We start from the raw sequence: 922,746 nt of genomic DNA, 5'->3' as shown, positions 1-922,746 counted from the left end.
GGTACTCTGTCAAAAGGATTAACCAGCAGCAGGATATTGTAGATGGCAACCTTAGAATAATCCGTATTCTCACTGTTGAAAAACTGGCTGTAAGAAAGCTGGTTATCATAGTTTGAGGTATTCGGAATATCAATTCTGCACCCTTCGGCAGTAATTGCATTACAATGCCTTACTTTGATTTCAATATGGTTTGTTGCCTTTTCTGAGATTTCTATATCATGTGATACACGCTCGCCAGCAAAGGGAGGAAGCAGACCATAATTGAAGTTGTTAAGCGATATCGAGTTGGCATCTCTCACAAAGTCCTGGTTAAACTGATCGGTAGCCACAAAATGGCTGCTTGATAGTTTCATCCCATCCACCCAGTTAACGGGTTTGTATTTTAATGGTGAAATCATAGTGTTTTAATTAGATGAAAATAGATTCGTCTCCGATTGCTTCGGGTTTATTAGCGTTTTCAGATACTCTTTTTGCGTAAATAGTAACTTTCTCTGTAATGCGGTTATTGACAATGTCGTGGTCTGGATCTATGAAAATATTCTTCTTGAAGAAGGATGTTTTGATGAAAAAGATCCATTTATAAGATTCTCCATCTTCGCCAATATATTTAACAGGGCTCTTAGGGAATTTCAGATTATAATCTTCAATGAATTTATAGAACCAGTTACCGAATATCATATTTTCCGGCGCTTTCGCTTTAACGCGTAAAGGCTCCGGGTCACTGGTGTTTTTATACAGTTCCAGCTCTAATACCAGCATACGGTCAAAATCCAGGTGATCCATATCGATATTGATTGGGGTCATAGGGTATTGCCAGATTTTATAAATTTCTGTAGGGATACTGATCAGTGCTACATAAGCCCACCAGAAAAGCAAAGGGACAATAAAGGTCAAAATGCTCGTTGCGGCCCACAAACCAAAGTGAATATCACTTAGCCAGTTGAAGGCCAGTTGAAACAGATAAAAGCTAAGCAATGAGCCGACTAATATGCCGAATACAATAAAAAGCTTTCTGTCCAGCAGTTCTTTAGGATATTTCTTCGTGAACAGGTAAACAAAAAAAGTACCGGTCATTAGGTAATAAATCTGACAGATAATATATCCCCAGGGCATAAAATCAAAGCTCAGGAAGCCAAGAAGGCCGGGGAGTGCAAGTACTAAACTTAATACCAGGATGCCAATGATCAGTCTTTTGTTATTAAGAAATTGATTTTTCTTATTGACAATCGAGAGCAGCGCAGCCGATACAACAAATATTAAGGGGAATAATAAATACCGGATAAAAAATGATTGAACGTCCATTAAATTGTACTTGATGTTTTTGTTTAACTGTTAACAAATATAATACCTTAAATCTATCAAAATAAGAATGGTATAGTTATTAGTGTATATTAGTTTAATTATACCGTAAATAAATATATGAATCCCTGATGATTGTTTTAATTATCAAGGATCCATCTGACAAAAGAAAAACAATAAATATAAACAAATGAAACAGAGGCTGCATTTAAAGAATGATCTCAATACTGATTTTGAAGCTATCACAAAAGTTGCAGAGTTAATAGAGAATGGTGATTTTCACACTGATCAGATTGCAGTAATCCCTGTGGGTGCAAAACAAAGAGCTTATGCGAAAGATATCAGCAATCATTCATTTTATTATTCGGATAGTAAACGCAAAGACTGTTTAACTATAGAAGTTAACCAGGAAGGTTTTTATGATATGCTGCCTGAAGGACTGTTCCATACACCTCCTACAGGGAGTTCGGGCATGTCCGAAGAAGAAATGGTCGAAGATGTACGCCTGAGAAGGACAGAGGAAAAGGACGCAAGAAAGTTCTTCATGCCTTTTGAGGCTGAGGTCAATTATCTTAAAACAGTTTTGCAGCTTTATGAGAACAGACTGGATAAGAGGACAACTTATACCGACCTGACGAATATCTTTGCCGCTGGCTGGAAAGAATTTGAATTGCTTGATAAAGAACAAAGTATAATCTGGATGCACTTTCTGCCGGTGATCCATCAGAAAAGAAATGACCTGAAATTTCTCGGACAATTGTTAACTGTTCTTTTTAAAATTCCGGTAGAAGCAGTTTTAAAAAGTACAAATGTAAAGCCTTCACCGATTGATGAAGGGTTGCAGTTCAGGCTTGGCTCCGGTGCATTGGGAATAAACTCTATTATCGGCAGCAGCTTTTTAAGTGATGAAGAACAGGTGTTTATCAATGTGGGGCCTGCGCACATCAATAAACTCGTCAATTTTATGCCGGGTACTGCGCATGCGCATTTAATAGACCTGGCGGTGTCATATTTAGTACCTGTTGAAACTGAGGTAACTACTAATTTAATAGCCGGCCAGCAAAACCAGGTCGGATCACTGGGCGCAGATTCTAATAATTCCTATTTAGGCTATACCGTTTATCTTTAACCCGTGATCGTTTTCTTTTTAACTCAATAAAAGCCTGTAGTGAATATTCATCGTACTGCGGATTTCAAGCTTGGATTTAGTTAAACTGAGCATAGATTTCCATTCTTCTTCATTGAGTTCGTTTTGGTGCGCAGGAGTGATGATAATATCTGTAGTTTTCAGAAAGCCTTCTTTTGGATTTTGTGCAGGCATCAGTCCTTTTCGGATATTGACGGCCTTGATTTTATTGCCTAATTCAAAAAAGCAGAAGTTAATGATGTCTGATTGGGTAACCAGCCTGTTTCCGGTTGTCAGTCCGTATTTATAAGCCTGAACTCTGTTGGTTGCATTTAATCTGGATCTTCCTCCTTTAGTGTTACTCAATAAAAACAGGCTTTCTGGTATTGTTTTGCTGCTTTCAAAGGATTGCAAGTGACTTCCGGATTTGATTTGATTGCCTAATTCTGCATTCGTTGACCAGAATTCAAGAAACAGGATGTCTGCATTATTTAAAGGTTTGACAATAATATAATTCAGTAGTTCTTTAATCGTAATGAGCTGTGCTTTTGTTTTTTGTTCAATAATAGAGATATTTTGTTCCAGTTCTTTTAAGGAGCTGTTCAGAAAATCAGATCCGTAGGCAGAAAATGCAGCCTTTTCATCTCTCAGCAATTCAAACAGATAATCTACAATTTCCTTTGCATTTCTATTGTCAAAGCGTTCTGATCCTCCGTAACGTATTGAAAATGAACCTGCATTTGCATCATCGTCATGGCTATGCGGAATTTCAGTGTAATAGTTCCCTGCTTTATCAGTCAGCGAGTCTACACAGAGAAACTGATCATGGTCCTGAAGTTTGATGGGCATAATATTAGTCATCATTTTCAGGCGGTGCTTAAAGTCATGTATTCTTTTGTTGACTACTGGGAAAGCATTAATGGAAATATGCAATTCATCGAGCATAGCTTCATTAATTGCAGCTGGGAAAACGACTTTTAGCCATAGTATGGGCTTTTTAAAGCTGGTCAGGCTGCCTGTTTGAAATACAGTGTCAAATTCTTTCGGGTAATTTTGAAGATAGGGCTGATGTGGAAATATGTTTTCTTCGTCAACGGTCAGGAACCTGTTTGCGTAAAAAGCATTAACGTCTTGTGTGATCAGGTTCAGCACATCCTGATTATCAAATGGAGACTGCCTGTTTTGTTCTGGCTCGAGGTAGAATTTATTTAAAGAAAGATTAACGGGCAGATCGTTTAAAAACCACTTAGATAAAGCAATAAGGTCATATATACTATCGTTAACGGCATAATTACGCCAGTCAAAATAGAAGCTTAGTCCGGGCAGAAGATTTACTGCTGGCGGGTTTTCAATTCCGATATAAAGTGTGTTTTTCTCCAGGCCTTCTCCAGGATTACTATGCGTTAGTAAAGTCTTATTGTGCTGTGCATCAATCTTAAATATATTACTCCCATTGGCCAGATAAGCTATTTCTGAGTGGAATACTTTAACCGCTTTTAAAGGGCTGAAGAAGATGTCTGATGTTTTTTCTCCGCTATTTTCACTTTTATCTTTCAGCCTTTTTCTAAAGAAGAATTGTGTTTTAGTATCAATAGTTTCTATAGGTTCTATGGCGCGTGCATGTAATATGGCATGTGCCGGAAGGGCAGAGGTCAGGGTATCTGAAGCTAAAATACGGGATATACGATCCAGAATCCGGTTCTCCAGGTTTTTTACATCATTGGAAACATTGAAAAGCTCTGTGCTTAATGCTTCAATCAGCAATTTAACCAGCGGATCAAAATCATTTGTGTTTTTTATACCCCAGTAATCTAATGCATTTTTTAAAATTCTATTTCTTATTTCGTCTTTAGAGGAGTAAAATATGTTCTTCATTTAGCGTTTGGTTGTGCTTTATAAGGATAAAGATCGTGTAAGCTTAAGTAATTAATTTAAAACAGGAGTGTAATCCTGTCTTTATTGTATTGTAACAGCTTTGTGATGTAGTATGCTGTATATAAATTAGTTCAGTGTTTCCTTAAAATAGAACACTATAGCTAGCTTGAAAGTGGACTTAAGAATAAGCCAGTGTTAAAATAATACTTTTCTCCGGTAATATTCATTTTCCCCCAGATGGAAATGTCAACTTTTTTCTTGATTTCTGTAACATTTCTGAGAGAAAATTTCTTTTCTACTTCAGTCATATTGATTTCAACTTCAACCTGATACAGGCGGCGTTCATATTCTGTAATAGATCTGAGCAAAGATTGTCTGAACTTTTCTTCCCAGGTAGTTTCACTTACGATCAATTCGAAGTCTAAATCCCATATTTCGCAGCCAAAGTTCCTGTTATGCCTGTGTTCTCCGTATCTGGTGAAAATAATTAACTCTATGTTCTGAGAGATTGATTTGCCTAAATCGGCCTCTGTAAGGTCTTTGTTTTCGAGAATGTTTTTTAATCGAAATGGTTTGTTGTATAAGAAATCTGACATAGGTTACTACTTAAATGGAACAATAATTGGTAAATGGTTAATCAATATTACGTCCAAAATTTATATATTGGAACATAATACTAACAGACTTTTAATAAACATGTTATTATAATTAAAATCTTACAGCTCTCAAATCTAATATACTTCTGATGAAACCTATCAACGCTCAGGAACTGAACAAGTCATACCGGCTCTTTATTTTAAATTTCATTTCCCTTACCAGTTTCGCCGTGATCTGCGTGTATCTGTTCTTTGCAGCTTCCAGATTTGAATACCAGCTTTTGGAAAAGGAAGTGAAACAAACCGAACAGCTGTTGGCTAAACGGAAAGATATCAATACTAAATTTGATATGATCCTGTTAAGATTCAAAGAACTTTCCAAATACACCTCCATCAATTCTGAGGAGATGAATAATCAGGCGATCATGCTTGAAGATATTCAAAATACAAATTTTAAAATCAAAGAAATCATCAAAAAAGAAAAGACGGCAGTCAGCAGTTTTCTGTTGTATAAGAAAATGACTGAAGATGTTTCTCAGATGGCAGGAATCCAGGATTCACTGTTTACAACGAGATTCCAGATTGAAAATGTAAAAACGCAGTTGGATGCTTGTTTTCAAACGAATAACCATGCTGCTAAAAAAATAAGAGGAGGAAGGTTTACCAGGTAATTATGATTAAATTAAGTATAAAAGAACGAAGAGACCAATTCCTTTTTTTTATAGGAATATTTCTATTTACTACCGGATTACTAAGCTTTGGTTTGTTTTATGATTATGGTAATGGCCGGGTAGTTTCCAAGCAGGATCTTGCTGATAAACTGGAACAGAACACTGAATTTGAAGCTACGGTTAAAGAACAGCGTGCTACCATTGATACGACTTACAAAAACATTATGACTTTTGATCCCGGTGTGCAGGCTGTATTTCTGGAAAATGATATCAAGAACTCGATGGCTTCTATTAAATCCAATTATGACCGCAAAGCCTATGATTCACGTTACAAAACATTTTTACAGGCTTCTCAGCTTTATAGTGATTTGTTTTACAACAGAAGAGAACTTAAAGGAAATAACAAGGATATAGACAAATTGAACAAATCTTTAGAAGATTGTAAGTTATCTACCCGGCAGCTCAGACAAACCATGGGCAGCCAGCCGAACCAGAGATAACCAACCGGAACCGAATTAATAAAAACAAAATATAAACCTATGGCCGACACTAATACTACGAATGGAAAATCAGTAAGCAGTAATTCACAGGGATACATCTTCCTGTATATTTTTATTGCAATCCTGATTATTGCTGCACTTATCTTCTTATTAAAAAGCTCTTTCTTTGATAAACGCAGCGTTGACGCGAGAATTTTAAAAGATGAAATGTACCTGAATGAAGACCTTGTATTTACCGATAATACCAGGAGCGCAAAAAAATGGCTCTGGGAATTTGGTAACGGGGCGAAATTAACGACACAGAACGGAAGTTACCGCTATACTAAATCAGGTTCTTATATTATCAGATTAACAGTTGATGGAGAGTTAAAAGAACAATTCCCGGTTACTGTAAGAGATACGGTGGTTGCTGCTTTAGACACCATGGTTACGATTAGCGGGCCAACATCAGGAGTCGTCAATGAAGAAGTGAGAGTAGAGGCCGAAGGAAAGGCTAACCAGTTTGAATGGTCTTTCGGGGAAACTAACCGGGTAGACGTAAAGGGCAGAACCGCTTTATACACGTTTCATACACCTGGTAAATTTATGGTGAAATTAACAACTGACAGAAGCCACAGACCTATTTATCATACTATTTTTATTACAGATCCGAATGCGGAACTGGATACCGATATGGTGGTACCTGGTGAAGGGGAACAAAAAGTTGTTGATGATATAAGGGCACGTTTGCAGGCAATTGCAAATGGGGCAGATTTTAATTCAAATTATTACTACCTGATCCGCAGATATATGTGTAACAATGAAAAGGTTACTGTAGCTGTTGACCAGAATGGGGTTAAAAAATCAAGTGATTTTTATTCTTACTGTATGGGACTGACTTTCGGGGGTGAAATCGTTGTTGATGAAGCTCAATTGACAATCAGCCCTAATTCAACTTGTGCCACTTTGCTAAATATCAAACAACATTCTGCCAATACAGTAAAAAAATAACCACTATGAAAAGAATTATATCCCTCTCTATATTAATTGCCCAAACTGCTTTTGTCATGGCACAATCGCCGGCAGCTTTTGGAAAGAAAGTAAAATACATGCCTAAGGCATATGCTAAACCATCCGCTTTGACCAACCTGAGTGAGGATGGCAGCAGAACCAAGCTACCGTGGATAGTTTTCTCAGACAGAGATGAAAATTATACAACTACCACACCTGGTGGAAGTCTGATCATGAAGAAGCTGAATTTTATGGAACCTTTTTATGTTTCTAAAGATGAAAACGGATATTTAAAATTGATTAAATATAAAGCTGGAATGATCAGGGGCAGAAAGATCAATGATAAGAAAAGCGCAATCAGTTATGGCTGGATTCCAAAGTCAAAGATGTTGTTGTGGCAGCGTTCTTATTCTAACCAGAAATCGGGCTATCCGGAAAAATCAATCGCTATTATTACGGGTAAAGTACCGATGACGGAATCTAAATTCTATTATGACAACACGGATTCTGCTTATGTTTACAGCTCTCCTGAACTTAAAAAGAAAGTAACCAAAGTGAGGTTGCATGAACTGAATTATATCTTTAAAAAATCTGAGGATGGTAAAAAATACCTGATTGGAAATGAAGATCAGCTGGTTACTGATAGTGCTGCCAAGAGTATTTATGGCTGGATCGCTTCTGATGCGGTGCATAGCTGGGGTGACAGGTTATATATCACACCAAAACAGATTGATTCTTATGACCAGAGTGATTCGGTTGCTTTAGCGCTTACTGGTGTACACATGGATCCGCTTTTAGCTGCAAATGATATTATTCTGAGAAGTTCTCCTGTGGTGAATGATGATGGTGCCGGAAATTATACTTTAGGGGTAGCTGGTGATGTGTATAATAAATCAAACAATAAGCTGATTACAATTAATGGGGCAACTTTGCCTTACCTGACCTATTTAGATTTAAGGAAAAATATTCACCAGATCAATGTGATTTTTGTTGTGGATGGCGGAAGTCCGATGTCGCGTTACTTTTCAGGATTAACGAATACAATCCAGTCTTTTGAGAATATTTTCAATGATTATGGTAAAAAGCACAAAGTAAGTTACGGTGCTGTGGTTTATAGAAATGAAGCAGCCGGAACATTAAGCACTCCTGCAATCTCTCCTGATTACAGGAAGTTAATGAGCTTCCTTTCTGAAGAGGCTAAGCGGACGGAAAGATATAATGGAAGAATCGTTGCTGAGCCTGTTTATGATGGGGTAAGAGCGGGTTTAAATCTGCTTAAGAACCATAGAAACGAAACGAACCTGATTGTATTGATCGGTAGTACTGGAAATGAGACTTCTTCTGCTTATCGTTTAACACAGCTGACTGAAGAGTTTGCCCGTGCAGATGCAAGATTATTAGCGATTCAGTTGTATAGCGATTATGATCAGCTGTTCAATAATTTTGTGCTGCAGTCTAAGAAACTGGTTTCTGAATCAGCGGTTTATTCGGCAGATAAAAAGAAAAGGTTTTTAGTGAAAGGGGAGGGCCTGAACAATACGCAGGCTTACAATACAAGTCAGCTGGATTCAATTTCTTACTACCTGGATTATCCGAAAAACAGTTTGATTCAGGGCGGGGTAGTTTTCCCAACCAAGGGCTCTGTAAATTCAGCGGAATCTATGAATATTGCCATGAGACGTTTCATTAAAGAAACTGATATGGATATCAATAACCAGGTGAGTTCTCTGGACAGTGCATTCAGGTTAACCGGAATTGAACGTAAAAATCTGTCTCCGGTTGTGGAAGCTCAGCTGAGTGCCCCTGTTGGGGAGGAAGTAGCTGATAAAATGCCGCACAATGGTTTTAAATATTATATGACTACAGGTGTGCATTCAGATATTGTATCCAAGAATAAAGAGCTGATGCAATATGCATTGATCCTGAATACGATGGAGTATAAGCAGATTGGTGATATTTTCTCTTTAATGATCGGACAAAATCTTCAGCCTGATCAGTCTTCTTTCAGAAAGAAGTTACAGAAAAACTATTTCAATATTCTACGCAATTTCCTGGATGTAGATATTTCAAGAGGCCATATTAAGCCAATGACTTTAGCCAGATATTTGAAAACGGTAACAGGTTTGCCAGTTACAAATGACCTGTTGAATAAATATACGGTTGGCGATTTAAAAAGCCAGAGCAAAATGCCACAGGCAGATTTTGAGGCTTACATCAAATTCCTGATCAACTCTAATGAGCAGATTAAAAGAGGAACACAGGTTGGTCAGCAATTTATTTCCAACGGAAAAACCTACTACTATATCACGGAAAAGAATTTTGTGCAGGCCGCTGCCACTGAAAATGCAGTGAAAGAAACCCCTTAGTATCAGATATTATGAGTCTTACAAACATTAGTGAATCAGTAAAGCTGGCGATCAGGGTCGCACAATCCCTTGCTAAAGAATACCGTAATCCTGAATTTACTGCTGCTCACCTTTTAAAGGGGTTGATGCATAAGGAAGTTGGATTGAGAGGTTTTTTATCTTCTATTGGAAAAGATGAGGAATATATCAGTGAATGGGCTGAAGTAAGAATTGAAGAGTTAGAAAAAACTTCTTCTTCGCAGGAGGAAGTGAAGGGCAGTCCTGAAATTGCAAAGGTGTTTGAGGAAGCTGACCTGGTGAGGATCAAGCTTGGACTGGATTTAATTACGCCTGTTTGTGTACTTACAGCTTTGTGTAAGCCTACAGTAGGGTTTAAACCAGATCAGTTGAAATCATTCCCGATCAAGGAAAAGGAATTGCTGGATCTTTATTTAAAAGATGAGGAATTACAGGCTGTGGTGGCACCGGTTTCCGGAGATGGAAAAGGAGCTAAAGGCGGAGTGGGAACAACTGCTTTACATAAGTATTGCATTGACCGGATTGCACTGGCCCGGGACGGTAAAACAGATCCGATTATTGGCAGGGATAAAGAAGCGAGAATGATTATGGAAATCCTTTGCCGCAGAACTAAACCGAATGTGATTATCACTGGTGACGCCGGAGTTGGAAAAACAGCTTTGGTTGATGGTTTTGCACAGGATATTATAGCTGATAACGTTCCTGAATTATTGAAAGGTGTTCAGCTTTTTGAACTGGATTTAGGTTCTCTGATTGCCGGGGCTTCTTATAAAGGAGAGATTGAAGATCGTTTAAAGAATATATTAAAAGAGATCAAGCAATTTGATAAAGCTGTATTATTCATTGATGAAATTCATACTTTATTAGATAATAAAGGCCCTATTGGTGGTGGTGTAGGTAATTTACTGAAACCTGAGCTGGCTAGGGGTGAAATTACGGTAATTGGTGCAACAACAATAGATGAATACCGGAAAATTATAGAGCCTGAACAGGCCTTTAGCAGGAGATTTGAGGTATTGCAGGTGAATGAACCGAATGAGGCTTCGGCGATTAAAATGCTGGAAAAACTAACCATTAAATATGAGGAGCATCATCAGCTGAAAGTTCAGCCGGATGCAATTCCTGAATGTGTGCGGTTAGCGAAACGTTATATGAAAGACCGCAGGCTTCCGGATTCTGCTTTTGATTTACTGGATCGTTCTATGGCGGCCATGAAAATGATGAATGATACTTCAGAGAAGGTGCTGGAAGAGTTAACTCAAACTCTCGCTGAGTTAGAGTTGTCTGATATTGATGAAGTAACTGAATTGACAGATTATAAATGGTTGTATAATCAGTTACAGGATAAAGTGAGCCCGGTATTGTTAGGGCAGCTGACGGATGAAACGCAGGTAGAGGCTTTTGAAACTGCTGATGAATATCACCAGTATATTGCTAAAAACCTGGATGCGTTGAAAGTACTGACCGAAAGAAAATCAGATGAAGTGACCAAGCAGGACATTGCTTCAATTGTTTCTTATAAAACAGGTATCCCGCTGGGTAAAATCCAGGCGCAGGAAAAAGAAAAACTGCTCAACATGGAGCAATTCCTGAAAAGAAGAGTGGTTGGACAGGATCAGGCTTTAAAGGCTGTTTCTGATGCGATCCTGGAATCAAGAAGTGGATTAAACAAAAAAGGTCAGCCTATTGGTTCATTCTTCTTGCTTGGGCCAACAGGAACAGGAAAAACAGAACTGGCCAAGTCTATTGCTGAATTCTTATTCAATGATGAAAAGGCAATGATCCGTTTTGATATGTCCGAGTTTAAGGAAGAACATTCTGCAGCTTTGCTTTATGGAGCGCCTCCGGGATATGTGGGTTATGAAGAGGGTGGTATGCTGGTCAACAAGATCAGAGAGCAGCCTTATTCTGTGCTGTTATTTGATGAAATTGAAAAAGCGCATCCTTCGGTATTTGATACTTTCTTACAGATTCTGGATGAGGGGCATATGCATGACAGGCTGGGCAAGGAAGGTGACTTCTCCAATTCACTGATTTTATTTACTTCTAATATTGGTAGTGAGTGGATCTCTGAGCAGGTAGGACAGGGAATTATCCCGACTTCGCAGCAGTTAATGGAGATTATGGCACGTCAGTTCAGACCTGAGTTTTTAGCGCGTTTGTCTGAGATTGTACCTTTCGCGCCAATCAATGAAAGCAACGTAGTGCGCATCTTCGAGATTCAGCTCAAAAGTTTAATTGATGCTTTACACAAACAAGGCATAGCTTTTGAGATTGAAGAAGAGGCGACAAAGATGCTGGCACTGAGTGGTTTTACGCCTAAGTATGGGGCGAGACAATTATCCGGGGTAATCCGGAATGAGTTAAGAAGACCGATCTCAAAATATATTATTTCTGGTGCTTTGAAAAAAGGCAGTACGATTGTGATCAGAAAGCATGAAACAGAAGAAAAGCTGGAGTGGGAGATTATTGAGCAAACTCCTGTTACTGAATTAGAAAACGAATTATAGAATTATTACTGTTTTATAAAATTAAATTCAATATTTTTATTGTAAATAGATCTTAAACCCTTAAATATCAACACTATGTTTAACTATGAAATTGGCGGAAACGAAAGAAAAGTAGATACTTCGGAATCGTTCGCAGATATCGCCCATAATAAAACACTTTTTATCCAGAAATTAACAGATAATGAACCGATCAAACCTGAAAAAGTAGAGGGTTTAAAAACTGTACAGGAGGTCTTTAATCATTATAAGCCTAAAGTTAACGTGGGTTTTGAGCGTCAGGATGGTATGCCTGTATCAGAAACGCTGCATTTCAATAACCTTGGGGATTTCTCTGTAAAAAGTATCATTAACCAAAGTACACACCTGAATAATATCAATATTGAGCGTGAGATGTCTTTAAATGTGATTAAACAGCTAAAATCAAATAAAACGTTGAAATCTACGCTGGACGATGCGGAAACAAAGCATGCGTTTATCAGTGCATTGAAGAATTTCGTAGCTGAGTTAGAAGAGAATAAATAGATCAGGTATTACATAGGTAGATTATAAATATATTATGGCAACTCCAGAAGAACAAAAAATAACACAAGATAACTCCCAGGCTGCAGGCTTCAAGCCAGCAGAAAAGCAAGAAATGGGGAAACTGTCTCTCCAGGAGAGTTTAGATAAATTAGCAAGAGTTGGTGGTTTCGATTTACTGGAAGCAACGGTTGATGGTTTACAAAATTTAAACCCTGAAAGAAAGGCAAGAAAGCAGATTTTCCTGACAGGTGATGAAAAGAAAAAAGAAAGAGAAGAGTTAAAGAAGAAAATCCAGTTGTGGATTGATGTATTGGAAGATTCTGATTCTGTAGCTTCCATGACGACAAAGAGTACGGAGAAATTATTGGCTGCAGAAGAAAACCTGAATAAAAATATAGCTTCAGCGCTGGAAAGTACCAGGGAACTGGAGCAGGCTTACCGTTCTGTGAATTTGTTCTATCAGAATACCGAGGCAGACAAGTTGAAAAATGTAGTCTTGCTGAATGCTTCTATGGATCAGATTAAAGATCTGGACAATCCAAGGTTTGTAGATTATGTAAGCGATGAGCTGAAACAAAAATATGACCGTCTTGATTTACGTGAAAATTACTCTTTAATGGTTATCCCTGGTTATATGGGCTCTAATAAAGTAGTAGAGAAGTGGGGTAAGGTGGCTTATGAAAATAAAGCGATGTTAGTGACTGATTTCGCCGATCTGGATCAGCCTGATGATGTTATTGATTTGTTTACTGCGGCTAATTTAACAGGTGCTGACGCTTTCAGATCGAATGTGATCATGACTTGTAACTGGTTAGTGGGCAGGGGTAAAGTGAGTGAAGTTGGTGAGGAAGATGATTTAACAATTCCGGGTTCAGCTGCATTAGCTGGAAAAATGTACTATACTTTGATGTCACAGGTAACTGCTGGTAAGAAACATGGTGCGATCAATGATGTGGATGGAGTTAAGTTTGACCTTAAAAAGAGTGAAATTTCTCACCTGGAACGTATTGGTTTAGTGCCAATGGTAAATGAGTATGGAAAAGTAATGGCTTTTTCTGCGAAAACATTGTTTAATGGTGATAACATCGGTTTACAGACTTATTCTGTAGTACGTGTGTTTGATTATGTAACGAAAGTACTTTTTGATTTCTTAAACAGAAGAGCTTTTGAAAACTGGACTTCTAAAACTGAGCAGGATCTGCGTGGACAGATTGTGAAGTTTCTGGACGGTATTCAGGGACCTGAGCGTTTAATTGAGCGTTTCAAAATTATGCGTTTTGAGCGTGATGAATTACAGAAAGATAAAATTCACCTGGATATCCACATCACTCCTTATTTCCCTGCAAAAAGTTTCGTGGTGAAGCTTGACGGACAAAAAGGGGAGGATGAAGAGACGACCTGGAGTTCAGAATACGCACAGCAATAAAAAACAGGATTTGCCGCTTTTGTGGTGACGGAATATGTATTTGTTTTTAAAAATATCCGGTACAGATTGTTATAATCTGTCCGGATATTTTTTTTATATATCGGTTCATATTTCTTCGCTTAACAATTTCTTCATATTTTAGCAATTGATTCTTACATAGGCCCGCAAATAAATGAAACAACTATTGATCATAAATGGTGATCCTGAAAAAACTGCTGCTACAAGTTATTTGATACAGGCATATGTTAAGGGCGCTAAAGAAGCTGGTGCACATATCAAAGAGATTGCTATTGTTGATTTGATCTTTAATTCAAATAAGCAATTTAATAACCGGGTAAGTGAACTGGAACCTGATTTAAAACGTGCACTGGATTTGATTTTATGGGCAAATCATGTGGTTTTGTTTTGTCCTGTGTATTTATCATCTATCCCTACAAGGATTACGGGGTTCTTTGACAGGTTGTTTATGCCTGACCAGGTTTTTCATCCTTCGCAGCAGAAAATCAATACTAATTTTAGCGGCAAATCTGCCCGTATCGTTTCTATTCTTGACCAGGAAACTTTTGAGTACTGGAAACAAGACAAGAAAATTACTTACCTGTCTATTAAAAGAAACGTTTTCGAAAATTGCCGGTTCCATCCGGTCTTAACCAACACAATCGGACAGTTGTATTCTCTGGATAATGAATACAGTAAGAAGTGGTTAAGGAAGCTGGAGGCCTTCGGATCGAAGATTATTTAGCATTAAAGCACTTTTTGCAGGATTATTCAGAATTATTTATTATCTTGTTGATAATAAGATGATTTGGCAAACTATTTGCTATTGTCTTAGTAATTATAAATAATAACCCTAAAACAAAAAGTTATGGCTTTCAAAGCAAGATTAAACTTTTCGGGCAAGGAGTACGATGTACTTCATTGTGCCTATTCTCTAAACCGTGATGTGGATGCAAAAGGAAGACCTTCTTCCGGAGTTTATGGTGGAACAATCGATATTGAACTCGAATCTACCGAAGATACCTCAGTTGTTGAAGCAATGGTAAACAATCAGTACAAACCTTTAACCGGCACTTTGCTCATCAAAAAATCTGATGAAGATGCAAAGATGAAGGAGGTTCATTTTGAAGATGGATACATCGTTAAGTATTCAGAAGGAATCAATATCACTGGAGATAATCCAATGACTTTGAAATTCCAGATCTCTGCCCGTAAATTAAAACTGGGTAATGCAGAGCACACTAATGACTGGCCTAAGGCTTAATTGTAATTGACCGTTTAACATTTAAAAAAAAATTATCATGGCGTTTAAAACCAGATTGAACTTAGGTTCTAAAGAGTACGATGTGTTGCAGTGCAGCTATTCATTAAACAGAGATGTAGACGCAAAAGGCCGTCCATCATCAGGAGTTTACGGTGGAACTATCCATCTTGAGGTAGAGTCAACTGAAGATACTTCGGTGATCGAATCAATGGTGAACAACCAGTACAAGCCACTTTCAGGAACAATTGTGTTCAAAAAAGGCGAAGAAGATGCAAAGATGAAAGAACTGTCATTCGAAGATGGTTATATCATTCAGTATAATGAGGGAATTGCCGTTAACGACAATACACCAATGACTTTAGGTTTTGTAATTTCAGCACGTAAGTTGAAAATCGGTAATGCTGAACATACAAATGACTGGCCTAAGGCCTAATTAAAATATTTTAAATTTTAAAATGGAGTCTGCCGCAGCTTAGTTTGCTGGCAGACTTTTTTTTGTCCCAATCTGTGAACATATGATTTGGTGAATGCGTTCTGATTGTCCATAAAGGGGCTTTTTGCAATAACGGCAAACTTTTTGTTAGGTTTTATATAGTAAATACTAAAAATTTCACCCAAAAATTAAAGTTATGGCTTTCAAAGCAAGATTAACCTTTTCGGGCAAGGAGTACGACGTACTTCATTGTGCTTATTCGTTAAACCGTGATGTAGATGCAAAGGGGAGACCCTCTTCTGGTGTATACGGTGGTACAATCGATGTAGAAATCGAATCAACTGAGGATACTTCTATTGTAGAAGCTATGGTCAACAATCAGTATAAACCGCTGGCCGGGGTATTACTGATCAAAAAAGCTGATGAGGATGCCAAGATGAAAGAGGTTCACTTTGAAGATGGATATCTTGTGAAGTATTCTGAAGGAATCAGAATTACCGGAGATAGTCCGATGACAATGAAATTCCAGATTTCTGCCCGTAAATTAAAGCTAGGCAATGCAGAACATACGAATGACTGGCCTAAAGCGTAATTAACCGTTAAAATTCTGAGCTCATTTTGTATATACTATCCTAATTGCGATCTTTATACAGATTTCTCAATTTTATTGCGTTAATCAATTAACAAATTTTTACAATAAAATATTATCATGGCTTTTAAAACCAGATTAACTCTTGGATCAAAAGAGTTCGATGTGCTGCAATGCAGTTTTTCATTAAATAGAGATGTAGACGCTAAAGGCCGTCCTTCATCAGGTGTATATGGAGGAACTATTCATGTTGAAATCGAATCAACTGAGGATACGTCAATCATTGAATCAATGGTAAATAACCAATATAAAGCTTTGTCTGGAACTATCGTCTTCAAAAAGGGCGAAGAAGATGCAAAGATGAAAGAATTATCATTTGAAGATGGTTATATCATTCAATATAACGAGGGAATCGCTGTCAATGACAATACACCAATGACTTTAAGTTTTGTACTGTCTGCGCGTAAGCTGAAGCTTGGGAATGCGGAACATACGAACGACTGGCCAAAGGCTTAAATTTTTTTAAGGCCATCATGCATAGGTATGGTGGCCTCAGGTAGCTGAATTTGCTGTCAAACCTTATATATTCCTGCTTTTTATTGGAATTCCGCCATTTTATCTTGATTTTAGAGGATCGCTAAGCTGCTTATTTTTGATAACCAGGTTAGTATCAGGTCTTTTATATACACCACATGAATGATAATAGCGCTTTACCCGATTCGGATCTGGTTGTAAGATTGAGGAATGGGGAAGAGGTTGCCTTTAAAATTATCTTTGACAGATGGTTTAAAAAATTGTATTATTTCAGTTTCAGATACCTGAAAAGTAAGGAAGAAGCAGAAGAGATAGTACAGGAGACGATGATGCAGTTGTGGGTTACCCGTGAAAAATTAGATGAAAGATATCCCGTCTCTTCTTACTTATATACGATAGTAAAAAGACTTTCCTTAAACAGGCTTAAGCAGATTGCCAGCTCAAAATCTGCGGCTGAACATCATTTCGTCAATTTGAAAGTGACTGTTAATACTACAGAAGATGCCTTGTCTTTAAGTGAGCTTAAAAGAATCACAGCGGAAGCATTAGCTTTAATGCCAGAAAAACAGCAGCAGGTTTACAGAATGAGTAGAAATGAGGGGCTTTCCCTGGATGAAATTGCGCTTTCTTTAGGTATTCTAAAAAATACGGTCAAAAAACATCTTTCTGAGGCTTTGAAAATGATTAGAATTCATTTTTCTTCCCGTTATTACATTCTTTTAGTTTCATTGATTTCAATTATCTATAAATAATTCATTCAGCTATTCTCTATTTAGAGCGTTTGGACAGCGTTTTGCCGGTTTTCATTTTTTTTTATAAAAAAAAAATGAAAACCGACTACTTCTTTCTGTCACCTGAATTGTATTACTATTAAATCAGATCTATAAAATATCTGATGGCCGACCGGATGAATAGCGAAAGACTAAAAGACTTATTATATAGTTACCTGAACGAAACAATGGATCAGGAAGAATTTGATGAACTGCTTTTGTATATAGGCGATGCCGATTATGAAAGTGTTTTCTATGAATCCATGGATCATGAGTTGCAGGCGGACGGTGTTAAGTCCTTATTAAAGCTGGATGACCAGGAAATAGTTTTTAAAAGAATAACAGAAGATCATCGTTTTTCGGCAGCAGTTATTAATTTGCCTTCATCAACTGCAGTACCCACATTGGCTGAAATACCTGCGTTAACTGAAATACCGGCATCAACTGAAGTACCGGCAGAAAGATTTAAAATTTATAATAAAAAGTTGCTGAGTGCTGCGGCAATACTGATTATCGTTGCTGCTGGTCTGTACTTCAGCACATCTCTTTTTCGCACACCATTATCAACAGCACACGCCTATCAATTTAAGCCAGGCCTGGGAAAAGCTGTTTTGACACTTGCTAACGGCAGCAAAATTAATTTAGAGAAGGCGGGGAAAGGTCAGCTAGTGAATATGGCTGGTGTTCAAATTACCAATACAAAGGAAGGCAGCCTCGTATATCATGTTGCAGAGCAGGATAAGAAAAGCAACTCTTCACTGAATACACTGCAAACCCCTATTGGGAGCGGATACCAGGTGCAGCTGCCGGATGGAACCAGGGTATGGCTGAATGCAGCCTCGTCACTTACTTATCCTTCAAGTTTTGCCGGTGCCAAAGAACGCAGGGTCACCCTTAAAGGAGAAGCCTATTTTGAAGTGGCACATCAGAAAGATCAGCCTTTCAGGGTAGTGACTCCTCAACAAATACTGGAAGTATTGGGAACGCACTTCAATCTCAATGCATACGATGATGAACCCGATCAGAGAACTACCTTACTGGAGGGATCAGTAAAAATTAAATCCGATGGTGCCGGACAGTTCATCCTTAAACCTGGTCAGCAGGCGCGCGTAAAGCCAGGCACCGCCCGGATAGTGAATGTGGATACAGAAACGGTATTAGCCTGGAAAAACAACGATTTTGTTTTAAAGGATGAAGATTTCAGTGCAATCATGCGCAGAATTGCCCGCTGGTATAACGTAGAGATTATTTATGACGCCTCTGCTCCGGAAGATCTGGAGCTTGGCGGATGGGTGTCGCGCACTAAAAATTTAGGCGCTGTGCTGAAAGTGATTGAATCAACCGGAAAAGTTCATTTTAAAGTTGAAGGAAGGAGGGTTACTGTGACGAAATAACTACTCCACATTTTCAACAGTAATGCCTGTAAACAAAGAAGCCAGAGGTGCGCTAACACCTCTGGCAGATGGTCTGGCCTTACGTCAATAATTTGCATCAGTATCAACTAAACCAACCAAACCTACCAAATGTATAAAATTTATACTAAACCATTTGGCGTGCCGAACAGTCATGTCCATAAATTCTTGCTGATTATGCGATTAACCCTGCTCTTGACCATAGTGGCGATAATGCAAGTAAGTGCTGCTGTATATGCGCAGCGCATTACCCTGAAGGAAAACAATGCACCGCTTGAAAAAGTTTTTAAAGAAATCCGTAAGCAAAGCGGGTATGACTTTGTGTTCGACCGCAAGCTTCTGCTCAAGGCAAATAATGTAAATATCAATGTCAATAATGCTGCGCTGAAAGATGCGCTTGCAGCCTGTTTCGTCAATCAGCCCTTTACTTATACTGTAGAAGAGCGAACTGTGATTGTGAAGGAACGGGTAAAAATAGAAAAACCAAAAAATTATGTGAATGATATTATTGTTACCGGTACAGTGGTTGATGAAAATGGGAAACCACTGCCCGGAATAACAATAGCTGTAAAAGGTGTTTTCGGAAATACCGTCACCAATAATGTGGGTAGTTTTATTTTTGTCAATATAGATGAAAACGCTGTACTTATTTTTACTGCAGTAGGCAGAGAGCGGGTAGAGATTAAGGTAGAGGGAAGGACCCATGTTATTGTAGTGGTTAAGAGCAGGACAAGCGACCTGCAGGAAGTTGCTGTAAGTACAGGTTACCAGTTGCTGAAGAAAAGCAATATGGTGGGTGCCACTTCTACTGTAAAAATGTCTGATTTATATAACAATGGTATTAGTTCTATAGAACAGCTGATACAGGGTAAACTGGCCGGTGTAGCCGTTACCAATACCAACGGACTGGTAGGGGCAAGACAAAGGACCAGGGTTCGTGGTACCTCTACACTGTCTGGTTCAGCAGAGCCGATCTGGGTAGTGGATGGTATAGTGCAGGAAGATCCGCTGCCTTTCAAAGCACAGGAATTGAATACGCTGGGGGCTATTACACCAGATAATGCTGATTATATCAGAAACTTTGTAGGTAATTCCATTGCCTGGTTAAATCCAAATGACATCAATGAAATTACCGTGCTGAAAGATGCAGCTGCAACTGCAATATATGGCGTAAGGGCTGCGAACGGCGTAATTGTGATTACGACCAAACGAGGGAAGGCGGGACCAGTTTCGATCAATTATTCTGTGGCCATGAGTAGCAATGAACGGGTTACTTACGATAAGTTAAACCTGATGAATTCAAAAGAAAGGGTGGCTTTATCACGGGAAATCTTTACCCGCGGACTGGTATCAAACCTTGTGAACAATAATATTGGCTACGCTGGTGCGGTAAATGATTATCTGTATGCCAAAACGATCACTGCAGATCAGTTCAATACACGTGTTGCTGCACTGGAAACCATGAACACAGATTGGTTTGATATCCTTTTCAGGACGCCGTTCAGTATGAGCCATAACCTCAGTGTTTCTGGCGGCAGTAATAATACATCCTATTATACCTCTTTTGGTTACAACGATGTAAAAGGAACAGCAATAGGCAATGATAGTAAAGGCTTCACGGGTAATATCAGTGTAAGTTCCCAGGTTACAAAAAAGTTTAATTTGTCTGCCAGATTATCTGCTTCGAAAAGAACAACATCAGCTTTCAACCAGGTCGATCCTTATACCTATGCCTCAAAAACTAACCGGTCAATAGCGGCTTACAATCCGGATGGATCACTGTCATTTTACAGGAACCTCAGTGAAAGGAAATTTAATATTTTAAATGAAATAGCGAATACCGGAAATACAAACAATGTGCTCTCTGCAAATGCCTCAATTGATGCTAATTATGATATTTTACCTGGCCTTAAGGTACAGAGTTTACTCAGTTATAACTCTATTGCTACAACGGGAGAGAGTTATGCTACAGAGCAGTCTGAGTATGTTGCCAGAACCTACAGATTTTACGATTATGGGATGTATAAACCTATAGATGCGGGATATCAACAAAGTAAAATGCCTGTTGGAGGTGAATATAATATTGATCAGAACAGTAACAATTCATGGAGCTGGCGTAACAGTATTTCTTATAATAAAGCATTTAATGAGAAACATGTACTGGCGATAATGATTGGCCAGGAAATTAACAGTTCGAGATATACCGGCTATGCGAATACTTCGTTAGGTTACCTCAGGGACCGCGGAAAAGCATTCGCTACACTTCCGGCAAGTACAATCTCTTACGGGATTTCGGCTGTGAATGATTACACTACCCGTTTTGTGCCTAAAATTACAGATAACCTGACGAATACCACAGGTATATATTTCACTTCGAGTTATACTTATGATAACCGTTATGTGGCCAACTTCAGCTTACGTAATGACAGGTCAAACCGCTTTGGACAGTTTACCAATGCAAAATTTACTCCTGTATATGCAGGTGGGATAAGATGGAATATGGCCAATGAGAAATGGTTTGCTTCGTCTTACTGGCTTTCTAATCTGAGTCTCAGCGGCTCTTTTGGTTATCAGCGAAATATCTCTGCTGCGGTTAGTCCGGATTTGATTATCAAAACGCCGGGCTCAGCGTTACAAAGTGGTGTGATCGATGCGTACACCGGGGATATGCTGCTTACCATTAGCTCTTTACCTTATGGTAATCTGCGCTGGGAACAGAACAGCAGTATGAATTTAAGTTTGGATTTCAGTTTATTCAATAACAAGGTACAAGCGTCGTTTTCTTATTATAGCAAACATGGTAAAGACCTGATTACTGCACTGCAGGTACCGCTGGAGTATGGCGTGACCAGTATGCTGGTGAATGGAGGGTCCATGAATAATTCAGGGTATGATCTGTCTGCAAACTTTGTACCCATCAGAACCAGAAACTTTACCTGGTCGGTTGGTATCAATACGTCAAAAAATAACAATGAAATTTTAAATTCAGGAGCACAGCTTCGTACCTGGCGCACTGCAGTATTAGGAGGGCTCAATAATCCTGGTGATCCCGTGTCTGGTTTTTATGCATTTAGAAATGCCGGGATTGATCCGGCAACGGGTATTCCTAAAATAGACCTGAGTGTGGCCAGCGGTAAAGATCCGTTCACAGATCCAACGGCCTATCTGCAGTATATGGGAAAAATGGATCCTGATTTTATTTCCGGTGTGAATATGAATTTCCGCTACAAAATGCTCTCGCTGAGCAGCAGTTTTTATGTGCAGCTGGGTGGTAAAAAGTTTCTCACGCCGCTCTATGACGGTAATCAGAATCTCCCGAATGAGTTTGAGAATTTCTCCAGAAATGTGTTGAACAGATGGACGCCAGCTCATACAGATGCGACTATTCCAGGACTGCCTGATTATACCATTCCTTCTGTATTTATTCCGGGAAGTACACACGCCGAAAAGATCTATGATTTATATAATTATAGCGCAGACCGTGTGGTAAGTGGTTCCAGTTTACGCTGCCAGAATATCAATGTTTCTTATTCCTTAAGTAAAGAACTGATCAAAAGATTGCGCTGTAAAAATGTAAATATTGGTGCGGGTATCAGTAATCCTTTTTCGTTCAATAGCAAAGCCTTTGAAGGACAGGATCCTGAAGTAGCCACTGGCGGGCAGCCAAGAACAAGGGCATATACACTCAATTTAGCTATCAGTCTATAATTATCAGATCATGAATAAAAAGAAATTTACGCTATATAGCCTTTTACTCCTATGTATAGTATTGGGCTCGTGCAAAAAGTTCCTGGCAGAATACAGTCAGGATGCTATCAGGCCAACTACAACCGCAGATCTGGAAGCGTTGATGTACAGCGATGCCTATCCTTATAATACGCCATTTGATACTTTCGATCTGTTGACTGATGATATCCAGTGTAATGGTCTGGCCAAAGGAAATGACAATCTTCCGGTAGCAGGATATAGCGATATTTTACAGGTGGGCATGGGTATGTTTAAGTTCGACCCTCAGATGTTTGAAGGCTCTTCTACGATCGCTGATCGTGCAAATGTATATATTGCGTATTATACTAAAATTAAAGGATGTAATGTGGTGATGGATTACCTGGATAAGGTGTCCGGAAGTGAAGCCAGTAAGAATGCTATTTTAGGCCAGTGTTTGTTTTTAAGGTCTTTTTACTATCTGAAACTGGTCACTACTTATGGGAAACCTTACAGCGGGGCTGGTGTAAATCCGGAAGCAGCGCTTGGTGTACCACTCATCCTGTCCAGCCAGGTTAAAGATGGTGGTGTGAAAAGAAATACGCTGAAAGAAGTTTACGATCAGGTAGAAAAAGATTTGGTGAAAGCTGCAGATTTACTTCAGAATAATTTTGAACCGCCCACTACTTTCAGGGTTGGTGCATCTTCAGCCAATACATTGTTATCACGTTTTTACCTCTACCGGGGCTTGAATACAGACTGGGATAAAGCTATCGCCTATGCCAGTCGCGTATTGACAGTAAAATCATCATTGACAAATCTAAGTGGTTATTATGCAACAGGTTTTTTTATTAACCAAGGCATTTACCTTTCTACCGGGCCAGAAGTTTTGTGGGGTTACGGAGGTTCTACAACCACAGAGAGCAATCCCTACTTTCCTTCACAACAGCAGTTTTATCCGCCATATGCTGTTTCTGCAAGTCTTGCTAACCTGTATAACAGAGGAGACGGAGTGAATACAGGTAATGAGGGAGATTTACGCTACAAAACGTACTTTTCTACTTATGATAATGGTGGTGTCTTCTTATTTAAGTCCAACAAAGCGCCTTCAAATGTAAGTTATGGTGGTAAAGGATTGCGTGTGGCAGAGGTTTATCTGAACCGCGCAGAAGCTTATATCAAACGTTTTATTCAAAGCGGAAACGCCGCAGACCGGAATGCAGCTTTGTCTGATCTGAATTATTTGAGACGTAACCGTTATGATACGCGGAATAAAGCATACGTGCCAGTGGAGATTACAGATGGTGCTGCATTGTTTAAATTTTGCCAGGACGAGCGGCGCAGAGAACTTTGTCTGGAAGACGGGCATCGCTGGGTAGACATTAAAAGATGGGGGCTTGCGGTTACACATACTTTTATTGCTGCCTCCGGCAGTGCAACACAGCATGTACTGCAGTCCAATAGTAATTTGTATGCTTTGCCAATTCCTTATGTTGCTTTTCTTAATAACCCCCAATTAGTCCAGAATCCTCAATAATGATGCTGTCAGTTATAATACATCAGTCTTATTTAAATGAATCATCAGATGAACTATAAATATACCTTAAGTCTGCTCACTTTATGTGCGTTGCTTACTTTAAACTCCTGTAAAAAAGAGGAGGGTGCACTAACTCCTTCCGGTAGTATTGACAGCTATGTGCTTCCGCAAGGGAACAATGCATTTGACAATACGATTGTGGGTTACTATCAAAAATACAATTCTTATCTATTGTATAAATTTAATCGTAAAGATATCTACTGGAGACCTGATGGCTATACCATACCCAGCGAACGTGCTGATAGCACCGGGCATGAAGTAGAAATGGCTGAAGTGGCCTATATTCCGGCACAGCTTGAACTGATCAAAACGAGTCTTTTTGATTTATATTCAGATAAATTCCTGAAGAAGTTTTTACCTGCAAAAATTTTCCTTTGCAGCAAAGTAGATTCGGTGAGTTCAGCATTTGATTTTGTGACCTTTAAATATCACAAGTCGGCTGTTAGTGTGGGTGCCTATTCCTATGATAACAGTATTTGCGTGAACTATGGCAATGTGAAAGTTGCGACCATGACCGCCGCGGACAAAGTTGTTTTTCTGAAAAAAATCAATACCATGTTTGTCGAGAACATCGCTGCCCGTAGTTTATCCTTGCCTACCACTGAATTTACGAATTCAGCTGATTATGCGTCTTCTATGACTACTTATGCTGAAGCGTATGGCAGAGGGATCATTGTGGGTTTCAGTGCAACAAGTCCGTCAATGGACTGGAATATGTATATCAGGGCAATGGTTACCTTGTCCGAAACTAAGCTCAACCAGGAAGCACAGGTGCCTTCATCAGATGTATACCCGGCTCCTGAGCCTTTAGGTATCCTGAACCCTGTGATAGATACAAATGGTCAGATCAGGAAGCGCTATACGCTGGTCAGAAATTATTTTATCAATACCTATGGCGTCGATTTGCAAACCATCGGAAATGCGGCCAATCCATCAAATTAAAAATACACAAACACACCATGAACCCTTCATGCACCTGTTCCCTGTTTCGGCAGGGGGCAGGACATGAAAAAAGACCAGCCTAATCCAGAATGATGAAAATTTTTAAAAAAATACTGTTGTACCTGCTGCTGGTATTGCCTAGTCAGTATCTGCATGCACAGTCAGCACAAGCCATCCCGCAAATCAGTAAATATATCAAGCCGGGAGCCAAAACCTTTAAAGGGATGTTTAACATTTATGTACAGGATGATAAATATCTGGTTGAAATTCCAGATCAGCTCCTCGGTAGGGAAATCCTGACCAGTGTAACAATTATCAGCGGTTCTGCACAGCGTAAGCGTAATCCGGGTATGCGTTTCGGTTTCGCAGGGGATGCGGTAAATGACCGGGTCATCCGTTTTAAAAAAGGAATAAATGGCAAGATGAACCTGGTTGCACCAGATTTTATTCAGGCTACGGATACCTCAAACAAGTATTACAATTCGATCAAAGCTAATCTGGTACCCACCTTGCTTGCGTTTGACATTATCGCTGTCGGAAATGCGAGCTCACTGATTGATATCACCTCGCTGTTTGCTGGTGATAGTGATCTTTTTTCTCTAAAGGGAGCTGCTGCAGAATTGAAACTGGGAGAATTTGAAGCTGCTAAATCCAGGATACTGGGGGTGAGCAGTTTTGAAAACAACGTTGTGTTTCGTTCCATTAAAAGTTATAGTGAAGCTGCTGCTTCGCCACCAGCGCAGGTTGAAGCGCCGAGGCCGGACGCACCTGCAAAAGCAGAAGAAACTAATCCTACCATGTGGGAGGTGGGGGCTAGCTGGTTTCTTTTACCACAGCTGCCTATGCAACTACGTTATGCGGATAAGCGAATAGGCTACTTTGTCACAAGGCTGACCAGTTATGATAAAAATCCTGAAAAAATTGAAGATTTAGCTATAGCGAACAGGTGGCGGATGGAACCTAAAGCAGAGGATCTGCAGAAATTCAACAATGGTGAACTGGTAGAACCTGCAAAACCTATTGTTTTTTACATTGACCGCAATACACCCGCTTATCTTATTCCTTATATGATTGAAGGCGTAAATGCATGGCGCAAGAGCTTTGAGAAAATAGGCTTTAAGAATGCCATCACGGGTAAGCTGGCGCCTACGCTGAAAGAGGATCCCGACTACAGTATGGAGGATGCCAGGTATTCTTATATCTCGTACAAACCTTCGGAAGTGGCCAATGCCTATGGTCCGCAGGTAGTCGATCCGCGTTCCGGTGAAATCCTGACCTCGCATGTTGCTGTATTTCACAATATTCTTGAGTTGCTGCAACGCTGGTATTTTTCCATGTGTGCAGCTACAGACCCGGGGGCTCGTAAAATCCCGATGAGTAAAGATTTAATGGGCGCGCTGGTTAAAAACGTGATTACGCATGAAGTAGGTCACACCCTTGGCTTGCGTCATAATTTTGCAGGCAGTTCCTCTTATCCGGTTGACAGTATCCGTAACCGTGATTTTATCAGGAAAAACAGTTTCGGCCCTTCTGTGATGGACTATATGCGCTTCAACTATGCAGCGCAGCCGGAAGATAAGATGACCCCTGTAGATTTATTGCCGGTAATTGGTGTATATGATAATTATGCGATTGAATGGGGATATAAATATATGCCTGAAAAAGATCCAAAAACTACAGCGGAATATCTGACTAAATGGGTTTCTGAGAAAAGAAAAGATCCTAAGTTTTTCTATTTAGAGGAGTCGGATGCTTTCGATCCAAGAGTGCAGAGTGAAGACATTGGCGACAATAACATGAAGGCAAACGCGCTCGGTGTAGAGAACCTGAAAAGGACTATGGCCAACCTTAATCAATGGGGAGACGGTCCGGATCAAGACTATTCTACGTTAAGGTCGATGTACCGTGCCGTTGAAGGACGCTATTTTCAATATTTGCAGCATGTAGTTAAAAATATAGGGGGCGTAAATAGTGACAATGCATTGCGTACTGAAAATAAAAGTAATTATAATCCCGTAAGTGATACCCAGCAAAAGGAGGCAGTAGCCTATTTAAAGAAATATATGCTCACTGAACCCGAATGGTTATACCCTGCAAACATAGGTGCCAAAACAAAATTTAACTTCAATACCGATGTTGAAGATACTTATAGTGATTTATTAGGCAGACTGATGGCTAAATATAATCAGTTGGCTACGATAGAAAATATCACAGGTAAATCAGACTATGCTCCGGGTGAATTTTTAGCTGAGTTGCAGCAGTTTATTTTTAGGGATATTGAAAATGGTAAACCCATTTCGCGTTATAACAGGATGCTGCAAAGGGCCTACCTGAATAAAATTTTATTGCATGTAGATAATCCGTCAAATTTCGGCAACAACATCGGCCTGATTATGAATAAGCAGATGCTGCTCATTCAGCAGCAAGCGAAAGCTGGTGCGGCAAAACAGAGCGATTTCATCACTAAAAGTCACCTTGTTTCCATCGCAAATATGATTGCAGTGTGGCACAGTGGTAAGAATGACGCTTATTTAACCAAATAACCCATATGCTGAGCGCAACAAGTGATATGTATCTTATTGAACCAACAATTTCAACAACTAAAATGAAAAATAGCTTAATTATATTATTTACGGTATGCTTTTTCTTTTCCTCTGCTTCAGCTTCTGCACAGGGAAAACAAAAACCAAAAGTCAAAGCGGTGACCACGGTACCGGCAAGTGTAGTACCGGCAAATGTGGTGCCGGCCAATGAGCTGATGCCTTTTGATAAGTTCTTTAAAAAAACAATGAAGATTACGCCGGGAGAATTTACCGTTTATCAGGATGACTCGAAGTATTTCCTGGAGATTCCTGCTGCTGCATTAAATACCGATCTCCTGGTAATTGGTGAGATTATACGCGGATATTCGCAAAGTGTTGCGCAATCTTCCGGAATCGTGCGTTTTATCAAAGCTACAGGCAACAATTTGAATGTGACCAGAGAGGTGTATAAAGAAGCACTGTCGCCAGACTTTAACCAGGGTATGGAAAGTTTAGTACAGAAATCCAACCTGATCCCTGTTAGTTTTGTCCTTCAGGTAGAAGCTGCCGGAAAAACGAAGGGAAGTTATATTATTGATGTGACCAGGCAGTTAATGGAAGGCGGAGATCTTTTTTCTTTCAAAGATGTGAGTGATTTAAGTAATTCTGATGCAGCACGTTCTGGTGTACAGCAGGTAAAAGTGGGAGAGAAAGGGGTGGTTTTCACTGTACTGCGTACACAGACACAGCCCGGCAATAACGTTAACGGTAACAAAGCAGTAGACCGTGCCATAGCACTTATGCTGAACCTGAGCATTCAGCGCCTGCCGGATGCGCAGATGAAGGTAAGAGAAGCAGATGTCAGAGTAGGTTTTGGTACGGTGAATTACAACGATTTTGGTAAAAATCCATATGGGGTGCGCAACGTAAAAGTCATCACCAAATGGAATCTTGAAGTGAAGGCGGCCGACCGAAAGAAATATGCTGCCGGAGAATTGGTGGAACCGCTAAAGCCCATCAGCATTTTTATTGATCCGGTTACGCCTGCACCTTTTGTACCTGCTATCAAAAAAGCAATACAGCAATGGAATACTGCGCTCGAGGCTGCAGGATTTAAAAACGCGCTGGTAGTGATGAATGCTGCAAAAGACAATTGGTTGTCTGCCGGCAAATTATTGATCGAATGGGGAAGTCCAGGTCAGGGTCTTCCAACCAATGTGGTTACGGATCCGCGTACCGGAGAAATCCTGGCAGCAAAAATGGATGTCGGCGATAATTTAATCAATGACCTGCTGCCTTCTTATTTTGCTAAATGTGCATTTATAGATCCAAGAATCAAGAAAGACCTGTACCATCCTGAAGTGAGAAAAGAAATATTGGAATGGAAAGTAGCTACGGCATTGGGTGAATTGCTGGGTATGGTACCAAATCTCCATGGTAGTGCGGCGTATAACCCTAAACAACTCAGGTCTGGCGCATGGCTGAAAACCCATAGTTTCACTTCGTCTATTACCGATGATACCGAGTTTAATTACGTATTACAACCAGGAGATCAAGTGGATGTGGCAGATCTGCTGCCGCATGTTTCCAGTTATGATAAAATGGCTGTAGGCTGGGCTTACAGAGTTTTTAGCGAGCCTGCTGCGGAGAAAAAAGCTTTAGCCAGCTTAAAATCTACAGATGCCGAACTACTTTTCCTGGAAGAGAATAAAAATGATCCTTTTACACGCAAAGGCGACCTCTCTGATGACCAGCTTGAGGCATCAGAACTGGGCATGAAAAACGTGGAGCGCTACTATCTCCAGGTAGAGCAGATGACAGCAGCAATGAAGGACAAGGATGAGGACTGGACCAACTTCAAGTTACTTTCCAACGCTTTTCAAAAAAGTTACCAGCTGTATACAGACAATGTGGTGAGTTATATTGGTGGGATCTCTACCCGCCCGATGTTAAAAGATTACAATGATGTACCTGTAATTTATACATCTAAAAAAGAGCAGCAAAAAGCAATGGCGCTGCTGAACACCTGGTTCTTCAATGGCCCTCCTGTTTGGATACAAAGTAAACAAATGAATTTATTGAACAATGAATCTGAAGCTATTAAGATGGGCAGAAGTACGCAGGATGCATTGCGCAAATTCATTACACCGGAAGTACTCAATAACCTGATCAAAGCAGAATATGCCTTGGGAAAAGATGCCTATACCGTGAGTGATTTATTTGCTGATCTTGACCGTTATGTTTTCAAGGATTTTGATACTACGCTTCCTTTCAATGAATATATCATGCTGATGCAAAATAATTTTGTGTACGATCTTACAGATGCTGCGGTGAAGAACACCAATATTACTGGCGGACTAACTGATGCGAGTGAAGTACTCCATATGTATTTCATCAGAACGATGGCGCATGTTGGAGAAATGGGCGAAAAACACCAGGATCCAAGAGTACGTGAACGGTATAAAATGATGAAGCAGAAGATTGAGCGCGATATCAACCAGAAACCAAATTAATTTATTGACATCCATGATTGATCATGGCCTGAAGAAATGATGGTCATGATCAATTTTACGTATAAAAAAAATGATGAAACAGATAATGATAGTGCTCTTGATCACCTTTGGTACCACTGCATTTGCGCAACACCAAAAGATCAATTTTGAGCAGATAACTATTCAGGAAGCATTAAAAAAGGCCAAAGAACAGCATAAGCTGGTTTTCGTAGACTGTTTTACGGAATGGTGTATCCCTTGCAAACAAATGGAGGCAGGCGTTTTCAAGACGGACAGTGTTGCTGCTTTTTTCAACAGCAATTTCATCAATGTGAAAATGGACATGGAGAAGGGGGAGGGCCCGGCCACGATGAAAACTTATGCTATAGGCGCTTTTCCTTCTTATTTGCTATTTGACACTGATGGAAAACTGCGCTACAAATTTGTTGGGGGAATGCCTGCAGCAGAATTTATGGCCCATATCAGAAAAGGCATGCGTACCGATAATGAGGACTCGAAACTGACGGCCAGGTATGATGCCGGTGAGCGCCAGCCCGATCTGCTGAGAGCACTGGTCCTTTTAAAAATCCGTGTTGCAGAAAGAGGTATAGCAAAAAATATCAACGATGAGCTGATGGCCGTTCTTAACCCTGCACAGCGTGCCCTGCCAGAAAATTGGGTGCTATTTGGTGAAAACAGTTATGCCATGTACCTGTCTGATGTGGATAGTCCAAATTTCAACTATCTCGTTAACAACTGGAAAGATTTTGCTGTACAGAACCAAAAAGATACGGTAGATCATAAAATGTCTTTTATTTTCAGAAAATTAGCTGGCGAATGTCTGGAGGGCTATTATTTCAAAGATAAACCATACAATAAAGCAGCATTTGAACAGTACAAGGAGCAGATTAAAGCTACTGAAATGCCTGACAAAATGCAGTTGCTGGTATTGATTGACATGGCAGAGGCAGCGGGCCAGAAAGATTATAGCAAGGTTACCACCCTATTTGAAAAAAACGCCAGTACTTTTTCTGAAGATAACCTGAGGATTATGTGGCCATATATCACGATGTGTTCGGTGATTCCAGACTATAAATATCCCCGTGCCAAAGAGATTGCTGATGAAGTGATCAGGCGGACTAAAAATCCTTTTCTGGTTTCAAGCTGTGAAATGCTGAAAGAGAATCAAATCAGGGCAAATCAACCTTCCGGCAAATCAAATTAAACTAGGATGGATCAAATTGATGTACTTAGCAAAAGGGCTTTTCTTCTCTTTAAAAGCAAGCATACACTGGTATGGCTAATCTGTTATACGCTGCTGGCTATCCCTGCAGAGCTGTGCGCTCAGGTACCTGACTTCGCTGCTGCGGAAAAGTTTGATGCACCGAACCTGCAAAAGCTGATGGGAACTACGCAGGTGATCCCTTTTTTCTTAAAAAAGAGCAATCGGTTCTGGATGACAGCAGAAGATCTGCTTGCAAAATCATCATCAGGCAAGAAAATGTCATCGGTGCAGGTGCAGGTGCAAGTGGAAAATACTTCAGTTGAAAGGCAATATTTTCTGGTAGATATGGACAGGAAAGAGAAAAAGCTGCTATTCAATAAAAGTGTAATTCTGGCCCGGCTCGCAAAGCTAACTGGTAAGCCTGTTGAAAAACAGCGAATTGATTATACTGGTGATTTTTCTGAAGATGAAAAGACCGTCAGTATCAATTATGATGGGATCAGGTATGATTATGCTTATCAGCAGGAGACATTGGTTCAGCATGTAGCGCAACAAAAATCAGCCCCTGTTTATCTGATAGGGAATAGCTCACCTGATAAAAAGTGGCTGATTTATGCCCGGCATCATAATCTATATCTTAAGAAAACATCAGGAACAGCAGATCTTAAGAAAACAGCAGATACTGCTAATCTGAAGAAAACATCAGGAATAGCAGATACTGCAGCGCGTGCACTTTCTGCTGATGGCGCTGCACATTTTTCGTTTTCTATTAATGATGAAGATGAGTTTGCCGGTAATAACACAGAAACAGATGCCGTATGGGCAGATGACTCCAGGAACTTTTATATTTTGCGGAAAGATACCAGACAGGTCGGGCATATGACAGTTATCAATTCATTGTCTGCGCCAAGGCCTTATGTAGCCACTTATCCCTATGAGTTACCCGGAGATCAATATGTAGCACAATTTGAATTGTTTATTGGAAATACTGCTGCAAAGACCTTAAAAAAAGTAGACATTGCACGCTGGCCTGACCAGGAAGTGAGTCTGGTAAGGAACGGTATCCTTAGCAATGGGGAAATCCTGCTGGTTCGCAAAAAAAGAAGCCGCGATGAAATGGAACTGTGTGCTGTTGATTTAAATACCGGTAAACTGCATGTGCTGATCAACGAGGTCAGTAAGCCATTTATCAATGAAGATTTGTTTAATGTATCAGTGGTCAACGGTCGGAAAAATATTTTATGGTGGAGTGACCGTACGGGTTGGGGACAGTATTACCGCTATGATTTAAATGGAAAACTGCTCAATGCGGTCACTGCCGGAGAATGGACTGCAGGTAAAATTGCTGCTGCGGATGATGCGAAACAATGCCTTTACTATTATGGCTACGGGAAAGAGAAAAACTGTAACCCTAATTATGCTTTCGTTTACAAAGTCGGTTTTGATGGAAGGAAGGATAAACTACTGACTCCTGAAAATGCTACCCACGCTGTTTTTATATCGCCAACCAAGGCGTATCTGGTGGACAACTATTCTGCAATAAACCTGGAGCCAAGATCAGTAGTTAGAAATAATGAAGGTGGATTTGTGCAGGAAGTGCTAAAACCAGATTTTGGTCAATTGTATACCTACGGATGGAAGCAGCCGGAGATGTTCACCGTTAAAGCAAAAGATGGCGTCACAGATCTTTATGGACTAATGTGGAAACCTTATCATTTTGATCCGGATAAAAAATACCCTATCATCTCACAGGTCTATCCTGGTCCCTTTACAGAAACGGTGTGGAACGAATTCACCGTACTTGACCGTTATAACAATACCTCATTGGCACAAACAGGATTTATAGTGGTCGTAATGGGGCATCGTGGAAGTTCACCTTACCGGAAGGCCAGTTATTATAAATTTGGTTACGGTAATTTAAGGGACTACGCTTTAGAAGATGATAAATACGGCCTGGAACAATTAGGTGCACGTTATCATTTTATAGACATGAACAAGATTGGTATTTTCGGTCATTCCGGCGGTGGGATGATGTCTGCGGCCGCAATATGTACTTATCCCGATTTTTACAAAGTAGCCGTTTCTTCATCGGGCAATCATGACAATACCATTTATAACCGTACCTGGGGTGAAAGTTACCAGGGATTTGATCGGCCCGTTGCTTTAAATCAGAGTCTGGCTAAAGATCTGAAAGGACATTTACTATTGGTTTCAGGCGAATCTGATCAGAACGTAAACGTAGCCAATACCTATAGAATGGCAGATGCACTGATCAAGGCTGATAAAGATTTTGATTTGCTGATCCTGCCGGGTCAGAGCCATACTTATGAAGAACCTTACAAAACCTATTTTCAAAAACGTTTAAGAGCGTATTTCGCGAAATATTTACTAATTAAATAGTAAATCAGTAATTAAAGAGCAGACCAGTAATTTTACTATTCAGCAGGCTTTAATTAAATATAGCTGTTCCTCCTATTAAAAATAGCTGTTTTTCATTGCGAAAAACAGCTATTTTTAATAGGAGATTTTTTTCTAACGCTTTAATTGAAACTGCAATTGGATTGCATAGTTTGATTAAATTAGGTGATTAGCTGATTTCTTTATTACCTTCGTCTTAGTATATGAGATTATTATCATTCATAGGGATCGTATTAGTGCTGGCTCTTAATTTAGTGCCATGCGGAGATGCTATAGCCAGTTTGAATGGTAGCTCCAAAATTGAGCAGGCGCATCATTCAGAAAGAAACAACGATAATTGCAGCCCTTTTTGTAATTGTGCTTGTTGTGCTACTGCTTCGGTAATCAAAGATGCTTTAGTAATTTCTACTCCTTTTGCTGAACATTTACCTGTACTTGCGGTACATTTAACAGGAAAGTTCATTACTGTCAATCTTCCGATCTGGCAGCCACCACAATTGATTTCTTAACCATCTTTATTTTTCTATACGTGCCTTGCGCATGCTATAGGTCATTATTATTATTTAATAATTCCATCAATGCTTTTATCAAGGATTAGCTGATTCCGTTTGGGAATTATTCTTTGATATCTCATTATAAATAAGATATGCTAAGTAAGCTCATAAAATTTTCCATTCACAATAAATTGGTGATTGGTCTGTTTACCCTGGCGCTGATTGCGTGGGGGGTATATTCACTGAAACAATTACCTATTGATGCTGTGCCGGATATTACCAATAACCAGGTACAGGTGATCACTTTAAGCCCTTCTCTTGCTTCAGAAGAAGTAGAACGGTTAATTACCTTTCCCGTGGAACAAACGATGTCTACCATTCCGGAAATCGAGCAGGTACGTTCTATTTCCCGCTTTGGTTTATCTGTAGTGACCATCGTTTTTCATGATCATGTGGACATCTACTGGGCGAGACAACAGGTCAACGAAAAGCTCTCCGAAGCGAAGAATAATATACCTCAGGGAATCGGGAATCCGGAAATTTCTCCTATCTCTACTGGTTTAGGGGAGATTTATCAATATGTAATTCATGCAAAACCGGGTTTTGAAAAGACTTATGATGCCAGGGAATTAAGAAGTATTCAGGATTGGATTGTCAGAAGGCAGCTTTTAGGAACGCCTGGAATTGCTGAGGTGAACAGTTTCGGTGGGTTACTTAAGCAATACGAGATCGCTTTGGATCCCAATAAACTGAATAGTTATAACTTAAGTATCAGTGATGTATTTAAAGCACTGGAAAGAAATAATCAAAATACAGGTGGGGCATATATTGATAAAAAGCCCAATGCCTATTTTATCCGTAGTGAGGGATTGGTTGGGAATATAGAAGATATTAATAAGATTGTAGTTAGGAATACCAGTTCGGGCCTTCCTGTTTTAGTCCGTGATATCGCAAATGTACAGCTGGGAAATGCGATACGTTATGGTGCTTTAACCAGAACAATGGCAAAAAGTCATGGGGAGGCGGTTGGCGGAATCGTAATGATGCTGAAAGGCTCAAATGCCAATGATGTAGTTAAAAAGGTCAAAGAGAAGATTGCAAGGATTAATAAAACACTTCCAAATGGTATTGTTGTGGAAGCGTTTTTAGACAGAAGTGCTTTGGTAGACCGTGCAATTGGTACGGTGGCAAAGAATCTGATTGAGGGAGCGCTAATTGTCATCTTTGTATTAGTCTTGTTCCTGGGGAATTTCCGGGCAGGTGTCGTAGTGGCATCCGTGATCCCATTGGCAATGCTATTCGCTATTTCCCTGATGAATGTGTTTGGGGTTTCTGGTAACCTGATGAGTTTAGGAGCTATCGACTTTGGGTTGATTGTAGATGGGGCAGTGATTATTGTAGAGGCTACAATGCACCTTTTGGGCGCAAGTCAGCTGACCCGGAAAATGACACAAGATGAAATGGACCAGCAGGTAGAACAATCTGCTACCCGGATGATGAGCGCCGCTGCTTTTGGACAGCTTATTATTTTGATTGTATATCTGCCGATTCTTGCATTGGTGGGTATTGAGGGTAAAATGTTTGGCCCAATGGCTCAGACTGTTTCCTTTGCTATTTTGGGTGCATTTTTATTGTCATTGACTTATGTGCCGATGATGTCTTCTTTGTTACTGAGTAAAAAGCCAGTTGTTAAAAAGAATTTCTCTGACCGGATGATGGATTTCTTTCAGAAGTATTATACACCGTTAATTACGGGTGCTTTGCGTAAACGTATAACAGTTGTTGTTTTATCAGTTGTTTTACTGGTCATCAGTATCTTTTTGTTTACCAGGATGGGAGGAGAGTTTATTCCTACTTTGGAAGAGGGTGATTTTGCTGTGGAAACACGTTTATTGACCGGAAGTTCATTGAGTCAGACGATTGATAAGGTTAATCAGGCATCAAAAATCTTATTAAATGAGTTTCCTGAAGTGATAGAAGTGATTGGTAAAGTCGGTTCTGCTGAAATTCCAACGGATCCTATGCCAATGGAAGCTACTGATTTAACGATTATACTGAAGGATAAAAAGGATTGGGTCACTACAAAATCCAGAGAGGAATTAGCTGATAAAATGGCCGCAGCACTGGATAAGGTTACTGGGGTTACTTTCGGTTTCTCCCAACCGATTCAGCTAAGATCTAATGAACTGATTTCGGGAGTGAGACAGGATATTGGAATTAAAATATTTGGAGATGATCTGGAGACCCTGACAGCTATTTCTCAGAAAATAGGGAAAATTGTGACTACTGTTAAAGGGGCAAAAGATTTATACCTGGAGCAAGCTACTGGTCTTCCGCAAATTGTGGTGAAAATCAACAGGGATCAGCTGGCACGTTATGGAATAGATATTGAAACCGTTAACCAGACTATTAATTCTGCTTTTGCGGGACAGTCGGCAGGATTGGTTTATGAGGGGGAAAGAAGGTATGATATGGTGGTACGTTTATCTGAGCAAAACAGGCAAGGGATAGATGATGTGAAAAACATCTATATTTCTGCGCCTAACGGGACTAAAGTTCCATTGATCCAGTTGGCTTCGGTCGAGTTCAGGATCGGCCCAAATCAGATTCAGAGAGAGGATACTAAACGCAGAATCATTGTTGGGTTAAATGTTCGTGGTCAGGATATTGCCACTGTTGTTGGAGAGATTGAGCAAAAGGTAAACGAGAAAATTAAATTGCCTCCGGGTTATTATATTACTTATGGTGGTCAGTTTGAGAATCTTAAAGCGGCAAAACAGCGTTTGACAATTGCTGTCCCGGTAGCATTGTCGCTTATTTTATTATTGCTGTACTTCTCTTTTGGATCAGTGAAACAATCGGTCTTGATTTTTTCTGCTATTCCGATGGCTGCTATAGGTGGCATATTCGCGCTGTTATTGCGGGGCATGCCATTCAGTATCTCTGCTGGGGTTGGCTTTATTGCTTTATTCGGTGTGGCCGTGTTAAACGGGATTGTGCTGATCACTGAGTTTAACAGGTTGAAAGCTAGCGGGATCAGCAATCTCAGGGAGATTGTGTTGAAGGGTACAGCGCTGAGATTAAGACCTGTATTAATGACAGCGACAGTGGCCTCACTGGGTTTTCTTCCGATGGCACTTTCTACTGCTGCGGGCGCCGAAGTACAAAAGCCACTGGCTACTGTAGTGATCGGAGGCTTATTAACTTCTACAATTTTAACTTTACTCGTTTTACCTGTGTTATATACTTATTTCGAAAATTTCAAAAAGGGCAAAAAGGAAATTACAACTGTAACGGTTGCTTTGCTGATTGGTTTATTTTGCATGCCGTCAAAAATGATGGCACAAAGCCCGGTAAACAGCAGGGTTATCACTGTGCAGCAAGCTGTAGAAATTGCATTGGCTAACAATCAGTCGGTCAAGTCTTCTCAATTGCAAATCAGTAAACAGCAGGCCATTCAAGGTACTGCATTTGATTTGGGGAAGACCAACCTGAATTTGCAGTACGGACAGTTCAATAGTATCAAAAGAGATAATAACATATCAGTGCAGCAGAATATCCCATTTCCGGGATTGATTAAAAACCAGCGTAATTTATATGATGCGCAGGTCCGCAGCAGCGAGCTAAATCTTTCAGTGACACAAAACGCACTTATTCGCCAGGTAAAGAGTATTTATGCACAATTAAGTTATTTTAAAGCGCTTCAAAAGTTGTATAAAAGCCAGGATTCTATCTTCAGTAATTTTCTGAAAGCATCTTCTCTGCGCTATCAGACTGGAGAAACAAATATGCTGGAACGTACTACAGCCGAAACCCAATTGAATGAAGTGCGTAATCAGTCGGAAAAGAATAGGGCTGATATATCAATTTATAGTGTTGAATTACAACGGTTGCTGAATACAAAGGAGATGATAGATGTAAGCAGTGATTATTTGAAGAAAGAGAACTGGAATCTGATTGCTCCTGATAGTCTGGCTAATACTTCTTTGTTGGCTTTACAACAGCAGCAGGTAGAAATCGCTGATCAATCTTTAAGGGTAGAGCGTGCAAAGGCAGGCCCTGATTTTACAGTAGGTTATTTTAATCAGTCGATTATTGGCAGTCAGACTATAAATGGACAAGATCGGATTTTTAGTGCAGGTAAGCGTTTTCAGGGGATACAGGCAGGTATTTCCATCCCGATATTTTATAAGCCATTTGCAGGGAGGATTAAAGCTGCTAAAATAGAGAAACAGATTGCGCAGACTGAGTTCAGCTTATTTCAAACTAATCTGCAAACTCAATATAAGCAGGCCGAACAGGATTTGCTGAAGAATTCACACAGTGTTGATTATTATGAGAAAAATGCTTTGCCAAATGTCAATCTGATACTGAAGCAGTCACAAATTGCTTTTCAAAGTGGTGATATCGGCTATCTCGAATTTTCACAGGCTTTACGGACTTATTCTGATATCCGGTTTAGCTATTTGCAAGCAATTAATCAATATAATCAATCGGTTTATACACTTCAGTATCTGATTGACTTAAAATAATTTAAAAAACGATATACGGATGAAAACAAGAATTGAATTCAAACAGGCTATTTATATACTTTCTTTTGCTATGGTTGTCCTTGCTTCCTGCGGGAATAAAAAAGTAGCAGAAGATCATACGGCTGCTGCTACTGAAGCTCCGGTGAAGGAAGACGCAAATACAGTGGAATTGAGTGCTGCGCAATATAGAACTAGCGGTGTTACCTTGGGAAGGGTAGAGAAAAAATCAATCAGCGGAGTCCTGAAAGTGAATGGGACGATAGATGTCCCACCTGAAAATCTGATTAGTATCACTACACAAATGGGTGGGATTGTGAAATCTACTCCGTTGCTGCAAGGGTCAACAGTAAGTAAAGGGCAGGTTATTGCTGTACTTCAAAATCAGGAGTATGTGCAGTTACAGCAGGATTATCTGGAAAATAAGAGTCAGCTTGAATTGGCAGATTCTGAATATAAAAGACAGCAGGAATTGGCGAGGCAGAATATAAATGCACAGAAAGTGCTACAGCAAGCCAAGTCCCAATATCAAACGATGTTATCCAGAGAAAGTGCTTTAAGAAAACGTTTGATGCTGATTAATATCAATTCAGCTACTTTAACACCGGCCAATATCCGGAGTACAATTAATATTTATGCACCAATAAATGGCTATGTGACCAAGGTAAATGTAAACTCGGGCAAGTTTGTGAGTCCGAATGATGTGATGTTTGAGATTGTAAACAGTGCAAATTTACATGTGGAACTGAAGGTGTTTCAAAAAGACGTAGATTTAATTAAGAAAGGACAGAAAGTTCGTTTTTCGTTACAAAATGAGGCTGAAGAGCGTGTAGCCACAGTTACGTTGGTGGGTAGGGAAATTAATGAAGATAAGACAGTTACCGTTCATTGTGTGGCGAATACGCAAAGCAGAAACCTGATACCGGGAGCTTATTTAAATGCATTGATTGAAACCGGAACTGAAGAGGTAAATGCTTTACCAGAGTCTGCTATAGCTGATTTTGCAGGAAAGAAGTATATTTTTATCGAGACTGGGCAGCGCAAAGGAAAAAATGCTGAGCTTAATTACCATTTTCAGCTTTTAGAGGTCACAGTTGGATCGGCAGCTGCAGGATATGTTGAAGTTGAACTTCCTGAAAGCTTCGATCTGACCGGTGCTAAAGTGGTGACTAAAGGAGCATATGATTTGATATCAAAGATGAAAAATAGTGAAGAAGAGTAGCCGATAAGTATTTTATAACAGCTGATGTGTCCATAGCCAATATTGTCTGTGAAAATTACAATTACATTCGCGCGTTTTTGTTGAGCATACAGCGTAATGAAGGAAGTTAATTAATCAGAACACTTAAATAATATGTTTTCATATTACCAAATTCAATACTTTTACAAGGTGAAGTTCCTGACGCTGCTTTTATCCTTAATTGTACTGACACTAACTATTGTGCCTTGCTGCGCAGTGGAGAAAGAAGATTGTACGGAGCAGATTTCTGTAAAAACAGCTCAGCAAACAGAGAAAAATGAAGATTGTTGCAAGGATTGTTCTCCATTTTATGTTTGTGGTACTTGTGTTGGATTTACGATAAGCAATTCATTAGCACCCACATTTGTTATCTATTTAAGAGCTGTTAAACATGATAGTATTTATCTGACTGTAGAACTTCCTCAAATTCATGCTGTTATCTGGCAACCGCCACAATTAAGTTAATACTTTATTGCAGCCATTTAAGGCTGATTTTATTGGGATTACTTAATTATAAAACACATGATGAAAAAATTAACTGTGCTTATAGCTGTACTGTTTTTTACGGGAGCAGCTTATGGTCAATCTATATTTAAAGCAATCATTAAGGACGCGAAAACTAATCAGGTCATTCCCGGGGTTACGGTGAAAATTGTAGGTACAGGCATTCGTCTTTTGTCTGGAAATGATGGATTTATCTTTTTAACTCCTATTCCGCCTGGTAAACAGTTAGTCCAGTTTAGTTCTGTCGGTTTTAAAACCAGAACTGACACTTTATCATTTCCATTAGCACAGATTGCACCCATGCAGATTGCATTGGAGTCTGCGGAGAAAGACGAAGAATTAGATGAAGTCGTGGTTTCTGCGACCAGAAGTGGGAGAACTATCGAAAATATTCCTACACGGATAGAAGTTATTGCAGGAGAGGAACTAGATGAAAAGGGAAATATGAAACCTGGTGATATTCGTATGCTGCTTGCCGAGAGCACAGGAATTCAGGCACAGCAAACTTCTGCTACAAGTGGGAATGCAAGTATCCGTATTCAGGGACTTGATGGAAAATATACTCAAATTATCAGGGACGGTTTTCCGCTATATGCGGGATTTTCTGGCGGATTAGGATTGTTGCAGATTGCACCGCTGGATTTACAGCGTGTTGAAGTTATTAAAGGTTCATCTTCTACTTTATATGGTGGTGGAGCCATTGCAGGGCTTGTGAATCTAGTCTCTAAAAAGCCAGCTGATGAACGTCAGCTTAACTTTCTTTTAAATGGTACTTCTGCTCTGGGACTCGATGCCAGTGGCTTTTATGCGCAGAAGTTTAAAAAAGCAGGTGCCACTATTTATGCCGCTTATAATCATGGGAGTGCTTATGATCCTGCGAATACTGGCTTAACAGCAATACCGGAATTTAACCGCTTTACGTTGAATCCTAAACTCTTTGTCTATTTAAATCCGGGTACCACAATTACTGCCGGGCTGAATACTACTGTCGAAAAACGTATTGGTGGTGACCTCGAATATATCAAAGGCAATGGTAATGCTCAGCACAGCTATTTTGAAGAAAATAAGACACAGCGTTACAGCACTCAGCTTGAATTGGATCATCAATTAAATGATCGTGAAAAATTGGTATTCCGTAATTCTGTGGGTTATTATAACAGGAGTATTGGTTTACCGGATTATCTTTTTTCCGGTGTACAGCTTTCTACTTATAGTGAAGTGAATTATTCCCGTAAAGGAAAAAAAGCAGATTGGGTAGGGGGGATTAATTTCCTCTCAGATCACTTTAAAGAGGATAAAAACACCAGTGCTGCACTGAGAAGTTACCAGTATACTACCATCGGAGGCTTTGTTCAGAATACCTGGAATCTGACAGATAAATTTATAGTGGAATCTGGTATCCGGAGTGATTACCACAATGAATATGGTTTCTTCTTTTTACCAAGGATCTCTGGTTTATGGAAGATCAATGAACACATATCAACCCGTTTAGGTGGTGGATTAGGTTATAAAGCTCCTACTGTATTCACAGAAGATGCTGAACGTATTCAATTTAGAAATGTATTGCCAATTGATGTAAATCATACGAAAGCCGAACGTTCTTACGGGGCCAATTATGATATCAATTACCGGACAATATTATTTGATGACCAGATAGGGTTCAGTATCAATCAGCTATTTTTTTATACGAAGATTAATAACCCTATTTTGCTTACGCCTACTGCAGGTGGTGATTTAACTTATATACAGCCAAGCGGAAATCTGGATACAAAAGGGATGGAAACCAATGTGAAAATTTCTTATAGTGACTTTAAACTATTTGTAGGGTACACACTGGCTGATGTTAACCAGCAAACTGGTGATCATGCAACAGTCTATCCGCTGGTTTCCAAACATCGTTTAAACCATGTCCTGATGTACGAGGTGGAAGAAAAGTGGAAAATTGGAGCAGAAGCTTATTATTTTAGTAAACAAAGGCTAAATGATGGGACAACAGGTAAAAGCTACTGGACAGCCGGATTGATGGCTGAAAAACTCTGGGAAAGATTTTCCATCTTCATTAATTTTGAAAACCTGACAGATACACGTCAGACTAAGTTTGATACGATTTATACAGGTTCTGTAACTGATCCGGTTTTTAAAGATATTTATGCTCCTGTTGACGGATTAGTCATTAATGGGGGAATAAAATTTATTCTATAAAAGAATAGTGCCTGATCAGAGATAATGACCTGATCAGGCACGTTATATTTATTTCCCCCAAATACGGTTTATAAATCTCCGGCTGGGACGTTCCACCCATTGATAAGTAATATAAGAGATCATAATGAGCAGGATCAGATAGGTTACGCAGTATAAAACTCCGCTTGAAAAATCAATATTCTGTTTACCTCTTCCTATTCCTGTAATCCCTGGCAAATAAATACCATGTGAAAATGGTTCTTGCAGAAAGATCTGCATGAGATAAACTGAATAAGAAATATCTCCCAGGAATTGCGGGATTTTCCGGTTGCAGAACTTTGCGATTTTACCAGTATTAGCTGTAAAGCTAAGTACCAGCATAGCGAACAACAAGACTGGGAGACTATCATTAAGTGCAAAATGCATAGACATAATGATCGCGAAAATTATAAGCAGCGCAGTTATATCATGGGACAAAGCTTTTCTGACAGCGCCCAATTCGTAAAGCAGGTATACAAGAATACCAGTTGTAAATCCAGCTATTCCACGGATATATCCATAATCAAAAGTCGTATTCAGGTTATGAGGGACTGGAATAGCAGGATTTATAGGGTTTTTTCGCGGAAGCAAGTACATAATGGAATAATATGCAATTACGATAAGCAAGATCAAAATGATAACAGAAATGGCTTTTTTCTTGTTAATACATAAGGCAATGATTGGAAAAAGCAGGTAAGCAGCCCATTCGGCACTAATGCTCCAGGAAGGGATATTCCAATTATAGATCTTTGTAAAACCAAAGGAATGGAGCAGGAAAATATTCGGTAAAATGTCAGCTGGTTGCTCAAGGATAATTGGAGGATTACCCCAATCGGTAAGCCAGCGCACAAGGACTACGAGCAGCAAGAGTGAAAACAGGTGCAAAGGATAAATTCTGGCAAACCTGGCAACAAGAAAGTTTTTCAACGATTTTGCCTGGATCTTATCTTTAAATTGGCTGTTATATACATGCAGCATGATAAAACCACTCATGATAAAGAACAGATCTACCATCAGGTAACATTTTTCGAAAAACATAGATTGTGCAGCAGGAACAAACCTGGCAACAGCCATTTCAAAATGAAAGACTGCGACTAATAATGCTGCAATTCCACGTAAGGCTGTTAATGAAGAAAGATACTCAACTTTATGGGCTGTGATCTGAGTGGTTTGATTCATATGGGGTTTATAGCTGGTTATAGTCTTTCTTCTTCATTATTCAGGAGATTTTAAAAGTTACGGTATTTTTCTTCCAGAATATAGAGCGTGTCGCTGAGTGATCTTATTAAACATAATTGTTACAAAAATAGCTCGCTATATAAAAGCTTTTGGAAGCACACATCATACGGTCTGAAGCTTAGGATAGTGAGACTGGAATTAGGGTTAGTTTTTTGCTGAAAGGCCAAAAAAGTGTTCTGATTTAAATCCTTGCGCTCAGATTTTTTTTCTTAGTTTGTAATATTGAAGATTTGAACATGGCTAACCAACAAATACAACGTATAAAATCCATCAGCGAATATCACCGGCTCAGGGGCCTGCATCAACCTGAGCATCCATTAATCAGCTTGATGGACTATGCGGCCATGAAAAATTCACCCGACAACAACAAAATAAGCTGGGTATATGATTTCTATTTCATTGCCTTGAAGAAAAATATGAATGCCAAATTCAAATATGGCCAGCAGGATTATGATTTTGACGAAGGTGTTATGTTTTTTATTGCTCCGGGACAAGTTTTCAGGATTGAAGTGGTCCAGGATGCCCCGGATAAATCAGGATGGATGTTATTGATCCATCCTGACTTTTTATGGAATTTTACACTGGCAACCACTATAAAAAAATATGAATATTTTAGCTATTCTGTTCATGAGGCTTTGTTTCTATCAGAAAAAGAAGAGGCTGTAGTTTCGGGTGTTATCCAAAACATTCAGCAAGAGTATCATGCTAATATTGATACATTCAGCCAGCAAATTATCATTTCTCAAATCGAAGTGCTGCTGAATTATTCCCAACGTTTTTATCACCGCCAGTTTATTACCCGCAGAATTGCAAATCACAAAGTTCTGAATCAACTGGAAGCTTTACTGGATCAGCATTTCAGCAGTAATGCGATGATCGAAGGACTACCTACCGTTCAATATATTGCGGGGCAGCTTAATCTTTCCCCTGATTATTTAAGCACTATACTGAAAGTAACTACCGGTCTTAATACGCAACAGCATATACACGAAAAACTGATAGAAAAGGCAAAGGAAAAACTAGCGGGCACTGTGATGTCTGTAAGCGAGATCGCTTATGAATTAGGATTTGAACATTCACAGTCCTTTAGCAAGTTGTTTAAGTCCAAAACCAATCTCTCGCCAAAGGAGTTCCGGCAATCCCTGAGTTAAGGATCGGTTCAGGAGTTTAGAAGACTTTAAAAGGGATGGGGGGTAAGCTTAAAAATATAGTGTTCAAGGGGCACTGGGCTGAGGGAAATATAGCGCAATAGTAATCATTGAGTAATATCCATCCGGTTTCTCCCAACAATCCTTAAAATTTACTGTTGTCCCTTGTAAATTATAAAAAAGAATGGAGCAATATCTGGTTATACTTACAATTATAGGAGTAGGAATTCTTGGAATGGCCTGGATGCCCTCTTTTACTGCCAAAACCAAGATATCCTATTCAATCGTTTACCTCCTGATCGGTATGCTGCTTTACAGTATTTTTGATTTCCTGCCTGCTCCGAACCCAAGAAAACATGGTGAATTTACGCTTCACCTCACAGAACTGGTACTTATTGTCTCACTGATGTGCACAGGGCTGAAAATCGACCAGAAATTTTCATTCAGGACATGGATAATTCCGTTCAGACTGATCACCATTACCATGTTCCTTTGCATCGCAGCAGTTGTAATAATAGGTATCTATTATTTTAAAATGCCGCTATCTACTTCAATATTACTTGCTGCAGTGCTTGCACCTACCGACCCTGTATTAGCGACCGATGTGCAAGTAGGAGACCCCAATGAACAGGACCGTGACAATGCTAAATTTTCCCTTACTGCCGAAGCTGGTTTTAATGATGGCATGGCCTTTCCGTTTGTATGGCTTGCCATTGCGTTGGCCATGACCTCAGGAGGTGACACCTCCTTTTTAGTTACCTGGGCATTGAAACATGTGTTTTACCAGATTATTGTTGGTATACTTTGTGGATTCTTACTGGGTAAATTATTAGGTTATATACTCTTTACACTTGCTGAGAAATACGAAAATTTCGTCACTCAAGATGGCTTTGTGTCTGTCGCAGCAACGCTGGTTGTGTACGGTGCTACTGAAATTACTCATGGATATGGATTTATTGCTGTATTTGTTGCTGCAATCACACTTAGAGCTTACAAAAGAGATCATAAATATTATAATCGTTTGCATGCATTTTCAGATCAGATTGAAAGAATCCTTGTCGCCATTATGCTGATTCTCTTTGGAGGAAGTCTGGTACGTGGGATTATGAACAGTCTGACCTGGCCAATGGCAGCATTTGGGATTGTCTTTATCTTTGTTATCCGGCCATTGTCCGGGCTGATTGGGTTAATCGGCACAAAACTCAAAATCCAGGAGAAACTGGTTATCAGTTTCTATGGTATTCGTGGAATGGGATCTATTTATTATCTGGCTTTTGCTTTTGGAACTACCTTTTTTAAAGATCAGGATGCCCTTTGGTCAATTATAGCTTTTATTGTACTCATTTCTATTGTTATACATGGCATTACTGCTGGCTTTACCTTTAGAAAGCTTGAGCAAGTATTGCCTGAGGACAATGAAATAATTGCCAGATAATTCTTACTCAAGCTTTAAATTAATAGTTTGTTTGACCAGGGACAGTTTGATTCCGGGAAATATTCTTCATTGTTGGTTATTGAGTCAAAGCAAAGATAATTATAGAAACTGATTGTAATTTTCTGGAAGGGGATGTCTGGTTTTTAATCAGATGATAATGATATATTAATATCAATTCTACCACATATAGACCAGCGCTGCTTACTTTTGCGGCGAAGGAAGAATTGTCTTTTATTGTTTATATCGTTTCCTTCTGGTCAAATCAAAAATATGAGAAAATTAAAAAATCTGAAATCTGCTTTATTCTTATCCGTTGCAATGGGTACAATCCTGGTGTTTGTGAGTATGAAAACTATTGTGCCCCGATTGAAACCGGGCGTATTTTATACTGTAGGTCATCGTGGTACACGTGGTTTGATGCCTGAAAATACTATTCAAGCGATGAAAAAAGCAATTGATCTGGGTAGTAATACTATAGAATTTGATATACATATCACGAAAGATGGTCAGGTTATCGTATACCATGATAACTCGTTTAATCCTGAATATACGCTTTTGCCGGGCGGTAAAGAATTTACTGAAGCAGACCGTAAGCAGTATACCTTTTACCAAATGAATTATGCAGATATCCGCAAGTTTATCATCGGTGAAAAAAAATATTCGTCTTTTCCACAACAAAAGCAAGTGGCGTGTTATACACCTCTTCTAAGTGAATTGATTGATTCTGTAGAAACATATACCAAAACCAATAAACTTCCCGGAGTTAATTATTTGATAGAGATTAAGTCTAATCCGTTGACTGATGGTTTTGAACAGCCTGTCCCTGAGATTATGGTAGATAAGATGATGGCTGTAATCAATACCAAAGAAATAAGTAAAAGGTTTATCATCCAATCTTTTGATATACGTCCGTTAAAAGTAATGCATCAAAAATATCCTGAAATCCCTGTGGGGCTATTAACATGGGACCGTAAAATCAGTATGGCTGAAAATCTGTCTAATATGGGATTCAGTCCTGATTTTTATAATCCTCACTATGGGATGGTTACTCCGGAGCTAATTGATTCCTGCCATAAGAAAGGTATGCTGATAGTTCCGTGGACAGTGAATGAAATTGCTGATATGCAGCGGATAAAAAAGCTTAAAGTGGATGGGATTATAACTGATTATCCAAACTTTTTTTCTGATCTTTTGAAGTAAATAGCTGCCGCTGATACGATGTTATTTCAAGGGTTATGCAATCACTTGCTATTTGTTATATATATTCCTGTATCACTTACCAATATTCCTGATTAGCTGGATGAAGTGATCTTTTAGCAGATTCTTATCGTAATTTTGATGTAGAAGATTTGCTAATGAAACCAATAACGAAGCTTGAAAGTGTAACTCATTTTAATGAAGAAAGGGGGCAGGAAACTCTCCACCCCTTAGTTACCTTATTAGATCAAACCCAATCAAATCCAATAAGGGTACACCGCTTCTTATCAGATCTGTACATTGTTTTTTTTAAGCATGAAAAATGTGCTGACATAATCTATGGTCGCAGTCCATACGATTATCAAGAAGAATCGCTTCTGTTTATAGCACCAGGTCAGCTTGCGGGTTTTGAGGAGGACGGTACAGTGATACAGCCTAACGGCTGGGCCCTTGCTTTTCATCCCGATCTGATCAGAGGAACAAATTTGGGAAAGACGATGAGAGACTACCATTTTTTCTCTTATGATATTCGGGAGGCATTACATGTTTCTACCAGGGAAAAGCAAATTTTACTAGATTGTTTCGGGAAAATAAGAGATGAACTTGCCCATCCTACAGACAAACATAGCCGTAAGCTGATCGTGAGCAATATTGAATTGCTGCTAAACTATTGTGAACGTTTCTATGACCGGCAATTCATCAGCAGAGCGTATGTTAATAAAGATGTTTTAAATAAGTTCGAGGAGTTAATCGACAATTATTTTATCACAGATCAGCGATTAGCGGGCTTTCCAACTGTTGCTTACTGTGCTGAACAACTTCACTTATCTCCCAAATACTTTGGTGATCTCATTAAAAAAGAAACAGGACAGTCTGCGCAGGAATACATACAAAATAAAGTAATAGCTATTGCTAAAGAAAGGATATTTGATACCAGCAAATCTATAAAGGAAATTGCTTATGAAATGGGCTTTAAATATCCTCAGCATTTCACCCGTATGTTTAAGCAGCATGCAGGACAATCACCACAAGATTTTAGATCATTAAATTAATGATACACATAAACTCAATCCAATGGGAAAAGTTACTATTTTTCACTTAACAGTTGCACTCGTATTTATAGTATCTGTATCAACAAGTAAAGCACAGAAAAAAGATAATCGCATGGCGGCATTAAATACACATCAGCAAACCTTAGCTGCAATAGCAGCGCTAACCGCAACTGGAAATTTGTCAGAACTGAAATCTGCTTTGAACAACGGACTCGATGCAGGTCTTACTATCAATGAAATAAAGGAATCACTTGTACAATTGTACGCCTATTGTGGTTTTCCCAGAAGCCTGAATGGTATGAGTACATTGATGACCGTGTTAGCAGAAAGAAAGTATAAAAATATAAAGGATCTGGAAGGTAAAGACGCTACACCTGTAAAGGATAGCAATAAGTATCAATCGGGAAAGCATAATTTACAGCAATTGACAGGAGTTGATGAGAAAGGGCCCAAAACCGGAGTTAATGCTTTTGCACCAGTAATTGACGTTTTTTTGAAGGAGCACTTATTTGCTGATATCTTTAACCGTGATGTTTTGAATTACCGCCAGCGGGAGTTTATTACTATTTCAGCATTGGCCGCAATGCCAGGAGTAGAGCCTCAGTTGAAAGCTCATCTATTGATGGGTAAGAACACAGGTATAACTGATATACAGTTAGCGGATCTTGCCAATGTGATAGAAATAAACGCTGGCAGAACACAGGCAAATATTTTAAGAAGGCTGATTGATAAGCCTGAATTACCTGTCGTACAGTCTGATATGATGGTGAGGATATCTGAAATAGAAATTCTTCCAGAATATCTTGAAGAATATAAGCGTATTCTTCAAGAGGAATCATCACAGTCTGTGAAAATTGAGCCTGGTGTAATTTCGATCCTCCCGATGTACCAGAAAGAAAATCCAGCGCAGTTCAGGCTTTTGGAGATCTATGCCAGTGCGGCTGCTTATCAATCTCATTTGCAGTCAGCGCATTTCAAACATTACAAAACTAACACCTTAAAGATGGTGAAAACATTGAAGCTGGTAGATATGGCTACGCTGGATCCTGAAACGATTGAATTCATCTTTGAAAAACTAAAGTAAAACTTTAATTTTTATTCAGCAGCAAGACTGGCTCACTTTTGAAAATGTTCCCTAAGCCTCCTGATAGGCAGATATCGGGTAGCTCTTGTTTGGTGGAAAGTTTTATCACAACATCATAAAATTTCTTAGATTACCTGATTTATAATCGATAATATGGTCGCTGTTCCAACTTTTTAACGGGTCATGGCTTTGGCGCTTGAAACTGCTGTTACAATTGCGCCTTTGGCTACTGCATGATTAAAGTTAAAATTAGGTGTAGATAGTTGGACATCTTTTAAGTTGAAGATTCGAGCAAAGCATTCTCAGAAACAACCTTCTTGTATTGTTCGTACAATGCTTTCGGGATCAATCGTAAATTCATTTTTCCATATAGTTTTTCCTTTGAGAAAAGGGATTAGCTTCGCTGCGCTCGCTGATCCCTGGAGGGGGGCTTCAAACAGAAATGCGCTCGCTTCGCTCATACGCATTTTTTGGTTTAAGACCAGCCTTGCACGGATCAATACCAAAACTTGTGGGCTGAATTAAATGGATCAAGTCATAAACTTGTGGATTAGGGATTAAATTTCAAGTTTTGGGTTTGATATTTTTTGAGTTCAAAGCTGATGGTTACGATTCTTTAATAAGCTAATTACTTCCTGATTTTATAGTTCAATTTATCAGTATTAAACGCTCCTGATTACTTTGATAAGAGATCGGCCAACGCTTCAGCGGAATTCTCAGGGAGAGGAAAGATCCTTATTTTTCCAGGCTTGCTACTTTGACGAAAGTTCTCTGATGTCTTTTCGGTTTCTATTGATTGTTTCATTATGCCCAGTACAGAACTTTTGAAACAACCTGTACGCCAAACTGCTGCTTTAAAAATGAAATCGCCCAGGATTCCCTTTGAAAATTTACCCGTTAAACTTCCCATAATAAATAAATACCTTTCCACCAATGTAAGCTATTCGCGTTAAAGATTATCCTGATGCGTAAAAAATGGCCGTAATTGTCCGCAGCTGTCTGCAATTGTCCGCAGTTGTCCATGGGTTAGTCAAAGGGGAAATTATAATTTCATTAATCTTCAACTAGTTATGGTTTGGTTTTGCCTGAGTGGTGGTCGGGGTGACATCAGGTTGAGAACGGGCTTTAACTATGGCAAGTCCAAGTCATTTCAACTAGTTGTTTTGACTTGGACTTGCCATGCTCTCGCGTTACTTTAGCACTGCTCTTACCCTAACGAGTACCCGACCAGTACTCAGGCAGTACCTGGGCGATATAGCTTTATTAGTTAGCTATTTTGAATTTATTTACGAACAGCCCGGCCTTGTTTCCCCTGAGTCATTCCCATGCAAATGGAAAGCTTTCAGCGCAAATTCCAGCGGCATAAGAGCATCCGTGAGAGCAAAGACTTGCTGTTGAGCGTGTCAAAATTTATGCTTAAAAAAGAGCCTGCTCCACAAGTTTATGACTTGATCCCCTTGCACTGAAGGAGTGCAGAACTGGCTTTAAACCAATAAATGCTACTTATCTTCGATAAGCAGCATTTATGTTTGGTGGAGGAGAGGGGATTCTAATAGAACACCTTTAAGGGATATTTGAGGTTTTAAGACAGATTTTGGGTAAATAAAGTTTCGTCGGTTTCTTCATTCAAAAAGTAAAGAATTCTAAATCAAAAGTCTGCCTTTAAAAGTAAGATAGCATTTTGAATCGCTTTAAGATGCAGTGACATATGCGGAACATATTATTAGCGATGACTTAATATCCTTTAACAATCTTATTATAAGTAGGCAATTCGTTTCAGATATGAATTTACGTCCATTTGGGGGAATGCATACTTCCTGAATTGAATCTCATTATATATTACGTCTTCAATTAAATCTATTCATGAAAATCGACATCCAGAAATGGCTGGATCAGGCCTTTTACACCTCAAATCAGTAGGATGCAAATCACAGGAAAAATGTTTTAGATAGCAGTGAAATATTTCTTTAAATGACGGCTAAATAATATTTTTATTAATAATTTAAGTTTAAATTATTTTATGAGCAATTTTGGCATATTTTTAGATGGTATTTTCTAATAAAAAAGTCAATAAATTATGAAAATTAAAAATATAATACTCAGAAGTAATCTAGCCGTTGATTTCCATATATCAGAAAGGCAGCATGGAAACTAAAATGCCGGAACTCAGTGGTTACAGCGTTGTTTCTGGGGTTGTCCGCTACAATGATCTCAGCTATTTGATTGTTGCACACGACGACGATCTCAGGATGGGTTACTCAGATTCATCGATACTATTCTGTCTCGATCAGGGAACCTGGTGTGCCGATGCAGTGCCATGGCTTGGCTGTTCTGAAACGGTTTGCCATGTACCTAACGAACGTTACCTGGCGCTGGGCACTGATGGATCGGTAGATGTCAGTGGTGGTGGTACTCAAAGTAAAGAGCTCATCGCAAACTGTGGAGTAGACTCAAGGAAGCGCGGACCTCTTCGTGAAATACGTGGTATTGCAAAAGGTAGAGCCTATGCTGTAGGAACTTGTCGTCAGGCCTATGTTCGTGAGGACGAAAATCAATGGAGATGCATTGACGAGAGTGCCCAGGTTGGTGACACCCCGATCACCGATACCAGCTTCGAATCTGTTGACGGGTTTAGCGAACAGGAAATTTATATGGTCGGTTGGGAAGGTGAAATCTGGAAGTATGACGGTTCCGTCTTCAGTCAGCAGAACAGTCCGACCGAGCTGGCACTCTACAAAATTCGCTGCGCACCAGACGGTTTTGCCTATGCCTGTGGCCAGCTCGGAACATTGCTTCGGGGACGTAATGATCAATGGGAGCTCATTGAGCATGAAAGCACCGAAGAAGACCTCTGGGGTATGGAGGTTTTTAACGGACAGTTATACGTTTCTTCTACCAATTTCGTTTATCGGTTCGAGGATGGTAAGCTCAATCCTGTTGATTTCGGGGATGAATTCGTACAGACCTGTTATCTATTGAGTGCCGCTGATGGGATCATGTGGTCTATAGGAAACAAGGATGTAATGGAATTTGATGGTTCGAACTGGACGAGGCGTCTGCGAATTGATTATCCGGATGTCTAAGCCAGGTAAACCGTTGGCATTGTCTTTCTGATCTGTCATAGAATAATTTAAATCTAAGCAGAATTTTAAATTCATGAAATTACAATAATGAATGTGAAATGTGGGTTGTGTTTTTAACTATAAGCGAATAAATTATGAAGACTAAAAATATAATATTCAGGAGTAACATATGCCTGCGGCCAGCTCGGAACCTTGCTTCGGGGACATAATGATCAATGGGAAGTGATTGAGCATGAAAGCACCAAAGAAGACCTCTGGGGTATGGAGGTTTTTGACGGACAGTTGTACGTGTCTTCTACCAGTTTTGTCTATCGGCTCGAGGAGGACAAGCTCTTACCCGTTGATTTCGGGGACGAGGTAGTGCGGACCTGTTATCACCTGAGCGCGGCCGATGGAATCATGTGGTCCATAGGATCCAAGGATGTAATGGAGTTTGATGGTTCGAACTGGAAGCGGTGTCTTCAAATTGATTAATCAGGCTGTCTAAACCAAGTAACCCTTTGCCATTGTCTTTCTGATCTGTCATAGAATTAATAGTATAATTTTTCTCATTTCCGTAAAGTCAAGCTCTTGAACATTCAGATCTTTTAATGATAAATTTTTCATAACTATACTTATTATATTTTCCTTACGCTGCTGAAGGCTTTTCTGGGACTGCCTGGAGTTTGCGGGCTTTCTAGAACTAGAATAATCATTATTAACTGTGATTAATTCATTCAGTCTGTTCAATTAGTACAGACCATCAGTATTGAATTATATGATTACTCTTTAGGTAGTACCCAAGTGGTTGGCAATTGGAGTGTGGGGTGCTACAGTCGAACCCCTGATACCACTTTTGAGTTTTTTTAGTGGATTGAAAATTATCTAAATTATATTAATAATGATCACGCTGGAATTTTTGCACCTAGTGCAATTACCAGGGGTTATATATACAATATGACTTTGAAAATGGGGCGCACGTCCATTTTGCCTGAAATACTCAGTCTTTCTACGGATTAGTCAATTCTGGTTTTTCCTGAAATAAAGTGGCGATAATCCTGTTTTTGTTTTAAATATTTTTGTGAAATGTGAAGGATGTTCGAATCCAAGCTCATAAGCAATTTCGCTGATAGATTTTGAAGTTCCAAGCAGCAGATTTTTTGCTTTATCAACCAACCTGAGATGAATATGTTCAATCGTAGTTTTCCCGGAATATTTAGTGAGAAGGTCAGATAAATAGTTAGATGAAAGATAAAGTTTTTCTGCAAAATATTTCACTTCGGGGATACCTTTGTCAATGAGATTTTCGTCATCAAAATAGTGATTGAGCAACTGTTCAAAATTCTGAAGAATATCGCTGCTCACTTTTGACCTCGTCAAAAACTGCCTTTCGTAGAAGCGGTCGCAATAGTTGAGAAGTAACTCGATATTATTTAAAATCAAACCTTGTGTGTGCCGGTCAATGTTTTTTGAATACTCTGTTTCAATGGTAGAAATTATTACCTCAAGCGTTTTCTTTTCCTCTTCAGAAACGTACAGTGCTTCATTGCTTGAGTAGTCGAAAAAAGTATAGTTCCGAATCTTTTTGCCCAATTCGGAACCATAGATAAAATCAGGGTGAAATGCCAGAAACCATCCTTCGTCAATCTCAGCATCAGTATCAGAACTTGTCTGTATTATCTGATCAGGCGCAATGAACATCAAAGCACCTTCCTGAAAATCATAATCTGAACGGCCGTATTTAAAGCTCCCGTCAAATTTTTTGTATACAGCTGCATATAAACCCAGATGATGAAAATGAAGGGCAGAATCCATATCTTTTCTTTTGATTTTTTTAAGGTCGATAACGCTTACCAGAGGATGTTTCGGACTTTCAAGACCGTAATATCGATGAAACTCTGCAATCGAATGAATATTGATGAATGATTCTGGCATTTTGTTGGAATTTGTAATGATAAAGTTAAATCTTTCTGCAGCGATTATTCCTGCATACCTCTTAAAAAATCTTCTTCAGAATTTTGATTTTTCAAATCGATATAGAACTTTGCATCATCCCCAATACTGTATCTCAATTTGGATTGACCATCTGTTGCTGCCTCAAAAATAGTATCTGAAACTTCTTCGGTTGTAGCATTTGCTAAATGTTCCGTACGTTTTGTAAACTTTGGAATGAAAGTCGCCAATTCTTGATTGTAATCTTCGATCGTATTCTGAATCATTTCCATTCCGTTTCTGAAATTGGTCGCAACGCTTCCGGGTTCTACAATTTTTACGGAAATTCCAAAAGATGACAATTCAAAATATAATGCTTCAGAAAAACCTTCGACGGCAAATTTCGAACTGTTGTATAAACTTGTAAAAGGACTGGCTGTCACACCTCCAAAAGATGAAATATTGATGATAACTCCTTTTTTTTGTTTTCTCATCGCCGGTAAAATGGCTTTAGTCATATTCATCAAGCCGAAAACATTGACTTCAAATTGTTTTTGAATCTGAGCTTCGTCCGACGATTCGAAAACGCCTATCAAACCGTAACCTGCACTGTTGATGAGAACGTCAATCTTACCGAACTTTTCTAGTCCTTGTTCAACTGATTTTTTAATACTTTCCAAATCTGTAACATCCAGTTTTACCAAATGTAGATTTTCACTATCCTTTAATTCGTCTTCCTTTTCAGGAGAACGCATAGCAGCGATGACATTCCAGCCCTGGTTTTGAAACAATTTTGCGGACGCTTTTCCAAATCCTGATGATGCCCCTGTTATCAATACTGTCTTTTTCATAATAAATGATTTAATATTTCTGGTACAAATTTCCTTCAAATAATTGTGAGGCATTTGATGATTTCACGGAAACACTTATACATTTCTCTGATTTTTAATATCAAAGATTCAGCTACTTGAGAATTACGATACCTTGAGGGAGTGTCGAACCCAAAATAGCCATTTCTGATGAATTTGAGAACTTTTTAATAAAAGATAAAGCTATAATATGTATTAAAAAAAATATCGAACCGTTTTTGATGCTTAAAAATAAACAATTAAATCATTCGTATTCAATGAGTTGAGTTCAATAAAAAAAGAGACGTACAAAGCTGTACGTCTCTTTAAGCGGGGGAAGAGGGATTCGAACACTTAAGATTCAATAATTTCTAAGGTTCCAGAGACCCTCGTTTTGCTCGTTATAGAGAGTGTTTTATAAGCCAGGTAATGGGTTGAGTATTTATAATAGTTTCTGGCTCTTATTCTTTCTCAGTCACAGATTTTGGTAGCATCAATAAGAATGATAACGCTTTTGAATATTCCAAATCCTGATATTCAAGTCCTAATACTCTTATATTGCTATAGTAAATTTCATGTTGCATATAGTAATATTTCTCGGACTGGATAAACCAAGCTTTATTTCCTAATTTCTGAGCAAGAAACCATTTCTCAAACAAACGTCCACTGCGCCCGTTGCCATCGTTCCAAGGATGTATTTTTACAAATACTAGATGGATCATGCTGGCAAAAAAGAAAGTCTCTGATATTGTGAGTTCAGTATTCAATAATATCTCCAGATCAGTGTACAATTTATCCATTTCAGACGGCACTTCAAAAGGAGAGGCGGCTACGTATTCAATACGTCCATCTTTTGTCGTTACAAACATATTCTGATTCCTGAACTTTCCCAGCCAGTTTGTAGATACAATGTGTCTGGCTAAAAGGGAATGCATTTCTGCAAACGTTTCTTTGTCTGGTCTGTTTTCTGAAGCAAATTGATAAGCAAGATACAGATCGTCTATTTTACGAGTGTAATCAGGCTGAAATTCAATGTGAAAACGTTTGTGTTTGATGTAAGAATCCAGCTCTATAACTTCCCCTTCAATTTTGCTGGAATAAACAGAGGCTACAGAAGTATAAAAGCTAAACTCATCTGTGGAAAGCGGCGCATCTTCCAATTGGTTGAATGCGGTAAACAATGCCTCTTCGGAAACAATATCCTTATATTGATCCAGCAGATCTGTAGGTATGATTTGTAAACCCTCAATTACCAGCATGTTCCTGAATTTAGTTATAAAACAAAAAAAGCTTTAAATCTAGATTTAAAGCTTTTTAGGTATTTCAGCGGAGGAAGAGGGATTCGAACCCTCGGTACCGTTGCCAGTACGACAGTTTAGCAAACTGTTCCTTTCGGCCACTCAGGCATCCCTCCGTTTAAATTTGTTACCCGTTTTCCGGGGTTGCAAATATAGTAATACAATCATTAATTCAAAAATATTTTACACATTTTGTAGGTAATCTATACGCACATGATAGATGCTCATAAGCATCGTCTTGAATATCAGCTTTATAGTTTCTATATCTTTTAACGTTAAATCGCAATTATCTAATTGATTTTGTTCCAATTTGTAATTAATGATGCGTTCAACCAGATCATTTATGTTTTGGGCGTTAGGATTTTTAATACTTCTTGAGGCTGCTTCGACCGAATCGGCCAGCATTAACACCCCTGTTTCCTTAGAAAAAGGGATAGGACCAGGGTAACGGAAGATATTTTCGTCCACAAATTTCTCTGGAGAATTCTTCAGGAAGGACTGGTAGAAATAATCTACACGTGTATTTCCATGGTGCGTTCTGATAAAGTCAATCACACTTTCCGGCAATTGATGTCTTCTGGTAATTTCAATTCCTTTATGGACGTGCTTAATGATAATCTGTGCGCTCTGTTCGTAAGGTAATTTATCATGCGGGCTCAGGGTTGTATTCTGATTCTCTATAAAATATTGAGGATTCTCAATTTTACCAATATCATGGTACAAAGCACCAGCTCTGACCAGCAGGGAATTTCCGCCGATTTTGAAGATTGCTGCTTCAGCTAAATTCGCTACCTGTAACGAGTGCTGGAATGTACCCGGGGCTTTAAATGCAAGCTCTCTTAATAGCTTGTTATTTGTGTTTGTCAGCTCGATTAATGCAACATCAGAAGTAATACCGAATACACGCTCAAAAGCATAGATCAGCGGATAAGCTAATAAAGATAAAAGTACACTGATAATGAAAGGAACAAAGTTCATCCACTCAATTTCCTGGAACGAACCATCCCTTAATAAGGCGATTCCGACAAAACAGATAAAATAAGCCGTTAAGATGAATAAAGCAGATAATAACAATTGCTCTCTTTTGATGAGGTTTCTGATACTATAAATTGCAACCATACCCGCAGTCACCTGGTAAAAGACAAATTCAAAACTATTAGGGACAAAGAAGCCCGCTATCAGGATAACAAGCAAATGCAGGTACAAGGCAAGGCGTGTATCAAATAATATCCTGATGATGATCGGAACAATACAGAACGGGATATAATAAAGGCTAGGCAGGTTAAGCTTGATAGACCAGGTCAGTGCAAGCAGCAGCATGGTAATGATCAATAATAACAATGATAACTGCCTGTTATCACTAAAAATATCTTTTCGGAACATCGAAAGGAAGACCATCAATAAACTCAGGATAAAACCTACCAATAAGATCTGGCCCAGGTAAACTAACTTGCTATCCCCAATAGTCTTGGTTTGTGCTTCATACGTTTCTTTGAAAGATTGAAGCTTCTGAAATACCTCATCATCAATCACATTATTTTTAGCGATGATCAATTCTCCTTTTTGAACCATTCCACGAGTCGTAGAAAGGCTGTTTATGGTGTTATTTTGTACAATTGCAGTTAACTTCTCATCAAAAACAATGTTCGGTTGTAAATGATCCTCAACCAGGTTCATCACCACCTCTTTTTCTTTGACTTTAGTCGAAGTAAAAGTTGTATTGAAATAATCAAGCGCTGTTTGTACCGTAAATGCATCCTGTGTGCTGATTGTCTTTGAAATATTATTATTTAACAGCGAGATATCGTAATACTTGCGGCCTTTCTGATGCTTCGGATTGACTGCTATAATTCCCTTTTCATAAATGCTTTTTAATAATTTAAGCGAGGCTATCTTATTCGGTGTTTTTTCTTCTTCAGGAAAAGCATTTCCACGCCATTTTACATCAAACTCATTGCTATAAGCTTCTTCAACTGCTGTATATAGCTCAGGACTGTACCGGTAAATTGGAAGAACGTTCTCCAATGCGTCCTGTTTATCTGTGGTAACCTGCGGATTAGTCTTCAAAATGGCGAAACTAAATGGAGAGACAAGGTCTTTGTTCAACCAAACTTTACCCTTTTGAAATTCATACCTGAAACGCGGTTGTTTAGGTAAAAAGAACGTAATGATAAGTACAGTCAGCACCATCATAATATATTTAATATTAGAAGAATACTTTCTGTAAAGGATTTTATGGGAATTCTTTTTGATTTTAGCCAAAATGGTGAAGGTTTTTTATTGTACAAAAATAAGATTTTTTAATGAATATGACCGTGTTACCAATAAATACGGGATCAAGCTTGATTACATCTGTCTTATTATAACTATTTTTGATGAAATTTTTAACCATGCAGCAAAGTGTCCTGATTATTGATGATGAAAAAAAGATATGTAGTCTTTTAGCAAGAATTATAGAATTAGAAGGATTTACAGTGTATCAGGCCAATACAGGGAAAGAAGGACTTAAGGTGCTGGCTAATCAGGAAGTCCATGTAGTGATCAGTGATGTGAAACTACCGGATGTAAATGGCGTAGAGCTGGTTAAACAAATTAAAGAGATAAAACCCTATGCAGAAGTTATCAATCTGACTGCTTTCGGAACCATTCAGGATGGTGTAAAAGCTATGCGTAACGGTGCATTTGATTACATCACTAAAGGAGATGATAATGATAAGATCATTCCATTAGTCTATAAAGCGATGGATAAGGCCAAACTCCAATACAGAGTCTTTGAGCTGGAATCTAAAATACAAAAGCAATACGATTTCAATTCTATACTTGGACAGTCCAAAACTATTTTAGCAGCGGTAGACCTGGCCCGCAGGGTTGCACCAACAGATACTACTGTACTACTGCTTGGAGAAACAGGTACAGGTAAAGAAGTTTTTGCACAAGCTATTCATTTCGAAAGCCAGCGGAAAATAAAACCCTTTGTCGCTTTAAACTGTAGCGGTTTTAATCCGGATTTACTGGAAAGTGAATTGTTTGGTTATAAACAAGGTGCCTTTACAGGAGCGCAGAAAGATAAAAAAGGCTTATTGCAAGAAGCGAATGAAGGCACACTCTTTCTGGACGAAATAGGGGAAATGAACCTCGATTTACAAGCTAAACTTTTAAGGGTACTGGAAAATCAGACTTTTATCAAAGTAGGGGATACACAAACCACTAAAGTAAATGTCCGGATTATTGCTGCAACCAACAGGGATCTGAAAACCGAAGCAGAAGAAGGTCGTTTCAGATTAGATCTCTTCTACAGGTTGTCAGTTTTCTCAATAGAACTTCCTTCTTTAAATGAAAGAAAAGGAGATGTACTGCTGATTGCTAAATACTACCTGAAGCAGTTTGCTGCGAAAGTAAACAGGCCGGATTTTACGATGGATGAACAGTTTAGCGAAAACTTACTCAACCACGTTTGGAAAGGTAATATCAGAGAATTAAAGAATGTGATTGAAAGAGTAGTCATTCTATCTGACGGTCAGAATTTGAGTGCCAGCTTGCTTCCTTACGAATTTCACCACGGTGCTGCCGAAGGTGATGGTATGAAAATGGAAACTGTAGAAAAGATGCATATCATTAAAGTATTAAAGTATACGGGGAATAATAAAACTGAGACCTCACGTTTACTTGGAATAGGATTAACCACACTTTACCGTAAACTGGAAGAATACCATATCTCATAAGCAAACTAAATGATACTCGAACAAGCAATACTTCATATTTTACCAGGAAAGACCAATGAATTCGAAGCCGCTTTTAAACAAGCGCAACAGATCATCTCTAAAATGGAAGGTTATATCAGTCATGAACTTCAGCGCTGTATAGAAAATCCTGATCAATACCTCTTACTCGTGAAATGGGAAACACTGGAAGCGCATACTGTCGGATTCAGAGGGGCTGACGAATACCTGGAATGGAAAGAACTTCTTCATCATTTTTATGATCCTTTTCCTATTGTAGAACATTATACTAAAGTCTTTTAACCACTCAACCATATGCTCATGGATAACTTTAATGAAGAACATGCTTACCCTATCGGGCGCTTTGTTCCAGCCGATACCTATACACCGCAATCACTTAACTCCTGGATAAATTCTATCAGATCTCTCCCTTTATTACTGGATTATTGTATCGAAAATCTGGATGAAGCACAACTGAATGTCCCATACAGAGAAGGAGGCTGGAATACCATACAGGTAATTCATCATATAGCTGATAGTCATATGAACGCCTATATCAGGTTAAAACTGACTCTGACAGAAGATAAACCAACAATTAAGCCTTATGAAGAACAACTGTGGGCTGAATTACCTGATGTCACTGATGTGCCTTTAAATGTTTCTATTACGCTTGTCCACGCTTTACACCGCCGGTGGGTCTCCTTGCTGGTACAAATGACAGATCAGGACTGGAACCGTGAATATTATCATCCTGCTTCTGATACCTATGTGCCCTTATGGCAAATGACAAATACTTATCACTGGCACGGAAAACACCATGCTGAACAGATTTTATCATTGCGTAAAAGAATGGGGTGGTAGCTTAAATTTGCGGATAGATCAGAAGTTTGGTTTGTGACTCAAAAAGATTTTCCAGTTTACGCTGCGTATAAGTAAGTGAAAGCAGGTAAGTTGTTTCCAGCTTTCTGTCTAAAACAACAATCATGAAATCATCAGGCATGATTCTTTCTTTCAATTTTCTCCAGTCCTTCCAGATTTCTGTGGGATCGAAATTGAAATTAATACTCGATTTCATGGTCAGCAGCGCATGTTCAATGTGTTTTTTTGTAGACTCGTCGCAAAAGCAATTTACCGGTAAACTCAGTTCAACACTGAGTTTACAAACCTTGGATAGCCATACTTGCATATTCTTCTCCATTAAATAAGCAGGCGGACAAACCAGTTGAATGCTGGTATGTACAGTTATCGGCTTATGCAAATGCAAGATAAATAAATTTGCTGGTGAGTTTTCAATCAGTGCAGCAGACTTGTCTCCTAAAAACTTATCAATCACAGTATTCTTCCTTGGCCATCCGGTAATGATAATATTTGCAGATTTTTCTTTGGCAATCCGCAGCACGCCACTGGAAACATTGTGGTCCAAAGTCGCAATCACTTTGACCATGGTATCATTTCCAGAAGCATATTTGGCAGAATCATTCAGCTTTTTACGGGCGGTAAGCAAGTTTGCCTGTGCATTGTCACTATCCGGCACAACCGATAATAAATTGATTGGCTGATCAGAATTCTTGTCCTTAAACAATACTGCAAGATCCAGCATCGTGTTCATATTGTTGAAATCTGCAATAGGAATTAAGATATTCTCTTGATTTTGAATGATCTCCGGCCCGGTAAGTTCTTCTTCAGAAACGATGTTCCTGCTGGCTTTCTCTGCCGCAAAAGAAGCAAATACACAAGTAATCAGGATCAGGATAATTGTTCCGTTAAGGATATTGTCGTCAATTATTTTTGCCTTATAACCTACCAATATAATCGCTAATGTAGCCGCAGCATGCGCACTGCTTAAACCAAAAATAAGCAAGCGCTGGTTTTTAGTATACTTGAAAATCCACTGTGTTAAAGTGGCCGAAAAGTATTTACCAACTATAGCAACTACAGTTAAAGCGCCGGCAACAATCAAAGCATCAGGCCCCCTGAAAAGTACCCGTAAATCAACAAGCATCCCTACGCTGATCAGGAAAAAGGGAATAAACAAAGCATTACCCACAAACTCTATCCTGTTCATCAGAATAGAAGAATGCGGAATCAGCCGGTTTAAAGCAAGTCCGGCTACGAATGCCCCGATAATAGGTTCAATACCAGCAAGCTGCGCTAAAAAAGCAGAGAAGAAAACAACTGATAAAACAAAGATATAATGAGAAGTTTTTTCACTTTCCAGTTTCGTGAAAAACCACTTAGCGATTCTTGGGATGACAATAAATACCGTTGCCGTGAAAATAGTCAGCGATATCGCCAGCTGAATCCAGAAAGAACTGTTCAGTTCGCCCTCCACCGAACCCATAATCACAGCCAGGATGATCAGCACTGCAGTGTCCGTCAGGATTGTACCCCCAACAGTAACCGCTACCGCTTCATTTTTGGCAATTCCAAATTTATTGACAATCGGGTAGGCCACTAAAGTATGTGTCGCGAACATACTTGCCGTTAAAATTGAAGTCAGCAAAGAATAATGCAGTAAATAATAGCAGACAGGAAACCCAATTAATATAGGAACAGCAAAGGTCAGAAATCCGAATATAAAACTCTTATGCTTTTTCTTCTTAAACTCCGCCAAATCAAGCTCAATACCTGCAATAAACATGATATACAATAGACCTATAGTCGCAAAAAGTTCTATAGCGGAGTTTTTCTTTAAGATATTAAAGCCATTCGGGCCAATTAAAATTCCGGCGATGATAAACCCTACAATTCCCGGGATTTTGATTCTGCCCAGTAAAATCGGGGCTATCAGGATTATAAAAAGTAATAAAGAAAATATCAGTACCGGATTAGTAAAAGGAAGCTGGAACTGCTGAGTGATATGGTCAAAAATATTTGTGTGCATATTTCATTATGAATTTATTTTACCAATCTGTTAACTACCTTATTTAAGGTTAATCCCTGCACGATAATCGAAAATATAACGATGATATAACTGGCTGAAACAATCAAAGCTTTATACGGAGAATCTGGTAAAGATAAAGCAAGTGCAACAGAAATCCCGCCTCTTAATCCCGCCCAGATCAGAATACCCAGCTTGTTATAATCAGTTTTTAAAGATCTTCTCATCAAAATACTTGGTACAGCAATACTCAGGCCTCTGGCAATCAGTACAAAAAATACAGAAAGTAAACTAATCAGCCAGTAGCTATTAAAGAAAGGAATCACTACGATTTGCAGTCCAATCATTACAAAAAGGATCGTATTCAGCAAATCATCAATTAATCCCCAAACCTTATCTAATATGTCTTTAAGATGTATAGTATTCGCATTTTCTCCCAATTTCATGTTACTCAGCATCAATCCGGCAGTAACCGCTGCCAAAGGAATAGATACATGCAATAAACCGCCAACTACAGAGATTCCCATGACCATAGACAATGTTATCATTAAAATCGTTTGCAACTCATCTACTTTTTTGACAAGCCTGGTGCACAAGTATCCCGAAGCTACACCCAGTAAAATTCCGCCAAACACCTCCTGCGCAAATAATAACGAAGAATGTGACCAGGAAAAAGCTATGTCTGTATTTTCTGTAAGTTCTCGCAGCGTCACAAATAAAAGGATACCCACACCATCATTAAACAATGATTCCCCACCAATTATTGTTTCCAGTGAAGGCGGGATTTTAGACTTTTTTAAAACTGACAATACAGCTACAGGGTCGGTAGGGGAGATTAATGCACCAAACAAGAAGCAATACATTAATGGAATTTCTATATGCAGTAAAGAAGCTGCCCAGAAAAACAGAAAGCCAAATATAGTCGTACACCCGATTACACCTACCGTACTTAAAATAAGTACTGGTCTTTTTTGTGCTTTAAGTTTCTCAAAATCAAAATGTAAGGCACTGGCGAAAAGTAAAAATGCCAGCATTACATCCAATAAGGTTTTGGTGAAATCTATGCTCGAAGTAAGTGCTGAAATAAAATTGTAAGCTGCCGGAAAAGTCTTTCCTGTGATCAGGATCAATATAGAAAGACTGATTGCAATCACCATAATACCTATTGTACCAGGCAGTTTAACGTAACGGTGATTGAGGTAAGAAATGAGCGCGCTGATGGTTACCAGGATGGTAATCGTAGTAAAAGTATCCATTAATTAAATTAGGGTTTTCATCTCAATTTATTATTTAAACGACAAAATAGGCTAAATTGTTCGTTTACGGAGTAATTTATTGAGTATTTTACGAGTTAGCGGATGTTACTTAAAACAAAATATTGATAAACAATGCTTCATAAACAATCGCGCAAACCGGTTGCGAAACTGAAAAAAACAATTAATTTAGTCTGCCTGCGTTAACCTTTAAAAACAAGCCGGGTTATCCGCAAAACATTATACCATACCTAAATAAATCAGATGCAATATTCAAAACTCGGAAGATCCAGTCTGGAAGTGAGCAAAATTGGATTCGGCTGTATGTCCTTAACCGGAGATACCAGCGGAAATCAGTTAATTATTGACCAGGCACTCGATCTGGGAATCAATTACTTTGATACCGCAGATCTTTACGAACACGGGGAAAATGAAACTAAAATAGGTGCATTATTGAAATCAAGGCGTGATCAGGTAATCCTGGCCACCAAAGTTGGCAATCAGCACCGGGCAGACGGGAATGGATGGGACTGGAACCCCAGTAAAAGCTATATCCTGTCAGCAGTAGAAGAAAGTCTGAAAAGGCTGCAAACAGATTACATCGACCTTTATCAATTACATGGAGGTACTATCGAAGACCCGATTGATGAAACTATTGAAGCTTTTGAAATCTTAAAACAACAAGGGAAAATCAGGTACTACGGAATCTCCTCTATCCGGCCAAATGTGATCCGGGAATATGTTCAGCGCTCTAAAATAGTGAGTGTAATGATGCAATATAGTTTACTTGACCGCAGGCCGGAAGAAGAATGTCTGGAATTGCTTCATGACCATAATATTGGCGTACTCGGGCGTGGAAGTATTGCACAAGGACTATTATCAGGCAAACCTGCGGCACCTTATTTAAATTACAGCGGAGCAGAAGTCGCACAGGCAGCAGAAGTTATCCGCTCGATTACCAGTGAGGGTAGTTCTTCAGCACAAACAGCCATTCGTTTTGTTTTGCAAAATCAGGCACTGGACAGTGCAGTTATGGGAATCAGAACACTGGCACAATTAAAAGACATCGCTGCGGCAGTAGATTTTCCGCCGCTTTCCAGCTGGGAAATTGAATTGTTAATCAAAGCATTACCTACACCTTACTATACAGCACACAGATAATATGAAACTATCATTTGGCACAGAAGTCAATCATCAGCCTAATTATTTTCTGGAGAAAATATGGAAGGGTCTTATGCTGGGACCGGGTAACCTGGAAGACAGTTATCAGGATTATCAGCGCCGTCACCTGGAGAAGTTCGGTAAATGCTGGGATGGAGATACCTTCGGTGAATTTCTGGAACCAAAAATTCATACGATTCGCAGAGACCTGGATAATGAATGGAGGGCAGGAATGGAAATTCAGCTTGTTATCAATCTGAACTCAACTGATGAATTTCAATTTGCCCCTGCACTGAGATGTCAATCCGTTCAGCGGATTCAAATTGATTACTCTAATCTGATCAATGATAAAGGACCGGCTGTTTTTATAAACTATGAATTGATAGACAGAGAAACTTTGGTTCTTCTGGCTATTAATGACGGCTTTGCCACAGTAGAAGACTTTTTTCTTTACTTCAACGAAGAGTTTAGCGGGAACTTAATCCATTGGACACCATTAAAATATTGAAATAGCTTTAATCTACCGGTAACCCATAGCCTGAAGATTAAATAATTCCGCATAGCGTCCGTTTTTATCCAGCAGTTGCTGATGACTTCCTATTTCTACTAACTCTCCTTTTTCCAGCACAAGAATTCTGTCGGCCATTCTTACCGTAGAAAAACGGTGAGAGATCAGTACCGCTGATTTTCCATGTGTTAATTCTGAAAATCGCTGGAAAACCTCATATTCAGCTCTTGCATCAAGTGCAGCAGTAGGCTCATCGAGAATTAACAATTGTGCATCTTTCATGTAAGCTCTGGCCAAAGCTACTTTCTGCCATTCTCCACCAGAGAGCTCTACACCTTCGGAAAACCGTTTTCCCAATACCTGATCATAATGTCCCGGTAATTTTTCTGCGAGCTGATCAGCCAGACTCTGATGTGCAGCAGCTTTGATCAAAGTCACGTTATCTTTCTCTTTGATATTTCCAACTGCTATGTTTTGAGAAAAGCTCATTTGATAGCGGATATAATCTTGGAAGATAATACCCAGGTTCATCCTTAAATCTGCAAGATCATACGCTTTCAGATCTATGCCATCCAGTAAAATCCGGCCTTCCGTAGGATCATATAAACGTGCAAGCAATTTAACAAGCGTGGTCTTTCCAGCACCGTTTTCACCAACCAATGCCAGCTTTTCACCCGGAAACAACGTGAAACTTAAATGCCTGTTTGCCCAGCGTTCAGAATTCAGGTAGCGAAAGCCAACATTCTCGAAAGTAAAACCTGTTTGAATAGTCTTTGGAAAAGGGATAGGTTTTGCAGCTGTGGTAATCTTTGGTGTAATCTCAAAGAATTCAAAGAAATCACGTAAATAAATAGCCCCTTGAGATACCGCTGTAAAACGCGTCAGTATTCCTTCCAGTAAAGTTCTGAGCTGCCGGAAAGACCCCGCTAAAAACGTAAGTTCCCCAATCGTTACTTTTCCTGAAACCGCGTCCAGAATAATAACTATATAAGCTCCGTAATATCCTGCCGTGCCTAATAAAGCAAAAAACACCCCCCATGCCGAACGTTGTACAGCTAATCTTTTATTCGCCTTGTAAAACCTGTCCGATAAAAGTGAAAACCGGTCAATCACAAAACCAGAAAGATTAAATATCTTGATCTCCTTGGCCGTTTCATCACTCGCGCCCAGAAAACGGAGATAATCCAGCTCCCTTCTTTCTGGCGTCTGGCCTCTGGTTAACGCGTAACTTTGATCATTAAAATAAGATTCTCCTAAAAAAGAAGGTAAAATAGCGACGAACAAGAGCAAAATCAGCCATGGATTAAATACAACCAAACCTGCTGCAAGAAAACCCATGGTAATCAGATCCTGTAACTGACTCATCACCTGCGAAAGTAAAATCGTGCGTCCTACAGTTTGCTGCCTGGCCCGTTCCAGTTTATCATAGAAAACAGAATCCTCAAATTGATCCAGATCCAGCGTGGCCGCATGTTCCATGATCTGTACAGAAGTATGTTTAGAAAAAAGATCTCCCAGTAAACTGTCCAGCAGTGAGATTGCCCTGCTTAACAAATCTGAACAGATAGCCAGTGCAAATTCCAGTGCAATCAATTCCCACAAATAAGTCAGATCATGCGGTTGCGGTGTTTTACTGAACAAGATCACCTGATCGATAATCAGTTTACCCACATATAACATCGCCAGCGGAGTCGCTGAACGTGCTATCCGCAAAAACAAGTTTGAAATGGTCATCCCAGGACTTGTCTGCCAGACCATTTTAAAGAATTCCGGTAAATTACCTAAAGCTGCAAGTCTTTCTTTGAGTGTTAAACTTTCTTTTTTAGAATTCTGAAGAGAAGATTTATTGAACAACCTGTTTGTCGCCATGCTTACAAAAATACGTAAACTCTTCGAACAGACTCGCATCTTCACCGGGTTTCAATCCCTCATGCGGAATTGCGTAGTATTTCCCATTAATTTGATGTCCCAGTTCAGTTTTCTCCATCTCCAGATTTAAGAAACCATGCTGCATTGTACATGCATTTTCTAAAGTAACGTGATCAAAAAGGTCGCTTTTATCCGTAAACAAGAGATCATCACTCTCCACTAACCAGTGCATCTCGTCAAAACCACCCGCACCACAAACAATAAATGGAACTACTTCTCCATTCGCATAAGTCTTATTAAAGCGCTGATAATTGTGTACATGTCCACTTAATACAAGATCCGGAGTTACGCCTGCAGTTTCAAAACAATCTTCCATGAAATTAATCATTGGTAAACTGGAGCTATGGTTAAAATCGGCTGAATAGGGGGCATGGTGAACACAAACTATAATTGCTTTAGCTGCGCGTTCAGCAGCAGCATGTTTCAGTTCTTCAATAAACCATTGTTTTTGTTCCTCGGTAATGACCCCGAATTTAGGAACATTGCTATGCAGACCTATAATATTGGCTAACGGCGTTTGTAAAGTCCAGTATACATGAGGTTGTATTCCACTCATACGATTTAGTTTTGTGCCGAAAGGGACCAGTCCTGGCGTTTTTCCACAAAACACATGCGTAAAAGGAGTCAGACTTGAATAAGCTGGTTCTGCATTCGGATTCACATCACTATCGTGGTTACCTGCGATGGCATAAATCGGAGCAGGATAGTCTTTATAAGGGATGAAAAACTGGCGCTCATACTGGTCAGCTTCTCCAAAATGATAAACAATATCACCTACATGGTAAAGAAACTGAGGCTGATCTGCCAGACTTTTAGCCTGGTGATACTGCTTGCCCATTTCTTCAGCAATAAGTTTTTGAAAAGAAGGAGATTTTTGTCCTCCCGTATCACCCACAACCTGGAAGACCATTTTATGCGGATCGGGTAAGGTTAATGCTGGATTTAACCGGTAAGGGTATTCCCCGAACGGGGCAGGCAGCGGCTGAAATTTATAGGTATCGTCTGGTTGGTTTAATTTAAATAAAGGTTTTTTTCTTTTTTCTGATGACATGCTTATCTATGCGTTTTTAATCAGGATAGCCTCGAGCACATTCGCTGCATCATCGCATTTATCGGTAGCCATCTCCAGGGTCTGGAGAATCTCTTTTTGCTTGATGAGCTCGATCGCATCTGTTTCTGAGATAAACAAACGGGCGATGGCAGTGTTGCAAAGCAAATCTGCCTGGCTCTCTCCCTTGTTAATTCTCAGACAAACATCAGCAATAATATTGGTATTCTTAAAATTACGGAGTTCCATTATCGCTAATTCCAGATCTTTGGACATTTCTGTGATTAACCTGGCCAGATGTATAATTTCCTGGCTAAAAACATTGACTTTATACAGTTCTATATTTAAAGAAGTCGCATAGATATAATCGGCTACGTCATCCAGTGCACTCACTAAAGCATAGATATCCTCTCTGTCAAAAGGAGTAATGAAATTTTTGCTTAGTTCCAGAAAAATTGAATGCGTAATATCGTCTCCTGCCTGTTCCAGCTTTTCCGTTTCTCTGAATTGTGCCATACGCTGTTCCGGATCTTCAGTAGTTACTGTAAGCAAAAGGCTTTGTGATATTTTAACCAGATTTTTGACATCCTGCTCAAACAGCGGCTGGAATTTTTTGTCTTTTGGACTGAAGAAGTTGAATACAGAATTCATCGGAGTGGGGTTTCTGTAAAAATAAACAGGTAATGTTAAGTCTTCGTCAACTTTGTATGAGATTAGCTATCAGGCAATAATTTTTTGCAAGGCAGCTTCAGGGATCAGTGTCGGATCTTTAAATTGTTTATTCAGTAAACCTCTGCTGACCCTGATTGTCCGTGTTGTAGTGACAATAACTGCACCAGATTTAGTATAACTATGGGACACATAAGATCCGATTGAAGGATCATACTGCTGAATTCTAAAGAGTAGTTCGTGGAAAATGAAAATTGGTAGCGGCACGGTGTAAAGGTAAATTAACAATTTGGTAATCTTGAATTATCATTCTGTTAATGATGACTTTAAGTTAACATAGATTTAACATTATGGGTCAGATGGCTTTTACTATAACTGAAGAAATTTGTAAGATGTTTAAACAGATTGGATTAAATATTAATTTTTTAAATTATAGTACCCTTCAATGTAGAACAATCCCTACATTTGCGCCACTCAAATAAAAAAAATGGCAAATCATAAAGACGTCAATAAGCTAACCGCGGCAGGTTTATTAATTAGCTTAGGGATTATTTACGGAGATATAGGTACTTCTCCACTGTATGTTTTCAAGGCAATTATTGGCGACAGGTTAATTACTGCTGACCTGATACTTGGAGGTTTATCTTGTATTTTCTGGACATTAACACTGCAAACAACTATAAAATATGTAATCATAACGCTTCAGGCGGACAATAAAGGTGAGGGTGGTATTTTCTCTTTATACTCTTTGGTTAAACGTAAAGCAAAATGGCTCATTATTCCCGCAATGATTGGTGGTGCAGCCTTGCTGGCTGATGGAATTATGACACCAGCGGTAACCGTTTCTTCAGCAATTGAAGGATTAGGTATCATTTATCAGGATTTGCCAACCGTGCCTATCGTTATCCTGATTATCACTTTTCTTTTCGGTATCCAGCAATTCGGAACTTCATTTATTGGTAAAGCCTTTGGTCCGATTATGTGGATCTGGTTTACAATGATCGCTGTTCTGGGCGCAGCTTATGTGATGCAGTTTCCGGAAATCCTTAAAGCAATCAACCCTTATTACGCCTATCATATCCTGACTACTAATCCTGAAGCATTCCTGATTATCGGTGCAGTATTTTTATGTACAACAGGAGCAGAAGCACTTTACTCTGACCTTGGTCACTGCGGACGCTCCAATATCCGTGTCAGCTGGGTATATGTTAAAATCTGTTTGATTTTAAGTTATATGGGGCAGGGTGTATGGTTATGGCAATTACAAGGTAAGCATCTTGGAGAGATTAACCCATTCTTTCATATTATGCCAGATTGGTTCTTGATTTACGGAATCCTGATTGCAACTGTTGCAGCAGCTGTAGCCAGTCAGGCCTTGATTTCGGGCTCATTTACCCTGATTTCAGAAGCTGTAAGGTTAAATCTATGGCCAAAAGTTAAAATCAATTATCCAAGTAATTCAAAAGGCCAGTTATATGTACCTTCTATGAACTGGGTGTTGTTTATCGGTTGTATCCTTGTCGTCTTGATTTTCCAGAAATCCGAACATATGGAAGCAGCTTACGGTTTATCAATTACTGTAGCGATGCTGATGACAACGATTCTGGTCTCTATCTTTTTAATGCGTAAAAAGGTGCCGAGATATCTGATTATCATATTTCTGACTATTTATGGGGTGATCGAATTAACTTTCCTTGCAGGTAATGCAGTGAAAATATTACACGGAGGATGGTTTACGTTAATCCTGGGTATGTCTCTTTTCTCTATTATGTGGGCCTGGTCAAACGGTCGCCGGATCAGAAACAGGTACATGCGTTTTGTGGATATTGAGAAGTATTTCCCAATTATCAGCAAGATCAGTGAAGATGAAACTATTCCTAAATATGCCTCACAATTAGTCTACCTGACCAGTGCCAATTTTAATTTCGAAATTGAATCTTCGGTCATGTATTCAATCATTCAGAAACATCCTAAAAGAGCTGATGTATACTGGTTGTTACACGTTGATGTAACCGATGAGCCTTTTACAATGGAATATAAAGTAGAGCAGTTAGTGGATAAAAAACTGATCAGAATTGATTTCCGTTTGGGGTTCAGAGTAGAGCAGCGCGTGAATGTACTGTTCAGAAAAGTAGTGGAAGAGATGGTTAAAAACGGAGAAATTGATATCACCAGTAAATATGCTTCTTTGAAAGAACATAATATTGCAGGAGATTTCAGGTTTGTTGTGATCGAGAAAGTACTTTCAAACTCTAATAGTTTGCGCTTTATTGAACGCTTTACGATGGCCTACTATACCATCCTAAAAACATTTAGTGTACCAGAAGAAAAAGGATTTGGCCTTGACTTAAGCTTTGTTGCGGTAGAAAAGGTTCCTTTAATCGTTGATATACCTACTGATTTTTACTTGAAAAGGCTGGATTAATTCTTCCTGCCAAAATCTGACGGCCTGATGTTTGTGAGCTGAAAAAATGCTTTACTGAAGGCCGCCAGACTATTATATCCTGTTAAATACGCGATTTCTGTCGTTGTTTTATCGCCTATCATGATGAATTCTATAGCCTTTACAGTTCTGAGTAACTTCAGATACTGCAAAAAAGATATACTCATTGTAGATTGAAATAAACGTGACAAGGTGCGTTCCCCCATCCCAAAACGACTGGCCAGGTTTTCTAAAGTCAGCGGCTGTGCAAAATTCTGAGAGAGATACAATACAATAGGCCTTAACCTTGTATTAGATGTGGTAGGCAAAGCAATCGGAAATGATTTAGTACTTAACTGCGGCAAAATATCTTTGATTGCCACCAGGAAATTAAAACCAGCGTCTTTCTTCTCTATTGTCCCAGTCCAGTTCTCCGCAAAAACCAGCATCTCAAATAATAAACTGTTTACCGGGTAGATTCCCAATTTCTGATAAAAAGGGTCTGAATGATCATCTTCTGTATAAAAGTATAAGTTATGTGTCACTGTAGCTGCATTTCTAACATTCAGATAATGTTCCACGCCACCCGGTATCCATACGTAATGCCTTGCCGGAATAATATAAGTTTTATTCTGGATATGTATATAAGCAATTCCACCTTCCACATAAGTGAGCTGACTTTTGGTATGAGCATGTTTAGGAAGGCTGCGTTCTAGCTTCTCATGTACTATAAAAATACTTTTTGGCTTAAAATCTATGTTTTTAAGATACGCGGCTGTGTCTAAAAATGGCATTGGCTGGAATGGACAAATATTTGGTAATATAGATAAAATTACAAATATTTCATAGGTGTAATTTTGTATCATTCTTAAAGACATGTACTACATTAATAAAAAAATAGTTTTGCTGCTCTTCTCTATCTTTCTGTTCAACAGACTAAAAGCACAAGAGATAACAACCCCAATTTCAATGTCACTGAACCAGATCTGGGAAAAAGTGACTGCTAATAATAAGACCATACAAATGCAGGATCTTCGGGTCAGCGTAACTGCAGAAGGGATTAAAGATGCTAAAGCAGAGCGTCTTCCTGAAATTTCTGCCGAAGGTGAATATGCAAGAGTCAGTAATGTTCCCATTTACGAAAATGGGTTATTTCATACGCCGGATCAATTTGAAGTGGTGCATACCTCTTATAAATTTGGTGGCAGTGCTTACTTGAACCTGTACAACGGAAGTAAAACTAATATCAGGATAGCAGAAGAAAAGAAAGAAAATGAGATCGCTATTGAACAGCGTAACCTGACCACTTCAGAGATGAAATTAAGGGCTGCTGCTTATTTCCTTGACCTGCAAAGAAGTCATATTTTTAAAGCCTTGTTATTAAAAGATATCAGTGACCAGGAAAAACAATTGGCAGAAATTAAGCAATTGCTTAATAATGGGGTCGTCCTGAAAAGTGATGTTTTGCGGGTAACCTTAAAATTATCCAGACAAAAAATGGCGCTGGTCCAGTTGAACAATGACCTGGCTATTGCCAATCAGAAATTGAATATACTGACCGGATATCCGGATGATACTGTAATTCAGCCTGTGGAAGATATAAAAACTGATTTACCGGTTTTGAAGCCGTATAATATCTATTTGTCGGATGCAATGGCACATTCCTTTGCTTATAAAATATCACAAAAGGAAACAGAGCTGCGTAAACTGGAGGTGAAGAATGTAAAAGCAAACGTGTCTTTTAAACTGGGCTTATTTGCCAATTACGCTTATTCCTATCCTCAGATCCTGCTTTATCCTTATTCGATAGCAGTGTACGGTTTAGGGATGACCGGAATTAAAGCAAGTTTTCCGATTTCATCCTTTTATCACAATACACATAAAGCAAGAGCAGCCGAATTGAAATATCAGCAGCAGGAAGCGGAACATTCCGATACAGCAGATAAAATCAGGCAGGAAGTAAATGAAGCGTATCTGAGATATCAGGAATCACTGACCAGGATTGATGTCGCTAAAGAAAATATCAGCCAGGCGACAGAGAATCTAAGGATTGTGAATAACACTTATTTCAACCAGCTAGCCTTAGTGACAGATTTGCTGGATGCAGATACACAATTACTTCAAACACGTTTCGATTACGCTGCAGCCAGAATCGCAGCACAATTACAATTTTATCAATTACAAAAGGCAATAGGTAACCTCTAACATGAAAACAAAGAATAACTATACGAATACGGATCAGCTGATTACAAAAATAACAGCCTGGATAGCTGGAATGATTGCTGCATGCCTTGCCGTCTGGGGAATTATAACGCTGGTACAGCTTTACAACTATGAGGATACCAATGATGCACAGATCGAAGAATATATCAATCCGATCACTTCACGTGTGGGCGGTTTTATCAAGGAGATCAAATATGAAGAGAACCAGGAAGTGAAAAAAGGGGATACCCTACTAATCATTGATAACAGTGAATATCAATTGCAGCAAGAAGAAGCTGAAGCGGCATTGTCTAATGCAAAAGCACAAATTTCTGTTTTAGAAAGTAATGTTTTAACTACTTCTAAAGTTTCACAGGCTAGTCAGTCGCAAATTGCTGCTGCAAAAGCAAAATTGGTTAAACAACAGCAAGACTATGACAGATACTCCAGATTATTTAAAGTAGAATCTGCCACACAACAACAATTAGAGAACAGTAAAGCAGCTCTGGATGTAGCTACTTCAGAATATCAGGCTGCTCAGGAAAACTATCAGGCATCTGTATCAAAAGTAAATGATATCAGGTCACAAAAAGGAGTTTATGAAGCGGAAATTAAACGCCGGAGCGCCCTGTTAAACAGAGGTAAACTGGACTTAAGTTATACCGTTATATGTGCACCTTATCATGGCAAAATGGGCAGAAGAACAATTCAGGAGGGTCAGCAGATCCAGACAGGACAAACACTGGCCTATATTGTAGATCAGGAAGCAGGTAAATGGGTGATTGCAAATTTTAAAGAAACACAGATCGCTAACATGAGAGCCAATGGATCGGCAGAAATTACAGCCGATGCTTTTCCTGGCAAAACATTTAAAGGTGCCATCGTTTCTCTTTCTCCGGCAACAGGAGCCAGGTTTTCTTTGCTTCCTCCGGATAATTCTACAGGTAACTTCGTGAAAATAGTTCAGCGTATACCCGTTAAAATTAAACTGACAGAAAGCAGGGAAGTGGTAGATCAGCTGCGTGCCGGCATGAATGTCAATGTAAAAATAAATAAAGACTAATGAATTTAGCTTTGCCAGTATTTAAATCGTGGGTGCCGGTCTGGTTAATCAGGGCAACTATCTTTCTGGTTATCTTTCCGGGGCTTTTGCTATTTGGCTTATCCACAGCCAGTGGTGCCGGTGCAGCAGGATATTATGGGATCGAACCAGCAGATGTGCAGTATTCTATGGTGATTTTTTATGCAGCAGTAGCTGGATTCTTTGCGCTGGAAAGAAGGTTTTTCATCTTTATTGCGACCAGAGAATATTTTATACTCAGCATCCTGATTCAAATGGGTACGGCTTATGTCTGTTTTCATATTCAGAATCTATATATTTTATTGTTTTTTAGATTTCTCCAGGGGATGTCTAACTGTATGTCAACCAGCATCTGTATTACACTGATTTTTGGAAGCCTGCACAATGAAAGAGCGAGGGAAATAGGTTATTCTATCTTTTACGGCATGTTGCTCTGTATTACACCCATATCAACTATCATTACTGCACCTATATTAGACGCATTTGATTATAATGTGTTATATAAGTTTATCATTTTCGCCTATATCCCGGGTGGGATTATGCTATTGATCATCATGAATAATATCAGACTGAACAAGAAGATGCCACTTTATCAACTGGACGTTTACAGTTTTATCATTTATTCATCAGTGCTTTGTTTATCAGGCTATACACTGGTATACGGACAACAATATTACTGGCTTCACGATTCCAGGATTATCTGGAGTTTATCAGGAACTTTGGTATTGACAGGCTTACATATCATTCGCCAGCTTCATCTGAAACGCCCATATCTGAACCTGGATGTCTTTAAACACCGCAACTTTAATGTGGGAATGCTGATGATCTTTATTTTGTACCTGGTTCGTGGAGCTTTAGGAATAATCTCTGTCTATTTTGCCGTTATTTTAGGAATGGATCCTATACATATTGGCTATATTATGGCTGCGAATATTGTAGGTATTATATTAAGCGTACTGCTCTCCTCCCGGTTAATCATTATGAAAAGACCAATCCGGTTAGTCTGGCTATATGGTTTTGTATTGTTATTGATTTTTCATGTCTGGATGTGGTTCCTGTTTACCACTCAGGCGGATCCTGCTACATTTGTTCTTCCTTTAATCATACAAGGAATGGGAGCAGGGATGCTCATGACGCCAATTATTGTTTTTGCTATTTCCTCAGTTCCAGCGCATTTAGGCAGTTCTGCATCTGCAACGGGCGTATTTTTTCGTTTTACCGGATTTTGTTCCAGTATTGCTTTAATCAATTACTTTCAATTGCAACAAAAGAGTAACCACATCAACCGTTTTCAGGAACACCTGAGCGGGCTGAATACTGTGGTTACTGAACGTCTCGCTCAATATACGGTTGCATTAAACCATAAGGGGATGGCAACAGATCAGGCCACTAAAGCAGCCAGAGGTTTATTGAACAGAACGGTGGACAGCCAGGCACAGTTAAGAGCAATGATGGACTATGATCTGCTGATTAGTATTTTGCTGATTATTGTACTGCTGGTTATTACTTTATTTCCAAAATTGAACAGAACAAAAATTAACTTGAAATCTAATCAGCCGGCTCCGGCTTCTTATTAAAATCTCCTGATACTGATCTCCTGCGTTGCAGGGGATCAGGTGCGAATTATCTTCTCTTTTTCATCTTCATCTTCATCTCTCTGGCCTGCGCCAAGGTCAGTTTTAGTCTTTTTACCATACAATGAGGCATCATTTTTTGTCATGCTACTGTCAGAATCATTGTTTTTAGCGTCTTTTAGCTCATCTTTTATTCCATCCTGCAGATTTAAATTTTCAATGGCAGGAAGCTCAGATCCATCGCGATGTTCGCTGGTACTATTATACCTTGGTAGGGTCTGATCTTGAGGTTTGTCTGTGTTAAAGTCTTCTGAGTCAGCTACTTTATGTTTTTCTTGTGAATCTTCTTTCTTCATGTCTTCAGGGGTTAGTGAATCATAACATCTTTAACAATACCCGGTAGAAATGGTTTTAAATAAACATCCGGGCATATTAAAACCCAATTATCGTTCGTTAATGATTTGGAAGAAAACAAACAATTATTAACTTTAAGCCCAGAAATCAAATTTAATTAACAAAATATCATGGAAAAATTCGCAAAATTAAAAGAACTAATTGCAGGAGTTGAGGCTGATGCTGACAAGTTTTACAATTCAGGTAACGGCGCAGCTGGTACTAGAGTACGTAAAGCAATGCAAGATTTAAAAACACTTGCTCAGGACATCCGTACTGAAGTAACTGAAAAGAAAAACAGCGACAAATAATAATATTTGTACCTGCATTCGCAGGCTTAACAAAAAAGCCGGTTCATTAATCATGAGCCGGCTTTTTTGTTAAGTACCCTCTTACTTTTTCAGCGCCAGTATATTATCGTCTCCGGGATGAAACTCATTCTCCGTTTTTGCAATCACAATCGTAGCCACTCCGTTTCCAATGATATTTGTAATCGCACGGGCCTCACTCATAAACTTATCTACCCCTAAAAGGAATGCAAGCCCTTCTACAGGGATCTTATGGATAGCGGTAAGCGTAGAGGCCAGTACAATAAAGCCGCTGCCAGTCACGCCCGCAGCACCCTTGGATGTCAGCATTAATATCCCAATGATACTCAGCATCTCTGCAAATGATAAATGAACATTATACAACTGCGCTAAAAAGATAACAGCCATTGATAAATAAATAGAGGTACCATCCAGGTTGAAAGAATAACCAGTAGGAATAACCAGTCCGACAACTGATTTACTGCAGCCCAGCTGTTCTAGTTTTTTCATAATAGAAGGTAAAGCCGATTCCGAAGAAGAAGTTCCCAGAACAAGCAGTAACTCTTCCTTGATATATTTAAGAAAACTCATGATACTTAAATTAAAATACCGGAGGATAGCGCCCAGGATCACGAAGACAAACAGTGCCATTGTTAGATAAACCGTACCCATCAGTTTTCCTAAAGGAATCAGCGTTTGCAAGCCAAATTTACCAATCGTATAAGCCATTCCTCCGAAAGCACCAAGAGGAGCGAGGTACATCACATATTTTAATCCGCCAAATACCAATTTTGAAGCTTTTCCTAAAACACCAATAACCGCTTCTCTTTTTGAATAGAAATTGAGTGCAATCCCTGCAACAATAGCAACGACCAGAACTTGTAAAGTCAGGTTAGACATGAAAAAATTGCCCCAGTCAAAACCAGTACCTGATTCGGCAGCTTTAGTATATTTAGAAGGATCTTGTATGTTCAGTCCCGACCGGTCAATATGCCCCGGACGTATAATATAAGCAACAAATATACCTATGGCTAAGGCGAATGTGGTTACAATTTCGAAATAGACCAGTGACTTGACACCGATCCTGCCCACTTTTTTCAGATCGCCCATGCCGCTGATTCCCAGGACAATAGTCAGGAAAATAATCGGTGCGATGAATAATTTGATAATATCTACAAAAGACTTACCCACAATTTCCATTTTTATTGCCAGCGCAGTATTTGTGGTTCCCAGTACAATACCGGCAATAATTGCAATCAAAACCCAGAAAGTGAGATTGGTAAATAATTTCTTCGTAAAGCTCCTTTTTTGTGTATTATCGGGGGTGGTATAAGTAATTTCCATGTTGAAGGAGTAAAAATAACGATTATTATAGTGTAAGCAGTAGCGTGCCTGCAACATATAAATTAACTCCCGGAAGTACTCATTAATCTCCATAATGTAGCGTAAGTTAAACTTACGCTACATTATGGTTTTGGGCGGTGTGTTTTCATCCAGTTGTCTACAGAATATGGCCCTGAGCCTACTACCCAGAACAGAACCAGCAGCAGCAATACAATAATTGACAGCCATAATTCTGAATTGAGGAAAGAGAACCCTTTAGAAATATTTACAAAGAAAATAGCGCCCAGAAGAATCGGAATCTGTATCACAGTAGCAAAGCGTGTAACCAGTCCGATCAGGATCAGTAAACCGCCAACCAGGTGTGCAAAAGCAACAGTATGTAATACCACAACGGCCATTAACCCTGAAAATCCCAAAGTGTTGTGTTGTATAATCCATTCCTGCTGAACTCCGGTGTCACTGATAAATGCAATACCCTTGCTTAAAATCAGTAAGCCAAGTCCGATACGGACGATGTCGAGCGATTTAGTGTGATGGATATCACCCCAATGCTCTATTTTTTGAACCATATTCATAAAACCTCCTTTTTAAGATAAATTCATTTGGTTATATTAAGTTAAGGATAAAATATATTTAAAACACAAATATTTGGAAGTTAAATGATTACGGTTTAAAACTTAGGCCATAATCAGTTCGTGGTTTAGCATAGCACCTGCAATACTACCTGCCGCTACAGCGTTCGCAACAGCTCTCATCGGACTTGTATTATCACCTGCTGCATAAATACCCGGAATAGTTGTTTTCTTAAAATCGTCTGTCAGGATATAACCTCTTTTGTCTAGTTCACAGCCTATTTCCCGGGGAACAGTGCAATGTTGAACAAATGGTGGCCTGGTATAAAGTGCATCGATTTTCTCTATTGTTCCATCTAAAAAGCGGATACCAGTCAGCTGCCCGGCTACATGTTCAATACTTGCGACTGGCTTTTCGATAATATTCACCTTTAAATCTTTCATTTGCTGCTGTTGAGCTGCAGAAAATCTTGGCTCTCCATTAGTGAAAACCCGAAGATCTTTGTTCCAGTTTGAAATTAATTTACTGAAATCTAATGTGTTTTCATCATTTGATAAAATCCCCAGTGGCTGATCTTTATACTCATAGCCATGACAATAGGGGCAGTGAATAACAGAAATTCCCCAGCAGGATGAAACTCCGGGAATCTCAGGAAGCTGATCTGCTACCCCAGTTGCAAACAATAGTTTTTTTGCACTGATCTGTATTCCTTTAGCCGTAGTCACTATGAAATTAAAGTCTTCACCAATAGCGCTGACCACCGTATCTTCCATAAAATGGATTGTTGGATAAACAGATACCTGATCTTTAGCTGCTTTTGCAATATCCGCTGGACTAAAGCCATCCTGAGTAATAAAATTGTGAGCATGCGGTGTTTGACTGTTACAGGGCTGACCACTATCAATAACCAATGTTTTTCTGATTGCTCTGCCTAAAGACATGGCTGCCGATAATCCGCTATAGCTACCACCAATAATGATAACTTCAAATTCATGTTTTTCCATTTTTATAGTTTATTGATTCCGTTACTGAATGAGTTCTTCTGGTCACTTCTGCCGTTCTGCTACTTTTCCAGTGTGCTGGAATAGTCATCATTAATGGTTTCAATGGCAGTGTCAATAATTTTTTGTTTGATGTCTTTCATTAATGTTTTTTTTTGCAACCAGGTTGCATATATGCAATTGTATAAATAATTTCTCAAATGTGAGACATCATGATGGAGGTGTTTTAGAAAATGACGTTTTCAGGAGAATGGGGATGTATAGTGGAAGATATGAAACGCCTCGACCAGTATCAAACTGAAAGAGAACACAGCCAGAAACCCTGCTAAATACTGTTTGAAATTTGAGTTAAATAGAACCAGAACCTTATTTAAACAGGGCAGAAGAAATCTAGAATACGGGCTGGCTTAAGCTGAAAATTATGGACACAGTTCCGCTTATCAACTGATTTTTAATCAATTGATAAGCGGAACTCATGTAATTAAGCAATAAAATTAAGGGAGATAATCAAGTATTTTTTCTAATAACTCGCTCTCTTTGTATGGTTTAACGATATAGTCATTCAAACCTGAAGAAATATAGTTCTGATGGGATTCAGGAGAAATCTGGCCAGTTATAGCGATAATTGGCGTTCCGCATTTTTTAAGATCGTGATGTGCCCTGATTTTTTTCGTCAGTTCAACGCCATCCATACCCGGCATTTCAATATCTGTTAATACCATGTCATAATGATTTGACTCAAAAGCTTTTAAAGCATCTTCACCATTGGTAGCCGTATCAAAGCTGATATTATGCTTATTAAAGATCATTTTGATAACCAGTAAATTCATATTCGCATCGTCTACTACGAGCAGATGAATGTTTTTAAAGGCTTCTGCTCTGGAAACCAGCACTTCTTTATCCGTTAAAACTTCCTGTGGATGTTCAGCAATAGCATAAGGTAATTCCAAATGGAAACTTGTGCCTTTACCTAAAATACTGGTTACTGTTATTTTTCCATGATGGAGGTCAACCAGTTTTTTACAGATCGGCAATCCCAGTCCTGACCCTTTTTGCCAGTCCATGCGTTTGTTATTGATCACCTGTGAAAACTCATCGAAAATAAAAGGCAGTTCCTTTTCTGAAATTCCAATACCAGTGTCACTGACTTCTATCAGCAAAAGCACATGACCGGTTTCTGTTTTCTTAATACCGGCCTGCACACGAACTTCTCCATGATCAGTAAATTTAATGGCATTAGCAATCAGGTTAACCAGGATTTGTTTTAACCGGTACGGATCGCCGGTGATCAGTAAATCGGGCGCATCCTTTTGGTTTAATATCAATTTCAATCCTTTCTGATTCGCAAGAACAGCAGTTGCCGCAACAATTTCATGCAGAATATTTTTATACTGAAAAGGAGTTTTTGAAAGTGATAACTTTCCTGTTTCCATCCTTGAAAAGTCCAGGATTTCATTGACCGCAGACAGTAACATGGAAGAAGAAGTTTCCAGTAAATTTGCCATTGCTTCCTGTTCGGTATTCAATGGAGTAGCTTTAAGCTGTTCAGTTGCTCCTAAAATTGCATTTAGTGGTGTACGCATTTCATGGCTTATACTCGTGAAAAACCTGGATTTAACAATGACCTGTTCAGAGGCTAATTTATTAGCTTTTACAATCTTGTTATAAGCGCGGTATAGCATAATCAACAAAGAAATGATCATGATCAATGAACCTGAATTAATCAGAAAATTGATCTTTCCAGAGGTACCAATGACTTCCAGAGAATGGAGCGTTTGGTCTCTTAATAACATCTTTCTGGCGAGCTGAAGTTGATGTTCGCGGGCGCTGAACTCATTAAACATCACTTTGATGTTGTCTAAGATCTGACCATTGGTTTTTAAAATTGCCCTTTCATTTGCGGTCAGGAGCTTATGATTCCCCCGCTGACTTTCAAAAAGATCTTTATAGAACTTCTCTACATCTTCCAGGTTTTTCCTGGTATAAAGAAGATCATTTTCAGCAGCCTCCACGATAACCGTGTCCGTTTTACTGGTCAGGGCAGTATCTTTTTTATCTTCTTTATTGAGTATAGCACTCTTTATACGCTGAAAGAACTTGGTTTTCTTCGCCTCCGGAACAGGTTTAATGGCTTCCGTTTTGATGATCTTTTTTATGACCGGCTTTGGTGATTTCTTAAATAAAATAGTCTTTGTTAAAGTTCTGTTTGTATCAACTTTCAGGTTGACAGACATTAGTGAATCTGTCATTTTTTTAATTTTAGCATACAGCAAAATCTGCTTATCTCTTTTTGCTAAATCATTAGAAATATCAGTAGAAACATTTTTCAGATCTTCACTTGAAAAACTTTCCAATAGGGAAGAGATATGCTGGATACCCTGGCTATATTTGATGAAATATTTCTTTTCCCATAAGGAGGTATACATTCTGAAGTTATTCTCTGCTTCCTGCAATCCCATGTTAATAGTATCCAGTTTATAAATCTGCTCATTATTCGCATCTCTTTGTAAACTTGTGGCCTGAAGCGTTTTTTGTTCCGTATACTGATTGAAAGATGTTCTTAACAGCAACCCAATAAATAAGACAATAATTATCAGAATTACTATAAAGGAGATCCGCTTGTTTTTCATTGGTATATGATTTTTTAATGTTGATGAAGCTCCTATGCTGCCCGATACTTTTTCATTCCGGTTTGTTTTCTGCTGCACATGATGGTTTCATCTTGTTTCTTTTCAATCTTATTTCCTGTGTTTTAATACTTAAGGAGCTTTGCCTGTAAATACTAAAAAAACTTACAAGAGGTTTTTTTAGCTATAAAGCATAGCAATTTGCTCAAGTGGCTTATTTAAGCTTGTAAATGTAGTTGAAAATTTTGTTAGAATATATGCTGACCATAAGCATTCTGATTTGGGTAATACAGTATTTCGTTTATTGCCATTTTATTAAGACCTTGGCCAGCTATGTCAGACTTTCGCTTAGAAGTTTTTTATACCGTAGCTAAACGGCTTAGTTTTACTAAAGCTGCGGGTGCTTTATTCATCACGCAGCCTGCGGTTACCAAGCATATTTATGAATTGGAACAGCAATATGACAATAAGCTTTTTGAACGCAAAGGGAATAAAATTCAGCTGACCCCAGCCGGAGAAGTATTGCTCAGTCATACGGAATCACTATTTGATATTTATCGGAATATTGATTTTGATATGAATGCAATGGTCCATAAAAAAGAAGGGATTTTAGCAATGGGGGCCAGCACTACGGTTTCAAATTATGTAATTGCACCAATTCTTGCCGGCTTCAGGAATAAATTCAGTGCGATAGCGATCAACCTGATGAATGGAAATACAGAACAGATTGAGAAAGCTTTACTCGATAAAGAGATTCAGCTTGGGATTATCGAAGGAAGATCTAAACATCAGGAAATCAGTTATACCGAATTTATCAGGGATGAAATTGTACTGGTTTGCGGTCAGCATCATCCTTTGGTTAAAAAATCTGAACTGAGTAAAGAATTGCTGCTGGAGAATTCCTTTGTAATGCGTGAGCAGGGGTCAGGCACACTCGAAGTTATAGACTATGCTTTAAAAGAGATTGGAATGCGGGTGTCGGATCTTAAAGTAGAAATACATCTTGGAAGTACTGAAAGTATCAAATCATACTTAATGCATTCCAATTGCCTGGCTTTCGTATCCATACATGCATTAACTAATGAACTTCAGCGTGGAACTTTAAGAGTGATCGATGTAGCCGGGCTGAATATAGAACGTAATTTCTATTTTATTCATCTTCAGGGCAAACTGGATGGATTATCGGAAGTTTTTTTGAGGCATGCGCAATTAACTCATAACCTGAAGTAATGGCGGATTAATATTGGCAATTTGACCTGCAGGGTTGTCAGGGGCATCTTTGTACGATAAAAAACAAAGATGATGTCATTGAGCCTGAATACCCGTAAAATTATATTTATTGCTGCTGCACTATTTTGTCTGCTCCCTTTAATGTCTCCTCCACTGGCTCTTTTGCTGGGGCTTGCAATTGCGCAGCTCATGGCACATCCATTTCTTAATCTCCATCACAAAGCAACTAACTGGCTGCTCAAACTAGCCGTAATCGGAATGGGATTTGGAATGAACTTGTCATTTGCATTAAAAGCTGGCCGGGAAGGTTTCTTATTCACAGTCGCTTCAATTTTTGGCGTGCTCACACTGGGTTTTATTTTGGGTAAGTTATTTAAGACCGAATGCAAAACCTCTTTTTTGATCTCTGCTGGTACGGCTATTTGCGGTGGAAGTGCTATTGCAGCCTTGTCTCCGGTAATGAAAGCCGGGGAAAAAGAGATTTCTGCGTCGTTAGGTATCGTATTTATATTGAATTCTGCTGCTTTATTTATATTTCCAGGCATAGGACATGCATTGAATTTGTCACAAAGCCAGTTTGGAATCTGGTGCGCCATATCGATCCATGATACGAGTTCTGTGGTTGGGGCAGCCAGTAAGTATGGTGAACAGGCTTTACAGATTGCAACCACTGTTAAACTGGCAAGGGCGCTATGGATTATCCCTATAGCGTTTGGTACTGCCTTTATCTTTAAAAGTGACCAGAAGAAAGTTAAAATACCCTATTTCATTGGGTTATTTATACTGGCAATGTTAGCAAATACTTACTTGCCTTTTATTAAATCGTTCGCTCCATATGTGGTCAGCGTAGCTAAAACGGGTTTAACACTCACCTTATTTCTGATAGGAAGCGGCTTATCATTTAAAGTCGTTAAAGCTGTCGGAATCAAACCTTTTTTACAAGGACTTATCTTATGGATAGCTATTTCTTCAGTTTCTCTATGGGCAATTATGCTTTTAGTTTAAATACAAGGATGGCAAGCTGTATGAAATCCCCTGAACCACAAGGAGCAGGGGATTTTTGTTAAAAAATACCTTTTTTATGATGTGCAAGTGTAGCTGTCTGCGCTGGTGTAATACCAAAATGATCTTGAACAAGCTGTGCCGGGTTGGCACTTAACCAATCATTCAGTGAAATTTCCTGGTATTCAGGAGCGTTAAAAAGTATAATCAATTTAAGCGTTTCTGTACCTGTGTTTTCTATGTAATGACCGTAACCTTGTTTGATAAAAGAAACCATTCCTTTCTTATAAGCCATTGTTTTTACACGTCCATGTGAACCAAAAATACTCAGGTTTCCTTTTCCGCTCATTACATATTGCCATTCATCGGCATTTGGATGCCAGTGAAGTTCACGGATCGCACCTGGTTCAATATCCATACGTAATGCAGTTAATGTAGTTTGGATAGGAAACTCTTTAGAAGAAACTTTTCTGGTAGAACCACCTGCAAATTGTTGAAATATCCCGTCTTTTTCCATACGGAACTTATGCGCAGAGCTGCTGGTTGGGATATCAGGATCTAAGTTTTGCTGCCTTGGTGCTGTAGCTATTTTTCCGGTACCGATGTAAAGTTCTTTGTGCAGGAAAGCGGCAAATGTGCTCGCTGATAATCCTGAGTTACGTGCCATAATTTCCGGAGAGATGTGGCTGATCCAATCTGTTGAGCTAAATGTTCCAAATTCAGAAAAGTGGCCGTTATCAAAACCCAGCAGGAATAAACAATGCTCATCTCCTAAACATTGTAAGCAATGGCCATGACCTTTTGGAAAATACCAGATGTCACCTTTTTCAAAATCATCTGTCGATGTTGTCCCGTCAGGAGAAACGACTGTTGTACGTACCTTACCCTCTAAAATATAGGCCCATTCTGCTGCAATAGAATGCCAGTGCAATTCACGGAAGCTACCTGGATTCAGCCGCATAATTACAGCTGCTATACTTTGAGAAACAGGAAATTCTTCGACAGTGGCTTCTTTGGCAGTTCCACCAGTGCCTGTCCAGCCTGTACTTCCATTTTCAATATCATAAACAAAATCTTCCAATTCTGCCTGCGGACCATCTGGTCCTTTTTTTACCGTTGATTTTACCGCTGCATCAGCCTTTTGAGGGATTAATAAATTCAGGCTTGTTGCAGCTGTTACTAAACCAAAGGTGGATAAAGATGCTGCGGAAATGAATCCACGTCTTGTAGTTGCCATAATTTTTTAGATTAATATGAAGCAAATATAGAATGCATAAATGACAATTTAAAATAAAACATCATATGTTTCTTTTAACATCATATGTTTGTGATGAACACAGTTATAGCCGTTGTAAACATATATTCGAGGTTTGATATTGTTTTTTTAGTTTTTTAGTGGCTAAAAACAGAATAGATATAAGGATGTTTGAAAGAAACATCGTATGTTTGTGACAAAGGAATTATTTTGAGCAACTCTATCAAACTTTACGAGAAAGTAATTAACCTGATCAAAGAGGATATCTCTCAGGGAAAGTACAAAGCGGGTGAGAAAATCCCTGCTGAACCTGAGCTGATGAAATTATATGGCGTAGGACGTTCCAGTATCAGGGAAGCGATTAAAACTTTAGCCATTTCGGGAATCCTGAAGGTGCAGCAAGGGTCAGGTACGTTTGTAAATACCATTTTCCAGGAGGTCAGTATCGAACAGCGGTTAAGACGTGCTGATTTTGATGATGTGAATGCAGTAAGACGGTTGCTGGAGAAAGAAATCGTAAAGCTGGCTACACAAAACCGTAGCGAGGAGCAGCTTAAAGAGATTGAACTGGCTTTGGGAAATCGTAAGTCGGCTATTGAAGATGAAGACCCTCAGCGTTGTGTAGATGCGGATATTGCCTTTCATACAGCTATTGCCCAGGCTTCTTTAAATCCTGTATTGTCTGATTTGTATGATAGTTTTACATTGATCATGCGCAATTTCTTTGCTGCCCGTGAGAAACAGGGGATTAGTCGTTTTGCAATGAACCATCATTTACATGAGCAGTTATTTAAAGCGATCAGGAGTAAAAAGATGAGTCAGTCACAATCGGTTCTTCAAAAGATCCTGGATAATAACTATTAATAAACCTTTAGAAAACAGTCCTGTTAAAATGATAACAGACCTGTTTTGCAGGAATATGAATTCTATTATTTGATCAATAGCTCCTGATGTGCCCGATCTGTTGTACTCAGTTGAACCTTAGCTTCAAACGCCTGTGCTTTTTTTGTGGTCGGGAACCAGTTTCTATCTGGAGTAACCAGGATCAGTAATCCGTTTTCATCACCTAAAACTGCAAAGTTTTCTGTTTTAGGTTGTTTAGCATAGTACTCAAGTCCATACTGGCTGATTAATTCTTCTGCGGTTGACAATACATCGCTGGTCACAATACCAATTTCACTGACAAATAATATGCTCCTGTTATCAAATACAGCATCAGATTGATTATCGGCATCAAAACGGCAGATCAATTCAAGCAGGTTTCCATTGTTATCATAAAAATAGAATGATTTCGCATTCCAGGCTTCAAAAGTAGAAAACTGACTGTCATCTGTTACTGGTAATATTGTTGTTCTTTGTTCAAGCCAATTAAAGGCTTCTCCCAGCTTATTATTCGGGATGTCAAATGCAAGGTGATAGTTAGGATGTTCAACAGTTGATTTTTGAAAAGATACCCTTGTTGTTCCAACCAGAAAAGATACTTCATCCTCATTTTTTGAATTGGTTTTGATGTTGAGTATGTTATTGTAAAACTGCTCTGTTTCTATTATATTATTACTCAGTAATTCAATTGCTTCAATCTTCATAAAAGGGGTTTTAAAATGATAGCCTTATTTAAAATAAAGCTGTTATACCCAATATAGCCTTAATCTCCAGGAAAAGGCCATATTGAGCAAACTGAAATGCGATGTTGACAATTGTATTATTATGGAGTGATGACCAGGCGGGTGATTAATAAGATTAGCCCCGGTTATCAATTGATTGATTTCGAAATTATCGCAATCTTCGATTTTAATGGAATATTGCCGGAGTCCGGTCCTGGTGTTTAATGTTAAAAGGATTTACATTAATCTGCATCAAATAAGTAGCCGCTATAAGCAAGGCCCTTGGCAACACTGGTAAAATTGTCTCCCGAATTTACCGGGATATGAGGGAATTTATTCTTAAAAAGATCTTGTACACCTCCAACCAGTGAACTTCCGCCAGTAAGGAATAAACTATCAATTTCTTCTGCTTTGATATTGTTTTTTAACATAAATTCATCCAGATAAACACTGATCTTTTTGATGTCTTTCTCAATTACAGCAGCGTATTGTTCTTTGGAAACTTCTTCGTCGATTTCAATTTCCATATTTGAATAGCTAAATGGAGAAACCTGCTCATCAGACAAAGTAATCTTTGTTTTTTCTATAGCACGAAATATAGAATAGCCCAGGTTATTCTCAATCAATGTAATCAGGTTCTTGAATTTCCTGTCTTTTTTAGAATAATGATAATAATCCTGTAAGTCCTTCTGTATTCTCAGGCCATTAAAAAAGTTCATTTTATCCCAGGTACAGATATTTGCAAACAATGACATCGGAACAGTCAGGACTTTTCCCGGTGTAGCCTCATATAAAGTGTTTTTTCCGAAGTAAGGTGTTCCTTTATCCCACATAAAGGCAGAATCAAAGCTATCTCCGCCAATATAAATACCTCCCGAGGCCATCATATCATCTCTTCTGTCTTTATTGCCAACATTATCAGGATTCAGCACCAGGTAAGTGAAATCTGTTGTTCCTCCACCTAAATCGGCTACCAGTACTTTTTCTTTTTTCGTGATGGTCTTCTCATAGGCAAAAGCTGCTCCAATTGGCTCAAATTGAAAGCGGACTGCTGTAAAACCAGCATTTTCGGCTGCTTTACTCAACCTTGTTTGTGCCAGTGTATCTTTAGCAGTGCTATCGTCATCAAAAAATACAGGGCGGCCAATTACAGCCTTTTTACAGTCAAATCCGATAATCTCATCGGCTTTTGTTTTTAGATCTTTCAGAATTAAAGCAACCAGATCGGATGCATTATATCTTTTATTGTGGATCCTGGTTTCTATAAAGCTGCTTCTAGATAAGATTTGCTTGATAGATTTGATGAATCTTCCTTTCATTCCATCGCTTAGATAAGCGTCGATCGCATTTTCACCCACTACATAATTTAATGGCTGGGTTGCACTTTGTTCTTGTTGAAAATACAAAAGGGAAGGAACTGTTATCGTATCGATGATTTCATTTTTTTCTTCGTCATAAATAGATAGTGCAGAATTGGTTGTTCCAAAATCAATTCCATATAGAAACTTACTCATCTCAAAAGGGGAAATATTGTTTTATACTTAATTTTTATACAGGCAATCTTCTTTCGGTCATTGATTAAATGATAGATTGAAGTGCTTACAGACCATTCAGATTGATATAGTCTGTTTTGGCGCGTGCAAAGGTAAAATATTAAAATAATAATAAGATTATAACCTTGTATTTAATCTTTAAAGGAACAATCCGGGAAAATACTATCTTGTGTATTCAATTAATCTTTTATACTATGCAATTGGAAGGTATTCCTTTTCAGCACACAGATTGGGAAAATGTTCCCGCAACCCAGCATCCGGGAGAAACGGGTGTAGCGTATTGGAAAACCCTGGAATTTGGTGATTTGCGAATCAGGATAGTAGAATATTCTAAAAACTATAAAGCAGATCATTGGTGTTCCAAAGGACATATCATTTACTGTATTGAAGGCGAAATGGTCTCAGAACTAGCTGATGGCAGCCAGCATAAATTAACGAAAGGGATGTCTTACCAGGTTTCAGACGAATTGAGTTCACACCGCACGTTTTCTGAACATGGGGTGAAATTGTTTATTGTAGATGGTGCTTTCCTGAAGTAAAACCTGATGTGCTGACTAATTGTATTGCTTATCGTCAGCACATCAAATCTTTCTTATTTATCTTTTCTGCAGGACATTGACAATATTAAACATCTGCTTCACCTCATCAAGGTGAATATCGAAATCAGGATAAGCAACTTTATCAGGATTTAAGGAATGGCAGGTAATGATACCAGTTTCAGTATCATGATTGGAGATTCGTTTCGCAATAATTCCCATTCTGCGATGTACTATCACATAATCTTTAAATCTGTGGGTATGGAATTTAGAAGTCCACAGATGCTGCTGAATTTCTCTTCCGGTAGCAATACTTCCATCGCTGATACTTTCTTTGGTATTGTCGTCCATACTGTCACCAACTATTTCAAATGCCCTGTAACTGCCTTTATGATATTTGTCCACGATTATTGTATGCTTTGGTAATACTTCTAAATACTCTGGGTCTTTATAACCGGACAAATAGCCGGCATAAGCATATTCATTAACTAAAGGTACGACCATTAAGTACTGTCCTTCTCCCAGATCTATAAATGGGGAATCCGTAAATTCCAGGGGATATTGTATTTCACCGATTGACCTGGCGTTTGGTTTTGCACTGATTACAGTCATTTCTCCCTGACCGGTTTCCAGCCATTCTATATTTAAAGAAAATTCTTTATGAAGTGCGTTTTTAATATCTCCGGAAACCTTCACTTTGCCTCTTTCGACATCTGCAAAACTTCCCTGTTTTAATCCAGTGACCTCTCCGAACTCCATTTGGGTTTTGTTGAGTGATTTTCTGAATATTTTAAGTCTTTGGTTCTCAGTATTTTCCATGATTATTTAAAGAATATTCTATTTATGTATTGCAAATATAGAATATTCTATATTATATTTGTATCGTACAACGAAGTAAATGTACAAAAAATAGGATCAGACAAGAAATAGATAATTAACAAGCATAATATCCGGAGGCCAAAAACATGAGTGATTTTAAAATAGCAGAACAGTTAACAGGAATAAATGAAGGTGGATATGTGCATGATCCGAATGATAAAGGAGGGGAAACTTATGCTGGTATTTCCAGAAACAACTGGTCGGAATGGAGAGGCTGGCTGATCATTGACGGGCTGAAAGATACAGAAGGAATTTCTGCTGCACTGATTAACCGCAAAGCAAAATCCAATGCGCAGCTGACTGAACTGATCCGGACTTTTTACAAACAGAATTTCTGGGACATCAATCAACTGGGCTTGGTTCATGACCAGCAGCTGGCCAATACAGTTTATGATTTCGGAGTAAATTCCGGAACGGTAAGGGCTGCTAAATATTTACAGGATACGGTTAACCAGGTTTCTGCGCTGAATCTGGCCACAGATGGCATTATAGGCCCTATAACTATCCACGCAGTCAATACAAATGACCCAGCTAAACTTACTTTAATATATAACAGTAAAAGACAGGCATTTTACAGTTCGATCGCAAAAGGAACACAGGCCAGGTTCCTGAAAAGTTGGTTAAGCAGGATTAAACCCTATAAAACTTAATGATCATGGAAGAAATACAAAATCCACCAGCAGAAACACAAGACATGATAGACAGAAAAGCCGCATGGATTGAAAGAATGTTTGACCGGTTGTTTACCGCTGTTCAGCAGAACCCTTTTGCAACGATGCTCCTGCTGTCGGTCGCGATGAACTTTTGGCAATATAGTGCCCTGAATGAGATGAACCGGCTTCGGATAAAAGACATCACCTCGCTGAACGAGAAGATCAACCTGGCTGTGGAAAAAGGCGTACGGCAGGAATTACCCAGGCAGCTTGCGCCTTATAAGGAACAGCAGGATAGTAATAACAAGAAACTGGATACTTCTTTAATCCATTTAAATGGAACAGTAGAATCGGTCAGGAGATATATTAATGAAAATAAGGAGAGATGAAAAAGCTTTTGGTTCTGCTCGGATTACTGTTCCTCACTGGTATGCTGTCAACAAGGGCTCCCCCGGAAAAAATAGAATTTATAAAACCCCCTGATTATCCGGTGAGTTCCAAATTGGATAGTATTAATAATTCAGTGGATGAGTTGAATGAACTCCTGAAGCAGTTAGCGGACAAACAGAAATTTTACACAATCAATTATATAAAAAAAAACAATTAAATTATGAGTCAATTCACAACACAAGAAGCAGTATTAGCTGCACAAGATCAAACAGGTTCCATTACTGTAAACGGCCAGGTCATTACTTATACGGTAAAGGGTAATATTATCATTTATTCGGATGGTAAAGTTGCAGCACCTTCTATTACAAGCACAGATTTTCAATTGGCTTATGCAACGGCAATTGTGCCGCCAGTAACTCCACCAGTAGACCCTCCTGCAGATCCTGATTTCGTAAGTATAGGTACGGGTTCGGGCCAGCTGATCCTGGAACCACTTGCCAATACCAATGTAAAGATTGTTCCGGGTAATTATGATTACATCTATGTCGAAAAAGCGACTAATGTCAGAATGGATGCAACAGGAGTAATCCTGCAAGGCGGATCTATTGATATTGGCCAGGCAGACAACTTAGAATTATGGGGGGCGTCGGTTATTGACCAGTCTTACCGCGCTCTTTCTATTAAAAGCCAGAGTAATGGTATTTATCTGCATGATCTCAGTTTTAAAAATGTAGGTAATTATACCATTGCTTATGAAGATAAAACGATATATGATGGTACAGACAGTACAGTTTCTAAGGACTGGAAATTTGAGCGCCTTACTTTCGAAAATACTGGTTTAGCTTTTAGTGGCGGAGGCGGATTTAATGATGCCGGAATTGAGAGCCTGATGCGAAACTTTAAATTCATTCACTGTACAGTTAAAAATTGTCCTGAAATTTCAGATGTTGTTTATCTGGGCGCGGTGGAAGACTATGAAATTGCCTGGAATACAATTGATAATGTCAATACCCTGTATAATGATCCTAATGCTCCAAATGGTTATCATAATGGTCTTTTCCATGTCATTGGAAACGGTTCTTTCCATGATAATAAAGTTACCAATCACCAGGGAAATGCAATTCGTGCATGGGGAGCTTCTTTTGGTACTGAAACCAAAAATATACTGATCTATAATAACATTGTTTGGAATAGCTGGAAATACTCTGCTTTTGAATTACAGGTTTTCCCGGAAATGTTTACTTACATGGAAACATATCCTTCGCGAATGAAGCCAGCCAATGCAAAAGTATACAATAATACTGCTGGTCTTTTAAACAGATCTCATGACTGGGAAGGGGTAATGATTGACTTGTATCAAACTGGTGGTACGCTTGAATTTTACAACAACCTTGGTTTTGAAATGTATAGGGAGAATTCATCCCGGCCGGTAGATGATATGATCAATATGGGCGGCCCGGATATGATCCGTAATGAGAATAACCATTATTTCCCTTCTCATCAGCAAGCGGTAGCCGATACGGTCAGTTTCGTTTCACTTTTACCGGGTGTTGGTGCACAATAATTAAATCAGTTCATCCGGTCGGGGATACGGAAAGCTATTGCGCAGAGGGAAAAACCCCGGAAGCATTGTATTCCGATGACCTGTACCGGTTTGATCAGCAATCTATTACATAAGTAAACAAAAATAAATTTCAAATCATCCACTCTATAAAAAAACAATTATGAATCAATTCACAGCACAAGAAGCAGTATTAGCTGCACAAGATCAAACAGGTTCTATTACAGTAAACGGTCAGACCATTACTTACACGGTGAAAGGTAATATCATCATTTATTCGGATGGTAAAGTTGCAGCACCTTCCATCACAAGCACAGATTTTCAAAAGGCTTATGCAACGGCAATTGTGCCGCCGGTAATTCCACCAGTAGACCCTGAGTTTGTAAGCATAGGTACAGGTTCAGGGCAGCTGATCCTGGAGCCGCTTGCCAATACCAATGTAAAGATTGTTCCGGGAAATTACGATTACATCTATGTTGAAAAAGCAACAAATGTCAGAATGGATGCAACGGGAGTAATTATGAAAGGCGGAGCTATTGATATTGGTCAGGCAGACAATTTCGAGTTATGGGGAGTGTCGATTACTGACCAGCCTTACCGCGCTATTTCTATTGAATACCATAGCAATGGTGTTTATCTGCATGATATCAGCTTTAAAAATATAGGCGACTATACCATTTCTTATCATTATAAAGGAGTGTATGATGGTACCGATGAATCTACGTCTAAAGACTGGAAATTAGAGAGACTAACTTTTGAAAACACCAGTAGCGGGTTTCATTGCGATGGTGGATTTGCAGCGGAAGGAATTTTGAATCTGATGCGAAACTTTAAGTTCCTGAATTGTATAGTTAAGAATTGCCCGGGTATTGGAAATGTAGCTTATGTTGGACAGGTTGATGGTTATGAAGTTGCCGGAAATATCATTGATAATATCAATACAAGATATGATGATCCAAATGCTCCAAATGGATATCACAATGGTATTTTCCATATGATTGGTAATGGATCTTTCCATGACAATAAGGTTACGAATCACCAGGGGAATGCAATTCGTGCCTGGGGTGTATCCTATGGTAATGAAGCTAAAAATATTTCGATCTATAATAATATCGTTTGGAACAGTTGGAAATATTCTGCCTTTGAGCTTCAGGCTACTCCGGAAATACAGGATTATTTCGCAGCCTTTCCTTCAAGAGTTAAACCTGCCAATGCACAAGTATATAACAATACTGCTGGTCATTTAAACAGATCCCATGATTGGGATGGGGTATTGATTGATCTGTATAATACTGGTGGTACACTGGAATATTACAATAACCTTGGTTTTGAAATGTACAGACAGGATCAATCCCGTCCAATAGGAGATATGATCAATATGGGCGGCCCGGAAATGATCCGCAATGAGAATAACCAATACTTCCCTTCACAAGAGGCGGCGGTTGCAGATACAGTTACTTTTCTCTCGTTGATACCTGGAGTTGGTGCACAATAAACTATCAAATAATACCTGTTAAAAATTAGTTCATCCGGTCAGGAATATTCAATATAAGCGCAGAGGGAATAACCCCGGGAACTTTATATTTTAATAACCTGCACCGGTTTGACTATTAGCTTATCACATAGACTATCAAATTAAATAACAAATACATCCTTATGAAAAATATACACCCGAAAACATTTTCCCTGTTCATCCTTTCATCGCTTATCGTCTTATCGGGATGCGGAACTTCCCGTCACGTATTTCAGGCAACAGAAAAGATTAAACAGGAAACTGTTCAGCAAACTAAAAAAGATACATTGAGTTTAACAATGGATCATTCATTAACTACCATCAGAGAAAAAGCCGATACCATACTGGTTATTCCTCAACAAGTGATTACCACAGACACTTATATTGATTTCGATGAGCTGGTTAACGGAGTAATGGCTATTAAAAGCCCGCTTGCAGAAGTCAGTTTAATCTTAAATCCTGTAACGAAAAAACTTTCGGCCAAAGCTTTGATCAAAGAGCAGGTAATCCAGTTGAAAATTGATAAAGAGACAGTTATACAAAAGAACCTGACTGTACTATCAAAGAAAAATGAGCATAGTTTAAATACGAACAAGACTGAAGCTGAACAAACTTTTAAAGAAAAGGAAACCTTAAAATTAAGTGTATGGCTACCTGCTTTGCTGGTATTGATTACCCTGGGATCTGTTTTTTACTGGATAAGAAATAAAAGCTGGCTGTGATCAATTGATACTTTATTGATAGCTGGTTTTCTATTTCCAATGAATATTGAAGGGGACCGTGAGCAGTATGCGATCCGGTTTGATACAAATGGCGGAGATGATAAATCTTCTCCTTTGCCATTTTAGCTATTAAGTTAAATACTCTGAATTATTGCTTATTCACAAAGATGCCTCTGAAAGCAGACCAGCACGCGTTCTTTATATCAATAGGAAGTGCGTCTTTTACATAAAATTGAATACCGTTTTCATCATAAAAATAACGGAAATAATTTCCTAATCTATCTGGTTTCTCACCCGTATGAATATTTTCACGATTAACCAGCCAACGAGAGTAAGTTACTTCAACGCCATTCAATGCATCCTCAAGATCTTTAATCTTGCCAGAATTCTTGTCGCTGTTAATCATATCACTATAGTCTTTCATATCAAATATCCATTTAATTGGCAAAGGTACGGAATATAAAAGGGTTAAAAGACTATTGATCAGTTTAACAGCTGTATCGTATTCAAATCTTTACCTGATTTGAATACGATACAGCTGTTAAACTGTTTATCTTCTTTCGTTAAATATACCAAATTCTGCGATTTCAACTGTTGAACCGGTATTTTCTACCTGAATTCTCACTTTGTCACCATAAACGGTATCAAAACGGTGAACCTTTATTTTATGCGTGTTCTCTCCAGAAAATATGGTATGCCATACGCCGTCTAAACGATATTCTAATTTATACTTTTTAATGGTTACTGGAGTTTTATCCGCAATCACCACCATATTAAAGGCTTTCTCTTTTCTGAATTCAACTTCATACCATGGTTTCTCCACTCTTGAATTAACCTTCCAGGTGGTGCTGAAGTTGTCGTCATTTGCAAAATCCATAATATTCATATCATCACTCCAGCTTCCGTCAGCAGGTTGGTTTTTAGCCAGATTTGGAGAAATTATTGGCGCATCTGCTGTGGGCAGTTGCTGCGTAGCTCCTTCATTCTTCCAGGCTTTTCCTATTTCTTTTAAGGCCGACAATGCGTTATCATCAATTAATCCGTCACGGTTTGGTGCCACATTCAGAATGAAATTACAATACGCATTATTGAAAGGGATGATGTTGTCATTCACCATTTTAAACGCATCTTTTACTGGTGTTGTTGGAAAAGATGTTTTCCAGAACCAGTTTTGCTGTAATGGTAAACAAGAAAGGGCTGGCAGTTGATTGGTTTCTTTAGAGATATGCTGGCCTGCACCCTGTTCGTATGATTTGATATCAGTATAGTATAATGCTTCTGAAGGATATTTAGCGGCATTCAGATCCATTACCAAACAGTTTGGCTGGATAGATTTAATCAAAGTATAAATTTCTTCAAACGGAACATCATCATATGATATTCTTGACCATGGGGCATCCCATCCGTCAATAATCAAGGCGTTGATCTCACCATAATTGGTTAGTAGCTCTGTCAATTGTGCCTTTATCATTTTTATATGTTCCGGCGTAATCAGGTTTGGCCTTAATTTATGGTGTGTATCTAAAATGGAGTAATATAACATCACTTTCAACCCGTTTTTCCTGAAAGCATTCACATATTCTTTAACTACGTCTCTTTTCAATGGGCTATTCATGACATTATAATCCGTAGTTTTTGTATCCCAGATGGCGAACCCACTGTGGTGTTTAGTCGTTAAACAGCCATAAGTCATGTTTGCAGATTTTGCGGCTTTCGCCCATTGTTCACAATCGAGTTTTTTAGGATTAAAGATTGCAGGTGACGCATCCGGATCAGGCCAGTCTTCATCCATGTAGGTCGGGATATTATAATGGATAAACATTCCAAAACGCAGGTCGACAAAGTCTTGTTGTAAGCTGGTTAGGTCTTTTGCTTTGGATAAGGGCTTATTTTGTGCCCATGAAAGTACAGGGATAAAAATGAGCAGCAGGACAGAGAATAAAAACTGGTCAGGTCTTTTCATAATGGATTGGTTCTGGTTGAAAGTATTATAGGTTCATTTGCTAAATCATTAAAGCTAAATTATTTCCTCCAACCAGACAATCCCGGTCACCTAATTAATACATTCATTTTTCTTTCCCGCTGCTGAATTTAATTCGCTGTTTCATTTAACATTTTGTTAATACGTCAATCATTTGGCAGCTCTAATTTTGCTCCATATTTTATGGGCGAAAACAATACTGCCGGGTTTAACGGAGATCATGTAGATAACTTCGATGGAAAAGCATTCGGGGATCTTTACCGGCGCATGTATCCTACTCTTAAGAAATATGCGATTTACCTGGTAAAAGACGTAGAAGAAGCTCAACTTATTCTGAATGATGTATTTATCGCCATCTGGAAAAATAAGACCCGGATCTCCAATGAAAAAGCCTACCTGTTCAGGGCAGTAAAAAATGCTTCAACAAATTACCATAAGGTTTCCCGGGTAAAGTTTCTGCACCTGGAAGAAGAGGAACTACCTGGTATTCTGGATGAAACAGCAGATCCTGCTCAGCTTTACCTGGATAAGGATAGAAAACGGGTTTTATACAGATTGATTGATCAGATGCCCGAACGCAGACGTTTAGTTTTCTATATGTATCGTATTGATGGCTTTAGCTATAAAGAAATTGCAGCTTTATTGGATATTTCAGTTAGAACAGTGGAAGACCATCTGGCCAGAGGTTTTCTGTTCCTGCAAGAGCGGGTACTGAAAAACGAGTCAGAATTCAGGTAAAAAGACCCTTAACTATTTCTTAATGTAATGTTAACGTTTTACGGCCCGTAATGCATGCCCGGTTTCTTGTCTTGTTTCTATAAAAGCATAGGAATGGATCAAGAGAACTGGAAATTTGTATTGGATTATTTATCTGCAAAGGAGCATGCCAGCGACAACGTTCAGCAAATCGAACAGCAGGAGAAAAAGATACAAGAATGGCTGAGTAAAGATCCTGCACACCAGCAAGAACTGGAACAGGCTTTATGGCTATGGGAAAATACCGCGATGCTGCCGGAGAATGACGAATGGAAAGAAAGTTTTAGTAGTATTCAAGCTTCTTTACTTGAGGAGGCACCCCGGAAAACTATTAAGTTTAATTTCTGGCTGGCTGCTGCTGCTATTTTTACTGCAATAACATTATTCACTTTATTCTATAAGGTACAGCAACCAGTTTTACAGCACACGAGCATCGCATGGATTACAAAGTCGGCAGGTTCCGGAAAGATGATCAATGTGATGTTGCCCGACAGCACACAGATCTGGTTAAACTCCGGCAGTAGTATCAGCTATCCAAAGAATCTGCATCATGCAGATCTGAGAACTGTCAGGCTTAAAGGAGAAGCCTTCTTTAAAGTAAAACGTGATCCCCGGCATCCATTCGTAGTCCATAGTTTAAATATTCAGACGCGCGTACTTGGAACAAGTTTTAATATTCGTGCCTGGCAAGGACATCAAACTGAAGTTACAGTGCTCACAGGGAAAGTTGCCGTTTCCAGAGATTCAGCAGGAACACAGTCTGCGGCTATTCACTTGCTGCCAAATCAAAAGGCAGTTGGTAATTCAGCTCAGCTGCACCTGGAAAATGTGGAAGATGCCCGGGCTGCTATGGGATGGACTGAAGGTAAAATGGTCTTTGATCAATTGCCTGTAGAAGAGGTTTTTGAAGTTTTAGAACGAAAATATGCAGTGAAAATTAGTACAGACCGGTCTTTTAAAGGATGTAAACTCACAGCGAAATTTAATAATGTCAGCTTAAATGAAGTATTACAAACCATTCAGATAAGCCTGGATATTCATTACACCATAAATAAACAGACCATTTATATAAAAGGAGGTAAATGTAATTAGACCACGCTAAAGAAAAAGCCGAAGCATGTTGACGCATGCTCCGGCTAATGATTTCAATTTTATTTTAACCCATCAACGATTAAAACACACAAAGTTATGAAAAAGTCCGCAGTGACTAATCAATTAATTTTTAAAGTAATGCGTTTTCTTACTCTCATTTATTTTATGCTTTCTGTCCTGTTCTTTGCCGCGCAAGCATCGCCTTTAAAGGCGCAGGGGCTGAATAACAGGATAAGTTTCAATTTTAAAAATGGCACTTTAACAGCATTGCTGAAAAGCATAGAGAAGAAAACCAGCCTGTCTTTTGTTTACACCAACAAAGACGCGGTGTTGAACCAGCAGATTGAAGCTGTTAAAGCTAACAACGAAATGGTAAGTAGTCTGCTTGACCGCATACTCACGCCTATGCAGTTAACTTACATCGTCCAGAACAATCAGATCATTATCAAAAAGGCTGTCCGGATTAAAGGTAAGGTTACTGATGAAAAAGGTTTGCCCGTACCGGGAGTAAGTGTGCTGGAAAAAGGAAGTAATAATGTGACCACGACCAATCTGAATGGTGATTATAGCCTGAATGTAAGGGAGCCATCAGCTACTCTGCTATTTAGAATGATGGGCTACCAGACTAAAGAGTTCGTTCTTAAAGGAGAAACGGTGGTTAACATCAGCCTTATTCCGGATGAAACCGGTTTGTCTGAAGTCGTAATTACTGCTTTGGGTATCAAGCGGAATGAAAAAGCACTTGGTTATTCCATTGCTACTTTAAAAAGTAGTGATGTGAATACGGTCAAAGAAGTGAATGTGGTGAATTCCATTGCCGGAAAGGTAGCGGGGGTAAATGTGGTGAGTACAGGTTCTGATCCTGGATCTACCGCAATGATTACCATTCGCGGACAATCATCGATTGCAACAGATAACCAGCCACTTTTTGTAGTTGACGGTGTTCCTGTGGCACATTCGCTGCGGGCAACTTCCGAAGTAGGCCGTTCTTCTGTAGATTATGGGAGTCCGGTTGCTGATATCAGCCCCGACGATATTGAAAGCATTACGATCTTAAAAGGAGCGAGTGCTGCGGCTTTATATGGCAGCAGGGCAGGAAGCGGAGTAGTACTGATCACCACAAAAAGTGGTTCATCAGCTAAAAAAGGTTTAGGCGTAAGCTTCAACTCCAATGCGATGTTTGACCAGGCCTGGATGTTTCCGCATTTCCAGAATCAGTTTGGTGCAGGAGAATATACCGATGATCCGGCAGTAAGCACTACTTCGGCCTGGGGGCCGCGTCTTGATATAGGAACCAAACACCTGCAATGGAACAGTCCGCTTGATGCCCAAAACGGAAAGCCTGTACCTACCGATTGGGTATCACATCCAAACAATGCTAAAGATTTTTACAATACAGGTTCTACTTATACCAATAACATTGCCATCACCGGTAAAAATGCAGATGGTAATTACAGGTTATCTTATACCAATATGGTCAATAAAGGGATTGTCCCGCATACGGATCTGAGCAGAAATACCCTGAACCTGGCAGCAACTTATGTATTGCATCCTAAAGTAAAGATCAGTACCAATATTGGTTATGTAAATAATAAAAGTGATAACCGCCCGTCGGCTTACAGAGAAAGTGTGACGCAAATGGTTTACTCCATGCCTTCCAATATGAATATCAATGATTTGAAGAATTACTGGAAACCAGGCCGGGAAAACTTAGAACAATTTTCTCCGGATGATTCTGATAATCCATATTTTGTAGCTTATGAACATACCAATGGTTACGACAGAAACCGGATAACCGGAAATGTACAGGCAGTATTTGATATCACGAATGATCTGAGTTTAATGGTGCGTACCGGGCTTGATTTATACAATGAAGCGCATGAAACGAAACGTCCTTTTAGTGCGAAGCGATTCAAATTCGGTGGTTATGGTGTAGATAATTCTTTTTTTAAGGAGCAGAATACAGATTTCCTGCTCAGTTATAAGAAAACGCTGAACCAGGACTGGTCGTTTGGCTTGTCGGTTGGGGGGAACCAAATGGATCAGACCAACAGAAGTACCGCTCAGCGTACCGAAAGTTTAAGTATTCCGGGAATTTATAATATCAATAATGCGCGTGCAGGAACTATCACTAATGCGCAGTATAATTCCCGTAAACGAATCAATAGTTTATATGGAATGGGGCAGGCCTCCTTCAAGAATATGGTATTTCTGGATGTAACCGGAAGAAATGACTGGTCAAGTACATTACCTGCTCAAAATAATTCTTATTTCTATCCTTCAGTTTCATTAAGCACAGTTTTAACGGATGTGTTCAAAGTGAAATCTGAGGTATTATCATTTGCGAAAATCAGGGCGAACTGGGCACAGGTTGGAAGTGATACTGATCCTTACCAGTTATACAATACGATTCCTTTTAACCAAGATTGGGGCGATGTGAAAAGAGCTACTATTGAGTTTAACCTTAAAAATAACTTCTTAAAACCTGAAATTGCAACTTCTTATGAGTTTGGTGGAGACCTGCGCTTTTTCAATAACAGGTTTGGCCTGGATGTGACCTGGTATAAAACCAACAAAAGAAACCAGATTATCAATATTCCAACAACCATTACTTCAGGTGCATCGAACCGTTTAATTAATGCCGGAAATATCCAGAATAGCGGATGGGAAGTTGGCTTAACCGCTATTCCTGTTCAGGGGGCATTTAAATGGGAAATCAATGCAAACTTTACCAAAAATGAAAATAAGGTGATCTCTCTGATGGAGGGGCTGCCTGAATATTCTATGGGTAGTGCAGACGGGGATAATATCCGGTATTTAATAAAAGAAGGGACTAAAATAGGAGATTTCTATACACCAAGTTATACTAAAGTTCCGGGCGGACAGTACGCAGGAGCAGCTTTACTGGATAAAACAGGACATTATATCCGTAATAATGCTGAATATATAAAAGTTGGAAATTATAATCCTGATTTTACCATCGGTTTTAACAATACTTTCAGCTATAAAAACCTGACGCTTAATTTCCTTTTGGACTGGCGCAAAGGTGGCAATTTCTATTCTTACGTAGTTAAAAGTCTGATCAATTCGGGGTTAACGGATAATACTATTGCCGGCAGAGATGCACAAACCGGAGGTTTGCCATGGGTTGATTCACAGGGAAACAAGCGGAATGATGGGATGATTATTCCAGGTTATATAGCCAGTGCAGACGGTACTTACAATGAAAATAAGGTGATTATTGCAGCCTCTGATTTTTACAATAACACCTATAATAAGTATTATGAACGCTTAACCTATTCTGCTTCCTTTCTGAAACTCAGGGAAGCTTCTATAACCTATGTGTTCAGTAAAAATGTATTGGGCAAATTGCCTATAAGCAATCTTTCCATCTCATTGATCGGCAGGAATTTATATACCTGGACTGCTAATGGCCTGGGCTACGATCCGGAAACTACGATGAGTGTGACCGAAGGGTTTAAACTGGGGGTTGGCCATTGGACCTTACCGGGCACACGCTCTTTTGGCTGTAAATTAAGTTGTAATTTTTAATCCGTATCCAAATGAAATTCAGATATAAAACTATCCTGGTGTTATTTATGGCCATACTGAGCGCCTGCACCAAAGATTTTGATAAAATCAATACCAATCCAAATTCTCCGGAAACGACCAATACAGAGTTCCTGATGTCCGAAGTGATCTTGTCTACTGCTTATGGCTACCAGGAAAATGCAGTAGGCAGAAGACCGGCTTCTGCTGCAAGGTACCTTACACTGGTTCGTAATACTGGCTATGATCTGTTTGACTGGGGACCGGTAGACTGGGACGATACCTACGCACGTTTATCGGTGAATAAAACCTTGCTGGAAACCGCAAAAGGCCGTTCTGAGAATCAGTATGTAGCAATCAGTAAAATTATGAAAGCTTTTAATTTTGCTTACCTGACTGATCTGTATGGAGATATTCCTTATACTCAGGCGCTGCAGTCGAAAGAAAGTAACCTCATTTATCCTGAATACGATCAGCAGCAGGTTATTTATCCTGATTTATTGAGAGAATTGCAGGAGGCTAATGCGCTTTTAAACGGAAGCACCGGCGAGATTAATGCCAAAGGCGATGCGCTGTTTAATGGCAAGGCGCTGCAATGGCGTAAGTTTGCCAATACTTTGCGTTTAAGGATGTTATTGCGTATTTCTAAAGTGTATAGTGCTGCATTTACTGACATGCAGACCATGATGAATGACAAAACTACTTATCCTGTTTTTGAAAGTAGTGCCGATAATGCAGCTGTTGCTTATCTGGGGAATTTAGCTGCATATAGCTGGCCAGGAGGCCCGCTGGCGATGATTGATTTTGATTATCAAAAGACAAAAGTAAGTAAGGAGCTGGTGGACAGGCTTGTCCAAAGAAATGATCCGCGACTGGGTTTATGGGTAGAACCAGTTAAAAGTACGACCGGTTCAACTGTAGACCTTAATAAATATGTTGGTGTACCTAATGCGATCGATGCGCCTGCTTCATATAATGGAGGAGAGGATCATGTTTCTGTTTTCTCTGCCGGGTTTTTTAGGAAAAATGGTGGCTCTTCCAATCCTTTATTGAACGCCACTCTGATAACCTATACCGAGCAATGTTTTATCCTGGCAGAAGCGATCCAGAAAGGTAAACTTACTGTGCCAGGAGAAACTGCAGAATCCATGTATTATAAGGGAATCAAAGAGTCTATGAAAAGTTATGGGCTCACTGCTCCTGCAAATTACTTTGACCAGCCTCTGGTTAAATATGATGGTACATTGGAACAGCTGATCACTCAGAAATGGATAGCGATGCTGTTTAAAGGATCGGAAGGCTGGTTTGATCAGCGCCGAACCGGTTATCCTGCTTTTGTTACCGGCCCTTTGGCTGCGGGCAGGGGAATTCCAAAACGTTATGTTTTTCCAGATTCTGAAAGTGCGAAAAATAAAGTCAATTACCAGAAAGCAATTGCTGCTTTTGGCCCGGACAAAGAATCTACACTAATGTGGTACCTCAAATAATTTAAAATTTATCAAATGAACAAATCTATATATACCGCTGTACTGCTGGTTATTGCAGCCATTACAAATATTCAGGCACAGGATTTTAATCCGAAACCTTTTCCAGACCGTGTCATTTTAACCTGGAAAGGCAGTACTGCTGTTAGTCAAACAGTAACCTGGCGTACTGATACTACGATTGTGGGTGCCAAAGCACAAATTAAAGCGGAAGATTCCAGCCCTGCCCTGGAAGATGCGATTACAACTTATGATGCCGATTCCCGTTTATTGTCTGGTGGTCAGAACTATGCGACAGCGAAGTATCACAGTGTTACTTTTAATAATTTAAAGCCCGGAACAGTATATGCTTACCGTGTAGGTGCTGGGGAGTATTGGAGTGAATGGTTTCAGTTCACCACAGCATCTGCTGATCAGAGCAAGCCTTTTTCTTTTATTTACCTGGGTGATGCACAGAATGATATCCGTTCTAAATGGTCGCGCGTAATCCGTAAAGCATTTGCTCATGAACCGGATGCCCGTTTTATTATCCATACCGGTGACTTGATTAACAGGTCAAACAACGATAAGGAGTGGGGTGAGTGGCACTATGGTGGTGGTTTTATCAACGGAATGGTTCCGAGTATGCCTTCACCGGGAAACCATGAGTATGTTCGTGATGAGAAAAGAAAGCTGATTCTGGATCCGCATTGGGGTGTACAGTATACTTTGCCTGGAAATGGGCCTAAGGGCCTGGAAGAGTCTGTTTATTACATTGACTATCAAAATGTACGTGTAATATCATTGGATTCTCAAATGATTATTCTGGACGAGGCTTCTGCAAAGATTGAGTATGAATGGCTGGAAAAAGTTTTAAAGGAAAACACAAAATTGTGGACGGTCATCACTTTTCACCATCCTATCTTTTCTACGGCCAAAAGCAGGGACAATAAAGACTTCAGAGAGCGGTTTAAACCTTTATTTGACAAGTATCATATAGACCTTGTTTTGCAGGGACATGACCATACTTATAGCCGCGGACAGAATTTACCGCGCGGGTTATCTGGCAGGGAAGCCAGCGGGCCAGTGTACCTGGTTTCTGTTGCCGGCCCAAAAATGTATAAAGTGGATGGTGCTAAATGGATGAATGTTTCTCTGGAAAATACACAGTTATTCCAGGTGATTCATGTGGATGGCGGGAACCTGAAGTTTGAAGCTTACAAAACTTCAGGAGAATTGTTTGATGCTTTTTCCCTGAAAAAATCAAGCAGAGATCATGCCGCGGAATTTACAGATATGAACCCTGCTGCAAAGCAATAAATTATTAAATGATGAATTGTAAAACAAACTTACTGGTAATGGTATTCAGCTGTTTTACTTTGATCACATTCGGGCAGCGGACGGTAGCTCCGCTTCCCAAATGTAAAAATGGTTTTATTGTGATTGCGCATCGCGGAAGCCATCTGGTCAAACCTGAAAATAGTATACCCGCAATTGAGGAAGCGATCAGTCTTGGTGCTGATTATGTAGAAATAGATCTTCGTACAACTAGTGATGGTCATCTGGTTTTAATTCACAATGAAAATGTAGACCATACGACCAATGGCAAAGGCAGGATTCAGGATTTGAACCTGGACGAGGTAGCAAAGCTGACTTTGAATGCTAAGGATGGTCATTTATATAGTCTACCTTCATTTATGGAAGCTTTAAAAGCGTGCAAAAACCGGATTAATATTTATCTGGATTTTAAACAGGCTGATGTAGCACAGGCCTACGAGGAAATTAAGGCTGCGGGGATGGAAAAGCAAGTGCTTGTTTATATCAATAAAGCGGAGCAGTATAAGTTGTGGAGAGCAGTGGCTCCGCAAATGCCGCTGATGTGTGGCTTGCCTTCGTCCATAAAAACAAAAGAAGAATTGATTGCTGTTCTGCGTCAAATGCCATTAGAAGCAACTGATAATATTTCGGATCCGGCGCTTGTTGCCGCATTAAAGGAAAGCGGATTAGCTGTGTTTTTGGATGTGCAAATGGCCGATGAAGATCCGTTAAAATGGAAAGCAGCGATGGATAAAGGAGTTCAGGGGGTGCAAACCGATCATCCGGAAGCATTAATCAAGTACTTAAAAATAAATGATCTGCGTGATGGTTTGAAGGCTTCTGGACTTTAGAATTTTACCTGAAAAAGAGATTTGAGTTTGAGCTCAAATCTCTTTTTCAGGTTTTTTTTGCTGTTTCAAGTCTTTTGCTTTTGGAAGCAAAAAAAACAACCGTGCTTAAAAAACACCAAGCACTAACTCCTTCTGATAGTGAAATAGTGAGTATAACCGGTTATATTTTCCAAAATTTAACTGGATATGCTGAGTCTTGATAGTATAAGCTAGATTGCTCTAAATTCAATTCCTCTGATTTTATTAATTCAAAATCGTTATTCCATAAGCGTAATAAGCTTCGTCTAATTCCTGAACCCATCATTGTACCAGGGGATGTAGTAAGGGAGTTGGGATGACGTTTTCTGATATAAAGGAATTCGTCAACGTTTTTAATGTTTTTTATAATAAAAAAACTATAAAGTAAAAATTTTGTATCATTACCAAAAGTTCTTTCCTGCGATAGTTTATTACATTCGTAAAATGTTTTTCTTTCAATAGCTGATGCCGGATGAAGTAATGAGTGCCATGGACCATCTTTTAACGCGGCCGTTACGTCAACAGGATACCTTACTGCCAGAACGGTTTTAGTGTAGTAATCCATTCTTAATTCATGAGAACCGCATAAATCACAGCCGTTGTTATACATGTAATCTGATATTATTTCAAATCGATCAGCACATGGCAAATCATCTGAATCTTGAAAAAATATAAGCTTATTTATTCCCTGATCAATCAGGGTATTTCTGATCACGTATGGTCCGACTGGTGTCGGGCTAAAATTGTAAAATGAAATATCAAGGTTATTGGTTATTATTTCAGCAATCTCCTTATCTATTATTTGGTCAATACCAACATATCCTGTAGTTGCCTTAATATGACTTAGATAGTGTAAGACATTCTTAAGGTATAACTTATTCCCTAGATGCGGTATAACCACGTCACAATCATTATTCGTCACTGAGTGTTTTATGATAAATGGGAGTTGCTTCACTATAATTCTGTCAAAATTATTACTTCCCATTGTAATTCGGTCTAAAAAGACAAAAAGTAATTCACTAGGTTTAACGGTAAAGTTCTTTATTGAATTAAATGTCTCACTAAAAATGTTGAGGTTACAGCAAAAAGAACAAACATGTTCGTCCTCACTTGCTGTTTCTATTGGAGCATTTTTTTTTGGTGTTAGAATAATAAGTGTCCTATCATTCTCACTTAGAATAATCTCCAAAGACTCTTTTAAGGTATCAATATTCGGAATAAAGGAATTATCTTCAAATTTCAGAAATAACAGGTAATCATCATCATTTTCAAGGTTCAGTTGCTGAATCTGTTTTGGAAAGTGCGTATCTAAACTGTATTGTTTCCATGTAATCACACTATAATAACCATTTGCCATCTGTTCCATATAATCTCCATTATTCTTAAATAATTATGCCTTTTTTGATTTTCTTTAAAAGATGCTGACAGCATAACTGCTTTCTCCTTTCATAGTTCAGCTGTTTGATCAAATCAAAATGTTGATTAGTGAATATTTCACTTTCCCGATATAATAATACCTTTCCTCTGGTGTATGAAAATAATTGAAAAACAGCTTCAAGACATAAATCATTAACAATAACATGATATTTACTTGTGAAATCGATAAGTAAAAAGTGTTTTATTAAATTTATGATCAGCTGATTGCCATCTTCTCCGAGATAAGTGATAACGGAGTATTCCATTCGTTTCGCATTATTTCTAGCTAGACTTAAATGTTCATTTTTTAATATTGATTTATAAAATTCAAAAGCCTTGTAGAATGGGTAATTTTCCAACAGACTGTTTTCTATACTAGCTACATGTACGCCGAAGTATTCTTCAAAATATATATTAAGCCAGGCACAAATTATTGAACCATATTTATGGTCATCCACATATCCGGTTGTTTGAAAACCTTTTCTATATTCAGGGTGGAAACCGGTGAAATTAGCCTCAATAATACAGAATTGATTGTCAATTGTAAGTGCGATATCCCAAGCGATTAAAGTACCGCTAAGAATAGAATTAGGTATCTTTGTAAGAATTTTATCTAAAAAATCATTTAAACCCTGATGGTAGTGAGGTTGGTTATCTCCATGGTATACATATGATAATCCAGGAATAATATCTTTAGAAAATGTATGAACTCTAAATTCGCTTCTAATAAAGATCTTTTTCTGAAGCATATAGTTTTCGTATTGTCCAGTACATACAGGTAACAAAACTATTTGTTCAAAATCGCCTGTTTTATCCCAACTTTGTGTAAAATATGAGGCATCCCCCAATGCTGCTTTCAAAAAATAACCTTCTGAGAATAAAGTTCTAATCCTTTGGATACCATCTTTTTGATTTAAAAGTGTAGATAACGGAAATGTCGAGGGCATACAATCTGGGGCGTAGTAATTCAATATTACATATTGTATATACTTGTTTTCCAACCGCCATTTTAAGACATAAGATTCATCAACATTTAATTGATGAAGTATTGATCTAATGAAAAATGCTCCACAATTACCTGACAAATCAGCTAACAGCCTTTTTTCAGGTCTTAATTCAAAAGTACTGTTCTCTTTCTTATTTCTGATCAGCTGTGGCTCTGTACTTTCAATTTCTTTAATCTGGTCATAAAAATTAATCTCCATGTTCATTGTATTTTTTTAACAAGCCTGCAACTAAAAGTTACAGGCTTCGGTTTATTATGGTTTGAAAGGTTATGAGTGCATTGCTTGCCAATGGCAACTTCCTCCATTTGAGTCAGTCGTTTGAAAATAAACGTGCACTTGGGTGTTAGATGCGTAGAGACCAACGTCTACTGTTCTGGTAGTGGCTGTAAATGGAATAGTAGTCTTTGTCATGTAATTTCCAAGTGATCTCGTCCTCACAACTACATTTGGAGTTGCTGCCCCACTTGGATAAACAGTGAATCTCACAAAACTAACTATTGGGGGTGCCCAAAAAGCATCGCTTACTTGCTCCTGATAATCTGAAGATAAATTTCCACTTGGTAAGGTACCACCCGCTCCGTCACCTGTACTTTCACCACCTCCCCCTCCGGTACCAGGGTAAGTTGGATAATTGGGGTCCCAGCCACCACCACCACCGCCGCCACCTTCTGGAGGTTCGCTTATGTAGCCAAATAAGATGATAGGCCCATGGGGCTTATCAGTTACCTTTTTAGAAGGGAGGATTAGATCCGTTTTTTTAAAAAGTCTCTTTTTCATTTTTTTAAGAATTAGTTATTGCATCTTTTTTCGGGTTTTGCAGATCCTTATCCTAATTTTTGAAGTGTGGAATCTCCGAAAACTGCATAGTTATTTGCAGCTCTCAGTATAAAGGTAGAAAGGTAATTCCCCTGATAAAAGTGTCATTTGTCCCATACCAAATCCTCTTTAGGAACAGATAGTAATCTCTAAATTCTTATTCTACGATATGATAAAATCACTATTATAATTATAAATAAAAACCCATTCAGTCGATTTAATTTATGATTATAATAGTAAAGGTCAAATGTCCCAAAATGACCAATAGAAACTATAATTTTTTATTTAAATTTTAATAAATAAATTTGATTCATTTTTTATATTGCTAAATCTATTTATTTATTTATCAATGTTTTATCATTGATTGTGCTATTGTAAAAATCAATTATGCAGCTTATTTTTGTATATAAATAATTAAATTTTTTAACCAAAATAAAAGTGCCACTATGAAATTTTTTTTATTGATAATGACCTTCTGTTTGTTAACAGTGGTCAGCTGTAAACAAAAAGGTGAAACTAATACTCAAAATGTTCCAAGTAAACGTATTAAGCAGGTTTATCATGATATAAAGGGTAAATCCTATCATTCTCTTGCTCTAATTCCAGAACAATATCGAACTCCTGAGCAAAAACTCATGATTAAATCTACAAATGATGTATTGCTTCATGGAGTGGTCGCAGAAAACAATCACATGGTTTTAAAAATGACTAAAGAGGAGTGCATGGCAAAAGGTATGACTGAAAAAGATTACAATAATCTTCAAACCAGTATTAGAGATAATAATCGTTTTTATGACTCAACTGGAATTAAAAAAGTTGATGAAATTGTGAACGATATGCACCGGGCTTTGAGAGGAGAAAAAGCTAACGGAGTACCACTCCCGTAAATTAGCAGATATGTAATATATGCCTGCATAGCTAATATGCAGGCTTTTTTTTGTTTTCATTATTGTAAACTTTCGGAATACGGCACTTCATCATTATTCATATTGGCACATTTGTCTTTCTTCTAAGACATAATTTCTTCACACTTCATACACGATTAAACTTCTTGAGGTTGCTTTCTAATGCAGCTAACACAATATAGAACGATACTTCCAACTTCTATTTTATGGATCTCAATCTTTGCGCTTCAAGATTGATGTGGGATGCGGAGACTGGTGTAGTTCCATGTTAGTGTAAGGCATGAGAAACTGAAGCAATCCTGGTTGGCAGTTTTTACATTAATTGTCTTTAAAATAATGAGTATGGGTATTCTTACAGTCAAATTAAATGAACGTGATGAAGGCGTAGTCGGCCTTGTGAAATTAAAGCATCACATTGGCACGAAAACAAAGGCCTTACTGTTTTGTTTACACAATCAGGCTCAACTTGAAAGCGAAATCGAGAAATTGCAGCAGGAACGTAACGAGCTTTTAACAAAAATAGCTCATTATCATGAGCATTCGTTAGAGTTATTATCTGGTATTTCGGGTTTACAGAGATTAACCAATTTTTAAAATTGGTTATCTTTATAACTCTTTACTGATCCCATCAACATAGTTATCGCTACTAATCGTATCTATTAAAAGTCTAGGCCACATGAATGTTGCCACTGTTGAATAAAACAAATGGCTTTGTTTTATTCAAGTCTATTTCACAATTGATCAATTATGAAGGATATTATGTGATTGAAAATCAGTCTTGCAACCACAAAGGAAAAACCAAAATATCAAAATTTTTGCTTCTGGCCAAAAAGGATGTGGAGAAGGGATTATGCTAAAAAAGCAAAGTCTGGAATAACGTTGCAATTATAGTCAGCAGAGATCCGGGTAAAATCTGTAAAAGCATATTAAGGTTTCTGAAAATATGCGCAACGTAATTATTTAATAAAGCTGAGTTAACATTGAAAGTTATTTTTATCATTATTTTATTGTAGGTTTGCTTATAAAAGCAACATAGTTGTGTTTGAATTTAAGTAATCCAGAATTTAATATGAAAAATCAATCAAGCACTCTCTTTCAAGGTGTAAATAAGAAGGAACTTTTAATCAGAAGTACTTTCAGGCTGGTTATATTATCTTTTTTGTTTTTGGGTATAAATACCTTTAAAGCAAGTTGTTCAAATAAACCTCGTCGTGTCATTATCGGCTATGTAGCAGGTTATGATGGTTTGGTTGATATGAATATGATCAAACCAGAAAAACTGACACACCTTAATTATGCATTTGCTAATATTAAGAACAATAGGATCAATTTGAAAAATGCGGCTACAGATACTGTTAATTTAAAAAACCTTAACACATTAAAAATCAAAAATCCTGATTTGAAGATTCTTATTTCAATTGGCGGATGGACCTACAGTAATAATTTTTCAGATATGGCGCTGACAGATACTTCCAGAAAGGCATTTGCCAGGAGCGCTGTTGCATTTGTAGAAAAATATAAACTTGACGGGCTTGACATTGACTGGGAATATCCAGGGCTGCCCGGTGCAGGTAATGTCCACAGACCTGAAGATAAACAGAATTTTACCTTATTGCTAAAAGCTTTAAAGGAAGATCTCAATAAGCTGGAGAAGCGAATGAATAAAAAACTTGTACTGACCATAGCAGCAGATTGTTCTAAAGATTTTCTGGATCATACAGAAATGTATAAGGCACAAGCTTATCTGGATTATATTAATTTAATGGCGTATGATTTTCTAAATGATCCTCCGGGAAAAACCTTTCATCAGGCCCCGCTATATCCCTCGAAAACTTTCAATAACAATAACACTATTGTGCAATCCGTTCAGCGGTATTTTAAAGAAGGCATACGTCCGGAGAAAATAGTATTGGGAATACCTTTTTACGGTCACATCTATCAGCTCAAACCTGATGCGCGCAGTGCTGTCGGAGCGGAACTTAAATCTGCTATAGGTACCAAAGGATTTGCGGATATACAAGACAGTCTCATCAATTCAGGACAATTCCAATATCACAGAGACACAACTGCCAAAGCTGCATACTTATTCAATCCTCATAATCAACAGTTTGTTACTTTTGAAGATGAATGGTCGATCCAGTACAAATGCAAATATTTGAAGGATCAGGGACTGGCAGGGGTGATGTTCTGGGAATATAGTAATGATGAAAAAGGAATTCTTTTACGGGAGCTTAACCGGATGATGAAATAATCATCAGGCTCTGCTGATCCTTCAGCAAGATTTGTTTAACATTGTGAGTGATAAAGGGATACCTTAACAATGTGATATGAATAAAAAATACTTGCTATTTGCCCTGGTTCTTGCCTTCTCGTTGTCTTCTGTTGCACAATCCAAAAAGTCTGTAACCGTGGAACAGGGCATTTATATAGACCAGCAAGGGGTGATCCGCTGGGAGAAAAACCACCAGGAAGCTGCATTTTTCGGTGTTAACTATACCGCGCCATTTGCTTATGGTTATCGCGCTATCAACAGATTAGGGGTATCTGTGGAGCAGGCTATCAAAGACGATGTCTATCATTTTTCCCGCCTCGGACTGGATGCATTCAGAGTGCATGTCTGGGATACGGAAATTTCTGATTCTTCGGGAAACCTGATCAACAATGAGCACCTGAGATTATTCGATTTTTTGCTTGCGGAACTTAAAAAGAGAAATATCAAAACCATTATAACACCCATAGCTTTCTGGGGTAATGGCTACCCAGAAAAAGATGAAAATACAGGTAGTTTTTCAATGAAATATGGAAAACAGCGGACACTGGTAGAAGAAACTGCTTTTCTTGCACAGGAAAAATACCTGGGCCAGTTCTTTAAACATAAAAATCCTTATACCGGGCTTACTTATCAGCAAGATCCCGATGTGATTGCTACAGAGGTAAATAATGAGCCGCAACACAGCGGACCTCAGGAAAGGACAACTGAATATATTAACCGGATGGTAAAAGCTATTCGTAATACCGGTTGGAAGAAACCTGTTTTTTACAATATCAGTGAATCTCCAAAATATGCCGGCGCTATTGTAAAAGCAAATGTACAGGGGCATAGTTTTCAATGGTATCCAACAGGTCTTGTTGCCGGGCATACCCAACAAGGTAATTATTTGCCAAATGTTGCTGCCTATACGATTCCATATGATACCATTCCAGGTTTTAAAAACCGTGCAAAGATGGTCTATGAATTTGATGCTGCAGATGTACTGGCTTCTTATCTGTATCCTGCGATGGCAAGAAGCTTCAGGACTGCTGGATTTCAGTGGGCAACGCAGTTTGCTTATGACCCTATGGCTACAGCTTCAAGCAACGTAGAATATCAGACACATTACTTAAATCTTGCCTATACACCTTCAAAAGCAATCAGTCTGCTGATTGCTTCCAGGGTTTTTCATGAATTGCCAAGACTTAAGAAATATGCATCAGATACACTTTTTGAAGCGTTCAGGTTAGATCATAAAAAATCATTAAGTGAGATGAACACCGCTAAAGAATTTTATTTTTCGAATACAACAACCTCAAAACCCGTAAACAGTAGTCTTTTACAGCATATCGCAGGGGTCGGTAGCTCTGAACTGAGTAAATATGAAGGTACAGGCGCTTATTTTATAGACCGTGTGGAAGATGGTTTATGGCGATTAGAAGTAATGCCGGATGCTGCATTGATCAGGGATCCTTTTGAAAGCAATTCTCCGGATAAAGATGTAGCCCGGATTAACTGGACAAGCCATGTGATGATCCTGGACCTGCCTGATCTGGGGACTGATTTTAAGATGACAGCAATCAATGATCAGCGTTTATCTGTTATGGCCAGTGAGAAAAAAATAAAAGTTACGCCAGGTGTTTACTGGCTGAGCAGGAAAGATAAGAAGCATAGTTATACTGCAAAGAGTGTTCTTGGTGTGATCGGTGCTGGTGAATTTTCGGCACCAAAAACATCCTTAATCAAAATATTTAACCCGGTCACTGATAGACAAAAAATAACTGTATATAACCCTGATTGGAAGAATAAAGCTGTTGAATATATCACTGCTGAGCTACCAGGAGCTTCCATTTTAAAGTTGAAAATGGACACAACCGAACAAAAACCTCTGATTGGATTCCAAAGTTACTTTGCTGATCTGCTTGATTTAAATGCTTCAGAAATTTCGGCGTTAAAATCTATAGTAATCCGTGCAAAAACTGGTAATCACATACCTGTAAAGATCAAACTGGGACTCATTACTGAAAATGCAGATTTCTTTGCTGCGGAAGCTTTAGTGGGTAAAGAGTTCTCGGATATTGAAATTCCACTGGAGCGCTTGAAAAAAGATGCGCAATTACTTCTTCCACGTCCATACCCGGGATTTTTACCTCTTTATTATCAGTCTGAGGGAGCTGCTGCTTTTCATCTTAAAGATGCCAGGAAGCTGGAAGTGACTTTTGGCTATGGGATGAAAAACCGTGGATCTGACCAGCCTAATACACTAGAGATTGAGTCTGTCTATCTCAAATAGGAACTAATTCAGCTGTTTAATTGCTTATCTGTCAGCTTGATCCAGCCATTTTTTTAACAATGCAGATCTTTCCCGGCTGATGATTACACCATCATTTAGTGCTGGTATAAGTTTAACCTTCAATTGTGCATTAAAATGCTGATAGATCTGATCAATAGACTTTAACGAAATAATAAATTGACGGCTAATCCTGAAAAAGAATTCCGGATCAAGCTCATGTTCCAGTACTTCTAGTGTCTGGTCTGCTATAAAGCGTTTTGAATCATGGGTAACCAGGAAGGTTGTCCTGTTTTCAATCGTAAAGTAAGCAATATCAGTGGTCATGATCATCAGGTACCTGTCTTTGTGGGCAATTAAGAACCTGGAACGGTATATCGGTTGTCTGGCCAGCATATTTTTGACAAGCTGTAATACATGAGCATCGTTTTCAGGACTTTTAACTGCCATTGCTTTGCGGAAGCTTTTTTCCAGTTTATCAGCATCTAATGGCTTTAGTAAATAGTCTATTCCGTTCACTTCAAAGGCTTTGAGTGCGTATTCATCATAAGCAGTGATAAATATAACAGGTGCTGTAATGGTCACATGATTGAATATTTCAAAGCTTATCCCGTCTATCAGCCGGATGTCCATAAAAATAATATCCGGTTGTACATTGGTTTTCAGCCAGGCTATACTAGCCTGCACAGTTTGCAGATTTTCAAGAAATATGATGTTTTTATCAAGTACACGAAGCATCTTCTCCAACCGCTGTACATTTGGAAGTTCATCTTCAATAATCAGGACAATGGGCATAATAATTTATTTAAAGTTTTGTTCACTGGTAAACAATGGTATTTCTACCCTGAAAAAATGCTGGTCATCAGTGATAACCGGAGTTTTCTGACTCAGTAAACGATATCTCTCGTGGATATTTTTAAGGCCTACATTTGTACCCGGTTCCTGGATAATTTTAGGAGCTTTATTATTCTCCACAATCATAGATTCCGCGTCAGGAAAGTAAATATGAATATTCAGGGGGGTATTTGCACTAAATATGTTATGCTTAATCGCATTTTCAATCAGCAATTGTAAAGTTAGTGGAGGAAGACAAAGGTTGCACACGTTTGTACTGTCTTTTATATTAACCTTAATGCCCTCGCCGTACCGGATCTTATATAAAAATAAGTAGGCCTTTATAAATTCCAGTTCATCTTTAAGTGGAATCATATTGTGCATTCTGTTGGCAAGCATATACCGGTAAATAGAGGAAAGTTTAACCAGGTAGGAAATTGCTGTAGCTGGCTGATCTTCTACCAAAGCAGTGACTATACTAAGGTTGTTAAACAGGAAATGCGGGTCAAGCTGTAACTTCAGTGCATCAAGTTGGGCCTGTGTGGTCAATTGTTCCATTTCCAGCGATTTCAACTTTGCATCGTTCCATTTATAAAAGAAATATTCTGCTGTAAAAACTGCGGTAACCAACAAGGAACAAATGACACCTACAATAATAGTCTGTCTCAATAGTAATTCATCATATTCGAAACGGGCCGGAAACTTATATTTAAAAAATATATTGAGCAACAAATAAACAATGGCAATATGCAGGGAAAGCTGAATACCGAACCTGCTTTTCATACGCGTTTCCCAAGGGTACCATTTATTCAATAATATGGTCAGCTGGATACCGGTTTCAAATAATACCGCTGCAAAAGTTGTGCAAAAAATAAACTCCAGTATGAAATCCAGCTGCTTATAAAAACGCCAGCTATTATAGCTGCGTTCGTATGGATTAAGCAGGACAAGAATCAGATATAAAAATAATCCAAAACCTGGATATCCATAAATCCTGAATAATTTATAGCTGTGCTTATGCATATGCTAAAGTAGACATAACTATTTTGGATTTATAGCGCATATTAAATTTAGTTATAAGTTATAAGGTGGCTTTAATACCGATCAGTGCACTTATTCCACTGAGATGCGTATTTGAATTTTTTGGCAGATCCGGAATGGTGGATCCTTGTGCCTCAGTAAAGATGATAAAGGAGTTTGAAATCTTGAAGTTTACCCCGGCCCCGGCATTGATATATAGATTTGTTGCAGAAGATGTGGTGTGATTTATCGTATTTGTTTTCGCATCAAAAGAGCTGGCCGGAACGTCAATAAAGGAAGCACCGGCACCACCCAGAATAAATGGCTGCCATTTACCAAAGCTACGCTGATAACCAAAACTCATCCCCAGATTAGTACTATTTGCTTTAGCACTGACGATTGAATTTAAAGCTCCGAATGAAGTCTGGGATTTAAAATCAACAGTAGTTTGTCCAAATTGTAATTTGGCAAAATAGTTTTGGTGATAATTAACCTGCAGATAAGTCATGGCATTGGAACCTACAAGCGTTTTCTGATCACTGGCCTGGTCAAAAGGAATGAAAACACCAATAGCGCCTCCAAAATCAAAGTAGAATTTCCGGCTGGTCACATCTTCATTGTTTTGTGCCTGAACAGTGAATGCTGATATTGTGATACAAATCAGGGGAATAAGGAATTTAGTTTTCATAAAATTTGTTTAAAGTATATTTCCTGTTGCTTTATAATAACCTGCAACTGCGGTCAGGTATTCGAAAATACTTTGGGTATAGTCGTTATTGGCCTGGACTAATTGTAGTTCTGCATCAGCTACTTCACTATATTTAGCAAAGCCTTTTTGCCATCTGGCTTGTATAAAATCTATGGCTTGCTGCCTTGCAGATCTGATATGTTCAAAGCCTTTGATCTTTTTTGAATTTTCCTGAATAACCAGGCGGTTATTGCTGAGCTGCAGATTGGCCTGACTTTCCAATAAACTGCGTTCCATAACCGCCTGTGCTAATGCCAGCTTACTTTGTGTAACCCTTGCATTGGTGCGAAACCCTGTAAAAACGGGAATACTCAATTTGATGCCTAAATAAAAACTATTGGGCACATTATAATGATCGAAATTGAAATTATCTGACTGAGCCTGCAAAGAATACTGACTCACAAAAGCCAGGGATGGCAGATATTTTGACCGCTCATTTTCAAGCTGTTGTTGTGCAATTTGCATTTTCCAGTCATTGATTTTAAAATCAGGCCGTTTATCATGAGTTGAAGGACTGAGCTGTTCCATGACCTGTTGCTGATCACCCAGTAATTGAACGCCTACCGTATCGGTTAGTTCCAGCTCTTTACCCAATGGGAAATTCAGCAGAGATTTCAGGTAGTTTCCCGATTGCATAACGGCACTTCTGGCTTTGGCAGCGTTGATCTCCATCAGCTCAACATTACTCCAGGCAGTCAGTGTATCGCTTTTATTGGCGTAGCCTTTCTCAAATAAAATATGACTGTCTTTTAAATGGCGCTGAGACCTTTTTAATGCAGCATCGGTGAGCGTAAGGTTTTGCCGGGAAATTAAAATATTAAAGTAGGCTTTGCGGATTTCATCTGCGAGTTCCCATCGGCTCAGTTCTATTCCAGCCTTGTTTAAAGCTTCATTTAAACGGGCAGTCTTTACATTTCCAGTAACTTCTCTATTAAAAATTGGCATACTGAGGTTAACGTTTGCGTTATAGGCATTTTTGGAGGATGCGGCTATAGGCTGCAGCTGAGAGTCGTCAAAGGTAATTTGTGAAGCAGAGTTGATACCAAAAGCAGGGAGGAAGAAAACTGCCGGTTTGATATTCCGGTCGTATTCCATGGAAATCCCCACTTGCGGATATTTATAGGATTGGGCTTCTTTTAAACTGTATTTTGCTTTGCTGGCTTCAAGCTCTGAAAGTTTAATTTGCTGATTAGTGCTCAGACCTGTTGATACTGCATCTTTCAGCGAAAGGGTTATTTTATCCTGTGCACTGGCGCGGCCTGTAAAGCTAATGCCGATCAGCAGCGTAATTATACCTGATTTGACTGGTACTTTGATTTTTTTGGAGGTAATTTTCAGCCATATCACTGCCAGGGTAATTTTTAACCTGACCATACTCTGGTACACAACAGGTACAACGACCAATGTCAGAAACATACTGCTGCTTAATCCGCCAATTAAAACCCAGGCCAGTCCACTGCTAAAAGCAGAGGAGGCACCATTGGCCAGTGCAAGGGGTAACATGCCAATTACCATAGCCAGTGTTGTCATTAATATTGGCCTGAACCTTGCCTTGCCGGCTTCGATAAGTGATTGATTAACCTGCTCACTTTCACTTGAATCCTTTAAAAGATCGTTGGTTTTATCTACTAGTAAAATACCATTTTTCACCACCAGCCCCATCATCATAATCAATCCGAAAATTGAAAAAACGTTCATTGACCTGGCTGTTAAAGCAAGTGCAAGCAGCGCTCCGGAAATAGCCAGCGGTATGGAAAAAAGAATCACAAAAGGAAACAGCCAGTTGTTATAAAGTGTAACCATAATGAGGTATATCAGGCCAAAAGACACCATTAAAGCCATTCCTAAGTTTGTGAAGGAATCATCCTGGAGTTCAAGGTCGCCCTCATATAATACTTTAATGTCTTTAGGAATAGCTAACTTCTGTATCTCCTTTTTGATGGCTTCACCGACATCACCAACTGGTTTGCCAGCCACCTGGGCAAGCAGGGTAATACTGGGCTGTTTATTTCTTCGTCCAAGAACTGACGGACCTGATTGCTGAACCACTTTGGCAAATTGATTGAGATAGACCAGCTCATTATCACTATTAATGAAAGTAAGTTTCAATAACTGATCTGTTTGATGGCGGTCGTTCACATCCAATTGTATCCTGGTATCTGTTTCTTTGTCCTGGTCACGGAATTTAAGCTGATCATTGCCATAAACAGCCATGCGCATGGTTTCTCCAACTGTTTCTATGCTTAAACCCAATTTAGACATCAATTCACGGTCAACTACCAGCTTCATCTCTGGTTTACCTGCTTCGGATGATAATCTCGGGCTCACTACACCACTCACACTGCGGATCTGATTAAGAATAAGGGTTGCTGCTGAATTTATACTATCTCTGTTAGTCCCGGTAATCAGTAACTGTACCGGTGCTTCATTTGCACCAAATAAACCGATGGGTGAAACCCTGCTTTTCACGCCTGTAACAGTCATAGAAAGTGATTTTAAATCTCTTGATAGCTCTGATAAACTTTTCTTTCGGGCAGCGGCAGGTACCAGTGTGATATTGATAGTTGCGATATTTGCACCATATTTTTCATTGAAACCATCATTCTGATAGCCTGTATTGGAAAATACTTTATTGATTTCCGGTATAGCTTTCAGCTTTTTTTCGATGCTATCGACAGTGGCTTTTGTTTCATTTAATTTTGTGCCTGGCTGCATATCCACGAACAGGGACAATTCGCCCTTATCTGCTGCGGGTAGAAATTCAGTACCTACAATGTTCGAAGTAAGCAGGAGCAGGGAACTGGCTAAAATAGTAAAAGCAACCAGGCCGATAATAATACGGTGATTTAAGCTCCAGTTCAGCAATTTGCCGTAAGCTTCAGTGATACGCTGCATTTGTGCTTCAAACCACAAACTCATTCTGCCGAAAATTGTCTTTCTGTTTAAAATTTCCAATTTAGCAAAGCGTGAAGCAATCATTGGGGTCAGTGTAAAGGAAACGACTAAACTTGACAAGGTAGAAACAACGATAACCAGTGAAAATTCTTTGATCAGACTACCCACCAGCCCTGGCACCAGCGCCATCGGCAAAAACACCACGACATCTACCAGGGTAATGGACAAAGCGGCAAATCCGATCTCATTGCGGCCGTCCAGTGCAGCGGTACGTTTGTCTTTTCCCATTTCCAGGTGGTGGTAAATGTTTTCTAAAACAACTATAGAATCATCAACCAGTACACCAATGACCAGGCTCATAGCCAGCAAAGTCATCAGGTTTAATGAATAATCCAGTGCATACATCATAATGAAGGCACTGAAAAGTGAGGCTGGTATGGAAACCATGATGATCAGAGAATTGCGGAGACTGTGCAAAAACACGAGCATAACCAGTGCAACCAGTAAGATTGCTATACCCAAATCATCATATACCTGATGTGCTGCTTCAAGCGTAAATTCGGAACTATCCTGAGCTACATTGAATTTGATCTTTTTAGCAGCATATTCCTTTTCAATGCGCTGCAGTTCTTCTCTCACTACCTGGGTTACTTCGGCTGCATTGGCTCCGGATTGTTTATTGATAAATAATGCGATAGAAGATTTACCGTTAAGGCGACTACTGATTTCTTCATCTTTATGACTGATTTGAATACTGGCTACGTCTTTCACACTCAGGCTGCTGCCATCAGGATAATTTTTGATCTTCAGGTTTTTAACCATGTTGGTATCGGTCAGTTTCCCGCCAAGTTTAACTCCGAATTGTGCGTCACTGTCTTTGACTGTTCCCACAGGATAATCTGTGTTTGCTTTTCGGATAGTCTCATAAACGTCGGTGATAGACAGACCACTACTGATGAGTTTATCCTGCTTTGCCAGTACTTTAATTTCTTTTGGTGTCCCTCCGAGTATCTTCACCTTGCCAACACCCTTAATTTGTGCTAACCTGGATTTAAGGGTATTATTCACCAGCTCATATAATGCCGGAGGTGAGATCGATGCTGTAACCGCCAGTTTCAAAACGGGGAGGTCATTTACGTTGAATTTTTCCAGTACAGGCGCTTTAACACCAGTAGGGAAATCGGCTAAAGTGCTGTTTACAGCACGCTGAACCTCTTGCTCTGCCTGATCAGGGTTCGCATCTGCCATAAATTCAATGGAAACCACAGATAGATTATCTGAAGACAGTGAATTTACCTTTTTGCTTTTGCTTACTCCGGCAACAGCATCCTCAATTTTTTTTGTTACACTGTTCTCTACGTCCTCTGGTGAAGCCCCGGGATAGGCTGTAATCACGGTAATAGTTGGTGTTGCCAGGTTTGGCAGCAATTCATATTTTAGTTTCTGATAGCTGATTACGCTCAGACAACCAAGAATCAGGAAGAATACAATGAATAAGATCGGCCTTTTGATAGCCAGTCCGGTGACACTCATAAGAATAAATTAATTGATGTAAAAATTAATGGAATAGCTTATTGCTGTACGTTAAGCCATTGTATTTTTTTACCGGGTTCTACATTGAGCAGACCTGAGGTCATCACTGTATCACCGGCCTTTAGTCCCTGAGACACGGCAAGGTAAGTGTCATATGTTTTTCCAAGCAGGATTGGAGTTTTAACTGGCTGATTGGAATGGTGTATTAAATAAACTGCTGCCTGATTTTTATCTCTTGCCAGTGCAGTACGCGGGATAACCAGTGCTTTGGATTTTTTATCAGGATCCAGGATGACAGCTACAGTCATACCTGCTAATAACCGTTGTTTTTTATTGTTGACAATGCTAATCTCTACAGGAAATGTCTTTGCAGCGGATGCTACAGGTATAATCGCTGTTATCTTTCCGGTATACAGCGTACCTGGATAGGCATCTGCATGCACTACTACCTGCATACCTTTTTTTAGTAAAGCAACATCATTCTCCATTACAAATATGTTTACCAGTACTTTATCCAGGCAGGCCATCAATCCCAGCGGACTACCTGCACTAACATATTCGCCCTGATTTACCTTTTTATCTATAATAGTTCCGGTTTCGGGAACCAGAACAAGCGTCTGACTAACTTGTTTTCTACTAATATTTAACTGAGAGGCTGCATTCTGCATCTGGAGTTTTGCATTTTCCACCTCCATGCCAGATGCATTTCCCGAGGCCAGTAATTCTTTCAACTTTGTATAATCACTTTTTGATTTTTCATAAGTATCAGTGCTGATCTGAAAAGAGGAGAGACGTGTTGATTTATCTATTTTTGCCAGTACTGATCCTTTACTGACTTCTTTTCCTTTTTCTCCGGCAAAAAAAACAAGCTTACCATCTGTTTCTGAATTTAAGGTGATTATTTTTCCTGCTTCTACTGTCCCTCTGTAATTAAAGGCATCAGAAAAACTAATTTCCCTCACGATTGCTGCCCGGGCTGAATAGCCAACTGTTTTCAGCTCTTGTTTAATCTCATTTTGTGCAGCATCCTGATTGGCGCTTAAACGGTACCATATTATTGCCGATATACAAAATAGCAGGATTATACCTATAAAGAGATTTCGTTTTGAATATTTGCCTGTGCTATGCTGATTCATTTTGCAATTGTTTTCTGCAAATATGTGAGAGGATGAGGCCGTGTTTTTTTTAAATAGTTTGAACTGACAGAAATCGTGTTTCAAATTACAGGAGAGATCATTGAATTATATTTAGTATTCTTTTTACTTTAGTTGAAAATGGTATGATATGGCTATACACGTTGCGATAACCCGAAAAATACTTCCTGGAAAAGAACAGGAGTTTAAAGAATCCCTGCACCATTTTCTTGGAGAGTCCTTTACACATGGAGGTGTGCATGGAGCAGCGATGATCTCTTCTTTTCCGGGAGCAGCGCACAATGAGATTGGCATTCTCAGAACATTTGAGGATGAGCAGGAGCGTGACTTTTTTTATAATTCAGCACAGTTTAAAGCATGGGAAGCTTATGCTTCAACCCTTACAGAAGCCCCGGTCTACCGGCAGCTGATGGGACTGGAAGCATGGTTTCGGTCCCCTTCGCCACCACCACGATGGAAAATGGCAATGGCTACACTCTGCGGGGTATTTCCAACCAGTATATTTTTATACTATACCATCGGATTGTTCATCAAAGATCTGGCACCTGTTGCCCGGCTCTTGATTACAGCAGCATCGATGGTTGGCCTGCTGACCTGGGTAGTGATGCCGTTAGTGATCAGAATAATGAAAAGATGGCTGCAAAGCCCGGGCTGAATTTTATAGGTTCGTTGTTTGGTTCCTTTTGAATTCACTTGGTCTCATTCCATACTTTGATTTAAAGACTGTAGAAAAATAATTTGGGGAAGAAAAGCCAACCATGTAAGTGATTTCTGCTATGCTATATCTTTCATTGGTCAATAGGTATCTTGCTTTCTTCAATCTCCTGTTCAGTATATAATCGTTTACACTGCAATCCAGTAAAGCTTTTATTTTTCTGTATAGCTGAACTCTCGAAACACCTAAAGTCTTACTGATCTGCTCAACACTGAAGTTTTCATTACCCAGGTTCTGTTCTACAAGGCCAGAAAAATCATTGATAAATTTCTTATCCAGACTTTTGGAAATGGGCTGTTTAGCAATTGAACTGATATCACTTGTATAGTGAGACTTTAACAACAATCGGTTTTTTAGCAGATTCCTGACATTGGCCAGGAGATAATTATAATTAAATGGCTTGATAATATAGGCATCTGCCATGCTTTCAATACCATTTATCTGTTGTTCGAGGCTATCTTGAGCTGTTAACAGAATGATCGGGATATGTGAGGTACGGACATCGGATTTAAGTTTCTCTGAAATTTGTCTGCCTGAAAGGTCAGGAAGAACAACATCACAGATAATCAGATCTGGTACTTGCTCATAGGCAGAAGTGATACCACTTTCTCCTGTATTAGCGATGAATATCTCATATTCGTCATCAAATTTATCTCCCAGATAATAAAGCAGGTCAGAATTGTCCTCAATAATCAATATAGATTGTTCTTTCAGTTGTCTGAGCGCGTCACTGCTTTTTTGTTCTTTGCGCTCCTCTAAATCTGTGGTATAAATTTTTGCATTTTCATGCAGTTCCTCTTTGAGCAAAGGTTGAACGGATTTTTCTTTTACGCTGAAGTGATCTTCCCCGGTTAATAATTTTATAGTAAAGGTTGTACCATACCATTTTTTACTTTCTACTATTAAATCTCCGTGATGAAGTTTCATCAGTTCTTTGGATAAGGACAGGCCTAATCCAGATCCTCTTGCAGCATTTGACTCGGCCTGATAAAAGTGCTCAAATATATGATTAACCTCCTCGGGCTCCATTCCGGTTCCGTTATCTTTAACTTCTATGGCTATAAAACGATCCTGACGCTTGATGGTTAAATGTATTGTTCCATTCGCAGTGGTAAATTTAAGAGCATTGGATAAGAGATTAAAGATGACCTTGTCTAACATATTTGCATCAAACCATACCACAATGTCCTTTTCTGTTGAGATCAGCCTGAGGTCTATATTTCTTTTTTTTGCGCTGTGCTGAAAACTTTCCAATATTTCATTGACAAAATCAGTCAGATCATTTGCTGACGCCTTTATATGCATTTTATCAAGTTCTATTTTTCGATATTCGATCAGCTGATTAATGAGCCTGAGCAATCTGAATACATTTTTATGAATCAATTTTAGGTTTTGCCCGGCCAGTGCATTTATTTTTTCATTTTTAATCAGATCTTCCAGGGGCGAAAGTATCAATGTCAATGGGGTACGAAATTCATGCGAAATATTCGTAAAGAAATTGAGTTTGGCTTCAGTAGCTGTTTTTGCTTTTTCTGACATCTTTATCAGCTGGTTACGCTGATTTAAAATCTCCAGGTTATTGGCCTCCAGTTTTTTGTTGATCTTCCTGTTTTCCTGAAGGGAAAAAAAAGCTAAACCACCAAATACAAAAGAAAGTACCAATGCAATCACTATAATGTTTAAAATAAACTGCTGGTTATCAAAAAGAGACCGTTGCTCTTCCAGTAACGTCTGCTGGCGTTCAATATCCTGCTGTTGGCTGCTGAATTTATTCCACTGCATTTTCATCAGCTGAACATTTGATGAATCAATAACCAATGAAGGCAGTATGTTTTCTTTATCAAAAGATGCTTTGCCCAGTATTTTGAAAGCAGTTGAAATAGCCTCTTTACCCCCGGTAGGGTATAACATGCTCGCATTAATTACTTTACTGTCGATCATCTGCAGTCCGCCACCTGATCCCGGCAGTGCATCTATACCAATAATTTTAATTCTTTTTGTTAAGCCAAGCTGATGGAGTACCTCTTTTGCTCCTGAAGCCATCTGATCATTATGCGCAAAAATAAGGTCTGTATAAGTCAGTGCTTCTTTAAATTTCAAGAGTTGCTTTTCTGAGTCTGGCTTTAGCCAGTCTCCATAAATTTGTGCAGCGATCTTGATCCCTTTGAATCTTTCCAGTCCTTTTGAAAATCCTTTTTGCCGCTCAATTGCAGGAGAAGATCCTGGCAGCCCCATAATTTCAATGATATTTCCCTTTCCGGCAAGTAAAGAGCCTACATATTCACCAGCCATCTTACCGATCTGATAATTATCTGCACCAACATAGGCGGTATAAGAGGATGAAGATATTTTACGATCAATGATAATCACCGGAATACCTTTATTATAGGCCTGTTCTACAATGGGTGTCAGGGGGCTGGCCTCATTTGGAGAAATGATGAGGATATCGATTCCTTTGTCAAGCATTTCTTTAACCTGTGAAATTTGCCTTTCGCTGCTGTTATTCGCATCCCTGTAAATTAATTGAGCATCGGGATGAAGTGAAAGCTCCATTTTCATTTCTTCCAGCATAGTTCTTCGCCATAGATCAGAGCCTACACATTGAGAAAATGCGATGACATATTGCGCATCTTTCTTTTTCTTCTTTCCGCACGATAAAAGTAAAGCACTTAGCAAGACCAGAATAAATATTCTGGTAAGGAAGAGATGTTTTTGAACCATAGTTATCAGTTGATATGAACTGTATTTACCTGAGCAAAATTTATTTGGTTAGCTCCAGCTTTTAACAATTTCTATTAAAGGTAGAGAAAATAGACGTGGCGTAGAAGATAAGTGACCTTGATACGGAAGAACAATTGGAAGGTGATGTATCAAAAGTATAAAATGAATGTTTCAAAAACATAAGTCTGAATTTTATTTTACATTGTAAACCTGTTAAATAACTGAATATCAATACTTTATTTATTGTTGATAATTTGTATGTTTTTGAAACAAATTTGATGTTAATGACCTGTGGTTTTAGGCAACTTACACTCCACAACCAATAATAAACTCTTTATGAAAAAACATTCCGTCCTGGCTTGGTCCATGGTCGTAGCCCTTGGCGGCTTTCTGTTCGGATTTGATACTGCTGTGATTTCTGGTGCAGAGAAATCAATTCAGCAATTCTGGAATCTTTCTGCTTTTGCTCACGGTCTTACGATCTCTATTGCACTTATAGGAACTGTTATTGGTTCTCTTATCGGTTCAAAACCCTCAGATCGTTTTGGGAGAAAAAACACTTTATACTTTGTTGCGGCAGCTTATCTGCTTTCTTCGCTGGGAACTGCCTTAGCAGATAACTGGCATGTATTTTTAGCATTTAGATTTCTGGGAGGACTGGGCGTAGGGATTTCTTCAGTTACTGCACCGATCTATATCTCGGAAGTTTCTCCGGCTCACCGCAGAGGCAGACTGGTTGGTTTATTTCAGTTCAATGTCGTACTTGGAATCCTGATCTCTTATCTTTCAAACTATCTTTTAAGCCAGGGAGGAGAAGCTTCCTGGAGATGGATGCTTGGTGTGCAGGCATTTCCTTCCATTATCTTTTTGGTACTGATCTATTTTATTCCGGAAAGTCCCCGCTGGTTAATCCTTAAAAGAGGAGCTACAGCAAAGGCGCTGGAAATCCTCAGGATTATCAATCCGCTAAACTGTGAGGAAGAACTTGCTTCAATTCAAAAATCCGGTTTAGACATTCAGCAGAATAAATCAGCAGATGGGCTTTTTTCCGGTAAGTATAACAAACCAGTCGTACTAGCCGTTTTGTTTGCCTTTTTCAACCAGGTTTCGGGTATTAATGCGATTATTTACTATGCGCCAAGAATATTTGAAATGGCCGGTCTGGGAGCACATTCTTCACTGCTTTCTACAGTAGGTATCGGTATTGTCAATTTCATCTTTACACTGCTGGCCATCAATATTATTGATAAAGTAGGCAGAAAAACACTCATGTTAATCGGATCGATTGGATTAATTGCTTCATTGGCACTAATTGCATTTACCTTTTTAGGCGCAAAATCCAGTGGGTTTCAGATTCCAATCTATGTGATGCTTTTTATTGCTTTTTTTGCTTTTTCGCAAGGTGCGGTAATCTGGGTTTTCATTTCTGAGATTTTTCCAAACCAGGTACGTGCAAAAGGGCAAACGCTTGGAAGCTCTACGCATTGGGTCATGGCTGCATTGATTGCATTCTGTTTTCCTTATCTGGCAGAATCCTTTGGTGGTGCTAATATCTTTTTCTTCTTCTGTGCGATGATGGTGTTACAGTTAATATTTGTCTGGAGAATGATGCCTGAAACAAAAGGTCAGTCTTTGGAACAGATAGAAACTGGAATTGTAATGCATTAAAAATTAAACCAAATTATAAATCTTATGAGAAAATTTTACCTCACCTGGCTTTTTGTCCTGGTGGCGATTGGCTTGGCATTGGGCCAGACCAAATCTGTCAGCGGAGTCGTTACCGATAGCGAGTCCGTTCCCCTGGAAGCAGTTACTGTGGTTATAGTCGGTACACAGAAAATTACAAGGACTGATGCTAATGGTACATTCAGAATCGAAGTAGCTGCAGGGCAGTCTTTACGGTTTATTTATATCGGTGCCGATCCATTAACCTATCCGGTAAATGCAGAGTCTGCCAATTTAAAGATCAAATTAGGTATTTCGATCAACAAGCTCAACGAGGTTGTGGTAACGGGGTATCAAAAAGAACGCAGGAAAGATATAACCGGCGCAGTAAATGTTGTGGATGTTGCTAAAATTAAGGATATTCCATCTGGAAATGCAATGAAGTCACTTCAAGGCCGGGTACCTGGCGTACTGATCACGACAGATGGTTCACCAACCGGGCAGGCAGTTGTCAGAATTCGTGGAATTGGTACTTTAGGTAACAACGATCCCTTATATGTTATAGATGGCATTCCAACCAAAAATGGTATGGAGCAGCTCAATCAAAGCGATATAGAATCGATTCAAGTGCTTAAAGATGCATCATCAGCCACCATATATGGTTCAAGAGCTGCAAATGGAGTCATTATTATTACGACAAAAAAGGCAAAGAAGGGCTTCTCCAAAGTAGATTTTAATGCCTCTGCTTCCATCCAGAATTACGCAACGAAATTAAAAACCCTGAATGCGGAAGAAAGAGGAAGAGCTTACTGGCAAGCCTCTATCAATGATAAGGTCAATCCTAATAACAACCAGATCTATCAATATGACTGGAATAATAATTTTAACAACCCGGTATTAAACAGCGTAATTTTTCCAGAATACATTGATGCTGCTAAAACTATGAAGCCTGCAGATACCCACTGGTTTGATGAAATTTCTCAAAATTCAATCATTCAGTCTTATGATGCCACAGTTTCCAATGGCGGAGAAAAGGGAAACAGCCTTTTTTCAATTGGTTATTATGATAACAAAGGGATTGTCAGGAAATCAAGAAGTCAGAAATATACAGCCAGGTTTAATTCTGATTATAATTACCTGAATAACAAACTGAAAGTTGGTGAGAATTTTTCGGTGAGCTACATTAAAAATGCACTTATTCCATCGAGCGATATTCTTTTTGCCTCGCTTGTTCAACAGCCTGTTGTTCCTGTACATACGGTAACAGGTGGTTGGGGAGGTCCTGCTGCAGGTATGACCGACAGACAGAATCCTGTAAGGCTAATTGAGGACAATACACAGAATAGTGCTAATTTCTTCAGGCTTTTCGGAAATGCATATGCAGATTACCAGCTTATCCCAGGCTTAAACTTCAGAACCAATTTTGGAGTAGATTATAACGGTACTTACCAGAGGTTACTTAAAAAATCCTATACTTCTGGCTTTTTATCTGATCCGGCTAACCAGGTGAGCAATTCTCAAGCCTACCAGGGTAATGTGATCTGGCAGAATACCTTAAATTATAAGGTTACCCATGAAAAACATCAAATTGAAGTTTTGCTTGGCCAGGAATACATTAAAAACATTAACCAGGAATTCTCTGCAAGCAGACAAGGCCTTGCACTTGAAAATATTGATTATGCCTATCTTAATGCAGGCACAACGAATACGCTGAACGGTGGGAGTGGTGCAGGAAACAGGTTATTGTCCTATTTCGGAAAAGCCAATTACAGTTATAACGATAGATACATTGCATCTGTTACTTTAAGAAGAGATGGGTCTTCGCGTTTCGGTAAAGAAAACCGTTATGGAATATTTCCTGCATTCTCGCTGGGCTGGAGATTGAGTGAGGAGAAATTTATAAAGGATCTTGGTCTGTTCTCTGATCTGAAACTTAGATATGGCTGGGGCCGTTCAGGAAATCAGGAAATTCCAAACAATGCAACGCTTTCCTTGTATTCAGCTATTTATGGTACCGATCCAACATGGGATTTTGACCGTGGGACGGCATATGATATTAAAGGGGCAGGTACTGGTCAGCTTCCTTCGGGCTTTACTTCAATCCAGCAAGGGAATGACAAGCTGAAATGGGAATCGCTGAAAGAGTCTAATTTTGGTGTTGACTTTGGCCTTTGGAACAATAAGGTTACCGGATCAATTGATTATTTTATCAAAAAGACATCAGATATCCTGATCAGCCCGGGTTACCTGGCTGTACTTGGTGACGGTGGTAACAGCTATAGCAACGGTGCTTCCTTGCAAAATAAGGGGCTTGATGCGATCATAAGCTATGAAGATAAAATTGGAAGTGACTTTGGTTTCAATCTGACTGGTAATTTTTCTCTCTATAGAAATAAGGTAACCTATTTACCTAAGGATGTTTTAGCTTCCTATCCGGGAAATGGCACAGATAAAAATGTGCTTGGAAGGGCCATCAATTCCTACTTTGGTTATGTCGCAGATGGGTTGTTTACCTCTCAGGCAGAAGTGGACACCTATGCCAGTCAGCCGGGAAAAGGGTTGGGGCGGATCAAATACAAGGATCTGAATGGCGATGGCGTAATTAATGATCTGGACCGGGATTTTATCGGCAGTAACAGTCCTAAATTCACTTACGGTTTAAACGTATCACTTACCTATAAAAACTTTGACATGAGTTTTTTCCTTCAGGCGGTAAACGTAGATGTGATGAACGAGTTTAAGACCTATACTGATTTTTCTTCGTTATGGACCGGAACCAACTGGGGAAGCAGAACGCTTGATGCCTGGACGCCAGCTAATCCAAATTCTACTATACCTGCTTTAACGCTGGTAGACCGTAATAATGAAGGCAGATCTTCGACTTATTTCATCGAGAATGGTTCCTACCTGAAGTTGAGAAATCTGCAGATTGGTTTTAACCTGAAAAAAGCGCTGAATATGAAAATACAGAATCTCAGGGTATATATTCAGGGCAGTAATTTATTCACTATTAAAAGCAAGTCATTTACAGGAACGGATCCGGAAATTCCAAATTACGGATTTCCTGTACCCATTGTTGGAACCATTGGCTTAAATATCACATTATAAAATCTTAGCTATAAAGAAGATGAAGAAAATATTCTACCTACTTGTTTTTTCCTGTATGATCCTTTCATCATGTGAAAAAGCACTGGACGAACCAGCGCAAGGTGTGGTTTCAGGAGATGATCTCAGTACTCCTGAAAATATTGATAAAATGGTGATAGCGGCCTATTCCGCTCTTGGTAATGACCATTATACCTCACCCTATTCTAGTATGTGGCCTTATGGAAGTGTACGCGGTGGCGATACTTACAAAGGTGGTGATGGCCCGGGAGATCTTTCTGAGTTCCATTTGTTCGAAACCTTTTCATTGAACAGACCGGATAATGCACTTCTTGATCAATTATGGTTCAGGTTGTATATCGGCGTTGGAAGAGCGAATGATGCCCTGATAAAAATGGATGCCGTGGCCGAAAGTGCTTATCCAAATAAAGTACAACGCCAGGCAGAACTACGATTTTTAAGGGGACATTTTTATTTCCTGTTGAAGATTCTGTTTAAATACGTGCCTTATATTGACCAGAATACAAAAAAAGCGGACTATGCAACCATCTCGAATAAAGCATTGAGCAATGATGCCCTCTGGACCAAAATTGCTGATGACTTTAGAGCTGCGGCAAAAGACCTGCCTGTAGATCAGGGAGATCAGGGAAGAGTAAGCAAAAATGCAGCAAAGGCCTATTTGGCTAAAGTTCTGTTGTATCAGGCTTATGTGCAGGGAGAGAATAATAGCGTGAGTGGAATTGATGCTGCTAAATTAAATGAGGTAAATACACTGTGTGATGAGGTTATTGCTTCTGGTAAATTCAGCTTGAATACTGATTATGCCAGTAACTTTCTGTCAGCAGGCGACAATAAACCGGAATCTGTATTTGCTATTCAATACTCAAAAGATGATGGTACACCAAAAGGCAGGTTAGATTACGGGCATGCTTTGAACTATCCAATGAACCAGGAATACGGATGCTGTGGTTTTAATATTCCAAGTCATGATTTGATTAATGCTTATAAGACAGATCTCAATGGATTGCCGTTGTTTACTACTTACAATAATACTGATGCTGCGGCAGCTTTGGATTTTCAAACCAGCTCATTTGATCCCCGTTTAGATCATACGGTGGCAAAACCAGGTGCACCATTTAAATATAAGCCTGCTTTTGTTTTTCAGCGTTCCTGGGCACGTGCTCCTGCAATTTATGATGCCTTTGCCAGTATGAAAGAAGCTGTGCTGCCTGATGATCCATCCTTTCAAAAAGTTCCGCCATTTATTGGCAGCTCTAAAAACTGGGCAGTTATCCGTTATGCAGATGTATTGCTATGGAAGGCCGAAGCACTTATAGAACTAAACAGACCTTTTGAAGCTGTACCACTGATCAATCAGCTTAGAAGCAGGGCTAATGCAAGTAAAACCCTGCTAAAAAATGCCAGTGGAAATGCAACTTCCAATTATAATATACAGCTTTACCAACCAGGGGTGAATTGTAACTGGACACCTGAATATGCGCGGCAGGCCCTGAGGTTTGAAAGAAGATTGGAATTTGCTACAGAGGGTTATCATTTCTTTGATTTGGTAAGATGGGGAATGGCTTCCCAGACAATGAATGCTTATTTCAATATTGAAAAATCAAGGGTTGCACACCTTGGTGATGCCAGATTTACAGCGGGTAGAGATGAATATTTTCCTATTCCTTTAAATCAGATTAACTTTAGCGGCGGTGTATACAAACAAAACAATGGCTGGTAGTCAGCTCAATGTTCAGAGTTATTGCGCCGAACATTTAATTAATTTACATTAAGCAATCTTTATCATATGAAAATCAGCTATATATTACCCTTGGTACTTTTGTCCTTTGCTATGATTTCAACCCGATCTATAGCTCAATCTGTTCAGCAAGAAGAATACAGACCGCAGTTCCATTTCTCTCCAAAAGCCCATTGGATGAATGATCCGAACGGAATGGTTTATTATAATGGGACTTATCATCTTTTCTTTCAATATTATCCTGACGGTACCACATGGGGGCCAATGCATTGGGGTCACGCCACTACTCCTGATTTTTTGAAGTGGGAGGAGAAACCTATTGCACTTTATCCGGATAGTTTAGGGATGATATTTTCTGGTAGTATCGTTGTTGATCAGCACAATACAGCTGGTTTTGGAGAAAATGCTTTCATTGCCATATTTACGCATCATAATCAAAAGATAGAGGAAGCTAAAACAGGGCTGCACCAGTATCAAAGTATAGCATACAGCAATGATGAAGGAAAAACCTGGACAAAATATAAAGGAAACCCTGTGCTTCCAAATCCCGGGATAACCGATTTCAGAGATCCAAAAGTAATGTGGTATGAGGCCGGCAAAAAATGGATCATGACCCTGGCTACAAAAGACAGGATAACTTTCTATTCCTCAGCAAATTTAAAAGATTGGAAAAGAGAAAGTGACTTTGGTGCAAATCTTGGTGCGCACGGAGGGGTATGGGAATGCCCGGACCTTTTTCCACTCGAACATAATGGCAAAACCGTTTGGGTACTTTTAGTTAGTATCAATCCCGGAGGGCCAAACGGAGGGTCAGCGACTCAATATTTCACAGGTGATTTTGACGGTAACAAGTTTGTACCAGGTTCCAAAGCAGAGAAATGGATAGATTATGGAACAGACAACTATGCCGGCGTAACCTGGTCAAATACTGGGAAACGAAAAATCTTTATTGGCTGGATGAACAACTGGCAATATGCAAATTTGGTACCCACAAAGAACTGGAGAGGTGCGACAACAATTGCCAGAGATCTGTCTCTGGTGGAGAAAAAAGGCGATTTTTACTTGCGGTCTGTCCCGGTAAAAGAAATGAATGCACAGCTCAAAACAGTTTATAAAAAACAAGCTTTAACGCTCCATAAGGAAATTGAGCTGTCTGCTTATGCTAAAGATCTTCATGGAAGGTTAAAACTGGACTTTACCTTTAATACGACTAAAAGTATTCAGGTTGTGCTGACTAATAAAGAAGGACAAAAGTTGCTGGTTGGCTATGATCATCAAACAAAAACATACTATATCGACAGAACCCATTCTGGTGCTGCTGATTTTGAAAAAGGATTTGCAAAGAAGCACAGTGCGCCAAGAATAGCTACCGCAATAAATTCCAGAATCAGCCTGATACTGGATGTGGCTTCAGCAGAACTTTTTGCGGATGATGGTTTAACAGTGATGACCGATATATTTTTCCCTAAAAGCTTAATCAATGGAATTAAGTTATCCGGAAATGGAAACCAAAAAATAAATAACGTCGTTATTTCATCAATACCTTCCTTTAAATAGTCTCTGCTTCCGGGCAGCAAAAGACAACTCAATCATCAAAGAGCCTGGTCAATTCAAAATTGACCAGGCTCTTTTAATCTCGTATTCACTGGCTATACTTACTTATAGTTTACAGTTTTTATTTGAACAATTGAGCTAAAGTCTGGTTTAATTCTTCTCCTCTTAAATCTTTTCCTACAACGTTGCCATTGGGATCAATCAGGAAACTGGCTGGTACCGCTCTGACACCATATTCTTTGGCAGCGGAATTTTGCCATCCTTTTAATTCAGAAACATGTGTCCAGATTAGGCCATCAGCTTCAATGGCTTTCAGCCACGCCTCTTTTTTTGAATCCAGAGATATGCCCAGAATTTCAAAGCCTTTATCATGGTATTTTTTATAAGCAGCAACCACGTTAGGATTCTCTTTTCTGCAAGGACCACACCAGCTTGCCCAGAAGTCAATCAGTACATACTTGCCTTTAAAATCAGACAAATGAACGATCTTCCCATCCTTATTAGTCATACTGATTGCCGGAGCAGCCTTACCTTTAGCTGTTTTTGCATCCGTTGCCAGTGCTTTGGTGATCAGTTCACCAATAGCAGATTGCCGGGCTTCTTCCGTTAAACCAGCAAAGAGTTCCCTGGCGACAGGAAAATTTGGATAACTGATAAAACGGTCGTAAATAATTGCTGCAGCGCCGGCAGAGGAAGAATGCTGACTGATATATGCTTTCACTGCTATTTGATTTTTTTTATCCAGAACTGCAAATTCCTTGTCAAATCCGGCACGTGTTAAAGAATCTACTTTAGTTCCGGCAGTTTTGGCGGCTTTTTCCGCTTTATCGAGCCTGTTATAGATACCACCTGCTATTGCGGTAATTTCTTTCCATGGGCCTTTGTAAAAACTTTGGTATACCTCCTGAGCTGAAGATCCTTTGATTTCAGCGCTGGCAAGACTGTCTGCCGGTTTCGTTACAGTAATAGCCGAATTCTCCAGGATAAACTGAATAGGGTATTTCAGGCCTTTAGTAGTTAAACTGTAAAAGTCCGGGGATTTTACCGATCCTTTGAAAACGAATTTACCATTGACCACCTGAGCAGAGTCTATCTTAACCGGGTTGCCGTTCAGCTCATGCTCCAGATAAATCTTACCAGATGCAACGGGAATATTTCCCTTCAAAAGGTATTTTCCATTTTGAGCAAAGCTTTGTGCTCCAGAGCAGATCATTACTACTGCGAAGGGCAATATTGCGAATGCTTTTTTAAAATTTTTCATCTTTGTGTTGTTAAATGTTAGGTGTCTTTATAATTTCATTTTAGCGAGCATTTCTTTAAGGCTCAGATTTTCGGCAATAACTTATTTGTCTACATTTTGTTTAATAGTTCCGTTGCCCGGGTTTTTAAATGCGCCCTGAGGGAAAGGCATCGTCCACAAATGAGAAGATGGGGACAGGGAGTAATTCTGTCCGTTTTCCGTTTTTGTGAGGGTAGTTGCATAGTTTGGATCTTTATTTAAACGGCGTGCATCAGCGAAAGTGGTAATACTGTTGATCAGTTCATTGGCTTTGGTACGTTGAATAAGTTTCACTGCCGCTATCGTATTCGATGCCGTAAGTGGAACATAGTTTTGTGCGAAAATCCTTTTCACACGAACGGCATTCAATGTGGCCATCGCTCCCGGAATATCATTCAAACGTGCCTGACATTCTGCTTTAATCAGATAAACCTCAGTTGTGGTAAGGCCGCCATAATTATAAAAACCAGTGGTGATGCTGGTATAATAAGTGTCAGCAGCGACAGTTCTTAACTTCCAGCGTGAAGCAAACCTGGCATCACCAGTTTCAAATCTGGTTGCGCGATCAGTTCTCAATGCAGATTCACGTGCCGCATTAAAGTTCGTACCATGGCGGAAATAATAGTTCTCTACAAAGTCAAAACCCATTGGTGACTGGGCATTGGTATACACATTCGGTTGTTCGATCTGTGTTTTATAAGTTGTATAAAACTGTGTCCAGTCGTATAATTTATCGTTATACTTCAATGCCTCATTTGCCGCGCTCAATGCTTCTGCATACCGGCCCATAGTGAGCAATAAACGAGCTTTGAGCGCATAGGCTGCACCTAAGTTAGGATGCAAAACTGTTGCACTGGTGGCGCGTAGATTTGGAATTGCCTCCTCAATATCTTTCAGCATGAAGGTATACAATTCTTTAATGCTGACCTGCGTATGAGGCGCATTGATGTCGGCACTTAAAATCAGCGGCACAGCTAATTTACTGGCAGCATTAGCCTCCTCGTAGGTATCAGCATAATAGTTGGTCAGTACATAATAATTGAGTGCTCTTAAAACTTTTGCCTGGGCAATCAGCTGCCCTTTATCGGCTTCTGAACTTTCTGTTGCCGAAGGAACATGCTCAATCAGGAGGTTACTTGTTGATATCGCGGTATAGGCATTATAATAGGTTGTCTCGTCACCATTATTCAGTGCGATCCTGTCCGCATTCTCATTCCAGAAATAATTTGCCGAGTATAATGGATAATAATTCAGGTTTGCTGTAGTTTCAAACTTATCATTCATTAAGAGTACCGCCTGCGTTATAGTTGTACGCTGGTTTCCATATTCATCACGAATCATTGCTTCATAATCGGCCAGCGTAGTTGGAACTTTTACTCCTTTGGGAACAACATCCAGAAATTTCTTGCAGCTGCTCAAACTAACTAATAGTATCAGTGCTGAGATTTTCAGTGTATTTGATAATATCTTTTTCATCTCTTCTTGCTTTAAAAATTAACATAAACACCCCATACATAATTTGCCGGGAGATATCCATTCAGTAAATATTTAGCGTCTTTGCTTTTCGCTATCGTGAATGCATTCTCCACATTAAACTGGAACCTTAAATTCTCCAGGTTGGCCTTTTTAATAAGCGCTTTCGGTAAGCGGTAGGCAATGGAGATGTTTCTAAGACGGATGTTTGACGCATCAATCACATTGATATCTGATTTCTGATAGATATCAGCGCTCTGGCTGTTATAGGCCGGATCTTCTGCAAATACCAATCTGGGAATATCAGTTCTGTTCTCATCACCAGGATTTTTCCATCTGTTGGTAATTTCTTTATTTACCGCAGTAATTTCAGTTACATAGCCCCCAAGGGCGCTATTATAGGAACTTCCCAGCGCTGGTAAAAATGTATTTCTCATTTTATGTCCACCTTCAAACGTCAGCAAAAATGAAAAAGAGAAGTTTTTATATTCCAGCAGGTTATTCCATGAACCGCTATAAACAGGAACTGTAGAGCCACTGTAAACAATAGATTCTAAAGTGGCTGGTGAGCTTAATACTTTTTTCCCTTTCTCATTGTAAACCTGCGGCAGGCCATCTGCGCTTAACCCTGCCCAACGGTAACTATAAAGAGCATTGTAAGGATTTCCAATCCTTGGGTATGCCTGTGGCTGATCCAGTTGCAAATAGTATACTGGTGCTTCGATGTTAACATAGGTCACCTTATTTTTGTTATGCGCATATAAAATACTGGTGTTCCAGGTCAGCTCTTTGCTCCGGATCACATCGGCAGAGATAGAGATCTCAATTCCTTTGTTTGTCATTTCTCCATTATTGATCGCATAAGTAGAATAGCCAAATCCTTCTGTCGGTACACCTGCGGTACTTGCCAGCAGGTCTTTACCTTGTTTATGGTAGTAGTCAACAGATCCGCTGATGCGGTTTTTGAACAGGGCAAAATCAGTACCGATGTTGTTGGTCGTTGTTTTTTCCCATGACAATAAGGGATTTGGCCGGGAACTTACCACGCCCGACTGACCACCTACATTATTGTTGCTATTGTAATAAGCCGTCAGGTATGGCGCTGCATCCTTCGCGATATTTCCACCGATACCATGTGACACCCTTAGTTTTAGCAAATCTACCCATCCGGCATTGAAGAAAGATTCTTTATAAATATTCCATCCGCCACCAACAGACCACAGGGGTTTATTCTGGTATTTAGAATTGGTACCCCATAAGTTGGAACGGTCCCAGCGCAAACTGCCTGTTACCAGGTATTTACTGTCATAGGCATAAGCTGCATTCCCGTATACAGACACGAATCTGTTTACATTTTCACGTTGAGTGGCGATATCACTATTCGAAAAATATTTACCCCCCAGAATTGCACCTTGTACTGCGGCCAGCGCTTTGGCATTGATCAGATCAAATGTCAATACATTCGGATCGTAGTTGTACAGATACTGATCTTTAAATTCCAGCTTTGTATTTTTTATTTCAGTACCCACAATGGCAGTCAGGTTATGTTTATCTCCAAAAGTTTTGTCGATATTGAGTTGCTGACGGAAATTAGAGGCAGAAGTAAAGTTATTCTGGTCATAATTGATGTTTCCATAAGGCATGTTAAAAGTTACCGGCCCCTGTCCAACCTTTCCGGCGTATCCATTGATCAGATCTCTCACGTAATAAGAGTTTTTTTCATACAGCCTGTTGAAGCGGTCTGAACCAAACTCATATTGAAAAGTAGACCGGTAAGACAGCCATTTTGTGATATTTGCATTTAATTTAATGAATGACCTGTTGCTAAAACTTTTCAACCTTCCCAGGTTACGGCCCTGCTCATCTAATGGCGTAATGTCCATGTTGTAAAGGCCATTGGTACTGATCAGCGACATGGTATTTGCACTCAGGCGGGAAGCAGCAGCAGAGGTAAAGTTAGTTCCATCTTCATTGGTCAGTCTGTCATAGGGCAGATAGGTATAACCCGGAGATGAAGTGTTATAACTTTGCTGTGCAGCATTATTATAAGACAAGTAATTGCTGAGTTCCAGTGTCAGCCATTTATTGATTTTTGTCGTATTGTTTATATTTAAGCCAAGGATTTCGTCTTTGGTATATTTATTTTCAGACTTATCGTTGCGATAGGTAAGTGAAGAATAAAAAGAGTTGTTTTCAGAAGCCGTGCCGGCACTCACATTATATTGCTGATAAAATGGGTTACGCTTGCTATACTTTTTGACATCGTCATAGTATTGATAGCCAGCTGATGCCAGCTGATTTAACTTCCCATCCAGCTGCGCCTGAGTTAATGTTCCTGCATATTTTGCCAGGATTGCTTTAATCCCCTGGCTCTGATAACCTGCATTGGTTAATACATTGGCTGCATAAGCACCAGAATTTGCAGCCTTTAATTCTGGATTTCTGATTTCCCACTCTTTTTCCATATCGATAATATCCGCCGAACTGGTCAGGTTACCGGTGTATACTGCAGGTGAGGAAATTGTCAGTGTACTCGAAGCAGAGATTTGAACTTTGCCTTTTTTTGGTTTTTTTGTGACAATAACAACGACTCCGTTTGCTGCTCTTGCCCCATAGATCGAAGCCGCTGCAGCGTCCTTTAACACGGTAATACTTTCAATGTCTTCCAGATTTAATCCAGGCAGGTTCTCTGTAATTGTACCATTGGTATTGTATTTTGTGTTTTCTACCGGAAAGCCATCAATGACAAATAAAGGGTTGGTCACGCCTCTCATTGAGGTCGTTCCTCTGATCAGGCCGTTGTTATATCCTGCAACCCTGCCTTCCAATAATGAATTCAGACTGCTCAGGCGCTGCTGTTCGAGTTTTTTTACCGGGATGGTGGAGAATGCTCCGGTAACACGCTCTTTTGGGAGTGTCTGGTATCCGGTAGAGACGGTAACTTCTTCCAGCTGGCCGGTTTGTTCGGTCAGCTTAATGATTCCCATATTTTCCTGAGCAGGAATTTCCTTACTTTGATAGCCCAGAAACGATATGACCACAACAGCCTGATCATCAACATGACTTAGCTTAAATTCACCATTTGAATTCGTAAGCGTATGTTTCTTTGTCCCTTTAACCTTTACTGTTGCTCCCGGAAGAGGAAGGTTATGCTCATCAAGAATTTTCCCGCTCACCTCAATCTCCTGATACCGGCTGATCAGTTTATCGACGAAACTAAGTTCCTTTTTCCTGATCAGTACTGTCTTGTTGCCTATGCTGAATTCCAGCGGCTGATTTTTGAAAATTTCATCCAGAACATCTTTCAGCTCTGCGTTCTTCACATTGATATTTACTTTGTGTGCATCTTTCAGTAATGAATAGGTGACTATAAAATCATATCCGCTCTGGTCGCTGATCCGATCAAAAATCCTGAACAGTTCTGCGTTTTTTGCGGATAACGTGATCTTCTGTGCATAGGTTCCTGCACTGACTTGCATGATCAATGCAAATAAGAGAAAAGTGGTTAGCTTCATGATTCTCCATAGTTTAGACTGCGCGTGCGGGAGGCACAGCAGATAGGTGCAATTTTTGTACATTTGTTTAGGTTGGTTCTGGCTTTTGGCTTTGTATTTTGAGATCGTGGCCTTAAGCGGTTAGTTGACAATTTTGTTGATAGCCAGCTTGTTTTATATACCAGTTCGATTGGCGTCGGGCTGGTATTTTATTGGTTCCTCTGGCAGTTAAATTTCAGGTAGTTTTTATTGCATTACGGTCACCCTCCTTCCTTCCACTTTAAATCTGACTGCATTGGAATAGCTTAGCATATTTAACACTTCGCTGATATTTTTATACCGGGAGATTTTCCCGCTGAATTTTTCTTTGGATATAGTTCCCTGATAGGCAATGTCCATATCATACCATCGGCTGAGTTTCAGCATGACCTCCTCAATCTGCTCTCCGTTAAACCGGAAGTACCCGTTTTTCCAGGCCATTGCCGACTTAAGGTCAGCTGGGGAAATCAGGATCTCAGTACCATTGTTTACGAGCGAAGTTTCTCCAGGCTTGATCAGCTGTTCTTTTTTATGCTTGTTGGTAATCCGCAGACTTCCTTCTAATAGGGTAGTGCTGGTCTGCTGTTTATCCTGGTAACTGTTGATATTGAAATGCGTTCCCAGTACCTGTACTTCCTGCTGATCTGTTTTTACAATAAAAGGATGTTTCCTGTCTTTTGCAATTTCAAAGTAAGCTTCTCCTTTCAATTCTACGCTACGGTCTTTCAGGCCGGCAAAAGATGCAGGGAACCTGATCGAAGAAGCGGCATTCAGCCAAACTTCACTGTGGTCAGGCAGTTGTAACCTGTAGCTCTCTCCATTTACGGTAGATAGCAAATGCATTTTACCTGCTGCATCAGCATGCTGACCATTTTCACTATAGATTAACTTGCCATCGGCTGATTTGCTGATAACGACTCCCGCTTCAGCTGCAAATTGTCCGCTGCCGGCCTCCGAAAGCAGAACTTTCTTACCGTTGTCAAGAGTTAGTGTTGCCGAGTTCTTACCCGCTGGAATGTCATTACGGAAAATATTAACCGATTGCTGCTGACTGCCTTTCTGAAACACCAGCCCGATGGCAGTCATCACAAATATTGCTGCTGCAACTGCTGAAACCTTCAGCCATAAACTGATGGGCTGACGAGGAGCTTCATGGACAGGATTTTTAGAAGGAGCTTCAGATTTTTCTTGTTCCCTGAATTCAACCCACCTGCTATTGGTATCGAATGCCTGGTATATTTTTAAAGCTTCTGCAGCATCGGCTCTGATCTGCTGAAGTTCTTTAAGCAATTTTTTTTCTTCAGCACTAAGCTCCAGACCGGCATCCTGGTTTTTCTCCAGTTTTTCCAGAATTTTATCCCAATCAGGATTAAATGGGGTGAGTTTATTATCCATATCAATAAAGTGTCGTAAGAAAGTGGGAAATGGGTGACACTAAACTGAAAAAAAATAGAAATAATAAGCAATTATATGATTATGAGTAGTTTAAATGTTAAAAAACTAAAGTATTCCCATCAGCAGACCAAGAGTTTTGCTTCTTAGTGCGGTATAAGCTCTCCGCAACTGTGTTTTTACAGTGTTGATGGAAATACTTTGTTTTTCAGCAATCTGCGTATAACTGAGTTTTTCCATCGCATGGAGTATGAAAATATTTCTGCGATCCTGCGGCAGTGACTGAATCATCTCCATGATTTTTATATAGCGCTGGTGCTGAAGTTCCTGATCTTCCTGTTCCTGGTGCAGCACTGCTTGTTTTTCGATTATCGTCAGCGTTGTATTGAGCTTTTCAGTAATGGCACTTTTTCGAAGATAGTCGATACTTTTATATTTTACTGCCCTGCGCGCATAGGCCTCAAAGCTGGTATTGAGCTGCACAATATCGCGTCTTTGCCAGTAGCTGATGAAAAAATCCTGCACTACATCTTCAGCAATATATGGATCATGAACGTAATCCATAGCCACCATACATAAGAATTTATGATTCTTACGAAAGAGTACTTCAAAGTCAATGATGCTGAGTGTGGCGCGTTCTTCCCCCTCCATAAACCAAATATATAAATATACTTATAGAGAATTCAGCATAGGCGCGGCGATTTCAGAAATTTAAAGCTGAAAAAGATTATTGCATTGAAGATTTCATCCGAAAGTAAGAGTGGCTCAAAAAAAATCTATCTTACGTATACGCACAAATACTGAAAATTGAATACAAAAGCTGTGCTTTCAAAAGGTCCGGATGTTAAAGATTATTAAAACCAATTCATTATAAAAAACCGTAAGTTAGGAATATAATAAAATAAGAATAAACGTTATTCTGCACACTAAATGGTTTTTTGTTTAATAACAAGTGCTGATTAGATGAAAAAATATTTACATTTTTCTTTATGATTAAACGGGTGATTCGTAATTATCGTGCGCTTTTAGCTACAGAACCTAAAATTCTAAATAAAGCAAGAATCAGGCTTTTAACTATATTACTGCTTACTTTTATTTTTCAGCGCTTATGCTTACTGCTTTTCCTGTTTCATGAAGTTCATGAGCAATTTATCTTGCGTACTGTCCTGTTTCTGGGAGTTTTAGTAGCAGGGTTTGCCTTCTTGTTTATTTTTGGATACTGGAAAGCAGTTGCGCATTTCTTTTTGATCAGTATCAGCTTTTTAATATGGTCAAGCATTATTTTTTTTGATCAGGGTCTGAATTTGGTTGTTTTACAATATACTTTAATCATTATATCTTGTGGTTATTATATATTAGGTTCGAGATGGGGATTGGTTTATTCCCTTGCAAATCTTCTTCCGATTATATTCCTTTTATTGTTTTCAGCATACACAGGTTTTAATGTTAGCTATAATGATCATAATTTAAACGTTAACATTTTTAATTTCCTGCTGGTCTATAACTTTCTGTTACTGCTGTTTACGCATTATTATTTTTTCAATGCATTCAAAAAAACTAACCGTAGGGAGCAGAAACTGAAGGCTAATTTGAAAAAATTATTAAAAGATGCAGAAGAGATCGCATCTGCCAAGACTAACTTCCTTTCTAAAATGTCTCATGAGCTGCGGACTCCACTAAATGCTGTTGTAGGTATGGCTAATATACTTTTGATGGATGAGGTGAAAAATAGCAAAAAAGAGAACCTCGAGGTTTTGTTATTTTCAGCGAATAACCTCATGTTTATTATTAATGAAATTTTAGATTTTGACAAACTTGATTCAGGGAAAATTATACTTAATAAACAACCTTTCCGTTTTGATGCTTTACTTAAAAATATAGAAGCTGCTTTCAGACCACAAGCGGAGGCAAAAAAAATCATTTTTGATATGGTCAGCGATACTTCTATAAATAATCTTGAAATCGTTGAAGATCATAATCGTCTGTCTCAAATCTTTTTTAATCTGGTTGACAATGCCATTAAATTTACGCCAGATGGTTCTGTTTTACTAAAGGCCGAAGTCAGGTCACTGACTAAAAAACAGCTGAAGATTCTGTTTACAATTAAAGATACAGGTATAGGTATCTCTTCCATACAGCAAAAGGATATTTTTAATCCTTATCTGCAGAAAAACAGCTCAACAGACCGGCAGCATTATGGCACTGGTTTAGGCTTGACAATAGCTAATAAATTGCTACATCTTCATGATAGCAATTTAGAACTGCTCAGCACTGAAGGGGAAGGGACCACTTTGAGTTTCGAATTGAATTTCGAAGTCTTGAATGAGACCAGTTCAGTCCCTGATGATAGCCAGGGGAAACATCTTTCAGATTTGACTAAGCTAAAAGTTTTAGTGGCTGAAGATAATGCTGTAAATATTCTGGTTCTAAACAAAATGCTGAATAGATGGAATATCTTCCCGAAAATCGTTGGGAATGGAAAGGAAGCTTTAGAAGCTGTTTTGCTGGCAGATTACGATGTAATCTTAATGGATATTAATATGCCGGTTATGGATGGATTTGAGGCCTCAAGAAAAATCAGACAATTACAGGACGAGAAAAAATCATTAATTCATATCATAGCCGTAACAGCTTCAATAGGTGGGGCAATTGAAAATCATCCTGGTTATAAGTATGTTAATGATTGTGTACTTAAGCCATTTCCTCCGCATCTGCTAAAGGAGAAACTGGATAAATTAAGTCTTTTAAAGCATTAAGGAATTCGTCATTTGTACCTTTTATAAAAACTATCTTCAGGAGTCATCAAAAATGAAGTGGAAAAAATATATTTTTGATGTACAGGCAGAGAAATATGGAAATTTACATCAACAGAGAACATTTACTGAAGGATATTGAATATCCGCATCGCTATCTTCCTGGCAATTTGCTTAAAACTTCGGCTGTTATATTTAGTATTATTCTGTTATTTCTTTTATTGTTTAAGCCCTTTGGTGTAGCTGCGCCGGAACAAAAGATAAACTATTTCCTGATCTGTGTGCTTCATGCATTTTCTCCGGCAATAATTATTTATACTTATTTTGGAACGCTTAACTATTTAAGAGAAAGATCACAAATAAATAGCTGGACTTTACTTCAGGAATATGTGCAGATCGGAGTGGTCCTGCTCTTAACGGGTATTGCGGGCTTTTTAATGCGTGACTTAATTTATCAGCATATTGATAATTGGTCCTGGTATTATTTATGGGAAGAAATAAGAAACAGCTTAGTAGCAGGCAGCCTTTTTTATTTTGTTTTGCGAATAGCCAATTTCTATTTTCAATCCAAAAAAGGCGATCCGTTTGTACTTCAATTTATTCCACTGCATATTGAACCGGGGGAATCAGCTGTGTTATCTCCGGTCTTCATCAAAACACAAGTTAAACAGGATGATTTTAGTTTGTATTTAGGCGAACTGCTTTTTGCTAAAGCGGAAGGCAATTATATTGAGCTGACAAGTTATAAAAATTCTCAGCTCAATACCGAACTTAAAAGAATTTCCCTGACACAGTTTGATGCACAAATTTCCAGTCATCCTCACTTCTTTCGCTGCCACAGAGCTTACCTGGTAAACATGCTCCAGATTGAAAAAGTGTCGGGTAACTCTCAGGGTTACGTACTTGCTTTCAAGTTTACTGAAGCAAAAGTGCCTGTTTCAAGGGCACAGTTAAGCAGTTTTAACGGCCTTTATGAACAGCTTCAGCAGCAGCACAGTACCTAAGTTTGTTGTTCGTCACAAAGGCTAGTTATTGGTAACAAGTACTTAGGAGGGTGTTTTTTGTTGTAGTAGGTTTGCCATCAGTATCAGCTGAAGCTATCCATCCTAAACAAAAAGCAATTATGCCATTAACAAAAGCACTCAACCCTTCAAACAAGGTATTTTACATCGACAATATTAAATTACTGTTAACGCTTCTTGTGGTGCTCCACCACACATTTATTGCTTACGGGTCTTCTGGTAGTTGGTATTATACAGAGAAAACAACTCATGTTGGTGCAATGGTTCCTATGACAATGTTTGTAAGTATAAACCAATCTTTCTTTATGGGTTTTTTCTTTTTGCTTTCAGCCTACTTTACAGGCCCATCTTACGATAAAAAAGGAGCTGGTCAGTATATGACCGACCGTTTGCTAAGGCTTGGTATTCCGTTACTGTTCTATTCTTTTGTATTATCACCTTTTATCAGTTATCTGGTTTATTATTTCGCGAAAGGACATCATATCACTTACCTGCAATATTTATCCGGATATGATACCTGGATAGATTTTGGAGTACTGTGGTTTGTGGCTGCTTTATTGGTTTTTACCTTAATTTACCTGATAGGAAGAAGCCTGATTAATTTTACCTTCAAAAAGCCGGTGCCTGCACCGGGTGCGTTGACTATTCTGCTTTTTGCTGTTTTATTAGGGATAATAAGTTTTTTGACCAGGGTATTTTTTCCGGGTGGATGGGTACTTAAGCCATTGGGGTTTCAATTGGGGCATTTTCCACAATATATCGCCTTGTTTATAGTTGGATTGCTGGCCTACCGGAACCAATGGTTTGATGGCTTATCCGAAAGCACAGGAAAACGTCTTGCTTGGTCTGCATGGGTATGCTTATTCTTCTTTCCGGTATTTTTCATGATCCGGGTCAAATTGAATATGCCGGTTGCCTGGTATTCTGGCGGGTTGCACTGGCAGTCTTTACTGTACGCTGTATGGGAACAATGGATTGGACTTTCTATTCTTACTGCCTTGCTGAGCAGGGCAAAGCGGTCATGGAATACTTCATCGCCGTTGCTTGACAGATTATCCCGCTGCTCTTTCGCGGTTTATATTTTTCACCCGCTGGTGATTGTTGCGCTAACTCTTTTGGTAAGAAACTGGGCCTTTGATCCTGCGATCAAGCTGTTGCTGGTAGCTCCTTTAGCCGTATTGGGCAGCTTTATGCTTGGAGCATTTGTTTTACTGATTCCGGGAGTAAAGAGAATTATTTAAACTATTACCTGCAATTGGGAATAAATACTTCCATTATTGCTGCAGCTATTCCGGATGTTTTCAGGTCTGTAATCACTTCTTCGCTAATGTTATCATCAGCTAATATTCGAAGTACCTGGTCCACATCTTCTAAATCGTGACTCCATCGGCTTATACATTTATAGCTGGCTATTATGGTTTTAACCTGTATCAGATCCGCATTGGATCTGATTACTGTGGAGAGTACGATTATAAATTGAGGCGTATCTTCTGGCTTCATCATTTACAAACTGGTTTTATGCGTATTTTTCTGATTATTATATCTCTTCAGAAAATCTTTTTTTGAATCTCTATAGGTACTCACTGCCCCTATAAAATGCATAAACTTGATGTAACACCAAGCCAGATCAAGCTGATGCGATTGAAAACCTGAACGTGCACTGCCAGGATACAGATGGTGGTTGTTATGCCATTCTCCAGCTACATATCCAGGCCATAACTGGTTAATTGACATGTCTTTGTAATTGTAGTCTATCCCCTCACGGCGTTTGTCTTTTCCTTTGCCATGTCCCTCATAATTGAAGGTTCTTACGCCAACTGCCCATATGGATGCCGAGCCAAAAATTGCACTCGCTAAAGTTATACCGCCTATTAAATAAAAAGTGATGAACCAAAAGCTCCAGTTTAATGTTACACCTAGCAGTGTGCGGTATGGATTTGCTATAGTACCCCATTTTTGGTATTGAGAAAAGGTATTGGGTTGAATACCAACGTGGCTCATCATACTAATGCAGCGATTGTATTGATCCTCACTGAGATTCCGTGCAATAGGCTGGTGATTAACATCGGCTAAAAAGCAGTACAGGAATCCACCCTGAGCAAAATAGGGGTCACCAGGCGTATCAGACAAGGCATGATGTACATGATGTGATAACACATAAATTTCTTCGGGGATGATTCTAAGGGTAAGGTTGCGCGTCAAAAAGCGCCAGAAGGTATTGGTAAAAGTATATGCACTGTGAGTGCAGTAACGATGATGCCATATAGTACCATGCGTACCCATAAGCACCATACTGTAGAAAAAAGCGATGACCAGACCAGTCCAGCTGAAATATTTAAAGAGGAAAATTCCTAAAAATGGGATCAGACAAAGTACTAAAACCCAGCTCATCAGGGAAAGCCAATTCTTTTTATCTTTTATAATGTTTAGCCTGGAAAAAAATTCTCTGAGAATTGTTGTATTTGAAGGTTTTGAAAAGTTACCGGATTGATCTTTCCAGCCATAAGATGGAGGTTCAAGTATACTATGTATAAAAGCCATGATATTATTTAAGAATTAATAAAAGAAATATCTTATCTATAAGAAGATTTCGTATTGAATATTTACCTGTTCGACGCATTTTGCAATTCTTTACTGCAAATATGTGAGGTAATAGATGCTGATTTTATTTTAGCAAGCTCAACTGACCAGAATCAGGTCTCAACTTACATCAGTGTTAATTGAAGCAGTTACAATCTTTCCGGGGCCATGCCTTGTTTTGCGATTTGATATAGCTTCTGTCTGGCTATACCTATGATCATTTTGGATTGCGCTTCTTTGATCCTGAAAATGCTGGATAATTCTTTGTAGGTGTAGCCATCTATAGCATACATATTAAAAAATGTTCTTTGTTCCTGAGGAAGCTGCTGCATAATCATTATGAGCTGAGCATATTTTAAATCGTTATTGGGATCAGGATGACTGGCCGGTATGATAAGATCATGATCAAAAGCTGTGGCCATTTTAATTCCACCGCGTGACTGTTCAATAAAAATTCCAATAAGTATTTTTTTAAACCATACCTCAAAGCAATCTGAATGGTCATACATTGATATTTGATCATAAATAAAGAAAAATCCTTCATTCATATTTCTGGCAGCTTCAGCAGCACTTTGAGCATACCTGAGGCAGATTCCCATCGCAAACGTATACCACATTTGGTAAAGCAGTTTCTGACTTGTTCTATCTCTGATGGCACATCCCTGGATTAGGTTCTTTAAGTTTTTCATAGTCGAACTTCAAATTTGCATTATTGTAACATTCTTGTTATTGTAATTGCAACTATTTAACTTTTTTGACGTTGATAATTATGTCTTGCTCAAAGGAATATTATTAGTTTATGATTGTGAATCAAATGTAAATGCTAACATTCAATTAGACAAGAAGGCACTTTTAACTCACCTACTTACCAAAATGAAACTATGGTTGATTATCAGATAGATAAATCGAAAAAAAAAGTACAAGCTATTGATTATAATAGTCTTTGCCCTGTCAGAAATGTTTTGGACAGATTTGGCGATAAGTGGTCAATTCTTGTTATTGTAATTTTGGGCGGTACAGAAAAGTTACGTTTTAATGAGCTTCAAAAATGTATAGGTGATATTTCTCAGAAAATGCTGACGATGACTTTACGGAAATTGGAGACGGACGACTTAGTGAAGCGAAAAGTATATCCGGTTGTTCCGCCAATGGTAGAATACAGCATTACAGAAAGGGGGGGGACCCTGCTGCCATTAATTGAAAACCTTACAGAATGGGCGCAATTAAATATGCAGGGAATAAACGCAGCAAGAGAAAAATTTGATGTTAACGGGTAAAATATCAGGATGTTGATTAAACTGATCAAAGGCATTATATAATGCCTTTGATCAGTTTAAATATAGAAAGACTACCAGAACTTCACATACAATGCAGCAATGAGCAGCAGGGTAACTACGATCAGTACCATTGTAGGAGGTTCAACTTTGAACATGGATTTATCCAGTTCGAAAGCTTTAGGATTTACTTTAGGTCCGGTCAAACTGATCACAATCATAATGGCCATGGTAAAGAAAAAGGAAAGTCCCATACAGATATGGAATGGAATCTCAAAACCACCTTTACCATTTGGATAGGCAGTATATAAGAAAGTATCATTACCCAACAGGTTTGGTGCCATTTCGTTGAAGAATACAGATAACAGAAATCCTGCCAGCACACCAACAATAGCTGCACTTCCGGTTGTTCTTTTCCAGAACATACCCAAAATAAACATCGCAAACACACCCGGGCTGATAAAACCTGTATATTTCTGGATAAATGTAAAACCACCTGCACCCCCAATTCCCAAAAGATCACTCCAGGTAAAGAGTATAGCGAGGATCATTCCAACGAATACCGTTGTTCTGCCCACCAAAACCAGGTTCTTTTCTTCTGTACCTTTCTTAAAATACTTTGCATATATATCCAGTGTGAAGATTGTAGAGATACTATTTACTTTCCCGGCAAGAGAAGCAACAATAGCTGCGGTAAGTGCAGCAACAGATAACCCTTTAAGACCGGTAGGCAAAAAAGTAAGTATTGCTGAATAAGCCCCGTCTTTACCACCTATTAATTGAGGCAAGTGTCCGCTTTTGTACAAAACATAGGCTGCGATACCTGGCAACATCACGATTAGTGGCATCATCAGCTTCAAAATGCCGGCAAAAAGAATACCTGTTCTTGCCGTTTTAATGTCCGCGCCCAATGCACGCTGGGTAATATACTGATTGCATCCCCAGTAGTTCAGGTTAATGATCCAGATACCCGCAACATAAGAAGCCAGTCCGGGGAAAGTCAGGTATTTACTAATCTCATTTTGTGTAGATGCAGCGGTAGGTTTCGGGATAATCATTTTGAAATGCTCAGGAGCCTGCTCCATCAAAACATTGAACCCGGCAATGGCATTAGGGCCAACACCGAATTTCTCTCCAACAACAGTTAAAGCAATGTAAGTGGTCACCAATCCTCCAAAGATCAATACAGCCACCTGAATAACATCAGTATAGGCCACTACTTTCATACCTCCCAGGGAAATGATCAGTGCAAATACAGCGAGCCCGATCATAATCACATGCAGATAATCTCCGCCTGTGAGGCCGTTGATGGCTACCGCGCCCAGGTAAAGTATAGAAGTCAGATTCACGAATACGTATAAGAATAACCAGAATACAGCCATGATCAGGGCAACAGATTCATTGTACCTGGTCTTCAGAAACTGTGGCATGGTATAAATCTTATTCTTGAGGTAGACTGGAATGAACCAGACGGCAACTATAATCAGTGCGATGGCTGCGATCCATTCGTAGGCCGCAACAGCTATTCCAAGAAAGAAACCTTCCCCACTCATGCCAATAAATTGTTCGGCAGAAATGTTTGAGGCAATCAGGGAAGCACCGATGGCCCACCAGGTTAATGTTCCTTCAGCCAGAAAAAATGCTTTTGCATCATGCTCATTCTTTTCACGCTTGCGGTAAATGTAATACCCATAGCCGGAAACGACTAAAAAGTAGATGATAAAAACTACATAATCTGTAGTGACTAAGTTGTTGTTCATAGTAGGCTATTTGGTTAGTTTGAACAGATTGCTGGTTTATTTATAAAAGATTTCATTCCATTGAAGCTCATTTCTAAACTGGTTGATTTTAGTATCAGTCCCAATGTTTATATATTCTATGCCTGCAATGTTGGCAAAATCCAGCAGGTGGGCAGTGGTCAGGTTCTGACTGTAAGCAGTATGGTGTGCACCTCCTGCATAGATCCAGGCTGCACAAGCTGTTTTCATATCAGGAAGAGGTTTCCATAAAACCTTTGCTACTGGTAATTTTGGTAATTCATGTGCTGGCTCCACGGCTTCTACTTCATTTACAAGTAAGCGGAAGCGATTGCCCATATCTATAATAGAAGCATTGAGTGCATTTCCACCTGCCACGCTAAAGATCAATCTTGCGGGATCAGCTTTACCACCGATGCCAAGTGGGTGAACTTCCAGTCGTGGTTTTTCATTGGCCAGGGATGCATCAACTTCCAGCATGTGTGAGCCCAGTACCATAGAATTAACAGGATCGAAATGGTAGGTATAGTCTTCCATAAAGGCATTGGCTCCCGGTAATCCGGCCCCCATTACTTTACAGGCGCGTACTAAAGCTGCTGTTTTCCAGTCGCCTTCTCCGGCAAATCCGTATCCGGCCGCCATTAATCGCTGTGCGGCAATGCCTGGCAGCTGAATCATGCCATGTAAATCTTCGAAGGTATCACTGAAACCTTTAAAATTACCATCTTCAAGGAATTTTTTAAGGCCAAGTTCTATTTTTGCAGCTTCATAAACGGAAGTATGCCTGTCTCCGCCACGGAGCAGATCAGATGTCATCTCATAGGTTGCTTCATATTCGGTCAGCAGTTCCTGAATGGATTCCTCAGGAATACTGTTAATCACTGCCACCAGGTCACCTATACCATAAGTATTGACTTGAAAACCAAACTTAAGTTCTGCTTCAACTTTATCACCATCGGTAACCGCTACATAACGCATGTTATCGCCAAAGCGCGCAAATTTAGCCCCTTGCCAATCATGCCAGCCAGCAGCAGCCCGTGTCCAGGTATCAATTTCTTTCAACACTTCAGGATCCTGCCAGTGTCCTACAACTACTTTTCTGTCTTTACGCATCCGTGTTACCATAAATCCAAACTCCCGATCACCATGGGCACTCTGGTTAAGATTCATGAAATCCATATCGATAGTATCCCATGGAATATCACGGTTAAATTGCGTATGCAGGTGCAGTAGTGGTTTTTGAAGGATATTCAACCCTCTTATCCACATTTTAGCAGGAGAAAAAGTATGCATCCAGGTAATCACGCCGATACAGTTTGCAGTGATGTTAGCCTGTTGCAGGGTTTCAAATATTTCGTCAGGTGTTTTTACTATAGGTTTATAAACTACGCTAACAGGAATCTGCGGATCTGAATTCAGTGATGCGGCCACTTGCTGTGCATGATCAGCCACTTGTTTCAAGGTCTCTTCTCCGTACAAATGCTGGCTTCCTGTGATGAACCAGACTTCTAATTCTTTTAAGTTTATCATATTTTTTATGTTGTCTTTATCTTTTATTGGCCGTAATAGCTATCCGGACCATGTTTACGTTCAAAATGCTTTTTTATTAATGCGGCTTTTAATTTTGGTGACTGCCTGTTAATTTGTTGCGTTAGCAGGGCCATTTGTGCCACTGTTTCCAGTACAGCACTGTTATAAACTGCTTTTTCGGCTGTCTTGCCCCAGGTGAACGGTGCATGATTTCCAACCAGGATCATTTCAACCTCACGATGATGATAACCGAGTTTTTTAAAATGATTGATGATCTGAAAGCCAGTTTCGTATTCGTAATCTCCATTGATCATCTCGTCACTCATTGCAGGAGCACAAGGTATATCCACAGTAAGATGGTCGGCATGCGTAGTACCAAAAATCGGAATATCTGTTTGTGCCTGTGCCCAGGAGGTAGCATAAGTAGAATGGGTATGTACTATCCCATTGATTCCGTCCCAATGTTTGTAAAGTACAGCATGGGTTTTAGTGTCAGAAGATGGCCTGAGTGTTCCTGCTACAATATTACCGTCGAAATCAACGATGACCATTTTATCTGGTGTCAGATCTTTGTATGGCACGCCGCTTGGTTTGATCGCAAATACACCTTTATCTCTGTCTGCTGCACTTACATTTCCAAAAGTAAAGAGCACAAGTCCTAGCTTTGGCAGTTCCATGTTGGCCTCATAGGCAGCTTCGCGTATTATTTTATAATCGGTCATGATACATAAGGTTTGATATCCTTTTTACTGTATTTCTCTACATATCTGCCTAATGCCAGATATTCCTGATAATGCTGGTTGTACATCTTTTTCTTTTTCTGATTTGGCTGATATTCTGCTTCGAAACCTGTGCCCATAGTTTCCATTGCGGTTTCAATATCTGGATGGATTCCAGCAGCTACAGCAGCAAACATGGCTGCTCCAAGTGCACAGGTGTGCTCAAACCGATGAATTTTGATTGGCATTTCTAATACATCAGCCATCATCTGCATGATATAAGGTGATTTTTTTGCCACTCCTCCAATACCGATTATTCCTTTTACCGGAACGCCCTGTTCTTTGAATCTGTCAACAATGCTTTTTGCACCAAAACAGGTTGCAGCGGCTAAGGCACGGAAAAACCTTGGTGCATCAGTACCCAGGCTTAAGCCGGAAATCGCACCTTTCAATTCCTGGTTTGCGTCTGGAGTCCGCCTTCCGTTCAACCAGTCAATAGCCAGCTCTGCATAATCATTATCACCTAATAGTTCGGCCTGCTCACTTAAACTGGAAATAATCTTAGCTTCCAGTTCATCTTTTAAAGCAGCTGCAGTTGCCTGGTCAATTATGTCTGATTGAGTGAGGAGATGATCTAATGGCCAGCTAATTAGATTTTTAAACCAGGCATAGACATCGCCAAAAGCAGACTGACCGGCTTCCAGACCCATTGTTCCGGGAATAACAGAGCCATTTACCTGTCCGCAAATGCCTTTGACCAGTTTACCATCCAGGTCAGCAAGCGGGGCTACAAGGATGTCGCAGGTGCTGGTGCCCATGATTTTACACAGGTAGTAAGGTGAGATCTGACCTCCAACAGCCCCCATATGTGCATCAAATGCGCCTACGCCAACTACCACATCTGGTGATAGTCCCAGCCGGCTTGCCCATTCTTCACTCAAGGTGCCTGCAGGCTCATCTGAAGTATAAGTATCCTGAAATAGTTTTTCTCTGAATCCTGACAATAACGGATCTAATTTGCTGAAAAACTCCTCTGGAGGAAGACCGTCAAACTCTTCTGCCCAAAGTGCTTTATGTCCTGCTGCACAGCGGCTCCGTTTCATTTTTCTGGCATCGTTGCCTCCTGTTAACAGGAAAGGAATCCAATCGCAATGCTCTACCCATGAAAAAATGGCACTACGAATTGCAGTATCTTCCTTCAGCACATGAAGAAGTTTCGCCCAGAACCACTCTGAAGAGTAAATTCCGCCTACATATTTAAGATAGTTTGTCTTGAATTTAGTGGCGTGATCGTTGATCTGTGCTGCTTCTTTAATTCCTGTATGGTCTTTCCATAATACAAACATGGCATTTGGATTTTCTTCGAAACCAGGAGTGAGGGCAAGAGGGGTTCCGGTGATGTCAACGGCTACAGGAGTAGAACCTGTGGTATCTACAGCGATACCCTTGATAGCAGCAGCTACTGCTTCGCCGCCGGCTTTTGCAATACAATCTTTAATGGTATACTCTAGCCCCTCAATGTAGTCAAGAGGATGCTGCCTGAACTGATTTAATGCAGGCTCACAATAAAGTTTTTTTTGCCACCTTTTATAATAATAAACTGAGGAAGAGAGCTCTGCCCCATTTTCGGTATTTATAATTACAGAGCGAACAGAATCCGATCCGTAATCTATACCGATGACATATTTGGTTAGATTCATGGTAATTATAATAAACGTCTAATTAACGTTTATTTTTTTGAGAAATGAAAATTATTCTGAAATTTATTTCAGATTTCATTATTTACAGGCTTATCAGATGCTTTTTGGGGTGGGGATGAAATTTCAAAATAAATAATAATCGTTCATTTGACATTTAATTTAAAATTTATACATTAGCCTGGGCTGCAATAAAGCCTCGCTGCTTAGTCAACAAACAAACCAGATAATCCAGAACAAGAGCCAGGTATGAATTTTTTGAAGTTGCGGCCGGGGCTGCTGATTTATTATCGTACGCTATTGATGAACGTTATTATTTTTACACTGACGGGATGGTCTGCGATGGCCCAGAAATCAAAAAATACGGCTTATCTTTTTACTTATTTTACTGGTAATAAGGGGTTAGAAGAATCCATCCATTTTGCGATCAGTAATGACGGTTATACCTATCGTGCATTAAACCATAATCAGCCCGTAATCAGTTCTGCTGCAATCAGTTTAACGGGGGGAGTACGTGATCCGCATATTTTACGCGGATCGGATGGGAAGACCTTTTATATGGTTGTGACAGATATGGTTGCAGCTAAAGGCTGGGATGCTAACCGGGCAATGGTACTGTTAAAGTCTGCAGATCTTGTGAACTGGACTTCAAGCATTGTGAACATCCAGAAGCGATTCCCTGATGTGCAGCAGACGACAGATCCTGTAGAAGGTGCCGGGGTTTTTAAACTTAATACAGGAGAAGGGTATATCCTGATGTATGATGTCTATACAAAAGGCCGCTATCAATTTACCAAAACAAAAGATTTAAAACATTTCACTGTGATTGATCATGATGTAAAGATGGATTTTCATCCGCGGCATGGTACAGTTCTTCCAATTACTGCACGGGAAGCAAAAATATTGTTAAGAAAATGGGATATCAGGTAATCCGGGTGTTGATTACAAAGATATTGTTTGTCATTAATGAGCTAACGAATTCAATAACTACAAAAATGCGTTTACTGCAGCTGATTATTTTTGTTGTTTTTTCTGGAATTCAACCTTATGCTGTCCGGGCGCAGTTATGGTCGGAAAATAGTGGAAAGTCACTCTATGGTGATTATGCATTTAAAACCTATACCATTGCTGATGGACTTCCATCTAAAAGTACAACTGCCACCTTCAGGGATAGCAGAGGGTTTATATGGGTTGGTACAGAAAATGGTCTGTGCCGTTTTGATGGTTACACCTTCAAAATTTTTAATCACAAGCCTGCTGACAGTACTTCTATCAGTAACAATTTTGTAAGCAGTATTGTGGAAGACCGGAAAGGAATGTTATGGGTAGGTACAATGGACGGCTTGAACAGGATGGATCCGATGACCGAAAAATTCCAGTCCTTTTATCACAAAGAATCGCTTCCCTTATCTATTAGTAATAACAAAATATGGGCATTGCTCTGCGACAGACAGGGGATAATATGGGTAGGAACTGATGATGGCTTTAACAGGTATCACGAATCTACCAGATCCTTTACCGCCTATCAGCCCAATTCTAAATTGCCCTATACCATGGTCGGCAAGTCTGTTAATTCTATTATTGAAGATAAACAGGGACAACTTTGGCTGGGAAACTGGAGCGGAGGGTTAAACAGGTTCGACAAACGTACGCAGTGCTTCAGTAATTTCCGGCAAAAGCAGTTGCCCGGATCCAAAAACCCAAACGATATCTGGACGCTCACCTCTGATAAAAACGGGGTGATATGGGTGGGTACCTACTGGAACGGATTATTTCGCTTTGATACCAGAACAAATTCCTTTACTGCAATTACACCTCCTGATAAAAGTAGTACAGGAGTTTATAGTATCCTGCCTTTAACAGAGCGTATTTTGCTTGTTGGTGGAAATAATGGCTTTTACTGGCTGGATACCCGGAACAATAAATGGGAGGCGATTAAAAACCTGGTAAATTATCCTTTTGGTGGTGCCTATAAAGATAAGGATAACATCATCTGGATCAACGCTAAGAATGGGTTTTTGAAAATTGACAGTAAACAATATAAGTTTGAGCTGAAAGACCTGAAACTAGGCAATGCTGAAGTAAAAAGCATAGCAAGTAAAGATGACCGTCTTTGGATCGGTACGAATAAGGGCTTGTTTGTATTCGATTACCGAACCGGACAACTCTCAGCTCTGAAGAAAAACGGAACGAAAAACAGCCTCAAAAGTAATGACATCAGTAAACTTTATTTTGATTCCAGAGGAACCCTGTGGATCTTAACTGAAGATGGATTCGATAGTTATGATCTGCAAAAAAAGGAATTTTCCCACCATTCCCATCATTCTGTTTTGGGCAGTCTCTTCAATGAGGATGTTTTCAGGGACATTCTGGAAGCTGAGCCTGGTGTTTATTATCTGGCTACTGATGCTGGCCTGAAAATTTACAATAGCTTCAACAATACTTTTAAGCATTATTACAGCAATAAGAATGACAAATATGCCTTAAGTAATAACCACCTCTATTCTTTATTAAAGGATCAGAATGGGGAGATATGGATTGGAACTTATGGTGGTGGATTGAACCACTTTAATCCTGTTACTGGCCGTTTCCGGGTTTTCGGGCCTGCGGAACACTCCGGGAGTGGAGTTAGCAGTAATATAATCAGAGGGCTATTCCGGGATTCAGGTAACAATATCTGGGTTTCCACGCCAGATGGACTTAATAAGTATGATTTTAAGCGCAAGCAGTTTGTAGTTTATTCTAAAGTTGATGGTTTTTCCAGTAATGTGTTCAGGGATGTTACAGAAGATCGTAAAGGTAACATCTGGGTAACTACTGAAAACGGGTTATCAAAATTAAACCCTGCAAATATGGTCATCAACAATTTTGATGAGGCAGATGGTGTGTATGTGAATTCGGTAATGTTCAATAATGGGGAAAGTATTTATCTTGCCGGAGCACGAGGGGGGGTAATTAAATTCAATCCGCTTACCATCCAATTTAATAAGATTGTACCTCCGGTTTATTTTACAGATTTTCAACTGTTCAACAAATCCATTGTTGCTGATCCGGGAGGGCCACTCAGACAAAACCTGAATATCGCAACCGAACTGACGCTGGATTATGAACAGAGTGTGTTTTCCTTTGAATTTGTTGGACTCAATTACCGCTATTCGGAAAAAAATAAGTACGCCTATATGCTGATTGGATTTGATAAAAAATGGAATTACGTAGGTACGCAGCGTAAAGCCACCTATACCAACTTAAACCCGGGAACCTATAAACTCTGGATCCGGGCTTCCAATAACGATGGGGTCTGGAACAAAGAGGGCAGGGTGCTGATCATCTGCATTCGCTCGCCATGGTACTGGAGATGGTGGGCTTATGTGATTTATGCAGTTGCAACCGGTCTGCTGATTTATTTGTACTTTATTTACAGGAAGAAACAATATGAGCTGAAATACAAGATAAAGGTGGCCAGTATAGAAAGTGAAAAGGAAAAAGAGCTCAGCGAAAAGAAACTCTCCTTTTTCACTAATATCTCCCATGAATTTCGTACACCACTTACCTTAATTATAAATCCGATAAAGGAACTCTTGTATCATGATGATAAAAATGTGGATATCAGTAACCTTAATATTGTATATCGGAATGCAAAACGTCTCCTTAGCCTGGTTGATCAGTTACTGCTTTTCAGAAAAGCGGATTCCGGGGCTGATTTGCTGAAGGCCGCTGATCTGGAAATTGTGAACCTGTGTAAAGAAGTTTACTTATGTTTTTCTCACCTCGCCAGCTCAAGAAATATCAGTTATGAATTTCTGAGTGCTGCAACGCATATCTGGATATACGCTGATAGGGAAAAATTAGAAATTGCTATTTTTAATTTGCTGTCAAATGCGATTAAGTTTACCCCGGACGGGGGAAGTGTAAAACTTGAAATTCTTGAAGCATCCGACAGGCTAACTATACAAATCAGTGATACAGGTTGTGGCATTCCTGAAGTAGCCGGGGAGAAAATCTATAACAGGTTTTATCAGGAAGCAGATGAAAATAGTTCTTTAAGAACGGGGTTTGGAATAGGGTTATTTTTGGTGCGTAATTTCATTGAAAGCCATGGTGGTTCTATTACCTATAAGAGTATCACTAATCAAGGGACTACTTTTTCGGTTGAATTGTTGAAAGGAAAGTGCCACATCAATCCTGATCAGCTTATTCCGGAAACAGGAATGAGTTCTCAGCTGTTAATGGAATTGAGTGGGGATGAACATGGAATCCAATCAGAACAGCTCATTACTGAGCAGTATGATCATGCCCTGACATCAGAAAAAAAATCAATCCTGATTATAGATGACAATCCATCCATCAGGAATTACTTAATTGGAATTTTCAAAGCACAGTATCAATTGTTTGTTGCAGAAAGTGGGGAGCAGGGGATGGAGATGATTCGTGAAATACTCCCTGATTTTATTATCAGCGATGTAATGATGCAGGGGATTACCGGGATAGAGATTTGTAGCCTGGTCAAGGAAGACGCTGCTTTATGTCATATCCCGGTAGTACTATTAACGGCCAGTACCTCTCCTGAAATTAAATTGAAAGGACTGGAAATTGGTGCTGATGATTATATTAGTAAACCTTTTGATAAAGATTTGCTGATGGCCAGGGTGGCTGGGATTTTGAAAAGCAAGAACAGCCTTCAGAAATATTTCTACAATGAGATTACGCTGAATCCAAATAATTCGAAGATCTCAGCAGAATACAGGGATTTTCTCCAGCAGTGTATTCAGATTGTAGAGTTGTACATCACCGATCCAAATTTTAATATTCAGGTACTTGCGGATGAGATTGGCATGTCCCGGTCCAACTTGTTTGTTAAAATTAAATCTATATCCGGCAGATCCTCCAACAGTTTTATCCGCTTTATCCGGCTTCGGAAGGCGGCCGAAATATTTATCAATACAGATAATACTATATCTGAAACCATGTTTATGGTTGGGATTATTGATAGTAAGTATTTCAGAGCGCAGTTTCATAAACTCTTTAACATGAATCCTTCTGATTATATCAGGAAATACAGAAAGAACTTTTCTAATCAGATCAGCCTTGGCAAAGGCATCAAAACAAATCCGGGCCGCTTTGATTCGTAATTGCCCGTCATCCCTCATTTTTTATTATAAACTTCTGTTTTTATGTTTTTGATTATAAAACCGGGTATTTACCCCTTAAAAATTGTCTGTTTACCCCCTTTCATTCTCTTTGAAACCATCGAATTTAGCCCCGGTTAAGCTATTCGAAATACCTGAATTCCGGCCAGGCCCTGAGCAAATGCCTGCCTGATTCATTCGTTAAAAGATTAACTAAAACACTAAACCAAATATAAAGCGATATGAGAAAAGTTATACAAAACGTATATTCTCCCTTTTGGCTGTTGACAAAAAAAGTATTTGTTGTAACTGCAATAAATGCCTTGCTGCTCTCAGTCCAGTCTACAAAAGCTTCTGAAATGACGACCTTAAATGTCCGTCAGCAAGTGATAAGCGGTACGGTCCACGATGAAAAAGGGGGTGTGTTTCCTGGTGTTGGCGTCACTGTCAAGGGTACGGCCATTACAACGGTTACCAATGCACAGGGTAAATACTCCATTAAGGTTTCTTCCGATAATGCTGTACTGGTATTTAGCTATGTAGGTTATGCCAGCATGGAACTTCCTGTGAATGGAAAAACTGTTGTGGATGCCAGGCTTTCGGCCGATGACAGATCGCTGAACGAACTGATTGTTGTAGGTTATGGTACTCAAAAAAAAGAAACTGTAACAGGTTCAATCTCGCAGGTTAAAGGTTCCGACCTGGTTAAAAGCCCGCAACCCAACCTGTCTAACGCGCTTGCAGGGAGATTTTCCGGTGTAGTGATCAGCAACAGAGGCGGGGAGCCAGGTTATGATGGATCAAGTATCACCATTCGGGGGCAGGCAACAACCGGCAGTAACAGTGTGCTGGTCGTAGTTGACGGAGTTCCAGGACAAGTTGGCGGACTGGAACGTCTGGATCCAAATGATATTGAAAGTATATCGGTATTGAAAGATGCCTCGGCTGCAATTTATGGAAACCGCGCTGCCAATGGTGTTATTTTAGTGACTACTAAAAGAGGTAAGACTGGTAAACCTACAATCAATTACAGTTTTAATCAGGGTTTCAGTTCCCCGACACGTTTACCAAAACTTGCAGATGCTGCGACTTATGCACAGATCATGAATGAGATCAATTTTGATTCCAGTCCATCAGGAGGAATGAATCAGTCCTACAGTGATGCGCAGATACAAAAATTCAGGGATGGGTCCGATCCGTTATTGTTTCCAAATACAAACTGGACTAAGACCGTACTTAAGGATGTGACCACACAAAGTCAGCACAGCCTGTCTGTAAGTGGTGGTACTGAAGACGTTAAATATTTTGTTTCACTAGGAGCTATTAATCAGAACGGACTCTTTAAAAATGGAGTAACCAGCTATAAACAATACAATTTCCGGTCAAATATTGATGCTAATATCAGTAAACGCCTGAAAATCGGATTATCACTGGCCGGAAGGGAAGAAAACCGTGAATTTCCAATTACTAAAGCTGATGATCTGTTCCGTTCACTTTACCGCTCTAAACCTATTGTAGCTCCATTCTATCCAAATGGATTACCAACAAGAGGTATAGAAGGCTCAAATCCTGCTGTTCTGGTAACAGATCTGGGCGGTACAAGTAAAAGCCCTACACAAGTGTTAAATGCTATTTTAAAAGGCAGTTATCAGATCCCGGGAATTGAAGGATTATCAGCTGATGGGTTCTTCGCTGTGGATAAACTCAATACTTTTGTAAAGACCTTTGACAAACCTTATGTACTCTATGACTACAATGCATCAACCGGAGTATATAACCAGGGGATTTACGGTGGAAATAATCAGAAAGCGACATTAAAGGAATCTCAGCGGCGCGAATCACTCTTGACTTCAAACATCAAATTAAATTACGCACGCCGCTTTGGCAAGCATGATATCAATGCTTTTGCAGGCTTTGAACAAAGCAGCAATAATATTGAATTTTTTGACGCCCAGCGTTTCAATTACCTCTCTAACCAGTTGCCTGAGTTATCCCAGGGTGGAACAGCCGCTACTGATTTTCTGAACTCCGGTTTTAGTTCAAACTATACCAGAAGGAGTATCATTAGTAAACTGGCTTATACCTATGATGACAAATACCTGTTTGAAGGACAACTTCGTCGTGACGGATCTTCAATTTTTTCTAAAGGCAAACAGTGGGGAACCTTTCCTTCAGTCTCTGCAGGCTGGCGTATCAATAAAGAGAAATGGTTTGAAAACATCAAATTCTTTGATGAGTTGAAACTCAGGGCTTCGTACGGATCGCTGGGTAATGACAACGTAAATGCTTTTCAATATTATGATAATTACATTTTAGCAGGGAACGGCTTTGTGGCACAGGCACCTGGAGGGACGCCAGCCATCCAGCCGGGAGTCGGCTTGTCGAAACTGGCCAATCCTGACATTACCTGGGAAGTATCCCGGAAACTGGATATTGGTATGAATGCAACCTTCCTGAAGAACTTTACTTTTGAAGCCATTTATTTCAAACAAAAGCGTTCTGATATTCTTTCCTCACGTAATGCATCCCTTCCTGGTTCATCAGGTATTGTTAACCCTTATAATGACGGCTCCTCGAATTACAATCCTTTAGTACCCTCAGAAAACATAGGTAAAGTTAACAGTGAGGGGCTTGAGGCTACACTTGGCTATACTCATCGTGGCAATGAATTCAACTGGGGCATTTCAGGTAACTTCACTTATGCAAAAAGCAAAATCATCTTTATTGATGAAGCTTCCGGTACCTTAAAAGACCAGCGGCAGACAGGCCGTCCATTGAATACTTACCTTTTGTACAATAGTACAGGGATTTTCCGTACCCAGGCAGAGCTGAATAATACTCCGCATGTTCCAGGTGCAAAGGTTGGTGATTTGATCTATCAGGATCTTAACGGAGATGGTGTACTGAATGCGGACGATATGGCCAGGACAAAATACGGTAACATCCCACAGATTACTTATGGTTTTAACCTCAATGCCTCGTATAAAAATTTCGACCTGTCTGTATTATTTGCAGGCCAGGCACAGGTAAGCCAGTATGTACTTCCCGAATCAGGCAGTATCGGTAACTTTTACAGCAGCTGGGCTGATAACAGGTTTAGTGCTGCTAATCCAAACGGTACTTTCCCTAAGGTGTCTGAACGGGCGTCTAATTCAATCAGTGGCGGAGGTTATAAAAATAATTTCTGGCTTAATAACACAGCTTTTCTGCGACTTAAAAATGTCGAACTGGCTTATAACGTAAAAGCAGATTTTCTGTCAAAAATGAAAATCTCGGGATTGAGGGTGTTTGCAAGTGCATTCAATCTGTTTACTATCACTAAAGTAAAAGATTATGATCCGGAGGGCAGCAGTGAAAGCGGGCAGTTCTATCCTCAACAGCGGATCATCAATTTAGGCGCAAACGTTAAATTCTAAATCTTATCAAAATGAAGTACAAATATAGCATACCAGTTTTTATTTTATTAGTTAGTGCACTGGCACTGAGTTCATGTAAAAAAGATTTTCTGGACGTTACTGCAACTGACAGAATCCCCACCGTTACCCTGGAAACCGATACAGCAGTATTTGAAGCTTTTGTAGTCAATTCTTATATTGGTACAAGACTTCAGAGTAAAGAAGCAGAAGGAACCAATCCCGGATTCGGGCGGGGTTTTGAATATAGTATGTGGAGCTCGCTGACTGACGAATCCGTTTATAACAATGACGACGATACCTGGCTGATCCAGCGGGGGCAGCTGGCGCCCGAGAACCTGGGTGCACTAGGCTCACTATGGGGCAGAAGTTACCGGAGTATACGTGAATGCAATTATGCATTAAGTGTTTTAACCAAAATCCAGATGAGTGCGGGTCGTAAAAAAAGGCTTGAAGGAGAGATCAAATTTATACGGGCATTCCGTTATCAGGACCTGATCCGGAATTATGGAAAAGTGGTACTGGTGGGAGATCAGGTACTGGGTTTAAAAGATAATCTGCAGGACCCGGCCTTATTTGAACGAGCTACAATTAAAGCAGGGATGGATTACGCAATCGCCCAGCTGGATGACGCAGTATCTAAATTACCGCTGGACAATAGTGGTGAATGGCTTGCGGGCAGGGCAACAAAAGGTGCTGCACTGGCATTAAAATCAAGACTTACACTTTATGCAGCCAGCCCTTTATATGCTGCAGGTAGCTGGGAAGCTGCTGTTGCAGCGGCACAACAAGTCATCAGCCTCAATAAATACAGCATTTATCAGGGAGGGTATGGTAATTTATTTTTGACCAATCAAACTAATGAGTCTATATTCGAACGCCTTTACACCAAGAATGCCAATCACGTGCATCTGGAAATTGCAAACGGACCAAATGGCTATGGAGGGTGGGCAGGAAATACACCAACCCAGACCATGGTAGAGGCCTATGATCTGACCAACGGTTTACCAGCAAATATCACCAACCCGCTTTATGATCCGGCCAAACCCTATGAAAACCGCGATCCGCGCTTTAAAGCTACTGTCTTGTATAATGGCGCTCCATACCGCGAACGTAATATAGAAACTTTTATACCGGGTGGAAGAGACAGCAAGGATGGAAATGACAACTGGAACACCACAAAAACGGGTTACTATCTTAAGAAGTTCATGAACGATGCTTATCCTTTACAAAATCCCTGGGGTAATGCGGGTTTCCAGCCATGGATTTATTTCAGATATGCTGAAATACTGCTTAATCTTGCCGAAGCTTCAAATGAAGCCTATGGACCAGATGTAGTAGGGCCTGGAGCAACGATGAGTGCACGTCAGGCCATCAACATGATCCGCTCCAGAGCAGGGGTAAACATGCCGGCAGTAACAGCAGCATCTCAGACCGACATGCAAACAGCGATCAGACATGAGCGTCAGATCGAGCTGGCATTTGAAGAACATCGTTTCTATGATGTCAGGAGATGGAAAATCGCTGAAGTGACCGAGAATTTGCCATGCAGAGGCGTGATCATTACTAAAAATACGGATGGCAGCTTTACCTATACCTCAAAGATAGCACTGGATGGGCGCAAATTCGAACCCAAACATTACTGGCTGCCAATTCCAAGGGCCGAAATTCTTGCTTCAGGCAACCTGCTGAAACAAAATACCGGGTATTAAATCTGGTCAATGTAAATCTGTTCAAATTTAAAGACGTCCGGAATTAACCTTTCCGGACGTTTATCCTTTATTCTAATCAGAAAGATATGTCCGGAACTAAAAGTTCTGCTATTGCAATTATATTTTTTGAAATATTGATGGCGCTTCCTTTTTTGATAAGCGGGCAGGGGATCAATCCTGTTAAAGTTGAAATCAATCTCCGGCATCCTGCACAGGTCATTGAGGGATTTGGTGCTTCTGATGCCTGGTCTTGTCAGTATGCGGGGTTATGGCCGGAAGAAAAAAAGAAGAAGATGGCAGATTTGCTTTTTAGCCGCGAGCTTGATCATCAGGGAAAGCCAATTGGGATTGGCCTGAATTTCTGGCGTTTCAGTATAGGCGCCGGAAGTATAGAACAGGGGGAAGCAAGCGATATCAAAAACGAATGGCGGAGACAGGCTTCATTTTTAAAATTAAATGGAAAATATGATGAGTATGCTATGCCGGGCCAGCTGTGGTTCATGAGCGCGGCTAAGGCAAGGGGCGTGAAGAATTTTCTGGGGTTTGTCAACAGTCCTCATGTTAATTTTACTTTAAACGGGAAATCTTATTCTGGTGATGGCAAATGTAACTTCGACTTTAGCAAAACAACTGCTTTCTGTCAGGATCTGATCAGCAACATTCAAATCATAAAAAAACATACAGGCATAACATTAAATTACATCAGTCCTGTAAATGAACCTCAGTGGAAGTGGAATGAGGCTAAGCAGGAAGGCTCCCCTTATACAAACAAGGAGATCGCCCAGCTAACCAGAGCACTAAGTTTGTCACTGAAAAAGGCAGATCTTAATACTAAGATACAAATTGCAGAAGCCGGGCAGCTGGATTACCTGACCAATCACAAAGATTCGCTCAAAAGCCGGCAAGTAAGCTATTTCTTTGATCAAAAATCTCCGGGTTATCTTGGTGACCTGTACAATGTAGACCAAAGCATTTCAGGACATAGTTATTTTACCACAAGTTCTGAAGATAGATCAGTACGGATAAGAAATGCAGTTGCCAGTGAAGTAGAAAAAATTAAGGGTCTCCGCTTTTGGATGTCGGAGTACTGTATTCTCGGAGACAGCCTGATGAAAGGAGAAGGACGGGATACTGGGATTTCTCCAGCATTATTTATAGCAAAACTTATTCACCACGATTTAAGCTATGCCAATGCAACCTCCTGGCAATGGTGGCTTGCCATTTCACCAAATGATTATAAAGACGGATTGGTTTATATAGATAAAAACAAGAAGGATGGCAAAGTATACGAAAGCAAAATGCTTTGGGCCCTGGGGAACTATAGCCGCTTTATACCTGCAGGGAGCCACAGGTTACCTGTGAAACTGGAGAACGCTGATCAGGTTTACGTATCCGGTTTCCGCAGCCAGGGGAAAATTATCATTGTAGTTGTCAATTCCAGAAAAGAAGCCGCGTTACTTGAAATCAATGGCATTAACAAAAAACAAATAAAAACCTATACCACATCAACTACATTAAACCTGGCTCCTTCCACATCAAATTCAAATTTGATTCGTGTTCCACCTGAGTCAATAACTACACTTCTAACTGATGAAAAATAAGCATATGGATAAGTTGCCAATGAAAATATTAAAATATACTTTTTTCTTAATGGCCATTCTTCTGGCTATAATCACTGAAATTAACCCTGCACAGGCACAACACACTTTTGCACTGGGTGACACTACATTTTTATTAGACAATAAGCCCTTCCAGATCGTCTCGGGAGAGATACATTATCCCAGAGTTCCAAGAGAGGCCTGGAGACACCGCATGAAGATGGCGAAGGCGATGGGACTCAATACGATTGGAACTTATGTGTTCTGGAACCTGCATGAGCCTGAAAAGAACAAGTTTGATTTTAGCGGTAACAATGACATTGCTGAATTTGTGAAAATAGCTAAGGAAGAAGGTCTGTGGGTAATTTTAAGACCAAGCCCCTATGTTTGTGCAGAATGGGAATTTGGCGGGTATCCTTACTGGTTGCAAAATGAAAAAGGGCTGATTGTAAGGAGTATGGAAAGCCAGTACCTCAAAGAATACCTAACCTATATCAAAGCGTTAGGTAAGGAATTGGCCCCTCTGCAAATCAGCAATGGTGGAAATATACTCATGATCCAGGTAGAAAATGAATATGGTTCTTATAGCAATGACAAAGAATATCTTGCTATTAATCAAAAACTATTCCGTGAAGCAGGATTTGATGGATTGCTATATACTTGCGATCCGGAGTCCGATCTGGAAAAGGGGCATTTGCCAGGATTATTACCAGCGATTAATGGTCAGGACAATCCTGAAATTGTAAAACGTAAAATCAGAACTTTGAATGATGGTAAAGGCCCGTTTTTCATAGCAGAATGGTACCCTGCATGGTTTGATTGGTGGGGTACTCCTCATCATACCGTCCCGGCTGAGCAATATACAGGTAAGCTGGATTCAGTATTAAAGGCTGGTATTTCCATTAATATGTACATGTTCCACGGAGGTAGTACCCGTGATTTTATGAATGGGGCCAATGATAAAGATACAACCCCTTATGAACCACAAACCAGCAGTTACGATTATGATGCGCCTTTAGATGAAGCAGGTAATGCGACCGATAAGTTCATGAAGTTCAGGGCAGTTATCCAACGTCATTTGCCTGGTGGACAGGTGCTTCCGGAAGTTCCGGCAAACAAACCATCTATGGTTATCCCGGCAATCCGGCTTCAATCTGCCATTAAATTAGCAGATCTTTTAACGGCTCCGGTACATAGCCTCAAACCAATGACTTTCGAAGACCTGAATCAAGCCTATGGATTTGTATGGTACCGCACACAGCTCGATGGCGGTAAGACAGGGATCCTGAAAATAAAAGGTTTGAGGGACTATGCTGTGATCATGATCAATGGAAAACATGCCGGTATTTTGGATCGGAGGAAAGCTCAGGATAGTTTGTCTCTTAAACTGGCGCCAGGAAAGGTGGTTCTTGATATTTTAGTGGAAAACCTTGGCAGGGTTAATTATGGCCCTAATTTACTGAAGAATAAAAAAGGAATTACAGCTGAGGTGACTTTTGCAGGTACTGAACTTCAGCATTGGGATATGTTCAAATTCCCTTTCAAAGAGGTTAAAAGTTTAAAATTCAAGCCAGGTTACCGGGCTGATCATACTCCGGTAATCAGAAAAGGAACATTTATGCTGGATAAGGTTGCTGACACTTACCTGGATATGAGAAACTGGGGTAAAGGTATGGTTTGGGTAAATGGTAAAAACCTGGGGAAATACTGGGAAATAGGGCCGCAGCAAACGCTTTATTTACCAGTAGAATGGCTTAAGAAAGGTGAAAATGAAATTATTGTGCTGGAACTTTACAAGCCTGAACAGCAATCATTAACGGGACTTGATAAACCAATTCTGAATCAGGTGAATATGACGAGATAAAAAGCCTTTGAAATCACATCATTTATGGATGATGTGATTTGCATATTACCTGAGATGCAATTGATTCACTGAAACTCTTAGCCGGATATTAATTTATCCGGATTAGGGATGAAGTTTAAAAAGGCCTGGAAGTTTGCTACGTACTTTTTCTTGTCAAGTTTAAAATAAAAAGCACCTTTTTTTGACGCTGATTTATCTTTTTCAGGGAGTTTGATCAGCAAACCTGTAGAGGTTAATTTTCTGATGAAATTTCTGTTATCAATACTGGTATTGTATACGTCTTCATATAAACTTTGCAATTGAGGTATAGTGAATTTTTTTGGTAAGAGTTCAAAAAGTATAGGATGAAGCGCTGCCTTATATCTGATCTTCTTCTTCGCATTTTCTACCATTTCATCATGATCGAAGATGAGTTCTGGAGCATCCTTTAACAAAAACCATTCGGCATGATATTGATCCGTAATTTGCATTTTATATTTATTGATATCTATTAATGCAAAGTAGGTCACAGAAAGTGTACGTTCAATAGGATCTCTTAAAGGATCACCATAAGCATGAATCTGTTCCAGATAAACCCCTTCCAGGCCAGTTAACTGGGTAAGTACTCTATTGGCAGCATTATCCAGACTTTCTTTGGGACCGACAAAACCACCCATTAAACTCCATTTATCTTTTTCAGGTTCAAAACCTCTTTTGATCAGGAGTAGTTTTAAGTGTTCTCCATCAAATCCAAATATAATGCAATCAACAGCTATTAAGAACCGGTCCTGATTTGTATACTTTGTCATTGTGTTAAATTAATAAAAAATTTGATGTCTTAATTTGAATGTAAAGTTATTATAATACTGATATTAATCGTTAGTTTGACGTTTAATATTCTTTTTATACATTAGTATTACCGAATCTTAAAAACTTAATATGAACAAGAACTATAATTTAATTTATCTGAGCATTATTTTATTACTCACCTTAACCAGGTGTGAAAGCAATTCCAGCCCGAAGTCCAAATCTGTAACTACCGATTCGGCTTCCGTTTCAAAGTATATTATTCCGGAAGCCGGTGGTTTCGAAGGAAATATAGATGGCAAAGCTATAACCTTGTATACACTGAAGAATAAGAATGGAGCAGAAGCTGCAATCACAAATTATGGTGGCCGTCTGGTTTCCTTATTGGTTCCAGACAGGAATCAGAAATTGACTGATGTGGTTTTAGGTTATGATAGTTTAAAATCTTACCAGAAAAAAGGCGAACCTTATTTTGGTGCAATCATTGGCAGATATGGTAACCGTATTGCAAAAGGTAAATTTGTTCTTGACGGAAAATCTTATCAATTACAAGTGAATGATGGAACTAATACATTGCACGGTGGTGCTGACGGATTTTATTCGAAAGTCTGGACGGCTAAAAAAACAGATGCACAAACTTTAGAGCTGAGTTATCTTGCTAAAGATAATGAGGCAGGTTATCCAGGTAATTTAACGGTGAAAGTGAGTTATAAGTTAACTGATGACAATGCGCTTATGATCAGCTATAGCGCAGTAACAGATAAGGCAACTATAGTTAATCTAACCAATCATGCCTATTTTAATTTAAATGGTGCTGGAAATCAAACGATCACAGATCATTTATTAACAATTGAAGCCGATGCCTATACCCCGGTTGACAAAACTTTAATTCCAACCGGCAAAATTGAGAAAGTAAGCGGTACACCATTTGATTTTACAAAACCTACCCTTATTGGCGAAAGAATTAATGATAAAAATGAACAGCTGGAATACGGAAAAGGATATGATCATAATTTTGTACTCAGATCCGGATCTGGTCTGCGTAAAGCAGCAACAGTCATGAGTCCTAAAACTGGCATTGCTATGGAAGTTCTTACAACAGAACCAGGAATTCAGTTTTATAGCGGTAATTTTCTGACAGGTAAAGATCAGGATGGTAAAGGTAAAGTGAGCTATGCTCACCGTTCTGCTTTTTGTCTGGAAACACAGCACTTTCCTGACGCACCCAACCAGCCCTCATTTCCTGCTACTGTATTGAAACCTGGAAAAGTATATCAAACAACTACAGTATATAAATTTTCGGCACTGAAATAACCGGTCTCATAAGTTTGTTATTATAAGAAAATGAGTACCTGCCCCTTAATTTTTTAGACTTTAATTGATTTTAATTTTAGACTTTACCAAATCTTATTTAATTTATTCTGCTGTTTTTTATTTTTTTAAACCCGCAAAAAGCTATCCTTAGATATGTTTTATGCGGGTTTTTATGTGTTTATAAATAATTATAAACGTATAATTAACATTTATTTTATAAACGTCTATTTGACGATTAATAATTATTTTATACATTCGATTATTAATCAATCAAATTGATTAGGCCAAATATAAATTTTGCAAGGATAGATGAAATCACCAGGTCTGTAAAGGAGTGTGGTTAATCTGGATGCATGCAAATAATTAACCTGTTATGAGCAACTCTAAAAAGGCTAAACCTGCTTTAGCGACCATTCTGTCTTTATATTTCACAAGACTTGTTGTCTTCATGATACCCTTATTCAAATTAAGCAGCAACTCACCGGCCGGTCATTCGAAAAACACCTTAACAACAGCTAATCAATCACTAATTAAATAATGATTTCATGAATATTTATATACTTAATAATAGTTTTCGCTATGTCCGGTTTGGACTGCTGCTGACCGGGCTGTTTTTATCGGCCATGGTACTGGCACAAACCTCACCAGTTAAAGGGAAAGTAGCTGATGAAAGTGGTGCAGGTTTACCGGGTGCTACGATCAGAATAAAAGGAAAGGCTGGTGCAACAGCTTCAGATGCCAATGGTAATTTTGCCATACAGGCAGTTTCAAATGACGTGCTGATTATTAACCTTATCGGTTTTACTGCGCAGGAGGTGTCTATTAACGGGCGTCCCCAGCTTGCAATTCAATTGAAGCCAAGTGTAAAAGAATTAGGCGAAGTGGTGGTAGTGGGCTATGGGACCCAGCTAAAAAAAGATTTGACAGGTTCTGTTTCTATTGTCAATACTAAAGAACTGAAAAAAACCTCTGCAAGTGATATAGGACAATTATTACAAGGAAGAACCGCTGGAATTGCGGTGACAAACGATGGACAACCAGGCGCTTCACCTACTATTCGTATCAGAGGACTGGCCTCCTTTAATAATCAGCAGCCACTTTATGTAGTAGATGGAATTATGCTATCTAATACCCCGCGTGATTTTAGTCCGAATGATATTGAATCCATGCAAGTTTTAAAAGATGGAACTGCGGCAGCAATTTATGGTGCAGCAGCAGCAAACGGGGTAATTATTATTACGACCAGGCAAGGAAAGAAAAACAGCCCGCTGAGCATTGAATACAACACCTATTTTGGAGCAGATAAAATCTGGCAGAAAATACCCGTAGTTAACCGTGCCGGATATCAGTTATTGAATAATGAATCTCAACTAAATGGAGGGCAGACCATCGCACCCGCAAACGATCCGGCCAGTCCAAAATATATAGGGAATATTGACACCGACTGGCAAAAGGAAGGATTGAAAACAGGGTACCGGATGAACCATAACCTGAATTTCTCTGGCGGTGGTGAAAACTCCACATTCAACGTATCTCTGGATTATTTTAAACAAGGAGGTACTTTTGTGGGGAATGGACCGGATTATAACCGTTATACGGGACGGATCAATACCACCCAGTCCAAAGGGATTTTCAAATTCGGGCAATCACTAAGCTATACACATTCCAAAGAAAACTCATTGACTTTTCGCGGAGATGTACTTACAGGCGGCAGGCCTCCGCTGATCAACGATCTGGTCATTGCCATTCCAACACAATTAGTTTATGATCCAACAATGCCTAATGGTTATGGAGGTACACAATCTGACAGGGAAAGAGCGATTTCTTTAAATGTACCAGCTGTGAATTCTATGTTTACAAACTTTACAGAAGTTGACCGGATTTTTGGTGTGGCATGGGCAGAAGCGCAGTTATTGAATCTAAACGGACACAGCCTGAAATATAAAGTCAATGCAGGTTATGATAAAACTGTAGCACGTGACTTTGCATTTCAGCCAACATTTGATCTTGGATTTTTCTTCAAACAAACCGTAAACCGTCTGGACGATAATTCAAGAACATATACAAATGCCCTGGTTGATAATACACTTACTTATGATAAGAAATTTGATAAACATACTTTCAATGCAGTCCTGGGGGTGAGTTACAATAAAAATACAGCTCTGGTCAGGTCCGGACATGCGGAACAACTAGATCCCAATTATCTTGTTTTAGGAAACGGAACAAATAAAACGGTAGACGGAAGTCTTACTCCTTATGCTTTTTTTGGGCTCTTTGGAAGACTAAACTATAATTATGACGACAAATATTTACTGACAGCAAACTTCAGACGTGATGGCTCATCCAGATTTGGTTATGGGTATAAGTATGGAAATTTCCCTGGTATATCAGCAGGCTGGAGAATCAGTAAAGAAGCATTTATTCACCTGCCAAAATGGATTACAGAATTGAAGTTAAGAGGTGGGTACGGGCAGCTGGGAAATGCTAATATTGGTGATTTCAGATATCTGGCACTGCTTAATCCTAACATTGTCTATAACTTCAACGGAACTAAAGTGACCGGTGGAGCACAAACAAATGTGATTGATCCAAATATCCATTGGGAAACAAAAACGACATCAAATATTGGAATTGATGCCACTTTTTTTGATGGAGCAATTGATCTGACTGCTGAATATTATAATAATAAAGCTACAGATGCGCTGATTGGTGAACCCATTCCTGCATCTGTAGGTTCTAATGATACTGCCCCGTTAACCAATGCAGCGAGTATCAGAAATACGGGTATCGAAATTAATATTGGCTATCATAACCATAAAGGAGCTTTCACTTATAATGTTTCAGGTAATCTGAGTACAGTGAAAAATACTTTACTGGCATTAAGCAGTGGAGAAACTTCCAGAATTGTGGGTGGATTTGTCAACACTGTCGGACATGAAATTGGCCGCCATTACGGGCGTGTAGTTGAAGGAGTTTTCCAAAACACAGATGAGATTAAAAACCATGCATTTCAAAATGCCTTTACTGCTCCGGGCGATTTGAAATTTAAAGATATCAGTGGCCCGGATGGTAAACCTGATGGCGTAATCAATGATCTTGACCGCACTGATCTGGGCAGCTCTTTGCCTAAAGTATATTATGGATTGAATTTTACTGCCGGCTATAAAGGTTTTGATTTTACTTTATTCCTGTCTGGTGCTGCGGGCAACCTGATCAATGGATCTTTGTATCGTACACTGATGCATACTACTGATTATCTCAATTATCATGAGGATGCTTTAAACCGGTGGACTCCAGCAAATCCAAATAATGAATATCCAAGACTGGCGGCAAATGATCCGAATCAGAACGGAATAGAGTCTGATCGTAAAGACTGGCTGCAAAAAGGGGATTATTTGAGAATCAATACGATTTCTCTTGGCTACACGATTCCTAAGCTTAAAGTGAAGTGGTTGCAATCTATCAGAGTTTATGCAACTGCGCAAAACGTTTACACCTTCCAGTATTATAAAGGATACAATCCTGATTTTGCACAGACCCGTCCGTTTGAGCCCGGTTACGATCCAGGATCCTTTCCAACGCCAAGAACACTGATGATGGGTTTACAAGCCCGGTTTTAGAATTAAGAAAACAGAGATAGGATAGCTTCATTACCATTAACCACGCAGTGCTCCTGAGGACCATTAAAAACATAAGTACTGCGAAAAACAAGCAAATAGATACTGATGAAAAAAATATTATGCTATATACTTTTAGGCCTGTTAAGTACAGGTTGTAAAAAACAGCTCGACCTGCAAAATCCCAATGCCAAGACCATAGATCTTTACTGGAAAACGGCAGATGACGCACAAACCGGCGTAAATGCGATCTATAATAGTCTGATCCAGGATGGTACTTATATGCGGATGTTTCCAGCCCTTACCGATGTAAGAGGTGATGATTTTGCAGGAGACAGTCCCTGGGGGGATCTGGTACAGGTCGGAAACTTTAGTATCCCTTCTAATTCCGGACCCGTTCAGTGGATCTGGGCAGCACATTACCAATTGATCTGGCGTGCAAACCAGGTGATCATCAATGTACCTGCAATTGCTATGGATGAAGAATTGAAAAAGCGGATTATCGGGCAGGCACATTTTTTACGGGGTCTGGCTTTATTCAATTTAGCGAATACCTACAGGGATATTCCTGTTCCATTAGAACTGCCGGTTGATAAATCAAAATACCGTACACCTACCGCAACAGATGAAGTTTTATGGGCACAGATTTTTGCTGATTTCAAAGCTGCTAAAGAGGTGCTTCCTGTTACTTATGCTGGCTTAAACGGCCCTGATGCAGGACAAACTGGCCGTGCTACTAAAGGAGCAGCTACAGGCATGCTCGGTAAAGCATATTTGTATAAAAAGAAATGGATGGAAGCTGCTGCTGAATTTAATGAGCTGATCAATGGAGCCCAGAAGGGAAAATATGCGCTGATGGCTAACTACAGAGATAACTTTAAAGAAGTGAATGAAAACAATGTGGAATCCTTGTTTGAAGTACAATTTGGTCAGCCAGATGCCGTAGGCGGAACGGTGATGAACTATGGAGGTGAACCCAATGCCAACTGGAAACAGGTGAGCTCTGTAGGAAGAACTTACGCTATGGATGGTTATGGTTATTCAGATTTCCTGCCAACCAGATGGATGTACAATGAATTCAAAATAGAAAAAACTAAAGATGGTAAAAGTGACCCAAGGTTACTGGCCACTATTGCTTCCTATGAACCTGCTGATAATTCCATTACAGTTTATGGAAACAAATGGCCTTTTGCTTTAACCGCAATCTATCCGAGAAAATATACGCATGATGGCTTAAACTGGCCAGGAAATGACGATCAGGAAAACTCAGGAATTAATAACAGGATACTCAGATATGCAGACATACTGCTCATGTATGCGGAGGCTTTAAACGAGATGGGAAATACTGCAGATGCTTATACTTATATCCAGCAGGTAAGAAACAGAGCAAATCTGCCAGATCTGAGTACCACCAGCCCTGGGATGAATCAAGTACAGATGAGAACGCAGCTGGCACATGAACGTGCGTTGGAATTTTCGATTGAATCTATCAGGATCAATGACATTATCAGATGGGGATGGCTGTATGATCCCGCTAAACTGGCAGAGTTGAAAGCGCACGATGCAGATTTTAATACCTGGACTCCAGGCAAAGAATATTTGCCAATTCCACTTTCAGAACTCAATGTTAATCCTAATTTGAAACGTAATCCCGCAAACTAAATCCCACCCATAAATCTTGTCATGATGTTCAAAAAAAATATAATCAAAACACTAGGTATATCCCTGCTTATGTTGGGCAATAGCCAATTGCTGACCGCACAACAAACTACGGTAACTTTAAGCGCAGATAAACCCTCCGGACAGATTAGTAAACATATTTACGGGCACTTTGCAGAACATCTGGGCCGCTGTATTTACGATGGATTTTATGTAGGAGAAAACTCTGCTATACCCAATACCCAAGGCGTAAGAAATGATATTATTGCAGCCTTAAAAAACCTGAATATTCCAAACTTAAGATGGCCGGGCGGTTGTTTTGCAGACCGGTACCATTGGAAAGATGGAGTAGGGCCGAAAGGTCAGCGGCCATCCATTGTAAATACGATGTGGGGTGGGGTAACCGAAGATAATAGTTTTGGTACCCATGACTTTCTGAATATGTGTAAACTACTGGGTACAGAACCTTATCTTGCCGGAAATACAGGTAGTGGCACAGTACAAGAGCTTTCAGATTGGGTACAGTATGTTAATTTTGAAGGTAAAAGTCCAATGTCTGACCTCAGGGTGAAAAACGGTCAGGAAAAACCATGGAATGTGAAATTCTGGGGCGTAGGAAATGAAGCATGGGGATGCGGAGGAAATATGACCCCGGAATATTATGTTGGAGAATACCGCAGATATGCTACATTTATGGAGGGTAGAAACCTGTTTAAAATTGCATCCGGAGCTAACGTGGATGACTACCACTGGACAGAAACCTTAATGAAAGGTATTCCGCTGCAAATGATGGATGGTATTGCTTTACACCATTACTCTTTTCCAAGCTGGGATAAAAAAGGCCCTGCTGTTGGTTTTACTGAACAGCAATATTTCGAAACGATGAAAACAGCATTGCGTATGGATGAACTCATTACCAAACATGCTGCCATTATGGATAAGTATGATCCGAAGAAAAAAATAGCTCTGGTAGTAGATGAATGGGGTGGATGGTTTGACGTAGAAACTGGCACAAATCCCGGATTTTTATATCAGCAGAATACGATGCGTGATGCGATGATTGCAGGAACTACCCTTAATATTTTTAACAACCATAATGACCGGGTTAAGATTGCGAATCTTGCACAATGCGTCAATGTACTTCAGGCTGTTATTTTGACTAATAAGGAAAAAATGCTCCTCTCTCCAACTTATCATGTGATGGAAATGTATAAAGTCCATCAGGATGCGACCTTACTTCCGGTAGTAGTGAAAAGTGATGATTATGTGGTAGGCAATGAAAAATTACCAGCTGTATCGGTATCTGCTTCTAAAGATGCAAAAGGCTTGACGCATATTTCGGCAGTTAATATCGACAGGAATAAAAGTGAATCCATAGAGATTATTTTGAGTGGTGCAGAATATAAAACTGTCCGCGGCAGAATTTTAACTTCGGCCAAAGCAGATGACCATAATACTTTTGAAAAACCAGATTTTGTAAAACCGGCTGAATTTAAAGGTGCAAATCTGAAAGCAGGTAAATTAACAGTAAAAGTTCCGCCATTCTCTATTGTCGTACTGGAATTAGAATAACGGGCTGATGAAAAAAATGAGACGAATGGATTTTCAAAGGCATTTTAAATAACGGATACAAATGACTACAGAACGATTAAAAGGAGAAAAATAAAATGCTAAAAAGATGCTTTTTTACCGCAATTGCCACGTTCAGTTTACTGAATGTGATGGCACAGAAAAATACAACGATTGCTGTTAACCCAGATAAGATCACCGCTAAAGTACAGCCCGAAATGTGGGGGGTGTTTTTTGAGGACATCAATATGGGCGCAGACGGAGGTATTTATGCAGAGTTGATTAAAAACCGTTCTTTCGAATTTTACAAGCCATTAATGGGCTGGACTATCCAGGGAAGTAAAATTCAGGAAGGTGACCTGCTTGTATTGAATAAAGGTGAAAAAGATGCTGATAATCCGCGTTACCTCAGGGTTATTTCCAGAGGAAAAAATAAGACTGATTTAAATATTACGAATGAAGGATTCAAAGGAATAGGTGTTAAAAAAGGGCTTTCCTATGATTTTTCAGTGTTTTACAGGCAATCTTCTCCAGCAGTAAAACTACATGCTGAACTGATTGACAGTACGGGGAAAGTACTGGGAAGTGCTGTTCTTGTTCCGGAAACAAGTAATGGTCAATGGAAAAAACAAGCTGTAACTTTTACTGCAAACCAGACTGTCAATAAAGCAAAATTCAACCTTTGGTTTGAAGGAGCTGGCCAGATAGACCTCGATCAGATCTCTTTATTTCCGGGGGATACCTGGAAGAACAGAAAAGGCGGCCTGCGTGGAGATATGGTGCAGATCCTGGCAGATATGAAACCTGGCTTTATCCGTTTTCCAGGCGGATGCATAGTAGAAGGACATGACCTGTCTACCCGCTATCAGTGGAAAAAAACAATAGGCCCTGTTGAAAACAGGAAGCTGATTGTCAACCGCTGGAATTCAGAATTTGCACATCGGCCTGCGCCTGATTATTACCAGACCTTCGGACTCGGATTTTATGAATACTTTCAGCTTTCTGAAGATATTGGTGCAGAACCGCTGCCTATTCTGAACTGTGGGATGTCCTGCCAGTTTAATACAGCTGAACTGGTGCCATTAGATGAACTTGATCCTTATATTCAGGATGCATTAGACCTGATTGAATTTGCTAACGGAGATGTGAACACACCATGGGGCAAAGTCAGAGCAGAAATGGGGCATCCAGCACCTTTTCATTTAAAAATGCTCGGAATTGGTAATGAAAATTGGGGCCCGCAGTATTTAGAGCGCCTAGAGTTGTTCACTAAAGCCGTTAAAAGTAAATATCCGGAGATTAAGCTGATCAATAGTTCTGGAACTGATCCTGACGGAGCACGTTTTGATCTGCTCAATACTTCCTTAAGGAAAATGAAAGCAGACATCATTGATGAACATTATTACCGCTCACCTCAATGGTTTTTAGCCAATGCCAAGCGATATGACAATTACGATAGAAATGGATCGAAAGTCTTTGCAGGTGAGTATGCTGCGCAAAGTGATGGAATTGCTAAACCAACCAACAAAAATAATTGGGAATGTGCCATTGCCGAAGCCGCATTTATGACCGGTTTGGAAAGAAACGCAGCGGTGGTACATATGGCTTCTTACGCACCTTTATTTGCACATGCCGATGGCTGGCAATGGACGCCTGATATGATTTGGGTAGATAATTTAGCTATATATGGTACCCCAAATTACTATGTACAGAAGTTATATTCCTTAAACAAGGGAACTGATGTCATCGATATTCTGAGTGATCAGAAAGTAATTGCAGGCGAGGATGGGATTTATGCTTCAGCAGTACTGGACCAAAAAACTAATGAAGTCGTTATTAAGGTAATTAATGCTTCTTCATCAGCAAAATCAAGAAACATTGTAATCAATGGAAGTAAAAAAATGGCTTCCGGCGGGAAACTTACCCAGCTGCAAAATGAAAACTTAAGCGCTGTAAATACTTTTGCCAATGCTGTAAATGTGAGCCCAAAAGAAAAAGAAATAACGATTAAGAATAACCAGACCTTGTTAGAGTTGCGGCCTTACTCGTTTAGTGTTTTAAGGGTTCCTTTGAAATAAACAGGAATGAAAAAATATTTGATTTTAATCTTGTTTTTTTTAGGGGTATTCCGCTTAAATGCTCAGGAATATCAAACAGCTATATCCGTCCACGATCCTGTAATGATCAGGCAGAATAACCGGTATTACCTGTTCAGTACTGGCTGGGGCATTAATGTCTGGAGTTCAGCTGATAGGAAAAGCTGGAAAAAAGAACAGCCTGTTTTTAGTAAAGCACCTGAATGGGCAGTTAAAGCTATACCGGAATTTAAAGGCCATATCTGGGCACCAGATATCTATTTTCACGAAGGAAAATATTACTTGTACTATTCTGTATCTGCTTTTGGTAAAAACACTTCAGCTATAGGAGTAGCAACTAATGCAACACTGGACCCGGATTCTCCTGATTTTAAGTGGACAGACCATGGGAAAGTAATTCAGTCTTTTCCAGGGAAAACAAATTGGAATGCAATTGACCCTAATGTAATCAGTGATGAAAAGGGTATTCCATGGATGGTATTTGGCTCATTTTGGGACGGTATTAAACTAGCTCAGCTTAGTAAAGACCTGCTGCATATTTCGGCACAGGCTGATGACATACCTACTATTGCCAGCAGAAAAAAAGTTCCTGGAGCACCGAATCCTCCTGCTGTAGATGGAAACCCTGTTGATGCTGGCGGCAATGCTATTGAGGCGCCTTTCCTTTTCAAAAAAAGCGGGTATTATTATTTATTTGCTTCCATAGACTATTGCTGTAAAGGTGAAAAAAGTACTTATAAAATGATTGTTGGACGTTCCAGGTCAATTAAAGGCCCTTATTTGGATCGGAATGGTATCGCAATGACTCAAGGAGGAGGGACATTGGTATTGGAAGGAGACGCTGGCTGGTATGGAGTTGGTCATAATGCAGTCTGCTCTTTTGATGGGATAGATTATCTCATCTTTCATGGCTATGATGCGAAAGATAAAGGAGTGCCAAAACTCAGAATTGAAAAATTAAACTGGTTGAATGAATGGCCGCTTGTAATTGAAAAATGATGAAATTAAACAATATCTTAACGCTGTTGTGCCTTTTCTCAGGGACTGTTTATGCACAGAAAAAGGATTATCCGATTCAGCCGGTGGCTTTCACTCAGGTGCATGTAAATGATCAGTTCTGGGCCCCAAAAATGGAGATCAATGCCAAAGTAACTATTCCTCATACCCTGCAGCAATGTAAAATGGATGGAAGAATAGATAATTTTTTAAGAGCTTCCAAAACTATTCCAGGAGACAAATTAACTGTCTTTCCATTTGATGATACGGATATCTATAAAGTGATAGAAGGTGCATCTTATGCGATACAAATGAAAGCCGATCCGGTGATGGAGAAATATGTAGATACACTGATCAGTATTATTGGTGCTGCTCAGGAAAAAGACGGTTATCTCTATACTTTTCGTACAGTCAATGCAGCTAAGCCTCATGAATGGATTGGCAGTAAACGCTGGGAAAAAGAAGAAGAACTTAGCCATGAGCTCTATAACTCCGGGCACTTATTTGAATCTGCTGCTGCCCATTATCAGGCTACAGGAAAGAAAACTTTATTAAATATAGCCCTGAAGAATGCAGACCTGCTGGTCAGAGATTTTGGCTACGGTAAAACAGAGCGGTATCCGGGACACCAGGTGGTAGAAATAGGGCTGGTTAGATTATACAGGATCACTGGTAATGAGCAATACCTTAACCTGGCCAAATTTTTTCTGGATGAACGTGGGCCTAAAGGCAATGCTTATAACCAGGCCCAGGCGAAGGTCGTTGACCAGCACGAGGCAGTTGGGCATGCTGTAAGAGCGGCCTATATGTATACGGGTATGGCTGATGTGGCCGCAATTACGGGAGATAAAAGGTACCTGAAAGCCATTGATGATATCTGGGAGGATGTCGTGAATAAAAAACTTTATATCACCGGAGGAATTGGTTCAATGGGGGAGGGTGAGGCATTTGGTGAAGCTTATCATTTGCCCAATATGTCTGCTTATGCAGAGACCTGTGCAGCAATTGCCAATATTTACTGGAACAGCAGGATGTTTCAGTTACACGGAGATTCTAAATATATCGATGTTTTGGAACGCACCTTATATAATGGTTTACTATCGGGAGTTTCTCTTTCAGGAGATCGTTTTTTTTATCCTAACCCTTTATCTTCTATGCATCAGCATGAGCGTAGTGGATGGTTCAGTTGTGCCTGCTGCATTTCTAATATGACCAGGTTTTTACCTTCTGTACCAGGTTATGTATACGCCCAAAATGAAAATAACTTATATGTAAACCTCTTTATGGGGAATACGAGTGAGATTAAACTTCCTGTTACTCAAGTGAAAATTGCACAGGTTACCGCTTATCCATGGGATGGAAAAGTGGCGATAAAAATAGATCCGGAAAAAAATGCAGCATTCACTTTGCATATCCGTATTCCCGGATGGGCACGTAATGAGGCTGTTCCAGGTACATTGTACAGTTTTATGGAGACGAAGCCTTCACCGGTTATGCTTACTTTAAATGGAAAGCCATTTAAATATACGGTAGTTAAAGGTTATGCAGTTATTGACCGTACCTGGAAAAAGGGTGATCAGTTAGTGTTTGCTGTTCCGATGGAAACCAGGAAAGTTTTTGCAAATGAAAAAGTAAAGGATGATAAAGGCCGCTTTGCTTTTCAGCGGGGGCCTGTTGTTTATTGTCTGGAAGGTCCGGATAATAAAGACAGTGTAGTCCAGGATATTATTATAGCTAAAAATGCGGAGGTAACTTCACACTTTAATCCTGATTTGCTGAATGGAATAGAAGTATTAACTGTACCAGGCTCAGGCACGCACAGAAAGCTCAATAGTAACGAGCTGATTAAAGTCGATCAGAAAGTTACTGCAATACCTTATTATGCCTGGGCAAACCGGGGAGCTAGTGAGATGACCGTTTGGGTACCCTATGAAGAGTCTGTTTCAAGACCCAGGCCTGCTGCAAGTATTGCCTCCAGAAGTAAAGTGTCAGGATCATTAACTCATAAACAATTGCTGGCTGCTGTAAAAGATCAATATGAACCGGCAGATGCTAAAGATAAAAGTTACCCTTATTTGCATTGGTGGCCCAAAAAGGGTTCAAATGAGTTTCTGCAATACGATTTTGATCAGGAGTATGAAGTTTCAGCCTCAAAAGTCTATTGGTTTGATGATAGCCCATGGGGCGGATGCCGGATTCCTGACAGTTATCAGCTTCTTTATTTAAGTGAAGGAAAGTGGGTTCCTGTAGAAGCGGTTACTGGCTATCTTATTGAAAAGGATAAGTTTAATGTTCTTCGTTTTAAACCTGTAAAAACTAAAGCGTTGAGACTGGAAGTCCGTCTTCCTAAAGATAACTCTTCTGGAATTCATGAATGGGTGATTGAGTGATATAATGCTAAGTGATGGACAATTCCTGGCTTTAGCATAAGCTTTATAGATATTCTCAAATCAACAGCTGTCTGTAGAAAAAACTGATATATGTTAACATAAGATTAAGCTTTGTATCGCGGTAATATCCAGAACCCTGTTTTTGTATTTTTGTAGTACCTCAATGGGGATCACATATGAATATATTTTTGACTAAGATAAAAGCTGGAGATCACAAGGCTTTTAAAGAGATGTTTGAATCTTATCATTATAAAATATATCAATTTGCCTACCGGTTTACTAACGATCGTGACGCTGCCGAAGATATAGTCCAGAATGTATTTATTCATGTCTGGAACAACAGGGCAAAACTAAATGAGCAGTCTAATCTGGATGCTATTATTTTCAAAACGGCGAAACAAGAAGTATCCAACTGGTACCGTACCCTGAAAGCTCAGGAGCAGCGAATTGAAGATATCAATTTACTCGCAGAAGAAGATGCTGCAGAAGATGATCATTTTAAAGAAATTCAAAAGGCCTACCTATATGAATTGCTGGAAACTCTGCCAGCAAGAAGAAGAGAGATTTTTATGCTTCACCGCTTTGAAGGGCTTACCTGTCAGGAAATTGCCCAGCATCTTTCCATTTCCAAAAGTGCCGTTGAAAATCAGATCAGCCAGGCACTGAGCTACCTCCGTCATCAGGCTGGATATACTAAAAGCCTTTAGTCTCATTAAGATAAGTTTAACTCAATATTAAGAAATCTTTATCAATTCAGATGAAGGTGGTGGTTTGATTTGTTCAAACGTAATAGGTTATGAAAGTGAAAAAAGAAAATATAGAAAATATCAATTTTGAGAAATTATGGGATGAGCTTCCTGTAGCTGGAAAATTAGATTCCGGGCAAAAGGAGCGCATGTGGGAGCAAATTGATCTTAAAATGGTCCGTCCAGCGAAAAAGAACAACCACTGGTGGGTAGCTGCTGCAGCCACAGTTCTGATGGTTGCCGGATCAGCTATTGCATTGAATATGACCTCCCACAGCAACTATCTTGAAGTTATTTCCTATGAATCTTCAAAAACAATTCTCCTGCAGGATAGTACTGAGATTATCCTGGGACAACATAGTAAACTTAAATACCCTGCTGAATTTGGCTGGTTTAACAGAGATGTTAGCCTGGAAGGGAATGCGATATTTAAGGTGAAGCATAATGGGAAATCTTTTACCGTAACCTCAGGAGGTTTTAAGACTAAAGTACTGGGGACTTTTTTTAAAGTAGACATGTCTCCGGATTATTCAACTGCTAAGGTTTCTCTTTTTGAGGGAAAAGTCCAGGTCAGTTATAAAGATTCAAAAACGGCTATATTGAAACCAGGAGATCAATGGTCATATAACACCAAAAAAGAATTGCCAAACCTTAATCATCAGGAGAACCTGACTGCAAAAAATGTTAAGCTTGATTTTAAGAATGCAAGCCTGACTGAGGTTTTAAAACAGCTATCCTTAATTTATGGAGTAAAGATCAGCAGCAAGGAAGGGGTCAATGAAAAAATGAAGATTACCGGGACTTTCTATTACAGCACTCCATTGCAGTCGCTTGAAGAAATGGGGTACCCGTTTGGTTTAAGTGTTAAAAAGATAAATAAACTACAGTATGAGATAAAATAATCTATTGACAAACGAAGAAGCACCACATAGTGTGGTGCCCTTCAATCCATTTTTCAATATACGCATCCGCGAAGTGCTTATATCAAATATTATTAAGATTTCAATTACCAAAAGTATGAAAAAATATTTTACTATTGGGCTGTTGCTGTATGCATTTGTGTTAAATAATGTAATCACCAGCAAAGCTTATTCCCAGGTACCAATTCAAAAAAAAACAATAACCATCCTATCCAGTAAAAAGACAAGTCTTGCCAGTATTTTTAAGGAAATGTCCAAACAATCCGGCTATTCATTTATCTATTCCGAAGAGCTTATCAAAGACTTTTATGCCGATGAGCTGCAAATCAGCCATCTGGAATTGGGGGATGCCCTTAAATATTTAGAACATCTTTTTTCTATAGCTTTCAAAGTAGGGAACCGAAGTGTTTCTGTGGTTGTTATACAGAAAAAACAGGGGCAAAATATCATTAAAGGCCGCGTAACGGATGGAGCAGGAGTACCTGTTCCTGGTGTTTCAGTCAAGGAAAAAGGAACCACGCAAACTGCTGTAACTGATTCGGAAGGCGCTTTTAAAATTACGACACTGAATGCTGCTGGAATGCTGACATTCTCTTATATCGGGTTTAAAACTACAGCGCAGGAATTTGATAAGTATGCTTCAGCAATGTCCATCAAGATGGAAGAAAATGAAAATACTTTAAACGATGTTGTAGTGGTGGGCTATGGAACCCAGAAAAAATCAAGCGTTACCGGTTCAATTTCTTCATTAAAATCAGAGGATATCACTGCTTATGCAGGTTCGACTTTTGCCCAGGCAATGGCAGGTAAAGCCGCCGGCGTTCAGATCGTCGAAAATTCTGCAATTCCAGGAGGAGGGAGCCAGATTAAGATCCGCGGTACTGGTACTTTAACTGCAGGTACTTCTCCACTAATTGTAGTCGATGGTTTTCCTCTATCCGAAGGAACAGGATTGAACAGTATTGATCCTAATGTAATTAAATCTATTGAAGTATTAAAAGATGCGGCATCAACAGCAATCTATGGATCAAGAGGTGCTAACGGCGTGATTATGATAGAAACCAGGCAAGGCAGAGACGGTAAAACCTCTGTCAGTTTTGATTCTTATTATGGAATTCAGCAGCGTGCTGATAAAGTGAAGCTGGTTGGTGCTTACGACATGGCGCAATTCATGCTGGAATCCAGAAATACAGGCTATGTATCTAAAGATCCGGCCAATCGAAAAGAAACTGACGATACGCAAACCAGGTTAAAAAATGGAGCATCAAAGCGGGAGCTCATCCCTGATTATATTCTGCCTTATTTGCAAAAACAACCAGGATTAACCAATACCAATTGGCTGGATGAGGTATTCAGGGCGGCTCCAATAACCAGCCATACCCTTAATATTTCTGGTGGAGACCAGCGGAGCAAGTATTCAGTAACAGGAAATTACTTTAAGCAGAAAGGAATTGTGATCGGGTCAGACTATGAAAGATATTCCTCCAACATCAATATCACCTCTGCATTAACCAGGGATATTAAGTTTGGAATAACAGCAAATCCCTCTTATAGCAAACGTAACCTGTTTAATAATAACGGAGATTGGAATACAGATCCGCTTGCTATTGCTATGATCAGTTATCCTTTTTTTTCTCCTTATAATTCGTCTGGCGGTTTAAATATCTCTGAACAAATTAAAGCAAATACTGCTACTGATGGTGCCCTGGGTGAGAATCCTGTAGCAATGATGCAAATGATAGACAATAAAGCTGATGAATTTAATCTCTTTGGAAATTCTTATCTGGCTGTTAATTTTTTGAAAAACTTTACTTTTAAAACATCCCTAGGTGCAAACATTTCTACTTATAATTTTAATCAGTTTGATCCTTCGGGAGTTGGTAAATACAGGCAGGCAGCTCCTGATAAAACTCTGGCTACGCGGATCATCAATTTAACAAAAAATTATTTGAATGAAAACGTGCTTTCGTTTAGCAAATCAATTGGTAAGCACACTATTGATGCTATTGCCGGGCAATCTTATCAGTATGAGAAATTTCAGGGAAATACAGTGGATGCATTTGATTTTCCTGATGATCAGATTAAGAATATATCGGGAGGAACCAATTTTTCCGCGAAAGAAAATCAATATGAATGGACTTTGATTTCTTACTTTTCAAGGGTTAATTACAACTATAATAACCGGTACTTACTGGCGGCATCTATTCGTAGAGATGGTTCTTCCAGGTTTGGTGACAATTCTAAATGGAGTTATTTTCCAGCTGTCTCTGCAGGCTGGGTGCTAAGTGAAGAAAGCTTTTTTAACAAAGATAACAACTGGCTGAGCTACATGAAACTTCGTGCAGGCTGGGGCAAGACCGGGAACAACCAGATCCCTAACTACGGTTCAAAATCGTTATTATCCAATGATAATTATGTTTTTGGAGGTGCGATGGCCGGGGGATATGGAATCAATACTTCTCCTAATCCTGATTTATCGTGGGAAGTTGCTGAATCCATCAACATGGGACTGGATATGAACCTGATCAATAATTACCTGAATATTTCTGCAGATTATTATGTATCTCAAACAAATGACCTGCTTTTAAACGTGCCTGTGCCTGCACAATCCGGTTATACACAATCACTTCAAAATATTGGAAAGATAAAGAACTGGGGCTTTGAACTTCAGCTGGGATTAAATAAAGCAATAATGCTTGGAGCGGTGAAATGGAAACCTTCTTTAAATATGTCTACCAATCACAACAAGGTTTTGGCTTTGGGTAAAGGGCAGGATGAGATTATTACCGGTTCAAATAATTTTGCCAGAACCAGAGTGGGTGGGCCGATTGCCGAAATGTATGGTTATAAAATAGGTGGAGTTTACAAAAATCAGGAACAATTAAACAGTTCACCTCATATGGCCGGAACTGTAGTTGGTGACTATATTCTGGAAGATTTAAATGGCGACGGTGTCATTGATACAAAAGATAAAGCAGGATTTGGTACTGCAGCACCAGAAATGACTTTCGGTTTTTCAAGTACTTTCATTTATAGAAATTTTGATCTGAGTTTTGCAATCAACGGTGAATTGGGTAAAAAAATCTATAGCAGGCCGCTCTCCACTGTTCTTGGACCAGGTGAAGGCTTTGCGGTAGCTTCGCAAGACTATTTTGACCATCGTTTTCATCCTGTCAATAATCCTGGTGGTTATTATGCTACGCCTAATCTGGGTAATTTTTCTAACGATAGAAAGGAAGCAAGAACGTCTGATATATACTTTAACAATGCTTCTTATCTCCGTATGCGTACAATCAGGCTTGCCTATAGTTTCCCGGCAAAATTGATTAAAAGTGCCGGCCTTTCAGGATTGCAGGTATATCTTAGTGCAAACAATCTTTTTACGCTTACTCCTTATAAGGGGTTTAGTGTAGATGCCTCTTCTACCGATCCATTAACTCAAGGCTATGATAATGCAAACTACCCTGTAGCCAAATCGTATATTCTAGGTTTAAATTTTAATTTTTAAGACAATGATTAACATGACATACAGACTTGTAAAACTATTCTATGTTTCTCTGGGGCTTACTGTTGTCCTGATTGCCGGCTGTTCTAAAAGCAAGCTGGATATGACACCACAAACAGATAAAGTGCTTACTGCCTTTTATAAAAACGAAGCACAGCTCAATGAGGGAGTAAATGGTGCCTATGCCATGCTTCAATACGGAGGCCAATATGGATCTAATTATTTAGTGTTTGGAGAAATTCCATCAGACAATACTTTTGATGAAGTACCAGCTAATGATAATGGAAATTATGGCCAGCTGGACATGTTTAGTGCAATCGCATTAAACGGTCTGGTAGATGGGACCTGGCAAGATGCCTATAAAGGTATCCAGCAAACCAATGTGATTTTAAACCGCATTGATGGTATCGATATGGCTTCTGCTAACAGAGATAAACTAAAAGGCGAGATGTTATATATCCGGGCGCTTACTTATTTTAACCTGGTGAGGATTTTTGGCGATGTACCATTGGTTATCAAAGAAACAACGAATGTGAATGATTATTTTGGTCAGGGGCGTACACCTAAAACTGAGGTATATGGTCAGATAGAGCAGGATCTGATTAAAGCTGCCCAGTTGTTGCCGGCGGCAAGGTCAATAAATGGAAGGGTGACACAAGGGGCAGCATTTGCTTTACTGGGTAAGGTTTATCTCACTTTAAAAAAGTATGATTTAGCTATAGGCCAGTTAACTAAGGTCGGCCCGCTTGGCTATAAACTACTAACTGATCCTGCCCGGATTTTTGATCCTGCATTTAAAAATAACGAAGAAATCATATTTGATGTTCAGTTTGCTTCTGGTGTGAACGGGAACAAAGAGGGAAGCAATGCCTTTCAGCTGTTCAGCCCTTCTGGTACTGTAGCAGGGGCTAAAGGACACAATTTGCCGACCAGGGAAATCTATAATTCTTTTACCTCTAAAGACCGCAGGAGGGATGCTTATCTCGGTATGACTAAAGACGGGGTTCCTTTTACGAGGAAACTCGTACAAACTTCTACTACAGTTGAAGATGGAGGAAGCAACGTGGTTGTACTGAGGTATGCAGACGTATTGCTCATGCTGGCAGAATGTTATAACGAAACAGGAAATTCAGTTAATGCACTCGATAACCTTAATCAGGTTAGAAACAGGGCTGGTCTGGATAAAACTGTAACTACAGATCAGAATAGTTTAAGAACTGTAATTGCGCTGGAAAGACAGTTGGAATTAATCGGTGAGGGGAGCCGTTGGTTCGATTTGATCAGAACAGACCAGGCCATAGACGTGATGAACAGTTATTTTGCGCGTACTCCAGGTTATCAGGGAGTTAAGGTTACAGCGGATAATCTGGTACAGCCTATACCACAAAGCCAGACCAATACAGATCCGGCAATTAAACAGAATAAGGGATATAATTAATTGATAATCAAGATGAAAAAAAGTGATTTTATACATTTAACAGTGCTATGTTTTTTCTTCATAAACTTTAGCGCTTTTGGTCAATCTGTACAAATACAGACGTTAGCCCATTTAAAGAGTCCTGTAATCGTAGTTTCTCACAGGGGAGACTGGCGCAATGCACCTGAGAATTCACTTTTGGCTGTACGAAAAGCGATTGAAATGGGAGTGGATATGGCTGAGATAGATTTGGCAATGACAAAGGATAGCGTACTGGTCTTAATGCACGACCAGACTATAGACCGTACAACTACCGGAAAAGGTAAACCAATAGATTATACCTATCAGCAACTGGAAGGATTTTATCTCAGGGACGGTTTGGGTGTAGCTACAGAAATGCATGTACCAACACTGGAGCAGATACTTGACCTGGCTAAAGATAGAATCATGCTCAATCTGGATAAAGGCTTCGACTACATCCATAAGGTATACCCTATGGTTAAAACGAGAAATATGGTTGAACAGGTATTATTTAAAGGCGATCAGAACTATCAGCAAGCCAGGGCCAGTTTAGGGAACGTTCTGGACTCTATTTATTATATGCCAATCATCAGGTTGCAAAAAGGTGAGGGAATGAAACAGATTAATGCGTTCACTAAGAATTATAAGCCATTTGGATTTGAATTTACCGTGGGCGAAAATGAAGATCATCTGATTGATTTTGAAGTCCTGAGAAATGCTGGATATCATGTTTGGGTCAATTCATTATGGCCTGCCCATAATGCACATCATAATGATGACAAGGCTCTGGATAATCCTGCTATTTACCAATGGTTTCTGGACAAACATGTCGACTTTATTCAAACAGACCGTCCAAAAGATTTATTGCGGTTTTTAAAAGAAGTTCACCAGCACAAATAAGACTTAGAAATGAAAATATTATCAAAATTGGGCATGGTTTTATGCCTTTTGACCTCAGTGTTGACAATTTTCTCTGCTTCCGGACAGCAAAAAGCAATTCGGCCGGAAGAGCTTATGGAACAGTTCAGGCACCCTTCAGCTCAACGTGTTTTAGTGGTTGCACACAGAGGGGATTGGCGTAATGCTCCTGAAAATTCAATTAAGGCAGTGGAGTATGCCATGAAAGCTGGAGTTGATATTGTAGAGATTGATGTACAGATGACCAAAGATAAACAGCTGGTTGTTATTCATGATTCATCTATTGACAGAACGACTACCGGAAAAGGAAAGGTTTGTGATTTGCTGCTGGACTCTATCCGAAAGGTTAATTTGAAGAATGGGGCTGGTATGCCTACAAGGTATAAGATGTCTTCTTTGAAAGAAATGATGCTGGCTGTAAAAGGAAAGCCGGTATTGGTAAATATTGATAAGGCCTGGGACATGATTCCCGAAACCTACAAAGTATTAAAGGAGACCAATACTGTTAACCAGGCTATTTTCAAAGGTAACCGTTCTTTTAAAGAACTCCGTTCGTCAATAGGGAGCTTAGTAGACAGTATTGTTTATATGCCTATGGTTTGGCCTTCTGATTATAACATTCATAAGCCTGCTGAAACAGAAGGACCGGTTAGTTTCACCAAAGCGTATATTAAGGAATTTAATCCTGTTGCTTTTGAAGTGATTTATAATACTGAAAACTCGCCCGTACTGGAAGCAATTAAACTTATGAAAGAAAAAGGGATAACTGTTTGGGTGAATACCTTATGGCCAGAATTATGTGCCGGGCATGATGATGAAGCAGCAACCGATAATGCAGCTGCAAATTGGGGCTGGGTAATTGCTCATGGGGCAAATGTAATTCAGACGGACAGGCCTGCTGAGCTTTTAAAGTATCTGAAAATTAAAGGGCTCAGATAAGATGCTGCAAGCTCAACAACAGGCATCAGATGATCTAAGAATTCGTAAGCTGGAAAAAATTGGGTATCATTTTTAGAATTTCCCTTTTTATAAACAGATCAACTTTATTATTTAGAATAAAGTTGATCTGTTATTAGTTTGTTTCCTATGCTAATAGTTCCTTAATATTGTTTTTCCATATTGTGAATGTTGTAAAATTGACTAAAGCAGATGGATCTGTAAGTCTTTGGTTTAACCTCAAACCCGATAGAACTTGTAACTGGGTTTTAGTATAGTACAACCTCTACAGTATTACACCAGAATCAAAGGAACAGACAGGTTAATATGAAGATTAATTACCTGTCCTGAATGGAAAGTTTATTTGAAAAATGAAAGACTGACCGGATTAATCATTTCCATAAGTTCATATGATCCAGATCATAAAAATTGGATAGTTATATGCTTAAGTTTGAGTAATTATGAAAAAATATATCCTTCCTTTTGTATTTACAGTATTGTTGATGAGCACCATAAATTTGGCGCAAGCTCAGCAACATGCATCAGATGATCTAAAAATTCGTGAGCTGGAAAAAACCTGGACAGCATTTTTAGATAAAAATGATACTATTGCACTCAAAAATATCTGGACGGAAGAATATGTTGTAAATAATGCAAATGGAAAAATAGTTACCAGAAAGCAAATTTTAAATATTCTCAAAGGAGGACATGTATTTTCTAAGGTGGACAGAAATATTGAACGGATTACATTTAATGGTAATATTGCTGTTGTTATGGGGGCCGAAACTGAGTTTCAAAAGGCAGATGGCGAAAAATCAGCTAAGCAGCTTAAAAGACGATTTACTAATATCTGGGTAAAAAAAGATAACGATTGGAAACTGGTTGCAAGGCAGGCCACACCGGTTAATTTCTAGTAATGTTTAGTCAGGCTTGACAGATTCTTTTTTATTCCCTTTTATCCAATTGCATATATCATAAATAACTTCTTCATAAACGTATATGCTATGCTTCAATAAATTTCTCCTTTTCAAATTATATTGAATAAAATCACTTTTTTTAAAGTCAGCGGGTTTTATAGAGATTTTGATAGGTATAAATAGCTGCTCGTATATGGACTCCCGGCCCAAAACAAAAATATTTGATCTGAAAAAATAAAGTGAAAATGAAAAGAGTAATGATATACCTGGAAATAACATCCAGAAGAACAGGAGTATTCCACAAAAATACAAAAGCCAGTCAACTGGTAAATTGAAATTTATTTTTGACAGTATAGCACTCAAAAAAAGGCATAGAAGAAATAGTTTGTTTGAATTGCGTGCAAAAATGACTAGTGCAATATGCAGTGCATGAATGACCCTCCATATACTGGATAACCCAGCAAAAAATAACTTAATTTCATCCCAGCGATCTATAACTATTAGCATAGATAAATCATTTTTTAACTTTTCAACTGAAATCTTTTCAATTAAATTATCAATAATGTCTGGTAACAAGTCAAATTTCCGTTTTAAGTACTTTTTAAAATATGGAACAAATAAGTAGTTTCCTAAAACGATGAAAATACCGGTTAAACTTACTACATAAATATATAGGTGTTTGTCCTGATAAAGTACTACTATAAATATCATCAAGATGAGAATCCAAAAGAGTCCAAGTATGGCTAAGGCACTTATGGGGATTAATTTTAGGTAGGGCTCCAGGTTATCGATTAACTTTCCTTTTTTTGGATGGAGAAATGGTGTTGCCATAGTTATCAGTTCAAATTTCTCATTTGCAATATCAATCTCCCTGAGGGCATACATAGCTATATTTCCACCATGACTATGAGCAAAAATTATCTTTCTATCGTTTGGATGATCAATCGTTTGCTGCTTTAACTTTTCAGCCAAGGCTAAAGATGCAGAAATACGTGATTGATGTGAGTTTTTGCCTGACCAGTTAAATTCATTAATTAGAATATCATCCCCTAAATGTAGTCTTAGTTGGTTGCAAAAAGCTGAATTTTCTAATGTCCATGGGGCATCTTTTGCAAATGTTCCATGTATTAAGGTTATACAGTACGACATTTATATGTTTTCTTTATAGACTAACGCTCCTAACTTTATCTAATTTTTTAAATAGAATATACTACCTGGTCAAATATGAGATTAATCTAGCTTAGAAACCACTACTCAGGATTCCTCACAATAGAAATACCATTTGCTATATTTCCCATGGTTAATTCCCTTTGAAATTTACCCGTTAAACTTCCCATAATAAATATCTTTTCACCAATGTAAGCCATTAGCGTTAAAGATTATCCTGATGCGTAAAAAATGTCCGCAATTGTCCGCAGCTGTCTGCAATTGTCCGCAGTTGTCCATGGGTTAGTCAAATGGAAAATTATAATTTCATTAATCTTCAACTAGTTATGGTTTGGTTGTGCCTGAGTGATGGTCGGGATGACACCAGGTTGAGAACGGGCTGTAAGCATGTCGAGTCCATGTTGTTTCAACTAGTTGTTTTGACTTGGACTTGCCATGCTCTCACGTTACTTTAGCATTGCTCTTACCCTAACGAGTACTCAGGCAATACTCAGGCAGTACCCGGACGATATAGCTTTATGATTTAGCTATTTTGAATTTATTTACGAACAGCCCGGCCTTGTTTCCCCTATGTCATTACCATGCAAATTGAAAGCTTTCAGCCCAACTTCCAGAGGCATAAGAGCATCGGTGACAGCAAAGATTTTCTGTTTAGCTTGTCAAAATTTATGCTTAAAAAGAGCCTGCTCCACAAGTTTATGATTTGATCCCGAAAATGTTTATATTCTTATTTAATCATATTGATTTTTAAGGAGTTAGTAAGGATTAATTTGTTGTATCAAAAACCTTTTTATACAAAAAAAGGCAACGTCTGGAGCAACGTCGCCTTTAATTAAGAGATAAATCTCCTGTACACCCAATAGGATTCGAACCTATGACCTACGGTTTAGAAAACCGTTGCTCTATCCAGCTGAGCTATGGATGCATTTCCCCTTGTTAGGGACGACAAAGGTAAGATTAAAGTACTTTAAACGCAAATCTATTTTAAAATAATTCTAGAATTGTATAGATTTTGAGATCTCAATCCTTTGCTGAGGATGCGATTCTGCATGAGCAAGAATCAAATTTAATATATAATCATTTGAAGTATAAGGAACTATACAAGATTTTAGATTTTCCAGATCAGTGATGTCACTATGAAAAGAAATGTAGCCCATCCCGTAAAATTTACCCTCTTCGACCCATAAACAGCTCTTTTCTTCCTTATTTCTACCCGAATCTATTAAAGCAAAGGAGGGAAGTGCTACTTTTAAATGAGTAATAGCCTCATCAACTCTGGCATTATACGCTGCCGGATCTTCTATTCCCAGGCAAGCGCCATTACAATTCCCTTTTTCATGCGCAGTACAGGCCAGTCTGTTCTTCTGAATAAAACATAACTTTTCACATAGCTTATGCTCGTTGATCATTCCCCGTAACATACTTTGTCCAGACAGCAAGCTGTTAAAAGTATATAAAGCATGGCTGTTTTTCTTATATTTATCAATACCTAAACGGATATACCCCTTCTGGTCTTCGAAATCGTATAAAGCATATTTCTGTTCAAAACGCTTTAAAGCCCTGTTTTTTTCTGGCCAGTGTTTCTGTATTTCTGAAGCTTCCAGAATCAGCGCCATTAACTCCGTGCCGCAAATCGTGAAATCCACCTCATGAATTTCCTTAAGGAAATCCTGTCTTTGCCTGTTAATCTTATTTCCGGAGAAATGAGAACATACTCTCTTCTTTATATTTATAGCTTTGCCCACATAGATAATCTTTCCTTTTTGATCTTTGAAATAGTACACTCCGGGCTGATCAGGTAAAGCATCAATACTATCTCTTGATAAATTAGGCGGCAATACTTGTTCTTTGGAACTTTTGATTAAAGAAAGCGGAATAGCTCCCTCGGTATCTTTGTCCAATAGAAGCTTTAGCAATAAAGCAGTGGCTGCAGCATCACCACCAGCACGGTGACGGTCATTTAGTGGGATACCAAGACAAGCGCAGAGCTTACCCAAACTATAAGAAGAAAGTCCGGGAATGATTTTTCTGCTCATTCTTACCGTACACAGTTTTTTAGATTGCAACACAAATCCCGACTGTGCAAGCTGGTGCCTTACAAATGAAAAATCGAAGTTTACATTGTGTGCTACAAAAATCTTATCCTTTAAAAGTTCATAAATTTGAGGAGCTACTTGTTCAAACAGGGGAGCACTGCTAACCATCTCCTCACTGATACCAGTTAAGGTTTGTATATAGATCGGTATATCCTGCTGAGGATTAATCAATGTTTCAAAGCGATCTGTAACTTTTGAACCATCATGAATCAGAATAGAAATTTCCGTGATCCCATTACCGGCGGCAAAACCACCGGTAGTTTCAATATCGACTACTGCGTATTTCAACATTTATTAAGCTATAGGTATATACAAATATGCTAATAAATTTAGTAAAATAGCAGGTTATTCAAAAATTTATGCCAAACTTGTTTCTATTTGTATAGGATTGCTCAACATTTTATGAATAGGGCATTTATCTGCGATTTGCATTAACCTGGTTAATTCTGCCTCAGACAGGTCCCCGCCAAATTCAATTTTGCGCGTAATCCTGGTTGTAGCAGACATGTCCTGCTCATTACAGATAGCCAAATGGATTTTAATGGTATCCAGCGCCATTTCTTTCCGGTCTGCATACATTCTGATTGTAATTGCAGTACAGCTCCCTAAACTGGCTAAAAGCAGTGCACCAGGATTCATCCCTTCGTCAGTTCCGCCAACATCGGCAGGCTCGTCCGCATAAATAAAATGTCCGCCTGCGTAAACTTTCGTCAGGTAATGTGAACGGTCCAATTCGGTAACTGCGGTGATTTGTTTCTTATCCATAAGTTTTTTTGTGGTTAAATTTAAGCTTAAAATAAACAGGAACTTAACAGAAAAATGTTGCCGGCTTAAAATTAGTTAAACATTTGATAACCATATTTGTTATCATTCACTAACTAACCAATTATGAACATGTTAAGTAACTATCTCAACTTCCAGTTTGATGTACAAGGCAAACCTGTCAGTGGTTTTTGCCTGCAGATTCAAGATGATTTTCACGAAACCTATGCTGTTATAGTGGAAGGTTATCATTCATTCTGCATCTGGCTTGATCAATCTTCCTCTACCTGGCGTTCCTCCAGATATACAAGTGTGGAACCAGGAGTACTGGAAAAAATCATCAACTATCTCAACAGTCATAAATCGGCCTGATTTTAAAGGTTAATGGAAAAATAAATAAGCTACAAACACAGCTGCAATGATTCCGGCTAAATCTGCAATTAAACCAAAAGGAATTGCATAACGTGTACGCTTAATACCTACTGAACCAAAATACAGTGCTACAATATAAAAAGTAGTATCCGCTGAGCCATTAAAAACACAAGCTAAACGGCCTACAAATGAATCAGGACCAAAAGTCTTCATCGTATCTACCATCATTGCTTTTGCACCGCTTCCGCTCAGTGGTTTAATCAGTGCTGTTGGCAGGGCAGGCGTAAAGTCTGTATTCACTCCCAGGTGTACAAAACACCAGGTAAAACCATCAACAATATAACCCAGTACCCCGGAATTTCGCAATACACCAATTGCAACCAGCATTCCTACCAAATAAGGAATAATCGTAATACAGGTAGTGAAACCATTTTTGGCTCCCTCAATAAAGGCATCATATACATTCACCTTTTTACGGACAGCACCCAGAATAAAAGCAATAATAATGGAGAAAAGGATAAAATTAGAAGCTACCCTGGAAACCACCTCGATCTGTTCCTTAGTCAGGTAGTTTGTGAAATAATAGATCATTCCAACTAAAAATACCGTAATACCACCTAGCCAGGAAATGACTACGGTATTGAACAAGTTAATCTTTTGTTTAATAGCAACAGCTACCAGGCCCACCAAAGTGGCCACATAGGTTGCAATCATACAAGGAATAAATATATCTGCCGGATCTGCTGCACCCAGAATCGCTCTCTGAGCCATAATACTGAGTGGAATCAGGGTAAGACCTGAAGTATGCAACACTAAAAACATAATCTGCGCATTGCTGGCAGTATCTTTATCAGGATTAATTTCCTGTAAACTTTGCATCGCCTTTAAGCCAAAAGGAGTAGCGGCATTATCCAGACCCAGTAAATTGGCAGAAAAGTTCATCACCATATGCCCGGTAGCAGGATGGTTTTTTGGTACTTCAGGAAAGATACGGCTAAAGAAAGGGCCGATAATACGGGACAGAAAATTGATAGCCCCTGCTTTTTCACCGATATTCATAATGCCCAGCCATAAGGTCATAATACCCACCAGCGGCAGGGCAATATCCATGACACCAACCTTTGCAGATTCGAAGGTACCATCCACAATCAGTTTGAATATTTCTGTATCACCGAAAAATATTAATCTGATCAGTGCAACAACGAATGCAATAAGAAAAAACGCAATCCATAGATAATTTAATGCCATATTTTAGTTTGAAGCCATGAATGTAAAAAAAAAGGATCTGTATTCATCAGAATACAGATCCTTTTTTATCATCAAAACGAATAATATGGATTAAGGCTTCTCGTCGGTCAGCTCAAAGCCCCATGTTTTACCTTTTTCAGTAGCAGGTATTCCACCAGTCATCCAAACCGGTGCTTTGGCACCTTTCAGGTAATAATCAAAAAACTGCTGTTCGCGGATTTGAATATCTTTTCTGTTTTGGCGAAGTACTAAATTATGCGCTTCATTGTTGTAATTTAATAACCAGGCTGGTTTACCCAATCTTTTCAAACCAGTAAACATCTCGATTCCCTGGTACCATGGTACGGCTCCGTCTGCATCATTAGACATGATGACTACAGGAGTAGTCACCTTTGGCAAAGAGAAAAGTGGTGAGTTTTCGATATACAATTCTGGTTTTTCCCATAAAGTTGCACCAATTCGGCTTTGTGTTTTCTCATACTGAAATTGTCTGTTCATTCCAGATTCCCAGCGGATACCACCATAAGCGGAAGTCATGTTAACTACAGGTGCACCAGCCCATGCAGCTGCATACATATTCGTTGCTGTAATTAAGTGTGCAACCTGGTAACCACCCCAGCTTTGACCCTGGATACCGATTTTTGTTCCATCAACCCAACTGTTCTTTTTCAACGCTTCTACACCTGAATTGATATATTCTTCAGCAGATTTTCCCGGATATCCTTTTTCATAACTAATATCTGGTGCAAATACCAAATAACCATTGCTTACAAAGAATGAAATATTCAATCTTGATGGAGTAGGAGCAGGAGCCTGGTAATTGTAAAGTCCGTCTGTTAGTTTCTCATAGAAATAAGCGATCACCGGATATTTTTTAGCCGGGTCAAAATTCTCCGGTTTATACAAAATACCTTCTGCTTTATAGCCCTTTGGTGTAGTCCATTTTACTAATTCTGCTGTTCCCCAGTTATAATTCTGTTGCTGCGGATTAGTATTGCTTAATTTAGTTTCAGTTTTTAAATCAACAGATACATAAACATTAGGTGAAGCCGTATAGCTTGCTTTATCATAAATAAAGCGTTCAGCTGATTTTGCTTTAACTAATGGAGAGTATTTAAATTTAGCCATCACTACGAGCTCCGGGTTTTTAGTATCACCAGCTTTCGTTTTATAGAATCCTTTTTCTTTAGTGATATGATTATAAGCACTCAACCACATCTCATCTTTTTTGCTGATGAATTGTGCAGCAGTATCTAGGTTTTCATAACGGAAAGTAATACCACTTTGTCTTCCAAATCCATTAGTCATGTTTTTTGGTGCAGATTTTCCATCTGGTGTGAAACTCCAGATATCATATTTATCGTAAATTAATAGCTGTTTATCTTCTTCAGTCCATCCTGCAATACCATAAACTTTTGGAGCATCAGGCATGTCGTTATCTTCGTCAGCAAACTTTACAGTGGTATTGGTATTTAATGCGATAGTTTTAGCTGTAGCTACGGTATAAGCAGACCATATTCCTGTTTTATTATTGTAGGAAAGTACATAATTTCCACCTGGAGAAACAGAGGCCTGACCATCTAAAGCTGATATAACTTTCTTTCTTGTACCCGTTTTAGTGTCAACAAGATAATAATCTTTGAGCGTTGTACCTGTCCATTGTGTTTGTAAGCGGTTTCCGTAATCTATAGAAGCCAGTGCAAAATTAGCATCACCTTCTTTAACGATACTTGCCTCAGTAAGTTTAACATCTGTTAAAGGAACTATTTTAGGGTCGCTGCTAAAGATGTCAATGACCGAAAGATAACTTCTCTTAGCCTCTTTATCTGCATTTTTCAGCTGAATAGGCTGCAGATAGTCATCCTTATATCCCCAGATGTCCAGTTTAGCATGTTCAAAATCTACCAGTGTTGTATCTTTTTCTTTTTTAATTGGAGCGATGCCAAAAAACAGCTTATTTCCGTCCTTACTGAAAGCCAGTTTTCCGTCTCCGCTAACAGACCATTTAGCAGGCATACCGTCAATTTCATAATCTACTAAAGCTTGCGCAGTATCCAGTGTAAGCGTATTAAAGTAAATGCTGTAATCTTTGATCTCTTTTTTCTCCGGAGAAGTTTCACCTAAAAAGGCTACCTGCTCACTCGCCTCATCGAAGATGAAGCCCTTGAAATTACCTTTAGCACTAACCAGTGTTTTAATGGTTCCTTTTTCAGTATTCAATAAAAATACACCAGGTTTTGCTGTTTTATCTTTCTTGGATCCAACGCAATTATAAACCAGTTGTTTACCGTTTTTACTGAATTCATATTCGGTAACATATTTAAAAGTTCTTTCAGTACCGGTTAACAGGTTTCTTAAAACCAGGTCAGAACCAGCTTTATTAGCCGCATCTTTTTTTTCATCCTTCGCTAAGAAATCATTTGCGTCGTCTTCTTTTTCTTCAGCAGCAGACTTAGCTTTCTTAGTGGTATCTAAAAGGGCTTCTTTCTGATAAGCCAGGTAATTTCCTTCATTTGCAGGTATTTTGAATGATTTTATTCTGGGTACTTTAAGGATGGCAGCAGTACTCAGGTTGACAAATCCTAAAGAATCTTTAGTCATTTCATCCGCTTTTTTCTTTTTAATCTTTTCCTGGCGTGTAGTCGCAAATAAAGGTTTAATTAAAAAAGCAGCGAACTTTGAGTCTGCACTAAACATTAGTCTTTCACCTCTTGGTATATGTATTTTAGTGGTATTTGTCAGGTTGTTCAGATACAGGCTGGCATCGCCTTCTTGTTTAACGATGGAATAAGCAGCCCATTGCCCGTTGTCTGATAACTGTTTAACGCCGGTATTTTCCCATGAATCATAGACCGTATGGTCTAATGGTTTTTTCTGGGCGAAGGCAGCACTCGCAAAGAATAAGAAAAGAAGAGTAAGGTTTTTCTGCATAATTGAGGGATTGGGATTTAAATTGAGCCTTAAAAATTGTAATTTTTTACCAATATATGCCAATTGTATATCAAATTTTACATAATTCCTAAACAGTGAGCTATTGCTAAATGGCATTAAAACAGAAATGGCCGCCTTTCTTAGAGAAAAGCGGCCATTTACTGAGATCTTTTGAATACTATTTATTCTTTTTTTCCTGTGTTTTAACTTGTTGTTGCTGACGCATGTAATCGTCTAAACGAGTCTGGAACTTAGATTTTTTCTTTTGCTCTTCAGGTTTCTTTTTGTTTTCCTTCAGAATATTGTGAATTTTCTCATCGTTAACCATTGACTTGATCAGGAACTGCTGACCAAAAGTTAGCATATTCGCCAGGAAGTAATAGTAGTTCAAACCAGCAGGGTAGCTGTTCAGTACACCCAGGAATACAACCGGCATAATATAACCGATGTATTTCATTTGTCCGGTAGCACCCGATACCTGGTTATTGAAATAAGTATAAATCAAGGTAGAGATGGTCATCAATACACACATTAAACTTAAGTGGTCACCAATAAATGGAATTGTAAATCCAAATTTAATGAAGTCATCATAAGTTGAAAGGTCATGCATCCATAAGAAACTCTGGCCTCTTAATTCGAATAAATTCGGAAAGAAGAAGAAGAAAGCCATTACGATAGGTAACTGAAGCAGCATCGGTAAACAACCGCCCAGTGGATTTACACCCACCTGTTTATACAGCTTAAGATATTCCTGTTGTAATAAAGTAGCATTGTCTTCACCTACTTTGGCTTTAATCTCATCCATTTCTGGTTTTAAGATTCTCATTTTAGCCATAGAGATATAAGACTTGTAAGTCAATGGTGACAATACAACTTTTAAGGCAATAGTTAAGACTAAGATAATCAGACCATAGTTCCAGCCAAAGCTCTCCAGGAAGTTAAATACTGGCAATACAACAAATCTGTTGATGTATTTCAATGGCCAGTAACCCATTTCTACCAGTTTCTCAATTTCTTGTCCCTGAGCTTTCAGTACTTTGAACTGATTGGTTCCGAAATAGAACTTCATCTTGTAATTCTGTGCATCAAGCTGGTTGAAAGGAAGATTTACTTTTGCAGCATATCCCTTTACATGACCTGGTTCAGTCAGTATTCTTACCGCAAGGTTAACCTTGTTGAAAGGATCAGCAGGAATCAGTACCGCTGAGAAAAAGTGCTGCTTGAAAGCAATCCACTCAATTTTAGCTTTAGACAAATTCTCTGTTTCATCTTTAGCAATGCTCAGGTGATCAGGATTTTTATCTGCATACTTGTAATAAGGTGCAGAATATTGCTGCTCGTTTTTCAACGATTTTTCCTGTTGAAGTAATACCGTTTCCCAGTCCAGTGAGATACTATCTCTCTGAATAACCTGGTTCATCCCTTTTAAGTTGATGTTAAAACCAACGTTATGAGATTTAGGCTGTAAATCATAAACAAACTCAATGTATTTATCTGCGCTGTAATTAGCGCGCATCACCATTGCATTAGCTGTTTTTGTTGCTGTAAAATAAAGATCATTGGTCTTTACCAATTTACCGCCAACGTTTAAGGTTAAGCCGAAAATGTTTTCGTCACCATCAAACAATACAACCGGTTTATCAAGGTAAGTTTTTTCACCTTTTACTTCTACAGCTTTAATTTTACCACCTTTATTAGTGAAAGTTAATTTTAAAGCTTCATTTTCCAATACACTTGTAGTAGCTGTACCAGAAATATTAGTCCCGAAAGGACCTTTCAGCGCTGCTGAGTCTAATTGCGGAGCTGGTGCATTTTCAGCAAGAGCAGCAGGTGCATGTTTAACACCAGCTTTACTAGCGGAATCAAGAGAGATCCGCTCCCGTTCTTTCTTCATTTCAGCCTCACTTGGCTTGAAGAAATAGAAGGAACCCGCCAAAACGATCATGATCAGGAACAATCCTGTGAATGTATTTTTATCCATTATTGTTATTTAAACGCGTATTAGTTTGTTTTTTTCTTCGCATACTCCATCGCAGCGGCGACAAATTTAACAAAAAGTGGGTGAGGATTAGCAACTGTTGATTTTAATTCGGGATGAAATTGTCCACCAACGAAAAAAGGATGGTTTTTAAGCTCTACAATTTCCACTAAATGACTGTCTGGATTCGTTCCGGACGCGATCATACCAGCTTCTTCATATTGACTTAAATAAGCACTGTTAAACTCATAACGATGTCTGTGACGCTCATTGATGTGTTGTTTACCATAAGCACCGAATGCTTTAGTTCCTTTTTTAACATCACAAGGATAAGAACCAAGGCGCATTGTACCACCTTTAGTCGTTACTGTTTTCTGATCTTCCATCATATTGATTACAGGATCAACAGTTAATTCATCAATTTCAGTTGTATTTGCTGTTTTTAAACCCAGTACATTACGGCCAAACTCAATAACCGCACACTGCATACCTAAACATATACCAAAGAAAGGAACGTTGTTTTCACGAACGTAACGAATGGCATCAATTTTTCCTTCAATACCACGGCTACCAAATCCCGGTGCAACTAAAACACCATCTAAATGACCTAATTTCTCTTTTGTATTTTCTGAATTAACCTCTTCAGAAGGGATATATTCTACTCTGACTTTACATTCATTTTTAGCACCTGCATGAATGAAAGCTTCAATAATTGATTTATAAGCATCTGGTAATTCAACATATTTACCTACCAGACCAATTCTAACTTCAGCAGTTGGATTTTTTAGTCTTCCTAAAAAGTCTTTCCAGCTTTCCATATCAGGCTCATTTTTCTGCGCCAGTTTAAGTTTACTCAATACTGTTTTATCCAGTTGTTCCTTCATCATTAACAATGGAACAGAATAAATAGAAGAAGCATCGATAGATTCAATAACTGCATTCACGTTTACATTACAGAACAAGGCGATCTTTTTACGGATATCCATATTGATATGCTGTTCTGTACGGCAAACCAGGATATCTGGCTGAATACCATATTCCAGTAAGGCTTTAACCGAGTGTTGTGTTGGTTTTGTTTTAAGCTCACCAGCTGCAGCAAGGTAAGGGATCAATGTTAAGTGGATCACAATTGCGTTGTTCGCACCAGCTTCCCATTTAAATTGTCTTACGGCCTCGATGAAAGGAAGAGATTCGATATCTCCGACAGTTCCACCAAGTTCAGTAATCACGATGTCATACTCACCTGTTTCACCAAGGATACGCATATTGCGTTTAATCTCATCAGTGATATGCGGAACAACCTGAACAGTTTTCCCCAGATACTCACCCTGACGTTCCTTGTTGATTACATTCTGATAAATACGACCTGTAGTGATATTGTTAGCTTGTGAAGTAGGCACATTTAAGAAACGCTCATAATGACCTAAATCTAAATCAGTTTCGGCACCGTCTTCAGTTACGTAGCATTCACCATGCTCATAGGGATTCAACGTTCCCGGATCAATGTTGATATACGGATCGAATTTCTGAATGGTTACACGGTAACCTCTTGCTTGTAAAAGTTTGGCCAATGAAGCGGAGATGATGCCCTTACCTAAAGAGGAAGTAACACCGCCCGTAACAAAAATATACTTAGTCATGTTTGTGAGTTTGTGAAATAAAAGCCGCTTTTAAAGGCGTTTTTATTGTTTTTGTACGGGATACAAAGCTACGGAAATATTGTGGAATTGGGAAACTAATTGTGAATCTAATCGAATAACTTTGATTAGATGGCGGCCGGGCTTCAAAAAAAAGACCAGATAAAATATCCGGCCTTTTTCTATTTTATATTTGGTTAGAATATGCGTAGTTAAATAATGTCAAAGCACCAGGCCGTAACACTAAGGTAAATCTAATATTAATTTTTAGAAATTAGTATATACATTGGCGAATATAATGAAATATAATTATAATTACCTGATTTACAGGTAGATTAATTATTTGTATTATTTCGTTTTATCGTTTTAAGATGTGAATATAGCGTCAATCGACAATTTTGAGTTAAAAACCGGGGTGGGAGCGATTAATTATTCCGGATAGTTGCCATACACTAACATTGTCTGGTTATTTACAGCATTCATAGTAGTTTTTGACCTTTTTTTCCTGTTCAGACCAGGCAATATAAACCTTACTTTCTTTGCCCAGGCGGTATTTAAAACCGTTTACACCAGTTTTTTTTAATTCTTCAAAAAAGTTTTTATCAGGTGTATTATTGTCTGGTTTTTCTGATTCAGTGACCGCAGGCTCAATAAAATTCTCCTCATCAAAAAAAAGAGAAAGTTCCTCGTTCATAAATTGCAGCTGCTCTTTCTTTTTCCCTAAATCCAGGCTTTCTTTATAGTTGTCCAGCAGCGCTGTGGCCTTCAGAGTTTTAGCGTAAATCTGCTGACCGTCCTTTGTAGTGATGGTAAAAACAAGCTCCATATTTTTCGGCTGATCTCCGTTCAGGACAATTTTAAAAGTATCCAGTTTTGTGGTATCACTAAAGGAACGCAAGGCAGTCTTTGTAGAAGATGCACTGCCTTTTAAGTGAGCTGATTCAGAAGAGTTACAAGCTGTTAAAAACAAGCCTGAAATTAGAAGGGAAATATAAACGCTTTTCATGGAGAGGTATTTTCTCCCTAAGATAGGGAATTAATTGCCCTTGATCCTAATGATCTTCTCCAAATCTTCGGGCGTATCTACGGCAAATGTCTCTAAATCAGTTACCTTTGTTTTTATTATGTATCCATTTTCAATCCATCTGAGTTGCTCCAGGCTTTCTGCAAGTTCTAGCGAAGAAGGCTTCAGTTCAGTGATTTTTAAGAGTGTTTCAGTCGTGTAACCGTAAATTCCGATATGTTTATAAAACTGAAAGGTCCTGAGCCAATCCTGCTGAGCTGTATTTCTTTGGAAAGGAATGGTCTGCCTGCTAAAATAAATGGCCTCCTGATTTGCATTTAATACAACTTTAGGAATATTCTGATTGAATAACTCTTCTTCAGTATCTATTTTTTTGACTAATGTAGCCAGTTTTACCTGCGGATCTTCAAAGCAGGAGCTTAATAAATCAATCTGAACAGGATCAATATAAGGTTCATCTCCCTGAATATTGATGATCACCTCAAAACCCGGAAATTTTGCGGCAACTTCAGCACAACGATCGGTACCACTCTGATGATCAGATCTGGTCTTTGCATATTCGCCGCCAAATCGGTTTATTTCAGCAATAATCCTTTCGTCATCTGTAGCAATCACTACCTGATCAAGGCTTGCAGCGCTGCAAGCCTGTTCATAAACACGCTGAATCATACTTTTACCGTTGATGTCAATCAGCGGTTTGCCCGGAAACCGCGTTGATGCATACCGGGCAGGAATAATTCCTAATTTAGCCATTTTAAAAAAGTCCGTGTATTTCTGCTTCGATAGCTTGTATCACCGTACCCAGGTCTTCCGGATTGTTTGTGAAATCCAGTTTATCCTTGTCCAGGATCAGTAGTTTACCCAAAGAGTAATTCTTAATCCACGCTTCATATTTCTCATTTAGTTTTGACAAATAATCCAGACGGATACTTGCTTCATAATCGCGTCCTCTGCGTTGAATATTGTTCACCAGAGTAGGAACCGAAGCACGCAGATAAACCAGTAAATCCGGTGGTTTAATGAAAGAAGTGATGTTCTCAAAAATATCTCTGTAATTCTGGTGATCTCTTGTTGTCATTAAACCCATTTCATGAAGGTTTTCTGCAAAGATATGTGCATCCTCATAAATGGTTCTGTCTTGTATAACATCCCGTTTATTGTTCTGGATATCTACGATCTGCTGAAAACGATTGTTCAGGAAATAGATTTGTAAATTGAAACTCCAGCGTTTCATATCGCTGTAGAAATCTTCCAGATACGGGTTGTTGTCTACTTCTTCATACAAAGCTTCCCAACCATAATTTTTAGCCAACAGGCTTGTTAAAGTAGTTTTACCGGCGCCTATATTGCCAACTATTGCTATATGCATATGATTTCTCTGATGAGCTTAAATTAATCTAATGTATTAAAATGGTTTGAAACCGATCAGTTCTCTGACATCTTTTATTGTTCTTCTTGCACTTTCTCTTGCTTTCTCTGCACCAAGATTGGCTATTTTACGCAAATAATCACTGTCTTTAGAGATTTCTTCAATACGCTCACGGATCGGACTGTTAAAAACAATCATATCTTCAGCCAGTTGTTTTTTGAAATCGCCATAGCGGATCTGGCATTTGTTGTAAAGTTCATCAAAGTGTGCAATGGTATCTGGCGCAGAAACAATTTTCATCAGGTCAAACAAGTTTTGAATCGCTTCTGGTTTTGGCTGGTTCTCTTCAGTAGGGCCGCCATCAGATACTGCTTTTAATACTTTTTTGCGGATGATCTCCGGAGAATCAGCGAGGTAAATGCAGTTCGCATCGCCTTCTGATTTTCCCATTTTTCCTTTTCCATCCAGACCTGGTACCTTAACCAGGTTCGCTGAATAGTTGAAAGCAAAAGCTTCAGGGAAATAATCTGAATTATATAAACGGTTGAAACGGTTACCAAAAGTACGGGTCATTTCCAGGTGTTGCTCCTGATCTTTACCTACAGGAACTTTAACCCCCTTATGGATCAGAATATCTGCTGCCATTAAAGCTGGATAAGTTAATAACCCGGCATTCACATTATCCGGCTGAGCGCGGACTTTATCTTTAAAAGAAGTACTTCTTTCCAGCTCGCCCATATAGGCATTCATATTCAGGTACAGATAAAGCTCGGTTACTTCCGGAACATCAGACTGGATATAGATCGTTGCCGTTTCCGGATCGATGCCGCAGGCCAGGTATTCTACCAGTACATTTCTAACGTAACCGTGTAAGTCTCCGGGGGTAGGGTGTGTAGTCAGGGAGTGTAAATCAGCGATGAAAAAATAACAATTATACTCGTGCTGCATCTTTATAAAATTGGCTACTGCGCCAAAATAATTGCCCAGGTGTAATTTTCCTGTTGGACGTATACCGCTTACTACTGTTTCTTTCATTTTGCTGGATTTTTTTGCTGAAACCTTTATTGATTAAGTTGAACTGGCTGGTCTGATTCCTGCCAGTACAGGCTTCTGAAGGTCAAAATTAAGAAAAAACCCTCATCCGAAGGTTTAATAATTGATTTTTATGTATGAACAGACTGTGTATGACCTATATAATGTTAGAAAACCTGAGCATATTACCTGGATTGGCCGCACTATATTTTAAAGTGGAATATTGCCTGTAAAAGCGTATTTTTGAATTCCTGCCGTCGTGGGCAGGATTCAAAAATACGCTTTAAAAAAGATGGACATAGCTAAAGAAACGATTTATAAGGTAGCAGATCTTGCGAGAATAGAGATTGCGGAACAGGAAGTGGAGACTTTGCAAGCTGATATGAACAAAATCCTGACTTTTATGGAGAAGTTAAATGAGCTGGATACAAAAGATGTGGAACCGCTTGTGTATATGAACCCTGAAGTGAATGTGTGGAGAGAAGATGTTGTTCATCAGGATATTACTGTAAGTGAAGGATTGAAAAATTCTGCCCTGCACAATGAAGACTTTTTTCTTGTCCCGAAAATACTAGATAAGTAATTTCGTTTTTTGTAACAAGAACAGGCCAGTGTTGTCTAACCTCCAAAGCTAATCAAGCTTGTCATCGTCAAAACATAGGTACAAATGGAAAAACCATTAATAGATATCAAGGAAATAGGCCGTAAATACGTGATAGGGACTGAGGTTATCCATGCCTTGAAATCAGTTTCACTAAATATTAATAAAGGTGAATTTGTAGCCCTGATGGGGCCTTCAGGTTCCGGAAAGTCAACTTTGATGAATATCCTGGGTTGTCTGGATACCCCAAGTAAAGGGGATTACATTCTGAACGGAATCAATGTAAGTCAAATGACAGACGATGCACTTGCTGAAGTAAGGAACCAGGAAATCGGATTTGTATTCCAGACTTTTAACCTGCTGCCAAGATCTACTTCTCTCGATAATGTTGCTTTACCGCTGATCTATGCCGGTATCACAAAAAAAGAACGGGACAGAAGGGCTACGGTTGCGCTGGAGAACGTTGGTTTAGGAAACCGGGTTACGCACAAGCCTAATGAACTTTCAGGTGGTCAGCGGCAGCGTGTGGCTGTTGCCAGAGCATTAATTAACAATCCTTCTATTATTCTGGCCGATGAGCCCACAGGTAACCTGGATACCAAGACTTCGGTGGAGATTATGGGTTTGCTGGAAGAAATTCATAGTAAAGGAAATACGATCATTCTGGTTACGCACGAAGAGGATATTGCTTTACATGCACACCGGATCGTCAGAATGCGTGATGGACTGATTGAAAATGATTATTTGAATACAGATATTAAAACTGTTTCTCCACGGCTTTCTAAATTAATGGAGGCAGGTGAAGATTTTGAAAAAATGGGACATAATTAATGAAGATATATACCAAGACCGGCGATAAGGGGGAAACCTCTTTAATCGGAGGGACACGTGTCCCAAAATTCCATTTGCGTATTGAATGTTATGGTACCGTAGATGAGCTTAATTCCTACATTGGTTTGATTCAATGTCAGGAGATCGATATCCATGCAAAACAGATACTAAAGGAAATACAGGATCGTTTATTCACCATTGGCTCCTCCCTTGCCGCAGATCCTGAAAAGTCAAGAATGAAAATCCCTGATTTGAATTTAACGGATATTACGCTGCTGGAAGCAGAAATGGACAAGATGAATGAAGTTTTGCCGGAACTCAAACATTTTGTGCTGCCAGGTGGGAATACTGTGGTTTCTTATTGTCATATTGCGCGTTGTATCTGCAGAAGAGCAGAAAGGTTAACTGTACATCTGGCCATAGATAGCTTTGTTGACGATAAGGTCACGATCTATCTGAACAGATTAAGCGATTATCTGTTTGTACTGGCAAGGAAGCTTGCTTTTGATAGTAAAACGGACGAAAGTATCTGGTTACCAAGGTTATAAAATGGTGGAAAAAAAATTTGTTTTCATCAGTATTTTTAATATACTTTTGCAAAATAAATAAGCACAATAAAATAGTATAGAATATGTATTGGACATTAGAATTAGCATCGCATTTGGAAGACGCTCCATGGCCTGCAACAAAAGACGAACTTATTGATTACGGTATCAGATCAGGTGCACCTGTAGAGGTTATTGAAAACCTGCAAGCATTAGAAGATGACGGTGAGCCGTATGAAACTATTGAAGAAATCTGGCCGGATTATCCGACTAAGGATGATTTCTTCTTTAATGAAGACGAATATTAGATTTATTAAAATTTAAAGTTATTCTTAAATACGCATAATTGAAAGCTCCTTTAACGGGGCTTTCTTTTTTTTTGGAACGATGATTGTTTATGAAATGTCAGGAGTTGTCTCAACTTTTTTAATCATTTAATTAACGAACCAAAAAAATTACAATTATGGGAAATTTACTTTATTTAGTTGCAGTGGTGTTGATCATTTTATGGGTAATCGGCTTTTTCTTCCATGGCTTTGGCGATGTAGGAGGTCTGATTCACGTATTATTGGTGATTGCAGTAATTGCAATTATCCTGAAAATAATCAACAGAGCTGCTTAAAAGATCAACATAGCGAAAAATTTGCATAGAGGCTCCTGAGAAATCAGGAGCCTTTCTTATTTAACAGAAAGGAAGCCAGTTCCAGATCCTGTGTATAAGTTATTTTAATATTATCTCGTTCTCCCTGAAGCAGATGGATACTGAACCCTGCTCTTTCCACTACTGAAGCATCATCTGTGAATTCATTGCGGTAAGGTTGAAGATAAGCCTTTTTAAGTTGCTCTAGCTGGAAGGTTTGCGGAGTTTGAATCAGGTAGAGTTCGTCTCTGTTTAAAGCTTCAGAATCTTGTCCCTCACGCTTTATTCTAACAGAATCAACAGGCTGTATCGCAGTGATTGCATTCCCTTTTTCTTCTGCCATCTGGTAAGATTGCAGGATTACTTCTGCTGAAATTAAAGGACGAACAGCATCATGTATGGCTACCACAGCTTTTCCTTTGATTACTTTTAATCCATTTCGCACAGAATCAAAGCGCTCTTGTCCTCCTTTAATAATCTGATGCGGAATTTTGAAGTCATGTCTGGCACATAATTCTTCCCAAAACTGGTGCTGGTGAATGTTCAGGACTAAAATAATTACTGGATTTAGGACACATTGATGGAAGGCTTCCAGGGTATGCATTAAAATAGGTTTGCCATCCAGTTCTAAAAATTGTTTTGCGACAGCTAAATTCATCCTGTTACCCTTACCGCCTGCAACAATTATAGCATAATATTTCATCTATCTAATTTAATAAAATCCGTTTTGTCTGTTGTTAAAGCCTTTTAGTTTCCGTGTAATCAGAATCGGAAACTAAATTTATAAATTTTTAACAGTTTCCAGGTCAAAAAAAATAGGAGAAATCAAAAGATCCTCCTATTTAATATCATGGTTTATTTACCGCAATTAGATGATCAGCATAGCATCACCATAACTGTAGAAACGATATTTTTCTTTCAATGCAACTTCATAAGCATTTCTAACATAGTCATAACCTCCAAATGCACTAACCATCATCAATAATGTAGATTCAGGGGTGTGGAAGTTAGTGATCATTGAATTCGCGATGCTGAAGTCATACGGAGGGAAAATGAACTTACTTGTCCAGTCATTTGCTGGTTTAAGCATTCTTCCTGAAGAAACAGCTGATTCAATTGCACGCATAGAAGTGGTACCTACAGCGCAGATACGTCTTTTTTCGTTCAATGCTTTGTTAACGATGTTAGCTTGTGATTCTTCAATAATGAATTGCTCAGAATCCATTTTGTGTTTAGTTAAATCTTCTACTTCAACAGATCTGAAGGTACCTAATCCTACGTGAAGCGTAACTTCTGCAAAATTAATACCTTTCAGTTCCAGACGTTTCATTAACTCCCGGCTAAAGTGCATACCAGCAGTAGGAGCGGCAACAGCACCTTCATGTTTAGCAAAGATAGTCTGGTAACGTTCTTTATCCTGTGCAGTAGCTTTACGTTTAATATATTTTGGAAGTGGGGTTTCTCCCAGGATCTCAATGTTTTTTCTGAATTCTTCGTCAGTACCGTCGAATAAGAAACGGATAGTGCGTCCGCGTGATGTTGTATTGTCAACAACTTCTGCTACCAGTAAGTCGTCATCACCGAAATAAAGTTTATTTCCTACGCGGATTTTACGTGCCGGATCTACTAAAACATCCCATAAACGTAATTCTTTATTCAGTTCACGTAGTAAAAATACTTCAATTGTAGCACCTGTTTTCTCTTTATTACCGTATAAACGTGCAGGAAAAACTTTGGTGTTATTCAAAATCATGACATCCTGATCATCAAAATAGTCTAAAACATCTTTAAATATTTTATGTTCAATTTTACCGGTTTCTTTATGCAAAACCATTAAACGGGCTTCGTCCCTATGTTCTGAAGGATTATTGGCAACTAATGATTCAGGTAGATTAAACTTAAATTGAGATAACTTCATGTTTTTTATAAAATAATTAAGGCCGCAAATTTAAGAAATTTAATGCTCATTTGTATATAAATATTTATTCTGATAAATTTATGTTTAATTTTCATCGGAATTGTTAATGTTTTCTAACGCTGGTGGCTTCAGAAGATGGTGACCCTGACAGAAATCTTCTAAAGATATTCTGATAATAAATTGAATTTCCTGTAACCTTTTATCCCTTTTTTAATCTAAAGTGTAATTATGATGATATTCAGACTTATAGGTGAAAGTTTCAGGTTTGCTGCCGATGCACTCCGTCAGAATAAACTCCGGACGATGCTCTCTTTGCTAGGGATCACAATCGGTATATTCACAATTATTGCCGTTTTTTCGGGAGTAGATACACTGCGGAATAAATTGCAGGAAAGTGTCGATAAATTAGGTTCAAACACGCTTTTTGTCCAGAAATGGCCTTGGGGTTTTGGTGGTGATTATCCCTGGTGGAAATATATAAACAGACCTGATCCGAGTATCAGGGACTATGAAGCTTTAAAAGAACGCATGGAGAATGTTGACGGAATTTCTTTTGAGGCTTCTGCAAGTAACAGAACCATCAAATACAGAAGCAGTTCTGTAAATGGAGTGACGCTGAATGCGGGAACGCAGGATTATGATAAAACCTGGACGCTTGATTTCCAGGAAGGAAGATATTTTACTGAGAGTGAGGGTAAAACTGGTGCTCCGGTTACTATTGTTGGGGCTGATGTAGCTACTGGGTTATTTAATGGCGAACCAGCAGTTGGTAAACAGATCAAAGTAATGGGACGCAGGCTGACAATTGTTGGGGTATTTAAGAAAGAGGGAGAGGATATGATCGGGATGTCTCAGGATAAAAACGTACTGATTCCTTTGAATTTAGCGCGGGGATTATTTGATGTTCAGAATGGAAATTATGGCCCTCAGATCACAGTAAGAGGGAAAGCTGGTATTCCGTTAGAAGAAGTTGAAAGTGAACTTGAAGGAGCAATGAGATCTATTCACAGAACGAAACCTGGAGCTGAGGAAGATTTTGCACTGAATAAAACGACTATGATTTCCAATCAGCTGGATATGATGTTCAAAATGGTCAGGATAGCAGGTTGGGTGATTGGTGGTTTTTCTATCCTGGTCGGTGGATTTGGTATTGCAAATATCATGTTCGTTTCGGTAAAAGAAAGGACAAATATTATTGGAATACAGAAGTCGCTGGGCGCGAAGAATTACTTTATTTTATTACAGTTTATGTTTGAAGCAGTTGCTCTTTGTGTTTTAGGAGGGTTGCTGGGGTTGTTTTTAGTGTATAGTTTAACGCTGGTGTTTACTTATGTGGTAAAGGTCGAGGTGGTTTTATATATGAAAAATGTCATCATGGGGATTGGTATTTCCGTGGTCATAGGCATGATATCTGGTTTCTGGCCGGCTTTCTCGGCTTCGAGGCTGGATCCTGTGGAGGCTATACGGTCTTAATTTTTTTCGGGAAGAATAAAAAAACGGTTATGCTACATAGAGAGCTGCATATTTCGCCCTGAAGGGGGCTCGAACGCTAGGCTCTCTATGTAGCATAACCGTTTTTTTTTATACACAAAAAATTGACGGATAGCCTGTTTTGAATCCACCAGTTTAAGGAGGAAAAGCAGGCGAAAAATTGGATAAAGATCCTATTCAGGAAATACTGCTGGGTTGGGCAGGGAGGTGAGTATGGTACTTGGCTAAATCTGAAAATTGATGGATAGCCTGTTTTGAATCCACCAGTTTAAGGAGGAAAAGCAGGCGAAAAATTGGATAAAGGTCCTATTCAGGAAATACTGCTGGGTTGGGCAGGGAGGTGAGTATGGTACTTGGCTATAAGGAGCTTAAATTTCTTTAATGTACTGATCAGAAGTTAGCTGATTGTTCTTTTCTTTTGCTGATAATGAATGAGTACTGCGAGTACGAAACCAATAAATACAACTGTCATGCTAAAGGGAAAGATGTACAGCATTCCAAAATGACTGGCCACTGCGCCGACTAATGGTCCTGTAATTCCAAGAGATAAATCTATAAATAAGCCGTAACCTCCCAATGCGGCGCCTTTGTTAGAGGCTGGCACTAATTTAACGGCTTCTACGCCTAAGGCTGGAAAGATGAGAGAAAAGCCAAGTCCTGTAAATCCTGCGCCAACGAGTGCGAGGTGAGGGGTAGTAGCCAGGGAAAGAATGAACAGACCCACTGACTCCAGGGCGAGACATGCTATGGCTGTTTTCATTCCTCCGTATTTTTCGATAGAACGGCCAAAGATAAGACGGCCAACAATAAATAACAGACTGAAAACAGATAGGCATAATACTGCACCTGCCCAGTTTAGCGAAGCATAGTAAAGTGTAATAAAGGTAGAAATTGTACCGAATCCCAGGCCTCCTAAGGCAAGGCAGATTCCATAGGGTGATACTGTTTTTAGTACTTTGAGAAAGGGTTGTCTGGGTTCTTTCTGGTCTCCTTTCATAGCTTGCTGAGTTCTGGCGTAAAAGAATCCAATTGTTCCGACTACAATAATCAGGATACCGATACTACCGATGCCATAGGCGTTATGTAAAATTACACCCATGGGTGCTCCTAAAGCCAGTGCTCCGTAACTTGCAATACCATTAAAAGATATGGCTTTGCCGGTGTGCTGATCGCCGACTGCAATTATTGCCCAGTTTACAGGGCTAGCTCCAATCAATCCTTCTCCAAAGCCGTTTACGAAACGGGTTAAGACCAGAATTCCTAAGCATAGTTCCGGGATGTCTTTGAAATAATAGGCTGCAAAAAGTAATAGTCCGCTTATGGCAAATCCTCCCATACCGATTAATACTGCTGGTTTTGGCCCTTTTTTGTCAACGATGTTTCCGGCATATCCCCGGAACAGGAAAGTCGTTACGTATTGCAGGCTGATCACTATCCCTGCAATCATTGTACTGTAGCCCAATTGCTGATGAATGAAAACTGGTAGTACTGCCAGTGACAAACCTATAGTGAAGTAGCCGAGAAAAGTAAATGTAACGAACTTTGTTATTGTTAAACGGACATTTGATGAAAATGTATCCGTAATTGTACCTGCTTGCATAACCTAAAATAATCCCTCTAAAGTGTAGTAAATCCCTCAATGCTAAGATGAAGGCACAAAGCTAAAGAGATTTGGCAGGAACCCCATAATTAAATGGGGTGGAGGCTCGTATAATTACTTTAAGATGAAATTAAAGAAATTGTCGATACTTTGTTTTACAGGTCAATCAAAATTGGATTAATTATTTTTAATTTATCTGTCTATTTGTTGTTAATGTTTGGAAAATAAATTTCTATATTTATCGCGTTATGTGATTTGTTCTTCTTTTAAGATAAATTGTAGGCGAAAGTCCATGATGTTTATTGGTCTGATAATCGAAATCATAATACCCAATCAATACAATGTCTATTTATTTTTATGCGTGGAATTAATGTTTCAAGCTTATAGCAGTATTGCTATTCGTTTCAAGTTCAGTTAGCAGCCAAAACCTCTACATCAAATCCAGGAGATTATACAAAACCTATAGAAGTTTTACCTCCGTCACCTAATGCCGCTTCACTCGGTAAATATGGTGGTATAGATATAAGAGCGTTTGGTGATTGATCCGGTTAGAAAAGATATAGTAACGGAATCAGAAGCAAAGAGAAGACAAATAAAGCGGTTTGGTTATGAAAACTTTAGCAGATTTACTTGGCTGGGTAAAACAAGATTAATGAAAAAATAAATTAATAGATGAAATCATTGAATAAAAATTTGTTATTCTTTATTGGTATCAGTGCTGCTATAATTTTTTACTTTAATCGGGAAAAAATTCAAATGAAATGTGTAAAGCTTTTTAAGCAAGATGCCACATTTATCAACCACAATTCAGAAGGAAAGGCTAATGGAAAAGTAACAATATATAAAGCTGGTAAAGTATCCTGGGCTTTGCCGACTGCTGGAAGCAGCAGGGGAAGAGTGTGAACAGGATCAATAGGATGTTGTTATCTGTCCGGTATTACTTTGCTTATCTTCAACAGGAGAATAAGATAGGTTATAATCCTGCTGCCGGTATCAGTCTTAAAGGAAGTATCCGGACTGTTCCCCATGACCTGTTGGAGAAACAAGAGCTGGAAGCTTTGTATGAAAGTTATACAGTTAAGGATGATCGTAGTCAGCGTAATAAAGTCATCTTGTCTTTACTGGTCTACCAGGGTTTGACTAGTCAGGAGCTGCATCAGCTAAAGGCAGAACATACCAGGTTAAAAGAAGGAAAGGTCTATGTGCCAGCAAATGAGCATACCAACAGCAGGCTCAAACTGGAAGCCTTCCAGATCATGGAACTGTATGAATATATCCATGTGACCCGTTCTAAGATCTTGGTTAACAGAATAGCAGAACGTTCCGGGAGAAAGCCTAAATTGATGAAAGCAGCCGAACAAACCAGTCAGTTGTTCATCAGTATGGATGGTTGTGAAAATATCAAAAACAGCTTATATCACCTGAACCAGGCTTTACGCAGGCTGAACCCGAAATATAAAAATGCAGTGCAGCTCCGTAAAAGTGTGATTACCGAATGGTTGAAAGAAAAGGACTTACGGACAGTTCAGTATATGGCAGGACATAAATATGTCAGCAGTACCGAGCGTTATCAAACCAGTAACCTGGAAGACTTGAAAGAGGCTTTGAATAAACACCATCCACTAACATAAATAACCAAGTTGAATACATACCTGAATACCTTTGTACAATGAGCGTACTAAATACTGTAAGTATACCTGATGAAGTGGTGATGAAGAAGATCTATATGATCCGGGGACATAAAGTAATGCTGGACAGGGATCTGGCTGAAATCTATGGTGTTAAGGCTATACGTTTAAGAGAGCAGGTGAAGCGTAATAAGGAAAGGTTTCCTGAAAACTTTATGATGCAGCTGACCGAAGCTGAAGTAGAAGACATGGTATCGCAAAATGCGATACCATCAAAACAGGTGCTTGGAGGAGCTTTTCCTTATGTGTTCACAGAACATGGTGTATTGATGTTGTCGAATGTACTGAAGAGTGAAAAGGCAATACAGATGAGCATACGTATCATAGAGGTATTTGTGAAGTTAAGGGAGGTCATACTGTTACATAAAGATGTCTCTCTACTTGTTGAACAAGTGGAAAAGAAACTGATAAAACAGGATGAAAAGATAGAAGTACTGTTCACTTATCTAAGTAAATTCATTGAAAAGGAAGAGCAGCCAAGAACAGAAATAGGCTTTAAGCGAAAAGGAAAGTAACCAGCGCACGCCCCCAGTCCATCAAAATCCAGCCAGCTCGCAAGAGCTCGCTTCTCTCTGTCTTTTGCAGTCATTCCGCTCGCTCTGCTGCCGGTGAAGAACCGGCCCAAAGCTAAATAACATAATACACATTATAAACGTAGCAGAGTAATCCATGACTTTGGTTCAATTCCAGTGCTGGTATTATAATGGATATTATATTAAATAGCCGCTCGTCCCACCCTCGGCCAGCGCTCCCGTTCCAGCCCATAGCCAAAGTACTTTCTAAAAAAAAGGTGTCAGCCAGGCTATCGGCTTCCACTGCCTACAGTGCAGGCAAACGCCTGCGAAAAGCAGCATTTGCCTTTGTTAATATATGCCGTCTCCTTCCAGTCGGTCAGCGGCAAAGCCTGCGGCAGCATGGTGTTGTTCGTTGATGGTGGCAGTGCAGGACTGGTCGGGAGAACTTAATTCACCCCCTGAAACAGGGACAGTGCGCCCGCCCAACCTCTCAAGGATAAAAAGAGCCGCTCTTATCCTCCGCTCTGCCAAAGCTCTTTTTATCTCTGGTGGGAGCAAATTGCCATCCTTTCATCAGAGGTTCAGGGAGTTCATTTGTTAAGCCACCCAGAGCCTAAGAAAGTGAAGCTGTCAAGGGATCGTGGAATAAATGGCCTTTTTGAGGGCGAAGGCTGTGTGCGTTTATGCCGCGAAAGTCCTTTACTGCTTTACTTTCGGGGCTATCTTTGCTGTAACAGATGTACTAACGAATCAGCACTGCCTTTCATAGTTCCGCACCTTCAAAGTCGAATCTCCAACAAAAAAAGCCAAGCAAGTGCAACCAGTAAACTCAAATAAAGCACTAACTTTACGGGAAAGGAAAGTTCTTTATAGCACTAAAAAAGTGCGGCCAGCAAATCCGGCAAACCTAAAAAAGGTTGCATAAGGGAGTATGATTACGGCGCTCGTTTTTATGATCCGGTAATTGGGCGTTTCGATACTGTAGACCCACTTTCTGAGATTTCAAGAAAATTTAGTCCATATAGTTATGCCTTAAATAATCCAATACGTTTTATTGATGTAGATGGAATGTATACAGATTATTACGGATCAGGTTGTAATTTTCTTGGAACAGATGGGGTTGATAATGGTAAAGTTAAAGTTGCTATGACAACATCAACAGAACAAGCGATTACTTCCTCTATAACAAATGGCAAAGTCAGCATCAATGAAAGTAATTATAAAGATTTGATTAATAACCCAACTTCCAATGAGATTAGTACAATGGATAATGCATTTGCTACTATGGAATCTAATGGTATGAATGAACAGGGTTTTGGTGTAGGTAATAATAGAGGGCAGCAAAATATGCAAACAGTTTCAAGTACTGGTAATACCAGTGTTCAAACGGGTAGGGCAATAGCGGCTTTAGCTTCCTCTGGAAATACTATAAGCTATGATGGGCATACTCATGGTGCAGTTATTAAATCAGATCCTGCAACAGGTAACATTTCTGTTGGAGGAAGTGGTTCTTCTGCGGGAGATAGAGCTGGTTCGGTTTATGGGCAGCCAAATGTAGTACTAGGGTATGATGTGCAAAACAACACAGGTAATATAACAACAGCCGATGTAACTAATGCAGTGAGTAATTCAGGTAAGTATATGCCTTTAAATCCGGCCAACTTTAATAAAACTATAACCTTTTATAATCAAGTAGGTGATATTAGAACTATGAATTACGGTACATTCAAGTCTAATACATCTTCAATAAGAGTTCAAAATTATATGACACATTTACCCAATCTAAACATAAGATAATGCATTACAAATTTAAAATCTTAATAATTGCTGTTTTATTAACTTTAAATGCTAGTGGACAGTCGGTCAAATTGTATGATATATTAAAACACGCATATTCCAGTGCATCTGATTTGTCAATTATTAATGGTAAGAACTTGAATTATGTGATTCCTAAATATATATCCATTATCGATACCGTCAAAAGAGAGGACCGAGATCGATCATTTAATATATTATATTATCTAAACGATACGGCATTTGAAAGTCATCTAAGAAAGGTGAAAAATGTAACGGTCTTGTCCGTTAATTTTAATAAAATTGGAAATGGCGTAATGGAAATTATACTGGAAATAACAAATACGAAGGATGACCAGTATTTTGGAACATATAAGTTTTTTACATTCATTGATAAAAGGCGACTGAAACTAGTCTATAATAATTCAAAAAAAGCTTGGGAATATAGTTCGATTATAAAGATTTTTGATGAACCAAGAGTAGGGCAGGATTAACTAAAACATATAGAGAAGTACGATTACGGGGCAAGGTTCTATGATCCGGTTATTGGGAGGTGGAACGTTGTAGATCCGATGTCAGAAGACTATGGGGACGCTTCTCCATACAACTACACTTTAAATAATCCTGTTAATAATACAGATCCGGATGGGATGAGTGTAGATGTGCCAGTTGGTATCCGTAATGATTATAATTTTGGACCGGATGGTAAGCTTGATAATGTAGTTATCAAACCTGGTCCTGATCATTTTTATCAGACGGATAAAGATGGGAAAACCAGTGAATTAAATGGAAATCAGTTAACTCCTGAGATGTCTGCACAATATTTAAAGAAAAATGCTGAATTAGGTACTAATTTAGAAGAGGTGGCCATTACAGCTAAAATTAAACCTGTAAAAATGGAATTCCCTTTATATATAGGTGCTAGGGGATTGATATCTGGTATCCCACGATTAATAAAGGTGGGGCAGAATTACTTGATGGGGCGCAGAATTTATCTCAATTGATAGCGTCTATGGCAAATGGAAAATCAATAGTATATTCAAAAGGTGGAAATCGAAACATTTGGCCTGACCAATATGGTTATCCTCCAAATGTGAAAGATGTTGATTGGAAGAACAAATCGGACGGTCAATTAGCCGACGAAAAAAGTAATTCAATCCAAGATAAAAAGAGGGGACAAAGTACTCCTAATAATATGGCGAAAAAGTGGTTTAGAGATAAGCGGCCTAAAAATTAATAATATGACTGAGAATTTTGATAAATCAGAGAAATACAGAAAATATGTGATTGAACTTCAGTTTAAGGAGGTTGATTTATATACAATCTGGGGTACTGATATGCTAGATTGTGAAAATGATAAGCTTTTAGTGAAAGGTGCCAAGCTAATAGTGTTTAAAACTTTGGATCTATTAGAGACATCTTTAGAAAAATTAGAGCATCCATTCATGGATAAACAGAATTTTAAGAAATGGGTCTGTGAAGAAAATTTAAAACAAGTATACAATGTTAATAATGTAAAGTTATTAGCTGATTTTAACTTAAACTTATTAGAAGATAAGAAATCTTCATTAGATATTTTAAATTCTATAAATCTAATTCAGGATTTTTTTATTCAAATAAATGCAGAGGACCTCGATAATATCTATGGGGATTCTTCTGTCGCTGATTTAAAGGATTTTATTTACAATAATTATTTTTGGGAAAAGCGAAGTGATGGTTCTGACTATAAGGTACTTGAACATGCTGATATTCAACGCTTATTAAATGAATTATACAATGATTTTTATAGTAAATTAAAAATAATAGACATTTAAAAAGTGGGAAGAAGTGATCCCTATGTACTGAAACTCCTGAACTTAAAAGCCAATACTACTTTTTACGAACAGGAACTTGAACAAACCATTATTGATAAGTTGCAGGAGTTTTTATTGAAAGTCCCACTGCTTAGACACTTTGGTGTATGTTATAGTCTTTAGACCTATTTCAAAGGTATAACAAAGCCCGTGATCTTATGATCCGGGCTTTGTTATTTACTGTCCGTAAGTTTTTCTGGCATTTGCATCCCTCTCTACATAACCTAGAGAGGGCCGGTTGGTTTTTAATGGTTTTTTGAGTGAGTGGGTTAAGAATTATAAGGAGGCAATCGGGACAATTTTATCTTTTTATGACTAATATTGTTATGATGTTTGTTATATTTGATATATGGAAAGGCTAATTATTCAAGAAAAGAGAGTAGTCGTAGTTTTTTGGAAAAATAACACAGAGAATCCTTTTGAAGTGTTTTCTAATCTAAAGAACTTTTGTTTAAGCTATTCACAGTTTAATTACAACACCATAAGTAATTATTTGAGTAAGGCTAAAGTCGCTTATGAAAATCAGGAAATACGAATAGAACGTAAAAATATTATTTTAAAGCCTAAGCCTGTTCCTGAACCCCGAATTAGAAAAATTGTACCTGTACTAAGAAGGGTTATGATGAAAGATGCCAATGATGAACAACATGATCTGAAATATTGGTTGGGCCGACCGGTAAAAGAGCGTGCTGCTGCAGTTACTTACATCATTTCTCAATCTTTAACAAAGGGACAAAGAATGGATAAAACTAAGCTGGTAAAGAAAAGAATGTACGCATGACGTTAGCCGAAGATTTTGAAGATTTTATTAAATTGTTAAACCAATACGATGTTGAGTACATGGTTGTGGGAGGCTATGCACTGGCATTTCATGGTAAGCCTCGCCACACAGGTGACCTCGATATTTGGATCAATGTATCTGAAGAAAATGCAATTCGAATGCTCAAAGTTGTGAATGATTTTGGGTTGCAATCTCTTGGCTTCCAAAAGGAGGATTTTTTAACTGAAGGATTAATTAGCCAGATTGGATATCCACCATTACGGATTGATGTGCTGAACCTCATTGATGGAGTTAAGTTTAGTGAGGCGATTTTAAATATGGAAAAGATAGAACTCGAGGATGATCTTGTCATCAACTATATCGGCCTTAACGATCTCGTGAAAAATAAACAAGTCTCCGGCCGTAGACAGGACATCACCGATGTTAAGACATTACAAAAGTTAATAAAATCTAAAAAAAGGTAGTTTTCTTTATATTGCCGAATACTGCCGATGAAAATTAAAGACATGTAAATAATAGACTTTATAGTATTATAGCTGTTTGTATCGGTGGTTATTAAAACGAAAGATTAGATCTTCCGCTTTTTTAGGCTTACCCATTTCCCGGTTGAATGAGCAAGAATTTGTAGACTTGATGTCGCAAAATGCGATATCAAGTTGGAGGCACTCGAAGTGCCAATGAACAGCGAAGTAGACTATTAAAAATTAGTTATAAATGGAGCAATCGTTAAATAATAAATTTAGACCTGTAAGCTTGTTTTTGTTATGGATAGGTCTGTGTTTAGTTTTTGGATTATTTATACCCGCTTTAAGTGCAGGCTCTAGTTCCAGTTCCGAAGTTCCATTTGTATTACGTATATACACTATTATTGGTCTAGTTTTTGGGATGTTTCTAATAAGTTTATCCAATATGTTTTTCTTTAAAAAATGGGTTAAGAAATTTTGGTATATAAATGGTTTTATAACTTTAGTCACTGGAGGTATAATTGCTTATTATGTTGTGGAAATTATTACTTTATAGCCTCGAAGACATTGTCTGAGTAGAGAGGAGTACGATTACGGCGCTAGGTTCTATGATCCGGTAATTGGAAGGTGGAACGTGGTTGATAAGCTGGCTGATCATCCTAATCAAATTCATCTTTCTCCGTATGCATATGGTTGGAATAATCCGACTAACTTAACTGATCCGGATGGTAATTGTCCGCAATGTTTTGTATTTGCAACGGAAGCGTTAACTTATGTTGCTGCTACTGCATTAGCCGCCGTGTCGACGTACATGATTGTTAGCTCAGCGAAGCAGATTTCAAATAATGGTAGTTTTTATAGTTCTGCTCAGGATAATACTAGTGTTTCTCAACCTAAGCTCCAGGCTATTGCTAAAAGTGAAAATGTTGAACCGAGTTCTGACAAAAAGGATGTAAATAAGCCAAGTGAGCCATATAATCGAAAAAAACATTATGGGAACACTCCAAAGAAATCAGATAGAAAAGCGTTAGACACAAAACCAGGTGAAGTGGTGGATCATGAGCCTGAACTTGTTAAAAGATATTATGAAGGTGATTCAAGTACTGGAGAAAAGCCAGGATATCAAATGACACCAGAAGTGAGGAAAAGTAGTGCGAATGATAGAACGAGAATGAAAAATCAAGGTAGGGCTGAATCGAATAGTCAAGGTGGCAGAGCAAAAAAATATTCAATGGATCAAAAGAAGAAGCATGAATTATAGCATTGAAGAATATAAGAGTAACATTTTGAATCACTATTCAAGTAATTGGGGTGACGGTTTTCAGGAAAGAAAGTGGTCGAAAGGACCAATAATTGAGGTAGTGCCACACCTTTCTATATTAGAATATAGACCTTATTCATCAAGAGAAATGTGGACGTATGCTACATGTGGTATGTCAACTTATACTCATGTTTCACCTATTGAAGTGCATATGTTCTCATCTGTGCAAGATGATTCAATTGTTGAGCTTCTTAGTTCAGTTTGTTATTATCATAATGTAGAAGCTAATCTTGATTTGGGGCATACAGTGAATTTTGGTCGCTCTTGGCAAGGTTCTTCAGAATCATCATATGGCTTAGTCTCTTTACCATATTTAGACGGGCCGAATTTGGAACTCATGAGTTGGGGTGATAATAGGGAAATACATTTTTATTGGCTTATACCAATAACCAAAACAGAAGTGGAATATAAAAAAGAGTATGGGTTAGAAGCATTGGAAGATAAATTCGATACTGATGAATTCAACTATCTAGATCCTAATAGAAGAAGTATTGTTTAATTACATAGTATGTAACAACAAAGTCCGTGATCTTAGACTGCCCCCAAAAAAGTTAGACACTATTTGAGGGCAGTCTAAGATCACGGGCTTTGTTGTTATTTAGCATTATAAGTTTTCTTTGTTTTGTAATCCCGATGATCATATCCATATATTGAAAGATGTGCTGCTTTACTTTCGGGGGCTATCTATGCTGTAACAAATGCATTAACGAATGCAGCACTGACGTTCATAGTTGCGCACTTCAAAGTCGAATCTCCAACAAAAAAAGCCAGACAAGTCTAATCAGTAAACTCAAATAAAGCACTAACTTTACGGGAAAAGAAAGTTCTTTATAACACTGAAAAAGTTTGGCCAGCAAATCCCGCAAACCTAAAAAAAGTTGCGTAAGGGAGTACGATTACGGCGCTAGGTTTTATGACCCGGTGATTGGGCGTTTCAATACGATAGACAGGTTTGCAGATAAATATGTTAATCTGAATCCTTATCAATATGGAGCAAATAATCCAGTTCTTAATATTGATATTAACGGAGATTCCCTGCGTATAAGCCACAATGGTCAGGACTACTTATATCAAAGTGGAAAGTTATATCAGAACGGTTCTGAATATACTGGAAAGGTTAAAGGATTTTTAAAGCAGACAATAAAATCTCTGAGTGAGATTAGTACTGGAAGGAAGGCGCTGCAATGATTTCTGAACTTGAAGGGTCAACGAATAACTTCAGTATTGTTAAGGGAGATAGCAAATTTAAGGAAAATAGTGTGTTTAAAGGCTATGCAAACCAATTACAAACAGACCCGTCTCAAGCTGGAGCTCTTCAGGCAATAACAGGTGCTGGCTTAAGCTTAGAGGGTGGTTCTGGTGGTAATGTTTCTTGGGATCCATCAGGTTCAATGCTTCCTACTACAGATGGCGGTCGAACAAATAGTACTACCGATTTGGCGCATGAAATGTTTCATGGATTGGATGCAAATAGAGGTATGTTAAATGACAGGATGCAGGATGGAATTAAAGGAAGCGAATGGCAAGCTGTTTATAGGGAAAATGTGCTAAGGGGACAAATGGGACAGCCTCTAAGAACTCATTACATTAAAAGTGTAGATCCATCGGGAGCTTATATAGGAGGTAGCGGGATCAGAATGATTACTTCTGCAAATCAACCTATTCTTCCAGTTGGATATAAACCATAAGATATGAAAAGTATAATTTATATAATATTACTTTCTTTTATTGTGTCCTGTGCAAGTAGTCAAGAAATGACTGCGATACAGTATAAGAGAAATAAAATAGAAGGATCTGTAAAAAAAGATATATATTCTATGACGGTACCTAGGGGTTATAAGCTTGTAACTTTAGTTGGAGGTCATAATGAATTGGAAAAGCAATATATCTATTCAGATTCCTCTAAAGTGTATATCTCAGACTTTGGAAGTAGCATATTAAACTATGATAATATTGTCTCATTGGGCGATAGCATTGCTAATAAGCGGTTTGAGGGACTAGAATTAAAGGCTAAAATAGCTAAAGAGTTAGGCAAAGAATATGTGCCAGATACTATAGTTTTACAAGGGAAAATGGTCAATGGTTTATATTGGAAAGATATTAGAAAGGGCTATTTAAGTATAGGCTATGTGAATGTCCCAGAAAATCGAAGGAGCGAATTCGAAAAAATATTAAAGTCATTTATGGAAAGATAGATCACTTACATTTGGTTTTATCGTTTTGCCAAGACTAAATTTTGATAAAACTGTATTAAATAGTTTTTTAGAATCACGATATCATTTAGTTGCTAAGCCTGTTAGTCCTCTTAAGTTTAGTAAACTGCCATCCGAGATTAGAGATATTCTTATGGCTTCAAAATATGATGGTAATATTGATTCGATTATAGATAGTCAGACCATAACGTAGGTAATAGTCAAAGTCCAGCCAATTAAAGCTGGGCTTTGCTGTTTACTGTCCATAAGCTTTTCTGGCATTTGCATCCCTCTCTACATAACCTAGAGAGGGCCTGTTGTTTTTAATGGCTTTTTGAGTGAGTGGGTTAAGAATTATAAGGGGACAGGCGGGACAATTTTATCTTCTTATGACTAATATTGTCATGATGTTTGTTATATTTGATATATGGAAAGGCTAAGTATTCAGGGGAAAAGAGTAATCGTAGTTTTTTGGAAAAATAATACAGAGAATCCTTTTGAAGTATTTTCTAATTTAAAAAACTTTTGTTTAAGCTATCCGCAGTTTAATTACAATACTATAAGTAATTATTTGAGTAAGGCTAAAGTCGCTTATGAAAATCAGGAAATACGAATAGAGCGTAAAAATATTATTTTAAAGCCTAAGCCTGTTTCTGAACCCCGAATTAGAAAAATAGTACCTGTACTAAGAAGGGTTATGATGAAAGATGCCAATGATGAACAACATGATCTGAAATATTGGTTGGGCCGACCGGTAAAAGAGCGTGCTGCTGCAGTTACTCACATCATTTCTCAATCTTTAACAAAGGGGCAAAGAATGGATAAAACTAAGCTGGTAAAGAAAAGAATGGACGCATGACGTTAGCTGAAGATTTTGAAGATTTTGTTAAATTGTTAAACCAATACGATGTTGAGTACATGGTTGTGGGAGGCTATGCACTGGCATTTCATGGTAAGCCTCGTCACACAGGTGACCTCGATATTTGGATCAATGTATCTGAAGAAAATGCAAATCGAATGCTCAAAGTTGTAAATGATTTTGGGTTGCAATCTCTTGGATTCCAAAAGGAAGATTTTTTAACCGAAGGTTTAATTAGCCAGATTGGATATCCACCATTACGGATTGATGTGCTGAACCTTATTGATGGAGTTAAGTTTAGTGAGGCGGTTCTAAATATGGAAAAGATAGAACTCGAGAATGATCTTATCATCAACTATATCGGCCTTAATGATCTCGTGAAAAATAAACAAGTCTCCGGGCGCAGACAGGACATAACTGATGTTAAGACATTACAAAAGTTAATGAAATCTAAAAAAAGGTAGTTTTATTTATATATGCCAAATACTGCCGATGAAAATTAAAGACATATAAATTATAGACTTTATAATATTATAGCTGTTTGTATCGGTGGTTATTTAAACAAAAGATTAAATTCTCTGCTTTTTTAGGCTTTCCCATTTCCCGGTTGATTATCGTGAATACGAATGAATAAAATTAAAGGCTAAAGAACCTGAAGGAAGAGAATAGACCAGAGACCTTAGTTTTACAAGGTAAAACGACTCACTTATATATAGATTGCCAATCATTATTTTCATTACCATATGGAGTGTAGGATTGTAACATCGGAAAACCTTAATAAGCGATATAAGTTTCGGTCTTGATGAAAATATGTAGGTTTACTAACTGTAATACTGCCCCAATGAGACTTTTTAGATATTATTATTATAGAGTATTTAGTTGTTTTTTAAATGGGAGTTCGATTCCATTTTTCCAGACTTTTGCATTAATTATCATTTTTGCTTTTTTTAATGTATTGACGCTGCTGAACTTAATTTTTTCTGTAGGATTTGGAATAAAAATAACTTTGCCTGTTGGCTCTGGAATAAAGTGGTTTTTGCCTGTCTTAATAATTCTTCCACTTTTTGCGTTATTCTATTATTATTTTAAAAAGTTAAAGTCTCATGAAATGATCATGAAACAATTTCAGAATGAATCATCCAGACAAAGATATTTAAGTAGATTATTTGTAATCATCTATTTTATCTGTTCGATGGCATTATTTGTTCTTGTATTATGGTTAAGACAGCAGATCAGACATTATTAAGAGTGTATATTAAGCTATTTTATCAAGCCAATGTAATTCTGATGTAGTCGGTAATTAAAACTGCACAGAAATCGGCAAATAGAAATACACAGAAAATGGCAACAAGAGTGCACAAAAAAACGACGGAGTTTTTATACCCCGCCGTTTAAATACGAACTTCATTGGTCTACGAAAACTGATGAAGATGAACGCATTCTTACGCAAATTTATGATGTATTATGATATTAAACGAATGCACCTTGACGGTCGTTCGATTTCTCAGATTAGCAAAGCCCTGGATTGCAATCGCCGGACAGTAAAAAAGTATCTGGATATGGAGGATGAGGAATTTGAATCCTTCCTGAAGTCCCAAAGTACGCGGGGAAAGCTGCTTTTACCCTACGAAACTTTCGTTCATGAGCGGCTGGAACTGTACCGTGATACCTCTGCCGCTCAGATGCATGATTGGTTAAAAGAACACCATGCCGAGTTTCCACAGGTTAACCAGAAAACTATTTTCAATTTTGTAAAGTGGGTTCGTCATCAGCATCACCTGCCTTTTGAGCGCCCCTTGCGGGATTATTCTGCAGTTGAAGACGCTGCTTATGGAATGCAGGGCCAGATAGATTTTGGAGAATATAATATGCGTTCTGGTGATGGAAAACGTGTAAAGATCTATTTCTTCACGCTTGTGCTGTCCCGTTCCCGGTTCAAATACGTTTGTTTCAGCTGTAAACCATTCACCAGTAGTACCGCCATTACTGCGCATGAAAGTGCCTTTAAGTATATCAAAGGCATACCTGATACTTTGGTTTACGACCAGGATAAAGTATTTATCAGCAATGAGAACCATGGAGAACTGATCCTGACTGCGCAATTCAAAGCATATGTGCGCGACCGGAAGTTTAAAGTCCATATGTGCAGAAAAGCAGATCCTGAAAGTAAAGGCAAGATAGAGAACGTGGTGAAGTATATTAAACAGAACTTCCTTTATAACCGCGCCTTCCACGACCTGGAAACACTAAATGAAGATGGATTAAAATGGCTGGAACGCACTGCCAACAGACTGGATCATGCCCTGACTAAGAAATCCCCTTTGAATGAGTGGCAGATTGAACAGGACTTTCTCAGGCCTTTTGAGCCTATCGCTGATACCGGGCCAGCTCCGGTATTATATTCAGTGAGAAAAGATAACATGATTTCCTGGAAAAGTAATCTTTATTCATTGCCCCTTGGAACCTATACCGGCCGGGGAAGTCAGATAGCTGTTAGTTTTGAAAATGGATATCTGGTTATCTGTGGACCAGGTCAGAGAGAATTATGCAGGCACGCGGTCGCTGAAGGGATTGGCCTAAAGATCATCAATACTGATCACAAAAGGGATAAAAGTGCAGCCCTGGCAGAAATGACGGCTGAAGTCTGTAAGCTGATCAGTGACGGAGATAATTTGCGCCGCTTCATTAGCGCCATTCGCGCTGATAAGCCCCGGTATCTGCGTGATCAGTTGATCCTGCTCCGTGAGGTCATTACCAGTAACGACCATCAGCTGATTGAAAAAGGATTACTCTTCTGCCTGCAGCAAGGCGTAAACAGTGCCAATGACTTTAAGGCACTGATCTCAAAGTTTAAGCAACAGGCCATCCCGGTAGCAGTCACCCCAACAGGGTTAAACCCCTTGAACGGGTCTTATCCACCGCAAGCTTTGCTACAGCCCCAGGTAAGTAGAATTGATGACTATCAGCAAATCCTGAATCAACTTAATTAATCATATGAACCAAAAACAACAGATTGATCAATACTGCCGCCAGTATAAGATTACAGGAATGGCCGTAAAAATAGAACAGATGGTTAAAATAGCCGAAAACAAGCAACTCAGTTACATGGGTTTTCTAATTGAGCTTTTTGAACAGGAATCCCTGCACAGAGAGCAGCAGGCCAAAGAAAGATTACTTAAAACTGCGCAATTGCCCGCGAAATGCAGCCTTGACCAATATGAAATACGGGATCAAAACGGGCTCTCTCTGCAAAAAATAAATACGTTGAAGGAAATGGACTGGCTGGATCAAATCTATAATATTATGTTGCTCGGCCCTTCAGGGGTAGGAAAGACTTTTTTTGCAGCCGGACTTTGTGCACAGGCAATAGAAAAAGGCTATAAAGCTTATTTCAGAACAATGGATGATATCCTGAATATACTTCGCATGAAGGACTTTTCCAGAGCTGCAATGGCAGATTATAAGAGGCTCGCCAAGGCCAATCTAATTATCATTGATGATATTATGCTCTTTCCGGTAGAAAAAGCCCAGGCAATTAATCTGTTCAACTTTATCAATCAATTGTATGAGAATACTTCATTTATTATTACCACCAATAAGATGCCTGCAGATTGGGCTAAAATGCTTGATGACGAAGTGCTGGCAACCGCATTACTTGATCGCTTACTCTTCAGATGTGAAGTCATTAACCTCGCTGGAAAAAGCTACAGAATGGAGAATAGAAAAACTATTTTTGAAACTTAAACTGGGATATATACTTTTGTAAAACTGTGCACTATTGTTGCCAAAAGTTGTGCATTCTTATTTGCCATTTTCTGTGCATTGCTATTTACCGATTACAATTCTGAACGCAATTTGTTCAGAATTACATTGGACTCATTATCGGCTGTTGTTGTATTTTGTACCAAAATGTACTTACAAGATCTTAATTTAATAATCATATGGAGGAATTTCCATTACTAAAAGCTGAGCAAGTCGCATTATTGAGAGCAGATATTAATACGGGTATTGTACTAGATAAGAATTATGTTTATGCGACTATGCCGGATCAGGAAGTTTTTGTAATTTTTGATAATATAGAATATGCTATCAAATTTGCTAAGGAAATTATCTCTGAAAAAAAGGATATAGAATGCGGAATATATAAAGATAATTCAGTCGCTCTTTTAATATTAGATCGTGATAATATAAACTTGTATTGATTAATTATTTTCTAAAATGGAACGCAGTGCGTTCCAAATTGAAGCTGAAAAGCTAAAACATCAAAAGCCAGTGATATTGATCACTGGCTTTTGATATTGCTTTAAATAAAGCGTATAATTCTAATTGATAAACTAGCTCAATTTAGCTAATGCTTCTTTGATTCTTGATACTGCTTTTACCAATTGCTCTTCTGCTGCTGCATAAGAAATACGGATACAGTCTTCGTTTCCGAAAGCTTCACCTGTAACAGTTGATACATGCGCTTCGTTTAATAAATAAAGACACAAGTCTTCAGCATTGGTAATCACTTTACCCTCAAAACTTTTTCCAAAATATTCTTTCACTTCAGGGAAGAAATAGAAAGCTCCGTCCGGAAGGTTTACCTTAATACCCGGCACTTCTTTCAGCAATCCATAAACTAAGTCTCTGCGTTTTCTGAATTCATTTTTCATCTCAACTACACTATCCAGGCTGCTTTGGTAAGCTGCAAGGGCTGCACGTTGTGAAATCGATGAAGTTCCTGAAGTAATCTGACCTTGTAATTTATCACAAGCATTAGCTATTTCAGTGTTAGAAGCCATATAACCAACTCTCCAGCCTGTCATTGCATAAGCTTTGGAGAAACCATTGATAATAATCACACGGTCTTTGATTGCATCAAAAGAAGCAATAGAAGCATGTTTATCTACAAAGTTGATATGTTCGTAAATCTCATCAGAGATGATATAGATATTCGGGTGTTTTTCAAATACAGCTGCAAGACTGGCTAATTCTTCATGGCTGTAAACCGATCCTGTTGGATTACATGGAGAAGAAAACATGAAAAGCTTTGTGTTTGGCGTAATAGCAGCTTCAAGCTGATCTGCAGTGATTTTGAAATCATTCTCAACAGTAGCGTTGATGAAAACAGTTTCACCTTCTGCTAATTTGATCATTTCAGAGTAAGAAACCCAGTAAGGCGTAGGTACGATTACTTCCTCTCCAGGGTTAACCAGACACATTACTGCATTAGCTAATGATTGTTTTGCACCAGTAGATACTACAATCTGGTCAAAAGTATAAGTTAATCCATTTTCATTCTTCAGCTTTTCAACAATTGCCTTCCGCAGTTCAGGGTAACCCGATACAGGAGTATAATAAGAATAGTTCTCATCGATTGCCTTTTTAGCGGCCTCCTTAACATGTGCTGGTGTAAAAAAGTCAGGCTCTCCGAAGCTTAAATTAATTACATCAATTCCTTTAGCGGTGAGTTCTCTCCCCAGCTTTGCCATTTTAATGGTCTGTGATTCTGATAGGTTATTGATTCTTTTCGATAAAAATGTCATGATTCGCTTATAAGAAAGCAAATATAAAAACCTGGAGCAATTTGGCACTAAAAAAAGCAACTTATAATATATAAATTATTGATTTTTTATTTAAAGGGTGGTCTTATTATCAATTTAATAATGAACATGTCCTTATGTGCTTAGAGAATTGTACTTTTGGGGCTAAAATCAATCCTTTGCAGCCTAAAAAGAAAGCAATACTCGTTTCACTCTGCATTAGCGTTGTCCTGATGCTGGCCAAATTCGGTGCCTATTTCATTACACACTCCAATGCAATTTTAACAGATGCCGCCGAAAGTATTGTCAATGTATTAGCCAGTAGTTTCGCTTTTTACAGTATCTACCTTGCCACTTTGCCAAAAGATGAAAATCATCCTTACGGTCATGGCAAAGTGGAGTTCTTTTCTGCTTTTGTAGAGGGGGTACTGATCGCTATCGCAGGGCTGATTATCATTTTTAAATCCAGTTATGATCTGATAGTTCCCAGAGAAATTCATCAGCTGCTGGATGGAGCAATTATTATCGGGATTACCGGAGTAATTAATCTGCTGGTAGGTTATTATTTGATCAATACAGGTAAAAAACATCGTTCACTGACTTTGGAAGCGGATGGTAAACACCTGCTGACAGATGCGGTAACCAGTGGTGGTCTGGTCATCGGTATTCTTTTAATCAAAGTCACTGAAATTTACTGGTTAGATAGCGTAATTTCTATTCTCCTTGGTTTCTATATTGTCTATAGCGGATATAAGCTGACCAGAAAATCTGTAGGTGGTTTAATGGACGAGAGTAATGTGGAGCTGGTTGAAACCATCGTAGAGATCCTGCAAAATAACAGGCATAATTCCTGGATTGATGTTCATAATTTAAGAGCACAACAGTATGGTGCTGATCTTCATATTGATTGTCACCTGACACTTCCTTATTATTATGATTTGAATCAGGTGCATGCTGAAATTTCATCCATTGATCATTTAATTAATGGAAATGCAGACCGGAATACCGAACTGTTTATACATGCCGATCCTTGCTTGCCAGAATGCTGTAACTATTGTAAACTAAAAGACTGCCCGGTAAGGCAGGAAGCTTTTTCCGGAGAAATCGGATGGAATTTAGAAAATACTACAAAAAATAAGAAACACTTCAGCCAGTAGGGGATAGCACAAAGAAATTTTTGAAAGCAGCACGTTATTCCTTAAAATCAAAGAAGTTCCGGATATACTATTCTGTATTCCAGGGAATAAGCAAGTATTTAGTATATCACATCGCACGGGTGAGATGTTTGTTTATATTTGTCCCCTTATTAGTTGCCTTTATGAAATAGCTGCGCCGTGAAAACTCCGTATTTTATTTGAGTCCAGGTAGCTGTATAAATACTTCAGCAAAACAAACATTTCAACCATGAGTTATTTCAATGTAAGAGTTTACGGTCTATTAATCAATGCAGATAATCAAATATTGGTTAGTGACGAACAATCCGGAGGACGAAGCTTCAGCAAGTTTCCAGGTGGTGGGTTAGAATATGGTGAAGGCCTTATTGATGCACTGAAACGTGAATTTATGGAAGAATGTAATGCTGAAATAGAAGTCTTAAGCCATTTCTATACAACAGATTTTTACGAAAAATCTTCTTTTAATGATAGTCAGATCATCAGTATCTATTACCTGGTCAGAGAAGTAGGTACCTTAACGATGAAGTTCAAAACAGAAGCTTTTGATTTTGATCCTGAAACTTTGCAATCTTTCCGCTGGATTGATCTGAATGCACTTGCAGAAAGTGATGTAACTTTTAAAACTGATAAAACAGTCGTGAATATGTTACTTTCGCTAATCGCTGAGTCTGCAGATTAAACTATAATATTTGTACTGGTTTAATCAGGAGCGACTTTCTGATTAAACCAGAATTACTTTGCGTAATCAAACAAGCATTAACTTGCGTAGTCAACCAGTATTAATTCGCTTAATCAAACCAATACTGTTTCCAGATCAAGTAACTACGGCTTTTGGTTGTTAACCAGTGCTACTTTGCCTGATCAATCAGGATTACCTTTTCTGGGGTAATCGCATAAAATAAGTCGCCTTTTTCAGCTTTAACTTTACTTAAACCTGTAAAGACACTGAATGCAGGTAAGATTGCACAATTCTTTCCGAAATAGAAACACGGCAACCTCATCCGCTGACGTGCTTTTCCATAAATGGTTACTCCCGGATGGATATGCCCTGTAATATTATAATAATCATCAGTAGTCTCCGGCTGATCATGTATAAACCTGAACGGTGCATCTAAAAGTTCTTTTTGATAAGTTTCAATCCCCAAACCCATATAATCTTCAGGTTTTAAGCGGTCATGGTTGCCTTTGATCAGGATAATCTTCAACTCTGGATATTGTACTCTCCATTGACGGAAAAGCTCTGCTTCACTATTCATTTGATGATGAAACATATCACCAGTAATCAATAAACTATCAGGTGAAAATTCAGTGATTAAATCCGTTAGTTTATTCAGGTCTGCTGTATTGAGTGTGACAGGGATCTGGATGCCTGCCTTTCTGAAATGTGCCCCTTTGCCCAGATGCAGGTCGCTGATAATCAGCATTTTTTTGCTCGTCCAGTAAATCGCCCTTTGCTGGCTCAGTACCAGCTCTTCTCCTTTAATATGAATGATCATTTTTTATTGCGTATCGTCTGTTTTTTATCTGCCTCAGCAGTCATCCTTGCTATTCTTTCTCCCAATTCCTCCGTACTCATATTTTCTCTCAGACTATCAACTTTAATCGGGAAGCACAAAGGTGTATAACTTTCAGCTTTGACAATGATTACTTTACTGGCTTGTATCCTTTGCAAAGCTGCGGCCAGCCTTGGTTCTTCAATCTGCTGATAAAATGCTTCATCATACGCCTGACGCAATAATAAGTTATGTTTATCGTAATCACTAAAGACATTGAAAAATAAGGAAGAAGAAGATTGTAAATGTTTGTTCGCAACATATTTACCCGGATAACCCTGGAATACCAAACCAGAAATACAGGCAATATCTCTGAATTTCCTTCTTGCCATCTCTGTCGCATTAATACTCGCCACAATATCTTCTCCTAAATTGACCGGGGTAAAAAGTAGTTTGATGTTTTCTTCATCCAAAGGTATGGGCTGTTCACTGAGCAGTTCAAAACCATAATCGTTCATCGCAATAGAAAAACTTATTGGTTTTACTTTACCCAGCCGGTAAGCTATCAATGCAGCCATGATTTCATGGACTTGCCTCCCTTCAAAGGGATAAGCGAAAAAATGATAACCATCCCTGGTTTTAATCAGTTCGATCAGAAACTCATCATCCTTAGGCACGTGTGAAACCTTTGCCTGTCTTTCAAATAATGGAAGAATAATGTCAAGCTCTTCATCCTGATGAGTTTTATCCAGAGTTTCATTATATTTTTTTCTCAAAATTGCACCAAGGTTAGCAGTTAAAGACATTCTTCCGCCCATCCAGCTTGGTGTAATTGCACTTTTGAGTTTACTTTTACGCACCAGTACAGTCATTTCTTTAACCATCACAAATTCGAGCACTCTGCCGGCTAAAGTAAAACTATTACCTGGTTTCATTTTAGCCATAAAGGATTCTTCGAGCATTCCAACATAACCACCTGTCAGATATTTGACTTTGATCATCGCATCGCTAACAATGGTTCCGATGTGTAAACGATGACGCATGGCTACCTGTCTGCTTTTAACTTTCCATAACCCGTCTTCCTTTTCTACTTTGCTGAATTCGGTATAAGCCGTTAAGCTATCGCCGCCTGTAGTGATAAACTGCATCATCCAGTTCCACTCTGAAAGTTCCAGTTCTCTGAATGCAAATGTGTTTTTTACCTCCTTGTATAATTTCTGATCATCAAATCCATCGCCAACCGCCAGCGTGACCATATATTGGATTAACGTATCAAAGGCCATCACTACCGGCTGACGGCTTTCAATGTTCTGCGTTCTCGCTGCTTCTTTAATAGCTGCAGCTTCGACCAGCTCCAGTGCATGGGTAGGTAAAAAGTAAATCTTTGAAGTTTCAAAAGGGGAGTGTCCGCTGCGTCCGGCGCGTTGAAGAAACCGGGCAACCCCTTTGGGAGAACCGATTTGAACTACGGTATCTACAGGTTTAAAATCTACACCAAGATCGAGAGAAGAAGTACTGATAACCGCTTTTAGTGCCCCGGTATGAATTGCTTCTTCAATCCAGTTGCGCAGTTCATAATCTATTGATCCATGATGGATAGCGATTTGTCCTGCCAGGTTTTCATCAAGTTTCAGTAAATTCTGATACCATAGTTCAGCTTGCCCGCGGGTATTGCAGAAAATTAAAGTGGTTTTGCTCTTTTCAATAATGGGCAATAATTTATGCGCCAGTTTATGGCCCAGGTGGCCTGCCCAGGGTAACATATCAATATGATCGGGCAGGATCGACTTAATTTGTATCTTTTTCTCTATATCAGCAACGACTGTTGTTTTTAAAACATCCAGATCAGGAACGAGCACATCCAGCGCCTCTTCCATATTTCCTATTGTTGCAGAGATGCCCCAGACTCTCAGCAGTCTTTCAGGATGTTTTTCTTTGACCAGACCTTTAATTCTGGAAATGGCAAGTTCTGCCATTACTCCGCGTTTACTTCCTAATAACTCATGCCATTCATCTGCAACTATGCATTGTAAATCTTCAAAATAACTCAAACTGTTTTTCTGTGCGAGTAACAGGTGCATACTTTCAGGAGTAATTATTAAAACTTCCGGCATTTGCTTTTTCTGCTTCAGTTTGTCATTTTGAGAAGTATCACCGTTTCTCACACCCACTTGCCAGTCGATTTCCAGTTCCAGACAAACTTCACGCATGGCTCTGGCCAGATCTTTAGCTAAAGAACGCAATGGGGTAATCCAGATAAGTTTTAGTCCCGTACTCTTTTTTCTTTTTTTACAGTGCTGTCTTTTAACACGCTGGCTTTTACCGGGCCTGCTTTTACTATGTCACCTTTAACAGGTAACTGTGTATTCAGTTCATCGATCACGACAGCCAGAAAAAGGGAGAATGTCTTTCCAAAACCGGTAGGTGCATTTACAAGACCGCTGTAACCTTCTGCATAATATTGCCAGGCATCAGTTTGGAATTTAAAGGGCTTTTTTTTCTTGCCTTTTAACCATCTGATCACTTTTTTATAACCTGTACTCTTTTCCAGTATCATAATTCGTTTGATAACGTTGAAGCTAATAGCTGTCTTAAATCGTCCAGTGTATTGATTTCCGAAGCATTTTTATCTTTCCTCCAGCGGGCAATACGAGGAAAACGCAAAGCCAGACCAGCTTTATGTCTTTTACTTTCAGCAATTCCTTCAAAAGCAATTTCAAATACCAGTTCGGGTTTCACTGTTCTTACAGGCCCAAACTTTTCTATTGCATTTTTCCTGACAAAACTATCTACTTGTTTAATCTCTATATCGGTTAAACCAGAATAAGCTTTAGCAATCGTAATTAACTGCTCTCCATCTCTCACTGCAAAAGTATAATCCGTAAAGTGGTTTGCCCGGCGGCCACTTCCTTTTTGCGCATAAATCATGACGGTATCAACGGTATACGGGTTGATTTTCCATTTCCACCAATCGCCACGCTTACGGCCGCTATGGTAAAGAGAATCCAGTTTCTTCAGCATAATGCCTTCACTGTTGTTCGCCCTTGATTCTTTTCTGATTTCTGCTAACTGATCCCAATCATTGAAATCAATAACAGGGGATAGGATTGCCACATCTTTGATCTGGAGTGCAGCAATAATATCCACCAGGATTTTTCTTCTTGCCGACAAAGGAGAGGTCCTGATATCCTGGCCTTGAAATTCCAGCACGTCATAGCAGTAGAAACCTATTGGCGCGTCTTTTAATTGTGATTTATGAATAGTTTTCCTGTTTAGCCTTTGTTGCAGGATACTGAATGCTTGTACATTTCCATCTTTGACAGAAAGGATTTCTCCATCTATTACTGTTCCATCAGGAAGCTCATCTTTCAGAAAATGTAATTCGGGAAATTGATCTGTCACCAGTTCTTCTCCTCTGGACCAGATAAATAATTCGCCATTTCGCTTAACAATCTGACCCCGGATACCGTCCCATTTCCATTCTGCCTGCCATGCAGTAGTTTCGCCCAGACTTTCTGGTGTACTATCCAGCGCATAAGCCAGACAAAAAGGGTATGGCCAGGAATTATCAGTATTTACATGTGCACCGTCAATCAGCTCTTTGTAAGTGATCTCAGCCGGCGTCCATTTACCCATGATACTGTGCATGATTTTATTGCTGTCTGTATCACTTTGTTTCGCTAATGCATTCACGAGCATCTTATTTGATACCCCAATTCTGAAGTTTCCGGAGATGAGTTTATTAAAGATAAAACGCTCCCGGGTATCCAGGCTATCCCATGCTTTCAGGATGAATTCTTTTTTTGCAGCATCATCCTTTTTGCTGATTAGCGCAAGATCCGTAATCCATTCATGCAGTTTACGGTCTGTAACATATTTTGCGGGAGGAAGAACCAAAGCAATAGTTTCACTTAAATCACCAACGCTGTGGTAACTTTCTGCAAACAGCCAGGCCGGAATATCACTCAGTTCTATAGCCCATTCCCGGATCAATGCAGTCGTAACAGGCCTGCGCGGCTTTTTGCCGGTAAACATCGCAATTACATATGGCTTGTCCTTTTCATCAGCTGTGCTGAAATAGCTAACCAGGGCAGCGATTTTGTCGTTGGTCTTATTGCTGGTCTCCAGCTGCTGTATCAATTCCGTAAACCTTTTCAAATTAAGCTTCTTTTATGATTTCTTCTTCTCCTTCGTTTCCGTAACGTGTAGTTACTTCTTCTGCTTCTATTCCTATTTCATTCAGGTATCTGGAAAATGTAGAGACAAATCCATGGGTTACGAATACCTTTTCAGCTTCAGTAGCTTTAATGGCCGTTAATAAGCCTGGCCAGTCTGCATGATCGCTCAATGCAAATCCTGCATCGGCAGATTGCCATCTGCGGCCCGCTCTTACCTGCATCCATCCAGAACAAATCCCGGTAGAAGCACTCATTAAACTCTTCATCCATTTACCATCTGCAAGCGCAGGCGGAACAATGACTATTCCTTTTTGCAGCTCTTCTTTTTTCAGATCAGGCGTAATCCTGATGGTTTCAGGGAGGTCAACACCAGCGCTGATAAATCCATCATTCAGGTTGGCAATGGATTGATGCACGTAGATCTTCTGATCGCCGGCAAGATTTTTAATCAGCCGCTGCGCTTTTCCTAAGCTATAAGCGATCAGTACGCTCGTTTTTAACTGGTCATGGTTGTCTGAAACCCAGTTTCTTATTTTTCCAAAAACTTCTTCTTGTGGCAGCCACTTATAAATAGGCAGGCCAAAAGTACTTTCAGAAACAAAGGTGTGGCATTTTACAGGTTCAAAAGCAGTACTGATCCCATCATATTCCACTTTGTAATCTCCGGAAATTACACAGATTTCACCTTTATATTCCAGTCTTATCTGAGAAGATCCAATCACATGTCCGGCAGGAAAAAGACTTAATTTAACGCCATTGATTGTGATTTCCTTAGAGTAAGGTAAAGTTTGAATGGGTAAATCTGCGCCGAGCCGTTGCAGTAAAACTGGTTTGGTAAGTTCATGACATAAATATGCTTTATTGCCAGACTTTACGTGATCTGCGTGTCCGTGAGTCGTTACAGCCAGGTCTACAGGCTGCCAGGGGTCGATATAAAAACCGCCTTTTTTACAGAATATGCCTTTATTAGTGAATGAAATCAGTGCCATTGGATGTTACAACAAACAGGTATCTCTAAAGTTTTAGGTCTAAAACATATCTTGATTTCTGTGGTTTATAAATCAGGCTGAGTCTTAAATAAAAACGAACAGTTATAACTATAGGACATGAAGAAACTGGAAAACAAAATTGCATTGGTAACCGGATCAGATGCTGGAATCGGGCGTGCAATTGCGATTGAATTCGCTAAAAACGGGGCAACTGTAGTGGTTTGCTATCATAGCAATGAAGAAAGAGGGCAGGAGGCAATGAAAGCTGTTCAAGTGCATCATGCAAAGTCTTCTTTGATTGAACTTGATGTGAGCAATGAACAGGATGTAGCAGCAAAAATGGAGGCAGTCATCAAAGAATTTGGTGGAATTGATATCCTGGTCAACAATTCTGGGGTAAATGGCTCGGGTATTCCAATTGATGAGATGAGTACGGAAATTTTTGACAGGACCATCAAAACAAATTTATATGGAACATTTTTCTGTAGCAGGAAGTTTATTCAGCACCGTAAAAGCGTCAGTAAACCAGGTAAGATCATCAATATCTCTTCTGTTCACGAAGAGATCAATGCGCCTGGAAATGGAGATTACAATGCTTCTAAAGCTGGAATAAAGAATCTGATGCGAACCATTGCATTAGAAGTCGGTAAGTTTGGAATTAACGTGAATAATATAGCGCCTGGTATGATTTTAACAGCGATGAACCAAAAGGCTGTAGATGATCCAAAGGTCAGGGAAAAAGCTGAAACGCATATACCACTGGGCAGAGCAGGCAAACCTGAAGAAATTGCTTACCTGGCATTATTCCTGGCTTCTGAGGAAGCGAATTACGTAACTGGCAGTACTTACGTCATGGATGGGGGACTAATGATTAATATAGGGCAGGGGGCATAATACCTTTAACTATAAAACCCCTTATCTGAAGAACAGATAAGGGGTTTTATAATTTAGCACTGATTATTTACCTCCCGGAGGACAGTAAGTTTGCAAGTATTTAGTATAAGTTTTAGAAAGGTGTTCTTTTGTGCCATCACCTTCAGAAATTGAGTGTGTGCGGTTCGGATACGACATCATTTGAAATACTTTCTGACTTTTAATCAGCTCATTGATCAGCATTTCTGCATTTTGATAATGTACATTATCATCACCTGTACCATGTATATACAGTAAGTTTCCTTGTAAGTTGTGCGCATTGGTTACCGGGGAACCTTTAATATAGGCTTCTTTAGTTTTCAATGGAGAACCCATATACCGTTCCTGATAAATATTATCATAAGTAAGCTGATTGCCAACTGCTGCAATAGCAATACCTGTTTTGTAAATTTCAGGATATTGGAACATCAGATTAAGTGTTGATGAACCACCTCCGCTCCATCCCCATACTGCAACCCGGTTTTTGTCTACAAAAGGCCATTCTATAATCTTTTTCGCAGCCATAGCCTGATCACGGATATTTAAAATGCCAATGTTTTTGTAAATAGATTTGCGGAATTCGCGTCCTTTTGGTGCGGGTGCTCCTCTGTTTTCAATCGAAATGTAGATATAACCATCCTGAGGCATGTTACCAGCATATAAAAAGTTATAACCAACTCCATAAGTATCCAGTACAGTTTGTGCACCTGGTTCGCCATAAACATAAAATACAACAGGATATTTCTTGGTTTGATCAAAGTTATCTGGTTTTTTCATCCAGCCATCCAATTCTACACCATCTTCAGTTTTGATTTTGAAGAATTCTGTTTTGTTTTTTGGCTGGCGGATTCTTGCCATTTGATTGGTCAGACTTCCTTCCATGGTGAAAGGGTTGCCCGAATCCATTCTCATCCATTCACTAATGGGCGCTATATTTGCACTCTGATAAGTATGTTTGGCAAAAATTCCATTTGGTGAAATATCATATTCATGTGTGCCGGGGAAAACAGAAGGAGTGACCTGATCTAACTGTCCTTTACCATCCAGTTTTGTTTTGTACAGATATTTTTGCGTTGCATTGGTTGGTGAAGCAAGGAAGTATAAAGTGTTGTTTTTCTCGTCTACCAAACTGCTTTCAATCACATCATAATTACCTTTGGTAATCAGTGTTTGTTTTTTACCGTCTTTACTAATCCGGTAAAAATGACGCCATCCGTCTTTTTCACTTGGCCAGATAAATTCTTTCCCATTATTGATCCATTGCCATTCTGGTGCAGCGTCAATCCAGGCCTTATCAGTCTCCGTATAAATGTTATTTACTGATCCGGATTGGGTGTTGGCAACAAATACACGACTGGTATTCTGCTCCCTGTTCAGTTGTTGTAAAATCAGGTCGTTCGTATTCGGTACCCAATCCATTCTCGGAATATAATTCTGTACGGCATCACCAGGTACTTTCACCCAGGTAGTTTGCGCCGTGCTTACATTGACTATGCCAATTTTGCAGGAAGAAGGATCTTCTCCAACAATTGGATACTCTACTGGTACAGTATAAGGATAAATAGAATCCGTATTGTTGATCATAAGGAAGTTCTTGATCTTTTTCGCATCAATCTGCCAATAAGCAATAGAAGCTCCGTCAGGACTCCATTTGAAGCCGTCTCTGCAATCGAACTCTTCTTCATATACCCAGTCAAAAGTTCCATTGATCAATCTGGCTGTACCGTCTGTGGTCAGCGCTTTACTGGTTCCGCTTTTGATGTCTTCTACATAGATATTGTGTCCGCTTACATAAGCAACTTTACTGGCATCAGGAGATAGTTTAGCAAACATCAACGAAGAAGCTGGTTTATCTTTTCCGATTTGTACCAGTTTATTGGTGGTTAAATCAGCCAGCCAGTAGTCTCCCCTGGTCTCATAACGCCATACTTTTTTACTATTGGTATAGATCAGTGCTTTGGTTCCATCAGCAGAAAGTACAAAATCTTTAATGGGCAGGGGCTGGTTCTGACCCGATGGGGTAAGCAATGCACTGCTGATTAAGGTTTTGGTTTCGCTTTTAGGTAAGGTAACGATCTCAATCCCGCCATAGGTGTTCTGGTAATAGCCATTTCCGTCTTTCGTCCAGTTGATTCCGTCTTTTTTATATTGTGCATTGGCTGCCGGAACAATGAGGGATGTGATAAAAAGGGCAACAGATAATTTTAAAATAATGAATTTTCGCTTCATTTGATTGAGTGATTTAATTGCTTTTTTTGCTGGTTTTTAATCTTTCCTGCATTTCAAATGTAATACATTGTTTGTTTCCTTTAAAATAAAAAGGCCTTCTGATCAAGCATTTCAATAATGCGAATCAGAAGGCCTCCTAATTTATTGTTTAGCGCTTATTGACCGCCCATTGCTCTTAAAGCATCCATCGTTGTTATTTCATAAGCTGAAGGAACGTCCAATGTAATCGGGCCAACTTTATCTTCAGCCACTGAAGTAATTGTTAAAACTGCTTTCACACCGTTTTGTACACGTGTAAATTTGATAGGTGTACCTTTTAAAGCTTTGAATTCTTCGCCAATGATTCCTTCTGGCAATTGAATATCATTCGTTGCCCAAAGCTCATAAGCAGCACCTTTATCATCTTTATAAGTATATTTCTCTGTATTATAGTTTCCTATTTTTAATTTCTCACCAGTAGCTTTGAAATCACTTAAAACAGGAGTTTTACCCATAGTCTGCTCAGTTTCTTCTTTGGTAGTTTTTACTGCATATTGTTTTTGGATAGGAGGTACGTCAACTAATACCAATCCGTTTTTCTGAACTCCGTCCGAGATAATTGTAATTTTTGCAGGTCCTTGCTGCATTTCTATTTTTAACAGATTTCCATTGAATTTTAACTTAGTCTCTTTAGGCAGCTGTGAAGCCATAGACTGCTGTTCTGCAGTCAGCTCATAAGTAATACCATAGGTAAGTGTACCTTCATTTACTTTTTTCTGTGCATTTGCTATCACAGCTGTGCTGATTAATATGACAGCTAGTACACTCGTTTTAATCGACTTTAACATATTTATTAGTTTTTAATAGTTTACCATTTAATTTTTTCCTTGCTGAGAAAAGAAGCAATTCCTTTTTTAAAGTCTTCACTCTCTCTAACTCTGGCATTAATTTGTACCGCTAAATTCAGGCTCTTTTCCAATTCCGGATTAGTCGTCTGACCAATGAGTTGTTTAGTTACCATTAAGGCGTTTCCGGAGGCTTCATTGCAAAGCTTTTGCGCAAAATCCTGTACCTTCTGACTAATTTCATCTTTATTTGTTACATAAGTAATCAAATTATAGGCCAGTGCTTGCTCAGCAGAGAATAAATCGCCCGTCAGCAGTATCTTTTTGGCAATTGTTTCGCTGGTTTTGCGCATCAGAAAACAGGAAACGATTGCAGGAACAAAGCCTAATTTTACTTCTGTATAGCCGAAACCAGCCTCAGGAACTGCGAAAGTAACGTCACAGACCGTTGCCAGTCCGCATCCGCCAGCAATAGCATGTCCTTCAACCTGCGCAATCACCACCTTTGGTAAATAATAGATCGTTGTGAACAGTGTCTTCAGGTTTTGGCTATCCTGAACATTCTCTTCATGGGTGTTATTTTGTAATTGCTGTAGGTAAGCAAGGTCAGCACCAGCACTGAAAACAGGGCCAATGGCCTTTAAAATGATCACTTTTACCTCTTCGTCATCAGATGCTTTTAATAAAGTCTCCGTTAAAGAACTGACCAGTTCCGGGCTAAAGGCATTGCGTTTATCGGGACGGTTCAGTGAAATCGTAGCAATACGGTCAGTTACCGTATATAATACCAGGGGTGATGTCATGTATAACGTTATAGGATATGAGGCTTATTTTAGTCAAAAGTAAATAAAAAACAATGTAAAGAAATGTTATATTTCAGCTACTGATAAATATACCAGTTTCCTGTTATTTACTGCAAAAACTTTCAATTCTATTTGTTTTACTAAAAATATTAGCATAATTTTGTTGTGCTATGGAAAAAGAATTTAATAAACAATTGAACAATCACCTGAATCAATGGGTACAAAACAGTCAGTCTTCAAGCTGGTCGGTTACGGCAGGCGATTTCTTTGATGTTGATGAAGACAGTTCTGTAAAAGTTAACCTGAATAAGCTCAGTGAAGGATACCGGGCGAAGCAAATTGTCAATCAGCCGGGTGATTACTGTAATGTGTTTTTACAGGCAATAGAACCTTATCTGGTTCAGTTTTTAATCCAGTTTGGTGTTAAATCCTATAAATTCAGATTTGTCTTTATCCTATTTGGCACTATAGCAAAGGATTACTTTGTAAGTACTACCAAAATGACCTAAATAACTATGATGGATTCATTCGCTAGTGAACAGCAGCAGCAAGGGCACTTTATCGACGTAATTGTACTCATTAAGGAAGCACTGCGCCAAAATTGCTGGATTTATGAACCGGATACCGCAATGTGGTATACGCCAGAAGAATTTGGAGCTAAATATCAGGATAGTAATTTTGAACAGGGCTGGATTGAGCAGTTTAAAATTATGAACCCTGTAGGTTAGCGGAAACCAGGTTTTAGCACCAGTGTTGACTTGCTAAAATTTATAGTATCCAGCTGGTGTCGACGGATTGCTGCATTGCTATTGGTTGCATCTATCCATATTTTCCGGAAAACTACAGCTGTTCTCAGCTCTGCCATTTTTAATTGTGGTTCCCCATGTACCCAGATTACATCGAAAACAGGTTTTCCTATAATAGTGCGGTTATTGAAAGTACTATCCAGTAACAATACCCTGAAATTCCCAAAAACAAGCTGATGCTCTCTGATCTCAGGATTTTTGGTATGGCAGGCTTCCTCCCATTTCAGACAGGTGATTTCGCGTACTTTTAATTGATCCAGTGCGGGCTGTATATGGAATTTAAAGGCTTGATCGGCTGGTTGTAAATCAGTGACCAGAACTGCCCGGGCTGAGCTGATAAAAGCAACAGCATAATTTCTGTTTAAGGTAAAAGGAATGATCCTTTGTTGCCTTGCTGCGCTAAGCTCATCTTTGACCAGCATCACTTGAAAACAGCCCAGGCTCAAAACCGAAAGTGTGAAGTAGTATTTGTTCCTTTGTTGAAGCGCAGTGCAAAGCAGGAGCAGAAACAGGCAAAGTAGAATAAGCTCAGTTTTTGTAAACCAGATCATATTAATGTTTGAGTAGGGGAGAACTGCAATTTTTTCCAGTCCGCGGTTCATGAAAATAATCAGCCATTCAAACAGTGGAGCGATCCAGTATAAACGAAACAATAAGAGTAGAATACCTATGTACATCAGCAGGGTAACTGGAAGTACAATGAACAGGTTACTCAAAATGAAATATACCGGGAACTGATGAAAATAATAACTGCTCAGCGGGAAAGTGAAGAGCTGTGCGGCAACCGAAAGGCTGATCAGACTCCAGAGTTTTCTTAACCAGAATGATTTGAAACTGAACAGTTGTTCCAGTTCTGGCTGTAAATAAATTAACCCCAGCACAGCCATATAGGAGAGTTGAAAACCCACATCCCAAAAGAAAAATGGATTATAGAGCAACAAGCAGAAAGCTGAAAAATATAATACCTGATAACTGTTTGCCTGGTTCTGCACAGCCTTAGCCAGAATGAATATACTCAGCATAATTGCTGAACGCAGCACAGAGGCAGAGCAGCCTGTTAATACCGCATAACCCCAGATCAGGATTAACAAAAGCAGAACTTTGCTCCATTTTAGCCAGGTTTTCCTGTCCATCCAGCTCAATGCCCAGTTGAGCACCAGGTAAATAATCCCCACATGCATCCCTGAAACTGAGAGCGCATGAATAGTCCCTGTTTTTGAATAAGCGGCTAATGTTCCGGCACTTAAATCTGCCCGGTAGCCAAGGATCAGCGTAGAGGCAACAGCAAAGGCATTATCATCTTTAAGCAGATTCCTGTAAATAGCTACCTGGCTTTTCCGGAGTGCCAGCGCAAAGCTGATCAGGGGCATTCCTGTATTCGTTCTGGCAGCAATCAATTCTTCTGGCTGAAGGAAAAGCTGATGGTGAATGTTTTGCATAGCCAGCCAGGATCTGAAGTCAAATTCAGCGGGGTTATCAGGTGCGGCTACTGCTTTATAGTGTGCCGGGATAAAGTAATTTTCTCCGTAATGCAGCGGAACTGGGTGTGCTGAATCTGAAGCCAGGGCAATTAGTAAATAGCCCGATGTCTGCTGCTTTTGATGACCAGTATAGTTTGCCAGCACCTTTGCTTTAAATCTTAAAACTGTACCCTGCTGCTGCGGTTCATCAGCTATTGAAATGCTCAGGAAATCTGCCTGATGATAAGAAAAGTTGTTCGGATTTCCGAGCATATCTGCGTTGGAATACCAGAGTAATCCCAGGCTAAAAAAGAGCAGATTAATCAGAATTGCCAGTAATGATTTGTAATTATAAACTTTAAGTAATGTGTATAAAAAACTGATTATTAGTGATAAAATAAATACAAAAATGGTCAGTATTAATGCTGGCAAATTTAATTTGGTATTATTTGCCACGTGCAAAACCCACAATCCTATGCAAAAAGGAAGCAGAATTCTGCCGAAAACACTAATGGTTTGCCGGATGCGCATTTAGAACTGATAACGGAGCTGAAGTTTAATTTCAGACTTTTTATTGCCGTTGATTTCTTCCAGTCCGGAACCTGTTTGCTCCATTCCCGGATAGAGGTAAACAGCATATCTGCCCCATACTTTGAGCTGCCTGGATAAGTTATAACTCAGGTTAAAATAAGACCTGATTCCTTTGCCGCTATAAATACCGGAACCCGTACCGTGCAGTACGTCATCTTCGTAAGCATAGATCCTGCTGTTGTAAGATGGAGTATGAAAAAAAGCCAGCCTGAGATTCGCTGAAATCCTGGAAGACACAGGGTGCCAGGCCGCGTCCTGGTAAAACAGATATCCGTATTCAGCAGCGGCAGTTCCTTTTTGATAACGGGTCAGTTCAAAGCGGTTTTGAAGTGTTATTTTCCTGTTAAGCCTGATTGTACTCTCCAGCCTGTAATTATCCTTTCTGAGGTCAGCTATTGGGTTTACAGGTTTGCCTGAACCTTCGTTCTGTTGGGTATGTTTAAGCTGATAACTCAGCATGGCTTTAAACTTTTTATCTGGCTTAAAGCTGATTCTGGTAGTTAATTCATGCCCTGAAGAAGCCCCGTCGATCCTGTACTTTGCCCATGGAAACCAAAAAACATCGCCATAAGCAGATAAAGTCCACTTTTTCGTCACATTGATGTGCAAACCGGTGTAAACTCCTTTTTCGTTGGCAGCGGTACTTCCTTCTCCGGCCGCTTTGTTGTAAAAGCTAACATGTTCTTTCTCATAATTACGGAAAAGAACTACAGCAGAGATGCGGGGAGACAAGCTGGCCATAGCCCCGGTGAGTACTGCTGTACCACCGGGAATGCTATGAGCCGCCTCACCAAAAAAATAAATATTCCTGAAGGTATAATTGTAATGAAGACCAAGATTTGTGAGTTCCCTGCCGCTGAAATTATACTGTTTGTAACGCTGGGTACCTGTAATAAATTCATGCTGATAACTGGAATGACAGGCTGTAATTCCCAGGTCCAGACTGTTTTTGGTATAAGTTAAAGCCACCCCGTAAAGTAATAAACCCAGCTTCCCTTTATGCTCATTTTCGGCGGCTGTCCGATGTAAACCACTGGTGCTGATTGCTGATAACTGCGCATTGCCTTCAGCAGATTTGGTTAAGCTTGCGTCTAAATTTCTAAGTGATATAAAAACTGTTAAGTCTGTGTTTTTTAATAAACTATATGTTGCACCTGCGCCTCTGAAAAATGAATATTCGTTAGCAGAAGTATAGGGTTTAAGCCCGGTATCCTTTTTTGCTATTCCTGCTACATCATCCCCTTTTCCAAAAGATGAACCGGACCAGAGACTTAAACCCTGGCCAAATTGCAAGCTGTAATCTCCAGCAACGATCTTTTTAAATCTGCCGGAATTATACAAGGCCAGGCTTCCTGAAATAAAATCAAAACCACTTTTGCTGTTGCCGCTGAAAAAGCTTTCCCCGGCATCCTTTTTGGCGACAATGGAAAGTGCAGCCTGAGCATTCAGATGATAGCTGTACTTCAGCAACAGTTTTTCCGGAGTGCCCAGATACCTGCTTCCCGGAAGGTCATGATAACCTTTTTGTTTTTCCAGCAGCCGTCCATATCTCAGGGTAAGCTCACTGAGCCCCTTGCCTGCTTTACTGAAATCAAGTGGTAACTCTTCCTTCACTGTCACAAATGGGAGCAGCCTGGTAATTGTTGCAACATCAAAACCGGCTATGGCCTGAAGTTCCAGCACATCCTTTAGTTTTCCGCTGAGCCGGGTATGGGTGAAAAAGTTACTGATCTGTAGTGAGGAAAGAAAGAATAGCTCTTTTAGCTGTTCCGGGCTGGTTCTGTTGAGATCCAGCGGATGTTTCAGATAAAAAGACAGCTGTTCAGTCAGTTCAGAAAGATCTTCTGCTGAGAAATTAGCTGAAAGCGTTGCGGTTATTTCTTTGAGCTGCACGTCTTCCTGAGCAAATGCAGTGTTGCAAGGGCAAAAAAGAACTATGGAGAGTAAGATTCCGCATCCCGGCAAAGTTATTCTGATACTTTGTAGCCCGGGACACTGGATGGAAGAGATAGCTGACTTTGGCATAATGAACCCAAAGTACTGCTGATTTAGTTAACGAAGTTAATTTATTAATTAAATTTCGTCGTTTAACTTTAATAAGAAGTCTTTTAATTTTTCCAGTGATGCAATGATCTTCTGGTTCTCTTTAACATCTGCACTATTATTCTTTAAATGATCTTTTGCACCTTTAAGTGTAAAACCTTTATCATCCACCAGGTGGAAAATGATCTTTAAATTTTCAATATCTTCCGGAGTGAAAAGACGGTTTCCTTTCTTGTTTTTCTTAGGCTGGAGAACGTCAAATTCCTTCTCGTAAAAGCGGATCTGTGAGGCGTTTACATTGAACATTTCCGTCACCTCACCCATCGTATAATACATTTTATTAATTTCCCGTTCCTTGTAAGGCATACTTCTGTGTTGATATTTAGTGGTTTATAGCTTTTATATAAAGCATTCAAATGTAAAGGGATTTTAGTAGAATACCGCAATAAAATTTTAATTTTGTTGGATAATTTCTACTAAGAATGACAGCAAAAGAAATCAGACACGCATATTTAGCATTTTTTGAATCTAAACAACACCATATCGTTTCATCGGCACCTATCGTTGTAAAAAATGATCCGACACTGATGTTCACCAATGCAGGTATGAATCAGTTTAAAGACATTTTTTTGGGAGAGGCACCCGCCAGATATCCAAGAGTAACCGATACACAACGCTGTTTAAGGGTTTCCGGTAAACACAATGATCTGGAAGAAGTGGGTATAGATACCTATCACCATACCATGTTCGAGATGCTGGGCAACTGGAGTTTCGGTGACTACTTCAAGAAAGAAGCGATTGCCTGGAGCTGGGAATTGCTGACAGAAGTTTATGGTATCCCCAAAGACAAATTATATGTTTCCATTTTTCAAGGAGACGAAAAAGAAGGGCTTCCAAGGGACACCGAGGCTTTCGAATTGTGGAAGCAATATGTTCCCGAAGACCGCATTGTTCTGGGAAATAAAAAAGATAATTTCTGGGAAATGGGAGACATGGGGCCCTGTGGTCCATGTTCTGAAATCCATGTAGACTGCCGTCCTGATCATGAACGTGCAGCCACAAGCGGAAAAGAATTGGTAAACGCTGATCATCCGCAGGTGATCGAGATCTGGAACAATGTATTTATGCAGTTCAACAGATTAAAAGATGGTTCACTGCAACCTTTACCTGCACAGCACGTAGATACAGGAATGGGCTTTGAACGCCTGGTCCGTGTATTGCAGAATAAGGCTTCAAACTATGATACTGATGTGTTTCAGCCATTGATCCAGTTCATTGCAAAAAAAGCTGGTATAGCTTATGGCGCTGATGAAAAAACGGACATTGCGATGCGTGTTATGGCCGATCATATCCGTGCAATTTCATTCGTCATTGCAGACGGACAACTACCAGCAAACAATAAAGCAGGGTATGTAATCCGCAGGATTTTAAGAAGAGCGGTACGTTATGCCTATACTTTCCTGGATTTGAAAGAACCTTTCTTAAACCAGTTGGTACCTGTTCTTGCAGAACAGTTCAAAGGCGTTTTTGAAGAACTGGTTTTACAGCAGGATTTCGTTCAGAAAGTAGTATTGGAAGAAGAAGTTTCTTTCCTGAGAACACTGGCTACAGGTATTCAGCGTTTTGAAAATTACACTGCTAAACAAGCAGATTTCCTGATGTCTGAAAATGCAATTGACCTGGAGAAATCTTTTGAAGATCCATGGGTTTACAGCATATTGAAAGATCAGATGGTCATTTCAGGTGATTTTGCTTTTGAATTGCAGGATACTTACGGATTCCCGATTGACCTGACTGAACTGATGGCAAGGGAGAAAAGATGGACTGTGGATATGGAGGGATATCAGCAAAGCCTTCAGAAACAAAAAGCCAGATCAAGAGCTGCTACAGCCATCGATACCGGTGACTGGATTACTGTTCATGATGATCCCGAAACAGAATTTGTGGGGTATGACTTCCTGGAAATTGAAACCAGAATATTAAAATACAGACAAGTAACAGCCAAAGGAAAAGAGCAGTATCAGATCGTATTGCAAAAAACTCCTTTCTATGGGGAAAGCGGTGGCCAGGTAGGTGATACCGGCCGTCTGGAAGACCATAGCAGAATGTTCTCGGTTGAAATTACGGATACTAAAAAGGAGAATGGTGTGATTGTACATTTCGCAGACGCTTTACCTGAAGACATAGATGGTCAGTTCTGGGCTGTTGTAGATGAAGATAAGCGCGTACAAACAAATAACAACCACTCTGCGACACATTTACTGCACGCGGCATTAAAGAGCGTCCTGGGAGACCATGTGAATCAAAAGGGATCTCTGGTCAATGCAGATTACCTGCGTTTCGATTTTTCGCATTTTACCAAGATCACTGAGGATGAATTAGCAGCGATCGAACACATCGTTAATAAAAGGGTAAGAGATAACATCGCGTTAAAAGAGCAAAGACTTGTCCCTTATGAAGAAGCATTGTCCAGTGGGGTAACTGCTTTGTTCGGAGAAAAGTACGGCGACTTTGTGCGTATTATTACTTTCGATGATAATTATTCAAAAGAATTATGTGGAGGTACACACGTTCAGTCAACTGGTCAGATTGGGTACTTTAAGATTATTGCTGAGAGTGCTGTGGCTGCGGGCGTAAGGCGTATTGAAGCGATTACAGCTGATCGTGCAGAAGAGTTTATCATCAATCAGGATAAGGAAATCAGTGAGTTAAAAGCACTGCTTAAAGGAAATAAAGACCTGACTGCTGCGGTTACTGCTTTGATTGAAGAAAATAACAAGCTTAAAAAAGAGGCAGAAAAAGCAGTTGCAGAGCGTTCAGGAAATCTTAAACATGAAATCGTTCACCATATGAAAACGATCAACGGCATCAATATGATAGCTGTTCATGTGGATCTTCCTAATGCAGATGCAGTGAAAAATCTTGCTTTCTCCATCAAGGATATTGTAGATAACCTGTACCTGGTTTTCACCACATTAATTGATGACAAACCTGGGATCAGCGTGATGTTGTCTGATAACCTGGTTGCGGATAAAAAACTTAATGCCTCGAATATGGTTAGAGAATTAGCTAAAGATATTCAGGGTGGTGGTGGAGGTCAGCCTTTTTACGCTACTGCCGGAGGAAAAAATAAAGATGGATTAGCTAAGGTGCTGGAAAAAGCGGCAACGCTGATTCAGTAATCAAATAATTCATTCCAGCTAAAAACGGGCTATCCCTTCAAAGGTAGCCCGTTTTTTTATGTCCTGAAAGCCGCTTTGGGTTTCAGGAACATTCTTCCGTTTGCATCTTTATTCCAGTCATAATGAGTTTCCGGCCACTTTTTTTTCTTGTCCTGTAATGGACTTTGATACTGACCGGCAGGAATACTGTCTGTTTCAAATTTACCACTGGGATAATGAAATTGATAGATATAGTCGAAATCGTCAGTGGAACTGCCTTCTGCATTAAAAACTACGGTTTTTCCATCAGCAGACAGCAGTGTAAAGTCTGCCTGCATTCTTTCTTTTGGAACTGGTCTTGGAATCAGGTATGCCTTTGCTGTCCGCTGATTAAAAAGGTAATCGTTGTTTACCAACAGCAGATTACCGCCTATTTTAGAGATACCCATGTGGATACTTTCATCTCCTGAAGAGAGCGGCTCGTTAACAGGACGCTCAATCCGGTAAACTTTTAAGCCGTTTGGTTGCGCAGAAAATACAAAAACGCGGCTGCTTATACTGGAAGGCCCCGGCATATCTGCAAGGAATGCGGTTTTTTGTGGATTCAGATAATAGATCGTATAAAAATCAGATAAAGGTGTTTCGTCTGACTGGTAATCCTCGACCAGATTTTTCAGGTTAGGATTAAAGCGGATCATGGTATCCCTGTAATTGATAATATTCCAGGACAGGTGTCCCTTGCGCCCAAATATACCGCCTATTAATTCTTCCTTTTTATTGGTTAATGTTAACCTTTTAAAGAGTTGCGCTGTACTTTTTGCAGTAGTATTGAGTGCTGTCTTTTCCGTAAATAATTCTGCCTGATAAACTTTGTCTTTTGGATGCGCACAGGAAATTAAGCTGATTATAATCAGACTTAACTTCCAGCCGTTTTTTATTCCCTGTAATCTTCTCATTTCAGGGATGAAGGTAATTAAATTAAAGCTTCATTTTTTGAATCCTTACCGCATTTAAAATCGCGAGTAGGGCAACACCTACATCTGCGATTACAGCTTCCCATAAAGTTGCAACGCCACCGGCTCCTAAAATCAGCACAATTACTTTTACACCCATGGCCAGTGCGATATTCTGCCATACAATGTTTTTAGTCAATCTTCCGATTTTAATCGCTGTGACAATTTTTGAAGGCATATCGTTCTGGATTACAATGTCCGCAGTTTCAATAGTCGCATCGCTACCCAATCCGCCCATCGCGATCCCTGCATCAGCCAGCGCAACAACCGGAGCATCATTAATCCCGTCTCCAACAAAAGCGATATGTCTGCCCTGCTGCTTCAGCTCTTCTACTTTTTCTACTTTGTTTTCTGGTAACAGGTCACCAAAAGCGCGGTCTATTCCCAGTAATCTGCCTGTTTTGTTAACAACAGCCTGTTTGTCACCACTGAGCATCACCGTCTGGATTTTCATGGCGTGCATTTCCTTTACGGCTTGTATGGCATCTTCTTTCAGCTCATCAGCGATCGTAATAAATCCAGCATAAACGCCATCTATCGCAACGACAACCACAGTATCTTCTTCCTGAGCTACTTCCTCAGCATAAGTAATGTTAAACTGATCCAGCAACCTGATGTTTCCGGCCAGTACCTGTTTGCCATCAATCAGGCCTTTAAGTCCTTTTCCAGGTACTTCTTCCACCTCACCAATCTTTGTGCCCTGTAAAACATCACCTGCATGTAAAGTCACCGCGGTAGCAATAGGGTGGGTAGATTTGCTCTCTACGGCAGCAGTTAAACGCAATAATTCTTTTTCATCACCATGTACTGCATTTACACGCTGCACTTTGAAGACACCTTTGGTCAGTGTTCCGGTTTTATCCATCACTACGGTATTAATCGTAGTCATCACGTCCAGGAAGTTTGATCCTTTGAACAGAATGCCATTTTTAGAAGCAAGGCCTATACCTCCAAAATAACCCAGTGGAATAGAAACAACTAAAGCACAAGGGCAGCTGATCACTAAGAAAACAAGTCCGCGGTACAACCAGTCTGCAAAAATATAGTTAGTTACCAATAGATAAGGCAGGGCTACTACCAGTACCGCTAAAGCGAATACAATAGGAGTGTAGACTTTCGCAAATCTGGAAATGAACAACTGGGTTTTAGACTTTCTTGCCGTTGCATCCTGTACCATTTCAAGGATTCTGTTCAGCTTACTATCTTTGAAAAGCGATAATACTTTAACCTCAATAACCGTATTTAAGTTAATCATCCCGGCCAGTACACGGTCACCTTTTGCTTTGGAATCCGGTTTACTCTCCCCGGTCATCGCAGCGGTATTGAATGTTCCTTTATCAGAAACCAGTTCGCCATCAAGCGCTACTTTTTCTCCGGCCCTGACCTGAATAAGTTCACCAATTTCAACATCAGCAGGTTTAACTGTGGTTATTTTACCATCCCTGATTAGATCTACCGTATCCGGACGGATATCCAATAATGCTTTAATACTGCGTTTTGCGTTAGATACGGCTACATCCTGGAACCATTCTCCGATAGAATAAAATACCATCACTGCAACACCTTCGCTGTAAGACCCAATAGAGAAGGCGCCAATTGTTGCCACACTCATCAGGAAAAACTCGTTGAAGAAGTCCAGTCGCATAGCTTTTCTGAAAGCTAATTTCAATACATTATATCCGGCAAGCAGGTAAGCAGCCCCAAAAACCAGCAGGGAAACCGGTTTGGCTGGTATGATTTTAAAACCATATTCCAGCGTTAACATCACTGCTAATATTGCTAAGGAAGTTAATAAAGGAATCTGGCCTTTCCAGCCTGAATTTTCACCATCTCCATGGTCGTGGTCATGGTCGTGGTCGTGGTCATCGTGACTGTGGCCATGATCGCCATGATTGTGGTCATCATGCTGATGTGGCTTGTGCGCTGCGGCTGTTTTTTTCTCTGCAATTGTAGCTGTGTCACAGCAGGTATCTATATTTTTTGTGGCCATAATTGTATCTTAAATCAAAGCGCTTTATTTAGCTAAGCTTTTTTGATGCGCTAAAACAAAGGTACTTTAAACTATAGCGCAATGGTATTGCAAACTATGGAACACATTTATTACAAATGCCTTTAACGATCAGATTAACTTCTTCAGATTTAAAGCCATCAGGTAAAGCAATTTGAGGGATATGGTGTTTAGGCAAACAAGAAGTTTCCCGGCAGGTATTGCAGAAAAAGTGGACATGCAGATCGTGGTGATGTCCGGCTTCGCAATCATTTTCGCAAAGTGCATATTTAGTTGCGCCAGAACCATCGTCAATGCTGTGAACCAGTCCTTTTTCTTCAAATTTCTTTAAAGCACGGTATAATGTAATCCGGTCTGAAGGATCTAATCCTTTTTCCAGATCGGTCAGACTGATCGCAGAAGACTGCTTCAACAGAAAATCCAGTACCAATAACCGCATTGCAGTAGGGTTAATGTTTTTCCGGGTCAGCATTGCTTCTATGTTCTCAGTCATCATCAATCAGGTTAAAACAAATAGTAAATAGCTTATAAAAATAAAGTATCACAACCCAAAGGTCGTGATACTTTACAATAAGAATTAATAATATCAGTAAATTATTGGGAATAGCTATTAATTACGTCCGCCTCTTCCAGGTCCGCCATGATCACCACCATGATGGCCCCTGTCGCCGTGGTTACCTCTGTCGCCGCGATCATATCCGCCATTTCCTCTTCCCCATCCATTTCCTCTGTCATGACCTCTTCCCCAGCCGTTACCATTTCCTCTGTAATAATCTCTTCTGTCGTTGCGGTAATTATTTCTGATCACTACCCGTGATGGTCTGCTGTAATAGTTATTGCTTACATATTGCGTCCGGTAATAATTGTGTCTTGTCCATGGATTATTATAGTTGTTAATGACAACTTTTCTGCCGCCATACAAATCATAACCTCTGTATCTTGAAGGCAGGGAGCGGGCATGGATCCATCTGCTTCCACTTAAATAAACAAACTGGCGTGTCGGTACATAGTAATAACTATCTACATCTGGCAGATAATAATAATCAACATGATCATATCCTCTAGGGCCCCATTGTGGCTGTGACCCAATATTTACACTTAAACTCACCTGTGCTTTTGCCGCCGGTGCAGCTGCAAGAGAAGCGATTCCGATCGCAGCAATTAAAAGTAATTTTTTCATAACGGTTCATATTTGTGTGTGTATGTAAATTGTCAAAGTTTATGCCATGATTATAAATGCGTCCTAAACCCATGGTCATAAACTTATTTGGTTATATTTGTGAGACAGTAATTCACGACATTAGTTTAATTTATTGCCCATAAATGAGTACGAAAACTGCTATTTCTCCCACAGCATTTGAATTGGTATCAGGCTTAGAGATTCACGTTCAGTTAAATACAAAATCGAAAATATTTTCTTCAGACAGCGCAGCTTTTGGTGCTAAACCTAATGCGCATATCTCTCCGGTTTCATTGGCTTTGCCTGGTGCATTGCCAAAAATGAATAAAGAAGTAGTTGGAAAAGCGATCAGAATGGGGCTGGCCCTGAACTGTACGATCAATCAAACCAACTACTTTGACCGTAAAAATTACTTCTATGCCGATCTTCCTAAAGGTTACCAGATTACTCAGGATAACCAACCGGTTTGCCAGAATGGATATATTGATCTGGTTTTAAGTGATGGTACAGAAAAGCGTATCGGAATCAACAGGATCCACATGGAAGAAGATGCAGGTAAAAGCATGCATGACCAGGATGATCACTATTCTTTTGTAGATCTGAACAGGGCAGGGGTACCTTTGATAGAAATTGTAACCGAACCTGATATCCGCTCTGCCGAAGAAGCTTCTGTACTGCTGACCGAAATGAGGAAGCTGGTGAGGCATCTTGACGTAGGAGATGGAAATATGGAAGAAGGAAGTTTCCGCTGTGATGCCAATATTTCGATCCGTGAAAATGGAACAGAAGAATTTGGAACACGTTGCGAGGTGAAAAACCTGAATTCTATCCGTAATGTACGCAGAGCAATGGAATTTGAATTTAACCGCCAGATCGAAGTGATTGGTAGCGGAGGTTCAATTGTTCAAAGCACGTTAACCTTTGACGCTGATCATGGAACTACAGCGCCGATGCGGACTAAAGAAATGGCAAACGATTATCGTTATTTCCCCGATCCGGATCTGCCGCCTATAGTAATTTCAGATGAATGGCTGGCTGCTTTGAAAGCAGGAATGCCTGCATTACCCCGTGAAATTACAGCAAAGCTGATGGCAGATTTCGGTCTGAATAATTCTGAGGCATCCATATTTACTGAGGATAAAGAATTGCTGGATTATCTGAATGCTGCTTTAACTTTAGTAAAGAATCCTAAAAACCTGATTAACTGGCTAACCGGCCCGATCAGAGCTCTATTAAATGAGCAGGGTTTAACCATTACTACTTTTAAAGTAAGTCCTGCACAGCTTGCTGCAGTTGTTAACCTGGCCGAAGAAAAGAAAATCACGCAGCAAATTGCTTTACAACAATTATTACCAGCTATTCAGTTGGCAGAGGATGCGGATGCTGCTGTACTGGCCGGACAGTTAAACCTGCTGATCGTAGAGAACGATGGCGAACTGGCTGGTTTTGTGGATCAGGTGCTGGAAAAATTCAAACCACAGGTTGCAGCCTATAAAACTGGTAAAAAAGGAGTTTTAGGCTTATTTGTCGGAGAAGTAATGAAACTGGCAAAAGGGAAAGCAGACCCTGCAAAAATCAATGAACTGTTATTGGAAAAGTTAAAATAAGGATTAATCTATAGTAGATAAGTATGAACAGAATAGCCACCCTATTAATCGTATGTATTGCATTTGTCGCTTGTAATGACAAAAGCAAATTTGAGATCAGCGGGAAATTTGAACACGCTAAACCACAAGCAAAAGTTTATTTATACGGAATTAATAAGGCAAGTGAGACTCCGCTTGATTCCACAGTATTATCAAATAAAGGAGAATTTAAATTCAGCAGAAGTACACCTGAAGTAGACTTTTTCAGAGTGAAAATTGATAACAGCGAATATATGCTGATCGCTAAAAATGGCGATGTCATCAAATTAGAGGCAGACCTTGAAGATAAAAATCTTGCGTATAAACTATCAGGCGCAGCAGAGGCTGATAAACTGGAAGAACTGAATAAGAATAAAAACCAGTATGTAGCGAAACTTGCAGCTTTACAGGCACAATTTGAAGAAAATGTAGCGAATCAGCCGCAGAACAGAGATGCAATTGCTAACCAGATGCGGCCAGCACTGATTAAAGAAAATGAGGGCCTGGTCAACTATATCCTGAAATTTGCCATGGACAATACGACATCTCTTGCTGGATTTTATGCCATCAACTCTTTAAATCCAAGTGATTATGAGAAAGAAATGATTGCCTACTCAGAAAAAATCAAGAGTAACTTCAATAAAAATGAAGCGGTAACCGACTTTTTAGTTAGAATGGCTAAACTGAAATCTGTGCAGACCGGACAGCTTGCTCCGGATTTCACGATGAATACGCTTGATGGAAAAACGGTTAAACTATCAGATTTAAGAGGTAAATATGTACTGCTTGATTTCTGGGCTTCCTGGTGCCAGCCTTGCAGACAGGAAAATCCAAACGTAGTTAAGGTCTATAATAAATACAAAGACAAAAAATTCACTATCCTGGGTATATCTTTAGATAAAGACCCTGTAGCATGGAAACAAGCAGTAATTGCAGATGGATTAACCTGGACACATGCCAGTGAACTGAAAGATTTTGAAAGCCCGACCGTAAGAATGTACCAGGTGGAAGCTATTCCCAGCTCATTTATATTAGACCCGGCTGGTAAAATTATTGCTAAAAACCTGAGAGCTGAAGAACTGGATAAGTTTTTAGAAAAGACTTTACGTTAACCCTAATTCAATGTTAAACTATCAGGTGTCATTAACAATTTGTTAACTTAGCTTTAACCTGGTTATGCAAATGATTACTTAATTTCGTAACAAATATTTAAAGACATGAGCGCCGTAAAACAAAAGATACTGATAGTTGATGATGAACCTGATATCTTAGAGTTAGTTGAATATAACCTTAAAAAAGAAGGTTATCAGGTTTACCTGGCCAGCAACGGACAGGACGGGATTGCAGTTGCAAAAAAAGTGCACCCTGATCTGATCATCCTGGATATCATGATGCCTAAGATGGATGGGATTGAAGCCTGCCGTCTGATGCGTGCTATTCCTGAGTTTAAAAATACTTTCATGGTTTTCCTGACGGCAAGAAGTGAAGAATACTCGGAAATTGCTGGTTTTAATGTCGGTGCAGATGATTATATCGCTAAACCAATTAAACCGCGTGCTTTAGTAAGCCGTATCAATGCTATATTGAGAAGAAACGTGAGTAATGATGAAGTTTCTGAGAACAAAGTTGAAATTGGAGATTTAGTAATCGACAGAGAAGCTTATCTTGTTTATCAGAGCGGACAGAAAGTCGTATTGGCAAAGAAAGAATTTGAATTGCTGTACCTGCTGGCTTCTAAACCTGGTAAAGTATATACAAGAGAGTCGATCCTTAAAAATATCTGGGAAGATTCTGTTGTCGTGACTAACCGGACTATAGATGTGCATATCCGTAAATTGAGAGAGAAATTAGGCGAAACTTACGTGGCAACTGTCAAAGGAGTAGGCTATAAATTTGAACTTTCTTAATCATTTACATTCTTATTTCAAATGGTAAAGGATGAAATTGTACTTTTGTACTGTTTTATAAATCCACACCATTGAAATATCCTTCATTTAAAGACCTCATTCTATTCGAAGACGATAACCATATCGTTGTCAATAAGCCGCCATTTGTTGCCTCATTAGACGAGCGTGGCGGCTCCGGCGAAGTTAATATACTTCGCCTTGCAAAACAGTATTCAGCTGATGCCCAGGTTTGTCACCGTTTAGACAAAGAAACATCAGGTGCAATTATCATTGCTAAAAACCCCGAAGCCTATCGTTCAGTCTCAATGCAATTTGAGAAACGTAAAGTTCAGAAGACGTATCATGCCGTTGTTGACGGATTGTTCACGTTTAAAGAGCTTTTCATTGACCTGCCTATCTTAAACGATGGAAACAGGAGTGTTACGATTGACCGTAAGGAAGGCAAACGTGCTGAAACCATTTTCAATTCTGTTAAATTTTACAGACATTATACTTTAGTAGAATGTAAGCCGATTACAGGCCGCATGCACCAGATCAGGATTCACCTGGCTACGCAGCGTGCTGCAATTTGCGGAGATACCTTATATAAAGGTAAACCTGTATTTTTGTCCAGTATCAAAAAGGGGTACCGGATTGCAAAAGATGATGAAGAGCTTCCGATCATGAAGCGTTTTGCACTGCATGCCAAACATGTCATCTTTAAAGGACTGGATGGGGAAGACATCGAAATTGATGCACCATACCCGAAAGACTTTGCTACACTGATTAAATTGTTAGATAAATTCGATTGCTAAACTCATAAGAAATGTACGTAAGATTGGTCAACTATCTTGACGCTGTAAATCAATACCGAAGAACAAAAATCTCCAACAGAAATTTCCTCGTTATAGCGGCCATGATCGTTGGCGTTCTGGCCGGACTGGCTGCGGCACTGCTAAAAACGATTACCCATCACATTGAAGACTTTTTACAGGATGGTTTTCACTGGCAATATAAGTATTACCTGTTCCTGGTCTTTCCATTTATAGGAATACTGCTTTCTGTGATGTATGTAAGGCGTTTTATCCGGAAAGGGAAATTTGAAACTGGTTTAACACCTTTACTCTACACGATCTCTAAAAAATCAAGCAGGGTAGAACCCCATAATATCTATTCACAGATTATTACTGCGGCATTAACTGTAGGCTTTGGCGGATCAACCGGACTGGAAGCGCCGATTGTAACCAGTGGCGGGGGGATAGGATCTGTTGTAGGACGCTTTTTAGGGCTTTCTTACCGCGAAACTACCATGCTGCTGGCTTGTGGTGCTGCCGCGGGTATTGCGGGCGCATTCAACAGTCCTATTGCAGGGATCGTTTTTGCGATTGAGATCCTGTTACCTGAATTTACTATTCCGGCATTTATACCGCTGTTACTTTCTTCGGCTACGGCTGCAGTGGTGGCACGTTTCTTTTACAATGAACAATTGTTCTTTTTGGTTACCGAAGGATGGAAATTCAATTCTTTAGCCTGGTATATTGTACTGGCTGTTCTGATTGGTCTGTTTTCGATGTATTTTACCAAAGCCAATTACTTTATTAAAGGGCTGTTTTATAAGATCAAACATCCTTATCAGAAGGTTGCGGTTGGTGGTCTTGTGCTGGGAGCAATGGTTTTCCTGTTTCCTACTTTATACGGTGAGGGCTATGTGACCATTAAAAATCTTTTGGGCGGTAATTATACAGCTGTGATTACAAACAGTATTTTTTCTGCTTATAGTAATATCCCTACAGCTGTTATTTTATTCACTGCGATTACCGTATTTGCAAAGTCTGCGGCTACCCTGGTTACCCTTGGTGCTGGTGGTAACGGGGGGATTTTTGCACCCAGTTTAATTATGGGTGGACTGATCGGTTTCCTGCTTGCTTTCACGATTAATACTTTGGGAATTGCCCATGTGAATGTTTCTAATTTTATTGTTGCAGGTATGGCGGCGTCACTCAGCGCAATTATGCACGCACCGCTTACCGGAATATTCCTGATTGCAGAAATCACTGGTGGATACGTGCTGATGGTACCTTTAATGATTACCTCAGCTATCTCTTACCTGATCAACAGGAGCACGAATAAATATTCTATCTATACTAAACCTCTTGCTGAAAGCGGTGAGCTGATGTCTCATGAAGATAAAGACACGACGGTACTGCATATGATGAAGTTAAAATACCTGGTAGAAAAAGATTACCTGGTATTGAATGAGGAAGAAACTATTGCCGAAAAGCTGCCTGAAATCCTGCAGTCTAAACGAAATATATTCCCGGTCATTGCAGAAGATAAATCTTTTAAAGGTTTGATTTATGTAGAAGATGTACTGAAAAAAGCCATTAACAACCCGGCTAATCCGGATTTAACGGTACACGACCTGATGCAGACAGCATCATCCATTGTATTCATTACAGATTCCATGAAAATAGTGCTGAAAAAGATGGAAAAAGAGAATGCCTGGTTGTTACCTGTTTTGAATGAACAGGAAGAATATATTGGCTTTGTTTCCAAAACTGCGGTGTTCAATAAATACCGCGCTTTATTAAGCCGCCAGGCTGATTATATGGAATAAAAACGAGGCGGCTTCTGAATTTTTCAGGAGCCGCCTTATTTTTAATTTCTGTTTTAATGTTGTTTTAATCTCCAGAAGCTTCATTCTCAACGCTATTCAATTCTGAACCCTTATTTTGCTAATAAATTGATAATCAACATTAAAATCCTTTAATGTAGGTTTAAATCCTATTCGTTCGGGGTATCTTTGGGGCAATCAATATGCACTCCTAATTAGAAGAAAAAATGAATATTTTAATGATTGAAGATGAGCCAAAGGTTGCTGCATTTATTAAAAAGGGGCTGGAAGAACAATTGAATACCGTAACCGTTGCTTATGATGGGAATATGGGATGTAAAATGGCCCTGGAGAACGATTATGAGCTGATTATATTGGATGTGATCCTTCCGTATCTGAATGGAATGGAGGTTTGTAAACAAATCAGACAACTCAAGAAAGAAGTGCCTATTTTAATGCTTTCTGCTTTAAATACGGTAAATGATAAAGTACAGGGGCTGGAGAACGGTGCGGATGATTATTTAACTAAACCCTTTCATTTTGCAGAATTACTGGCGCGGATCAAAGCTTTAGGCAGGCGTCGTGACCAGGTTTTACCAGGTACGGTCTTTAGAATCCGTGACCTGGAAATGGATTGTTATAAAAAGACAGTCAGCCGCAATGGCAAGAATATCATCCTGTCTGCTAAGGAGTTTACATTGCTGGAGGTACTGATGGCTAATAAAGGTCGCGTATTGTCCAGAGTTTATATTGCTGAAGCTGTTTGGGGCATCTCCTTTAACAGAGGTACCAACCTGATTGACGTTTATATTAATTACCTGCGTGCTAAAATTGATAAAGGTTTTGATCAGCAACTGATCCATACAGTGATTGGGATGGGATATGTGATTAAGGATAATTGATGAAGCAAAATCCGTCCCGATGAAAGTTAAAAACAGACTATCTCTGCAATTTACCTTTATGTTTGCCATTTTACTTTTGGTGGTCTTAACAGGTATTTATTTGCTGGTAGAACATAACCGCCTGAAATCTTTTATGAATAAGCTCGATGAAAGAGCTGTAACCGTTGCACAGTTTTATCTTGCAGAAGATAACCTGTCAAAAGATATATTCAGGCAGGTCGCCAAAAAGTTCCCTCAATCACTCACCCACGAATCTATCCGGGTCTATGACGACAAGTTTAATTCTAAATTCACCCGGGAGGATTCTGTTAGCTGGAAACATGAATTTCTGGCACAGATTGTTAAGAAAAAATCTATTCATTTGCGGCAGGGGGAAACCCAGATTACCGGTATTTACTATCCGGATAACTCAGGTAATTTTATCGTGGTCGTTTCTGCGGTCGATGACCGGGGTTTGCATGATATGGAGCAGCTCAGACTGATCATGACTGCATTCTTTATCAGTTCCCTGTTTATTACTTTTTTTATCGGGCGTATTTTTGCGCGGATTTCTTTACAGCCTATCGTTTCTATTACAGATAACCTGAAAAGAATCAGAGCATCCAGCCTGCACCACAGGTTAAGCGTTAATCAGTCGAAAACTGATGAAACTGATAATTTATCGTCGGCTATTAATCAGTTACTGGAACATCTGGAACAGTCTTTTGAAAGTCAGAAATCATTTGTTGCGAATGCTTCTCATGAATTACGGACGCCGATCACTTCTATCCTGGGAGAGGCCGAAATCACTTTAATGAAAGAACGGAGTTCTGAAGAGTATAAACATGCTTTACAGGAAATTGTAGGAAGTGTGGAACGGTTAAACTATATCATTAATAGTTTAATGGAACTGATGCAAACTAATTTGGATAATAAAGACTTTCAAAGTATAAGAATAGACGAACTGATCTGGGAAATTGCAGATGAGCTGGCCTTTAAGACCAATACCGATCCTATTAAAATCGTTTATGATTTACCGGCTGATCAGTCTAAAAGAACGTTACAGGGAAACAGGCAATTGTTATTTATTGCCATTAATAATATCCTGAAAAATGCGGTTAAGTTCTCTGTAGGTCAGGAAGTGTTATGTACAGTAGGTTATAAGCATCAACAGATGGTTATTGCGATCAAAGATGTTGGCATTGGTATGAGTCCTGCAGATGTTAAAAAAATATTTCAACCTTTTTACCGTGCTGCCAATGCGCTGAACTTTTCGGGCTATGGCATAGGTCTTTCTTTAACCAATAATATCGTTAAACAGCACAACGGCTCTATTCAGGTAGAATCAGTTTTGGGTCTGGGCACTACTTTTTATGTTTATCTGCCTGTAAATTAGGTTACATTAAAACTTTCTAATGGACTTCTAATGCCCGTATAATCTGCCCTTAAGTAGTCCCTAATACCTATACTATAGTTTTGTTATTCAAATAATAAAGCTATGCAATTTAAATTTGTGCTCCCTGTATTGCTGGTAAATCTCTGTGGTTTTACCGGAATTGATTCAGTAATAGCAAGGGATGATGGCAAAAACGATACGCGTGATTCCTTAAATATCACGATTAAACAGGCCGAAGAGCTGTTTCTCAAAAATAACCTGAGTTTAATAGCTGGTCAGTATAATATTGACGATGCCAGGGCGCAGGTGATTACTGCCCGCTTGTTTGATAACCCGGAAGTATCCTATGAGAACATATTATACAATTCCGCAAACAAGAGGCTACTGGATGTCAGTAAACAAACCGGACAGCGTGCGGCAAGTATCTCCCAGCTTTTTCAAACTGCGGGTAAACGGAACAAGAATATCCGGCTCGCCAAAATGGGCGTACAGCAGGCAGAATTTCAGCTTTTTGATCTTTTGCGTACCCTTAAATATACTTTGAGAACAGATTTCTATAAAATCTACTATCAGGAACAATCTGCAAAAGTATATGCCAGGGAGATCAGCTCTCTATCTAAAACACTGGCTGGATTCAAACAGCAATACGCCAAAGAGAATATTGCGCTGAAAGAAGTATTGAGGATTCAATCTCAATTGTACACGCTTCAATCAGAGTTAAATGATTTGAAAGATGGTATCGATGATATGCAAAGCGAATTTAAATTGCTAACCCGTACTAGTGCTAACGTACATATTGTACCTCAGCTTGAATTCAATCTGGATGGCAAAGATGTATTACAGCAGGTTTCCTATAAAAAATTGCTTGACTCCGCTTATACCAACAGGTATGACTTAAAACTGTCGCACTCGGTGATTGAATCCAGTAACCTCAACCTCCGGCTGCAAAAGTCGATGGCGATACCAGACGTCACAATGTCGGTCACTTATGACCGGTTTGCAGGTTATACGCCTAATTACACCGGGCTTGGGATCAGTATACCTCTTCCTCTTTTTAACCGGAACCAGGGAAATATCAGACAGGCAAAAGTGGCAATTGAGGTCAGCAAAAATGCTTTGGCACAACAGGAAGATCAGCTGCAAAACGATCTGGATAATAGTTATCAGGCTGCGGACAGATTGGAAAGGCTTTATAACAGCTTTGATCCTAAGTTTAAAGCAGACTTCACACACCTCATCGGAGAGGTTTACAAGAGTTATGAGAAACACAATATCGGCCTGCTTGAATTCCTTGATTTCTATGACTCTTATAAAACCAATGCGATCCAGCTGAACAATTTACAGCTTAACCGCATCAGCTCTTTAGAACAGTTGAATTTCGTTACAGCTACTCCATTCTTTAATCAGCAATAATCTCTTGATATGCATACTTATAAAATATTTGCGCTGGCAGCTGCATTTGGTACTGCCACTTTACTGTTCTCGTCCTGCACGCGTCATGATGCAGCCTCAAAGCCTGAGGATAATAAATTTAAAGTCACAGATAGTTTATTGGGCAGTCTGTTAGTAGATACTGTGCAGCAGGCCAGCGCAGTTTCTCAGCTCACCCTGACCGGTACGATAGAGCCTGATGAAAATAAAGTAGCTAAAATTTATCCCATGGTGAGCGGGATCACTGAGAATGTAAATGTACTGCTGGGAGATGTAGTGCACAAAGGGCAGACCCTGGCCAGTATGCACAGTGTAGAAGTTGCTGGCTTCTCAAAAGACCTGATTAGTGCAGAAGCAGATTTGAGGGATACGAAAAGAACACTGGAAGCTACAAAAGATTTGTATCAGAGCGGACTGGCATCGGGTAAAGATCTGGAACAGGCAAAATCAGACTATCAAAAAGCATCAGCAGAAAATAGCCGTGCACATTCAGTGATGTCAATTAATAAAAGTGACAAGCGTGGTTATCTGATTAAAGCGCCGATCAGCGGATATATTGTAGAGAAAAATATCACCAGTAATATGCAGGTCAGAGCTGACAATACAGAAAACCTGTTTACCATTGCTGATCTTTCTTCAGTTTATATCATTGTCAATATTTACGAGTCTGATATCACGAGCGTACAGACGGGTTATCCGGTTCAGATTACTACACTGGCTTATCCCGGAAAAATTTTCACCGGGAAAATAGATAAAGTCTACAATATGATAGACAAGGACAATAAATTAATGCGTGCGCGTGTGAAAATCAGTAATCCGGGTAATTTACTGAAACCGCAAATGTTTGCGAATGTAGTGGTACAGGCAAAATCTGGCGAGAACCTGCCAATGATTAATACCCGTTCAATTGTACTGGATAATGACCGGAATTTTGTGGTGGTCAAAGAGGGTAAATCGCAGGTACGTATACAGCCAGTTACTGTTTCCAAGCGTGTGGAAGACCGGGCCTATATCAGCTCAGGTTTAAAACCCGGTGATCAGATTATAGCGTCAAGACAGTTGTTCCTGTACGAATCTCTGAAATAACATGATCCGCTTAACCCGTTTAAATTCAAGCAATGAATAAAGTAATTAAATCAGTACTGGCTTTTTCTCTTAAGAATAAGTTCTTTATATTTTTCATGACGTTCCTGCTTCTGGTTGGAGGATACTTCAGTTTTAAAAGCATCGCAATAGATGCGTTTCCGGATGTAACGAATACCTCACTGACCATTATCACTCAATGGCCCGGGCGAAGTGCAGAAGAAGTAGAGAAGTTTGTAACCCGGCCGCTGGAAATAGCGATGAATCCGGCGCAGAAAAAGACATCGATCAGATCTTCGTCTTTATTTGGTCTTTCGGTAGTCAAAGTAACTTTTGAAGACAATGTCGAATATGATTATGCGCGTTTGCAATTAAATAATCATTTAGGTGACGCCGATTTACCTGAAGGAGCCAGGCCCGAGATTTCACCGCCTTACGGGCCAACGGGTGAGATTTTCAGGTATACTTTAACCAGCAGCAAGAAGTCTGTTAAAGAACTTAAAACTTTAGAAGAATGGGTAGTAGAGCGTGAAATACGTGCTGTACCCGGTGTAGCAGATGTGAATAGTTTTGGTGGCCCGACTAAAGCCTATCAGATTACGATTGATCCTGAAAAAGCTGTGCAGTACGGCGTTACACCGCTGGAAGTTTACGAAGCTGTTTCCAAAAGTAATATCAACGTAGGTGGTGATGTGATTGAGCAAAGCGGACAAGCTTATGTAGTGAGAGGGATTGGTTTACTGAACAATATCAATGAGATTAAAAATATCATCGTTGACCATGTGAAGGGGACACCCATCTTTGTGAAAAACATTGGTGAAGTTACAGCATCCAGCTTGCCGCCTCTTGGACAGGTTGGCCGTGATGGTGACCCGGATGTCGTAGAGGGAATTGTGGTGATGCTGAAAGGTGGAAATACAAATGATGTGATTCAAAGCCTTAAAGCCAAAGTTGATGAACTGAACAATAGTATTCTGCCGGATGATGTAAAGATCAATGCTTTTTATGACCGGGAAGATCTGGTAGATTTTGCAACGCACACGGTGCTGCATAATATGGCCGAGGGGATTATTTTTGTGACTGTGATCGTGTTCTTGTTTATGGCCGATTGGCGAACTACAATTATTGTGGCTATTGTAATCCCGCTGGCTTTACTTTTTGCATTTATCTGTCTGAAATTTAAAGGCATGTCTGCCAATTTACTCTCGATGGGGGCGATTGACTTTGGGATTATTATAGACGGAGCAGTGGTGATGATGGAAGGTATCTTTGTAGTACTGGATCACCGGGCGAAGAAAGAGGGGATGGAGAAGTTCAACAAACTCAGTAAACTGGGGATGATTAAAGAAGCTTGTCTGATTAATGGTAAGGGTATATTCTTCGCGAAGTTGATTATCATTATTGGTTTGCTGCCAATCTTCAGCTTTGAAAAGGTGGAAGGTAAAATGTTTTCTCCTTTAGCCTGGACATTGGGTTTTGCACTATTGGGCGCATTAATTCTGACTTTTACCCTGGTACCGGTCATGGCCAGTGTGCTATTGAATAAGAATGTTCGTGAAAAGCGCAATTTCTTTGTAGAATGGATCACCCGCAATTCCATGCGACTTTTCAATGTTTGTTTTAAAGGCAGGAAAATAGCTTTTCCAGTCGCTATTATCATCCTGGCAGTCAGTCTTTTCTGCTTCAGATTTTTAGGGACAGAGTTTTTACCACAACTCAATGAGGGAACTATTTATGTGCGGGCAACAGGGCCGCTGAGTACCTCGCTTGGTGAATCTGTGAAGCTGGCCAATGATATGCGCAGAACCTTCAGAAGCTTTCCTGAAGTTAAACAGGTCATTTCTCAAACAGGCCGTCCGGATGATGGAACAGATGCCACAGGATTCTACAATCTGGAGTTTCATGTAGATCTTTATCCGCAGGATCAGTGGAAAAGTAAAGCGAGTAAACCTGAATTGATCCAGCGAATGCAGGAAAAACTGAAATTCTTTCCGGGGATTGATCTCAACTTCTCTCAGCCAATTTCTGATAACGTAGAAGAAGCTGTATCCGGTGTAAAAGGGTCTATCGTGGTGAAGTTATTTGGCGATGATCTTAAATTTGTCGAAGATAAAGAAGAGAAGATTTTCAAGATCATGAAAGACATTAAGGGAGTGGAGGATCTTGGTATTATGCGGAACCTCGGACAACCTGAATTGCGGATTGATCTGGATCAGGAAAAAATGGCCTTTTATGGGGTAACTACTGCAGATGCGGGGGCGGTTATTGAAACGGCAATCGGCGGGAAAGCAGCCACACAGATTTACGAAGGTGAACGTAAGTTTGATCTGCGGATCCGTTATCCTGAAAGCTTCAGGAACAATGCGAATGCAATCGGTGATTTGCGGGTACCAACACTTTCAGGGAATAAAGTTCCGCTGCGGGAAATTGCTAATATCAGAAAACTGGTTGGGCCGAGTTTGATTTATCGCGATAAGCACAAAAGATATGGTGCCATCAAGTTTTCTGTAAGGGGCCGCGATATGGGCAGTACCATTAAAGAAGCGCAGGATAAAGTCAATGCCCAGGTCAAATTGCCAAAAGGTTATCATATAGAATGGGCGGGGGATTTTGAGAATCAGCAAAGAGCAACGCAGCGTTTAACGCAGGTTGTACCGGTTAGTATCTTGTTGATTTTCTTTGTGCTGTTTATCTTATTCGGAACAATCAAAGATTCATTACTTGTATTAAATAATGTACCGTTTGCGATTGTGGGCGGGGTATTTGCATTGCTGCTTACGGGTATAAACTTTAGTATTTCTTCAGGAATCGGATTTATAGCTTTATTTGGTATTTGTGTGCAGAATGGGGTTATATTGATCACCAAGTTCAAATCAAATATTAAAGAAATGCGTCATAGCCACCCTGAATGGACGTTTATTGATGCGCTTAGAATTGGTGTGGAATCCCGTATTCGTCCGGTAGTGATGACAGCAATGATGGCAGCTATTGGATTATTACCAGCAGCAATGTCAACAGGTATCGGCTCTGAGACTTCAAAACCGCTGGCTACAGTAGTGATTGGGGGATTAATTTCTGATACTTTATTTAACCTGTTTATATTCCCGATTGTATTTTACTGGGCTTACCGTAAAAAGGTAATGAAACAAGATAAACCTTATACCGCTATTACTGAATAGCAAGGATTAAAGAAGGTCTGTTCCGGATCATATTCTGGTCGTAGTTGAGAGGGGGTTGAAAGGGCCATTGGCCCTTTCAACCCCCTCTCAACTACGACCAGTTATACTTGTTAAAGTGTCCTGTTATTTTATGCTGGAGCCTTTCCTCCGATTTTGATCAGACAACTCTGATTTAATTGAGGAAAATAATAGCTAAATTTGCGCCGCAAATGAATAACAATAAATCTTTTACTTTACCACCAATCCCTGCTGTTCTTTTATCAATTATCAGTGTACAGTGCGGGGCTGCAATTGCCAAAGGCCTGTTTCCTATTTTAGGAGCACAAAGTACAGCCTTTATACGGATTGGTCTTTCGGCCGTTATCCTGATGGCTGTTAACCGGACAAATCTAACTCAGCTTACTGCTAAACAATGGAAAGCAGTGATTCCTTATGGGGTATCCCTGGGATTAATGAACCTGATTTTCTATATGGCGATTGAGCGGATACCGCTTGGTTTAGGCGTTACACTTGAATTCGTAGGGCCTTTAATTGTTGCCATATTCGGATCTAAACGCATCACTGACTATTTATGGATTTTACTGGCCGGAATTGGGATTGCACTTATCGCACCCTGGACCGGTAAAGGAATTGATCTCATCGGTGTTTTATTAGCACTGACTGCAGGAGGTTTCTGGGCAGGTTATATTGTGATGGGTGGAAAAATCTCCAAGATTATGAATGGGGGAGACGCAGTTACGGTAGGTATGTTATTCGCTACCCTGGTTGTTGCACCATTTGGCATTGGAAGCGGGGGATTAACCCATTTAACACCAACTCTTCTTTTAATGGGACTTGCACTGGCGCTTTTGTCCAGCGCCATACCATTTACACTTGAAATCAATGCGCTGCGGCAAATGCCTGCGCGTACATTCAGTATCTTAATGAGTCTGGAGCCAGCTGTAGCAGCTTTAAACGGACTGGTTCTATTGCATGAATTTTTGACGTTTAATCAGTGGCTGGCAGTTGTCTGTGTGATTATTGCCAGTGCCGGGGCGACATTGACGACTAAGAAAGCTATTGTACAGGAGAATGTATAAAAAAAAGCCGGGTCTGAAACCCGGCTTTTTTATAACAGCTTATGCTGATCAGTATAATATCTTATTTTGACAAGCCGTCTTTTTTAGCTTTTTCTAATATTTTTGCTGCGCGTGAACCGCTATCAGGATGTGAACTTAACATCTTTTCTGTTTTAGTTTTTTCAGCACCAGATGATTTTTCCATATCGGCGAATTTCTGGAATGCACTTGCTAAAGCAGTTACTTTGTAATTATGTTTTTTCATAAACTCATAAGAATAGTCATCAGCTTCACTTTCTTGTTTACGGTTATATTTACTATCTAAAAGTGCATTGGCGAAACTTCCCAGCTGACTTTGTGAAAGTGAATTCACCACACCTGACTGAGAAGATGCTGCATCTGATATGGCTTCTCTTTTATAAGCACTTCTCACGGCATCTCTGGTATCTTTATTGGCAACGTGTCCAATTTCATGGCCGATAATCCCTAATAACTCATCATCACTCATGATATCCATTAAAGAAGAAAATACGCGTACACTACCATCTGCACAAGCGAAAGCATTGATGTCTTTCACTTTATATACTTTATAGTTTAACTTAAGTCCGCCTTCATTTTCATGTTTTGAAAAGATCTTGTTCAAGCGGACAGTATAAGGATCTTTAGCGGCAGCCACAGTATTGTGCTGATCCATCCAGGTTACAGCTTCACCAGCAAGTTTTGCTGCGTCAGCATCCGAAAAGGTAGCTGCTTTTACGCCCTTTTGTAATGCACCAAGACCTTTACTGTTTAATTTAATTTGTGCTGAAGCAGAATGAATTCCAAAAGAAAGGGTTAAGCCCAGCAGAGCGAGAGGTAAGATCGTTTTGTTCATCTTTATTATTTAGTTATTTGTTATGTATCCATTAACAATAAAATGCAGGAATTGTTTGTCAGAAAAATAATAAATAATTCTTTTGAATTAATAACGTTAGTGCTTCTTCTTAAGGAAAGTTTCCTGCTTCTTTTTTAACTCCGGGTAAGCCTTATTTACATATTCATCGTTAATATGCCTGTTTCCTTTATAATAATCCTGAAGGATTTCTTCCCTGCTTAATAAAGAAAGGGTTGCCATAGCAATAGGTTCATGGTCATCTTTGCTATACTTATCTCTGGAAAATACCATCGTGGAAAGACCGGTAAAATAGATATTCCATTTTTCCTTTTCTAAAGCACCATATATGACATCAACATAATCCTGTTTAGCCAGGGTATCTTTGTCCTGAAGAAGCAATAGTAAATAACATCTGTCCTTTTTACTGTTAAAAAAAACAGCATCATCCAATTTCCAATTGCATTTTTTGAGTACCTGAATATCCCTGAGATCTTCAGCAACCCATTTTTTCAGGCTTTTTTTCGTGGCAGTCTGTACTTCATGATAGCTATCATTTTGCTTAAAAACATCCAGCTGTGCATCAAACAAAGCTCTTCTGTGAGCTATGTTAACACAAGCAAAGAGCCCTGTTACTGAAATAAATATCAATAAATACTTTTTCATCATCAGTTCCTGTGTTTCCATTAATTATATCTTATCAAGGTAAGGATTTTCATAAGAATTTTACATACATCTATTGCTGACGGTAAGAAATACTCACAATAAGCAGCAGTAAGGCAATAAAGCAAAACGCAACCGAAAGAGAACTGGAATAAGCAATGAAACCAATCCCTGCCGGGCCTGCCAGTGAACCAGTATAACCTATCGTGGTGACTATAGGTAAAGATACTGAGGCAGGGACATCTTTTATTTTACCGGCTGCGCTGAATAAAACAGGAACAATGTTCGCTGCACCCAGCCCAACCAATACAAAACCTGCTAAAGAAAGCCATCCCCATGGGCTGAATACCGCCACAAGGTATCCTGAGGATGAAATTGCTGCCCCAAACAAGATTATTTTTTGTGGACTTACCTTATCCACTAATTGATCACCCAGTAAACGCATGACTGTCATTGCAATTGAAAATGCGGCATAACCGGCTCCGGCAGTAGCTGCATCAAAATTCCTGACATCTTTTAAAAATACAGCACTCCAGTCCAGTATTGATCCCTCAGCCAGTAAGACAATAAAGCACATCAGGCCCAGAAAAATTACTGCGCGCCCTGGCCAGGAGAATTTTGTTTGTTCCGTATGTTTTGATTCCTGGTCTGATGACAATAGGGAGTTATACTGACTGAGTGCAATCAGCAGCAGTAAAACTGAAATAATCCCTATAGCAATAATAGGCTGTAGTCCGAATTTGATCATCCCACCCATAAAAAGCGGTCCCAGAATTCCGCCCAGACTAAACAATCCATGAAAAGAAGACATGATATGCTGTGAATAATGCCGTTCTATATGAATAGCCTGGGCATTCATAGCCACATCAATTGTTCCTATAGCTGCACCAAAAGTAAATAGGGTAAGCCCCATTGTTAATGGGGTATCCATGATCAAAAGCAAGGGGAGTATGAGCGCTAACAGTATAATAGCCATCAGCATCATATTCTTGCTGCCATATTTTCGGATCAGAATTCCGGTAATTGGCATGGTGGTCAAACCGCCAGCGCCCATTAACAGCAGCAGCAATCCTAAGTTTGCATCATTAAATCCTAGACGCTCTTTCGCATAGGGAACGATGGGAGCCCAGCTGGCCACCCCTAATCCACACACTAAAAAAACAAGCATGGTCGACGTGCGCGCACTGATAATTGTAGAGGAAGGCTTTGTTTTTGTTTGCAACATTATGTAATTAACTCAAATTATGCATAATGTGGTAAAGAATATGAGAATATAATGTTTGCTGAAGGTGTTTTATTTTTCTTAGCTGGTTAAAGGGTACAACTCTTTTGCAATTAATTTCAAGGCGTGCAAAGAATTAATTTCAGTGATAATGAACAGTAATAAAGACATCTTAATGGGATCGGTTGGTTTTTGAAAGCCAGGGAGTTTAAAATGTGGTAATTGATGATCGTTGATTACCCCATGAAAATGTTCGTAAATTCCGATACTGTTTAAGTTTAAGGTCGTAAGCAGTTTAAGGATCCTGTAATTATTGGTTTCATCATCCTGTCCCTGTAAATAGAGCAGCAATTCCTTTTGTACTCTCAAAATATAAGTATAAACCGCAAATGATATTTCTTCATTAGGTTGCTGGTCCTCAAATCTCAAAACGGTTAGCAAATGGGTAACAATAGTTCTATTGATACTTCGTTCGAGTAAGGTTTTTTCTATGAAATGATGGTTTGTTTCCTCCTGGTACTGATGCTGTTCAATAAAACTGTAAGGAACTTTTCCATCAGTTTTAAAGAAGTTCTTCAGTTGTGTCTGCATAAATTGCAGGATACTTACCAGTGCATTGTAAAGACGCTGTAAAGTAAGCTCGCCATCATTGTCTTCGTTATCATCCAGCTCCTGAGCGTTTAAGAAAGTATAGACCCGTTCGGCCATGGTAACCAATTCATGCTGATGCCGATGGAAATATCTGGTAAAGAGTACTGCATCATTTTGCAGACTAACAGCTTTAAATATCTGGCAAATACGTATAGCCTCTATGGCTATATTTTCAATAGGATTACGCTGCTCAATCATCCAGGTCTCCAGCCCTTCACTTTCGTGTAAGGCGTCAACCAGCGACTTGAATTCCTGTAGTTCATATTTCATGGTATTTCTGGCGTTTATTGAAAATTGTGTGTTAGTTTTCTTTAGTTTGTTTTTTCGGAGCCTCATAAGCCCATTCAATAATGTGGTGGATCGTTTTTGTGATTTCTTCTCTTCCTTCGGCACTGTTGATGTCAATTCCACAGATTGTTCCACCATTAATTTTGGCCTGCAAAACCAGGTAATAAATACCCGATACCAATAACGCACTTACTGCCCTGAAATTCACTTCAGAATCTTTAAAATAGGGATCTGTATGTTTGAGTAAACTTGCGCCTATGTTTCCTCTGATATTACATATGCTTGCCATTAATGGACTTTTTGAAGTCAGTTCTTCCAGAACCATATGTTGCATGGTCTCTTCTTCATACAAGAAGGTAAACTGGCGTTCCAGCATGACTGAGATAACCTCTTTTGCCTGATCGGGGGATTTGATCTCATTGAATTCTTGTAATCTGTCTGCAAAACCTAGCCAGTAATCTTTTTCCAGGATATAGGTTTCTACCAATGTGTTTCCGTCTCCGAAATAACGATAAATGAGTTTTTTGTCCACACCTGCTTTACTGGCGATTTTATTCACGCCTAAACCTGAATACCCTTTTTCTATAATAATTTCCCCTACGGCCTGAAGAAGTTTTCTTTTGGTCTGTTCTTTATTTCTGTGTTTGACGTTGTCTTTACTTTCCATTGCCGGGATGTGAATGATCTATTCTTAGTATTCAGTGAGCGTCAGCCTGGAACGTAATGCAGGTTGGGGCGGGGAAAACCTGCCTTAAATTAGCTTTAAGTAAAATAATTCTCATTGTAGGTAGTTAAGGATGTTTCCTAAAAGGCAATATAGTGGATATTTTATTCAAAAGTGGTGACTTAGTATTTTTTTTAATTTTCAGACATTTTATACTGAGGAAGTTAGCCGGAACTATAAGTGTAAATAAGAATTTCCTGATGAATTTTGTAAATAAATTTATCGAAAGACGACATACACTGAGGGTAAATTATGCGTTATTTTATCCTATGAAAGGATTTGTTACATTAAAAAAAATGATTATTGCCGGACTTTTACTGACTGTTTCAGTAAGTGGGTTTGCGCAAAAAAATGAGCTGCGGAAAAGGCTTCAGGATATTATAGGTTCACATGCTGCAACCATTGGATTTTCATTAACAGATTTGCAGAATGGGGATACAATCACAGTGAATGGAACAAAACATCTGCCGATGCAAAGCGTTTACAAATTCCATCTTGCTTTAGCAATTTTAAACCAGGCAGATAAAGGTAAACTGCATCTGGATCAAAAGATCATGGTTAAAAAGAGTGATCTGCTGCCAGATACCTGGAGTCCGCTGAGAGATAAGTATCCAAATGGAGAAGTTGAAATACCGCTGTCAGAAATTTTAAGTTATACCATTTCACAAAGTGATAATAATGGCTGTGATATCCTGTTCAGATTAATAGGAGGGCCTGTAAAGGTTAATCAGTATATTCATAGTCTGGGCGTTAAACAAGTAGCTATAGTGGCTACAGAAGAGCAGATGCATAAAGATGAAAATGTACAATTTACCAACTGGACAACTCCCGTTGCTGCTACAGAGCTGTTAAAGTTGTTTTATAGTCAAAAGGTTCTTTCTAAAACTTCGCACGATTTTTTATGGAAAGTAATGACTGAAACCGTTACCGGGGCCAATAAGATTAAAGGGTTGTTACCTGCTGGTACTACTGTTACACATAAAACAGGAAACTCCGGGGCCAATGCAGCCGGTTTAACAACAGCCACAAATGATATTGGTATTGTCACACTGCCAAATGGAAAACATTTTGCCATTGCTGTATTTGTATCCATGACTAAGGAAGATGAAAAAGCAAGTGATTTAATCATTGCTGAACTGACTAAGGCCAGCTGGGATTATCTGACTGCAGAAAAGCCTTAATTTCAGACTTACCGTACTTTATTGAATAATTTATCTGGCGTTAGCCTTAAAGGGCCTAACGCCAGATAGGTATTGACAAGCAGATTATTTTATTTTTTCACTACACCAACACCAACCCATTCTCCATTTAATTTTCCAAGCCCCATGACCTCGGCATTCATTACCTGGATAGTTTTTGCGGCCTTGAATATACCACTGGTCTGACCGGTTGCCGGGTTGTATGAAGCTCCAACTATAGCAGTTGCCCAATCAAATGTTTTATCCATTTCTCCCCATTTTTGATTACTGTATTTATATTCCCAGTCTGTTGGAATTAAAATCTGATCAATACCTGTACCACGTGGAGCAGTTGTAAAAGCAATTTTTTTAGTTTTATCTTCTACAAAAGTCTGTACGATTTTAGCCAGACGTTCAATAGCCAGTTTATCCAATTGAGATTCCAGAAGTTTGCTGCCATCTAATTTTGAATTATTGGTTTTAGTTATAAGCTTATTTAAAGCATTCTGAAGATCAAAAGGCAGGACATGTTTATATTTGTCAAATTCTATGATATCTGATACTCTATAGACCAGGTAATTTTTTTGATCCTGGTTGAAGTTGAAGTTTATCCTGCTTGTTAAAACTTTCGTTGCTGTATTCCAGAAATCAACGGGTGCAGGATTAGTAGGATCTTCAATTTGTGGAACATTAAGTTTAATAATCATATTACTCCAGCCTAATCTCATCTCGTCCATATTCTCCACGGCACCCCAGCCAATAAAAACTTTCTTTTGTAGTCTTGAGGTCACACCTACTGAAGCAAATATTAACCAGTTTTTTGAATAAAAGTTTACTTTCATCCTTCTTTTGGAAACTGTTCTGAAATCATTATAATGATCTCTTCCGAAAACTCCCTGAAGGAGTTTTCCTGCCCAGGTTTTTGCATCATTAAAATCAAAATAAGCCACATTGGCAAATACATTTTCACCCACAGGGAAATCTACAATAGTACTTACCACCGGAGGGGCAGGAGGTGTTCCACCACCTTTGCCATAAGTATCAAATAAACGGATCCTGGGTTTGTTCCTTATCCTGAATAAGGATTCTAATTCTTCATTTGCCGGGATTAAAACTGTACTCAGATCTATCAGGCCATTGTCCAGATTTGCAACTAAACTGTCAACTTCAGCCTTATCAGCTGGTGGTAGTACAAATGTTCCATATTCAGTTACTTTGTACAAGTTGCTATCAACCTGTACTTCGCCTTCCGGATTAAGTACGCTGGCGAAGTAAGGGTCTTCTACCAGGCTGTCCAGGGCTAAAATTGGTCTGATAGGGTCTACAGGCACACAATAGCCACAACCCGGTTCAATTGGTACACCTGGATCTTGAGGGTATAGAACGGCTCCTTTGATATGGTTGCCGATAGAAATTTCACTGATTTTACCCGTGGCATTATAATTATTGATTTCCTGTTTTAATGAAATAAAATTTGAATGCCCTTTTATGCTTCTCACTACAGCATTGATTACTTCAACTGATTCTTTTTCATGAGATTCATTCATCAGTCTGGTAAATGCAATGTTTGTGAGCCTTAGCCTGCCATTTTTAATACTAATCTGGTCATTCTTAGTATGATCACTGGTTTCAATCTGCCGGCTTGCTACGTTTTCCTTTTTGCAGCTGCAAAGTCCAATTGTAATTACTGAAAGCAAAATGAAAGCTTTCCTGGAGAGGTTTTTTAGATAGTTTTTTTTCATAATTCTGGTTGTTGATAATTTATTGGTTAATTATTGGTTGTATTATAGTTGTATTCATGTTAATTTTCTTAATTTTTTACATACTAAAGCTATGTAATTAATGTCCAATTAACAATAGGTATTTTTAAACTGTTTTTATTTAACTGAAGTGTTAATTTGGAGGTGATGATAACAGAAGGCTGAAAAATGCCTGATTAGGGTAAACTGATTTTAGTTTATGGAATTAATTCTAAGTAATTTTTTTAAGAATTAATTAGGAAAGCTCTTGTTTTTGATAAATGGAGCGTTGTTGATGAATGTATTGGCCAGTTCGCAGAGCTTTTGAGAAGTCTTACTATTAACTGTCGCATCTTGTATTGTTTTCCTGAACAGGATGAGCTTTGATTTTTAATACATTTCCAGGAAAGCTGTCAATAATTTATCCTTTAATCTCGTTTTTCTATAAACAAGGATAGTCGACGATGTTCCAAGCTCCTTACCAATAGAAAACGTCTTTAATTTTCTATTTTGATAATACTGTTCAATTAACTCAGCCGGTAATATGGTGATGGCCAGATCAGCCTCCACAAAGTTTATGATGCCTTCTAAAGAATTAACCACGATACGTTTATAATTGACAACCCCTTTAAAGCTGAGCCAAGATTCCAGTCTTGCCCTATAATTACAGCCCTGATCGAATACAACTATTTTCACTTGTTTAGCCTGAATAAGCTCTTCCATCTTTTTATACTTAGCAGAAGCTACCATCACCAGTTGTTCTTCTTTAATTGTTTGCTGTGCCAGCTCAGGTACCGAAACTGGTGCAGCTACAAAAGCAGCGTCCAATTTATAGTTAAGTACAGCATTGATCAGGTTTGAAGACATATCCGCTTTAAATTCAAGCTCAATCTCCGGGTACATTTCGTTGAATTTATTGATCATATCAGGCGCTTTCAAAGCCATCGTTGTTTCGATACAGCCAATTCTAAGCTGACCAATTAATTGATCACTTTGAGCTAACTCTCTTTTCGCCTCTTCTATTAATTGCCCTATTTGTTTAAAATAATGCATCAGTGTTTCACCCGCGGCAGTCAATTCAACCTTTCTTGAAGTTCTTGTAAACAGTGAAACGGCAAATTCGTCTTCTAAACTTTTAATTCTTGCTGTCACATTAGACTGAACAGTAAACATCGCTTCGGCAGCCCTGGTAAAACTTCCATTTGCTACTACAGCTTCGAATATTTTAAAATCATTAGTGTTCATAATGAATCATTAATTGTGATTATTAGTATCTGTATTAATCGTTTTTAAAGATTAAATATATGGATTACTTTTGAATTATAAAATCATATAAAGAAATTATGTACCATAATAAACACTATATAAGCCTGTTACTGACTGCAATAATCACATTAACAGCCAGCCAGATTTCAGGTCAGTCTATTAACCGCGTTAATTCAAAAACAACAATCATGAAAACAGAAGCAGTTCATTACCAAAACATCAAAGTCAATGGGGTAAATATATTTTACCGTGAAGCAGGGCCAAAAGACGCGCCTGTAGTCCTGCTGCTGCATGGCTTTCCAACTTCATCCTTTATGTTCAGAAACCTGATACCTGAACTTAGTAAAAAATATCATGTGATCGCACCAGATTTACCTGGTTTTGGATATTCTGACGCACCAGCTCACGATCAGTTTGACTATACCTTTGATCACCTGACTCAAACTATGCAGGCATTGATTGATGAACTCGCTTTGAAACGTTTTGCTATTTATGTGTTTGACTACGGAGCTCCTGTAGGCTTCAGACTGATGCTTGCTAACCCTGAAAAAATTACTGGGATTATTTCTCAAAACGGAAATGCTTATGCGCAGGGATTGAGCAAAGGCTGGAATCCTATTCAAAAATACTGGCAGGATCCATCTGCTGAAAACCGGAATGACCTGAAGGAATTTATGAGTCTGAAATCTACTAAATTTCAATACTTTGAAGGGGTAAGCGATCCCGCACTGATCGCACCTGAAACTTATACTTTAGACCAGCATTTTCTTGACCGCCCGGGTAATGTAGAAATACAGCTTGATCTATTGAAAGATTACCGGACTAATGTTGCGCTTTACCCCGATTTTCAAGCTTACTTCAGAACCTGTAAACCGCAGTTGCTGGCTGTCTGGGGAAGTGAAGATCCATACTTTTTACCAGCTGGGGCAGAAGCGTATAAAAACGATAATCCAAATGCAATAGTGAAATTTTATAAGACAGGACATTTCGCATTAGAAACTAACGTGAAGGAAATTAGTCAGGATATCTTGAATTTCTTAGCCGGTTTACCTCAATAACTCCTTAAGAAGCTCTGGTATGCTATATATCAGAGCTTCTTTAAGATCAGAACTTCTTTAAAAACAATACCTTTGTGTCCGCCGCTAAATAATGGCGGGCCAGCAATGAATACCAATACCAAGGTGAAGCAACCCAGAGAACTCAATGTCGAATTGTTGAGGATAGTCCTGATGATTATGATCGTTTGTCATCACTTTTTAATGCGTGGCAGAGGTCTCCATCTTTTATATACCTCAGAAAGCACGCATATCAATCACGATGCACTACAGGGACTATTTATTGATAGTTTTCTGATTATGACAGTCAACTGCTTTATATTTATCTCTGGTTATTACGGAATAAAATTCAGGATAAAGACAATTCTGAGTCTATTTATACAAGCCGTCACTTATAGCATTGGAATTGATATTGTATTCGGTTTGCTGAATGGGGAAAGTCTGTCTTTTGATACTATTTTGAATGGTTTGCTGTCTGTGCCCAATGGTCAGTGGTGGTTTATCACGACGTATTTTTTCCTGTACCTGTTAAGCCCCTTTCTTAATCTGGCAGCTAAACACTTATCTAAATTTCAGTTTCTATATATTTTAGGTGTATTAACACTTACTAACTTTGTTGTGGGTTATACACTTAATCCTGATTCATTAGGTGTGTTGAATGGATATTCTTTATTCAGCTTTATCTGCATTTATTTTTACGGACAGGCTTTTAGTTTATATATAGACTTCAAAAAGGGAAAGGTCTTTTATTTTTGTATTTATGTGATTTGCTCCCTGCTGATCTTTGGACTATTTTTTACCAGTATGAAATACCTGAGTATAGGTATGGCATGGCGGGCATTTTTCTATAATAATCCGCTGGTATTAATCTCAGCCATTTCTTTCTTCTTTTTATTTAAGAACCTCAAAATATCTTATACCCGGATTTCTTTCTTCTCCTCTTCGGTATTAGCCACTTATCTGATTCATGAACATCCAAGATCGGCTGATTTTCTGACTGATAATCTGAACAGAATTGCGACAGCTTATACCCTGGGAAGTGTGTATATTACGCTGTTTTTAATCGCCGTGTTATTGTTTTTAGGTGGTACATTGATAGAAAAAGTGCGATCGGCAGTTACTGAGCCACTTTTAAACTTCCTGATGGTGAAATTCAGGTTAGACCGGCTGGATGAAAGAATGAAGTAAACTGATACTCCCGCCAAACAGCTGGAATGGACGGGAGGGACAGCTTTATACCGGAAGCCATTAGAAGCCAGTTGAAGTGATCATCTCCTTTAGATTTTCAAGATCTTCTTTTACAGCATCCATTTTTGCATAAGCCAGATCATAAGCGTCCTGTCCTAAAAATAAATGCAGTGGGGGATTTTCTTCAGTTGCCACTTTAATAATTGCTGCGGCTGCTTTTTCAGGATCTCCTGCCTGGTTGCCATCAATCAGGTGCTGGTGCTGATCCTGACTTTCGCGAACTTCTTTGTAGGCCTCAATCTGGTGCTTAGGTACATTTAAAGAACCTGTAGAAAGGAAGTTAGTGCGGAAATATCCAGGAGAAACAATTGTTGCATAAATCCCGAAAGATTTAACCTCTGCTGCCAGTGCTTCTGTGAAACCCTGTACTGCAAATTTTGTAGCACAGTAAATTCCGAATCCGGGAAAATAACCTGTAAAACCACCTATAGAAGAGATATTGAAAACATGTCCGGATTGTTGTGTGCGTAAATGCGGCATTACTTTACGGATTACATTTAACGAACCAAATACATTGATGTCAAAATTCCCTCTTGCTTCCTGGTCACTTAATTCTTCCAGGCTACCTGTTAGTCCATAGCCTGCATTATTCACTACAAAATCAATACGGCCAAACTGACTGATTGTTTTTTCTACAGCCTGTCCAACACTTTCCTCATCTCTGAGATCAACGCTTAATGGCAGATAATTTTCAGCTTCCGTAGCGCCCACACCTGCATTTAATTCTTCTATACTTCTGGAAGTTGCAGCTACCAGATTACCCTGAGCTAATAATTGTTTAATTAGCGTAAGCCCTAATCCTTTGGAGGCCCCGGTTACGAACCATACTTTTTGATTTTCCATAATTTGTGTTTTTTGTAAGACAAATGTACCCCGGATATCAAGGCAGAAGTTTGCACAATTCAACCCATTAGTTGCGAAATTCAAACCATATAAATATATCTTACCTTAAATGCATATATTCAGTTCGATTTATGCTACCCACAGAACAGGATAAGAATTATTGGGAACAAATGCTGCTTGGGGACAAGAATGCATTGTTTGGGTTATATAATAATTTATATTTCCATCTCATCCGCTTTGGTTTAAAGATTAATCCTGACGATGAATTAGTCAAGGATTGCGTTAATCAGGTGTTTTTAAATTTATGGGATAAAAGAATCCGGCTCAATCCGGTTGAAAACGTGAAATCCTATCTGATGACTTCTCTCAGGAGATGTATGCTGGATCAGCTGGCTTATATTGACCGGACAAATACCGCAGTTAATAAAATGAGAAAAGGAGAAGCCATGAACGAATTATCCTATGAAGAGATCATGATTGGTATACAACAGGATGAAGAACTCAAAAATAAATTAAGAGTTGCCATCTCACAGCTTACACCCAGGCAATCAGAGTTAATCCAGCTTAAATTTTTTGAAGGATTAAGCTATGAACAGATTGCAGAACGGAATTCTCAAACCATAAAAACTGCTTACAATACAATTTACGATGCGATAAAAATACTAAGGAAGATACTTAAATAAATATAAGACGTCTTTTTGAAAATAAATATGCATTTCTCTTAGGAAAGTCCACTGATTTTTACGTCTATAAGATAAAATGGATATATGGAACTTCCTGACGATGATTTTTTAATAGAAGAATTGGTTTGTAATGAGTCTTTTCAATGTTATTGTCTTGGAATAAGTCTGGAAAATCATATTTTGTGGGAAGATTGGATGAATAATTTGCCTGAAAGAGCATTTGATATAGAACAGGCGAAAAAACTGGTAAATATCCTGACACTTAAGCAGGGAAGCAGGTTAGAACAGGTCAGGGCATTAAAAACCGGGTTCAAACAACAGGAAGAATTTGCACAATTACTGAAATTTGTTCCTGATCAGAACATTACTAATGCTGAAAAACTCTTATATTCCGATGAAAGGCCTGTTTTAAAAACGCCTGGCGGTTTTTATAAATACAGGAGCTTTGCCGCCGCCGCCATAATCATCCTGGTTTCTCTTTATTTTATTCAGCACAACTATTCATCCTCAAGAAATCTTTGGACTGAACAACCATTAGCTGCATCAGTTTTTTCTTCCGGCCATGTACCCAGAAAAACGGTAATCCTGCCGGATGGTACATTAATTACGCTCCATCAGAACAGTGAAATCAAACTGACTAAAAACTTTAATCCTGTCAAAAGAGAACTTTGGCTTACAGGAGAAGCCTTTTTTGAGGTTAAACATGATGCAAAACATCCCTTTGTTGTACATACTCCTTTTAACGATATCAAAGTAATGGGAACGAGTTTTAATGTCAAAGCGTATCCGAATTCAGGTTTGATTGAAACCTCTTTGATTCATGGCAGTGTACAAGTTGCCTCGAAAAGATATCCCGGGTACCGGGTCTTGCTGAAGCCTGATGAAAAACTATCATTTCATAGTGCCCCTGATCTTAAAGATGATGACCTTAAAAATATATTCAGGGTTTCTGCTCTTAACCGTAATGCGCAGACCAACAAATCTGAAGAAACCAGGTGGATTCATCAACCGATGGTTATTGACAATGAACCGCTGACTGTAATTGCAGAAAAACTACAAAGCTGGTATGGCATCGGAATTTATATCGCTGATCCGGAGGTCAAAGCTTACCGTTACTCCGGAACTTTTGAAAATGAAAGCATTATAAAGACTCTTGAAGCGTTGCAAACTGCTTACCCCTTTAAATTTAAAACAGAACAAAACAGGATTATCCTGAGTAAATAAATCCAGAACTACCAACAAAATCCTGACTACCCATATAATTTATATCAAATACCTTAAACTAACCAATATGAGAAAAACTTTACGCTTAGAAAGATCTGGTAAGTCTTTGATCAGCAGCAGGATGATGCTGCGAACAAAACTTACAGGCTTCATTTTACTGCTGATGTGCCTGCAGGTGTCGGCTACAAGCTTTGCACAACAGAAAATAACCATCAGTGCTGATCATATCAGCATCAGAAACCTGTTGAAATCGATCGAACAGCAAACAGACTACCGGTTCGTTTACAGCGATCAAACCTTATCTAATGAAGAAAAGGCTTCATTAAACCTTCATATGGTTTCACTGGATGAAGCGATGAAATCTATTTTAAAGGAAACCAGGCTCACCTACGTACTCAAGGAAAACAATCTTGTCGTTATTTATCCGGCGGTAAAAAAACAAAATGATTTGCTCGTTTCCGGCCGTGTAGAAGATGAAACCGGGTTGCCACTACCGGGGGTATCTGTTAAATTGACCGGGTCAACAGTAGCCACAACAACAGATACTAAGGGAAATTATGCAATCCGCGTACCTGATGCCACTTCAAGCCTTGAATTTTCTTATGTTGGTTATATCAAACAGACGCTTCCGGCGGGTGGAGGTACAATCAATGTCATCTTAAAAAGCGATAACCGGAACTTACAGGAAGTCGTAGTTACAGGTTATACAAACTATAAACGTACACAATCAGCAAGTGCAGCAACCCTGGTTACTGCGGAGAAAATTAACGATGTAGCAGGGCTGACTTTCGATCAGGTTTTACAGGGCAGGGTACCAGGAATGAGCGTTATTTCCAGTTCAGGACAGCCGGGACAAAGTGCTGCGGTGGTCATCCGCGGAGTCGGGAGTGTAAACGGATCTTCTGCACCATTATATATTATGGATGGAACACCGATTGAAGCCAGTTTCTTTCAAACTATCAATTCGGCTGATATTGAGAATGTGACTGTATTAAAAGATGCCTCTGCCAAAGCACTTTATGGATCAAGAGGATCCAATGGAGTAATCGTTATTACGACTAAAAAAGGGAAAGCGGGTAAAATCCAGGTACAATATACCTCTCAATACGGTTTTTCCAAGCTGACCGATCCTAAATTTACCATGATGAACACTGCGCAGCGTTTATCATTTGAAGAAGGTGTTGGACTTGATTTTGGAAGGGACCTTGGGCCAGGATGGACTTACTCTCCTAAAAATCCTGATTATATTTCAGGAACGCCAGTTTTCAGACAAAGGGCAGATCGTATTTTAGATAGTATCAGAAATATCAATATTGACTGGAGGGATAAATTCTATCAGCAAAGCAAATTCCAGGAGCAACAAGTTAGTGTGAGTGGCGGTAACGAAAACGTACGTTTTTATAACTCGCTGAATTATTATAAACAAGATGGGGTTGCTAAACGTACGGGGCTGGAAAGATATGCGCTGAAAAGTAATCTTGATTTTAAATCGGATAAATTTTCGGGAAATGTAAACCTGAATATTGGCTATTCTAACCAGAGTTTTACTGAAGGAGAAGGCAGTAGCAGAGGTGGAACAGCTATGTCTGCCGTTTATTACGCGCTTCCTTATGAGAATCCTTATGCACCCGATGGTACCTTGATTCATCCGGGTAATCAGGATCAGTATTTTATTGCAGATCAGCGGGAGGGCAGCCAGGCATTGGAACGCTTATTTAATTCTTCCAGCAAAACCGATCAGTTAAAATCTATCATTGGTGTGGCTTTAGCTTATCAGATCCTGCCAGAACTGAAAATTACAACCAGAGCGGGTATAGATTATAGAAATTCAACCGATCAGGCTTATATCAATCCGGATTCCTATTATGGATCTACCAGCAATACCAATACATTGGGGGGGAAAGGGCGGTTTGATGAAGGAACAAGAAGGAATTTCAATATCATTTCTACTACAGGTTTGACTTATGCTAAAACTTTCAATGAAAAACATGATTTTGAAGCTTCTGCTTTTTACGAATATGTCTATAACAATTACAACTCTTTTGGCTTTACTGGCTTTGGACTAGACGGCCGTTTACCAGAAACACCAGCTGGAATTACAAATAGTATAGATTATCTGCCGAATGTAGGTGGCTCAAAAACCAGCAGTGCATTGGCCTCTTTCATGAGTGTGGCGAGATATACGTATGACAGCAAGTACACCCTGACCGGAAGTTACCGTTATGATGGATCTACAAAAGTTGCACCTCAAAATAAATGGCATGGCTTTTACTCAGTTGGAGCCAACTGGAATGCTAAAAATGAAGATTTCCTGAAAAATAGCGCACTCATTTCAGCATTGAGCTTCAGAATCAGTTACGGTACTTCTGCAAGTCCTTTTGGAACCGGAGATTTCTTATACCTGCCAACTTATGGCGCAAATGTAACTTATGGAGGTAAACCAGGAATCAGCCCGGTTTCTGCCGGTAACTCCAATTTTGACTGGGAATATGTGAATGAATTCAATACGGGTTTTGAGCTTGCTTTATTCAAAAGCCAAAGATTACGCCTGTCGGCCGATTACTATAATAAAATTACCAATAATATGTTCATCGATCAGCCGCCATCAGCAACAGCTGGCTTTCCACTGTTGAGTTTAAGTACCGGAAAGATGAGAAACAGAGGGGTAGAGTTTGATTTGAGTGGAGATCTTATAAAAACCAGGGATTTCACCTGGACTGTTGGCGTAAATGCTGGTTACAATAAAAACGTAGTGCTTCATGTAACAGACGTTGCGGATTCTTACCCTGACGGAGATACAAGAATCTTACAAGTTGGTTTACCTTATGGATCTTATTATGCGCCACAATGGGCAGGTGTGAATTCACAGACTGGTGAAGCACAATATTATAACCTGGATGGAAGCATCACCACTACTTATAATTCCAATACCCAGAGTGTAGCGAAATCAGGAAGTTTATATCCTTCATTTACAGGAGGATTCAATACCAGTTTAAGCTGGAAAGGGATTACTGCAAGTGCGTTGTTCTCTTTTGTATCGGGTGTTTCCCGCTGGAACAATGAAGATTTTTACAATGAAAATCAGCGTTATGCAACTAGTAACCAATCGATCAGGATGCTGGACGACCGCTGGATGAAGCCTGGTGATATGAAAACTTTACAGCGTTTTGATATCCCAAGAAATTTCACTTCAAAAGACATCCAGGATGCCTCTTTTTTGAGGTTGAGAAACGTAAATATCAGTTATACCTTGCCTAAAGCGGTGATGGAGAAGACAAAGGTATTCAGCAATTTAAAGGTTTTTATCCAGGGACAGAATCTGGTCACCTGGACCAAATGGAGAGGATTGGATCCTGAAAATAACGGTGTTGCGGGTCTTTTCCAATATCCGAATGCAAGAACATATACCGCAGGAATTAGTGTTAACTTCTAAAATTACAGCCATGATTAATCCTATAAAATATACCTTAATACTTTCTCTGTTCTTACTTTTTTGTTCCTGTACCAAACTGGATTTAAAACCCACAGATACGATAGATGCGGAGAAAGCTTACCGAAACCTGAATGATGTCGATTTAGGACTGATCGGAGTTTATGGACAGTTGAATTCTACTTTGATAGGCGTAAATGCTATTATTTCTGACGAAGTAATGCTGCCTGCAGAAAATACAGTAAGCAATACAGATGCGCACAGATGGCTTTATACTGCTGATAATGGATCTGTTACCGGATCTTATAATGACTATTACGTAGCTATAGACAGAATAAACAGGGTGCTGACCGGGCTGGATAAGCTTACGATTACTGATAAAGTAACCGCAGACCGCTACCGTGGAGAATTACTGGCTTTAAGAGCATTTTGTCATTTCGAATTGCTCAGAATGTACGGATCGGCCTATCAAAACGGCGCGCTGGGAGTTCCTTACATGAAGACTTCAGTAATCAGTTACCCTGCAAGAGATCCTTTTGAAGTGGTAGTCGCTGCTGCTAAAGCTGACCTTGTAGCTGCCAAAGCATTAATTCCGTTATCTTTTGATGATAAAACAAGAGTAACTAAAGTTGCGGTTTCAGCCATACAGGCAAGGTTGGCATTGTATGAGAAAAACTGGGCAGAAGCCATAACCTATGCTACTGAGGCCATCAATTTAATGCCGCTGGCAACAGCAGAGCAGTTTCCAGGTATATGGACTGATGCTGCCAGTAATGAGGTGATCTGGAAATTAAAAAGGATGCCTGATGAAACAAGGACGGGTGATTTGTTTTACCGTCAAACCGGAAATATAGTTTTATATGCACCTTCATTTAAATTGATCAATTCTTTTGATCAGGAAAATGATGTCCGTTATCAGGCTTATATCAAATTTGATAATACCAGGGGAGTAAAGAAATCTCAATACCTGGTGAACAAATATGCTGGTACTGAGCTTTCACCGGGGCTGGCAGATTTGAAAATGTTCCGCACAGGCGAAATGTATTTAATCAGGGCAGAAGCCGAAGCGGAAAGTACAGGTAATGCAGCCGGAGATCTGAATGCGTTGCGCGCTGCAAGAATAAAAGACTATACCCCAGTAAATTTTTCTGGCAAAGACGATTTGATTCTTGCCATTTATACCGAACGCTTTAAGGAATTAGCCTTTGAAGGTCATCGGTTCTTTGACTTGAAACGCAGAAGTTTACCTGTAGAAAGATTACCTGAAGATGCCGTAAATACTTCCGGAGCCGTTAAATTGTTGCCTTCAAAGGCACAATACTCGCTTCCATTACCTGCATTGGAAATTTCTGTTAACAAAAATACTGTTCAAAATCCTAACTATTAACAAGCATTTGAGTGGAGATCTGTAAATTTTCTCCGCTCAAAAATTGTTATTATATTCAAATCACCTACAACCAAAATAAAAGAACCAAAATGATGAATAAGAATTTAAAAACAATAGCTGTCCTGCTATGCTGTTTGGTGGCTAACCTGGCTTATGGACAAGAAAAATATGTAATGGTTATCCATGGAGGAGCGGGAACGATTACCAGAAAAAATATGACCCCTGAAAAGGAAGCAGCTTATATTGCAGCATTGACCAAAGCATTACAGACCGGATATGACGTTTTGAAATCGGGAAAGACCAGTTTGGATGCAGTAGAAGCGACTATTCATATCATGGAAGATTCTCCATTATTTAATGCAGGAAAAGGTGCTGTATTTACCCATGACGGTAAAAATGAAATGGATGCTGCAATTATGGATGGAAAAACAATGATGGCAGGAGCAGTAGCAGGAGTAACTACGATTAAAAATCCTATATCAGCAGCCAGAGCGGTTATGGAAAAATCTGAACACGTGATGATGGTGGGCCACGGTGCAGAATTATTTGCTAAACAGGCTGGAATTGAAATCGTTAATCCCGAATATTTCTATACTAAAGAACGTTGGAATGGATTACAGCAAGCGATCAAAGAGGATTCTACTAAATCTGTTTTAGATCATGGCAATAAAAAATCAATGAAATTAGGAACCATTAACCGGGATTATAAATTTGGTACTGTAGGTGCGGTGGCTTTAGATAAGAACGGAAATCTGGCAGCAGGCACTTCTACTGGCGGAATGACTAATAAAAAATATGGTCGTATAGGAGATGCTCCAATCATTGGCGCAGGAACTTATGCAAATAATGCAACTGCCGGTATTTCATGTACCGGATGGGGTGAATTTTATATCCGTAACGTAGTTGCTCATGATATTTCGGCCATGATGGAATATAAAAATATGTCTGTTGCCGATGCTTCCCGTGCAGTATTGGATAAAGTGGGTAAAATGGGCGGTGATGGCGGCCTGATTGCTATGGATGCAAAAGGTAATGTGAGTATGCCTTTCAATACCGAAGGAATGTACAGAGGAACAGTTACTGAAAACGGGAAGATTGAGGTTTTAATTTATAAATAACGGGATGATGACTTATAAAATTCAGCTGCGCATTCCAGCTTTAACTTTTCTGTTCTTATGGTTTGTGGTGAATTCCTCATTTGCGCAAGATAAAACTAAACCAGCAGCTCCGGTTTTACCAAAGGGAAGTCTTTTTATTATTGGAGGAGGTAAGCGTTCTCCTGAACTGATCACTACGCTGGTTAAAACGGCTAATCTCAGACCGAACGATTATATCGTGGTTTTACCTATGGCCACAGCAGAGCCGGAAGCCTCATTTGAAGCCATCAAAAGCCAGTTGTCAGCAGCAGCTAAAAACAATATTTATAGTTTCAACTTTGCCGGAGAGAAAGTGCGTGATCAGTCATGGCTTGATTCTCTGGCAGGAGCAAGGCTTGTTTTTATCACAGGAGGAGATCAAAGCCGCTTTATGAAAGCCGTTTTAAATACTCCGGTTTATGGGGCAATTCATCAAGCTTATCAAAACGGGGCGACTATTGCCGGGACAAGTGCCGGGGCTGCGGTGATGAGTAAACATATGATTACCGGAAATCAGTTGCTCGATACGAATTACAGGGAAACCTTCAATAAGCTGAGAGCTGATAATATTGAGTTTGAAAGTGGAATGGGTTTGCTGGATTCTGTTATTATAGATCAGCACTTTATAAAACGCAGCCGCTATAACCGTCTTTTATCTGCTATAACGGCTTATCCTGGATATGATTGTATCGGAATTGACGAAGGAACAGCGATCATTGTACAAGGTAAAAACATTACCGTAGCCGGTGTGAGCCAGGTTCTTCGGGTGGCTGATCCTGAAAAAGTGAAGATCCGGGAAAATCAACTGATTACTTTTGAAAATCTGCGGTTCAGTATTTATGGGGCCGGAGATCAGTTTAAGCTGAAGTAAGTTATATAAATACAGTCATTATGCTCTTAATGACTGTATTTACGGAAATATCTGTTAAATTACTGGTAAAACAGTGTATGAAGGTATGGATTGAAACTGAGCGGTTGATTTTAAGAGAGATTTTACCGTCAGATATTGGCGGTATGTATGAACTGTATACTGACCCTTTGATTTTTCAATATTTGGGTGAGGAGCCATTTGTTGAGGTTAAACAGGCAGAGGAAACTATCGAATTTATCAGAAAGCAATACATTGATAACGGGACAGGCAGGCTCGCAGTAATCAAAAAAGATACCAATGAATTTATAGGCTGGGCAGGATTAAAATATGTGACCGGAAGTTACAATAACCAGACCAGCTACTATGAAGCAGGTTACCGGTTTATACACAAACATTGGGGAAAAGGCTATGCGACAGAAGCTGCTCATGCATCTCTGGCCTACGGTTTTAATGAATTGAGGCTACATGCAATTTACGCGATGGCAGATTCAGGAAACAAGGCTTCAAGAATGGTGCTGGAAAAAATAGGAATGCGTTATCTGGAAAAATTTGATTTAGAAGGACATGCGCATGACTGGTTTGAAATTACCAGGACAGAATGGGTGAAAAGTTAAAATTTGTTAAATCTTGTATCAACAAATAGTTTTTGTGCTAAATCGATCTCCCAAACACTATATTTGTAACAGTTTTGTTTCAAAACATCCAAACAATTGATGTTCACGTTAATATTTGTCAATGAAATCCATATCGCAGTAAAATTAATCCGCCTTTGCTAAAGGCTTCTCAGCGCAGTCCCAAAATTATTTATTAGCATTGACATTATATAAATAGTCTTTAAATTGTAATTACAATCTATAAGAATTGAACGCAAATCTCAGCTTTAACAATTTATTACGCTATGCAGGTTAAAGAACACGCCTTCTTTTTATTTCAGACTTCCGGCAAAAAACAACATTTATACCATATACTTTTTGTATTAATGATCAGCGTTTTAGGCATAAATGCTGTATATGCACAACAACCGGTGGTCATAACCGGGAAAATAACTGATGGGCAAACAGGTGAGGCTATTCCCTATGCAACCATTTTTGTAAAGCTTAAAAATGGAACAATTAAAGGTACTGCTTCCGATTTTGATGGTTTATATCATCTGACTATTCCTCATGATATCGCCAGCGACTCTATCTATACTGCCTATGTCAGCTATCTGCCGGGTAAAAAACTGTTGCCTAAAGCTCCTCATACTATTGTTGATTTTCAGCTGGCGGTCAATGGACGTATTTTAAATGGGGTTACTATCAGTCCTAAGAGTTATGTGAACCCGGCCTGGGAAATTATGGACAACCTGGTTAAAAATAAGCCTGTCAATGATCAGAAATATCTGAAAAGTTATCAATATCAGAGCTATAACCGTATTGAAATATCGGTCACTAATATCAGTGAGAAAATGAAGAAGAATAAGGTGATCAAACAGGTTTTACCCTTGATGGAGAATCTGCAAAAGATTGCCGGAGAAGAAGGAACACCTATTTTACCCATATTTATGTCCGAAACGGTTTCTGATTATAAGTATACTACCAATCCGGAGCGGAAAACAGAAAATGTGCTGCGTACCAAAGTGAGTGGAGTAGGGATAGAAGATGAAACACTGATTTCTCAATTAGTAGGGTCCACATTTTTGCAGTATAACTTTTACAGCAACTTTTTAAAACTCGCAAATAAAGACTTTATCTCGCCTACCAGTGATCACTGGAAAACATATTATAATTATGAGCTGATTGATGCTTATGATAAAATCAATGGCAGAGAATGTTATAAAATTGAATTCAAGCCTAAAAGATCACATGATCTGGCTTTTGATGGGGTGATGTGGATTACACGTGACAGCTATGCGTTATTTCAGATTGATTGTAAGGTTTCAAAAGATGCAAACCTGAACTTTTTAAATAAGATCAGGATACAGCAAGCTATGGTCAAGGCAGAGGGAACTACTGCATGGTTACCAGGACAAACCCGTATTGTCGTTAACGTAGGGACCACACAAAAGAAATTATCCGGCTTTATTGCCAAATTCTATTTATCCAATAAAAATATTGAGGTCAATAAAAATTACCCGGTTTCTGATTTTAAAGAGAGTCTGGTGATGAGTAAAGATGTCAATAAGAAAGATGACCAGTATTGGGTGAAAAACCGGGCGGATTCCTTAACTGCTGCTGATAAGGCAGTCTATAAAATGATAGATACTGTTAAAAATCTTCCTCTGGTGAAAACTTATGCAGATATAGCCGGAATGTTAATCAATGGCTATTATAAAGTGGGTAAGCTAAGTTTTGGCCCTTATCCTTACACCTATAGCTATAACGATTTGGAAGGAAATGTGCTCAGAATAGGGGCGACTACTAATACTAATTTTAGTGATAAACTAATCCTGAGCGGTTTTTTGAGTTATGGGTTCAGAGATGAACGTTTTAAATACAGGGGTGCTGTAGATTATATTTTTTCTCGTAAACCATGGATACAGGCGGGTGTCTCTTTTCAGCATGATATCGGCCAGACGGGTTATCAATTCGAGAATTTTATTAATAAAACGAACAATGTGTTCATGGCCTCTATCCGGAATGGCAGGGTGATCAGAAGGGGGCCATTTACCCAGAATATAAGTCAGGCTTACATTCAAACTGATATTACGCCGACCATAAGAGGTAAAGTGACCTTGGCCCACCGTACTTTCGACCCATTATTTAATTTCCATTACCACGATCAGGCAGATCAGCGGACTTATAACCGCTATGAAGTTTCTGAAATTGCAACAGAGGTACAATGGACACCAGGCAGACGTTTGCTGGAATCCTCTAAAATCAATAAAAGATTAATTATAGGGAATGGAAATAGTAATCCGATATTAACCTTCAGATATATCAGGGGAACCAAGGCTTTATATGGAGATTTCAACTACAATAAATTCTATTTTAATATCAGTCAAAGACCACGGATGGGTATTTTGGGCATAGGGGATTATTCCCTGACTGCAGGATACATTCCTAGTGCAATTCCTTATCCTTTACTTGAAAATCACCGTTATAGCTTCAATACCATGCGTTTTATGGAATTTACAAGTGACCGGTTTATTTCACTCAACTATACTCAGCATATGGAAGGTCTGATTACGAACAGTATTCCGCTGTTAAAGTCTTTGAATGTACGTACTGTAGCCGTTTTAAATGTATTGCAAGGCAGCTTGTCCAATAAAAATAATGAGGCCTTTTTAAGGGGACGTGCAAATCTGAACCGGAGTTTAAATAATGTGCCTTATGTAGAGGTTGGTTATGGCGTAGAAAATATCTTTAAGATTATCCGTATAGATTTCTTACACCGTTTAACGCAAAAAGAACATTTAAGTGAGCCAGGATTGGAGCCTTCAAATTTTGCAATCAGAACAACCTTACAATTCCGGCTGTAAATTATTGATTTTGATGAGCGGATTTTTCGGTTAGTTGATTTAAAGAGTGGATTTAATCCACTCTTATCTTAAATACGCGAGTACTTCCTCTGCATTTTTATCGGGAGGAAAAACAGGATAAAAATATTTAATGATTACTCCATCCTCAAAGATCAGGGTAACCCTTTTCAGGTAACTAAGCTCATTTACTACGTGAAGTGGTAAGTTTAAAGCTTTTGTAAATGCCAGATTTTCATCGCTTAACAAATCAAAAGGAAGATGCAGCCGTTCTTTTGATTCCAGCTGATCCGCAGTTGATTGTGTACTCATTCCGTAAACCTGTGTATTCAACTGTTTCAATTCCTGATAATGATCCCTGAAGGAACAGGCCTGTGGCGTACAACCTCTTGCACCCGGGATAGCATCCCAACCCTCAGGAAGCGGAACTTCTGCGGGGCCGGTCATTGGATAACAATAAATTACCAGCCGGCCTTGAATTGCAGATAGCTCAACTATTTCTCCATGAGTGCCACGTAATGCCAGATCTGGAATAGTTAACCCTGATAAATGATCACAAGCTCCATCATCCTCAGGAACAGGTAAACCCGAAGGCAGTATTTCTAAATTAGTCTGATCACTCATATTGCTAGTTAAGCGGGATTTCAAACAGACTGAAAGAACCGTGTTTATAATGTGCAGGCAAACTGCTTACATCGTCCAGTTTGGTAACTCCAAGGTAGTTGAAGCCACAGCTGATATAGTAATTATTCAATTTGTCATTGCCACTTCCAGTATCCAATCTTACAAAAGAACGCTGATTTTCCTTCGCAAATCTGGTTGCCCAGGCAACGATATGTTTTACATATGAATTGCCTCTTAACAAAGGATTTGTGGCGATACGGTGAATATAAACTGCCGGGTCTTTGTCTTTTTCTTTCCAGATAGCCGGATCATTATGCGCTATGCAAAAAGTACAGGCCAGTTGTCCATCTACTAAGATCTTATAATGCCTGTTTTCATTAATTTCTTTCTGAATGAGTGATCTTTCAAATCCCTGCCAGAACAGAAGACCTACTTTTTTCATATGTTCAGTCGCCTGATCGTAAAGGTTGAAGATTGCGTCAATGTCCTGGGGGGTGCTATGTGTAATTTCCATACTAAATTTCTGTCTTTATGAATTCAAACAAAGTTAAGGTAAATACTGCTATGAATGCAGATGCAGTTTTGATATATTTGAGCATAGCAGTTGAGTATTATGCAAAATAAATTAGCGCAGAAAGACCATTTGTATCAGCGGATAGCTCATGGATTAGAACAGCAGATTAAGAATAATGTACTGGAGATAGGTGATAAACTTCCTTCGCTCCGTGAATTTTGTAAGCGCTATGGTACAAGCCAGACTACGGCTATAAAGGTGTACTATGAACTCGAAAGTAAGGGACTTATCGAAACCAGGCCAAGATCCGGATATTACATCAGCGGATCGTTAACACGAATTCCGGCTTTGCCAAAAATCAGTGAACCCAGTACTGAAACCAGTCAGATCCAGCTGGAAGATTTGCTGGAGAAAGTATATAATAATGCTGCTCCAATGGATATTACGCTGGCTCATGCGGTGGTTGCCGATGAACTATTGCCTATAGCAAAATTAAATAAGGGAATGATTCAAGCCATGCGCGAATTAAAGGGGAGTGGTACTGCTTATGGGGAAATCCAGGGAAATGAGAAATTAAGAAAGCAGATTGCAAGACATGCTTTTACTATACCTGAGTTAAGTCATGAAAATATGATTACGACTAATGGTTGTATCAATGCCATTTCTTATGCAATGATGGCTCTGGGCAAGCCTGGAGATACTATTGCAGTAGAAAGCCCGGTATATTTTGGGATTTTACAGTTGGCCAGGAGCCTTGGTCTGAAGGTTCTGGAGCTGCCTACGCATCCGCAAACCGGGATTGAAATAGAAGCTTTGAAAAAAGCACTGGAAGCCAATAAAATTAATCTGTGCCTGCTGGTGAGTAACTTCAGTAATCCTTTAGGAAGTTTAATGCCCGATGAGCATAAAAAAGAAGTAGTAAGACTTATACAAAAGCACCATGTGCCTTTAATAGAGGATGATATTTATGGTGATATTTACTTTGGAACTAACCGGCCTGTTACCTGCAAAACTTATGATGAAAGCGGATTGGTACTCTGGTGCAGTTCCATTTCAAAGACGCTGGCCCCAGGTTACCGGGTAGGCTGGATAGCGCCAGGGAAATTTAAATCAGAAATACTCAGAATGAAGCTTTTCCACGCGATTGCTTCTACAAACATTACCCAGGAAGTTATTGCAAATTTTCTGGAAACTGGCCGTTATGAACATCACTTGCGCAAGCTAAGAAATACACTGCATACCAATAGTCTGCAATATATACGCGCTATCAATGATTATTTTCCCGAAGGAACCAAAGTGAGCAGGCCGCAGGGAGGAATGGTTTTGTGGGTGGAATTTGACCAGAAAGTAAATACGATTGAATTATATGAGCTGGCCATTAAAAAAGGGATCAGTATAGCACCAGGAGGATTGTTTACTTTACAAAACCAGTTTGCTAACTGCATGCGTTTAAATTATGGAATGCCGTGGAATGGACAGCTTGATCAAGGGCTGAGGAATCTGGCTGATATTGCTATTCAACTCCACCGGTAAAATAATAATACCAGGTTATGCTCCCATTCTTTTAAGACTGACTGTATTGTTTCGGCTTCATTCCGATATGTTCTCTAAAAACTCTGGAAAAATGGCTGAGGTTGGTAAAGCCCAGTTGATAGCCTGCAGCTGATACAGATAGCTTTTCTTCTTTCAACAAATAAGCTGCTTTTTTCATTCTGAATTCCTGGTAATAGTTAAAAATGCTGTTGCCGAAAATTTGTTTGAATACACGTTTCAGTTTAGATGGGCTCATGCCAGAACGAACTGCCAGTTCTTTAATAACTGGTGGAGTTTCCAGCTGCTCAAGCATTTGCTCTTTTAATTGGTAAATGGCTTCTATATCATGAATGTTTAAAGCGTAAATATGTTTTTCATCCCGCTTTTCCAGTTCCATTAATAGTCTGCAAATCAGTTCTTCTGCCTTTATCCTTAGAAAAAATAGTTTAAAAGTTTCCTCAACAGATTCAGATACAATCTCCTCTATAATTTTCTGTAAGGAAGGATAAATCATTTGTTCGAATAATAAAGGCTGCGTATTCTGTAACAGATTTTGTAAAACCAGCGATGTTTCCGGCAAGTCAAATAGTCCTTTCAGATAAGCTGCATCTACCTCTATATTGATAACCGCAGTATTGGTATGGACAGGAATAACAGCATCAGTATTTACACTACCGGTCGCAATTAAAACTGAGGGTATTGTTTTTAATTGCTTTCCCGCTGATAATGTCTCTGTTTTAGGGAAAATGTTTTGAAACTTAAAAAGTATCATTTGCGCAGCAGTATTCCGATCAGGATTCTCAACAAGTAAATCCTGATTGAGTTCATAATTCATGATTAACATTCGGATATGCGCATTAAAAACAAATCCGCTGCAATAACCTTTACCAAACTCTTCGGGGATTTCTATTCTCCTGTTTTTTACAGCTGTCCCTAATACATGAGCAAGCTTTTTTAAGATATGGGGTGCTGTGGGCTGCTTGTCTTTTTCCATGAAAGGCCTTTTACGACTATTTTTATGTCTGACATAGTTATTTTACCTCTAAGATACTTAACAAATTTGTATCCTAATGAATTAAGCATGTTACTGGAAAATAAGAGCGTAGCCATTATTGGCGCAGGGCCGGTTGGTCTGACCATGGCAAAATTACTGCAGCAAACAGGTGCAGACATAACCGTTTTTGAAAGAGACAAAGATCCACAAGCAAGAATTTGGGGCGGTGCACTCGACTTGCAGGAAAGCTCAGGACAAAAGGCAATGGAAAAAGCGGGGTTGCTCGGAAGTTATTTTGCAATGGCGAAACCTATGGGCAGAATTATAACCGATGAAAAGGGTAACAGGTTATTTTCTGTAGAACCTCAATATAATAGTCCTGAAATAAGCAGAAATATGCTGAGAAAAATAATGCTTGACAGTTTAGCAGCAGGTACAGTTATTTGGGACAGGAAGTTTACAGGTCTTGAAGTGTATAATGGTAAATGGCTTTTGCATTTTGAAAATGAAATGAACGCAACCGCAGATTTTGTTATTGTAGCTAATGGTGGGATGTCTAAGGGGAGAACCTATGTTACGGATACAGTAGTAGAAGATAGCGGAACTTTTATTATTCAGGGTGAAGTACCTGAACCTGAAATAAAATGTCCGGAATTCTATAACCTTTGTGGTAATAACCTATTGATGACAACAGATAGGGGCATCAATTTAGTGGCAAACCCCGATAACAATGGCAGATTAATATACGGTGTAACTTTTAAAAAACCTGGAGAATGGAATGATGGGAATAAATTAGACTTTCAAAATATCAGCAGCATCAGTACATTTCTTTCAAGCAGGTTAAATCACTGGCATGAATGCTATAAAGAATTGTTCCGCTCAACCTCTTTTTTTGTTGGCTTACCAACCAGAAAATTGCCAATAGATAAGCCCTGGAAATACCATCGTCCTTTACCTGTAACGCTTATCGGTGATGCTGCACATTTGATGCCGCCGTTTGCAGGTCAGGGAGTGAATACAGGACTCATGGATGCATTAATTTTATCAGAGAACCTGACTAACGGAAAATTTGAAAGTATGGAAGATGCTATCAGCGATTATGAACAACAAATGTTCGTTTATGCGAAAGAAGCTCAGCTTGAAACCACCAAAAATGAAATATATATGCTTCATCCCGACTTTTCTTTCAAAAAGAGATTCAGCAGTTAACTAAGAATGAAATCCTGAATAATTTTTTATATTGTAGATGTTTAATTGTAAACCAAAATATAGACCACTGCATCAAATGAACCGACCGGGCCTGATACTTTCAGTATTTTTATTCTTTGCTACAACTTCAGTCACTTTTGCACAAGACAGCCTGCTTACCAGCCTGGCCAGGAATAATGTGACAACTTTTACCAAACAAGCAGGCACATTTTCAGGTTCTGGCTGGGAAAAAATTCTTAAACAAGCAACTGTATCGAATGATGTATTGATCGGCGAAGACCATTTTACCAATGAGATCCCTTACTTTACCTCTGCTATTGCTTCCAGGATCAAGTTCGAGAATTTTTTCTGCGAAATCGATCCTTTTACAGCAGAGATCCTTCAGGGAAAGATCAAAAGCCTGTCGCAAGTGGAATTGCAGCGCTATGCAGACACTTATGGAAATGCCTTTTCTTTCTATGCTTTTGCCCCGGAATTTGAACTTCTAAAACAACTTAGTAAATCAAATACCACCATCCGCGGAACTGATCAGATACTCCTGATTGGTGACAGGATAATTTGCAATGAGTTACAGCAGACCACCAGAAATAAAGAAGCAAAAGAGCTCTATAAGCTCATTGCAGATAGTTCAAAATTATATTTTGACAATTTTCTAAAGGATCAGCGTAAACCCTTTTATCTGTTGACCGATGATTTTGCGAAAAATATAGACAGGCTGTCCCTGCTTAAATTAAGTACACAGGAAACAAAGATTATCGATGCACTAAAATTGAGTGCCAGGATTTATAAATCCCAAAGTCATGAGATGAGGGTTCAGCTCATGAAAAACCAGCTCATGAAAGTTTACAGTAGTTGGTATGGTAAAAGAAACTTGTTCAAATATGGAGCAAACCATCTTACAAAAGGAGAGAGTCTTCTGGACGTGTACGATATCGGGAACCTGATCAGTAACATCAACGATGCCGATTTTAAGAGTTCCCTGCACATTATGATTCTGGGTATCTCTGGTAGCCAGGCTTCACCGTTTGAAGGTTTTCCAGCAGAAAATATTGATCCCAATAGCAGCGTTCTTAAGATCCTGAAGCCAATTACTAAAATAGCCGACGGGGAACAGTGGTATTGTTTTGATCTGCTTCCATTAAGAAAGGAGCTGAACGAGGGGCGGCTGAAAATTACAAATATTAAAATGCAAAGGATCATTAAGGGATATGACCTGCTTGTGATCATTCCGAAGGTTACAGCGGGTAGGTTCATTAAAAAGCAGTAAGAGAAGGTGCAGGGATTGTGAAAAATTATTGGTAAAGCAGATGAACCTACAGTAGCCCTGGTATGCATTCCTTTTTTCCAAAAAATCTATGATAGTGTCTCTGCTTTTAGCAATACATTTTTCAATGTGCTTGGGTTGAGGCCCCAGGAGATGATTGTAGCACAAAAATAACCGCTGCACCCAGCGTATAAGCTACCATGTCTGTCCAGCTGAAATAATTGCCTAAAATCAGTGGAGCTATTTTTGACTGGTCCAGACCTAAATGGTGAATCAGGTTAAAGTACTGACCAGCCTCTACACAATAAGAGAACAATAACACGCTGATGAGTACCCATTTCGAAGGGACATTTAAAAATGCTTTAACCAGGCAAAACAAGAAGATAACAATCAGGAAATCTCCTGCATAAGGGCGGATGAACTCATCATGCGCATATAAGGCAATCAAAACCTCTATACTAAATAATAAGACAGTAAGTCCAAAATAATACTTGCTAAAACTAAACATATAAATGGGTTTTTAAATTACGGGAACCTCGTGCAAGAGGTTCCCGTAAGGAATGATTTACGATTCTTGTGTTTCTGTTTGCACAGTTCCTGCCGCATTTTGCGCTGAATCCGGCATCTCTGCTAATGGATTTCTATTCCAGTCTATTTTGGCCGATAAATACATCAATGCCGCTACAATAATAAATAAGCCCACACTTCCGAATAATAAAGCCACGTCCTGCAACTGAATAATCACATAAACAAATCCGTAGAAAACAGTCAGAATTCCGGCAAATATCAAAGCTGGTTTTTTATTTTTTAATAAGGCTGCGATAAAACTACCAATTAATGAAACTGTAGCAACCGAAGCAATGAGATAAGCCACATTAAAACCAACACGCTCGCTAAATGAGAGCAATAATGTATAGTAGATAATCATCGCTGCACCAATCAGTACATATTGTAAAAGGTGCACTTTTCTCTTGTTCAGCAGTTCGGTGAAAAATAACGAAATGAAAGTCAGCATAATGATCAGAATAGAATATTTGCCTGAGCGCATGGTCTTTTGATACTGATCAACCGGAAGAATAAACTGGATACCAAAAGAACCATCCCTTAAAGGTGCCTGAACATTGGTTTCCGGCAATGGAATTTCCTGAGTTGCAGGAGCAGTAACCAGCGTTGAATTCTCATTGATCCATTGCTGAGAGAAAGGCCTGTTAAAATAGGGCATTTTCCATGTGGCTGAAAATGCATTGGCAGATACATTCCGCTGCTCCGGAAGATAACGTCCTGTAAACTTCGGATTTCCCCAGCTTCCGTCAATCTTTACAGTGGTGCTCTTTCCGATATGCAGGAAACTAAGCTCATTGCTGCCTCTTAAATCCAGGTCAAAACTAAAATCCAGTGCCGTATTTTTACCGGCACTCAAATCGGGCTGGATAATCAGGTTATTGGTAAATAAAGCCATTGTGGTGAAATCTGGTTCAACAGCATAATCTTTACCTGCTAATTTAATAACAGGGTTATTCTTTAAACCTTTCAGATCACTTAATCCGATGTCTACCTTTGCCTTGTCCCATTGAACCATATCTGGATTAATGCCTGATTTCCTTAATTCCATTGCACTGAATTTTCCATTTACCCTGATCTTTGAATTATAGACCACAGCATCAAATATTCCACGATGCAGCAATTGTGGTGCTGCTTTACCGGTTATATTCAAAGTTTCGGGCAGGATATAGATATTGGTTAATACTTCTTTTGTGGTCACCTTTCCGGCACTGTCCTTATGGTTAACATTGGTTTTATAAGGAATAACCAAAATCGGACCTTCTACCAGCTGGCTTCCAGACCACTTGTCTGATATTTCATTGTTAACTTCCTGCTGTCTGGCTTGTCTTTCCAAAATCAGATTCTGTACTAAGCCCGAAGGAATAAGCAGGAGCAGGGTTAAAACACCTATAAGGCATAACTTTACAATAACAGATTCCGAGAACCACGTTCTGAATCCATTGCTTTGTTTTTCTTGTTGATAGTTCATATGAGTGATTTAAAAGTACTTTGAGATTCAAAGTACAAGGTTAAAAAAAAGGTTATTTCTTTTGTTGTTTAATTAAATTTTCAAGTGCTTCCAGGTGTTTTTTAAATGCAAGGATCCCTTTTGCCGAAGCAGCATATTGTGTATTAGGCTTACGACCAATAAAACTTTTGGTTACCGTAATATATTCTTCCTTCTCCAATGCTTTAAGATGGGAGGCAAGGTTCCCATCGGTTGCATTCAAAAGCTCTTTCAAAGAATTGAAATCATAATAGGCATTGGCAACCAGTACGCTCATAATTTGCAGGCGTAACCGGTTCTCAAAAGCTTTATCGAAAGATTCCAGCGAAATTTTCACTAATTGTATTTAAAGTGCATGATTGAACCATAAAGAATATGCAGGATACCGAAACCTAAGGTCCAGAAGATAATTCCGTAACCCGGGATTAAAGCTGCGATTAAGCCTATAATAATTTCACTAAATCCAAGCCATTTTACAGCAGATATCGTGTAATGACTTCCAGCAATCAATGCCAGGCCATAAAAGATCAGGCAGGCAGAGCAAATAATTGCATATTCACCGCGGATCAGCAGGATAAGAATAAATAATCCGCCAGTTACCAGGGGAATGGTCATGTTGACCAGCAACCGCTTACTAACCGGGTTCCAGAAATTTTCTCCCTTTTTACGTGCCTGGCGAATAGTCAGCCAGATCCCCGTTACTAAAGAAAGCACTAAAACACCAGCAGCTATACTGGTTAATTGCCATAAAATCTGTGATTCACTGATATAACTGTCTCTATATTGCAAAATACCTTGTGTATTATATACTATTTTATAGCCTATAAACGCGCCAATTAATGCATATACCCCAGCCATAATCCCTGATAAACCACTCAGGGAAATGAATTTGGAAGAACGTTCCATCAGGTTTCGGATAGAACTCAGCTCTGAATAAATATCTTTTTCTTGCATTTTAAAAGAACTTTGAGATACAAAGTAAAACATAAAGATTTAATTCTGCAAGAACTATTTATTAAACAGGAGCAATTCCTGTAATAAAAAAACTGACCGCCATTATCCAGGGCGGTCAGTTGATCATTAATTAAATAAGCCAGACTACTTTTTGTTCGGATTGATGCGGCCTTCCAATAATATCTTTATAGAGCCCGGGTCTTCTGGCCTGAATATAACGATGGCCCCCTGCTTGCTTCAGTTTTTCAGGTGTCAGCACCGCTACTACATAATCATCCCCTAATGTTTTACATTCATTGAGTATATCTCCAAAAGGATCAATAATCATCGAACATCCATTTTTCAGCTGGTCATCGTCCATCCCGATCGGATTAGAGAAAACTGCATATATTGCATTATCATAAGCTCTGGCTGGCAGCCATTTCATTAACCAGTCGCGACCTTTCATCCCTTCAAATTCCAGGCGGAGCGAGGTTGGATCATTTTCTCTGTTCGTCCATAGTGCCGGATCTACGAATCCTGCTCCCGGCCGGGTTGAAGGGGTACACATGGTAACGTGCGGCATAAAAATAATATCAGCTCCTAAAAGTGTGGTTGCTCTTACGTTTTCAGTGATGTTATTGTCATAACAAATCAGAATTCCACATTTCCAGCCATAAAGCTCAAAAATGCAGTATTCATTACCAGGTGTAAGGAAAGGATTGATAAAAGGATGTAATTTTCTGAACCTGGCAACCAGACCATTTTTATCTACGCAGACATAGGCTTTAAACAAATTATCCGTTTCATCTTTCTCAAAAAGTCCAGCCAGAACGGCAATATTATATTTAGCTGCTATGGCTGTAAGCGCTAAAATACTTTCTCCAGCCGGAATAAATTCTGCTAAATCAAGCATTTGTGCTTTAGAAAGATTTCTGGCAAAAGTATAACCGGTAATTGAGCATTCATGAAAAGCAATAACCTTTGCACCATCTTTTGAAGCCTTTCCGGCCAAATCATCTATGATTGAAAGGTTGTAATTCTTATCTCCGCTTTTGTGCTCAAATTGTGCGGTAGCAATTTTAAGGTTTTCCATCTTTATCTGTTTTGAACAAAGATATATTGCAGGAATTCTATAAAAATGTACAAATCCGACAGTGCAGCTTAGTAGCTCAGGAAGTTGATGGCCAGCGGATCGGTGATACTGCTGTATTGACCCGGCGTTAGTCCTGTATGTTTTTTGAATTCACGGATCAGATGTGGCTGATCGTAATATCCGGCTTCGTAACCCAGCGCAGTCAGGTTTTCCTGAACTGGTTTATCCCTGAGCTGTTTCAGAAACACATGCAGCTTGACAATTGTACTGAATCTTTTCGGACTGATCCCGATGTGAGTTATAAAAGTCCTTTCCAGTTTTCTTTCGTGATAACCTGTGAAATCTGCTAATTTACTGACCGGAAGTAAACCCTTGTGTTGCGTAATAAAATTGATTGATGCCAAAATTAATGGCTGATCTGAAAGCTGCCTGTGTACCATCAGCTTTCGGAAAAAAGCTTCGGCCAAAGTAATTTTACTGGTAATCGAAGTGCTGTCCGACAACTTTTCGTAAAGTTCGGCTCCATGGGTACCAAAGACATCTGCCGTTTTGATACGTTGATTTTTAAGCTCCTGAGAAGGAACTCCTGGCATTTGACTCAATCCATGAGGATGAAAAACAATAATCATTAAAGATGTTTCTCCCTGGCAGTATAAATCCTGGTAAGCATCCGGTTGTCCGTAAATAAAGGAGCCCGGAAGCTCAACAGGAATATCCGGGCTGGTAAAATGCGAAATTAATGGATTTTTAAAAGAGAACACCATTCCTGTATTTCCGTCAGAAAACAGACGCAGCTTCTTTATCTCTTCAGTTTGAGTAGTCAAAAAGAGATAATGCTTAATCGTTGCTGACAAATCTATGGAAGGTGATACCTGCATTTTCTGTAACTTATTTTTTAGTATTCAGCACCTCAAATGCTTTATAGACACTATGGTGTAAAATGGTTAAGTGGTTTTCTGCCGGCATAGGGTTGAAGATGATCTGTAAACGCTGATCAGCAGATTTTTTTAAGACAGCTGCAAGGTTGGCGGCATCCTGTTCCATCACTTTGCCTTCTGTACCTACCGAAATATATACTTTAATATTTTTGGCTGCAGTTGATTTTAATAACTCAGGAGCTTTTGCAAGCAGAGATTCATTATCCCACCATAAACTTGGGCTGATGATCACATAGTTGTTGAAAAGTTCAGGTTTTTTTAAAAGTACCTCAGTGGCTAATAATCCGCCTAATGACTGACCAACAATAGTCCTGGAAGCATTAGTTCTGTATTTCTGCTGGATATAAGGCTGTAAATCCTTCTCGATAAAAGCTATGAATTTTCCTGATTTTCCTGTAGTTGGGAAATCTTTTAAATCTTTCTGTACAGTAGTGGGGAAGGTGAAATCTCTTTTTCTATCCATATTTGCAATACCGACAACAATTGATTTTGGCATAACCTGTATCATAGTGCAATATTGAACAAGACCTGCGATATGGATAAAATCTTCATTGGCAGAGCCGTCTAAAAGATAAATAACCGGGTAGGTTTCTTTCAGGTCCTGGTCATAACCTTCTGGTAAATAAATATTCAGAATTCTTTTTTCTGCTAATTGTGCTGATTGAATTTCATCAGTTATGCCTAAAGAAAAGGGTTTGGTTGAGATTTGTATAGTGGCTGTTTTATTCTGGCTTCTGGCAACATTACCAAATAAGGCAATAAATAATAAAAGGAAAGTTAAATGCTTCATAGTGTAAAGCTAGTGTTTTAAATACGGTTTAAAAAGAAACGGATTAAGGTGTAAGTTAGCATTACTCAGGCAAATCTGTACTGGCAGGAATGATATGTACCTCCCGCTGCGGATAAGGAATGGCAATGTTGTTCTGATCCAGTGCTTCTTTAAGTGCTTGGAAATTACGATGGTAAGTTGCCCAGAAATCTGCATTGGCAGACCATGATCTGATCGTCAGGTTGACGGCGTTATCTCCCAGTGAGGCTACCAGAACAACCGGGGCAGGATCTTTCAAAACTAATGGATCATTAGTCAGCACATTCAGCATAACTTTTCTCGCCATATCTATATTGGCATTGTAAGATATCCCGATACTATATTCCTGCATCCGGTTTGTATTATCTGATACATTGTTGATCACTGCATTGGCCAGCGGACCGTTTGGGGCATAAATCGTTGTTCCGTTTCCCGCTTTTAAAGTTGTATAAAGGATATCGATTTTAAGTACTGTACCACTTACATTATTGCTGGATGAAATAAAATGTCCCACTTTAAAAGGCTTGAACAGCAGAATTAAAACCCCGCCGGCAAAATTAGAAAGGCTCCCCTGAAGAGCCAGACCTACAGCCAGACCTGATGCAGCTAAAATTGCTACAAAAGAAGAGGTTTCAATGCCTAGGGTAGAGGCAACGGTAACCAGCAAAAGAACGTAAAGTATAACTTTTAAAATGCTGATCAAAAAGTTAGAAAGTGAAAGGTCAATTTTTCCTTTATTCAGGTGATTATTTAAAAACCTGACTAAGAATTTGATTAACCAGAATCCTATTAATAAAGTAATCAGTGCGAGTAAAAGGGTGGGGATTTTGCTGATAAATGTATCCAGCAAACGTGATAAGTTGAGTTCTATTCTATCCATAAATTGTTTTTATAGCCTTAAGGCCATTCTTGCAGATTGTTTTAAATTTAACATTTATGATGCCATGTTTTTTTCCACGTAAGATGGAATGCTGGTCAAAATTGGAAATCGTGAATTGAACAAAAATATAATGAACAAAATGGTGATGACGTTTGTATTTATATTTGTTATAACACTAAATAATTGAAAAACGATGAAAGCAGTAAAATCATATGCAGCGCACAGTGCTGATAAACCATTAGCTCCCTATCAGTTAGACCGTCGTGAGCCAGGAGCTGATGATGTAGAAATCAAAATCTTATACTGTGGTGTATGCCATTCAGATATACATACCGCAAGAAACGAATGGGGAGGATCAATGTACCCTGTAGTGCCAGGGCACGAAATTGTTGGAAAAGTAACGAAAGCCGGAGACAATGTGACGCGTTTTAAAGTCGGAGATACTGTTGGTGTAGGCTGTTTTGTAGACTCTTGTGGCCATTGCAGAAATTGCGAAGAAGACAATGAGCAATATTGTGAAAATGGACATTCACAAACCTATAACTCGCTGTTACAGGATAAAAAAACAATTACTTATGGTGGTTATTCCAGTCATATTGTAGTTACACAAAAATTTGTATTGAGTGTATCTGATAAATTACCTCTTGAAAAAGTAGCCCCTTTATTATGTGCAGGAATTACTACTTATTCTCCACTGAAACACTGGAATGTTAAAAAAGGAGATAAACTGGCGGTTGTTGGTTTAGGTGGATTAGGACATATGGCTGTTAAAATTGCGGCTTCTATGGGGGCAGAAGTAACGGTATTAAGCCGTTCCAAAAGCAAAGAAAAAGATGCACAGGAACTAGGTGCGCATCATTTTGAGATTACCACGGAAAAGGAAACGATGAAAAAGCTGGCTAACAGTTTTGATTATATCATTGATACGGTATCTGCGGAACATGATTATAATGAATATCTTGCTTTATTACGTACCAATGGGGTAATGGTTCTATTAGGTGTACCACCGAAACCTTCAGATGTGCAGGCGTTTCAGTTAATTGGCGGTCGCCGGAGTCTGGTCGGTTCGTTAGTTGGAGGAATAAAAGAAACTCAGGAAATGCTGGATTACTGTGCAGAACATAATATCACTTCGGATGTAGAAATGATCAATATTGACCAGATCAACGAAGCTTATGAGCGCACGCTTGCCGGAGATGTTCATTATCGTTTTGTAATTGATATGGCATCTTTGAATGAATAAGCTTAATTTGAGCAGTAAATAAAAAAAAGGCACTTTTAGAGTGTCTTTTTTTATATCTCCCTGATAGTTAAAGTCTATAAATATAATAGACTATTGCTGATTATTATTACTTTTGCGCCGAACATGATTGTATTAAAAAATATAACTAAACAATTTCATCAGAAAAACAGGGAGATTACAGCTTTGTCGGACGTCTCTTTAACTGTACCAACAGGTAAAATCTATGGGGTGATCGGGGCATCAGGCGCAGGAAAAAGCACCTTGATCCGCTGCGTGAATTTGTTGGAGAGGCCAACCTCCGGCGAGGTTATCGTGGATGGGCTGAACCTGATTGATTTATCACCGGCAGCGCTGGCTAAAGAAAGAAGACAGATCGGTATGATCTTTCAACATTTCAATTTATTATCTTCCAGAACGGTTTCTGAAAATATTGCCTTTCCATTAGAGCTGGATAAAGTTCCTAAAGAACAGATCCAAAAAAGAGTTGCTGAATTACTCGCGCTGGTAGGGCTGGAAGATAAAGGAAAAGATTATCCTGCTAATTTATCCGGTGGACAGAAACAACGGGTTGCGATTGCCAGAACATTGGCGAGTAATCCAAAAGTGCTGTTATGTGATGAAGCGACAAGTGCTTTAGATCCGGCTACTACAAAGTCTATTCTTACTTTATTAAAAGATATCAATAAAAGGCTGAATATTACCATTCTACTGATTACCCATGAAATGGATGTGGTGAAAAGTATCTGTGATGAAGTTGCAGTCATCAGTGCCGGTAAATTAATTGAACAGGGTACTGTCAGTGAAATTTTTGCGCATCCTAAAGCAGAACTTACCCGTGAATTTATCGCTTCATCTCTAAAAATAAACATTCCGGAAGCCTATCTGGAGAGGTTAAGCGATACATTGACTGCAGATAAAAAACCGTTATTAAAACTGGAATTTACCGGTCAATCGGTAGATGATCCCGTACTTTCACAGGTGAGCAGGTTATTCAACCTGAATAATAATATTATTTACGCACAAATTGAATATGCCGGAGGTGTTAAATTTGGCGCTATGGTGATTGAAGTTTCCGGTGCACAGCAAGACAGCCTGAAGGCAATAGCATATTATGAAGAAAAACAGATCAAAGTGGAGGTTTTAGGGTATGTCTGATGCAATGATTTTAATGATGTTCAAAGGAACATGGGAAACAATAGTGATGACCTTTGTCTCTGGATTTTTTGGTTTTGTCATCGGATTGCCAACCGGAGTGATGCTATATCTGACCAGAAAAGGCCAGGTACTGGAAAACAGAACGCTGAATAATGTAGTATCGGTTTTCGTGAATGTATTCCGCTCTATTCCATTTATTATTCTGATTGTCTGGATGATTCCTTTTACCCGGATGCTGGTCGGAACTTCTATTGGTATTGAAGCTGCTTTAGTTCCTTTAAGTATCGGAGCTGCACCTTTTATTGCCAGAATGGTAGAAAACAGTTTAATCGAAGTGCCAGGTGGTCTGGTTGAGGCTGCAAGAGCGATGGGTGCAACTCCTTTTCAAATTGTTTGCAAAGTATTATTACCAGAAGCATTGCCTTCGCTGATTAATACAGCTTCTATTACTTTAATCACACTTGTGGGTTATTCGGCCATGGGTGGCGCAGTTGGTGCAGGGGGATTAGGACAAATCGGTTATCAATATGGTTATGTAGGTTATGATGTACTGGTGATGAACACGGTATTGATTGTGCTGGTTGCTTTAGTTTTTGTGATCCAGTTTGCCGGAGATTTTCTTGCTAAACGTGCAGACCACAGGAAATAGACTCTTTTGCAAAAAAAATAAATAAGATTAGAAAACACAATTTATATCAATGAAAACTAAAATCAATTTGCTGGCAGCTGTAGCTGTAATGGCTTCAGTATCCTTATTCAGCTGCGGCGGAGGTGCTAAAAAGAGTGATCCGAACCATATCAAAGTAGGTGTAGAATCAGGACCGGAATTTGCAGTGGCTGAAGCTGCTCAGAAAGTAGCTAAAGAGAAATTTGGCCTGGACGTTGAATTGGTTCAGTTCAATGATTTCGTAATGCCTAATGAAGCGCTTAGCCAGGGTGATTTAGATTTGAATGTATTCCAGAATAAACCTTATCTGGATGTACAGACTAAACAACGCGGTTATAAATTCGCAATCCAGGGGAATACTTTTGTTTTCCCATTAGCTGGTTATTCTAAAAAAATCAAGAAAATTGAAGAGTTAAAAGAAGGCAATACGATTATTATTCCTAATGATCCGACTAATGGTGGCCGGGCTTTATTGCTGTTACAAAAATCAGGTTTACTGAAGTTAAAAGATGGTGTTGGTTTATTACCTACTGTCAATGATATCATCGAAAATCCTAAAAAGATCAAGATTCTTGAATTAGAAGCTCCGCAATTACCAAGAGCACTGGATGATCAGAATGTAACCATTGCAGTCATCAACAATACTTTTGCGTCTTCTGTTGGCTTAATTGCAGACCGTGACGGACTTATTGTAGAAGATAAAAAATCACCTTACGTAAATATCATTGTATCCAGAGAAGATAATAAAGATGAAGAGAAGATCAAAAAGTTTGTAAAAGCTTTTCAATCTGATGAGGTAGAAGCCGCTGCTGCTAAAATATTCAAAGGTGGTGCTGTTAAGGGTTGGTAAAACCTATTTTAAACTGAGTTAATAATTTTAAAAAAAAAAACGGTTGTCTGATCAAAAAAGGGCAACCGTTTTTTTATGAATGGCATGGTCAGGCTAAGCTGCTAATTCATTTTGACCTTACCGGTGGAGATCCCGTTAGATCAAAAAAGGAAAGCTTAATTCATAACTATGATCAGATATTAATGCCCAGTAGACCGAATATCTTATAAATTTCAGCTTTTGCTTGCTCAGGGGCTTCTGTGTCAAAATTCCCTCTTTTCGTTGCGTTGGTTATTCCGGTCTTCAGATAGGGCTTTAATCTTTGATATATATCAGGATTGCTGCGCACGAAATATTTCTCTGACTTTTCATAAGTTTTTAAAGGGTCATGGCTTTTCAGTTCCTTTCCAACAGGATCGCATTCTCTGAAATACTTACCACTATCCTTCACATGCATCAGAAACCAGAATTCAAGACAAGGCGTGTTAATCAGCACATGGATTTTTTTAATGTTTTCAGCTTCTTTTTGATACTTCTTTAATTCCGGGATTTTTCCTTCAGCAATGACTACATCGAGATCAATAACCCATATCGATAAGTCATAAATCCTGGCATTTGTCTTTACCAGCTCAAACTGTTCAAAAAGGGTTTTCTTTTTGGGAAGTTCGGGCTGAATAGATATTCCATGAAGCGTCTCGTTTTTCCTTAACATTTGCAGATACCAAAGTTCAGTTTCTCCATCTACAACCAAAGAAAAAGTCTTTTTCCCCAGGCCCTTTTTTGTACCGCTAGTTCTCATTATCGAAATCCAGATAATAATCTTCTAATTGTGGTACGGCACCAAGCTTGCCCGATTTGTATGCATTGAATACAGATGTAGTATCCCGGATAACACTTGAATCGAAGTCACTTAATGCATAAAGCTCTACACTGCCATCTGAAATTTTTTCTGTGAACCATATGGCATCATCCCGAAATATATCTCTTTCCATCAGTAATTCCCGATAATGGGTAGTGGCTATGATTTGGGAACCCTTAACATTGACAAGAAATAGCAAAAGAAAATGCTTTAATAATTCTGGGTGTAGTGAAGATTCGAGTTCATCGATTAAGACTACACTACTTTTCCCAAGTATCTGGTCTAAAAGGCCACTGAATTGAAAATATCTTTGTGTTCCTTCGGATTCTTCTTTATATGGCAATATATAACTATCAGAGTGATCACCATTCAACACTGAGTGGCGGAAACCAACTTCAAGTAAATCCAATGACTCAGGATCCTTTACAGAAATAGATTTTGGTATTATAGCTGCAATCTGTTTGTTAATAACATGCATGATTTCACGCATATTATCATCATAATTAATTGTTCTTTTTTCCAGTGCTAAGTCGGTAATCTTGAAATCTGCTTTTTGAAGAAATTTAATTATATGACCCTTATTAATCTCTTTATTTTCAATTGCTTTATTAATAGAATCACTCAAGTCTGTTTTAGGAGTAATCAGCTTTCTAAGCACCTTATCGAACCAGTCAGTTACGTCTCTGAGTTCAGGAGAATCAATATTTGACTTTAAAAAGCCGCTCAATACAGGGTTATTCCACAAGGTATTTGCCTCCAGAATTTCCTCCTGAGCCCGTTTGAACTTGGCCTTAGGGCCAAATTTAATTTCAGTCAGCTGTTTCTCAATATTCGTTTCGCGTTTATAAATCAAAGATTTGTTAGGAGAGTAAAATTCGAGCTTTTCAAAAGTAATAGCCTCCTTTATGAAAGCAATCTCGTAACTGTATTTGATTCCGTTTTGGAAAAATATTAATTCAAACTTCGTTTCCTGAGTTGATGTTAATGCGTTAAATAGAAATGGAGTGTAATTTAATGTCGTCTGTTTCTGTAATGGTGAGGAGACGATTAATGACCTTAAAGAATCAAGAGCCTTTAAGATCGTAGTCTTTCCTGAACCATTAGCACCATAGATTAAACCCAATTTTAATAATCTTTGTCCTGGAGCAGGTTCGAGAATAAAATACTTTTCCAGATCCTGAGATTTATCAGCTTCGAAAGATAGTGTAACAGTATCTTTTATACTTCTGAAATTTGTTGTAGAAAAGCTTACAATCATGATTTTTTCTTATTATCTGTAAATCGATTACAAATATAGCTAATAATCTGTCTTTTTTTATACATACCCAGATTGATAACCTAAGCATTGTTAAGCAAGAAATAAATCGTAAATTTAGGAAATGCAGACGGATTCTATACAACGATTTTCGATCATAAAAGTGAATGCAGAGGGCACCGCAAAGGTAGCTGATGAGCTCGCTATCGAAGAACCTCTGGAAATCAGAGTTAGCTATCTTTCAAGTGGGTTACAGGTTGTTAAAAATGTGGCTGTGACCATGCGTACACCTGGTCATGATGCCGAACTTGCTACAGGTTTTCTGTTTACGGAAGGGATTATTAAAAATAATGAAACACTGGCATCAGTAGAACATTGCTTTATTGCTTGTGCGGAAAATAAAGAAAATGTAATACAGGTAACTTTGAATGAGATTCCTTCTTTGGAAAACGCAGAACGTAATTTCTATACCACTTCAAGCTGTGGTGTTTGTGGAAAAGGGTCAATTGCAGCTATTCGTACAGTCAGTGTTTTTCAGCAGAATAATCTGGACGAACTGTTTGTTAATCAGGAGATATTAAATCAGCTGCCAGTCATCCTGCAAAAACAACAGGAAGTGTTCCGGGTTACAGGCGGTTTACATGCTGCTTCATTATTTACTGCTGATGGAGAATTATTATTGCTCAGAGAAGACGTTGGCCGTCATAATGCCCTGGATAAATTGATTGGGGCTGCTTTAGTCCAAAATTTGCTTCCCTTAACAAATTCTATTCTGCTATTAAGTGGCAGAGTCAGTTTTGAACTGGTACAGAAAGCTGCGATGGCTGGTGTCCGGATTATTGCAGCAGTAGGGGCGCCATCAAGTCTGGCAGTACAATTAGCAGAAGAGTTTGGAATCACCCTGATTGGTTTTCTGCGTAATCAAAGATTTAATATCTATAACGCAGCACAGCGCATTGCTGTAAACACTACAGAAACATATACCTACACTAATGAAGATAAGAATTAAAGGAAACTCGCTGCGCTATCGTCTGACAAAATCGGACATTGCTGCACTGGTTAAAGATGGCTGTTTGAAGGAAAGTACAGCTTTTGTAAACCAAATCTTAACCTATTCTGTAAAAGTTAAAGATACTGAGCAGCTGAAAGCTGAATTTACTGATAACCAGATTACTCTTTTTATTTCTAAAAGTATGGTTCAGGAACTCGCGGATACAGAAAAAGTAGGATTCAGCGATAAGGGAAGTACTTTGCACTTACTGATTGAAAAAGATTTCACTTGTCTGGATAACGTAGAAGAAGATCAAAGTGATAATTTTCCTAATCCTTTAGCTGCAACAAGTTAGTTTAGCGATTACAGTATCAAATATATTGAACATGGAAAACAAAGGTAAAATATTGCCCGATGCAGAGAATCCGGAAAAGTTACTGAATTTAAAAGTATCTCCAGCAAAAACGTGGGCTGCCGGTATCCCTGCTGTGGTAGCTGCATTTGCAGATATTGTTGAAGAAGGTATTCCCGTTCGGGGTACGGGCGCTTTGTTTTCAATGAACCAGAAAGGTGGATTTGATTGTTCTAGTTGTGCCTGGCCGGATCCTGATGATGACCGTTCTCCCATTGGTGAATATTGCGAGAATGGAGTCAAAGCTTTAGCGGAAGAAGCAACTACAAAAAAGGTAACTGCTGATTTTTTTGCTTTAAATTCAGTTGCAGATTTATCGAAATTAACAGATTATGAAATAGGCAAAAAAGGACGTTTAACTGAGCCTGTTTATCTGCCAAAAGGAGCAACGCATTATCAGCGTATCAGTTGGGATAATGCCTTTAAGAAAATAGCAGAACATCTGAATGCTTTGGAATCACCCGATGAGGCCGCATTTTATACTTCAGGAAGGACCAGTAATGAAACCTCGTTTATGTACCAGTTATTTACCAAAGAATTTGGGACTAATAACTTGCCGGACTGCTCTAATATGTGTCATGAAACCAGTGGTGTAGCCTTGTCAGAGACTATAGGGATTGGAAAAGGAACGGTGAAGCTGGACGATTTTTATACGACGGATGTCATTATCATTATTGGGCAGAACCCTGGAACAAATGCGCCCAGAATGATGAGTGCTTTGGAAAAGGGGAAAAAGAATGGCGCTAAAATCATCGCGATCAATCCATTGCCTGAAGCTGGTTTAATGGGCTTCAAAAACCCCCAGGAAATTGGCAGTGTACTTGGATCAGGTACTAAATTTGCCGACTTGTTTCTCCAGGTAAAGATAAACGGCGACATGGCTGTTTTTAAAGCACTTGAAATCCTCTTATATGAGGCAGAGCTAAAATCTCCCGGAAAAGTCTTTGACCATGAGTTTATAGCAAATCATACTGTAGGATACGGAAATTTCATCAATCATCTGAAGAATTACAGGCTGGAAGAGCTTGCTGATCAGGCTGGAGTTCCGCTGGCACAAATCCGCGAAGCAGCAGAAATAATTGGCCCGAAAAACAGGCTTATATTTTGCTGGGGAATGGGACTGACCCAACAGAAAAATGGGGTAGACATGTTAAAAGAAATTGTCAATATTACTTTATTAAAAGGGAGTATTGGTAAGCCGGGAGCTGGTTTATGCCCGGTTCGTGGACATAGCAATGTTCAGGGAAACCGAACGATGCTGATTTCTGAAAAGCCAACTCAGCAGCAACTGGACAAATTAAAAGAAGTTTTTGGTTTTGAGCCGCCAAGGGAGAATGGTTATGATGTTGTGAACGCGATTAAGGCAATTCATGCAGGGAAAGTAAAAGTGTTTTTTGCAATGGGGGGTAATTTTCTCTCGGCAACGCCGGATACAAATTATACGGCTGAGGCGATGCGTAAACTCAGGCTGAATGTGCAGGTATCCACAAAATTAAACCGTGGTCATTTGATTCATGGAGAAGAAGCATTAATACTTCCTGCATTATCCCGGAGTGATAAAGATTTGTACAATGGTGTTGCCCAGTTTATAAGTACTGAAAATTCGATGGGGGTAGTGCAGTCTTCTAAAGGAATTCTGGATCCTGTATCGGATCAGATGAGGAATGAAACCAGGATTGTCTGTGAAATGGCGAAAGCTACTTTAGGAAGCCGTTCTGTGGTAGATTGGGATAAATTTGCAAATAGTTATGATGCGATCCGGGATGTGATTGAACAGTGTATCCCGGGTTTTGAAGATTATAATAGAAGAGTGCGCGAGCCTGGTGGTTTTTATTTGCCAAACGGGCCCAGGGAAGGGAAATTTATAACGGAAAAGTTCAAGGATAAAGCCCCGTTTACATTGACTGATTTACCTGTACATCATTTAGCAGCAGATGAATATATGATGGCCAGTATTCGTAGTCATGATCAGTTTAATACTACTATTTATGGTTTGGAAGATCGTTACCGCGGAATAAAGAATGAACGGCGCGTTGTATTTATGAATCAGAAAGATATGGATAAGGCAGGCTTTGCCGAAGGAGAGAAAGTTGATCTGTTTAATTATGGAGATGGGATAGAAAGGGTAGCCAGATTGTTTGTGGTGGTTCCTTACAGTATTCCTGAACGTAATGCAGCAACTTATTATCCGGAAACAAATGTCCTGATGCCTATCAGCAGTGTAGCTGATCAAAGTAATACACCTGTCGGAAAACTGATTGTCATCAAAATTAAAAAGCATGTTTCCGGTTCCTGAACTTAATGGGCTGGTACTGGCAGGAGGCAGGAGTACCCGGATGGGCCATGATAAAGGACTGATCAACTGGCATGGAAAACCCCAGCGGGAGTATATGGCTGATTTGCTGAAGTCTTATTGCCGGGAAGTTTTCATTTCTTGTCGTGAAGATCAGCAGTTAGCTATTACAGATGGAGGTTACACTGCACTTACAGATAATTATACTGATCTGGGACCTTTTGGTGCTTTGCTTTCTGCATTTGAATTACAGGAAAATAAGGCATGGCTGGTGGTAGCCTGTGATCTGCCTTTATTGGACAAGGCGCATTTAGATCAATTGTGTGCTGAGCGTAACCCCGTCCTGATGGCTACGGCTTTTGAAGGGACTGATGGAGTTGCAGAACCATTAATGACGATATGGGAGCCTTCAGCTTATCCTGCGCTGCTTTCGGGTTTAGCTGCAGGCTCTTCATCTGCGCGCAGTGTACTGCTCAAAAATGAAATTACAGTATTGAAATCTACTGATCAGCAGGCCTTAGCCAATGTAAACAGCCGTGATGAGGCAGACAAGATCATAAAATCATTCTTATAATCAGCTGATGCGGATCTTAAAAAAGGCTGCTGTTTCTCTTGAAATGGTCTGCTGTATCTCTTGAAACAATTGAATTACAAGCTGTCATTTGACGGCCTTTTTTTTGTTCCTGATTTTAAATAAACATTGGAACTAAAATTGTAGTAATTTTACCACACACAGAGTTGAATTAGCTTAAATGAGTAAAGTATTTACGATTACTGAAGGTCTGGAAAATATGGGCGCACTGCGTACCGGAGGCCAGGGTTCAGTTTACAAAGGAAGAAGGTTTGGTCCTATTATAACGGCAGTGAAATTACTGCCAACACCGGTTCATACGGAAAGTACGGAAGATAAAAACTTCAGGAGTTTCCAGAATGAGGTGGAGAAATTGAAAAAGGTAAATGAGGAGCCTAATCCTAATATAGTTAAGATCTTAAATTCAGGAATTACAGAAAGCGGATCGTTCCCATTTATAGAAATGGAGTTTATTGATGGACCCGATCTGGAAGAATTACTGAAAGAGCCTCACGATAAAATATTTACGGTAAAGGAAGTGATTAAGGTGGCCGATCATCTGGCGAATGCTTTAGCGCATTGTCATAAGGTGACAGTCAAGCACGGGGATATCAAGAGTAATAATGTTAAGTTTAATGTCCATACGGGTAATTATGTCCTGCTGGATTTTGGCTTATCGGCAATGTCTGATGAACAGCGCAGAACGAGTATCCGCCATGCGGGTGCAATAGAATTCATGGCACCTGAGCAGAGTGAAGGACAAATGTTACTGGAAACTGATATTTACAGTTACGGGATAATCCTGTATGAGCTGCTGGCAGGGCAGGTTCCTTTTCCTTTACTGGATAACGGTCAAAAGTCAAGGAATGATGTCTTGGTTGGTCATCTGGAATCGCCTGTGCCTGATTTGTTGACCTTAAGACAGCAAAATATGCCTGAAAGCTGGTCGGAGCAGAAGAAATTACACGAGATGCAGGTTCCTGCCTGGTTGCTTGCTGTGATTAGTAAATGTTTGGAGAAATCACCATCAGCCAGGTACAAAAGCGGAATGGATTTGCAGTATGCGATTGTCCACAGTAGTATTACTGACGCTGGAAACGCTGTAGCTGATGCTCCGGGTACTGCTTTATTGCAAATGGAGAATGAGCGGTTACAAACTTTGCTTTTACATTATCAGGAAGCACAGGATGAAAATCCTGTTGTGCGTGATGCTGGTATAATTGCGATCTCTAAGCCTGTATTTTATGTTTTATCTGCGGGAGTAGTCTTTATGATTGCATTGCTGAGTTATTTTTTACTTTTTAAGGAAGCGGATAAACCTGTTAAAAAGGAGGTTCCGGTGAAAACTACGACAACTCCGGCTACTGTAACCCCTGATGATCAGGATAAGGGTTATGCCTGGGATAAGGAGCGTGATTCTCTAAAAGATAGTGGAAGTACAGAAACACAACCGGTACAGTTGAAGCCTGTTCCTCAGACTCCGCGTGATACAACAACGATGAATTTGGATACTACGCTTCATTTCTAAAATTGCATTAACCAGGGTTTTCCTACATAAAAAAGAATAACATGGCAGAAAAGTCAACTTTCTGGAAAAAGACAGGTCTTCAGGACTGGTTTCTTCCAACAGAAAAAAGTAAAGCTAAAAAAGTAGTCAAAGGTTTAACGCCTGACGAAGTTTATAAATATATACTGGATAAATTCAAAGAGTCTATTGGGCAGCTTTCTTTTGCGAACCGGGTAGTTTTTTATCATGAATACATTATTTGTTTCAACGAGGAGGATTATAAAGAGTTTCTGGATCATAAACAGGGCTTGTTCGGAATCATTGTGCATGAGTCGGTAAACCAGTTTTACGAAGTTTTAAAAGAACATCGTAAAGCAGGTAAAACGGTGGAGCCTTCAAGCTCTAAATGGGTTTTCAGACTGGCCTCTCATCCGGATTATGAACGTGGGGATAAAGGGTTTATCGGGAAATTATTGCCTGGAAGTACTAAAAAAGAGGAGAATTTAAGAGTCACTTTTATTCCAAGGCAAACAGGAATTGCAGAAACACTGGATGTCAACCAGGATATTTTAAATGGCTTCACCTATTATAGTGAGGGCTATTATGAGCTGCCTTATGCGATGGATCTTGAAAATGCTAAATTGGTTAAGGGGAAATCTGATCAGATTCTTGCACGCTTTGAAACGATTATGCCAGATCAGAATTTCAGAGGTAAAAAGCTGGAATACCTGATGACTACACAGGAGATATTGATCTCTGGTAAGGACGAAGAGCGAAAAGAACCTTATATTTTTAGTATTCCTTCGGATTGGGTGAATACACCTCATTTGAGCATCCGTTATGAGGAAGCAGAAGGTAAGTTTTACCTGGCTTCTTTTGGAGAGAAAACAATGGTAAACGAGGTGGAGGTATACCGCAGTTCGGTAGATGCTCCGGATTGGGTAGTACTTCCGTTTAATTCGAAGGTACTGCTGAATGGTATTATCGGGATCAACATTTTCAAACCTTAGCTCCGGATGGGAAATTATTTATCAATCGGGTTGTTGGCTTTAGGAGTTTTATTGCTGATATGGCATTTTACAGATATTAAAAAATCACAGAAATAATGGCGGATCGTTTATTTGGAATTACTGACACCGGCAGGGTAAGGGCTAATAATGAAGATGAATTTATTACGCAGGAAGTCATGCACAACAAATTCATGATTGCTGGTGTAATTGATGGTGTAGGTGGTTATGCTGGTGGTGAAATTGCGGCAGCGCTCACTAAAGAAGTTATCTTAAGGGAGCTGGAAACGATTGAGCCGGATTTGATCAGTCAGTTAAGCCGGGTTTTTTACCTGGCTAATGAAGAGATTGCCACACATAAAAAGGGTGATCTGGAATTAATGGATATGGCCTGTGTAGCTACACTTGCAGTGATAGACAGGCAGAATAATCTGTTGCATTACGTACATGTGGGAGATACGAGATTGTATCTGTTCCGTGATCATTCATTGGTTAAGATTTCGCATGATCAGTCTTTTGTAGGTTTTCTGGAAGATTCTGGCAGGCTCACTGAGGAAGCGGCTATGCAGCATCCTAAGCGGAACCAGATTAACCAGGCGTTGGGACTTGCAAGCCGGATGGGAATGACAGATCCTTACTTTGAAACAGGTTCTTCTCCGTTTTTACCGGATGATTTGATTTTGCTTTGCAGTGATGGACTAACGGATATGGTAGATGCAGCATTGATTACTGCGGTACTGAACGGGCCGGAAACACTTGCGGTAAAGGCAGCGCGTTTAGTGGAGGAAGCAAACCTGGCGGGCGGTAAGGATAATGTAACTGTCGTACTGGCAAAAAATGATAAAGTCCGTGCTTCTTATGAGTTTTCAAAATCGGAGCGTGTTAAGCCGATAGTGGCCAGTGCTGTTGCTGAGCCTTATGTTGCTGCTGAGTCTTATGCTACCGCTGAGCCTTTAAAAGGTTCGGTTAAAGCTTTGCCTGAACAAAATGCAGTTCAGCAAAAGCGTGGTAAAGGATTGATCATATTATTAACTGCTTTATGTTTATTGTTTTTAGGGACAACCATCTGGTTGTTTTTATACCATACTGCTGAAGGAACAAAATTAGAACAGCCGGGAACGGTTTTGGTTACGCCGGTCAAACCTGGATTAAATCCTCAGGAAAAAAAGATCAGTGATATGCTCTTAAGTTTAAAGGGAGACACATTATTACTTGCGGATACGGTTTTTAAAGTACCTGTCCGTTTAAGCCAGGCGCTGAGTATAGACCGGGACACACTTATTCTGAAAACTAAAGGGAATATTGTTTTTCAAAGTGATCCGGCCTACAAAGGGACTGCGCTGATTCTTTCTCCAAAATGTAAATATGTGAAGATTGATCAGCTGTTACTGGAAAATTTTGAAACAGGTATAGTTTCCTATAACAATGCGCTGGACTTGAAAAATATACGTTTTAATAAAGTTAATTATCCTGTACAGGTCAGGTTTGTTTTTCCAGACCAGTTTTATGTGAATGGCAGATTGTCCAAGCGTAATTATGCAGCTGATTCGCTGGCTAAGAAATAAGTATGGATAAGAAAGATACTGAAGTTAAAGGCAGAGGGCAGGAACGCTTGTTTTTGGGGCTGATCACTATTTTACTGGTGGTGCTGTTCGTCAGATTATTTGGCGTATTGCAAGCACGGATAAAAGATGTGGACCAGCGCCTGAAGGATGGAACGGTGGTGAACTTAAATGCACCTGAACCTGCTAAAGCTGTTAAAGCGTTATTGACAAGGGGTTATTATCTGGAAGATCCGCTTGACGTAGAAGTTATTAGCAATTCTATTGCTGCACAAGAAGCAAAAGGCTTGTCTTTTACCAATGTGGGTGATCTGAATAAGCGAAAGTTTAATGTGCTGGCTGATGATGCTTATCGCAATGGCGGATCTGCTTTTAAGAAAAGAGTAGCCGTGTCCAGGTCATTGCTTGGATTTACCGGGGATGATGAAGTTCGTTTTGCACAGGAAAAAAATAATGCACCTGCCATACCTGCAGTTAAAGCCTCAGGTATGGGCAATGGGGTACTTAAGGGGAGGATTGAACATAAAGGGGATGCGGTAGCCGGGGTTCTGGTACGTTTATCTACTGTTCTTTCTGCGGATAGTTTAGAAGCGAAATCATTTAAGGCTTATGCCCGTACGGATGCATCGGGTCAGTATTCATTTACACAATTGCCTGAAGGAAAAGCTTATGAAGTGATCCCTTTAAAGCCGGGTTTTGAGTTTGGACAGGTTAAGGGGGTACAGGAGCTCAATGGTGCTAAGCAACTTAATTTTAGTGAAATGCCGCATATGGTCAGATTGCTTTCTTCGCGCGAGTTTACGATGCTGAAAAATGACGGGGCTTTAATTGTGCGCACACCCGATCAGTTTAAAGTTGGGTACTGGTGTGTTGCGGGTGGTTTTTTACTGGCCTTTGTCGTGTTGCATTTGTTGTTGTCTTTTAAATTTCCGGAGGCTGATCAATTGATTTTGCCCCTTTTAATGTTATTGACCGGGCTGTCTTTTCTGACTTTACTGAGTTTGCAGGACCCGGTGAGAGATCGTTTTCTGGCGGTTGATTCTTTGTGGTTCCTGTATTTTGGTGTTGTGGGTTTAGGCGTTTTATTGTTTTTAAATATCAAACGCTTTACGGCTGATGCTGATTTATATCGTTTACTGGTTTTTAAAGCGCGTTCTGCTGCGAATGGATGGCCATGGATTGCGTTGGGAATGGCACTTTTGGCGGGGACTTTATTATTCGGCGGGGGGCCTGAAGGCAGTGGTGTAAAAGTGAATTTGCTGGGGGTACAGCCAAGCGAGGTAGTTAAATATCTTGTGGTCTTATTTTTAGCGGGTTTCTTTGCGCAGAATGAACAGTTTATTGCGACTTATTCGAGCTGGAAAAAACGCTGGTCATTTTTCTCTTTTGCATTGGCAGCGATCTTATTTACGCTGTTCTTATTTTTATTGTTAGGTGATCTGGGTCCGGCAATCGTGATCTGCTTTACTTTTATCCTGCTTTTCTCTTTTTCAAGGGGAGACTTTATGGAAATGGCAGCTTTTGTACTTTTATATGTACTGGTGGCCTGGTTTGTAAAGAATGTGTGGCTGGATGCTTTGATTACTTTCGCTGTTTTAGTTTTATATCATGTGCTGAAACGCAAATCTATGAGCGAGTCGGCAGTGATGGCGCTGATCGTGATTACAGCCTTTTTAACGATTGATAAAATTCCTTACCTGGATAAAATTGTTCCCGGGCCGGTAGCCAGACTGTCTGACAGGAAAGCGATCTGGCAGGATGCCTGGAACAATGAAGTTTATGGGGGCGATCAGGTAGCAAATGGTCTTTGGGGCATTGCTACAGGTGGAATTACGGGACAGGGCACTGGGGAGGGTTTTGCGAAAACTATTCCCGAAGCGCATACAGATATGATTCTTCCTGCCATTGGGGAGGAGTTTGGATGGACAGGGATTACTTGTATTTTTATCTTATTTTTAATCTATTTGCATCGTTCGGTTATTATTGGCCGGCGAACGGGAACCCCATTCTTGTTTTACATTTGTGCGGGGATCGGTATCTGTACTTTCATACAGTTTTTACTGATTGCCGGCGGATCGATTGGCGCATTGCCTTTATCGGGGGTATCCCTTCCTTTTGAAAGTTATGGCGGATCTTCTCTGGTAATTAACCTGGTCGCTGCTGGATTTTTATTGTCAGCTTCTTCAGTAAGGGGAACGGCTGTACAGATGAAATATTTAACGGGTCAGCAGGACAAAAACCTGGTTCCGGCATTAATTGCTGCTTGTGCGGCTATCTTATTGTTGGTGATCAATATTTCGCGTTATAGTTTTAATACGCGTGCATGGGTAGTTAAACCAGCCTTAGTCGCTGATAAAAGCGGAAGCCGGATGTTCAGTTATAATCCCAGGATAGGGATATTGATGAAAAAACTGGAAGCGGGAACTATATATGACCGTTCAGGATTGATTTTAGCAACAAGTAATCCTGAGTTGGTTAAAAAGCAAATGCAGGAATTGCGTGAAGCTGGTGCGGTTGATTATAAACTGGATTCTGCCAGGCATAAAAGGGTGACGCGTTATTATCCTTTTGAAGAGCAAATGTTCTTTTGGACGGGTGATGCAAATACTGGTGTGTTTAGTGGCGGTATCAACGGATATTTTGCGGAATATGAACATGCGGCAGAATTAAGAGGTTTTAAAATGCCTTTGACAAGTTATACTATGATCGCTTCCCGTTATAAGGAGGATCGTTTTTTGCCAGCAGGGCCAAAGGAGATGACTGTACTTAAAAAGGATTATTCGGCATTGACTTCTTTGTTGGTTTCGGGTCTGGATAGTACAGAAATACAGACTTTTAAAAAGCGTAACCGGGAAGTGAAGTTAAGTGTGGATGCGAGTTTACAGACGCATTTACAGGCGCGTTTAGCGAATGATCCTAAATTAAGCAAAAGCAGAGTCTCTGTAGTAGTCATGTCTTCTAATACAGGGGATGTACTGGCATCGGCCGCTTATCCTCTGCCTCCGGTTAAGAACTGGGAGCAGTTGACGATGACTCTTTCGGATCAGAATAAACTGGATTCCTGGACAACTACGGCAGATCCGGGTTTCGCAATTGCTACTCAGCCTGGTTCTACGGCCAAATTATTGACGGCTATGGCTGGTTTTAATAAATTAGGTTTAGCTGCTGCGCAGCAAACTTACCTGGTCAAAGCAAATGAAAGGATCCGTACGCGTGGTGCTGAACCGGATGAAACGGGTGTGATAGATATGGAGCAAGCTATTGTGAAATCAAATAATGTTTACTTTATCAAGTTGGCGAATCAGCAGCATCTGCAGGAACAAATGGGAGAGCTATATTTGAAAACTGGTATGTTTTTGCATGGGGTTGGTGGTTATTATTATGGCCGCAAATCTGTCAATGATGAACAGGAACAGCGCTGGCTTGATTTATGGCGCAAAACTGAATTTAGCAGCGCTTATAATCCGAATAATATTTACCGGAACCGGGCAACGGGCATTTCTGGTATGGCCTGGGGACAGGGAGAATTGATTTCCACCCCTGCTGCTATAGCACGTTTAGGCTCAGCTATTGCAAATGGCGGGGTTTTAGTGCCTAACCGTTACGTATTGAAATTGGCAGATTCAACTATTAAAGAAAAGGATGGTGTAGTATTGGCGAAAAATCCTGAAGCTGCAGCTTTGTTAAAACAGTATATGATTGAACAGAGTGCGCGCAAGGCCGGGATATTTGGAATTGCTGTTGCGGGTAAAACGGGTACGCCTGAGCGGATTATTAAAAAGAAAAAAGTCAATGATGGCTGGTATGTGTTTTTTGCACCTAAAGCAACTGAGCCGGGTTATACAGTAGTGTGTATCCGGGTTGAAGCAACCAAAGGTTCTTCGGAGGCTGTAAGGGTAGCTGCAGAAAGTGTAATTCCTTTGCTGGTTAGTAAGGGGTATATGAAAAGTATAAATTAATTGAATTAAGGATGTTTGATTTTTTCAAGAAGAATAAAGGAAATACACCTTTAGATGCCAAGGGTTTAAGGGATGAGATTTTGCAGTTTATTAAAGAAGAGCTGCAACAGCTGGATGGTGGAGAGGGCAAATATTTAAAAGCACTGGAGCTTTTTGTCAGGGTAAGAGCGGAAGAGTTATTTAATTATGAGACTGCTTTATATAGCGCTGCACCTGAAAAGTTTCAGGAGGAGGTACAGCGCATTGCTGATAATTTTGCCTTGGATCTTCCTGATGGATGGAAGTTGATAGTGCATTATGTGACTGAGTTTCCGGAAGGTGTGATTCAGCGTACCCAGCTTAAAGTAGGATTGGTACTGAAGAGTTCTGGTTCGACCGCTGCTGCTGGTCGTGAAAGTAGCTTAACTGCAAGTTTAAAGGTAATTACCGGCCGGGCTGAACAGGAGGTTTATGTGATTAAGGCAGAAACAGGACGGATTAATATAGGCAGAGAAAGTAATGTACAGGGAAGTGATGGTAGTTTCAGACAAAATATGATCGCTTTTCCGGCTGAGGCTCAGGATAGTAATAAATATATCAGCAGACAGCATGCACATGTGGAATGGGACGGGCAGCAGGCCTGTTTTAAGTTATATGCTGATGAGGGTGGAGTGCCTCCGGGAAATAAAACTAAAGTAAGAGCGGCGAAAGATGAAACTACACATAAGTTAAATTCCACGCAAGTGGGGTATATTTTGAAAACGGGTGATCAGATCATTCTTGCTGATGTGGCAGTGCTGGAATTCACGGCACTTTAGGATTGTATTTAACAGTTAAGAAATATTTATTTGCAGATTTAACAATTTCTACGTGCAATTTTATTTAGTTTAGCGCATATTTCCAGAAACCGTTTAAATTAAATGACTATAAAAGCACTGTTCATTATATCTTTGCTGATTTTTCTAACTACTTTTAAAATCAATGCGCAAACAAAACATACCATCAGCGGTTATGTGAAAGACGCCCGGACGGGTGAACAATTAATTGGCACGACAATCAGAGTGGAGGGAGCTGCTAATGTCTCCACAACTTCCAATGAATATGGTTTTTTCTCCCTGACTACACAAAGCGGGCTTTATAAATTACTGATTGGTTCTGTGGGTTATATCATTGATACCAGAACAATCAATCTGGATAAAAATATACAGCTTAAAATTTCTTTGGTTCCTCAGGATAATAATCTTTCTGAGGTCGTAATCTCAGCAGCACCTAAGGATGAACGTGTCAAGTCTGCAAAAATGGGGGTTGAGAAACTGAGCATGAAAGAGATTGACAGGGTTCCTGTTCTTTTTGGAGAAAGGGACCTGATCAAAGTAGTACAGCTTTTACCGGGTGTAAAATCGGCGGGAGAGGGAAACAGCGGCTTCTTTGTGAGAGGTGGTGCTGCGGATCAGAACCTGATTTTACTGGATGAGGCCATCGTTTATAATCCTTCACATTTACTGGGTTTCTTTTCTACGTTCAATTCGGATGCGATTAAGGATGTAACCTTATATAAGGGAAACACGCCTGCACAGTACGGCGGACGTTTGTCTTCAGTGATGGATGTTAAGATGAATGAGGGAAATAACCAGAAGCTGAGTGTGAATGGGGGAATTGGGATCATTGCTTCGCGGTTAACGGTTGAAGGGCCAATTGTAAAGAATAAAGGATCCTTTTTAATCAGTGCCAGACGTACTTATGTGGATGCTTTTTTAAAAGCGAGCAGTGATACGGTAATCAAAAAGAGTGCTTTGTACTTTTATGATTTGAACCTGAAAGCGAATTACCAGTTTGGAGAGCATGATAAGGTTTTCTTATCTGGTTATCTTGGACAGGATAAGTTAGGCCTGGGCGGGTTATTTGGCCTGGATTGGGGAAATAAAACGGCTACTTTAAGGTGGAATCACCAGTTCAGTCCTAAGTTATTTTCTAATACATCTTTAATTTATAGTGATTACCGGTACAATATTGACTTGACAAATTCTTCTTCGTTTAATGGAAGGATCACTTCCCAGATCAAGGACTGGAATTTGAAGGAGGAATTCAGTTTTTACCCGAATACGAACAATACGTGGAAGTTTGGGGTGAACTCTATTTATCATACGATTAAACCGGGTGAGTATAGTGGCGATTTTACTTTACGGAGCCAGGCTTATACGCATAGCTGGGAAAATGCTGCTTATGCGAGTAATGAGTGGAAGGCTTCTGATCGTTTGAAGGTTGAGTATGGGGTACGTGTGAGTGCTTTCTCTGTTTTAGGTGGTGATAATAATTTTTATACATTGAATAGTGCAGGTACAATTTCGGATACGCTTCATTATGATAAGGGTAAAATTGTAAAAACTTATCTGAATTTAGAGCCTAGGTTTTCTGCGGCTTATCAGCTGAATACGGTTTCGTCTTTGAAAGCTGCTTATGGCAGAAATACACAGTCTATTCACCAGTTGTCGAATTCTGCCACGAGCAGTCCAACGGATAAATGGGTCGCTACTAATAATATTATCAAACCGGAAACTTCCGACCAGGTTTCACTGGGCTATTTCCGTAATCTGAAGGATAATACTTTTGAGTTTAGTGCGGAAACGTATTATAAGGTGATGAATAACCAGGTGGACTACAGGGATGGGGCGAACATCAGAAGTAATGATCCGATTGAGCCTCAGCTTTTATTTGGTAAGGGCAGGGCTTACGGGATTGAGTTGTTATTACGCAAAAAGACGGGCCGTTTGACGGGTTGGATTGGCTATACTTTATCGCGTTCGGAAAAAATGATCGATGGGATTAATAATGGGGATTGGTATGCTGCCAGACAGGATAGAACGCATGATCTCTCGGTTGTTGGGATGTATGAGGTGAATAAGAAGTGGTCACTTTCGGCAACTTTTGTTTATTATACGGGTAACGCAGTTTCTTTCCCGAGTGGTAAATATTATTCGGATAACCAGGTGGTTTTCTTGTATACGCAGCGTAATGCTTACCGTATGCCTGCTTATCACCGGTTGGATCTGAGTGCCACGTGCAAGTTAAAGGAGCGTAAAAACTTCTCTTCTGAGCTGGCTTTTGGATTGTATAATGCTTATGGGCGTGAAAATGCTTATGCAATTACTTTCCGTGATAATCCTGATGATCGTTCCCGTACACAGGCTGTACAGACTTCGTTGTTCAGGTTCGTTCCTTCTTTTTCTTACAACTTTAAATTTTAAAATGATGAGACGCAGTATTCGTGTTTTCTGTTTATTGATATTACCGTTTATTTTCAGTGCTTGTGAAAAAGTGATTGATGTAAAGCTGGATGGTTCGGCTATACAAATCGTAATTGAGGGTGAAATTACTGCCAATGCGGGGCCTTATCAGGTGAGTGTTTCGGAAACAAAAGATTTTAGTGGTGATAATAATTTTGTGGGCCGCAATGATGCAGTAGTCGAAATTAAGGATGTAACTGCGGGGGTTACAGAAATGTTAACGAATAAGAGTGCTGGTGTTTATACAACGAGTACGTTGCAGGGGATAGCTGGTCATACTTACCAGATGACTGTAAAGTTGAGTGGCAAAACTTATGTAGCGACTTCTGCGATTCCTTTGAAGGCGGTTAAGGTGGATAAGCTTTATGCAAAATATTTTGAGCTGGACAAGGACAAGATTTTTATGGTGCCTGTGTTTACTGATCCGGTGGGTAAGGGGAATTATTACAGAGTCAGACAATGGGTAAATGGCATATTGGTAAAGGGGTCTTTTGTTCGCAATGATGATGCGACCGATGGCAGGACTTTCGATAATCAGCTTTATTATGAGACGGATAAGAAGTTTGGTAATCCGCTGATCAATAATGGTGATTTAATGCGGGTGGAGTTGCAGTGTATTGATAAGGGTACTTATGATTATTATAGAACTTTAAATGCGACTATTGGTCAGGAAACTGATAACCCAGCGAATCCGCTGAGCAATATTTCTGGTGGTGCTTTAGGGGTATTTAATGCTTGTCAGTCTACGAATATAAGTGCTATAGCTAAATTTTAATTGTAATTTCGCGGCCGGGCGGTTTGCTCGTTTATAATTTATTAGAGATGAATAAGTCTGAAGTTGAACAGGTGTTAATCACGGTGAAGTCGGGAACGGAAGAGGCACTGAATATAAAAATTTACAAGAGTGGAATCCTCGCCCGCAGGGGTTGTGGTGGTTTACCGGGAGTAAAGATTTCCGGAATGAGCTTTACGGGGGATTCTTCGTATTTTGACAGGTTAATGAGCAGTGTTTCTCAGCAGGTGCTGGATGAGAATATAAATCATGAAGAGAAGATTGTAACGGGGTCGCTGGAGTATCTGGTGGCTTTTTACGGAGTGAGTGATAATGGTGATGTGGGGGAGCGCGCGGAGTGGACGAAGTCTACGGGGTTAAGGTTTTTTATGGATGAGGGGACAAGTTTCAGACATAATTTACTGGGGTTCGTGGATGGGTTAGCTATTGAGGCTATGAAGTTGACGGATTCGTGGTATTTTGATATTATGATGTTAGGGTTGGACAAGATGAGGTCGTCGTCGCTTCCGGAACAGACGCTTGCGAGTGGGCCAAAGAGTGAGGAGGGGTTGAAGCAGGATTTTCAGAGTTATTTTGAACAGGTTAGTAAAAAGGGGTTGACGGGGTTTGCTGAGGGAAAGGTTTATGTGAGTGAGGATGGGGGGGAGTATGGGTTATCGTTTTCTAGTGAAGGGGAAGGGTTGGTGTACAAGTTTACTGCTGTGTAAAGGGTTTTGTAAAAGGGAAATATAAAAAACCATATATGTGTTTTCCGACTGGAATTCCCTGAAACGGGAATAAGGTCTGGAAAACACACATATGGTTTTTTTATTTCTCTGGTTTACTTGTTGGATTGTTATTAAGATTGCTTGTTGGATTGTGAGTGGTTTACTTGTTGGATTATTATTAGGATTACTTGTTGGATTGTTATCAGGATTGCTGTTGGGATTGCTTTTTGGAGTATCGGGCGTTAATACCCTCAGGATAGCTTTGAGAATTTCGGGGTTAACTGAATAGTTCGATAAGGTCAGCTTTTGAGAGTGACTTTAGTAGGGAAGTATCGGTTTGTATGATGTCGTTAACGAGCTCCTTTTTTGTTTCCTGAAGTTTCATGATCTTTTCTTCGATAGTGTCTGGACAGATTAATCTGATCGCCACTACGTTTTTCTTCTGGCCGATCCGGTAACAACGGTCGATAGCCTGGTTTTCTACGGCAGGGTTCCACCAGGGGTCTACGAGGTATACGTAGTCTGCCTGGGTAAGGTTAAGGCCGGTTCCGCCTGCTTTCAGACTAATCAGGAAGACGCGTATGTTGTCGTTCTGCTGGAAGTTTTCTACTTTCTTTTCTCTGTTTGTGGTTTTTCCACTGAGGTATTCAAATGGGATCTCCTTGTGCTCGAGTTCTTTTTTGATCAGGTCAAGCATCGTCACGAATTGTGAGAATACCAGGATTTTATGCTGGGGGGAGTGACTGTCTATTTCTTCCATCAGTGTCGTGATTTTAGAAGAGGTGGCACCGTGAAGAAGGTTGTCTTTGAGCAGGGCAGTAGAGTTACAGATCTGTCTGAGCTGGGTTAGGCCTTTGAGGATGTGTAGGGTGTGCTTTTCTGCGTGGTCGTCTTTTTCGGATAGCAGGAATTTCTTGTACTCGTTTTTGCAGGCGTCGTAGGCGTTTTTTTGAGTGGTGCCCATCTCACAGTAAATCACCATCTCGGTTTTGTCCGGGAGTTCTGAGGCCACTTCTTTTTTTGTTCTGCGCAGGATAAAGGGACTCACCTTCTTTTTTAGGTTGGTGGCGGCCCGGGTGTCTTTGAATTTATCTATCGGGGAAGAGTAATGGTCCCTGAAGTATTGTTTACTGCCGAGTAATCCGGGACAGGCAAAGGAGAGTTGTCCGTAAAGGTCAAAGGTGTTATTTTCGATCGGGGTACCAGTTATAGCAATCTTATTTCTGGATTGCAGCAAACGAACTGCGCTGTAACGCAGGGAGTCTGGATTTTTTATAGTCTGGGACTCATCCAGGAAAATATAATTAAAGAAGTAGTTTTTTAGCCAGTTGATATCGTAGAGCAGGGTGCCATAAGAGGTCAGAATAATTTCGTAATTGCTGAAGTCTTCGTGATCTTTTATCCGGTCTGCACCGTAAATGGTGTGTATTTTAAGGTCGGGGGCAAATTTCGCTATTTCTGCCTGCCAGTTAAAGATCAGGGTAGTGGGTACAACAATGAGGTTGGTATTTTGGTGACCTTTATTGCGCTGGGAAAGTATAAATGCAATGATCTGGATGGTTTTACCCAAACCCATATCATCTGCCAGACAGCCGCCGAAATTAAATTCATCGAGGAAGTTCAGCCAGTTCAGGCCTTCTTTCTGGTAGTCACGAAGGGTTGCGTTCAGGGCAGCTGGAATTTCTACTTTTTTGATGTTTTTAAAGTCTGCAATCTTTGCTTTATAGGCGCTTAGTTCCAGTTTTACTACTGTGGACAACACCTCTTCTTCGTAAAGGTCTGTGATTTCAGTGAAGTTTACTTTTGGGGTACGGATGGATTCGTCTACGACCTCTCCGGCATTGAAATATTTAGTCAGGCGATCGATCCATTCCTGGGGGAGCAGACCCATAGTGCCGTCACCGAGTTTGACAAATTTGCTTTTATTTCTGATTGATCTGTGCAGGTGTTTGAGCGGTACTTTCTGATTGCCGAATGCGACTTCGAATGCAGTGTCAAACCAGTTGAGGCCACTGTTTACGGCGATGGTTATTTTGGCCTTGTTAGGGTTGACGTGATTGCCCTTAAGTTGGTTAAAGCCTAGTATGGTGATGTTTTGCTGATGCCATTCTTCAAAGGCAGCCAGGAACCATCCTTCGTCGAGGAAACGTTTTTTATGCAGGTAAAAGCAGTCTTTGTCCAGCTGCTCTTCAAAGTGGGGATGCTGACGGGTCATGGAAGAGATAAACTGCAGCTCCTGCTGTTCATCCCGGGTTACGGTAAATATATTACCGGCATGATCTGCGGCATGGATTTGCTTTCTGGACAGGACGGGAACCTCAACATTCCCATATTTCATTACGGGGGTAATTAAAACGTAGTTTTCAGAGTCTGAGAGATAAATTATTTTTTCTGTGGACTGATCAAAGTGGGTTTCTACTAATTGTTCGTGGGTAGCGGGTTTCAGGTAAGAGTAATTGATATGAATTTTGTTCTCTAGTCTGGAAAGGATGTCTTCTTTAAATTCCGGATATTTTGATTCATGGATCACCAGATGGTTGTTATTTTGCCTGAAGAAATCCACAACTCTCAGGAAATCCGGGTTATCGATGAGGTATAGGGTGTCGTTGTAAAATATAAAATAGCTGAATTTTAGGTTGAGGAACTTAAGGTCGTATGTTTTGTTTTCTAAAATAAGCTCACCTGAAATCGTGTAGAAGCCATTTGTTAGGTTTACAGCAAGACGGATGTCGAGTTGAAGGCTTTTTAGGTTGACTGGGATGATAGAACTAATAGTCAGGTTTGGAGAAATCTTCGGGTCATGGTAAAAGACAGCTAATTCAAGAGGGTTTTTGACGAGGGCTTTTAGTCCATTGACATCTGCCTCTGCCTGAGCAGTTTCATAGTTCTGCTGGAATTTGGAGACTGCTGTATAGAATTTTAGTTCTTCTGGATTTTCTGTCGCCCATATGTAATCCATTGCATTCAATTGCTTCAATGGGTTTTTTATTTTACCAGTAGCTGTTAGTGCGCATTCCAGCAAGTCTGCCTGAAAATGAGAGTAATAACGGTGCTGTTTTAAAACCAGGATCTTATTGGTGTCTTCTTCTACAGGGCTATGTTTTAAAAATGGAAGCCCTGGTTTTGGTAAGAGCAGCTCCTTAAGGAGGTTATTATTCTCTTTTGTGATGGGAAGCAGGTCTTTGATCACAGGAATGATCTCAAATTTCTTATTGGCGTATTCCAGGGTGAACAAATCGTCAGGACTTTCATTCTCCAGACCATAAGCAGTCGCGAATGTTCTTATTTTTTCATGTCTGAGCTGCTGGTCAAAAAAAATGCGGAGCTCTGGACGTTCTATCAGGTTAAAGAGTACCTGCATCTGGTGTTCGCATAGTCTGCTTTTAATGGCAGAGCAACGGCAGGATAAAATTAAATTGTTTTGATGAAGCCGGACATCAACTTGCGGGAATTTAATGGCACTGCTATTATTGAAAAAAGAGGCGTAACCTATAGAAATGTGCTGGGGTACGAGATTGAAATAATTTGGTGCCGTAGTATCAGCCTGAGCGGAACTGTGTTTTAATATAAAAACTGTATTGAAAAGAGCGGGCTTAAAATCAGTGATTATATAGGTATTGGAGGGGGTTCTGGCAGTTTCAAATAGGTTGGGAATGTCGGTCATAGTGTTGTTGATAAAGATAAGGCTTTCCACTGAATGCTTGAAATAGGAGAAAGAATAAAAATATTTAAAATAAATACTACTATTTAAGTAGACATTATTATATTTGCTATCAGAACGAAAGATTTGTAAGGATTTACAAAGGGGAAAAGGAACTTTAGTGGTGTTTTTCTCCAAAAAATAGTCATGTGGCCGAGTGGTGAGGTGTGGGTCTGCAAAACCCTTAACGGCGGTTCGAATCCGCCCATGACGTCAATTGCAGTCTCAAAGGTTGCATAGGGTACTTGATTTTGGTTAGATCTAAGTTTTGTTTTGTTGATACTCCAGGTTGGATGACCTGGAGTATCTTAGTTTAAGGGCATACCTAATTGAATATTTTGCAACTAAAATTAGCTTATATAGAGATCGAAAACGACCATATGTTGTTGTTGACGTAGGTCAATGACTTGTTGGCGTAAAAATATTTTGAGATCAAAAACTCTTCCTTAGCTTTATCGGTAAGCTAGGTTTAATTAAGGTTTGACTTTATACTTTTTTAAACTAAGCCCTCAAATTGGTGTGTTTGATATACTAAAGGGGAACTTAGGCTCCCCTTTAGTTATTTATAGCCTTTGCTGTTCAGCTTCTTTAGGATTCCCGGATCAAGTCATAAACATGTGGATCAGGGATTAAATTTCAAGTTTTGGGTTTGATATTTTCTGAGTTCAAAGCAGAAGGTTACAATTCTTTAAGAAGCTAATTACTTCCTGATTTTATAGTTCAGTTTATCCTTATTAAACGCTCCTGATTACTTTGATAAGAGCTCAGTCAACGCTTCAGCGGAATTCTCAGGGGGAAGAAAGATCCTGATTTTTCCAGGCTGGCTACTTTGACGAAAGTGCTCTGATGCCTTTGGGCTTCCATTTTTTGTTTCCTTTTGCCCGGTACAGAACTTTTGAAACAACCTGTACGCCAAACTGCTGCTTTAAAAATGAAATCGTCCTGGATTCCCTTTGAAATTTTACCCGTTAAACTTCCTATAATAATTCTCATAATAAATAAATATATTTCCACCAATGTAAGCTATTCGCGTTAAAGATTATCCTGATGCGTAAAAAATGTCCGCAATTGTCCGCAGCTGTCTGCAATTGTCCGCAGTTGTCCGTGGGTTAGTCAAAGGGAAAATTATAATTTCATTAATCTTCAACTAGTTATGGTTTGGTTGTGCCTGAGTGATGGTCGGGATGACACCAGGTTGAGAACGGGCTGTAAGCATGTCGAGTCCATGTTGTTTCAACTAGTTGTTTTGACTTGGACTTGCCATGCTCTCACGTTACTTTAGCATTGCTCTTACCCTAACGAGTACTCAGGCAATACTCAGGCAATACCCGGACGATATAGCTTTATGATTTAGCTATTTTGAATTTATTTACGAACAGCCCGGCCTTGTTTCCCCTGAGTCATTCCCATGCAAATTGAAAGCTTTCAGCGCAACTTCCAGCGGCATAAGAGTATCCGTGATAGCAAAGATTTTCTGTTGAGCGTGTCAAAATTTATACTTAGAAAAGAGCCTGCTCCACAAGTTGATGACTTGATCCGGATTCTCCTCCTTATTCTTCTTTTCTACTCTTCAGTTTATGCAGGAGATTTATGGTTAATAAATCGTTTAAGTTAACTCATTTTGATTAAAAATAGATATTTAAGTGTTTTTAATTCTTTTGTCTAATTGTTGTTCAAATGACTTAGACAGAAGTGTATGTTTTTTTGGACACGCAACTTTTGATGTAATTATTATTACATATATAGATGTTTTAATTAAAATATAACTTGGTAATTTACCAGCGTCAGCCAACTATTAGCTAAATTTGCCAATAATTGGTATGTACTTTGTATTTGTGTTTATCTATAATCAGAAAAACATAAACACTATGAGTAGCAACGACTTTAATTTTCGACTTTACAGTTACAAAGATTCTCTACAATCATTTGCTATTTCTTTCACCAGAGATATGGAAGATGCGAATGATCTGGTACAGGATACCATGTTAAAAGCCATTAATTATTCCAACCATTTTAAGGAGGGAACAAATTTTAAAGCCTGGTTATATACCATCATGAAAAATACCTTCATTAACAATTACCGCAGGGCAACAAAAACTAATTCTATCATGACTGTGACCGATGAAATCACTTCAGATAAATTACATTTTAGTGCCTCAGTAAATGATAGTGATGGAAAGTTTGTTATGGAAGACATTTATAAAGCACTTGCCAAATTACAGCCGGAATACTATATTCCATTCCTTAAGTATTTTGAAGGTTTCAAATATCATGAAATTGCCGAACAGCTGGAAATTCCAATTGGTACAGTTAAAACAAGAATACATATCGCGAGACAGCTGCTGAAAAAAAGTTTAAAAATGCATAGTGATAATTTTATGCGCAAAGCTAATTAAGAAATAAAAGCTAATTGAGAAATATCTACTCAGATTTTAAAAGCGTCTTCATGTGTTACCAACAAAAGCGGCAATATCCTTGCTGCTTTTATTTTTAATTTGATTACCATTGTATGGTCAAATTAAAACATTTATCCTCTTCATGAATATAGCCCGGGTGGACGCTCACCACAAATTATACTTATCGTTAATCGTAGCATTGATCGTCTTTGTAGTATGCTATGGAAAGATGTCAGCCTCAACGCAATTTATTTTAGTTTGGATTGGTTATGCTGTAACGCAATTAGGTCTTTCATGGGCAACCATTTTTAAAGTACATCCCCTTGAAATGAAAAAGATTTCAAAAGTACAGGATAATAACCGCACCCTCATTTTTATGTTCGTGCTCGTAGCTGCTTTAATGAGCCTTTTTGTCGTAGTTCTTTTATTAAAATCAACTCAGCATCTTACAGGATCAGCACTTACATTACATATTTTATTGTCTATAGCAGCCGTGATATGTGCCTGGGCATTAGTGCATACTACATTTGTATTCAGGTATGCGCATCTTTACTATGAGTCTAAGGGTAAAAACCTGGCTAAATCTGTTAAGAATGGGGCCGGTTTGAAAAAAACTGGTACTACTGAAAAAGAAGAAGACACCTCAAAGTATAAAGAAGGCTTGGAATTTCCAGAAGAAAAGACTCCTGACTATCTGGATTTTACTTATTTTTCCTTTGTTATCGGAATGACTTTCCAGGTTTCTGATGTCGAAATCAGCTCCAGGAGAATCCGCCGCCTGGCTTTAATGCATAGTTTAGTCTCATTTGCTTTTAATACAGTAATCGTTGCCCTGAGTATTAATATTATCTCTGGCCTGATGACCAAATAGTCTTTTTATTTAAGAAAAACCATTTCATAGCCTGCTTGTTGTTTTTGTTTATACGATAGAAATAAAAAAATAACAGGATGAATTATAGAAAAACAATGATCTTAGGTGTCTGTGCAGCATTTCTGCTACAGGCTTGTAATCAGTCTCCGAAAACTGAAAGTCAGGGTACATCAACTTTATCTGCTGATACAGTATTGGATGGGCATGCTGATGGAAAGAACAGTAATTTATCAAAACTCAAACCCGAAGAGGCATCCTTTATAGCGCAGGCAGCAGTAGGTGGATTGATGGAAGTTGAGGTTGGTAATCTGACGCTTCAAAAAACAAAACTTGAACAGGTGAAGGATTTTGCAAAGCGAATGATCAAAGACCATACGCAGGCAAATAGCGAACTTCAGACCTTAGCCTCAGGCATGGGGATTAAGCTGCCAGGCGCATTGCCTTCAGCAGAACAAAGTCACTTTGATGCCATGAAGCAAATGATGGCAAACGAGTATGATCAGAATTATATGGATATGATGGTAAATGATCACGCTAAAACTATTGACCTGTTTAATGGTGCGAGCAGGTTTGAAAATGCTGAGTTAAAATCTTTTGCTTTGAAAATGCTGCCGGTATTAAATGAGCATAACCGAATGGCTATCCGATTGGATTCTTTGGTTAAGTTGGAAAACAGGGGGCCCAAAGGAGACGATTTACCTAATGTAGATAAAAGGCATAAAAACTAATTCTTTTATACGATTGCAAATCTCCGGGAACTTCCCCGGAGATTTTTTTTTGCTTAATAATTCTGATCATTAGTAGTTAACGTATTGTTAACATTAACTTAATACACGACATTTACCTTCGTGCTGCTTTTAATTCAGAAAGCTAAAACATTTAATCAAGGAGAATTTGCACAGGCAAGAGGTTCATCTCTAATTCAGCATAGCCTTGTGCAGGCTTTAATCCAAACAAAACATTTATATGAAAAAAACCTTACGCTTATTATTAATGCTGCTGACCTTGGTCTGGGCAGGGAATTCTGCTTTTGCCCAGGGAGTCACCACTGCTTCGGTCAATGGTGTGGTAACTGATGGAAAAGCACCGATACCTGGGGCAACTGTGGTATTGACACATATACCTACAGGTACAGTTTATGCGGTTGAAACCCGTAGTAATGGACGATACAATCTGATCAATGTTAAAATTGGCGGGCCATACACACTGAAAATATCTTATATCGGCTTTAAGCAATATGTTCAGAACAATTTGACGCTTTCCATAGGACAGGATCAGGCAATCAACGTTAAAATGGATGACAGTTCAACTGATCTGAAAGAGGTAAAAGTAGTTGGTACACAGGGTAAAGTAATGAACTCCTCGCGTACTGGTGCCAGGGAGACGATTACCCGTGCACAGATTGATGCTTTACCAACGATCAACAGGTCTCTGGCAGATTTTACTAAATTAACTCCTTCTGCAAGTAGTACAAGTGCAATGAGTTTTGGAGGAAGAAGCAGCACTTTTAACAATATTACAGTTGATGGGGCTTTGTTTAACAATTCTTTTGGTCTTTCTGGTACGCTGGGGGGGCAGGCAAATTCGCAGCCGATTTCTTTAGATGCAATTGATCAGATCCAGGTTGATCTGGCTCCTTATGATGTACGCCAGGGATTTTTTACTGGTGCGGGTGTAAATACAGTTATCAAATCTGGTACAAATGATATTAAAGGCTCTGTTTATTATTATGGCCGGGGCACTGGTTTAACCGGTTATAAAGCGGGTACTTCTGAAGTAACTAAAGTCCCTTTTGATTACAATACCAGGGGATTGAGTATCGGTGGGCCAATTATTAAAAACAAACTGTTCTTTTTTGTGTCTGGTGAGCAGGAAAGGATCAGTAACCCGGGTACTACATTCATTGCTTCAAGACCTGGTTTAAGTGGTGGAACTATTTCAAAGGCAAGTGCATCAGTTTTAGATGATATTGCCAATACTTTAAAATCAAGATATGGTTATGATCCGGGAGCTTATGAAAATTATAGTTATAAGACACAGAGTGATAAGATCACTGTGAAGCTAGACTGGAATATTGATAAAAACAATACTTTAAGTGCGAAGTATTTTTATCTTAAATCTTCCAAAAATCAACCTCCGAATAGTGCAGGTGGCATTATTAATGATAAAGTTGGTGCCGGGTCTACGCGTGGTGCTGGCCCTGGTTCTCTGCCTTTCTTTGGCGCAGGTTATACCATCAATAATAATTTTAATATCGGAATGCTGGAACTGAACAGTAAAATCAGTAACACCATCTCTAATAAATTAACAGTTGGTTACTCTGCTTTACGCGATTTCCGCGATCCGCTATCGTCTAAAAATGTACCGATGGTAGATATTGATAATGGGGTAACTGATGCGACGGGGAAAATTATTACTGCTCCAAGTGGTGTCTTAACAAGCTTTGGTTATGAGCTATATACGGCCGGTAACTTGTTAAGTTCAAATATTGGACAGCTTTCTGATGATTTGACAATTTTTGCAGGTAAACATGAAATTACTTTAGGAACGAGTAACCAGTCTCAGAGTTTTACAAATGGGTTTGCGCCTAATTATAATGGTTTATATACTTATAACTCTGCTTCAGATTTTATCAATAATCTTCCTGCTGCGTCTTATAATTACCGTAATGCTGCAAATGGCGGAGATTTGCCTTTAGTCAGTATAAAATCCTATAACTTCAGTTTGTATGCACAGGATAAGTTCCGTGTAAGAGATAATTTTGTACTGACTTATGGTTTAAGAGCTGATTATAATTATTATCCTACCAAGCTTGACCCAAATCCAAATGCAGCAGCATTAACTTTTCAGCAGGGCATACAGGTTGATGTTTCCAAATTGCCAAAAAGCAGGATTCAGTTGTCACCACGCGTAGGCTTTAACTGGGATGTAAATGGTGATCATACGACCCAGGTTCGTGGTGGTACAGGATTATTTGCTGGTTTAACGCCATTTGTATGGATTTCTAACCAGGCATCAAATACGGGGACATTATTTAGTTCTGGTACTGTGAATGGAACTAAAACGCCTAATGATCCGCGTTTAATTTATAATCCGGACGTCAACGGGAATCGTCCTTCGGGAGCAGTTGCAGCGAATACTTCTTATGAACTGGATGTTACAGACCCTAATTTGAAATACCCGAAAATCTGGAGAACCAATCTTGCGGTAGATCAGCAATTGCCGTTTGGTATTATTGGTACTTTGGAGGGATCTTTTACGAAAGATATTAATGCTATTTATCATCAGAATCTTGTTCTTCCTGACAGTTATAATACGTTACCTGGTGTTGAAGGTCAGATCCGGTATACTTCTAATAACAGAACTTCTAACAATGGAGCACCGGTTAGTGCCGCTAATCCAAATATTTCAGGTTTATACTACCTGAGCAATACGAATAAAGGTTATTCTTATTTTGTGACAGCACAGTTGCAGAAAAGTTTCCTGAATGGATTTTATGCGAATGTCGCTTATACGCACACGGGTTCTAAGGACGTGAATGATGGTGGGTCTACGGCAAGTAATATCTGGGCGGGCAGACCAACAACTGGTAATCCTAATGACCAGAGTTTATCGAATAGTACTTATGTAATGCCAAGCCGTTTTATTGCTTCACTGGCTTACAGAAAGGAATACCACAAGAATTATGCAACTTCAATTGGTTTATTCTTTGAGTCTGCTAATAATGGTGCGGTTTCTTATATCACCAGTGGTGATCCAAATAATGATGGTGCGGCAAATGATTTGATGTTTATTCCTAAAAGTAAGGGTGATATTAATTTAGTTGCTGATTTTGCGGGAGACACCAGGACACCTGACCAAATCTGGAATCAATTAAATTCATTTATTAGTCAGGATAAGTATCTAAGTCAGCATAGGGGAGAGTATACGAAAAGAAATGGGGTGATTTTACCTTATTTCCAACGTGCTGATTTAAATATTACCCAGGATTTCTTTGTTAAATCCGGTAAATCAAGAAATCAGAAAAATACAATCAGGGTTGAATTTAATATCATCAACCTGGGTAATTTCTTAAATCGTAACTGGGGTTTGTATGAAAACTCATTCAATGGGTTTAATACAGGATCGGTCGCTGTTCTTAAATACCAGGGAACTGATGCGGTTACTGGCAAAGCAAATTATTCGTTTCCTTACCTGGATAAGGATAATTTAATTCCTGTAACAAATTCCACAAAAGTAAATACTGACCAGGTTTCGCGCTGGCAGGCACAAATTGGAGTAAGGTATATCTTCAATTAAGTGTTTTTAAGTTCTGATAAAAAACAGGCTATCGTCAAAAGATAGCCTGTTTTTTTATGCCCAATGCCCTGATTGTGCTGCTGTAGCAGTTACAGCTAAAATGACTTTTGCTGTAAAATAAAAATAAAGGGTTTTTGTAGGCAATTAGCTAAGTTTACGTGAGTAAAATAACTTTTTAATACACCTTATGGAAACTTCAGAACCTAAGATACTTTTTTTTGATATCGGTGGCGTACTGCTTACCAATGGCTGGGGACACGATTCCCGCAAATTAGCTGCGGAAAGATTCGGACTCAATTATGATGAGCTGAATACATTGCACAATTATATTTTCAATGTTTTTGAAATCGGAAATATTACACTGGATGAGTATTTGGATACGGTTATTTTTAATCATCCAAGAGATTTTACCAGGGAAGATTTTAAAGAGTTTGTTTATTCCAGATCCAAAGAACTCCCTGGTTTATTACAATGGATGAAAGAATGGAAAAGAGATTGTGGTTTCCGGGTAATCTCGATTAATAATGAAGGTAAAGAGTTGAATACCTACAGAGTAAAGAAATTTAAATTACACGAATGTTTTGATGCTTTTGTCTCTTCTTGTGATGTAAAGATGCGTAAGCCAGATCCAAATATCTTTTTACTGGCTTTAGGCATTGCACAGGCCAGACCTGAACAATGTTATTACTTTGATGACAGAATATTCCAGGTTGAAACAGCCAAGAGCCTTGGAATGCATGCTTATCACCATACGAGTTTTGAAGAAACAAAAGAAATTCTGGAAAGAATAAAAAAGGAAATTTCTGAGCCCCAATAATTATTGATCAGGAGTTGTTTCTACAATACCTTTGACCAGGCTTTTCCATTGTGGATAAGACAATCCTATTTTTGCAGTCCAGCCTACCAGGGCATTTCTCAGGGTATCAGTTATAGTTGAGGTGTCTGTATTGGGCACCTCATTTCTGCCATGTTCTTCTGCATATACTGTATTTCCCGATAGCTTCACCTGGAAAGTTGAAGTGGCCTGCTGACTAAAGAAATGTGCGATTTCCGGATCTTGCTGAGTTGGGTTAGCTGCTGGTCTTGCCTGTAAAGTGAGCACTGAAGATGAAGCTGTAATTTCTTCTTCGATTTTTTCAATACGTACCCAATCAAAACCATCGCCCGTATGTGTACCCGGTCCAGGTATATCAATCTTTAGATAATCACCTGTTTCAGCTTCTCTGATTACTTTATGACCATCCGGATCTGTAAGGGTAAAGGTGGATAGGGGAACTTTGCAGATTTCCGCCCAGCAGGATACATTTAATAACCTGTTTTTTGCGATCTGATAGAATGCTTTTGCTTCTTCTGGAGAAGAAAATTCAGTTTTTGCAGTGCTATCGTTCTGACCGCCTTCTTGTTGCCTTGGAATTTGATTTTTCATCGCGTTTTTATCCTTTAACGGTTAAGCGATGAAAATGTTTAAGATTTTTATTTGACCGCCCAATAACCCAGGGCCAGCCAGATCAGTCCTTTCACCAGAAAGAACAGAAATCCCCATATGCCAATTTTGCGAATCCACTTAAGGAAGATGTCCTTTTTTGAGTCCTTTTTCTCCTTGTCCATGATGCTATAAAATTAAACAAAATCTTCAAAAGGAGTAATTGTATAAATAAGTTTGACTCTTTTTTGTCATATAAACGATTTAGTGTAAAATTTATTTTTTTGGGTAAACTTTATGGCACAACGGTTGTTCATTAGTTGACAAATCACCATTATTATGAAAGATCAGATTAAAATTCAAAGTACTAGCGGCAAAATTAACGAGGGAGGTCTTTTTATTGGAGATCAATTACAAAATCAAGGGCATACTGCACCAATTTCTTTTAGAAGCACTACTAATATCAAGAGATCTTTGCCTTCAAGCATGCAAAAGAAAATCAATCCAAGACTTTTGATTTTGTAACTATCATCGTTAAAATCTAGATATAGGGTTCTCGCCAATCAGTCAATTGCGGAGAAAAAAAGGAGTTTCAGACAGGGACTCCTTTTTTATGGGATAATGTTTCTAAATAGAAATGAGATTTCCCGATTTCCGTTCATACTTCTACTTTTGTTACAAACAAACAAATAGATGTCGAAGACAAAACTTACAATCAATAATAATGGGTCTGTAAAGATCGAGGGCGATTTTGAAATCGTTGACAGAAATGGTAATGTATATGGACTGCAAGGCAGAGAAGTACTTTCAATTTGCCGTTGTGGATTGTCAAAAAATAAACCTTTCTGTGATGGCGCACATAACGGCCATTTTGAGCATGAGGCTATCGCATTTGATCTTCCTCCTAAAAAAGTTTAAGAAATTTAAAAAGCCGCTTCCAATTAAGGAAAGCGGCTTTTGTTTTTTCTGACAGGACTGATTAAAGTTCTCTGATCCAGATATTACGGTAGCTTATCGGTTCACTCTTGTCGCCATGCGCTTGTAACTTAACAGGGAGCGGTCCATGTGCTTTTGCATAAGAGGCTGTACCCACATATTGAGTTGGGCCTTTTAATTCAAAGTTATTCTGAACTAAAACGCCATTGTATAAAACGGTTACTTTTGCTGGCGTATTTACTGTACTGTCTGCTTTAAAGGTTGGTGCAGTCCAGATCACATCGTAGGTTTGCCATTCTCCTGGTTTCAGGGAAGGATTAACCAGTGGAGTAGTCTGTTTATAGATACTGCCGGCCATACCATTGGTATAAGTTTTATTGTCATATGAATCCAGAATCTGAAGTTCATATCCCAGATCACCTTTACCCATAGAAGCCAGAAAAAGACCGCTGTTACCACGAAGTTGTCCTGTTCCTGTGATGTTTTTTGGTACTTGCCATTCGATATGTAACTGGTAATTACCAAAGGATTGTTTGGTTTCAATATTACCCGCTTTTTTATTAACGGTCAGCTGACCATTGGCTACTGTCCATTGTGCAGGCTTGGTACGGTCATCAGTCATTACCCAGGAGTCCAGATTTTTACCGTCAAATAAAATGACAGCATCAGAAGGAGCTGTATTCATTGTTTTTCCAGGAGTTACTTTCTTTGGTACTGGAGTATAAAATTCTGTATCCTCATGTTTAGCCTGGGCATTTGCTGTTGCCAGCCCTATTCCGGCGATTAGTACTGTGGTAATTATTGCTTTTTGTAAGTACATGTTATAACGGTTTAGTTTTCCTTTAAGATTTATTTTGATGGATCAATATAAGAAATTAATGTTGATCAGCTCTTTTATCACGAAGTTGTTGCCTGATAAATTTACCCGTTTTTTGTTTTTGGCAGACATTTTTTTTAGGTATTTGAACCTATTTGTTTTTTATAGGATGATGGCGTGCAATTATATTTTGATTTGAAGACAGTAGAAAAATAAGTGGGGGAGGAGAATCCAACCTGGTAGGTAATTTCAGAAATAGACAGGTCCTCATTGATCAAAAGATATTTGGCTTTTTTGAGCCTGCGGTTTAAAATATAATCGTTGATTGTACAATCCAGCAGTACTTTCGTTTTCCGGTACAATTGAATTCTTGATATCCCCAGCGCACTGGCAATATCATCTACATTAAACTTATCATTCGCAATATTCTGTTCAATGGTACTGGTGAAATCATGCATAAACTTCTTATCTGATCTGCTTAATGGAATGGTTTGTTGCGTAACCGGGCTTTCATTACTGAATTTTCTTTGGAGTACTTTCCTGTTCCAAAGTAGACTTTTAACACTTTCTTTTAATAAGATGAAATTAAAGGGCTTGGTCATATACAGATCTGCCATTTGTTTAAATTCACTGATTTTATGTGCTTCATCTCCATTTGCTGTTAATATGATAATAGGAATATGAGATGTCCTGTCATCATTTTTTAATGCAGAAGTGATTTGTAGTGTAAATTGCTCATTCAAAGTGATGTCTGTAATAATGAGATCTGGAATCATTTCATAAGCTAGTTTCAGGCCTACGGAGTTACTGCTGGCGGTTAATACTTCATATTCTTCTTTGAAACTGTTTTTCAGATATTCCAGGAGTTCTTCATTTTCTTCAATAATGAGCAAAGTTTCTTCGTTTAAATAGTTGTCTTGCTCCGCAATAACTGCTTCTGGTAAGCTGTCTGGCAGAATACCAACGGTATACTGACTTAATTGGCCGGAGCTTATAGCGAAATCATTGCTTATTGCAGGCGTTTCAGAAATAGATTGTTGTTTTAAGGGTAGTTTAATATAGAATGTGGTTCCATATCCTTTTTGACTCTGAATAGTTATAGTACCCTGGTGTAATTCGGTAATTTCTTTAGAGAGAGAAAGCCCAAGACCAGACCCAAAGAAATTGCGTTTATCTGCTTGATAAAATAAGTCAAATACGTGCTTGATTTCTTCTTCGGTCATCCCATTACCACTGTCTGATACGCTGATATCTACGGTTTGGTCAGCTGAATCAGTTTTTATGCTGAATTGTATTTTTCCATTTTCAGGACTAAACTTAATAGCGTTGGACAACAAGTTAAATAATACCTTATCAAACATGTTTTTATCAAACCAGACCATGATTTCTTTAACAGAACTTGATAGTTTTAATTCTATGTTTTTTCTCGAAGCAAGTGCTTTAAAAGAGGCAATAATATCTCTGGAAAAAGCCACAAGGTCCTGACAGGTCGGCTCAAGTTTCATTTTATCATACTCTATTTTTCTGAAATCTGTAAGTTGATTGACCATCAAGAGTAACCGTTGTACATTTTTGTGAATCAGATTCAATTGTTGTTTAGGAATGTTCAGAGAGTTTTTACTGTCGAGCATTTCATCCAGAGGAAGAAGAATCAAAGTCAGCGGAACCCGGAATGCATTAGAAATATGAGTAAAGAAGCTGAATTTTGCTTCTGCTGTTGCTTGCGAGGCAGTCGATAAAGCAATAAGCTCTTCTTGTTGTATCAGACTTTCTCTGTTTTTTAATTCTAGCTGTTTGTTTTTTGCGTGGTTCTGATAAAGTAAATAACAGGCAATAAAGGTAAAGATGGTGGTAATGATCAGTGCAGTTATCAAAAAATATAAGCTTTCTTGTGGTACAAGCTGTAAAGGCTCTTTAACCGGGAATTTTATAGCTGTGTTTTTTTTCGGAGAACATCCGGAAACGAAAGTGATTGTCATCAGTATGGAAATAAAGATGAAACGCATGCCTCTCTTTTGGTCTGCTTGCATAGGTTAGGGTAGGTAGTGATTAGCTGATAACAAGGTATATAATTTTTTTGTCATACTGTATTCAATACACTATGTCTGGTTAATAATTTATGATTTTATCATTAATGTATTCATCTCTGCAATGTTACAATTTCTAAATATATAGTTAAAAGCTTAAATATTTTAGCAGATATATTATTGTTATTTGTGTGTAATGTGTTGTTTAATAGCGATTTGTGTTTCGTCTGGTGGTAAATTGATTTTAGTTTTAATTGATACAGAATCAATAACAGGAGAGCTTATTTACACATATATTGCTTTGACTAGCCGGTATAGAAAGGCTGGTCATATTGTGAAATCTAATTGTCTATTGTCTAATTAAAAAACACCTCAAAAAACAGAAAGCCTTTCTTATCAACGAATAACTAAACCAAATAATTATGAACGAGTTTTTACTACAAAAAAAGTGGTTTGTCTTTTTAGATAAACCTAAATCTCAGCTGTTGCAAAAAACAATTTTCTGTTGCCTTGCTTTGCTCAGCTTTAACTTATCTTCCTATGCCCAATCCGTAGTTAAGGGAGTGGTTTCTGATAATGAAAAAAATACTTTAATCGGTGTGACCATCTCTGTTACCGGGACAAATGTAAGAGCAATGACCGGTGCTGATGGTAAGTATGTGATTAATGTTCCTGCAACCGGAAAATCGCTGACTTTCAGTTATGTAGGGCTTCAGTCACAAACGGTGGAGATCAATAGCCGGACTACAGTAAATATCACCTTGTCCTCAGGTACTGATCTGGACGCGGTAACTATTGTAGGTTATGGATCTGTAAAGAAGAGCGATTTAACAGGTGCTGCAACTACAATTTCGGCTAAGGATTTTAATAAAGGGCCGCTAATTGCTCCTGATCAGCTGATTCAAGGTAAAGTTGCAGGTGTACAAATGATTAACAATAGCGGACAACCAGGTGGTGCTTCTACAGTTAGAATCAGGGGAAATACAGCTGTTACCGGCTCCGGACAACCTTTATATATTGTAGATGGAGTTGCGCTTGATGGAAGATCTGCAAGGCCGACTGGTAACGGTGGAACAGCTACAGCTCCCGGTGACAATAAGTTAGCTGCTTCCGGAACTTCATCGGCTGGCAATCCGCTTAACTTTATCAATCCTGCTGATATTGAATCGATGGAGATCTTAAAAGATGCATCGGCTACTGCAATTTATGGTTCAAGAGCTGCTTACGGTGTCGTTTTAATTACCACCAAGAGAGGTAAGAGTGGTGAAACCAAAATTGATGTAAGCGCATCAGCTGGAGTAAGCACACTGGCAAGAAGCCTTAAAACACTGGACGGTGGTGAGTTCCGTAATGCTTTAAATAAATATGGCTTAACAGGACTGGATTATGGTGAAAATGTAGATGCAATGAAAGCGATTACGCGTACTGGTTATAATCAAAATTATTCTGTGGCAATCAGCGGCGGTAATGACGGAAATGTTTTTCGTGCTTCTTTAGGTTATCAAAATCAACAAGGTATTATCAGAAAGAGTGATTTTAAAAAATATAGTGGAGCATTCAATGGAAACTTCAAGTTTCTGGAGAGTAAAAAATTGGGGTTAGATGTCAATATGATTAGTAATCAATATATAGAAAATCTTCCTCCAATATCTACAGATGCAGGTTTTACAGGTAGCTTAATAGGACAAGCCTTGTCCTGGAATCCTACCCGTTCCATGTATAATCCTGATGGATCTATATTTATTGATCAACAATCAACTACCATTAATCCAATGGCCATGCTGGCGGCTTCAAATGATAAGTCAAAAGTAACGACGGTTTTAGGAAGTGTATCACCTTATTACAAAATTACACCCTGGTTAGAATTCAGAATGTTAGCCAGTATAAATTATAGCACTGGTATCAGAAGGGCTTCTACCCGCAGTTTTCTGAACCTGGAAGGGGTAAAACCAAATCTTCCATTTACAGGTGGGGTAGCTAGTTATTCCAATACTGAATTGATTACGCAGCAATTTACCAATACACTGAATTTTAATAAAGAAATTGCGAATAAGCTTAATTTGAATGCGATAGTTGGTTATGAGTTTACCAATTATATCAATAAAGGTCAGAATATGACTGCGAAAGGATTTGGTGATGTAGATGTTGATTATACAGATATCTTTCATGCTGTTGCTCCGGCAAACCGCACAGCGAATTCTTATTATGATCCGACTTATCAATTGCAATCTTATTTTGCAAGAGCGATTTTTAATTATGATAATAAATATTTGTTAACTGCAACTTTCAGAGCAGATGGTTCAACCAAATTCGGTTCAGATAACCGTTATGGTTACTTCCCTTCATTTGCTGTAGCATGGAATATCAAGAACGAGGATTTCATGAAAGATGTTGCCTGGTTAAACCAGTTAAAACTGAGAGCTGGATACGGAAAAACAGGTAATCAGGAATTCCCGTCGGGATCTGCTCAACAACGTTATGACATCGTTTATTCAGGAACAAGCCAGTCACTTGTAGGGGTAAATAATGAGAATAAAAAATTAAAATGGCAATCTGATAAACAAACGAATATTGGTGTCGATTTTGGCCTTTTTGGTAATAAAATTACTGGATCGGTGGATTATTTTGATAAAACAACAACTGATCTTTTATTCCCGCAAATTCCATTGCAGCCAGCAAATCCGGGCGTAACTGTAACCTGGATTAATTTACCAGGACAAATTAAAAATAAAGGTATTGAGCTTACTTTGAATGCCAATATCATTGATAAAGAAGATGTTTCATTCTCTATAGGTGGTAATGCTACTTTTATTAAAAATAAAGTAAAAAATGTTGTAGGTATTATTAAAACAGGTACACTAAACGGACAAGGCCTAAGTGATGTTACATTAGAGGTTATTCAGGATGGTTTACCACTTTTTGCGATGGTAACCAGAGAATATAAAGGGTTGAATGCAGCTGGTTTATCTCAGTATACAGAAGATGGTTATAAATCTTATTATCTGGGTAATCCGAATCCAAATGTCATTCTTGGCTTTAACTTAAATGCGAGATATAAAAAACTGACATTCGGTGCAAATTTCAATGGATCATTAGGCCAGAAGATTTACAACAATACTGCGAACTCAGTGTTGCCAATTTCTAATCTTGGAATCGGTAGAAATATTGCTTCTGAATTGTTGAATTCTCCTGTTCAGGAGTCTCTGGCTAATCCAATTGCAGCTTCGTCCAGATATATTGAGAATGGCAGTTATGTGAAATTGGCCAATGCTACAATTGGTTATTCAATCGGTAATCTTGGAAAAGCAATTAAAGGAATGAACGTTTTCATCAATGGACAGAATTTATTTGTAATTACTAAATATACCGGATTTGATCCTGAGGTAAATGTTGATAAAAGCTTAAATGGAGTGCCTTCTGCAGGGATAGAGTACATTCCTTATCCAACGTCAAGAACGTTCAATTTAGGTGTAAACTTTTCTCTTTAACTAATGATAATTCAAATGAAAAATAGATATATAATTGCTTTTATGGCACTGACAATATCCTTGTCGGGCTGTACAAAATTAGATGAGAAATTAAACGGACAAATTGGCAATGGCGGAATTAACAGCGGGAACGTTGCCGATTTATTAAATGGAAGTTATAAGGCTATGCGTAGTCCATTTCAGGGACCATTTGGTTTTTGGGCATTACAGGAATTCCCTTCAGACGAGGCTATTGTTCCTACAAGAGCTGGTGACTGGGATGACAATGGTGCCTGGCGTGCTTTACACTTACATCGCTGGGAGGCAGATCATACCCGTATTTCCAGTAGTTTCAGGGATCTGAACGGTGTAAGTTATGCAGCTACAAATGTATTGTTATATAATCCAACACCTGTACAGGCAGCTGAAGCGAGATTTCTTCGTGCATTTGCACAGTTTTCTATTCTGGATGGCTGGGGACAGGTTCCTTACCGTGAGCCTGGAGATGATGTGAGTTTACCTTCGAAGGTTAGAAAAGCACCGGAAGAAATTGCTTACCTGATCGCAGAACTGACGGCAATTATCCCTTCACTTCCTGATGGGGCTAATTATCTTGCAAATAAAGATGCAGGAAAGATGTTGCTGATGAAGTGTTACCTGAATAAAGGCGCATTTTTAAATCGTGCGTTACCAACTTTTGATGCTGCTGAAATGGCAAAAGTTATCACACTCGCTGATGAAATTATCAATTCTGGTAAGTATCAGCTGGCAAAAAACTATTTTGATAATTTTGCACCAAACAATGATGCGATTTCTAAAGAAAATATATTCACATCCCAAAATATTGGTGGTTCTGATGCTGGTGGGGTAAGAGATATGTGGACAATGCCATTACATTATAATCAAAAACCAAATGGTAATAATGGATTCTCAACTTTATCTGATTTCTATAAGAAATTCGAAGCATCTGATCAGCGTATTGGCGGGGCTTATGCCGGAGTAACTAATATTTCTGGGGTTAAAGTGGGCTTTTTAATCGGTCAGCAATTGGACGAGAAAGGTGCTGTAATTAAAGACAGACGTAATAACAATCTGATCTTTACTCCAGAGGTAAGTAATGTGGAGACGGATCCCAATCACCTGGAAGTTGCCGGTATCCGCGTTATCAAATATCCTATTGATTATACCTATGGTTCAACTGGAAAAGCTGACAACGACTGGGTATACTACAGATATTCAGATGTGCTTTTAATGAAAGCTGAAGCGCAGCTGAGAACAGGTTTAGGTGGTCCTGCGCTGACTGTTGTTAATGGACTGAGAACTGTAAGGGGAGCCAGTCTTTTGGGAAGTTTAACGCTCGACAATTTACTGGATGAACGTGGACGTGAGTTTTTCTGGGAAGGTGTAAGAAGACAGGATTTAATCCGTTTTGGTAAATTTTTAACACCTTGGCAAGAGAAACAAGTTGACAATCCGAGAAATCTGGTTTTCCCTATACCAGATAATCAGTTGTCTAATCCTAATTATGTCCAGAATGCAGGGTATTAGTCACAATTAAATCAAAAAGAAAAAGGTTGGCCTGTGTAATGCAGGTTAACCTTTTTTGCTTTCAGGGGTTTATAGAAATATAAGATCCTTATTTCTTCTTTAAAATTTAATAGATTTATAATTACTTTAGCATAGCACGAAATATTACTCCAATGATTTTAAATTCGAAGAATTTCAGGTATACCATCATTATAACCTTATTAGTAAGTATGAGTTTGCTTACTCATGCCCAGAATCTGACTAAAGTAAATTTCAGGTAAAATGCAGAAATATCGTCTTCTATTTTCTATCCTGTTTTCTTTTCTTATTCAGGCTGGATATGCCCAAAATAAATATACAGTTGCAGAGATTCCTGATCCAAAGGCCAGTGGAAGTGGTTATGTAAGTAATCCTGATTTTATTTTAAGTACTGCCGGTGTTGATTCTCTGAACAGAACCATTACTGATCTGGAGCAAAAAACAAAAGTTGAGATAGCTGTTGTGGTTGTCCATGATTTTGACGCAGCCCAGGAGGAATATGATTTTACACTGCAACTTTTCAGACAATGGGGAATAGGAAAAAGCAAGGCAAATAATGGTCTTTTATTATTTATTGCTACTGACCGCAGACAGTATCGTTTCATTACGGGATATGGCTTGGAGGGATTGCTGCCAGATGCCGCGCTCAAAAGAATTGGAGATCATTTTTTGATTCCTGCTTTTAAAGAAGCAGATTACAGTAAAGGGGTGGTTAGTGCTTTAACTACAATTGCTGCTTATCTAAACCAGCCCGCAAATCAAAAAGAGCTCAGTCAGCTGCTACCTGCGGATGCTGGTCACCGCAATAAATGGCTATGGACGATTGCAGGTACAATATTAGTCATTGTCTTATTTACCATTGTATTTCTTGGAATTAAGAAAAAGACTCCTGAAATTTCCAAGAGTAAAGCTGCAGCTAAAACAAATGGCTATGATAAGGCTATAGGGTGCGGATGCGGTGGTTTATTTATGATTTTAGTAGCTGCAGGTTTTATTACCGGGTTTACTGTTGGTTATGGCTGGGTAAAGTCTTTGGACATTAGTATAATACCTGTTGTGCTTTATGCTGTTTTAGCTATCATGCTTTTTGCCAGGTATTTGAACGCTATCAGCGTTTTAAGGAAAACGTATCAGGATGAGCTGAATTTTAACCAGGCTGTGAAAGCATTAAACCGGTCTTCAGTTTTCTACCTGGTTGCCTCTCCGTTAATTTTAATCGCTATGGTTATCGAAGCTTATCGCAGAAGCCAGTCAGCCAACCGTTTTAAGCCACAGCTGGATAGCCAGAATAAACAGATGAGCAGAGTAGACAGGGATCAAACTAAACATGCGAAATCTTTTTTGACTAAAGGTCAGCTTAAAGAAGAGCAATTAGAGGTGAACCATTATGAAATCTGGTTGAGCAGTGACCAGGCAGAACATAAAATCATTAATTATCCAGGTAGTAATTTTGCGGATTTTACAGTTTGCCCTGAGTGTAGTGCCAAAACTTTAAGTAAGGAACGATTAATCACGCTTAAAAAAGCAACCTATACCAGAGAAGGTGAGGGAAAGGACGTTAAAATATGCGAAAATTGCGGCTATGAAGAATTTATCAAAGCGGTTGTCATTGCTGTATTAACCAGAAGTGACGATTCCAGTTCATCAGGTTCTGGAAGCAGTAGTTCCTCTTCCTCAAGCAGCAGCAGCAGTAGCTGGGGTGGCGGAAGCAGCGGCGGCGGCGGTGCCGGAGGCAGCTGGTAAGCTGCTATAGTTTAATCAACTCATTACGAAGTGCAAATAAAACAAGTCCTGTACGTGATTTTATTTCAAATTTCTGAAAGAGAGATTCGCGGTAATTATCTATCGTATGCGGACTAAGGTTCATTTTGTCGGCAATTTCTTTATAAGTAAATTCAGAGCAGCAGTGTTCTAAAAATTTGCGTTCATTTACTGAAATTTCCTGCAACAGGGTTTTTGCAGTATTGTTTTCCTGTAAAGATCTGATTAGCTTTCCTGAAACCAGGTTATTCATAAAATAGCCATGTGAGGCTATGGTTTTGATTGCGGTAATCAGATCTGAGGTTTTAGATTCTTTTAACAGGTACCCTCCGGCACCACTCTTAAGCATTTCGATGATGGGCTTATCATCATCGTACATACTTAAAGCCAGTACTTTAATTTGCGGATGGTTACTGGAAAGCCATTTTGTAGCCTCATATCCGTCCATTTGCGGCATATTGATGTCCATCAGAATCACCTGAGGAAGAGGATGCTGCGTAAGCATGCTAATCATTTCTATTCCATTGGAAGCATCAAAAAGGATATTAATTTCATCTGATTCCTCTAACAGGCTAACCATTCCTTTTCTAAATAAAGTATGGTCGTCAACAATTGCAATAGCTATTTTTTCTTCTTTCATTTTTGAGCGCCATTAAATTCTGTTTGTCTTCATTAAACGGCGCCTAAATTTATAAATTAAATTGTTTATTGCCTTTTTTTTGGTGAAACAATACTGAAATCGCAACTAACAAATTTTTATCAGATGAGAATCGGACAAAACAGAAATAATTAAACTTCAATTTTAAAGAGATTTATTGATAAGGAATTGAAATCTGAATAGCTGTGCCCTTACCCGGGGTGGAGTTGATTTTGAAGTTTCCGTCCATCATCAATGTTCTCTTTTGAAGATTGGCCAGTCCTAAACCATCGCTGGCTTTTAGCTTTTCTTCCAGGAGGAAACCTTTTCCATTATCCTGTATAAAAAGAGATAGCTCATCTTTTGTCTGATCAATGGTGATGAAGATCCGGGTAGCCTGCGCATGCTTAAGAATATTACTCAGGGTTTCCTGAAATAACCGAAACATAATCAGTTCTTTGTCAGCGTGTATTAAAATAGAGTGTGTGGAATTATCTGTAAACTGAATCTCGTAAGCCAGCCCCTTTTTGAGCCAGTCCAGTTCATAAGTAATTGCGTGTCCAAGACTTTTTTTAATCAGTTCCTGTCCGTTCATTTTTTTGGAGAGCTGCCGCAATTCTTTAATTGCGCGCTGGGTTAATTCTGCTGCAGTATTAATTTTTTCCTCTCTTAAATGATCTGCTTTTATAGAACTTAATGTCATACTGGTCAGGCTCAGTAACTGGCCTATATTATCATGCAGATCACCTGCGATAGTTTGCAGGATATGCTCCTGCACTTCTACCTGACTCTTTAGTAATTCCAATTCAAATGTTTTCTTCAGTACTTCTTTTTCTTCAAGATGCTTCGCTTTCTTTTTATTATATAAAAAAATATAAATAATCAGAAAAAGGGGGGCAATCAGGAAAATAAATGTAATGATGGCAATTAACAGAATTAATTCCTTTGACGATATCTGCATATAAAAGCGTAAGACCAACAACTATATAAAAGTACATTCAGAATGTTAAAAGTAATATATCTTGTAGACACACTAATTGAATGGGCTTTTTCTTGCAAAAGATAGTCAAAAAACACATTACATGCGGTACTGCCAAAGTAGAAAAATAAGACACCGTTGACTACCCAGAAAGGAGGGTAAGTTTCGAGCTTTCTGAAATGTTCATCTTTTAGAATGAGCATATAGTAATACAAGCTCGCAATAACGAAAACAACCGACATAAAAGCAGCTGTTTTATAAGCAAAATTACTGAAATGATTTGTAAACAATTCAAGGGTGAATACTAAAATAAACAAACCTAACCAGCTGTAAAGCTGGCTAGGTTTGTGATGGTATTTCCTGTACAAATGATAAAAAAAGCAACTTACCATCGTACATTCAACCACCAGGAACCAAGTATAGAGAGCGTAATTTGGTTTATGTTGAAGGCGTAAACTGATGCCAGCCATTTCTACGATACAAACCATTAAAAGATAGAGCATAAAGGATCTCCAGTATACATTTTTATCTTTATATAAGCAGACAATGCTTATGAACAGGCAGATGAGTTCCGTAACGGTATTGACAGTGAAAAACTCGTGCATATTATTTCTGTGAGATATCAGATTTTTGTACTGGGGCAAGTAAAGTTGCTCCTATTAAGAAACAATCTGATGGAGGCGGACATAATTCACCTCTGTTTTCAGGAGTGAAAGTTACAATAAAGCCTTTTTTTTCTGGTTTTGTATTCTTTTGAACTGCAGCTTCCTGGTTAACAATGTTGTTGTAATAGTCAAAGTGCAGGATCTCATCACCGGTTTTAACAGGTTTGGTTGAAACCATTAACAGGGTATTGTATCCCCAATATTTTTTTGGCGGAACTGGTGTTTTTCTACCTACCAGAGTAGTGTCATAAGTTTTATTATAAGTGATCATATAAAAACGGACACCATCTCCATCTTCTTTTTCCAGCTGATTCAGCATTTCCTTTAATCTTTCTTTACTGAACCAAACGCATCGTGTATCTGGTTTTAGTGGTTTACGTGCTTTTACTTCTTCCAATGTTGGTTCTACATAACCTGCATGCGGCGCATAATTATCAACATACTCCTTTGCAGTTCTGACGTCCACTAAAACCGAATCAGGTATTGTTGCACCTTTGCTGGTTGTAGCTGTTTCTTCAGCTGGTGTTTCTTTTTGTTTACAACCAGCAGCAGCAACAGCAATTAATGCAGTAAATAGAATAGTAAATTTTAATTTCATAATATGGGTGTTTTTTTATGCTAACCTAGTTAAAATATTTCTTACAGAAAACTGTGTTTTGCCTTTTAATAAAGCTAAAATGCTGAAGTCGAAAAGCTGTTTTCACCCTGCCATTTTTAGCCAGTCAACTGGATATTTGATTTAAATATTTGTTCTTAAATCATTACAAGTTATGTGTACGCAAGGCGTTATTCAACTCATCGGAAAGCCTGTAAATGAAAAGCAGGCAGCCGTTTCGTTCCATCTATTACCTGGTTCAGACCCGGGAGCTATGGGGTGTTTTCTTTCTGTTTGGGAAGGAACCCGGGCTCTTTCGAGTGCTGAAGCATTGCAAACCAGGAAAATAATTAGCGGTGAGCTATTTGGAGAGCACTTGTTCGATGAACTTTCTATTGGAAAAAAGAATTACATTATCGGTTTAGGAATAGCTAAGGGAAAAGAGTCAGAAACAATTGTAGCTACACTTTCCTTAAGTGTATCCGCTATCTTAAATCAATCGCTTCCTGCAGTATGCAGTAACATCAGCGTAAATTCAGATCATATTGGAACAGATTTTCTGATTGCACATATTGCAGGTCCATGCTGTAATCAAATCAAAGCAAACAAAAAATGGATTGCATTGTTCCAGGGAGGATTCAACCCGGGTCTTTATAATGGAACAAATATGATCGCTACCAGTAAAGCCGCTCCATATCAATACTCAGGAAGTATTATAATGAAAAATATACCAAAGGGATTGGTTCGTTTTGAAACTTATACCTTGATTTTTGGACAGGGACTGGATAAATTCGGTAATCTTGATTATACTAAGTTGATTAGCAGCTGTACTTTCATTGTTTGGAGATCGAAAATTTATATTGGCGCTTCAGCCACCAGTCCCCTTTTAGCTGCTTCACCTATTTTACTTCATGCGATTTAAACTACTTATTATGGAATTGGAAACATCTCTTCGTTTTCTTCTGATCATATTCCTGCTCATCCCTCAGAATGCAGGTGCTGAGAAGTCTCATCAACACCCTGTAAAAACTTTCCGGGTTTTTAAATGAGGTCATTGAAATAATTTTGCCTAAATTTCAAGCCTTGTCTATCCAAAGTTTTTTATGATGAATACTAACGAACTTCAACTCAGAACCGTCAGTGTGACCCGTTATGTTACGCCGCTACGCGAAGGAGGATCTATGCCTGCTATTGCAGAGGCCGATGATGATTTTCTCTATGTCCTTAAGTTTCGCGGTGCGGGACAAGGAGTTAAGGCATTAATTGCAGAAATTATCGGCGGTGAAATTGCCCGTGCACTTGGGTTCAGAGTGCCTGAAATTGTGCTTGCTAATTTGGATGAGGCCTTTGGCCGGACAGAGCCAGATGAAGAAATCCAGGATCTGCTTAAATCCAGTGTAGGACTTAATCTTGCACTGCATTATTTGTCTGGTGCAATTACATTTGACCCGACAGTAACCACTATAGATGCCAGGCTAGCCTCGCAAATTGTCTGGCTGGATTGCTTGCTGACCAATATGGACCGCACTGCCCGCAACACCAATATGCTGATCTGGCATAAAGAATTATGGCTGATTGATCATGGCGCTTCTCTTTATTTCCACCATTCGTGGCAAAACTGGGAAGAGCAGGCACAGCGTCCTTTTGCCTTGATTAAAGATCATGTGTTATTACCATGGGCTACAGAACTGGAAGTCGTAGATGCTGAATTTAGTGCAATAATCACTAATGAACTCATTCATGCTGTAGTCAATCTTATTCCAGCAGAGTGGTTAAGTGAAGAACAAACTTTCAGTTCGGCAGAAGAACACCGGAATGCCTATGCACGGTTTTTGGAACTGAGAATTGCCAGGTCAGAAATTTTTGTAAAAGAAGCACAAAATGCAAGACAGTCACTTATTTGAGTACGCGATAATCCGCGTTGTACCCAGGGTAGAACGTGATGAATTTATGAATGTTGGTGTTATCCTGTATTGTGCTAAACAGAAATTTTTACAAGCAGAGATTCTGTTAAATAAGGAAAAACTAAGTGCTTTTTCTAAAACTACAGATATCCATGAAATTGAAAGCAATCTCCAGGCTTTAAAAGAGATTTGTGCAGGTGGAAAACAGAGCGGGCCAATCGGTCAGCTTGATCCGGCCTCACGATTCCGCTGGCTTACAGCAATGAGAAGTACTGTGCTCCAGACTTCCAGAGTACATCCCGGATTTTGTAAGGATGCCAGTGAGAAGATTATAATGTTGCTTGAAGAACAAGTACTTTAACAAGAAAGCCACCCTTTAAAGATTTTATGTTTAAAAGGGTGGCTTAAATTTTATTGAATTACTTATTTCTGATCATTAATTTGCTGTTGTGCTTCTCCGATAAGTTTGACAGAAGAGCTATCATTTTGCTCCTGACGAACTTTTTTGAGTTGGTCCATTATATTTAAAATAACCGGTGCTGCGCCCTGAGCTTTATATTTGACGCCTATCTCTTTTAATGCATTAATTCCTTGTTGTGCATATTCCGGGCTTTTGATGCGGGCAGTCATGAAAGCGAAATCTTTAAGCATATCAAACTGAGTCTGCGGATCACTTTCCTTAAAGTTTTTAAAAACAAAAGGCCATTCTGTATCACTGCCATTTTTTGCATAAACAGCAATCATAGCTTTTGTTAAATCCCCTTTGTTATCTTTTTCAAAAGCTTTAGCCATATTTAATGATTCGCCTGGTTTTAAATTGACCATGGCAAATAAGGATGCGCCCTGTACTGCATAAGAATTGCTCTTTAAACCTGCTTCGAAAAGTGACAATTGCTGCGCTGCATCTTTAGTGGTACTGATTATTTTCAATGCCTGAGCTTTCGCAAGATTGTTGTCATCCTCCTTAGCTATTTTAAGAATAAAAGGTATTGCAGCATTAACAAGCACGGTATTTTCCGGATTGATGCTGTTCATCGTTCTCAGGCGTAAGCCATAATATTTATCCTGTAAAGCAGCCACCAGTATTTGCCGGGCTTCCGGAAGTGTTTGCTGTGCAGTAGCAGCATCTATTGCTTCCAGTCTGTCCATATATAATGGGGCATGCTGATATTGGAATAAAAATTCCCTGATACTCTTGTGATCTGTTTTTTTGCTTAATGTAATTTTATCTGCATCTACATTAACCAGTTCAGGCTGAGCAGCAACCTTGAAAGTCAAAGTATCTGATTTACTTCGCATCCAGATCTGGTGGCGTTCTTTCTTCGTGCCATTGTATAGATCTACAGCCATAGGTAGCTGAAATGCTTTTCCTTCCTGCGTTTGATTCAGGTAAACAAATTGTGTTTTTGTCGCTTCGTCCCATTTATAGCTGATGTCCAGCACAGGATGTCCGGCGCCATAATACCACTGATTGAAAAACCAGTTCAGATCTTTTCCGCTTGCTTCTTCCATAGCTAAACGCAGCTGTTGTGCTTCGCCATTCTTGAAGGCATTGGTTTTCAGGTAAATATTCAATCCTTTGAAAAATACGTCAGGCGTTAAAAAATGACGGAGCATATTCAGGATACGGCCACCTTTTTTGTAGGAAACGGCATCAAACATGTCCATTGCATCATGATAATGAAAACGTACCAGATCTTTCTTTGCATTTTCTGGATTTTCCAGGTAAACTTCCATCGCCTCATTGTTATGGTCATCGCCCGTATCCTGTCCATATTTATGTTCTGCCCATAAAGTTTCACTAAAGTCTGCGAAAGATTCATTGACAGTAAGATTGCTCCAGCTTTCGGCAGTTACATAATCCCCGAACCACTGGTGAAACAGCTCATGAACAATGGTACTTCTTCCTTTATCATAATATCTGTCGGCCAGTTCGCGGGCAGTGCCCTGTACATAAGCACCATGCAGTGTGGCTGTTGTATTTTCCATCGCGCCACTTACATAGTCTCTGACTACAATTTGTGAATATTTATTCCATGGATAATCTACCCCTAAAATTTTAGAATAAAATTCGATTGCCTCAGGAGTGAAGCCAAATATATCTTTGGCATAGGGTGCATATGCAGGTTCCAGGTAATAATTAACTTCTTTATCGCGCCATTTATCCCGGTAGATTTTAAAATCACCTACCGCCATCATGAATAAATAAGGAGAATGAGGAAGTTCCATCTTCCAGGTATCTGTTCTGGTACCATCTGAATTTTTTTGCTGCGAAGCCAGTCTGCCGTTAGATAAGGTAACATATTTACCCGGTACAGTCATACTGATTTCATTGGTAGTTTTCTGATTTGTTCTGTCAATAGTCGGGAACCAGGCAGAAGAGCTTTCCAGTTCACCCTGTGTCCATATTTGTACCGGCTTATCCTTCACGGCACTGTCAGGATTGATAAAATAAAGTCCTTTTGCATCCGTTATCGCCGCACCACCCGCAATTTTCAACTCATCGGGTTTTGCTGTGTAAGCTATATAAATGGTGTAATTCTCCGTGTGCTGATAAGTCTTATCCAGTTTAATCGCCAGAGAAAGGCTATCATAAGTATATTTAAGCGGGATGTTTTTGCCATTTCTGACCACTGCAACGGTTTTAATATCCATTCCTTTTGCATCCAGTCTTAAGCTATCCGTCGCATAAATATGAGGTTTGATGGTTACCCATTCCTTTCCATATAAATAACGTTTCTTATAATCAAACCTGACATCCAGTTTAGTATGAATCAAATCGTTGATCTTTTCCGCACTACCTCTGTAAATCTTTAAAGAAGGATCCTCCGGTTTATGTTGTGCAAAGGCAGGCATTGCAATAGCTGAAGCGATAAAAAACATCGTTTGCAAAACTGCACGCTTATAAATTACTGGTTTTATATTCATTTTAAATCTTTAAAATATCACCGTAAATCTAAGTGGAAAAACAGAAAATGAATGTAATCTTTTTGATAATTAATCTTAGTTAATGACTTGGATAGCCAAAAATCCGCATATAAACTCATTTATTTGTAATAAACAAAGTAATACCTTTGTTTATTACCCTCATTGCCTATCTTTGTATTCTGCTTTATCTCTCCGGCTATCCGAATGCCGCAGCTAAAGTTTCTAAACTGAATAATGATGGAAAAAGATGATTTGATGCTCGAACAACTGGCAAACCGTGAATACGAATTTGGCTTTGTTACAGCAATTGATATGGATATTTCTGAAATCGGACTCAACGAAGATACAGTAAGGTTTATTTCTGCAAAAAAGAATGAACCCCAATGGCTACTCGATTGGCGCATGAAAGGTTTCAAAGCTTTCCAGAAGCAAGAAATGCCGCAATGGCAAAACTTTAAGATGCCCGAAATTGACTTCCAGTCTATTTCTTATTATGCCGCTCCCAAACAACAAGCCAAGTATGCCTCACTGGATGAAGTAGATCCTGAGTTGCTGCGTACCTTTGAGAAATTAGGCATTCCGATGTCAGAACAGAAACAACTGGCAGGCGTTGCTGTGGATGTTGTATTTGATAGTGTATCGGTAACTACCACTTATAAAAAACACCTGAATGAGCTTGGAATTATTTTCTGTTCTATCAGTGATGCTGTTAAAGAACATCCTGAACTGATACAAAAATATCTGGGTTCTGTAGTCCCGCATACAGACAATGTTTTTGCTTCTTTAAATACTGCTGTATTTTCGGATGGATCTTTTGTATACATTCCTAAAGGAGTAAGATGCCCGATGGAACTTTCTACCTATTTCAGGATTAACGCTGAAAATACGGGTCAGTTTGAACGTACATTGATTATTGCTGACGAAGATAGTTATGTAAGTTACCTGGAAGGATGTACTGCTCCGATGCGTGATGAAAATCAATTGCATGCTGCTGTAGTAGAACTGATTGCAATGAAAGGTGCGGAGATCAAGTATTCTACGGTACAAAACTGGTATCCTGGAGATAAAGAAGGAAAAGGCGGTATCTTTAATTTTGTGACCAAGCGTGGTGCCTGTCGTGGTGAGCGTGCTAAAATTTCATGGACACAAGTAGAAACTGGTTCAGCAATTACCTGGAAATACCCAAGTATCCTATTACAAGGGGACTATTCTTCAGGAGAGTTCTATTCTGTTGCTGTGACGAACAATATGCAGATTGCAGATACCGGAACAAAAATATACCATCTTGGAGCCCATACTAAAAGCAGGATTATTTCTAAAGGTATTTCTGCCGGACAAGGACAAAACAGCTATCGCGGTTTAGTGCAAATGGGCCCCAAAGCTGCTTATGCACGGAACTTTACACAATGTGACTCTTTATTAATTGGTGATCGTTGCGGTGCGCATACTTTTCCATATATCGAATCTAAAAACAATACAGCAACCATAGAGCATGAAGCTACCACCTCTAAAATCGGAGAAGATCAGGTGTTTTATCTGAATCAGCGTGGAATTGATGCAGAACAAGCCATTGCGTTAATCGTTAATGGATATGCAAAAGATGTACTGAATCAATTGCCAATGGAATTTGCAGTAGAAGCTCAAAAATTACTTTCTCTTACACTCGAAGGCAGCGTAGGGTAGACCATAAAAAAATAAAGAATACTATGTTATCAATAAAAAATCTTCATGCGAATATTGAAGGAAAAGAAATCTTAAAAGGAATTAATCTGGAGGTAAAAGCCGGTGAAGTACATGCGATTATGGGGCCTAACGGGTCGGGCAAAAGTTCATTGGCATCTGTGCTGGCGGGTCGTGAAAATTACGAGATTACTGAAGGTGAAGTTTGGCTGGACGGTAAAAACCTGTTGGATATGAAGCCTGAAGTACGTGCGCGTGAAGGTGTTTTTCTTGCATTTCAATATCCTGTGGAAATTCCTGGAGTATCGAATATTAACTTCTTAAGAACTGCTTTAAGCGAAATCAGGATTCACCGTAATCTTCCGCCGCTTTCCGCTAAGGAGTTCTTGAAAATGACGAAGGAAAAACAAGCTTTGGTAGAATTTGAAGCCAAATTGGCTAACCGTTCTTTAAACCAGGGTTTTTCCGGAGGAGAGAAAAAAAGAAACGAAGTATTTCAGTTGGCGATGCTGGAACCAAAATTATCAATTCTGGATGAAACAGATTCAGGACTGGATATTGATGCTTTACGTATTGTATCAAATGGTATTAATAAATTGCGTTCTGCAGCTAATGCTTTTGTACTGATTACACACTATCAACGCTTATTGGAATATATCGTGCCTGATTTTGTACACGTATTGTACAACGGTCAGATTGTGCGCTCAGGTACAAAAGAACTGGCATTGGAGCTGGAAGAAAAGGGATACGACTGGTTGAAAGAAGAATTCCATGGCAATGAATCAATAAATAAAATATAAGATGGTAAATCAGTTAACAGCTCCATTCTATAATCAGTTGATTACTGAGTTTGAAAATGCTGCCAAAGGTCAAAATACTAATGGTGATTTATCAAAATCAAGAGAAGAAGCCTTTGAGCTATTTAAAGCTAAAGGTTTTCCGACATCAAAAGATGAAGATTGGAAATTCACTAATCTGACCCCGTTTCTTACTGATACCTTTTCTTTAACTACAGGAGATGCGGATCAGCAAGACATTAAAAAAGCAATAACAGCAGCAACTATACCTGGTCTGGATGCCTGGTTACTGGTTTTACTGAATGGTAAAATCCAATTTAACTTGTCAGTTTTACCAGAAGCTGATCAATTGATTATTCTTCCGCTTGAAAGTGTAATCAATACAGAAAGTTATAAAAACTATACGACCTGTAAAGAAGCAGATGGCAATAGAATGTATGCGTTGAATACTGCATTTTTTACAGATGGATACTTCCTTGAAGTGCCAAAAAATGTAGTATTAGACAAACCTGTACAGCTTATACATCTTTATACGGCTACAGAAAATATGCTTTTTCAGCCGCGCCATCTAATTGTCGTGAATGAAAATGCAAAAGCAGAACTGATTGATAGTGCTGTCACTTTAGCAAATGCACAGCGTGTATTGATGAACAGTGTAACACAGGTGACCGTCAAAGAAAATGCAAACCTGATCCAGTATGTGATTCAGGACAATGCTGCAGAAGACAGGCTGATCAATTATAACCACATTACACAAGAGCGTAATAGCCGTTATGATAACTTCATGTTCAATTTACCTGGTGCAGAGCTGATCCGGAATAACCTGGAAATTGTACTGAATGGTACGGCAACCGAAACTAATTTGTTAGGCTTATACCTGGTAGCAGGTCATCAGTTAACTGATAATCATACCGCTATTCACCATCGCTTCCCTCATTGTGATAGCAATGAGATTTATAAAGGGGTATTGTTAGACAAAGGTAAAGCCGTATTTAACGGAAAAGTATTTGTAGAACGCCCAGCTCAGAAAACTAATGCTTTTCAGCAAAATAATAACCTTTTGCTGAGCGATAAAGCACAGGTTTTTGCTAAACCGCAATTAGAGATTTTCGCCGATGATGTGAAATGCAGTCACGGATGTACAGTAGGACAGTTTGATCCTGAATCATTGTTTTACCTGCGTTCAAGAGGAATATCTGAAGAATCTTCACGTAAATTACTTGTAGAAGCATTTATGTTTGATGTTACTCAAAAAATTGAGAATGAAGCAATAAAGGATTTTGTTCAATCTTTAATTTATAAAAAGATGGAAAATTCATTAGCAACAATCATTTAAAAAGAGGCTGGAAATGGGCAAATCAATAGCAGAAAATATCAGAGAAGACTTTCCTATACTGCATACCAAAGTATATGGAAAAGATTTAGTATACCTTGATAATGCAGCGACAACGCAGAAACCTGCAGCAGTTTTAGCTGCTGTAGCGGATTACTATAAAACTTGCAACAGTAATGTACACCGCGGTGTACACTTGCTTAGTCAGCAAGCAACAGCTGCTTATGAAGAAGCACGTCATAAGGTGAGTCAATTTATAAATGCGGCCTTTTCTCATGAGGTGATTTTCACTAAAGGAACAACTGACGGAATTAACCTGGTCGCTTCTTCCTTTGGGAAAAAATTCCTGCATCAAGGTGATAGTATCCTGATTTCTGCGATGGAGCATCATTCGAATATCGTGCCCTGGCAAATGATTTGTGAAGAGCGCGGAGCAACCTTAAAGGTTATTCCTATGGATGAAAATGGCGTGTTGCAAATGGATGCGCTGCCTGCCCTTTTAGAGGAGAGCGTAAAACTGGTATCTGTTACTTATGTATCAAACTCTTTGGGGACTATTAATCCGGTCAGGGAGATTATTCAACAGGCACATGCGAAAAATATTCCAGTAATGATTGACGCTGCCCAGGCGATACAGCATTTACCCATAGATGTACAGGAACTTGATGTTGATTTTCTTGTTTTTTCAGGACACAAAATTTACGGGCCTACCGGAATTGGTGCGCTTTATGGTAAAGAAAAATGGCTGAATATAATTCCTCCTTATCAGGGAGGTGGAGATATGATCAAAACGGTCACTTTCGAAAAGACAATATACAACGATCTGCCTTATAAATTTGAAGCAGGTACTCCGGATATCAGTGGTGCAATCGGGCTGGGTGCGGCCATAGATTACGTGAATAGTATTGGTCTGGATGCTATACAGGAGAAAGAAGATGAATTATTAAATTATGCAATGGAGCAATTAGCGGACATCAGCAATCTTAAATTTATTGGTAAATCGGCTCAGCGTGCCAGTGTAATTTCATTTTTGATTGATGATGTACATCCTTATGATCTTGGAGAATTGTTGGATAAACAAGGGATAGCCATCCGTACCGGACATCATTGTACTGAACCTGTGATGGACTTTTTCGGTATACCAGGAACATGCAGGGCTTCATTTGCCTTTTATAATACCCGTTCAGAAGTAGATTTACTGGTAGCCGGAATAAAAAGAGCTGCCGCTATACTGATATAATTTTTACAGATGACGATTAACGAAAAACAGGACGAAATTATTGAAGAGTTTGAACTCTTTTCAGACTGGATGGATAAATATGAGAATATCATTGATATGGGGAAAGAACTTCCTTTAATTGATGCACAATATAAAATTCCGGAGAACCTGATTAAAGGATGTCAGTCAAGCGTCTGGTTGCATCCAGCATACAAAGATGGTAAAATATCATTTACCGCTGACAGTGATGCAATTATTACCAAAGGCTTAATCAGTATGATGGTAAGGGTTTTATCCGGACATACTCCAGAGGAAATTATAGCTGCAGATTTGTATTTTATAAACACCATAGGTCTGCAAAATCATTTGTCCCCAAACCGTTCCAACGGATTGCTGGCTATGTTAAAACAAATGAAAATGTATGCTCTGGCTTTTAAATCACAGGATTAAAAGAGATAATTATGAACGAACCATTGTTAAGAGACAAGATTGAAGAAGCATTGCATACCATATATGATCCGGAGATACCAGTAAATATTTATGAACTGGGCCTGATCTATAAAATTGATATGCTGGAAGATAATAACGTACATATTTATATGACGCTGACTGCGCCAGCCTGTCCTGCTGCCGGAGAAATTCTCGGTGAAGTAGAAACCAAGGTGAAAGCTGTAGAAGGCGTAAATGAAGTAGAAGTACGGCTTACTTTTGACCCGCCGTGGGATAGAGATATGATGAGTGATGAAGCAAGATTAGAACTGGGCTGGTTGTAATGGAAGAAAATAAAGTGCCATTTAGGGAAGGTGCTGTGAACCTGTTGAAAACCAGCGGGCCACAGTCTCTATTGTCGCTTGCCCGGGAATTTAAGGTGACAGTAGAAGGAGCGCGTTTCCAAATGCTCCGGCTGGAAAAAGAAGGCCTGGTTACTTCGAGTAAAACCGTAACCGGCAGAGGAAGACCTCAGCAATTATGGTCGCTGACCAGTATGGGGCAGTCGAGGTTCCCTGATACCCATGCTGCATTAACAGTGAAGCTGATGGAAGTGATGAAAGAATTGTTAGGGGAGGGGGCTGTTTCACAGTTGATTACTGCTAATGGTGAGAAAGGAACCAATAAATATTTAAAAGAACTGGAAGGAGTATCCGACCTGGAAAAAAGGATTAACAGTTTTGTCTCTATCCGGACACAAGAGGGCTATATGGCCCAGGTAATCAAAGATGAAGAAGGATTTATCTTTATCGAAAATCATTGCCCTATCGGTGCTGCTGCGCATGCGAATCCTGCAATCTGCAGTGCAGAGTTCAAAACTTTGCAAACCGTTATGGGAGAGGAAGTACCTATCAAACGTATAGAGTACATTGTTGACGGGGGCAGAAGATGTGCTTACCGTATTTCTGCTACTAAATCATAATTTCTGTTTTTTTTTATTGGTCTGACAGTCAGTTGATTAATTTGGTTGTTGTTTTTTGAATTCAACTTTCAGACAAATACTGTTCATAAATGTACAATAGGTGTGGATTTTTTGATAAATTTCGGGCGCTTGGGGCTGCTCCCAATTTTGCCAAATATAATTATCGCTCAAAATGTCTGAATTCATTGTAGACCCATTTTTACTTGTACGGTCACCAGCCTATAGCTATGAAAATTTTAACGAATCCTTTCTTCAGCAAGCATTAACTACTGATTTCTTCAGAGCCAGTTTATTTTTTGCGAGTCAGACGCTCTATATTGAATTAAAGAAAAAGAATTTTGACTATACTCAATTCAATGAACAGGTAAAGACCACGCTGTGGAAATATCTGAACAGAATGTGTTTCAGGCCGTTACCATATGGCCTTTTTTCTTCTTTTTCACTGGCTAAGTGGACAGCTGAAAAGGGCAATAACCTGCTTTTTAGTGGTAAAGGTGAACTCAAGGCACTTCCCGATTTTGTAGCTGTGCTGGATTACGTCAGTAAATTAAAACCAGAGGAATTATCAGCTATACAATATCTTCCTAATAATTCTATGTACACGGTGGCTGGAGAATTATATTTTGTTAACCAGGATTATACGGAACAGGATAAACATACTATTATACATTTAAAAGTGATTCCCGGTATGAAAGGGCTGTTGAAATTTATAGATCAGGGGCAGACCAAAGGTGCTATTATAAATTATTTGGTGAAACAATATGGGGAGGATGCGGGGATTTACGATTATTTTGATCATTTAGTAAATGGAGGTGTAATTGTTTCAGAATTGATACCAAATGTTACCGGCAAATCCTATAATGAACGTTGTATGGGTTTGCTGAAGGAATATGCTCAACTTGATTTAAAGGGGATCAATACATTTTCAATGCCAATTAATGATCAAAATGATGTTTTACCCAGGCTGAATAAACATATAGAGGAGATTCTTGGCAGGAATGAAAAAAATGTTCCTTATAGTTTGTATGAGCGCGAAATTTCCGGTGGACTAAATAAGGAAATACATTCTGTGTTTATTTCGCTGATTAAGAACCTGAACAAGCTGACTAAAGATAAAAATGAGGAAGCAATGCTTGTATTTAAAAACTCATTTATCAAAAGATACGATCAGCAGGAAGTTGGCTTAATGGAAGTCATAGACCCGGGTGCTGGTATTGGATATGATAATTTAGCTTCGGCTTTTGGCAATCAGAATAATGAATTCGTCGATGACTTATTCAGGAATAAAGATTCCGTAAATACAGTAAAATGGGGAGAGGCTGAAAGATTGCTTTTTGAAAAATGGAATAATATTTCAAGATCCGGTACAGATAAGATTCTGCTCACGCAGGAGGATCTTAATTTACTGCCGGAAAGTAAATCTGTACTGCCGCCAGGTATGAGTATTTTATATAAGAATGTAGATCAGGAATTATGGATAGACCAGGCCGGCGGTATTTCCGGAATCGAAGCAGGAGCCAGATTTGGAATCTCAAATTCAGAAATTGATCATCAGCTTAAAGACATTTGCCAACAAGAGATGGCCATAAATCATGATTTTATATTTGCTGAAATTGCATTTTCACCAGCTAACAGGACTTCAAATATCAATCAGCGCGGGCATTTTTATCCTTACGAAATTCCTGTACTCACTCATCCGGGACGCCCTGCAGAAAACACCATTAAATTGAATGATCTGGTTATTTCTGTTCGTGAGCATACGATTTTGTTAAGGTCAGTTAAACTTAATAAGTATATTATACCAAGACTCTCTTCAGCCTACAATAGTCAGCTTGCGACTATTCCCGTGTTTAGATTTCTTTGTGATCTGCAATACCAGGGAATTAAGGCTAGTTTATCATTTTCTTTGAAAGATATTTTTCCGGGCATGTCTTTCTACCCGCGTGTACAGCTAAATCATGCTGTTATTTCTCCAGCTACCTGGATACTTGACCGGGACAAGATCAGTAAGATAGTTGCACAGAATCTGGATTTTTGGAAGGAATTAGCACTGCCTGCGTATTTTAGTTTGAATGAAAGAGATAATTTTCTTGTATTTAACAGCACTCATAAAGATGACCTGGATCTATTTAGGAAATGCATTAAAAATAAAGAATCAGTCATATTAAAAGAATATGTTTTTTCTGCTGATGCAGCAGACCTTCAGGATAAGAAAAAACAGCCTTATGCGACCCAATATATAGCCTGTATAATCAATCAGTCAAAATCATATATTTTACCTCAGTCAAATTCGAAAATAATCGGAGATATTAAAAAATTGAAGGTTAGACGGACCTTTTTTCCGGGTGATGAATGGTTATACCTTAAATTATATGCACATGATTCATTAGGGGACAATATTTTAATGAATATAGTGTCTCCGGTTATCCGGAAATACAAGAAAAAAGATCCTGCGTTTAAGTGGTTTTTTATCAGATACAATGATACTGGACATCATATCAGGTTACGGTTTTTTATCCATAAAGAATTGGCTCATCATTTATTGCTGGAGCTTAATACACGGCTAAAGCCACTATGTAATTCAGGAAAAGTATCAGAGATAGTATTAGATACTTATCAGCGGGAACTGGAGAGGTATTCCACAGAATTAATAAATGAAGTGGAATCCTTATTTTACTACGATAGTGAATATATCCTGTCTGCATTTAAAACAGGTGAATTAAACGCCAGGTTTAAGTTAAGTTTTGCAGTGCATTCTGCACTTTTAATGGTAAAGTGCTTTATTAAGGATAAAAATCAACGATTTGATTTTTTTAATAAGGTCCTTTCTGGCTTTTCAAAAGAATTTAGTAACAAGGATAAGCTAATCAGCCGTAAACTGGATCTTAAATACCGGAATTTCCAGAAAGAGCTGATTGAAAGTAAACAGCTGTATGCAAGAGATGTTAATAATTTTTATCAATTGCTTAATACGCTCAATGTTAAAATATCACACTGGAGAACCGAAGATAAATATGATTTAATTTCAAGTCTTATTCATATGCACATGAACAGAATATTTGAAAGCCAGCCCAGAGAATATGAGTGCCTGGCTTATCATTTTATGAACAAGCATCAGGCTTATCTCAATTATACGGCTAACGATGAGTTTTAATAACGTTGCTATTTACTTTTTTTAAGAGCTGATCTTTAAAGGAAGAACCTATTGGCAGAATCATTTTATCAATCATAATTTTATTTCCTTCCATCATCGTTACTTTATCAATATTAATAATGTATGATTTATGAATCCTGATGAAATTATTAGTGGGTAATCCTGCTTCAATCTCTTTCATTGTTAAATAGATAATGTGGTTATTTTGAGGGGTGTGGATAACAATATAATTGTTTAGCCCTTCAATATATTCTACATCATCATAATTAACTTTGAGCATTTTACCTTTGATACCAGGGTTAACGAAAAAATAACTTTCATTTTTAGGTAAGCTCTGTGGCCTCTGTTCTTCAATTTTATCAATAACTTTTGTTACTGATTTCAAGAATTTTTCGAAGGAAATAGGTTTTAGTAAAAAGTCCGAAATATTTTTCTCAAACCCCTGTACTGCATACCCTGCGTGTCCTGTTGTGAAAATAATCGCTGTATTCTTATAAATTAAATCCGCTACATCAAGGCCGGACATCTCAGGCATATCAATATCAAGGAAAGTAATGTCTATATCTTTATGCTCATTAATATATTTAACTGCTTCCAATGGGTTTTGTGAAGAGGAAATTATCTCCAGCTGTGCACTGTCTGCAGCATATTTTCTCAGTGTTTCGATGGCATGAGATTCATCATCTATTATAAAACATTTGTACATAAAGGTTATAAAGTTATTTGAAGCTTGAACGTATAATCATCTGCTGTTTCAATGATTTGAATTTCATGAGTATCCGGATAATACGCGTCAAGCCTTAGTTTTAAATTTTTAAGACCTATACCATGGCTTTGAATAGGTTTTCTGGTTCTTATTTTTTTATTGTTAATGGTAAATTGCAATTCATTATTATTAAGTTCCAGATTGATTTTTACCGGATGTTCTGTGTTTTTAAGATCCGCATATTTAAAAACATTTTCAACAGGAGTTAATAAAATCAGGGGAAGTATCTGAAGGTTAGCAGTATTCCCTATAATGGTGAAAGATAACTGTAAATTATGATCAAACCTAAATTGATTTAAGTCTATAAAAGAAGCAATCTGCTCTATTTCTTCTGAAAGGTCTACTTTTCCATTCTGGGGTATTTCCGTTAATGCATAACGCATAATATCAGAAAGTAAAAGTATTGGTTTAGTGAGCGGAGGGGCTGATTTTATCGCTGAATTATGGAGGAAATTTAAGGTGTTAAACAAAAAATGAGGATTGATCTGAGATTTTAAATAAGCGACCTCAGAATCAATAAGTCTTTTTTCCAATTGTTGATTGCTAACCTGGTCTAATAGCTTGTTTTTCTCCAGATCAGTAATTTCTTTACGTTGAGTAATGATGTTTAAAGCAAACCAGTACGCCGTGCTAAGTCCGAAAAAATAGATGAACCGATAGGTGATTCTGGCAATGAAATCTAAACTCATCGTGAATGGCAATACGTTTGAAGCTCCAATGATAACATAAAGCCATGCAATAGCATATCTTAATATCAAATAACCTATTAATTCCATGATAATAAATGCCAGCCCAATATAGATGGGTTTTTTATAGATCAATGGCCAGATGATATAAGTATTGAAATAGAAGAAAATTATATTAATAGCATAGACAAAAATATAGTCTATAATCGAGTTAGAAGGTTGATGAAGCAAAAATATCAGAAGAGATTCATAGCCAATAAACAACGCCCATACAAAAGCGTGAGTACGGTAAAGTTTGAAGTTTTTTGAGGTTGGCGGAAAAATCATTATTTCAAATATAAGAGATTATATGATGATATACCCCGACATTATGTGAGTTCGTGTAATAACTTTTGCCTTATTAAACAATACGCTTATAATTATAAAAATTAAGCGCGATTATTATGAAAAGAAACAAACTAACTCTTTTGAAATTAAAGTTAACTCCATTATACGAGATTACTATCGTTAAGAAAAAGGTGAGGAACGATTTGCCAACGGATACAACCTGGCCAGGTGAAACTTTGGCAAATACGGTGAGTAGTTTTCTTTAATTGGAGTATGGTAAGATAGATCAATCAATAAAAAAAGAGCATCATTAATGTTAAATTAGTGATGCTCTTTTTTTTTGTAATTAATCTTGGCTCTGAATTTGATTAACTGTTTACAGTTAATTATGAATTCAAATCAAATCCGTTCTATTATGAAAACGATAAAATTATCGAAGTTAAAAGTTGCGCTTCTTTTATGTGCAGGCTTATTCTTAAGCGCTTCGGTTAATGCGCAGGAAAAGGAAGAAAAGAAAGTAAAAGATGCAACAAAAGTTCTTGCTGATTTTAGTAAGATGAAGGAATCGATTCCTTCAGAATTACTGGCTGTTACCCAGGGGATTATTGTAGTACCAAAATTAATCAACGCAGGTTTTGTAATCGGGGCAAAAAGAGGTAAAGGCGTTGCGATGGTTAAACGTGCTGATGGTACCTGGAGTAATCCTGTTTTTGTAACCATTACCGGAGGCAGTATAGGTGCACAGATTGGGGTACAATCAGTGGATCTTGTTTTAGTCTTCAAACACAGTAATAGTCTGACTGATATTAAAAAGAGCAGTTTTACGCTTGGTGGTGACCTTTCTGTCGCTGCTGGCCCTGTAGGCAGGAACTCGACTGCAAATACGGACTATAAACTAGAGGCCGAAGTTTATTCGTATTCCCGCAGTAAAGGTCTTTTTGCAGGAATTTCTTTAAACGGAGCTTCCCTGGCTATAGATGCGCCATCGAACACTGGTTTTTATGGAAAAGCAATATCCGCACATAAAATATTCGAAGCAGCTGACAATTCTTCAGCCATCGTTAAAGAATTAAAATCGACCTTGACAAGCATGCAAAAATAATTTGCAGGAAATTGTAAGAAATTCCCGGCTGTAGCTTACATCCGGGAATTTTTTTTAAACTAAATATCCTGGATATTGGTTATAGCCCTGTTTTTAAATTAAATGTTAAGATCATGGCTAAATATTCAAAAAAAGCAAGTGAGAAAGTTGAAGAAACTATGCATGAGCTGAAAGAAGGTAAATTGAAATCAGGAAGCGGGGCAAAAGTGACCTCTAAAAAGCAAGCAGTAGCGATCGGGCTTTCTGAGGCAAGAAAAGCAGGAGCTAAAGTACCGAAAAAGAAATAATCAGGCCTGGCGGTCGCTCAAAAATTCACGCTGATAATTCAGCGGGCTTTTTCCCGTAATAGACTTGAAATATTTATGGAAACTGGCGAAATTATAGAAGCCGCTTTCATAACAAATCTGCTTCACATTAATCTTGTTTTCAATTAACAATTTACAAGCATGACCTATTCTTATTTCATTGATGAACTGAGAATAGGTCTTTCTTGTTCTTGACTTGAAATATCTGCAAAAATAATTTACACTTACATGGGCAATATCAGCTACCTCCTGCGTTTGTATTTTGCGTTTAAAATTGGCTAAAGAGAATTCATAGATCGCATGTATCCTGTCATTTTCTGAGTCTTCAAAATTATGTTTAAAGCCAATAGAAGAAAGTAGCCGTGTTTTATTGCAATTACCAATCGCAGTCAATGCTTCCATCAGCAATATGATCTTCTTTGAGCCTTCCGCCTGTAAAAGTTGTTCCAGTAATTCTCCGATATTGTTTTTCATATGCCCGCCAATCTGAATTCCCCTTCTGGCTTTTTCAAGGGTAGTTTTAATCAGCTTGTTTTCCGGTAAATTGAGAAAAACATCTCCCCAGAAATTCTCATTAAAATGGATAACACGTACATCGGCACTCGTGTTAAGCTGCTCATCAAAATAGATATCATCAAATCTCCAGTAATGTGGCAGGTTTGCACCGATTAAAATCACATCACCAGACCGGAAGCGTTTAATACTATCACCAATAAACTGGGTACCATTACCTTTTTTAAAATGGATCAATTCCACTTCAGTGTGATAATGCCAGCGGTTATTAATATAAGGAACATTATCCTGCCTGGCATTGAAAGAATGAATTGGATTAGGAGATGCTTTTAAGAGTTGAGGTTTCATTTTTTTGTTACAAATGATGGCTGATGAAACGTAAATATGCCAAAATCATTTAATCTTTCGTTCAAATGATAAAATAAATAAAATCAAAAATACTTTCCTTTGAATAAACAAAGATACACACGATCTGAAAAATTGAAAATAAATAAATGAAGACCTATTGTTTAACGCTTGATTTGATAAATGATCCGGAATTAATACGGGAATATGAAAAATGTCATCAGAAAATATGGCCTGAGGTTTATACCAGTATTAAAAAATCGGGAATAACAAAGATGCAGATTTATCGTTTTTCTAACCGGCTTGTGATGCGGATGGAAGTGAACGATACTTTCAGCTTTGAGTATAAAGCTGCCCTTGATGCAGAGAATGAGCAGGTGCAGGAATGGGAAAAGCTGATGTGGAAATATCAGCAAGCTTTACCAGGAGCAAAGCCAGGAGAGAAATGGATGTTAATGACTCAGATTTTTGAACTTGAATAATATGGCGTCTTTAGAAACAACTTACTTTATACAAATCCATCCATCAGACAATGTACTGGTCGCGCTGGTTGACTTACCAGCAGGATTTAAAGTAAAGTTTAATGCGCTTACTTTTGATATTATCACACCGATAGCCGCCAAGCACAAATTTACCATACATGAGCTGTCTGAAGGGAACAGTATTTTCATGTATGGCGTGTTGGTGGGTAAAGCAAGTGAGGCGATTCCTGCCGGACATCCGATTACAGTAGATAATGTAAAACATGCCGCTGAAGGCTATCAGTTAGGAGAAAGAAAAACTTCGTGGCAGCAACCGGATACTACAGCTTTCAAGGATAAGACTTTTATGGGGTTTCACCGGAAAGATGGTTCAGTGGGAACGGCCAATTACTGGATTGTGATTCCGCTTGTATTTTGCGAAAACAGAAACGTAGAAGTTCTTAAAGAGGCGCTGACTGATAAACTGGGCTTTAAAAAGACAAAGAGTTATGAAAATGAAGTAGATGGTCTGATTGCTTTATATAAAACAGGGAAAAGTATAGAAGATATTTTGCAGGCCGACCTGCATGATACAGCCATAGCAGAACCAGCCAGTAAACTATTTCCGAATATAGACGGGATTAAGTTTCTGAACCATGATATGGGCTGCGGTGGAACAAGAATGGACTCTGATGCACTCTGTGGTCTGCTGGCCGGATATATTACCCATCCAAATGTAGCCGGAGCAACAGTGCTGAGTTTAGGTTGTCAGCACGCACAGATCAGTATTCTGGAAGCAGAAATTAAAAAAAGAGATCCTGAATTCAGTAAACCACTGTTCATTTTGGAACAACAAAAACTAGGGACTGAAAGTAAGCTATTACAAGAGGCACTCAAACAAACATTTACCGGTTTAATTCTGGCTAACCAGCAAGAGAGAACACCCGCGCCTTTATCTAAATTATGTATAGGGCTGGAATGTGGCGGCTCTGATGGATTTTCGGGAATTTCAGCTAACCCGGCACTTGGTCACCTTTCAGATTTGCTGGTTACTATGGGCGGAAGTGTTATTCTGGCTGAATTTCCAGAACTATGTGGTGTGGAACAGGAATTAAGTGACCGCTGTATAGATATAGCTACCGCTAACCGGTTTATGGGATTAATGGGCACTTATAATGCGCTGGCAGAAGCTACAGGCTCTGGATTTTATGCAAACCCATCTCCCGGAAATATCAAAGATGGTTTAATTACAGATGCTATAAAATCTGCTGGTGCGGCAAAAAAAGGAGGTAATTCTCCCGTAACTGCTGTTTTGGATTATCCTGAGAAAGTAACCAAACCTGGTTTAAACTTATTATGTACACCAGGCAGTGATGTAGAGAGTACTACTGCTGAAGTAGCCTCAGGTGCAAATATTGTGCTTTTTACCACGGGCTTGGGAACACCTACAGGCAACCCGGTGGCCCCGGTGATTAAACTCTCCACAAATACAGTTTTATTTAATAAAATGCCTGATATTATTGATATTAACTGCGGTACAATCATTGAAGGCACGGAAAGTATCGAACAGGCAGGAGAGCGCATTCTGCATTATGTAATTGAAGTCGCAAGCGGACGTATCAAACCTAAGTCAGTAGAATTAGGACAAGATGATTTTATTCCATGGAAAAGAGGTGTTTCATTATAAAATTTAATATATGTTTAGTTTAGAAGGAAAAATAGCCGTTGTAACCGGAGGAGGAAGCGGTATAGGAAAAGCTATTGCTACACTATTTGCCAGACAAGGTGCAACTGTACATATTATCGAACTCAATGCAGAAGCAGCTGCAGAAACTGTCAGCGAAATTCAGCAAAATAATGGTAAAGCCCGCGGACATAGTTGTGATGTAAGTAATCAGAACCAGGTATTGGATATCTTTTATCAGATTGGCGCAGTAGATATCCTGGTGAACAACGCTGGTATAGCACATGTTGGCAAGGCTGATACGACAAGCGAAGAAGATTTTGATAAGGTATTTGCTGTGAATGTGAAAGGAGCTTATAACACTTTATTCGCTGCTATTCCTTTATTGAAAGAAAGTAAAAGTCCGGTGATTTTGAATATGGCATCTATAGCTGCTGTAGTAGGTATAACCGATAGGTTTGCTTATTCCATGAGTAAAGGGGCGATCTATGCCATGACTATGTCTGTGGCACGTGACTACCTGCAAGACAGTATCCGTTGTAACAGTATTTCTCCAGCAAGAGTACATACTCCTTTTGTAGATGGTTTTATTTCGAAGAACTATGCCGGACAGGAAGCAGAAGTATTTGAGAAATTATCTAAAAGCCAGCCGATTGGAAGAATGGGAAGGCCAGAAGAGGTAGCTGCGCTGGCTTTATATCTATGCGCAGAAGAATCAGGATTTATTACAGGGAACGATTATCCTGTTGATGGAGGATTTATAAAACTTAACAACTAAAGATACTTATGAAATTAATCAGATGGGGCGCTGCCGGCCGGGAAAAGACAGGTGTGATTATCAATGATATTAAATATGATACTTCTGCTTTCGGCGGCGATTACAATGAAGATTTTTTTGAGCATAACGGACTGGACAGGTTAGCTGAATTTGTCAAAGCAAATGCCGGTAAACTAATTACAATCCCAGACTCAGAACGTTTAGGCTCCCCAATTGCACGTCCATCCAAAATTATATGTATTGGATTAAACTATGCAGACCACGCTAAAGAAACCAATGCACCACTACCAGTTGAACCTATCATTTTTATGAAGTCAACTACAGCACTGGCCGGACCGGATGATGCAATCATTATCCCTAAAAACTCTGTTAAAACAGATTGGGAAGTGGAGCTTGCAGTAGTGATTGGTCAAAAGGCATCTTATGTGGAAGAAGCTGAAGCCCTGGACTATGTTGCCGGATATACCTTACACAATGATGTTTCAGAACGCGAATTTCAAATCGAAAGGAACGGAACCTGGGATAAAGGTAAAGGCTGCGATACATTTGCGCCCTTAGGTCCATTTTTAGCTACTCCTGATGAACTGGGTGACCTCAATAAATTACGCTTGTGGCTGAAAGTAAACGACAAAACGATGCAGGACGGTAATACTTCCAACTTTATTTTTACTATTCCATTTGTAATCTCTTATGTAAGCCAGTTCATGACCTTACTTCCCGGAGACGTAATTTCTACAGGAACCCCTGCCGGCGTCGGACTTGGATTTAATCCGCCCATCTACCTGAAAGCTGGTGATGTGGTGGAACTGGGTATTGATGGCCTTGGAACTTCCAGACAAGAAGTTAAAGCTTATGTTAAAAATTAATATCATTTAATAATCAATAATGGATCTGCAATTAAAAGATAAAATAGTCATTGTTACCGGCGGGGCAAAAGGGATTGGCGAAGGAATAGTTCGCCAGTTGGCAAATGAAGGTGCAATTCCTGTCGTTATTGGCAGAAAAGAAACTGATAACCTGAAACTCGTCAATGAAATTATCAGCGAAGGAAAACAAGCCTTCCAGGTAGTTGCAGAACTGACAGATCCGCTGATTGCAGCACAGACCATTACCACAATTATCGATACTTTTGGCCGGATAGACGGTCTGGTCAATAATGCCGGAGTGAATGATGGGGTAGGCCTGGAGAATGGGAATTATCAGGATTTTGTAGCTAGTCTGCATAAGAATGTGATCCATTATTACCTGATGGCTCATCATGCACTTCCGCATTTGAAAAAAAGCAAAGGTTCAATTGTAAATATCAGTTCAAAAGTCGCAGATACAGGTCAGGGAGGCACTTCGGCCTATGCTGCATCCAATGGCGCCAGAAACGCACTGACCAGGGAATGGGCTGTAGAATTATTGCCTTATCATATCCGGGTAAACGCGGTGATTGTAGCTGAATGCTATACTCCACTCTATCAAATCTGGATCAGCTCATTGCCAGAATCCGAAAAAAAGCTGAAAGATATTACGGCTAAAATTCCCCTTGAACAGCGGATGACTACCACAGAAGAGATTGCCAATACGGTTGTCTTTCTGCTTTCCCCGCGGTCAAGTCATACCACAGGTCAGCTGGTTTATGTGGACGGAGGGTATGTTCATCTGGACCGGTCCATCAGTTCCTGAGATATTTTACAACAGAAGCTGTAAACAGCTCCTAAGATTTCTATATTTGCAAAATGTTCAGAAGCATTCTTGTACATCTGCTGATTTTTACCACACTGACCGCTAATTTTAGCCAGGTTTTTGTGCAGGCAGGGTTTGAGCTGAACGAGAACTATATCGTCTCCAAACTCTGTATTAACCGTGATAAGCCGCAAATGCACTGCAATGGTAAATGTTACCTGATGCGTAAATTAAAACAGGCCGAGCAAAAGGAAAAAAGCAGAGAACGTGAAACTCAAAGAAGCCTGTACCAATTAGGTGTAGTCGTTGAGAAACTATCTTTAAATCCTTATACGATCCTTGTCATTCAAGCGTATAAGGAAGAATTGCCTTTTCGCCTGCCAGCATATGCTGCTGAGATTTTTCAGCCCCCGCGCGTATAACTCTATTCTTATTGAAACCGGAACCTTGTTGATTTTTTTGAAATCTCAGGTAAACTGGTATGACATCCTGATCTGCACCTTTTTGCTATGATTTGAAATTTAGTTATCAAATCATAGTGAAGAAGCATATCGGGCAATATTTATATGAATTATAATTTTGCAATTAATGAAACTCTTCAGATTAATCCTGCTATTGGCTTGTTTAGCCTTTTTTAAGCAGCATGTTCAGGCACAGAACCAACCTATAACCGGTAATATATATGACTCTCAAACCAGGCAGGCCCTTGCCGGTGTAAGTATCAAAACATCCGATAATAAATTATTGACTGTATCTGATAAAAATGGATACTTTAAAATCGAAAATACTACCCCCGATCAACATTATAAATTCATTCTTGTCGGTTTCAAACCACAGGAAGTTGATTATAGTAAAAAAGAAGGGAGCCTGAATATCCAGCTCGATGCTGATGAATCCAGCTTAAACGAAGTACGTGTAACAGGTTTTGCCGGAAACCGTACCAAGAAGGAAACTGCCGGTTCTATCGGGATGATTACCAGTGCAGACCTTAACCGTGGCAGTGGTCTTTCCTTTCAGTCTGCAATGAACGCTATCCCGGGGGTAAGAATGGATCAGAGTACACTCTCAGAAGCCAGGATTTCGATTCGTGGAAACGGTGTCAGATCCTCTTACGGATTAAGGAACATAAAAGTTTACCTGAATGATATTCCAGTTACAGAAGCCGATGGAACAACACGTATTGAAGCTTTAGACGTAAACAGCATCGGCAGGGCCGAAGTAATCAAAGGGCCTGCATCGAGTATTTACGGTGCCGGAACAGGTGGAGTAATCAATTTCCAATTACAACGCTCTCCCTACCAGGAACAAAGTCTGGAAGCCTCAGGCCTGGCAGGAAGTTACGGATTACATCGACTGGCAGCCACTTACCGCAACGGCGGAGATAAAATTAACAGTTATGTTTCCTATGGGTGGCAGGAGTATGACGGCTACAGAGATCACAGCAACGACATGCGCAGATTCTTATCCGGTAACTTTCAGCTTTTTCCAAGCAATAAACGGATCATCACACTCTTACTGAACAGAACAACACAATACTCACAAATTCCCGGATCACTGACCGCTGATCAAGTGGCTGCAAACCCCTTACAAGCCAATGCAAGCAACCTCGATAAACAAGCCGGACGTTATCAAACCTGGACCAGGGTTGGCTTAGGACAACAGTATCAAATCAATGATCAATTGTCAAACAGCACCAGTGTATTTACCTATTCCTATGACCTGAATCACCCCTTGCCTTATGCCTACCTCAGGAACTATTATCAAAGTTATGGCGGAAGGACCAGCTTCACCTATAACCCCGGATTCTCCGCACTGCCCACTAAATTTATCGTAGGTGCAGAATTTAACGAAGGCCTGACTAAAGGCACCCAATATGTCAATAACAAAGGTACCGAAGGAGCCCTTAGCGGAAATATAGATTACCGCAATACACTCTATTCCTTATTTTATCAATCAGAGACACAGCTGGGACCAAAGACGTTGCTGACCTTAGGCTTAAGCTACAATAGCCTGAAATACGATGTCTCCAACTATCTGGTACCAGCACAAAGCGGAATAAAAGATTTTAAACCACAAGCAACCCCAAGGATTGCCATCAGTCATAACTTTTCTGAAGCCCTGAGTCTGCACGGAAGCATAAGTACCGGTTTTTCCCCGCCATCCAGCTCAGAAGTTAAAAATGTGGACGGCTCAATCAACCCCACATTACAAGCAGAGAAAGCAATAAACTATGAAATCAATGCCAAAGGTAACCTGCTGAATTCGCGCCTGAGCTATGACTTTTCTGTATTCAAAATGGATATGAAAGGAGAGCTGATCGGACAATCCGTACAACAAGGCATTACTATTTATAACAATGCAGGTAAAACAACCCATAACGGAGCAGAGCTTGCTTTATCATGGCAAATCCTGAAACCAGAAGATAACCAGGAAATAGCCAGTTTAAGACCTTTCGTTGCCTTAACCTATTCAGCTTTCAAATTCAAAGATTATCAAATTCTGGGTGCGAATAATGCAGTAACCGCATCGTACAATGGAAATGCATTAACCGGAGTTTCACCATGGGTAATCAGTGCAGGTCTTGACCTGGAAACTCGTTTTGGATTATACGGTTATCTGAATTATTACTACAATGATAAAATGCCATTAAATGATAAAAATACAGACTATAACCCATCTTATCAAATAGCCGGTCTGAAAGCAGGTTATAAAAAAAGATTAGGAAAAGTATTCGAAGTTAACGTCTACGGCGGCATTGATAATCTTTTCAACGAATCCTACAGTTCAATTCTATCCTTAAATGCAGTAGGCTATAGCGGAGCGCAACCATCCTACTTTAATCCTTCCCCTAAAAGAAACGGTTACGCAGGCCTGAACTTAAAATATTTCTTCTAAGAAACCAGGAATGGATCCTTCAAATGAGAAGAACCTTAAAAAAACAGACCTTGCTGTTTCAAGACATTGGCCGCCCCTACAGGCGGGCGTCGACTTGAAACAGCAAGGTCTGTTTTTTTTAAGGAAAAATGGAAAACCTATTCCTGCGTAATCTGGCGAACCGAAATTGAATTTGCAGTAGACCCGGTAATATAAACCGTGTAAATTTTATCAGCAGCAAAAGCTGTTAAATCAAATTTTCCCAAACTTGCAGACTGACCAGCACCAAAAACCTGAAGTGATAAAATTCCAGGAGCTATCGTCGTAAAGTTTGTTGCTACATCGCGGCCAAGATTTGCAGCTAAATTTTCACCAGAAGAACGTCTGATATCAATATTAGCCGGAGCTCCATCACTCAAATGAACAAACCTTACTTTAGCCTGTCCGCTAACAGGAGCACTTCTGTCATCCTCAAAAATTTTCACTCTTGCAGCCTGGCCATCACCCGCTAAGAAAACCGTATAATTAGAACCATTTCTAATATCCGCTTTACCCGTTGCATAAGCCGTTGAAGAACCATCACTCCTAAACTCAGTTACCAGGTTATTACCAGAATTGGTAGAAATATAAGCCGATGCATTTGCAAATGATAACCCTCCGCTTACCACTGCCGTATTAGCCAGGTAAAACCCCTGATTCGGAGACGATGGTGACGCATTTACAACTTTAACATTTGCAGAACCCGAACTGTCAACATCGTTTTTCTTACAAGAAGTTACCAATACCGCAAGAGATAAAATAGCAGTCCCCTTCAATAAGTTTTTTAAAAATGATCTTGTTTTCATAAATTGAATAAATTAAGTAGGTAATTAATTTTTAATAACATTGTTGTTACGATTTAGCATTGACAACAATTAATCCGCTGCACATGACACGCCAGATAAAGTCTAAAAATTAAAATTTATTTATCAGATAATCAGAATTTTATATGTTCATTAAATAATATTTAAAACTATTGGGAGTGATTTGGAATTTGCAAAAGTAAGTGTACTAAATAGTGTACATTAAACCTTGACACCCAACCCAGGTCTATAAGGCATCAACAAAATTATTGATACCCCTGTGTTTAATATTAAATGATATGAACATGAAAAAGCTAGTTTTAATACTGTTTATTACAGCCGTTGTATTTTCAGGATGTTCCTCTTACAACTATTACGCTGTGGCCCGTAAACCACTGGATCCCGCAAAATATAAAACCTTTGCCTGGATACCCGAGGGAAAATCAAAATCAACCTCTATTTACAATAATGATGTAGCTACAGATAAGATTGTAGAATCGGCTAGTCAGGAAATGAAAAACAGAGGATTTATCCTGCAAAGCAATAACCCTGACTTATTACTCAGGTATACTGCGGTAGTCAATAAAGAAATCAAAGACTATACAGACCCCGTTTACTATAACCCTCCATCAAGAATACTTCCACGTGTTTCTTATTACGGTGGAAGGCGGATTTATTACTATTCCTACTACAACCCATTGCCAATTTATGTTGGTGAAAGAGAAAGAAGTATAAGAATTAAAGCCAATAGTATTATGATTGATGTTATCGATCGTAAATCATCTAAAGTAATCTGGAGAGGCTGGGCAGAAGGAGAAATCAATAATCCTGAAAAAGCAATTAATGAAATCCCCGGTGTTATCGGCAATATATTTAAAAAACTGCCCCAGTAAAATTAAGTAGTGGAGGTTAACCACCAGGTATTACCAAAAGGGTCCTGGATACCTCCACATCTTCCGTAATCCATATCCGCTACTTCAGTGACTACAGAAGCCCCATGGAATATAGCCCGCTGAAATGTTTCATCTGCATCTCCCACATAAATGAAAAAATTACCGACTGCCTTTCCATATTTATCTGCGGCCTCTGAAAGTAGTAAAATGCTATGTCCGACTTTAATTTCCGCAGACAAAACTGTTCTGTTATCTTGTGCTATAATTAATGACTTTGTCTCCGCATTGAAGACTATTTTAGCGAATTCAATAAATGCTATTGCATTTTCGAGCATCAGATAGGAGAGAATCGTATGTTGATCCTGATAATTATTCATGTACGTAATTTTTTCGTTATACCTGCTGTTCTTGATGTGGCAAGCTAATCAACTTAACAAATAAGGTGACCAGCAGTTTTTTATTCCTGCCAATAGCCGGAAATCTTATTAAGATACATGTAAAAAAGATGAATTTAATGTTATAGCCAATAAATGTATAAAGATAAGAAATGTATAGCTTTTAACCTTTTCATAAAAACTGACTATGTTCTTAAAGTTGTCAGAATGTAAAATTTAATCATCTTATCATAATTATCTCTATATTGCCCAAAACTATACTGGAAATAATAATCGGATTTCTATTTTTGCGGAGATTTAGATGGATGAATTCTGCCTTTAAGCTCTCCGTCTGATAAATTTAGAATAACCCAAGTTCAAACAATGCACAACCAAGGAAAGAAAATCAGAGTTGCAATTTTAGGCGTAGGTAATTGCGCCAGCTCATTAGTACAAGGCGTGGAATTTTACACTAAACACGCAGAAAAGACATCAGGATTGATGGCTAATGATATCGGTGGATATAAAGCAGCTAATATTGAATTCGTTTGCGGATTTGATATAGATGAAAGAAAAATCGGTCAGCCATTAAAGGACGCCATTTTTGCGAAGCCAAATTGTACAATCATATTGAATGCTGACATCGCATCAGAAGCTCCTATTTACAGATCACCAGTTATTGATGGTGTATCTCCGCAAATGGCTGTTTATCCTGAAGCTAACAGGTTCGTCATCAAAGACGAATTGAAAAATACTGATATTTTGATCGATAGCGTAACCTATGATCAGGCTCAGGTAACTGCTTTACGTGTAGAAATTATTGCGCAATTGCGTAAACATGAAGCTGAAGTGCTGATCAACTATCTTCCGGTTGGCTCACAACTGGCTACAGAATTCTATGCAGAAATCTGTATTGAATTAGGTATTTCTTTAGTGAACTGTATCCCTGTATTTATTGCTTCAGATCCTGCATGGGAGAAAAGATTTATCGATGCTGGTATTCCAATCATCGGAGATGACATGCGCAGTCAGTTTGGTGCAAGTATCGTTTCTCAGATGCTTCAGGAGCTTGCTTTCGAAAGAGGTCACCATGTGAAAGCTCACATTCAAAGAAATGTAGGTGGAAATACTGACTTCCTTAATATGGAAGACAAAAACCGTCTGAAATCTAAAAAGATCTCTAAAGAAAATGTAATCCGTGCACAGAACGATATCAGAGGTATCTCTACAGAAGACAGTTTCCTTCATGCAGGTCCTTCAGAATATATTGCTTATTACGGAGACAATAAAGTTGCTAACTTCCGTCTGGAATTAGAAGGTTTTATGGGGGCTCCTGTAATCTTTGATGCTCAGCTATCCGTTCAGGATTCTCCTAACTCTGCCGGAGTAGTTATCGATGCCATCAGATACGTTTATGTGGCCAGAGAATTAGGCCTGGTAGGTGCCCTTAGAGGACCATCAGCTTCTACTCAGAAAACCCCGCCAGAGCAAATGATGTTCAGCGATGCCATCTACGAATGTCATGCACTGGCTAAACGTGAGTTAACAGCATCAACAAAAAAACAATTAAAAAAATAACTGCACTTATTGTGCGATAAAAAAACGGCCCGGACCTTAAAGTCCGGGCCGTTTTTTTTAATAAAGAATTTAAGGATTACCAGTTTCGCTGCGGGCAGGTGACCTTATACCTGTTATTCAGTAAAATACCCAATACGACTTCATGTGTACCCTTACTCACAGCACCTAGTTCGGAGGTTGTAAAATCATAAGCATAACTCAGCACAAACAGCGAATTGATATTAAAGCCTGCCATCGCAGAGACTGCATCCTGCGGACGATAACTTCCGCCAATCCATAATTTATCCTTAAACGCTATTTTAAAATTCAGATCTGCTGACAAAGGCGCAGGCTGGACTTTTTTTAACATAACTGAAGGCGTTACTGAAACCTCTTCACTCAGGAAAAACTTATAACCGGCAGTAACAAAAAGATGTGGTACTTGTTTCCCCTGAACAGCCGCCTGGGAGTCAGAAAAGCTAAGCGGTTTGTTCAGTAACTGCTGAACGGATACACCTGCAAAAAAATCAGGGCCATATAACCAAATCCCTGCATCAAGATCAGGCTGTGTTCTGCTGTTAAAACCTGGAGCAATTGCAGGATCGGCGCTATTTTCAAGGTTCAGTTTTGAAATATCCAGTGAAATTCTTGAAATCCCGGCAGCTACCCCCACACTTAAATTCATTTTCGAACTCAATCCAAGGTGATAAGCATAGCTAGCCTTAATATCCAGTGTTTTAACCGGGCCTGCTTTGTCTAATGTTCCGAAAACGCCAATTCCGTGATGTGGTTCAGCAGCCATATAATTCTGGAGATAACTTCGTTCCATAGGATTTGCTCCTTTTTCTGCAAAAGAACTTGAATTTCCATACAAATACTGCTTGCCTAATGGGGCATGAACAGAAAAAAAAGAAGTGACCGGGCCGTCGTTGATTCCGGCCCATTGTACTCTTGAACCTACTCTTACATCTGTATAATTCTCTATACCAGAAAGTGCCGGATTGAGCAGGTAATTATTAAAAATATACTGCGTATACTGAGGCCGCTGCTGGCCGTTACTTACTTTAAAAAGAAAAACACCTGTCAATATCAGGAATACTGTTCTCATAAATTACTTTAAAACCGTTAAAGAGCCCGAAAGTACTTTTTGGCCATCATGTAAATCAATCACATAATAATAAACCCCTGCAGGTACATATGCTCCATTATATCTCCCGTCCCAGCTTTTTCTATCGCCGGTTCCGGAATAAACTTTTCCCCCATATCTGTTGAACACATAAACTGTAGCAGCAGGGTAGGTATCCAGTGCGGCTATATTCCATATATCGTTAATACCATCGCCATTTGGCGTAATGGTATTTGGAATCACGAGTTTCTTCAGTACATGAATAGCAACGTCCTGAGCGCCACCTGTACAACCGTTTTCTGACCATGCAGTTAAGGTATAAGTTATATCGTGTGGCGGGGCGGCTACAGGATTTAATTGAGCCGGGTCATCCAGGTAATCAGCGGGTGACCATAAATATTTGGCATGATCTCCCGATACCTGGCCCTCCAGAGTAACTGTTTGCCCTTCAATAATTGCCCGGTTGCGGCCCGCGCTGACGGTTATTTTTTTTAACACCTCTACGTTTACAGTTGCTTGCTTTTCACAACCACCGTTGGAAACTGTGACCGTATATAAAGTAGTCTGAACAGGAGAGGCGACCGGATCAGCAATATCTGTTGCGGATAAGCCAGTTGCCGGTGTCCATTTATAGTGTATTCCTCCGGTTGCATGAAGCACAACTGAAGCCCCTTCGCATATCGGTGCCGGAACATCAACAGCCGGAATGGGAGCTGGCAGTATATTCACTTTGATTTTTGCAGAAGCTGTACAATTGCCAGGCGTTGTGGTTACCTGGTAATCTCCGGCACGGCTGAGGGTAGCATTTGCAATAACGGGTGATTTTTCTGCTGAGCTGAAGTTACCAGGTCCTGACCATGAATATGGGCCATCTGTACCAGTTACATCCAGCTGAATCGTATTTCCCTCACAAACGGTCTGCTCAGCTACCACGACCGGTTTTGGTAGAGGTTTTACGTGAATGGTAATTGGCGGTGAGGTCGTTCTGCAAGCTGGTGAATTAAAGTTTGAAGCCTCCGCTGCCATCAGGCGATATTGAAAATCCCCGGCTTGTAAAGACCCTGCAGTCAGGTTAATTTGTATGGTATTTTCTCCATTGAGATCTGCCCACTGGCCATTCACCATTTTTTGCCACTGATATTGTAAAGTTGGTGATCCCTCAACAGTAGCAGACAGTACCACTCCGTTTCCTTCGCAAATCGTCTTTTCTGTCTGACTGGTATTGTCTGTAAGCGGAGTGATTTTTGGTCCGCAGGCTCTGAAAGTAATATCATCCAGTGCAAGGTCATTACCATCACCGCCCGGTCCGTTATTTACAATCCTGATTTTAACTTTTGTCGAATTACTGGTCCTGAATAAAAATCCATACTGTTTCCAGGTAGATACGGAGGTTTCCGGAATATCACCGGTAGTGTAAGTTTTTAAAAGTTGATCATCCAGGGTCAATATTGAAAAAGTAAGATTAGGTTTTTTGCCTGTATAAGTCAATAAATTGGTTACCCAGGCTGCAAATTCATAAGTACTGTTCGGGCACAAATCTGCGTCGATTGCTGTTTCATAGAAGACGCCTGGTTGATTGCTGGCATTGATCATCATCATATAACCATCCGGATCATTTTGGGTATGGTTGACCGTGGTAAACCATGCTCCGCCGCCAATTTTTTTAACAATCGTATAAGAACCATCGCCAGGGCCCAATGAAGCAACATACAGATAATTTGTACTGGAGCCTAAAGAGGGGCCGAAATTCCCCGTACCCCTTCCAAAATCAATATTGACAACCGGGTCACCAAAACTACCTGTGCAAATCTGGGCAAAAGATTTTTCAGGTAAAGCGACACAACTATATATAAGAAAAATATATAAAAATTTATATTTAAATAATCTACAATAGTGTATATATATCAAGTCTTTTTTTTCTAAATCCGACCGAATCTAATGATAAAATTTATGAATATAATTTGTGCATAATGCCCTCATTTGTAGTTTTTTATAGCATAAAATACGGTGAAATGTGCTAAAAAAGCTAAGCTAAAACATTATAGTATTGAGAATTCTACAAAAATGTTGACTTTAGAGTTTTTAGCCAATATTCCTCAGGGTGGTGAAACACTCCTTATAGCTCTAAAAAAACGGGCCATGAGGTTTTAAATCATGGCCCGTTTTAAACAATAACTATCAAACTGGTTCCTGCGTTTATTTTTTAAGTAATTCAGTAATCTTTTTTTCAAAAGCTTCCTTGTATTTTGTATAATAATCTCCGGTACCAGGCCCGTAAAAATCAGTTGTAATTGCTGTTACTTTTCCACTTTTATCAAGAATCAATGTAGTTGGAAACACTTTAATTGCTGTGAGCTGCGGTAATGTTTTTTCTGTACGTAAAGAATCAGAAACCGTTGCAGGCGTGATCAGTAAAGGATATTTCACCTTAAATCTTTTTTGAAATTTGCGTATACTGGCCGCAGAACGTTTAACATCCGTAGTGTACTCGTAAGCAAGTCCAATAACTTCTACGCCTCTTTGCTTATTCTTATCGTAATACTCACTTAGGAATGCTGTTTCGTCCATACAATTAGGGCACCATGAGCCCATCAATTGTATAATCACAACTTTGTTTTTAAATCTTTGATCAGTAATTGAAACTTGTTTGCCATCAATATCAGGAAAGCTGAAATTTAAACTCCCATCCTCACCATCTTTAAGCCTGGTAACCTGCTCAGTGGATAATGCTGCCTGATCATCCTTTTTTGCTGTCCATATTTCTTTTGAAACCGGGCCGCTATATAAATTACCATTTGTAATATTTCCCTTGTTAATTTTACCGGTAAATACCATCGCATGAATACCATCAAAAGTTGAGACCTGAAGTGAATCTCCTGTAACTATTCCCGAAAGATAGCGGTAATCACCAGAAGGGGTAAGGATAGAGCCGGTAACCTGGTTTCCTTTTTGCGAAAACTGCCCTATAGCTTCCCGGTCAGAATTATGACTTCTGGTAAAATCAATTTTCCATTTACCACCGGCACTTTCAGTAGCATTTCCATGAACCGCAGGAAAGCGGTAAGCCTGTTTGGTGGTTGCAGTAAACGGCATAACAATATCTTTTGATGTTGTCTTTCTGATCCATGTGCCTGAAAGGCTATCTTTGGAGATGATCTTTAACCTGAAAGCAGATTCAAAAACCGGCATATTAATAAATACAGAGTCCTTCACAATAGTCACATCTTCGGCAAGCATTTTTTCAGGTTCATTCACAATATAGAATACTGTTTTTCCTTTTTGCCGCTGAATATCAAGATTGAAAATAATCTTGTTTCCATCATTTCTTAAAAGTGCCGCGCGCCAGGCTCCATGCTGAAGAACAGTCTGTGCAGAAGCACCAATAGCTAAAAGAGTGAATAAAACTATCACAAGGGTATTTTTGTACATATGCTTAATTAATTTCTGATCGATTGTTATCATCATGGGGCAAATATACTATATGTAATCAAAATCTACTAATTCTATAGAGTAAGACTATCGTCAAATTATCATTACAGACCGTAATTCCCATTGGTACATGCCTTCATGAATTCCTTTAAAATTAAAGCCAAGGGCTTTCAATACTTGTTGTGAACCTGTATTTTTTAATGACATTTTTACCAACTCTTAATTACGTAACCTAATGATTATTTTCAGGATCCCGGCAGTAATTCTTATCCATTTGCTGAAGGAAAGAACTGGCTGTTCTCCAGGCTGCATTTTCAGAAGATTGCATTGTTAAGCTCTGATAAATTGTGTAAGCTTGCAAATCATGGAAAATCAAAGGAAGCTCAGACCAGTTATGTTTGTTGGAACCTCATCTGATGTAGGCAAAAGTATAATTACTGCCGGATTCTGCCGGATCTTTAAACAAGATGGTTATACACCTGCGCCATTTAAAGCGCAAAATATGTCGCTTAACAGCTATGCTACTCCCGAAGGCCTGGAAATAGGACGTGCACAGGCTGTGCAGGCAGAGGCTGCCGGAATTCCATGTCATACCGATATGAACCCTGTGTTGCTCAAACCAACAAATGATCAGACCGCACAAGTAATCCTGAACGGGAAATCAATAGGAAACCAGAGCGCTAAAGAATACTTTTTATCAAATGATCGCGCTACACTTTTTGAAGAAGTTAAACTGGCCTATCAAAGACTGGCTTTACGCTATTCACCTATCGTAATGGAAGGAGCGGGGAGTATCTCTGAACTGAATCTTAAAAAAAGAGATATTACCAATATGAGGATGGCAATAGCTGCGGGCGCGGCAACTTACCTGGTCACAGATATTGATAAAGGGGGCATTTTTGCCAGTCTTTATGGGACAATGCAGCTGCTGGAACCAGAGGAAAAAGCATGTATCAAAGGAATTATTATCAATAAATTTCGTGGCGATCCGGATCTTTTTAAGGAAGGAAAGCAAATGATAGCGGATTTATGCGGGGTTCCTGTGATTGGAATTATTCCCTATTTCAAGGATATTTTTATTGAAGAAGAAGATGCCGTTTCTTTGAAACTGAAAAGAAATCAACCCATTCCAGGTAAAGTTAATATTGCGGTAGTGCTGTTAAGCCGGATGTCTAATTTTACTGACTTTGATCGTCTGGATAAAGATACCCGTATTAATCTTTATTATACCCATACCAGTGAAGGAATTGCCCAGGCAGATATTATTATGCTGCCCGGTAGTAAAAATACAATTGAAGATCTGATTGAACTCCGGAATAACGGTCTTGCAGAAGCGATTATTCTGGCCCATCGAATGGGACAGACGGTGATCGGTATCTGCGGAGGCTATCAGATGATGGGACAAACAATTAAAGACCCCGGGCAAATAGAGTCTGCCGCAGGGGAAGTTAAAGGACTAGGTATTTTACCTGTGGAAACTGTATTACTTCATGAAAAAACCACCAGGCAATGTAGTTTTACTTACCGTGATTGCGCTGAAAAATGTATGGGATATGAGATCCATATGGGAGAGACCAGAGTTCATGGCGCGGAACAGCCCGTTGCCTGGCTGGATGGAAAACATACAGATGGTTATTTTTTATCAGAAAAATGCTGGGGTTCTTACTTGCATGGTATTCTGGATAACCAGATTGTGATCAATGATCTGGTAGCTCCGTATACCGATTTGAAAGTACCCTATGTCGACTATTTGCAATTCCGCAGTGAACAATACGACAAATTAGCTGCATTGTTAAGAGAAAACCTGGATATTGAACAGGTATATCAACACTTAAAAGATTAATCAAATGTTTCAGGGACACGGAGATGATGGGTATTTACATCAGCAAACATTAGCGGCCGATTTTAGCACGAACGTATGGCATGGAGGGGCTCCGGCCGGATTAAAAGAATACCTTTTTAGACAATGGGACAACGTACAGCGGTATCCTGAAGTACTGGCAGAAAGCCTCACGCAGAAGATAGCCTCCTTTTATGGCTTTAAATCCGAAAATATATTAGTGACCAATGGGAGTACAGAAAGTATATACCTGGTTGCACAGGCCTTTAAAAATGGAAAAACAACGATAACGATTCCTGCTTTTGCGGAATATGAAGATGCTTGCAAGCTATTCGGACATCAGTTATGTTTATTGAACTGGGACGAGCTGGAGAAAGGGATTTCCGGCGATACCGGGCTGTTGTTTATCTGCAATCCAAACAATCCTACCGGAGCTGTTTTTAAAGCGCTGGAAGCCTTAATCCATCAACATCCTGGTGTGCTTTTCATTGTTGATGAAGCTTTTATTGAATTTACGGTATCGATTACTTCGGTACTGACGCTGATTGAAAAATACAATAACCTGATTGTTTTACGCTCGATGACCAAGGCTTATGCTATTCCAGGTTTAAGGTTAGGTTATATTGCGGCCAGTACTGCGCTGATCAACCGGTTAAGGTCTTTTAAATTACCCTGGGCAGTAAATGCAATGGCTATAGCAGCCGGACATTTTATTTTTGATCATATTCAAACGATACAAATCCCTGTTCAGCAATTATTAGCAGACCGGGAAGAATTTACAAAGAAGCTGGAGAGCAGTGCATTGAAAATCTATCCTAGTCATACTCATTTTTTTCTGGCGCGTACAAATCAGCATACAGCTGCGCTATTAAAACAGTTTTTACTAAAAGAATTTAATATATTGATCCGTGATGCAGGGAATTTCAGGGGACTAACCGAAAAACATATCCGTATCGCGACTTTAAGTCAAAATAAAAATCAATTGCTGATTAATGCTTTAGCTGAATGGAAAACTATATAATTATTGTCATTCCCTTGCTTGCAGGTTATCTGCTGGATTTGATATTTGGTGATCCTGAAGGATTACCTCATCCTGTCCGATTTTTTGGCAGTCTGATCGCTTTTGGTGAAAAACACCTCAATCAGGGGAGATTCAGGTTTTTGAAAGGAATGCTGATGGTATTGATTTTATGTTCCGTAACCTTTTTAGTTTTTTACGGAGCGATCCATTTGATGCTGAGCCACAGTGTAACGGTATATTTTCTTTTTGCCACTGCCTTTGTTTATTATGCACTGGCAAATAAGGGACTGATCACAGAAGGAAAACAAGTTTTTGATACTTTAAAATATAAAGGGCTCGAAGCCGGGCGGAAACGCTTATCCCGTATCGTAGGGCGTGATACTTCAAACCTGGACCAGCAGCAGATCCGTATAGCTGTGTTTGAAACCATGTCAGAGAACCTGAGTGACGGCGTCATTGCACCGCTGTTTTTTTATTTTATAGCCGGTATCCCAGGTATGCTTACCTATAAAATGATTAATACACTGGATTCTATGATCGGTTACAGGAATGACAGGTATGAATATTTTGGGAAATTTGCAGCACGTCTGGATGACGTTGCAAACTTCATTCCTGCACGGATAACGACCATACTGATGCTGATGGTAACTTTTAGTATGCGTGGATGGCAATATGTGCTGAAGTATGGACATCAGCATAAAAGTCCGAATGCTGGTTATCCGGAAGCTGCACTCGCCGGGATACTGGATGTTCAATTTGGAGGTCCGAACGTTTACCATGGTATTTTGGTTGACAAACCACTTATCGGTACCAATAGCCGCGAAATCAGACACGAAGAATTTAAAATCGTAAGCAGCATCAATCAGGGTGTCTGTTTGCTCATGGTCTTGTCCATCAGTATATATTTCTTTCAGCTCTGAATATTCCATGACCAGCCCAGCACCAAAATATGTGATTAGCGGAGGCCCGGGTTCAGGGAAAACAACCTTGATTAAAGGATTGCAGCAACAAGGGTATTTTTGTGCTGAAGAAGTATCCAGGAAAATGATTATCCGCGAAACGGAGAAAGGATCATCTTGTTTGCCCTGGATAGATATTTCCTGCTTTTCGGCCAAAGTCCTGAACGAAATGATTTTTTCATGGAATAGTGCCCCTACAGCTGCAATTACTTTTTTTGACCGTGGCATTCCCGACATCATTGCTTACCTGAACGTAGCTGGAGTTCCCGTTCCGGAAGAATATTATACCGCTTTATCGCTCCATCCTTATCATAAACAGGTTTTTATACTGCCACCATGGGAAGCTATTTATGTGAATGACAGTGAGCGCTGGCAAACCTTTGAAGAAGCCGTTATCATTAATGAAGCTATCAGGAAGGCCTATATGACCTGTGGATTTGAGCTGATCGATGTGCCCAGAAACTCCCCGGCAGCACGCGTTGCATTTATCCTCGATTTTATCTAGGTTTGCACTCTTAAGGCTGCATGTTTATGGAATAGCTGTTTGAAAATTTGAACAGCCGGCTGTAATATGCTTTAAGGGAATCCCGGCGCAAATCCGGAACAGTCTCCGCTGCTGTAAACCTCGTTATTGAACTGCTGTTATAACCACTTTCGAAAAGAAGGGAAGGTCGCAAGTTTGAGGAAGTCAGAAGACCTGCCTTATGACTGGTTATTAAATGCTTTCGGAAGAAAGGCTAAACTTTATGATGAAAAAAATAAATTCTTGTTCATTCAGAGGAGTATTCCCCTGTCTGATAGTTTCTCTGTTGCTGATTACCTCCTGCAAGCAGAACCAGTCTGGTCAAAAGCACCATACTGCAAAAACCGGCAGTGCAGAAATTAAATATGCCAAAGGCTTTAATATAGACTATTACGATCACTATAAATTAGTGAGTATTTATTCTGGTATCGGCGCACATGCAGATACCACTCAATACGTATTGTTAGCTAAAGGGGCAAAGGCTCCCGAAGGCTATAAAAAAGCACAGCTGATACAAATACCAGTTCAAAGTTTAATCGCCATGTCATCTATGCATATCGCATTGGCTGATTTCGCAGGTGCAGCAAATGCAATTACAGGTTTGGGCAGCTTGAAATATGTCAGCTCAGCAACGGTAAGAAAAAATATAGCTGCGGGTAAAGTGAAAGAAGTTGGAATAGACGGAACTATGAATGACGAAATGCTGATCAGTATGAAGCCAGGTCTGGTGATGGTGATGGGAGATCCGGATGCTAAATTCAGTAAATACGAAACACTGAGCGGAGCAGGTGTACCTGTGATGCTCAATTCTGAATGGCTGGAAACCACACCACTCGGCCGCGCAGAATGGGTTAAATTAATGGCCGCATTGATGGATAAGGAAGACTATGTCAATACTAAATTTGATGCAGTCGAGAAAGAATACAACCGCCTGGCAGCTATAGGAAAAAAGGCGGTGACTAAACCTACGCTGGTTTGTGGCATGCCTTTTAAAGGAACATGGTATGTGCCGGATGGTGACAGTTATATGGTTAAGTTTCTTAAAGATGCGGGTACAAATTATAAATGGGCAGATGTCCATGGAAAAGGTAGTTTGCCACTCAATTTTGAAGCTGTTGCCCCGGTTGCCCTTCAGGCAGATTTCTGGCTGAATGTAGGGACGGTGGATAGTAAAAATGATATTAAGGCAATAGACAGCCGTTACGCTGATTTTAAACCCTTCAAAGACAATCACATTTTTAACTTTAATAAAAAGGTAAATGATATCGGTTCCAATGATTATTGGGAATCCGGAGCTGTTAATCCACAGCTAATCTTAAGTGACTTAATCAAGATCTTTCATCCTGAATTACTACCGGACTACCAGCTCGTTTATTACAAGCAATTGAATTAATTCTTTAAAAATTGAACAAAATAAAAGTTTTAGTATTGCTATCCATATTGGTGGTGGCATTGCTGCTGGATGTTGCACTTGGTTCCGTTCATATTCCTTTGAAAGACGTCATTAAGATTTTATTTACGCCGGATGCCGGAAATGAGACCTGGGTTTATATTATTGAAAAAATCAGGTTACCTAAAGCCCTGACTGCTATTATTGTGGGCTGTGGATTATCGGTAAGCGGCTTACAAATGCAAACACTTTTCCGCAACCCACTTGCTGGTCCCTCAGTTTTAGGGATAACCGCAGGCGCAAGTTTAGGCGTGGCCCTTGTGATGCTTTCAGCAGGCAGTATTACGAGCTTATATACAATTAAAGAATTGGGGATTTCAGGAAGCTGGCTCATTATTATGGCTTCTTCGCTGGGCGCAGCAATGATTATGATTTTAATCGTCTCCATTTCTTCTGCTTTAAAAGACAACGTAATTGTACTGATCGTTGGTGTAATGATTGGTAATATCACACTTTCAGTCATTAGTATCTGGCAATATTTTAGTTCGCCCGAGCTGATTAAAGATTACCTGCTCTGGACTTTTGGTTCTTTGGGCGGGGTAACTGGCGAACAGTTGCTGATTTTGGCAGTTGTTGTTTTTGCAGGCTTATTAATTTCATTTTTGTCTTCTAAATTGCTGGATGCTTTACTCTTAGGTGATAATTATGCCAGAAGCATGGGATTGACTGTAAAGCGTGCCCGAATCCTGATTATTGGCAGTACGAGTATTTTAGCAGGAGGGATTACCGCCTTTTGTGGCCCGATCGGTTTTATCGGAATAGCTGTGCCACACTTAGCAAGGGCCTTGTTTAATACTTCAAACCACCGCATTTTAATTCCCGCTTGTTGTCTGATCGGGACCGTTTTGATGCTGATTTGTGATATTGTTGCTCAATTGCCAGGAAGTCAGACTGTTTTACCTATTAATGTAATTACGGCCCTGGTAGGTTCACCCGTAGTGATCTGGATTATTGCAGGGCCTACTAAATTGAGGGGATTCTAATGGAGGCGCAAAACTCATTGTTAAATACTTCCGGGTTAACTATAGGTTACCAGGCAGGAAAAGGGAAAACGAAAGTTATTGCAGCGGCTTTAGATTTAGAACTCCATGCAGGACAGCTGGTTTGCCTGTTAGGCCCGAATGGCTGCGGTAAATCTACTTTGCTCAGAACTATCTCCGGCCTGCAACATCCGCTGAAAGGTGAAATTATACTGGACGGTGCGGCACTTCACCAACTGAAACCTGCACAGGTAGCGAAAAAAATAAGCCTGGTACTCACTGATAACGTCAGAGCTGGTAACCTGGATGTTTATTCGCTCATTTCCCTGGGCCGTTATCCCTATTCAGGATGGTTAGGCATACTCACTGAACAAGACAAACAGATTATCGGACAAGCTATCAAAGCTACAGATACCGGAGCTTTTGCAGGTAGAAAAATGGATAGCCTGAGTGATGGAGAATGTCAGAAAGTGATGTTAGCCAGGGCAATAGCACAAGATACGCCATTGATCATTCTGGATGAACCTACTGCTCACCTTGATTTGCCCAGCCGGATACAACTGATGCGTCTGTTGCACCAATTAGCTAAAGAAACGAATAAAGCGATTTTACTTTCTACACATGAGCTTGATTTAGCCCTGCAAGTCGCTGACCAGATCTGGCTGATGAGCAGCGGTGGACAGCTTGATGCCGGATTACCGGAAGAACTGGTCTTGAATGGCGCTTTCCAACACGCTTTTAATAAGGATGGAATTGCCTTTGACGCAGCAAGTGGCACCTTTAATATTCATCAGGCAGGAAAACGCAATATCAAAGTATCAGGGGAGGGCGTTGCTGCTTTCTGGACTCAAAAAGCTTTAGTCAGAAATGGCTTTAGTATATCTTCAGCACAAGATCACCAGGCACTGATGGTTACCGTTAGCGGAGAAGGAGCGGATGCGCTCTGGACTGTAGAAAAAAATAAAGTGTCAGCTACTTATACTTCATTGCGTGAATTTCTCAATTCACTGTAATATTCCGGTCCTATTCGTTTAAAAATCAATACGCATACACACCAATACTAATTATATGAATAAAAATTTACCTTTATTATTTAAAAACCTGCTGATCTGCACAGTTTTATTCAGCAGTTCTGCATTAGCGCAGGAAAAGAAAGCTGATTCCATCAAGACCAATGCACTTGATGAAGTGGTCGTCACCTCTTCAAGGACTGAGATCAAAAGACGTCATGTACCACAAAGTATGACGGTGATCAGTAAAGCTGTTATCGATCTGACTTCCTCACAGGAAGTAACTGATCTATTGAAAAAGAATTCTTCCATCAGTATTGTACAATATCCAGGCTTATCTTCTGGAATTGGTATTCGTGGATTCAGGCCGCAAACGAGTGGTTTAAATCAGCGTTCATTGTTACTGGTTGATGGCCGTCCGGCAGGTACAGTAAGTATTGCAACGATTAATCCTGCTGATATTGAGCGTATCGAAGTACTTAAAGGCCCTGCTTCGGCATTATATGGCTCATCGGCCATGGGTGGGGTGGTGAACATAATTACTAAAAAGTCGGCTGGTGATATTCATGGAAATGTTTTTGCTGAATACGGATCTTATGAAACCACTAAATTAGGTGCTTCAGCGGGTGGAAATATCAGTAAGAAACTGGACTTTGATTTGTCCTTTTTGAATTATGACAGAGCTAAAAACATGAAATTGGGAAATGGCAACTTATTCAGAAAGATGCTTGGCGCCAACTCTGCACTTTATAATTACACTACCGGGCCTGTTGAAATGGATGATAAGCGTTCTGACGGGCTAAGAAGAGATTATACCAAATTAAACTACAATACAGGAAGTTTGAGATTAGGTTATCAGCTTGATGCCAACTGGAGACTTGATGTTCGCGGAGAACGCTTTGTAGCAAAAAATGTAGAATCTCCGAGTGATATACAATTTGGAAACGGACAACCGAGTACAAAAGATATTGAACGTCACTATGAGGAAGCAACGCTTTCCGGTAATATTGATCAGCATCATTTAACTTTGAAAGGATATACTTCGCAGGAGAATAACCTGAACAATACTTTACTGACTGTAAATGGGCTTGTGGCACCATATGCTTCTTATAAAAGCACAACCAGCTGGAAGGGTATACAGGCAAAAGATGCTTACCAGTTAGGAAATCATTCGGTGGTTTTTGGTCTGGATTACAGTAATGCTTCAACGAGCTCCCAATCTTTTAATCCAGATGGTTCTGAATCTGCTCCATATTCTCCAAACTACAGTCTTTCATCCGGTGCTGCTTATATTCAGGGACAATTAAACTTTCTGGACAATAAGTTAGTCATTAATCCAGGTGTACGTTTGGATCTGATTACTTATGACGTGAAGCAAACGCCATTATTAACCACTTATGCAGGTGGTAAAAAGACAAACCCTTTCTTTAGTCCAAGTTTAGCTGCTCAGTATTCGTTAAATAAGCTGTTTACTGTACATGCAAGTACAGGACGTGGATTTGTAACACCGGATGCTTATAATGTAGCGGGCTATTCTGAAAGAATTAATGCAGGTAAAGCCAGTGTGATCCAGGGAAATGCTGACCTGAAAAATGAGAATAGTATTTCATGGGATGCGGGGTTGAGATTCAATAAATCTGAATGGGGACTGACTGCTGATTTCACTTATTATAATACCTATGTTAAAGATAGGATCACAACGCAAACTACGGTACCAGTACCAGCTGAAACTACGGCAAGTGGTTTTCCAATTAGCAGTCGTATGACTTATATCAATGCAAATAAAGCAAATATCAATGGTTTTGAGGCTGAGGTTGCATGGGATTTCGGAACATTGGCAGCAAAAGATTATTCTTTAAAAGTTTTTGGTAATGCCACTAAGTCATCTAAGGCGAAAGAGGTTACTATTTTAGCTAATGGTACAGAATCGGTTAAGGATATTTATAACGTACCTGATTTTACTTCAAGTTATGGTTTTGAATTCAACAACCTGAAAGGACTTGATTTAAGACTAAGCGGCAGGTATGTTGGCAAACGCAAGGACACTGATTTTAATGATCCTAAATTTCCTGAAATTGTTTATCCGGAATTTATGACGGCAGATTTTGCAGCCAGTTATAGCTACAAGAAAAGACATACGGTTACATTTCTGGTGAATAATATTACAGATGAAAACTATTATGAAAAACGCGGATTTAATCTTGCAGGAAGGAACTTCTCTTTGAGATATAATATCAGTTTCTAAAACAGGTTTCTGATGTAAAAGGGATACTATGACAACCGTAGTATCCCTTTTTTGTTTTTAAAGGCTTTCTATTTCTTCCATAGAGAGCGCAGTGAACTTAAAAAAGCAATCATGATCTCCTTATTGGGTTCACCGCCAAAAAGATGTTTGAATACAAAATCTGATAATGGATCAATGTATTTATTTGTACTAGCTGACATAATGCTTAATTATTTAGTGCAAGCTAATCAGGTTTTATATTTAAAAGGTAATAAATGTCTTTATTGTGAATAATTAGTTCTTTAAAGTAGGTCTGTTGTTTGAATAGTCATATGGAGTTACATCGGTACTTAAACCAGCTGTAGTTAACCTTTGCTGGAAAATCTGCCTGATGAATATGCAGATGCTTTCTGGATTTTATTTGTTAAAATTGTGCTGCTGACCCGCTGAACAATTACCAGGATAGCTGTCAAAAAAAAATAAATTTATGAAGATATATACTAAAAAAGGAGATAAGGGAACTACCGGGCTTTTTGGAGGGAAACGCGTAGCTAAAGACGATGTGCGGGTGGAATGTGTGGGTACACTCGATGAAGTAAATTCTACCATAGGTATGCTGCGGGTAAAGCTCGGTACTGAACATGAATGGCAAACTAACCTGCACAAAATTCAGAAAGACCTGATGGATATGATGTCACATCTGGCGCGTCCGTCTGATGCGGCAAAAATTAATACGAATCCAATGCCCGCCGATGGGCCTGTGTTCTGTGAAACATGGATCGATGAACTGGAAAATGCGATGACGCATCCTTCGGATTATTTTATTCTGCCGGGGGGAAATGAGATTTCTGCACTTTGCCATATGGTCAGAACGCAAATGCGCAGAGGTGAAAGAAGATTAGTTAGTCTGATTAAAACAGATGAAGTTGATGAAACTATCCCTGCCTATATCAATCGTCTTTCCGATTTATTTTTCACGCTGTCGCGGGCAGAAATGGATAAGGCAGGTGTAGCAGAAGAGAAATGGCAACTATTTCTATATAAAAGGTTTAAGCATACTGATCCGGCCGTAAAATCTTAAGTTATGCTGGTTTTTATTACTGGAGGAGTAAGAAGCGGTAAAAGTGCTTATGCACAAAAGCGGGTACAGGAACTTTGTTCGGATCCGGTATATGTGGCCACTGCTAAAATATGGGACGATGATTTCCAGGAGCGTGTAAAACGGCATCAGGATGACCGCGGGCCGGAATGGACAAATTTTGAAGCTTACCGTAATTTACATCATTTACCTCTGGAAGGACGTTATGTTGTGATTGATTGTGTAACGTTATGGCTAACTAATTTCTTTATGGACCACCATAACGATATTGATCTTGCGCTGGCCGATTTTAAAAAGGAAATTGATCAGCTGCTTGAAATCCATGGTACTTTCTTTATCATTTCCAATGAACTGGGTATGGGACTGCATGCGGAAACTCCGGTAGGGCGTAAATTTGCTGATCTTCAGGGCTGGGCAAATCAATATGTGGCTGCAAAAGCTGATCAGGCCATATTTATGGTATCCGGACTTCCGATGTTTTTAAAGCAATAATCATTATATTAAACAGTTTTTAACTTTAAATGGCTTTTAAAGCAGGGAATTATCAATTTGATAAGAACATATGATCACTGAAGATTTAAAAATATTAATAGATAACAAGACCAAACCTCCCGGATCTTTGGGCGTACTGGAAGATCTTGCTTTACAAATAGGGGCAGTATTAGGAACAACCAGTCCGCAATTCATTAAACCGCATTTGGTTGTTTTTGCCGCAGACCATGGAATTGCTAAAGAAGGAGTCAGTGCCTTTCCGCAGGAAGTGACCCGGCAAATGGTGCTTAACTTCCTGAATGGAGGGGCTGCAATCAATGTTTTTTGTAAACAGCATGACATTCGTCTTCAGGTTGTTGATGCAGGAGTGAACTATGATTTTGAAGATGGATTACCGCTGGGCGACGGAAAAATTGCTAAAGGAACTTCTTCCTTTTTACACGGCCCGGCAATGACCACCTTTCAGGCAGAGCTTTGTTTATTAAAAGGGGAAGCTGTGGTTGCAGAGATCGCTGCAAAGGGATGTAATGTGATCGGTTTCGGAGAGATGGGAATTGGCAATACTTCCAGTGCTGCGGTACTGATGAGTTTACTTTGTGATTTACCACTTTCAGATTGTATTGGCAGAGGCACAGGATTAAATGATGAACAGCTGCTTAAAAAACAGCAGATATTGGAACAGGCAGTTGCCAACTATAAAGGTGAACATGATATTTTTAAATTAATGGCGCATTTTGGTGGGTTTGAGTTGCTGGAAATGACGGGAGCTATACTGGCTGCAGGAAAAAGAAAGATGATCATCATGGTGGATGGGTTCATTGCAACTGCTGCCTATCTTTGTGCTTACCGGATAGATCAGCATATAAAAAAGAACGCTGTTTTCTGCCATGAATCTGAGGAAAAAGGGCATCGTTTATTGTTAGCATACCTGGGCGCAAAACCGCTGTTGAGTCTTCACCTTCGTTTAGGTGAGGGGACTGGCTGTGCATTAGCTTATCCGCTGCTAAAAAGTGCAGTAAACTTTCTGAATGAGATGGCTAGTTTTCAAAGTGCAGCGATTTCTAATCAATCCTGATGAATCAAGAACTTAAACTTTTTTTTACTGCCCTGTCTTTTTATTCCAGATTACCAGGGCCAGCTTATGTACATCAGGACAATGCGCATAACCTGCCTGATTCGATCCGGTATTTGCCTGTTGTAGGTTGGATCATTGGCCTGGTTACTGCCGGTGTTTTTATAGGTGCAACTTACCTGTTTGGTGAAGCTATAGCAATTTTACTGGCGATGGTTGCTTCCATCTTGTTAACGGGAGCTTTTCATGAAGATGGTTTTGCAGATGTTTGTGATGGTTTTGGTGGCGGATGGGCAAAAGATAAGATTCTGACCATTATGAAAGATAGCCGTTTAGGTACTTATGGTGTGGTCGGACTGATTTTGTTAATGGGACTTAAGTTCGCTGCCTTAATGCAGTTATTTACAGAAACCTTTATAGCTGCTAATGTGATCACGATTGCGGGACTATTTATAGTCGCACATTCAGTGAGCAGATTTGCAGCCATCACCTTGGTTTTTAATCATAATTATGCCCGTATTGAAGAAAGTAAAGCAAGTGGTGCCGTAGCTGAGGGAAGAGTGATAAACCTGGTGATTGCTGGTGTTTTTACACTGATTCCACTCGTTGGATTAACTGTTTATCTGGCCCAGCCTTTACTGTTACTGCTGGTAATTCCCGTATTGCTTTTTAGTTTTTATCTGGGTGCTTATTTTAAGAGATGGATTGGTGGTTATACTGGTGATTGTCTGGGAGCAGTACAGCAGCTTACTGAAGTAACAGTATACTTGTCTTATATTTTGATATGGAAGTTTATCTGATCCGGCATACTGCTCCATTGATTGCAAAAGGGTTGATTTATGGCCGCATGAATGTTCCGCTTGCGGAGAGTTTTACACAGGAAAAATATTTGGTATTGCAACAAATTCCTGCTGATCTGGATAAAGTGTATTCTAGTCCGTCTTTGAGATGCCAGTTACTTGCTGCTGAAATTTCTGAGACTTATGTGCAAAATGAAGCCTTATATGAATTGAATTTTGGAGATTGGGAAGGTAATACCTGGGATGCGATAGATCGGGTTGAATGTGAAATCTGGATGGAAGATTTTGTGAACCTGGCACCGCCTGGTGGAGAAACGATGCTTGATATGGAACGCAGGGTTTTGTTATTTCTGAATGAAGTTTTACTACAGCCTTTTCAAAAGGTGGGAATAATCACTCATGGTGGCGTAATCCGTATCATTCTGGCACATTACCGGAATATCGCTTTAAAAGATTCTTTTAGTTTAAAAATTGGAATGGGAGAAGTTTTCAGGCTTTCCATTCCCTGATGCTGAGCTGATCGCCAATATTTATAGTACCTGTACCCTGATGAATGAGATTCTGACCAAACATGATTTTTTTATTTATAGTCCGGTATTTTGCCAGTGTTTTTAAGGGTTCAGCACTTTTAGTACCTGTTTGCTGGTCAACGGTAACCATGACGCATCTGGAACACGGTTTTACGGCTTTGAATGGAATGTCACCGATAAAAAAGGTATCGAAGTTGTCTTCGATGTGAGGTTCACCACCGGTAAAGACGAAATTTGGACGAAAACGATCCATAGGTATTGGTTGTTCAAGACGTTTGTTGAGTCCGTCTAAAGAGGCCTGACTGATAATAAGGCAGGGGTAACCGTCTGCAAAACTAACTACTTCTTCGCCCTGGGCATATCTGGGATCCACTAATCTTCTTTCTGTTTCTGGCATTTGTATCAGACGGGTTTCTGTTTCCAGGAACGTTGAAAACCATTGGCTCACTGTTTTGCTGACTTCAAGGCCGTGACAATCGGTTCCCCATACACTGGTTGCAATGGGTTGTCCAATGTTTTCTTCGTAATAAAAGGAGATAGTTTGTGTGGGGTCGTTTTTATGGGTGATGGTGAGGTGGGTTTTTCCAAGACTGACTTGAAGCAGAGATAATGAAGGGTATTTCCGCTGGGTTATAAAGGTGTTTTCATTGTCGATTAGCATCCATCTTCTGTCGTATTGCAGGCCTTTTTCTTCAAGCAACGAGGTTTGGAGGTTAATGCCTGCGAGAGATTTGATAGGGTAGATGAGGAGTGCTGACAAGATGAGGTTTCGCATGGTCTAAAGATAAAAAAAAGACAGAAACTAATGTTCGGCTAAATTCTACGCCGGACCGGCTCGAATTTCAGGCCTTCACATTTAGTCTCTGTCTTTTTTTTCTTTCTCCCAGCTGGTGGTAGTGGTTATTGGTTAGGGAAAAAAAAACAGGAGAAAAATATAGGGAAGAAGCCAGGAGAAAAATATAGGAGAAAAACCAGGAGAGATTAGATGAAGTAGAAATATGGGACAATCCGATTTTTCCTCTGATACCTGCTAATGCGGTGCCTTCCTGAATGATTGCCATAAGCTGTTTGGTTTATATTATAAGGTAGTTAAATTATTGAACAACAGTGTTGTAAAAAATATTTAAATGAAAAATAATTTACAACCGATTAAGACTTTGTTCGGTAGGAATTGAAACTTGTTTGAAGCGGCTTTGAACAGGGGCTGAATGATGTCTGAACAAGGCAAGGCTAGTGCATTGATAGTCAGCAGGTTGTGATAGGGCAAAATCACTTCTTTTTAAGACATCATTCACTGTTTTTCTAGGGATAATTTGAGCCATGTGACCCTAGTTTTTCAAAGGCTTTGTCCGTAATTTGCTCAGGCCATCCAGATTCATCAAAGGCTGCTATTATTTTCTGTTACCAATCTCTATTGATTCAATTGCACACTAATACTCAATCGGCAGCTCCTGATCAAAAATGAAATTCTGGATGGCATTTTTTCAAGCGGATTATACGCTTGGTTATCTGGTTTTTAGTAAGTTTTAAAAATGTAAAAACTGGGATATTGACACAATATGTACAATTAGCACCCTATTTATCTATATTTTGCTAAATTTGGGTTGCGCTTAAAGGATACACCGGACGGGTAGCAATTTTATATTACATGGGATTATTCGATATTTTCAAAAAGACTGACGCGGCAAAAGAAACGGAAACTGGGAAAACGGTTAAGCGTGAGTCAGTTGCTGGTACAGGAAAACAAGAGGTACCTCAGGAGTATCTTGGAGATTTAGAAAAAACACAGATGCTGTCTGTACTTCTGGCTGTACCAATGGAGCATAGAGATGAGGAATGGGTGGGCCGCTTTTTAGCTGATCTGCCTCTGGCCAGCTTGCGTTGTGGAACACCACAAGTGATAGCCGGACCTGATGGTTTCCCTTATTTTCAATTATTTGTTCCTGAACCTGGTGAAGAGTATCAGTCTTTTTATATTGAAAGAATGATTACTGATTTTCTGCTGGAAAGAGGATATGGTGTAGTCATCAATCCTGGAGAAGGACAACCTGACTGGGTACTTTCTTATGGGGATCTTTTAAATTATAATCTGAACGGCAGCTTCTTTACGGCTGAAGACAGCCAGTTCAGTATGAGCAGCAATACCGAAGAGGTAGTTGCTGAGGGCGAGGAAATTATGGTCGGACAACCTGCTGAAACTATCCTTCCTTCAGAAACCCGAAAACTGTTAAAAGATTTCTTTGAGCTGAATGGTATTGAAGGCCCTAAGGTGTTGTTAATGGCCCGTACAGTAGGGGAGGAACTTAAGCAGGATTTAGCATTTAATATCACTCCTGATCGTTTTGAAACAGAAACACACTATCGAAATATGATGCAGACCGTTACCTGGTATCTGCCAAGACATTATTCTGTAATTGGTTTACATGATGATAATATTGAAAATGGTTTTATGCCTTTGTAGCTAACCAATTTTTTCCCTCCGTAAAGCGGGCAACTAACATGGCCGCTACGGTGTCGCCGGTAGAATTTAATAAGGTGGCCATCGGATCTACTAACGTTCCGATGATCATCGCCGGTGGTAATGCTTCGGGGGGAAAGCCGTAAGCGGAAATGAATAATAGTTCTCCTACGTACCCGCCATTTGGAATACCTCCCTCCACAATACTCACCAGTACAGTCATTCCCAGGGCTATGGTGATCGTTTCTATATGGTCAAAGCCCTTGCCGAACATAGCGAATACAACCGCCATTTTGATAATGGATGAAATACTTGATCCGTCTTTATGCAGGGTCGCCCCTAATGGGATAGTTACATTCGCGATATAAGAGGGGATACCTATTTTTTCTGCGGCCTCTAAGTTAGCAGGTATATTTGCGATACTGCTGCAAGTACCTATAGCAGTTGCCGATGGGATAATATTATTGTTCCAGTACTTTTTAATGCCTTTCATACCTCCGGCCACGAATGCATAAATGGTGAAAATAACCACAAAATAGAAGGCGCCGGTCCCATAGTAGAGTCCGAGGGATCTGGCATAGGTACCAAATAACTGGGGGCCAAAAATACCGACCTGATAGGCGAAATAAGCTCCAAGTCCTACGGGAGCCAGTTTCATGATGATAATAAATACATTTTTAAAAACTTCATTTCCTGCATTCAGAAAATTGGAAAAGGCAGCTCCATAGGCCCCTGAACGTAAAGTTGCAAAACCGGTCAGTACAGAAAATATAATCATGGCCAGCATACTTTTTCTGGACAAAAGTTCGAAAAATTCACTGGTGGTCAGCAATTGTGTAATCTGGTCTCCAAAAGGTTTTTTAACAATGGTTTCCGTTAACGGAGTACTGGTCATGTGCTCATGAACAGGGAAAATTCTGACTGCTAAAATAGTTAAAGAGGCAGAAATCAATACAGTGGATAAAAATACCAGCACCATGACTGCCATCATTTTACTGAGTTTATTCGTTTCTTTTAAACCACCAATAGCGGATGAAATAGAGAAGAAAACCAGTGGGATTACAGCGGTAAATAAAAGATTAAGGAATATTTCACCTATAGGTTTAAGTACTTTGACGCGGTCACCAAATATTAAACCAGCCAGACTGCCGGCAATGATACCCGCTATCAGCCAGATTATTCCTTTATAATTTTTATAGAAGCTGTTCATCAAGCTAATATAGTTTTTATTGGTATAAAATAACTATTAAAATACTAGACATTAGGTGGTGCTGGTTCACATTATAAATACAAAGAGGCTCTGATATCTAAAAAAAATATATAATATTGGCAGATTGTTTGATGCCTTTAACCAGGAAATGGCTGTTCTGTTATTTTTACAGCTGTGAAGTTAATCTGATAGTTATTAATGGAAAGAAGATCATTTGTGCAGAAAGCCGGGCTTTTAACAGCCGCCCTGGTGTCAGGAAAGATGTTATCATTTGCTGCTGACCCTGGGTTTCCGATTGTAAGAAAACCAATAGAACTCCGTCGTTTTACCAGTAGAGCGGTTGAAAATGCCATTAGTGAGTTTACTGATAAAGTGAAAAATAAAGAACTGGCCTGGTTATTCAATAATTGTTTTCCAAATGCGCTGGACAACCTGGTTACTTATACCGAATTTAATGGAAAGCCAGATACGTTTTTAAATACCGGAGATGTAGATGCGATGTGGCTGAGAGACAGCAGTGTCCATATGTGGACTTATTTGCCGTTTTTAAGAAGGGATAAAGGCTTAAGGAACCTGGTAGGCGGAGTGATCAGCAGGCAGGTAGCTTATATTCTTAAAGATCCTTATGCGAGCTCTTTTTATAATGACCCAACAAAGGTGGGCGCTATGAAAGATGATCTGACCACTATGCTGCCGGGTATACATGAAAGGAAATGGGAACTCGATTCGCTGTGTTATCCTATCCGTTTATCCTACAGGTACTGGCAGCAAACCAAAGACACCAGTTTTTTTAATGCGAAATGGCAGGATGCAATTAAAACTATTCTAAAGACTTTTAAAGAGCAGCAACGTAAAGAAAATAGCGGTCCTTATCATTTCCAGCGTACTACTTTGTGGGCAACGGACAGCTTGCCAATGGAAGGCTTTGGTTACCCGGTAAAACCAGTTGGGTTAATTTGTTCTGCTTTCCGTCCGAGTGAGGATGCTACTGTTTTTTCTTTCCTGGTTCCTTCGAATTTCTTTGCCGTAGTAAGTTTACGTCAGGCTGCTGAGCTGTTCAGGGTAATTAAAGCAGAGGAGTCAGTAGCAAAAGAGATGGAAGCGCTTGCGCTGGAAGTCAGACTGGCCCTGCAGAAATATGCGATTATAGAACATGAGACCTATGGTAAGGTCTATGCTTATGAAGTGAATGGAATGGGCAGCTATAACCTGATGGATGATGCGAATGTGCCCAGTCTGCTGGCTTTACCTTATCTGGGCGCTTTGTCTATGACAGACCCGGTGTATTTGAATACAAGGAAAATGGTGCATTCTGTTGATAATCCATTTTTTTATAAAGGTAGCCTGGCTGAAGGAATAGGAAGTCCGCGGGTCACCAAACATATGATCTGGCCAATGAGTATTATTTCCAGAGGGTTGACCAGTACTGATGACGAAGAAATTAAACTTTGTCTGAAAATGCTGCAAAAATGTCATGGAGATACCGGTGTTTTACATGAATCTTTTGATCCGGATAATCCAAAGCAATTTACTGGCTCTCCTTATTCAAGAGCGAATAGTCTGTTTGCAGAGTTTTTATGGAAAATCTATCAGGAACGGCCTTATTTATTGGTTTAGCTTATACAGGTTCTATATTGTCATCTAAATGAAATTATGAAGAATGCTTAACATTAACTTAACATTAGGTTGGCATATTTGTAAATGTTCTTACCGATACTCGCTGCCACGTTTTACTTATTTACATTTATAGCTGCTTTTAAAATGGAAACTCCTTTAAAGGGTTTGCTATTTATACTTGCTGTTGCAGGGATTAGTGCTATACTTTATCTTTTTATTCTGTTTCCGGGTATATCTGGTGTCGCAGTGGCATTAATGCTGGGTGCATTTATTTTACGTCAGGGAAGCCGATAAAAAACCACCTGGCTTTATAAAGCTCAGATGGTTTGGATATTATTGGAGACTGCCAGGATTAAAATCTATGCAGACTTGAAGTGATACTTAATTTCTTTGCAGGAAGAGTTGCTCCCAGTAAGCCTTTAGCATAGATCGTGTAAAAGTTTCCGGCAGTGATTTCCACATCTGCAAGTGTAGCTGCAACCGCTTTAGTTGTGGTATTTACCACTGATACTTTGTATTTAGCAGGTTTGATGTTTTTAAACACTGTAAATTCTTTATAAGCTCTGTTTTTGAATCCTGTTGTATCACCTTCCAGTACCAGGTCATAAGCCGGTGAGTCTGAAGAAAGATTAATGAAACGTATTTTACCCTGGCCTGCAGCAGGTGCTGTAAAATCATCTTTGATGACAAGGAAAGAAGAACTGTCAGCTGTGTTCACCTTTCGGCTGGTAATATAAAGGGAGTGATACTGATTGGTAACCAGGTCAAAGTTAGCATGGTAAAAAGTTTCTGTTGAACCTGGTTTTGCTAAAGCTCCTAATTGTCTTCCCGAAATCAGTGTAAAATAGTTATAGCTTTTTCCAAAAGGTAAAGAACCTGTGGTTATCCTTCTGTTATTCAAAATAAAATCAACCGAATCATTAAGCGGTGAAGCATTTGTAATTGATAATGCAGAGCGGTCCTGCTCAATATACGTGTCCTTTTTACAAGCATTAAAAGAGAGAACAGTACCGGCAATTGCACTAAGTACTAAAGTTCTTTTGATGTTTTTCGAAAATAAAGTCAAATTAAATTTCATGTCTTAAATGTTTTGATAAGATTTATTATGTGTTTTTGAAGGTAAAACGTAGCAAGATTGGATAACGCTACAGCGTTTTCAGAGAAATATTAAAAATGAAAGAAAAATCTGATATTTACATATTTATTGAATGTTACTGTAGCGTTATGCCGGTGAGCCGCGTTTATGCTGTTAATCCGGTTCTGTTAAATTAATAGAGATGGTTGCAAGCTGCGTTCAGGCGGCGTATAAAATAGATATATTGACTTATAAGATAGGTTTAGCGAAGCGTGGATAATAAAAATACAATGTTCCAGGAGATCATTGCGGGTCTTGGTGCGCGTGATGAGCGTATACAAGAACGTATTTATGTCCACTACTGGGGTTATCTGATGGGTATATCAACACGTTATTTTAAGGATAGAAACGCTGCTAAGGAGGTAGTAAACGACAGTTTTATGAAGGCATTTAAAACTATGTATGACTTCAGGCACGACCATAACCTCACAGACTTTCAGAAAACTTTTAAGGCCTGGCTGGCCAAAATAACTGTTCGTACTGCACTGGACAGAATCAGGGCCAGTAAATCTGTACTAAGCTATATAGATGAATATGAAGAAGGAACTGTGGGATATGTGGAGGTAGAGGAACGGCTGTTTGCTGAAGATATTCTGAAGCTTCTGCATGATCTTCCTGATTTACACCGTACTGTTTTTAATCTTTATGAGATCGAAGGTTTCAGTCATGATGAGATCTCTTCATTATTAACGATTCCGGTCAGCTCGAGCCGGACTTATCTGACCCGGGCAAAACAAAAGTTAAGGGAACTTTATAAAAAAAGCATTGAAATTACTGATGGAATATCCTAAGAAAGAATTGATAAAGGAGATTGCTGATCTTTTCGAAGATTATCAGGAAACCTATGTGCCGGGAGAATGGGAATCATTTTCAAAGGTTAAAAAGAAAAAGTATCCGTTTTTAGCAAACTGGGTCAGAATTGCTGCAGTATTTGTGTTGATGGCCTTTATACTGGCTTTTGCATTTAACCAGTTACTTCGTCAGGAAAAGATCCCTCAGGTCGCTGTGGTCAAACCAGCTGTTACAAAAAAATCAGGATCAGTGGCTGCTGTTGCTGGCAGCAAAGCAGCAACAGTTGCGGAGCAAAATATGAATTCTGGCCATCCGGCAGTAAATGCTGAGTCTGAAAGCCATATGGCTTTGACTGACAATAAGCCTTCCGGGATGTTTAAGCCGGGTGAGACCAATACAACAAGCCTCACTACTCCTGAAATGACCGGCCCACTGGCTAAAGCGCTCGTCCCAATGGCTTCTGATCGTGTGGTTACTGAAAAAATACAGCCTGTGCAACAGCAGCAGGAATTAAGTTTACAGCAGAAAAAAACGGAACAGCAATATGTACAAAAACAGGCTGAACCTATGGTTATCCATGGAACAGGCGCTAAAGATACGGCCACCCGTATTCCTGCTGAAAAGCTGACCACAGCTGAATTTCTGCTGGCTGAATCAAGAAATACAAGCAAGAATTTAAAAACAAAAGCAGCAAAAGGATCTGACTGGGATTTCGGACTGCAGGTGATGCCTGCTGCAACCAGTGACCGGGTGAATGTTGGCGGAGGAGTGACAACTGCCTACAGGATTTCTGATAAGTTTTCTTTAAGCTCTGGAATTTCGTACCTCCAGATGCAGGCTGCCGGAGAGGTGCAGGGGCAGGGAAACAGCCGGGCAGGGGTCATTAGTTTTGCCGAGAAAAAACTAGTAGGGATTGATGCGGATCTGAAGGCTATAGATATTCCGATTGCGCTGGTTTATAAGCTGAATAAGAATTTTTATACAAGTGCAGGTGTTTCTTTTTTTAGTGTACTCAGCGAAAAAAGAAACAACACATTTGAGCAGACTGCTCAGGTAGATTTGAATGGCTATGACTTTCAAACTGGTGGTCCTTCCACTTTTAAAGCAGTATCAGTTGAACATGTGGAAGAACCTACTATAGAAAAGCATTTAAAGGGAAACAGTTATCTGGGGTATTTTAACTTTTCTGTCGGACGTCAGCAAAATATTTTCAATAAATACAAAGTACGCATCGAACCGTTTATTAAAATCCCTGTCGGGAAGCTTTCTTCAGAGGATTTAAATTTAACAAATAGTGGTATTAAATTTCAGCTGTCATTTTGATAATTTTCAGGTTTATTCATTTTATGGCCTGATGTTTGACGCGTATTGTCAGATACATAACCTTGCCTGGCTTTTCTAATTGTTAGAGCAATATATTTTGCTTCTCAGTCAGTGCTTTTAAGAAATTTGCGAAAACCATTCAATTTTTCTGCGGAATGTATTTATTTATCATTATTTGTAATATACTATAATGTTTTAGCTTAAAAAATCACTTTATAATGTAAAAATTACATTAAATAATTTCTAATTTTATTTTTCAAAACAACTCACAAATAAATATAATATAATGAAAACACTGGGACAGAAATTCAAAATTCTCCGTCAAAAAAGAGGTCTTAACCAAAAAACAATGGCCGAGTTATTAAAGGTATCTATTCCTGCATATTCAAAATTGGAAACAGGTATTACTGATCCAAACTTCAGCAGGATTCATCAGATCGCGAAAGTACATGGTTTGGATATCAGACAATTGCTTAATACAGGAGAAGATGATAAAAGCGAGGTAGGGGAAGAGAATGAACGCTTAAAACAAAAGGTAACTGAACTGGAAACAAGTGTGATCCGTTTGCAGAGCAAATTAATCGATCTTTATGATAAAGAAGATCTTCGTGCTAAACCCGGGCAGTCAAAATAAGATAAAATCTTATAGCCATTTTTATTTTTAATTTAATATCATTATCATTTCAATGTCGGATTTGATAGGGAAAGATTGCGGAATGAAATATTTACAATACTTTTGGACCATAATTGAATTTCGGTCTAATTATTTATCAGCAGTTTTGAATGGAAAAGGATGAGATTGTAATAGAGGAGATATTATCAGGAGCAAAGAAGTTATTTGGAAAACATGGATTGAAAAAAACAACCATGGAAGAGATAGCGACTGCTGCTGGTAAAGGAAAGAGCACGCTCTATTATTATTTTCCAAGCAAAATTGAGATTTTTGAGGCAGTTGTTGAAGATGAAATGAAAAATGTAGTGAAGCGGATACGCGAAGCTGTCAATGTTTCATTAACGGCAAAAGAAAAACTAAAAGCTTATTTACAAGCACAAATTACCTCTATAATAGGTTTTCATAGCTTTAGAGAGGTATTGTTTGATGATATTGTTGATAGCATGAGAATGCTGATTTGTATCAAATCAAGATACGAACAGATTCAGATTGATATGATTACGGAGATCCTCCTCGGAGGAAGCCAGTCTGGTGAATTTAAAGAAATGACATTGGAAAGAATGAATAAGATTTCTTTTGTGATGGTGACGGTTTTTCGCGGGCTGCATTTCCCTTTATCCATAGAACTTTCGGAACAGCGGACACATGAATATTTTGATGAAATGATCGATATGCTAATTACAGGGATAGGTACGGATACTTTAAAAAAGAAGACAGAAAACAATTAATCTGAAGCGTATTTCTTGTTTTAACAGGAAATACAGGGAAGGTTTAAACAATAAAATAAGGTATAAAGGGTGGAATTATTTATTTGACAATAATATTATAGACTAAAATACGGTTATGGTCTAAGAATAATTTACTTTTGTCTATCTTAAAATTAACATATTTTTAATATATTAGATCATGTTTCATTGCGGTATTTTTTGTATGAGGCTGTGTATGAATAAAATAAATTATGAATCTATCTGAAGTAAACATTATACAATTCAGGCATGCGTAAAAAATTGGGCGATAGGATTGCAGCATTTAAAGATGCAAATGCAATTAAGGAAAAAGGATTATACCCTTATTTCAGATCTATAGAGTCGGCACAAGACACTGAGGTCATCATTGGAGGGAAAAAAGTTTTGATGTTTGGATCAAATTCTTATCTGGGGTTAACTAACCATCCGAAAATTAAAGAAGCTGCAAAACTTGCTGTTGATAAATACGGAACAGGTTGTGCCGGATCAAGATTTCTGAACGGAACACTGGATATCCATCTGGAACTGGAAAGAAGACTTGCTGCCTATGTAGGTAAAGAATCTGCGGTATTATTCAGTACAGGATTCCAGGTTAACCTTGGGGTTATTTCGTGCTTACTGGAAAGAAACGATTATTTGATTCTTGATGAATATGATCATGCTTCTATCATTGATGGCAGCCGTCTTTCATTTTCACGTACTATAAAATATGCACATAACGATATGGAAGATCTGCGTAAGAAATTAAGCAGATTACCAGAAGATTCAGCCAAACTGATCGTCGCAGATGGTATTTTTAGTATGGAGGGAGATATTGTTAAACTTCCGGAAATTGTACAGCTTGCAGATGAATTTGGCGCGAATATAATGATGGATGACGCGCACAGTTTAGGCGTTATCGGATTTAACGGTTCAGGAGTGGCTTCTCACTTCAATCTGACCAATGATGTAGATCTGATCATGGGTACTTTCAGTAAATCATTTGCTTCGTTGGGTGGATTTATTGCAGGAACAGAAGAAACGATAGAATACATTAAACACAGAGCACGCTCATTGATGTTTAGTGCAAGCATGACTCCTTCTGCTGTTGCAAGTGTAATTGCAGCATTGGATATTATAGAATCGGAACCAGAACGTATTGATAAACTTTGGGATAACACAAACTATGCAAAAAAACTACTTTTAGATGCGGGATTTGATATCGGTCATACTGACAGTCCAATTATACCTGTTTATATCAGAGATAACGATAAAACTTTCCTGATCACCAATATTCTGCACAGGAACGGGATATTTGTTAATCCTGTTGTTTCACCAGCTGTACCTTCGGATTCGTCTCTGATCAGATTCTCTCTGATGGCTACACATACCTTTGCTCAGATTGAGGAAGCGGTAGATAAACTTTATGCTGCTTTTAAAGAAGTTCAGCTAACCCCGGTAAAGGTTAGTATCTAGGTTATGAAACAGAGCGTTGCCCGTAATGGCAAAAAGGATTTTAGTTGTGTTCCTGACTTATTTGTATTTCAGGGGCATATACTTAGCTTTTACAAGCCTTGTTTTGGGCAACGATCTGTTAAAAATGGTCTTACTTTTTATTCGCAGTTATTTGAAAAAGCGATATGAAAAAGCGGGTATTGATAACCGGAGCAAGTGGTTTCGTTGGATTCCATTTGATTGCTGCAGCTATTTCGGCTGATTTAGAGGTTTTTGCAGCGGTAAGACCAACTAGTCATATTAAACATCTTCAGGAATTTGATATTCAGTATACGCACCCTGATTTCAGTGACATCAATTCACTTCAAAAAGAATTAGAAGAAAAACAATACAGCTACATTATACACGCTTCTGGTATTACCAGGGCTAAAACTCAGGAAGAATACAATACTGTTAACGCAGTATATACTCAGAACCTTGCTTTAGCAGCTGTAACAGCGGCTATTAACCTGGAGAAATTCATTTTTGTCAGCAGTCTTGCAGCGCTTGGTCCTTTAACGGACCTGAATGGCCTGATTGAAGATAATTCTCCGGCTCATCCTGTAACTAACTATGGCGCAAGTAAGTTATTGGCAGAGCAGTACCTGAAAGAAATCAAAGGACTGCCGCTTTTGGTAATCCGTCCTACAGCGGTTTACGGGCCAAGGGAGAAAGATATTTTTATTTTATTGCAAACTATAAACAAAGGGCTTGAGCCTCATATTGGCAGTTTTAAGCAGCAGATCAGTTTCATCTATGTGAAAGACCTTGCCAGAATTATTATAGAAGCCTTGTTTTCAGATGTAACAAATAAACAATATAATGTGTCTGATGGTGGTATCTATGACAGGTACGCTTTAGCGGAAGGAGTGAAGAAAGCGTTGCAGAAAAAAACATGGAAGTTTCATCTGCCTGTTCCGGCAGTTGCTGCACTGGCAGCGTTAATGGAACTGATCTATAAAAACTCTGCAGATGCTCCTACACTGAATAAAGAAAAGATAAATGAACTGACTGCCATTAACTGGGCATGCAGTATTGAAAAACTCCAAAAAGATTTTGGGTTTAAACCTGTTTATAATCTGGAAAAAGGATTAGTGGAAACAGTAAATTGGTACAAGAATAATAAATGGCTATAAATAGCTGCGATCTCTGAAATTTAATATTAGTTTTAAATTGTTATTTGTTGATATGAAGGTGTTTATGGGTTATAAAATGGATCTTTTTTTTGCTCTTATTATTGACTTTTTTACTGCATTAGTCCGTCCGCAGGTATTTTTTTTGAAATTTGCTTTGATATAATTATGAAACCTCACCTAAAAAAAATCATACTGATCTGTGCTTTAGTGATGCCATTTTTTGCATTTAAATCTGCGGCTCAGCAACCTGCAACTGTTTCGCGTACAGTAATCACAGGTACAGTATCTGATGCAACCGATAAAGATCCGGTTCCTTATGCCACAGTTCTCTTTAAGGGGACAGGGATTATCACTAAAACGGATGTGGATGGTAAGTATACCATTTCAACAAGTGAGCAGCATACGCAATTGCAAATTAGTTATGTAGGGTATAAAACATCTTACGTGACCGTTAAACCTGGAGAGACGCAAGTGGTTAATGTTAAGTTGCAATCAGAATCTCAAAAACTGACAGAAGTTGTGATCAGTTCTAATAAAAGACCTGCTTACAGAAATAAAAATAATCCTGCGGTTGAGCTGATCAGAAAAGTAATTGAAAATAAAGCTAAAAATCAGAATAAGAATTATGACCATGTAGAATACCAGCAGTATGAGCAAATGCTGTTTTCTCTAAGTAACCTGTCTGAGAAATTTCAGAATAAACGTATTTTCAAGAACTACCAGTTTCTTTTTGAAAAACAGGATTCTACTAAGATTGGTGGTAAGTTAACACTTCCGGTTTTTATGGAAGAAAAAGTATCACAGGTCTATTTACAGAAATCTCCGGATAAGAAAAAGACAATTATTACTGGTGATAAGCATGTGAATTATGACAGTAAATTTATTGACACCGAAGGGCTGAGTAAGTATTTTGAAAGGATGTACGCAGACATTAATATTTATGATAGTAATATTTCTATAGTAAGTAACCAGTTTTTAAGCCCGATTGCTGATTCGGCACCTACTTTCTATAAATTTTTTATCACTGATACTATAAAAACACACAGTCCTCAGCTGATTGAGCTTTCTTTTATTCCAAGAAATAATTCGGATCTTTTATTTGAAGGTAAGATATACATTACGATGGATGGCAATTATGCTGTTCAGGATGCTTTCCTGACCGTAAATAAAAACATCAATCTTAACTTCGTCAGAGCATTGGAAGCTAAGCTTGATTTTGATAAAAATCCGGATGGCAGATACCATTTGTCCAAAACAAATCTGATTATTGATTTTGGTATCAATAAGAATAAAGGAGGAGGTTTTACCGGACAGCGTACGGTCATGTTCAAAGATTACAAAATCAATAATCCAAGACCGGACAGTGTTTACAAAGGTGCTGCATTGGTGGTTAGTCCGCAGGCAGGATTACGTTCAGAGCAGTTCTGGGATAACCAGAGACAGAATGATACACTGATAGGTAATAATCTGAAAATCTATAAGAATATTGATACTTTACAAACGATCCCATCCTTTAAAAGGACGATGGACATTGTGACCTTGTTCTTTGCCGGATACAAAGATTTCGGGCCATTTGAAATGGGCCCGGTCAATACGTTTTACAGTTTCAATAATGTAGAGGGTTTCCGTTTACGTCTGGGTGGCCGTACTACTCCGGCATTAAGTAAAAGATACTATTTTGAGACTTATACTGCGTATGGCTTTAAAGATGAGAAGTGGAAGTATTTCTTAAGCGGAACTTATTCTATCAACAACAAGTCAATTTATGCTTTTCCTCAGAACTTTGTTCGTGCAAGTTTCCAGAGGGATACAAAAATCCCTGGTCAGGAACTTCAGTTTGTACAGGAAGATAACTTCCTGCTTTCGTTCAAACGCGGGGAAAATAATATGATGACGTATAATGATATTTATAAGATCGATTATACCAGGGAATTTGAAAACCATTTTTCTTATGGGCTGAGTTTCCGTAAATGGACACAAAGACCAGCCGGGTCATTAGGCTTTAATAGCTTTAATGCTGACCATATGATCACGCCTGTTGATAAAATCAATACATCTGAGCTTACGGTAAGTTTACGTTACGCACCTTATGAGAAGTTTTACCAGGGAAAAGTATACAGAACGCCAATTATTGATAAATATCCTATTTTCAATCTGCGTTATACAGCAGGCTTGAAAGGGGTGCTTGGAGGTCAGTATAATTATCATAATTTTGTGGCCAGTATAGATAAAAGATTCTACCTGTCACAATTTGGGTATACAGATGTAACCGCAGAGGGTGGATATATTTTGGGAAAGGTCCCTTTTCCTTTATTGACTATTCACAGGGCCAATCAGACGTATGCTTATCAATTGATGTCATACAATTTAATGAACTTCCTTGAATTTGTCAGTGATCACTATGCAAGTATCATGATCGATCATAATTTCAATGGATTCTTCTTTAATAAAATACCATTGCTTAAAAAATTAAAATTCAGAGAACTGGTTTCATTCAAGGCGCTCTATGGTGGATTAAGAAATGAAAATAATCCAAATATGAATCCTTCATTGTTTCAGTTCCCTAAAAACGAACAAGGGGTAACAACAACCAACGCATTAAGCAGTACTCCATATATTGAAGGAAGTGTAGGAGTGGGTAATATCTTTAAATTACTGCGTGTGGATATGGTGAGAAGATTTAATTATCTGGATAATCCTGGTGTATCAGAATGGGGTATCCGTGCGAGAGTTAAATTCGATTTTTAAAAAGGAAATAGTCAAATATATTTATCATGAAAGCATTATCGTTCCGTTTGTTTTTTCTGTCAGCAGCAATAGCTTTAAGTAGCTTTGCTACTGCTTTCTCACAAACTCAGGATCAAAGTAACCCCTCGCCGTTGAAATTTCCGGTACCCAAAGGAATCAGCAATCAGCTGTTCTATTTGCAGCGGGATCCGAATACCAATACCATTATCTGTGAATTAAATGTTGATGCTAAAGGACAGGTCAATAAAGATGAACCAATTCTTGTTTACTGGATCCGCTATGATGAAAATGGAGAGAAAAAAGAACTGGGTTACGTTCAGCGTAAATTTGCTTATGGTATAAATGCCAAAGCAATTGGTAAAGATCAGTATGAATTACGTTTTGTTTCTCATAAGAAGCTGCCGATGTATCTGGTTAGATCTGAGCAAGATAAAAAATATCATGTTTATGTGACAGTTAATAATAAGAAAATACAAATAGAACGCATATTTTTGCGGATAGAAGGTGGATCGTTCTGGTTACCTAATGTGAAGTACGTCGAGATCAAAGGTGTAAATACTTCCAATAATGCGGTTATTACTGAACGGATCAAAATTTAAAAAATAATACTCTTAATTATATTGCTATGAAGAAAAATTTTATTTCGAATTCTTCTGAATCTATCAGAATATTCAAAAGCGGATTTTTAGAGCGTTTGTCAAAAGTTCATTTTTACATACCCCTGATTGTTTATATTCCGGTTATCGCTTATCTCTGCTGGCTTGCTTTGACTGAAACAACTATGAATTTTTTCAGCTTTACCGGATGGATGGTTCTGGGGCTGTTTATCTGGACTATTGCTGAGTATATTCTGCACCGTTATATTTTTCACTTTTATCCTAAATCCAAAATAGGAAAGCGGATACATTTTATTTTTCATGGTGTTCACCATGATTATCCAAATGATGCCAAACGCCTGGTAATGCCGCCCTCTGCCAGTATTCCTATGGCACTGATACTTTATTACTTGTTTTTATATCTGCTGCCTGCGGGAACTATAAATGCCTTTTTTGCAGGCTTCTTAATTGGATACCTGGTTTATGATATGGCGCATTATGCTTTGCACCATGCTAACTTTAAAAATCCTTTCTGGAAGAAATTGAAACAACACCATATGCTGCATCATTATTCTGATTCTACTAAAGGTTATGGGGTAAGCTCGGCCCTTTGGGATAAAGTTTTAGGTTCAGATTTCGATAAAAAGGTGAACACTTAATTCAGGTGGTTTAAAAGCCAGACTTACATAAAAAAAGGCCTTCTGATATTTCTTGTCAGAAGGTTTTTTTGTGTACTGGTAGATTTTCATGTTAATAAGTTTGCTTTAATTATCATTTAATATAACTTTAATTGATAAGTATATAGTTGATATTTAAAAGAATTTCATTTATGTATTGCTATATTGGACTTTTAGTTACCTGAATTCCTGTTTGAGTTATGTTGAGATGGTGTTTTTCGATGTTCCTGCTTTTTTTTATACTGTTAACGGTCGGGACAAATGCCCAGGTTTCTAAAACAGATTCAAGTGGTGTCAATTTAAAGGAAGTCAATATTGTCCGTAAGCGGCAGTCTGTTATAATCAAAAAAGATACTGTTGAATATGATGCTGCGTATTATGGCGTGGATTCCAGCTTGATGGTAGAAGAGCTGCTGAAACGCCTGCCTGGTATGGAAATTGGTCAGGATGGCAGTTTAAAACATGAAAATAAAGAAGTCTATAAATTAAGAGTGAACGGCAAGGACTTTTTTACCGGGAATGTGAAGGAGTTTATCCGCAGGCTTCCTGTGGGAATTGTCTCTAAAATCCAGCTAATTGAAGATTATGGTGATCACGCTGCTTTTACAGGAATCCGGAAGAAGAGTCCGCAGAAGATGATCAATATTGTAACTAAAAATGGGATTAACAGTGGTAAATTCGGTACTGCCGGTGTTAATGCCGGTAATAATTCAAAGGCCGGGCTGGATGTGAGCGGGAACTACTGGCTGGATGATCAGCAGATTTCTTCAGGTACCAATTTAAGCTATGCCAAGAACACGCTTGGGGTAGACAATTCAAGTAGTTTCAGTACAGTATATAATGATAAATTAAGTCATCAAGTTAAAATTACTTCAAATTACAGATTTGATAAAAGAGGCAATAATTCCAGTAGCAGTTCAGCTATAAAAACTGTTATTCCATCGGGTGAAATTCTCAATTCCATTGAGGCTAAATCCGAAAATAAAGCTCAGCAGCACCTGGTTAATTCATCTCTGATTTATAACCCTGGTAAAGAAACAGAGATAAGGATTTCTCCATCTTTATCTTTTTCTGATTCCTATTTAAATATAGATAAAGTAAGTCATCAAACCGGGATAATCAATCAGGATCTGGGTTCAAATGCCCGTTCTTCTGCTAACTCCAGTTCTTATCAGGCTGATTTTTCTATTGATCACCGTTTTAAAAAAGAGGGCCGGTCTTTGTCTTTGCAGGGGTCGGTTCAAAGAGACCGGGGTAAACAGGATAGTAAAACATGGAATACGGTACGAGATTATCTTTTTCCTGGCGGTACGGGAAGAGATTCAGTTATCAATTTATTGATCAATGAAAATTCAGTGGAGAAGAAAAGAACATTTAGTCTGGATTTTCGGGAACCTTTGAGTGAACATAGCAGCTTGCAGTTTAATTTTTCAAGTGAGTTATCAAATCTTAGTTCGGATTTTAAAACCGCGAAAATTAATACTGATCAAAAGACAGTCGCTTTGGATTCACTGAGTAACCATAGCCTGGTGAAGATAAACACTCAGCTTTATAGCTTGACTTATAACTATTCGGGGGAGAAAATAGATTTTGTGGCTGGTGTAAATTTAAACCGGAACCTGCTGGAAAATCAACAGGAAAAAATAGCAGAGGTTCTGTCTGTTAAAGTTAACCAGGTATATCCTGCGGCCAGTTTTAACTATCTATTTAACAGCAGGAATTCGATTAAATTTACTTATACCGGGCAGGGAACGCTCCCTGCTATAGCGCAATTGCAGCTCAATACAGATGATACTGATATTCAAAACAGGATCGTTGGTAATCCAGCTTTAAAACCTTCATTTAATCATACCAATGAGCTTGTTTTTCGAAGTCAGGCTAAAAATGGCCGGTCTTTTCTGTTATCTGTAAATTATACGATCAGAAGGAATATGATCAGTTTAAATAAAACTCTTTTTACAAATTCTTCCGGCACGACCAAACAGCAGACCAGTTATGTTAATTTAAATGGCGCATATACTATTGCTCCAAATTATTCTTATACAATCCCTTTGAAATTAGCGGGTTTTCCGGCGCGTGTAGCTCTCAACGGGCAAGTGAATTATAGTAATTTAGTGACGCTTACAGAAGGGCTGATTAACCGTAATAAAATAATGACAGTTTCTCAATCAGTAAGCGGCAATATAGATGCACAGCAATTCAATGCGCAGGTATCTGCTATGTTCTCTAATACTTCCAATCATTTTGCTACGCTGCCTGAGCAAAACCTGAATATCCGGACATTTCAGTTTAACCTGTCAGGAGCTTTTTCTTTTTTTTATCAGTATAAAGCAACTGCGGATGTATTGAAAAGAATTAATGCTGGTTATACGAATATTGTTGCCGGAAATCCTCTGGTTATTAACCTGGGATTGGAAAGAAAAGTATTCCCAAATAATAAGGGGACAGTTGGTCTGCAGATTTCTGATTTACTAAATCAAAATAATAATGCTGTCAGATCGTTCGCTGGCAATTCGACAATTGATGAAAAATCTACAATCATTACCCGTTATTTTATCGTTTCGTTACATTATAATCTGAATAAATTTGCTAAAAGATAATTATGGAATGTTATCAGATTTGATTTTTTGTATTATAAATGTAAATATTATTTGATCTTAAAAGATTTAAAGTTGTTCCTGACGTTATATTTTTTTAAATAACAAGTGTGTTTTAATAATATGGCTTTTAAGTTAAAATTTAGTTATTCAATTCTGCTTTTTTGGAGTATAAAGAGGCATGTTTGTCTGTTTGTGCTAATTCTGTTTAAATGTTTCTTTTAATTCTTTTATTGTAATTAATTAAATATTTTATATTATCTATAATTAATTATTAATTATTTTTTATTAAATTATATATGCTGTTAGTTATTTATATAAATGTTTTTATTATTTTTGATATTATTTAATGTAATTAATTGTTGTTTTAAATTATTTAATGTAATTTTAAATTACTTAAAACGTGTATTTTATTGTTCAATGTTTAATTACTAATCAAAAGAGAAATGAAAATTAAAAAATTATTATTCGTTGCTGTTGCTGTTGTTGGTGGTACTCTATTTAGTAAAGCTGCAAATGCACAGGCATTTGCTGAAATCCAGTTGTATGAAGACAATTTTGGTGATTTTTCTAGTCCATGCGGGGTATTTGGCTCTATTGCGGCAACTCAACCGGCCAATGTAAATAATCCTTATTATTCAATAGCACTTGGTGGTACTGCTAACCTGAAGAATTTTCTGCTTCATCCTACTGCTTCATTTACCTCAATAAATGACAGAGCGAGATCTGGAAGACTTTCTGGTACTGCTGGAAGAAGTGTTACTATTTTTGATAGTCCTGATGGAAAAACAAACGATGATTACACTGTAATTGAATTCAAAACTACGGTGACTGGTTATTACCTGGATACTTTTGAGAAAAATTATGAAGATAGTAATGTGAAAGTTACTTACGTTCGTAAAAATGGTTTGGACGGAAAAGTTTCTGCTATCCGTATCCAATAAAAGCAGGGATTGATTTCCCGGATATTTTAAAAATGGTTTTCCAATTATAGCTGGAAAACCATTTTTTTTAGCTCTTCTATTCCTCATTCATGAACCATTAAAGGCTTCATCTTACAGAAAAAAATAATAACTCAATGAAAGTAAATATTTTAGTAGCCCTGTGCTTATTAGCCTGCGGATGCAAAAAAGGTGTGGAATCTTCCAATACTTTAAAGTCTCCATCTTCTGTTGCTGTCACTGTAAACGCGGTTGATGTTTCAAAAATTAAAGTCGTAGTCAGGCTGCATCCTTCAGAGAACTATTTTCCGATGGAACCTCTCGATTTTATAAAAAAATCCCGCTTCAGACATGAAAGATCTGGTTCTGATGAAGGGTATAATAAAAACTCAAATAAATTTGTCAGAAATAATTCTCATAACAGTGAGTATTATGATATTCCCATAAATGTTATTAACGGGTATGGGCTGGAAAACAGTGGCAGAAACAGAAGACCAAAAGATGACAATAAAGGAGATTATAATGTCTTCCTTGAACCGGATGATAATTTACCTGGGGATCATGATCCTAATGCCAAGGTTTCATCTTTTTTGTATACACCTGATAATATAAGATTACAATACTGGTTGTTTTATGGCTACAATTATTCTAATGTTTCGGGTTTAAGTTTTTCTCATCAGGGAGATTGGGAAAGTGTTACGCTGAATGTTTTAAATGACAGCATTGAAGGCGCATGGCTGAGTGCGCATGGTGATGACAAATATTATGATAAAAGTGCACTCGAAATCAACGTAACTGATGGTATTCAGACTTTATATATTTATAGTGCAAAAGGCACTCATGCGCTATACAATCATCCGGGAAAGTATCATATTCTTAATTCAGACGATGCTTCGGCTGGTGGGTATGAATGGTTAATCACTACTAAAGTTTCTAATCTGGAGAACCAGCCCTGGAAGGATTATGCTGGTGCATGGGGTGAAGTAGGGGAGCAGGCAGCTACTACGGGGCCTCTTGGTCCATGGTTCAAAAAAATCAAATAAAATCTGTCTTATTATTGCCATAATATTTTCTTAACACACCATAATCCTGACTATTTTACTAATTTCGTCTATTAATTTAAATTCTGGCGCTTTAAATAAAATTTAAAGCGCTGTTTTTGAATTGTATATATTGTAAATGGGAGATTCTTACTATTTGAATTTTTTCGGTTAAATTTACTTTATACGTCTTAATTTGAAGAAATAAAAAATACGATAAGTTTTATGTTATATGCAATAATCGCTGCGGGAGAAGGTTCCCGTCTTTCCAATGAAGGCTACATAGGTTTAAAGCCTATGGTCAGAATCAATGGAGAAATGCTGATTGACCGGTTGATGAGAATTTTCATTAATAACGACGCAGAGGTAATCTATATTATAATTAACGAAAATTCTTCTGAATTAGCAGAATATTTAAAGAATTACGAATCAGCCGTACCGCTTAAAATCATTACAAAAACCACGGAGAGTTCTTTGCATAGTTTTCATGAATTATTAGAAGAATTTAAGGATATAGAAGAATTATGTCTGACTACAACTGATTCAGTTTTTGAAAAAGAAGAGTTCCAAAACTATATTGAAGATTTTAAAGCAAACAAAAATGATGATGGACTGTTAGCAGTTACGTCATTCATTGATGACGAGAGTCCATTGTATATCAATTTTGATCCTAACAATGTAATCAAACAAATTACTGACCATGCAACTCAGGAAAAATCATTTGTTTCTGGCGGGATTTATTGCCTGCGTAAGAAAGCACTTGATCTGGTTCCAGTAGCAATTAATAGCGGACTACACCGGATGAGAAATTTTCAGAGACTTTTAATACAAAATAACCTTGTGGTAAGAGCGCATAGTTTTAATAAAATTATGGATGTTGATCATGTTTCAGATATTGAGAAAGCTGAACACTTTTTAAGCGAGGTAGAAAGATAAGTGGACAAGAACGTAAATAAAATGACCCTGCTTGGGGTTAAAAGAGGGAGCATATTTTCTCCTAACCATATAGGTAACGATGAGGCAATTTTTAACCTTACCATTTCAGAACTGGAAAAACTGGGTCACCAGGTTACAGTGTGCACTGAAAATGAATTTCTAACCATGCCTGAGGTAAAGGAGGAATTCATTTTTACCATGGCCAGGGAGAAAGATGTAATCTTAAAATTGCAGATACTGGAAAAATCCGGAAAAATTATTATAAATTCTGGCTTTGGTATTGAGAATTGTTTTAGGATCAATATGACAAACGCCCTGATTAAGGCAAATGTACCTTACCCTAAAAGTAAAATTACTGCAACTGACCAGCCCGATGAAGATTTATTTCAGGATTTACCTGGAGATGGATTCTGGATTAAAAGAGGTGATTTTCATGCCATTCATAAAGAAGATGTAACTTATGTTGAATCAGAGGAACAGGGAAGATATATTTTAAAAGAGTTTAGCCTCAGAGGAATACCTAATGCACTGATTTCTCAGAATTTATTGGGCGATCTGGTTAAGTTTTACGGTATCAGAGGGAGCGAATTTTTCTACCTTTTTTATCCTTATGATCATAATCACCATAAATATGCTGAATATGAACAAACAAACGGAAAGACTTTCCATTATCCTTTTGATCAGGAGCTGTTAAAAAGTGCAGCTAATACTGCTGCTGAGGCTTTGAATATATTTGTTTATGGTGGTGACGCCATTGTGAGCAAGGATGGAACGTTTCGTATCATTGATTTTAATGACTGGCCAAGTTTTGCACCTTGCAGAGCACAGGCCGCACCCCATATCGCACAATGTCTGATAGAAAATTTTACATTAAAAGTTGATGAAAGAATTTAACCTGACTGAGGAACAGTCAAAAGTATCATTTGAAAATACACTGAAATCAAATGATACAGAAGAAAAGATAGATATATATTTTTACCGTCCTATTGGTTATCAGATTGCGCTATTTTGTGCGAAGCTGAATATCACTCCGAATACGGTTACGATAATCAGTATTTTCTTCGGCGTAGGAGCGGGAATTATGTTCTATTTTCCAGACTTATGGCTGAATGTAATCGGAATGGGGTTGTTAATATTTGCGAATTCTCTGGATAGTGCAGATGGACAGCTGGCCAGAATTACGAATAATAAAAGTCGTCTGGGAAGGATTCTCGATGGTTTTGCCGGAGACTTTTGGTTTGCTTCCATACATATTGCTATCTGTTTACGTCTTCAGAATGAAGGCTGGCCTGCATGGATCTGGATCCTGGGCGTTGGTGCAGGGGTTGCTCATATATTCCAGTCGGCTATGGCAGATTATTACCGTAATGTGCATTTATTCTTTATTAAAGGTGTTTCGGGCAGTGAGCTGGATAATACTGCAGATTTACAAAGAGAATACGACAGGGATGCAAAACAAACCAGTTTGTTTTTGCGTATAGTTGCTAAAGGATACCTCAATTATACGCATTTGCAGGAAAGATGTTCACCTTACTTACAGAAATTTCTGGCTGTGGTTAAGCAGAAATATGCAACTGAATTACCTTCAGAATTAATCACTGAGTTTCGTACACTGAATAAGCCACTGATGAAGTATACAAACATTATCCAGTTCAATACCCGGGTAATCTTTTTGTTTCTGTGGTTATTTCTGGACGAAACCTGGGTTTATTTTATATTCGACCTGGTGGTTTTAAATGCGATCTTAATTTACATGGTGAACAGACAGGAAAAAATAAGCCGTATGTTTTACGAACGTCTTTTAGCTAAAGCTTAAATCAATGAACAGTAAGGCTTATAAAGTAATTTTCATGGCACTGGGCATTGTTACGCTCGGTTTTATGATTTACAAACTGGGTTTTCATGAAATTCTGGGAAATATAGAAAAAACAGGGATCTGGTTCCTTCCTATTATTGGGAGCTGGCTGGTTATTTACGGGCTGAATGCTTTGGCATTTCGTCAGATTATTCAGGAGCCTGCATTACCTGAAAGTGACCTGCCGTTTTCAACCGTACTCCGGTTAACCATTACAGGGTATGCGATAAACTACGTTACTCCTTTTGTAGCCCTTGGAGGTGAGCCTTACCGGATCATGGAGCTGAAAAAGTTTATGGGAATCCATAAAGCGACTTCTTCTGTATTGTTATATGGAATGATGCACGTGTTTTCACACATCGTTTTCTGGGTGCTTTCGATCTTGCTGATCCTGGCGGTATTGCCAATGGAATCCACCATGGTTATTGGCTGCGTTGTAGGCTTTATTGCAGGTATTTTAATTATTTTATGGTTTTTAAGTATCTATAAAAAGGGTTTCACGGTCAATACTTTTCTGCTCTTGCAGAAGCTCCCTTTTGTTAAGAAATTTGCGGCTAACTTTTTAAAGGAGAAATCGGAATCTCTGCATGAAGTGGATGATCAGATCAGAATGTTATATGAACAGCGGAAGCCACGCTTTTTGATGGCACTTTTCTATGAAATCCTGGCCAGGGTAGTCACCTGCGCAGAAATTTATTTTACGGCTGTTGCCATTGGTTTGGATATGACGGTTTCACAAGCACTGATTATCAGTTCGGCTTCTTCGTTATTTGCAAATATTATTTTCTTCTTTCCTATGCAGCTTGGGGTAAGAGAAGGAGGGCTGGCACTGGCGCTTCGAAGTGTGGGATTACCAGCAGAAACTGGTATTTTTATTGGGATCATCATGAGGATCAGAGAAATAGTGTGGATTATTTTTGGCTTTATTTTAATGAGAGTTTCAAAAAGATAATTTGAAAATATCATGTACTTTTGTCAGGAATAAAATATTCAATTATATGATAAAAGGACTCTTATTTGATTACGGCGGGACGATTGATACCAATGGCCTTCATTGGGCAGTAGTATTAAAAAACAGCTATCAGAAATTCGATATACAAATACCAAAAGACTTATTTTTCAAGGCATATTCTTTTGGAGAAAGAAGCCTGGCTATTCATCCGATTGTACAGCCTTCATTTACCTTTTTACAGGTATTACGTGCAAAAATTGAGCAGCAATTCATTTTTTTAAAGGAGAATGGGTTTGATCTTGACCAAAGCTATATTGAACTGATTGCCAGTGATTGTAATGAATTTGCAAGAGAGACTGTTCAAAATGCCAAAATTATTCTGGAAGAACTGGCTGCAAATTATCCTTTAGTTATGGTTTCCAACTTCTATGGAAACCTGAATGCTGTTTTGGAAGATTTTGGGATCAGACATCTTTTTGCTGAAGTAGTTGAATCTGCTGTGGTAGGGGTAAGAAAGCCTGATCCTGCAATTTATGGACTGGGTGTAAAAGCTTTAGGTTTTAATCCGGAGGAATGCCTGGTGATCGGAGATTCTTTTAGTAAGGATATTATCCCGGCTAAAGAGATTGGATGCCATACAGTATGGCTTAACGGCATTGGATGGGAAGATGATGATCACCTGAGTGCGTCTAATACCAATGGTGTAGTTGCTGATGAGGAAATCAAGGACTTTTCGGCAATTAAAAAGTTCCTGGTCACTTCCTGAATTTATCCTTAATACCCCCTTAAAATTGGCAGCAATTCCCGCTATAAAATTATCCGAACTTACCCGTCAGATTCAGGAGACAATCAACGGTGTTTTTGGCTCGAAGACATTTTGGGTAATTGCCGATATTACAAATTATACTTATAAGCCTCAAAGTAATTTTCATTATTTTGAACTGGTTGAAAAAGATAAATCCTCTGCAAAAATCCTGGCTAAAATAGGTGGGAGGGCATGGGGAAATGCTTCCGTGAATATTGCTAATTTCGAGAAGGCGACAGGGCAGCAATTTAAAAATGATATCAATGTGCTGATCCAGGTTGCTGTGCAGTATAATCCATCTTTTGGGTTACAGCTGAATCTGCTGGATATTGATACGACTTTTACTTTAGGCCGGTTTGAGCAGCAGCGCAAAGAAACTTTGGACAGGCTGGTAAGGGATAATCCTTCATTTATCCGTTTAATAGCTGGACAATACCGGACCAGAAATAACGAATTGCCTTTAAACAGGGTCTTACAACGTATTGCGGTGATCTCCTCTGATACTTCTGCTGGTTATCATGATTTCAGGCATACCCTGGAGAATAATAGTTTCGGGTATCATTTTGAAATTGATGATTACTTTGCCCTGGTACAGGGTGAAGGTAATGCGGGGCAGTTTTTAACCAAACTTATACAAGTATTTGGTTCGGGTAAGGCGTATGATGCGCTGGTTATTATCAGGGGAGGAGGTGCGCAAACAGATTTTCTTATTTTTGATAATTACGAACTCAATCGCGCGATTGCGAAATTCCCGGTTCCTGTCATCACAGGAATCGGTCACCAGAAAAATGAAACTATTGCCGATTTAATGGCACATACTTCAACAAAAACTCCAACGAAGGCTGCAGAGATGCTGATTGCACATAACAGGAATTTTGAAGAAGCTGTATTATCTGTTCAGCAGCATCTGGTGATCCGGACTTTTCAAATGATGAACCAGCATAAGGAGTTGCTGACCAGGTTAAATCAGACCATGATCAATTCCTCGAAAAATCTGCTGCATGAAAAACACAGGGATATCCTGAATCTTTCGGGTATGGTACTTACCAATCCTAAAATTATTATCTCCAATAAGCGCAAAGACCTGAAAAATCTGCTGGCGAACTTTAAATCCTTTAACCGGATGTATTTCGCGAATCATGGCAGGTATATTGGCCACTTCGAATCTGTCGTGAGAATGATGAGCCCACAGAATATTTTGAACAAAGGATTTGCCATTGTAAAAATAAATGGCCAGATTGTAAGTAATGCCGATGCGATTGAAGCTGGAACGGAGCTTACCATAGCTTTGAGTTCAGCAGAAATCAGTACAAAAGTTTTAGCTAAAACATCCCGCAATGGAAAAGAATTTGAATTATGAAGCGGCTTATAGTGAACTGACACAGATTGCCCAGGAAATAGAAACTGAAGCTGTTTCTGTAGATGTACTTGCCGAAAAAGTAAAACGGGCTTCCGAACTGATTGCTTTTTGTCAGACAAAATTGAGGTCTACTGAGACTGAAGTCAACAAAATTATAAAGCAGATGGAAAACCAACCCTTATAGTTACCTTCGCCCACCGTTTAATTTAAAAAAAATCAGCCATGTTAGTTTATAGTCCAGAAGAAGAAGAAGTATTTTTTGATCAGATTGATCAGGTTTATACACTGACTGAGTCTCAAAATTTAGAAGAAGCTGAACAGCTTTTATTGGAGATTAATGAATCGATCCCTCATCCTAAAGAAAATTGCAGTGTTGGCGGCATATTGCTGGATAGCATTTTCTCTTTTTATGAGCAGACCGGTCAGGTTGAAAAGGCATTGCCTCATTTTTTAAAAGAAACTGAATATCTTCAGGAAAAAATGAAGACTGAAACTGTAAAAAGTTCTGGTCATTTTATCACCACTGGCAGCATTTATTATGCGCTTGGTGACCTGGATAAAGCAAGAGTATATTTTAAGATTGCTCATAGTTTAGGGAAAAATAGTATTTTTCATGATTTTAATGCAGATTTTCTGCATATGGCAGTGACTTCTGATGTGGAATTTGAAGAGTTCAAGGAGAATTTTGTTCCTGCTGATCATTCACAACAAGAAGAGCTGACAGATGAGCAGCAGGATTTGATGGAAGAATACTGTGATCAGGGAAACCTGGAGATGGATGCATCAAATTTCGATAAAGCTGCGGAATGGTTCCAGAAAGCACTGGATGTATTACCAGCGCCTAAAGAAGATTGGGAAGCAGCAGGCTGGGTTTCGGCCTCTTGTGGCGATGCTTACTTTAATGCAGGAAAGTATAAGGAAGCTTTGGAACATTTGCTGGTAGCGCATGATATCTATACCAGTGAGGAAGAAGTGAACCCTTTTGTATTGCTGAGATTAGGCGAGACTTATTTTGAGTTGGGAGATCATGAAAATGCAACCGCAAATTTATTGGCTGCTTATGAAATGGAAGGTGCTGATCTTTTTGAGGATGACCAGAAATATCTGAAATACCTTAAAACAAAACATAAACTTTAAGCACTGATCAATTGGTGCTCTATAGTGGAGAGTAAGAAAGAGATATCGAAAGGTTTAGGTACAACTTCATCTGCACATATCTCTTTCACTACCTCCGGTTTAGGATGTGTTGATAACACGATTACCGGAATATGGCTGAAGTCTTCGGCGGCCTTAATGGTTTTGCATAATGCTGTTCCTTCTTCAGTGGGACTGATTACATCCAGCAGAATCACATCTGGCCGGAAATTTCTGATATGCTCAAATATTTCTTTTTCTGAAGATAACGGATCAACATGATAACCTTCATCAGTCAGGACAATATGAATCAGTTCAAGAATATCTCTGTTCTTTTCCAATACTAATATCTTTTTATTCATAGGGCTTTATATCCTGTTCTTTATTTTGTTGAAGATGGTTAAATCATTCGGTGAACAAAAATAAGTACAAAATCTGATCGGTATGAAATTCCAGCGTCATTTTTATTCTGCCTGCGAAAAGACGATTATAGCTTATTTATCAGATAGGATAGCAATTAAAATGCTGGTCTATATGTTTAATTCCCAAAAGTTATATATTTGGATCTGTATAAAAATTAAAATATGGAAAAATTTTCAAAACTAAAAGAATTGCTTGCTGCTGTTGAAGTTGATGCGGAAAAATTTTATGCTGCGGGCAACAGTGCAGCAGGTACAAGAGTACGTAAAGCAATGCAGGATTTAAAAGTCCTTGCTCAGGATATCCGTACTGAAGTAACGGAGAAAAAAAACACAGCTAAATAAATATTAGCACAACCTTACCGGAAGAGGAGGGTTTATTACCCTCTTTTTTTTGACCTTTTTTTTATGCCATATCTAGCCAACCCAGAACGTTACACTCAAATGCAATACCGCCGTTGCGGTAAAAGCGGTTTAAAATTGCCTGCCATCTCTTTAGGATTGTGGCATAATTTCGGATACGTTGATCAGCTGGAAAATTCCAGAAACATGGTGAAGCTCGCTTTTGATAGCGGGATTACACATTTTGATCTTGCAAACAATTATGGCCCGCCTCCGGGATCGGCAGAAGAAAACTTCTGTACCATTTTAAAGCAGGATTTTTCGGCTTACCGGGATGAAATGATTATTTCTTCCAAAGCTGGTTATACGATGTGGGATGGCCCTTACGGGGACTGGGGTTCTAAAAAATATTTAGTTTCCAGTCTGGATCAGAGTTTAAGGCGTATGGGGCTTGATTATGTAGATATTTTTTATCACCATCGTCCGGATCCTGAAACTCCGCTGGAAGAAACGATGGCTACGCTTGATTTAATGGTTCGCCAGGGAAAAGCTTTATACGTTGGAATTTCAAATTATCCTGCGCCTGAAGCAGCTGAAGCGTTGCGTATTTTAAAAGAACTGGGTACGCCCTGCGTAATTCATCAACCTAAATATTCTATGTTTGAAAGATGGATAGAAGGGGGATTACTGGATTTACTAGGTGAACAAGGAGTTGGATGTATTCCGTTTTCTCCATTGGCCCAGGGCTTACTGACCAATAAATACCTGCACGGTATTCCAGAAGATTCAAGAGCGGCAAAGCCGCATGGATTCTTACAGGAAAATCAGGTTACTGCCGAACGTCTTCAACAGTTAAAGGAATTAAATGCTTTAGCGGTTAAACGTGGTCAGAGCCTGGCACAAATGGCATTATCCTGGGTTTTAAGGGACAAGCGGATCACTTCTGTACTGGTAGGGGCAAGCAGGCCAGAACAGCTTGCAGATTCAATCAAATGTCTTGATCAGCTATCTTTTAGTGAAGATGAATTGAGTGCAATTGAGCATGTTTTATCTGATTCATATAAAAACTGATTTCTTATTTAAATCGTAAACTGTACAATACACGCCCGGTCGAAAGGATTGAAGCTGTGAAAGAATTGCGGTTATCTGTAAAAGAACCAGTAAGTTTGCAGCCTTAAACGGGCAGTCTGTTTGCAGACTGCCCGTTTTAATATATATAAAATACAAAAATGACTATAGAAGAGAAGATTAAAGCATCAGAGACCCGAATTTTTAAAGCCGTATTTCCTAATACTACCAATCATTATGATACCTTATTTGGTGGAACAGCCATGCATATGATGGATGAAGTGGCATTTATTACTGCTACAAGGTTTAGCCGTCAGAGAATGGTTACAGTAAGCAGTGACAGGATAGATTTTAAAATGCCTATTCCTGCCGGAACTATTGTTGAACTGGTTGGCACGGTCAGCCATATCGGAAATACCAGTATGAAAGTAAAGGTAGAAATCTATGTAGAACAGATGTATTGTGACGATCGTGAAAAAGCTGTTACCGGTGAATTCTCCTTTGTAGCGATTGATGAACATAAAAAACCTACAGCGATTCTTAAATAAGTTTTAAATGCTGCTGCTTACAAAGGGCCGTATTCTTTAATAATGCGGCCCTTTTATAATTATTTACTTTCCAGTATCGTAATTTGGCGGATAATCTGTTCTTGCTGTACAGGATAGGGTTTATCTGCTCTTATGGTCTGATAAACAGCCTCGAATAAATTCAGATAAGAAGCTTTGCCTGGAGGAATAATTGTTCTGGTAATTTGTCCGCCTGCATCAATTGTACTCAAAATACCTTCTTTTCCTGGTAATTCAATTCCATATAATGGATCATCAGGGCTCATGTTTTTTAAGAGTTGTGTTTCCTGTATATCTGAACGATGTTTGAAGTAAGAACCTTTGGTTCCATGGAGCACAAATGCGGGCTGCTGTTCTACAACCAGCATGCTCATCGTAATAAATACCTGCAGGTTTCCGGGATATTTTAAATGCAGATAGGCATAGTCATCTACTTGTGTTCCCGGACGGTAGCAGCCCAATGTTTTAGTCCACGTTAATGGCTCACCAAACAGTGCGAATACCATATCGAGTAAATGGGGCCCGAGATCGTATAATAAACCACTGCCTGGCATTGGCGTTTCTTTAAATACTTTAGGCCCGATGGTATACCGGTATCTGTCATAGCGGATATGAGCTTCTACGAGTTGTCCTAGTTTTTTACTGTCTAAGATCTCTTTTGCAGCTAAAAAATCGCTGTCGTAGCGACGATTCTGGTAAGGAAGGAGATATAGCTTACGTTCTTTTGCCTCTTGAAAAAGTAATTCAGCTTCTTCAACGGTTACTGTAAATGGTTTTTCTACCAAAACGTGTTTACCAGCGCGAAGGGCTTTTTGTGCAAATTCAAAATGTGTATAGTTCGGGGTATTGATAATGATCAGTTCTATCTCCGGATCTGCAATAAGTTCATCTACAGAGTCATAGCTTTTGAGCTCAGGAAAACGAAGCTGTGCTGTTTTTTCTGATCTTTCTACTACTGCATATAAATCGAATCCGGGATGTGCAGCTACGAATGGGGCGTGAAATAACTTTCCAGACATTCCAAAGGATAATATGCCTGTTTTTATTGGTTTTTGCATGGATAAATATATTAAATATATCTCTTTGAGAAAGACTTAGTATATTCAGGCATCAACATAAAAAGAGGGTTAAAAGATATTATATAATACCTTTTAACCCTCTTTTTATGTATGGATAGCTATGCCGGATTAAATACCCAGGTTTTTTCTGATCGCTGCCGGTATACCGCCTTTGTTCAATAAGAAAGCAGTAGTTTTATATTTTACATAATTCTTGGTTACATACAAATAACCTTTATAGTCATTGGTTACACCCCATGAATTTTTAACAATATAGTATTCTTTACCATTCTGATCTTTAGCTGATCCAACGATATGCATACCGTGATCATCTGTAGTTTCATAGTTATCAAAAGCTAACTGACGGTTTTCCTGAGTGATTTCCATTTCTGGTTTTGGCTCACTGAACATCGTTGCTTTTTCCTGCTCATTCATTTCATCATATGGTTTAACAGGGATATAAGCTACTCCATTTTTGTAAGAGAAAGATTTCTCGCTTACATCAGTAGCCCAGGCTACAGAGTAACCATTTTTCAATGCATTGTCAATGATATCAGTGATTTCATTCACTTTAACATTGTAAACCTGGTCAAATGACCAGTTGTCCTGTACCAGTAAAGTGAATTTGCTGTAAAAAGGATGATCGTTAAATGAAGACAATTCTACATAATCATCCGGATTAATCCCTATCACCTGTTTTGCAAAAGTTTGTGGGGTATAGCTTTTACCTTTGTAATCGAATTTTTCAGGAACCTGACCTAAATAAGCATCAATTGCTCCTGTATAAGCTTTTTCCCAGTTTGGTGTTAATGTTTTGTTTTTAACTACAGCTTCTAATATACCTGTAGTAATTGCACCCATTTCACTTAGTTTATTAATTTTAGTACCGTAGTTTAAGCCTGTATAGTTGACTTGCGGAACTGCGCCGTATTTTCTGTACATATTGATTACATCATGCAAAGCTCCACCGTCACCTAAAGAAACAGCGCCATGCATGCGTACATAATTCTTACCTTTTTCTACATAAACATTACGCGCTGAAAACATTTCTGATAAAGCTACGGGTGCTTTACCCATTCTGATCATTTCTGATTCCAGGAAAGAGTTTGTAGAATAGCTCCAGCAAGTTCCTGAGGAACCCTGATTTTTAACCGGTGTATTTTCAAGGTTAATCACATCCGTGAATTTAAAGCCTGAAGTACTGTTTGCAGATTGATTGTTTTTTAAAGAATTGACCAGATTATCCTGTGCAAATCCAAATGTTGAAGTTAATAGTAGTCCTGAGGCGAAGACTAAAGGTTTAAATATTGATTTATTCATTATAGTGTGTTTGATGAGTATTCAAGGTAATATTTATTGCGCAACAATATTGCATTTGCGTATCTTTGTCTGGCAATGTACATCTTTTAGACAATAATGAAAAAATATTCCCGGGAAAATATCCTGAACCACATAAAATTTACACAGCGAACTATTGAACATTATTTTATTTGGCTGAAAACGGGTGTAAATAGTAAGTTTGTAAATAAAAGGCAGCTCAAATTTCAATGACTATATGAAAGCAAAAGAAGTAACAATCCTCACAGGATTTTTAGGCGCAGGGAAAACAACAGTCCTGAATGCGGTAATTTCAAAAATGAAAGATACCCGTTTTGCGATCATAGAGAATGAGATTGGTGCGGAGAGTATTGATGCCGGACTAATTATTAAAGGGGATGAAGATGTGGTGGAGTTGAATAACGGGTGCATTTGCTGTACGCTCAACGATGACCTGTTTGAGATTTTAAATAATTTATGGGATAAAAAGGATTCATGGGATCATTTGATCATTGAAGCTACTGGTATTGCTGATCCTGCAAATATTGCGCATCCTTTTTTGACTATGGACCAGGTGAAAAGGGGATATGATTTAAAAAGAGTTATTTGTATTGTAGATGCAGAGCTTATCGAAGATCAGTTAAAGGAACGTCCTGAAGCGATTCAGCAGATCGCCTTTAGTGACTGTATTTTATTGAATAAGGTGGAGCGGGTGAGTGAAGATTATGTCAAAGAATTACAGGCTGTTTTAAAGGCGATCAATCCATTTGCTGAAATACTGATTGCCACTAAGGATGATTTTCAGGTGCATCAAATGTTTGCCAGAGCGCGTTTTGCTAATTTCTACAGCAATCCAAAGCCTGTTTCTACACCAAAAGGAATGTTTACCCTGAGTAATGGCAGTAATGAAAAGCAATCATTAATGGCTTTTGCTGCTTCTCATCAAAAACATGAACACAGTGATATTGAAACTATACTTTTAAAATATAAGGAGAGTTTGAATATTGAAGAACTGGAGCATCGGATGATGGTTTTTCTGATTCTGCAATCAGCTAATGTATACCGGATCAAGGGCATTATTTACAGTCATCTTTTTCAAAGCAGAATTATTTTGCAAACAGTAGGGAAATCACTTTCTATTACGCTTGGGGAAAACTGGTTACCTGATGAAATTAAAGAAACAAAGATCGTTGTGATTGGAAAAGGGCTTAAAGTGTTTGGTTTTGATAAAATGTTCCGTACTTGTTTATATGCTGAATCTGATCTAAAATAGTAAATTGCCGGTATGTTCCTTCGCTATAAACTATTGTTATTGCTGGTTATTGTATTGACTTCCTGTTCTTCACGAAAAGCGGTACCTGTGGTTCCTGCGGTGGAAAATGGGGTAAGCAGGTCGCTGGCACTTTATCGGAAAGCTGTGCTGACGGCTATTCATTATACATTGGAATTTGATATCCCGGCCGAAAAAAATAAAAGGATTGCTGCACATGAAATTCTGAATTTCAGATTGAGTAATACCAAAACAGCTTTGCAACTTGATTTTAAGGAGGATCCTTCGAAAATCAGTCTGTTGACCATTAATGGTAAATCAGCTCCGGTAACGCATAGTAAGGAACATTTGATCCTTCTGCCGGAGTTTTTGAAAAAAGGGGACAATGAGGTCCGGATTCTGTTTCGTGCTGGCGAAGGTGCGTTAAACAGAAATACTGATTATCTGTATACTTTATTTGTTCCGGACAGAGCGCGGACTGTTTTTCCTTGTTTTGATCAACCCGATTTAAAGGCTGTTTATACCTTAACCCTTCATTTGCCCAAAGCCTGGAAAGCTATAGCCAATGCAGAGCTGAAAGATTCTGTACAGCAGCAGGAACGTAAAACTTACCATTATAAAACTTCTGAGCTTTTAAGTACCTATTTGTTTGCATTTGCAGCGGGTAAGTTTCAGCTTGATCAGGGGATTGTGAATACACAGCAGGCAAGTTTTCTATACCGGGAAACTGATGCTGCAAAGATTAAACTTAGCTTGCCAGCTATTTATGCGATTCATTCCGGTGCTTTAAAATATCTGGAAGACTGGACCGGGATTCCTTATCCTTTCCAGAAGTTTGGATTTGTAGCTATTCCTGACTTTCAGTTTGGTGGAATGGAACATCCTGGTGCAATACAATATAAAGCAGCCAGTTTGTTTTTGGATGCTGGTGCAACTAAAGATCAGCTGAATGCCCGTAATAACTTAATTGCACATGAAACTGCACATATGTGGTTTGGAGATCTGGTAACCATGGACTGGTTTTCTGATGTTTGGATGAAAGAGGTTTTTGCCAATTTTATGGCGGATAAAAGTGCGGAGGAAACAGATGGAAAGGATAATTATGCTATTAAATTCCTGATTGATCATTTTCCTGCGGCTTATGCGGTTGACCGTACAGCAGGAGCTAACCCTATTCGTCAGCCACTTGATAATTTAAAGGATGCAGGCACACTTTACGGAAATATTATTTACCATAAAGCTCCTGTGATGATGATGCAGCTGGAAAAGTTGATGGGGAAAGATAAATTTCAGCAAGGGGTCAGTGAATATTTAAAGAAATTTGCAAATAGTAACGCTTCATGGCCGGATTTGATTCGTATTCTGGATAGCCATACGGCTGTAGATTTAGAGCAGTGGAATAAAGTGTGGGTCAATGAGAGTGGCAGGCCTGTTATTGATTATAAGATAAGTTATCAGGGAGACAAAATAAGCGCTTTGGTGATTACCCAGCAAGCTGAATCCGGAGAAAAAAGGTTATGGCCGCAAACTTTTGAGGTCACTTTATTTTATCCGGATGCTGTTAAAGTAATCAATGCTGATTTAGTAACTGAAAAGCTGGAGCTTAAAGCGGCTGCGGGGTTAGATAAACCATTATTTATCCTTTTTAACTCGGCTGGTGATGGGTATGGAGAATGGCCGGTTGATCCTGCTGTTCCACAACATTTATTTGCGCTGAAGAAGCCTTTGCATCGTTCTGTTGCTTATATTTCTTTATACGAGCAGATGCTAAGCGGGAAAAGTATAGAGCCATCCGCTTTATTAACGCTGTTTAGCCAGGGGCTGGCTAAAGAAGGGGAAGAGTTGAATATCAGGCTGCTCAGCAATTATATCAGTACTATTTACTGGCAATTTAGTGGGGTTAAGGAAAGACAGCTTTTATCAGTTGCGCTGGAAAATAAATTATGGGATGCTATGCTGCAACAGCAAAGCGGCAATAATAAAAAACAGCTTTTTAAAGCTTATCAGGATATTTTTATGAGTCAGGTAGCCAGAAATAAGCTTTATCAGATCTGGAAAAGTCAGAAAGCTCCTGCAGGTGTTACCCTTTCTGAGGATGATTATACCAGCCTGGCACTTTCTCTGGCGGTAAGAGATGATATGGATGTTTCTATTTTACCTGTACAGGAGTCAAGAATTACGAATCCTGATCGTAAAAAGCGATTTGAATTTATTATGCCGGCTGTTTCAGCGAAGAAAAGTATAAGGGATGAGTTTTTTGACAGCTTGAAATTTCCTGCAAACAGGGCAAAAGAATCCAATGTTCTGGCTGCTTTGTATTATTTGCATCATCCTTTGCGTCAGCAATATAGTGTTTCTTATTTAGAGAAAAGTCTCGAATTATTAGGGGAAATTCAGTCAACTGGTGATATCTTCTTTCCACAGTCATGGTTACAGGCTACATTCGGATATTATCAAAGTACAGCAGCTGCTGCTATAGTGAGTGAATTTCTTAAAAATCATCCGGATTATAATCCGCGTTTAAAGGCGAAAATCTTGCAGGCAACTGATAATCTTGCCCGGGCAGCCCGATTATCGTCACAGCGAAGTAAATAAGACTGGTTATTTTAGAGACTAAATGGATATATGAATATTTTCAACCTTGATATTGAAAAAATTCGTATATTAGTTTTCTAAACTCAAGGATATGTCAGCTACAAGTGTATTACTTTCGGATAAACGCACAGAGACACTTCGCGTCAAGTTTAATGCAATTGATGTAAGTGATGATATGAAAGTCTTTCAATATGCGAGACAGGGGTTAAAACCCGGTTTATTCTATGATTTTGCTGAAGCGATTAATATTTCAAATAAATCATTGGCAGAGTTGATTAATATATCATCCCGGACCATCAGCAATTATAAAGAGCAAAAGAAATTACTGGAACCTGTTTATGGCGAGCATTTGCTTAAACTGATAGGCCTTTATAAAAAAGGAGTAGAGTTATTTGGCACTGTAGATGAGTTCAGTTACTGGTTAAATAAACCTTTCTGGAATTCAAAAGAGCGCCCTATGGACTGGTTAACTACCCCGGGCGGAGTAGACCTGGTTGCAGATGAGCTCTTGAAAATGGCTTATGGTGACGCTGTTTAAGTGTATAGATGATCGTATTCAGAATAGGGCATAAAAACTATGCAGGTTCACTTACTGCTTCAGGTGCAAATGGACGATGGGCTTCTACAGGTAAGCCTGTAATTTACTGTGCAGAAAATATCCCGCTGGCTTTCATGGAAAATATGGTAAGGCGGCAGGGAGTTGGTTTTAATCAGGATTTTAAAACAGTTTTTATTGAAATCCCGGACGATCTGCTGATCAGTACGGTAGAAGAAAGTAAGCTGGATCCCGACTGGCGCGATCCTTATGATTATAGTCACTGTCAGCCGATAGGTAATAAATGGTTTGATGACCTGCGGATACCTGTTTTGAAAGTCCCGTCAGCGGTAATGCCGGAGTGCAATAATTATGTAATCAATACTTTGCATCCTGATTTTAAAAAAATTAAGTTAATTGCAGTAACGGATCTTGTTCCTGATGAAAGAATAGAAGATATCCTCAAAAAATACCATTAAAATAGCACACACAAATTAATGCAGATTCTCAAACCAGCTCAGGAAATCTTATAATGGGTTTAAAAATTATAAAGTTTATATTTTTTGGCAACTATTTTATAGGTTTACTGGCCGTAGCTTTGACTATAGAGTCTACTTTACAGTTAAAAGTCCCTTTTAATTCCCTGAATTATTATGTATTGTTGTTCCTTGCGCCAATCGTCTATTATACTTATGCGTATATGGGGGCAACCAATAGTCAGCAAACACAAAATCCAAGAACAGCCTGGTATGCAGCACATCGTGGTTTTGTCCGGTTAAGTCAGCTTGTGCTGAGTATGGTTTGCGGCGGACTGATTTTTTATATGATTGTCAGTAATTTTGAGGCTATTTTAAATTTGCCTCTGGCCTACTGGATGGTTGTAGGTATGATCGTAGCTATGGCTGTTTTATATTATGGTTTAGTACCTATGTTTTTCTTTAACCTCAATTTACGGAATACAGGCTGGCTGAAACCCTTCATTATAGGTTTTGTATGGGCGGCTACTGCAAATTTATTACCATTGATCTTACTGAAGATAGAAGCTGGTACTGATGTAGCCAGAACGACGCTCTGGTATTTTCTTTTTGTAAAGAACTGGATGTTCTGTACGGTCAATGCGATCATGTTCGATATGAAGGATTATGCGATTGATTCCAACAATCAGCTGAAGACTTTTGTGGTCAGAATAGGACTTAAAAAAACAATATTCTTTGTACTGATTCCACTTTTAATAACCGGAATTGTATCCTTACTGGTTTTTGCCAATATTGAACATTTTCCCGGATCAAGAATTATATTTAACCTGATTCCTTTTGTGCTCACTGCACTGGTTGCTTATTCTATGAACAGCAGAAAGAAAATATTTTATTATCTTATCGTTATTGATGGGCTGATCATGGTGAAGGCCATTTGTGGCATTATTGCAATGCAGTTTATTTAGTTTGCTTTTTAAAAGACCAGAATGAAGAATAATTATGACAGTATAGCGGATTATTATGATGTACTGAGCAGAATGGTCTTTTTTCGTGCACAGGTGAAAGCACAGATTCAGCAGTTAGCGGCCATTCCCGCGAACAGTACTATTTTAATTGCAGGCGGGGGAACTGGCTGGATATTGGAAGAAATAGCTAAAGTTCATTCCTCTGGATTAAAGATCACTTATGTCGAAATTTCGTCCAAAATGCTCGGACGTTCAAAAAAAAGAGAGGTAAAGGGAAATACGGTAGAGTATGTCCACGCGGCTATGGAAGATTTTAAACCTTCAGGATTTTATGATGTACTGATTACTGCTTTCTTTTTTGATAATTTTTCTGCGGATAATGTCGGGCTGATCTTTAAACAGCTTAATGCTTTGCTTAAGCCTGGTGGAATATGGCTTTTTGCTGATTTTTATTATACGGAGAAATCAGGAAAGAGGTGGCAGTTGTTATTGTTAAAGTCTATGTATTTGTTTTTCAGCAAGATTTCATCCGTAGAAGCAAAAACGTTGATTAATACAGAACATTTTTTCGAAGAACAGTCTTATGCCATCGTAAAAATCAATTTTTATTATGGTAGTTTTATTAAAGCTGTTATTTATCAGAAATCTGGTCGGATTATCCCGGTTTTGTAAGATTGTAAGTCAGCTTATTGTCATATAAGCATAGTTTTAGTCAGATTTTCCTGAAATTACCCGCTTATCTCCCCTTAAATGCCTTTAATTCATTCCTGATCGCCTTGAATAAGCGATTTTAAGCCTAATTGTTTGAATTTAATAAGTATTGATTTGAACTGAATATTTTCATTTGATGTTCTAACATATACTTTTGCTATGTACAATAAACACAAAGTAGAATAACGATTTAATTTAACCTCAGTCTAATGCCCCGAATATCATTTTCTACCCTTCTTTTTTCCTCTTTCCTGTGTACTGCTGTAACTACTGAAGCCCAAACCCTGAATATGAAGGATGCGGTTCATACAGCAATTACCAATTATGGAACTATAAGGGCAAAAAGCAATTATGTGAGTGCCTCGAAACAATCAGTTGAACAGGCCAGAAGGGAATATCTCCCAAATTTAACGCTTGCTGCACAGCAAGATTATGGAACAATTAATGGTCAGAACGGACCGCTTTCTGCTTTAGGCGGATTAAGCACGGCTTCGTCTGGCCCGGCACTTGCCCGGCAAAATTGGAATGCTGCTTTTGGAGCGCTTTATCTCAGTAATATAAACTGGGATTTCTTCAGCTTCGGAAGAATCCGTGAAAAGATCAAAGTTTCAAAAGAAATCCTTAAGCGGGATGAAAATGATCTGAATCAGGAAATATTCCAGCATGAGGTGCGGGTATCTGCTGCTTACCTGAATTTGCTTGCAGCTCAGCGACTGACTAAATCTCAGCAGAAAAATCTGGAAAGAGCTGTAGTTTTTAAAAATAATGCAGCGCTGCGCGCAAAAAATGGACTGATTGCCGGAGTAGATTCTTCGTTAGCTGCGGCTGAAGTTTCAAATGCTAAAATTTCACTCACCAAAGCAGTTGATCTGGAGCAGGAACAGGCGAATAAACTAGGTGTTTTAATGTCGGTTACTGCTACTGGTTTTAAGGTAGACACTGCATTTATCAATCATGTTCCGCAGTCAATTTTATTAACGGATACCAATGTGAATTTCAAAGCACATCCGCTTTTGAAATTTTACAAGAACAGAATAGAGGTTAGCAATCAACAATTGAATTATTATAAGAGGTTAGCTTACCCGACTTTTTCTTTCATCGGGATACTACAGGGCAAGGGTTCGGGATTTGAAACTAACTATCCGAATGACCTGAATGCTTATTCACATAGTTATGGTGATGGGGTTAATCCAACCCGGGGCAATTATTTATTCGGTGTTGGCGTAACGTGGAACTTAACGACGATCCTGCGTAATGCGCCGCAGGTCAAAGCACAGCGTTATATTTCCAGCGGCCTGCAAAATGAATATGAACTGGTTGATCAGCAATTACATGCGCAACTGGCCATTGCTGAAACCAAGATTAAAAATGCAATGGACAATTATAACGAAGCTCCTGTGCAGGTTAAGGCAGCGAGTGAGGCATATTTACAGAAAAGTACTTTGTATAAGAATGGATTGACAACGATTGTTGATTTAACACAGGCACTTTATGCGCTGAACAGGGCAGAGACTGACCGTGATATTGCTTATACCAATGTATGGCAGGCCTTATTACTGAAATCGGCCGCAATGGGTGATTATAATCTATTTATTAACGAATTTTAAGCTGCTACCCAGATATGAATTTAATACGTTTTGCATTGCGAAAACCCATTTCAATAATGGTGTTTGTTGCCGGTTTACTTTTTTTTGGTATCAGTGCCATGACCAGTATCAAGGTCGATATTTTACCTCAGATGAATTTGCCGGTTATCTATATCGCCCACCCGTTTGGGGGATATACACCTACTCAAATGGAGTCTTATTTTGCTAAAAACTATGTCAATGTCCTGCTCTTTGCGAATGGTATAAAGAGTATTGAAACTAAAAATACACAGGGCCTGATGCTGATGAAGCTGACCTATTATGAGGGAACGAATATGGCACAGGCGGCCTCAGAACTGAGTGCCCTGTCTAACCGTGCCCAGGCGATCTTTCCCCCCGGGTCCCAGCCCCCCTTTATTATCAGGTTTGATGCTTCATCATTACCTATCGGACAACTGGTATTAAGCAGTCCGACCCGCAGTAACAATGAATTGCAGGATTTAGCGAATACCTATGTCCGTGCTTCTTTTACTGCTATTCCAGGTTTACTGGCGCCGGCACCTTTTGGAGGTAGTCCGCGTACGGTAGAGATTAATGTGAATCCAGGTTTAATGCGGTCGCATAACCTGACTGTAGAGCAGATTGTAAGTGCTATCAGTACCAATAACCAGACGGCTCCTTCGGGAAATGTGCGTATAGGGGATAAAAACTATATTACACCAACCAATTATACGATTAAGGAAATTAAAGATTTTGAGAATATCCCCTTGTTTAAAGGAGGAGTACAGAATCTTTACTTACGTGATGTTGCCAGTGTAAAAGATGGAGCGGATATAACCAACGGTTATGCATTGATTAATGGTAAACGCTCTGTTTATCTGAGTATTGCCAAGTCGGGAGATGCTTCTACATGGGATGTGGTCAAGAATCTGAAAGCTAATTTGCCGAAAATTCAAAATACATTACCTGAGGATGTTAAGTTGTCTTATGAGTTTGACCAGTCTGTATCAGTGATCAATGCCGTAGAAAGTTTAATCAGTGAGGGTGCAATAGGAGCTATCCTGACAGGATTAATGGTCTTGTTATTTTTAGGAGATAAAAGAGCTGCATTAATCGTTATTCTGACCATTCCAACTTCAATTATTGCGGGTGTATTGTTCCTGAAATTATTTGGACAGACTATTAATATTATGTCGCTTTCGGGGCTGGCACTGGCCATTGGTATCCTGGTGGATGAGTCTACGGTAACTATAGAGAATATTCACCAGCATTTTGACATGGGTAAACCTAAAGCACTGGCAATATGGGATGCTTGTAAGGAGATTGCTTTTCCTAAGTTACTGATCTTATTGTGTATCCTTGCTGTATTTGCACCTGCTTTTACAATGACAGGTATACCAGGAGCCTTGTTTTTACCTTTAGCACTGGCTATTGGATTCTCCATGATCATTTCTTTCCTTTTGTCTCAAACTTTTGTACCTATTCTGGCCAACTGGTTAATGGTGGCGCATCCCCATCAGCATGCCAAAACTAATCCTGCAATTACTGATGAGGAGGATGCTTTTAATCAAACGGGTTTAACATTGGAATCTGAACAGGAAACGCTGAATCAGAAAAAAGTTCTGGTAGAGCGTGAGACTTATGATAAAGGTGGAAAAGTGACCTTATTTGATCGGTTCAGAAACAGGTTTATGCGTTTTATTGACCGTTTATTCCTGATCCGTAAGCCGGTTGTGATCATCTACCTGATCGTTATTATCGGTTCTGCAATTTTAATGTTATCAAATATTGGCCGTGATGTATTGCCTAAAGTGAATTCAAGCCAGTTTCAACTCAGGATGCGTGCTCCAGATGGCACACGTATAGAAAGAACAGAAGAAAAGGCAAATATGATTCTGAAAGTCCTGAAAAAACTGGTAGGGCCTGAGCATGTGGGAATTACTTCTGTTTATGTTGGACAGCACCCTGCACTTTTCTCTGTGAATCCAATCTATTTATTTATGGGTGGACCTCATGAAGCTGTTTTCCAGATCGCATTGAAAGATTACCATGTGAATATGGATGAGCTGAAAGATAAGCTGCGTGATGAAGTCAAAAAAGAGATTCCTGATGTCAAGTTATCATTTGAACCTATCGAATTAACTGATAAAGTGTTAAGTCAGGGTTCTCCAACTCCGGTTGAAGTCAGGGTTGCTGGTAAAAACAAGAAGATAAACGAGGCATACGCAAATAAAATTGTCTCTGAATTAAAGAAAATCAATTATATGAGAGATGTGCAGATTGCACAACCGATTAAATATCCTTCTTTAAATATTAATATTGACAGGGTACGTGCGGCTCAGCTCGGAATTGATTTGAGTGATATCTCGAAATCACTGGTAGCCTCAACTTCTTCTTCCCGTTATACGGATAAAAATAACTGGGTAGATGAGAAGGTTGGTTTATCTTATGGTGTTCAGGTACAGGTTCCTTTAAACCAGATGAACAGTAAGGATGATCTTGGTGAAATTCCGCTGCTTAAAAACAGCAGCAGGCCTGTGTTAAGTGATGTGGCTACGATTAAAGCTGATACTACTTATGGTGAAAATGATAACCTTGGAGCTACGCCATACTTATCTGTAACTGCCAATCTGAATGATAAAGATTTAGGATCAGCCAATAAAGATGTGACTCTGGCGATCAAAAACCTGGGTGAACTGCCAAGGGGAGTTGTGGTAGAACAGATTGGTCTGGGAAAAGTGCTGGATGATACGCTCAGTAGTTTGCAGACTGGTTTATTAGTGGCTATTGTTGTGATTTTCTTAATGTTATCAGCTAACTTCCAGTCATTCAGGGTACCACTTGTTATTTTGGCCACAGTTCCGGCTGTAATATTAGGATCGTTATTGTTATTGAAATTAACAGGCTCTACGCTTAATTTACAGTCTTATATGGGCATAATTATGTCTGTAGGAGTGTCTATTGCCAATGCGGTACTTTTGATTACGAATGCAGAAGAGTTAAGAAAGCATAATGGGAATGCACTGGAATCTGCCAGGGAAGCAGCAGGACTACGTTTACGTCCAATCATTATGACCAGTGTGGCGATGGTAGCGGGTATGTTACCAATGGCTATCGGTCATGGGGAGGGTGGAGACCAGGTATCTCCACTTGGAAGAGCAGTAATCGGAGGATTGATTGCTTCTACTTTCGCTGTATTAATTATCTTGCCTATGGTATTTGCATGGGTACAGGGTAAAGTTTCCACGCAGTCCTTGTCATTAGATCCCGAAGATGAAGAAAGTGCACATTTTATTAAAGGATTACATGAAGGTAAATAATAATCAGGTGTTGAACACCTTAAATATAACTAAGAACAGATACATAGCATCTCATATAATGAACAAACAAATATTCCGCCGGACTTCCTTTTTTTTTAGCAGTATGGTATTGGCAGCTTTGCTGAGCAGTTGTCACCACGAAGAGAAAAAAGAAAATAAAGCTGCTGATCAAAAAGCTGAGCTCAAGACTTTTGTTCTGAGCAAAGAAAAAATGGCGACTTCACTGAAAATGCCTGGTGAGCTGATTGCTTATCAACAGGTAGATCTCTATGCTAAGGTGAGTAGTTTTGTAAGAACACTAAAGGCAGATATTGGGTCTGAGGTTAAGCAGGGGCAATTGTTAATGACTTTGGAAGCGCCAGAACTCACTTCGCAGCTTGCTGCTGCTGAATCTCGTCTAAAGTCTCAGGAAGCTGTTTATACAGCCAGTAAAGCGAATTATGAGCGTTTGTTTGAAACCAGTAAAACTCCCGGAACAATTTCCAAAAATGATCTGGATCAGGCTATTGCTAAAAGAAATTCAGATCTTGCTCAGTTTAATGCAGCAAAAGCTGCTTATAAAGAAGTAGGCTCTATTCAGAATTACCTGGAAATCCGTGCGCCTTTTGATGGGGTAATTTCTTCGAGAAATGTGAATCTCGGGGCTTATGTCGGGCCTTCAGGAAAAGGCTCTGAATTTCCGTTATTCACTTTACAACAACAGAAACATTTGCGTCTGGCAATCTCTATCCCCGAATTATATACGGGTTATCTTAAAGCAGGGGATGCAGTAACTTTTACTGTGAAATCACAACCAGATTTGTTGTTCACTGCTCAAGTAAAAAGGTTATCTGGTGCGCTGGATCAGCGTTTACGTTCAGAAAGAGTAGAGATGGATGTCCCTAATTTGCTGAAACAGCTTTTACCAGGAATGGTAGCAGATGTTTCCATCCCTTTGCCAGCAAATGCCAGCACTTTTACTGTTCCCAAAACGGCTCTGGTTGAAAGTGCAGAAGGCATATATGTAATTCGTGCGCATGCTGGGAAAGCAGAAAAGGTAACAGTTAAAAAGGGACGTGAAACGGATGACAGGGTAGAGATTTTTGGCGATATTAAAGAAGGGGATGTACTGGTTAGTCAGGCTAATGAAGAAATTCATCCCGGAGATGTTATCAAACCATAATTTTACACAAAAAATATAGGGACATCTTAAAATTTATGCAATTTTAATGCGTGAAAAAAAGTATGTCCCTTCAGGAGTTTTATGAGATGTTTGCTGTTAACCGACCAGATATCACTATTCCAAATACAATACTTGATGCACATACCGGACATTTTAATGTGTTTAAAAGGTTCGGTTACTGCACCTTAAATCCTTCCCCTTATAACAGGAGGGATTTTTATAAGATTGCTTATATCATTGGAAAAGGAGTGCTCCATTATCCAAATCAGGAGATAGAAATTGATGGTTGTGCGTTGATGATCACCAATCAGACTGTCCCATATTCCTGGCAGTCAACTTCTGAATTCCAATCGGGTTATTTCTGTGTGTTTACCGAAAATTTTATGCGCCAGCGTACAGAGCCGTTAAAGAATTCTCTGCTGGCCAGAATACAGGATAATCCTGTATTCTATATTAATAAGGAACAGCAGGGGCATGTGTCCAGAATCTTTGAAAAAATGATAGTAGAAATGGAGAGTGATTATACTTATAAGTATGATCTGATCCGTAATTATATCAATCTTCTTATTCATGAGGCGATGAAAATGCAGCCTTCTGAAGCGCATGTTAAATCAAATAATGCTTCTTCCCGCATTGCATCTTTGTTTTTTGAATTGCTGGAAAGACAGTTTCCTATTTATTCTCCTGAGCATGTACTACAACTTCGTACAGCGAATGATTTTGCCGAACGCTTATCTATCCATGTGAACCACCTGAATCATGCGGTGAAGGAAGTAACTGGTAAAACTACTTCTGAGCATATCTCAGGGCGTATTGCAAATGAAGCCATTGCTTTGCTAAAGCATACGGAATGGAATATTTCAGAAATAGGCTATTGCCTGGGTTTTGAATACCCCGCAAACTTCAATCTTTTCTTTAAGCGCCAGACTATGGCCGCGCCAAAGTCATTCCGGGAGAAAATAATTGGTTTAAGTTAGTGTGGTTTCGCTGCGGCCTTTAACTATGCTTTTGTTTATAACGTATCTTTTTGATTTTTTTTAGGTAATGATCATGAATTGGTATGATTTTTAACATACATTAACATCTTAATTGAGAAACATTTGGTTAATTAGAGTGATGGTATGATATACAGATAGTTGTCATATTAATACACGCTGATCAGTGTATGATTAAGCAGTTATTTGCATAAATATTAATAAAAAGACTTAGGCCAGGCGTTTTAGATTATGATTGATATCCAGAAGAAGTCTTTTTGTGTACTGACTGTACTTGTTTTTCTTTTTACACTCCAGGCTGCGGCCCAGCGTACCGTAATTTCGGGAGCTATAACAAATGCGAAGGACAGGACTCCTATCCCTTATGTTACAGTTTTGTTTAAGGGCACTAAAATAATGGCCAGAACTGATATCGATGGGAAATATGAAATCAGCACGGCTGAACCTTATACCCAGCTACAGGTTGAATATGTAGGTTTCAAAACACGTTTCTTTCCTGTGGTTGCTGGTCAGGCACAGGTGTTGAATATCAAACTTCAGGAAGAGTCACAAAATCTCAATGAGGTCACAATCAGCTCTAATAAAAAGGCTCCTTATAAGAATAAGGGTAATCCGGCTGTTGAACTGATCAGGAAAGTAATCGAGCATAAGTCTATGAACAGACTGGAAAGTGCTAATGAAGTGGAGTATCAGCAGTATGACTGGATGCAGTTTTCACTCAGTAACTTATCAGAGAAATTCAAGAATAAAAAACTTTTCCGTAAATATCAGTTCTTGTTTGATCAGCAGGATTCATCCGAAATAGGGGGCAAGAATATTTTACCTATTTATCTTCGAGAACGTCTTTCTCAGAATTATTACCGTAAAAACCCAGAGAAAAAAAAGGTAATTATGCTGGCGGACAAGCATGTGAATTTTGATAACGGGCTTGTTGATAATAATGCTATTGGTAATTATTTCGAAAGAATGTATGCGGATGTAAATATTTATGATAACAATATCATTTTTACAAACAGCCAGTTTCTGAGTCCTATTGCCGATGGTGCACCTACATTTTATAAGTTTTTTATCACAGATACGATAAAGACTGCCAAGCCTAATTTAATTGAGCTTTCTTTCGTTCCACGTAATAAAAATGCATTATTGTTCGAAGGAAAGATTTATATCACCATGGATGGGAAGTATGCTGTTCAGAACGCTTTATTGAAAACTGGTAAAGGTGTGAACATAAATTTCGTCCGGGCTATGGAAGTGAAGCTGAATTTTGAGCAGGATTCCCTGGGCAAATTCTACCTGAGTAAAAGTCATTTGTTAGTGGACTTTGGTTTGGGAAGTGACGGAGGAAGAGGCTTTAAAGGGGAAAGGACTGTGGTGATTAAAGACTATAAGACGAATGTAGTACAGCCGGATGCGATTTATAAAGGGGAAAGCCTGGTTGTAGTTCCGGAAGCAGAGCGCAGATCTGATCAGTTCTGGGCAAATAACCGCCTGGATACTTTAGCGAAAGAAAAGATCAAAATTTACCGCAATATGGATAGCCTTGGTCAAATGAAATCTTTTAAGCGTTTGATGGATGTCGCTTCTATTCTTTTTATCGGTTATAAAAAATATGGAAAGACTGAGGTTGGTCCTATCTATAGTTTTTATAGTTTCAATAGCCTGGAGGGCTTCAGGCTGAGGTTTGGAGGCCGGACGACTACAGGCTTCAGTAAAAGATTTTATTTCGATACTTACGCCGCTTATGGTTTTAAGGATGAAAAAATGAAAGGCTATCTGAGTGCTGCTTATGCTTTTAATAATAAGTCTATTTATACTTTTCCACAAAGTTTTATCAGAGCAAGTTTCCAGCGTGATGTTGATATTCCGGGAGATGGCGCTAAAAATATAATTCCGGAGGATAATTTTATTGCTTCTTTTAAACGTGGTGAAAGCAATCAGTTCTTATATAGTGATTATTACAGGGTTAATTATATGCAGGAATACAGTAATCACTTTTCTTTTAACCTTGGGTTTAAGAAATGGGCGCAAACTCCTGCGGGATCATTGATTTTCGCAAGTTATGCAGATAATAAAGCGGTATTGACTGATCGGGTTATCAGTTCTGAATTAAGCCTGGATCTTCGTTATGCACCTTTTGAGAAGTTTTATCAGGGTAAAACTTTCCGGGAGCGTATCATCGAAAAATATCCGGTATTTAACCTGAATTATTCCAGAGGAATAAAAGGATTATTTGGAGGACAATACAATTATCATAATGTGATGGGCAGTATTGATAAGCGTTTCTATTTTTCACAGTTCGGACGTTCAGATGTACGATTGGAAGGTGGTTATATAGCGGGTAAAGTCCCTTTTCCATTACTGGATATCCATAGGGCAAATCAAAGTTATTCTTACCAGATATATGCTTATAACCTGATGAATTTCATGGAATTTGTAAGTGATCATTATGTGAGTTTGAATATTGATCATAATTTCAATGGATTGATATTAAATAGGATCCCATTGATCAAAAAGCTGAAATTAAGAGAGTATATTACTTTCAAAGGTTTATATGGTGGTTTAAGAAAAGAAAATGATCCGAATCAGGATGCATCTTTATTACAATTTCCTGTAAATGGTGAGGGGGTAAAAACTACTTATTCATTGGGGAAATTACCTTATATAGAAGGAAGTATAGGAATCGGGAATATTTTTAAAGTGGTGCGTCTTGATTTAGTGAGAAGATTCAATTACCTGGATAATCCTGGTATTTCTAAATATGGGTTAAGGGCAAAGGTTCAGTTTGAGTTCTAGAAGGCTTCGTTAATTCCTACAAAGACACCGTTTGATCCATTACCAAAGCCGTAATCAAGGCATAGATTAGTTCTGGTATGTTTGTTGAATAAAATCCGTAATCCGGCTCCTCCACCTGCTTCCCAATAGTCGAATAAATGTGTGCGAAACTGGTTGTTCGCAGTTTGCATGTTGAAAAATGTTACGCCACTAATTAATTTATTCGCTGTAATGGGGAATCTGTATTCCAGTTCATTATAAAAATAAGAGGGGCCTTTAAAGCGGGCGATGGTATAACCGCGGCCAAGACGCTGATAGGTATCACTTCCTGTTCCTGGTAATTCTAAATAGGGGATTTTTCCTTTTAACAGATAAGAGCCCCATAGCCAGAAGGCAAGAACGTGTTCAGGATTCTTTTTGGATAGTGACCAGTATTTCCTCAATTCTGTTTTTAACTGTGTGGCATTCTGGTCGCTGCCCAGCCATTTTCTGTTTGATCTGAGCGATAGATTGATATAAACTCCTTTGTAGGCGCGAAAGGGTTGGTCACGTGTATCGTATTGCAGATTCACTGATAATCCGCTGGCTGTATATCCGTAAGTAGGGAACCCATTTTTAACACTATAGAAATGGTTCCTGGTTCTTGAACTGGCTGAGTTCGCACGTTCGTCGTCAATATTTGTATAATAATTAAAAGCCAGGCCTGCTCCGGCATAAAAGTGGTCAAATATCTTGCGGTATATGTTTTCATATAACTTGACATAAGTATACTTGATCGGAGATATTCCGGGGTCATCTTTACCTGTGCCGATCCCATGGTCAAGGACAACGGTTTTTCCAAATTCCCAGCTTCCGTCCAGATACCATTGGTTGGCTTCAGAATAGACGTTATGTTTTAATTGTATCAGGGCAAGCTGGTTCGTGGAAACCGCTCCGAAAGCATCAAAAATTGATATTGTTGTTGTTTTAGGATTGCCGAATATCTTAGTGACCGAAACATCTGCCCCAAACATGAAGCCTGTACTCGGGGTATATCCTATGGTTGGAAGTATGGCCAGACTGCTGGTCTTTTTAAAAGTAGTATCCGTTTTTGTATTTTTCTTAAACAATATTCTGAAAATATCGTTTACATCCTGTTGGGCAACAGTATCCTTTACAGGCGCTTTTTCCTGCGCAAACACCGCACAGGAAGTACTCAGAAAAAAGAATAAAGCGATCCGGAAATAAAAAAACATATATTTTTTAAAATTACAAAGAATATCTTCAATCTTGTCAATACTGTCTCATAAAATTTATTACTTTTAATCATGTTGATTCAACGTGCCGATCTTCCTGTAGCCATTTTATTGATTACAGCTGGATATTTCAGTGTCTGTTTCCGAAAACTAACAGTAGGGGCTGCAGTGACAGGTATACTATGCGGAATGCTTATTTTTCTCGGAATTGGTTATGCTGGGCTGGCTTTTCTGACCTCATTTTTCTTATTGGGTACATTAGCTACAGCCTGGGGGAGGAAAGCAAAAGTAAAGCTGGATAAGCCAGGGGATGCTGTACAAAGAAAGCCAGGACAGGTGCTGGCCAATGCCGGAACAGCAACTTTACTTTCTTTTACAGCGATAGTTTTTCCTGAATATAAAGAGGTATTATTAGTCATGATTGCTGGAAGTTTTGCTTCCGCTACGGCAGATACGTTATCTTCAGAGTTGGGTGTCTTATACGGAAAAAGCTTTTATAATTGCCTGAGCTGGAGAAAAGATACGAAAGGACTGGACGGTGTGATCAGTTTGGAAGGTACATTAATTGGTATAACAGGAGCAGGTGTAATTGCATTAATTTACTGGCTGTTTACCGGCAGCGCTGAACAGCTGTTAATTCTGGTTTTTGCCGGTTTTGCCGGTAATTTTTCAGATTCGGTAATGGGCGCAGGCCTGGAACGCCGTAATTTTCTGAGTAATGATGGGGTAAATTTTCTAAGTACGTTGTTTGCCGCAAGCATAACTCTATTATTAATCAGTGTTTTCTGATAGTTTTAATTTTTTTGATCGTCAAATGAAATATTTATATTGGAGAATATTGAAAAAGCCCCTTAAAATTAACTAAAATTGTCAGTATAAAATAAGGAGTTGGCTCGGGTTGTTAATCTTCGTTGCAAAAAGAGGAATAAAAGAAGGGATCGGTACGAATATAAGCCCCCTGAGAATTGAAATAGCAGATTATGAAACAAATATTGAAGATAGGACTGGATTCCGCAGCACCTTTTCCTTTACACAGCGATTATAATTCATCTGTATTTGAAGGATTTGAGGTAGACATGATCCGGGCAGTTGCTGAAGTTTTGAACCTTGAACTACATTATGAGGTATCACTATGGAAAACTATCCTCGAGAAATTATATAAAGGTGAGCTGGATATGATTTGTTCAGCAGTAACGATGACCAGTTCCAGGCAGATGATCCTGGAATTCAGTAAACCTTATCTGCAATTTCAGCTATGTGCAGTAGTTAATGGTGGAGACGGGCTGACTGATCTGGATAGTTTTAAAAATAAAAAAATTGGAATCAGAACAGCCACAGAGGCGGAGAAATACGTGATGGCCCAGTTTCCGGGCAATACTACTGTTCATACGGACACGAATGATGAACTGTATAAAAAACTCCTTGCGCATAAAATTGATGTGCTGATAGACGATTCACCAATTGTAGGTGGGTTTCTTGCGAAGCATCCAAAATTACAGATTGGTATGTTTATGCCAGGAACTGATTCTGAATATGCTATAGCTATGAAAAAGGGTGACCTTGCACTGAAGCATCAGATTAATGAAACTCTTGAGTTGCTAAGACGCAATGGTGTTTATGATTCGATTCATGATAAGTGGTTTAATCGTATTAAACTTGTCTGAATATCATCTTCTCAGTAATTAATTGTAATTTTGTCTACTAATTATCGTTTTTAGGGCTGTAAGATTTGTAACGTGGATAAGAAAAAACATAAGGATAAAAAGCATTCTAAATCCAAAAAGAAAAAAGAATGCTGTGAAAAGTATAAGAAAGGTAAGCGTTGTGATAATTGTCCTTTAGGATAGTTTCATTTCAGTCTTTTATAGTCTTTGTAGCATCCTGTATAATTTCAATTAAACGGGGGTTGTCATCGTTATATGCCTCGCTCAACCACATATATTTACCGATTTCTGTATCGTAAATTGCAACACCGGGACCATGCTCAGGCCCGAGTTCGCTAAAATATTTATGACAGGCTACTATAGATCCTAATCTACAGTACCAGTCCTGATCTAGTTTGTAATTGATGTTGATTGCTAAGTATCTCATATTATAAACTTAATCAGTGCCTTTACGCTCTTCAAGAAAATTATATAAAATGGCTGATATGTTATATATTAAACCTGCTGCGGCAAACAAAATGGCTTTTTGATTGCTTTTACAGGTATAGGTTTGATTCAATAAACTATCAATTATGGAAAAGATAATACAGGCGCTGTTTGCTACAGATTCAGAAGCTTTTAAAGCAATGCAGGCTATACAACAATTAGCTCATTCACAAGAAATATCTTTGGGTGAGACTTATATTCTCAACAAGGATCAGGATGGAAATATAGCGATCCGTTCTGCTAAAGATGAATCGGAAGGCTACAGTGCAATAGGGGGAGGGATAATTGGTGGATTGATTGGTTTACTGGCCGGACCACTGGGTTTTTTGGTAGGTATAGGTGCTGGTATGGTTGCAGGTTCAGTTGGCGATACGGTCAGGGCTGAAGGGGTGTCAGATTATCTGGATAAAGTTTCTGCAAATATTCCTAATGGAAAGTCTTTGTTAATTGCGCATGTTTGGGAAGATTGGGAAACCCCTGTTAATACTGTTCTGGAGCCATTAACGCAGGATATTACCAGAACAGGTGTAGATGATGAGGTTTTTGTTCCTGCACCGGCAAAACTGGTCGCGCTGAGGGAAAATCAATTGTCACACTGGGTAGATAACCATCCTGGGCATAATGCTGACAGAGGTGCTTTAGAAGCCCACTCTGAGGAAAAACAGGAGCGTATGGATATTCGTGTTAAAGAACAAAAAGAAAGGCTGGAAAGGCTTAAAAAGGACAGATGATTTTTTTGTGATAGCGTGTAAAGTTGTGGACAATATTGTATTTAATATGCTAATTTTATTAGCTAAATTTATAGCTTTGGGCTATGAACCGAATAGACCGTCTCTCTGCTATACTCATTCAGTTGCAATCACGAAGAACGATCAGAGCACAGGATATCGCTGACCGTTTTGAGATTAGCCTGCGCACGGTGTACAGAGATGTAAGGTCTCTGGAAGAAGCTGGAATACCAATTATTGGTGAAGCAGGTGTAGGGTATTCTCTGACAGATGGTTACAGATTACCACCGGTTATGTTTACCCGGGAGGAGGCCACAGCATTTATTACTGCTGAAAAACTGGTTGCAGGTTTGACTGATACTGCAAATGGACATTCCTACAGTAACGCACTTTATAAAGTCAGAGCAGTTTTGAAAAGTGCAGATAAAGAATATCTTGAAAATCTGGATGACAGAATAGAAGTATTAAAGGCTAATCATGTTTCACCTGCACTTCATGCGCATCATAATCCTTTGCAAACTATCCTGAATGCTATTGCAGGGAAAAATGTAATGCAGTTAAACTATTTCGCTTATTACAGACAGGAGCATACATTAAGGTTAATTGAGCCGGTAGGTGTATTTTATCTTGATAATTACTGGCATCTGATCGCTTATTGCAGAGAAAGAAAAGCCTATAGAGATTTTCGCTTTGACAGGATCACAGACCTCAGCACTTGCCAGGAAATTTATAATGACTGTCATCCATCTTTGAAGGATTATCTGCGTGATATGTTTAATGAGGTTAAGTTGGAAGAGGTGATTATTAAAGTAGATGAGTATGCTTATCCACATCTTGGACAGCAAAAATATTATCATGGATATGTAGCTGAAACTCATTTGGAGGATGGAATAGAAATACAATTTCTTACTATTTCTTTAGAAGGATTTGCCCGGTGGTTTATTGCATTTGCTGATCATGCTATTATTTTACAGCCAGAGGCTTTGCTGGCTAAAGTGAAACGTATTTATGCTGGTATTGGTGAAAAACTGGCGCTGTAAATAAACTGCTGACATAGGGTTGTCACTTGCCATTTGTTTCTTTGACACAACAAATCAAACAAATATGATGTCAACCATTCAAAACTTACTAAAAGAGCTAACTGAAGAATCAATAGTTACCCGTAAAATGCTGGAACGTGTTCCTGTGGATAAGCAGGATTGGCAACCTCATGAAAAAAGTATGTCTATCAGGAAACTGGCCGGACATATTGCTGAATTACCAGGTTGGGTGAGCATGGCTTTGAAAACTGATGGGTTAAATTTTGCGGATCAGGCCTATCAATCTCCAGAATGGAATTCTAATGCAGCATTGCTTGAGATCTTTGAAAAATCATTGGATGAAGCAAAAACAGCACTGCAAGCTGCAAAAGAAGAGGATTTGCTGCCAATCTGGACATTGAAAAATGGAGAACAGGTGCTTATGTCCAAAACTAAAGGAGAAATTATACGCCATTCTATGAGTCAGATAGTTCATCACCGCGCCCAGTTAGGGGTTTATCTTCGTTTATTGGATATACCTCTTCCAGGCAGCTATGGGCCAAGTGCAGATGACCCGAATTTATAGACTGCATATTATTCCTGAAAAAACAGCTTTCATATATTTATGAAGGCTGTTTTTTTTAGATATTTCTTTTAACTTCGCAAGATGTCAATAGAAGAATTGGAAGCCTATTTTACTGGTGTAAATTTACCTGATCAAATTGAACTGGAACGAGGGGTCATGGTTATGAATTTACCCCTTTTCCTGGAATCACATTTAAATTATATAAAGATAAATCCTGAATTAAGATCTGCAGAAGTTTTTGTTCACCGTTTGCATCAGCTGAAAGATAAACTGGAGGAACTTAACGCCTGATTTTTTATATTTCCATTAATATTACTCCTGCCAGTGCGATTAATGTAAGTACAACATTTACTTTGAAATGCTTGTACCAGCCCAATCTGGCAAACAGACCACCACAGGCACAAGGATATTGTTCATAAATCTGAAAGACTGCCCCACCTACATAAAGTGTAAATGCGCCCATCATAAAAAGGGAAGAATACATGCCAATCAGTCTTGTCTGTGGAATGATCAGTAATCCAACTACAATAAGCTCGGACAATGGTAAAACGTAAAGAAGGATTTTTCCAACCCAGCGGGGAAAGACCTGGGTCATCAGTGCCTCATGAAACTGATGCAGATTAAATAATTTTGATAAAGCTGCATAAGCCCATAACAAGACGAGCACTCCGGTAATGATGATAATAAAAGGATGTAGGTTCATAATTTTATACATTAGGTTAATTCCAAATCAATTAATTGCAGGGCTGAACGAAATAGTCGTTCTGGAGAAGGACGTGTAAAGACATATTTTTGTCAGCCTGCAATTAATAGAGAATGTTAATTTATCTTGTTTGATGAAGGCAATTTACGGATGGATTTTGCGCTAAAAAAGGGACAAATGTCCCAAAAGGATTAAATTTATAGTCCAAAAAAAAAGCTGTAACCCTTGGTAGAGGGATACAGCTCGGGGAGGCCGGTTATGTACCAGCTGATCAATAGCCTAAGAAAGTATTAAGGGAACGGCACGGGTTAAACTGCTGAATCTAAAATCTTCTTGTTCTGGATCTTATGCGGTTTAGTGTTTTTCGGGATATGCCAAGATAGGCGGCAATACTTTCTACTGATGCTTTCCTGAAAATTGCAGGACAATCTCTCATTAAGTGTAAATAATGTTCTTCGGGTGTATAAGCAGCAAATTCCAGAATTCTTTTCTCACTCATTTGCTGATAATCTTGCATGATCTTCCGCACATATTCATTCGATTCCGGGAAACTAAGCAATATTTCCTGCACGTCATCAAAAGATATGGACAAAAGGATACCAGGCTCCAGGAGTTCTATATAAGTTTCTGAGGGAATCTGATTGAAAAAGCTGTTGAGCGGAACCATAATTTCACTCTCATTCCAGAACCAAAAAGGTACTTTCTTTTCTTCTTTAAAAACAAATCCCATAGCAGATCCTTTTTCAATAAACCAAGCACGGTTAGGGATCTGTCCTGGTTTTAAGATAATCTGACTTTTGGCATAATACTCCCTCTTAATCATTTCGTTGAGTTTTAATTCTAACTCTAAACGCAAAGAATTTTTTCCTGCCAGCAGTCTGAACAATTCCTTATTTTCCATTTCATATTATTATTTAAAAATGACACGAATTATTAATTAGTTTGTAAATATGATCTGCACTTAAAGTCTAGATTTTATGCAAATCATTATAAAATGACTCAATATTTTATTGTTAAGTAGGGACAAGTAATTTGATGTGCATATACGATGTTATAGGTTAATAATCAACAAAATACGAAAAATATCATTTACTTTAATTATTATCAAAATAAATGTATTAACAATTCTCTATCAATTAAGAACTTTATATTCTCTTTATACTAAAAACATTGCTTAGAACCTTATTAATCTGATGTTTTTAAAAATGTTGTGGAATTTTTCTGGGGAAAATTCTTTGATTTTATACACATATAGATGATGTGTCAATTGTCACATCCAATATTGACTTGTTGATTATAACTCTTTTTTTATTAACCTCTTTTCTAATTATTATTCGTGTTATAAAGTTGGAAAGTAAAAATTATAATTTGCATTAATTAGTAATGTTTTTTTTTGTAATTAGTTAATTATCAAAATTATATATGTTTTATAATTGAAATTAAACGCTTTAAGAGTCAATTGATATACTGAATTTATAACACTGATCTTACCTGTTTTAATAGGGGGAATAGTTTTTCCGGATATGAATTGACCAGGTGAAAAAAGTAGCAGATGTGAATATTAATATGTAAAACTTAGATTTTATACCGCCGGATTTTATATTACATGTTTGATTTTAGTATATAGCTTATAGAAATAAATTAGACAAATTAGTTTATATGGTGACGATTTGTTTACCTCCACGTAATCTGATCTCTTTCCCTTTCCAGTTAAATGTTCCTGAGGTTTGTTCAGGTAATATGAGCTCTGCACGAATTCCCTCTTTTCCAGTTCTTTTTAGCTTAACTGATACTTTTCCTGAAGGAATGGGCATTGTCCCCGTTACTTCATTTAGTTCACCTAAAGAAGGCTTAATCAGCACTGTTTTAAAACCAGATGTTTCCGGCATAATGCCGCAGATTGTAGCCAGAAAATCATAATCCGGGCTTGCACTCCAGGCATGACAATCAGACCTTGTTGGCTCGGGTTTTTCTGCAAAGGTTGTTAATCCCATTTTCAGCATGGTTCTCCATGGCTTGAGTTCCTGATAATAGAGATCGCTCATTTCGGCTTTTTTTAAGGCTTGTGTAAGGTAGAACCGGTAAAAGAAGGTTACCTGACCGATCGATTTATCATTCAGGATATTTTTCATCAAGATTTGTGCTTCCTTTAAAGTTACACCACCGCTTAATATGGCCCAAATACCTGCATGTTGGCTGTAAGTTAGCTTTTCGGGAGTATCTGCCATCAAACCGTTTGCTTCATTATAACAATACCAGTAAGTATGGTCATTCAATTCCAAAGCCAGCATTTCCTGTTCATCTGCCTGAACGGGATGGTTAAAGGCTCTGAACAGCTCTGCAGCTTGATTTAATGTATAGGCATACTGCAAAGTAATGATCGAAGAATTTCCCTGATCTGCTCCTGGCGCAGTACCCCAGCTATTGAAGTTATCCCAGTCCACAAAATTCCACCAGGTGAGCGGACCTAACATCTTTTTCTTCTGGTCAACGCGGCTGTGGAACCATTCCAGTGTCTCATGAATAGCCGGAAGAAATTGTTTTACAAAAGCATCATCGTGGCGGTGCATCCAATAATCATGGACCATAGATACCCAGAATAAAGAGAAAGTTGGAATAATTTGCAGCCTGTTACTTGGATAACGGCCCTGTGTTAATCCTTCGGGAGTGCGGGAATGATAAAAATCCAGAATCGCTTTGCGCATAAGCCTGTCATCACCAGAGGTATAAAGTGAGATCAGCGCCTGTATGCGACTATCGCCTGTGTATTGTAGTTGTTCATAATAAGGTGTATCATAATACATATCTCCGGCGCAAAGTTGTGCGGTGCGCCAGCCTGCCTTCCATATTTCCTGTAATGAAGGATCATTGCTGGAAAATGTGGCTTTCATTTGAAGAGGATAACCAGTTTTCATTCCATATATATCGTTCAAAACTAATGGATCACCGGCAGTCATTACGTCCAGTTGCAAATAGCGGTAAGCTCTGAACCATAAAGGGCGGAATTTTCTATTGCCTTCGCCATCGGGAATAAAAACATCGTAATTTCCTTTGATTTCTTTACCGTCTATCTCATTTCTGTTCCCTTTATGGTCTTGTTTATCAAATAATGCTTCAGCATAAGTTAATTTGATTCTTGATCCTTTGCCACCCGAAACTATAATTTCGGGATAGGCAGCCGTCATGACCTGCTGGTCCAGCAAAATACTAACTCTTTGATTAGCCGGAATTGTGATTGGCCTTTTTCCTGTTAGAAAGTCTTTAGTTACTTTAATATTGTTTGTACGCCGGATGAGCGGAAAGCGCAATATCTTTTCTGTTAATAAGGGGATGTTTCTTGGTGCTAAGGTCCAGAGATTGTCAGTTCCGTAACCTACAGGCTGAGGATGTGTGAGCTCAGCAGCAGCGTTCCAGGATGCATCGTTATATTCAAGGGTTTCCCAGCCCCATGGATATAATTGACCATCCACCTGGTCTCCCGGGCCAACAACCATGTAAGCTTTTAATCTTTCTCCATTATCCAGTGAACAAGGAGTATAGGCTTTACTTTTTTTGACTTTCCAGCTCAAATCGGTGTTAACCAGCTGTTCTGCCGGGGAATTACCCTGCAATACAAAAGCTGTTTGATTAGATACCTGGGCAACAGGGGCGAGGTTACCCATATTCCATACCAGTGCGGCTAGAATGTTCTCTCCTTCAGTTAAATAAGGCGCAATGTCTATAGTTTCAAAAAACCAGTTAAACAGATCACCCCGGGCAGGGCCTGAACTAACTGCTATACCGTTTACAAACAGGCGATAGCGATTGTCTGCACTTACATGAATTAAGAAAGATTTGGGTTTGGTGGCTGTGGGCAGGAGAAAGGTTTTTCGGAAATGATAGATTCCGTATTCGCGCTGTTGTGTTGCCGGGGAAGTAATCCAGGATGCCGGCCATTCACTTTTAAGTAATTGTGGATTAATGGGGTGCAGTGCCTGACTCATAACCTGATTTGCGCCACAAAATATGGTGCATATCATAAGGATTAATCTGAATTTCATAAGCTCAGTTTATACAAAGGTGTTGGATATATTTGGTTCTACTAAAATGGTGAAAAAACCGATTCTATACATATGTGTAAATGTAAAAATCGGCGGGGCTAATCTACATAATTCTTTATATTTTAGGTAGTTAGTTTTTATTTAGCTATAAATACATTGATCTGGAATTCATCGTTTTCTAAATAAAACACGGCTATTAATTTTTAAATGCATTTAGCAAAAATCAACTTTCTGCTTCTTTAAGTTAAAACAGGAAATTTAGCAAATAGATTTTTATCGGGGACTGAAAAAATTAAGGTTTAACATTTTAGCTATAAGAATATGAGATCTGCACAATTGGTTTATCATGCTTATTCTGACGCAGAATTAACTGCTTATCTGACAGCAGGAGACAGGGCTGCATTCGAAGAGATTTATGAAAGGTATTGGAAAAAACTCTATAATGAAACCTTTAAACGGTTACGGAATATGGAGTTGGTGGAAGAGATTGTTCAGGATGTTTTTAGTGATCTATGGATGAAAAAAGAAAAAAAGAACATTGAGAATATCTATGCCTATCTTATCGGGGCTGTTCGTTATCAGGTATATATACGCTATAAAAAAGGTGAGGCGGTACCTCATTTTGAAGTCCCGCTTGACCATTTGCTCTTATCATCACTTCAGGCAGATTCTTTATTTAAAGAGAAAGAACTTAAATGGTGTATTTCGGTCTGGCTGGCCATGCAACCTGTAAAACGGGCGGAAATTTTCAAGATGAAGTATATAGATGACCGTTCTACCAAAGAAATCAGTGAACTGCTGAATATTTCACAGAAAACGGTACAAAACCAATTACTTCATTCTTTCTCTGATTTAAGAACTTTTCTGAATAGAATTATGGCATTTTTTTATTTCATATAATTTTAATCATTTTTAGTTTTATCCTTTTGATCTTCGAAAAACTTGATGCTGGTATTTGAAGAATGAAGGGTAGCTATGAAGCCCTGAAAATAATCGTGGGCAAAAATTTTACCTCCTGAATTTCTTACATAATCATCGTCTTCTCCAATTTGTAAATCCTTAAAGGTATGTTTCTCCCAATAAGATTTTCTGTAAATCAAGCTGGCCCCAGTTAACCATGGCCTCTTTGAGTTACTGTTTTTGGTCATCCAGTAAGAATTAAGGGAAGGTGAGAAAAATTGCACCTGGTTGATGCCGCAAATGTCTGCATCAGAACTGATTAATGCTTGCACCTGATGAGAAATCCAGTCTTGAGCATACCAGTCATCGTCATCCCAATGGGTTATTATTTCTCCTTTGGCTATTTCACAAGCCATATTGCGTTTAGCACCAATTGTACCAAGTGGTTCGAAATAAAAATAGTGAATGCGCGGGTTACTGGGAATCAAATCCTGTACAGATTCCTTTCCGTCATCAATAATAATTAATTCGGTATTCATATAATCTTGCTTTAAGAAGTTTTCTATTGCGGAAGGAATGAAATTTTTACGGTTAGCAGTAGGCATTATACAACTAACTAAAGGTAAATCGGAACTAATGGAAAGAATGGAATGCTTTTTACATTTCTGCGGGCCATCAATTTCTTTTATCCATTTCTCTAATTGTAGTTTTTCCTTAGGATTTTCATCAAATTGAGCAACCAGATTATCGTTATGTATAATACCGAGATATCCTTCAACATAATTATGTGCATATACTATTGCCTTTGAACTCCAGATAAAATCATTGTCTTCTCCTGTGATTAAGTTTTTAAATTTATGTTTCTCCCAGAATTTTTTTCTATAAGCCAAGGTAGCGCCATATACCCATGTTGGTTCTTTTTCAATGTTTTTGTAATTTCTTATTTTATTCAGGGAGGTAGAGAAATAATTAATATTATTCAGACCGGTAATATCCGCGCCTGAGCTGTTTAGTGCATTTACTTGTTGAGTTACCCAATCTTGTGCGTACCAATCGTCATCATCCCAATGAACAATAATTTCTCCGGAAGCTGTTTCACAAGCTAAATTTCTTAGTGTACCAATACTACTGTTTGTAGGATTAAGGTAATGGTAATGAATTTGATGATGTTTTGGAAGTAATGATTTTATAGATTCTTGTCCATCGTCAATGATAATCAATTCCACATGAGGATAATCCTGATGCAGAAAATAATCAATGGCGTAAGGGATAAATATTTGCCTGTTTGCTGTCGGCATTATACACGAAACGAGTGGTAAATTCATATTCAGGTTTTTTTACAATTTAGGCAAGAATAGAAAAGATAAGGAGGGACAAATGTCCCAAAAAACGGCTTTTAAAGGATTTCTGGTCTTTATTAAAAAAATATTTTCAACAGGCATGGGAGATTGACCCGTTTTTATATACTGTATTAATATAGGGTTATCATTAGTACACCAAATAAATGAATTCAAAAAAAGTTAAAGACGAATTTTTAAAAGCGGTTAAAGCCTATTTAGATGGTACCGCAGACGAAGCTCAATTATTATTTGTGGAAGAATATTTTGATCTGTTCCAGGATTCTGAAGATATTTTTGAATCTATGGATAGCATAGAGATACAAAATATCCATGACCGTATGCTTTGGAATATTAATTATGAAATCGAAAAAAAAACTAGAGTTTCTGCTGGTAACATGAAGACTGCGCGTTCATTTTCGAAATATCTGTACATGGCTGCTGCAGCTGCTTTCGTGATTCCCATGAGTCTTTATCTATATCAGCGAAATCAAACAAAGTTTAAACCTGTGAATACCCAGCAAATAGCGAAGATTACACCAGGCGGAAACAAAGCTGTTTTAACTTTGGCTAATGGATCTAAAATATTTCTGACTGATCTGAAAAACGGAGAAGTCGCTAACCAATCGGGAGTCGTAATTACTAAAAACAGAGATAGTCAATTAGTATATCAACGCGCTGCGACGTCTCCTTCAACTAAAAAAATAACTTATAATAAAATAGAAACTCCTAAAGGAGGGCAATTTCAATTGATTCTTTCTGATGGAACAAAAGTCTGGCTCAATGCGGCATCTTCCCTACGTTATCCTTCTGCCTTCGGTCCTGGCGAACGCAAAGTTGAATTAGATGGAGAAGCCTATTTCGAAGTTACTAAAAATGTAACCAAACCTTTTTTGGTTTCTTCAAGCAAACAGGTAATAGAAGTTTTGGGTACACATTTTAATGTTAATGCTTATACAAATGAACCTGTTGTCAGCACTACTTTACTTGAAGGAAGTATTAAAGTAATCAGTCCTTTTGCAAATACCTATAAAATTATCAGACCCGGACAACAATCATCAATCTATAAAGATGATGAACCGGAAATTAAAGTGAAAAATGTCGATACCGATGAAGCTGTTGCCTGGAAAAATGGATATTTCATGTTTGAGAAAGAAGAACTTGGAAGTATTTTAAGAAAGGTTTCCAGATGGTATGATGTAGAAATCGAAAACCCGCGGGGAGAAAAATTAAATAAGCTGTTATTTAGTGGAACACTCTCTAAATATAGTGATGTTTCTAAAGTTTTGAGAAAGCTGGAGTTAACAGAATCGATTCACTTTAAGATAATGGGGAGGAGGATTATAGTTATGCAATGAAGCGCTACTCAAATGAAAATCAAATAAGTCAGGGGTGCTCTAACACCCCTAACTATTTGGTTATAGTAAAGATTTAAACAACCAATTACCGATGCAAAGAGCTGAACCTAGTAAATACTTCTCTTTGCAAAAAAAACCAAGCAGATAAAGGTATGAATTATTATACTAAACTTTCGGGACGCCTGACCGGCAACCTGAATAAATTTTTATTAGTAATGAGACTGATGATTATTTTGTTTTTTGTGGGTATGATGCAAGTGTCCGGTGCTATTTATGGACAGAAAATAACCCTGAACCAAAACAAGATAAAAATCACACAACTTTTCAAAGAAATCAAAAGACAAACCGGATACGATGTATTGTGGCAGTCTGAAAAGTTAAATGAAAGCCGGACTATTAATGCGAATTTCAATAAGACCGACCTTAAAGAAGTTATGGCTCAATGCCTTGTGGGACAAAATTTAACATTTGCGATTGAAGACAATAGTATTGTTATTAAACAACGTTTAGCTATGGGGGAGCCTGCAGGTAAACTGTCTCAGGATTCTATCGTTTATAAAGGCAGAGTGCTGGACGAAAATGGTAAACCTTTACCGGGAGCGACTATACGTTTAAAAGGCGGAGGAAAAACCTCTATAGCTACAGAAACCGGTTATTTTGAGCGATATGGTACAAAAATGAGTATCCTCGTTGTCTCTTATATAGGATATAATACGAAAGAAGTTTCCTTATCCGGCCAGAAATCAGGAGAAATGATTGTGGTGAGGATGAGCCCTCAATCTAATATTCAATTGGGTGAAGTAACGATTGCAAGTAATGGTTATCAGGATATACCAAAAGAGCGGGCCACGGGCTCATTTGAAGTAATCAGTAAAGAACAATTGCAGCATAATACCGATCCGAATTTGTTGAAACGTTTGGAAGGTATTACAACCAGTATGGACTTTAGAAATGACCTGACGCCAGTCAATTCAGCTAACAGAGCCAATATTACTTCCAGATCTCCACTTACAAATTTGACTATCCGCGGTAAAAATACGTTAACAATTGCCGGATCAGATAACAATAGCGGCAGGGTTCTGGTTGTTATCGACGGGATTGCCAGTCCTTATTCAATTGACCAGGTTAATCCGAACGATGTGGAAAGTGTCACCATTTTAAAGGATGCAGCAGCAGCTTCTATCTGGGGTTCCAGGGCAGCAAATGGCGTAATCGTAGTAAAAACAAAAAAAGGAAGTTATCAAAACCCTTTGCAGATTTCGTTTAACTCCAATTTCAATCTGACTGAAAAACTTGATCTTTTCTACAAAAAAACAATGAGTATGTCTGATTATGTGGATGCACAGCTTACTAAATATCAAAAAGATTATCCCAGACCTTATGATGTGAATGATGAAAGTACCTACATTCCTGATCCCCAGATTAATGTTGCTCAGCTCGCAATTTCCCCAGTTGCTGATATTGCCAACAGGTTGAAAAGAGGTCAGCTTACTTCTGGACAGGCAAATTCTCTTTTGGATGAATTAAGAGGAAATGATGTAAGAAATGACCTTAATAAATATTATTTCCGTAATGCTTTCAGGCAATCTTATTCATTAGCAATTTCAGGAGGAAGTCAGCAGTTCGCACAACGTTTGTCTGTCAATTACGATAGATCCTTAAATAATACGGTAAAATCTTCTTCAAATCGTGGAGGGGTAAATTATGGGATTTCTGTTAAACCTTTGGCTAAACTTGAGCTAAGTGCGAACGTTGTTTATGGTCAGATTAATACAAACGCGCAAGCAAGCACTGATTCCTTTAATGGAACTATAAGCGGAACTATTTTACCTTATACAAAACTGGCAGATAACCAGGGCAATCCATTGGTGGTAGCTAAATCCTACAGCCCGCAATTTCTTGACTTATTATCTTCAACTTATGGAGATAAATTGTTGAATTATCAATATAGACCATTAGAAGATATCAATGAGGGATATAATAAGTCTCAAACGCATAATGCCAATATTAATGTTGGTGCGAATTATCAGGTACTTCCTTCGTTGTCTGCAAATGTAATTTATAACTACAATGTGGGTTATTCTGAAGGAACAGATTTGTCGAGACAAAATTCCTGGTATATGCGGGATAAGATTAACTTATTTACGACTCCGGTAAATGGCTATGACCTTTATACTCTTCAACCATTAGTGGCGGGTACAAGAAATTTACCATTAGGTGGTCAATATTTTAAATCAGTCAATAAGTCTAATAATCAAACATTAAGAGGACAGTTAAATTTTAATAAAACCTGGAACGAAAAGCATAGTATTTCTGCAATTGCAGGAGTTGATATTTCAAATAGCTATGGCTTATTAACGTCGAATGGATATTTAGGATATAATGAAGGTGATTTATCGACAGAAAACAGGCTGAATCTTAATTATGGCTATCTGCTATTATTTGCGAATCCTTATACTGGAGCTGGAGCTGATAAATTAAACCCTCCGGGAACTGTGATGTCAGAATCCAAGGACAGAACAATTAGTTATTTCGCTAATACCGCCTATACTTTTGCAAATAAATATACAGTTTCAGCAAGTTTCCGCAGAGATTTATCCAGTGTATTCAATTCAATGGGAAATATCGGAGGTACTCCCTTCTACTCCGTTGGAGCTAGCTGGAGTATAAATAATGAGAAATTTTATAATTTTTCTTTCCTTCCAACCCTTAGGTTAAGAACCACTTTCGGATACAACGGAAATGTAAATCCTGCTACCTCCGGCAGACCAGTTTTAGCTTATACACCACTTAGTTTTGTTTTTGATGGGAATCTTCTTCCTTATTTAACTCCAGGTAATGCTTCAAATATTAAATACAGGCCAGAAAAAACCGCGGTATTAAATTTTGGGTTAGACTTTGGTGTTAAAGGCGGACGTTTATCAGGGAGTATTGAGTATTATCAAAAAAGAACGACTGATCTATTGTCAAGTAATAGAGTTGATCCTACTATTGGTTTCAGCGAAATGGTTACCAATTCTGGAAACCTATTTGGTAAAGGAGTCGATTTTACATTAAATTCTTTAAACCTGCGGGCAGGAGAATTCCGCTGGACCAGTAATTTCTTATTCAGTTACAATAAGGTCAAAGTTACCAAATTATATTCTCCGATTGCTTATAGCTCAAATGATCTTGTATCTAATGCATTTGTTATCAATGAAGGAGCTGATCTTTCCCGTCTATTTGCTTTTAAATGGGCTGGATTAGATCCTAAAACAGGTGATCCCAGAGGCTATTTAAATGGTAATATAGTAACTATAGATAATACTAATGCAGGATCTGATGCTTATAACAGTATTGGATCAGCACCAATTAGCAGTTTAAAGTACTTTGGTTCAAGAGTACCTGTCTATTTTGGATCTTTCCGAAATACATTTACCTATCGTAATTTTTCAATTTCAGCAAATTTACTATACAAATTAGGTTATTATTTCAGGAAATCAACTTTAGATGTGGTTCAGTATAATTTGCTATATAGCGATAATTATCTGCAACCTGGAGAATATGGAAATCGCTGGCAAAAACCTGGTGATGAAAATAGAACTAATGTACCATCACTTACTTTTCCCCTAAGTAGTGCCAGAGATGGCTTTTACAGATTATCCGAGATTAATGTTTTAAAAGGTGATCATATACGGTTGCAAGAAATTAATTTGACCTACTCCATCAATAAAAAGTCCTGGATAATTAAAAATCCAAGAATTAATGCCAATGTGTCCAATCTCGGTGTGATCTGGAGAGCAAATAAGCAAGGTCTTGATCCTGATACTTACGATTTTCCTATACCCAGAACCTATACTCTTGGTTTTAGTGCTAATTTTTAAAATTAAAAAAATGAAGATTTATAAAATTTTGTTAGCTGTTGTTATGCTCAGCCTGATGATGAGTTCCTGCAAGAAATATCTGGATGTTAAAACAGTTAATACACAGCGTTTTGCAGAAACAGCTGAGGATTGCCAGTTATTACTTGATAATTACACCATTATGAACACAGGTTATCCAAATGACGGTGAACTTTCTGCAGATGATTATTATCTATTGACTGATAGTTATAATAGACTCACTAATCCAGAGGACCGTGATTTGTATATCTGGTCAGCCAATGCAAGAAGGGAAAGTTCTACTCCGCAATGGAAAAATCCATATGCAGTTGTATTTCAGGCAAATTTGGTTTTAGAAACCATTCAGAAATTACAAACAGGATCTACAGATCCTGTAACTTTGAATACATTAAAAGGATCGGCTTTATTTTACAGAGCTTATGCGCTTTGGAATGTAGCTCAATTATATTGTAAACCCTATTCAGCTGCGACTGCTGGCCAGGATATGGGAATTCCAGTAAAAACATCTATTGATATTAATGATGTTTCAGTGCGTGGTACTGTTCAGCAAACTTATAACAGGATAATTCAGGACCTTCAGGATGCTGTTAATCTTTTGCCTGTAACTTCCAGTGTGGCAACGCGGCCAAACAAAACAGCTGCTTATGCTATGCTGGCCCGAACCTATTTATCTATGGAAAATTATCCAGGTGCATTGAGTGCTGCAGCAGCAGCACTACAGTTAAACCATCAATTGTTAAATTATAATCTGGATGTAGAAGCCAGCTCTAATACTCCTTTTTATCCGCGATTTAACAAAGAAGTTATTTTTCATTCGATAACTGCTAAAGGCACAACTCTGGTTCCTAATATTAACACCGCTATGATCGATCTTAATTTGGTGGCATCTTATGCTGAGAATGATTTAAGAGGTCAGATCTTTTTTAAAAAAATTGGTATTGGACCTAATTATCGTTTTACTGGAAATTATGAAGGTTCATTTTTATCTTCTGATTTTTTTAATGGTTTAGCAGTAGATGAACTTTATCTGATTCGGGCAGAATGTTATGCGAGGACGAATAAACCTGCTGAAGCCATGGCAGACTTAAATACATTGTTGGCTACAAGATGGGTAACTGGAACCTATGTAAATATGGTTGCAAGTAATGCTGAAGATGCATTAATAAAAGTATTGACAGAGCGTAGAAAAGAATTAGTTATGCGTGGGCAACGCTGGACAGATTTACGCCGGTTAAATAAGGATACACGTTTTGCAAAAACGCTGAGAAGAAATCTTGATAAAAATTATGATTTACCTCCAAATGATTTACGATATGTTCTACTGATTCCAGATGAAGTTATAAAGGGTGCAGGTATTGAACAGAATCCCCGGTAGAATATGTATTCAATTTATCAATAATTTAAATAATAAGTATAAACAATTCCTAACATGAAACAAATGATGAGATGGCTTGAGTTGACAGGTTTAAGTTTAGTGGCAATTTTAGCAGCAGGCGGGTGTAAGAAAGTTGCACCAGAAGAAGTAATAGTCCAGGCTCCAATAAATAAGGTGACTACCATTGCAGGCAGCGGAGGAGTGATTGGCGGATATCTGGATGGATTAGGTGTGAAATCTGTATTTTACAGGCCAAGTTCTTTGGTAATTGACATTACTGGAAATATATTCGTGGCTGACGATTATAATTTCCGCATCCGTAAAATAACTCCTGAAGGTGTAGTTAGTACTTTTGCGGGTAGTGGGAATAATGGTTATGTTGATGGAGAAGGTACAAAAGCTCAATTTAGTTATATCGAAGGTATAACAATAGATGGTTCTGGTAATTTGTATGTATCAGATTACGGTAATTTCGTTATCCGTAAAATCACTCCCAGCGGTGTTGTTACTACCTATGCTGGAAATGGACAGGCTGGTTTAGTAAATGGACCGGTCGCTACTTCTAAATTTCAAAGTCCAACTGGGATTGGAATTGATAAAAACGGTAATTTATATGTAGCAGATTATTCAGTTATTCGTAAAATTACTCCAGATGGGATGGTAAGCAATTATGCGGGAACTCAAAATGAAGTTATCTTTTATCAAGAGCGTTATGATGGACCTGCGAATGAAGCTCGTTTTGGTTTTATATTGGCTGGTCTTACAGTTGATCCATCTGGTAATGTTTATGTTACAGATCAAACCAGAAATTATATCTGGAAGGTTACTCCTGCAGGAATTGCGAGTACATGGGCAGGAGATGGGCTGACAGCATATGCTGATTTTCGTCCTTATAATGATGGCATAGGACTCACTGCGCAGTTTAATTACCCTACTGGTCTCGCTTGTGATGCAGCTGGTAATATATATGTTACTGATCAATCGGGCCACCGTATTCGTAAAGTTACTCCGGAAAGTTTTGTATCAACATTAGCAGGTGATGGTAAAAACGGTTCTATAGATGGAATAAAAGAGGTTTCAGAGGTAAGCTTTCCAGCTGGAATAACTGCTAGTGCTGCTGGCGATGTTTATTTTACTGAAACTAATAAAATTCGGAAAGTTGAAAATATAAATAATAGTGCAGCTAAACCCATTAATAATTGGAATAATCCAAAATCCTGGGGAAATCCGTAATCATAAAGGACATCACAAGCACTTAAATTTTATTCCATTTTAATAATCATATGAAAAAAATAATATTAGCAATAATTGTTGTAACGGTATCAATATTGAACACTAATGCTCAACAAAAGGAACAGGAGCAGAAAAAAAACAAAAATAGAATCACTTATAGTTTAGGCGGAGATATAGGAGTTCCTGCAGGTTATGTATCAACTTATTCGTCTTTAGTTGCAGGAGCATCTTTACAGGCAGAGTATCCGGCACTTAAAAGAATCGGAATTACAGGAAACGCCGGATATCTTAATTTTATAGCTAAACGTGGCGGGAAGGGAGTTCCTTTTATACCACTTTTAGCGGGTTTGAAATATTATTTTACACCCTTAATTTATGCTTCAGGACAGGCAGGAATATCATTTTATGGTGGCAGAGATCATGGCGATGGTCAGGGTGGGGGAAGTGGAGAAAAATATTTTACCTATGTACCTGGTGTAGGCTTTAAAACTTCAAAACATTTTGATGTGCTGCTTAAATATGAGACAGTTTACATTGGCTCATCTGGAAGGTCATATTCTTTTGCAGGGGCACGTATTTCTTATAATTTTAATTTGAATTAAATCAATGAGATTTAAATATTATTTCGGAACTTTTTTGATCCTGCTTTCTTTAAAGGGAGCAGGACAAACAGATACCATTTCTTTTCAATATCAGAAGCCACTTTTTGATTTTGATTATCAGAAACCTGTATTTAAATTACAACAAGAGCAATTGAGTAATAAAAATAAATTTTTGCGTTTTTCTGTTCTGACTGGGTATAGAGAAGGGGTTCAACCAATAGATGCAGGATTTGGTTTAAATTTCAAATCAATTAACAATGCAATAGCTGGCGTCCAGTTAATAACCATGTACAATCTATCCATTGCTGATATACTTTCCCATGGAATGTTAAAGCCTAATAATATACTGCTGGAAGTAGATGATCCATCCAGATATATTTATGATATCAAATATGGAGATAAGGAAAAGTGGATGAGAAAAAATGCATATTGTTATGAACTAGCTCTTCCGATGGGTACAATCAAAGATGTCAAAGTATTAGATGAATATCTTACCAACTTGTTTGGAGTTACTTTTGGTATGGAAAAACGTTTAGTTAAAACACTTGTACTTACACGGTCTTCAACTACCGATAAAATTAAATCTGCAGAGAAAGGCGAAAGCAAATATGATATGAAAGGACATTTTAATAATGTACCTATTGATCGTTTGAGCCTGCCTCTTACAGCAGCGGGCCTCCCATCACTGGTGGATGAAACAGGTTATAAAGATCCTGTTGATCTGGATCTTAAAATTGATTCCTGGACAAACCTCGATGCTTTACGTAAACAATTGCACCGTTATGATCTGGAATTAACAGAGGGAATGCGTGAAATAGAAATGTTCGTTATCAAAAAAAATAAATAATGAGATTAATCAATATATTAACTTTACCGCTACTTATATTATTTTTTAATGCTAATGCACAGCAGACTTATAAAGTGCCTGAACAGAAGACTGCTAATCTGTCAAATCTGTCTATAGGAGATTCATTACCTGATTTTCTAATTAAGAAGCTTATTAATACAAATAAAGCAACTGCCAGGACTTCCGATTACAGGAATCAATTGTTAATCATAGATTTCTGGGCAACAAGCTGTGTTGGTTGTGTATTAGCACTTCCAAAAATGGATTCTTTACAAAAGAAATTTGGTCAGAAAATAAAAATTCTGCCTGTTACATATGAAAAGATGGACTATGTAATAACTTTCTGGAAGAACAATAAAAAAATTAAAAACTTATTATTGCCGTCTGTTGTAGAAGATAAAGTTTTTGCTGCTTACTTTAAACACCGTACTATTCCACATGAAGTATGGATCTATAAAGGTAAAGTAGTCGGTATTACTTCTTCCGATTACGTAGAGGCTGACAATATACAGAGGGTACTTAGCGGACAGCAGATCAACTGGCCGGTAAAGAATGATTTTTATGTTTTTGATGGAACCAGAGAACCAATTTTTACTCCTGATCCGGGGCAGCTCGACACTGCATCAGCGTTTATAAAATATGCAGCTATCAGTGATTACAAAGACGGTGTAAATTCTGAAGGTATAGGTGGAGCAGGTATTGTTAGAGATCAGCGGAAAAAAACAATCCGTGCTTTTTTTCTGAACCACCCAATTTATAATGCTTACCTGATCAACTGGAGTCAGGTAATAAACTCCGGAGATTTGATCAGGCCATCTTTTCTGATACAGCCAAACCAGATTATCTGGGAGGTTCAGGATAAATCTAAATATATTTTCACTGAGGGCTCTGATGGTTTTCAAGGTTGGCTGAGAACAAATGGTATCTGTTTTGAATCATTAAATCCAGATAGCGGACAAACTGATGTTGATGTTCATAAAACTATAATTGCTGATTTGGATCAATTATTTGGTTTACATGCCCGTTGGGAAAAGCGGAAAGAGAAGGTTTTAATTATGGTGCGTACTGATAAAAGTATACCGTTAAAAAGCAAACGTAGTCTGACCGATGAATATGACGATCGCTTAATTACAAAAGGGTCTGTACATCAGCTTCGTGATTCTCCCTTGGGTACGCTCATTAAACAAATAAACCAGCAAGCTGGTAATCCATATGTTTTTGATGAGACTTCTTATACTGAAAAGGTAGATCTGGATTTAAATTTCTCTTCATGGACAGATATTGCAGGTCTGAAAAAGGCACTACAGCGTTATGGTTTGGATCTGAACGAGGAAGAAAGAGTAGTTGATAAATTTGTATTTACAGAAGTTAATGGCGGAATGCTGGTTAATGGTAATTTGGCTGATGTAGCAAAAGCAAAAAGAACAGCGCAAGAGTCAATGAAAGGACCTTCAGCTGAGGAAAATGATCTTTTTTTATCATTGAACCGAAAAAAAGAGGGCGTAGTCGTTTTACCCTCAGGATTACAGTATAAAGTTATCCGTCAAGGCAAAGGCGCTAAGCCCCTTGCGACGGATAAAGTTAGTGTGAACTACACAGGAACATTGGTTAACGGAAAGATTTTTGACAGCTCTTTAGAAAAGGGAATTCCATACATTGTTGAAAATGTTGGAAGTGTAATTAAAGGATGGGCTGAGGCTTTACAGCTAATGCCGGTTGGCTCTAAATGGATTATTTATATTCCTGCTCATCTTGCTTATGGAGGAGGTTCAAACTCAGGTACGATTCCACCCAATAGTACACTTGTTTTTGAACTGGAACTGTTAAAAATTATTAAATAAAGATGACAGAAAAGATTTGTATTAAATGTCTCAGTATGCTGAGATTGATTATATATATAGTATTATCAAGTAATTTTGTAGTTGCCCAAACTCGCGAAAGGCCTAAGGATAATTGGCAAAATCTGGATCTGAAAGCTGATAGTGTATTTGGGATTAGTACAGAAAAAGCTTACCTGGAATTGTTAAAAGACAAAAAAGCTATTTCTGTTATCATTGCTGTAATTGATGGAGGAGTAGATATCAATCATGAAGATCTAAAATCAATTATCTGGACGAATCCTAAAGAGATACCTGGTAATGGGAAAGATGATGATCAAAATGGTTTTATCGACGATATACATGGTTGGGACTTTCGTAGCAATATTATTAAAGAAAATGAGAAAGCCGAACTACTTTCAACAGACAATAAATTGAAAATTGTAATAGGAGAACAGAAAATATTGGATCAGATTATACAAAAGATAGGTAAAGCTGTACCTGCTATCGATGATTTTAAAAATTATGTTCCTAATAATGAACGAGAGTTTAAAATGCAGATGAATATAGTCTCTGGTTTAAAAAGTTATCCTGATTTTTTGATTTATAAAAAGATTAACCTGCAAAGAGCAATAAACTATTATAAGATGCAGCTGGCTTATTATGAAAAGAAAGATTATGACCTATTGACAGGGGGGGCATCAGCTTATCATGGTACGCATGTTTCAGGTATTATTGCTGCGGTACGTACTAATAATATTGGTATTAAAGGAGTAGCTGATCATGTAAAAATCATGGTACTCAAAGCTATTCCTGGCATCAATCCTATCCAGAAGGAATCAACTTTGATGGTTGTTAACCAATTTGATAATTCTGATGCAGATAAAAAAACAAAAGGTATTGCCACTGCCATTCGTTATGCAACCGACAATGGTGCTAAAATCATAAATATGAGTTTTGGTCAGCCCTGGGCTAAAAAAAGTGTTGAGGTTAATGAAGCCATAAAATATGCAATTAGTAAAGATATTTTGATTGTACATGGGGCTGGTAACGAAGGAGTGGATCTCGATCAAATGTCTATTTATCCAGATCGAAATACAAAGGAAGGTCAGGCCATAGCTGAATGCTGGTTAGAGGTAGGTGCTTCTGATTGGAGAAATAATGAAAAGTTAGCTGCTCCTTTTTCTAATTTTGGTAAAAAAAGTGTTGATGTTTATGCTCCTGGTGTTGATATCACTTCTACTATACCGAGGTCGGCTTATCTGGAGGATACAGGTACAAGTATGGCTACTCCAATGGTTTCAGGGTTAGCCGGATTAATCCGGGCATATTATCCAAAATTAACAGCAGCCCAAGTGAAAAATATAATAATGAAATCAGTTTTAATCTCAGCAGCATTAAAGGATAAATGTATTTCTGGGGGGATAATAAATACTTTTAGTGCTTTTAGTGTTATTAACCTTAATTAATAGTTTATATCTGATTAGAAATAACAAGAATGTTTTTTATTTAGTGTTAATAATCAGATATAAACATGATTAACAATTTTTACCATATAAGTATATTTTAAATCCAGGATCATCAGGTTGAGCGATAGATGACATTAATAATCTAACCATATAACTTCTTAAACGAGAAGATAACGGTGCTGTTGGATTAAATGCACCAGGTGAATAAATTGCACAAATCTTACAACCACTAATACAACTTGGTTTAATGATTGCTAGAGCGTAACTTGTTGGTGAAAATATATCTCCACCAATGTATGCATACCAAAATCTTGCCATATTAACTAACTTTTATGAAAATATAATTTAATTAGTATATCTATTCATTAAGGGTTTTCTTGATTAAATTTTATAGTTAACAGGACCTACCGTAAACATATTTTTTAACACTTAATGATGAGTCGGGCTGTGCTAATAATGTTCCTGAAAAATTAGCAATATATGATCTTAAACGAGCAGACAATGGTTGAGTGGGATTAAAGGCACCAGGTGCATAAATTGCACAAATTCTAGGTCCGTTAGTGCAAGTTGGTTTAACCAATGCCTGAGTATAACTTGTAGGTAAAATCGGATCGCCAATTCCATTATATGAATACCAAAATCTTGCCATAAGAGATGATTCTTTTGTTTATAAAAAAGAGATCAAAAAAATTTATTTAAATGCCTACTCTTTTCAGGGTTTTCGGCTTCCCCATGATTGATTGCTACAGTTTTGAAATTAACACACTCTACCATAAACATATTTCTTCACACCCAGGCTTGAGTCAGGTTGAGGAATTAATGCTAACTGAATATTTGCAATATAAGTTCTTAAACGAGACGACAATGGTGCTGTAGGATTAAAGAAACCAGGTGAATAAATCGCACAAACTCTAGCTCCGTTAATACAACCTGGTTTAAGTGTCATTTGATTATAACTTGTAGGTAAAAGCGGATCACCAATCCCGTTGTATGAATACCAAAATCTTGCCATGCGAGATGATTCTTTTATTTATCAAAAAGAGATCAAAAAACTTTATTAAATGCCTACTTTTTCCAGGGTTTTCGGCTTTCCCATTATAGGTGTTATATTTTAATAATTCAGGAGCCCATGCGGGCTCCTGAATTATTAAAAATAATTGAATTAAGCAGTTCTACCGTAAACGTACTTTTTAGAAGCCAAGTTTGAATCAGGTTGAGGAATCAGTGCTAATTGGATATTAGCAATATATGTTCTTAAACGAGACGACAATGGTGAAGTCGGATTAAAGGCACCAGGTGAATAAATTGCACAAACAACAGGCCCAGTTATACAAGTTGGTTTAACCAATGCTTGATTGTAACTTGTAGGTAAAATAGGATCACCAATTCCATTATATGAATACCAAAATCTTGCCATAATAAATGATTCTTTTATTTATCAAAAAGAGATCAAAAAACTTTATTTAAATGCCTACTCTTTTCAAGGTTTTCGGCTTCCCCCATGATTGATCATTAATAACTATATTGTATAGAATTTATTCAGCTGCTTCACTGCTGCAGACAGTTGACTTTTCCCTGAATCTATTTTATACAAACCTTATCTTCCGGATGATAAGACCATTAGTTTTTGTTAATGATTTCATAGTACTAATTTACAAAGACCTCCTCCGCTTTGCTAGGGTCAGGAGTCCCCATAATTATTATCTTCAATTTTTTTAGTCAAAAAAAAGACCCTATGTAAAAAAGGGTCTTATCTTAGTCATTAACCTATATTATTTGATAAATAATATTTTATCCCGGAGTGCCACCTGCAGGTACCGCAGACATTCTGACCTCTAAAGGAACAGGAGGAAAGTTAGAAGCCGGCTGGCCCTTTCCTCTGGCCAGCGCACGAATAATATAGATCAGCAGCCCGGGAGTTCCCTCAATATCAGGTCTGCGCTCAGGATCATCAGGAATCTCATCTGCAAAAATGGCTGATAAATAAGGTCCGTCTGCTGTTTCCGGTGCTTTGTCTAATACAACATAGCTATCTGGATCACAAATATCCAGTTCATTGTTAATAAATTGATACCAGGGCATAGAATAAATTTTAATGATAATACCTACTCTGTTTAGGGTTTTCGGTTTTCCCCTCAAAATGTACATCCATCCAATTGCTGGCATATTCTCTTTTATGTCTTGGATCTTCAAAAGGCTTTAATGTTGTATTCGAATTATGCACTGTGGCAATAAAGCCGTCAGTATAATTATGAGCATAAAGCTCAGCTCCTGTGTTCCAGGAATAATCATAATCTTCTCCAATCTGCAAGTCCCTGAATGGGTGGGTTAACCAAAAAGATTTTCTATAAGTCATTGTTGCCCCTGCCAGCCATGGATGCTCCAATGCATTCCCATCATATTGCCAGAATTTACCTGCTCTCGGAGAAAAAAAAGTGATCTGGCTTAAACCGGTTATATCTGCTTTAGACTCGTTTAAGGATTTAATGGATCTGCTGATCCAGTCATGCGCATACCAGTCATCATCATCCCAATGCATAATAATTTCTCCATGTGCTTTTTCGCAGGCAAAATTCCTTTTTACGCCTACGCTGCCCAAAGGGTCAGTATAAAAGTATTTAATACGGTGATGGCCCGGTAATAAAGATCTGATTGATTTTTTTCCATCATCTATAATAATCAGTTCTGCATCTCTAAAATCCTGGTTTAGAAAATGCTCAATAGCCAGCAAAGCAAAATTAGGACGGTTTGCCGTAGGCATGATACAGGATACGTAAGGAGTGCTCATGATTCTGTCATTTCATCTGGTGCATCCCAGCCGGTTGCATGTTTTTTATGCTTTGGATTTTCAACAGGTTTAATGCTTGTATTGTGTGCATGTAAAATTGCTACAAAACCTTCCATATAATCCAATGCGAAAGTTTTGGCTCCTGAATTCCATACAAAATCATAATCTTCCCCAACCTGAAGATCAATAAAAGGATGCTGTTGCCAAAATGATTTTCTATAAGTCATGGTTGCGCCACACAACCACGGTCTATCCATTTCACTATCCTCATACATCCAGCGTTTGTCTACAGAAGGAGAATAAAAAATCACGCGGTTCAGGCCTGCTATATCTGCTCCTGAAGTTAACAGCGCATTTGTAAGCTTGCTGATCCATTCAGGAGCGTAAAAGTCATCATCGTCCCAATGCATGATAATTTCTCCCTGTGCTTTTTCACAAGCATAATTCCGTTTAATTCCAATAGTTCCCAAAGGTTCAGTATAGAAATATTTGATTTTCGGATGGTCAGGTATTAGCGAAGCAATTGAATTCGTACCATCATCTACAATAATGAGCTCAGCGTTCGGATAATCTTGTTTTAAAAAATAAGCTATGGCAAAAGGAATAAATTTTTGCCTGTTCGCTGTAGGCATAATACAGGATACAAGAGGTGGATTTATCATAAAATTGTTTTTAAAATTAAGCTTGGATTAATCAATTATCTATCAACTTGAGTATGCTGTCTGTCAGTTCCTGATCCAGCAGCTCACTCTTATTCATAAAATGTTCAAAATGTTTATAGTCCCAGGTATTCGTTCCATGATAGATATAGATATATAAAAATGGAGCATCTTCAATCCGGTACAAAAGTTTCCTGCCGGATAAGAATGTAATTACATGTGTGTCTTCTGCGCGATTGGCATTTGCATACTGGTTTTGTAATAACATTTCTTTTCTGCACAATATTGTCCCATCCCAGGTATAAGGAAATGAATAATAAACCTTCTTTGTCGTTGCATCGTAAAGGAAAATTCTTGACAATACACTGGCCTCATAACGCTGTCCAACAATTTGCATACTATTGAACTGGTAAGTTATTCTGCTGGGATGGTACCAATCATCATCATCCCATATGCAGACATAATCTCCCAGACATTTGGCAATTAAATGATTTCTGGCGTTGCCTAAAGATTCATCCGCAGGACGTTCCACCAGCATTATCTTTAAGGTTTCATCTTTTCGGATATTTTCAACTACCTGCTTGCTAAGCAGATCATTCTTCGGATAAGAAATCACCAGCTCTTTATTAGGGTAATTTTGTGTTGCAAAACAGGCAATAGCTTTTTCAAGTTGTTTGGGCCTGTTATTCGTAATGCATATACAGGAAATTAAAGGATAGGATTGACTCATAAGACAAAAATTTAATGAGATTAATAATGTTTGAGGTAAACATATTTTTGACTCCCTATAGGAAATTGCGGTTGCAATTGACCAGTTATAAGGGCATCCTTAATGTATTTTAGCATATTTGGAGAAAAAGGTGGGTCCGGATTAATTTCTTCTCCTGTTGCATACACTGCACAAATACGGTCTCCACATAAACATGAATGTTTAATTGTTGCTTTCCAATATCTCTCGATGTCGGTGGGATCTCCTCCCGGAATAAAAGCGTACCATGATCTAGCCATAATGAATATTTTTAATGTTAAGGCTAAAATTACATGAATCACAATGGCGGTAATAGGGCCAAATGTCCCAAAAGTTTAATCAATTACTCCTCATTTTGAATTCTTTGTAACTTGTGTGAAATGATTTAAATGATGAAAGAAAAGATAGAAATTGATATTATTATTCTGAGCTATGCACAAACAGAGGAGTTAAAAATAGTTACAGCTAATTGTGTGAATTCCCTGGTACAGTCTGAAAATCCGGAGGAAATTAAATTCAATATAATTGTGATTGAATCAGAAAAAACAATTAAACCCTTTCAGTATGAACATACACAAACCGTTTATCCGGACCAGGAATTTGGTTATCACCAGTATATGAATATTGGAATTGAAATGACCTCAGCTCCTTATATCTGTCTTTGCAACAATGATTTAATATTTCATCCCCGATGGGCTACAGAAATTCTTAAATCTTTTGACCAGTTTATAGATCTTTCCAGTGCTTCACCATTTTGCACTTTACATCATCCAAAAATGGGATTTAAAAAGAATGATGGTCCCAAATTGGGTTACAGGATCAGAAATGAAGTGGCGGGCTGGTGCCTTTTTCTTAAACGTGATGTATTACTGCTGACCGGAAAACCAGACAGGAATTATAAATTCTGGTGCGCAGACAATGATTACTCTAATACGCTTTGGGTATTAAAGCTAAATCATATGTTAGTGACTTCTTCTTTTGTAGATCATCTGGAAAACAAAACATTGAATAATCAGACTCCGGAAAGACAGGATGAACTCACCGAAAAGGAAACTATTTATTTTGACAAAAAGTGGAAATACAGGACAGGGCAAGACTGGGTTTTATTATAACCCAGTCTGCAATACTTTATGTTTAGGATTTTCAAAATACTTGACAGTGGTATTACCCGGATGCAAAACAGCAACAAACCCATCAATATAATCATGTGCAAAAACTACAGCTCCTGGCTTAGCAATAAAATTATCGTCTTCACCCGTTTGCAAATCCTTAAATGGATTGCCGGCCCAGAAAGATTTTCTGTAAGCTAAAGTGGCACCGCTTAGCCATTGATTTGGAATAGAAGGATTATTCCGGTTCATGGCAGTTCCCAGCCATAAAGTGTCCGTCACAGGTGAAAAAAAGTGAATATGTTCTATCCCGCAGATATCGGCTCCTGATGAAATCAGATAGTGATACTGTTTACTAATCCAATCAGGAGCATAAAAATCATCATCATCCCAATGCATGATAATTTCTCCCTGTGCTTTTTCACAAGCTAAATTTCTTTTTGCCCCAATACTCCCTATAGATTTGGTATAGAAGTATTTGATTCGTGGATCTTCAGGAAGTAAAGAAGCTATAGATTCTTTGCCATCATCAATAATAATGAGTTCTGAATTGATATAATCCTGGCTGAAAAAATGTTTTAAAGCAAGAGGAATATATTTTTGCCTGTTTGCCGTAGGCATAATACAAGATACTAAGGGTTGGTTTGTCATATGCTTAATTTATATAGACCTAATTTAGCCACGTTTAAGCACCACAAACAGGGTCAAAAGTCCCCAAAATTATCATGCTTATACTTGATTTTCTATTTTTTGTAACTTGTTGAAAATGAAGAATTTTATGAAAATACATTTAATCAGTTACGGAGATGGCAGATATGCCGCACAAAGAGATTTCTTTAAAATAACCGCCCAGGCATCAGGTTTCTTTGATGAAGTGACGGTCTTTAGCCCCGAAGATCTTGAACCAGCATTTACCAAACGTTTTCAGGATATCCTTAGTTATCGCAGAGGGGCAGGGTATTGGATCTGGAAGCCATATTTTATTAAACGTATATTAGAATCTCTTGCAGATAATGATATTCTGGTCTATTGCGATGCAGGCTGTATGATAAATCATAACGGTGAGAAGCGCTTTAAAGAATATATAGATTTGGTTATTAAATCAGAAACCGGTTGTCTCAGTTTTGAACTTCCTCATCAGGAAATACAATATACCAAGCAAGAAGTCTTTGACTATTTCGGGGCAACTGAAGAAGTGATCCACTCTAATCAGTTAGTAGGCGGCATACTTTTTTTAAGAAAATGTCAGCATACCATTAATCTCATTAATAAATGGTATCATACTTTATATCATAATCCATTGCTGTTTACTGATGACAAAAATGAAGATATTCAGCACAAAGAGTTTATAGACCACCGGCATGACCAGAGTATATTCAGTGTGTTGCGCAAAACCTATCAGTCAGAAATTATTCCCGATGAAACCTACTTCCTCGATTTCATCAGGGAGGGCCAGCCTTATCCCATCTGGGCAGCCCGGATGAAATGATAAAGCTGGCTATACAGAATCAGGAGGGTAAAACCTCCACTTTTGAATCCAGAAGACTACGCATCCAATCCGTACTTTCCTGATCTACCCGTTCACTTTTCTTTAAATAATAACAAAACTGAAAATAGTTAAGCGCATTAGTTCCATGATATACGTAAAGATAGAGGTAGGCATACTCAGAAATATAGTACATTAGTTTTTTCGCTTCCAGGTATTTGATGATTTCGGTATCTTCAGCAACATTGGTGTCTGCAAAAGGATGCTTCAAAATATGCTCTTTTTTGCAGAGCAGACTTCCACACCACAGGTAAGGGAAAGAATAGTATCCTTGCTGTGCTGTAAAGTCAAATAACATCACACGTGTCAGGATACTCGCTTCGCGGAATTGTCCATTGGTTCGCATGGTATTGTATTGATACGATAGCCTGCTGCTATTGTACCAGTCATCATCATCCCATAAACAAATGAAATCACCATTACAATTAGCAATTGCATTGTTTCTGGCAGTTCCTAATGATTCATTTCCTTCGCGTTCAATACGGACAATCCTCAGATCAACCGTCTCCAGAACATTATCAATTAGTTTTTTTGTTTGCAGATCATTTTTAGGATAGGAGATCACCAGTTCTCTGTTCGGATAATTCTGACTATCAAAACTTACAATGGCTTTCAGCAGAAACGCAGGTCTGTTCTGTGTAATACAAATACAGGAAATCAGTGGATGCGATATTTTTATTTTCATGACTTTAACTTTTTATGTTTAGGATTTTCAAAACTTCTCATTACAGTATTATCCGGATGTAACAAGGCAACAAAACCATCAATATAATCGTGTATAAACAGCTTGGCACCATTATTCTGGATAAAATCATCATCTTCACCTGTCTGTAAATCTTTAAAAGGATGTTTCTTCCAGAATGATTTCCAATAAGCCAGCGTTCCACCAGCTACCCAGTTCATCGGGTTAGGAATTCCTTCATATTGTCTTATCACCGTGAAAATTTTATCCATGATCACCGAATAATAGTGGAGATCCTGTATTCCGCACATATCTGCCTCAGCAGCTATAAGAAAATTAACCTGCTGTCTAAGCCAGTCATGTGCATACCAGTCATCATCATCCAGGTGCATGATCAGTTCACCTTTTGCAAGTTCACAAGCATAATTGCGCTTTAGTCCGATTGTTCCGATCGGGTCTGTATAATAATACCTGATGCTGGGATGTTTTGGAATTAAATGTGCTATGGATTTTTTTCCATCATCCACAATAATCAGTTCCTTATTCCGATAAGTCTGATTTAAAAAATATGCAATGGCAAAAGGAATGAACTTTTCCCTGTTTGCAGTAGGCATAATACAAGATACCAATGGTGAATTCATAATACTGTCTTTGAATGACAATTTATAAAGGATTCAGGCGGGATGATAGGGCCAAAAGTCCCATAATACTGTCTGCAGCGCGATTCAGCTCGTTAATTTTTACCTTAGGAATAAGCAAAATTATAAAATGATGAAGATTAAATTTTTTTCTGACTATGAGGTTTCTGAAAACCTGCTGACAAGGTTCAAAGCAAATTATAAAGTAGACGATGAGCTGTTAACCTTTACAACAGCCGATGATTACGATTACGCTGTTGTGTTTAACAGAGCAAATGACCCGCTTAAACCCGGGGCTAAAGTGATCACTGTAATCCAGGAGCCCTCCTGGAGTGATGCACATGAAAATAAGTTCTATTTAAGTAACAGTGATTTTATTATTGTTCATGATCCGGAATTGTTTGAAAAAACAAATAATATTAAACTGGGAGGGAAGATTATTGAATCTCCCGCTTTCATGTTTTACCACGATCATGTACATCACTCTTTTTACGATCAGACAGAACAGCTTAAAAAAGAGAAAAAACTTTCTATGATTGTATCAGGCTTATACTTTAATAAGGCCAATTACCATAAAAGAATAGAAGTATTGGTTGAAATCCTAAAATCTGATCTGGATATTGATATTTATGGACGTGGTCTGACGATCCAGGATTCAAGATATAAAGGTGATTTAAAATACAAACACACTGGTTTATTACCTTATGAATATTCTATAGCTATAGAGAACTCCAATGAGAAAAACTATATCACAGAGAAATTTGTAGACTGTGTTTTGTGTAATACTACTCCTATCTATAATGGAGCGCCAAACCTTTCCGAAGTATATGACCAGCGTTATTATAGAACGATAGATCTGGACAGCGCTCATATCGTTCAGGATATTAGAGAGATTATCGCCCATCCAGCACCCGGTGCTGGAATAAACAAAGACATTTACTTTGAAAAATACAACTTATACACCAAATTGAAAGAAATTATATATGGCTGATAGCCCGCATATATCGAAGGTGGATTTGTTTTTTGATGAGGCTCTGGTTTTGTACCCACCTGATACAAAAACACACATAGGTATACGATTATTGCCAGCAGCAATACAAATAAGATGATTTTGATAGATCTTGCCATAGCTTTTGTTTTGACCTGAAGATAGATAGCAACCACTTAATTTAAATGGGTCAAAAGTTCCATAATAACTGTAAAAAAAGCAATAAACCGGGTCAAATGTCCCTAAATACAAGACTGCGGATAACCTGCTGATTTTGTTTGTAACTTGTCATCACAAATACAGGTACCTATGAAAAGCAAGACCGAAATTGACATTATTATTTTAAGCTTCGCACAAAACGAAGAACTGAAACTGATCACCCAGCACTGTATCAATTCTTTGATGGCCTCAGAAGATCCTGAAGCTATTAAATTCAATGTAGTGGTCATGGAATCACAGCAGGAAATGAAACCTTTTCAATATAAAAATACCACTACTATATACCCTGAAGAAGCATTTGGCTATCACCGGTACATGAATATTGGAATCGGGATGACTTCTTCTAAATACGTTTGTCTCTGCAACAACGATCTGCATTTTCATCCAGGCTGGGCTACTGAAATATTAAAAGCCTTCCATAAATATTATGACCTTTCCAGTGTCTCTCCCTTTTGTTCTTTTCATCATCCAAAAATGGGATTTGAAGAGGACAATGGGATTTATCCAGGCTACCGCAGCAGATATGAAGTTGCAGGATGGTGTCTTTTTCTAAAACGTGATGTTTTCAGGCTTACCGGGAAACTGGATGAAAACTATCAGTTCTGGTGTGCCGATAACGATTATGCCAATACCTTAGCCGCTTTGAAAATAGGGCATGCATTGGTTTCTTCTTCAATAGTAGATCATCTGGACAGTTGTACTTTAGATCAGCAAGCAGCAAATGCAGCAATTGCTGCCAGTGAATTTTTTTACCTGGAAAAAAAGTGGAATCACAGAAAGAAGGCAGGATGGACCTGTGTATAATTCCGGTTAGTGTCCGGAGTTTCTTGAAAAAATGTTGATTACAATTATGCCGCTTATAATTAATCCAATGCCAATAATGGCTGGCATATCAGGTTTCTGTTTATAAAAAACGGCTCCTATTGTCGTTACTATAATTATTCCTGCGCCTGACCAGACTGCATAAGCAATGCCGAGATCAATCTTTCTTAAAGTCAGGCTTAGGAAATAAAAAGCTAAGGCATAACCAAATATCACTATAACAGCAGGCCACAGTCTGGTAAACTCCTCTGATGCCTTTATAGCTGTAGTCGCTATAATTTCTGAAATAATGGCAAGAAAGAGAAAGATATATGTTTTCATAAGTACGGTAATTAATTAGCGGATTTTTTTATGGCTGCGTTTTTCAAATGATTTAATTGTAGTATTATCAGGATGCAGCATAGCTATAAACCCATCTATATAATCATGCGCAAATATCTTAGCTCCAGGAGTCTGTACAAAACCCTCGTCTTCACCCTTCTGTAAATCTTTAAATGGATTTTTCTCCCAGAAAGACTTCCAGTATACCATGGTAGCTCCGGCAAGAAATGGTTTTGAACCGGGGTTATTCCTGTTATTTGCATCACCCTGCCAGAATTCCTGCGTAATTGCAGAATAATGATGGATATGTCTGATGCCGCAGATATCCGCACCTGAACTCCGGAGAAAATTTACCTGCTGACTAATCCAGTCATAAGCATACCAGTCATCATCATCCCAATGTACAATGATTTCACCCTCTGCCTTTTGACATGCATAATTGCGTTTTATTCCAATCGTCCCAAGCGGGGGACTGTAAAAATATCTGATGTTTGGGGTTTTTGGCAATAATGACGCTATAGATTCTTTACCATCATCAATAATAACTAATTCAGTGTTCGGATAATCTTGCTGTAAAAAATAATCTACAGCAAAGGGGATGTATTTATGCCTGTTGGCAGTTGGCATAATGCAGCTAACTAGAGGTTGTTCCATAATAATCTATTTGATGTCAATTTAAAAATGATTGGGCCCGCATTGCAGGGTCAAAAGTCCCAAAAAATCAATCGCCTGAATACGCTTTCGATTTCTTTGTAACTTGGAACTGACCGTGAAATTCAACACTAAATTTTAGAGCATTTATGAGTAGTATGAAATCTTTTTTAGCCTATGCAAAGACTAAAAATCGCGTTTTAAAACCTATGGAAGGAGTAATTATGTATCCTTTCGAAGAAATTTCCATTCCCCAGTATGTGTATTTTATGCCTAAAAATTTAGCAAAAGGAGAGTCTCTGAGCAATTTTTTTAAAGGCCAGTTTTTATATCTGCCAGATATGTTTTATGTGCTGTACTTTAATCCTGTCCGCTGGATACTTCCTGATCTTGCAGAGCGTATTCAATCTTTGGAATGCAGATCAGTAGGCTATGGTAAAGACCAGAAGTTATTTGAGCTGAGTTATGGCAGGATTACTTTCGATATTACGCCAGCGAGTCAGGAGCCAGAGCCAGAAGAACAGACAATATTCAGAGTGCCTTTATATATAAATGAAGCAAATTTCTTTATCAATGTCGTAGAACTGCCCAATACTATGGGAACTCCTAAATTATTCGAGAAAGTAGATTTTACATGGTAATCAGGCTAAAACAACATTTAATCCAATCAGATGAAATTAATAGAAAAAATTGACCGGCATGAAGTGCTCAGGAGATGGGCAATAGGAGAAGTATATTCAGAATTCTTTAATCCACTTTATGAATCGGGACGGGAAGAGACTATGAAAATGCTCTTTTCTGGCAACCGTTATCTGGAGCGGGAGGGGATAGATGTAGTACTGGAATTCAAACAAAGCCTGGTAGATTCAATTTCCTTATATGTCAAATGGTATAAAGCAATACTGGAAATTAATAAATCAGATCTTGATATGGTTTATACCCTGCAACTACCTGGCTGGGAAAGAAATACAGATGGATCTTATCTGGTTGCCGATGCCGCTAAAAACATCAATGAAATGCCGTTTCTTGATCCCAGGGTTACCGGTATCTATAACGCGTTTAAAGACAGAGAAGTTAAGCTCCAGGGAATTACCCTTTTAGCGGTTGATAAGATCGGCCCTTATGTAGCAGTAGAAGGAACAGGAAGGCTAACCAGTATTTACATGGCGCAACAACTGAACAATCTGAATTTGGTTAAAGACAATCAGGTGGAAATAGCTTTAGGATTATATTAATGGGATATATCAACAGATTAAACTACGGAAGATACAATAAGTACCGCCATTGCCATAAAAAAACAGGTGTAAAATATAACTTCAAAAAATATTACAAAAAGCTATACCGATTATTTAAAAGAACTAAATCGAACTAGTTTTTTAATTGTTATCTGATTGTTTGTCTGTTGTTTAAGTGTTTGTTTGATGACTGGAATTTCTTTCGTACTTTCATTTTTTTAATCAGGTATTTATCAAAATTAATCAATAATGAACACCCGGGAAGTTGCAGATAAATTCATTCAGTTATGGCGTGAAGGTAAAAATGATGATGCTATAAAAGCGCTCTATTCAGCCAAAACTATTAACCAGACCCGGGGTTTTTTGTATTCCAGGAAAATGGAACAAAACAGTGATACAGAGATTTCTGAATTATTAGTGGTTGGAGAGTATTTTTGCTTGAGACTAAAGATGAATGTAATCCTTAAAGACATCGGCACCAGTATTTTAAATGAATCATGGGTATTTGAAGTAAAAGAGGGTAAGATTGTTTATGAACGCTTTTTTAACTATAATACCAAGGCCGTTTTAGTGTGATAAGAAAAATATTATTTGTTTTTTTAATAGTATATGAAAATATATAAGTACATTTGTGAATATTTATAATAATAATACAATGCAAGAAGGAGTAGTAAAATTTTTTAATGAAACTAAAGGTTTCGGATTTATCGTACCAGCAAATGGCGACAGTGAAATCTTTGTTCATTCAACAGGCCTGATGGCCAGCATCCGTGAGAACGATAAAGTTACTTATGATGTAGAAGAAGGCCGTAAAGGTCTTAACGCAATTAATGTTCAGTTAGTTTAAGTTTATTAACTATATAATTGACCTTGACCGGTCCGATTTATCGGACCGGTTTTTTTATGCCCTGCAGGGCCAGATGTCCCAAAATAAGCAGATACTATGCGCTGCTTTTCCTATTCTTTATCTTAGGTATCTATAAAAAACAGATACCTATATGAAAATCAAATTTCTCTCCAACTATGACGGTTCAGAGAACCTGTTAAAAAGATTTAAAGCAAATTATCTTATTTACGACAGTGATTTAACCTTCACTATTGCAAATGATTATGATTATGCCGTGGTATTCAACCGTACTGATGAACCTATAATCCCAAGGGCTAAAGTCATTACCGTCATTCAGGAGCCTTCATGGAGTAAAGCACATGAATATATTGATTTTTTGCTGCACAGCGACTATGTGCTCGTTCATGACCCTGAATTATTTGAAAAAAAACATAACCTTCATATCGGAGGAGACGTAATCACATCCCCCTCTTATCTATTTTATCATGACCATGTGCCGCATGCCTTTTTTGATGCGGCCGCAAACACTAAAAAAGATAAAAAGTTATCCATGATTATTTCCTATTTAAATAAACCCACAGGGAATTATCAGAAGCGTATCGGTCTTTTAAAAAAGATACTGGCATCAGATCTGGATATTGATATTTATGGAAAACGGCTGGAAATTGAAGACAGAAGGTTCAAAGGAGCACTGGAATATAAGTTTACAGGTTTATTGCCTTATGAATATTCTATTGCCATAGAAAACTCAAATGAATGGAATTATGTAACAGAAAAATTTGTGGATTGCGCACTCTGTAGTACCATTCCGATTTATAATGGTGCACCAAATATCGCTGATATTTATGATGAACGCTATTTCAGAACAATAGATCTTGATAGTCCTGCTATTATAGAAGACATCAAAAAGATCATTAAAGAACCAGCGCCACTTTCTACCAGGAATAAAGATATTTACTTTCATCATTATAATCTTTATACCAAACTGAAGGAAATTATTCTGGAGAAACGTTACGGGTAAAAGGGGCTTATTAAAAGCCCCTTTTACATTTAATAAAGTTCCAGTGCCCCTTCGATTTCTTCGTAAATACGATCAAGATCTTCATCACTAATGCAGTAAGGTGGTAAAATGTAAATGACATTTCCCAGCGGACGCATTAAAATTCCTTTATTCAAAAAGTAATCATACAATAAGTTTCTCAGGTCATCGAAATAAGAGGTGCCCGTTTCTGTGCGCCATTCAATGGCCAGGATTGTCCCCGTCTGTCTTGCTGATTCCACCCGCATATGATGCCTGATCCTTTGCAGAAAACCAGCATGTCTGCGGCAGATACGGTCTATATGCTGCTGAGTTTCCTCCGTTAGCAATAAATCAATACTCGCTGAAGCTGCGGTACAAGCCAGGGGGTTTGCCGTGAAAGAATGACCATGAAATAAAGTTTTTAGCTTGTCTTCAGATAAAAATGCATTGTAAATATCTTGTGAACAGGTGGTTACCCCTAAAGGCATTGTTCCTCCAGTCAAACCCTTGGAAAAGCACATGACATCCGGTTTTTCTGTTAAATGATTCGCAGCAAAATGTTTTCCGGTGCGCCCAAATCCTGTAAAGACCTCATCTTGTATCAAAAATACGTTTTCGGACCTGCAATGTTTCATCAGCTCATCCAATTCAGCAGCCCCGTACATGATCATTCCTGCAGAGCCCTGAACCAATGGCTCATAAACAAAGCAAGCCAGTTGATCACTTATGGCAGAAATTTGTCTTTTCAGCTCAGGCAGATTCTCTGCTTTCGGGAGGTCGATATAGACTACTTCAAATAAATAAGCATCAAATGGAGCGGTCCATGCACTGCGGCCACTAACTGACATCGCGCCGAAAGTGTCTCCATGATACCCATTGTTAAAAGCCATTACCTTTGTTTTGGACTTTTCCTGATTATGCCAATACTGCATACACATTTTTAAAGCTACCTCTACAGCTGTAGATCCATTGTCTGTATAAAATACTTTTTCCTGATTTTGAGGAAGTATTTCCAGCAGCTTTTCGGCAAGTTCAACAGCAGGTTCATGCGTAAAGCCAGCAAAGATTACCTGATCAAGTTTTCTGATCTGTGCGGATACCCGGTCTGCGATATAAGGATGGGAGTGACCATGAAGAATTACCCACCACGAAGAGATCGCGTCTATATAACTTTTGCCTTCCTCGTCAAACAGATAACAGCCTTCGGCACGTACAATTGCTGTAGGGATAATTGCATTTAACATTTGGGTGTAAGGATGCCAGATGACCTTTGAATCTCTTTCAGTTAAACTTAAGGTATCTTCTTCTATTGAATTCATATCAAATGGTTTGTGTGTTTTCTTTCTGCATAGGCTTCAGGCCCAGCAAAGCAAACATTTTCCTGTCGTCATCCAGTCTTGGATTTGGGGTAACCAGTAACTCTTCACTTTCACTCGTAAAGATAGAATTCGCACCAGCCATGAAGCACCACGACTGCTCTTCGGTTGTCATTTCTGCACGTCCGGCACTTAATCTGACCATAGATTCTGGCATTAATATTCTTGCCGTAGCAATCATTCTGACCATTTCCCAGGAGTCAACTTTTGGCAAATCAGCTAAAGGTGTACCCTTTACTCTTGCCAGTGCATTTACAGGAACAGATTCCGGGTGCTGAGCCAGCGTTGACAAAGTATGGAGCATATTGATCCGGTCTGCATGTGTTTCTCCCAGGCCGATGATTCCACCAGAACAAACAGAAATTCCTGCTTTTCTGACATTGTTCAAGGTGGATAACCGGTCATCATAGGTACGCGTATTGATAATTTCCTGATAGTAATCTTTAGAAGTATCAAGATTATGATTATAAGCATATAATCCGGCCTCTTGTAATCTTGCAGCTTGTGTTTCGGTAATCATGCCAAGCGTACAGCAAACTTCCAAGCCAATCTCATTCACACCCTGCACCATTTCAAGGATGTTTTCAAAATCACGGTTGTCACGTACTTCACGCCATGCTGCGGCCATACAGAAACGGGAAGAACCGGAATCTTTGGCTCTTTGTGCAATTGCTACCACATCATCTTTTGACATTAATGCTTTGACAGTAATTCCTGTATGATAACGGGCAGCCTGTCCGCAATAAGAACAATCCTCAGGACAGCCTCCGGTTTTTACAGATAACAAGGTGCAAACCTGTACTTCTCCGGCTTTATGCCATTGACGATGTACAGTTGCAGCCTGGTAAACAAGTTCCAGCAAAGGCTGATGATAGATATTTTCGATTTCCTGGATAGACCAGTCATTGCGTATAGTCGTATTATTGTTCATGCTAAATAAAATTAATTGATAATCGGAATAGGATTAAATTGAAGAGGTGCATTTGCAATCGCATCTCTGTTAATTACTGTGAATTCAGGTAATTTGCTCCATGTGGTGTTTTTTGGCAGATGATGAAGCAGCACATTCAGGGTGTCAAAATCGAAATCTCCATTGAGCACCACGTGTTTTAATGGGATATTTTTACTCACTAATGCATGTATACTGAGTAGGGTATGGTTGATGCAGCCCAGGTAGTTTCTGACTACTAATATAGTATCTGCACCTAAAAGCCTGATCAGGTCTATCATTAAAAACCGGTGAGAAAGCGGAACAAATAACCCTCCGGCACCCTCAATCAATAACTGATTGTTTGTTTCAGGAAGGTGAAAATCCTGAAGGCGTATTTCTATTCCTTCTCTTTTTGCAGCGCGATGAGGTGATGCTGCCATTTCGAATTGATAAGTTTCCGGATAAAAAGTGCTTCTGGTGTTGCTGATGAGCTGTTTTACCTGGTCAGTATCTGTATTGTTCAGATCTCCGGCCTGCACTGGTTTCCAGTAATCAGCTTTTAATTGTTCTGTAATCACGGCAGAAACAATGGTCTTTCCGACTTCAGTACTAATGCCGGTGATAAATAGGGGTTTATTGTCCATGTGATTTATTGACTCAGTTGTTTAATATGATAGCATAATTTGAGTATTTCCTCATCAGTATTGTGCGTATGTATACAAATACGCAGCCTTTCACTGCCTTTTTGAACAGTGGGGCTTAAAATTGGCCGTACATCAAAACCTTTATTTTGTAAAATGCGGCTGAACCGGATCGCCTCCTTATTGCCGGAAATGAGGAGGCAGAATATTGCACCTATATTATTCCGGCATCTTGCCTGGTGTTGAAAAGGTAAATTAGCCTTCAGGAGCGACGATTTATAATGAAGTGTACTTTTATTCAGTAAATAAGTTAAAAGACGCCTGTAAGCAATTTTTAAAGCTAAAAGCTGAGAGAAGGGGAGGGCGGTAGTGTAAATAAAGGGGCGCGCGAAGTTAATGAGGTAATCTCTCAGTAAATCAGTACCTAATACAATTGCTCCATGTAAACCCAGTGCTTTTCCAAACGTAACTATGCGTGCAAATACGTCTTGCTGCATTCCCAGTGAATCAACCAGTCCGGTACCAATTACACCAAAAGCATGTGCTTCATCAACAATTAAATGCGCCTGGTACTTTGTGCATAAAGCAGCAATACGAATTAAATCAGCACTATCACCGTCCATGGAATAAATACTCTCCACTGCAACATAACAGACTCCAGTGCTTTTTTTTAGTTTCTTTTCCAGGTCTTCCAGATCATTATGACTAAACTTAAAGCGTGAAGCGAAACTCAGTCTTGCGCCATCAATCACTGAAGCATGAATAAACTCATCATAAAGAATAGTATCACCTTTTTGTGGCAGACAGGAAAACAGGGCTGAATTCGCAGTATAACCAGAGTTGAAAATCAGTCCGTTTGCTGCCTGGTGATAACCGGCAATTTCTTCTTCCAGTTGCTCTGCAAAGACAGAATTCCCGCTAAGTAATCTTGAACCTGTTGCGCCATTACTTATCTGATGATGTTTCTCTAAAGCTTCATTTATAGCCTGACGCAACTCCGCAGAACGTGCAAAACCTAAATAGTCATTTGAGCTGAAGTCATATAAGTCATTCTTTGTCTGTAAACTACGGAAAGTAGATTCGCTTTTCCTTAACTTTAATTTGTCCAGCATCATTTCATTGGCGCCCTGTTTCATGCTATACAGCTTTGGCTAAATCATTGATCCAATCCTGATAAAGTATAGCTTCTATAGTCGTTATCTTTTCTGCATGGCTCTCCCAGGATTTGGAAAAGCTTTTGAGCTGAACCGTCATTTCTTCCAGATGGCCCTGCTCTTCCAATATAATAGAACGTACACTGACTTTGCTGTTATGCTGCGTAAGTATTGCCTGATAAATTGGATAAATCAGGTCTGCGCGTACCTCAATCGCATAAGTTACCAGTAAATAAGCTGCAAATTTTAATGCCGAGCCCGTTAACTGGAGATTATCCCTTAAATAGCGGCTGGTCATCAGGTCCAGCTTATTCAGATAGTACTTGCTGCTATAAGGTGCGAGCAGGTAGTCCGGCTCATAGGTAGGGCATGCTGTTGCATTTAACCTGGCAATTTGTTTCTTCAGGTAGAAGGCATGCCGGTGTTCCTCTGCCGCATGTTTTAAAACCATATAGGTGGATGTTTCCGGTCTTTCGTTCGCTGATATCTTTCTGGCGCCTATATTCTCCTGTAAAGACAGTGTATTCAGGAAGCGTGCATGCGTGTGGTCATTACTGACTATATGTTGAAGAAGCTCCTCTAATTCCATTGATTTCATTTGTTTGTGCCAAAAGTATTATCTTACCGGACAGTTAATAGGTACCAGTTTTAAGTTTATGAGTAGTCCGGTTCAAATTTCTTTTCAAAATGTTATCCGTATCGACAGGTTATTAGACCGCCCGGTCTATCTTCAAATTGCCCATCAAATGATTAATGCGATACAAAGAGGAGTGCTTTTAGCTGGAGTTCAGCTGCCTGGCACGCGTAGCCTGGCAGAAGACCTTAAAGTGCATAGAAAAACTATTATTGCCGCATATGATGAACTGGATGCGCAAGGATGGACTGAAATCAGACCGAATAAAGGCACTTTTGTCAGAAATAAGGGGCCGCAGGAAAATATCTCGCTGCAATCTTATGATGAAAAATTTCTGACCAGTTATCCCGCAGAAACAGGTTACCGCTTTAAACAAAGTATTTTGCTGGATGTTTTAACAGTTAGTTCCACAGCAGGACTGGAATTTAACGATGGTTTGCCTGATATCAGGCTGCTTCCATTAGAAAGGTTATCTAAAGTTTACGGTGGGATTTTGAAAAGTAAAACCAATTACAAACACTTTGGTTATTCACACGTGGAAGGAAATGAATATTTCAGAGAAACACTGGCATCTTATCTGAACAATACCAGGGGACTGCATATCAATAAGAATAATATCCTGACTACCCGGGGAATTCATATGAGTATATATATGGCGTCCAGTATGCTGATTGAACCCGGAGACCTGGTGATTGTTGGTGATTTAAGTTATTACCTGGCGAATATGTGTTTCCAGCAGTCCGGAGGCAGGATTATCTCTGTTCCTGTGGATGCAGATGGGATATCTGTAGCTGCAATCCGGGAATTATGCAAAACAAAAAAGATAAGGATGTTATACCTTACACCACATCACCATTACCCAACCACCGTTACCCTGAGTGCTGAGCGCAGAGTAGAATTGTTACAGCTTGCCGTTACCTATGGCTTTATTATTCTGGAAGACGACTATGATTACGATTTCCATTATAACGGAAATTCGGTGCTGCCTTTAGCGAGTGCAGACACCAATGGAATGGTGGTTTACATTGGTTCATTTTGTAAATCACTGGCACCTGGTTTTCGTTCGGGCTACCTGATTGCTCCCGAAAATCTGATCCGGGAAATGGCAAAATTCCGTAGGCTTGTAGACCGGCAGGGAGATATGCTGATGGAGCAGGCGCTTGCCGAATTGCTTGAAGAAAAAGAGATTCAGCGGCATCTCAAAAAGGCGGTAAAAATTTACCAGGAACGCAGGGATATTTTTGTGAATTTACTCCGCGAACAGCTAGGAGAGGAGCTGAGTTTTTCTTCGCCACCTGGCGGATTATCTGTCTGGACAAAATGGAATCCCCAGCTGAATCTAATGCGGATCAGTAAAAATTGTTTGAAGAGAAACCTTCATCTTCCTCAGGAGCTGCTGTACCAGACAGACAGTTTTACAGCAATGAGATTAGGATTCGGAAATTTGACTACAGTTGAACTTGAAGAGGCTGTAGGTATCTTAACACAGGCTGTTAAAGAAAGTTAAAAATAATAATAATTAATGTTATCATTTGATATTATTAGTTTCATAATAAATTGTTAATCAGTGTTTTTATTTTATTTATATACTTTTTATATTCAGTTGAGAAGATAAGTATTTTTATTATTGCTTTTTCATCATTTGCCGGAATTAAAAATGTGAATACTTGTTAAATATCTCTTGCAGTTTCTTATTTTCTGTAGAAAAATGGTCTTTGTATTTTGGGACATATGACCCATCTGAGCAAAGAAAAAGTATGTAAATTGTTTGAGTAATACTGAAACTAGAACTCAGCAATGAAGAAGATAAAAATTATTGAAGCCGGTAATGAATCAGGCTTGGGAGGTGCAGCGTACACCATTCAGTTAATCAGTAAATTTCTGAACAAGGACAATTTTGAGGTCACGGTTGCTGGCGTAAAAGAAGGGGTGGACTGATGCAGGATTTGGGTATCAATGTTGTGAATTTAAATGGAGATCTGAATAAGCTTGCTCCACTCCTCCGGGAAACTGATGTGTTTCACTGGCACGGCGATGGTTCTCTGGATCCGGAACTGTTTGCTATCGTAAAAGCGAACAAACCAAGGCTTGTCCTGATGACCAATATCTTTGGATTATATAATCATTCCGGATACTATGAGCTCGTTGATTATGATCTGTATATATCAAAATCGATTTTAGCCCGCAGGATGCTTGCTGATCGTGATCTGGAAGATGATTTCGCCGCTAAAAGAAAAGTATTGTCTTACCCTGTTGATGTTAAACATATCAATAGTCTTTTGCCAGCAGATTATCTCTTGAAAACATTTAAACAGCAGTATAATCTTCAAAATTCCTTCATTATAGGGAGCGGAGGCAGTTCAGTTAACGCTAATTTTGATCTGATTACATTAGATGCATTTGCGGAGTTTGCAAAAAGAGTAAACCATGCAAAATTTCTGTTAGCCGGGGTTACACCAGAAATTATTAAACATGCAAAGCATCTGAATATCATGGACAAGCTGGTCATTTTTGATGCCACATTGGATTTGCAGCAACTATTGATGTATTACAGTGCTATGGATATATTCCTGACTGCAAGTAAAATAAGTGAAAGCTTCGAAATAGCTATTGCAGAAGCTATGGCTGTTGGTATTCCCGTTGTTGCTGTCAATACCCCGGGCCGGGATAATGGACCAATTGAGCTGGTTGACAATGGACAGACGGGGTTTATTGTAGCGCATGATCAGGAAAAAATTGCTGATGTGCTTGTTTTCTTATATGAAGATGAAAAAATAAGAGAAATACTATCCGAATCCTCAAAACGTAAGGTGGCAAAAGAATACAAAGCGGATAAAGTTGTCAAAAGCCTGGAAAACCTGATATGCAGCCATCTCTACAGCTCTATTGAGATCAATGCCAGGTCGCTGGTTAAAAATTACACCCCTGAAATTATAAATGATTATATAAATAGATGTTCTGACCTGTGGGAGCCGGAAATCAAACCTCACCCGGTAAATTTATAAGATCTCAATTCCTCTTTCTTCCAGTTCATCAAAGATGACCGAATTAATCGTGCTCCTTGTATTTTCAGCCATAGAGATGTCTTTACACCAAAAATAGATCTTAATTGTACTGCTCGTCTTATTTTTCGGAACGATGATCACCTTTGGCTCTTTCGCTGTGAAAATGTTGTCACTTGAAGCGATAGTTTCCTTGATCAGCTCTGTAACTTCTTCCCTGTGGAAAGGATTTGCTACTGAAAACTCGATGACCACACGCATCTGGTTATTCGTCAGTGTCCAGTTGATAATATTATTAGATAAAATAGCTCCGTTCGGAATGATAATTTCAGCACCATCATCTGTCAATAAAGTACTCGCACGGATTCCGATCTCTTTAACTCTTCCTTTTTTATCACTGATCTCCACCACATCACCAATACGAACCGTTTTATCAAAGATCAGAATGATACCTGAAACGAAATTACTGACTATATTCTGAAGCCCTAAGCCGATACCTACGCCCAAAGCGCCCAGTACTACGGTAATCTTATCAATTGGTAATCCTGAAGCCGCTACGGCCAGTAAAAAGCCACCTATAAGCAACACCAGTTTGGTTACTATCAATTTAGAACGTTCTCCTTTATTATCATCCAGCGAATCATCACCAGTATCCCCAAAAAAGTAGGCAATATATTTTTGAAGAAAATTAGCTACCCAGATGATCATCAGAAATAACACAATCCCCCAAAAAGTAAAGACAAGGGTTCCAATTTTGCGTTTTTCGGTTAATATTGCTACTAAAGTGGTATATAATCCGTCAAATATGTTCAGATTAACCAGCAATAACGTCAGCCAGATTAAAAATACCCCGATACCTAATAATCCACGCAGACTTTTGACAACAGGTTCCCAATCGAAGTGTTCAGGATAATTTTTCCTGACCCTGCTGGTTTTAATCTGTAATAAAAAGGCCTCAGTGATTACCCCTGCAAGGATAATCAAGGATATTGCATGTAATAATGAACTTACAGCGCTACTATAGAAAATCTGGGTTAAAGTAAAACGGCCAAATAAATTACAGATGATCGCCAGGAAATTAAAAATGATATAAAGGATAGCAACACTCTTTAACAACCTGTATTTTACCGCTTTCTCTTTTAAAATTTTATAGCTATACAAGCCAAATACCAGGGAGGCGATACCGAATATCAATAATAACCAGCGTTGATAACGTGCAGGCATGCCTAATGAACGCAGAATAACCGGGAAGATCAGCAGTATGACAAAAATACACCACTTATAAAAAACTTCTCTCGGGAGTCTTTTGAAAAGTAAGGCAGTAATGCTTAAGGCCAGTAAAACATGAATAAATTCTATGTACAGCGCTGGAGCCAGTAAGTCAAAAACAGGCGCCAGTGTGAGTATGAAGATCAGCGTGATCAGGAAAGGTTTTTGCCTGATAAATGTGAAATTCAGATCTTTAACAGCATCTAATTTGTCTCTTTGCTTTAAACTCTTGAAGTTGAAATATATCCAAAAGAAAAAAGCAGCCCCAATCACAAGTAATAAAACTCTGCTGCCCCGGGTATACTCAAAATAATAGCCGGAAATTTGCTTTTCACTTTCTATGAACCGCTGAAAATCTACACGTTTGTTCGCTTTTTTGTCTACAGATTCCCATAAGTACCGTCTTTCCTTACTAAAAGCCTTGATACTCACAGAAGATAACTGGTTATCTGCTGTGTATTTTAATTCCCTGACTGTGATGATATTAGCAGAAGTTCGTGCCTGGAGATTATTGATTAAGCTGGTATTAGACTTGATCAGGCTATCCATCACAATACGTTTTTTACCCAGCTCTGCAAATTCAGCTTTAAACATCCGCTTTAAAGAATCTGTCCTGAAGATTTTCATCAGTACGGTATCCTTACGCAGTGTAAGAATCTGGGTTTTAAGTCCGTTTAATTCTTTTTCATAACGCTGGAGATCATCCATACAACCCAGATTGTTAGTTTCCAGTTCATCCAGTAAGGTTTGATACATTTGGAGGTTCTGCACATTCAGTGTCCGGTCACTTTGTGACAAACGCTTTTTCATCAGGCCGATTGCTGCCTCGTCCTGCGTTAAATGCATGGCGATAGGCTTCAGTAAATAAAAAGAAGAAGTAGTGACCTGTACCTGGTTGATGGTTTCAAACACTTTACCTAACCTGAGCAAATAATCGCTCTTGTTCAGTACCGTTGAATCGTTCAGGTAAGAAAGATCACTACTCCCTTTAACAGCTTTCTTTTGCTGCGCCAAAAGCCCCGTACTATTCAAAAATAATACGACAAACAGGATCAGCAATCCCGGGCGCTGAGCAATTGAAAAATGACTGTTGAACTTCATGTATACCTCTTGGGCCTTAAATTGTTTTTTCGTAAATCCTGTATTTTTTATACGGATCTCCTTTAATTGCACGGATTGCATTATTCACTAAATCATTGTGCTCCAGTGTCCATGATGCCTCTGCATACTTTAATCCTTTAGCTTTATAAGCTTTAATAATATTGCCATATAAACAAGCTTCAATTCCCATTTTACGGTAACCTTCCACTACACCCAGCAATAAGATCCTGATTCCGGATACCTTTTTCTTGTTCAGCAGCAGTTTAAATATACCAGTAGGGAATAACCTTCCTCTTTTAATTTTGATCAGGATTTCATTGATATCCGGAATAGCTACGCCAAAACCTACAATCTTTCCTTCCTGTTCAGCAACCAGGCAAAAATCCGGATCTAAAATCAGCTTAAGATCTTTGGCCTGGTAATCATATTCTTCGTCATTCAACGGCACAAAACCCATGTTTTTGTCCCATGCTTTATTGTATACTTCGCGAAGGTTTTCTGCTTCCTCCTTAAATTTTTTCATGTTAATTTTACGGATAGTAATATTGCTTCGTAATAAACGGGACTGCAATTTATCCATTAATTGTACAGAACGGTCATCATAAGCATCCCCATCCCACTTCCAGGCAATCAGATCTACCTGTTTTGCAAGTCCATTTTGTTCCAGCAGTGCAGGATAATAAGAAGCATTATAAGGCATCATCACTACCGGACGGGAATCAAAACCCTGGATAAGTAAACCACAAGGTTCGTTCGTAGAAAAATTGACAGGGCCAACCATTTTAGTCAGACCTTTTGCTTTTAACCATTTTTCAGCTTCCTGAAATAATAAAGACGCACTCTCTGCATCATTGATACAATCGAAAAAACCAAAGAAACCATCATTGGAATTATTTGCAATATTGTGGTTATTATTCTGGATTGCGGCAATACGACCAGTAACCTGATCTCCATCATACAATAAAAAAGTTTGTAGCGAAGAATGCTTATGAAAAGGGTGTGTAGTTAACAAATCTTTTTGAGCAATAAACAATTCCGGAACATAATACGGATCATTTTTATAAAGCTCATGAGGAAAATCAATAAATGTTTTAAGTTCTTTCTTTGATTTTACCGCAATTATTTTTTTCATATGAATAATTTGATTGGAGAGGTGGATACCTGTTTGTAAGCCGATTTTATATTTCGGTCTTCAAATATATTCAAATGCATAATAGCTTGTATGATTCGTTGGTATTTTGCCTGCATCATTCTCCCCAGGCAGTTAACATGATGGCCCTTGAGCCCCCGTAATTACGGTGTTCACACAGGTAAATTCCCTGCCATGTACCCAGCGCTAAACGACCATTACGAATTGGAATCATCAAAGAGGTATCCAGCAAAGCTGTTTTCAGGTGAGCTGGCATATCATCCGAACCCTCCTCGTCATGCAGATAATCAGGATCATTCTCCGGAACCGCTTTATTGAAAAATATTTCGAAATCATGGCGGACCGTAGGGTCAGCATTTTCATTAATGGTCAGCGAAGCAGAAGTGTGTTGAATAAAAACCTGGCAAATGCCCGTTTTTAGTGTAGTTATTTCTGGAAATGCCTGAAGAATATCAGAAGTAATCAGGTGAAAACCTCTTTTTCTTTCTCTGAGAAGGATAGCATGCTGATAAAATTTCATTTTCGTTATTTAGGGGTCTGCCATCATCAACGATATTTCCTGTATAATAATATAGCTGACTAATAAAAAAGACGGACACCCAAATGGATGTCCGCCTTCAAATTTGATAAGATTAGTGCCTGCTAATAATTTATCGTATAACTTACATTGTAAGTACGGCCTCTGCCTAAGTAATAATAAGTTTGAGGAACTCCCAGCGTGCTGTAAAGAACCTGAGCACGTTTGCTCCAGATAGTTTGATACTCTTTATTTAATAAGTTTTGTACACCAAATGATAACGTTCCAAGAGGTAATTTAACATGACCTAACAAATCTACTGTTGTATATCCTTTCAATTCGTTGTTCACATTGTCTTTCAAATCGAAAGAGCGGAAACCCTGTGCTTTGAATCCGATAGACTTATTGCTCCATCCAATAAAAGCAGTTGCTTTTGAAGGACTTGCATTACTGATATCCTGTGATTTCCAGGAATCATCCGCTTTGAACTGAGACTTGATGTATAAACCATTTCCACCAATTTCAAAGCCACCAGGTAAAGTAGCTGAAATAGAAGCTTCAGCACCGAAATTACGTTGCTTGCGATCAATTACTTCAACGGCAAAGTTAGCTGTATTTGTTTTCATGTCTTTATCAGACCATGAATAAAAAGCAGCAACCTGTGCATTCAGTACCTGACCACGGTGACGCCATCCTGTTTCTAACTGGTTGGTTTTTAATCCTGTGAGCGGAGAAGTAGTTACGCTGCTTCCTTTCACTAAATCCCAGTTTGCACCATTCAGCGCATAAGTACCCTGGCCATAATATTTAGCCGGATCAGCCAGGTTAAAACCTTGTGCAAAGTTAACCCAAACCTGCTCAGGCGCAGAGATTTTGTATACTAAACCACCATTTAACAAGTTCACGTCATAGTTACTTTTACCACCAGCAATAGTAGCAGCTGTTTTACCTAAACCAAAAATAATAGGCACCTGCGCATTAATTCCAACGAAATCAGCTACTTTTACATACATCCTTTGTTGTCTCACACCACCTGATAAACTCAGTTTGCCTGTTACATTCCATTGTGCCTGCATAAAACCAGAAAGACTATTGATATCAACACCAGGATAACGGCGTACCGTTGCAATTCCATTGTTAATCATTCCACCGCTTGAAGCCGCAACTGCTCTGTCAAATACAGTTTGATTGCCAATAAAGTTTTCATTATCACCGTCAACACCATAAGTTAAATTGAAAGCTGACCATTGTTTAGCCAATACTAATTTCACTGCACTATACCTGGTCGTTTGAACCGTAGATCCTGAGTAAATAAGACGGCCGCCTGGTATTGCCGGATTAATTACCTGACCAGGAAAAGGGTGAAAGCTGAATTTTTCATTTCTGCTTGATCCCTGAATATATAAATCCTGACCACCTAAAATATCAGCAGCATGGTAATCAACGTTGACCGAAGCACGTGATGTTTGTGGTTTTACAGACGATGAAAAACCATTTCTCATTTCTAAAAGTTCAGGTTTAGCTAGTAAACCTGCATAATTGGCACCCAGAAAAAGATCTCTATTACCAACATAACCAGAATTGTAATACTGAGCGTTTACTTTTAAAGTTTGTTTAGCAGTCAACTTGAATTCTGTATTCGCAAAAATATCAAAAGACTGGTTGTACTGTAAATCCGTTTGTGTAATGTCCGTGAAAATCTGTTTATTATTCGCATCAAAGGCAGCATTGTTTTTCTGATAAGCAATGCCTATTCTTCCTTTAAAGTTATCACTGCCACCCGAAACAGACTGCGCAAAACGCACGTCATGATCTGCATTTTGTTTTAAACCACTGCGGATACCAGCTTCGGTTGTAAAAGCAGGAGGTCCGGCTTGTCCTTTTTTAGTGATAATATTGATAATCCCGCCAGTTGCACCGCCACCATAAATTGAGCTGGCTCCGGAAAGTACTTCAATACGGTCAATATTAAAAGGATCAACCGAATCAAACTGTCTGCTCACCGATCTGGTACTGTTTAAAGAAACCCCGTCAATCATGACCAGTACATTTCTGCCTCTTAAGTTCTGACCGAAGTTGGTACGGCCTTCAGGGCCGGCATCCAAACCAGGAATCAATCTGGCTAAAGCCTCTTTTAAGCTGACGCCACCTTTAATTTGTTCCTGTAAACGCTGATTGTCAATGATCCAGACTGTTCCTGGAATTTCACTAACCTTACTCGGTTTGCGCGAAGAAACCACGACAACTTCGTCCATGGTATTCAAAGGATCCATTGCCATTTCCAATTTCAACTGCTGATCTTTAACTAAAGTAATTTTTCTAACGGTTTGATTATAACCAATATAACTTACCACAAGATGATAAGTACCTGGTTCAAGTTTTAATTCAAAATGTCCTTCCTTGTCAGTACTGGTTTCCAGGTTTTTGCCTTCAATTTTGATATTTGCACCGCTAAGCGGTTCGGTACTATTACTGATAATTCCGCTTACAGTCTGCGCATTGGCGCCAACTGTAAAAGCAATCATCAGTATTAAAATTAAATGTAGATTTTTTCTCATGTGTTTGCGTTTTTGATTTTTACACCGCAAAGCAATGATTTATTTGGATTAATTCCAAATAATGCTTTATTTTTATATTTTTGATCAAATATTAAGAATGAACTTGAAGAAAATAATGCGTCTTGCACACAGATGGTTGGGCTTAACCTCTGGATTAGTGGTGTTTATTGTGAGTATAACAGGTTGTTTGTACGCCTTTCAAGATGAAATAAGAGATGCGACAGAACCCTGGCGTAAAATCGAAGTACAAAATAAGCCAGTACTTTTGCCCTCAAAACTCAGTGCAATCGCAAAAGAAGTTCATCCTGAGCTTCAGACAGGCAGAATCGTTTATGTCAGTAAAGACAGAGCAGCAGTAATTTTCTTAACAGGGAAAGGGCAGTTCTATACCGTTCATATCAATCCATATTCAGGTAGAGTGCTGCATGATCAAAATCTGCGCAAAGATTTTTTCACTATTGTACAGTTTATCCATATCTATCTGCTTTTGCCGGGACCAATCGGGAAAATGGTTGTTGGGGTATCCGTATTTATATTTTTGGTGATGCTGATTACCGGAGTGATCATCTGGTGGCCTAAACGAAAAACACAAGTTAAAAGGTCTTTAACCATTAAATTTAATGGGAGATGGCGTCGCGTAAATTACGATCTTCATAGTGTTTTAGGAATTTATACTTGCGTAATTGCTTTTATTCTTGCTTTTACAGGCTTGTCAATCAGTTACGACTGGTTGAAAACAGGGGTGAAGAATACCGTTAATTTAGGCAGTACTTATGCTTTGGAGGAAAAAATTCCGGTAGTTAAGCCGGTTAAACTACTCGATTCAAACCAGCTTCTGGATGTTACCTTTTTGCAAAGTGTAAAAAGATCACCGCATTCAGACATGTTTCTGATTGCTCCACTCGCAAAAGGCTCTGCAGTACTGGACATCACTGTTTATGAGAAAGCACTGTTTTATTATAAAAGTGACCGGTATTACTTCAATGCCAACACTGGTGCTTTAGTTAAAGAACTGGCACACTGTGATAAAAGCAGCGGGCTCAAATTAAATGAAATGTCTTATGATCTGCACACCGGACAAATACTAGGTACAACAGGTAAAATCATTGCCTTTATGTCCAGTTTAATCTGTGCCAGTTTACCCTTAACAGGCTTCCTTTTCTGGAGAGGTAAGCGAAAAGACAAGCGAAAAGCACTCGCAAGTAAAAGTTAAAAATATTTCTTTTTATTTTATCGGTTTAGCAGCGAATCCGCAGCATGGAAGACCTATGTTAAAAAAATATTAGCTTAATTATTAGAAATAATAACATTAAAATATAGCTGTAAATCAGTTAATTGCATTATTATCGGTAATTAGTCTAAATATAATTTGTAATTGTTCTAAATAAAATCTTACTTAGCAGAGAAATTTAAACTGTAATGAAGAAGAGGATTTTTAACCTTGTTTTCGCTCTTATTGGTACCCTTTCCGATAACTTAAATGCGCATCGGACTTCATTTTTGTACAGGATAATAAACACGCTTATTAATAACCCTATTATACATAAAACCGTGAATAACTAAGACCGATATGCTATCAATCAACCTACAAGAAGAACAGTTAACTACATTATTTGAAAATCATCCTCAAAAGGATATTTTCCATCACGACAATCAAGATGAATATTTAGATGCCATTGGCAAAGTAAGCCTTGCTGTAAAACGCTTTCTGGATAATAATAAAAAACCATTCAGTGGGGTGACCCCGGCAGAATTACGGCCATTATTTGCAAAAGTGGATTTTGATAAGCCCTTACCAGACTATGATAGCCTTTTGGATGAGGTAGAGAATTTATACACCAACCACGCTGTAGCCTTTCATCATCCGGAATATATTGCGCATTTAAATTGCCCGCTGGTTATTCCTGCAATTGCGGCAGAAGTTATGATCTCTTCTATCAATTCCTCATTAGATACCTGGGATCAGAGTGCTGGCGGAACTTTAATGGAGCAAAAACTGATTGAATGGACTTGTAAGGAAATTGGTTTCGGCGAACTGTCGGATGGGATTTTTACCAGTGGTGGTACTCAAAGTAACCTGATGGGCCTGCTGCTGGCCAGGGATCATTATGCCTTTAAACTTCTGAACCACAATATTAAACAAGACGGTTTGCCAGCTGAAGCTTCACGTTTCAGAATATTTGTTTCAGAGATGGCCCACTTCAGCATCCAGAAAAATGCTTCTTTATTGGGATTGGGTGAAAAAGCCGTTGTAAAAATTAAAACTGACCGTAGCTTCAGAATGAACTCTGTGCTGCTGGAAGACGCAATTCAACAGGAAATTGCATTGGGGAATATTCCGATTGCGATTGTAGGTACCGCAGGAACGACCGATTTCGGGAATATTGATCCTTTGCAAGAAATAGGCCGTTTAAGCACTAAATATGACTTATGGTTCCATGTAGATGCTGCCTATGGCTGTGGTTTACTGTTAGCCAGTAAATCCCGCAAGCTGATCAATGGAATCGAACTGGCACATTCAGTAACAGTAGATTATCACAAATCATTCTTTCAGCCTGTAAGCAGCGGGGCATTTTTGATTAAAGACAAGAAATTTTTCGGTCTGATCACCCACCATGCAGATTATCTGAACCCTAAAGATCATGACCATGATGGTTTACCCAATCAGGTCAATAAATCTATTCAGACTACCCGCCGTTTTGATGCTTTAAAACTTTGGTTTACACTGAGAATGATGGGGAAAGAAAAACTGGGCGGTTACTTTGAGACGATCATTCATACCGCTGCTCAAATTGCTGCTATGCTGCAGGCAGATCCGTCATTTGAACTGATGAATGAATCTGATATCAGTGCACTGGTTTTCCGTTACAACCCCAGGGACGGACAAGCAGATCTTTGCGCAATGAACCAGTTTATCAAAAAAAGTATGTTCAACGGCGGAGAAGCGCTCGTTGCAGGCACTAAAATCAATAAACAATTCTATCTCAAATTTACATTACTTAACCCGCTCACTACAATTGACCACGTTAAAAACATCTTCAACATCATCAAACAACATGGAAACGAATACCTACAGTTTAATAAAACTACAACAGAATTCTGGAGAAATTAATTTCAATTCGCTTTTAAACAGCTATTGCAGGGAGTTTAGTAATTGGAGCCGTTACCAGGGAATTCCCAGATATGATCAGCCCCTGGCTGACTATCTGAAACTGACAGGACATCAATTGCACTTACGTTTCGATTTTTCTGAGTTTGGATTTGAAGTATTTGCCCCTTTGAAACACTATGCAGAAAGCGGAAGACATGTATTTCACTTTCCTGTGATCTCCCGTGAGCTGGCTACCGATGAAATCAAACCTGTAGATGCCTTGCGCTTTATGGAACTGGTTATCTTATTCGCAAGTGCAGAGTTTCCGGAAATCAATGCTGAGCTGGTGAAATCCCGCTTATTAAACAGTATAGAGAACTTAACGAAGTACCAGGAATATTTCAACCGTACCGGGAAACTGGTCAACAGGGTAAAAATGAACTTTATTGAAACAGAGCAATCCTTAGCACTCGGACATAACTCACATCCGCTTACCAAAGGCAGAATGGGTTTTAAAAACGAGCAGGAGTTATTGAAATACTCGCCTGAAACTGCTGGTGAATTCCAGTTAGCTTATTTTTTGATAGCTCCCGGTCAGGTGACAGAGAAAAATGCAGAAGGATTTGATATTACTGATACTTTTAAGACAGAATTATTAAATGCAGTTCCGGCAGATCATCAGGTAAAGTCATTGATCGCTCAGCACCCGGACTGGAAAGTATTGCCAATGCATCCCTGGGAGGCGGCATATCTGCTAACCCAATCCGAAGTCAAAGCAATGGAAAAAGAGGGCTTGTTATATAGCCTCGGTAGCTGGGGTGCTCTATATACACCAACTTCTTCTGTGCGCACAGTCTATAACCGCGAAAGTGACTGGATGTATAAATTCTCACTGCATGTGAAAATTACCAATTCTGAGCGTGTAAACTTAACCCGGGAACTGCACCGCGGATATGATGTAAGCCGTTTATTAAAAACAGAGCTGGGTAAAACCTTGAAAAAAGAGTTCCCGGAGATTGAATTTGTAACTGATCCTGCTTTTTTCTCTGTACAATATCAGGGCAAATTTATCGATGGCTTCAACACCAGCATCCGTCACAATGTATTTAAAGGTGAAGCCGGGGATAAAAATGTGACTTTACTGGCTGCATTATGTCAGGATAGTCTATTGGGTGAAAAACCAAGAATAGTAAATGTTATTCAGCATGCAGCAAAGCTTAAAAATAAACCAGTTGATCAGGTAGCGATCAACTGGTTCAAGCAATATCTGCATATCTGTGCGGGGCCGGTTATCGGGATTCTGAATAAATATGGAATGGCTTTTGAATTTCATCAGCAAAATGTAATGGTGGAGCTGGATAGTCAGGGTTTTCCGGCTAAACTTTATTTCAGAGATAACCAGGGCTTCTTTTTCAGAGCAGGTAAAGCAGCAGAATTATTAAGTTATCTGCCGGATTTAGCTCAGGAAAGCGGATCTATTGTACCAGAAGCTTTAATCTTTCCAAAATTAACATATTACCTGCTGATTAATAATCTGCTGGGTATCGTGAATGCGCTGGGTTGTAACGATCTGGCAGATGAAAGAACACTGATTGACTTGATTTATCTTGAATTCAAGCAATTTGAAGAATCAGATACCACTGGTTTTGTTGATTATGTGATTAACAGCAGAAGCTGGGAAGTGAAAGGTAACCTGCTGACCAATCTGATTAATATAGATGAAGCGAGTGCCCCGATTGATAATCCGGCTATTTACAGAGCCTATCCTAATCCATTGAACAAGTATTTTTTCTGTGATAACCTGATCAAACCGAAAATTGATGAGGTCATTTACAGCAGATATTTCCCTAAGGAAGACATCACCATCTCGCTGCGTTCGTTTGACATAGACAGAGATCTGGAGATGGTGCATGACTGGTTTAACCAGGAACATGCCAAACCAATCTGGAAAATGGACGGGCCAATCAAGGATCTGGAAACTTTTTACCGCACCTTGCTCCCAAGTGATCATTCCCATAGCATAATCGGAGAAATTAATGGCGAACCAACTTTCACCATCGAACCTTACTGGCCAATGCGTGATACCGTAGGGGCTTATTATGAAGCTTTGGCTACAGATTATGGAGCACATCTATTAATTGCGCCGACCGATAAGAATAAAAAATACAGTTTCTGTATCGGACAGATGATCATGGACCTGGTATTTATGAATCCGGTTGTCGGAAAATGTATTGGTGAGGCGGCTGTGGAGTCCAGGGCCATGCACATTTTTGTAACCAGGTTAGGTTTCAAATTCCAGCGTATTATAAAGATGCCCACTAAAGATGCAAACTTAACTTTTTGCTATCGCGAGTGGTATTGGGAAAAATTCCCGGAAAGTAAAGATGTAGCGTTAACAGGCCATATGGCCGGAGTATAAATTCTGAGCATAATGAAAACACAAAAGATTTACGATATCGCAGGTATTGGTATCGGGCCCTTTAACCTGGGAATGGCTGCACTGGCCGCCCCTTTAGAAGATTTGTCGGTTATATTTTTCGACCAGGCAGCGGTTTTTAACTGGCATCCTGGAATGATGTTGAATGATGCTACCCTTCAGGTCCCATTTATGGCCGACCTGGTGACTTTGGCAGATCCAACAAGTCCTTACAGCTTCCTGAATTTTATCAAACAAACTGATCGTTTGTATAAATTCTATATCCGCGAAGATTTCTATATCCTGCGTAAGGAATATAACGCCTATTGCAAATGGGTTATCGCACAATTGCCTTCCTGTCAGTTCAACCAGAAAGTATTGAGTACTGATTATGACGAGTCAGAGCAGCTGTATAAACTGATTGTAGAAGATCAGCTTAGTTTAGAAAAACATATTTTTTATACACGTAAACTGGTTTTAGGTACAGGAACAATCCCAAAAATGCCTGACTTTGCAGCACAGGGTAAACAGGCCAATGTGATTCATACTTCTGCCTACCTGGATAAAAAAAGTGACCTGCTGAAGCAGCAAAGCGTAAGTATTATTGGTTCAGGACAGAGTGCTGCAGAGATTTTCTATGATCTTTTACCTGAAACAGAAAATGGATTAAAACTGAAATGGTTTACCCGTCCGGATCGCTTTTTCCCGATGGAATATTCCAAACTTACTTTGGAGCTCACTTCACCAGAATATGTAGATCATTTCTATAATCTGCCTGATGGAAAACGCAAACAAGTATTAAGCAAACAAAATTCATTGTTTAAAGGCATAAATTATAGTTTAATCAATCAGATTTTTGATAAACTGTATGAATTAAGTGTGGATGGTGAAAAACCAAACGTGAAACTAAGTCCTAATTGCCAGCTGAATAACATCTCTGCCGCTGAAGATGGCAGTGTGAACTTACATTTTTACCACACAGAAGTAGAAAAAGAATTCGTGGAGCAAACTGATTTTGTCGTACTGGCTACAGGTTATAAATATAAAGAACCCGCATTTTTACAGGGCATTCACCATCGTATTTCCCGGAATGAAGATAATTTATACGGTGTAGGCCGCAATTATGCGATCGATATAAATGGCGATGAAATTTTCGTTCAGAATGCAGAATTGCATACACATGGTTTCGTGACCCCGGATTTAGGGATGGGTGCCTACCGGAATTCTTCTATTATCAATACCGTGTTAGGCAGAGAAGCTTACAAAGTTGAAAAGAAAATTGCCTTTCAGACATTTGGTGTGGAAACGGCCGATGAATCAGAAAACCCACTTAAAGATATTCTTGCAGCAGAAAACGTGGCAGTTTAAGCTTGTCACCAGTTAAAAATACAGACCATGAATTACAATCATTTTGAGCATATTAAACCGCTTAAGAAAGCAGTTTGGGATAAGGTGAATTTAAATTATATCGCCAAAGCCATTGTAGAACTAATGCACGAAAAACTTGCAGTACCTGAAATTACAGGAACTGACGCTGCTGGTTTGACACATTTCCGTTTAAATACAGATCTGGAAAATACCTATTATACTTTTTCTGCAAGTCTCCGTGCTTTGGATTACTGGCACATCCAGAAAGAATCGCTGCGTAAATTTGTCGATGAGGCAACTGTACCTTTAAATAATGCACCTGCATTTTTTACGGAAACACAGCAGACTTTTGGCGTGAAATCATTTACGCTTGCGCATTTCGTAGAAGAGACGCTGAATACCTTATATGCTGACGCTTTTATCCATGAAAAAGGGCGGTTAACCTCAGATCAGCTGGCTGATGCGGACTATCAGACTATTGAAAGTCAAATGGACGGACATCCATGGGCAACAATTAATAAAGGCAGGATTGGATTTAACCACAGCGATCAGGGTAAATATGCACCGGAAGCAGGGCAGTCTACGCAATTAGCCTGGCTGGCCGTTCATAAAAAACGTGCTGACTTTAAAGCTCTGGCATCCATTGATATGGCTGGCTTTTATGAAGATGAATTAGGTGCTGAACAGCTTAACCAGTTTAATGAAATATTAAGCGCTCAGCAGCTAAATCCTTCAGCTTATCTGTTTATTCCTGTTCATGAGTGGCAATGGAACAATAAAATTGTGTTACAACTTGCCCATGATATTGCCAGTCAGTATGTTGTGCCACTGGCATTAGGGGATGACCTGTATAAATGTCAGCAAAGTATCCGTACTTTTTTTAATATCAGTAACCCACGTAAACACTACGTTAAAACTGCAATTTCTATCTTAAATACTTCAATATTCCGGGGTTTGTCTCCTAAAAAACTGGCTATTGCACCCAGAGTTACCCAATGGGCAAAAGATATGCTCGATGGCGATACTTATCTGAAAGAAACTAAAGTAGTTTTATTAGGAGAGGTAGCAACTGCTGCTTATACGCATCCTCAATACAGTGCAATTCCTCAGTCTCCTTATCAATACCAGGAGTTTTTAGGGGTAATCTGGCGTGAAAGTGCGGAAAATTACCTTCAGGAAGGGGAGAAAATTATGACGATGGCAAGTTTGCTGTACGTCGATGATCAGGGGAAAAGCCTGGTCGGGGCAATGATTGAAAAATCGGGTATCACGCCGCAAGAATGGCTTCAGGCTTATTTAAAAGCTTACCTTAAACCTATCTTAAGAATATTTTATCAGCATGCTTTTTTCTTCAGTCCGCATGGGGAAAATACGATCATGGTGATGAAGGATTATATTCCCCAGCGAATCATTATTAAAGATTTTGTAGAAGAGATTGTATTGACAGAAGAATCAAAAGCTAAATTACCCGAAGACCTGGTTAATGTACTGCGGGAAATCGACGATGAATTAGCCCCGCTATTTATTTTGTCAGGAATTTTTGATGCTGTATTCAGGTATTTAAGCAATATTTTCCATTCTTACGTTGGTCTGAATGAGGAAGAATTCTGGAAAAATGTAGCACATACTATTTTGGAATTCCAGGAAGAAAATCCTGAACTGGCTGATAAATTCTCGGAATTTGACTTATTTGTTCCTGAATTTGCAAGAGTTTGCATTAATAGAGTTCGTTTATTGACGCATGGCTATAGTGAAAGTACCGATGTACCGGTTCCCGAAGTAATCGGCACCTTGGTTAATCCTGTTGCATTTGCAATGGAAGCTAAAGAACAGGCTGTATAAGCTTTTACCTTTTCAATAATGCGTATAGTGGCTGTCTGATATTTACAATCGCTATACGCTTTTTGTGTTTAAGATTTTTACCATATTTACCTCCTTAAACTGAATAAGATGCAGCATACAATAAAATGGGGGATGATTGGATGCGGGGACGTAACAGAAGTAAAAAGCGGCCCTGCTTTTAATAAAGTTGCTGATTCTGGTTTAGTCGCTGTCATGAGCAGAAATGCGGAGAAAGCAGCAGATTATGCCAAGAGACATCAAATTCCAAAATGGTATAGCAACGCTCAGGAATTAATTGATGACCCGGAAATTAATGCCGTTTACATAGCGACACCACCATTATCGCACGAAGAATTGACTATTGCAGCCTTAAAAGCAGGAAAACATGTCTACGTGGAGAAGCCAATGGCTGTCCATGCGGCGGCGGGTAAAAAAATGGTTGAAGCCGCTTCATTGTATGGCGGAAAGCTCACCATTGCACATTACCGCAGAGCACAACCAGTCTTTAAAAAAATTAAAGCCTTGCTGGACGAACAAGTAATTGGAACTGTCAAATTTATAAAGCTTGATTATTTACAGCCTTCTCTGACTGCACAGCAACTAGCAGATCCGAAAATTCAATGGCGTATAGATCCTGCAATTGCTGGTGGTGGATTGTTTCATGATATTGCACCTCATCAATTAGACCTGATGTTATATTTTTTCGGGCCAATTGAAAAGGCGATTGGAATTTCCGGTAATCAGGGCGGTTTATATCCGGCAGATGACCTGGTGACAGGGGTGTTGAAATTTAAAAATAACGTGTTTTTTAATGGAACATGGTGCTTTGATATGCCTTCAGACACTCAAAAAGACCTTTGCACAATTACCGGATCAAAAGGTACCCTTTCTTTTGCTGTTTTCGGACCTGGTAAAATAGAGTTAACAGTAAACAGAGAAACAACAATTTTTAATTTCGATGCACTTCAGCATGTCCAGCAACCAATGATTGAGGCTACGGTGCGCTATTTCTTAAATGAATCGGCTAATCCCTGTATTGCAGCAGATGGACTGACCGTGATGGAAATTATTGACCAGTTTTCAAACCATAATGCTTAAAATTGCAAAAAGCATTACGTTGAGTCCAATAATTACGAAAATATGAACTTTCAAAATACATTATCATTTGCCAGGACAATGGATCAACAAGATCCTTTGCAAAAATTCCGTGATGAATTCTTATTTCCACAGCAAAATGGTAAACCTTTTATATATCTGTGCGGAAATTCACTTGGTCTTCAGCCCAGATCGGCACGTGAAGTGCTTGGAAAAGAATTAGACAACTGGCAAAACCTGGCAGTAGAAGGCTGGTTTGAAGGCGAGCGTCCATGGATGTTTTACCATCAAGAGCTTAAGAAATTAATGGCACCGATTGTAGGTGCGCTTCCTGCAGAAGTTTGCCCGATGAACACGCTGACAGTTAACCTTCATTTGTTACTGGTGAGCTTTTATCGCCCTCAGCAGAAAAGATTTAAGATCATTATGGAGGCTGGTGCTTTTCCTTCTGATCAGTATGCACTGGAAAGTCAGGTTCGGTTTCATGGTTATGATCCCGCAGAAGCTATTATTGAAGTCGCTCCAAGAGCTGGTGAATATACTTTGCGGACAGCTGATATTGTTGCCCGTATTGCTGAAAATGCAGATGAACTGGCGTTGGTTTTGTTTGGTGGAATTAACTACTTTACAGGGCAGTGGTTTGATATGAAGGCCATTACTGAGGCTGGTCATGCTGCTGGTGCAGTTGTAGGATTTGATTTGGCGCATGCTGCCGGAAATGTTCCTGTGCAATTGCATGATTGGGATATAGATTTTGCTTGCTGGTGTTCCTATAAATATCAAAATAGTGGGCCTGGTGGAATAGGAGGCCTGTTTATTCATGAGAAACATTTCAAAGATGATTCATTGAACCGCTTTGCAGGATGGTGGGGATATCAGGAATCTACCCGTTTTAAGATGGAAAAGGGTTTTGTGCCTGAACCAGGAGCAGACGGCTGGCAGATCAGCTGTTCGCAGGTCATGCCAATGGCTTTATATTATGCGTCGCTGCAAATTTTCGAAGCTGCTGGTTTTATGGGGCCAATCAGAGCAAAGAGTAAGCTTTTAACCGCATATTTGATCTATACCATAGACCAGGTGAACCTGGCTATCGGGTATCAGCAATACCAGGTAATTACGCCCGAAAATGAAAATGACAGGGGCACGCAGGTTTCTATCATTGCTTCTGGAAATGCTAAAGGAGTTTTTGAGAAACTGGTTGCGCATAATGTATTAGGTGATTGGAGAGAGCCGAATGTGATTCGTCTGAGCCCTGTACCTTTATATAATTCTTTTGAGGATGTGTTCCTGACAGGTGAATTGTTGTTGAAGATAAGTAAAGAGATCGCTGTATGATAAATTACAATCCTAAAGATTGGTTCACATTTATTTTTCATATCCATAAAGCGGATACATTTAGAAAATTATGGCCGCTGATGCTCAGCGTAGCTGTATTTTCTGGTATCATTGCTTATACCGAACTCCATTTTTTAAAGCTGGCGCAAACCGCGACAGTCAAGAATATCGGGATGATGCATAGTCTGCTCGGATTTGTGATTTCCATGTTATTGGTTTTCCGGACCAATACTTCTTACGACCGCTGGTGGGAGGGCAGAAGGTTACTGGGGGAACTGACAAATATCAGCCGTAACCTGGCTATCAAGATCAAATCGCTGAAATTGGGGGAGCAGGAGTATGAATATTTCAGCTATGCGATTCCCAAGTATGCTTTTGCCTTGAAAGAACATTTGCGGGAGAAGCAGTATTTCGGTAAAAACAGTTTCCTGGTGGAGGTTGACGGCGGGAAACATATTCCTAACCAGGTTGCAGCGAGTCTTTCTGCGCGGATTTTCGATCTGGAGGCTGCGGGTAAGATTTCCGGGGAGCAACTGATTATATTGAGTGGCGATCTGAACCGTTTTACGGATATTTGTGGTGGATGTGAGCGGATTAAAAAGACACCTATCCCTTTTTCTTATAGTGCTTTTATTAAAAAATTCTTGTTTATCTATGTGATCACTTTGCCATTCGGCTGGGTATTCAGCCTGGGTTATTTCGTTGTTCCGATTGTACCCTTTATATTATATGTACTGGCGAGTCTGGAGCTGATTGCTGAAGAAATAGAAAATCCATTCGGGCAGGATGCGAATGATTTGCCCGTAGATGAGATTTGTAATCACATCGAAAAGCATGTGGGGGAGATTTTGAATTAAATGATAAAAATAGCTTATCATCCTTTATATGCGCACCCTTTACCACAAGGGCATCGTTTCCCGATGTTAAAGTATGAATTGATACCAGAACAATTATTACATGAAGGAGTGATTACTACTGCTCAGCTTTTTGAACCTGAGCAGCTGAATGAAGAGATCGTGTTGTTAGCACATGATTCAGGATATTGGGCACAGCTGAGAGATTTTACCTTACCCCCAAGAGCACAGCGAAGAATCGGTTTTCCGCTTAATGCACAGTTATTGGAACGTGAGCTCAGGATTGCTCAGGGAACTATTGACGGTGCTTTGTTCGCAAAGGAGTTTGGTCTTGCTTTTAATGTAGCTGGTGGTACCCATCATGCTGGTTCTGATTGGGGAGAAGGATTTTGCTTGCTGAATGATCAGGCAATCGCTGCGAATTACCTGTTGAACAAAGGGATTTATAAACGGATTTTGATAATAGACTTAGATGTACACCAGGGAAATGGTACCGCTCAGATTTTAGAGAATGTACCAGGTGTATTTACTTTTTCTATGCATGGTGAAAAGAACTTTCCCTTCCGCAAAGAGGTTTCTGACTGGGATATCGGATTAGATGCGGGAACCGGGGATGATGTTTATCTTTCCCTGCTTGCCCATGTATTGCCGGAACTTTACCAGCGGCACCGGCCGGAGTTTGTTTTTTATTTATCGGGCGTGGATGTTTTAGCTACGGATAAGTTAGGGAAACTGGATATGAGTAAACAGGGGTGTATGGAGCGGGACAGGATGGTTTTTCAATTTTGTAAGGAAAATGGATTGCCAGTACAGGTGAGTATGGGCGGTGGATATTCACCTTTGATTAAGGATATTGTAGAAGCACATTGTAATACCTTTAAAGCCGGTTTGGATTTGTTATCTCCAATCTGAGGCTTTCCTTTTTTTTCAACATCCTTTCAGCTTCCACGCAGGTAAGTGGTACAATGTCTGATCTCTCTGATAATGAGAGTTGAAAAGTCTTCAACCTGTTTGTTAACATCATATTCTTTGACGCCTCCGCACGGCTGAATACAGCCAGGAAACAAGTTCATGGTTTTTTAATGTGAAGTATTTTGATGAAATTTAGGGATTCTAAAAAAGGAGAATAGATGAAGATTGTAATTGCAGAGAAACCATCCGTTGCACGTGAATTAGCTAAAGTATTTGGCGCAACGGGTAGAAAAGACGGATACATTGAGGGAAAAGGTTACACTTTTACCTGGGCATTCGGACATCTGCTGCAATTGGCACCTCCGCAAGAGTATGGCTTTATTGGCTGGAGAAGACAACATTTGCCCATGCTTCCGGCTAAATTTAAACTGGCAATCCGGAAAATTAAAACCAAGGATGGCCTGGTAGAAGATCCGGGAGTCAGGAAGCAGCTCGATATTATTAAAAAACTTTTTGATGAGGCTACCGAGATTATCGTAGCAACGGATGCCGGGAGGGAAGGTGAACTTATTTTCCGCTATATCTACTATTTCCTGAAATGTAAAAAGCCTTTCAAAAGACTCTGGATCTCTTCGCAGACTGATGAAGCTATTAAAGAAGGGTTCCGGAATCTGAAGCCTGGTACTGATTACGATACCTTGTTCAATTCAGCACATTGCAGGTCAGAATCTGACTGGCTGGTTGGAATGAATGCCACTCAGGCTTTAAGTATTTCTGCTGGTGCAAGATCAGTACTTTCGCTCGGCAGGGTACAGACCCCTACTTTAGCGATGATCTGTTCCAGATTTATTGAAACTAAGAATTTTGTACCACAATTATATTATCAGCTGGGTATACAGCTGGATAAAGACGGACAGCTTTTTAAGGCAGTCTCTACAGTCAACTTCAATGTAAAAGAAGAAGCGCAGGTATTATTTGATAAGATTGAAGATGTTGGTTCTGGATTTCCAGCTGGAGGAAAGATCCTCGATGTAGAAGCGAAACCGCGTAAAGAGCCACCTCCTTTACTGCATGATTTAAGTAGTTTGCAGCAGGAAGCCAATAAACGTAAAGGTTATACAGCAGATCAGACACTTAACCTGCTTCAGAATTTATATGAAAGTAAGCTGGTTTCCTATCCGCGTACAGGGAGCAGATACATTGGAGATGATGTTTTTGCTGGTGTCCCTCAATTGATTACACAGCTGACAACACATCCTGATTTTGGAAAACAGGCAGAATTTCTGATGACTATACCTTTGAACAAAAGGAGTGTGAATGCAAAGAAAGTTACCGATCACCACGCTATTTTACCAACAGGTGAAACCCCTGCTCACTTAAGCGCCGATAAACAGGCCGTTTACGATATGGTAGTAGGCCGTATGCTGGAAGCTTTTCATCAGGAATGCGTAAAAGAGGTCACTAAAATAACTATTGAATCCGGTTCTCTGTTTATTGCAAATGGAACGGTTATCCGCTCCGCAGGATGGCGATCGGTATTAAATGATAAAGAAGAAGATAAAAAGGATGAGGATAACCCTTCACTTCCAAAAGTTAAAAAAGGTGAACTTTTGCCTATCGTGGAAAAAGCATTATTAGAGAAGCAGACCAAGCCTAAACCCTTATACAATGAGGCTTCTTTGTTAAAAGCACTGGAAACATCAGGTAAGGAGATCGAAGATGAAGAGCTGCGTTACGCAATGAAAGATAGCGGACTGGGAACTCCGGCTACCAGGGCCTCAATCATCGAGACCCTGATCACCAGGGAATATATTATGCGGGAGAAAAGAAATCTTGTCCCGACTTTTAAAGGGCTGGCAGTTTATGATGTGGTGAAAGATCAGAAGATTGCACAGGCAGAATTAACTGGTTCATGGGAGAAAAGACTGGAAGAAATCCGTTCCGGCGCCTCGGTTGCAGACTTTAAAGCAGAAATCTCTGAATATACCAGGTCAATTACTAACGAATTACTTGCTGCAGGAGCAGGATTGGCAGAAAAATTGGTACCGAAAAAGGAAGATCCGGCGGTTGTATAGCAATCGCTATCCTATTTTCCTGAGCAGTAAAGCAGATAATTGCGTTGTAATCTTTCCTGCTTTCCCGTCACCAATTGCTTTTCCATCTACCTTTAGCACAGGAAGAATGTTTTTAGTCGTGCTGGTTATAAACGCTTCGCTTGCATTATAAAGTTCTTCCAGGCTAAAATCACGCGCAGTCAATTGAAAACCTGTGTCTTTAAGGTTTAGTATGTTTTTACGGATCACTCCGCTCAGTACATTATTTTTGGCGGTAACTACTTCGCCCTCAGTAGTTACTATAAAAAAGTTTGCCCTTGGTGTTTCTTTAACAAAACCATCATATTGATACAATACATCGTCGGCATTATTTTCTTTAATCAATGGTTGCAGCCAGATGGCCATAGCATAATCCAGTGTTTTCATTTCTGAAAACTGTCTTTGATAAGGATAGGTAATTAAAGTGATGCCATCAGATTGAAGCCCCTTAGGGAGCGTTAAGGCTGTTTGAGTAATGATCAGGTTTTGTGTGGCTGGCAGGGTATAGGCGTCAGCAGAATAGCCTCCGGTTAAAGTCATCTTAATTCCTGAATCCGGTAAATTATTTCTCTGCATCAGTTCAGTAATAATATCTTTCAATTCTTCAGGGGTCTGACTAATATGCAGATGCATTTTTTTTGCAGAGTTATAAAAGCGTGTCAGGTGATCGTCTAAGAAAACAGGCTTACCATTTATTGTTTTAAAGAAGTCAAATATTCCATAACCTCTTTGTATAGAAAGATCGGTAACCAGCAGGGAGGCCTGAGCTTCCGCTATAAAATTATGGTTTAGAAAAACAGTGTTAGCTCTCATTGTTTGCGCTGTTTAGGTTTGGCAGATGTTCTGAAAATGAAATAAGAGCTGTTAATTAACAGGCCCGTGCAATATTAACAAATTTCCGGGGCTTGATACTTCATCCAATTGTTATATTCGTTGAATGATTTAGCTATTCAAATCTATGTATATCACTTTATTGATGTTCTGTGCATTAGCCTTATTGGTTTATGCTACTCTAAAATTACCTGTTTTTGGCCGTTTACCCGAAGGTGCAAGGCTGGAACGTATCCGTCAGCTGCCTAATGCGGCAGGTGATGAACTGCAAAATCAATCTTTAACGCCTATGGTACCTGAAGGTGGTTATCCGGCTATAATTAAAGCCATGCTGAAAGGTAATCCTAACAGCAGGCCGGCAACTGCTTTGCCGCATGTTTTACCCGAACTGGATTCCGTATCCGGTGCCAAATTAACCTGGTTTGGGCATTCTTCTTATTTATTACAACTGGATACTTTGAAAATACTGGTGGATCCGGTATTCAGTCAAACACCTTCTCCGTTTTCTTTTATTGGTAAAAAACAATATGCTGGTACTGATTTTATCAGGGCGGAAGATTTTCCTGCAATTGATGTACTGCTGATTACACATGATCATTATGATCATATGGATTATCAGAGTATACTAAAACTGAAAGACAGGGTAAAACATTTTTTGACCTCCGCAGGTGCAGGTTCTCATTTAATCCGCTGGGGAATTCCGGCAGAAAAGATCACAGAGCTGGCATGGGAGGAACAGGCCGTTTTATGCGGTTTGAAATTCACGGCGAAACCAGCAAGACATTTTACAGGAAGACTGCTTAAGCGTAACCGGACTTTATGGTCTTCATTTATCCTGGAAACCCCTGAACATAAATTGTTTTTAGGTGGTGACTCTGGTTATGACAGTCATTTTAAGGTTATTGGTGAAGAACATGGCCCTTTTGATCTGGCAATTTTAGAATGCGGACAGTACAATGAACTATGGCCATTAATCCATATGTTTCCTGAACAAACTGTGATGGCGGCTAAAGATTTGAAAGCAAAAGTGCTTTTACCTGTACATTGGGCAAAGTTCACACTGGCTTTACACGATTGGAATGATTCTGTTTTACGCGTTACTAAAAGTGCTGAAGAGTCGGCTCAGCGTATTACAACCCCTTTATTGGGAGAAACGTTTTTGCTGGGTGGGGATTATCCTCAAACAAAATGGTGGCTAAATATAGAGAATGGTAAACAATAGGTTTTAATGCTTGTTATACCTGTGAATTCAAAATATTAAAGCTATGAAAACCGATCTTATAGAAATTTTTCAAACAATCAGGGCAACTTTACAACCTTATACTACTTTAGGTTTCAATGATGGGACGAATAGTGATCAGAAATACGATCTTTGGGCTGCTGCGCCTGCCGGAAAGGATGGAGAGGGGAAAGCAGGTGTGTTTTTTCTCAGTATAGAGATTAAAGATGACCATGTTGCTTTTGATCTCCTGCCTGATTCTGTTCCTCAGCATGAGCGTACCATGTATATTAAAGAGCTGGATGAAGTAACTTTGAATTTAATAGAAGATAAAGTTGCCGCCGGTTATAAAATATTCAAAGAACAGGAATGGGTATAAGGGATTATAAATAAAAAATACGAGTGAGTAAACCAAAAATAAGCTGGCAAGAAGAGCTTAAACAAGCGTTACTGGATATTGGCATTGAGTCAGAACTTTATACTTCTGACTCTTTTCTTTTATTGAAGTTCCGGGATAATGATGCCTTGTATCTTAACCTGTTAAGTATAAAAGCTCATCCTGGTTCAGCAGAAACCTTACTATTACAGCAGAAATATACAGGTTCAGCTAAACAGCTGATTCAGCTTTGGGAAGATATCTGGTATACCAGGCCAGCACAGGTTTTAAGCCGTATTAGTGCATTACTGGGAAAAAACCAACGGATTCACGGCAGAAAAACTCTTGTGGTAAGTATCACTCAGCCAGAGGCTGATGTGTTTTTAAAAAAGAATCACCTCCAGGGATCAGCTAAGGCAAGGCATCGGTACGCTTTGGTTTTTGCTGGTCAGTTTATTGCTGTGGCTACTTTTAGTGGTAAACGGAAAATGACCAGAAAACAAGCTGACTATACTTCTGTTGAACTGATCAGGTTTGCTACGGCTGATGGATTTACAGTACAAGGCGGACTAAGCAAGCTAATTAAACATTTAATCAAAACTATTCTTCCCAGTGATGTGATGACCTATGCAGACCTGGACTGGTCTTATGGTAAAGGTTATACGAAACTGGGCTTTGAATTGGCCGGGCAAATCCCTCCGGCAGAAATATGGCTGGATCAGGTTAACAATATCCGTTATTTTCCTCATCGTTTGCCAGAAAATATCAGGATTGCTGCTGCTCATTTAGCAGAAACAGAGAAAATCACCTATTTAAATTCCTTAAACTATAGCCGTGTTTTTAATATGGGAAACCTGAAATATATCATACTATGCAATTAGAGAAAAATCCACTTTTAATTATACTTGGCCCAACAGCTTCAGGGAAAACTAAACTTGCGGTTAGTGTTGCCGATATATTGGACGGAGAGATTATCAGTGCAGACAGCAGACAGGTATTTAAAGATATGGATCTTGGAACAGGAAAGGATCTGCACGAATACCAGATCGGTGAAAAGCTTATTCCATATCATCTGATCAATATCAGGGAAGCCGGGGAAAGTTATAATGTGAATTCATTTAAGGATGATTTCTATCAAATATTTGAACACCTTAACCAGCAGCATAAAGTTCCGGTATTGTGTGGCGGGACAGGAATGTATATGCATAGTATCCTGCAAAACCACCAGTACACAGCAGTTCCGGTAAACGAAGAATTGCGGACAAGTCTTTCTGCGTTTGATATTGACGCACTGCGTAAAGTATTGGCTGGTTATCCGGCTGCATTAACAGCCCATGCAGATCTTTCTTCTGCCAAGCGGCTGGTTAGAGCCATTGAAATTGCAGCCTATTTACAGCAGCATACCCTGGCAGCAGAAAATCGCCCTTTATTGAACCCCCTGGTCATTGGTTTGGGTGGAGAAGTTGATTCCCGCCGCGAAAGAATTTATCAAAGACTGAATGAGCGTTTTGATAATGGATTGATAGCAGAAGTAGAAGGGCTTTTAGCGCGGGGTGTAAGTGCTGAAAAACTGATCTTTTATGGTTTGGAGTATAAATTTATCACTGAGTATCTCCAAAATAAGCTCACTTTACCAGAATTAAAGGAGAAATTGTACATCGCAATCCGTCAATTTGCAAAGAGGCAAATGACTTTTTTCAGAAAAATGGAAAAAGACGGTATTATGATAAACTGGCTTGATTCTTCCAGAAGCACCGCTCAGTTAACACAGGAAGTTATTAAATTATATAAAGAATCATTCAAACGGTAAGCAGCTGTTACAGAAGCTGATCAAGTATCTTTTGCCTGCCTGTGCAGGATTTGAAATTTCTGATTTTTACCGAAGATCTGCCTGCTTTGAAAAATGCCATCTATTCAGGTTTCATGCTTGTTTTATAGCCGGACTGATCGCCGGATTGCTGTAGTGGCATGCATTTTGTATTTAGTCCATGAAAGATTGATAAAAATTGTCAATCGTCAAAACACATGAATAAATATAATAAAATGAAAGTTTCTACTAAATTCCTTGCTTCGGCAGCAGCTGTCGTGGCAATATTCTTTACAACTAATGTTAGTGCTCAAAAAATAGGTATTGGTGCAAATATCGGTGTCCCTACCAATAACAATTATAGTGTTGCTGCTGGTATCGATGTACGTGCACAATTTGATGTAACTAAGCAACTATCTATTCCAATTGCAACAGGTTATAACCACTATTTTGCAAAAGACCGTGTATATAGTGTTGGTGCTGTTAATAACATTGAAGTTCCTGACTATGCTTACATTCCTGTAAAAACTGGTTTAAAGTATTTCTTTGATCCAACAGGTTCAGGTATCTATGCAATGGGTGAAGTAGGTGCTGCTTTTGGAGTATCTAAAGATTCAAAAACAACTTTCCTTTATGCGCCAACTCTGGGTTACTCATGGAGTAACGGTTTAGACTTAGGTTTAAAGTATGAAAATACAGGTAAAGGTGATGCATTACGTTATGCAAACAACTATGACAACAAAAGCGTAGGACAGATCGCATTGCGTATCGCTTACGGTTTCAAGTTATAAGCTGAAAAGCTAACTTAAACATAAAAAGGGTGTGTATTTTTAAATACACACCCTTTTTATGTTTAAGCTATTCTTCTGCGCCTATTTCCGCTGCTTCCCGAAGGAGCGGCTCAAATAGGTTCTGGCCTGTTATAAACCATTAATTTATCTGCTGAAATCTGTTTGTTCTGAAGATTGAAATTTATTATTTCATTAATGAATGAATATTCACTTATATTTGTTTAATCATTTGATAATTATGCGCGCAAGAGATATAGAGAAAGAGAACCTGGTAAAAAAAATTGCTGTAGAAACTATAGCACAAGGTGGTTTTGAAAGTTTTAGTATGAATAAGCTCGCCAAAGCTTGTGGCATTTCCGTAGCCACACTTTATATTTATTACAAGGACAAGGATGATCTTCTTTCGCAGCTTGCAGTGGAGCATGGTAAGATGCTGGCCAATACCATGCTTCACAACTTTGATGCGGAGGCCTCTTTTGAAGATGGATTACGTCAGCAGTGGGAAAACAGGTATCGTGATCTGATCAATAACCCAACACTGAGCAAATTTAATGAGCAGTTGAGAGCCTCTGTTTATCAGGATCAGTTTCTTTCTACTTTAATGAAAGGTGCCTTAGCTCCACTTCAAAGATTCAATGACAATATTGTCTCTCGGGGAGAAGTCCGGGAAATGCCTTTCGAGGTTTACTGGTCAGTGGCCTTTGCACCTCTTTACGCTTTAATCAAGTTTAACAATGAAGGGCAAAGCCTGGGTGGTAAACCATTCAAAATGACTGATGAGATGTTATGGGAGGCGTTTGATTTAGTAGTCAAAGGATTAAGAAAATAAATATCAATGATTTTACTAATGTATTTAAACAGAATCAAGAATGACAAAAAATGGAAAATTTCAATCATATCCTGCTTTTTAGAACAGATATAAAATCTGAAGAGGATAAACAGGCTTTACAGCCCTTATTGGACAAAGACAAGAATATTGAACAATGGAACGTAGATCTCGATGATGAGGATTTCGTTTTAAGGATTGTCTCCTATACCCTAAAACATGACCAGGTTATCGAAATGGTCCAGAATTGCGGCTACCATTGTTGTGAATTAACTTAAGTTTATGGAAACCAAAGGAACCACACCTTTTTCCGGCTATCAGAAGATCGTCATCTTTATTTTAGCAATGACTCAATTTACTGTTATACTTGACTTTATGGTCATGTCCCCTTTGGGCGATATGCTGATCAAGTCTTTAAGTATGAAGCCTTCCTCTTTCGGGATTGCAGTTTCTGCTTATGCTTTCAGCGCAGGTATATCTGGTTTATTAACTGCGGGATTTGCAGACCGCTTTGATCGTAAAAAACTGCTTTTATTTTTTTACAGCGGTTTCATCGTTGGAACCTTTTTATGCAGTTTGGCCAATTCTTTTGAATTGCTGGTCGCTGCTCGTATTATTACTGGTTTATTTGGCGGGGTAATCAGTTCTATTGCTATGGCCATTATTACGGACCTTTTTAGTTTGAAGCAAAGAGGAAGAGTAATGGGTTTTATACAAATGGGCTTTGGTGCGAGCCAGGTACTGGGGATCCCGATAGGCTTGTATATAGCTAACAAATGGGGGTGGGAATCTCCTTTTGTGATGGTTGCGGCAGTTGCAATACTCATTGCTGTTTTAATTGTGATGGTTTTAAAGCCAATCAACAAGCATCTGGGTTTGCAGCATGACCGTTCTGCATTCAGGCATCTCTGGCATACCGTGTCCAGGAAAAATTACAGGATTGGTTTTGCCGCAACGGCTGCACTGTCAATAGGTGGTTTCATGATGATGCCATTTGGAAGCGTATTTGCGGTTAATAACCTGCATGTTACAGCTGAGGAACTGCCCGTATTATTTATGGTTTCCGGAGTAAGTTCATTGATCATCATGCCTTTAATTGGGAAATTAAGTGATACGGTCAGTAAATTCAGGATTTTCAGTATTGCTTCTATCTGGACTATACTGATTTGTGTGGCCTATACTAATTTGCAGGCAACACCATTCTGGATAGTGATTGGCCTTAACGTTTTGATGATGATTGGAATTATGAGCCGGATGGTTCCTTCTTCTGCTTTAACAAGCGCAATTCCTGATATGGAAGACAGGGGGGCATTTATGAGTATTAACTCTTCTATGCAGCAAATTGCAGGCGGTATAGCTGCAGCGGCTTCAGGTATGATTGTTGTTCAGCAAACAAAATTCAGTCCTATAGAACATTATAATATAGTTGGCTATGTGGTTGTAGTAGTCACATTGATCAGCATATTTTTAATGTACAGAGTGAACCAGCTGGCTAAAAATAAACCAGTTGCTGTAGCTAAAACAGAAGAACCTGAACTGGCGATATCAGAATTTTAACAGCATTCTGCTGTTTTGATGACCAATTTTTACTATAAATCCGTTGATCGTATTCTGCTCGTAGTTGAGAGGGGGTTGAAAGGGCCATTGGCCCTTTCAACCCCCTCTCAACTACGAGCAATTATACATACTGGATAGTTCAGCTAGCTATCAGCTCCTTCTGATGCCTGATTTATCTATCATCTGATCAAATGCATTTTTAATAACACGGTTTAATTCCTGCTGTTTATAACCAGCTGTCAACTGATCAAGCTGATGTAAAACAGATAAGCTCAATCTTGTGTCCTGCAGATAAGCCTGCTGAAATTCGGGTGCAAGTGTACAAACATAACTGAACTCCTGAGCAAGAAAACCAGCTGTTTCTTTAGTGAGCTGATTGGCCTCTTTAATCCGGTTCAGCGCATATAAATTCTGAATGGTACTGATCCTGTTCACCGTATCTCTCACCGAATAATTGGTGAGTGGTAAGTCTCTGAGACATTTCTGCATTAAATGTGCGGCCTTTGCAGATTTTCCTTCCATAATCAGATTGCTGGCGAGTGTATTGTTAAAGCCCCAGGTCGAAAATACGATCCTTTTAGATTCCTGATCCAGGTAAGAAGCCTTATGGAATGCGGTGTAATCTATTTTGTTCATCACATTTGTGTACATCACATCAGAATTGGTTTTCTCGCTTTTATCCCTGCTATCCTCTGCTGCGGTTTTAAAAGGAAGTAAACGGTAAGCATATCCTTCCAGGTAAAGATATTGATCAAGGCCAATATAAGTATCTTGTGATACGGAGGTCGCAAAATATACCGGGCGTTCCCAATTGTTATGAATAAGAATATCAAATAATGCTAAATCACCTTTACTGGCATAAGATTTATTAAAGTTCCACTCCATTGTTTTACTTACCTCTGCCTTTTGAGCAGGGGTAATGGTATGTGTTTTAACCAATTGTTCAGGATCTATAGTTAGTTTTAATTTTTTAGTGGGCAGAAAATTCATAAATGTACCATCGGTCATCTGTACCTGGTCTTCTTTGTTTTCGGAAGTCATTACTGCAAACAGATCCTTCAGCTCTACACTATCAGTTAATCCGTAATCTACATAAGGCAGATAATCTCTGACACCAGAAACATACTTTTCTTCGGCCATGGTGATAGGTAATGGCGCCGATTTATTCATTTGCTTCTTCAATTGATTAATGAAAGAAGCATCGGGCAAAAACTGCATGCAAATTACACGTACATCTGTTCTGAAGCCTTCTACCTCTTGTGCATACCAAAGCGGGAAAGTATCATTGTCAGCATTCGTGAAAAGAATTGCATTGGGGGCACAGGAGTTTAGATAATTCTTCGCCCAGTCTGTTGCCGTGTTTTTATGAGACCGGTCATGATCATCCCATCCCTGAACACCCATTAATACAGGTGCGGCCAGTAAACATGTCACTGCAGCGATGATCAGGCTTAACCTCTGGTGTGCGATTTTTGATAAAAGTTCTTTCAGTGCGAGTACACCAAAGCCAATACAAATGGCAAAGGCATAAAAAGACCCGGCATAGGCATAATCCCTTTCTCTTGGCTGCAACGGATCTTGATTAAGGTAGAGAATAATCGCTATACCAGTAAAGAAAAATAAGGTGATTACCACTATTCCATCGGTTTTATTTCTGCGGTAAAGCCAGATCAGCCCGGCAATTCCCATCATTAACGGGAATCCATAGTATACGTTATGCCCGGCATTGGTGGTGATGGATGTAGGGAGATCAGACTGGCTGCCTAAACGCAGGCTATCGAGTACTTTGATACCCGTGATCCAGTTGCCATCTTGTACATTTCCAACGCCCTGAACATCGTTTTGTCTTCCTGCAAAATTCCATAAAAAGTAACGCCAGTACATAAACCCCAATTGCCAGGAGGTAAAAAAGCTCAAATTCTGGGTAAAGGTTGGCGTTTGTCCTTCATTGAGGTTTAGCCATTGCTGATAATATTTATCGTGTCCGGCTTTCTGACTGAAAGTTCTTGGAAAGAGGATGTTTTTATCATAAGTGGTTTTGTAGGTTTTTCCGGATATTTCGTATTTTGAAGCTCCTTTACGGTAGGTATTCCCGGTTTCTTTATTCTCTACTACTTTAGCATCAAAGGTATTCCCGTAAATTAAGGGAGCAGATCCATAATTTGTACGTCCCAGGTAATCATAGAGAGAAAACGGCATATCCGGATTGCTCAGGTTGATATTGGTTTTTGCATCTGCTCTGATCAAAATCATCAGGTAGGAGCTAAAGCCAAAAAGAACAAATACTAAACAAAGCAGCGCCATATTCAGGTTATATTGATGTCTGCGTACCGAGTAATTTATCGCGGCATATAAAATTGCTGCAAAGAGTAAAATGAAACATATAGCGCCTGAGCCAAAGAAAAGCCCCAGAGTATTTACAAAAAGAAGGTCGGCTTCTGCTGCAAACAGCACAAAGTACTGGATCAGTACAAACTGAACAATCCCTACAATCAAACAACCGGTTAAAAAGGCTTTCATTGTACCCAGGATTCCAGGTTTCTCTGCTTTTTTAAAGTAATAAACGAGGGTTACGGCAGGTATGGTCAATAAACTTAAAAGATGAACACCAATAGAAAGACCCACAATAAAGGAAATGAAAATCAGCCAGCGGTTATCAGTTTCATTTTCCCATCTCAGCATGGCCCAGAAAGTAACTGCGGTGAACAAAGAGGAGAGCGCATAAACTTCTGATTCTACGGCTGAAAACCAAAAGGTATCAGAGAAGGTATAAGCAAGTGCACCTATCGCTCCGGCAGCAATAATACTGTAGGTTTTGCTGCCAACTCTCTCTTTCCTGTAAATTTTGGAAGCTAGTGCCGTGATCGTCCAGAAAAGAAACATAATAGTGGCTGCACTGGCAATCACAGCACTAAAATTAATCCAGTAGGCGATTTTTGCAGGATTACCCATCGCCAGCAGACTGAACATTTTTCCAATCATCAAAAAAAGCGGTGCGCCGGGCTGGTGTCCAACTTGTAATTTATTGGCGGTTGCAATAAATTCTCCGCAATCATAGAAACTTGCGGTCGGCTCCATCGTCAGCCAGTAGGTAAGCAGGGCAATGCTAAAAAGCACAAAACCGGCAACTGTATTGATCAGGCGATATTTCTTTTTTTCTTCAGGCGTATTAATCAGCTCGTTGAATTCTGTACCGATCAATTCACGCACTTCAGTCATATTGAATTTAGCAGAAGCCGGTTTCTGTTCCAGAGAAGTAATGAGGTGATCATATAATTCGTCAAGCATATCTTCAGTGAGCGATAAACCCAGGAGATGCTGCCGTATTTCTAAATGCTGCTGTGCGGTTAGTTTCATGAGAGTTTAGATTTGAGGTTAAGCAGCAATTGCAGATTCCCAATAAAACTCTCGGCTTCCTGAAGTTTGTTTTCTACTTCTTTTTTGCCTGCGGTGGTCAGCGCATAATACTTGCGGACTCTGTTGTCCACTAATTCTGTACTGGTGCTTAACATACCGTCAGCTTCCATTTTATGCAGGCTGGGATACATGGCACCTTCTGTTAGTTTAATTTCTCCACTGGTGATTTCCTTCACTTTCTGGGTAATCTCATAACCATACATCTTCTCATTTTCCTGTAGAAGTTTTAAAATGATAGTTTGCAGGCTGCCTTTTAACATTCCGTTTGCTGTACTCATAAAGCAAATATATAATTTTCTTACATACATAGGAAAATTATGTATACTGATTTTTAGTTATTTAATCAGCTTTACTGTCGGGAAATGTAAAAGGCAGCCTGCTTAAAGCGAAAACAGCTGCTCGCTTATTTTATTTTAGCATAAATTTCAACGATTTCCTGATTGATATTCAAACTATCAATTTTCTCTATACCTTTTTGTGTGATAGTATCATTCTTTAAAGTCAGTGTGAATTTGAAATCTCTGTTTTCCCATTCCCGGTAGTTACAATACGCTAAATGTTCCTGGTATTGATCACCTTTAAGAGAAAAAGTTCCTGCACCAGCATCGTAAACAGGAACAGGTACGGCACCTTTTGCCAGGTCATGTTTGAAAAAAGCAAAATGTGTCCCATTGAATAATTTAATCATTTCCTGTCCTTTTACGGGGTAGGTGACCTCTGTTTTTGCACCTCTGGTAACTTTACTGGAAACCAGTTTCCAGGTACCTGCAATAGATTGATTTGTTAATTCAGTTGAAGATGGAACTTTGTCTGTGCAGGCAGCCAGGCAGGTGAGCCCGGCAAGAAGTAATAATTGAAATTTCATTTAATCTGGTTAAGGGGTTAATTTGGGTTAAAATGATGTTTTAATTGAAAAATTAAAACAGATACAATCTAGTAAATTAATTGTATAACGGGGAATTTAAATTAAATAAGCGGTTATCTATCGTGTTTTTACTTAGTTAGTTAGCTTGATTATTACGTGTTTTTACGCTTGATAATCTGAGTTCAGATCTGGTATTTTTATGGCAACCAGGTATGAATAATTTATGAAAAGAAAGCTAACGTTAGTGGAAGGAACCATGTATGGTGACGGACAGACGGCGGTAAATGCAGTTGTTGCAGTAAAAATTAAAGGTAGTATTGATGCTGGAAACTTACAGCATGCGCTATCAAAAGTGCAGGCCAGACATCCGCTGCTGAATGTCAATGTCCGGGAGGATTCAACCGGGATTCCTTATTTTATAACGAACGAAAACATAGGACAAATACCTGTCCGGACTGCTAACCGCTATACCAATGAGGATTGGGAAAAGCAAACCTCTGTTGAATGTCTGACCCCATTTGATACGAAAAACGGGCCATTAATGCGTGTTGTTTATTTAAAGTCTGCCGAAGCTTCAAATTTGATTATGGTTTGTCATCATTGTATCTGTGATGGAAGGGCTATCCTGAATCTTCTGGATGAAACATTGCGTTTACTGGCCGAACCGCACATTGATATTGGTACCTATCATTCATTCAGTTCTTTATATGATTTTATTCCCGACCAGGTAAAAAAAAGCAGGAAAAATCTATTGATGGTTTCCCTGGTTAAAAAATTGTCCGGACTGATGTTGCTGGCAGCAGCTTCGAAAAAGGAGATCAAAAGGGTAAAACCTTATTTGCTGCATTGGAGAATAAACGAGGAAGAATCTGCTGCCATACTGAGCAAGTGCAGGAAAGAAGGTGTTTCTTTACATGCGGTATTAAGTGTTATTTTTCTAAAGGCATATGATACTATTGGAACTATCAAATCTCATAAAAAGCTCTACTGTGCAGTAGATATGCGAAAATTCGTCCCTGAAATTAAAAATGATATGTTATTTGCTTTTCCTGCAATGATTGAACTGGGGCTTAAAGGCGGCTGTAATATTGAATTCTGGGATCAGGTGCGCCTGCTTAAAGAGGAACTGATCCTGAAAATCAGCAAAACTAACGTGAACAGGATTTTCCTGCTCGATGAAGGGCTTTCCACTTTCCTGCCTAAGCTTGCTAAATACGCTAAAGTGGATAAAGGAGCCCATGATTTCACTTTTTCGAATATGGGCAATTCTTCTATTCAGGAAAACTATGGACTGGTAGAAGTTCAGGATGTGTATTCGCCGGTAACCATATTCCCTTTTGGAAATCCATCTACTTTCTTCGCATCTGCCTTTAGGGGGCAGCTTGATCTTATGATGACCTCCGATGCGCATTTCATTAAATATGAAGAGGCTGTAATGATCAGAGAGAAGGTCATGGAGTTATTAAAAGAGATGAATTAATGATAGATTCTGATTTTATGAATGCAGAACCAGTTCACAGTCTACCATAACTTCCTGGTATCCGGTTGTTTCTGTTTTCTGGTCAATTAACTTTAGAAGTAGTTTAATCGCATTTTCGCCCATCGACTCAGGGTTCTCTTCGATAGAAGCCAGCGGAGGATTGTCCAGGTAGCGGATAAATGGCATATTCCCGAAACCAATGAATTCTGTTTGTTCCATTTTTTCATATAGGTTGGCACGCAGGTATTTCATGGCATCAAATAGAATCTGCTCTTTAAAAGCTACCAGTGCAGTAGGTGGGTTTTTACTATGATAAAATAGCTCTTTAATTGCATGATTGGTGTTCTCCTTATCAAAATCTGTATAAGCAACCAGGCTGGCATCAAAAGGAATATGGTTATCATTCAAGGCATTGATATAACCCTTAAATCTATCATGCGTAAAGCTGGTCATTTTCGGGCCGCCCAGGTAAGCAACTCTTTGATGTCCCCGTTTGATTAAAAAATCGGTGGCTTTATAACATCCCTGATAAGTATTACTTAATACTTTATGACAACTTAAATTAAAGCCCGGGTTTCTGCCATAATAAATAATTGGCAGGCCAAGGTTCTCAAACATATCTAAATGATCAAAATGCTGTGTGTTTTTAGAAACGGCGATAATCAGACCATCAATACGGCTTTTCAGCAGCATATTAGCCAGATCAACTTCCTTTTTCAAGTCATCGTAAGACTGGCCGATAATTACATTGTAACCATATTGGCGGGCATGTTGTTCAATCCCGAAAATGCTTCTGGTAAAATAATGATCCATCAGGTCTGGTAAAATGATACCAATCGTATAAGATTTCTGGATCTGTAAATTAAGCGCTGATTTATTGGGTGTGAAATGCAATTCGGCAGCCATTTGCTTTACCCGCTCTTTGGTATAGGCATTAATGGTTGGGTAGTCGTTAAGAGCTTTGGATACTGTAGATATAGATATTTTTAGCTTTTGAGCTAAAAGTTTGAGGGTTACGGGCGTTTTTGTACTCATTAGGTTAGTTAACGATCGCCTAAATATAAGATAATAAACAATATCAAATATTGCTATGCAGGATCAGCAGGTTTATCGCCTGAGTGCTAAGAAATAAAATTTGCCTGCTCTATTTTAATTATTAAATAAATCTGATATGGAGTTACCCGGGCAATGCCATTAAATGGCTGTAAAACCTGAATTATTTCAAACGTTTGAAACGCAGAAACAACCGTTTGAGCAGCTTTTGTTACAGATGATATGAATCATATGCCCTTGGCCTTTTATAAATTGCGTCCGTATAATGATGGTTTTTTAGCCTAATTTTATTGAAAAAATTTGAATAATGAAGGTAACAGAAAAATCAGGTATTTATAAAATGACCCAGACTATGCGCTGGTTTGGCCCGAATGATCCGGTTATCCTGGCTGATATTTTACAGGCAGGCTGCACTGGTATTGTCAGTGCTTTGCACCATATTCCAAATGGAGTAGTCTGGGAGGAAGGGGAGATTAAAAAACATAAACAGCTGATTGAAGATGCCGGTTTACATTGGGATGTAGTGGAGAGTTTACCTGTACATGAAGCCATTAAAACACAAGCTGAAAACTTTGAATACTATATTAATAATTACAAACAATCCTTAAAAAATCTGGCGGCCTGCGGCATCCATACGGTTACTTATAACTTTATGCCTGTGCTGGACTGGACACGTACCAATCTGGCTTTTGAATTGCCAAACGGAGCCAGGGCCCTGAAATTTGAAAAAGCCGCAGTCTGTGCATTTGATGTTTTTATTTTAAAAAGACCGGACGCTGCTGCTGCTTATACTAAACAGCAGCTCATCAAAGGAAAAGCATGGTTTGATCAGGCTGATGAACAACAGAAGACGCTGTTACAGCGTAATATCATAGCTGGGTTACCCGGGAGTGAAGAGAGCTTTACGCTGGAACAATTTCAAGCTGCTTTAGATCAATACCAGGGAATAGATGAACAGAAGCTGAGCAATCACCTGGTGTATTTTCTTTCAGAAATTATGCCTGTAGCCGATGAGCTCGGGATTAAAATGGTTGTGCATCCGGATGATCCGCCTTATGCAATTTTTGGATTGCCACGTGTGGTCAGCACAGCACAACATTTGCGCAAAATATTTTCAGCAGTACCCTCTTTAAATAATGGCTTATGTTTTTGCACGGGTTCCTTTGGTGTTCGTGAAGATAATGACCTTACCGCGATGATCAGGGAATTTGCAGCAAGGATCAATTTTATTCATTTGAGGAGTACAAAAAGAAATGAGGAAGGTGATTTCTTTGAAGACAACCATTTAGACGGTGATGTGGACATGTACAGTGTGGTTAAAGAAATCTTTAATCAGCAGCAACTGCGGCAAATCAGTATTCCTGTTCGTCCGGATCATGGTCATCAGCTGCTGGATGATTTACGCAAAAAAACTAACCCCGGATATTCCGCAATCGGACGTTTAAAAGGCCTGGCAGAATTAAGAGGCCTTGAATTTGGGATATTTAACGAATACCTGCATAAATTATAGGTATCTGTAACTATTCAAAGACAAGCAAGACAACTATTACAACCAGATATTAACCGAAAATTAGCTGATATGACGGAAAGTACGATCATCACTGATAACTTTTTATTGAGTAATAAAAAGGCAGTTTTGCTTTATCATGAATATGCAAAGCATCTGCCAGTAATTGATTTTCATAATCATTTATCTCCGCTGCAGATTGCAGAAGATAAGAAATTTGATAACCTGACCGATATCTGGCTAAAAGGTGACCATTATAAATGGAGAGCCATGCGTGCATTGGGCGTAGATGAGGCGCTGATTACCGGACAGGCCAGTGATGCAGCGAAATTTAAAGCCTGGGCACAGGTTGTTCCTGCCACCTTAAGAAATCCTTTGTTTCACTGGACACATATGGAACTTAAAAATCCATTCGGAATCCATAGCTATTTAAATGGGGATTCCTCAGACCGGATTTATCAGCAGGCAAACGAACTTTTAGCTCAGGATAAATTCTCGGCCCGTGGTTTACTGAAAAATTTCAAGGTAGAGATGTTAGGTACAACAGATGATCCTTGTGATGATTTAAACCATCACCAGCAATTAATCAAAGAAGGGTACGAGGTTAAAGTTAAACCTTCATTCCGCCCGGATAAGGTTTTTATGATCGGAGAGCCGGATACATTTAAAGCCTACCTTAAATTGTTGGGCCAGAAAGCCGGAGTTGAAATTACCAGTATAGACTCTCTTTTAGAGGCGTTAAAAAATAGAGTTGACTTCTTTGCTTTACAACAATGTTCCATCTCAGATCATGGGCTAAGTGTTTTACCAACTCGTTTTACATTAACTGCTGCACAAGAGCAGGAGTTCAGCACATTCCTTAAATCTGATCAGGCATTGTTTTCTGATCCTGACGCTTTTGCTGGTTTTATTTTAACTGAGCTTTGCAAAATGTATCATGAAAGGGGCTGGGTACAACAATTTCATGTCGGTGCGATCCGCAATAATAATAAAGGGATGCTGCATAAGCTTGGTCCTGATACTGGTTTTGATTCTATCGGGGATGAGAAACATGCAGAGAATTTATCGGCTTTTTTAAGTCACCTGACTTTAACGGATCAGTTAGCTCAAACTGTGGTTTATAACCTGAATCCTGCCGATAATGAGGTGATTGCAACCATGCTGGGTAATTTTGCGGACGGCAGGGTCGGGGGGAAAATGCAATTTGGATCAGGCTGGTGGTTTTTAGACCAGAAAGACGGGATAGAGAAGCAGCTCAATGCTTTATCTAATATGGGAGTGGTGAGCACATTTATTGGAATGCTGACAGATTCACGCAGTTTTCTGTCTTACTCCCGTCATGAATATTTCAGAAGAGTTATGTGTAATCTTTTCGGCTCGGAGATGGAAGCAGGCCTGTTACCGGATGATGAAAAATGGGTAGGAGAGATGATCAGCAATATCTGTTACTCTAATGCTAAAAACTATTTCGGGTTAAACCGGGGTTAACGGGGCAGTAATCAATAACAAATGGTTTATAGTTTTTTATCAGCGGTAGAGTTTCTGATGATAAGTTCAGAGGGTATTACCGTAATATCCTGCTGAACTTTATTGTTTTTAGGATCAAGAGAATTGAGGAGTAGTGTGGCCGCAGTTTGTCCAATCAAAAATGCAGGCTGGGAGACAGTAGTTAAAGATGGGTTCAAAATTCCTGCTGTTGGATTATTTGAAAAACTAATTACTTTCAGGTCTTGAGGGATTTTTAAGTTTAACTGTTCACAGGCCAGGTAAACAGGTAAAGTAAGTTTATCTACAATGGCCAGCAGACCATCGGGCCTGTTTTTAGCTTGTAAGCTCTTATAAATTTGATCATAGCATTGAATATCATCGTCACAAAAGAGGATCTGATTCTCTTCAAATAACATATGATGATCTGACATTGCTTTTTGATAACCCAGAATTCTTTGCTTGCTGATCTCCAGATCCGGGGAAATTGTACAGACATTTATCTTTTTACAACCGCAATTCAAAAGATGCTGAGTAGCCTGGTAACAGCTCTCAAAATCATTGGTAACGACTTTTGGCAGCAGCATTTGCTCCATGACCCTGTCAAAAAATATAACAGGAATATTCTCCTGCTCCATAACCGCAATGTGTGCTGTGGCTGTCGTATTTTTGGTTACAGATATCAATAATCCATCTATTCTTCCTTTTTTGATATATTCCAGTATTTCTTTTTCCCTGTTGTAATCTTCGTGCGTTAAATAAATGAGTACGTGGTATCCTTTTTCCCTGGCTACGGCTTCTATACCGTTGATCACCAACGCAAAAAAGTGATCGGCAATTTCGGGTAAGACAACCGCTATAGTCTCGCTTTTTCGGGTTCTTAAGCTCCTGGCATAGGTATTTGGTGTGTAGTTAAGTTCTGCTGCCAATGCTTTTACCCGCTTTTTTGTGGGTTCGCTGATCTCATGGCTGTCCTGTAAGGCTTTCGAAATCGTAGTAGCTGATAAATTCAGTCTGCCGGCCAGTACTTTGATGGTTATGTTTTCCATAAGGAGATCAGGTTTACCCAAAAAATACAGAAAATAATCGATTATTTACTTTATCGTTAACGTAAATAATTAACAGGATGTCTGTCAGATTAAGGAAATAAATCGGGATATTGATTAAGGTAATGGTTTAACAACCAGATTAATTGATTTCAGGATCTTAAAATTTGTAAAATGAAAGAAGCAACCAGTTCAGCACAGGAGAATCCGTTAAATTCACTCGATCAATGGGAAGACGATTTGTTGGAACGCTATCCGGACCCTAAAGCAATTGCTCAGGAAAAGGACACTGCTGCATTCAGAAATTATGAAACACCTGAAAAAGCAGCTGTCAAAGAGTTTTACAGGTTGCAGCATCTCAACCAAACTTATGATTTTGTACAACAGAAAAGAGCGGAATATCTGAAGTTTGCTCAAATGGAAATGTCTGTTTGGGAAGCCTTTGATTTTTTAAATCAACTGGTAGATGACTCCGATCCGGATACTGACCTTGACCAGCTGCAACATTTATTACAAACCAGTGAAGCGATCCGAAGCCAGGGACATCCCGACTGGATGGTACTGACCGGGCTTTTTCATGACATGGGAAAAGTACTTTGTTTATTCGGTGAACCACAATGGGCGGTAGTAGGTGATAGTTATCCTGTAGGCTGCGCTTATTCCGATAAAATAGTTTTCTCCGAATTTTTTGCAGATAACCCTGATTTTAAAAATCCTCTATACAATACAAAATATGGGATTTATGAGCCCGGATGTGGATTGGATAACGTAACTATGACCTGGGGACATGATGAATATGTGTATCATTTATTGAAAGACTATCTGCCGGAACAAGCCTTGTATATGCTTCGTTATCATTCATTTTATCCTCAGCACCGGGAAAATGCCTATGCACACCTGATGACCAGCCACGATAAAAAAATGTTTAAATGGGTAGATCTGTTTAATCCTTTTGATCTTTATTCTAAAAGTGCGGTTCCACCAGACTGGAAAACGCTAAAACCTTATTATGAAGATCTGGTTGCTAAATATCTGCCTGCTAAATTAAAGTTTTAAGCAAACCTATACCCACCATTTCTTTTAGATTCATTACATTTACTTTCGCACCTGAGCTGTAAATGTAATGAATCTGATGCCCTCAATCCTATAACCAAATATTAGACTATGAACTCGAAACTCTCACTGGGGGGTATTGGCGTCTTTGTAATTTATTTTATCATCGTCGCTTTATATGGATACTACGTTTATAAAAAGAAAAGTAAGGTTAATGATTCCAAGAATTTCTTTTTAGCTGAAGGGTCACTGACCTGGTGGGCGATCGGGGCTTCAATTATTGCTTCTAATATTTCTGCAGAACAATTTATCGGGATGAGCGGGGAAGGTTTTTTCGCGGGTATAGCCGTTGCTGTTTATGAATGGCTGGGTGCTGCGGTGCTGATCCTTGTGGCTGTATTTTTTATGCCTGTATATATTAAGAATAAGATCTATACTATGCCTCAGTTCCTTAAAAACAGGTACAATGGCAGCGTGGCACTGATCATGAGCGTATTCTGGATTTTCCTTTATGTTTTTATCAATTTAACTTCTATTTTATATTTGGGGGCCTTAGCTATCAATGGATTGATAGGTGGAGAATATTTTCATATCGTGATGATCTGTCTGGCCGTATTTGCCATTATAATTACACTGGGCGGTATGCGGGTTATTGGCTATACAGATGTAATTCAGGTAGGGGTATTGATTATTGGCGGGCTGGCTACGACCTATATGACTTTAACGATTGTTGGTGAAAAATTTGGTGTGGGCAGTGAAGCTATTGCTGGTTTTAAAGTGCTGCTCAGAGAAGCACCGGAACATTTCCATCTGATGCTGGCCAAACCTAAGCCAGGTGCTTCACAGGTGGATATTAATAAATATCTGATTCTTCCTGCTGTGGGAATGTATGCTGCAGGTCAGTGGATCAGCAACCTGAACTATTGGGGCTGCAATCAATATATCACACAACGTGCATTGGGGGCCGATTTACAGACAGCCCGTACAGGTATTCTTTTTGCAAGTCTGCTTAAAATATTAATGCCAGTTATTGTGATGCTGCCCGGAATTATAGCTTATGTGTTATATAAAGGTGGCCACCTGCAGTTGACAGGGGGCAAAGACAGTGCATACTCTGCTATACTTAGTTTGCTGCCTCCTGAATTAAAAGGTTTGGCTGCTGCTGCTTTAACCGCTGCTATTGTAGCTTCACTGGCTGGGAAATGTAATAGTATATCCACTATTTTTACACTTGATATTTATAAAAAACATATCAACACACTATCAAGTGAACAGCGCATGGTCTGGACAGGGCGTATGGCTATTGTCGTTTCGATGGTAGTTGCTGTCTTGTTTACCTGGAATGATTTACTGGGGATCGGAAGGGCAGGTGGTTATACCTTCGTTCAAAAATACACCAGTTATATCAGTCCCGGAGTTTTTGCAACTTTCATTTTAGGGATGTTCTGGAAACGTACCAATAGTATTGCAGCTTTTACGGGCATTATCTTTGGCTTTCTGATCTCTGTTTTCTTTAATGAATTCGCCGTTAAGGTATTTGGCCCGGAGACGATTTTATATACAGCTTTCCCAAATATGGATGGGATCTATGAAATTCCATTCTTTATTTGCCTGAGCTGGTCTTTCCTCATCACTGTATTGGTGATGGTTGGCACAAGTATTTTAGGCCCGCGTATTAATCCTAAAGCATTTGAACTGGATGCAGAGATGTTTAAGCTCAAACCGTCTTCAATTGTATTAATCGTATCTATTATGCTGCTGTTAATTGCTATTTATGCACGTTTCTGGTAAAACTAATCATATTTCATTCCGGGGTGGCCCAATAACCTTCGCCATAAAGCAATCTGGCCAATGCAGCTGGCTTCCCGGTGTGAATCAGGCAATTTAAGGGTGCGATCAGGCCATAGTTTGTTTTTAATTTTTCTTTTGGTCAGGGTTTACCCGTTTGCGTATATTTTCTTCAGCTTGCTTAACCTCGTCTTTTTCAGCAAGAGGTTCCTGAGTTTTCAATCTGCCTGTTTTAGGCTTGTCTGGTTTTGAACTTCCGGCTTTGGCCATTGCCTTATCGGTATCAGTGCCGGTGATCCTTTTTCTTTTTCCCATGGTGATTAAATTAATGTTAAGGAGTCATAACCATTAAAGTTATGCTGGCTAATTCTGTGTCTGCCTGCCATTTCTCTTTTAATGTAGCGAGCAATATCTCTTTAATAAAATGATGATGCCATTGTTCTGCAAACGTGACCATAGACTCATAACCGGCCATTTCATATTGATTGATTTTCTGCATGATCATCAGTATAGCAGTATCAGTTACCTGTGCATTCTGATCTGTATGTTCAATTAATAATCCTGCCTCTATGATGAGGCCTGCCATACCCTGGCATTTTCGTGCTTTTGGCTGCTGCTTTAATCTTTCAAAGATATCTTTGAGCCGTTGAACATGAACTACAGTTTTATCCAGATAGCTATGGAGCATTGATTTCAGGCTATCGTTTTCAGCGACGAGCGTTAATGAATACAGTAATTTTAACAGGTGCTCACTGGCCCATAACATTTCTTCCAATTCTGCTGTGAAGAGCTGATGAAACTGGGTCGTTTTATCTGTAGATTCTGTCATTGGGTTGATATTTAATGAAAATTTCAGTTTTGGGTTAATCAGGCAATGAAAATATCCGGTATATTCTTTTTCGGAACCCCTTGCCTGTGCGATCCTGCAGATTTGTTTTTACCCCAGTCCCAATCTTCTCTGAAATCTTCATCCGCGTGAAAATAATATCCGCGTTTACGGTAAGAATCCGCGTTTATCGTATCAGATTTTTCTTTCTCTTTGTTCTTTGTTTTCATAATATCGTCAGTTTTAATTTGGATTTCCGGGCTATAACAACCTGTTTTATAAATAGTTTGTCATAAATTAATATTCTACCGGCTATGAGGTTGCAGCATCAGCGGCCTTATGATATCTAATATTGATTTTTCCTGTTTAGCCATGGAATATTTTTCTAATATGTATTCAGAAGCTCGTTTTCCAATTTGTAATGTGCCAAAGTAATTGGTCGTATATTGTTCTATAACTTTATTTACTTGTTCTGCATATTCAATCAGATTTGATTGTTCTATGCTATAACTTAACTCTTTTTTGAAGAACTCTTTTCCTCCCTGACCATGATATCCGATAACGATACATCCGCAAGCCATTGCTTCGGCAGGAGGAAGGCCAAAACTTTCCTGATAACTAAAAGATAAAAAGATGGCAGATTCTCTCAATATTTCAGCACATTCCTCATAAGGCATTTCATCAATGATTTTGATTTCAAAATCATTTAATTTATGATTAGTTTTTAGCAAACATTCGAGAAAAAGGGCATCTTCCCTTTGTTTTCTTGGCATTACTGAAATTATTTTTTTCTTATTTGGTTGAAAGTAGAATAGTTTGTCGTTTATCCCATAATAAAATCTGCCTAATTTAATTCCTGGAAATAATCTGCTTAATACATTAACATCATAGTCTGACGCTACAATTGTCTGTACTACATCCGGATGAAAATAAGCTTTTCTGACATCTGAAAAATTACCATGGATGAAGGGTTTGAAAGTCTTGAAGGAATTCTGATTAAATATTATTTTCCTGACTCCGGGGAAAATGGTTAATACTTTATCTGCCATAACTTCAGGAATAATTAATAAATCATCTTGTGTAATCTGGACTGATTTAAATTCTGTTGTCTTTGTTGAATGCGTAAACCAATCCAGGCCCGGGTTCGTATTATAAATTATAAAACTCTCGATGTTATTTGCATTTAACGTATCTACAAACTGATATAACCTCATTACTCCGCCAGATGGGGCAGTATTTCTTGTTCCTAATACATATACTATACCCATACTTTCTACTTTTAATTATTAATTTTCATTGCGGTTAAAACTAGAAATATAAAAATAAAATAAGGTGGACAAAGGTTACAAAATCATAGCTGATGATAGCTGATCAGCGTTCAGGAACGGTAAGGAAATTATCAAATTGAGTCTTTATTTTTGCCCGGAAGGTATCTTCATACTTAAAATGATTTTATCTGAAAATACATACTGAAGATTATATGAATAATTGTAACTATAAGTAACAGACTCTAAAGGATAGCTAATTGTAATTTCAATGGTAATTTTGTCACTGACTGAAATGATTCAATTGAGTATGATAACAAATTTAAGGAAGGTAAGCAGAGCTGAAACCGGCAGAATATGGCGTTTAGCTTTACTCACCTGTGTAATATTTATAGCTGCTCTTCAGCATGCAAATGCTCAAAAAATAAAATTCCGCTTTAAAACTGATACGGCACTTTTGAATCTCCGTAAAAAGCTTTTTGTAGAGGATTCTTTAATGAAAAAAGGAATTATGCAGGATCAGGATACGAAGAAAAATTATTTTACAGGATATAATTATAAAACTTTATATGATTGGGATCAATATTTTGAATCAATAGTTCAACTGTATATGGGGAAACCTTCTACCTGTATAATTAATGGGGTGACTATTTTTCTTGATCATCAACGTGCTGATGGATTGATTGTCAGAGCAGTACCTGAAAATAGAAAACGCAACGAGCATGTCAAGCCGTTCCTATGCCAGATAGCGTTGCTTGTTTTCGATAATTATCATGAAACTGCATGGCTGAATGAATTCTATTTTCAACGCCTGCAAAAATATCTTGATTATTGGCTGATCCAGATGGATGGAGATCAAAATGGATTAAGTGAATGGATGAGCGCGCCGCATACTGGAATGGATAATCAGCATGAGCGGGCGGGCTGGTGGTTTGACAGAAAAAGTGAAGGGGTTGATTTGAATTGTTATCTGGTAAAGGAATTGCGTGCATTTGCAACTATAGCTGAAAGATCAGGCAAAAAAAACGTTGCCCATATTTACCGGTTAAAAGCTGACCGAAAGGCAGAGTTAATAAGAACCAGGTTATGGGATGAAAAAACTGGTTTTTTTTATGATCATCAATATAAAGGTAACGCACTTATCTCTGTTAAAAGTATAGCTGGTTTTGCGCCTTTATGGGCTGGAATAGCTAGTAAAAAGCAAGCGCGCAGAATTATTTATGATCAGCTGATGAATCCGCAGGAATTTTGGAGTACATGGCCGGTACCTGCCCTGGCAAGATCAGAACCCGGCTATTCAGAGACCTTGTTAAAAGATGATTTAGGATGTAGCTGGCGCGCAAATACCTGGATACCTACAAACTATATGCTTTACCATTCTTTAAAGTATTATGGCTATCATGAGTTAGCGTCAATTATAGCATTTAAAACCCATGAGCTATTAAAAAAATCAGGAAATCGTGAATATTATCATTCTGAATCAGGAACAGGCGTTGGTTTAGATCCATTTTGGGGATGGAGTTTATTGGGCCATTTCTTCCTGTACGAAGATAAGTCTTCTTTTGATATAACCAGATTTAGCAGGGATGGGATTAACTTAAATTTGCAGTAGATTTTTAAGATCAGAAGGAATGCGATCAAGTCATAAACATGTGGATCAGGGATTAAATTTCAAGTTTTGGGTTTGATATTTTTTGAGTTCAAATCAGGTGGTTACGATTCTTTAATCAGCTGATTACTTCCTGATTTTATAGTTCAATTTATCCTTATTAAACGCTCCTGATTACTTTGATAAGAGATCGGTCAACGCTTGAGCGGAATTCTCAGGGGCAGGAAAGATCCTGATTTTTCCAGGCTGGCTACTTTGCCGAAAGTTCTCTGATGCCTTTGGGTTTCCATTGTTTGTTTCCTTTTGCCCGGTACAGAACTTTTGAAACAACCTGTACGCCAAACTGCTGCTTTAAAAATGAAATCGCCCAGGATTCCCTTTGAAATTTTACCCGTTAAACTTCCCATAATAAATAAATGCTTTTCACCAATTTAAGCTATTAGCGTTAAAGATTATCCTGATGCGTAAAAAATGTCGGCAATTGTCCCCAGCTGTCTGCAATTGTCCGCTTTGTCCATGGGTTAGTCAAAGGGAAAATTATAATTTCATTCATCTTCAACTAGTTCTGGTTTGGTTGTGCCTGAATAGAGGTCGGGATGACACCAGGTTGTAAACGGGCTGTAAGCATGCCAGGTCTAAGTCATTTCAACTAGTTGTTTTGACTTAGAGTTGCCATGCTCTCGCGTTACTTTAGCACTGCTCTTACCCTAACGAGTACTCAGGCAGTACTCGGACAGTACCCGGGCAGTACCCGGCCGATATAGATTTATTATTTAGCTATTTTGAATTTATTTACGAACAGCCCGGCCTTGTTTCGTTTGAGTCATTCCCAGGCAAATTGAAAGCTTTCAGCGCAACTTCCAGCGGCATAAGAGTATCCGTGGCAGCAAAGATTTTCTGTTTAGCTTGTCAAAATTTATGCTTAAAAAAGAGCCTGATCCACAAGTTTATGACTTGATCCACGGAATACTGATGAAAATAGAGGTATGTAAAACAAAAAAAACACTTTAATCATATGATTAAAGTGTTTTTTGTTATTTCAAGATTTACATCTTGCGGACCGGACGGGACTTTATGAAAGTAGGTTATTGGCCTTTAAATGACGTTTTTTAAGCTTTTGCGATTTTGACTCATGAATTACTCACTAAAATCATTTACAAAATAGCTGCAATGCTATGATACTAATATACGGATAATATTAAACACACTAGCGACTATAATCTCTCCAGCAATGGCGCCACCCATTCAGGATAGCTCTTTATTTCAAGATGTAACCGACCATCCAGAATGTACAATATCTCCCTTGGAATGACGGGCTCGGCAATATCGGCAATGGCATTGTCATACAATGTTACAGAATCGAACTCATGAAAATGTTTGTAGAGATTTTTGAAGCCATGTTCATAATTATAGCGAATGGAAGGTTCTGCAACCTTGTGACCACCCAACCTGACCCTATGCTCGACACGCTGTATGGATTCCTCAATTGAATTAAGCCCCATAAAAATAAGATGTATCTCATATCCTGCATGGCGGAACTCATTTGCTGTTTCCATTGGATTTGAGGCACTGAAGTTTGTCTCAAATGCGTAGCTTTTCCGCTCAGCAATGGCTTTTAATTTTTCTACTTTAAAAACCTGCTCGTTGACCGCATTTGACAACACGTCGCTTCCTGTTTCTGGATATTTTTTAGCAAACTCGGTTAGATGCTTATCTCCATCAAAGACTGTATAGTCCGATTCCGTAAGTTTGCTGGAGAAAAGACTTTTGCCAGATCCATTTGGTCCTGCAACTATAAAAAGCCTCAAATTATCCATAGGTTCAGGCAAGCTCTCTTAATACACTTTCCTTCGAATTTTCCTGGTTCTGTGAAATAAGGAATTTCTTTCCATTGGGATACTGATGGATAAAGAAGTTAGGCTGGATGCATAGGTTGTTCCTATATACGAAAGGTTTCTGCATATCTATGGTTAATTGAACAATCTCATTCAATGCACTCTTAAGACGTAATTCACGTTCCGATTTAGATAACTCAAATATGAGCCGATGTTTTTTATTGGTGGCCATAATATTGAACTGATATATGCAAATATACAACAATTGCCGTGAATTAAAGTTTATCAGCAAAGTTCTAAAGGCTCCAAATCGTATAATTTAATGCCTCTGTCTGAAATGTATTAGGTTGCGGAGTTATTAGTGGAAGGAAATAAATTCTTTCTGTTCAGGTTCTATAAAATTTATGCTTAAATTTTATACCCCCAAGAATTCCGCTTGATCCCGAAAATTTTCATTTTGAGTCAAGCCGAGCAAACCCTGATTAGTTTATTATTACCGGAAGGTATTCTGGATTATTTTGAATTAACGCAAGTAGAAAAAGAAGGTAAGATGTTGAATATCTACCTCGAAGAAAAAAATATAGCGCCTGATGGCTACCTAAGTAAAGACCTTGAGTCCAAAGGATTCTTTCCAGAGGTCAGTATTCAAGATTTCCCAATTCGTGGCCAGAAAGTGGCTTTATGTATTAAACGGCGTCGCTGGACGGTTAAAAACACAAGCGAAATCATTAGCAGGGATTGGGATTTAGTAAGAAAGGGGGCACGAATGACAACAGAATTCGGTCTTTTTTTAAAAGGAATATTTGGATAATCACCCAATCAGCTGCTATCATCTAGGTCATTACTTTCAGATAGACGGCAAACAGCTGCAAGAACAATACAAAGAGCATATCAGTGATTATAATGGCTGGGAGCAGAAAGATCATGCAGATCAGTGGATGTTGTTCATAAAGAATGTCAGTCCATATTTGAGTATCGACGAAACAGCTTTATCCAACGGCGAGCTCTATACCATAGTCACTAATAAAGGAGCAAAAGGGCGTAAAGGTGCGATTGTAGCGATGATCAAAGGGACAGTAGCCGAAGATATCATAAATGTACTGAAGAAAATTCCGGAAAGGCTTCGCAAAAAGGTACAGGAAGTCACCATGGATATGGCTGCAAACATGCAGTTGGCAATCAGGAGATGTTTTACCAATGCACATAGGGTTATTGATCGTTTTCATGTTCAAAAACTCGCTTATGATGCTGTACAGGAATGCAGGATCAAATATCGTTGGGAAGCTTTGGATGCAGAAAACGAAGCTATCAAACAAGCAAAAAAGAACAAAACCATATTCCATGGGGAGGTGCTTTCCAATGGAGATACGCTAAAGCAACTACTGGCCAGAAGCAGATATTTGTTGTTTAAACACCACAGCAAATGGACCCAGGTTCAGCAGAATCGGGCAGAACTACTTTTTGAGCGCTATCCCGAGTTAAAAAAGGCGTATAAACTATCTCTTAGATTAGGTGAAATATTCAAGGTATGTAAAAGCAAGGAGCAGGCGTTTAAAAGACTGGCATTGTGGTATAATGATGTGGAAGATGCTGCAATAGAAGCATTCAGAACAGTATCCAGATCTATACAGGCACATTATTTATTTATCCTGAATTTCTTTACTAACAGATCAACCAACGCGTCCGCTGAGTCATTCAATGCTAAAGTGAAGGCTTTCAGGGCAACTTCCAGGGGCGTAAGAGATGTCAAATTCTTTCTGTTCAGACTTTCTAAAATCTATGCTTAACTTCCTTCCCCCCCAAGAATTCCGCTTGATCCAATTTTCGTTTGGTTTAAGAATGCAAAAGAAAGAATTTATTTCCTTCCCCCCAAGAATTCCGCTTGATCCGAAAAATTGAATATTTCCAGAAGTCTGTATATCAAAAAAGCCTTCAATCGTGTGATTAAAGGCTTTTTAATTTGTTTTACTACTTTTTATGCGGACCGGACGGGACTCGAACCCGCGACCTCCGCCGTGACAGGGCGGCATTCTAACCAGCTGAACTACCGGTCCGTTCTCCTTTTGCATAACTTACATAAATGTTTGTTTAGATGCGCTTGGGGCTGCAAATATACACGGTTTAATTAAAAAACAGCCTAAAAATTACTTATTTTCAAATATCTTATATAACTCGTTGGCTATGAGTGTGATTTATTGTAATTTTTTTCTGATACTCTTTCGCTACCCAGTATTTGCAGCTTCGCCATAATTTTATCGACACTGCTGAGCGTTTTAACCGTGCAACTACTATCTACGTTAATAAAAGGCCATAAAGTGATTGGATGTTCATTTTTTAAGAATGATGCATCCTTTTCTGGTGAATTTATAAGCTGAATCTGACCTGGAGAAGTGATCAATAGCGTGTCACTCTCCAGGTTTTTTTAAGCAATTGCGGCATTTCCGGACAAGTTACTCCAATGTGGTTTATGTCTGCAGCTCATATGTTTCTTTAAATGACAGCTCAACAAGTTTGAAATAATATTTTATATTGTGGTATTTCAATATTAACTTGTATGCACAGAACTGACAGCTATATTTTCGTTGGTTAATTGTTAATATACTATGATTGTTTGTGCTAAAGTACCGGTGTTTCCTGAATATGCTATGATGAATCAGGAGCTTAAATCTGCTTCTCTGCATTGGAATAATCATTTTAACAGTGGTAACTATGAAGGTAGCTGGACAGTATTGCCGCTAAGATCAGTTGAGGGACGGGATACTATTATTCCGGGATTAACAGGAAATGATATTTTCGCAGATCATCCGAATATGGATATGTTCCCTTCTGTCCGAAAGCTACTGGATACTTTTCAGTGTACGGTCAAATCTGTAAGATTATTAAATCTGGCGGCCGGGGCAGTAATCAAGCCGCATTGCGATTATGAACTTTCATTTGAACAGGGAGAAGCAAGACTGCATATTCCCCTGATTACGAACCCGGATGTTGAATTTTATGTTCAGGATCAGCGGGTAACCATGCAGCCGGGAGAATGCTGGTATATGAATGCCAACCTGCGGCATCAGGTTACCAATAGAGGAAAAACAGACCGGATACACCTGGTCATAGATTGTGAAGTAAATACCTGGTTAGGGGAACTGATCAATTCAGCCGGTTATATTAGTCATATACCGGATTATAGCCAGCAGCAGCTTCTTGATATGATTTGTGAATTAAGAGATCAGGATACGGTAACAGCGAATCAGCTGGCTGATGAGTTTGAAAAGCAATACAATCAATATCAGCCTTTACCACAGATTCTATCATTCTTACAAATGATCGGGCTGGCCTATCAGCTGGAAACAATTGAAGGAGATACTTTTCTACCCGGTCTTAAATTACGGAATGGTACTTTGGTGATCGACACCAGGCGATTGCGTTATCCGGGTGATGTGTTACATGAAGCAGGTCATCTTGCCTGTATGCCACCGGATATCAGGCTAAATATGAATGATAATCTGGAAGATTGTGATCTGCACAGGGGCGGGGAAATGATGGCTATTGCCTGGTCATATGCAGCCTGTATTTTTCTTAAAATAGATCCTGAAATTGTATTCCATGTTGATGGATATAAGGGGGCAGGGCAAAATCTAATTCAGAACTTTAATGCGGGGAGTGTCATTGGTTTACCATTGTTACAATGGTATGGGATGTGTTATGATCAATCAACTGCAGACGCGTCCGGAGATCAGCCTTTTCCGCATATGATCAGCTGGATATGCAGAAAACAACCTGTAATATTTTAAATCATTTATTATGCTTTCAACTTCATTAACGCCTTCACAGGAAACAGGAAAATTACAGGTTATGCACCTGAAACGATTTTGGGAAAAGTCTTTACTTAAAAGGGAAGGCAAAGTAATTCATGGTGAGCTTAAAAAGGAGTGGAGGCTAGATAAAATCCTGATGTCTGCATTAGGGCTGGGACTGGAGCAGACTTCTGTTTACTTATTTGAAACTGTACCCGGTTTTGAAGAATTTGAAGACTGGATTATTGAAACAGCAGGTATGCCTGTGCCTGAAACTATTGCCCGTTATAATAATGAATTTGGTGGAAATTTGTTAAATAAAGATATTCCTGATGTACTGAGCGATGAGCAGCTTAAATCTTGGGACCAAAACGGATACCTCATTCTAAAAAATGCTGTTTCTAAAAAAGAATGTGATGAAACAATTGAAGTCATCTGCCAGTCTATAAAAGTAAAGAGAGAAGAGCCCGGAACATGGTATCAGCATCATGCTTCCCGGCAGGGAATTATGGTGCAGTTATTTCAGCACCCTGTAATTCAAAAAAACAGGGAGTCGGCTATTATCCGACAGGCATATGAACAACTCTGGAACCGTACAGATTTATGGTGTACAGCTGACCGTGTAGGCTTTAATCCACCCGAAACAGCTGAATGGAGATTTCCAGGACCTCATCTGCATTGGGATGTAAGTTTAAGTTTACCTGTTCCCTTTGGTTTACAGGGGATACTTTACCTGGCCGATACAGCATCAAATCAGGGTGCTTTAACAGTTGTTCCGGGTTTCCAGAACAGGATAGAGAACTGGATGAGTGAACTGCCGGCAGGTGCTAATCCAAGACAACAGGATCTTCATGCACTGGGTAGTTTCCCTATTGCAGCCGATGCCGGCGATTTTATCATCTGGCATCACGCTTTACCGCATGGCAGCAGTCCTAATACTTCACAAAAACCAAGGTTTGTTCAGTATATTAATTATGAGCCTTTAAATCTTTTTGAGGCTGAGGAATGGATTTGATAACCGGATTCTTTCTTTACAACGCTCATTGATTAAAAAAACACTGTATCATCAATTGATGATATTGGATGTCCATTACTGTACATAGAGCTGTTCAGAAACGAACAGCATACCCTGGTTGTTTTGTGTATCTGATTGCAAAACAGGGTGTTATTGTGTGTTAAACCTGTGGTATGAAAATGGTATAGTAATTCATTAATCAGATTTAAATCATCCCACTATGTTTAAGCTAAACTTTAAAGTAGCCCTTCGTAACCTTTGGAAAAATAAAGGCTTTGCCATGATTAACATCGGGGGTTTAGCTATTGGTTTAACCTGCTGCCTTTTGTTACTCCTTTATGTAAATTATCAGTGGGGATATGATAAACAGTTCAAAGATATAGACCGGATTTATGGCGTACCCAAACATGCGGCTAATACTGCTGGTTTTGATCGTACGCTGGGGCCACTGGACAATGGTCTGCCCGCAACACTGGCCATGGAGGCACAAGAAAAAATACAAGGTGCTGAAGCAGTAAGTCGTTTGATAAATATTTACAAGTTAGTTAATTACAAGGGTAATAGTTTCAAGATTAAAACATGGGCTGTTGACCCCCAGTTCTTACAAATATTTGATTATAAATTTATAAAAGGGAATGCGCAAACCGCTTTTGCAGATCCGAAATCAATATTGATCACGGCAAAAATGGCCAGTAAGTTTTTTGGGAAAGCCAACCCGATAGGACAGATCATCAAGTGGGATAACCGGGAAGGGCTCAAAGTAACGGCTGTCATTGAAGATTTACCTGGTAATCAAACTATACAATTTGAAGCATTAACCACATGGGCTTTCTTCCTGATGGATAATCCCAGGTTTAAGGATTTGGGCTGGTCCTCAGGATATACTAATACTGTTATTAAATTAAAAGATAACAAGTACTTTGAGTCGGCCGATGCCACTTTAAGAAAAATGATCATTGAACATTCAGCAGATAAACACGATCGTACCGAAGCCTTTCTGTTCCCTTTCAGTAAAACACATTTGTATACGCAATTTGAAAACGGAAAATCAGTTGGCGGAAAGATCGGTCAGGTCAAATTATTTCTTTTCCTGGCTTGCTGTGTTTTGGCTATCGCATGTATTAATTATATGAACCTTTCCACGGCAAGATCTGAAAAAAGGGCAAGGGAAGTAGGGGTAAGAAAGGCTTTGGGATCTACCAGGAAAGCTATTGCCGGACAATTTATGGTAGAATCATTGGTACTCTCATTTATCGCCATGGCATTTGCTTTCGTTATGCTCGAATTTTGCCTTCCCTATTTCAACCATCTGCTCGATATTGAAATGACCATTAATTATAAATCCATACCATTCTGGTCGGCTTTATTGTCCCTGATTCTGCTTACAGGGGTTCTGGCCGGCAGTTATCCATCGTTTTACCTCTCTTCATTTGTACCCGTAAAAGTTTTGAAAGGCTTTACTGGAGTTGGAAAAACATCTTTGCCTATCCGTAAGATATTGGTTGTTGTACAATTTGGCTGCTCGGTTTGTATGATCATCTGCGCCATCATTATTTATAAACAGATCAGCTATATCAGGAGTAAGCCTTTAGGATTTAATAAAGAAAACCTCGTGGAGCTGGAAGCTACCGGAGAGTTCAGTAAACCTGGAAAACGGGAGGTATTCAGGAGAGAACTGATCAGATCGGGAGCTGTCCTTTCTGCAACGGATTATTCTACAGGATTAACAAATTATGGTAATAATTCTTCGGATGTCACCTGGCCCGGAAATAATGACAACTGGAAATATACATGGAATAACAGGGTCACCGGGTACGATTTTATCAAAACTATCGGCGCTGAATTATTATCGGGCAGAGATTTCGCCAGGGAATTTGGTACAGACACCAGCAGCGTGTTATTGAACGAAAGTGCGGTTAGAGTAATGGGGTTGAAAAATCCAGTGGGAACCATGATTACTAAAGCTGGAAGTCCGTATAAGATCATTGGCGTTATCAAAGATTACAGCTATGAGTCGCCAGCTTATAAAGTATCACCTACTCTTACCTTTCTGGGGACAGCTGCCACACCGAAAAGAGAAGTTTATGTAGCGCTGCTGAGGTTAAATCCTGCACAGAATTTGAGTACTTCTATACAAATGATCAAGAATCTGAGTTTAAAAATGAACCCGGCATATCCTGTGGAGTTATACTTCGTGCACAAAGAAATGGAGGACAAACTGGCCAATGAGCATTTATTGAGCGTCTTATCGAATTTATTTGGAGGGTTTGCCATTTTGATTTCCTGTCTTGGATTATTGGGGCTGGCTTTATATATGGCAGAACAAAGAAGCAAAGAAATCAGTATCCGGAAAGTATTGGGCGCAAACCTGAGCCAATTATTGGTCCTGTTGAATAAAGACTTCATGAAACTGGTACTAATCTCCAATTTAATCGCCTGTCCGCTGGCTTATATCATAAGTTATCAATGGATACAGCAATTTGATTACCGGGCGGAAATAACATTATGGCCGATGATAGCTACGGTAGGATTGTCGATAAGTGTTGCGCTGCTTACCGTTAGCTTACAGATTTTTAAAGTTGTGAGGGCAAATCCTGTTGATGCGTTAAAATATGAATAAGCTTTAAATCTACCAGTTTCGATCAACCACAAGCCTTTCAATAACTTTTTTACTGACAGTTTTCTAACTGTTTTTGCTATTATGCTACTTGAGTATAAGAATTGAAATTCCTTTTCTTTATCACAGTTTAGTAAAACGAATGCTGCCATTCCGACTAAAGAGAATGCTGGGACCTTTCATTTTATAGCTCATGGCGGTTCGATTAGGGTGGCTGTAATCACAAATTTATATGTATTACCTTATCCACCTATTGACAACAGTAAGTTATTTACATGGTGGAAGTGTCAATGTAACACACAGGTAAGAGGGAGGCCCTTCATTCAAAAACTATAAAGCAAAAAAAATGTTGCCTGATAATAAAAACACTTATCTGTAAAGGCCTTCAATAGATGTCAAATAAATTTTATTTCATTATGTAATAAAAATTAGAAATTAATTGCTAATAAAATTCTATAATATAAAATAACTAACTATATTGCAGTACAGAGTTAATCATAGAGTGCAATATTTTTCTGATATTATCATTTCTAATAAGGTTAAAAAAAATTAATTTTTACAGATAATTATCTATTTTTTGTGGCTCAACGTAGCGATAGCTCTTTCTTTTGAATATATATTATTCTTATGGGCAATAAATTTGTTTATTAATTATAATAATATAATTTCATATATTTTCTTATGAAGAACTTTAATAGCGGCTGGTATGTTGTTTATACGAGGTCGCGTTACGAAAAAAAAATATGCAACCAGCTAACTGAAAGAGGAATTGAATACTTTTTTCCTGTTAATAAAATACTTAAAGTATGGAGTGACAGGAAAAAATATATGGATGCGCCACTGTTTCCCTCTTATGTTTTTATTTACTTAAAGGATATAGAATCTATGTACAAGGTATTGGAAATAGATGGGGTAGTATCTTATATCAGATCAGGGAAGGAAATAGTACGGGTTACCGAGAAAGTGATTGATGATCTGAAACTGATTTTTAAGAATGATAAAGAGATTTCAGTTTCTGAACGGTATTTTGAGTCTGGGCAGAAAGTGGTTATTCATCATGGGCCACTAACAGGACTTGATTGCGAAATAGTAGAGTGCTATGGAGAACATAAAATACTGGTTAGGGTAAGTTTTCTTAAACGGAGTATCATTCTATCCTTATTACCTGAACAGCTCACGCCTGAAAATAGGAATGCCGTACCAGCCCGTACTCATCTGCATCAGAACGCGGTATGTATTAACTTCTAGTCTTAACTAGAGTGCCCCTGTTAAGAAATGATTTTTGGCTGGCCGAAAATGGTTTTTCCGGGAGGGGGAATGTATTTTGACGGCGATGCTCAGAGTGATTGACAATACCTTAAAATTTAATTTGCAAGGGCAATGTGCTCTATGACCCTGCTCAACATACGCCTGTAAGCTGCTGGCTTATTAATGCTGCAAAAAAACTGTTTATATCAACTGTAACACCCGCGCTGCTCAACTCATATTTACCTGTAACTGCTCCTTTCAATTTATACTTCTTCGCTTTTACCCGAATCACAAACAGCTGGTACGCTGTTTTGATAAAGCCATGCTGCTTTAATCAAATCAAGCTATCCAGGCCCTGTTCAATGATTTTGAGCTGACTGTTCCTGCTTAAATATTAAAATAATTATAATCTTATAAAGTACTTCAAGATGATCGATCATAACATCGAAAATAAACTACTTTCTGACTATTGGATCAATAAGATAAAAGACAGAAAAACTATTCGTAAAGCGCATACTTTTTCATCTCATACAACTGTCATCAGCGGTAAAAAGCTGGCCTATTTGAATAAGGTTACCGGAGAACGTGTAATTGCAGAGTATACGGTGCTACTGGCCATTTATGCCTTGTTACTTAAACGGTATTTTGCGGAATTTGATGGAATGGTTTTTTCTATAGATCAACAGCCGGTCCTATTAGCTGTATATCCGGCGCAGGAAATTACTATCAGGGAATTTCTGTCTCAAATTAAAAATGAAGTGCTGGAAGTCAACTTGAATGCAAAATATGAGGTGAATGTTTTACAAAAGAGCGATATTGATTTTGCAGCGCTTACCCATTTTGGCTTAGTATACGGTGCAGAGACATCGGCCCCGCTACCTTTTTTGTTGAAGATATGGAAGGAAAACGGAGATTTACATTTGGAGCTGGAATATGCCGGAAGCTTTGTACATACTGAGCTGGCTAAACATTTTCTACACAACTATCAATTGTGGATTGAGCAATTAGAAGAATACATCAATACAACCGGTATCCCGGTGTTGAACGAAGCAGAGAAGCACCATATACTTTACGATTTTAATGATACTGCGAGGGATTTTCCCCGGGATAAAACAATTGTAGATTTGTTTGAAGCGCAGGTGTTAAAATCACCTGAGGCAATAGCCCTGAGTTTTGAGGGGCAAACACTTACCTACGCCGTGTTAAATGCAAAGGCAAATCAGCTTGCGCGTTATTTGCTTGATCATTATACTATTGCTGCAGATGATGTGGTTGGCATGCTGTTGCCAAAATCAGCTAATGCACTGATTACTATACTTGCGGTACTAAAAAGCGGTGCGGCATACCTGCCAATTGATGTTGATTATCCTGAAGAAAGAATTAACTATATTATCGCTGATAGTGGTATTACCATTTTAATCAAAGAGGAAATTGCTGTTGCGCAGTACGACAGCTCCAATTTATGCAGAACAATAGCTCCTGCTGACCTCGCTTATGTAATTTATACTTCTGGTTCTACGGGCAGGCCTAAAGGCGTAATGATTACGCACAGCAGTAATGTAAATATGTCTCTGGATCAGATCCGGTTATTTGATATTACACTAAAAGATAAAGTTGTATGGTTTGCTTCTATCGCCTTTGATGCTTCTGTTTCGGAGATAATGATGGCACTGTACAGTGGTGCTACGTTAGTTATCCCAGGGGAGGATGTGCTTAAGGAACATCACACATTTGGCTCCTTTCTGAAGCAAAATGCTGCAACGGTAGTCACTTTTCCGCCGAGCTACCTTGATTTGTTATCTGATGAAGATATCAGCGGATTAAGGTGTATTATTTCAGCAGGGGAAGCTGCACATCTGCAACGGGCTGTTACTATTGCCAAAACCATTGCTTATTATAATGCTTACGGGCCAACAGAGTGTGCTGTTTGTGTTTCAGTATATCAAGTAAGTGCTAACGATCAGATTATTCCTATTGGAAAACCCATCGCTAATTTGCGGGTATACATCCTGGATGATTATTTAAGGCCGGTACCTGTTGGAGTTACCGGGAAGTTATATGTGGCCGGACCGGGTGTGGCCCGGGGATACCTCCATAATGATGCACTTACAGCTGAAAAATTTGTGCCAGACCTGCTTGGCGATGGTAAAATGTATGATACTGGTGATACTGCAAGGTGGTTAGCTGATGGCAATATTGAATTTCTGGGCAGGATAGATGAGCAGGTGAAATTACATGGTTTCAGGATTGAACCCGGAGAGATTGAACATGAATTATTGCGTTTGGATAATACGTTGCAGCAAGTTGTGGTCGCAGTAAAGCAGGATGTGCTGGTTGCGTATTATGTATCTGCTGCTGCTGTGGATAAGGCTTTGTTGCGCGAGGGCTTGCTGACTATACTGCCAGGGTATATGGTGCCATCTTTTTTTGTGCGGTTAAAAGCATTGCCGGTAACCCCAAATGGTAAAACGGACAGAAAAGCTTTACCGGATGTACAAGAGGATGATGTGATCCACAAATTATATGCGAAACCGGAGAATGAGCTGGAGCAAAATATTGCCGCAATCTGGGAGCGCATATTGGGTATTGAAAGGGTTGGGGTTATGGATAACTTGTTTGAGTTGGGTGGAAACTCCCTGCTGATCTCCAGGGTAGCTGCCGCCATCAGGACAACATTGCAGGTAGATGTACCGCTGAAGCAAATGTTTTTGCATCCTACCGTGCGGTCTTTAAGTAATTACCTGAGCTTGCAGGATAAACTGGTTTCTTTACCAGCAATTGAGCGGCAGGAAAGGCCTGCCCGGTTACCTTTGTCATTTTCACAGGAACGTTTATGGCTGGTGCACCAGATAGAAGGAAGCAGTCATTATCAGATTCCTGTTGTTTTACAACTACAAGGGGAAATTGACAGAACGCTATTAGCCTGTGCCTTTGCTGCACTGCTAAACAGGCATGAAGTATTAAGGACGGTTATTGTAGATTCATTTCAGGTGATATTACCGGCAGGACAGTGGAAAATGAGCGATTATAAGGGCAGCCTGGAAGAGTTTCTGGCGATGCCTTTTGATCTTTCTACAGACCATTTGTTACGTGCTGGTCTTTTTGAAGGAAACGTGCTGGCCATTGTATTTCATCATATTGCTGTGGATGGCTGGTCTATGCCAATCCTGGCAGCAGAGCTTACTGAATTATATTTAGCCGCAAAAGAAACACGGGAAGCGGTACTTACACCGCTGGCACTTCAGTATGCTGATTATGCCATCTGGCAGCGCGGTCACCTCAATGGGGAGTATTGGGAAAGCAAGATTAAAGACATGTCTTTGCTGGAGTTGCCACTGGATTTTGCCAGGCCGGCTGTAAAAAGTATTCAAGGAGCAAGCTTATTTTTTAGCGTCAATCAACAGCAGACCCAGCTGTTAAAGAAATTGGCTGACCGGGAGCAGGTAACCTTGTTTATGACCTTGTTAACAGTCTTTAAAATACTATTATACCGCTATACGGGCCAGGAAGATTTAAGCATAGGCTCGCCGGTAGCCAATAGGGCACAAGACGAAGTAGCGCCTTTAATCGGATTTTTTGTGAATGTACTGCTATTGCGAAATGATTTGAGTGGTAATCCTGGGTTTAAAGAACTGCTGGCCCGGGTAAAGGAAAGTACACTCGAAGCTTTAGCGCATCAGGATATTCCTTGTAATGCCCCTTTGCTGAGCGTGCTGTTTGTTTTTCAGAACAATGAACAGGTAAAGGATTACCGTATTGGAGATGTAGATTTCAATATAGTACCGGTTGAACAGCGGCTTTCTAAACTTGACCTGACTTTTAGTATTACTGAAACTGCGGAAGGATTGGATGTAAGTATGCAGTACAATACGGATTTGTTTCTTCCGGAGACTATGATGCGGATGAAGGAACACTTTAACCTGTTGCTGTCTGCTGTAGTAGCTGATCCGGAAACACGGATAGGGGAGCTCAACATGCTACTGGCTGAAGATGAATTTACGGTAAACCGGGTGCCTTATCCTAAAGAACTTACACTTGTCGATATATTTGAAACCCAAGCCACTCGTACACCTGACGCTGTAGCCCTTATTTACGCAGAAAAAAGTATTACCTACAAAGAGATAGAAGAACGGTCTAACCAGCTTGCACACGAGCTGGTAAAACATGGTGTGAGTAAAAATTCCATGGTCTTGTTGTGCCTGGATGGGGCTTTAGAAATGGTGCTGACAGGCATTTTAGGTATTCTTAAATCAGGTGCGGCTTACGTGCCGCTTGATCCGGATTATCCACAGGAGCGCTTTGATTTTATTGTAAACGATACCAATGCACATTTTGTCGTGACTGACAGGTCGTGCGAAGCTTTGCTGGACAGTGCTAAGCTCCATGTAATACTTATGGACGAAACTTCAGCGGAGCCAGGTACCAGGCTGGTAACCGATTTGACTGCCGGGGATCTGTTATATGTAATTTATACTTCGGGATCAACAGGGCAACCCAAGGGTGTAATGATCACACACCAAAATGTAACGGATTATCTGTATGGCTTGTTTGCTACAGTTGATATGTCCCTGAACCGTAGTTTTGCCCTTATGTCTACCATTTCTACAGATTTAGGAAATACGGTACTATTTGGCTCCTTATTTTCAGGTGGTACTTTGCATTTGTTTGCTAAAGAAACATTGAGGACGCCAGCTGTATTACATGCTTATTTTGAGCAGTATGCCATTGATTGTATCAAGATAGTTCCCTCTTACTGGAAGTCGCTGCAAGATGCCGGGCGGTATCTGCTGCCTCAGCGGATGATTATATTTGGTGGAGAGGAGCTGCCACAGGTTTTGTTGCAACATATCACCTCCATAAAAGTGCTGAACCATTATGGACCTACGGAGACTACTATAGGCAAACTCTTGTTCCAGGTAAAACCTTTAAATGATTATCGGATAGTACCCATCGGTCAGCCTTTTTCCAATACTGATATTTATATTGTTGATCAAAATTTTGCGCTGTGTCCTATAGGCGTAGCAGGAGAGTTATTGATAGGCGGTGATGGAATTGCCAGAGGATATTTAAACCTTCCGGCCCTTACTGCAGAAAAGTTTATCGTTAACCCATTTGCTGAGGGCAGGCTTTACAGAACAGGTGATTTGGTCAGCAGGCTTGCAGATGGCAATATCGTGTTTAAAGGCAGAATTGATGAGCAGGTTAAAATCCGTGGTTACAGGATAGAACCGGGTGAAATTGCATCGGTGTTAAATCAGGTTGTAAGGCAGAGCGTAGTAGTGGTAAAGGAGGATGCCGGAGGCAACAAAAGGCTGATTGCCTATGTTGTTCCTGATGGTGAATTTGACACCGGTTTCCTGCAGCATCACCTGAGCAGTAAGCTGCCTGCGTATATGGTACCTTCGCAAATAGTAGAATTAAAAGCATTACCGGTAACCTCAAATGGAAAAATAGATAAAAAGGCTTTACCAGAGGTAACATTTACAGCCAGCAATTATGTTGCTGCGCGCAATGGAGCTGAAGAGATCTTAGTGAATATCTGGAAAGAACTATTACATCTTGAACGGGTGGGCATCCATGATAATTTTTTTGAACTGGGGGGAGATTCCATTATCAGTATCCAGGTAGTAAGCAGGGCCAACCGGTATGGGCTTGCGCTAAGTCCACGGCATATATTTGAGTACCAGACTATTGGTTCACTTGCTTTGCATTTGCAGGAAATTAACCTGGAAAATACAGCAGAACAAGGACATTTAACAGGAGAAGCGGCTTTATTACCTATACAACGCTGGTTTTTAGAAAGTAATTTTACGGATAAGTCGCATTATAACCAATCCCAGTTATTAAAGATTGATAAAAAAATAAGTACTACAGCGATTAAAAGTGCTGTAGATGCCCTTGTCGCACAACATGATGCCTTGCGCTTTAGCTATAAGGAGGAGAATGGTACATGGAAGCAATTTTATACTGAGGCAAAAAACGTTTTTGACATCCATGGAGGAGGCGATATTACAGCGTTATGTAATGCCGCACAAAGAAGTCTTGACATTACTGAGGGCAGATTAATCAAAGTATTGCTGATACAAACGCCTGAAGAGGATGTGTATAACCGGTTGTTTTTTGTGATCCACCACCTGGCTGTAGATGGTGTATCCTGGAGGATATTACTGGAGCAGTTTCAGGAATGGGTGATGGCAGACCATATCGTGCCTGGTTTAAAAACCAGCTCTTACAGGGAATGGGCTGCCATTTTGCAGCAGTATGAAGCAGCTGAGTATTGGAAAGGGATGGCAGAGCAGTATGTGGCTCTGCCTGTAGATAAAACTACAGACATGGTTATCACAGCTGCAGACAGGCAGACCTATCGTGTGGTGCTGAACAAAGAGCTTACGCATGCACTACTGGCCGAGGTGAACAAAGCATACCATACTGAAATTAATGATATTTTATTGACTGCATTGGCTAAAGTACTGTTTGACTGGACAGGTGCAGCACGCAGTGTAATTGGCATGGAAGGACATGGTAGAGCAGATATTAACCCTAATGTAGATACCAGCAGAACGGTTGGCTGGTTTACAACAATATACCCCTTGTTACTGGAGATTGAGGAAGGTTTATCATCGGGAGAGCTCATCAGTGGCGTAAAAGAACAATTGCGCACTGTCCCCGATAAGGGCTTAGGTTATGGGCTGCTGGGGTTGAAGAGCAAATGGGATATTGTTTTTAACTACCTCGGACAGACTGATCATGTAGCAAAGCTGATTATGTTGGCGGATGAGGATAAAGGGGATGACATCAGCCCGGCATTTCCTTTTGACAGGAAGCTGGATGTGCGTGGAATAATTGTGGCTGATGTACTGGTGCTGGACTGGATTTATGCTCCTCAGCAGTATTATCCGGAAACGATTGTTACACTGGCAACTGCTTATATTGATCAGCTAACGCAATTAATTGTCCATTGTAAAACACATGGCCGCAGAGAATTTACACCATCAGATTTTGGACTTGCACCAGAAGTGGGCTATAAAGAATTAGCTGCGTTTTGTGCAACTAAAAATATCAGTGCGGTTTACCGGCTTAGTCCTTTGCAAAATGGAATGTTGTTCCATCATTTGTATGATGAAGCGGCTAAGTCTTACCGGCAGCAACTACAGGTTGATTTTAACTGTACTATAGATGTAATTGCATTTGAAGCTTCATGGAATTATTTGCTTACCCGGTTTAGTGTTTTAAGAAGCGCCTTTGTGGCTGGTGAATTGGCTGTTCCTGTACAATGTGTATATGAGCAGGTGTCTGTGCCTTTTAAAGTGCTGGATATGAATGCTGCTGAGGCAGATTCCTTTATAAAGGCAGATTTAGAACTTGGTTTTGATTTTGAAGTAGCGCCGTTAATGCGGATTACTTTGATCCGGTTAGCCCCTTCGTCGTATAAAATGGTTTGGACACATCACCATATTATACTGGATGGCTGGTCTAATTCCGTATTGTTAGCCGAATTCAAACAAGCCTATGCGGCTTTTGCCAGCGGAAATTTCCCTGTTGCCAAAGAAGAAGACAGGTATGCAGATTATGTCAAATACATTGCCAAAACTGATGCTGCGGTAGCTGAAGAAGCCTGGAAAGCATATATGTCAGGCTTTAGGGAGAAGACTTTATTGCCTTTTGCCAGAAAAGTTGCCGACCATGAGCGCAGTAAGGACGAAGGCAGGGTAGCACACAGGCTGTTTGAAATCAATGCGCAGGCAATAAAGAGGTTTTGTCAGCGACATCAGTTGACCGTAAATACTTTTGTGCAAGGCGTATGGTCTCTGTTATTGAGCAGCTATACGGCATCTCCGGATATCACATTTGGTGTAGTGGTATCTGGTCGCCCCTTTGATTTGCAGCATGCAGAACAGCGTGTGGGATTATATATCAATACTATTCCCTTGCGGACGGTACTGGGTGAGCAGCAGGATACGGTATTGTGGCTAAAGGAATTGCAAAGCGCTCATATGCATAGCAGACAATATCAATATACCGCTTTGAGCGAAATCCAGCATTGGATAGGCATAAACGGAGATTTGTTTGATAGCATTCTGGTCTTTGAAAACTATCCTGATAGCGATGCAGAAGAGGATCTGTTACCGATAGCTCAGTTAGCTATGAATGAGCAGACCAATTACCCCTTAACGATTACAGCTGTTGAAAAGGATAATCAATTGAAATTTAACTTCAGTTATAATACTGATTTATTAGATAGCAGTGCGATAGAAATGATCATAGGGCATTTTCAGCATGTGGTACCGCAATTGCTCCATCAAAAGAACCTTGCCGCTGTACAATTGGTCACACCTGCAGAGGTGGAGCAGTTACTGGTTGATTTTAACCTGACTGAGACGGCTTATCCTGCTGAGCAAACGATAGTTGATTTGTTTGAGGAGCAGGTAGCCAAAACGCCTGATGATATTGCCCTGATTTTCGCTGAAGAGAAACTGACCTATAAAGCATTGGATGACCGGGCAAACCGCCTGGCACAGTATTTAAGAGCTGCTTGCGCGGTAGAGCGGGATGAGCTGGTAGGGATTATGATGGATAACTCGGTATGGGCTGTTGTAGCTGTACTGGGTGTATTAAAAGCAGGAGCGGCCTATGTACCTATTGACAGCCATTACCCGGCCGACCGGAAAGCTTATCTGATCAAAGATACAGCCCTGAAAGTATTAATTACAGCATCGTCAACTGTGTTGGATAGCATTGCGCCGGAAGTGGAGGTATTAGTTATCGACAGGCAGTTTGATGATTTTGAACTGGCAGCTGATTATAAGCGTGACTATAAGATTATGCCCAATCATGTGGCCTATGTAATTTATACCTCTGGTTCCACTGGTAAACCTAAAGGCGTAGTAGTTGGACATGAGAGCCTGTACAACTATAGCTTGCATGCTATGGGCAATTATACGGTAGACGGTAATAAAACAGGTAGTTATATCCATATGCCGCTGACTTTTGACGCATCGGTAACTGCTTTATACATTCCTTTGTTACAGGGCAAACAAATAGTGATTAGCACGGGCGGCGGCACAGACATATTTAATGACCCTAATTTTGTCAGGTATGCACCTTACGATTTTATAAAACTTACCCCTGCACATCTGATTGTATTGAAGAACATATTGGATGCACAATTGCTGCCGGGCCTTACCCATAAATATGTGCTGGGTGGTGAGGCTTTAAAATCGGGAGATGTACAGCATTGGACAGACAGTGGTATAAGGGTAGAGATTATCAATGAATATGGGCCTACGGAAGCAACCGTGGGTTGTAGCACGTATAGTTTCTTTACAGCTGAACCTGTTGCCTTTACCGATGTGCCTATAGGAAAACCGATTGCCAATACCAAGCTTTACTTATTAGATACCTCCGGCAATCTGGCCCCTGTTGGGGTACCGGCAGAATTATACATTGGAGGAGTAGGTTTAGCCAAAGGATATTTGCAATTGCCAGCATTAACCAATGAGCGCTTTACTAAGGGTGATTATGGGCGGCTGTACAAAACTGGTGATCTTGCCAAATGGCTGCCTGATGGCAACCTGGTTTACCTGGGCAGGCTTGATGACCAGGTGAAAATTAATGGTTACCGGATAGAGCCTGGAGAAATTACAGCTGTCTTAAATAGCTGTGAGCAGGTTAGCCAGGGCATTGTGATACTAAAAGATAAAAGACTGATTGCCTATATAGTGCCGGAGGGAGTATTTGACAAGGACTTTATACAGGCGTATTTAAAGTCGCATTTACCGGAATATATGCTTCCGTCGTTATTGCTGGAGCTGCCGGAAATGCCACTTACCCACAATGGAAAGATTGATAAGCAGGCATTGCCTGATGTTGTTCCTGTTAATTTTTATGTCGCCCCCCTTAAGGACACGGAAAGGAAACTGGCAGGCATCTGGCAGGAATTGCTGCATGTAGCGCGTATCGGCATCGATGATGACTTTTTTGAGCTGGGGGGAGATTCTATTGTGAGTATACAGGTGGTAAGCAGGTGCAGTAAGTTGGGTTTGCATCTACATCCGCGCGACCTTTTTGAGTACAGGACCATTAGGTTATTAGCCACCAGAATGGATAATAATAACGATAATATGGTCGCAGAGCAGGGCTTGCTGACAGGCCAGGCAGTACTGCTGCCTATACAGCAGTGGTTCTTTGAGTTGCCCTATGCGCATCCTGCGCATTATAACCAATCACAGTTGCTCAATATAGATAAATCAGTAAGTGCTGCTGTAGTTAACACTGCTGTAAAGGCGCTGGTAGCGCAACATGATGCTTTACGGTTTATTTATCAGGATGGGCAACAGTGGTATGGTACTGCTGAAGGAATTGTTGAAGTACATGAAAGTGCTGAGATTACTGTCTTGTGCAACGCAGCGCAAAGGGAGCTTGATCTGACAACAGGTAGCCTGATTAAGGTATTGTTGATACAAACACCTGCAGCTGATGCCTATAACAGATTATTTATAGTGATCCATCACCTGGTTGTGGACGGTGTATCCTGGCGGATATTGCTGGAACAATTGGATAACCTGTTAAATGGAGAAACACTGGGTGCTAAATCTACTTCTTACCGGGCTTGGGGGAATGCGCTGCAGCAGTATGCTGCAAGTAAGGTCATAACAGCCCAGCAAACTTACTGGCAAAATGTAATTGGGGCTTATCAGCCTCTGGCTATAAAAAATACAGCGTCCCGTAAAAGTTTTGTGCTCAAACTCGATAGTACGTATACCCGGGCTTTGTTACAGGAAGTACACCAGGTGTACCATACAGAAATTAACGATATACTGCTGGCCGCACTGTCGCAAACGTTATTTACAGAGACGGGTGCAGTGGATACGGTGATAGGCATGGAAGGACATGGCAGGGAGTATATTTCCAGGGACCTGGATACCAGTGCTACCCTGGGCTGGTTTACTACGGTGTATCCCGTCTTGTTATCTGCAGCGCCTGGAATTGCTTCAGGAGATCTGATTAAGCAGGTAAAGGAACAGCTGAGAGCGGTGCCGCAAAATGGAATAGGATACGGATTATTACGTTACCTGCATCCTTCAGCATCCGTAAGAGATAGTTTAAAGGCAGGCCAATGGGATGTTTTATTTAATTACCTGGGCCAATCAGATAATGTGTTGAACAGTGCCTTATTACATGCCGCAAGTGAAGAGACAGGTGATAGTGTTGCCGCTGATTTTTCATTTAGCCCAATGTTGGACATCAGTGCTATTATAAGAGAAGGGGAGCTGAACCTGCGTTTCAGTTCTACTGCGGATGCTGATTTTATACAGGCTTTGGCAGCATCATTTTTAGCTAACCTTAAACTATTAATCACCCATTGTAAGCAAGCTGAAACAAGGGAGCTTACCCCTTCTGATTGTGGACTGGCACCTGAAGTGGGTTACAAAGAACTGTCTGCTTTTCTGGCGGATAGAAATATCACTGAGGTGTATCGCATAACACCATTGCAGAAAGGAATGCTGTTCCACTATTTGTATGATCAAAGTACGGCTTATCTGGAACAGTTTCAGCTTGACTTTACAGCTGGTGTGAGTATAGATGCCTTCACCGCATCATGGAATTATATCCTGAGCAATCACAGTGTATTAAGAAGTAGTTTTACTGCGGATGCCTTTAGTATACCAGTACAATGTGTACATCCTGAAGTCAGCATGCCCATTACATTACTGGATTACAGCGGGCTCGAGGGAGATGTACAAGCAGCTGCACTGCATGTGTTTTTTACCGATGACTTTCAACAGGGCTTTGACCTGGATGTACCACCCTTAATGCGGATTACACTGATTAAATTAAGCAGTTCTTCTTATAAAATGATATGGACACGCTATCATATTTTGCTGGATGGATGGTCTAATTCTGTGTTGATCGCTGAATTTCTGGAGGCCTATGAAGCCTTTGCAAAAGGTGCTGTTCCTGCCGTTAAGGAAGAAGACAAGTACAGTGATTTTATTAAATATATTGGTCAGGCTGACCATTTTGCTGCGGAGGATTTTTGGAAGCATTATCTGCACAGGCTTAACGACAAAACCATGTTGCCATTTGTAGGGAATGTTGCAGAACATAGCCGGAATACGGGAGACGGCAAAGTGGCGCATAGTTATTTGCGCACAGGCAGGGCGGTTACGGAGGAGATGAAGCAATTTTGCCAGCAACATCAGCTTACGCCCACTACTTTGTTGCAGGGTGTATGGGCATTGCTGTTAAGCCGGTATACGGGCAATATGGCGGTAGTTTTTGGTATGGTAGTGAGCGGCAGGCCTGTTGACCTGTTGAATGCAGAGCAGAGAATTGGTTTATACATTAATAATTTACCGCTGCATAGTGTGGTAGAAGGAGTGGTTATTGACTGGTTGCACATGATCCAGCGGGAGCATACCGATGCAAGACAATATCAATATACTGCGTTAAACGAGATACAGCATTGGATCAATGTAAAAGGTGATCTGTTTGATACAGTAATGGTATTTGATAATTACCCAAAAGCTAAATATGAAGCCAATGCACATGCGTTAAAAGTTGATGGTATGCGTTTGACAGAAAGAAGGAACTATCTGCTGAGCCTTTCTGTCAGTTTGAAAGAAGAGCTGGTTATTGATTTCTCTTATAACAGCGATCTGCTGGAGCTTTATTATGCAGAAATGATTAAGGGGCATTTTGAACAGGTTTTACAGCAACTGATCAATCATCCCACCAGGATGGTTTCAGCTATTGATCTGTTAACAGCAGAAGAACAGCTAGGGCTTAATGCTACTGCGGTTGATTATCCTTTGGATAAAACGATGGTAGATTTGTTTGAGGAACAGGTAGCAAAAACACCTGGAAATATAGCAGTGATTTTCGCTGGAGAGGAATTGACGTATCGGGAACTGGATGACCGGGCTAACCGTTTAGCACATTATTTAAGGGTTACGTATTCCCTGCAGGCTAATGACCTGACCGGCATCATGATGGATCGATCAGTATGGTCAATAGTAGCTATACTGGGTGTTTTAAAAGCAGGGGCTGCATATGTACCGATTGATATCAATTACCCCCTGGAGCGAAAATCTTATATCATCAGAGATACAGCCCTGAAAGTGTTAATTATAGAATGGTCCAGTATGATGGAGCTTATGGAGCTTGATGTACCGGTATTAGCTATTGACATACAATTTGATGATTTTGAGGAGTTTTCCAGTCGGGAGCGTGATTATGTAATTAGTCCCGATGATCTGGCTTATGTAATTTATACCTCTGGTTCTACGGGTAAGCCTAAAGGAGTAACCATCAGGCACGCCAGTAATGTTAATATGTCGCTGGATCAGCTGCTGAAATTTGATATTACCACAACGGACCGTATTTTACAATTTGCCTCGCTGTCTTTTGATGCTTCTGTTTCAGAGATATTTATGGCTTTTTATGCTGGCGCGACACTGGTGCTGATAGCAGAGCCAATCATTGCCGATGGAGATAAGTTTCTGGATTATACCAAAAAGCATGGGGTGAGTGTAATTACCTTCCCACCAGTTTATCTGCGCACGCTGGACCGTAATAAGTTAAATTTTCTGCGTGTGATTATTACTGCAGGAGAAGCCGCTATTGTTAGCGACGCACTGTATTATTCAGGTATTTGCGCCTACTATAATGCTTACGGACCTACGGAATGTGCGGTGTGTGTATCCACTTATAAAGTAGACCCGAACCGCATTTATAAAGGACAGATACCCATAGGCAAGCCTATAGCAAATATGAAAATGTATATCATGGATAATGAAATGCAGTTATTGCCTGTAGGGGTTGAAGGCGATTTGTATGTAAGCGGACGGGGCTTAGCTAAAGAATATTTACATCTTCCTGAATTGACAGCAGAGAAATTTGTGCTTTACAATGCTGAGCGTTTGTATAAAACAGGAGATAAAGCCAGGCGCTTACCGGATGATCATATCGAATTTTTAGGCAGGGCAGATGAGCAGGTAAAGATCCGCGGGTACCGGATAGAACTGGATGAAATCACATCGGTACTTAATCTTATCGTTCCTGGCATCGTTGTCGCTAAAGAAGATAGTTTAGGCAATAAGCGTTTGATCGCTTATATGGTTGCGGACAAGAATGAAGAGCGTGAAGATATTATACAGCATCTGAAAGCACAGCTGCCTGATTATATGATCCCTGCCTTGTTTATGATGCTGGATTCCCTGCCTTTAACTACCAATGGCAAAGTAGATAAAAAAGCGTTACCAGATCCTGATGCAGTATCTTTATTGACCAATGCATACGAGGCGCCAAGGGATGAAACTGAGCAACAGCTGGCTGTGATATGGGAAGAGCTATTGGGCCTTGGCAGGGTTGGTATCTATGATAGCTTTTTTGAGCTTGGGGGCGATTCAATTATTTGTATACAGCTGGTTAGCCGGGCCAATAAACATGGATTTACTTTACAACCGCAGGATGTTTTTGAATACCAGACTATTGCTGCTCTAGCTGCAAGACTGAAGGAGAATGCTGTTGTAAATGTTGCAGAGCAGGGCCTTTTGACAGGTGAGGCTGGTTTGCTACCTATACAGCGGTGGTTTTTGGATACGGAATATGATAACAAATCTCATTATAATCAATCACACCTTTTAAGTATTGATAAAGGCATAACTGCCTTGCAGGTCACCACCATCATGCAGGCACTGGTGGCCCGGCATGATGCGCTTAGATTCCGGTACACACAAAGAGAAGGTGGATGGATACAGGAATATAGTGATGCAGCAGGTGTTGTAGAAGTTTATGAGGGGGGGGACATTACGGAATTGTGCAATGAAGCCCAAAGGGGATTAGCGATCGGTGAGGGAAAAGTGATTAAGGTATTGCTGATCAAAACACCGGAAAGTGAGGCCTGCAACCGGTTATTTATGGTGATACACCATTTGGTGGTAGACGGCGTATCGTGGAGGATTTTATTGGAACAGTTTCAGGAAGGGTTAAAGCAGCCTGTTGCAGCATTGGGCGCAAAAAGCAGTTCTTTCAGGGAATGGGTGAATGCGTTAAATGTATACGCAGAGCAAGATGAGGTAACTGCGCAGCTGGCTTTCTGGCAGGATATTGCCGATGCCTATTCACCTTTACCGGTTGACAGAGATGCAGAAAAAATAGTATGGGCCGACAGGCTTACGCATACCATAACGCTCAGTAAAGAATTGACGCGTTTATTGCTGACAGATGCGAACAGGGCCTACAATACAGAAATCAATGATATTTTATTGACTGCGCTGATCAGTACCTTAAATGAATGGAGCGGAAGTTCATCTGCGGTTATCGGAATGGAAGGGCATGGCAGGGAATATATTGCTGCTGAGCTTGATACCAGCAGCACAGTTGGCTGGTTTACAAACGTGTATCCATTGCTCTTAACCACAGCAGCAGATCTATCTTCAGGTGACCTGATCATGTCTGTAAAAGAACAGTTGCGTCAGGTGCCGCATAAGGGCATGGGATATGGGCTGTTACGTTACAAAACTACACTGCATGCCAAATGGGATGTTGTTTTTAACTATCTGGGCCAGACTGACAATGTGCTGGCAGGCAGCGAATTTTTACATGCGGCGGCTGAACATCCTGGCAATAATATTGGAGGTACCTATCCGGCAGGGACAAAAATTGATATCAATAGTGTAGTGACTGAAGGCATGCTCATCATAAATTGGGGGTATAGCGAAAAGCAATATGAACAGGCTACCATAGCAAAACTCTCGACAGCCTTTATTGACCATCTGAGTACTTTGATTGGGCATTGTGTCCATCAGGAGAAGCAGGCTACCCCTTCAGATTATGGATTGTCTCCGGAGGTTAACTACAAAGAATTGTCCAGGTTTTTAGCTGGCAAACAGCTTAGTGATATTTATCGGTTAAGCCCTCTGCAAAAGGGTATGTTATTCCACCACTTGTATGACAGTAATGGAAAAGCCTATATGGAGCAGATGCGGCTCGATTTGCCGCATGGCCTTGATATAGGGGCTTTTGAAAAGGCATGGAATTATATTATCCAGCATCACAGTATATTAAGGACTGGTTTTGTTGCTGATGAACTGAGTATACCTGTACAGTGTGTACATGAGGATGTTCGGTTACCCTTATCGGTATTGGATTACACGGAGGTGGAAGATAAGGAAGCTGCTGTAAAGCAGTTTTTAGCGGCAGATCTGGAACGTGGATTTGATTTTAAAACGCCTCCATTGATGCGTATTACCCTGATTAAATTGGGTGCGTCTTCCTATAAAATGATATGGACGCATTATCATATTATACTGGATGGCTGGTCTAATGCGGTGTTGATTTCTTCGTTCCTGCAAACTTATGCGGCTTACTTCAGGGGCAGGACGCCTGCCGCTATTCCGGTAGATAATTATGGAGATTATATCAGGTATATTGGAAAGTCTGATCATTATACAGCACAATTATTCTGGAAAGAGTATCTGGCGGGCTACACCGAAAAGAGTTTCTTGCCTTTTGCTAGTAATGTAGTTGAAATAGAGCGCAATAAGGGCGGTAAAATAGCGCATCAACGATTGGTTGTTGAAGCCGGGCTGGTAACTGCCGTAAAACGTTATTGCCAGCAACATCAATTAACGGTAAATACATTGGTACAGGGTATTTGGTCGCTGTTATTAAGCAAGTATACCGGCAATAATGGCGTTGCTTTTGGTGTAGTGGTTTCTGGTCGTCCTGCAGACCTGGCTGATGCTGAGCACCGTATCGGTTTATACATCAATAATCTTCCTTTGTACACGATTGTGCCGGACGAACAGCTTACCTCAGACTGGCTGCTTACGATCCAGAAAGAACATACCAGGGCAAGAGAATATCAGTATACCACATTAAATGAGATACAACAGTGGATAGGTATCAAGGGAGACTTGTTTGATACCATTTTAGTCTATGAAAATTATCCGAAGATGGACGCTGAAGAAGAGGTGTTACAAGTAGGTGATTTGACGGTTGAAGAACAGACCAATTACCTGTTAACATTAACTGCAGTAGAACAGCAGGATAGTTTACGGTTTGATTTTGCCTATAACAGCGACCTGCTGGACGGCTATTATGCCGAAATGATCAAAGGTCACTTTGAGCAGGTATTGGGACAGGTCATAGCAAACCCTCCGGTGATGGAGATTGAAATATTGACGGCGGATGAACATGCTCAACTCGTTAATGAATTTAATGATACCGCTGTAAATTATGATATAGCGGAAACGATAGTGAGTTTATTTGAAGCGCAGGTGAGAAAAACACCTAACCTTAAGGCATTTGTTTTTGAAGCCGAAGAACTAACGTACAGGGAACTGAATGAGCGTGTAAATCAGTTAGCCAGGTATCTGATCAGCAAGGGCGTTGGTGAAGGCCAGCTGGTGGGGATTTGTATAGACCGGTCGGTGGATATGATGGTAGGTTTGCTGGGGATACTGAAGTCGGGCGCTGCTTATGTTCCCATTGATCCAACATATCCCATTAACCGGATCAATTACATGCTGGAAGATTCCCAGGTATCAACATTGCTGGTGAATAAGGATACCGCTGCTTTAATTACTGCGGGAGCAGTACCCTTTGTACTGTCATTGAGTGATCGCTTATTGCTGGATGGGGAGGATCCCGGAAATCCAGTTACGCCATTGGCTGCCAGCTCGCTGGCCTATATTATCTATACTTCAGGTTCTACGGGTAAGCCTAAAGGAGTAATGATCAGCCATCGGAATGTGGTTAACTTATTTACAGGACTTTACCAGCGCTTTGCGTTTGACGGGCCACAAAACTGGCTGGCTGTGACAAGTATCAGTTTTGATATCTCTGTGGTGGAATTGTTCTGGACATTGATCAATGGGAACAAGGTGGTTATGCTGCCAGATCGTCCGTTACCATTGACCGCTAAGGTGAATATGGATTTCAGCCTGTTTAATTTTGCCGCGCAAGAGGCGATAACTGCCGTGGAAAGTGAGGAAGCATTTAGACAAGCAGGCGCCATGGGTGCAAACTTGCTTACACATTTACTAGGTAAGACCAATGAAGAATTAAAAGACAGGATTGCGGTGTACAGGGCATCCCTGGCTGCGCATGGGTTTGATCCTGAACAGGGTAAAGTAGCGCTGATGCTGCATGCCTTTATAGGTGATGATGTGCAGCAGGTTAAAGAAACGGTAAAGGAACCATTTAAAAATTACCTGCGGCATTCAATAGATCTGCTCAGACCAGTAGCAGATCAAGCCGGACTAAGTCTTGAAAGAGATCTGGATCTGATACTGGAAATCAGCTTTGAACGCTATTTTAGTACAAGCGGGTTGTTTGGAACACCGGAAAGTTGCCTGGCGCGTATTGGGGAGCTGCACGCCATCGGTGTGAATGAGGTTGCTTGTCTTATTGATTTTGGTGTTGACACAGCTATCACATTAGCGCATTTATCGCATCTGAAGAAATTACAGGACCTGGTTAAACAAACGGCAGCACAGCAAAAGTTGCTGGCCAGGCGAATGGAAAACGTAGGATCACCAGAAGAGATCATTTTGCAGCAGGGGATTACCCACTTGCAGTGCACGCCATCGTTTACCAAAGAGCTGTTGAGTAACCCTGTTGGTCAGCATGCCTTAAAACAACTGAAAACATTAATGATTGGTGGTGAAACATTGCCTGTCGCATTAACTAAGGAGCTGTTTACCTATTACAAGGGTGTTATTTATAATATGTACGGCCCTACAGAAACTACCATCTATTCTACAATCAAAGCGATTACACCTGCAGATAAGATATCCATTGGTACTCCTGTTGCTAATACGCAGGTGTATGTTTTGGGCAGGGGTAAAGAATTATTACCTGTAGGGGTAGCCGGTGAGATCTATATAGCAGGAGATGGCATTTCGCGCGGCTATCTGTATAAACAGTTACTCACAGAGGAGAAATTTACCAGTCTTCCTTTTGGGAAAAATGGTAAGCTCTACCGCACGGGAGATTTGGGGCGCTGGTTGCCAGATGGAGAGCTGGAATGTTTGGGAAGGCTGGATGACCAGGTGAAAGTTAGAGGTCACAGGATTGAAATTGGAGAAATAGAAAGTGTGATCAGCGAGTTACCAGAGGTTCGTGAATGTGTGGTAGTGAAGAAGGAAGATGCCTTAGGGAATACGATGCTGGTCGGGTATATTGTACCGGGAGAGGGCTTTGATCAGTCAGCCGTATCAGCCTATATCAAATTGAGGCTACCGGCCTATATGGCACCTGCCTTATTGCTTACGCTGGATAAACTACCCTTAACACCAAACGGAAAGATTGATAAAAAAGCTTTACCAGCTGCTGAGCATATTGAATTGTTAGCTGGTAACTATGTAGCGCCAAGAAATGACACAGAGGAAAAGCTGATTAAAATATGGACTAACTTATTGAAAATAAAACGGATCAGCATAACAGATAGTTTTTTTGAGCTGGGGGGTAATTCCTTGTTGGCTATACAGATTATTGCCGCAGTCGGTAATGAAATGGGCGTACAGATCACTATCAAAGATTTGTTTGAAAACCCTGTGGTTGAAGCGCTGGCAGCAGTAATTGGCGGTAAAGAGCAGCATGTGGTTAACAGATTGATGAAGGCGCCAGCCTTAAAGACCTATCCAATTACCAGTATTCAAAAAGCATACTGGCTGGCTTCGCAGCAGGAAAATGTAGCTATTTCTTATAATATTACATTGGGTTGGCAGGTAGAAGGCGAAATAGACCAGCTAAAGCTACAGGAGGCATTCGGGTTATTGTTACAGCGGCATGATATCCTGCGTTCGGTGATCAATTATGATGAAAATGGAGAGCTGAGCTTACTTGTGCAAGATACGATGGATGGATTTATGGCAGCATATGGCGATGATGAACCCATGCATTTACTGGCAGAAGAAAATCGTTTTGTATTTGACTTTGAGCAAGGGCCATTATTGAGGATCAGGATGTTGAGAAATACTGATGGAACCTGTTTTATTTTCTTTAATACTCATCATATCCTGGTTGATCCATTCTCACTGAAGCTCATATTTGTAGAATTACTGGCACTTTACAAAGGCGATGTGTTGCCTGCGGTTGGCTATACTTTTAAAGATTATGCGTACTCACTCTCCATCACGGCAGATGACCGTATGCAACAGGAAACATTTTGGAGAAGTTATCTGCAGGACCGGATTCCGGAAGTGCACTTCCCGGCTGCCAGGCAAAATGTGGCTTTGCGCAATGAGGCCAATGTTTTGACGCTGCAGGTTACTGACCAGGTTTTGTTGCAGCGCCTGAGGAGTTATAACCGGGAACAGCAGGGTACCATGTTCATCATGTTGCTGACCTTGGTCAATGTAGTAGTGTATATGGAAACCGGGCAGCAGGATATCAGTTTTGGTAGTCCGGTAAATGGCAGGGATAGTGAAGCGTTAAAAAACATAGTTGGGCTTTTTCTGAATACGGTTATCATCAGGACAACCATAACCGGAGACCCTACTTTTGAGGACCTGTATACCAAGGTAAAGGCATCCGTCATAGCCGTATTAGCACACAGTGCTTTTCCTTATCTTGATGTAGCGGATATCGATACAGGCAGGGGTGAATTTAATATAGGATTTAATCTTAACCCGACCGATCTTAATATGGCGGATATCAGTTATCCAGACCTTGATTTTATACCCTTAAAACCGGAAGGACATTTTGTAAAAGCGGATTTATGGTTTGATATCACAGAGTGGGAAGAGAAGTTGACGATATCACTTTCTTACCGCAAAGACCGTTTTGATGATGCCTATATCCAATCGCTGATCGCTCAGCTGGAACGTTTGCTAAAATATTGCCTGTCCGATAAAGACGCTACGTTGAGCAGATTAAAAGCTACTCTGGTAGCTGAACAGGTAAATCAGGTGCAGCGTAAAAACCTTTCAAAACTCAAAAAACAAATTAATTCCTAAATTATTTATTATGAATAATCTGAGCAAATTGAAGAATATTCAATCCAGTGCTGCTGCAATCAGCGATCAGTCGCTGGTAGTTAAAGAATTTTTACCTATAGGCCAGTTTCCCCTGGTGATTAAACCCAGGTTTAAGGGCGTTGACCTTGTTGACTGGGTGAAGAAAAACAGAACAGAATTTGAAGAAGAATTATTGCTGCATGGCGGATTATTGTTAAGAGGGTTTGATATTGGCACGCTGGACGATTTTGGAAGGTTTGTAGATAGTTTTGATTCCGCCCCATTGGCCTATATGTTTCGCTCTTCACCCAGGCATGAGCTGGATAAGAAGGTGAAGAATGTATATAACTCTACAGATTATCCAAAGGGAGAAAGTATTAATCTGCATAATGAATCCTCTTATAGCAGGTCATGGGGAATGAAGATATTGTTCTGTTGTTTACAGCCTGCAGAACAGGGCGGAGAGACGCCGATAGCAGATTCACGGAAGATACTGGCTGCTATCGATCCCGGGCTGGTGAATAAATTTAAAGCAAAAGGGGTATTGTATAAGCGCAGCCTGATTAAAGATGTTGGCATGTCCTGGCAGGAAGTATTTCAGACAACGGATCAGAAGGTAGTAGAAAAGGTCTGTAATCAAAATGACATCAGGTACAATTTTATAAGTGATGAACACCTGGAGATTGAGTGGGTTAAGCCTGCTGTTTACCAGCATCCTGTATCAAAAGAAGCCACCTGGTTCAATCACGTCTATTTTTTTAACAAATACGCACGATACGAAGAAGTGGGACTGGCTTATACAGAAAAGGCGCCTGCAGACCTGATCCATACTGACACTTTGTTTGGAGATGGGACAGCAATCAGTTTGGCTGAATATCTTGAGCTAAAAAGGGCTTATAACCTGCATACGGTTGCCTTTAAATATGAGAAAGGGGATATCATTTATCTTGATAATATGCTGAGTGCCCATGGCCGCAACCCCTATGCAGGAAAACGTTTGGTAGCTACGGCGATTATAGAACCCGCCGGAGACAATTTAACATCTTCAATTAATTTATAGCATGAGTCAATTTCAACTTTCAGGCCAGCAGGTACGAGATCTGGCCTTTTGGCAGTCCACTGGTTTAGGTAAGGTAAGGGCAGATTTTACGATAGATGGTACAGCTGACAAAGAAATCATTTTTGCGGCACTGGCAACAATTACTGACCGCCATGATATCCTGAGAACAAGTTTTGTTTACAGAGCGGGTATCAATTTACCTTTTCAAACCGTAGCATCCCGCCTGGGTATAGAAAATAAATGTTTTACAACTACAGCCTTAAGTCTGGAACAACCCTTATCGATAACTGTAGAGTTTGGCGATGCGGTGACGGTGGTAATGAAGGCATTACGGCTGATACTGGATATTTATACTGTACAGGAGCTACAGCAAGAAATACAGGCCCTGATCAACGGTGTGGCTTTACCCGTAGCTACGGATGAGCTGTTACAATTTGGTACCTATACCGAATGGGAACTGGGATTGACTGAAGAAGGAAATATGGAGGCGGCGGCATTCTGGAATGAAAAAAGAAAGCTTGTAAGTAAGGATACCGGGCTATTTAAGCCAGTTAAAGGAATAGATAGCTCTTCTTGTGTGCAGGCTGAGTTTGATGGCACCTATATTTCTTCGATGGCTGATGAGCTGCAGGTACCAGAGCAGGTATTGTTGCTGGCATTGTTTAAACAGAGTTTGTGCAGGTATACTGACGGGAAATCGCTCACGATTGACTGTTTGACGGACGGACGCGTATATGAGGAATTAAAAATGACCCTTGGCCCGCTGTCAAGATTATATCCTGTTCATTTTTCAGAAGAGCAGCCAGAGCTTACACCACTACTAGCTCATATAAGTGCTGAACTACAAATGGCTGCAAACTGGAATGATTACTATTATGCATTGCCGGATGATTTATGGCCGGATAGCAGGCTGCAGTTTGTATTTGAGTTTCTGGAAAGTGGTGTCAGGGTACAGGATGACTTTACCGGCAGCTTGAAATTGCGCGTTGTAAAGACAACTGCTTTATGGAAACTGGAGCTGGTTTTTCCTGCCGGAAGTGATATGATGGCTTTAGCCACTTTGTTTATGGCAGACCTTGGCGAGAGGTTACAGCAGCTGGACTTACCGGTGTTGCATATCAATGAGAAAGATAAAGCGCAGCTACAGGTTTATAATGCTACCTGTACTAATTTATCCACGCTTACACTGCCTGAAATGATCAGACAGGTGTTTAGTACGCGAGCAGATTCTATTGCTGTGCAGGGGGCGAATGCGCAGGTTACCTATCATCAGTTAGCAGAAAACGTAGGGCATATAGTGACTGCACTGCTCCAGGATTATAGTATAGCAAAGGGGGATGTGGTAGGGATACTGATGGATGATGATATGCAGATTCCGGCAGCCTTGCTTGGGGTATGGTTTGCTGGTGCTGCTTATGTGCCACTTGACCGGCATAATCCAGCAGAGCGGTTACAGCATATGATCAGGGAAAGTAAATGCAAGCTGATTATAACTGACAAATGGGTGCCAGAGCAAGTGAAAGCTAATTGTGACAGCACCGAATTGGTTGATATTGCGTATTTACAGTTAGCTAAACCAGCTGCAGCTATTCCGGTAACTGTTGAACCCTGGGATACTGCTTACCTGATTTTCACTTCTGGAACTACGGGCATACCAAAAGGCTGCCAGTTATTGCACAGCAACCTGATGAATTATATTTATTGGGCCAACGGATATTATTTTAAGACAGTGGAAGATGGTAATTTTCCTTTACTGACTAATTTGAGTTTTGATCTAACGGTGACTTCAATATTTACCACGCTGAGCAGGGGAAGGACTTTGTATTGTTTAGACCCGGAATTAAGCCTGGTAGAGAAACTGAAGTATTGTTTTAGTAACACCAATGGGATTGATACGATTAAACTCACGCCGACGCACATTTCATTACTGGCTGATGTGGATATACGTGATTCGGCCATGAAATGTGTAATTGTTGGGGGGGAAGAATTACGGTTTTCACAAGTAGAATTACTTCGGACTATTGCCCCTGGTGTAGCGATATACAATGAATATGGACCCACTGAAGCTACAGTAGGCTGTATTGTGAAGCTGATTGAAGCGGATGATGAGCAGATTAACATAGGGCGGCCTATTGCCAATATGGAGGTGCTGGTGCTGGATGCTGAGGAGCGCATTTTGCCTGTTGGCGTAGCCGGAGAATTATACATCGCGGGAGCAGGGCTTGCCAAAGGCTATTGGGAACAACCGGAGATTACTGCAGCTAAGTTTAAGACCCTGTTTGGACAGCGATATTACAAGACGGGCGACCTGGTTCGTTTGCTGCCTGCCGGGGATATGGCATTTTACGGCAGGATAGATGAACAGGTGAAGATAAGGGGGAACCGTGTAGAGCTGGGAGAAATACAAAATTGCTTATCCCGTTTTGAAGGCATTGAACAGGTGCTGGTGATGCTGAAAAAAAATGACGACGAAGAAAAATATATTACTGCTTATTATTTAAGTGATGATGAAATTACTGCGGGTGTACTGCAGGCATTTTTACTGGAGCGGTTGCCCGATTATATGGTGCCGGCTTTTTTTATACCTATTGATAAGATACCACTTACGGCAAATGGAAAATTAGATCCAAAGCAGTTACCCGATCCTTTTATTTACCAGGTGCAGCAAAGGGAGTATTTACCGCCTGTTAGTGAAATGGAAAAGCTGATTGCTGCAATCTGGGGCAGGATTTTAAGAGTGGAGCAGGTAGGTGTAAATGATGATTTTTTTGAATTGGGCGGGCATTCATTACTGGCCATGCGAATTGTTTCAGCCATGCGGAAAGAGCTGGTAATAAATCTGGTTATTAAAGATTTACTTGGGAACCCTACCATTAAGACGCTGGCCCATTTGATTGAAGGAATGCAGGAAGGCTTAGACTTACCGCAGGTGACAGTAGTGGCGGAAAGGCCCTTGCGGATTCCGTTGTCCTATGCGCAGGAGCGGTTATGGTTTATTGATCAGTTAAGGGGAAGTGTACATTACCATATGCCTTCGGTTTTCAGGTTGCTGGGATCTTTGGATGTGTATGCACTGGAGTGCTCTTTCAACGATGTCGTTAATCGCCATGAGTCACTTCGTACAGTTTTTAAGGAACTGGATGGCATCCCTTACCAGGAAATTTTAGCAGAGGATGGCTGGATGCTGGATTATCTGGATACGTATAACCATTCGGGAGCCGCTCTGGATGAGCTGGTGGAGCGGGAAATTACAAGACCTTTTGATTTGTCGAAAGATCACCCTTTGCGGGCGATGTTACTGCGGATAAAAGATGATGAACATATTTTAATCCTGCTGCGGCATCATATTGCTGCTGATGGGTGGTCGGGTTCTTTACTGGTGCATGAGTTTGAGACTTTTTATCGGGCACGTACCGGAAATAAGGCTCAAGATTTACCCGTATTATCTTTGCAGTATGCTGACTATGCCATCTGGCAACGTACATATGTGGTTGATGAGGTGCTGGAGAAACAGCTGGGCTATTGGGAGGAGAAACTGCGGGGCCTGGAACCTTTGAATTTACCATTGGATTATCCGAGGCCTGCGGTGCAAAGTACTGAAGGCGCCCGTTTGAATTTTGTTATTGACAAGGCGGTAAGTGACGCATTAGTGGAATTGGCACAGCAACAGGGGGTAACCCTGTTTATGCTGCTGTTGTCGGTCTACCAGGTGATGCTGTCCAGGTATAGCGGACAGACAGATATTTGCGTGGGCACAACGGTGGCAGACCGTTCAGCAGCTGCGCTGGAACCCCTGATTGGGTTTTTTGTAAACACATTGGTTTTGCGGAGCGATTTGAGTGAAAACCCTGTTTACAGGGAATTTTTATTGCAGGTAAAACGGACTACACTGGAAGGATATGAACATCTTTCTGTTCCATTTGAGAAGGTGGTAGACCGGGTAGAGCAGGAGCGGGATAAGAGCCGGAGCTCGTTGTTCCAGGCTTTATTGGTATTGAATAACAATGAGGATGCGGCGGTGCATTCACTGGGCGGGCTGAGGATTGAACCCGAATCGCTGCGTTACCAGACGGCTAAATTTGACCTGACCTTTTTTGTGCAGGAAACGGCATCGGGGATAGCAGTTTCGATCAATTACTGTGTTGACCTGTTTAGCCAGGAGACGATTGCAGGGATGAAAGGTCATTTTGAAAACCTGTTATCGGCTGTACTTGAAAATATAGAACAGCCGGTAGGCAGTTTAGCGATGCTGGGTGAGCAGGAAAAAGAGCAGCTGCTGCATCAGTTTAACCATTTTAGCTTACCCTATCCTGCTAAGACAGTGATCGCGCTGTTTGAAGAGCAGGTATTGTTACATCCCGATCAGGCAGCGGTACGTTTTGGCGATGTAGTGCTGAGCTATGGGGAACTGAACGCGCGTGCCAGCAAACTGGGAAGTTATTTAAGACAGACATATAACCTGGTGGCAGATGACCTGGTTGGGATGATGATGGATACAGCTGAATGGTCGGTAGTCTCCATATTAGGTATATTGAAAGCCGGTGCAGCCTATGTGCCGATTGATATTGCGCTGCCCAAAGAAAGGCAGGTTTTTATGGTCAGGGATACGGGGATGAAAGCGCTGTTGATTACCTCTGAGCATTTGTTTGATGTGCTTGACTTTGAGGTGCCGGTGTTTTCTGTAGATATACAGTTGGCTGAGCTGGAACAGGGGGAGGAAACGGAGAGTGTTAATGGCGATCTGGCCTATGTGATTTATACTTCTGGCACTACCGGCCAGCCGAAAGGGGTAATGGTGCGTAACCAGAATATTGTAGATTACTATTTTGGATTGAAAGGGCTGTTAATTGAAAGTTCGTCATTTGGATTGATGTCTTCGCTGTCGGCCGACCTGGGCAATACGGTGCTGTTTGGGTCTTTGTTAAGTGGTGGTACGCTGCATCTGTTTAGTAAACCAACTTTGATGGACCCTGAACTACTGCACAGTTATTTTAGTACCCATCCTATAGATTGTATTAAAATAGTGCCCTCTCACTGGACTGCGCTGGAAACGCTGTTACCTGAAAAGACGATTATTTTTGGGGGAGAAGCGCTGCCGGTAAGCGTGATCGCAAAGATCAGGACTGCAAGTCCGCTGCTGAGGGTGATCAATCACTATGGTCCAACAGAAACGACTATCGGTAAGCTGCTGCATCAGGTAGACCTGAACAGGGATTACCACCAGGTTCCCATAGGGCGGCCATTTTCAAATACTGTAGTTTATGTGGCAGACCGTTACTTAGCGTTATGCCCTGTCGGGGTGCCCGGTGAGCTGCTGATCGGGGGTGACGGGGTGTCAGCGGGTTACTTCAATCAGCCCGAACAAACGTCGGCGAAGTTTATCGCCAATCCTTTTGGCGGTCCTTCCAGGCTGTATAAAACAGGTGATCTTGTTCGCCGGCTTGCCGACGGGGATATCGAATTTATTGGCCGGGTAGATGACCAGGTGAAGATCCGCGGGTACAGGGTGGAGCTGGGCGAGGTGAATAAGATCTTGTCGGACTTCCCGGGAATACAGCAAAGTGCGGTGGTATATACCCATCAGCGCCTGATGGCCTATGTGGTTGCTGAAGGTGCATATGACCAGGGGGCGCTGATGAATTACATGAAACAGCAGCTGCCGGAATATATGGTACCTGCTGTGTGGATACCCTTAACGGCGATGCCGCTGACGGCCAATGGGAAGCTGGACAAAAAAGCTTTGCCGGCACCTGATGCGTTAGTGGAAACCAATTATGTGGCGCCGCGGAATGAGCTGGAAGAAGGCCTGGCAGAGATCTGGATTTCCTTATTAAATGCAGACCGCGTAGGCATCTATGATAATTTCTTTGAACTGGGAGGACATTCTTTATTAGCCATCAGGATATTGTCTGCTATCAGGAAACAGTTAAACGTAGAGGTAGTTATTACTGATTTGTTTGATTATGTGACAATAGCTGCCTTGTCAGAATTTATTGAGTTGAATGACCGGAAAGCGCTATTACCAGCTATCCTGAGGCAGGAGAGGCCATTGCGGATTCCATTGTCCTATGCGCAGGAGCGGTTATGGTTTATTGATCAGTTAAGGGGAAGTACACATTATCATATGCCCTCTGTGTTTAGATTGCATGGCCAATTGGATGTGCAGGCAATGGAGAAGTCTTTTAAAGAAATTGTAGGCCGGCATGAATCTTTACGGACCGTGTTCAGGGAAGTGGATGGGCTGGGGTACCAGGAGATTGTTGAGGCTGCAGGATGGAGACTGGATCGTTCAGACGCAATTGATTTGGATAAGATGATCGAACATGAGGTGACAAAATCATTTGACCTGGCTCAGGATTATATGATGCGCGCAAAACTGCTGAAGATAAAGGAAGATGAACATGTATTAGTTTTAGTGCGGCATCATATTGCTTCTGATGGATGGTCCGTATCGTTGATTGTCCATGAGTTTATAGAATTATACCGTTTTTATACAGAAAACAGGTTGCCGGATTTACCGGTATTGTCTCTGCAGTATGCTGACTATGCCATCTGGCAACGTACATATGTGGTTGATGAGGTGCTGGAGAAACAGCTGGGCTATTGGGAGGAGAAACTGCGTGGCCTGGAACCTTTGAATTTACCATTGGATTATCCGAGGCCTGCGGTGCAAAGTACTGAAGGCGCCCGTTTGAATTTTGTTATTGACAAGGCGGTAAGTGACGCATTAGTGGAATTGGCACAGCAACAGGGGGTAACCCTGTTTATGCTGCTGTTGTCGGTCTACCAGGTGATGCTGTCCAGGTATAGCGGACAGACAGATATTTGCGTGGGCACAACGGTGGCAGACCGTTCAGCAGCAGCACTGGAACCCCTGATTGGTTTTTTTGTAAACACATTGGTTTTGCGGAGCGATTTGAGTGAAAACCCTGTTTACAGGGAATTTTTATTGCAGGTAAAACGGACTACACTGGAAGGATATGAACATCTTTCTGTTCCATTTGAGAAGGTGGTAGACCGGGTAGAGCAGGAGCGGGATAAGAGCCGGAGCTCGTTGTTCCAGGCTTTATTGGTCCTGAATAACAATGAGGATGCGGCGGTGCATTCACTGGGCGGGCTGAGGATTGAACCCGAATCGCTGCGTTACCAGACGGCTAAATTTGACCTGACCTTTTTTGTGCAGGAAACGGCATCAGGGATAGCAGTTTCGATCAATTACTGTGTTGACCTGTTTAGCCAGGAGACGATTGCAGGGATGAAAGGTCATTTTGAAAACCTGTTATCGGCTGTACTGGAAAATATAGAACAGCCGGTAGGCAGTTTAGCGATGCTGGGTGAGCAGGAAAAAGAGCAGCTGCTGCATCAGTTTAACCATTTTAGCTTACCCTATCCTGCTAAGACAGTGATCGCGCTGTTTGAAGAGCAGGTATTGTTACATCCCGATCAGGCAGCGGTACGTTTTGGCGATGTAGTGCTGAGCTATGGGGAACTGAACGCGCGTGCCAGCAAACTGGGAAGTTATTTAAGACAGACATATAACCTGGCGGCGGATGACCTGGTTGGGATGATGATGGATACAGCTGAATGGTCGGTAGTCTCCATATTAGGTATATTGAAAGCCGGTGCAGCCTATGTGCCGATTGATATTGCGCTGCCCAAAGAAAGGCAGGTTTTTATGGTCAGGGATACGGGGATGAAAGCGCTGTTGATTACCTCTGAGCATTTGTTTGACGTGCTTGACTTTGAGGTGCCGGTGTTTTCTGTAGATATACAGTTGGCTGAGCTGGAACAGGGGGAGGAAACGGAGAGTGTTAATGGCGATCTGGCCTATGTGATTTATACTTCTGGTACTACCGGCCAGCCGAAAGGGGTAATGGTGCGTAACCAGAATATTGTAGATTACTATTTTGGATTGAAAGGGCTGTTAATTGAAAGTTCGTCATTTGGATTGATGTCTTCGCTGTCGGCCGACCTGGGCAATACGGTGCTGTTTGGGTCTTTGTTAAGTGGTGGTACGCTGCATCTGTTTAGTAAACCAACTTTGATGGACCCTGGACTACTGCACAGTTATTTTAGTACCCATCCTATAGATTGTATTAAAATAGTGCCCTCTCACTGGACTGCGCTGGAAACGCTGTTACCTGAAAAGACGATTATTTTTGGGGGAGAAGCGCTGCCGGTAAGCGTGATCGCAAAGATCAGGACTGCAAGTCCGCTGCTGAGGGTGATCAATCACTATGGTCCAACAGAAACGACTATCGGTAAGCTGCTGCATCAGGTAGACCTGCACAGGGATTACCACCAGGTTCCCATAGGGCGGCCATTTTCAAATACTGTAGTTTATGTGGCAGACCGTTACTTAGCGTTATGCCCTGTCGGGGTGCCCGGTGAGCTGCTGATCGGGGGTGACGGGGTTTCAGCAGGTTACTTCAATCAGCCCGAACAAACGTCGGAGAAGTTTATCGCCAATCCTTTTGGCGGTCCTTCCAGGCTGTATAAAACAGGTGATCTTGTTCGCCGGCTTGCCGACGGGGATATCGAATTTATTGGCCGGGTAGATGACCAGGTGAAGATCCGCGGGTACAGGGTGGAGCTGGGTGAGGTGAATAAGGTCTTGTCGGACTTCCCGGGAATACAGCAAAGTGCGGTGGTATATACCCATCAGCGCCTGATGGCCTATGTGGTTACTGAGGGTGCATATGACCAGGAGGCTTTGATGAATTACATGAAACAACAACTGCCGGAATATATGGTACCTGCTGTGTGGATACCCTTAACGGCGATGCCGCTGACGGCCAATGGGAAGCTGGACAAAAAAGCTTTGCCGGCACCTGATGCGTTAGTGGAAACCAATTATGTGGCGCCGCGGAATGAGCTGGAAGAAGACCTGGCAGAGATCTGGATTTCTTTATTAAATGCAGACCGCGTAGGTATCTATGATAATTTCTTTGAACTGGGCGGCGATTCTATTATTGTGATACAATTGGTCAGCAGGGCGAAAAGAAAAGGGTACCACGTACAAGTGCAGGACTTGTTTGACTACCAGACAATAGCTGACTTAGCTGCTTTGATACTACGTAATAAGGAAAGCGCTGTTCTGGCTGAACAAGGCCGGTTGACAGGAGAGGTTACCTTATTACCCATTCAGCATTGGTTTTTGGAGACAGGTGCGGATGCAGTGAATCATTTTAACCAGGCTGTGTTGTTGCAGCTGGATAAGAAAGTATCGGCGGCAGAATTGTTACATGCGGTAAAGATAATTGTAGACAGACACGATATTTTAAGGTGTTTTTATACTTATAAAGACGCACAATGGATACAGGAGTATGGAGATAGAGAAGGAGAACTGGAGGTGGTTGAATCAGCCTGTGCAGAAATTACAGCTGTTTGTGAGCAATACCAGGAAAGCCTGGACATAGAGGAAGGTATACTCAGCAGGTTTGTTTTGATACAAACGCCAGAAGAAGAAGCATATAACAGGTTTTTTATGGTAGTGCATCATCTTGCCATAGACGGTGTTTCCTGGAGGATATTAATAGATGAGCTGAGTAGTTTGCTGGCCGTAAGTGATGCTGAGCTTGGGCTAAAAACCAGTTCTTACCGGGACTGGGCAGAGACATTAGTTGAATTTGCATTTACCGAACGCATCAGGGCACAGCAATCCTATTGGGAAAATGTTGTGCAGGCTTTTAAGCCTATGCCAGTGGAGTTAAATGAAGCGGCATCCGCCAGAAAAGATTTGTCTGCTGTGGATGTTCAGCTGAGCACTGCGTTAACCCAGTTATTGCTAACCGCAGCAAATACTGCTTACAACACTGAGATTAATGATCTTTTACTGACTGCGCTGGCGATTACGATCAGGGAATGGTTAGGTGATGATGATGTGGTTATAGGATTGGAAGGACATGGCAGAGAAGCGTTGTTTCCGCAGTTAGATGTTACTGGCACGTTGGGCTGGTTCACTAATAAGTATCCTGTGTTGCTGCAATTGGAAAGTGATATGCAGGAAGGAAGTATGCTGAAATCTGTAAAGGAGCAGTTGAGAAGTATTCCGGATAAGGGTATTGGCTTTGGCTGTCTGAAGTATTTAAATCCTGTAGAAGAACTTAGCGGTGATTGCTGGGATATTGTATTTAATTATCTGGGGCAGCAGGATAATGTGGTGAATGCCAATGCCTGGTTTAAGGGTGCTCCAGAATATCCAGGGGATCATATTAGTAGCGCATATCCCATTCGTGATAAGTTTGTGATCAGGGCCATTGTTACAGGCAATGTATTGCATGTTTCTTTTAATTATTCATCCACGCAATATACAGCTGTGCGTGTAGAGAAATTTGCTGCTCATTATATCAGGCAGCTTAGCGCATTAATCAACCATTGTGTGGAGAAAGAGGAAAGAGATGTTACCCCGGCTGACTTTGGATTAAATGGCAAATTGGATTACAAGGAACTGGACGCTTTGTTGGGTAAAGGAGCGTTGGAAGATGAAGGTGACATTATGAGATTCTAATGGTATGGAAGAGTTTATAGTAGAATTAGAACAATCCGGGCTGTCTTTATGTGTGCGGAATGGTGACCTGATCTTATCTGGCAGCAAAGGTAAGTTAACCGCAGAAGAAATCTCTGGAATACAACAGGGCTTGCGCATCCCTGCTTTTATCAGGCAGCATAAAGCGGAGTTAGTGCAGTATTTATCTTCGAGGAATAAGATCTCTGCATTGTATGAACTGAGCCCCTTACAGGAGGGTATTTTGTTCCATAGCCTGTATGCGGGTAATGCTACGGCCTATATTACACAGTTCAGGTTAGATTTTCCGGATGGGTTAAATATAGCTGCGTTTAAGCTGGCCTGGCAGTATGTGATTCATAACCACAGTATACTTAGAACTGCTTTTATTTATGATAAAGTGAGTATTCCGCTGCAAAGTGTATATAGCCAGGTTGAATTACCGTTTGTATGGCTTGATTTTAGTGCGCTTGCTTTAGAAGAACAGCAGCGAGCCTTTGAAGAATTACTTCATCAGGACCGTATGCAGGGCTTCAATTTAAATAAGGCACCCCTAACCAGGGTTACCCTGGTTAAGACTGGCGCGAAAAATTGCCGAATGATATGGACAAAACATCATATTTTATGGGATGGATGGTCTGGTCAGGTGATTATCAGTGAAGTGTTAGCGGCCTACCAGCAATATGCGACAGCTCAGATACCGCCTGTTGTAGAGGAAGATCTGTATCAGGATTACATTAAATATATTAACAGGATTGACCCTTATCAGGAGAAACAGTTCTGGGAAGATTACCTGAGGGGATTTGAGGAACCATCGTTACTGCCTTTTGTTGCACACAACGATGAACGCAATAAAGGTGTAGGGACATTTAAAAATCTATCCCTTGTTTTTGACGAAGAATTTACGCAGCAGGTGAATGCCTATACACAGCGTTATCACCTGACTGTAAATACGGTGTTGCAGGGGATATGGGCTTTATTGTTGTCTGTTTACAATGGAAAAAACGATGTTGTGTTTGGCGCCACGGTGTCTGGCAGACCGGCGGATATGAAGTATGTTAAAAAGGTAGGTCTGTATATCAATACTTTGCCTTTCCGTGCACAAATAGAGGCTGAATGGACTGTAACGGAGTGGTTGTTACATTTACAGAAGGAACATGTGCGGGCGCGGGAATACCAGTATACTGCATTGACAAATATCCAGAAATGGAGTGGATTGAGTGGCGATTTGTTTGATACTATTTTTGTATTCAGAAATTATCCATTAACAGCTGCTGAAGATGATGCTGCTGAGCCATTTCTGAAGATTACCAATGTTGAGGTGGAGGAGAATAATAATTATCTATTGTCCATACAGGCAAGTCTCCATCGCCAGCTGATTGTAGATTTTAATTTCAATGAGAGCTTGCTGGATGCTGGTTATATTGAAATGATCAAAGGGCATTTCAGGGAAGTTTTAAGCCAGGTTATCAGCGAGCCATTGCTGAAATTGTCTGCTATCCATGTGCTGACAAAAGCAGAAGAAAAGGAGCTGTTATATGATTACAATGCTACGAAGAAGACATACCCGGCTGATCAAACAGTGCTATCCTTATTTGAAGAACAGGTAAAGCTGAGGCCAGATGATGTTGCTGTAGTATTTGAGGATAGGCTGCTTACATATTCTGCACTGAACGCACGTGCAGACCAGTTGGCCCTGGATATAAAAGGGTATGGCTTAGTGGGTATTTGCCTGGAGCGTTCTCTGGATATGGTGGTAGCCCTTTTAGCCGTTTTAAAGGGAGGTGCTGCTTTTATTCCGATAGATCCTGCCTATCCTGCAGACAGAATTAACTATGTATTATCAGATTCAAAAGCAAATCTGCTCATTACGGATAAAGGTTTGCTACCTGGCGATGCTACTGCGCAGGTTGCGCCAGGGTTGGCGTATGTAATTTATACCTCAGGCTCTACCGGTAACCCTAAGGGGGTGATGATTGAACATGCTGCGCTGGTGAATTTCTTATATGCCATGCAGGAATTACTGCATTTTAATGCTGATTCGTGTGTGCTGGCGGTTACTACTTTCTCTTTTGATATTGCTTATTTAGAACTATTTCTGCCGTTGATTACGGGAGGTAAAGTGATCATAGCGAGCAGGGAAGCGGCTATGGACGGCTATCTGCTGCAGGAGCTGATCCATTTGCACCGTCCTTCTCATATGCAGGCTACACCTGCAACCTGGCAAATGCTGCTGGATAGCGGATGGAAAAATGAGGAGCAGGTAGTGGTATTATCGGGTGGGGAAGCAATTAACAATGATTTAAAGGAAGCCTTAACGCATTTAAGTAACCGGGTTTTTAACTTGTTTGGTCCTACAGAAACTACGATATGGTCTGCGATTAAAGAGTTACATGCAGGAGAACCGGTATCGATAGGGAAACCTATCCTCAACACTCAAGTATACATCGTAGATGAACAGTTGCGTATTGTGCCTAAAGGGGTTAAAGGAGAGTTATGTATTAGTGGGGATGGTCTGGCAAGGGGATATCTGAACAGACCTGAATTAACAACAGAAAAGTTTGTGTCCAGTGCGTTCAGTAAACGCTTATATAAGACTGGGGACCTTGCCTGTTGGTTGCCGGATGGAAATATAGCATACCTGGGCAGAAAAGACAATCAGGTTAAGATCCGCGGTTACCGGATAGAGTTGATGGAGATTGAAAATGTACTGCAGCAATGTTTACTGGTCAGTAAAAATGCGGTGATTGCGAAAACGGATGCGCATGGAACAAAGATGCTGATTGCTTATATAGTACCTGCAGGTAATTATGACAGAGATGGAATAGTAGCCTATCTGGAGGCTAAATTGCCCGGGTACATGGTGCCGGCATTACTGGTAGAAATGGCGGAATTACCCTTAACAGCAAATGGGAAAACGGATAGAAAACAATTGCCTGATCCTGATGTGATGTTGTTGACCATTACTTCTTATGTGGCACCGCGTAACGTTATGGAGAGCCGGTTGGCAAAGATCTGGTCGCAATTATTACAGGTAGAACAGGTTGGTATACAGCATAATTTCTTTGAACTGGGCGGGCATTCTCTGTTAGCGATGAGGGTAATTTCCGCTATCCGCAAGGAGATGGATTTAGAAGTAGGCTTAAGGGATTTATTTGATCATCCTACTGTAGAAGCATTGGCTTTAGTGCTGACTGAAAAGGATAAAGGATTGTTATTACCTGCAATCACATTTGTGCACAACAAACCAGCAAGAATTCCTTTATCGTTTTCTCAGGAGCGGTTATGGTTTATAGATCAGCTGGAAGGAAGTACGCATTACCATATCTCTGCCGCGCTCCGATTGAAAGGGCCATTGGATTTAAAACGCTTAACTATCGCATTTAAAGAGATCATTCAGCGGCATGAGATTCTTAGAACGGTGATCAGGGAGGATAATGGAATGGCTTATCAGTTGGTATTACCAGCGGATAAATGGGTAATGAGCCGCAGAGAGGAAGATATTGACCGTGCTTTTGATTTGCTGGAAGATTATATGCTACGGGTAAAGCTGGAGCCACTAGCTTCAGATGAATACCGTTTGCGGGTAGTGATGCACCATATCGCTGCTGACGGCTGGTCTGTTTCTTTATTTATTAAGGAGATGTTAGCGCTGTATGATGCCGTGGAGCTGGAACCTTTGCCGCTGCAATACGCAGATTATGCTTTATGGCAAAGAAAGTATATAGTGCAGGATAAAGCATTAATGTATTGGAAAGAAAAAATGGCAGGGCTTACTACACTGAATCTTCCGCTTGACCGCCCCCGTGCTATGGCAGCAGGTAACAGGGGTGATGTATTCCAGATACAGATAGATGGATTGCTATCCCAGCAGCTAAAAGACCTGGCGCAAAGAGAAGGAGCAACGATTTTTATGTTGTTGTTAGCCGCATTTAAGTTGTTATTGTTCAGGTACAGTGGGGATACGGATATTTGTGTAGGGACACCCATTGCGAACAGGACCCAGAAAGAAACAGAATCATTGATAGGCTTCTTTATCAATACGCTGGCTTTACGAACAACTCTTGAAGGAGAATTGACTTTTAAGGAATTGTTATCCCGCGTAAGAACAACTACATTGGATGCCTATACACATCAGGACTTACCTTTTGAAAAGGTATTGGATGTGCTGAAGCCTGAGCGGCATCTGGACAGGACCCCTTTATTCCAGGTGTTTTTCAATATGATGAACCAGCCGCATGAGGAGCTTACGTTGGATGGCATCAGTATTTACCCTGAACAGTCACAGGAACGGGAATCTAAATTTGACATTACATTATATGCACAGGAGAATGCCAGGGGCATATCTTTTCAATGCTTATATAGTACAGCATTATTTAATCGTAACAGTATTGAAGCGCTGCTAAAACAATATGCAGGCTTGCTACAACAAATAGTGAATGCTATAACTTTACCGTTGAATCAGTTTAGTTTAAGCCCAGGTAAAAACAAATGGAAGCCCGTTGATGCCGGATGTACTGTTTCTGTAATAGATCTGATAGCGAAACAAGTGTTTGCCCATCCTGAAAAAGTAGCGTTGGAGGATGCTGCTGGTGTGTATACGTACAAAGAATTGTGGGAACTCTCTTCTTCTGTAGCTGTGATGTTACAGTCTAAAGGCCTGGGAAGAGAAGATGTGGTGGCTGTTTATGCTGAGCGTAACACCTTATTGCCAGTCCTGTTACTTGGTATTTTGAAGGCAGGGGCCTGCTTCTGTATATTATCCAGCGCAACACCTGCTGTAAGAAATGATTATTATTTGTCTGTCTTGCAGCCTAAGCTGGTACTGGATACACGTAAAGAATTTATTGCCGGGTTTGATCCTTCATTATGGGTACCAGTAACTGTTACTGCTGATACGGTTGCTTATTGTGTATTTACTTCTGGATCTACCGGAACACCAAAGCTGGTAGAAGCTTGTCATGGATCTTTGGTAAATTATGTGCATTGGATGCAGGAGGAATTTAAGGTAGGTACAACTGATCAGTTTAGCATGTTATCTGGTTTACTGCATGATCCCTTGATGAGAGATGTTTTTGTGCCTCTTTGTATTGGAGCTAAATTAATCATCCCCTCACAGGACCTGATCGGTTCTCCGGAATTAATTTACTGGATTCAGCAATACGGTATTAACGTAATGAACCTGACACCTTCACTCGCACAAACATTAACTGAACCGCTATTGCTGCAGGATTTACGCTATGTTTTTTATGGTGGAGAACCCTTAAAGGGAAGTCAGGCCGCAGCATTGAAAAAGATGGCTCCAGACGTTGTGCAGGTTTCATTGTATGGCACCACAGAATCACAACAAGCCCTGGGCTATTATATTGTGAGAGGAAATGAAGTGAATCTGCCTTTAGGGGTAGGAGTGTTGAATACAGAACTACTGGTAGTGGATGTTTTGGGTAACAGGGCAGGTCCCAATGAATTGGGGGAAATTGCTATTCGCAGCCCTTTTATAGCCAGGGGTTATAAGGATGATCAATTGCTTACAGACAAAAAATTTGTGCTTGCTGCTGATGGCGTAACGATGTACCTGACTGGAGATTTAGGAAGGTACAGTCCGGCGGGTGAGCTTTATAATGCAGGCAGGGCCGATAACCAGGTGAAGATACGGGGCTATCGCATTGCGCTGGAAGAGATAGAGCATGTTTTGTTGAAGCATGTACCGGAGGCAGTGGCAGCGGTGAAAAACGGAGCCCTGATAGCGTACGTGGTTAATGTGGCAGATAAGCAGTTATTGAGCGCGCAGCTGAGTAATGAATTGCCTGCATATATGTTACCCAGCTATATTGTTGAAATAGATAGTATTCCGTTAACAGCTAATAAGAAGGTTGATAGAAAGGCACTGCCAGATGTAACTATGCAGGATGTGATCAAGCAGGTGCATGTACCAGCAAGCACTGCGGTTGAGCAGTTACTGGTAGCCATATGGGAGGCTGTTTTGGTGCTGGATAGCGTAGGCGTGACTGATAATTTTTATGAGCTGGGCGGTAATTCATTAAAATCAGTACAAGTAGTAGCAAGACTGAAAAAGCAAGGGTTCATCTTACCTGTTATACAAATCCTTAAAACACCACGCATACAGGATCTGGCCAGGTTTGTAACAGTGTTTAATGACATGGATACAGATCGTGGCAGTGGAGGTTTAATGTTGCTGAGTGCTAACCAGCTGAGATATTTTAACGGAGAGGAATACAGGCATGTGTTAGGATCTTTCAGTATAAAATTAAAAGGTTTTGATCACGATAAGTGGCTTAAGACGCTTAAAAGCGTATATGTGGAGCTGGAGATTTTAAGGATGCGGATTTTTAAAACTTCTGAAGGATTAAGACAAATACCAGCAGATGATTTAGACCCTGTGGTAGAGTACATACATCAGGATGAGCTGGCAGCGAAAAGGGCATTGCCATTTGCCCTTGATCAAGCTAAGGGGATGAGGTGTTACATTGTTGATAACGAACTTGTTTATATCCTGATCCATCACGCATTGACAGATGATATTTCAAACAGATTGCTTTCGGATTATCTGCAAAAAATATACTATGGGCTACCTGTTACACCCTTAGCCACAAAAGCTTATAGAAATCTTATTGCTTATCAGCCGGATAGATTACAGCTAGCCTATTGGAACCAACATCTATCCCAGGAGGTGGGGCCTTTGGCAAAGGGAAAAAATGTTTTTAAACAATTAAGGATTATGGGCGCTGATTACCAGCAAATAATTTCTTATTGTAAAGTGCACAATATAACCATCAGTAGTTTTATGCTCTCTATGCTTTATCTGAATCTTGGTACCGGGACATTTATTATAGATGTGATTGTGGATGGCAGAGAAAGTGAACTAGAAGAAAGAGCCATTGGCCAGTTTACCAATAAATTACCACTGTGTGTGACTGTAAATGCGGAGATGACTTTGACCGGACTTTGTAAAGTTGTACATACAATGCATTTAGAGGGTAGGATGCATCAGCAGGTACCCTATGCAAAAATGGATCTTCAAGGTAAATATATAGCTGGCCGTTTTAATTACAGAGATCTGCAGCATCAGCGGATGCCAGTGGAACAAATAACAGCCATTGCAACGCAGGATTATAATATTTCAATGAAGTGCGATGCCTATTCCGATGGCATAGTCTTACAAATATCGGCAGTTGATTTCACTATGCCGCCTTACTTATAAAATTCAAACCATATGAGCAGTAATAAAGATGAAATTATACTGGGCCTGAAGACCTGGGCAGAACGCAATAAAGATATTTCCTGTGTAATCATTACAGGTTCACAAGCCAGGGAAACTTTCAAGGCCGACGAATATTCTGATGTAGATGCAATGGTTTTTTGCAAGAACAAGAATTGGTTTGATCATCATCCTGAATGGATGGAGGAGATATCCGTACCGGTGGCCTATTATACAGATAAGGTATTGGCAAATCAATTGGGAAATAAGATTTTTTTTAGTAACGGGATAGGAATGGATATAGTGTTTCTTGATCAGCGAATGTGTTATTGGGGATATTTATATGCCGGGTTAAAGAAAAAAAGTGGCCTTTTAAAATTGCTTCCTGCGAGCTTAAGGAATAGTATCGAAAGTGCTATTCATGCATTTACCTATAACGTGCACAGAGGTTTTTTGTGTGTGGTAGATAAAAAGGATTATAACAAAAAACTGCATTATATAGAAGAGGTATTCAGATTTAAGAGGGATAAGGTTTTCAATATGGATAGGGTAAACTTTATTGTAAATAAGTTTTGGCATCATTCCTATTTGATGGCAATCAAGTTACACAGGGGAGATTTACTGAGTGCCAGAATTGAGTGTGACAATGGTTTGAAGATTTGCCTGTTAAATCTGATTGAACTGCATACCAAAAGTATCAAGGGTGCAGAGTTTGATACTTTACACAATGGGAGAAGAATTGCTGAATGGGCTGACCCAAATTTTGAATCAAGGTTTAAGTTAATGTATGCGCGCTACGATTTCGCTGATACCTGGAATAGTCTGGATGTAACCATGGATTTGTTTAGTGATGTGTTGCAGGCCTTATACAGCAGGCATTCTGATATTAAATTTAATAACCCTGAAAAGTATATCCGTCAATGGATTGCTGCTATCAAAAAGAAAAATATTTATAGTTATGAAATTAAATAGGCTGAAAGTTTCCTGGTCTCACTTTGTCAGTTTTTTAACCGACAAAGATTTTAGAAAAGAGTATTGGTTATTTGTTACTAAAAGAAAACATTATCACCAAACACTTCATGATACTGCTTTAAACAGATATCCTGAGCTATTTGAAATTTGTAAAAATTATTTTAAGCGCAGTAAAAAAGTATCGATACTATCCTTTGGTTGTTCTACTGGTGAGGAGGTCGCTTCAATCAATCAATACGTTCCACAGGCTTTTGTTACAGGCACAGATATCAGCGAAGTGTGTCTGAAAAAATGCAATCAACATTTTAAAAATGATCGTAACAGATTTATAAATAGCCTTTCAGAAGAGTTTGTGAAATCTGAGAATTTTGATGCGATATTTTGTCTGGCTGTATTTCAACGACCCCAGACAGTCCCCAAGAAAAGTTTGAAAACTATTACGAATTACCCCTTTGATCAGTTCAATAAAAAAATAATTGAGCTTGATACGAAATTGAATGTGGATGGCCTGCTTTTCATTGACAGATGTGACTTCAGTTTCTTAGACACTGAAACAAGTGCACGTTACGCTATTCTGAACGTAGCAAATAATAAAATTATTCGCGACAGGCCCGTATTTAATGCAGCTAATGAAAGACATGACCTGGTTACAGATGCTTACCGGGTCTTTATAAAGAAAAATAATCCGCTTACAAACTAAATAGTATTTTATGGAAATTAATAATGATGATTTAGTATTCATCAGGCCAAATCTGGCTATAGAACCCTTGATTGATAACTGGTATGCATGGCCTCATTTAGTATCACCTGCCACTGCAGCTATGAACATAAAGGACAGGCACCTGAAGATCATGAATTCATACGTGCAGAACCCGACCATTCATGCGGCGGCCATAAAGAGCCCTAAAATGCTGGGCGGGCCTTTCATCGATTATGGAGGGAAACGAGTAGAGGAGATAAAAGCACTCATCAGCAATACACTGGAGCAATGCGCAGGCTTACTGGGATTAAGAGAAGACATTATCCAGCTCAATGAAATGCTGAAAAAAGAGGCCAGGGGATATGCGCTAACTGATCTTTACTCAAAGGTGCCTGAACGTTTACAAGGGTTAGTAGAGTTAATTTATGATGTGAATAATAATGCCTCTTTCCGTTTTTTTGAGTCGTTGTTATATGCTACAGAATATTATAATGAATCTTTACAGAGTTTTAATCTTTTTCTGGTAAAAGATGATGATTCGAGGTCGTTCGTATTAAGTACACCCAAGCTACCCAATGATGAAATTTTAAGAGTGAACCTCCCTTTTAAGAGTGAAAAGATAGACGAGCTATTTGATCTGTCTATTACACCCCGTAAGTTTAGTGAAATTAAGGATATTTTTGACATAGAGCCGGGAAAAGAAGAGTTATTTAAAAGCTTTTTTACCACAACAGCACCAAGGCAATACGAAAAGTACGAAGGTGATGGCATCCTGACAAGATATTTTGGCCATGCCTGTATTTTAACAGAAACAAAGCATACTACCATATTGGCTGATCCTTTAATTAGCTATGGCTACGAAACGGACATCTCACGTTACTCTTACGAAGATTTACCTGAAAAAATAGATTATGTGCTGATTACGCATAACCATCAGGATCATATTTTATTTGAAACGCTATTGCGGATAAGAAGCAGGGTTGCCAACATTATAGTCCCAAGGAGTAATGGGGGAAGTTTGCAGGACCCTAATTTAAAGCTGATGTTTCAAAAACTGGGTTTTAAGAACATCATAGAGCTGGGTGAGATGGAGACATTGGAATTTAAGGATTGCGCTATTACAGGGTTACCGTTTATTGGGGAGCATTGTGATCTGGATGTGCGTAGTAAATTATGCCATCAGGTTAAATTTAGCGATGGGTTGAAGATGTTATTTGCCGCTGATTCATGCAATGTTTCTCCCCGGCTTTATGAACGGATACATGGTATTACAGGTGATATTGACGTGATATTTTTGGGTATGGAATGCGAAGGCGCTCCCTTAACCTGGTTGTATGGACCACTGATGCCGGAAACGCTGGCAAGAGATAAAGATGAATCAAGACGTTTGGCCGGTTGTAATTTTGAACAATCAAAGGCATTGATCGATGTTTTTAATCCAAGTAACGTGTTTGTATATGCGATGGGCATGGAACCTTGGTTAAAATATATCAGTTCGATAAAGTATACAGATGAGTCAAAACCTATCGTAGAATCTAATAAACTGATTGCCTATTGCCATTCTAAAAACATTGAACCGGAGCGCCTTTACGGAGAGAAAATTATCGAATATAAATTGGAACCAACATTAGATTAGTATAATTAAGTATGAGATTTTTATTTTTTTTATTATTGTTAGTGTCCAATTTTTATCTGCATGCACAGGTAAGTGTAACGGGTAAAATAGTTAGTGGCCGTACCCAGGAGCCAGTGCCCTATGCCTCTGTGACTATTAAAAATAGTTCGCTGAAGGTAATAACCAGCGTGATTACTACTGAAAAAGGGAAATTTGAATTGGATAGTATCCCTGCTGGGAGTTTTACGGTGGAAATCCAGTTTGTAGGTTATAAACCTCTGGTAAAAACGCTGATAACAAGCAGTACAAATGTAGATATGGGGACTATTGCACTGATAGAAAATGTGATTGTACTGAATGAACTGGTAGTGAATAGTGAACCGCCCCGGGTAAGTATGAAGCTTGACAAAAAAGTATATACCGTAGGGAAGGATATATTTGCTCAAAGCGGATCAGCAAGTGGAATTCTGGAAAATATACCTTCTGTTGCTGTAGATGCTAATGGCGTGGTTAGCTTGCGTGGTAAAAGCAGTGTGAATGTGTTGATAGACGGAAAGCGATCAGGGCTAACACTAAACAATGCGCTGGATCAGATCCCTGCAGATAATATTTCTTCTGTTGAGGTGATCACGAGCCCGTCTGCACGATATGATGCTGAGGGTGCTGTTGGAATTATCAACATTATTCTTAAAAAAAATAAAAACGGCGGCTTTAATGGTCAGGCAAGATTAGTTGGAGGTATTCCCAATGATAACCGGGTAAATGCCAGTTTGAACTATAAAACGAATAAGCTGAACCTATTTTCGACTTTGGGGTACCGCTACTCTGACTATAACGGATTCTATTCGTCAGATCAGTTAACTACGGATGGGGGCCTGAGCACATCATTGAATATGCGGCAGGAGGAGAAAAGACATGATTCTGGAAAACTCTTGTATATAGGAGCTGATTATTACATTGATAGTAAAAATACACTCACTGCCGCCTTCTTTAGGAATGATACCAAAGATAGGGATAGGAATGTGTTAAATTATGACTACGGCCATTCAGGTAATTTAAAGGACAGTGCTTTGGTAAGAAATGGTAACTCTCAGGAGGTGCGGGATTATAGCCAGGTGGAATTTAATTATACACGCACATTTGACGCGAAAAGAAAGAAATTTAGTGTGGATATGCAGTATGATTTCTGGAATAGTGATAAGCGCTGGAATTTGACCACACAAAAGATATTTCCGGTTGAAGAACCGGCAGTACCCCTGAGAACAAATTCTGACGGTTCAAGTAAAGACTTTTTGCTCAAAACAGACTTTGCAACCCCCCTTAGCGAGAAATCTTTAGTTGAACTTGGGGCAAAAATAGAAGCGAGATCTGTTACCAGTGATTATAAAGCCGAAGAGTTAGTTGACAATGAATGGACTATTTACAGGGATATTAATAATAAACTGAATTATAAAGAGGTAATAGGAAGTGCATATGCACAGTTTGAAAGTAAGCTCAATAACTTCAGTTACTTATTGGGATTACGTTCAGAATTTACGCATATCGGCATTGATGACAGGAATGCCAGCTATAACAATAAGAAGGATTATGCACGGTTATTCCCTACCGTAAATATGACTTATACGCTTAGTGATGCAACGATGATACAACTGAATTATAGCAGACGGATCAGCAGACCATCTTTACAACTGATCTATCCTTTTGTTGAACTCACCAATTTAAACTCTCAATACATAGGTAATCCAAACCTGAACCCTGCATATACAAATGCAGTGGAGTGGGGATTGATGCAACATTGGAATAAGTTGACGCTTAACCCATCTGTTTATTTCCAAAACACCACTGATTTTGTTCTTTTTTATACTTACCGGGATAGCGACCAAAGTACTTTTTTTACCATACCTGTGAATTTAGATCATGAAAATAGGTATGGATTTGAGTTGTCTGCCACCTACGATCCTAATCAGTGGTTACAGGTAAATGGCGAATATAATATCTATGGCTTTCAACAGCGTGGAAATTATGCAGACAAGAATTTTGATTATTCCAGCCATAACTGGAACGCTCGTTTGGGAACAAGGGTGAAATTCTTACAGGGCTTTGTCTTCCAGGCAAGGTCTAATTTTATAGGCGAACAACGCAATGCACAAAGCACCACAAAAGCCTTATACTATGTTGATCTTGGATTGAGCAAAAATTTGCTGAAAGATAAGATGACAGTAACATTTGACGCAACCAATGTATTTGATAGCCGTCAATATAAAACTTTAGTAAGGGGGGACAATTATACCTTTAACCGTCTTAATAATAGTAATGCAGCCCGTTTTCGTTTAAGCATTGCTTATCGTTTTAACAGAAAAGAACAACAGTCAGAGCGGAAAGAGCAGAGCGGCAACCGTAATTAAATTTAATCTTATTTATATGTTTAAAATTACCTGGAAAAACATTGTTTTTCTCTGTCTTATTGCTATACCCAATACTTTATTCACATTTGGTATTTTGTATATCATCAATGGTATCATAGCAGGCAAGAATCTTTTTTATGCAGATTATATCGGACAACTGTTCTTCCTTATAGTCGTATTGTCCTTTGGCTTGAATATGTTCTTACAGCGTAAAATAATTGCGTTTACTTTTAACGCTATTTACGAGAATGAGCTAAAGATCTTTTCGTCATTGCAGCAGACCAGCCTGCGGCAACTGGAGGCTATAGGGTCAGAACGGATTTATGGAATTGTAGAGGATGTACGTCTGTTTGCATATCTGCCCAGCATTATGTCTGGAACCATCAGTTCGCTTATTTCATTGTTGATTTGCCTGATCTATTATTTTATACTTTCATTTACTGCGGCTATGATCGTTGTATCGATGATTGCCTTGATGGCAATGGGATATGTTATTTATAACAAGCGGTTATTTAAAAGGGTACAGTTATTACGAAAGCTGAATGACCTATACTTTAAAGTAGTTGATGATATATTAAAGGGGTTTAAGGAGTTGAAACTAAGTAAGGTTAAGAGTATTAATCTGTTTGATAAATTTTTAGGGAACAATAGAAAGGAAGTAAGAGATGTAGAGATCGGGATTGTCAACAAGTACCTGGTATTGAATCTGTTCAGCCAATATGGCTTATATCTGTTATTAGGTGTCGTGCTGTTCTTATTACCATTTTTTCATTTATTGAACAGGGAGTCTGTTATTTCCTTTGTGGTCATCTTATTATTTATAATCGGGCCTATCACTAACCTCATAGGAATGCAAAATTTTTATACGCGGAGCTATGTAGCTAATAAACGCGTAACTGCATTTCTTGAGGATTTAAAGGAGCTGCCCGTAGAGACAGCGGGAGTAGCTGAACTGTTTGACGAAGAGGTAGAAGAATTAAGGTTTGAGGACATCACCTATCAGCATCAATCGGATGATTTTGATAGCTCATTTGTAATGGGCCCCATTAACCTGACTGTCAGGAAAGGTGAAACGATCTTTATTATAGGTGGTAACGGAAGTGGTAAGAGTACCTTCATTAATTGTTTGACCGGGTTGTACAGGCCCTCTGGAGGAAGTATTTATCTGAATGGAAAAAAGGTTACCAATGATGGCAGGTACTATAAGGACAAGATCTCTGCGATTTTTACGGATAATCATTTGTTCTCGCGCAATTATGAGAACTACACTTTGAAAGAAAACAAGGAATACAACCGGCTACTGGAGATTATGAAGCTTGATACGGTGGTATTGGACGATAGGGAAGAATCTGCCAGGCGTAAGTTTTCTAAAGGTCAGGGTAAGCGCATGGCCATGATTTTTGCATTATTGGAAGACAGCCCGATTTTGGTACTTGATGAATGGGCCGCAGATCAGGACCCCTATTTCCGGAAATACTTCTATGAAAAGCTGCTGCCTCAGCTAAAAGCAGAGGGAAAAACGATCATCGCTGTTACCCATGATGACGCCTATTTTAAATGTGCAGACAGGATACTGAAATTTGATTACGGAAAGATTGTTCGTGATTTTAATGGAATGCCACAGGAGGGAGAGCTTCTGTGGGAGTTATAACCCCCGTTTAAAACTTACTATATTGACTCCATTTACCTTACCTCAGCAAGATGTTTATTATGAACAGTTATTGCATTCTGATAAACCTATTTATAATATAGGTGCGAAAATATTAATTAAAGGGCCACTTAGCTTTATCCTTATGGAGAAGGCTTATAAGTGCCTTATTGAACAGCATGATAACTTTCGAAGTGTGATTACCGAGAGCGGTTTTTATGTTTTGCCCCATTATGAAGGGAAGCTTGAGTTTGCAGATTTTTCATTGACTGCTGATGCAGACGAAAAAGCTAATGACTATATGCAGGCATCCTTTATGCAGCCCTTTGATTTGTTTGCAGATAAACCTTTACACAGATTTTGTTTAGTCAAAGTGAGTGACTCTTTTCACTATCTGTTTTCTGTTTATCATCATATTATTACGGATGGCTGGGGAACCTCGTTGTTATTTCAAAGGTTGGTCAGGAACTATAACGAGCTGAAAGAATTTGGGGAGGTACAAAGTACTTACCCATTTAAATATACTGACTATGTTGCGGATGATGTAAGTTATGAGCAGGGAGAACTGTATGGAAAAGACAGGGAATACTGGCTAAACAGGTTTGCTGTATTGCCCGAAGTGCTGATACCCGAAGCAGCAATACCTGCAAGTAAGCGTATGGAACTCCTGGTGCCGCGCGCATTGTATAATCAATTAGGAGGGGCATCTTTTCACACTATACTGGGTGTATTGTATACCTACCTGGGCAGATTTTATGGCAACAACGATTTTGCTATCGGGTTGCCTGTGCTTAACAGGGATAAGGCCATTTTTAAAAAAACAGCGGGACTATTTATGGGTGTTTCTGCTTTACGTATGGAATTGGAACCTGAAGAGACATTTGAGCAGTTTGTGGGGAGAATAAAAAGGCAATTGAGACAAGACTATCGGCATCAGCGCTTTCCTTTAGGAAAACTGGTGAGAGAGTTGGGGATGCATAAACTATTTAGTGTTACGTTATCTTATGAGAAGCATAATTATGCCGATACATTTAAAGATACCCTGACAAAGGTGCTGCCTTTGACACATGGGGCTGAGCGCGTACCACTAGCAATTTATATTAGAGAGTTTAATCCCGAAGAGGATGTGAAAATTGATTTTGATTATAATGTAAGCTGTTTTAACACGGCTGCTATTGAACGTTTAATCAGACACTTTGAGTATTTACTGCGTAAAGTTGTTGCTCAACCCGACATTTTACTGAAAAATTTAAACTGTATCCCTGAATGGCAATATCAGGATCGTATGGCTACTTATCCTTCGGAGCAAACAGTTGTTGAGCTTATTGAACGGCAAGCAGCCTTTTTTCCTGAAGCAGATGCTGTGCGTGATGCAGATTTTTGTTATACTTATACAGCACTAAAACATGCTTCTGATGGTATTGCAGCTTATCTGTTAACTGTGCTGGAAGGAGATGGGCCTGTCGCTGTATTGATGGATCGTTCTGCTAATCTGGTCGTGCTATTACTGGGCGTGCTGAAATCGGGGCGGGCATATATTCCGCTGGATCCGACTTTTCCGGCTTCTCGTCTAAGCTATATTATTGAGGATAGTAAGGCAACCACGCTGATTCATCAGGCACCTTATGAAAAAATTGGTGGAACGCATGTAAATGCGCTAAGGGTGGAGCATATTTTTGATGAGATTGCAGCGGTTGAACCTAATGTTAAGATTACACCTGGTTCTGCAGCATATATTATTTATACTTCTGGTTCAACCGGAAATCCGAAGGGTGTAGAGATTACGCATCGTTCGCTGGTAAACTTCCTGTTGAGTATGCAGCGTGAACCGGGTATCCGGCAAGGTGATTTGCTCTTTGCTGTAACCACCTATTCTTTTGATATTTCTATACTGGAATTCTTTTTGCCATTGATCAGCGGTGCGGTAACCTACATAGCGGATAGTAAAACATTGTCAGATCCGGTGGAACTGATCGCTCAATTGGTAGTACTGGATCCTGATATCATACAGGCGACGCCGGGTTTTTACCAGTTATTATTTAATGCAGGCTGGCAGGGAAGCAGGCATTTAAAGGTGTTGTGCGGTGGAGATATGCTAAGTGGTGCTCTGGCTGACAGGTTATTAGCCACTTCTCTGGAATTATGGAACATGTATGGGCCTACAGAAACTACCATATGGTCTGGAATAAAGCGAATATGGAGTGCGAACGATGCGAAAAATATAGGCAGGCCGATTAACAATACGTCATTCTATATTCTTGATCCCTGGTTACATCCTTTACCTGTAGGCGCTGAAGGCGAAATTTATATAGGCGGAAGCGGACTTGCCCGGGGATATTACAGAAATGAGGTATTGACCAGGGAGCGATTTATTGATAGGGCTGGCATCCGTCTTTATAAAACTGGTGATACAGGAAAGTGGAATGAAGATGGGGAAATCATTTTGACCGGCAGAAAAGACGATCAGGTGAAAATACGTGGGTACCGGATAGAGCTTGGGGAGATTGAGAAAAAATTTGTCGCGCTGCCCGGGATAGATGAGGCTATAATAGTTGCCAGGAAGGATGTTGACCAGGACGCTTACCTGATTGGTTTTGTGAAAACAAGTGTACAGGGTTTTTCTGCGCAGGAAGTGATTGATAAATTACGGAAGAGTTTACCTGATTACATGATCCCGAAGATGATTGTGGCACTTGAAGCATTCCCTATAACCCCTAATAAAAAGATAGATAGGAAAGCATTGAGTCAGTATAATTTGTCGCAATTTGTTACACATGGTGTGATAGAACATCCAGCAGACGATGTATCTGTGGCGCTGAGTGGTTTGTGGCAGGAAATATTGAAAACTGACATTATAGCTATGGACAGTAATTTCTTTTCTTTAGGTGGTCATTCTATTAAAGCCATGCAGCTTGTGAAGTCTGTGAATGAATACTTCCATATTCAATTGGGTCTTAAAGATATTTTTGAGTATCCTTTTATCAGCGAGCAGGTGAAAAGGATCAAAGATGCTGTAAAGGAGGTATTTATGCCTATTCCACAGTGTGAATTAGCGGCAACTTATGATATCGCTGTTGTACAACAGCTATTGTGGCTGGCTTGTCAACAACCGCAGGTATCTGTTACTTATAACATGTATGCTGCATTTGAGCTGACAGATGATATTGACTCCATTATAAATGGTTTACAGTCGCTAATTAATACCCATGAGATTTTACGTACTAATTTTATTGAAATTGAAGGAATACCTAAACAGCTGATTCGTTCAGCACAGACATTGAGGTTTCAACAAATTGAAGTATTGGACACTGATGAGGCTGATATATTTATTGCAGACATGGTGCATACCGCTTTTGATCTGGAAAATGATTTGTTGCTGAGGGTTTGTTTGGTGAAGGTAAATAGAGGACCAGAAATATTGGTGTTTGTGACGCACCATCTGATTATGGATGGTTGGTCATTGGAGCTGTTTGTGAAAGGGTTAAGGACAGTTCATCAACCCGCTATACAGTATAAAGATTATGCAGCATGGAGCCATCGTCAACCTGATCAGCAAACAGCGCATGCGTATTGGTTAAAGCAGTTGCGGGGATACCAGCCAGTGCAGAGTTTTAAGACCGACAGGACGGTTCGTTCTTTTAAAGGGGCAAAGATTGATTTTTCTATGGATAGTCGTTTGCAGCAGCTGGCCAATACATTTGGCTGTTCTTTATTTACTGTAGTACTGGCATCTGTTCAGGCATTGATATATACCAATACAGGGCAATCTGACTGCTGTATTGGTATTCCGGTTGCCGGTCGTAAACATCCTGATGTACAACATTTGCTCGGGATGTTCGTGAATACACTGGCATTTAGGAATCAGGTAGAAGGTTCATTTAAAACATTGTGCCTGCAAACTAAATCCTTACTTGCAGCAAGTTTGGAATATGACTCTTACCCGCTGCATCAGCTGTTAAACGAGATTCCTTTTGATGTAATGATAGCCTGGCAAGTGCAGGAAACGGATCTTTTACCATGGAAAAAATATCCTGTTGTGCATCGGGTTAGCCGTTTACCTATTACATTCTCTTTCCTGGAACTTACAACTGGTTTATCTTGTGAAGTGGAGTATGATACCGGTTTATATCAGGAAAGCACTATACTATTAATGATATCAAATTATCAGCAACTGCTGGAGGAGATAATCAGTAACCCCTTAATACTTATCAGTGATATCCATATGGAATCAATCTTGGAGAAAAGAATGAAACAGAATGGAACTACTATCGATTTTAATTTTTAAACTATGAAATACACATTTTTTGCTATTTTTTTCTTGTCGTTTATACGCTTGTACGGGCAGGAAACCTTTGTACGATCTGATAATTTTTCTGGTATTGATATGAAAGGTGTCAATGCAGAATGGGGCCATCTTACTGTTCCCGAAAATTGGGAAAATAACAAGGGTAATAAGGTTGTTTTAGCGGTAACCATCCTTAAAAGCGCTATTAAACCCGCAAAGGGCGGGATTGTGTTTATTGCGGGAGGGCCGGGGGGCAATGCTGTGAAATCTATAAAAAAGTGGCTGAATAATCCAGTGCATCAGTCGCACGATATTATTCTTGTTGATATGCGGGGTTCAGGATTATCTGCACCGCAATTGTGTCCTGACCTGGGTAAGTCATTTATGAAGGTTTTAGGGGACGATGCTACCAGGCAGGAGGACATCAAAGCAAGAGTGGCAATTACAGATGGTTGTAAAATTGCGCTGCTTAAGCGGAATATAGATATCAATGCATACCATAGTACAAGTATGGCTTATGACCTGCATGCCTTAAAGAAAGCATTAGGCTATGATAAATGGGGAGTGTACGGCGTTTCTTATGGAACAAGAATCGCATTGGAGTATGTGAAGCATTTTCCTGAAGATGTGAAAGAATTGGTGATGGATTCGCCGGTGATACCGTTTGCAGGATTGTATGACCATAATACAAGCAATTTTACAAGGGCGCTGAATGTCTTTTTTAAAAAATATAAGGCTGATAAATCCATGGTAGAGGCTTATGGAGATATAGAACAATTATTTTACAGTACAGTGGATGACCTGGACAAACACCCATGGACTTTTAATGTCTCAAAAAAGATCCATCCATCAGGAAAGTTCAGCTTGAATGCTCAGGATTTTTTGCTTGCTGTGCAACAGGGGATTTATGAACGCAAATTTTTTGAGCTACTGCCGGCCATCATTAAACAGTTTCATGAAAGAAATGAAGGAATGGTGCTCCAATTAATAGGATCTTTGAAGAACCATCTGAACCTGGATTATGGCACTTATTATTGCGTATTATGCCAGGAGACACTACCAGTAAATTCAGTGGAAGCATTTAAGAAAGATGCCTCATCTGCTAAAGGCTTTCTTGCCGGTGGTTTACCTTTTTATGAGGGTGATTATGCTGTTTGTGCGAGTTGGGGACATGGTAAAGTACCAGTGGTGGATTCTGCAAAGATCAACGCCAATTTTCCAACACTAATATTATCAGGAGAGTTTGATCCTGTTATTCCACCTGAGAGTGGACGGATTCTGGGGGAAATGTTACCTCATAGTACAGTGATTTTATGTGCCAATCAAGGACATGTACCTGGTTTTACCAAATGTGGCACTGAATTAATTAACGCATTTCTAAATCACCAGAAGGTTGATGGTAAGTGTTATGCTGAAGATCCGGTGAAGTTTACCAAAGCGCTAAAGATAAGTAAAGGCATAGCGAAGATGGCAGGTGATATCAGAAAACCGGGATTAGCATTAGTTCCACTGATTATCGGTTTGTTAAGTCTGTTGTTGGGACTGATAAAGGTTGTTTCAGGGCGGCAGGCTTCTTTGATTTATTGGTTAAGCGGCATATCCATCGTGTTAACATTGCTTACATTTTTGGGTTTTGTTTATGCTATCAACTTAACGGCTTCTTCCAATATTTATATACTGGCGCTGGGCTTACCAGGACAATATGCTTTCCTGTTTATCCTCCCATATCTTATCGCTGCACTAATCTTATGTATGTTAATCTTGTTATGCCGAAAGGAGAACAGGAAATATTTATTTGCATGGTTTGTTGTGCTGGGTTTGTCCATTTCCATCGCATACTGCTTTTATTGGCATTTATTCTATTAATTATGAGGACTGAACATGAAATAAGATCAAAGATTGAAGAGTTTACTATCAATCTATCTATCATTAAGTTAAAAATGGAGCAGGAGCTGGAGAAGCATTTTATGAAAAGAGATAAACGTCTGTTGCTTTTTCTGCACAAGGAAAAGAGCATTTGGGAATTTGCACTGCTGCAAATGCAATGGTTGTTAGATGATGACATAGGAAAAAGAGATTAAAATATGAAAGCTTATCGAATTATTATAGCAGGAGGGTTAGGTGATGTATTATTGACCACGCCGACTATTAAAGCGTTGAAAGAAGCAGCGCCCGACCGTAAAATTGTTTTGTACTGCATGAATGAACGTCAGCAGGGGATATTTAAGAATAATCCTCATGTAGATCGTGTAACAAGTATTTCATTCTTTAGAAACCCCATTTCTTTTATAAAATATTTTATGAAATGGGAACCCTTTCACACTGATTTTTACGCCGCATTGATGCCAGCTATTTTTTGTGATCAAAATGCTAAAGACCTGATAGCAGGGTTACATCATCTGGAGTTGAAAGACAATAAGGTACAGCTCTTTTTATCAGAAAAGGAAGAGCATATGGCCAGAACATTTATGGCGCAGTATAGGAATCCTATATTGATGCATATTACATCTAAAACCTCTAAAAACCAGGAATGGGAAGTGGAGAACTGGGAGGCGCTGGTTAGATCGATGCCAGAATATACATTTCTCCAGTTGGGCGTAGCGGCAGAAAAAAAGATAAATAATGCCGTAGATTTAAGGGATAAAGTCTCATTCAGAGATACCCTGGCATTAATTAAATACGCAAGAAGTTTTGTAGGGGTTAATTCTTCTTTTTCTCATGCAACCAACGCGTTTGATATACCTGGGGTTGTCTTATTTGGTCCTGCCAGGCCTGAGATATGGGGACATATCAATAATATCAATTTATATAAACCAGTACGTTGCTCTCCATGCCTGGAATTGTTGTTTCATTCTCCATGTCCTTATGATAAACTTTGTATGCGTTCTATCTCTGTTGAGGAAGTCCGCACAGCCTTGTTAAAGCAGTTATCCTGAATCTTTGAAACCTGCTCCTAATACAGAACCGTTTTTCCTTAGAAAATTTGGTTTTTAATCCGACTATTTTGAATTGGTAAGCGCATATTCTTTGCGTTGTGGCTATTTACAAGCATCTTTTTATTTACTTAAGTTTTTACTTTTTAACTGATTAACATTATGGAATTTATTAATTGCGCCATTGATTTCGATCAACAGGAAAATCAAATAGGCACTTTGGCGAATACAGTATATATCCGGACAATAGCGGATTATCATATCAAGGATGATCCCAATTCCTTAATTAAAAATGTCTTTCATCCGGAATCTGTTTCTGCCTTATTGTATTCTAAATGCTGGATAGATACTATACAATGGCATTTGGAAGATGAAATCAGGAGGATTGATCTTGATCCTCAACAATGTCTGCTTATAAAGCGCAGAATTGATAAGTCTAACCAGGACAGAACTAATATCGTAGAAGTAATAGATGATTATTTTCTTCGTCAATACAGCAAGGTTAAACCTCTGGAAAACGCAAAGATAAATACAGAAAGTCCGGCCTGGGCATTGGATCGCCTCTCGATACTTGCGCTGAAAATATATCATATGCAGGCTGAGCTAGACAGAAATGATACGTCTGCTGAACATGCTGCAGCATGTTCACTTAAACTGGAGACTTTATTGGAACAACGGGTAGATCTTTGCAAGAGTATTAATGAGCTCCATCACGATATAACAATAGGTGCAAAACGAATGAAAGTATACAGGCAGATAAAAATGTACAATGATCCTAATCTTAATCCCGTACTTTATAATTCAAAAGTGAACTCTTAACACTGCGTTCAAACAATAATAAAGAGTTGCTAAATCTGTATCTAACATCACTTCTATGTAGTCAGATAAATCTGGTTTCCCTCCTTCATCTTGTTTTTGTAATTTAAAATATATCGTGTAATAATCTGTTTATAAGTGTTTTATATGTGATTTGGGGAGTCATTTCAATTTCCAGATTTACTTACCAGATCACTTGCATGAAATTAATCAGGGTAGTATGAGAAAAATTGAATATTTCGGAGGGTCTGTTAAATCAAAAAAGCCTTTAATCGCAAGATTAAAGGCTTTTTAATGTTTTCAAGATTTACATCTTGCGGACCGGACGGGACTCGAACCCGCGACCTCCGCCGTGACAGGGCGGCATTCTAACCAGCTGAACTACCGGTCCGTTTCTCCCTTGCGGGGCTGCAAAGATAGAAAACAATATTTCAAAACCAAATCTATTTTTTCTTTTTTTTCTTTCCCCTGTTTAACCAGATCATAAACCCGGTTACAGGTAAGCTCGCTGCAACTAAACTGGCAATAAAAGCTATAATTTTTCCAGGTAAGCCTAATATAGCTCCTACATGAATATCGTAATTCATACCGATTAGCTTTTCACCCACATTTTGCTCCTCATAATTCCTTCTGTACAGCAATTTCCCGGAATACTGATCAAATTGTAAAGCATCTGAATGATAATACGTTTCCTTACCCTGTATGCCATAAATGTAAATTACACCATCAGCGCCAGCAGCAGGGGAGACGTTTATTCTGTCTGAAGCAGGTAACAATGCCCTGGCCTTATTAAATGCAATATCTACCGGATACCATACAGGCGGAGCAGGTTTTGATTTTACCTGCTTAACTTCAGGAGGCGTCATTGATCCGGAAGCAACTACATAAACAGTTGTCTGAAACCACTTAAATGCGAATACCATGCCCGTTAAAGCTAATACCAGTGTAATCAGCATCACATAAAATCCAGAAACATTATGAAGGTCATAAACAACTCTTTTAAACCCGGCCTTCCACTTGATCTTAAAACTTTTATTAATATTGGTTTTACTCCATTTTTTTGGCCACCACATGATCATACCAGTAATCAGGATGAACACAAATATCAGCGTACTATAACCAACAATGTTTTGTCCGTAAGTATCATTTAATAACAAGCTCCAGTGAATGAACTTTACGATATTAAAGAAGTCATATTTATAATTATGTAATCCAGTAACTACTCCTGTATACGGATTAATGAAAACAGATTCATAGTGCGCTATTGTTCCAAAGTACGTTAATGCTTTTGGGTCACCTGCCTTATAAGCCATGAACTCCCATGCATGCTCTTTATCCTTATAAGTCGTAGAGAAATTAACCGGATGATCCTTACCCAACGTCTGCTCAGCCTTCTTTAAAAGTGTACTATAAGGTAGTGTAACCGCTGAAGAAGGTGGTTTTACAAAGAATGTTTCCTTATGGATGAGATCAGATATCTCTTTTTGGAAAACAAACAAACAGCCGGTAATGCTAACTATTAATACAACCAATCCGGTGATTAAACCTAGCCAGAGATGTATTTGGCCTATTATTTTGCGAAACCTTGTCATTAGAATTTATAAGCAAAACATACGGCTTCAGACGTAAAAATTATCATTTATTATTTTTTTGAAGAAAGATTAATCCTTTTAACGGCCTTCTGTATTCTATTTAGACTCATTAAAAATTATGCAAATCAACAGATATTTGATCTTAACATCAAATATTTTAACATTTATAATCGCCAAAACCAAATTTCCAATTTTTCAAAACCAAATTTCCAATTTTAGTTATTTTTCGGCGCCTTAACCCACCTATTTAACTTCATTTAAATGTAGTTTTAATCGCGTTTAAACTTGTAAACATGAACACTATTCCGTATCTTTAAGTACAAATAAAGGGGCTTATTATGCATAAATTCTTTAACAATAAAGCATTAAGAAAGGTAAATGGTAAGCAATACGCAAGACCGTTTATTGTGAAACGTTACAACAGCCCTTGGCCTATAAGAAACCTTGTTGACATTGATATATGGTACAATCGCATGCTTTTTTCATTGGAGTATGAACATATAGTAATCAGTGACGCACCTTGTAAGATCAAGCTTACTCCTAAAAAGCAGGAATCTTATCCGATTACCACTAAAGAATTTGACGACTTGGTCAATTTAAATAAATTTTACAGACGACCTTTATAATTACCAGATATATTGTTACAATGGAAGCCCTTTATTATTGAAGGGCTTCTTTTATTAAAGCCCTCAGCGCATTTTCTTCTTCTGATGACACATTACTACTCTCAGACATAGACACGGCCTCTGTAGTGTCTATATACCCCGCAAAACGCGTATTAATTGATATGTTGAACAGATAAGGTTGACCTTTGACTTGTGAAACAGTTATTTCCTTACCGTTCATCTGTGTTGTGAATTTATCCATGCACAAAATTAGCTATTGTGTTTAAACAATAAAAGCCCCATTCTAATATAGAATTGGGGCTTTCGCATTGTGGTGTGTTGTATTAGATTTTTAAATTTTGAATCGCTTTTCCAATTTTTACGAGCAGCTCTTCTGTTAGCTCAATATGCTTTTCTATATGTAAAGGCCGCTCGAATTCCTGTAATTGTTCAATATTAAGCTTTGTGGAATCACTACTTTTAGATTCATAATAATCTATTAGATGACGTATATAAGAACGCTCAGTGTCTGAAAGCGAACTCCATACAGGATCTGTAAAAGGTTTGGGAACTTCTGACTGCTCCTTTACAGTTGTTTGGTTATTTTTCATAATAATGCGTTTGGTTGAATAAAAGTAATAATTAATTTCAATTGGTTAGTATATACCAAACACTTTTCCAAATTATTATACATTCTTTAGCAGCCTTTAAGAGAAAGATACGATAGTAATATGCGAGAAAGGGACGAAAAGGCAATATCAGCTGTAGGAAGAAATATCACCAAATACAGAAATGAAAAGGGCTGGTCTGTGCGAAAACTTGCTACTATCAGTTTAATTGAACATTCCAGCATAAGCGAGTATGAAAATGGGAAAAAAGATATTGGAATATCAGTTATTACAAGATTATCGAAAGCTTTAGAAATACATCCGGGTAAACTTTTTGACGGATTCGATGAATAAACAAAAAAAATCCCCTGATCTTTCGGCCAGGGGATTTTTACTTTTAATCTTCGCGTGTCTTTGGCGCAGAGCCATCTAAATTATTATAATAATGCTTTTTAACACCTAAAGGCTGCACGCCAAATACCGCTCGTCTTACATCAGTTATATCAGATTTAAGAATCCATGTTGCACATACGCTATCAGATTGATTACCACCATAACAGCGGAAATACTTATCATTCTCGCCTATAATGTAGGTTACGTGCCCGCCTCCGTCACGCTCTTTAATTGCTGTATCACCTACCATCGCGTTTTTTATATCAACTTTTACGCCCCACGTTCTCCACCACAATGACGATAACAATTTAGGAGCAGGTAACTTAAGCTTATTGCTTCGGTAAGCGCAAATCCCTTTAAACAACCCGCACCAAGGCACCTTATCTGCTGGATACCACCCATCAACACCAAGTAGCTTAGCCCATTTCATGATATCAACATTGTTATTGGCACCCTTTGTTTCCAATAATCCATTATGCCGTATTGCCTCCTGTAATTCTTTAGGCAGATATTCAGCGTTATTCAGCCAGACATCAATGCCTGTAAATAGTTTTCCCATCATTATTTGATTAAACTGTCCTTATCCCTTGCCAAAGCCTGTAATGCTTCCAGCTTAGTGATTACATGATCACTACCATATCCAATAAATACAGCTGACAACATTGTTATTTCTTGACCGAACAATGCAGATGAGAAGCGAATCCCAATAAACACAGGTAATGCGCTTGCCAGAAGCTTTAAAATATTATCCCACACTAAGAATGTCAGTGAGAATTTATAAGGCGTCTCAGGGCTTAATTTATCCCTTTTGATAGCTTTAACCCTGAGCGATATAATAGCACCTATTAAAGCGAAGATCATTGCAGCAACAAATGTCGGCCAGTCGTTACCACCTAGTAGTAATTGAATTAGTTTTTCCATTAATCTTTGAATACTTTTATTTTAAATAAAGTAGGGCTTGGATCAAAAGTTCCATTTGTGCTTGTGTTAAATAGTGATATTTTGACAACATTTGAAGAACTTACATAACACTGAAATATGAATTGTAAAGGCAACCCCGAACCGCCAAATACAGCAACGTCGCCCGGGATAGCTCCCGGTACATCAATAGTTAATTCAGCTACACCTCCGGGGGAAATAGAACCGAAATCTAATATTTTAGAACCGGTTAAAACTTTACTATCAACATAAATTTTATTCGCACCATCATTAGGATTCGTAGGCGCACCCGAAAAAGTGATCTTTCCGGTTATAGTCAAAGGATTATTTATTGCAACACCGCCTCCCAGATCATTACTTATAACTAAAGCCGAACCATTGTGCGCCATGTAACCCCAACGGGTTGTATTTGTTATATCGTACCATGACATAAATGGTGCTGTACCTATCATCCTAATTGCGTTATTCCCAATACCACCCGCGGTTATCATGTTATAAAATTTTGCATCACCATTAGGGAGTAGTTCTAAAGCATCCACTCTATGAGCAAGATAATTACCCAGGGGTGTTGTCTGAAATAGCAAAGATGTACCATTAGCAGTTGATGTGAAATTTTGACGGGCAATAGCCTGTATAGCTACTGATGATGCAGCGAAATTAACACCATCAAAACCACGAAAACCAAATGAGGCCAATACATCACCGTTTAAAACTGCCAACGGGTTTGCAAATGTGCCCCTTGCTTTTCTAATGTGAAAATTTGCAAGCCCGGTACTATTGGAATATGCTGTACCCTGAAATAGATATGAGAAATTATTTCCAGCATCATTGACAATATTAAAAGCATGCGGTGGATCATCTACATTCGGCCTATCGTTAAAAACACCGCCAACTGATGAAGGGGACATAAATTCCTTTCTACCATTTATAACTTCTGATCCGGTGTTGTGAACGACATTTGCATCTATAGCCTTTAAGTTTAGCAAACTATCCATTTTAGCCTTAGTTCCAAGGTTCCGGTATTGACGACCTGGTGTCCCTGTCCAAACAGAACCATCAGGGCTTAACCATTGTTGATTAGAATACGGAATGCTACCAAATGGCAGTGCCGGTTGAGTCTGCGCAAATACAGTAGATATTGCACATGAGAGAATTGATAACACTATTGTTCTTTTCATAATTATATAATTGTTAGGATGCCAGGCATGACACCGGTGAACTTTACTTGTTGAATTTTGCCAGCAGAAAAAGTAATGCTCATTGCAGGAAAATAAGATGATCTATTTGCACCATCAATCCATAAGCCTTGATAAACTATACTTACATTGCCGTGCTTTTGAGCGAAAGTTTTAGTATCATTTGGCACAATAGCTGTCTGCCAATTAATGATAAAATCACCTTCAGGTGTATTTATATTGCTTTTTGATGCAAAGGATAGGTTACCAATTCCGTGAGCGTTCAAATCGTTCATATGGCTGGTCAAAGCATCAGCATCAGCCTTTTCATTAAACCTTTCATCAAGACTTTCAATTGCATTAATAGGTATCTTTTCCTCTTTATGCCAGAAACTTTCCCACGTACTCCAAAATTGTAATTGAGTAGGCTTTAAACCAGTTTTAAACCAGTTTTTTATCGTATTTAAACTTGCCATAATTGTTTTCTTATGATGTAAAAGAGCGAATAGTAAAGAGGCATATTATTGTGAGCTTGCCCCCCGCCGACCGCTCCGCTTTCCTCGTTACTTGTTGCATAGCCTTCTCCTTGCTTAAAAGGCCAGTGAACACCTGCTGAAGTTGGATTGGTACTGGTAGGATGGGTATGGCTTGGCATCTCTTCAATTGTTAGAGTATGTTTATTTTCACCTCCTTGATCACCCAGAGCATAAGTCAACCCCGCACCAAGAACAAACCGATCTCTTAACTCTTCGCACAGCTCATAACCATCAGGAATATCTTCAAGCAGTCCTTTCCACATCAATACCATCCCCGGTTGGATTAAAGCGTTAATTTTATCATTCAACACCTTAATTGCTTTAGAGGTTGCGAGCGTGCTTTCGGAATCGCTATCAATCGCGCTGCTTGCCTGACTTGGAAGATTTCGGAATGTTTTTAAATCCTTGATTCGTAACAGGTCACTAAAGAGTGTAAAATTTGAGCCTGTACCAAATACAGCATAACGCGTTACAAAAACTTGTTTTTCAGATCCGTTTTCAAAAGATCTATTTACAACCTCTTCAACAATTACGACCTTAGTTTGCAATCCTCCACCTTTAAAAGGCAATACTTCACCATTGATGACAACAAATCCATCGGTCACATTAGCCCCATTGACGACCACACCCGATAAAATGAAGTTATCACCAGCTATTGCAGCAAGAGATTGTAATGCCCGATAACTTTCCTGAACAAAGTTTAAAGTATCCGTTTCGAGTGGGAAACCTCCTGTTTGCTGAAATATTACTTTATTCATCGTATTCTATTTTATAGCGTTTACTTGCCAGTTTATAAAAATCAATTGCCGCTTTCATCTGGTGGATGACAGCATTAAGGTTAAAGCCTATAGGGATGATCACCCTGAAATCAACGCCTGAATCTGCGTAATCTGAAGCTTGCCTCAAATACATTTTACCTAAGTATTTGGGTTGCTTCTCTGCATTGGTGTAGATATAATTCCGATCGTACTTACTACCCTCTGCTATATATATCCTTCGTAATCCGGGGTCGAAAGAATCATTTAATACCTTCCTGAGAAAACAAACCTGTCCATTGTGTGCCAGCGTGTAAAGATTCGCAGATCGAAAGGCTTTAAATTTACTGTCAATCATTTTTACGGGACTGACAAGGCATTGCAACCAGGTCAACCATTTCAGCTGTCTGAGATCAACAGGCAAATTCAGAGAGATCAGTCTATTAAAATCAACTTCAAATATTTTATCAAGCATTTGGCACGTAGGTTATATTATTATAATTGACGACCTCGAAATATCCGCTCTCAGGAATTTTCTTTACCTGAATAGCTTGTATCTCTCCATAAGCTCCACTTGTGGCACTGATCCAAGATGTTTCAGCGTTTTTGATGTCAGGAATAGCAACCCCTTTAACCAGTTGTAGCTTATCGGTAAGGTGTGCTAACACCAGCTCGCCATTAAAAGGCAATTCCCTCATGTAGCTTTCAATTGCAATTTCTACCGGTTTACCACCATCAACAATGCTATTACCTTGCGCATCCAAGACCAGGGGATCATAATAAATTACCATTGTTATGTATAACCTATCTGGTAAATAACTGATAATTGATACGCTTACCCCGGCATCTTTTATTTCTGCGATATAAGCGGCGAAAGCACTACGTTGTGGTAATGTTATCGGCTGCAACTTTCCATCTGTCTCAGTTGCAACCTTGATAATCAATCTACTTTCAGTTGTTGCCTCCCTGACAGCAGCATACTTGATAATTTTACTTATTAGTATCTGTTCATCTGACAAACCGATATTGTCATATTTGTCGGAATCAGTTACCAGGTCATACCCATATTGGAAATCCAATGCTTTATTCCTATACCATCTTTCCCGGTGTGGCATCTTTTCTGCAAGGGATGCTGACACCTCTTGTTGATGCAAGCTGAATAGCACATCTAAAGACCATATGCAGAAAGCAACCGCATACGTCCACATCCTGCGCACGCTCGTTCTGCTCCCAGACACAGCGATATTGCCAGAGGCCAATTGATCTATAATTATTTGTTGCCAGTATTCTATTGTTTGCGCCATTATTTATGATACTATAAAGTCAATTCCTATTGCCCAGTAGTCTATTCCTTCAGGAAGTTCTATCGCCTTGACTGAACCCGTATCCGTGGCAGGTATAAAATTGTTCTGGAAAAAATACCTTACCATTCCTGCGTCCGATACTTCAGGCAAAATCAACACTGTACCGGGCTTTAACTTCTCTGTGACAGATACCCCGTTAAGCACAGCGATATCAAAAATCACAGATACATCCCCGCAATGCTGAAGCGCAACATCTAACAGAGATTGTCCCTGGTCTACGACTGCTTCCATAACTTTGAAAAGAAAAACATTGCAGCGATGAGCATAAAAGCCAGAACCCAAAACCAAGGCTTATAAAAAACCGAACCTTCACTTTCCGAATTTTTCGTTTCCAGCTTTTTTCCGATCGCACTTTTTTCTTTCGTGATAGAATCCTTCACGGAACTTGATTTCTCGGATACTTTAAAATCAGTCTTTTTAATATCAGTGGTCTTTTTATCCTTAGCGGTATTCTGAGTGCTTTTACTGGAATACTTGACATTCCCCTTAAAACTGGTTTTCCCTGTTTTCGGGTTATATTCAGCACTGTCAGCAGATATCTGAGTATCACTTGTTTTTCCAACTTTTGTTTGATCAGATGTTTTAAACTCTTGATCTGTCCAAGTAAAATATTCAGATGATTTTACAATATTTTCAGATACCGATGACTCAGACTGATTTTTTGCAAATTCATTAGAACTTGCTTTCTGAACTTTACGCGCGCCACATCCAAAAGCAAGTAATGCCAGGCATGTGATGAATGTTGTCTTAAGTGATAATTTTTGAAGTGCTTTCATTGTATGATTTTAATTTGTCAATTTCTGATTCCAGTTCCTTAACCCTTTCCATGAGTTCTTTTTCAGATACCCTGTATTGATTGATCAATTGTTGATTCTCGCGTAACATCTGCATGTTGTCTGCATCTTTTTTCATCAATGTTGTGATCTGCTCCGCGTTTATCTTACCCTGCTCTCTTAGCATTACGATGATATCACCATATGTATCAGCTACCACGTTCTGGACTTCGGCATCAGACTTTTTCTTATTGGTAACTGAAGTGATAAAAGCAGTAACAAAACCACCGAAACCAATTAGTACACTTATAGCTTCTGTCAGGTTTATCATATTGTTATTTTCAAATCTCCAAGCCCATTTTCCAGATCAACATCACAATTCGTGTATCCATCATTTTCAAGCTCAATTTTAATATCCCTTGTCACATTCTGCTTATTAAATACACCGTGCAACCTCCTTAAGGCTCCAAAGCCTACAAAAGGAAATTCGTGCAGTTCTCCTTTATTCAGGGTCATCAATAATTCAACGTGCTGCTGATCACTGTCACCCTCATACCATTCGTCACCCAGATCTACCAGGTCAAAATCTTCATTTAGTAGTATATCGTTTCTCATGGCCTAATTCAGTTTTCCAGTACCAGTACCGGTCACAGCTCCACCAGTTGCAGACGTGCCGACAACATTTGTGGTGACATCACCACTTTTAACGTACATCTCAATTGCATTAGCGAGTTTTTGCGCCTGCCTTTCTCTCGCTTCTACCGGATTAACATCCTTATCACTGTCAAAATCGAATAGATCTTTTATGGAATTTTTAAGTGTCTGTTTATCTAATGCCATTACTTTAGGATTTTATTAAGCTTAATTTTCAAATCATTTAATGCTGCAATATTTGGGCTTCGGCCATTGATCACGATGATCTTACCAACTTCATCAATGAAATTGCTCAGGACAGCTCCCAGGGAATCATTGCCGGATTTAATCATACAACCATCTTTATCCAGGTGATACTCCATGTTGCCGATCGTAATTAACACCTTATCAATTTCACTACACTTTAATAGGACAGCATCCGTCTCCTGATTATCAATGATGGCATAGATCACGCTACTATTGTCAGCCGGTATCTCTATCATACGACTTCCGGGCGTGTCATCTGTAGCGTGAAATTGCACATCAAGCAACTCAGGTTGTCCGTCCCGTAACACCGTGCAGTTGTTTTCTTTAATATTTGTTGCCGTACCAATACCTATTGTTCTTACAGCCTGTCCCTGAAGCGTCCTAGTAAATACCTTTTGTAACATTTCTTCAGCAGTCATATTTATATTTTAAATGCCAATTCATTTTTCCGGCTTATGCCTGATGAATTGTACGTTTTTGTAACTTTCTCTATCAAGTACGTTCCTTCCCTGTACGGTTCCCGGCTATCTTTAATAACGAGGCTATCACCTGCGTGGGTTAGCGGAAAACCAAACCCTGTTATGCTTCCGGTATATCCAGTGTACACGCTTTTCTTTAAACGGGCTTCAGCGATTTCTTTAGCCACTTTTGTTGTATCAGCCGCGTATTCTATTGTGTGAACCGTAGCATCTTTATCTTTACTGCCTACTTCGATGTAAGCCTCTTTACTCTTTTTGTTTCGGATCTTAACCCTGACACGCACATTGAATGAATCTTTTGATTTGTACTTTAAATCATTTTGCTTCACATTCGCCTGCATGTCGTAAGTATGCTTAACAGTAAAACCGGGACGCCAATCCCAGGCAAACCCAACGGATAACAGATCGCCTTTTATTTTGCCGAAGAATCCAAATTGTTCTTTGACCTTATCCAGCACCTGGTAAGTACTCGCATTGTTCACCAGGTATTTTCCCATATTCACATCAGGTGATTCTATTTTTTTGATGAACGTTCCCTTTGTAATATCAGTTAGCAGATTTTTCAAAGTCACAGCACCATAGGATTTCACAAAATTGTTTTGCCGGATCGGGTACACCTGGTCACAGATAATCTCTAAAGGGATATCTGCCGATATCTCTCTCACATATCCTTCAAACTCTGTGTTAATGCCAGTTTCAACATACCCGAATTCTATTTTAACCACATCACCTGCCTTTATGTAATCAAGCGGATATTTACCATCCAGTTGTTTATAAAACCTCGGAAGAATGATTTTCGCAACATCACTCAATTCAGTCACGCTTTCAGTGATTTCCACCTCATTTATATGATCAAAGTATATCTTACCAATAGTGACCTTTGCGATCATATTCAAGTATGCAAGCTGCTCCATGCTAATTGTTGTTTTTAAGAAAGAAAAACTCAATAGGCTTGATACTACGTGCAGACAAAGTGTATTGCATCGTATCTGCATAACCGGCTACACCAGCAATTTCAAAATCCGTGACGTACATATTCTTTATTCCCAGGGTATCGAATAATTCGGATTCCACAACCAAGGCGGCATCCACCTCAAAGAACTCATTCATTGTTCTAACCTCTGCTTTGGGGAACTGGTGCTTTGCCATATCAACCAATACACCTTGCAATTTTATATCCCAGCTTTTGGTTCCGTAACGTTCAACCACTTCGGCATCCGTACCGTCAATTTCAGTGATGATCAGTTTTTTACCACGTGAAAAGCTGATCATCGGTGGTGGAGCAAAGAACTGTGTACCTGATGTTGCAGTCAACATATTCCCGAATGACATCATCTGGAGATCAGTGTTACGGATAACCATTTCTTCAAAAGAAGCGTCCTGCACAAATACATTTGAAGAGGTGATACCGTTATCTTTGGAAAAATTCTGTTTTCTCAAAGAATCACTTTCGTTAGCAGCGACATAGCCGAAAGCGACTTTTAAACGGGAACCTAAATCAATTACTTTGCTCATTACTTAAATTTTATCGGTAAATAATTATTCTCCGCTAACCACTGGAACTGCCTGTATTTTTCTATCCATTCATCATCTGAAAGCCTTTCGGGGAATTCGATGTGCATGAAATGGGTCAGCTGTGCGTTAATTCTTCTGACCTGGTCATAAACACCGCATTCGGCAGCACTAGAAATCGCAGGATGACTCTCAAGCAGCTCAATGATTTCAAGGGCAACGCCATCGGAGGACTCTATGTCTTCGTCCTCCGATGACGTTAGATGTTTTTTATTTTCGCCTTTCTAACCACAATAGTTTGAGAGATAGCATCTATAGCACCCATGAATAAATCTTCGGCATCTTCGGCGGTTACCTCATCCTTATGAGACAGTAGACAGTTTTTAACCAGGATATCATCTGCTTTCTTAGGTGACTTATCTGACCACTTACTGTATTCACTCATTACTGAGCGGTCAGGTCTGCGAATAAGAACTTCCAAAATCTCATCTGAATCGTCTCTTTCAAGTTCAGCTGTAATAACAGCACCTGTTTTTGGCCATTTGGCTTTAGCAGCATTAACCATATCCTGAGTAATGCCAGCAGGCAATTTTTGAATTTCTTTCTTTTCCATTTTAGGGACGTTTTAAACGTGTTTAAATAATTTTTAAGTAAGCAGGTTAACAGATATAGCAAATAGGTCGTATTGTTTTTTTAGACCCATTTCGCCTGTTACCTCGCGGCCTTCGCTTTGGAATTTGGCAACAATAGTATCATTGATGATTTCGTTATAATCATTCACGAATGACACCTGAATTGTTACCGGTGGTAGATTCAGCAGACTTCCTCCCGCTTTCTTTTCTAAGCGTATTGAGTCAGCCATAAGCATAGTCACTGAAGCAGTCGGGGTGATTTTCCCCATACTCCAGCTGGTAGCTTTATTTCCCAAACCAAAGTTCAATTGATGCTCCTGTTCGTTGGAGTAAGTAATCTCTGAAACCTCATCGAAGATTTCACCGTCAATTACAATCTGAGCATCACCGCTGTCATAAGCTTTTCCATTTTTGGTTATTGTACTCATTACAATGTGGTTTTAAGACTGATAGTACCTTTAATAGAGTTAATTGTACCGGTAGGCTGTAGAATAAAATCTACTTCCAATGTTTTATCCCCGGTAAGGAGATTGCTGTTAGGGTTCGTATAGGTTTTCCCGCCACTGATAAAGCCTGAATTTTCCAGATCCGAAAAGACGTCATCACCAATTTTATTGAAGTTCTTTACAACACCCACCGGTAGTTTTCCGGTTTTAGCATTCACGGGTTGAACGCTTTTGATTTTAGGCATAAAGGCGGCACGTAAAAGCCTTACAGCATGATCCAGCGTTGTACCATATGAAATAGTATTTTCGTTCATCACACCATCAGCATCAACAATTTCAGGGGCACACACATGGTCATTGTTCCACCTGTAGCCAGAAATGCCAGTATAAGTGATTGGAAAAATATATCCTTTGCTATCCAGGGTAATAAGCGACCCTTCTACATCCTCAATGGTTTGATGCGAACTTAGACCACCAGTGATAAATTTACCTTTGGCAGCAGTTGTTAAATTCAGCGTTTCGACTTCACCGATATTCTGATTTACATTGATGCCGGCAAGGATACCAAGCGCAAGCCCTACAGATGCATATTTTTTGCCAGAAGCAAATGCCAGGGACTCCGCGTAATCCCAATCCTGACCAATAACTATACTCACTTTATCGGCTTCTAATGGGATATTCGCACCAGTAACTAGTGTCTTCAAGTTGATCACCGTTGCAGCGTTACCGCCGTACGAACGGCCTTCTAACAATACTTGCATTGGTCTTTCAGTCTCAAAACACCACAAGGCAAATTCTTGAGCGGCCGAAATTGCTGACCTGATGTTTGAACTCAGACCATCGGTTAAAGTTTCAGGAGCCTGAACTGTGAACAGTCCATTATAAGCGAAAGCAATTCGCCTCATTTCACCTTTTGCGTATGCAACTAATTTCTTAGCGTAAATGCCATCTGCATCAGCAAGAGCCACGGCCGGAGTAACGGACTGAGCAATGACCATCAGATAAAGCTTTGTCCCGATGACACTGCCCCTGTAAAACTCATCAATGTGATGAAAGAGAACCACTGAATTAGCTGCATCATACGCGGCATCTATACCAAGCTGCTTAGCATCATCAGGGCTGTATATCGCATAAGGCTGACCAAGCACCAATTTACCTACAACCGCTACACCATTGGCAATCACGCCACTGATAGAGGTCACTTGTGAATTGATGCTATCGTCTGGTTTCGCCTTATTAAATTCTACTGCTTTATTCATTTTTTACTGAATTAGAAAGAGTGAGTAATGATTTTGGTTTTGTCGTTAGATACGCTCAACATCACAAGGTTCTGAGAAGTAAAAAATTCACCTTTAGGATTTTCAAAAACGTCATCCACATTGTGTGCATCCGCAATTTCTTTTGCGCGTTCCCGGTTACCCTTTGTGGTAATATTTTCCTTAGCTTCCTGAATATTTTTAAGGATTTCCTGCACAGGAACTTTTTTGGTTGTTCTTGGTGTAGCTGCGCTGTCTCCGACAATAGGTTTTTGAACCAATGGTTTAACGATATCAATCTCATCACCAAGCTTGAAACCTTTTTCAAGTATTTCAGGCTGATTTTTAAGGTTAGCAGCAGTTAATTTGTGTTTTACAGTTTCGCCTGCAAATCCCTCAGCGGGAAATTCTAATATGATTTTTTGGAATCCCATGATATATAATTTTTGTGAGGCAATAAGCTTCACCCGAAGCTTATTGCTAATAATTTAAAACTGTTTACTTATGCTTGAACTGTTATCAGTTATGCGTTACCAGACACAATTGCGCCCCTTTGCTCTTCAGCAGTTGGCAATACAATACCGTATTGACGGAAGTTGACCAGGTTACGTTGATACTGTGTATCGTTTTTAGCTTCAGAGAAGTACATTTTTGTCCAACCCATCGCCTTAGCAGCCCTATCCAGTGAGAAAAGCACAGATGCCTTATGATCTGTTACAGCTGGGACCGCTCCATAAGCCAATTTCACTTTGGTAGTGGGATTGAAATACGGGTTGCTGATATGAGTATGCACATCAAAAGAGAGCAAGTTTTGCTGAACCGCACCTGTAGCCCTGTTAAAGAAGAATCCTTCCAGTTTCTTATCTTCCCAGATCAAGTCATTCACGTGTTGACTTGATAAAACCAAACGCCTTGATGCCTCGTCAATTTCAAGATCATCAGCAGCAGTTTTTAAGGTCAACAAATCACCCATTTTCATACGAATACGACCAGTGGGATCAGCTTCACCAGTAGTAAGAAGCACAGGCATTTTAGCTGTATTTCCCGCTGGGGCCAAAGCATGCAAAGCCATTTTGATCATCGCTTTTACGATTGCTTTACCGTGACGATCTTTCACCAAATCCATTTTCTTAACAGAACTGGCATACATCTCGTCATCAGTGATTGGAGTTGCTACAGTTTGATACTTATTCAATTGGATTAGTATATCATCAATGGCCTGATCAGTGATACCTAAAGGATACGTGGTGTTATTGATCAGTACCTCTGGCAGAACGTTCATAGATGAAATATGAATTGCCTGGGCTTCATCACCAACGTTCGAAACGTACTTTGAGTAATCAGCAATACCCTGCATGAAGGTATCCTTCAAAGCAGCAGTAACAAACTTGATCACTTCACCAGTCCAAATCTCTCTAAAGATGGTAGCCTGAGCCACACCAGACGGTTTAGGAATTACAGTGTAGATAATTGACGCTACTGAGAACAATATCAATGATCCCGAAAAAGAGACATTAAAAAAGTAGGTCAGCGCGGCTGAAAAGGCAATGACATAAAGCATTGCGATCATTAGATTATTAAAATCTTTGATTTTCATTTTGTGTTTATTAGAGCTTTAAAATTTTTGTGAATTAATTGAATGCCGCTTACAGGACAGGCTTTACACCGAATTTTGCCTGATACAATGCCACGAACTTTTCAGGCTCAGCTTTTTGCATTGTTTCAACACCATCAGGATCAGTTTCCTGCCATTTGTCCCACGCCCATGCTGCGCGATCATCGGCACTTGCATTCACTAACGTACCATTGAGCATAGTTATAACCTGTGGAACGGCAGGAGCAGCGGCAGCAGCTGGTGCAGCAGGTGCTGCAGCGGCCGCAACAGAAGGAGTATTTAAACCCAACATTGATTGCAGTACACCAAGTCCAGAAGCTTCACCAACAGCTACAAGGCTCACACGTAAAGAAGCCTCATATTTTTTCTGTGTAGCATTTTCAGCTCCTGAAATCAAGGCTTCTATAGCAGTAGTTTTTAAAGCTTTAGCCTCAGCACCAGAATAATCAATCTTTTGCTGCATTGCGGCCATCACTTCATCATCCGTACTCGCTTCAGTCACACCGGACAAACCGAATTTTGCGATAATTTCTTTTTTCATTTTTTGATCTTTTATAGGGGTTTCGTTATTTGCATTTGAATTAGGTGACATCAGGGCTGCGAAGCGGCCAAAGACAGATTCTACCTGATCGTTTTCCGTAGGCTTGTCTATTTGCACGACATTGTCGACTACAGGTTTTCCAATTGAGGTTATGAGCCCCTCTGCTAAAGCTTCCTCTGCGCTAAACCAGTAATCAGTACCATCAAACCAAGCCTCCACATATTTTTCAGGCTTGCCTGTTCTTGCGACAAAAACTTTTGTGAAGTTTTTTTCCATTCCTGTCAGGAGCTTATAGGCTTGGAACATTTGCTTTTTATTTCCTTGCTGGTATCCAGTTGGGCAATGAACCATTACCCAGGCATTTTCAGCAGCTATGATTTCATCGCATGCCTGCATTACGATACCCATCATAGAAGCAGCCACACCATCAATAAATAATTTAGTTTTAGGCTTACACCTCTGAAGGGCGTTGAACATTACATTACCTTCAAAGACATCACCGCCGAAGCAATGCGCCCGGATATGTATCTCGACAAACTTGCTTGCCATCTCCTCAATAGTGCGGGTAAAGTCTGCGCCTGAAATCCACCATTCGGATATATCTCCGTAAAATTTTAGCTCTCCTATATTTCCGTCCAGCGTCTTGTATTGCATAATTATTCTGCGATTATGACACAAGGATATGGCGATAATTCGGACAAAAAAAAGAACTATAATTGCCTTATAAACAATCTCTTAAAGCTTAGACACTCCGTTATTTTACAGTTTTTTAATCCCTTTTTTTGTGTAAAAAACAATGGCAAAAAAGGACGCGTTACAGCGAAATGCTGAAATGGCATTTATTGAATTGGGATACAATGCCAAGACGATTGCAGAACAATTCGGTGTCACTGAAAAGACTGTTGGCAATTGGAGAAAGGAAGGTGAATGGGACAAACAGCGTGAGGAACTATTAGCGTCACCGGTAAAGGTTAGAGCTATTCTTTTAAAAGAAATTCAACATCTAGCAGCCGGTGGAGAAGCGACAATTGACTCAGACGCACTTTCAAAAGTTTCAAAGGTTATGGAGACGTTCAGTACAAAACTTAGTCCCCAGATGGCAATGACAGTAATTAAGGTACTGGATGACTGGCTTTCAGAGCGCGACCCTGAACTGGCCAATAAAAATTTAGATTATCACAAGAAGTTCATTCTTCATATCATCAATTTGCATGGATAAAAAATGGCTTAAAATCCTTGAGAACTATGATACCCATTGCCAAAAGATAAAGAAGAAAACCACTATTGATCTTAGCGAAACCGCAAAAGAGAAAAAAGACAGGATGGATATTCTCGAAAGTGAATACATCTTGTGGTTTGAGGAATATCTTTCGCATTACGCTAAGTCGAAATGCGCGAAGTATCATAAAAAACTGGCTAAACTTATTATTGGTAATAAGAAAAGCAAAACACTGGCTGAAATCTTTAGATCAGGTGCAAAGTCCGTGCATGTCGGTCTTGGTATTCCTTTATACCTATATTTTGTTAAAAAAGACCTTAATTTTTTCGTTCAGTTTGGTGAAAATGCACCAAAGGCAAAACAACTAATTAGCAGCATACAGGCAGAACTTGAATACAACCAAAAGCTGATCAATGACTATGGCCTGAGAATGGGAAAAGGCAATTGGGCAGATGGTGACTTTTTGACGACCGATGGTGTACGCTTTAAATCCCTTGGCTGGGAGCAGTCAGCACGGGGTCTTCGTGAAGGTGCTGACCGACCTGATTACATCTGTATCGATGATGTGGATAGCAAAAAGCACGTCAATAATGATACAATGATGAGCGATGCTGTTGAAAAGATCCTGGAAGAAATTATGGGCTGTTTTGATGCTTCTGATGGTTCCACTGAACGGCTAGTTTACGCAAACAATAACTTTCATAAAAACAGTATCACCAATAGGCTGAAAATAGAGTTCACCAAAAACATCAAGATTGACAAGCGCGATGGTGATAAATCCGATTATACTGTATTTACAGTTACTGCTGTTGTAGACCTGATCAATTTCGTGTCTAACTGGCCGGAAAAGACTACTTCGGCTTATTGGAAAAAGAAGCATGATAAAAATCCGTCAAGTTTCAAACGTGAATACATGCACATTCATGTGTCAGCTGGCCGGATCTTCAAACCTGATCTGATGCAGTATAAAGAAATGCTCAAACTTCACTTATATGATGCGCTGATAATGATTGGTGATTTATCCTATAAGGACAAAGGAGATTTTAAAGGCTTATACCTTATTGGGAAGATTAGGAAAGAGTACCATATTATCCACTGCTTTTTAAGACAATGCAGCAGGAATCTTGCAGCTGAATGGCTATATGACCTTTATGAAGATCGAAAGCTATTGCGCTATAACATCACCTACACATTTGATGGATTGTTTGCCCAGGGCGATTTTGAAAACGACTTTGATGATGAGGGAGAAACAAGGGGTTATTTTATTCCAATCGTTGCCAATGGAAAATCATATGGGAATAAGTACGACCATATTGAGAGTATCCTCGGACGATTCATAAGAAAATGGGTTTTCTGGAATATTAAGGAAAAAGAGCATTTAGACCAGATAGAAACACTTGATCAGTTCGACAAATTTGAAAAAGGAAGCGGTGCGCATGATGATGGCCCCGATGCTGTAGCTGTAGGATTCAAGGAACTTGACCTGATGACCTTCATTGAAAAATTTGATCCGAGAATCACAGAACGAGAAACGTACCAAGACCAATCATATTAACATGGGAAGATTTTTTAAAGATACTGACTATGCCTTTCAGGTAAAGTCAGAAATATTACGCTTATTGGATGGATCAACTCCAGAGCTGGCAAGTTCTATCAAATTATTAAGAGCAGAGCAGGCAGCAATATCCCAGATGAAAAATAGGTTAGCAGGAAGATTTAATACTGACCTCATATTTTCTGACAGCCTTATTGAACCCGATACCAGGGAGAGCTATATCATTATGATTGGTATCGATATCACCCTTTATCACCTCTATAGCCAAACAGGAAGCAAGGACGTACCCGAACACAGATCAAGCAGGTATCAGGACGCTATAGACTGGCTAAAAGATGTTGGCAATGGAAATTCATTTGCAAATCTACCAAGTGCCTTAACAGATACTTATCAAGGTGAAATCAGGCTTTGGTCTGACAGTAAACCTGAAAACCACAACTGGTAATTAATAATCATTTAAACAACGCTTAAACCATGTTTAATTCAAGAATAGGCCGTGGATATCCGAATCCAAATGCAGCGGCAAAAACAACATCTAAAACCTCAGACATTGGAGTGATCCAACAGCTTGCCGCTGAATTTGCTGATCTGAGCCGGAAAGATATACAGGCATGGAGGGCGGCAATTCAATCCGCTTCAAATCCTGAAACACCGCGATGGTCGTTATTGCAGGATTTGTACGAATATCTCATACCTGATGGACATCTAGGCTCTCAAATGGACATCAGGCGTGGCCTCTCTGAGTCTGTTCGCTATTACATTAGGGACAGCAAGACGAACAAAGAAGACCCGGTAAAATCAAAAACCCTGGAAGTGGAATGGGTATTTGATGCAATAGGTGATTTGATTGATCATGAGTTTTTCGGGTATACGATAATGCAGATTGTCGATCCGATTTTGGGAGTATATCAGTTATTGCCTCGCCGCAATTTTATACCTCAGAAAAACATACTTCTTTTTGAAGCCAATGGAGACAAAGGCATTGACGTAACAGATCCGGCCTTTAAAGGGACAATCATTGTAGTAAAAAGTCGTAACAAATTCGGTATCATGAACGACATCGTGCCCGATTTGATTTGGAAGAAAAATGCGCGTCAGGCATGGGCGATGTTCTCTGAAAAATTCGGCATACCGATGACGACCGCAACAACACGCACAAGAGATAAAAAAGAACTTGACCGCATTGAAATAATGTTGAAGAATTTAGGAAAGGCGTCACAGGCTATCTTTCCCGAAGGCACCACACTGGATATTAAAGACAGCGCGGCTAAAGGTGATCCGTTCAAAGTATTCCTGGAACAAATGAATTACTCTGACCAGCAAATTAGTAAACGCTATTTAGGCGGCACGATGGTCAGCGACAACGGGAGCAGCAAATCGCAATCAGAAGTCCATGAACGGACAATGAACGATATCATTGCAGGAAGGGATAAAAAGAAAGTTGAATTTATTTTCAATGGAAAGATTCTTCCAGTGTTAAGGGATACATTCAGGATGCCATTTTCTGAAACGGATGAATTTGTATTTGATCGTTCACAAAAGTTATCTATTCCCGGAAAATGGGGTATAGTAGCGAAAGCTATTGAGCTAGGTTATCAAATTGACAACGACTGGATCAGCAGTACCTTTGACTTTCCTATTACTGGAAAGGTAGAACCTGTAAAAGCAGCTCCACCAACAAATGAACCGCCTTCAGCCAAAGGTCAGCCAATAGCTTTAGCCAACGGTAGTTTTTTCGCCTAAGCCCTGAAGCAGGGCAGGTATTGACCAAAAGAAAGCTGGATGAAATTTACAGTTGTATTTGTCCGAACTGTTCAGGGCTTAAAGTAAATGCTTTAGGTGATGTTGATATTGATTTAGAAAAGGAAATTGAAAAGCTTGCACATGATTTCTATTATGGTCACCAGACTAAGCGCACTGCGCTAAAGGTTGCGAATAAGGTTGCAGCAACAATATCCGGAGCAGTCGCCCAGGGATACGGGAAAGATGTGTTTAGCGTGGACTGGAATAGCGCGGACAGAAAGCAAATTGAGCATTTACAGCAGAATGTATATCAATTTAGTTTTGCCAAAACGCATGAACAGTTAAAGGCCACTACAGCGGCTTTACACAGTGACGGCAAGATTGTGCCATTTACGGAATTTAGAGAGGTAACACAGCGAATCAACAACGACTACACCAATAGATACCTGCCTATTGAATATAATACCGCTATTGCTTCAGCACAAATGGGTAGCAGGTGGATTCAATATCAGGAAGAAAAGGACGATTTGCCGTTTTTAACCTACAGAACCGTTGGGGATGGAAGAGTTAGATCCTCACATGAAAAATTGGATGGCGTTACCAGGGCAGTTGATGATTTCATATGGGACACCATTTTCACACCTAACGGCTGGAATTGCAGATGTGATATTGAGCAGAGTACAGATGAAAAAGTAACTCCTGTCAGTAAAATTATAATACCTACGGATATACCGCCAATGTTCAAAACTAACCTGGCTAAATCCGGTCTGGTATTTCCTGCTGATCATCCTTATTTTGACAAGCTACCGGAAGCTGTAATAAAGACTGCTGATAACAATAATCCATTCCTGTATGAAAAGACCTATGCAGGTAAAAAAGGTGGATATGTATATCAAAACTCATTGACACCAACTGGAAAGGATTTCAAGGATATATTTTCAATATCAAAAACCCTGGCAAATGCAGGTGATAAAATTGTGATGCTGCCTGAAATTGCCCCGAACAATGAATGGAAAGAAGCATTAAGAAACGTTGTTTTACCAGATGGTGTAAAGCAGGGTAAGAATTCGGATGCGATAGTTAACGGTAACCAGGTGGTACAGTTTAAGACCAGCTCGTCAAATACCCAGGCATCTATTAAAGGGCTGATCAAGGCTGGATCAAAGCAGTCAGATGTGATATGTATCAAGCTAACGGAAAAAGTCGCTGCAAAAGACCTGCAAAGAGCCTTGAAAGGTCAGGTAAAGCAAAGTAAAAGTGTGAGCGAGGTATGGATAATTGATGTTAAGGATAAAATCACCAAATACAACCGGTCTGAGATTGCCGATTTCTTTAAAAAGAGAAAGCAGAAATAAATTTCTGCTTTCTGGATGTGCAAAACCTGAACAAGTCGGGTCAGAACACAGGTCAAATATACAAATAATTTATAATTAAATAATGGGTGCAGGACAGGCAAAAATTGAACTCTTATTAGAGCTTAGAAACAAAATTAAAGCCGGAATGAGCAGCGCAAGGTCACAGATCAACAGCGGGGTCAGCTCGATGAAACTAAAGTTAGCTGAACTAAAAGGCGGCGCATCGGAGGCTTTCAATTCAATTAGTGATCAGATCCCTGGTCTTGATCAGGCGATGAAACTAATTACAAATCCTTATGCGCTGGTAACAGCGGGTGTTGTTGCACTCGCAGCTGCATATATCAAAGCAAGTGGGATGGCCATGGATTGGGCTAAAGGCATGGCGAAAGTCAATGTTACAGCCCAGCTCTCAAAAAATGAATTGGCCGCGCTCAGTGACCAGGTAATGGATATAGGCGCCCGGAACTCTACACCATTGGAAGACGTGCCCGAATCGTTCAACAAGATCGTATCAGCGGGACTTGAAGTAAAGGACGCTTTAGGTGCATTTGAACCTATTTTAAAAGGAGCAAAAGCCGGATTTACTGATCTTGATACGGTTGCAGCTGCGACAGTTGCGACAATGAACAGTACGGGTATTATGAGCGCAACAAAGGTTTTAGACGTATTATTTGCAACGATGAATAAGGGTAATGCCGAATTCAAAGATATTGCAGATTATCTGCCTAAAATCATTCCAATGGCAGACAAGGCCGGACAGAGTTTTGAAGACCTTGCAGGTGCATTTGCGTACTTTACCGCCCAGGGTTTCAAGTCAGATCAGACAGCAACTTTACTGGAAAACACTTTCAAAGCAATATCAGATCCACGGATCACCGATGGCTTTAAAAAGATAGGTGTGAATATTTATGATGCACACGGTAAGGCCAAACCACTATTAATGATATTGGACTCTTTACGCACAAAGCTAAAGGGACTATCATCTGAAGCGAAAAACAAGATTTTCAAAACTATCGGTGCGGATGGCGAAACAGTAACTGCTATTGGTGCGATGCTGAAGGATTACGACAAGCTGAAGGACATTATTGGTTTTACCAATAAGGCACAAGGTCAGTTAAATGAAGCGATGAAAAACGCTGAAACACCAGGTGATGCGTGGGTGATCATCAACAACCAGATTAAGCAGGGAATGATAGAAATCGGACAAACAAGCTTACCAATGATCAAAGCAGTCGGGCAATCCATACTGGATACTATTGCCTATTGGAAAGATCTTTATAAGAATTCTATGATGTTTCGGGATTTGCTTTCTGTTATTGGTGCAGCTTATAAATTCCTATGGGATGCAATTACCTCTGGCACAACAGCTGCCTATGAGATTATTAAAGTTCTTTGGAATGGTATGATATCATTTAAGGATGCCATATTTGGAGCTGGTAACGGATTTGAAGAAATGTACGTAAAAGTTAAACCTTATATCTTGTGGATATTCCAGTATGTAGAGGCAATAGGTTCAGCTTTAAAATCCCTTCTTACTCTTGATATGGCCGGGTTAAGTAATTCATTTAAGGATACAAAATCTTTAAACGAGATCACTAACCAGGTCAACACAGAATATGCAGAACTAAAGAAACCCAAAGAGAAGTTAGTAACTGAAGGTGGTGTTAAAAAGAAGGAGGAAACCACTACCAATAAAGGTGCGAGTGACACGGGCAGCAAAAACGCATCTGGCACAACAGGGACAGCTCAACAGATCAAAAATTTAACAATCAACATGGATTCCATGGTTAAAATGGGTGATTTCGTAAGCAAAAACCAAGAAATAGCGTCAATGAGTAAAAAGCAGCTTGAAGAATGGTTCACGGAACTTGCTGCAAGGATGCTCCGCAATTTAGAAACTTCATACAACTAAGCATGGCAAACGAAATGAAAGACTATGATGCCCTGGTTAAAAGGTTAATGAGTACGACCAGATCAGTGCCTACCAGGGCGGCAACTGTAGCGGTGAATTTTTCTAAAGAGCGGTTCAGGCGTCAAAATTGGTCAGATGGAGGCGAAAAGGCATGGGAGAAGCGAAAGCAGCCGAAAAGAGGTGCTAAACAGGCAAATAAACGCGCTATACTGGTTAAAAGTGGCCGGCTGATGCGAAGTATAAGGAAAATCAGTTCAAACGCTGACAGGGCTATAATTGGCACGGACGTACCATATGCACAAATTCACAATGATGGCGGGAATGTAAAGGCCACTGCTCAGGTAGGTGCTTATCAAAAGAAGGCCTACAAGCGCAGGGCACACACCCGCACCAGGAAAGATAGCACACAGAGCATAGCGGCTCACACTGTATCGTCACATACGGTTAAGGCACATCGCAGGAAGATGAATTTTACAATGCCTCAGAGACAGTTTATAGGCGTTTCAAGAACGTTGACCGGGAATATTGAGGATATGATAACGAAAGATATTACTAAAGCAATCAAAGGATCATGACAGAATTATTTTTAAAGATTTACCAGGCTTTTGATGATAATAAAGCCCTTTTTCTTGAACTTGGTTTGGAGCCGGTTAAGCATGTAGACAAATACCGGGGACAGCCTTTGAACCCTGCTCAGTTTGAATATTATGATATTCCGGCAATTTTCATTGGCAGAAAAACCGAATGGACTAAAGTAGGAAAGTCATATAAAGGAAAGACAATGCTTGAATTCCACGTTGTAACTGATGCAACGTGGGATACTTCCAATATTTCAACCAATAAAGAAGAAGGCTTAAAGAATGTGATGTACCACCAGCTGGTGCATTATGTGCTGGATGATCTGGAAACCGAAAATACCGGTAAACTTCAGCGGCTGGATGATGAGCCTATTGATACCGGTGTGGTAAACTATGAGGTTATGAAATATGAGTGCGCTTATAATGATCCAATGATCACCGGTGAAGAATATGTGTACCTGATGATTGAGAAACTGAAAATTGCGGGAAAATTGGTTAAGAACCTTTAATCTTCGTCTTGGAATAAACCAAGTTGTCTGATTTCTTTACGCACATTAATACCCATGTAGTTGTAAAATGTAGCAATACTGATTTTGTATTGTGGGTAAATGTACTTTTTGAATACAAAACGCGTGGTTAAGCCCTCAACTTTGTGAAGTAGGAAGATATCTTGTATGTCCTTGATCCTTAAAAAGCGGTTATTATTGTTGTAAGCCATTGTTACAAATATAAAGAATGGCTAAACTCCAATAAAAAAAAGTTATCCTACAAAAAAAGCCCTGATCACTCAGGGCTTTTTCACTTCTTACATTCGAGCTGTGAGTGTACAAGTCTCACAATTTCAGCAATCAGCATTTAACTAAATTTTTGAATTATAAAGGTATTTAAAGTTTTCAGATAAATTTTACGGGTTTCCGTATTCAGTTATTTTTATCTTACAAACTGTTAATAAAGTGGTTTACAGCTTTTTCAATAGTATATTCAGCATCTTTTAAAACGATCTCTGAATGATTTGATTCCCCGTGGGCTTTATCATATAACTCGCTGTCAGTAGAGTGAACATTTAGTTCTTTCGTCTTTCCCTCAAGTTCAATATCAACCAAAATGGTGTATCGGCCTCTTTGACCAGGTGCTAAAACTATTCTTGCATCGTGGATGATTACCTGTCCTAATAATGTGTTTAAAGTTTTCATATTTCTAAGTTATTTAATATTCATTTAAAGTGCGCTGATAAGCCATTTTTTTGCTCATGCCTTCAAGGCGATAGCCATAATAATGCTTGTATTTTTTCGGTTTTGCTATTACCCACCAAATTAGTCTCATTTCCATCATAACCAAATGTACATTAAGGTTTTTAATTCAAAATACGGGATTCCGTATATCTGTTAATGCTATTCCTTTTTAACCCAATCAAGCGTTTTACCAGTCCTATCTTTTTTCGGCTCTAAGCCTAATGTGCGTAGGTGGCCCCAGTATTCAGTTAATTCTTGTTGTGATGTAAGTTTATTTTGAAAACCTTCAGACCAGGTATCAGGGTATTTTTTCTTATCACCTGCTGCCATTTCCTGTAAAATAAGATTGTAATAATTATAGAAATTGTTAACTGAATGCTTTCCTGTACCTTCTTTACCCATTATTTCAAAGGCTGTAGATTTGTAATAGGCAGTCAATATTTCCTCAGTTACTTTCAGCTCTTTTAATTTTCTTTTCTCAGGCTCTGTGATTTTATACTGCAACCCTCTATTAGTATGGTAAAAGCCACACCAAAGAGCTATTTTTTTGAAATGAGGTGTTTGTGGTTGAACGCTGATTTTTATCAGTCCCATGTTAAATTCAAGAAGATCTTCAGAGTAAGGAATATGCTTTAGAAATGCCACATGCTGAACCAAAGTAAGAGGAAATTTTGTCGGAAATTTAATCTCCGACAAAAGCCCATCTTTATAACTCACCTCAATACCTTCAGCAAGTCTTTCGCTGTTTAAAAGATGTATATTAACCATTTAAACCTAATTTAAAGTTGTTAAATAATGTGTGTATACTTTTTGCTCAAAAATGGCGACCAGCAAATCAAGTTCAGCAGGATTATGAGCCATCCAACCTTTTTTAAACTTCTGATCACGTGCCCAGTTATCTAAGCGGGCATAAATAGTCTTCATGTCACCGTAATTCATCAGCCTTGCCAATGCTATCATTTTCTTTCTCTGCTTATCACCTGGCTTCGGAACGTAATTACGTCTGTATGGCTCATTAAGATCAATAAGCTGCTTCATCATTTCAGCGTATTCAACGTCTGTGAGCGAGCTTAAACTCTTCGTCTTGCCCTTTGTGAACTCGTATACCTTTTCTTTGTAATCGAAGCCATGTGCAGTGCAAATGGCAAAAAATTGCGAATACTTACTTCGAGTGTTATTGACGTTTGACATATTAATATCTAAAATCTGTCCAATGAATAATTTTACCTGAAAACGCCATATGCCTTCTTTGTTGCAATTCAGGAAACCAGTAATTTTCAAAAGACAATAGATTTTCAAAGCCATCTGCCACGGCTAGTTTTTCTTTTTCTGGTATATATAATTCTCTTCCATCAATTGAAATATGCAGCATATAATCATAACTCATAAAGATATTCTGAATAGAAGTGCAAAGAGTTTTTTTGAAGCAGTTATAATGCTTCGTTCGTGTTCCGGTTGCCATGTGAATTAAAATTCCGTCATCCCATCTATTATTAGAATCTTCTCTAATTGTGTGTATTTTAGTCCCGGCCATAATTGGCTCAACAAACTGCTTTTTAAATCCTAAAACCATAATTCTAATTTTTGATTGTAAATACTTGCTCCTCTGTATGCTGACATCCACAGGTAAAGCACATTAAACCCTTTTTAAGGTCGTAAAAGTGACCACAGTTGAGGCAGACACGCCACGCCTCATGATTAAACAATCTCATACCTGATTAGTCGTAGCACCGAACTTGAAATTCATGTTATCTGAATAGCCTGGCATTGATTTTACTGTCCTAACTCCACCGCACCTTTTCGATAGATAAATGTGATACAAAACCTCATCTCTTATCTCAAAATGATGATGATTAGGTTCATTTGCTAATTCTGCGGCTTCCTCATTAGTTATAGAAGAGTGATCCTGATCAGCACCAGGGGGCGAACCTTCAATTTCTACCTTTGGCTGATAACCGTCATTGCATCTGCAATTCCAATGACCTGGGAAATATCCTTTACCCTTTCGGAGTGACAATGTTTTAATCTCTTTTTTCAGCTTATATACCTGATGTAAAACATAAAGTAGAATTACTGATTTAAATATATCTAGTGCAGTTAAAATTAAATTTTCCATGTTATTTAAATAAATTTTCGTACTCCTGAATTGCTTTGAATATTTGATAAGGTATTTCTGGCACTACAGCATTTCCGAATCCGTGTATAACTTCTTTATCCAGTTCTTTGGAAAACCCATCATCCATTCGTACATCTGCATAGCTTGATTTGCTGTGAAACCGTTTAACTGGAATTGATACAGGCTTTTGTCTTGATGCCCGTTCCGGAAATATTTTTTGTAAGATTCCACCTTCGTTAATAATATTTTTCCATCGCTGCTCGATGGCGTAGGCAACTCCGTATAATCGCTCTCTTCGGTGCGGAAATCCGAACTGGGAAGCATAAAACAATCGCCATTCAACATCATACCCGAGCTTGGAAAGGTCGCAAAGGACGACTTCAAATCCTCTACTAAGCAACATTGGGCTGTTTTCAAAGACGATGATTCCAGGTCTAATTTCCCCAACCAAACGCGCATATTCTTTCCATAAACCCGACCTTTCGCCTTTAATATTCTTCCCCCCCCTTGATTTTTAGATTGATTTGCGATACTAATATCTTGACAGGGGAATCCTCCTGAAAGAATGTCAATTGATTCTTTATAGGATTTTCCGTTGAAATGTTGTATATCTCCATAGCTTATTGATTTAGGAAAATTTCTTTTTAATATTTCTTGTTTTGATGGTATCCATTCACAGTGAAATACATTTGTTAACCCTGCACGTTCAGCGGCTAAATCAAAACCACCTATACCAGAAAATAATGATCCGTGTTTCATTCATCAATATTTCTCAGGAATACTACCTGAATATTTCCCATCATTGGGACTGTTTTGTTAGTTTCGGAATTGGTTCCTAAAAACGAGACCGGACACGCAAAGTGCTTTTGCTTCACAGTACGAACCTGCTTTTCTGTATCCATCACCTGTAACATCGTTTTCGAGTTGTCACCAACTTTGTAGAACCGGTCGCCAACTGACAACCGATCCAATGTTACTACGTCATTACGCTTCATGTGGGAACTTAATTGAAAGAGGTGCTATTCCAAGCGCATCAGCTAGATATTTTTCAATTGTAGCTCCTTTGCTTTCTGACCAATCAGGCAACAGGCTTATGTACTTAGCGAATTGTAGAAGGTTAATGCAGGTTTTCATTGCCACTTTCCAATCTTCACCAGCACTGACATACTCACAAGGATTGATCACGATAAATCCAGCTGCTTCCAAAACTAATTGTCTTCTTCTGAAAATTTCAAACACATCTCTATAATCCAATCCAGTAATTCGACCAGCGATATAAACCACCTCAATGCCATTAGTTTCATTAGCCTTTTCGAAAAAGGACAAAAGTTCTGTTTGATCCTTAACAACAGCCTTAAAATTGGCCTTCATATCTTCTATTAATACATTATTCATAATATTTCTTTTAAAGGGTTTTAAAGTGTTTTGATCCCGTGTAAAAGGCATCATATATAAGTGAGCTTATTTCTTGTTCTGCGAATATTTCAGCCTGTTTACCGAACCGGTATAGTTTAAAGACCTCTTTAAAGGCATCAGCACATTTATCTTCTGTAACTGCCTTATGTAACCTTTCCGCTTCCTCCTTATTAGGTAAATCAATCGGATCACCTTGTAAACCGATTGATTTTGAAATCTCCGTGTATATTGAGTATCCCATTTTAGAGGCTTGAAAAGTTTAAAACCTGAGTGATCCATTTCCCGGCATCGTTCTTTTGCTTGAATTCATATCCAAAGCATTTCAGAGTTACCGTATAGCTCTGTTTAAGCAGACGTAAGCCCTCTAACCATCTTGGATCGTCAAACTTATCCTCGTGCTCCATTAAACCGAATACAGCAGAGTATTCCAAATCTCCATTGTGATTTTTTTCAAGGAACTTTATTAGGATTTCGTAAAGTTTTACATCCCTCTTTTTGATTGTATCACCTAAGAAGTCCTTAATTAGGTCAACAGCTTTCGATGCTCGTTCGTCCCATGTCGGTTCGGTGTCCCTTCTTCTTACTATTCTTAGGTTACTTGCAGCATTCGTGATCGAAAACCCGCCTTTGCTGTTACCACGAACTTTACCATAGGCTGCAAGTGCCTCCGCCTGTTTATTCATAACCGCATGAACTTTTGATTTGAACCTGGCTAACTGCAATCCTAATTCAAGTGCTTCAGCTGACAGCTCTTCCAGTTGGGCATCTCTGTTTTTTATGTAAGCCTGTTCTTTCTTAATTAATGCGCCTTTCTCCGCTTTTTCACGGTTTTCTAATATGGCTTTTAATTCTGCTGTGCTTAATTCTTCTAATGCTTTCATCTTATACGGTTTTAAAAAATGTGAATTTTACTATTTGGGCTATCATTACTATTATCACTGCGATCTCACAGATAGCTAGTGTTTTGATGTAAGGGTTGTCTAATTTTTTCATTGTAATTTTTTATGTTTAAGAGTTGTTGTTTAAAAATTTCTGTTTGTTCTTTTAATGCAGTGATGCGCTTATTTTGTTCCGACAACCATTCCTCTAAAGGCGCATTAGGGTTTTCTATCATCCACTGAGTGCTAGAATTGTAGATTTCATCGAGTTCATTGAGCCTATCCATAGATTTTGTTTATGTCGTTTGATAATAATTGCGCGTTGTGGGTTTCCAAAAAGAATATATCTTTAGGTTTAGCAACCTGACTAAACCAGAGTTCAAATGCTAGTGCTTCCTCTTTTCTAAGCGTGATGCAGTAACTTGTTTTCGGGTTCGGAGACGAAAGCTTGACTAACATTTTATGTCTTATCGCATGCACCAACGTATCCAGTAGCTCTTCAGCAGCATTGCGTTGTTCAGCCGGGTAAACTTCAAGCAGGTAAGCGATAACATCGTGTAAGCCCTGCATTTTAGCTCTATCTACACTTAAGCGCATACACCCTCCAATCTCTGCTCTACATTGATAACCTTTTTTGCAAATACCTTGTCAGATTCGCACAGGTCTTTAAAGACATCGATGCTGTGCGAAATTGTAGACCTTTCACGGTTACCAGAATACTTTAATATCTGAACGTGTCTCAGGGTGGTGTATTTATCAAGCAGTCCGGCAATAACGTGCCTGCATTCAGCAGCGTTTCTTTTCCTGCTTCTGCTTTCCAGTTCAATTTTTGAAACACCGAAGACAAAAAGCGCGGATTCCTGAATACTTTGCGGAGTGATCTGCATTGAAAGCTTACCGGATACATCAGGTATGTTTCTGAAAAATTGAGTTCTTGAATTTTTCATAATTATATGATTAGAATGAGGTTTAAAACGTGTTCAAATTGGTTCAGAAAGTGATCATCTTGTAATAACCGGTTGTAGCTATGGGTTTCTTTCCATTCAGCCACCAGCTCACTACTCCCTAACGGTATGCCCTCGTAAACCTCCAAGTCTCCACCTGGCTTCACTACGGTTAATTCAGATGTACAATCATCTGCGAAAGGCAGGAATTCTGATTCATCCCTTTGCGCAACTGCATTGTTGAACATGCCACGAAACAGGCCGGAATAAAGTATTCTGTTTAAAACCGCATCAGGAAACGCTTTGTATTTGACCTGTACAAACAAACAGTACTGCTCAAAAAGGTAATTGCAGTAATCCTGCTCCGTACATTGCAACAGATGACACACCTGATGCATTCCTTCACGGTTATGTTGCCTTACACGGCCTATGTGGGTTTTCTTAGTTAATGTTTTCATAGTTGTTTAAATTGGTTCCTGACCCCAGTACCGTGCGGCACCTTCAATCCAGTTTGTGTAGTATCCTTTTTTTCCGATGTACCTGCCTTTTGATATCGCCCTGTGACCTTCAACCCATATTTTCAAATCAGCATCGTACATAACGTCATTTGCCATTCTACCTTTTGGTTTGCGTCCCTCTGCCTGGCTGATGATGATGAATAGTTTCTTTGGGAACTCTCTTTTCAGTGAAAGAAATTGCTGAAATGATAACATGGCATATTGAATACTATCTATCACTACAACCTTAGCACTGTCACGCTTTTTAAGCCTTACCTTCAACTCCTCTATAGGCTCCTGAACCATTATTACTTTCCCAGTGACTTCTTTCATGTTAGCTTCTCTAAATGCCTTCTGCATTGACTTCCTGCGACCTTCCTCAAGGCTGTCATAAATTGCTTTAACATCGAATGTTGTCAGGTACTTGATTAGTTTAAGAATGAAACTTGTTTTTCCGTTAGAGCTATTCCCCCAGATAAACCAGATTCCATTTGTTTCCGGTTTATCAAATGCATCAAACCATTCACCTTCAAAATCAAAATCTTCAAATATTATTGATTCAAGTTCGGCAGGTGAAATGCCTCTTTTCATATTCCTAATACAATTTTCACTAGTTCTAAAGTCAATGGCTGTCCCGTTCTTTCAGCCTCAGCAATGGCGGGCACCATTACGTCATGCAGCTCACCATAATTGTTGCAGTTTGCTTGCAACCATTTTTTAAGCTCCGGTTCAACACCGTTTAAAAACTGTTCAAACCTCCTGTCAATAGCAGGAATGTTGTGTATTTTAAATTTGATTCTGCGAAACAACTGAGCAATACCAGGCTTGCTATAACGCTGCATCCTTTCAAGGTTTTTAATCAATTCTTCTGTGCCTATTAGCACCAAAGCGCATTCTTTAATTAGAATATCGAACAACTCTTTAAAAGCGCATAATGCAGCGTACTTCATAAATTCTGCTTCATCAAATGCCAGAAGTGGCGTTTTACCAGATTCTCTTAATATTTTTAGGCGTAAAGCGATCTGTGCAATACGTGCAGATGTAGAGTGACGAGGTTGAACTACGTTTAACGCAATAAGAACCTTACCAATTAAATCCGGTAGATTGTCAGACGATCCAACTTTCACTGTAAAAACCTCAGTTGGGTATTTGCTTTTGAAAGCATCCAGGCTAAATGTCTTACCTGATCCGGTTTCCCCGATTAAAACAGCTGTATCCAAGTTGTCTTTTGCAATTTGAAGGCTGGTAACCATATCTTTCAACTGAATAGTTGGTTTAGTCGTCCAGTTGTTTGTTGACAATTCGAATCCGATGAACTTCGCAAGGCGGATAAAGTATTTATCATTAATTTCAACCACTTTCTGACCAGACTTTACAGTAAAGTCCTTTTTTCGCATGTTTATGAGATAACCAGCATTGATTTCTGCACTGTTAGCAACATCATTTTGCGTGACCTTAGTATTAGATAGTAGATAGTTTTCAAGTGCGTTGATAATTTCAACTTTCAATTCTTTTGTCATGATGTTTAGTGTTTAGTTGTTAAGAAATCGTTTATATCTAATTTTGAATCCAGAAATGCCTCACGTTTGGACATCTGTTCTTTCTGGTTTTGCTTTTCAGCTTTCTGCTCGATTTGCAGTGTTTTTTTCTTCGCCTGGCTTTGTAATCGGGCGTTAGATTTATTGTCCTTATGCTGACCCTCGCTGTCCACTATAAGAAGTTTACCAAGCGTTTCCTGTAGAGCAGGAACACGATTAAACAGGTCATTCAGTTCGTTGAAGTCATTCTCCTGAGTATCTAAAATATCTTTCACCAGGTCATCATTGAAATTGAAAATATTGCGCAATTCTGCCGCATCACCTTCAGCACGTTCAGCAAGTGCCATTGGTTGGGTATACTTATCTTCAAGCATGAATTTCAGTGAGGCATCCTTACTGGAAGCAAGCACGCGGCTCATATCAGCGGGATCATATTTTATAACCCAATCTTCATTTCGGTACTGCCTGAAAGAAGGATCAAAGCTGTCATAGCTGAATTTGTGTTTATCAACCTGTAATAGAACACCTGATCCAACTAATTTATTTGTCAATCCTCTTGGTGATGTTTCACCAAGCCTGTGCAAAAATTCAACAGGTGATATAGTGAATTTGTATTTATCTTCAAGATTATTATAAGCCTCCAAATAAGCAGCAACCTTACATTTCCTTTCAGCATTTATCATTTCAACAATCTGGTCAATGCATCCCTGCTGATCAGGAAAGCTCTTGCGAATTTTATTCAGGTATTCAGCGTTAGGCTGGTTTTCTTTACGGGATGTTACACCAAACCCTGACCAGTTTTGACGTATCTGGCAATGATTTTTATTCAGATGTTTAAAATAAGGCTCAATGACTTTTGCTTTAGCATTATGTGCACGTGCCGGTGTATAGATCTTTGATATTGCTTCATAAAATGGATTCAGGTTGCCTTTCCCATATCTATCTGTTTGTAGCTGGTGTACATGGTGCATTTCTCCGAACAATTCAGCAGTGTGCGTTACAGCATTACGTAATGCTTGTCTGATAAGCCCAGGTGTTTCGTGCGTACCAATTGCATACCCAACCGGATATTTACCACATGGGTCTAAAACAACAACAACCGTTAAACGATGGTGATATTCAGTTACTTTTTTCTCTTTACCACTCTCTTTATCAATTCTTATAGCGACCTTTTGATACAACAGTTCCGCATCCCAACCATCCACAGTCCAGTAAAGTAATGGAGCTTTAGGCGCATGTCTCTTAACTTGCATAGCGTGAACATCATCATGATTACCTTTTCCACGTGAACCGGCATCAGTATAGATTTGCCATTCATCACGCTTGTTGGCAACAGTTCCTTTAGTTATTTTTTTCCAACCTGCTGCCTGAGCAGTCATGTTGTAAAGATTCATAACCTGCACATCATCAAAGTTTCTGCCTACAGCCATGATCCTACGTAACGCTGCTTCCTGATCACTTTGAACAACCTTCGCTGCATTTTCATTACAAAGCTTACCGCTAACAATACTCTCGTACCCCAATTGCTTATACTTGCTTATTTTGATTCGGACAGCCCGTTCACCAGCTGGAAGTTTCCAACCCCATTTTTCCTGAAAGCTTGACATTAAAGTCAATAGATTTTTGAAAGCGTCTTTCTGTGTTGACGTTCCTCCAAGTGCCTGTCTCCATGCCTTGGAATCACTTTGTAATTTGATTATCGTATTTAGCGCAACTGCTGTAGCTGCATATTCTCTGATAGTATTTTCTTTCAGATGTTCACCGTTGGGAAGGGTGTATTTAGTGAAGAAGCTAAGAGCCTTATAGTCATGTTGAAGGATTTTTTTAACAGGTTCTTGCTGTGCGGACTTGACAACATCTTTATATTTAGAGGCGACAGCTTGCTTTATATTCATAGGAAGTGTTTCAAACTCATAAAGAGCCGGTGTACTTCTGCTGCCTCTTCTAACTGATACAAGTTTTTTGTTTTTAGATAGGTTGATATAATCATACTGCGATATATATGCGTTATCTCCAACAAGATTAGGCTTAGCATCCTTATTAACCAGTTCAGGAAAGGATATACAAAGGGTATTATTATAGAATTGCATAAGCTTATCTTAATGAGTTTGAGATTTATTTTTTTGAGCAGCAAGGTTTTCAATAAGGGCAGGAATCACTTTTGTTCCTTTATATCTACCTTGAATGGTTTCGTTTAAAACCTGTCTGCTATATCCTATTGCACTTGCAATTTCCTCCTGGGTTCTGTCGTCCTGAAAAACTTCAACCCTCAGGTATAAATTCTCAGGATACTTAATTTCTTTCTTGTCCATTCGTTGAGTTATATTACATTTGTAAATACTGACACAAATATATACGCATTATGAGTATAATTCCTAATGCCATACAAAATAAATTCGCAAAATGAGTACGGTTAACCGCAAGTCGTTGATTCTTAATGAAATAAAATTAGCCTATAATTTGTCAAGTGATAGAAAATTCGCTGATTTTCTTGGCATTGCGCCAACTACGCTTTCAAGTTGGCATAAAAGAGATACGTTTGACTATGACTTGTTGTACTCAAAATGCGTAGGAATAAATGCTGAATTTTTGTTGAGTGGGACTGGAAATGTGATTAAAGAAATTGATGATAATACTGTAACTACAAGATATATCCTTAGGACTGACACATCCAGAGAGCTACAAACAATTCCTTTATATGATTTGAACGCAGCTGCCAGCTTAGTCGCTCTTTTTGAAGGACATCAAAATATAATAGATTACATTTCAATCCCCAATCTTCCTAAGTCAGACGGTGCAATATATGTTAGTGGAGATAGCATGTACCCATTATTAAAAGCAGGGGACATAGCTATTTATAAGAAGATTTACGATATGTCTGAAGGTATTCGATTTGGAGAAATGCACATTGTATCAGCTATCATTGACGGTGATCTATCAACAGTTGTGAAATTCGTTAAGAAAAGTGATAAGGGTGAAGATTGGATTTTATTGGTAAGCCAAAACCCGCACCATGCATCCAGGGATATTCACATGAGTAAAATCAAGGCAATAGCAATTGTTAAAGCAAGTATTCGGCTCAATAGTATGATGTAATTAGCATAAAAAGCACATCACGCACATAAAAAGCCAACTACATAATACATAAACAACTGATAATCAGGGTTTATGAGTATTATTAACTTGTTTGAAAATGCAGTTTACTGGGGGGCTACAGAAACTTTTCACTGCGAAACAGGTTATTTTCGAGTATTATAATTACATGGTATTTACTATGCATTGTACTATCCAATGTACTATCCATTCCTAAAATTTGGCTTTTTTAACTTAAATCTAAATAATATTCATAGAAACAAGAACCCCGTTTAAACTATCGTTAAGCGGGGTTCTTATTTACAATAATACTAAGAGGTTTTACCTGTTTAAATGTGTTTTAAACCTGTTTTAATACTTAAAATGGTAGTAAATGAGTCCTTAAATACTATTGCCTGGTGTATTAATGGTGGTACAATGGCTATTAATGGTATTAGGAAATTTCGTTTTGTTTTTCTTCTTTATTGTTTTTTTATGCGAAATGCCGTTTTTTTGTATCGTTAGAAAGGTTTTTTGCGTTTTTTGCGTTTACTATCCTTTAACAGGTTTGGTATTAGCCCCTATACATTTCTTTTTCAATTAAATTATCAAAAGAGTATTCAGGTGCATTTCCACTTTTATTTTAATCAATATCTTACGATATGATAAGATTATTGATCTAATGAAACTATAGCTTTGTCATGCAGAAAGCCAGCTGAATTTTAACTGGCACTCTGGATTCGGCAATTAAAAGTTGGAAATTAACAATACAGGATAATGAGAAAACAAATCCGTTCTATGAGAGACAATTTAATCGGATATTATATTTCTCTGCATTTCAAAATATATTAGATTTGCTTAGAATATGAAAAGGATTTTAACTTTAAACTTAGCACTGCTTTTAGCATGCGGTTTTTCGATCACTGCGAATGCTCAGCAAGAGACAAAAACATCAAATGATGAGCCGCGATATACTTTCTCTCCAGCCTATGAATTTCTGCGCTCTACGCATAGCAATTACTTTAACGGGCCTTCATTCAAAGTAACCAGAAATCTGGAAAGCCGTTTTAAACCAGGTATTGGAATTGGTTATGCGACTACAAAGCTGCATTTTGATAATGCATTGCTGCTGCATAACATGAAACTAATCCCGGTTTATGCCAATGTAAGTTATGATATTACAAATAAATCTAAGTTTGAACCTTTTGCAGAGGCTTCCGCAGGTATTACTTTTCTCAGGTATGACCGTTCCAGTGAGGCAGATCCGTTAACTGTAAACCGAATTAACGAAAGAGGATTATACCTTTATGGTGGTTTTGGTGTCCGTTATAAAGTAACAAATCGTATTGCACCCTATATCTCAGCTGGTTTTAAAGGATTTAACAATACCCTTAACGATCTGGACATTAATCCTCACGGGATAACTTTTCAGGCAGGGGTACGGTTTTGAGTACTGCTGACGAACAGATAACACATCACGATAAACGTTTCGAAAACATAAATTACGAAGACAAACATCTGGTTAGCCGTTATTTTGAAGGATGTACCTTTTATAAATCAATTATAAAGGGGTGTCTTTTTGAAGACTGTACTTTTAATAACTGCACTTTTGAAGAGTGTGATATTTCACTGATTAAATTTAAAGATACTTTTATAAGTAATTTAGCTGTCATAAACTGTAAAGCTATCGGTATACTTTGGTATGATACTTTGAATCCTTTCTCCATCAATGCTAAAAACTCTATGCTGAGTTATTCCAGTTTTTTTGGAAAGAACCTTAAAAAAATACGCCTTACAAACTGTACAGCAAGGGAAGTTGATTTTTCCAATTGTAACCTGAGCAGTGCTGATTTTAGTGGTACAGACTTTTTAGGTTCTACATTTTCTGGTACTGATCTCAGGATGGCCAATTTTACAGCGGCGCAGAATTATCAGATAGATCCTTCAGGTAATAAAATTAAAGGCGCTATCTTTCAATTACCAGCTGCTATCTCTTTTTTAGATAGTCTGGGGATAAAAATAGTTGATTAAATGATCAATAAAAAGGGCTGTCATTTTCTTAATGCAATGCCCCCAAAAAGTTAGACACTTTCTGGGGGCATTATTATGAAAAAGAAAAACAGACACAGTTTTGAATTCAAGTTATACTGTGTGAAGCAGATGTCGGAACATTATCGTTCTGCAAAATCTCTGGGTGAGGAATACGGGATTACTTATTCTCTTTTCGAAGATTGGTTTAGGATATACGAGCATCTGGGAGCTCCTGGATTACTTCCCAGAAAGGGGAAAAGAGTTTTTAGTCCATCCTTTAAGCTAGCAGTCCTGAAGTCAATTCGTGAAGAAAAGTTATCTTTGAGAGCGGCGGTGCTACGTTTTGGGCTTTCAAGTGATGCGGGAATTATCGAATGGCAGAAACGATTTGAGAAGTTTGGATCATCTGGACTAGAACCGCGACCTAAAGGAAGACTACCGATGGCATATAAGGAGAATCCAGCAAACAAGCGAAAACCGAGAAAATCGGATAGGCCACTTACCCGTGAGGAAGAGCTTTTACGGGAAAATGAATATTTACGTGCAGAGAATGCCCTGCTAAAAAAGCTCCAGGCCTTAGTTCAAGCCGAAAACAAGCGCAAGCCATAATGGAACTAAGGCATCAGTTCGACCTGGATACCCTGTTGAATTGTATTAGCATGGCAAGAAGTACATTTTATTATTATTCTAAGAAGGCCAGTTTGCCTGATAAATACGAACAGGTCAAGATCCAGATCAACAAGGTCTATCATGCCCATAAAGGTCGCTTCGGCTATCGGCGCATTACCTTGCAACTGAAACGGGTCGGAATGGCTATTAACCATAAGACTGTATTTAGATTGATGGGAGAAATGAGGTTGAAGAGCCTGATCAGGATAAAAAAATACAGGTCTTATAGGGGCAAGCTAGGGAAAATAGCTCCAAATATCCTTAATAGGAATTTCAAGGCTAACCAACCTATGCAAAAATGGGCCACAGATGTTACAGAATTCAAAGTCAAGGGAAAGAAATTGTACCTCTCTCCAATAATAGACCTGTTCAATCAGGAGATTATCAGCTATGAACTCACTGACAGGCCGGTTTTCAAGGGAGTATTGGACATGCTCAAAAAAGTATTACCACAAGCTAGGAATACTTCTCAGTTAGTCTTGCATTCTGACCAGGGATGGCAATACCAGATGCCAAAGTATCAGCAACTGCTAAAAGCAAATGGGATTATCCAAAGTATGTCCAGAAAAGGTAATTGCTTAGATAATGCTATAATTGAAAACTTTTTCGGAACCTTAAAATCGGAACTCTTCTACTTAAATGAATATGAATCGACAGATCAGCTCAAAAAAGATATAAATGACTATATCTGGTACTACAACAAGGAACGAATAAAATTGAACTTAAACGGAATGAGCCCGATGGAATATCGGGCTCATTATAACAAATCTAATACTAAATTTGTCTAAACTTTTGGGGGCAGTCCATAAATGACAGCCCTTTTTGCAAAATAGCTTAATAAGCAGCGGTAAAACGTTGTTTTATATGTTTTGCATCCTCCAGTTCGTCAATAATAGCAACTGCTAAATCTTCCACTGATAAGATACTTTTGCCATTTTCATCAAATACCGGTGTATCCAGGCTTGTTCTGTAAACTCCTGTACGAACTCCCGAAGTATGTGGCCCCATTTCAAAAGCCGGGCTGAAAAACGTCCAGTCTAAATCCTTTTCTTCCCTGATCATGTTCAGGTAATCTCTGGCAGCAGTCGCACCAGGTTTATAAGCTGCAGGGAAGTCAGGTGTGTCAACAGCTTGTACACCAGGGGCAACCTCTAAACTTCCGGCACCACCAATTACAATATATCTTTTTACATCTGATTCTTTAATACCTGTTTGTATAGCCTGTGAACCCCTTAAAAACTCTGCGTAAATATCCGGATTAGTCCATCCGGAATTATAAGCACTGATCACTGCATCATTTCCATTCACCACTTTAGTTACCTGGGCAGCATCCAGCACATCAGCTTTTTCAATTTTCAGGTGGTCATGATGTACCGTGATTTTTTCAGGGTTTCTAACTACAGCTGTTACCTGGTGACCTCTGTTTAATGCTTCTTTTAAGATGGCTGAACCTACAAATCCTGAGGCTCCGATTAAGACTATATTCATGCGATTTTAATTTTATATTTTACAATACTGGTTGAAACTTTTCACCAAACTCTTTCAGTGTTTTTTTTTCTAATTTGCTGATAAGCGAAAGCTCTGCCTCAGTATACAACTCCTCCAGGTGCTGATTAATCTGACGGCCTACCATACAGGAAGGATTTGGAGTATTGGAACTACCAAGCAAAGGAGGCATAGGTACCGCCTTATAAATTTCTGATAAAAGAATCTCTGCTGAAGGCCGGGCAAGCGTAAACCCGCCACCATTACCTTCTTTACTGGAGATAAATCCCAATTTGCGCAGGTTACTGATTTCTTTCCGTACTAAGGCTGGATTCAGGTTAATACTGCCAGCAATCCATTCTGAGGATAACCTTTCGCCCTTCGCAAAATCGAGTAAGGTGAGGATATGTAAAGCAGTAGCAAACTTCGCGTTATTCATCTGTAATAATAATTGTTACAGTACAAATGTATGTAAAAGAATTACTTAGTTAGATTTACGCTGTCTTATTTATGTAAAAATGAAATTAAGCTGTTATTTTGAAAGCCTCTTCTCTAAAATTACCGTGTTTCCGATTTTTCGTTTTCTGGAATTGTTAAGAATCACATTATAGTCTCCCAAAAATCCTGTGCCTACTATATTTTGCGGAAAAGCAGAGCTTAACTGGATTTTTTGTTTCGGTAATAGAATATCATTAAAAAGTAATCCGGGTACATTGACCTCATAAATTGTATCCGCCATTTTTTTTGCATGGATATCAGATAAGATCCTTTTAACCGGCTTAAGATTATAATCAGCAATTAATTTGCGTCCCAAATCAGATCTGGAATTGATTTGAAAACCTGCACCTGATCCGAAATCCAATGCAAAATTGGTTTTGATACCTGCAATTTCCACCGCAACTTTTGGATAAGAATCATTCTTATAATTGATCGTTGTAAAAACTGCTGAAGGCGTAAAAGGCTGTTTAGAAATCGAAATTTGATTCTGATCATTATTAATCATCCAATTATAGCGGTAAACCATTTCAGTTCCGGTAGCTCCGGCTATGATTGTGTCAGGAAAAGCATAGTTTACAATAGCCTGTTCACTTCTGAATTTGAGGTTTCCGACTGTGATTTTTGGAGAATAGAAAAGCAGCCGGTCATGTGGCCTGCCATTAGGGGAAACCAAAGTCAGGATATCTCCGCTTGGAGAAAGTGACCGTTTACTTTGAAAATAGGGGGTTAGTCTTAACGGTTTGGCATAAGTGCCGAATAATAGGGACATGCTGTCTCTATCAATCTTTACAGGAATAAAAATCCTGTTGTACTTATCCTTTTGAAAGGTTATCTTGGTGATTACAGGGGACTGTGCATTTGAATTTTGTGATAAAATAGAACAAACAAAGGTTAAACAGCTTAGTGTAAAAACGAACCTTAAAGTTTTTTTATAGCCTGATTTTATGGTGTTCATCGTCGTGTGGATTTATTGATATAAAAATAATCAATTTCAGAGAACAAAACTACCTTTAAACAATTTCCTTATTTTAAACGTTATTACGCAAACACTCTTCTATGCCTCTTTGGTTAAAACGCGCTATTCAAATTTTTTCTGCTTTTATTGTACTGGTCATTGTGATCTTTATCGGCCTTGCGCTCTATGTAGGTGCTAATAAAAAGAAATTACAGGCTTCTATAACCAAAGAATTAAATAAGAACCTCAATGGTAACCTGACTATCGCTACTATTGAACCTACCTTTCTTAAAGGTTTTCCCAATGTCTCAGTATCGTTAAAGAAAGTAGAAATTAAAGACAGTTTATGGAATGTGCATCACCATTCGGTGCTTACCGCAGCCGATCTTGATATTTCAGTGAATACGATGGCCTTGTTAAAAGGTACTATTGAGATTAAGAAGGTGACTATAAATGATGCATCAATTTACTTATATACTGATAGTAACGGCTATAGCAATACCTCCGTTTTTAAGAAAAAACCGGAGAAAGAACCCCGATTAAAAGATGACAGTTCTTCACCTGCCCAGCTCAGACGCTTTGATCTGAATGCTGTTCGTTTTATTCTGGATAACAGAAAAGGAAATAAGCTGTTTTTATTTGCTATACAAGACTTTAGCGGAAAAATAGATTATCCCGGGTCGGGCTGGAGAGCTGATGTCAACTTAAAAACGCTGGTGCGCAGTCTTGCTTTCAATACAAAAAGAGGAAGTTTTGTAAAAGATAAATTGCTGGAAGGAAAAATGGATATTGCTTATAATGAGAAGGCCGGTATCATTGAAGTCAAACCTAATATCTTAAATATAGGGACAGACCCATTCGTTCTGGGGGCAAAATTCAAGATATCAAAAGATCCGGTTGAATTCTCTATCAGTGTAGAAGCGCCAAATATTTTATGGAAAAATGCATCTGCTCTGCTGGCTCCGAATATCAGCTCAAAACTGAATATGTTTAACCTGGATAAACCAATTTTTGCCAAAGCCATTATAGAAGGAAATATGGGGGCAGGCGGAGACCCTTCTATTTTTGTAAAAGCAGCAATAAAAGATAATACGCTGAACGGTTTTGGCGGAGTAGTTGATAATTGCAATTTTGCCGGTGTTTATACAAATAATTTTATCAATGGAAAAGGGTATACAGATGAGAACTCTGCTATTAAACTTTATCATTTCTCTGGTAGTTATAAAGAACTTCCCTTTACAATTGATACTGTTTTTATTCATAATCTGGATAAACCAGTGGCAACAGGTATTTTTAAATCCCAGTTCAATGTGGCTAAACTATCTACTCTTCTGGGGACTGATGTTTTAAACTTTACCAAAGGTACAGCCGACGTAAAACTGAACTATAGTGCCGATATTGTAGATTTTAAGTTGAATAAACCCATGTTAAGCGGAACAATCAACGTTAAAAATGCAGACGTCAGTTATGTACCCAGAGGTGTGAATTTTAAAAACACCTCCATTTCCTTAGACTTTAAAGGACCTGATCTTTTGATTCACGACATCAGACTTGAAAGTGGTAAGAGCGTGGTTTTTATGGATGGAAGTGTTAGAAATTTCCTGAATCTTTACTATAATTCTCCGGAAAAGATCCTGCTGAACTGGAGAATGAATAGTCAGAACCTTTATTTAGGTGACTTTCTTGCCTTTTTAGGGACCAGGAAAAACAGTACACCTGTTAAAACAAAGAATAAAGGCAATAATATTGCGAATCAGATCAATACAATGCTTGAAAAAGGTAGTGCTGAAATCAACTTAAGAGTTGGTAAAGTTCATTACGGCAGGTTTACCGGAACTAATGCAACAGCGGATATTTTCCTTTCCGATAACGGATTGAATTTGAAAAATGTGAGTTTAAAACACGGTGGAGGCTCGATTAAGCTCAATGGCAAATTGCAACAAAATGGACGTTTGAATAAATTTGCATTAAATACCGTGGTTTCCAATGTCAATATTAGTAACTTCTTTTATTCATTTGATAACTTTGGTTTGGAAAGCCCGACTTATAAAAATCTGAAAGGCAGTTTCTTTACCAAAACCAATGTGACTGGCAATATAGACGGGCAAGGTAAACTTATTCCGGGTTCAATGAACGGAAACGTCAATTTTGATCTTAAAAAAGGAGCTTTAATCAATTATAATGCAGTGAAAAGTATCGGAAAGTTTGCTTTTCCATTCCGGAATCTGGATACCATTACGTTTGATAATCTCAATGGTAATTTTGATATTAATGGGAGGCTCGTTACGATTAAACCGATGATGATCAATTCAAGCTTATTGAATATGAATCTTGCAGGTATTTATGCGACTACCGGAAGGGGAACCAATATTCTGCTTGATTTACCACTCCGAAACCCGAAAAAAGATGAAGACATTACTGATAAACAAGAGCTTAAAGAGCGGAGGATGAAAGGTATTGTCATACACATCCTCGCCACGGACGGAGAGGACGGTAAGATTAAATTTAAACTGGTTGGAAAAAAAGATAAAGAAAGTTAAGGCTGTAAGCTTTCAAATTTATCTCCGATCAAAAAGATAAGATCTTCATCTGCAGTTACCTCATCATTGGTTACCCACATATCATCTTCAGAAAGAAAGATTTCAAATTTTTCCTGATCTGGTATATCAACCATAAAAATTGAGTCCTCCTCATTTTCAACTTCAGTAATGATCACAGGAATTGTTTCACCTTCAAATTCTACTGAGAATTCTGTTTTTAAATCTGCCATGGCCCAAATATATTAATTTTTAACATCCACAGGCATTTTGATTAGCGGAACAGGGGCGTAAAAGTGATTCAATGGCCCTTTACCTTCGCCTGTTTTTACATCAAGCCCCTCAAAAATAGTATGATTTACATAAGATTCTGCGTTTTTTATGGCTTCGGGCAATTCCATATTTCGTGCGATAAAACCAGCAATAGCAGAAGATAGTGTGCAGCCTGTACCATGTGTATTTTGACTGTAAATAGTATCATGCTCATAAACGATTTCTGTTCCTGTTTTATCCAGGTAAACATCATAAAGTCTGCTCCCTTTCAAATGTCCGCCTTTAATCAAAACGGCCTGGCCACCAAGGCTCAGGATCTGATGTGCTGCAACTTTCATTTGTGCTACTGTAGCAATTTCCATAGCTGCTAATATAGCCGCCTCATCCAGGTTTGGTGTGACTAAAGCAGTGACTGGAATCAATATTGTTTTCATCAGTTCAATAGTGTCCTGCTCAACCAACCGGCGGCCACTTGTGGCAATCATCACCGGATCCAGGATAACCGGGATTTCAGGATATAAAATCAGGATATCAAATATGGCCTGTAATAATGGTGAATTTGGAATCATACCTATTTTGATAGCATGAGGTTTGATATCTCCGATTACAGCTTTAATCTGATCAGTCACTATATTTACAGGCAGCTCAAACAAATTGGTAATCCCCATCGTGTTTTGTGCGGTAATAGCCGTAATAGCAGAGGTTCCGTAGCAACCTAAAGCCGAGATTGTTTTCAGGTCGGCCTGGATGCCTGCACCACCACCACTATCAGAGCCGGCGATAGTCAGTACAACAGGGTAGATATAATTAGGCTCAGTATTCATGTTTGTTTAGAAATATTACTACAGGAATGTATAATTTCAAGTAAAACTATTAATATATAAACGAATAACAAGGAATTGTAATTGACCTGATCATCCGTGATTATATTTTTTTTATTATTTCATGATTATTTCAGGCAGCTATTTTACGATTAAAGTACATCTATTAGTGTTGTACGCTGTTTTATAAAAAGAAGGAAAGCCAGGAGGGCATTTCCAGGAAAACTAAATGTCTTTTTGGTCGCTTTTTTGTTATCGTATAGTTGATATCACCCAATTAGTCTGGTATATACATGCAAAATGTCAACTGACCTTTATTTACTACCGGCGCTTCATGTAATCCGGTACGGGCAATCAGTATTATTATTTAAGAATAAAAAATGAGTGCTCAAAATACACAAGACCAGTTACTGGCTGAAATAAAAGAATTGAAAATCCAACTGAAAGAAGCTCACGATACCCTCGAAGCTATACACTCAGGTAAGGAAATTTCAGTGAGTCAGGAACATTTTACACTGCTGGCGAATAATATTCCTCAGATAACCTGGACTAACTTACCCTCCGGACAGTTTAATTTCTTCAACAAACGCTGGTATGATTATACAGGCCTGTCTTTTGATGCCACATTTGAAGGATCATGGGGGCATATTATCCATCCTGATGATTTACTTTTAACCGGAGAAAAATTTAATCAAAGTATGAAAACCGGAGAGGTTTTTGAAATTGAGAATCGCTGTAAGCGCAATGACGGTATTTACAGATGGCATCTGAACCGAAGTATTCCTTTTAAAAATGAAAATAACGAAATCTTGTTTTGGATAGGTACTGCAACTGATATTGATGATCAGCGTAAATCTATTGAAAAGAAAGATGAATTTATCGGCATTGCCAGTCATGAATTAAAGACACCACTAACCAGTTTGAAAGCTTATTTGCAGCTGATCTCTAACTATAAAAAAGAGGTCATTCCTGGTCAGGTGAAAACATTTATAGTCAAAGCTGAAAGTTCAATCAGTAAATTACAAGCACTGGTCAATGACCTGCTGGATGTGAGTAAGATCCAGACTGGCAAACTGGATTTTAACCAGGCACCATTAAGTGTTAAAGAGCTGATAGCCGGTTGCGCAGAGAATGCCGGATATATGTTTCCTGATTATAATATTATTTTTAATGCTGCGGCGGATGTAAGCGTTAAAGGAAATACAGAACGATTGGAACAGGTACTCATGAACCTGATTAATAACGCAGTAAAATATTCTCCGCTACATAAAGATATCATATTATCATTTGTAAAAGAAGGTAATCAGGTCAGGATTTCTGTGACAGATTACGGGATCGGTCTTTCTACCAGTCAGCTGGACAAGATTTTTGAAAGATTTTATCGTGTTGAGGTTAAAAACAGAATGGCGGGTGGATTGGGAATGGGATTATACATCTCTATGGAGATTATCAAAAACCACAAAGGTACAATAGGTGTTCAAAGCAGAATTAATAAAGGCTCTACTTTTTACATTTTATTACCTTTGCTTTCATGAAATATGCGTTAACATTTTTGCTTTGTCTTTCCGGCTTTTTCAGCAGTGCCCAGCACTTTAAACTCAACCAGCTGGAATCACTTATAGGTCAGCCGGTTTCGGCTGTTACTGATAGTCTTGTAAAGCATGAATGGGAAGTAAGACCTGAGCTGTCAGGGAAACAAGGACATCAGTTATATAAGACCTTCTCTTTCGGTAAACATGCCTCTGAACAAGGCAAAGCATTATCATGGTTCAGAATTCAGGCAGATAACGAGGTTACTAATCAACTCTATTATCAATTGAGCGGTGAAGAAGCTTATCAGTTGATCCTGGAAGAAATCAAGCAGACAGGGGCGGAGAAAAAAGATATACAGGAAATAGAAAATAAGCAAATCAATACCTATTATATCTCAACTGATTATATTTTCCAGACGATAATAGGTACTGATAGTTATACCATAATGGTCATGCCTAACAAACTGCCTTAGAAAGCTTCTCCAAGACCAATAGAGAAGCCGGAAAATCCTTTACTCACTCCATAATCAACCGCTATATTCGTATTGGAACCCTTGTTGAATTTGATCCGCATACCAGCTCCGACCGCAGGATGAATCTTCTTAAAAGAATTGGTTTCCGGTTCAGCTACTGAGGTGGCATTCGCAAAAACCACAAAGCCTAATAAACCATTGTCAGTAATATCTCTTCTGTACTCACTCTCTACGTAGAACAGCGATTTTCCTCTGTATCTGTTTTGGTCCATTCCCCTGCCAGATTTATTATAAGGGTCCCATCCAATACTTGGTAAGTTCAGATAAGGGATGCCATTATTTAACCCTGTCCAGAAATAAGACCATAAAGCCAGCGTGTTCTGTTGGTGAGGTTTGGTGTTCAGTGAGATATATTTTCTTGCATCCACATAAAGTGATTTCCAGCTTGTTTTACTTCCTAAAAACTTAGGATTGGTTCTTAAAACCAGGTTCAGATAACTTCCCGGTAGCGGATTGATAGAATTATTCCGCGTATCATATAATAAGTTGAAAGATATTCCTGAAGAAAAAGAATTACTTCCTTCTTCAGTTCCTGAATTATAACCGCTAAATTTCTGCAGACCCGGATCAGGTGTCCTGACATTTACAAAATAATCCAGTGTATAACCAAAACCCGCATAAAAATAAGGCTTGATTCGCTTTAATGCACTTTGATAAAATCTGATATACTTATAATCTACTAATAACTTCTGATCTTCATTTCCACTCCCTAAACCCCAGGTATACTGCGGATAAACCAGGAAACGTGTATCTCCCTGAATATTCCAGGTGTTGTCTGCCAGCCAGATATTGGAACGCAATGGTAGTCCAAAACGACTTTTGAAATTCCAGTATGGTGTGAAAGTAACATTGGAGATATTCGTTGTTTTACGGTCACCCAGGTAAAAACCTGCGCTGGTTGAGGTAATCAGTGCGGTTCCTCCTCCAGGTACATTACCGCCAATAGGCAGTAGTGAAAAGAAAACTTTTCTGGGGTTTTCTCCGGTTTTTATACCTGGTTTTATTTTAAATAATATTTTGGCATAGTCTATCAGATCCCGCTTATTTGAAGTATCACGGACTTGATTATTTGCGGAAATAGCATCAGCTGCATTTTGTGCATTTGCGCTGTAGGTAATCAATAAAAAGGAGAACAGAAAGATAGATTTTTGCATTAGGCAAGAAGATAGTTGGTGTATAACTACAGCTTAACCAAATGCCGTGCCGTATTGTTTATATTTTTATTAAAATAGTTAATATTTCTGCCAGTTGTTATTTATTACCTTTGTGATACAGTTGTTATTTAATTAAAATATACCGGTACAGTCTGACTATGAAACAATATCGATATGAAGAATTTACAGTAATTATTGAAGAACAGATCAAAGAAGGCGTTTATAAACCCGGGCATAAACTTCCTTCTGTAAGAACGTTGATGAGCAAATACAGGATGAGTACAGGTGCTGTACAACAGGGTTTTGATTATTTAATAAGTAAAGGACTGGTTGAAAGTATCTATAAATCCGGATATTATGTTTCTAATGTGCCTGAAAATCAGGTCAGTATACCTGTCTCTAAACGCTTGCCAATAGCTAGAGATGCTATATTTAAACATAAATTATCACAAACTACGTCCTTATATGCTGGCCGGAATTCCTTAACTGAATTCAATGTGGCTGCTCCGGGAGATTTGTTAGTCCCTCAAAAAATGATTTTGAGGACTATGCAGCAAGTGATCAGGGAACAAGGTGCCGGGTTATTAAGATACTATCCTTCAACAGGATCCGAAGAATTAAAACATAACATTTGCAAACATTCAGCGCATTACAATGCAAAGATGAACGCTGATGAACTGATGATTACTGATGGTGCATTGCAAGCCTTATATATTGCTTTGGTTTCTACCTGTTCTGCCGGTGATGTGGTTGCTGTAGAAAGCCCCTTTGTGTTTTCCATTCTTCAGGTAATTAAGACTTTACAGCTAAAAGTAGTGGAGATCCCAATGGATTTTCAGGCCGGATTTGATATAGAATATTTACAGAAAGCATGCTTAACCACAAAAATAAAAGCAATACTAATCACTCCGAACTTTCAGAACCCTACAGGAATATTACTCTCTGACGATCAGAAAAAACAAGTACTGGCTGTGGCACAACACTGGGGGATAGCTATTATTGAAAATGATATATATGGAGATTTAAATTTCACCGGTCAGCGGCCATCTAATCTGAAATCATTTGATGAAAGCGGACTGGTGATGACCTATTCTTCGTACGCTAAAACACTGGCTGCGGGAATCAGGTTAGGCTGGTTATCGGCAGGCCGGTTTTTCCAACAGGCAGAGCAGGTGAAATTCTCGACCGGCAGTACGGTTTCCCCTGTCTACCAGGAAACGGTAAATAAGCTGCTGAATACACACAGTTATGACAGGCATATCAGGACTTTTAGAACCCAGTTATCAAAAAATGCTTACCATACGATTAACCTGCTGACTACTTATTTTCCAAAAGGTACAAGTATGGTCATGCCTGCAGGTGGTTATAATTTATGGGTAAAACTATCCGATGAGATTAACATCAAAGATTTTTACCAGCATTGTGAAAAGGTAGGCGTGAAGTTCACCCCAGGCGAAACTTTTTCGTTCTCGAGTGATTTCAAACGATTTTTCAGAATAGTATTTGCTGATCAGTATTCCGCAAAGCGGATTGAAGGACTGAAACTTGCGGGAAATGCTGCGTTGTAAATGCTAAAAAGCTATAGATAAGCTAATAAATCATAGCGCGTAACACTGTATCGGTTATTTAATAGCATATGACACTGTATCGGTCACTTAAGCGGAATGTGTATCAATATAGATTAATGATCGTGGTTACCTTTGATCCTATAAAATTAAAATCATGGATCAAAAAGTTATCACGAAGTTCAAGGTCGCAACTGAGGATGCGATTGCTGAATTATTATACCTGACCAGGACTATCGCTTTAGAAAAATATGCCCATTTAGTAAGTGAAGAGGTGATGGAGGATTATATTTTCCGTCATTATAATGATAAACAAATTATTGATGAAATGAATAGCTTTGGTAACCAGTGGCTGGTTGTTTATGTAGATGAACAGGCAGCTGGTTATGCATTTGTAACTACTCAGGGTAAAAGGCCAGCATTACTGGAAGATAAAAAAGCAGTCTGTATCGCTGATTTTTGTATTTTAAAGGACTATTTATCTGGTGAGGCTAAACAATCTTTGCTCAATAAATGCTTAGCTATCAGTAAAGGCTATGAATCATTGTGGCTGACAGAGCAGGTTGATAGTCCATTAATACCTTTTTTTGAAGCCCATGGACTCAGGTCCATAGCAGAACAAAATAATTTCATTCATCCGGATATCAGGATGAGTTATATGATCAAAGAAAATTAATTTTTTTAAGGAGCACAAATACACGATACATTTCTGCTCCTTCATATTAAAATTGGTAATCATTATTCTGATCATTTTTACCAGCAGTTAAGCATATATTATTGGTTTTCACGAGTAAAGTTATACCTTATTAAGCGGTATAAATAGTATAATAATTGTTTTGATTTAACTGCGATCAGCCCGTATAGCCACTCTGTTTTGTATACTTTTTGCGGTATTCAGTAGGCGTGAGGTCTGTCTGTTTCTTAAACGAAGTATTAAAAGATGATTTGGAATTAAATCCTATCTCATATAAAATTTCAAGGATTGTCAGTTTTGTCCTGGCCGGGTCTCTCAGGATTTTCATTGCTTTTTCAATCCTGTAAGCGTTTACAAAATCAAAGAAATGCTGATCCAGATGATTATTAATCAAAATAGACAAATCCTTTACGGGCATATTTATCTGGTCAGCGAGATCTTGTATCGTCAGCGCAGGTTCAAGATAAGGCTCCTTCTGCACCATATAATCCCTGATCCGCTGAATATCTTCCTGATCCTGTAAACTTAATACTCCTTTACCCAGTTTGCTGATTAAAGGATCTTCCAGAACTAAATCATCCGCAGGCTGAATTTTAGAATTTATCCCTCTGAAAAGATCCGGATAATATAATGCTTTCAATACGAACCAGCACAAAATGAATACTGCATTGATTCCAACAATAATTTGTGCACCGTTAAAAATATCGGTGCTTACAATAAACCTTAAAATATCCTTCAGCGTAACAATAGAATGTACAACTGTGATCACAACCGTAAGCTGAAACAGCCATTTATAAGTAATTGTCCTGCTATCTGCATAGTTTTCCAGATAAATCTTCCTGTATTTTCTCAATATCAGGAAAACACCAATAAAATAGCCTGTAAATTGCAGGTGCCCCGCCAATAACATGAGTTTTGAAGCTGGCCCATCTCCATAATGTTCAATAAAAAATGTTTTTGCAGTAAAATCTGCCAGGTAAACCTTCGGCAGCATAACCAGATTATAAACTATAAAAGGAAGAACATGCAGCAGGTGTTTAGCTTTTAACCTGAAATCCGAAAAACAGATCGATAATGCATATAGATAGAAAACAGGGTTGATTAACCAGGAAGTAGACCGTCTGAATATCTCCACATCAGGATGTTTTAGGGTAAACCCATAAATAAACCACGCACTCAGATCAATTGCATTCAGTAAAATAAAGCCAGCCAGCAAAACATTTCCCAATTTTCTTTCACTAGGTACTGTGAGAAGAAAAAATGATAAAAGCACAGAAACAAAAACTGCAATCAGACTTATAATACTTATCAAACTGTTACTATCCATTTAGTGCATATTCTTTTTAACCTCACTAAAGTAAATATATTGTTCAACACCTCAGTAATATATTGAACATCTGCTTTTAAACAGGCCTGCAAAAAACGTGCATAGCAATCAGGGATCTCAATTCCTGATTTGATCTGATCAGAAGTATTCATTCGTTTGACGATTCAGGTTATTGTCAAACAGACAGTAGAGGACAGAGGGCTGCCCGGCCTTCAATACCTTCGTATGCATTAAACACACCATCATGAAATTAGCAAAGTATTTATTAATAACGGGGGTTTTACTTACAGGTAAAACAGAATTGAAAGCACAAATTGCCCAAATCCCATTTGAAACCCGCGGATCGCATCTGTTAGTCAAAGTACAAACCAATCAGAGCGACTCGTTAAATTTTATATTTGATTCAGGTGCCACTAATATCTCTATAGACTCATTGACTGCGGAACGTGCTGGCGTGAGTAAAGAAAACCGGGAGACGGTTTCAGTTGGCGGATCCGGGGGAACTCAGAATTATAAAATGGCTTTGCATCAAAACTTAAAACTGGGAAATATAGCAATCAATGATGTTAATATGGTATTGATAAACTTCAAATCACTCTCTGAAGCCATAGGCGTAAAACTGGATGGAATTATCGGCTATGAAGTATTAAATAAGTATATAACAAAGCTTGATTTTGAGCGGAAAAAGATATCATTTTACGACCAGATCAAATCTGTTGATACGACAGGTTATACAGGGATCCCTTTTGAATTTAATAAAGATATACTGATTCCCCGTTTTCCGGTTTCAGTTACCCTGGCGAACGGAGAAACTTTTACAGGCAGGGTCATGTTTGATACAGGGAATGCTTTTACCCTGATTGTCAGTACGCCTTTTAGTAAATATCATAATTTCAATAGTAAACTGGGAGAAACCAGCATGCAGTTGGGCAGGGGATTAAACGCAACTACACAAGATCAGCTGGCAACTATTAATTCCATGTCATTTAATGGATTTAACTTTGGTAAAATGGGTATCAGGCTCACCATCAATGATCAGGCAGAACCGAAAGATGGTTATTTAGGTATTTTAGGGATGGAAGTGATCAGGCGTTTTGATGTTATCCTTGATTATCAGCAAAAGAAGATCTATTTAAAGCCTAACCGGGCCTATCGTGATGCTTTTCCTGTTGAAGCTAAAAAAACATGGTTTTATAAAGAAAGTGAAGACTTTTTGGCGAAAAATAAAACTAAACCTGGTGTAAAAGTTACGGCTTCAGGTTTGCAGTATAAAATTATCAAACAAGGTAAAGGGGAAAAGCCTAAAATGGAAGATAGGGTGAGTCTGAATTTTAGTACTACTTTAGTTAACGGTAAAAAGGTATGGAGTACTTACGACGAGAAAAAACCTTGGGTACACCGTTTAGATAAAGCTTTGGATGGGCTTGGAGAAGCAGTACTGATGATGCCTGAAGGCTCTGAATGGATACTCTATATTCCCGCTAAACTGGCTTTTGGAGATACAGGAATAGAGGAAGTTCCACCAGGTGCAGCTTTAATTTATGAAGTGGAACTTTTGAAAGTAGAACATCCCTGAATTGTTTTTTAGGTAAGCAGCCGCACCAATCTTGCGGCTGTTTACTCAATCCTGTATATTATCCTTGTTTTCTTACATATTTAGTAAGGATCACAATGACCTGTCCTTCAATTTTACCTTCTATCTGATCGGTATTATTATCTACTAAACGGATATTTTTAACAACTGTACCCATTTTAGCATTTAACTGAGAACCTTTTACATCTAAAGATTTGGTTAATACAACCGTATCGCCAGTTTGCAATAAAGCACCCAGACTATCTTTATGTACTTCTGCTGCAGCTGTATCGTTATCTAATCCGCCAGCAGCTTTTGCCCAGGCCAGTCTTTCCTCATCAAGATACATCATGTCCAGGTTGTCCATTGCCCAGCTTTCATTGCTCAGACGGTTCAGCATACGCCATGCAACTACTTGTACGCCTGGTATTTCACTCCACATACTTGTCGTTAAGCAGCTCCAGTGTTTGCTGTCCAGTTCTTCTTTCCTGTCAATTTGTGCCAGGCATTTCTCACAGATCATGATACAGTTATCTTCATTGCTGCTTGATTGTGGTGGTACCTCATATAATTTAAGAGTTTCCCCGGATCCGCATAATTCACATTGATTCTCGCTTCTTTTCAGCAATTGTTCTTCCAATTTCATATCCTTCAGTTAAAATAAAGAGCGCGAAGATAATTATTTTAGCCGGAATATCGTTTTTCTACTTTTACTGGTGTTTTTCGATTTAGAAGCCAGTAAATTTTCACTATTTTAGGTTTTATGAAACAACTCGTATCCGCATTATTTATTTCCGCAGTTTCTATCTTTCCTGTAGCGGCACAACAAACTCAGAAACCGGTATTACACGGTCAGAACTGGATGGCCATTACAGGTAAACCACTAGCCGCAACGGCTGGGGCAATAACCTTTCAAAAAGGCGGAAATGCAGTCGATGCTGCTTGTGCGATGCTGGCTGCAACCTGTACCATGTGGGATACTTTAAGCTGGGGAGGTGAAACCCAGGCACTGATTTATAATCCAAAAACTAAAAAAGTAATTGCAATTAATGCAATGGGGGTGGCACCAAGCGGGGCGACTGTTGATTTCTTTAAAAATAAAGGCTATAATTTTCCTCCGGAATATGGCCCTTTGGCCGCAACTACCCCCGGTACACCCGGCGGACTTTTGTATATGCTGGCCAATTATGGTAAATTAAGCCTGGAACAGGTACTTTCTCCGGCCATGGAAATGGCAGCGGGTTACCCGATAGAAGCGCAGGCAGCCAATAGTATGGAACGCGGAAAAGATAAAATTAAGGAGTGGCCTTACAGTAAAGAAGTTTTTCTGACGCACCCGGGTGAAAAGAGAGAAGCGCCTGAAGCAGGTGAAATCTTTGTTCAGAAGGATTTGCTGGCTACACTTCAGAAAATGGTAGCTGCAGAGCAAACCGCACTCCAACAAGGTAAGAATAGAAAGCAAGCAATTATGGCTGCTTATGACCGTGTTTATAAAGGAGATATCGCTCAGGAATTTGTACGCAGCAGTAAGGAGCAAGGCGGACTGATCACCATGGAAGACCTGGCTAACTGGAAACCTGTGGAAGAAGAGCCGCTGATGGTGAACTATAAAGGGGTTGATGTTTATAAATTACAACAATGGACGCAGGGGCCGATGCTTTTGCAAGCGCTGAATATTCTGGAGAATTTTGACCTGAAAGGTATGGGATATAACAGTACAAAGTACATTCATACCCTGTATCAGGCCATGAACCTTGCATTTGCAGATCGTGACTTTTATTATGGTGATCCAAATCACGGGCCCAAAGGGCCTGTGAAAGGCTTATTGAGTAAAGAATATGCAAAAGAAAGAGCAAAATTAATACAATATGATAAAAATGACGCCGCTATAGGCCCCGGCAATCCATACCCCTTTGAAGGAAGAAAAAATCCATACCTCAAATTATTGAAAGACAGAGGTTATGAACTGGATCAGACGAAGCGGAATTTTGCGCCCGCACATGATATGACCAATCACATGCCTGATGCGGCTTATCAGGACAGGTTGTGGTTAGGGACTACTTCTGTAGAAGCTGCTGATCAGGAGGGCTGGGTGGTTTCGATGACTCCCAGTGGCGGATGGCTGCCGGCCTGTATTGCCGGGAAAACAGGAATGGGTATGAGTCAGCGGATGCAAAGTTTTGTGCTGGACTCTGCTTTAAATCCTTTTAATGTACTTGCACCGGGGAAAAGGCCAAGGGTAACTTTATCACCTTCTATGGCTTTAAAAGATGGTCGGCCATTTTTAGCTTCTGCTGTTCAGGGGGGAGATACACAAGATCAGAATCTATTACAGTTCTTTTTAAATGTTACAGAATTCGGAATGAATGTACAGCAAGCTACCGAAGCTGCAAACTTCAATACCAATCAGCTCTGGCTGTCGCTCGGCGGGACGAAAACAACTGACCGCCAACCTAAACCCGGACAGATCTTATTAAATGATAATACAACACAGGAAGTAAGAGATGAACTGAAGAAAATGGGCTATACTTTAAGTTTTGGCGGCAGAACCAGCGGCCCGGTGAATGCGGTTTATTTTGACTGGAAACATGGCAGTCTTTGGGGAGGATCCAGTAACCATGGCGAAGATTATGGAATAGGCTGGTAATTTTTGTAAGAGAGAGTAGCGGATAGTTATTGTAAATTTTCGTTATCTTTAATTACAGGGTTAAGGTAGTCAGGGAAGCTTCGCGAAATCTACTCTGATTTTCATTTATAATCATTTTGAATCTGGGCATTGATGATGAGCGATATTTTTAATACGGCAAATGAAAGTCAGCAACCACAAGCAGCTGAACCTGGAAAATTCCATCTTGGAATCTGTATGGCTGGTGCAGTGTCTGCCGGCGCCTATACAGCGGGTGTAATGGATTATTTACTCGAAGCTTTGGAAGCCTATGAAAAAGTAAGAGGACAGCCCGGTATACCTAAACATGAAATAGAAATACCTGTAATAGGTGGTGCTTCTGCAGGAGGAATGACTGCTCTGCTTACTGCTGCGGCCTTGCAGCGGGAAATGTATCACATTGATCAACCGGGGCCTGATATTTTAGCAGAACATAAAGATCATATTTTATATCATTCGTGGGTAGACCTGACCGACAAAGATATGTTTGATAGAATGCTGAAGAACGATGATATTGATGGAACAATAGTTTCTGCATTGAACTGCTTGTTTATTGATGAAATTGCGGACCGGGTACTGAAACCTAAAGCTGCTGAAGCAATTCAATGGAGACCTTTACCTTCTTTCTTTCCCCGGAAACTAAAACTATTTACTACCCTGAGTAACCTTGGAGGTTTCACTTACAATGTAAACTTTAATGCCCGCGGTTCAAGGCGGCCTTATTATATGAAAGTTCACCAGGACTATGCCTGTTTCGAGCTGAGTTCACAGGAGCAGGCAGATCATCATTCTGCTGGCTGGATGCCGCTCAACTTCAGAACAGGAATTAATGCACAGGTTGCAGTTGACGCTGCACTGGCTACCGGTGCTTTTCCAGTTGGTTTTAAAGCAAGAAAAGTCACCCGTTCCAAAGAGGCTGTCAATAATAATCCATTGTTTGATGGAAAGATGCTTCAGGCAATCCAGATCAATACTGATCCCTATCAATCTTTGAACGTTGATGGAGGGATGATTAATAACGAGCCTTTTGATAAGGTGAGAGAAGTCTTGAGTGCAGCCTGCGGGCAGGTTCATCCGGCATTGTATAATAATTATAGTACTTTCAATTCTACAGTATTGATGATTGCCCCGTTTCCCAGTACTAAGCCTGTTGATATTAAGCTGTTTGATAAATTAATCCATGTGATTGGACTTACCTTATCAGCGATGGTCAGCCAGATGCGGTCAAAAGCGGCACAGGTTGTAGATGCAATGAATGAAAACTGTGCAGGTCAGTTTTTGATCGATCCTACCAGGGAATTAAGAAAAACGGATGGGAGTAAAGAAGATCTTCAGGGAGAGCGTGCTATTGCCTGTGGGGCATTGGGTGGTTTTAGTGGTTTTTTGAATAAGGAATTCAGAGTGCATGACTATTTTCTGGGCAGGCATAACTGCAAGATATTTTTACGTGATTATTTTACAATTCCTGATCGTGCTAAAAATGAAAACCCAATATTTAAAGCAGGTTATCAAGATATAGATACAGATAAATACCGGTCAAAAGTTGATGGAAACTGGCAGATTATTCCGATAGTAGAGGAGGTTGATTATACTTTTCCGCAATTTGCCTTTAGTTCTGGCAGTAACTGGCCTGTGCAAAACTGGGAAGCGATAAGCCAATATAGCGGAGTGCTGAAAAAACGTGTACAGGCGCTGATTCTTAATTTGGTGAAATATAAGCTGGTACACAAATTCTTTTTGTGGATCGGTACGAGGATTTTATTGAGAGGAATGATCACTAAAGCAATGCTGGCAACCATTAAGGATGAACTTAACCGCTGGCAGCTGCTTAAATAATAGCTTATAAATTGAAGGTGATATAGGTTGTCGGATCATCGTAATAAAGATCATCATCAAATAATATCCTGTTATAACCGCTGCCAAGAAATTTAACTGTCGTATAATCCCTGTTGTTAATGGTATACAATGATACATCTACTACAGGCAGCTGATGATTAAAAGGAATGGAACGAAAGCCGGAAACATTGTATGTCTGGACATCGAAACCATTTTTAATGGAGATTACACAATTGTCGCAGGATACTTCAAATCTGTAATCGGAGTAAGGTCCGTCATTTGTTTTAACACAAGAACTCAACAAGAAACAAATTAATAATAGGGCAGCAAGCTTATTCATTATGGGAATTTATAAATTCCAAAGGTAACATTTCATTCTAAAATGAAGTATGTGTTTTAGCAATCGGGTATATTTGAAAAATGGAAATGGAAAATTTAGCCAGTATTGCCGGATTGATCGGGGAACCTGCACGTATTAAAATGTTATGGGCTTTGATGGATGGTAAGGCTTATACGGCTACTGAATTATCCATCGTTGCCGGAGTATCTCCCCAAAGCGCAAGTATGCACCTGGGGAAAATGGTATTGGCTGATCTGTTAAAGGTTAGTAACCAGGGGCGTCACCGGTATTTCAGTTATGCCAGAGCAGAAGTTGCTTATGCGATTGAAGCACTGTCAAACCTGGCTCCCCATCAAAAAAAGATAATTGTTCCGGTAACTAAAGCTGTTCCTTTTGAATATTGCAGAACCTGTTATGATCATATTGCTGGCAGGGCAGGAGTACTCATTAATGAGCGGTTAATAGCCATGGAATACCTGGCAGCGCATGGCAAAGGTTATGACATGACGAATAAAGGGGAGTCTTTTTTTAAAGAATTTGGTATAGATACAACTGGTTTATTAAAACAAAAACGTCCTTTTGCCAGACCTTGCCTGGACTGGAGTGAGCGGCGGCCTCACCTGGCAGGTTCTCTGGCTAAGAGTATTTTAAATAAAATGATTGCTGAAGACTGGATGAGAAAAATCAAAGATTCCAGAACCCTTTTGATTACTTCTAAAGGGCAGTCAAACTTATACGACCTATTGGGTGTCAAAATTTAACCCTTCTTAATATTTAATATGGCTGTTAAAACTATTGCCTACCTGACTGATGCTCATTTAGACCAGAAAATTATCCTGGATCAGCAAACCGGTGCGATGCGTTATGCTCAGCAAACCGGAGAACACAGAGATCAGCTGAAATTTATTCTGGAAGATATAACCCGCAAAGGAATTGACGAAATCATATTCGGTGGTGATATTGGTACTCAGGAAGCTAATCAATGGTTCTTTAATACTATTGATGAATTCAATTTCAAGCTTTTAATGGTGCTTGGAAATCATGATACCTATCAACAGGTAACTCAGTATTATCAGCATGAGTATGGCAATCAATATCCTGACGAACATCGCAATCAATATCTTGATAAACATCGCAAAGAACTCAATTATGCTTATGAAGAAGGTCATTTTAAATTTATTTACCTGGATTCTTCTTCCAATGCAATCAGTGATGCTCAGTTGAACTGGTTCAGAAAAGAATTGGAAACAGATAAAGAAATATTACTTTTTATACATCATCCTGTTTTAGAAATCAAAACTCCGCTGGATAAAATAGGAGCAGCTTTAAATGGGCGGGATGAAATTAGACGCATCCTTTCAGAAGCTCAAAAAGATAGTATTGTTTTTTGCGGCCATTATCATATGACTGATAAATTAGTGGAAGGTAAAATCAGGCAATACTCCTCACCAGCATGTTCCTATCAGATCGAAAAACTATCAGAGAAGATTGAAATTGATACTTTAACATTTGGCTACAGGTTGATCACTATAAATGGCAGGAAACTGAGTACTGAGGTTAAATTATTTAAGTCATTATAGCCCGGTTTATTATATTTAAAACATGATAAAGATAAGTTGTCCTTATAACTGGATTTGTGGCCGGGAATTTACTACAGAAGAACTGAGCAGTCATGACCGGGATTTTGTAATTAGCGCTGCAGCTAAAAAGATGAAATTGATATTTATTGATTGTCCTGTTTGTAAAGTCAGCTTCTCCTATAATCCATCCACTAATGAAAGTATAGCATCAGGGATGATGAATCCTGACCAGAAGGAGAAAAAAGGTCCTGTACGTAAAACTTTGAAGGAATTTAATACGCTGTTGAAAAAAGATAAGGTAGCTATTCCGAAGGAATATCTTGATTATTTGCTAAGTGAGCAATTCAAAGCGAAACCAGAAGTATGGAAGGATCAGGATAGCTTTGAACTCTTCAGTTATGACGCTCTTCGCGAAGTAGTTAATATTGATGGAAAAGATTATGTAACTGCCAGGCAGCTCAAAGGATTTGCACTTTCTTTAAGTGAACTGGGCGAGGAAACCGATCAGCTGGACAAAAGCATAGTTATTGGCGAGTCTGGCACCAGCCTTTTATTTATTGATAGCAGAGATCAGGATTCATTATTTGTTTTCCATCCGGATGGGGGAGACAGGGAAAAAACTAACCTGTCCCTGAAAGATTTATTGTAATATGCAGTCTGCCAGATTTGATAACCCGATCATACAATTGTTAAATAGTATAATTTAAGTGGTGAGTCAGTACACTAATTTCCCGGAAACGGTTAGTTTTTTTGAAAATATGGGTCCTTTGTTTATATATTGGCATGGGACATTCGGGAATCAGCGCTGCTTTTGTTAAATACAATTTACAATCGGATACTGAAGCTCAAATATTTCAAATGATGAGTTTCTGTAAGGGAGAAATGAAACAATTGAAAAAGTTACAGGCTACTATCGGTTAAAAAAGGACAATATGGAAGTCAAACTTTTTCGGGTATCAAATGATCATATAAAAAATCAGTGTTATCTTATTTATAAAGGTAATTCTGGTATTCTGGTAGACCCTGCCTGGGACTACGATCTGATCAATGATTTTTTGCAGGATAATCAAATTATATTGAAAGGCGTTCTTTTAACACATGCGCATCATGACCATACAAATCTGGCCGCTGTTTTTGCAGAAAAACAGGAGGTGCCTGTTTATATGTCTGCGATTGAAATCCGGCAATATAATTTTACCTGTCCACAGCTGGTTGCAGTACAACATTTACAGGAGTTTTTGATTGCTGACTTTACCGTTACGGCTTTGCTGACTCCCGGTCATACAAAAGGCAGTGCCTGTTATCTGATCGGTGAACATTGCTTTACCGGGGATACTATTTTTATAGAGGGCGTAGGAATCAGCGATGAGTTAAACGTAAGTTCGTTGTTTGATTCTGTACAATTTATAAAACAATATTTGCCAGCACATACACTGATCTGGCCGGGACATTCTTTTGGACAAACTCCAGGTAAAGAACTCAGTTTTTTATTCCGGAATAATATTTACTTTCTGCTGAACCGGAGGCAGGCATTTACAGATTTCAGAATGCGGAAAAATCAACCTGATCCTTTTGCTTTTAAATAATTCCTGATGAGTAGTATTGTTGTTGAAAATCTTGTTTTGCAGCGGGCTGATGGTGTATTTCCTGCCGCCATTGCTATCGTAAACAAGACCTTGAATGAGTTAAAGAACATTCGTTATTCATTTTTGCATCCCAATGAATTGAATTTCTTTGAAACCCTGAAATTTGCCAGAGTTCAGCATAGTTATTTACTGGGAAGGTTTGCTGCTAAAAGAGCACTGTTCGCCTTTGTGGAAAATTTCGTGATGACAGAGGTGGAAATCGCCGCTGGAATATTTCAGCAGCCGATAGTGTATTTGCCGGGTAAAGGAAATATACAACTCAGTATCGGGCACACACAGGAAATGGGAATAGCTATAGTTTATCCGGAGAGTCATCCTATGGGGGTAGATGTAGAATTGGTAGATCAGGAGCAAAGTGAAACTATCAGGGATATTGTCGCTTTGGGAGAGCAGGAAAAACTGCAGCTGATCCACAGCGATTCTTGCAAAAGTCTGACGCTTTTATGGACAATCAAAGAAGCACTATCTAAAGTGCTGAAAACAGGTTTAATGACTCCTTTTGAGCTGTTTGAAATTGATAACGTACAGCATCAGGATGATATTGTGATTTGTCATTTTGTTAATTTCCCTCAGTATCAATCCTTATCCTGGTTGGCCGGTGGTTATGCATGGTCTATTGTGCTGCCCCGAAAAAGTATATTAGATTTGAAGGTGATCAGGAAGCTGTATTTATAAAACAGGCCGGATCAGGTATGCTGGATAAAAAAGTTCCCGATTTCAACCGGCCGCTGGTATTTTTTGACAAAGTTTCTAACGCTTGTTGGCAAATATAAGTAACCAATTCCATCCGTACCTAACAGGCCACTATGAATAGGGCTGATTTCGGAAATCAATTTATCTTCAAGCTGCAAAATAAATTCTGGCCCAAAGAACCCTCTGAATACAGCAGCAAAATTTGTCATGAGTTCAGGATCTATATTTATAGGTTCCTGCAGCCAGGCCGGAAATTGTGTCCCAAATTTTGAGGTGGTTAATTTCGAGCCTTCAAACCATTCCTGCCCTGCAGGAAAGTCCTCTTTTCTTCTTGCACCGAGAACCTGGTCAGGACTATTTTCTGCCCGGGAATTGGAATGGGTAAATCTGCGAGGTCTGCAGCCCGCCCTGTATCTTCATGTAAAATAACTTTTACTGTACCATTCTTCATTTGCTCTGCCTGTTTCGGGTCATTCACAGTGTACAAGCCAGGCATATTGCTTCCAACACCAAATTCCGGATGTATTTTGACCGATAAGAATATACTGATAGCATAGTTGCTGTCTTCCAGTAAATTATTAACTGCAAAACCGGCATCAAACAAATCTTTCTTCAACGACATTAACAGCAACATTGGTTTTTGGGTAACCGGACAAATAGGGTAAGCTGCAGTTTCAATGTGAGCTGCTCCGCCAATTCTGGAAGTATTTTCCTGTTGTGCTGAATTTATAGTGGTTATATGATACATAATTAGCTTAAACTGGCAGCAAAATAGTTATAATCTTTGTTTTATTGCCTGCTCTGTTTTAATTACCTACTTTTAAGACCTAACCATTTGCCCTGACTTATGAAATCAAAAATCAGCCTTTCACTTTTTCTTGCGCTTACTTTTTTATTTGTAAACCAATCTTCCGCTCAAAAAGGCTGGATTGATCTTTTTAACGGAAAAGATCTGAAAGACTGGAACATCAAAATTTCCAAACATAACTATAACGAGAATTATGCAAATACCTTTCGTGTAAAAGATGGCCTGATGAAGGTTAGTTATGACGGTTATGGAGATTTTGATCAGCAATATGGCCATATATTCTATAAAAAACCTTTCTCTTATTATCTGTTAAAGATCACCTATCGTTTTGTGGGTGAACAAGCTAAAGGAGGTGAGGGCTGGGCTTTTCGAAATAGTGGAGCTATGCTGCATGGGCAGGCGCCTGAAACTATGCTGAAGGATCAGGATTTTCCGATTTCTATAGAGGGGCAAATTCTGGGTGGTGATGGCACACACATTCGTCCTACCAGCAATGTCTGCACACCCGGTACGCAGATCGTGTATGAAGGCAAACTCTTTACACCACATTGTTTAGATTCTAAATCAAAAACTTATGCGGGTGATCAGTGGGTCACTGCCGAATTCCTGGTTTTAGGAGACTCCGTAATTAAGCATATTATTGATAAAGAAGTAGTGCTTGAATATACCAAACCTCAGATCGGTGGGGGTAATGTATCCAATTACGATCCTAAGATCAAAGTAGATGGCAAAGCGTTAACCAGTGGCTACATTTCTTTACAGAGCGAAAGTCATCCTATAGAATTTAAAAAGGTAAGGCTCTATAATCTGGAGCCTTACGCAAAAAATAAGTCCAAGTTGGCTCAGGTCATCGCAAAAGTTTTAAGCGAATAAGTGCTTAGGCATTGACCATCGGTTTGTATTTGTGCCAGTTAGCTCCGATTATCCACAGATTGATCAGGAAAAATGGTAATGCGATAAATAAACCAGCTGGTTCGAAAATAGCATTATGCACTATAATACCTACCATAACCGGTAAAATGACAATGGCGCCGAGCGCTCTGTATTTGGGCAGCATAAAAAGCACACCACCTATAATTTCAACAATCCCTGTTAAAGGCATCAGCCAGGAAATGCGAACAAAAGCTTCCATCAGTTTCATTTGCTCCGCGCTCATTTTTGGCATGGGCATATAGTTGAATAATTTGTTTAATCCGGCATTGATAAACATCAGACCGAACAGGATACAGAGTACAGTTTTTACAATTTTCATTTCAATTAGATTTTAGTGGGATTTAAATTACTGTTTTAAATTTGAAAATCAATAAGTTAGCCCCAAAAAAAAATGATCTTATTTGATGTGTTGCTTTCTGTATTTTGATGGAGATATGCTGGTAACCGCCTTAAACTGCTTGCTAAAATGTGCCCAGCTGTTATAACCACTATCGTAACATATTTCTAAAACAGGGCGGCTGGTTTCTCTCAATAATTTACAAGCATGTCCGATTCTGATCTCTTTAATGAAATCAAAATAACTTTTTTTAATATTCCGCTTAAAAAAACGGCAGAATGCCGGGATCGACATACTGGTAATTCCAGCTACTTCCTTTAAGGAAATCGGATCCAGAAAATGTTTAAAGGAATAGTCTATAATCGTTTCAATAACTGAATTTTCTTCACCACTGGTCATCGTATCAAAAGCAGTGGTCATAATCTTCTGCTGTGCTGAAGTACTGATCTTTTGCATACAATTGATCAGGAGCTGTATACGCTCAATCCCTGCGCTAAACTCCAGTTGTCTGATTAATATAGCAACCTCATTTGATAAGCTTTCCTGAAGCTGGATACCTGTGTTTTTATTGTCTAATAACCCGGCTATATTTTTCATCTCCGGTAAGGCCAGAAACCCTTCACCCCAGAAATCCCTCATAAAATGAATTACAATTGCACTCCCGGTAGTGGTATTCTGTGATTTTCTAAACCAGTGCGGCACGTTGGTATTGAGTAAAAAGATATCCCCTTGCTTATATTCTCCTATATAATCACCTATTAAAGCAGTACCATTTCCTTCAGTAATCAGAATTAATTCACATTCCAGGTGCTTATGCCAGGCCGTTTCAAAATCTGGTGTTTTGTAAGTCCGGCAAGCGAAAGAGTTATATTCTTCCACATGGATTTTCTGAATAAGTGTCTTCATAAAACTAGAAATATATGCGATTCAACTGCTATCTGAACATGAAATTACACTACTAAATCCAATAAGTGATCAGATAGCGTATTTTTTTTAATAAATAACAGTTGAACGGGGCTTGTGTTATTCTGTAGATTTAAAACTAACAAATTCTTTGACGCGGAGACAATTTTAACCTGAATAAAACCAAATATATTTTTATGAATGAAATTTCAATAAAAGCTGATTATGGAAGATAATACCTATGATGCGATTGTAGTCGGTTCCGGGATCAGTGGCGGCTGGGCTGCAAAAGAACTTTGTGAAAAAGGTTTAAAAGTTTTGATGTTAGAACGCGGCGGCCCTTATGACCATATTAAAGATTATAAGACGGCACAGAAAAATCCCTGGGAATTTGAACACCGTGGAGCTACGACAGCCGAACAGAAAAAGAATTATCCTGTTATTCATCGCGGATGGGCAGCTAACGAAGCAGTAATGGATGGCTGGGCAAATGAACAGGATTGTCCTTATACGGAAACCAAACCATTTACCTGGTGGCGCAGTTACCGGATGGGCGGCCGTTCTATTTTATGGGGCAGGCAATCTTATCGCTGGGGTCAGCTGGACTTTGAAGCCAATGAAAAAGATGGTATCGCTACTCCATGGCCGATTGGTTATGCAGATCTTGCGCCCTGGTATGACCACGTCGAGAAATTTGCAGGAATCAGCGGCTCTGTAGAAAATATTGCGCATTTACCAGACGGACACTTTTTGCCGCCTATGGAGTTGAATTGTGTGGAGAAGGATATGGCGCAGCGGATAAAAAAGGAGTACCATGAAAAGAGACATTTAATTATCGGGAGAGTGGCTAACCTGACCGCTGCAATTCCCGGAAGAACAAAATGTCAGTTTAGAAACCGTTGCTGGGAAGGATGTCCGTTTGGAGGCTACTTCAGTACACAATCCTCTACTTTGCCTGCGGCAATGAAAACCGGAAATCTTACCGTAAGACCTTATTCTTTAGTGAAACAGGTGCTCTATGACCAAAATTCAAAAAAGGCAACAGGAGTAGAGATCCTCGATACGGAGACTAATCAGACTTATGAATTTAAAAGCAAGATCGTTTTCCTTTGCGCTTCGACGCTGAATACTGCCTGGGTGTTATTTAACTCAGCAACCGATGTCTGGCCTGGTGGTTTAGGGAGCAGCAGCGGCGAATTAGGCCATAATGTAATGGATCATCATTATAATGTAGGGGCTTCAGGATCTGTGGAAGGTTTTGAAGATCAGTATGTATTTGGCAGAAGAGCCAATGGATTTTATATTCCGAGATTTGTGAATCTGGGAAGTGACAAGAGAGATTACCTGCGTGGTTTTGGCTATCAGGGAGGTGCCAGCAGAGAAGGATGGGGCAGAGAGATTGCTGAGCTCAATATTGGCGGAGATTTCAAGGATGCTTTAGCAGAACCTGGAAAATGGACTATCGGGGCAACCGGATTTGGAGAAATTCTGCCTTACCATGAGAATAAAGTTTCGCTGGATAAAAATAAGAAAGATAAGTGGGGCTTGCCAGTACTGGCTATGGATGCGGAACTGAAGGAGAATGAGCTGAAAATGCGCAAAGACATGAAGGAAGAAATGAGAGCAATGTTTGATGCCGCAGGAATAAAAAACATCAATACCTGGGACAACGGGCATACTGTAGGACATGGTATTCATGAAATGGGCACAGCAAGAATGGGAAAAGATCCAAAGACCTCTGTCCTGAATAAATGGAACCAGGTTTGGGATTGTATGAATGTATTTGTGACTGATGGCGCCTGTATGACCTCTTCAGCCTGCCAGAATCCTTCCTTAACTTATATGGCTTTAACGGCAAGAGCGGTAGATTATGCAGTGAGTGAATTAAAGAAAAATAACATTTAAGCGGATGGAAAGAAGAGAACTTTTAAAGATGATCGCACTGCTTACCGGTGGTGCTATTATTGGAGGTAACACTTTACTGACTGGCTGTAGTCCTGAAAAGGGAAAATTGCTCAATAAGTCGGTTTTTAGTCAGCAGGATCAGGATTTTCTGGACGAAGTTGCTGAGACCATATTACCGGCTACAAAGACTCCCGGAGCTAAAGCAGCTAAAGTGGGTGCTTTGATGACAGTGATGGTGAATGATTGTTATGAAGAAAAAGATCAGAAAGTATTCAAAGAGGGAATTGATAAACTCAATGCAGCCTGTGAAAAGATGCATGGTTGTGAATTTATGAAGGCAAGCAAAGCGCAAAAAACAGCATTGCTGGTTGCCCTGGATCAGGAAGCTAAAACATATCAGGCCAAAAGGGGTGACTTGCCTGCGCACTATTTTACCATGATGAAGCAATTAACACTTCTAGGTTACTTTTCTTCAGAACCTGGTTGTACCAAGGCCATGCGTTATATCGCTGTACCCGGCCATTACGAAGGATCAGTTCCTTATAAAAAAGGCGATAAAGCCTGGGCTTAACATATGTATTTATTAGGAATCGACATCGGTACATCTTCCATCAAAGTTTCTGTGGTGGATGTACAAACCAGGAAAAGAATTGCCACAGCGCAGTATCCTGATCAGGAAGCAGCCATTAAATCCCTCCATCCGGGCTGGGCAGAACAGTCCCCTGAAGATTGGTGGGAAAATGCAATTCATGCTATACACAGGTTAAATGCAGGCGGGAGCTTTGATCCAAAGGAGATCAAAGCTATTGGAATTGCTTATCAAATGCATGGACTGGTCATTGTAGATCAGGACCAGAACGTATTGCGGGATAGTATAATCTGGTGTGACAGCCGGGCGGTTGAGCTGGGCGAAAAAGCTTTTGCAGCAATCGGGCAGGACAATTGTTTACATCAGCTGCTTAATTCTCCTGGAAATTTTACAGCTTCAAAACTGGCCTGGGTTAAGCATAATGAGCCTGAAGTGTATAAAAATATAGCTAAAGCAATGCTTCCGGGTGATTTTATTGCGATGAAACTGACGGGCAGTATTACGACCAGTATTTCAGCACTTTCTGAGGGGATATTCTGGGATTTCCGCAAGGATGAATTATCAGAAGATATCATGAAATATTATGATTTTGATGCGGATCTGATCCCTGCTATTCAACCCCTGTTTTCTGTACATGGACTGTTAAAAGCAGACATTGCAGCACAATTGGGCTTACAGGAAGGAATTCCTGTCGCCTATAAATCAGGTGACCAGCCTAACAATGCATTGTCTTTAAATGTACTAAAGCCGGGTGAGGTTGCAGCAACTGCTGGCACATCTGGTGTGATTTATGGCGTTAGTGATGCCTTAATCTATGATCCTGAATCCAGGGTAAATACGTTCGCCCATGTGAATTACAGCACTACGCAAAAATATACGGGTGTATTGCTATGTATCAATGGAACGGGAAGCATGTACCGGTGGGCAAAACATAATTTTGCACCAAATCTGTCTTATGATGCGCTGAACAAGCTCGCGGCAACTGCGCCTGTTGGCAGCAGAGGTTTAAAAGTTCTGCCTTTTGGCAATGGTGCAGAGCGTATACTGAACAATAAATATACAGGTGCACAATTGCTGGGCATTGACCTTAATGTGCATGGTCAGCCCGAAATCTTCAGAGCGGTACAAGAGGGAATAGCCTTTGCATTTCGTTATGGGCTGGATATTATGCGTGAAAGCGGTATGCAGCCAACGGTGATCAGAGCGGGAATGGCCAATCTGTTTCTAAGTGAAGTTTTTGCACAAACCTTCGTAGATGTGACCGGGGTTCCGATAGCATTATACGAAAATGATGGTAGTGTGGGTGCTGCGATAGGTGCTGGTATTGGTTCTGGAATTTTTGAAAATGCTGAAGACGCGTTCATCCACCATGAACCGGTCAGCTATCTGGAACCGAAAAATACAGCAGCCTATGAGCCGCTGTATATCGAATGGAAAAATCTTTTAAATAAAGCTTTATAAAGCTAAATAAATAATAAAAAATATGACAAAAATAGTAATTGGAGAAAAAGAGTTTTTTAAAGGAATAACACAAATTCAATTTGAAGGTTTAGAAAGTGATAATCCACTGGCTTTCAGATGGTATGATCCAAATAAAGTCGTAGCTGGTAAAACTATGAATGAACATTTTAAGTTTGCTTGTGCTTACTGGCATTCATTTAATGGAAATGGCAGTGATCCTTTTGGTGGGGCTACGCATGTTTTTCCATGGGATGAAAAGAAAGATGCGGTAGAGCGGGCAAAAGATAAAATGGATGCTGCTTTTGAATTCATTACCAAAATGCAATTGCCTTATTACTGTTTCCACGATGTGGATATAGTGGATTATGGAGATGATATTGCTGAAAATGAACGCAGGCTGCAAGCCCTGGTGGAATATGCAAAAGAAAAACAAGCCAGCAGCGGAGTTAAATTACTTTGGGGAACAGCCAACTTGTTTAGCCATAAACGTTATATGAATGGTGCATCTACCAATCCGGATTTTCATGTACTGGCACATGGAGCTGCGCAGGTAAAGGCTGCTTTAGATGCAACAATCGCACTTGGCGGAGAGAACTATGTTTTCTGGGGTGGCAGAGAAGGTTACATGAGTTTATTGAATACCAATATGAAGCGCGAGCAGGAGCATCTGGCTAAATTTCTGCATACGGCTAAAGATTATGCGAGAAGCCAGGGCTTTACAGGAACATTTTTTATTGAACCTAAACCTTGTGAACCTTCTAAACATCAATATGATTATGACACCGCTACAGTAAAGAGCTTTTTACAGGAGTATGATTTGCTGGCTGATTTTAAAATGAACATTGAAGTCAACCATGCCACTTTAGCAGGCCATACTTTCCAGCATGAATTGCAGGTTGCAGCGGATAGTGGTTTGCTGGGCTCTATAGATGCCAATCGTGGCGATTATCAAAATGGATGGGATACAGATCAATTTCCAAATGATATTAACGAACTGACTGAAGCCATGCTGATTATTTTAGAAAGTGGCGGGTTAAAAGGCGGAGGAGTAAATTTTGATGCCAAGATCCGCAGAAACTCAACTGATCCTGCTGATTTGTTTTATGCCCACGTTGGTGGTATGGATATCTTTGCAAGAGCTTTGATCACTGCCGATGCGATACTTCAAAAATCAGATTATAAAAAGATAAGGACTGATCGCTATGCTTCTTTTGATAGTGGTAAAGGTGCCGAATTTGAACAGGGTAAATTAAGTTTAGAAGATTTAAGGAACTATGCGGTACAAAACGGAGAACCTGAAGTCCGTAGCGGAAAACAGGAATATCTGGAAAATCTGATTAACAGATATATCTAGATGATTTGAAATTCGCAAATATCCGATTGAAATCTTCAAACAAGACGTTACTCAGCAACAGATCTTTGTCTTATCAAAATAAAGACAAGATTATGGAGAACAAAAGTAAAATAGCATTAGTCACTGGCGGTAGCCGCGGACTAGGTAAAAATATGGCACTTAAACTTGCAGAGAAAGGTATTGATGTCATTATTACTTATCTGAGTAAAGAAGAAGAAGCAAATCAGGTGGTTGCACAAATTAAAGAAGCGGGGCAAAAGGCAATAGCTCTTCGGCTGGACACAGGTGAGCCGAAGAGCTTTGACCCGTTTTTTGAACAATTACAAGGAGTGCTTAAGGATACTTTCCAAACAGACAAATTTGATTTTTTAATCAATAACGCCGGGGTGGGGCACAACACTTTAATTAAGGATATGAGTGAGGAAGTATTTGATCAACTGATGAATGTACATTTAAAAGGGGTTTACTTTCTGACACAAAAAGCACTGGGGCTGTTGAATGATCAGGGTGGGATTGTCAATGTTTCCACTGGTCTTACCCGGATGAGTATGCTGGGGTATTCCGCTTATGCGTCGATGAAAGGGGCAATTGAGGTTTTCACGAGGTATCTTGCCGCAGAACTGGGTACCAGAGGTATCAATGCGAATTCAATAGCACCAGGAGCTATAGAAACTGATTTTGGAGGCGGGGCTGTGCGTGACAATGAGCAGATTAATCAGCATATTAGTGGAATTACTGCACTTGGACGTGTTGGACTTCCGGAAGATATTGGTGGTATTGTTGCTTTCTTATGCACTCCGGATGCCAAATGGATCACTGCACAACGTATTGAAGCTTCAGGAGGAATGAGTCTCTAATTTATCCGTTAATTTTAAATAGGTTGTTATATTTGATTATTGCAAAAATATATGCCTCAGGAAACATCCTTAGAAGAATTTTATCAAAAAGTTACGGCCACTCTTCCTGTAGATATCAACAGGGAGATTGGCCATTTCAATGTTTTTGAAATTGAGACGCTATTTGATCAGAAAACCGGTACCCGGATTATGCCCTATAGTAGAAGGGCTTATTATAAGATTAGTTTGATCAGGGGTAAAAACAGGGCAGAATATGCCGATAAAGTAATTGAAATCCCTGAAAGCGCCCTGCTTTTTGCGACACCAAAAATTCCTTATAACTGGGTAGCGCATGATGATGATCAGACCGGGCTTTTCTGCATTTTTACGGCAGAATTCCTGGCTAAAAATAAAGTTGGGGTAGCCCTGGATGACTTGCCTATCTTTCAGCCAGGTCAATTGCCCATCTTTCAGCTTTCAGCAGAAGAAAGTGCTGAGCTTGAAATCATTTTCAGGAAAATGCACCGGGAAATGGACTCCAGCTATCTTTATAAATATGACCTGATCCGTAATTTCGTGATGGAAGTGATCCACTACGGGCAAAAACTGCAGCCTATATTTCCATTTCATACCGTACAAAATGCTGCGGAGAGAATCACTTCATTATTTGTAGAGCTATTGGAAAGGCAGTTTCCAATTGAAACTTCAGGGCAAAGATTAATGCTGCGTACAGCTAAGGACTATGCAGACCGGCTTGCTGTACATGTAAATCACCTGAATAAAGTATTGAAGGAAAGCTCTGGCCAAACCACGACCAGAATCATTACCATGCGTATAATTCAGGAAGCAAAAATACTATTGAAGCAAACAGACTGGAGTATTTCGGACATCAGTTATAGCCTTGGATTTGATGACCTGGCCCACTTTTCAAACTTTTTCAAAAAGCATACTGCTATGACGCCGATTGCCTTTCGCTCGTAATTCCAATTGCTTATTGTTCCTGATAAAAATGAGATTTTTAAAGATTTTTCTCTTATATTCCTGTTTGCAAAATCCCGCTGTCTATTAATTCTACCTTTTTACCCATCTTCTTCTGAATGATTTCAAAATGATGTAATTCATTCTGGCTGACCAATGAAATTGCATCTCCTGGTTTATCTGCACGGCCAGTTCTTCCGATACGGTGAACATAATCTTTTGGGGAACGCGGTAATTCATAATTGATCACAAAAGGAAGAAAATTAATATCAATTCCTCTGGCCATTAAATCTGTGGCCACTAATACCTTAAGTTTCCCTGATTTGAAATGTGTTAAAGCATCAGTTCTTGCACCCTGGCTTTTCTTACTATGAATAGCTTTTGCATCTATATTATTTTTACGAAGCTTGTTGACAATAGCATCAGCCTGTTTAACCGAAGAAGCAAAAACCAGTACTTGTTTCATTTCATGGTGATTAATCAGGTAACGTAAAAACGGCCCTTTCTTTTCATCCGAAACGATGTAAGCTACCTGGTTGATCAGATCGAGTGATTCCTCTTCTTCCGCTATTTTGATCACTACAGGATCATGCAATAAAATTTGATGAATATGTTGAAGATCAGCATTCAATGTAGCTGATAATAGTATATTTTGACGCTTTTCAGGTAATAGCGCAATGATTTTGTTCACTTCTTCTTTAAATCCAAGGTTTAGCATTTTATCTGCTTCATCCAGGACCAATGTTTCAATACTGGATAAATGTACTGCCTTTGAATCTACTAATTCCAGTAACCTGCCTGGTGTGGCAACCAGCACATTTACACCCTGCATAGCCATCATCTGAGGATTGATGGACACACCACCGTATACCGCCAGCGTTTTAACAGGCTCAGGAATTGCTTTGCTGAAAGTATGGAAAACCTCTTTAACCTGTTCAGCAAGTTCGCGTGCCGGGACCAGGACCAGTATATTTGCATGGCGGTTTTTTACACCCAATGTTTGCTGTAAGTTCATTAAAAGAGGCAAAACGTAACTTGCAGTTTTGCCAGAACCTGTTTTAGCAATGGCTAAGACGTCTTTTTTATGGAGTATAGCTGGTATAGCTGCTTGTTGAATAGGGGTGGGTTCTGTGAATTTCTGATCTATCAGCGCTATTAATAAAGCAGGCGATAAACCCAGGGATTTAAAAGGCATATTACTTAATTTTTCGTGTAAAAGTAAACAAAAATCGGTGGTAGCGGCTGGAGAAAGAAGATAGAGTTTTGATCATCATTAGGGAAAAGAAAAAATATGAGCTATTTTAATAGAAATTTTAGTGTTTAAATATGAAAGACGAGATACGTATGGCAGTTTCCCTGCCACAGGAATTGGAAAATGAGGTTTTTGAATTAAGCGATCTGGCTTGTGAATTACTGGAGGAAGGTAAAGTAGAAGAAGCATTAGAAAAAATAAAGCTTGCCTGGGAGAAAGTACCGGGGACCAAGTTCAATACTTCTGTTTCACATCTGGTCTTATGTACTTTAATTCCTGTTTTGAATACAGCAGGTCAATATAATGAGGCATTAAACCTGGCTAAAGAATGGATAGCAGATCTGGAAACCTCTGGTTATAAAATCTATCATACCATGCCTTATATTTTACAAGGAGAAACCTTGTTATTTCTTAAAGATGCAGATGCGGCAAAAGAAGCTTTTTATCAGGCAGTAAAGTATGGCGCTAAAAAAAGAGATTTTAGTGATCAGCCAGCTTTTTATCTGGAGGTAGCTCAAAAGAAGCTGAATGATAATCAGGAGATTATGACACGCTTTGAGGAGGAAGTTTTATCCCGGTCTGTTACCATACTAAGATCTGAAATCGTGGAGCTTTCAGCAGAGGTCAGCGCACCTATTGAAGAATTAAGTGAACAGGGAAACGACTTATTTGAAGAAGAAAAATATCTGGAATGTATTCAGGTCTGGAATGAGGCTTTGTCTTTAATTCCTGAACCCCAGAATTCCTATAGTGAAGCATTCTGGCTGGAAGCTTCCATTGGAGATTGCTATTTTATGCGGAATGATTTTGAACAATCCCTTTTACATTTTTTAAATGCAAAAGGGAATATCGGGACCAATGCCTACGAAAATCCATTTGTGATGCTGCGTTTAGGGGAGTTGTTTTTAGAACGGGATCATTTCAATGATGCCAAAGAATTCCTGCTACGGGCTTATATGCTGGAAGGAGAGGAAATATTTGAGACAGAAAATGAGAAGTATTTCGTGTTTTTAAAACAAAATATTGAACTCACGAAGCCCGGTTAAGCAGGCTGAATTTAGCTGACCGATATTTCAACTATTTTTAAACACGAAAGACTTATAATTTTGGGGTTTTTCACAAGTAACGAAGAACGGTTCTTCCTCTATTTCTGGTCGGTGTTGAGAGGGGGTTGAAAGGGCCATTGGCCCTTTCAACCCCCTCTCAACACCGACCAGAATACGTCCCGGGATAGTCTGCGTTAATTTACTGGCAAAACATTTCAGAAAATAAAATATGGATTAAAAGATCCGGAATGCTCAGGGGAGATGACAGCTATAGAGTTATCCGGAAGAACATTATGGCTTTTATTGCTATTTTTGCGCGCAAAGAATAAATTATGGAAGCGAGCGAACTAAGAATTGGGAATTATACAATGGATCATGGTCATCCTGAACAAATACCCTATGGATCTGATATTGATTCTGCAGCTTTGATGGATCCAATTCTTTTAACCCAGGAGTGGATAGTTAAGTTTGGTTTTGAGCGTTTTGAATTTGAATACGAAGAAGGAAATGAAACCACCTATGTCATAGAGAAAAAGAATGGCCATCAATTTGTGCTTAATGAAAGTCTGCAGCCCATGGATGGCGAAATAGCTATGTTAGATTACAAGTTGCAATATGTTCACCAGCTTCAGAATCTTTATTTTGCATTGACTCATGAAGAACTAATGCTAAAGGAATAGCCTCAATTTCACCTTGCCTATCATGCCAAAAAGCAGAATTAAATAAGCCTGTTATTTAAAATAATTCTCTTAATTCACAAAAATAACTATTTTTGTATCGATTACTACAAAATATAGAAATGAAAGGGAGACCAGTTACTTTTGACAACGAAGAGGTGATTTTAAAAGCCCAGAAAGTTTTTTGGAAAAAAGGATATACAGCTACTTCTCTGGCTGATTTATTAACGACTACCGGAATGGGCAGCGGCAGCTTCTATAATACTTTTAAAGGAGGTAAAAAGGAGCTGTTTAAAAAAGCAATACAGCAACGAAGGGAGGCATTTATACAGTTCAAAGCTCAACTTGACAGTAGTGAATCGCCAATTGATTTGATTAAGGATTTCTTTAGAAGTATTGCTGCAGCTGATCAGCAGACACATCTGCAAGGCTGCCTGATTTCAAATACAGTAACAGAGATGACCTTTATTGATAGTGATCTTGAAAATCAGTCTATAGCAATTTTGAAAGACGTTGAAAAAATGTTTACAGCTGCCATTGAAAAGGGACAGCAGGAGGGCCGCATTAAAAATCAAACCAATCCGGTTATTTTGGGCAGATATCTGATCACCTGCTGGAATGGATTGAATGTGACCAGAAGAATGTATCCTGACTATCAAATTCTCCAAAAACAGATTGAAATGCAACTGGATATAATCAGTTAATTTTTTTTGTTCAATTATGTATCAATCATTACAAAAATAAGATAATATTATGGATTTACATTTAGATTCAAAAACAGCATTTATCAGCGGTTCTACGCAAGGTATCGGCTTTGCGATAGCCAGGCAGTTAGTAAAAGAAGGCGTAAGCGTTATCCTTAACGGGCGTACCCGGCAAAAAATAGACCTTGCTGTAAAAAGTCTGCAACAAGAGTATCCTGACGGTAATATTTCAGGAATTGCAGCCGATTTCTCTAATCAGGAGGAAGTCCAGGCATTAATAAATTCGCTGCCTCCAGTTGATATTCTGATCAACAATGTAGGCATTTTTGAACTCAAACCCTTTGACGCGATAACGGATGCTGACTGGATGAGAATTTTTGAAGTCAATGTAATGAGCGGAGTCCGGCTTTCCCGTGCTTTGTTACCAAAAATGCTGGAGAAGAATTGGGGCAGGGTGATTTTTATCAGTAGTGAATCTGGCATTAATATTCCTGACAACATGATTCATTATGGGATGACCAAAACGGCATTGGTCGCGATAAGTAACGGCCTGTCAAAATTAACTAAGGGTACTGAGATTACGGTGAATACTATATTAGGCGGACCTACTTATTCGGATGGAGTTGCAGCAGTTATACAGCAAATTGCTGATGCTCAAAACCAGGATGCGGAACAGCTCAAAGCCTATATTAGCAGCAGTACTAATCCAACTTCGCTCTTGCAGCGGTTTATTGATCCGCAAGAGCTGGCGAACCTTGCTGTTTATCTTTCCAGTCCTTTGTCAATTGCGACAAATGGTGCGAGCTTAAGGGCAGATGGTGGTGTCCTGACCGGAATTTAAGGTTATAGACAACGAAATCCATCATCGCGGACAAGGGTATGTATACTTGCGGAGCCTGGGCATTGAACCTCCTTTCTTTTGGGACAGACCCTGATATTCTTCCTGAATTCATCAGAGCCTCCTATTTTGTGAGGCTCTTTAACGCGAATACCAGTAGTGACAGGCCAAGCAGAACAACGCTTGTCCATGGTAACTGATGAATACCAGTTTTTAGGATGGCCAATCCACCAATCGTTGATCCGATTGTTACGGCCAGATTTCCACATGAAGTGAAAATACTATTAATGAATTCAGGTGCTTCTGAAGTTGAAGAAGTGATATTTACATTGCTGATCAGGAAACCACCAGCATGGATAAATCCCCAGAATATGATGACAAATACCATCAGGCTGTAATTTGCTCCCGCAAAATAAGTCAAGCTATGAATTCCTAACAATGATATGATAAAAAGCAGCGTGGTTCTTTCCTTGTTTTTGCTTAAAAGTTTGCCGGAAAAATAATTTCCTGCAACACCAGTTATACCAAATATCAACAACATTAACCCGATTGCTGAACCATTCATGTGAGTGACATTTTTCAAATAATCAGCCATATAACCATAAGTCGAAAACATTGCTGAAATTATCAGACAAGCTAATAAAAGATTGAACAGCAGCTTACGGTTCCCTAGTATTTTCCAATAAGAAGTTTTGATTTTCACGTTGGCAACAGGGATAAAAGGAAGAAAAATCCAGAGGGAAAAAAATGAAATGCTATTGATAATAGCAGACAAAACAAAAGAAGCCCTCCAACTAAACAGTTCTGCCATAAATGTTGTCATAGGTATTCCAAAAACTGTAGCTAAAGTTAATCCTCCAAATACAATGCTAACAGCTTTAGGTGACTCAGAGTGAGGTACAGCGCCTGCTGCAACGGCCAAACCAATAGACCAGAAAACAGGATGTAAAACTGCTGGCAAAGCACGGGCAAAGAGTAAAAATGAAAATGATGGCGCAATAGCAGAGAGTATATTGGAAATCGAAAACACTGCTAATACAAGCAATAAAGTTCTTTTTCTATCGGTATTCGAGAATGCTAATGTGATAAAAGGAGCAGAGATCGCTATAATCAGCGGGGACCTGGAAAATGCCTATCCTGTGGAGGCTTCAGGCTAACATTCTCAGATATGGAGAGCTGAAAAAAGATATTCCGCATATTACGCACAAAATGCTGACGAGCCAATTGCGGGAACTGGAAGAGAAACAACTTATTGAACGGACTGTTTATGCTGTTGTTCCACCCAAAGTTGAGTATAAGATTACTGCAAAAGGGTTAAAAGCAATCCCGGTAATTGAGCATATTATGAAGTACGGTTATGAACTCATCCAGGAAGCGGGTATTGAATATCCACCAAAGATTTAATTTATAACAATTTTTCCTGCTCTTCATGCCATTTGGAAATTTTGATCAGCGTATCTATAAATTCTTCGTATTTTTTTGCACCAATTAATTTTATATATTCTGCAGTCATGTTATTCGCCATCTGATAAATCGTATCATAGAGTTGCTTTCCTTTTGCCGTCAAAAAGATCATGATTGACCTGGCATCTGTTTCACTTTTACGGGTATAGGTGAGGTCTAGTCTTTCCAGTTCCTTTACTGTTTTACTTACTCCCTGTTTGGTTACCATGATCTTATTGACCAGGTTGTGATTGGAAATGCCCTCATGACCAATACTCATAAAATAGGGCATAAAGGTCATATTGAAATCAATGGGCATTAAGCTGGCTAAGTGGACAGCCGCCGCTTTATCCGTATGCCGCTTTAAAAAATAGACTTGTTTAAAAATTAGCCTTTCATTATCGTGTACATCTTCCATGGCTGCGAATTTAATATAAATATTACTGATTTAACTGATGGCTATAATGTCATCTTAATCTAATATTGACAAAATTGTCAATAAAATAAGTAAACTAAGTTGACTATATTAGTCAACTTAGTTTACTTTTGTTCCGTTAAATATATATTATGGAACCCGAAGAACAAACCCAATCCTCCGCTAAAAAAGTTGTAAAACTGTTATTTACTGGCCTTATCGCCATTTTTATCTGTTATTTCGCTTTTAACAAAATTACACATGCGCTCACTTATGAAAGTACTGACAACGCGCAGCTGGAATCAAATGCAGTTCCTGTCCTGAGCAGAGTTTCTGGTTATATCAATGATTTTAAATTATTAGATTATCAGCAAGTACGAAAAGGAGATACCCTGGTGGTGATCGATGATAGTGAGTATGTGCTTGCTGTAAAACAAGCTGAAGCAGATCTTTTGGCTGCAAAAGCAGACCTGAGCAGTGCGGAATCTCAAATTCCTGCAATTGGTTCCGATCAGGATGTTGCTTCTGCAGGAATCAGTGTCGAAGAAGTGACTTTGAAACAGGCGAAAAGGGATGTAGCCCGTGATGAAACCTTATTTAAAGAAGGATCAATCACCCAGAGACAGTATGAAAGAAGTCAATCTTCTTATCAGACCGCTGTCCGCATGCTGGCTTCCAGTAAAAGTAAACTCAAACAAGCTGGAACACAAAAAGGGAATGCCAATGCATTGATCCAGCGTGCAAAAGCAAACATCTCTGCGCGGGAAATAGCACTTGAAAAAGCGAAATTAAACTTAAGTTATACCAGGATTGTGGCCCCTGCCGATGGTAAGCTCGGCAAAACAAATCTTAAAAGCGGACAATATGTACAAGGTGGCCAGCAATTGTTTAACCTGGTGAGTAATGATAATTACTGGATAGTTGCCAATTTCAAAGAGACCCAGATTGAGCATATGAAAGCAGGGCAGCTGGTAGATATCGTTATAGACGGATACCCTGATCATAAAATTACAGGGACCATATCCGGCTTCAGTGATGCTACAGGTGCAAAATTCTCTTTGCTGCCACCTGATAATTCTACCGGAAACTTTGTTAAAGTTACACAGCGTGTACCAGTTACTATCCAGATCAATCAGGCGGAAGCGCTTAAAGGAATGCTGAAAGCCGGCCTTAGTGCAGCGATAGATGTAAAGGTTAAATAGCGATGGAAGGCGAAAGAAATAAGCTTATAAAAATAATCATTGTAATTACCTGTATTACAGCTGCTATCATGGAGCTGATTGATACTTCGATTGTCAATGTAGCGCTGACCAATATTAGCGGAACGCTCGGGGCAACACTTGAAGATGCCTCATGGGTAGTGACTGCTTATGCGATTGCAAACGTGATTGTTATCCCGTTAACAGGCTTTCTAAGTCGTTATTTTGGAAGAAAGAACTATTACCTCGCCTCAATTATCTTGTTTACGCTGGCTTCCTATATGTGCGGCAATTCATCTTCTTTATGGATGCTTGTATTGTGGCGGTTTGTACAGGGAATAGGAGGTGGTGCATTACTTTCTGTTTCGCAGGGAATTCTGTTCGACCAGTTTAAGCCAGAAGAAAAAGGCATTGCAGGTGGTATATTCGGAATGGGAATTGTTATCGGGCCAACCATCGGGCCTATTCTTGGCGGATATATCGTAGACAACTATCACTGGGCACTGATATTTGATATTAATATTCCCATCGGGATCATTGCTGCCCTGCTTACCTGGAAATTTGTAGACAAGAAAGCTGATGAATATAATATTGATAAGAAATCGATTCCGATTGATTACATCGGTATTCTATCTCTAACAATAGGTGTTGGTGCGCTTCAGTATATTCTGGAAAAGGGCCAGTCTGATGATTGGTTTGAGGATGAACATATCCGCTACCTGACTGCAGCTGCCGTATTAGGACTGGGACTGTTTATCTGGTGGGAACTGACGACTAAAAACCCGGCTATCAATTTAAGGGTCATGAAAAGCAGGAACCTGATTGGGAGTAACATATTGACCTTTGTATGTGGTTTCGGATTATTCGGCTCTGTATACCTGTTCCCGGTCATGGTGCAGAGAGTTATGGGGTATACCCCAACAGAATCGGGCTTGTCGATGATTCCGGGAGCGCTTGTCACCATATTTGCGATGCCTTTTATTGGCGCAGGTTTAGGTAAAGGAGTAAAGCCAATCTATTTTGTAGCACTGGGTTTTGCCCTGTTTATTTTACATGGATATACTTCTTCACAGGCTGCTCCGGATGCTGATAAATGGTGGTTTATCATTACACAGATTTGTCGTGGAGTAGGTACAGGATGTTTAACTGTACCCTTGTTAAGTCAGGCTGTGGTAGGGCTAAAACCTGAAGATATGCCTTATGGTATTTCGCTCAACAATATGTTCCGTCAGCTTGGAGGCGCATTTGGTATTGCAATTATGAATACTTACGCCACTAACCGTTTTGCAACACACCGGATGGATCTGGTTTCTAATTTACAGGGCAATAATCCGCTGTTAGGGGAGCGGCTGAATGGAATCACACAAGGTCTGATTGCTAAAGGAATGAATCCAGCATTAGCCAGACAAGCTGCCTATGGCGCATTAGACCATAGTTTATCCAATCAAGCACAGATGCAAGCCTATTTAGACGGCTTTCTGCTGATCGCCATTTTCTTTGTGTGCACGATCCCCTTTATGCTCCTGCTGAAAAATGAAACGATGGATGCAGAAACAAGAGCAAAAGTTGCAGCAGCGGCTCATTAATATTAACGCTGCGAATTGTTATTAATCAAAAAAACATGAAAAAGTTATTCTTTATTATATCTCTGATTGCACTGTCTCCAGTTTTGCATGCACAGGAAAATGCAGGAGATCTCAAAACATTGATCAATCAGTCATTTACTTATTTCCCCCAGTTTAAAGAACTCGGGCAAGCTATAGATGTCGAACAACAGCGCATAATGCTGGCTAAGTCTGCTGGTTTGCCTAATGTACAGGCCACGGGCAGCTACAGGTATACAAGCCCGGTATCTCAAATCAGTATTCCTGCTGGTGATCACGCACTCGATCTCCAGATTATGCCTAAAAACAATTACAATGCATCACTGGATGCAAGTTATACGCTTTGGGATTTTGGTGTGGTAAAAGCTGGTGTGGACCGTGCTAAAGCAGGGTTGGAATATGCAAAAGATAACCTGGAGTTTAATCAGAACCAGATGGCATTTCAGGTAGGTAATATTTACTACCAGATTGCTTATCTTAAAAATGCGATCTCTATACAGGATAGTGTAATCAATTTTCTGGAGGTCAATAAAAAAGATACCGAAATAAAGTTTAAAAATGGAGATGCCCTAAAATATGATGTACTTTCTATTCAGTCCAGCATTGATCAGGAGGGAAATCGTAAAATAGAACTTCAAAATAGCCTGAATAAGCAATATGCCTTGATGGAATATGCAACAGGAACAAGGATTAAGGAGAATTCCTCAGATTTTGTTTTCCCTGCAGCCAACAAATATGACCTGAATGAAGCAGTGGCGGAAGCTCAAAATAACCATCCGGAGTTCAGACTGATTAAAGACAGGATTCAACAAGCAGAGGCTGAACTTAAAGTTAGTCAGACTAATGGTAAGCCTTCACTGATCATGAGTGGAGGAACCGGTTACAAAAATGGCTTTACACCGGATCTTGATAAATTCAGGTATAACTATTCGGCTGGTGTAACGCTTAATATTCCAATTTATGAAGGTGGAAGAGCCAAAAAGCAGGTGAGGTTATCACAAAGTCAGCTTTTAGCTGCTAAGTATTCAGAAGGAACCTTGAATAATACTTATCGTAAAGATATTCAGCAGGCGATGATTGATATTTCGAGCAACACTTCCAGCCTGGTGAATTCAGCAAGACAGATTACAGAAGCTAAAGAAGCACAAAAACTGGCGTATAGCCGGTATAGAAATGGAATTGGGACTAATCTGGAGCTGACCAGTGCAAGTACCAATGTACAAAAAGCAGAATTAACCAATTTACAATACCAATATCAGTTATGTATTGCACAACTGACTATTGCAAAACTAACGGGTTTAAAATACTGGTAAATGAAAAACAGATCTCAATTTATACTCATTCTGTCAACGGTCATCAAGACTCCATTTGATTTGAACCTTATTCAATGTACAATCGCTAATTTCAACACTGTGATTGAATGGAGCCACGATCTGGATGACGCTGACAAAATTCTCCGTATAGTTTCTCATGAAGATATCAGCGAAAAACTGGTGCTGCATCTGGAAAAGGCAAAAGTGAACGCAGCAGTTATGGAGGTATTTGAAAAAGTATAATTGATAAGCTGGCAATAATTGCTTCAAACCCAGGGTTTCCTTTTAATGGGGGCCCTGGGTTTGGAGTAATTGATAATATTAAGTCTGGCAAAACCTAATACTAAAATAATTATAGATATTTTTGCAAGGAAATACAATTCCATTTTGAAAACAGATCTTTTCCTTGTTACGCCTCCCTTTACCCAACTGAATACCCCGTATCCTGCAACTGCCTATATCAAAGGTTTTTTAAACACTAAAAATATTTCTTCAACTCAGGCCGATCTGGGTATTGAAGTTATCCTGGCTTTATTTTCCAGAAAAGGCCTGGAAGATCTTTTCTTTCATGCTGAAAAGCTGACTGATCAGCCGAAAAGTTTAAATGCAAAGCGGATTCTTGCTTTAAAAAAGGAGTATATCAGAACTATTGATGCTGTCATTGCTTTTTTACAAGGCAAAAATCCAACGCTGGCTTTGCAAATTTGCCAGGAAGACTTCTTGCCTGAAGCATCAAGATTTATGGAATTGGAAGAACTGGACTGGGCATTTGGTTCAATGGGAACACAGGATAAAGGGAAACATTTAGCGACGCTGTATCTGGAGGATATTTCGGATTTTATCATTGAATGTATAGACCAGAATTTTGGTTTTAGCCGTTATGCCGAAAGATTAGGCAGGAGTGCGAATTCATTTGATGAGCTTTATGAAGCTTTAAATCAGAAATATACTTACATGGATAAATTGCTGATTGAAATTTTAGAGCAGAAAATTTCTGTTATCCAGCCTAAGTTATTCTTGATTTCTGTTCCTTTTCCGGGAAATTTGTATGCTGCATTCCGATGTGCACAATATGTAAAGCAGCATTATCCTGAGGTTAAAATATCGATGGGCGGTGGTTTTCCCAATACAGAATTACGTTCTGTTTCTGACAAGAGAGTATTTGAGTTTTTTGATTATATCTCCTTGGATGACGGCGAATTACCTATTGAATTAATCTATAATTCGATTGTAAAAGGCGGGCCCTTTAACCTGTATAAAAGGACTTTTCTATTGGAAGATGGGGAAGTTACTTATAAAAATGATGCTTTAAGAAGTGACTATAAGCAGTTTGATGTAGGCACGCCGGATTATAGTGATTTACAACTCGATCAATATATTTCAGTTATAGAAATTGTAAATCCAATGCACCGGATGTGGAGTGACGGCCGCTGGAACAAGCTGACCATGGCGCATGGATGTTATTGGGGGAAATGTACATTTTGTGATATTTCTTTAGATTATATTAAAGTCTATGAACCTGTTGCAGCTAAACTGATTGTAGACCGGATTGAAGAATTAAGTGAGAAAACGGGGCAGAATGGCTTTCATTTTGTAGATGAGGCTGCACCGCCGGCATTGATGCGGGAAGTTGCACTGGAAATTTTAAGAAGAGAAATCTCTGTCAGCTGGTGGACAAATATCCGGTTTGAGAAAAGCTTTACCAAAGACTTATGTATTTTACTCAAAGCATCTGGCTGTATCGCCGTTTCAGGTGGTTTGGAAGTAGCATCCGATAGGTTGTTAAAGCTTATTGATAAAGGAGTATCGGTTGAACAAGTGGCCCGGGTTACCCGGAACCTGACCGAAGCAGGGGTATTGGTGCATGCTTATCTGATGTATGGATATCCAACACAGACTATTCAGGAAACTGTAGATAGTCTGGAAATGGTCAGACAACTGTTTGAAGCAGGCGTTTTACAGTCAGGCTTCTGGCATCAGTTTGCAATGACCGCACACAGTCCTGTGGGTATGTTTCCGGAAAAATTTGGTGTGGTTAAAGAGACTGAAGTGATCGGGACCTTTGCCAATAATGATATCAATTATATCGATAAGACGGGAATAGATCATAATAAATTTAGTTTTGGTCTGAAAAAATCGCTGTTTAATTTCATGCATGGTATTTGCCTGGATTACAAACTACAAGACTGGTTTGATTTTAAGATTCCCAAAGTAATGATTCCTTCAGATTTTATTGAAAAAGCGTTAAAGGAGGAAAGTAAGTTTGACACTAAACCAACTGCTAAAGTGGTTTGGTTAGGAGGGAAGCCAGATACCAAATGCTTTTCAAAGAGTAAAAAGGGTAATTCTTTGGAAACTATGATTTTAACTTTTCACGATAAAAAGGAAACCTTTACTATTCAGACCAATAAAAATGAAGGAGAGTGGTTAACTTCAATGTTGCAAAAAATAGAAGTTTCCAATACGAAGATTTATACTTTTCAGGAAATTAAAACTGATTTTGAAACTACGATGGAATATTTTGAATTGTTCTGGTATTCAAAACCAATTTATACTTTAAGAGACTTTGGGTTATTGGTTTTATAACCCAAAGTCATGTTTTATTCTTACTTCAGCGCCTCGACAGGGTTAGCTTTTGCAGCTTTGTAGGCTTGAATACTAATGGTTAAAAATGCAATGATGGCGGTACCTGCTATGGATATCAATATAATTGAAAAGGACACGGTTGTCCTGAACTCAAAACCAGCGAGCCACCGGTTCATCAGCTCATAAGCCAGAGGGACACCAATACATGCAGCAACAAGTACCATTTTCAGAAACGAAACCGAGAGCAGGTTCATAATATTGCCAACTGAAGCGCCCAGTACACGACGTACGCCAAACTCTTTGGTACGTTGTTCTGCACTGTAAGTAACCAGGCCATAAAGCCCCATACAAGAGATGAGTATCGCTATGCCTCCAAACAGGTTGGCCAGAATACCCAGGATCTTTTCTGAGTGCATTTTTCTGGAATACAGTTCGTTGACGAATGAAATTTCTACCGGATATTCCGGATTTATATTTTTGGCAACTGCCGAAATCAGCTCCACGTTTTTGCTTAGGCTATTGGCTGGATTTAACTGCATATTAATGTTTCCACCCTCTTTTTTGCTGAAATTAATGACCATCTGGCGTCCCGCCTGATAAGGTGAATCCCAGCTGAAATCTTTAAAAACTCCGATTACCTTGAGTTGGGCTCCAAATAATTTCACGGTCATTCCTATAGGATTTTTAAGCTTCATTACCTTCACTGCTGTACTGCTTAACAAAATTGCTGCGGTGTCTGAAGCAAAATTTCTGGAGAAATCCCGGCCTGCCATCAACTCTACACCGCTTGTTTTTACAAAATCATAAGAGGTCTGAAGACGGTTGAAAACAATTTCTTTTCCTCTTTGTTCCATTCCCGGCCACTCCAGGCCATAAAACCAGTTGCCTACTCTGATCATACTCTGAGAAGATTGGTTTACGGCAGTAACTGCCCCGGTTTTCAGCACTTGTTCTTTAAATAATTCAAACTTACCATTCAGTTCACCATCCTGAGGCATTTCAGCCATTAAATTGATATGATATCCTACAGGCTTGTTCTTAATGAACTGCATTTGTTTATAGATCACCATGGTCGCAATGACCAGCATAATGGCGAAACAAAACTGTGTGACTACCAGCACCTGTCTGAGGTTGACCGGAATGAGTTTAGCCCTTGCAGTCTTCTTTTTTAAAGTTTGAACCGGATTAAAAGAAGAAAGGAATAGTGCCGGATAAGCTCCCGACAAAAGACCGGTCACTAATGCTACGGTCAGCATACCCAGCCAATAACCAGCATTGTTATAATGGATGGTAATATCGATTTCCAGCAGCTTATTGAACAGCGGTAAACTGACTTCAACAATAGCGGTAGCTATCAGCACCGCTACTGTAGTCAGTACCATAGCTTCGGTCAGGAATTGAGTAACCAAAGAGCCCCGTGTTGCACCAATGGTTTTCTTGATACCCACTTCCTTTGCCCTGCGCTCTGATTTAGCCGTGGCCATGTTCATAAAATTGATACAGGCGACAAGTAAAATACCAAAGGCCAGCGCGATAAAAAGATAGATGCGTTCTATAGCTCCGCCTACACTTTTGCCGTTCAGAAATTCACCATGTAAATGTCTGTCTGCTAAGGGAAACAGGAAATTCTCATTCTTTTGCGCTGTATAATTTTCATTGAAAAGCTTCTTTACTTTTGCATTAATCAGGTCAATATTGGCCGGATTGTTAACTTTGGCCATCGCCAGAAAGCTAAAATCTCCCCAGCCGGGATTTTTAACGTAACTGTTTATACTCTCGAAAAAAGACCAGGGCATCAGGTAATCAAACCGGATTGAAGTATTGGCAGGCAAATCTTTGATTACACCGGTAACTTTCAGCTCATTTGTGTTTTTATACCGCACTGTTTTATTTAATACGTCTGTTGTGCCGAATAAAAGTTTTGCCGTCTCTTCGGTCAATACAATAGCATTCGGTGTACTCAGCGCAGAATTGGGATTACCTGCTATAAATTCGTAATTAAAAACTTTCAGTATATCCGGATCAGCGAAGAGATCCATCCTTTTAAAAACTTTTTGCTGATTTGCGATAAGCGATCTGTCACCGCCACCAATCCTGGTAATCACATCTACCTCAGGTATTTTAGCCTTAATAGCCATTGCGATCCCATTTCCTGGTGACACACCCGTACTCGTAATCTTTCCGGTAGCATCCTGGAAGTTCGTCATGACCTGGTATATTTTGTCTGCGTCCTTAAAGTGGCGGTCGAAATTCCTCTCGTAATTGACATATAGCAGCAATAGCAGGCAGGCGGATAACCCAATTGCAAGACCAATTATATTAATCACAGAAGAAGTTTTGTTTCTCCAGAGATTACGCAAAGCGATTTTTAAGTTGAGTCTGAACATGTCAGCAATGATTTATCAATTAAAACAAATACAATTGATCTGCAATTTACTAAGTTTATGCCAAGAGTTGTTTTTAGTTTTAAGTCTCTGCTATACAGCTATTTAATTTTTAACCGTTAATAAATCTGTTCATTATCGGACGCTAAGCGTGCACTGCCGGACAGTTGTAATAATTATGCGCCAGAAGGGATCAGCATTTTGTAACAGGTATTTGGTGATTCCGGCTGTACAACTACTCTTTTTTTAAGGGTAAAATACTTGAAATAATTTCAAGATATAAGTTAATTAATTTAAAGTCAGTAGCTTACGTTTGATCGGTGTTGGGGTGTTTGGTTGATCTTTAAAGTTCTGATCTGGATGGAATGAAAATTGTAAAATTCCTCCTGACAGATTATGGAAGAGAAAAAACATCCAAATTATAGTTTAACAAAATGTAAAGATGACTCCGGAAGTGATGAAGGATTAATAAATCCTTTACCCAGGGCTGTGATCAGGCCAAACTCATTTATCCTTCTTGATGGGGACTGGAACTTCGAGCTGGATACTGAGAATAAAGGATTAATAGAATCCTGGTACATTTCCCACCAATTTACAAAAAAGGCATCCTGGCCAGGTAGTGTAGAAGCACATATGAATGCTATAAATCCAAAAGGTAACCATTGGATAAATCAGGTTATTGTTTGGTATGAAAGAGAATTCCCGCTTCCCGAAATGAGTGAAAATCAATCCAAGCTGCAATTACAGCTCACGTTTGGTGCCTGCGGGTACGAGACCAGGGTTTGGCTTAACGGATTTCCTTTAAAAACTATTGAGGGTGAAGAAATTCATAAAGGTGCATATACTTCTTTTTCATATGAACTTGACAAAGCTATACTTGTAGCAGATAACCGGCTAACTGTACGGATAGAGGGAAATATGGATGCAGATATTACCCGGGGCAAACAAGAATCTGTTGTATACAAACGTGGCGGAATCTGGTATCAGACTTATACCGGGGGAGTTCGCAGCGTATGGCTGGAAACTGTAGAATGTAACAGGCTGCGGTCAAGAGTCGGTCTGGTCAGTTTAGTTGAAGATAATTTAGTACGTTTTAATTTAACTACCAGAATCCATAACCCCGGTAGTTATCAGGTCAGGCTTCGTGTGTTTAACAAGTATGGGCCTGATAATCATCTGGTTGCTGAGGATGTTTATCCGTTGATACTTGAGGCTGGCCAGAAACAGCAACGGCTTGTGATTGAAATACCAGATGCTGTGTTGTGGTCTGTTAATTCCCCTCATTTATACTTGTTAAAAGCACAGCTCATTGATGCAGAAGGATATATAGCAGAAATTGAAACTCGTTTTGGTCTGAGAAAAATTGAAGCGAGGGGTTCTGCTATTTATTTAAATAATCAGCCTGTTTATTTAAACGGTATTCTTTACCAGCCGGGCATAGCGGATTATGAGCAGATTAAAAGACATATGCATGCAATGAAAGCGCTGGGCTGTAATTTGATACGGATACATATTGCCGGGGTAGACCCCAGGATCTATAACCTGGCAGATAAACTTGGGCTGTTAATTTGGGTTGAGGTTCCAAGTCCTCATCGCTCAACCGAAATCAGCAGGAAAAACCATAAGGATGAATTGTTAAGAATGCTGACGTTGATAGGTACACATCCTTCCATCATTATCTGGAGCCTCTATAATGAAAGCTGGGGCATTCAGGATATTGCCACAAATACAGAGGCCAGAAATTATTTGATGGATATGTATCATTATATGAAAATCGCTTATCCTCAATTTCTGGTGGTTGATAATGATGGTTGGCAGCATATTTCTTTCGAGGGAAGACTAAAGAGTGATTTATTGACAGCTCATTTATATACCCCTGATCTGGAAAAGTGGAAAAATCAGCTGGATCTGCTTATTGAAGACCGGTCGGAAGGGGTTACCGCATTGCCGCTGATTGCAGGAGACCCTTTCTTTTTCCGAAGACAGGTACCTTTAATTATCAGTGAATGGGGAGGATTTGGTTTTATAGCTTATGGAGGCCCGGAAAACAACCAGGAAAAAGTAGAAAAAATTAAGCTATTTAAAAAAGAACTAAAAAAACATTTCATTGCCGGGGATATCTATACTCAGGCAACTGATATTGAAGAAGAGAAAAATGGATTGATAGACTTTTCTACAGGAACCCTTAAGGTTCCTGCAGGGTTGTTAAGTTCTGATTTTTCTGATGATCATCATTTCGATCAGCATGATGATCATGTCAGGAGCTGAGCTTTTGCAGCATATCTGATCAGGGTAGCTGTATTTGTAGAATTTGTTTTTTGCAGCAGACTTTGCCGGTGTCCTTCAACAGTTCTTTTGCTTAAAAAAAGTTTTTCTGCTATATCTATGTTGGTTAAACCATCCGCAATTAAAAGAAGGATTTCTAACTCTCTGGATGAAAAATCATCAGACTGAAGAAAGAGGGAATTAGCGGAAGTATCATTTAATGTCATTTTAAATATTTTTTCAACAAGTTCAGCGCTGATATAGGTATGACCATCATAAATTCTTTTTATTGCAAAGACGAGTTCTTCTGTGTCCGCATTTTTAAGCAGGTACCCGGAAGCCCCTTCATTTAAACATGCTGTAATTCGTTTTACGTCATCATGCATAGAAAGGACGATAGTTTTTATATTCGGGTTTGTCATTTTTAAATGGGTGATCAGTTCCAGACCTGACATTTCAGGCATATTTAAATCAGTAATCAAAACATCTATTTCTTTATTTGCTTTTGTAAATTCTATGACTTCTGAACCACTTGAACATTGTTTAATAATCTTTAGCCATTCCAGGTTTTCCAGTAACTTTGTAATTGCGTCGCTAACAATGGAATGGTCATCTGCCAACATTGCATTTATCATATATGTGTTTTTTAATGGATAATAGTAAAAAGAAACCTCTTTCTGTGCATCATGCTGTTTGTCTGTTAATTTTTCATAGTTTATGAGTTATTTTTTTTGCTTTTAGACCAGAAAAAGACAACTAGTCCGATAATTACAATTAATAATGCTGTAGCGAGTGGAATGATCATAATTTTAGTTTAATGTTTATGATAATATTAGTTTTTCAGAACAACAATCCTGCATAGAAGCTGTTTTGAAGTTATATACGTGTTTTAAAAGTCAGATACTCATCGTAAAAGCGTATAAAAATGAGCAGATGATCTTTTTACAGGTGATTTCCTCATTTGATTTAAATTGTTTACAGGTAAAAATACTATCATTAGTAGTCAAGTACTCCTTATTAAACTCTTTGAAACAAAGATTTATAAACCAGTATTTGAATTAATCAGTAAGGGAGCTGAAATCCGAAAAAATAATAAAACTTTAAATAATCAATTATGAATAGATTTTATGTATTGGGTATTGGTGCTAGTACAGGGGCACAACAATCTTTAAGTGAATTTTTTAATACCCTTGATTCTGATCTGCCTGTTGCCATTATTTTTGTTTCGCCTATGCATGATGATTACCTGAAAAAAACGGAAGAAATTTTACATCATAAAACCAAAATGAAAATAAGCATTCTTGAGGAAGATATGACTATTGAGAAAGGCAATGTTTATTTAATCCCGGAAAAATTTGTTTTGAGAACAGAATGCGGCAGGTTAAAGGTCATGCCGCGGAAATTAGTAAATGAAAATATTATTGATATTTTTTTTGAGTCTCTTGCCAATGATTACAGGGAACTGGCTGTTGGAATTATTTTGTCTGGCAGGGGCAAGGATGGTGTAAAAGGTGCTATGAAAATTAGTAACCAGGGAGGTTGTGTACTTGTTCAGGAGCCATTTTCTGCATTATATCAATCACTTCCCCGTGAGGTAGTTAAGGTAGATCATCCTTATAAGGTTCTTCCGGCCGTTCGTCTGGCAGCATTAGTTAACCAAAAGTTCCGCCAATTGTTATAAAGCGGGGAACCGTGACAAAATGAGGGTACTTTTGAGGCACCCTCATTTTCTGTCTTTATAATTTACCGTAGAAATCCGGTGTAGGGTTTAATGACTTATTCTGCCATTGATGCCAGTAAGGGTAAGTTGGCGGCACAGTGCTGGCTTTATCCAGTTTCTTCACCTGATCTGCGTTAAGGTTCCATCCAATAGCCTCCAGATTTTGTTTCAACTGTTCTTCATTGCGTGCACCAATAATGATGCTCGATACAGTTGGACGCTGTAATAGCCAGTTCAGTGCTACCTGTGCTACTGTTTTGTTTGTTTCCTCAGCTACCTCTTCCAGCGCATCAATCGTATTGTAAAATACGTCTTCTCTGACCACCATCTCCGGAACAGGACTGCCACCCTGTGCTACCCGTCCTTCTTTCGGAACAGGCTTGTTACGCCCATATTTACCACCTAAGCGGCCAGCAGAAAGTGGCGACCAGATAATTGCACCTACATTTTGATCAAGTCCAAGCGGCATCAGTTCCCACTCATATTCGCGGTTTGCCAGGGAGTAATAAACCTGATGAGCTATATAGCGGTTCCAGCTGTTTTTCTCTGATGCTCCCAGTGACTTCATCAAATGCCAGCCTGAAAAGTTAGAAGCTGCAATATAGCGGACCTTACCACTCTGTACCAGGTCGTCCAATGTTCTGAGTGTTTCCTCTACCGGGGTATTGCCATCAAAACCATGCATGTGGTAAACATCGATATAGTCCGTGCCCAGGCGTTTCAAACTACCTTCAATCTGCTTTAAAATATGAAAGCGTGAGGAGCCCTGGTTATTAGGCCCCTCACCAAAAGTAAAGGTTGATTTGGTGGAAATGATCAGTTTATCTCTTTGTTTACCGGCGATAGCTTTTCCAAGCACTTCTTCTGCCAGTCCGTCTGAATAAATGTCTGCGGTATCAAAAAAGTTTACACCTGCTTCCAGGCAAATATCGATGAGCCTCTTTGCTTCTTCGGCTTCTGTACTTCCCCATGCTTTGAAAAAATCATTGCCACCACCAAATGTAGCTGTTCCAAAACTCAGTACTGGTACATGTAATCCCGATGCGCCTAATTGTCTGTATTCCATTTTTCTTTTTTTTTAATATATAATCTATTTTAATGGCCCTTTGCTCACCTCTTTTCCCGCTTTGTATATGGCGAAAATTTTACGGGTGTTTTTAATGTCCGTAGCTGGATTGGCATCTATAATCAGCAAGTCGGCTGTTTTTCCTTTCGCTATAGTACCAAATTTCTGGTCTATCTTTAGCAACCGGGCGGCATTTCTGGTACCAGAAGTAATGGCCTGTAACGGGGTTAATCCAGCCTGTACCATCAATTCCAACTCCAGATGTTCGCTGAAACCCTGGGCCCTTACTGGCGTAGCACCACTATCGGTGCCCATTGCTATCAGTATACCTGCATCGCTGAGCTTTTTAAGATTTTTAAGTGCTGTTTCAAAAGCTTTTACGTTTTTAGCGTAGGCCGGTGAATTTTTCAGGTCGCTCTGGTACTTCTCTGAAGTGATCATTTCATATACGCCGGGTTCCAGTGAATTCCTGAAAAAAGGATCATTCAGCCAATCCGGTTTACGCGCATAGATATAGGCAAATTCATCCAGTGACAGGGTAGGGATGTAAGCTACATTTTTTGCTTTCATCTGCTGTACCAGTGCATCATCAATTACGCTGTCCCTGATGCTGTGCCCGATAATGTCCAGGCCATCATTAACGAGTTTGCGTGCATCGCCCAGATAATAGGCATGTGCTGCTACGCGCAGATTGCGCTGGTGTGCCTCAGTAATGATCCGCTGATAGATTTCAGGTTTCATCTTCATGAATTTACCGCCGAAATCGTCCACCCACATTTTTACCATTTCTGGTTTTACTTTTAACAGGCTGTCCATTTCGGCAGGTACTTGTGCTGCGGAAGCAGGACGATATACATTGTCCATTCCAAATTCTGCGGGCGGCGCGCCTTCAGGAACACCAAAACCATAACCGGCAGAATGTATCCGCGCACCAGGCAGTAAACCGTTCACGGACGAATCACGAAGACCACTTTCAAATAACTGCGGCCGGTCAGTACCCAGGATCATGATATTGTTAACCCCATAGTCCTGATATTTTTTCAGCTGGGCCATAATATTCTCTCGTGTATAGTTTACTGCTTTGGTACTTGTCCCTTTCAATGTACCAATATGCAGATGTGCACTGATGAGTGCAGGCATAATGGTTTTGCCTTTAAGGTTAATAACATGCAGTCCATCAGTCTTCAGTTTGCTTCCTATTGCTGCTATACTATCTCCCTGTATCAGGATATCCATATGCTCTTGCGGCTTGCCGCCATTTCCATCGATCAATGTAACGTCTTTCAATAAAGTACCGCCATTACCTGGTAAATCTGCGCTTTTAAAGGAGGGCATCAGCAGGGCTGTGCTCAGCAATAAAACTCCTATAGTGATAAGGGTTTTCATATTTGATAATGTTTTACAGGTATTGTTTGTTATAAACCTTCAATAGTGATGCTTTGTTTTTCTGAGCTATATGAATTCCGGCTTTCTTACAAAACCTGGTAAAGCTATTTTGTTTGCTTTGCAGGAATCTGGTTTTTTGTTATAGCTTAAGTCGTTTTAAGATTTCATCCTTCATCTTTTTAGTTTTAGCAAAAGTCAACAAGCTTTCTAAGGTTTGCCGGTTTGCTCTCTTATGGGCTAGTATATATTGATGGAAGTATTTATCACCTTTTTTAATTAACTGATTAACTATTTCAGGCTTATTATAGCTGGCATCAAATTCTGTCATCATTTCTTCCAGTTTATAGTGGTCTTCGGCATTTTGATCGGAAGTATACTGTGTCAGTATTTGTACCAGAAGCTCCTCTTGCGCAGTTACGAATAGAAAAACAAATATCGTTAAACCCCAGCCTAAATGTTCGCTGTTCACACTATTCTCAGGGAGATAGAATTGCGTTGAAAAGTAAAATAGTCTATCCTGATAGGTGGGGATATTTGCTTCCGTGACCTTCCATTTTGGAGCACGGTGTAAATAAAGAATATCCTTTTTCCTGAGCATATCTACACATTCATCCAGTGTTTGATCGTTTTCTCTTTTATACATCAAAGAATTGTTCTGAGCCAGAAAATGCTGAACGTTTTCGCCGGTTTCCAGATTTTTCTCGATCACAATAAATTCATGCCTTCTTGAATCTCCATATTGCGTCATCCCGGCATTTATATATGCTCCAAAGAGATACAATTCACGAGGGAATTTACTTTTCAGTTTTTCTAATTCTTCTTGTCCCATTGTTATTTTTCCGATAAATACAGTTGGGGTGTTTTTAATTTCAGGATTAGGAAAGCCGAGATCAAGAGGTGCTGCTTTTATATTTAAATTCATCGTTTAAGAGTTATTCAATTGGTTTGAATTGTTTTTTTGAAATATAATTTCTTTTAAAAAAGAGCCAAGGTTTTTATAGCATGTGAAAATGAATATTTAAGGTCAATTCAGACATTTATGCAGGGGGATGATTAAGTTGGATTTACGAAATGGTAATTATTTATTACTAATCATTTTTCTTTCATTAAACACTTTCACTATACTCGCATCGTAATCTGCCGACAGTACATCACTTTCTGTAAAAACAGTCATGATGATCTGCTGATCCAGAGTCCGGTTGTAATCATAGGCCAGATAAATTCTGCCATCCAAAGCCTGTTGTGCATCCGGATAGGAAACGCCTGCCCTTTCATCAATCAGCAATCCTCTTGACCAGGTTTTGCCATCATCTTTAGAAATGAAGGCCATCAGATGTGACCGGCCTGTTTTTACTGCTATCGGGCCATGTTTGATCAGCAGTAAATTTCCTGAATTCAACCTGCGGATAAAAAATCTTGAGCTGGTATGAAGGAAAGCTGACGGCTTTATGGCCGACCAGCTTTTACCTTTGTCTTTAGAAAAGCTTTCAGCTATTCCATATCTTGTTCTGAGTAACATCCATAGTGATCCATCTTTAAGCTCTGTCAGCATGTGCTCATCAAATTCTCTGTCAGCCTTAGGTACATCACAGGCACCTTTTACAGTCCAGTTTGCTCCTTTATCGGCAGACACTACTACTTTTGCACTCTCATCAGTTAACCTCCAGGTAGAAACTGGCAAAAGCCATTCACCTGTCGACAAAACCGTTGGCTTACACATCATTATTCCGTCGGAAAGTCTTTTTGCCGAGGTCCAGACCGGGTTTTCAGCATTAGGATCATTAGTCGTCATAGCCCACACTCCGGCTATAGAACCTTCCAGACCTATGGTCTGCGCCCAGAACAGCCAGAGTTTACCTGTCGGATCTATCCAGATTTCTGGGTCATATGCCCTGACTGGCCCTTTTTCATCAGGATCTACGACCAGTATTTCCTTCCATGTAACACCCTGATCCTTACTGGTTGCCAGTACCACGTAATTGTTTGCATCTTCACCAGATGTCATGCCGGCATACCAGGTAGCCCATAAAGTGCCACCCGGGGTAACAGTAATACTTGGAATACCTGAGAATTTCCGGCTATGCTCCGCATATTTATAGAAATTACCTGGATCGTTGATGACTTTCGGCGCATGCTTAAAGGCCTGATTTTCCTGCGCGGACAACATTTCGATATTACCTAAAGTCAATAATAACAGGGATAGCAGGGTGATTTTCATGGATATCTGGAAATAAATTCAATTCATGTGAATATAATTAAAAAATGAGGAAACATATGGTTTTATTTTCCATGACTATTGAATATATACAGTTTTGATATTTACAAATTCAAGTATACCGAAGCCACCTAATTCACGGCCATAACCAGAAGTTTTTATACCTCCAAATGGGAGGCGCGGATCAGACTGTACGCGTTGATTTACAAAAGCTGAACCAGCTTCTAATGCTGTTGCGGCAATACGTTCACCCTTGGCAATGTCTTGGGTAAATACTGCAGAACCCAGGCCGAAAATGCTATCATTGGCAATACGAATAGCGTCGTTTTCATCTTTTGCTGAAATAATCGATGCAACCGGACCAAATAATTCCTCCTCATAACCGGTCATTCCTGGCAATACATTAGTTAAAATAGTTGGTGGATAATAGGCATTGTCGCCTTCAGGGATCTCACCGCCTAATATACAAACGGCCCCTTTTTCAATAGATTTAACTACTTGTGCATGAAGTTCATCACGCAGGTCAGCTCGTGATTGCGGACCTACATCCGTGTTTATATCCAATGGGTTTCCCATGACCTGGTCCTTCATTTTTTGGAGGAATAAGCTGGTGAACTCTTCAATTACTGATTCTTCAACAACGAATCTTTTGGCAGCAATACAGCTCTGACCGCTATTGGTCAGACGGCTGGTTACACATACCTCTGCCGCATTTTCGAGATCTGCATCTGCAAGTACTACATAAGCATCGCTGCCGCCTAATTCCAACACTACTTTTTTAAGCATCGCCCCGGCTTTGCTTGCTACACTCATACCGGCGTTAGTACTGCCTGTCAAAGTCACGGCTTTAATATGTGGATTTTCAATGATCTTTTCAACTTGCGAACTACCGATTAAAAGTGTCTGAAAAACGTGAGCAGGGAAGCCTGCCTGAATGATCATTTCCTCAATAACCAATGCGCAGCCGGGAACGTTTGAAGCATGTTTTAAAACCCCGCAATTTCCTGCTATCAAAGCTGGTGCTAAAAAGCGGAATACCTGGAATAAAGGGAAGTTCCATGGCATGACTGCTAAAACTATACCTATTGGCTGGAAAGAAGCATAACTTTTTGATGCTTCAGTCTCAATAAGCTGATCAGCAAGGAAACCTTCGCCATTAGCGGCATAATACTCACACGTAAGTGCGCATTTCTCTGCTTCAGCTAATCCTTGTTTAACAGGCTTTCCCATTTCGTTGGCCATCAGGACCGCCAATTCATCCTTGCGTTCCCTTACAATAGCAGCAAGTCTGTTCATCAGGGTTCTGCGTTGTTGGTGGCTGGTCTTTTTCCAACTTAACCAGGCCGTATGTGTCTGTTCTATTTTTTCTGCAATCTGTTGTTCTGTGAGTGTTGTGTATGTTTTGATGGGCTGTCCGTTCACTGGATTGATTGATGTAATTTTCATAATGATTTATTTTACTCAATTTCTAAGTATATGATGCCTGCAGCAACAACGCCACAAGATATTTTAAGAGAACACCTTGCAAAGACCATTAGTTTGACTGATAATGAGTTTAATCATTTTTTTTCTTCCTGTAATATCCTCAGGGTGTTGTCACTACGGCGCAGAAAGTTAGCATTGTAACCAACTGCGGTTTTTCCGGTTACTTTTTTGATCACATCTAAACCATCTTTGATGAATTAGGGGTATAAATCCTATCCGGTTTTTCAGCCATCGCTATTTGATTTGCACCAACAATACCTGCCACTGATAGCAGGCCCGTTTGTTTAATAAAATCTCTTCTGTTTGTCATAAGTGTAATGTTTACAAGCTTATCTTAAATGAATTCTGATTGGTCGATATGCTTATTCATCAACATTGTTCCTAAACAAGAACAGTGTTGATTAAGCATGTTGATTTAATATAATCCCTGATTAAACTTAGCTATAGCTGCTTGAGGGTTAGCGAAGTAGTCAGCGTACTGCTGGTCAGCTTCACCAACAAATATGTCATAACGATCTTCTGTGATACCATTATAAATATCTTCGGCCGCTACTTCCGGTGGCAATCCATGCTGTTCACCACCCATATCTTTAGTGGCATCTGTGTTGATGAGTGATGGCATCACCTCAAAGATTTTAATATTTGTATCTGAGGACAAGGTCAACCGCAAAGCAACAGAATGGGAATGCAAGGCCGCTTTAGCGTCTGAATATGTTGGCAAAACTACCAATGGATGGAATGCTGAATTTGAGGTAATGTTTACAATAGCTGCTTCCGGTTGTTTTTTTAGTAGAGGGAGCAGAGATTCGATTAACCGAACCGGGGCAAAATAGTTGGTTTCAAATTCTTGTCTTGATTTCTCAACAGCATTTGCGCCTTCACCCAATTTATAAACGAAGCCTACCCCGGCATTGTTGATCAGTACGCTAAGATCGCTGTAGTCAGCTTCCAGTTTGCTAACAAGGGCCTTTACTGAATCGCCATCGGTCACATCGCAAACGATATAATTTAACCCTATTTCTTTTGCTGCTTTTTCCAGCTTTTCTGCGTTACGGCCGGATATAATTACTTTGTTACCTTTTTCACTTAAAAATTTTGCTGTTGCATAGCCAATGCCAGAACCACCACCGGTTACCAATACTGTTTTGTTTGTAATGTTCATGATTTGAGTATTAAGTTTGAATATTAATTTTTAAATTTGCTTGCTATTTGCAAGTAAACAAAGGTAATGCATTTAACTTGCAAATTGCAAGTATTTTTTAATATTTTAATGTCATGAAAGAAATTCAGCATCGATCTAACTGTCCCATAGCCTATTCATTAGATTATTTAGGCGACAAGTGGGTACTATTAATTCTAAGAGATCTGATCTTTACCAATAAGTCGAGTTATGGTGATTTCCTCAATTCTGATGAAAAGATCGCCACGAATATTCTTGCTGACCGGCTCAAATTGCTCGAAGCAAACGGATTTATAAGATCTACGGTATCCCCGGAAAAAAAAAACAAGTTTATCTACAGTCTTACAGAGAAAGGCATTGACCTGGTCCCGGTAATTGTTGAGCTGATGATCTGGGGGGCAAAGTATGATTCATCTGATGTAAAAGACGTTGTCAAAAAATTGAAGGAGGATAAAGAGGGCACTATACGGCAACTCCGGGATAAACTATTAGAACGGATTATCAGCATTGTTCCACTGGCATAGGAATGACGACAGATATAGATGGATTTTTTGGTATGGTTTAAAAAACAAAAAAAACCTTCAAATCGTATGGTTTGAAGGGTTTTTTAAATTTTGGGTGGTCTTTAAGTGATCCCGCTGGGATTCGAACCTAGTTCAAATATCAGCGTTTATTCATTATCTGGAAGGTTTTAGATTGGCTACTAATTGTCCCCCAATCTTTGCATGTTCCTGACTAGTAACTACAAGAACAGACGGTGTACTTCCTTTATTACACTTTAAATTTGCCTGATGAATGGTTTTAAGTGCCATAAGTTCTATCATTTATGAAGTATTATTTTTTTAATTTCTGAGGGATCGGAAATAAAATTGGCAACTTTATATTCTTTTCTTTTTATTTGATAAATAAGTGAAGTAGTTTCTTGATTTAATCCAATTTGAAGTGCCTTTCTTTTAATAGAGTCTTGTTGCGTTTTTTTATAATGATAAATCAAGTCTGTACAATCAGACTTATCTGTATTTGTTGTTAACTCATATAAAACATAATTTGGATCATCATGTTTAAGCGATTTTTCCAAAGTAATTTCTTCCTTGTTTTTATTCAATCTGGCTCTTTTTATATGACTTAGTCTATGATTTTGAGCATATTCAAAAGATACATCCCAATTGTCAAAAGAGTCATCAGGTCTGTTCATGTCATGTGTTTTAACTTTTGCGCTAAGAATTTTAAAATCTAAATTTTCTTTATTTGGAAACCAATTTTTATTTAATAACATAAAATCATCAGAATAGTCGCCTAACTGGTCTTTCAGTAAAATTGATAAATCTTTTATAGAGTGGTCATCCACAATATTTTTCTTCAAATAGTTGTAGTAGAGTTCATTTAGTTGGTAAGTGTCATCATTAATCTTTACTATATTTTTGTCAATGAATGATATATTAATGCTATCGGTAAGATTATCCTCAACAAAAATTAATAGCTTTTGTTGACTATTACTCCCTTTTCCCCACGTAAACAGTATCTTCTGCTCACTACCATCTTTCAGTATATTATTATTTAGGTAATTGAAGATCTGAATACTATCTCCTTTTTGATTGAACACCCCAACCAGACTAATTTTAGAGATTTCTAATTTGCCCTTATTAATCTTATCATCTACTTTTACTTGTATATCCTTATACAGTTCTTGAATTAAGATCATAGTATATGGTTTAGGAGCTGAGGGGATTTTATCATCTAATGTGTCAGGCTTTTCATTAATACAACTCATGAAAATAAGGAGAATGAATAATGCAAATAGGTATTTTTTCATAAATAAATAGTAATCTAAGTTATTTCTCTGTTGTTAATCTTTTTGATGTCAGCTTCCAGAAAATACTTTTTCCAGAAGCGATTGTTGCAGAAATTCCATTTGGTTTTTTTACTCCGGTCTCCTAATAAAAACTTCCTGATTTCCAGTTATCCTCATCTGTGAAATTAGCAGCGGGGATATTATATTTGATGCTAAGAACTTCTACATCGACTATTTGAATTTTACCATCCTTACCTTTAACCTTTTTCTTAACGGTTTTTTTCTTATGTTCATGCGTTTCTTCATCCGTATCTGCATCATGCTTTCCAGGATCTGCATAACTAATAGTTTTTGAGCCTGAATTTGCAGCCAAACAGGCATCGTAAATATCCTGCTTTTACGAAAGTTCTCAGCTGCCTTTGGATTTCCATTGTTTGTTTCCTTTTGCCCGGTACAGAACTTTTGAAACAACCTGTACGCCAAACTGCTGCTTTAAAAATGAAATCGTCAAGGATTTCCTTTGAAAATTTACCCGTTAAACTTCCCATAATAAATAAATATCTTTCCACCAATGTAAGCCATTAGCGTTAAAGATTATCCTGATGCGTAAAAAATGTCCGTAATTGTCCGCAGCTGTCTGCAATTGTCCGCTTTGTCCATGGGTTAGTCAAAGGGAAAATTATAATTTCATTCATCTTCAACTAGTTATGGTTTGGTTGTGCCTGAGTGGTGGTCGGGATGACACCAGGTTGAGAACGGGCTTTAACTATGGCAAGTCCAAGTCATTTCAACTAGTTGTTTTGACTTGGACTTGCCATGCTCTCACGTTACTTTAGCATTGCTCTTACCCTAACGAGTACTCAGGCAATACTCAGGCAGTACCCGGACGATATAGCTTTATGATTTAGCTATTTTGAATTTATTTACGAACAGCCCGGCCTTGTTTCCCCTGAGTCATTCCCAGGCAAATTGAAAGCTTTCAGCGCAACTTCCAGCGGCATAAGAGCATCCGTGACAGCAAACACTTTCTGTTTAGCGTGTCAAAATTTATGCTTAAAAAAGAGCCTGCTCCACAAGTCTGTGACTTGATCCATTTAATGCTTAATTTTGATATATACCTTAAACGAAAAAATCTTGCAATCATATGATTTGCAAGATTTTACGTAGTTTTTATACTATTCTCTGTGATCCTGCTGGGATTTGAACCTAGTCCAAATATCAGCGTTTAAATAGTATTTTGTGCGGTTTTCAATTTTGACTCACCTAATCGCTCACCATTTTTTTCGATACGTTTTAGCTGCAATTGCTATATTATAAAGATAATAGAACTTAGATTTTAATTCAATATTTTTTAAAATTTTGCAGTTAGTAAGCCTGAATTAGAACATTAGCAGGAATGTGAAGTACATCTGTTAATTTCCGGATCATAGACAAGCTTAGTTTCCTTTTTCCCGATAGAACCTCTGATTTCCTTGAACGGGTACCTAATAAGTCGCTAAGTTCATTTTCAGACAAATTCATTTGTTCCATCCGAAACTTTATAGCCTCTATTGGATTAGGATAAGAAACAGGATAATGCACTAATTCATATTCCTTAATTAATAGACTCAAGATTTCCAATTCATCAGAAATTGCAGAACCTTCTACGATATCAGTTTGCATCAACTCATACACATGAGCTAGAGCATTATCGTATTCTTTCTCAGTTTTAATTGGTTTTAACATAACTAATTGTTTTAGCATTTATTTTATCATACTGTTTATGCGAACCAAACCAGACAACAAACACAATTTTCAATCTATATTCTATATCTACTATTAGGCGATAACTATTGCCGTGTATGTTAAATACAACTCTTTTTTCATTTAAAACAGAAGCATTTTTATATTGTGCTTTTAATTCATTAGGATTATTCCATAGTGCAGAAACGGCCTCTTCATACCAGCTCAATAACGCCTGTTCTGCCTGATGGAATTCATCAATATAATCCTTTAGAGTCTTTATTGCTATCACTCGCATATTTAACAAATATACTAATTTGTTCCCAAAACGGTAACATTTTGTGTTGTTAATTTCTTTTTCAAATTTATATATGTATACGGATAAATTTGATATAAGACTTCTTATTTCAAATGCTAACTTAGCAGAGAAAATGCGTGACAATTTGATCAGAAGAAACACAACATGGGAGATAAAGATCAGATTTCTAAGAATCAGGAATCAATCAAAGAAATTGAAAAGGTGATCAAAACGATCTAATATCAGGTATTGAGTAGATAATTTGTAACTGTCACGCTGAAGTATTAGTTTAGGAGCAAAAATACTAAGGTATATTCAACAAGATTACCTGTTTGCTAAAATGCAATAAAAACATCAAATGATTTCAATATTAACTGGCTTGTTCTTGTTATCTATCCTCCTGATAATTATTTGTATTGTCAATGGCCGCTTTGAGCAAGTTTGGTATAAAATGAAACATAAAAATAAGGCTAAACTGGAAGCTCAGATACAAGGACAATTAGCATTAATAAGTTATCCGAAATATTTGGAGAATGATGAGCAGATCAAGCTTTACATTCTGAAAAATTACAGGTGTTTTCCAAACGCAGATGAATGGGGTACATTATTAGTTGAGATGATCAGAGAGCTGACAGTGGCTGGTTGGCATACAGAAATACTCTTATATGTCAAGTACAAATATGGATCTTATCAAACACATATAGTCGAGGAAGACCAAGAAGCGAGGATGCGTTTTTATAGTGTTATACATAAGTACGAGGAAACTCACGATACAAGGAGTTAAGACTCTACCATGAGCAAATTTCGGTATAAATAGCCTTTACACTGCTGACTCAGTAGTCTAAATTTTTGAAATTGTGGAGAGTTGAGTATGTGTTTGGCCAACGCTGCTTAGGGATAAAAACCTTAAGGTGTTTCCAGAACCCTGTAACTGTTCAATGTGCCATGTACATAATCTTTACCTACAAGCTGTTCCATCTTTAAATTATGGTTTACAACGGCCTCCAATAAGGTATAGGAATTGGTGAGCGTACCAAGGTAACTGGATTAATTGCATCTGCTGTAATCGGCAACCCCATATCGAAAACACGTTGATGGGCATAATAAATGGCATTCTGCAATTAGTCAAGATGGGTGTTCAACAACTTGATTTTTTCATTTGAACCGATGGCTCGGCCGCCCTTGGCATTCCATCGCTTAAGATCGCAATCCCGATTGATGGCAATCTCTGCACGATTTCCCTCTGCGGTAATCCTCATGTAGATCGGCACATTTCTACTCACATAGTTCTTTTGCTTTTTCAAATAGAAACCCAGGCTAAAATTGGTCTTCATAATCTCTCGATTTTAGTTGAACAAATGTAGTTTTGCTCCTAAAAGATAAAAGATTTACAGTTTTTAACAACCTGTACAGTAATAAATTATATGCCATTCGGTGATTCAATTTAACCGTCTTTCCTTACTCGATGTTAGTTCTCATTAAAATGTTGCCACCTGTTCTCATTAAAATGCCACCACTTAATATTGATCTATTAACTTGTCAGGATACAAATCCTGACGCTTATGTATCAAGTGGCTATGTATTACACCGTAAAAACATTATTATCCCAGGGTAAATCAATCAGGGAGATCGCAAAAGATTTAGGGATGTGTCGTAAGACCATCTCCAGAATCAAGGCGGCATTGGATAATGGCAAGGACCGCGCAGATGAACAGGTGAGAACCAAGACCCTTGATGGGTATAAGGATCTTATCAATGAATATTTTGAAGATGGTTTAACGGCTCTTTTGATCCACCGTCGGCTTTCCTGTCAAAAAGTATATTATACTTGATTTTTTTGAATTAATCCAGATTTGCCATTTATAAGATAATTTTTTCCTATTCCTCAAGGCAACCCTTTTTAGTCATTAACTTGTGCTTAATACGTCTGTATTTCAGACAGAAAACTTTTGTGAAAATTTGGACCCTTCTGGAAAATGCTTCATCAGGCAACTTCAATTCTATGACACTTAATTTCATATGGTAACTAAAATGCGTTTTTAACGCATTTTATCGGGTAAATCCTGGAGGTAAAATAATTAAATAAATGAATCTGCTTCTGATTTTCATTTATAGATGTTGCTTTACAACTAAAATTTATATTTTTTATAAATCCGATTTACTAAAATCTGTTTAGTAAATCATATTGCTTTTTATTTCTATAAAGAAATATAGAGTCACCTTCCAAAAAAGATCTCTGTTTTTTTTATTATCATATTAGTTTTTATATTATCATGAAGAGTTTGTTTAAAATGAATTTATTAACTTTTTTTTATCATAAATGAGTAGGTAATTTGTTTTTGTAATTAATGTTTGTAATATTTGTTAATAGCAAACGGCGCCGGATATTTACCTGACTAATGAGTATCGTTAAATATATTGACCAACTTTTAACGATTTATTACGATCAGCAGAAAAGCTACCGGAACTCCCGATGAATTTTCTGAGAAATTAGAAATCAGCAGAAGCAAAATTTTAAAGGATATTAAAGAGCTCAAAGCTATGGGAGTATAGTTAGGCTGCTATAAATTAAATATTAATAAATTAAACAACTTAATCATGAAAATAAAAGCTCTTAAAATCGACATGGAAATAATTGTCTGGCTTGATGAAGACAGTTGTTTGAAATAACACCACAGGTACCCACAATCAATATAGTGATACGCCAGGGCTTTAAATTGTGCCCTTGGAACTAGCCAGATGAGGATCAAACTATATTGCAATGCTTAATTTGAATACACCTTTTAATTTAATGAACGAGATAGAGATTTTATCCAATATTTTTTGGCAGAACAAAACTAAAAACAAAGAAAAAGTTATTTTCTCAAAAGGGGAAGTTGAATATGTTAAAAAAGAAATTTCAAAACAGCAACTTGAAAGTTTTATAAAAATTTCAAAAAATAATTTTCTGTCAAAATTTTCAATTGTTTCTTCTGTTTTTTCGTTCATTATCAATAATTATTTTGAAAATTATCAAGGTGTAATTAAAGTATATCCATCTCACCAAATTGATTTGGATAAATGTTTATTGCTGGAAATTGAGGGTAATAATACAGGAACATTTAAAGACCTGTTGCAGTACACTGCTTCTGAGACTAAAGAAGCTTTTTCTCATAAAAATTATAATACGTTAGAATTGAATCTTGAATTGTTTTCTAATTTTTCAATTCAATTTGGGCAAAAAACAGCAGTTTTAAAAGATGATATATCTTTATTATATGAGGAAACAGAAGACAGCATAGTTTTAACATGTTATTATCAGCCTGTACTTCTGGAATGTATTATTGAAAGTTTACTCAGCAATATCGCAAATATTCTTTCCCATTATACATTGCTACTAAATAGTCAGCTATGTTTATATTCTTTCGTTACGGATTGGGAAAAGGAACGCCTTCTTAAATTCAATTCAACAGCGGTTGAATATTCCGGCAATAAGACTATTGTTGAGTTGTTTGAAGAGCAGGTAGAAAAAAGCGGTGATGATAAGGCTATTCTTTTCGAAGGCCTGGAGCTTAGCTACAGCGAGCTTAACGAAGCAGCAAATCAGCTTGGTGGATACCTCCGGAAAAATTATCATATTAAGGCAAATGATCTGGTTGCAATAAAATTAAAGAGGAGCCCGAATATGCTGATCGCGATTCTGGGTATTCTGAAGAGCGGAGCAGCTTATGTACCCATAGATCCCGAATACCCTCAGGATAGAATAGATTATATAGCGCAGGATGCAAAAGCCAAAGTTACAATAGACGCAGAATTCCTGCTGAAATTTGAATCAGAAAAAGAAGCTTATACCAAAGAAAACCTTTCTGTTATAAGTGCACCCGAAAGCCTCGCTTATGTTATTTATACTTCTGGTACAACTGGCCGTCCGAAGGGCGCCATGATAGAGAATAATTCTCTGATCAACCGTTTACAATGGATGCAGAAAGCTTATTCTCTCAACTCCTGGGATACTTTGATACAAAAAACTACCTATTCCTTTGATGTATCTGTATGGGAATTGATCTGGTGGGCGCTTTATGGTGCCAGAGTTTCTGTTTTAACACCAGGTTCAGAAAAGAATCCTTCAGCGCTTATTGATAATATCGTTAATAATAAGGTGACGGTAATCCACTTTGTACCATCAATGCTACAGGTGTTTTTGCATTATCTGGAAACGGATCCAAACTTGATCAGTCAATTAGTTAGCCTTCGCCAGGTATTTGTTAGTGGTGAAGCATTAACAATCTCGCAGAGAACATTATTCTATAAACTACTGCCAGATGTTTCATTGATGAATTTATATGGCCCAACGGAGGCGAGTATTGATGTTACATTTTATGATTGTATCGAAGAGCATTTTGTAGGGAGTGTCCCTATAGGTAAGCCAATAGACAATACCCGTATCTATATACTTGATGAAAAAAAGACTATGGTTCCCATCGGAATTGCTGGTAAACTCTATATATCAGGCGTTGGGTTATCTAGGGGCTATTTGAATAAGCCTGAATTGACATCGGAAAAATTCGTAGAAAATCCTTTTGAAGATGGAGGCCGGATGTACGATACCGGAGATTTGGCCAGGTGGTTACCAGATGGCAATATAGAATATTTGGGAAGGAATGATTTTCAGTTAAAGATACGGGGCTATAGAATAGAACTTGGCGAAATAGAGACGAATATATTGCATTTCAGTCCGGCTATTAAACAAGTAATTGCTGATGCGAAAGAAGTAAACGGAGAAAAAGTATTAGTTTCTTACTACGCTACAAATCAGGGATCAACAGTAAATAAAACTGAACTCCGTGAATATCTGCAAAGTAAACTGCCTGAATATATGGTTCCGGGTTTCTTTGTTGAGTTGGAGAATATTCCATTAACTCCCAATGGTAAAGCCGACCGTAAGGCACTGCCTGATGTTATTTGGCAAGATTTGATCAGAGGAGTGTATGTAGCTCCGAGCAATGAGAACGAATACCAGCTTGGAAAAATATGGCAGGAAGTCCTGGGAGTAAATCAGGTGGGAGTTACAGATAATTTTTTTGAACTTGGAGGTCATAGTTTAATGGTGGCCCAGGTTCTGAACAGGATCTACAAAAAACTGGGTATGCAGATAACCTTTAAAGATTTCTTTGCTTACCCTACTGTTGAAGGCAATAATAAAAGCCTCAGGAGTAGACATTATACCCCGATACCAAAATCAGAAATTCAGGAGAATTACCCGTTAACCCCATCGCAGCACAGACTTTGGGTGCTTAGTCAATTAGAAGGTGGTTCGCAGGCATATAACATGCCAGCTATAGTTACCTTCAAAGGAAATCTTAATGTCAGCTATTTTGAAAAAGCCTTCAGTATTTTTATAAACAGACATGAAATACTCAGAACGTCATTCAGGCTGGATACTATATCGGGTGAAATCCGTCAGTATGTTGCTCCGAAAGAAGAGACTGGGTTTAAAATTGAAGTGATCGACTTTACTGAAAAGAATGAAGCGGATATAGAAGAGTTTTTACAGGCAGCCAATGCCAAAACTTTTAATTTAGAACAATCTCCGTTAATAAGAGCAACATTACTGAAGAAAAAAAAGGACAAAAATCTATTTCTTCTGTCCATGCATCATATTATTGGTGATGGTTGGTCGACAGAGGTTTTGATATCAGAAGTAGTTGGCAATTACAACAAACTTCTTCAAGAGGGAGATATTGAAGAGGATGGGGTTGAAGAAAATGAATTGTCTATCCAGTATAAAGATTATGCGGTATGGTTACAGAAAGAGATCAAAAGCGAAAAGTATCAAATTGCAGAAAAATATTGGTTAAAGCAATTTGAAGGTGAGCTTCCGGTATTAGAATTACCGAGCTACAATACACGTCCGCTAATACGTACTTACAATGGAAACAGTATAAGTCATCTGTTTTCGGAAGAATTTACAATAAAGCTCAAAACGTATTCAGCGAAACATGAATGTACGCTGTTCATGGTCCTGATGGCAGGTATCAAAGCGTTGCTTTACAGGTATTCTGGTCAGAAAGATATTATTGTCGGAACTCCGATAGCAGGAAGGGAACATCCGGACCTGGAAAATCAGATAGGGCTTTACATTAATACTTTAGTGATAAGAACAGTAATGGAGGATGACAATAATACTTTCGAAAGTTTATTGCAAAAGGAAAAATCTACCTTATTCTCTGCTTACGAACATCAGATGTATCCGTTTGATGAACTTGTAACAAAGCTGAATATTAAGAGAGATACAAGCAGGTCGGCATTGTTTGATGTAATGGTTGTTTTTCAGAACCAGAGTCAGCTAAAGTTAGGCAATACCAAAAATGATATAAAAGATTTAGAGATAGAGAAGTATGAATATCGCAGAAAAACAGCTCAATTTGATGTAACATACAATTTTTCGGATGAAGGAAAACATATAAAACTGGATATCACATATAATAGAGATATTTATGATGCACCGCTGATCAATAGAATGTTTAACCATTTTGAAAATCTCATCTCTTTAATAATAGATGGTGAAGACAGTGATATAGGTATTGAAGAAATAGATTTCCTTACTGAAAAAGAACATCAGCAACTTATCGTTGAATTTAATGATATAAAAGTAACAGATTCGGAAAACAAAACCATAATCGATAGGATTGAAGCACAGGCATCACAGGTACCCGATAATATTGCCCTCGTTTTTGGTGATGTGAAGCTTACCTACCGCGAATTACATGGCAAGGTTAATCATATAGCTTCTATTCTTGGGAGCCGTGGTATAAGTCCCGGAGATAATGTGATTGTAAGTTTGCCCCTTTATCCCGAAAAGGCCATTGTCAGTGCTTTGAGCATTATGAAATTGGGTGCAGTATATGTTCCTGTAGAGCCTGATGTTCCGGATGATCGTTTAAGGTTTATTGTTGAAGATGTTCAGGCTAAAATAGCTTTAGTAGACCTGGATACGCTATCCGGATTTTCCGGATTACTCCCTTTATTAGAAATAGAGAAAACAGAACTTCTGGAAGAAGAGAATAGTGTAATTAAAAATAGGTCACAAAAGGATGAAATGGCATATATTATTTATACTTCAGGATCTACAGGTAATCCAAAGGGAGTAATGATCAGCCACAGTAACCTCAGCGATTACTTTGACGGGCTTGATTCAAAAATATCTATCGCAGAAAATAACTCATTTGCCATGATGTCTACTATTTCTACAGACCTTGGTAATACTGTTTTGTATTCATCATTAATCCATGGTAAAACCCTTCATGTTTTTACCCGTTCTCAATTGAGAGATGTAGAATATATCAAAAAGTATTTTAGTAATACAAATGTAGACTGCCTCAAAATTGTACCTTCTTATTGGAAAGAGTTGGTGCAGGATAAAAATACAATTGATTTCCCTGCTAAAATGATAATTTTCGGTGGCGAAGAACTTAATAGTAGTATCATAACCAATATCCGGTCAAAAAATAAGGGAATCAGTATTATAAACCATTACGGACCAACAGAAACAACTATAGGTAAATTACTGTACAATCTTAACGGAAAGAGTATCTCTGATAAAGTTCCAATCGGAAATGTCTTTGGGAATAATTTAGGCTTTGTTGTAGACCCAAAAGGTAATTTATGCCCTTTGGGTGTAGTGGGGGAACTTTTAATAAGCGGAAAAGGAGTTTCGAGAGGCTATATCAATAATAAGCCCTTAACGAATGCTAGTTTTATAGATTACAGGCTAAACAATCCTAATTCAAAAGCGTATAAAACCGGTGACCTGGTTTACAGAAATGAGGAAGGTGATATTATCTATGTTGGAAGAGAAGATAATCAGGTTAAAATTTTAGGGAACAGAATTGAGTTCGGTGAGATTGAAAAAGCTGTAAATACCTTTCCAGGAATTATTGATAGTGTAACGCATATATTATTGGACGAAAAAGGGGAAAAAAAGATTGTTTCCTATATTGTTACAACTGATGCTGCATACCAAAAACAGGAAATAAAACAGTACCTGAAAAATAAACTGCCATATTTCATGGTTCCGCATATCATCCATCCGATCGATGCAATTCCGCTAAGTTCGAATGGAAAAGTCAACCGTAAAGCGTTGCCCAAACCACAGCTGGAAATAGCTTCCCATTATAGCAGCATTCCACAAAATGACCTGGAACGTGAGATTGCCGAAGTATGGGCTAAGATATTAAACAAAGAGCTTATCAATACAAGAGATAATTTTTTTGAAATTGGCGGAAACAGCCTTAAAGGAGTAAGGTTTGTTAATTATATCAGGAAGAAATTCAACTTGGATTTTGGACTGGAACATATCTTCCATTATCCAACGATAGCTGAAATAGCTGATTTTATTGAGAAGGCCGGAAATAAACAGAGAGAAAATGTAGTTGTAAAAATAAACCAGAAAGAAGGAGAACTTTTTGAGCTTTCAAGTAACCAAAGAAGACTTTGGGTTCTCTCTCATGACGAAAATACATCCAGAGCATATAATATAACTTCAGGACTATTAGTAGAGGGGGAGCTGAACCTTGAAAAACTGGTTTCTTCATATCAGCATATACTCAATAAGTACGACAGTTTCAGGTCATCATTCATATTTGATGGAGAGCGGCCGATGCAGAGGATTCAGCATATGGTAGCGCCTGTTGTTGAAATTGTACATGGGGAATATATTGATGAGAACCAGCTGCAAAAAATTCTGGAAAAAGAAAATGATGTTGCATTCGACCTCGAAATAGCACCTCTTTCCAGGTTAAAAATATATAGCATATCACCGGCTAAACATTTTTTAGTTTTAAAAGCGCACCATATTATAACTGATGGCTGGTCTACGGGTATCTTAATACACGAATGGTTCAACAGCTATAAAAAGCTGTATCATACTAACGAACCTGATCAGGAAAAAAGCGAATATTCATATCAGGATTTTGTAAACTGGCAAAAAGATTTTAATAAGGGTGAAAAAATTAAGGAAGGAGAAAGGTACTGGAATGAAAAACTCAACAGCACATTTTTATTAAACCTTGAAGATTATGATTTTTTCAGTAAAGTTCAGAATAAATCAAACATAACCACTTTTAAAGTAGAAGACCACCTTTACGAGCATCTGAAATTACTTTCGGTTGAGTATAAAATATCGGTTTATTCTATTTTGCTCTCCTCCTATTATCTTACGCTTTATTATATTACAAAGCAACGGGATATTGCTTTAGGAACATCGGTTGCCGGACGTCCGGAGCAGGAGTTTGAAAATGTAATAGGTTTCTTTGTTAATACAATTCCGATAACAACCCATATCAACCCCAAATACAAAATATCGGAATATGCCCAGTATGTATATAAAAATATCACAGACGATATTTCACATCAGTATGTTTCGCTTGAAAGCATAATAAGTAATATAGGAACTCATCTGAATGAGTTATTTCAGGGAAGGTTTGTGCTGAACGAAGATCAATATAACTTTTCTGAACTTATTGAAACTACCAATATCAAATCGGTTAAACTCTATACTACCGATACCACAGTCTCTAAGTTTGACCATAGCATGGTTATGAGGATATCCGGAAACTCTTTATCAGGATCTATAGAATATAAATCTGACAAATTTTCCGGGCAGTATATGGAATTTATTACGAAGGCCTATTTAAAAATACTGGAAATATTTATTGAAAATCCTGATGCTATAGTAGAAGAAAACGCATACCTGGTAGATATGATGAAAAAAGAATATATAGAAAAGAAACAAAATAAATCATTTGAAAACTTCTTAAAGAGCATAAAATAATAAATTATCTGCGACATGGAAAATAATTTTAAAACCCTCATCAATATACAACCTAAAGAAATCAGTAATCACTATCCTAAAGACATAAAGTTTGAAATAATTGGGAATGAATTTACGAAAATAGCAGTAATAACATCAGTGGGAGATCATGAGCTAGAGGATTGGCTTGCGAAAAACAATGATTTTGTAGATGAAATTTATGAAAAAAACAGAATCATTCTATTTAGAAAATTTAATGGCTTTAGCTCTAAAAAAGAATTTTCTTCAATTGTTTACAACTTGTCGACAGGAGGAGCACTTGACTATGCGGAGCCTTCTTCTCCCCGGACACGACTGGAAGATAAAATATATACTTCTACAGAATATCCTAAAGAACAGTCAATACCTCAGCATAACGAACATTCTTACTCAAAATCCTGGCCTAAAAAATTATTCTTTTATTGCGAACGTCCTTCGGAGGTTGGTGGTTGTACACCTATTTGCAATAGTTCTGCTGTTTACAATAAAATACCATCAGAAATTACAAAACGGTTTGAGGATAAAGGTGGTGTAATGTATGTGAGAAACTTCAGCGAGGAAATGGATATTCCTTGGGAAACTTTTTTCGGAACAAAAGAGATAAAAGAGGTAGAAAAATACTGTAAGGAACATCACATGAATCTTAGTCAGATTGATCAAAACAGGCTTAGAATCGACTATGTTGCGCAGGCTACACTCCTGGATAAACCTACGAATAAAAAAATATGGTTTAATCAGGCACATCTGTTCCACTACAGTAATCTGGATAGTGATGTTTACAACTATTTAATAGATACTTACGGAATAGATAACCTTCCGCGTAATAGTTACTATGGAGATGGAACAACCATATCCATAAGCGATCTGCAGCTCATAAGACAGGCTTATGAAGATGTTGCTTTCAGATTCGATTGGGAGCAGGGAGATTTGCTAATGATGGACAATATTAATTTTACCCATGGCAGAGATCCATATGATGGTGCAAGACAACTCTATGTGTCTATGTCAGAAGAGGATGGTGTTCATAATTACTTAAAAGCTGCAGCTACGACAAAGGTAACTGAAGCCAGAAAAAATACTGCGTCTTTTTTTATTATCAATGAGTCTAAGTACGGAGATAGTAAAGCAATGCTTAAATATAAACTTGCCTTATCGTGCAGAATGCTGAGAAGTCTTCAGCTTGATGAAGGAAGCATCAGCGGGCATATCAGTATGAAAGTCCCTAATGAGAAAAACTTATTTTGGGTAAACCCTTTCGGAATATTGTTTGATGAAATAACACCCGATAACCTGATATTGGTTAATAACGATGGGGAAGTGCTTGAAGGAGATTATCCGATTAATGTGGCCGGATTCTGTATACATTCCGAAATACATAATACCAGCAGAGAAGCCAATTGTATTGTACATACACACTCGCCATGGGGAACACTTTTTTCATCGCTTGAAAAGCCCGAAATCCTGATGCTTGATCAGAACAGTTGCATGTTCTATGATAACTATGTATTGTATAATGAATTCGATGGCCCTGTTAATACAACCGACCGTGCCATTAAATTGGCTGAAAAACTGAGAGATAAAAATATTGCCGTTTTAGCCAACCATGGTGCAATTTCTTGTGGAGAGAGTATTGAAACGGCTATGATGTATATGATCAGTTTGGAACGTTCATTCAGGCTTAATGTACTGGCAAGACAGATGAATGAAAAAGTAAATCTGATTGATTCCAAAACAGCTCAAAACTCCAAAGAGTGGATCAGTAATCCTATGGGTTTTAAAATTGAATTCGACGCTTTGGCCAGAAGAATTGAACGTGAATATCCTGACATCAAAAACTATTACCCAATTTCTTTAAGTATATGATAAAAAGATATAATCTGTCACCTCAGCAAAGTATTACATATCTGACTGATAGTGACTCGTACAATGTAATGTCTTTTTCTCTGGACGAAACTTACAGCCGGAAATTTTATGATGCTGTAGAGGAAGTTCTGAATGATGAACTATGTATTTACATGAGTATTGCTTCTTTAGGAAAAGAAGCAATTTTAAGTGTGGGTGAGGAAAGAAATTTCGAAGTGAAATTATTGCGGAAAGAAGAGATAGAAAACGCAGAAAATCAAACCTATAAAAAGCATAACCTGAGTATTACCATTGTTCAGAATAATGAGCATATAGTGAGCGTAACATTTAAGTATTGCCTTTACTATTTTGATAACTGGAGTATAATAACTCTGTACCACCGTATTTTAAAGAAGTATCATACCGGAACTTATGAAAAATCTGATGTGGACTACCTGCAATACTCAGCTTGGCGGGAACATATTATCAGTGAAGAAGAAAATGAAGAAAATCTGGAATTCTGGAAAGATATAATGAAAAATTTCCGGCCTTTCAGAACAAATTTAGAATTGAACCTTTCTGAACCGGGAAAAAGGAAAACACAAATCCATAAACTAGGCGATAAACTGGTACAGGTATTACGAAAACCTCCCATTGACAAAGAGATACTGTTGCTTTCAGGATTGCATTATACCCTTTCCCAGGTATCTGCAGATAAAAATGCGGCATACGGACTAGGCTATGTAAGTCATGGCAGAAGTTTTGATCAACTTTACAATAATATAGGGCTTTACGCCAATCCCTTGCCTTTCAGTGCAGAAGCGATCAAAGGTTTCTCGAAAATAGAAGAATACTGTGGCAGCATAGCAAAATTAATGATGCTACTGAATAGCCGTAAAGAGTATATTCCCTATAATCAGGACTATTCGGATTTTATGAAATCAAATTTCCGGTATATTTTTGAGTTTATTGATTTGGGCGTAATTACTAAAGATAAAACCCAGGTGAGTCAGATAATAGATCACCGGAATAATTACTCCGGTTTGATTACTCAAGTCTATTCCGCACAAGATGAAACAACTATTGCCCTGCACCATAATGATACAATCAGAAGTGAAGATATAGCATACTTTATGCAATTGTGGGAACACAACACCATTCAACTGATAGAGAAATTTCATGAAAATATAGATGCTATTGAATCTGATGAGACAGGGAGCGCAAAACAGCTGAAAAAAGAAAGTACGGAAACCGGAGAATCGCTTTTGGACAGATATTTTGACATAGTACAGCATTTTCCTGATAGAATCGCTATAGAGGATGAAAACGGAAAATATAGCTATAAACAGATCGATGATAAATCAAATGAACTGTCAGCGTTAATTTTGCAGAAAATATCCGATACTTCTTCTCCCACTATAGGAGTAATGTATGATGCAGATTATCACTTGATTGTTGCTTTTTTAGCCATACTAAAGATCAATGGTAGTATTGTTCCTATTGACCCTAATGATTCCGGGCAAAGAATCAAACATATTCTTAATAATGTAAATGCTCAGCTTTTAATTACAGGAAGCAGTTATCAAAAGGAAGAATTTGAGCCTAAGCTTTTTATAGATACGCTGAATTTAACAGGAACTAATTCTAAAGCTGATAATTTCTTTAAATCCAGTGTTCGTACGCCAGACAGCACTTCATATATTATATATACTTCAGGAACAACCGGAGTTCCTAAAGGAGTTTGTATCCAGGATAAATCTTTGATAAACTATATCGATTTTCTTAACGGAACACTCGATATAAGTCATAATGACACCTCTATACTACTTTCTTCCTATGCTTTTGATTTGGGTTATACGAGCTTATGGGGAACTTTGCTTTCGGGAGGAAAGCTACATATGGTGAAAAAAGATACACTGTACGATGTGGATGATGTGATCAGTAAAATTATAGATAAAAAAATCACTTATATTAAAACAACTCCTTCCTATTTCAATGCAATATTAAATGCGAAGGACTTTCATAAGATTGAAGGATCAGCTCTCAAAAAGATCATTTTAGGAGGAGAAAAAATAAAAACAAAAGATTTAACAGACTTTAAAAAATATTTTCAGAATATAGAGCTGATTAACCACTACGGTCCCACAGAAACCACCATAGGAACTGTCTTCAAAAGGATAAAGAGTATAGAGAAGTATGCTGAAAGACCAGTAATCGGAACCCCGATCCCCAATAATTTTGTTGTTGTTTTGGATGAGAGGAATAAAGAAGTTCAAAAATATGAAACAGGTAATATTTATATTGGAGGTGCAGGGCTTGCTAAAGGATATCTGCATAACGATGATCTTACCTCTGAAAAATTTATTGTCCATCCTGAATATGGAAGGATGTATACTACCGGAGATGTAGGTTTCTTTACTTTGGAAAATGAAATCATGTTCCTGGGAAGAGGGGACAGTCAAGTAAAAATCAGAGGTTACAGGGTAGAGCCGGATGAAGTAAAGAATGTAATCAGTTCTTTTCCAGAAGTAACGGATGCTGTAGTATTGCCTGTAGAAAACAATGGAGATACAGGACTTTGTGCTTTTATAGCAGGCTTCTCCAAAGAAAAAGCTTCTGTTCTGGAAGAGTTTCTGAAAATTTCTCTACCTGAATATATGATTCCGGCCAAAATTTTATTTATAGATAAAGTTCCTTTAACGACAAATAATAAAGTTGATTTAAAAGCTCTTCAACATCTCTATGAGGAAGATAAATCAGGAAAAGGTATTTCTGGGTTGTATAAAGAAAAAGGGAGTTTTGTAACTACAGAATTGCATGGACCACTATTAAGGATCTGGAAAGAAACCCTGATGGTGGATGAGATTACAGGTAGCAGTAATTTCTTTTCTCTGGGAGGGCATAGCTTAAAGGGGATACAAATGCTCAACAAAATCTATAAAGAGTTCAATATAAAAATAACGTTAGGGGATATTTACAAATATCCGGAGTTTGAAGGCCTGTCTGGATTTTTGTTGGAAAAAGTAAATCAGAGCGATGAATCCCGCTATACCAGGATTTACCCTGTACCAGTTCAGTCTAGATATGAAGTTTCAAACTCTCAGAAACGGATGTGGTTGTCTACAATAAAAAAAGAAAGTGCAGCATTATTTAATGTGCCTATGCATTATTTAATTAATGGTGCTCTTAATATTGACGCAATTAAGGCTTCTTTTTTAGCGCTCATACAAAAGCATGAAACCCTTAGAACCGTATTCAAATATGAAGATGGGGATATTTATCAATATATTTTATCAATAGAAGATATTGATCTGCATATTCCTGTCGTAGACATAACCGATACATCGTTAATTATATCTTTTTTGCGGCAGGAAAGATATAAGTCTTTTGATCTTTCCCGTGAACTACCCATAAGGTTAACTTTAATCAAAAAATCAGAAACAGCTTATATTCTTGCAACAACGCTTCATCATATTATTTCTGACGGATGGTCACGGAAACTTTTGTATAAAGAGATCAAAGAAAATTACAATACTTACCTTAAAGATAGGCACATTGATATCAGGCCTTTGGCAATACAGTATAAAGACTATGTCAGCTGGCACAAAAGAAAGTATAATACATACGAGGATTTCTGGAAAAGCTTCTTTTCTGAAGATATTCCCGCCCTGGATTTTCCGATAGACTATGTGCGCCCGGGCATGATCTCTTATAATGGGACTGCCATAAGTACAACACTAACAAAAAACTTAGCTGGCTTGAAGCAAAGTCTTAAAGAGCGGTCTCTATCCCTTAATAATTACCTTATAGGTATATATGGGCTGTTGATCCATGCCTATACTGATCAAAGTAAATTCTACATCGGAACAATTTCTTCAGGAAGGACTCACGTTGACACAGAACAGATTATTGGATCCTTTATCAATTATTTGCCTTTAAAAATTAAGGTTTCATCGGGTATGAACTTGAATACATTCCTTGAAGAAAATACTAAAGGGTTTGTGCAGGTGTATGAAAATGAAGATTATCCTTTTGATCTGATGGTGGAAAAATACTTGCTCAGCAATGATGCATCTAGAAATCCTTTCTTTGATACGACAATTATCCTGCATAATGAAGAAGAAGTTTCCCGTAAAGTATTTTTTGATGATGGAGTAGAAATTGAAGAATTTATCCATGAAGAAGAAATTGGAACTCACTCCAAAATAGAATTCAAAATAGATCTTACGATAAGAAAAGAAGAACTCAACATTCGATTGGAATATAATACAGACATTTTTTCTGAAAGTAAAATGAGGAAATTTCTGCAGTTATATTCAGATCTGATTGAAAAAATGGTGAATAATTATGGGGATACCCTGAATGAAGTTATTGATGCACTACGCATTGAGATTAGTCAGGATCAGGAATTTTTAATATAGTTATAAAATAAATATGGAAATTATACATATTTTAAAAACCCTCGATAAAAAGGGGGTTAGTTTAGAGGTTGAGCATACACAGATTAAGTTAAAAGGGAACATTTCTCAACTTTCTGTAGAGGAAAAAACGTTTTTGAAAGAGAATAAAGAAAGAATAATAGATTATTTCGTCAAAAAAGATACATTTTATTTTTTTCGGGATGTGCTTTATTTTGGAAATGAAGAATTAGATGCTCTTGATTTAAATGATTTAAGGAGCAGTGGAAATATGCTGCGTCAATTACCTTTCAGAATAAACAAAAACATTTCTGCTACGGAGTATAACGAAATAAAAAAAATCACAAAAGAACTTAACATTACTTTTCAGTCTTTATTCCTTGCTGCTTACAGAGCGCTATTATACAGGTATACGGAGCAAAAAAATGTCATTCTGTATACCAATCTTTTAAATGCAGACGGAAAAGAAACGCTATTTATAAAAAATAAAATAGACGAAAATGACACTATAAAAAGTCTTATCGGAAAAGAAGAGATCGCAATTCATGCTGCGTCGGCTGGAGATCAATGGAAAGATTTAGTGGCCGATCAGGAAAAAAACAGCTTACTGGAAGAGTTTGTAAAAACAGGGCTGTTTTTCTTTAGTGGTTCCCAGGCTCAGATATATAATCCAAGACCTGAAGGCATAAGCACTTCGTATATTGATATCCTGATTAACGATGATCAGGAACAGCTTAATATTAGTATTGATTCGCATCCTTCATATAAACAGGAATATATACAGCGGCTGCTTGAGCACCTGGTAAATATAATCAAGAATGTACCGGTCTATTTTAATAGAGCTCTTCATGAAATTGACTATAGGTGTGAAGGTGAAAATCAGATCCCCGCATATCCGGATCCCGATCAATCACAATCATGGGAAAACGAAAACCTGATTGCAAAATTTGAGGCTTCATTTAGCAAATATTCTGTAAAAACGGCGATTGATTTTGAAGGAAAGTTGTTGTCGTATGGCGACGTAAAATACCTCTCGGATAAAGTAGCTTATTACATCAGCAGTTATACAGGAAATGATAAAAGCTATATTGGTATCTGTCTTAATAAATCGGAATATTTTATACCAGTACTATTAGGTGTTATAAAATCAGGAAATGCGTATGTCGTAATTGATCCTTTCATCCCTGAAAAAAGGAAAAAATCATTGCTCGAAGATATAAGCTGTAAGTTGATATTCGATGAACTTCAACTTCAGGGCTTTTTAGAAAAGATAGAGAATATTACTCCTTCACAGCTAAAAACTAGTATGCATCAGGATGATCCAGTATATCTCATGTGTACATCTGGATCTACTGGAAAACCTAAAGTGGCTATTAATACCCACAAAGGATTTCTGAACCTGTTAAATTGGTATAAAAACGATATAGGAATTGCAGAAGATGACAATATTGGAATCATCAGCAACGTCAGTTTTGACCTTACCCAGAAAAATTATTTTTCACCGCTTTTAGCAGGTGCTACAATTTACCTGGAGAATACAGGTTTGTATAATATTCCTGACTTTATAGCTAAAAATAAAATAACGATAGCCAATGTTGCACCGGCTGTATTCAGCTCCTTCACTGGTGCAGAGTATAAAGTATTAGGCTCTTTGCGTAAGGTTATATTTGGTGGAGAGAAAATAGATCCGGCAATTGTCAAAAACCTAAGAAATGTGGTAAATAACATTAGAATATACAATTCTTACGGGCCAAGTGAAGCAAGTGATGTTTCTTCGTATTATGAAATAAATGAAGAAAATACAAATATTTACCCTATAGGAAAAGCGATCCCTAACGTAAAAGTATACGTGATGGACCGTAAATATAATGTTTTGCCTTTAGCACTAAAGGGTGAAATTGTTATAGGGGGTATAGGTGTAGGATTAGGATATGTAAACAATCCTTTTGAAACAGATACCCGTTTCTACGAACATCCCGAATATGGAAGATTATACAGAACTGGAGATTTGGGGAGACTGTTGGAAGACTATAATCTGGAGTTTTTAGGAAGGAATGATTTTCAGGTGAAACTCAGGGGAAACAGGGTAGAGCTACAGGAAATAGAATCTGCTACTAACAATTACTCCAGCCACATCAGAACTGTTCTGGCAAATATCGTTTCTTATAATTCTGAACAATATATCGCAGTATACTATTCTTCGGATCTGCCAATTAACAATATGGAGTTAAAAAAATATTTGACTAAGTATTTGCCAGACTACATGATTCCTATGTATTACATTTCATTGGAAGAGTTTCCTTTAACCCCTAATGGAAAAATTGATAGAAAAGCTTTGCCGGAAGTGTCATTTAAGGATACTATACAAACAGCGTATGTTGAAGCAAAGGGTGATTTTGAAATTAAAATCCGCCGTATCTGGGCAGGTCTTTTAAATCTTGAAGAATCGCAGATAAGTACTAATGCTAACTTTTTTGCAATAGGGGGTACTTCTTTAAAACTTTTACAATTGGTTAAAGAAATCAATCAGTTGGAGGAAATTAAACAGGAAGTAACACCTGTCAATATCTTTGAATTTCCTCAAATTTCAGAATTGGCTGGTTATCTGAATGGAGAAATGGCCTCTTCCGATAACAATAAAGCTATTGAAGAGTCTTTGAATACCATTGATGAGACACTTAGTATTTTAAATAATTATTCAACAGAATAACATGAGTGAATATACAGGTTTAGAAATTGCAGTTATAGGGATATCTTGCAAAGTACCTACTGCAGATAATCATAATATATTTTGGGATCAGCTTAAAAAAGGGTTTGAACCTATTGATGAATTAACTATTGATGAAATAGTTGCTTCAGGTGTACCAAGAGAATTAGCCGAGAATAAAGAATACGTATCCAAAAGCAGGCGGTTGAAAAATAAAAAAAGTTTCGATTATTCTTTCTTTGGATATAATAAGAACGAAGCTCAGCTACTTTCTCCACAAACCAGAATGCTTCATCAGTCTATATGGGAAGCAGTGGAGGATTCTGGAATTGATATTAAAAATATAGATAACAGCAGTTTATTTGTAAGTATTATAGAAGACTTTACATGGCAAATGCATGTTAGGTCATTAAGAGATAAATTGCCTATAGATTTCTATTCCTTTAATTTTTTATCTGCCCATCATTTTACTCCGGCGCTGTTATCTTATAAATTTGGCTTTACAGGTTTGCCGCTGCCAATTATGAGTGCATGTTCAAGTTCACTGGTTGCTATCCATGAAGGATGTAAAAGTCTTTTATTAGGAGAATCAAAGTATTCCATAGTGGCCGGTGTCAATTTTTTTAATAGCAAGGAGAAAGGTTATCTCTATAAGGAAGGGGTAGAATCAAAAGACGGGCACTGCAGGGCTTTTGATGTAGATTCGTCAGGAACATCCTGGGGGGAAGGCATTGGAGTTGTAATCCTGAAAAAATTAAAAGATGCGATAAGAGATAAAGATCATATTTATTCAATAATTAAAGGTAGTGCATGCAATAACGATTCTAACAGGAGAATAGGCTATGCCGCTCCAAGTGTAACCGGCCAGAAAGAATGTATTGAAAAAGCACTAAAATTCAGCAGGGTTTTACCTGAAACCATATCTTATGTAGAAACCCATGGTACAGGAACATCTTTAGGGGATCCTATTGAGGTTGAGTCGCTTACCCAAGCATACAGATTAGGAAGGGAAAATAGAATTCCAATAGGTTCTCTGAAAAGTAATATAGGTCATACCAGTTATGCAGCCGGAATACTAAGCTTTATAAAAGCTACGCTTTGTCTGGAAAACAGGCAGATTCCGCCATGTATTAACTTTAAAGCTCCCAATCCAAACATCAACTTTGAACAGGGCCCTTTTTATGTAAACAATGAGGTTATAGACATAGAAAAAAAAGATTCGCCTTTGAGAGTAGCCGTAACTGCATTAGGGATAGGCGGTACTAATGCCCACATTATTCTGGAGCAAGCCCCACTTGCCGAAAAAAATAAGCTTGAAAATAATTTCACGGATATTCTTACCATTTCTGCAAAGTCTGAAAAAGCACTAAGAAAAATAGCCTTAAATGTTTCAGATTTTATAGAAAATGAAACAGTAAATATTCATGACCTGGCCTATACTTACCGGAAATCACGATCCGGTTTAGAGCTTAGAAAAAGTTTTATATTCAAATCCCGTGAAGATTTAATTTCGATGCTGCGGAATTTCTACAGGGGAAATTCGAAAGTGCAAACAGCATCCCTAAATAATAAACCCGTGGTTTTCGCCTTCTCCGGGCAAGGTTCAGGTTACATCCGGATGGGTGTTCATATGTACCATCATTCTGCAGTTTTTAAAAATTGTATGGATCTGTGCTTTTCTCTATTAAAAAATATTTCTGATATAGATTACAAAAATGCATTCTTGAATGGAGAAGAAATTAATCAGAAAAGATTAGATTATACAAATCCTTTAATTTTTTCTTTTCAATACTCATACGCACAATTATTAATAGAGATGGGACTAAAACCATCTTACCTGATCGGACACAGTTTCGGAGAATATGTTTGTGCATGCTTAAGTGAGGTTATTTCTCCTGAAGAAGCACTAGGTATTATATATAAGAGGGCAAAATTGCTGGCGCGTTTGCCTGAAGGTAAAATGATAAGTGTTCGTATTCCCCTGTCAAAACTTGAAGGTATTTTAAAGGAGATAGAAAATGTATTCATATCAGCATATAATTCACCTGATAGTTATACTGTTTCCGGATTGAAGGATAATATTATACTATTACAGGGAAAATTAAAAGAGCAGGATACACACTTTACCGAATTGGAAGCTGATGGACCTTATCATACTCCTTTTACGGAGATGATTAAAGACGAGTTTAAGTCCTTTTTAGATAATTATACATTTAAAAAGCCTCAAATTCCATTTACTTCTTGTGCCAGCGGGGGGATTGTTAACGAAAACTTTGTGATAGAATCAGAATATTGGCTTAATCATATGGCCATGCCTGTTTTGTTTGATAAGTGTGTTGATACAATTTTTCCCGGAAAAGATAATCTTACAATTATAAATATTGGTCCCGGGAATACGATCTCTAAAATATTAAAGAATACAGATATCAGTATCCAAACTTATGATACCTATAATAATGAATCCAGTGAATACGACCAGATGTTTAACTTCATTACGTTATTATGGGAGAAAGGATATCAGATAAGCTGGGAAAAAATATTTCAGGACCGTAATATCATATCGGCGCCAGTATACCCATTTGAAAAAGTTGAGTTTATTGATGAAATTATAATGAATCCAGTGCTGCAAAAGGAAGAATTACATGCACCTGAAAAAGAATATTATACATATCGGGAAAAATGGGAAGCTCATGCGGCAGATGGTTCTGAAAGCAAAACCAATCAGGATGAAGAACAAATTATCGTGATCTCTGATGATCATAATGTTTATGAAAAGCTTGCTTTCTTTGGCAAGAATACCATATATATCTGTAATCAAGACAGAAATAACTGTTCAATTGAAATAGCTGAAAATATCTTATCTGTTGACTTTTCAGATGAGAAACAAACTTCCGGACTTTTCTCTGATTTAAAGAAAAAAGGTATTGTACCAAGAACCATATATTATATCTGGTTTGGAGATAAGAAAACTGAAGAAGGACTTTCATATGGTTACCGTTCTATTTTTCATTTTGTAAGAGGATTTGATAGTGTGTTTTTTGATAAGAAACTCAATATTACTTTGATAGGAGATCTCTTGTACAAAGTAAAACCAGATGAAAAAACGAGTGCAATAAAAGCTACCGCATATAACGCCCTTAAAATGGTCAATGTGGAATTTGAGAATATTACAGCCAACAGCCTGGACGTATCAGAACTTGGCAATCTCTCACAGGATATATTATCTCTGATTAAAAAGAACGGAAAGATACATTTTGAATATGCTATCAGAGAAAAAGAACTGCTCACTAAAAAATTTGAGGAAATTGAGTTACCGTCAGATCCTTACAGACCTTCACAGTCAAATACCTATCTGATAACAGGTGGTTTAAGGGGGCTTGGTTTTACAGTAGCTAAACATATTACCGAAAATTCGCAGGCTAACTTAATAATTATTGGAAGAGGTGATGAAAATACCGAGAATAGACAGTTACTCGAAAGCTATGGAGCCAGAGTTATGTACCTGCAGGCTGATCTTTCAGATTTCAACCTGCTTAAAGAGAAAATAGAATCTGCACAACAGGAAATAGGAAATATCACTGGAGTTATACACGCCGCTGGAGTAGGAGACTACAATGGAATTATTTTAAGAAGGGGAACGGATGATTCAGCCGTGTTTAATCCTAAAATATATGGTACTGAAAACTTAGTTCATATCTTGAAAGATAATACTCTTCAATTTTTCTTAGGCTATTCATCACGTGCAGTGTCAAAACCGTTTATAGGTCAGTTGGGGTACATTGCGGCTAACGCTTACTTAGACAATTGCTTATCAAATATCAATGGTATAACGGTTCACTGGCCAATTGTATCAGGAGTAGGAATGATTAATGAAGCATTAAAAAATGTACCTGAATATAGGCATAAATCTATTTTAAGCAGGTCAATTACTGTTTCTCAAATGCTCGAAATACTTTTTAAATCTATTTCATCCGGCGAGCATCTCGTTATTGCTTCCAGAAGCAGAATGGACGTAGAAACAGGATATCTCGAAATTACAGAAGAAGAAGATCTGGACCATGTGACGTTCTCTCAAGAAAGAGTGTTTACAAATAAGGAGTATTTAGCACCGGAAACAGAAACAGAAATTAAGCTGGTAAATATAATTAAGGAAGTATTGTGTGTGGATGAGGTGGGAATAAAGGATAATATGTTTGATCTGGGTGGAGATTCTTTGAAAGCAATGGTGATCCTGAATAAAATAAAATCAGAATTCAGTTTAGAATACAGTCTGAAAAAACTCATGGATGCTGTAGATTTTCAGCAAATCTCAGAAGAAATACAAATAATAACCGATAATAAAATAACATTAACATTTTAACTAATGGAACTTAAAGAATTATTGACATATATTGAGGCTAATAACATTGATGTAAGCCTTAGCGAATCCTACAACTTAAATATCGTCTTAAATAAAAAAGACGCTGAAAATAAAACGTTAATTGACTCTATCAGAAGCAACAAGGAACACCTGATAAAGCACCTCGAAACGAAAAACAGTGCAAACCTTATCCCTGTTTACAGGATGACGCCTTTTCAGGAAGGTTTGGCGGGGTTTGCTAAAAATAATCCAGAAAGTTCCAGGTATATTATCCACCTTACTTTTAAATCAGAAAGAGAGATAGATTATAACGCTTTCAAAAAAGCATGTGGATTTCTGGTATCAAACCATGAGATTTTAAAATCCTCATTTGATTATGATGTTACAGAACAGATTTTTAAATCGAAAATTATTGATACCGGTGAGTTCTTTTGTGAAAGAATACTTCCCGAAGAGGAGGAGGCTTTCAGACAGGGAAGTTTTGATATTTCCAAAGAATCACTGATAAAATTTGCACTGCTTGATAAGCATATTATCATTATAAAAATACATCATATCATAGCAGATATTGTATCTGTGCAGCTTATGCTAAAACAGTTATTTGGCTATTACAGCAGGTTTCAAAATAATATTACCCCTGAGGTTTTTCCATCAGTTCCTTTTTCAGAATATACCAAATGGCTATTGAAACAGAACCATGAAAAAGGTTTGTTATATTGGAAAAATCTGTTAGAGCGTTATGAAGCAACACCAATAGAGCAAATAGTTCCTGCCAAGAAGACACTTAAGGAGACTTATGCCGAATTAAATGTTGCATACGACTTGAATAATGTCACTCAGAACATATTAAAAAACCATAAGCTTACTAATAATACAGCGATTAACTTCTTCTTCGGATTGGTTTTCGCTAAATATTTCAGAAGCAGAAAGTTTGTATGGGGCAATACAATAACTCATAGATACATGGACCAGGATAAGTTTAGAGATATTATAGGTCCTATGATTACAACAATACCTGTAGCAAATGATTTTGAACATCATGAAACGATTATAAAAGCTATTTCTGATTTTCATTATCAGCTTTTAGATTCACGTGAACATTCCTATATATCTACGCCGGAAATCTATGAGGCCATTAATTCTAAAAACCTGTTTAGTGCAAATTTGAGTTTTCAGGATGTTTCGGAAAATAATGATGATACATTTAATGATGTCAGTATTCAAAGGCTGGTTTCTGAAAGTCAGAGTATATCCCATTTTCCGCTTTCTGTTCTGGCATCTTTAAAAAATGATAAAATTTCATTTAGTATTAGTTATAGATCAGATATATTTTCTCAAGATATAATTAAAGATATGGCTGATATTGTAATAGGCCTTTATAATAATCTTGAAAACCTGACTGACAGAAAGTATTCGGAACTGGATATTTTTGAATATAAAAAAGATGTAGAAAGATCCATTCTGATCGGAGAAAATTTCGACCAGAAAGATACAGGTGTACAAAAGCTATTTTCAGATGCACTAAGGAAGTATAAAGAAAAAACAGCAATAGAAGATGTCGAAAATAATTCCCTGACATTTACCGAGCTGGATGAAAAGAGTAATTATGTTGCCAACCAACTGATACAGAAAAATATTACTGGTGCAGTTGGGGTTCACCTTAAGTATGCTACCAATTTAATTGTAAGTATTCTTGGGATCTTAAAAGCCGGATGTACAGTGATCAGTTTAGAACATGGTTATCCGATAGAGCAGCTTAATCTTATAACTTTGGAAACTGATTTGCAGGCATGTATCATAAGTTCCGAAGAAAAAACATTATTTGGAGACCGTTTACCCTATGTAAAAGAAAACTGTACCATAATCCGTGTTCCGGAGTCTATTCCTTCAGAAAACAGCCTTATTTCCGAAAGACAAAGCAAGCCTGCAGATACTTTATCACTCTACTATACATCAGGATCTACCGGGATCCCTAAAATAGTCAAGGTATCGCATGAAAATACAATAAATGGGTTGCTATACCTCGTACAAAATTATCCTTCCAATGCTCAGGATATCTTTTGTCTTAACATCAGGGTTTCTTTTAGCCCTTCAATAAGAAATATATTGGAAGCAATTATACAGGGTAATAAAATAGTTATCCTTCCAGAATATCTGTATTATAATATAGATAAGTTTGTTGAAACTGTAGGCCAGAAAGAAATATCACGACTGTCACTTACTCCAAGTTTTATCAAACTTCTTATTGAAAGCGGTAAAGAAAACTTCCTGAATAAACTTAATTTCTTAGAAGTACGCGGGGAAGCAATTTCTATGGAAGATATCAGGTTATTCAAAAAACTTATGCCTGCAACAACAATCGTTAGCAGATACGGATCTACAGAAGCGTCTTCTACTGCCTATAACGAAGCTTTGAATACTAATATTAATAATTCTTCAAGATATTTTGCTCTTGGTAAACCAATACACAATACCCTGTTTAAAATTATTGACGATAACAACAATGTGCTGCCATCAGGAATTATCGGAGAAATATATGTCGAAAGTAAAAGTGTGGCAAAAGGCTATATAGGAAGTCCAAATAATAATTTCATTTATGACAAAAACCAGATCCGTGGATTAAAAACCGGAGACTTAGGGTATATAGATCAGGATGGTATTTTACAGTTTACCGGAAGAAAAGACGCGATGTTAAAACTGAGGGGATACCGTATTGAGCCCGAAGAAATAGAACTTGCAATGGAGAAGTTTGAAGGTATAATGAAGGCGAAAATAGTTCCTGTAGATGTAGAAGACCCTACCATGGCAAGGCTAGTGGCTTTCTGCCATGTGAAAACTGTGGAAGAGTTTAGCGATATCAATCTTAAACACTTTTTAAAGGATATGTTGCCAAACTATATGATTCCTAATAAAATACTCTTTGTTGATGAATTTCCACGAACTAATACAGGTAAAATAGACATACAATCTCTGAAGAGGTTAATCAATGTAACAGATAAAAACAGAACTGGAACAAAAAGCATCACTGAACAGAGAATAAAAGAAATTTTCACAGACATTATGCCAAATTCTGTGATTTATATTGATGAAGAATTTTTTGAAATGGGGGTAAATTCCATTTTAACTATGAAGGCTGCATATAAATTAAGCGTTGAGTTTAATGTAAGTTTAAAAGGGGCAGAGCTCTTTCAGCATGATACTATTGAGAAACTGGCGGTTTACATAGAAACCATGATCGAAAATAAAAACTTCAAAAGAGAGGAGATATATCATATCCTGAATCGCAATGACGACAATAAGGATATTTTCTTCCTTATACCACCACTTACCGGAACATCATTGTTTAATACATTAAAACCTTTTGTTCCAGAAGGAATTGATTTTTATGTTTTCGAAACTATTGCTGTCGAAGAGTACAGTGTACTGGCAAAAGATTTGGAAACATTGGCGGGATTTTATAAGAATTCTGTTCTTCAGCTCTGCAAAGGCAAAAGAATACACATGGGCGGTTGGTCTTTTGGAGGAAGTACAGCTTTCGAAATAGCATTACAGCTACAGGCTCTTGGCGTGGAAGTGAGCTCTTTGGTATTATTAGACCCAAATATGTACAGGCCTGAATTTGACAATGATGATAAACAGAGAGAAGATTATGAAAAAATAATCAGGGCTTTACTTGTTCAGGAAAATATTGACCCAGATGAGATCGGTATGGACAGATTTATAGAGCAGGCTTATCATTCAAATTACGTAATTAAAAACTACAGACCAACTTCTATATATAAAGGAAATATTGCCCTTATTAAGCCCGAATTAACTTCAGAATTTGAGAGAAACCATGATACCCCATTCAACGGTTTCCGTGAATATTGTGATGGCGAAATTAAAATCAGCTTCACACCCGGAAATCACATGACTATGGCTACCGGTCCTGCAAAAGTTGTTGCGAACCTTATATTCTCGAATTTAAATCTGGAAGCTAAATAATTATGATAAAAAAAGGCTTGTTTTTTCTTATAGGAATATTACTACTTGATGGGTGTAAAATACCACATTCCGCTTATACGCTAACTGAAAATAAGTATTCTGTAAACGAGATAAAGGAGAAACGGGGAGAAGTAATGAAGTTAAACGATTCGTTATATAAGTATGGAAAATTTAACTATAAAGATTCCACACTTAATTATAGAATTTTAATGCCCATTTCAGTGAAGGAAGGGGAAAAATATCCGCTTGTTATTATATTTCCCCATTCAGGTGGGATAGGAAAAGATAATATGAACCAGATGACAACGCTTCCTAAATATTGGCTACAGGAAAATGTCCGTAAAAAATATCCTGCGTATATAGTAGCCATACAATATCCTGTACGTTCATCAAACTACCTTTTTGACCAGTTTAAACGCATGTATTCAGTACCGGACGATTATTGTATGGAGGCCACTTCCGAACTTATAAAAAGTTTGAGCCAGGAATTGAAAGTTGATGATCAACGTGTTTTCGGAATAGGTTTTTCAATGGGAGCATCTACACTGTATAATTTACTAACCAGATATCCGGATTTATTAACCGCTTCCGTAAGTATTTCCGGAATTCCTGATAAAGACTTCAGCGAAAAAGTGGCAAAGTCGCCAATATGGATAATACATGGGAATGAGGATAGCGAGAATCCTGTAACTCCCGACAGGATGCTGGTAGAGTATCTCAGGAAAATGAATAATAAAAATTTTACCTACTGGGAGATTTCAAGTTTAGAGCATACGGTATATCCAGATCTGTATGATACTAATATGATCCCGGAATGGTTGTTTAATTTAAAAAAATAAACGTTTTACCAGTAAATTATAATGAAAATAAGGATAAACTGAAGATTCCTGTCAAGGTGTTTTATGGTTCGAAAGAACATGTTGATGCAGACAGTATAATTATGACTGGAAAAAGGAAAGTTAATGTCCCGTTCAGATACCAGGACTTGACGGTGACCATTTCCTCATTTTCAAAAATTAGGATTTTTTCAAAAATATTTCAGAAGTATCTGATTTTGATGTTGGAAATTACCGAAAACGATCCTGGTTTTTTGATTCGTGAAATGCAGAAGAGTACCGTTTTAGGGATGGGCCATTGATAAAGCAAGTGGAGGAAATATCGGTAAATAAAAGATTAGATAAGCTGATTAAAAAAGAATAGCAGAAATAAATGAAAAGAACTAAAATCGGAATATTTGGGCTGGGGGTAGTAGGTAAAGGAGTATATGATCTTTTAAAAGGGATGCCTGAATTTGAAGTAGGAGCAATTGTTGTAAAAGATAAATCCAAACCGAGAAATGTAGAGGAAGAAATCATTACTTATGACAAACGCGATATCCTGGATGATTTAGATACAGATATTGTAATTGAACTTATAGATGATGCAGATGAAGCATATGATATTGTTACCACTTCTTTAAAAAAAGGAAAGGCTGTTATATCTGCAAATAAAAAAATGATATCAGCTTATCTTGGAGAACTTATAACCCTTCAAAAGGATACACAAACACCATTTTTGTATGAAGGTGCTGTTTGTGGGAGTATTCCTATTATAAAAAACCTGGAAGATTATTATGCAAATGATATCGTATTATCTTTAACAGGTATCGTTAATGGATCTACAAATTATCTTCTTACAAAAGCTTTTGAAGAGAAAGTACCTTTCAGTGAAGTAGTACATCGGGCGAAAGAATTGGGCTATCTTGAAAGTGACCCTTCGCTGGATATTAACGGTTATGATGCCAGATCAAAACTAAAGATTCTGATTGCACACACTTTTGGGAAAATAGTAGAACTGGATAGTATTCTGATGATTGGTATTCAGAATATTTCTGATGCCGATGTTGATTTTGCGAAAGAGCAGAATTTGAAAATAAAACTGATTGCAAAATCTTACACCTATAAAGGAAACCATATCAATTTGGTAGTACCTATGTTTATTTCGGATCAGAGCGATTTTTATCATATCAATGATGTGTTTAATGGAGTGGTTCTGAACTCACAACTTTCTGATAAGCATATTTATATAGGCATGGGAGCAGGAAGCTTACCTACAGCTGCTTCCATTATACAAGATGTTTTTTTGATTGAAAGGAAATATTCGTACGCTTACAAGAAATTAAAAACAACAACAGATTTCTCAATAAATTATCCTTCTTATAAAATATATATCAGTTACTCTGGTACAAACCACTTTTTAAGTGAGGTTGAACAACATTTCAGTAATGTGATTGAGAAAGGGGTATTGAATAATAATAGTTATATCATAGGTGAAATGAAACATGAAGAATTATGCCTTGTACAGCATAAATATGAAGGGGATGGGATTTCAGCAATATTGTTTGATACTATCCACCCAAATAATCAATAAATCGAGATCTGAAAATGAAACTGACTCTTCCTCAACAAGATATTTATTTCGAACAGCTTTTGTTCCCAAATGAACCTATTTACAATATTGGAGCAAGAATTTCTATAAAAGGATATTTAAACAAAGAAATATTTGAACAGGCATATATCGCTTTAATACAACAGCATGATGCTTACAGGTGTCATTTAAAGGAAGTGAATAATAATGCAGAAATGCTAATTACAACTGAAATCCGTCAACTCGAATTTATCGATTTCTCGTTTAAGGAAAATAAAGAAAAAGAAGTGTTGGATTTGATGCAAAAAGAGTTTAAAAATCCTTTTAATGTAGAGAAGGATACATTTTTATATCGTTTTGCGCTAATAAAAGTGGACGATAATTTCCATTATCTGTTTTCTGTTTACCACCATATAATTACCGATGGATGGGGAACATCTTTGATGTTTACACGTTTGGTGAAAAACTATAACGAAATTATGGAGCACGGAGCCATAATTACGACATATCCCTATTTTTACGAAAATTTTAGTATTGAAGATCAGGAGTATTTTGGATCTCTGAAATTTATTAATGATAAGGAATATTGGGTCGGGAAATTTAAAATGCTTCCTGAAAATTTATTTCAGAAAATAGATTCTTCAATAACAATCAATACCAGTTACAGAAAAGAATTTATGGTAAGAAGGTCTGTTTATAACGAATTGGTAAGATTGGCTTTAGAAACAAAGTCGAGTACCTTTCATATTATTCTTGCAATTTTATATACTTATTTGAGTAAAAAATCTCAAAATGACTCTGTTTCAATAGGATTGCCTGTTTTAAACCGTTCGGGGGCTAAATTTAAAAAAACTGTGGGTTTATTCATGGGGGTAAATCCTTTACTGCTTTCAATTGATGAAGAAGAAACATTTATTGATTTGGTAGAAAAAATCAAGACACAGCTAAAACACGACTATCGTCAGCAGCGTTTCCCCCTGGGGCATTTGGTGAAAGAATTGGGGGTATTTAATCAAAAGGAAAGGATATTCAATGTTACATTATCTTATGAAAAGCAGGATTATTCATCTCACTTTAAAAATACAGTTACTAAAGTGGTGCCGCTTAGCCATGAATCAGAAAGAGTGGCTTTAGCATTATATATAAGGGAATTTGACGAAACGGAGGATGTAAAAATTGATTTTGACTATAATCTGAATTACTTTACACCAGAAAGTATTACTAATCTCATAGCGCATTTCCAGATACTTATGGAGTCAGTTTTGAGCGATTCAGGTCAAAAAATAAAAAAACTAAATTTCCTCACCGAACACGAATGTCAAAAGCTTTTAATAGAATTCAATAACAGTGAAGTAGCTTATCCTAACAATAAAACGATCATTCATTTATTTGAAGAACAGGCCGCGAAAGTACCTGGCAACATAGCGGTATGGGATAAGATCACAAACTTAACCTATAAAGAACTAAAAGAGAAGTCGGATAATATAGCAAAGTACCTGCTTTCCGGTTTTGGAGAGAATAATATGCCTGTTGGAGTATTGACTGAAAGGTCTGCAGAACTTATTATTATTCTTTTAGGGATACTTAAAGCTGGGAAATGCTATATTCCTATCGATCCAATGCTGCCAAAAGAGAGGGTCGAATACATTATTGGACAGAGTCAGGCCTCACTTATCATAACCGAAGAAGCACTTTTAAAAGAATTCGAATCAACAGAAACATCAGGTGATAAAAATCAAAAACAAATACGTTTTCTTACCAAAGAAGAACTGTTGCGGTTTGAGTATACATCGGTGACCGAATTAAATTATCTTACTAATCCTGAAGATACAGCCTATATCATCTATACATCTGGTTCTACAGGAAATCCAAAAGGAGTAGAAGTAGGGCACCGTGCGTTAACCAACTTCTTAACAAGTATTCAGCATATACCACAAGTCCAGGCAAATGATGTGCTTTATTCAGTTACTACGTATTCCTTTGATATCTCCATTTTAGAATTTTTTACGCCACTAATATCTGGAGCAAGCGTATTTATTGCTGGTAAAGCAACATTAAATAATATAGAACAATTAAAAAAAGAGTTAGAGCAAATCACACCGAGTATTATTCAAGCAACTCCAAGCTTCTACCAAATGTTATTTAATGCAGGCTGGAAAGGAAATAAAAATCTTAAAATACTTTGTGGAGGAGACAGTCTGAATGAATCTTTAGCAGAAAAACTCTTAATGCACAGTAAAGAAGTATGGAATATGTACGGACCAACAGAAACTACAATATGGTCAAGTACAAAGAAGATAGATAAACCTTCTGATGCCTCTAATATAGGAAAACCAATTAACAATACTCAACTCTATATTGTTGATAAATGCCTTAATCTTTTACCTGAAAACACTGCAGGGAGAATCTTCATCTCTGGAGATGGAGTGGCAAAAGGATATTACAAAAATGAAAAACTTACCCAGGAGAAATTCATTGATAACCCTTTTTACATAACCTCAAAAAATAATCCTAAAATGTATGATACAGGCGACTTAGGAAAGTGGAATGGGGAAGGAGAAATAACATTTTTAGGACGGAATGATTTTCAGGTTAAAGTAAGAGGGTTCAGGATAGAATTGGGGGAGATAGAAACCCATATTTTAAGGTTCAACCCTTTAATCAAACACGTAGTAGCTGATGCGAAAGAGGTAAATGGAGAAAAAGTATTGGTTGCTTACTACAAAATAGATAGAGCGCCAGATAGAAACCTGGAGATAAATAAGATTGAATGCCGGGAATATCTTCAGGACAGGTTACCAGAATATATGATACCGGGTTTCTATATAGAGCTGGATGATATCCCGTTAACCCCTAATGGCAAGATTGACCGTAAAGCACTACCGGATGTTACAGGAAAAGATTTGATCAGAAAAAAATTTGTTGCCCCAAAGAATGAGACAGAGAAGAGGCTGGTGGAAATATGGCGGGAGATACTCGGAATAGATGAGATAGGCATTACCGATAATTTTTTTGAACTCGGTGGGCATAGCTTGCTGGCAGGAAAAATAATAAATTGTATTTCCAGAGAATTAAATCATGAGGTTTCATTAAAATCTATCTTTCAGAATCAAACTATCCAAAGCTTAGCAAAAGTATTGGAGAATGATAGCAAGGAGAAAACATTCATTCCTAAAGCTGAGATAAAAAGCTTATATGCATTAACATATGATCAAACCAATATATGGTTGGCTTCTCAGAAACAGGGCTTTTCCAATTCCTATAATATGTATTCCGTTTTTGAAATTGAAGGAGATATAGATACGCTTTTATTGGAAAATTCTATTAATTCAATTATCCGGGAAAATGAAATATTAAGAACAAATTTTGTAGAAAAAAATGGTGAAGTATATCAAATAATCAGAGAAGATAGAGAATTCAGTTTAGCTATTCTTGACGTCGGCGGAAAAGATTTTTTATCCTCAATAAAAAGCTATATTTCGCAAAATTTAGATTTAGAAACTGATTTACTTTTTAAATCAGTTATTGCTCATTATAATGATAAAAAATATCTTATTTTCTTAACCCATCATATTATAGTTGATGGCATTTCTTTAGAAATCATATTGACCAAACTAATTCGGATTTATAATGGGATACCTTTAAAAGCAACGGTTGACATTCAATTTAAAGATTATTCTGAATGGTTGCTGGGACAAAATAATTTTCAGGTCGAATCAAATATCCCAAAAGTTAACTCAGGAAATAATACCCATACGAAAGTTCTGATTAATAGCCAGATACCAGGAATAGTAAAAAGTAAGATATTTAATCTATCAATAGATCAGTACGATGAATTAAGAAAAATTTCAAGTGCTAACAACACAACTTTGTTTTCTTCTATTCTTACCATCTTAAGCGTCGTTCTAAATAAAATATATCAGCAAAATCCAATTTGCCTGGGGACTGTTTTTAGCGGAAGGAATAACGCTCAGCTCGAGGAAGCTGTAGGGATGTTCATAAAAACCCTTCCCTTCCTGATTTCTGTAAAGGAGGAACTTACTTTTAAAATATTGACAGAAAATACCCAAAATAATCTATTGGTTTTGGAGGAGAAAATTACACAGCCTCTGATCAGTAATCTTAATACATTGACTGACTTTTTAGTGGTCTATCAACATTCGGAGGTACTGCTAAAAGAAAACATCGACTTTGGAACATTTACATTAAAAAAGCAAATCATACATGCTACATTATCTAGATTTCCACTTGTATTCAACTTCTTTGAATCTGGCGGATTGAGGTGTGAAATAGAATATGTTGAAAGTATTGATGATACTTTCGTTGAGATAATATGGGATAAAATAACGCTTATGACCGATTGGGTAACCAAAAGTCCGGATGAGATTATTGAAAAGGTAAACTTATCAACTCATAGAGAAATACAAATAAATAATTCGGTAGATATTGATTTTGATTTTTAGATCAGGAAAATATTATTTTATAAATAGATTATGATAAAAATCAAGAAAACTAATTTTTTCTTTCTTACAATATATTCGCTGGCAAATACATTTTTGACATTAGGGATTTTATATATTGTTAACAAAATTGTAGCTAATAAAGAGCTTGTCAATAACAATCTTGCTATACCATTTTTTTCATTTATAATATTTTCATATCTGCTGAATATTTTTTTTCAGAAAAAAATTATCAGGATTTCATATGATTTTGTTTACGATAGCGAAATCAATATAACCAAGAGTCTTATGGATATAACATTAATTCGCCTCAATTCCTTAGGAACAGAACGGATACATGGAATATTAGAGGATATTAGAGTATTTATATTTCTTCCAGGTGTTATTACCAATACTCTCAATTCGTTACTGCTGATACTTTTATGCATTGGTTATCTTTTTAGCCTTTCTGTAATGGGAGCACTTATTATCGTTTTATTGATATCGATAATTTCGTACCTGTACTTTTCGATGAGTAAAAAGTTGTCTGCTCAATTACTCGGGCTCAGAAACAGTAATGATGATTTCAATAAATTTACACAAGATATATTGCAGGGATTTAAAGAATTAAAAATTAGTGCAGCAAGACAATATAACCTATCATATAATTTTATTATTCCCAATAGAAATGATGCCAAAGAAACGGATATATATATCAGCAATAGTTTCAGCGCCATTAATGTTCTTAGCCAGTATGGCCTGTATTTTATTTTCGGAGTAATTCTGTTTGTGTTGCCATTTATTGGCATAGTTTCAATTGATAAAGTGGTTTCATTCATTGTGATCTTGCTATTCATGTCAGGCCCCATAAACAGAATTATCACGATGCAGAATCTTTATATGAGAATAGGGGTTTCTCAAAAGAGGATAAGGAAGTTCTTAAAAGAAATAGACATCAGCTCCACTTCCGATAAACAAACTGCTATTCCTTCCACTCTCTCTTTCAATACTTTGGAATTTTTGCAATGTGTATTTCATTATAACTCATTTACATTGGGGCCGATAAATCTCAATATCAAAAAAGGAGAAGTAATATTTATTGTTGGTGGAAACGGCAGCGGCAAAAGCACATTTATCAATTTACTTACGGGATTATATACTCCTTCAACAGGAAAGGTCCATTTGAACGGAAGCGATATCTTGAATGATATAGAAGGTTATCAGAACTTGTTATCAACCATATTTACCGATAATTATATTTTTTCTCAGAATTATGATAACTACCAGGTTAAAGAGAACGCTAAATATATTGAGTATCTCAAAATGATGGAAATGGATAGTATTATAAAAAATGATGACGACTCTTCAGTCAGGAGAAAGTTTTCCAAGGGTCAAAGTAAGAGAATATCCATGATTCTTGCCCTGCTTGAGGAAAAGCCCTTGTTAATATTGGATGAATGGGCAGCAGATCAGGATCCGCATTTTAGAAAATATTTTTATGAAAATCTTATTCCTTTCCTTAGACGGCAGGGAAAAACCATTGTTGCAGTTACTCATGATGACAAATATTTTAAACATGCTGATAGAATTTTAAAGTTCGAGTATGGTAAAATCATACAGGATATTACTGTCGAAAAAGAAGAGGATTCAGCAATAGTAAATATTTAAATCCATAAGAATTATTTTCTTTTTGAGTAGTGTAAATAGAAGTATTGACATTATAAAAGAGAGATAAAACATGCCTGAACTATTAATAAATATTAATTTTTTAATCTGATACAAATGAAATTTTTTTTAGCATTCTTCTTATCATTATCCTGTAACTGTATATATGCGCAGTATAAAATAACAGGAAAAATTTTTGATAAAAATAACAACCCTTTGCCTTTCGTGGATGTAAAAGCAAATAATACCAGGATTACTAAAGTCTCACTTACAGATAAAGATGGTGTTTATACAATAAATAATCTTCCGGCTTCAGATTATGAAATTACAATCCATACATTATTGTCCAAAGAAATTAAGAAAAGTGTAACGGTGACAGATAAAGATTTGGATTTGGGGATTACATTTATAGATCAAGAGAAAAACCTGCAGGAAGTTGTTATAACTGGTCAAAAAAAACAGCAGGTAGAACAGAAAATAGACCGCCTGGTAATAAATGTTGAAGGAACCCCAATAGGGATTTCCGGATCGGCTTTAGAAGTTCTTCAAAGATTACCGGGAGTAGAGATAGGTTCTAATGGCAGTTCAATTACACTGAACGGAAAATCGGAAGTAGGAGTATTGATAAATGATAAATTAACCCGAATTCCCATTTCTTCCTTAATCCAGATTTTAAGTAGTACAAATGCAAAAGATATCGAAAAAATTGAGCTTATTTCAATCCCACCGGCAAAATACGATGCAGAATTTACCGGAGGGCTAATCAATATCAAACAGGTTAAAAAAAACACGAAAGGCACTAACGGAAGTATCCTGGCAGGGTTGGGGTTTGGAAAAAAAGATAAAGAGAAATTTGGGATTAACTGGAATGCGCGCAATAATAAAATCAATTTTTATGGTGATCTGAACTATGATAGGAATAATACACCCAGAACCTTTACAAATTCTGGTACAAGCCGTTCTTCTGATCAATCTGTAACCAGTAATTTTACCGAAACATACAGGGATCCCATTATTACCGGTTATTCAGGACGATTAGGATTGGATTATTATATCAATAGTAAATTTACGTTTGGAGTATTGGTAAATGGAAATTTAAATAATTTTAAGCAGGAGGCAAGCGGCTTTAATATAAAAAACAATCTGAATAAAAATTACTATACGGGTTTATTTAATGATGAAGATAGTGATAGAAATTTATTCACTTCCAATTTAAACCTCAATTACAAAATAGATTCCCTGCAGGTGTTAAACTTTGATGTGGACTATCTGAAATACCTCAACAAAGCACCTAACAATTATAATAATCATTATTTTGATGAAAACGGGGCTTTAGAAAGAAATGAAATATTTTCTGTTACAAAGAACACCCCGGTAGCTGTAGGAGTTGGTAAAATAGATTACTCCAGAATACTTAGTGAAAAAATTAAATTAGATTTTGGCGGTAAGTATACTTATTCAAAACTAGACAATACCGTATTAGTGAACGACCTTATTGATGGACAATATGTTCAAAATAATAACTTGAGTGAAAAATCAAACTTAACCGAAAATATATCAGCTACATATTTATCGGTAGATTGGGGGGCTGATGAGAAAACAAATATTAAATTAGGGTTACGTTACGAATACTCCACACAGAAGCTTGATTTACTCAGTGCTGGAAATGCATTGGATACAAAGCTAAGCGAACTATTCCCTTCGTTATTTTTTTCGAGAGAGATCGGAAAAAAATCTAGTTTACAAGCCTCTTATGGAAGAAGAGTATCGAGGCCTACTTATTTTGATCTGGCTCCTTATGTATTATTTTTAGATCCCAATACGTTTTATTTTGGGAATATCAGGCTAAAACCTTCAATTAGTAATATTTTGTCCCTAAACTATAAATTCCAAAAATATATAGCAAGCGTAGAATATTCTCATGAAAAGAACTCAATTGCAAGATCTCAAATAGTTTTCTTACCTGAGTCTTCCCAACAACGTTTAACATCTCTTAATCTTGATTATTTAAATACTTTAACCTTTTCAATAAACGCACCATTAAAAATTAATAAATGGTGGGAGATGCAGAACTCTTTCCAGTTATCTTACATTAATCAGAAGATTGATGCCCAGAAAAACGATGATTATTTTTTTATAATACGCACTACACAAACATTCAGTTTACCTAAAGATTTTTCAATTCAGCTGTTTTCTGCCTATAATTCGAACCGTTTATCAGGCGTAAGCAAAATCAAACAATATCAAAGGGTAAACCTTAGTTTAGATAAGAAAATAAAAAAAATGAATAGCAGTATACAGCTAAGTTTTAATAATGTATTTGGTCAAAATTACAGCTTTGAGTCTTTTGAAGCCAATAACAGCTCTTTTGTAAAATACAGCTACGAACCAAGGATCATCAGGCTTACCTATATTTATAATTTTGGAAACTCTAAGCTCAGCAAGCAAAGAAAAAGAGAAGTATCTTCTGAAGAGATCAAAAATAGATTAGATTAAACAACAGAATAATGCTTAGAGAAAGAATAGAACAGATCAACCAGGGAATAGAAAAAGTAATTAAGAATAATCCAGATATCAAAGCCCTGATGTCCGTAGGTAGTTTCTCACAGGGATATATGGATTCGTTTTCAGATTTAGATCTGTATGTATTTACTACAATACCCAGAAAATACATGAATTATACGGATGATAGCTGGATTTCGCCTTTAGGCAATATGATTTCAAGGAGGGTTTTTAGAGATTCGGGCGAAGGTGTTGATAAAAATAAAATAATCCTGGATAATGGCTTAATGTATGATATAACAATAATAGACCTCTCGCGATTCAATATGATTAAGTATTATTTCATGTTGAAAAAATACAGATTAATAGGTGTATTGCCTGAATTTTTGAGCAGATTATTGTCTGGAAATATTATCAAATTTTACAGTACAATACAAAGAGGTTACAGAATTCATGCTGACAAAATTAATTTGGAAAAAACACTTATTGATGCAATCAATTTTTCAAAAACAAAAAGCGTTACACTAACGGAAAAAGAGTTTTTGAAGGGGTACAATTTTTTTTGGCAATCCTGTTATACGGCATCTGTTAAATTAATAAGAGAAGAATTTTATTATACCTTGCTTGTTTATGACCACTATTTAAAGAAAGAATTAATAAGGATGATTGAACAAAAGTGCTTGCTTGAAGAAAAGGAAAAAGATGTTTATTATAACGGCCATAAAATTAAACAATGGGGGGGAGAAGACCTATACAGAAAACTGGTTAGTACCTTACTTAAGGAGGATATAATTTCTATGCAGAATGCATTGATACAAACAGCAGAGCTTTATCAGCATTACTCAGCACTAGTGGCAGCTCATAATGGATTCAACCTCAACGTTGAGTTTGAAAAATTTGTATTAAATTTTATTAAAAATATAGCCATTCCGGAATGTGAATATGGCATCAAAAGAAAATTTCAATGATAACCAGGTAAATACAACAGATTGAATATTCGTTATAAAATAATGCCCCAAAATGCTAAGTATATAATCAATAAGATATAAGAGAAAATCAGACCATAAATCAGCTCAATATTCTTAATGGTATTTCGTTTGACAAGAACCAAACCAAAGCTTACTAGTGTACTAAAAATGTATATATAAGCGAGATAAATAACAAATTCAAACTTCTTGATAAGACCAAATAACAAAATGTAAATATTTTGGTTGGTAGTTTGAAGGATTCCATAGCTTAAAGACAAAAACAACACGATACCTAGAAAGGAATTAAATAAGATAAGAGAATATAATGTACGGTTTTCGGTTGCTTTTAACTTGGGAATTAAAATAAATATAGAACTTATAATCAGTAACAAGGCGATAATCAAGGACGATAAAAATAACCAATCAGGTTTATTAAAATTTTCTGCCAATTTAGCTATCCCTTTATTATAAAATATATGATGTGAAACAAATTGAACTTCGGGAGCTTTATTATCAGTTTCAACAGCTGAACCGCTTATAAAACGCGCCAGCATCTGTTTTCCTTCTTTAGAGAAGCTAGTTCCATGCCCGTATGGCATTTTTACCAAATAGCTGTTTTTTAGCTGCTTAGCAAGTTTTTCTCCGTTTGATAAGGGGGTAATCGGATCATACTTCCCTGCAAAAATCAAAGTTTTATATGTGCTGTCTTTTTGTTTATCCTTATCGCTTGTGGGTTTTTGAGCAATCCCCCAGCTTTGACAAACGAATAAATCCGAGCGGTAGAATAATAGTGCTCCGTTTTTATCCTGCTTTTTTGAATTTTCATCAAAAAGAGAAATACTCTGATTATTATATACATCATTGCACGTTACACAATAATAGGTTCCGAAATCTCTTTTCAGCGACTCAGAAAAAGATTCCACAAGGCTGGATAATACATTTTTATTTTCTTTATTAAATGCGTCTATTATTAATGGAATAACCTCTATCAGCTGTTTGTTATAAAGGGATTGTTGGATAATAAGTTTAAAGTCATCTGCATTATAGGTAAAATGCCCACCAGCGATGATTTTTTTATCTACACTTACTGAAAGACCTTTGCTGTTCAATTTATTAATTACCGAGTTGTACTCTTTTTCCAGATCTGGGAATTTACTTTTAGAATCTTTAAATAATAGATATAAACTATTAAGGTAATTAGAAGTGTTTTTGCCGTAATAATCAGATAATCCGGAAATAGGAGAGTCTAGAATTAGACCTTTAACATCGCCAGGGTATGTTTTGGAATACAGCTGGGCAATATACGTTCCATAAGATAGTCCGTAGATATACCACTTATTAATTTTTAATTCACTTTTTAAAGTATGTATATCTTGAGCAATATTATTACTGTTGTATTCATTGGGGTCTATTTTTTCTTTCAGAAGATGTTCTTTACATTCCTTCGAAATATCTACAATAGCGTTTATCTCTTTATTTCCATAGATATCTTGACTGAAAACATTTAGTATTTTTTTTCCAAGATCCGGGCAGAGGCTTGGTTGGGAGAATCCTGTTCCTCTCAGGTCAATCAAAATTATATTAGCTTTTTCTCTTAGTGGATGATGAAGCCATTTTTTTATAGCACCAATTGACCACCCTCCCGGACCTCCCGAAATAAAGACAATATTTTCATTTGTTTTTTTTAGACATAAAAGTTGGGCGACTGCCAATTTTATTTTTTTATTAGGATAATTCCAATTTTCTGGAACACTAAAAGAATAGTATCTGATGTCTTTATTATTTACTTCTTTCCAATCCGGGAAAAATGTATTACAAATCTCCAATTTAGTTTTTGGGTTTTGAGCGGCAGTCGTTAGAGAAACAAATAGAGATAGAAAAATTAAAAATTGGCGTATCATAAATAAAAATATAGTTTAAATATAGCAAGATTACAATAATATTTATATTTTTATTATATTTATACTAATAATTACTTTTGCAATAATATTCTTTTTAATAGCGTTTAATCCTATTATCCAATAATTTACTTTCAGTCCTGGGTTTGAACAGATCAAGTCATATACTTATGGAGTAGTCGTGTTTTTTTGATTTAGACATAGAGTTGAGTAAGCCTGAACAGGAAGAATTCAATGTTTTTTACTCCTTTAAATTGACTTATGAATAATATTTCTGTTCTGTCACTGGGACAATATTATAGAGATACAATAAAAGAGTAGGAAGAAGCATTTAAAAAATTTCAAGAGCCTGGAAACTTCGATATTTGGCCATTTTTTAAACAAGCAGATTATGATGAACAATTAAAGCACCAACCATTTTTAATTGGGCAATAAAGATTGGCTTAAACCAAAGAAGCTTCTTGTTTTGCTGGTGATCCCGCTGCGATGTGAACTTCGTTCAATTTTCAGCGTTTAAAGGCTATCTGGAAGGTTTTTAAAAAGCGACTCACCGAATCGCTCACCTTTTATTTCGATACGTTTGAGCTGCAATTGCTATTTTCCAAATTACGTAATATCAATTAAGAAGCATAATTATTTATGATCTCTAAATTCCCTGATTTTTTCCAACTCAATTACGTCGATTTGATCTTTTGGTCTATTTACAGCTTTCTTATTAGTTATTAGTTGGTTGATATGCAAAAAAGGGACTTTTATATCTTCAAAGACTGCAATAGAGGCGAGGTCAAGACATTCCAAAAAGGAAAGGGATTCTAGTCCTTTCATAGAGGTCATAATATCCAGTTCGATTGCATTATCTATATAGATGCTTGTCCATCCAGATACGAATTCCATCGTTTCAAAAGAAGGAAAATCACCATAATCTAATTCATTAAATGCAGCCCTGAGATTCTTTCTATTATCCAGGGTATCGTACAACCAAATATCCAGGTCATCAGTACTTCGGTTAAAACCATGAAATCTAGTAGCAAATCCACCAACCATAATATATTTTACATCATGATTATTTAAAGAACTCCAAAATCGCAGTAATACTTCATCTAAAACGTCCATATAAACTACTTATGAATTATCACTGCCTTATTGAAAAGATTATTTGTGCGTAACATTTTGGTAAAGAGTTTAAGTTTATCAAAATCAGAACGAAATATATCTTTATTTAGACGCTCATTATCAGATAATTCGGTAACGCATGTTTTTGGAAGTTCGTTAAGATTGTCTTTAGTTTCTTTTTTCATATCGCTCCTAAATTATATTGCAATTTACACATACCATCTGGATTACACAATCTCAGTTAGGTATAATAACTAAGTTTAATGGTATCCAAAGATGTCTGCAAATTTATGATAGGCTTCCTGTTGTTTATATAGATCGTAACACAGGAATGAAGGATCAAGTCATAAACTTTTGGAGCAGGCTCATTTTTTAAGCATAAATTTTGACACGCTCAACAGAAAGTCTTTGCTGTCACGGATGCTCTTATGTCTCTGGAAGTTGCGCTGAAAGCTTTCAATTTGCATGAGAATGACTCGGGGGAAACAAGGCCGGGCTGTTCGTAAATAAATTCAAAATAGCTAAATCATAAAGCTATATCGTCCGGGTACTGCCCGGGTACTGCCCGAGTACTCGTTAGGGTAAGAGCAGTGCTAAAGTAACGCGAGAGCATGGCAAGTCTAAGTCAAAACAACTAGTTGAAATGACTTAGACTTGCCATAGTTACAGCCCGTTTACAACCTGGTGTCATCCCGACCACCACTCAGGCATAACCAAACCATAACTAGTTGAAGATGAATGAAATTATAATTTCCCCTTTGACTAACCCATGGACAACTGCGGACAATTGCAGACAGCTGCGGACAATTACGGCCATTTTTTACGCATCAGGATAATCTTTAACGCGAATAGCTTACATTGGTGAAAAGATATTTATTATGGGAAGTTTAACGGGTAAATTTTCAAAGGGAATCCTTAACGATTTCATTTTTAAAGCAGCAGTTTGGCGTACAGGTTGTTTCAAAAGTTCTGTACCGGGCAAAAGGAAACAAACAATGGAAATCCAAAGGCATCAGAGAACTTTCGTCAAAGTAGCCAGCCTGGAAAAAACAGGATCTTTCCTGCCGCTAAGAATTCCGCTGAAGAGTTGACCGACCTCTTATCAAAGTAATCAGGAGCGTTTAATAAGGATAAACTGAACTATAAAATCAGGAAGTAATCAGCTGATTAAAGAATCGTAACCAGCTGCTTTGAACTCAAAAAACATCAAACCCAAAACTTGAAATTTAATCCCTGATCCACAAGTTTATGACTTGATCCGGAATGAAGTTGAAAGTAGCAGGAGATAGAAATATTCTTTAACGCAAAAAGCCTCAATTTGCATTGAGGCTTTTGTGATCCCGCTGGGATTCGAACCTAGTCCAAATATCAGGGTTTATATAGTATTTAGGGCGGTTTTTAAATTCGACTCACCGAATCGCTCACCATTTATTTCGATACGTTTTAGCTGCAATTGCTATCGTAAAAATACAAATTTATAAATAAAAGATCAAGTTTATTTAATATATAAAACTGTTAAACAGGAAGTTTACTAATAAAGCTTGAGACTTTTAATCAATGCACCTTTACAATTCTACTAATAGGACTTAACGATCTTTTTAGCTAGTAAGTATTTAGTTGCTTATCAAATTATTTTTTTCTGATTTACTTCTTTAAGGAAGGTGAAAAATAGCAACTTGTGCAAGTTCTATGGCAAAATTTTTTTAGTATACTATGATATTAAATTACTATCAATTTTACTGATAAGCTAAAAGAAAAAGATAACTTATTTGATTTTGTATTGTTTTCTTCAATAATTAGACTAATATCAAGCTCTAGACAACGATTTCCTAAACGTAATCAATTCTTCGTACAGATCTGACAATGCACTAAACTGCTCATCCTCCTGAAATTGAAACATTATTTTTCGCAGCTTAATTAATTCTGACCTAACTTCTTGTTTCTCAATTTGTCCTTTATCTATTAAAATTTTAAGTTTAGCATAAGTATCTGAAGCAATCAAAACCTCATTTTCAATATCAATTACCTTTTGGAGGAACTTGTGAATTATATGTTGTTCACCAAGTTCTATTAATACTATTTCATTGTTTAAGTAAATATTATTTAGTAGGTCACTAAAATTTTTTCTACGTGATTCAATTATTAAAACTTCACTGGGAATATTTTTGTCTTTATAAAGTTCAACTATTTTTTCATCTAATTCTCCTTCCATCTGTGCTGGACTGCGTAAAGCTACTATGTAATTTCTTGCTCTGGTTGATATAGTGAGTGCATTTACTATTGTATTATGCCTTTTTTCATTTCTCCAAGTATTTAAAGCCCTGTAACCAATAATAAAGGTAGCCATGCTTACGCAAAATGTTAAAAATGATGCAATAAAGGTTAGCCAGTCGGATATATTAGGAGCTTCAAAATATAGATGTATCATAGGATTGTATTATTAGGGTGTATGTAGCTAAATTACAACTCTCGTAGCTCATTCTAAAATTACATTTTTTTGGAAGTTAAAAGCTAAATCGTATTATGATAAATTGAAAGTAAATTATTCAATTGTTTTATAATATTGTGTAATTTATGAGGTATTTTTACATATGATGTAAAAGAAAAGAAGGTTGTTTTTACGCGAAAGTAATACTCAAAAATATTATTCTATGAACCAACAAAATCCTGAAAAACTCAGTCCATCACAATTTTATCGACAATTACGACCTGAAAATTTTTCTGATTCTGAAGAGATCACTGAATTTAAATTGCCGAAGGAGGTATTAGCTTTTGAACTTGATAAATTATCTACCAATCAGAAGCAAGATGAATTCGAGGTTTTTTGCAGACGTTTAGCAGAGAAATTTGTCTGCCCGAATTTAATTCCCCAGGTAGGCCCTACAGGTGGTGGAGACGGCAAAACTGATTTTGAAACGCATCCTGTTTCTATATATATTTCTGATAGATGGTTTATTCCCGAAAATGGCTGGGAGAAAGATGAAAAGTGGGCTTTTGCAATAAGCTGCAAAAAAGCCTGGAATCAAAAGATGAAAGATGATGTGAAAAAAATATTTGAAACAGGAAGAGAATATACAAAGATTTTCTTTATGACAAACCAGACACCATCTAGTAAAACGAAAAAGGATATTCAGGACAAATTATATCTCACCTATAATGTTGAAGTGACAATTTTAGATGCCAAGTGGATGCTTGAAAAAATCTATGAGAACAATTTAACAAACCTTGCGGTAGAAAGTCTCAACCTTTCAAATTCATTTAGAGAAGATAAGAATTTAATTGGCAAGAACGATGTTGAAAGAAAGAAAATGTTGGATGAAATTGAACGAAATATTAGTAAACCAAATAGGTACTTTGAATATGATTTTCAATTAGTAGATGATGCAATAGAAGCAGCAATTCTTGCAAGAATGCTTGAACTGCCAAAAGATGAGGTTCTTGGTAAGTTTGATAGAGCGATAAGGCTATCAAAAAAAGTCAATAATGAAAAGCATTGGATAAGAATTTATTATCAATATGCTTGGACCAGCTTAAATTGGTATGATGATTACCAATTATTCATCGATAATTATAAAAAATTTAAAACTATAATCGATAAAAATTCTAGCATCAATGAATTAGAAAACCTTTATACACTTTACAATCTACTTAAAAATGTTAAAAGTTTTGGTGATTTTGATTTAAAAAACGCAGGGATAGATATTTTAGAAGAACGATCATTTCTAATGAAGATGCTCACCCACGCTAGCATAGATGAACAACGTCCTGCCAGTGCATTGTCGGCAAGAACTTTCAAGGCTTCGGAAGAATTGTTTGATGCAATTGTTAAGGGCGAAGAGTATCAAAAATATATCATTGAAATAATTAACATATTTAATAAATGTGAAGGGTTTTTAGACTATGACTTTGACTCGTTTAAAGAAACAATTTTTGTATTAGGTGATGTGTTATCAAAAGATTCTGTTTTTGACGAATTAGTAGATACTGTCGCATTTGTTACAGAAAAGCGTACTTCTGAAGTTGCAGCAGGAAGAACTTTCTTTAATAGGGCTGCTGAAAAATTAGATGCGAAGTTACATAAACAAGCAATCGTTTATTTTGGCAAAGCAGTAATAAAGCTAGCAAAGGACGAATCTCAAGAAGGAATGTATCTTTCATTAAGGGGGTTGGCTGATGCTTATGCTAATATTGGATTGTTGTGGGCAGCTAACAGTTGTTTAATTGCAGCAACAGCAGTTGCATTCAAACCTTGGTTCCAAAATGGCACTATTACAAAAAGAGCATATGAATGCGTCAATGAGCTTGCAAAGAATGAGTTGTTTATTGGAAGAATACCATCTATAATTAATTGGTTCGAATTATTACGGGTGCTATCCCATCAACTCAATCTTGAACAGCATGATAATGATATTCCAGATCAAAGGCTTATCGACTCATGTTTAGCAGTAAGATTAATGAATTCAGATTCTCAAAAGCTTTCTGGTTATCTACCAAAAATTCTTAAGGAGCAAGATCTGTGGATTTCTGAGGATGCAGCACTTTATGCTTTAGGACATATTGATGTCCTAATGGATGAAACTGCAAAGGGAATGGGCTTAAAGGGTGAAAGTGAATTGCATGAATACTTTGAAAAATTGGCAGGTCAGCCTTTTAAAGAGCAAATTATTTTTGAAACCAACATGATGAATGATGAAAGTCTACAGATCAATAGCCGTATTCTAGGCTGCAAATTTATCATTAGTTTTTCAAAGAATAATGATTTAGTCTTTGTTGCAGAAATGATAATGGCATTTTTGGAAGCATTTCTAGCAACATCTTTGGATGGGGTATATCCTAGTACTGAAGAAATTTTAATAGAACTAGTTAAAACGGACTCAGAAGAATTGTTTGTGAAAATCCCAAGGGAAAACCCTTCAGAATATACTTATGAAATTGGACGTTGCAAATATCTACTTGGTGATGGCCAAAAGCTTTGGACGATATTCTTAGAATTACTGACTGAAATAGTTGGTAAGAATTTCTTCTTTAAAGATGTAAAATCTTATTTTGATCAACTTTTTGATAAAGAGGAAATTAGAGAAAGATTGGCATTGATATTTGAGCATAGAAAATTTTCTAACAATGTTTTAGGAGAAAAACCACAGCTCTTTCTAAGTGATAGGATAAAAGATGGATTTATCGAATTGCCCAAAATTGCTATTAAGATAAATGACACTTTAAAAAATAATCCTTCAGAACAAAAAGACGTGCAAGAGGAAAATGGCATCTTAAATTTTGATAAAAATCATCATAACCAAAGACATGTCAGGTCAATAATTGAAACCCATCATTGGGACGAAGCAGTGTGGAAAGCATTTGGGAATGCCTATTACCCAGATGGCAGATTTGTCTTGTTTTTTGCATTTGAAAATATCGTAGCAGGTGAGAAAATATTTGAAAATTGGAGAAGGAAGTTTGGAGAAGAAGATACGGATGATGTGATTAGGTTGACAATTATAACGGGCATTGATGAGAAAAATCCGTTTCATTATAAAATTAATATTTCCAAGAATATTAATTTTTCCGATATGAAGAATGGTGAAACCTTTACTATGGTATCAAGGGGGCTAGGTGTACACCCGTCAGCACCTACAAACCTAAATAATCTATTAAGTATCTTTAATTATCAAAAAAAATTTTTATTATGCCCAGCTGAATTTGACCCAATAACCAGCAAAATTGATATTCGATGGAGTAAAGCAATTCTTAAGCGCAACCTTGTCGTAAAAGAGGCATGGGAAATTGGGATAAACGATCCAGATAGATCAGCAATCATAGATGGAACAATCCCTATCATACCTTTAGAGAGAAAGTCCGATGCTCCAATACTAAAAGTTCTTGAAGAAAAATATAAAATGAGGAATAAATGATTTATGAATTCTATTTTGCCATAACAATAAGATTGCATCTGTCATTGCTAACCAATAAATGGCTTATTTTCATCCCAGCTTAATAAGGAAACAGTTTACAATTCATCATTTATACTTATGACAGAAAATCAACTACATAGTACTGAAATGGAAGTCTCTAAAAAACTGATAAAACTTTTATCAAAAATTGGATTTGATGTTCATTTCAGCGACATACACCTAAGAACTAGGAATCCAGATTTCATTGCCCAAAAAAGAATTGATGGAACTGCCTATAAAATTGCGATTGAATTAAAGGCTAGTTCCAACATTAATGATGCAATAAGAAATGGCATAAATACACTAACACAAGTAAATTCAGCAAAGGAATATGATAAATTGCTCTTGTTAATTTTAAACAGAAATACTATTAAAATAAATAATGCTTTGATACGGCATTTCCTTATTGACAATCCGACAAATCTTGAAATTATTAATCTTGAAGATTTAGAAAGATGGTCACAAACGTTGTCAAATGAGCTATCACTAAAAGAATTAAATGAAGTTTCTTACTATGTCAGACAATTAAGTAAAAAGCTAATTGAACTGGTTGCAAAGAATCCAGAAAACTTAAAGAACTTGGAATGGCGAGATTTAGAGCGAACGATTTCTGAATTATTTGAAGGTATTGGGTTTAAAACGACGTTGACACCAGGTAGTAAAGACGGAGGTAAAGATATTATTTTGGAATGTACTATTGACAATATCCAGAAATCGTTTATTATTGAAATCAAACATTGGCGAAGTGGTCAAAAGGTGGGACAGAAAGCAGTGAAAGAGTTTACCAATGTAATTATTAATGAAAAAAGAGAGAAAGGGCTATACCTGTCCACATATGGTTTTACCAGTAACTATTATGAAAGCCTAAGTGAAAAACAGAAATCTCTAATAAGATTTGGCGAACAAGAAAAAATTGTAGAACTCTGTCGAACATACGAAAGAATTAATAACGGAATTTGGAATCCAATTAATACGATGGAAAATATATTGTTTGATAATACAATCGACTTGAAGAATAAATAGATCCAGCAAAAGGGTTAAAGATCAATTGCCAAGATAAAGAGTATATATGATGTAATAGATTTTATTACTGAAAGGTGGGACAAGTTTGTCTAAGAGCAGCTATTTGCTGCAAGAGAGGTGATTTCGTTTTCTTAGAGTATATATAATATGTCTAGACATTATATTCAAGAAAGAGTTTCTGTTTTTTTGAAATATTCCTATGACAATTTCAGACATGTAAAACTAACTGCCGTTTAAAAAAAGGCAGTTAGTTAAATACTACCAAAATAAGAGAAGTGCAGATCCGATATAGCATTAATAATAACATCAAGCCGCTCTTTATCGTAGAACTGATGATTTAATTGTGGGATTTACGGACATCGTTTTACTTATTTAACTGACAATCAATCCAATAATTTTGATCTCTGATTCGTTCATTTAAAGGGTCATACATTTCTCCAACTTCCTCCCAAAGTGGTGTTTTATCAGCTAAGTGTATATTTCGGGGAAAGTGACCCTCTCATTCCGGGCCAAACTGGCCACTAATCTGTCTGCCGAGATGGGTAGAGAATGCTGTCAAAGCATGACCAAATATAATTAAATCTTACTAATCTCTTTTCTCTTGCCTTGAATCTTACCTCTTGAAATATCAAAATAGAATTCCTGATTCCCCAGGAGCGATTTAATTCCATTACTAAGTATCCGATCTTAAATCTAAATCCCATCAGCTTAAATAAGCCGTTTTAAGCTATCCAATTTTTATAAATAGCCATGACCCTTACTTATAGTTTGTGATTTGGTTAGGAGCCAGAATTTGCGGTTTTACAAAAGATCCTTGTACACTATACCTGGATGGTAAAACTGGCTTTTATGTGTCAAAACGACCACTTTGGCCCGAAAAAAGATGGTCAGTTTGGAGCGGAATAGCTCGTCAGCTTAAATCCGGAATAGGTGATCACTTTTGTCGGATTACCAAGTTTGATAGGGAAATGGAGCGGGTGGTTCATTTTTAGGAAATAAATGAGACTCTCCAATATAAGCCATACTTTACATAATCGCAGTTCCTCCAAAATGATAGACAGAGGTATCATTAAAATATAATGTGACTTGCATAATCGGTTCACCATTTGGTTTATTTATAGTCGATTCGTTAATCTTGATATTACATATGGGAGTTTGGTAAGTAGAGCCAGTGTCGCCATTTAATACCTTCATGTAATCAATATTTGTTTGCACATTGTATTCATTGTCTATAGGAAGAATCGGTACACTAAAAGTTTGTTTCCCCCTTTTAATAGCTAAATTGGCAAACCGAATATATTCTACCATTCGATTAATGTTTAGTAACCCATGACAGGTGGCTATGTCTTGTATATAATGCATGTATTCATGAAAATATATACTTGCTGCTTTTCTGCTTAAACTATTAAAATCAAGAAAAGACTCGTCACTTAGAACTTCCATTTTAAAAAAGGAAGTCAAATAGTGACCGGCCGAAGCTAGGAGTTCGATGTTTTCCATTTATATTGTTATATAGTTGGGATTTCTTAAGATATTTATAAGTTTCTTGAAGAGTATAGGATTGTGCATTGGGTTTAAAAACGGTTTTAAGATGCGCTCATTTAAAACCATAGATCTTCTGATAGTGTATTTTTTCTATCCGCAAAAGCAGTATTAAAATAATTACCTGTATTCAGTGCAAAGAGGTCGGTTATTTTTCCTCCTTCCATTTTTCCGAACAATTCTACTGACTTGTCAGAATATAGGTTTTTCAAAGTATCTGTTCCCTTATTAGTCCCATTCGCATCAGAAAAAATTCTACTATTTAAAATAAAATCTAGGGTTTTTGTACTAGCAGCAAACTTATTGTCTTGAGTCTTATGACCTCCACGTTTTGAGTAAGTCCAAAAACTATCATCAAGAACGGATAAAAAATACCCAAGAAATACAAAACCAAGATTGGTTTCAATAAAATGAGAAAGCGTTGAAATGCTTATTTTTTCAAATGCATTTTCCTTGCAAAAATGTATAATATCTTCTTGAGTTCTTAAATAGTTCATATTCTTTTGTAAAGTTAATATATTCTTAACTTCACAAAAATTAACTTTTCGCTTATATGGTTAGAAATATTGACTTTGTTCCAAATAATGTTTTCCTGGCTGATTATTTAGAAAATGAGATTCCCATAAAATCTTTGGAATCTGTTTCACGGATAAATTTTTTTGTAGGTGCAAATAATTCGGGTAAAAGCCGCTTTCTGAGAAATATGGCGATAGCATTTAAGAAGTATCAGTCGCCCGATTTTAGTAATCCTGGAGTGACATTCCCTGGTGAGAAAGTTCCTACTCAGATTACTCTATTACGATTAAACTCTGATGATCTTTTGAAAGATATTGAAGCGCTTTTAGCTAGAACGCGAACGGTATCTAAATCGCTTTATGAGGTTTTTATTCAGAAAATTGTTCCAGGAAAGATGCTAACTGAATTTGATTTGATGAATGTGCTGGATCAGTTTGTTGCTTTTAGTCATCCGAACTCAAAACATCTTTCTGGTTTTAATGCAACCGAAATGGCTGAATTGGCAGATATCCAAAAAGAATTTAAGACTTATGTAGAAGACAAGTTGCCTTTGCCTGCTGGTCAAGGGTCCAGAGTTACTTATATCCCCGCATACAGAAGTTTAAGGCGTTTTAAAGAATACCCAAAAAAGAATGATAACCCTTATAGGGGATTTCCATCTCAACCAGAACTGTTCGAAAAGATAGATGATCCAATTATAGCAATCAGGACTGCTCTTGATTATTTTTTTGAAAAGGATAAACCGGCGAGTAAATATGAAAGTTCGCGAGGGTATGAACTAAAACTTCCTGTTGATTGCATCTTTTCTGGCGAAACACTTTATGAAAAAATAGCAGAACTTAGGAATGGGAATGAAGATAAAAGAGCAATTTTGACTGGTTTTGAATCATTTTTAAGTAAGAAATTTTTTAATGGCAAACGATTAGAACTCAATGCTATAACTCATGATGATATCCAGGATCTATTTGTTAAAATCGGGGAAGAGAAGGAGTTTCCTATCTTCCACCTTGGGGATGGTATTCAGGCTGTTATCTTACTCACATTTCCGCTTTTTTACTATCGAGGTTACCATCACGTTTTATTGTGTGAAGAACCAGAACTCTACCTTCACCCTGGGATGCAGCGTATATTTGTCGATGCGCTGCGTGCCTTTCCTTATACAAAATCTTTTGTAGTAACCCATTCAAATCACATACTAGATACTTCATTGGATTATAAAGCAGATATTTCAATTTTTTCTTTTGAAAAAATGCTTAAAAAAAATAAGCCAGTATTTAAAATACAAACGCTTTCCTCACCTGGATTGTCCATATTGAATATGTTGGGGGTTCGGAATTCCTCTATTTTTCTCTCTAACTGTTGTATATGGGTAGAGGGTATCTCAGATAGGGTATACTTGAAGAAGTATCTTGAATTATTAATGGCCTTTAAAAACAACGATAATCAGGGTAGAATATTTTCTGAAGATTTGCATTATTCTTTTCTTGAATTTGGTGGCAATCAGGTGGTTCATTACGATTTTGCTGAAGAAGGCACGGAGCATAATGATAATAAAATAAAAGCCATTAAAGTAACCAATCGTTTGTTATTGATTCATGATCTAGATGAAGGCAAGCAGGAAAGGCATAAATTATTGGCAACGGAACTTGGAGAACAATATATTGCCCTGCCCGTAAGAGAAATTGAAAACCTATTGACTCCTTCCGTACTCCGAAAAACCTTGCAAGCTTATCAAAAGGACGAAGAAGGGGAACCACTTATATTTAATGATTTTTCACAGGAAGACTATGTTATGACACCTATTGCAAAGCTGATCAAACAAGTGTTAGTTTCTGGTGCACTTAAGAAAATTTGTTCCGAGCCTTCTAAAAGCCAGACTCCTAAACTAATTAATAAAGCTGATTTTGCATTAACAGCTACTGGTGCAATGAAAACTTGGGACGATGTTTCTGAAGATGGCAAAAAATTAACAATACAAGTGTATGAATTTATAAATAGGCATAATATTCTCTGAAATTAGTCGCAAAGTTTGTGAAATGGGGTTTGATGATGAACTGCATGCATTTTACGTGTCACATTTTATGTAACAAATGATGATAGTTGCGATTATAAAGGAGAAAAAACTATGCAAAATTAAAAATACGCAACAAAGTGATCAAAATTGATGAAATTGGAATCTTTCAGACTGCATTGTAAATTAATAATTGGCTAATCATATTTAAAGAAGCACACACATAGATATCTGCAGGGTTTTATTTATAATTATTATCTACTTTAAGCATTTGTTAATTATCTATATTTGGATTACTCAACGCTTTAATTCAGATGGCAATTTCACCAAAGAATCAAAAAATATTATGGGCTAATGCAGCAGGTTGTTGCTCCTTTCTGAATTGTGGAATTCGACTGACACAATCTAATGAAAATAATACTTTCTATGTGTTTGGAGAAATGGCACATATTTGTGGCGAAAAGGAAGGTGCAAACAGGTACAACCAGTATCAATCAGATAAAGAAAGAGATGACTATAAGAATCTCATTTTATTATGCCCAACTCATCATTCTGTAATTGATAAAATAGAAAATGAAAAAGAATATGATGTAGATTTACTTCATCAGATGAAGGCTTCGCACGAAAAATCTATCGCTAATGCGTTGGCTTCTATTCAAATACAAAGCAAATATGAACTGGCAAATAAGATTTATCCATTAATGCTTCGCAATTATGAGTGCTTTATAAACTATGGTCCAAAATCAGAATTAGCGAGGCGAAACCCTCAAAGCTCTAACCATAAACTTTGGCTCACAGAGAGATTAGCTACCGTTGTGCCAAATAATCGAAAAATGTATGCATTATTAGAGAATAATTTAGGCCTATTTGATGGTAATGAACAAGCCGTTATAGAGAAGTTTTTTATCCATGTGCGAGGATATGAAGCATGGGTTAAAGAGGAAGTATCGTACGAGGGAATCGTAAGATTTCCGGGAGAATTTGAAGTTTTAATTAAAAAATTAAGCAATGCCAGCACTAAATGATTCTTTTCCGTGGCTAGCACATGCCGGAAATTATAAGTTTTTCGAAGATAAAATGGACTGTCACTCTCAAGTTTTGAAACTTGGAAATATAGGGCAAGGACTATATGAAATTACGCTAACAGATAGGATCCTTAGAGTTTTTATTTGTGAATGCTATTCCTTTAGCATCGCAGAATATGAAGAGGTAGTTCAAAATCTTGGGCCAGTTGATGTGATTATTATAAATTCCATATGGTGTGGTTATACTACAGACGCAAAGTTTCATTGTAGAAATAAAAGAATAGGTTTATTTGATATCAGAGATTTTATGGCTTCGTTGAACCGAACCGATTTTTGGTTATATCTTGATAAGTCTGATACTGAAAGATACACAAAACAAGGGCTTTTATGATATCAATAGAGTTATATGGGTTTGGTTCGTACTTCAACAGCAATAGAGAAATTGCGAATGACATTGACCTATTGATATTATCTGAGGATGTCTGTACTGATAGTATTAATTTTTCAATTCAATGTAAATCCTACCTTATACAGATGTTGCAAAGTGCTCATGTAGTAATGTTATCAAAGTCTGAAGAAAAAGATCTTGATTTTAAAAATAAAAGCAAGGCAATATTCTTAAAAAGAATTTTTCCAGAACAAATGGATTTTCAGTTATCTAATTTTGTACGCCAATTAGACTAAATCATAGTTGTAAATAATTGTTTTTGTAGGTAAGTAATGATGGTTTTATAAAAATTTATTGTCTGATACGAAGTGTTTAATTTAATTTTGAAGCAATATTTAACGTGTCCTGAATAGTTGAATTATTTTATAATTTGTTTAAAGTGTCAGTGTTTTTTGAACACCAAAATACTCTACTAGAGATAAACTCTTTTTGGCATATCTCTAGTAGAGATAAAATTTGATTTTTATACACATCAAAAAAGCCCTCCTAGAGATAAAACCTGTCTCTAGCTAAATTATTCTTTATTAGGTTTTTTTGGCTATATGCTGTTAAAAGGTAGATTAAAGGAAGTTTTTAGTCGATTTTATTTTTCCGGGGACGCTTATATTTTAACTTAAAATCTCTACTATGGGGTTCACTCAAAACAAGTTGTTCCAAATCAGCTATTTTCTTCAAATCATCATAAAACTTTTTTGACTTTACTCCATTGTCGAGTACCAAGCCGGAGTTAGCTTAATTTAGACACAGAGATTTTTGCTTCAAGTGATTTTAATAATTTTTTACTCTTTACTAGATTCATACCTAGTAAATCCTGCCCATCTAGCCATAGCTATTCATAAACACAATGTTGAATAGGGGATTCATGCCTACTTTTAGAAGATAATTATCATTAACCTTACTTAATCATTTCGGACCTGACTCAAGCTGATCACTTGGTTTTATATCGTCCTAATATATCCTACATAAATTATCTAAGTGTCTAGCAATCTCACCTGGTCTTTCTACAGCTATTAGATGATCTCCACCGATAACTGACAGCGGCATTCCTGCACTTTCAGCAGAATTTGGACTTTGCACCAAAACCTTTCCACCGTTATGTTTAATCATTTTTGCACCACTCAATCCGTCATTGCCTCCGCCTGAAAGTATAATGCCAATTGCTTTTTCCTTAAAATCAATGGCAAGAGATTCAAAAAGGGTATCCACACATGAATAAATGGAATTGAAACACTTGATTTTAGTCTTTTAGGAAATGACGCTGATAAAATCCCATTGTTAGTCAGTAGCCAAGTAAAATTGAGATTTGAAGTTGCAAATTTACTAGGGGTATATGAGGTTCAAAATCCAGATACAATTTTCCGGTTTAATAAAGGCGTTCAATTTAATATGGTATATCCATCTTTAGAGTCTTTCAACTTAGAATGGAAAAAAATTAGTACCATTTTAAGGGCTGAAATTCTTGAATTAGACAATGAAGATCTATTCACCTACTCGGAAGACGATCCCGAAATGAAAGGCACTTTTGATCTGTTATCAGGTATTATTGAAAGAGAGGCTACTATTATTTCAATATTAAATACATTATTGATTTAGATCTAATTTTTCATTAATTTATAGCAAAGTCACATATAATGCTTATTACTCTAAATAGTTTAAGGAGGTAATCACTTTAAGTTATTCCCTCCTTAAATTCATAAATTTGGTTTATATGATTTGCGGAAGTGCAGTCTTTTTAAGTTGTTCGTCTGCATCAAATAATAAGTGCTTGGAGAGGTTCATTTTTTTACTAATTCTTTTCTTTTTGATCCTAGCATATCTTTGTGTTGTTCTGATGTTCTTATGTCCGAGCATTTTACTTACATCTTCTAGGGGGAAATCCATAATGTTGAGCATCAAATCGGCAAAGGTATGTCTGGCTAAATGGCTATTAAGAGGCCGAACAATTCCACATAGGTCAGAAAACTCCTTTAAATAACAATTGTACCTGAAATTGCTGTTTACGGGAATTAATTTTTTATGAAATATGCAATAAGGATCGTCCTTATATTTTGCAATAATTTCCTTGATTATTGGGAGAATCGGCACCATTTCGGTGACTTTTGTTTTACCTCGTTCCTTGATTAACCACTTTTCATTTTCTGCTCCGACCTTTACAATGTTTTGGGGTGATAGATTGTATATATCTTGGTAGGCGAAGCCAGTGAAACACTGAAATATAAAAGCGTCTCGTACTTTTATAAGCCTGTCAATGCTAAGATTCTTGCGCCAGATACTTTCGACCTCAAACAATTCTAAAGGTAGAATTTCAGGTTCTTCGGATCCGCATCTAAATTTCTCTATCGGATTATTAATAATCCATTTATTAGCTTCAGCGATGTTGAGCAATTGTTTAGTGTTTTTAATCTGTTTCATAACTGCAGCCTCCTGAATGGATGGTTTTCTTTTAAAAATTAAGAAGGTATGAAATTTATGAGCAAAGGATTGGTCTATTTCTGAAAGTTTAAGATCCTTTGATTTAAAAGTGTGTGTAATAAATTCAGCTATCTTTTTCTTTGTCGATTTCCACTGCTTTAAAGTTTCCTTTGATCTCTGGTTTTTTTCCACTAGTAAAGAGAAGCTCTCAATATGAAGAGAGGCCAATTCCAGTAAGGTTGGAATCTTATCTTCAGTTTGTTCCTTTTTTCCGTTATAATCTATAGAGAGGTTTCTATAACTTTTCCGGAGCATTGCAGGGCTTACTACCTCATGCAATGATTGTAGTATGATAAAATGCTTTTCAAGCTCACATTGTATCCTGTTTAATGCAGAATTGATGCTTTTTGCTTCTGGACAAGGCAAGATCCTTTTCTTTTCCATATCCCACCTATAACTAGGAATTTTTTTGCTGTAGAAAACTCTATTTGTTTTCCATCAATGGAAATTCTACAGATAATAGGAGCATAGCCGTTGATGTCAGCTTTTGATTTACGGTGCCAAAAAAGAATGGACAGGTTTTGGTTACTTTTCATTTCTCAATCTGTTAAAGTTAAAAACTTGTTTATGGCCGGATAACCCGGTAACAGCTTGCTCTTTGATAATTTGGAGTCAAATGAATCTTTTTGACTGGTGCCCAAACTTAGCAATTAGAATCGGGCACCAGTTATGGCACCAATCAGATTGGTTTAAGTTGGTATGAAATGACTTATTATTTTTTGAAAAACGCCTTTGAAAAAACATTTTAAACGAAAAGCGCACCATTTGGTGCGCTTTGTGTGATCCCGCTGGGATTCGAACCCAGGACCACTACATTAAAAGTGTAATGCTCTACCAGCTGAGCTACGGAATCAATTAATTCCTTTTGTTTAAGGAGGTGCAAAGATAGAAATTAAATATTAACATGCAATTAAATGTGAAAATAATTCAATAAAACATAGAACTATTTATCCTTCCAAACCTAAAATGAGAAAGGCGGAACAATTCCGCCTTTCAAAATAAAGCTGCAAACTATATTAAACAATCATTAGGACTATTTCAAAATATACATGATACCATTAATATCATCATTGCCTTTATACTGATTCTGTATAGCAATTTGATAATTTGCCGCATTTGCAGTACGCTCATACTCATGATACTGAAAGCGGCTTGCAATACGGCCACCATTTCCAGTACCCGGGCCAGTGGTGAAAGCAGGAATACCCGTACGGCGATAAGTAAAATAAGACTCCAGTCCCGAATGACGGAATAAAGCCAGGTACTTTTGCTGAACAATCTGCTGAAGAGCATTTGCAGTATTATACTTTACTTCAGGCTGATTGTAATAAGTATTCCAATCTACATTGATAGTATAAGTATCATAGTTAGCACCCAAAGCAACGTTCGTTGAACCCGGACGATAGAAATAAGCGGTAAACGTTCCTGTACCTGTAGGAATCTTATAAGAATCCATAGAACTTTTGATACCAGCAGTATAATAACTCTCTGCATCACCAGCCGCCCATCCGCGGTATATTCCCTCAGCAATGTTAAACATCAGCTCCGCATAACCAACCTGGATACTTGGCTCACCAGTGTAAGTTGAATAATAACGCTTTCTGTTTAAGAATGAATACTTCTGTAAACCTGCGTTGTTATACATGATACCAAGATCCTGTCCTGCATCAGCACCAATGAAAGAAGCAAAATTTGTAGGGCTCAGTTTTAGAGAATCCACCTGATAACGCGAAGGTTCAGCAGTTACAAATACCCTTGGGTCTTTTAACTTTGTTAGCAAGCTGATATAAGTAGCAGAAGTGTTTTTTCTCGACCCGCTCTGTCCAAAGTTATCAGGAGTCTGCGGATAATAGTTTGTTGGAGATATATAAATATATTGCATGTTATCAGCAGCACTTTCCATAACAGGATACTTGGTTTTATTGCTGACAATATCAGAGAATTGTTTTTTTACATTGAGCTGCGTATCATCATCAGCTCTTTTACTTAGCTGAATCAGCAAACGGATTCTAAAAGTATTTACAAGTTTTTGCCATTTCAGTAAATCGCCATTAAAATAGATATCTCCGGCTAGTATATTCTCTTTTGCTGCGATTAAAGTTGTTAAATCTGTATTGGCACTTTCCAATAGCGCTAATGATTGTATCATCACATTTTTCTGTGTATCATAAGCAGGGGTAAGGTTTGCTAATCCGGCCAGTGCGTCGGTCATTGGAATATCTCCCATTTCCATACTCATTTTAGTAAACAGATAAGCCTTGAAGAACTTACCAAGCGCTGCATAAGAATTAACAGCAGACCCACCTTTAGCAGCCTGTTTTTCCATTTCAACTACGTTTTTCAACACCGTATAATAATCATCACCGTATTTGAAATCATAACGGTTATTACCATAATAATCATAATTGTTCAGGTAATACTGACAATTTGTTTCTTTGGAATCATTAGGACCTTCTAACAGACCCTTGCCAGTTAAGATTCCATTTAAAAGTAAAGAAGCTTGTACTGCATTTGGTTTGTTATTATTGATCGTTTTCTCTTCGAAGTCTTTCTTGCAGCCCGAGATGGTCAACACAAGTAAAAGAGGCAGCAAAGAATAAAGTTTGAATATCTTTTTCATCTGTATATAATTGTTTTGTAACGGTGATGAAGCGATCATGATTTTATGTTCATTTCGTTGTGTGATTTGAAAAATCATGATAGCTTCATATTAGAAATTATAAGGTAACGTTGATGTTGAATCCATAACTGCGTACCGTAGGTGATTGTAGGCCAGTTAGCGGGGTTTCTGCGTTATACTGATCTAAATCCACATCCTTAAATCTTTTGTCTTTATAGAAGTATAATAAATTACGACCTACTAAAGACACTGAAGCTTTATGAATGAAGGTACCCGCAAGTAATTGCTTAGGAAGCTCGAATCCAACTGTAACCTCACGAAGTTTCGCGAAAGTTTTACTCATCAGATTGGCCTCATCGAAATTATAATACTTACTTACGTAATCCTGAACAAATACCTTATTTGTATTTGGAGCAAAAGCAAGATCTCCGTAATTCAGGATCGCACCAGTTTTGGAATCATAGTTGATAGATTTGCCATTAGAAATTACTACACCTTCACCAACATAAGTACCATTATAACCTTTCTTGCCATAATTAGCCCAATCCTGGTAACGTGCATCACCCAATGCGCCCTGAGCAGTTTCGATATTTGAACCACCACGCATCGTTTTATTATACATATAATCAACAGTTTTTCCACCTACACTACCATCAAACTGGACACCTAAACTCCAGCTTTTGTAGTGAAACCTGTTGTAAATACTCCATGAATAATCTGAATTCAGGTTTCCAAGGTATTGATTCGCACCACCATTAACTAATGGCTTTCCAGCCGCATCATTAATGATCTGTCCTTCTTTAGTTCTTACAAAAGCAGTTCCATACAATTTATCTGTACGATCTCCCTCTTTGAAAAATGTCTGATAAGTATCTTGTCCTTTAGGAAGTTCTTTGTAAACGCGCTTATAAGTTGACCAGTTGACCAAAACATCCCAGCCAAAACCACCCATGTCTTTAATCGGCGTGCCGCTCAGGGAAACCTCATAACCAGTCTTTTTTGTTTTTAAGGCATTCAGATATAATATATTATAACCCGTAGCAGTAGAAATCTGGTTCGGTAAAACCTGTGGCCCATCTATGTACTGGAAAGCTGTAGCACTTAAACCTAATCTGTTCTCTAAGAATTTGACATCAAAACCTTCCTCGTAATTTACACGTGTAGTAGTTTTAATACCATTTTGATATAAATAATCCGGGCCATAACCAGCAGCCTGATTATTATAAGGTTTATTAATGTTAAAAGCTGTATTCAAAGAGTAATCCGGGCCATTATAAGGTGACATGTAGACATTGCCATAACCCAGCGGATTGTTCTTCAGGTTAGATTCTGTTTGCCCGCCAAATGCTGTGATTGAGCTGAAAGGAGCAGGGCCGATACTTGCACTGGTTGCATCAGTACGCACATTGGAAAATGATGCCCTCGCTTTCAGGAATGAAATAAGATTTGGCATTTTAACATAATCAGAAATTACAGTTGCCAATGATACACTTGGATAATAATAAGTTGTTGGCGTCTGGAAAGCAGATGACTTATCTATTCTGCTCGTTGTAGATAGTGTTGCATACTTACCGAAGGATGCGTCCAAAGAGAAATAACCACTCAGCACCATCATACTCGAGTTGAAACTCGTAGACTGTACTGGGTTTTTAGAATTACTGAAGGAATAAACTTCAGGAACATTCAGGTAATCAGTGGAAGTCCAGCTTGAATTATAAGATAAGGTACGAAGGTTTGTTCCTACCAGACCAGAAAGGTTAACAAAGTTTTTGACGTTATAATTGAAGTTTAATAACAGCTCATTATTGTTTTCAAATAAATTACGTCTGTCTTCACGATAGTCACCCTGATTTCCTTCACGTCCGTAGGGGTGAGCAGAGAATGGAAGTTTTTCTGTACGTAAAATGCTGTAGGTATCAAATTGAGAACGAAGTGTTGCATTTAAATGGTTATCAATTTTGAAGTTTGCAGACAGATAACCGTACACATCGTTTTTATAATGTCCGCGCAACCACTTTTCTGTCATCAGATAAGGGTTATGGTAACGTTGATATTCCGCAAACTGCGATTGAATACCTTCTTTACCTGGCTGCCAGATGGCTTTAATGTCAGGTGAATTTACATCCCAGTCTGCACCAGTCCAGATTGCGGTACTATAAATTAAACTTGATGGTCCGTAATCCGCATCCGGAAAGTTATCTGTAAACTGTCTGTTAAAATCAAGGTTACCTTCAATTTTCAATCTTGGAGATGGATTGAATGAACCGTACATATTGAAATTAACAATGTTAAGTCCGCTATTAGGTATATAACTTGATTGTTTTGATTGTGAAACTGAAAATCTTGTGGTATAAGTCTCCCCGTTAGCACTTAGAGAAACGTTGTTGTTAGTTTGGTATCCAGTTTTTAAGAAGTTTTTTAAATTGTTTTTACCTCTGGCTGTATAGGGAGTCGCTTGTCTTACGCCATTAATTACCGGGCTATCATATTGAGGGATAAGTTGTCCGGCAAAATAAGGGCCCCAAACGTCGTAATCTCCATCTACACCCCCTGGTGCACCACCTTTACCGTCTACAAATACGTACTGTGTGTTCTCACCAGCACCGAATGAATTCTGTATACGAGGGAAAGTTAAAAATCCACTATTAACTACTGTGCTGCTGTTGAAATCAACAGTCAGTCCTTTTTTATTCTTATCGCCTTTTTTAGTAGTAATCAATATCGCACCATTTACTGCGCGGCTACCATATAAAGCAGCGGCAGCAGGGCCCTTTAATACGGTATAGGTTTCAATATCGTCTGGACTGATATTCCAGGTATCGGTATTGATAGGAAATCCGTCAACCACATATAAGGTTAACTTATCACCGCGGATCATCACGTTCGGCTCTCTCAGTACTTCCGGAGAAGGGCCAACAGATAAACCAGCCACTTTTCCTATCAAACCGCCAATTGGATTCGGGTCACGTGCTTTCAGCAAATCGTCACCGTCAACGGTCTGTAAAGCATAGCCAAGTTTTTTAGTGTCTTTCTTGATTCCTAAAGCAGTAACTACTACTTCAGAGAGTGCTTTGCTATCACCTTTTAGCAATACGTTAATGATAGTTTCATCACCAATAATGATTTGTTTCTTTTCGTATCCAAGATATTGGAAAGATACAGTTTGCCCTTTCTTTGCTGTTACAAGAAAGTGGCCATTCATGTCTGTTACTGTACCTTGTTTGGTACCATCAACCAAAACACTTACTCCAGGTAAGGATTGATTGGTTTCGTCACTAACTGTACCTGATATTTTAATTTGCGCCGCTAAGGTCATCGGGGCAAGCAAAAATAACACAACAGTTATTACTTGTTTTAATTGCTTGTAAAGCTGTTTCATTGATGTGGATTTAGATTATGGTGTGTTCTGATTTCACACAGCAATACTAAACTTTGTTTATTAAAACTAAACCAATTTAGTATTATGTGTATTTAAACTTTTGCGGTTTTTTTTGATGCTAAACGCTTCTTTAGCAACAGGTTCGTTACCTATTGTTAATAGCATATTAATGAAGAGTTTATCTTTTGCTGTTATTATGGCCTGGAAACTGCTTTATTTAAGTGTAAAATGATCAAATGATAATATTTGCTGATCTTGTTAAGAGAATAAACAGCGTTGGAGCAGTGGATTAAAAGAAGCTTAAACGCATGAGTTTTAAACAGGCTGTGAAAAATAATGTCCACATTTGTCGTTTAATTATAGCATAATGGACATACTGGTTATTGAAGATGAACAAAGAGTAGCTGAACTGATTAAAAAAGGATTGGAAGAACTTGGATTTCATATCACCCTTGCCTTTGATGGAGAAATGGGAAAGAAGCTTGCGCTGACTAAAACTTACGATCTGATTCTCATGGATTTAATTCTTCCGAAGATCAACGGCATTGATCTCTGTAAGGAAGTGCGCGTGGCCAGGCCGGATATTCCTATTATTATGCTGACTGCTTTAGGGACTACGGATGATAAAGTGGAGGGTTTTGATGCTGGTGCAGATGATTATCTGGTTAAGCCTTTTGATTTCAGAGAGCTGCATGCCAGGATACGTGCTTTAATTAAAAGAAATCAGACACAGAACAATACTTTCAATCAGGGGTTTATTTTACGTTTTGCAGATTTGGAAATGAACCTGGAAACCAAGCTGGTTAAAAGGAATGATGTGCAGATAGATCTGACGCCTAAAGAGTTTCGTTTGCTTGAATATATGATGGGAAATTCTGAAAGGGTGTTATCCAGAACTGAAATTGCAGAGAAGGTTTGGGATACATTTGATTCTGGAACAAATTTCATTGATGTGTATATCAATTATTTAAGGAAGAAGATAGATAAGAATTACGAAGTTAAACTGATTCATACTAAACCTGGAATGGGTTTTATATTTAAAGAGGGATGAAAATAAGAGCGAAACTTTTGTTGTTATTTTTAACGCTTTTTGGTGCTTTGCTTTTGGCATTTGCAGTGTTTATTTATATTTCTACAGCGCAGAGCAGGAAGGATCAATATTATAAGCATCTTAAAAGAGAGGCAATTACGAAAGCAAATTTGCTTTTTGATGCGAAAGTTCCGGCTACGGTATTGCAGTTGATTTATAAGAATTCTTTAAATTCTTTGTTTGAGGAAGAGGTGGCTGTTTACGATACTTCGTTCAATTTATTGTATCATGATGCGGTACAGATTGATAAGGTTAAAGAGACCAGACAGATGATCAATCAGATTATTCTTCAGAAGGAAATAACTTTTGAGCAGGGGTCTTTGCAGGTGGCAGGGCTTTTATATCTGCATAAGGGGAAGGTATATGTGATTACTGCAGCGGCAAATGATAAGTATGGGTTGACACGTTTGGAGGAGTTTAAGTATACTTTGATTATTTCTTTTATCATTATTATCAGTTTGACGATTGCCGCGGGTTATTATTTTGTGGGGAAAGCACTGAATCCGGTTGCAGAGATTGTGGATAAGGTGGAAGAGATTACTGCGACTAATTTGTATAAGCGGGTACATGTCAAGAATGAACGGGATGAGATTGGTGAGCTGGCTATTACTTTTAATAATATGCTGGATAGGTTGGAGCAGTCGTTTGATAGTCAGCGAAGTTTTGTGAGTAATATTTCTCATGAGCTGAGAACTCCGCTGGCAACTATTGTCGGGGAGCTGCAGCTGGCTTTAATCAGGGAGCGCAGTGTTAGAGAGTATAAGGAGGTGATCCGCTTATCGCTGAGTGATGCGCAAAGGTTAGTAAAGTTGTCTAATGGTTTACTTGATCTGGCAAAAGCGAGTTATGATCAGACGACGGTAAGTATGAAGGTTTTAAGGACGGATGAGTTGTTGATGGATGCAAGGGAGGCGGTTCTTAAGGGGGTTGAGGATTATAAGATTGATATTGTTTTTGATAAAGAGATTGATGATGATAGTGAGATTTCTGTCAGGGGAAATGAGTATTTGCTGAAGGTGGCGTTTATTAATCTGATGGAGAATGCGTGTAAGTTTTCTGCTGATCATCGTTGTGTGGTGAGTATCAATTTTGACCGGGGGTCGGTTATCCTTGGGTTCAGGGATTGTGGGATAGGGATTGAGGGTGAGGAGATTGATAAGGTGTTTTCTGCTTTTTACAGGGGAAAGAATAAGGGGTTTAGTGCTGGGAACGGGATAGGGTTATCGCTGACGGAAAAGATTGTGGGGATGCATCAGGGGGAGATTAAAGTGAAGTCGGTTGTTGGGGTTGGGAGTGAGTTTACCATTGTCATGGCACATGTGGCTGTTTCTTCAGATAGGTAAAAAAAATTGCGACAGGTATATTTGACTGGCGCGCCTGAAGTAGGCGCAAGGTCTGCATATACCTGTACGCAATTTTTTTTTCTTTATTCATCTGGGTTGGTGTAATAGCCGCAGTGTACGCTGAACAATGGTTTATTTGGGAGTTGTTTGAAGAAATACTATTCTGTTAAAATTATCATTGCTTTTGGGAACCCTGTTTCACTAAAATACCATTTCCTTAAGGAAATCCCATTCCATTAAAATTATCATTGCCTTTGGAACATGGTTTCATTAAATATCCTTCTCTCTTGAGCGCATCTTTTCACTTGTTTTTTTAAATAAATATTACGTAGCTGATCTCAAATTGGACTATTGAATATATTGTAAATGGACTACAGGGCTAATCCAATTGTAATCTATTTTTGTTTCAGCAGATCATTAATTACTAGTGTAAAAACCATGTATATACCTAAATATTTTGAGTTTGAAGATGAGGCTGAAAAGATCGCCTTTATGAAGCAATATAGTTTCGCAACTATTGTAACTACGAAAGCTGGGTTTCCTATAGCTACTCAGCTTCCTTTTTTGGTCACGGAAAGTGATGGTAAAGTAGTGTTGAGTGCACATTTTGCTTTGGCTAATGAACAGACCGGTTATATTGAGGAGAATACTTCTCTGGTTATTTTTTCTGAGCCGCATGCTTATATTTCTCCTGCGCATTATGACAGGGTTGAGAGTGTTCCTACGTGGGATTATATCGCTGTACATGCTTATGGAAAGGCGAAAATTGTAGGGGATGAAGATGCAAAATTGAAAGCTTTGGAACAGATGATCTTATTTTATGAGCCGGGTTATCTGCAGCAGTGGAATAAGTTATCTGATAAGTTTAAAAGGGGAATGATAAGGGGGATTGTTATGTTTGATCTGGAGGTTTCTGATTTACAGGGCCAGAAAAAGATAAGCCAGAATAAAACTGAGGTGGAACGGGAAAGGATAGCTGCTCATCTGGAAAAGAGCGATATGAGTTCTGAAAAGGTAATAGCAGAATTTATAAGAAAGGGATAGGAGAGGATAAGTTTAAATCCTTAAGGCGTGCTTAGGGATTTAAACTCTCAATTGTGTTTTTATGAAATATACTTGTATTAGTTATACTTGTTTGTTTTCTTAAATTCCTGATTGTAGATTTTTAAATTGCTTTTCAATAGTTGGCGTGCAACGTGAATTCTGGTTTTAACAGTACCAATAGGGATATTCAGCATGTCTGCTATTTCATGATATTTGTAACCTTCAAAATATTTGATGAAAGGGGTGTAATATTCAGTACTTAACGTCGCCAGAGCTTTATTTACGTCGTCACTGATAAATTTGTTATTGGCCTGATTATGCGATGCACTTTTATAGAGCTGAGCGGAATTGATCTCTTCGGTTGTATCAATGATACTGCGTTGTTTTACTGTCCTTCTATAATCATTTATAAACGTATTTCTCATGATTGTATATAGCCATCCTTTTAGGTTAGTTCCTTCTACATAGAGTTTGGAGTAACGAATAGCTTTTAATAATGTTTCCTGAACTAAGTCATCAGCATCGTCCATGTTTTTTGTGAAATTCAGGGCGAAAGTTTTCAAAGAAGACTTGTGGTCATTAACTTGGTAGGGGAAAGAATTACTGATCATAAGTTGAAGATTAATTTTTAAATGCTGTTGGTTATTTACATTTTTTTTATTCCAACTCTTATACCAATTAATTTATTGAAAATCAAAAAATGAATTGATCAGAAAGTTTATTATTTTTCTGATTTGTTGCTGATGTGTAATGAAAAGAAATTTAATTGTTATTTATAATCCTTAATTTGTTTTTTTATTTTCTTTTTTGTCGTTTAATGGTGGTATTAAGCATTGATGTATTTGGATTTTAAATTCTATCAATTCATAAAATGAAATGTTAATTTGGTTTTGGATCGAAATTGTACACTGATTTAAGGTGTACTGTTTTTAGTACTATTCTTGGCAAAAAGAAAGATCTGAACGCCAAAAAAACATTAAATTTTATGCCAGTATCCAAATTCGCCTGTTGTAGTTAAAGCTTTTGCGATTCAGAATAAATTTCAGTTGTCGGTACAGCACGCCGGCGAAAAGATTTCCAAAGAAAAACTTGATAAGCTTTTGAACCCTTTCAAAGAGGGATAACAAGTGCTGATAAAGATGGATTCGCACGCTATATTTCTTCCGGAATTGTCAATTGCATGGTGCAATAACTTCTTAATACATAATTCTATTCTTAATTGCAGCCGCCTGAATCTTGCCCGGCTGGCTCTAATGAATTTCTAATGAATTTCTGTTAATCCTCTAACGGCCCTTTCAAATAGGGTGTTTTATATTTGCAGCAGATTAAAAAAAAGCAAATTATGGACTCAGGCCCCCATCCAGAGATACTATCAATAGTATCACCGAAAACATTATCAATTAATTATTTAACCGCCCGCTAACGCTCGTAACTTCTGTTATGCCGGTAGTGGCATCATACAGCGTTATGTTCAATTTTTTTAAAACACAATCAAAATATACCCGTCATATAGTAGATTATGATTATCCAGTGGGTATGGACACCAGACCAACAATCACGTTTGGAATAGCTGACAATATCTTCGGCAGACAAAATTACTATTCATCTCTTTCCTTCAGACAGCTTTTTTTTAGGGTGTATTCTTTAATACTAAATGTCTTCAGACGGAATGCTCGCCAAATTAAAAGAAAGGGGGCACGCTATGACAATATTTGAGTTTACGCTGAGGCTCGCCATTGCTTTTGCACTAGGGGCTGCAATTGGGACTGAACGCCAGTGGAGACAACGAATGGCAGGATTAAGGACAAATATGCTGGTTTGCTTAGGCGCTTGTATGTTCGTTTCTCTGGGCGTAAAAGTTGGTGGTGATGCTTCCGGAAGAGTGATTTCTTATGTAGTTAGTGGAATTGGTTTCCTGGGTGCAGGTGTTATTATGAAGGACGGCCTGAACGTCAGGGGGCTAAATACAGCGGCCACTTTATGGTGTTCTGCCGCAGTTGGTGCCGCTTGCGGACTGGGGTTTATTCCTGAGGCAGCAATCGTTACAACTTTTGTAATTCTGACCCATGTGATTATGCGTCCGGTTGGCGTGAAATTAAGCCGTCTTCCATTAAAGAGTACCCAGATTCCTGTGGCTTACCTGCTGATTATCAAATGCAGACAGGATGTAGAGAATCATTTGAGAGTGTTGCTGCTCCAGTTTACCAGTAATGACGAGAAGCTACTCCTCAGATCCCTTAAAAGCACAGACGATGGTGATCCGGGCAAGGCTGTAATTACTGCCGAAATACTCGCCAATAGTAATGAAGACCTCATTATGGAACGGATTGCAGGCCGCTTGACTATTGAGCGCGAGGTTTCTGAAGTGAGCTGGAATAAGGCCGGAGACGAAAATGACCTTTAATAATAATTTCCGCTGATCAGTATATATATATAATATCATGACTATTGTAAAAAAAGGCTTAAAAATCAGAGCGCTCACAGGCAACAAAAAAATGATGTCCAATGGCAGTGACGAAGCTGCTGCAACTAAACTTCAGAACGTTTCCCGCTCTGATCAGGATTTTTACCTGGCTATGCTGGATAGTTCTATAGAAGGTTTGTCTGCCATGCAGGCCAAAGAACGGTTAGGCAAATTTGGACTGAATGAAGTTCATCATGAAAAAGCTCCGGCATGGATTAAACAATTCATTCAGGCTTTTATAAATCCATTTATTGGTATCCTGCTGATTATTGCCGTCATCTCTTTTATACTGGATGTATGGCTCGCCAGTCCGGGAGAAGCAGACTATAAAACAGTGACCATGGTCGGTATTATGGTAATGGTTAGCTCATTGTTACGGTTTTTTCAGGAATATAGAAGTAATAAGGCTGCTGAGCAGCTTAAAAGTATGGTGAAAACCACAGCTACTGTAGTGCGGAAAATTACAGGAAAGAAGGAGCTGGATATTAAAAAACTTGTACCCGGAGATTTGATTATACTATCGGCAGGAGATATGATCCCCGCAGATTGCCGGATCGTACAATCCAAAGATCTGTTTGTAAGCCAGTCTATGCTGACCGGAGAATCTTTACCTGTAGAAAAAAGAAGCCTTGCAGTAAGGGATGCAGAAGATAAACCATTGGTAGAACTGGATAATATCTGCTTCATGGGAACCAATGTAGTGAGCGGATATGCCACTGCAATTGTGGTCAATACTGGAAATCAAACCTATTTTGGTTCGCTCAGTAAGGTCATTGTAGGCAAACGTGCGGAAACGAATTTTGATAAAGGTGTAAATAAAGTAAGCTACCTGCTAATCAGCTTTATGGTGGTAATGGTGCCTTTGATTTTCCTGATTAATGGCTTTGTTAAAGGTAACTGGTGGGATGCACTTCTTTTTGCAATTGCTGTTGCAGTAGGTTTAACACCAGAAATGCTGCCAATGATCGTCACTGCAAATCTTGCAAAAGGAGCTGTGAGCATGAGTAAGCATAAAGTAATTGTCAAAAGGCTCAATGCCATACAAAATATAGGGGCAATGGATGTGCTGTGTACAGATAAAACAGGAACACTGACCCTGGACAAAATCTTATTGGAAAGGCACCTGAATATTTTTGGACAAGAAGATGAAGAAGTACTCAAATGGGCCTATCTGAATAGTTTTCATCAAACAGGACTGAAAAATCTGCTTGACGTTGCTGTACTGGAACATGTCGAATTGCATGATTATCTGAAAGTTGAAGAGTACTTTTTAAAAGTTGATGAAATCCCTTTTGATTTCCAGCGGCGCAGAATGTCTGTGGTGCTGAAACAACGTAATGGTAAACACCTGCTGATTTGTAAAGGAGCGGTAGAAGAAATGCTGGATCTGTGCAGCCATGCCTTCGATCCCGGAGATGATAAAGAATTGCATATTGAATCTGATCAGGTAATCTCAATGGATGAAACCATGCGGAATATGATTCTTCAGACCTCAGCAAAACTTAATTCAGAAGGGCTGCGAGTACTGCTTGTCGCTATCCGGGAATTTGACGACCGGGCACTGAATTATGCAGTGGAGGATGAAAAAAAAATGATTCTTACTGGTTTTATTGGCTTCCTTGATCCCGCTAAACCTTCAGCCAAAGTAGCTATTGAAGCGCTGCAGAAATTAGGGGTGAGTATTAAAGTTTTGACTGGTGATAATGAGATTGTCACTAAAAAAATATGCCGGGATGTGGGTATTCCTTTCGATAAAATCCTGCTGGGTGCGGAAGTGGAGAAAATGACTGATGAAGAGTTAAAGGAACAAGTAGGGGAGGTTTCTATTCTGGCCAAGTTGAGTCCTGTTCAAAAGTCGCGCGTGGTTAAAATGTTGCAGGCAAAAGGCCATACAGTAGGCTTTATGGGGGATGGTATCAATGACGCTGTAGCCCTTAGAGATGCAGATTTAGGAATCAGTGTAGACACAGCAGTGGATATTGCCAAAGAAAGTGCTGATATTATTTTACTGGAAAAAGACCTGATGGTTTTAAGAAAAGGGGTGATCTATGGCCGCAGAACCTTTGGTAATATTATCAAATATATCAAAATGACTGCCAGCAGTAATTTCGGTAATATGTTCAGCATGTTAGGTGCCAGTGCCTTTCTGCCATTCCTGCCCATGCTTCCTGTACAAATTCTGGTTCAGAACTTATTATATGATGTTTCGCAGATCTCCATTCCATGGGACAAAATGGATGAAGATTTTATGGAGAAACCTAAAAAATGGGAGGCCTCAGGAATTAAAAGATTCATGCTTTATATAGGCCCGATCAGCTCTGTATTTGACTATGCGATGTTTGCAATTATGTTTTTCGTTTTCAAAGCGAATACTCCTGAACATCAGAGCCTGTTTCAAAGTGGCTGGTTTATCGAAGGATTATTGTCTCAAACACTGATTGTACATATGATCAGGACACGTAAGATACCTTTTATTCAGAGCTGGGCAACCACGCCCGTTGTTGCTTTGACCTCGCTGATTATGGTGGTGGGGATTTTTATACCTTTTTCACCTTTCGCAGGTGCATTAAAAATGGAGCAATTGCCATTGAGTTATTTCCCATGGTTGATTGGAATCCTGGCTGGTTACTGTCTGCTTACACAATTTATTAAAGGATGGTATATCAAAAGATTTAACCAATGGCTATAATCCGGGCTGGCAGACAATGGATACTGGCTATCGTATTAATTATACTGGTTATCGTATTCGCAGAATGGTTGGAATACCATTTTCATACCTTATCTGATTTCTCAAACAAAGACAAAGCACAATATGAATCTAAAAAATAACCGTCAGTCATATCTGACTGGCATTGCTGTGGTCATTATCGGAATGACAGCTTCTTGCAAACAGCAAATTGCTAAAGAACCTGCCGCCAATTTCACCTTGAAAGGTGATGTGATTACTGTACCGGCTCATTCGGCGTTGAAAGGTAAACTTAAATTTATAGATATAGATAATGAGCCTTATAGCCTCAAGATGATGACCGCAGGAACGGTAAAAGCGATTCCTACCCAGTTTGCAGAAATTGCGCCGCCTTTTCAGGGACGGGTAACGAAGAGCTATATCAGGTTAGGCATGAAAACAACTACTGAAACGCCCTTGTTTGAAATTAGTTCTCCGGACTTTATTGCCGCACAGAAAGTGTTTTTCCAGGAGAAATCGCAAATGCAGCAGGCAGAGAGAACTTTGAAACGTCAGAAAGATCTGATGGCTAATGGAGTGGGTACACAAAAAGATCTGGAAGAAGCACAAACGGGTTATGATGTAGAGCAAAAGGAATATGAAAATGCAGTTATAGGGATCAGAATATTTAAGGCAAATCCAGAAAAATTGTCTTTAGGGCAGGCTCTTGTCGTACATGCGCCGATTACCGGAGAGGTAATTGAAAATAAAGTGGTTTTAGGACAGTTTATCAAAGACGATGCAGCAAGTGTAGCCACTGTGGCTAACCTGAATAAAGTATGGGTTGCCGGGCAGGTTAAAGAAAAAGACATCCGTTATATCCACGAAAAGGACGAATGCGAGATTGAAGTAGCTGCTTTACCCGGTAAAAAAATTCGGGGAAAGGTGTATCACGTGAACGAAATTGTTGATGAAGATACGCGCAGTGTACAAGTTTTGATTGAATGTGACAATAGCAACCATATGCTTAAGCCGGGCATGTATGTCTCTGTGAATTTTATCGATGCGCCTGCATCTGCCGTGCTTATTCCACTGAAAGCAATCCTGCAAATGAATGATTCGAATTTTGTTTTTGTGGTTACTGCAACTGGTAAATATATTAAAAGAAAGGTGGAAACAGGAGATACAGAAGGGAATCGTGTGGTCATTAAAAGTGGTCTGACCAAAGGCGAAAGGATCGTATCAGAAGGTGGTTTCTATTTATTAGAAGCCAAATAATCACGCTATAAGCCCAATCATATGAAGCAATTAATTTTTACTGCAATAAAAAAACGCTGGCTCTTTGCAGCTCTTTTTGTACTCCTGGCTGTATTCGGATTTTACTCCTGGAAACAACTTTCCATAGAAGCGTATCCGGATATTGCTGATGTAACTTCTCAGGTGGTTACCCAGGTGCCAGGCCTGGCTGCTGAAGAAGTAGAACAGCAAATTTCTATTCCTGTAGAGCGTGCACTCAACGGTTTACCCGGTATGCATGTGATGCGCAGCCGGAGTTTATTCGGTTTGTCGCTTATCACTATGGTCTTTGATGATGGTGTCGATGATTACTGGGCCAGACAGAGAATCCAGGAAAGGTTAACTGGTCTGAGTCTTCCTTTTGGGGCAACACCGGGACTTGATCCGCTGACCTCTCCGACCGGAGAAATCTACCGGTATATTATAGAAAGCAAAAATCATGATTTAAGGAAACTTACTGATTTACAGAACTGGACAATTATACCAAAGATTAAACAAGTACAGGGTGTGGCAGATGTGGCCAATTTTGGCGGGATCACCACACAGTACCAAATGGAGATTGATCCGGATAAATTAGTGCAATACCAGGTAGCACTTGCTGATGTGCAAACTGCCATCAGTAATAATAACGCCAATGCGGGGGGAAGTATTTTAAACCGCGGAGAACAGGGTTATGTAGTTCGGGGGATAGGTCTGGTTAAAGACTTGGCTGCCCTGGGTGATGTGGTTGTTAAATCTGTCAATGGTGTACCAGTATTTGTAAAAGATCTGGGCGAACTGAAATATGGTACACTGGAACGTAAAGGGGTATTGGGTTATACGGATCGCAAGGTGAATTATTCTGATGGGATTGCAGGAATTGTAGTGATGCTGAAAGGACAAAATCCTTCAGTAGTACTTGATGGAATTCATCAGGCGGTAGCAGAGCTGAACCATGGTATTTTACCTGAAGGAGTAACTATCCGTGCTTATCTGGACAGGACAAACTTAATCAATACCACGCTTGATACGGTTTCTCATACGCTTTTAGAGGGAATGGGGCTGGTTATCGTAGTATTAATTGTTTTCCTGGGAAGTTGGAGAGGTGCATTAATTGTCGCCATTACGATTCCTGTTGCTTTACTGGTTGCATTTATCCTGATGCACTTTACGAAGATTCCGGCAAACCTGCTTTCTTTGGGAGCCATAGATTTTGGGATTATTGTGGATGGTGCGATTGTGATGCTGGAAACCATCCTGAAAAAAAGGGAAGATCATCCTGATCAGGAATTAGAAGAGGTTTCTATTAGTCAGAGCGCTTTAAGCGTTGCCAAGCCTGTTTTATTTTCGACGATTATCATTATTACCGCTTACCTGCCTTTGTTCTCTTTTGAAAGAGTAGAGAAAAAACTATTTACACCCATGGCTTTTACTGTAGGTTATGCTTTGCTGGGTGCACTGGCTGTTGCATTGCTATTGATACCGGGACTTGCTTATGCTGTTTATAAGAAACCAGGCAAAATCTATCACAATATGTGGCTGGAAAAACTGACTGCATGGTATGAAAGGCGCTTGAGTAAGATCATGGACAAGCCAAAAAAGGTATTTATGCCTTTAGTTTTAGTGTTGATCAGCGCTATTGTCCTGTCTGTTATCGTTGGAAAAGACTTTTTACCACCATTAGATGAAGGTTCGATCTGGTTACAAGTATCGTTGCCTCCCGGGGTTACTTTAGAGAAGTCAAGAGAGATGAGTGATGCGCTTAGATCAGCAACCATGAAACACCCTGAAATCACTTATGTGAATGTCCAGGCAGGTCGTAATGACCAGGGAACGGATTATTTCACCCCTTCACATTTTGAAGTTTCCGTAGGACTAAAACCTTACAAGGAATGGGAAAGCGGCCGGAATAAAGCCGCTCTGGTTGAAGATTTGTCCAGAGAATATGCTGCTATGCCAGGTTATTCAGTAGCTTTTACGCAGCCAATGATTGACGGGGTAATGGACAAAATTTCGGGTGCACACAGTGAATTGGTAGTTAAAGTGTTTGGTAATGATTTTAAGGAAACCAGGAGAATTACTGAAAATGTGGTTTCTACTTTAAGAACAGTAAAAGGAGCTGTCGATATTGCAATTGATCAGGAACCTCCTCTGCCACAATTACAAATCAGGATAAACAGAGATGCTGTAGCCAAATACGGGCTGAATATTAGTGATGTAGCCGAACTGGTTGAAGTTGCTATAGGTGGTAAAGCGGTTTCACAGCTCTTTTCGGGCGACAGAGTTTATGATGTGATTTGCCGTTATAAAGAAAAAAGCCGGGATACACCTGAAAAAATAGGGAACCTGATGCTAACTTCATCAACGGGAGCAAAGATTCCTTTATCACAGATTGCTGAAGTGAAAACTGATCTGGGCGAAAGCTCTATTTCCAGGGAAATGAACCGCAGACAGCTGACTGTCAGGTTAAACTTAAGAGGAGCAGATTTAAGTTCATTTTTGAAAGATGCACAGGCAAAGATTACACAGCAGGTTAAATATGATCATGAAAAGTATAAAATAGAGTGGGGCGGCCAGTTTGAAAATCAAAACCGTGCTTACGCTAAACTAGGAGTTGTTGTGCCTTTAGCCTTAGCCATTATGTTTTTATTACTTTATGGCGCGTTTGGAAAGTTCAGACAGGCAGGTTTGATTTTAAGCATTGTTCCGCTCGCTTTATTTGGTGGGATGTTAGCTTTGAATATCAGAGGAATGACACTGAATGTTTCTTCAGCAGTAGGTTTTATCGCACTATTTGGTGTCGCTATTCAAAATGGTGTGATTCTGATTTCCCATATCAACGAATTGCGTAAAAAAGGATATGATTTACTCCAGGCAGTTTTAGCTGGTGCAAAACATCGCTTCCGGCCTGTTCTGATGACTGCAACAGTAGCGGCATTAGGTCTTTTGCCTGCTTCTTTAGCTACAGGTATAGGCTCTGACGTTCAAAGACCACTGGCTACAGTGATCGTTTATGGCTTGTTTGCTGCAACAGCAATTACATTGTTCGTTTTACCAGCACTTTATTATCTGCTGGAAAGTAAATGGGGCAAGAATGATTTTAAACCATCGGAAGTGGCTGGTTAATAAATCGATTGGAAACATTCAATCAATAAATCCATTGGAAAATTAATTCAATACTAAATGAAATTTACGAAATACATTTTGTCCTTATGTCTGCTCACAGGCATAGTCATGAATGGACAAGCACAGGTAGATACCCTGTCTTTAAAATCAAAAATATCTATGCTTCAGTTCTTAAACCGTGTAGGCAAAGAAAACCTGGGTTATGCAGCAGAAAAGTACAATGTAAATATTGCAGAGGCCGGGATTGAAACAGCGAAGATCTTTCCTGATCCTGAATTTTCAGCAGGTGTATTTGATAACCAGCAAGTTAAATTGAAACTGGGGCAGGGGGTAACACTCGGGCTGGGAACGACCATTGAATTGGGCGGTAAAAGAAAGGCCCGGATTAGCCTTGCGCAAAGTATGACTGAATTAAATAAAGCATTATTGCTTGATTATTTAAGGAATCTGAGAGCTGATGCTGCTCTGGCTTATTATACTGCAATTCAACAGTACGAATTATTGCAGGTGCAACATTATTCTTATCAAATGATGAAACAACTGGCAGACGCAGATGCGATCCGTTATAAACTGGGTGCAATTACAGAAACAGATGCAAGACAATCCAAACTGGAAGCCAGCAATTTGCAAAATACTGTTTATCAGACTGAAGCAGACTGGAAAAATTCGCTGATTAAGCTAAGTGCTTATCTTGGTAAAAAGAGTGCAGATACTTTGGTGATGCCAGATGGAGATTTTGAGCACCTTTCGCGTGATATAAACTATCAATCCTTAATCAATAATGCGCAGCTCATCAGGGCAGATGCCGTAGCAGCCTTAAACAATAAAATTGTCGCAGACAGGACCCTGGCTTTGGTAAAAGCAAACCGGAAAGTTGATTTAGGAGTAAATGCGGGGCTACAGTTTGCTGGTGTTTCAACAAATGAAATAGCGCCAACGCCTTATCACCGTACTTTTAATGCCGGATTTAGTGTTCCGTTGAAATTCTCAAATCATTATAAAGGGGATTTAAAAGCTGCTCAGTTTACGATTAAGCAGGTGGGTATTCAATATGAACAAGTTCAGCAGCAGATTCAGGTTGAAGTAACACAGGCTTATTTTAATTATACTGCGGCTCAGAAACAGGTTCAGCAATATAAAACCGGGCTGCTGAGTGAAGGGAAGAAGATTCTGACGGCTAAAATGTACAGCTATAAACGTGGGGAAACTTCTCTGCTGGAAGTTTTGAACGCGCAAAGGACGTACAATGAAGTACAACAAGGGTTTTATGAATCACAATCGAAGTATGCAGCTGCACTGATTGAATTAGAACGTGCTGCGGGGATCTGGGATATTAAATAAACCTGTTAAAAGAAATTGCTGTCGCTACACTAGCAGATGTTACGGGGTTAAAGATGGTTACCGATCAGCTTTTCAGAAATTTCCTTTTCGTTTGACGAAGATTTAACCAGGTGATTCTGCAAATGCAGTAATGCAGGATTCGGATTCTCTTTTCTATTGAGCATAATCAGCGGAACAGCTTCTTCTGTGTTTTCCAGTGGGATGAATTTTAGTTGCAATGCATATCCCTTTGCTACATTTTCAGGTAAAAGTGAAATGCCAAAACCACTTTCCACTAATCTTAATACCGAATTTAGCTGAGAAGCATGATGTGAGATTTGTGGTGTAAACCCTGCATTTGAACATAAAACTAAAAAACTATCAAATATAGTAGGGCCACATTCGCGCGTGAATGTGATAAATTGTTCATTCGCCAGTTCATGAACAGAGATCTTATTTTTTGAGGATAGTGAATGTGCTACGGGTAAAACAGCTACGAATTTTTCTGAGACAATCAGTTTTTCTTCTAGTTTTTCAGGATGCAGCCATGTTCTTACAAAAGCGGCATCCAGCGTACCATTATTTAATTCATGGACTAATTTATGGTTAGGTAATTCCTCAAATTGTAAATTAATGTGTGGATGACTTTTTGCAAATTCTGCCAGCAACGCAGGAAGGTTACTATGCATAACTGCGCCTACATAGCCAATTCTCAGCGTACCCGTTTCTCCCTGACCATAAATAGCCAGTCGTTTCTTTACAGTTTGCATCTGCAAAATCATTTGCCTGGCATCTTGTAAAAAGTCTTGTCCGGCAGGGGTGAGTATAACGCTTCTTTTAGTCCGTTCAAAAAGTAATACACCCAGGTCATTTTCTATCAGCTGAATCATTCTGCTCAATGGAGGCTGTGAAATATGTAGCCTTTCTGCAGCCCTTCCAAAATGTAATTCTTCTGCTAAAACCAGAAAATAATTCAAATGTCTTAAATCCATAGTAATACTATTCAGGTATTAATTGGTGACAAAAATAGTATTTTAGGTATTAAAAGGTAAATGTAATTTTGTGTCTGACCTATTATTAACATGAAAAAGGTATTACTCATCCTCTTATTTATTTATTCTTTCCCTATGATGGCGCAACAAAAAGATAACCTGGTTCAGGCATTACCTTACAGCAAAGTGAAATCTGCTAAAGATTTTGTTTTCCTGTCCGGACAGATAGGCATCAATAGTACTACCGGATTACTAGTAACCAGTAGTTTCGAGGCTGAAGTACATCAGGTAATGAAAAATATTGCAAGTTTACTTCATGAAAAGGGGTTAACTTACAGTGATTTGGTGAACGTTACTATTTATTTGAAAAGCATGGACAACTATGCCATAACTAATCAAGTGTACCGTAGTTATTTTACCGGAGATTTTCCAGCCAGAGTTTGTATGGCTGTTACTGATCTTCCTGCGAAAGCAAATATTGAAATTGCGGCTACGGCATTGAACCAAATTAACTCTTCTGCTGAAAACAAACAATTGATCAGGCGGTTCCTGGAGGAAGTACGTTCGGGTAAAAATCCTGATCGCGCCGGCTTATATATGGCTGATACTTTACTGGCGCATCAGCTGAATGCAGAGGCAGAAACAACGGTCACAAGAACACCGCAGAATTATGCTGAACACGTAAAAGAATTTCTGACTTTATACGGGAATTTTCATTTTGAAATCACTGAAATTATAGCAGAAGGTGACCGCGTTTATGTCCGGTGGAAACAAACTGGCAAACATTTAGCAACAATTGATGGGCATCCGGCAACGGGAAAACCAATAATTGAAATTGCAAGTGCAGTTTACAGGCTTGAAAATGGAAAGATTAAGGAGTATTGGATTCAGATTGACAGACTAGGATTCGAAAAACAATTATAACCTGGAGATTGTAAAATAAACCGTGTTTCTAAGTTAATAATTAACGAGTTGACATGGTTTATTTTACATAACCAGGTTGAATCCTTTTACTGATTGGAGAATCCTTTTTTACTGATTAAAGTAATTGTAATTTCTGATCAATCCATCATAATCGCTATCTAGTCCTTCGATATCACTGCTGCTCAGCCTGCCATTTTCTCCGGCATTACGCAATGTCTTTTTAGTATGCAATAAAAGATTGTGGAAGCTATCATAAAAGTTTTTGTAGTTACCCTCTTTGTTTGCTTTTTTTGCGTTTTCCATATTCAGTCCGGCGTTTTTAGCCTGTGCAATTTCTAAGGCAGCAAACCCTGCTTGTGCCTGAGCACTGATCTTTGTATAACTATTTGCATTATCTGATAACAAATCAACAAAATTACGGATATTCTTCATATCAGTTTTCATCGCAATAATATATTCTTTAAGCGGACTGTCTTTCAATACAACGATTTCTGCGGCATCAGCGATCTCGTTCACTTTTTTCATGAGCACAATTTTTTCAGTATATAGTTTTTGAACGGTGCCTCTGATGGTATCAATTAAAGCATAACCTTTAGCTCCTTTATCATCTTTATAATCCTGAGCGGTCAGATAATCTCTTAACTGCTTATAGTCAGTATTCATTTTTTCAAACTTCGCATTGTACTGTGTTACCTGAGTTTTAAAATAAGCCTGATTCTCTTTTCCAAGTTCAGGAACTGGATTTTCTATGGTTATACCGTTCATATTGTTAACGGTAAACTTGGTTAAATGAGGATGAATAATTCTAAGGAAACCAAATTTGTCATCTGGATTTTTTAAGGCACTTTCGATTTTTTCCGTGTTTCCAAGAATATCTTTTAAATAAGCGTTATGGCTGTTAGCCATATCCACAACAAGGTTTGTATACTCAATAACGCGGCTTGCTGTATCTGCTGATCCTGGGCTGGCCGATGCTGATGCGGTTTGCTGCGGGTCTTTCTCTTTTTTCTTCTTGTCTTTACAAGAAACAGCTGTAAGGAGTAATACTACACAACAGGAAATATAAATGATAGTTTTTTTCATAGGGTAAAGCTTGATTAATGGCAAGGTAAAGATATTTTTTTATAACAATAAATAACAGATGGGACTCATGGGGTCAAAAAACAAAAAGACAAAATTTGATGCTTGATTAGTAAAACGTTTTGACTTATGTGCGCCCGATATACAATTGCGTGTTCGATATACCCTGAAAAAGTATTGTATTTCATTATCACTTGCGATGTGTGACGCCAGATATTATAGTATTCCAGTTTAATTATTAAATTATAATTATTATTATAGCATCCTTAGGCTTGATTCTTCAGCATCATATTTAAAAGATTCAACATTGGATTGTCCCAATTTGGCAGTACAGATGCTGAATGTGTAAATTATGTGATTTATGATAAATAAATTATCCTTTTTGTAATTTGTAATTGTATTTTTATGTGGCTTTTGTGTAGTTTTGAAGAAGTATTTTTAATTTAAACCAATAATTTATGAAGACTAAAAATATAATATTCACGGGTAAAAATGTCATTAAACACACATATGGAAGTTAATATAGATACTAGAGATCCACGGTTCAGCGGACTCAGCATTGGTACTGGAACGGTTCGCTACTCAGATCTTAGCTATTTGATTACCACGAACGACATTTCTATTAGCGAAGGTTACACGGGTTCGATACTGCTCTCTCTGGATTGTGGAATTTGGGGCGCTGATACTGTGCCCTGGCTTGCCTGTTCCGGAACGGTCTGCCATGTGCCGGTTGAGCGTTACTTAATGCTCGGAACCGACGGATCGGTAGAAGCCAGCGGCGGCGGCACTGTAATAAATGAGGCCATCGCCAACTGCGGAATAGACCCGAGAAAGCGCGGCCCTCTTCGTGAAGTCCGCGGTATTGCAAAAGGTACAGGTAGAGCTTATGCTGTAGGAACCTGCCGGCAGGCTTATGTTCGTGATGATGAGGATCAGTGGAGATGCATTGACCAGAGCGCCCAGGTTGGTGATACGCCGATCACCGACACCAGTTTCGAGTCTATCGATGGGTTCAGCGAAGAGGAAATTTATACGGTCGGTTGGGAAGGCGAAATCTGGAAGTATGATGGTTCCCTGTTCAGCCAGCAGAACAGTCCGACCGAGCTGGCGCTCTACAAAGTTCGCTGTGCGCCGGACGGATTTGTTTATGCGTGTGGTCAGCTTGGGACCTTGCTCCGGGGACGCGATGATCAATGGGAAATAATAAAGCATGAAAGCACCGAAGAAGACCTCTGGGGTATGGAGGTTTTCGATGGACAGTTATATGTGTCTTCTACCAGTTTCGTCTATCGGCTGGAGGATGGTAAGCTCAATCCTGTTGATTTCGGGGATGATATTCCACGCACATGTTATCACCTGAGCGCAGCTGACGGGATCATGTGGTCCATAGGGTCCAAGGATGTAATGGAGTTTGATGGTTCGAACTGGAAGCGGGTATTGCGAATTGACTAAGCCGGGATTCCGTAGGCTTAAGCCAGATTATCAAATAATAAAAAAATAAATTGGCCTATTGAAATTCGGAGAAAATTAAAAGAATGGGATTTATGATAAAGCATAGATCCCATTTTTGTTATTTTAAACCAGGCAAGGGTAAATAAGAAAATTTAACAAATCAGTTCAATTATTATAACAATACACATCGAAATCAACACGAAATAAAAAACCGGAATGCCAGTCCCGGACCTTAACTTTGCGATCATCTTTAATAACCGCTCAACAATGTATCAGTCACTAAGGGAACATATAGAAAAAATTATATCACTTAGCGAGGATGAGTTTGCTTTTGTGTGTACTCATTTTAGTATTAAAAAGTTCAAAAAACATCAATTTCTGGTTCAGGAAGGGGAAGAGGTAAAGTATTCTTACTTTGTCATTTCCGGACTTCTGAAGTTGGTCCATACTGATGAAACAGGGAAGCAGCGTGTTGTTTCTTTTGCGATGGAAGATTGGTGGGAAAGTGATTATTATGCGTATTTCACTCAGACTAAAGCGACCATGTCGTTAGAGTGCATTGAAGATACGGAAACCTTATGCCTTTTACTTGAAGACTATAAAAAGCTATGTGATAGTTTGCCAAAAATGCAGCGGTTTTTCCTTGAAAAAGCGAATTTTGGTTTTATAGGATCGCAACGACGTATTATATCCTGGCTGACCTCTAATTCCAAAGAGCGTTATGAACAGTTAATTAAACAATACCCCTCACTTATTCAGCGTGTACCCAAGAGCCTTCTTGCTGCCTATCTGGGCGTTTCGCGCGAAACCTTAAGCAGGTTATCTCCTTAGTGTGACATTTCTCACTTTTTAATTGTGAGGTTTGTCAAGAGCCCATTTCAGGTCTTATGAAGAGCTTTGCAGTACAAATTTTAAACTGCAATCTTAAAGATAAGCAATAAGACAAATCAAATGGAAAAAAGAAGTATTAATCCCTGGAAATGGCAGGATGAACGCAGTTATGTACAAGCTGTTGAAGTGAAAAATGTAGAGAGTACGCTTTATGTTTCAGGACAGACTGCGATCAGCGCTGATGGAATATCCAGTAATGAAGACATGAAGTCTCAATTAATTCTGGCTTTACAAAATCTGGAAAAGGTTATTGGTGAAGCCGGATATGAATGCAAGGGGATAGCCCGTTTAAATATATACACCACTGCGACAGCAGAGCTTTGGCCACATTTTGATATTTTTCAAGCCTGGATAGCTAAACATGAAGTTAAACCTGCACTCACTTTACTGGAAGTGAAAAGCCTTTTTGAAACTTTAAAGGTTGAACTGGAGGCTACAGTTGTAAAATAAGTAATCAATGTTATAAAAAATCCGGATCATCATTTAGAAAGATCCGGCTTTTTTAGCAAATGATAATGTTGTATAGGTTTAACTATTTGTTATCATATGCATAACTGATCATCCATTGAACGCCAAACTTATCATTAAACATTCCGAAGAAATCACCCCAGAAAGCTTTTGCGAGTGGCATGGTCACTACGCCTCCTGCGGAAAGCCCGTTGAATAATTTTGTAGCTTCTTCTTCACTGTCTGCTTTGATGGCAATATAAGCATGGTCACCTTTGTTGACCGGCCCATAACACGCTGGTCTGTCACTACCCATCAAAAAACTTCCACCACCAATTGGTAAGGAAATATGCATAATCTTATTGATTTCGCTTTGATCAGGCCGGTATTCTTCTGGCATAGTATCAAATCTGGAAACCATTTCGAATTCACCGCCAAATACGGACTTATAGAAATTAAATACTTCTTCGGTATTACCATCAAAGTTTAAATAAGGGTTGACTGCTGCCATGGTTTATGATTTTAGATTATAAGTTTTGTTTGTTTTGAATTGTTGTATAACAAATGTAAAAGCATTTTAATGTTTTGATAGGGTATGAATTAGCCAATCTTAGTGGTTGTTTGCGACTAAGAAATCAGGTATATTATACTTGGATTAATAATAATTACCGGGATGGAATTGATTGGTTTTTTTTAAAGCTACCGACCCTCATCTATAGAAATAGTTAATGAATAGTTATATAAAATGTGGTAAATAAAAACAATGTTTTTATAGGCTGAGTTGTGTGTTTTCTGTTACCTTGTACTCAAAAAATAGCCATGAGAAAAGTTGTTGCCGCGTTCCTGATGATAACTGGTATTGCCTTTTCAGCTTTTAGCCAGCCGGCAACTGTGTCTGCTGAACTTGAACAAGCTTACCGGGCTTCTTATCAATTGTTTATGGATGCTTATAAACAGAAGGATTATGTTACAGCGGAGACAGAACTTATTAAATTTCGTAACAAATTTATAGGTATGCCTGCGAGTATACAGCGTAATTATCCTGGTGTGATAGCTAATCAATATTATTGTCTTTCTTGTGTAAATGCCCTGAATGGCAATAAAAATAAAGCAATACTATATTTAGATAGTGCTGCCCGCAATGGTTACAGTAATTATAAAAATATGCTGACGGATACCGATCTGAATGGTTTGCGTGAGGAAAAGCGATTCAAAATAATATTACAGCAAATCAGAGAAAAAGGGGATTACGGTTATATTCTTCAAAAGTCTGGTGCTTATAATCGTAAAGATAAAAGGGTAGCGGTGAAATTTACTTATCAGGATTCGAATGCACCCGAGCTGGTTAAATTCAGAAAGCAATATAAACTGGATTCTGTAGGTGGAAATGGAGATGAAATCAGCAGGTTTAAAAATTTACTGTTGTGGGTACATCATGTGGTGAGCCATGATGGCAATTCTAATAATCCAATCCATAAAAATGCGGTTGATTTAATAGATATCTGCAAAAAAGAAAATAGAGGAGTGAATTGCAGAATGATGGCGACTGTGCTGAGAGATACCTACCAGGCTATGGGGTTTAAATCCAGAACGGTTACCTGCATGCCAAAGGACACTGCTGATTTTGATTGCCATGTTATCACAGTGGTCTGGTCTGAAACTAAAAATAAGTGGTTATGGATGGATCCTACGTTTAATGCTTATGTAAGTGATGCTAAAGGCACCCTGTTAAATGTAGAAGAAGTAAGAGCGAAACTGATCACAGGAGAGCCATTGGTTTTAAATGAGGATGCGAATTGGAATAACAAAACTAAGAAAACCAAAGAAGATTATCTGGATTATTACATGTCCAAGAACTTGTACTGGATCAATTGTGATGTTAAAAACGAATGGGATGTGGAGACCCGGGGAATTGGAAAACCGCTTCTGGAGATTGTCCATTTATATCCGGGTGGATTTACCAGGATTAAAGGAAATAAAGTGATTAGTAAAAGTGACATTACTTATGCAACTAATAATGTTGCTGATTTTTGGGCTAAACCGGGCAGCTAAATAAGCTTACTGTAATTATTTGATATTTGCAATAATCTGTTTGATTGGAGCAAATTTTCAGGTCTATGTAAAAGCTCATTGATAAACGGAGCTTTTACATAGGCAAATGGATCGGGACTGCCTAATTTTATGGATTTTGAACTGCTGATTTCAGAGATAGCTCCAGCACGATTCCTCCGGGAAAATTTGCAGCCCATACCGGATCTGTTGATAACAATTTGCTTTCATAATCCAGCAGGTTTGCTATGAAAATTATTTCTTCTGCACTATAAATATGGTCAGTAGAAATGAATTCCACGGTTTCAGTGCTGCCAGCTGATTGAATGTTAAAGGTTATGGGAACCTCCGCAGTATGACTGTAATGATCCCATTTAATTTTACCGCTTGGCCAGGCGTAACTGACCTGTTCTCCTTCGGAATTCTGAACTTTCTGATACTGCACTACAGGATTTGCGATATATTCCATTGTATAAAAAACATCATGTAACTCTATGAATATTTTTCCTTTATCAGTTAATAGTGGTTTGAGATGAAAGAGTAACTCAAATACTTTTTGAAGCGGTATCGCACTAAATGCACTGTATAAACAAGCTATACAATCAAATTTAACGTTGCCAGTATTATTTAAAATGGATTCGGGCAGATATCCAACAATATACTGGTCGGGTTTTAGAAATCCCTGCGATATGGCCAGCTCCTTCATTTCCTGACTTGAATCTGCAGCCCAAACGTCTATATTACCTTTTTTAAAGGCCTCTATGCTGTGCAGAGATTGTCCGGCAAAGAGTTCAATAAATGACTGGCATGGATTATCTGGTTGATAGGTCTGGAGTATAAGTTCCAGCTGACTTTTGAAATCTCTGTTGTTAGTTACTGCCGCATAAGAACTTGCATAGTGCTTATAGAGTTTATTTGTCATTAGCGGCAGATTTTAGGAGGTCTTTACGAATAGATAATTGCAGAATAACCGAATTTGGATAAAGATTTGCCCAGGCAGGATGTTCTGTGTAGATCATAGACTCCAAGCCCACAAGATTTGCCAGAAACACGATATGTTCCGCACAATACATGTTGTCATAATGAGTAAATTCTATAGTATCTGTGCGTTGTGGGGTTTGGATTAAGAATTGAACCGGAATTTCTGCACGGTAGGTATAACGATCCCATCTTATTTTACCGCTCGGCCATGCATATTTAATGAGTTCACCCTTGGAATTTTCTATTTCTGTATAATGGACCTGTTGGTTTGAAAGGTATTCTGTCATTAAAAAGATATCGTGCATTTCGACAAACATTTTGCCGTTATCGGTTAATTTATCTTTACAATTTTTAAGCAGCATAAATACATCTTCCATATTCAGATTACTTAAGCCATTATACAGACAGGTAATACAATCGAATTTCGTTTCATCAATACTTAACATAGCGTCCGGAAGATCTGCCACGATATATTTTTTGGGGTTCTGAAATCCTTCAGCAATTGCAAGGCGCTTCATATCCATACTTGAATCTATAGCCCAAACATCAATACCATGCTGTTTTTGCGCCTCTATGCTGTGTAATGATTGTCCAGCGAATAGTTCCAGTAAAGATTTGCATGGTTTATCTGGTTCATAAGTTGCCAGTATGACCTCTAACTGGCTTTTGAAATCTCTGTCATTGGTCACATCTGCATAATAACTTGCAAATTCCTTATATAGTTTGTCGTTCATACTGATATGGTTTAGTGTTTATTTTTAATTATAAATGCATGAGCAATTTAACGTGGATTGACAGATTTTTTTAGGGTCAGATGACCCTAAATCCCAAAACAGAGGTCATCTGATACAGAAAGTATTATAACACTTGCCATTTTCTGCCCAGACGATAACCCCATTTTTTTTCATAGTAGATATCCTGTTCCCACATCAATTGATTAAACCGCTCTGGTTTTTGTTTATTTAGTGTAGTGTGATCCAGGTGATCTACCAGAGAAGAAGTGACCAGAACATGGACTAAATTTAACGATGAAAGTAAATGTGTATAATCATGGGAGGCATGTCTGAATATAAAGTTCTCATCCAAATGGCCTATTATACTCAGCATACTGCGCTTGAAAAAAAGACACCAGCCAGAAACTTCTACACGTTCTCTATAGCCTTGCAGCAATCCAATATTTGGTTCCATACCTATTTTTGTATGATGAATAGTACACATTGGAGAAGCACTGGAAACATTCCAATAAGTATGAAAGGGTTTCAGGATTTCTGTTGCCCATTGCGGGTGAAAAAGCAGGTCATTATTACATAAACAGATATAGGGTGCTGAGGTTATTGCAATGCCAATATTCATATAGCGGTTGTAACCAAAGGGCTGATCCGGATAAACTGTCTGGCCATACTCGTATTGAAAAGGGTTTAAATCTTTTTGAGATTCAACAACGATAATGTTGAATTTGATCAGTTCAGGGTCTTCGGAGGCCATTAAAGAAGTGAGGCAGTTTTTGGTAACCTGCTTTAATTCTTCTGTTTGCGCATAACTTAAAATAACAATATCAATTTCCGTAATTTTTGATGTCATAGTTTATGAATTAAGTTTAACCAAACCATTAGCGTTAAACTATTTTCTAAATTATGACAATCCTAATGAATAATTTAGGGTCAATAGTCCCAATTTACTGCGGGATTACTTTACAATCTCAAGCTTGACTGGCCCTTTTAAGCCTGAGGGTTGCAATTTTACTGTGGCATCATACCAGTCATAGTAAGTTGAGGTTGTTCTTTCATTTTCAGGTAATTGATGATCACCGATCAGCCTGTTGATCCAGTTGTTAACTACTTTGATCTCCAGTTCGTTTATCCCAGGTTTTAGTGCTTTGGTTATATCAATTTTGTAAGGAGCAGTCCATAACCCGCCAACAGCTATTCCATTAACTTTAACTTTTGCAATAGCTATCACATTGCCCAGGTCCAATAATACACGTTCTTCATTTTTAACTTTTGATAGTTTAAAAGTATGATGGTAGTAAGCGGGGCCGGAATAATATTTTATAAGTGCATCTTTATTTTGTGTCCAGTCTTCCAATTGTTTAAATACAACAGGTTGAGAGGGGCCATGCAGGTTCGCATCGAAGTTCACCAGCCACGGGCCTGTGACCGGTATGCTCCTGAACGGTCCCGGATAGTTGAAGTAGTTGTTTTTTTTAGTGTTTCCATCTTTTCTGAAAATGATGAAAGCACTCTCGTAAGGAGCTAATTTTATGGGTACGCTGGTGGACTCAGCAGTCTGGGTATATTCAGGCAGGTCACGTATCTTACCTGTAGTGGCATCCCATAATTCAGGGGTTTTCCCCGAAACACGAAATTCCGGATTGAACTGTATGGATTTGTTTTTTTGATTGGAGAGGAAATAAATTGAGCCATCCTTTAATGTCCTGTGTATAAAAAGTACAGAATCATTGATCGCTGTTTTAAAATCAGGAATAGTGTTTAACAATTTTAAAGCATCTTCCAGGTTCATTCCGTCAATTACCATTCCTTTGCCGTAATGATTAACTTTAATGGTGGAACCATTGATGTTTCCCCAAAGTTCAGCAGTTAATTGCTGAATCTCCAGATCTGCTTTTCCAGGGTTTTGCAAACTTGGTGACCTGGATGGTCTGGGGCCTGAAATTACCGCACCTCTGCTCACCAGCTCTTTAAGCTTTATCAGTAATTCCGGGCGCATGCTTTCCAATTTTGGTAAAACCAGGAGCCGGTATTGCATTCCATCTGGTAAAACAAGATTACCTTCTTTTACCGTTAGCCTGGTTTTAATCACCTCTCCATTGATATAATCAAAGGCATAACCGGGTGGAAGAACTGGTTCTTGTAATCCGGTCATCTTTGGTGCATCTTCACTGATAAAATAAGCCACGTCTGCGACATACTTTCCCTGCTGCAATAGCAGATTACATCTTTTGATATATTTCAAGAAATCATCCATCTCATAAAACCAAGTATTTTTGCGGTTAAATTCTGTCCCGAAATAAGCATTTATTCCTGGAATTTTATCATCATCCGGCTGCTGGATATAAACGTGAAGCAGGGTATTGTTGATACCTTCGGTAAAAGAACGGTCGGCCCGCTGTTTTAAAGTGGCCGGATAATTCATGAAATAATTATCTGTTGTGGTAAAAGATTCGGCAGAAACTTTTGTTTTTCCATAAATATGTGCACAGGATGAAGCGGCCCTGTTTTCTATGATACCTTTAATGCCTTCATTCCAGAATTCACCACTAACTTCATCAGATTGCCCGCCGTATTGTAAAAATTCTCCGGGAAAACCATAATGGCCGTAATTCTCCAGCCAGGTAGTTAATCCATTCTGATAGCTGACTTCTCTAAGTCCACCTACGTAATTATAAGCGACTTTATCGGCTACAAGACGTCTGACATCCCATAGAAAACGGTCTGAATAATCTGCACTGCCCACAACCTTCCCCCTGAATACCGGAAGATAGGGGAGCGGATCATAACCATAAGTCAATTTAAATTCCGCGATAAACTGATCGCTCCAATTCTGGCTGCCGGTTTCATAGCTGTCTCCAACTACTATTTTCCAGGTTTTTCGGTCTTTTGCGGGAATACGGCGTATGATTTCTCCTAAAAACGCATCAAAGTGAGCAGCAATATGAATTTTACTCATTTTATCAGTTTCAAGTCCTGTTCCTTCGGGACTGGCATGTGCATTTTGAACTTGTGTAGGCGTCATTCCAATCCGTTCAATAATCCATTTTCCTGCTGGTACCTGCCAGTTCAGCGTGCCATCAGCCAGCATATACTTTGAAATATCTAAAACTTTATCAGGATCAATTATATAGGCTTTGTCTTTAATGACTGGTTGTGATGACCATTGATAGGCGGGCCAGTATACATAACCATCAGGCCACATTTTTGCCAGTGTTTTCTCCTGGTAGTCTTCTACTGAAGGTACAGACGAGAACTTAATTTCTGCAATTCCACTATTTGCTGAGTAAGCTGTAAATATCAACCGGAAATCTTTGGCAGTAGTCACAGGAATTGAAATAGCTGCAGGGCCATAAGGGATGAAGCCATTCTTTAAATTCGGATTGGTACGGTCTATGGTAAAATGTTTAATGGTTTGGTAAGTATGGTTAATCTTTACCTGTATATCTCCTTCTAGACGGGTACGTGTCTGTGCTGTATAAATGACAAGGCTGCGGGCTGTATATGGTTTTTCCATAGAAAAATCCAGTAAAAAGGGTTTTGCAGAAGGAAGAGGAAGAATGGTTTTTGGGTTATAGTCTGTTAAATTATTCAGGTCTTTCAGCGAGGGGATGGAGCTAAGCTGAGGTTTCAAATCCCGAATGTCTGTACCATAATCTTTAGGAGCGGGATAAGCAATCACTTTCACATCCTGGAAAACAGGACTAGGCTGTTCAAGTTTTTGATGGGTTAATATCGGGCCTGTAATCGCAACCTCTGAGGCATTCAGATAGCGCATAGATTGTTCTGGTTTAACCCATGGCCCTCCCGACTGGCTCCATCCCGGGCAATTAAATATACCTATTTCGATGCCCAGTCTGGTCGCTGTTTTTAATGCGGTATGGAGAACATCCCACCATGCGGTTGTAAACAGTTTTATTGGCCCCGCATTTTTTTCACCCCAGGTAACATTCGCAATAAATGCACGGTTAATTCCCACCTGCTTCATGGCTTCAAGATCTTTGATGACGCCTGCTTTGGAAATATTTCCGGATACCCAATACCAGTAAACACTGGTCTGAATACTGTCCGGAATTTGATGAAATCCCATTTCCAATGTGGCCATCTGGCCAGAAGATTCAGGTTGTGAATGTGCTTTATACGTGCTAAAAACAACCAATAACAAACACAGGAAAGTTTTGTGCGAATTGAAAACCAATTTAGTCAGCATAAGTTGTGTCTCTGCTTTATTTTTTTAGGTCATTTTTATAAATAGTTCCGCCTTTCATCACGAATGGGATTTGTTCCAGTAGGGTGACGTCCTGAAGCGGATCATCATTTAATGCAATCAAGTCGGCGTATTTGCCCTTTTTCAGGGAGCCGACTTTATTTTTCCATCCCAGCAAATCTGCTGCATTGATGGTAGCGGCTTGTATAGCCTGCATCGGGGTTAGCCCGAATTTTACCATATATTTAAACTGTTTGCCGTTCCAGCCGTGCGGATAGACACCGGCATCTGTACCAAAGGCTATTTTTACACCTGATTTAACTGCGCGCTGAAAACTTAACCGTTGCTCTTTGCCTACCAGCTTTTCTTTGTTAATAATGATTTCCGGGGTGCCGTGTTTTGCATAATCACTCAGTATATAATCGTCATTATAAATATCTGCGACCAGATAAGTGCCGTGTGTTTTCATTAGTTGTATGGCTTCATCATCAAGAAAACTGCCATGTTCTATGGAAGCTACACCAGCTTTAACGGCCATTTTTATCGCTACTGTACCATGGGCATGGGCACAGGCTTTCAGTCCCCATAAATGGGCTTCCTGAACAATTGCATTCATTTCTTCCTGTGAGAATTGAGGGGCGCCTACACTCACTTCTTCTGTGAGTACGCCTGCACTTGCGCCAAATTTGATCACTTCGGCACCGTATTTTATATTGTAACGGACTTGCGCACGTACACCTTCTACACCATTGGCCACGCCAGTCATTTGTTTTGGGCCTACCCAGTCTAAATAAGGCGAAAATCCATTCAGGTCACCATGGCTACCGGTACTGCCAATAAATAGTGTGGCAACCAGTAGTCTGGGACCGGGTATATCACCGCGGTTGATTGCATTTCTCAGAGAGACGTCAATAAATGCTGAAGCTCCTACGTCTCTGCAGGTTGTAAACCCGGCCTCTAATGTGCGTTTTGCGTAAATAGGGGCAATCATAGCAAGGTCTGCTGGTGTCCGCCTGAAAATGTCTTCGTAATAATTTTCTCCGGGCTGAAAGGTCAGGTGAGTATGACAATCAATCAATCCAGGCAGGACTGTTGCATTGCTGAGGTCTATGATTTTTGCTCCGACTGGTATAGTCAGGTCCGGGCCAATGCTTTTTATGGTGTCATGGTCAATTAAAATCAACTGATTGGTTAGTGTTGTTCCTCTTTCTACATCAATCAGGTGGCCAGCCTTAATTACTTTTACTGAATCGTTTTGCTGCTGCGCAAAGCCATTAAATGATAAAATTAGAAAAGTCAGCGTGATGATTTTTACTCGGTATTGAGTCATATATAGTCGTATTTGGTTTACCAGCAGCAATATATGAAATTCTCTGACTTGTAATCACGCTATAAATACGATAAAAAACGCTAAATTTTATTCATACTGAGCAGGGGTGCTGGCCAGTCTTCTTTTAATCTTAATTCACCAGTAATGGAACAGGATTGTTTTATTGATGACCTGATGAAAAAAATAGAAGTCAGCAATGAGATTGAGGAAGATGGCTTAATGACGAGTGTCTTTAAGCTGATAGTATAAAAATGAAGAAGCCGTAAACTTTAGGAATACGGCTTTTTTTTATTTGATTACAAAGTCTCCAATGTAGTTTTGATAGTTTTCTCTAAAGCCTTTACGATTGAATCTTTATAGGCGATAAAGTTATGCTGACGTGCTTCATCTGAATCACTTTCCTTAACTGCTTTTCTACTTTCTTTTACTTCTTGTAATTCATTTTTGTATAAATCACCGAATGTATCAGGTTCTTTGTTTTTTAATATCCTGACAGTATGTGAATATTTTTCATGGCTGTCAACGAGATTAGCTAAACTTTTCTCCTCATAAGTAGTTAAACCAACGATTCTTGTTAATAGCTTCTCAAGCTTTCCTCTTTCTTTTGCGTAACCCATAATTGTGGCAAATATACCAGAATTATACTATTTTATAATAGTTACTTTATTATTTTACAGCTAAGTGGGTTCATTCTGAAAATTCCAACTCCTGTTCGGTTGTGTACATAGATTGTCCGATAATGAACGTAGTCATTATAAATATAGCTTTGAATAAGCTTTCAGCGCATTTTATTTGATATTTTTGCTCTGGCACACAATTGGACTTCATCCGGAAAAATCAACGCTATGTTTTTCATCAACTTCAAAATTGCCTTACGTAACATTCAAAAGAACAAGGGTTTCTCCTTAATGAACATTGGCGGACTGGCCATTGGTATGGCTTGCTGTTTACTACTGCTACTTTATGTAAGCTATGAATGGGGTTATGATAAACAGTTTGAAGCGATTGACCGTATTTATATTACCCGGGTAAATATAAATATTAATGAAGGACTGGCTACTTCTGTTGCCTCACCAGACAAACTTGCTGGTGGTGCCTTAGAGACTTTACCTGGAGTAGAAGTGGTAAGCCGGATGAATCTTGGAGGTGACTACAATAAGCTTTTTAGTCATGATCGGGAAAATTATAAGCTGGACGCACGTTCTGTAGACCCCTCTTTTCTGAAGATCTTTGAGCAAAAGTTCATTTATGGTAATGCTGCTACTGCATTTCATACGCCAGAATCCGTAGTCATTACTGCCTCAACTGCACGCAAATTATTTGGCAAAAATAATCCAGTTGGGCAAACCATTAAATATGATAACAGAAAACTGCTGAATGTATCGGCAGTAATTGAGGATTTGCCAGAAAATCAAAGCTTTCAATATGATGCGTTATTAAGCTGGGATTTTTTCGAACAGGAGCACCCTGACAATAAGAATAATAGCTGGGGGTCTATTACTTGTGCCACGCTGATTAAATTAAAAGATAAAAATCAATTTGAGGCGGCAGATGCAGGAATGAGAAAATTGATCAGGGCAAATGATCCGAAAACGCAATTGGAAGCTTTTCTATTTCCATTCGCTAAATATCATCTTTATAATGAATTTACAAATGGTAAAGCTTCCGGAGGCAGAATAGACCAGGTAAAATTATTCTCTTTTCTGGCTTTTTGTGTATTGTTGATTGCAAGTATCAATTATATGAACTTGTCAACTGCCCGGTCGGAGAAAAGGGCGAGAGAAGTAGGTGTCCGAAAAGCATTGGGTTCTACCAGGAGCAGTTTGATGGGACAGTTTTTTATTGAATCTATGCTGTTTTCACTAATTGCTGCAATAGTTGCTTTTGGTGTGCTGGAATTGTGCTTACCCTATTTTAATAACCTGCTTGGCATTTCCATGAAGATTAGCTATGGTGCTTATCCTTTCTGGCTTACTTTAGGTATATTAGTTTTGATAACTGGTCTGCTTGCCGGAAGTTATCCAGCATTTTATTTGTCTTCATTCACACCCATAAAAGTTTTAAAAGGCTTAACAGGCGTTGGAAAATCTTCTTTACCAATTCGCAAGATTCTGGTAGTGCTTCAGTTCAGTCTTTCAATTTGTATGATTATCTGCGCTATCATTATCTATTCTCAAATTCAGTTTATGCGAAATAAACCGCTTGGGTTTTCTCAAAATAACCTGGTTGAGCTTAATTTAGAGGGCGAGTGGAGAAAACCGGAAAAACTACAATTGTTTAAAGCTGAATTGAAAAAATCGGGTGCTGTCATTGCTGCAACGGAATTTGCACAATCTTTCACGAGTGATGGTTCTATTACGGGTAACTTCAGCTGGCCTGGAAAGGCTGCGAATGATCAGTCCATAATAAGTTACAGAAGTGTTGGCTATAATTTTAGTACAACTATAGGGGCAAAGATAACCGAGGGAAGAGATTTCTCTTCTGAATTTGTAGCTGACACATCGACTTCCGTTTTAGTCAATGAGGCATTAGTAGAAAAAATGGGTATCAAATCTCCAGTAGGAAAAATAGTCCATTGGGGAGATAATCCACCTTTAACTATTGTTGGAGTTGTTAAAAATTATTCCAATGAAACGATAGGAGGAAAGGCTGTTCCTACCTTCTTTTACTACAATGTGAAGAAAAGTAATACTTTAATCCTGAGCATTAATCCAACGATGAATTTAAGTGCTGCTGTAGGTACTATTAAACAGATCAGTCAACGGCTTAATCCTGCTTATCCGTCAGCACTGACGTTTATTGCTCAGGATTTGAAAAATAAGTTGAAAAGTGAACAGCTTTTGAGTGTATTGTCAAATTTATTTGGTGGATTTGCTATTTTTATTTCCTGCCTGGGTTTATTAGGGCTGGCTTTATACATGGCTGAACAGCGCAAAAAAGAGATCAGCATCAGAAAGGTTCTGGGTGCTGATCTGAAAAGTATCCTGATTTTATTAAATAAAGATTTTATCAAATTGGTTATTATCTCGAACATCATTGCTTTTCCGGTCGCTTTTATTTTTGCGAACAATTGGCTGAAAAACTATGATTACAAGATTTCAATAGTTGCATGGCCTTTTATTATTGCTGCAATATTATCGCTGGGTATCGCTTTGCTGACGGTAAGTTTGCAAAGTTTTAAAGTTGCAAAGGCAAATGCGGTTGACGCATTGAAATATGAGTAACTATTATGCATTATCTATTGTATTATAAGACGAAATAGTATTTTTCTTCAATTTTGTTCAGCAGTCTATCGCAGCAAATATTTTTCCGTTCCTGGTAATTTAACTGCCGGATTGAGGAGTATTCCTGTGGTAGAAATAACTTATTTTCATCAATAATCAAGATGAGTTTATTACGCGCAAACTCGTCAGCAACTCCCTGGATTGTTTCTTCGCTTGTAATCAGGAAATATTCCCTGGCAAAGTCCTCTTCTAAAAAATATGCTATAAGTTTAGTGAGGAATGGATTAGCGCCGAAACCTAAGTATATGACTGCAAAGGCGCGAATCCCCTTTCTTTTATTTTGAAGTATTTTAATATACTGGTCATTAAATATTGATCTGTAATACAGGAATTCTTCAAAAAATGGACTACCTGATTTAAAATCCTGCTCCACAGTACCGATAGAAATCTGATACTTGTTTCTAAAATAGTTGTTGAGCCAGGCACACATGGCAGGGCCGTAATCCGGGTCGCCAAAATATCCGCTGGTTTGAAAGCCGGCATAAAATTCGGGATGAAAACCTGTGAAATTTGCTTCTATGATATAGTACTCATTGGCATTGGTTATGCCAATGTCCCAGCCAATTAAAGTGCCTTGTAAAATAGTGGCCGGCAGGGTAGCTAAAATTTTTTGTACAAACATTTCTGCGGCAGAATTTTTAGTAGTATCGTGGCCAGCCATGATAAAGGTCAGCCCATCTATCAAATCACTGCCAAAGGTATGAACCCTGAATTCTTCGTTAAGATCCAGCCTTTTTTGTAATATCCATTGTTCTGGCTGCTCTTCTTTTTCCTGGCTTTCATTTTTCTGATTTCCCTTTTCCTGATGAAGATTTATAATGTCTTCCAGCTCGGCTGTTCTGTCAAAATTATCTGACTGGCCGGTACGATGCCCTAAAGTAGATTTGACAAAAAAACCATTTTCACATAATTCCCTGATTTTTTGATGCCCGTCTTTTTCTGCCAATAGTTCTGAAAGACCAAATGTTTGAGCTACAGAGCCTGGTAAATAGTGATTGAAGATTTGATATTGTCTGTATTTATTATCCAGTCTCCACCTGAATACATGATGTTCATTTACATTCAGCTTGTTAAGAAGGGCCCTGACAAACACTGCGCCGAGATTACCGGATAGTTTATCAAATAAAACAGGATCACGCCAAAGTTCAAAAGTCTCGTTTACTGATCTCTTTTCAATAACCTGGGCACTGGAATTTTCAATATCAGATATTATGCTTTCTAAAGCATGAGTATATAGCTCCATAAAATTCTTGTAATTTCATGAAGCTACAAACAATAAAGGAGTTGAATAGAGGTCAAAGGTTACAAAATGGGGAGGTTAAAATTCCAGGTTGAGCGTGTCAAAAATTTCTCCCCTGGTGAGCTTGTCATTGATTTTGGCGATCACTTCAACTTTAGCTTTCAGGCATAAGGCCTGATCTGATAAGCGAAAAATATCTTCAAAAAATACCAGTTTTACGCCTTGTCTTTCCATTCTTAATCTGACCTGAAAGGTATCGCCGGAGGTGAGTGACCTTTTAAAGTCCATCTCTATTCTGGATACCATTAGCAGAATGCCTTTTGTGGTTAGTTCCTTAAAGGAAACCATTTTTGATTGCAGATATTCATGGCGAGCATGTTCCAGATATCCTTGATAAACTGCATTATTTACGATGCCTTGTATATCGCATTCGTAATCTCTTACCTTAAGCTGAATTTCAAATATATAGTCTTGCATAGTAGGTTGTAAATATAAAGTAATTGAATTATTAAAACGTTTTGGTGAAAAATTAAGTCGGATAAGGATATTTTTTTTGACTTAATTGCTTGATTTATAGATATTTTTATTGAAATTAACTGGCTGAATGCAATCGTAGTTTTTAGTGTTATGGAATAAGAAAATTATATCCTATGGAGTTATTACGAGCAATTCCAGTGCAGCAGGTGATGAGCTATCCGCAGCAATTGCATGCAATTGTTAACCTGATTATGCAAAAGAAATTTCAACTCAGTGAGATTGGTGATTATGTACTGGGAAATGTTTTTCTGGGCAATCTGAAAAGTAAAGACCTGGAAGTTCACAAGTTTTGGCTTACTTATTTTGAATTCTTTTTCCCTCCGGAAGAGAAGATCGTTATTCAGCCGGAATTATATAACGAGATTCAAAAAAGAGATTACCGGAAGATTCATTTCTTCTTTCAGCGCAGCAGGCCCAGGAAAGAATCAGATTGCAGATGGTATTTTTCTACTTCAAGATTATGTACAACTGAACAAGAGAACAGTTCCTCCATACTTTTTCATTATGCATTTGAACTGAAGGTGCCGGAAAGTACGGCCGAAGAGAACTATAACAAAGCATACCATGCCCGTTTTATGCTGTTAAGTAAAAGAGAAAGAGAGATTATCAAATTGATTGTGGAAGGGAAGAGCAGTTGTGAGATTTCTTCTATGTTATATATATCTATGCATACGGTCAATAACCATCGCAAAAATATTATCAGGAAGCTGGAAATAAATAATCTATGCCAGCTGACCAGGTTTGCGATCGCTTTTCAAATAGTTTGAGAGTTGTTTCAGCGCCAGCATAAATGACTAGTGGTAGCTATTGCGGTTAGCTTAAAACTTCCGGAGCTTTAATCCTATGATCGATAAGGCGCTCCTGTTATTAAAATCTGAATTGACTGCTTTCCTGATTTCCAAAGGAGATAACGCGGCCAGTGTGATTGTTGATAATATCGGACTTTCGGAAACTTCTAACGGGACAGGTTTGATTGACAGCATTATAATCAGCCTGGTCAACATTGAAGAAGAAAGTACACTTAAAAATCAGTCTCCTTTAAAGCGGTTTGGTATGAGCAATGCCATTTATGAAAATGCACCGGTTTACTTAAATCTTTATGTATTGCTAACCTGTAATTATTTTGGTGATGGGTATATACTTGCACTAAGAAGGTTGTCTTTAGTCATTCAATTCCTTCAGGCCAAAAACTCCTTCTCTTCTGCGAGTACAGTGGGCGGCTCAACTGATCCTAATGGTATTCAGGATCTGAGGTTTACAATGGAGCTATATACGCTCACTTTTGAGCAGATTAATCATTTATGGGGATCTCTTGGCGGCAGACAAGTTCCTTTTGCAATGTATAAACTCAGATTGGTAGCGATCTCTGAACATGCGATTGTCAGGGAAGTTCCGCTGATCGAAGAAATAGAAACAAATATTTCCACGCTATCCGGACCACACTGATGAATATCGTCTATAAAATATTGTTTGAAGTCAAACTGCTCCACGAATTTTATCTGACGGATAAGACCGGGGGGAATATATTTGATTTCGCCGCACAGGGTGACCGCCTGAATTTTTTAAGTGCAAGACTGAAAGCCGATGAGGAGAATATAGAAGAAGAACTTGTATTCGAAATACCTGTAAAAGCCAAAGCGCTATTTGCTGATTATCACCTGAAGCTGATTCCTGCTTATGCCGGTTTTAAAGTTGCAGTAAAGGTTATTCCAAAGAAAATATTGGGGACAACTGTTTATGAACCAATGGTCAGCTTACCCGATGATCTGGATATCCCGGTATTAATCAAAAGGAAGAGTCAGCGCTTTGATAATTTTACTAACCTTAAAATGGAAAGTGTGTTACCTGCTGCCTACTGTTTTTCTAATCATGATGTTCTTAGTGGAAGCCGCGTATTTCCTTATTTGTCGGCAGAAATACCTGAATTTGATGCAGCAGCGTCGTATGATCAGGGGGAGCTGGTCAAGTTTGGCGTGAATAATTACAGGGAGTTCTACCGCGATGATGCAGATGCGGTGCAATGGATTTCTTTGCCATCGGGAGCTTTTGTGAATGAAAGTGACCGTTTAATCTTACCGCTGAATTTTTGTTATACTTTTCCGGCTGGATCTGGGGTAACTGAAGCTGATTTTTTACTCAGGGATAAGGACGGAAATGTAATTGCTGAAATGCAGTTTAAAAATGAGCAGCAACTGCGCAAGGTTGCAATTGCCATTGATCCGCGGAAAGTTTCCTTTCTTCCTTTACCAACAGTAACTGACCGGTTATTGTACACCTTGGAGGTTACAGGGGATGGTGGATATCATCAAATCCATACCATTCTTTTTTATGGGGATGAACAGGAGATCAGAGAGAGTCACGGGCTGCTGTTGATACGCGTAAAAACAACCGTTCCAGCATATGATCTGCTGGATTCTAATGGACGTCTGATTACCCGGAAGCTGGCTGATTATACGGTTAATCCGGCCCCTCCGGTATTTGAACTGAATTTTAAAAGTAAGCCTTCATTCTGGCGCTACCTGAATAGCAGAAGAAAAGATTTGAAGAGTGGTTTACATCCTGATTTTCTGTTTTTCAAAAATGGGGCCCTGATTTCAAAACTACCCAGGGCAGCAACTTATACTTCTACCTTATTTCGCAAGCCGGATAACAGTTTATATTATTTGCCGAACCCAGAACCCTATCAAACTGTAGTACTTGAAAATAATAAGCTGTATAGTGATATTATCGTGCAGGAATCAACACTGTTTCCATTAGCACCCTAACCAGAAATGTATTTAAAATTAATTAACTAAATAACATTTGTTATGCAAGATTATAAAAGCCCGGGAGTTTATATCGAAGAAATTCCGCATCTCCCACCATCTATTGCCTCTGTAGAAACAGCAATTCCAGCGTTTATTGGGTATACCGAGAAAGCGCAGTGGAAAGAAGCAGATGATTTGAGAGATACGCCCTGGAGAATTGAATCTCTGTTACAGTATGAACAGTTTTTTGGGTATCCTGAACCTGAAAAAGAAAGTCTGAGTGTTGTATTTGATACAACGACCGGAAAAAATGAAGTTAACGGTAAGGTCGATGAAACCAAAAGATCTAAGTTTTTGATGTATTATTCCTTGCAGCTGTTTTTTGCCAATGGCGGCGGGGCCTGCTGGATTACTTCGATAGGGGGATATAGTGCGGCAGGTGTGAAGGCGGCCGATCTTTCCAGAGGTTTAACACAGGTTGCGAGAATTAATGAAGTTACCCTGCTGGTTTTTCCTGATGCTACTAATCTCGATAATATGACAGATTATTATACTATACACACGGAGGCCATTCAGCAATGTGTTGATTTGCAGGATCGGTTTACAGTATTGGATGTTTACCATACAGCCGCGAATGGGGATCAATGGCAAAAAGACATAGACGATTTGCGTAATACTTTGAGTGGTACGACTGATTTTCTGAAATATGCAGCTGTGTATTTCCCGAAAATCTATTCAGGTGTAGACTATAATTACAAAGTAACAGGCAATCAGCTGGCTGATAATGATGACCTGGTAAAAATAGTAGGGATAGCAGGTAAAGAGAAACTTTCTGATTTGCTGGCCGATAAAAATGCACAATATTTCCAGGCCAAAAGTGCGGTATCCAACATCCAGATGCTGCTGCCGGTCTCGGTAGCCATGGTGGGGGTATATGCGCAGGTTGATAATGCCAGGGGAGTCTGGAAAGCTCCGGCCAATATCAATATTGCCAATGCAATCCGGCCGCAGTATTTGATTACGCATCAGGAGCAAATGGGACTCAATGTAGACGCACAGGCAGGAAAATCTGTGAATGTGATCCGTTCTTTTGCAGGACGCGGGCCTGCGATTATCTGGGGAGCAAGAACATTGGCAGGAAATGATAATGAGTGGCGTTATGTGCCGGTGAGAAGATATTTTAACATGGTAGAAGAGTCTATCAAAAATGCAACTGAGCAGTTTGTATTTGAACCCAATGACCGGAATACCTGGGTAAGGGTAAAATCTATGGTGGAGAACTATCTGACCCAGCAGTGGAAGGGAGGGGCATTAATGGGGGCATCTACCAAGGAAGCATTTTTTGTCCATATCGGATTGGGTGAAACGATGACCGAACTGGATATCTGGGAAGGAAGACTGATTGTGGAAATTGGAATGGCGGCGGTCCGTCCGGCAGAGTTTATCATTTTGAGGTTTATGCATAAAATGCTGGGTGAATCTTAAATGTCAAATTATTATTTATTGAAATTTAAAAATCTATCGTTATGTCTATAGAAATCTCAAATCCAAGAGAACCCCAGAATGGGAACTGCAATGATGCCGCGGCAGAGACAGCAACACAGAAGGCTATACATCAGCTCAAAGAAAATTACTGTAAAAAATTGAAGGTTAAAGTGGCAGAGCTGAATGAAAGCGAGGTTACTTATGACGGGGCAGTAATGGTCTATGAGAAAAAGAAGTGTGCTTTTGTGAAAACCGAAAAGAACTACTTGCTGGTCAGAAATCTGGAACTCAGAATTGGCGTGGAGGTGATCCAGGCTTCAGAGGAGATCAAAAAAAATGTGACTGCTTATCAAACTCAGAATGATGCTTTGATCGCTGCGCTGAAAGCAGTTGTAAAAACGGCCCAGGATACAAAGGCGAAGTTTGGAGAGCTGAGAGAAGCTGCGGATAAATTGGGAAGCTGCAAAACGGATAGTGCTTATGCTGTACAACTCAAAATATTAGGTTGTAATGCAGGAAATGATTGTAATGACCAGGTCAGGCAGGAGCAGATGGAGCGGAAGCCGGATTCTTGCCGGAATGTTTGCAAGATACTGGATGAGCTGATCTCTATACCCGGAAGCCTGAGCCAGGACATCGATATTATTGGAAATGCGGCAGCTGAAATTGTAGGTATCCAGTCTTTCTCTAATATCGGAACCCTGACCAGATTTCAGCAGGATTTTGCAGGCAATGCGAAGGCTTTCGACGATCTGATACAATTACAACTGACCAGCGGAGGAATAAGCCTTAAAAAGGCACAGGATGATTTGACACAGTCCATCAAAAATGTGACCCAGGCAGGTTATACCTTATATAATAAGCGCGATGAAGTACAAACGGAAGATAAAACAAAGGATTATCTGTGCTGCCATAAATGTAAATGTATAGCCGGATGTGGCTGTGAAGATGAAAATGGAGATGAGGATAACAGGCTGAAAAAATGTAAATGTGATATCTGTGATATCTGTAAAGAGGTGACGGAAATTTATTCTTGTGATACCCCTTCAGCTCACACTTCTATTGATTAACCTTTAAAACCAAGACCATGTTATTCTACGATAAAATAGGCAACATCAACAGGGATATATTTGATTGTTGCGATAAAAATCCGGGCACAGCAACTCCTGGTGGTGATTGCTGTTATGAAACCTGGGTAAAAGATCTGGATCAGGTGACCGCCGACTGGAAACAGGCCAATGCTGATGCCAGCAATAAAGAAACGGCTTATCATCTTTACCTGGAGGAACTCAGCAGGCTTAATACCTGGTTTAATGACTGGGAGATGGCTGATGAAAAAGCAGATGCTTTATGCCGGCAGCTGGAATTATTTGTCCTGCATCTCGGGAAAATTTGCATGGTGACCAAAAAGACTGATGAGGCTATAGAAATCCTGTTTTGCATGACAGAAGATTTATATATCCGGGTAGATAAGCTGAAAGCTGATTATGACAAGTTAATACAGTGTATCCAGTGTTTGAAAAGACCTGAACTGGGCGCTGGTGTGGGCATCATGAAGTTTATTGAAAGTTATGGCTTGAAGCTGGATGCGGTGATACAAACCAGGGATATACTGATTGCCCAGATCGTAACTGCACTGGAACTCGCTTATGGCATGCATATTAACCTTTGCGAGGAATATGGGTTGAAAGAAGTGATCCATTACTGGAAGAAAAGATTCAATTGCGGTGGTTCTTGCGGTTGTCATTCCGATCAGCAAACAGCACAGGTGACCGCGGTTCAGGGCGGGTATGGTAAAGAACACTGTCACCTGGAGCCACATATCACCATGCCAATTCAGGAAGATCCTTATTTCACTGGCCTGGAGACGGATTACAAAAATGTGAAAGATCAGGTGAACCAGCTTAAAAAAGAGCTGGATGCGGCAAAAGAGAAGCGGGATGCTTTACTGGCTTGCAAACAAAGCCTGGAGAAAGCCATTGAACAGGTAAATCCGGCAAATAAAACTAATTAAATACCCGAAAAATAAAACCTACCATTATGGCAACGGATCCTAAAAAGAACTATCCTCTTCCTAAGTTTCATTTTCAACTGGATTGGGGAGGAACCAGAATCGGGTTTACGGAAGTAAGTGGACTTGATTTTGAAACTGAGGTGATTGAGTACCGGGAGGGCAGTAGCCCGACCTATAATAAAACAAAACAACCAGGCCTTACAAAATATACCAATGTAGTCTTGAAACGGGGGACTTTCCTGGGGGACTTTGAATATTTTGAGCAATGGAAAAAAACAATGATGTTCCAGGAAGGGAAAGAAAAATTCAGAAGGGATGTGACGATCCGCTTACTGGATGAGGAACATCAGCCAATTATTTCCTGGACTTTATCAAGGGCATGGCCATCAAAGGTGCAATCAACCAATTTAAAGGCTGATGCCAATGAGGTGGCTATTGAAACCATTGAACTGGTGCATGAGGGATTGTCTATCGTAGAAGCAAAGAAATAAGGGTTTATGGCTGATCAGTTTTTTCAAACGGTTAATTTCCACTTTGCAGTCAATTTTACACTGCAGGGAGCGCAGGCTGTTGATGTGAAGTTTCAGTCGGTTAGTGGACTGGATTCGACTATCGACATTGAGACGATCAAAGAGGGTGGAGAAAACAGGTTTGAACATGTGATCCCTACCAGAAGAAAATACGGGCCTCTGATTTTGAAGCGCGGATTGATCTCACCAGGCTCATCCGGGATTACAGACTGGCTGAAAAGAGCTTTTGATGACCAGGTTTATGAAACACTGGAAACAGTGGTCATCAAGCTGCTGGATGAGGAACATCAGCCTTTAATGCATTGGAAGATTAACAATGTCTGGCCACGCAGCTGGAAACTCGGGGAGCTGAATGCCACCAAAGGAGAAATCCTGATTGAAACGCTTGAACTGAATTATAACCGGTTAATTTTTGAAAAATCATAATTATGCCAATTGAAATCAGAGAACTGGTCATTAAAGCAACGGTGGTTCAGGACGTGAATAGTAATTCCGGACAGGATAATGGGGTGCCGCCTGCCGAAGAGCTGGTTAAAATATGTATAGAGAAAGTACTGGAAATCTTAAAAGAGAAAAATGAGCGCTGATTACATGTCCGGAAAACTGGAGAAGTTACTGATCTATTCTTTTACTGACCGTCAATTCCAGGTGAAGGATGCGGAGCAAAAGAATAAGCCTGCTTTTGTGGCGCCTATCAATCCAGAATCTTTTACTAAAAATTTTAAGATTGAGCATGACGTCCAGCGTCCGCATGGAACGGGCGCACCTGAAGTAAAATTCAAATCAACTGCACCCGAAGAGCTTAAGCTGGAATTTATGCTGGATGGTACCGGAACTATGGAAGGATACTGGAAAGAATATAAGGAAAAACCGGTTTATGAGCAATTGAAAATTTTCATGAACTGCGCTTATAATTACCAGGGAGATATTCACCGGCCAAACTTTCTGCTGATTATCTGGGGTTCAGAAATCAAATTCCGGTGTGTGCTGACGAATCTGGATGTAAACTATACGCTGTTTAAACCAGATGGGACGCCGCTGCGAGCCAGGTTAACTGCGACATTCCTTGATTATCAATCCAGAGAGCAACGCATTGCGGAGGATAAACCTTCTTCCCCGGATCTGACACATTACCGGAAGATAAAGCAAGGAGACCGGCTGGATCTGCTTACTTATGGGATTTATAACGATCCCAAATACCTGATGCAGGTGGGCAGGGCGAATGGACTCAGCTCCATCAAAAAAATACAACCTGGAAACGAGCTTTACTTTCCACCTTTTGATAAAAACGAAATCTGATGGAAGAACTTATCATACCCAATCCTTCGAAGCATGATGTGGCAAGTTTTAATGTCCTTCTGGCTGGTGTTGCAATGGATGCTTCTTATGAAATATTAAGCATTTCGATCGAAAAGGAAGTTAACCGTATCCCTGCAGCAAAGATTTTACTCAAAGACGGAGATGCAGCTCTTGCCAGTTTTGAAATCAGTAACAAAGAAGATTTTGTACCCGGAAAAGAGGTAATTATCAAAATCGGTTTTGACAGCAATAACAGCCAGGCTTTTAAAGGGATCATTACCAGACATACGGTTAAAGTTAAAGAGAATGGAAATACACAATTGCTGATAGAATGCCGTGATCTGGCCATGTGTATGACGATTGGCCGCCATAGCCGTTACTTTTTGGCGGTCAGGGACAGTGAGGTTTTCGATACGCTGATCGGAGGCTATAAAGGATTAACGGCAGAGGTAACTGCAACGACGCTGAAACATAAAGAACTGGTACAGCACCACCTGAGCAATTGGGATTTTATGTTGTTAAGAGCGGAGGCCAATGGATTAATGGTTGTTGTGGATGATGGAGTAATCCGGATTAATAAGCCTGATACCAGTATTAACCCGGTTTTGCAGGTGAGTTATGGCTCATCAGTCATTGAGTTTGAGGCAGAGATGGATGCACGTAGCCAGTGGGCAAGCGTGGAAGCCATTTCATGGGATTATAAAAACCAGAATTTGTTTAAAGCAGAATCGCCGGAGGCCAAGTCTTTTGCACAACAGGGAAATGTACCGGGCAGCAAACTCGCGGAGGCAGCAAAACTGGATAAGTTTGAACTTAACCATAGTGGCCATCTGCCCGAGCAGGAATTGCAGGATTGGGCAGATGGAGCGATGTTACGCAGCCGGCTGGCAAAAATAAGAGGAAGGGTAAGGATTACTGGTTTTGCCGGAATAAAGCCAGGAGATATGCTTAAAATCACTGGCATTGGTGACCGGTTTAATGGAAATGCTTACGTCACTGCAGTTAAACAGGATATTGGCCATGGTACGTGGTACACCCATATTCAGTTTGGTTTGGATCCGGAACGTTATATGGCTGCACAAAGGGAGGTAAATGAGCTTCCGGCAGCGGGCTTAATTGGTTCCATCAAAGGGCTTCAGATTGCTAAAGTCTTGCAGCTTGAAAATGATCCGGATGGAGAGGACAGGATCCTTGTCAAAATTCCGGTCATAGATAATACCTCGAATGGGACATGGGTGAGGATTGCCTGCCTGGATGGGGGAGCTGACCGGGGTTCTTTTTTCCGGCCGGAGATTGATGATGAAGTGATTGTCGGTTTTATCAATGATGATCCGCGGCATGCGGTTATGTTAGGCATGTTAAACAGCAGCGCAAAGAAAGCACCACTTTCAGCAAAAGATGTGAACCATGAAAAGGGGTTCTTTACCCGAAGCAAGATGCGGATCCATTTTAATGATGACACTAAAACAATTACGATTGATACCCCTGCCGGAAACAGTTTACAGCTGGATGAGCGGGGAACAAAAATTGAAATTAAAGATCAGAATAACAATAAAGTAACCATGAACAGTACGGGAATATCTTTAGAAAGCCCAAAGAATATTGAGATCAAGGCCGGGCTTAATCTAAGTCTTGCTGCCGGAGCAAGTTTGTCGGTTGGCGGTGCTTCGCTCTCGGTCAAGGCAGATACGAGTTTAGGGCTGGAAGGGGCAGCAACCAAGCTTTCTTCCTCGGGCATTACGGAAATAAGTGGGTCACTAGTCAAAATAAATTAATGTGATGCCTTCAGCAGCAAGAATAACTGATATGCATGTTTGCCCCATGGTTACCGGGGTGGTGCCGCATGTTGGAGGGCCGGTTACCGGACATGGTGTACCAACGGTTTTAATCGGAAGCCTGCCTGCTGCGGTTGTAGGGGATCTTTTAGTCTGTATTGGCCCGCCAGATACGATTGTAAAGGGCTCTTCAACAGTATTGATCGGCGGGAAACCTGCAGCCAGACAAGGTGATCTGACTGCACATGGTGGCGTAATTGTGGCAGGTCTGCCAACCGTACAGATTGGTGGTTAGTGGAACAAATTAATAGTTGTTAAAATTTATTGATATGGATAATTCTTCTAATTCATTTCTTGGAACAGGGTGGTCATTTCCACCAGAGTTTAATCCTGATTCCCGTTCAGTAGAACTGGTTAGCGCAGAGCAGGATATTGAACAAAGCTTAAATATCCTGCTTTCTACAGCTTTGGGAGAACGGGTAATGCAGCCGCAATATGGATGTGATTTGGCAGATTATGTTTTCGAGACGCTGAATAACTCTGTGATCGGGTATCTCAAAGACCGGGTAACGAATGCAATTCTGTTTTATGAACCCAGGATCAAGACAGAGAAAATAGAAGTTACTGCAAGCGAGTCCTTCGATTTGATTGAGGGCAGGTTTACCATCAGCATTGAATACTCAATACCAGGCACTAATTCGAGGTTTAATTATGTCTATGATTACTATAAAAATGAAGCGTTAAAACCAATTTAAAATCTGACCGCTTAATTCAATGATACTATGGAATGTAAAACGCTGATACATCCTTTCCAGAATGATCCAGGTGTAAGCCAGCATCAGCGGGTGATGGACGATTTGGGGGCTGGTGCTGCAAAAATTGATGGCAGAAGTTTAGCTGATTTACTGGATTATTTTGTACTGTTGTCCAGAAATATTAATTACTATGATAAGGACCTGAACGTTACAGACTGGCAGCCTTTTTTTCAGCAGAGCTTACCTTTTACATTAACATCCATCTTAAAATACGACAAGAATAAAATCACTGACCGACTGGATTTTTATCATACTTTATTTGATCAGAAGCCAGGCAAAGCGAGTCTTCAGTTGCTATTGCGATATAGTTATTACAGGCTGATCAGACCTTTGAATACCTGGAGCAGCCAGCTTAAAAATAGCGGTTTGCCAGTAGAGCCATTGCTGGATAAACTAATCAAAGATAAGCTGACGACACCACTTAAGCTATTTATTGTTTGTTTAAATGCCAGCGTTAAATGGTTTCATGTTAAGCCAATAGACTTTAATGAGCTGCTGAGCAATGAGGTTTGGAACCTGGAGCTTACTGATACTTATGCTAATTTTGATACGGCTTCTTTTATGGCGAAGGGCAGTACTAAAAGGAAACGTTTAATTGCGCTCCGGGATGAACTGGCTCAGTTGTTTACGCCTTTTCTGGAAGCCATACAGGTATTAGAAGGTACGGCAGAGCTGAGCATGGAACAAAGTCTTTTTTCCTTGAATGAGGAACTGAAAGAAAAGCATACACCACATCTCGCGTTACTCTTCGCTTTCCTTAAACTATTCCGGCATTTGCAGGATGATTTAAATACATTCAGTAAAAAGCATCTTGATTTTTTTTATAAAGAAGTACTCCGCCTTAAATCTAAAGAAGCTGTCCCGGATAAAGTGCACCTGGTTTTTGAAATTCAGAGTCAGCTGGATCAATATCTGCTGAAAGAAGGGCTGGTGATTAAGGATGGTAAAGACAGCAATAAGGTGGAAATCCTGTTTGCACTGGATGATGAGATTGTCGTAAACAAAACGCAGGTTGCAGAAAAACGTACACTTTTCATCAATAACCAGGTTCACGGAATAAATACTTATGCAGCAGGTGTATACATAGCACCCGATGCCGGTAGAGCGGATGGGCTGGGCAAAGAGTTTCAGGAGGGGGTTACGGTAAGCTGGCCTGCAATGGGTGCGGTTCTCAGTAAATACACAGATCCGGAAAATAAATTTATCAAGCCTTATCCCAATGCCCGGTTAGGCTTTGCGCTCGCTTCACCGGTATTATTGCTCAATGAAGGAACAAGGCAAGTGGATATTACGCTTTCCTGCACTTTAATTGATGATTATTGCAATTCATTATCAGCTGCGGCTGCGTATCCGGATTTTTATGGGGCCCGTGATTTATATGAAGGTGTAAAAACAGTACTGGGGCAGACCTATTATTATATCAACCGCGATCTGGTGGCGATGGCTTCAAAAAAAGGGATTCGTAAAGACCTGAAAGAAACGCTGGACAAGATACTGATTAAAGAGACGTGGGAATCGGCAGAAAAGCTATGTTATGGCCCTGTTCAAACATTGTTATTTGAAAAAACGCTGACGTTGGCTGAATATAACAATGCAGTTGCTGATCCGGAAGACAGAAAAATCCTGGCTGATATTTTTAAACCAGTTAAAGCATTAAACCTGCTTTTTAGTGGAGAGAAGCGGTGGATTGCTCCGGCAGAAGTACCCACTATCACCATGGGTAGTTTAGCTGCAAATGGTGATTTTACCCTGCAGATCAGCGCATTGCTGTCGCCGGAACACGATGCGGTTACTTTTTATAATGCTGAGGCATTGAAAGAAGAGCTGGATACGACAATGCCATTGGTGAAAATCGAACTGGATGGTCGCATTCAGTGGAAACAGGATATTTCGGCAGGTAATTTTGAAGATTGCTGTGAAAGGCAGTCCAAAGATGCGTATCAACTGGTTTCTCTCTATCATTTCTTTAGAAATGTAAAGATTTCTGCAGATAACCAAACGCGGATCGATGTTTCAGTCTGCGGACTTAAGAATTTTATTGTACAGAATGATGAAAGTTTACAAAATGTAAATGGGCCTGTTTATCCTTTTGGGACCAGACCTTCGATCATTGATTTTGATGTGGTTGATCCGGCAAATCCACCATTGGCACATCCAAACCTGGTTGGCCCTAATTTTTATATCGGATCGGCTGAGGTTTTTCGCAAAAAGTGGACAGAAGTTAACTTGAATCTGAACTGGAAGGGGAAACCTTCCAATTTCAATGAGTATTACAAGGGATATGTAGTCAGGAAAAATTACCATGATTGTGCAACGCCGCCAAATATTAAAGAGGTTTATGGATTAAATGATTGTGATTTTGAAATTAACCTGGCGGTACTGGAAAAAGGTGCCTGGGCGAAAGAGAAGTTAAACCCGCCTTTTACCAATACGGTGGTAAATCCGGTTACTACTGATAACAACAGGCGGCTTTTCTTTTCCAATGCAAAAGCTTCATTTTGTGCTTCCAATACTGTTTTTGAGCAAACCATAAAAATAATCCATGATGATTTGATTCCTGGAAATGGGCCTCAGTTTGATTTAACACAACAATTTAACTTGGGTAAAGAGCCTTTGGGAGCTTATCAGGCTGATTCTTCAGATGGATTTTTAAGGATTACCCTTCAGGGACAGGATTTTATGCACAAGGATTATTCTTATGTGCTTGCACGACAAATGATGGCATTTGGCCGGTATCCGGATTTGATTAATGGAGCCGTTTACGTGCAGGAAGGGATTCCAATGGTTTTTGATATGTCCATATTCTTTGGAAATATAGGGCCTAAGGTGATTGAAGTAGCTTCCAATGTGCTGAACTCTGCTCTCAACGGGATTTTGACGGAACTGATTACGATCATTGGAAATAAAATAGGCAGTTCTGCTAATCCAGTGCTTCTGAATGGCCTGATCTCCCAGTGTAAAAATCTGTTAAATGATGTAGTCGCTATTGCAGTAATTGATATCCCCACGTTATTTGGAGCTGGTCTTGATGTCGGTACTTTGGCTGCGGGTAAACGGAATCAGATTAACAATAAGGTTAAAGATTTCATCACTGATCTTTTTAATCTTTTAAATGCCAATTTAACTGGTATTGAAGATGATTTGAAAACTGTTATCAGGAATAAATTTGATGCTATTCTGGATACTATAGATACGGGAGGCATTTTTACAGGATTATTCGGAGAAAAGCAGGTCGTGATTCCCAATGAACCCTGGACACCAATTCTGAAGAATATAGGAATTGATTATAAAGCTGCAGCCCAGGTTAAAGATATAGCGATGATTCATCTCTATCCTTATCAGAACACCAGTAAAGTTGAGGACCTGGAGCAGCATCCCGCACTCTTTCCGACTTTTTGTGACGAAGGAACTTTGTTTATCGGGTTAAAAGATTTACAGCCTGGCAGTCAGCTGAATATACTGTTTCAGCTGGCCGAAGCTACGGCCGATTCTGAATCCGGAAGAGTGAAAGTACAATGGTATTATCTGGAAAATAATAGCTGGAAAGTATTGCGCGAAGGTTTTGAAGTATTGGAAGACCATACAGATGAGCTGACCACTTCGGGTATTGTGAAGTTTGCCTTGCCCGCTAATATGACCAGTGAAAATACAATCCTGCCTAAAGGTTTACATTGGATCAAGGCAGCGGTTGCTGAACGTAGTTTGTCTCTGAGTGAAATCATGGGCATCTATACGCAGGCTGTCCAGGCAACTTTTACCAATGAGGTATTGAATGATCAATTGCGCCTGGCAAAGCCGCTGACTTCAGGATCGCTGGCTAAACTCAATGAAGCTGATTCATCGGTTAAAAAAGTAAGCCAACCCTTTGATTCTTTTGGTGGAAAGGTTCCGGAAGCGGAGGGGCATTTTTATGTCCGGATCAGTGAACTGTTGCGGCATAAGGGAAGAGTAATACAGAAATTCGATTACGAAAGGATGGCTTTAGAAGCTTTTCCTCAGTTGTTTAAGGTGAAGTGTATAAACCATAGCTTTGGATTGAATGCGTATCGTTATTTAAATGATATGCCCATAGCGCCGGGTTATGTGTTGCTTGCGGTGATCCCGGATCTGAATCAACTGAAGGCTGCGCAGCAATTTGAACCGCGGGTTCCGGTGAGTTTACTGGATGAAATACAGGCTTATTTGCAACAAAGAAGTTCTCCATTTGTAAGGCTGCGGGTAATGAACCCAAGGTATGAAAAGGTGAATTTCTGTTTAAAAGTAAAGCTGTATCCGGGGAAAGATGAAAGTTTTTATAAGGATAAGCTTAGGCGGGATCTGCAGGAGTTTCTGGCACCATGGGCAATCGGATTATATGATAAGCTGACTTTTGGACAGCCGATCAATCAATCGGATATCATAGGCTTTTTAGAAACGCGGGATTATCTGGATTATATCCTGGAGCTTAAAATGCAGCATGAAGAGGGCCAGACCTGGGTTTCTGTAGAAAACCAGGTCTGGCCAATCAGTCCGCGCTCGATCCTGATTGCTGGAGACATTGATATCTCTATTCAACAACAGGATTGTGAAAGCTGGGTAGACATCCCGGCCAATAGTAAATATTGTAACGAGAGAATGAGTTTTCGCAAGAAAGCATAATTATGGCAAACACGGAACAAAATATTAAAGTAATCAGCAAGAATAATTCTGGTTTTCCGGAGTATCTGGACTTTGAGCGCTTAAGAACAGAAGGTATCGCTTATCTGGGTCAGCTTTCTGGAAAGATATGGACGGATCATAATGTACATGATCCCGGAATAACGATCCTGGAAGTGCTTTGTTATGCGCTTCTGGATCTGGGCTACCGGACTAATCTGCCTGTAGCGGATATTTTTACGCCTGATCCTGCAGCAGTTGGAAAAGATAACAATTTTTTCAGTCCTGCGGAGATTTTAAGCTGTAACCCGCTGACAATTATTGACTATCGAAAATTGCTGATTGATATTGATGGGGTAAGAAATGCCTGGCTTACAGTAGCGACGGATCAAAAAGATTTTTGTAAGCGCGGTGGAACTGACAGCAATGGGGTTGCAGGTAATACGGACTGTGACGAGTTCTTAAATGGCTTGTATCACGTTTATATAGAGCCGGAAAAGAATATTGAAAGGGATTTTAAAAACGATCTGGATGCAAAGACCTATCTGGATTCCCTATATACTAAAGTAAAAGAGAGGTTGATGGCACATCGCAATTTCTGCGAAGATTTTGCCGGTGTCCACCTGCTTTGTAAGTTTCAGCTTGGGGTTTGTGCAAATATAGAGCTCAATGCAGACGCTGACCCGGAAAAAGTTTACCTCAGTATCGCGCAGCAACTGAGGACGTTTTTTTCACCTTCACCAGTTTTTTACACTTTGCAGCAGCTATTGGATAAAAATAAGCCAATTGATGAGATTTTTGCGGGTCGTCCTTATAACCTAACTGAAAGCCATGGTTTTATTGATACCGATGAATTAACAGGTCTTAAACTAAAAAAGGAAATACATCTTTCGGATGTATATAGCCTGATCCTGGGGATAGAAGGGGTACAGAAAATAAACAAACTGGGCTTAAAAAATTGTAAAGATGCATTGCCCAATTTTGACTGGAAATTTAAACTGCCTGAAAATCATGTACTGGATTTCTCTATGGACTGTTCTGGTTTTCAGTTTACCAAAAATGGATTGCCTTTTACTTTTGATACCAAAAAATACGAAGGATTATTTCAGATTGATTGGAATACGAATGGTAAGTTTTTATATCAGTCACCTTCTCCATACCTGGATCTGCATATTCCAAAAGGTATTTATCATAGTGATCTGGATGAATATTCTTTATTACAAAACGACTTTCCAGACGTATACGGCATTGCTGAAGGTGGCTTACCCGATGAGGCTTCTGATTTAAGGAAAGCGCAGGCATTGCAGCTCAAAGGGTACCTTTTGTTTTTTGATCAGCTGCTTTCTGGTTATTTATCGCAGCTGAAAAATATCAGGTCTTTGTTTGCGATGGCATCACCCGCAGATCAGGCTCAAAAACATACTTATTTTTTGAACCAGCTGGAAGCTATCCCGGGTTTGAACCATTTGCTTCGTTTTGCTGCAGGGGCTGAGCAAAGCAATGCGACAAGTGAGCAGGGCAGTATTCTGGTGCATCTTGTTCCTAAAATTGAACTGGATAAGCTAATCAGTTTAAACCTGACCAAGCCTGTAAATCCAACTGCTCTTGCTGCATTTACTTTCAGTTCTCTGACGAGTTTACAAATTGCACTCAGTGAACTTAAGGACGATTTTTATACAAGTTCTTATCGCAGTGGGTTTTTAAATGAGGACAGTACTGCACTCTATTATTACCTCTATGGTTCATCTGATCAGTTTGCATTAATTAGTCATACCAGCTTTAAAACGATCGCAGATGCGAAATTGCAGTTAAGCACCGTAACTTATATTGGAACGTTTGAACAGAATTACCGTATCTTTACAAATAGTATAGGTGAGGTTTCTTTTGATCTGGAAATGAATATGGTATCTGCTAGTGATTACTTGCAGCATATAATGGAAGATGATGATTTGTACGCAGAAAGAAGGAATACTTTTCTGGATCATCTGCTGGCTCGTTTTGCAGAGCGGTTCACTGATCTCGCTTTGCTTTCTTATGGTCAGCAGTCCAGGCAGCAGGCTTCATCTGCTGCAATCAAGGCTAAAGAGAATTTCCTGGTAAACTATGATGAAATCAGCGCTAACCGTGGAAAAGCCTATGATTATGCTGAAAATAACTGGAACAACGCTAATCTGTCTGGTTTTGAAAATGAGGCGAAGTTTTTGAGTGGAATTGAAAATAAGCAGTTGCATAGTCTGTGTAATTTCGTGGTTGCAACCTATGATGAACAATATGTGGTGAACTTGAAAATTGCAGGTCAGCCGTATTTTGCCCTTCAGGAGAAATTTGATTCCAGAGCCGAAGCAGAAGAGATTGCACATCGTGTCTTTACTGCCTTGTCAGATCCTTCGAGACTAAAAGTACACTACCTCAATCAGGAGAAAATGTATGGGGTGCAGTTACGGTATGATGACCGGAACACCGTGTTTTTTAGTACTAAATATAAAAATCCGCAGGAGGCTGAAACGGTAAGCGTTAATTTAAACCGCATGTTTTCCGGTGTAGCGGCATCAGAAGATATATTCATTAGTAACTATAGATATCATGTGTATTTGGTTGACTATAAAGGTGATATTTTAAGTGAACTTTCGGTTTCTTTCGTTTCGGAACCCGAAGCTCATGCAGCGGAACAACAATTGGTTCCTAAAATTAATGAGGCTAAAAACTGGTTGAGCGGAAGCAAGCTGAAAAGCAGGACCGGGACTTTACAATTCAATAAAACCTATCCGGAGCAGCTGAAGTTTATCGATGTTAAATCATTTAAAATAGATATCAATAATACGATTGTCGGGAAGCCGGACAAGTTCACTTATGAGTTGCTGGACAATGCCAATTCTTTTAAATTTTATCCTGAAAGAGATTTTGGAAATAGCAAGGAGGCAAGGCAGCATTGTTATTTTGTGCTGACGCTTGCGGGTAATGAAAATAATTACCAGATTTCGGGAAAGACTGATTTTAAACTTAACCTGGTCTATAATGGCGAAACTGAAGCCAGTTGCGATTCAACTTTTTTGACTGAAAGCGAAGCAAGGGAAGCGCAACAGCAAATTATCAGGCTGATCAGGGAACGGGAATTTACTTTGAAAACTGAAGCCGTTGCCAGTGGCTGGAAGTTCAACTATCGCCTGGGTTATGCGCCTGAGGCTGATTATCTTTTTACCAGTGCGGATGAATATTCATCGCCAGAGGAAGCTATGAACCACGCTAAAGCTTTTCATCAGGGCATCCCTTCACTGCAAATAGAAGAAGAAGAGGAGATTGCTTTGGCACCGGTAAAGAAAAACAGTAAAATTCCGCGGCTTAAACTCACGCAAAATGTTGCATTAAGTAGTCATGCATTAATCAGGAATGCATTTGAGGAGCAAAAGACGATCGCCTTGCTGAAAAAAAATGATCAGCCTAAGGCTTTTAAAGGGGCTGTGGAGATTGATGAATCTAATGGTGCAGGGAGGTATGTATACCGGCTGGTGGATAAGGATCATGCGATGGCTTTTTATCGGGAAAATTATCCGGATAAGGATCAGGCAGAGCTGAGCAGAAGAAAAGTCGCCAGAATGCTGCGGCAAAATTTGAGGTATCTGCAATTGTGTTTAGGAGGGGATATAATTCATCAGGTTGCTGGCAAAGGAAGCAGTTTATATCGTTATCAGCTAAAAGCGCATAATTATTTTTACACTTCGGGTGAACTTAGTGGAGAGGAAATGGTGCTGTTTGAAAGTACAATGACCTATACTTCAAAAGAAATGGCCTTTCAGGCATTTGAAGAAAACTATTTTTACGTTTTAGAGCTGGCTTCAGTTCCGGAAAATTATGGTCGTCTGATCGGTTTACAAGAAGATCCGGCTGCTTTTGTTTTTATTCCTGAAGCGACGCGCATCGAAATTCAAAATCATGGAGAAGGTGATATAGTACAATTAATGTCCGAATTGATCAGATCTTACCCTATTAAACGTGTTGGATGTGGTTCTGAACAGTTTAATGATTTGTTTTGTGGTACTGCTGATCCGGCAGCAACTGATCCCTGCAAAACAGGAAAGTCCCGTCAGCAGGTTTATTATTTTGTAACGGGTACAGGTGGAAAAGAATCCGGACAATGGTATAGTCTCAAATATTACCAGACCGTGGAAGAATGCAGCAAGGAGTTCCTGCTTTTTATCGCTTTATTGAAGTATCCGGGCAATTTATATGTGGATTGTGATCCTTGCGCGAAACAGCAGGAGCCTGTTTACAAAATTTTCCTGCGTGAAGTGCTGGCAGAGAGTTATGCGAGATTTATCAGTGAGGCTGATGCCTGGGGTAAGGAGGGTTTGGAAAAGTTCATTTGTGCGGTTCAGTCTGAGCTTGGTTTTCATCATTACCAAAAAAGAGAAGATTGTTGTTATACTTTTTATCTGAGTTGTGGCGAGGACCTGGTTGTTCATCCTTGTGTTTATCCTACGCAAAAAAGAAGGAATGAAGTGTTAAATGAAATTTATGAGCAGTTCAACAAATTTGTTCAGGAACAGTCGTATGCTTTAAGAGCGGATGATAAAGAACTGCTATTACTTGATGAAGCAGGGAATCCTTTCGCCAGACAAACGATCACGGGACAGATGGGCTGTGAGTTGGTGATGAGGTTAATTGACGTTATAGTGGATGTAAATAGTTTTTATCAGGAGAAAGGCGGTGAGCTGTTTTTGCTGGACAGTGCCGGTAACTTGATTCTTCAGTCTTATACACAGGATTATGGAATGGAACGGTGGAAAGAAACACTGAAGCTTTTTGCTTGCTATTTCCCTGTGCTGAGAACTAAAAATGAGACTACCGGAGTGTATCGTTATCATATAGAATTGAGATTTCCTGGTTTCACTGCCTGTGCCGATGAAGTAAAAGAAGAAGATCCTTGCGGCTGTAACGGCAAGGGAGCAGAGCCGGTTTGTGAGCTGGCCTGGAAGTCATCCTGCTGTTTTGCAAGTTGTGAGGAAGCAATGCAGGTATTGGACTATATACGCGAAGTACTGGGCAGTTTTGAAAATTATCAGCCTGTTTTAGGCTGTACGCCTGATTCTTTTGGTATTGCGCTGAATTTTAACAACAGAAAGACTGCTGGTTCACTGTCAGCAAACAGACGGGTGATCAGCGGAGAGCGTATCGCATTTAATCCGCAATGTTATGAGTCGGTACAAATGGTTTGCAGCGCAGTGGAACGGACAAAATACCTGACCAACGCAGAGGGTTTACATGCCGTGGAGCATATTTTGTTAAGACCTGGTTCTGCTGCTGATTGTGAATGCAGGGACGATCTTTATTACGGCGAATCTAAGCGGCAATGTGATTATCAATGGGTCGTGACTGATGATGATCCATGTAGTGAGGCACGTAATGTCTGTTTTGTTCCTGGCAGCGATCCTTATTCATTTATTGCCACAGTGGTACTACCGGCATGGCCTGCACGTTTCAGAGCGGTTAACAGCAGGCTTTTGATGGAGGATATATTATACCGGCTGGCACCTGCCCATGTACTATTACGTGTACTCTGGCTTGCTCCTCATGATTTCTGCTGCTTTGAAAGTAAATACAAGAACTGGCACCGCTGGCTTGCCGAAAAGAAAACCTGTGCTGCGGACTTCTCAGTCTGTGATTTTCTTGAGTTTTTATTCCGGAGAAATTATGAATGTATGGATGATTGCGAGCGCTGTCTTCCTGATGAGATTGCCGCGCCTCAAACTCATCCGTGTTTAGAGGTGAAGACAACTAAGGAAGATCAAAACCGGTTTCTTAACCAGGTAAACAAAGCATTTTGCTGGAACCCTGTACAGTGCAATGGCTATGAATTTATAGCTTGTGAACAGGTGAAATTGGAAAGGGAGAATAAGATAAATGTAAACGAGCAGGAAGCCTTTAAAAACAAACGCATTGCAATGTACCGGAGTTCTGCGAGTCATATTGGGGAGCATTTAAAGAAAAATGTAACGCTGCCCGATGTGCTGATTTTCCTTGACGAAAAAGAGCTGACGGCTGAAAAATTTGAAACGATAGTAACCACAATCATCCGGAATCAAAAGCCTTTGGGGAAAGGTGCCGTTGCGCTTAATCAACATCAGGTACTTCATCTGCTGGAAAATGCAGTGGGGTATATGCTGGATAATTTGTGTTTCAACGAGGACGGGGATTTTAAAAAATTGAGCACTGCTTTTGAAAAGATGCGGAAAGCAAAGATAGATTTAGCAGCAGTGTATAACCATTGGGATGCACTGGAAATGAAAAAGTATCTGCCTGATTTGTCAATTGAGAATATCAAGTCTTTATTTACTGGTAGTAATATGGTATGATGATATGCAGCATGTTATAAAAAAACAAATCATTGATCTCCGGCTGGATAAACAACTGGATAGTTTTCTCTTGCAGCAGCAGGTAAGTGATCAGTTCCGGGAGTCTGTGTTGCCTGTATTTGAAAATGAATTTAATAAGCTGGCTGGTGAAGATGAAGTAATTAGCCTGGAACGGGTTGAAATAGATCTGGGTGTGATTTCAGTGGGTGATATAAGGGATGGTTTATGGCATGCTGATTTGCTGGCTCATTTCAGAAAGCAGTTCAGCACAACCCTCCTTGAGGAAACCGGGCAACAGAACGGGGCATTGATCAGAAGATCCATCGCTGGGAATTATTATAAGCAGTGGCTTTTTTATATGAGCAATGGTTATTTGCCCTGGAATCATATGGTGCGGGCTAACCAGCAGTGGACGTCTGTTCTGGAAGAACTGGCAACAGATTACCAAAGTATTGCTGAACTCAGGGACGAGATTGAAAGTAACACGTTACTGGTGCTCCGGATGATCAGACAACACGATTGGTTGTTTTTAGTCCGGTTAGTTGAAGTATTAACAGCCGAAAAACAAGAAGGACTTTTGACCATCCTTCGTAAAATATCCAGCTGGTCTGTTTCCCGCAACAAGCTGGAGGTAGCGAATAATTTAAAGTCACAAACTGGTCTTTCGAATTTAGTTTATGAAAATATAGTGTTCCGGATTTTAAGGTCAGCAGTTAAACCTGATCGCTCATTTGCTGGTTTTATTGTTGAATTAAAACATGATATGGATGTTTTAATCAATTATAAATCAGTTGTTAGTATTGGGCGTTTGTGTGCAGTCTCTAATCATGGCTTACAGGAGGGAGAAGTTATCACAAAGAATATTTTTCATGCAATGTCTTTACCTGAAGATAAGGTTAATAGTGAAATTTTACGGGTAGAAAATGAGAGCTGGAAGCAGGTTGTTGAGGAAGAAAGTATTTTCACGTCCAATGCCGGACTGGTATTAATCCATCCTTTTTTGAGTTCGTTATTTAAACGGATTGGTCTTTTAGCTGCTCAGCAATTTATTGGAAGAGCAGCGCAGGAAAAAGCAATTTATCTTTTACATTATGTGGCTACAGGAAAAACCAAAGCTGAAGAATATGAATTGCTGGTGCCCAAAATACTCTGTGGTTATCCTGCCACTTTGCCGGTAGCAAAAAGCATTAGGGTATCGGCCAAAGAACGGAAAGAAGCTGATGGGATGCTAAAAGCAGCTATCGCTTCGTGGGATATTTTAAAAAGTACTTCTATAACAGGACTTCGGGAGGGGTTTTTACAACGCAGTGGAAAAGTTATCCTGAAGGAGGGAAAGATCAGTCTTCTACTGGAAAAGCATACAATTGATGTATTGCTGGATCATTTACCCTGGAGCTTGAGTTTAATTAAGTTGTCGTGGCTGGATGAATTGATCCGCGTGGAATGGCGGTAGTATAATATTGCTTATGAAAGCTAGTGAAACCAAGTCGGTGGCAACGTCTGCCAAAACAGATTCTCCTTTCTTTAACAAGGGGACCGATACTGGTTTGCTGAATGACAATGCCACAGAAACCGCTTTTTTCGATAAACAAAATGACAGTTCTTTTTTTGTACAGGCCAAATTAACTGTCGGACAGCCTAATGATAAGTATGAGCAGGAGGCTGATACGATGGCTGATAAAGTAGTGCAGCGTTTAGATCGTCAGGATACTAAAGCTCCCGGGATACAGACCAGACCAGCTGATCTGATTTATGGAATCAGTCCTTTTGTTCAAACTAAATGTGATGCTTGCGAGCAGGAGGAGAAAAAAGAGAAAAAGACAGTAAAAGAAGAGGTTAGACGCAAGCCTATTTTTGAGAGTAATGCTGAACCACAGGAAGATAAGGGCGCAGTGCAAAGGAAATGTTCAGCTTGTGAGGAAAAAGAAAAACACGTGCACCTGAAAGAGCAGGATAACACTCATGGAGCAGATATGTCTGCGATTGAAGGTAGTTTGTCAGCCTCTAAGGGCAGTGGAAAGGCATTGCCAGAACAGACACGTCTGGAGATGGAGAACTCTTTTGGTGCCGATTTTTCAGCAGTGCGTATTCATGATAACAGCAACGCTGTACAAATGAATGAGGGTTTAAATGCTCAGGCTTTTGCGCATGGCAATGATATTTACTTCAATAGCGGAAAATATAATCCTGAAACGGCTTCGGGTAAACATTTACTGGCGCATGAGCTGACACATACGGTTCAGCAGGGAGGAAGCGCAGTTCGGAAAAAGGATCAGGAAAAAGAACCGGAGATAAAAACAGATCAGGCTACACCGAATATTCAGGCCAGCTGGTATAATTTTAATATTCCTTTCACAGATTATCAGTTTGATCCGAGTATCGACGGCTTAAAAAACGCAGGGAATATGGCTGTTGATGCAGCCAAATGGACTGGTGGAAAAGTAAAAGATGGCGCAGTATGGGTTAAAGATACAGTTGTTGATGCTTTTCAATGGGTATATGATAAAATAGCTGGTTTTGTGAATGAAGGGATGGAATGGCTGGGGGAAAAATATGCCGAGATCAGGAAATTTGCCGAGTCTCCGTTTGAAGCCATAAAATCTGCTCTTAGCGGAGTATTAGGCTTTATAACGGCTCCGTTAAGTATAATCCAGGCTGCATTTGCTAATATGGATGGCGATGTATTACAGACGGCCTGGAGCTTGCTGACCTCGGGTGCCAATGCAGTCCTATCTGCGATTACTTCAGTGACCAGAGCCGTATTAAAGATGGGGGCTGCCATCTGGGCTCCTGTAGCGGGGTTTATCACTTCAATCTTTAACAAGATTGACGCCGTAATTAACAGTCGTGTATTTGGTTATGTGCCAGATTTTTTACAGCAAAAAGCAAGACAGATTTATAATGGACTGCGTTCTTTATGGATAACGATCCGTGATTTCTGGACCGCACTTTGGAAAAAGCTGACTGCATATATTGAGAAGATCCTGGCCTCTATCAAGAGTTTTGTCAATAAAGTATTGGCTTATGCTATTCAGGGGGTCATTAAAATTATGAAGTCGCTGAAAGCTGCTTATGATCTGGTCAAATTGGTGGCTAAAGATCCTGAAGCATTTATCAAACCTATACTTGAAAATCTGGCGGCCAAATTAAATGCTGAAGCTCCTCCAAAAGCTAAAGAGATGGCCCGTCAAAAGTTGAAGGAAAATGTTCCGGCCAAGGGAGCGGATTCAACAGGCAATGGAGTGATTCAAAAAGCACCTACTGGTACCACTGCTACAGCAAAGCCTGTGAGAAGTACGGCTACGTATACGGAAATTGATAAAGGAATTGATAGAAGTATCACACAGCAGTGGAATGATCTCAAACTGGTGGATATGCTGTGGCAGACGATTAAGAATATGTTCTGGCCTCCTGCTACAATTAAGGCTATAGGGCATGAATTTTATGAGTTATGGACGGATGACTGGACGAACGCGGCTGCAAGCCTTTTTGCGCCCAGAAATATTCTGGATGATCCGCTCGGTTTCTTCCATGATATCTGGTCTGATTTTCTGATCTTATTAGACTTTCCGCTGGCTTTATGGAGAAGGCTCAATAATATTTTAATGTTATTGATGGGTTATGTGACTATTATACTGGTAGTTATTGGCTTTGTAGGAGGCGCAGCGGTAGGTGGTGGCGTGGGAGGTTTGCCGGGAGCAGCTGCTGGATTAGCAATGGCAGGGGCGCTTGGTGAGGGCTTAATGGTTTCTTTCTTGCTGGCGGAAGGGATTACGATTGTGAAAGCTTTACTGGATTTATTTACGGCCAGACAAACCGCTAATGACAAGGAAAGAGATTATAAACAGATAGCGGGCAGTGCGATCGGAATTGGTATTGCACTGGTATTGGAAATGCTCTTTGCTTTTCTTTCCAGCCTGGTTTCAGAAATTGTTGGCCGGATTAAAGGCAAACCAGGTGCTTCTGTGCCTGAACCATCAGTAAAATCTGGTGAAGGGCCAAAACCGGGAGAGCCTGTGGAGCCTAAGCCTGTGGATGGAGAAGGTGGTAAAGGAACTGACGGGGAGGGTGGGAAAACCACTGAGCCCAAAGCTGTAGAAGGTGAAACCTCTCCGAGTATGGATGGGCAAAGGGAACTCAGGATCAATGAACAGGGAAAATGTGAGGTTTGTGCTTCGCCTTGTGCAGACATCAGGGCCAAATATAAGGAGGAAATTACGCCGGAGATCAATAAGAAAATCTCGGCAGTTGAGGCCGATACGAGTTTAACGGAAGCTGCGAAAAAGGACTTGCTCAAACCAATTGAGCAGGAACTGGCAGATTTGAAAGGAAAAGTAGATCCGGGTAGTGTTAAAGGCATTAGTGTCGGGGATGAGATTACTTTACCAAGAAAAGGTGGCAGGACCCGTGGAAAAGTCGTGGGGATGGATGAGAAATATGTTAAAGTAAAATATGACTCAGGTAGCGGCAAAGGTGGTGAGGTAACGCAAAGTATTCCCCGCGAAAAGTTTGAGCAAATGGTGATCGATGGGGAGATTGTTCCCGCGGATGGCATCTACAAATATTTAATAGAAAACCGGCCTAAATATAGAGAAGGTTTAGTGAATGAGGTGTGGGAAGCTGCTAAAGCACAGGGGAATGGCAAAGTTATTGACCCGCTTACTAAAAAAGAATTAACGTGGGACAGAACTAAACCAAGAACTGAGCAATGGGATATGGGCCATAAATACGGACATGAGTACAGAGAGTTGGTAAAAAGAAGGGCGAATGGGGAAATTACGCATGAGCAGTTTTTGGATGAATATAACAATCCTAAAAACTATCAGCCAGAAGATCCTATGTCCAATCAAAGTCATGCAGGAGAGAAAAAATAAATGGAAAATAACATGGAAACAGACTATTACGATCTGATCAGAAATAATGATCTGGAAAACCTTAAAAAAGCTTTTGCTGAAAATATTGATTTATGTACAGTGATGGTTTATGGCAAGAGCTTACTTATCAATGCGGTTGTGCTGGATAGAATTGAGGTTTTGGCTTTTTTAATCAGGCTGGGCTGTGATCTCAATGCGGGGGATGAAGAAAGAGGGGTAACACCGCTTCAGGCAGCAGCTTTAAAAAACAATGTGAAGATAGCCGAGGCTTTACTTGCTGCCGGTGCGCGGGTTGATTCGCAGGACCGTGGCGGGAATACACCTTTAATCGAAGCGGTTTTTGTTTATGAGCACGATGCGGCCATGGCCAGGTTGTTATTACAACACGGCGCCGATCCTTTATGTCGTAATAAAGCTGGTGTAAGCCCTGTTGATCTGGCGAAAACGACAGCGAAAAAGGAACTGATCAGGTTATTTGAAAATTGAATTTGAGTGTCAAATTAAACGTTTAAAATATGTCTTATCATACAAGAATTTATCGCCAGCGAAATGCGCATGCGCATGAAGAGGTGAAACAGAAACCATTTTTTTCTGCAGAGCAGCAGCAAGCTAAAGGCTCAGCAGTACAACGTCTGGCTACTGCTGCTGAAGATGAGAAGCAGAGTACTAATGATGCAAGAATGGCTGAGGATAAAGAAATTCAGGGAAAACCAATGGAAAGTACTGAACCCGAAAAAGAGCAACAGGAGAAGACGCAGACCGGGACTGCTAAAATGTAATTCCTTCGCCAATGAATATCCGGAAATTAAGATCCATTTTTGGAGTTAAAATAAAACCCATTCCTATGATGAGTCAGAATTATGCGCCTGAAGAAAAAACAGGTTTCAAATCTTTTACGGATCTGAATGCTCCGGAAGAATTCAGGTATCTTGAAAAATTGATTCTCTATCGTCTGGAGACCTGGTTTCCTTCAGATGAGGCTATTCCAATTGCAGAACCGGTTATCGAGCTGGATATATGGTCTCCGTCTTTATCGGATTTTATCAGAAAACATACGCTGAATCCGGATGAAGCTGTTTTATTACTTTTAGGCATGGTTCCACACGTACAAGCTGATTTATTTGATCGTATAATTGGTTCTAAACTTCGGAATTCCGGAGATTTTCAACGGATAGGAGGTGTAAGAGGAAAAGATTACCGGGGTTTTATTCCTACAGGGGAAACTGCTGTATTCCTTTTGGCAGCTGATGATTTTAAAAGAAGACTGGAAATTCAGAAGTTATTCTGGGCAGATCATTTGTTTGAACGGAATAAAATCCTCTGGCTGGATGACCATGCGCATGGTGAGCCGGCTATGAGTGGAAAGATCATTTTATCTACAGAATATCTGGATACGTTTCTGTATGGTCAGCCCGTTCCGCCGAGGTTCAGTATGAACTTTCCTGCAAAATTGATCCGCACCGATCTTAATTGGGGTGATCTGGTCATTAATGAAGAGCTGAAAGAACAGATTAATGAGCTGAAAAGCTGGTTAAGGTATCATGATCAGCTGGTGCAGGAATGGGGAATGGGTGATCGTTTAAGAAAGGGTTACCGGGCTTTGCTTTATGGACCGTCTGGTACGGGAAAAACTTTCACAGCTGGTTTATTAGGAAAAGAAGTGGGGAAGGATGTTTACAAGATCGATCTGTCTATGATCGTTTCAAAGTATATTGGCGAAACTGAGAAAAACCTGGAGTTGTTGTTTGCCAGAGCGGAGGATAAAGGATGGATCCTGTTTTTCGATGAAGCAGATGCTTTATTTGGAAAGCGGACTAATGTGCGGGATGCGCATGATAAATATGCCAATCAGGAGGTTTCTTATTTATTGCAGCGGATTGAAGATTATAATGGATTGGTGATCCTGGCTACTAATATGAAGAATAATATCGATGATGCTTTTATCCGCAGGTTCAACGCAATTTTGAAGTTTTCATTGCCTGAAGCCGATGAACGTGCAAAAATATGGCGTTCAGCGTTTCCAAAGGACGTAAAGTTTTGTAAAGATGGTGAAGATGAGCAAGGTCTTGTTGATATTCCTGAACTGGTGAAAGGGCACGTTATTTCTGGCGGTTGCATTGTCAACGTTGTACATTATGCCAGTATCAAAGCTATCGCGAGATACCAGGGAGCTCAATCTGAAAAGCGTATTTATCTGAGCGATGTTTTGTACGGCATCAAAAAGGAATTGTTGAAAGAAGGAAAGCCGTTTATAGCGTAGGGAATTTTAAATTGAGCTGTGTAATTACTTGTATAACACCTGCAAATATTATTGCAGGGTTATACAAGTCTTTAATTATACTTTAAGGCTCTTCATTATACTTTAAGGCCACCTTCAATAGAATCATCCAGCGTTTTGCCTACAGCTGCGCCGATTACCATTTTAATTCCGGCAATTACATTTCCATGTTTGTTATCCCAATAATAACCTGTTTCTGGTGATATTCTGATAATCGCGATACGCGGATCATCTTCACCTTCAGTAAACCATGTTTTCATGATAGGATTCCATAATTCTTTGATTCTGTTTTTATCTGCTGAAAGTATTGCATTTCCTTCCAGAAACAAAAAGTCAGAATGTGCAGACCCCTGAAAATATAATTTCACTTTAGAATCGGCATCGATATCCTGGTAAGTATGACTGTCATTTGCAACCAGAAACCAGATTGTACCTTGTTCATCTACTTCCTGAACGCTCATAGGGCGCGTGCCATTAGATTCTCCAGCTGAAGGTTGTGTACATAGGAAACAGGTTTTAGCAATTTCTGTTAATTCCCTGATTTTCTCAATAGCCGATGTACTATCCAGATTTTCGTGATTCTTCTCAGTTTGGTTTTGATTAATGCTATCCATAAATTTATGTTTTATGGGAACAGTACAATTAATACGGTTATTTGTTTTGATTTAACAATAATTACACGTGCTTTAGAGATAAATAGGGGAAATGAAAAAAACAATACATATCAACATAAATCCGTTTTACCTGAACGAATTATTGGTTCTTTACTGATCCATTGCAGACATCTCCTTCAGGAATACCATCAAGCCATACTTTTAAAATTTTAATCCGATCTCTGGTTAATGATTCCAGGTAAGAAGCTCTGCACATGGCTTCTGCACTTCCATATTTTCCCATTTCCGGGTATCTTGCAGCCAGGTCAGCATTTCTTAGTTTTATCCATAACAATTGAGCTGCCTTGATATTCTTAATAAATTGTGCTTTGGCAGCATATTCCTTCAATATCTTTTGATATATTGTGTTTAACTCATTGTCTGCTTTTTTATAACTGCTGGCAGCGGTTGAGTTCATTGTGGTCTGAGTCTGGGCATATGAATTCTGATGAATCAAAATCAAACATAGTGCAATAGAAAATGTTATGATGGCAGATTTGAAATGTGTTGATGCATTTTTTAAGCCAGATTGTGTTTTCATAAAAGTCGTTTTTTGATCTGTTAATTAAATTTAGTTTAGTCACTGAACGGTCTATGAGTTAAAATGGTATATCTGAAAGAATTTTAAATAGTTTTGATAAAACAGATTTATGAAAAAAATACTAACTATAGCCAATAGCATTGCTTTAATTGTCACTGTTTTGATGAGTTACGTTGCTAACACCGGAATGCTGACTGGTAATACCATGAAAGCTATTTCTGATAAATATTTCAATTATTTTACACCGGCAGGCTATGCTTTTTCAATCTGGGGACTTATTTATCTCGGTCTGCTGGGCTTTATATTTTATTCCTGGCGCAGTCTTACTAAAGAGAAGGATGAGGATTCCATACTATTGAAAATTGGTTGGTGGTTCGTAATTTCCTGCCTTGCTAGTTCTATTTGGGTTGTTTCATGGTTAGCTGACTATACAGGTGCATCGATCCTTATTATGGCTGTTTTACTCTTCTCGTTATTGAAAATTATTATCAATACACGTATGGAATTGGATGCTCACCCCTTCAAAATGTACCTCTTTGTCTTTTGGCCCTTTGCACTCTATTCTGGATGGGTATCTGTTGCTATCATAGCTAATATAGCGGCTTTTTTGACTAAAATTCACTGGGATGGATGGGGTATTTCTGACGTCAGCTGGACAATTATTATGCTTGTTGCAGCAGGTCTCATTAATATATTCATGATTATAAATAGAAATCTTCGCGAATATGGTTCAGTTGGCATCTGGGCACTAATGGCCATTTCAGTATCAAATAATAATGCCAATGGCAGCCAATCTGTAGTGATTACTTGTTATATTATCTCAGCAATTATATTGGTATTTATAGTAATGAGCGCTTTGAAAAACAAGAATAGTTCATTAGGAAAGATGTAAGATGTTAGTGTATTAAATCAAAACATAGGTAAATAACTGTTTTTTATTAATATTTCTATGACCGGAACACAAATATTTGAAGCTGTTAAAACTCTGCTGGGACATTCAGTAACCTACTACCTTATAGCGGTAGATATGAATTCTAACTATGTGTATATAAATAAACATTATGCAGATATTTTCAAGCCTGTTCATGGAGATCTTGTAGGCCGCCATTACGCAATTACGATGCATCCTGATGACCAGGAAACATGTGAAATAGTTTCGCAAATGGCTTTTAAGCATCCAGATTCAATGTTTCCGGCAACTATTCGTAAGTATGATGGACGAGGTGGCTTTATAATTACAAGGTGGGAGTATAAGGCTATGTTTGATGATAATGGTGCGCCTGCGGGTATTTATTGTATTGGCCATGATATCACAGAACTGATGAAAATTACTGGTGAGCTCCAACAGGTAAAAATAAGTCACTCTCACTCTGTAAGACGGCATGTTGCAAATTTAATGGGTTTGGGAAAATTAATTCAGGGGAGTACAGAGATTAATGATATGCAGGATGCCGCAAAGATGATCGTTCAAAGTGCAACAGATCTTGATGAGGTGATTAAAGAACTTTATAAATAAAAATCCTGCTGATGGCCGGGTCTTCAAACAAAGCAATAAACTGACAATTTTTTCAATATCTTGCTTCACTAAAAATATTAGTATAGATTTGTGTGCTGCCACCAGATTCATGCAGTTTATCATATGGAACCTGATTCTTCTATATTCATGGACAACATAGAGTCTTCTATCAAAACAGAGAAGGCTTTCAGGAATTATCATGGCGAAACTGAGTGGCATCGCAATTGGAAAGCAGCTTTTCCGCCGGGATTCAGGGAGGTAAGTTTTTCTGATGTGACATTAGGAGAGCTTCACCGTGCAGATGTACATACTCCTTGTGGTACTACCCTTGAATTTCAGAATTCTCCTATTTGCCTGGAGGAATTAAAAAGCAGGGAGGCCTTTTATCCTAAGCTGATCTGGATTTTGAATGGGAAAAAGTTTAAGGGTTTCCGGGTATTGAAAAGTCTGCCGGATGTAGATGATCCCAGAATTGCTGATTATGATTTCTGCAATACCGCCCATCTGTCAATGATAAGAAAGTCTGATTTTCTTCAGGGCAGGCCGAGGGTATTGAATTTTCAACATCCGGAACTGAGAAAGCTTCCGCTTACTTCTTACTATTATTCGTTTTGCTGGAAACATCCGCACCGGGTGTGGTATCAAGCCAAAAATCCAATCATTGTTGACCTGGGAGGGCATTTTATTTATCAGCTGAAGCAACGCAGGCAGCTATCTGAAGATTATCCGTATTTGCATATGATGACCAGAAAATCTTTTATTGAGCAATATGTCCGCTGATTTTATTAGGGTATTACAGCCCGTTGTTCATTATAGTTTCCACTTTTTAATGCCAGGAGCTATCGCATATTTGTTTTTTAGAAAGCAGTGGAAGCGGGCATGGCTCATCATGATCAGCACTATGATCATAGACGCAGATCATCTGTTAGCTACACCAATTTTTGATCCGGGAAGATGTAGTATTGGTTACCATCCATTGCATTCTTATTATGCAATTGCATTTTATTTTATACTATTGCTATTTCCTAAAACCAGGATAATTGCAGTTGGATTACTCTTTCATATGTTTACAGATTGGCAGGATTGCCACTGGTCTTCAATTGTAATGTATATGAAGCAGTTAGCTAATTAAACTTATGCTGCAATTTGTAACTAATTTAATATGTTTTTAGCGTTAAAGGTAAAAATTATATATTGGACGAATATATACCAATGTGGCGTTAATAAATATGGAAATAAGGAATTTAGAAAATATCGATCTGGAGAAATTGGTGTCGGTTATTAATTTATCATTTTCAGATTATATCGTACCAATGCAGTTAAATCTGGAAAAATTGAAATCTAAAATTGTTGCAGAGGATGTGAAACTTGAATTAACCAGAGGCGTATTTGATGAAGGTCAAATGGTTGGTATTATGCTCCATGGATTACGGGAAAGCGAACAGGGATTAATAGTATACAATGCTGCTACAGGAGTAATTCCAGACTACCGGGGGAAGGGATTGGTGCGTGAAATGTATGCTCATTTACTACCTGAATTAAAAAAACTACAAGTGAAAAAGATGGTTCTGGAAGTGATTACAGGAAACCATTCTGCCATAAAAGCGTATGAGAAAATGGGGTACACAGTTGTTCGAAAACTGAACTGCTACTCAGGGAAGCTTTCTGTTATAAAACACAACCGGGTCACCACGTTGAAAGAAATTGAAAGCTTTAACTGGTCTGAATTTATTGCTTTTTGGGATACGGTTCCTTCCTGGCAAAATGCTGTTCAAAGCCTGGAAAATACTAAAGAACACTGTCACGTGGCAGGAGCCTATATAAATGATTTATTGGTGGGCTATGCCATATTTAATCCGGTATCAAGAAAAATAAATCAGTTTGCCGTTGCCGCAGCTTACCGGGGTCAGGGAATTGGTAATGAGCTGTTTTCTTATATCAATGAGGTTGTTGAGCAGCAGGAAGTATATGTTTATAATGTAGATCATCAGGCTGTTTCCACATTGGAATTCTTAAAAAGTGTAGGGCTTCTTGAAAAAACGGCACAGTTCGAGATGAGCAGATTGGTATAATAAATGAAAATAATCTTTATAAGACACTCGTTTTATTTAAATGGGAAAGTTTTACAATATTTTAGTTCACACCCTATAGAATGATAACATTATTACTTCTGGATTTTAGTTTTTTGAAGGGATCGGTCATAAATTCTTCCAGGTAATCAAATCCGTTAGCTCCAAATCCAGCTCCATGTGCTCTGTTATGGATCTGGATAATTTGTGCGTTGGGCATGTACCTTTTACTTTCCAGCAATCACAGATTTTTGCGTTTACATTATTAAATGGATAACCCAATAGCCAGGGAATGATTTGATCTTGCATGGCTATCAGAAGTGGGTCTTAATAAGCAATCTGGGCTGCACAATACACTGAATATCTAATTCCTAAAGAATGAGTCGGATCTCCTGAAAATATATCATCCAGTATTTTAATCGCAGGAGCATTGATAGTCTGCCTGTTGAAAACACGGAGAAAACAACGGCGGTTCTGGTAGATAAAAACAGCGAGCTGATAATTCTCCTCTGAGCGATTGCCAGACTCTCCATATTATCCTGAAATAACGACCATTTATTGAGATTAACCATCAAAATGTTAGCGTCATATATATAAATATTTGCTGTTTTCCGTACCACATTATCAAATTCAATTACAAAATAATTAATTTTTATTAATGACAAAAGATATAATTTTTCGTTTATACATGTTGGTTTAAACTCACGTTAATATTTTTTAAAAAACGCTTTAGCATATAATTATTGCGTGTTTTCCTCTATTATAAAATATATAATCATCTTATAGTGAAGAGCTTAATTTTTATATTATCATATTAGTTTTTATATTATCATTAATAGTTCAGTAAAAATTATTTAATTAATTATTTATATCATATTTCAACAAAAAATTTGTTGAAATGATTAATATTTATAATATTTGTTAACAATAAAACAAAACCAAATATTTACCGAATGAGTATTGTTAAGTACATCGACAGACTTGTAACTATTGATTACTATGTGAGCAGAAAGGCTACTGGAACTCCGGCTGAATTTTCTGAAAAATTAGGAATCAGCAGAAGCAAACTTTTAAAGGAGATTAAAGAACTCAAAGCGATGGGTGCACCGATCGCTTATAACAATTGTCTGAAAACCTATTTCTATTCAGATTCCAAAAAACTGATTTTAAAATTTGAATAAATAAATGGATTTGCCATCCGATAGCAGCCATCGCTAGTATGAAAAATAATCACAAAGTTATTTACAAGATTGAACAGCAGTTAATGCAACAGGTAAAAGATATGGATCATTCTTTTATTAACGGCAGATCAGGAGCCATAGTCGCGCTTTCTTATTATAATGCATTTCACTCCTCTGCAGATCAGGAAAAACATATTGCTGAAAAGATCAAATTTTTAATTCAGAATAATCTTGACGATATAGAAAGCAAACCGATGCAGTATTCACTATTTTTTGGTTTGGCCGGAATATGCTATTCAATCAGGACGGCAGGCCATCTCGACTATCGAAATGCAATACCTGAATCATGGTTAAAATCACTTGACAGATTAATTGTTAATTCTGCAGATCACTATCTAAACATTAATGAATTCGATTTAATGCGTGGCGCAGGTGGAATCTTAACCTATCTGCTGCATTTCAACCCCTCACAAAAAAACACAAAACACATGATCAGGCACCTGCTTGATGCTGCAATTTGTGTTGATGGTGACAAATTCTATTGGGGCACTTATGACATGAATGTTCAAAGCAATCAATTGGAATATTCGCCTGAAATTTATAATCTAGGGCTGGCGCATGGTATTCCTGGAATTATTTCTATTCTTTCGGAGTGTTACAGATTAAACTTCTACAGAAAAGAATGTGCTGAAAAAATTCATGGTGCCATAAATTTTATAATCAGCAGACAAGTAACCGGTCATGATTATTGCTTTCCAGCCCGGGTGAAAACGAATAAAAATGGAATCGGGGAACCAGAGCCAAGTCGTTTGGGTTGGTGCTATGGGGATTTGGGAGTGGCAATCGCGATCCTAAAAGCGGGTCAGTATTGTGGAAATAAAGCCTGGATAGAGAAGGGGAAGGAAATTGCCTGCATGACTCTTGGTAGAACCGGACACATGGCACTACTGGATGAACATGGTCTCTGTCATGGTTATCTTGGAACGATGCATATGTACAATCGCGTATTTAAAGCAACAGGTGATCCTGTATTTCAGAAGCAAATGAGATACTGGGAGAGCATTTCCAGTAAAGATCTCGACTTTAAAGTAAGCGAAACTGGTTTTTTTAAAGTTCAGAACGATCAGGGTTCAGGAAAAATCAAACTTGGCAGCGCTGATATCTTACAAGGGCTTTCGGGCATCTTATTGTGTCTTCTTTCTTCCAGAGATGGTATCGCATATCCCTGGGACAGAGCATTCTTAACAAATATAGAAAACTGATTTATTATTAATGTATCTTATTTATGCCTGATTATCATAAAATTTCCTTCTGTACAGTAGCAATGGACCGTTTACACCACGTTAAACTGACCCTGGAAAAAAACATTAAAGACAATGAAAAATATCCGGCTTTAGAATTTATTCTGCTGGATTATAATTCTTCAGATGGACTTCAACAATGGGTGATGGATGAAATGGCCTCTTATGTGGAATCAGGAATACTAAAATATTACCGGACAACTGAGCCAGATTTTTTCAACCGGAGCCATTCTGCAAATATGTCGTTTAAACTGGCTACCGGCGATATTTTATGCAGGGTAGATGCAGACAATTATATTGGCCCTGATTTCGCTGCCTTCGTGAATCAACAATTTTCAGAACAGGAAAAGATATTTTTGACTCCTAATTTTGAAAGGCGGGATGTGATAGGACGATTGTGTATAAGAAGTAGCGACTTCTATAGTTTCAGGGGTTATAATGAATCTTTTAAGGGATATGGATTTGAAGATCTTGAGCTCTATCAATATCTGTTCTTAAATGGGCTCAGTCATAACTTCATTACTGATTACAGATATCTGGATGCCATTTATCACGGACATGATGAGCGATTTGCGAAAGAATATATTGGGAAGATGCTTTTGGAAATTTATGTATCCTATTTAGAACCTTGGAAAGCTGAAATCTTATTGCTCTACAAAGATTCTAAATATGAAAGAGGAACAGTGATAGATAGTGAATGTGTTCCGGGGACTATGGAAACTACAGACACCATAACCAACAAGATTAATCTTGAGAAGAGCTGGGAAAAAGGTACATGGCGACCGGCCAGTAATGGAGATGGATCTCAGTATTCAGGATTGGATCATTTGATAATCAACCTGTCCGCTTCAACTTCTATAAGCAGTATTTCTGGTGAGCAAATGAATTTTTATAAGATTACTGATCAAAATCTTCGCAATGATATTATGTTGTTGCGTACTGAACTAGAGAACCGGGAAAAATTTTATAATACAACTATTTCTGCCGTGGATGAGCGTAATCTCAATGGATTTGGAATAGGATTAACTGTAAAAATGAATTAACTACATAATTTAAGATGAATTCAACTGTATATTTCAATAAGCTATTTTATGCATCAGGTGACTGGCACAGACTTTTGAGAAACTTAATTTCCCCATTTATTAAAAGAAATGATTTAATAAGCCTGGAAAAGAATTTATTTTTCTTTTTTTCTTTTGATAAAGGAGATCATATCAAATTTTTCGCTTACCCAAATGATCCTCAGTTCGGAAATATTTATAATGATTTTTCTATAGAACTGAATGATTATTTACTTCAGTTCCCATCTGAAAATCCATCCAGTATAACCACACCGGGTGAATGCTTGTGGATTAATTATGCGAACAACACGGTTAACGATACGCATGATTCTCAAAGCAAACAAATGTTGCTGCGCAAAAGATTCTTCTCGCTTTTTAATGCCCTGAGTATATATCTATTGGAGGTATTTGATCAGGAGGAAACTTCTGTTGATGGAATAATTTCAATAGCATTGTTTTTGCAAATGAAGTTAGCCAAAATACTTCCTGCCGAATTTCCATCTGTCATCTATAGTTCTATAATCAGGAAGGTAGAAATCAATTCAGAAATGAACATCAGAAATATAAACCTGATGGATCAGATCTATCAGAATTGTATAATCGATTTCGATGAAAATGCAGAGGACTTGTACAGTTACTACGAGGATACACAGCTAACAGAGGCCACTGCCGAAAGGGAGGTTATTTTATTAAATAATTTACTGGAACAATGCAGAGCGATTCTAAAAGAAAGTACAACGCAGGCAGCTATAGAAAATCTGGTTATGCTGATCTCCCTTCAGTTAGGCCTGGGTTCAAAACAACAAATCTATCTCTATACTATGATAGAAATCTTTTTTAAAAAACGGGATAGTTCAATTTTAATGACAGTATAATGACAATACTGCGTCAGTAAATTCGAAAGTGTCAAAATAGTAGACTACTGGAAATTACATTTGAATAAATTAAACAATTTAATCATGAAAAGAAAAACTCTTAAAATCAACAAGGAAACAGTTTCTTCCATCTTAAAAAATGATGAAATGAAAAATCTGCAAGGTGGTTATTTATTCTCACTGATCAATGGATGTTCACATTCATTATGTGTTTCTCACAATTGCAGCGGTATCGGATTTACAGTAGGCTCGAGTCAATGCTGTTAATCTAGACTGACAGACCTGGACAACAGGTCTGTCTTTTTAATTTGTTATTCCGAAAAACAAGCCTGATCGGTATCAGGCTATTTAAATTAATTACCTGATGTCTTTGTCGATAAAATTATTTCTTTTTTGCTGTTTAATTTCTTTTCCTAATGTTTACGGACAGACCAAAACTATAGCAGGCAGAATAATGTCGGGTGTTGAATCGGTTCCTTATGCAACTATAGGCGTTAAAGGGAAAAACATTGGTTCAGTCTCGGATGAGAATGGTCAGTTTAAGATTGAATTTAAAATGGATCAATTCTCTCCTCAAAAGGACGAACTCATCATTTCTTGTCTCGGATTCGCAGATTTAGTTTTGCCCTGTAAAAATATAAAGCTTAATGAACCCCTGATCGTGCCTTTAGTGAAAACTGAAATCACACTCAGGGAAGTAACTGTAGTTCCAGGAAAACCTAAAGAAAAGAGATATGGTAAAAGGAGCAGCGCGATAATGACGAGCAGGGCAATTTTTGTACATGGTGAACAAATAAATGATGCTCTGGGCAGAGAAATAGGAATGATTATGAAAATCGATGACAATAGTTCTTTAAAAGATTTCAACGTTTTTGTTACTGGCAATCAGTTTAAAAGCGTGAAGTTTCGTCTGAAATTCTATGATATAGGCGGAAATGAGCCTGCATTGATTCCGCTATCAAAAGACATAATTTTTGATGTAATTGAACCTAAAGGCTGGGTAAAGGTAGATCTCAGACCTTATCATATCTTTCTCACTGGAAAAGAAAAGATTGGTGTAACCATGCAATGGATCGAAAGTACACCTCTAAATGAAAAGAGCAGATACTTTGTTATCTCGGCAGGAACATCAATTTCCAGTAATGGTTTATACCGGCCAAAAAGCGAGTCGGCCTGGACGTATCCCAGGCATAATTTAAGCATGTATCTCACTGCTGATATTTACTAGCAGTGTTTTAACCGCATCGGATCATTTAATTTTAACCAAATACAGTTAGGCATGTTTTCAATGAGAGATTGTATCGACGAAATCGGACATTTGCAGCCATCATTTGTCGACCTGGAAAAAGTCAGGAAAGAGAGGGGAATAGAGCCTATGGAAATTTTCCTGAGTACCATTCCGGATTTTTTCGACGAAAATGACTGCGGGTTACTAGACAATATTTGTAAACTTCAAAAATTGATTATTAACAGCAGTAAAAAGGAAGATTTTGAGAGTGCCTTTGAATATATACAGGTGATCAGGTACCTTTTGAAAAGTTTCAATAATGAAACTGCAAGGATTGCCGGCAATTCTTTATGTCTTCCATCTTTTTCATTTTTCTATTTTAAAAAAAAACATTTCAAAAGAAGTATTAACTGTATCACTACTCTCTGTAAACAAAACGATGGGTTGTATTATACCTTCCCGATTTTCCACCTGCATAAAATACACCATATTATGAATCTGGTTGACGTTTATATTGCTAAAAAACAATATGAAATGGCGGGGAAGATTATGAAAGATATAATTTTATATCATGGTACAGGAGCAATACCTGGGCAATGGGGAGAGGGTTCATTTGAACATCTGAATACATTAAGAGCAATGATTTCTCCTGATCATCTAACAAATACATTATTTTCACCTCTTTTTGTCAGCTCCTGGCGCCATAAACAAATGCGCGAAATACTGTTTAACGACGAAGATTTTATCGTCAGAATAAATGCGGCTTTACCTGTAGAATCACATTTTTATACTGGGTTAGTTAGCTTTTTTATGGCAATGAAATCTTTTATAACTGCTAAAGTTACCTATGATATCTCTGTGTTTTTCAGCCACTTTAAAGGTTTTGAGTTTGACGGTTTTAAGCTCCTTCTCCTCAAAGAAATCTACGTTGTCACTCAGGATGAGTGTGTAAAGAAAGATATCGAAATGATTATCAAAGATAAATTGAGATTTAAGTCCACCGACGAAATACTACAGCAATTATGTCTTTAAAGTTCTCCTGTATCAACTGTGTTTACCTTGTAGAAAAGGCACTATGAATAAACTTATAGTAAGATCCACCCTGTTTCCCATAAACTATCTTGACCATTATAATAAGTCTTCAAATGAAATAGAATTCATCCTGGATTTTTTTAAAAAATCGGCCATATTTCGTGAATCGGTCTACCTGAATTCAGAAACTCTATTTAAAAGGGCTATTGTTTCAGGTGATATGGAGATGAGCGAAAAAGACCGGCATAGAATTGCACTGTCATTAATCAAATACTTTAAACGCATGTGTTACAGGTCCACACCATTTGGACTATCTGCAAACATCGGAATAGGAATTTTTGGACATTCCGATATTCCCGATAAATTTCAGCTTGCCAGGAAAAAATCTTTTGATGGCAGCTATATCAGAAGTTTAGCGGAATCTTTAAAGAACGAAACAGACCTGCGAAATATTACTATCTATTCCAATAATACTTGTTATATTAAAAAGGGTAAAATACGGTATATTGAAAGGAAATATAATGCAGGTAACCAGGCTTATTATTTTAATCTGGTTAAAGCCGACCATATGTCCGAGATAGAAGAGCTGCTCATTTTAGCTGAAAACGGTACCAGATACAGCGAACTCCATGACCATTTGAAACTAAAAGGATACAGTTCAGAGGAAATTGATTATTTTATTCATGACCTCATCAATTCACAACTGCTTTTGAGTGAGCTGGATTTTATGACTACCGCCAACGAACTGGAAAGAGTGATAAAGGCGATCGGCAAAGGAGAAATTTCTCCTGTCACTGCATTACAGGAAAAGATCACACAGTTGGGTAAAGCCATGGAGCTGCTGCATGAAGTTGTCTCAGAAAATACGTCCGATGAATCTGTTTCCTGCTATTCTGAAATAAAAAAAATAACGAAGATTGATAATTCTGAAGATTATGTAATTAAAGTTGACACTATCCGTACCAGCAGCACTGTCATTGATCCGGTAATACTTTCTGATGTCAGACGTGTATTAGGCAAATTGCAGGTTATCGATAACTGTATCTTTAGTGGCAATGAACTATCGCTGTTCAAAGATAAATTTTATTCGCGTTATGGAGACCAGTTTATTCCTGTCCTGGAAGTTCTCGACCCAGAAATAGGAATAGGATTCCCAATAGGAAATAATTCGTCAAAATCATCATTACTCAATCAGGTTCAGTTCGATTCGGAACAATACAATCCGGTGTCGCTTTCATTGTGGGATTCCTTTATCCTCAAAAAATATACTGCCCATTTAAAGAATGGAAATGAAGGTGAACTAAAGATAACTACTGAGGATATTGATACCCTGAAGTCAAAAACAGGAACAGTCCGTGAAATAGATTATGGCATTGTGAATGTTATACCTTATAAAATGAAAGACGGCGCATTAGTATATGACCTGATTTCTGCAGGGGATAAAATTCTTGCAGATGCATTTTCAAGGTTCGCAGGTTACTCGGAAGAAATGAGCAGCTATTGGGATGAGCTCTCAACTATTATAAAAGGATATAATGATAAAGATGAAGATACGATTTATGCAGAAATTATTCATTCCTCACAGCCCAGACTTGTAAATATTTCGGCACAAAAAGAATTAGTGGGTTATTTCATTCCAGTTTATGATGTTCCCGAAAGCACCAGCGGTATAAAGATAGCACTGAAAAATCTTTATGTTGGATTTTCTGGCAATAAATTAATACTCTACGATGCAAAATTAAAAAAAAGAATCATTCCAATTTTGCCATCAGCACAGAACTATTCACTGTTAACGAATTCTATCTTTCATTTTATATCCTTATTCCAGAATAAAAGATATCTGGAGAGTTGGAACTGGGGGGTATTTACGGGACAGAACCATTTTCCAAGGGTTACTATTGATAATTTTATTGTGTTTAAGCAATCCTGGAGAATAAGGATCGAAGAATTCGGCAAACACAAAGAAAAAATTACGCTTAAAGGATTGGCTGAAGGGCTGCTTTCAAGAAAAATCCCCACTTCTGTAACGCTAACCAGCACAGACAATGTCATGCCCCTGAATCTCGAAAAGAATTTTGACCTGCATATTTTGCATCAGGAATTACAAAAAAGAGAATTTGTTGTGCTTCAGGAGCAATTACTGAATGAACAGACGGAAGCCTATCTGAACTGTATAGATGGAAAAAGAACATGTGAATTACAGATTCCTATTTTGAATCCGTTTCACCTCCCTGTTATGGATGGTATCAGTAATACCTTGATAGCGAAAAGAATAAAAAAGAATACGAACAATTTGGTTAAGAGGGTATTGCTTCATGGAGATGATTGCATCTACTTTAAAATTTACTGTAATCCCGGCAATTCAGATAATATTATCTGTCACCATTTGAAAAAGTTACTGGATAAGTTAACCGGGCAGCAGCTTATAGATTCGTTTTTCTTTATCCGTTATCAGGATCCCGATTATCATATACGTGTGAGGTGTTTCAAAAAGGATATAGAAAGTTCGAAAATTATCACCTTAATCAATTCAGAATTCAGAAAGGCTTTTGAACTGGGATTGATCATGAAAACTTCCTATGAACAATACGACAGAGAAATTGAACGCTATGGAAATGAAAATATGGTGGTTACCGAGTCTTTGTTCTTTTACGAGTCAAGCTTTATTATTAATGCTATTCAGCTCTATTATTCACATCATTTGCGTGAAGACCTCTGGACCATTGCTGTTCTGGGGATTGATTTCCTTTTTGATATTTTTAAGTTGAGTATAGAAGAACGGGTAAAAGTGCTCACGACCTGCCGGGATTACTATTTGTATGTACTGAAAATCAAAAGCCGGAAATCCTACAATAAAAGTGCTTCTATATTTTATAAACAGCATGCGGCCCAGATTGATTGCTATTTGAAAAGAGAGATAAGTGATCCAAAGTTAAAAAAGTTAAACATTGAGATGAAGAAATGGCATCGTTCGGTTACAGCCTTAGATAACAGGTCTTTAATGAAATGCAAAATCAATATTGACAGTTACATTCATATGTTTTGCAACAGGATATACGATTCATCACAGAATGTACAGGAGTGTATCACCTATGATCTTCTTATTTTATATTACCGGGAAAAAACCAAAAGGAAAAGCTAGTTCCACTGATAAATACTTTGCTAATGTTCATAGTTGTTTTTAATGTTTTGATTTTTAAAATTAAATGTCTTTAAGAAAATTTACCCTTTATACACAACCTGATCAGATGGACTGTGGACCTACGTGTCTGCGGATGGTAGCTAAACATTATGGGAAAAATTTCAGGTTACAGATGCTTCGTGATATTTCAGGGATCAACAGAGAGGGAGTGTCTATGCTTGGTATTAGTGAGGCGGCGGAGAAATTAGGCTTTCGGAGTCTGGGGGCTACACTTACATGCAGGCAGCTGGAAAATATTGATCTGCCTGTGATCGTACACTGGCAGCAAAATCACTTTGTAGTTGTTTATAAAATCAAAAAGGATAAATTTTATGTCGCAGATCCGGCAAGGGGACTGATCACGTATGATAAATCAGAATTTCTAACCAATTGGGTCAGTATTTTTGGGAAAGATGAAACTGAGGGAGTTGCTTTAATTCTTGAACCTACACCTGATTTCTATGAAAGAGAAGGTGAAAAGAGTGACTCAATTAGTCTGACGTATTTATTCGGTTATTTAGGAAAATACAAGAAACTCATTTTTCAGTTATTACTTGGACTTGGTGTTGGAAGTATCCTTCAGTTGATCATACCTTTTCTAACTCAATCTGTGGTGGACATTGGGATTAATACCCGTAATCTTAATTTTGTCTATGTCATTCTGATTGCACAAATCATGTTATTTATAGGACGGCTGAGTGTTGATTTTATCCGGGCCTGGATATTGTTGCATATCAGTACGAGGACAAACATCTCTATTTTAACCGATTTCCTGATAAAGCTAATGAAATTGCCAGTGAGTTTCTTTGATACAAAGATGACAGGTGATATTATGCAGCGGATGGATGATCAGAAAAGAATAGAAAATTTTCTTACCGGATCAACCTTGAATACTATTTTTTCATTGTTTAACCTGTTGGTGTTTGGAATTGTACTAGCTTATTTTAACAGTGAAGTTTTTATTGTCTTTTTAATAAGCAGTATACTTTATGTGCTTTGGATCTGTGTTTTTCTCAAAAAAAGAAGGCAGCTTGATACTAAGAGATTTGATCTGTCTGCACAAAACCAGAGTGTTGTTGTACAGCTTATAGCAGGTATGCAGGAAATAAAACTGAACAATTCTGAAAAACTAAAAAGGTGGGAATGGGAACGTTTACAGGCGGGTATTTTTCGGTTCAGTGTAAGGAGTCTTTCTCTGGGACAATATCAGCAGGCCGGTGCTTTTTTTATCAATGAGGGTAAAAATATCATTATTACCTTTCTGGTTGCGAAATCAGTCATAGAGGGATATCAGACATTAGGAACTATGATGGCAATTCAATATATTATTGGCCAGCTCAATAGTCCTATTGAACAATTGATAGGTTTTGTTCAACAGCTTCAGGATGCCAAAATCAGTTTGGAACGTCTAAATGAGATACATAAGATGGAAGATGAAGAACCGGCAGATAAAAAGGTGATACATGCGCTCCCTAAAGATAAGGGGATTTCCATTTCACAATTGTCTTTTACTTATCCTGGTGCCGGAAACGATGCAGTCCTGAAAAATATTAACTTTCATATCCCTGAAGGTAAAACTACCGCGATTGTAGGAATGAGTGGTAGCGGAAAGACAACTATCCTGAAGCTTTTGCTTCGGTTCTATAAACCCCAGAAAGGCGAAATTACTATTGGTTCTGGCAATTTAGAGCTGATTAGCCATCAATACTGGAGAAGTAAATGCGGCATAGTGATGCAGGATGGTTACATTTTTTCAGATACTATTGCGAATAACATTGCGGTGGGAGATGAGTCACCGGTTTTTGAAAAGCTGTCTCATGCAGTAAAAGTTGCAAATATTTCTGACCTCATAGAAAGTCTTCCAGCTGGAATCCATACAAAAATAGGGGCAGAAGGAAATGGCTTGAGCCAGGGACAAAAACAGCGGATACTCATTGCCAGAGCAGTATATAAAGACCCGGAATATATTTTCTTCGATGAGGCTACAAATGCATTGGATGCGAATAATGAGTCTATTATTATGAATAACCTCGAAGAGTTTCTCAAAGGCAGGACTGTAGTGGTGGTTGCGCACCGCTTAAGTACAGTTAGAAATGCTGGTAATATCATCGTACTCGATAAAGGAGTAATCATAGAAAATGGATCTCATGAGGAATTGATAGCACTGAAGGGAGAGTACCATAAACTGGTTAGGAATCAATTAGAATTAGGAGCTTAAGTATGCCTGAGAATTTATCGCCATTTAACAGGCAGAACAGTGATGAAATCGAGGAAATTATTACCTCCGTTCCTTCCTGGATAGTACGCAGTGGAACAATGATTATTTTTACTGTTATTGCAGGGATTGTGTTGATGTCTGCATTTATTAAGTATCCTGATATAGTCAATACATCATTAAAAGTAAATTCTTTAAATTCTCCCAAGCGGATTTTATCGAAACAAAGAGGTAAACTGGTTCGGATACTGGTGACTGAAAATCAGTTTGTTAAGCAAGGACAGCCTGTTGCTTATCTGGAGAGTACAGCGGATCATACTGACGTTATCCGGCTTTTAAAGAAACTCAAACAGCTCCGCACGATAGCCCCATCATCGACTTTTGTTAATAACTTTGAATCTGATAAACTTAATCTTGGCGAATTGCAATCTGCATATGAAGTTTTCTATCAATCTTATCTGCAATTTAATAAAGCAATAAAAGGTGGTCATTATTCCAAACAGAAGATTTTTTTGGAGAAAGATTTAAATGAACTCAGAAAGTTAACGGATAACATTAATCAGCAGAAGAAGATCCAGGAAAAACAAATAGAAAATGCCGAGTTACAGTATAAAGCCTATATTATCCTCAGGAAAAAAGGGGTAATTTCCAATAATGAATTTAAAGAGCAGGAGAACAAATACCTGTCCAGTAAATATCCACTTCTTCAGAACGAGACCTCCCTGTCAAATAATAATACCGCTTATCTGGCGAAACAAAAGGAGCTTCTGGATCTCGATAACACCATTATGGAACAGCGATTAAATTTTATTCAGGCGCTAAATGGGATTATTACTGAAACAGAAAGCTGGTTAATGCATTATGTACTTTCAGCGCCGGTGGATGGTATCGTTGGTTTCTCAGGTATTATTCAGGAGAATCAGAATGTGAATGTAAATGATGAACTATTTTTCATAAATCCTGTAAACGCCAGATTTTTTGGTGAAGTAGCTATTCCACAATACAGCATGGGTAAAATTAAACTGGGACAAAAAGTGCTCATTAAACTTCAGAGTTATCCTTTTGAAGAATTTGGGATGATTCATGGCGAGGTAAATTATCTATCAGAGGTCGCTTTAAAAGACAGTGTTTTTATTGCGAAAGTAGATTTTAAAGATTTTGAAAATAAAGATGCTTCCCGGAAAATTGTGCTAAAAAGTGGAATGTTGGCAGAGGCAAAAATCATCACCAGGGAGAGTTCATTACTCGCCCGGTTTAGCAGAAGTATTACTAAAATATTTGAAGATGGCAGATGAGATAAAAAAATTACGCACGTTTTCCGTCAACGGCGATCTTAAATAGATTGGGACAATTCCTTTAACACCCTGTTAATTATTGATACGTAAATGTATGTCATTGTAAGGCCGAGATCAGTTGAACTGGAGACATGCCGTATTTCTTTTTGAAAGAAAACGAAAAGTGGGACAGATCTTCAAAGCCTACTTCAAGATAAACCTCTTTAGGTTTTTTCCTTTTTTCGAGCAACTGATAATGCGCGAGTTCCAATCTTTTGTCTGTAAGCCATTTCTGTGGTGTGGTATTAAATAGTTTTTTGAAGTCCCTGTTAAAGGTCGATAGACTCCGGCCAGTGAGGTAGCCCAATTTTTCCAGTGACATGTTAAACATAAAGTTCCGCTGCATAAAACTGACCAGGTCAATTTTACCGGGCAGATCGAAATTGGCCAAAACGCTGTCGACGCCCGGATCGATCATCCGCAATATACTGATGGCCTCTGTTATTTTTAATGAAGCGAGGTCCTCGGGAAACTGACCGTCTATATCAAAATAAGGGATAAGCGAAGCGAGGCAGCTTTCCAATAAGGGGTGATCGTTGAACGTGTAGATTTTTTGATCGGGTTGCGATCTCTTCCTGACATCGATATTTTCATAGAACTTCCTCAATCGGTCAAGCGATAAATGCATGACAACGGTTTTATGGGGAAGTCCATTTTTAGGATAGTTGATAATCGTTGCCAACTGGTTTCTTGGAATCAGAAAAATATCACCGGTTCTGAAATTAAAGGTGGTATCCCACTGGATGATCTTTGTTTCGCCGGAAATGAACCAGACGAGCATGTGATCGTCAAACATCAGGTCTGATTTGAAAAGCTTGTCTTCGTAGGAGGAAAGCTTGATCTCTTTTGTTAAATACCTGGCTATATATTCCATTTTTATAAAGTTAATTATTGAGACGGATTTCTTCAAATCGACTGTCCACCGTCAATAAATATTCTGAACCCATAATAAATGCCGAATCATCAATTCGGCACCTTTTTCTTCTGTTCCCTTGTTGTTGCATAGCCGCCTCAACTATCACTACCGGTAATAACCATGAATTTCCTTTTAAATTTTTCATGTCGTCTATTCCGTTTTATTTAACATCAAATTTTATTCCTACCATTTCCTCCGTTAAGTCCCAAAGCTTTTTAGCATTTGTTTCATCCAGAGCGTATGGCTGTACACCCCGCGTTCCAAGGCCATTGTCTTTTCCGAAGTTACCAACGTCAAGATCCGCGATGTCCCCGTCTTCACAATACACCCCGCCAATGTCATTAAGCATTGGACTTGTAGCGCACCATATGGTGGTAGCGGCACCTTGCGGAATGGTTTTCAGGCCGACTTGGATTTCCGGGCGCATGTTACCGTTCTCATCAAAGAAGCCCATTTGCTTAAACAGCTCCATATCCGCATCTCTGGCCAGTTCCGTACCAGCTATTGATCCGGGATGTAAGGAATAAGCCCTCACTTTAAATGATTTTGCGCGGTTGTCCAGCTCAAGAGCGAACAGGTTGCTGGCGGTTTTGGACTGTCCGTAGGCTAAAAGTGTCTGATATTCCCGATGTTCAAAATTGGGATCGTCGAAATTAAATGGTGCCATCTGGTGTCCATATGAAGATACATTAACTACTCTTGCGCCGTCTGCTTGCTTAAGGGCAGGCCACAATCTTGATACCAGCTGATATTGTCCCAGATAATTGGTGGCCAGTTGTGATTCGAAACCACGGCCATCTCTTTGTAAGGGCACCCACATGATACCGGCATTATTGATCAGCAGATGCAGTGGCCGGTTCGATGCAAGGAATCTTTCTGCAAATGCATCAACAGTTTCAGGCCGCGCCAGATCCATTGCCATTATTTCTACATTCGGAACTTTCTTAAGGTTTTTTTTTGCTTTTTCTATGTCCCGGGCTGGTACGATAACTGTTGCGCCTGCAGCCGCGAGTACCTTGGTCGTTTCCAAGCCAATGCCTGCGTTCCCACCAGTTACAATGGCGATCTTTCCTGTCAGGTCAATACCTTTAATTACTTCAGTTGCTGTCGATTTGGCGTTGAATCCTGACCCTACAGGATGTTGTAATGCGCCATGATAATTATTCTTTTCCATTTTGTCTTTTTATTAAATGATTATAAGACAAATGTCGGCTGATCCGAAAGCGGCTGTTTTGTTTAGCAAGTCAATTTACTTTGTTCAACATGTCAATTTAAAGCTTCATTTTAAATATAAGTAATCAACGCATAGGGTCAACTATTATGTGAAGGCACCAGGTTTTTTAATCTATCATCTGCAGTAAATAATATTGATAACACTTTTCCGATATTTTTTCAGTTAATGTGCGGTGTTTCTTCATTATCTCACTTTCCCCTTTAAAATCTACCTCAAGGCCTTTTTTTCTGCGAATTGGTTACCTAATTTACGACCAGGAATAGGTAATCGATTTGTATGGTCCATAATGACTAAAATTGAATAGTTTTTATAAAAAAAAAGCCTTTTAAATACAAAAGCCCCACTTTAGTGAGTCTTTCGTGATCCCGCTGGGATTCGAAACCAGGACCACTACATTAAAAGTGTAATGCTCTACCAGCTGAGCTACGGAATCATTCTCCTGGATTAAGGAGGGGAGAATATAGAAAAATAAATTATATCTGTACAATAATTTAAATAAATAAGGTCCGTTTACAGATGACTAATACATATATTCTGAAATATCTATAGTATGTTTGGGTATTAATTTTTTTATCTGCTAACAATCCAATCTGGTTAATGAGAAAATATCTGACTCTGTTTTTTGCTTTTTTTTTATATCATGCCCATGCCCAATCGATCAGTAACTACCTGGAAAAAATCAGAAACAACCCGGCTAAGCTAACAGCTTTCTTTTCACAAATGCCAAAGGGAGGCGATCTTCATCATCATTACAGCGGCTCAGTTTATGCAGAGAGCTTTATTCATTATGTTGTTAAAAAAGATTATTTCATACAAAAGGAAACCCTTGAAATAGCTGAAAATAAGCCATCAAATGACAAAGACTGGGTCAGATTCAGCGCGCTCGCAAAAGACCGGCAATTAGACGAATATAAATTCAGGCTTTTAAAGAAGTGGTCTGTTAAAGACTATAATAATGTTAGTATTCCTTCTGATAAGCAATTCTTTGAAACATTTCCGGGTTTTGATATTGCAAGTGAAAAAGATATTGATTCCGGATTGCTGGAAATAAAAAATAGGGCAGTCAAAGAACATGTTGGTTATATAGAAACAATGCTTAGCTCTATTAAGTGTGCCCGTATAGATGAATTGAGCTCACAGTTCGATCCGAAATTTCACACTGTACTTCAGCAAAAAGATGAACTGCACACGCAGGCACTATTGGATACACTTTATAATAAGCTGATGGAAAAAAATATTGTTTCCTGTGCAGATAACTTCAGTGTAAATACAATTAACAAATTGCATAATTCTCTGCATATCGATGATGATTCATTTATTATGCGTTACCAGACTTATACCGTAAGGATTCTGGAAGCCAGCGAAGTTTTCAAACGCTTGTTGTTAGCTTTTGAGGCAGCCAGTAAAAACCCGCTTATAGTTGGTGTAAACATCCTTTCTCCAGAAAATAATGAGGTAGCTATGCGTGACTACTGGTTACATATGCAGATGTTCAAATACTGCCATAAAAAATATCCTTCAGTTAAATATACGCTGCATGCAGGTGAACTTACGCTTGGCCTGGTTAAGCCTGAAGAATTAACCTGGCATATTGGCTCGGCTGTTTATGATGCAGGTGCTTCGCGTATCGGGCATGGAGTAGATATGCCATATGAAGCAAATAGCTATGCTTTAATGAACTACATGAAAGAAAAGGGGATAGCCGTAGAAATAAACCTGTTCAGTAACGAATTTATTCTGAAAGTGAAAGGTGACCGTCACCCGGTATCTCTTTATAAAGAATTCAATGTTCCTATTGTCATCAGTTCGGATGATGCAGGCGTACTCAGAACGAATTTGACTGATCAATATGTATTGCTGGCCAGCAGATACCCGGAGTTTACTTATGATGATATCAAAAAAATCGTTTATAACAGTATAAATTATTCTTTTATCAAGGAAGCGTCAGTGAAGAAGCAATTACTTACTAAGCTGGACAAGGATTTTATAACATTTGAAAAACTCATTTTAAATACACCAAAAGCGAGAAATATTAATCATTAATTTCAATGATGGTCAGGATATTAAAGATAGGGCTTTTATTCTTTTGTGCAGTAGCAGCAGGATGTAGTAAGCATAACAATTCATCGCCCGATATTCCGGATAATACCGCTGTAGTTGCCGGTAAAAAAGGAGCTGATTTCAATGTGAATAATAAAAATGGCACGTGGTGGGGAAATGTAATTAATCTGCAAAGCCACTGGTACTATACCTGGGGGACAGATCTTCCAATGCAGAATGCTCCGCAAAACTGCGAATTCGTGCCCATGTTCTGGGGCAGATCAAATGTCAGTGATACCAATATTGCTTATGCAAAACAGCTTGGAGTGCAGGGGAAAGCGAAATATATCCTGGGATTTAACGAGCCCGATTTAGGCGACCAGTCAAACCTATCTGTACAGGACGCCCTTGCTGCATGGCCTGAATTAGAGTCCATAGGCCTGCCTTTAGGTAGCCCGGCAACCGCATGGCCAACCAGGCAATGGATGTATGATTTTATGGATCAGGCAATTGCACAAAATAAGCGCGTTGATTTTATCTGTGTACATATGTATGTAGGCACTGATGATGTAGCTTTTGTCAAAGTTTTGCAGGATCTGCATGATAAATATAAAAAACCGATCTGGATCACTGAATTTGCCACTGCTGCAAATAATGCGACTACTATGGCTCAGAATCCATATACACCTGAAATGGTTCTGGCCTTTATGCAAAGATTATTACCTAAGCTTGAAGCACTGGATTATGTACAGCGTTACAGCTGGTTTTCAGGTTCACCAACCAGTTCAAGGCTCTGGTCTTCTGCGCTGGTTGATGCGAATGGTAACCTGACAGCATTAGGTAAATGGTATTCAGCTTATAAGCCTAATACAGCTATCAAGAAGTAATTTGATCCGGTCAGATGTCAGGTCTGACCGGATTAAATCCACATATTATTATTTTACAGGATAGTTTCTTTTTGCATTTTCAATTTCTGATACCATATCCTCCTGAAGCAAAAAACTGCTTTAAGGAGTTCCTCACCAGCTTTCTTTACAGCCTCAATATATCCGGTATTGCTGGTATAATGTTCTTCCAGGGACAATCTTGGATCTCCCGCCGCAAGACGCTCTGACCTGGTCAGTTTAAAAGGGATAAACATGCCATTTAGAGAAGCTAAATCGCCTTCTCCATAACCTTTTTTCCGAAGACTCCAGCCTGTATAGGTTCCTAAAGGGGCTCTGATTGCTATATTTCGTATCCCGATAAACTCAAATCTGTAAACGGCGTTAAAATAACTGTAATTTCCTATATATTTGGTTACGCTAAACAGGGTGGTCCCAACTGAACATTATATGTACGAAATTATAACACAATCTCTACGTGCTTTGGTAGATTTCAATGATGAGGAACTTTTCTTGTTCATGCAGCGGCTTAAACCATTGAATTTAAAAAAGTATGACTTTTTTCTTGAAGCGGGGAAGGTGTGCAAGGGGATGGTTATTGTTCAGAAAGGCGGATTGAGGTATTTTTCAAGAAGTGAAAAAGGGGATTGTACCATAGGATTTTCATTTGAGGGTGATTGGCTTGGTGATTATGAAAGTTTTCTCTTGCAGGTACCATCTCCTGACTATATACAAGCTTTAGAAGACTGCGAGTTATTTGTTTTAAATTATGCAGATATGCAGAGTTTATATAACCATAGCCAGCGTTTCGAAAAGTTTGGGCGGCTAATCGCAGAAAAACTCTTTGTGGATGCAGTTAAAAGCAAGCGAAATTTAATGTTCCAGTCTGCAGAAGACCGCTATCTGGAATTAATTGAAGATAAACCTCAGATTTTAAACAGACTTCCTCAACACCTTATTGCCTCTTATCTTGGGATCCAACCGCAAAGCTTAAGCAGGATCCGGGCAAAATTAGCCAGCCGGCGTTAACATAGGTTAATAAGCTCGTTACGTTTTTTAACTCCATATCATTTTATAAAAAAGAGATTACCCTCACTTTTGTGGTGTTCAGTTTAAACAAACTCAAATCACAACTCAAATGAATCCCTCAAATATTTTTTCAGTCGTCGGGGCAATTGCCGCTCTGCAATGGTTTTTGTTAATTTTCTTTCCCCTTTGGAAGATGACACAATTGCTAGTTCGCTATCGAGTCATTCCACTGGTTCTTTCTGCCATTTATTGTATATACATTACCGGATTTTTTAGTGTTCAAGGAGCAGGTTTTGGGTCGATTGCCGAAGTAAGAACGCTTTTCAATAACGATCAATTGCTGCTGGCAGGTTGGATACATTACCTTGCTTTTGATCTTTTAGTTGGTTTTTACATTCTTCAATCTGCTCATAAAGAATCCATTTCGCATGTACTGGTGATTCCTTGCCTGGTGCTCACTTTTATGTTTGGTCCCTGTGGTTATTTACTGTATCAGATGATACGAAAAATTAAAGCTTCCATATGAAAATGCTATTGAACAAGATCAAGGCTATAAGCCCCATTTTATATTACTTTTCCCTGGGATATCTGGCTTTATTTTTACTGTTGGTTATGCTTTCTCAGTTTGACCACAGGCAACTTTCAGGTGTCAATCTGTGGCTCAAACCTGGTAAATTTGCTTTATCTCTTGCCATATATTGCTTCACATGGCCGCTTTATTTGCAATTTCTGCCGTTTAAATTATTAGGACGCCGTTTTGCCAATTTTACAGTCTTCGCGATGAGCTTTGAAATGATTGCAATCACTTCGCAGGCAGCCAGAGGCCAGATGTCTCATTATAATATTTCAAGTCCCTATAATGCAGTCGTTTTTAGTATGATGGGTGTTGTAATAGTTGCGCAAACGTTATTTGCATTATATGTCGGATTCATATTTTTTAAAGTAAAAGCGCAAGATCTGAGTCCCGCTTTGCTTTGGGCAATCCGGCTGGGAATCATTTTTTCGTGTATTTTTGCGCTTGAGGGAGGCATAATGGCTTCAAGGCTCTCCCACACTGTTGGCGTACCTGACGGCGGGCCTGGTTTACCTATATTAAACTGGAGCCGGATTGCTGGCGACTTACGCATTGCACACTTCATCGGAATGCATGCATTGCAGATTTTGCCTCTGTTTGTAATACTCAGCGGTATAAAGAATAGCCGTCCTGTCCTGATTTTTGCACTGCTCTACTTTGTGCTGGTCTCTCTGTTATTATATAATGCAATGCTCGGGAGACCACTTTTCTAAAAAAAAACTCACCAGGCAAGAAGAACTTTCTCCATAGCATGGTTTATGCTGAATGCATTTGCTTTTGATGGAGAACAAGCTACAAATAAATTTTTTCTACAATTGCTTGTGGCTTGATTTATGATATTCTGATTTTTTAAAAAGATTAATTATGCGTACACATTCAAAAGAAACCCAAAGTAGTTTAACACCTGATCTTGCATTGGAAATTTTAAAAGAAGGAAATCAGAGGTTTGTAAATAATTTAAAAGCAAACCGAAATCTTTTGCAACAAGTCAATGACACTTCTGCAGGACAGTTTCCTTTTGCCACTATTTTAAGTTGTATGGACAGCCGTACATCCGCAGAATTGATTTTCGATCAGGGACTTGGTGATATCTTCAGTATTCGGATTGCAGGCAATATTCTGAATGAAGATATTCTGGGCAGTATGGAATTCGCCACTAAGGTGGTAGGTACTAAAATAATACTGGTGCTTGGACATACTAAATGTGGTGCTATTGTTGGAGCCTGCAACAATGTGAAAATGGGAAACCTTACTGGATTACTCGAAAAAGTACTTCCGGCAATAGAAAGCGAGAAAAGTACGCAGGCAGAGAGAAATGGCTCAAACTCTTTATTTGTAAATAATGTCACTAAACTAAATGTACAATTAACTATAGAACGGATCAGAAAAGAGAGTCAGATTGTAGTGGATTTAGAGCTGCAAAAGGATATTAAGCTCATAGGAGCTGTTTATGATGTAGACAATGGAAAAGTAGAGTTTTTTGATTAGTACTATTTTGCATCAGCATAACCGTACCAGACTGACTATAGTCTGGTACGGACAATAGTCAGTCTGATTGCTTTCGTGAATTTTTTTGCCCGTTCAACATCAGGACTAAGATATAAATGCTCAGCTATGGATGATAGCTTAGAAGTATGTACCTGTTCACCGAGACCATAAAATTGTTGAAAGCTCATGATCAGTGGCCGCCATTTATCCGGGTCAACCCGATTAGGATTACCATCCATAATAATCGATTCATCAAGATAAACACGTAGAATGCGTAGTTCAATAGTCACCAGGCGTCCACGTTGTTGTTCATCATCCTCCGCAATTCCGTGCAGATTCTCCATGACAGCCTCCATTTGTACCGGGCATTCTGCAACTCTCGGAGAATTAACTGTTTCGGACTGGATAGGCGTAAGATCAGCAAGATCAAATTTCTCAGCCTGATAGGTGTATCCTTTTTGAGCTTTGCCCGTTGGAACTGGAAAAGTACCTGTAGTTAAGGCTAAGCGATTAACAGCAGCGGCCTGATGAATAGAAGGAAGGTTTAAAACGCATTGGCCAGTCCGACGGATATTTTCAGTTGTTTTCGATAAGTTTGAAATACCGATTATGGCCCGCCAGCCAAGCCAGAAAATAGATGAAATGGGTGCGATGTTAAATGTGCCGTCCAGGTTAGAGGTTGTGATCAACACTACTGGTGTGCCGAAATAAAGAATTGAAGGTTCGCTTAATTGATGCATAAAATAGCTATTTATATAGTATAGCCAAATTTATCTGAATGTAAAATCCTGCCAAACCCGATTCTTGCGGTATTAAAAAACAAACGCTTATCTCGATATTTAGGAAGAATTAAAGATGCTCATTTCAATGATCAGATGATTTATACTCAAATTACACAAAATGGTATAAGAAAATAACATCTCCAGTGTATGCTGGTTTTGCCTGACCTTTAATCATGAGAGTAGCCTTGATGACAACTTTAGTAATCCCTTTCAAGTCTGCTATAGAAATAAGCTTAGCCTTTAGTTGGACTTCACTATCCACAATCACAGCCTGTCCAAATTTAAAACGTTCTATACCGTAGTTAATTTCCATTTTTATATTGCGAACATCTGCAATCTGCTTCCATAGATATGGGATTAATGATATCGTTAAATATCCATGTGCAATCGTTGCCTTAAATGGCCCGTTAATTTTAGCTTTTTCCTGATCTACATGTATCCATTGATGATCAAGTGTTGCATCAGCGAATTTATTAATCTGTTCCTGATTAATTGTATGCCATTCAGAAAGGCCTAATTCTTTGCCCAAATAAGATTTATACTCTTCGAAATTATTGATTACTAACATATGTTTATGGATTAAAAATATTCAGTTCCGCTCAAATAAGCATCAATTGTACCAATTTGGGTGCAAATAAACAAGAATTGATTGATAAGTTGCAAAAGGAATTTCAAATAGTTTAAAAAACAACTTTAAAATAACGATGTTATAGCTAAAAAAACTTGACACAATGGATGACAAACAGAAAACAGCAAGTCCTGATAGAGACAAAATTAATGTAAAAGAAAATTATGAAGTTGAATATTGGTCTAAAAAATTTGAGGTTACACCAGGTCAATTGAAGCAAGCTGTTAAATCGGCTGGAACGTCAGCAAGTGAAGTAGAAAAGCTTCTTAAAAAACTTAAATAATAAGATGATTTAATTAATATATTATGAAGCGAATACTAATGATCCTTACTTCCCATCAGCAAATGGAAAATACTGATAGTAAAACCGGTGTATGGCTTGGAGAATTTACAGATCCTTATTATGAATTTATTGATCGGGGATACCAGGTCACTTTAGCAAGTCCATTGGGTGGAAAACCACCTGTAGATACTATGAGTGAGCTGACTGAGCATATTACTGGTGCTAACCGCAGGTTTGTGGATGATGAATTTGCCCAAAGAGCGTTTTCGCATACACATACACTGGTCGGATTATCTGCTGCTGATTTTGATGCAGTTTTTTTTCCTGGTGGTCATGGTCCAATCTGGGATTTGGCTGATGATGATTTGAGTGCGAAATTAATTCTTGAGTTTTTTGATCTGGCCAAACCAGTAGCTGCGGTTTGTCATGGTCCGGCGGCTTTGATTAAGGCAGCAGAACTTTCACCCGGATTATTAGCTGGTAAAAAGCTAACAGGTTTTACCAATACCGAAGAAAAGCTGGTAGGAAGATCAGCTCATGTTCCATACAAACTAGAGGACAAACTTATTGAACTTGGAGCTGATTTTAAATCTGCTCTGCTTCCTTTTCTCGCTCATGTGGAAATTGATGGGCTACTCATTACAGGGCAGAATCCATTGTCTGCAGGGCCTGTAGCAGAGGCACTAATTCAAGTTTTAGAGAAAGATGTTGAAAGTAACTCCTAATAAAATGCCCAAAAAGTAACTTAAAATGCCCCCCAAATAGTTTCTGACTTTTTGGGGGGCATTGTAACTTGATATTTTGGGCATTTTATTTTGGAGATACAGGTTGTTTTAATGGATTACCTTTTTGTTCTTGATTTGGTGTACCCTGATTACTGCTTTTTATAAATTTAACGGCGATTATGATTAATAAGATAAATGCGATTGTAAGACATACCTGAAAGATTCTTTTTCTCATCCTTTATTTTTAAGCATGTTTAATACCAGGCCAGTAACCACAGCACCAGCCAGATAATATCCAACCGTAAGTATTTTAACCTGGTCATTTTTAGCTACCGGTTCCTGATCTAACCCCATAGGTTTTGGTAAAGTTATAGCTCCTATTCCCGCGCTCAGACCCATCATAGCAACTTTAGGCCAAAGGTATTTTGCATTTCCAATACCTATTAAGCTGTAGTATATAGTGTTTCCTATAATGTCACCAGCGAGAGTTGCCTCATACAAGGTTTTATCATGATCAATATTGCCACCAAAATAATTAATCGTTTTTTGAAGTGCTTCCTCTCCAAGCAGATCTACTCTGGGCATATCCGATCCTTTTTTCTTCAGACTTTCGTGTAAAATATTGAGTGCAGCCGCTCCAGCGAGGCCTGCAATCAGGTTTTTGAATTTGCTCATTAGCTCAGGATTTAATAGTTAACCAGTGTATGGATTGTGACTTAGAACAAAGACTATCCTGTATGGTTTTAATTTATTTTGAATTAAGAAGTTGTAAATCAAATAGCTGATTATTCCTCAAAATTTATTGTTATGTTTCATCACTCAAAAGATTTACAATTCAGGAATGGTATCCAAACAGGACCTTGTATTTCGTTAATATTCTTCTGGAGCAACCAAGTGGGGGAGAGCTCGCAGCAGTATGCAGTATTGGATACAAACATTTTTCTTAAAAAGGTGTTCTAACCAAAAATATAAGCTAATAAATGATGCTTGAAAATATTTACTCAGAGAAATTAAGTGAAATGCTTGTTGCAGAAAAGAAGTACATGCTTTGTTTGGAAAAACTTTCAGCAGCGGCATTGACAGATGAATTGCGTATAGCACTTTCACCAGATTCTTCTGACCAGCGCTTGCATATTGAGCGTCTGCAACTGTGTTTTGAAATACAAAAAGTGAAAAAGACTGGAATTATTTCAGCCCTTGACCAGTACTTTTTTGAGCACCTTAAGGATGTAGTTAAAGGAAAAGTTCCTTCGTTGCAAAAAGATATTTCTCTCCTGCACAGTTCCCAACTGATTTTTCAACGAAAAATTCAGGGCTATACTTCTTTGCAGCAAATGGCAATCGCTTTAGGCGTCGAGCAATCTGCTCAGTTGCTGGAGCAATGTTTTAAGGACGACCAGAATGCATATAATTACCTGGTGCAGGTTTCGCAAAATATTATCTATCCTAATGCAAACAGATGAATGGTCAGCTGATCACTCTCGCTTGTCTTTTGCGATGAATATAAAATGCTTTCTCCAAAAGAAGTTATTACAGAATTGTACTTGAGGGGATTATAGCCTGGCCTTTTTTACTCAGCCAGAATAATTTTATGATAGCGGGTCAAGTCATTCAAATAGTATATTTATGTACTAAAATTGGATTTATTTATAAATTAAAGCAAACAATTAGTACGTTATTGTACTTAATAGTTTATAATTGTACTAAATTTATTGGAATGATGTATTACGATTTAATAAGTGAGGTAATAGGCTTGATTAAGATTTATGAACAGGAATCTGATCATAAAAGTCAGGACGGGTACTTGTTTGCACAATGGATGAATGAACATTATAAAAAATCTTCTCCACCTTTTCCGGAGCCGGAGTGGGAGGGAAAGACAAATGGTCGTTCCCCTGATAGTGTGATTAACACTTCGCTGGTACATCTTTACAGGTACGCAAAACTAAATGCGAAAGCTGCAATAGCAAATACATCTTTTTCTACCCCTGATGAATTTATTTATTTAATCAGCCTGGTTTCCTTTGGGAGTATGACTAAAACGGCTCTTATCAAACTAAATATTCATGAGAAATCTGCAGGAATGCAAATCGTGAACAGATTAATTAGCAATGGATTAGTTGAGCAGTCAGCATTGGACAGTGATAAAAGAAACAGAATGATTCACATTACTTCAAAAGGAACTCAAATGCTGAATGAGAGTATGCAAAATATAAAAAAAGCATCAAGGGATGTAACTGAACCACTTTCATATCTGGAAAAAATGGACCTGATCAGGTTACTGACTAAGCTTGAAAGTTTTCATGAATCGAAAGCGAGAACAATTTCCTAATAAACTATGAAAGAAATATTTGATAATTTATCGGCCGAGTTTAGTAAAATGATGACTAAACGGTATAGTACAAGTTTCTCCTTAGGTATTTATTTTTTAGATGAAAAGATCCGTCAGCCTATTTATTCCATTTATGGTTTTGTACGGTTAGCTGATGAGATTGTAGATAGCTTCCATGCCTACGACAAAGGTATTTTATTGTCAAAATTTAAAAGAGATTGCTTTGAGGCTATTGAAGATGGAATCAGCCTGAACCCGGTACTGAATTCTTTCCAGCAAGTTGTGAACAAATATCATATTGAAAAGCAGCTTATAGAATTATTTATTCAAAGCATGGAAATGGACCTTAAGCAAGAATATTATACGCCAGAAAAGTATGATCAGTATATTCTGGGCTCCGCTCAGGTGGTAGGCTTAATGTGTTTACAGGTTTTTACCGAAGGAGATAAAACAGAATATGAAAAACTGAAGAGTTCGGCAATGAAATTAGGTGCAGCATTTCAAAAGATAAATTTCCTGAGAGATGTAAATGCTGACTACTATACCTTAAGCCGTAATTATTTTCCAGATGTAAACTTAGCCACTTTTTCTAATCTTGAAAAATCAGTTATAGAAGATGATATAGAAGAAGATTTAAGATTGGCACTGGCTGGAATCCGGCAATTACCTTCTTCTGCCAGAAATGGAGTTTACCTCGCCTATGTATATTATAAAAAGTTATTTAATAAGATTAAAAACTGCCCTGCTGAAAAAGTAATGACAGAAAGAATCCGTATTTCCAATGCCCGTAAGTTCGGATTGATGTTCGACTCCATTATTCGTTACAAAACCAATACGATATAAACAGCTTATGAGTTTTCAGAAAAAAAATATTTTAGTGGTTGGTGGTAGTTCTGGAATTGGTTTATCAGTAGTTAACGAGCTTGACCAGCAAAATGCAAATGTATATGTAATTTCAAGATCGTCGTCTGAAAACTGGCCGGCTAACTTTCAATACCTGCAGGCTGATGTGACCGGTAATCTTGATGCTATAGCTGGTTTTTTACCAGAACAGTTACACGGTCTGGTGTATTCGGTAGGAAGTATTAATCTTAAACCTTTCAACAGGCTTACTGAAGACGATTTCTTAAATGACTATCGGATTAACGTTTTGGGTGCTGCACGTATGATTCAGCAGTCTTTAAAACAGTTAAAAAATGCTGGTGCTGCATCAGTAGTTTTGATTAGCTCTGTGGCTGCTAAAACAGGAATGCCTTATCATGCGAGTATTTCTGCTGCAAAAGCTGGGGTAGAAGGACTTGCAGTATCATTAGCTGCCGAACTTGCTGCTCAGCAAATACGGGTTAATGTGGTAGCGCCATCGCTTACTGACACTCCATTGGCACAAAATCTTTTAAGTTCTTCAGAAAAGCGGGAAGCTTCCGCGAAGCGGCATCCTTTAGGAAAGATTGGGCAGCCAGAAGATATCGGCAAGTTAATTACTTTTTTATTGTCGGAGGAAAGCAGTTGGATAACCGGGCAGATAATTGGAATAGATGGCGGTTTGGGGAAATTAAAAACTAGTTAATATGATAAGCATTCCGAGTAGCCAGATCTATCAACTGGAGAAACAATATAGAATAAGCCTGATCAATAGCTTAGTTGGCTATAAATCTTTAAATCTGCTGGGAACTATCAGCAAAGAAGGAATCACCAATTTATGCGTGATTAGCTCGGCCTTTCATCTTGGTGCTGATCCACCTCTTCTGGGGCTGGTTATAAGACCAGAACGAGCACATAATGACACCCTTACAAATATTAAATCTACAGGTCAGTATACCTTGAATAATGTATTGCCAGAGTGGTATATGCAAGCGCATCAGACCAGTGCTTCTTATGCTGCAGGTATATCTGAATTTGATACCTGTGGATTTCAGAAATTATATATAGATCGTTTTAAAGCACCTTTTGTAGGGCAATCGACTATTCGTATCGGCTTGGAATTAAGGGAAGTTATTGATGTAGAATTAAATGGTACGACTATCTTGATTGGAGAAATCGTTCAGATATTAGCTGATGATACCATGATAACTGAAGACGGAACGGTTGATCATATTAAAGCAAAAACAATGACCGTTGCGGGATTGGATACTTATTTTCTTCCGCAGCCTATTGGACGTTTAGCTTATGCTAAGCCAGGAATTGAACCACGTCAATTTGAATGGTAATTTAAAATTATAGTAAGGGAGCCTTAAAAACTCCCTTTACTTTTGTTAAGAATGTTGTTCCTGATGAACACCTTCGGCAAATTCTTCCACCATTTTATCATTAAATGCCGGCAGATCATCCGGGCTTCTGCTAGTTACCAATCCTTCATCAACCACTACTTCCAAATCATCCCATTGTGCACCAGCATTGATAAGATCAATCTTTATAGTTTTTGTTGAGGTCATCTTTCTTCCTTTAACAACTCCGGCCGTTATTAATACCTGCGGACCGTGACAAATCGCAGCAACAGGCTTTCCGGCACTAAAAAATGCTTTCACAAATTCAACGGCCTGATCATTTTTTCTAAGCGCGTCGGGATTTAATACTCCACCCGGAATTAATAGACCGTCATAGTCTTCTGGATTAGCTTCGGTTATCGTTTTGTCAACATCAACTTTAATAGTCCATTCCTGATCACCCTTCATCGCCTGAATACTTCCTGGTTTGGAAGAAATGATATGAACTATGGCACCCTCTTCTTTTAATCTTTGAACCGGACTGGTCAATTCTGTTTCTTCAAAACCGCTTTCTGATAAAACGGCAATGTTTCTATTATTTAATTGTCCCATACTATTTATTTGAGTTTAAACTTTATTGTAATAACTACAACTCCTCCCGAAGAAAGTTTTTACATTTTATTATAAACTGAAATTCTTGAAATATTTACGTATTTGCATGCTGGCTAAATTGTTGGATGAGCTTTTTAACCGACTCATCAGAAGGGGATGCAAAATTTTTGATGTCTTCGAGTGCCTCCTCACCTAATAAAGCAGCTCTTTGCAGCATTTGTTTTTCATAGGCTGCGATGGCAGCCTGTATATTTTGAAATTCACCAGCAGTAAGGCACTCACTTAAATCAAGCGCATCCAGCATAGCTGTATTAACTCCTTCGCCAGATGGAGGCATCAAATGAGCTGCATCTCCAATAAGGGTGAGATTTGATTTTGTATCCCAATTTTGGTCTAAAGGGAAATAGTTCAGTGGCCTTGGAACAAAATGTTTACATGCTTTAAAGAGTGTGAAAAATATGGGGTTCCAACCTTCGTAATATTTAATCAGGTAAGCGTATACTTGCTCACTTTCATTAAAATCAATTCCACTGGTTTTGATCCAGTCTTCAGGATAAATAGATGAAGCATAAAATGTCAGGCCACCATCACCTCTTGGCTGCGCAGCAATAGTTTTTCCGGTACCCATTGCCATAAGATTGGCTTTATCAACCAACGCATAAATTTCAGGGCATACTTTTTCAGGATAATCTATCTCACCCTGGATAATAGTTGCCCCTGAATACACTGCTTTAATGTCTGTTAGGTAAGAACGGATTTTTGAGCGGTATCCTTCGGCTCCGATCACTATATCCGCGTTAGCTGTTGTACCATTTTTAAACTTCAGTTTCCAGGTCTCATTGACCAGCTCCATGCTCACAAATTGACTATCCCAAATAACGGTATCAGGCAGAAGAGCATCTATTAAAATATTTCTTAGCGCACCCCGGTCAATTTCTGGTCTAAAATGTTCATCGCCAAAATCTGCAACAGAACTTTGATCATGTTCGTCCATGAGTATTTTCGCATCCTTGTCAACCATGCGAAACTTATCAGCACCAGGCATGTAATTCACTTTGAAGGCATCCATCAAATCTGCTGCTTCCATAACTTTCAGGCCCGAGTCAAAGTGTAAATCAACGATTGCACCTTGCACGCGTGCTTCTTTGCCAAAATCCCTTTCATAAACCTTCACATTTACCCCTTTGAGCTGTAAAAGCCTGGCTAATGTTAAGCCACCCGGGCCACCGCCTATGATTGCTATTTCTTTATTTTGTAATAGATTTATTGCTTTCCATGTTTCCATTTTTATATCTTTTTTAATTTGATACAAAAGAGCAGCTTATGCCAGGCGGAAACAATGCAGATAAGCAGTGAGTATAGGACTATCCGAGGTTTTTAGTTCTGAAAGTTAAGGGAGTCATTCCTGTACCTTTCACAAACAGCCGGGTAAAATAAGAATAATCATTATAACCGAGTTCACCTGCAATCTCTTTTATAGATTTACTGGAATGGTAAAGCAGGCGCTTGGCTTCCAGAACGATGCGTTGTTGTATATGATAAGAAACGGAATGTCCAGTTGTGGTTTTGACACATTCATTCAGATAGGGGGTAGATATATTCAGCGTCTGAGCATATACCTTTGGACTTTTTATCTTTGTAAAATGATGTTCTAAAGAAGATTTAAATGATTTGGTAATCACCTTGAAACGGGAATGGTGATCCGTGGCTTTAGCTTCAGATAAATACTGGGAAGCAACTAAGGTGACTAAGGTGTTACAACTTTCTTTCAGAATGGAATTAAATAGTTTTTCGTGTTTCCTTTCAGAGAATTGTATGCAAAGCGCTGCGGTTGTTGAAATAATGGCGAGTGTCTCGGCTTTTAAAGGTAAAATGCTGGCGGGGGTGAGGGCAGCTAGTAATTCAAGGTTTTCCTGCTGCAGATTTTCACTGGTAATTATCCAGGTGCTGATCGTTGCATTTTCAAAAGCGATCAAATGATGTATCTGATCAGGATTTATGTAAATAATAGATGATTCTTCTATACAATGTTTTTCAAAGTCAATTTCAATATGGGTTGTTCCTTTTTCCTGCAGGATAAATAAATGCCCGTTGTCACGGTGTGGTCGCCCGACTTCTTTGGGATTGGGAAGTCCATTAAAAAAATTTCTGAAAATAATTATTCCTTCCCTCGTTCCGGAAGGCAGTGTGTTCACAGGAATATATTTGCTTTTTTTCTGCATCGTACTATTACGTTATAAAGATAGCTTTTTACATAAAATTGCCTAAGGTGAAACGGTGTATTGATTTTTTTGTTGAGCAGTTATCTTTAATATGTTCAAGAGATTGAATATCAAATAATATTGTTTTTTATAAATTTCATTATTAGATTAGGTTTAACAATTAACCTACGCTTTTTTTAGTTTAAAAATCTGCAAGGGTTAATTATGTTTTGTCACATAAGATTTATAGCGTAGGTATTGGAAGTTTGAAATTTAAACAAAACCAAATAGACGCCTCATTATGAACTTATTACACTATCAAAGATTAAATGATCTCATTTGCAGTCAAAACACTGGTCCAGTGAAGGAGCTTGCCATAAAGCTCGAAGTTTCTGAAAGAAAAATTAAATACATGATTAAACGCATGAAAGACGATTATGAATCTCCGATTTATTTCAATCATGCGTTAAATAGCTATGTCTATAAAGAGGGAGGATGTTGCTATTTTAAATTTCAAAAAACTACAGAAGATAAGATTTTGGAAATTTTGAAACTTATTAATAAATTATTTCCCGGCCATAGTTTTTTCCACAACGGCCCTAAATAAGAATTTGTCTGCATTTTTTTTTGCCCCGATTATCTGATTTTTTCCAATAAATGTCCATCAATAAATTATAGACATATTTTTTTTGGGTTTAATAAATGTTTTAGACACTTCTTTTATCACTTATTTTTTTTCTGAAAAAATATGAAGCGGGACAATATGATTGCCCCGCTATCTTTTAATATTGTTTGGTTAATTCATTAACATTGAACCTTATACTATTTCAATATGAAAATGCGTTTTTGGGATTCTTTTTTGATATTATAGGGCATCATAGGTATTAGTGCCCAATTATTTACTCAACAAGATTATCATCAATGAACTTAACAAATATTTATATGAATGGAAAAAAATCGAACTAGTAGCAATTATTAAATGTGCTTTGGTTCAAGGCTGCAAGGGAAAAAAACCTTTGAATAAGGAAATTGTAGGTAACATGGATTAGTTCTAATGGGGCTCAATTAATATTTAATCATGATGGAACATTACTGAGGAGGAAGGTGGAAACAGATATTTTTTTAATAAAAGATAAAATCTTCAGATGATAAGAAACTTCTCCTGTTGCACTATAGGTAATTTAAGTATCTAATACACCAATAGGTTATAACTTTAATAGACAGTAATAAAAATGAAAATATCTACACTTACAAAAAAACAGAAATACAGAATTGTGGCTATTATACTTATTACATGGCTTGCAGGTATATTCTTAACAATGACTTACACATTGATCGACGATTGGCCACAGTCATTAAAGGTTCCTTTAGTAGAACATTATAATTTATTTACTAAAGAAGCGCAAAGTAGGTTGCAATTACTTGCTACGACAACCAATAGAAATAGAGAAACAACATCTAGCTTGGTTTATAATAAAAAATTTAATTTGTTTGTCCTTAAAGTTATTCTTACAAGTAATCAAAGTTTGAAAAATGTTATAAATTATAAAAACGAATCCTCACATGTTTCTCTAAATGCATTTTATGCTGGTATACCGGGATCCAATATGGATATGAAGCTTAAAGGTGGAAAATCAGTTTTAGTATCAAGTGTGGAATTTAAGCATAGTGGGGATCTCATTAAACTTATCCAGGAAAGTGATAATTTTTACTGCTATTATTATAAGTTCAAAACATTCTCTGTAAATTATAATGATGAACCTTATGACATAGTCTCCAAAGCAGATGACGCAGAATTGCCGGCAAGTTTGGCATTTATTAAAAGGGGGAAATTTCTTTATATAGCCATAATGACTGTCGCCAACGGAAAAGAAGAAATGGATTCTAAGCAACTATATGATATTATAGACCCAAAGTATAAAATCAAACATAAAAGGAAATAAATAACTAAAAGATGGTTAAAGGCTTCATATAAAATTGAAGATATAGTAATTATCCATCTTACCTGTTTCTATTATGAAATCAGCAAAAATTATCGCCTCTTCACTGGTTTTTTTAATCGGTATTGCAGCATTTATAATATGCTTTATAGCAAAAGATTATGACAATAAAATAAAGCAACTTGGCTTTATAACTTCAGCGGTTATAGTAGATCTTGAAAAGGAGGTTCATAAAAGTAGTGAGGGCAGGCCGGAAAGGAATACTACATTTAAAAAAGAAACCATTTGGGGAATTTATAAATTTGCTGTTGGCAAAAAATCTTATCTCGTTCGTGGCAAGACTTCCGGTGGTGCACTTGGACAAAAAACAAAAGTATATTATGATCCGGGAGATCCAGGAAAGAAATATGTGCTGGAAGCTGATCAATCTGGTTTTGCAATAGGCATCACAGTTGCTAGTTTTTTTCTAATTGTTGGTGCAGTGTTATCTTATAGAAGTTATATGTTATAAGTGAGAAAATTGCATTAATTTATTCATTTACCAATGTATACAGAAACTTTGTAATTGATAAGTTTTTACGGCGGCTAGTTATTTATTCTTCTAAAATAAACAAGTAAATATGGAACTCAGGCATTACAGTTTGAAAATTACGCTTTTGAAATTACGCTATTTATTTTCAGTACTCCTTGTACTTTTTACTTACAGTAATTCAATTGCCCAGCAAAGAGATATAATCGTTCGTATTTCAGAGATTGAAATTTATCCTGAACATTTAGAAGCTTATCAGGATATCTTGAAAGAAGAGGCACGAGCGTCTTTAAAGCTGGAACCGGGTGTATTGGCTATTTTTCCATTGTATCAAAAAGATGATGCTTCAAAAATAAGAATCCTGGAAATGTATGCAAATAAGGAAGCATACCAATCTCATTTAAAAACGCCACATTTTCAGAAGTATAAAACCACTACTTCAAAAATGGTGAAATCTTTGAAATTAGTTGATATGAATGCGATAGATAGTGAAGCTATCTCCGTCATGTTCAGAAAAGTAAGTTTATAATCTGCTTTATGTTTTGGTTCGCGTCCAAACGCTTTTCGGAGTTCATTTTTGGCGTTTTCCAAAACATGTTTTCTTTATCAGGATAATCCAAAACATGATTGATTTGTTTTATAAAATCTTTTCTAGGGTATTAATCTGTTTACACTCCCGTATAAATAACCGATTGTGACATTTATACCTGTTTTGAAAATATTGGAAACCAGAAAGTACGGTATATGTTAGGCTAAATAAAGAATAAATTATTTATTTAACCTTGCTGTGTGGAGCCACCAATAGGTGAACAGCATTTTGCTAACACTATGGATGCACCAAACGGATTACTTATATTATCGGAAAATTCCGGTCATTTGTTTTTTATTTACGATTATACTAAAGCAAAGTTTAGTTATCTTAATCCTGCTTTCAAAACCTTTTTTGGAATCAATAAAGTAGCTCTTCATCCCAATGGTTTGTTGTTAGCCGTACACCCGGATGACAAAAACTATTTACTGGAAAAATTAGCTGGTTTATGTGCCAGCACCAGTGCGAAGCAAGAAATTGAATGCAGATTTATACTGGATCAGCAAGAGCGGTCGCTGCTTATCAATGCACAATTTAACGGGACTATAATTACAGGACTGGCACAGGATATAACATTATATAAGGAAAATATAGAGATCCTTCATCAACATGGAAATAAGAAGAACTCTATTCTTAATATTCTTGCACATGATCTGGCAGGGCCGATTGGTACAATCCGCAACTTCTATGATTTGATTAAAAGAGAATATATGGGCTCGGAATATGATACATTGCAAGGTCACCTCAACAGGATAAAAATGATCAGCGAAAGCTGTACCAGGCTAATCCGTGATTTCGTAAATCAGGAATTTCTGGAATCCGCAGGCGCGGGTTTGTTAAAGCGCCGGGTTGATCTTGCGGAAAAACTATTTGAAATGGTCAGGGAATATCAATCCATGGATCTTGGGGTTAGCTTTGTTAGCAATTGTGACCATCAAATTGTATTTGTAGAAATTGACCTGGATAAATTCCTTCAGGTAATTCAAAACCTGATTTCAAATTCTCTGAAATTTACTCCAGCCGGCGGAACCATTACGATTAACTTACAGCAACAGCAGCATCAAGTAATCCTATCTGTCGCAGACACTGGCATAGGTATACCTGAAAAATATCATCACACTTTATTTGATAAATTTACTGAAGCCAGAAGAAACGGACTTCATGGAGAACATTCTACAGGTTTAGGGATGTCAATTATCAAGACAATTGTGGAATGGCATGGCGGAACAATTTCGTTTGAAAGCAAAGAAAATAAGGGTACAATTTTTAACATAGCGCTACCGGTTAACAATTCTTAATTGGGTCTGATAAAACATTTAATGGCAAATGGTGTTGATGCTATAATCTTTATTTAAGCCTGTAAAAATTGGAAAAACGTATTGGTATTCTCGGCGGTGGCCCGAGTGGTTTGTTTATGTTCAAACGATTGATAGAATCGGGTAGAACAGATATAGTAATTAATATATTTGAGCGGAAGAACAAATTAGGATCGGGGATGCCCTATAGTGTTGAAGGTGCTGGAGATGAACATATCACTAATGTATCAAGTAATGAAATTCCATTGCTGGTCACTTCACTTGCAGACTGGATTAAATCTGTTCCAAAAGATACGCTTGACAAATTTCATATTGATCCCTTACGTTTCAATGAATATAAAGTTCTTCCCCGGCTGCTTTTCGGTCAGTACTTAACGTCTCAGTTTGATCTTTTACGAAAGATGGCAAGTGAGAATGGCATAGAATATCAGATATTTTATAATAGTATAGTAACAGATATTATCGATTATCCGGATCAGGAGATGGTAGTAGTAGAGATAAATGATAAAGAACAATTCAAATTTGATCAGATTATCATTTGCACAGGGCATAACTGGCCAAAAAAACATGAAGGTAAAGTTCCCGGTTATTTTGATTCACCATATCCACCAACCAAACTGGCCTTAAAACTTGATCATCCTGTTGCTATTAAAGGTTCGTCTTTAACTGCTGTTGATGCGATCAGAACACTTGCACGTCATAATGGAACTTTTGATAAGGATAATAATGGTCATCTTTTTTATCAATTACTTGATCATAGCCCTAATTTTAAGTTGGTATTACATACACGCAACGGAATGTTGCCTGCAGTTAGATTCCATTTAGAAGACTCTCATTTAGCTAATGATTCACTGTTAACTGCAGAAGAGATTGCTGAACATATCGCTTTAAATAATGGATTTTTATCATTAGACTATATATTTGAAAAGGATTTCAAACTGCCAATAAAAGAAAAGGAGCCAGAGTTTTATGAAAAGATAAAAGAAATGAGCCTGGAAGAGTTCGTTACTGCAATGATGGATTTAAGAGAACGGCTTAACCCTTTTCAATTGCTCAAAGCTGAGTATGCTGAAGCTGAAAAATCAATATTGAGGAAAAAGTCCGTGTATTGGAAGGAAATGCTGGGTGTATTAAGTTTCGCTTTAAATTATCCTGCTAAGTACCTGTCAGCAGAAGATATGATGCGTTTGCACAAATCTCTGACACCACTGATTTCCATTGTAATTGCTTATATTCCTCAAAGTTCCAGTGAAGAAATATTAGCGATGTATCAGGCTGGTATACTTGAACTTATTCCTGTTGGTGATGATAGTGAAATTGAAGCTATGGATAAAGGTGGTGCTACGTATCATTACACTGACGAGTCAGGAGAGGAGCATTCCGTATATTTTAATACTTATATAGATTGTGTCGGCCAGCCTCATATGGCTTTTGAAGATTTTCCTTTTAAAAGTTTACTAAACGACAAGACTGTTAGTCCTGCTAAACTCAGATTTCGGTCAGCACAAGAGGGCCAAAAAGCATTAGCTGATGGTAAAGAGGTGATGCAGGATCAAAATGATGACTATTATTTGAAAGTTTCAGGAATTACGATTAATGATAATTTTCAGATCGTTGACGCTTATGGAGCTCTTAATGATCGTATTTATATCATGGCTGTGCCCTATATTGGAGGCTATAATCCTGATTATTCTGGTCTGGATTTCAGTGAGGCAGCTTCGGCTGCAATTATTAAACAATTAATATTATAAAATGAACGAAGAAATATCCGGAGAACTTAAATTATTCATGATTTTATTGGGCTCTAAAGCACCGAAAAGAAATGTAGAGCAGCACGATTTCTTTTTTGGTATTGCTCGTAATTTAAAGGAGCTCGTGCCAGTAATTCGTTCTTTTTGGCCAGAGGCTGGTCAGACCATTCATTTAGATGGATGGCGAGAAGTAACCCTGGTAGATGGGTATCAGGTTAAGGTTGTCTTAAAAAATGAGGCTCCTTTAATTTCCTCAAAGAAGCTTTTCTTTATTAATCTGGGTGGTTATCAGCCTGATATATTGGAAGAGCAACATTATACGGTACTGAGTGTTCATGAGGAACGTACACAGGCGATTCAGGATGCCAAGAAAACTGTATTCTTTAAAAATAATAAGGTTAAAGGCGCTGGATCACATATTGACGAAAAATATGGGGTAGACGTGGATGATATTTATAAAATAGAAGATATTCTGGCCGATGAGTTTAAAGACAAGTACTATATTTTGATTACGCCGGCATCAGGGCAGGAAAAAGACAAAATTCATTTGGGCTATTTTAAACTTGATAAGATCAAATGATAGCTGCTGAGAAATTAGCGGATTGGGTGGGGGTTAAGCATAGTGGGCAACTGATCAGGCGTACTAAGAAACCATATGTTGATCACTTGATTGCCGTAGCAGAAATGGCAAAACCAGCTGTTGCTTTTGGTTATGAGATTGGCCTGTGCCATGATCTGCTGGAAGATACTGAGGTTAGCGAAGAAGAGCTGCGCAGAGCTTTGATTAGCTTTGATTATACAATTATAGATGCGGATTTGATAACTACTTGTGTAAAAGAGCTTACTGACGTTTTTACTGCTGCTGCTTATCCTGATTGGAGTAAACCGGAGCGAAAAGCGCGGGAAGCTGAACGTTTAGTGAGTATAAGTCCTACTGCGCAGACTGTTAAGTATTGCGATCTTACAGATAATATTGATTGGGTTCTGAAATTTGATCAAAAGCATGCTAAAAAATATCTAATGAAAAAGAAGTTATTAATAGGTGTGATGGATAAAGGTGATGAGGGGTTGAGGCAACGATTAATGAATGTAATTAATAAGGCACTTGATAGTATCCAGAAAACTTTGATCTGATTATTGGAGATGGCAACTTCTAATGACCAGCTTAAAGTTTTCTCATCTATAAAATCATGATTTTTCATTGGATGATTTTTCATAATAATTAGCTGACCTTATTAATATGAAAACATCAACGTTGCATAATATTTAGAGTAACATTGTTGCGTTTATTTCGTTTGTATCTATGATGTGAAAAGTATTTTAAATTTACACACATCAATAAGAGTTAAGTATTTAAAAAGATAATCTGAGAATTATTTTGATCCAATAATATAGTCTGCCAGAAATGCAAAGACTTAGGATACATAAAATGGAAATAAATGATAATGAGTCTCTTATATGGAAAAATACAGCAACAGTAAACATATTGAAGGTAAAAGCCTTAAACCAAATATTTTCAGGATTATCTTGGGTATGTCGGCTTCCTTGTTATTTATTGCGATAATCATTTCCTTTAATTCTGGTTTTCGGACTGCAGCGCCAGAAATTATTGTTGCCTTTTTATTACTTGCCATTGGCTTTAGGAATTTTAAGTTGTTAAAAGGCTTTAGTTTCACATTTGTGATCTTCGCAGCAGTTACGGCATCCCTAAGTTATCCTGACTATTTTATTTCCTATAATGGTTTTAAATTTGCATTGCTCATTACTCCATTGATCCAAATCATTATGTTTGGCATGGGGACATCCATGAGTCTTAAAGATTTTGTAAACGTATTAAAAATGCCAAAAGGAGTATTTATTGGTGTTTTTAGTCATTTTTTAATCATGCCGTTACTTGGGGTGACCTTGGCTAATATAAGCGGGTTTAAACCTGAAATTGCTGCTGGGATTGTTTTAATTGGCTGTTCTCCTAACGGCATGGCTTCAAATGTTATATCATATCTGGCAAAGGCCAATCTTGCCCTGTCAGTTACGATCACAGCAATTTCAACATTATTGGCACCATTAATAACTCCGCTACTAATGAAACTGCTTGCGGGAGCATTTATTGAAATCAATGTTGAAAATATGATGTTCGATATTGCCAGGATGGTGATTGTCCCAATTATTTTTGGTTTGGTATTTAATAGACTATTTCGGAATAAGCAGCAGTGGCTGGAAAAAATTATGCCTTTAATATCTATGTCTGGCATTGCATTTATCATCATGATTATTACAGCTGCAGGGCATAACAGCTTATTGGATATAGGGTTTAAATTAATATTGTTAGTATTGATTCATAATCTGATTGGATATATTTTAGGTTATTGGTCAGGGAGATTATTTAAAATGAAGGAACGTGACTGTAGAACTATGGCTATTGAGGTGGGGATGCAGAACGGTGGACTAGCATCGGCCATAGCAAAAGAAATGGGCAAAATGGCTACTGTTGGACTTGCTCCTGCTGTATTTGGTCCTTTAATGAATATCACAGGTTCTTTGCTTGCTTCCTATTGGCACAGGAAACCAATTAGAGAAGATCTTATTAATACAGCACCTTTAAGGTAGTTTTTTAGTTTCTTTAAGTAGAAGAACATACTGAAATTAGTTTTCATAACTGACTGATTTAAAGTTAACAAAGTTAGCCCTTGCAGTCTAATCATATCAAGTTGTTCAATGATTTAGCTTCCTGTAAATCAGTAACTTAAATCGTTTTTATTGAGTATGCCACTCTATAAAACTACTCACCGAATTGCTCACTTTTTTTATGCGATTTATTGCATATTTTGATATAACCCTTAAAATCAAAAACCCTGCTAATCATGCGATTGCAGGGTTTTATACATTTAGATAGTCTTTGGTGTGATCCCGCTGGGATTCGAACCCAGGACCACTACATTAAAAGTGTAATGCTCTACCAGCTGAGCTACGGAATCATTCTCCTTGTTTAAGGAGGTGCGAAGATAGAAAATAAATATGAATACACACTATACTTTATAAGAAAAGCGACGTTAAAATAACTGTAATGTTGTAGATTGCTGATTTCCAGGCGATGTTTTTGTCTTTGCAGTAGCTCTTGCATGATGCTCACTAATCCAGGAAACATAGTTTTCGACCATAATTGGTTCTTTTAGTAAACCCTGAGCTAGCTGCAACAGAGAAATCCGATGCTCAACTACCGGTCTGTACTTCTGAAAAAGATGTTGCAGCTCCTGTTGAACCTTATTTTTTGGCTTAATTCTGATATTTTTATTCACGGGATTTAAAACCTGTAAATTAATCTCCTTTGTGAAATACGTTGCTGCCGATTCAATTCTTTCCTGTAATGCAGGCAAATCGTTAAAACCAGTTTGTTTATGCAGATTAATCACCTGAACCTGGAAACGGTCAGCTAAAACAATCAAATTTTTAATCGATTTTCTCAGCTGAGAGAACAATACAGTATACTCAGGAATATTTGATCTGACAATTTCCGGCCTGGAAGTCACTGTTTCCAGCTCACTCAACAATTTATTTAATGAAAAGTGGTTCAGTACTAATTGAAGAATAAATTTCTGTTGCCCACTTACCAGCAGATCATCCAGTTCATCATCCTGCACAGATTTCATATAATTAATTACCTCTGTATTTGACCTTAAACTTTCCGTATTAATCTTAGATTTTAAAATCAAACCATTAAGCGTTCTCACACGACTCAAAGCCACATACACCTGGCCGGCTATAAATGATTTTCCTGCATCAATTATAGCATGGTCAAAAGTTAACCCCTGACTCTTATGTATCGTTACTGCCCACGCCAGTTTAATCGGATACTGAGAAAATTCACCAACCTGCTGCTGTACAATAACTTCTTCAGTATCTGTCTTATATTCAAAAGATTGCCACGAAGTCTTCTCTAACAGCAAATCTTCTTCATGAGGAAAGGAAATATAGATTTCTCCATCTTTAACAGACTTGATCTTTCCAATCTTTCCATTATAAAACTTTCTATTGTCTCCAGTATCATTCTTAATGAACATGATCTGCGCACCTTCCTTTAATTTCAGCGTTTGTTCTGCCTGTAAACCTGCGTCTCTAAACTCGCCGCTGGTCTCAGCCACAAAAGTATACTCCTCACCAGGAAGCTCATCTAATTTCGCTTTATTAACGGTATTGGCTTCTGCATTGTGTGAAGTGATAATAATTGGGCTCAATTCATCCGTGGCAAGAAAATCCGGATCATATCTTTTATTTAATAAAGCCAGATCAGCCTCAGTAATCTGATTATTTCTGATACTATTTAGGATATTGACGAATTCTGGTTCCGTTTGACGAAATACTGTGGTCAATTCTATTTGTAGCAGTGGATTTCTGCGGATCACATATCCCTCGAAAAAATATGGGGAGGCATAAGCTCTGCTCAGAAATGCCCATTCTTCTCTTTTAGTAACTGGAGGTAACTGGTACAGATCACCTATAAGCAACAATTGCACACCTCCAAAAGGAATATTGTTTTTTCTCACTGAACGGAGGATGGCGTCAATCATATCCATCAAATCACAACGGACCATAGAGATCTCATCGATGATTAATAACTCCAGTTCATTGAACAACGCTGTCTTTTCTCTATTGTAGCTTAAATCATTGACCATAGATTCAATAGAGGTAATACCCAGTTGTAAATCTTCCAAACCAATTTCACCAGGGAAAAAAGAGCCAGCAGGTAACTGGAAAAAAGAGTTGATAGTTGTGCCTTTAGCATTCATTGCAGCAACACCAGTAGGGGCAACCACTACCATTTTTTTTGAACTCTCTTCTTTTATTTTTTTCAGGAGTGTAGTTTTTCCGGTCCCGGCCTTTCCTGTAAGAAAAATGCTCTGATTAGTGTACGCTATAAATGATAATATCTTGTCGAAAATTGAATTAGAAGACCCGCCGTTACTCATTCCGCAAATTTAACCGATTAATTACAAATGCTAACGTAAATTTCTGTGTTTTTTTCCATTAAAGAGTCTATCTTTGCAAATGGCAAAATACTTAAAAGAAACCTCGAGAACTTTCAGTGAATTTCTCTTAATACCAGGACTAACATCTTTTGATTGCGTACCTGATAATGTATCCTTAAAAACCTCACTGGTTAAATACCGGAAAGGCGAAAAATCAACAATAGAACTTAATATACCTTTCGTATCTGCTATTATGCAGTCAGTTTCTGATGATCAGATGGCTATTGCATTAGCAAAAAATGGCGGCTTATCATTTGTCTTCGGATCTCAAACTATCCAGAAGCAGGTAGAAATGATCGAAAAGGTTAAACAACATAAATCTGGTTTCGTGATCAGCACCGCTAACCTGATCGCAGAAAATACATTAAAGGATGTGATTGCCTTAAAAACGAAAACCGGCCATTCTACTATTGCTATAACTGATAATGGTACTGCTAATGGTAAGCTGATCGGTATTGTTACCGGCAGAGATTATAGAATCGGTACAGATCTGATGGATAAGAAAGTCAAAGAATTTATGACTCCTTTTTCCAAACTCATTACTGCAAAAGCCGGAATTACTTTAAGCGAAGCCAACAGCATCATTTGGGAACATAAACTAAACAGTCTGCCTGTAGTTGATGAAGATAATAATTTCAAGTTTTTTGTTTTCAGAAAAGATTATGATAACCATAAAGACAATCCTTTAGAACTATCTGATGAGACTAAAAAACTAATTGTAGGCGCTGGTATCAACACCAGGGATTACAAAGACAGAGTTCCTGCACTGGTTAATGCCGGAGTCGACGTTTTATGTATTGACTCCTCTGATGGATATTCTGAATGGCAAAAAGCAACATTGGAATATATTAAAGCAGAATATGGTGACCGCGTTAAAGTTGGAGCCGGAAATGTGGTTGACAAAGAAGGATTTTTATATCTTGTTGAAGCAGGAGCTGACTTTGTGAAAGTTGGCGTTGGAGGTGGATCAATCTGTATCACCAGAGAAACGAAAGGAATAGGCAGAGGACAGGCAACCGCTTTAATTGAAATCGCTGAAGCAAGAGATCAATATTTCGAAGAAACAGGAATCTACATTCCAATCTGTTCGGATGGTGGAATAGCTCAGGATTACCATATGGCAATTGCACTGGCGATGGGAGCTGATTTTATCATGATGGGAAGGTATTTTGCAAGATTTGATGAAAGCCCTACACATAAAGTATTAGTTGGTGGTAATTACATGAAAGAATACTGGGGTGAAGGCTCTAATCGCGCCAGAAACTGGGAGCGTTATGATATGGGCGGTTCTACAGGATTAAAATTTGAAGAAGGTGTAGATAGTTATGTTCCTTATGCCGGATCTTTAAAAGATAATTTAGACGTTACTGTTGGAAAAATTAAGTCAACCATGTGCAGCTGCGGGTTTACAACCATTGCGAAGTTTAAACAAGATGCTAAACTTACTTTAGTTTCTTCTGTGAGCATTGTAGAAGGCGGAGCGCATGATGTACTGGTAAGAGAATAAACCAAGCATATTAATCAAGGCGCTGGTCTGGTGCCTTGATTAATAATTTTACTGCTTTCTCTGATTTAAAATTTGTAATATTTAGTGCTTGTCTCCGAGTGTAATCCTAAGACGGTTCAACGCATTCATTAGTGAAATGCTGGCTGTCAGGTCTACTAACTCTTTTTCATTGAAATGAACTCCCAGCTGCGTTTTTAACTCCTGCAGATCAGGTTGCATCCTGGTAATTGATTCAGCCCACTGAAGAACCAATTTCTGTTTATGATCAAAAACTGATGCATATTTCCAGCCTGGAAGCTGATCAATAATATTTTGCGCCATACCTGATTCGCGAAATTCATTCGAATGAAAACTACAACAATATGCGCAGCCGTTCATTTGGGATACATATAACTCTGCCAGAATAATCAACTGAACGTCTATTTCCGATTTCCTTATACTTTGATGAGATTTATATAAATAACTTATAGTCTCTTTTGATATTTCCTGATAATTCATGTGATCTTTTTATACGGCAAAAGTAGGATAGCGGCTTTTGGAGAAATGGTAAATAAGGTTGAAAAAACAGTAATATCCTTGGATAGTTCTCTAAAACGTAAAAGGAATAGCTAGTTTTATAGCATGGATTTTTTACATGACAGCTTTGCTATAGAGATTGCCAGCTATTCAGAGTGGCAGGAGAGGAGCAGGACCAATAATTTTTTCGAACTGGTCTATGTGCTAGAAGGAAAAGGTTTGCAAAGTGTAAACAGTATTAAATTGCCGTTTCATGGAAATGATATTCATCTTTTGCCTGCTGCAAAATGTTATAAGTATGTGATTGAAGAACCTGCGCGTTTTTTATTTGTTCGTTTTACAAGCAGTTATTTTGTCCCTTTATCAAATGATCAGGTTGACTATAGCTCATGGTTTAGCCGTTTGAATTTTATTCTGGCTAATCATCATCATCATCCCGGTGAACTTATTCAGGATCCAGGCGATAGTATACAAGTTAAAAGATTGCTCGATGCTGTGCTTTATGAATATGAACGGAAGGATATTTGTTCTGCCTTCATTATCAGAACTACATTGGTATCTATCCTGGAGATTCTTTCGCGTAATGCTCAGAAACGGATTTTAAATGGGAAAATAATACCTGATTCCAGGTTTGCAGATCTTTTAAGCTTTATCAATTTCCATATTATCAATAAGGATAAGATTACTGTGGAATATCTGTCCGGGCATTTTGGTATTTCGGTCACTTATTTTAGTGAATATTTCAGGAGAAATTCAGGCGAGCGTTTTCAGGATTATGTATTGAAATCCAGGCTTAAAATTGCAGAATCCCGTGTAGTTTATACGACCACACCGATAAAAGAAATTGCATGGGAGCTGGGGTTTACGGATAGCAGCCACCTGAATAGAATGATGAAAAGACATTTTGGAAAAGGAATGCTGCAAATAAGAAAGGGAGGATGACCAGAGTTAGTTTAGAAAATTAATTACCATATCAACGCTGTTTTTCATCATCTGGTCAGTCGCAAAATAACCCATTTCTTCGTTTAGACGGTATTTTACAAATTAGGGGGTCGCTGGTTATTTAAATGTCTTATCGGAAATGATTTAAAGATATAAAATAATACAATGTATTTTTTCTGTTATACTACTATAGTAATTGTTAAATTGCAGAATCATTACGATATACCTAAAACCTAAACTATGAAAAACTTATTTAAAAACATCGCATTAATTGCGCTATTTCCGATTTTAATTACCTCCTGCTCAAAGAAAAATGAGACTCCTTCAAATCGGGATTTGAGTACTAAGCAAACAGATAAAGTTCGTGAATACATCAAAAATCTTGGATTTACAGACGCACAAATAGTCGAAAAAGGAGCTCAGTATATTGTTGACGGTGATATCGTATTTGATAAAAATATGCAGATTCCTGATGATAACGGAAAGCCAAAAACAGAACAGTATTACAATGGTTTTCTGGTAACCAATAGTTCTAATATCCGTGTTAAAGTGGATGCTTCTATCACAAGCATGGCTGCTGAAATTAATGGAGCAATTCAGCAGTGGAATACAGTGCCTAATTCAAAAATTAAATTCGTCATTGTAACAGATAATAATTATGATATTTTGATAAAAGTTGACAATACGATCGGAGGTAGTACCTGCGGACAAGCTTACCTGTCTACCTCTGACGGTAAAGCAGGGAATACTGTTTGGATTAATCAGCAACTGATCAAAAATAATTCTTTTGCACAACGTCAAAGAACTATTGCACATGAATTCGGACATACCATTTCTATTAAGCATACTAACCAATCTACTTCGATTGATGTACCAGGAGTTGGTGGAACTGATGCGCTATCATTAATGAATGGCGGACAATGTGGAAGCGGGGCTACTGTTTTATCAGCGAAAGATAAACAGGCGACTGCTGTATTATATCCTTTATAATATAAAATTCAGATCAAATTAACACATATATCGTAATGTATCAGGAAGCTGTCTGAAAATGCAGCTTCTTGATATTAACACTTATATTTGTATATGTTTGATGTTTTCTTTTCTCATATTCTGGCCAAGGTATCACTAACCGAAAGTGAGAAAATTACTATCAAAGAATTTTTCACCGTCAAAAAGCTTCGGAAAAAACAGTATTTGCTGCAGGAAGGAGAAATATGTAAGTACATGTCATTTGTAGTAAAAGGTCTGCTCAGATCTTACAATGTTGACGAAAAAGGAGATGAGCATATGAATATGTTTTCATGGGAGGGGTGGTGGACCTCAGATATGAGCAGCTTCTTCTCAGGTGAAAAAGCTGTTTTCAGCATAGATGCTATAGAAAATTCCGAACTTTTGATAATCACGCTTGCAGATTTTGAAGAAATGACTTTAAAAGTTCCGGTCATGGACCGGTATTTTCGTCTCCTTTTTCAGAATAGCCTGATTACAAAAGAGCGAAGATTAATCAGTTCTGTCACAGATGCTGCTGAAGAAAAATATGTCCGGCTGATGGAATACAGCCCGCAAATCATTCAAAGAATCCCTCAAAACCTGATTGCCTCTTACCTGGGGATCACTCCGGAAACCTTAAGCCGCATTAAGAAGAAGATTACGCTGCGCAAATAACCAGGATTGATATAGATCAAGTCAATTTCTTGTTTTAGGTCAACTGTTTATGGCATCACGGCAAGTTACCTTTGCATGCAGATCGTTTAATCTTATAAAATTTCTCATGCTAAATACGATAATCCCTAAAATATTAATCACTGGAGCAACCGGACAGGTAGGTAGTAAAACAATGGACTTTCTTTTATCAAATAAAGAAATAGAGCTGGTAGCTGCAGTACGCTCTCCAGAGAAGGCGGCTCCGTTTACAGCTAAAGGAATTGCTACAGTTATTCTTGATTTTGATGACGAGAGTACACATCTGTCTGCGCTTAAAGATATCGATCGCGTTTTGATAGTTACTGGTTATACCGTTGATATGTTACGTCAAAGCAAGGCTTTGTTAGATAATGCTAAAAAATCTGGCGTACAGCATGTTGTACATCTGGGCGCCTGTGGTCGTGACGATACCACTGTTGCACATTGGGCCTGGCATCAATTGATAGAAAGGTATATTGAGTGGTCTGGGTTTTCTTATACACATTTACGTCCGGAAACTTTTATGCAGAACGTATTGAGTTATGGAGGTAAAAGAACAATTGAAAATGGTATAATTCATGCTTTTGTTGAGGGGGCGCGGCTGAGTTGGGTAGATGTAGATGATGTAGCACAAGTTGCTGCTCTGGCTTTAGCCAATCCGGAAGTACATGGCGGACAAACTTATAGATTAGGTTACGATGCAATAACTTTTAATGAAATGGCTGGACTGATGACTTCAGTTATCGGTAAACCTTTCCGTTATGAACCACTTTCTCCTGAAATCTTCCTGCAGCAAATGAAGGATTCGGGCGCTGAGATGGCTTATATGGATTGTGTATATAACCATTGGAAACGTTATGCAGCAGGGACGATTCCTGGTGCTGATGATACGTTTGACAACTTCTTTGAAATTACAGGAAAACAACCTGTGAAATGGATTGACTTTATTAAAAAACATAAAGCAGAGTTTGATTATTAGCGATTAACTCGTGGAATCAGTGTAACTTTTGCTGATGAAGATTGTCCAATCAATAAAATGATATGAAATCTTTATATAAACACACTGTGCTGATCACATTGACCGCCATAGCTACCTTATCAGCAGTTGCGCAACCTCAAAATAAGGGAATTCAGCATACAGATCCGCTTTATCAAATCGTATCCGGATTAGATAGTAACATGTTTTCCGCTTATAATAAACGCGATCTGAACGCTTTTATGAATTTCTTTTCTTCTGATCTTGAATTTTATGATGATAGGGGAGGCTTGTCAGACTATGCACATAATTTAGCTGCTTTTAAAAGGAATTTCACAGACGCTGTACATTCTTCAAGACGTGAGCTGGTTAAAGGAAGCCTGCAAGTTTATCGTTTAGGCAATTTCGGTGCATTAGCTGTAGGGATTCACAAATTTTATGGCACTGTTAACGGAAAGGAAGAGTTAGAAGCTACTGCAAAGTTTACCGAAATCTGGGAAAACAAAAATGGGAAATGGCAGATAAAGCGTGAGATGAGCTATGATCATAAATAAAGTAAAATGCAGGGATTAATTATCACAATTTTTTTTTATAATGCTTCAGGTGATCATAGCCTGCAAATATTTAACAATGAAAAGTAACACAGAAGATAATTACTCCTTGCAACGTTTGCTGCCTTCTAAATGGGCAGCATATCAATCAATCAGACTGGAAGCATTACAAACTAACCCTGAAATGTTTGGTAGCAGTTACGCGAAAGAAGTTATCTATAGCCAAGATGACTGGATCGCTTTATTAGAAAATGATAAGCGCGCCATATTTGCCTTATATGATACGGATTCAATCATCGGTTTGACTGGTGTGGCTATCGATAAAGAAGACGCAACATCAGCAATTTTATTTTCCTCTTTCATTAAGCCGGCACATCGCGGCAGGGGATTGGCCAGGTTATTTTATCAGGTACGAATTGACTGGGCAAGAGAAAAAAAATGCAGCTCAATTACTGTTTCCCATAGAGCAGGCAATGAAATTTCCAAAGCTGCAAATCAACGGTTCGGTTTTAAATATTCCAATAGGAAAAAAGTAACCTGGCCAGATGGTATATCTGAAGATGAAGTGATATATGCTTTGCAGCTATAATACATTTATCCCGGCCTGACACGGCCGGGATAAATAAATTCTATTATTTTAATGCCAGAACCTGCTCGAAGTATTATGCCTTCTGTAATTGCGGATCGCCTCAAAATTATCTTTTAACAGTTTGTTTTTCGGTGATGGATTTGCGGCTTCATAATTACCAACTGCTTTCATGGCCATTACCATATCATAATCCATAGCTACCTGTCCTTTATCAAAAGGTACATTGCCAGCATTATTTCTGAACCACAATTTCCATTTGGCACTTCCCGGTGTATAAACATAAGTTGCAGTGTCAGTGCTTTTAGGGAAAGGCCCTGGCAATACGAATGATACAAAAGTATCCTGTGCAGGACTATGACAACTCATACAAGAAGACAAAGGCAGGTTTTTATATACTTTACCTGTAGTCAAATCTACCGCTTTTTGTGCAACTGCTCCATCATTCGGGCCGCTGAGTCTGCCTCCCCAGCCTAATGTCTCTTTACTGTAGAATGGTGCTTTAGGATTGATTATTGTTTCGGCTAATTTAGGATAAGGAGGGGCAACAGGACTGTTTACATTTGGGTCGTCGCCCCACATGGCACCTAGTGGCACCATCTTTTCCCAGAATGACCCTTTAGCATCTTTGTCGTATACGAAAGTAGAATACACCCAGCCCGTTTTAGGAGATGTCTTGCTATCTTTAACAATAACATCCATTTGAAAGAAGCTAACCTTACGCATCTGATACCCTTTTTTCGGGTTTTCACTTGTAGGGATGGTATCATAAACACTAAAGGTTTGTGCATCTTTCATGACAGACCACTGCGGATAATTGATATTTGAAAAAGCAAACTTTACAATAACACTTCCTTCTTTAAACTGAGCTGCGTCATTCAGTAAATTAACTTTTTGCCCGGTCTTACCCCAGATTTGTCCGACTGTATAGGCAGCTGTAGCATCATAGAGTACAAGAGCGTATCCGCTTTCATCCTCTTTAAGTGTACTGAACATGTTTTTCGGGTTTCCATTTCCCAGATAAGCACCTAGTATGGCCTCCCTGTCTATTCCAAGCCACGGCTCGTTGAACCAGCCATATTTAGCTGATGTCCATTTTTTATTATCAGTAAAAAAGGGTATTATATTTGGCGCAACATAACTTTTAAGGGAATCCATATAAGCAAAAACATTGGCCTCAGAGATTGGCTGCCCTTTTAACGCCTGTTGCCAGGAAGGATTAACAATAGGTTTAACTGTTGTCGGATAATCGTGACTCAGCACAAACAGGGGATTATTGTATTGTTCTTTGGAAGGTACAGAATCTCTGTAATTTAAAAAGGCGCCATTACTTACTAAAGCCTGACCAGCTTTTAGCTTGCCATCTTTTGATTTGCCCTGATCATTGCAACTGCAGGCAATCAGGGCGATTACAAACAGTACAATCAGGTTGGTGGAGAGGTTAATTGTTCTTTTCATATGGATTGAAATTTAGATTGATTAAATTAAATACTTTTACCTGGATATTTTAAGGAGGTATATAGCTAAATCAAAAGGGTATTTATACCCTTATAACAGGTATTTATACGGTTAAGCCAGAATGGTATAGCCGATATATATTGAAACACCAAATCCAATTGAACGTTTTGATCATTAGTTGAAAACTTTGGATATCAGGTTGGTGTTTGCTGGGCCGGGTGAATGGTTTGAACTTAGCTGATTGTATGAGCTATGACCTGATATTTTTCAACGCTCCTATGTCTTTTCAATCATAACTAAGACTAGCTATGATTGAACGTTAAACGAAAAGTTGACCCAACTCCTAATTCACTTTCGGCAACTATTGTGCCCTCATGTTTTTCCATAATTCGCTTAACAATTGCTAAACCAACACCTGAACCCTCAATATCTTTAACATTGTCCATTCTGTTAAACAATTCAAATATGTTCAATAAGTTATTTTGGGCAATTCCGATACCATTATCTACAATATGGTAATGGATTTTGTCTCCAATTAATTCACCTGATATATGTACTTTGGGTGCAATAGAATGTTGCGAATATTTCACGGCATTACTAATCAGGTTAGAAAATACTTGTAAAACCATAATGGGGTCACCTCGCAGATCTGGAACTTCCCCGATCGTAATTTCCAGGTTTTCAGCAGCATAGATCAGAGAAAGATCGTTAACAATTTCAATGATTAAGCTTTCTGTCTTAATAGGTTGGAAGAGCATCGCTGTACTCCCAATACGCGAATAATCAAGAACTGCATTAATCATTAAATTCATTTGATCTGCCCTGTCAGCTATTCTGTGCAACATTTGCTGACCGCGTTCCAAAATGTTTTGATCTCTAATCAGCAGCTGAGCATAACTTTTAATTGAGGCAATAGGATTCTTCAGATCATGGGAAATGGTATAACTAAAACTTTCCAGCTCCTGGTAGGCTAATTTAAGCCTTTCATTCATTATACGTGCAGTTCCCGCTTTGTGGTTTAGCCCATAGTTCACTTCCTCTTTCAATTTGATAACGGACTTAATATCATCTACAGACCAGGTTTCTGAAAAACCAGCTATAGTTTCCGTCCATATAGCAAATGAATTTCGGGGAGAAATGTTAAGCAATCCATTATCATGAATAGTTGCTGGTTTATCAGGATTTCCTGCCCATCTCAAGTTTTGAATCTGTTCAGCTCTGAACCAAATCAGATAATCTCCCAGTTCTCTGGAAAGCACTGATATTAATAACCCACTTGCACTATCTTGATATGCAAATGCTTCGGAATAGACAGCAGAAAGGTTATCTGTCTGGTATAAAGTATCTTTTCCCTGATCATTTATCCAGAATATTAAATCCAGTAATTGTTGATCATTAGGCGTAATCCCTAATTTATATATCTTTTTATCGTGTACAAGCACAGCACCATCACATTTGACTATATCTAATAATGTAGTTTCTTCTGAAGTCAGTGCTTTTTCTATGCTTTCGGATCCCATCAACTGTTTAATGATTTTTTCCAGGCTGTGGCTAAATTCATTCTCGTTTCTCAGCGTTTCTTCATTCTGTCTGAATTCAAGTGCGGATGAGGTTATCTGGCCGATCAATTTGGCATATTCCCTTGATTTAAAATCAATAAATCGTGGAGTATAATTATGACAAGCGATTAATCCCCATAATTCATCTTTAAATTTCAGGGAAATACTGAAGCTGGAAGCAACCCCCATGTTTTTTAAGTACTGAATATGGATAGGGGATACCGCTCTTAATTGACTATAAGTCAGATCCAGATCTTGTGGATTATTTTTTGCTTTAGTAATTCTGGCAGGTATTGAATCAACATCCGCTATCAATCTGGTTAAGTTCAATTTATATAACTCACGTGCTTGCCGGGGTATGTCGGATGCTGGATAATGTAAACCAAGCCATGGTGATAAATCCGGATTTTTAGATTCAGCTACCACTTCACCGTGACCATCTTTTGCAAACCGATAGACCATTACTCTATCAAAATCTATGATTTGTTTTACTTGAATAGCAGTGTTTTCTAATAAATCCTCCAATTTATTATAGGTAAGAATTTCAGCGATAGTGTTACCCATCAGGCCCTGGACATCTAATTGGAAACTTGACGCCGATAATTCGAATTCCAAAATATATAGTCCGTCACTTAAGGAAATAATTAAATAATATTGAATTCCAGAAATTGTTATTGGAACTGGATTAATCCTTTCAAATCCTTTGTTAGTTTTTCCGGAAGTAATCAGTTGTCTGATAAAATTAGCTTGATAAGCCTGATCAGGTAAATTCTCTAAATAATCAATTGATTTACCAATTAATAAATCAGAAACCTGAGGGATGAAATTACTGATATTATTACTGTGAAATTGAATGATCATCTCCGTATCGATGACAATCATAAAACCGTGCGATTGTATCTGTCCTGGTATATGAATAGGTTCAATATCACAATTAGTTAAATTAACTTGAAAACCAGACATATATTTAATTATAGGCTGTAAATATGGACTATTTATTGCGGTTTTATAGTATTTATAAATACTGATTTAAGAGCAGGAATGAGCTTACAGAATATAAAGTCAAGCTAACGTTTTGAAAGAGATCATTTTTGAATCGCAATTTCGGAATAATTGCCATCTGCTAAAACTTTAAGCCAGAAATGTAGTTTTAGTGTTGTGAATAACTGAAACAGTATTCAGGGCATCATGATTATAAATGTATGGAGAGGAGTAAAAAACTAGTTTTGAAAATTTTAAAATGGGTTGGGATTTTTGTAGCATCCATATTATTTCTGATGTTTATTATTCCGTTATTGTTCCCTGGGACAATTTCTGAGCAAGTAAAAATATTTGCTAATAAGCACCTGGCTGGGAAACTTGATTACAAAAAGGTGCATCTTACTTTTTTTCGGCATTTTCCTTCTCTTACGGTATCTGTAGATGACTTATTACTTCAAGGATCAAAACCTTTTCAGCAGGATACTTTACTTTCAGCAAAAGAGGTTGCAGCAGGAATCAATTTGAAAAATCTGATTTTTGATGGTGAAGTGAAGATTGATGAAATTTATGTTAACGATGCTTATGCAAATGTTTATGTCAATAGTAAAGGGCAGGCCAATTATAACGTCTATGTTTCCAGTCCCTCTAAAAGTCCAAAAGATACTACTGAAAAAGGTACGTCCATTAAACTGGAGCTCATCAAATTTAAGAACTGGCATATTAAATATAACGACCATGCAGCTAAAATATTAGTGGATGCAAAAGGGCTTAATTATATAGGAAAAGGTGGATTGAGTGAGGATATTTTTGATCTCAAAACTGATCTTACGATTAATCAGCTTGATTTTAGCCTTAACAGAATCTATTATGCGAGGCAAAAATCCCTGCGTGCCGACTTGATCACAAGAATTAATACGGATGCGTTGACTTTTGTACTTAGAAAAAATGAACTCAGAATCAATGATCTTCCATTAAAATTTACTGGCTTCCTGAGTATTCTTAAGGATGGATATGACCTTGATATCAAAGCTGCTTCAGAAAAAACCACTATTCGTGATATGATTTCTGTGCTGCCACCACAATATCTGGAATGGGCGCAGGATATCAAATTAGAGGGAAACAGCGATCTGTTTTTCAGCTTGAAAGGTCAGTTTAGTGAACCCAGGAACCTGAAACCTGATTTTACAGCGCGTCTGCTGGTTAAAGATGGTGTCATTTCCAGTACAAAGGCACCGGTGCCTATGAACAATTTTAATGTTGATCTGAATATAGATTTACCTTCATTAGACCCTGAAAAACTGGGATTGGATCTTAAAAAACTAAGTTTCGACCTTGGACAGAAAAGCAATTTCCGGGCAGTTGTCAAAACCAGGGGATTGAGCGAAATGAATGTAAATGCGAATATGAAAGGTGCAGTTAATCTCCAGACACTGGACGAGGCGCTGGGTTTAAAAGATCTTGAAATCAGAGGTCTTGTGAATGCCGACATTAAAGCAAATGGTATCTTCAGCATGGATAAAAAGCTATTTCCTAAAACCAACGGATCTCTTAACCTAAAAGACGGCTGGTTAAAAACAACAGCTTATCCAAACCCAATAAAGCATATCAATCTTAAAGCTGATATCAAAAATACAGATGGGACCCTTAGCAGCCTTGGAGTGAAAATTTCTCCATTCAAATTTGATTTTGAAGGAAATCCGGTATTTATCGATGCTGACTTACAGAATTTCGAAGACCTCCTTTACAAAGTTCGTGCTAAAGGAGTATTGAACGTTGGAAGAATCTATCAGGTGTTTGCAAGAAAAGGATTTGATGTTAGTGGATTAATCACAGCAGACCTTTCTTTGAATGGAAGACAAAGTTATGCGACCACTGGTCAGTACAACAAACTTGATAATAAAGGTACGCTGGTACTGAAAAATATCAAAGCGAATACTGCCTATCTGCCAAAGACATTTTATATCAAAGAAGGTAGCTTCGAGTTTGAGAATGAAAAAATGTGGTTTAGGAAATTTTACGCTGCTTATGGAAAATCAGATTTTTCATTGAATGGTTATCTGTTAAATACTATCAATTATTTTATCGGGCGTAAAGGAACTCTTCAAGGAAACTTTGCATCAAATTCCAATTACATCCTGGTCGATGAATTTATGGCACTGAAAAATAGTGAAAATGATCATAAATCTTTGGAAGTTGAATACGCGAAAGCCGAAAACCCTAAAAGTAGCGGTGTGGTGATCGTTCCAAAAAATCTGGATGTTTCTTTAGAAGTCAATGCAAAAAAAGTAGGTTTTAAAGGGTTGGAGATTAACCAGCTTCAGGGAAAGGCTGCTGTACAGAAAGGTCAGATATTTTTGAAGAATACCTCATTAGGCCTTATAGGAAGCAAGATGAATATTAATGCCCGTTATAAGGATGAATCGCCCTTAACGGCCAATTTTGATGTTGCCTTTAAAGTAATGGACTTTAATGTACAAAGAGCTTACAAAGAAATTGACATGGTACGGGAAATGGCTACTTCTGCAAAGAATGTAAGCGGAATCGTGTCGATGAATTATAAATTAAAAGGCGACTTCGATCAGAATATGAATCCAATCTATCCTTCTTTAGAAGGGGGAGGTGTAGTGAACCTAAGGGATGTAGCAGTGAAAAATTTAAAAATGCTTTCAGTGATCGGTGATCATACAGGGGCTGACGCCTTTAATAATCCTGATATGAAAGGAGTCAATATTGTCACACATATCAAGGATAATCTGATCCATATTGATGAATTTAAATTTAAAGTTTCTGTACTCAGACCTTCTATCAGTGGAACTACGAGTTTTAATGGATTGCTGGACATCCTGGTCAAGGTAGGGCTGCCGCCTGCTGGCTGGATCGGTATTCCGGTTGCAGTAACAGGAACAAGTGACAAGCCGAAAATAAAGTTTTTCAGCAGGACCGGTCAGGGAATTTTAACTGCGGTTTATAACAGGAAAATTAACAAGGTAATCCGGGAAGAGAAACGTGATCAAAAGAAATCTGGAGAAGAGCAGCGTAATGAGAAAAGAGTGCAGGAAAAGAAAGCTAAAAATGCAGAAAAGCAAGTAGACAAAAATGTTAAGGAATAACATAGATTTTGAATTGTAAATTATCATAACCTAAATTAGTGTTTTTTATAACGAATGAATTTAACCGATAGTCCGCTGCTGAAAACCTTAATAGAGAGTGCCCCAATTGGAATCTGTATCTTGAATGCACACAGCCTTGAGGCAGAAATGGTCAATGATAAATTTCTTGCAATTGCCGGGAAAGAAAAAGAGGCTATCCTTGGAAAGTTGTACTGGGAGAGTTTTGCGGAGGTAAGAGCGTATTACGAGGATGCCCTGTTGCGTGTAGTTGCTAACGGAGAATCCTATTATGCAGATGAAGTCAGTCTTATGCTGATACGTAATGGCAAAGAGGAACAAGTTTATGTAACTTTTGTTTATGCCCCGGTACTGGATGAAAAGGCTTTGGTCACAAAGATTGCAGTCTGGGTACTGGAAAATACCGCCCAGGTGGATGAAAGGGCCAGGGTTTCTGCTGCCCGTGAGGCCGCTGAGCAGGAGCGGGACCATTTATACGAATCTATCAGTCAGGCACCTGCTGGAATAGCTGTGCTTTCTGGAGAAGAACTGGTGATTGAATTGGTGAATACGAAGTATCAGCAAATGTTACCAGGGAGAGAACTTCTGGGCCGGCGGTTTTTTGAGGCGCTGCCAGAACTGGTGGAGTCAGAAATCCCCGCAGTATTAAAGGAAGTATACCGTACCGGTAAGCCTGTGGAATTCCACGAACAGCTGGTACCAATTTCCGAAACTGAGAACGGACCTACCACTGACCGGTACTTTACCTTTACCTATGTGCCAAGATTTAACCTGGAAGGGAAGGTGGACGGAGTTTTTAATTTTTCAATTGAGGTAACTCATACCCTTCAAAGCAGACTGAAGTCTGATCAGGCCACAGACAATCTCGGACAGATATTGAATATGCTGCCTGCTTCAGTAGTGGTAATCCGCGGACAGGATCTTATTGTAGAGATGATTAACGATACCAATCTGGGATACTGGAAAAAATCCAGAGCAGAAGTAGTGGGGAGGCCATTTCTACAGATATTGCCTGACCTTGCAGATCAGCCCTTTGCCGGACAGCTGCGGCAGGTAATGGAAACAGGCGAGGTGATTGATGTGAAAGAAAGCCCGGTGCTTTTTACTATGGCTGACGGGACATTACGCGAAACTTATGTCGATTACACCTACCAGCCGCTTTCGGATCTGGATGGAAACAGGACTGGTGTGCTTGTGATGTCCTTTGAAATTACTGACAGAGTGCTCTCCAAAAGATTATTAGAAAAATATGTGGAGGAACTGGCCACAGCAAATGATCAGCTTTCTATTTCAAATAATAAGCTCGTCAAGAGCGAAGCACGTTTTAAGTTCCTGATACAGGAAGCGCCGGTTGCAATCGGGGTACTTCAGGGAAGGGAGTTTGTAGTGGAAACGGCAAATGAAAAGATTTTGCAGGTATGGGGGAAAACCAGGAACATTCTGGGACTTCCACTTTCTGTAGCACTGCCCGAACTTCATGGACAACCTTTTCTGGGGATACTTGATCAGGTATATACTTCTGGAGAAGCTTTTTATGCCAATGAAATCATGGCTATGCTGGAGCATGCCGGGGAACTAAAGGAAATATTCTTTAACGTGGTCTACCAACCTGTGGCTGGTTTAGATGGTGCTGTTTCAGATATCCTGGTCGTAGCAGTAGATGTGACCGAACAGGTGAATTCCAGAAAATTAGTAGAGAAGAGTGAGCAGCATTTCAGAAGACTGGCCGATTTAGTACCTGCGAAAATTTCCAATGCATTGCCAAATGGAGAGGTCACGTTTTTTAATAAGCAGTGGCTGGATTTTGCAGGAATGGGTTTTGAAGATCTTCGGGATTTTGGCTATCACCAGATGATGCACCCTGACGAGATTCAAGCTTTCCAGAATGGACTTGCGGTAGCCTCTCAGAATGGAGTTCCTCATATTTCTGAGATGCGTTTCAAAAATACAAGCGGAGCGTATATCTGGCATCTTAATGTAGCTTCGCCAATTTTGGATGAGCACGGAGATATTACAATGTGGGTAGGTTCAACGACCAATATCCAGGCGCTGAAAGAGGAAGAGCAGCGCAAAAGCGACTTTGTAAGTATGCTTAGCCATGAACTCAAAACCCCGGTAACCTCAATCAAGGGGCACGTACAATTGCTGTTGAGGTTACTTGCGCGCGAGACCAGTACAGCGTTTTTAGGTAAGCTGAATTCCTCTCTTTCACGGATCGATGTGCTCTTGTTACAATTGACTGGGCTTATTGGTGATATGCTTGATCTGAGCCGGATTGATGCAGGTAGGATGGATTTGAAAAAGGAGCGTTTTTTTATTGATGCTTTGGTTACTGAAGTAGTCGAAGATTTTCGCTTAAGCCATCAACAGTATTTTTTCCATTTGGATGCTGAAGCCGGGATCGAAATCATTGCAGATCGGGATCGTATCAGCCAGGTGATGATCAATCTGATAGCTAATGCTATTAAGTATTCGCCTTCCAGTAATGTAGTGGATATTGCTGTTGCTCTTGCCGGGGATGAAGTGCTGGTTTCCATTAAAGATTACGGTATAGGGATTGAGAAAAAAGATCAGGAAAAAGTCTTTGAACGCTTTTTCAGAGTAGAAGGCCAGAATGAAAAATATTACAGCGGTTTTGGGATCGGACTGTTTTTGGTCCATAACATTGTATCAAGACATGGGGGACAGATTGCTGTGGAAAGCGAGCGGAACAAAGGATCGGTTTTTACCGTTCACCTACCAGTTCGATAGCAGAAGAAATTCTGATTTGTTAAATACTGTCTGCTGTGTCAGAGGCAAAGCCATCTTTATATCGTTCTGCAACGACATGAAGATGGCTTTTTTGCAGGTGCTGGTGTTTATAGCTTATAAAGATTTAGGCTGGGTATTTGTGAATTTTACTTTGTAAGGGAATTTAGGTATTTGACTTGCTGTCATTCCCCATTCATGGTTAAAATGTGTTTGAGGAGCTCCGGAAACAACAAGCCATACACGACTTGTATTAGCTGGTTTGGTAAATAAAAGTGATCCCTGAGCATCTGCTCCTATGGTACTGTAAGTTGGTATTCCACTGCTGTTCACACTTACAAATCCATATCTCCATCCCTGTAGATTAACAAACGTCCCATTGTTGATGCCACTAAAGTTTACTGTTGCAGTACTGGCTGCAGGGACATTCAGTTCAATAACATTAAAACCATAACATTCGGGCGCATTCGCCTGGTCAACCGTATAATATTGATCGGCCGGGTTATAATTCAGTAGTGTTTTAAATGTAGCATTCTGGCTTTGTGCAGCTGCTCTTACGTATTGTCCATTAGGAAGATCCCAATTTACGCAACGTCTTGCATAATCGAGGATTTCATTATTGAGCACTGACTGGCTGCTGTTGGTGATGCGTTTGTAGGTTTGCAGTGGATGCTCAGCGCTGGTGGCCGAACGCCATAAACGGCCAAGAAAGTCTTTCCCATATTTCAGCTTCCAATATTCCTGAAGATGAAAGGACTGATATCGTATTTCTTCATTTGAAAAATTCTTATAGCAGTTGTCATAAAAGAATTTTATATCATCTAACGATCCTGCAGGATAGAGCTGACGTGACATATATTGGGCGCATTGTTCCCAGAAAGAACCCACATAATTTTGGTCCCTGTAGCCATAAGCTCCATCGCAATGAACCTGATATTGAAAGGTATGTCCCAACTCATGTGCAAGCACAGAATTTATATTTATTGCGGCAGGTGAGACCCATAGTGCGCCAACGACGTTGTCAAATCCGGCACCCTGGGCTAACCAATCTGTGGAGTATTTCACTAAAATCATCAACTTTTTTGTGTCCAGGTTTGAGGTCTGTCCCGTAAATTTTAAGGTATCCCGGTAGCTCTTGTAAATCTGCTCTGCTTTCAGCAGTATATCTGCTTTGTTGAAACGCAAACTTGCGTTTGGAGCTTGAGAGGGATTGGTGGTAAAGCCTTTATCCCAAAATATAACAATATTGGCTGAAGTAGCCATTCTTGCATTACTCCATTCAGAATTGTCATTATTCAGGTCTATACCTTGCCATTCATTTGGAATATAAATGGTTTTCTCTGCTGCCAATGCTAAATTGGCTCCCATCATTGCTGGTTTTTCATTTGCAGCGTCTTTTACATTTGCAGCCTCTTTTTTACAGGAGGCAATCATTACCGCAAGTACGATAATCATCATTTCTAATTTTCTTTTCATAGTTTAATTTGGTAGGTTGATTTATTATTTTTCAGAAACATTACATCAAGTATGTTATGTTTTTTAGCTTACAGTTTCATATTGTTTTATGTTAATAATAAACATTTAAATTTATACACTTAGTGGTAATAATAGTTATCTTATATTAACTGATAGTCGTTGTAAATTATCCCGGAGTTATTCCTGTGTTTAATCCGGCTATTAATTTTTTTTGATTTCTCAGATTTGTACATGACAAAGAAATGGTTCTGAATAGAATATAAAACATAATAATTGATCTGGACTATCCCGCTGATTAAATAGATAATTCAATTAGAGGTCGTCTGGTTTGAAACCGATTCGTGTTCTGGGAGGATTAGGGTTTTCCTGTTTATCTATTAGCTCATCAAGATAGCGAAACACGATTTCCATATTCTTATCTTGATTATCGAGTTTATTCTTGATTTTCTCAACATCCAATCTGATTTCTGTATGATCAGCTAGGACTTGGCGAATTCGAGTGAATATACGAATGATCTGTATGTTTACTTTTATTGCACTACTACTGCTTAATACACTAGATAGCATAGCAACACCCTGTTCCGTAAATACCATTGGAGAGTACTTAATATTTTCTCCCTGTTTCAAGGTGCCAATTTGGCACCTTGAATTAATGTATTCATCCTGAGTTAATTCAAACATAAAATCTTCTGGAAAACGTTCGGAATTTCGTCTTACCTGTCTTTTAAGTTGCTTAGTTTCCACTTCATAAAGCGCGGCTAAATCTGTATCTAACATTACCTTATGACCACGTATAAAATAAATCTGATTCATTATGATTTCATCAGGCATCGGCATACCGTTAATATTTTCGCTCATGTTCTAATTTTTATAGTAAATCCAGCGATGTTTAAATCGTCAACTAAATTCATTCTAAATTTTAGATAAGTGTTAACTTTCTTTTCAACAGAGACACCGTTCAGCAGGGTTATGGTCGTTGTAAATGGGTGGTGAGCAATGTGGAGAGATTAGTTACTCACCAAATCGCTCACCATTTAATCTGTACGTTTTTAACTGCAATTACGTTAATATATGAATGAAAAAGAGTAAGGAATTTACAGAGAAACCAGAAAATTTAACTTTTGTTTTTTATAGACATTTCTTCAAATGATGATAAATGTAATTTGTATTAATAATTTAAGTAAAAATTGCGTGTATAGGTAATATTTGCATATTTTTAGAGTTTGATTTCTAGCTAAAACCAATAAATTATGACGATTAAAAAGATAATATTCAGGAGTAACATCATTGTTAACTTACACACATATGGAGCGCAACATGGATACTAGAGATCCACATTTCAGCGGGCTCAGCATTGGTACTGGAACCGTTCGCTACTCAGACCTCAGCTATTTGATTACCACGAACGACATCTCTATCAGCGAAGGTTACACAGGTTCTATATTGTACTGTCTGGATTGTGGAACCTGGTACGCCGGGACAGTGCCATGGCTTGCCTGTTCGGGAACGGTCTGCCATGTGCCGGCCGAACGTTACCTGGCGCTAGGCACCGATGGATCGGTAGAGGCCAGTGGCGGTGGCGTTGTAAAGGAAGAAGCGTCCATCGCAAGCTGTGGAGTAGACCCAGGAAAACGCGGCCCTCTTCGTGAAATACGCGGTATCGCGAAAGGTAGAGCTTATGCTGTAGGAACCTGTCGGCAGGCTTATGTTCGTGACGGCGAGGATCAGTGGAGATGCATTGACCAGAGCGCTCAGGTCGGTGATACGCCGATCACAGACACGAGCTTCGAATCTGTCGATGGGTTCAGCGAGCAGGAAATTTATACGGTCGGCTGGGAAGGCGAAATCTGGAAGTACGACGGTTCCCTGTTCGCTCAACAAAACAGTCCGACCGAGCTGGCGCTCTACAAAGTTCGCTGCGCACCGGACGGTTTTGTCTATGCCTGCGGTCAGCTTGGGACCTTACTACGGGGACGCGATGATCAATGGGAAATAATAAAGCATGAAAGCACTGAAGAAGACCTCTGGGGTATGGAGGTTTTCGACGGACAGTTGTACGTGTCTTCTACCAGTTTCGTCTATCGGCTGGAGGATGGCAAGCTTAATCCTGTTGATTTCGGGGATGACATTCCACGCACTTGTTATCACCTGAGCGCAGCTGACGGGATCATGTGGTCCATAGGGCCCAAGGATGTAATGGAGTTTGATGGTTCGGACTGGAAGCGAATTTTGCGAATTGACTAATCCGGGTCAGTTTTGCCGCAACTCCCAATCTCGTGTCAAAAAAATACAATAAACATCTAAAAAAATCGATCCTGTAAAACTTGTTTTACAGGATCGATTTCGAAAGTTAGCTTATAAAAAAAAGCAAATTCTGAGTGCTATTGAGGATTTTTCTATTTATCCCAAAAAACGCGTGTGTCCATATTATCTGGCCCGCCATTGTCTGCAACCGCTGCCTGGTAATTCGTTGAATTTGCAGAAAGCTCAAGCGTTGGATAAACAAACCGGCGAACAAAACCACCAGTTATATTTTGTCCTGGCATGGTATTGGGCGATAAGGCTGGGAAACCGCTCCTCCTGAAGTTAGCAAATGCCTCGGTACCATTGCCCCAGGATGCCACCCAATATTGAGTATTAATAAGGTTTAGTGCATTTGCCGTTGTGTAAGCATTAACGGGATTATTAATAAATGCATTTTGCGTAGCTAAAGGAATGATGGCTGATGGGTTATAGGTTGTCCATTGATCCATTGCCGCACGTATACCATTAGCATAATAAACATCAGGTGTGCTACCATTTATCCAGCCTCTAAAAGCGGCCTCTGCCAGCAGTAATTGCGTTTGAGCATGAGTGATGAAAAATTGCGGAGCGGTTAAACTACCGAAAACACTATAATTAACCTGGGAATAATTAAAACCTGAGCCATTACTACCTCTAAATCCCGGGGCAGTTGGTAAAGTAGCATTGCTATAGCCTATAGGAAGTCCGAACTGATTTGCAGATATGGTATCTGGTACACTTGTAGGTGCCGATAACGGATTTGCATATTTGCCGGATATAAACTTCAATCGCGGATCACCACTATTTTTTAGTTGATCTACAAAGGGAGCCGCTAAATAATAAGTATTCGCTATCGCAGTAATAGTCTGGCTCACGGGATTCACGTAAGTTGTATTGTATTTCAGATAACAATTGTCGGCATTTGATGTCATTACACCACCAGCTACGGCAGCTTGCACAATAGCTTGCGCTTTTGCAGGTTCAAATTTACTATATCTCATACCTAACCGAAGTAATAAGGAATAACCCAATCTTTTCCATTGGGCGATATTGCCACCGTAAAACACATCGGCCTTTACTATATCCTTTGTTGGATCTAAAGCTGCCGTTGCCGCAGTAACTTCGTTAATCAGGTCGGTGTAAATCATTGCCTGATTATCGTATTTAGGAGTAAGCACATTTGATAAATAGGCTTGTCCGGCTTCACTATATGGCACGTTTCCGTAACTGTCTACCAGCATCATAAACTGGTAGGCTTTCCAGATTCTGGCTTCGTTATATAAATTTGTTCTTGCTGCATTGCCCTTGAGCTGGCTTAATATTTGGACCAGCAATTGAACAGGGCCTGAAGAGCTTGTTGCGCCACTATTTGTTCCCGTATATTCAGCATTCCAATTTTGCGAAGTATAGGTTTGATTCAGCTGATTAAAATTAAATGCCGAGGTGATTCCCGAAAACGGATTTACAAATTGCTGTACAATTGTTGGCTCGGTTTCCATCGTTGCTCCATGCGTTCCAAATTGTGCACTCGTAAACAAGAATGAGGCGTCGAGTTCTGTTGGGTTATTTGGATTAATATTCAATTGATCAAACCCTTTATTGCAACTGGAAATTACTGGGACCCAGATTGCGATGATTATAATTCTGATTAAATTTTTCATATGGTATATAGCGTTAGAATCTTACGTTTAAGTTAAATCCGAATGTACGTGTGGTTGGTAGTGATGCTTGCTCATAACCTGTTAGGTTATCTCCGCTTGAAGCTATTGCTTCAGGATCAATGTTGGGCGTATATTTCTTAATGATCAATACATTATGACATACCGCAGAAAGCACTAAGCTTTTCACATATTTTTTATTGATAAATTTAGACAAGTCGTATCCTAGCGAAAGGTTTCTTAATTTAATAAAGCCCGAGCTATAAATAAATGGATCCAAGATATTCGTTGAACGATAATTTGCGTAAAAATCTTCTGCATTTACAGCGGTGGTGTTTGGTAATCCGTCAGTAGCGTTTACGCCAGGAAAAATTACTCCACCCACACGGCCAGGTAAAGACTCTTTTGATAAACCTTCTCTTAATAAGTTTAAACTTGTGCTCGAGAGTACTTTACCACCTGCTTTATAATCAATATGGGCAATAAAGGTAAAGCCTTTGTAGTTCAACGTATTTAGCCAGCCCCCTGTTGCTGTAGGAAGGCCACTACCAAAATTAACTGGTTTATCACTTGCTACGGGTTTGCCTCCCGATAATACGATATTTCCGGAAGCATCCCGCTTGTAAGTTGAACCTACAATTTGGTTAAGGGGTAAACCTACCACGTCGACAATAGACCCAAAAAACTCAGGACTGCCCACTACAAGTTGTGATTGGTTGTTAGCTAATGACAATACTTTTGAAGAGTTGAAAGCAGAATTAAAAGCGGTTTTCCAGGTAAATTTGTTATTTTGAACAGGTATTAGTTCCAGGTTAAATTCTAATCCTTTATTGTCCAGACCACCTAAGTTAACTAATGTGGTGCTGTATCCGCTTGCTGCAGACAGGCTTATTGGAACGGCTTGATTAGTCGTTTTTTTATCGTAAGCAGCTAAGTCCAGATTCACTCTGTTGTTGAACAGGTGTAACTCGATACCTATTTCTTTTTCATTTACACCAAAAGGCTTAATTTGGGTGTTTGGTGAAGATGTCCCGTTTATACTTCCTAAGGGAAGCCCATTGAACGAATTTTGAGCAAGCGCAAATGTTAATGCATTGTAGCTTCCAACTCCCTGTGCGCTTCCGGTTTCTGCAACAGCAACTCTGATCTTTCCAAAATTTAACCATTTTGCTTTTGGAAGTAATTCCGAAAAAACGAAACTTCCGCTAATTGAGGGATAGAAATAGTGATCTATATCTCTGGCCAGTACCGAATACCAATCTGTACGGCCGGTAAGATTCAGGTAGAATAAATTTTTGTAGGACAATTCTGCAGTACCATACAATGAATTTACTGTTTGTTTAGTCAGGTTGTAACTCGAATTTGCCGTAACACCGTTTCCGATCGTATATAAACCTCTGATGTAAAAGTTTGTTACCGCTTCATTAAATGTAGAGGAAGTTAATGGAAAGTTATTACCACCTGCCGTTGCATTAAATGAAAAATCTTTCCACTTATGCCCGCCACCCACCAAGAAGTCAAAATTATTTTGGCGTGTACTTGCTGTACTAATCCCATAGCTACCGTTGAACAGCCCTGCTGGTGCTGCAGATACAGCCAGCGTACCAGTTGGAGTGTTCGATTCATAGGTAGATTGCAAAAGGTCCATATTTGCCCTGCCCTGAAAATATAGCCAATCGAAAAACTGATAGCGTACCACAGCAGTACCTAACAAATGATCTTTTGTTTGTCTTTGAAATTGGTGCGCTAATATCCAGTAGGGGTTGGTAACGGTAGCAAACCTCGAAGTTGGTGTTTCATTTCCGTTGGCATCCGTTGCGCCTGCCTTAAGTACATCAAAAGAGATGGAATTAGCCAACCTGTAAATCGATGTAGGAATTGCATTTCCCTGTACACCTACAAGAGGCGGATTATTATTAAATTGGTGATCATAGTTGACGTAAAATTGTGCAGATAATTTATCGGTAAGTTTATAGTTAATGCCAACGTTAAAAATCTTTTTATGAAAATCGTTGTTTGGTATTATGCCTTGAGCGTCCTGATTAGAAAGAGATACCCGAAAACTTCCTTTATCATTACCGCCAGAAAGTGCAACTGTATTACTCCACGATGATGCAAGTCTGAAGAACGTACTTATCCGGTCTTTAACAGGCGCATAGGGGCGTTGAACTCCGTCGAATTGATACGTTGGTACATTATCAAATGGCACACCAAAACTCCAGGCACCAGAACTCTGCGCAGTTCCTTGTGATGAAGGACGAATATTATTTTCACCTTGCCCGTACTCATATTGAAAATCTGTATAATCGAGCGCTTGGTTTAAAGTAAAATTAGAGTTGAACTCAATACCTATTCCACTGTTTTTGGATCCTGACTTTGTCGTAATAATTATTGCACCGTTAACTGCACGTGACCCATACAACGCTGCAGCGGTAGATCCTTTTAGAACAGTCATCGATTCGATGTCATCCTGATTGATACCTTGCAAATTATCTCCCTGGTCGACATTTTGTGTATAACCATTATTACTGCTCGCACCCTGCGACATTGGCAAGCCATTGATTACGATTAGCGGCGAATTGTCTGCGGTGAAAGAAGATTGTCCACGCAAACGAATCTTTGTACTTCCACCAGGCCCTGCGGCGGGTGGAGAAACGTCCAATCCGGAGATTTGGCCCTCAAGCGAATTGGCAAGGTTAGTCGTGCGGTTAGTTTGTAATGCCTGGACGTCGGCTTTCTGAGCCGAGTACCCCAGGCTTTTGGCCTCCCTCTTTATACCGAGGGCAGTTACGATAACCTCATTCAAAGCATTTGTAACCGGCACCATAGAAACATTAACAACGGTTTTTGTGTTTACCTTTATTTCTACGGGATTATAGCCAATGGATGTGAACACCAGCACCGCATTGGCATTTGCAACATTTATCGTATAACTGCCAGATGAATTGGTTATAGCAGCATTTTGAGTTCCCTTTTCAACAACGCTAACGCCGGGTAGACCGACTCCCTGTTCATCGGTAACTTTACCTGTAATTCCTGTCGAGGCTGATTTTAACTTTTTTGTTGTTAAAGATTTGCTCAATATTATGGTTGTTAGCCCACCAGTTGATGCGCTCGCGGACTCGAAAAGAATGAATACCGTTAACACAGTACAAATAAATACTAGTGGAAGTAATTTTTTTTTCATGATTGTTATTTGGTTAGCATTGTTTTTTTTAATAAACAGCTTAAATAACCGCAGAAGAGGCGGTGCTGTCATTTCGCAACAGTTATGTTACTCAATCAAATAAAGAGAACTTTAATGAAAATCAATTTCAGTATTACAGCAAAAAATTGTAACATATTAACATAGATATTTCTTTCTGTTGTTATAGATGGATATTATATCGTACATAATTTCTAATTTGATGTTTGTAATTAACCAAGTATAAACATGAAAGCTACGTTGAAAAAGGCTACTCCGAACCCGGAGCATTCCTTTAATATCCGTAAGGATATAGGGCATGCGATATTAAGTGCCTGGCATTATCACCCCGAGTGCGAGTTATTGGTTGTTAAAAGGACCTACGGTACCTGTCTGATAGGCGACCATGTTGGTCCTTTTAAAAATGGTGATGTATTTTTATTTGGATCAAACCTGCCACATACTTTCCGGTGTGAACAAAAATATCTGGAAAACGATACCGAAAAAGTTGGAGAAACAATCGTGATTCTTTTTCAAACTAACATCTGGGGCGATGCATTTTTAAATCTCCCTGAAATTAGCCCGATTGTTAAAATGCTGAACACTAGCAAGCTGGGGTTGCGGTTAAAAGGAGTAACCAGAAGAAAGGTTGGCAAAATAGCGGAGGAAATGCTCAACGAATCGCCTGCCCGTAAATTGATCAATTTATTATCCGCTTTAGAAATAATAGCTGTTTCGAAAGAATATGAAATTATATCATCCAACGGCTTTAACCCGGAAGTGAATAGCATCGATCAGAACCGCATCAACACGATATTCGAATATACGTTTAATAATTACCATAAAAAAGTAGGGCTAGAAGATGTGGCTGCATTAATTAACATGGGAAAGCACTCTTTTTGCAGGTATTTTAAATCCAAAACGAAGAAAACATATATCCAGTTTTTAATGGAAGTGAGAATTGGAAATGCATGCAGATTGTTATTAGAAGAGGAATTTAATATAACTGAGGTAGGCTATGCCTGTGGCTATAACCATATTTCTCACTTCTATCATCAATTTAAAACGCTTACGAAAAAAAATCCAATGGACTACAGAAACAATTATCTTAAAACTGAGGAGAAAAAAATTACTTAACAATCTTCCTCAAATCAGGCAATGTAAACCAGTAATTTTAGTATTGAAGCATTTTATTGTATTATATTAACATCATGCTTTAAATGTGCGCTAAAAGGACTTATTTGCCTTTCGATTTTACCGCCTGGATACTAAAATAAGTTCAAACCTGATTTTCGGTCCAAAAAAACTAAACCAAATAATTATGAGAATTTATAATCCCCGCCGATGATTTCACTTTACAAAGCGGAGACATTGTAAAAATAACCATTTCAGAGATCGGTTCACTTATTAATAAAGTCACATAGTATATGCTAGACACGAAACCCTATAGAAGTTCGACCTGGTTTGGGAAAAAAGATAAAATGGGCCTCATCTATCGCAGTTGGATGAAAAACCAGGGCATGCCCGAAGATATGTTTGACGGCAGACCGGTAATAGGTATTTGTAATACATGGTCTGAACTTACACCTTGCAATGCCCACCTGCGTGATATTGCCGAAAGTGTTCGTCGCGGGGTATTAGAGGCTGGCGGCTTTCCGCTGGAATTCCCCATCATGTCATTGGGAGAAACGCTCATGAAACCCACCGCCATGTTGTTCCGTAATCTCGCCAGTATGGATGCAGAGGAATCAATAAGAGGCAACCCTATTGATGGTGTAGTACTACTTACTGGCTGCGATAAAACTACGCCTTCTACACTGATGGGAGCGGCAAGTGTAGATCTGCCAACGATTGTGGTTCCTGGCGGACCCATGTTAAACGGAAAATATCACGGACATGATATAGGCTCAGGAACAAGTGTATGGAAGCTGACAGAGGAATTAAAGAAAGGCGAAATTACTTATGATGAATATGCAGAAGTAGAAAGTTGTATGTCCCGTAGTCCGGGCCACTGTATGACAATGGGAACGGCTTCCACTATGGCTTGCATGGTAGAAGCTTTAGGTATGAGCCTTTCCGGTGGTGCGGCTATACCTGCCGTTGATTCCCGGCGGAAAAGGCTTGCTCAGCTATCCGGAAGGAGAATAGTTGAAATGGTTAAAGAAGACTTGAAAATTTCTAAAATATTAACACGGGATGCTTTTGAAAATGCAATTAAGGTAAATGCTGCGGTAGGAGGTTCCTCAAACTTTATTATTCACCTCACCGCTATTGCAGGGCGTATGGGGGTAACGCTAAACTTAGATGATTTTGATGATATTGGCAGTAAAATGCCTCTTCTTGTAAATCTTATGCCTTCAGGGAAATTTTTGATGGAGGATTTTTACTATGCTGGTGGTGTACCTGCTGTTTTAAAACAAATGCAATCTGTTTTAAAAATGGATACCATTACGGTAAGCGGGAAAACGCATGCCGGGAATATTGCTCATACAGGAATAAATTATAATAAGGAGGTTATTTATGAATTTGAGCATCCAATCATTCCAGAAGCCGGAATTACTGTACTAAAAGGTAATCTTGCAGTTAACGGAGCGGTTATAAAGCCATCTGCAGCTACGCCCGGTTTGATGCAGCATCGAGGTAGGGCAGTAGTGTTTAAAGACATTGAGGATTACCATGCGAGAGTAGATGACCCTGATTTGGATATCGATGAAACTTGTGTAATGGTCTTGAAAACGGTTGGTCCGGTTGGCTATCCGGGTATGCCTGAGGTAGGTAATATGACTTTACCGAAAAAGCTGCTTGACAAAGGCATAACAGATATGGTAAGGATATCGGATGGCAGGATGAGTGGTACGGCATATGGTACAGTTG

Annotated in this window: 756 protein-coding genes, 8 tRNA genes, 2 pseudogenes and 1 riboswitch (2 of these 767 running past the window's edge); of the genes and pseudogenes, 477 read left to right on the top strand and 289 right to left on the bottom strand. The window is 38.8% G+C overall.

The window, feature by feature from the left end; all coding sequences use genetic code 11:
• Together AB3G38_RS10170 and AB3G38_RS10165 are read right to left on the bottom strand one after the other, a co-directional pair.
• Window positions 1-398: the 5' end (the start) of a hypothetical protein gene (locus AB3G38_RS10170; protein ID WP_367868373.1), read on the bottom strand. It extends 760 nt beyond the left edge of the window; only the first 398 of its 1,158 coding nucleotides appear in the window; it begins with the start codon at window positions 396-398; its stop codon lies off the left edge, out of view.
• Window positions 399-408: 10 nt separating this feature from the next.
• The gene (locus AB3G38_RS10165) at window positions 409-1,302 is read right to left on the bottom strand and encodes a TssN family type VI secretion system protein (protein ID WP_367868372.1); all 894 of its coding nucleotides are present in this window, start codon (window positions 1,300-1,302) and stop codon (window positions 409-411) included.
• A gap of 187 nt (window positions 1,303-1,489) precedes the next feature.
• Here AB3G38_RS10165 and AB3G38_RS10160 point away from each other — a divergent pair, with 187 nt between their 5' ends.
• The gene (locus AB3G38_RS10160; protein ID WP_367868371.1) at window positions 1,490-2,428 is read left to right on the top strand and encodes a type VI secretion system baseplate subunit TssG; all 939 of its coding nucleotides are present in this window, start codon (window positions 1,490-1,492) and stop codon (window positions 2,426-2,428) included.
• An 18-nt stretch (window positions 2,429-2,446) separates the two neighbouring features.
• On the opposite strand, the gene AB3G38_RS10155 is transcribed toward AB3G38_RS10160, so the two are convergent.
• Entirely contained in the window at window positions 2,447-4,300 is a 1,854-nt protein-coding gene (locus AB3G38_RS10155; protein WP_367868370.1) for a hypothetical protein, read from the bottom strand.
• A 161-nt stretch (window positions 4,301-4,461) separates the two neighbouring features.
• The gene (locus tag AB3G38_RS10150) at window positions 4,462-4,896 is read right to left on the bottom strand and encodes a GPW/gp25 family protein (protein ID WP_111635340.1); all 435 of its coding nucleotides are present in this window, start codon (window positions 4,894-4,896) and stop codon (window positions 4,462-4,464) included.
• A 149-nt stretch (window positions 4,897-5,045) separates the two neighbouring features.
• Between AB3G38_RS10150 and AB3G38_RS10145 the strand changes: the two genes are divergently transcribed.
• The 26 genes from AB3G38_RS10145 to AB3G38_RS10020 all read left to right on the top strand — a co-directional run bounded on the left by AB3G38_RS10145 (window position 5,046) and on the right by AB3G38_RS10020 (window position 42,768).
• Window positions 5,046-5,567, top strand: a complete 522-nt coding sequence (locus tag AB3G38_RS10145; RefSeq protein ID WP_367868369.1) for a hypothetical protein — start codon at window positions 5,046-5,048, stop codon at window positions 5,565-5,567.
• Window positions 5,568-5,569: 2 nt separating this feature from the next.
• Complete coding sequence (locus AB3G38_RS10140; protein ID WP_367868368.1) at window positions 5,570-6,067, top strand: type VI secretion system transmembrane protein TssO; 498 nt, start codon at window positions 5,570-5,572, stop codon at window positions 6,065-6,067.
• Between the two features lie 39 nt (window positions 6,068-6,106).
• The gene (locus AB3G38_RS10135; RefSeq protein ID WP_367868367.1) at window positions 6,107-7,057 is read left to right on the top strand and encodes a PKD domain-containing protein; all 951 of its coding nucleotides are present in this window, start codon (window positions 6,107-6,109) and stop codon (window positions 7,055-7,057) included.
• A 5-nt stretch (window positions 7,058-7,062) separates the two neighbouring features.
• A complete protein-coding gene (gene tssR, locus AB3G38_RS10130) occupies window positions 7,063-9,423 on the top strand; it encodes a type VI secretion system protein TssR domain-containing protein (protein ID WP_367868366.1) in 2,361 nt (786 codons plus the stop codon).
• A gap of 11 nt (window positions 9,424-9,434) precedes the next feature.
• Window positions 9,435-11,951: an ATP-dependent Clp protease ATP-binding subunit gene (locus AB3G38_RS10125; RefSeq protein WP_367868365.1), complete on the top strand. Its 2,517-nt coding sequence runs from the start codon at window positions 9,435-9,437 to the stop codon at window positions 11,949-11,951.
• A 75-nt stretch (window positions 11,952-12,026) separates the two neighbouring features.
• Window positions 12,027-12,473, top strand: coding sequence for a hypothetical protein (locus AB3G38_RS10120; protein WP_367868364.1), 447 nt, complete (start codon window positions 12,027-12,029; stop codon window positions 12,471-12,473).
• 34 nt (window positions 12,474-12,507) lie between these two features.
• A complete protein-coding gene (locus AB3G38_RS10115) occupies window positions 12,508-13,899 on the top strand; it encodes a DUF5458 family protein (RefSeq protein ID WP_157287651.1) in 1,392 nt (463 codons plus the stop codon).
• 172 nt (window positions 13,900-14,071) lie between these two features.
• Complete coding sequence (locus AB3G38_RS10110; RefSeq protein WP_367868363.1) at window positions 14,072-14,641, top strand: NAD(P)H-dependent oxidoreductase; 570 nt, start codon at window positions 14,072-14,074, stop codon at window positions 14,639-14,641.
• A 123-nt stretch (window positions 14,642-14,764) separates the two neighbouring features.
• Complete coding sequence (gene tssD / locus AB3G38_RS10105; protein WP_183868191.1) at window positions 14,765-15,160, top strand: type VI secretion system tube protein TssD; 396 nt, start codon at window positions 14,765-14,767, stop codon at window positions 15,158-15,160.
• A gap of 37 nt (window positions 15,161-15,197) precedes the next feature.
• Window positions 15,198-15,593 carry a type VI secretion system tube protein TssD gene (gene tssD / locus AB3G38_RS10100; protein ID WP_084359035.1) on the top strand — a complete coding sequence of 132 codons (396 nt, stop codon included), beginning with the start codon at window positions 15,198-15,200 and terminating at the stop codon, window positions 15,591-15,593.
• Between the two features lie 196 nt (window positions 15,594-15,789).
• Window positions 15,790-16,185: a type VI secretion system tube protein TssD gene (tssD, locus tag AB3G38_RS10095; protein WP_367868362.1), complete on the top strand. Its 396-nt coding sequence runs from the start codon at window positions 15,790-15,792 to the stop codon at window positions 16,183-16,185.
• A gap of 117 nt (window positions 16,186-16,302) precedes the next feature.
• Window positions 16,303-16,698: a type VI secretion system tube protein TssD gene (tssD, locus tag AB3G38_RS10090; protein WP_367868361.1), complete on the top strand. Its 396-nt coding sequence runs from the start codon at window positions 16,303-16,305 to the stop codon at window positions 16,696-16,698.
• 176 nt (window positions 16,699-16,874) lie between these two features.
• On the top strand, window positions 16,875-17,468 hold the full coding sequence (locus AB3G38_RS10085; RefSeq protein ID WP_367868360.1) for an RNA polymerase sigma factor: 594 nt from the start codon (window positions 16,875-16,877) through the stop codon (window positions 17,466-17,468).
• Window positions 17,469-17,611: 143 nt separating this feature from the next.
• On the top strand, window positions 17,612-18,880 hold the full coding sequence (locus AB3G38_RS10080) for a FecR family protein (protein WP_367868359.1): 1,269 nt from the start codon (window positions 17,612-17,614) through the stop codon (window positions 18,878-18,880).
• A gap of 129 nt (window positions 18,881-19,009) precedes the next feature.
• Window positions 19,010-22,606 (top strand): SusC/RagA family TonB-linked outer membrane protein, encoded by a 3,597-nt coding sequence (locus tag AB3G38_RS10075; protein WP_367868358.1) that lies wholly within the window; start codon window positions 19,010-19,012, stop codon window positions 22,604-22,606.
• A 10-nt stretch (window positions 22,607-22,616) separates the two neighbouring features.
• On the top strand, window positions 22,617-24,140 hold the full coding sequence (locus tag AB3G38_RS10070; RefSeq protein WP_367868357.1) for a RagB/SusD family nutrient uptake outer membrane protein: 1,524 nt from the start codon (window positions 22,617-22,619) through the stop codon (window positions 24,138-24,140).
• A 48-nt stretch (window positions 24,141-24,188) separates the two neighbouring features.
• Window positions 24,189-25,142, top strand: a complete 954-nt coding sequence (locus AB3G38_RS10065) for a hypothetical protein (protein ID WP_367868356.1) — start codon at window positions 24,189-24,191, stop codon at window positions 25,140-25,142.
• A gap of 89 nt (window positions 25,143-25,231) precedes the next feature.
• Window positions 25,232-27,685 (top strand): zinc-dependent metalloprotease, encoded by a 2,454-nt coding sequence (locus tag AB3G38_RS10060; protein WP_367868355.1) that lies wholly within the window; start codon window positions 25,232-25,234, stop codon window positions 27,683-27,685.
• A 62-nt stretch (window positions 27,686-27,747) separates the two neighbouring features.
• On the top strand, window positions 27,748-30,177 hold the full coding sequence (locus tag AB3G38_RS10055; protein WP_367868354.1) for a zinc-dependent metalloprotease: 2,430 nt from the start codon (window positions 27,748-27,750) through the stop codon (window positions 30,175-30,177).
• Between the two features lie 70 nt (window positions 30,178-30,247).
• A complete protein-coding gene (locus AB3G38_RS10050) occupies window positions 30,248-31,381 on the top strand; it encodes a thioredoxin family protein (protein WP_367868353.1) in 1,134 nt (377 codons plus the stop codon).
• Between the two features lie 6 nt (window positions 31,382-31,387).
• Window positions 31,388-33,781 (top strand): DPP IV N-terminal domain-containing protein, encoded by a 2,394-nt coding sequence (locus tag AB3G38_RS10045; RefSeq protein ID WP_367868352.1) that lies wholly within the window; start codon window positions 31,388-31,390, stop codon window positions 33,779-33,781.
• Between the two features lie 221 nt (window positions 33,782-34,002).
• Window positions 34,003-34,308 carry a DUF6660 family protein gene (locus tag AB3G38_RS10040; protein ID WP_367868351.1) on the top strand — a complete coding sequence of 102 codons (306 nt, stop codon included), beginning with the start codon at window positions 34,003-34,005 and terminating at the stop codon, window positions 34,306-34,308.
• 137 nt (window positions 34,309-34,445) lie between these two features.
• The gene (locus AB3G38_RS10035; protein WP_367868350.1) at window positions 34,446-38,825 is read left to right on the top strand and encodes a CusA/CzcA family heavy metal efflux RND transporter; all 4,380 of its coding nucleotides are present in this window, start codon (window positions 34,446-34,448) and stop codon (window positions 38,823-38,825) included.
• 19 nt (window positions 38,826-38,844) lie between these two features.
• Window positions 38,845-40,044 carry an efflux RND transporter periplasmic adaptor subunit gene (locus AB3G38_RS10030; protein ID WP_367868349.1) on the top strand — a complete coding sequence of 400 codons (1,200 nt, stop codon included), beginning with the start codon at window positions 38,845-38,847 and terminating at the stop codon, window positions 40,042-40,044.
• Between the two features lie 132 nt (window positions 40,045-40,176).
• Window positions 40,177-40,527, top strand: a complete 351-nt coding sequence (locus AB3G38_RS10025; protein WP_367868348.1) for a DUF6660 family protein — start codon at window positions 40,177-40,179, stop codon at window positions 40,525-40,527.
• A 57-nt stretch (window positions 40,528-40,584) separates the two neighbouring features.
• Complete coding sequence (locus AB3G38_RS10020; protein WP_367868347.1) at window positions 40,585-42,768, top strand: TonB-dependent receptor; 2,184 nt, start codon at window positions 40,585-40,587, stop codon at window positions 42,766-42,768.
• A gap of 48 nt (window positions 42,769-42,816) precedes the next feature.
• Here the strand turns inward: AB3G38_RS10020 and AB3G38_RS10015 are convergent, their stop codons facing one another.
• The gene (locus AB3G38_RS10015; RefSeq protein WP_367868346.1) at window positions 42,817-43,965 is read right to left on the bottom strand and encodes an acyltransferase family protein; all 1,149 of its coding nucleotides are present in this window, start codon (window positions 43,963-43,965) and stop codon (window positions 42,817-42,819) included.
• 296 nt (window positions 43,966-44,261) lie between these two features.
• On the opposite strand from AB3G38_RS10015, the gene AB3G38_RS10010 reads away from it, so the two are divergent.
• From AB3G38_RS10010 to AB3G38_RS09985, 6 genes are all read left to right on the top strand, one after another.
• On the top strand, window positions 44,262-45,176 hold the full coding sequence (locus tag AB3G38_RS10010; protein ID WP_367868345.1) for a helix-turn-helix domain-containing protein: 915 nt from the start codon (window positions 44,262-44,264) through the stop codon (window positions 45,174-45,176).
• A 181-nt stretch (window positions 45,177-45,357) separates the two neighbouring features.
• Complete coding sequence (locus tag AB3G38_RS10005) at window positions 45,358-46,608, top strand: cation:proton antiporter (protein ID WP_367868344.1); 1,251 nt, start codon at window positions 45,358-45,360, stop codon at window positions 46,606-46,608.
• 270 nt (window positions 46,609-46,878) lie between these two features.
• A complete protein-coding gene (locus AB3G38_RS10000; protein ID WP_367868343.1) occupies window positions 46,879-47,808 on the top strand; it encodes a glycerophosphodiester phosphodiesterase family protein in 930 nt (309 codons plus the stop codon).
• Between the two features lie 155 nt (window positions 47,809-47,963).
• Entirely contained in the window at window positions 47,964-48,857 is an 894-nt protein-coding gene (locus AB3G38_RS09995; protein WP_367868342.1) for a helix-turn-helix domain-containing protein, read from the top strand.
• A 22-nt stretch (window positions 48,858-48,879) separates the two neighbouring features.
• Entirely contained in the window at window positions 48,880-49,941 is a 1,062-nt protein-coding gene (locus tag AB3G38_RS09990) for a carboxymuconolactone decarboxylase family protein (RefSeq protein WP_367868341.1), read from the top strand.
• Window positions 49,942-52,085: 2,144 nt separating this feature from the next.
• On the top strand, window positions 52,086-53,024 hold the full coding sequence (locus tag AB3G38_RS09985; protein ID WP_367868340.1) for a hypothetical protein: 939 nt from the start codon (window positions 52,086-52,088) through the stop codon (window positions 53,022-53,024).
• Between the two features lie 999 nt (window positions 53,025-54,023).
• Here AB3G38_RS09985 and AB3G38_RS09980 read toward each other — a convergent pair.
• The 5 genes from AB3G38_RS09980 to AB3G38_RS09960 all read right to left on the bottom strand — a co-directional run bounded on the left by AB3G38_RS09980 (window position 54,024) and on the right by AB3G38_RS09960 (window position 59,343).
• The gene (locus tag AB3G38_RS09980; RefSeq protein ID WP_367866903.1) at window positions 54,024-54,938 is read right to left on the bottom strand and encodes a helix-turn-helix domain-containing protein; all 915 of its coding nucleotides are present in this window, start codon (window positions 54,936-54,938) and stop codon (window positions 54,024-54,026) included.
• A gap of 44 nt (window positions 54,939-54,982) precedes the next feature.
• Window positions 54,983-55,786 (bottom strand): SDR family oxidoreductase, encoded by an 804-nt coding sequence (locus AB3G38_RS09975; protein ID WP_367866904.1) that lies wholly within the window; start codon window positions 55,784-55,786, stop codon window positions 54,983-54,985.
• Between the two features lie 458 nt (window positions 55,787-56,244).
• Window positions 56,245-57,042: a Fic family protein gene (locus AB3G38_RS09970; protein WP_367868339.1), complete on the bottom strand. Its 798-nt coding sequence runs from the start codon at window positions 57,040-57,042 to the stop codon at window positions 56,245-56,247.
• Window positions 57,043-57,110: 68 nt separating this feature from the next.
• Window positions 57,111-57,197, bottom strand: a tRNA-Ser gene (locus AB3G38_RS09965).
• 67 nt (window positions 57,198-57,264) lie between these two features.
• Window positions 57,265-59,343, bottom strand: coding sequence for an HD family phosphohydrolase (locus tag AB3G38_RS09960; RefSeq protein WP_367868338.1), 2,079 nt, complete (start codon window positions 59,341-59,343; stop codon window positions 57,265-57,267).
• Between the two features lie 128 nt (window positions 59,344-59,471).
• Here AB3G38_RS09960 and AB3G38_RS09955 point away from each other — a divergent pair, with 128 nt between their 5' ends.
• The 3 genes from AB3G38_RS09955 to AB3G38_RS09945 are packed head-to-tail and all read left to right on the top strand — an operon-like array spanning window position 59,472 to window position 61,661.
• Complete coding sequence (locus AB3G38_RS09955) at window positions 59,472-60,803, top strand: sigma-54-dependent transcriptional regulator (RefSeq protein WP_367868759.1); 1,332 nt, start codon at window positions 59,472-59,474, stop codon at window positions 60,801-60,803.
• Between the two features lie 9 nt (window positions 60,804-60,812).
• Window positions 60,813-61,103 carry an antibiotic biosynthesis monooxygenase gene (locus tag AB3G38_RS09950; RefSeq protein WP_367868337.1) on the top strand — a complete coding sequence of 97 codons (291 nt, stop codon included), beginning with the start codon at window positions 60,813-60,815 and terminating at the stop codon, window positions 61,101-61,103.
• An 18-nt stretch (window positions 61,104-61,121) separates the two neighbouring features.
• Entirely contained in the window at window positions 61,122-61,661 is a 540-nt protein-coding gene (locus AB3G38_RS09945; RefSeq protein ID WP_367868336.1) for a YfiT family bacillithiol transferase, read from the top strand.
• Between the two features lies 1 nt (window position 61,662).
• Here AB3G38_RS09945 and AB3G38_RS09940 read toward each other — a convergent pair whose 3' ends face one another.
• A complete protein-coding gene (locus tag AB3G38_RS09940; protein WP_367868335.1) occupies window positions 61,663-63,684 on the bottom strand; it encodes a cation:proton antiporter in 2,022 nt (673 codons plus the stop codon).
• A 14-nt stretch (window positions 63,685-63,698) separates the two neighbouring features.
• Entirely contained in the window at window positions 63,699-64,937 is a 1,239-nt protein-coding gene (locus AB3G38_RS09935; RefSeq protein ID WP_367868334.1) for a cation:proton antiporter, read from the bottom strand.
• 261 nt (window positions 64,938-65,198) lie between these two features.
• Between AB3G38_RS09935 and AB3G38_RS09930 the strand changes: the two genes are divergently transcribed.
• Both AB3G38_RS09930 and AB3G38_RS09925 read left to right on the top strand, forming a co-directional pair.
• Window positions 65,199-66,095 (top strand): aldo/keto reductase, encoded by an 897-nt coding sequence (locus tag AB3G38_RS09930; protein ID WP_367868333.1) that lies wholly within the window; start codon window positions 65,199-65,201, stop codon window positions 66,093-66,095.
• A gap of 1 nt (window position 66,096) precedes the next feature.
• A complete protein-coding gene (locus AB3G38_RS09925; RefSeq protein WP_367868332.1) occupies window positions 66,097-66,603 on the top strand; it encodes a hypothetical protein in 507 nt (168 codons plus the stop codon).
• A gap of 12 nt (window positions 66,604-66,615) precedes the next feature.
• Here AB3G38_RS09925 and AB3G38_RS09920 read toward each other — a convergent pair whose 3' ends face one another.
• From AB3G38_RS09920 to AB3G38_RS09905, 4 genes are all read right to left on the bottom strand, one after another.
• Complete coding sequence (locus AB3G38_RS09920) at window positions 66,616-68,472, bottom strand: ABC transporter ATP-binding protein (RefSeq protein ID WP_367868331.1); 1,857 nt, start codon at window positions 68,470-68,472, stop codon at window positions 66,616-66,618.
• Window positions 68,447-69,583, bottom strand: coding sequence for a metallophosphoesterase (locus AB3G38_RS09915; RefSeq protein ID WP_367868330.1), 1,137 nt, complete (start codon window positions 69,581-69,583; stop codon window positions 68,447-68,449). Before AB3G38_RS09915 ends, AB3G38_RS09920 begins: the two co-directional genes overlap by 26 nt.
• A gap of 6 nt (window positions 69,584-69,589) precedes the next feature.
• On the bottom strand, window positions 69,590-70,231 hold the full coding sequence (locus AB3G38_RS09910) for a DUF47 domain-containing protein (protein ID WP_367868329.1): 642 nt from the start codon (window positions 70,229-70,231) through the stop codon (window positions 69,590-69,592).
• Window positions 70,232-70,300: 69 nt separating this feature from the next.
• Entirely contained in the window at window positions 70,301-70,516 is a 216-nt protein-coding gene (locus AB3G38_RS09905; protein WP_367868328.1) for a hypothetical protein, read from the bottom strand.
• Between the two features lie 220 nt (window positions 70,517-70,736).
• On the opposite strand from AB3G38_RS09905, the gene AB3G38_RS09900 reads away from it, so the two are divergent.
• Window positions 70,737-72,674, top strand: a complete 1,938-nt coding sequence (locus AB3G38_RS09900) for a KUP/HAK/KT family potassium transporter (RefSeq protein WP_367868327.1) — start codon at window positions 70,737-70,739, stop codon at window positions 72,672-72,674.
• Here AB3G38_RS09900 and AB3G38_RS09895 read toward each other — a convergent pair.
• Window positions 72,671-73,465: a helix-turn-helix domain-containing protein gene (locus AB3G38_RS09895; protein WP_367868326.1), complete on the bottom strand. Its 795-nt coding sequence runs from the start codon at window positions 73,463-73,465 to the stop codon at window positions 72,671-72,673. The two genes, AB3G38_RS09900 and AB3G38_RS09895, sit on opposite strands and share 4 nt — an antisense overlap.
• Before the next feature lie 82 nt (window positions 73,466-73,547).
• On the opposite strand from AB3G38_RS09895, the gene AB3G38_RS09890 reads away from it, so the two are divergent.
• From AB3G38_RS09890 to AB3G38_RS09880, 3 genes are read left to right on the top strand one after another with little or no spacing between them, the layout of a single operon-like run.
• A complete protein-coding gene (locus AB3G38_RS09890) occupies window positions 73,548-74,876 on the top strand; it encodes a TolC family protein (RefSeq protein ID WP_367868325.1) in 1,329 nt (442 codons plus the stop codon).
• A 1-nt stretch (window position 74,877) separates the two neighbouring features.
• Complete coding sequence (locus tag AB3G38_RS09885) at window positions 74,878-75,936, top strand: HlyD family secretion protein (protein ID WP_367868324.1); 1,059 nt, start codon at window positions 74,878-74,880, stop codon at window positions 75,934-75,936.
• Window positions 75,936-77,531, top strand: coding sequence for an MFS transporter (locus AB3G38_RS09880; protein ID WP_367868323.1), 1,596 nt, complete (start codon window positions 75,936-75,938; stop codon window positions 77,529-77,531). The genes AB3G38_RS09885 and AB3G38_RS09880 overlap by 1 nt, the downstream gene beginning before the upstream one ends.
• Window positions 77,532-77,566: 35 nt before the next feature.
• On the opposite strand, the gene AB3G38_RS09875 is transcribed toward AB3G38_RS09880, so the two are convergent.
• The gene (locus AB3G38_RS09875; RefSeq protein WP_367868322.1) at window positions 77,567-77,884 is read right to left on the bottom strand and encodes a hypothetical protein; all 318 of its coding nucleotides are present in this window, start codon (window positions 77,882-77,884) and stop codon (window positions 77,567-77,569) included.
• Between the two features lie 168 nt (window positions 77,885-78,052).
• Here AB3G38_RS09875 and AB3G38_RS09870 point away from each other — a divergent pair, with 168 nt between their 5' ends.
• Complete coding sequence (locus AB3G38_RS09870; RefSeq protein WP_068396067.1) at window positions 78,053-78,232, top strand: histone H1; 180 nt, start codon at window positions 78,053-78,055, stop codon at window positions 78,230-78,232.
• An 81-nt stretch (window positions 78,233-78,313) separates the two neighbouring features.
• Here the strand turns inward: AB3G38_RS09870 and AB3G38_RS09865 are convergent, their stop codons facing one another.
• From AB3G38_RS09865 to AB3G38_RS09850, 4 genes are all read right to left on the bottom strand, one after another.
• A complete protein-coding gene (locus tag AB3G38_RS09865) occupies window positions 78,314-79,573 on the bottom strand; it encodes a cation:dicarboxylase symporter family transporter (protein WP_367868321.1) in 1,260 nt (419 codons plus the stop codon).
• Between the two features lie 122 nt (window positions 79,574-79,695).
• Entirely contained in the window at window positions 79,696-80,148 is a 453-nt protein-coding gene (locus AB3G38_RS09860; RefSeq protein ID WP_367868320.1) for a DoxX family protein, read from the bottom strand.
• A 102-nt stretch (window positions 80,149-80,250) separates the two neighbouring features.
• Window positions 80,251-81,150, bottom strand: a complete 900-nt coding sequence (locus tag AB3G38_RS09855) for an NAD(P)/FAD-dependent oxidoreductase (protein ID WP_367868319.1) — start codon at window positions 81,148-81,150, stop codon at window positions 80,251-80,253.
• Window positions 81,151-81,641: 491 nt separating this feature from the next.
• Window positions 81,642-83,777, bottom strand: coding sequence for an ATP-binding protein (locus tag AB3G38_RS09850; RefSeq protein ID WP_367868318.1), 2,136 nt, complete (start codon window positions 83,775-83,777; stop codon window positions 81,642-81,644).
• Between the two features lie 330 nt (window positions 83,778-84,107).
• Here AB3G38_RS09850 and AB3G38_RS09845 point away from each other — a divergent pair, with 330 nt between their 5' ends.
• Both AB3G38_RS09845 and AB3G38_RS09840 read left to right on the top strand, forming a co-directional pair.
• Complete coding sequence (locus AB3G38_RS09845; RefSeq protein ID WP_367868317.1) at window positions 84,108-85,004, top strand: LysR family transcriptional regulator; 897 nt, start codon at window positions 84,108-84,110, stop codon at window positions 85,002-85,004.
• Between the two features lie 69 nt (window positions 85,005-85,073).
• Window positions 85,074-86,009, top strand: a complete 936-nt coding sequence (locus AB3G38_RS09840) for a YeiH family protein (RefSeq protein WP_367868316.1) — start codon at window positions 85,074-85,076, stop codon at window positions 86,007-86,009.
• 58 nt (window positions 86,010-86,067) lie between these two features.
• On the opposite strand, the gene AB3G38_RS09835 is transcribed toward AB3G38_RS09840, so the two are convergent.
• Complete coding sequence (locus AB3G38_RS09835) at window positions 86,068-87,243, bottom strand: cupin domain-containing protein (protein ID WP_367868315.1); 1,176 nt, start codon at window positions 87,241-87,243, stop codon at window positions 86,068-86,070.
• 189 nt (window positions 87,244-87,432) lie between these two features.
• Between AB3G38_RS09835 and AB3G38_RS09830 the strand changes: the two genes are divergently transcribed.
• A complete protein-coding gene (locus tag AB3G38_RS09830) occupies window positions 87,433-88,125 on the top strand; it encodes a FadR/GntR family transcriptional regulator (RefSeq protein WP_367868314.1) in 693 nt (230 codons plus the stop codon).
• A gap of 65 nt (window positions 88,126-88,190) precedes the next feature.
• On the opposite strand, the gene AB3G38_RS09825 is transcribed toward AB3G38_RS09830, so the two are convergent.
• Together AB3G38_RS09825 and AB3G38_RS09820 are read right to left on the bottom strand one after the other, a co-directional pair.
• Entirely contained in the window at window positions 88,191-88,847 is a 657-nt protein-coding gene (locus AB3G38_RS09825) for a VOC family protein (RefSeq protein ID WP_367868313.1), read from the bottom strand.
• 260 nt (window positions 88,848-89,107) lie between these two features.
• Window positions 89,108-90,379 (bottom strand): Hsp70 family protein, encoded by a 1,272-nt coding sequence (locus AB3G38_RS09820; protein WP_367868312.1) that lies wholly within the window; start codon window positions 90,377-90,379, stop codon window positions 89,108-89,110.
• Window positions 90,380-90,612: 233 nt separating this feature from the next.
• On the opposite strand from AB3G38_RS09820, the gene AB3G38_RS09815 reads away from it, so the two are divergent.
• Window positions 90,613-90,957, top strand: a complete 345-nt coding sequence (locus AB3G38_RS09815) for a DHCW motif cupin fold protein (protein ID WP_367868311.1) — start codon at window positions 90,613-90,615, stop codon at window positions 90,955-90,957.
• A 57-nt stretch (window positions 90,958-91,014) separates the two neighbouring features.
• Here AB3G38_RS09815 and AB3G38_RS09810 read toward each other — a convergent pair whose 3' ends face one another.
• Window positions 91,015-91,773, bottom strand: a complete 759-nt coding sequence (locus tag AB3G38_RS09810) for a hypothetical protein (protein ID WP_367868310.1) — start codon at window positions 91,771-91,773, stop codon at window positions 91,015-91,017.
• A gap of 146 nt (window positions 91,774-91,919) precedes the next feature.
• Here AB3G38_RS09810 and AB3G38_RS09805 point away from each other — a divergent pair, with 146 nt between their 5' ends.
• From AB3G38_RS09805 to AB3G38_RS09785, 5 genes are all read left to right on the top strand, one after another.
• A complete protein-coding gene (locus AB3G38_RS09805; RefSeq protein ID WP_367868309.1) occupies window positions 91,920-92,483 on the top strand; it encodes a glycoside hydrolase family 108 protein in 564 nt (187 codons plus the stop codon).
• 5 nt (window positions 92,484-92,488) lie between these two features.
• Window positions 92,489-92,875, top strand: a complete 387-nt coding sequence (locus AB3G38_RS09800) for a hypothetical protein (protein ID WP_367868308.1) — start codon at window positions 92,489-92,491, stop codon at window positions 92,873-92,875.
• Window positions 92,876-93,096: 221 nt separating this feature from the next.
• Window positions 93,097-94,440, top strand: a complete 1,344-nt coding sequence (locus tag AB3G38_RS09795; RefSeq protein WP_367868307.1) for a hypothetical protein — start codon at window positions 93,097-93,099, stop codon at window positions 94,438-94,440.
• A gap of 160 nt (window positions 94,441-94,600) precedes the next feature.
• Window positions 94,601-95,932 carry a hypothetical protein gene (locus tag AB3G38_RS09790; protein ID WP_367868306.1) on the top strand — a complete coding sequence of 444 codons (1,332 nt, stop codon included), beginning with the start codon at window positions 94,601-94,603 and terminating at the stop codon, window positions 95,930-95,932.
• A 161-nt stretch (window positions 95,933-96,093) separates the two neighbouring features.
• Complete coding sequence (locus tag AB3G38_RS09785; RefSeq protein ID WP_367868305.1) at window positions 96,094-96,672, top strand: hypothetical protein; 579 nt, start codon at window positions 96,094-96,096, stop codon at window positions 96,670-96,672.
• Window positions 96,673-96,820: 148 nt separating this feature from the next.
• Here the strand turns inward: AB3G38_RS09785 and AB3G38_RS09780 are convergent, their stop codons facing one another.
• Window positions 96,821-97,096, bottom strand: a complete 276-nt coding sequence (locus AB3G38_RS09780) for a hypothetical protein (RefSeq protein WP_068396121.1) — start codon at window positions 97,094-97,096, stop codon at window positions 96,821-96,823.
• A 126-nt stretch (window positions 97,097-97,222) separates the two neighbouring features.
• On the bottom strand, window positions 97,223-98,635 hold the full coding sequence (locus AB3G38_RS09775; protein ID WP_367868304.1) for an alpha-L-fucosidase: 1,413 nt from the start codon (window positions 98,633-98,635) through the stop codon (window positions 97,223-97,225).
• 201 nt (window positions 98,636-98,836) lie between these two features.
• Between AB3G38_RS09775 and AB3G38_RS09770 the strand changes: the two genes are divergently transcribed.
• From AB3G38_RS09770 to AB3G38_RS09745, 6 genes are all read left to right on the top strand, one after another.
• Window positions 98,837-99,391 carry an RNA polymerase sigma-70 factor gene (locus tag AB3G38_RS09770; RefSeq protein WP_367868303.1) on the top strand — a complete coding sequence of 185 codons (555 nt, stop codon included), beginning with the start codon at window positions 98,837-98,839 and terminating at the stop codon, window positions 99,389-99,391.
• Window positions 99,392-99,484: 93 nt separating this feature from the next.
• Entirely contained in the window at window positions 99,485-100,501 is a 1,017-nt protein-coding gene (locus AB3G38_RS09765) for a FecR family protein (protein WP_367868302.1), read from the top strand.
• A 96-nt stretch (window positions 100,502-100,597) separates the two neighbouring features.
• Window positions 100,598-104,053, top strand: a complete 3,456-nt coding sequence (locus tag AB3G38_RS09760) for a SusC/RagA family TonB-linked outer membrane protein (RefSeq protein WP_367868301.1) — start codon at window positions 100,598-100,600, stop codon at window positions 104,051-104,053.
• Window positions 104,054-104,064: 11 nt separating this feature from the next.
• Window positions 104,065-105,537: a SusD/RagB family nutrient-binding outer membrane lipoprotein gene (locus AB3G38_RS09755; protein WP_367868300.1), complete on the top strand. Its 1,473-nt coding sequence runs from the start codon at window positions 104,065-104,067 to the stop codon at window positions 105,535-105,537.
• 15 nt (window positions 105,538-105,552) lie between these two features.
• Window positions 105,553-106,833 carry a fibronectin type III domain-containing protein gene (locus AB3G38_RS09750; RefSeq protein ID WP_367868299.1) on the top strand — a complete coding sequence of 427 codons (1,281 nt, stop codon included), beginning with the start codon at window positions 105,553-105,555 and terminating at the stop codon, window positions 106,831-106,833.
• 8 nt (window positions 106,834-106,841) lie between these two features.
• Entirely contained in the window at window positions 106,842-107,681 is an 840-nt protein-coding gene (locus tag AB3G38_RS09745) for a glycerophosphodiester phosphodiesterase family protein (protein ID WP_367868298.1), read from the top strand.
• Between the two features lie 160 nt (window positions 107,682-107,841).
• Here the strand turns inward: AB3G38_RS09745 and AB3G38_RS09740 are convergent, their stop codons facing one another.
• The 3 genes from AB3G38_RS09740 to AB3G38_RS09730 form a co-directional block, all read right to left on the bottom strand.
• Window positions 107,842-109,065, bottom strand: coding sequence for a glycosyltransferase family A protein (locus AB3G38_RS09740; protein WP_367868297.1), 1,224 nt, complete (start codon window positions 109,063-109,065; stop codon window positions 107,842-107,844).
• A gap of 16 nt (window positions 109,066-109,081) precedes the next feature.
• Entirely contained in the window at window positions 109,082-110,326 is a 1,245-nt protein-coding gene (locus AB3G38_RS09735) for a hypothetical protein (RefSeq protein ID WP_367868296.1), read from the bottom strand.
• A 63-nt stretch (window positions 110,327-110,389) separates the two neighbouring features.
• Entirely contained in the window at window positions 110,390-110,899 is a 510-nt protein-coding gene (locus AB3G38_RS09730; protein ID WP_367868295.1) for a hypothetical protein, read from the bottom strand.
• A gap of 485 nt (window positions 110,900-111,384) precedes the next feature.
• On the opposite strand from AB3G38_RS09730, the gene AB3G38_RS09725 reads away from it, so the two are divergent.
• The 4 genes from AB3G38_RS09725 (at window position 111,385) to AB3G38_RS09710 (ending at window position 116,387) form a co-directional block, all read left to right on the top strand.
• Window positions 111,385-111,825 carry a hypothetical protein gene (locus AB3G38_RS09725; protein ID WP_367868294.1) on the top strand — a complete coding sequence of 147 codons (441 nt, stop codon included), beginning with the start codon at window positions 111,385-111,387 and terminating at the stop codon, window positions 111,823-111,825.
• Window positions 111,826-112,185: 360 nt separating this feature from the next.
• Window positions 112,186-112,437 carry a hypothetical protein gene (locus tag AB3G38_RS09720; protein WP_367868293.1) on the top strand — a complete coding sequence of 84 codons (252 nt, stop codon included), beginning with the start codon at window positions 112,186-112,188 and terminating at the stop codon, window positions 112,435-112,437.
• A 475-nt stretch (window positions 112,438-112,912) separates the two neighbouring features.
• Window positions 112,913-114,094, top strand: a complete 1,182-nt coding sequence (locus tag AB3G38_RS09715; protein WP_367868292.1) for a glycoside hydrolase family 18 protein — start codon at window positions 112,913-112,915, stop codon at window positions 114,092-114,094.
• 76 nt (window positions 114,095-114,170) lie between these two features.
• Window positions 114,171-116,387: a membrane or secreted protein gene (locus AB3G38_RS09710; RefSeq protein ID WP_367868291.1), complete on the top strand. Its 2,217-nt coding sequence runs from the start codon at window positions 114,171-114,173 to the stop codon at window positions 116,385-116,387.
• Window positions 116,388-116,411: 24 nt separating this feature from the next.
• Here the strand turns inward: AB3G38_RS09710 and AB3G38_RS09705 are convergent, their stop codons facing one another.
• Genes AB3G38_RS09705 through AB3G38_RS09685 form a run of 5 tightly spaced genes read right to left on the bottom strand, consistent with a single transcriptional unit; the run spans window position 116,412 to window position 124,550 of the window.
• Complete coding sequence (locus AB3G38_RS09705) at window positions 116,412-117,179, bottom strand: LytR/AlgR family response regulator transcription factor (protein WP_367868290.1); 768 nt, start codon at window positions 117,177-117,179, stop codon at window positions 116,412-116,414.
• Window positions 117,180-117,185: 6 nt separating this feature from the next.
• Window positions 117,186-118,241 (bottom strand): sensor histidine kinase, encoded by a 1,056-nt coding sequence (locus AB3G38_RS09700; protein WP_367868289.1) that lies wholly within the window; start codon window positions 118,239-118,241, stop codon window positions 117,186-117,188.
• Window positions 118,242-118,299: 58 nt separating this feature from the next.
• Window positions 118,300-118,926, bottom strand: a complete 627-nt coding sequence (locus AB3G38_RS09695) for an acyloxyacyl hydrolase (protein WP_367868288.1) — start codon at window positions 118,924-118,926, stop codon at window positions 118,300-118,302.
• A 9-nt stretch (window positions 118,927-118,935) separates the two neighbouring features.
• Window positions 118,936-123,414, bottom strand: a complete 4,479-nt coding sequence (locus AB3G38_RS09690; RefSeq protein WP_367868287.1) for an efflux RND transporter permease subunit — start codon at window positions 123,412-123,414, stop codon at window positions 118,936-118,938.
• 38 nt (window positions 123,415-123,452) lie between these two features.
• Window positions 123,453-124,550: an efflux RND transporter periplasmic adaptor subunit gene (locus tag AB3G38_RS09685; RefSeq protein ID WP_367868286.1), complete on the bottom strand. Its 1,098-nt coding sequence runs from the start codon at window positions 124,548-124,550 to the stop codon at window positions 123,453-123,455.
• A 148-nt stretch (window positions 124,551-124,698) separates the two neighbouring features.
• Between AB3G38_RS09685 and AB3G38_RS09680 the strand changes: the two genes are divergently transcribed.
• On the top strand, window positions 124,699-125,223 hold the full coding sequence (locus AB3G38_RS09680; RefSeq protein ID WP_367868285.1) for an antibiotic biosynthesis monooxygenase: 525 nt from the start codon (window positions 124,699-124,701) through the stop codon (window positions 125,221-125,223).
• Window positions 125,224-125,226: 3 nt separating this feature from the next.
• Here AB3G38_RS09680 and AB3G38_RS09675 read toward each other — a convergent pair whose 3' ends face one another.
• Window positions 125,227-128,004 carry a substrate-binding domain-containing protein gene (locus tag AB3G38_RS09675; protein WP_367868284.1) on the bottom strand — a complete coding sequence of 926 codons (2,778 nt, stop codon included), beginning with the start codon at window positions 128,002-128,004 and terminating at the stop codon, window positions 125,227-125,229.
• 336 nt (window positions 128,005-128,340) lie between these two features.
• Here AB3G38_RS09675 and AB3G38_RS09670 point away from each other — a divergent pair, with 336 nt between their 5' ends.
• The 4 genes from AB3G38_RS09670 (at window position 128,341) to AB3G38_RS09655 (ending at window position 136,090) form a co-directional block, all read left to right on the top strand.
• The gene (locus AB3G38_RS09670) at window positions 128,341-129,672 is read left to right on the top strand and encodes a sugar porter family MFS transporter (RefSeq protein ID WP_367868283.1); all 1,332 of its coding nucleotides are present in this window, start codon (window positions 128,341-128,343) and stop codon (window positions 129,670-129,672) included.
• A gap of 24 nt (window positions 129,673-129,696) precedes the next feature.
• Entirely contained in the window at window positions 129,697-132,777 is a 3,081-nt protein-coding gene (locus AB3G38_RS09665; protein WP_367868282.1) for a SusC/RagA family TonB-linked outer membrane protein, read from the top strand.
• 19 nt (window positions 132,778-132,796) lie between these two features.
• Window positions 132,797-134,515 (top strand): RagB/SusD family nutrient uptake outer membrane protein, encoded by a 1,719-nt coding sequence (locus tag AB3G38_RS09660; RefSeq protein WP_367868281.1) that lies wholly within the window; start codon window positions 132,797-132,799, stop codon window positions 134,513-134,515.
• Window positions 134,516-134,626: 111 nt separating this feature from the next.
• Window positions 134,627-136,090, top strand: a complete 1,464-nt coding sequence (locus AB3G38_RS09655; RefSeq protein WP_367868280.1) for a glycoside hydrolase family 32 protein — start codon at window positions 134,627-134,629, stop codon at window positions 136,088-136,090.
• A 118-nt stretch (window positions 136,091-136,208) separates the two neighbouring features.
• On the opposite strand, the gene AB3G38_RS09650 is transcribed toward AB3G38_RS09655, so the two are convergent.
• The 5 genes from AB3G38_RS09650 to AB3G38_RS09630 all read right to left on the bottom strand — a co-directional run bounded on the left by AB3G38_RS09650 (window position 136,209) and on the right by AB3G38_RS09630 (window position 144,415).
• Window positions 136,209-137,348 (bottom strand): redoxin domain-containing protein, encoded by a 1,140-nt coding sequence (locus tag AB3G38_RS09650; protein ID WP_367868279.1) that lies wholly within the window; start codon window positions 137,346-137,348, stop codon window positions 136,209-136,211.
• 81 nt (window positions 137,349-137,429) lie between these two features.
• Window positions 137,430-138,842: a RagB/SusD family nutrient uptake outer membrane protein gene (locus AB3G38_RS09645; protein WP_367868278.1), complete on the bottom strand. Its 1,413-nt coding sequence runs from the start codon at window positions 138,840-138,842 to the stop codon at window positions 137,430-137,432.
• 11 nt (window positions 138,843-138,853) lie between these two features.
• Window positions 138,854-142,417, bottom strand: a complete 3,564-nt coding sequence (locus AB3G38_RS09640) for a SusC/RagA family TonB-linked outer membrane protein (protein ID WP_367868277.1) — start codon at window positions 142,415-142,417, stop codon at window positions 138,854-138,856.
• A gap of 162 nt (window positions 142,418-142,579) precedes the next feature.
• Window positions 142,580-143,767: a FecR family protein gene (locus AB3G38_RS09635; RefSeq protein WP_367868276.1), complete on the bottom strand. Its 1,188-nt coding sequence runs from the start codon at window positions 143,765-143,767 to the stop codon at window positions 142,580-142,582.
• Window positions 143,768-143,872: 105 nt separating this feature from the next.
• Complete coding sequence (locus AB3G38_RS09630; RefSeq protein WP_367868275.1) at window positions 143,873-144,415, bottom strand: RNA polymerase sigma-70 factor; 543 nt, start codon at window positions 144,413-144,415, stop codon at window positions 143,873-143,875.
• Between the two features lie 338 nt (window positions 144,416-144,753).
• Here AB3G38_RS09630 and AB3G38_RS09625 point away from each other — a divergent pair, with 338 nt between their 5' ends.
• From AB3G38_RS09625 to AB3G38_RS09615, 3 genes are all read left to right on the top strand, one after another.
• On the top strand, window positions 144,754-146,520 hold the full coding sequence (locus tag AB3G38_RS09625; RefSeq protein ID WP_367868274.1) for an ATP-binding protein: 1,767 nt from the start codon (window positions 144,754-144,756) through the stop codon (window positions 146,518-146,520).
• Between the two features lie 95 nt (window positions 146,521-146,615).
• Window positions 146,616-147,521 (top strand): LytTR family DNA-binding domain-containing protein, encoded by a 906-nt coding sequence (locus AB3G38_RS09620; RefSeq protein ID WP_367868273.1) that lies wholly within the window; start codon window positions 146,616-146,618, stop codon window positions 147,519-147,521.
• 119 nt (window positions 147,522-147,640) lie between these two features.
• Window positions 147,641-148,780, top strand: coding sequence for an acyltransferase (locus tag AB3G38_RS09615; RefSeq protein ID WP_367868272.1), 1,140 nt, complete (start codon window positions 147,641-147,643; stop codon window positions 148,778-148,780).
• Window positions 148,781-148,784: 4 nt separating this feature from the next.
• Here AB3G38_RS09615 and AB3G38_RS09610 read toward each other — a convergent pair whose 3' ends face one another.
• The 3 genes from AB3G38_RS09610 to AB3G38_RS09600 all read right to left on the bottom strand — a co-directional run bounded on the left by AB3G38_RS09610 (window position 148,785) and on the right by AB3G38_RS09600 (window position 150,808).
• Window positions 148,785-149,042, bottom strand: a complete 258-nt coding sequence (locus AB3G38_RS09610) for a hypothetical protein (RefSeq protein WP_367868271.1) — start codon at window positions 149,040-149,042, stop codon at window positions 148,785-148,787.
• Window positions 149,043-150,080 carry an acyl-CoA desaturase gene (locus AB3G38_RS09605; RefSeq protein ID WP_367868270.1) on the bottom strand — a complete coding sequence of 346 codons (1,038 nt, stop codon included), beginning with the start codon at window positions 150,078-150,080 and terminating at the stop codon, window positions 149,043-149,045. It lies immediately after the preceding gene.
• 188 nt (window positions 150,081-150,268) lie between these two features.
• Window positions 150,269-150,808 carry an RNA polymerase sigma factor gene (locus AB3G38_RS09600; RefSeq protein WP_367868269.1) on the bottom strand — a complete coding sequence of 180 codons (540 nt, stop codon included), beginning with the start codon at window positions 150,806-150,808 and terminating at the stop codon, window positions 150,269-150,271.
• Between the two features lie 192 nt (window positions 150,809-151,000).
• Here AB3G38_RS09600 and AB3G38_RS09595 point away from each other — a divergent pair, with 192 nt between their 5' ends.
• Window positions 151,001-151,396, top strand: coding sequence for a winged helix-turn-helix transcriptional regulator (locus AB3G38_RS09595; RefSeq protein ID WP_367868268.1), 396 nt, complete (start codon window positions 151,001-151,003; stop codon window positions 151,394-151,396).
• Between the two features lie 71 nt (window positions 151,397-151,467).
• On the opposite strand, the gene AB3G38_RS09590 is transcribed toward AB3G38_RS09595, so the two are convergent.
• From AB3G38_RS09590 to AB3G38_RS09575, 4 genes are read right to left on the bottom strand one after another with little or no spacing between them, the layout of a single operon-like run.
• Window positions 151,468-153,153 carry a sodium/sugar symporter gene (locus tag AB3G38_RS09590; protein WP_367868267.1) on the bottom strand — a complete coding sequence of 562 codons (1,686 nt, stop codon included), beginning with the start codon at window positions 153,151-153,153 and terminating at the stop codon, window positions 151,468-151,470.
• Between the two features lie 36 nt (window positions 153,154-153,189).
• Window positions 153,190-154,680, bottom strand: coding sequence for an L-arabinose isomerase (araA, locus tag AB3G38_RS09585; protein WP_367868266.1), 1,491 nt, complete (start codon window positions 154,678-154,680; stop codon window positions 153,190-153,192).
• A 23-nt stretch (window positions 154,681-154,703) separates the two neighbouring features.
• Window positions 154,704-155,402 (bottom strand): L-ribulose-5-phosphate 4-epimerase, encoded by a 699-nt coding sequence (locus tag AB3G38_RS09580; protein ID WP_367868265.1) that lies wholly within the window; start codon window positions 155,400-155,402, stop codon window positions 154,704-154,706.
• On the bottom strand, window positions 155,399-157,099 hold the full coding sequence (locus AB3G38_RS09575) for a ribulokinase (RefSeq protein ID WP_367868264.1): 1,701 nt from the start codon (window positions 157,097-157,099) through the stop codon (window positions 155,399-155,401). The genes AB3G38_RS09580 and AB3G38_RS09575 overlap by 4 nt, the downstream gene beginning before the upstream one ends.
• A gap of 300 nt (window positions 157,100-157,399) precedes the next feature.
• Here AB3G38_RS09575 and AB3G38_RS09570 point away from each other — a divergent pair, with 300 nt between their 5' ends.
• The 6 genes from AB3G38_RS09570 to AB3G38_RS09545 all read left to right on the top strand — a co-directional run bounded on the left by AB3G38_RS09570 (window position 157,400) and on the right by AB3G38_RS09545 (window position 170,809).
• Window positions 157,400-158,026 (top strand): hypothetical protein, encoded by a 627-nt coding sequence (locus AB3G38_RS09570; protein WP_367868263.1) that lies wholly within the window; start codon window positions 157,400-157,402, stop codon window positions 158,024-158,026.
• Complete coding sequence (locus AB3G38_RS09565) at window positions 158,011-162,225, top strand: two-component regulator propeller domain-containing protein (protein WP_367868262.1); 4,215 nt, start codon at window positions 158,011-158,013, stop codon at window positions 162,223-162,225. The genes AB3G38_RS09570 and AB3G38_RS09565 overlap by 16 nt, the downstream gene beginning before the upstream one ends.
• Window positions 162,226-162,464: 239 nt before the next feature.
• Complete coding sequence (locus AB3G38_RS09560) at window positions 162,465-165,638, top strand: SusC/RagA family TonB-linked outer membrane protein (protein WP_367868261.1); 3,174 nt, start codon at window positions 162,465-162,467, stop codon at window positions 165,636-165,638.
• Window positions 165,639-165,649: 11 nt separating this feature from the next.
• Entirely contained in the window at window positions 165,650-167,347 is a 1,698-nt protein-coding gene (locus AB3G38_RS09555; protein ID WP_367868260.1) for a RagB/SusD family nutrient uptake outer membrane protein, read from the top strand.
• An 86-nt stretch (window positions 167,348-167,433) separates the two neighbouring features.
• The gene (locus tag AB3G38_RS09550) at window positions 167,434-168,948 is read left to right on the top strand and encodes a glycoside hydrolase (RefSeq protein WP_367868259.1); all 1,515 of its coding nucleotides are present in this window, start codon (window positions 167,434-167,436) and stop codon (window positions 168,946-168,948) included.
• A complete protein-coding gene (locus AB3G38_RS09545; RefSeq protein WP_367868258.1) occupies window positions 168,938-170,809 on the top strand; it encodes a beta-galactosidase in 1,872 nt (623 codons plus the stop codon). The genes AB3G38_RS09550 and AB3G38_RS09545 overlap by 11 nt, the downstream gene beginning before the upstream one ends.
• Before the next feature lie 77 nt (window positions 170,810-170,886).
• Here AB3G38_RS09545 and AB3G38_RS09540 read toward each other — a convergent pair whose 3' ends face one another.
• Window positions 170,887-171,597: an NUDIX domain-containing protein gene (locus AB3G38_RS09540; RefSeq protein ID WP_367868257.1), complete on the bottom strand. Its 711-nt coding sequence runs from the start codon at window positions 171,595-171,597 to the stop codon at window positions 170,887-170,889.
• A 130-nt stretch (window positions 171,598-171,727) separates the two neighbouring features.
• Here AB3G38_RS09540 and AB3G38_RS09535 point away from each other — a divergent pair, with 130 nt between their 5' ends.
• The 14 genes from AB3G38_RS09535 (at window position 171,728) to AB3G38_RS09470 (ending at window position 194,613) form a co-directional block, all read left to right on the top strand.
• Window positions 171,728-172,909, top strand: coding sequence for an aldose epimerase family protein (locus AB3G38_RS09535; protein WP_367868256.1), 1,182 nt, complete (start codon window positions 171,728-171,730; stop codon window positions 172,907-172,909).
• Between the two features lie 545 nt (window positions 172,910-173,454).
• The gene (locus AB3G38_RS09530; RefSeq protein ID WP_367868255.1) at window positions 173,455-176,529 is read left to right on the top strand and encodes a SusC/RagA family TonB-linked outer membrane protein; all 3,075 of its coding nucleotides are present in this window, start codon (window positions 173,455-173,457) and stop codon (window positions 176,527-176,529) included.
• 105 nt (window positions 176,530-176,634) lie between these two features.
• Window positions 176,635-178,188 (top strand): RagB/SusD family nutrient uptake outer membrane protein, encoded by a 1,554-nt coding sequence (locus tag AB3G38_RS09525; protein ID WP_367868254.1) that lies wholly within the window; start codon window positions 176,635-176,637, stop codon window positions 178,186-178,188.
• 69 nt (window positions 178,189-178,257) lie between these two features.
• Window positions 178,258-179,757 (top strand): alpha-N-arabinofuranosidase, encoded by a 1,500-nt coding sequence (locus tag AB3G38_RS09520; RefSeq protein WP_367868253.1) that lies wholly within the window; start codon window positions 178,258-178,260, stop codon window positions 179,755-179,757.
• 95 nt (window positions 179,758-179,852) lie between these two features.
• Complete coding sequence (locus tag AB3G38_RS09515) at window positions 179,853-181,832, top strand: alpha-L-arabinofuranosidase C-terminal domain-containing protein (protein ID WP_367868252.1); 1,980 nt, start codon at window positions 179,853-179,855, stop codon at window positions 181,830-181,832.
• A gap of 6 nt (window positions 181,833-181,838) precedes the next feature.
• Window positions 181,839-182,849 (top strand): arabinan endo-1,5-alpha-L-arabinosidase, encoded by a 1,011-nt coding sequence (locus tag AB3G38_RS09510; RefSeq protein ID WP_367868251.1) that lies wholly within the window; start codon window positions 181,839-181,841, stop codon window positions 182,847-182,849.
• Window positions 182,846-185,236: a glycoside hydrolase family 127 protein gene (locus AB3G38_RS09505; protein ID WP_367868250.1), complete on the top strand. Its 2,391-nt coding sequence runs from the start codon at window positions 182,846-182,848 to the stop codon at window positions 185,234-185,236. The genes AB3G38_RS09510 and AB3G38_RS09505 overlap by 4 nt, the downstream gene beginning before the upstream one ends.
• A gap of 188 nt (window positions 185,237-185,424) precedes the next feature.
• Window positions 185,425-185,943, top strand: coding sequence for an RNA polymerase sigma factor (locus AB3G38_RS09500; RefSeq protein WP_367868249.1), 519 nt, complete (start codon window positions 185,425-185,427; stop codon window positions 185,941-185,943).
• Between the two features lie 89 nt (window positions 185,944-186,032).
• Entirely contained in the window at window positions 186,033-186,884 is an 852-nt protein-coding gene (locus tag AB3G38_RS09495; protein WP_367868248.1) for a FecR family protein, read from the top strand.
• Between the two features lie 115 nt (window positions 186,885-186,999).
• A complete protein-coding gene (locus AB3G38_RS09490) occupies window positions 187,000-190,410 on the top strand; it encodes a SusC/RagA family TonB-linked outer membrane protein (RefSeq protein ID WP_367868247.1) in 3,411 nt (1,136 codons plus the stop codon).
• Between the two features lie 13 nt (window positions 190,411-190,423).
• On the top strand, window positions 190,424-191,845 hold the full coding sequence (locus AB3G38_RS09485; protein ID WP_367868246.1) for a RagB/SusD family nutrient uptake outer membrane protein: 1,422 nt from the start codon (window positions 190,424-190,426) through the stop codon (window positions 191,843-191,845).
• Window positions 191,846-191,857: 12 nt separating this feature from the next.
• Window positions 191,858-192,745, top strand: a complete 888-nt coding sequence (locus AB3G38_RS09480) for a glycerophosphodiester phosphodiesterase family protein (protein ID WP_367868245.1) — start codon at window positions 191,858-191,860, stop codon at window positions 192,743-192,745.
• A gap of 9 nt (window positions 192,746-192,754) precedes the next feature.
• Window positions 192,755-193,702, top strand: a complete 948-nt coding sequence (locus AB3G38_RS09475) for a glycerophosphodiester phosphodiesterase family protein (protein WP_367868244.1) — start codon at window positions 192,755-192,757, stop codon at window positions 193,700-193,702.
• Window positions 193,703-194,160: 458 nt separating this feature from the next.
• Window positions 194,161-194,613 carry a nuclear transport factor 2 family protein gene (locus tag AB3G38_RS09470; RefSeq protein ID WP_367868243.1) on the top strand — a complete coding sequence of 151 codons (453 nt, stop codon included), beginning with the start codon at window positions 194,161-194,163 and terminating at the stop codon, window positions 194,611-194,613.
• A gap of 6 nt (window positions 194,614-194,619) precedes the next feature.
• Here AB3G38_RS09470 and AB3G38_RS09465 read toward each other — a convergent pair whose 3' ends face one another.
• The 4 genes from AB3G38_RS09465 to AB3G38_RS09450 form a co-directional block, all read right to left on the bottom strand.
• Window positions 194,620-195,765, bottom strand: a complete 1,146-nt coding sequence (locus tag AB3G38_RS09465) for a hypothetical protein (RefSeq protein ID WP_367868242.1) — start codon at window positions 195,763-195,765, stop codon at window positions 194,620-194,622.
• An 869-nt stretch (window positions 195,766-196,634) separates the two neighbouring features.
• A tRNA-Arg gene (locus tag AB3G38_RS09460) sits at window positions 196,635-196,708 on the bottom strand.
• A 70-nt stretch (window positions 196,709-196,778) separates the two neighbouring features.
• On the bottom strand, window positions 196,779-198,170 hold the full coding sequence (locus AB3G38_RS09455) for an exonuclease domain-containing protein (protein ID WP_367868241.1): 1,392 nt from the start codon (window positions 198,168-198,170) through the stop codon (window positions 196,779-196,781).
• A gap of 66 nt (window positions 198,171-198,236) precedes the next feature.
• Window positions 198,237-198,644, bottom strand: coding sequence for an OsmC family protein (locus AB3G38_RS09450; protein ID WP_367868240.1), 408 nt, complete (start codon window positions 198,642-198,644; stop codon window positions 198,237-198,239).
• A gap of 123 nt (window positions 198,645-198,767) precedes the next feature.
• Here AB3G38_RS09450 and AB3G38_RS09445 point away from each other — a divergent pair, with 123 nt between their 5' ends.
• A complete protein-coding gene (locus AB3G38_RS09445) occupies window positions 198,768-199,013 on the top strand; it encodes a hypothetical protein (protein WP_367868239.1) in 246 nt (81 codons plus the stop codon).
• Between the two features lie 9 nt (window positions 199,014-199,022).
• On the opposite strand, the gene AB3G38_RS09440 is transcribed toward AB3G38_RS09445, so the two are convergent.
• From AB3G38_RS09440 to trpS, 8 genes are all read right to left on the bottom strand, one after another.
• Window positions 199,023-200,261 (bottom strand): nucleoside recognition domain-containing protein, encoded by a 1,239-nt coding sequence (locus tag AB3G38_RS09440; protein WP_068396322.1) that lies wholly within the window; start codon window positions 200,259-200,261, stop codon window positions 199,023-199,025.
• Between the two features lie 90 nt (window positions 200,262-200,351).
• Window positions 200,352-203,192 (bottom strand): alpha/beta hydrolase family protein, encoded by a 2,841-nt coding sequence (locus AB3G38_RS09435; RefSeq protein ID WP_367868238.1) that lies wholly within the window; start codon window positions 203,190-203,192, stop codon window positions 200,352-200,354.
• Window positions 203,193-203,370: 178 nt separating this feature from the next.
• A complete protein-coding gene (gene yidC, locus AB3G38_RS09430; protein WP_367868237.1) occupies window positions 203,371-205,173 on the bottom strand; it encodes a membrane protein insertase YidC in 1,803 nt (600 codons plus the stop codon).
• Between the two features lie 20 nt (window positions 205,174-205,193).
• The gene (locus AB3G38_RS09425; protein WP_367868236.1) at window positions 205,194-206,810 is read right to left on the bottom strand and encodes a CTP synthase; all 1,617 of its coding nucleotides are present in this window, start codon (window positions 206,808-206,810) and stop codon (window positions 205,194-205,196) included.
• A 463-nt stretch (window positions 206,811-207,273) separates the two neighbouring features.
• Complete coding sequence (locus tag AB3G38_RS09420; RefSeq protein ID WP_367868235.1) at window positions 207,274-207,813, bottom strand: hypothetical protein; 540 nt, start codon at window positions 207,811-207,813, stop codon at window positions 207,274-207,276.
• Window positions 207,814-207,843: 30 nt separating this feature from the next.
• Window positions 207,844-208,584, bottom strand: coding sequence for a 3-deoxy-manno-octulosonate cytidylyltransferase (kdsB, locus tag AB3G38_RS09415; RefSeq protein ID WP_367868234.1), 741 nt, complete (start codon window positions 208,582-208,584; stop codon window positions 207,844-207,846).
• 1 nt (window position 208,585) lies between these two features.
• A complete protein-coding gene (locus AB3G38_RS09410) occupies window positions 208,586-209,200 on the bottom strand; it encodes a deoxynucleoside kinase (protein ID WP_367868233.1) in 615 nt (204 codons plus the stop codon).
• Window positions 209,201-209,236: 36 nt separating this feature from the next.
• A complete protein-coding gene (gene trpS, locus AB3G38_RS09405; RefSeq protein WP_367868232.1) occupies window positions 209,237-210,235 on the bottom strand; it encodes a tryptophan--tRNA ligase in 999 nt (332 codons plus the stop codon).
• Between the two features lie 289 nt (window positions 210,236-210,524).
• On the opposite strand from trpS, the gene gatC reads away from it, so the two are divergent.
• The 5 genes from gatC to AB3G38_RS09380 all read left to right on the top strand — a co-directional run bounded on the left by gatC (window position 210,525) and on the right by AB3G38_RS09380 (window position 212,831).
• A complete protein-coding gene (gene gatC, locus AB3G38_RS09400; RefSeq protein ID WP_367868231.1) occupies window positions 210,525-210,815 on the top strand; it encodes an Asp-tRNA(Asn)/Glu-tRNA(Gln) amidotransferase subunit GatC in 291 nt (96 codons plus the stop codon).
• A gap of 84 nt (window positions 210,816-210,899) precedes the next feature.
• Window positions 210,900-211,664, top strand: coding sequence for an ABC transporter ATP-binding protein (locus AB3G38_RS09395; protein WP_068396348.1), 765 nt, complete (start codon window positions 210,900-210,902; stop codon window positions 211,662-211,664).
• Window positions 211,664-212,212, top strand: coding sequence for a cob(I)yrinic acid a,c-diamide adenosyltransferase (locus AB3G38_RS09390; protein WP_367868230.1), 549 nt, complete (start codon window positions 211,664-211,666; stop codon window positions 212,210-212,212). The genes AB3G38_RS09395 and AB3G38_RS09390 overlap by 1 nt, the downstream gene beginning before the upstream one ends.
• A gap of 83 nt (window positions 212,213-212,295) precedes the next feature.
• On the top strand, window positions 212,296-212,517 hold the full coding sequence (locus AB3G38_RS09385; protein ID WP_008240955.1) for a DUF2795 domain-containing protein: 222 nt from the start codon (window positions 212,296-212,298) through the stop codon (window positions 212,515-212,517).
• Window positions 212,518-212,672: 155 nt separating this feature from the next.
• On the top strand, window positions 212,673-212,831 hold the full coding sequence (locus tag AB3G38_RS09380) for a lmo0937 family membrane protein (protein WP_111632538.1): 159 nt from the start codon (window positions 212,673-212,675) through the stop codon (window positions 212,829-212,831).
• A gap of 43 nt (window positions 212,832-212,874) precedes the next feature.
• Here the strand turns inward: AB3G38_RS09380 and AB3G38_RS09375 are convergent, their stop codons facing one another.
• Window positions 212,875-213,552 carry a 2-C-methyl-D-erythritol 4-phosphate cytidylyltransferase gene (locus tag AB3G38_RS09375; protein WP_367868229.1) on the bottom strand — a complete coding sequence of 226 codons (678 nt, stop codon included), beginning with the start codon at window positions 213,550-213,552 and terminating at the stop codon, window positions 212,875-212,877.
• Window positions 213,553-213,717: 165 nt separating this feature from the next.
• Window positions 213,718-214,767: a tRNA preQ1(34) S-adenosylmethionine ribosyltransferase-isomerase QueA gene (gene queA / locus AB3G38_RS09370; protein ID WP_367868228.1), complete on the bottom strand. Its 1,050-nt coding sequence runs from the start codon at window positions 214,765-214,767 to the stop codon at window positions 213,718-213,720.
• A 228-nt stretch (window positions 214,768-214,995) separates the two neighbouring features.
• Here queA and AB3G38_RS09365 point away from each other — a divergent pair, with 228 nt between their 5' ends.
• Window positions 214,996-216,240 carry an ABC transporter permease gene (locus AB3G38_RS09365; RefSeq protein WP_367868227.1) on the top strand — a complete coding sequence of 415 codons (1,245 nt, stop codon included), beginning with the start codon at window positions 214,996-214,998 and terminating at the stop codon, window positions 216,238-216,240.
• Between the two features lie 415 nt (window positions 216,241-216,655).
• On the opposite strand, the gene AB3G38_RS09360 is transcribed toward AB3G38_RS09365, so the two are convergent.
• Window positions 216,656-217,858, bottom strand: coding sequence for an MFS transporter (locus AB3G38_RS09360; RefSeq protein WP_367868226.1), 1,203 nt, complete (start codon window positions 217,856-217,858; stop codon window positions 216,656-216,658).
• 899 nt (window positions 217,859-218,757) lie between these two features.
• On the opposite strand from AB3G38_RS09360, the gene AB3G38_RS09355 reads away from it, so the two are divergent.
• From AB3G38_RS09355 to AB3G38_RS09250, 22 genes and pseudogenes are all read left to right on the top strand, one after another.
• Window positions 218,758-219,489, top strand: coding sequence for a tyrosine-type recombinase/integrase (locus tag AB3G38_RS09355; protein WP_367868225.1), 732 nt, complete (start codon window positions 218,758-218,760; stop codon window positions 219,487-219,489).
• Window positions 219,490-219,527: 38 nt separating this feature from the next.
• Window positions 219,528-220,061, top strand: coding sequence for an ORF6N domain-containing protein (locus AB3G38_RS09350; protein ID WP_367868224.1), 534 nt, complete (start codon window positions 219,528-219,530; stop codon window positions 220,059-220,061).
• 921 nt (window positions 220,062-220,982) lie between these two features.
• Window positions 220,983-221,072 (top strand): annotated as a pseudogene (locus AB3G38_RS09345) (hypothetical protein); the annotation flags it as partial.
• A 57-nt stretch (window positions 221,073-221,129) separates the two neighbouring features.
• Window positions 221,130-221,858 carry a hypothetical protein gene (locus AB3G38_RS09340; RefSeq protein WP_367868223.1) on the top strand — a complete coding sequence of 243 codons (729 nt, stop codon included), beginning with the start codon at window positions 221,130-221,132 and terminating at the stop codon, window positions 221,856-221,858.
• On the top strand, window positions 221,858-222,349 hold the full coding sequence (locus tag AB3G38_RS09335; RefSeq protein WP_367868222.1) for a hypothetical protein: 492 nt from the start codon (window positions 221,858-221,860) through the stop codon (window positions 222,347-222,349). Before AB3G38_RS09340 ends, AB3G38_RS09335 begins: the two co-directional genes overlap by 1 nt.
• Window positions 222,350-222,358: 9 nt before the next feature.
• The gene (locus tag AB3G38_RS09330; RefSeq protein WP_367868758.1) at window positions 222,359-222,859 is read left to right on the top strand and encodes an RHS repeat-associated core domain-containing protein; all 501 of its coding nucleotides are present in this window, start codon (window positions 222,359-222,361) and stop codon (window positions 222,857-222,859) included.
• An 8-nt stretch (window positions 222,860-222,867) separates the two neighbouring features.
• Window positions 222,868-223,092, top strand: coding sequence for a hypothetical protein (locus AB3G38_RS09325; protein ID WP_367868221.1), 225 nt, complete (start codon window positions 222,868-222,870; stop codon window positions 223,090-223,092).
• Between the two features lie 4 nt (window positions 223,093-223,096).
• Window positions 223,097-223,669, top strand: a complete 573-nt coding sequence (locus AB3G38_RS09320) for a hypothetical protein (RefSeq protein ID WP_367868220.1) — start codon at window positions 223,097-223,099, stop codon at window positions 223,667-223,669.
• Between the two features lie 3 nt (window positions 223,670-223,672).
• Window positions 223,673-223,831, top strand: coding sequence for a hypothetical protein (locus AB3G38_RS09315; protein WP_367868219.1), 159 nt, complete (start codon window positions 223,673-223,675; stop codon window positions 223,829-223,831).
• 226 nt (window positions 223,832-224,057) lie between these two features.
• The gene (locus AB3G38_RS09310) at window positions 224,058-224,489 is read left to right on the top strand and encodes a hypothetical protein (protein ID WP_367868218.1); all 432 of its coding nucleotides are present in this window, start codon (window positions 224,058-224,060) and stop codon (window positions 224,487-224,489) included.
• On the top strand, window positions 224,486-224,953 hold the full coding sequence (locus AB3G38_RS09305; protein ID WP_367868217.1) for a nucleotidyltransferase: 468 nt from the start codon (window positions 224,486-224,488) through the stop codon (window positions 224,951-224,953). Before AB3G38_RS09310 ends, AB3G38_RS09305 begins: the two co-directional genes overlap by 4 nt.
• A 250-nt stretch (window positions 224,954-225,203) precedes the next feature.
• A complete protein-coding gene (locus AB3G38_RS09300) occupies window positions 225,204-225,509 on the top strand; it encodes a hypothetical protein (protein ID WP_367868216.1) in 306 nt (101 codons plus the stop codon).
• A 78-nt stretch (window positions 225,510-225,587) separates the two neighbouring features.
• Entirely contained in the window at window positions 225,588-226,214 is a 627-nt protein-coding gene (locus tag AB3G38_RS09295) for a hypothetical protein (protein ID WP_367868215.1), read from the top strand.
• Window positions 226,204-226,773 (top strand): suppressor of fused domain protein, encoded by a 570-nt coding sequence (locus tag AB3G38_RS09290; protein WP_367868214.1) that lies wholly within the window; start codon window positions 226,204-226,206, stop codon window positions 226,771-226,773. The genes AB3G38_RS09295 and AB3G38_RS09290 overlap by 11 nt, the downstream gene beginning before the upstream one ends.
• Before the next feature lie 347 nt (window positions 226,774-227,120).
• Window positions 227,121-227,462, top strand: coding sequence for an RHS repeat-associated core domain-containing protein (locus AB3G38_RS09285; RefSeq protein ID WP_367868213.1), 342 nt, complete (start codon window positions 227,121-227,123; stop codon window positions 227,460-227,462).
• Entirely contained in the window at window positions 227,459-227,962 is a 504-nt protein-coding gene (locus AB3G38_RS09280; protein WP_367868212.1) for a M91 family zinc metallopeptidase, read from the top strand. The genes AB3G38_RS09285 and AB3G38_RS09280 overlap by 4 nt, the downstream gene beginning before the upstream one ends.
• Before the next feature lie 3 nt (window positions 227,963-227,965).
• The gene (locus AB3G38_RS09275) at window positions 227,966-228,469 is read left to right on the top strand and encodes a hypothetical protein (protein WP_367868211.1); all 504 of its coding nucleotides are present in this window, start codon (window positions 227,966-227,968) and stop codon (window positions 228,467-228,469) included.
• 424 nt (window positions 228,470-228,893) lie between these two features.
• Window positions 228,894-229,325, top strand: coding sequence for a hypothetical protein (locus tag AB3G38_RS09270; protein WP_367868210.1), 432 nt, complete (start codon window positions 228,894-228,896; stop codon window positions 229,323-229,325).
• Window positions 229,322-229,789 (top strand): nucleotidyltransferase, encoded by a 468-nt coding sequence (locus AB3G38_RS09265; protein WP_367868209.1) that lies wholly within the window; start codon window positions 229,322-229,324, stop codon window positions 229,787-229,789. Before AB3G38_RS09270 ends, AB3G38_RS09265 begins: the two co-directional genes overlap by 4 nt.
• Window positions 229,790-230,755: 966 nt before the next feature.
• Window positions 230,756-232,315, top strand: coding sequence for an IS21 family transposase (gene istA, locus AB3G38_RS09260; RefSeq protein WP_367866590.1), 1,560 nt, complete (start codon window positions 230,756-230,758; stop codon window positions 232,313-232,315).
• 4 nt (window positions 232,316-232,319) lie between these two features.
• Window positions 232,320-233,069, top strand: a complete 750-nt coding sequence (gene istB, locus AB3G38_RS09255; protein WP_367866589.1) for an IS21-like element helper ATPase IstB — start codon at window positions 232,320-232,322, stop codon at window positions 233,067-233,069.
• A 197-nt stretch (window positions 233,070-233,266) separates the two neighbouring features.
• Entirely contained in the window at window positions 233,267-233,527 is a 261-nt protein-coding gene (locus AB3G38_RS09250; protein ID WP_367868208.1) for a hypothetical protein, read from the top strand.
• A gap of 132 nt (window positions 233,528-233,659) precedes the next feature.
• Here AB3G38_RS09250 and AB3G38_RS09245 read toward each other — a convergent pair whose 3' ends face one another.
• Window positions 233,660-234,853 carry a pyridoxal phosphate-dependent aminotransferase gene (locus tag AB3G38_RS09245; protein ID WP_367868207.1) on the bottom strand — a complete coding sequence of 398 codons (1,194 nt, stop codon included), beginning with the start codon at window positions 234,851-234,853 and terminating at the stop codon, window positions 233,660-233,662.
• 134 nt (window positions 234,854-234,987) lie between these two features.
• Between AB3G38_RS09245 and AB3G38_RS09240 the strand changes: the two genes are divergently transcribed.
• Entirely contained in the window at window positions 234,988-236,007 is a 1,020-nt protein-coding gene (locus tag AB3G38_RS09240) for a cation diffusion facilitator family transporter (RefSeq protein WP_367868206.1), read from the top strand.
• A gap of 247 nt (window positions 236,008-236,254) precedes the next feature.
• A complete protein-coding gene (locus AB3G38_RS09235; protein ID WP_367868205.1) occupies window positions 236,255-236,704 on the top strand; it encodes an NUDIX domain-containing protein in 450 nt (149 codons plus the stop codon).
• 169 nt (window positions 236,705-236,873) lie between these two features.
• Here AB3G38_RS09235 and pdeM read toward each other — a convergent pair whose 3' ends face one another.
• The 5 genes from pdeM to AB3G38_RS09210 are packed head-to-tail and all read right to left on the bottom strand — an operon-like array spanning window position 236,874 to window position 242,685.
• Window positions 236,874-237,521, bottom strand: coding sequence for a ligase-associated DNA damage response endonuclease PdeM (gene pdeM, locus AB3G38_RS09230; protein WP_367868204.1), 648 nt, complete (start codon window positions 237,519-237,521; stop codon window positions 236,874-236,876).
• Window positions 237,518-239,761, bottom strand: coding sequence for a ligase-associated DNA damage response DEXH box helicase (locus AB3G38_RS09225; protein WP_367868203.1), 2,244 nt, complete (start codon window positions 239,759-239,761; stop codon window positions 237,518-237,520). The genes pdeM and AB3G38_RS09225 overlap by 4 nt, the downstream gene beginning before the upstream one ends.
• A gap of 20 nt (window positions 239,762-239,781) precedes the next feature.
• Window positions 239,782-240,075, bottom strand: coding sequence for a hypothetical protein (locus AB3G38_RS09220; RefSeq protein ID WP_367868202.1), 294 nt, complete (start codon window positions 240,073-240,075; stop codon window positions 239,782-239,784).
• Window positions 240,072-241,676, bottom strand: a complete 1,605-nt coding sequence (locus AB3G38_RS09215; RefSeq protein WP_367868201.1) for an ATP-dependent DNA ligase — start codon at window positions 241,674-241,676, stop codon at window positions 240,072-240,074. Before AB3G38_RS09215 ends, AB3G38_RS09220 begins: the two co-directional genes overlap by 4 nt.
• Before the next feature lies 1 nt (window position 241,677).
• Entirely contained in the window at window positions 241,678-242,685 is a 1,008-nt protein-coding gene (locus AB3G38_RS09210) for a ligase-associated DNA damage response exonuclease (RefSeq protein WP_367868200.1), read from the bottom strand.
• Window positions 242,686-242,802: 117 nt separating this feature from the next.
• Between AB3G38_RS09210 and AB3G38_RS09205 the strand changes: the two genes are divergently transcribed.
• Window positions 242,803-243,579, top strand: coding sequence for an SDR family NAD(P)-dependent oxidoreductase (locus AB3G38_RS09205; protein ID WP_367868199.1), 777 nt, complete (start codon window positions 242,803-242,805; stop codon window positions 243,577-243,579).
• 63 nt (window positions 243,580-243,642) lie between these two features.
• On the opposite strand, the gene AB3G38_RS09200 is transcribed toward AB3G38_RS09205, so the two are convergent.
• From AB3G38_RS09200 to AB3G38_RS09190, 3 genes are all read right to left on the bottom strand, one after another.
• Entirely contained in the window at window positions 243,643-245,826 is a 2,184-nt protein-coding gene (locus tag AB3G38_RS09200) for a S9 family peptidase (RefSeq protein ID WP_367868198.1), read from the bottom strand.
• Window positions 245,827-245,981: 155 nt separating this feature from the next.
• Window positions 245,982-246,653, bottom strand: a complete 672-nt coding sequence (locus tag AB3G38_RS09195; RefSeq protein ID WP_367868197.1) for a DUF4412 domain-containing protein — start codon at window positions 246,651-246,653, stop codon at window positions 245,982-245,984.
• A 20-nt stretch (window positions 246,654-246,673) separates the two neighbouring features.
• Entirely contained in the window at window positions 246,674-247,453 is a 780-nt protein-coding gene (locus AB3G38_RS09190; protein ID WP_367868196.1) for an enoyl-CoA hydratase/isomerase family protein, read from the bottom strand.
• Between the two features lie 170 nt (window positions 247,454-247,623).
• Here AB3G38_RS09190 and AB3G38_RS09185 point away from each other — a divergent pair, with 170 nt between their 5' ends.
• Both AB3G38_RS09185 and AB3G38_RS09180 read left to right on the top strand, forming a co-directional pair.
• A complete protein-coding gene (locus tag AB3G38_RS09185; protein WP_367868195.1) occupies window positions 247,624-247,962 on the top strand; it encodes a hypothetical protein in 339 nt (112 codons plus the stop codon).
• A 6-nt stretch (window positions 247,963-247,968) separates the two neighbouring features.
• Window positions 247,969-248,181, top strand: coding sequence for a hypothetical protein (locus tag AB3G38_RS09180; RefSeq protein WP_367868194.1), 213 nt, complete (start codon window positions 247,969-247,971; stop codon window positions 248,179-248,181).
• Here the strand turns inward: AB3G38_RS09180 and AB3G38_RS09175 are convergent.
• Genes AB3G38_RS09175 through AB3G38_RS09165 form a run of 3 tightly spaced genes read right to left on the bottom strand, consistent with a single transcriptional unit; the run spans window position 248,178 to window position 252,719 of the window.
• Window positions 248,178-250,250: a ComEC/Rec2 family competence protein gene (locus AB3G38_RS09175; protein WP_367868193.1), complete on the bottom strand. Its 2,073-nt coding sequence runs from the start codon at window positions 250,248-250,250 to the stop codon at window positions 248,178-248,180. The genes AB3G38_RS09180 and AB3G38_RS09175 overlap by 4 nt on opposite strands.
• On the bottom strand, window positions 250,251-252,335 hold the full coding sequence (locus tag AB3G38_RS09170; protein WP_367868192.1) for a helix-hairpin-helix domain-containing protein: 2,085 nt from the start codon (window positions 252,333-252,335) through the stop codon (window positions 250,251-250,253).
• Window positions 252,336-252,383: 48 nt separating this feature from the next.
• A complete protein-coding gene (locus tag AB3G38_RS09165) occupies window positions 252,384-252,719 on the bottom strand; it encodes a MerR family transcriptional regulator (RefSeq protein ID WP_068396413.1) in 336 nt (111 codons plus the stop codon).
• Window positions 252,720-252,835: 116 nt separating this feature from the next.
• Between AB3G38_RS09165 and alaS the strand changes: the two genes are divergently transcribed.
• Complete coding sequence (gene alaS, locus AB3G38_RS09160; protein ID WP_367868191.1) at window positions 252,836-255,535, top strand: alanine--tRNA ligase; 2,700 nt, start codon at window positions 252,836-252,838, stop codon at window positions 255,533-255,535.
• A 56-nt stretch (window positions 255,536-255,591) separates the two neighbouring features.
• Here alaS and AB3G38_RS09155 read toward each other — a convergent pair whose 3' ends face one another.
• The 4 genes from AB3G38_RS09155 to AB3G38_RS09140 all read right to left on the bottom strand — a co-directional run bounded on the left by AB3G38_RS09155 (window position 255,592) and on the right by AB3G38_RS09140 (window position 259,715).
• A complete protein-coding gene (locus AB3G38_RS09155; RefSeq protein WP_367868190.1) occupies window positions 255,592-256,470 on the bottom strand; it encodes a hypothetical protein in 879 nt (292 codons plus the stop codon).
• 22 nt (window positions 256,471-256,492) lie between these two features.
• Window positions 256,493-258,517, bottom strand: a complete 2,025-nt coding sequence (locus AB3G38_RS09150) for a heavy metal translocating P-type ATPase (RefSeq protein WP_367868189.1) — start codon at window positions 258,515-258,517, stop codon at window positions 256,493-256,495.
• Window positions 258,518-258,611: 94 nt separating this feature from the next.
• On the bottom strand, window positions 258,612-259,031 hold the full coding sequence (locus AB3G38_RS09145) for a Fur family transcriptional regulator (protein WP_367868188.1): 420 nt from the start codon (window positions 259,029-259,031) through the stop codon (window positions 258,612-258,614).
• Window positions 259,032-259,145: 114 nt separating this feature from the next.
• On the bottom strand, window positions 259,146-259,715 hold the full coding sequence (locus tag AB3G38_RS09140; protein ID WP_367868187.1) for a hypothetical protein: 570 nt from the start codon (window positions 259,713-259,715) through the stop codon (window positions 259,146-259,148).
• Window positions 259,716-259,858: 143 nt separating this feature from the next.
• Between AB3G38_RS09140 and gatB the strand changes: the two genes are divergently transcribed.
• The 11 genes from gatB to AB3G38_RS09085 all read left to right on the top strand — a co-directional run bounded on the left by gatB (window position 259,859) and on the right by AB3G38_RS09085 (window position 274,889).
• Window positions 259,859-261,322 (top strand): Asp-tRNA(Asn)/Glu-tRNA(Gln) amidotransferase subunit GatB, encoded by a 1,464-nt coding sequence (gene gatB, locus AB3G38_RS09135; RefSeq protein ID WP_367868186.1) that lies wholly within the window; start codon window positions 259,859-259,861, stop codon window positions 261,320-261,322.
• 23 nt (window positions 261,323-261,345) lie between these two features.
• Entirely contained in the window at window positions 261,346-262,452 is a 1,107-nt protein-coding gene (locus tag AB3G38_RS09130) for a redoxin domain-containing protein (protein ID WP_367868185.1), read from the top strand.
• A gap of 105 nt (window positions 262,453-262,557) precedes the next feature.
• Entirely contained in the window at window positions 262,558-263,247 is a 690-nt protein-coding gene (locus tag AB3G38_RS09125) for a response regulator transcription factor (RefSeq protein WP_068396433.1), read from the top strand.
• Between the two features lie 71 nt (window positions 263,248-263,318).
• Complete coding sequence (locus AB3G38_RS09120; protein ID WP_367868184.1) at window positions 263,319-264,041, top strand: RluA family pseudouridine synthase; 723 nt, start codon at window positions 263,319-263,321, stop codon at window positions 264,039-264,041.
• Window positions 264,042-264,052: 11 nt separating this feature from the next.
• Complete coding sequence (locus AB3G38_RS09115; protein WP_367868183.1) at window positions 264,053-265,843, top strand: chloride channel protein; 1,791 nt, start codon at window positions 264,053-264,055, stop codon at window positions 265,841-265,843.
• Between the two features lie 224 nt (window positions 265,844-266,067).
• Window positions 266,068-266,742 (top strand): response regulator, encoded by a 675-nt coding sequence (locus AB3G38_RS09110; RefSeq protein ID WP_367868182.1) that lies wholly within the window; start codon window positions 266,068-266,070, stop codon window positions 266,740-266,742.
• A gap of 19 nt (window positions 266,743-266,761) precedes the next feature.
• Window positions 266,762-268,117 (top strand): sensor histidine kinase, encoded by a 1,356-nt coding sequence (locus AB3G38_RS09105; protein ID WP_367868181.1) that lies wholly within the window; start codon window positions 266,762-266,764, stop codon window positions 268,115-268,117.
• Window positions 268,118-268,219: 102 nt separating this feature from the next.
• Entirely contained in the window at window positions 268,220-269,530 is a 1,311-nt protein-coding gene (locus tag AB3G38_RS09100) for a TolC family protein (RefSeq protein ID WP_367868180.1), read from the top strand.
• 9 nt (window positions 269,531-269,539) lie between these two features.
• Window positions 269,540-270,634 (top strand): efflux RND transporter periplasmic adaptor subunit, encoded by a 1,095-nt coding sequence (locus AB3G38_RS09095; RefSeq protein ID WP_367868179.1) that lies wholly within the window; start codon window positions 269,540-269,542, stop codon window positions 270,632-270,634.
• A gap of 32 nt (window positions 270,635-270,666) precedes the next feature.
• Window positions 270,667-273,810 carry an efflux RND transporter permease subunit gene (locus AB3G38_RS09090; protein ID WP_367868178.1) on the top strand — a complete coding sequence of 1,048 codons (3,144 nt, stop codon included), beginning with the start codon at window positions 270,667-270,669 and terminating at the stop codon, window positions 273,808-273,810.
• A 209-nt stretch (window positions 273,811-274,019) separates the two neighbouring features.
• Window positions 274,020-274,889 (top strand): DMT family transporter, encoded by an 870-nt coding sequence (locus tag AB3G38_RS09085; RefSeq protein ID WP_367868177.1) that lies wholly within the window; start codon window positions 274,020-274,022, stop codon window positions 274,887-274,889.
• Window positions 274,890-274,950: 61 nt separating this feature from the next.
• On the opposite strand, the gene AB3G38_RS09080 is transcribed toward AB3G38_RS09085, so the two are convergent.
• From AB3G38_RS09080 to AB3G38_RS09060, 5 genes are all read right to left on the bottom strand, one after another.
• Complete coding sequence (locus AB3G38_RS09080; protein ID WP_367868176.1) at window positions 274,951-275,742, bottom strand: M48 family metallopeptidase; 792 nt, start codon at window positions 275,740-275,742, stop codon at window positions 274,951-274,953.
• A gap of 96 nt (window positions 275,743-275,838) precedes the next feature.
• Window positions 275,839-276,426 carry a hypothetical protein gene (locus AB3G38_RS09075; RefSeq protein WP_367868175.1) on the bottom strand — a complete coding sequence of 196 codons (588 nt, stop codon included), beginning with the start codon at window positions 276,424-276,426 and terminating at the stop codon, window positions 275,839-275,841.
• Window positions 276,427-276,475: 49 nt separating this feature from the next.
• Window positions 276,476-277,627, bottom strand: a complete 1,152-nt coding sequence (locus AB3G38_RS09070; protein WP_367868174.1) for an MFS transporter — start codon at window positions 277,625-277,627, stop codon at window positions 276,476-276,478.
• A 78-nt stretch (window positions 277,628-277,705) separates the two neighbouring features.
• Window positions 277,706-278,545: a hypothetical protein gene (locus AB3G38_RS09065; protein WP_367868173.1), complete on the bottom strand. Its 840-nt coding sequence runs from the start codon at window positions 278,543-278,545 to the stop codon at window positions 277,706-277,708.
• Window positions 278,546-278,576: 31 nt separating this feature from the next.
• Window positions 278,577-279,230, bottom strand: a complete 654-nt coding sequence (locus tag AB3G38_RS09060) for a TetR/AcrR family transcriptional regulator (protein WP_367868172.1) — start codon at window positions 279,228-279,230, stop codon at window positions 278,577-278,579.
• 326 nt (window positions 279,231-279,556) lie between these two features.
• Between AB3G38_RS09060 and bla the strand changes: the two genes are divergently transcribed.
• Entirely contained in the window at window positions 279,557-280,468 is a 912-nt protein-coding gene (bla, locus tag AB3G38_RS09055) for a class A beta-lactamase, subclass A2 (protein WP_367868171.1), read from the top strand.
• Window positions 280,469-280,557: 89 nt separating this feature from the next.
• On the opposite strand, the gene AB3G38_RS09050 is transcribed toward bla, so the two are convergent.
• Window positions 280,558-282,207, bottom strand: a complete 1,650-nt coding sequence (locus AB3G38_RS09050) for a hypothetical protein (RefSeq protein WP_367868170.1) — start codon at window positions 282,205-282,207, stop codon at window positions 280,558-280,560.
• Between the two features lie 387 nt (window positions 282,208-282,594).
• Window positions 282,595-283,449: a LysR family transcriptional regulator gene (locus AB3G38_RS09045; RefSeq protein WP_367868169.1), complete on the bottom strand. Its 855-nt coding sequence runs from the start codon at window positions 283,447-283,449 to the stop codon at window positions 282,595-282,597.
• 209 nt (window positions 283,450-283,658) lie between these two features.
• Here AB3G38_RS09045 and AB3G38_RS09040 point away from each other — a divergent pair, with 209 nt between their 5' ends.
• Complete coding sequence (locus AB3G38_RS09040; protein WP_367868168.1) at window positions 283,659-284,528, top strand: alpha/beta fold hydrolase; 870 nt, start codon at window positions 283,659-283,661, stop codon at window positions 284,526-284,528.
• 105 nt (window positions 284,529-284,633) lie between these two features.
• On the top strand, window positions 284,634-285,713 hold the full coding sequence (locus AB3G38_RS09035) for an acyltransferase family protein (RefSeq protein WP_367868167.1): 1,080 nt from the start codon (window positions 284,634-284,636) through the stop codon (window positions 285,711-285,713).
• A gap of 60 nt (window positions 285,714-285,773) precedes the next feature.
• Here the strand turns inward: AB3G38_RS09035 and AB3G38_RS09030 are convergent, their stop codons facing one another.
• A complete protein-coding gene (locus tag AB3G38_RS09030) occupies window positions 285,774-286,616 on the bottom strand; it encodes an SDR family NAD(P)-dependent oxidoreductase (RefSeq protein WP_367868166.1) in 843 nt (280 codons plus the stop codon).
• Window positions 286,617-286,747: 131 nt separating this feature from the next.
• Here AB3G38_RS09030 and AB3G38_RS09025 point away from each other — a divergent pair, with 131 nt between their 5' ends.
• From AB3G38_RS09025 to AB3G38_RS08990, 8 genes are all read left to right on the top strand, one after another.
• A complete protein-coding gene (locus tag AB3G38_RS09025) occupies window positions 286,748-287,299 on the top strand; it encodes an RNA polymerase sigma factor (protein ID WP_367868165.1) in 552 nt (183 codons plus the stop codon).
• A gap of 84 nt (window positions 287,300-287,383) precedes the next feature.
• Entirely contained in the window at window positions 287,384-288,523 is a 1,140-nt protein-coding gene (locus AB3G38_RS09020; RefSeq protein WP_367868164.1) for a FecR family protein, read from the top strand.
• 67 nt (window positions 288,524-288,590) lie between these two features.
• Window positions 288,591-291,956: a SusC/RagA family TonB-linked outer membrane protein gene (locus AB3G38_RS09015; RefSeq protein ID WP_367868163.1), complete on the top strand. Its 3,366-nt coding sequence runs from the start codon at window positions 288,591-288,593 to the stop codon at window positions 291,954-291,956.
• On the top strand, window positions 291,916-293,340 hold the full coding sequence (locus AB3G38_RS09010) for a RagB/SusD family nutrient uptake outer membrane protein (protein ID WP_367868162.1): 1,425 nt from the start codon (window positions 291,916-291,918) through the stop codon (window positions 293,338-293,340). The genes AB3G38_RS09015 and AB3G38_RS09010 overlap by 41 nt, the downstream gene beginning before the upstream one ends.
• An 89-nt stretch (window positions 293,341-293,429) precedes the next feature.
• Entirely contained in the window at window positions 293,430-294,458 is a 1,029-nt protein-coding gene (locus AB3G38_RS09005; protein ID WP_367868161.1) for an isoaspartyl peptidase/L-asparaginase family protein, read from the top strand.
• 4 nt (window positions 294,459-294,462) lie between these two features.
• Window positions 294,463-295,347, top strand: a complete 885-nt coding sequence (locus AB3G38_RS09000; protein ID WP_367868160.1) for a cyanophycinase — start codon at window positions 294,463-294,465, stop codon at window positions 295,345-295,347.
• Between the two features lie 77 nt (window positions 295,348-295,424).
• On the top strand, window positions 295,425-295,961 hold the full coding sequence (locus AB3G38_RS08995; RefSeq protein WP_367868159.1) for a GNAT family N-acetyltransferase: 537 nt from the start codon (window positions 295,425-295,427) through the stop codon (window positions 295,959-295,961).
• A 284-nt stretch (window positions 295,962-296,245) separates the two neighbouring features.
• Window positions 296,246-298,807, top strand: coding sequence for a DUF5686 family protein (locus AB3G38_RS08990; protein WP_367868158.1), 2,562 nt, complete (start codon window positions 296,246-296,248; stop codon window positions 298,805-298,807).
• A gap of 63 nt (window positions 298,808-298,870) precedes the next feature.
• Here AB3G38_RS08990 and AB3G38_RS08985 read toward each other — a convergent pair whose 3' ends face one another.
• Together AB3G38_RS08985 and AB3G38_RS08980 are read right to left on the bottom strand one after the other, a co-directional pair.
• Complete coding sequence (locus AB3G38_RS08985; protein ID WP_367868157.1) at window positions 298,871-299,428, bottom strand: peroxiredoxin; 558 nt, start codon at window positions 299,426-299,428, stop codon at window positions 298,871-298,873.
• Window positions 299,429-299,432: 4 nt separating this feature from the next.
• Entirely contained in the window at window positions 299,433-299,942 is a 510-nt protein-coding gene (locus tag AB3G38_RS08980) for a GNAT family N-acetyltransferase (protein WP_367868156.1), read from the bottom strand.
• Between the two features lie 99 nt (window positions 299,943-300,041).
• Here AB3G38_RS08980 and AB3G38_RS08975 point away from each other — a divergent pair, with 99 nt between their 5' ends.
• On the top strand, window positions 300,042-301,475 hold the full coding sequence (locus AB3G38_RS08975; RefSeq protein ID WP_367868155.1) for a PLP-dependent aminotransferase family protein: 1,434 nt from the start codon (window positions 300,042-300,044) through the stop codon (window positions 301,473-301,475).
• Window positions 301,476-301,506: 31 nt separating this feature from the next.
• Here AB3G38_RS08975 and AB3G38_RS08970 read toward each other — a convergent pair whose 3' ends face one another.
• Window positions 301,507-302,469 (bottom strand): helix-turn-helix domain-containing protein, encoded by a 963-nt coding sequence (locus AB3G38_RS08970; RefSeq protein WP_367868154.1) that lies wholly within the window; start codon window positions 302,467-302,469, stop codon window positions 301,507-301,509.
• 87 nt (window positions 302,470-302,556) lie between these two features.
• Here AB3G38_RS08970 and AB3G38_RS08965 point away from each other — a divergent pair, with 87 nt between their 5' ends.
• Both AB3G38_RS08965 and AB3G38_RS08960 read left to right on the top strand, forming a co-directional pair.
• On the top strand, window positions 302,557-303,678 hold the full coding sequence (locus AB3G38_RS08965; RefSeq protein ID WP_367868153.1) for an FAD-dependent oxidoreductase: 1,122 nt from the start codon (window positions 302,557-302,559) through the stop codon (window positions 303,676-303,678).
• Between the two features lie 76 nt (window positions 303,679-303,754).
• Complete coding sequence (locus AB3G38_RS08960) at window positions 303,755-304,945, top strand: hypothetical protein (protein WP_367868152.1); 1,191 nt, start codon at window positions 303,755-303,757, stop codon at window positions 304,943-304,945.
• A 121-nt stretch (window positions 304,946-305,066) separates the two neighbouring features.
• Here AB3G38_RS08960 and AB3G38_RS08955 read toward each other — a convergent pair whose 3' ends face one another.
• From AB3G38_RS08955 to AB3G38_RS08920, 8 genes are all read right to left on the bottom strand, one after another.
• Window positions 305,067-305,450, bottom strand: coding sequence for a DUF2809 domain-containing protein (locus tag AB3G38_RS08955; protein ID WP_367868151.1), 384 nt, complete (start codon window positions 305,448-305,450; stop codon window positions 305,067-305,069).
• A 57-nt stretch (window positions 305,451-305,507) separates the two neighbouring features.
• A complete protein-coding gene (creD, locus tag AB3G38_RS08950; RefSeq protein ID WP_367868150.1) occupies window positions 305,508-306,974 on the bottom strand; it encodes a cell envelope integrity protein CreD in 1,467 nt (488 codons plus the stop codon).
• A gap of 52 nt (window positions 306,975-307,026) precedes the next feature.
• Window positions 307,027-307,329 carry a winged helix-turn-helix domain-containing protein gene (locus AB3G38_RS08945; RefSeq protein ID WP_367868149.1) on the bottom strand — a complete coding sequence of 101 codons (303 nt, stop codon included), beginning with the start codon at window positions 307,327-307,329 and terminating at the stop codon, window positions 307,027-307,029.
• Complete coding sequence (locus tag AB3G38_RS08940; protein WP_367868148.1) at window positions 307,329-307,946, bottom strand: hypothetical protein; 618 nt, start codon at window positions 307,944-307,946, stop codon at window positions 307,329-307,331. Before AB3G38_RS08940 ends, AB3G38_RS08945 begins: the two co-directional genes overlap by 1 nt.
• A 130-nt stretch (window positions 307,947-308,076) precedes the next feature.
• On the bottom strand, window positions 308,077-309,021 hold the full coding sequence (locus tag AB3G38_RS08935) for a nitrilase family protein (RefSeq protein ID WP_367868147.1): 945 nt from the start codon (window positions 309,019-309,021) through the stop codon (window positions 308,077-308,079).
• Window positions 309,022-309,089: 68 nt separating this feature from the next.
• Window positions 309,090-309,899, bottom strand: coding sequence for a DUF6597 domain-containing transcriptional factor (locus AB3G38_RS08930; protein WP_367868146.1), 810 nt, complete (start codon window positions 309,897-309,899; stop codon window positions 309,090-309,092).
• A gap of 10 nt (window positions 309,900-309,909) precedes the next feature.
• Window positions 309,910-310,749, bottom strand: coding sequence for an alpha/beta hydrolase (locus tag AB3G38_RS08925; protein WP_367868145.1), 840 nt, complete (start codon window positions 310,747-310,749; stop codon window positions 309,910-309,912).
• Between the two features lie 61 nt (window positions 310,750-310,810).
• Complete coding sequence (locus tag AB3G38_RS08920; protein ID WP_367868144.1) at window positions 310,811-311,647, bottom strand: mechanosensitive ion channel family protein; 837 nt, start codon at window positions 311,645-311,647, stop codon at window positions 310,811-310,813.
• Between the two features lie 193 nt (window positions 311,648-311,840).
• Here AB3G38_RS08920 and AB3G38_RS08915 point away from each other — a divergent pair, with 193 nt between their 5' ends.
• The 4 genes from AB3G38_RS08915 to metQ all read left to right on the top strand — a co-directional run bounded on the left by AB3G38_RS08915 (window position 311,841) and on the right by metQ (window position 315,562).
• Window positions 311,841-312,890 (top strand): NAD(P)-dependent alcohol dehydrogenase, encoded by a 1,050-nt coding sequence (locus AB3G38_RS08915; protein ID WP_367868143.1) that lies wholly within the window; start codon window positions 311,841-311,843, stop codon window positions 312,888-312,890.
• A 123-nt stretch (window positions 312,891-313,013) separates the two neighbouring features.
• Window positions 313,014-314,045, top strand: a complete 1,032-nt coding sequence (gene metN, locus AB3G38_RS08910) for a methionine ABC transporter ATP-binding protein MetN (RefSeq protein WP_367868142.1) — start codon at window positions 313,014-313,016, stop codon at window positions 314,043-314,045.
• Window positions 314,038-314,694, top strand: coding sequence for a methionine ABC transporter permease MetI (gene metI, locus AB3G38_RS08905; protein ID WP_367868141.1), 657 nt, complete (start codon window positions 314,038-314,040; stop codon window positions 314,692-314,694). The genes metN and metI overlap by 8 nt, the downstream gene beginning before the upstream one ends.
• Window positions 314,695-314,743: 49 nt before the next feature.
• On the top strand, window positions 314,744-315,562 hold the full coding sequence (gene metQ, locus AB3G38_RS08900) for a methionine ABC transporter substrate-binding lipoprotein MetQ (protein ID WP_367868140.1): 819 nt from the start codon (window positions 314,744-314,746) through the stop codon (window positions 315,560-315,562).
• A gap of 172 nt (window positions 315,563-315,734) precedes the next feature.
• Here the strand turns inward: metQ and AB3G38_RS08895 are convergent, their stop codons facing one another.
• Both AB3G38_RS08895 and AB3G38_RS08890 read right to left on the bottom strand, forming a co-directional pair.
• Complete coding sequence (locus tag AB3G38_RS08895) at window positions 315,735-316,340, bottom strand: RloB domain-containing protein (RefSeq protein ID WP_367868139.1); 606 nt, start codon at window positions 316,338-316,340, stop codon at window positions 315,735-315,737.
• Entirely contained in the window at window positions 316,330-317,658 is a 1,329-nt protein-coding gene (locus tag AB3G38_RS08890) for an ATP/GTP-binding protein (RefSeq protein WP_367868138.1), read from the bottom strand. The genes AB3G38_RS08895 and AB3G38_RS08890 overlap by 11 nt, the downstream gene beginning before the upstream one ends.
• A gap of 121 nt (window positions 317,659-317,779) precedes the next feature.
• Between AB3G38_RS08890 and fdhD the strand changes: the two genes are divergently transcribed.
• The 12 genes from fdhD (at window position 317,780) to AB3G38_RS08830 (ending at window position 334,720) form a co-directional block, all read left to right on the top strand.
• A complete protein-coding gene (gene fdhD / locus AB3G38_RS08885; protein ID WP_367868137.1) occupies window positions 317,780-318,664 on the top strand; it encodes a formate dehydrogenase accessory sulfurtransferase FdhD in 885 nt (294 codons plus the stop codon).
• Window positions 318,648-319,001, top strand: coding sequence for a hypothetical protein (locus AB3G38_RS08880; RefSeq protein WP_367868136.1), 354 nt, complete (start codon window positions 318,648-318,650; stop codon window positions 318,999-319,001). The genes fdhD and AB3G38_RS08880 overlap by 17 nt, the downstream gene beginning before the upstream one ends.
• Before the next feature lie 31 nt (window positions 319,002-319,032).
• Window positions 319,033-321,354 (top strand): FdhF/YdeP family oxidoreductase, encoded by a 2,322-nt coding sequence (locus AB3G38_RS08875; protein ID WP_367868135.1) that lies wholly within the window; start codon window positions 319,033-319,035, stop codon window positions 321,352-321,354.
• On the top strand, window positions 321,338-321,925 hold the full coding sequence (locus AB3G38_RS08870; protein ID WP_367868134.1) for an NTP transferase domain-containing protein: 588 nt from the start codon (window positions 321,338-321,340) through the stop codon (window positions 321,923-321,925). The genes AB3G38_RS08875 and AB3G38_RS08870 overlap by 17 nt, the downstream gene beginning before the upstream one ends.
• Window positions 321,926-322,103: 178 nt before the next feature.
• On the top strand, window positions 322,104-323,450 hold the full coding sequence (locus AB3G38_RS08865) for a serine/threonine protein kinase (RefSeq protein ID WP_367868133.1): 1,347 nt from the start codon (window positions 322,104-322,106) through the stop codon (window positions 323,448-323,450).
• Between the two features lie 41 nt (window positions 323,451-323,491).
• Complete coding sequence (locus tag AB3G38_RS08860; protein WP_367868132.1) at window positions 323,492-324,439, top strand: hypothetical protein; 948 nt, start codon at window positions 323,492-323,494, stop codon at window positions 324,437-324,439.
• A 95-nt stretch (window positions 324,440-324,534) separates the two neighbouring features.
• Complete coding sequence (locus AB3G38_RS08855; protein WP_367868131.1) at window positions 324,535-326,001, top strand: PP2C family serine/threonine-protein phosphatase; 1,467 nt, start codon at window positions 324,535-324,537, stop codon at window positions 325,999-326,001.
• Between the two features lie 2 nt (window positions 326,002-326,003).
• Window positions 326,004-329,957, top strand: coding sequence for an FtsW/RodA/SpoVE family cell cycle protein (locus tag AB3G38_RS08850; protein WP_367868130.1), 3,954 nt, complete (start codon window positions 326,004-326,006; stop codon window positions 329,955-329,957).
• An 11-nt stretch (window positions 329,958-329,968) separates the two neighbouring features.
• Window positions 329,969-330,754, top strand: a complete 786-nt coding sequence (locus tag AB3G38_RS08845) for an FHA domain-containing protein (RefSeq protein ID WP_367868129.1) — start codon at window positions 329,969-329,971, stop codon at window positions 330,752-330,754.
• Between the two features lie 102 nt (window positions 330,755-330,856).
• The gene (locus AB3G38_RS08840) at window positions 330,857-333,181 is read left to right on the top strand and encodes a TonB-dependent receptor (RefSeq protein ID WP_367868128.1); all 2,325 of its coding nucleotides are present in this window, start codon (window positions 330,857-330,859) and stop codon (window positions 333,179-333,181) included.
• Between the two features lies 1 nt (window position 333,182).
• Window positions 333,183-333,995, top strand: coding sequence for a DUF4249 domain-containing protein (locus tag AB3G38_RS08835; protein ID WP_367868127.1), 813 nt, complete (start codon window positions 333,183-333,185; stop codon window positions 333,993-333,995).
• Window positions 333,996-334,042: 47 nt separating this feature from the next.
• Complete coding sequence (locus tag AB3G38_RS08830) at window positions 334,043-334,720, top strand: hypothetical protein (protein ID WP_367868126.1); 678 nt, start codon at window positions 334,043-334,045, stop codon at window positions 334,718-334,720.
• Between the two features lie 277 nt (window positions 334,721-334,997).
• Here the strand turns inward: AB3G38_RS08830 and AB3G38_RS08825 are convergent, their stop codons facing one another.
• Window positions 334,998-338,384, bottom strand: coding sequence for a DEAD/DEAH box helicase (locus AB3G38_RS08825; RefSeq protein WP_367868125.1), 3,387 nt, complete (start codon window positions 338,382-338,384; stop codon window positions 334,998-335,000).
• Between the two features lie 179 nt (window positions 338,385-338,563).
• On the opposite strand from AB3G38_RS08825, the gene AB3G38_RS08820 reads away from it, so the two are divergent.
• A tRNA-Cys gene (locus AB3G38_RS08820) sits at window positions 338,564-338,634 on the top strand.
• A gap of 554 nt (window positions 338,635-339,188) precedes the next feature.
• Here the strand turns inward: AB3G38_RS08820 and AB3G38_RS08815 are convergent.
• Window positions 339,189-339,413, bottom strand: coding sequence for a hypothetical protein (locus AB3G38_RS08815; protein WP_367868124.1), 225 nt, complete (start codon window positions 339,411-339,413; stop codon window positions 339,189-339,191).
• Between the two features lie 875 nt (window positions 339,414-340,288).
• On the opposite strand from AB3G38_RS08815, the gene AB3G38_RS08810 reads away from it, so the two are divergent.
• The 5 genes from AB3G38_RS08810 (at window position 340,289) to AB3G38_RS08790 (ending at window position 346,803) form a co-directional block, all read left to right on the top strand.
• Window positions 340,289-340,816, top strand: coding sequence for an RNA polymerase sigma factor (locus tag AB3G38_RS08810; RefSeq protein WP_367868123.1), 528 nt, complete (start codon window positions 340,289-340,291; stop codon window positions 340,814-340,816).
• A gap of 142 nt (window positions 340,817-340,958) precedes the next feature.
• Entirely contained in the window at window positions 340,959-341,687 is a 729-nt protein-coding gene (locus AB3G38_RS08805) for a DUF1345 domain-containing protein (protein WP_367868122.1), read from the top strand.
• A gap of 77 nt (window positions 341,688-341,764) precedes the next feature.
• The gene (locus AB3G38_RS08800; protein ID WP_367868121.1) at window positions 341,765-342,415 is read left to right on the top strand and encodes a DUF4142 domain-containing protein; all 651 of its coding nucleotides are present in this window, start codon (window positions 341,765-341,767) and stop codon (window positions 342,413-342,415) included.
• Between the two features lie 238 nt (window positions 342,416-342,653).
• Window positions 342,654-345,986 (top strand): carboxypeptidase regulatory-like domain-containing protein, encoded by a 3,333-nt coding sequence (locus AB3G38_RS08795; RefSeq protein WP_367868120.1) that lies wholly within the window; start codon window positions 342,654-342,656, stop codon window positions 345,984-345,986.
• Between the two features lie 187 nt (window positions 345,987-346,173).
• Window positions 346,174-346,803 carry an HAD family hydrolase gene (locus AB3G38_RS08790; protein WP_367868119.1) on the top strand — a complete coding sequence of 210 codons (630 nt, stop codon included), beginning with the start codon at window positions 346,174-346,176 and terminating at the stop codon, window positions 346,801-346,803.
• On the opposite strand, the gene AB3G38_RS08785 is transcribed toward AB3G38_RS08790, so the two are convergent.
• Both AB3G38_RS08785 and AB3G38_RS08780 read right to left on the bottom strand, forming a co-directional pair.
• Window positions 346,804-347,412, bottom strand: a complete 609-nt coding sequence (locus tag AB3G38_RS08785) for a hypothetical protein (RefSeq protein WP_367868118.1) — start codon at window positions 347,410-347,412, stop codon at window positions 346,804-346,806. It abuts the gene before it with no gap.
• Between the two features lie 47 nt (window positions 347,413-347,459).
• Window positions 347,460-347,594 (bottom strand): alanyl-tRNA synthetase, encoded by a 135-nt coding sequence (locus AB3G38_RS08780; RefSeq protein ID WP_367868117.1) that lies wholly within the window; start codon window positions 347,592-347,594, stop codon window positions 347,460-347,462.
• A gap of 154 nt (window positions 347,595-347,748) precedes the next feature.
• Here AB3G38_RS08780 and AB3G38_RS08775 point away from each other — a divergent pair, with 154 nt between their 5' ends.
• Both AB3G38_RS08775 and AB3G38_RS08770 read left to right on the top strand, forming a co-directional pair.
• Window positions 347,749-347,934 (top strand): hypothetical protein, encoded by a 186-nt coding sequence (locus AB3G38_RS08775; RefSeq protein ID WP_367868116.1) that lies wholly within the window; start codon window positions 347,749-347,751, stop codon window positions 347,932-347,934.
• Window positions 347,935-348,102: 168 nt separating this feature from the next.
• The gene (locus tag AB3G38_RS08770) at window positions 348,103-348,327 is read left to right on the top strand and encodes a CDGSH iron-sulfur domain-containing protein (RefSeq protein WP_010600649.1); all 225 of its coding nucleotides are present in this window, start codon (window positions 348,103-348,105) and stop codon (window positions 348,325-348,327) included.
• Between the two features lie 61 nt (window positions 348,328-348,388).
• On the opposite strand, the gene AB3G38_RS08765 is transcribed toward AB3G38_RS08770, so the two are convergent.
• Window positions 348,389-349,165, bottom strand: a complete 777-nt coding sequence (locus tag AB3G38_RS08765; RefSeq protein ID WP_367868115.1) for a DUF1080 domain-containing protein — start codon at window positions 349,163-349,165, stop codon at window positions 348,389-348,391.
• A 134-nt stretch (window positions 349,166-349,299) separates the two neighbouring features.
• Entirely contained in the window at window positions 349,300-351,192 is a 1,893-nt protein-coding gene (locus tag AB3G38_RS08760; protein WP_367868114.1) for an ATP-binding protein, read from the bottom strand.
• A gap of 419 nt (window positions 351,193-351,611) precedes the next feature.
• Between AB3G38_RS08760 and AB3G38_RS08755 the strand changes: the two genes are divergently transcribed.
• The 3 genes from AB3G38_RS08755 to AB3G38_RS08745 all read left to right on the top strand — a co-directional run bounded on the left by AB3G38_RS08755 (window position 351,612) and on the right by AB3G38_RS08745 (window position 357,965).
• Window positions 351,612-354,677, top strand: coding sequence for a SusC/RagA family TonB-linked outer membrane protein (locus AB3G38_RS08755; protein ID WP_367868113.1), 3,066 nt, complete (start codon window positions 351,612-351,614; stop codon window positions 354,675-354,677).
• Window positions 354,678-354,719: 42 nt separating this feature from the next.
• Entirely contained in the window at window positions 354,720-356,204 is a 1,485-nt protein-coding gene (locus tag AB3G38_RS08750; protein WP_367868112.1) for a RagB/SusD family nutrient uptake outer membrane protein, read from the top strand.
• 261 nt (window positions 356,205-356,465) lie between these two features.
• On the top strand, window positions 356,466-357,965 hold the full coding sequence (locus AB3G38_RS08745) for a YgcG family protein (protein WP_367868111.1): 1,500 nt from the start codon (window positions 356,466-356,468) through the stop codon (window positions 357,963-357,965).
• Between the two features lie 4 nt (window positions 357,966-357,969).
• Here the strand turns inward: AB3G38_RS08745 and AB3G38_RS08740 are convergent, their stop codons facing one another.
• From AB3G38_RS08740 to AB3G38_RS08730, 3 genes are all read right to left on the bottom strand, one after another.
• Window positions 357,970-358,623: a response regulator gene (locus AB3G38_RS08740; RefSeq protein WP_367868110.1), complete on the bottom strand. Its 654-nt coding sequence runs from the start codon at window positions 358,621-358,623 to the stop codon at window positions 357,970-357,972.
• Window positions 358,624-358,795: 172 nt separating this feature from the next.
• On the bottom strand, window positions 358,796-359,581 hold the full coding sequence (locus AB3G38_RS08735; protein ID WP_367868109.1) for a sensor histidine kinase: 786 nt from the start codon (window positions 359,579-359,581) through the stop codon (window positions 358,796-358,798).
• 624 nt (window positions 359,582-360,205) lie between these two features.
• Complete coding sequence (locus AB3G38_RS08730; RefSeq protein WP_367868108.1) at window positions 360,206-360,862, bottom strand: hypothetical protein; 657 nt, start codon at window positions 360,860-360,862, stop codon at window positions 360,206-360,208.
• A gap of 172 nt (window positions 360,863-361,034) precedes the next feature.
• Between AB3G38_RS08730 and AB3G38_RS08725 the strand changes: the two genes are divergently transcribed.
• From AB3G38_RS08725 to AB3G38_RS08715, 3 genes are all read left to right on the top strand, one after another.
• On the top strand, window positions 361,035-361,781 hold the full coding sequence (locus AB3G38_RS08725; protein ID WP_367868107.1) for a hypothetical protein: 747 nt from the start codon (window positions 361,035-361,037) through the stop codon (window positions 361,779-361,781).
• Between the two features lie 184 nt (window positions 361,782-361,965).
• Complete coding sequence (locus AB3G38_RS08720; RefSeq protein WP_367868757.1) at window positions 361,966-362,763, top strand: HipA family kinase; 798 nt, start codon at window positions 361,966-361,968, stop codon at window positions 362,761-362,763.
• Complete coding sequence (locus tag AB3G38_RS08715; protein ID WP_367868106.1) at window positions 362,741-363,124, top strand: DUF3037 domain-containing protein; 384 nt, start codon at window positions 362,741-362,743, stop codon at window positions 363,122-363,124. Before AB3G38_RS08720 ends, AB3G38_RS08715 begins: the two co-directional genes overlap by 23 nt.
• Before the next feature lie 62 nt (window positions 363,125-363,186).
• Here the strand turns inward: AB3G38_RS08715 and AB3G38_RS08710 are convergent, their stop codons facing one another.
• The gene (locus tag AB3G38_RS08710) at window positions 363,187-365,691 is read right to left on the bottom strand and encodes a M1 family metallopeptidase (RefSeq protein ID WP_367868105.1); all 2,505 of its coding nucleotides are present in this window, start codon (window positions 365,689-365,691) and stop codon (window positions 363,187-363,189) included.
• Window positions 365,692-365,925: 234 nt separating this feature from the next.
• On the opposite strand from AB3G38_RS08710, the gene sufB reads away from it, so the two are divergent.
• From sufB to AB3G38_RS08670, 8 genes are all read left to right on the top strand, one after another.
• Window positions 365,926-367,374 carry a Fe-S cluster assembly protein SufB gene (gene sufB, locus AB3G38_RS08705; RefSeq protein ID WP_221270592.1) on the top strand — a complete coding sequence of 483 codons (1,449 nt, stop codon included), beginning with the start codon at window positions 365,926-365,928 and terminating at the stop codon, window positions 367,372-367,374.
• A 23-nt stretch (window positions 367,375-367,397) separates the two neighbouring features.
• Window positions 367,398-368,171, top strand: a complete 774-nt coding sequence (gene sufC / locus AB3G38_RS08700) for a Fe-S cluster assembly ATPase SufC (protein WP_367868104.1) — start codon at window positions 367,398-367,400, stop codon at window positions 368,169-368,171.
• A gap of 1 nt (window position 368,172) precedes the next feature.
• Complete coding sequence (sufD, locus tag AB3G38_RS08695; protein ID WP_367868103.1) at window positions 368,173-369,504, top strand: Fe-S cluster assembly protein SufD; 1,332 nt, start codon at window positions 368,173-368,175, stop codon at window positions 369,502-369,504.
• Window positions 369,505-369,517: 13 nt separating this feature from the next.
• The gene (locus AB3G38_RS08690; protein ID WP_367868102.1) at window positions 369,518-370,741 is read left to right on the top strand and encodes an aminotransferase class V-fold PLP-dependent enzyme; all 1,224 of its coding nucleotides are present in this window, start codon (window positions 369,518-369,520) and stop codon (window positions 370,739-370,741) included.
• Window positions 370,742-370,750: 9 nt separating this feature from the next.
• Window positions 370,751-371,170, top strand: a complete 420-nt coding sequence (locus AB3G38_RS08685; protein WP_367868101.1) for a SufE family protein — start codon at window positions 370,751-370,753, stop codon at window positions 371,168-371,170.
• 11 nt (window positions 371,171-371,181) lie between these two features.
• On the top strand, window positions 371,182-371,493 hold the full coding sequence (locus AB3G38_RS08680; RefSeq protein ID WP_068396640.1) for an SUF system Fe-S cluster assembly protein: 312 nt from the start codon (window positions 371,182-371,184) through the stop codon (window positions 371,491-371,493).
• Entirely contained in the window at window positions 371,493-372,131 is a 639-nt protein-coding gene (locus AB3G38_RS08675) for a helix-turn-helix transcriptional regulator (protein ID WP_367868100.1), read from the top strand. Before AB3G38_RS08680 ends, AB3G38_RS08675 begins: the two co-directional genes overlap by 1 nt.
• Window positions 372,132-372,303: 172 nt before the next feature.
• Window positions 372,304-375,285 (top strand): thiopeptide-type bacteriocin biosynthesis protein, encoded by a 2,982-nt coding sequence (locus AB3G38_RS08670; RefSeq protein ID WP_367868099.1) that lies wholly within the window; start codon window positions 372,304-372,306, stop codon window positions 375,283-375,285.
• On the opposite strand, the gene AB3G38_RS08665 is transcribed toward AB3G38_RS08670, so the two are convergent.
• Complete coding sequence (locus AB3G38_RS08665) at window positions 375,269-375,991, bottom strand: LytR/AlgR family response regulator transcription factor (protein WP_367868098.1); 723 nt, start codon at window positions 375,989-375,991, stop codon at window positions 375,269-375,271. The genes AB3G38_RS08670 and AB3G38_RS08665 overlap by 17 nt on opposite strands.
• 5 nt (window positions 375,992-375,996) lie before the next feature.
• Complete coding sequence (locus AB3G38_RS08660) at window positions 375,997-377,064, bottom strand: sensor histidine kinase (protein WP_367868097.1); 1,068 nt, start codon at window positions 377,062-377,064, stop codon at window positions 375,997-375,999.
• 116 nt (window positions 377,065-377,180) lie between these two features.
• Between AB3G38_RS08660 and AB3G38_RS08655 the strand changes: the two genes are divergently transcribed.
• From AB3G38_RS08655 to AB3G38_RS08645, 3 genes are all read left to right on the top strand, one after another.
• The gene (locus AB3G38_RS08655; RefSeq protein WP_367868096.1) at window positions 377,181-377,330 is read left to right on the top strand and encodes a hypothetical protein; all 150 of its coding nucleotides are present in this window, start codon (window positions 377,181-377,183) and stop codon (window positions 377,328-377,330) included.
• Window positions 377,331-377,479: 149 nt separating this feature from the next.
• The gene (locus AB3G38_RS08650) at window positions 377,480-378,166 is read left to right on the top strand and encodes a lipid-binding SYLF domain-containing protein (RefSeq protein WP_367868095.1); all 687 of its coding nucleotides are present in this window, start codon (window positions 377,480-377,482) and stop codon (window positions 378,164-378,166) included.
• Between the two features lie 113 nt (window positions 378,167-378,279).
• Window positions 378,280-378,453, top strand: coding sequence for a DUF6496 domain-containing protein (locus tag AB3G38_RS08645; protein ID WP_367868094.1), 174 nt, complete (start codon window positions 378,280-378,282; stop codon window positions 378,451-378,453).
• Here the strand turns inward: AB3G38_RS08645 and AB3G38_RS08640 are convergent, their stop codons facing one another.
• The gene (locus AB3G38_RS08640; RefSeq protein WP_367868093.1) at window positions 378,454-379,332 is read right to left on the bottom strand and encodes an AraC family transcriptional regulator; all 879 of its coding nucleotides are present in this window, start codon (window positions 379,330-379,332) and stop codon (window positions 378,454-378,456) included. It abuts the gene before it with no gap.
• 146 nt (window positions 379,333-379,478) lie between these two features.
• Between AB3G38_RS08640 and AB3G38_RS08635 the strand changes: the two genes are divergently transcribed.
• The 7 genes from AB3G38_RS08635 to AB3G38_RS08605 all read left to right on the top strand — a co-directional run bounded on the left by AB3G38_RS08635 (window position 379,479) and on the right by AB3G38_RS08605 (window position 386,818).
• Window positions 379,479-379,811, top strand: a complete 333-nt coding sequence (locus tag AB3G38_RS08635; protein ID WP_367868092.1) for an L-rhamnose mutarotase — start codon at window positions 379,479-379,481, stop codon at window positions 379,809-379,811.
• A gap of 1 nt (window position 379,812) precedes the next feature.
• Window positions 379,813-381,477, top strand: a complete 1,665-nt coding sequence (locus tag AB3G38_RS08630) for a UxaA family hydrolase (RefSeq protein WP_367868091.1) — start codon at window positions 379,813-379,815, stop codon at window positions 381,475-381,477.
• A gap of 10 nt (window positions 381,478-381,487) precedes the next feature.
• On the top strand, window positions 381,488-382,252 hold the full coding sequence (locus tag AB3G38_RS08625; RefSeq protein WP_367868090.1) for an SDR family NAD(P)-dependent oxidoreductase: 765 nt from the start codon (window positions 381,488-381,490) through the stop codon (window positions 382,250-382,252).
• Window positions 382,253-382,260: 8 nt separating this feature from the next.
• Complete coding sequence (locus tag AB3G38_RS08620) at window positions 382,261-383,118, top strand: fumarylacetoacetate hydrolase family protein (protein WP_367868089.1); 858 nt, start codon at window positions 382,261-382,263, stop codon at window positions 383,116-383,118.
• A gap of 19 nt (window positions 383,119-383,137) precedes the next feature.
• Window positions 383,138-383,923 (top strand): SDR family oxidoreductase, encoded by a 786-nt coding sequence (locus AB3G38_RS08615; RefSeq protein ID WP_367868088.1) that lies wholly within the window; start codon window positions 383,138-383,140, stop codon window positions 383,921-383,923.
• Between the two features lie 53 nt (window positions 383,924-383,976).
• The gene (locus AB3G38_RS08610; RefSeq protein ID WP_367868087.1) at window positions 383,977-384,345 is read left to right on the top strand and encodes a hypothetical protein; all 369 of its coding nucleotides are present in this window, start codon (window positions 383,977-383,979) and stop codon (window positions 384,343-384,345) included.
• 166 nt (window positions 384,346-384,511) lie between these two features.
• Window positions 384,512-386,818: a TonB-dependent receptor gene (locus AB3G38_RS08605; protein WP_367868086.1), complete on the top strand. Its 2,307-nt coding sequence runs from the start codon at window positions 384,512-384,514 to the stop codon at window positions 386,816-386,818.
• Window positions 386,819-386,955: 137 nt separating this feature from the next.
• Here AB3G38_RS08605 and AB3G38_RS08600 read toward each other — a convergent pair whose 3' ends face one another.
• Window positions 386,956-387,642: a DUF4397 domain-containing protein gene (locus AB3G38_RS08600; protein ID WP_367868085.1), complete on the bottom strand. Its 687-nt coding sequence runs from the start codon at window positions 387,640-387,642 to the stop codon at window positions 386,956-386,958.
• A gap of 302 nt (window positions 387,643-387,944) precedes the next feature.
• On the opposite strand from AB3G38_RS08600, the gene AB3G38_RS08595 reads away from it, so the two are divergent.
• Entirely contained in the window at window positions 387,945-388,532 is a 588-nt protein-coding gene (locus AB3G38_RS08595) for a DUF4136 domain-containing protein (protein ID WP_367868084.1), read from the top strand.
• A 2-nt stretch (window positions 388,533-388,534) separates the two neighbouring features.
• Here the strand turns inward: AB3G38_RS08595 and AB3G38_RS08590 are convergent, their stop codons facing one another.
• Complete coding sequence (locus AB3G38_RS08590; RefSeq protein WP_367868083.1) at window positions 388,535-388,909, bottom strand: VOC family protein; 375 nt, start codon at window positions 388,907-388,909, stop codon at window positions 388,535-388,537.
• Window positions 388,910-389,290: 381 nt separating this feature from the next.
• Here AB3G38_RS08590 and AB3G38_RS08585 point away from each other — a divergent pair, with 381 nt between their 5' ends.
• Window positions 389,291-390,484, top strand: coding sequence for an inositol-3-phosphate synthase (locus tag AB3G38_RS08585; protein ID WP_367868082.1), 1,194 nt, complete (start codon window positions 389,291-389,293; stop codon window positions 390,482-390,484).
• Between the two features lie 76 nt (window positions 390,485-390,560).
• Here the strand turns inward: AB3G38_RS08585 and AB3G38_RS08580 are convergent, their stop codons facing one another.
• From AB3G38_RS08580 to AB3G38_RS08570, 3 genes are all read right to left on the bottom strand, one after another.
• Entirely contained in the window at window positions 390,561-391,571 is a 1,011-nt protein-coding gene (locus AB3G38_RS08580) for a type IX secretion system membrane protein PorP/SprF (protein ID WP_367868081.1), read from the bottom strand.
• A gap of 3 nt (window positions 391,572-391,574) precedes the next feature.
• Window positions 391,575-393,497: a gliding motility-associated C-terminal domain-containing protein gene (locus AB3G38_RS08575; protein ID WP_367868080.1), complete on the bottom strand. Its 1,923-nt coding sequence runs from the start codon at window positions 393,495-393,497 to the stop codon at window positions 391,575-391,577.
• Window positions 393,498-393,785: 288 nt separating this feature from the next.
• The gene (locus tag AB3G38_RS08570) at window positions 393,786-395,054 is read right to left on the bottom strand and encodes a peroxiredoxin family protein (RefSeq protein ID WP_367868079.1); all 1,269 of its coding nucleotides are present in this window, start codon (window positions 395,052-395,054) and stop codon (window positions 393,786-393,788) included.
• Window positions 395,055-395,382: 328 nt separating this feature from the next.
• Here AB3G38_RS08570 and AB3G38_RS08565 point away from each other — a divergent pair, with 328 nt between their 5' ends.
• The 8 genes from AB3G38_RS08565 (at window position 395,383) to AB3G38_RS08530 (ending at window position 405,046) form a co-directional block, all read left to right on the top strand.
• Window positions 395,383-396,861 carry a cobyric acid synthase gene (locus AB3G38_RS08565; RefSeq protein ID WP_367868078.1) on the top strand — a complete coding sequence of 493 codons (1,479 nt, stop codon included), beginning with the start codon at window positions 395,383-395,385 and terminating at the stop codon, window positions 396,859-396,861.
• Window positions 396,862-396,865: 4 nt separating this feature from the next.
• Window positions 396,866-397,879 (top strand): histidinol-phosphate transaminase, encoded by a 1,014-nt coding sequence (locus tag AB3G38_RS08560; protein WP_367868077.1) that lies wholly within the window; start codon window positions 396,866-396,868, stop codon window positions 397,877-397,879.
• Window positions 397,864-398,799 (top strand): adenosylcobinamide-phosphate synthase CbiB, encoded by a 936-nt coding sequence (gene cbiB, locus AB3G38_RS08555; protein ID WP_367868076.1) that lies wholly within the window; start codon window positions 397,864-397,866, stop codon window positions 398,797-398,799. Before AB3G38_RS08560 ends, cbiB begins: the two co-directional genes overlap by 16 nt.
• A 7-nt stretch (window positions 398,800-398,806) precedes the next feature.
• Complete coding sequence (locus AB3G38_RS08550; RefSeq protein WP_367868075.1) at window positions 398,807-399,343, top strand: AAA family ATPase; 537 nt, start codon at window positions 398,807-398,809, stop codon at window positions 399,341-399,343.
• 39 nt (window positions 399,344-399,382) lie between these two features.
• Window positions 399,383-399,558: riboswitch (cobalamin riboswitch) on the top strand.
• Between the two features lie 26 nt (window positions 399,559-399,584).
• Window positions 399,585-400,754, top strand: coding sequence for an ABC transporter substrate-binding protein (locus AB3G38_RS08545; RefSeq protein WP_367868074.1), 1,170 nt, complete (start codon window positions 399,585-399,587; stop codon window positions 400,752-400,754).
• A gap of 11 nt (window positions 400,755-400,765) precedes the next feature.
• Window positions 400,766-401,794, top strand: coding sequence for an iron chelate uptake ABC transporter family permease subunit (locus tag AB3G38_RS08540; RefSeq protein ID WP_367868073.1), 1,029 nt, complete (start codon window positions 400,766-400,768; stop codon window positions 401,792-401,794).
• Window positions 401,794-402,804 carry an ABC transporter ATP-binding protein gene (locus tag AB3G38_RS08535; protein ID WP_367868072.1) on the top strand — a complete coding sequence of 337 codons (1,011 nt, stop codon included), beginning with the start codon at window positions 401,794-401,796 and terminating at the stop codon, window positions 402,802-402,804. The genes AB3G38_RS08540 and AB3G38_RS08535 overlap by 1 nt, the downstream gene beginning before the upstream one ends.
• A 55-nt stretch (window positions 402,805-402,859) precedes the next feature.
• On the top strand, window positions 402,860-405,046 hold the full coding sequence (locus AB3G38_RS08530; protein WP_367868071.1) for a TonB-dependent receptor: 2,187 nt from the start codon (window positions 402,860-402,862) through the stop codon (window positions 405,044-405,046).
• A gap of 68 nt (window positions 405,047-405,114) precedes the next feature.
• Here AB3G38_RS08530 and AB3G38_RS08525 read toward each other — a convergent pair whose 3' ends face one another.
• Window positions 405,115-405,246 (bottom strand): PD-(D/E)XK nuclease family transposase, encoded by a 132-nt coding sequence (locus AB3G38_RS08525; protein ID WP_367868070.1) that lies wholly within the window; start codon window positions 405,244-405,246, stop codon window positions 405,115-405,117.
• Window positions 405,247-405,512: 266 nt separating this feature from the next.
• On the opposite strand from AB3G38_RS08525, the gene AB3G38_RS08520 reads away from it, so the two are divergent.
• From AB3G38_RS08520 to cobC, 5 genes are all read left to right on the top strand, one after another.
• Window positions 405,513-406,106, top strand: coding sequence for a cob(I)yrinic acid a,c-diamide adenosyltransferase (locus AB3G38_RS08520; protein WP_367868069.1), 594 nt, complete (start codon window positions 405,513-405,515; stop codon window positions 406,104-406,106).
• A 3-nt stretch (window positions 406,107-406,109) separates the two neighbouring features.
• Window positions 406,110-406,616: a bifunctional adenosylcobinamide kinase/adenosylcobinamide-phosphate guanylyltransferase gene (locus tag AB3G38_RS08515; protein WP_367868068.1), complete on the top strand. Its 507-nt coding sequence runs from the start codon at window positions 406,110-406,112 to the stop codon at window positions 406,614-406,616.
• A 70-nt stretch (window positions 406,617-406,686) separates the two neighbouring features.
• Window positions 406,687-407,691, top strand: a complete 1,005-nt coding sequence (cobT, locus tag AB3G38_RS08510; protein ID WP_367868067.1) for a nicotinate-nucleotide--dimethylbenzimidazole phosphoribosyltransferase — start codon at window positions 406,687-406,689, stop codon at window positions 407,689-407,691.
• Window positions 407,691-408,488 carry an adenosylcobinamide-GDP ribazoletransferase gene (locus AB3G38_RS08505; RefSeq protein WP_367868066.1) on the top strand — a complete coding sequence of 266 codons (798 nt, stop codon included), beginning with the start codon at window positions 407,691-407,693 and terminating at the stop codon, window positions 408,486-408,488. The genes cobT and AB3G38_RS08505 overlap by 1 nt, the downstream gene beginning before the upstream one ends.
• Entirely contained in the window at window positions 408,473-408,997 is a 525-nt protein-coding gene (gene cobC, locus AB3G38_RS08500; RefSeq protein WP_367868065.1) for an alpha-ribazole phosphatase family protein, read from the top strand. The genes AB3G38_RS08505 and cobC overlap by 16 nt, the downstream gene beginning before the upstream one ends.
• Here cobC and AB3G38_RS08495 read toward each other — a convergent pair.
• Window positions 408,978-409,793: an MOSC domain-containing protein gene (locus tag AB3G38_RS08495; RefSeq protein ID WP_367868064.1), complete on the bottom strand. Its 816-nt coding sequence runs from the start codon at window positions 409,791-409,793 to the stop codon at window positions 408,978-408,980. The two genes, cobC and AB3G38_RS08495, sit on opposite strands and share 20 nt — an antisense overlap.
• An 873-nt stretch (window positions 409,794-410,666) precedes the next feature.
• Here AB3G38_RS08495 and AB3G38_RS08490 point away from each other — a divergent pair.
• Window positions 410,667-411,479 carry a hypothetical protein gene (locus tag AB3G38_RS08490; RefSeq protein ID WP_367868063.1) on the top strand — a complete coding sequence of 271 codons (813 nt, stop codon included), beginning with the start codon at window positions 410,667-410,669 and terminating at the stop codon, window positions 411,477-411,479.
• Here AB3G38_RS08490 and AB3G38_RS08485 read toward each other — a convergent pair.
• Window positions 411,466-412,686: a dicarboxylate/amino acid:cation symporter gene (locus AB3G38_RS08485; protein WP_367868062.1), complete on the bottom strand. Its 1,221-nt coding sequence runs from the start codon at window positions 412,684-412,686 to the stop codon at window positions 411,466-411,468. The two genes, AB3G38_RS08490 and AB3G38_RS08485, sit on opposite strands and share 14 nt — an antisense overlap.
• 198 nt (window positions 412,687-412,884) lie before the next feature.
• On the opposite strand from AB3G38_RS08485, the gene AB3G38_RS08480 reads away from it, so the two are divergent.
• Together AB3G38_RS08480 and AB3G38_RS08475 are read left to right on the top strand one after the other, a co-directional pair.
• Window positions 412,885-414,303, top strand: a complete 1,419-nt coding sequence (locus tag AB3G38_RS08480) for a glycoside hydrolase family 125 protein (protein ID WP_367868061.1) — start codon at window positions 412,885-412,887, stop codon at window positions 414,301-414,303.
• Between the two features lie 144 nt (window positions 414,304-414,447).
• Window positions 414,448-414,597, top strand: a complete 150-nt coding sequence (locus AB3G38_RS08475) for a hypothetical protein (protein WP_157287685.1) — start codon at window positions 414,448-414,450, stop codon at window positions 414,595-414,597.
• A 58-nt stretch (window positions 414,598-414,655) separates the two neighbouring features.
• Here the strand turns inward: AB3G38_RS08475 and AB3G38_RS08470 are convergent, their stop codons facing one another.
• Window positions 414,656-415,381, bottom strand: a complete 726-nt coding sequence (locus AB3G38_RS08470; RefSeq protein ID WP_367868060.1) for a DUF4397 domain-containing protein — start codon at window positions 415,379-415,381, stop codon at window positions 414,656-414,658.
• Window positions 415,382-415,668: 287 nt separating this feature from the next.
• Between AB3G38_RS08470 and AB3G38_RS08465 the strand changes: the two genes are divergently transcribed.
• The 20 genes from AB3G38_RS08465 (at window position 415,669) to AB3G38_RS08370 (ending at window position 437,225) form a co-directional block, all read left to right on the top strand.
• The gene (locus AB3G38_RS08465) at window positions 415,669-416,229 is read left to right on the top strand and encodes an RNA polymerase sigma factor (RefSeq protein WP_367868059.1); all 561 of its coding nucleotides are present in this window, start codon (window positions 415,669-415,671) and stop codon (window positions 416,227-416,229) included.
• Complete coding sequence (locus AB3G38_RS08460) at window positions 416,216-417,553, top strand: hypothetical protein (protein ID WP_367868058.1); 1,338 nt, start codon at window positions 416,216-416,218, stop codon at window positions 417,551-417,553. Before AB3G38_RS08465 ends, AB3G38_RS08460 begins: the two co-directional genes overlap by 14 nt.
• Window positions 417,554-417,839: 286 nt before the next feature.
• The gene (locus tag AB3G38_RS08455; RefSeq protein ID WP_183866595.1) at window positions 417,840-418,187 is read left to right on the top strand and encodes a helix-turn-helix domain-containing protein; all 348 of its coding nucleotides are present in this window, start codon (window positions 417,840-417,842) and stop codon (window positions 418,185-418,187) included.
• 149 nt (window positions 418,188-418,336) lie between these two features.
• Window positions 418,337-418,954, top strand: coding sequence for a TetR/AcrR family transcriptional regulator (locus AB3G38_RS08450; RefSeq protein WP_367868057.1), 618 nt, complete (start codon window positions 418,337-418,339; stop codon window positions 418,952-418,954).
• A 267-nt stretch (window positions 418,955-419,221) separates the two neighbouring features.
• Entirely contained in the window at window positions 419,222-420,427 is a 1,206-nt protein-coding gene (locus AB3G38_RS08445; RefSeq protein ID WP_367868056.1) for an aminotransferase class I/II-fold pyridoxal phosphate-dependent enzyme, read from the top strand.
• 164 nt (window positions 420,428-420,591) lie between these two features.
• Window positions 420,592-421,581 carry an NAD-dependent epimerase/dehydratase family protein gene (locus AB3G38_RS08440; RefSeq protein WP_367868055.1) on the top strand — a complete coding sequence of 330 codons (990 nt, stop codon included), beginning with the start codon at window positions 420,592-420,594 and terminating at the stop codon, window positions 421,579-421,581.
• 165 nt (window positions 421,582-421,746) lie between these two features.
• On the top strand, window positions 421,747-424,329 hold the full coding sequence (locus AB3G38_RS08435; RefSeq protein ID WP_367868054.1) for a DUF5686 family protein: 2,583 nt from the start codon (window positions 421,747-421,749) through the stop codon (window positions 424,327-424,329).
• Window positions 424,330-424,355: 26 nt separating this feature from the next.
• Window positions 424,356-424,928, top strand: coding sequence for a DUF4833 domain-containing protein (locus tag AB3G38_RS08430; protein ID WP_367868053.1), 573 nt, complete (start codon window positions 424,356-424,358; stop codon window positions 424,926-424,928).
• A gap of 26 nt (window positions 424,929-424,954) precedes the next feature.
• On the top strand, window positions 424,955-425,584 hold the full coding sequence (locus AB3G38_RS08425; protein ID WP_367868052.1) for a sterol desaturase family protein: 630 nt from the start codon (window positions 424,955-424,957) through the stop codon (window positions 425,582-425,584).
• 218 nt (window positions 425,585-425,802) lie between these two features.
• The gene (locus tag AB3G38_RS08420) at window positions 425,803-428,202 is read left to right on the top strand and encodes an outer membrane beta-barrel protein (protein WP_367868051.1); all 2,400 of its coding nucleotides are present in this window, start codon (window positions 425,803-425,805) and stop codon (window positions 428,200-428,202) included.
• Between the two features lie 443 nt (window positions 428,203-428,645).
• Window positions 428,646-429,143, top strand: a complete 498-nt coding sequence (locus tag AB3G38_RS08415) for a hypothetical protein (protein ID WP_367868050.1) — start codon at window positions 428,646-428,648, stop codon at window positions 429,141-429,143.
• A 134-nt stretch (window positions 429,144-429,277) separates the two neighbouring features.
• Window positions 429,278-430,183: a Vps62-related protein gene (locus tag AB3G38_RS08410; protein WP_367868049.1), complete on the top strand. Its 906-nt coding sequence runs from the start codon at window positions 429,278-429,280 to the stop codon at window positions 430,181-430,183.
• A 222-nt stretch (window positions 430,184-430,405) separates the two neighbouring features.
• Window positions 430,406-431,116 (top strand): NDP-sugar synthase, encoded by a 711-nt coding sequence (locus AB3G38_RS08405; protein ID WP_367868048.1) that lies wholly within the window; start codon window positions 430,406-430,408, stop codon window positions 431,114-431,116.
• Window positions 431,117-432,010: a hypothetical protein gene (locus tag AB3G38_RS08400; RefSeq protein ID WP_367868047.1), complete on the top strand. Its 894-nt coding sequence runs from the start codon at window positions 431,117-431,119 to the stop codon at window positions 432,008-432,010.
• The gene (locus tag AB3G38_RS08395) at window positions 431,997-432,932 is read left to right on the top strand and encodes a CDP-alcohol phosphatidyltransferase family protein (RefSeq protein WP_367868046.1); all 936 of its coding nucleotides are present in this window, start codon (window positions 431,997-431,999) and stop codon (window positions 432,930-432,932) included. Before AB3G38_RS08400 ends, AB3G38_RS08395 begins: the two co-directional genes overlap by 14 nt.
• Window positions 432,933-432,936: 4 nt before the next feature.
• Window positions 432,937-433,923, top strand: a complete 987-nt coding sequence (locus AB3G38_RS08390) for a lysylphosphatidylglycerol synthase transmembrane domain-containing protein (protein WP_367868045.1) — start codon at window positions 432,937-432,939, stop codon at window positions 433,921-433,923.
• Between the two features lie 46 nt (window positions 433,924-433,969).
• Complete coding sequence (locus AB3G38_RS08385) at window positions 433,970-434,689, top strand: HAD family hydrolase (RefSeq protein ID WP_367868044.1); 720 nt, start codon at window positions 433,970-433,972, stop codon at window positions 434,687-434,689.
• Window positions 434,690-434,714: 25 nt separating this feature from the next.
• A complete protein-coding gene (xseA, locus tag AB3G38_RS08380; protein WP_367868043.1) occupies window positions 434,715-436,088 on the top strand; it encodes an exodeoxyribonuclease VII large subunit in 1,374 nt (457 codons plus the stop codon).
• Window positions 436,066-436,272 carry an exodeoxyribonuclease VII small subunit gene (xseB, locus tag AB3G38_RS08375; protein ID WP_068396816.1) on the top strand — a complete coding sequence of 69 codons (207 nt, stop codon included), beginning with the start codon at window positions 436,066-436,068 and terminating at the stop codon, window positions 436,270-436,272. The genes xseA and xseB overlap by 23 nt, the downstream gene beginning before the upstream one ends.
• 38 nt (window positions 436,273-436,310) lie before the next feature.
• Window positions 436,311-437,225, top strand: a complete 915-nt coding sequence (locus AB3G38_RS08370; RefSeq protein ID WP_367868042.1) for a tetratricopeptide repeat protein — start codon at window positions 436,311-436,313, stop codon at window positions 437,223-437,225.
• Here AB3G38_RS08370 and AB3G38_RS08365 read toward each other — a convergent pair.
• Entirely contained in the window at window positions 437,222-437,584 is a 363-nt protein-coding gene (locus AB3G38_RS08365; RefSeq protein WP_367868041.1) for a response regulator transcription factor, read from the bottom strand. The two genes, AB3G38_RS08370 and AB3G38_RS08365, sit on opposite strands and share 4 nt — an antisense overlap.
• A 222-nt stretch (window positions 437,585-437,806) precedes the next feature.
• Between AB3G38_RS08365 and AB3G38_RS08360 the strand changes: the two genes are divergently transcribed.
• The 3 genes from AB3G38_RS08360 to AB3G38_RS08350 all read left to right on the top strand — a co-directional run bounded on the left by AB3G38_RS08360 (window position 437,807) and on the right by AB3G38_RS08350 (window position 439,599).
• Complete coding sequence (locus AB3G38_RS08360; RefSeq protein WP_367868040.1) at window positions 437,807-437,986, top strand: histone H1; 180 nt, start codon at window positions 437,807-437,809, stop codon at window positions 437,984-437,986.
• 63 nt (window positions 437,987-438,049) lie between these two features.
• The gene (gene mgrA / locus AB3G38_RS08355; RefSeq protein ID WP_367868039.1) at window positions 438,050-439,054 is read left to right on the top strand and encodes an L-glyceraldehyde 3-phosphate reductase; all 1,005 of its coding nucleotides are present in this window, start codon (window positions 438,050-438,052) and stop codon (window positions 439,052-439,054) included.
• 158 nt (window positions 439,055-439,212) lie between these two features.
• A complete protein-coding gene (locus AB3G38_RS08350) occupies window positions 439,213-439,599 on the top strand; it encodes an acyl-CoA thioesterase (protein WP_367868038.1) in 387 nt (128 codons plus the stop codon).
• A gap of 59 nt (window positions 439,600-439,658) precedes the next feature.
• Here AB3G38_RS08350 and AB3G38_RS08345 read toward each other — a convergent pair whose 3' ends face one another.
• Both AB3G38_RS08345 and AB3G38_RS08340 read right to left on the bottom strand, forming a co-directional pair.
• On the bottom strand, window positions 439,659-440,675 hold the full coding sequence (locus AB3G38_RS08345; RefSeq protein WP_367868037.1) for a Gfo/Idh/MocA family oxidoreductase: 1,017 nt from the start codon (window positions 440,673-440,675) through the stop codon (window positions 439,659-439,661).
• A 129-nt stretch (window positions 440,676-440,804) separates the two neighbouring features.
• Window positions 440,805-441,995: an aminopeptidase C gene (locus tag AB3G38_RS08340; protein WP_367868036.1), complete on the bottom strand. Its 1,191-nt coding sequence runs from the start codon at window positions 441,993-441,995 to the stop codon at window positions 440,805-440,807.
• Window positions 441,996-442,230: 235 nt separating this feature from the next.
• Between AB3G38_RS08340 and AB3G38_RS08335 the strand changes: the two genes are divergently transcribed.
• The 11 genes from AB3G38_RS08335 to AB3G38_RS08285 all read left to right on the top strand — a co-directional run bounded on the left by AB3G38_RS08335 (window position 442,231) and on the right by AB3G38_RS08285 (window position 458,400).
• Entirely contained in the window at window positions 442,231-443,265 is a 1,035-nt protein-coding gene (locus AB3G38_RS08335; RefSeq protein WP_367868035.1) for a GTP-binding protein, read from the top strand.
• Between the two features lie 12 nt (window positions 443,266-443,277).
• Window positions 443,278-445,857 carry a M1 family metallopeptidase gene (locus AB3G38_RS08330; protein WP_367868034.1) on the top strand — a complete coding sequence of 860 codons (2,580 nt, stop codon included), beginning with the start codon at window positions 443,278-443,280 and terminating at the stop codon, window positions 445,855-445,857.
• Window positions 445,858-445,948: 91 nt separating this feature from the next.
• Complete coding sequence (locus tag AB3G38_RS08325; RefSeq protein ID WP_367868033.1) at window positions 445,949-446,395, top strand: antitoxin Xre-like helix-turn-helix domain-containing protein; 447 nt, start codon at window positions 445,949-445,951, stop codon at window positions 446,393-446,395.
• 8 nt (window positions 446,396-446,403) lie between these two features.
• Window positions 446,404-446,871 carry an RES family NAD+ phosphorylase gene (locus AB3G38_RS08320; RefSeq protein WP_367868032.1) on the top strand — a complete coding sequence of 156 codons (468 nt, stop codon included), beginning with the start codon at window positions 446,404-446,406 and terminating at the stop codon, window positions 446,869-446,871.
• Window positions 446,872-446,924: 53 nt separating this feature from the next.
• Window positions 446,925-447,833, top strand: a complete 909-nt coding sequence (locus AB3G38_RS08315) for a hypothetical protein (RefSeq protein WP_367868031.1) — start codon at window positions 446,925-446,927, stop codon at window positions 447,831-447,833.
• Window positions 447,834-447,854: 21 nt separating this feature from the next.
• On the top strand, window positions 447,855-448,505 hold the full coding sequence (locus tag AB3G38_RS08310; RefSeq protein WP_367868030.1) for a class I SAM-dependent methyltransferase: 651 nt from the start codon (window positions 447,855-447,857) through the stop codon (window positions 448,503-448,505).
• Between the two features lie 248 nt (window positions 448,506-448,753).
• A complete protein-coding gene (locus AB3G38_RS08305) occupies window positions 448,754-450,151 on the top strand; it encodes a TolC family protein (protein WP_367868029.1) in 1,398 nt (465 codons plus the stop codon).
• Window positions 450,152-450,165: 14 nt separating this feature from the next.
• Window positions 450,166-453,450, top strand: a complete 3,285-nt coding sequence (locus AB3G38_RS08300; protein ID WP_367868028.1) for an efflux RND transporter permease subunit — start codon at window positions 450,166-450,168, stop codon at window positions 453,448-453,450.
• Between the two features lie 58 nt (window positions 453,451-453,508).
• Window positions 453,509-454,612, top strand: coding sequence for an efflux RND transporter periplasmic adaptor subunit (locus AB3G38_RS08295; protein WP_367868027.1), 1,104 nt, complete (start codon window positions 453,509-453,511; stop codon window positions 454,610-454,612).
• A gap of 50 nt (window positions 454,613-454,662) precedes the next feature.
• Window positions 454,663-455,589 carry a helix-turn-helix domain-containing protein gene (locus AB3G38_RS08290; RefSeq protein ID WP_367868026.1) on the top strand — a complete coding sequence of 309 codons (927 nt, stop codon included), beginning with the start codon at window positions 454,663-454,665 and terminating at the stop codon, window positions 455,587-455,589.
• Window positions 455,590-455,838: 249 nt separating this feature from the next.
• The gene (locus AB3G38_RS08285) at window positions 455,839-458,400 is read left to right on the top strand and encodes a DUF5686 family protein (RefSeq protein WP_367868025.1); all 2,562 of its coding nucleotides are present in this window, start codon (window positions 455,839-455,841) and stop codon (window positions 458,398-458,400) included.
• Here the strand turns inward: AB3G38_RS08285 and AB3G38_RS08280 are convergent.
• A complete protein-coding gene (locus tag AB3G38_RS08280; RefSeq protein ID WP_367868024.1) occupies window positions 458,397-459,614 on the bottom strand; it encodes a BamA/TamA family outer membrane protein in 1,218 nt (405 codons plus the stop codon). The two genes, AB3G38_RS08285 and AB3G38_RS08280, sit on opposite strands and share 4 nt — an antisense overlap.
• A gap of 72 nt (window positions 459,615-459,686) precedes the next feature.
• Here AB3G38_RS08280 and AB3G38_RS08275 point away from each other — a divergent pair, with 72 nt between their 5' ends.
• Both AB3G38_RS08275 and AB3G38_RS08270 read left to right on the top strand, forming a co-directional pair.
• Window positions 459,687-460,403 (top strand): TIGR00297 family protein, encoded by a 717-nt coding sequence (locus AB3G38_RS08275; protein ID WP_367868023.1) that lies wholly within the window; start codon window positions 459,687-459,689, stop codon window positions 460,401-460,403.
• Between the two features lie 191 nt (window positions 460,404-460,594).
• Entirely contained in the window at window positions 460,595-461,278 is a 684-nt protein-coding gene (locus AB3G38_RS08270) for a substrate-binding periplasmic protein (protein ID WP_367868022.1), read from the top strand.
• Window positions 461,279-461,468: 190 nt separating this feature from the next.
• On the opposite strand, the gene AB3G38_RS08265 is transcribed toward AB3G38_RS08270, so the two are convergent.
• Window positions 461,469-461,705 (bottom strand): hypothetical protein, encoded by a 237-nt coding sequence (locus AB3G38_RS08265; protein ID WP_367868021.1) that lies wholly within the window; start codon window positions 461,703-461,705, stop codon window positions 461,469-461,471.
• A gap of 145 nt (window positions 461,706-461,850) precedes the next feature.
• On the opposite strand from AB3G38_RS08265, the gene AB3G38_RS08260 reads away from it, so the two are divergent.
• From AB3G38_RS08260 to AB3G38_RS08245, 4 genes are all read left to right on the top strand, one after another.
• Complete coding sequence (locus AB3G38_RS08260; protein WP_367868020.1) at window positions 461,851-462,495, top strand: DUF1269 domain-containing protein; 645 nt, start codon at window positions 461,851-461,853, stop codon at window positions 462,493-462,495.
• A gap of 83 nt (window positions 462,496-462,578) precedes the next feature.
• Window positions 462,579-463,532, top strand: a complete 954-nt coding sequence (locus AB3G38_RS08255; RefSeq protein ID WP_367868019.1) for a helix-turn-helix transcriptional regulator — start codon at window positions 462,579-462,581, stop codon at window positions 463,530-463,532.
• Between the two features lie 64 nt (window positions 463,533-463,596).
• Window positions 463,597-464,097, top strand: a complete 501-nt coding sequence (locus tag AB3G38_RS08250) for a DinB family protein (protein WP_367868018.1) — start codon at window positions 463,597-463,599, stop codon at window positions 464,095-464,097.
• Window positions 464,098-464,178: 81 nt separating this feature from the next.
• Window positions 464,179-464,388: a hypothetical protein gene (locus AB3G38_RS08245; RefSeq protein ID WP_367868017.1), complete on the top strand. Its 210-nt coding sequence runs from the start codon at window positions 464,179-464,181 to the stop codon at window positions 464,386-464,388.
• A gap of 4 nt (window positions 464,389-464,392) precedes the next feature.
• On the opposite strand, the gene AB3G38_RS08240 is transcribed toward AB3G38_RS08245, so the two are convergent.
• The 3 genes from AB3G38_RS08240 to AB3G38_RS08230 form a co-directional block, all read right to left on the bottom strand.
• The gene (locus AB3G38_RS08240; protein ID WP_367868016.1) at window positions 464,393-464,800 is read right to left on the bottom strand and encodes a MauE/DoxX family redox-associated membrane protein; all 408 of its coding nucleotides are present in this window, start codon (window positions 464,798-464,800) and stop codon (window positions 464,393-464,395) included.
• A 322-nt stretch (window positions 464,801-465,122) separates the two neighbouring features.
• Window positions 465,123-465,701 carry a Crp/Fnr family transcriptional regulator gene (locus tag AB3G38_RS08235; protein WP_367868015.1) on the bottom strand — a complete coding sequence of 193 codons (579 nt, stop codon included), beginning with the start codon at window positions 465,699-465,701 and terminating at the stop codon, window positions 465,123-465,125.
• A gap of 754 nt (window positions 465,702-466,455) precedes the next feature.
• A complete protein-coding gene (locus AB3G38_RS08230) occupies window positions 466,456-468,783 on the bottom strand; it encodes a family 78 glycoside hydrolase catalytic domain (protein ID WP_367868014.1) in 2,328 nt (775 codons plus the stop codon).
• Window positions 468,784-469,161: 378 nt separating this feature from the next.
• Here AB3G38_RS08230 and AB3G38_RS08225 point away from each other — a divergent pair, with 378 nt between their 5' ends.
• Entirely contained in the window at window positions 469,162-469,740 is a 579-nt protein-coding gene (locus AB3G38_RS08225; protein WP_367868013.1) for an RNA polymerase sigma factor, read from the top strand.
• 2 nt (window positions 469,741-469,742) lie between these two features.
• On the opposite strand, the gene AB3G38_RS08220 is transcribed toward AB3G38_RS08225, so the two are convergent.
• Window positions 469,743-471,065 (bottom strand): glycosyltransferase family 2 protein, encoded by a 1,323-nt coding sequence (locus AB3G38_RS08220; protein ID WP_367868012.1) that lies wholly within the window; start codon window positions 471,063-471,065, stop codon window positions 469,743-469,745.
• Window positions 471,066-471,244: 179 nt separating this feature from the next.
• Between AB3G38_RS08220 and AB3G38_RS08215 the strand changes: the two genes are divergently transcribed.
• From AB3G38_RS08215 to AB3G38_RS08180, 8 genes are all read left to right on the top strand, one after another.
• Complete coding sequence (locus AB3G38_RS08215) at window positions 471,245-472,435, top strand: FecR family protein (RefSeq protein ID WP_367868011.1); 1,191 nt, start codon at window positions 471,245-471,247, stop codon at window positions 472,433-472,435.
• Window positions 472,436-472,587: 152 nt separating this feature from the next.
• Window positions 472,588-476,298 carry a SusC/RagA family TonB-linked outer membrane protein gene (locus AB3G38_RS08210; RefSeq protein WP_367868010.1) on the top strand — a complete coding sequence of 1,237 codons (3,711 nt, stop codon included), beginning with the start codon at window positions 472,588-472,590 and terminating at the stop codon, window positions 476,296-476,298.
• Between the two features lie 10 nt (window positions 476,299-476,308).
• Complete coding sequence (locus AB3G38_RS08205; protein ID WP_367868009.1) at window positions 476,309-477,691, top strand: RagB/SusD family nutrient uptake outer membrane protein; 1,383 nt, start codon at window positions 476,309-476,311, stop codon at window positions 477,689-477,691.
• A gap of 63 nt (window positions 477,692-477,754) precedes the next feature.
• Window positions 477,755-478,924, top strand: coding sequence for an NHL repeat-containing protein (locus AB3G38_RS08200; RefSeq protein ID WP_367868008.1), 1,170 nt, complete (start codon window positions 477,755-477,757; stop codon window positions 478,922-478,924).
• Between the two features lie 50 nt (window positions 478,925-478,974).
• Window positions 478,975-479,526 (top strand): hypothetical protein, encoded by a 552-nt coding sequence (locus AB3G38_RS08195; RefSeq protein WP_367868007.1) that lies wholly within the window; start codon window positions 478,975-478,977, stop codon window positions 479,524-479,526.
• A gap of 4 nt (window positions 479,527-479,530) precedes the next feature.
• Window positions 479,531-480,373 carry a hypothetical protein gene (locus tag AB3G38_RS08190; RefSeq protein ID WP_367868006.1) on the top strand — a complete coding sequence of 281 codons (843 nt, stop codon included), beginning with the start codon at window positions 479,531-479,533 and terminating at the stop codon, window positions 480,371-480,373.
• Window positions 480,373-482,214, top strand: coding sequence for an FKBP-type peptidyl-prolyl cis-trans isomerase (locus AB3G38_RS08185; RefSeq protein ID WP_367868005.1), 1,842 nt, complete (start codon window positions 480,373-480,375; stop codon window positions 482,212-482,214). Before AB3G38_RS08190 ends, AB3G38_RS08185 begins: the two co-directional genes overlap by 1 nt.
• Before the next feature lie 2 nt (window positions 482,215-482,216).
• Window positions 482,217-483,659 (top strand): S8 family serine peptidase, encoded by a 1,443-nt coding sequence (locus AB3G38_RS08180; protein WP_367868004.1) that lies wholly within the window; start codon window positions 482,217-482,219, stop codon window positions 483,657-483,659.
• A 69-nt stretch (window positions 483,660-483,728) separates the two neighbouring features.
• On the opposite strand, the gene AB3G38_RS08175 is transcribed toward AB3G38_RS08180, so the two are convergent.
• The 8 genes from AB3G38_RS08175 to AB3G38_RS08140 all read right to left on the bottom strand — a co-directional run bounded on the left by AB3G38_RS08175 (window position 483,729) and on the right by AB3G38_RS08140 (window position 488,114).
• The gene (locus tag AB3G38_RS08175) at window positions 483,729-483,977 is read right to left on the bottom strand and encodes a hypothetical protein (RefSeq protein WP_367868003.1); all 249 of its coding nucleotides are present in this window, start codon (window positions 483,975-483,977) and stop codon (window positions 483,729-483,731) included.
• A gap of 439 nt (window positions 483,978-484,416) precedes the next feature.
• Window positions 484,417-484,671: a hypothetical protein gene (locus AB3G38_RS08170; RefSeq protein WP_367868002.1), complete on the bottom strand. Its 255-nt coding sequence runs from the start codon at window positions 484,669-484,671 to the stop codon at window positions 484,417-484,419.
• A gap of 150 nt (window positions 484,672-484,821) precedes the next feature.
• Window positions 484,822-485,076, bottom strand: coding sequence for a hypothetical protein (locus AB3G38_RS08165; RefSeq protein ID WP_367868001.1), 255 nt, complete (start codon window positions 485,074-485,076; stop codon window positions 484,822-484,824).
• Window positions 485,077-485,450: 374 nt separating this feature from the next.
• Window positions 485,451-485,741, bottom strand: a complete 291-nt coding sequence (locus tag AB3G38_RS08160; protein WP_367868000.1) for a hypothetical protein — start codon at window positions 485,739-485,741, stop codon at window positions 485,451-485,453.
• A gap of 10 nt (window positions 485,742-485,751) precedes the next feature.
• Complete coding sequence (locus tag AB3G38_RS08155; RefSeq protein WP_367867999.1) at window positions 485,752-486,447, bottom strand: glycosyltransferase family 2 protein; 696 nt, start codon at window positions 486,445-486,447, stop codon at window positions 485,752-485,754.
• Window positions 486,444-487,109 (bottom strand): glycosyltransferase family 2 protein, encoded by a 666-nt coding sequence (locus tag AB3G38_RS08150; RefSeq protein WP_367867998.1) that lies wholly within the window; start codon window positions 487,107-487,109, stop codon window positions 486,444-486,446. The genes AB3G38_RS08155 and AB3G38_RS08150 overlap by 4 nt, the downstream gene beginning before the upstream one ends.
• 31 nt (window positions 487,110-487,140) lie before the next feature.
• On the bottom strand, window positions 487,141-487,836 hold the full coding sequence (locus tag AB3G38_RS08145) for a glycosyltransferase family 2 protein (RefSeq protein WP_367867997.1): 696 nt from the start codon (window positions 487,834-487,836) through the stop codon (window positions 487,141-487,143).
• Between the two features lie 20 nt (window positions 487,837-487,856).
• Complete coding sequence (locus tag AB3G38_RS08140; RefSeq protein WP_367867996.1) at window positions 487,857-488,114, bottom strand: hypothetical protein; 258 nt, start codon at window positions 488,112-488,114, stop codon at window positions 487,857-487,859.
• Window positions 488,115-488,243: 129 nt separating this feature from the next.
• Between AB3G38_RS08140 and AB3G38_RS08135 the strand changes: the two genes are divergently transcribed.
• Complete coding sequence (locus AB3G38_RS08135; RefSeq protein WP_367867995.1) at window positions 488,244-488,966, top strand: glycosyltransferase family 2 protein; 723 nt, start codon at window positions 488,244-488,246, stop codon at window positions 488,964-488,966.
• Here the strand turns inward: AB3G38_RS08135 and AB3G38_RS08130 are convergent.
• Entirely contained in the window at window positions 488,961-489,614 is a 654-nt protein-coding gene (locus tag AB3G38_RS08130) for a glycosyltransferase family 2 protein (RefSeq protein WP_367867994.1), read from the bottom strand. The genes AB3G38_RS08135 and AB3G38_RS08130 overlap by 6 nt on opposite strands.
• Before the next feature lie 127 nt (window positions 489,615-489,741).
• Here AB3G38_RS08130 and AB3G38_RS08125 point away from each other — a divergent pair, with 127 nt between their 5' ends.
• Window positions 489,742-490,452: a hypothetical protein gene (locus tag AB3G38_RS08125; protein ID WP_367867993.1), complete on the top strand. Its 711-nt coding sequence runs from the start codon at window positions 489,742-489,744 to the stop codon at window positions 490,450-490,452.
• A 19-nt stretch (window positions 490,453-490,471) separates the two neighbouring features.
• On the opposite strand, the gene AB3G38_RS08120 is transcribed toward AB3G38_RS08125, so the two are convergent.
• Both AB3G38_RS08120 and AB3G38_RS08115 read right to left on the bottom strand, forming a co-directional pair.
• Window positions 490,472-491,194: a glycosyltransferase family 2 protein gene (locus tag AB3G38_RS08120; protein WP_367867992.1), complete on the bottom strand. Its 723-nt coding sequence runs from the start codon at window positions 491,192-491,194 to the stop codon at window positions 490,472-490,474.
• Window positions 491,191-491,832 (bottom strand): glycosyltransferase family 2 protein, encoded by a 642-nt coding sequence (locus AB3G38_RS08115; protein WP_367867991.1) that lies wholly within the window; start codon window positions 491,830-491,832, stop codon window positions 491,191-491,193. Before AB3G38_RS08115 ends, AB3G38_RS08120 begins: the two co-directional genes overlap by 4 nt.
• Before the next feature lie 127 nt (window positions 491,833-491,959).
• Between AB3G38_RS08115 and AB3G38_RS08110 the strand changes: the two genes are divergently transcribed.
• On the top strand, window positions 491,960-492,820 hold the full coding sequence (locus AB3G38_RS08110; RefSeq protein WP_367867990.1) for a glycosyltransferase family 10: 861 nt from the start codon (window positions 491,960-491,962) through the stop codon (window positions 492,818-492,820).
• Window positions 492,821-493,126: 306 nt separating this feature from the next.
• Entirely contained in the window at window positions 493,127-493,840 is a 714-nt protein-coding gene (locus AB3G38_RS08105) for a glycosyltransferase family 2 protein (RefSeq protein ID WP_367867989.1), read from the top strand.
• Window positions 493,841-493,846: 6 nt separating this feature from the next.
• Here the strand turns inward: AB3G38_RS08105 and AB3G38_RS08100 are convergent, their stop codons facing one another.
• Window positions 493,847-494,179 carry a multidrug efflux SMR transporter gene (locus AB3G38_RS08100; protein WP_367867988.1) on the bottom strand — a complete coding sequence of 111 codons (333 nt, stop codon included), beginning with the start codon at window positions 494,177-494,179 and terminating at the stop codon, window positions 493,847-493,849.
• Between the two features lie 15 nt (window positions 494,180-494,194).
• Complete coding sequence (locus tag AB3G38_RS08095; protein ID WP_367867987.1) at window positions 494,195-494,833, bottom strand: glycosyltransferase family 2 protein; 639 nt, start codon at window positions 494,831-494,833, stop codon at window positions 494,195-494,197.
• 146 nt (window positions 494,834-494,979) lie between these two features.
• Here AB3G38_RS08095 and AB3G38_RS08090 point away from each other — a divergent pair, with 146 nt between their 5' ends.
• From AB3G38_RS08090 to AB3G38_RS08070, 5 genes are all read left to right on the top strand, one after another.
• The gene (locus AB3G38_RS08090) at window positions 494,980-495,471 is read left to right on the top strand and encodes a hypothetical protein (RefSeq protein WP_367867986.1); all 492 of its coding nucleotides are present in this window, start codon (window positions 494,980-494,982) and stop codon (window positions 495,469-495,471) included.
• Between the two features lie 30 nt (window positions 495,472-495,501).
• Window positions 495,502-496,065, top strand: a complete 564-nt coding sequence (locus AB3G38_RS08085) for a hypothetical protein (protein WP_367867985.1) — start codon at window positions 495,502-495,504, stop codon at window positions 496,063-496,065.
• Window positions 496,066-496,314: 249 nt separating this feature from the next.
• On the top strand, window positions 496,315-496,641 hold the full coding sequence (locus AB3G38_RS08080; RefSeq protein ID WP_367867984.1) for a SnoaL-like domain-containing protein: 327 nt from the start codon (window positions 496,315-496,317) through the stop codon (window positions 496,639-496,641).
• 79 nt (window positions 496,642-496,720) lie between these two features.
• On the top strand, window positions 496,721-496,912 hold the full coding sequence (locus tag AB3G38_RS08075; RefSeq protein WP_068396992.1) for a cold-shock protein: 192 nt from the start codon (window positions 496,721-496,723) through the stop codon (window positions 496,910-496,912).
• Window positions 496,913-497,063: 151 nt separating this feature from the next.
• Window positions 497,064-497,933 carry a glycosyltransferase family 10 gene (locus tag AB3G38_RS08070; RefSeq protein ID WP_367867983.1) on the top strand — a complete coding sequence of 290 codons (870 nt, stop codon included), beginning with the start codon at window positions 497,064-497,066 and terminating at the stop codon, window positions 497,931-497,933.
• A 29-nt stretch (window positions 497,934-497,962) separates the two neighbouring features.
• On the opposite strand, the gene bioA is transcribed toward AB3G38_RS08070, so the two are convergent.
• From bioA to AB3G38_RS08045, 5 genes are read right to left on the bottom strand one after another with little or no spacing between them, the layout of a single operon-like run.
• Window positions 497,963-499,252: an adenosylmethionine--8-amino-7-oxononanoate transaminase gene (gene bioA / locus AB3G38_RS08065; protein WP_367867982.1), complete on the bottom strand. Its 1,290-nt coding sequence runs from the start codon at window positions 499,250-499,252 to the stop codon at window positions 497,963-497,965.
• 1 nt (window position 499,253) lies between these two features.
• On the bottom strand, window positions 499,254-500,240 hold the full coding sequence (bioB, locus tag AB3G38_RS08060; RefSeq protein ID WP_367867981.1) for a biotin synthase BioB: 987 nt from the start codon (window positions 500,238-500,240) through the stop codon (window positions 499,254-499,256).
• 11 nt (window positions 500,241-500,251) lie between these two features.
• Complete coding sequence (gene bioD, locus AB3G38_RS08055; RefSeq protein WP_367867980.1) at window positions 500,252-500,884, bottom strand: dethiobiotin synthase; 633 nt, start codon at window positions 500,882-500,884, stop codon at window positions 500,252-500,254.
• A gap of 5 nt (window positions 500,885-500,889) precedes the next feature.
• Window positions 500,890-502,017, bottom strand: coding sequence for an aminotransferase class I/II-fold pyridoxal phosphate-dependent enzyme (locus tag AB3G38_RS08050; protein ID WP_367867979.1), 1,128 nt, complete (start codon window positions 502,015-502,017; stop codon window positions 500,890-500,892).
• A 1-nt stretch (window position 502,018) separates the two neighbouring features.
• Window positions 502,019-502,624 (bottom strand): hypothetical protein, encoded by a 606-nt coding sequence (locus tag AB3G38_RS08045; RefSeq protein ID WP_367867978.1) that lies wholly within the window; start codon window positions 502,622-502,624, stop codon window positions 502,019-502,021.
• A gap of 67 nt (window positions 502,625-502,691) precedes the next feature.
• Between AB3G38_RS08045 and AB3G38_RS08040 the strand changes: the two genes are divergently transcribed.
• The 3 genes from AB3G38_RS08040 to AB3G38_RS08030 all read left to right on the top strand — a co-directional run bounded on the left by AB3G38_RS08040 (window position 502,692) and on the right by AB3G38_RS08030 (window position 505,674).
• Window positions 502,692-504,176, top strand: coding sequence for a PLP-dependent aminotransferase family protein (locus tag AB3G38_RS08040; RefSeq protein WP_367867977.1), 1,485 nt, complete (start codon window positions 502,692-502,694; stop codon window positions 504,174-504,176).
• A 290-nt stretch (window positions 504,177-504,466) separates the two neighbouring features.
• Window positions 504,467-504,607, top strand: a complete 141-nt coding sequence (locus AB3G38_RS08035; RefSeq protein WP_367867976.1) for a hypothetical protein — start codon at window positions 504,467-504,469, stop codon at window positions 504,605-504,607.
• Window positions 504,607-505,674, top strand: coding sequence for a glycosyltransferase family 4 protein (locus tag AB3G38_RS08030; RefSeq protein WP_367867975.1), 1,068 nt, complete (start codon window positions 504,607-504,609; stop codon window positions 505,672-505,674). The genes AB3G38_RS08035 and AB3G38_RS08030 overlap by 1 nt, the downstream gene beginning before the upstream one ends.
• Here AB3G38_RS08030 and AB3G38_RS08025 read toward each other — a convergent pair.
• From AB3G38_RS08025 to AB3G38_RS08010, 4 genes are all read right to left on the bottom strand, one after another.
• Entirely contained in the window at window positions 505,669-508,041 is a 2,373-nt protein-coding gene (locus AB3G38_RS08025) for a mechanosensitive ion channel family protein (RefSeq protein WP_367867974.1), read from the bottom strand. The genes AB3G38_RS08030 and AB3G38_RS08025 overlap by 6 nt on opposite strands.
• 16 nt (window positions 508,042-508,057) lie before the next feature.
• Complete coding sequence (locus tag AB3G38_RS08020; RefSeq protein WP_367867973.1) at window positions 508,058-509,173, bottom strand: GNAT family N-acetyltransferase; 1,116 nt, start codon at window positions 509,171-509,173, stop codon at window positions 508,058-508,060.
• Window positions 509,174-509,288: 115 nt separating this feature from the next.
• Entirely contained in the window at window positions 509,289-509,711 is a 423-nt protein-coding gene (locus tag AB3G38_RS08015) for a secondary thiamine-phosphate synthase enzyme YjbQ (protein WP_367867972.1), read from the bottom strand.
• A 122-nt stretch (window positions 509,712-509,833) separates the two neighbouring features.
• The gene (locus AB3G38_RS08010; RefSeq protein WP_367867971.1) at window positions 509,834-512,266 is read right to left on the bottom strand and encodes a TonB-dependent receptor; all 2,433 of its coding nucleotides are present in this window, start codon (window positions 512,264-512,266) and stop codon (window positions 509,834-509,836) included.
• Between the two features lie 97 nt (window positions 512,267-512,363).
• On the opposite strand from AB3G38_RS08010, the gene AB3G38_RS08005 reads away from it, so the two are divergent.
• The 10 genes from AB3G38_RS08005 to AB3G38_RS07960 all read left to right on the top strand — a co-directional run bounded on the left by AB3G38_RS08005 (window position 512,364) and on the right by AB3G38_RS07960 (window position 527,254).
• Window positions 512,364-513,479, top strand: coding sequence for a PepSY-associated TM helix domain-containing protein (locus AB3G38_RS08005; protein ID WP_367867970.1), 1,116 nt, complete (start codon window positions 512,364-512,366; stop codon window positions 513,477-513,479).
• A gap of 357 nt (window positions 513,480-513,836) precedes the next feature.
• Window positions 513,837-515,378 (top strand): aspartate aminotransferase family protein, encoded by a 1,542-nt coding sequence (locus tag AB3G38_RS08000; protein WP_367867969.1) that lies wholly within the window; start codon window positions 513,837-513,839, stop codon window positions 515,376-515,378.
• On the top strand, window positions 515,323-517,776 hold the full coding sequence (locus AB3G38_RS07995) for a GNAT family N-acetyltransferase (RefSeq protein WP_367867968.1): 2,454 nt from the start codon (window positions 515,323-515,325) through the stop codon (window positions 517,774-517,776). The genes AB3G38_RS08000 and AB3G38_RS07995 overlap by 56 nt, the downstream gene beginning before the upstream one ends.
• Before the next feature lie 12 nt (window positions 517,777-517,788).
• Window positions 517,789-519,141, top strand: coding sequence for a lysine N(6)-hydroxylase/L-ornithine N(5)-oxygenase family protein (locus AB3G38_RS07990; RefSeq protein WP_367867967.1), 1,353 nt, complete (start codon window positions 517,789-517,791; stop codon window positions 519,139-519,141).
• Window positions 519,142-519,168: 27 nt separating this feature from the next.
• Window positions 519,169-520,983, top strand: a complete 1,815-nt coding sequence (locus tag AB3G38_RS07985; protein WP_367867966.1) for an IucA/IucC family siderophore biosynthesis protein — start codon at window positions 519,169-519,171, stop codon at window positions 520,981-520,983.
• A 108-nt stretch (window positions 520,984-521,091) separates the two neighbouring features.
• Window positions 521,092-522,081 (top strand): Gfo/Idh/MocA family protein, encoded by a 990-nt coding sequence (locus AB3G38_RS07980; protein WP_367867965.1) that lies wholly within the window; start codon window positions 521,092-521,094, stop codon window positions 522,079-522,081.
• Between the two features lie 42 nt (window positions 522,082-522,123).
• Window positions 522,124-523,413 (top strand): kynureninase, encoded by a 1,290-nt coding sequence (gene kynU / locus AB3G38_RS07975; protein ID WP_367867964.1) that lies wholly within the window; start codon window positions 522,124-522,126, stop codon window positions 523,411-523,413.
• Complete coding sequence (locus AB3G38_RS07970; protein WP_367867963.1) at window positions 523,410-524,270, top strand: bestrophin family protein; 861 nt, start codon at window positions 523,410-523,412, stop codon at window positions 524,268-524,270. The genes kynU and AB3G38_RS07970 overlap by 4 nt, the downstream gene beginning before the upstream one ends.
• Window positions 524,271-525,179 carry a histone deacetylase gene (locus tag AB3G38_RS07965; protein ID WP_367867962.1) on the top strand — a complete coding sequence of 303 codons (909 nt, stop codon included), beginning with the start codon at window positions 524,271-524,273 and terminating at the stop codon, window positions 525,177-525,179.
• A gap of 218 nt (window positions 525,180-525,397) precedes the next feature.
• Window positions 525,398-527,254: a DNA topoisomerase gene (locus AB3G38_RS07960; protein WP_367867961.1), complete on the top strand. Its 1,857-nt coding sequence runs from the start codon at window positions 525,398-525,400 to the stop codon at window positions 527,252-527,254.
• 6 nt (window positions 527,255-527,260) lie between these two features.
• On the opposite strand, the gene AB3G38_RS07955 is transcribed toward AB3G38_RS07960, so the two are convergent.
• Window positions 527,261-528,085, bottom strand: coding sequence for an aminotransferase class IV (locus AB3G38_RS07955; RefSeq protein ID WP_367867960.1), 825 nt, complete (start codon window positions 528,083-528,085; stop codon window positions 527,261-527,263).
• Window positions 528,086-528,230: 145 nt separating this feature from the next.
• Between AB3G38_RS07955 and AB3G38_RS07950 the strand changes: the two genes are divergently transcribed.
• From AB3G38_RS07950 to AB3G38_RS07915, 8 genes are all read left to right on the top strand, one after another.
• Entirely contained in the window at window positions 528,231-529,325 is a 1,095-nt protein-coding gene (locus tag AB3G38_RS07950) for an MBL fold metallo-hydrolase (protein WP_367867959.1), read from the top strand.
• Between the two features lie 43 nt (window positions 529,326-529,368).
• Entirely contained in the window at window positions 529,369-529,701 is a 333-nt protein-coding gene (locus tag AB3G38_RS07945; protein ID WP_367867958.1) for a hypothetical protein, read from the top strand.
• A 23-nt stretch (window positions 529,702-529,724) separates the two neighbouring features.
• Window positions 529,725-530,579 carry a hypothetical protein gene (locus AB3G38_RS07940; RefSeq protein ID WP_367867957.1) on the top strand — a complete coding sequence of 285 codons (855 nt, stop codon included), beginning with the start codon at window positions 529,725-529,727 and terminating at the stop codon, window positions 530,577-530,579.
• Window positions 530,570-531,508 carry a tRNA (adenosine(37)-N6)-dimethylallyltransferase MiaA gene (gene miaA / locus AB3G38_RS07935; protein WP_367867956.1) on the top strand — a complete coding sequence of 313 codons (939 nt, stop codon included), beginning with the start codon at window positions 530,570-530,572 and terminating at the stop codon, window positions 531,506-531,508. Before AB3G38_RS07940 ends, miaA begins: the two co-directional genes overlap by 10 nt.
• Window positions 531,509-531,741: 233 nt before the next feature.
• Window positions 531,742-532,296, top strand: a complete 555-nt coding sequence (locus AB3G38_RS07930) for a hypothetical protein (RefSeq protein ID WP_367867955.1) — start codon at window positions 531,742-531,744, stop codon at window positions 532,294-532,296.
• 238 nt (window positions 532,297-532,534) lie between these two features.
• On the top strand, window positions 532,535-533,125 hold the full coding sequence (locus AB3G38_RS07925) for a TetR/AcrR family transcriptional regulator (protein WP_367867954.1): 591 nt from the start codon (window positions 532,535-532,537) through the stop codon (window positions 533,123-533,125).
• Window positions 533,126-533,175: 50 nt separating this feature from the next.
• On the top strand, window positions 533,176-533,400 hold the full coding sequence (locus AB3G38_RS07920; RefSeq protein WP_367867953.1) for a hypothetical protein: 225 nt from the start codon (window positions 533,176-533,178) through the stop codon (window positions 533,398-533,400).
• Between the two features lie 4 nt (window positions 533,401-533,404).
• The gene (locus tag AB3G38_RS07915) at window positions 533,405-534,679 is read left to right on the top strand and encodes an MFS transporter (RefSeq protein ID WP_367867952.1); all 1,275 of its coding nucleotides are present in this window, start codon (window positions 533,405-533,407) and stop codon (window positions 534,677-534,679) included.
• Window positions 534,680-534,829: 150 nt separating this feature from the next.
• On the opposite strand, the gene AB3G38_RS07910 is transcribed toward AB3G38_RS07915, so the two are convergent.
• From AB3G38_RS07910 to AB3G38_RS07900, 3 genes are all read right to left on the bottom strand, one after another.
• Entirely contained in the window at window positions 534,830-538,036 is a 3,207-nt protein-coding gene (locus AB3G38_RS07910) for a DUF2723 domain-containing protein (protein WP_367867951.1), read from the bottom strand.
• Window positions 538,033-538,374, bottom strand: coding sequence for a PadR family transcriptional regulator (locus tag AB3G38_RS07905; RefSeq protein WP_183866699.1), 342 nt, complete (start codon window positions 538,372-538,374; stop codon window positions 538,033-538,035). Before AB3G38_RS07905 ends, AB3G38_RS07910 begins: the two co-directional genes overlap by 4 nt.
• 125 nt (window positions 538,375-538,499) lie before the next feature.
• Window positions 538,500-538,961, bottom strand: a complete 462-nt coding sequence (locus AB3G38_RS07900) for a hypothetical protein (protein WP_367867950.1) — start codon at window positions 538,959-538,961, stop codon at window positions 538,500-538,502.
• A 223-nt stretch (window positions 538,962-539,184) separates the two neighbouring features.
• On the opposite strand from AB3G38_RS07900, the gene AB3G38_RS07895 reads away from it, so the two are divergent.
• Complete coding sequence (locus tag AB3G38_RS07895; protein ID WP_367867949.1) at window positions 539,185-540,441, top strand: condensation domain-containing protein; 1,257 nt, start codon at window positions 539,185-539,187, stop codon at window positions 540,439-540,441.
• Window positions 540,442-540,456: 15 nt separating this feature from the next.
• Here AB3G38_RS07895 and AB3G38_RS07890 read toward each other — a convergent pair whose 3' ends face one another.
• Window positions 540,457-541,476, bottom strand: a complete 1,020-nt coding sequence (locus tag AB3G38_RS07890) for a LacI family DNA-binding transcriptional regulator (protein ID WP_367867948.1) — start codon at window positions 541,474-541,476, stop codon at window positions 540,457-540,459.
• Between the two features lie 325 nt (window positions 541,477-541,801).
• Between AB3G38_RS07890 and uxuA the strand changes: the two genes are divergently transcribed.
• Together uxuA and uxaC are read left to right on the top strand one after the other, a co-directional pair.
• Window positions 541,802-543,004: a mannonate dehydratase gene (gene uxuA, locus AB3G38_RS07885; protein ID WP_367867947.1), complete on the top strand. Its 1,203-nt coding sequence runs from the start codon at window positions 541,802-541,804 to the stop codon at window positions 543,002-543,004.
• Window positions 543,005-543,073: 69 nt separating this feature from the next.
• Window positions 543,074-544,489, top strand: a complete 1,416-nt coding sequence (gene uxaC / locus AB3G38_RS07880) for a glucuronate isomerase (protein WP_367867946.1) — start codon at window positions 543,074-543,076, stop codon at window positions 544,487-544,489.
• Between the two features lie 26 nt (window positions 544,490-544,515).
• Here the strand turns inward: uxaC and AB3G38_RS07875 are convergent, their stop codons facing one another.
• On the bottom strand, window positions 544,516-545,535 hold the full coding sequence (locus AB3G38_RS07875; protein WP_367867945.1) for a LacI family DNA-binding transcriptional regulator: 1,020 nt from the start codon (window positions 545,533-545,535) through the stop codon (window positions 544,516-544,518).
• Between the two features lie 171 nt (window positions 545,536-545,706).
• Here AB3G38_RS07875 and AB3G38_RS07870 point away from each other — a divergent pair, with 171 nt between their 5' ends.
• On the top strand, window positions 545,707-546,588 hold the full coding sequence (locus AB3G38_RS07870) for an inositol oxygenase family protein (RefSeq protein WP_367867944.1): 882 nt from the start codon (window positions 545,707-545,709) through the stop codon (window positions 546,586-546,588).
• 108 nt (window positions 546,589-546,696) lie between these two features.
• A complete protein-coding gene (locus AB3G38_RS07865; RefSeq protein ID WP_367867943.1) occupies window positions 546,697-548,376 on the top strand; it encodes a sodium/solute symporter in 1,680 nt (559 codons plus the stop codon).
• Between the two features lie 123 nt (window positions 548,377-548,499).
• Here AB3G38_RS07865 and AB3G38_RS07860 read toward each other — a convergent pair whose 3' ends face one another.
• From AB3G38_RS07860 to AB3G38_RS07845, 4 genes are all read right to left on the bottom strand, one after another.
• Window positions 548,500-548,688, bottom strand: coding sequence for a hypothetical protein (locus AB3G38_RS07860; RefSeq protein WP_367867942.1), 189 nt, complete (start codon window positions 548,686-548,688; stop codon window positions 548,500-548,502).
• A 16-nt stretch (window positions 548,689-548,704) separates the two neighbouring features.
• Entirely contained in the window at window positions 548,705-549,202 is a 498-nt protein-coding gene (locus AB3G38_RS07855) for a DUF892 family protein (RefSeq protein ID WP_367867941.1), read from the bottom strand.
• Window positions 549,203-549,240: 38 nt separating this feature from the next.
• The gene (locus tag AB3G38_RS07850) at window positions 549,241-549,429 is read right to left on the bottom strand and encodes a hypothetical protein (protein ID WP_367867940.1); all 189 of its coding nucleotides are present in this window, start codon (window positions 549,427-549,429) and stop codon (window positions 549,241-549,243) included.
• Window positions 549,430-549,504: 75 nt separating this feature from the next.
• Entirely contained in the window at window positions 549,505-550,467 is a 963-nt protein-coding gene (locus tag AB3G38_RS07845) for a glycosyltransferase (protein ID WP_367867939.1), read from the bottom strand.
• 307 nt (window positions 550,468-550,774) lie between these two features.
• Between AB3G38_RS07845 and AB3G38_RS07840 the strand changes: the two genes are divergently transcribed.
• On the top strand, window positions 550,775-552,076 hold the full coding sequence (locus tag AB3G38_RS07840) for a trehalase family glycosidase (RefSeq protein ID WP_367867938.1): 1,302 nt from the start codon (window positions 550,775-550,777) through the stop codon (window positions 552,074-552,076).
• A 191-nt stretch (window positions 552,077-552,267) separates the two neighbouring features.
• On the opposite strand, the gene AB3G38_RS07835 is transcribed toward AB3G38_RS07840, so the two are convergent.
• The 3 genes from AB3G38_RS07835 to AB3G38_RS07825 all read right to left on the bottom strand — a co-directional run bounded on the left by AB3G38_RS07835 (window position 552,268) and on the right by AB3G38_RS07825 (window position 554,140).
• Window positions 552,268-552,480, bottom strand: coding sequence for a hypothetical protein (locus AB3G38_RS07835; RefSeq protein ID WP_367867937.1), 213 nt, complete (start codon window positions 552,478-552,480; stop codon window positions 552,268-552,270).
• Between the two features lie 807 nt (window positions 552,481-553,287).
• A complete protein-coding gene (locus tag AB3G38_RS07830; protein ID WP_367867936.1) occupies window positions 553,288-553,890 on the bottom strand; it encodes a zeta toxin family protein in 603 nt (200 codons plus the stop codon).
• Window positions 553,891-553,894: 4 nt separating this feature from the next.
• Complete coding sequence (locus AB3G38_RS07825; RefSeq protein WP_367867935.1) at window positions 553,895-554,140, bottom strand: hypothetical protein; 246 nt, start codon at window positions 554,138-554,140, stop codon at window positions 553,895-553,897.
• A gap of 225 nt (window positions 554,141-554,365) precedes the next feature.
• Between AB3G38_RS07825 and AB3G38_RS07820 the strand changes: the two genes are divergently transcribed.
• Window positions 554,366-554,719 (top strand): transposase, encoded by a 354-nt coding sequence (locus AB3G38_RS07820; protein ID WP_367867934.1) that lies wholly within the window; start codon window positions 554,366-554,368, stop codon window positions 554,717-554,719.
• Window positions 554,712-555,695 (top strand): transposase, encoded by a 984-nt coding sequence (locus tag AB3G38_RS07815; protein WP_367867933.1) that lies wholly within the window; start codon window positions 554,712-554,714, stop codon window positions 555,693-555,695. The genes AB3G38_RS07820 and AB3G38_RS07815 overlap by 8 nt, the downstream gene beginning before the upstream one ends.
• A 193-nt stretch (window positions 555,696-555,888) precedes the next feature.
• On the opposite strand, the gene AB3G38_RS07810 is transcribed toward AB3G38_RS07815, so the two are convergent.
• Window positions 555,889-555,962, bottom strand: a tRNA-Asp gene (locus tag AB3G38_RS07810).
• A 549-nt stretch (window positions 555,963-556,511) separates the two neighbouring features.
• Here AB3G38_RS07810 and AB3G38_RS07805 point away from each other — a divergent pair.
• From AB3G38_RS07805 to AB3G38_RS07720, 18 genes are all read left to right on the top strand, one after another.
• A complete protein-coding gene (locus tag AB3G38_RS07805; RefSeq protein WP_367867932.1) occupies window positions 556,512-557,693 on the top strand; it encodes an aspartyl/asparaginyl beta-hydroxylase domain-containing protein in 1,182 nt (393 codons plus the stop codon).
• Window positions 557,694-557,703: 10 nt separating this feature from the next.
• Window positions 557,704-558,711, top strand: coding sequence for a phytanoyl-CoA dioxygenase family protein (locus AB3G38_RS07800; protein WP_367867931.1), 1,008 nt, complete (start codon window positions 557,704-557,706; stop codon window positions 558,709-558,711).
• A 220-nt stretch (window positions 558,712-558,931) separates the two neighbouring features.
• On the top strand, window positions 558,932-561,331 hold the full coding sequence (locus AB3G38_RS07795; protein WP_367867930.1) for an FtsX-like permease family protein: 2,400 nt from the start codon (window positions 558,932-558,934) through the stop codon (window positions 561,329-561,331).
• Window positions 561,332-562,009: 678 nt separating this feature from the next.
• Window positions 562,010-562,576, top strand: a complete 567-nt coding sequence (locus AB3G38_RS07790; RefSeq protein WP_367867929.1) for a transcription termination/antitermination protein NusG — start codon at window positions 562,010-562,012, stop codon at window positions 562,574-562,576.
• Window positions 562,577-563,004: 428 nt separating this feature from the next.
• The gene (locus AB3G38_RS07785) at window positions 563,005-583,545 is read left to right on the top strand and encodes a non-ribosomal peptide synthase/polyketide synthase (RefSeq protein WP_367867928.1); all 20,541 of its coding nucleotides are present in this window, start codon (window positions 563,005-563,007) and stop codon (window positions 583,543-583,545) included.
• Between the two features lie 10 nt (window positions 583,546-583,555).
• A complete protein-coding gene (locus AB3G38_RS07780) occupies window positions 583,556-584,605 on the top strand; it encodes a TauD/TfdA family dioxygenase (protein ID WP_367867927.1) in 1,050 nt (349 codons plus the stop codon).
• Window position 584,606: 1 nt separating this feature from the next.
• Window positions 584,607-595,115: an amino acid adenylation domain-containing protein gene (locus AB3G38_RS07775; RefSeq protein WP_367867926.1), complete on the top strand. Its 10,509-nt coding sequence runs from the start codon at window positions 584,607-584,609 to the stop codon at window positions 595,113-595,115.
• A gap of 4 nt (window positions 595,116-595,119) precedes the next feature.
• A complete protein-coding gene (locus AB3G38_RS07770; RefSeq protein WP_367867925.1) occupies window positions 595,120-602,334 on the top strand; it encodes a condensation domain-containing protein in 7,215 nt (2,404 codons plus the stop codon).
• 12 nt (window positions 602,335-602,346) lie between these two features.
• On the top strand, window positions 602,347-603,303 hold the full coding sequence (locus tag AB3G38_RS07765) for an aminoglycoside 6-adenylyltransferase (RefSeq protein ID WP_367867924.1): 957 nt from the start codon (window positions 602,347-602,349) through the stop codon (window positions 603,301-603,303).
• Entirely contained in the window at window positions 603,290-604,003 is a 714-nt protein-coding gene (locus AB3G38_RS07760) for a trans-aconitate 2-methyltransferase (RefSeq protein ID WP_367867923.1), read from the top strand. Before AB3G38_RS07765 ends, AB3G38_RS07760 begins: the two co-directional genes overlap by 14 nt.
• 10 nt (window positions 604,004-604,013) lie before the next feature.
• Complete coding sequence (locus tag AB3G38_RS07755; protein WP_367867922.1) at window positions 604,014-605,639, top strand: MBL fold metallo-hydrolase; 1,626 nt, start codon at window positions 604,014-604,016, stop codon at window positions 605,637-605,639.
• An 11-nt stretch (window positions 605,640-605,650) separates the two neighbouring features.
• Window positions 605,651-608,023 carry a TonB-dependent receptor gene (locus tag AB3G38_RS07750; protein ID WP_367867921.1) on the top strand — a complete coding sequence of 791 codons (2,373 nt, stop codon included), beginning with the start codon at window positions 605,651-605,653 and terminating at the stop codon, window positions 608,021-608,023.
• 16 nt (window positions 608,024-608,039) lie between these two features.
• Window positions 608,040-609,674, top strand: coding sequence for a cyclic peptide export ABC transporter (locus AB3G38_RS07745; RefSeq protein WP_367867920.1), 1,635 nt, complete (start codon window positions 608,040-608,042; stop codon window positions 609,672-609,674).
• A gap of 22 nt (window positions 609,675-609,696) precedes the next feature.
• Window positions 609,697-613,956, top strand: coding sequence for an amino acid adenylation domain-containing protein (locus AB3G38_RS07740; protein WP_367867919.1), 4,260 nt, complete (start codon window positions 609,697-609,699; stop codon window positions 613,954-613,956).
• Window positions 613,957-613,959: 3 nt separating this feature from the next.
• Window positions 613,960-615,822: an alpha/beta fold hydrolase gene (locus AB3G38_RS07735; RefSeq protein WP_367867918.1), complete on the top strand. Its 1,863-nt coding sequence runs from the start codon at window positions 613,960-613,962 to the stop codon at window positions 615,820-615,822.
• Between the two features lie 2 nt (window positions 615,823-615,824).
• Window positions 615,825-616,037, top strand: a complete 213-nt coding sequence (locus tag AB3G38_RS07730; protein ID WP_367867917.1) for a hypothetical protein — start codon at window positions 615,825-615,827, stop codon at window positions 616,035-616,037.
• A 3-nt stretch (window positions 616,038-616,040) separates the two neighbouring features.
• Window positions 616,041-616,892, top strand: coding sequence for a glycosyltransferase family 9 protein (locus AB3G38_RS07725; protein ID WP_367867916.1), 852 nt, complete (start codon window positions 616,041-616,043; stop codon window positions 616,890-616,892).
• Window positions 616,893-617,051: 159 nt separating this feature from the next.
• Window positions 617,052-617,708: a DUF4254 domain-containing protein gene (locus AB3G38_RS07720; protein WP_367867915.1), complete on the top strand. Its 657-nt coding sequence runs from the start codon at window positions 617,052-617,054 to the stop codon at window positions 617,706-617,708.
• 314 nt (window positions 617,709-618,022) lie between these two features.
• Here the strand turns inward: AB3G38_RS07720 and AB3G38_RS07715 are convergent.
• From AB3G38_RS07715 to AB3G38_RS07700, 4 genes are all read right to left on the bottom strand, one after another.
• Window positions 618,023-618,096: transfer RNA gene (locus tag AB3G38_RS07715), tRNA-Asp, on the bottom strand.
• A gap of 52 nt (window positions 618,097-618,148) precedes the next feature.
• Entirely contained in the window at window positions 618,149-619,297 is a 1,149-nt protein-coding gene (locus AB3G38_RS07710; protein WP_367867914.1) for a PepSY-associated TM helix domain-containing protein, read from the bottom strand.
• 660 nt (window positions 619,298-619,957) lie between these two features.
• Window positions 619,958-620,164: a hypothetical protein gene (locus tag AB3G38_RS07705; protein WP_367867913.1), complete on the bottom strand. Its 207-nt coding sequence runs from the start codon at window positions 620,162-620,164 to the stop codon at window positions 619,958-619,960.
• 82 nt (window positions 620,165-620,246) lie between these two features.
• Window positions 620,247-620,513: a hypothetical protein gene (locus tag AB3G38_RS07700; protein WP_367867912.1), complete on the bottom strand. Its 267-nt coding sequence runs from the start codon at window positions 620,511-620,513 to the stop codon at window positions 620,247-620,249.
• Window positions 620,514-620,633: 120 nt separating this feature from the next.
• Here AB3G38_RS07700 and AB3G38_RS07695 point away from each other — a divergent pair, with 120 nt between their 5' ends.
• Window positions 620,634-620,864 (top strand): helix-turn-helix domain-containing protein, encoded by a 231-nt coding sequence (locus AB3G38_RS07695; protein WP_367867911.1) that lies wholly within the window; start codon window positions 620,634-620,636, stop codon window positions 620,862-620,864.
• A gap of 43 nt (window positions 620,865-620,907) precedes the next feature.
• On the opposite strand, the gene AB3G38_RS07690 is transcribed toward AB3G38_RS07695, so the two are convergent.
• The 21 genes from AB3G38_RS07690 to AB3G38_RS07590 all read right to left on the bottom strand — a co-directional run bounded on the left by AB3G38_RS07690 (window position 620,908) and on the right by AB3G38_RS07590 (window position 634,480).
• Entirely contained in the window at window positions 620,908-621,465 is a 558-nt protein-coding gene (locus tag AB3G38_RS07690; protein ID WP_367867910.1) for a TIGR02594 family protein, read from the bottom strand.
• Complete coding sequence (locus tag AB3G38_RS07685) at window positions 621,465-621,824, bottom strand: hypothetical protein (RefSeq protein WP_367867909.1); 360 nt, start codon at window positions 621,822-621,824, stop codon at window positions 621,465-621,467. Before AB3G38_RS07685 ends, AB3G38_RS07690 begins: the two co-directional genes overlap by 1 nt.
• The gene (locus AB3G38_RS07680) at window positions 621,824-623,020 is read right to left on the bottom strand and encodes a hypothetical protein (RefSeq protein WP_367867908.1); all 1,197 of its coding nucleotides are present in this window, start codon (window positions 623,018-623,020) and stop codon (window positions 621,824-621,826) included. Before AB3G38_RS07680 ends, AB3G38_RS07685 begins: the two co-directional genes overlap by 1 nt.
• 2 nt (window positions 623,021-623,022) lie before the next feature.
• On the bottom strand, window positions 623,023-623,493 hold the full coding sequence (locus AB3G38_RS07675; RefSeq protein ID WP_367867907.1) for a hypothetical protein: 471 nt from the start codon (window positions 623,491-623,493) through the stop codon (window positions 623,023-623,025).
• Entirely contained in the window at window positions 623,481-624,311 is an 831-nt protein-coding gene (locus AB3G38_RS07670) for a hypothetical protein (RefSeq protein ID WP_367867906.1), read from the bottom strand. Before AB3G38_RS07670 ends, AB3G38_RS07675 begins: the two co-directional genes overlap by 13 nt.
• Window positions 624,304-624,783 carry a hypothetical protein gene (locus AB3G38_RS07665; RefSeq protein WP_367867905.1) on the bottom strand — a complete coding sequence of 160 codons (480 nt, stop codon included), beginning with the start codon at window positions 624,781-624,783 and terminating at the stop codon, window positions 624,304-624,306. The genes AB3G38_RS07670 and AB3G38_RS07665 overlap by 8 nt, the downstream gene beginning before the upstream one ends.
• Window positions 624,776-625,612, bottom strand: a complete 837-nt coding sequence (locus tag AB3G38_RS07660) for a hypothetical protein (protein WP_367867904.1) — start codon at window positions 625,610-625,612, stop codon at window positions 624,776-624,778. The genes AB3G38_RS07665 and AB3G38_RS07660 overlap by 8 nt, the downstream gene beginning before the upstream one ends.
• 3 nt (window positions 625,613-625,615) lie before the next feature.
• Complete coding sequence (locus tag AB3G38_RS07655; RefSeq protein ID WP_367867903.1) at window positions 625,616-625,903, bottom strand: hypothetical protein; 288 nt, start codon at window positions 625,901-625,903, stop codon at window positions 625,616-625,618.
• Window positions 625,888-626,448 (bottom strand): hypothetical protein, encoded by a 561-nt coding sequence (locus tag AB3G38_RS07650; RefSeq protein ID WP_367867902.1) that lies wholly within the window; start codon window positions 626,446-626,448, stop codon window positions 625,888-625,890. The genes AB3G38_RS07655 and AB3G38_RS07650 overlap by 16 nt, the downstream gene beginning before the upstream one ends.
• Window positions 626,420-626,776 carry a putative holin-like toxin gene (locus tag AB3G38_RS07645; protein ID WP_367867901.1) on the bottom strand — a complete coding sequence of 119 codons (357 nt, stop codon included), beginning with the start codon at window positions 626,774-626,776 and terminating at the stop codon, window positions 626,420-626,422. Before AB3G38_RS07645 ends, AB3G38_RS07650 begins: the two co-directional genes overlap by 29 nt.
• Window positions 626,773-627,060 carry a hypothetical protein gene (locus AB3G38_RS07640; protein ID WP_367867900.1) on the bottom strand — a complete coding sequence of 96 codons (288 nt, stop codon included), beginning with the start codon at window positions 627,058-627,060 and terminating at the stop codon, window positions 626,773-626,775. Before AB3G38_RS07640 ends, AB3G38_RS07645 begins: the two co-directional genes overlap by 4 nt.
• A 3-nt stretch (window positions 627,061-627,063) precedes the next feature.
• The gene (locus AB3G38_RS07635; protein WP_367867899.1) at window positions 627,064-627,285 is read right to left on the bottom strand and encodes a hypothetical protein; all 222 of its coding nucleotides are present in this window, start codon (window positions 627,283-627,285) and stop codon (window positions 627,064-627,066) included.
• Entirely contained in the window at window positions 627,285-627,764 is a 480-nt protein-coding gene (locus AB3G38_RS07630) for a hypothetical protein (RefSeq protein WP_367867898.1), read from the bottom strand. Before AB3G38_RS07630 ends, AB3G38_RS07635 begins: the two co-directional genes overlap by 1 nt.
• 2 nt (window positions 627,765-627,766) lie before the next feature.
• Window positions 627,767-628,738: a hypothetical protein gene (locus tag AB3G38_RS07625; protein ID WP_367867897.1), complete on the bottom strand. Its 972-nt coding sequence runs from the start codon at window positions 628,736-628,738 to the stop codon at window positions 627,767-627,769.
• 1 nt (window position 628,739) lies between these two features.
• A complete protein-coding gene (locus AB3G38_RS07620) occupies window positions 628,740-629,339 on the bottom strand; it encodes a DUF6046 domain-containing protein (protein WP_367867896.1) in 600 nt (199 codons plus the stop codon).
• A 256-nt stretch (window positions 629,340-629,595) separates the two neighbouring features.
• On the bottom strand, window positions 629,596-629,949 hold the full coding sequence (locus AB3G38_RS07615; RefSeq protein WP_367867895.1) for a hypothetical protein: 354 nt from the start codon (window positions 629,947-629,949) through the stop codon (window positions 629,596-629,598).
• A gap of 33 nt (window positions 629,950-629,982) precedes the next feature.
• On the bottom strand, window positions 629,983-630,396 hold the full coding sequence (locus tag AB3G38_RS07610) for a hypothetical protein (RefSeq protein WP_367867894.1): 414 nt from the start codon (window positions 630,394-630,396) through the stop codon (window positions 629,983-629,985).
• Complete coding sequence (locus AB3G38_RS07605) at window positions 630,396-631,673, bottom strand: DUF2586 family protein (RefSeq protein WP_367867893.1); 1,278 nt, start codon at window positions 631,671-631,673, stop codon at window positions 630,396-630,398. The genes AB3G38_RS07610 and AB3G38_RS07605 overlap by 1 nt, the downstream gene beginning before the upstream one ends.
• 11 nt (window positions 631,674-631,684) lie before the next feature.
• On the bottom strand, window positions 631,685-632,104 hold the full coding sequence (locus AB3G38_RS07600) for a hypothetical protein (protein ID WP_367867892.1): 420 nt from the start codon (window positions 632,102-632,104) through the stop codon (window positions 631,685-631,687).
• 89 nt (window positions 632,105-632,193) lie between these two features.
• Entirely contained in the window at window positions 632,194-633,240 is a 1,047-nt protein-coding gene (locus AB3G38_RS07595; RefSeq protein ID WP_367867891.1) for a hypothetical protein, read from the bottom strand.
• 76 nt (window positions 633,241-633,316) lie between these two features.
• Window positions 633,317-634,480 (bottom strand): head maturation protease, ClpP-related, encoded by a 1,164-nt coding sequence (locus AB3G38_RS07590; RefSeq protein WP_367867890.1) that lies wholly within the window; start codon window positions 634,478-634,480, stop codon window positions 633,317-633,319.
• 142 nt (window positions 634,481-634,622) lie between these two features.
• Here AB3G38_RS07590 and AB3G38_RS07585 point away from each other — a divergent pair, with 142 nt between their 5' ends.
• The 8 genes from AB3G38_RS07585 to AB3G38_RS07550 all read left to right on the top strand — a co-directional run bounded on the left by AB3G38_RS07585 (window position 634,623) and on the right by AB3G38_RS07550 (window position 642,697).
• The gene (locus AB3G38_RS07585) at window positions 634,623-635,045 is read left to right on the top strand and encodes a hypothetical protein (RefSeq protein WP_367867889.1); all 423 of its coding nucleotides are present in this window, start codon (window positions 634,623-634,625) and stop codon (window positions 635,043-635,045) included.
• Window positions 635,038-636,600, top strand: coding sequence for a hypothetical protein (locus AB3G38_RS07580; RefSeq protein ID WP_367867888.1), 1,563 nt, complete (start codon window positions 635,038-635,040; stop codon window positions 636,598-636,600). The genes AB3G38_RS07585 and AB3G38_RS07580 overlap by 8 nt, the downstream gene beginning before the upstream one ends.
• A gap of 1 nt (window position 636,601) precedes the next feature.
• Window positions 636,602-637,045: a phage protein Gp36 family protein gene (locus AB3G38_RS07575; protein ID WP_367867887.1), complete on the top strand. Its 444-nt coding sequence runs from the start codon at window positions 636,602-636,604 to the stop codon at window positions 637,043-637,045.
• A gap of 29 nt (window positions 637,046-637,074) precedes the next feature.
• Window positions 637,075-638,343, top strand: a complete 1,269-nt coding sequence (locus AB3G38_RS07570) for a DUF935 family protein (RefSeq protein ID WP_367867886.1) — start codon at window positions 637,075-637,077, stop codon at window positions 638,341-638,343.
• Between the two features lie 20 nt (window positions 638,344-638,363).
• Window positions 638,364-639,698, top strand: a complete 1,335-nt coding sequence (locus AB3G38_RS07565) for a phage minor head protein (RefSeq protein WP_367867885.1) — start codon at window positions 638,364-638,366, stop codon at window positions 639,696-639,698.
• Between the two features lie 82 nt (window positions 639,699-639,780).
• Window positions 639,781-641,610 carry a phage tail tape measure protein gene (locus AB3G38_RS07560; protein WP_367867884.1) on the top strand — a complete coding sequence of 610 codons (1,830 nt, stop codon included), beginning with the start codon at window positions 639,781-639,783 and terminating at the stop codon, window positions 641,608-641,610.
• Between the two features lie 2 nt (window positions 641,611-641,612).
• Entirely contained in the window at window positions 641,613-642,185 is a 573-nt protein-coding gene (locus AB3G38_RS07555) for a phage virion morphogenesis protein (protein WP_367867883.1), read from the top strand.
• On the top strand, window positions 642,182-642,697 hold the full coding sequence (locus AB3G38_RS07550; RefSeq protein WP_367867882.1) for a hypothetical protein: 516 nt from the start codon (window positions 642,182-642,184) through the stop codon (window positions 642,695-642,697). The genes AB3G38_RS07555 and AB3G38_RS07550 overlap by 4 nt, the downstream gene beginning before the upstream one ends.
• Window positions 642,698-643,123: 426 nt before the next feature.
• Here the strand turns inward: AB3G38_RS07550 and AB3G38_RS07545 are convergent, their stop codons facing one another.
• The 19 genes and pseudogenes from AB3G38_RS07545 to AB3G38_RS07455 all read right to left on the bottom strand — a co-directional run bounded on the left by AB3G38_RS07545 (window position 643,124) and on the right by AB3G38_RS07455 (window position 653,121).
• A complete protein-coding gene (locus tag AB3G38_RS07545) occupies window positions 643,124-643,381 on the bottom strand; it encodes a hypothetical protein (protein WP_367867881.1) in 258 nt (85 codons plus the stop codon).
• Window positions 643,382-643,579: 198 nt separating this feature from the next.
• Entirely contained in the window at window positions 643,580-644,188 is a 609-nt protein-coding gene (locus AB3G38_RS07540) for a hypothetical protein (protein ID WP_367867880.1), read from the bottom strand.
• 6 nt (window positions 644,189-644,194) lie between these two features.
• Complete coding sequence (locus AB3G38_RS07535; RefSeq protein ID WP_367867879.1) at window positions 644,195-644,461, bottom strand: hypothetical protein; 267 nt, start codon at window positions 644,459-644,461, stop codon at window positions 644,195-644,197.
• A 151-nt stretch (window positions 644,462-644,612) separates the two neighbouring features.
• Complete coding sequence (locus AB3G38_RS07530) at window positions 644,613-644,993, bottom strand: hypothetical protein (RefSeq protein WP_367867878.1); 381 nt, start codon at window positions 644,991-644,993, stop codon at window positions 644,613-644,615.
• A gap of 135 nt (window positions 644,994-645,128) precedes the next feature.
• Window positions 645,129-645,536: a hypothetical protein gene (locus AB3G38_RS07525; protein WP_367867877.1), complete on the bottom strand. Its 408-nt coding sequence runs from the start codon at window positions 645,534-645,536 to the stop codon at window positions 645,129-645,131.
• 1 nt (window position 645,537) lies between these two features.
• Entirely contained in the window at window positions 645,538-645,987 is a 450-nt protein-coding gene (locus AB3G38_RS07520; RefSeq protein WP_367868756.1) for a DNA cytosine methyltransferase, read from the bottom strand.
• A 125-nt stretch (window positions 645,988-646,112) separates the two neighbouring features.
• A pseudogene (locus AB3G38_RS07515) lies at window positions 646,113-646,295 on the bottom strand (DNA cytosine methyltransferase); the annotation flags it as partial.
• Window positions 646,292-646,531, bottom strand: a complete 240-nt coding sequence (locus tag AB3G38_RS07510) for a hypothetical protein (protein WP_367867876.1) — start codon at window positions 646,529-646,531, stop codon at window positions 646,292-646,294. The gene AB3G38_RS07510 and the pseudogene AB3G38_RS07515, both read right to left, overlap by 4 nt.
• The gene (locus AB3G38_RS07505; RefSeq protein ID WP_367867875.1) at window positions 646,521-646,931 is read right to left on the bottom strand and encodes a DUF4406 domain-containing protein; all 411 of its coding nucleotides are present in this window, start codon (window positions 646,929-646,931) and stop codon (window positions 646,521-646,523) included. The genes AB3G38_RS07510 and AB3G38_RS07505 overlap by 11 nt, the downstream gene beginning before the upstream one ends.
• 10 nt (window positions 646,932-646,941) lie before the next feature.
• Window positions 646,942-647,193 carry a hypothetical protein gene (locus AB3G38_RS07500; protein ID WP_367867874.1) on the bottom strand — a complete coding sequence of 84 codons (252 nt, stop codon included), beginning with the start codon at window positions 647,191-647,193 and terminating at the stop codon, window positions 646,942-646,944.
• A gap of 1 nt (window position 647,194) precedes the next feature.
• Window positions 647,195-647,833: a DUF3164 family protein gene (locus AB3G38_RS07495; protein WP_367867873.1), complete on the bottom strand. Its 639-nt coding sequence runs from the start codon at window positions 647,831-647,833 to the stop codon at window positions 647,195-647,197.
• Between the two features lie 65 nt (window positions 647,834-647,898).
• A complete protein-coding gene (locus tag AB3G38_RS07490) occupies window positions 647,899-648,117 on the bottom strand; it encodes a hypothetical protein (protein WP_367867872.1) in 219 nt (72 codons plus the stop codon).
• Window positions 648,110-648,427 carry a hypothetical protein gene (locus tag AB3G38_RS07485; RefSeq protein ID WP_367867871.1) on the bottom strand — a complete coding sequence of 106 codons (318 nt, stop codon included), beginning with the start codon at window positions 648,425-648,427 and terminating at the stop codon, window positions 648,110-648,112. Before AB3G38_RS07485 ends, AB3G38_RS07490 begins: the two co-directional genes overlap by 8 nt.
• Window positions 648,418-648,777, bottom strand: a complete 360-nt coding sequence (locus AB3G38_RS07480; RefSeq protein ID WP_367867870.1) for a helix-turn-helix domain-containing protein — start codon at window positions 648,775-648,777, stop codon at window positions 648,418-648,420. The genes AB3G38_RS07485 and AB3G38_RS07480 overlap by 10 nt, the downstream gene beginning before the upstream one ends.
• 2 nt (window positions 648,778-648,779) lie before the next feature.
• On the bottom strand, window positions 648,780-649,232 hold the full coding sequence (locus tag AB3G38_RS07475) for a hypothetical protein (RefSeq protein WP_367867869.1): 453 nt from the start codon (window positions 649,230-649,232) through the stop codon (window positions 648,780-648,782).
• Between the two features lie 6 nt (window positions 649,233-649,238).
• Complete coding sequence (locus tag AB3G38_RS07470; RefSeq protein WP_367867868.1) at window positions 649,239-649,862, bottom strand: hypothetical protein; 624 nt, start codon at window positions 649,860-649,862, stop codon at window positions 649,239-649,241.
• Window positions 649,859-650,791: an AAA family ATPase gene (locus AB3G38_RS07465; protein WP_367867867.1), complete on the bottom strand. Its 933-nt coding sequence runs from the start codon at window positions 650,789-650,791 to the stop codon at window positions 649,859-649,861. The genes AB3G38_RS07470 and AB3G38_RS07465 overlap by 4 nt, the downstream gene beginning before the upstream one ends.
• A gap of 5 nt (window positions 650,792-650,796) precedes the next feature.
• A complete protein-coding gene (locus AB3G38_RS07460) occupies window positions 650,797-652,899 on the bottom strand; it encodes a hypothetical protein (protein ID WP_367867866.1) in 2,103 nt (700 codons plus the stop codon).
• Window positions 652,900-652,908: 9 nt separating this feature from the next.
• The gene (locus AB3G38_RS07455) at window positions 652,909-653,121 is read right to left on the bottom strand and encodes a hypothetical protein (RefSeq protein WP_367867865.1); all 213 of its coding nucleotides are present in this window, start codon (window positions 653,119-653,121) and stop codon (window positions 652,909-652,911) included.
• A 91-nt stretch (window positions 653,122-653,212) separates the two neighbouring features.
• Between AB3G38_RS07455 and AB3G38_RS07450 the strand changes: the two genes are divergently transcribed.
• The 5 genes from AB3G38_RS07450 (at window position 653,213) to AB3G38_RS07430 (ending at window position 657,369) form a co-directional block, all read left to right on the top strand.
• Entirely contained in the window at window positions 653,213-653,905 is a 693-nt protein-coding gene (locus AB3G38_RS07450; RefSeq protein ID WP_367867864.1) for a S24 family peptidase, read from the top strand.
• Window positions 653,906-654,746: 841 nt separating this feature from the next.
• Window positions 654,747-655,331, top strand: a complete 585-nt coding sequence (locus AB3G38_RS07445; RefSeq protein WP_367867863.1) for a hypothetical protein — start codon at window positions 654,747-654,749, stop codon at window positions 655,329-655,331.
• On the top strand, window positions 655,328-655,912 hold the full coding sequence (locus AB3G38_RS07440; protein ID WP_367867862.1) for a pentapeptide repeat-containing protein: 585 nt from the start codon (window positions 655,328-655,330) through the stop codon (window positions 655,910-655,912). The genes AB3G38_RS07445 and AB3G38_RS07440 overlap by 4 nt, the downstream gene beginning before the upstream one ends.
• Window positions 655,913-656,041: 129 nt before the next feature.
• Complete coding sequence (locus AB3G38_RS07435) at window positions 656,042-656,521, top strand: helix-turn-helix domain-containing protein (protein WP_367864486.1); 480 nt, start codon at window positions 656,042-656,044, stop codon at window positions 656,519-656,521.
• Window positions 656,521-657,369: an IS3 family transposase gene (locus AB3G38_RS07430; protein WP_367864487.1), complete on the top strand. Its 849-nt coding sequence runs from the start codon at window positions 656,521-656,523 to the stop codon at window positions 657,367-657,369. The genes AB3G38_RS07435 and AB3G38_RS07430 overlap by 1 nt, the downstream gene beginning before the upstream one ends.
• A 46-nt stretch (window positions 657,370-657,415) precedes the next feature.
• Here AB3G38_RS07430 and AB3G38_RS07425 read toward each other — a convergent pair whose 3' ends face one another.
• The 3 genes from AB3G38_RS07425 to AB3G38_RS07415 form a co-directional block, all read right to left on the bottom strand.
• Window positions 657,416-658,069 (bottom strand): NAD(P)-dependent oxidoreductase, encoded by a 654-nt coding sequence (locus AB3G38_RS07425; protein WP_367867861.1) that lies wholly within the window; start codon window positions 658,067-658,069, stop codon window positions 657,416-657,418.
• A 19-nt stretch (window positions 658,070-658,088) separates the two neighbouring features.
• Complete coding sequence (locus AB3G38_RS07420; RefSeq protein WP_367867860.1) at window positions 658,089-658,505, bottom strand: Rrf2 family transcriptional regulator; 417 nt, start codon at window positions 658,503-658,505, stop codon at window positions 658,089-658,091.
• Between the two features lie 93 nt (window positions 658,506-658,598).
• Window positions 658,599-659,519: a hypothetical protein gene (locus AB3G38_RS07415; protein WP_367867859.1), complete on the bottom strand. Its 921-nt coding sequence runs from the start codon at window positions 659,517-659,519 to the stop codon at window positions 658,599-658,601.
• Window positions 659,520-659,620: 101 nt separating this feature from the next.
• Between AB3G38_RS07415 and AB3G38_RS07410 the strand changes: the two genes are divergently transcribed.
• Window positions 659,621-662,059 carry an AsmA-like C-terminal region-containing protein gene (locus AB3G38_RS07410; RefSeq protein WP_367867858.1) on the top strand — a complete coding sequence of 813 codons (2,439 nt, stop codon included), beginning with the start codon at window positions 659,621-659,623 and terminating at the stop codon, window positions 662,057-662,059.
• Here the strand turns inward: AB3G38_RS07410 and AB3G38_RS07405 are convergent.
• Both AB3G38_RS07405 and thiD read right to left on the bottom strand, forming a co-directional pair.
• The gene (locus AB3G38_RS07405) at window positions 662,056-662,289 is read right to left on the bottom strand and encodes a hypothetical protein (protein WP_367867857.1); all 234 of its coding nucleotides are present in this window, start codon (window positions 662,287-662,289) and stop codon (window positions 662,056-662,058) included. The two genes, AB3G38_RS07410 and AB3G38_RS07405, sit on opposite strands and share 4 nt — an antisense overlap.
• A gap of 12 nt (window positions 662,290-662,301) precedes the next feature.
• The gene (gene thiD / locus AB3G38_RS07400; protein ID WP_367867856.1) at window positions 662,302-663,153 is read right to left on the bottom strand and encodes a bifunctional hydroxymethylpyrimidine kinase/phosphomethylpyrimidine kinase; all 852 of its coding nucleotides are present in this window, start codon (window positions 663,151-663,153) and stop codon (window positions 662,302-662,304) included.
• A gap of 377 nt (window positions 663,154-663,530) precedes the next feature.
• Here thiD and AB3G38_RS07395 point away from each other — a divergent pair, with 377 nt between their 5' ends.
• Both AB3G38_RS07395 and AB3G38_RS07390 read left to right on the top strand, forming a co-directional pair.
• Window positions 663,531-664,685: an ATP-binding protein gene (locus AB3G38_RS07395; RefSeq protein WP_367867855.1), complete on the top strand. Its 1,155-nt coding sequence runs from the start codon at window positions 663,531-663,533 to the stop codon at window positions 664,683-664,685.
• Window positions 664,682-665,155 (top strand): hypothetical protein, encoded by a 474-nt coding sequence (locus AB3G38_RS07390; RefSeq protein WP_367867854.1) that lies wholly within the window; start codon window positions 664,682-664,684, stop codon window positions 665,153-665,155. Before AB3G38_RS07395 ends, AB3G38_RS07390 begins: the two co-directional genes overlap by 4 nt.
• Here the strand turns inward: AB3G38_RS07390 and AB3G38_RS07385 are convergent.
• Window positions 665,152-666,369 carry a BamA/TamA family outer membrane protein gene (locus tag AB3G38_RS07385; protein ID WP_367867853.1) on the bottom strand — a complete coding sequence of 406 codons (1,218 nt, stop codon included), beginning with the start codon at window positions 666,367-666,369 and terminating at the stop codon, window positions 665,152-665,154. The two genes, AB3G38_RS07390 and AB3G38_RS07385, sit on opposite strands and share 4 nt — an antisense overlap.
• Window positions 666,370-666,527: 158 nt before the next feature.
• On the opposite strand from AB3G38_RS07385, the gene AB3G38_RS07380 reads away from it, so the two are divergent.
• Complete coding sequence (locus AB3G38_RS07380) at window positions 666,528-667,937, top strand: PLP-dependent aminotransferase family protein (protein WP_367867852.1); 1,410 nt, start codon at window positions 666,528-666,530, stop codon at window positions 667,935-667,937.
• A gap of 154 nt (window positions 667,938-668,091) precedes the next feature.
• Window positions 668,092-668,610 (top strand): N-acetyltransferase, encoded by a 519-nt coding sequence (locus AB3G38_RS07375; protein ID WP_367867851.1) that lies wholly within the window; start codon window positions 668,092-668,094, stop codon window positions 668,608-668,610.
• 175 nt (window positions 668,611-668,785) lie between these two features.
• On the opposite strand, the gene AB3G38_RS07370 is transcribed toward AB3G38_RS07375, so the two are convergent.
• Window positions 668,786-669,955, bottom strand: a complete 1,170-nt coding sequence (locus AB3G38_RS07370) for a helix-turn-helix domain-containing protein (protein WP_367867850.1) — start codon at window positions 669,953-669,955, stop codon at window positions 668,786-668,788.
• Between the two features lie 244 nt (window positions 669,956-670,199).
• On the opposite strand from AB3G38_RS07370, the gene AB3G38_RS07365 reads away from it, so the two are divergent.
• Window positions 670,200-671,531 (top strand): aspartyl protease family protein, encoded by a 1,332-nt coding sequence (locus AB3G38_RS07365; RefSeq protein ID WP_367867849.1) that lies wholly within the window; start codon window positions 670,200-670,202, stop codon window positions 671,529-671,531.
• A 58-nt stretch (window positions 671,532-671,589) separates the two neighbouring features.
• Here the strand turns inward: AB3G38_RS07365 and AB3G38_RS07360 are convergent, their stop codons facing one another.
• Window positions 671,590-672,174: a PhnA domain-containing protein gene (locus tag AB3G38_RS07360; protein WP_367867848.1), complete on the bottom strand. Its 585-nt coding sequence runs from the start codon at window positions 672,172-672,174 to the stop codon at window positions 671,590-671,592.
• Between the two features lie 117 nt (window positions 672,175-672,291).
• On the opposite strand from AB3G38_RS07360, the gene AB3G38_RS07355 reads away from it, so the two are divergent.
• Together AB3G38_RS07355 and AB3G38_RS07350 are read left to right on the top strand one after the other, a co-directional pair.
• The gene (locus AB3G38_RS07355; RefSeq protein ID WP_367867847.1) at window positions 672,292-674,175 is read left to right on the top strand and encodes a gamma-glutamyltransferase family protein; all 1,884 of its coding nucleotides are present in this window, start codon (window positions 672,292-672,294) and stop codon (window positions 674,173-674,175) included.
• Between the two features lie 132 nt (window positions 674,176-674,307).
• Entirely contained in the window at window positions 674,308-676,029 is a 1,722-nt protein-coding gene (locus AB3G38_RS07350; RefSeq protein WP_367867846.1) for a hypothetical protein, read from the top strand.
• Window positions 676,030-676,033: 4 nt separating this feature from the next.
• Here AB3G38_RS07350 and AB3G38_RS07345 read toward each other — a convergent pair whose 3' ends face one another.
• Window positions 676,034-676,369: a hypothetical protein gene (locus AB3G38_RS07345; protein WP_367867845.1), complete on the bottom strand. Its 336-nt coding sequence runs from the start codon at window positions 676,367-676,369 to the stop codon at window positions 676,034-676,036.
• 80 nt (window positions 676,370-676,449) lie between these two features.
• On the opposite strand from AB3G38_RS07345, the gene AB3G38_RS07340 reads away from it, so the two are divergent.
• The 5 genes from AB3G38_RS07340 to AB3G38_RS07320 all read left to right on the top strand — a co-directional run bounded on the left by AB3G38_RS07340 (window position 676,450) and on the right by AB3G38_RS07320 (window position 680,270).
• Window positions 676,450-677,130, top strand: a complete 681-nt coding sequence (locus tag AB3G38_RS07340) for an ArsR/SmtB family transcription factor (RefSeq protein ID WP_367867844.1) — start codon at window positions 676,450-676,452, stop codon at window positions 677,128-677,130.
• A gap of 18 nt (window positions 677,131-677,148) precedes the next feature.
• Window positions 677,149-677,949: a metallophosphoesterase gene (locus AB3G38_RS07335; protein ID WP_367867843.1), complete on the top strand. Its 801-nt coding sequence runs from the start codon at window positions 677,149-677,151 to the stop codon at window positions 677,947-677,949.
• Between the two features lie 22 nt (window positions 677,950-677,971).
• Window positions 677,972-678,598: a hypothetical protein gene (locus tag AB3G38_RS07330; RefSeq protein ID WP_367867842.1), complete on the top strand. Its 627-nt coding sequence runs from the start codon at window positions 677,972-677,974 to the stop codon at window positions 678,596-678,598.
• Between the two features lie 283 nt (window positions 678,599-678,881).
• Window positions 678,882-679,535, top strand: a complete 654-nt coding sequence (locus AB3G38_RS07325) for an MBL fold metallo-hydrolase (RefSeq protein WP_367867841.1) — start codon at window positions 678,882-678,884, stop codon at window positions 679,533-679,535.
• A 6-nt stretch (window positions 679,536-679,541) separates the two neighbouring features.
• The gene (locus AB3G38_RS07320; protein WP_367867840.1) at window positions 679,542-680,270 is read left to right on the top strand and encodes a 4'-phosphopantetheinyl transferase superfamily protein; all 729 of its coding nucleotides are present in this window, start codon (window positions 679,542-679,544) and stop codon (window positions 680,268-680,270) included.
• Window positions 680,271-680,281: 11 nt separating this feature from the next.
• On the opposite strand, the gene AB3G38_RS07315 is transcribed toward AB3G38_RS07320, so the two are convergent.
• Window positions 680,282-680,497 carry a hypothetical protein gene (locus tag AB3G38_RS07315; RefSeq protein WP_367867839.1) on the bottom strand — a complete coding sequence of 72 codons (216 nt, stop codon included), beginning with the start codon at window positions 680,495-680,497 and terminating at the stop codon, window positions 680,282-680,284.
• A gap of 68 nt (window positions 680,498-680,565) precedes the next feature.
• Window positions 680,566-681,036 carry a hypothetical protein gene (locus tag AB3G38_RS07310; RefSeq protein ID WP_367867838.1) on the bottom strand — a complete coding sequence of 157 codons (471 nt, stop codon included), beginning with the start codon at window positions 681,034-681,036 and terminating at the stop codon, window positions 680,566-680,568.
• A gap of 99 nt (window positions 681,037-681,135) precedes the next feature.
• Here AB3G38_RS07310 and AB3G38_RS07305 point away from each other — a divergent pair, with 99 nt between their 5' ends.
• Complete coding sequence (locus AB3G38_RS07305; protein WP_367867837.1) at window positions 681,136-681,969, top strand: DUF1080 domain-containing protein; 834 nt, start codon at window positions 681,136-681,138, stop codon at window positions 681,967-681,969.
• Window positions 681,970-681,973: 4 nt separating this feature from the next.
• On the opposite strand, the gene AB3G38_RS07300 is transcribed toward AB3G38_RS07305, so the two are convergent.
• Both AB3G38_RS07300 and AB3G38_RS07295 read right to left on the bottom strand, forming a co-directional pair.
• Window positions 681,974-682,348 (bottom strand): DoxX family membrane protein, encoded by a 375-nt coding sequence (locus tag AB3G38_RS07300; protein ID WP_367867836.1) that lies wholly within the window; start codon window positions 682,346-682,348, stop codon window positions 681,974-681,976.
• A gap of 78 nt (window positions 682,349-682,426) precedes the next feature.
• Window positions 682,427-683,272, bottom strand: a complete 846-nt coding sequence (locus tag AB3G38_RS07295; RefSeq protein WP_367867835.1) for an AraC family transcriptional regulator — start codon at window positions 683,270-683,272, stop codon at window positions 682,427-682,429.
• 222 nt (window positions 683,273-683,494) lie between these two features.
• Here AB3G38_RS07295 and AB3G38_RS07290 point away from each other — a divergent pair, with 222 nt between their 5' ends.
• The 6 genes from AB3G38_RS07290 (at window position 683,495) to AB3G38_RS07265 (ending at window position 690,395) form a co-directional block, all read left to right on the top strand.
• Entirely contained in the window at window positions 683,495-685,174 is a 1,680-nt protein-coding gene (locus AB3G38_RS07290; protein ID WP_367867834.1) for a GMC oxidoreductase, read from the top strand.
• Between the two features lie 4 nt (window positions 685,175-685,178).
• Complete coding sequence (locus tag AB3G38_RS07285; RefSeq protein WP_367867833.1) at window positions 685,179-685,745, top strand: gluconate 2-dehydrogenase subunit 3 family protein; 567 nt, start codon at window positions 685,179-685,181, stop codon at window positions 685,743-685,745.
• A gap of 3 nt (window positions 685,746-685,748) precedes the next feature.
• The gene (locus AB3G38_RS07280) at window positions 685,749-687,224 is read left to right on the top strand and encodes a xylulokinase (RefSeq protein WP_367867832.1); all 1,476 of its coding nucleotides are present in this window, start codon (window positions 685,749-685,751) and stop codon (window positions 687,222-687,224) included.
• 22 nt (window positions 687,225-687,246) lie between these two features.
• On the top strand, window positions 687,247-688,578 hold the full coding sequence (xylA, locus tag AB3G38_RS07275; RefSeq protein ID WP_367867831.1) for a xylose isomerase: 1,332 nt from the start codon (window positions 687,247-687,249) through the stop codon (window positions 688,576-688,578).
• 92 nt (window positions 688,579-688,670) lie between these two features.
• Window positions 688,671-689,435 (top strand): SDR family NAD(P)-dependent oxidoreductase, encoded by a 765-nt coding sequence (locus AB3G38_RS07270; protein ID WP_367867830.1) that lies wholly within the window; start codon window positions 688,671-688,673, stop codon window positions 689,433-689,435.
• Window positions 689,436-689,486: 51 nt separating this feature from the next.
• Complete coding sequence (locus tag AB3G38_RS07265; protein ID WP_367867829.1) at window positions 689,487-690,395, top strand: helix-turn-helix domain-containing protein; 909 nt, start codon at window positions 689,487-689,489, stop codon at window positions 690,393-690,395.
• A gap of 52 nt (window positions 690,396-690,447) precedes the next feature.
• On the opposite strand, the gene AB3G38_RS07260 is transcribed toward AB3G38_RS07265, so the two are convergent.
• Complete coding sequence (locus AB3G38_RS07260; RefSeq protein WP_367867828.1) at window positions 690,448-691,587, bottom strand: DEAD/DEAH box helicase; 1,140 nt, start codon at window positions 691,585-691,587, stop codon at window positions 690,448-690,450.
• 131 nt (window positions 691,588-691,718) lie between these two features.
• Between AB3G38_RS07260 and AB3G38_RS07255 the strand changes: the two genes are divergently transcribed.
• The 5 genes from AB3G38_RS07255 to AB3G38_RS07235 all read left to right on the top strand — a co-directional run bounded on the left by AB3G38_RS07255 (window position 691,719) and on the right by AB3G38_RS07235 (window position 695,006).
• Window positions 691,719-692,690, top strand: a complete 972-nt coding sequence (locus tag AB3G38_RS07255) for a tol-pal system YbgF family protein (protein WP_367867827.1) — start codon at window positions 691,719-691,721, stop codon at window positions 692,688-692,690.
• A gap of 332 nt (window positions 692,691-693,022) precedes the next feature.
• On the top strand, window positions 693,023-693,370 hold the full coding sequence (locus AB3G38_RS07250) for a hypothetical protein (RefSeq protein ID WP_367867826.1): 348 nt from the start codon (window positions 693,023-693,025) through the stop codon (window positions 693,368-693,370).
• A gap of 119 nt (window positions 693,371-693,489) precedes the next feature.
• Window positions 693,490-694,071 carry a TetR/AcrR family transcriptional regulator gene (locus AB3G38_RS07245; RefSeq protein ID WP_367867825.1) on the top strand — a complete coding sequence of 194 codons (582 nt, stop codon included), beginning with the start codon at window positions 693,490-693,492 and terminating at the stop codon, window positions 694,069-694,071.
• Between the two features lie 49 nt (window positions 694,072-694,120).
• Window positions 694,121-694,912, top strand: a complete 792-nt coding sequence (locus AB3G38_RS07240; protein WP_367867824.1) for an SDR family NAD(P)-dependent oxidoreductase — start codon at window positions 694,121-694,123, stop codon at window positions 694,910-694,912.
• Between the two features lie 4 nt (window positions 694,913-694,916).
• Window positions 694,917-695,006, top strand: coding sequence for a DinB family protein (locus tag AB3G38_RS07235; RefSeq protein ID WP_367868755.1), 90 nt, complete (start codon window positions 694,917-694,919; stop codon window positions 695,004-695,006).
• Between the two features lie 27 nt (window positions 695,007-695,033).
• Here AB3G38_RS07235 and AB3G38_RS07230 read toward each other — a convergent pair whose 3' ends face one another.
• Entirely contained in the window at window positions 695,034-695,996 is a 963-nt protein-coding gene (locus AB3G38_RS07230) for an MFS transporter (protein ID WP_367868754.1), read from the bottom strand.
• 41 nt (window positions 695,997-696,037) lie between these two features.
• On the opposite strand from AB3G38_RS07230, the gene AB3G38_RS07225 reads away from it, so the two are divergent.
• The gene (locus tag AB3G38_RS07225) at window positions 696,038-696,313 is read left to right on the top strand and encodes a winged helix-turn-helix transcriptional regulator (RefSeq protein ID WP_367867823.1); all 276 of its coding nucleotides are present in this window, start codon (window positions 696,038-696,040) and stop codon (window positions 696,311-696,313) included.
• A gap of 1 nt (window position 696,314) precedes the next feature.
• On the opposite strand, the gene AB3G38_RS07220 is transcribed toward AB3G38_RS07225, so the two are convergent.
• Entirely contained in the window at window positions 696,315-696,770 is a 456-nt protein-coding gene (locus AB3G38_RS07220; protein WP_367867822.1) for a MarR family winged helix-turn-helix transcriptional regulator, read from the bottom strand.
• Between the two features lie 149 nt (window positions 696,771-696,919).
• Here AB3G38_RS07220 and AB3G38_RS07215 point away from each other — a divergent pair, with 149 nt between their 5' ends.
• From AB3G38_RS07215 to AB3G38_RS07195, 5 genes are all read left to right on the top strand, one after another.
• Window positions 696,920-697,969: an HlyD family secretion protein gene (locus AB3G38_RS07215; protein WP_367867821.1), complete on the top strand. Its 1,050-nt coding sequence runs from the start codon at window positions 696,920-696,922 to the stop codon at window positions 697,967-697,969.
• 2 nt (window positions 697,970-697,971) lie between these two features.
• The gene (locus tag AB3G38_RS07210) at window positions 697,972-699,552 is read left to right on the top strand and encodes a DHA2 family efflux MFS transporter permease subunit (protein ID WP_367867820.1); all 1,581 of its coding nucleotides are present in this window, start codon (window positions 697,972-697,974) and stop codon (window positions 699,550-699,552) included.
• A gap of 35 nt (window positions 699,553-699,587) precedes the next feature.
• Window positions 699,588-700,883, top strand: a complete 1,296-nt coding sequence (locus AB3G38_RS07205; RefSeq protein WP_367867819.1) for a TolC family protein — start codon at window positions 699,588-699,590, stop codon at window positions 700,881-700,883.
• Complete coding sequence (locus tag AB3G38_RS07200; protein ID WP_367867818.1) at window positions 700,884-701,126, top strand: hypothetical protein; 243 nt, start codon at window positions 700,884-700,886, stop codon at window positions 701,124-701,126.
• Window positions 701,127-701,270: 144 nt separating this feature from the next.
• Window positions 701,271-703,469, top strand: coding sequence for a radical SAM protein (locus tag AB3G38_RS07195; protein ID WP_367867817.1), 2,199 nt, complete (start codon window positions 701,271-701,273; stop codon window positions 703,467-703,469).
• Between the two features lie 20 nt (window positions 703,470-703,489).
• On the opposite strand, the gene AB3G38_RS07190 is transcribed toward AB3G38_RS07195, so the two are convergent.
• On the bottom strand, window positions 703,490-705,856 hold the full coding sequence (locus AB3G38_RS07190; RefSeq protein WP_367867816.1) for an ABC transporter permease: 2,367 nt from the start codon (window positions 705,854-705,856) through the stop codon (window positions 703,490-703,492).
• A 393-nt stretch (window positions 705,857-706,249) separates the two neighbouring features.
• On the opposite strand from AB3G38_RS07190, the gene AB3G38_RS07185 reads away from it, so the two are divergent.
• Complete coding sequence (locus AB3G38_RS07185; RefSeq protein WP_367867815.1) at window positions 706,250-708,121, top strand: sugar-binding domain-containing protein; 1,872 nt, start codon at window positions 706,250-706,252, stop codon at window positions 708,119-708,121.
• On the opposite strand, the gene AB3G38_RS07180 is transcribed toward AB3G38_RS07185, so the two are convergent.
• Window positions 708,106-708,753: a response regulator gene (locus AB3G38_RS07180; protein WP_367867814.1), complete on the bottom strand. Its 648-nt coding sequence runs from the start codon at window positions 708,751-708,753 to the stop codon at window positions 708,106-708,108. The genes AB3G38_RS07185 and AB3G38_RS07180 overlap by 16 nt on opposite strands.
• Window positions 708,754-709,232: 479 nt before the next feature.
• Between AB3G38_RS07180 and AB3G38_RS07175 the strand changes: the two genes are divergently transcribed.
• Window positions 709,233-709,799 carry a chemotaxis protein CheB gene (locus tag AB3G38_RS07175; protein ID WP_367867813.1) on the top strand — a complete coding sequence of 189 codons (567 nt, stop codon included), beginning with the start codon at window positions 709,233-709,235 and terminating at the stop codon, window positions 709,797-709,799.
• A 55-nt stretch (window positions 709,800-709,854) separates the two neighbouring features.
• On the opposite strand, the gene AB3G38_RS07170 is transcribed toward AB3G38_RS07175, so the two are convergent.
• The 7 genes from AB3G38_RS07170 to AB3G38_RS07140 form a co-directional block, all read right to left on the bottom strand.
• Entirely contained in the window at window positions 709,855-710,904 is a 1,050-nt protein-coding gene (locus AB3G38_RS07170; protein ID WP_367867812.1) for an aldo/keto reductase, read from the bottom strand.
• A 24-nt stretch (window positions 710,905-710,928) separates the two neighbouring features.
• On the bottom strand, window positions 710,929-712,290 hold the full coding sequence (locus tag AB3G38_RS07165) for an amidohydrolase family protein (protein ID WP_367867811.1): 1,362 nt from the start codon (window positions 712,288-712,290) through the stop codon (window positions 710,929-710,931).
• Between the two features lie 139 nt (window positions 712,291-712,429).
• The gene (locus tag AB3G38_RS07160) at window positions 712,430-713,212 is read right to left on the bottom strand and encodes a hypothetical protein (protein ID WP_367867810.1); all 783 of its coding nucleotides are present in this window, start codon (window positions 713,210-713,212) and stop codon (window positions 712,430-712,432) included.
• 156 nt (window positions 713,213-713,368) lie between these two features.
• Complete coding sequence (locus tag AB3G38_RS07155; RefSeq protein ID WP_367867809.1) at window positions 713,369-714,508, bottom strand: sialidase family protein; 1,140 nt, start codon at window positions 714,506-714,508, stop codon at window positions 713,369-713,371.
• A 75-nt stretch (window positions 714,509-714,583) separates the two neighbouring features.
• On the bottom strand, window positions 714,584-715,951 hold the full coding sequence (locus AB3G38_RS07150) for an NAD-dependent succinate-semialdehyde dehydrogenase (protein WP_367867808.1): 1,368 nt from the start codon (window positions 715,949-715,951) through the stop codon (window positions 714,584-714,586).
• A gap of 217 nt (window positions 715,952-716,168) precedes the next feature.
• Window positions 716,169-716,300 (bottom strand): twin-arginine translocation signal domain-containing protein, encoded by a 132-nt coding sequence (locus AB3G38_RS07145; protein ID WP_367867807.1) that lies wholly within the window; start codon window positions 716,298-716,300, stop codon window positions 716,169-716,171.
• A gap of 105 nt (window positions 716,301-716,405) precedes the next feature.
• Window positions 716,406-717,152 carry an SDR family oxidoreductase gene (locus AB3G38_RS07140; protein WP_367867806.1) on the bottom strand — a complete coding sequence of 249 codons (747 nt, stop codon included), beginning with the start codon at window positions 717,150-717,152 and terminating at the stop codon, window positions 716,406-716,408.
• A 113-nt stretch (window positions 717,153-717,265) separates the two neighbouring features.
• Between AB3G38_RS07140 and AB3G38_RS07135 the strand changes: the two genes are divergently transcribed.
• Window positions 717,266-717,694, top strand: a complete 429-nt coding sequence (locus tag AB3G38_RS07135) for a winged helix-turn-helix transcriptional regulator (protein WP_367867805.1) — start codon at window positions 717,266-717,268, stop codon at window positions 717,692-717,694.
• Between the two features lie 153 nt (window positions 717,695-717,847).
• Here the strand turns inward: AB3G38_RS07135 and AB3G38_RS07130 are convergent, their stop codons facing one another.
• From AB3G38_RS07130 to AB3G38_RS07110, 5 genes are all read right to left on the bottom strand, one after another.
• The gene (locus AB3G38_RS07130) at window positions 717,848-717,994 is read right to left on the bottom strand and encodes a hypothetical protein (protein WP_367867804.1); all 147 of its coding nucleotides are present in this window, start codon (window positions 717,992-717,994) and stop codon (window positions 717,848-717,850) included.
• Entirely contained in the window at window positions 717,991-718,983 is a 993-nt protein-coding gene (locus AB3G38_RS07125) for a hypothetical protein (protein WP_367867803.1), read from the bottom strand. Before AB3G38_RS07125 ends, AB3G38_RS07130 begins: the two co-directional genes overlap by 4 nt.
• Window positions 718,984-719,104: 121 nt before the next feature.
• Entirely contained in the window at window positions 719,105-719,335 is a 231-nt protein-coding gene (locus AB3G38_RS07120; protein ID WP_367867802.1) for a hypothetical protein, read from the bottom strand.
• A gap of 992 nt (window positions 719,336-720,327) precedes the next feature.
• Window positions 720,328-720,687, bottom strand: a complete 360-nt coding sequence (locus AB3G38_RS07115; protein ID WP_367867801.1) for a type II toxin-antitoxin system HigA family antitoxin — start codon at window positions 720,685-720,687, stop codon at window positions 720,328-720,330.
• Window positions 720,671-720,982: a type II toxin-antitoxin system HigB family toxin gene (locus AB3G38_RS07110; RefSeq protein WP_367867800.1), complete on the bottom strand. Its 312-nt coding sequence runs from the start codon at window positions 720,980-720,982 to the stop codon at window positions 720,671-720,673. The genes AB3G38_RS07115 and AB3G38_RS07110 overlap by 17 nt, the downstream gene beginning before the upstream one ends.
• Window positions 720,983-721,340: 358 nt before the next feature.
• Here AB3G38_RS07110 and AB3G38_RS07105 point away from each other — a divergent pair, with 358 nt between their 5' ends.
• Entirely contained in the window at window positions 721,341-721,766 is a 426-nt protein-coding gene (locus tag AB3G38_RS07105) for a hypothetical protein (protein WP_367867799.1), read from the top strand.
• Window positions 721,767-722,103: 337 nt separating this feature from the next.
• Here AB3G38_RS07105 and AB3G38_RS07100 read toward each other — a convergent pair whose 3' ends face one another.
• Window positions 722,104-722,316: an Arm DNA-binding domain-containing protein gene (locus AB3G38_RS07100; RefSeq protein ID WP_367867798.1), complete on the bottom strand. Its 213-nt coding sequence runs from the start codon at window positions 722,314-722,316 to the stop codon at window positions 722,104-722,106.
• Window positions 722,317-722,559: 243 nt separating this feature from the next.
• Here AB3G38_RS07100 and AB3G38_RS07095 point away from each other — a divergent pair, with 243 nt between their 5' ends.
• The 14 genes from AB3G38_RS07095 (at window position 722,560) to AB3G38_RS07030 (ending at window position 760,102) form a co-directional block, all read left to right on the top strand.
• Window positions 722,560-722,814, top strand: coding sequence for a helix-turn-helix domain-containing protein (locus tag AB3G38_RS07095; protein WP_367867797.1), 255 nt, complete (start codon window positions 722,560-722,562; stop codon window positions 722,812-722,814).
• A gap of 607 nt (window positions 722,815-723,421) precedes the next feature.
• The gene (locus AB3G38_RS07090) at window positions 723,422-723,535 is read left to right on the top strand and encodes an HTH domain-containing protein (RefSeq protein ID WP_367868753.1); all 114 of its coding nucleotides are present in this window, start codon (window positions 723,422-723,424) and stop codon (window positions 723,533-723,535) included.
• Window positions 723,536-723,773: 238 nt separating this feature from the next.
• The gene (locus tag AB3G38_RS07085) at window positions 723,774-730,793 is read left to right on the top strand and encodes an amino acid adenylation domain-containing protein (protein ID WP_367867796.1); all 7,020 of its coding nucleotides are present in this window, start codon (window positions 723,774-723,776) and stop codon (window positions 730,791-730,793) included.
• Between the two features lie 15 nt (window positions 730,794-730,808).
• Window positions 730,809-732,674, top strand: coding sequence for a class II aldolase/adducin family protein (locus AB3G38_RS07080; RefSeq protein ID WP_367867795.1), 1,866 nt, complete (start codon window positions 730,809-730,811; stop codon window positions 732,672-732,674).
• Entirely contained in the window at window positions 732,671-737,074 is a 4,404-nt protein-coding gene (locus tag AB3G38_RS07075) for an amino acid adenylation domain-containing protein (protein WP_367867794.1), read from the top strand. Before AB3G38_RS07080 ends, AB3G38_RS07075 begins: the two co-directional genes overlap by 4 nt.
• A 13-nt stretch (window positions 737,075-737,087) precedes the next feature.
• Window positions 737,088-739,781, top strand: a complete 2,694-nt coding sequence (locus AB3G38_RS07070; RefSeq protein ID WP_367867793.1) for a non-ribosomal peptide synthetase — start codon at window positions 737,088-737,090, stop codon at window positions 739,779-739,781.
• A gap of 1 nt (window position 739,782) precedes the next feature.
• The gene (locus AB3G38_RS07065; protein ID WP_367867792.1) at window positions 739,783-744,138 is read left to right on the top strand and encodes an SDR family NAD(P)-dependent oxidoreductase; all 4,356 of its coding nucleotides are present in this window, start codon (window positions 739,783-739,785) and stop codon (window positions 744,136-744,138) included.
• Window positions 744,139-744,141: 3 nt separating this feature from the next.
• Complete coding sequence (locus AB3G38_RS07060; RefSeq protein WP_367867791.1) at window positions 744,142-748,122, top strand: condensation domain-containing protein; 3,981 nt, start codon at window positions 744,142-744,144, stop codon at window positions 748,120-748,122.
• A gap of 2 nt (window positions 748,123-748,124) precedes the next feature.
• Window positions 748,125-748,961 (top strand): alpha/beta hydrolase-fold protein, encoded by an 837-nt coding sequence (locus AB3G38_RS07055; protein ID WP_367867790.1) that lies wholly within the window; start codon window positions 748,125-748,127, stop codon window positions 748,959-748,961.
• A gap of 370 nt (window positions 748,962-749,331) precedes the next feature.
• Window positions 749,332-750,531: a homoserine dehydrogenase gene (locus AB3G38_RS07050; protein ID WP_367867789.1), complete on the top strand. Its 1,200-nt coding sequence runs from the start codon at window positions 749,332-749,334 to the stop codon at window positions 750,529-750,531.
• A gap of 14 nt (window positions 750,532-750,545) precedes the next feature.
• Window positions 750,546-754,991, top strand: coding sequence for an amino acid adenylation domain-containing protein (locus AB3G38_RS07045; protein WP_367867788.1), 4,446 nt, complete (start codon window positions 750,546-750,548; stop codon window positions 754,989-754,991).
• Between the two features lie 285 nt (window positions 754,992-755,276).
• On the top strand, window positions 755,277-756,635 hold the full coding sequence (locus tag AB3G38_RS07040; RefSeq protein WP_367867787.1) for an ATP-binding cassette domain-containing protein: 1,359 nt from the start codon (window positions 755,277-755,279) through the stop codon (window positions 756,633-756,635).
• 114 nt (window positions 756,636-756,749) lie between these two features.
• Window positions 756,750-759,128 carry an outer membrane beta-barrel protein gene (locus tag AB3G38_RS07035; RefSeq protein WP_367867786.1) on the top strand — a complete coding sequence of 793 codons (2,379 nt, stop codon included), beginning with the start codon at window positions 756,750-756,752 and terminating at the stop codon, window positions 759,126-759,128.
• Between the two features lie 11 nt (window positions 759,129-759,139).
• Window positions 759,140-760,102 carry an aminoglycoside 6-adenylyltransferase gene (locus AB3G38_RS07030; RefSeq protein ID WP_367867785.1) on the top strand — a complete coding sequence of 321 codons (963 nt, stop codon included), beginning with the start codon at window positions 759,140-759,142 and terminating at the stop codon, window positions 760,100-760,102.
• Between the two features lie 32 nt (window positions 760,103-760,134).
• Here AB3G38_RS07030 and AB3G38_RS07025 read toward each other — a convergent pair whose 3' ends face one another.
• Both AB3G38_RS07025 and AB3G38_RS07020 read right to left on the bottom strand, forming a co-directional pair.
• Window positions 760,135-762,003: an alpha/beta hydrolase gene (locus tag AB3G38_RS07025; RefSeq protein ID WP_367867784.1), complete on the bottom strand. Its 1,869-nt coding sequence runs from the start codon at window positions 762,001-762,003 to the stop codon at window positions 760,135-760,137.
• 630 nt (window positions 762,004-762,633) lie between these two features.
• Window positions 762,634-763,113, bottom strand: a complete 480-nt coding sequence (locus tag AB3G38_RS07020; RefSeq protein ID WP_367867783.1) for a hypothetical protein — start codon at window positions 763,111-763,113, stop codon at window positions 762,634-762,636.
• 878 nt (window positions 763,114-763,991) lie between these two features.
• On the opposite strand from AB3G38_RS07020, the gene AB3G38_RS07015 reads away from it, so the two are divergent.
• A complete protein-coding gene (locus AB3G38_RS07015) occupies window positions 763,992-764,204 on the top strand; it encodes a hypothetical protein (RefSeq protein ID WP_367867782.1) in 213 nt (70 codons plus the stop codon).
• A gap of 716 nt (window positions 764,205-764,920) precedes the next feature.
• Here the strand turns inward: AB3G38_RS07015 and AB3G38_RS07010 are convergent.
• Window positions 764,921-765,541, bottom strand: coding sequence for a hypothetical protein (locus AB3G38_RS07010; RefSeq protein ID WP_367867781.1), 621 nt, complete (start codon window positions 765,539-765,541; stop codon window positions 764,921-764,923).
• Between the two features lie 223 nt (window positions 765,542-765,764).
• Between AB3G38_RS07010 and AB3G38_RS07005 the strand changes: the two genes are divergently transcribed.
• Both AB3G38_RS07005 and AB3G38_RS07000 read left to right on the top strand, forming a co-directional pair.
• A complete protein-coding gene (locus AB3G38_RS07005) occupies window positions 765,765-769,022 on the top strand; it encodes a hypothetical protein (RefSeq protein WP_367867780.1) in 3,258 nt (1,085 codons plus the stop codon).
• Window positions 769,023-769,139: 117 nt separating this feature from the next.
• Window positions 769,140-770,084, top strand: coding sequence for a restriction endonuclease (locus AB3G38_RS07000; RefSeq protein ID WP_367867779.1), 945 nt, complete (start codon window positions 769,140-769,142; stop codon window positions 770,082-770,084).
• A gap of 1,026 nt (window positions 770,085-771,110) precedes the next feature.
• On the opposite strand, the gene AB3G38_RS06995 is transcribed toward AB3G38_RS07000, so the two are convergent.
• Complete coding sequence (locus AB3G38_RS06995; RefSeq protein ID WP_367867778.1) at window positions 771,111-771,584, bottom strand: hypothetical protein; 474 nt, start codon at window positions 771,582-771,584, stop codon at window positions 771,111-771,113.
• 101 nt (window positions 771,585-771,685) lie between these two features.
• Window positions 771,686-772,123, bottom strand: coding sequence for a hypothetical protein (locus AB3G38_RS06990; RefSeq protein WP_367867777.1), 438 nt, complete (start codon window positions 772,121-772,123; stop codon window positions 771,686-771,688).
• Window positions 772,124-772,179: 56 nt separating this feature from the next.
• Here AB3G38_RS06990 and AB3G38_RS06985 point away from each other — a divergent pair, with 56 nt between their 5' ends.
• From AB3G38_RS06985 to AB3G38_RS06970, 4 genes are all read left to right on the top strand, one after another.
• Window positions 772,180-774,156 (top strand): ATP-dependent endonuclease, encoded by a 1,977-nt coding sequence (locus AB3G38_RS06985; protein WP_367867776.1) that lies wholly within the window; start codon window positions 772,180-772,182, stop codon window positions 774,154-774,156.
• 311 nt (window positions 774,157-774,467) lie between these two features.
• Window positions 774,468-775,178: an HNH endonuclease gene (locus AB3G38_RS06980; protein ID WP_367867775.1), complete on the top strand. Its 711-nt coding sequence runs from the start codon at window positions 774,468-774,470 to the stop codon at window positions 775,176-775,178.
• Window positions 775,162-775,569, top strand: coding sequence for a hypothetical protein (locus AB3G38_RS06975; RefSeq protein ID WP_367867774.1), 408 nt, complete (start codon window positions 775,162-775,164; stop codon window positions 775,567-775,569). Before AB3G38_RS06980 ends, AB3G38_RS06975 begins: the two co-directional genes overlap by 17 nt.
• Entirely contained in the window at window positions 775,566-775,862 is a 297-nt protein-coding gene (locus tag AB3G38_RS06970) for a hypothetical protein (RefSeq protein ID WP_367867773.1), read from the top strand. Before AB3G38_RS06975 ends, AB3G38_RS06970 begins: the two co-directional genes overlap by 4 nt.
• Window positions 775,863-776,574: 712 nt before the next feature.
• On the opposite strand, the gene AB3G38_RS06965 is transcribed toward AB3G38_RS06970, so the two are convergent.
• Window positions 776,575-776,832 carry a chemotaxis protein CheB gene (locus AB3G38_RS06965; protein ID WP_367867772.1) on the bottom strand — a complete coding sequence of 86 codons (258 nt, stop codon included), beginning with the start codon at window positions 776,830-776,832 and terminating at the stop codon, window positions 776,575-776,577.
• Between the two features lie 90 nt (window positions 776,833-776,922).
• Here AB3G38_RS06965 and AB3G38_RS06960 point away from each other — a divergent pair, with 90 nt between their 5' ends.
• Window positions 776,923-777,219: a hypothetical protein gene (locus AB3G38_RS06960; protein ID WP_367867771.1), complete on the top strand. Its 297-nt coding sequence runs from the start codon at window positions 776,923-776,925 to the stop codon at window positions 777,217-777,219.
• Window positions 777,220-777,330: 111 nt separating this feature from the next.
• Here the strand turns inward: AB3G38_RS06960 and AB3G38_RS06955 are convergent, their stop codons facing one another.
• The 4 genes from AB3G38_RS06955 to AB3G38_RS06940 form a co-directional block, all read right to left on the bottom strand.
• Window positions 777,331-778,482, bottom strand: coding sequence for a site-specific integrase (locus AB3G38_RS06955; protein ID WP_367867770.1), 1,152 nt, complete (start codon window positions 778,480-778,482; stop codon window positions 777,331-777,333).
• A 396-nt stretch (window positions 778,483-778,878) separates the two neighbouring features.
• Window positions 778,879-778,951, bottom strand: a tRNA-Lys gene (locus tag AB3G38_RS06950).
• A gap of 180 nt (window positions 778,952-779,131) precedes the next feature.
• Window positions 779,132-780,718, bottom strand: a complete 1,587-nt coding sequence (locus tag AB3G38_RS06945; RefSeq protein ID WP_367867769.1) for a SusD/RagB family nutrient-binding outer membrane lipoprotein — start codon at window positions 780,716-780,718, stop codon at window positions 779,132-779,134.
• A 97-nt stretch (window positions 780,719-780,815) separates the two neighbouring features.
• Window positions 780,816-784,097, bottom strand: a complete 3,282-nt coding sequence (locus AB3G38_RS06940) for a SusC/RagA family TonB-linked outer membrane protein (RefSeq protein ID WP_367867768.1) — start codon at window positions 784,095-784,097, stop codon at window positions 780,816-780,818.
• A gap of 367 nt (window positions 784,098-784,464) precedes the next feature.
• Between AB3G38_RS06940 and AB3G38_RS06935 the strand changes: the two genes are divergently transcribed.
• From AB3G38_RS06935 to AB3G38_RS06925, 3 genes are all read left to right on the top strand, one after another.
• Entirely contained in the window at window positions 784,465-785,148 is a 684-nt protein-coding gene (locus AB3G38_RS06935) for a response regulator transcription factor (protein ID WP_367867767.1), read from the top strand.
• Window positions 785,145-786,530: an ATP-binding protein gene (locus AB3G38_RS06930; RefSeq protein ID WP_367867766.1), complete on the top strand. Its 1,386-nt coding sequence runs from the start codon at window positions 785,145-785,147 to the stop codon at window positions 786,528-786,530. The genes AB3G38_RS06935 and AB3G38_RS06930 overlap by 4 nt, the downstream gene beginning before the upstream one ends.
• A gap of 438 nt (window positions 786,531-786,968) precedes the next feature.
• A complete protein-coding gene (locus AB3G38_RS06925; RefSeq protein ID WP_367867765.1) occupies window positions 786,969-787,574 on the top strand; it encodes an FMN-binding negative transcriptional regulator in 606 nt (201 codons plus the stop codon).
• A gap of 77 nt (window positions 787,575-787,651) precedes the next feature.
• On the opposite strand, the gene AB3G38_RS06920 is transcribed toward AB3G38_RS06925, so the two are convergent.
• On the bottom strand, window positions 787,652-788,185 hold the full coding sequence (locus tag AB3G38_RS06920) for an RNA polymerase sigma factor (protein WP_367867764.1): 534 nt from the start codon (window positions 788,183-788,185) through the stop codon (window positions 787,652-787,654).
• Between the two features lie 1,043 nt (window positions 788,186-789,228).
• Here AB3G38_RS06920 and AB3G38_RS06915 point away from each other — a divergent pair.
• From AB3G38_RS06915 to AB3G38_RS06890, 6 genes are read left to right on the top strand one after another with little or no spacing between them, the layout of a single operon-like run.
• Window positions 789,229-789,978, top strand: a complete 750-nt coding sequence (locus tag AB3G38_RS06915) for an MgtC/SapB family protein (protein ID WP_367867763.1) — start codon at window positions 789,229-789,231, stop codon at window positions 789,976-789,978.
• Window positions 789,979-790,015: 37 nt separating this feature from the next.
• Window positions 790,016-792,727 (top strand): magnesium-translocating P-type ATPase, encoded by a 2,712-nt coding sequence (mgtA, locus tag AB3G38_RS06910; RefSeq protein WP_367867762.1) that lies wholly within the window; start codon window positions 790,016-790,018, stop codon window positions 792,725-792,727.
• Complete coding sequence (locus AB3G38_RS06905) at window positions 792,718-792,867, top strand: hypothetical protein (RefSeq protein ID WP_367867761.1); 150 nt, start codon at window positions 792,718-792,720, stop codon at window positions 792,865-792,867. The genes mgtA and AB3G38_RS06905 overlap by 10 nt, the downstream gene beginning before the upstream one ends.
• Window positions 792,851-793,981 carry an efflux RND transporter periplasmic adaptor subunit gene (locus tag AB3G38_RS06900; protein WP_367867760.1) on the top strand — a complete coding sequence of 377 codons (1,131 nt, stop codon included), beginning with the start codon at window positions 792,851-792,853 and terminating at the stop codon, window positions 793,979-793,981. Before AB3G38_RS06905 ends, AB3G38_RS06900 begins: the two co-directional genes overlap by 17 nt.
• Before the next feature lie 21 nt (window positions 793,982-794,002).
• Entirely contained in the window at window positions 794,003-797,104 is a 3,102-nt protein-coding gene (locus tag AB3G38_RS06895; RefSeq protein WP_367867759.1) for an efflux RND transporter permease subunit, read from the top strand.
• A gap of 57 nt (window positions 797,105-797,161) precedes the next feature.
• Window positions 797,162-798,445, top strand: coding sequence for a TolC family protein (locus tag AB3G38_RS06890; protein WP_367867758.1), 1,284 nt, complete (start codon window positions 797,162-797,164; stop codon window positions 798,443-798,445).
• A gap of 47 nt (window positions 798,446-798,492) precedes the next feature.
• Here AB3G38_RS06890 and AB3G38_RS06885 read toward each other — a convergent pair whose 3' ends face one another.
• Complete coding sequence (locus tag AB3G38_RS06885) at window positions 798,493-799,416, bottom strand: LysR family transcriptional regulator (protein ID WP_367867757.1); 924 nt, start codon at window positions 799,414-799,416, stop codon at window positions 798,493-798,495.
• A 90-nt stretch (window positions 799,417-799,506) separates the two neighbouring features.
• Between AB3G38_RS06885 and AB3G38_RS06880 the strand changes: the two genes are divergently transcribed.
• Entirely contained in the window at window positions 799,507-800,340 is an 834-nt protein-coding gene (locus AB3G38_RS06880) for a Rid family detoxifying hydrolase (RefSeq protein ID WP_367867756.1), read from the top strand.
• 108 nt (window positions 800,341-800,448) lie between these two features.
• On the opposite strand, the gene AB3G38_RS06875 is transcribed toward AB3G38_RS06880, so the two are convergent.
• Window positions 800,449-801,423: a hypothetical protein gene (locus AB3G38_RS06875; protein ID WP_367867755.1), complete on the bottom strand. Its 975-nt coding sequence runs from the start codon at window positions 801,421-801,423 to the stop codon at window positions 800,449-800,451.
• A gap of 507 nt (window positions 801,424-801,930) precedes the next feature.
• On the opposite strand from AB3G38_RS06875, the gene AB3G38_RS06870 reads away from it, so the two are divergent.
• From AB3G38_RS06870 to AB3G38_RS06860, 3 genes are all read left to right on the top strand, one after another.
• Window positions 801,931-802,872: a hypothetical protein gene (locus tag AB3G38_RS06870; RefSeq protein ID WP_367867754.1), complete on the top strand. Its 942-nt coding sequence runs from the start codon at window positions 801,931-801,933 to the stop codon at window positions 802,870-802,872.
• A 267-nt stretch (window positions 802,873-803,139) separates the two neighbouring features.
• Entirely contained in the window at window positions 803,140-803,703 is a 564-nt protein-coding gene (locus AB3G38_RS06865; RefSeq protein WP_367867753.1) for a Crp/Fnr family transcriptional regulator, read from the top strand.
• Window positions 803,704-803,823: 120 nt separating this feature from the next.
• Window positions 803,824-804,213: a RidA family protein gene (locus AB3G38_RS06860; RefSeq protein ID WP_367867752.1), complete on the top strand. Its 390-nt coding sequence runs from the start codon at window positions 803,824-803,826 to the stop codon at window positions 804,211-804,213.
• An 82-nt stretch (window positions 804,214-804,295) separates the two neighbouring features.
• Here the strand turns inward: AB3G38_RS06860 and AB3G38_RS06855 are convergent, their stop codons facing one another.
• Window positions 804,296-804,721: a VOC family protein gene (locus AB3G38_RS06855; protein WP_367867751.1), complete on the bottom strand. Its 426-nt coding sequence runs from the start codon at window positions 804,719-804,721 to the stop codon at window positions 804,296-804,298.
• A 308-nt stretch (window positions 804,722-805,029) separates the two neighbouring features.
• Here AB3G38_RS06855 and AB3G38_RS06850 point away from each other — a divergent pair, with 308 nt between their 5' ends.
• Entirely contained in the window at window positions 805,030-806,262 is a 1,233-nt protein-coding gene (locus AB3G38_RS06850; RefSeq protein WP_367867750.1) for a transglutaminase domain-containing protein, read from the top strand.
• A gap of 127 nt (window positions 806,263-806,389) precedes the next feature.
• Here AB3G38_RS06850 and AB3G38_RS06845 read toward each other — a convergent pair whose 3' ends face one another.
• The 6 genes from AB3G38_RS06845 to AB3G38_RS06820 form a co-directional block, all read right to left on the bottom strand.
• Complete coding sequence (locus AB3G38_RS06845) at window positions 806,390-807,181, bottom strand: hypothetical protein (protein ID WP_367867749.1); 792 nt, start codon at window positions 807,179-807,181, stop codon at window positions 806,390-806,392.
• A complete protein-coding gene (locus AB3G38_RS06840; RefSeq protein WP_367867748.1) occupies window positions 807,171-807,974 on the bottom strand; it encodes a class I SAM-dependent methyltransferase in 804 nt (267 codons plus the stop codon). The genes AB3G38_RS06845 and AB3G38_RS06840 overlap by 11 nt, the downstream gene beginning before the upstream one ends.
• Window positions 807,975-808,098: 124 nt before the next feature.
• A complete protein-coding gene (locus AB3G38_RS06835) occupies window positions 808,099-808,821 on the bottom strand; it encodes a glycosyltransferase family 2 protein (RefSeq protein ID WP_367867747.1) in 723 nt (240 codons plus the stop codon).
• Between the two features lie 105 nt (window positions 808,822-808,926).
• Entirely contained in the window at window positions 808,927-812,178 is a 3,252-nt protein-coding gene (locus AB3G38_RS06830) for a glycosyl hydrolase (protein WP_367867746.1), read from the bottom strand.
• Window positions 812,179-812,194: 16 nt separating this feature from the next.
• The gene (locus tag AB3G38_RS06825; RefSeq protein WP_367867745.1) at window positions 812,195-813,505 is read right to left on the bottom strand and encodes an amidohydrolase family protein; all 1,311 of its coding nucleotides are present in this window, start codon (window positions 813,503-813,505) and stop codon (window positions 812,195-812,197) included.
• Window positions 813,506-813,801: 296 nt separating this feature from the next.
• A complete protein-coding gene (locus AB3G38_RS06820; protein WP_367867744.1) occupies window positions 813,802-814,122 on the bottom strand; it encodes a hypothetical protein in 321 nt (106 codons plus the stop codon).
• A gap of 228 nt (window positions 814,123-814,350) precedes the next feature.
• On the opposite strand from AB3G38_RS06820, the gene AB3G38_RS06815 reads away from it, so the two are divergent.
• Window positions 814,351-816,729: an ABC transporter permease gene (locus tag AB3G38_RS06815; RefSeq protein ID WP_367867743.1), complete on the top strand. Its 2,379-nt coding sequence runs from the start codon at window positions 814,351-814,353 to the stop codon at window positions 816,727-816,729.
• A gap of 22 nt (window positions 816,730-816,751) precedes the next feature.
• On the opposite strand, the gene AB3G38_RS06810 is transcribed toward AB3G38_RS06815, so the two are convergent.
• The gene (locus tag AB3G38_RS06810) at window positions 816,752-818,032 is read right to left on the bottom strand and encodes a hypothetical protein (RefSeq protein ID WP_367867742.1); all 1,281 of its coding nucleotides are present in this window, start codon (window positions 818,030-818,032) and stop codon (window positions 816,752-816,754) included.
• 75 nt (window positions 818,033-818,107) lie between these two features.
• Window positions 818,108-818,506: an acyl-CoA thioesterase gene (locus AB3G38_RS06805; RefSeq protein ID WP_367867741.1), complete on the bottom strand. Its 399-nt coding sequence runs from the start codon at window positions 818,504-818,506 to the stop codon at window positions 818,108-818,110.
• Between the two features lie 173 nt (window positions 818,507-818,679).
• Here AB3G38_RS06805 and AB3G38_RS06800 point away from each other — a divergent pair, with 173 nt between their 5' ends.
• From AB3G38_RS06800 to AB3G38_RS06705, 20 genes are all read left to right on the top strand, one after another.
• Window positions 818,680-819,333 carry a response regulator transcription factor gene (locus AB3G38_RS06800; RefSeq protein ID WP_367867740.1) on the top strand — a complete coding sequence of 218 codons (654 nt, stop codon included), beginning with the start codon at window positions 818,680-818,682 and terminating at the stop codon, window positions 819,331-819,333.
• 76 nt (window positions 819,334-819,409) lie between these two features.
• Entirely contained in the window at window positions 819,410-820,012 is a 603-nt protein-coding gene (locus AB3G38_RS06795) for a DUF4255 domain-containing protein (protein WP_367867739.1), read from the top strand.
• Window positions 820,012-821,331: a hypothetical protein gene (locus AB3G38_RS06790; protein ID WP_367867738.1), complete on the top strand. Its 1,320-nt coding sequence runs from the start codon at window positions 820,012-820,014 to the stop codon at window positions 821,329-821,331. Before AB3G38_RS06795 ends, AB3G38_RS06790 begins: the two co-directional genes overlap by 1 nt.
• Window positions 821,332-821,373: 42 nt before the next feature.
• On the top strand, window positions 821,374-822,798 hold the full coding sequence (locus AB3G38_RS06785) for a phage tail sheath family protein (RefSeq protein WP_367867737.1): 1,425 nt from the start codon (window positions 821,374-821,376) through the stop codon (window positions 822,796-822,798).
• A 41-nt stretch (window positions 822,799-822,839) separates the two neighbouring features.
• Complete coding sequence (locus tag AB3G38_RS06780; RefSeq protein ID WP_367867736.1) at window positions 822,840-823,868, top strand: hypothetical protein; 1,029 nt, start codon at window positions 822,840-822,842, stop codon at window positions 823,866-823,868.
• Window positions 823,869-823,885: 17 nt separating this feature from the next.
• A complete protein-coding gene (locus AB3G38_RS06775; protein ID WP_367867735.1) occupies window positions 823,886-824,812 on the top strand; it encodes a hypothetical protein in 927 nt (308 codons plus the stop codon).
• Window positions 824,813-824,838: 26 nt separating this feature from the next.
• Entirely contained in the window at window positions 824,839-825,303 is a 465-nt protein-coding gene (locus AB3G38_RS06770) for a phage tail protein (protein ID WP_367867734.1), read from the top strand.
• Between the two features lie 6 nt (window positions 825,304-825,309).
• Entirely contained in the window at window positions 825,310-825,768 is a 459-nt protein-coding gene (locus tag AB3G38_RS06765) for a phage tail protein (RefSeq protein ID WP_367867733.1), read from the top strand.
• Window positions 825,769-825,770: 2 nt separating this feature from the next.
• On the top strand, window positions 825,771-825,929 hold the full coding sequence (locus tag AB3G38_RS06760; RefSeq protein WP_367867732.1) for a DUF5908 family protein: 159 nt from the start codon (window positions 825,771-825,773) through the stop codon (window positions 825,927-825,929).
• Window positions 825,919-826,641, top strand: a complete 723-nt coding sequence (locus AB3G38_RS06755; RefSeq protein WP_367867731.1) for a LysM peptidoglycan-binding domain-containing protein — start codon at window positions 825,919-825,921, stop codon at window positions 826,639-826,641. Before AB3G38_RS06760 ends, AB3G38_RS06755 begins: the two co-directional genes overlap by 11 nt.
• Window positions 826,641-828,416, top strand: coding sequence for a type VI secretion system tip protein VgrG (gene vgrG, locus AB3G38_RS06750; RefSeq protein ID WP_367867730.1), 1,776 nt, complete (start codon window positions 826,641-826,643; stop codon window positions 828,414-828,416). Before AB3G38_RS06755 ends, vgrG begins: the two co-directional genes overlap by 1 nt.
• Before the next feature lie 4 nt (window positions 828,417-828,420).
• Window positions 828,421-828,711, top strand: a complete 291-nt coding sequence (locus AB3G38_RS06745; protein WP_367867729.1) for a PAAR domain-containing protein — start codon at window positions 828,421-828,423, stop codon at window positions 828,709-828,711.
• 34 nt (window positions 828,712-828,745) lie between these two features.
• Entirely contained in the window at window positions 828,746-829,171 is a 426-nt protein-coding gene (locus AB3G38_RS06740) for a GPW/gp25 family protein (protein ID WP_367867728.1), read from the top strand.
• Between the two features lie 27 nt (window positions 829,172-829,198).
• Window positions 829,199-833,869: a hypothetical protein gene (locus AB3G38_RS06735; protein ID WP_367867727.1), complete on the top strand. Its 4,671-nt coding sequence runs from the start codon at window positions 829,199-829,201 to the stop codon at window positions 833,867-833,869.
• Window positions 833,870-833,871: 2 nt separating this feature from the next.
• The gene (locus AB3G38_RS06730; protein ID WP_367867726.1) at window positions 833,872-840,216 is read left to right on the top strand and encodes a hypothetical protein; all 6,345 of its coding nucleotides are present in this window, start codon (window positions 833,872-833,874) and stop codon (window positions 840,214-840,216) included.
• 4 nt (window positions 840,217-840,220) lie between these two features.
• Window positions 840,221-841,669: a contractile injection system tape measure protein gene (locus tag AB3G38_RS06725; protein WP_367867725.1), complete on the top strand. Its 1,449-nt coding sequence runs from the start codon at window positions 840,221-840,223 to the stop codon at window positions 841,667-841,669.
• A 13-nt stretch (window positions 841,670-841,682) separates the two neighbouring features.
• Complete coding sequence (locus AB3G38_RS06720) at window positions 841,683-845,090, top strand: DUF4157 domain-containing protein (protein WP_367867724.1); 3,408 nt, start codon at window positions 841,683-841,685, stop codon at window positions 845,088-845,090.
• Entirely contained in the window at window positions 845,091-845,576 is a 486-nt protein-coding gene (locus AB3G38_RS06715) for an ankyrin repeat domain-containing protein (RefSeq protein WP_367867723.1), read from the top strand.
• A 29-nt stretch (window positions 845,577-845,605) separates the two neighbouring features.
• Window positions 845,606-845,869 carry a hypothetical protein gene (locus AB3G38_RS06710; protein ID WP_367867722.1) on the top strand — a complete coding sequence of 88 codons (264 nt, stop codon included), beginning with the start codon at window positions 845,606-845,608 and terminating at the stop codon, window positions 845,867-845,869.
• Between the two features lie 65 nt (window positions 845,870-845,934).
• Complete coding sequence (locus AB3G38_RS06705) at window positions 845,935-847,350, top strand: ATP-binding protein (RefSeq protein ID WP_367867721.1); 1,416 nt, start codon at window positions 845,935-845,937, stop codon at window positions 847,348-847,350.
• 95 nt (window positions 847,351-847,445) lie between these two features.
• On the opposite strand, the gene AB3G38_RS06700 is transcribed toward AB3G38_RS06705, so the two are convergent.
• A complete protein-coding gene (locus AB3G38_RS06700; RefSeq protein ID WP_367867720.1) occupies window positions 847,446-847,982 on the bottom strand; it encodes a pyridoxamine 5'-phosphate oxidase family protein in 537 nt (178 codons plus the stop codon).
• Window positions 847,983-848,121: 139 nt separating this feature from the next.
• Window positions 848,122-848,562 carry a lysozyme inhibitor LprI family protein gene (locus tag AB3G38_RS06695; protein WP_367867719.1) on the bottom strand — a complete coding sequence of 147 codons (441 nt, stop codon included), beginning with the start codon at window positions 848,560-848,562 and terminating at the stop codon, window positions 848,122-848,124.
• Between the two features lie 109 nt (window positions 848,563-848,671).
• Between AB3G38_RS06695 and AB3G38_RS06690 the strand changes: the two genes are divergently transcribed.
• The 5 genes from AB3G38_RS06690 (at window position 848,672) to AB3G38_RS06670 (ending at window position 852,150) form a co-directional block, all read left to right on the top strand.
• On the top strand, window positions 848,672-849,454 hold the full coding sequence (locus AB3G38_RS06690) for a hypothetical protein (RefSeq protein WP_367867718.1): 783 nt from the start codon (window positions 848,672-848,674) through the stop codon (window positions 849,452-849,454).
• Between the two features lie 57 nt (window positions 849,455-849,511).
• On the top strand, window positions 849,512-850,078 hold the full coding sequence (locus AB3G38_RS06685) for a PAS domain-containing protein (protein WP_367867717.1): 567 nt from the start codon (window positions 849,512-849,514) through the stop codon (window positions 850,076-850,078).
• Window positions 850,079-850,201: 123 nt separating this feature from the next.
• Window positions 850,202-850,858: a competence protein gene (locus AB3G38_RS06680; protein WP_367867716.1), complete on the top strand. Its 657-nt coding sequence runs from the start codon at window positions 850,202-850,204 to the stop codon at window positions 850,856-850,858.
• Window positions 850,848-851,210, top strand: coding sequence for a DUF6122 family protein (locus AB3G38_RS06675; RefSeq protein ID WP_367867715.1), 363 nt, complete (start codon window positions 850,848-850,850; stop codon window positions 851,208-851,210). The genes AB3G38_RS06680 and AB3G38_RS06675 overlap by 11 nt, the downstream gene beginning before the upstream one ends.
• 97 nt (window positions 851,211-851,307) lie before the next feature.
• Window positions 851,308-852,150 carry a GNAT family N-acetyltransferase gene (locus tag AB3G38_RS06670; protein WP_367867714.1) on the top strand — a complete coding sequence of 281 codons (843 nt, stop codon included), beginning with the start codon at window positions 851,308-851,310 and terminating at the stop codon, window positions 852,148-852,150.
• Between the two features lie 73 nt (window positions 852,151-852,223).
• On the opposite strand, the gene AB3G38_RS06665 is transcribed toward AB3G38_RS06670, so the two are convergent.
• Complete coding sequence (locus tag AB3G38_RS06665) at window positions 852,224-852,367, bottom strand: hypothetical protein (RefSeq protein ID WP_367867713.1); 144 nt, start codon at window positions 852,365-852,367, stop codon at window positions 852,224-852,226.
• Between the two features lie 733 nt (window positions 852,368-853,100).
• Between AB3G38_RS06665 and AB3G38_RS06660 the strand changes: the two genes are divergently transcribed.
• The 10 genes from AB3G38_RS06660 to AB3G38_RS06615 all read left to right on the top strand — a co-directional run bounded on the left by AB3G38_RS06660 (window position 853,101) and on the right by AB3G38_RS06615 (window position 865,516).
• Window positions 853,101-853,328: an HTH domain-containing protein gene (locus tag AB3G38_RS06660; protein WP_367867712.1), complete on the top strand. Its 228-nt coding sequence runs from the start codon at window positions 853,101-853,103 to the stop codon at window positions 853,326-853,328.
• Between the two features lie 38 nt (window positions 853,329-853,366).
• Window positions 853,367-854,590: a lanthionine synthetase C family protein gene (locus tag AB3G38_RS06655; protein WP_367867711.1), complete on the top strand. Its 1,224-nt coding sequence runs from the start codon at window positions 853,367-853,369 to the stop codon at window positions 854,588-854,590.
• 23 nt (window positions 854,591-854,613) lie between these two features.
• Window positions 854,614-855,672 (top strand): glycosyltransferase family 2 protein, encoded by a 1,059-nt coding sequence (locus tag AB3G38_RS06650; protein ID WP_367867710.1) that lies wholly within the window; start codon window positions 854,614-854,616, stop codon window positions 855,670-855,672.
• Window positions 855,673-855,686: 14 nt separating this feature from the next.
• Entirely contained in the window at window positions 855,687-856,565 is an 879-nt protein-coding gene (locus tag AB3G38_RS06645; protein WP_367867709.1) for a hypothetical protein, read from the top strand.
• 84 nt (window positions 856,566-856,649) lie between these two features.
• Window positions 856,650-856,832, top strand: coding sequence for a hypothetical protein (locus tag AB3G38_RS06640; RefSeq protein ID WP_367867708.1), 183 nt, complete (start codon window positions 856,650-856,652; stop codon window positions 856,830-856,832).
• Window positions 856,833-856,929: 97 nt separating this feature from the next.
• Complete coding sequence (locus AB3G38_RS06635; RefSeq protein ID WP_367867707.1) at window positions 856,930-857,793, top strand: carboxypeptidase-like regulatory domain-containing protein; 864 nt, start codon at window positions 856,930-856,932, stop codon at window positions 857,791-857,793.
• Window positions 857,794-857,844: 51 nt separating this feature from the next.
• The gene (locus AB3G38_RS06630; protein WP_367867706.1) at window positions 857,845-858,825 is read left to right on the top strand and encodes a hypothetical protein; all 981 of its coding nucleotides are present in this window, start codon (window positions 857,845-857,847) and stop codon (window positions 858,823-858,825) included.
• A gap of 43 nt (window positions 858,826-858,868) precedes the next feature.
• Window positions 858,869-861,967 carry a lantibiotic dehydratase gene (locus AB3G38_RS06625; RefSeq protein WP_367867705.1) on the top strand — a complete coding sequence of 1,033 codons (3,099 nt, stop codon included), beginning with the start codon at window positions 858,869-858,871 and terminating at the stop codon, window positions 861,965-861,967.
• A 64-nt stretch (window positions 861,968-862,031) separates the two neighbouring features.
• Entirely contained in the window at window positions 862,032-864,224 is a 2,193-nt protein-coding gene (locus AB3G38_RS06620) for a peptidase domain-containing ABC transporter (protein WP_367867704.1), read from the top strand.
• Between the two features lie 2 nt (window positions 864,225-864,226).
• Window positions 864,227-865,516 carry an HlyD family efflux transporter periplasmic adaptor subunit gene (locus tag AB3G38_RS06615; RefSeq protein WP_367867703.1) on the top strand — a complete coding sequence of 430 codons (1,290 nt, stop codon included), beginning with the start codon at window positions 864,227-864,229 and terminating at the stop codon, window positions 865,514-865,516.
• A gap of 97 nt (window positions 865,517-865,613) precedes the next feature.
• Here AB3G38_RS06615 and AB3G38_RS06610 read toward each other — a convergent pair whose 3' ends face one another.
• The 4 genes from AB3G38_RS06610 to AB3G38_RS06595 all read right to left on the bottom strand — a co-directional run bounded on the left by AB3G38_RS06610 (window position 865,614) and on the right by AB3G38_RS06595 (window position 868,138).
• The gene (locus AB3G38_RS06610) at window positions 865,614-866,429 is read right to left on the bottom strand and encodes a helix-turn-helix domain-containing protein (protein ID WP_367867702.1); all 816 of its coding nucleotides are present in this window, start codon (window positions 866,427-866,429) and stop codon (window positions 865,614-865,616) included.
• A gap of 10 nt (window positions 866,430-866,439) precedes the next feature.
• Window positions 866,440-866,616 carry a hypothetical protein gene (locus tag AB3G38_RS06605; RefSeq protein WP_367867701.1) on the bottom strand — a complete coding sequence of 59 codons (177 nt, stop codon included), beginning with the start codon at window positions 866,614-866,616 and terminating at the stop codon, window positions 866,440-866,442.
• Window positions 866,617-866,631: 15 nt separating this feature from the next.
• Window positions 866,632-867,501, bottom strand: a complete 870-nt coding sequence (locus AB3G38_RS06600) for an SDR family NAD(P)-dependent oxidoreductase (RefSeq protein ID WP_367867700.1) — start codon at window positions 867,499-867,501, stop codon at window positions 866,632-866,634.
• Window positions 867,502-868,065: 564 nt separating this feature from the next.
• Window positions 868,066-868,138 (bottom strand) — tRNA-Lys (locus AB3G38_RS06595).
• 164 nt (window positions 868,139-868,302) lie between these two features.
• Here AB3G38_RS06595 and AB3G38_RS06590 point away from each other — a divergent pair.
• The gene (locus AB3G38_RS06590; RefSeq protein WP_367867699.1) at window positions 868,303-869,748 is read left to right on the top strand and encodes a hypothetical protein; all 1,446 of its coding nucleotides are present in this window, start codon (window positions 868,303-868,305) and stop codon (window positions 869,746-869,748) included.
• A gap of 5 nt (window positions 869,749-869,753) precedes the next feature.
• Window positions 869,754-870,632 carry a glycosyl hydrolase gene (locus tag AB3G38_RS06585; protein ID WP_367867698.1) on the top strand — a complete coding sequence of 293 codons (879 nt, stop codon included), beginning with the start codon at window positions 869,754-869,756 and terminating at the stop codon, window positions 870,630-870,632.
• A gap of 53 nt (window positions 870,633-870,685) precedes the next feature.
• On the opposite strand, the gene AB3G38_RS06580 is transcribed toward AB3G38_RS06585, so the two are convergent.
• Window positions 870,686-870,886 (bottom strand): hypothetical protein, encoded by a 201-nt coding sequence (locus tag AB3G38_RS06580; protein ID WP_367867697.1) that lies wholly within the window; start codon window positions 870,884-870,886, stop codon window positions 870,686-870,688.
• Window positions 870,887-871,079: 193 nt separating this feature from the next.
• Between AB3G38_RS06580 and AB3G38_RS06575 the strand changes: the two genes are divergently transcribed.
• The 4 genes from AB3G38_RS06575 (at window position 871,080) to AB3G38_RS06560 (ending at window position 873,720) form a co-directional block, all read left to right on the top strand.
• Window positions 871,080-871,658 (top strand): Crp/Fnr family transcriptional regulator, encoded by a 579-nt coding sequence (locus AB3G38_RS06575; protein WP_367867696.1) that lies wholly within the window; start codon window positions 871,080-871,082, stop codon window positions 871,656-871,658.
• Window positions 871,659-871,767: 109 nt separating this feature from the next.
• Complete coding sequence (locus tag AB3G38_RS06570) at window positions 871,768-872,184, top strand: ABA4-like family protein (protein ID WP_367867695.1); 417 nt, start codon at window positions 871,768-871,770, stop codon at window positions 872,182-872,184.
• A complete protein-coding gene (locus AB3G38_RS06565) occupies window positions 872,181-872,945 on the top strand; it encodes a hypothetical protein (protein WP_367867694.1) in 765 nt (254 codons plus the stop codon). Before AB3G38_RS06570 ends, AB3G38_RS06565 begins: the two co-directional genes overlap by 4 nt.
• 151 nt (window positions 872,946-873,096) lie before the next feature.
• The gene (locus AB3G38_RS06560; protein ID WP_367867693.1) at window positions 873,097-873,720 is read left to right on the top strand and encodes a carbonic anhydrase family protein; all 624 of its coding nucleotides are present in this window, start codon (window positions 873,097-873,099) and stop codon (window positions 873,718-873,720) included.
• Window positions 873,721-873,755: 35 nt separating this feature from the next.
• On the opposite strand, the gene AB3G38_RS06555 is transcribed toward AB3G38_RS06560, so the two are convergent.
• Together AB3G38_RS06555 and AB3G38_RS06550 are read right to left on the bottom strand one after the other, a co-directional pair.
• Window positions 873,756-874,460, bottom strand: a complete 705-nt coding sequence (locus tag AB3G38_RS06555) for a flavin reductase family protein (RefSeq protein ID WP_367867692.1) — start codon at window positions 874,458-874,460, stop codon at window positions 873,756-873,758.
• A 151-nt stretch (window positions 874,461-874,611) separates the two neighbouring features.
• Window positions 874,612-875,070, bottom strand: a complete 459-nt coding sequence (locus tag AB3G38_RS06550; RefSeq protein ID WP_367867691.1) for a MaoC family dehydratase — start codon at window positions 875,068-875,070, stop codon at window positions 874,612-874,614.
• Window positions 875,071-875,233: 163 nt separating this feature from the next.
• Between AB3G38_RS06550 and AB3G38_RS06545 the strand changes: the two genes are divergently transcribed.
• Window positions 875,234-875,413 carry a DUF3606 domain-containing protein gene (locus AB3G38_RS06545; RefSeq protein ID WP_367867690.1) on the top strand — a complete coding sequence of 60 codons (180 nt, stop codon included), beginning with the start codon at window positions 875,234-875,236 and terminating at the stop codon, window positions 875,411-875,413.
• A 23-nt stretch (window positions 875,414-875,436) separates the two neighbouring features.
• Window positions 875,437-876,138 (top strand): type 1 glutamine amidotransferase domain-containing protein, encoded by a 702-nt coding sequence (locus tag AB3G38_RS06540; protein ID WP_367867689.1) that lies wholly within the window; start codon window positions 875,437-875,439, stop codon window positions 876,136-876,138.
• A gap of 231 nt (window positions 876,139-876,369) precedes the next feature.
• On the opposite strand, the gene AB3G38_RS06535 is transcribed toward AB3G38_RS06540, so the two are convergent.
• Entirely contained in the window at window positions 876,370-876,813 is a 444-nt protein-coding gene (locus AB3G38_RS06535) for a hypothetical protein (RefSeq protein ID WP_367867688.1), read from the bottom strand.
• Between the two features lie 305 nt (window positions 876,814-877,118).
• Between AB3G38_RS06535 and AB3G38_RS06530 the strand changes: the two genes are divergently transcribed.
• The 5 genes from AB3G38_RS06530 (at window position 877,119) to AB3G38_RS06510 (ending at window position 880,677) form a co-directional block, all read left to right on the top strand.
• A complete protein-coding gene (locus AB3G38_RS06530) occupies window positions 877,119-877,601 on the top strand; it encodes a DUF892 family protein (protein ID WP_367867687.1) in 483 nt (160 codons plus the stop codon).
• Window positions 877,602-877,855: 254 nt separating this feature from the next.
• Window positions 877,856-878,470, top strand: a complete 615-nt coding sequence (locus tag AB3G38_RS06525) for a MarR family winged helix-turn-helix transcriptional regulator (protein ID WP_367867686.1) — start codon at window positions 877,856-877,858, stop codon at window positions 878,468-878,470.
• 6 nt (window positions 878,471-878,476) lie between these two features.
• The gene (locus AB3G38_RS06520; RefSeq protein WP_367867685.1) at window positions 878,477-879,313 is read left to right on the top strand and encodes a phytoene/squalene synthase family protein; all 837 of its coding nucleotides are present in this window, start codon (window positions 878,477-878,479) and stop codon (window positions 879,311-879,313) included.
• A gap of 7 nt (window positions 879,314-879,320) precedes the next feature.
• Window positions 879,321-880,037, top strand: a complete 717-nt coding sequence (locus tag AB3G38_RS06515; RefSeq protein ID WP_367867684.1) for an SDR family NAD(P)-dependent oxidoreductase — start codon at window positions 879,321-879,323, stop codon at window positions 880,035-880,037.
• A 1-nt stretch (window position 880,038) separates the two neighbouring features.
• Entirely contained in the window at window positions 880,039-880,677 is a 639-nt protein-coding gene (locus AB3G38_RS06510; protein WP_367867683.1) for a flavin reductase family protein, read from the top strand.
• A gap of 45 nt (window positions 880,678-880,722) precedes the next feature.
• Here AB3G38_RS06510 and AB3G38_RS06505 read toward each other — a convergent pair whose 3' ends face one another.
• From AB3G38_RS06505 to AB3G38_RS06495, 3 genes are all read right to left on the bottom strand, one after another.
• Window positions 880,723-881,286 carry a type 1 glutamine amidotransferase domain-containing protein gene (locus AB3G38_RS06505; RefSeq protein ID WP_367867682.1) on the bottom strand — a complete coding sequence of 188 codons (564 nt, stop codon included), beginning with the start codon at window positions 881,284-881,286 and terminating at the stop codon, window positions 880,723-880,725.
• A gap of 94 nt (window positions 881,287-881,380) precedes the next feature.
• Window positions 881,381-882,571, bottom strand: a complete 1,191-nt coding sequence (locus tag AB3G38_RS06500; RefSeq protein ID WP_367867681.1) for an FAD-dependent oxidoreductase — start codon at window positions 882,569-882,571, stop codon at window positions 881,381-881,383.
• Window positions 882,572-882,650: 79 nt separating this feature from the next.
• Complete coding sequence (locus tag AB3G38_RS06495; RefSeq protein WP_367867680.1) at window positions 882,651-883,508, bottom strand: helix-turn-helix transcriptional regulator; 858 nt, start codon at window positions 883,506-883,508, stop codon at window positions 882,651-882,653.
• A 280-nt stretch (window positions 883,509-883,788) separates the two neighbouring features.
• On the opposite strand from AB3G38_RS06495, the gene AB3G38_RS06490 reads away from it, so the two are divergent.
• From AB3G38_RS06490 to AB3G38_RS06450, 9 genes are all read left to right on the top strand, one after another.
• Window positions 883,789-884,094, top strand: coding sequence for a hypothetical protein (locus AB3G38_RS06490; RefSeq protein ID WP_367867679.1), 306 nt, complete (start codon window positions 883,789-883,791; stop codon window positions 884,092-884,094).
• Window positions 884,095-884,719: 625 nt separating this feature from the next.
• The gene (locus tag AB3G38_RS06485) at window positions 884,720-885,430 is read left to right on the top strand and encodes a hypothetical protein (RefSeq protein ID WP_367867678.1); all 711 of its coding nucleotides are present in this window, start codon (window positions 884,720-884,722) and stop codon (window positions 885,428-885,430) included.
• Window positions 885,431-885,503: 73 nt separating this feature from the next.
• Window positions 885,504-885,938: a DUF3592 domain-containing protein gene (locus AB3G38_RS06480; protein WP_367867677.1), complete on the top strand. Its 435-nt coding sequence runs from the start codon at window positions 885,504-885,506 to the stop codon at window positions 885,936-885,938.
• Between the two features lie 109 nt (window positions 885,939-886,047).
• On the top strand, window positions 886,048-886,485 hold the full coding sequence (locus AB3G38_RS06475; protein WP_367867676.1) for a putative quinol monooxygenase: 438 nt from the start codon (window positions 886,048-886,050) through the stop codon (window positions 886,483-886,485).
• Window positions 886,486-886,745: 260 nt separating this feature from the next.
• Window positions 886,746-887,843, top strand: coding sequence for an ATP-binding protein (locus tag AB3G38_RS06470; RefSeq protein WP_367867675.1), 1,098 nt, complete (start codon window positions 886,746-886,748; stop codon window positions 887,841-887,843).
• Between the two features lie 68 nt (window positions 887,844-887,911).
• Entirely contained in the window at window positions 887,912-889,612 is a 1,701-nt protein-coding gene (locus tag AB3G38_RS06465; protein ID WP_367867674.1) for an FAD/NAD(P)-binding protein, read from the top strand.
• 1 nt (window position 889,613) lies between these two features.
• Window positions 889,614-890,192 (top strand): DUF1543 domain-containing protein, encoded by a 579-nt coding sequence (locus AB3G38_RS06460; protein WP_367867673.1) that lies wholly within the window; start codon window positions 889,614-889,616, stop codon window positions 890,190-890,192.
• Window positions 890,189-890,746, top strand: a complete 558-nt coding sequence (locus AB3G38_RS06455) for a hypothetical protein (protein ID WP_367867672.1) — start codon at window positions 890,189-890,191, stop codon at window positions 890,744-890,746. Before AB3G38_RS06460 ends, AB3G38_RS06455 begins: the two co-directional genes overlap by 4 nt.
• 324 nt (window positions 890,747-891,070) lie before the next feature.
• Entirely contained in the window at window positions 891,071-892,219 is a 1,149-nt protein-coding gene (locus tag AB3G38_RS06450; protein WP_367867671.1) for a bile acid:sodium symporter family protein, read from the top strand.
• A gap of 295 nt (window positions 892,220-892,514) precedes the next feature.
• Here AB3G38_RS06450 and AB3G38_RS06445 read toward each other — a convergent pair.
• Window positions 892,515-892,587, bottom strand: a tRNA-Lys gene (locus tag AB3G38_RS06445).
• 75 nt (window positions 892,588-892,662) lie between these two features.
• Window positions 892,663-894,576, bottom strand: a complete 1,914-nt coding sequence (locus AB3G38_RS06440) for an ATP-dependent RecD-like DNA helicase (protein ID WP_367867670.1) — start codon at window positions 894,574-894,576, stop codon at window positions 892,663-892,665.
• Between the two features lie 79 nt (window positions 894,577-894,655).
• Between AB3G38_RS06440 and AB3G38_RS06435 the strand changes: the two genes are divergently transcribed.
• On the top strand, window positions 894,656-896,143 hold the full coding sequence (locus AB3G38_RS06435; protein WP_367867669.1) for an IMP dehydrogenase: 1,488 nt from the start codon (window positions 894,656-894,658) through the stop codon (window positions 896,141-896,143).
• An 81-nt stretch (window positions 896,144-896,224) separates the two neighbouring features.
• Here the strand turns inward: AB3G38_RS06435 and AB3G38_RS06430 are convergent, their stop codons facing one another.
• On the bottom strand, window positions 896,225-896,641 hold the full coding sequence (locus AB3G38_RS06430) for a carboxymuconolactone decarboxylase family protein (protein ID WP_367867668.1): 417 nt from the start codon (window positions 896,639-896,641) through the stop codon (window positions 896,225-896,227).
• A gap of 123 nt (window positions 896,642-896,764) precedes the next feature.
• Between AB3G38_RS06430 and AB3G38_RS06425 the strand changes: the two genes are divergently transcribed.
• The 6 genes from AB3G38_RS06425 (at window position 896,765) to AB3G38_RS06400 (ending at window position 901,400) form a co-directional block, all read left to right on the top strand.
• Entirely contained in the window at window positions 896,765-897,601 is an 837-nt protein-coding gene (locus AB3G38_RS06425; RefSeq protein ID WP_367867667.1) for a helix-turn-helix domain-containing protein, read from the top strand.
• A gap of 240 nt (window positions 897,602-897,841) precedes the next feature.
• Window positions 897,842-898,591, top strand: coding sequence for a M57 family metalloprotease (locus AB3G38_RS06420; protein ID WP_367867666.1), 750 nt, complete (start codon window positions 897,842-897,844; stop codon window positions 898,589-898,591).
• Window positions 898,592-898,825: 234 nt separating this feature from the next.
• Window positions 898,826-899,266, top strand: coding sequence for a Crp/Fnr family transcriptional regulator (locus AB3G38_RS06415; protein ID WP_367867665.1), 441 nt, complete (start codon window positions 898,826-898,828; stop codon window positions 899,264-899,266).
• Window positions 899,267-899,372: 106 nt separating this feature from the next.
• Window positions 899,373-900,263 (top strand): SDR family oxidoreductase, encoded by an 891-nt coding sequence (locus AB3G38_RS06410; protein ID WP_367867664.1) that lies wholly within the window; start codon window positions 899,373-899,375, stop codon window positions 900,261-900,263.
• Window positions 900,264-900,325: 62 nt separating this feature from the next.
• Window positions 900,326-900,814 (top strand): nuclear transport factor 2 family protein, encoded by a 489-nt coding sequence (locus AB3G38_RS06405; protein WP_367867663.1) that lies wholly within the window; start codon window positions 900,326-900,328, stop codon window positions 900,812-900,814.
• Window positions 900,815-900,890: 76 nt separating this feature from the next.
• Complete coding sequence (locus AB3G38_RS06400) at window positions 900,891-901,400, top strand: GNAT family N-acetyltransferase (protein ID WP_367867662.1); 510 nt, start codon at window positions 900,891-900,893, stop codon at window positions 901,398-901,400.
• Window positions 901,401-901,448: 48 nt separating this feature from the next.
• On the opposite strand, the gene AB3G38_RS06395 is transcribed toward AB3G38_RS06400, so the two are convergent.
• Both AB3G38_RS06395 and AB3G38_RS06390 read right to left on the bottom strand, forming a co-directional pair.
• Complete coding sequence (locus AB3G38_RS06395) at window positions 901,449-902,855, bottom strand: hypothetical protein (protein WP_367867661.1); 1,407 nt, start codon at window positions 902,853-902,855, stop codon at window positions 901,449-901,451.
• A gap of 302 nt (window positions 902,856-903,157) precedes the next feature.
• Window positions 903,158-905,296, bottom strand: coding sequence for an ATP-binding protein (locus AB3G38_RS06390; RefSeq protein ID WP_367867660.1), 2,139 nt, complete (start codon window positions 905,294-905,296; stop codon window positions 903,158-903,160).
• Window positions 905,297-905,640: 344 nt separating this feature from the next.
• On the opposite strand from AB3G38_RS06390, the gene AB3G38_RS06385 reads away from it, so the two are divergent.
• Entirely contained in the window at window positions 905,641-908,505 is a 2,865-nt protein-coding gene (locus AB3G38_RS06385) for an AsmA-like C-terminal region-containing protein (protein ID WP_367867659.1), read from the top strand.
• Window positions 908,506-908,559: 54 nt separating this feature from the next.
• Entirely contained in the window at window positions 908,560-911,274 is a 2,715-nt protein-coding gene (locus AB3G38_RS06380; protein WP_367867658.1) for a PAS domain-containing protein, read from the top strand.
• 114 nt (window positions 911,275-911,388) lie between these two features.
• Here AB3G38_RS06380 and AB3G38_RS06375 read toward each other — a convergent pair whose 3' ends face one another.
• Together AB3G38_RS06375 and AB3G38_RS06370 are read right to left on the bottom strand one after the other, a co-directional pair.
• Window positions 911,389-912,747, bottom strand: coding sequence for a DUF6055 domain-containing protein (locus AB3G38_RS06375; protein ID WP_367867657.1), 1,359 nt, complete (start codon window positions 912,745-912,747; stop codon window positions 911,389-911,391).
• A gap of 312 nt (window positions 912,748-913,059) precedes the next feature.
• Window positions 913,060-913,605: an ORF6N domain-containing protein gene (locus tag AB3G38_RS06370; protein WP_367867656.1), complete on the bottom strand. Its 546-nt coding sequence runs from the start codon at window positions 913,603-913,605 to the stop codon at window positions 913,060-913,062.
• A 447-nt stretch (window positions 913,606-914,052) separates the two neighbouring features.
• Between AB3G38_RS06370 and AB3G38_RS06365 the strand changes: the two genes are divergently transcribed.
• Window positions 914,053-914,991, top strand: coding sequence for a hypothetical protein (locus AB3G38_RS06365; RefSeq protein ID WP_367867655.1), 939 nt, complete (start codon window positions 914,053-914,055; stop codon window positions 914,989-914,991).
• Between the two features lie 152 nt (window positions 914,992-915,143).
• Here the strand turns inward: AB3G38_RS06365 and AB3G38_RS06360 are convergent, their stop codons facing one another.
• Window positions 915,144-916,691, bottom strand: a complete 1,548-nt coding sequence (locus AB3G38_RS06360) for a SusD/RagB family nutrient-binding outer membrane lipoprotein (RefSeq protein ID WP_367867654.1) — start codon at window positions 916,689-916,691, stop codon at window positions 915,144-915,146.
• A gap of 13 nt (window positions 916,692-916,704) precedes the next feature.
• A complete protein-coding gene (locus AB3G38_RS06355) occupies window positions 916,705-919,875 on the bottom strand; it encodes a SusC/RagA family TonB-linked outer membrane protein (protein ID WP_367867653.1) in 3,171 nt (1,056 codons plus the stop codon).
• A gap of 246 nt (window positions 919,876-920,121) precedes the next feature.
• On the opposite strand from AB3G38_RS06355, the gene AB3G38_RS06350 reads away from it, so the two are divergent.
• Together AB3G38_RS06350 and AB3G38_RS06345 are read left to right on the top strand one after the other, a co-directional pair.
• Window positions 920,122-921,009, top strand: coding sequence for an AraC family transcriptional regulator (locus AB3G38_RS06350; RefSeq protein ID WP_367867652.1), 888 nt, complete (start codon window positions 920,122-920,124; stop codon window positions 921,007-921,009).
• Between the two features lie 290 nt (window positions 921,010-921,299).
• On the top strand, window positions 921,300-922,746 hold the 5' portion of the coding sequence (locus AB3G38_RS06345) for an IlvD/Edd family dehydratase (RefSeq protein ID WP_367867651.1). 278 nt of this gene lie beyond the right edge of the window; 1,447 of the gene's 1,725 nt are visible here — the first part of the coding sequence; its start codon is at window positions 921,300-921,302; the stop codon falls past the right edge of the window.

Origin of the sequence: Pedobacter sp. WC2423, assembly GCF_040822065.1 — a bacterium.
In the GTDB taxonomy this organism is placed as follows: Bacteria; Bacteroidota; Bacteroidia; order Sphingobacteriales; family Sphingobacteriaceae; genus Pedobacter.
Note: the sequence above shows the minus strand (reverse complement) of the source record. Positions and strands in the feature narration are given on the sequence as shown.

Coding starts and splice junctions, on each gene's coding strand:
- AB3G38_RS10165 (WP_367868372.1), bottom strand. CDS start 1,302: ATGGACGTTCAATCATTTTTTATCCGGTATTTATTATTCCCCTTAATA.
- AB3G38_RS10160 (WP_367868371.1), top strand. CDS start 1,490: ATGAAACAGAGGCTGCATTTAAAGAATGATCTCAATACTGATTTTGAA.
- AB3G38_RS10155 (WP_367868370.1), bottom strand. CDS start 4,300: ATGAAGAACATATTTTACTCCTCTAAAGACGAAATAAGAAATAGAATT.
- AB3G38_RS10150 (WP_111635340.1), bottom strand. CDS start 4,896: ATGTCAGATTTCTTATACAACAAACCATTTCGATTAAAAAACATTCTC.
- AB3G38_RS10145 (WP_367868369.1), top strand. CDS start 5,046: ATGAAACCTATCAACGCTCAGGAACTGAACAAGTCATACCGGCTCTTT.
- AB3G38_RS10140 (WP_367868368.1), top strand. CDS start 5,570: ATGATTAAATTAAGTATAAAAGAACGAAGAGACCAATTCCTTTTTTTT.
- AB3G38_RS10135 (WP_367868367.1), top strand. CDS start 6,107: ATGGCCGACACTAATACTACGAATGGAAAATCAGTAAGCAGTAATTCA.
- tssR (WP_367868366.1), top strand. CDS start 7,063: ATGAAAAGAATTATATCCCTCTCTATATTAATTGCCCAAACTGCTTTT.
- AB3G38_RS10125 (WP_367868365.1), top strand. CDS start 9,435: ATGAGTCTTACAAACATTAGTGAATCAGTAAAGCTGGCGATCAGGGTC.
- AB3G38_RS10120 (WP_367868364.1), top strand. CDS start 12,027: ATGTTTAACTATGAAATTGGCGGAAACGAAAGAAAAGTAGATACTTCG.
- AB3G38_RS10115 (WP_157287651.1), top strand. CDS start 12,508: ATGGCAACTCCAGAAGAACAAAAAATAACACAAGATAACTCCCAGGCT.
- AB3G38_RS10110 (WP_367868363.1), top strand. CDS start 14,072: ATGAAACAACTATTGATCATAAATGGTGATCCTGAAAAAACTGCTGCT.
- tssD (WP_183868191.1), top strand. CDS start 14,765: ATGGCTTTCAAAGCAAGATTAAACTTTTCGGGCAAGGAGTACGATGTA.
- tssD (WP_084359035.1), top strand. CDS start 15,198: ATGGCGTTTAAAACCAGATTGAACTTAGGTTCTAAAGAGTACGATGTG.
- tssD (WP_367868362.1), top strand. CDS start 15,790: ATGGCTTTCAAAGCAAGATTAACCTTTTCGGGCAAGGAGTACGACGTA.
- tssD (WP_367868361.1), top strand. CDS start 16,303: ATGGCTTTTAAAACCAGATTAACTCTTGGATCAAAAGAGTTCGATGTG.
- AB3G38_RS10085 (WP_367868360.1), top strand. CDS start 16,875: ATGAATGATAATAGCGCTTTACCCGATTCGGATCTGGTTGTAAGATTG.
- AB3G38_RS10080 (WP_367868359.1), top strand. CDS start 17,612: ATGGCCGACCGGATGAATAGCGAAAGACTAAAAGACTTATTATATAGT.
- AB3G38_RS10075 (WP_367868358.1), top strand. CDS start 19,010: ATGTATAAAATTTATACTAAACCATTTGGCGTGCCGAACAGTCATGTC.
- AB3G38_RS10070 (WP_367868357.1), top strand. CDS start 22,617: ATGAATAAAAAGAAATTTACGCTATATAGCCTTTTACTCCTATGTATA.
- AB3G38_RS10065 (WP_367868356.1), top strand. CDS start 24,189: ATGAACTATAAATATACCTTAAGTCTGCTCACTTTATGTGCGTTGCTT.
- AB3G38_RS10060 (WP_367868355.1), top strand. CDS start 25,232: ATGATGAAAATTTTTAAAAAAATACTGTTGTACCTGCTGCTGGTATTG.
- AB3G38_RS10055 (WP_367868354.1), top strand. CDS start 27,748: ATGAAAAATAGCTTAATTATATTATTTACGGTATGCTTTTTCTTTTCC.
- AB3G38_RS10050 (WP_367868353.1), top strand. CDS start 30,248: ATGATGAAACAGATAATGATAGTGCTCTTGATCACCTTTGGTACCACT.
- AB3G38_RS10045 (WP_367868352.1), top strand. CDS start 31,388: ATGGATCAAATTGATGTACTTAGCAAAAGGGCTTTTCTTCTCTTTAAA.
- AB3G38_RS10040 (WP_367868351.1), top strand. CDS start 34,003: ATGAGATTATTATCATTCATAGGGATCGTATTAGTGCTGGCTCTTAAT.
- AB3G38_RS10035 (WP_367868350.1), top strand. CDS start 34,446: ATGCTAAGTAAGCTCATAAAATTTTCCATTCACAATAAATTGGTGATT.
- AB3G38_RS10030 (WP_367868349.1), top strand. CDS start 38,845: ATGAAAACAAGAATTGAATTCAAACAGGCTATTTATATACTTTCTTTT.
- AB3G38_RS10025 (WP_367868348.1), top strand. CDS start 40,177: ATGTTTTCATATTACCAAATTCAATACTTTTACAAGGTGAAGTTCCTG.
- AB3G38_RS10020 (WP_367868347.1), top strand. CDS start 40,585: ATGATGAAAAAATTAACTGTGCTTATAGCTGTACTGTTTTTTACGGGA.
- AB3G38_RS10015 (WP_367868346.1), bottom strand. CDS start 43,965: ATGAATCAAACCACTCAGATCACAGCCCATAAAGTTGAGTATCTTTCT.
- AB3G38_RS10010 (WP_367868345.1), top strand. CDS start 44,262: ATGGCTAACCAACAAATACAACGTATAAAATCCATCAGCGAATATCAC.
- AB3G38_RS10005 (WP_367868344.1), top strand. CDS start 45,358: ATGGAGCAATATCTGGTTATACTTACAATTATAGGAGTAGGAATTCTT.
- AB3G38_RS10000 (WP_367868343.1), top strand. CDS start 46,879: ATGAGAAAATTAAAAAATCTGAAATCTGCTTTATTCTTATCCGTTGCA.
- AB3G38_RS09995 (WP_367868342.1), top strand. CDS start 47,964: ATGAAACCAATAACGAAGCTTGAAAGTGTAACTCATTTTAATGAAGAA.
- AB3G38_RS09990 (WP_367868341.1), top strand. CDS start 48,880: ATGGGAAAAGTTACTATTTTTCACTTAACAGTTGCACTCGTATTTATA.
- AB3G38_RS09985 (WP_367868340.1), top strand. CDS start 52,086: ATGGAAACTAAAATGCCGGAACTCAGTGGTTACAGCGTTGTTTCTGGG.
- AB3G38_RS09980 (WP_367866903.1), bottom strand. CDS start 54,938: ATGCCAGAATCATTCATCAATATTCATTCGATTGCAGAGTTTCATCGA.
- AB3G38_RS09975 (WP_367866904.1), bottom strand. CDS start 55,786: ATGAAAAAGACAGTATTGATAACAGGGGCATCATCAGGATTTGGAAAA.
- AB3G38_RS09970 (WP_367868339.1), bottom strand. CDS start 57,042: ATGCTGGTAATTGAGGGTTTACAAATCATACCTACAGATCTGCTGGAT.
- AB3G38_RS09955 (WP_367868759.1), top strand. CDS start 59,472: ATGCAGCAAAGTGTCCTGATTATTGATGATGAAAAAAAGATATGTAGT.
- AB3G38_RS09950 (WP_367868337.1), top strand. CDS start 60,813: ATGATACTCGAACAAGCAATACTTCATATTTTACCAGGAAAGACCAAT.
- AB3G38_RS09945 (WP_367868336.1), top strand. CDS start 61,122: ATGGATAACTTTAATGAAGAACATGCTTACCCTATCGGGCGCTTTGTT.
- AB3G38_RS09940 (WP_367868335.1), bottom strand. CDS start 63,684: ATGCACACAAATATTTTTGACCATATCACTCAGCAGTTCCAGCTTCCT.
- AB3G38_RS09935 (WP_367868334.1), bottom strand. CDS start 64,937: ATGGATACTTTTACTACGATTACCATCCTGGTAACCATCAGCGCGCTC.
- AB3G38_RS09930 (WP_367868333.1), top strand. CDS start 65,199: ATGCAATATTCAAAACTCGGAAGATCCAGTCTGGAAGTGAGCAAAATT.
- AB3G38_RS09925 (WP_367868332.1), top strand. CDS start 66,097: ATGAAACTATCATTTGGCACAGAAGTCAATCATCAGCCTAATTATTTT.
- AB3G38_RS09920 (WP_367868331.1), bottom strand. CDS start 68,472: ATGGCGACAAACAGGTTGTTCAATAAATCTTCTCTTCAGAATTCTAAA.
- AB3G38_RS09915 (WP_367868330.1), bottom strand. CDS start 69,583: ATGTCATCAGAAAAAAGAAAAAAACCTTTATTTAAATTAAACCAACCA.
- AB3G38_RS09910 (WP_367868329.1), bottom strand. CDS start 70,231: ATGAATTCTGTATTCAACTTCTTCAGTCCAAAAGACAAAAAATTCCAG.
- AB3G38_RS09900 (WP_367868327.1), top strand. CDS start 70,737: ATGGCAAATCATAAAGACGTCAATAAGCTAACCGCGGCAGGTTTATTA.
- AB3G38_RS09895 (WP_367868326.1), bottom strand. CDS start 73,465: ATGCCATTTTTAGACACAGCCGCGTATCTTAAAAACATAGATTTTAAG.
- AB3G38_RS09890 (WP_367868325.1), top strand. CDS start 73,548: ATGTACTACATTAATAAAAAAATAGTTTTGCTGCTCTTCTCTATCTTT.
- AB3G38_RS09885 (WP_367868324.1), top strand. CDS start 74,878: ATGAAAACAAAGAATAACTATACGAATACGGATCAGCTGATTACAAAA.
- AB3G38_RS09880 (WP_367868323.1), top strand. CDS start 75,936: ATGAATTTAGCTTTGCCAGTATTTAAATCGTGGGTGCCGGTCTGGTTA.
- AB3G38_RS09875 (WP_367868322.1), bottom strand. CDS start 77,884: ATGAAGAAAGAAGATTCACAAGAAAAACATAAAGTAGCTGACTCAGAA.
- AB3G38_RS09870 (WP_068396067.1), top strand. CDS start 78,053: ATGGAAAAATTCGCAAAATTAAAAGAACTAATTGCAGGAGTTGAGGCT.
- AB3G38_RS09865 (WP_367868321.1), bottom strand. CDS start 79,573: ATGGAAATTACTTATACCACCCCCGATAATACACAAAAAAGGAGCTTT.
- AB3G38_RS09860 (WP_367868320.1), bottom strand. CDS start 80,148: ATGAATATGGTTCAAAAAATAGAGCATTGGGGTGATATCCATCACACT.
- AB3G38_RS09855 (WP_367868319.1), bottom strand. CDS start 81,150: ATGGAAAAACATGAATTTGAAGTTATCATTATTGGTGGTAGCTATAGC.
- AB3G38_RS09850 (WP_367868318.1), bottom strand. CDS start 83,777: ATGAAAAACAAGCGGATCTCCTTTATAGTAATTCTGATAATTATTGTC.
- AB3G38_RS09845 (WP_367868317.1), top strand. CDS start 84,108: ATGTCAGACTTTCGCTTAGAAGTTTTTTATACCGTAGCTAAACGGCTT.
- AB3G38_RS09840 (WP_367868316.1), top strand. CDS start 85,074: ATGATGTCATTGAGCCTGAATACCCGTAAAATTATATTTATTGCTGCT.
- AB3G38_RS09835 (WP_367868315.1), bottom strand. CDS start 87,243: ATGGCAACTACAAGACGTGGATTCATTTCCGCAGCATCTTTATCCACC.
- AB3G38_RS09825 (WP_367868313.1), bottom strand. CDS start 88,847: ATGAAGATTGAAGCAATTGAATTACTGAGTAATAATATAATAGAAACA.
- AB3G38_RS09820 (WP_367868312.1), bottom strand. CDS start 90,379: ATGAGTAAGTTTCTATATGGAATTGATTTTGGAACAACCAATTCTGCA.
- AB3G38_RS09815 (WP_367868311.1), top strand. CDS start 90,613: ATGCAATTGGAAGGTATTCCTTTTCAGCACACAGATTGGGAAAATGTT.
- AB3G38_RS09810 (WP_367868310.1), bottom strand. CDS start 91,773: ATGGAAAATACTGAGAACCAAAGACTTAAAATATTCAGAAAATCACTC.
- AB3G38_RS09805 (WP_367868309.1), top strand. CDS start 91,920: ATGAGTGATTTTAAAATAGCAGAACAGTTAACAGGAATAAATGAAGGT.
- AB3G38_RS09800 (WP_367868308.1), top strand. CDS start 92,489: ATGGAAGAAATACAAAATCCACCAGCAGAAACACAAGACATGATAGAC.
- AB3G38_RS09795 (WP_367868307.1), top strand. CDS start 93,097: ATGAGTCAATTCACAACACAAGAAGCAGTATTAGCTGCACAAGATCAA.
- AB3G38_RS09790 (WP_367868306.1), top strand. CDS start 94,601: ATGAATCAATTCACAGCACAAGAAGCAGTATTAGCTGCACAAGATCAA.
- AB3G38_RS09785 (WP_367868305.1), top strand. CDS start 96,094: ATGAAAAATATACACCCGAAAACATTTTCCCTGTTCATCCTTTCATCG.
- AB3G38_RS09780 (WP_068396121.1), bottom strand. CDS start 97,096: ATGAAAGACTATAGTGATATGATTAACAGCGACAAGAATTCTGGCAAG.
- AB3G38_RS09775 (WP_367868304.1), bottom strand. CDS start 98,635: ATGAAAAGACCTGACCAGTTTTTATTCTCTGTCCTGCTGCTCATTTTT.
- AB3G38_RS09770 (WP_367868303.1), top strand. CDS start 98,837: ATGGGCGAAAACAATACTGCCGGGTTTAACGGAGATCATGTAGATAAC.
- AB3G38_RS09765 (WP_367868302.1), top strand. CDS start 99,485: ATGGATCAAGAGAACTGGAAATTTGTATTGGATTATTTATCTGCAAAG.
- AB3G38_RS09760 (WP_367868301.1), top strand. CDS start 100,598: ATGAAAAAGTCCGCAGTGACTAATCAATTAATTTTTAAAGTAATGCGT.
- AB3G38_RS09755 (WP_367868300.1), top strand. CDS start 104,065: ATGAAATTCAGATATAAAACTATCCTGGTGTTATTTATGGCCATACTG.
- AB3G38_RS09750 (WP_367868299.1), top strand. CDS start 105,553: ATGAACAAATCTATATATACCGCTGTACTGCTGGTTATTGCAGCCATT.
- AB3G38_RS09745 (WP_367868298.1), top strand. CDS start 106,842: ATGATGAATTGTAAAACAAACTTACTGGTAATGGTATTCAGCTGTTTT.
- AB3G38_RS09740 (WP_367868297.1), bottom strand. CDS start 109,065: ATGGAACAGATGGCAAATGGTTATTATAGTGTGATTACATGGAAACAA.
- AB3G38_RS09735 (WP_367868296.1), bottom strand. CDS start 110,326: ATGAACATGGAGATTAATTTTTATGACCAGATTAAAGAAATTGAAAGT.
- AB3G38_RS09730 (WP_367868295.1), bottom strand. CDS start 110,899: ATGAAAAAGAGACTTTTTAAAAAAACGGATCTAATCCTCCCTTCTAAA.
- AB3G38_RS09725 (WP_367868294.1), top strand. CDS start 111,385: ATGAAATTTTTTTTATTGATAATGACCTTCTGTTTGTTAACAGTGGTC.
- AB3G38_RS09720 (WP_367868293.1), top strand. CDS start 112,186: ATGGGTATTCTTACAGTCAAATTAAATGAACGTGATGAAGGCGTAGTC.
- AB3G38_RS09715 (WP_367868292.1), top strand. CDS start 112,913: ATGAAAAATCAATCAAGCACTCTCTTTCAAGGTGTAAATAAGAAGGAA.
- AB3G38_RS09710 (WP_367868291.1), top strand. CDS start 114,171: ATGAATAAAAAATACTTGCTATTTGCCCTGGTTCTTGCCTTCTCGTTG.
- AB3G38_RS09705 (WP_367868290.1), bottom strand. CDS start 117,179: ATGCCCATTGTCCTGATTATTGAAGATGAACTTCCAAATGTACAGCGG.
- AB3G38_RS09700 (WP_367868289.1), bottom strand. CDS start 118,241: ATGCATAAGCACAGCTATAAATTATTCAGGATTTATGGATATCCAGGT.
- AB3G38_RS09695 (WP_367868288.1), bottom strand. CDS start 118,926: ATGAAAACTAAATTCCTTATTCCCCTGATTTGTATCACAATATCAGCA.
- AB3G38_RS09690 (WP_367868287.1), bottom strand. CDS start 123,414: ATGAGTGTCACCGGACTGGCTATCAAAAGGCCGATCTTATTCATTGTA.
- AB3G38_RS09685 (WP_367868286.1), bottom strand. CDS start 124,550: ATGAATCAGCATAGCACAGGCAAATATTCAAAACGAAATCTCTTTATA.
- AB3G38_RS09680 (WP_367868285.1), top strand. CDS start 124,699: ATGGCTATACACGTTGCGATAACCCGAAAAATACTTCCTGGAAAAGAA.
- AB3G38_RS09675 (WP_367868284.1), bottom strand. CDS start 128,004: ATGGTTCAAAAACATCTCTTCCTTACCAGAATATTTATTCTGGTCTTG.
- AB3G38_RS09670 (WP_367868283.1), top strand. CDS start 128,341: ATGAAAAAACATTCCGTCCTGGCTTGGTCCATGGTCGTAGCCCTTGGC.
- AB3G38_RS09665 (WP_367868282.1), top strand. CDS start 129,697: ATGAGAAAATTTTACCTCACCTGGCTTTTTGTCCTGGTGGCGATTGGC.
- AB3G38_RS09660 (WP_367868281.1), top strand. CDS start 132,797: ATGAAGAAAATATTCTACCTACTTGTTTTTTCCTGTATGATCCTTTCA.
- AB3G38_RS09655 (WP_367868280.1), top strand. CDS start 134,627: ATGATTTCAACCCGATCTATAGCTCAATCTGTTCAGCAAGAAGAATAC.
- AB3G38_RS09650 (WP_367868279.1), bottom strand. CDS start 137,348: ATGAAAAATTTTAAAAAAGCATTCGCAATATTGCCCTTCGCAGTAGTA.
- AB3G38_RS09645 (WP_367868278.1), bottom strand. CDS start 138,842: ATGAAAAAGATATTATCAAATACACTGAAAATCTCAGCACTGATACTA.
- AB3G38_RS09640 (WP_367868277.1), bottom strand. CDS start 142,417: ATGTACAAAAATTGCACCTATCTGCTGTGCCTCCCGCACGCGCAGTCT.
- AB3G38_RS09635 (WP_367868276.1), bottom strand. CDS start 143,767: ATGGATAATAAACTCACCCCATTTAATCCTGATTGGGATAAAATTCTG.
- AB3G38_RS09630 (WP_367868275.1), bottom strand. CDS start 144,415: ATGGAGGGGGAAGAACGCGCCACACTCAGCATCATTGACTTTGAAGTA.
- AB3G38_RS09625 (WP_367868274.1), top strand. CDS start 144,754: ATGATTAAACGGGTGATTCGTAATTATCGTGCGCTTTTAGCTACAGAA.
- AB3G38_RS09620 (WP_367868273.1), top strand. CDS start 146,616: ATGGAAATTTACATCAACAGAGAACATTTACTGAAGGATATTGAATAT.
- AB3G38_RS09615 (WP_367868272.1), top strand. CDS start 147,641: ATGCCATTAACAAAAGCACTCAACCCTTCAAACAAGGTATTTTACATC.
- AB3G38_RS09610 (WP_367868271.1), bottom strand. CDS start 149,042: ATGATGAAGCCAGAAGATACGCCTCAATTTATAATCGTACTCTCCACA.
- AB3G38_RS09605 (WP_367868270.1), bottom strand. CDS start 150,080: ATGGCTTTTATACATAGTATACTTGAACCTCCATCTTATGGCTGGAAA.
- AB3G38_RS09600 (WP_367868269.1), bottom strand. CDS start 150,808: ATGAAAAACTTAAAGAACCTAATCCAGGGATGTGCCATCAGAGATAGA.
- AB3G38_RS09595 (WP_367868268.1), top strand. CDS start 151,001: ATGGTTGATTATCAGATAGATAAATCGAAAAAAAAAGTACAAGCTATT.
- AB3G38_RS09590 (WP_367868267.1), bottom strand. CDS start 153,153: ATGAACAACAACTTAGTCACTACAGATTATGTAGTTTTTATCATCTAC.
- araA (WP_367868266.1), bottom strand. CDS start 154,680: ATGATAAACTTAAAAGAATTAGAAGTCTGGTTCATCACAGGAAGCCAG.
- AB3G38_RS09580 (WP_367868265.1), bottom strand. CDS start 155,402: ATGACCGATTATAAAATAATACGCGAAGCTGCCTATGAGGCCAACATG.
- AB3G38_RS09575 (WP_367868264.1), bottom strand. CDS start 157,099: ATGAATCTAACCAAATATGTCATCGGTATAGATTACGGATCGGATTCT.
- AB3G38_RS09570 (WP_367868263.1), top strand. CDS start 157,400: ATGAACGTTATTATTTTTACACTGACGGGATGGTCTGCGATGGCCCAG.
- AB3G38_RS09565 (WP_367868262.1), top strand. CDS start 158,011: ATGGGATATCAGGTAATCCGGGTGTTGATTACAAAGATATTGTTTGTC.
- AB3G38_RS09560 (WP_367868261.1), top strand. CDS start 162,465: ATGAGAAAAGTTATACAAAACGTATATTCTCCCTTTTGGCTGTTGACA.
- AB3G38_RS09555 (WP_367868260.1), top strand. CDS start 165,650: ATGAAGTACAAATATAGCATACCAGTTTTTATTTTATTAGTTAGTGCA.
- AB3G38_RS09550 (WP_367868259.1), top strand. CDS start 167,434: ATGTCCGGAACTAAAAGTTCTGCTATTGCAATTATATTTTTTGAAATA.
- AB3G38_RS09545 (WP_367868258.1), top strand. CDS start 168,938: ATGAAAAATAAGCATATGGATAAGTTGCCAATGAAAATATTAAAATAT.
- AB3G38_RS09540 (WP_367868257.1), bottom strand. CDS start 171,597: ATGACAAAGTATACAAATCAGGACCGGTTCTTAATAGCTGTTGATTGC.
- AB3G38_RS09535 (WP_367868256.1), top strand. CDS start 171,728: ATGAACAAGAACTATAATTTAATTTATCTGAGCATTATTTTATTACTC.
- AB3G38_RS09530 (WP_367868255.1), top strand. CDS start 173,455: ATGAATATTTATATACTTAATAATAGTTTTCGCTATGTCCGGTTTGGA.
- AB3G38_RS09525 (WP_367868254.1), top strand. CDS start 176,635: ATGAAAAAAATATTATGCTATATACTTTTAGGCCTGTTAAGTACAGGT.
- AB3G38_RS09520 (WP_367868253.1), top strand. CDS start 178,258: ATGTTGGGCAATAGCCAATTGCTGACCGCACAACAAACTACGGTAACT.
- AB3G38_RS09515 (WP_367868252.1), top strand. CDS start 179,853: ATGCTAAAAAGATGCTTTTTTACCGCAATTGCCACGTTCAGTTTACTG.
- AB3G38_RS09510 (WP_367868251.1), top strand. CDS start 181,839: ATGAAAAAATATTTGATTTTAATCTTGTTTTTTTTAGGGGTATTCCGC.
- AB3G38_RS09505 (WP_367868250.1), top strand. CDS start 182,846: ATGATGAAATTAAACAATATCTTAACGCTGTTGTGCCTTTTCTCAGGG.
- AB3G38_RS09495 (WP_367868248.1), top strand. CDS start 186,033: ATGAAAGTGAAAAAAGAAAATATAGAAAATATCAATTTTGAGAAATTA.
- AB3G38_RS09490 (WP_367868247.1), top strand. CDS start 187,000: ATGAAAAAATATTTTACTATTGGGCTGTTGCTGTATGCATTTGTGTTA.
- AB3G38_RS09485 (WP_367868246.1), top strand. CDS start 190,424: ATGACATACAGACTTGTAAAACTATTCTATGTTTCTCTGGGGCTTACT.
- AB3G38_RS09480 (WP_367868245.1), top strand. CDS start 191,858: ATGAAAAAAAGTGATTTTATACATTTAACAGTGCTATGTTTTTTCTTC.
- AB3G38_RS09475 (WP_367868244.1), top strand. CDS start 192,755: ATGAAAATATTATCAAAATTGGGCATGGTTTTATGCCTTTTGACCTCA.
- AB3G38_RS09470 (WP_367868243.1), top strand. CDS start 194,161: ATGAAAAAATATATCCTTCCTTTTGTATTTACAGTATTGTTGATGAGC.
- AB3G38_RS09465 (WP_367868242.1), bottom strand. CDS start 195,765: ATGTCGTACTGTATAACCTTAATACATGGAACATTTGCAAAAGATGCC.
- AB3G38_RS09455 (WP_367868241.1), bottom strand. CDS start 198,170: ATGTTGAAATACGCAGTAGTCGATATTGAAACTACCGGTGGTTTTGCC.
- AB3G38_RS09450 (WP_367868240.1), bottom strand. CDS start 198,644: ATGGATAAGAAACAAATCACCGCAGTTACCGAATTGGACCGTTCACAT.
- AB3G38_RS09445 (WP_367868239.1), top strand. CDS start 198,768: ATGAACATGTTAAGTAACTATCTCAACTTCCAGTTTGATGTACAAGGC.
- AB3G38_RS09440 (WP_068396322.1), bottom strand. CDS start 200,261: ATGGCATTAAATTATCTATGGATTGCGTTTTTTCTTATTGCATTCGTT.
- AB3G38_RS09435 (WP_367868238.1), bottom strand. CDS start 203,192: ATGCAGAAAAACCTTACTCTTCTTTTCTTATTCTTTGCGAGTGCTGCC.
- yidC (WP_367868237.1), bottom strand. CDS start 205,173: ATGGATAAAAATACATTCACAGGATTGTTCCTGATCATGATCGTTTTG.
- AB3G38_RS09425 (WP_367868236.1), bottom strand. CDS start 206,810: ATGACTAAGTATATTTTTGTTACGGGCGGTGTTACTTCCTCTTTAGGT.
- AB3G38_RS09420 (WP_367868235.1), bottom strand. CDS start 207,813: ATGAAAAGCGTTTATATTTCCCTTCTAATTTCAGGCTTGTTTTTAACA.
- kdsB (WP_367868234.1), bottom strand. CDS start 208,584: ATGGCTAAATTAGGAATTATTCCTGCCCGGTATGCATCAACGCGGTTT.
- AB3G38_RS09410 (WP_367868233.1), bottom strand. CDS start 209,200: ATGCATATAGCAATAGTTGGCAATATAGGCGCCGGTAAAACTACTTTA.
- trpS (WP_367868232.1), bottom strand. CDS start 210,235: ATGAAAGAAACAGTAGTAAGCGGTATACGTCCAACAGGAAAATTACAC.
- gatC (WP_367868231.1), top strand. CDS start 210,525: ATGGACATAGCTAAAGAAACGATTTATAAGGTAGCAGATCTTGCGAGA.
- AB3G38_RS09395 (WP_068396348.1), top strand. CDS start 210,900: ATGGAAAAACCATTAATAGATATCAAGGAAATAGGCCGTAAATACGTG.
- AB3G38_RS09390 (WP_367868230.1), top strand. CDS start 211,664: ATGAAGATATATACCAAGACCGGCGATAAGGGGGAAACCTCTTTAATC.
- AB3G38_RS09385 (WP_008240955.1), top strand. CDS start 212,296: ATGTATTGGACATTAGAATTAGCATCGCATTTGGAAGACGCTCCATGG.
- AB3G38_RS09380 (WP_111632538.1), top strand. CDS start 212,673: ATGGGAAATTTACTTTATTTAGTTGCAGTGGTGTTGATCATTTTATGG.
- AB3G38_RS09375 (WP_367868229.1), bottom strand. CDS start 213,552: ATGAAATATTATGCTATAATTGTTGCAGGCGGTAAGGGTAACAGGATG.
- queA (WP_367868228.1), bottom strand. CDS start 214,767: ATGAAGTTATCTCAATTTAAGTTTAATCTACCTGAATCATTAGTTGCC.
- AB3G38_RS09365 (WP_367868227.1), top strand. CDS start 214,996: ATGATGATATTCAGACTTATAGGTGAAAGTTTCAGGTTTGCTGCCGAT.
- AB3G38_RS09360 (WP_367868226.1), bottom strand. CDS start 217,858: ATGCAAGCAGGTACAATTACGGATACATTTTCATCAAATGTCCGTTTA.
- AB3G38_RS09350 (WP_367868224.1), top strand. CDS start 219,528: ATGAGCGTACTAAATACTGTAAGTATACCTGATGAAGTGGTGATGAAG.
- AB3G38_RS09340 (WP_367868223.1), top strand. CDS start 221,130: ATGTATACAGATTATTACGGATCAGGTTGTAATTTTCTTGGAACAGAT.
- AB3G38_RS09335 (WP_367868222.1), top strand. CDS start 221,858: ATGCATTACAAATTTAAAATCTTAATAATTGCTGTTTTATTAACTTTA.
- AB3G38_RS09325 (WP_367868221.1), top strand. CDS start 222,868: ATGGCAAATGGAAAATCAATAGTATATTCAAAAGGTGGAAATCGAAAC.
- AB3G38_RS09320 (WP_367868220.1), top strand. CDS start 223,097: ATGACTGAGAATTTTGATAAATCAGAGAAATACAGAAAATATGTGATT.
- AB3G38_RS09310 (WP_367868218.1), top strand. CDS start 224,058: ATGGAAAGGCTAATTATTCAAGAAAAGAGAGTAGTCGTAGTTTTTTGG.
- AB3G38_RS09305 (WP_367868217.1), top strand. CDS start 224,486: ATGACGTTAGCCGAAGATTTTGAAGATTTTATTAAATTGTTAAACCAA.
- AB3G38_RS09300 (WP_367868216.1), top strand. CDS start 225,204: ATGGAGCAATCGTTAAATAATAAATTTAGACCTGTAAGCTTGTTTTTG.
- AB3G38_RS09290 (WP_367868214.1), top strand. CDS start 226,204: ATGAATTATAGCATTGAAGAATATAAGAGTAACATTTTGAATCACTAT.
- AB3G38_RS09280 (WP_367868212.1), top strand. CDS start 227,459: ATGATTTCTGAACTTGAAGGGTCAACGAATAACTTCAGTATTGTTAAG.
- AB3G38_RS09275 (WP_367868211.1), top strand. CDS start 227,966: ATGAAAAGTATAATTTATATAATATTACTTTCTTTTATTGTGTCCTGT.
- AB3G38_RS09270 (WP_367868210.1), top strand. CDS start 228,894: ATGGAAAGGCTAAGTATTCAGGGGAAAAGAGTAATCGTAGTTTTTTGG.
- AB3G38_RS09265 (WP_367868209.1), top strand. CDS start 229,322: ATGACGTTAGCTGAAGATTTTGAAGATTTTGTTAAATTGTTAAACCAA.
- istA (WP_367866590.1), top strand. CDS start 230,756: ATGAACGCATTCTTACGCAAATTTATGATGTATTATGATATTAAACGA.
- istB (WP_367866589.1), top strand. CDS start 232,320: ATGAACCAAAAACAACAGATTGATCAATACTGCCGCCAGTATAAGATT.
- AB3G38_RS09250 (WP_367868208.1), top strand. CDS start 233,267: ATGGAGGAATTTCCATTACTAAAAGCTGAGCAAGTCGCATTATTGAGA.
- AB3G38_RS09245 (WP_367868207.1), bottom strand. CDS start 234,853: ATGACATTTTTATCGAAAAGAATCAATAACCTATCAGAATCACAGACC.
- AB3G38_RS09240 (WP_367868206.1), top strand. CDS start 234,988: ATGTGCTTAGAGAATTGTACTTTTGGGGCTAAAATCAATCCTTTGCAG.
- AB3G38_RS09235 (WP_367868205.1), top strand. CDS start 236,255: ATGAGTTATTTCAATGTAAGAGTTTACGGTCTATTAATCAATGCAGAT.
- pdeM (WP_367868204.1), bottom strand. CDS start 237,521: ATGATCATTCATATTAAAGGAGAAGAGCTGGTACTGAGCCAGCAAAGG.
- AB3G38_RS09220 (WP_367868202.1), bottom strand. CDS start 240,075: ATGATACTGGAAAAGAGTACAGGTTATAAAAAAGTGATCAGATGGTTA.
- AB3G38_RS09210 (WP_367868200.1), bottom strand. CDS start 242,685: ATGGCACTGATTTCATTCACTAATAAAGGCATATTCTGTAAAAAAGGC.
- AB3G38_RS09205 (WP_367868199.1), top strand. CDS start 242,803: ATGAAGAAACTGGAAAACAAAATTGCATTGGTAACCGGATCAGATGCT.
- AB3G38_RS09200 (WP_367868198.1), bottom strand. CDS start 245,826: ATGAAGCGAAAATTCATTATTTTAAAATTATCTGTTGCCCTTTTTATC.
- AB3G38_RS09195 (WP_367868197.1), bottom strand. CDS start 246,653: ATGTTAAAGTCGATTAAAACGAGTGTACTAGCTGTCATATTAATCAGC.
- AB3G38_RS09190 (WP_367868196.1), bottom strand. CDS start 247,453: ATGACATCACCCCTGGTATTATATACGGTAACTGACCGTATTGCTACG.
- AB3G38_RS09185 (WP_367868195.1), top strand. CDS start 247,624: ATGGAAAAAGAATTTAATAAACAATTGAACAATCACCTGAATCAATGG.
- AB3G38_RS09180 (WP_367868194.1), top strand. CDS start 247,969: ATGATGGATTCATTCGCTAGTGAACAGCAGCAGCAAGGGCACTTTATC.
- AB3G38_RS09175 (WP_367868193.1), bottom strand. CDS start 250,250: ATGCGCATCCGGCAAACCATTAGTGTTTTCGGCAGAATTCTGCTTCCT.
- AB3G38_RS09170 (WP_367868192.1), bottom strand. CDS start 252,335: ATGCCAAAGTCAGCTATCTCTTCCATCCAGTGTCCCGGGCTACAAAGT.
- AB3G38_RS09165 (WP_068396413.1), bottom strand. CDS start 252,719: ATGCCTTACAAGGAACGGGAAATTAATAAAATGTATTATACGATGGGT.
- alaS (WP_367868191.1), top strand. CDS start 252,836: ATGACAGCAAAAGAAATCAGACACGCATATTTAGCATTTTTTGAATCT.
- AB3G38_RS09155 (WP_367868190.1), bottom strand. CDS start 256,470: ATGAGAAGATTACAGGGAATAAAAAACGGCTGGAAGTTAAGTCTGATT.
- AB3G38_RS09150 (WP_367868189.1), bottom strand. CDS start 258,517: ATGGCCACAAAAAATATAGATACCTGCTGTGACACAGCTACAATTGCA.
- AB3G38_RS09145 (WP_367868188.1), bottom strand. CDS start 259,031: ATGATGACTGAGAACATAGAAGCAATGCTGACCCGGAAAAACATTAAC.
- AB3G38_RS09140 (WP_367868187.1), bottom strand. CDS start 259,715: ATGAAAAAATTACTTTTAATTGCTGCGATCGGAATCGCTTCTCTTGCA.
- gatB (WP_367868186.1), top strand. CDS start 259,859: ATGAGTACGAAAACTGCTATTTCTCCCACAGCATTTGAATTGGTATCA.
- AB3G38_RS09130 (WP_367868185.1), top strand. CDS start 261,346: ATGAACAGAATAGCCACCCTATTAATCGTATGTATTGCATTTGTCGCT.
- AB3G38_RS09125 (WP_068396433.1), top strand. CDS start 262,558: ATGAGCGCCGTAAAACAAAAGATACTGATAGTTGATGATGAACCTGAT.
- AB3G38_RS09115 (WP_367868183.1), top strand. CDS start 264,053: ATGTACGTAAGATTGGTCAACTATCTTGACGCTGTAAATCAATACCGA.
- AB3G38_RS09110 (WP_367868182.1), top strand. CDS start 266,068: ATGAATATTTTAATGATTGAAGATGAGCCAAAGGTTGCTGCATTTATT.
- AB3G38_RS09105 (WP_367868181.1), top strand. CDS start 266,762: ATGAAAGTTAAAAACAGACTATCTCTGCAATTTACCTTTATGTTTGCC.
- AB3G38_RS09100 (WP_367868180.1), top strand. CDS start 268,220: ATGCAATTTAAATTTGTGCTCCCTGTATTGCTGGTAAATCTCTGTGGT.
- AB3G38_RS09095 (WP_367868179.1), top strand. CDS start 269,540: ATGCATACTTATAAAATATTTGCGCTGGCAGCTGCATTTGGTACTGCC.
- AB3G38_RS09090 (WP_367868178.1), top strand. CDS start 270,667: ATGAATAAAGTAATTAAATCAGTACTGGCTTTTTCTCTTAAGAATAAG.
- AB3G38_RS09085 (WP_367868177.1), top strand. CDS start 274,020: ATGAATAACAATAAATCTTTTACTTTACCACCAATCCCTGCTGTTCTT.
- AB3G38_RS09080 (WP_367868176.1), bottom strand. CDS start 275,742: ATGAACAAAACGATCTTACCTCTCGCTCTGCTGGGCTTAACCCTTTCT.
- AB3G38_RS09075 (WP_367868175.1), bottom strand. CDS start 276,426: ATGGAAACACAGGAACTGATGATGAAAAAGTATTTATTGATATTTATT.
- AB3G38_RS09070 (WP_367868174.1), bottom strand. CDS start 277,627: ATGTTGCAAACAAAAACAAAGCCTTCCTCTACAATTATCAGTGCGCGC.
- AB3G38_RS09065 (WP_367868173.1), bottom strand. CDS start 278,545: ATGAAATATGAACTACAGGAATTCAAGTCGCTGGTTGACGCCTTACAC.
- AB3G38_RS09060 (WP_367868172.1), bottom strand. CDS start 279,230: ATGGAAAGTAAAGACAACGTCAAACACAGAAATAAAGAACAGACCAAA.
- bla (WP_367868171.1), top strand. CDS start 279,557: ATGAAAGGATTTGTTACATTAAAAAAAATGATTATTGCCGGACTTTTA.
- AB3G38_RS09050 (WP_367868170.1), bottom strand. CDS start 282,207: ATGAAAAAAAACTATCTAAAAAACCTCTCCAGGAAAGCTTTCATTTTG.
- AB3G38_RS09045 (WP_367868169.1), bottom strand. CDS start 283,449: ATGAACACTAATGATTTTAAAATATTCGAAGCTGTAGTAGCAAATGGA.
- AB3G38_RS09040 (WP_367868168.1), top strand. CDS start 283,659: ATGAAAACAGAAGCAGTTCATTACCAAAACATCAAAGTCAATGGGGTA.
- AB3G38_RS09035 (WP_367868167.1), top strand. CDS start 284,634: ATGAATACCAATACCAAGGTGAAGCAACCCAGAGAACTCAATGTCGAA.
- AB3G38_RS09030 (WP_367868166.1), bottom strand. CDS start 286,616: ATGGAAAATCAAAAAGTATGGTTCGTAACCGGGGCCTCCAAAGGATTA.
- AB3G38_RS09025 (WP_367868165.1), top strand. CDS start 286,748: ATGCTACCCACAGAACAGGATAAGAATTATTGGGAACAAATGCTGCTT.
- AB3G38_RS09020 (WP_367868164.1), top strand. CDS start 287,384: ATGGAACTTCCTGACGATGATTTTTTAATAGAAGAATTGGTTTGTAAT.
- AB3G38_RS09015 (WP_367868163.1), top strand. CDS start 288,591: ATGAGAAAAACTTTACGCTTAGAAAGATCTGGTAAGTCTTTGATCAGC.
- AB3G38_RS09010 (WP_367868162.1), top strand. CDS start 291,916: ATGCAAGAACATATACCGCAGGAATTAGTGTTAACTTCTAAAATTACA.
- AB3G38_RS09005 (WP_367868161.1), top strand. CDS start 293,430: ATGATGAATAAGAATTTAAAAACAATAGCTGTCCTGCTATGCTGTTTG.
- AB3G38_RS09000 (WP_367868160.1), top strand. CDS start 294,463: ATGATGACTTATAAAATTCAGCTGCGCATTCCAGCTTTAACTTTTCTG.
- AB3G38_RS08995 (WP_367868159.1), top strand. CDS start 295,425: ATGAAGGTATGGATTGAAACTGAGCGGTTGATTTTAAGAGAGATTTTA.
- AB3G38_RS08990 (WP_367868158.1), top strand. CDS start 296,246: ATGCAGGTTAAAGAACACGCCTTCTTTTTATTTCAGACTTCCGGCAAA.
- AB3G38_RS08985 (WP_367868157.1), bottom strand. CDS start 299,428: ATGAGTGATCAGACTAATTTAGAAATACTGCCTTCGGGTTTACCTGTT.
- AB3G38_RS08980 (WP_367868156.1), bottom strand. CDS start 299,942: ATGGAAATTACACATAGCACCCCCCAGGACATTGACGCAATCTTCAAC.
- AB3G38_RS08975 (WP_367868155.1), top strand. CDS start 300,042: ATGCAAAATAAATTAGCGCAGAAAGACCATTTGTATCAGCGGATAGCT.
- AB3G38_RS08970 (WP_367868154.1), bottom strand. CDS start 302,469: ATGGAAAAAGACAAGCAGCCCACAGCACCCCATATCTTAAAAAAGCTT.
- AB3G38_RS08965 (WP_367868153.1), top strand. CDS start 302,557: ATGTTACTGGAAAATAAGAGCGTAGCCATTATTGGCGCAGGGCCGGTT.
- AB3G38_RS08960 (WP_367868152.1), top strand. CDS start 303,755: ATGAACCGACCGGGCCTGATACTTTCAGTATTTTTATTCTTTGCTACA.
- AB3G38_RS08955 (WP_367868151.1), bottom strand. CDS start 305,450: ATGTTTAGTTTTAGCAAGTATTATTTTGGACTTACTGTCTTATTATTT.
- creD (WP_367868150.1), bottom strand. CDS start 306,974: ATGAACTATCAACAAGAAAAACAAAGCAATGGATTCAGAACGTGGTTC.
- AB3G38_RS08940 (WP_367868148.1), bottom strand. CDS start 307,946: ATGCAAGAAAAAGATATTTATTCAGAGCTGAGTTCTATCCGAAACCTG.
- AB3G38_RS08935 (WP_367868147.1), bottom strand. CDS start 309,021: ATGGAAAACCTTAAAATTGCTACCGCACAATTTGAGCACAAAAGCGGA.
- AB3G38_RS08930 (WP_367868146.1), bottom strand. CDS start 309,899: ATGCAGGTATCACCTTCCATAGATTTGTCAGCAACGATTAAGCATTAT.
- AB3G38_RS08925 (WP_367868145.1), bottom strand. CDS start 310,749: ATGAAGCATTTAACTTTCCTTTTATTATTTATTGCCTTATTTGGTAAT.
- AB3G38_RS08920 (WP_367868144.1), bottom strand. CDS start 311,647: ATGGATAGAATAGAACTCAACTTATCACGTTTGCTGGATACATTTATC.
- AB3G38_RS08915 (WP_367868143.1), top strand. CDS start 311,841: ATGAAAGCAGTAAAATCATATGCAGCGCACAGTGCTGATAAACCATTA.
- metN (WP_367868142.1), top strand. CDS start 313,014: ATGATTGTATTAAAAAATATAACTAAACAATTTCATCAGAAAAACAGG.
- metI (WP_367868141.1), top strand. CDS start 314,038: ATGTCTGATGCAATGATTTTAATGATGTTCAAAGGAACATGGGAAACA.
- metQ (WP_367868140.1), top strand. CDS start 314,744: ATGAAAACTAAAATCAATTTGCTGGCAGCTGTAGCTGTAATGGCTTCA.
- AB3G38_RS08895 (WP_367868139.1), bottom strand. CDS start 316,340: ATGAGAACTAGCGGTACAAAAAAGGGCCTGGGGAAAAAGACTTTTTCT.
- AB3G38_RS08890 (WP_367868138.1), bottom strand. CDS start 317,658: ATGATTGTAAGCTTTTCTACAACAAATTTCAGAAGTATAAAAGATACT.
- fdhD (WP_367868137.1), top strand. CDS start 317,780: ATGCAGACGGATTCTATACAACGATTTTCGATCATAAAAGTGAATGCA.
- AB3G38_RS08880 (WP_367868136.1), top strand. CDS start 318,648: ATGAAGATAAGAATTAAAGGAAACTCGCTGCGCTATCGTCTGACAAAA.
- AB3G38_RS08875 (WP_367868135.1), top strand. CDS start 319,033: ATGGAAAACAAAGGTAAAATATTGCCCGATGCAGAGAATCCGGAAAAG.
- AB3G38_RS08870 (WP_367868134.1), top strand. CDS start 321,338: ATGTTTCCGGTTCCTGAACTTAATGGGCTGGTACTGGCAGGAGGCAGG.
- AB3G38_RS08865 (WP_367868133.1), top strand. CDS start 322,104: ATGAGTAAAGTATTTACGATTACTGAAGGTCTGGAAAATATGGGCGCA.
- AB3G38_RS08860 (WP_367868132.1), top strand. CDS start 323,492: ATGGCAGAAAAGTCAACTTTCTGGAAAAAGACAGGTCTTCAGGACTGG.
- AB3G38_RS08855 (WP_367868131.1), top strand. CDS start 324,535: ATGGCGGATCGTTTATTTGGAATTACTGACACCGGCAGGGTAAGGGCT.
- AB3G38_RS08850 (WP_367868130.1), top strand. CDS start 326,004: ATGGATAAGAAAGATACTGAAGTTAAAGGCAGAGGGCAGGAACGCTTG.
- AB3G38_RS08845 (WP_367868129.1), top strand. CDS start 329,969: ATGTTTGATTTTTTCAAGAAGAATAAAGGAAATACACCTTTAGATGCC.
- AB3G38_RS08840 (WP_367868128.1), top strand. CDS start 330,857: ATGACTATAAAAGCACTGTTCATTATATCTTTGCTGATTTTTCTAACT.
- AB3G38_RS08835 (WP_367868127.1), top strand. CDS start 333,183: ATGATGAGACGCAGTATTCGTGTTTTCTGTTTATTGATATTACCGTTT.
- AB3G38_RS08830 (WP_367868126.1), top strand. CDS start 334,043: ATGAATAAGTCTGAAGTTGAACAGGTGTTAATCACGGTGAAGTCGGGA.
- AB3G38_RS08825 (WP_367868125.1), bottom strand. CDS start 338,384: ATGACCGACATTCCCAACCTATTTGAAACTGCCAGAACCCCCTCCAAT.
- AB3G38_RS08815 (WP_367868124.1), bottom strand. CDS start 339,413: ATGAGAATTATTATAGGAAGTTTAACGGGTAAAATTTCAAAGGGAATC.
- AB3G38_RS08810 (WP_367868123.1), top strand. CDS start 340,289: ATGAGTAGCAACGACTTTAATTTTCGACTTTACAGTTACAAAGATTCT.
- AB3G38_RS08805 (WP_367868122.1), top strand. CDS start 340,959: ATGAATATAGCCCGGGTGGACGCTCACCACAAATTATACTTATCGTTA.
- AB3G38_RS08800 (WP_367868121.1), top strand. CDS start 341,765: ATGAATTATAGAAAAACAATGATCTTAGGTGTCTGTGCAGCATTTCTG.
- AB3G38_RS08795 (WP_367868120.1), top strand. CDS start 342,654: ATGAAAAAAACCTTACGCTTATTATTAATGCTGCTGACCTTGGTCTGG.
- AB3G38_RS08790 (WP_367868119.1), top strand. CDS start 346,174: ATGGAAACTTCAGAACCTAAGATACTTTTTTTTGATATCGGTGGCGTA.
- AB3G38_RS08785 (WP_367868118.1), bottom strand. CDS start 347,412: ATGAAAAATCAAATTCCAAGGCAACAAGAAGGCGGTCAGAACGATAGC.
- AB3G38_RS08780 (WP_367868117.1), bottom strand. CDS start 347,594: ATGGACAAGGAGAAAAAGGACTCAAAAAAGGACATCTTCCTTAAGTGG.
- AB3G38_RS08775 (WP_367868116.1), top strand. CDS start 347,749: ATGAAAGATCAGATTAAAATTCAAAGTACTAGCGGCAAAATTAACGAG.
- AB3G38_RS08770 (WP_010600649.1), top strand. CDS start 348,103: ATGTCGAAGACAAAACTTACAATCAATAATAATGGGTCTGTAAAGATC.
- AB3G38_RS08765 (WP_367868115.1), bottom strand. CDS start 349,165: ATGTACTTACAAAAAGCAATAATTACCACAGTACTAATCGCCGGAATA.
- AB3G38_RS08760 (WP_367868114.1), bottom strand. CDS start 351,192: ATGCAAGCAGACCAAAAGAGAGGCATGCGTTTCATCTTTATTTCCATA.
- AB3G38_RS08755 (WP_367868113.1), top strand. CDS start 351,612: ATGAACGAGTTTTTACTACAAAAAAAGTGGTTTGTCTTTTTAGATAAA.
- AB3G38_RS08750 (WP_367868112.1), top strand. CDS start 354,720: ATGGCACTGACAATATCCTTGTCGGGCTGTACAAAATTAGATGAGAAA.
- AB3G38_RS08745 (WP_367868111.1), top strand. CDS start 356,466: ATGCAGAAATATCGTCTTCTATTTTCTATCCTGTTTTCTTTTCTTATT.
- AB3G38_RS08740 (WP_367868110.1), bottom strand. CDS start 358,623: ATGAAAGAAGAAAAAATAGCTATTGCAATTGTTGACGACCATACTTTA.
- AB3G38_RS08735 (WP_367868109.1), bottom strand. CDS start 359,581: ATGCAGATATCGTCAAAGGAATTAATTCTGTTAATTGCCATCATTACA.
- AB3G38_RS08730 (WP_367868108.1), bottom strand. CDS start 360,862: ATGAAATTAAAATTTACTATTCTATTTACTGCATTAATTGCTGTTGCT.
- AB3G38_RS08725 (WP_367868107.1), top strand. CDS start 361,035: ATGTGTACGCAAGGCGTTATTCAACTCATCGGAAAGCCTGTAAATGAA.
- AB3G38_RS08720 (WP_367868757.1), top strand. CDS start 361,966: ATGAATACTAACGAACTTCAACTCAGAACCGTCAGTGTGACCCGTTAT.
- AB3G38_RS08715 (WP_367868106.1), top strand. CDS start 362,741: ATGCAAGACAGTCACTTATTTGAGTACGCGATAATCCGCGTTGTACCC.
- AB3G38_RS08710 (WP_367868105.1), bottom strand. CDS start 365,691: ATGAATATAAAACCAGTAATTTATAAGCGTGCAGTTTTGCAAACGATG.
- sufB (WP_221270592.1), top strand. CDS start 365,926: ATGATGGAAAAAGATGATTTGATGCTCGAACAACTGGCAAACCGTGAA.
- sufC (WP_367868104.1), top strand. CDS start 367,398: ATGTTATCAATAAAAAATCTTCATGCGAATATTGAAGGAAAAGAAATC.
- sufD (WP_367868103.1), top strand. CDS start 368,173: ATGGTAAATCAGTTAACAGCTCCATTCTATAATCAGTTGATTACTGAG.
- AB3G38_RS08690 (WP_367868102.1), top strand. CDS start 369,518: ATGGGCAAATCAATAGCAGAAAATATCAGAGAAGACTTTCCTATACTG.
- AB3G38_RS08685 (WP_367868101.1), top strand. CDS start 370,751: ATGACGATTAACGAAAAACAGGACGAAATTATTGAAGAGTTTGAACTC.
- AB3G38_RS08680 (WP_068396640.1), top strand. CDS start 371,182: ATGAACGAACCATTGTTAAGAGACAAGATTGAAGAAGCATTGCATACC.
- AB3G38_RS08675 (WP_367868100.1), top strand. CDS start 371,493: ATGGAAGAAAATAAAGTGCCATTTAGGGAAGGTGCTGTGAACCTGTTG.
- AB3G38_RS08670 (WP_367868099.1), top strand. CDS start 372,304: ATGTCTGAATTCATTGTAGACCCATTTTTACTTGTACGGTCACCAGCC.
- AB3G38_RS08665 (WP_367868098.1), bottom strand. CDS start 375,991: ATGTACAAATGTTTTATAATAGATGATGAATCTCATGCCATCGAAACA.
- AB3G38_RS08660 (WP_367868097.1), bottom strand. CDS start 377,064: ATGATTTTTCCGCCAACCTCAAAAAACTTCAAACTTTACCGTACTCAC.
- AB3G38_RS08655 (WP_367868096.1), top strand. CDS start 377,181: ATGAAAAGAAACAAACTAACTCTTTTGAAATTAAAGTTAACTCCATTA.
- AB3G38_RS08650 (WP_367868095.1), top strand. CDS start 377,480: ATGAAAACGATAAAATTATCGAAGTTAAAAGTTGCGCTTCTTTTATGT.
- AB3G38_RS08645 (WP_367868094.1), top strand. CDS start 378,280: ATGGCTAAATATTCAAAAAAAGCAAGTGAGAAAGTTGAAGAAACTATG.
- AB3G38_RS08640 (WP_367868093.1), bottom strand. CDS start 379,332: ATGAAACCTCAACTCTTAAAAGCATCTCCTAATCCAATTCATTCTTTC.
- AB3G38_RS08635 (WP_367868092.1), top strand. CDS start 379,479: ATGAAGACCTATTGTTTAACGCTTGATTTGATAAATGATCCGGAATTA.
- AB3G38_RS08630 (WP_367868091.1), top strand. CDS start 379,813: ATGGCGTCTTTAGAAACAACTTACTTTATACAAATCCATCCATCAGAC.
- AB3G38_RS08625 (WP_367868090.1), top strand. CDS start 381,488: ATGTTTAGTTTAGAAGGAAAAATAGCCGTTGTAACCGGAGGAGGAAGC.
- AB3G38_RS08620 (WP_367868089.1), top strand. CDS start 382,261: ATGAAATTAATCAGATGGGGCGCTGCCGGCCGGGAAAAGACAGGTGTG.
- AB3G38_RS08615 (WP_367868088.1), top strand. CDS start 383,138: ATGGATCTGCAATTAAAAGATAAAATAGTCATTGTTACCGGCGGGGCA.
- AB3G38_RS08610 (WP_367868087.1), top strand. CDS start 383,977: ATGTTCAGAAGCATTCTTGTACATCTGCTGATTTTTACCACACTGACC.
- AB3G38_RS08605 (WP_367868086.1), top strand. CDS start 384,512: ATGAAACTCTTCAGATTAATCCTGCTATTGGCTTGTTTAGCCTTTTTT.
- AB3G38_RS08600 (WP_367868085.1), bottom strand. CDS start 387,642: ATGAAAACAAGATCATTTTTAAAAAACTTATTGAAGGGGACTGCTATT.
- AB3G38_RS08595 (WP_367868084.1), top strand. CDS start 387,945: ATGAAAAAGCTAGTTTTAATACTGTTTATTACAGCCGTTGTATTTTCA.
- AB3G38_RS08590 (WP_367868083.1), bottom strand. CDS start 388,909: ATGAATAATTATCAGGATCAACATACGATTCTCTCCTATCTGATGCTC.
- AB3G38_RS08585 (WP_367868082.1), top strand. CDS start 389,291: ATGCACAACCAAGGAAAGAAAATCAGAGTTGCAATTTTAGGCGTAGGT.
- AB3G38_RS08580 (WP_367868081.1), bottom strand. CDS start 391,571: ATGAGAACAGTATTCCTGATATTGACAGGTGTTTTTCTTTTTAAAGTA.
- AB3G38_RS08570 (WP_367868079.1), bottom strand. CDS start 395,054: ATGATGATAACAATCGATCAGAAATTAATTAAGCATATGTACAAAAAT.
- AB3G38_RS08565 (WP_367868078.1), top strand. CDS start 395,383: ATGGAAAATCAAAGGAAGCTCAGACCAGTTATGTTTGTTGGAACCTCA.
- AB3G38_RS08560 (WP_367868077.1), top strand. CDS start 396,866: ATGTTTCAGGGACACGGAGATGATGGGTATTTACATCAGCAAACATTA.
- cbiB (WP_367868076.1), top strand. CDS start 397,864: ATGGAAAACTATATAATTATTGTCATTCCCTTGCTTGCAGGTTATCTG.
- AB3G38_RS08550 (WP_367868075.1), top strand. CDS start 398,807: ATGACCAGCCCAGCACCAAAATATGTGATTAGCGGAGGCCCGGGTTCA.
- AB3G38_RS08545 (WP_367868074.1), top strand. CDS start 399,585: ATGATGAAAAAAATAAATTCTTGTTCATTCAGAGGAGTATTCCCCTGT.
- AB3G38_RS08535 (WP_367868072.1), top strand. CDS start 401,794: ATGGAGGCGCAAAACTCATTGTTAAATACTTCCGGGTTAACTATAGGT.
- AB3G38_RS08530 (WP_367868071.1), top strand. CDS start 402,860: ATGAATAAAAATTTACCTTTATTATTTAAAAACCTGCTGATCTGCACA.
- AB3G38_RS08525 (WP_367868070.1), bottom strand. CDS start 405,246: ATGTCAGCTAGTACAAATAAATACATTGATCCATTATCAGATTTTGTA.
- AB3G38_RS08520 (WP_367868069.1), top strand. CDS start 405,513: ATGAAGATATATACTAAAAAAGGAGATAAGGGAACTACCGGGCTTTTT.
- AB3G38_RS08515 (WP_367868068.1), top strand. CDS start 406,110: ATGCTGGTTTTTATTACTGGAGGAGTAAGAAGCGGTAAAAGTGCTTAT.
- cobT (WP_367868067.1), top strand. CDS start 406,687: ATGATCACTGAAGATTTAAAAATATTAATAGATAACAAGACCAAACCT.
- AB3G38_RS08505 (WP_367868066.1), top strand. CDS start 407,691: ATGAATCAAGAACTTAAACTTTTTTTTACTGCCCTGTCTTTTTATTCC.
- cobC (WP_367868065.1), top strand. CDS start 408,473: ATGGAAGTTTATCTGATCCGGCATACTGCTCCATTGATTGCAAAAGGG.
- AB3G38_RS08495 (WP_367868064.1), bottom strand. CDS start 409,793: ATGCGAAACCTCATCTTGTCAGCACTCCTCATCTACCCTATCAAATCT.
- AB3G38_RS08490 (WP_367868063.1), top strand. CDS start 410,667: ATGGGATTATTCGATATTTTCAAAAAGACTGACGCGGCAAAAGAAACG.
- AB3G38_RS08485 (WP_367868062.1), bottom strand. CDS start 412,686: ATGAACAGCTTCTATAAAAATTATAAAGGAATAATCTGGCTGATAGCG.
- AB3G38_RS08480 (WP_367868061.1), top strand. CDS start 412,885: ATGGAAAGAAGATCATTTGTGCAGAAAGCCGGGCTTTTAACAGCCGCC.
- AB3G38_RS08475 (WP_157287685.1), top strand. CDS start 414,448: ATGGAAACTCCTTTAAAGGGTTTGCTATTTATACTTGCTGTTGCAGGG.
- AB3G38_RS08470 (WP_367868060.1), bottom strand. CDS start 415,381: ATGAAATTTAATTTGACTTTATTTTCGAAAAACATCAAAAGAACTTTA.
- AB3G38_RS08465 (WP_367868059.1), top strand. CDS start 415,669: ATGTTCCAGGAGATCATTGCGGGTCTTGGTGCGCGTGATGAGCGTATA.
- AB3G38_RS08460 (WP_367868058.1), top strand. CDS start 416,216: ATGGAATATCCTAAGAAAGAATTGATAAAGGAGATTGCTGATCTTTTC.
- AB3G38_RS08455 (WP_183866595.1), top strand. CDS start 417,840: ATGAAAACACTGGGACAGAAATTCAAAATTCTCCGTCAAAAAAGAGGT.
- AB3G38_RS08450 (WP_367868057.1), top strand. CDS start 418,337: ATGGAAAAGGATGAGATTGTAATAGAGGAGATATTATCAGGAGCAAAG.
- AB3G38_RS08445 (WP_367868056.1), top strand. CDS start 419,222: ATGCGTAAAAAATTGGGCGATAGGATTGCAGCATTTAAAGATGCAAAT.
- AB3G38_RS08440 (WP_367868055.1), top strand. CDS start 420,592: ATGAAAAAGCGGGTATTGATAACCGGAGCAAGTGGTTTCGTTGGATTC.
- AB3G38_RS08435 (WP_367868054.1), top strand. CDS start 421,747: ATGAAACCTCACCTAAAAAAAATCATACTGATCTGTGCTTTAGTGATG.
- AB3G38_RS08430 (WP_367868053.1), top strand. CDS start 424,356: ATGAAAGCATTATCGTTCCGTTTGTTTTTTCTGTCAGCAGCAATAGCT.
- AB3G38_RS08425 (WP_367868052.1), top strand. CDS start 424,955: ATGAAGAAAAATTTTATTTCGAATTCTTCTGAATCTATCAGAATATTC.
- AB3G38_RS08420 (WP_367868051.1), top strand. CDS start 425,803: ATGTTGAGATGGTGTTTTTCGATGTTCCTGCTTTTTTTTATACTGTTA.
- AB3G38_RS08415 (WP_367868050.1), top strand. CDS start 428,646: ATGAAAATTAAAAAATTATTATTCGTTGCTGTTGCTGTTGTTGGTGGT.
- AB3G38_RS08410 (WP_367868049.1), top strand. CDS start 429,278: ATGAAAGTAAATATTTTAGTAGCCCTGTGCTTATTAGCCTGCGGATGC.
- AB3G38_RS08405 (WP_367868048.1), top strand. CDS start 430,406: ATGTTATATGCAATAATCGCTGCGGGAGAAGGTTCCCGTCTTTCCAAT.
- AB3G38_RS08395 (WP_367868046.1), top strand. CDS start 431,997: ATGAAAGAATTTAACCTGACTGAGGAACAGTCAAAAGTATCATTTGAA.
- AB3G38_RS08390 (WP_367868045.1), top strand. CDS start 432,937: ATGAACAGTAAGGCTTATAAAGTAATTTTCATGGCACTGGGCATTGTT.
- AB3G38_RS08385 (WP_367868044.1), top strand. CDS start 433,970: ATGATAAAAGGACTCTTATTTGATTACGGCGGGACGATTGATACCAAT.
- xseB (WP_068396816.1), top strand. CDS start 436,066: ATGGAAAAGAATTTGAATTATGAAGCGGCTTATAGTGAACTGACACAG.
- AB3G38_RS08370 (WP_367868042.1), top strand. CDS start 436,311: ATGTTAGTTTATAGTCCAGAAGAAGAAGAAGTATTTTTTGATCAGATT.
- AB3G38_RS08365 (WP_367868041.1), bottom strand. CDS start 437,584: ATGAATAAAAAGATATTAGTATTGGAAAAGAACAGAGATATTCTTGAA.
- AB3G38_RS08360 (WP_367868040.1), top strand. CDS start 437,807: ATGGAAAAATTTTCAAAACTAAAAGAATTGCTTGCTGCTGTTGAAGTT.
- mgrA (WP_367868039.1), top strand. CDS start 438,050: ATGCCATATCTAGCCAACCCAGAACGTTACACTCAAATGCAATACCGC.
- AB3G38_RS08350 (WP_367868038.1), top strand. CDS start 439,213: ATGACTATAGAAGAGAAGATTAAAGCATCAGAGACCCGAATTTTTAAA.
- AB3G38_RS08345 (WP_367868037.1), bottom strand. CDS start 440,675: ATGCAAAAACCAATAAAAACAGGCATATTATCCTTTGGAATGTCTGGA.
- AB3G38_RS08340 (WP_367868036.1), bottom strand. CDS start 441,995: ATGAATAAATCAATATTTAAACCTTTAGTCTTCGCCTCAGGACTACTA.
- AB3G38_RS08335 (WP_367868035.1), top strand. CDS start 442,231: ATGAAAGCAAAAGAAGTAACAATCCTCACAGGATTTTTAGGCGCAGGG.
- AB3G38_RS08330 (WP_367868034.1), top strand. CDS start 443,278: ATGTTCCTTCGCTATAAACTATTGTTATTGCTGGTTATTGTATTGACT.
- AB3G38_RS08325 (WP_367868033.1), top strand. CDS start 445,949: ATGTCAGCTACAAGTGTATTACTTTCGGATAAACGCACAGAGACACTT.
- AB3G38_RS08320 (WP_367868032.1), top strand. CDS start 446,404: ATGATCGTATTCAGAATAGGGCATAAAAACTATGCAGGTTCACTTACT.
- AB3G38_RS08315 (WP_367868031.1), top strand. CDS start 446,925: ATGGGTTTAAAAATTATAAAGTTTATATTTTTTGGCAACTATTTTATA.
- AB3G38_RS08310 (WP_367868030.1), top strand. CDS start 447,855: ATGAAGAATAATTATGACAGTATAGCGGATTATTATGATGTACTGAGC.
- AB3G38_RS08305 (WP_367868029.1), top strand. CDS start 448,754: ATGCCCCGAATATCATTTTCTACCCTTCTTTTTTCCTCTTTCCTGTGT.
- AB3G38_RS08300 (WP_367868028.1), top strand. CDS start 450,166: ATGAATTTAATACGTTTTGCATTGCGAAAACCCATTTCAATAATGGTG.
- AB3G38_RS08295 (WP_367868027.1), top strand. CDS start 453,509: ATGAACAAACAAATATTCCGCCGGACTTCCTTTTTTTTTAGCAGTATG.
- AB3G38_RS08285 (WP_367868025.1), top strand. CDS start 455,839: ATGATTGATATCCAGAAGAAGTCTTTTTGTGTACTGACTGTACTTGTT.
- AB3G38_RS08280 (WP_367868024.1), bottom strand. CDS start 459,614: ATGTTTTTTTATTTCCGGATCGCTTTATTCTTTTTTCTGAGTACTTCC.
- AB3G38_RS08275 (WP_367868023.1), top strand. CDS start 459,687: ATGTTGATTCAACGTGCCGATCTTCCTGTAGCCATTTTATTGATTACA.
- AB3G38_RS08270 (WP_367868022.1), top strand. CDS start 460,595: ATGAAACAAATATTGAAGATAGGACTGGATTCCGCAGCACCTTTTCCT.
- AB3G38_RS08265 (WP_367868021.1), bottom strand. CDS start 461,705: ATGAGATACTTAGCAATCAACATCAATTACAAACTAGATCAGGACTGG.
- AB3G38_RS08260 (WP_367868020.1), top strand. CDS start 461,851: ATGGAAAAGATAATACAGGCGCTGTTTGCTACAGATTCAGAAGCTTTT.
- AB3G38_RS08255 (WP_367868019.1), top strand. CDS start 462,579: ATGAACCGAATAGACCGTCTCTCTGCTATACTCATTCAGTTGCAATCA.
- AB3G38_RS08250 (WP_367868018.1), top strand. CDS start 463,597: ATGATGTCAACCATTCAAAACTTACTAAAAGAGCTAACTGAAGAATCA.
- AB3G38_RS08245 (WP_367868017.1), top strand. CDS start 464,179: ATGTCAATAGAAGAATTGGAAGCCTATTTTACTGGTGTAAATTTACCT.
- AB3G38_RS08240 (WP_367868016.1), bottom strand. CDS start 464,800: ATGAACCTACATCCTTTTATTATCATCATTACCGGAGTGCTCGTCTTG.
- AB3G38_RS08235 (WP_367868015.1), bottom strand. CDS start 465,701: ATGGAAAATAAGGAATTGTTCAGACTGCTGGCAGGAAAAAATTCTTTG.
- AB3G38_RS08230 (WP_367868014.1), bottom strand. CDS start 468,783: ATGAGTCAGGCACTGCACCCCATTAATCCACAATTACTTAAAAGTGAA.
- AB3G38_RS08225 (WP_367868013.1), top strand. CDS start 469,162: ATGAGATCTGCACAATTGGTTTATCATGCTTATTCTGACGCAGAATTA.
- AB3G38_RS08220 (WP_367868012.1), bottom strand. CDS start 471,065: ATGAATTTACCACTCGTTTCGTGTATAATGCCGACAGCAAACAGGCAA.
- AB3G38_RS08215 (WP_367868011.1), top strand. CDS start 471,245: ATGAATTCAAAAAAAGTTAAAGACGAATTTTTAAAAGCGGTTAAAGCC.
- AB3G38_RS08210 (WP_367868010.1), top strand. CDS start 472,588: ATGAATTATTATACTAAACTTTCGGGACGCCTGACCGGCAACCTGAAT.
- AB3G38_RS08205 (WP_367868009.1), top strand. CDS start 476,309: ATGAAGATTTATAAAATTTTGTTAGCTGTTGTTATGCTCAGCCTGATG.
- AB3G38_RS08200 (WP_367868008.1), top strand. CDS start 477,755: ATGATGAGATGGCTTGAGTTGACAGGTTTAAGTTTAGTGGCAATTTTA.
- AB3G38_RS08195 (WP_367868007.1), top strand. CDS start 478,975: ATGAAAAAAATAATATTAGCAATAATTGTTGTAACGGTATCAATATTG.
- AB3G38_RS08190 (WP_367868006.1), top strand. CDS start 479,531: ATGAGATTTAAATATTATTTCGGAACTTTTTTGATCCTGCTTTCTTTA.
- AB3G38_RS08185 (WP_367868005.1), top strand. CDS start 480,373: ATGAGATTAATCAATATATTAACTTTACCGCTACTTATATTATTTTTT.
- AB3G38_RS08180 (WP_367868004.1), top strand. CDS start 482,217: ATGACAGAAAAGATTTGTATTAAATGTCTCAGTATGCTGAGATTGATT.
- AB3G38_RS08175 (WP_367868003.1), bottom strand. CDS start 483,977: ATGGCAAGATTTTGGTATGCATACATTGGTGGAGATATATTTTCACCA.
- AB3G38_RS08170 (WP_367868002.1), bottom strand. CDS start 484,671: ATGGCAAGATTTTGGTATTCATACAACGGGATTGGTGATCCGCTTTTA.
- AB3G38_RS08165 (WP_367868001.1), bottom strand. CDS start 485,076: ATGGCAAGATTTTGGTATTCATATAATGGAATTGGTGATCCTATTTTA.
- AB3G38_RS08160 (WP_367868000.1), bottom strand. CDS start 485,741: ATGCCCTGGTATCAATTTATTAACAATGAACTGGATATTTGTGATCCA.
- AB3G38_RS08155 (WP_367867999.1), bottom strand. CDS start 486,447: ATGAGCACTCCTTACGTATCCTGTATCATGCCTACGGCAAACCGTCCT.
- AB3G38_RS08150 (WP_367867998.1), bottom strand. CDS start 487,109: ATGATAAATCCACCTCTTGTATCCTGTATTATGCCTACAGCGAACAGG.
- AB3G38_RS08145 (WP_367867997.1), bottom strand. CDS start 487,836: ATGAGTCAATCCTATCCTTTAATTTCCTGTATATGCATTACGAATAAC.
- AB3G38_RS08140 (WP_367867996.1), bottom strand. CDS start 488,114: ATGGCTAGATCATGGTACGCTTTTATTCCGGGAGGAGATCCCACCGAC.
- AB3G38_RS08135 (WP_367867995.1), top strand. CDS start 488,244: ATGATGAAAGAAAAGATAGAAATTGATATTATTATTCTGAGCTATGCA.
- AB3G38_RS08130 (WP_367867994.1), bottom strand. CDS start 489,614: ATGACAAACCAACCCTTAGTATCTTGTATTATGCCTACGGCAAACAGG.
- AB3G38_RS08125 (WP_367867993.1), top strand. CDS start 489,742: ATGAAAATACATTTAATCAGTTACGGAGATGGCAGATATGCCGCACAA.
- AB3G38_RS08120 (WP_367867992.1), bottom strand. CDS start 491,194: ATGAAAATAAAAATATCGCATCCACTGATTTCCTGTATTTGTATTACA.
- AB3G38_RS08115 (WP_367867991.1), bottom strand. CDS start 491,832: ATGAATTCACCATTGGTATCTTGTATTATGCCTACTGCAAACAGGGAA.
- AB3G38_RS08110 (WP_367867990.1), top strand. CDS start 491,960: ATGATGAAGATTAAATTTTTTTCTGACTATGAGGTTTCTGAAAACCTG.
- AB3G38_RS08105 (WP_367867989.1), top strand. CDS start 493,127: ATGAAAAGCAAGACCGAAATTGACATTATTATTTTAAGCTTCGCACAA.
- AB3G38_RS08100 (WP_367867988.1), bottom strand. CDS start 494,179: ATGAAAACATATATCTTTCTCTTTCTTGCCATTATTTCAGAAATTATA.
- AB3G38_RS08095 (WP_367867987.1), bottom strand. CDS start 494,833: ATGGAACAACCTCTAGTTAGCTGCATTATGCCAACTGCCAACAGGCAT.
- AB3G38_RS08090 (WP_367867986.1), top strand. CDS start 494,980: ATGAGTAGTATGAAATCTTTTTTAGCCTATGCAAAGACTAAAAATCGC.
- AB3G38_RS08085 (WP_367867985.1), top strand. CDS start 495,502: ATGAAATTAATAGAAAAAATTGACCGGCATGAAGTGCTCAGGAGATGG.
- AB3G38_RS08080 (WP_367867984.1), top strand. CDS start 496,315: ATGAACACCCGGGAAGTTGCAGATAAATTCATTCAGTTATGGCGTGAA.
- AB3G38_RS08075 (WP_068396992.1), top strand. CDS start 496,721: ATGCAAGAAGGAGTAGTAAAATTTTTTAATGAAACTAAAGGTTTCGGA.
- AB3G38_RS08070 (WP_367867983.1), top strand. CDS start 497,064: ATGAAAATCAAATTTCTCTCCAACTATGACGGTTCAGAGAACCTGTTA.
- bioA (WP_367867982.1), bottom strand. CDS start 499,252: ATGAATTCAATAGAAGAAGATACCTTAAGTTTAACTGAAAGAGATTCA.
- bioB (WP_367867981.1), bottom strand. CDS start 500,240: ATGAACAATAATACGACTATACGCAATGACTGGTCTATCCAGGAAATC.
- bioD (WP_367867980.1), bottom strand. CDS start 500,884: ATGGACAATAAACCCCTATTTATCACCGGCATTAGTACTGAAGTCGGA.
- AB3G38_RS08050 (WP_367867979.1), bottom strand. CDS start 502,017: ATGAAACAGGGCGCCAATGAAATGATGCTGGACAAATTAAAGTTAAGG.
- AB3G38_RS08045 (WP_367867978.1), bottom strand. CDS start 502,624: ATGGAATTAGAGGAGCTTCTTCAACATATAGTCAGTAATGACCACACG.
- AB3G38_RS08040 (WP_367867977.1), top strand. CDS start 502,692: ATGAGTAGTCCGGTTCAAATTTCTTTTCAAAATGTTATCCGTATCGAC.
- AB3G38_RS08035 (WP_367867976.1), top strand. CDS start 504,467: ATGAAGAAGATAAAAATTATTGAAGCCGGTAATGAATCAGGCTTGGGA.
- AB3G38_RS08030 (WP_367867975.1), top strand. CDS start 504,607: ATGCAGGATTTGGGTATCAATGTTGTGAATTTAAATGGAGATCTGAAT.
- AB3G38_RS08025 (WP_367867974.1), bottom strand. CDS start 508,041: ATGAAGTTCAACAGTCATTTTTCAATTGCTCAGCGCCCGGGATTGCTG.
- AB3G38_RS08020 (WP_367867973.1), bottom strand. CDS start 509,173: ATGAAAAAAATAATTGCGGTAAAATCAAAGAAAGAACTTAAAACATTT.
- AB3G38_RS08015 (WP_367867972.1), bottom strand. CDS start 509,711: ATGAAATTTTATCAGCATGCTATCCTTCTCAGAGAAAGAAAAAGAGGT.
- AB3G38_RS08010 (WP_367867971.1), bottom strand. CDS start 512,266: ATGAGAAAAAATCTACATTTAATTTTAATACTGATGATTGCTTTTACA.
- AB3G38_RS08005 (WP_367867970.1), top strand. CDS start 512,364: ATGAACTTGAAGAAAATAATGCGTCTTGCACACAGATGGTTGGGCTTA.
- AB3G38_RS08000 (WP_367867969.1), top strand. CDS start 513,837: ATGCTATCAATCAACCTACAAGAAGAACAGTTAACTACATTATTTGAA.
- AB3G38_RS07995 (WP_367867968.1), top strand. CDS start 515,323: ATGGAAACGAATACCTACAGTTTAATAAAACTACAACAGAATTCTGGA.
- AB3G38_RS07990 (WP_367867967.1), top strand. CDS start 517,789: ATGAAAACACAAAAGATTTACGATATCGCAGGTATTGGTATCGGGCCC.
- AB3G38_RS07985 (WP_367867966.1), top strand. CDS start 519,169: ATGAATTACAATCATTTTGAGCATATTAAACCGCTTAAGAAAGCAGTT.
- AB3G38_RS07980 (WP_367867965.1), top strand. CDS start 521,092: ATGCAGCATACAATAAAATGGGGGATGATTGGATGCGGGGACGTAACA.
- kynU (WP_367867964.1), top strand. CDS start 522,124: ATGAACTTTCAAAATACATTATCATTTGCCAGGACAATGGATCAACAA.
- AB3G38_RS07970 (WP_367867963.1), top strand. CDS start 523,410: ATGATAAATTACAATCCTAAAGATTGGTTCACATTTATTTTTCATATC.
- AB3G38_RS07965 (WP_367867962.1), top strand. CDS start 524,271: ATGATAAAAATAGCTTATCATCCTTTATATGCGCACCCTTTACCACAA.
- AB3G38_RS07960 (WP_367867961.1), top strand. CDS start 525,398: ATGAAGATTGTAATTGCAGAGAAACCATCCGTTGCACGTGAATTAGCT.
- AB3G38_RS07955 (WP_367867960.1), bottom strand. CDS start 528,085: ATGAGAGCTAACACTGTTTTTCTAAACCATAATTTTATAGCGGAAGCT.
- AB3G38_RS07950 (WP_367867959.1), top strand. CDS start 528,231: ATGTATATCACTTTATTGATGTTCTGTGCATTAGCCTTATTGGTTTAT.
- AB3G38_RS07945 (WP_367867958.1), top strand. CDS start 529,369: ATGAAAACCGATCTTATAGAAATTTTTCAAACAATCAGGGCAACTTTA.
- miaA (WP_367867956.1), top strand. CDS start 530,570: ATGCAATTAGAGAAAAATCCACTTTTAATTATACTTGGCCCAACAGCT.
- AB3G38_RS07930 (WP_367867955.1), top strand. CDS start 531,742: ATGAAAGTTTCTACTAAATTCCTTGCTTCGGCAGCAGCTGTCGTGGCA.
- AB3G38_RS07925 (WP_367867954.1), top strand. CDS start 532,535: ATGCGCGCAAGAGATATAGAGAAAGAGAACCTGGTAAAAAAAATTGCT.
- AB3G38_RS07920 (WP_367867953.1), top strand. CDS start 533,176: ATGGAAAATTTCAATCATATCCTGCTTTTTAGAACAGATATAAAATCT.
- AB3G38_RS07915 (WP_367867952.1), top strand. CDS start 533,405: ATGGAAACCAAAGGAACCACACCTTTTTCCGGCTATCAGAAGATCGTC.
- AB3G38_RS07910 (WP_367867951.1), bottom strand. CDS start 538,036: ATGAAACTAACCGCACAGCAGCATTTAGAAATACGGCAGCATCTCCTG.
- AB3G38_RS07905 (WP_183866699.1), bottom strand. CDS start 538,374: ATGAGTACAGCAAACGGAATGTTAAAAGGCAGCCTGCAAACTATCATT.
- AB3G38_RS07900 (WP_367867950.1), bottom strand. CDS start 538,961: ATGAAATTTCAATTATTACTTCTTGCCGGGCTCACCTGCCTGGCTGCC.
- AB3G38_RS07895 (WP_367867949.1), top strand. CDS start 539,185: ATGAAAAGAAAGCTAACGTTAGTGGAAGGAACCATGTATGGTGACGGA.
- AB3G38_RS07890 (WP_367867948.1), bottom strand. CDS start 541,476: ATGAGTACAAAAACGCCCGTAACCCTCAAACTTTTAGCTCAAAAGCTA.
- uxuA (WP_367867947.1), top strand. CDS start 541,802: ATGAAGGTAACAGAAAAATCAGGTATTTATAAAATGACCCAGACTATG.
- uxaC (WP_367867946.1), top strand. CDS start 543,074: ATGACGGAAAGTACGATCATCACTGATAACTTTTTATTGAGTAATAAA.
- AB3G38_RS07875 (WP_367867945.1), bottom strand. CDS start 545,535: ATGGAAAACATAACCATCAAAGTACTGGCCGGCAGACTGAATTTATCA.
- AB3G38_RS07870 (WP_367867944.1), top strand. CDS start 545,707: ATGAAAGAAGCAACCAGTTCAGCACAGGAGAATCCGTTAAATTCACTC.
- AB3G38_RS07865 (WP_367867943.1), top strand. CDS start 546,697: ATGAACTCGAAACTCTCACTGGGGGGTATTGGCGTCTTTGTAATTTAT.
- AB3G38_RS07860 (WP_367867942.1), bottom strand. CDS start 548,688: ATGGGAAAAAGAAAAAGGATCACCGGCACTGATACCGATAAGGCAATG.
- AB3G38_RS07855 (WP_367867941.1), bottom strand. CDS start 549,202: ATGACAGAATCTACAGATAAAACGACCCAGTTTCATCAGCTCTTCACA.
- AB3G38_RS07850 (WP_367867940.1), bottom strand. CDS start 549,429: ATGAAAACAAAGAACAAAGAGAAAGAAAAATCTGATACGATAAACGCG.
- AB3G38_RS07845 (WP_367867939.1), bottom strand. CDS start 550,467: ATGGGTATAGTATATGTATTAGGAACAAGAAATACTGCCCCATCTGGC.
- AB3G38_RS07840 (WP_367867938.1), top strand. CDS start 550,775: ATGATAACAAATTTAAGGAAGGTAAGCAGAGCTGAAACCGGCAGAATA.
- AB3G38_RS07835 (WP_367867937.1), bottom strand. CDS start 552,480: ATGGGAAGTTTAACGGGTAAAATTTCAAAGGGAATCCTGGGCGATTTC.
- AB3G38_RS07830 (WP_367867936.1), bottom strand. CDS start 553,890: ATGGATAATTTGAGGCTTTTTATAGTTGCAGGACCAAATGGATCTGGC.
- AB3G38_RS07825 (WP_367867935.1), bottom strand. CDS start 554,140: ATGGCCACCAATAAAAAACATCGGCTCATATTTGAGTTATCTAAATCG.
- AB3G38_RS07805 (WP_367867932.1), top strand. CDS start 556,512: ATGATTGTTTGTGCTAAAGTACCGGTGTTTCCTGAATATGCTATGATG.
- AB3G38_RS07800 (WP_367867931.1), top strand. CDS start 557,704: ATGCTTTCAACTTCATTAACGCCTTCACAGGAAACAGGAAAATTACAG.
- AB3G38_RS07795 (WP_367867930.1), top strand. CDS start 558,932: ATGTTTAAGCTAAACTTTAAAGTAGCCCTTCGTAACCTTTGGAAAAAT.
- AB3G38_RS07790 (WP_367867929.1), top strand. CDS start 562,010: ATGAAGAACTTTAATAGCGGCTGGTATGTTGTTTATACGAGGTCGCGT.
- AB3G38_RS07785 (WP_367867928.1), top strand. CDS start 563,005: ATGATCGATCATAACATCGAAAATAAACTACTTTCTGACTATTGGATC.
- AB3G38_RS07780 (WP_367867927.1), top strand. CDS start 583,556: ATGAATAATCTGAGCAAATTGAAGAATATTCAATCCAGTGCTGCTGCA.
- AB3G38_RS07775 (WP_367867926.1), top strand. CDS start 584,607: ATGAGTCAATTTCAACTTTCAGGCCAGCAGGTACGAGATCTGGCCTTT.
- AB3G38_RS07770 (WP_367867925.1), top strand. CDS start 595,120: ATGGAAGAGTTTATAGTAGAATTAGAACAATCCGGGCTGTCTTTATGT.
- AB3G38_RS07765 (WP_367867924.1), top strand. CDS start 602,347: ATGAGCAGTAATAAAGATGAAATTATACTGGGCCTGAAGACCTGGGCA.
- AB3G38_RS07760 (WP_367867923.1), top strand. CDS start 603,290: ATGAAATTAAATAGGCTGAAAGTTTCCTGGTCTCACTTTGTCAGTTTT.
- AB3G38_RS07755 (WP_367867922.1), top strand. CDS start 604,014: ATGGAAATTAATAATGATGATTTAGTATTCATCAGGCCAAATCTGGCT.
- AB3G38_RS07750 (WP_367867921.1), top strand. CDS start 605,651: ATGAGATTTTTATTTTTTTTATTATTGTTAGTGTCCAATTTTTATCTG.
- AB3G38_RS07745 (WP_367867920.1), top strand. CDS start 608,040: ATGTTTAAAATTACCTGGAAAAACATTGTTTTTCTCTGTCTTATTGCT.
- AB3G38_RS07735 (WP_367867918.1), top strand. CDS start 613,960: ATGAAATACACATTTTTTGCTATTTTTTTCTTGTCGTTTATACGCTTG.
- AB3G38_RS07730 (WP_367867917.1), top strand. CDS start 615,825: ATGAGGACTGAACATGAAATAAGATCAAAGATTGAAGAGTTTACTATC.
- AB3G38_RS07725 (WP_367867916.1), top strand. CDS start 616,041: ATGAAAGCTTATCGAATTATTATAGCAGGAGGGTTAGGTGATGTATTA.
- AB3G38_RS07720 (WP_367867915.1), top strand. CDS start 617,052: ATGGAATTTATTAATTGCGCCATTGATTTCGATCAACAGGAAAATCAA.
- AB3G38_RS07710 (WP_367867914.1), bottom strand. CDS start 619,297: ATGACAAGGTTTCGCAAAATAATAGGCCAAATACATCTCTGGCTAGGT.
- AB3G38_RS07705 (WP_367867913.1), bottom strand. CDS start 620,164: ATGGATAAATTCACAACACAGATGAACGGTAAGGAAATAACTGTTTCA.
- AB3G38_RS07700 (WP_367867912.1), bottom strand. CDS start 620,513: ATGAAAAATAACCAAACAACTGTAAAGGAGCAGTCAGAAGTTCCCAAA.
- AB3G38_RS07695 (WP_367867911.1), top strand. CDS start 620,634: ATGCGAGAAAGGGACGAAAAGGCAATATCAGCTGTAGGAAGAAATATC.
- AB3G38_RS07690 (WP_367867910.1), bottom strand. CDS start 621,465: ATGATGGGAAAACTATTTACAGGCATTGATGTCTGGCTGAATAACGCT.
- AB3G38_RS07685 (WP_367867909.1), bottom strand. CDS start 621,824: ATGGAAAAACTAATTCAATTACTACTAGGTGGTAACGACTGGCCGACA.
- AB3G38_RS07680 (WP_367867908.1), bottom strand. CDS start 623,020: ATGAAAAGAACAATAGTGTTATCAATTCTCTCATGTGCAATATCTACT.
- AB3G38_RS07675 (WP_367867907.1), bottom strand. CDS start 623,493: ATGGCAAGTTTAAATACGATAAAAAACTGGTTTAAAACTGGTTTAAAG.
- AB3G38_RS07670 (WP_367867906.1), bottom strand. CDS start 624,311: ATGAATAAAGTAATATTTCAGCAAACAGGAGGTTTCCCACTCGAAACG.
- AB3G38_RS07665 (WP_367867905.1), bottom strand. CDS start 624,783: ATGCTTGATAAAATATTTGAAGTTGATTTTAATAGACTGATCTCTCTG.
- AB3G38_RS07660 (WP_367867904.1), bottom strand. CDS start 625,612: ATGGCGCAAACAATAGAATACTGGCAACAAATAATTATAGATCAATTG.
- AB3G38_RS07655 (WP_367867903.1), bottom strand. CDS start 625,903: ATGGAAGCAGTCGTAGACCAGGGACAATCTCTGTTAGATGTTGCGCTT.
- AB3G38_RS07650 (WP_367867902.1), bottom strand. CDS start 626,448: ATGAAAGCACTTCAAAAATTATCACTTAAGACAACATTCATCACATGC.
- AB3G38_RS07645 (WP_367867901.1), bottom strand. CDS start 626,776: ATGATAAACCTGACAGAAGCTATAAGTGTACTAATTGGTTTCGGTGGT.
- AB3G38_RS07640 (WP_367867900.1), bottom strand. CDS start 627,060: ATGAGAAACGATATACTACTAAATGAAGATTTTGACCTGGTAGATCTG.
- AB3G38_RS07635 (WP_367867899.1), bottom strand. CDS start 627,285: ATGGCATTAGATAAACAGACACTTAAAAATTCCATAAAAGATCTATTC.
- AB3G38_RS07630 (WP_367867898.1), bottom strand. CDS start 627,764: ATGACTGCTGAAGAAATGTTACAAAAGGTATTTACTAGGACGCTTCAG.
- AB3G38_RS07625 (WP_367867897.1), bottom strand. CDS start 628,738: ATGGAGCAGCTTGCATACTTGAATATGATCGCAAAGGTCACTATTGGT.
- AB3G38_RS07620 (WP_367867896.1), bottom strand. CDS start 629,339: ATGAGCAAAGTAATTGATTTAGGTTCCCGTTTAAAAGTCGCTTTCGGC.
- AB3G38_RS07615 (WP_367867895.1), bottom strand. CDS start 629,949: ATGGAAAAGAAAGAAATTCAAAAATTGCCTGCTGGCATTACTCAGGAT.
- AB3G38_RS07610 (WP_367867894.1), bottom strand. CDS start 630,396: ATGAGTACAATAACCAAAAATGGAAAAGCTTATGACAGCGGTGATGCT.
- AB3G38_RS07605 (WP_367867893.1), bottom strand. CDS start 631,673: ATGAATAAAGCAGTAGAATTTAATAAGGCGAAACCAGACGATAGCATC.
- AB3G38_RS07600 (WP_367867892.1), bottom strand. CDS start 632,104: ATGGGATTCCAAAAAATCATATTAGAATTTCCCGCTGAGGGATTTGCA.
- AB3G38_RS07595 (WP_367867891.1), bottom strand. CDS start 633,240: ATGATCGCAATGCTTTATGTCATTGCCTTTTCAGCCGCGCTGACCTAC.
- AB3G38_RS07590 (WP_367867890.1), bottom strand. CDS start 634,480: ATGCAATACAAGACGCTGGACGGAAATATAGGAGAGCTAAAATTTTAC.
- AB3G38_RS07585 (WP_367867889.1), top strand. CDS start 634,623: ATGGCAAAAAAGGACGCGTTACAGCGAAATGCTGAAATGGCATTTATT.
- AB3G38_RS07580 (WP_367867888.1), top strand. CDS start 635,038: ATGGATAAAAAATGGCTTAAAATCCTTGAGAACTATGATACCCATTGC.
- AB3G38_RS07575 (WP_367867887.1), top strand. CDS start 636,602: ATGGGAAGATTTTTTAAAGATACTGACTATGCCTTTCAGGTAAAGTCA.
- AB3G38_RS07570 (WP_367867886.1), top strand. CDS start 637,075: ATGTTTAATTCAAGAATAGGCCGTGGATATCCGAATCCAAATGCAGCG.
- AB3G38_RS07560 (WP_367867884.1), top strand. CDS start 639,781: ATGGGTGCAGGACAGGCAAAAATTGAACTCTTATTAGAGCTTAGAAAC.
- AB3G38_RS07555 (WP_367867883.1), top strand. CDS start 641,613: ATGGCAAACGAAATGAAAGACTATGATGCCCTGGTTAAAAGGTTAATG.
- AB3G38_RS07550 (WP_367867882.1), top strand. CDS start 642,182: ATGACAGAATTATTTTTAAAGATTTACCAGGCTTTTGATGATAATAAA.
- AB3G38_RS07545 (WP_367867881.1), bottom strand. CDS start 643,381: ATGAAAACTTTAAACACATTATTAGGACAGGTAATCATCCACGATGCA.
- AB3G38_RS07540 (WP_367867880.1), bottom strand. CDS start 644,188: ATGGTTAATATACATCTTTTAAACAGCGAAAGACTTGCTGAAGGTATT.
- AB3G38_RS07535 (WP_367867879.1), bottom strand. CDS start 644,461: ATGATGAAGCAGCTTATTGATCTTAATGAGCCATACAGACGTAATTAC.
- AB3G38_RS07530 (WP_367867878.1), bottom strand. CDS start 644,993: ATGGTTTTAGGATTTAAAAAGCAGTTTGTTGAGCCAATTATGGCCGGG.
- AB3G38_RS07525 (WP_367867877.1), bottom strand. CDS start 645,536: ATGGAAAATTTAATTTTAACTGCACTAGATATATTTAAATCAGTAATT.
- AB3G38_RS07510 (WP_367867876.1), bottom strand. CDS start 646,531: ATGAAGCGTAATGACGTAGTAACATTGGATCGGTTGTCAGTTGGCGAC.
- AB3G38_RS07505 (WP_367867875.1), bottom strand. CDS start 646,931: ATGAATAATGTATTAATAGAAGATATGAAGGCCAATTTTAAGGCTGTT.
- AB3G38_RS07500 (WP_367867874.1), bottom strand. CDS start 647,193: ATGGGATACTCAATATACACGGAGATTTCAAAATCAATCGGTTTACAA.
- AB3G38_RS07495 (WP_367867873.1), bottom strand. CDS start 647,833: ATGAAAGCATTAGAAGAATTAAGCACAGCAGAATTAAAAGCCATATTA.
- AB3G38_RS07490 (WP_367867872.1), bottom strand. CDS start 648,117: ATGGATAGGCTCAATGAACTCGATGAAATCTACAATTCTAGCACTCAG.
- AB3G38_RS07485 (WP_367867871.1), bottom strand. CDS start 648,427: ATGCGCTTAAGTGTAGATAGAGCTAAAATGCAGGGCTTACACGATGTT.
- AB3G38_RS07480 (WP_367867870.1), bottom strand. CDS start 648,777: ATGAAAAATTCAAGAACTCAATTTTTCAGAAACATACCTGATGTATCC.
- AB3G38_RS07475 (WP_367867869.1), bottom strand. CDS start 649,232: ATGAAAACATTAACTAAGAAAACCCACATAGGCCGTGTAAGGCAACAT.
- AB3G38_RS07470 (WP_367867868.1), bottom strand. CDS start 649,862: ATGAAAAGAGGCATTTCACCTGCCGAACTTGAATCAATAATATTTGAA.
- AB3G38_RS07465 (WP_367867867.1), bottom strand. CDS start 650,791: ATGACAAAAGAATTGAAAGTTGAAATTATCAACGCACTTGAAAACTAT.
- AB3G38_RS07460 (WP_367867866.1), bottom strand. CDS start 652,899: ATGCAATTCTATAATAATACCCTTTGTATATCCTTTCCTGAACTGGTT.
- AB3G38_RS07455 (WP_367867865.1), bottom strand. CDS start 653,121: ATGGACAAGAAAGAAATTAAGTATCCTGAGAATTTATACCTGAGGGTT.
- AB3G38_RS07450 (WP_367867864.1), top strand. CDS start 653,213: ATGAGTACGGTTAACCGCAAGTCGTTGATTCTTAATGAAATAAAATTA.
- AB3G38_RS07445 (WP_367867863.1), top strand. CDS start 654,747: ATGAAAAGGATTTTAACTTTAAACTTAGCACTGCTTTTAGCATGCGGT.
- AB3G38_RS07435 (WP_367864486.1), top strand. CDS start 656,042: ATGTCGGAACATTATCGTTCTGCAAAATCTCTGGGTGAGGAATACGGG.
- AB3G38_RS07430 (WP_367864487.1), top strand. CDS start 656,521: ATGGAACTAAGGCATCAGTTCGACCTGGATACCCTGTTGAATTGTATT.
- AB3G38_RS07425 (WP_367867861.1), bottom strand. CDS start 658,069: ATGAATATAGTCTTAATCGGAGCCTCAGGATTTGTAGGTTCAGCCATC.
- AB3G38_RS07420 (WP_367867860.1), bottom strand. CDS start 658,505: ATGAATAACGCGAAGTTTGCTACTGCTTTACATATCCTCACCTTACTC.
- AB3G38_RS07415 (WP_367867859.1), bottom strand. CDS start 659,519: ATGAACACCATAAAATCAGGCTATAAAAAAACTTTAAGGTTCGTTTTT.
- AB3G38_RS07410 (WP_367867858.1), top strand. CDS start 659,621: ATGCCTCTTTGGTTAAAACGCGCTATTCAAATTTTTTCTGCTTTTATT.
- AB3G38_RS07405 (WP_367867857.1), bottom strand. CDS start 662,289: ATGGCAGATTTAAAAACAGAATTCTCAGTAGAATTTGAAGGTGAAACA.
- thiD (WP_367867856.1), bottom strand. CDS start 663,153: ATGAATACTGAGCCTAATTATATCTACCCTGTTGTACTGACTATCGCC.
- AB3G38_RS07395 (WP_367867855.1), top strand. CDS start 663,531: ATGAGTGCTCAAAATACACAAGACCAGTTACTGGCTGAAATAAAAGAA.
- AB3G38_RS07390 (WP_367867854.1), top strand. CDS start 664,682: ATGAAATATGCGTTAACATTTTTGCTTTGTCTTTCCGGCTTTTTCAGC.
- AB3G38_RS07385 (WP_367867853.1), bottom strand. CDS start 666,369: ATGCAAAAATCTATCTTTCTGTTCTCCTTTTTATTGATTACCTACAGC.
- AB3G38_RS07380 (WP_367867852.1), top strand. CDS start 666,528: ATGAAACAATATCGATATGAAGAATTTACAGTAATTATTGAAGAACAG.
- AB3G38_RS07375 (WP_367867851.1), top strand. CDS start 668,092: ATGGATCAAAAAGTTATCACGAAGTTCAAGGTCGCAACTGAGGATGCG.
- AB3G38_RS07370 (WP_367867850.1), bottom strand. CDS start 669,955: ATGGATAGTAACAGTTTGATAAGTATTATAAGTCTGATTGCAGTTTTT.
- AB3G38_RS07365 (WP_367867849.1), top strand. CDS start 670,200: ATGAAATTAGCAAAGTATTTATTAATAACGGGGGTTTTACTTACAGGT.
- AB3G38_RS07360 (WP_367867848.1), bottom strand. CDS start 672,174: ATGAAATTGGAAGAACAATTGCTGAAAAGAAGCGAGAATCAATGTGAA.
- AB3G38_RS07355 (WP_367867847.1), top strand. CDS start 672,292: ATGAAACAACTCGTATCCGCATTATTTATTTCCGCAGTTTCTATCTTT.
- AB3G38_RS07350 (WP_367867846.1), top strand. CDS start 674,308: ATGATGAGCGATATTTTTAATACGGCAAATGAAAGTCAGCAACCACAA.
- AB3G38_RS07345 (WP_367867845.1), bottom strand. CDS start 676,369: ATGAATAAGCTTGCTGCCCTATTATTAATTTGTTTCTTGTTGAGTTCT.
- AB3G38_RS07340 (WP_367867844.1), top strand. CDS start 676,450: ATGGAAATGGAAAATTTAGCCAGTATTGCCGGATTGATCGGGGAACCT.
- AB3G38_RS07335 (WP_367867843.1), top strand. CDS start 677,149: ATGGCTGTTAAAACTATTGCCTACCTGACTGATGCTCATTTAGACCAG.
- AB3G38_RS07330 (WP_367867842.1), top strand. CDS start 677,972: ATGATAAAGATAAGTTGTCCTTATAACTGGATTTGTGGCCGGGAATTT.
- AB3G38_RS07325 (WP_367867841.1), top strand. CDS start 678,882: ATGGAAGTCAAACTTTTTCGGGTATCAAATGATCATATAAAAAATCAG.
- AB3G38_RS07320 (WP_367867840.1), top strand. CDS start 679,542: ATGAGTAGTATTGTTGTTGAAAATCTTGTTTTGCAGCGGGCTGATGGT.
- AB3G38_RS07315 (WP_367867839.1), bottom strand. CDS start 680,497: ATGACAAATTTTGCTGCTGTATTCAGAGGGTTCTTTGGGCCAGAATTT.
- AB3G38_RS07310 (WP_367867838.1), bottom strand. CDS start 681,036: ATGTATCATATAACCACTATAAATTCAGCACAACAGGAAAATACTTCC.
- AB3G38_RS07305 (WP_367867837.1), top strand. CDS start 681,136: ATGAAATCAAAAATCAGCCTTTCACTTTTTCTTGCGCTTACTTTTTTA.
- AB3G38_RS07300 (WP_367867836.1), bottom strand. CDS start 682,348: ATGAAAATTGTAAAAACTGTACTCTGTATCCTGTTCGGTCTGATGTTT.
- AB3G38_RS07295 (WP_367867835.1), bottom strand. CDS start 683,272: ATGAAGACACTTATTCAGAAAATCCATGTGGAAGAATATAACTCTTTC.
- AB3G38_RS07290 (WP_367867834.1), top strand. CDS start 683,495: ATGGAAGATAATACCTATGATGCGATTGTAGTCGGTTCCGGGATCAGT.
- AB3G38_RS07285 (WP_367867833.1), top strand. CDS start 685,179: ATGGAAAGAAGAGAACTTTTAAAGATGATCGCACTGCTTACCGGTGGT.
- AB3G38_RS07280 (WP_367867832.1), top strand. CDS start 685,749: ATGTATTTATTAGGAATCGACATCGGTACATCTTCCATCAAAGTTTCT.
- xylA (WP_367867831.1), top strand. CDS start 687,247: ATGACAAAAATAGTAATTGGAGAAAAAGAGTTTTTTAAAGGAATAACA.
- AB3G38_RS07270 (WP_367867830.1), top strand. CDS start 688,671: ATGGAGAACAAAAGTAAAATAGCATTAGTCACTGGCGGTAGCCGCGGA.
- AB3G38_RS07265 (WP_367867829.1), top strand. CDS start 689,487: ATGCCTCAGGAAACATCCTTAGAAGAATTTTATCAAAAAGTTACGGCC.
- AB3G38_RS07260 (WP_367867828.1), bottom strand. CDS start 691,587: ATGCCTTTTAAATCCCTGGGTTTATCGCCTGCTTTATTAATAGCGCTG.
- AB3G38_RS07255 (WP_367867827.1), top strand. CDS start 691,719: ATGAAAGACGAGATACGTATGGCAGTTTCCCTGCCACAGGAATTGGAA.
- AB3G38_RS07250 (WP_367867826.1), top strand. CDS start 693,023: ATGGAAGCGAGCGAACTAAGAATTGGGAATTATACAATGGATCATGGT.
- AB3G38_RS07245 (WP_367867825.1), top strand. CDS start 693,490: ATGAAAGGGAGACCAGTTACTTTTGACAACGAAGAGGTGATTTTAAAA.
- AB3G38_RS07240 (WP_367867824.1), top strand. CDS start 694,121: ATGGATTTACATTTAGATTCAAAAACAGCATTTATCAGCGGTTCTACG.
- AB3G38_RS07225 (WP_367867823.1), top strand. CDS start 696,038: ATGCCTATCCTGTGGAGGCTTCAGGCTAACATTCTCAGATATGGAGAG.
- AB3G38_RS07220 (WP_367867822.1), bottom strand. CDS start 696,770: ATGGAAGATGTACACGATAATGAAAGGCTAATTTTTAAACAAGTCTAT.
- AB3G38_RS07215 (WP_367867821.1), top strand. CDS start 696,920: ATGGAACCCGAAGAACAAACCCAATCCTCCGCTAAAAAAGTTGTAAAA.
- AB3G38_RS07210 (WP_367867820.1), top strand. CDS start 697,972: ATGGAAGGCGAAAGAAATAAGCTTATAAAAATAATCATTGTAATTACC.
- AB3G38_RS07205 (WP_367867819.1), top strand. CDS start 699,588: ATGAAAAAGTTATTCTTTATTATATCTCTGATTGCACTGTCTCCAGTT.
- AB3G38_RS07200 (WP_367867818.1), top strand. CDS start 700,884: ATGAAAAACAGATCTCAATTTATACTCATTCTGTCAACGGTCATCAAG.
- AB3G38_RS07190 (WP_367867816.1), bottom strand. CDS start 705,856: ATGTTCAGACTCAACTTAAAAATCGCTTTGCGTAATCTCTGGAGAAAC.
- AB3G38_RS07185 (WP_367867815.1), top strand. CDS start 706,250: ATGGAAGAGAAAAAACATCCAAATTATAGTTTAACAAAATGTAAAGAT.
- AB3G38_RS07180 (WP_367867814.1), bottom strand. CDS start 708,753: ATGATAAATGCAATGTTGGCAGATGACCATTCCATTGTTAGCGACGCA.
- AB3G38_RS07175 (WP_367867813.1), top strand. CDS start 709,233: ATGAATAGATTTTATGTATTGGGTATTGGTGCTAGTACAGGGGCACAA.
- AB3G38_RS07170 (WP_367867812.1), bottom strand. CDS start 710,904: ATGGAATACAGACAATTAGGCGCATCGGGATTACATGTACCAGTACTG.
- AB3G38_RS07165 (WP_367867811.1), bottom strand. CDS start 712,290: ATGAAAACCCTTATCACTATAGGAGTTTTATTGCTGAGCACAGCCCTG.
- AB3G38_RS07160 (WP_367867810.1), bottom strand. CDS start 713,212: ATGAATTTAAATATAAAAGCAGCACCTCTTGATCTCGGCTTTCCTAAT.
- AB3G38_RS07155 (WP_367867809.1), bottom strand. CDS start 714,508: ATGAAAATCACCCTGCTATCCCTGTTATTATTGACTTTAGGTAATATC.
- AB3G38_RS07150 (WP_367867808.1), bottom strand. CDS start 715,951: ATGAAAATTACATCAATCAATCCAGTGAACGGACAGCCCATCAAAACA.
- AB3G38_RS07145 (WP_367867807.1), bottom strand. CDS start 716,300: ATGACAAACAGAAGAGATTTTATTAAACAAACGGGCCTGCTATCAGTG.
- AB3G38_RS07140 (WP_367867806.1), bottom strand. CDS start 717,152: ATGAACATTACAAACAAAACAGTATTGGTAACCGGTGGTGGTTCTGGC.
- AB3G38_RS07135 (WP_367867805.1), top strand. CDS start 717,266: ATGAAAGAAATTCAGCATCGATCTAACTGTCCCATAGCCTATTCATTA.
- AB3G38_RS07130 (WP_367867804.1), bottom strand. CDS start 717,994: ATGATAGAACTTATGGCACTTAAAACCATTCATCAGGCAAATTTAAAG.
- AB3G38_RS07125 (WP_367867803.1), bottom strand. CDS start 718,983: ATGAAAAAATACCTATTTGCATTATTCATTCTCCTTATTTTCATGAGT.
- AB3G38_RS07115 (WP_367867801.1), bottom strand. CDS start 720,687: ATGTTAAAACCAATTAAAACTGAGAAAGAATACGATAATGCTCTAGCT.
- AB3G38_RS07110 (WP_367867800.1), bottom strand. CDS start 720,982: ATGCGAGTGATAGCAATAAAGACTCTAAAGGATTATATTGATGAATTC.
- AB3G38_RS07105 (WP_367867799.1), top strand. CDS start 721,341: ATGATTTCAATATTAACTGGCTTGTTCTTGTTATCTATCCTCCTGATA.
- AB3G38_RS07100 (WP_367867798.1), bottom strand. CDS start 722,316: ATGAAGACCAATTTTAGCCTGGGTTTCTATTTGAAAAAGCAAAAGAAC.
- AB3G38_RS07095 (WP_367867797.1), top strand. CDS start 722,560: ATGTATTACACCGTAAAAACATTATTATCCCAGGGTAAATCAATCAGG.
- AB3G38_RS07085 (WP_367867796.1), top strand. CDS start 723,774: ATGAACGAGATAGAGATTTTATCCAATATTTTTTGGCAGAACAAAACT.
- AB3G38_RS07080 (WP_367867795.1), top strand. CDS start 730,809: ATGGAAAATAATTTTAAAACCCTCATCAATATACAACCTAAAGAAATC.
- AB3G38_RS07075 (WP_367867794.1), top strand. CDS start 732,671: ATGATAAAAAGATATAATCTGTCACCTCAGCAAAGTATTACATATCTG.
- AB3G38_RS07070 (WP_367867793.1), top strand. CDS start 737,088: ATGGAAATTATACATATTTTAAAAACCCTCGATAAAAAGGGGGTTAGT.
- AB3G38_RS07065 (WP_367867792.1), top strand. CDS start 739,783: ATGAGTGAATATACAGGTTTAGAAATTGCAGTTATAGGGATATCTTGC.
- AB3G38_RS07060 (WP_367867791.1), top strand. CDS start 744,142: ATGGAACTTAAAGAATTATTGACATATATTGAGGCTAATAACATTGAT.
- AB3G38_RS07055 (WP_367867790.1), top strand. CDS start 748,125: ATGATAAAAAAAGGCTTGTTTTTTCTTATAGGAATATTACTACTTGAT.
- AB3G38_RS07050 (WP_367867789.1), top strand. CDS start 749,332: ATGAAAAGAACTAAAATCGGAATATTTGGGCTGGGGGTAGTAGGTAAA.
- AB3G38_RS07045 (WP_367867788.1), top strand. CDS start 750,546: ATGAAACTGACTCTTCCTCAACAAGATATTTATTTCGAACAGCTTTTG.
- AB3G38_RS07040 (WP_367867787.1), top strand. CDS start 755,277: ATGGATATAACATTAATTCGCCTCAATTCCTTAGGAACAGAACGGATA.
- AB3G38_RS07035 (WP_367867786.1), top strand. CDS start 756,750: ATGAAATTTTTTTTAGCATTCTTCTTATCATTATCCTGTAACTGTATA.
- AB3G38_RS07030 (WP_367867785.1), top strand. CDS start 759,140: ATGCTTAGAGAAAGAATAGAACAGATCAACCAGGGAATAGAAAAAGTA.
- AB3G38_RS07025 (WP_367867784.1), bottom strand. CDS start 762,003: ATGATACGCCAATTTTTAATTTTTCTATCTCTATTTGTTTCTCTAACG.
- AB3G38_RS07020 (WP_367867783.1), bottom strand. CDS start 763,113: ATGGACGTTTTAGATGAAGTATTACTGCGATTTTGGAGTTCTTTAAAT.
- AB3G38_RS07015 (WP_367867782.1), top strand. CDS start 763,992: ATGGGAAGTTTAACGGGTAAATTTTCAAAGGGAATCCTTAACGATTTC.
- AB3G38_RS07010 (WP_367867781.1), bottom strand. CDS start 765,541: ATGATACATCTATATTTTGAAGCTCCTAATATATCCGACTGGCTAACC.
- AB3G38_RS07005 (WP_367867780.1), top strand. CDS start 765,765: ATGAACCAACAAAATCCTGAAAAACTCAGTCCATCACAATTTTATCGA.
- AB3G38_RS07000 (WP_367867779.1), top strand. CDS start 769,140: ATGACAGAAAATCAACTACATAGTACTGAAATGGAAGTCTCTAAAAAA.
- AB3G38_RS06995 (WP_367867778.1), bottom strand. CDS start 771,584: ATGGAAAACATCGAACTCCTAGCTTCGGCCGGTCACTATTTGACTTCC.
- AB3G38_RS06990 (WP_367867777.1), bottom strand. CDS start 772,123: ATGAACTATTTAAGAACTCAAGAAGATATTATACATTTTTGCAAGGAA.
- AB3G38_RS06985 (WP_367867776.1), top strand. CDS start 772,180: ATGGTTAGAAATATTGACTTTGTTCCAAATAATGTTTTCCTGGCTGAT.
- AB3G38_RS06980 (WP_367867775.1), top strand. CDS start 774,468: ATGGCAATTTCACCAAAGAATCAAAAAATATTATGGGCTAATGCAGCA.
- AB3G38_RS06975 (WP_367867774.1), top strand. CDS start 775,162: ATGCCAGCACTAAATGATTCTTTTCCGTGGCTAGCACATGCCGGAAAT.
- AB3G38_RS06970 (WP_367867773.1), top strand. CDS start 775,566: ATGATATCAATAGAGTTATATGGGTTTGGTTCGTACTTCAACAGCAAT.
- AB3G38_RS06955 (WP_367867770.1), bottom strand. CDS start 778,482: ATGGAAAAGAAAAGGATCTTGCCTTGTCCAGAAGCAAAAAGCATCAAT.
- AB3G38_RS06945 (WP_367867769.1), bottom strand. CDS start 780,718: ATGAAAAAGATATTCAAACTTTATTCTTTGCTGCCTCTTTTACTTGTG.
- AB3G38_RS06940 (WP_367867768.1), bottom strand. CDS start 784,097: ATGAAACAGCTTTACAAGCAATTAAAACAAGTAATAACTGTTGTGTTA.
- AB3G38_RS06935 (WP_367867767.1), top strand. CDS start 784,465: ATGGACATACTGGTTATTGAAGATGAACAAAGAGTAGCTGAACTGATT.
- AB3G38_RS06930 (WP_367867766.1), top strand. CDS start 785,145: ATGAAAATAAGAGCGAAACTTTTGTTGTTATTTTTAACGCTTTTTGGT.
- AB3G38_RS06925 (WP_367867765.1), top strand. CDS start 786,969: ATGTATATACCTAAATATTTTGAGTTTGAAGATGAGGCTGAAAAGATC.
- AB3G38_RS06920 (WP_367867764.1), bottom strand. CDS start 788,185: ATGATCAGTAATTCTTTCCCCTACCAAGTTAATGACCACAAGTCTTCT.
- AB3G38_RS06915 (WP_367867763.1), top strand. CDS start 789,229: ATGTCTTCAGACGGAATGCTCGCCAAATTAAAAGAAAGGGGGCACGCT.
- mgtA (WP_367867762.1), top strand. CDS start 790,016: ATGACTATTGTAAAAAAAGGCTTAAAAATCAGAGCGCTCACAGGCAAC.
- AB3G38_RS06905 (WP_367867761.1), top strand. CDS start 792,718: ATGGCTATAATCCGGGCTGGCAGACAATGGATACTGGCTATCGTATTA.
- AB3G38_RS06900 (WP_367867760.1), top strand. CDS start 792,851: ATGAATCTAAAAAATAACCGTCAGTCATATCTGACTGGCATTGCTGTG.
- AB3G38_RS06895 (WP_367867759.1), top strand. CDS start 794,003: ATGAAGCAATTAATTTTTACTGCAATAAAAAAACGCTGGCTCTTTGCA.
- AB3G38_RS06890 (WP_367867758.1), top strand. CDS start 797,162: ATGAAATTTACGAAATACATTTTGTCCTTATGTCTGCTCACAGGCATA.
- AB3G38_RS06885 (WP_367867757.1), bottom strand. CDS start 799,416: ATGGATTTAAGACATTTGAATTATTTTCTGGTTTTAGCAGAAGAATTA.
- AB3G38_RS06880 (WP_367867756.1), top strand. CDS start 799,507: ATGAAAAAGGTATTACTCATCCTCTTATTTATTTATTCTTTCCCTATG.
- AB3G38_RS06875 (WP_367867755.1), bottom strand. CDS start 801,423: ATGAAAAAAACTATCATTTATATTTCCTGTTGTGTAGTATTACTCCTT.
- AB3G38_RS06870 (WP_367867754.1), top strand. CDS start 801,931: ATGGAAGTTAATATAGATACTAGAGATCCACGGTTCAGCGGACTCAGC.
- AB3G38_RS06865 (WP_367867753.1), top strand. CDS start 803,140: ATGTATCAGTCACTAAGGGAACATATAGAAAAAATTATATCACTTAGC.
- AB3G38_RS06860 (WP_367867752.1), top strand. CDS start 803,824: ATGGAAAAAAGAAGTATTAATCCCTGGAAATGGCAGGATGAACGCAGT.
- AB3G38_RS06855 (WP_367867751.1), bottom strand. CDS start 804,721: ATGGCAGCAGTCAACCCTTATTTAAACTTTGATGGTAATACCGAAGAA.
- AB3G38_RS06850 (WP_367867750.1), top strand. CDS start 805,030: ATGAGAAAAGTTGTTGCCGCGTTCCTGATGATAACTGGTATTGCCTTT.
- AB3G38_RS06845 (WP_367867749.1), bottom strand. CDS start 807,181: ATGACAAATAAACTCTATAAGCACTATGCAAGTTCTTATGCGGCAGTA.
- AB3G38_RS06840 (WP_367867748.1), bottom strand. CDS start 807,974: ATGAACGACAAACTATATAAGGAATTTGCAAGTTATTATGCAGATGTG.
- AB3G38_RS06835 (WP_367867747.1), bottom strand. CDS start 808,821: ATGACATCAAAAATTACGGAAATTGATATTGTTATTTTAAGTTATGCG.
- AB3G38_RS06830 (WP_367867746.1), bottom strand. CDS start 812,178: ATGCTGACTAAATTGGTTTTCAATTCGCACAAAACTTTCCTGTGTTTG.
- AB3G38_RS06825 (WP_367867745.1), bottom strand. CDS start 813,505: ATGACTCAATACCGAGTAAAAATCATCACGCTGACTTTTCTAATTTTA.
- AB3G38_RS06820 (WP_367867744.1), bottom strand. CDS start 814,122: ATGGGTTACGCAAAAGAAAGAGGAAAGCTTGAGAAGCTATTAACAAGA.
- AB3G38_RS06815 (WP_367867743.1), top strand. CDS start 814,351: ATGTTTTTCATCAACTTCAAAATTGCCTTACGTAACATTCAAAAGAAC.
- AB3G38_RS06810 (WP_367867742.1), bottom strand. CDS start 818,032: ATGGAGCTATATACTCATGCTTTAGAAAGCATAATATCTGATATTGAA.
- AB3G38_RS06805 (WP_367867741.1), bottom strand. CDS start 818,506: ATGCAAGACTATATATTTGAAATTCAGCTTAAGGTAAGAGATTACGAA.
- AB3G38_RS06800 (WP_367867740.1), top strand. CDS start 818,680: ATGGAGTTATTACGAGCAATTCCAGTGCAGCAGGTGATGAGCTATCCG.
- AB3G38_RS06795 (WP_367867739.1), top strand. CDS start 819,410: ATGATCGATAAGGCGCTCCTGTTATTAAAATCTGAATTGACTGCTTTC.
- AB3G38_RS06790 (WP_367867738.1), top strand. CDS start 820,012: ATGAATATCGTCTATAAAATATTGTTTGAAGTCAAACTGCTCCACGAA.
- AB3G38_RS06785 (WP_367867737.1), top strand. CDS start 821,374: ATGCAAGATTATAAAAGCCCGGGAGTTTATATCGAAGAAATTCCGCAT.
- AB3G38_RS06780 (WP_367867736.1), top strand. CDS start 822,840: ATGTCTATAGAAATCTCAAATCCAAGAGAACCCCAGAATGGGAACTGC.
- AB3G38_RS06775 (WP_367867735.1), top strand. CDS start 823,886: ATGTTATTCTACGATAAAATAGGCAACATCAACAGGGATATATTTGAT.
- AB3G38_RS06770 (WP_367867734.1), top strand. CDS start 824,839: ATGGCAACGGATCCTAAAAAGAACTATCCTCTTCCTAAGTTTCATTTT.
- AB3G38_RS06765 (WP_367867733.1), top strand. CDS start 825,310: ATGGCTGATCAGTTTTTTCAAACGGTTAATTTCCACTTTGCAGTCAAT.
- AB3G38_RS06760 (WP_367867732.1), top strand. CDS start 825,771: ATGCCAATTGAAATCAGAGAACTGGTCATTAAAGCAACGGTGGTTCAG.
- AB3G38_RS06755 (WP_367867731.1), top strand. CDS start 825,919: ATGAGCGCTGATTACATGTCCGGAAAACTGGAGAAGTTACTGATCTAT.
- vgrG (WP_367867730.1), top strand. CDS start 826,641: ATGGAAGAACTTATCATACCCAATCCTTCGAAGCATGATGTGGCAAGT.
- AB3G38_RS06745 (WP_367867729.1), top strand. CDS start 828,421: ATGCCTTCAGCAGCAAGAATAACTGATATGCATGTTTGCCCCATGGTT.
- AB3G38_RS06740 (WP_367867728.1), top strand. CDS start 828,746: ATGGATAATTCTTCTAATTCATTTCTTGGAACAGGGTGGTCATTTCCA.
- AB3G38_RS06735 (WP_367867727.1), top strand. CDS start 829,199: ATGGAATGTAAAACGCTGATACATCCTTTCCAGAATGATCCAGGTGTA.
- AB3G38_RS06730 (WP_367867726.1), top strand. CDS start 833,872: ATGGCAAACACGGAACAAAATATTAAAGTAATCAGCAAGAATAATTCT.
- AB3G38_RS06725 (WP_367867725.1), top strand. CDS start 840,221: ATGCAGCATGTTATAAAAAAACAAATCATTGATCTCCGGCTGGATAAA.
- AB3G38_RS06720 (WP_367867724.1), top strand. CDS start 841,683: ATGAAAGCTAGTGAAACCAAGTCGGTGGCAACGTCTGCCAAAACAGAT.
- AB3G38_RS06715 (WP_367867723.1), top strand. CDS start 845,091: ATGGAAAATAACATGGAAACAGACTATTACGATCTGATCAGAAATAAT.
- AB3G38_RS06710 (WP_367867722.1), top strand. CDS start 845,606: ATGTCTTATCATACAAGAATTTATCGCCAGCGAAATGCGCATGCGCAT.
- AB3G38_RS06705 (WP_367867721.1), top strand. CDS start 845,935: ATGATGAGTCAGAATTATGCGCCTGAAGAAAAAACAGGTTTCAAATCT.
- AB3G38_RS06700 (WP_367867720.1), bottom strand. CDS start 847,982: ATGGATAGCATTAATCAAAACCAAACTGAGAAGAATCACGAAAATCTG.
- AB3G38_RS06695 (WP_367867719.1), bottom strand. CDS start 848,562: ATGAAAACACAATCTGGCTTAAAAAATGCATCAACACATTTCAAATCT.
- AB3G38_RS06690 (WP_367867718.1), top strand. CDS start 848,672: ATGAAAAAAATACTAACTATAGCCAATAGCATTGCTTTAATTGTCACT.
- AB3G38_RS06685 (WP_367867717.1), top strand. CDS start 849,512: ATGACCGGAACACAAATATTTGAAGCTGTTAAAACTCTGCTGGGACAT.
- AB3G38_RS06680 (WP_367867716.1), top strand. CDS start 850,202: ATGGAACCTGATTCTTCTATATTCATGGACAACATAGAGTCTTCTATC.
- AB3G38_RS06675 (WP_367867715.1), top strand. CDS start 850,848: ATGTCCGCTGATTTTATTAGGGTATTACAGCCCGTTGTTCATTATAGT.
- AB3G38_RS06670 (WP_367867714.1), top strand. CDS start 851,308: ATGGAAATAAGGAATTTAGAAAATATCGATCTGGAGAAATTGGTGTCG.
- AB3G38_RS06665 (WP_367867713.1), bottom strand. CDS start 852,367: ATGCCCAACGCACAAATTATCCAGATCCATAACAGAGCACATGGAGCT.
- AB3G38_RS06660 (WP_367867712.1), top strand. CDS start 853,101: ATGAGTATTGTTAAGTACATCGACAGACTTGTAACTATTGATTACTAT.
- AB3G38_RS06655 (WP_367867711.1), top strand. CDS start 853,367: ATGAAAAATAATCACAAAGTTATTTACAAGATTGAACAGCAGTTAATG.
- AB3G38_RS06650 (WP_367867710.1), top strand. CDS start 854,614: ATGCCTGATTATCATAAAATTTCCTTCTGTACAGTAGCAATGGACCGT.
- AB3G38_RS06645 (WP_367867709.1), top strand. CDS start 855,687: ATGAATTCAACTGTATATTTCAATAAGCTATTTTATGCATCAGGTGAC.
- AB3G38_RS06640 (WP_367867708.1), top strand. CDS start 856,650: ATGAAAAGAAAAACTCTTAAAATCAACAAGGAAACAGTTTCTTCCATC.
- AB3G38_RS06635 (WP_367867707.1), top strand. CDS start 856,930: ATGTCTTTGTCGATAAAATTATTTCTTTTTTGCTGTTTAATTTCTTTT.
- AB3G38_RS06630 (WP_367867706.1), top strand. CDS start 857,845: ATGTTTTCAATGAGAGATTGTATCGACGAAATCGGACATTTGCAGCCA.
- AB3G38_RS06625 (WP_367867705.1), top strand. CDS start 858,869: ATGAATAAACTTATAGTAAGATCCACCCTGTTTCCCATAAACTATCTT.
- AB3G38_RS06620 (WP_367867704.1), top strand. CDS start 862,032: ATGTCTTTAAGAAAATTTACCCTTTATACACAACCTGATCAGATGGAC.
- AB3G38_RS06615 (WP_367867703.1), top strand. CDS start 864,227: ATGCCTGAGAATTTATCGCCATTTAACAGGCAGAACAGTGATGAAATC.
- AB3G38_RS06610 (WP_367867702.1), bottom strand. CDS start 866,429: ATGGAATATATAGCCAGGTATTTAACAAAAGAGATCAAGCTTTCCTCC.
- AB3G38_RS06605 (WP_367867701.1), bottom strand. CDS start 866,616: ATGAAAAATTTAAAAGGAAATTCATGGTTATTACCGGTAGTGATAGTT.
- AB3G38_RS06590 (WP_367867699.1), top strand. CDS start 868,303: ATGAGAAAATATCTGACTCTGTTTTTTGCTTTTTTTTTATATCATGCC.
- AB3G38_RS06585 (WP_367867698.1), top strand. CDS start 869,754: ATGATGGTCAGGATATTAAAGATAGGGCTTTTATTCTTTTGTGCAGTA.
- AB3G38_RS06580 (WP_367867697.1), bottom strand. CDS start 870,886: ATGTTTATCCCTTTTAAACTGACCAGGTCAGAGCGTCTTGCGGCGGGA.
- AB3G38_RS06575 (WP_367867696.1), top strand. CDS start 871,080: ATGTACGAAATTATAACACAATCTCTACGTGCTTTGGTAGATTTCAAT.
- AB3G38_RS06570 (WP_367867695.1), top strand. CDS start 871,768: ATGAATCCCTCAAATATTTTTTCAGTCGTCGGGGCAATTGCCGCTCTG.
- AB3G38_RS06565 (WP_367867694.1), top strand. CDS start 872,181: ATGAAAATGCTATTGAACAAGATCAAGGCTATAAGCCCCATTTTATAT.
- AB3G38_RS06560 (WP_367867693.1), top strand. CDS start 873,097: ATGCGTACACATTCAAAAGAAACCCAAAGTAGTTTAACACCTGATCTT.
- AB3G38_RS06555 (WP_367867692.1), bottom strand. CDS start 874,460: ATGCATCAATTAAGCGAACCTTCAATTCTTTATTTCGGCACACCAGTA.
- AB3G38_RS06550 (WP_367867691.1), bottom strand. CDS start 875,070: ATGTTAGTAATCAATAATTTCGAAGAGTATAAATCTTATTTGGGCAAA.
- AB3G38_RS06545 (WP_367867690.1), top strand. CDS start 875,234: ATGGATGACAAACAGAAAACAGCAAGTCCTGATAGAGACAAAATTAAT.
- AB3G38_RS06540 (WP_367867689.1), top strand. CDS start 875,437: ATGAAGCGAATACTAATGATCCTTACTTCCCATCAGCAAATGGAAAAT.
- AB3G38_RS06535 (WP_367867688.1), bottom strand. CDS start 876,813: ATGAGCAAATTCAAAAACCTGATTGCAGGCCTCGCTGGAGCGGCTGCA.
- AB3G38_RS06530 (WP_367867687.1), top strand. CDS start 877,119: ATGATGCTTGAAAATATTTACTCAGAGAAATTAAGTGAAATGCTTGTT.
- AB3G38_RS06525 (WP_367867686.1), top strand. CDS start 877,856: ATGATGTATTACGATTTAATAAGTGAGGTAATAGGCTTGATTAAGATT.
- AB3G38_RS06520 (WP_367867685.1), top strand. CDS start 878,477: ATGAAAGAAATATTTGATAATTTATCGGCCGAGTTTAGTAAAATGATG.
- AB3G38_RS06515 (WP_367867684.1), top strand. CDS start 879,321: ATGAGTTTTCAGAAAAAAAATATTTTAGTGGTTGGTGGTAGTTCTGGA.
- AB3G38_RS06510 (WP_367867683.1), top strand. CDS start 880,039: ATGATAAGCATTCCGAGTAGCCAGATCTATCAACTGGAGAAACAATAT.
- AB3G38_RS06505 (WP_367867682.1), bottom strand. CDS start 881,286: ATGGGACAATTAAATAATAGAAACATTGCCGTTTTATCAGAAAGCGGT.
- AB3G38_RS06500 (WP_367867681.1), bottom strand. CDS start 882,571: ATGGAAACATGGAAAGCAATAAATCTATTACAAAATAAAGAAATAGCA.
- AB3G38_RS06495 (WP_367867680.1), bottom strand. CDS start 883,508: ATGCAGAAAAAAAGCAAATATATTCCTGTGAACACACTGCCTTCCGGA.
- AB3G38_RS06490 (WP_367867679.1), top strand. CDS start 883,789: ATGAACTTATTACACTATCAAAGATTAAATGATCTCATTTGCAGTCAA.
- AB3G38_RS06485 (WP_367867678.1), top strand. CDS start 884,720: ATGAAAATATCTACACTTACAAAAAAACAGAAATACAGAATTGTGGCT.
- AB3G38_RS06480 (WP_367867677.1), top strand. CDS start 885,504: ATGAAATCAGCAAAAATTATCGCCTCTTCACTGGTTTTTTTAATCGGT.
- AB3G38_RS06475 (WP_367867676.1), top strand. CDS start 886,048: ATGGAACTCAGGCATTACAGTTTGAAAATTACGCTTTTGAAATTACGC.
- AB3G38_RS06460 (WP_367867673.1), top strand. CDS start 889,614: ATGAACGAAGAAATATCCGGAGAACTTAAATTATTCATGATTTTATTG.
- AB3G38_RS06455 (WP_367867672.1), top strand. CDS start 890,189: ATGATAGCTGCTGAGAAATTAGCGGATTGGGTGGGGGTTAAGCATAGT.
- AB3G38_RS06450 (WP_367867671.1), top strand. CDS start 891,071: ATGGAAAAATACAGCAACAGTAAACATATTGAAGGTAAAAGCCTTAAA.
- AB3G38_RS06440 (WP_367867670.1), bottom strand. CDS start 894,576: ATGAGTAACGGCGGGTCTTCTAATTCAATTTTCGACAAGATATTATCA.
- AB3G38_RS06435 (WP_367867669.1), top strand. CDS start 894,656: ATGGCAAAATACTTAAAAGAAACCTCGAGAACTTTCAGTGAATTTCTC.
- AB3G38_RS06430 (WP_367867668.1), bottom strand. CDS start 896,641: ATGAATTATCAGGAAATATCAAAAGAGACTATAAGTTATTTATATAAA.
- AB3G38_RS06425 (WP_367867667.1), top strand. CDS start 896,765: ATGGATTTTTTACATGACAGCTTTGCTATAGAGATTGCCAGCTATTCA.
- AB3G38_RS06420 (WP_367867666.1), top strand. CDS start 897,842: ATGAAAAACTTATTTAAAAACATCGCATTAATTGCGCTATTTCCGATT.
- AB3G38_RS06415 (WP_367867665.1), top strand. CDS start 898,826: ATGTCATTTGTAGTAAAAGGTCTGCTCAGATCTTACAATGTTGACGAA.
- AB3G38_RS06410 (WP_367867664.1), top strand. CDS start 899,373: ATGCTAAATACGATAATCCCTAAAATATTAATCACTGGAGCAACCGGA.
- AB3G38_RS06405 (WP_367867663.1), top strand. CDS start 900,326: ATGAAATCTTTATATAAACACACTGTGCTGATCACATTGACCGCCATA.
- AB3G38_RS06400 (WP_367867662.1), top strand. CDS start 900,891: ATGAAAAGTAACACAGAAGATAATTACTCCTTGCAACGTTTGCTGCCT.
- AB3G38_RS06395 (WP_367867661.1), bottom strand. CDS start 902,855: ATGAAAAGAACAATTAACCTCTCCACCAACCTGATTGTACTGTTTGTA.
- AB3G38_RS06390 (WP_367867660.1), bottom strand. CDS start 905,296: ATGATTGTCATCGATACGGAGATGATCATTCAATTTCACAGTAATAAT.
- AB3G38_RS06380 (WP_367867658.1), top strand. CDS start 908,560: ATGAATTTAACCGATAGTCCGCTGCTGAAAACCTTAATAGAGAGTGCC.
- AB3G38_RS06375 (WP_367867657.1), bottom strand. CDS start 912,747: ATGAAAAGAAAATTAGAAATGATGATTATCGTACTTGCGGTAATGATT.
- AB3G38_RS06370 (WP_367867656.1), bottom strand. CDS start 913,605: ATGAGCGAAAATATTAACGGTATGCCGATGCCTGATGAAATCATAATG.
- AB3G38_RS06365 (WP_367867655.1), top strand. CDS start 914,053: ATGGAGCGCAACATGGATACTAGAGATCCACATTTCAGCGGGCTCAGC.
- AB3G38_RS06360 (WP_367867654.1), bottom strand. CDS start 916,691: ATGAAAAATTTAATCAGAATTATAATCATCGCAATCTGGGTCCCAGTA.
- AB3G38_RS06355 (WP_367867653.1), bottom strand. CDS start 919,875: ATGAAAAAAAAATTACTTCCACTAGTATTTATTTGTACTGTGTTAACG.
- AB3G38_RS06350 (WP_367867652.1), top strand. CDS start 920,122: ATGAAAGCTACGTTGAAAAAGGCTACTCCGAACCCGGAGCATTCCTTT.